The 922,746-nt window shown below is 31.3% G+C and carries 910 protein-coding genes, 12 tRNA genes, 3 rRNA genes, 1 other RNA gene, 5 pseudogenes and 1 CRISPR repeat array; of the genes and pseudogenes, 516 read left to right on the forward strand and 415 right to left on the reverse strand.

The window, feature by feature from the left end; translation table 11 throughout:
* Positions 1–152: 152 nt before the first annotated feature.
* The 6 genes from MEVAN_RS00005 to MEVAN_RS00030 all read left to right on the forward strand — a co-directional run bounded on the left by MEVAN_RS00005 (position 153) and on the right by MEVAN_RS00030 (position 7,189).
* Positions 153–1,619 (forward strand): 16S ribosomal RNA (locus tag MEVAN_RS00005).
* A 149-nt stretch (positions 1,620–1,768) separates the two neighbouring features.
* Positions 1,769–4,737, forward strand: a 23S ribosomal RNA gene (locus MEVAN_RS00010).
* 57 nt (positions 4,738–4,794) lie between these two features.
* Positions 4,795–4,909 (forward strand): 5S ribosomal RNA (rrf, locus tag MEVAN_RS00015).
* The 16S, 23S and 5S rRNA genes sit together here, the layout of an rRNA operon.
* Before the next feature lie 126 nt (positions 4,910–5,035).
* A complete protein-coding gene (locus MEVAN_RS00020) occupies positions 5,036–5,551 on the forward strand; it encodes a flavin reductase family protein (protein WP_011971820.1) in 516 nt (171 codons plus the stop codon).
* A 56-nt stretch (positions 5,552–5,607) separates the two neighbouring features.
* Positions 5,608–6,180 (forward strand): imidazoleglycerol-phosphate dehydratase HisB, encoded by a 573-nt coding sequence (gene hisB / locus MEVAN_RS00025; RefSeq protein ID WP_011971821.1) that lies wholly within the window; start codon positions 5,608–5,610, stop codon positions 6,178–6,180.
* A 142-nt stretch (positions 6,181–6,322) separates the two neighbouring features.
* Positions 6,323–7,189, forward strand: coding sequence for a DMT family transporter (locus tag MEVAN_RS00030; RefSeq protein WP_011971822.1), 867 nt, complete (start codon positions 6,323–6,325; stop codon positions 7,187–7,189).
* Between the two features lie 53 nt (positions 7,190–7,242).
* Here the strand turns inward: MEVAN_RS00030 and dapF are convergent, their stop codons facing one another.
* The 3 genes from dapF to cobY form a co-directional block, all read right to left on the reverse strand.
* Positions 7,243–8,121, reverse strand: a complete 879-nt coding sequence (gene dapF, locus MEVAN_RS00035; RefSeq protein ID WP_011971823.1) for a diaminopimelate epimerase — start codon at positions 8,119–8,121, stop codon at positions 7,243–7,245.
* Between the two features lie 224 nt (positions 8,122–8,345).
* On the reverse strand, positions 8,346–8,600 hold the full coding sequence (locus tag MEVAN_RS00040; protein ID WP_011971824.1) for a PRC-barrel domain-containing protein: 255 nt from the start codon (positions 8,598–8,600) through the stop codon (positions 8,346–8,348).
* On the reverse strand, positions 8,601–9,206 hold the full coding sequence (gene cobY / locus MEVAN_RS00045) for an adenosylcobinamide-phosphate guanylyltransferase (RefSeq protein ID WP_011971825.1): 606 nt from the start codon (positions 9,204–9,206) through the stop codon (positions 8,601–8,603).
* 135 nt (positions 9,207–9,341) lie between these two features.
* Here cobY and MEVAN_RS00050 point away from each other — a divergent pair, with 135 nt between their 5' ends.
* The 5 genes from MEVAN_RS00050 (at position 9,342) to MEVAN_RS00070 (ending at position 11,963) form a co-directional block, all read left to right on the forward strand.
* On the forward strand, positions 9,342–10,049 hold the full coding sequence (locus tag MEVAN_RS00050; RefSeq protein WP_048059101.1) for a proteasome assembly chaperone family protein: 708 nt from the start codon (positions 9,342–9,344) through the stop codon (positions 10,047–10,049).
* A gap of 21 nt (positions 10,050–10,070) precedes the next feature.
* Positions 10,071–10,448: a DUF473 family protein gene (locus MEVAN_RS00055; protein ID WP_011971827.1), complete on the forward strand. Its 378-nt coding sequence runs from the start codon at positions 10,071–10,073 to the stop codon at positions 10,446–10,448.
* A gap of 120 nt (positions 10,449–10,568) precedes the next feature.
* A complete protein-coding gene (gene dmpI / locus MEVAN_RS00060; RefSeq protein ID WP_011971828.1) occupies positions 10,569–10,760 on the forward strand; it encodes a 4-oxalocrotonate tautomerase DmpI in 192 nt (63 codons plus the stop codon).
* A 107-nt stretch (positions 10,761–10,867) separates the two neighbouring features.
* Positions 10,868–11,452 carry a flavodoxin family protein gene (locus MEVAN_RS00065; RefSeq protein ID WP_011971829.1) on the forward strand — a complete coding sequence of 195 codons (585 nt, stop codon included), beginning with the start codon at positions 10,868–10,870 and terminating at the stop codon, positions 11,450–11,452.
* Between the two features lie 82 nt (positions 11,453–11,534).
* A complete protein-coding gene (locus MEVAN_RS00070; RefSeq protein WP_011971830.1) occupies positions 11,535–11,963 on the forward strand; it encodes a hypothetical protein in 429 nt (142 codons plus the stop codon).
* Positions 11,964–11,996: 33 nt separating this feature from the next.
* On the opposite strand, the gene MEVAN_RS00075 is transcribed toward MEVAN_RS00070, so the two are convergent.
* Together MEVAN_RS00075 and MEVAN_RS00080 are read right to left on the reverse strand one after the other, a co-directional pair.
* Positions 11,997–12,476, reverse strand: a complete 480-nt coding sequence (locus MEVAN_RS00075; RefSeq protein WP_011971831.1) for a YqaA family protein — start codon at positions 12,474–12,476, stop codon at positions 11,997–11,999.
* Between the two features lie 6 nt (positions 12,477–12,482).
* Complete coding sequence (locus MEVAN_RS00080) at positions 12,483–12,866, reverse strand: CBS domain-containing protein (protein WP_011971832.1); 384 nt, start codon at positions 12,864–12,866, stop codon at positions 12,483–12,485.
* Positions 12,867–13,033: 167 nt separating this feature from the next.
* Between MEVAN_RS00080 and MEVAN_RS00085 the strand changes: the two genes are divergently transcribed.
* The 4 genes from MEVAN_RS00085 (at position 13,034) to selD (ending at position 16,179) form a co-directional block, all read left to right on the forward strand.
* On the forward strand, positions 13,034–13,426 hold the full coding sequence (locus tag MEVAN_RS00085) for a helix-turn-helix domain-containing protein (protein ID WP_011971833.1): 393 nt from the start codon (positions 13,034–13,036) through the stop codon (positions 13,424–13,426).
* A gap of 32 nt (positions 13,427–13,458) precedes the next feature.
* Complete coding sequence (gene rnz, locus MEVAN_RS00090; RefSeq protein WP_011971834.1) at positions 13,459–14,406, forward strand: ribonuclease Z; 948 nt, start codon at positions 13,459–13,461, stop codon at positions 14,404–14,406.
* A gap of 112 nt (positions 14,407–14,518) precedes the next feature.
* Positions 14,519–15,088 (forward strand): pyruvate kinase alpha/beta domain-containing protein, encoded by a 570-nt coding sequence (locus tag MEVAN_RS00095; protein ID WP_011971835.1) that lies wholly within the window; start codon positions 14,519–14,521, stop codon positions 15,086–15,088.
* Between the two features lie 83 nt (positions 15,089–15,171).
* Positions 15,172–16,179 (forward strand): selenide, water dikinase SelD, encoded by a 1,008-nt coding sequence (gene selD / locus MEVAN_RS00100; protein WP_011971836.1) that lies wholly within the window; start codon positions 15,172–15,174, stop codon positions 16,177–16,179.
* 51 nt (positions 16,180–16,230) lie between these two features.
* Here selD and MEVAN_RS08975 read toward each other — a convergent pair whose 3' ends face one another.
* Complete coding sequence (locus tag MEVAN_RS08975; protein ID WP_198002519.1) at positions 16,231–16,383, reverse strand: hypothetical protein; 153 nt, start codon at positions 16,381–16,383, stop codon at positions 16,231–16,233.
* Positions 16,384–16,479: 96 nt separating this feature from the next.
* On the opposite strand from MEVAN_RS08975, the gene MEVAN_RS00105 reads away from it, so the two are divergent.
* The 3 genes from MEVAN_RS00105 to MEVAN_RS00115 all read left to right on the forward strand — a co-directional run bounded on the left by MEVAN_RS00105 (position 16,480) and on the right by MEVAN_RS00115 (position 18,276).
* A complete protein-coding gene (locus MEVAN_RS00105) occupies positions 16,480–16,716 on the forward strand; it encodes a class III signal peptide-containing protein (RefSeq protein ID WP_011971837.1) in 237 nt (78 codons plus the stop codon).
* Positions 16,717–16,773: 57 nt separating this feature from the next.
* Positions 16,774–17,169: a DUF126 domain-containing protein gene (locus tag MEVAN_RS00110; RefSeq protein WP_011971838.1), complete on the forward strand. Its 396-nt coding sequence runs from the start codon at positions 16,774–16,776 to the stop codon at positions 17,167–17,169.
* Positions 17,170–17,232: 63 nt separating this feature from the next.
* Positions 17,233–18,276, forward strand: coding sequence for an NOG1 family protein (locus tag MEVAN_RS00115; RefSeq protein ID WP_011971839.1), 1,044 nt, complete (start codon positions 17,233–17,235; stop codon positions 18,274–18,276).
* Between the two features lie 64 nt (positions 18,277–18,340).
* Here MEVAN_RS00115 and MEVAN_RS00120 read toward each other — a convergent pair whose 3' ends face one another.
* From MEVAN_RS00120 to MEVAN_RS00165, 10 genes are all read right to left on the reverse strand, one after another.
* Positions 18,341–19,012: a selenouridine synthase SelU-like subunit gene (locus tag MEVAN_RS00120; protein WP_011971840.1), complete on the reverse strand. Its 672-nt coding sequence runs from the start codon at positions 19,010–19,012 to the stop codon at positions 18,341–18,343.
* 15 nt (positions 19,013–19,027) lie between these two features.
* Positions 19,028–19,687, reverse strand: coding sequence for a selenouridine synthase SelU-like subunit (locus MEVAN_RS00125; protein ID WP_011971841.1), 660 nt, complete (start codon positions 19,685–19,687; stop codon positions 19,028–19,030).
* 135 nt (positions 19,688–19,822) lie between these two features.
* A complete protein-coding gene (argJ, locus tag MEVAN_RS00130) occupies positions 19,823–21,049 on the reverse strand; it encodes a bifunctional ornithine acetyltransferase/N-acetylglutamate synthase (RefSeq protein WP_011971842.1) in 1,227 nt (408 codons plus the stop codon).
* A 103-nt stretch (positions 21,050–21,152) separates the two neighbouring features.
* On the reverse strand, positions 21,153–22,442 hold the full coding sequence (locus MEVAN_RS00135; protein WP_011971843.1) for a flippase: 1,290 nt from the start codon (positions 22,440–22,442) through the stop codon (positions 21,153–21,155).
* Positions 22,443–22,510: 68 nt separating this feature from the next.
* The gene (locus MEVAN_RS00140) at positions 22,511–23,104 is read right to left on the reverse strand and encodes a tetratricopeptide repeat protein (protein ID WP_011971844.1); all 594 of its coding nucleotides are present in this window, start codon (positions 23,102–23,104) and stop codon (positions 22,511–22,513) included.
* A 30-nt stretch (positions 23,105–23,134) separates the two neighbouring features.
* Positions 23,135–23,485, reverse strand: a complete 351-nt coding sequence (locus MEVAN_RS00145; protein ID WP_011971845.1) for a tetratricopeptide repeat protein — start codon at positions 23,483–23,485, stop codon at positions 23,135–23,137.
* 215 nt (positions 23,486–23,700) lie between these two features.
* Positions 23,701–24,633 (reverse strand): glutamine-hydrolyzing GMP synthase, encoded by a 933-nt coding sequence (gene guaA / locus MEVAN_RS00150; RefSeq protein WP_011971846.1) that lies wholly within the window; start codon positions 24,631–24,633, stop codon positions 23,701–23,703.
* A 41-nt stretch (positions 24,634–24,674) separates the two neighbouring features.
* Positions 24,675–26,279, reverse strand: a complete 1,605-nt coding sequence (gene pyrG / locus MEVAN_RS00155; RefSeq protein WP_011971847.1) for a glutamine hydrolyzing CTP synthase — start codon at positions 26,277–26,279, stop codon at positions 24,675–24,677.
* Between the two features lie 298 nt (positions 26,280–26,577).
* Positions 26,578–27,147 carry a 3'-5' exonuclease gene (locus MEVAN_RS00160; protein ID WP_011971848.1) on the reverse strand — a complete coding sequence of 190 codons (570 nt, stop codon included), beginning with the start codon at positions 27,145–27,147 and terminating at the stop codon, positions 26,578–26,580.
* A 219-nt stretch (positions 27,148–27,366) separates the two neighbouring features.
* Positions 27,367–29,622, reverse strand: a complete 2,256-nt coding sequence (locus MEVAN_RS00165) for a DEAD/DEAH box helicase (RefSeq protein WP_011971849.1) — start codon at positions 29,620–29,622, stop codon at positions 27,367–27,369.
* A gap of 337 nt (positions 29,623–29,959) precedes the next feature.
* Here MEVAN_RS00165 and cbiM point away from each other — a divergent pair, with 337 nt between their 5' ends.
* The 7 genes from cbiM (at position 29,960) to MEVAN_RS00200 (ending at position 35,260) form a co-directional block, all read left to right on the forward strand.
* Entirely contained in the window at positions 29,960–30,598 is a 639-nt protein-coding gene (gene cbiM, locus MEVAN_RS00170) for a cobalt transporter CbiM (RefSeq protein ID WP_011971850.1), read from the forward strand.
* Entirely contained in the window at positions 30,591–30,917 is a 327-nt protein-coding gene (locus tag MEVAN_RS00175) for a PDGLE domain-containing protein (RefSeq protein ID WP_011971851.1), read from the forward strand. The genes cbiM and MEVAN_RS00175 overlap by 8 nt, the downstream gene beginning before the upstream one ends.
* Positions 30,918–31,060: 143 nt before the next feature.
* Positions 31,061–31,363, forward strand: a complete 303-nt coding sequence (locus tag MEVAN_RS00180) for a Dabb family protein (RefSeq protein WP_011971852.1) — start codon at positions 31,061–31,063, stop codon at positions 31,361–31,363.
* Positions 31,364–31,493: 130 nt separating this feature from the next.
* Entirely contained in the window at positions 31,494–32,258 is a 765-nt protein-coding gene (gene cbiQ, locus MEVAN_RS00185; protein WP_011971853.1) for a cobalt ECF transporter T component CbiQ, read from the forward strand.
* A gap of 188 nt (positions 32,259–32,446) precedes the next feature.
* The gene (locus MEVAN_RS00190; RefSeq protein ID WP_011971854.1) at positions 32,447–33,655 is read left to right on the forward strand and encodes a tetratricopeptide repeat protein; all 1,209 of its coding nucleotides are present in this window, start codon (positions 32,447–32,449) and stop codon (positions 33,653–33,655) included.
* Positions 33,656–33,761: 106 nt separating this feature from the next.
* Positions 33,762–34,259 carry a hypothetical protein gene (locus MEVAN_RS00195; RefSeq protein ID WP_011971855.1) on the forward strand — a complete coding sequence of 166 codons (498 nt, stop codon included), beginning with the start codon at positions 33,762–33,764 and terminating at the stop codon, positions 34,257–34,259.
* Between the two features lie 35 nt (positions 34,260–34,294).
* Complete coding sequence (locus MEVAN_RS00200) at positions 34,295–35,260, forward strand: hypothetical protein (RefSeq protein WP_011971856.1); 966 nt, start codon at positions 34,295–34,297, stop codon at positions 35,258–35,260.
* Positions 35,261–35,282: 22 nt separating this feature from the next.
* Here MEVAN_RS00200 and MEVAN_RS00205 read toward each other — a convergent pair whose 3' ends face one another.
* Complete coding sequence (locus tag MEVAN_RS00205; protein WP_011971857.1) at positions 35,283–36,164, reverse strand: AIR synthase related protein; 882 nt, start codon at positions 36,162–36,164, stop codon at positions 35,283–35,285.
* Positions 36,165–36,413: 249 nt separating this feature from the next.
* Here MEVAN_RS00205 and MEVAN_RS00210 point away from each other — a divergent pair, with 249 nt between their 5' ends.
* The 4 genes from MEVAN_RS00210 to MEVAN_RS09050 all read left to right on the forward strand — a co-directional run bounded on the left by MEVAN_RS00210 (position 36,414) and on the right by MEVAN_RS09050 (position 39,878).
* Entirely contained in the window at positions 36,414–36,800 is a 387-nt protein-coding gene (locus MEVAN_RS00210) for a hypothetical protein (protein ID WP_011971858.1), read from the forward strand.
* Between the two features lie 92 nt (positions 36,801–36,892).
* Positions 36,893–37,906, forward strand: coding sequence for a homoisocitrate dehydrogenase (gene aksF, locus MEVAN_RS00215; RefSeq protein WP_011971859.1), 1,014 nt, complete (start codon positions 36,893–36,895; stop codon positions 37,904–37,906).
* A gap of 157 nt (positions 37,907–38,063) precedes the next feature.
* Complete coding sequence (serS, locus tag MEVAN_RS00220; protein ID WP_011971860.1) at positions 38,064–39,608, forward strand: serine--tRNA ligase; 1,545 nt, start codon at positions 38,064–38,066, stop codon at positions 39,606–39,608.
* Between the two features lie 144 nt (positions 39,609–39,752).
* Positions 39,753–39,878, forward strand: coding sequence for a hypothetical protein (locus MEVAN_RS09050; protein WP_269479008.1), 126 nt, complete (start codon positions 39,753–39,755; stop codon positions 39,876–39,878).
* A 5-nt stretch (positions 39,879–39,883) separates the two neighbouring features.
* On the opposite strand, the gene MEVAN_RS00225 is transcribed toward MEVAN_RS09050, so the two are convergent.
* Positions 39,884–40,276 carry an Rpp14/Pop5 family protein gene (locus tag MEVAN_RS00225; RefSeq protein ID WP_011971861.1) on the reverse strand — a complete coding sequence of 131 codons (393 nt, stop codon included), beginning with the start codon at positions 40,274–40,276 and terminating at the stop codon, positions 39,884–39,886.
* 91 nt (positions 40,277–40,367) lie between these two features.
* Between MEVAN_RS00225 and nadC the strand changes: the two genes are divergently transcribed.
* Positions 40,368–41,207 (forward strand): carboxylating nicotinate-nucleotide diphosphorylase, encoded by an 840-nt coding sequence (gene nadC, locus MEVAN_RS00230; protein WP_048059103.1) that lies wholly within the window; start codon positions 40,368–40,370, stop codon positions 41,205–41,207.
* A 42-nt stretch (positions 41,208–41,249) separates the two neighbouring features.
* The gene (gene cofG / locus MEVAN_RS00235) at positions 41,250–42,305 is read left to right on the forward strand and encodes a 7,8-didemethyl-8-hydroxy-5-deazariboflavin synthase subunit CofG (protein ID WP_011971863.1); all 1,056 of its coding nucleotides are present in this window, start codon (positions 41,250–41,252) and stop codon (positions 42,303–42,305) included.
* A gap of 16 nt (positions 42,306–42,321) precedes the next feature.
* On the opposite strand, the gene MEVAN_RS00240 is transcribed toward cofG, so the two are convergent.
* The gene (locus MEVAN_RS00240; RefSeq protein ID WP_011971864.1) at positions 42,322–43,920 is read right to left on the reverse strand and encodes an S-layer protein; all 1,599 of its coding nucleotides are present in this window, start codon (positions 43,918–43,920) and stop codon (positions 42,322–42,324) included.
* Between the two features lie 183 nt (positions 43,921–44,103).
* Between MEVAN_RS00240 and MEVAN_RS00245 the strand changes: the two genes are divergently transcribed.
* Positions 44,104–44,955 carry an rRNA adenine N-6-methyltransferase family protein gene (locus tag MEVAN_RS00245; protein WP_011971865.1) on the forward strand — a complete coding sequence of 284 codons (852 nt, stop codon included), beginning with the start codon at positions 44,104–44,106 and terminating at the stop codon, positions 44,953–44,955.
* 37 nt (positions 44,956–44,992) lie between these two features.
* Here the strand turns inward: MEVAN_RS00245 and MEVAN_RS00250 are convergent, their stop codons facing one another.
* The 5 genes from MEVAN_RS00250 to MEVAN_RS00270 form a co-directional block, all read right to left on the reverse strand.
* Positions 44,993–46,513: a tetratricopeptide repeat protein gene (locus tag MEVAN_RS00250; RefSeq protein ID WP_011971866.1), complete on the reverse strand. Its 1,521-nt coding sequence runs from the start codon at positions 46,511–46,513 to the stop codon at positions 44,993–44,995.
* Between the two features lie 77 nt (positions 46,514–46,590).
* Entirely contained in the window at positions 46,591–47,505 is a 915-nt protein-coding gene (gene hemC / locus MEVAN_RS00255) for a hydroxymethylbilane synthase (RefSeq protein ID WP_011971867.1), read from the reverse strand.
* Between the two features lie 206 nt (positions 47,506–47,711).
* Positions 47,712–48,905 (reverse strand): ABC transporter permease, encoded by a 1,194-nt coding sequence (locus MEVAN_RS00260; RefSeq protein ID WP_011971868.1) that lies wholly within the window; start codon positions 48,903–48,905, stop codon positions 47,712–47,714.
* A 348-nt stretch (positions 48,906–49,253) separates the two neighbouring features.
* A complete protein-coding gene (locus MEVAN_RS09015; protein WP_052290591.1) occupies positions 49,254–49,454 on the reverse strand; it encodes a Rossmann-fold NAD(P)-binding domain-containing protein in 201 nt (66 codons plus the stop codon).
* A 146-nt stretch (positions 49,455–49,600) separates the two neighbouring features.
* Complete coding sequence (locus tag MEVAN_RS00270) at positions 49,601–50,041, reverse strand: nucleoside deaminase (RefSeq protein ID WP_011971869.1); 441 nt, start codon at positions 50,039–50,041, stop codon at positions 49,601–49,603.
* 441 nt (positions 50,042–50,482) lie between these two features.
* On the opposite strand from MEVAN_RS00270, the gene MEVAN_RS00275 reads away from it, so the two are divergent.
* The 4 genes from MEVAN_RS00275 to bioA all read left to right on the forward strand — a co-directional run bounded on the left by MEVAN_RS00275 (position 50,483) and on the right by bioA (position 54,958).
* Positions 50,483–51,652 (forward strand): quaternary amine ABC transporter ATP-binding protein, encoded by a 1,170-nt coding sequence (locus tag MEVAN_RS00275; RefSeq protein ID WP_011971870.1) that lies wholly within the window; start codon positions 50,483–50,485, stop codon positions 51,650–51,652.
* 15 nt (positions 51,653–51,667) lie between these two features.
* Positions 51,668–52,501, forward strand: a complete 834-nt coding sequence (locus MEVAN_RS00280; protein WP_011971871.1) for an ABC transporter permease — start codon at positions 51,668–51,670, stop codon at positions 52,499–52,501.
* Between the two features lie 54 nt (positions 52,502–52,555).
* Positions 52,556–53,440 (forward strand): glycine betaine ABC transporter substrate-binding protein, encoded by an 885-nt coding sequence (locus MEVAN_RS00285; protein ID WP_011971872.1) that lies wholly within the window; start codon positions 52,556–52,558, stop codon positions 53,438–53,440.
* Between the two features lie 114 nt (positions 53,441–53,554).
* A complete protein-coding gene (bioA, locus tag MEVAN_RS00290) occupies positions 53,555–54,958 on the forward strand; it encodes an adenosylmethionine--8-amino-7-oxononanoate transaminase (RefSeq protein ID WP_011971873.1) in 1,404 nt (467 codons plus the stop codon).
* A 51-nt stretch (positions 54,959–55,009) separates the two neighbouring features.
* Here bioA and MEVAN_RS00295 read toward each other — a convergent pair whose 3' ends face one another.
* From MEVAN_RS00295 to nifH, 10 genes are all read right to left on the reverse strand, one after another.
* On the reverse strand, positions 55,010–56,176 hold the full coding sequence (locus tag MEVAN_RS00295) for a cation:proton antiporter (protein WP_011971874.1): 1,167 nt from the start codon (positions 56,174–56,176) through the stop codon (positions 55,010–55,012).
* A gap of 9 nt (positions 56,177–56,185) precedes the next feature.
* Complete coding sequence (locus MEVAN_RS00300; RefSeq protein WP_011971875.1) at positions 56,186–56,662, reverse strand: CBS domain-containing protein; 477 nt, start codon at positions 56,660–56,662, stop codon at positions 56,186–56,188.
* 195 nt (positions 56,663–56,857) lie between these two features.
* Positions 56,858–57,178 (reverse strand): NifB/NifX family molybdenum-iron cluster-binding protein, encoded by a 321-nt coding sequence (locus MEVAN_RS00305; RefSeq protein WP_011971876.1) that lies wholly within the window; start codon positions 57,176–57,178, stop codon positions 56,858–56,860.
* Positions 57,144–58,520 (reverse strand): nitrogenase component 1, encoded by a 1,377-nt coding sequence (locus MEVAN_RS00310; RefSeq protein ID WP_011971877.1) that lies wholly within the window; start codon positions 58,518–58,520, stop codon positions 57,144–57,146. Before MEVAN_RS00310 ends, MEVAN_RS00305 begins: the two co-directional genes overlap by 35 nt.
* Before the next feature lie 9 nt (positions 58,521–58,529).
* A complete protein-coding gene (nifE, locus tag MEVAN_RS00315) occupies positions 58,530–59,960 on the reverse strand; it encodes a nitrogenase iron-molybdenum cofactor biosynthesis protein NifE (RefSeq protein ID WP_011971878.1) in 1,431 nt (476 codons plus the stop codon).
* Positions 59,961–59,985: 25 nt separating this feature from the next.
* Entirely contained in the window at positions 59,986–61,374 is a 1,389-nt protein-coding gene (locus MEVAN_RS00320; RefSeq protein ID WP_011971879.1) for a nitrogenase component 1, read from the reverse strand.
* Positions 61,371–62,798, reverse strand: coding sequence for a nitrogenase subunit alpha (locus tag MEVAN_RS00325; protein WP_011971880.1), 1,428 nt, complete (start codon positions 62,796–62,798; stop codon positions 61,371–61,373). The genes MEVAN_RS00320 and MEVAN_RS00325 overlap by 4 nt, the downstream gene beginning before the upstream one ends.
* Positions 62,799–62,897: 99 nt before the next feature.
* On the reverse strand, positions 62,898–63,263 hold the full coding sequence (locus tag MEVAN_RS00330) for a P-II family nitrogen regulator (protein WP_011971881.1): 366 nt from the start codon (positions 63,261–63,263) through the stop codon (positions 62,898–62,900).
* Between the two features lie 8 nt (positions 63,264–63,271).
* Positions 63,272–63,589: a P-II family nitrogen regulator gene (locus tag MEVAN_RS00335; protein ID WP_011971882.1), complete on the reverse strand. Its 318-nt coding sequence runs from the start codon at positions 63,587–63,589 to the stop codon at positions 63,272–63,274.
* Positions 63,590–63,630: 41 nt separating this feature from the next.
* Complete coding sequence (nifH, locus tag MEVAN_RS00340) at positions 63,631–64,458, reverse strand: nitrogenase iron protein (RefSeq protein ID WP_011971883.1); 828 nt, start codon at positions 64,456–64,458, stop codon at positions 63,631–63,633.
* Positions 64,459–64,725: 267 nt separating this feature from the next.
* Between nifH and MEVAN_RS00345 the strand changes: the two genes are divergently transcribed.
* Complete coding sequence (locus MEVAN_RS00345) at positions 64,726–65,202, forward strand: pyridoxamine 5'-phosphate oxidase family protein (RefSeq protein ID WP_011971884.1); 477 nt, start codon at positions 64,726–64,728, stop codon at positions 65,200–65,202.
* 67 nt (positions 65,203–65,269) lie between these two features.
* Here MEVAN_RS00345 and MEVAN_RS00350 read toward each other — a convergent pair whose 3' ends face one another.
* The 6 genes from MEVAN_RS00350 to MEVAN_RS00375 form a co-directional block, all read right to left on the reverse strand.
* Positions 65,270–66,574, reverse strand: a complete 1,305-nt coding sequence (locus MEVAN_RS00350) for a formylmethanofuran dehydrogenase subunit B (protein WP_011971885.1) — start codon at positions 66,572–66,574, stop codon at positions 65,270–65,272.
* A gap of 55 nt (positions 66,575–66,629) precedes the next feature.
* Positions 66,630–68,594, reverse strand: a complete 1,965-nt coding sequence (locus MEVAN_RS00355; RefSeq protein ID WP_011971886.1) for a CoB--CoM heterodisulfide reductase iron-sulfur subunit A family protein — start codon at positions 68,592–68,594, stop codon at positions 66,630–66,632.
* A gap of 89 nt (positions 68,595–68,683) precedes the next feature.
* Complete coding sequence (locus tag MEVAN_RS00360; protein ID WP_011971887.1) at positions 68,684–69,877, reverse strand: 4Fe-4S binding protein; 1,194 nt, start codon at positions 69,875–69,877, stop codon at positions 68,684–68,686.
* Between the two features lie 8 nt (positions 69,878–69,885).
* Entirely contained in the window at positions 69,886–71,301 is a 1,416-nt protein-coding gene (locus MEVAN_RS00365; protein WP_011971888.1) for a Ni/Fe hydrogenase subunit alpha, read from the reverse strand.
* A 21-nt stretch (positions 71,302–71,322) separates the two neighbouring features.
* A complete protein-coding gene (locus tag MEVAN_RS00370; protein ID WP_011971889.1) occupies positions 71,323–72,225 on the reverse strand; it encodes an NADH-quinone oxidoreductase subunit B family protein in 903 nt (300 codons plus the stop codon).
* A gap of 17 nt (positions 72,226–72,242) precedes the next feature.
* Positions 72,243–72,665 (reverse strand): hydrogenase iron-sulfur subunit, encoded by a 423-nt coding sequence (locus tag MEVAN_RS00375; protein ID WP_011971890.1) that lies wholly within the window; start codon positions 72,663–72,665, stop codon positions 72,243–72,245.
* Between the two features lie 357 nt (positions 72,666–73,022).
* Between MEVAN_RS00375 and frhA (MEVAN_RS00380) the strand changes: the two genes are divergently transcribed.
* The 4 genes from frhA (MEVAN_RS00380) to frhB (MEVAN_RS00395) are packed head-to-tail and all read left to right on the forward strand — an operon-like array spanning position 73,023 to position 76,375.
* A complete protein-coding gene (gene frhA / locus MEVAN_RS00380) occupies positions 73,023–74,255 on the forward strand; it encodes a coenzyme F420 hydrogenase subunit alpha (protein ID WP_011971891.1) in 1,233 nt (410 codons plus the stop codon).
* Positions 74,256–74,265: 10 nt separating this feature from the next.
* On the forward strand, positions 74,266–74,766 hold the full coding sequence (gene frhD, locus MEVAN_RS00385; RefSeq protein ID WP_011971892.1) for a coenzyme F420-reducing hydrogenase, FrhD protein: 501 nt from the start codon (positions 74,266–74,268) through the stop codon (positions 74,764–74,766).
* 10 nt (positions 74,767–74,776) lie between these two features.
* A complete protein-coding gene (frhG, locus tag MEVAN_RS00390; RefSeq protein ID WP_011971893.1) occupies positions 74,777–75,505 on the forward strand; it encodes a coenzyme F420 hydrogenase subunit gamma in 729 nt (242 codons plus the stop codon).
* A gap of 21 nt (positions 75,506–75,526) precedes the next feature.
* Positions 75,527–76,375 carry a coenzyme F420 hydrogenase subunit beta gene (frhB, locus tag MEVAN_RS00395; protein WP_011971894.1) on the forward strand — a complete coding sequence of 283 codons (849 nt, stop codon included), beginning with the start codon at positions 75,527–75,529 and terminating at the stop codon, positions 76,373–76,375.
* A 92-nt stretch (positions 76,376–76,467) separates the two neighbouring features.
* On the opposite strand, the gene MEVAN_RS00400 is transcribed toward frhB (MEVAN_RS00395), so the two are convergent.
* Together MEVAN_RS00400 and MEVAN_RS00405 are read right to left on the reverse strand one after the other, a co-directional pair.
* Positions 76,468–76,950: a flavodoxin domain-containing protein gene (locus tag MEVAN_RS00400; protein ID WP_011971895.1), complete on the reverse strand. Its 483-nt coding sequence runs from the start codon at positions 76,948–76,950 to the stop codon at positions 76,468–76,470.
* Positions 76,951–77,007: 57 nt separating this feature from the next.
* Positions 77,008–77,439 (reverse strand): EVE domain-containing protein, encoded by a 432-nt coding sequence (locus tag MEVAN_RS00405; protein ID WP_011971896.1) that lies wholly within the window; start codon positions 77,437–77,439, stop codon positions 77,008–77,010.
* 164 nt (positions 77,440–77,603) lie between these two features.
* On the opposite strand from MEVAN_RS00405, the gene MEVAN_RS00410 reads away from it, so the two are divergent.
* The 5 genes from MEVAN_RS00410 (at position 77,604) to MEVAN_RS00430 (ending at position 85,266) form a co-directional block, all read left to right on the forward strand.
* Positions 77,604–79,166 (forward strand): type I restriction-modification system subunit M, encoded by a 1,563-nt coding sequence (locus MEVAN_RS00410; protein ID WP_011971897.1) that lies wholly within the window; start codon positions 77,604–77,606, stop codon positions 79,164–79,166.
* Between the two features lie 2 nt (positions 79,167–79,168).
* Positions 79,169–80,347: a restriction endonuclease subunit S gene (locus MEVAN_RS00415; protein ID WP_011971898.1), complete on the forward strand. Its 1,179-nt coding sequence runs from the start codon at positions 79,169–79,171 to the stop codon at positions 80,345–80,347.
* A 2-nt stretch (positions 80,348–80,349) separates the two neighbouring features.
* Positions 80,350–81,807: an RNA-binding domain-containing protein gene (locus MEVAN_RS00420; RefSeq protein WP_011971899.1), complete on the forward strand. Its 1,458-nt coding sequence runs from the start codon at positions 80,350–80,352 to the stop codon at positions 81,805–81,807.
* A 3-nt stretch (positions 81,808–81,810) separates the two neighbouring features.
* Entirely contained in the window at positions 81,811–84,855 is a 3,045-nt protein-coding gene (locus MEVAN_RS00425) for a type I restriction endonuclease subunit R (RefSeq protein ID WP_011971900.1), read from the forward strand.
* Between the two features lie 183 nt (positions 84,856–85,038).
* On the forward strand, positions 85,039–85,266 hold the full coding sequence (locus tag MEVAN_RS00430) for a YdbC family protein (protein WP_011971901.1): 228 nt from the start codon (positions 85,039–85,041) through the stop codon (positions 85,264–85,266).
* Here MEVAN_RS00430 and csa3 read toward each other — a convergent pair.
* Positions 85,261–85,860 carry a CRISPR-associated CARF protein Csa3 gene (csa3, locus tag MEVAN_RS00435; RefSeq protein ID WP_198002520.1) on the reverse strand — a complete coding sequence of 200 codons (600 nt, stop codon included), beginning with the start codon at positions 85,858–85,860 and terminating at the stop codon, positions 85,261–85,263. The two genes, MEVAN_RS00430 and csa3, sit on opposite strands and share 6 nt — an antisense overlap.
* A gap of 145 nt (positions 85,861–86,005) precedes the next feature.
* Between csa3 and MEVAN_RS00440 the strand changes: the two genes are divergently transcribed.
* The 3 genes from MEVAN_RS00440 to MEVAN_RS08755 are packed head-to-tail and all read left to right on the forward strand — an operon-like array spanning position 86,006 to position 94,231.
* A complete protein-coding gene (locus MEVAN_RS00440) occupies positions 86,006–89,056 on the forward strand; it encodes an ATP-dependent helicase (protein ID WP_011971903.1) in 3,051 nt (1,016 codons plus the stop codon).
* A 31-nt stretch (positions 89,057–89,087) separates the two neighbouring features.
* Entirely contained in the window at positions 89,088–89,309 is a 222-nt protein-coding gene (locus tag MEVAN_RS00445) for a hypothetical protein (RefSeq protein ID WP_011971904.1), read from the forward strand.
* Between the two features lie 53 nt (positions 89,310–89,362).
* Positions 89,363–94,231 carry a DUF4011 domain-containing protein gene (locus tag MEVAN_RS08755; protein WP_011971905.1) on the forward strand — a complete coding sequence of 1,623 codons (4,869 nt, stop codon included), beginning with the start codon at positions 89,363–89,365 and terminating at the stop codon, positions 94,229–94,231.
* Positions 94,232–94,331: 100 nt separating this feature from the next.
* Here the strand turns inward: MEVAN_RS08755 and MEVAN_RS00455 are convergent, their stop codons facing one another.
* The 4 genes from MEVAN_RS00455 to MEVAN_RS00470 all read right to left on the reverse strand — a co-directional run bounded on the left by MEVAN_RS00455 (position 94,332) and on the right by MEVAN_RS00470 (position 98,421).
* Positions 94,332–94,931, reverse strand: a complete 600-nt coding sequence (locus MEVAN_RS00455; protein WP_011971906.1) for a recombinase family protein — start codon at positions 94,929–94,931, stop codon at positions 94,332–94,334.
* Positions 94,932–95,280: 349 nt separating this feature from the next.
* Entirely contained in the window at positions 95,281–96,489 is a 1,209-nt protein-coding gene (locus tag MEVAN_RS00460; protein ID WP_048059104.1) for a tetratricopeptide repeat protein, read from the reverse strand.
* 497 nt (positions 96,490–96,986) lie between these two features.
* On the reverse strand, positions 96,987–97,361 hold the full coding sequence (locus MEVAN_RS00465) for a hypothetical protein (RefSeq protein WP_048059105.1): 375 nt from the start codon (positions 97,359–97,361) through the stop codon (positions 96,987–96,989).
* Positions 97,362–97,623: 262 nt separating this feature from the next.
* Positions 97,624–98,421: a transglutaminase-like domain-containing protein gene (locus MEVAN_RS00470; RefSeq protein ID WP_011971908.1), complete on the reverse strand. Its 798-nt coding sequence runs from the start codon at positions 98,419–98,421 to the stop codon at positions 97,624–97,626.
* Positions 98,422–98,438: 17 nt separating this feature from the next.
* Here MEVAN_RS00470 and MEVAN_RS00475 point away from each other — a divergent pair, with 17 nt between their 5' ends.
* The 4 genes from MEVAN_RS00475 (at position 98,439) to MEVAN_RS00490 (ending at position 104,780) form a co-directional block, all read left to right on the forward strand.
* Positions 98,439–101,624, forward strand: coding sequence for a DnaJ domain-containing protein (locus MEVAN_RS00475; RefSeq protein WP_011971909.1), 3,186 nt, complete (start codon positions 98,439–98,441; stop codon positions 101,622–101,624).
* Complete coding sequence (locus MEVAN_RS00480) at positions 101,618–102,514, forward strand: hypothetical protein (RefSeq protein ID WP_011971910.1); 897 nt, start codon at positions 101,618–101,620, stop codon at positions 102,512–102,514. Before MEVAN_RS00475 ends, MEVAN_RS00480 begins: the two co-directional genes overlap by 7 nt.
* Before the next feature lie 19 nt (positions 102,515–102,533).
* Positions 102,534–104,255 (forward strand): Hsp70 family protein, encoded by a 1,722-nt coding sequence (locus MEVAN_RS00485; protein WP_011971911.1) that lies wholly within the window; start codon positions 102,534–102,536, stop codon positions 104,253–104,255.
* Positions 104,256–104,351: 96 nt separating this feature from the next.
* Positions 104,352–104,780, forward strand: a complete 429-nt coding sequence (locus MEVAN_RS00490; protein ID WP_011971912.1) for a hypothetical protein — start codon at positions 104,352–104,354, stop codon at positions 104,778–104,780.
* A 706-nt stretch (positions 104,781–105,486) separates the two neighbouring features.
* On the opposite strand, the gene MEVAN_RS00500 is transcribed toward MEVAN_RS00490, so the two are convergent.
* Complete coding sequence (locus MEVAN_RS00500) at positions 105,487–106,776, reverse strand: Fic family protein (RefSeq protein WP_011971913.1); 1,290 nt, start codon at positions 106,774–106,776, stop codon at positions 105,487–105,489.
* 260 nt (positions 106,777–107,036) lie between these two features.
* On the opposite strand from MEVAN_RS00500, the gene MEVAN_RS00505 reads away from it, so the two are divergent.
* Complete coding sequence (locus tag MEVAN_RS00505) at positions 107,037–108,308, forward strand: ATP-binding protein (RefSeq protein WP_011971914.1); 1,272 nt, start codon at positions 107,037–107,039, stop codon at positions 108,306–108,308.
* Positions 108,309–108,759: 451 nt separating this feature from the next.
* Positions 108,760–108,915: a DUF2683 family protein gene (locus MEVAN_RS08860; RefSeq protein WP_011971915.1), complete on the forward strand. Its 156-nt coding sequence runs from the start codon at positions 108,760–108,762 to the stop codon at positions 108,913–108,915.
* Positions 108,916–109,262: 347 nt separating this feature from the next.
* Here the strand turns inward: MEVAN_RS08860 and MEVAN_RS00510 are convergent, their stop codons facing one another.
* The 7 genes from MEVAN_RS00510 to MEVAN_RS00535 all read right to left on the reverse strand — a co-directional run bounded on the left by MEVAN_RS00510 (position 109,263) and on the right by MEVAN_RS00535 (position 114,903).
* Positions 109,263–109,664, reverse strand: a complete 402-nt coding sequence (locus MEVAN_RS00510; RefSeq protein ID WP_011971916.1) for a DUF2283 domain-containing protein — start codon at positions 109,662–109,664, stop codon at positions 109,263–109,265.
* Positions 109,657–109,953, reverse strand: a complete 297-nt coding sequence (locus MEVAN_RS00515) for a hypothetical protein (RefSeq protein WP_011971917.1) — start codon at positions 109,951–109,953, stop codon at positions 109,657–109,659. Before MEVAN_RS00515 ends, MEVAN_RS00510 begins: the two co-directional genes overlap by 8 nt.
* Positions 109,954–110,227: 274 nt before the next feature.
* Positions 110,228–110,533, reverse strand: a complete 306-nt coding sequence (locus MEVAN_RS00520) for a hypothetical protein (protein WP_011971918.1) — start codon at positions 110,531–110,533, stop codon at positions 110,228–110,230.
* Positions 110,534–110,998: 465 nt separating this feature from the next.
* Positions 110,999–111,871, reverse strand: coding sequence for an ATP-binding protein (locus tag MEVAN_RS08760; protein ID WP_052290592.1), 873 nt, complete (start codon positions 111,869–111,871; stop codon positions 110,999–111,001).
* Complete coding sequence (locus MEVAN_RS08765) at positions 111,840–112,511, reverse strand: AlbA family DNA-binding domain-containing protein (protein ID WP_052290593.1); 672 nt, start codon at positions 112,509–112,511, stop codon at positions 111,840–111,842. The genes MEVAN_RS08760 and MEVAN_RS08765 overlap by 32 nt, the downstream gene beginning before the upstream one ends.
* A 284-nt stretch (positions 112,512–112,795) precedes the next feature.
* Positions 112,796–113,632: a DUF4435 domain-containing protein gene (locus MEVAN_RS00530; protein WP_011971919.1), complete on the reverse strand. Its 837-nt coding sequence runs from the start codon at positions 113,630–113,632 to the stop codon at positions 112,796–112,798.
* A complete protein-coding gene (locus tag MEVAN_RS00535; RefSeq protein ID WP_011971920.1) occupies positions 113,632–114,903 on the reverse strand; it encodes an AAA family ATPase in 1,272 nt (423 codons plus the stop codon). Before MEVAN_RS00535 ends, MEVAN_RS00530 begins: the two co-directional genes overlap by 1 nt.
* A gap of 786 nt (positions 114,904–115,689) precedes the next feature.
* Between MEVAN_RS00535 and MEVAN_RS00540 the strand changes: the two genes are divergently transcribed.
* The 7 genes from MEVAN_RS00540 (at position 115,690) to cmr6 (ending at position 122,250) form a co-directional block, all read left to right on the forward strand.
* Positions 115,690–116,049, forward strand: coding sequence for a hypothetical protein (locus MEVAN_RS00540; RefSeq protein ID WP_011971921.1), 360 nt, complete (start codon positions 115,690–115,692; stop codon positions 116,047–116,049).
* 288 nt (positions 116,050–116,337) lie between these two features.
* Positions 116,338–117,351 (forward strand): hypothetical protein, encoded by a 1,014-nt coding sequence (locus MEVAN_RS00545; protein WP_011971922.1) that lies wholly within the window; start codon positions 116,338–116,340, stop codon positions 117,349–117,351.
* Positions 117,348–118,934, forward strand: coding sequence for a type III-B CRISPR-associated protein Cas10/Cmr2 (cas10, locus tag MEVAN_RS00550; protein ID WP_011971923.1), 1,587 nt, complete (start codon positions 117,348–117,350; stop codon positions 118,932–118,934). Before MEVAN_RS00545 ends, cas10 begins: the two co-directional genes overlap by 4 nt.
* Entirely contained in the window at positions 118,934–120,022 is a 1,089-nt protein-coding gene (locus tag MEVAN_RS08770; RefSeq protein ID WP_011971924.1) for a type III-B CRISPR module-associated protein Cmr3, read from the forward strand. The genes cas10 and MEVAN_RS08770 overlap by 1 nt, the downstream gene beginning before the upstream one ends.
* Position 120,023: 1 nt before the next feature.
* Entirely contained in the window at positions 120,024–120,845 is an 822-nt protein-coding gene (gene cmr4, locus MEVAN_RS00560; protein WP_011971925.1) for a type III-B CRISPR module RAMP protein Cmr4, read from the forward strand.
* Between the two features lie 21 nt (positions 120,846–120,866).
* Positions 120,867–121,256, forward strand: coding sequence for a type III-B CRISPR module-associated protein Cmr5 (locus MEVAN_RS08775; RefSeq protein ID WP_011971926.1), 390 nt, complete (start codon positions 120,867–120,869; stop codon positions 121,254–121,256).
* Positions 121,246–122,250 (forward strand): type III-B CRISPR module RAMP protein Cmr6, encoded by a 1,005-nt coding sequence (cmr6, locus tag MEVAN_RS00570; RefSeq protein WP_011971927.1) that lies wholly within the window; start codon positions 121,246–121,248, stop codon positions 122,248–122,250. Before MEVAN_RS08775 ends, cmr6 begins: the two co-directional genes overlap by 11 nt.
* On the opposite strand, the gene MEVAN_RS00575 is transcribed toward cmr6, so the two are convergent.
* The 3 genes from MEVAN_RS00575 to MEVAN_RS00585 are packed head-to-tail and all read right to left on the reverse strand — an operon-like array spanning position 122,251 to position 125,615.
* On the reverse strand, positions 122,251–124,158 hold the full coding sequence (locus tag MEVAN_RS00575; RefSeq protein WP_011971928.1) for a CorA family divalent cation transporter: 1,908 nt from the start codon (positions 124,156–124,158) through the stop codon (positions 122,251–122,253).
* 24 nt (positions 124,159–124,182) lie between these two features.
* Positions 124,183–124,935: a hypothetical protein gene (locus MEVAN_RS00580; protein WP_011971929.1), complete on the reverse strand. Its 753-nt coding sequence runs from the start codon at positions 124,933–124,935 to the stop codon at positions 124,183–124,185.
* A gap of 29 nt (positions 124,936–124,964) precedes the next feature.
* Positions 124,965–125,615: a CRISPR-associated endonuclease Cas6 gene (locus tag MEVAN_RS00585; RefSeq protein WP_011971930.1), complete on the reverse strand. Its 651-nt coding sequence runs from the start codon at positions 125,613–125,615 to the stop codon at positions 124,965–124,967.
* A gap of 123 nt (positions 125,616–125,738) precedes the next feature.
* On the opposite strand from MEVAN_RS00585, the gene cas1 (MEVAN_RS00590) reads away from it, so the two are divergent.
* Together cas1 (MEVAN_RS00590) and cas2 (MEVAN_RS00595) are read left to right on the forward strand one after the other, a co-directional pair.
* Entirely contained in the window at positions 125,739–126,707 is a 969-nt protein-coding gene (gene cas1 / locus MEVAN_RS00590; protein ID WP_011971931.1) for a CRISPR-associated endonuclease Cas1, read from the forward strand.
* Between the two features lie 6 nt (positions 126,708–126,713).
* Positions 126,714–127,004: a CRISPR-associated endonuclease Cas2 gene (gene cas2, locus MEVAN_RS00595; protein ID WP_011971932.1), complete on the forward strand. Its 291-nt coding sequence runs from the start codon at positions 126,714–126,716 to the stop codon at positions 127,002–127,004.
* An 858-nt stretch (positions 127,005–127,862) separates the two neighbouring features.
* Here cas2 (MEVAN_RS00595) and MEVAN_RS00600 read toward each other — a convergent pair.
* Entirely contained in the window at positions 127,863–129,650 is a 1,788-nt protein-coding gene (locus MEVAN_RS00600) for an AAA family ATPase (protein ID WP_048059108.1), read from the reverse strand.
* A gap of 487 nt (positions 129,651–130,137) precedes the next feature.
* Between MEVAN_RS00600 and MEVAN_RS00605 the strand changes: the two genes are divergently transcribed.
* The 7 genes from MEVAN_RS00605 to MEVAN_RS00635 all read left to right on the forward strand — a co-directional run bounded on the left by MEVAN_RS00605 (position 130,138) and on the right by MEVAN_RS00635 (position 134,194).
* On the forward strand, positions 130,138–130,521 hold the full coding sequence (locus MEVAN_RS00605; protein WP_048059109.1) for a hypothetical protein: 384 nt from the start codon (positions 130,138–130,140) through the stop codon (positions 130,519–130,521).
* 39 nt (positions 130,522–130,560) lie between these two features.
* Positions 130,561–130,824 (forward strand): hypothetical protein, encoded by a 264-nt coding sequence (locus MEVAN_RS00610; protein WP_011971934.1) that lies wholly within the window; start codon positions 130,561–130,563, stop codon positions 130,822–130,824.
* A gap of 33 nt (positions 130,825–130,857) precedes the next feature.
* The gene (locus tag MEVAN_RS00615; RefSeq protein WP_011971935.1) at positions 130,858–131,397 is read left to right on the forward strand and encodes a phosphoribosyltransferase; all 540 of its coding nucleotides are present in this window, start codon (positions 130,858–130,860) and stop codon (positions 131,395–131,397) included.
* 72 nt (positions 131,398–131,469) lie between these two features.
* Positions 131,470–131,727 (forward strand): zinc-ribbon domain-containing protein, encoded by a 258-nt coding sequence (locus MEVAN_RS00620; protein WP_011971936.1) that lies wholly within the window; start codon positions 131,470–131,472, stop codon positions 131,725–131,727.
* 39 nt (positions 131,728–131,766) lie between these two features.
* Positions 131,767–132,243 (forward strand): hypothetical protein, encoded by a 477-nt coding sequence (locus tag MEVAN_RS00625; protein WP_011971937.1) that lies wholly within the window; start codon positions 131,767–131,769, stop codon positions 132,241–132,243.
* A gap of 288 nt (positions 132,244–132,531) precedes the next feature.
* The gene (locus MEVAN_RS00630) at positions 132,532–133,146 is read left to right on the forward strand and encodes a phosphoribosyltransferase (RefSeq protein WP_011971938.1); all 615 of its coding nucleotides are present in this window, start codon (positions 132,532–132,534) and stop codon (positions 133,144–133,146) included.
* Entirely contained in the window at positions 133,136–134,194 is a 1,059-nt protein-coding gene (locus tag MEVAN_RS00635; protein ID WP_011971939.1) for a DNA-processing protein DprA, read from the forward strand. The genes MEVAN_RS00630 and MEVAN_RS00635 overlap by 11 nt, the downstream gene beginning before the upstream one ends.
* Before the next feature lie 415 nt (positions 134,195–134,609).
* Here MEVAN_RS00635 and MEVAN_RS00640 read toward each other — a convergent pair whose 3' ends face one another.
* The 5 genes from MEVAN_RS00640 to MEVAN_RS09085 all read right to left on the reverse strand — a co-directional run bounded on the left by MEVAN_RS00640 (position 134,610) and on the right by MEVAN_RS09085 (position 141,673).
* Positions 134,610–135,428 carry a vWA domain-containing protein gene (locus MEVAN_RS00640; protein ID WP_011971940.1) on the reverse strand — a complete coding sequence of 273 codons (819 nt, stop codon included), beginning with the start codon at positions 135,426–135,428 and terminating at the stop codon, positions 134,610–134,612.
* 32 nt (positions 135,429–135,460) lie between these two features.
* Positions 135,461–136,531 (reverse strand): ATP-binding protein, encoded by a 1,071-nt coding sequence (locus tag MEVAN_RS00645; protein ID WP_011971941.1) that lies wholly within the window; start codon positions 136,529–136,531, stop codon positions 135,461–135,463.
* Positions 136,524–140,399 carry a cobaltochelatase subunit CobN gene (locus MEVAN_RS00650; protein WP_011971942.1) on the reverse strand — a complete coding sequence of 1,292 codons (3,876 nt, stop codon included), beginning with the start codon at positions 140,397–140,399 and terminating at the stop codon, positions 136,524–136,526. The genes MEVAN_RS00645 and MEVAN_RS00650 overlap by 8 nt, the downstream gene beginning before the upstream one ends.
* Before the next feature lie 253 nt (positions 140,400–140,652).
* Positions 140,653–141,156, reverse strand: coding sequence for a hypothetical protein (locus tag MEVAN_RS09080; protein WP_332247283.1), 504 nt, complete (start codon positions 141,154–141,156; stop codon positions 140,653–140,655).
* Between the two features lie 49 nt (positions 141,157–141,205).
* Positions 141,206–141,673, reverse strand: a complete 468-nt coding sequence (locus MEVAN_RS09085; RefSeq protein WP_332247284.1) for a nucleoside recognition domain-containing protein — start codon at positions 141,671–141,673, stop codon at positions 141,206–141,208.
* Positions 141,674–141,757: 84 nt separating this feature from the next.
* On the opposite strand from MEVAN_RS09085, the gene MEVAN_RS00660 reads away from it, so the two are divergent.
* Positions 141,758–142,888: an ABC transporter ATP-binding protein gene (locus MEVAN_RS00660; protein WP_011971943.1), complete on the forward strand. Its 1,131-nt coding sequence runs from the start codon at positions 141,758–141,760 to the stop codon at positions 142,886–142,888.
* A 27-nt stretch (positions 142,889–142,915) separates the two neighbouring features.
* Here MEVAN_RS00660 and MEVAN_RS00665 read toward each other — a convergent pair whose 3' ends face one another.
* The 6 genes from MEVAN_RS00665 to MEVAN_RS00690 all read right to left on the reverse strand — a co-directional run bounded on the left by MEVAN_RS00665 (position 142,916) and on the right by MEVAN_RS00690 (position 150,066).
* Positions 142,916–143,971, reverse strand: coding sequence for a FecCD family ABC transporter permease (locus tag MEVAN_RS00665; protein ID WP_011971944.1), 1,056 nt, complete (start codon positions 143,969–143,971; stop codon positions 142,916–142,918).
* Between the two features lie 27 nt (positions 143,972–143,998).
* Positions 143,999–145,045: a FecCD family ABC transporter permease gene (locus MEVAN_RS00670; protein ID WP_011971945.1), complete on the reverse strand. Its 1,047-nt coding sequence runs from the start codon at positions 145,043–145,045 to the stop codon at positions 143,999–144,001.
* Between the two features lie 103 nt (positions 145,046–145,148).
* Positions 145,149–146,417 (reverse strand): ABC transporter substrate-binding protein, encoded by a 1,269-nt coding sequence (locus MEVAN_RS00675; RefSeq protein ID WP_048059110.1) that lies wholly within the window; start codon positions 146,415–146,417, stop codon positions 145,149–145,151.
* Between the two features lie 140 nt (positions 146,418–146,557).
* On the reverse strand, positions 146,558–148,645 hold the full coding sequence (locus tag MEVAN_RS00680; RefSeq protein ID WP_011971947.1) for a cohesin domain-containing protein: 2,088 nt from the start codon (positions 148,643–148,645) through the stop codon (positions 146,558–146,560).
* Entirely contained in the window at positions 148,642–149,505 is an 864-nt protein-coding gene (locus tag MEVAN_RS00685; protein ID WP_011971948.1) for a hypothetical protein, read from the reverse strand. Before MEVAN_RS00685 ends, MEVAN_RS00680 begins: the two co-directional genes overlap by 4 nt.
* Positions 149,506–150,066, reverse strand: coding sequence for a hypothetical protein (locus MEVAN_RS00690; protein WP_011971949.1), 561 nt, complete (start codon positions 150,064–150,066; stop codon positions 149,506–149,508).
* Between the two features lie 238 nt (positions 150,067–150,304).
* Between MEVAN_RS00690 and MEVAN_RS08780 the strand changes: the two genes are divergently transcribed.
* Complete coding sequence (locus MEVAN_RS08780; RefSeq protein ID WP_052290594.1) at positions 150,305–152,587, forward strand: cohesin domain-containing protein; 2,283 nt, start codon at positions 150,305–150,307, stop codon at positions 152,585–152,587.
* Positions 152,588–152,906: 319 nt separating this feature from the next.
* Here MEVAN_RS08780 and MEVAN_RS00700 read toward each other — a convergent pair whose 3' ends face one another.
* Both MEVAN_RS00700 and MEVAN_RS00705 read right to left on the reverse strand, forming a co-directional pair.
* Entirely contained in the window at positions 152,907–153,140 is a 234-nt protein-coding gene (locus tag MEVAN_RS00700; protein ID WP_048059111.1) for a hypothetical protein, read from the reverse strand.
* A gap of 252 nt (positions 153,141–153,392) precedes the next feature.
* A complete protein-coding gene (locus MEVAN_RS00705) occupies positions 153,393–153,899 on the reverse strand; it encodes a MarR family winged helix-turn-helix transcriptional regulator (RefSeq protein WP_011971951.1) in 507 nt (168 codons plus the stop codon).
* Between the two features lie 453 nt (positions 153,900–154,352).
* Between MEVAN_RS00705 and MEVAN_RS00710 the strand changes: the two genes are divergently transcribed.
* Positions 154,353–156,548: a methyl-accepting chemotaxis protein gene (locus MEVAN_RS00710; RefSeq protein WP_011971952.1), complete on the forward strand. Its 2,196-nt coding sequence runs from the start codon at positions 154,353–154,355 to the stop codon at positions 156,546–156,548.
* 116 nt (positions 156,549–156,664) lie between these two features.
* Complete coding sequence (locus MEVAN_RS00715; RefSeq protein ID WP_011971953.1) at positions 156,665–157,108, forward strand: chemotaxis protein CheW; 444 nt, start codon at positions 156,665–156,667, stop codon at positions 157,106–157,108.
* Between the two features lie 95 nt (positions 157,109–157,203).
* Here MEVAN_RS00715 and MEVAN_RS00720 read toward each other — a convergent pair whose 3' ends face one another.
* Both MEVAN_RS00720 and MEVAN_RS00725 read right to left on the reverse strand, forming a co-directional pair.
* Positions 157,204–157,677: a hypothetical protein gene (locus MEVAN_RS00720; protein ID WP_011971954.1), complete on the reverse strand. Its 474-nt coding sequence runs from the start codon at positions 157,675–157,677 to the stop codon at positions 157,204–157,206.
* 74 nt (positions 157,678–157,751) lie between these two features.
* Positions 157,752–159,614: an ATP-binding protein gene (locus MEVAN_RS00725; RefSeq protein ID WP_011971955.1), complete on the reverse strand. Its 1,863-nt coding sequence runs from the start codon at positions 159,612–159,614 to the stop codon at positions 157,752–157,754.
* Positions 159,615–160,816: 1,202 nt separating this feature from the next.
* Between MEVAN_RS00725 and MEVAN_RS00735 the strand changes: the two genes are divergently transcribed.
* Positions 160,817–161,125, forward strand: a complete 309-nt coding sequence (locus MEVAN_RS00735; protein ID WP_011971956.1) for a hypothetical protein — start codon at positions 160,817–160,819, stop codon at positions 161,123–161,125.
* A 596-nt stretch (positions 161,126–161,721) separates the two neighbouring features.
* On the opposite strand, the gene MEVAN_RS08785 is transcribed toward MEVAN_RS00735, so the two are convergent.
* From MEVAN_RS08785 to MEVAN_RS00755, 4 genes are all read right to left on the reverse strand, one after another.
* Positions 161,722–162,987 (reverse strand): sensor histidine kinase, encoded by a 1,266-nt coding sequence (locus MEVAN_RS08785; protein WP_011971957.1) that lies wholly within the window; start codon positions 162,985–162,987, stop codon positions 161,722–161,724.
* Positions 162,977–164,140 carry an alcohol dehydrogenase-like regulatory protein ErcA gene (ercA, locus tag MEVAN_RS00745; protein ID WP_011971958.1) on the reverse strand — a complete coding sequence of 388 codons (1,164 nt, stop codon included), beginning with the start codon at positions 164,138–164,140 and terminating at the stop codon, positions 162,977–162,979. Before ercA ends, MEVAN_RS08785 begins: the two co-directional genes overlap by 11 nt.
* Positions 164,124–165,425 carry a PAS domain S-box protein gene (locus MEVAN_RS00750; protein ID WP_011971959.1) on the reverse strand — a complete coding sequence of 434 codons (1,302 nt, stop codon included), beginning with the start codon at positions 165,423–165,425 and terminating at the stop codon, positions 164,124–164,126. Before MEVAN_RS00750 ends, ercA begins: the two co-directional genes overlap by 17 nt.
* A 183-nt stretch (positions 165,426–165,608) precedes the next feature.
* On the reverse strand, positions 165,609–166,319 hold the full coding sequence (locus tag MEVAN_RS00755; RefSeq protein WP_011971960.1) for a CDGSH iron-sulfur domain-containing protein: 711 nt from the start codon (positions 166,317–166,319) through the stop codon (positions 165,609–165,611).
* Positions 166,320–166,627: 308 nt separating this feature from the next.
* On the opposite strand from MEVAN_RS00755, the gene MEVAN_RS00760 reads away from it, so the two are divergent.
* Positions 166,628–167,206, forward strand: a complete 579-nt coding sequence (locus tag MEVAN_RS00760; RefSeq protein WP_011971961.1) for an FmdE family protein — start codon at positions 166,628–166,630, stop codon at positions 167,204–167,206.
* A gap of 145 nt (positions 167,207–167,351) precedes the next feature.
* Here MEVAN_RS00760 and MEVAN_RS00765 read toward each other — a convergent pair whose 3' ends face one another.
* The 3 genes from MEVAN_RS00765 to MEVAN_RS00775 are packed head-to-tail and all read right to left on the reverse strand — an operon-like array spanning position 167,352 to position 169,831.
* Positions 167,352–168,071 carry an MIP/aquaporin family protein gene (locus MEVAN_RS00765; protein ID WP_011971962.1) on the reverse strand — a complete coding sequence of 240 codons (720 nt, stop codon included), beginning with the start codon at positions 168,069–168,071 and terminating at the stop codon, positions 167,352–167,354.
* Positions 168,068–168,283: a DUF2180 family protein gene (locus MEVAN_RS00770; protein WP_011971963.1), complete on the reverse strand. Its 216-nt coding sequence runs from the start codon at positions 168,281–168,283 to the stop codon at positions 168,068–168,070. Before MEVAN_RS00770 ends, MEVAN_RS00765 begins: the two co-directional genes overlap by 4 nt.
* Before the next feature lie 48 nt (positions 168,284–168,331).
* Positions 168,332–169,831, reverse strand: coding sequence for a DUF2193 domain-containing protein (locus MEVAN_RS00775; protein ID WP_011971964.1), 1,500 nt, complete (start codon positions 169,829–169,831; stop codon positions 168,332–168,334).
* 336 nt (positions 169,832–170,167) lie between these two features.
* On the opposite strand from MEVAN_RS00775, the gene MEVAN_RS00780 reads away from it, so the two are divergent.
* From MEVAN_RS00780 to MEVAN_RS00805, 6 genes are all read left to right on the forward strand, one after another.
* Positions 170,168–171,175 (forward strand): hypothetical protein, encoded by a 1,008-nt coding sequence (locus tag MEVAN_RS00780; RefSeq protein ID WP_011971965.1) that lies wholly within the window; start codon positions 170,168–170,170, stop codon positions 171,173–171,175.
* A gap of 128 nt (positions 171,176–171,303) precedes the next feature.
* On the forward strand, positions 171,304–172,212 hold the full coding sequence (gene trxR / locus MEVAN_RS00785) for a F420-dependent thioredoxin reductase (RefSeq protein ID WP_011971966.1): 909 nt from the start codon (positions 171,304–171,306) through the stop codon (positions 172,210–172,212).
* Between the two features lie 297 nt (positions 172,213–172,509).
* Positions 172,510–175,737, forward strand: coding sequence for a helicase-related protein (locus tag MEVAN_RS00790; protein ID WP_011971967.1), 3,228 nt, complete (start codon positions 172,510–172,512; stop codon positions 175,735–175,737).
* Positions 175,734–176,429 carry a DUF4391 domain-containing protein gene (locus tag MEVAN_RS00795; RefSeq protein WP_011971968.1) on the forward strand — a complete coding sequence of 232 codons (696 nt, stop codon included), beginning with the start codon at positions 175,734–175,736 and terminating at the stop codon, positions 176,427–176,429. The genes MEVAN_RS00790 and MEVAN_RS00795 overlap by 4 nt, the downstream gene beginning before the upstream one ends.
* A gap of 9 nt (positions 176,430–176,438) precedes the next feature.
* Complete coding sequence (locus MEVAN_RS00800) at positions 176,439–178,379, forward strand: site-specific DNA-methyltransferase (RefSeq protein WP_011971969.1); 1,941 nt, start codon at positions 176,439–176,441, stop codon at positions 178,377–178,379.
* Position 178,380: 1 nt separating this feature from the next.
* Complete coding sequence (locus MEVAN_RS00805) at positions 178,381–181,410, forward strand: restriction endonuclease (protein ID WP_011971970.1); 3,030 nt, start codon at positions 178,381–178,383, stop codon at positions 181,408–181,410.
* Between the two features lie 526 nt (positions 181,411–181,936).
* On the opposite strand, the gene MEVAN_RS00810 is transcribed toward MEVAN_RS00805, so the two are convergent.
* Entirely contained in the window at positions 181,937–182,413 is a 477-nt protein-coding gene (locus MEVAN_RS00810) for a hypothetical protein (RefSeq protein ID WP_011971971.1), read from the reverse strand.
* A gap of 721 nt (positions 182,414–183,134) precedes the next feature.
* Between MEVAN_RS00810 and sucD the strand changes: the two genes are divergently transcribed.
* From sucD to MEVAN_RS00825, 3 genes are all read left to right on the forward strand, one after another.
* A complete protein-coding gene (gene sucD, locus MEVAN_RS00815) occupies positions 183,135–183,998 on the forward strand; it encodes a succinate--CoA ligase subunit alpha (protein ID WP_011971972.1) in 864 nt (287 codons plus the stop codon).
* A gap of 57 nt (positions 183,999–184,055) precedes the next feature.
* Positions 184,056–186,509, forward strand: a complete 2,454-nt coding sequence (topA, locus tag MEVAN_RS00820) for a DNA topoisomerase I (protein ID WP_011971973.1) — start codon at positions 184,056–184,058, stop codon at positions 186,507–186,509.
* A 290-nt stretch (positions 186,510–186,799) separates the two neighbouring features.
* The gene (locus tag MEVAN_RS00825) at positions 186,800–187,018 is read left to right on the forward strand and encodes a hypothetical protein (protein ID WP_048059113.1); all 219 of its coding nucleotides are present in this window, start codon (positions 186,800–186,802) and stop codon (positions 187,016–187,018) included.
* A 21-nt stretch (positions 187,019–187,039) separates the two neighbouring features.
* Here MEVAN_RS00825 and MEVAN_RS00830 read toward each other — a convergent pair whose 3' ends face one another.
* The 3 genes from MEVAN_RS00830 to MEVAN_RS00840 form a co-directional block, all read right to left on the reverse strand.
* A complete protein-coding gene (locus MEVAN_RS00830; RefSeq protein WP_011971975.1) occupies positions 187,040–187,378 on the reverse strand; it encodes a DUF3784 domain-containing protein in 339 nt (112 codons plus the stop codon).
* Positions 187,379–187,647: 269 nt separating this feature from the next.
* Entirely contained in the window at positions 187,648–188,142 is a 495-nt protein-coding gene (locus tag MEVAN_RS00835; RefSeq protein WP_011971976.1) for a 6-pyruvoyl trahydropterin synthase family protein, read from the reverse strand.
* 308 nt (positions 188,143–188,450) lie between these two features.
* Entirely contained in the window at positions 188,451–190,061 is a 1,611-nt protein-coding gene (locus MEVAN_RS00840; protein WP_011971977.1) for an NADP-dependent glyceraldehyde-3-phosphate dehydrogenase, read from the reverse strand.
* Positions 190,062–190,489: 428 nt separating this feature from the next.
* Between MEVAN_RS00840 and MEVAN_RS00845 the strand changes: the two genes are divergently transcribed.
* Positions 190,490–190,717 (forward strand): hypothetical protein, encoded by a 228-nt coding sequence (locus MEVAN_RS00845; protein ID WP_011971978.1) that lies wholly within the window; start codon positions 190,490–190,492, stop codon positions 190,715–190,717.
* A 97-nt stretch (positions 190,718–190,814) separates the two neighbouring features.
* Positions 190,815–191,588: a S1 family peptidase gene (locus tag MEVAN_RS00850; protein WP_011971979.1), complete on the forward strand. Its 774-nt coding sequence runs from the start codon at positions 190,815–190,817 to the stop codon at positions 191,586–191,588.
* Between the two features lie 791 nt (positions 191,589–192,379).
* Here the strand turns inward: MEVAN_RS00850 and MEVAN_RS00860 are convergent.
* The 6 genes from MEVAN_RS00860 to cysS (MEVAN_RS00885) all read right to left on the reverse strand — a co-directional run bounded on the left by MEVAN_RS00860 (position 192,380) and on the right by cysS (MEVAN_RS00885) (position 201,902).
* The gene (locus tag MEVAN_RS00860; protein WP_011971980.1) at positions 192,380–193,318 is read right to left on the reverse strand and encodes an S-layer protein; all 939 of its coding nucleotides are present in this window, start codon (positions 193,316–193,318) and stop codon (positions 192,380–192,382) included.
* Between the two features lie 36 nt (positions 193,319–193,354).
* A complete protein-coding gene (locus tag MEVAN_RS00865; protein ID WP_011971981.1) occupies positions 193,355–197,872 on the reverse strand; it encodes a CARDB domain-containing protein in 4,518 nt (1,505 codons plus the stop codon).
* 349 nt (positions 197,873–198,221) lie between these two features.
* Entirely contained in the window at positions 198,222–198,644 is a 423-nt protein-coding gene (locus tag MEVAN_RS00870; protein WP_011971982.1) for a hypothetical protein, read from the reverse strand.
* 146 nt (positions 198,645–198,790) lie between these two features.
* Positions 198,791–199,489 (reverse strand): hypothetical protein, encoded by a 699-nt coding sequence (locus MEVAN_RS00875; RefSeq protein WP_052290595.1) that lies wholly within the window; start codon positions 199,487–199,489, stop codon positions 198,791–198,793.
* A 91-nt stretch (positions 199,490–199,580) separates the two neighbouring features.
* Entirely contained in the window at positions 199,581–200,507 is a 927-nt protein-coding gene (locus MEVAN_RS00880) for a TIGR00269 family protein (RefSeq protein ID WP_011971984.1), read from the reverse strand.
* A gap of 15 nt (positions 200,508–200,522) precedes the next feature.
* Entirely contained in the window at positions 200,523–201,902 is a 1,380-nt protein-coding gene (gene cysS / locus MEVAN_RS00885; RefSeq protein WP_011971985.1) for a cysteine--tRNA ligase, read from the reverse strand.
* 449 nt (positions 201,903–202,351) lie between these two features.
* Here cysS (MEVAN_RS00885) and MEVAN_RS00890 point away from each other — a divergent pair, with 449 nt between their 5' ends.
* The 5 genes from MEVAN_RS00890 (at position 202,352) to MEVAN_RS00910 (ending at position 207,855) form a co-directional block, all read left to right on the forward strand.
* Positions 202,352–203,653: an O-acetylhomoserine aminocarboxypropyltransferase/cysteine synthase family protein gene (locus tag MEVAN_RS00890; RefSeq protein ID WP_011971986.1), complete on the forward strand. Its 1,302-nt coding sequence runs from the start codon at positions 202,352–202,354 to the stop codon at positions 203,651–203,653.
* Positions 203,654–203,666: 13 nt separating this feature from the next.
* On the forward strand, positions 203,667–205,145 hold the full coding sequence (gene metX, locus MEVAN_RS00895) for a homoserine O-acetyltransferase MetX (RefSeq protein ID WP_011971987.1): 1,479 nt from the start codon (positions 203,667–203,669) through the stop codon (positions 205,143–205,145).
* Between the two features lie 40 nt (positions 205,146–205,185).
* Entirely contained in the window at positions 205,186–206,331 is a 1,146-nt protein-coding gene (gene nifS, locus MEVAN_RS00900) for a cysteine desulfurase NifS (RefSeq protein ID WP_048059209.1), read from the forward strand.
* Positions 206,332–206,362: 31 nt separating this feature from the next.
* Positions 206,363–206,740: a Fe-S cluster assembly scaffold protein NifU gene (gene nifU, locus MEVAN_RS00905; protein ID WP_011971989.1), complete on the forward strand. Its 378-nt coding sequence runs from the start codon at positions 206,363–206,365 to the stop codon at positions 206,738–206,740.
* A gap of 143 nt (positions 206,741–206,883) precedes the next feature.
* Entirely contained in the window at positions 206,884–207,855 is a 972-nt protein-coding gene (locus tag MEVAN_RS00910; protein WP_011971990.1) for a tRNA lysidine(34) synthetase, read from the forward strand.
* Between the two features lie 32 nt (positions 207,856–207,887).
* Here the strand turns inward: MEVAN_RS00910 and MEVAN_RS00915 are convergent, their stop codons facing one another.
* The 3 genes from MEVAN_RS00915 to cysK all read right to left on the reverse strand — a co-directional run bounded on the left by MEVAN_RS00915 (position 207,888) and on the right by cysK (position 210,037).
* Positions 207,888–208,247, reverse strand: a complete 360-nt coding sequence (locus MEVAN_RS00915) for a transcriptional regulator (RefSeq protein WP_011971991.1) — start codon at positions 208,245–208,247, stop codon at positions 207,888–207,890.
* A gap of 135 nt (positions 208,248–208,382) precedes the next feature.
* Positions 208,383–209,066, reverse strand: coding sequence for a serine O-acetyltransferase (gene cysE, locus MEVAN_RS00920; RefSeq protein ID WP_011971992.1), 684 nt, complete (start codon positions 209,064–209,066; stop codon positions 208,383–208,385).
* Between the two features lie 20 nt (positions 209,067–209,086).
* Positions 209,087–210,037: a cysteine synthase A gene (cysK, locus tag MEVAN_RS00925; RefSeq protein ID WP_011971993.1), complete on the reverse strand. Its 951-nt coding sequence runs from the start codon at positions 210,035–210,037 to the stop codon at positions 209,087–209,089.
* Between the two features lie 485 nt (positions 210,038–210,522).
* Here cysK and MEVAN_RS09055 point away from each other — a divergent pair, with 485 nt between their 5' ends.
* Complete coding sequence (locus MEVAN_RS09055; protein WP_269479009.1) at positions 210,523–210,648, forward strand: hypothetical protein; 126 nt, start codon at positions 210,523–210,525, stop codon at positions 210,646–210,648.
* Positions 210,649–210,747: 99 nt separating this feature from the next.
* On the opposite strand, the gene MEVAN_RS00930 is transcribed toward MEVAN_RS09055, so the two are convergent.
* The 4 genes from MEVAN_RS00930 to argF form a co-directional block, all read right to left on the reverse strand.
* A complete protein-coding gene (locus MEVAN_RS00930) occupies positions 210,748–211,083 on the reverse strand; it encodes a DUF2149 domain-containing protein (protein ID WP_011971994.1) in 336 nt (111 codons plus the stop codon).
* On the reverse strand, positions 211,076–211,717 hold the full coding sequence (locus MEVAN_RS00935; protein WP_011971995.1) for a MotA/TolQ/ExbB proton channel family protein: 642 nt from the start codon (positions 211,715–211,717) through the stop codon (positions 211,076–211,078). The genes MEVAN_RS00930 and MEVAN_RS00935 overlap by 8 nt, the downstream gene beginning before the upstream one ends.
* 10 nt (positions 211,718–211,727) lie before the next feature.
* Complete coding sequence (locus tag MEVAN_RS00940) at positions 211,728–212,429, reverse strand: DUF2162 domain-containing protein (RefSeq protein ID WP_011971996.1); 702 nt, start codon at positions 212,427–212,429, stop codon at positions 211,728–211,730.
* A gap of 207 nt (positions 212,430–212,636) precedes the next feature.
* Complete coding sequence (gene argF / locus MEVAN_RS00945; RefSeq protein WP_011971997.1) at positions 212,637–213,554, reverse strand: ornithine carbamoyltransferase; 918 nt, start codon at positions 213,552–213,554, stop codon at positions 212,637–212,639.
* Between the two features lie 189 nt (positions 213,555–213,743).
* On the opposite strand from argF, the gene MEVAN_RS00950 reads away from it, so the two are divergent.
* Positions 213,744–214,340: a class I SAM-dependent methyltransferase gene (locus tag MEVAN_RS00950; protein WP_011971998.1), complete on the forward strand. Its 597-nt coding sequence runs from the start codon at positions 213,744–213,746 to the stop codon at positions 214,338–214,340.
* Positions 214,341–214,446: 106 nt separating this feature from the next.
* On the forward strand, positions 214,447–215,139 hold the full coding sequence (flaK, locus tag MEVAN_RS00955) for a preflagellin peptidase FlaK (protein ID WP_048059115.1): 693 nt from the start codon (positions 214,447–214,449) through the stop codon (positions 215,137–215,139).
* A 1-nt stretch (position 215,140) separates the two neighbouring features.
* On the opposite strand, the gene MEVAN_RS00960 is transcribed toward flaK, so the two are convergent.
* From MEVAN_RS00960 to MEVAN_RS00980, 5 genes are all read right to left on the reverse strand, one after another.
* A complete protein-coding gene (locus tag MEVAN_RS00960) occupies positions 215,141–215,983 on the reverse strand; it encodes a TatD family hydrolase (protein ID WP_011972000.1) in 843 nt (280 codons plus the stop codon).
* A 171-nt stretch (positions 215,984–216,154) separates the two neighbouring features.
* A complete protein-coding gene (locus MEVAN_RS00965; RefSeq protein WP_011972001.1) occupies positions 216,155–217,507 on the reverse strand; it encodes a hypothetical protein in 1,353 nt (450 codons plus the stop codon).
* A gap of 48 nt (positions 217,508–217,555) precedes the next feature.
* On the reverse strand, positions 217,556–219,574 hold the full coding sequence (locus MEVAN_RS00970) for a cell wall-binding repeat-containing protein (RefSeq protein WP_011972002.1): 2,019 nt from the start codon (positions 219,572–219,574) through the stop codon (positions 217,556–217,558).
* Between the two features lie 312 nt (positions 219,575–219,886).
* Positions 219,887–220,126 (reverse strand): hypothetical protein, encoded by a 240-nt coding sequence (locus MEVAN_RS00975; RefSeq protein WP_011972003.1) that lies wholly within the window; start codon positions 220,124–220,126, stop codon positions 219,887–219,889.
* Positions 220,127–220,214: 88 nt separating this feature from the next.
* Positions 220,215–220,937, reverse strand: coding sequence for a hypothetical protein (locus MEVAN_RS00980; RefSeq protein WP_011972004.1), 723 nt, complete (start codon positions 220,935–220,937; stop codon positions 220,215–220,217).
* Positions 220,938–221,011: 74 nt separating this feature from the next.
* Here MEVAN_RS00980 and MEVAN_RS00985 point away from each other — a divergent pair, with 74 nt between their 5' ends.
* The 5 genes and pseudogenes from MEVAN_RS00985 to MEVAN_RS01005 all read left to right on the forward strand — a co-directional run bounded on the left by MEVAN_RS00985 (position 221,012) and on the right by MEVAN_RS01005 (position 226,885).
* Positions 221,012–222,997, forward strand: coding sequence for a hypothetical protein (locus tag MEVAN_RS00985; protein WP_011972005.1), 1,986 nt, complete (start codon positions 221,012–221,014; stop codon positions 222,995–222,997).
* A 2-nt stretch (positions 222,998–222,999) separates the two neighbouring features.
* A complete protein-coding gene (locus MEVAN_RS00990) occupies positions 223,000–224,109 on the forward strand; it encodes a DUF4350 domain-containing protein (protein ID WP_011972006.1) in 1,110 nt (369 codons plus the stop codon).
* Positions 224,084–225,012: pseudogene (locus MEVAN_RS09105) on the forward strand (AAA family ATPase). The gene MEVAN_RS00990 and the pseudogene MEVAN_RS09105 overlap by 26 nt, the downstream one beginning before the upstream one ends.
* 14 nt (positions 225,013–225,026) lie before the next feature.
* Positions 225,027–226,325 (forward strand): DUF58 domain-containing protein, encoded by a 1,299-nt coding sequence (locus MEVAN_RS01000; RefSeq protein WP_011972007.1) that lies wholly within the window; start codon positions 225,027–225,029, stop codon positions 226,323–226,325.
* The gene (locus tag MEVAN_RS01005; protein WP_011972008.1) at positions 226,322–226,885 is read left to right on the forward strand and encodes a hypothetical protein; all 564 of its coding nucleotides are present in this window, start codon (positions 226,322–226,324) and stop codon (positions 226,883–226,885) included. The genes MEVAN_RS01000 and MEVAN_RS01005 overlap by 4 nt, the downstream gene beginning before the upstream one ends.
* Positions 226,886–226,911: 26 nt before the next feature.
* Here MEVAN_RS01005 and MEVAN_RS01010 read toward each other — a convergent pair whose 3' ends face one another.
* Positions 226,912–227,901, reverse strand: coding sequence for a DUF1616 domain-containing protein (locus MEVAN_RS01010; protein WP_011972009.1), 990 nt, complete (start codon positions 227,899–227,901; stop codon positions 226,912–226,914).
* Positions 227,902–228,060: 159 nt separating this feature from the next.
* On the opposite strand from MEVAN_RS01010, the gene MEVAN_RS01015 reads away from it, so the two are divergent.
* The 7 genes from MEVAN_RS01015 to MEVAN_RS01045 all read left to right on the forward strand — a co-directional run bounded on the left by MEVAN_RS01015 (position 228,061) and on the right by MEVAN_RS01045 (position 236,633).
* Positions 228,061–228,957 (forward strand): glycosyltransferase family 2 protein, encoded by an 897-nt coding sequence (locus MEVAN_RS01015; protein ID WP_011972010.1) that lies wholly within the window; start codon positions 228,061–228,063, stop codon positions 228,955–228,957.
* A complete protein-coding gene (locus MEVAN_RS01020; protein WP_011972011.1) occupies positions 228,957–230,081 on the forward strand; it encodes a DUF354 domain-containing protein in 1,125 nt (374 codons plus the stop codon). The genes MEVAN_RS01015 and MEVAN_RS01020 overlap by 1 nt, the downstream gene beginning before the upstream one ends.
* A 1-nt stretch (position 230,082) precedes the next feature.
* Positions 230,083–231,156, forward strand: coding sequence for a non-hydrolyzing UDP-N-acetylglucosamine 2-epimerase (gene wecB, locus MEVAN_RS01025; RefSeq protein ID WP_011972012.1), 1,074 nt, complete (start codon positions 230,083–230,085; stop codon positions 231,154–231,156).
* A gap of 5 nt (positions 231,157–231,161) precedes the next feature.
* Positions 231,162–232,346 carry a glycosyltransferase family 4 protein gene (locus MEVAN_RS01030; RefSeq protein WP_011972013.1) on the forward strand — a complete coding sequence of 395 codons (1,185 nt, stop codon included), beginning with the start codon at positions 231,162–231,164 and terminating at the stop codon, positions 232,344–232,346.
* A gap of 5 nt (positions 232,347–232,351) precedes the next feature.
* A complete protein-coding gene (locus MEVAN_RS01035; RefSeq protein WP_011972014.1) occupies positions 232,352–234,118 on the forward strand; it encodes a hypothetical protein in 1,767 nt (588 codons plus the stop codon).
* Positions 234,100–235,299, forward strand: a complete 1,200-nt coding sequence (locus MEVAN_RS01040; RefSeq protein WP_011972015.1) for a glycosyltransferase family 4 protein — start codon at positions 234,100–234,102, stop codon at positions 235,297–235,299. The genes MEVAN_RS01035 and MEVAN_RS01040 overlap by 19 nt, the downstream gene beginning before the upstream one ends.
* 110 nt (positions 235,300–235,409) lie before the next feature.
* Positions 235,410–236,633, forward strand: a complete 1,224-nt coding sequence (locus MEVAN_RS01045) for a lipopolysaccharide biosynthesis protein (protein ID WP_232179334.1) — start codon at positions 235,410–235,412, stop codon at positions 236,631–236,633.
* 4 nt (positions 236,634–236,637) lie between these two features.
* On the opposite strand, the gene MEVAN_RS01050 is transcribed toward MEVAN_RS01045, so the two are convergent.
* From MEVAN_RS01050 to MEVAN_RS01070, 5 genes are all read right to left on the reverse strand, one after another.
* Entirely contained in the window at positions 236,638–237,981 is a 1,344-nt protein-coding gene (locus tag MEVAN_RS01050) for a nucleotide sugar dehydrogenase (protein WP_011972017.1), read from the reverse strand.
* Positions 237,982–237,983: 2 nt separating this feature from the next.
* Entirely contained in the window at positions 237,984–238,919 is a 936-nt protein-coding gene (locus tag MEVAN_RS01055) for a UDP-N-acetylglucosamine 3-dehydrogenase (RefSeq protein WP_011972018.1), read from the reverse strand.
* Between the two features lie 10 nt (positions 238,920–238,929).
* Complete coding sequence (locus tag MEVAN_RS01060) at positions 238,930–240,021, reverse strand: DegT/DnrJ/EryC1/StrS family aminotransferase (RefSeq protein WP_048059116.1); 1,092 nt, start codon at positions 240,019–240,021, stop codon at positions 238,930–238,932.
* Between the two features lie 29 nt (positions 240,022–240,050).
* A complete protein-coding gene (locus MEVAN_RS01065) occupies positions 240,051–240,626 on the reverse strand; it encodes an acyltransferase (RefSeq protein ID WP_011972020.1) in 576 nt (191 codons plus the stop codon).
* Positions 240,627–240,920: 294 nt separating this feature from the next.
* Positions 240,921–241,439, reverse strand: a complete 519-nt coding sequence (locus MEVAN_RS01070; protein ID WP_011972021.1) for a beta-class carbonic anhydrase — start codon at positions 241,437–241,439, stop codon at positions 240,921–240,923.
* A 298-nt stretch (positions 241,440–241,737) separates the two neighbouring features.
* On the opposite strand from MEVAN_RS01070, the gene MEVAN_RS01075 reads away from it, so the two are divergent.
* The 3 genes from MEVAN_RS01075 to MEVAN_RS01085 all read left to right on the forward strand — a co-directional run bounded on the left by MEVAN_RS01075 (position 241,738) and on the right by MEVAN_RS01085 (position 244,332).
* Complete coding sequence (locus MEVAN_RS01075) at positions 241,738–242,547, forward strand: ZIP family metal transporter (RefSeq protein WP_011972022.1); 810 nt, start codon at positions 241,738–241,740, stop codon at positions 242,545–242,547.
* A gap of 182 nt (positions 242,548–242,729) precedes the next feature.
* Entirely contained in the window at positions 242,730–243,281 is a 552-nt protein-coding gene (gene dps, locus MEVAN_RS01080) for a DNA protection during starvation protein (RefSeq protein WP_011972023.1), read from the forward strand.
* Positions 243,282–243,975: 694 nt separating this feature from the next.
* The gene (locus MEVAN_RS01085; RefSeq protein WP_011972024.1) at positions 243,976–244,332 is read left to right on the forward strand and encodes a hypothetical protein; all 357 of its coding nucleotides are present in this window, start codon (positions 243,976–243,978) and stop codon (positions 244,330–244,332) included.
* Between the two features lie 59 nt (positions 244,333–244,391).
* On the opposite strand, the gene asnB is transcribed toward MEVAN_RS01085, so the two are convergent.
* The 3 genes from asnB to MEVAN_RS01100 form a co-directional block, all read right to left on the reverse strand.
* Positions 244,392–245,936, reverse strand: a complete 1,545-nt coding sequence (gene asnB, locus MEVAN_RS01090; RefSeq protein ID WP_011972025.1) for an asparagine synthase (glutamine-hydrolyzing) — start codon at positions 245,934–245,936, stop codon at positions 244,392–244,394.
* Positions 245,937–246,030: 94 nt separating this feature from the next.
* Complete coding sequence (locus MEVAN_RS01095) at positions 246,031–246,801, reverse strand: dihydroorotate dehydrogenase electron transfer subunit (RefSeq protein WP_011972026.1); 771 nt, start codon at positions 246,799–246,801, stop codon at positions 246,031–246,033.
* 82 nt (positions 246,802–246,883) lie between these two features.
* A complete protein-coding gene (locus MEVAN_RS01100) occupies positions 246,884–248,131 on the reverse strand; it encodes an adenosylhomocysteinase (protein ID WP_011972027.1) in 1,248 nt (415 codons plus the stop codon).
* Between the two features lie 360 nt (positions 248,132–248,491).
* Here MEVAN_RS01100 and MEVAN_RS01105 point away from each other — a divergent pair, with 360 nt between their 5' ends.
* From MEVAN_RS01105 to MEVAN_RS01145, 9 genes are all read left to right on the forward strand, one after another.
* On the forward strand, positions 248,492–248,821 hold the full coding sequence (locus MEVAN_RS01105; RefSeq protein WP_011972028.1) for a ribonuclease P protein component 4: 330 nt from the start codon (positions 248,492–248,494) through the stop codon (positions 248,819–248,821).
* Between the two features lie 161 nt (positions 248,822–248,982).
* A complete protein-coding gene (locus MEVAN_RS01110) occupies positions 248,983–249,744 on the forward strand; it encodes a hypothetical protein (RefSeq protein ID WP_011972029.1) in 762 nt (253 codons plus the stop codon).
* Positions 249,745–249,754: 10 nt separating this feature from the next.
* Positions 249,755–250,567, forward strand: coding sequence for a 4-hydroxy-tetrahydrodipicolinate reductase (gene dapB / locus MEVAN_RS01115; protein WP_011972030.1), 813 nt, complete (start codon positions 249,755–249,757; stop codon positions 250,565–250,567).
* A gap of 8 nt (positions 250,568–250,575) precedes the next feature.
* Entirely contained in the window at positions 250,576–251,172 is a 597-nt protein-coding gene (gene trmY / locus MEVAN_RS01120) for a tRNA (pseudouridine(54)-N(1))-methyltransferase TrmY (RefSeq protein ID WP_011972031.1), read from the forward strand.
* 10 nt (positions 251,173–251,182) lie between these two features.
* The gene (locus MEVAN_RS01125; RefSeq protein WP_011971953.1) at positions 251,183–251,626 is read left to right on the forward strand and encodes a chemotaxis protein CheW; all 444 of its coding nucleotides are present in this window, start codon (positions 251,183–251,185) and stop codon (positions 251,624–251,626) included.
* 14 nt (positions 251,627–251,640) lie between these two features.
* The gene (locus MEVAN_RS01130) at positions 251,641–252,729 is read left to right on the forward strand and encodes a protein-glutamate methylesterase/protein-glutamine glutaminase (RefSeq protein WP_011972032.1); all 1,089 of its coding nucleotides are present in this window, start codon (positions 251,641–251,643) and stop codon (positions 252,727–252,729) included.
* Positions 252,730–252,735: 6 nt separating this feature from the next.
* The gene (locus MEVAN_RS01135; protein WP_011972033.1) at positions 252,736–255,609 is read left to right on the forward strand and encodes a chemotaxis protein CheA; all 2,874 of its coding nucleotides are present in this window, start codon (positions 252,736–252,738) and stop codon (positions 255,607–255,609) included.
* A 10-nt stretch (positions 255,610–255,619) separates the two neighbouring features.
* Positions 255,620–256,084 carry a chemotaxis protein CheD gene (locus tag MEVAN_RS01140; protein ID WP_011972034.1) on the forward strand — a complete coding sequence of 155 codons (465 nt, stop codon included), beginning with the start codon at positions 255,620–255,622 and terminating at the stop codon, positions 256,082–256,084.
* An 11-nt stretch (positions 256,085–256,095) separates the two neighbouring features.
* Positions 256,096–257,496: a methyl-accepting chemotaxis protein gene (locus tag MEVAN_RS01145; protein WP_011972035.1), complete on the forward strand. Its 1,401-nt coding sequence runs from the start codon at positions 256,096–256,098 to the stop codon at positions 257,494–257,496.
* Between the two features lie 92 nt (positions 257,497–257,588).
* Here the strand turns inward: MEVAN_RS01145 and MEVAN_RS01150 are convergent, their stop codons facing one another.
* From MEVAN_RS01150 to MEVAN_RS01160, 3 genes are all read right to left on the reverse strand, one after another.
* Positions 257,589–257,918, reverse strand: a complete 330-nt coding sequence (locus MEVAN_RS01150; protein WP_011972036.1) for a leucine-rich repeat protein — start codon at positions 257,916–257,918, stop codon at positions 257,589–257,591.
* A gap of 166 nt (positions 257,919–258,084) precedes the next feature.
* On the reverse strand, positions 258,085–259,695 hold the full coding sequence (gene groL, locus MEVAN_RS01155; RefSeq protein WP_011972037.1) for a chaperonin GroEL: 1,611 nt from the start codon (positions 259,693–259,695) through the stop codon (positions 258,085–258,087).
* An 18-nt stretch (positions 259,696–259,713) separates the two neighbouring features.
* Positions 259,714–259,980: a co-chaperone GroES gene (locus MEVAN_RS01160; RefSeq protein ID WP_011972038.1), complete on the reverse strand. Its 267-nt coding sequence runs from the start codon at positions 259,978–259,980 to the stop codon at positions 259,714–259,716.
* A gap of 375 nt (positions 259,981–260,355) precedes the next feature.
* On the opposite strand from MEVAN_RS01160, the gene MEVAN_RS08790 reads away from it, so the two are divergent.
* On the forward strand, positions 260,356–261,027 hold the full coding sequence (locus MEVAN_RS08790; protein ID WP_052290593.1) for an AlbA family DNA-binding domain-containing protein: 672 nt from the start codon (positions 260,356–260,358) through the stop codon (positions 261,025–261,027).
* Positions 260,996–261,868, forward strand: a complete 873-nt coding sequence (locus tag MEVAN_RS08795; protein ID WP_052290592.1) for an ATP-binding protein — start codon at positions 260,996–260,998, stop codon at positions 261,866–261,868. The genes MEVAN_RS08790 and MEVAN_RS08795 overlap by 32 nt, the downstream gene beginning before the upstream one ends.
* 879 nt (positions 261,869–262,747) lie before the next feature.
* Positions 262,748–270,115: direct repeats of the CRISPR family, unit length 37 nt; unit sequence GTTTCAATGCTTGTTCTAATGCATTATGCTCTTTTAC.
* 352 nt (positions 270,116–270,467) lie between these two features.
* On the opposite strand, the gene cas4 is transcribed toward MEVAN_RS08795, so the two are convergent.
* The 3 genes from cas4 to cas1 (MEVAN_RS01180) are packed head-to-tail and all read right to left on the reverse strand — an operon-like array spanning position 270,468 to position 272,401.
* The gene (gene cas4 / locus MEVAN_RS01170) at positions 270,468–271,097 is read right to left on the reverse strand and encodes a CRISPR-associated protein Cas4 (protein WP_011972039.1); all 630 of its coding nucleotides are present in this window, start codon (positions 271,095–271,097) and stop codon (positions 270,468–270,470) included.
* The gene (gene cas2, locus MEVAN_RS01175) at positions 271,072–271,362 is read right to left on the reverse strand and encodes a CRISPR-associated endonuclease Cas2 (RefSeq protein ID WP_011972040.1); all 291 of its coding nucleotides are present in this window, start codon (positions 271,360–271,362) and stop codon (positions 271,072–271,074) included. Before cas2 (MEVAN_RS01175) ends, cas4 begins: the two co-directional genes overlap by 26 nt.
* A gap of 4 nt (positions 271,363–271,366) precedes the next feature.
* Positions 271,367–272,401: a CRISPR-associated endonuclease Cas1 gene (gene cas1, locus MEVAN_RS01180; RefSeq protein ID WP_332247291.1), complete on the reverse strand. Its 1,035-nt coding sequence runs from the start codon at positions 272,399–272,401 to the stop codon at positions 271,367–271,369.
* Between the two features lie 24 nt (positions 272,402–272,425).
* Between cas1 (MEVAN_RS01180) and MEVAN_RS01185 the strand changes: the two genes are divergently transcribed.
* The 8 genes from MEVAN_RS01185 (at position 272,426) to MEVAN_RS01215 (ending at position 280,903) form a co-directional block, all read left to right on the forward strand.
* Complete coding sequence (locus MEVAN_RS01185; RefSeq protein WP_011972042.1) at positions 272,426–274,105, forward strand: TIGR02556 family CRISPR-associated protein; 1,680 nt, start codon at positions 272,426–272,428, stop codon at positions 274,103–274,105.
* Entirely contained in the window at positions 274,105–274,980 is an 876-nt protein-coding gene (cas7b, locus tag MEVAN_RS01190) for a type I-B CRISPR-associated protein Cas7/Csh2 (RefSeq protein WP_011972043.1), read from the forward strand. The genes MEVAN_RS01185 and cas7b overlap by 1 nt, the downstream gene beginning before the upstream one ends.
* 9 nt (positions 274,981–274,989) lie before the next feature.
* Positions 274,990–275,667, forward strand: coding sequence for a type I-B CRISPR-associated protein Cas5b (cas5b, locus tag MEVAN_RS01195; RefSeq protein WP_011972044.1), 678 nt, complete (start codon positions 274,990–274,992; stop codon positions 275,665–275,667).
* Entirely contained in the window at positions 275,651–277,948 is a 2,298-nt protein-coding gene (locus MEVAN_RS01200) for a CRISPR-associated helicase/endonuclease Cas3 (RefSeq protein WP_011972045.1), read from the forward strand. The genes cas5b and MEVAN_RS01200 overlap by 17 nt, the downstream gene beginning before the upstream one ends.
* Positions 277,949–277,956: 8 nt before the next feature.
* A complete protein-coding gene (locus MEVAN_RS01205) occupies positions 277,957–278,610 on the forward strand; it encodes a CRISPR-associated endonuclease Cas6 (protein WP_011972046.1) in 654 nt (217 codons plus the stop codon).
* Between the two features lie 386 nt (positions 278,611–278,996).
* Complete coding sequence (locus MEVAN_RS08870) at positions 278,997–279,146, forward strand: hypothetical protein (protein WP_156769200.1); 150 nt, start codon at positions 278,997–278,999, stop codon at positions 279,144–279,146.
* 381 nt (positions 279,147–279,527) lie between these two features.
* The gene (gene cobJ / locus MEVAN_RS01210; protein WP_011972048.1) at positions 279,528–280,277 is read left to right on the forward strand and encodes a precorrin-3B C(17)-methyltransferase; all 750 of its coding nucleotides are present in this window, start codon (positions 279,528–279,530) and stop codon (positions 280,275–280,277) included.
* A gap of 230 nt (positions 280,278–280,507) precedes the next feature.
* Complete coding sequence (locus tag MEVAN_RS01215) at positions 280,508–280,903, forward strand: translation initiation factor IF-5A (RefSeq protein WP_011972049.1); 396 nt, start codon at positions 280,508–280,510, stop codon at positions 280,901–280,903.
* Between the two features lie 159 nt (positions 280,904–281,062).
* Here MEVAN_RS01215 and cbiB read toward each other — a convergent pair whose 3' ends face one another.
* From cbiB to MEVAN_RS01235, 4 genes are all read right to left on the reverse strand, one after another.
* On the reverse strand, positions 281,063–281,995 hold the full coding sequence (gene cbiB / locus MEVAN_RS01220; protein WP_011972050.1) for an adenosylcobinamide-phosphate synthase CbiB: 933 nt from the start codon (positions 281,993–281,995) through the stop codon (positions 281,063–281,065).
* A gap of 14 nt (positions 281,996–282,009) precedes the next feature.
* Positions 282,010–283,494, reverse strand: coding sequence for a DUF530 family protein (locus MEVAN_RS01225; protein WP_011972051.1), 1,485 nt, complete (start codon positions 283,492–283,494; stop codon positions 282,010–282,012).
* 17 nt (positions 283,495–283,511) lie between these two features.
* Positions 283,512–284,828: a CCA tRNA nucleotidyltransferase gene (gene cca, locus MEVAN_RS01230; protein WP_156769219.1), complete on the reverse strand. Its 1,317-nt coding sequence runs from the start codon at positions 284,826–284,828 to the stop codon at positions 283,512–283,514.
* 83 nt (positions 284,829–284,911) lie between these two features.
* Complete coding sequence (locus MEVAN_RS01235; RefSeq protein ID WP_011972053.1) at positions 284,912–285,277, reverse strand: UPF0058 family protein; 366 nt, start codon at positions 285,275–285,277, stop codon at positions 284,912–284,914.
* 187 nt (positions 285,278–285,464) lie between these two features.
* On the opposite strand from MEVAN_RS01235, the gene hisG reads away from it, so the two are divergent.
* Entirely contained in the window at positions 285,465–286,331 is an 867-nt protein-coding gene (gene hisG, locus MEVAN_RS01240; RefSeq protein WP_048059117.1) for an ATP phosphoribosyltransferase, read from the forward strand.
* Between the two features lie 229 nt (positions 286,332–286,560).
* Positions 286,561–287,970, forward strand: a complete 1,410-nt coding sequence (gene gatB, locus MEVAN_RS01245; RefSeq protein WP_011972055.1) for an Asp-tRNA(Asn)/Glu-tRNA(Gln) amidotransferase subunit GatB — start codon at positions 286,561–286,563, stop codon at positions 287,968–287,970.
* Positions 287,971–288,048: 78 nt separating this feature from the next.
* On the opposite strand, the gene MEVAN_RS01250 is transcribed toward gatB, so the two are convergent.
* Positions 288,049–289,887, reverse strand: a complete 1,839-nt coding sequence (locus tag MEVAN_RS01250) for an aldehyde ferredoxin oxidoreductase N-terminal domain-containing protein (protein WP_011972056.1) — start codon at positions 289,885–289,887, stop codon at positions 288,049–288,051.
* 96 nt (positions 289,888–289,983) lie between these two features.
* Here MEVAN_RS01250 and MEVAN_RS01255 point away from each other — a divergent pair, with 96 nt between their 5' ends.
* The 7 genes from MEVAN_RS01255 to cobS all read left to right on the forward strand — a co-directional run bounded on the left by MEVAN_RS01255 (position 289,984) and on the right by cobS (position 295,729).
* Entirely contained in the window at positions 289,984–290,994 is a 1,011-nt protein-coding gene (locus MEVAN_RS01255; RefSeq protein ID WP_011972057.1) for an AI-2E family transporter, read from the forward strand.
* 22 nt (positions 290,995–291,016) lie between these two features.
* Entirely contained in the window at positions 291,017–291,472 is a 456-nt protein-coding gene (locus MEVAN_RS01260; RefSeq protein WP_011972058.1) for an adenylyltransferase/cytidyltransferase family protein, read from the forward strand.
* Between the two features lie 13 nt (positions 291,473–291,485).
* Entirely contained in the window at positions 291,486–292,319 is an 834-nt protein-coding gene (locus MEVAN_RS01265) for a sulfite exporter TauE/SafE family protein (protein WP_011972059.1), read from the forward strand.
* Positions 292,320–292,389: 70 nt separating this feature from the next.
* Positions 292,390–293,865 carry a phosphoadenosine phosphosulfate reductase domain-containing protein gene (locus MEVAN_RS01270; RefSeq protein ID WP_011972060.1) on the forward strand — a complete coding sequence of 492 codons (1,476 nt, stop codon included), beginning with the start codon at positions 292,390–292,392 and terminating at the stop codon, positions 293,863–293,865.
* 118 nt (positions 293,866–293,983) lie between these two features.
* Positions 293,984–294,271, forward strand: a complete 288-nt coding sequence (locus MEVAN_RS01275; RefSeq protein WP_011972061.1) for an energy-converting hydrogenase B subunit P — start codon at positions 293,984–293,986, stop codon at positions 294,269–294,271.
* 13 nt (positions 294,272–294,284) lie between these two features.
* Positions 294,285–294,962 carry a TIGR02253 family HAD-type hydrolase gene (locus MEVAN_RS01280; RefSeq protein ID WP_011972062.1) on the forward strand — a complete coding sequence of 226 codons (678 nt, stop codon included), beginning with the start codon at positions 294,285–294,287 and terminating at the stop codon, positions 294,960–294,962.
* Between the two features lie 2 nt (positions 294,963–294,964).
* Positions 294,965–295,729 carry an adenosylcobinamide-GDP ribazoletransferase gene (gene cobS / locus MEVAN_RS01285; protein ID WP_011972063.1) on the forward strand — a complete coding sequence of 255 codons (765 nt, stop codon included), beginning with the start codon at positions 294,965–294,967 and terminating at the stop codon, positions 295,727–295,729.
* A gap of 58 nt (positions 295,730–295,787) precedes the next feature.
* Here cobS and MEVAN_RS01290 read toward each other — a convergent pair whose 3' ends face one another.
* From MEVAN_RS01290 to MEVAN_RS01300, 3 genes are all read right to left on the reverse strand, one after another.
* Positions 295,788–296,540, reverse strand: a complete 753-nt coding sequence (locus tag MEVAN_RS01290; RefSeq protein WP_011972064.1) for a coenzyme F420-0:L-glutamate ligase — start codon at positions 296,538–296,540, stop codon at positions 295,788–295,790.
* Between the two features lie 76 nt (positions 296,541–296,616).
* Positions 296,617–297,471 carry a shikimate dehydrogenase gene (aroE, locus tag MEVAN_RS01295; protein WP_011972065.1) on the reverse strand — a complete coding sequence of 285 codons (855 nt, stop codon included), beginning with the start codon at positions 297,469–297,471 and terminating at the stop codon, positions 296,617–296,619.
* A gap of 4 nt (positions 297,472–297,475) precedes the next feature.
* A complete protein-coding gene (locus MEVAN_RS01300; protein ID WP_011972066.1) occupies positions 297,476–297,976 on the reverse strand; it encodes a UPF0254 family protein in 501 nt (166 codons plus the stop codon).
* 222 nt (positions 297,977–298,198) lie between these two features.
* Here MEVAN_RS01300 and MEVAN_RS01305 point away from each other — a divergent pair, with 222 nt between their 5' ends.
* The 5 genes from MEVAN_RS01305 (at position 298,199) to MEVAN_RS01325 (ending at position 301,922) form a co-directional block, all read left to right on the forward strand.
* On the forward strand, positions 298,199–299,245 hold the full coding sequence (locus MEVAN_RS01305; RefSeq protein WP_011972067.1) for a CheF family chemotaxis protein: 1,047 nt from the start codon (positions 298,199–298,201) through the stop codon (positions 299,243–299,245).
* A gap of 81 nt (positions 299,246–299,326) precedes the next feature.
* Complete coding sequence (locus MEVAN_RS01310) at positions 299,327–299,698, forward strand: response regulator (RefSeq protein WP_011972068.1); 372 nt, start codon at positions 299,327–299,329, stop codon at positions 299,696–299,698.
* A 12-nt stretch (positions 299,699–299,710) separates the two neighbouring features.
* Positions 299,711–300,400 carry a chemotaxis protein CheC gene (locus MEVAN_RS01315; protein WP_011972069.1) on the forward strand — a complete coding sequence of 230 codons (690 nt, stop codon included), beginning with the start codon at positions 299,711–299,713 and terminating at the stop codon, positions 300,398–300,400.
* Between the two features lie 21 nt (positions 300,401–300,421).
* Entirely contained in the window at positions 300,422–301,030 is a 609-nt protein-coding gene (locus MEVAN_RS01320) for a chemotaxis protein CheC (RefSeq protein ID WP_011972070.1), read from the forward strand.
* 52 nt (positions 301,031–301,082) lie between these two features.
* Entirely contained in the window at positions 301,083–301,922 is an 840-nt protein-coding gene (locus MEVAN_RS01325; RefSeq protein ID WP_011972071.1) for a CheR family methyltransferase, read from the forward strand.
* Positions 301,923–302,133: 211 nt separating this feature from the next.
* On the opposite strand, the gene MEVAN_RS01330 is transcribed toward MEVAN_RS01325, so the two are convergent.
* Positions 302,134–302,421: a DUF2283 domain-containing protein gene (locus tag MEVAN_RS01330; protein ID WP_011972072.1), complete on the reverse strand. Its 288-nt coding sequence runs from the start codon at positions 302,419–302,421 to the stop codon at positions 302,134–302,136.
* Between the two features lie 274 nt (positions 302,422–302,695).
* On the opposite strand from MEVAN_RS01330, the gene MEVAN_RS01335 reads away from it, so the two are divergent.
* The gene (locus MEVAN_RS01335) at positions 302,696–302,875 is read left to right on the forward strand and encodes a hypothetical protein (RefSeq protein ID WP_048059118.1); all 180 of its coding nucleotides are present in this window, start codon (positions 302,696–302,698) and stop codon (positions 302,873–302,875) included.
* A 19-nt stretch (positions 302,876–302,894) separates the two neighbouring features.
* On the forward strand, positions 302,895–303,035 hold the full coding sequence (locus MEVAN_RS08880) for a tyrosine-type recombinase/integrase (protein WP_011972073.1): 141 nt from the start codon (positions 302,895–302,897) through the stop codon (positions 303,033–303,035).
* 429 nt (positions 303,036–303,464) lie between these two features.
* Here the strand turns inward: MEVAN_RS08880 and MEVAN_RS01340 are convergent.
* Positions 303,465–303,551: transfer RNA gene (locus tag MEVAN_RS01340), tRNA-Ser, on the reverse strand.
* Between the two features lie 485 nt (positions 303,552–304,036).
* Positions 304,037–305,017 carry a tyrosine-type recombinase/integrase gene (locus tag MEVAN_RS01345; RefSeq protein WP_011972074.1) on the reverse strand — a complete coding sequence of 327 codons (981 nt, stop codon included), beginning with the start codon at positions 305,015–305,017 and terminating at the stop codon, positions 304,037–304,039.
* Positions 305,018–305,527: 510 nt separating this feature from the next.
* On the opposite strand from MEVAN_RS01345, the gene MEVAN_RS01350 reads away from it, so the two are divergent.
* From MEVAN_RS01350 to MEVAN_RS01365, 4 genes are all read left to right on the forward strand, one after another.
* A complete protein-coding gene (locus MEVAN_RS01350; protein WP_011972075.1) occupies positions 305,528–307,297 on the forward strand; it encodes a type I restriction-modification system subunit M in 1,770 nt (589 codons plus the stop codon).
* A gap of 1 nt (position 307,298) precedes the next feature.
* Complete coding sequence (locus MEVAN_RS01355; RefSeq protein ID WP_011972076.1) at positions 307,299–308,522, forward strand: restriction endonuclease subunit S; 1,224 nt, start codon at positions 307,299–307,301, stop codon at positions 308,520–308,522.
* 63 nt (positions 308,523–308,585) lie between these two features.
* Entirely contained in the window at positions 308,586–311,573 is a 2,988-nt protein-coding gene (locus tag MEVAN_RS01360) for a type I restriction endonuclease subunit R (RefSeq protein WP_048059213.1), read from the forward strand.
* A gap of 199 nt (positions 311,574–311,772) precedes the next feature.
* A complete protein-coding gene (locus MEVAN_RS01365) occupies positions 311,773–311,970 on the forward strand; it encodes a hypothetical protein (RefSeq protein ID WP_048059119.1) in 198 nt (65 codons plus the stop codon).
* A gap of 10 nt (positions 311,971–311,980) precedes the next feature.
* On the opposite strand, the gene MEVAN_RS01370 is transcribed toward MEVAN_RS01365, so the two are convergent.
* The 3 genes from MEVAN_RS01370 to MEVAN_RS01375 form a co-directional block, all read right to left on the reverse strand.
* Positions 311,981–312,403 (reverse strand): EVE domain-containing protein, encoded by a 423-nt coding sequence (locus MEVAN_RS01370; RefSeq protein WP_011972078.1) that lies wholly within the window; start codon positions 312,401–312,403, stop codon positions 311,981–311,983.
* A 453-nt stretch (positions 312,404–312,856) separates the two neighbouring features.
* Positions 312,857–313,054 (reverse strand): hypothetical protein, encoded by a 198-nt coding sequence (locus tag MEVAN_RS09020; RefSeq protein ID WP_232179326.1) that lies wholly within the window; start codon positions 313,052–313,054, stop codon positions 312,857–312,859.
* A gap of 53 nt (positions 313,055–313,107) precedes the next feature.
* Complete coding sequence (locus MEVAN_RS01375) at positions 313,108–314,931, reverse strand: ATP-binding protein (RefSeq protein ID WP_011972079.1); 1,824 nt, start codon at positions 314,929–314,931, stop codon at positions 313,108–313,110.
* A 1,233-nt stretch (positions 314,932–316,164) separates the two neighbouring features.
* Between MEVAN_RS01375 and MEVAN_RS01380 the strand changes: the two genes are divergently transcribed.
* On the forward strand, positions 316,165–316,566 hold the full coding sequence (locus MEVAN_RS01380) for a hypothetical protein (RefSeq protein WP_011972080.1): 402 nt from the start codon (positions 316,165–316,167) through the stop codon (positions 316,564–316,566).
* A gap of 4,942 nt (positions 316,567–321,508) precedes the next feature.
* Here the strand turns inward: MEVAN_RS01380 and MEVAN_RS01390 are convergent.
* Positions 321,509–321,805, reverse strand: coding sequence for a hypothetical protein (locus MEVAN_RS01390; protein WP_011972081.1), 297 nt, complete (start codon positions 321,803–321,805; stop codon positions 321,509–321,511).
* Between the two features lie 1,351 nt (positions 321,806–323,156).
* Between MEVAN_RS01390 and MEVAN_RS01400 the strand changes: the two genes are divergently transcribed.
* The 10 genes and pseudogenes from MEVAN_RS01400 (at position 323,157) to MEVAN_RS01440 (ending at position 332,468) form a co-directional block, all read left to right on the forward strand.
* Positions 323,157–323,735 carry a TetR/AcrR family transcriptional regulator gene (locus tag MEVAN_RS01400; protein WP_011972082.1) on the forward strand — a complete coding sequence of 193 codons (579 nt, stop codon included), beginning with the start codon at positions 323,157–323,159 and terminating at the stop codon, positions 323,733–323,735.
* A gap of 85 nt (positions 323,736–323,820) precedes the next feature.
* Positions 323,821–323,988, forward strand: a complete 168-nt coding sequence (locus MEVAN_RS08885; RefSeq protein WP_156769202.1) for a hypothetical protein — start codon at positions 323,821–323,823, stop codon at positions 323,986–323,988.
* 177 nt (positions 323,989–324,165) lie between these two features.
* Positions 324,166–325,128, forward strand: a complete 963-nt coding sequence (locus tag MEVAN_RS01405; protein ID WP_011972083.1) for an alpha/beta hydrolase — start codon at positions 324,166–324,168, stop codon at positions 325,126–325,128.
* A gap of 53 nt (positions 325,129–325,181) precedes the next feature.
* Entirely contained in the window at positions 325,182–326,294 is a 1,113-nt protein-coding gene (locus MEVAN_RS01410; RefSeq protein ID WP_011972084.1) for an aldo/keto reductase, read from the forward strand.
* 24 nt (positions 326,295–326,318) lie between these two features.
* Complete coding sequence (locus MEVAN_RS01415) at positions 326,319–326,744, forward strand: cupin domain-containing protein (RefSeq protein ID WP_011972085.1); 426 nt, start codon at positions 326,319–326,321, stop codon at positions 326,742–326,744.
* Positions 326,745–326,765: 21 nt separating this feature from the next.
* Positions 326,766–327,476: pseudogene (locus MEVAN_RS01420) on the forward strand (LarC family nickel insertion protein); the annotation flags it as partial.
* A gap of 76 nt (positions 327,477–327,552) precedes the next feature.
* Complete coding sequence (locus MEVAN_RS01425) at positions 327,553–328,089, forward strand: flavodoxin family protein (protein ID WP_011972087.1); 537 nt, start codon at positions 327,553–327,555, stop codon at positions 328,087–328,089.
* Between the two features lie 119 nt (positions 328,090–328,208).
* A complete protein-coding gene (locus MEVAN_RS01430; protein WP_011972088.1) occupies positions 328,209–329,402 on the forward strand; it encodes an aldo/keto reductase in 1,194 nt (397 codons plus the stop codon).
* A gap of 10 nt (positions 329,403–329,412) precedes the next feature.
* Entirely contained in the window at positions 329,413–330,198 is a 786-nt protein-coding gene (gene larB, locus MEVAN_RS01435; protein WP_011972089.1) for a nickel pincer cofactor biosynthesis protein LarB, read from the forward strand.
* A gap of 1,211 nt (positions 330,199–331,409) precedes the next feature.
* On the forward strand, positions 331,410–332,468 hold the full coding sequence (locus tag MEVAN_RS01440) for a leucine-rich repeat domain-containing protein (RefSeq protein ID WP_011972090.1): 1,059 nt from the start codon (positions 331,410–331,412) through the stop codon (positions 332,466–332,468).
* A gap of 13 nt (positions 332,469–332,481) precedes the next feature.
* Here the strand turns inward: MEVAN_RS01440 and MEVAN_RS01445 are convergent, their stop codons facing one another.
* A complete protein-coding gene (locus MEVAN_RS01445; protein WP_011972091.1) occupies positions 332,482–333,273 on the reverse strand; it encodes a hypothetical protein in 792 nt (263 codons plus the stop codon).
* 382 nt (positions 333,274–333,655) lie between these two features.
* Here MEVAN_RS01445 and MEVAN_RS01450 point away from each other — a divergent pair, with 382 nt between their 5' ends.
* Positions 333,656–334,252, forward strand: coding sequence for a LytS/YhcK type 5TM receptor domain-containing protein (locus MEVAN_RS01450; protein WP_011972092.1), 597 nt, complete (start codon positions 333,656–333,658; stop codon positions 334,250–334,252).
* A 37-nt stretch (positions 334,253–334,289) separates the two neighbouring features.
* Here MEVAN_RS01450 and MEVAN_RS01455 read toward each other — a convergent pair whose 3' ends face one another.
* The gene (locus tag MEVAN_RS01455; protein WP_048059122.1) at positions 334,290–334,493 is read right to left on the reverse strand and encodes a hypothetical protein; all 204 of its coding nucleotides are present in this window, start codon (positions 334,491–334,493) and stop codon (positions 334,290–334,292) included.
* 87 nt (positions 334,494–334,580) lie between these two features.
* Positions 334,581–335,495 (reverse strand): cation transporter, encoded by a 915-nt coding sequence (locus tag MEVAN_RS01460; RefSeq protein ID WP_011972093.1) that lies wholly within the window; start codon positions 335,493–335,495, stop codon positions 334,581–334,583.
* Positions 335,496–335,727: 232 nt separating this feature from the next.
* On the opposite strand from MEVAN_RS01460, the gene MEVAN_RS01465 reads away from it, so the two are divergent.
* From MEVAN_RS01465 to MEVAN_RS01485, 5 genes are read left to right on the forward strand one after another with little or no spacing between them, the layout of a single operon-like run.
* Positions 335,728–336,333, forward strand: coding sequence for a TetR/AcrR family transcriptional regulator (locus MEVAN_RS01465; RefSeq protein ID WP_011972094.1), 606 nt, complete (start codon positions 335,728–335,730; stop codon positions 336,331–336,333).
* Positions 336,334–336,365: 32 nt separating this feature from the next.
* The gene (locus MEVAN_RS01470) at positions 336,366–337,085 is read left to right on the forward strand and encodes an ABC transporter substrate-binding protein (protein WP_011972095.1); all 720 of its coding nucleotides are present in this window, start codon (positions 336,366–336,368) and stop codon (positions 337,083–337,085) included.
* An 18-nt stretch (positions 337,086–337,103) separates the two neighbouring features.
* Positions 337,104–337,706 (forward strand): hypothetical protein, encoded by a 603-nt coding sequence (locus MEVAN_RS01475; RefSeq protein WP_011972096.1) that lies wholly within the window; start codon positions 337,104–337,106, stop codon positions 337,704–337,706.
* Positions 337,703–338,053: a helix-turn-helix domain-containing protein gene (locus tag MEVAN_RS01480; protein ID WP_011972097.1), complete on the forward strand. Its 351-nt coding sequence runs from the start codon at positions 337,703–337,705 to the stop codon at positions 338,051–338,053. Before MEVAN_RS01475 ends, MEVAN_RS01480 begins: the two co-directional genes overlap by 4 nt.
* Entirely contained in the window at positions 338,046–338,555 is a 510-nt protein-coding gene (locus MEVAN_RS01485) for a hypothetical protein (RefSeq protein ID WP_011972098.1), read from the forward strand. The genes MEVAN_RS01480 and MEVAN_RS01485 overlap by 8 nt, the downstream gene beginning before the upstream one ends.
* On the opposite strand, the gene MEVAN_RS01490 is transcribed toward MEVAN_RS01485, so the two are convergent.
* Positions 338,545–339,198: a tetratricopeptide repeat protein gene (locus MEVAN_RS01490; protein ID WP_011972099.1), complete on the reverse strand. Its 654-nt coding sequence runs from the start codon at positions 339,196–339,198 to the stop codon at positions 338,545–338,547. The two genes, MEVAN_RS01485 and MEVAN_RS01490, sit on opposite strands and share 11 nt — an antisense overlap.
* A gap of 191 nt (positions 339,199–339,389) precedes the next feature.
* Here MEVAN_RS01490 and MEVAN_RS01495 point away from each other — a divergent pair, with 191 nt between their 5' ends.
* On the forward strand, positions 339,390–340,175 hold the full coding sequence (locus tag MEVAN_RS01495; RefSeq protein WP_011972100.1) for a hypothetical protein: 786 nt from the start codon (positions 339,390–339,392) through the stop codon (positions 340,173–340,175).
* A gap of 312 nt (positions 340,176–340,487) precedes the next feature.
* On the opposite strand, the gene cobA is transcribed toward MEVAN_RS01495, so the two are convergent.
* Entirely contained in the window at positions 340,488–341,207 is a 720-nt protein-coding gene (gene cobA / locus MEVAN_RS01500; RefSeq protein WP_011972101.1) for a uroporphyrinogen-III C-methyltransferase, read from the reverse strand.
* 447 nt (positions 341,208–341,654) lie between these two features.
* Here cobA and cgi121 point away from each other — a divergent pair, with 447 nt between their 5' ends.
* From cgi121 to purB, 5 genes are all read left to right on the forward strand, one after another.
* Complete coding sequence (cgi121, locus tag MEVAN_RS01505) at positions 341,655–342,086, forward strand: KEOPS complex subunit Cgi121 (RefSeq protein WP_011972102.1); 432 nt, start codon at positions 341,655–341,657, stop codon at positions 342,084–342,086.
* Positions 342,087–342,132: 46 nt separating this feature from the next.
* The gene (hisD, locus tag MEVAN_RS01510) at positions 342,133–343,410 is read left to right on the forward strand and encodes a histidinol dehydrogenase (protein ID WP_011972103.1); all 1,278 of its coding nucleotides are present in this window, start codon (positions 342,133–342,135) and stop codon (positions 343,408–343,410) included.
* A 57-nt stretch (positions 343,411–343,467) separates the two neighbouring features.
* The gene (locus MEVAN_RS01515) at positions 343,468–343,899 is read left to right on the forward strand and encodes a hypothetical protein (protein WP_011972104.1); all 432 of its coding nucleotides are present in this window, start codon (positions 343,468–343,470) and stop codon (positions 343,897–343,899) included.
* Between the two features lie 83 nt (positions 343,900–343,982).
* Positions 343,983–345,704, forward strand: coding sequence for an ATP-dependent DNA ligase (locus tag MEVAN_RS01520; protein WP_011972105.1), 1,722 nt, complete (start codon positions 343,983–343,985; stop codon positions 345,702–345,704).
* 21 nt (positions 345,705–345,725) lie between these two features.
* Complete coding sequence (gene purB, locus MEVAN_RS01525; protein ID WP_011972106.1) at positions 345,726–347,075, forward strand: adenylosuccinate lyase; 1,350 nt, start codon at positions 345,726–345,728, stop codon at positions 347,073–347,075.
* 8 nt (positions 347,076–347,083) lie between these two features.
* Here the strand turns inward: purB and MEVAN_RS01530 are convergent, their stop codons facing one another.
* From MEVAN_RS01530 to MEVAN_RS01560, 7 genes are all read right to left on the reverse strand, one after another.
* Positions 347,084–347,521: a MarR family winged helix-turn-helix transcriptional regulator gene (locus tag MEVAN_RS01530; protein ID WP_011972107.1), complete on the reverse strand. Its 438-nt coding sequence runs from the start codon at positions 347,519–347,521 to the stop codon at positions 347,084–347,086.
* Between the two features lie 127 nt (positions 347,522–347,648).
* A complete protein-coding gene (locus MEVAN_RS01535; RefSeq protein WP_011972108.1) occupies positions 347,649–349,211 on the reverse strand; it encodes a COG1361 S-layer family protein in 1,563 nt (520 codons plus the stop codon).
* Positions 349,204–350,367: an efflux RND transporter permease subunit gene (locus MEVAN_RS01540; RefSeq protein WP_011972109.1), complete on the reverse strand. Its 1,164-nt coding sequence runs from the start codon at positions 350,365–350,367 to the stop codon at positions 349,204–349,206. The genes MEVAN_RS01535 and MEVAN_RS01540 overlap by 8 nt, the downstream gene beginning before the upstream one ends.
* A 142-nt stretch (positions 350,368–350,509) precedes the next feature.
* Entirely contained in the window at positions 350,510–350,926 is a 417-nt protein-coding gene (locus tag MEVAN_RS01545; RefSeq protein ID WP_011972110.1) for a hypothetical protein, read from the reverse strand.
* A gap of 107 nt (positions 350,927–351,033) precedes the next feature.
* Positions 351,034–351,894 (reverse strand): permease, encoded by an 861-nt coding sequence (locus MEVAN_RS01550; RefSeq protein WP_011972111.1) that lies wholly within the window; start codon positions 351,892–351,894, stop codon positions 351,034–351,036.
* Complete coding sequence (locus MEVAN_RS01555; RefSeq protein WP_011972112.1) at positions 351,881–352,528, reverse strand: 4Fe-4S binding protein; 648 nt, start codon at positions 352,526–352,528, stop codon at positions 351,881–351,883. The genes MEVAN_RS01550 and MEVAN_RS01555 overlap by 14 nt, the downstream gene beginning before the upstream one ends.
* A gap of 47 nt (positions 352,529–352,575) precedes the next feature.
* Positions 352,576–353,418 carry an extracellular solute-binding protein gene (locus tag MEVAN_RS01560; protein ID WP_011972113.1) on the reverse strand — a complete coding sequence of 281 codons (843 nt, stop codon included), beginning with the start codon at positions 353,416–353,418 and terminating at the stop codon, positions 352,576–352,578.
* 241 nt (positions 353,419–353,659) lie between these two features.
* Here MEVAN_RS01560 and MEVAN_RS01565 point away from each other — a divergent pair, with 241 nt between their 5' ends.
* Positions 353,660–354,319, forward strand: a complete 660-nt coding sequence (locus MEVAN_RS01565) for a DUF166 domain-containing protein (protein WP_011972114.1) — start codon at positions 353,660–353,662, stop codon at positions 354,317–354,319.
* Positions 354,316–355,098 carry an ATP-binding protein gene (locus MEVAN_RS01570; protein WP_011972115.1) on the forward strand — a complete coding sequence of 261 codons (783 nt, stop codon included), beginning with the start codon at positions 354,316–354,318 and terminating at the stop codon, positions 355,096–355,098. The genes MEVAN_RS01565 and MEVAN_RS01570 overlap by 4 nt, the downstream gene beginning before the upstream one ends.
* A gap of 16 nt (positions 355,099–355,114) precedes the next feature.
* Here the strand turns inward: MEVAN_RS01570 and MEVAN_RS01575 are convergent, their stop codons facing one another.
* From MEVAN_RS01575 to MEVAN_RS01630, 12 genes are all read right to left on the reverse strand, one after another.
* Positions 355,115–355,294: a CooT family nickel-binding protein gene (locus MEVAN_RS01575; protein WP_011972116.1), complete on the reverse strand. Its 180-nt coding sequence runs from the start codon at positions 355,292–355,294 to the stop codon at positions 355,115–355,117.
* A 111-nt stretch (positions 355,295–355,405) separates the two neighbouring features.
* Entirely contained in the window at positions 355,406–355,903 is a 498-nt protein-coding gene (locus MEVAN_RS01580) for a 4Fe-4S dicluster domain-containing protein (RefSeq protein ID WP_011972117.1), read from the reverse strand.
* Positions 355,904–355,908: 5 nt separating this feature from the next.
* The gene (gene acsC / locus MEVAN_RS01585; protein WP_011972118.1) at positions 355,909–357,282 is read right to left on the reverse strand and encodes an acetyl-CoA decarbonylase/synthase complex subunit gamma; all 1,374 of its coding nucleotides are present in this window, start codon (positions 357,280–357,282) and stop codon (positions 355,909–355,911) included.
* 13 nt (positions 357,283–357,295) lie between these two features.
* Positions 357,296–358,450, reverse strand: a complete 1,155-nt coding sequence (gene cdhD, locus MEVAN_RS01590; protein WP_011972119.1) for a CO dehydrogenase/acetyl-CoA synthase subunit delta — start codon at positions 358,448–358,450, stop codon at positions 357,296–357,298.
* 14 nt (positions 358,451–358,464) lie between these two features.
* Positions 358,465–359,217, reverse strand: coding sequence for an ATP-binding protein (locus tag MEVAN_RS01595; RefSeq protein ID WP_011972120.1), 753 nt, complete (start codon positions 359,215–359,217; stop codon positions 358,465–358,467).
* A 10-nt stretch (positions 359,218–359,227) separates the two neighbouring features.
* On the reverse strand, positions 359,228–360,607 hold the full coding sequence (cdhC, locus tag MEVAN_RS01600) for a CO dehydrogenase/CO-methylating acetyl-CoA synthase complex subunit beta (RefSeq protein WP_011972121.1): 1,380 nt from the start codon (positions 360,605–360,607) through the stop codon (positions 359,228–359,230).
* 12 nt (positions 360,608–360,619) lie between these two features.
* Entirely contained in the window at positions 360,620–361,138 is a 519-nt protein-coding gene (gene cdhB / locus MEVAN_RS01605) for a CO dehydrogenase/acetyl-CoA synthase complex subunit epsilon (RefSeq protein WP_011972122.1), read from the reverse strand.
* Positions 361,139–361,147: 9 nt separating this feature from the next.
* Positions 361,148–363,487, reverse strand: coding sequence for a CO dehydrogenase/acetyl-CoA synthase complex subunit alpha (cdhA, locus tag MEVAN_RS01610; RefSeq protein ID WP_011972123.1), 2,340 nt, complete (start codon positions 363,485–363,487; stop codon positions 361,148–361,150).
* Positions 363,488–363,642: 155 nt separating this feature from the next.
* Entirely contained in the window at positions 363,643–364,515 is an 873-nt protein-coding gene (locus MEVAN_RS01615; protein WP_011972124.1) for a DUF166 domain-containing protein, read from the reverse strand.
* A gap of 27 nt (positions 364,516–364,542) precedes the next feature.
* Entirely contained in the window at positions 364,543–365,346 is an 804-nt protein-coding gene (rsmA, locus tag MEVAN_RS01620) for a 16S rRNA (adenine(1518)-N(6)/adenine(1519)-N(6))-dimethyltransferase RsmA (RefSeq protein ID WP_011972125.1), read from the reverse strand.
* Positions 365,347–365,357: 11 nt separating this feature from the next.
* Entirely contained in the window at positions 365,358–366,239 is an 882-nt protein-coding gene (locus MEVAN_RS01625) for an RsmD family RNA methyltransferase (protein ID WP_011972126.1), read from the reverse strand.
* 216 nt (positions 366,240–366,455) lie between these two features.
* Positions 366,456–368,456 (reverse strand): DNA topoisomerase VI subunit B, encoded by a 2,001-nt coding sequence (locus MEVAN_RS01630; protein ID WP_011972127.1) that lies wholly within the window; start codon positions 368,454–368,456, stop codon positions 366,456–366,458.
* A 272-nt stretch (positions 368,457–368,728) separates the two neighbouring features.
* Between MEVAN_RS01630 and MEVAN_RS01635 the strand changes: the two genes are divergently transcribed.
* From MEVAN_RS01635 to MEVAN_RS01650, 4 genes are all read left to right on the forward strand, one after another.
* Positions 368,729–369,493: a D-aminoacyl-tRNA deacylase gene (locus MEVAN_RS01635; RefSeq protein WP_011972128.1), complete on the forward strand. Its 765-nt coding sequence runs from the start codon at positions 368,729–368,731 to the stop codon at positions 369,491–369,493.
* A 157-nt stretch (positions 369,494–369,650) separates the two neighbouring features.
* Complete coding sequence (gene larB, locus MEVAN_RS01640; RefSeq protein ID WP_011972129.1) at positions 369,651–370,418, forward strand: nickel pincer cofactor biosynthesis protein LarB; 768 nt, start codon at positions 369,651–369,653, stop codon at positions 370,416–370,418.
* A 1-nt stretch (position 370,419) separates the two neighbouring features.
* Positions 370,420–371,922, forward strand: a complete 1,503-nt coding sequence (locus MEVAN_RS01645; protein WP_011972130.1) for a DUF2226 domain-containing protein — start codon at positions 370,420–370,422, stop codon at positions 371,920–371,922.
* 113 nt (positions 371,923–372,035) lie between these two features.
* Positions 372,036–372,557, forward strand: a complete 522-nt coding sequence (locus MEVAN_RS01650) for a hypothetical protein (RefSeq protein ID WP_011972131.1) — start codon at positions 372,036–372,038, stop codon at positions 372,555–372,557.
* A gap of 113 nt (positions 372,558–372,670) precedes the next feature.
* Here MEVAN_RS01650 and MEVAN_RS01655 read toward each other — a convergent pair whose 3' ends face one another.
* The 6 genes from MEVAN_RS01655 to MEVAN_RS01675 all read right to left on the reverse strand — a co-directional run bounded on the left by MEVAN_RS01655 (position 372,671) and on the right by MEVAN_RS01675 (position 374,906).
* Positions 372,671–372,871, reverse strand: coding sequence for a helix-turn-helix transcriptional regulator (locus tag MEVAN_RS01655; RefSeq protein WP_011972132.1), 201 nt, complete (start codon positions 372,869–372,871; stop codon positions 372,671–372,673).
* Positions 372,868–373,254 (reverse strand): hypothetical protein, encoded by a 387-nt coding sequence (locus tag MEVAN_RS01660; protein ID WP_011972133.1) that lies wholly within the window; start codon positions 373,252–373,254, stop codon positions 372,868–372,870. The genes MEVAN_RS01655 and MEVAN_RS01660 overlap by 4 nt, the downstream gene beginning before the upstream one ends.
* A gap of 233 nt (positions 373,255–373,487) precedes the next feature.
* The gene (locus MEVAN_RS08980; RefSeq protein ID WP_198002521.1) at positions 373,488–373,631 is read right to left on the reverse strand and encodes a hypothetical protein; all 144 of its coding nucleotides are present in this window, start codon (positions 373,629–373,631) and stop codon (positions 373,488–373,490) included.
* Positions 373,632–373,645: 14 nt separating this feature from the next.
* Positions 373,646–374,002 (reverse strand): plastocyanin/azurin family copper-binding protein, encoded by a 357-nt coding sequence (locus tag MEVAN_RS01665; RefSeq protein ID WP_156769204.1) that lies wholly within the window; start codon positions 374,000–374,002, stop codon positions 373,646–373,648.
* 71 nt (positions 374,003–374,073) lie between these two features.
* Entirely contained in the window at positions 374,074–374,661 is a 588-nt protein-coding gene (locus MEVAN_RS01670) for a lysine exporter LysO family protein (protein WP_011972136.1), read from the reverse strand.
* On the reverse strand, positions 374,658–374,906 hold the full coding sequence (locus MEVAN_RS01675) for a hypothetical protein (RefSeq protein WP_011972137.1): 249 nt from the start codon (positions 374,904–374,906) through the stop codon (positions 374,658–374,660). The genes MEVAN_RS01670 and MEVAN_RS01675 overlap by 4 nt, the downstream gene beginning before the upstream one ends.
* A gap of 217 nt (positions 374,907–375,123) precedes the next feature.
* Between MEVAN_RS01675 and MEVAN_RS01680 the strand changes: the two genes are divergently transcribed.
* Complete coding sequence (locus MEVAN_RS01680; protein WP_011972138.1) at positions 375,124–376,344, forward strand: Nre family DNA repair protein; 1,221 nt, start codon at positions 375,124–375,126, stop codon at positions 376,342–376,344.
* A 56-nt stretch (positions 376,345–376,400) separates the two neighbouring features.
* Here MEVAN_RS01680 and trpA read toward each other — a convergent pair whose 3' ends face one another.
* The 13 genes from trpA to MEVAN_RS01745 form a co-directional block, all read right to left on the reverse strand.
* Positions 376,401–377,180, reverse strand: coding sequence for a tryptophan synthase subunit alpha (trpA, locus tag MEVAN_RS01685; protein ID WP_011972139.1), 780 nt, complete (start codon positions 377,178–377,180; stop codon positions 376,401–376,403).
* A complete protein-coding gene (gene trpB / locus MEVAN_RS01690; protein WP_011972140.1) occupies positions 377,181–378,365 on the reverse strand; it encodes a tryptophan synthase subunit beta in 1,185 nt (394 codons plus the stop codon).
* Positions 378,362–378,988: a phosphoribosylanthranilate isomerase gene (locus tag MEVAN_RS01695; RefSeq protein WP_011972141.1), complete on the reverse strand. Its 627-nt coding sequence runs from the start codon at positions 378,986–378,988 to the stop codon at positions 378,362–378,364. The genes trpB and MEVAN_RS01695 overlap by 4 nt, the downstream gene beginning before the upstream one ends.
* Positions 378,989–379,009: 21 nt before the next feature.
* Complete coding sequence (locus tag MEVAN_RS01700) at positions 379,010–379,609, reverse strand: aminodeoxychorismate/anthranilate synthase component II (protein ID WP_011972142.1); 600 nt, start codon at positions 379,607–379,609, stop codon at positions 379,010–379,012.
* Positions 379,590–380,909 carry an anthranilate synthase component I gene (locus MEVAN_RS01705; RefSeq protein ID WP_011972143.1) on the reverse strand — a complete coding sequence of 440 codons (1,320 nt, stop codon included), beginning with the start codon at positions 380,907–380,909 and terminating at the stop codon, positions 379,590–379,592. Before MEVAN_RS01705 ends, MEVAN_RS01700 begins: the two co-directional genes overlap by 20 nt.
* Positions 380,902–381,867, reverse strand: a complete 966-nt coding sequence (gene trpD, locus MEVAN_RS01710) for an anthranilate phosphoribosyltransferase (RefSeq protein ID WP_011972144.1) — start codon at positions 381,865–381,867, stop codon at positions 380,902–380,904. The genes MEVAN_RS01705 and trpD overlap by 8 nt, the downstream gene beginning before the upstream one ends.
* Complete coding sequence (gene trpC, locus MEVAN_RS01715; protein WP_011972145.1) at positions 381,867–382,556, reverse strand: indole-3-glycerol phosphate synthase TrpC; 690 nt, start codon at positions 382,554–382,556, stop codon at positions 381,867–381,869. Before trpC ends, trpD begins: the two co-directional genes overlap by 1 nt.
* A 460-nt stretch (positions 382,557–383,016) precedes the next feature.
* Positions 383,017–383,415, reverse strand: a complete 399-nt coding sequence (locus tag MEVAN_RS01720) for a DUF2085 domain-containing protein (protein WP_232179327.1) — start codon at positions 383,413–383,415, stop codon at positions 383,017–383,019.
* Positions 383,416–383,532: 117 nt separating this feature from the next.
* A complete protein-coding gene (locus MEVAN_RS01725) occupies positions 383,533–383,958 on the reverse strand; it encodes a hypothetical protein (protein ID WP_011972147.1) in 426 nt (141 codons plus the stop codon).
* A gap of 42 nt (positions 383,959–384,000) precedes the next feature.
* Positions 384,001–385,263 carry a dihydroorotase gene (gene pyrC / locus MEVAN_RS01730; protein ID WP_011972148.1) on the reverse strand — a complete coding sequence of 421 codons (1,263 nt, stop codon included), beginning with the start codon at positions 385,261–385,263 and terminating at the stop codon, positions 384,001–384,003.
* A gap of 34 nt (positions 385,264–385,297) precedes the next feature.
* The gene (locus MEVAN_RS01735) at positions 385,298–386,191 is read right to left on the reverse strand and encodes an RluA family pseudouridine synthase (RefSeq protein WP_011972149.1); all 894 of its coding nucleotides are present in this window, start codon (positions 386,189–386,191) and stop codon (positions 385,298–385,300) included.
* 144 nt (positions 386,192–386,335) lie between these two features.
* Positions 386,336–388,003 (reverse strand): glutamate--tRNA ligase, encoded by a 1,668-nt coding sequence (locus tag MEVAN_RS01740; protein WP_011972150.1) that lies wholly within the window; start codon positions 388,001–388,003, stop codon positions 386,336–386,338.
* A 137-nt stretch (positions 388,004–388,140) separates the two neighbouring features.
* The gene (locus MEVAN_RS01745; protein WP_048059218.1) at positions 388,141–388,890 is read right to left on the reverse strand and encodes an exodeoxyribonuclease III; all 750 of its coding nucleotides are present in this window, start codon (positions 388,888–388,890) and stop codon (positions 388,141–388,143) included.
* Between the two features lie 190 nt (positions 388,891–389,080).
* Here MEVAN_RS01745 and MEVAN_RS01750 point away from each other — a divergent pair, with 190 nt between their 5' ends.
* From MEVAN_RS01750 to MEVAN_RS01765, 4 genes are all read left to right on the forward strand, one after another.
* Positions 389,081–389,827 carry an ABC transporter substrate-binding protein gene (locus MEVAN_RS01750; protein ID WP_011972152.1) on the forward strand — a complete coding sequence of 249 codons (747 nt, stop codon included), beginning with the start codon at positions 389,081–389,083 and terminating at the stop codon, positions 389,825–389,827.
* A gap of 285 nt (positions 389,828–390,112) precedes the next feature.
* A complete protein-coding gene (carB, locus tag MEVAN_RS01755) occupies positions 390,113–393,358 on the forward strand; it encodes a carbamoyl-phosphate synthase large subunit (protein ID WP_011972153.1) in 3,246 nt (1,081 codons plus the stop codon).
* Between the two features lie 76 nt (positions 393,359–393,434).
* Positions 393,435–394,502 carry an archaeosine biosynthesis radical SAM protein RaSEA gene (locus tag MEVAN_RS01760; RefSeq protein ID WP_011972154.1) on the forward strand — a complete coding sequence of 356 codons (1,068 nt, stop codon included), beginning with the start codon at positions 393,435–393,437 and terminating at the stop codon, positions 394,500–394,502.
* Positions 394,503–394,622: 120 nt separating this feature from the next.
* Entirely contained in the window at positions 394,623–394,922 is a 300-nt protein-coding gene (locus MEVAN_RS01765; protein WP_011972155.1) for a histone family protein, read from the forward strand.
* Positions 394,923–395,039: 117 nt separating this feature from the next.
* Here the strand turns inward: MEVAN_RS01765 and MEVAN_RS01770 are convergent, their stop codons facing one another.
* Positions 395,040–396,023, reverse strand: a complete 984-nt coding sequence (locus MEVAN_RS01770; RefSeq protein WP_011972156.1) for a diaminopimelate dehydrogenase — start codon at positions 396,021–396,023, stop codon at positions 395,040–395,042.
* 244 nt (positions 396,024–396,267) lie between these two features.
* Here MEVAN_RS01770 and MEVAN_RS01775 point away from each other — a divergent pair, with 244 nt between their 5' ends.
* Positions 396,268–397,503: a CBS domain-containing protein gene (locus tag MEVAN_RS01775; RefSeq protein ID WP_011972157.1), complete on the forward strand. Its 1,236-nt coding sequence runs from the start codon at positions 396,268–396,270 to the stop codon at positions 397,501–397,503.
* Between the two features lie 44 nt (positions 397,504–397,547).
* Here the strand turns inward: MEVAN_RS01775 and MEVAN_RS01780 are convergent, their stop codons facing one another.
* Positions 397,548–398,945 carry an aspartate kinase gene (locus MEVAN_RS01780; protein ID WP_011972158.1) on the reverse strand — a complete coding sequence of 466 codons (1,398 nt, stop codon included), beginning with the start codon at positions 398,943–398,945 and terminating at the stop codon, positions 397,548–397,550.
* Positions 398,946–399,098: 153 nt separating this feature from the next.
* On the opposite strand from MEVAN_RS01780, the gene MEVAN_RS01785 reads away from it, so the two are divergent.
* Complete coding sequence (locus MEVAN_RS01785; RefSeq protein ID WP_394295942.1) at positions 399,099–400,592, forward strand: (R)-citramalate synthase; 1,494 nt, start codon at positions 399,099–399,101, stop codon at positions 400,590–400,592.
* Positions 400,593–400,671: 79 nt separating this feature from the next.
* On the opposite strand, the gene MEVAN_RS01790 is transcribed toward MEVAN_RS01785, so the two are convergent.
* The 3 genes from MEVAN_RS01790 to argS form a co-directional block, all read right to left on the reverse strand.
* The gene (locus MEVAN_RS01790) at positions 400,672–402,804 is read right to left on the reverse strand and encodes an ATP-binding protein (RefSeq protein WP_011972160.1); all 2,133 of its coding nucleotides are present in this window, start codon (positions 402,802–402,804) and stop codon (positions 400,672–400,674) included.
* 17 nt (positions 402,805–402,821) lie between these two features.
* Positions 402,822–403,334: a hypothetical protein gene (locus tag MEVAN_RS01795; protein ID WP_011972161.1), complete on the reverse strand. Its 513-nt coding sequence runs from the start codon at positions 403,332–403,334 to the stop codon at positions 402,822–402,824.
* Between the two features lie 165 nt (positions 403,335–403,499).
* The gene (argS, locus tag MEVAN_RS01800; RefSeq protein ID WP_011972162.1) at positions 403,500–405,209 is read right to left on the reverse strand and encodes an arginine--tRNA ligase; all 1,710 of its coding nucleotides are present in this window, start codon (positions 405,207–405,209) and stop codon (positions 403,500–403,502) included.
* 285 nt (positions 405,210–405,494) lie between these two features.
* On the opposite strand from argS, the gene rqcH reads away from it, so the two are divergent.
* Positions 405,495–407,537 (forward strand): ribosome rescue protein RqcH, encoded by a 2,043-nt coding sequence (rqcH, locus tag MEVAN_RS01805; RefSeq protein ID WP_011972163.1) that lies wholly within the window; start codon positions 405,495–405,497, stop codon positions 407,535–407,537.
* Positions 407,538–407,613: 76 nt separating this feature from the next.
* A complete protein-coding gene (locus MEVAN_RS01810) occupies positions 407,614–407,973 on the forward strand; it encodes a hypothetical protein (RefSeq protein WP_011972164.1) in 360 nt (119 codons plus the stop codon).
* Between the two features lie 34 nt (positions 407,974–408,007).
* Here MEVAN_RS01810 and MEVAN_RS01815 read toward each other — a convergent pair whose 3' ends face one another.
* The 3 genes from MEVAN_RS01815 to MEVAN_RS01825 form a co-directional block, all read right to left on the reverse strand.
* Positions 408,008–408,604 carry an EMC3/TMCO1 family protein gene (locus MEVAN_RS01815; RefSeq protein ID WP_011972165.1) on the reverse strand — a complete coding sequence of 199 codons (597 nt, stop codon included), beginning with the start codon at positions 408,602–408,604 and terminating at the stop codon, positions 408,008–408,010.
* Positions 408,605–408,671: 67 nt separating this feature from the next.
* Positions 408,672–409,250, reverse strand: a complete 579-nt coding sequence (locus MEVAN_RS01820; protein ID WP_011972166.1) for an adenylate kinase — start codon at positions 409,248–409,250, stop codon at positions 408,672–408,674.
* Between the two features lie 169 nt (positions 409,251–409,419).
* The gene (locus MEVAN_RS01825) at positions 409,420–411,345 is read right to left on the reverse strand and encodes an OB-fold nucleic acid binding domain-containing protein (protein WP_011972167.1); all 1,926 of its coding nucleotides are present in this window, start codon (positions 411,343–411,345) and stop codon (positions 409,420–409,422) included.
* A gap of 253 nt (positions 411,346–411,598) precedes the next feature.
* Here MEVAN_RS01825 and MEVAN_RS01830 point away from each other — a divergent pair, with 253 nt between their 5' ends.
* The 17 genes from MEVAN_RS01830 (at position 411,599) to MEVAN_RS01910 (ending at position 428,232) form a co-directional block, all read left to right on the forward strand.
* A complete protein-coding gene (locus MEVAN_RS01830; RefSeq protein ID WP_011972168.1) occupies positions 411,599–414,529 on the forward strand; it encodes a HEAT repeat domain-containing protein in 2,931 nt (976 codons plus the stop codon).
* Positions 414,530–414,600: 71 nt separating this feature from the next.
* A complete protein-coding gene (gene tmk / locus MEVAN_RS01835) occupies positions 414,601–415,197 on the forward strand; it encodes a dTMP kinase (RefSeq protein ID WP_011972169.1) in 597 nt (198 codons plus the stop codon).
* Between the two features lie 88 nt (positions 415,198–415,285).
* The gene (locus MEVAN_RS01840; protein WP_011972170.1) at positions 415,286–415,642 is read left to right on the forward strand and encodes an NfeD family protein; all 357 of its coding nucleotides are present in this window, start codon (positions 415,286–415,288) and stop codon (positions 415,640–415,642) included.
* Between the two features lie 203 nt (positions 415,643–415,845).
* Positions 415,846–416,652: an SPFH domain-containing protein gene (locus MEVAN_RS01845; protein WP_011972171.1), complete on the forward strand. Its 807-nt coding sequence runs from the start codon at positions 415,846–415,848 to the stop codon at positions 416,650–416,652.
* Positions 416,653–416,727: 75 nt separating this feature from the next.
* Positions 416,728–417,207: a 23S rRNA (pseudouridine(1915)-N(3))-methyltransferase RlmH gene (gene rlmH, locus MEVAN_RS01850; protein ID WP_011972172.1), complete on the forward strand. Its 480-nt coding sequence runs from the start codon at positions 416,728–416,730 to the stop codon at positions 417,205–417,207.
* 472 nt (positions 417,208–417,679) lie between these two features.
* A complete protein-coding gene (locus tag MEVAN_RS01855; RefSeq protein ID WP_011972173.1) occupies positions 417,680–417,988 on the forward strand; it encodes an ATP synthase subunit B family protein in 309 nt (102 codons plus the stop codon).
* A gap of 37 nt (positions 417,989–418,025) precedes the next feature.
* Positions 418,026–420,086, forward strand: coding sequence for a V-type ATP synthase subunit I (locus MEVAN_RS01860; protein WP_198002522.1), 2,061 nt, complete (start codon positions 418,026–418,028; stop codon positions 420,084–420,086).
* Between the two features lie 57 nt (positions 420,087–420,143).
* The gene (locus MEVAN_RS01865; RefSeq protein WP_011972175.1) at positions 420,144–420,812 is read left to right on the forward strand and encodes an ATP synthase subunit K; all 669 of its coding nucleotides are present in this window, start codon (positions 420,144–420,146) and stop codon (positions 420,810–420,812) included.
* Positions 420,813–420,868: 56 nt separating this feature from the next.
* On the forward strand, positions 420,869–421,480 hold the full coding sequence (locus tag MEVAN_RS01870) for a V-type ATP synthase subunit E (protein WP_011972176.1): 612 nt from the start codon (positions 420,869–420,871) through the stop codon (positions 421,478–421,480).
* Positions 421,481–421,490: 10 nt separating this feature from the next.
* Positions 421,491–422,663 carry a V-type ATP synthase subunit C gene (locus MEVAN_RS01875; RefSeq protein ID WP_011972177.1) on the forward strand — a complete coding sequence of 391 codons (1,173 nt, stop codon included), beginning with the start codon at positions 421,491–421,493 and terminating at the stop codon, positions 422,661–422,663.
* A gap of 21 nt (positions 422,664–422,684) precedes the next feature.
* A complete protein-coding gene (locus tag MEVAN_RS01880) occupies positions 422,685–422,984 on the forward strand; it encodes a V-type ATP synthase subunit F (RefSeq protein WP_011972178.1) in 300 nt (99 codons plus the stop codon).
* Between the two features lie 15 nt (positions 422,985–422,999).
* A complete protein-coding gene (locus tag MEVAN_RS01885) occupies positions 423,000–424,760 on the forward strand; it encodes an ATP synthase subunit A (protein ID WP_011972179.1) in 1,761 nt (586 codons plus the stop codon).
* A 35-nt stretch (positions 424,761–424,795) separates the two neighbouring features.
* A complete protein-coding gene (locus tag MEVAN_RS01890) occupies positions 424,796–426,184 on the forward strand; it encodes a V-type ATP synthase subunit B (protein WP_011972180.1) in 1,389 nt (462 codons plus the stop codon).
* A gap of 48 nt (positions 426,185–426,232) precedes the next feature.
* A complete protein-coding gene (locus tag MEVAN_RS01895; RefSeq protein ID WP_011972181.1) occupies positions 426,233–426,877 on the forward strand; it encodes a V-type ATP synthase subunit D in 645 nt (214 codons plus the stop codon).
* Positions 426,878–426,899: 22 nt separating this feature from the next.
* Positions 426,900–427,265 (forward strand): DUF22 domain-containing protein, encoded by a 366-nt coding sequence (locus MEVAN_RS01900; RefSeq protein ID WP_011972182.1) that lies wholly within the window; start codon positions 426,900–426,902, stop codon positions 427,263–427,265.
* Between the two features lie 66 nt (positions 427,266–427,331).
* Positions 427,332–427,769, forward strand: coding sequence for a DUF61 family protein (locus tag MEVAN_RS01905; RefSeq protein WP_011972183.1), 438 nt, complete (start codon positions 427,332–427,334; stop codon positions 427,767–427,769).
* Positions 427,770–427,968: 199 nt separating this feature from the next.
* On the forward strand, positions 427,969–428,232 hold the full coding sequence (locus MEVAN_RS01910; RefSeq protein ID WP_011972184.1) for a monovalent cation/H+ antiporter complex subunit F: 264 nt from the start codon (positions 427,969–427,971) through the stop codon (positions 428,230–428,232).
* 68 nt (positions 428,233–428,300) lie between these two features.
* On the opposite strand, the gene MEVAN_RS01915 is transcribed toward MEVAN_RS01910, so the two are convergent.
* Both MEVAN_RS01915 and surE read right to left on the reverse strand, forming a co-directional pair.
* Positions 428,301–428,948 carry a TIGR00288 family NYN domain-containing protein gene (locus MEVAN_RS01915; protein WP_011972185.1) on the reverse strand — a complete coding sequence of 216 codons (648 nt, stop codon included), beginning with the start codon at positions 428,946–428,948 and terminating at the stop codon, positions 428,301–428,303.
* A gap of 76 nt (positions 428,949–429,024) precedes the next feature.
* A complete protein-coding gene (surE, locus tag MEVAN_RS01920; protein WP_011972186.1) occupies positions 429,025–429,819 on the reverse strand; it encodes a 5'/3'-nucleotidase SurE in 795 nt (264 codons plus the stop codon).
* Between the two features lie 255 nt (positions 429,820–430,074).
* Here surE and MEVAN_RS01925 point away from each other — a divergent pair, with 255 nt between their 5' ends.
* A complete protein-coding gene (locus tag MEVAN_RS01925) occupies positions 430,075–430,875 on the forward strand; it encodes a DUF7839 domain-containing protein (RefSeq protein WP_011972187.1) in 801 nt (266 codons plus the stop codon).
* Between the two features lie 61 nt (positions 430,876–430,936).
* Here MEVAN_RS01925 and hdrB (MEVAN_RS01930) read toward each other — a convergent pair whose 3' ends face one another.
* Together hdrB (MEVAN_RS01930) and hdrC (MEVAN_RS01935) are read right to left on the reverse strand one after the other, a co-directional pair.
* On the reverse strand, positions 430,937–431,818 hold the full coding sequence (gene hdrB, locus MEVAN_RS01930; protein ID WP_011972188.1) for a CoB--CoM heterodisulfide reductase subunit B: 882 nt from the start codon (positions 431,816–431,818) through the stop codon (positions 430,937–430,939).
* Positions 431,819–431,856: 38 nt separating this feature from the next.
* Entirely contained in the window at positions 431,857–432,411 is a 555-nt protein-coding gene (gene hdrC, locus MEVAN_RS01935; RefSeq protein ID WP_011972189.1) for a CoB--CoM heterodisulfide reductase subunit C, read from the reverse strand.
* 132 nt (positions 432,412–432,543) lie between these two features.
* Here hdrC (MEVAN_RS01935) and MEVAN_RS01940 point away from each other — a divergent pair, with 132 nt between their 5' ends.
* The 3 genes from MEVAN_RS01940 to MEVAN_RS01950 all read left to right on the forward strand — a co-directional run bounded on the left by MEVAN_RS01940 (position 432,544) and on the right by MEVAN_RS01950 (position 435,167).
* Positions 432,544–432,849, forward strand: a complete 306-nt coding sequence (locus tag MEVAN_RS01940) for a DUF167 domain-containing protein (RefSeq protein WP_011972190.1) — start codon at positions 432,544–432,546, stop codon at positions 432,847–432,849.
* Positions 432,850–432,875: 26 nt separating this feature from the next.
* The gene (locus MEVAN_RS01945) at positions 432,876–434,087 is read left to right on the forward strand and encodes a YcaO-related McrA-glycine thioamidation protein (RefSeq protein ID WP_011972191.1); all 1,212 of its coding nucleotides are present in this window, start codon (positions 432,876–432,878) and stop codon (positions 434,085–434,087) included.
* 111 nt (positions 434,088–434,198) lie between these two features.
* Entirely contained in the window at positions 434,199–435,167 is a 969-nt protein-coding gene (locus MEVAN_RS01950; RefSeq protein ID WP_011972192.1) for a YbgA family protein, read from the forward strand.
* 36 nt (positions 435,168–435,203) lie between these two features.
* On the opposite strand, the gene MEVAN_RS01955 is transcribed toward MEVAN_RS01950, so the two are convergent.
* Positions 435,204–435,277: transfer RNA gene (locus tag MEVAN_RS01955), tRNA-Ala, on the reverse strand.
* Between the two features lie 150 nt (positions 435,278–435,427).
* Here MEVAN_RS01955 and MEVAN_RS09025 point away from each other — a divergent pair.
* The 6 genes from MEVAN_RS09025 (at position 435,428) to MEVAN_RS01980 (ending at position 442,458) form a co-directional block, all read left to right on the forward strand.
* Positions 435,428–435,625, forward strand: a complete 198-nt coding sequence (locus tag MEVAN_RS09025; protein WP_232179328.1) for an NAD(P)-binding protein — start codon at positions 435,428–435,430, stop codon at positions 435,623–435,625.
* Between the two features lie 1,037 nt (positions 435,626–436,662).
* A complete protein-coding gene (locus tag MEVAN_RS09030) occupies positions 436,663–436,821 on the forward strand; it encodes a hypothetical protein (protein WP_232179329.1) in 159 nt (52 codons plus the stop codon).
* A 23-nt stretch (positions 436,822–436,844) separates the two neighbouring features.
* Complete coding sequence (gene cysS / locus MEVAN_RS01965; protein WP_011972193.1) at positions 436,845–438,272, forward strand: cysteine--tRNA ligase; 1,428 nt, start codon at positions 436,845–436,847, stop codon at positions 438,270–438,272.
* Between the two features lie 75 nt (positions 438,273–438,347).
* Complete coding sequence (locus tag MEVAN_RS01970) at positions 438,348–438,974, forward strand: IMPACT family protein (RefSeq protein ID WP_011972194.1); 627 nt, start codon at positions 438,348–438,350, stop codon at positions 438,972–438,974.
* A 41-nt stretch (positions 438,975–439,015) separates the two neighbouring features.
* Positions 439,016–440,836, forward strand: coding sequence for a S16 family serine protease (locus MEVAN_RS01975; protein ID WP_011972195.1), 1,821 nt, complete (start codon positions 439,016–439,018; stop codon positions 440,834–440,836).
* A 77-nt stretch (positions 440,837–440,913) separates the two neighbouring features.
* Entirely contained in the window at positions 440,914–442,458 is a 1,545-nt protein-coding gene (locus MEVAN_RS01980; RefSeq protein ID WP_011972196.1) for a 2-isopropylmalate synthase, read from the forward strand.
* A 222-nt stretch (positions 442,459–442,680) separates the two neighbouring features.
* Here MEVAN_RS01980 and cyaB read toward each other — a convergent pair whose 3' ends face one another.
* Genes cyaB through MEVAN_RS01995 form a run of 3 tightly spaced genes read right to left on the reverse strand, consistent with a single transcriptional unit; the run spans position 442,681 to position 443,925 of the window.
* A complete protein-coding gene (gene cyaB, locus MEVAN_RS01985; RefSeq protein WP_011972197.1) occupies positions 442,681–443,241 on the reverse strand; it encodes a class IV adenylate cyclase in 561 nt (186 codons plus the stop codon).
* Complete coding sequence (locus MEVAN_RS01990) at positions 443,238–443,672, reverse strand: Rrf2 family transcriptional regulator (protein ID WP_011972198.1); 435 nt, start codon at positions 443,670–443,672, stop codon at positions 443,238–443,240. The genes cyaB and MEVAN_RS01990 overlap by 4 nt, the downstream gene beginning before the upstream one ends.
* Entirely contained in the window at positions 443,662–443,925 is a 264-nt protein-coding gene (locus tag MEVAN_RS01995; protein ID WP_011972199.1) for an Rrf2 family transcriptional regulator, read from the reverse strand. The genes MEVAN_RS01990 and MEVAN_RS01995 overlap by 11 nt, the downstream gene beginning before the upstream one ends.
* 166 nt (positions 443,926–444,091) lie before the next feature.
* On the opposite strand from MEVAN_RS01995, the gene moaC reads away from it, so the two are divergent.
* Positions 444,092–444,553 (forward strand): cyclic pyranopterin monophosphate synthase MoaC, encoded by a 462-nt coding sequence (moaC, locus tag MEVAN_RS02000; protein ID WP_011972200.1) that lies wholly within the window; start codon positions 444,092–444,094, stop codon positions 444,551–444,553.
* Between the two features lie 85 nt (positions 444,554–444,638).
* On the opposite strand, the gene tfrB is transcribed toward moaC, so the two are convergent.
* The 6 genes from tfrB to MEVAN_RS02030 all read right to left on the reverse strand — a co-directional run bounded on the left by tfrB (position 444,639) and on the right by MEVAN_RS02030 (position 450,678).
* Positions 444,639–446,123, reverse strand: coding sequence for a fumarate reductase (CoM/CoB) subunit TfrB (gene tfrB, locus MEVAN_RS02005; RefSeq protein WP_011972201.1), 1,485 nt, complete (start codon positions 446,121–446,123; stop codon positions 444,639–444,641).
* 201 nt (positions 446,124–446,324) lie between these two features.
* On the reverse strand, positions 446,325–447,287 hold the full coding sequence (locus tag MEVAN_RS02010; RefSeq protein WP_048059123.1) for a calcium/sodium antiporter: 963 nt from the start codon (positions 447,285–447,287) through the stop codon (positions 446,325–446,327).
* A gap of 37 nt (positions 447,288–447,324) precedes the next feature.
* Positions 447,325–448,260: a signal peptide peptidase SppA gene (gene sppA / locus MEVAN_RS02015; RefSeq protein WP_011972203.1), complete on the reverse strand. Its 936-nt coding sequence runs from the start codon at positions 448,258–448,260 to the stop codon at positions 447,325–447,327.
* Positions 448,261–448,277: 17 nt separating this feature from the next.
* A complete protein-coding gene (locus MEVAN_RS02020) occupies positions 448,278–448,895 on the reverse strand; it encodes a hypothetical protein (protein WP_011972204.1) in 618 nt (205 codons plus the stop codon).
* Between the two features lie 146 nt (positions 448,896–449,041).
* On the reverse strand, positions 449,042–449,446 hold the full coding sequence (locus MEVAN_RS02025; RefSeq protein WP_011972205.1) for an RNA-binding domain-containing protein: 405 nt from the start codon (positions 449,444–449,446) through the stop codon (positions 449,042–449,044).
* Positions 449,447–449,550: 104 nt separating this feature from the next.
* A complete protein-coding gene (locus tag MEVAN_RS02030; protein ID WP_011972206.1) occupies positions 449,551–450,678 on the reverse strand; it encodes a pyridoxal phosphate-dependent aminotransferase in 1,128 nt (375 codons plus the stop codon).
* Positions 450,679–450,798: 120 nt separating this feature from the next.
* On the opposite strand from MEVAN_RS02030, the gene MEVAN_RS02035 reads away from it, so the two are divergent.
* Together MEVAN_RS02035 and MEVAN_RS02040 are read left to right on the forward strand one after the other, a co-directional pair.
* The gene (locus MEVAN_RS02035) at positions 450,799–451,059 is read left to right on the forward strand and encodes a cation:proton antiporter (protein WP_011972207.1); all 261 of its coding nucleotides are present in this window, start codon (positions 450,799–450,801) and stop codon (positions 451,057–451,059) included.
* Positions 451,060–451,062: 3 nt separating this feature from the next.
* Positions 451,063–451,302: a DUF4040 domain-containing protein gene (locus MEVAN_RS02040; protein WP_011972208.1), complete on the forward strand. Its 240-nt coding sequence runs from the start codon at positions 451,063–451,065 to the stop codon at positions 451,300–451,302.
* A gap of 40 nt (positions 451,303–451,342) precedes the next feature.
* Here the strand turns inward: MEVAN_RS02040 and MEVAN_RS02045 are convergent, their stop codons facing one another.
* Genes MEVAN_RS02045 through glmM form a run of 3 tightly spaced genes read right to left on the reverse strand, consistent with a single transcriptional unit; the run spans position 451,343 to position 454,410 of the window.
* A complete protein-coding gene (locus MEVAN_RS02045; protein WP_011972209.1) occupies positions 451,343–451,813 on the reverse strand; it encodes a deoxyuridine 5'-triphosphate nucleotidohydrolase in 471 nt (156 codons plus the stop codon).
* Position 451,814: 1 nt separating this feature from the next.
* On the reverse strand, positions 451,815–453,059 hold the full coding sequence (gene glmU, locus MEVAN_RS02050) for a bifunctional sugar-1-phosphate nucleotidylyltransferase/acetyltransferase (protein ID WP_011972210.1): 1,245 nt from the start codon (positions 453,057–453,059) through the stop codon (positions 451,815–451,817).
* Between the two features lie 10 nt (positions 453,060–453,069).
* Positions 453,070–454,410, reverse strand: a complete 1,341-nt coding sequence (glmM, locus tag MEVAN_RS02055) for a phosphoglucosamine mutase (RefSeq protein ID WP_011972211.1) — start codon at positions 454,408–454,410, stop codon at positions 453,070–453,072.
* Positions 454,411–454,573: 163 nt separating this feature from the next.
* Between glmM and MEVAN_RS02060 the strand changes: the two genes are divergently transcribed.
* From MEVAN_RS02060 to MEVAN_RS02075, 4 genes are all read left to right on the forward strand, one after another.
* Positions 454,574–455,521 (forward strand): hypothetical protein, encoded by a 948-nt coding sequence (locus MEVAN_RS02060; protein ID WP_011972212.1) that lies wholly within the window; start codon positions 454,574–454,576, stop codon positions 455,519–455,521.
* A complete protein-coding gene (locus tag MEVAN_RS02065; protein ID WP_011972213.1) occupies positions 455,518–456,327 on the forward strand; it encodes a glycosyltransferase family 2 protein in 810 nt (269 codons plus the stop codon). The genes MEVAN_RS02060 and MEVAN_RS02065 overlap by 4 nt, the downstream gene beginning before the upstream one ends.
* A gap of 589 nt (positions 456,328–456,916) precedes the next feature.
* Positions 456,917–457,189 (forward strand): hypothetical protein, encoded by a 273-nt coding sequence (locus MEVAN_RS02070; protein WP_011972214.1) that lies wholly within the window; start codon positions 456,917–456,919, stop codon positions 457,187–457,189.
* Positions 457,190–457,381: 192 nt separating this feature from the next.
* Positions 457,382–458,233: a glycosyltransferase gene (locus MEVAN_RS02075; RefSeq protein WP_011972215.1), complete on the forward strand. Its 852-nt coding sequence runs from the start codon at positions 457,382–457,384 to the stop codon at positions 458,231–458,233.
* Here the strand turns inward: MEVAN_RS02075 and MEVAN_RS02080 are convergent.
* The 15 genes from MEVAN_RS02080 to ppsA all read right to left on the reverse strand — a co-directional run bounded on the left by MEVAN_RS02080 (position 458,210) and on the right by ppsA (position 475,015).
* The gene (locus MEVAN_RS02080) at positions 458,210–458,923 is read right to left on the reverse strand and encodes an FkbM family methyltransferase (protein ID WP_011972216.1); all 714 of its coding nucleotides are present in this window, start codon (positions 458,921–458,923) and stop codon (positions 458,210–458,212) included. The genes MEVAN_RS02075 and MEVAN_RS02080 overlap by 24 nt on opposite strands.
* A gap of 9 nt (positions 458,924–458,932) precedes the next feature.
* Positions 458,933–459,667 carry a class I SAM-dependent methyltransferase gene (locus MEVAN_RS08800; protein ID WP_011972217.1) on the reverse strand — a complete coding sequence of 245 codons (735 nt, stop codon included), beginning with the start codon at positions 459,665–459,667 and terminating at the stop codon, positions 458,933–458,935.
* Complete coding sequence (locus MEVAN_RS02090; RefSeq protein WP_011972218.1) at positions 459,668–460,480, reverse strand: aldolase/citrate lyase family protein; 813 nt, start codon at positions 460,478–460,480, stop codon at positions 459,668–459,670.
* A 24-nt stretch (positions 460,481–460,504) separates the two neighbouring features.
* Positions 460,505–461,416 carry a branched-chain amino acid transaminase gene (locus MEVAN_RS02095; RefSeq protein ID WP_011972219.1) on the reverse strand — a complete coding sequence of 304 codons (912 nt, stop codon included), beginning with the start codon at positions 461,414–461,416 and terminating at the stop codon, positions 460,505–460,507.
* Positions 461,417–461,431: 15 nt separating this feature from the next.
* Positions 461,432–462,661, reverse strand: a complete 1,230-nt coding sequence (locus MEVAN_RS02100; RefSeq protein ID WP_011972220.1) for a type III PLP-dependent enzyme domain-containing protein — start codon at positions 462,659–462,661, stop codon at positions 461,432–461,434.
* A gap of 2 nt (positions 462,662–462,663) precedes the next feature.
* Entirely contained in the window at positions 462,664–464,100 is a 1,437-nt protein-coding gene (locus MEVAN_RS02105) for a polysaccharide biosynthesis protein (RefSeq protein WP_011972221.1), read from the reverse strand.
* The gene (locus MEVAN_RS02110; RefSeq protein WP_011972222.1) at positions 464,090–465,202 is read right to left on the reverse strand and encodes a glycosyltransferase family 4 protein; all 1,113 of its coding nucleotides are present in this window, start codon (positions 465,200–465,202) and stop codon (positions 464,090–464,092) included. Before MEVAN_RS02110 ends, MEVAN_RS02105 begins: the two co-directional genes overlap by 11 nt.
* Positions 465,203–465,220: 18 nt before the next feature.
* On the reverse strand, positions 465,221–466,180 hold the full coding sequence (locus MEVAN_RS02115; RefSeq protein WP_011972223.1) for an NAD-dependent epimerase/dehydratase family protein: 960 nt from the start codon (positions 466,178–466,180) through the stop codon (positions 465,221–465,223).
* Complete coding sequence (locus MEVAN_RS02120) at positions 466,177–467,499, reverse strand: UDP-glucose dehydrogenase family protein (protein WP_011972224.1); 1,323 nt, start codon at positions 467,497–467,499, stop codon at positions 466,177–466,179. The genes MEVAN_RS02115 and MEVAN_RS02120 overlap by 4 nt, the downstream gene beginning before the upstream one ends.
* A gap of 5 nt (positions 467,500–467,504) precedes the next feature.
* Positions 467,505–469,007, reverse strand: a complete 1,503-nt coding sequence (locus tag MEVAN_RS02125) for a flippase (protein WP_011972225.1) — start codon at positions 469,005–469,007, stop codon at positions 467,505–467,507.
* A 30-nt stretch (positions 469,008–469,037) separates the two neighbouring features.
* Positions 469,038–469,916 (reverse strand): NAD-dependent epimerase/dehydratase family protein, encoded by an 879-nt coding sequence (locus MEVAN_RS02130; protein ID WP_011972226.1) that lies wholly within the window; start codon positions 469,914–469,916, stop codon positions 469,038–469,040.
* A 184-nt stretch (positions 469,917–470,100) separates the two neighbouring features.
* Positions 470,101–470,949 carry a UTP--glucose-1-phosphate uridylyltransferase GalU gene (galU, locus tag MEVAN_RS02135; protein WP_011972227.1) on the reverse strand — a complete coding sequence of 283 codons (849 nt, stop codon included), beginning with the start codon at positions 470,947–470,949 and terminating at the stop codon, positions 470,101–470,103.
* Between the two features lie 227 nt (positions 470,950–471,176).
* Positions 471,177–472,082 carry an AEC family transporter gene (locus MEVAN_RS02140; RefSeq protein WP_011972228.1) on the reverse strand — a complete coding sequence of 302 codons (906 nt, stop codon included), beginning with the start codon at positions 472,080–472,082 and terminating at the stop codon, positions 471,177–471,179.
* A gap of 54 nt (positions 472,083–472,136) precedes the next feature.
* Entirely contained in the window at positions 472,137–472,595 is a 459-nt protein-coding gene (locus MEVAN_RS02145; protein WP_011972229.1) for a phosphopantetheine adenylyltransferase, read from the reverse strand.
* A gap of 146 nt (positions 472,596–472,741) precedes the next feature.
* Complete coding sequence (ppsA, locus tag MEVAN_RS02150) at positions 472,742–475,015, reverse strand: phosphoenolpyruvate synthase (protein ID WP_011972230.1); 2,274 nt, start codon at positions 475,013–475,015, stop codon at positions 472,742–472,744.
* Between the two features lie 437 nt (positions 475,016–475,452).
* On the opposite strand from ppsA, the gene MEVAN_RS02155 reads away from it, so the two are divergent.
* The 5 genes from MEVAN_RS02155 (at position 475,453) to phoU (ending at position 479,765) form a co-directional block, all read left to right on the forward strand.
* Positions 475,453–476,292: a phosphate ABC transporter substrate-binding protein gene (locus MEVAN_RS02155; RefSeq protein ID WP_011972231.1), complete on the forward strand. Its 840-nt coding sequence runs from the start codon at positions 475,453–475,455 to the stop codon at positions 476,290–476,292.
* Positions 476,293–476,512: 220 nt separating this feature from the next.
* A complete protein-coding gene (gene pstC, locus MEVAN_RS02160; protein WP_011972232.1) occupies positions 476,513–477,385 on the forward strand; it encodes a phosphate ABC transporter permease subunit PstC in 873 nt (290 codons plus the stop codon).
* 11 nt (positions 477,386–477,396) lie between these two features.
* Positions 477,397–478,263, forward strand: a complete 867-nt coding sequence (gene pstA / locus MEVAN_RS02165; protein ID WP_048059125.1) for a phosphate ABC transporter permease PstA — start codon at positions 477,397–477,399, stop codon at positions 478,261–478,263.
* A 21-nt stretch (positions 478,264–478,284) separates the two neighbouring features.
* Positions 478,285–479,040, forward strand: coding sequence for a phosphate ABC transporter ATP-binding protein PstB (gene pstB, locus MEVAN_RS02170; RefSeq protein ID WP_011972234.1), 756 nt, complete (start codon positions 478,285–478,287; stop codon positions 479,038–479,040).
* Between the two features lie 38 nt (positions 479,041–479,078).
* Positions 479,079–479,765 (forward strand): phosphate signaling complex protein PhoU, encoded by a 687-nt coding sequence (gene phoU, locus MEVAN_RS02175; RefSeq protein WP_011972235.1) that lies wholly within the window; start codon positions 479,079–479,081, stop codon positions 479,763–479,765.
* A gap of 64 nt (positions 479,766–479,829) precedes the next feature.
* Here the strand turns inward: phoU and MEVAN_RS02180 are convergent, their stop codons facing one another.
* Positions 479,830–480,237 (reverse strand): winged helix-turn-helix domain-containing protein, encoded by a 408-nt coding sequence (locus MEVAN_RS02180; RefSeq protein ID WP_011972236.1) that lies wholly within the window; start codon positions 480,235–480,237, stop codon positions 479,830–479,832.
* Between the two features lie 317 nt (positions 480,238–480,554).
* On the reverse strand, positions 480,555–481,745 hold the full coding sequence (locus MEVAN_RS02185; RefSeq protein WP_011972237.1) for an aspartate aminotransferase family protein: 1,191 nt from the start codon (positions 481,743–481,745) through the stop codon (positions 480,555–480,557).
* Positions 481,746–481,952: 207 nt separating this feature from the next.
* On the opposite strand from MEVAN_RS02185, the gene MEVAN_RS02190 reads away from it, so the two are divergent.
* The 5 genes from MEVAN_RS02190 to MEVAN_RS02210 all read left to right on the forward strand — a co-directional run bounded on the left by MEVAN_RS02190 (position 481,953) and on the right by MEVAN_RS02210 (position 485,213).
* Positions 481,953–482,525 carry a phospholipase D-like domain-containing protein gene (locus MEVAN_RS02190; protein ID WP_011972238.1) on the forward strand — a complete coding sequence of 191 codons (573 nt, stop codon included), beginning with the start codon at positions 481,953–481,955 and terminating at the stop codon, positions 482,523–482,525.
* A complete protein-coding gene (locus MEVAN_RS02195) occupies positions 482,522–483,178 on the forward strand; it encodes a TfuA-like protein (RefSeq protein WP_011972239.1) in 657 nt (218 codons plus the stop codon). The genes MEVAN_RS02190 and MEVAN_RS02195 overlap by 4 nt, the downstream gene beginning before the upstream one ends.
* A gap of 34 nt (positions 483,179–483,212) precedes the next feature.
* Positions 483,213–483,659 (forward strand): aspartate carbamoyltransferase regulatory subunit, encoded by a 447-nt coding sequence (gene pyrI, locus MEVAN_RS02200; RefSeq protein ID WP_011972240.1) that lies wholly within the window; start codon positions 483,213–483,215, stop codon positions 483,657–483,659.
* Between the two features lie 116 nt (positions 483,660–483,775).
* Positions 483,776–484,864, forward strand: coding sequence for an ADP-forming succinate--CoA ligase subunit beta (sucC, locus tag MEVAN_RS02205; RefSeq protein WP_011972241.1), 1,089 nt, complete (start codon positions 483,776–483,778; stop codon positions 484,862–484,864).
* Between the two features lie 13 nt (positions 484,865–484,877).
* On the forward strand, positions 484,878–485,213 hold the full coding sequence (locus tag MEVAN_RS02210) for a hypothetical protein (protein ID WP_011972242.1): 336 nt from the start codon (positions 484,878–484,880) through the stop codon (positions 485,211–485,213).
* 1 nt (position 485,214) lies between these two features.
* On the opposite strand, the gene MEVAN_RS02215 is transcribed toward MEVAN_RS02210, so the two are convergent.
* The 8 genes from MEVAN_RS02215 to MEVAN_RS02250 form a co-directional block, all read right to left on the reverse strand.
* Positions 485,215–485,484 carry a signal recognition particle subunit SRP19/SEC65 family protein gene (locus MEVAN_RS02215; protein ID WP_011972243.1) on the reverse strand — a complete coding sequence of 90 codons (270 nt, stop codon included), beginning with the start codon at positions 485,482–485,484 and terminating at the stop codon, positions 485,215–485,217.
* A 339-nt stretch (positions 485,485–485,823) separates the two neighbouring features.
* The gene (locus MEVAN_RS02220) at positions 485,824–486,936 is read right to left on the reverse strand and encodes a DUF373 family protein (protein WP_011972244.1); all 1,113 of its coding nucleotides are present in this window, start codon (positions 486,934–486,936) and stop codon (positions 485,824–485,826) included.
* 129 nt (positions 486,937–487,065) lie between these two features.
* Positions 487,066–488,232, reverse strand: coding sequence for a hypothetical protein (locus MEVAN_RS02225; protein ID WP_011972245.1), 1,167 nt, complete (start codon positions 488,230–488,232; stop codon positions 487,066–487,068).
* Positions 488,219–489,292, reverse strand: a complete 1,074-nt coding sequence (locus MEVAN_RS02230; RefSeq protein WP_048059222.1) for an oligosaccharide repeat unit polymerase family protein — start codon at positions 489,290–489,292, stop codon at positions 488,219–488,221. The genes MEVAN_RS02225 and MEVAN_RS02230 overlap by 14 nt, the downstream gene beginning before the upstream one ends.
* Positions 489,293–489,297: 5 nt before the next feature.
* Positions 489,298–490,050, reverse strand: coding sequence for a TrmB family transcriptional regulator sugar-binding domain-containing protein (locus MEVAN_RS02235; RefSeq protein ID WP_011972247.1), 753 nt, complete (start codon positions 490,048–490,050; stop codon positions 489,298–489,300).
* An 80-nt stretch (positions 490,051–490,130) separates the two neighbouring features.
* Entirely contained in the window at positions 490,131–491,069 is a 939-nt protein-coding gene (locus tag MEVAN_RS02240) for a transketolase family protein (protein WP_011972248.1), read from the reverse strand.
* Between the two features lie 91 nt (positions 491,070–491,160).
* Complete coding sequence (gene rpe / locus MEVAN_RS02245) at positions 491,161–491,817, reverse strand: ribulose-phosphate 3-epimerase (protein ID WP_011972249.1); 657 nt, start codon at positions 491,815–491,817, stop codon at positions 491,161–491,163.
* A gap of 42 nt (positions 491,818–491,859) precedes the next feature.
* Entirely contained in the window at positions 491,860–492,687 is an 828-nt protein-coding gene (locus tag MEVAN_RS02250; protein WP_011972250.1) for a transketolase, read from the reverse strand.
* 448 nt (positions 492,688–493,135) lie between these two features.
* Here MEVAN_RS02250 and MEVAN_RS02255 point away from each other — a divergent pair, with 448 nt between their 5' ends.
* Entirely contained in the window at positions 493,136–494,188 is a 1,053-nt protein-coding gene (locus tag MEVAN_RS02255; RefSeq protein ID WP_011972251.1) for a M42 family metallopeptidase, read from the forward strand.
* A gap of 116 nt (positions 494,189–494,304) precedes the next feature.
* Positions 494,305–494,796: a YkgJ family cysteine cluster protein gene (locus MEVAN_RS02260; protein ID WP_011972252.1), complete on the forward strand. Its 492-nt coding sequence runs from the start codon at positions 494,305–494,307 to the stop codon at positions 494,794–494,796.
* Between the two features lie 78 nt (positions 494,797–494,874).
* On the opposite strand, the gene MEVAN_RS02265 is transcribed toward MEVAN_RS02260, so the two are convergent.
* Positions 494,875–495,171: a hypothetical protein gene (locus MEVAN_RS02265; protein ID WP_011972253.1), complete on the reverse strand. Its 297-nt coding sequence runs from the start codon at positions 495,169–495,171 to the stop codon at positions 494,875–494,877.
* A gap of 273 nt (positions 495,172–495,444) precedes the next feature.
* On the opposite strand from MEVAN_RS02265, the gene MEVAN_RS02270 reads away from it, so the two are divergent.
* Complete coding sequence (locus tag MEVAN_RS02270; RefSeq protein WP_011972254.1) at positions 495,445–497,286, forward strand: ATP-binding protein; 1,842 nt, start codon at positions 495,445–495,447, stop codon at positions 497,284–497,286.
* A gap of 107 nt (positions 497,287–497,393) precedes the next feature.
* On the opposite strand, the gene MEVAN_RS02275 is transcribed toward MEVAN_RS02270, so the two are convergent.
* Positions 497,394–498,572, reverse strand: coding sequence for a redox-regulated ATPase YchF (locus tag MEVAN_RS02275; RefSeq protein WP_011972255.1), 1,179 nt, complete (start codon positions 498,570–498,572; stop codon positions 497,394–497,396).
* 116 nt (positions 498,573–498,688) lie between these two features.
* Positions 498,689–500,008 carry a B12-binding domain-containing radical SAM protein gene (locus tag MEVAN_RS02280; RefSeq protein WP_011972256.1) on the reverse strand — a complete coding sequence of 440 codons (1,320 nt, stop codon included), beginning with the start codon at positions 500,006–500,008 and terminating at the stop codon, positions 498,689–498,691.
* Between the two features lie 358 nt (positions 500,009–500,366).
* Here MEVAN_RS02280 and thiL point away from each other — a divergent pair, with 358 nt between their 5' ends.
* The 4 genes from thiL (at position 500,367) to MEVAN_RS02300 (ending at position 504,943) form a co-directional block, all read left to right on the forward strand.
* Positions 500,367–501,314 carry a thiamine-phosphate kinase gene (thiL, locus tag MEVAN_RS02285; protein WP_011972257.1) on the forward strand — a complete coding sequence of 316 codons (948 nt, stop codon included), beginning with the start codon at positions 500,367–500,369 and terminating at the stop codon, positions 501,312–501,314.
* Between the two features lie 21 nt (positions 501,315–501,335).
* Positions 501,336–501,830 (forward strand): archaeosortase family protein ArtE, encoded by a 495-nt coding sequence (artE, locus tag MEVAN_RS02290; RefSeq protein WP_011972258.1) that lies wholly within the window; start codon positions 501,336–501,338, stop codon positions 501,828–501,830.
* Between the two features lie 80 nt (positions 501,831–501,910).
* Positions 501,911–502,708 (forward strand): NOL1/NOP2/sun family putative RNA methylase, encoded by a 798-nt coding sequence (locus MEVAN_RS02295; protein ID WP_011972259.1) that lies wholly within the window; start codon positions 501,911–501,913, stop codon positions 502,706–502,708.
* 66 nt (positions 502,709–502,774) lie between these two features.
* Complete coding sequence (locus MEVAN_RS02300) at positions 502,775–504,943, forward strand: Tex family protein (RefSeq protein WP_011972260.1); 2,169 nt, start codon at positions 502,775–502,777, stop codon at positions 504,941–504,943.
* Between the two features lie 90 nt (positions 504,944–505,033).
* Here MEVAN_RS02300 and MEVAN_RS02305 read toward each other — a convergent pair whose 3' ends face one another.
* From MEVAN_RS02305 to prf1, 3 genes are all read right to left on the reverse strand, one after another.
* Positions 505,034–505,525, reverse strand: a complete 492-nt coding sequence (locus tag MEVAN_RS02305; RefSeq protein WP_011972261.1) for a peptidylprolyl isomerase — start codon at positions 505,523–505,525, stop codon at positions 505,034–505,036.
* A gap of 129 nt (positions 505,526–505,654) precedes the next feature.
* Positions 505,655–506,053 (reverse strand): secondary thiamine-phosphate synthase enzyme YjbQ, encoded by a 399-nt coding sequence (locus tag MEVAN_RS02310; protein WP_011972262.1) that lies wholly within the window; start codon positions 506,051–506,053, stop codon positions 505,655–505,657.
* 70 nt (positions 506,054–506,123) lie between these two features.
* On the reverse strand, positions 506,124–507,383 hold the full coding sequence (prf1, locus tag MEVAN_RS02315) for a peptide chain release factor aRF-1 (RefSeq protein WP_011972263.1): 1,260 nt from the start codon (positions 507,381–507,383) through the stop codon (positions 506,124–506,126).
* Between the two features lie 388 nt (positions 507,384–507,771).
* Here prf1 and endA point away from each other — a divergent pair, with 388 nt between their 5' ends.
* The 5 genes from endA to MEVAN_RS02340 all read left to right on the forward strand — a co-directional run bounded on the left by endA (position 507,772) and on the right by MEVAN_RS02340 (position 512,701).
* Positions 507,772–508,305, forward strand: a complete 534-nt coding sequence (endA, locus tag MEVAN_RS02320; protein WP_011972264.1) for a tRNA-intron lyase — start codon at positions 507,772–507,774, stop codon at positions 508,303–508,305.
* A gap of 8 nt (positions 508,306–508,313) precedes the next feature.
* Positions 508,314–509,351, forward strand: coding sequence for an L-sulfolactate dehydrogenase (comC, locus tag MEVAN_RS02325; RefSeq protein WP_011972265.1), 1,038 nt, complete (start codon positions 508,314–508,316; stop codon positions 509,349–509,351).
* A gap of 164 nt (positions 509,352–509,515) precedes the next feature.
* Complete coding sequence (locus MEVAN_RS02330) at positions 509,516–510,739, forward strand: FprA family A-type flavoprotein (protein WP_011972266.1); 1,224 nt, start codon at positions 509,516–509,518, stop codon at positions 510,737–510,739.
* 209 nt (positions 510,740–510,948) lie between these two features.
* Positions 510,949–512,169, forward strand: coding sequence for an FprA family A-type flavoprotein (locus MEVAN_RS02335; protein ID WP_011972267.1), 1,221 nt, complete (start codon positions 510,949–510,951; stop codon positions 512,167–512,169).
* Positions 512,170–512,281: 112 nt separating this feature from the next.
* Positions 512,282–512,701 (forward strand): ferritin-like domain-containing protein, encoded by a 420-nt coding sequence (locus tag MEVAN_RS02340; RefSeq protein WP_011972268.1) that lies wholly within the window; start codon positions 512,282–512,284, stop codon positions 512,699–512,701.
* Between the two features lie 56 nt (positions 512,702–512,757).
* On the opposite strand, the gene MEVAN_RS02345 is transcribed toward MEVAN_RS02340, so the two are convergent.
* Positions 512,758–513,180 (reverse strand): winged helix-turn-helix transcriptional regulator, encoded by a 423-nt coding sequence (locus MEVAN_RS02345; RefSeq protein ID WP_011972269.1) that lies wholly within the window; start codon positions 513,178–513,180, stop codon positions 512,758–512,760.
* 209 nt (positions 513,181–513,389) lie between these two features.
* On the opposite strand from MEVAN_RS02345, the gene thiM reads away from it, so the two are divergent.
* The 5 genes from thiM (at position 513,390) to MEVAN_RS02370 (ending at position 518,679) form a co-directional block, all read left to right on the forward strand.
* The gene (gene thiM, locus MEVAN_RS02350) at positions 513,390–514,190 is read left to right on the forward strand and encodes a hydroxyethylthiazole kinase (RefSeq protein ID WP_011972270.1); all 801 of its coding nucleotides are present in this window, start codon (positions 513,390–513,392) and stop codon (positions 514,188–514,190) included.
* Entirely contained in the window at positions 514,180–514,800 is a 621-nt protein-coding gene (thiE, locus tag MEVAN_RS02355; protein WP_011972271.1) for a thiamine phosphate synthase, read from the forward strand. The genes thiM and thiE overlap by 11 nt, the downstream gene beginning before the upstream one ends.
* A 168-nt stretch (positions 514,801–514,968) precedes the next feature.
* Entirely contained in the window at positions 514,969–515,202 is a 234-nt protein-coding gene (locus MEVAN_RS02360; RefSeq protein ID WP_011972272.1) for a 4Fe-4S binding protein, read from the forward strand.
* Positions 515,203–515,340: 138 nt separating this feature from the next.
* Positions 515,341–517,959: an ATP-dependent helicase gene (locus MEVAN_RS02365; RefSeq protein ID WP_011972273.1), complete on the forward strand. Its 2,619-nt coding sequence runs from the start codon at positions 515,341–515,343 to the stop codon at positions 517,957–517,959.
* A 6-nt stretch (positions 517,960–517,965) separates the two neighbouring features.
* Positions 517,966–518,679 carry a metallophosphoesterase gene (locus tag MEVAN_RS02370; protein WP_011972274.1) on the forward strand — a complete coding sequence of 238 codons (714 nt, stop codon included), beginning with the start codon at positions 517,966–517,968 and terminating at the stop codon, positions 518,677–518,679.
* A gap of 23 nt (positions 518,680–518,702) precedes the next feature.
* Here the strand turns inward: MEVAN_RS02370 and MEVAN_RS02375 are convergent, their stop codons facing one another.
* Together MEVAN_RS02375 and MEVAN_RS02380 are read right to left on the reverse strand one after the other, a co-directional pair.
* The gene (locus tag MEVAN_RS02375; protein ID WP_011972275.1) at positions 518,703–519,077 is read right to left on the reverse strand and encodes an outer membrane protein assembly factor BamD; all 375 of its coding nucleotides are present in this window, start codon (positions 519,075–519,077) and stop codon (positions 518,703–518,705) included.
* Positions 519,078–519,134: 57 nt separating this feature from the next.
* On the reverse strand, positions 519,135–519,884 hold the full coding sequence (locus MEVAN_RS02380) for an undecaprenyl-diphosphate phosphatase (RefSeq protein WP_011972276.1): 750 nt from the start codon (positions 519,882–519,884) through the stop codon (positions 519,135–519,137).
* 170 nt (positions 519,885–520,054) lie between these two features.
* Here MEVAN_RS02380 and minD point away from each other — a divergent pair, with 170 nt between their 5' ends.
* Entirely contained in the window at positions 520,055–520,843 is a 789-nt protein-coding gene (gene minD, locus MEVAN_RS02385) for a cell division ATPase MinD (protein WP_011972277.1), read from the forward strand.
* A gap of 26 nt (positions 520,844–520,869) precedes the next feature.
* On the opposite strand, the gene purF is transcribed toward minD, so the two are convergent.
* The 3 genes from purF to MEVAN_RS02400 form a co-directional block, all read right to left on the reverse strand.
* Positions 520,870–522,240 (reverse strand): amidophosphoribosyltransferase, encoded by a 1,371-nt coding sequence (gene purF / locus MEVAN_RS02390; RefSeq protein WP_011972278.1) that lies wholly within the window; start codon positions 522,238–522,240, stop codon positions 520,870–520,872.
* Between the two features lie 101 nt (positions 522,241–522,341).
* The gene (locus MEVAN_RS02395) at positions 522,342–522,536 is read right to left on the reverse strand and encodes a 50S ribosomal protein L37e (protein ID WP_011972279.1); all 195 of its coding nucleotides are present in this window, start codon (positions 522,534–522,536) and stop codon (positions 522,342–522,344) included.
* Between the two features lie 133 nt (positions 522,537–522,669).
* Entirely contained in the window at positions 522,670–522,888 is a 219-nt protein-coding gene (locus MEVAN_RS02400) for an LSm family protein (RefSeq protein WP_011972280.1), read from the reverse strand.
* 129 nt (positions 522,889–523,017) lie between these two features.
* On the opposite strand from MEVAN_RS02400, the gene MEVAN_RS02405 reads away from it, so the two are divergent.
* Positions 523,018–524,292 carry a 3-isopropylmalate dehydratase large subunit gene (locus MEVAN_RS02405; protein ID WP_011972281.1) on the forward strand — a complete coding sequence of 425 codons (1,275 nt, stop codon included), beginning with the start codon at positions 523,018–523,020 and terminating at the stop codon, positions 524,290–524,292.
* Positions 524,293–524,381: 89 nt separating this feature from the next.
* On the opposite strand, the gene MEVAN_RS02410 is transcribed toward MEVAN_RS02405, so the two are convergent.
* Both MEVAN_RS02410 and MEVAN_RS02415 read right to left on the reverse strand, forming a co-directional pair.
* Entirely contained in the window at positions 524,382–524,744 is a 363-nt protein-coding gene (locus MEVAN_RS02410; RefSeq protein ID WP_011972282.1) for a CBS domain-containing protein, read from the reverse strand.
* 25 nt (positions 524,745–524,769) lie between these two features.
* Positions 524,770–525,897, reverse strand: a complete 1,128-nt coding sequence (locus tag MEVAN_RS02415; protein WP_011972283.1) for a hydrogenase large subunit — start codon at positions 525,895–525,897, stop codon at positions 524,770–524,772.
* 251 nt (positions 525,898–526,148) lie between these two features.
* Between MEVAN_RS02415 and hdrC (MEVAN_RS02420) the strand changes: the two genes are divergently transcribed.
* The 26 genes from hdrC (MEVAN_RS02420) (at position 526,149) to MEVAN_RS02545 (ending at position 547,941) form a co-directional block, all read left to right on the forward strand.
* On the forward strand, positions 526,149–526,730 hold the full coding sequence (hdrC, locus tag MEVAN_RS02420) for a CoB--CoM heterodisulfide reductase subunit C (protein WP_011972284.1): 582 nt from the start codon (positions 526,149–526,151) through the stop codon (positions 526,728–526,730).
* A 15-nt stretch (positions 526,731–526,745) separates the two neighbouring features.
* Positions 526,746–527,648 (forward strand): CoB--CoM heterodisulfide reductase subunit B, encoded by a 903-nt coding sequence (gene hdrB / locus MEVAN_RS02425; protein ID WP_011972285.1) that lies wholly within the window; start codon positions 526,746–526,748, stop codon positions 527,646–527,648.
* A gap of 22 nt (positions 527,649–527,670) precedes the next feature.
* Positions 527,671–527,985: a carboxymuconolactone decarboxylase family protein gene (locus MEVAN_RS02430; protein WP_011972286.1), complete on the forward strand. Its 315-nt coding sequence runs from the start codon at positions 527,671–527,673 to the stop codon at positions 527,983–527,985.
* Between the two features lie 17 nt (positions 527,986–528,002).
* Positions 528,003–528,359 (forward strand): class II SORL domain-containing protein, encoded by a 357-nt coding sequence (locus tag MEVAN_RS02435; protein WP_011972287.1) that lies wholly within the window; start codon positions 528,003–528,005, stop codon positions 528,357–528,359.
* A 21-nt stretch (positions 528,360–528,380) separates the two neighbouring features.
* Positions 528,381–528,647 carry an MTH865 family protein gene (locus tag MEVAN_RS02440; RefSeq protein ID WP_048059128.1) on the forward strand — a complete coding sequence of 89 codons (267 nt, stop codon included), beginning with the start codon at positions 528,381–528,383 and terminating at the stop codon, positions 528,645–528,647.
* 23 nt (positions 528,648–528,670) lie between these two features.
* Positions 528,671–529,177 (forward strand): ferritin, encoded by a 507-nt coding sequence (locus tag MEVAN_RS02445; protein WP_011972289.1) that lies wholly within the window; start codon positions 528,671–528,673, stop codon positions 529,175–529,177.
* Between the two features lie 29 nt (positions 529,178–529,206).
* Positions 529,207–529,389 carry a rubredoxin-like domain-containing protein gene (locus MEVAN_RS02450; RefSeq protein WP_011972290.1) on the forward strand — a complete coding sequence of 61 codons (183 nt, stop codon included), beginning with the start codon at positions 529,207–529,209 and terminating at the stop codon, positions 529,387–529,389.
* Between the two features lie 45 nt (positions 529,390–529,434).
* On the forward strand, positions 529,435–529,785 hold the full coding sequence (locus MEVAN_RS02455; protein ID WP_011972291.1) for a DsrE family protein: 351 nt from the start codon (positions 529,435–529,437) through the stop codon (positions 529,783–529,785).
* Between the two features lie 55 nt (positions 529,786–529,840).
* Positions 529,841–531,004: an FprA family A-type flavoprotein gene (locus MEVAN_RS02460; RefSeq protein ID WP_011972292.1), complete on the forward strand. Its 1,164-nt coding sequence runs from the start codon at positions 529,841–529,843 to the stop codon at positions 531,002–531,004.
* A gap of 14 nt (positions 531,005–531,018) precedes the next feature.
* Positions 531,019–531,342: a divalent cation tolerance protein CutA gene (gene cutA, locus MEVAN_RS02465; protein WP_011972293.1), complete on the forward strand. Its 324-nt coding sequence runs from the start codon at positions 531,019–531,021 to the stop codon at positions 531,340–531,342.
* Positions 531,343–531,465: 123 nt separating this feature from the next.
* Positions 531,466–531,678, forward strand: a complete 213-nt coding sequence (locus MEVAN_RS02470; protein WP_048059129.1) for a heavy-metal-associated domain-containing protein — start codon at positions 531,466–531,468, stop codon at positions 531,676–531,678.
* Between the two features lie 23 nt (positions 531,679–531,701).
* Complete coding sequence (locus MEVAN_RS02475; protein ID WP_011972295.1) at positions 531,702–533,876, forward strand: heavy metal translocating P-type ATPase; 2,175 nt, start codon at positions 531,702–531,704, stop codon at positions 533,874–533,876.
* Positions 533,877–534,019: 143 nt separating this feature from the next.
* A complete protein-coding gene (locus MEVAN_RS02480) occupies positions 534,020–534,613 on the forward strand; it encodes a flavodoxin family protein (protein WP_011972296.1) in 594 nt (197 codons plus the stop codon).
* A gap of 2 nt (positions 534,614–534,615) precedes the next feature.
* Positions 534,616–535,170, forward strand: a complete 555-nt coding sequence (gene afpA / locus MEVAN_RS02485) for an archaeoflavoprotein AfpA (protein ID WP_011972297.1) — start codon at positions 534,616–534,618, stop codon at positions 535,168–535,170.
* Positions 535,171–535,917, forward strand: a complete 747-nt coding sequence (locus MEVAN_RS02490; protein ID WP_011972298.1) for an ABC transporter ATP-binding protein — start codon at positions 535,171–535,173, stop codon at positions 535,915–535,917. It begins immediately after the preceding gene.
* A complete protein-coding gene (locus MEVAN_RS02495; protein WP_011972299.1) occupies positions 535,887–537,113 on the forward strand; it encodes a SufB/SufD family protein in 1,227 nt (408 codons plus the stop codon). Before MEVAN_RS02490 ends, MEVAN_RS02495 begins: the two co-directional genes overlap by 31 nt.
* A 226-nt stretch (positions 537,114–537,339) precedes the next feature.
* Positions 537,340–538,032 (forward strand): glycosyltransferase family 2 protein, encoded by a 693-nt coding sequence (locus MEVAN_RS02500; RefSeq protein WP_011972300.1) that lies wholly within the window; start codon positions 537,340–537,342, stop codon positions 538,030–538,032.
* A gap of 10 nt (positions 538,033–538,042) precedes the next feature.
* Positions 538,043–538,657, forward strand: coding sequence for a CDP-diacylglycerol--serine O-phosphatidyltransferase (gene pssA / locus MEVAN_RS02505; RefSeq protein WP_011972301.1), 615 nt, complete (start codon positions 538,043–538,045; stop codon positions 538,655–538,657).
* A gap of 192 nt (positions 538,658–538,849) precedes the next feature.
* Positions 538,850–539,503, forward strand: a complete 654-nt coding sequence (locus tag MEVAN_RS02510; RefSeq protein ID WP_011972302.1) for a peroxiredoxin — start codon at positions 538,850–538,852, stop codon at positions 539,501–539,503.
* Positions 539,504–539,656: 153 nt separating this feature from the next.
* Positions 539,657–540,736, forward strand: coding sequence for a class I SAM-dependent methyltransferase (locus MEVAN_RS02515; protein WP_011972303.1), 1,080 nt, complete (start codon positions 539,657–539,659; stop codon positions 540,734–540,736).
* Positions 540,737–540,943: 207 nt separating this feature from the next.
* Entirely contained in the window at positions 540,944–542,116 is a 1,173-nt protein-coding gene (locus MEVAN_RS02520; RefSeq protein ID WP_011972304.1) for an iron ABC transporter substrate-binding protein, read from the forward strand.
* Positions 542,117–542,313: 197 nt separating this feature from the next.
* Positions 542,314–543,432: an iron ABC transporter substrate-binding protein gene (locus MEVAN_RS02525; RefSeq protein ID WP_011972305.1), complete on the forward strand. Its 1,119-nt coding sequence runs from the start codon at positions 542,314–542,316 to the stop codon at positions 543,430–543,432.
* Between the two features lie 139 nt (positions 543,433–543,571).
* A complete protein-coding gene (locus MEVAN_RS02530) occupies positions 543,572–544,690 on the forward strand; it encodes an iron ABC transporter substrate-binding protein (protein ID WP_011972306.1) in 1,119 nt (372 codons plus the stop codon).
* A 177-nt stretch (positions 544,691–544,867) separates the two neighbouring features.
* Positions 544,868–546,001, forward strand: coding sequence for an iron ABC transporter substrate-binding protein (locus tag MEVAN_RS02535; protein ID WP_011972307.1), 1,134 nt, complete (start codon positions 544,868–544,870; stop codon positions 545,999–546,001).
* A gap of 117 nt (positions 546,002–546,118) precedes the next feature.
* A complete protein-coding gene (locus tag MEVAN_RS02540; RefSeq protein WP_011972308.1) occupies positions 546,119–547,168 on the forward strand; it encodes a FecCD family ABC transporter permease in 1,050 nt (349 codons plus the stop codon).
* Positions 547,169–547,182: 14 nt separating this feature from the next.
* The gene (locus tag MEVAN_RS02545; RefSeq protein WP_011972309.1) at positions 547,183–547,941 is read left to right on the forward strand and encodes an ABC transporter ATP-binding protein; all 759 of its coding nucleotides are present in this window, start codon (positions 547,183–547,185) and stop codon (positions 547,939–547,941) included.
* A 53-nt stretch (positions 547,942–547,994) separates the two neighbouring features.
* Here the strand turns inward: MEVAN_RS02545 and MEVAN_RS02550 are convergent, their stop codons facing one another.
* Positions 547,995–548,531 carry a GNAT family N-acetyltransferase gene (locus tag MEVAN_RS02550; RefSeq protein ID WP_011972310.1) on the reverse strand — a complete coding sequence of 179 codons (537 nt, stop codon included), beginning with the start codon at positions 548,529–548,531 and terminating at the stop codon, positions 547,995–547,997.
* Between the two features lie 114 nt (positions 548,532–548,645).
* Between MEVAN_RS02550 and hycI the strand changes: the two genes are divergently transcribed.
* The 3 genes from hycI to fucA are packed head-to-tail and all read left to right on the forward strand — an operon-like array spanning position 548,646 to position 551,856.
* Positions 548,646–549,191, forward strand: coding sequence for a hydrogenase maturation peptidase HycI (hycI, locus tag MEVAN_RS02555; RefSeq protein ID WP_011972311.1), 546 nt, complete (start codon positions 548,646–548,648; stop codon positions 549,189–549,191).
* Between the two features lie 8 nt (positions 549,192–549,199).
* Complete coding sequence (gene lonB, locus MEVAN_RS02560) at positions 549,200–551,257, forward strand: ATP-dependent protease LonB (RefSeq protein ID WP_011972312.1); 2,058 nt, start codon at positions 549,200–549,202, stop codon at positions 551,255–551,257.
* A gap of 53 nt (positions 551,258–551,310) precedes the next feature.
* Complete coding sequence (gene fucA / locus MEVAN_RS02565; protein ID WP_011972313.1) at positions 551,311–551,856, forward strand: L-fuculose phosphate aldolase; 546 nt, start codon at positions 551,311–551,313, stop codon at positions 551,854–551,856.
* A 70-nt stretch (positions 551,857–551,926) separates the two neighbouring features.
* Here fucA and MEVAN_RS02570 read toward each other — a convergent pair whose 3' ends face one another.
* The 3 genes from MEVAN_RS02570 to MEVAN_RS02580 all read right to left on the reverse strand — a co-directional run bounded on the left by MEVAN_RS02570 (position 551,927) and on the right by MEVAN_RS02580 (position 553,659).
* Positions 551,927–552,202, reverse strand: coding sequence for a UPF0147 family protein (locus tag MEVAN_RS02570; protein ID WP_011972314.1), 276 nt, complete (start codon positions 552,200–552,202; stop codon positions 551,927–551,929).
* Positions 552,203–552,341: 139 nt separating this feature from the next.
* Positions 552,342–553,061: a ribose-5-phosphate isomerase RpiA gene (gene rpiA / locus MEVAN_RS02575; protein WP_011972315.1), complete on the reverse strand. Its 720-nt coding sequence runs from the start codon at positions 553,059–553,061 to the stop codon at positions 552,342–552,344.
* 145 nt (positions 553,062–553,206) lie between these two features.
* A complete protein-coding gene (locus MEVAN_RS02580; protein WP_011972316.1) occupies positions 553,207–553,659 on the reverse strand; it encodes an FKBP-type peptidyl-prolyl cis-trans isomerase in 453 nt (150 codons plus the stop codon).
* A 194-nt stretch (positions 553,660–553,853) separates the two neighbouring features.
* On the opposite strand from MEVAN_RS02580, the gene mch reads away from it, so the two are divergent.
* The 9 genes from mch to lysA all read left to right on the forward strand — a co-directional run bounded on the left by mch (position 553,854) and on the right by lysA (position 568,173).
* Positions 553,854–554,825 carry a methenyltetrahydromethanopterin cyclohydrolase gene (gene mch, locus MEVAN_RS02585; protein WP_011972317.1) on the forward strand — a complete coding sequence of 324 codons (972 nt, stop codon included), beginning with the start codon at positions 553,854–553,856 and terminating at the stop codon, positions 554,823–554,825.
* Positions 554,826–554,994: 169 nt separating this feature from the next.
* On the forward strand, positions 554,995–556,116 hold the full coding sequence (locus MEVAN_RS02590; protein WP_011972318.1) for a radical SAM protein: 1,122 nt from the start codon (positions 554,995–554,997) through the stop codon (positions 556,114–556,116).
* Positions 556,117–556,536: 420 nt separating this feature from the next.
* Positions 556,537–561,021, forward strand: coding sequence for a hypothetical protein (locus tag MEVAN_RS02595; RefSeq protein ID WP_011972319.1), 4,485 nt, complete (start codon positions 556,537–556,539; stop codon positions 561,019–561,021).
* 61 nt (positions 561,022–561,082) lie between these two features.
* Positions 561,083–563,050, forward strand: a complete 1,968-nt coding sequence (locus MEVAN_RS02600) for a hypothetical protein (protein ID WP_011972320.1) — start codon at positions 561,083–561,085, stop codon at positions 563,048–563,050.
* Between the two features lie 196 nt (positions 563,051–563,246).
* The gene (locus MEVAN_RS02605) at positions 563,247–563,855 is read left to right on the forward strand and encodes a hypothetical protein (protein WP_011972321.1); all 609 of its coding nucleotides are present in this window, start codon (positions 563,247–563,249) and stop codon (positions 563,853–563,855) included.
* 311 nt (positions 563,856–564,166) lie between these two features.
* Entirely contained in the window at positions 564,167–564,928 is a 762-nt protein-coding gene (locus MEVAN_RS02610) for an ABC transporter permease (protein WP_011972322.1), read from the forward strand.
* Between the two features lie 18 nt (positions 564,929–564,946).
* On the forward strand, positions 564,947–565,711 hold the full coding sequence (locus MEVAN_RS02615; protein ID WP_011972323.1) for an ABC transporter ATP-binding protein: 765 nt from the start codon (positions 564,947–564,949) through the stop codon (positions 565,709–565,711).
* Between the two features lie 186 nt (positions 565,712–565,897).
* A complete protein-coding gene (locus MEVAN_RS02620; protein ID WP_011972324.1) occupies positions 565,898–566,752 on the forward strand; it encodes a phosphate signaling complex PhoU family protein in 855 nt (284 codons plus the stop codon).
* Between the two features lie 110 nt (positions 566,753–566,862).
* Positions 566,863–568,173, forward strand: coding sequence for a diaminopimelate decarboxylase (lysA, locus tag MEVAN_RS02625; RefSeq protein WP_011972325.1), 1,311 nt, complete (start codon positions 566,863–566,865; stop codon positions 568,171–568,173).
* Between the two features lie 232 nt (positions 568,174–568,405).
* Here lysA and ecnA read toward each other — a convergent pair whose 3' ends face one another.
* The 5 genes from ecnA to aroA form a co-directional block, all read right to left on the reverse strand.
* Positions 568,406–568,975: a calcium-activated nuclease EcnA gene (ecnA, locus tag MEVAN_RS02630; protein WP_011972326.1), complete on the reverse strand. Its 570-nt coding sequence runs from the start codon at positions 568,973–568,975 to the stop codon at positions 568,406–568,408.
* A 7-nt stretch (positions 568,976–568,982) separates the two neighbouring features.
* Positions 568,983–569,366 (reverse strand): tRNA (N6-threonylcarbamoyladenosine(37)-N6)-methyltransferase TrmO, encoded by a 384-nt coding sequence (gene tsaA / locus MEVAN_RS02635; RefSeq protein WP_011972327.1) that lies wholly within the window; start codon positions 569,364–569,366, stop codon positions 568,983–568,985.
* Positions 569,359–570,468 (reverse strand): cobalt-precorrin-5B (C(1))-methyltransferase CbiD, encoded by a 1,110-nt coding sequence (cbiD, locus tag MEVAN_RS02640; RefSeq protein WP_011972328.1) that lies wholly within the window; start codon positions 570,466–570,468, stop codon positions 569,359–569,361. The genes tsaA and cbiD overlap by 8 nt, the downstream gene beginning before the upstream one ends.
* A 210-nt stretch (positions 570,469–570,678) precedes the next feature.
* A complete protein-coding gene (locus MEVAN_RS02645; RefSeq protein ID WP_011972329.1) occupies positions 570,679–571,698 on the reverse strand; it encodes a M24 family metallopeptidase in 1,020 nt (339 codons plus the stop codon).
* 69 nt (positions 571,699–571,767) lie between these two features.
* The gene (gene aroA, locus MEVAN_RS02650; RefSeq protein ID WP_011972330.1) at positions 571,768–573,057 is read right to left on the reverse strand and encodes a 3-phosphoshikimate 1-carboxyvinyltransferase; all 1,290 of its coding nucleotides are present in this window, start codon (positions 573,055–573,057) and stop codon (positions 571,768–571,770) included.
* A gap of 168 nt (positions 573,058–573,225) precedes the next feature.
* On the opposite strand from aroA, the gene glnA reads away from it, so the two are divergent.
* The 8 genes from glnA to MEVAN_RS02690 all read left to right on the forward strand — a co-directional run bounded on the left by glnA (position 573,226) and on the right by MEVAN_RS02690 (position 581,371).
* Positions 573,226–574,566, forward strand: a complete 1,341-nt coding sequence (gene glnA, locus MEVAN_RS02655; protein ID WP_011972331.1) for a type I glutamate--ammonia ligase — start codon at positions 573,226–573,228, stop codon at positions 574,564–574,566.
* Between the two features lie 330 nt (positions 574,567–574,896).
* Positions 574,897–575,253 (forward strand): 30S ribosomal protein S6e, encoded by a 357-nt coding sequence (locus MEVAN_RS02660; protein ID WP_011972332.1) that lies wholly within the window; start codon positions 574,897–574,899, stop codon positions 575,251–575,253.
* 199 nt (positions 575,254–575,452) lie between these two features.
* Positions 575,453–576,685 carry a translation initiation factor IF-2 subunit gamma gene (locus tag MEVAN_RS02665; protein WP_011972333.1) on the forward strand — a complete coding sequence of 411 codons (1,233 nt, stop codon included), beginning with the start codon at positions 575,453–575,455 and terminating at the stop codon, positions 576,683–576,685.
* Positions 576,686–576,719: 34 nt separating this feature from the next.
* Positions 576,720–577,784: a DNA double-strand break repair nuclease NurA gene (locus MEVAN_RS02670; protein WP_011972334.1), complete on the forward strand. Its 1,065-nt coding sequence runs from the start codon at positions 576,720–576,722 to the stop codon at positions 577,782–577,784.
* Positions 577,785–577,917: 133 nt separating this feature from the next.
* Entirely contained in the window at positions 577,918–578,607 is a 690-nt protein-coding gene (locus tag MEVAN_RS02675) for a helix-turn-helix domain-containing protein (RefSeq protein ID WP_011972335.1), read from the forward strand.
* Positions 578,608–578,675: 68 nt separating this feature from the next.
* Positions 578,676–579,725: a hydroxymethylglutaryl-CoA synthase gene (locus tag MEVAN_RS02680; protein WP_011972336.1), complete on the forward strand. Its 1,050-nt coding sequence runs from the start codon at positions 578,676–578,678 to the stop codon at positions 579,723–579,725.
* Between the two features lie 18 nt (positions 579,726–579,743).
* Positions 579,744–580,922: a thiolase domain-containing protein gene (locus MEVAN_RS02685; RefSeq protein ID WP_011972337.1), complete on the forward strand. Its 1,179-nt coding sequence runs from the start codon at positions 579,744–579,746 to the stop codon at positions 580,920–580,922.
* A 59-nt stretch (positions 580,923–580,981) separates the two neighbouring features.
* On the forward strand, positions 580,982–581,371 hold the full coding sequence (locus MEVAN_RS02690) for a Zn-ribbon domain-containing OB-fold protein (protein ID WP_011972338.1): 390 nt from the start codon (positions 580,982–580,984) through the stop codon (positions 581,369–581,371).
* A gap of 71 nt (positions 581,372–581,442) precedes the next feature.
* Here MEVAN_RS02690 and MEVAN_RS02695 read toward each other — a convergent pair whose 3' ends face one another.
* From MEVAN_RS02695 to cbiT, 8 genes are all read right to left on the reverse strand, one after another.
* On the reverse strand, positions 581,443–582,111 hold the full coding sequence (locus MEVAN_RS02695) for a hypothetical protein (protein WP_011972339.1): 669 nt from the start codon (positions 582,109–582,111) through the stop codon (positions 581,443–581,445).
* A 99-nt stretch (positions 582,112–582,210) separates the two neighbouring features.
* Positions 582,211–583,686, reverse strand: coding sequence for a cobyric acid synthase CobQ (gene cobQ / locus MEVAN_RS02700; protein WP_011972340.1), 1,476 nt, complete (start codon positions 583,684–583,686; stop codon positions 582,211–582,213).
* Positions 583,687–583,847: 161 nt separating this feature from the next.
* Positions 583,848–584,963, reverse strand: coding sequence for a histidinol-phosphate transaminase (gene hisC, locus MEVAN_RS02705; RefSeq protein WP_011972341.1), 1,116 nt, complete (start codon positions 584,961–584,963; stop codon positions 583,848–583,850).
* Positions 584,964–584,986: 23 nt separating this feature from the next.
* Positions 584,987–585,649: a DUF2100 domain-containing protein gene (locus tag MEVAN_RS02710; RefSeq protein ID WP_011972342.1), complete on the reverse strand. Its 663-nt coding sequence runs from the start codon at positions 585,647–585,649 to the stop codon at positions 584,987–584,989.
* 25 nt (positions 585,650–585,674) lie between these two features.
* The gene (locus MEVAN_RS02715; RefSeq protein ID WP_011972343.1) at positions 585,675–586,922 is read right to left on the reverse strand and encodes an ornithine cyclodeaminase; all 1,248 of its coding nucleotides are present in this window, start codon (positions 586,920–586,922) and stop codon (positions 585,675–585,677) included.
* 731 nt (positions 586,923–587,653) lie between these two features.
* Positions 587,654–589,663, reverse strand: coding sequence for an ATP-dependent DNA helicase (locus MEVAN_RS02720; RefSeq protein WP_011972344.1), 2,010 nt, complete (start codon positions 589,661–589,663; stop codon positions 587,654–587,656).
* A 135-nt stretch (positions 589,664–589,798) separates the two neighbouring features.
* Entirely contained in the window at positions 589,799–591,361 is a 1,563-nt protein-coding gene (gene glgP / locus MEVAN_RS02725) for an alpha-glucan family phosphorylase (RefSeq protein WP_011972345.1), read from the reverse strand.
* Between the two features lie 127 nt (positions 591,362–591,488).
* On the reverse strand, positions 591,489–592,031 hold the full coding sequence (gene cbiT / locus MEVAN_RS02730) for a precorrin-6Y C5,15-methyltransferase (decarboxylating) subunit CbiT (protein WP_011972346.1): 543 nt from the start codon (positions 592,029–592,031) through the stop codon (positions 591,489–591,491).
* A 148-nt stretch (positions 592,032–592,179) separates the two neighbouring features.
* On the opposite strand from cbiT, the gene radA reads away from it, so the two are divergent.
* On the forward strand, positions 592,180–593,148 hold the full coding sequence (gene radA, locus MEVAN_RS02735; protein WP_011972347.1) for a DNA repair and recombination protein RadA: 969 nt from the start codon (positions 592,180–592,182) through the stop codon (positions 593,146–593,148).
* Positions 593,149–593,221: 73 nt separating this feature from the next.
* Here radA and MEVAN_RS02740 read toward each other — a convergent pair whose 3' ends face one another.
* Both MEVAN_RS02740 and MEVAN_RS02745 read right to left on the reverse strand, forming a co-directional pair.
* The gene (locus MEVAN_RS02740; RefSeq protein ID WP_011972348.1) at positions 593,222–594,700 is read right to left on the reverse strand and encodes a methanogenesis marker 14 protein; all 1,479 of its coding nucleotides are present in this window, start codon (positions 594,698–594,700) and stop codon (positions 593,222–593,224) included.
* A gap of 204 nt (positions 594,701–594,904) precedes the next feature.
* Positions 594,905–596,080 carry a geranylgeranyl reductase family protein gene (locus tag MEVAN_RS02745; protein WP_011972349.1) on the reverse strand — a complete coding sequence of 392 codons (1,176 nt, stop codon included), beginning with the start codon at positions 596,078–596,080 and terminating at the stop codon, positions 594,905–594,907.
* 182 nt (positions 596,081–596,262) lie between these two features.
* Between MEVAN_RS02745 and MEVAN_RS02750 the strand changes: the two genes are divergently transcribed.
* The 4 genes from MEVAN_RS02750 (at position 596,263) to MEVAN_RS02765 (ending at position 599,156) form a co-directional block, all read left to right on the forward strand.
* Positions 596,263–596,949, forward strand: coding sequence for a cobalt-precorrin-7 (C(5))-methyltransferase (locus MEVAN_RS02750; RefSeq protein WP_011972350.1), 687 nt, complete (start codon positions 596,263–596,265; stop codon positions 596,947–596,949).
* Between the two features lie 49 nt (positions 596,950–596,998).
* On the forward strand, positions 596,999–597,628 hold the full coding sequence (locus MEVAN_RS02755) for a hypothetical protein (protein ID WP_011972351.1): 630 nt from the start codon (positions 596,999–597,001) through the stop codon (positions 597,626–597,628).
* Between the two features lie 112 nt (positions 597,629–597,740).
* Positions 597,741–598,043 carry an FUN14 domain-containing protein gene (locus MEVAN_RS02760; RefSeq protein WP_011972352.1) on the forward strand — a complete coding sequence of 101 codons (303 nt, stop codon included), beginning with the start codon at positions 597,741–597,743 and terminating at the stop codon, positions 598,041–598,043.
* 48 nt (positions 598,044–598,091) lie between these two features.
* On the forward strand, positions 598,092–599,156 hold the full coding sequence (locus MEVAN_RS02765; RefSeq protein WP_011972353.1) for a nucleotidyltransferase domain-containing protein: 1,065 nt from the start codon (positions 598,092–598,094) through the stop codon (positions 599,154–599,156).
* A gap of 15 nt (positions 599,157–599,171) precedes the next feature.
* Here the strand turns inward: MEVAN_RS02765 and modD are convergent, their stop codons facing one another.
* Positions 599,172–600,023: a ModD protein gene (gene modD / locus MEVAN_RS02770; protein ID WP_011972354.1), complete on the reverse strand. Its 852-nt coding sequence runs from the start codon at positions 600,021–600,023 to the stop codon at positions 599,172–599,174.
* Positions 600,024–600,166: 143 nt separating this feature from the next.
* Here modD and MEVAN_RS02775 point away from each other — a divergent pair, with 143 nt between their 5' ends.
* A complete protein-coding gene (locus tag MEVAN_RS02775; RefSeq protein ID WP_048059132.1) occupies positions 600,167–600,613 on the forward strand; it encodes an HAD family hydrolase in 447 nt (148 codons plus the stop codon).
* Between the two features lie 35 nt (positions 600,614–600,648).
* On the opposite strand, the gene MEVAN_RS02780 is transcribed toward MEVAN_RS02775, so the two are convergent.
* Positions 600,649–601,548 (reverse strand): phosphoadenosine phosphosulfate reductase domain-containing protein, encoded by a 900-nt coding sequence (locus tag MEVAN_RS02780; protein WP_011972356.1) that lies wholly within the window; start codon positions 601,546–601,548, stop codon positions 600,649–600,651.
* A 79-nt stretch (positions 601,549–601,627) separates the two neighbouring features.
* Positions 601,628–602,341, reverse strand: coding sequence for a formate dehydrogenase accessory sulfurtransferase FdhD (gene fdhD, locus MEVAN_RS02785; protein ID WP_011972357.1), 714 nt, complete (start codon positions 602,339–602,341; stop codon positions 601,628–601,630).
* Positions 602,342–602,524: 183 nt separating this feature from the next.
* Between fdhD and MEVAN_RS02790 the strand changes: the two genes are divergently transcribed.
* The 8 genes from MEVAN_RS02790 to MEVAN_RS02825 are packed head-to-tail and all read left to right on the forward strand — an operon-like array spanning position 602,525 to position 608,037.
* A complete protein-coding gene (locus tag MEVAN_RS02790; RefSeq protein WP_011972358.1) occupies positions 602,525–603,238 on the forward strand; it encodes a HesA/MoeB/ThiF family protein in 714 nt (237 codons plus the stop codon).
* Positions 603,231–603,656: a molybdenum cofactor biosynthesis protein MoaE gene (locus MEVAN_RS02795; RefSeq protein WP_011972359.1), complete on the forward strand. Its 426-nt coding sequence runs from the start codon at positions 603,231–603,233 to the stop codon at positions 603,654–603,656. The genes MEVAN_RS02790 and MEVAN_RS02795 overlap by 8 nt, the downstream gene beginning before the upstream one ends.
* 36 nt (positions 603,657–603,692) lie before the next feature.
* Positions 603,693–604,436, forward strand: a complete 744-nt coding sequence (locus MEVAN_RS02800) for a UPF0280 family protein (protein ID WP_011972360.1) — start codon at positions 603,693–603,695, stop codon at positions 604,434–604,436.
* 38 nt (positions 604,437–604,474) lie between these two features.
* Positions 604,475–604,675: a hypothetical protein gene (locus MEVAN_RS02805; RefSeq protein WP_048059133.1), complete on the forward strand. Its 201-nt coding sequence runs from the start codon at positions 604,475–604,477 to the stop codon at positions 604,673–604,675.
* A 57-nt stretch (positions 604,676–604,732) separates the two neighbouring features.
* Positions 604,733–605,719 carry a biotin synthase BioB gene (bioB, locus tag MEVAN_RS02810; protein WP_048059228.1) on the forward strand — a complete coding sequence of 329 codons (987 nt, stop codon included), beginning with the start codon at positions 604,733–604,735 and terminating at the stop codon, positions 605,717–605,719.
* A 1-nt stretch (position 605,720) separates the two neighbouring features.
* Positions 605,721–606,494 carry an ATP-dependent sacrificial sulfur transferase LarE gene (larE, locus tag MEVAN_RS02815; RefSeq protein ID WP_011972363.1) on the forward strand — a complete coding sequence of 258 codons (774 nt, stop codon included), beginning with the start codon at positions 605,721–605,723 and terminating at the stop codon, positions 606,492–606,494.
* Between the two features lie 27 nt (positions 606,495–606,521).
* Positions 606,522–607,667 carry an O-phospho-L-seryl-tRNA:Cys-tRNA synthase gene (gene pscS / locus MEVAN_RS02820; protein WP_011972364.1) on the forward strand — a complete coding sequence of 382 codons (1,146 nt, stop codon included), beginning with the start codon at positions 606,522–606,524 and terminating at the stop codon, positions 607,665–607,667.
* Positions 607,668–607,677: 10 nt separating this feature from the next.
* Entirely contained in the window at positions 607,678–608,037 is a 360-nt protein-coding gene (locus MEVAN_RS02825) for a hypothetical protein (protein WP_011972365.1), read from the forward strand.
* A gap of 11 nt (positions 608,038–608,048) precedes the next feature.
* Here MEVAN_RS02825 and nadA read toward each other — a convergent pair whose 3' ends face one another.
* Together nadA and MEVAN_RS02835 are read right to left on the reverse strand one after the other, a co-directional pair.
* A complete protein-coding gene (gene nadA / locus MEVAN_RS02830) occupies positions 608,049–608,966 on the reverse strand; it encodes a quinolinate synthase NadA (protein WP_011972366.1) in 918 nt (305 codons plus the stop codon).
* 28 nt (positions 608,967–608,994) lie between these two features.
* Positions 608,995–609,606 carry a ThiF family adenylyltransferase gene (locus tag MEVAN_RS02835; RefSeq protein ID WP_011972367.1) on the reverse strand — a complete coding sequence of 204 codons (612 nt, stop codon included), beginning with the start codon at positions 609,604–609,606 and terminating at the stop codon, positions 608,995–608,997.
* A gap of 217 nt (positions 609,607–609,823) precedes the next feature.
* Here MEVAN_RS02835 and MEVAN_RS02840 point away from each other — a divergent pair, with 217 nt between their 5' ends.
* From MEVAN_RS02840 to MEVAN_RS02900, 13 genes are all read left to right on the forward strand, one after another.
* Positions 609,824–610,279 (forward strand): 4Fe-4S binding protein, encoded by a 456-nt coding sequence (locus tag MEVAN_RS02840; RefSeq protein ID WP_011972368.1) that lies wholly within the window; start codon positions 609,824–609,826, stop codon positions 610,277–610,279.
* A gap of 17 nt (positions 610,280–610,296) precedes the next feature.
* Entirely contained in the window at positions 610,297–611,355 is a 1,059-nt protein-coding gene (gene fwdF, locus MEVAN_RS02845) for a tungsten-dependent formylmethanofuran dehydrogenase subunit FwdF (protein WP_011972369.1), read from the forward strand.
* Positions 611,356–611,380: 25 nt separating this feature from the next.
* Positions 611,381–611,623 (forward strand): 4Fe-4S binding protein, encoded by a 243-nt coding sequence (locus MEVAN_RS02850; protein ID WP_011972370.1) that lies wholly within the window; start codon positions 611,381–611,383, stop codon positions 611,621–611,623.
* Between the two features lie 40 nt (positions 611,624–611,663).
* A complete protein-coding gene (gene fwdD, locus MEVAN_RS02855) occupies positions 611,664–612,050 on the forward strand; it encodes a tungsten-dependent formylmethanofuran dehydrogenase subunit FwdD (RefSeq protein WP_011972371.1) in 387 nt (128 codons plus the stop codon).
* Positions 612,051–612,072: 22 nt separating this feature from the next.
* Entirely contained in the window at positions 612,073–613,776 is a 1,704-nt protein-coding gene (fwdA, locus tag MEVAN_RS02860; RefSeq protein WP_011972372.1) for a tungsten-dependent formylmethanofuran dehydrogenase subunit FwdA, read from the forward strand.
* Positions 613,777–613,807: 31 nt separating this feature from the next.
* A complete protein-coding gene (gene fwdC, locus MEVAN_RS02865) occupies positions 613,808–614,626 on the forward strand; it encodes a tungsten-dependent formylmethanofuran dehydrogenase subunit FwdC (RefSeq protein WP_048059134.1) in 819 nt (272 codons plus the stop codon).
* A 136-nt stretch (positions 614,627–614,762) separates the two neighbouring features.
* Positions 614,763–615,266 (forward strand): 6-carboxytetrahydropterin synthase QueD, encoded by a 504-nt coding sequence (locus MEVAN_RS02870; RefSeq protein WP_011972374.1) that lies wholly within the window; start codon positions 614,763–614,765, stop codon positions 615,264–615,266.
* Between the two features lie 96 nt (positions 615,267–615,362).
* A complete protein-coding gene (locus tag MEVAN_RS02875) occupies positions 615,363–615,929 on the forward strand; it encodes a CBS domain-containing protein (RefSeq protein WP_011972375.1) in 567 nt (188 codons plus the stop codon).
* Between the two features lie 18 nt (positions 615,930–615,947).
* Entirely contained in the window at positions 615,948–616,787 is an 840-nt protein-coding gene (locus MEVAN_RS02880) for a CBS domain-containing protein (RefSeq protein WP_011972376.1), read from the forward strand.
* Between the two features lie 104 nt (positions 616,788–616,891).
* Complete coding sequence (locus MEVAN_RS02885; RefSeq protein WP_011972377.1) at positions 616,892–617,815, forward strand: damage-control phosphatase ARMT1 family protein; 924 nt, start codon at positions 616,892–616,894, stop codon at positions 617,813–617,815.
* 65 nt (positions 617,816–617,880) lie between these two features.
* On the forward strand, positions 617,881–618,930 hold the full coding sequence (gene purM / locus MEVAN_RS02890; protein WP_011972378.1) for a phosphoribosylformylglycinamidine cyclo-ligase: 1,050 nt from the start codon (positions 617,881–617,883) through the stop codon (positions 618,928–618,930).
* Between the two features lie 31 nt (positions 618,931–618,961).
* Positions 618,962–620,626: a phenylalanine--tRNA ligase subunit beta gene (pheT, locus tag MEVAN_RS02895; protein WP_011972379.1), complete on the forward strand. Its 1,665-nt coding sequence runs from the start codon at positions 618,962–618,964 to the stop codon at positions 620,624–620,626.
* A 67-nt stretch (positions 620,627–620,693) separates the two neighbouring features.
* A complete protein-coding gene (locus tag MEVAN_RS02900) occupies positions 620,694–621,185 on the forward strand; it encodes a pyrimidine dimer DNA glycosylase/endonuclease V (protein WP_011972380.1) in 492 nt (163 codons plus the stop codon).
* Between the two features lie 13 nt (positions 621,186–621,198).
* Here the strand turns inward: MEVAN_RS02900 and hemB are convergent, their stop codons facing one another.
* The 10 genes from hemB to MEVAN_RS02950 all read right to left on the reverse strand — a co-directional run bounded on the left by hemB (position 621,199) and on the right by MEVAN_RS02950 (position 632,767).
* Positions 621,199–622,167 (reverse strand): porphobilinogen synthase, encoded by a 969-nt coding sequence (gene hemB / locus MEVAN_RS02905; RefSeq protein WP_011972381.1) that lies wholly within the window; start codon positions 622,165–622,167, stop codon positions 621,199–621,201.
* A 157-nt stretch (positions 622,168–622,324) separates the two neighbouring features.
* Entirely contained in the window at positions 622,325–623,653 is a 1,329-nt protein-coding gene (locus tag MEVAN_RS02910; protein ID WP_011972382.1) for an FAD-dependent oxidoreductase, read from the reverse strand.
* A 235-nt stretch (positions 623,654–623,888) separates the two neighbouring features.
* On the reverse strand, positions 623,889–625,037 hold the full coding sequence (locus MEVAN_RS02915) for an ABC transporter substrate-binding protein (RefSeq protein WP_048059135.1): 1,149 nt from the start codon (positions 625,035–625,037) through the stop codon (positions 623,889–623,891).
* A gap of 112 nt (positions 625,038–625,149) precedes the next feature.
* Complete coding sequence (locus MEVAN_RS02920) at positions 625,150–625,722, reverse strand: zinc ribbon domain-containing protein (RefSeq protein ID WP_011972384.1); 573 nt, start codon at positions 625,720–625,722, stop codon at positions 625,150–625,152.
* Entirely contained in the window at positions 625,697–626,224 is a 528-nt protein-coding gene (locus tag MEVAN_RS02925) for a hypothetical protein (protein WP_011972385.1), read from the reverse strand. The genes MEVAN_RS02920 and MEVAN_RS02925 overlap by 26 nt, the downstream gene beginning before the upstream one ends.
* A gap of 18 nt (positions 626,225–626,242) precedes the next feature.
* Positions 626,243–627,055 (reverse strand): YkgJ family cysteine cluster protein, encoded by an 813-nt coding sequence (locus MEVAN_RS02930; RefSeq protein ID WP_011972386.1) that lies wholly within the window; start codon positions 627,053–627,055, stop codon positions 626,243–626,245.
* A 14-nt stretch (positions 627,056–627,069) separates the two neighbouring features.
* Complete coding sequence (locus MEVAN_RS02935; RefSeq protein ID WP_048059136.1) at positions 627,070–628,563, reverse strand: helicase HerA domain-containing protein; 1,494 nt, start codon at positions 628,561–628,563, stop codon at positions 627,070–627,072.
* A gap of 96 nt (positions 628,564–628,659) precedes the next feature.
* Positions 628,660–630,561, reverse strand: a complete 1,902-nt coding sequence (gatE, locus tag MEVAN_RS02940) for a Glu-tRNA(Gln) amidotransferase subunit GatE (protein WP_011972388.1) — start codon at positions 630,559–630,561, stop codon at positions 628,660–628,662.
* 95 nt (positions 630,562–630,656) lie between these two features.
* Positions 630,657–631,937 (reverse strand): Glu-tRNA(Gln) amidotransferase subunit GatD, encoded by a 1,281-nt coding sequence (gene gatD / locus MEVAN_RS02945; RefSeq protein WP_011972389.1) that lies wholly within the window; start codon positions 631,935–631,937, stop codon positions 630,657–630,659.
* A 98-nt stretch (positions 631,938–632,035) separates the two neighbouring features.
* Positions 632,036–632,767: a peptide arginase family protein gene (locus MEVAN_RS02950; protein WP_011972390.1), complete on the reverse strand. Its 732-nt coding sequence runs from the start codon at positions 632,765–632,767 to the stop codon at positions 632,036–632,038.
* Positions 632,768–632,971: 204 nt separating this feature from the next.
* Between MEVAN_RS02950 and MEVAN_RS02955 the strand changes: the two genes are divergently transcribed.
* On the forward strand, positions 632,972–633,982 hold the full coding sequence (locus MEVAN_RS02955) for a DUF1786 domain-containing protein (protein ID WP_011972391.1): 1,011 nt from the start codon (positions 632,972–632,974) through the stop codon (positions 633,980–633,982).
* An 84-nt stretch (positions 633,983–634,066) separates the two neighbouring features.
* Here MEVAN_RS02955 and hxlA read toward each other — a convergent pair whose 3' ends face one another.
* The 9 genes and pseudogenes from hxlA to crcB all read right to left on the reverse strand — a co-directional run bounded on the left by hxlA (position 634,067) and on the right by crcB (position 643,309).
* The gene (gene hxlA, locus MEVAN_RS02960) at positions 634,067–635,380 is read right to left on the reverse strand and encodes a 3-hexulose-6-phosphate synthase (protein ID WP_011972392.1); all 1,314 of its coding nucleotides are present in this window, start codon (positions 635,378–635,380) and stop codon (positions 634,067–634,069) included.
* Positions 635,381–635,473: 93 nt separating this feature from the next.
* Entirely contained in the window at positions 635,474–636,913 is a 1,440-nt protein-coding gene (locus MEVAN_RS02965) for a 2-oxoacid:acceptor oxidoreductase family protein (RefSeq protein ID WP_011972393.1), read from the reverse strand.
* 1 nt (position 636,914) lies between these two features.
* Positions 636,915–637,970 (reverse strand): 3-methyl-2-oxobutanoate dehydrogenase subunit VorB, encoded by a 1,056-nt coding sequence (locus MEVAN_RS02970; RefSeq protein ID WP_011972394.1) that lies wholly within the window; start codon positions 637,968–637,970, stop codon positions 636,915–636,917.
* A 10-nt stretch (positions 637,971–637,980) separates the two neighbouring features.
* Positions 637,981–638,217, reverse strand: coding sequence for a 4Fe-4S dicluster domain-containing protein (locus tag MEVAN_RS02975; protein ID WP_011972395.1), 237 nt, complete (start codon positions 638,215–638,217; stop codon positions 637,981–637,983).
* Positions 638,218–638,301: 84 nt separating this feature from the next.
* Positions 638,302–639,977 (reverse strand): annotated as a pseudogene (locus MEVAN_RS02980) (AMP-binding protein).
* 41 nt (positions 639,978–640,018) lie between these two features.
* Entirely contained in the window at positions 640,019–640,573 is a 555-nt protein-coding gene (locus MEVAN_RS02985; RefSeq protein WP_011972396.1) for a helix-turn-helix domain-containing protein, read from the reverse strand.
* A gap of 363 nt (positions 640,574–640,936) precedes the next feature.
* A complete protein-coding gene (tfrA, locus tag MEVAN_RS02990) occupies positions 640,937–642,577 on the reverse strand; it encodes a fumarate reductase (CoM/CoB) subunit TfrA (RefSeq protein WP_011972397.1) in 1,641 nt (546 codons plus the stop codon).
* A gap of 32 nt (positions 642,578–642,609) precedes the next feature.
* Complete coding sequence (locus MEVAN_RS02995; RefSeq protein WP_011972398.1) at positions 642,610–642,936, reverse strand: DUF190 domain-containing protein; 327 nt, start codon at positions 642,934–642,936, stop codon at positions 642,610–642,612.
* 4 nt (positions 642,937–642,940) lie between these two features.
* Positions 642,941–643,309, reverse strand: a complete 369-nt coding sequence (crcB, locus tag MEVAN_RS03000) for a fluoride efflux transporter CrcB (protein WP_011972399.1) — start codon at positions 643,307–643,309, stop codon at positions 642,941–642,943.
* A gap of 112 nt (positions 643,310–643,421) precedes the next feature.
* Between crcB and MEVAN_RS03005 the strand changes: the two genes are divergently transcribed.
* Together MEVAN_RS03005 and MEVAN_RS03010 are read left to right on the forward strand one after the other, a co-directional pair.
* Positions 643,422–643,496, forward strand: a tRNA-Arg gene (locus MEVAN_RS03005).
* A gap of 86 nt (positions 643,497–643,582) precedes the next feature.
* Complete coding sequence (locus MEVAN_RS03010) at positions 643,583–644,098, forward strand: GNAT family N-acetyltransferase (protein WP_011972400.1); 516 nt, start codon at positions 643,583–643,585, stop codon at positions 644,096–644,098.
* Positions 644,099–644,130: 32 nt separating this feature from the next.
* On the opposite strand, the gene MEVAN_RS03015 is transcribed toward MEVAN_RS03010, so the two are convergent.
* Positions 644,131–644,688 (reverse strand): AAA family ATPase, encoded by a 558-nt coding sequence (locus tag MEVAN_RS03015; protein ID WP_011972401.1) that lies wholly within the window; start codon positions 644,686–644,688, stop codon positions 644,131–644,133.
* 100 nt (positions 644,689–644,788) lie between these two features.
* Positions 644,789–644,992: a class III signal peptide-containing protein gene (locus MEVAN_RS03020; RefSeq protein ID WP_011972402.1), complete on the reverse strand. Its 204-nt coding sequence runs from the start codon at positions 644,990–644,992 to the stop codon at positions 644,789–644,791.
* 144 nt (positions 644,993–645,136) lie between these two features.
* On the opposite strand from MEVAN_RS03020, the gene MEVAN_RS03025 reads away from it, so the two are divergent.
* Positions 645,137–647,569 (forward strand): DUF5814 domain-containing protein, encoded by a 2,433-nt coding sequence (locus MEVAN_RS03025; protein WP_011972403.1) that lies wholly within the window; start codon positions 645,137–645,139, stop codon positions 647,567–647,569.
* Between the two features lie 41 nt (positions 647,570–647,610).
* Here MEVAN_RS03025 and MEVAN_RS03030 read toward each other — a convergent pair whose 3' ends face one another.
* The 3 genes from MEVAN_RS03030 to MEVAN_RS03040 form a co-directional block, all read right to left on the reverse strand.
* Positions 647,611–648,423, reverse strand: coding sequence for a DUF2334 domain-containing protein (locus MEVAN_RS03030; RefSeq protein WP_011972404.1), 813 nt, complete (start codon positions 648,421–648,423; stop codon positions 647,611–647,613).
* A gap of 105 nt (positions 648,424–648,528) precedes the next feature.
* Positions 648,529–648,601, reverse strand: a tRNA-Gly gene (locus tag MEVAN_RS03035).
* A 35-nt stretch (positions 648,602–648,636) separates the two neighbouring features.
* Positions 648,637–648,709 (reverse strand) — tRNA-Gly (locus MEVAN_RS03040).
* Between the two features lie 225 nt (positions 648,710–648,934).
* Here MEVAN_RS03040 and dnaG point away from each other — a divergent pair.
* Genes dnaG through MEVAN_RS03055 form a run of 3 tightly spaced genes read left to right on the forward strand, consistent with a single transcriptional unit; the run spans position 648,935 to position 651,925 of the window.
* On the forward strand, positions 648,935–650,266 hold the full coding sequence (dnaG, locus tag MEVAN_RS03045; protein ID WP_011972405.1) for a DNA primase DnaG: 1,332 nt from the start codon (positions 648,935–648,937) through the stop codon (positions 650,264–650,266).
* Positions 650,267–650,306: 40 nt separating this feature from the next.
* Positions 650,307–650,600, forward strand: coding sequence for a UPF0058 family protein (locus MEVAN_RS03050; protein WP_011972406.1), 294 nt, complete (start codon positions 650,307–650,309; stop codon positions 650,598–650,600).
* A gap of 47 nt (positions 650,601–650,647) precedes the next feature.
* The gene (locus MEVAN_RS03055; RefSeq protein ID WP_011972407.1) at positions 650,648–651,925 is read left to right on the forward strand and encodes a UbiD family decarboxylase; all 1,278 of its coding nucleotides are present in this window, start codon (positions 650,648–650,650) and stop codon (positions 651,923–651,925) included.
* Between the two features lie 93 nt (positions 651,926–652,018).
* Here MEVAN_RS03055 and rplJ read toward each other — a convergent pair whose 3' ends face one another.
* From rplJ to MEVAN_RS03080, 5 genes are all read right to left on the reverse strand, one after another.
* Entirely contained in the window at positions 652,019–652,540 is a 522-nt protein-coding gene (rplJ, locus tag MEVAN_RS03060) for a 50S ribosomal protein L16 (RefSeq protein ID WP_048059137.1), read from the reverse strand.
* Between the two features lie 122 nt (positions 652,541–652,662).
* Entirely contained in the window at positions 652,663–653,355 is a 693-nt protein-coding gene (engB, locus tag MEVAN_RS03065) for a GTP-binding protein EngB (protein WP_011972409.1), read from the reverse strand.
* A gap of 40 nt (positions 653,356–653,395) precedes the next feature.
* The gene (locus MEVAN_RS03070) at positions 653,396–654,619 is read right to left on the reverse strand and encodes a glycoside hydrolase family 57 protein (protein ID WP_011972410.1); all 1,224 of its coding nucleotides are present in this window, start codon (positions 654,617–654,619) and stop codon (positions 653,396–653,398) included.
* A 62-nt stretch (positions 654,620–654,681) separates the two neighbouring features.
* Positions 654,682–656,547, reverse strand: a complete 1,866-nt coding sequence (locus tag MEVAN_RS03075) for a glycoside hydrolase family 15 protein (protein WP_011972411.1) — start codon at positions 656,545–656,547, stop codon at positions 654,682–654,684.
* Between the two features lie 152 nt (positions 656,548–656,699).
* Positions 656,700–657,875 (reverse strand): glycosyltransferase family 4 protein, encoded by a 1,176-nt coding sequence (locus MEVAN_RS03080; RefSeq protein ID WP_011972412.1) that lies wholly within the window; start codon positions 657,873–657,875, stop codon positions 656,700–656,702.
* A 169-nt stretch (positions 657,876–658,044) separates the two neighbouring features.
* On the opposite strand from MEVAN_RS03080, the gene MEVAN_RS03085 reads away from it, so the two are divergent.
* From MEVAN_RS03085 to pfkC, 3 genes are read left to right on the forward strand one after another with little or no spacing between them, the layout of a single operon-like run.
* Complete coding sequence (locus MEVAN_RS03085; protein WP_011972413.1) at positions 658,045–659,613, forward strand: glycogen synthase; 1,569 nt, start codon at positions 658,045–658,047, stop codon at positions 659,611–659,613.
* A 29-nt stretch (positions 659,614–659,642) separates the two neighbouring features.
* Positions 659,643–660,962, forward strand: coding sequence for a glucose-6-phosphate isomerase (gene pgi / locus MEVAN_RS03090; RefSeq protein ID WP_011972414.1), 1,320 nt, complete (start codon positions 659,643–659,645; stop codon positions 660,960–660,962).
* Positions 660,963–661,005: 43 nt separating this feature from the next.
* Positions 661,006–662,403: an ADP-specific phosphofructokinase gene (gene pfkC, locus MEVAN_RS03095; RefSeq protein WP_011972415.1), complete on the forward strand. Its 1,398-nt coding sequence runs from the start codon at positions 661,006–661,008 to the stop codon at positions 662,401–662,403.
* Positions 662,404–662,406: 3 nt separating this feature from the next.
* On the opposite strand, the gene MEVAN_RS03100 is transcribed toward pfkC, so the two are convergent.
* The 8 genes from MEVAN_RS03100 to MEVAN_RS03140 all read right to left on the reverse strand — a co-directional run bounded on the left by MEVAN_RS03100 (position 662,407) and on the right by MEVAN_RS03140 (position 670,904).
* Positions 662,407–663,570, reverse strand: coding sequence for a Coenzyme F420 hydrogenase/dehydrogenase, beta subunit C-terminal domain (locus MEVAN_RS03100; protein ID WP_011972416.1), 1,164 nt, complete (start codon positions 663,568–663,570; stop codon positions 662,407–662,409).
* A gap of 29 nt (positions 663,571–663,599) precedes the next feature.
* Entirely contained in the window at positions 663,600–665,624 is a 2,025-nt protein-coding gene (locus MEVAN_RS03105; RefSeq protein ID WP_011972417.1) for a formate dehydrogenase H subunit alpha, selenocysteine-containing, read from the reverse strand.
* Between the two features lie 373 nt (positions 665,625–665,997).
* Positions 665,998–666,450: a beta-class carbonic anhydrase gene (locus MEVAN_RS03115; RefSeq protein ID WP_011972418.1), complete on the reverse strand. Its 453-nt coding sequence runs from the start codon at positions 666,448–666,450 to the stop codon at positions 665,998–666,000.
* Positions 666,451–666,470: 20 nt separating this feature from the next.
* Positions 666,471–667,007 (reverse strand): hypothetical protein, encoded by a 537-nt coding sequence (locus MEVAN_RS03120; protein ID WP_011972419.1) that lies wholly within the window; start codon positions 667,005–667,007, stop codon positions 666,471–666,473.
* 29 nt (positions 667,008–667,036) lie between these two features.
* Positions 667,037–667,864, reverse strand: a complete 828-nt coding sequence (locus MEVAN_RS03125) for a formate/nitrite transporter family protein (RefSeq protein ID WP_011972420.1) — start codon at positions 667,862–667,864, stop codon at positions 667,037–667,039.
* 249 nt (positions 667,865–668,113) lie between these two features.
* On the reverse strand, positions 668,114–668,359 hold the full coding sequence (locus MEVAN_RS03130; RefSeq protein ID WP_011972421.1) for a selenium-binding protein: 246 nt from the start codon (positions 668,357–668,359) through the stop codon (positions 668,114–668,116).
* Positions 668,360–668,570: 211 nt separating this feature from the next.
* Entirely contained in the window at positions 668,571–670,496 is a 1,926-nt protein-coding gene (locus tag MEVAN_RS03135; protein ID WP_011972422.1) for an ATP-binding protein, read from the reverse strand.
* A gap of 42 nt (positions 670,497–670,538) precedes the next feature.
* Positions 670,539–670,904 (reverse strand): response regulator transcription factor, encoded by a 366-nt coding sequence (locus MEVAN_RS03140; RefSeq protein ID WP_011972423.1) that lies wholly within the window; start codon positions 670,902–670,904, stop codon positions 670,539–670,541.
* 240 nt (positions 670,905–671,144) lie between these two features.
* On the opposite strand from MEVAN_RS03140, the gene MEVAN_RS03145 reads away from it, so the two are divergent.
* Positions 671,145–672,551 carry an FIST signal transduction protein gene (locus MEVAN_RS03145; RefSeq protein WP_011972424.1) on the forward strand — a complete coding sequence of 469 codons (1,407 nt, stop codon included), beginning with the start codon at positions 671,145–671,147 and terminating at the stop codon, positions 672,549–672,551.
* 25 nt (positions 672,552–672,576) lie between these two features.
* Here the strand turns inward: MEVAN_RS03145 and MEVAN_RS03150 are convergent, their stop codons facing one another.
* The 15 genes from MEVAN_RS03150 to MEVAN_RS03220 all read right to left on the reverse strand — a co-directional run bounded on the left by MEVAN_RS03150 (position 672,577) and on the right by MEVAN_RS03220 (position 685,954).
* The gene (locus MEVAN_RS03150) at positions 672,577–673,332 is read right to left on the reverse strand and encodes a 4-phosphopantoate--beta-alanine ligase (RefSeq protein WP_011972425.1); all 756 of its coding nucleotides are present in this window, start codon (positions 673,330–673,332) and stop codon (positions 672,577–672,579) included.
* Between the two features lie 47 nt (positions 673,333–673,379).
* Positions 673,380–674,525, reverse strand: coding sequence for a class I SAM-dependent rRNA methyltransferase (locus tag MEVAN_RS03155; protein ID WP_011972426.1), 1,146 nt, complete (start codon positions 674,523–674,525; stop codon positions 673,380–673,382).
* A 70-nt stretch (positions 674,526–674,595) separates the two neighbouring features.
* Positions 674,596–675,243, reverse strand: a complete 648-nt coding sequence (fsa, locus tag MEVAN_RS03160; RefSeq protein ID WP_011972427.1) for a fructose-6-phosphate aldolase — start codon at positions 675,241–675,243, stop codon at positions 674,596–674,598.
* Positions 675,244–675,328: 85 nt separating this feature from the next.
* Positions 675,329–675,940, reverse strand: a complete 612-nt coding sequence (locus MEVAN_RS03165; RefSeq protein WP_011972428.1) for a DUF2119 domain-containing protein — start codon at positions 675,938–675,940, stop codon at positions 675,329–675,331.
* 76 nt (positions 675,941–676,016) lie between these two features.
* Positions 676,017–676,622, reverse strand: coding sequence for an IMP cyclohydrolase (locus MEVAN_RS03170; protein WP_011972429.1), 606 nt, complete (start codon positions 676,620–676,622; stop codon positions 676,017–676,019).
* Between the two features lie 53 nt (positions 676,623–676,675).
* Complete coding sequence (locus MEVAN_RS03175; RefSeq protein ID WP_048059140.1) at positions 676,676–676,834, reverse strand: 4Fe-4S binding protein; 159 nt, start codon at positions 676,832–676,834, stop codon at positions 676,676–676,678.
* Positions 676,835–676,859: 25 nt separating this feature from the next.
* Positions 676,860–677,498: a hypothetical protein gene (locus MEVAN_RS03180; RefSeq protein ID WP_011972431.1), complete on the reverse strand. Its 639-nt coding sequence runs from the start codon at positions 677,496–677,498 to the stop codon at positions 676,860–676,862.
* 12 nt (positions 677,499–677,510) lie between these two features.
* Entirely contained in the window at positions 677,511–678,485 is a 975-nt protein-coding gene (fen, locus tag MEVAN_RS03185) for a flap endonuclease-1 (protein ID WP_011972432.1), read from the reverse strand.
* Between the two features lie 33 nt (positions 678,486–678,518).
* Positions 678,519–680,804 (reverse strand): DHH family phosphoesterase, encoded by a 2,286-nt coding sequence (locus MEVAN_RS03190; protein ID WP_011972433.1) that lies wholly within the window; start codon positions 680,802–680,804, stop codon positions 678,519–678,521.
* Positions 680,805–681,087: 283 nt separating this feature from the next.
* Positions 681,088–681,618, reverse strand: coding sequence for a 2-oxoacid:ferredoxin oxidoreductase subunit gamma (locus tag MEVAN_RS03195; RefSeq protein WP_011972434.1), 531 nt, complete (start codon positions 681,616–681,618; stop codon positions 681,088–681,090).
* Positions 681,619–681,627: 9 nt separating this feature from the next.
* Positions 681,628–682,425 (reverse strand): 2-oxoacid:ferredoxin oxidoreductase subunit beta, encoded by a 798-nt coding sequence (locus MEVAN_RS03200; RefSeq protein WP_011972435.1) that lies wholly within the window; start codon positions 682,423–682,425, stop codon positions 681,628–681,630.
* Positions 682,426–682,518: 93 nt separating this feature from the next.
* Positions 682,519–683,295 carry a hypothetical protein gene (locus MEVAN_RS03205; protein ID WP_011972436.1) on the reverse strand — a complete coding sequence of 259 codons (777 nt, stop codon included), beginning with the start codon at positions 683,293–683,295 and terminating at the stop codon, positions 682,519–682,521.
* 158 nt (positions 683,296–683,453) lie between these two features.
* Positions 683,454–683,912, reverse strand: coding sequence for a hypothetical protein (locus tag MEVAN_RS03210; RefSeq protein WP_011972437.1), 459 nt, complete (start codon positions 683,910–683,912; stop codon positions 683,454–683,456).
* 184 nt (positions 683,913–684,096) lie between these two features.
* Positions 684,097–685,698 carry a lysine--tRNA ligase gene (gene lysS, locus MEVAN_RS03215; protein WP_011972438.1) on the reverse strand — a complete coding sequence of 534 codons (1,602 nt, stop codon included), beginning with the start codon at positions 685,696–685,698 and terminating at the stop codon, positions 684,097–684,099.
* Between the two features lie 182 nt (positions 685,699–685,880).
* Positions 685,881–685,954, reverse strand: a tRNA-Cys gene (locus MEVAN_RS03220).
* Between the two features lie 408 nt (positions 685,955–686,362).
* Between MEVAN_RS03220 and MEVAN_RS03225 the strand changes: the two genes are divergently transcribed.
* The 13 genes from MEVAN_RS03225 to MEVAN_RS03285 all read left to right on the forward strand — a co-directional run bounded on the left by MEVAN_RS03225 (position 686,363) and on the right by MEVAN_RS03285 (position 691,598).
* A tRNA-Ser gene (locus MEVAN_RS03225) sits at positions 686,363–686,450 on the forward strand.
* Positions 686,451–686,508: 58 nt separating this feature from the next.
* Positions 686,509–686,958, forward strand: a complete 450-nt coding sequence (locus tag MEVAN_RS03230; protein ID WP_011972439.1) for a 30S ribosomal protein S13 — start codon at positions 686,509–686,511, stop codon at positions 686,956–686,958.
* 21 nt (positions 686,959–686,979) lie between these two features.
* Complete coding sequence (locus MEVAN_RS03235; RefSeq protein WP_011972440.1) at positions 686,980–687,516, forward strand: 30S ribosomal protein S4; 537 nt, start codon at positions 686,980–686,982, stop codon at positions 687,514–687,516.
* A gap of 9 nt (positions 687,517–687,525) precedes the next feature.
* Positions 687,526–687,900: a 30S ribosomal protein S11 gene (locus tag MEVAN_RS03240; protein ID WP_011972441.1), complete on the forward strand. Its 375-nt coding sequence runs from the start codon at positions 687,526–687,528 to the stop codon at positions 687,898–687,900.
* Between the two features lie 12 nt (positions 687,901–687,912).
* A complete protein-coding gene (locus MEVAN_RS03245; RefSeq protein WP_011972442.1) occupies positions 687,913–688,500 on the forward strand; it encodes a DNA-directed RNA polymerase subunit D in 588 nt (195 codons plus the stop codon).
* A gap of 80 nt (positions 688,501–688,580) precedes the next feature.
* Positions 688,581–688,943 carry a 50S ribosomal protein L18e gene (locus MEVAN_RS03250; protein WP_011972443.1) on the forward strand — a complete coding sequence of 121 codons (363 nt, stop codon included), beginning with the start codon at positions 688,581–688,583 and terminating at the stop codon, positions 688,941–688,943.
* Positions 688,944–688,963: 20 nt separating this feature from the next.
* A complete protein-coding gene (locus MEVAN_RS03255) occupies positions 688,964–689,377 on the forward strand; it encodes a 50S ribosomal protein L13 (protein ID WP_011972444.1) in 414 nt (137 codons plus the stop codon).
* Positions 689,378–689,390: 13 nt separating this feature from the next.
* Positions 689,391–689,795 carry a 30S ribosomal protein S9 gene (locus tag MEVAN_RS03260; RefSeq protein ID WP_011972445.1) on the forward strand — a complete coding sequence of 135 codons (405 nt, stop codon included), beginning with the start codon at positions 689,391–689,393 and terminating at the stop codon, positions 689,793–689,795.
* A gap of 37 nt (positions 689,796–689,832) precedes the next feature.
* On the forward strand, positions 689,833–690,039 hold the full coding sequence (locus tag MEVAN_RS03265) for a DNA-directed RNA polymerase subunit N (RefSeq protein WP_011972446.1): 207 nt from the start codon (positions 689,833–689,835) through the stop codon (positions 690,037–690,039).
* A gap of 37 nt (positions 690,040–690,076) precedes the next feature.
* Positions 690,077–690,150, forward strand: a tRNA-Pro gene (locus MEVAN_RS03270).
* A gap of 40 nt (positions 690,151–690,190) precedes the next feature.
* A complete protein-coding gene (locus MEVAN_RS03275) occupies positions 690,191–690,361 on the forward strand; it encodes a DNA-directed RNA polymerase subunit K (protein WP_011972447.1) in 171 nt (56 codons plus the stop codon).
* A 32-nt stretch (positions 690,362–690,393) separates the two neighbouring features.
* Complete coding sequence (locus tag MEVAN_RS03280) at positions 690,394–691,329, forward strand: phosphopyruvate hydratase family protein (protein ID WP_011972448.1); 936 nt, start codon at positions 690,394–690,396, stop codon at positions 691,327–691,329.
* Positions 691,330–691,409: 80 nt separating this feature from the next.
* Positions 691,410–691,598: a 4Fe-4S dicluster domain-containing protein gene (locus MEVAN_RS03285; RefSeq protein ID WP_011972449.1), complete on the forward strand. Its 189-nt coding sequence runs from the start codon at positions 691,410–691,412 to the stop codon at positions 691,596–691,598.
* A 45-nt stretch (positions 691,599–691,643) separates the two neighbouring features.
* Here MEVAN_RS03285 and MEVAN_RS03290 read toward each other — a convergent pair whose 3' ends face one another.
* The 3 genes from MEVAN_RS03290 to MEVAN_RS03300 form a co-directional block, all read right to left on the reverse strand.
* Positions 691,644–691,901, reverse strand: coding sequence for a HypC/HybG/HupF family hydrogenase formation chaperone (locus MEVAN_RS03290; protein ID WP_011972450.1), 258 nt, complete (start codon positions 691,899–691,901; stop codon positions 691,644–691,646).
* Between the two features lie 93 nt (positions 691,902–691,994).
* The gene (locus tag MEVAN_RS03295; RefSeq protein ID WP_011972451.1) at positions 691,995–692,468 is read right to left on the reverse strand and encodes a YqaA family protein; all 474 of its coding nucleotides are present in this window, start codon (positions 692,466–692,468) and stop codon (positions 691,995–691,997) included.
* Between the two features lie 40 nt (positions 692,469–692,508).
* Complete coding sequence (locus MEVAN_RS03300; protein WP_011972452.1) at positions 692,509–693,663, reverse strand: FAD-dependent oxidoreductase; 1,155 nt, start codon at positions 693,661–693,663, stop codon at positions 692,509–692,511.
* An 84-nt stretch (positions 693,664–693,747) separates the two neighbouring features.
* Here MEVAN_RS03300 and aroC point away from each other — a divergent pair, with 84 nt between their 5' ends.
* Together aroC and MEVAN_RS03310 are read left to right on the forward strand one after the other, a co-directional pair.
* Positions 693,748–694,878, forward strand: coding sequence for a chorismate synthase (gene aroC / locus MEVAN_RS03305; RefSeq protein WP_048059141.1), 1,131 nt, complete (start codon positions 693,748–693,750; stop codon positions 694,876–694,878).
* Positions 694,879–694,975: 97 nt separating this feature from the next.
* The gene (locus MEVAN_RS03310) at positions 694,976–696,100 is read left to right on the forward strand and encodes a GTPase (protein ID WP_011972454.1); all 1,125 of its coding nucleotides are present in this window, start codon (positions 694,976–694,978) and stop codon (positions 696,098–696,100) included.
* A 4-nt stretch (positions 696,101–696,104) separates the two neighbouring features.
* Here the strand turns inward: MEVAN_RS03310 and mvk are convergent, their stop codons facing one another.
* Together mvk and selB are read right to left on the reverse strand one after the other, a co-directional pair.
* Entirely contained in the window at positions 696,105–697,064 is a 960-nt protein-coding gene (gene mvk, locus MEVAN_RS03315; RefSeq protein WP_011972455.1) for a mevalonate kinase, read from the reverse strand.
* A gap of 8 nt (positions 697,065–697,072) precedes the next feature.
* Complete coding sequence (selB, locus tag MEVAN_RS03320; protein ID WP_011972456.1) at positions 697,073–698,479, reverse strand: selenocysteine-specific translation elongation factor; 1,407 nt, start codon at positions 698,477–698,479, stop codon at positions 697,073–697,075.
* A 114-nt stretch (positions 698,480–698,593) separates the two neighbouring features.
* Here selB and frhD (MEVAN_RS03325) point away from each other — a divergent pair, with 114 nt between their 5' ends.
* Entirely contained in the window at positions 698,594–699,076 is a 483-nt protein-coding gene (gene frhD / locus MEVAN_RS03325; RefSeq protein ID WP_011972457.1) for a coenzyme F420-reducing hydrogenase, FrhD protein, read from the forward strand.
* 70 nt (positions 699,077–699,146) lie between these two features.
* Entirely contained in the window at positions 699,147–699,347 is a 201-nt protein-coding gene (locus MEVAN_RS03330) for a hypothetical protein (protein ID WP_011972458.1), read from the forward strand.
* Between the two features lie 57 nt (positions 699,348–699,404).
* On the opposite strand, the gene MEVAN_RS03335 is transcribed toward MEVAN_RS03330, so the two are convergent.
* Complete coding sequence (locus MEVAN_RS03335) at positions 699,405–700,211, reverse strand: RlmF-related methyltransferase (RefSeq protein WP_011972459.1); 807 nt, start codon at positions 700,209–700,211, stop codon at positions 699,405–699,407.
* A 128-nt stretch (positions 700,212–700,339) separates the two neighbouring features.
* On the opposite strand from MEVAN_RS03335, the gene MEVAN_RS03340 reads away from it, so the two are divergent.
* From MEVAN_RS03340 to MEVAN_RS03350, 3 genes are read left to right on the forward strand one after another with little or no spacing between them, the layout of a single operon-like run.
* Complete coding sequence (locus MEVAN_RS03340; protein ID WP_011972460.1) at positions 700,340–701,467, forward strand: DNA repair exonuclease; 1,128 nt, start codon at positions 700,340–700,342, stop codon at positions 701,465–701,467.
* A gap of 3 nt (positions 701,468–701,470) precedes the next feature.
* On the forward strand, positions 701,471–704,530 hold the full coding sequence (locus MEVAN_RS03345) for an AAA family ATPase (protein ID WP_011972461.1): 3,060 nt from the start codon (positions 701,471–701,473) through the stop codon (positions 704,528–704,530).
* 7 nt (positions 704,531–704,537) lie between these two features.
* Positions 704,538–704,933, forward strand: coding sequence for a PIN domain-containing protein (locus tag MEVAN_RS03350; RefSeq protein ID WP_011972462.1), 396 nt, complete (start codon positions 704,538–704,540; stop codon positions 704,931–704,933).
* Between the two features lie 58 nt (positions 704,934–704,991).
* Here MEVAN_RS03350 and MEVAN_RS03355 read toward each other — a convergent pair whose 3' ends face one another.
* The 10 genes from MEVAN_RS03355 to MEVAN_RS03400 all read right to left on the reverse strand — a co-directional run bounded on the left by MEVAN_RS03355 (position 704,992) and on the right by MEVAN_RS03400 (position 712,989).
* Positions 704,992–705,798, reverse strand: coding sequence for an MBL fold metallo-hydrolase (locus tag MEVAN_RS03355; RefSeq protein ID WP_011972463.1), 807 nt, complete (start codon positions 705,796–705,798; stop codon positions 704,992–704,994).
* 7 nt (positions 705,799–705,805) lie between these two features.
* Complete coding sequence (locus tag MEVAN_RS03360; RefSeq protein WP_011972464.1) at positions 705,806–706,273, reverse strand: hypothetical protein; 468 nt, start codon at positions 706,271–706,273, stop codon at positions 705,806–705,808.
* 5 nt (positions 706,274–706,278) lie between these two features.
* Positions 706,279–707,073, reverse strand: a complete 795-nt coding sequence (gene uppS, locus MEVAN_RS03365; protein ID WP_011972465.1) for a polyprenyl diphosphate synthase — start codon at positions 707,071–707,073, stop codon at positions 706,279–706,281.
* Positions 707,074–707,092: 19 nt separating this feature from the next.
* On the reverse strand, positions 707,093–707,815 hold the full coding sequence (mtxX, locus tag MEVAN_RS03370; RefSeq protein ID WP_011972466.1) for a methanogenesis marker protein Mmp4/MtxX: 723 nt from the start codon (positions 707,813–707,815) through the stop codon (positions 707,093–707,095).
* Positions 707,816–707,956: 141 nt separating this feature from the next.
* Complete coding sequence (locus tag MEVAN_RS03375) at positions 707,957–708,157, reverse strand: histone family protein (protein WP_011972467.1); 201 nt, start codon at positions 708,155–708,157, stop codon at positions 707,957–707,959.
* 218 nt (positions 708,158–708,375) lie between these two features.
* On the reverse strand, positions 708,376–709,449 hold the full coding sequence (locus tag MEVAN_RS08830; RefSeq protein ID WP_011972468.1) for a 2,5-diamino-6-(ribosylamino)-4(3H)-pyrimidinone 5'-phosphate reductase: 1,074 nt from the start codon (positions 709,447–709,449) through the stop codon (positions 708,376–708,378).
* Positions 709,450–709,553: 104 nt separating this feature from the next.
* Complete coding sequence (locus MEVAN_RS03385; protein ID WP_011972469.1) at positions 709,554–710,330, reverse strand: NAD+ synthase; 777 nt, start codon at positions 710,328–710,330, stop codon at positions 709,554–709,556.
* A 12-nt stretch (positions 710,331–710,342) separates the two neighbouring features.
* Positions 710,343–711,659, reverse strand: coding sequence for a methyl-coenzyme M reductase glutamine C-methyltransferase (locus MEVAN_RS03390; protein WP_011972470.1), 1,317 nt, complete (start codon positions 711,657–711,659; stop codon positions 710,343–710,345).
* 5 nt (positions 711,660–711,664) lie between these two features.
* Positions 711,665–712,150: a ribosomal protein S18-alanine N-acetyltransferase gene (gene rimI / locus MEVAN_RS03395; RefSeq protein WP_011972471.1), complete on the reverse strand. Its 486-nt coding sequence runs from the start codon at positions 712,148–712,150 to the stop codon at positions 711,665–711,667.
* 53 nt (positions 712,151–712,203) lie between these two features.
* On the reverse strand, positions 712,204–712,989 hold the full coding sequence (locus tag MEVAN_RS03400; protein ID WP_011972472.1) for a sulfide-dependent adenosine diphosphate thiazole synthase: 786 nt from the start codon (positions 712,987–712,989) through the stop codon (positions 712,204–712,206).
* A gap of 568 nt (positions 712,990–713,557) precedes the next feature.
* Here MEVAN_RS03400 and thiI point away from each other — a divergent pair.
* Positions 713,558–714,706 carry a tRNA uracil 4-sulfurtransferase ThiI gene (gene thiI / locus MEVAN_RS03405; protein WP_048059143.1) on the forward strand — a complete coding sequence of 383 codons (1,149 nt, stop codon included), beginning with the start codon at positions 713,558–713,560 and terminating at the stop codon, positions 714,704–714,706.
* A 41-nt stretch (positions 714,707–714,747) separates the two neighbouring features.
* Positions 714,748–715,395, forward strand: coding sequence for a CatB-related O-acetyltransferase (locus MEVAN_RS03410; protein WP_232179336.1), 648 nt, complete (start codon positions 714,748–714,750; stop codon positions 715,393–715,395).
* 298 nt (positions 715,396–715,693) lie between these two features.
* Here the strand turns inward: MEVAN_RS03410 and MEVAN_RS03415 are convergent, their stop codons facing one another.
* From MEVAN_RS03415 to MEVAN_RS03430, 4 genes are read right to left on the reverse strand one after another with little or no spacing between them, the layout of a single operon-like run.
* A complete protein-coding gene (locus MEVAN_RS03415) occupies positions 715,694–716,620 on the reverse strand; it encodes a TIGR00269 family protein (protein ID WP_011971984.1) in 927 nt (308 codons plus the stop codon).
* 15 nt (positions 716,621–716,635) lie between these two features.
* A complete protein-coding gene (locus MEVAN_RS03420; RefSeq protein WP_011972475.1) occupies positions 716,636–716,890 on the reverse strand; it encodes a MoaD/ThiS family protein in 255 nt (84 codons plus the stop codon).
* 42 nt (positions 716,891–716,932) lie between these two features.
* Positions 716,933–717,331, reverse strand: coding sequence for a 4Fe-4S binding protein (locus tag MEVAN_RS03425; RefSeq protein ID WP_011972476.1), 399 nt, complete (start codon positions 717,329–717,331; stop codon positions 716,933–716,935).
* Between the two features lie 15 nt (positions 717,332–717,346).
* Entirely contained in the window at positions 717,347–718,888 is a 1,542-nt protein-coding gene (locus tag MEVAN_RS03430; protein ID WP_011972477.1) for a homocysteine biosynthesis protein, read from the reverse strand.
* Positions 718,889–719,160: 272 nt separating this feature from the next.
* Between MEVAN_RS03430 and MEVAN_RS03435 the strand changes: the two genes are divergently transcribed.
* The 13 genes from MEVAN_RS03435 (at position 719,161) to MEVAN_RS03495 (ending at position 734,559) form a co-directional block, all read left to right on the forward strand.
* Positions 719,161–719,397: a DNA-directed RNA polymerase subunit H gene (locus tag MEVAN_RS03435; RefSeq protein WP_011972478.1), complete on the forward strand. Its 237-nt coding sequence runs from the start codon at positions 719,161–719,163 to the stop codon at positions 719,395–719,397.
* Positions 719,398–719,483: 86 nt separating this feature from the next.
* Positions 719,484–720,983, forward strand: a complete 1,500-nt coding sequence (locus MEVAN_RS03440) for a DNA-directed RNA polymerase subunit B'' (protein WP_011972479.1) — start codon at positions 719,484–719,486, stop codon at positions 720,981–720,983.
* 43 nt (positions 720,984–721,026) lie between these two features.
* Positions 721,027–722,862, forward strand: coding sequence for a DNA-directed RNA polymerase subunit B (rpoB, locus tag MEVAN_RS03445; protein ID WP_011972480.1), 1,836 nt, complete (start codon positions 721,027–721,029; stop codon positions 722,860–722,862).
* Between the two features lie 57 nt (positions 722,863–722,919).
* Positions 722,920–725,589 (forward strand): DNA-directed RNA polymerase subunit A', encoded by a 2,670-nt coding sequence (gene rpoA1, locus MEVAN_RS03450; protein ID WP_011972481.1) that lies wholly within the window; start codon positions 722,920–722,922, stop codon positions 725,587–725,589.
* Positions 725,590–725,632: 43 nt separating this feature from the next.
* Positions 725,633–726,793 carry a DNA-directed RNA polymerase subunit A'' gene (gene rpoA2, locus MEVAN_RS03455; RefSeq protein ID WP_011972482.1) on the forward strand — a complete coding sequence of 387 codons (1,161 nt, stop codon included), beginning with the start codon at positions 725,633–725,635 and terminating at the stop codon, positions 726,791–726,793.
* A 197-nt stretch (positions 726,794–726,990) separates the two neighbouring features.
* Positions 726,991–727,308 carry a 50S ribosomal protein L30e gene (locus MEVAN_RS03460; RefSeq protein WP_011972483.1) on the forward strand — a complete coding sequence of 106 codons (318 nt, stop codon included), beginning with the start codon at positions 726,991–726,993 and terminating at the stop codon, positions 727,306–727,308.
* A gap of 15 nt (positions 727,309–727,323) precedes the next feature.
* Positions 727,324–727,845, forward strand: coding sequence for a NusA-like transcription termination signal-binding factor (locus tag MEVAN_RS03465; RefSeq protein WP_011972484.1), 522 nt, complete (start codon positions 727,324–727,326; stop codon positions 727,843–727,845).
* Between the two features lie 9 nt (positions 727,846–727,854).
* Complete coding sequence (locus MEVAN_RS03470; protein ID WP_011972485.1) at positions 727,855–728,298, forward strand: 30S ribosomal protein S12; 444 nt, start codon at positions 727,855–727,857, stop codon at positions 728,296–728,298.
* A gap of 33 nt (positions 728,299–728,331) precedes the next feature.
* Entirely contained in the window at positions 728,332–728,898 is a 567-nt protein-coding gene (locus tag MEVAN_RS03475) for a 30S ribosomal protein S7 (RefSeq protein ID WP_011972486.1), read from the forward strand.
* 103 nt (positions 728,899–729,001) lie between these two features.
* Positions 729,002–731,185 (forward strand): elongation factor EF-2, encoded by a 2,184-nt coding sequence (locus MEVAN_RS03480; protein WP_011972487.1) that lies wholly within the window; start codon positions 729,002–729,004, stop codon positions 731,183–731,185.
* Positions 731,186–731,314: 129 nt separating this feature from the next.
* Positions 731,315–732,601, forward strand: coding sequence for a translation elongation factor EF-1 subunit alpha (tuf, locus tag MEVAN_RS03485; protein WP_011972488.1), 1,287 nt, complete (start codon positions 731,315–731,317; stop codon positions 732,599–732,601).
* A 53-nt stretch (positions 732,602–732,654) separates the two neighbouring features.
* Positions 732,655–732,963 carry a 30S ribosomal protein S10 gene (gene rpsJ, locus MEVAN_RS03490; protein ID WP_011972489.1) on the forward strand — a complete coding sequence of 103 codons (309 nt, stop codon included), beginning with the start codon at positions 732,655–732,657 and terminating at the stop codon, positions 732,961–732,963.
* Between the two features lie 282 nt (positions 732,964–733,245).
* Positions 733,246–734,559, forward strand: coding sequence for a phosphomannomutase/phosphoglucomutase (locus tag MEVAN_RS03495; protein ID WP_011972490.1), 1,314 nt, complete (start codon positions 733,246–733,248; stop codon positions 734,557–734,559).
* A 94-nt stretch (positions 734,560–734,653) separates the two neighbouring features.
* Here the strand turns inward: MEVAN_RS03495 and MEVAN_RS03500 are convergent, their stop codons facing one another.
* On the reverse strand, positions 734,654–735,739 hold the full coding sequence (locus MEVAN_RS03500) for a formate--phosphoribosylaminoimidazolecarboxamide ligase (protein ID WP_011972491.1): 1,086 nt from the start codon (positions 735,737–735,739) through the stop codon (positions 734,654–734,656).
* A gap of 117 nt (positions 735,740–735,856) precedes the next feature.
* On the opposite strand from MEVAN_RS03500, the gene rnhB reads away from it, so the two are divergent.
* The 5 genes from rnhB to MEVAN_RS08985 all read left to right on the forward strand — a co-directional run bounded on the left by rnhB (position 735,857) and on the right by MEVAN_RS08985 (position 739,394).
* On the forward strand, positions 735,857–736,591 hold the full coding sequence (rnhB, locus tag MEVAN_RS03505) for a ribonuclease HII (RefSeq protein ID WP_011972492.1): 735 nt from the start codon (positions 735,857–735,859) through the stop codon (positions 736,589–736,591).
* Positions 736,591–737,448 carry a tRNA (adenine-N1)-methyltransferase gene (locus MEVAN_RS03510; RefSeq protein WP_011972493.1) on the forward strand — a complete coding sequence of 286 codons (858 nt, stop codon included), beginning with the start codon at positions 736,591–736,593 and terminating at the stop codon, positions 737,446–737,448. Before rnhB ends, MEVAN_RS03510 begins: the two co-directional genes overlap by 1 nt.
* A gap of 103 nt (positions 737,449–737,551) precedes the next feature.
* Entirely contained in the window at positions 737,552–737,842 is a 291-nt protein-coding gene (locus tag MEVAN_RS03515; protein WP_011972494.1) for a PspC domain-containing protein, read from the forward strand.
* A 58-nt stretch (positions 737,843–737,900) separates the two neighbouring features.
* Entirely contained in the window at positions 737,901–738,977 is a 1,077-nt protein-coding gene (locus MEVAN_RS03520) for a transglutaminase-like domain-containing protein (RefSeq protein WP_011972495.1), read from the forward strand.
* 240 nt (positions 738,978–739,217) lie between these two features.
* The gene (locus tag MEVAN_RS08985; protein ID WP_198002523.1) at positions 739,218–739,394 is read left to right on the forward strand and encodes a hypothetical protein; all 177 of its coding nucleotides are present in this window, start codon (positions 739,218–739,220) and stop codon (positions 739,392–739,394) included.
* A gap of 25 nt (positions 739,395–739,419) precedes the next feature.
* Here MEVAN_RS08985 and MEVAN_RS03525 read toward each other — a convergent pair whose 3' ends face one another.
* Positions 739,420–740,058 (reverse strand): thymidylate synthase, encoded by a 639-nt coding sequence (locus MEVAN_RS03525; RefSeq protein WP_011972497.1) that lies wholly within the window; start codon positions 740,056–740,058, stop codon positions 739,420–739,422.
* Between the two features lie 115 nt (positions 740,059–740,173).
* On the opposite strand from MEVAN_RS03525, the gene MEVAN_RS03530 reads away from it, so the two are divergent.
* The 8 genes from MEVAN_RS03530 (at position 740,174) to MEVAN_RS03565 (ending at position 748,402) form a co-directional block, all read left to right on the forward strand.
* Positions 740,174–741,304, forward strand: coding sequence for an amidohydrolase family protein (locus tag MEVAN_RS03530; protein ID WP_011972498.1), 1,131 nt, complete (start codon positions 740,174–740,176; stop codon positions 741,302–741,304).
* A 160-nt stretch (positions 741,305–741,464) separates the two neighbouring features.
* The gene (locus MEVAN_RS03535; protein ID WP_011972499.1) at positions 741,465–742,730 is read left to right on the forward strand and encodes an MBL fold metallo-hydrolase RNA specificity domain-containing protein; all 1,266 of its coding nucleotides are present in this window, start codon (positions 741,465–741,467) and stop codon (positions 742,728–742,730) included.
* A gap of 209 nt (positions 742,731–742,939) precedes the next feature.
* A complete protein-coding gene (gene frhA / locus MEVAN_RS03540) occupies positions 742,940–744,184 on the forward strand; it encodes a coenzyme F420 hydrogenase subunit alpha (RefSeq protein ID WP_232179333.1) in 1,245 nt (414 codons plus the stop codon).
* Positions 744,185–744,276: 92 nt separating this feature from the next.
* Complete coding sequence (frhD, locus tag MEVAN_RS03545; protein WP_011972501.1) at positions 744,277–744,792, forward strand: coenzyme F420-reducing hydrogenase, FrhD protein; 516 nt, start codon at positions 744,277–744,279, stop codon at positions 744,790–744,792.
* A 22-nt stretch (positions 744,793–744,814) separates the two neighbouring features.
* Positions 744,815–745,501: a coenzyme F420 hydrogenase subunit gamma gene (gene frhG / locus MEVAN_RS03550; RefSeq protein ID WP_011972502.1), complete on the forward strand. Its 687-nt coding sequence runs from the start codon at positions 744,815–744,817 to the stop codon at positions 745,499–745,501.
* 33 nt (positions 745,502–745,534) lie between these two features.
* On the forward strand, positions 745,535–746,383 hold the full coding sequence (gene frhB, locus MEVAN_RS03555) for a coenzyme F420 hydrogenase subunit beta (protein ID WP_011972503.1): 849 nt from the start codon (positions 745,535–745,537) through the stop codon (positions 746,381–746,383).
* A 108-nt stretch (positions 746,384–746,491) separates the two neighbouring features.
* Positions 746,492–747,502 carry a TIGR00341 family protein gene (locus MEVAN_RS03560; protein ID WP_048059144.1) on the forward strand — a complete coding sequence of 337 codons (1,011 nt, stop codon included), beginning with the start codon at positions 746,492–746,494 and terminating at the stop codon, positions 747,500–747,502.
* A gap of 45 nt (positions 747,503–747,547) precedes the next feature.
* On the forward strand, positions 747,548–748,402 hold the full coding sequence (locus MEVAN_RS03565; RefSeq protein WP_011972505.1) for an MEMO1 family protein: 855 nt from the start codon (positions 747,548–747,550) through the stop codon (positions 748,400–748,402).
* Positions 748,403–748,470: 68 nt separating this feature from the next.
* Here the strand turns inward: MEVAN_RS03565 and MEVAN_RS03570 are convergent, their stop codons facing one another.
* The 6 genes from MEVAN_RS03570 to MEVAN_RS03590 all read right to left on the reverse strand — a co-directional run bounded on the left by MEVAN_RS03570 (position 748,471) and on the right by MEVAN_RS03590 (position 753,907).
* Positions 748,471–748,713: an MTH895/ArsE family thioredoxin-like protein gene (locus MEVAN_RS03570; RefSeq protein ID WP_011972506.1), complete on the reverse strand. Its 243-nt coding sequence runs from the start codon at positions 748,711–748,713 to the stop codon at positions 748,471–748,473.
* Positions 748,714–748,742: 29 nt separating this feature from the next.
* Positions 748,743–749,891, reverse strand: a complete 1,149-nt coding sequence (locus MEVAN_RS03575) for an MFS transporter (RefSeq protein WP_048059232.1) — start codon at positions 749,889–749,891, stop codon at positions 748,743–748,745.
* Between the two features lie 70 nt (positions 749,892–749,961).
* The gene (locus tag MEVAN_RS03580; RefSeq protein WP_011972508.1) at positions 749,962–751,041 is read right to left on the reverse strand and encodes a permease; all 1,080 of its coding nucleotides are present in this window, start codon (positions 751,039–751,041) and stop codon (positions 749,962–749,964) included.
* On the reverse strand, positions 751,038–751,205 hold the full coding sequence (locus MEVAN_RS08990; protein WP_011972509.1) for a hypothetical protein: 168 nt from the start codon (positions 751,203–751,205) through the stop codon (positions 751,038–751,040). The genes MEVAN_RS03580 and MEVAN_RS08990 overlap by 4 nt, the downstream gene beginning before the upstream one ends.
* A gap of 146 nt (positions 751,206–751,351) precedes the next feature.
* Positions 751,352–752,398 (reverse strand): aspartate-semialdehyde dehydrogenase, encoded by a 1,047-nt coding sequence (gene asd / locus MEVAN_RS03585; protein ID WP_011972510.1) that lies wholly within the window; start codon positions 752,396–752,398, stop codon positions 751,352–751,354.
* 66 nt (positions 752,399–752,464) lie between these two features.
* Entirely contained in the window at positions 752,465–753,907 is a 1,443-nt protein-coding gene (locus tag MEVAN_RS03590; protein ID WP_011972511.1) for an RtcB family protein, read from the reverse strand.
* A gap of 144 nt (positions 753,908–754,051) precedes the next feature.
* On the opposite strand from MEVAN_RS03590, the gene MEVAN_RS03595 reads away from it, so the two are divergent.
* Complete coding sequence (locus MEVAN_RS03595) at positions 754,052–754,468, forward strand: DUF371 domain-containing protein (RefSeq protein WP_011972512.1); 417 nt, start codon at positions 754,052–754,054, stop codon at positions 754,466–754,468.
* Between the two features lie 6 nt (positions 754,469–754,474).
* Here the strand turns inward: MEVAN_RS03595 and aroD are convergent, their stop codons facing one another.
* The 3 genes from aroD to MEVAN_RS03610 all read right to left on the reverse strand — a co-directional run bounded on the left by aroD (position 754,475) and on the right by MEVAN_RS03610 (position 758,931).
* Positions 754,475–755,131 carry a type I 3-dehydroquinate dehydratase gene (gene aroD, locus MEVAN_RS03600; protein ID WP_011972513.1) on the reverse strand — a complete coding sequence of 219 codons (657 nt, stop codon included), beginning with the start codon at positions 755,129–755,131 and terminating at the stop codon, positions 754,475–754,477.
* Positions 755,128–757,458, reverse strand: a complete 2,331-nt coding sequence (locus MEVAN_RS03605; RefSeq protein WP_011972514.1) for a DEAD/DEAH box helicase — start codon at positions 757,456–757,458, stop codon at positions 755,128–755,130. The genes aroD and MEVAN_RS03605 overlap by 4 nt, the downstream gene beginning before the upstream one ends.
* Before the next feature lie 171 nt (positions 757,459–757,629).
* Entirely contained in the window at positions 757,630–758,931 is a 1,302-nt protein-coding gene (locus tag MEVAN_RS03610; RefSeq protein WP_011972515.1) for a pyridoxal phosphate-dependent aminotransferase, read from the reverse strand.
* A gap of 440 nt (positions 758,932–759,371) precedes the next feature.
* On the opposite strand from MEVAN_RS03610, the gene smc reads away from it, so the two are divergent.
* The 26 genes from smc (at position 759,372) to secY (ending at position 776,200) form a co-directional block, all read left to right on the forward strand.
* The gene (smc, locus tag MEVAN_RS03615) at positions 759,372–762,941 is read left to right on the forward strand and encodes a chromosome segregation protein SMC (RefSeq protein WP_011972516.1); all 3,570 of its coding nucleotides are present in this window, start codon (positions 759,372–759,374) and stop codon (positions 762,939–762,941) included.
* A gap of 19 nt (positions 762,942–762,960) precedes the next feature.
* Positions 762,961–764,208, forward strand: coding sequence for a M20 family metallo-hydrolase (locus tag MEVAN_RS03620; RefSeq protein WP_011972517.1), 1,248 nt, complete (start codon positions 762,961–762,963; stop codon positions 764,206–764,208).
* Positions 764,209–764,216: 8 nt separating this feature from the next.
* Positions 764,217–764,846: a [5-(aminomethyl)furan-3-yl]methyl phosphate kinase gene (mfnE, locus tag MEVAN_RS03625; RefSeq protein ID WP_011972518.1), complete on the forward strand. Its 630-nt coding sequence runs from the start codon at positions 764,217–764,219 to the stop codon at positions 764,844–764,846.
* 17 nt (positions 764,847–764,863) lie between these two features.
* Positions 764,864–765,028 carry a zinc finger domain-containing protein gene (locus MEVAN_RS03630; RefSeq protein ID WP_011972519.1) on the forward strand — a complete coding sequence of 55 codons (165 nt, stop codon included), beginning with the start codon at positions 764,864–764,866 and terminating at the stop codon, positions 765,026–765,028.
* A 29-nt stretch (positions 765,029–765,057) separates the two neighbouring features.
* Positions 765,058–765,327, forward strand: a complete 270-nt coding sequence (locus tag MEVAN_RS03635) for an elongation factor 1-beta (RefSeq protein WP_048059145.1) — start codon at positions 765,058–765,060, stop codon at positions 765,325–765,327.
* A 92-nt stretch (positions 765,328–765,419) separates the two neighbouring features.
* Positions 765,420–765,629 (forward strand): hypothetical protein, encoded by a 210-nt coding sequence (locus tag MEVAN_RS03640; RefSeq protein WP_011972521.1) that lies wholly within the window; start codon positions 765,420–765,422, stop codon positions 765,627–765,629.
* Positions 765,630–765,649: 20 nt separating this feature from the next.
* Complete coding sequence (locus MEVAN_RS03645; protein ID WP_011972522.1) at positions 765,650–766,111, forward strand: 50S ribosomal protein L22; 462 nt, start codon at positions 765,650–765,652, stop codon at positions 766,109–766,111.
* 10 nt (positions 766,112–766,121) lie between these two features.
* Positions 766,122–766,757: a 30S ribosomal protein S3 gene (locus MEVAN_RS03650; RefSeq protein WP_011972523.1), complete on the forward strand. Its 636-nt coding sequence runs from the start codon at positions 766,122–766,124 to the stop codon at positions 766,755–766,757.
* 9 nt (positions 766,758–766,766) lie between these two features.
* Positions 766,767–766,982 (forward strand): 50S ribosomal protein L29, encoded by a 216-nt coding sequence (rpmC, locus tag MEVAN_RS03655; protein WP_011972524.1) that lies wholly within the window; start codon positions 766,767–766,769, stop codon positions 766,980–766,982.
* Between the two features lie 82 nt (positions 766,983–767,064).
* Positions 767,065–767,373, forward strand: a complete 309-nt coding sequence (yciH, locus tag MEVAN_RS03660; RefSeq protein WP_048059146.1) for a stress response translation initiation inhibitor YciH — start codon at positions 767,065–767,067, stop codon at positions 767,371–767,373.
* Between the two features lie 68 nt (positions 767,374–767,441).
* Positions 767,442–767,741: a ribonuclease P protein component 1 gene (gene rnp1, locus MEVAN_RS03665; protein WP_011972526.1), complete on the forward strand. Its 300-nt coding sequence runs from the start codon at positions 767,442–767,444 to the stop codon at positions 767,739–767,741.
* 162 nt (positions 767,742–767,903) lie between these two features.
* On the forward strand, positions 767,904–768,233 hold the full coding sequence (locus MEVAN_RS03670) for a 30S ribosomal protein S17 (RefSeq protein WP_011972527.1): 330 nt from the start codon (positions 767,904–767,906) through the stop codon (positions 768,231–768,233).
* A 20-nt stretch (positions 768,234–768,253) separates the two neighbouring features.
* Complete coding sequence (locus tag MEVAN_RS03675) at positions 768,254–768,652, forward strand: 50S ribosomal protein L14 (RefSeq protein WP_011972528.1); 399 nt, start codon at positions 768,254–768,256, stop codon at positions 768,650–768,652.
* Between the two features lie 20 nt (positions 768,653–768,672).
* On the forward strand, positions 768,673–769,032 hold the full coding sequence (gene rplX, locus MEVAN_RS03680; RefSeq protein WP_011972529.1) for a 50S ribosomal protein L24: 360 nt from the start codon (positions 768,673–768,675) through the stop codon (positions 769,030–769,032).
* Between the two features lie 11 nt (positions 769,033–769,043).
* Positions 769,044–769,778 (forward strand): 30S ribosomal protein S4e, encoded by a 735-nt coding sequence (locus MEVAN_RS03685; protein WP_011972530.1) that lies wholly within the window; start codon positions 769,044–769,046, stop codon positions 769,776–769,778.
* 28 nt (positions 769,779–769,806) lie between these two features.
* Positions 769,807–770,352: a 50S ribosomal protein L5 gene (locus tag MEVAN_RS03690; protein ID WP_011972531.1), complete on the forward strand. Its 546-nt coding sequence runs from the start codon at positions 769,807–769,809 to the stop codon at positions 770,350–770,352.
* A gap of 8 nt (positions 770,353–770,360) precedes the next feature.
* On the forward strand, positions 770,361–770,522 hold the full coding sequence (locus tag MEVAN_RS03695) for a 30S ribosomal protein S14 (RefSeq protein WP_011972532.1): 162 nt from the start codon (positions 770,361–770,363) through the stop codon (positions 770,520–770,522).
* 18 nt (positions 770,523–770,540) lie between these two features.
* Entirely contained in the window at positions 770,541–770,933 is a 393-nt protein-coding gene (locus tag MEVAN_RS03700; RefSeq protein WP_011972533.1) for a 30S ribosomal protein S8, read from the forward strand.
* Positions 770,934–770,954: 21 nt separating this feature from the next.
* The gene (locus MEVAN_RS03705; protein ID WP_011972534.1) at positions 770,955–771,503 is read left to right on the forward strand and encodes a 50S ribosomal protein L6; all 549 of its coding nucleotides are present in this window, start codon (positions 770,955–770,957) and stop codon (positions 771,501–771,503) included.
* A gap of 9 nt (positions 771,504–771,512) precedes the next feature.
* On the forward strand, positions 771,513–771,920 hold the full coding sequence (locus tag MEVAN_RS03710; RefSeq protein WP_011972535.1) for a 50S ribosomal protein L32e: 408 nt from the start codon (positions 771,513–771,515) through the stop codon (positions 771,918–771,920).
* Between the two features lie 26 nt (positions 771,921–771,946).
* Positions 771,947–772,396: a 50S ribosomal protein L19e gene (locus MEVAN_RS03715; RefSeq protein WP_011972536.1), complete on the forward strand. Its 450-nt coding sequence runs from the start codon at positions 771,947–771,949 to the stop codon at positions 772,394–772,396.
* Positions 772,397–772,418: 22 nt separating this feature from the next.
* On the forward strand, positions 772,419–773,000 hold the full coding sequence (locus MEVAN_RS03720) for a 50S ribosomal protein L18 (RefSeq protein WP_011972537.1): 582 nt from the start codon (positions 772,419–772,421) through the stop codon (positions 772,998–773,000).
* Between the two features lie 11 nt (positions 773,001–773,011).
* The gene (locus MEVAN_RS03725) at positions 773,012–773,689 is read left to right on the forward strand and encodes a 30S ribosomal protein S5 (RefSeq protein ID WP_011972538.1); all 678 of its coding nucleotides are present in this window, start codon (positions 773,012–773,014) and stop codon (positions 773,687–773,689) included.
* Between the two features lie 34 nt (positions 773,690–773,723).
* Positions 773,724–774,188 (forward strand): 50S ribosomal protein L30, encoded by a 465-nt coding sequence (locus MEVAN_RS03730; RefSeq protein WP_011972539.1) that lies wholly within the window; start codon positions 773,724–773,726, stop codon positions 774,186–774,188.
* 14 nt (positions 774,189–774,202) lie between these two features.
* Positions 774,203–774,634 (forward strand): uL15 family ribosomal protein, encoded by a 432-nt coding sequence (locus MEVAN_RS03735; RefSeq protein WP_011972540.1) that lies wholly within the window; start codon positions 774,203–774,205, stop codon positions 774,632–774,634.
* A gap of 249 nt (positions 774,635–774,883) precedes the next feature.
* Positions 774,884–776,200, forward strand: a complete 1,317-nt coding sequence (gene secY / locus MEVAN_RS03740; RefSeq protein WP_198002527.1) for a preprotein translocase subunit SecY — start codon at positions 774,884–774,886, stop codon at positions 776,198–776,200.
* A gap of 44 nt (positions 776,201–776,244) precedes the next feature.
* On the opposite strand, the gene MEVAN_RS03745 is transcribed toward secY, so the two are convergent.
* Positions 776,245–777,150: an MraY family glycosyltransferase gene (locus tag MEVAN_RS03745; protein ID WP_011972542.1), complete on the reverse strand. Its 906-nt coding sequence runs from the start codon at positions 777,148–777,150 to the stop codon at positions 776,245–776,247.
* A gap of 98 nt (positions 777,151–777,248) precedes the next feature.
* On the opposite strand from MEVAN_RS03745, the gene MEVAN_RS03750 reads away from it, so the two are divergent.
* The 5 genes from MEVAN_RS03750 (at position 777,249) to MEVAN_RS03770 (ending at position 782,674) form a co-directional block, all read left to right on the forward strand.
* On the forward strand, positions 777,249–779,810 hold the full coding sequence (locus tag MEVAN_RS03750; RefSeq protein WP_011972543.1) for an STT3 domain-containing protein: 2,562 nt from the start codon (positions 777,249–777,251) through the stop codon (positions 779,808–779,810).
* 79 nt (positions 779,811–779,889) lie between these two features.
* Positions 779,890–780,432: a tRNA (cytidine(56)-2'-O)-methyltransferase gene (locus MEVAN_RS03755; RefSeq protein WP_011972544.1), complete on the forward strand. Its 543-nt coding sequence runs from the start codon at positions 779,890–779,892 to the stop codon at positions 780,430–780,432.
* Between the two features lie 17 nt (positions 780,433–780,449).
* A complete protein-coding gene (dcd, locus tag MEVAN_RS03760) occupies positions 780,450–781,070 on the forward strand; it encodes a dCTP deaminase (protein WP_011972545.1) in 621 nt (206 codons plus the stop codon).
* 2 nt (positions 781,071–781,072) lie between these two features.
* The gene (locus MEVAN_RS03765) at positions 781,073–782,449 is read left to right on the forward strand and encodes a PFL family protein (RefSeq protein ID WP_011972546.1); all 1,377 of its coding nucleotides are present in this window, start codon (positions 781,073–781,075) and stop codon (positions 782,447–782,449) included.
* A 63-nt stretch (positions 782,450–782,512) separates the two neighbouring features.
* The gene (locus tag MEVAN_RS03770; protein ID WP_011972547.1) at positions 782,513–782,674 is read left to right on the forward strand and encodes a preprotein translocase subunit Sec61beta; all 162 of its coding nucleotides are present in this window, start codon (positions 782,513–782,515) and stop codon (positions 782,672–782,674) included.
* Positions 782,675–782,729: 55 nt separating this feature from the next.
* On the opposite strand, the gene MEVAN_RS03775 is transcribed toward MEVAN_RS03770, so the two are convergent.
* The 8 genes from MEVAN_RS03775 to ftsZ (MEVAN_RS03810) all read right to left on the reverse strand — a co-directional run bounded on the left by MEVAN_RS03775 (position 782,730) and on the right by ftsZ (MEVAN_RS03810) (position 789,260).
* Positions 782,730–783,047, reverse strand: a complete 318-nt coding sequence (locus tag MEVAN_RS03775; RefSeq protein ID WP_011972548.1) for a transcription factor S — start codon at positions 783,045–783,047, stop codon at positions 782,730–782,732.
* A gap of 64 nt (positions 783,048–783,111) precedes the next feature.
* On the reverse strand, positions 783,112–784,554 hold the full coding sequence (locus tag MEVAN_RS03780; RefSeq protein WP_011972549.1) for a TrkH family potassium uptake protein: 1,443 nt from the start codon (positions 784,552–784,554) through the stop codon (positions 783,112–783,114).
* A gap of 14 nt (positions 784,555–784,568) precedes the next feature.
* Complete coding sequence (locus tag MEVAN_RS03785; RefSeq protein ID WP_011972550.1) at positions 784,569–785,510, reverse strand: 2-phosphoglycerate kinase; 942 nt, start codon at positions 785,508–785,510, stop codon at positions 784,569–784,571.
* Positions 785,511–785,605: 95 nt separating this feature from the next.
* Positions 785,606–786,622, reverse strand: coding sequence for an adenylosuccinate synthetase (locus MEVAN_RS03790; protein WP_011972551.1), 1,017 nt, complete (start codon positions 786,620–786,622; stop codon positions 785,606–785,608).
* 99 nt (positions 786,623–786,721) lie between these two features.
* Positions 786,722–787,201, reverse strand: a complete 480-nt coding sequence (locus MEVAN_RS03795; RefSeq protein WP_011972552.1) for a 50S ribosomal protein L11 — start codon at positions 787,199–787,201, stop codon at positions 786,722–786,724.
* Between the two features lie 105 nt (positions 787,202–787,306).
* The gene (locus tag MEVAN_RS03800) at positions 787,307–787,747 is read right to left on the reverse strand and encodes a transcription elongation factor Spt5 (protein WP_011972553.1); all 441 of its coding nucleotides are present in this window, start codon (positions 787,745–787,747) and stop codon (positions 787,307–787,309) included.
* A 170-nt stretch (positions 787,748–787,917) separates the two neighbouring features.
* Positions 787,918–788,154 carry a protein translocase SEC61 complex subunit gamma gene (locus MEVAN_RS03805; protein WP_011972554.1) on the reverse strand — a complete coding sequence of 79 codons (237 nt, stop codon included), beginning with the start codon at positions 788,152–788,154 and terminating at the stop codon, positions 787,918–787,920.
* A gap of 23 nt (positions 788,155–788,177) precedes the next feature.
* Positions 788,178–789,260, reverse strand: coding sequence for a cell division protein FtsZ (gene ftsZ, locus MEVAN_RS03810; protein ID WP_011972555.1), 1,083 nt, complete (start codon positions 789,258–789,260; stop codon positions 788,178–788,180).
* Between the two features lie 239 nt (positions 789,261–789,499).
* Between ftsZ (MEVAN_RS03810) and MEVAN_RS03815 the strand changes: the two genes are divergently transcribed.
* The 3 genes from MEVAN_RS03815 (at position 789,500) to MEVAN_RS03825 (ending at position 793,216) form a co-directional block, all read left to right on the forward strand.
* Entirely contained in the window at positions 789,500–790,597 is a 1,098-nt protein-coding gene (locus MEVAN_RS03815) for a DNA topoisomerase IV subunit A (RefSeq protein ID WP_011972556.1), read from the forward strand.
* A gap of 177 nt (positions 790,598–790,774) precedes the next feature.
* Complete coding sequence (locus tag MEVAN_RS03820) at positions 790,775–791,842, forward strand: CAP domain-containing protein (protein ID WP_011972557.1); 1,068 nt, start codon at positions 790,775–790,777, stop codon at positions 791,840–791,842.
* A 153-nt stretch (positions 791,843–791,995) separates the two neighbouring features.
* Positions 791,996–793,216, forward strand: coding sequence for a 2,3-bisphosphoglycerate-independent phosphoglycerate mutase (locus tag MEVAN_RS03825; protein ID WP_011972558.1), 1,221 nt, complete (start codon positions 791,996–791,998; stop codon positions 793,214–793,216).
* 21 nt (positions 793,217–793,237) lie between these two features.
* Here the strand turns inward: MEVAN_RS03825 and twy1 are convergent, their stop codons facing one another.
* Positions 793,238–794,179, reverse strand: coding sequence for a 4-demethylwyosine synthase TYW1 (twy1, locus tag MEVAN_RS03830; protein WP_011972559.1), 942 nt, complete (start codon positions 794,177–794,179; stop codon positions 793,238–793,240).
* Between the two features lie 124 nt (positions 794,180–794,303).
* Between twy1 and MEVAN_RS03835 the strand changes: the two genes are divergently transcribed.
* The 5 genes from MEVAN_RS03835 (at position 794,304) to MEVAN_RS03855 (ending at position 798,188) form a co-directional block, all read left to right on the forward strand.
* Complete coding sequence (locus tag MEVAN_RS03835) at positions 794,304–794,999, forward strand: molybdopterin-guanine dinucleotide biosynthesis protein MobB (RefSeq protein WP_011972560.1); 696 nt, start codon at positions 794,304–794,306, stop codon at positions 794,997–794,999.
* Positions 795,000–795,123: 124 nt separating this feature from the next.
* Entirely contained in the window at positions 795,124–795,411 is a 288-nt protein-coding gene (locus MEVAN_RS03840; RefSeq protein WP_011972561.1) for an ArsR/SmtB family transcription factor, read from the forward strand.
* 175 nt (positions 795,412–795,586) lie between these two features.
* Entirely contained in the window at positions 795,587–796,696 is a 1,110-nt protein-coding gene (locus MEVAN_RS03845) for an OBG GTPase family GTP-binding protein (RefSeq protein ID WP_011972562.1), read from the forward strand.
* A 9-nt stretch (positions 796,697–796,705) separates the two neighbouring features.
* Positions 796,706–797,593 (forward strand): type II methionyl aminopeptidase, encoded by an 888-nt coding sequence (gene map, locus MEVAN_RS03850; RefSeq protein WP_011972563.1) that lies wholly within the window; start codon positions 796,706–796,708, stop codon positions 797,591–797,593.
* A gap of 25 nt (positions 797,594–797,618) precedes the next feature.
* Positions 797,619–798,188, forward strand: a complete 570-nt coding sequence (locus MEVAN_RS03855; protein WP_011972564.1) for a GMP synthase subunit A — start codon at positions 797,619–797,621, stop codon at positions 798,186–798,188.
* Positions 798,189–798,194: 6 nt separating this feature from the next.
* Here MEVAN_RS03855 and MEVAN_RS03860 read toward each other — a convergent pair whose 3' ends face one another.
* On the reverse strand, positions 798,195–798,782 hold the full coding sequence (locus MEVAN_RS03860) for a ZPR1 zinc finger domain-containing protein (protein ID WP_011972565.1): 588 nt from the start codon (positions 798,780–798,782) through the stop codon (positions 798,195–798,197).
* 194 nt (positions 798,783–798,976) lie between these two features.
* On the opposite strand from MEVAN_RS03860, the gene MEVAN_RS03865 reads away from it, so the two are divergent.
* The 21 genes from MEVAN_RS03865 to MEVAN_RS03965 are packed head-to-tail and all read left to right on the forward strand — an operon-like array spanning position 798,977 to position 810,297.
* Positions 798,977–799,615, forward strand: coding sequence for a helix-turn-helix domain-containing protein (locus MEVAN_RS03865; protein ID WP_011972566.1), 639 nt, complete (start codon positions 798,977–798,979; stop codon positions 799,613–799,615).
* Between the two features lie 5 nt (positions 799,616–799,620).
* Complete coding sequence (gene ehaA, locus MEVAN_RS03870; protein WP_011972567.1) at positions 799,621–799,884, forward strand: energy-converting NiFe hydrogenase A subunit EhaA; 264 nt, start codon at positions 799,621–799,623, stop codon at positions 799,882–799,884.
* On the forward strand, positions 799,871–800,362 hold the full coding sequence (locus MEVAN_RS03875) for a hypothetical protein (protein WP_011972568.1): 492 nt from the start codon (positions 799,871–799,873) through the stop codon (positions 800,360–800,362). Before ehaA ends, MEVAN_RS03875 begins: the two co-directional genes overlap by 14 nt.
* Entirely contained in the window at positions 800,362–800,631 is a 270-nt protein-coding gene (locus MEVAN_RS03880; RefSeq protein ID WP_011972569.1) for a DUF2109 domain-containing protein, read from the forward strand. The genes MEVAN_RS03875 and MEVAN_RS03880 overlap by 1 nt, the downstream gene beginning before the upstream one ends.
* A gap of 4 nt (positions 800,632–800,635) precedes the next feature.
* Positions 800,636–800,914, forward strand: coding sequence for a DUF2108 domain-containing protein (locus MEVAN_RS03885; protein WP_011972570.1), 279 nt, complete (start codon positions 800,636–800,638; stop codon positions 800,912–800,914).
* 8 nt (positions 800,915–800,922) lie between these two features.
* Positions 800,923–801,177: an EhaE family protein gene (locus MEVAN_RS03890; RefSeq protein WP_011972571.1), complete on the forward strand. Its 255-nt coding sequence runs from the start codon at positions 800,923–800,925 to the stop codon at positions 801,175–801,177.
* 1 nt (position 801,178) lies between these two features.
* Positions 801,179–801,652 (forward strand): EhaF family protein, encoded by a 474-nt coding sequence (locus tag MEVAN_RS03895; protein WP_011972572.1) that lies wholly within the window; start codon positions 801,179–801,181, stop codon positions 801,650–801,652.
* A complete protein-coding gene (locus MEVAN_RS03900) occupies positions 801,652–802,338 on the forward strand; it encodes an EhaG family protein (protein WP_011972573.1) in 687 nt (228 codons plus the stop codon). Before MEVAN_RS03895 ends, MEVAN_RS03900 begins: the two co-directional genes overlap by 1 nt.
* A gap of 21 nt (positions 802,339–802,359) precedes the next feature.
* Complete coding sequence (locus MEVAN_RS03905; protein ID WP_011972574.1) at positions 802,360–803,022, forward strand: proton-conducting transporter transmembrane domain-containing protein; 663 nt, start codon at positions 802,360–802,362, stop codon at positions 803,020–803,022.
* Between the two features lie 9 nt (positions 803,023–803,031).
* On the forward strand, positions 803,032–803,241 hold the full coding sequence (locus MEVAN_RS03910; protein ID WP_011972575.1) for a hypothetical protein: 210 nt from the start codon (positions 803,032–803,034) through the stop codon (positions 803,239–803,241).
* A gap of 1 nt (position 803,242) precedes the next feature.
* On the forward strand, positions 803,243–804,121 hold the full coding sequence (locus MEVAN_RS03915) for a respiratory chain complex I subunit 1 family protein (RefSeq protein ID WP_011972576.1): 879 nt from the start codon (positions 803,243–803,245) through the stop codon (positions 804,119–804,121).
* Positions 804,122–804,130: 9 nt separating this feature from the next.
* Positions 804,131–804,382 (forward strand): hypothetical protein, encoded by a 252-nt coding sequence (locus MEVAN_RS03920; protein WP_011972577.1) that lies wholly within the window; start codon positions 804,131–804,133, stop codon positions 804,380–804,382.
* 5 nt (positions 804,383–804,387) lie between these two features.
* On the forward strand, positions 804,388–804,684 hold the full coding sequence (locus tag MEVAN_RS03925; protein WP_011972578.1) for an energy-converting hydrogenase subunit EhaL family protein: 297 nt from the start codon (positions 804,388–804,390) through the stop codon (positions 804,682–804,684).
* Between the two features lie 17 nt (positions 804,685–804,701).
* Positions 804,702–805,112 (forward strand): DUF1959 domain-containing protein, encoded by a 411-nt coding sequence (locus MEVAN_RS03930; RefSeq protein ID WP_011972579.1) that lies wholly within the window; start codon positions 804,702–804,704, stop codon positions 805,110–805,112.
* 18 nt (positions 805,113–805,130) lie between these two features.
* The gene (locus MEVAN_RS03935; protein ID WP_048059148.1) at positions 805,131–805,601 is read left to right on the forward strand and encodes an NADH-quinone oxidoreductase subunit B family protein; all 471 of its coding nucleotides are present in this window, start codon (positions 805,131–805,133) and stop codon (positions 805,599–805,601) included.
* Positions 805,602–805,618: 17 nt separating this feature from the next.
* Positions 805,619–806,746 carry a hydrogenase large subunit gene (locus MEVAN_RS03940; protein ID WP_048059149.1) on the forward strand — a complete coding sequence of 376 codons (1,128 nt, stop codon included), beginning with the start codon at positions 805,619–805,621 and terminating at the stop codon, positions 806,744–806,746.
* Positions 806,747–806,773: 27 nt separating this feature from the next.
* The gene (locus tag MEVAN_RS03945; RefSeq protein ID WP_011972582.1) at positions 806,774–807,958 is read left to right on the forward strand and encodes a 4Fe-4S binding protein; all 1,185 of its coding nucleotides are present in this window, start codon (positions 806,774–806,776) and stop codon (positions 807,956–807,958) included.
* A gap of 1 nt (position 807,959) precedes the next feature.
* Positions 807,960–808,436, forward strand: a complete 477-nt coding sequence (locus tag MEVAN_RS03950; protein WP_011972583.1) for a 4Fe-4S binding protein — start codon at positions 807,960–807,962, stop codon at positions 808,434–808,436.
* Positions 808,437–808,458: 22 nt separating this feature from the next.
* Positions 808,459–809,220, forward strand: coding sequence for a 4Fe-4S binding protein (locus MEVAN_RS03955; RefSeq protein WP_011972584.1), 762 nt, complete (start codon positions 808,459–808,461; stop codon positions 809,218–809,220).
* A gap of 19 nt (positions 809,221–809,239) precedes the next feature.
* Entirely contained in the window at positions 809,240–809,881 is a 642-nt protein-coding gene (locus tag MEVAN_RS03960; protein WP_011972585.1) for a CBS domain-containing protein, read from the forward strand.
* Positions 809,882–809,898: 17 nt separating this feature from the next.
* Positions 809,899–810,297: an HTH domain-containing protein gene (locus MEVAN_RS03965; RefSeq protein WP_011972586.1), complete on the forward strand. Its 399-nt coding sequence runs from the start codon at positions 809,899–809,901 to the stop codon at positions 810,295–810,297.
* A 28-nt stretch (positions 810,298–810,325) separates the two neighbouring features.
* On the opposite strand, the gene MEVAN_RS03970 is transcribed toward MEVAN_RS03965, so the two are convergent.
* Complete coding sequence (locus tag MEVAN_RS03970) at positions 810,326–810,628, reverse strand: monovalent cation/H+ antiporter subunit E (RefSeq protein ID WP_011972587.1); 303 nt, start codon at positions 810,626–810,628, stop codon at positions 810,326–810,328.
* A gap of 170 nt (positions 810,629–810,798) precedes the next feature.
* Here MEVAN_RS03970 and pfdA point away from each other — a divergent pair, with 170 nt between their 5' ends.
* On the forward strand, positions 810,799–811,239 hold the full coding sequence (gene pfdA, locus MEVAN_RS03975) for a prefoldin subunit alpha (protein ID WP_011972588.1): 441 nt from the start codon (positions 810,799–810,801) through the stop codon (positions 811,237–811,239).
* A gap of 180 nt (positions 811,240–811,419) precedes the next feature.
* Here pfdA and MEVAN_RS03980 read toward each other — a convergent pair.
* Positions 811,420–811,493, reverse strand: a tRNA-Val gene (locus MEVAN_RS03980).
* A gap of 122 nt (positions 811,494–811,615) precedes the next feature.
* Between MEVAN_RS03980 and MEVAN_RS03985 the strand changes: the two genes are divergently transcribed.
* Genes MEVAN_RS03985 through ileS form a run of 4 tightly spaced genes read left to right on the forward strand, consistent with a single transcriptional unit; the run spans position 811,616 to position 816,947 of the window.
* Entirely contained in the window at positions 811,616–812,647 is a 1,032-nt protein-coding gene (locus MEVAN_RS03985; RefSeq protein ID WP_083755776.1) for a nucleotidyltransferase family protein, read from the forward strand.
* Between the two features lie 38 nt (positions 812,648–812,685).
* Positions 812,686–813,357 carry an RNA ligase partner protein gene (locus MEVAN_RS03990; RefSeq protein ID WP_011972590.1) on the forward strand — a complete coding sequence of 224 codons (672 nt, stop codon included), beginning with the start codon at positions 812,686–812,688 and terminating at the stop codon, positions 813,355–813,357.
* Positions 813,358–813,398: 41 nt separating this feature from the next.
* Positions 813,399–813,785, forward strand: a complete 387-nt coding sequence (locus MEVAN_RS03995; protein ID WP_011972591.1) for a DUF356 domain-containing protein — start codon at positions 813,399–813,401, stop codon at positions 813,783–813,785.
* A 60-nt stretch (positions 813,786–813,845) separates the two neighbouring features.
* Positions 813,846–816,947 carry an isoleucine--tRNA ligase gene (gene ileS, locus MEVAN_RS04000; protein WP_011972592.1) on the forward strand — a complete coding sequence of 1,034 codons (3,102 nt, stop codon included), beginning with the start codon at positions 813,846–813,848 and terminating at the stop codon, positions 816,945–816,947.
* Between the two features lie 41 nt (positions 816,948–816,988).
* Here ileS and MEVAN_RS04005 read toward each other — a convergent pair whose 3' ends face one another.
* Together MEVAN_RS04005 and MEVAN_RS04010 are read right to left on the reverse strand one after the other, a co-directional pair.
* Positions 816,989–817,828: a hypothetical protein gene (locus tag MEVAN_RS04005; RefSeq protein ID WP_011972593.1), complete on the reverse strand. Its 840-nt coding sequence runs from the start codon at positions 817,826–817,828 to the stop codon at positions 816,989–816,991.
* 107 nt (positions 817,829–817,935) lie between these two features.
* Positions 817,936–818,673 carry a hypothetical protein gene (locus MEVAN_RS04010; protein WP_011972594.1) on the reverse strand — a complete coding sequence of 246 codons (738 nt, stop codon included), beginning with the start codon at positions 818,671–818,673 and terminating at the stop codon, positions 817,936–817,938.
* Positions 818,674–818,825: 152 nt separating this feature from the next.
* Here MEVAN_RS04010 and cfbB point away from each other — a divergent pair, with 152 nt between their 5' ends.
* The 8 genes from cfbB (at position 818,826) to MEVAN_RS04050 (ending at position 825,824) form a co-directional block, all read left to right on the forward strand.
* A complete protein-coding gene (gene cfbB / locus MEVAN_RS04015) occupies positions 818,826–820,169 on the forward strand; it encodes a Ni-sirohydrochlorin a,c-diamide synthase (RefSeq protein WP_011972595.1) in 1,344 nt (447 codons plus the stop codon).
* Between the two features lie 11 nt (positions 820,170–820,180).
* The gene (locus MEVAN_RS04020) at positions 820,181–821,113 is read left to right on the forward strand and encodes a diadenylate cyclase (protein ID WP_011972596.1); all 933 of its coding nucleotides are present in this window, start codon (positions 820,181–820,183) and stop codon (positions 821,111–821,113) included.
* A gap of 102 nt (positions 821,114–821,215) precedes the next feature.
* Positions 821,216–822,472 carry a homoaconitase large subunit gene (gene hacA, locus MEVAN_RS04025; protein WP_011972597.1) on the forward strand — a complete coding sequence of 419 codons (1,257 nt, stop codon included), beginning with the start codon at positions 821,216–821,218 and terminating at the stop codon, positions 822,470–822,472.
* Between the two features lie 192 nt (positions 822,473–822,664).
* Positions 822,665–823,342, forward strand: coding sequence for an energy-coupling factor ABC transporter permease (locus tag MEVAN_RS04030; protein WP_011972598.1), 678 nt, complete (start codon positions 822,665–822,667; stop codon positions 823,340–823,342).
* A complete protein-coding gene (locus MEVAN_RS04035; RefSeq protein ID WP_011972599.1) occupies positions 823,342–823,641 on the forward strand; it encodes an energy-coupling factor ABC transporter substrate-binding protein in 300 nt (99 codons plus the stop codon). The genes MEVAN_RS04030 and MEVAN_RS04035 overlap by 1 nt, the downstream gene beginning before the upstream one ends.
* 11 nt (positions 823,642–823,652) lie before the next feature.
* The gene (gene cbiQ / locus MEVAN_RS04040; protein ID WP_011972600.1) at positions 823,653–824,417 is read left to right on the forward strand and encodes a cobalt ECF transporter T component CbiQ; all 765 of its coding nucleotides are present in this window, start codon (positions 823,653–823,655) and stop codon (positions 824,415–824,417) included.
* A gap of 83 nt (positions 824,418–824,500) precedes the next feature.
* Complete coding sequence (locus MEVAN_RS04045) at positions 824,501–825,337, forward strand: ATP-binding cassette domain-containing protein (protein ID WP_011972601.1); 837 nt, start codon at positions 824,501–824,503, stop codon at positions 825,335–825,337.
* 1 nt (position 825,338) lies between these two features.
* Entirely contained in the window at positions 825,339–825,824 is a 486-nt protein-coding gene (locus MEVAN_RS04050) for a MogA/MoaB family molybdenum cofactor biosynthesis protein (RefSeq protein ID WP_011972602.1), read from the forward strand.
* Between the two features lie 51 nt (positions 825,825–825,875).
* Here the strand turns inward: MEVAN_RS04050 and MEVAN_RS04055 are convergent, their stop codons facing one another.
* Positions 825,876–826,685 carry a mechanosensitive ion channel family protein gene (locus MEVAN_RS04055; protein ID WP_011972603.1) on the reverse strand — a complete coding sequence of 270 codons (810 nt, stop codon included), beginning with the start codon at positions 826,683–826,685 and terminating at the stop codon, positions 825,876–825,878.
* Positions 826,686–826,785: 100 nt separating this feature from the next.
* Between MEVAN_RS04055 and MEVAN_RS04060 the strand changes: the two genes are divergently transcribed.
* Genes MEVAN_RS04060 through MEVAN_RS08895 form a run of 3 tightly spaced genes read left to right on the forward strand, consistent with a single transcriptional unit; the run spans position 826,786 to position 829,768 of the window.
* Positions 826,786–828,183 carry a lactaldehyde dehydrogenase gene (locus MEVAN_RS04060; RefSeq protein WP_011972604.1) on the forward strand — a complete coding sequence of 466 codons (1,398 nt, stop codon included), beginning with the start codon at positions 826,786–826,788 and terminating at the stop codon, positions 828,181–828,183.
* Between the two features lie 36 nt (positions 828,184–828,219).
* Positions 828,220–829,596 (forward strand): TldD/PmbA family protein, encoded by a 1,377-nt coding sequence (locus MEVAN_RS04065; protein ID WP_011972605.1) that lies wholly within the window; start codon positions 828,220–828,222, stop codon positions 829,594–829,596.
* A 10-nt stretch (positions 829,597–829,606) separates the two neighbouring features.
* Entirely contained in the window at positions 829,607–829,768 is a 162-nt protein-coding gene (locus tag MEVAN_RS08895; RefSeq protein WP_156769206.1) for a hypothetical protein, read from the forward strand.
* Between the two features lie 8 nt (positions 829,769–829,776).
* Here MEVAN_RS08895 and MEVAN_RS04070 read toward each other — a convergent pair whose 3' ends face one another.
* Entirely contained in the window at positions 829,777–831,480 is a 1,704-nt protein-coding gene (locus tag MEVAN_RS04070) for a bifunctional NADP phosphatase/NAD kinase (RefSeq protein ID WP_011972606.1), read from the reverse strand.
* An 88-nt stretch (positions 831,481–831,568) separates the two neighbouring features.
* On the opposite strand from MEVAN_RS04070, the gene pstK reads away from it, so the two are divergent.
* Positions 831,569–832,351, forward strand: coding sequence for an L-seryl-tRNA(Sec) kinase (gene pstK, locus MEVAN_RS04075; protein WP_011972607.1), 783 nt, complete (start codon positions 831,569–831,571; stop codon positions 832,349–832,351).
* Here the strand turns inward: pstK and MEVAN_RS04080 are convergent.
* The gene (locus MEVAN_RS04080) at positions 832,344–833,612 is read right to left on the reverse strand and encodes an amidohydrolase (protein WP_011972608.1); all 1,269 of its coding nucleotides are present in this window, start codon (positions 833,610–833,612) and stop codon (positions 832,344–832,346) included. The two genes, pstK and MEVAN_RS04080, sit on opposite strands and share 8 nt — an antisense overlap.
* An 87-nt stretch (positions 833,613–833,699) precedes the next feature.
* Entirely contained in the window at positions 833,700–834,257 is a 558-nt protein-coding gene (pyrE, locus tag MEVAN_RS04085) for an orotate phosphoribosyltransferase (RefSeq protein ID WP_011972609.1), read from the reverse strand.
* Positions 834,258–834,363: 106 nt separating this feature from the next.
* On the opposite strand from pyrE, the gene MEVAN_RS04090 reads away from it, so the two are divergent.
* Positions 834,364–835,698 (forward strand): S-layer protein, encoded by a 1,335-nt coding sequence (locus MEVAN_RS04090; RefSeq protein ID WP_011972610.1) that lies wholly within the window; start codon positions 834,364–834,366, stop codon positions 835,696–835,698.
* Positions 835,699–835,805: 107 nt separating this feature from the next.
* The gene (locus MEVAN_RS04095; protein WP_048059234.1) at positions 835,806–836,408 is read left to right on the forward strand and encodes a DUF366 family protein; all 603 of its coding nucleotides are present in this window, start codon (positions 835,806–835,808) and stop codon (positions 836,406–836,408) included.
* A gap of 44 nt (positions 836,409–836,452) precedes the next feature.
* Here the strand turns inward: MEVAN_RS04095 and MEVAN_RS04100 are convergent, their stop codons facing one another.
* The gene (locus MEVAN_RS04100) at positions 836,453–837,457 is read right to left on the reverse strand and encodes a TIGR01212 family radical SAM protein (RefSeq protein WP_011972612.1); all 1,005 of its coding nucleotides are present in this window, start codon (positions 837,455–837,457) and stop codon (positions 836,453–836,455) included.
* An 82-nt stretch (positions 837,458–837,539) separates the two neighbouring features.
* On the opposite strand from MEVAN_RS04100, the gene pheS reads away from it, so the two are divergent.
* From pheS to MEVAN_RS04115, 3 genes are read left to right on the forward strand one after another with little or no spacing between them, the layout of a single operon-like run.
* Positions 837,540–839,045, forward strand: a complete 1,506-nt coding sequence (pheS, locus tag MEVAN_RS04105) for a phenylalanine--tRNA ligase subunit alpha (RefSeq protein ID WP_011972613.1) — start codon at positions 837,540–837,542, stop codon at positions 839,043–839,045.
* A 14-nt stretch (positions 839,046–839,059) separates the two neighbouring features.
* On the forward strand, positions 839,060–839,539 hold the full coding sequence (locus MEVAN_RS04110) for a FeGP cofactor biosynthesis guanylyltransferase HcgB family protein (RefSeq protein WP_011972614.1): 480 nt from the start codon (positions 839,060–839,062) through the stop codon (positions 839,537–839,539).
* Positions 839,536–840,318, forward strand: coding sequence for an SAM-dependent methyltransferase HcgC family protein (locus MEVAN_RS04115; protein ID WP_011972615.1), 783 nt, complete (start codon positions 839,536–839,538; stop codon positions 840,316–840,318). Before MEVAN_RS04110 ends, MEVAN_RS04115 begins: the two co-directional genes overlap by 4 nt.
* A gap of 12 nt (positions 840,319–840,330) precedes the next feature.
* Here the strand turns inward: MEVAN_RS04115 and MEVAN_RS04120 are convergent, their stop codons facing one another.
* Positions 840,331–840,843 (reverse strand): transcriptional regulator, encoded by a 513-nt coding sequence (locus MEVAN_RS04120; protein ID WP_011972616.1) that lies wholly within the window; start codon positions 840,841–840,843, stop codon positions 840,331–840,333.
* Between the two features lie 35 nt (positions 840,844–840,878).
* Positions 840,879–841,976, reverse strand: coding sequence for a cell division protein FtsZ (gene ftsZ, locus MEVAN_RS04125; RefSeq protein WP_011972617.1), 1,098 nt, complete (start codon positions 841,974–841,976; stop codon positions 840,879–840,881).
* A gap of 189 nt (positions 841,977–842,165) precedes the next feature.
* Here ftsZ (MEVAN_RS04125) and ffs point away from each other — a divergent pair.
* Together ffs and MEVAN_RS04130 are read left to right on the forward strand one after the other, a co-directional pair.
* Positions 842,166–842,480: signal recognition particle sRNA (gene ffs, locus MEVAN_RS08835), an RNA gene on the forward strand.
* A 51-nt stretch (positions 842,481–842,531) separates the two neighbouring features.
* Positions 842,532–843,026 (forward strand): YfcE family phosphodiesterase, encoded by a 495-nt coding sequence (locus MEVAN_RS04130; RefSeq protein ID WP_011972618.1) that lies wholly within the window; start codon positions 842,532–842,534, stop codon positions 843,024–843,026.
* Positions 843,027–843,069: 43 nt separating this feature from the next.
* On the opposite strand, the gene MEVAN_RS04135 is transcribed toward MEVAN_RS04130, so the two are convergent.
* From MEVAN_RS04135 to MEVAN_RS04160, 6 genes are read right to left on the reverse strand one after another with little or no spacing between them, the layout of a single operon-like run.
* The gene (locus tag MEVAN_RS04135) at positions 843,070–843,492 is read right to left on the reverse strand and encodes a 4Fe-4S dicluster domain-containing protein (RefSeq protein WP_011972619.1); all 423 of its coding nucleotides are present in this window, start codon (positions 843,490–843,492) and stop codon (positions 843,070–843,072) included.
* Positions 843,493–843,509: 17 nt separating this feature from the next.
* Positions 843,510–844,010, reverse strand: coding sequence for a 4Fe-4S dicluster domain-containing protein (locus MEVAN_RS04140; RefSeq protein WP_011972620.1), 501 nt, complete (start codon positions 844,008–844,010; stop codon positions 843,510–843,512).
* A gap of 20 nt (positions 844,011–844,030) precedes the next feature.
* The gene (gene porB, locus MEVAN_RS04145; protein WP_011972621.1) at positions 844,031–844,927 is read right to left on the reverse strand and encodes a pyruvate synthase subunit PorB; all 897 of its coding nucleotides are present in this window, start codon (positions 844,925–844,927) and stop codon (positions 844,031–844,033) included.
* Between the two features lie 21 nt (positions 844,928–844,948).
* On the reverse strand, positions 844,949–846,109 hold the full coding sequence (porA, locus tag MEVAN_RS04150) for a pyruvate synthase subunit PorA (protein WP_011972622.1): 1,161 nt from the start codon (positions 846,107–846,109) through the stop codon (positions 844,949–844,951).
* An 18-nt stretch (positions 846,110–846,127) separates the two neighbouring features.
* Positions 846,128–846,385, reverse strand: coding sequence for a pyruvate synthase subunit PorD (porD, locus tag MEVAN_RS04155; protein ID WP_011972623.1), 258 nt, complete (start codon positions 846,383–846,385; stop codon positions 846,128–846,130).
* A gap of 21 nt (positions 846,386–846,406) precedes the next feature.
* The gene (locus MEVAN_RS04160; RefSeq protein ID WP_011972624.1) at positions 846,407–846,937 is read right to left on the reverse strand and encodes a pyruvate ferredoxin oxidoreductase subunit gamma; all 531 of its coding nucleotides are present in this window, start codon (positions 846,935–846,937) and stop codon (positions 846,407–846,409) included.
* A gap of 211 nt (positions 846,938–847,148) precedes the next feature.
* Between MEVAN_RS04160 and MEVAN_RS04165 the strand changes: the two genes are divergently transcribed.
* The 5 genes from MEVAN_RS04165 (at position 847,149) to MEVAN_RS04185 (ending at position 850,293) form a co-directional block, all read left to right on the forward strand.
* Complete coding sequence (locus tag MEVAN_RS04165) at positions 847,149–848,012, forward strand: YitT family protein (RefSeq protein WP_011972625.1); 864 nt, start codon at positions 847,149–847,151, stop codon at positions 848,010–848,012.
* 86 nt (positions 848,013–848,098) lie between these two features.
* A complete protein-coding gene (locus MEVAN_RS04170) occupies positions 848,099–848,404 on the forward strand; it encodes a DUF357 domain-containing protein (RefSeq protein ID WP_011972626.1) in 306 nt (101 codons plus the stop codon).
* Positions 848,405–848,424: 20 nt separating this feature from the next.
* Entirely contained in the window at positions 848,425–848,766 is a 342-nt protein-coding gene (locus tag MEVAN_RS04175) for a DUF555 domain-containing protein (protein ID WP_011171453.1), read from the forward strand.
* A gap of 245 nt (positions 848,767–849,011) precedes the next feature.
* On the forward strand, positions 849,012–849,770 hold the full coding sequence (locus tag MEVAN_RS04180) for an ABC transporter substrate-binding protein (protein WP_011972627.1): 759 nt from the start codon (positions 849,012–849,014) through the stop codon (positions 849,768–849,770).
* A gap of 67 nt (positions 849,771–849,837) precedes the next feature.
* Positions 849,838–850,293, forward strand: a complete 456-nt coding sequence (locus MEVAN_RS04185) for a hypothetical protein (protein ID WP_011972628.1) — start codon at positions 849,838–849,840, stop codon at positions 850,291–850,293.
* A 49-nt stretch (positions 850,294–850,342) separates the two neighbouring features.
* Here the strand turns inward: MEVAN_RS04185 and gatA are convergent, their stop codons facing one another.
* The 4 genes and pseudogenes from gatA to ald form a co-directional block, all read right to left on the reverse strand.
* A complete protein-coding gene (gatA, locus tag MEVAN_RS04190; RefSeq protein WP_011972629.1) occupies positions 850,343–851,638 on the reverse strand; it encodes an Asp-tRNA(Asn)/Glu-tRNA(Gln) amidotransferase subunit GatA in 1,296 nt (431 codons plus the stop codon).
* Positions 851,639–851,836: 198 nt separating this feature from the next.
* Positions 851,837–853,194: pseudogene (gene agcS, locus MEVAN_RS04195) on the reverse strand (sodium/alanine symporter AgcS).
* A gap of 185 nt (positions 853,195–853,379) precedes the next feature.
* A complete protein-coding gene (gene alr, locus MEVAN_RS04200) occupies positions 853,380–854,522 on the reverse strand; it encodes an alanine racemase (protein WP_011972631.1) in 1,143 nt (380 codons plus the stop codon).
* Positions 854,523–854,574: 52 nt separating this feature from the next.
* Complete coding sequence (ald, locus tag MEVAN_RS04205) at positions 854,575–855,696, reverse strand: alanine dehydrogenase (protein WP_011972632.1); 1,122 nt, start codon at positions 855,694–855,696, stop codon at positions 854,575–854,577.
* Positions 855,697–856,196: 500 nt separating this feature from the next.
* Between ald and MEVAN_RS04210 the strand changes: the two genes are divergently transcribed.
* Both MEVAN_RS04210 and MEVAN_RS04215 read left to right on the forward strand, forming a co-directional pair.
* On the forward strand, positions 856,197–856,547 hold the full coding sequence (locus tag MEVAN_RS04210; RefSeq protein WP_011972633.1) for an SH3 domain-containing protein: 351 nt from the start codon (positions 856,197–856,199) through the stop codon (positions 856,545–856,547).
* A gap of 111 nt (positions 856,548–856,658) precedes the next feature.
* The gene (locus MEVAN_RS04215) at positions 856,659–857,978 is read left to right on the forward strand and encodes a prephenate dehydrogenase (protein ID WP_011972634.1); all 1,320 of its coding nucleotides are present in this window, start codon (positions 856,659–856,661) and stop codon (positions 857,976–857,978) included.
* A gap of 101 nt (positions 857,979–858,079) precedes the next feature.
* Here the strand turns inward: MEVAN_RS04215 and thsA are convergent, their stop codons facing one another.
* The 5 genes from thsA to wtpB all read right to left on the reverse strand — a co-directional run bounded on the left by thsA (position 858,080) and on the right by wtpB (position 863,004).
* Positions 858,080–859,711 (reverse strand): thermosome subunit alpha, encoded by a 1,632-nt coding sequence (gene thsA / locus MEVAN_RS04220; RefSeq protein ID WP_011972635.1) that lies wholly within the window; start codon positions 859,709–859,711, stop codon positions 858,080–858,082.
* A 149-nt stretch (positions 859,712–859,860) separates the two neighbouring features.
* Positions 859,861–860,529, reverse strand: coding sequence for a segregation and condensation protein A (locus MEVAN_RS04225; protein WP_011972636.1), 669 nt, complete (start codon positions 860,527–860,529; stop codon positions 859,861–859,863).
* An 18-nt stretch (positions 860,530–860,547) separates the two neighbouring features.
* Positions 860,548–861,147, reverse strand: a complete 600-nt coding sequence (locus MEVAN_RS04230; RefSeq protein ID WP_011972637.1) for a site-2 protease family protein — start codon at positions 861,145–861,147, stop codon at positions 860,548–860,550.
* Positions 861,148–861,279: 132 nt separating this feature from the next.
* Positions 861,280–862,224: an ATP-binding cassette domain-containing protein gene (locus tag MEVAN_RS04235; RefSeq protein ID WP_011972638.1), complete on the reverse strand. Its 945-nt coding sequence runs from the start codon at positions 862,222–862,224 to the stop codon at positions 861,280–861,282.
* Positions 862,225–862,236: 12 nt separating this feature from the next.
* Positions 862,237–863,004 carry a tungstate ABC transporter permease WtpB gene (gene wtpB / locus MEVAN_RS04240; RefSeq protein ID WP_011972639.1) on the reverse strand — a complete coding sequence of 256 codons (768 nt, stop codon included), beginning with the start codon at positions 863,002–863,004 and terminating at the stop codon, positions 862,237–862,239.
* Between the two features lie 182 nt (positions 863,005–863,186).
* Here wtpB and hypB point away from each other — a divergent pair, with 182 nt between their 5' ends.
* Entirely contained in the window at positions 863,187–863,870 is a 684-nt protein-coding gene (gene hypB, locus MEVAN_RS04245) for a hydrogenase nickel incorporation protein HypB (RefSeq protein ID WP_011972640.1), read from the forward strand.
* A 59-nt stretch (positions 863,871–863,929) separates the two neighbouring features.
* Here the strand turns inward: hypB and MEVAN_RS04250 are convergent, their stop codons facing one another.
* The 4 genes from MEVAN_RS04250 to MEVAN_RS04265 all read right to left on the reverse strand — a co-directional run bounded on the left by MEVAN_RS04250 (position 863,930) and on the right by MEVAN_RS04265 (position 867,510).
* Positions 863,930–864,349: a DUF2120 family protein gene (locus tag MEVAN_RS04250; protein ID WP_011972641.1), complete on the reverse strand. Its 420-nt coding sequence runs from the start codon at positions 864,347–864,349 to the stop codon at positions 863,930–863,932.
* 19 nt (positions 864,350–864,368) lie between these two features.
* A complete protein-coding gene (locus MEVAN_RS04255) occupies positions 864,369–865,391 on the reverse strand; it encodes a UPF0104 family protein (protein WP_011972642.1) in 1,023 nt (340 codons plus the stop codon).
* A gap of 93 nt (positions 865,392–865,484) precedes the next feature.
* Complete coding sequence (locus tag MEVAN_RS04260) at positions 865,485–866,651, reverse strand: preprotein translocase subunit SecD (protein ID WP_011972643.1); 1,167 nt, start codon at positions 866,649–866,651, stop codon at positions 865,485–865,487.
* 10 nt (positions 866,652–866,661) lie between these two features.
* Complete coding sequence (locus MEVAN_RS04265) at positions 866,662–867,510, reverse strand: protein translocase subunit SecF (RefSeq protein ID WP_048059151.1); 849 nt, start codon at positions 867,508–867,510, stop codon at positions 866,662–866,664.
* 113 nt (positions 867,511–867,623) lie between these two features.
* On the opposite strand from MEVAN_RS04265, the gene MEVAN_RS04270 reads away from it, so the two are divergent.
* Both MEVAN_RS04270 and rnc read left to right on the forward strand, forming a co-directional pair.
* Positions 867,624–868,886: a TldD/PmbA family protein gene (locus MEVAN_RS04270; RefSeq protein WP_011972645.1), complete on the forward strand. Its 1,263-nt coding sequence runs from the start codon at positions 867,624–867,626 to the stop codon at positions 868,884–868,886.
* A 57-nt stretch (positions 868,887–868,943) separates the two neighbouring features.
* Positions 868,944–869,627, forward strand: coding sequence for a ribonuclease III (rnc, locus tag MEVAN_RS04275; RefSeq protein ID WP_011972646.1), 684 nt, complete (start codon positions 868,944–868,946; stop codon positions 869,625–869,627).
* A gap of 13 nt (positions 869,628–869,640) precedes the next feature.
* Here rnc and MEVAN_RS04280 read toward each other — a convergent pair whose 3' ends face one another.
* The 6 genes from MEVAN_RS04280 to MEVAN_RS04305 form a co-directional block, all read right to left on the reverse strand.
* On the reverse strand, positions 869,641–870,891 hold the full coding sequence (locus tag MEVAN_RS04280) for an LL-diaminopimelate aminotransferase (RefSeq protein ID WP_011972647.1): 1,251 nt from the start codon (positions 870,889–870,891) through the stop codon (positions 869,641–869,643).
* A gap of 130 nt (positions 870,892–871,021) precedes the next feature.
* Positions 871,022–871,828 (reverse strand): prephenate dehydratase, encoded by an 807-nt coding sequence (gene pheA / locus MEVAN_RS04285; protein WP_011972648.1) that lies wholly within the window; start codon positions 871,826–871,828, stop codon positions 871,022–871,024.
* The gene (locus MEVAN_RS04290; RefSeq protein ID WP_011972649.1) at positions 871,825–872,538 is read right to left on the reverse strand and encodes a class I SAM-dependent methyltransferase; all 714 of its coding nucleotides are present in this window, start codon (positions 872,536–872,538) and stop codon (positions 871,825–871,827) included. The genes pheA and MEVAN_RS04290 overlap by 4 nt, the downstream gene beginning before the upstream one ends.
* Positions 872,535–872,825 carry a hypothetical protein gene (locus MEVAN_RS04295; protein ID WP_011972650.1) on the reverse strand — a complete coding sequence of 97 codons (291 nt, stop codon included), beginning with the start codon at positions 872,823–872,825 and terminating at the stop codon, positions 872,535–872,537. The genes MEVAN_RS04290 and MEVAN_RS04295 overlap by 4 nt, the downstream gene beginning before the upstream one ends.
* A gap of 38 nt (positions 872,826–872,863) precedes the next feature.
* Positions 872,864–873,835 (reverse strand): methanogenesis marker 2 protein, encoded by a 972-nt coding sequence (locus tag MEVAN_RS04300; protein WP_011972651.1) that lies wholly within the window; start codon positions 873,833–873,835, stop codon positions 872,864–872,866.
* 155 nt (positions 873,836–873,990) lie between these two features.
* Complete coding sequence (locus MEVAN_RS04305; RefSeq protein ID WP_011972652.1) at positions 873,991–875,235, reverse strand: phosphoglycerate kinase; 1,245 nt, start codon at positions 875,233–875,235, stop codon at positions 873,991–873,993.
* 383 nt (positions 875,236–875,618) lie between these two features.
* On the opposite strand from MEVAN_RS04305, the gene MEVAN_RS04310 reads away from it, so the two are divergent.
* Both MEVAN_RS04310 and MEVAN_RS04315 read left to right on the forward strand, forming a co-directional pair.
* Positions 875,619–876,071, forward strand: coding sequence for a hypothetical protein (locus MEVAN_RS04310; protein WP_011972653.1), 453 nt, complete (start codon positions 875,619–875,621; stop codon positions 876,069–876,071).
* An 11-nt stretch (positions 876,072–876,082) separates the two neighbouring features.
* Positions 876,083–876,634, forward strand: a complete 552-nt coding sequence (locus tag MEVAN_RS04315) for an adenylate kinase family protein (protein ID WP_011972654.1) — start codon at positions 876,083–876,085, stop codon at positions 876,632–876,634.
* A 14-nt stretch (positions 876,635–876,648) separates the two neighbouring features.
* Here the strand turns inward: MEVAN_RS04315 and MEVAN_RS04320 are convergent, their stop codons facing one another.
* Both MEVAN_RS04320 and MEVAN_RS04325 read right to left on the reverse strand, forming a co-directional pair.
* Positions 876,649–877,845, reverse strand: a complete 1,197-nt coding sequence (locus MEVAN_RS04320) for a tripartite tricarboxylate transporter permease (RefSeq protein WP_011972655.1) — start codon at positions 877,843–877,845, stop codon at positions 876,649–876,651.
* Entirely contained in the window at positions 877,846–878,448 is a 603-nt protein-coding gene (locus tag MEVAN_RS04325) for a hypothetical protein (RefSeq protein ID WP_048059152.1), read from the reverse strand.
* Between the two features lie 204 nt (positions 878,449–878,652).
* Here MEVAN_RS04325 and MEVAN_RS04330 point away from each other — a divergent pair, with 204 nt between their 5' ends.
* The 4 genes from MEVAN_RS04330 to MEVAN_RS04345 all read left to right on the forward strand — a co-directional run bounded on the left by MEVAN_RS04330 (position 878,653) and on the right by MEVAN_RS04345 (position 881,068).
* A complete protein-coding gene (locus MEVAN_RS04330; RefSeq protein WP_011972657.1) occupies positions 878,653–879,108 on the forward strand; it encodes a cytochrome c in 456 nt (151 codons plus the stop codon).
* Positions 879,109–879,126: 18 nt separating this feature from the next.
* On the forward strand, positions 879,127–879,606 hold the full coding sequence (locus tag MEVAN_RS04335) for a YeeE/YedE thiosulfate transporter family protein (RefSeq protein ID WP_011972658.1): 480 nt from the start codon (positions 879,127–879,129) through the stop codon (positions 879,604–879,606).
* 84 nt (positions 879,607–879,690) lie between these two features.
* Positions 879,691–880,245, forward strand: a complete 555-nt coding sequence (locus tag MEVAN_RS04340; protein ID WP_011972659.1) for a DUF3343 domain-containing protein — start codon at positions 879,691–879,693, stop codon at positions 880,243–880,245.
* Between the two features lies 1 nt (position 880,246).
* Positions 880,247–881,068: an NAD(P)H-hydrate dehydratase gene (locus MEVAN_RS04345; protein WP_048059153.1), complete on the forward strand. Its 822-nt coding sequence runs from the start codon at positions 880,247–880,249 to the stop codon at positions 881,066–881,068.
* 24 nt (positions 881,069–881,092) lie between these two features.
* Here MEVAN_RS04345 and MEVAN_RS04350 read toward each other — a convergent pair whose 3' ends face one another.
* Both MEVAN_RS04350 and MEVAN_RS09110 read right to left on the reverse strand, forming a co-directional pair.
* A complete protein-coding gene (locus MEVAN_RS04350; protein WP_011972661.1) occupies positions 881,093–881,410 on the reverse strand; it encodes a DUF4870 domain-containing protein in 318 nt (105 codons plus the stop codon).
* 158 nt (positions 881,411–881,568) lie between these two features.
* Positions 881,569–881,884: pseudogene (locus MEVAN_RS09110) on the reverse strand (DUF4870 domain-containing protein).
* Positions 881,885–882,074: 190 nt separating this feature from the next.
* On the opposite strand from MEVAN_RS09110, the gene MEVAN_RS04360 reads away from it, so the two are divergent.
* Positions 882,075–882,149 (forward strand) — tRNA-Ile (locus tag MEVAN_RS04360).
* 66 nt (positions 882,150–882,215) lie between these two features.
* On the opposite strand, the gene MEVAN_RS04365 is transcribed toward MEVAN_RS04360, so the two are convergent.
* Positions 882,216–882,806: a translin family protein gene (locus MEVAN_RS04365; RefSeq protein ID WP_011972662.1), complete on the reverse strand. Its 591-nt coding sequence runs from the start codon at positions 882,804–882,806 to the stop codon at positions 882,216–882,218.
* Between the two features lie 266 nt (positions 882,807–883,072).
* Here MEVAN_RS04365 and MEVAN_RS04370 point away from each other — a divergent pair, with 266 nt between their 5' ends.
* Genes MEVAN_RS04370 through MEVAN_RS04390 form a run of 5 tightly spaced genes read left to right on the forward strand, consistent with a single transcriptional unit; the run spans position 883,073 to position 886,432 of the window.
* Positions 883,073–884,077 carry a 50S ribosomal protein L3 gene (locus MEVAN_RS04370; RefSeq protein ID WP_011972663.1) on the forward strand — a complete coding sequence of 335 codons (1,005 nt, stop codon included), beginning with the start codon at positions 883,073–883,075 and terminating at the stop codon, positions 884,075–884,077.
* 29 nt (positions 884,078–884,106) lie between these two features.
* Positions 884,107–884,865 (forward strand): 50S ribosomal protein L4, encoded by a 759-nt coding sequence (rpl4p, locus tag MEVAN_RS04375; protein WP_011972664.1) that lies wholly within the window; start codon positions 884,107–884,109, stop codon positions 884,863–884,865.
* A gap of 21 nt (positions 884,866–884,886) precedes the next feature.
* Positions 884,887–885,147: a 50S ribosomal protein L23 gene (locus MEVAN_RS04380; RefSeq protein WP_011972665.1), complete on the forward strand. Its 261-nt coding sequence runs from the start codon at positions 884,887–884,889 to the stop codon at positions 885,145–885,147.
* Positions 885,148–885,186: 39 nt separating this feature from the next.
* The gene (locus tag MEVAN_RS04385) at positions 885,187–885,909 is read left to right on the forward strand and encodes a 50S ribosomal protein L2 (RefSeq protein WP_011972666.1); all 723 of its coding nucleotides are present in this window, start codon (positions 885,187–885,189) and stop codon (positions 885,907–885,909) included.
* A 40-nt stretch (positions 885,910–885,949) separates the two neighbouring features.
* The gene (locus MEVAN_RS04390; protein WP_011972667.1) at positions 885,950–886,432 is read left to right on the forward strand and encodes a 30S ribosomal protein S19; all 483 of its coding nucleotides are present in this window, start codon (positions 885,950–885,952) and stop codon (positions 886,430–886,432) included.
* Between the two features lie 122 nt (positions 886,433–886,554).
* On the opposite strand, the gene MEVAN_RS04395 is transcribed toward MEVAN_RS04390, so the two are convergent.
* On the reverse strand, positions 886,555–887,127 hold the full coding sequence (locus tag MEVAN_RS04395; protein ID WP_011972668.1) for a FumA C-terminus/TtdB family hydratase beta subunit: 573 nt from the start codon (positions 887,125–887,127) through the stop codon (positions 886,555–886,557).
* Between the two features lie 77 nt (positions 887,128–887,204).
* On the opposite strand from MEVAN_RS04395, the gene MEVAN_RS04400 reads away from it, so the two are divergent.
* Both MEVAN_RS04400 and npdG read left to right on the forward strand, forming a co-directional pair.
* Entirely contained in the window at positions 887,205–888,011 is an 807-nt protein-coding gene (locus MEVAN_RS04400) for a sugar phosphate isomerase/epimerase family protein (RefSeq protein ID WP_011972669.1), read from the forward strand.
* Positions 888,012–888,074: 63 nt separating this feature from the next.
* Positions 888,075–888,746 carry an NADPH-dependent F420 reductase gene (gene npdG / locus MEVAN_RS04405; protein WP_011972670.1) on the forward strand — a complete coding sequence of 224 codons (672 nt, stop codon included), beginning with the start codon at positions 888,075–888,077 and terminating at the stop codon, positions 888,744–888,746.
* 7 nt (positions 888,747–888,753) lie between these two features.
* On the opposite strand, the gene MEVAN_RS04410 is transcribed toward npdG, so the two are convergent.
* The 3 genes from MEVAN_RS04410 to MEVAN_RS04420 form a co-directional block, all read right to left on the reverse strand.
* Complete coding sequence (locus MEVAN_RS04410) at positions 888,754–890,106, reverse strand: signal recognition particle protein Srp54 (protein WP_011972671.1); 1,353 nt, start codon at positions 890,104–890,106, stop codon at positions 888,754–888,756.
* A gap of 26 nt (positions 890,107–890,132) precedes the next feature.
* Positions 890,133–890,690, reverse strand: coding sequence for a UbiX family flavin prenyltransferase (locus MEVAN_RS04415; protein ID WP_011972672.1), 558 nt, complete (start codon positions 890,688–890,690; stop codon positions 890,133–890,135).
* Between the two features lie 210 nt (positions 890,691–890,900).
* A tRNA-Leu gene (locus tag MEVAN_RS04420) sits at positions 890,901–890,985 on the reverse strand.
* Positions 890,986–891,113: 128 nt separating this feature from the next.
* Here MEVAN_RS04420 and MEVAN_RS04425 point away from each other — a divergent pair.
* A tRNA-Met gene (locus MEVAN_RS04425) sits at positions 891,114–891,228 on the forward strand.
* A gap of 71 nt (positions 891,229–891,299) precedes the next feature.
* Here MEVAN_RS04425 and mmp10 read toward each other — a convergent pair.
* Complete coding sequence (gene mmp10 / locus MEVAN_RS04430; protein ID WP_011972673.1) at positions 891,300–892,610, reverse strand: methyl coenzyme M reductase-arginine methyltransferase Mmp10; 1,311 nt, start codon at positions 892,608–892,610, stop codon at positions 891,300–891,302.
* 259 nt (positions 892,611–892,869) lie between these two features.
* Here mmp10 and mcrB point away from each other — a divergent pair, with 259 nt between their 5' ends.
* The 13 genes from mcrB (at position 892,870) to mtrH (ending at position 903,615) form a co-directional block, all read left to right on the forward strand.
* Positions 892,870–894,201 carry a coenzyme-B sulfoethylthiotransferase subunit beta gene (mcrB, locus tag MEVAN_RS04435; protein WP_011972674.1) on the forward strand — a complete coding sequence of 444 codons (1,332 nt, stop codon included), beginning with the start codon at positions 892,870–892,872 and terminating at the stop codon, positions 894,199–894,201.
* 11 nt (positions 894,202–894,212) lie between these two features.
* On the forward strand, positions 894,213–894,695 hold the full coding sequence (gene mcrD / locus MEVAN_RS04440; RefSeq protein WP_011972675.1) for a methyl-coenzyme M reductase operon protein D: 483 nt from the start codon (positions 894,213–894,215) through the stop codon (positions 894,693–894,695).
* Positions 894,696–894,704: 9 nt separating this feature from the next.
* Positions 894,705–895,301 carry a methyl-coenzyme M reductase I operon protein C gene (mcrC, locus tag MEVAN_RS04445; RefSeq protein WP_011972676.1) on the forward strand — a complete coding sequence of 199 codons (597 nt, stop codon included), beginning with the start codon at positions 894,705–894,707 and terminating at the stop codon, positions 895,299–895,301.
* A gap of 9 nt (positions 895,302–895,310) precedes the next feature.
* On the forward strand, positions 895,311–896,093 hold the full coding sequence (mcrG, locus tag MEVAN_RS04450) for a coenzyme-B sulfoethylthiotransferase subunit gamma (RefSeq protein ID WP_011972677.1): 783 nt from the start codon (positions 895,311–895,313) through the stop codon (positions 896,091–896,093).
* 47 nt (positions 896,094–896,140) lie between these two features.
* Entirely contained in the window at positions 896,141–897,802 is a 1,662-nt protein-coding gene (gene mcrA / locus MEVAN_RS04455; RefSeq protein WP_011972678.1) for a coenzyme-B sulfoethylthiotransferase subunit alpha, read from the forward strand.
* Between the two features lie 267 nt (positions 897,803–898,069).
* Positions 898,070–898,969 (forward strand): tetrahydromethanopterin S-methyltransferase subunit E, encoded by a 900-nt coding sequence (mtrE, locus tag MEVAN_RS04460; RefSeq protein ID WP_011972679.1) that lies wholly within the window; start codon positions 898,070–898,072, stop codon positions 898,967–898,969.
* A gap of 25 nt (positions 898,970–898,994) precedes the next feature.
* Complete coding sequence (mtrD, locus tag MEVAN_RS04465; protein ID WP_011972680.1) at positions 898,995–899,702, forward strand: tetrahydromethanopterin S-methyltransferase subunit D; 708 nt, start codon at positions 898,995–898,997, stop codon at positions 899,700–899,702.
* Positions 899,703–899,736: 34 nt separating this feature from the next.
* Complete coding sequence (mtrC, locus tag MEVAN_RS04470; protein ID WP_011972681.1) at positions 899,737–900,546, forward strand: tetrahydromethanopterin S-methyltransferase subunit MtrC; 810 nt, start codon at positions 899,737–899,739, stop codon at positions 900,544–900,546.
* Between the two features lie 9 nt (positions 900,547–900,555).
* Entirely contained in the window at positions 900,556–900,882 is a 327-nt protein-coding gene (locus MEVAN_RS04475) for a tetrahydromethanopterin S-methyltransferase subunit B (RefSeq protein WP_011972682.1), read from the forward strand.
* Between the two features lie 20 nt (positions 900,883–900,902).
* Positions 900,903–901,622: a tetrahydromethanopterin S-methyltransferase subunit A gene (gene mtrA, locus MEVAN_RS04480; RefSeq protein WP_011972683.1), complete on the forward strand. Its 720-nt coding sequence runs from the start codon at positions 900,903–900,905 to the stop codon at positions 901,620–901,622.
* A gap of 16 nt (positions 901,623–901,638) precedes the next feature.
* Complete coding sequence (mtrA, locus tag MEVAN_RS04485) at positions 901,639–902,400, forward strand: tetrahydromethanopterin S-methyltransferase subunit A (protein ID WP_011972684.1); 762 nt, start codon at positions 901,639–901,641, stop codon at positions 902,398–902,400.
* 4 nt (positions 902,401–902,404) lie between these two features.
* A complete protein-coding gene (mtrG, locus tag MEVAN_RS04490; RefSeq protein WP_011972685.1) occupies positions 902,405–902,629 on the forward strand; it encodes a tetrahydromethanopterin S-methyltransferase subunit MtrG in 225 nt (74 codons plus the stop codon).
* A gap of 26 nt (positions 902,630–902,655) precedes the next feature.
* Positions 902,656–903,615 (forward strand): tetrahydromethanopterin S-methyltransferase subunit H, encoded by a 960-nt coding sequence (mtrH, locus tag MEVAN_RS04495; protein ID WP_011972686.1) that lies wholly within the window; start codon positions 902,656–902,658, stop codon positions 903,613–903,615.
* Positions 903,616–903,698: 83 nt separating this feature from the next.
* Here mtrH and MEVAN_RS04500 read toward each other — a convergent pair whose 3' ends face one another.
* From MEVAN_RS04500 to MEVAN_RS04530, 7 genes are read right to left on the reverse strand one after another with little or no spacing between them, the layout of a single operon-like run.
* The gene (locus tag MEVAN_RS04500) at positions 903,699–904,229 is read right to left on the reverse strand and encodes a DUF2096 family protein (protein ID WP_011972687.1); all 531 of its coding nucleotides are present in this window, start codon (positions 904,227–904,229) and stop codon (positions 903,699–903,701) included.
* Positions 904,204–904,512: a DUF749 domain-containing protein gene (locus MEVAN_RS04505; RefSeq protein ID WP_011972688.1), complete on the reverse strand. Its 309-nt coding sequence runs from the start codon at positions 904,510–904,512 to the stop codon at positions 904,204–904,206. The genes MEVAN_RS04500 and MEVAN_RS04505 overlap by 26 nt, the downstream gene beginning before the upstream one ends.
* 4 nt (positions 904,513–904,516) lie before the next feature.
* Positions 904,517–905,278, reverse strand: a complete 762-nt coding sequence (locus MEVAN_RS04510) for a YchF/TatD family DNA exonuclease (protein WP_011972689.1) — start codon at positions 905,276–905,278, stop codon at positions 904,517–904,519.
* A gap of 18 nt (positions 905,279–905,296) precedes the next feature.
* Positions 905,297–906,241, reverse strand: a complete 945-nt coding sequence (locus MEVAN_RS04515) for a nucleoside recognition domain-containing protein (protein WP_048059237.1) — start codon at positions 906,239–906,241, stop codon at positions 905,297–905,299.
* Between the two features lie 24 nt (positions 906,242–906,265).
* Positions 906,266–906,901, reverse strand: coding sequence for a dethiobiotin synthase (gene bioD / locus MEVAN_RS04520; protein WP_011972691.1), 636 nt, complete (start codon positions 906,899–906,901; stop codon positions 906,266–906,268).
* 25 nt (positions 906,902–906,926) lie between these two features.
* Entirely contained in the window at positions 906,927–908,039 is a 1,113-nt protein-coding gene (gene bioF / locus MEVAN_RS04525; RefSeq protein WP_011972692.1) for an 8-amino-7-oxononanoate synthase, read from the reverse strand.
* An 8-nt stretch (positions 908,040–908,047) separates the two neighbouring features.
* On the reverse strand, positions 908,048–908,785 hold the full coding sequence (locus tag MEVAN_RS04530) for a 6-carboxyhexanoate--CoA ligase (protein WP_011972693.1): 738 nt from the start codon (positions 908,783–908,785) through the stop codon (positions 908,048–908,050).
* A gap of 183 nt (positions 908,786–908,968) precedes the next feature.
* Between MEVAN_RS04530 and MEVAN_RS08995 the strand changes: the two genes are divergently transcribed.
* Positions 908,969–909,121, forward strand: a complete 153-nt coding sequence (locus MEVAN_RS08995; protein ID WP_011972694.1) for a hypothetical protein — start codon at positions 908,969–908,971, stop codon at positions 909,119–909,121.
* Between the two features lie 23 nt (positions 909,122–909,144).
* Here MEVAN_RS08995 and MEVAN_RS04535 read toward each other — a convergent pair whose 3' ends face one another.
* Positions 909,145–910,770: a tRNA uridine(34) 5-carboxymethylaminomethyl modification radical SAM/GNAT enzyme Elp3 gene (locus MEVAN_RS04535; RefSeq protein ID WP_011972695.1), complete on the reverse strand. Its 1,626-nt coding sequence runs from the start codon at positions 910,768–910,770 to the stop codon at positions 909,145–909,147.
* A gap of 187 nt (positions 910,771–910,957) precedes the next feature.
* Here MEVAN_RS04535 and MEVAN_RS04540 point away from each other — a divergent pair, with 187 nt between their 5' ends.
* Together MEVAN_RS04540 and MEVAN_RS04545 are read left to right on the forward strand one after the other, a co-directional pair.
* Positions 910,958–911,476 (forward strand): nicotinamide-nucleotide adenylyltransferase, encoded by a 519-nt coding sequence (locus MEVAN_RS04540; RefSeq protein ID WP_011972696.1) that lies wholly within the window; start codon positions 910,958–910,960, stop codon positions 911,474–911,476.
* Between the two features lie 187 nt (positions 911,477–911,663).
* Positions 911,664–912,119, forward strand: coding sequence for a 30S ribosomal protein S15 (locus MEVAN_RS04545; RefSeq protein WP_011972697.1), 456 nt, complete (start codon positions 911,664–911,666; stop codon positions 912,117–912,119).
* Positions 912,120–912,178: 59 nt separating this feature from the next.
* Here the strand turns inward: MEVAN_RS04545 and MEVAN_RS04550 are convergent, their stop codons facing one another.
* On the reverse strand, positions 912,179–913,750 hold the full coding sequence (locus tag MEVAN_RS04550) for a dihydropteroate synthase-like protein (protein WP_011972698.1): 1,572 nt from the start codon (positions 913,748–913,750) through the stop codon (positions 912,179–912,181).
* A gap of 161 nt (positions 913,751–913,911) precedes the next feature.
* Here MEVAN_RS04550 and MEVAN_RS04555 point away from each other — a divergent pair, with 161 nt between their 5' ends.
* The 6 genes from MEVAN_RS04555 (at position 913,912) to MEVAN_RS04580 (ending at position 919,054) form a co-directional block, all read left to right on the forward strand.
* Positions 913,912–915,813 carry an IGHMBP2 family helicase gene (locus tag MEVAN_RS04555; RefSeq protein WP_011972699.1) on the forward strand — a complete coding sequence of 634 codons (1,902 nt, stop codon included), beginning with the start codon at positions 913,912–913,914 and terminating at the stop codon, positions 915,811–915,813.
* Between the two features lie 181 nt (positions 915,814–915,994).
* Positions 915,995–916,489 carry a pyruvoyl-dependent arginine decarboxylase gene (locus tag MEVAN_RS04560; RefSeq protein WP_011972700.1) on the forward strand — a complete coding sequence of 165 codons (495 nt, stop codon included), beginning with the start codon at positions 915,995–915,997 and terminating at the stop codon, positions 916,487–916,489.
* 132 nt (positions 916,490–916,621) lie between these two features.
* Entirely contained in the window at positions 916,622–916,990 is a 369-nt protein-coding gene (speD, locus tag MEVAN_RS04565; protein ID WP_011972701.1) for an adenosylmethionine decarboxylase, read from the forward strand.
* A complete protein-coding gene (gene speE, locus MEVAN_RS04570) occupies positions 916,987–917,826 on the forward strand; it encodes a polyamine aminopropyltransferase (RefSeq protein ID WP_011972702.1) in 840 nt (279 codons plus the stop codon). The genes speD and speE overlap by 4 nt, the downstream gene beginning before the upstream one ends.
* A gap of 34 nt (positions 917,827–917,860) precedes the next feature.
* Positions 917,861–918,712, forward strand: a complete 852-nt coding sequence (speB, locus tag MEVAN_RS04575; protein WP_011972703.1) for an agmatinase — start codon at positions 917,861–917,863, stop codon at positions 918,710–918,712.
* A gap of 99 nt (positions 918,713–918,811) precedes the next feature.
* On the forward strand, positions 918,812–919,054 hold the full coding sequence (locus MEVAN_RS04580) for a hypothetical protein (RefSeq protein WP_011972704.1): 243 nt from the start codon (positions 918,812–918,814) through the stop codon (positions 919,052–919,054).
* A gap of 39 nt (positions 919,055–919,093) precedes the next feature.
* Here the strand turns inward: MEVAN_RS04580 and MEVAN_RS04585 are convergent, their stop codons facing one another.
* A complete protein-coding gene (locus MEVAN_RS04585) occupies positions 919,094–919,507 on the reverse strand; it encodes an EamA family transporter (RefSeq protein ID WP_048059154.1) in 414 nt (137 codons plus the stop codon).
* Between the two features lie 45 nt (positions 919,508–919,552).
* Complete coding sequence (serA, locus tag MEVAN_RS04590) at positions 919,553–921,124, reverse strand: phosphoglycerate dehydrogenase (RefSeq protein WP_011972706.1); 1,572 nt, start codon at positions 921,122–921,124, stop codon at positions 919,553–919,555.
* Positions 921,125–921,579: 455 nt separating this feature from the next.
* Here serA and carA point away from each other — a divergent pair, with 455 nt between their 5' ends.
* A complete protein-coding gene (gene carA, locus MEVAN_RS04595; protein ID WP_011972707.1) occupies positions 921,580–922,689 on the forward strand; it encodes a glutamine-hydrolyzing carbamoyl-phosphate synthase small subunit in 1,110 nt (369 codons plus the stop codon).
* Positions 922,690–922,746: the final 57 nt, after the last annotated feature.

Here is a 922,746-nt window from a genome sequence, read left to right on the forward strand (position 1 = left end):
AAAGTGATCGCCTGAACTAAATCACTCAGGTGTGATGTAAGCCCACAATCTAGGTGAAACCTAGATAGCGACCAAATAAAATGTCATTTCCTTTAATGTAAAAATGACGTACTCCACGAGAGTGTGAGCGTAAAATTCTTTTACGCCACAAAATTCCGGTTGATCCCGCCGGAGGCTACTGCTATTGGGGTTCGACTAAGCCATGCGAGTCTATGGTTTCGGCCATGGCGGACGGCTCATTAACACGTGGTTAACTTAACCTCAGGTGGAGCATAACCTTGGGAAACTGAGGATAATTCTCCATAAGAAAAGCAGTCTGGAACGATTCTTTTCTGAAAGCATATGCGCCCGAGGATAGGACTGCGCTCGATTAGGTAGTTGGTGGGGTAATGGCCCACCAAGCCTACGATCGATACGGGCCTTGAGAGAGGGAGCCCGGAGATGGGGACTGAGACACGGCCCCAGGCCCTACGGGGCGCAGCAGGCGCGAAACCTCCGCAATGCACGAAAGTGCGACGGGGGGACCCCAAGTGCTCATGCACAGCATGGGCTTTTATCAAGTGTAAACAGCTTGAGGAATAAGGGCTGGGCAAGTTCGGTGCCAGCAGCCGCGGTAATACCGACGGCCCGAGTGGTAGCCACTCTTATTGGGCCTAAAGCGTCCGTAGCCGGTCCAGTAAGTCCCTGTTTAAATTCTCTGGCTTAACCAGAGGACTGGCAGGGATACTGCTGGACTTGGGACCGGGAGAGGACAAGGGTACTCCAGGGGTAGCGGTGAAATGTGTTGATCCTTGGAGGACCACCTATGGCGAAGGCACTTGTCTGGAACGGGTCCGACGGTGAGGGACGAAAGCCAGGGGCGCGAACCGGATTAGATACCCGGGTAGTCCTGGCCGTAAACTCTGCGAACTAGGTGTCACCTGGGCCTCGAGCCCAGGTGGTGCCGAAGGGAAGCCGTTAAGTTCGCCGCCTGGGGAGTACGGTCGCAAGACTGAAACTTAAAGGAATTGGCGGGGGAGCACCACAACGGGTGGAGCCTGCGGTTTAATTGGATTCAACGCCGGGCATCTCACCAGGAGCGACAGCATGATGACGGCCAGGTTGACGACCTTGCCTGAAGCGCTGAGAGGTGGTGCATGGCCATCGTCAGCTCGTACCGCGAGGCGTCCTGTTAAGTCAGGTAACGAGCGAGACCCGTGCCCTATGTTGCGACTACTTTCTCCGGAAGGTAAGCACTCATAGGGGACCGCTAGCGCTAAGCTAGAGGAAGGAGCGGGCAACGATAGGTCCGCATGCCCCGAATCTCCTGGGCTACACGCGGGCTACAATGGCTAGGACAATGGGCTGCTACCCTGAAAAGGGACGCGAATCTCCGAAACCTAGTCGTAGTTCGGATCGTGGGCTGTAACTCGCCCACGTGAAGCTGGAATCCGTAGTAATCGCAGTTCATAATACTGCGGTGAATGTGTCCCTGCTCCTTGCACACACCGCCCGTCACACCACCCGAGTTGGGTTCAGGTGAGGCCTTGGCCTTTGGCTAGGGTCGAACCTGGGCTCAGCGAGGGGGGTGAAGTCGTAACAAGGTAGCCGTAGGGGAACCTGCGGCTGGATCACCTCCTAAAAAAAGAACATTTTGGTCGCTACTAGGCACTAAATGATTGTGGGCTTAATTTTTTTGCCCAGCTCGTAATTTTTAGATTACGATCTAGGGGCCGGATATTAATGATGGTCGTGCACAAGCTTTCATATCTGGTGTTATCCAGATGTCTAATTTTATCTATTACCCTACCTGGGGAATGGCTTGGCTTGAAACGCCGATGAAGGACGTGGTAAGCTGCGATAAGCCTAGGCGAGGCGCATACAGCCTTTGAACCTAGGATTTCCGAATGGGACTTCCTACTTTTGTAATCCGTAAGGATTGGTAACGCGGGGGATTGAAGCATCTTAGTACCCGCAGGAAAAGAAATCAACTGAGATTCCGTTAGTAGAGGCGATTGAACACGGATCAGGGCAAACTGAATCCCTTCGGGGAGATGTGGTGTTATAGGGCCTTCTTTTCGCCTGTTGAGAAAAGCTGAAGTTGACTGGAACGTCACACTATAGAGGGTGAAAGTCCCGTAAGCGCAATCGATTCAGGTTTGAAGTGTCCCTGAGTACCGTGCGTTGGATATCGCGCGGGAATTTGGGAGGCATCAACTTCCAACTCTAAATACGTTTCAAGACCGATAGCGTACTAGTACCGCGAGGGAAAGCTGAAAAGCACCCTTAACAGGGTGTGAAAAGAGCCTGAAACCAGGTAGGTATGGAATGGCGTGGCCCCAAAGGCAACTGTTCTGAAGGAAACCGTCGCAAGGCGGCTGTACGAAGAACAGAGCCAGGGTTGCGTCCTCCGTTTCGAAAAACGGGCCGGGGAGTGTATTGTTGTGGCGAGCTTAAGATCTTCACGATCGAAGGCGTAGGGAAACCAACAAGTCCGCAGAATCTTTAGGGACGGGGTCTTAAGGGCCCGGAGTCACAGCAATACGACCCGAAACCGGGCGATCTAGGCCGGGGCAAGGTGAAGTCCCTCAACTGAGGGATGGAGGCCTGCAGAGTTGTTGCCGTTCGAAGCACTCTTCTGACCTCGGTCTAGGGGTGAAAGGCCAATCGAGCCCGGAGATAGCTGGTTCCCCTCGAAGTGACTCTCAGGTCAGCCAGAGTTCAGGTAGTCGGCAGGGTAGAGCACTGATAAGATGGTTAGGGGAAGAAATTCCTCGCTGTTTTGTCAAACTCCGAACCTGTCGTCGCCGTAGGCTCTGAGTGAGGGCATACGGGTAAGCTGTATGTCCGAGACGGGAATAGCCGAGACTTGGGTTAAGGCCCCTAAATGCCGATTAAGTGTGAACACGAAGGGCGTCCTTGGTCTAAGACAGCAGGGAGGTTGGCTTAGAAGCAGCCACCCTTTAAAGAGTGCGTAACAGCTCACCTGTCGAGATCAAGGGCCCCGAAAATGGACGGGGCTAAATCGGCTGCCGAGACCCAAGGGCACCGCAAGGTGATCCCGTAGGGGGGCGTTCTGCGAGGGCAGAAGTTCGGCTGTGAAGTCGAGTGGACCTCGTAGAAATGAAGATCCCGGTAGTAGTAACAGCATAAGTGGGGTGAGAATCCCCACCGCCGAAGGGGCAAGGGTTCCACAGCAATGTTTGTCAGCTGTGGGTAAGCCGGTCCTAACTCTCGAGGTAACTCCTTTGAGAGGAAAGGGAAACAGGTTAATATTCCTGTGCCATCTAGATACGCGTGGCAACACAAGGTTAGTTTCCAACGCTTCTGGGTAGGCTGAGTGTTCTTGTCTGGACTTTCAAGCTTATAAGTCCGGGGAGAGTTGTAATAACGAGAACCGGATGAAAGAGTGATGAGCTCTCCGTTAGGAGAGTTCGGCCGATCTCTGGAGCCCGTGAAAAGGGAACTAGCAAGGATTCTAGATGTCCGTACCCAGAACCGACACTGGTGCCCCTAGGTGAGTATCCTAAGGCGTAGCGGATGAATCTAGTCGAGGGAAGTCGGCAAATTGGCTCCGTAACTTCGGGAGAAGGAGTGCCAGTGATCTTGTTTAAATATGGGATCGCTGGTCGCAGTGACCAGGGAGGTCCGACTGTTTAATACAAACATAGGTCTTAGCGAGCCTGAAAAGGTGTGTACTAAGGCCGACGCCTGCCCAGTGCTGGTACGTGAACCCCGGTTCCAACCGGGCGAAGCGCCAGTAAACGGCGGGGGTAACTATAACCCTCTTAAGGTAGCGAAATTCCTTGTCGGGCAAGTTCCGACCTGCATGAATGGCGTAACGAGACCTCCACTGTCCCCGACTAGAATCCGGTGAACCTACCATTCCGGCGCAAAGGCCGGAGACTTCCAGTGGGAAGCGAAGACCCCGTGGAGCTTTACTGCAGCCTGTCGTTGGGGCATGGTTGTGAGTGTACAGTGTAGGTGGGAGCCATCGAAACCTTTTCGCCAGGAAAGGTGGAGGCGATCCTGGGACACCACCCTCTCATGACCATGTTCCTCACCCTTTTAGGGGACACCGGTAGGTGGGCAGTTTGGCTGGGGCGGTACCCTCCTAAAAATGCATCAGGAGGGCCCAAAGGTTGGCTCAAGCGGGTCAGGACTCCGCTGTTGAGTGTAAGGGCAAAAGCCAGCCTGACTTTGTTGCCAACAAAACGCAACGAAGAGGCGAAAGCCGGGCCTAACGAACCCCTGTGCCTCACTGATGGGGGCCAGGGATGACAAAAAAGCTACCCCGGGGATAACAGAGTTGTCGCGGGCAAGAGCCCATATCGACCCCGCGGCTTGCTACCTCGATGTCGGTTTTTCCCATCCTGGGTCTGCAGCAGGACCCAAGGGTGGGGCTGTTCGCCCATTAAAGGGGATCATGAGCTGGGTTTAGACCGTCGTGAGACAGGTTGGTTGCTATCTGCTGGATGTGTAGGCTGTCTGAGGGAAAGGTGGCTCTAGTACGAGAGGAACGGGCCGTCGGCGCCTCTAGTCGATCGGTTGTCTGACAAGGCACTGCCGAGCAGCCACGCGCCAAGAGATAAGAGCTGAAAGCATCTAAGCTCGAAATTCATCCTGAAAATAGACAGCCGTTTCCTTCGGGAACGAGAACTCCCGTAGAAGACGGGTTTGATAGGCTAGGGGTGTACGCATCAAGGTTCTTCCGAGATGTTCAGCCCGCTAGTACTAACAGTTCGAGAGATAATTTAGGCATCTGGACACTTAAAGATATGAAAGCTAAAATGCACTTTTAATTTAACACTTTGACATAACGGTCAAAGCGGAGGTGTAACATCCGATCCCATCCCGATCTCGGAAATTAAGCCCTCCAGCGATTCTTTAAGTACTGCTATCTAGTGGGAACAAAGTGACGCCGTTAGTCACTTTTTAATTTAACTATATATATTTGTATATATTGATTGATAGATTTTACTTTTTATTACTTTTTTATATTATGTAGAGTATAATTGGCTTGATCATTTTTAGTATTTTAAAGGGGGACTACACCATGGATAAAAAAGCTTTAAAAAAAATTTCTTATGGATTATATGTTGTAAGCTCTGTAAAAAATAATAAATATAATGGCCAGATTGCCAATTCGGTTTTTCAAGTTGCGTCTGACCCTGCGTTAATACTGGTAAGTATTAATAAAACGAATTTTACGCATGAATGTATTATTGAATCAAAAAAATTTACTGTTTCAGTACTATCTAAAAACACAGACTTTATGTTTATCGGTCTTTTTGGATTTAAATCTGGAAAAGATATTGATAAGTTTGAAAATGTTAAGTTTAAGCTTTCAAAAAGTAATATTCCAATCCTACTTGAAAATTCGATAGCTTGGCTGGATTGTGAAGTTATAGATACTTTTGATGCAAAAACACATTCCCTTTTTATTGGGAAGCTTACGGATAGTGATGTTTTAAATGACCAAGAACCTTTAACCTATGATTACTACCAAAACGTAATAAAGGGTAATACTCCTAAAACTGCAACGACATATATTAAAGACGATTTTAAGTAATTAATTAAAGATTAAATAGTAATTTTAAACATATTAAAAAATGTAAATGTGATAACATGAGAGCGTTTAAAGTAAAAAGGGATACCAACGAAACCAAAATCCACCTCGAATTAAATATAGATGGAACAGGGAAGTATTCTATTAATACGGGAATTCCTTTTTTTAATCACGTTTTATCATCTTTTGCAAAACACGGTGCATTTGATGTTATTTTAGATGTCTTGGGAGATTTAGAAATTGACGATCATCACACGGTTGAAGACACAGGCATAGTTTTAGGAAAGGCTTTTGAATCTATTGAAAAAAATAATATTAAGCGATTTGGATTTGCAATTATTCCAATGGATGAAGCAAAAGCAACTGTTACGATAGACATTGGTGGAAGGCCATATCTAGTTGGAAAATATAATCCAAATACTGAAAAGATAGGTAATTTTTCAACTGAAAATGTAGTTCATTTTTTTGAATCCTTTTCAAATAATGCAAAGGTTAATATGCACTTTGAAGTTACTGGTGAAAACGAACACCACAAAGTAGAAGCATTATTTAAGGCATTCGGGATTGCAATGGATATGGCAACTCAACCGGATGAACGAAAAGGAATTGTAAGTACAAAAGGAATAATTTAAGAGAATGCCTTAAAAAACAATTGGAATAAAAAACTTTTAAATAATTTTTATCTTTAAAAATTAAAATTTTTTAATATACTATATAAAATATTTAATAACTAAAACACGTATCATTTGTTTCAAAACGATACTCGTGTAGTTTATGAGCAAAGTAAAAGGAATAATGTACACATTAATTTCATCGATTTTATTTGGAATAATGCCCTTTTTAACAAAATATGCATATTTAGGCGGAGCAAATGCAGTTACTACTCTTTTACTTAGATTTTTAATTGCGGCAGTGGCCATATACTTCATATTAAATATAAAAAATATAAATTTAAGGATAGATCGCAATATTTTCCTCGAAATCTTGGTCTACGGGGCTTTTTTATATGCATTAAATACAATATGGCTTTATGAATCATATAACTACATTCCAACAGGAATTGCAACAACCCTCCACTTTACATATCCAGTATTTGTAATGCTTGCTATGATAACCGTATTTAAAGAAAAAATTGGTACAAATAAAGTAATTTCAATGGTTTTTTTGTTTTTTGGATTATATTCGCTTGTAGGGATGAATTGGACTAATTTAGATTTTTTGGGGATCATATTTTCAGCAGGGTCGGGCCTAATTTATGCAGGATACATCGTTTCGGCTGAAAAGTGTAGTTTTTCTAAATTAGATCCTTATGTAACCATATTCTACCTATCACTTCTTTCCGCAATTTTTTTATTTATTTACGGATTTTCTACAAATTCTTTGACATTTAAAATGGACACTTCAAGTTACCTTTTAATTATCATAATTTCATTATTTTGTACGGTCTTGGCATTAGTTACATTTTTAAAAGGTATAAAATTAATAGGTCCATCAAACACGGCAATGCTCAGTACTTTAGAGCCAATTGTGAGCATTTTAATTGGAATAATTGTACTCCACGAGGTTTTAAGTCTTGAGATGGCGTTTGGAAGCATAATGATAATAATTTCCGTATTTTTAGTTGCAACAGAAAACTGCTAATAATCATGCAATTAATCATACAATTTATTAAAAAAGTAAATACTAAAACGGATTTAAAGTTTAATTTTTCCTTCAAAAACTTTTGTTGCGGGACCCGTCATGTAAACGTGATTATTTGATTCACTCCATTCGACTATCAAGTCTCCACCAAGTAATTTTACAGTAGCTTTTCTTTTTGAAAGGCCATTTAAAACACTTGAAACCAAAACAGCACACGCCCCGGTTCCACATGCAAGCGTTTCACCAGCTCCTCGTTCCCAGACTCTCATTTTTAACGTTTCATCATTTATTACATTTACGAATTCAACATTGGTCTTTTTTGGGAACTTTTCGTGAGCTTCAAAAAGAGGCCCTATTTTTTGAAGCTCAAAATTATCAACGTCTTCAATATATGTTACAGCATGCGGGTTTCCCATCGATACACAGGTAAATTTAAAGTTGTAACCGTTTGAATCGATAGTTTCATTAATTACTGGGTATTTATCGCTAATTACGGGAATTTTTAAAGCTTCCAATGTTGGTTCACCCATATCGACTTTTACTAAAACCACTTCTTCACCTTCAACAGTCATTTCAAGAACTTTTACTCCCGCAAGCGTTTCAATTGTTATTATTTTTTTATCCGTTAATTTATTATCATAAACAAACTTACCAACACATCGAATTGCATTCCCACACATTTCTGCTTCTGAGCCGTCTGAATTAAACATTCGCATTTTAAAGTCTGCAATTTTAGAATCGAGAATTAAAACAAGACCATCTGAACCTATTCCAAAATGACGGTCGCTTACAAATTTTGAAAATTCATTTGGATTTTTTATATCTTCCAAAACTGCATTTATATAAATATAGTCATTACCAAGACCATGCATTTTAGTAAATTTAACGACTTTATCTGAATTTTTAGGTAATATTGACGATTTAGGTTCCATTAAACCACCGCAAAATAAATTGTTAATAATACTTTTCATCCTTGTATAATATAATGTTTAAATGTGCATTACATCTTACTTATACTCGGATAAATGTTGCAGGTGTATTTAAATATATCGCTAAAAACTCTGAGTTATAACATAAAACATTATCTTTAAAATAATATACTAATGGAATAAAAATAAAATTAAATATAAAAAGATCCAAAATGGATTAAAGATTATTAATTAGACTTAATGCTTCCTACTTTAGTTTCATCAATTACAACAACATCCCTAATTGCTGTAACGGTTCTATACGGAACAAAAGTATAATTTTCAGATGACGGAGAAACTGGGCTTTGTTCTGAAGGCTCAATATTTAATGAAATTATTCTTCCTGTTTTTTCATCAATTACGACATCGTCTACGGTTCCGATAATGCTTCCAAGACTTCCGACAATGGATCTTCCAGCTAATGATTTGAAGGACACTCTCATTTAATCACCTTTCTTGATTATATTCTCTACTAGGTTTTTATCTATTAACGTATTTACATTTACAATTTTTTCATCAATTAAATAAAGCATTTCAGTTTGTTCGCCATATTTTGGAGAGATTATATTGAGGCCTAGTGGAATGTACCCCTTAATATCTATAGTGGGGGTTCCAATATAATTTTCCTTTAAAGTGACTGCACATAGGGATTCTATAGGGTTATTACTATTATTTATAATTAGATACTCATTTATTATACTATTAATAGTTTTCGACTTAATCGTGGGGATATCGCTTGTTAAAATTAAAAATGGTTCTTTAAAATATTCTATACACTCATTTAGGTCGTTTATATAGCCTATTCCTGAAGTATGGATAATTTCCACTCTTTGATTATATTTTTTAGTATTGATATAATTATTTTCAATATATATTTTCGTATTTGGAGTATGTTTAGATACCGATATTCGTATTTTTTCAATATTTGAGTTTAATACTGCTTCCATAATATAATCTATCATTGGTTTACCAGATATTTTTAAAAGTGGCTTTTCAATATTTTTTTTTAGGCGAGTTCCCATTCCACCTGCCATTATAAGTACATCCATATTTTCACGCAAAAAATGTGTTAGTATGATTTATATAGCTCCAAAAACATATTTAAAACTGTTATTCTTACAAAATCTTTAATTTTGTAAACTTGCTAAACTTCATTTTGAAAGACGACAATTCGGGGGATAATGATGGAATTCGTTTCTAAAAAAGAAATAAACTTTAAAGAACCCCTGGTGGTTGTAGGTTTTCCAGGAATCGGGCTTGTTGGAAGTATTGCTTCTTACCACCTTCTAAAAAATCTAAAACTCGAATATTTGGGACATTTTGAAGACCCAAAAATTCCCGGAATAATGATTGTTGAAGAAGGCATTGCTTACCCTCCAGTTAGGGTTTATGGTCGTGATGATCTTTTAGTATTCTTTTCAGATGTAATGATACCTCCTGAATTAGTTCACGAGATGTCAAAAAATACAGTTGATTTTTTAGAAAATCTAAATCCAAAAATGGTTATAACATTAGAAGGCTTTGCATCAATGAACCCTGAAAATGTATACTGGGTTTCTTCGTCAAAAGATGTTTTAAAGCCGCTTTTAAGTGAAACAGTTGGTGCACTTGAACTAGGAATGCTTGGTGGAATTTCAGGAATACTAATGAAAAAATGTAATGATAAAAATATCAACTCCGCGTGCTTGATTACTGAAACTATTGGTTTAAGGCCTGACCCAAGGGGCGCATCAAAAATTATTGAAATTCTGAACAATTACTATTCTATTAATGCAGATATTGGAGAACTGATAAAAGAAGCGGAAAATATCGAAGAAAAAATGAAAAATCTCGCAAAAGAACATGCAAAGATGATGTCAAAGCCAAAAACTGAAAATCCGATGTATATGTAAAAGCAGGTTAAAAGTGATATCATGAAAGTACTAGCTTTGACAGGAGTAGCACCCTATGCAATTTCTGAAATCGTGAAAAATCATGTAAAAACATTAAATTTGAAAAATTTTTCAAATCTGGTTGTGGTAGAGTCCTCAACTGTCGGGGACATATTATTTGTTACAAATACGTTAAAAGATGATGTTATTTCAAGTACTGAGGGCTTGATTGTCCAAATAAAAAAAATAGAGATTACTAATCAGATTAAAAATTCCAAAGTAACCGAAGAATCAGAAATTATTGTATCAAAAGTTCAAGTGGAACTTTTAGGATATGCAAGTTGTTTAAAAGTTTTAAAAACTGAATTAATGGATCCTTTACTGGTAATTTTGAAAATAAAGTCATTATACGAATTATAACTTATGCCATATTACTCTACTACGTTAAGTGCCCATATAACTAACATACTTACTTATTTAAATATATACTAAATAATTAAATAATTATTAAAAATTTAAAACAAATTCTGGAGTGTAAAAATGCCCGTAATTACAATAGATGTAGGTTTAGTATCAAACGAACAGAAAGAAGAATTAATTAAGGAATTTACAAAAAAAGCAAGCGAAATAATCGGACTTTCTGAGGAAAAATTTGTGGTATTTATACGAGAACATGGTTATGAAAATATTGGTGTTGGAGGAGTTTCACTTTCTATAAGTTTGAAAAAATAAGTAACCGATAAACATATAATCCATTTTCAAGTAATATTCTTTTGATTTTTTAGATTTAATTTCATGAAGATACTAATTGTAAATATAATTGTAACGAGGCGATTTTTTTGAAAATAGTGGGTATTAGCGGTTCACCGAGAAAAAACGGCAATACGAGCTATCTGGTAAAAGAAGCACTAAAGGCAGCTGAAGAAAAAGGCTTTAAAACAGAATTTATATCACTTTCAGGTCTTGAACTAAATCCTTGCATTGCATGCGACATGTGTAAAAAGGAAGACAGTTGTATAATTGTTGACGATATAAACGAAATAATGGAAAAAATTGAAGCTGCAGATGGACTAATTTTGGGTTCTCCCGTATATTTTGGAGGAGTTTCTGCCCAAACAAAGACGATAATTGACCGTTCAAGGCCACTTAGGTCAGGATTTAAATTAAAATACAAGGTTGCAGCAGCAATTTCATCAGGAGCTTCACGTAATGGCGGGCAGGAAACTACAATAAGGCAAATTCACGACTTTTTCTTAATCCAATCAATGATTGTTGTTGGCGATTCAGAACCTAGTGCACATTATGGTGGAACTGGCCAGGGTAAATCGCCTGAAGATACAAAAACAGATGCATTTGGAATTGAAACATCCCGAAATACTGGAAAAAGAGTTGCAGAAGTTCTAAATATGCTAAAAAGACAATAAAAAAAGTAATAAAATAATTAAAATATAACTATACTATTTTTTTAGATAATTTATTTTTATATACTTTTAATGAGGGATTTTCATGGAATTAACGGAGACAAATGACATAAAAAAGTACATTATTGAAAATAAGCTTTTAATATATCCAACTCAAGACGTTCCAGAGGACTTTCCAAATATCTCATGGGGAAATGAAAACTGGAAGGACTTTATAAATGTTGCAGTTAAACAGGGTGCATCTATGATTTTTTTTAAAGAAGAAGTATTTAAAGAAACACACATTTCTTCAAATATAATTCCCACAAGTGATTCGGATGAAAGAATAATTGAATTTAACAATAAAATAAGAGCTTTTGATAATTACGTTGGAGAACTTGCAATATTTACAATGTACTGGATAAAAAATGATATAATTCACTCTTTTATAAAAACAGCATCTTGGGCTGATGATTTTTTAAGTATATCAGTAATGCTTGAAAATACTGAAGATAGGGAAGTTCTTGGAATGTAGATATATATTCTATACCAAACGCTTTTAAATAAGCTACCCTGTTATTCCAAATAATATTCCTACCCCATATCCAAAGTATGCAATGAGTAAAAATCTAGGGAGCCTCCCAATTAGTGTACCAATTGCAAAATGAATCGGATTCATATTAAATACTCCTGCAAGCCATGCAAAGACTTTGTATGGTAAGGGTGAAAATCCTGCAATTACGACTGCCCACACACCATATTTTTTAAAATAGTTAAAACCTCGATTATAATTTTTTTCTCCAAAGATTTTTATAAAGTACTCGTTTCCAAGCCTTTTACCAAGATAATAACCAGTAAGTCCTCCAAAAAGGGATCCAAAAGTTGCAATAAATGCACATATAACTGAACTTAATCCAAAGGCGGCCGCCCCAATAATAAATATATCCGGAGGCACTGGCTGAATAACTGATTCTAAATACGATACAATAAAAATTCCTGCGTATCCGTATGTATTTACAATATCTTCAAAATACCCGTAAATATCCATTTTATCCTATACTCCTTTAACAAGGGCTCTTAGTATATCAGTCTGTGAAACTACGCCTAAAGGATCGTTTTTAGAATCGAGTACTAAGAGTCCTGAAACATCGGCATGAAGCATGAGCTGTGCGGCATGTTCTACCTCTGCACTGTCGGAGATTGTTAAAATTTCTTTTGTAAATATGTCTTTTAACTGCATATCTATTAGTTCAAAAACTCCTTTATTAAATAAAACGTTTACAAGGTCCCTATAGCTTATAATTCCTTCGATACGTTCATTTACAGTTACAAAAACCCGCCTAATCCCCTTTTCATGCATTAATTTAAATGCTGCATATATACTTTTTTCCCCTTCAACTGTGAATATTACTGGATTCATTATCTCGCTTACTTTCATAAATAAACCCCTTTTTAGTTTTAACAAGATATTTATATTTTGAAAACAAAGTAATGTATTATTATGACACACTTTTTCAATAGTATTAGTTATCTACATAAAATATAAGTTTTATTTTGAGTTATTAGTATATAATAATCCTCATAGGATATATCTTTGGTGGTTAAATGAGTAAATTAGTACTTAATATGCCGTGCAGTACATTTACCCTTGAAAGTATTATGTGTTGCGTATTTGGATTAAAGGCGTTTGACGTTGCAGTATATTTTGAAATTTTAAAAAATAACCCGTCAAAAATAAATGAAGTAGCCGACTCTTTAAACCGTGATAGGAGTACTATTCAACGTTCTGCTCAAAATTTAATAAATGCCGGACTTTTAGTTCGAAAACAAATTAACATTAAGGAAGGTGGCTATTTTTATAAATACGAAGCTATTTCATTTTTAGAAGTTAAAGAGCTAGTTAAAAAGTCTATGGAACAGTGGTGTATTGAAGTTAGGAATTGGATAGATGAAATAGATGAAAACGATGCAAAAGAAGTATTTATGGATTTAATTTAATTACCTAAAATAAATAATCAATTTGTGAAAAAATGAAGCTTACATTTCTTGGAACTGGTGCTGCGGTACCAACAAAATACCGTTCACACCCTTCAGTAGCACTCAAGTTTGACGGCGAAATATTCTTATTTGACTGTGGGGAAAATACTCAACGGCAGATTATATTTACAGATGTTTCGCCAATGAAAATTAACAATATATTCATATCGCACCTTCACGGAGATCATATTCTTGGTATTCCGGGGTTATTACAGTCAATTGCATTTCAAGGTAGGAAAAAACCATTAAATATTTATGGCCCTCCTGAAACTAAAGAAATGATAAAAAATATGTTAAAAATTGGCTATCATTCAATAGATTATCCAATAAATATTCACGAAGCATCTATCGAATCGCCAGAAATGATAATAGCAAGTAGCAATAATAGCAATGGAAACAACTATGAAGTTTACACTTTTCCAGTAAAACATTCTGTTCCATCCATTTCATACCTATTTAAGCAAATAAAAAAACCACAAATGGATATTAAAAAGGCAGAAACTCTTGGAATTGAAATCGGCCCAGACCTTAAAAAATTAAAAGATGGGTTTTCAATTCAATTAAAAAATGGAAAAGTCATAACTCCAAAAGACGTTACAATTCCTCCGAAAAAAGGATATTGCATAGGTTACAGCGGGGATACGATTCCAATTGATGAATTTGGAAAGTTTTTAAAATATCACGGCTGCAATGTTTTAATTCACGAAGCTACTTTTGATAGCTCAATGCAGAAAAATGCTGTTGATACAATGCATTCAACGATTTTAGACGCACTAGATATTTTAGAAAAATCTGGTGCAAGAACACTGATAGCCACCCACATTTCCGCACGTTATGATGACATAATGTCCTTTGAGCGAGATATAGTTAAATTTAAAGAAAAAAACCCAGAAATTGAAATTTTAATTGCAGAAGATTTTTTAGAATATGTTTTAAAATGAAAATGATTAAGTTACAATTAAAAATAAACTAAACTAAACTAAGTCGTAAAATATGTACTAAATAATGATTAATTAAAAATTTACCGGTAATAGATAAAATTGTGGTGGTATTTTGACAGAATATTTTGAAAATTTTGGTATTGAAAATACTGAAAAAACCCTAAGGCTCGCAGTTTCTAAGGCTAAAGAAGGAATTACAGATATTGTTTTAGCATCTTCTTATGGAGATACTGCAAAAAAACTCGTTGAAATACTTGAAGAGGAAAATTTATCCGTTAATTTAGTAGTTATAACTTATCATCAGGGGTTTTCAGGGCCCGATGTAAAATCAATGCCTGAGGATATAAAAGAAATGCTTTTAAAAAAAGGTGTTAAAGTATACTCTGGAACTCATGCATTAAGTGGGGTTGAAAGAGGTATTTCAAAAAAATTTGGAGGATATGGCCCAGTAGAGGTAATTGCACAAACCCTAAAAACGCTTGGTCAAGGCATCAAAGTATGCTATGAGATAACTGTAATGGCGGCAGATTCTGGCAATATTTCAACTAAAAAAGATGTAATTGCAATTGGCGGAAGTGGAAAAGGTGCAGATTCCGCAGTAGTTATAAGGCCGGCTAATATGAACACTTTTTTTGATATAGAACTTAAAGAAATAATATGTATGCCAAAAAACAAAAAATAGAATGGTTAAAACTTAATAGGAGTATTGCAAAAATATAATACGTAATTAGGGTGATAATCATAGAAAAAATAAAACTTACTGAAATGGTTACGCTACACGGATGAGCGTGCAAACTTCCAAACACCGAATTAGAACAATTAGTAAATGGCATAATCTTAGAAGGCGACCTAAAGCATGCAAAAGTAGGTCTTGGCGATGATTCTGCAGTAATTATTAAAAATAATCTTGCAATTGTAAAAACCGTTGATGTATTTACTCCAATTGTCGATGACCCCTATATTCAGGGAAAAATTGCAGCATGTAATTCAACTAGCGATGTTTATGCAATGGGTGTTTCAGAAATTATTGGAGCACTTGTAATTTTAGGAATTCCCCCTGAACTTCCAATAAACACTGCAAAAGAAATACTGCGTGGATTTCAAGATTTTTGTAGGGAAAATGATACTACAATTATTGGCGGGCACACAATATTAAACCCTTGGCCATTAATTGGTGGTGCAATTACTGGAGTTGGAAATCCAGAAGATATACTTGCAAAAGCAGGCGCAGAAAAAGGTGACATTTTAATTTTAACAAAACCGCTTGGAAATCAGACTGCAATGGCATTATCTAGAGTTACCGAAGATTTTAACGACCTAATTGGGATGACATTTGAAGAAAAAAATAATGTCATTAAAAACGCAATAAAATTAATGACAACATCAAACAGAAATGCCCTTTTAGTATTAAGGGAGTTGGAAGAAGAAATTGGGGAAAAAATCGCAAATTCAATGACTGATATTACGGGATTTGGAATTTTGGGCCATGCAAATGAAATGGCTGAACAAAGTAACGTTGAAATTGAAATTTCGACTCTTCCAGTAATTAAGGGGACAAAAGATTTGGCTTCATTATTTGGTCATGCATTATGCAAGGGTTACGGTGCAGAAACTTCTGGTGGACTTTTAATTTCAGTTAAAGAAGAATATTCAAAAAAATTAATTGAAAAACTAACTAAAAACGGCATTTACGCATTTAATGTTGGAAAAGTACTAAAAAACGGTGTTGGAATAGCTAAGTTATCTGAAAATGTAGAAATATTGGAGATATAATTATTGATATTTCCGAACCTAAATAGGAGGACTTATCAAAATATTAAAAAGCTAAGGTTTGAATATAAATTTACATTTTGGACATATTATTTTTTTTCCAACGTATTTGAATATAAATTTACATTTTGGACATATAACTTCGTTAGTTTTTAATTTTTCCAAGTTTATTAAAGTATGTTCACTTATTTCGCTTTCAAAGTCCATTTTATTCCTCGAGCTAATAATATTTATATTTAAAATTATAATGTTTTATATATTGTTATCCTAATTTTTATACATTACAAAATATCGTGGGAAAAAATGGGCTTAAAATTTTTGAAATCATTAATTTTTAATTATCGAGGACAAATATCTCTTGAAACGGGGATTTTAATAGCCGCAGTTTTAGCAGTTACCATTTTTTCCGCATACATATATGTTAAAAGTATTGTTAATGCAACAGTTACGGTAAATGAATCCACAACTGGTACTGTTGGAGCATATAATGCGGAAATTGGTCGATTTACAGAATCAGTTTATAATCTTACTAATAAATAACTTTAAAATAAAAATAATTTAAAATATAACTTTAAAATAAATTTCGCCGGTGGAACCTTGAAGGAGCTAAAAGGAAGGATTATTTCAAAAGGAATTGTAGAAGGAGAAGCAATTATTTCAAAATCACCTGTTTCATTTCTTGGAGGGATAAATGAGGAAGGAATAGTTACTGATAAAGAGAATGAGCTTTTTGGAAAAAGTATTGTTGGAAAAATATTTGTGTTTCCAACGGGAAAAGGTAGCACTGTTGGCTCATATGTAATATATGCACTTTCAAAACAAGGTATTTTAAAAGGAATGATAAATTCTGAGTCAGAACCAATTGTGGCAACAGGTGCAATTTTGGGGAAAATTCCACTCGTGGATAAAGTTAATATAGATGAAATTAAAGATGGCGATATAGTAGTAGTTGATGGAAACACCGGAACTGTTAAAATAAAACAGTCAAACTAGAAATACATTTTTTCTACTATTTTTAAAATTTAATTTCAATTTAAACTTTTGTGAGATGATATTATGAGAAAATCGAGAGACGCAAACCCGTTTAAAAAAATGCCTAATATTTTATATCCTGACGAAATAATGGATAAAGCATATAATCGGGCAGAAAAAATTGCAGGAGACCTTAGGACTACTGAACGGGGATTAAGCCTTCCAAAATCAAGAATAATTGAAGATAATAAAATAAGAACAACTTCATCGGTTATTTCGGATAATCTATTACAGATTGTAGAGAAAACGCCGTCAATTGATCATTTAGACCCATTTTATCGTGAAATACTGGAAATTATGGTTGGAAGCGATGAATTTAAAAAGTCCCTTGCTGCGATTAACTGGGCAGCAGACCTTGTAAAAAAACTAGGGATGCAATATTCAAGAAAGGTTAAAAAAGCACCAACACCACAGGCAACCTCAATCGTTAGAAAAGAGTTCATTGGGAGAGTTGCATCTATTTTAAAACAGATTTACCCTAACATGGCATTTTTAGGAGTTGCAAGAAACAAGTTAAAAAATATGCCAACAGTAAAAGATTTACCTTCCGTAGTTATTGCAGGATACCCGAATGTTGGAAAATCAACACTTTTGAAAACCTTAACAAATGCTGAACCCGAAGTAAATTCTTACCCATTTACAACAAAAGGATTAAATATAGGCTATACTGAGGAAGGAATTCAAATTATTGATACACCTGGCGTTTTAGATAGGCCAATTTACGAAAGAAATGATATTGAACTTCACGCAGTAGTTGCAATAAACTATCTTTCAGACATGATTTTATTTGTAATTGACCCGACAGAATTTTGTGGATTTACCATTGAAGAACAAGTGAATCTTTTAAATGAAGTAAAACGAACATTTAAAGTTCCAATTTTGGTTGCCATGACTAAAATGGACGTTGATGAAATTGAAGGCCTTGAGACACTTGAAAATGAATTAAAAGGATTTGATAAGATAAAAATTTCTTCACTTAAAAAAGAAGGAATAACTGACTTAAAAGTTAGAATAACCGAAATACTAGATGAACAAGGACTTCTAAGTCTTTTAAATGACATCGAATAACATTAGGCGCATTTTAAAATATATTTAGATATATATTTAGATATATATTTAAACTATTTTTAAATTAATTATGATTTTGTTCATGTTTTTTTGATAGATTATAGCTTTTAAAACCACCAATAAGACGCTTTACTTTAAATCCTAGAAGTTTTAATATTGTTGAAACAGATTGGCTTCTCATTCCACCCCTTGCACAAAATACAATTATTTCTTTATTGCTATCTAATTTTAAAGATTCAAAAACTATTCTTTTTATCCCTTCCTGAATTATTTGGGCCGCCATATTCATTGCAATTTCTTTCCCTTCATTTTTATAGGTTTTACCTATTTTTTCATGTTCTTCAGTTAAAAAAAGTGGAATATTCACTGCACCAGGTACTGTCTTTTCAAAATACTCTTTTGGCGACCTTGCATCGACTACTTGAATTTCATCGATATTCATCGTTTCAAAATTTTTTAGCGTTATTAATTCATCAGAAAGCTCTTTACCTATCGAATCAAGGTATTTTTTGATATTTATTGGTTCAAAATATATCATTTCACCATTAAAATCAATAACTTCAGGTTTTTCAATCTTCTTAGAGTTTTCCAATATAAATGATGCAATTTTTCCGCTTAATTTTCCTGAAAGCACAATATTATTTCCAAGTATCATTTTTTGTCCAGTACTAAGCCTTATTGCCAAAACAACATCATTTTTAAATGTAAGCAACCGTGATAGTGTCTCTTCATCCATATTAATCACATTAAATTACGGGTTTATTTCATGTTTTTTCAGAATTTTATCAACATACTTTGATATAATTTCGGCAGATTCTAAAATATTATTATTTTCAACCAATAAATCATGTTTTACCTTACGAATATGCCTTAAATAATGTTCACTATATAATTCTTTTTCAATCATCCTTGAAGCTTCCAAATAGCGGTCATTTTGGACTAAAAAAATAATTTCATCTAAAATTTTAAGTTTATCTGGCTTTGAAAACGCTTTTTTTAAATCTAGAAATTTATTAATTGCAATTTCCTTTTCAAAGTCGTTTTTTGGAATGTATAATCTTAAAAGTCGTTCAATTTGAGAATCATACGAGCACTCTATTAATATATTATATGAATATTTCTCAAGGCTTGAATACGGTTCTGGAATATCGATTTTTTCTGCCCCACCAATCTTTCTACCTTCAAATTCAACGATGCAGTACCCCTTATTTTTTGCAAATTCGTGCTGTTTTTTTAAACAATTATCAAATTCACTTTGAGTTTTTTGTTTTAAGTCATAAAGATCGCCTAAAACACTCCCTCTTGTATTTGCACAACATTCAATATCAACTACGGAGTAATTTTTCTTTAGTTCTTCAAGAATTTCAGTTTTTCCCGAACCCGTTTTTCCAAATAGTCCTATGATTATCATATGTTCACCACGAACATGATAGTTGTTACATATTAAAAAACTTAATGGATAATGTATTTAAATATATAAATAAATTCTTAAAAAAATATATAATTAACAATAAATCTTAAAAAATTAAACATTTTAAAATTGAAATTATGTAGTATATTCTGAATTTATTCTAACGTATTCATAACCTAAATCGCATCCAAATGAAGTATTTTTAAATTCGCCCTTTTTTAAATCAACAGTTATTCTAATTTTACTATCTTTCATAATTTCTTGGGCCATTTTTAATTCAGCAGTTCCTTCGTCAGCAAGCTGTTCTCCACACTTTACAAGGTATGTTTCTTTTCCAGAAGTTATACTGCTTATTATAATATCAAAATTATTCATGTCCATTTCAGCACCACTATAGCCAACGGCAGCAGCAATCCGCCCCCAGTTTGGATCAGCACCATGTATTGCAGTTTTTAAAAGAAGCGATCTTACAATTGACATTGAAGCTTTTTTTGCATCTTCTTTTGTGGCAGCCCCTTTTAAAACCGCTTCAATAAGTTTTTTAGCACCTTCTCCATCCGAAACTATCATTTTTGCAAGTTCTGTTGAAATATATAAAAGTGCTTTATCAAATTCTTCAATGCATTCTCTATAATTTACATTACTTTTTCCATTTGCTAAAACAAAGACGGTATCATTTGTACTCATATCGCCGTCAACAACTGCATTATTAAAACTTTCATCAGCCGCATTTTGAAGGGAATTTTTAAGTTCTTCTTTTGATATTTCAATGTCTGTGGTAATAAATCCAAGCATAGTCGCATGTAACATGTTTGGTGCAATCATACCGGCTCCTTTTGCAATTCCTCCAATTTTAACAACTTTTTCTCCAACGTTAAATTCAACTGCAACTGTTTTTTTAAATGCATCAGTGGTCATTATTGCTTTTGCAGCATTTTCATTGTTACTTTCCAATTTAAGGCTTTCATATGCCTTTTCAACTTCCCTATTTAGTATGTCCATTGCCATTTTTCTACCAATTACGCCTGTTGACGCAGATAAAATCTGACTTTCTGGAATATTCAATAAACTTGAAGCTTTTTTTACAAAAGCCCTTGCATCGTCCATTCCGCCCTTAGTAAAGCAGTTTGCATTACCGCTATTTGCAATAATTGCACGAAAAGTATCGCTATTTTTTAACGTCTCTTTTGAAAGTGAAACTGGATGTGCAAACACTTTATTTGTTGTAAATACACCTGCACAAACCGCATCAACTTCTGAAGCTATTATTGTTACCCCGTATTTTCGGTCTTTATGACCGTTTGCAATAAAACCTTTTGGAGCAGTAACTCCACCGTCAATAATTCTAAAATTTTCGGCCATATTTTCTAATCTCCATAATTATTTGAATAATTAACTATTCACTTTAAGTATATATCTTTAAGTAAACTCTGTAATTTTGATTTGATTATTAAATAAACTTTTACTAAGAATATTTAACTTTTTTTAACTTTTTTAACTTTCTAAATGTAATTATGGAGATTATTAAAAATACAGAAAATGAAGACGTTAAAGTTGCAATAGCACCGCCCGTAATTCCAAGATTAGATATTAAAATATAATTTAATATTGCATTTAGGATTATTCCAAATGTTAATATATAGACTGGAATTTTAGCATATCCTAAACCTTGAAGTGAGGATGCACATATTGTATACATGCTCATTAAAAGTGCTGAAATTGAGAGTATTTTAAGGCTTAAGTTTGCACCATGATCAGATATTCCAAAAAAGAACATTAAAAGATTTTCTGAAAATAAAATCATAATTACTACTGCTGGAAGCACAATTATGCAATTTAAAAATATTGCTTTTTTAAATTCTCCAATATCTTTAGATTTTGAAATTCTGGGAATTAAAACAACAGCTATTGCTGATGAAAATAAGAATAAAAACCTTGAAAGTAGTGATGCATATCCATAAGTCCCATTTTCAAAAGCCCCTAAAATTGAAAGAATAAATATACCGTCAAGATCATTTAAAAGCCTGTAAGATGCAGTAGTTAGTGCAATTGGAATTGAATAATAGATTACGTCTTTTACTGAGATTTCACTATTTTCATTTAAATTATTTTTTGAGGTTTTATTTTTTAAAATTTTTAAAATTGAATAGTCTTTTAAATTCTTAGAGATTAAATATAATCCAAAAATTCCCCCAATTAAAAATGCAACAGAAATTGAAAGAATACTTCCAAAAATTCCAAAAAAATATGTTAAAATTATTAAAAAAACGATTTTTGAAGTATTTTCAATAATCCATGTTTTTGAAAGATTTTTTATTTCTAAAGACCCTTGTAAAATCCCTCTACTCCATGAGATAATAACTGAACATGGTAATGCAATTGAAATTGCATAAAAATAAGATATTGGAAGGTCAATATAATTTCCACGAAGAATATACTTTAAAAATACCGTAAAAATTCCTCCAATAATCGATAATATAAACATGGTTTTTAAAATATCAAAAACCCATGGATTAAATTTTTTGCCACTTTCTGAAATAAATTTTGCCATTGCAGGAGGAATTCCAGAACAAAAAACTATAACTAAAGTGTCTAAAATTGGCAGTAACCCTTTAACAATTCCAAAACCTTCTGTTCCAAGGATAAACGGGATGATAAAATAAAATAGATACGCTATAAATTTTGAATAAATATTTGAAAAAATCATATATGTACTATCCCTTAAAAGCCCGTCTTTTTTAAAAGTTTTAAGCATAAACTCACAATTACTTAAATAATTTACTATTAATATAATTTGAAAACTAAACTTTGAACAATTTTTAACTATTTATTAATTAAATTTTCAACCATTTTTTTATTTTTCAGCGCAGATTTTAAATTAGGTTCTAAAATAACTGCTTTTTTAAAACATTCAAGTGCTTTTTCGTACTGACCTTTACGATAGTACTCTACGCCTTTATTATTCCATTTTACTGGAATTAACTGTTTTAACTTTTCACGGGTTTTTTCTAAATTTTTTATCAATGCATTTGAATAAGGGTCGATAAAAAAAGCATTTTCAAAGTAATTCAATGCTTTTTCGTACTCCCCTAATGAATAACATTCAATTCCAAGTTTAAAAAATCTCTTAAAATTTTCTTTTTCAATTTCTTTCTTTTTCTCTTCAATTATTTTTTTATTTTTTATTGCGGGCGTGTACTCTGGATTCATATTCAAAACACTATTAAAACAACCCAGTGCTAAATCATATTCTTTAAGTTTTAAAAATACTACTCCTTTTCCAAAAACTGCTAAAAAGTCTTTTGGATAATTTGAAAGGATTTTATCATAGTACGTTAGTGCTTCGGTATATTTTTTAGAATTAATGAGGAGTACTGCATGACTGTGCCATTTTTGAATTCCTGAATTGTTATTCATTTTTTCACTGGATAAATTATGGTTTTTTAACTATTTAAAAGCATTTATTATTTTATTTAGTTTGTTTGAAGTATGATCTAGTTCAAGTGCTTTTTCAAAGCATTTTGAAGCTTCTTTTAGATTTTTATTTGCAAGAATGGTCCCTTTATCTATCCATATATTGTGGTTATTTGAATCAATTTCTAATGCTTTTTCTAAACATTGAAGGGCCATTTCATCATTTTTTAATCGATAATACGATTTTCCAAGCAGATTCCAAGTTTCAGAATTTTTAGAATTTTTTTTCAATGCTTTTTTAAAACAGTAAACGGCTTTTTCAAAATCAGGGTCTTCTGATTCAAATATTAATATCCCAGTTTCTATCCAGTCCTTTTCAGTCATTTTACCCACATTTCGACGTATTTTTATTCTGAATATATTTAATTTATTTTAATTCATATATTATATTTTCAAAATAAATAATTATTGTGTAGGTAAAAAATTTTGATAATTTATTGCTATATTTAAAATAATTCTAAAACGCAAAAAATAAATTAAAAAGCAAAATATTTGATTTTAAATAATTATTATTTAAAAATTATTTGAGTTATTCAAATTTATTCAAATTCAATTGTTGCGGGAGGTTTATCCGTTACATCTAAAACAACACGTGTAACGTTTGGAATTTCAGATGTTATTCTTTTACTGATTCTTTTTATAAGGTCAAAAGGGATTTCTGGTGTGTGGGCAGTCATTGCATCAAGTGATTTTACGAACCTCAATGCAACAACCCAGTTGTAGTCCCTAATATCTCCTTTAACGCCAGTGGCCTTTGTATCGAGTACCGCTGCAAAATACTGCCACAACTCTTTTTGAAGTCCTGTTTTTTCAATTTCTTCTGAAACAATAAAGTTTGCTTCCTTACATATTTCTAATTTTTCTTCAGTAATTTCCCCAAGTATTCTAACAGCAAGCCCTGGTCCTGGGAACGGCTGCCTATGTGCGATTTTTTCAGGTAATCCAAGTTCAGTTGCTAACTTCCTTACTTCATCTTTATATAGGTCTCTTAGTGGTTCAACAACTTCTAAAACCATTCCACTAGGAAGTGCAATATTATGGTGAGTTTTAATCTGGCCTTCACTCTCTATCCAGTCTGGTGCAATTGTGCCTTGTACAAGAATTTCCTCACCTTGCTCTTTAGCAACTTTTTCAAATACTTCAATAAATATTCTGCCAATTATTTTCCTTTTTTGTTCGGGGTCATCTATTCCTGCTAATTCGCTTAAAAATAAGTCTTTTGCTTCGACTATTTTTAGATTAAGTCCCATCTGTTCCTTAAAAATATTCCATATTTCATTGGATTCATTTTTTCGCATTAGCCCCGTATCGACGTAAACTGCAAGCAACTGGTCTCCAATAGCTTTTCCCGTAAGAACTGCTGCAACGGAACTATCTACTCCGCCACTTAATGCGATTATTGTTTTTCTACCATTGATCTGTTTTTTAATATCTTCAACTGACTCTTCAATAAATGATTTAGCATCAAACATGGAATTACCTCCAAAATTATATAGTATGCTTATTTGTACGTTTATTTTTTAAGTGAAGCTTTTATTAATCCATTAAACAATGGATGTGGATTATTTGGCCTTGATTTAAATTCTGGATGACCTTGTGTTGCTATAAAATACTTGTGGCTTTCAAGTTCAACAAATTCTGCAAGTTTTCCATCTGGCGAAATTCCAGAAATTTTCAAACCGTTTTTTCTTAAAATTTCATGGTATTCTGGGTTTACTTCATACCGATGTCTATGTCTTTCAGATACTTCAATTGAATTATAGAGTGTATTTACTAGTGAACCATTTTCTAAAAATGCAGTATATGCCCCAAGTCTCATAGTGCCACCTTTTTCGGTAACATCACGCTGTTCAGGAATATAGTCAATTACAGGGTGCTCGGTTTTTTCGTTAAATTCTGTTGAATCTGCACCATTTAATCCGCATACATTTCTTGAAAATTCAATTACTGCACACTGCATTCCAAGGCATATTCCTAAAAATGGAATGTTATTTTCTCGTGCATAGCATACTGCATTTATTTTTCCATCTATTCCCCTATCTCCAAAACCTCCGGGTACCAATATTCCATCGATTTTTTCATCTTCACGCATTTTATCGAGAATTTCTCTATAATTTTTGTTTTCAAGTTCTTCTGCATTAATCCATGTTACGTTTACCTTAGTGTCATTTTTAGCACCGGCATGTCCAAGAGCTTCTAAAATACTAGCATACGCATCTTTTAATTCAACGTACTTTCCAACAACGCCAATTGAAACAGAATTTAATGGGTTTATTATTCTATCAACGTTCGCCCTCCATTCAGAAAGATTTGGGGCGGAATCCCGTAAATTAAGTTTTTTGATAACGAGGGCCCCTAAACCTTCTTTTTCAAGATTTAATGGAACTTCATATATGGTTTTAGCATCTTTTCCTTCAATTACGGCTTCCTTTTCAACGTCACAGAAAAGTGCTAATTTTTCCCTTAATTTTTCATTTATTGGAATTTCAGTTCTACAAACTAGTATATCGGGCTGAATTCCGATACCTTTAAGTTCTTTTACTGAATGTTGTGTTGGTTTTGTTTTTAATTCGCCTGCACTTCTAATATATGGTAAAAGCGAAACATGAATATATAAAACATTTTCTTTTCCAACGTCTTTTTTAAACTGCCTTATTGCTTCTAAAAAAGGTAAACTTTCAATATCTCCAACAGTTCCTCCAATTTCCACAATTGTAATATCGCTTTCGCTTCCAAGTTCTTTTATCCATTCTTTTATTTCATTTGTGATGTGTGGAATTACTTGAACAGTTTTTCCCAAGTAATCGCCCTTTCTTTCTTTTGAAAGAACGTTCCAGTAGATTTTACCAGTTGTAATATTATTTTTCGCTTTTAAACTAATATCTATAAATCTTTCGTAGTTTCCAAGGTCAAGGTCAGTTTCTCCCCCATCATCAGTTACAAAGACTTCGCCGTGTTCATAAGGCGACATTGTTCCAGCATCGATTTGTAAATAAGGGTCTATTTTAACCATATTTACGTTAAAACCACGTGCTTTTAAAAGTCTTCCAAGAGATGAAGCAGTTATTCCTTTTCCTAATGAGGAAACGACACCACCTGTAACAAATATATACTTCATAGTAATCCCTCGATAAATAGTAAAAATTTAAATTTTGAAATGAATTAATTTTCAAAATGAAATAATAATTTTAAACATTTTCTTCAATTGAATATAAATGTTATCTTAAATTTATAGGTTTTAAACTTTAGATAAAAATTTTAATGGTTTGATAACTTAATTTAAATAATTTAATTTGAAAATATAGATTATACCTAAAATTTCTATACATTTACTATTTTTGCTAATTTTTATTACGTTTACTACTATTCATTACTACTATTCCTTTCCTACCTATTTCATTTACCATATTTAGTTATTATTTAATATGTCTTAGTTCAACTCCTTTTTTGTAGCAAAGATACATTACTCCAGTATCAAATCTTGCATCGTGAAAACCAACATCACTGCAACCATATGTATTTTTTGTAAATTTCAAGCCTTCTTTAGGGCATTGTTTTAAATAATCCATTAATTCAATTAGTTTTGGACGTTTATACTGCCTAACTCCCGGAATTTTGCAGATTTTTGTAAAGTGGCACATTGTACAAAATTTTTCTTTTGGAACATATTCTTCACCCAAACGCTCAATTTCAGCTTTTAAAAAGCGAATATCGAAAGAAATATTATGTCCAATTATCACGGAATATTTTAGGTCGCTTAATACTTCTTTAATAGTATCTTCAAATACCAATCCTGATGAAAGTTCTTCTAAAATATCCTGCGTAAGCCCGTGAATTCTTGCAGCGCTCCTTGACATATGTTCTACCGAGTAATACTGATTAAATGCCTTTTTTATGTTCAATTCTTCATCGGTAACAAGGTATGAAAGCTGAGCAATTTGGCCAGGGTGGAGTCCTGTTGTTTCAGTATCCAAAAATACATACATTTTTTACACATCTTAAACATCTTTAAATTCTATAACTTATTTTTAGAATAACTCAAGTTTATATATAAGGTTATTTAAGATTTAATAGAAATTATTATTCCGACTTTAAATATGCAATGATGAGTGCCGACTTCACTGAGAATTCGTTCGATGAAGACAACGGGGACAGCTGAGCATATCTTTTTTAATATTAAACAGCATTTTCTTCAATAATTGCTTCTAAAAGCCGGATAATTTTTGTTGACCGTATTTTAACCCAAATTCGTCTAGTATTTTTTTACCGACTTTATCTCCAAAAGTAGAAATAATTTTTTCAGGATTTTTTAAAATATCCATTTTTGATTTTATTCCAATGTTAAAAAGTCGTCTAGCTCTTACTCGACCAATATTTTTAATTTTTAAAAGTTCAATCAACTCTTCTTTTGCACCATATTCAATCCTAAATTCCATTTCTAAAAGTGCCTTGTAAATTTTATCATTATTTAACTTTACAAGTTTTGCAATTTCTTTTGAAGAATAAGTCATCCATCTAGCTTGGTCTACCTTGTATCTTAAAATTCCCGGCTCAATTCCATATTTTTCAAGAATTACTTCTTCAGGAGTTTCATTTATCCAGTCAAGAAACATTTTTGAATTTTTAAATGCTTCAATGTTTTCAATTGAATAGTCGGATATTTTTAACTTATCCATTTCTTGTATTAACTCAAGTTCTTCATCCATTTTAACCCTTAAAAGGGGCCTCATTTCAGTAGCCTTTGAAATTATGTAAAATATATACTGGTCTATGTTTGACCTATCCATATCGTTAATTTTTTCTTTTAGTTCATTTAACCCTTCAATTATTATTTCAGAACTTAATGGGTCAATATATAATTCGGAAACACGTTTTCCAAGATTTGTAGGTTTGAATGATAAATTTGTTAATGTATCCATCCTTCTTTTTGAATCTAAAACTAAATTATTTGAATTATCAAGCGTTAATTCTAAAACACGGTTTTTTTTTGGAGTAAAATCATCATCTAATGTTTCTATAAATTTGTTTTTTTCTAAAAATTCCACAACCTTTGAAACATTCGTTAAAACTCCATGCAAATTTCCATATTGGTGTGCATAAAATGTATTTTTTATAAAATTAATTAATTCAGAAGTACTTTTTATTTCCAACGTAGCGATAAGTCCCAATATATGAACACGGAGTACTTTTTGGTTTGATAATTTTGAATAAATATTTTCCAAAGGTCCAGTTAAAGCTAAAAATGCTTTTTCAACGTCTTTTTCATTTTTTGCAAGGATTATTCCTTCACCATACGGGTCAAGGCCCGGCCTTCCAGCTCGCCCGATACACTGATGAATTTCTAATTTTGGAATATCTATAAGACCGTTTTGACTGTAACGCCTGATATCTCGAATAATTGCCCTTCTACAAGGTAAATTTAATCCTGCTGAAAGTGTAGGAGTACAACAGATTACTTTTATAACTTTATTCCTAAATCCTTCTTCTACAGCTTTTCTATGCTGGTACGTAAGCCCTGCATGGTGAAATGCGACTCCTTTTTTTATACATTCTGAAAGTGATTTACATGTTTCAGTTGGGGTTTCTAAAATAGATAATATTTCTTCAGAAATGGAATTTAGATCGTTTAACTCTGCTTTTGAGAGATATTTTGTTAAATTATGTTTTTTAGATTCCCCAACTGCATTTCTTTTTGAATTACAAAATATTAAACAAGAACCCTTCTCATTTACTGAATCCACTATTAAATCAGTTAAGTTATTTCTAGAAATCGATTTAACGGCCTTAAATGATTTTTTTTGAGAATCTTGATTATTTATATAATTTATTTCATTTTCAAGGTAAATTCCTTTTTTTAATTCGACAGGTCGCCATTCATCCGTTACTAATTTTGCATTTAACCAATTTGCAATTTCTTCTGGGTTTCCAACAGTTGCTGAAAGGCCAACTATTTGTGCATTAATGTTTTTTAATTTTGTTAAAATTACTTCTAAAGTTCCGCCACGTTCATTATCGCCTATTAAATGAATTTCATCGATTACTGCAAGTGATAAGTCTTTTATCCATTCAATATTGTGCCTCATTAATGAATCCAATTTTTCAGACGTTGTAATAATTATATTATATTTTGAAAGGTCTTCCTTTGTATCATAGTCCCCAATAGACATTCCAACTTTTATCCCATACGTTTCATACTTTTTTTGAAATTCATCAAATTTTTCACTTGCTAATGCTTTTAGAGGCACTATAAAAAGTCCTTTTTTTCCAGTTAAATTATAATTTTCGTCCAAAACATGATTTAATAGTGCCATTTCGCCAATTAGTGTTTTACCACTTGCTGTTGGTATACATATTAAAAAATTTTTGGATTTATCAAGTAAGCCTTCTTCAATTACCTTTTTTTGAGGCGGCCTTAGTTCTTCAATTCCAATTTCATTAAGTAAGTTTAGTACATTTGTCATGTTTTCCAACGTTTTAATTACTCTTATAATTTACTAGTTATCTAGTTTAAAAAATACCCCTATAATTTTATATAACTCTTAATATTCAAAAGTGAACTTCCGCTATATTTTAAACCATGGAATATTATTTAAGTCTTAAAACAAAGTTATTTTATTTAAACATTAGGTTCTGTAGCATTTAACTTAATAAACTCTATAATTTAATAGATATAATAAGATATATATACATATTAATTAAAATATTATTTGTAATACTTAATTACAAAAAAATACTAATCATTATAATGACTATAATGATTAAAAAATACTTTATAATTTAAAAAATCAGGGTGTTATAATGCATATACCGGACGGATTTCTCCCATTATGGTTAAGCGCAGTATTTTGGGTAATTTCCATTATATTTGTAAGTTTTTCCTTAAAATGGGCTTCAAAAGAGATGAATGAAAAAACAGTCCCGATGTTTTCTGCACTTGCGGCAGGTATTTTTGCAATTCAGGCCATGAACATGCCAATTCCATGGGGTACAAGTGGCCACATGATTGGCGCTGCACTAACTGCAATTGTTTTTAACAGTCCATGGGCTGGAGTATTAATGCTTGCACTTGTTTTAATTGTTCAAGGACTGTTTTTTGCAGATGGGGGCTTAATAGTAATGGGTGCAAATATATTTAACATGGGTGTTATCGGCGGATTTTTAGGATACTATGTATTTAAAGCGTTAAAAAAAGTAAATTTTCATTTAAGCGTATTTCTTTCTGGATGGGCAGCAACATTTTTTGCAGCGGTTTTTTGTACAATTCAACTTGCAATTTCTGGAACATTTCCAATTGACTTAGGATTACAGTTTATGGGGATTTACCATGCCGTTATAGGTATTATTGAAGGCATTATTACATTAGTTGTTATAAGTTACGTCTCATCTGTAAGGCCTGACCTTTTAAAGGTTTCTAAAAAGGTGATTACTCATGAATAAAAACAATAAAGTAATTGTTTTTGGGCTAACAATTGCATTAGTAATCGGCCTTTTAGCACCTTTTTTAGCATCTGGAAATCCAGATGGACTAGAAAGTGCGGCTGAAAAAATTATGAACGAACACATTCTTTCAAAAAATTTAGAAGAAATCGGTCTTGAAGAAGAAGGAACAATCATACCTTCCCCAATGCCCGACTATTCAATTTCTGGGATGGAAAAGCTTGGCGAGGTCATTGCAATGATTATAGGGATTTTCGTAATGACAGCTTTTGCATTTTTGGTAGGATCCATCTTTAAAAATTCAAGTTCAAAAAATTAATTTTATTACTTAAATACAATAATGTTTAATATATAAATATTGAAATATTTATATATTAATATTTCAATAGTTAATATCTAATTTTTATCCTTTTATTTTAATATTTTTAATTAAATGTATTTTTAAAAGTTGTTGGTGATTTCATGATAAAACACGTTGTAATGTGGAAATTAAAAGACGAAAAATCTAAAAAAACAAAGTTTGAAAACGCTAAACTTATAAAATCACGTCTTGAAAACTTGCAAAATATAATTTCCGAAATAAAGTATATTGAAGTTGGAATAAACCTTGAAAATTTTGAAAATAACCATGATGTCGTTTTGATATCTGAATTTGAAAGTTTAACTGCTCTTGAAATTTATCAAAAACATGAGTCCCATTTGGAAGTTTCAAAATTTGTAAAATCAATTACAGAATTAAGAACAGCAGTGGATTTTGAATTTTAAACATTTTTTAGTATTTTATTATTTATTTTAGTTATTACCTATTTCAAATTATTAATACTATTTAAAATACTAGAAAAAGCAGATAACAATTTAAAAACTTTAGAATTTTTAAACTAAAAATGGTGATTTTTTGCATAATTATCTATATGAACTGGAAAAAAATACTCTTATAAAAAGTCCAATTCATGACCTAGATGCAAGAGTTAAGCTAATATTTGTTATATTGGTGGTTTTAATCGCCACGATTTTTAATCACATTTACATAATGGTTTTACTTGAAACTTATTTAATTATTTTACTGTTTTTTTCAAAAATACCTTTTTTAAACATTGTTAAAAGGATTTTAATGATTCTTCCATTTGGGATATTTATCGCCCTATTCCAGCCGTTTATCCGTGGAGAATTGGTAGTTTTTAATTTAGCAGGATTTAACGTATATGGTGAAGGACTTTATTTTGGAACTTACTTATTTTTGAAATTTTTAGTTTCAATTACGGCAATTGTTTTTTTATCCTCAACAACACCAATGTACGAAGTAATAAATGCAGGACGGAAACTTGGGGCTCCAAATATCATTTCGACACTTCTTGGAATGATGATAAGATATCTTTTTTTAATGTACTCTTTAATAGAATCTACAAAAATTGCACAGACTTCAAGGGCATTAAATCGGAAAATTTTAAGTTATTCAAATATTTTAAATGTTTTTGGTTCTTTAATAGGGCTTACTTTCTTAAAGTCCTACGAACAAGGTGAAAGAACATATATTGCAATGCTTTCAAGAGGATACTCAATGGATACAAAATTAACGACTTTCAATGAAAAAATACGTTTAAATGATGTTATTTTTTTAATACCTTGTCTTTTAATCGTAATTTTAAACTATGCTTTTTAAATTATTTTTAGTCGGTATTTTCATGAGTTTATTGTTTAAATTTGTTCAAGGTACGTTATTATATAAACAAAGTTAAATAATTAAGTAAGTACATAATGCGGAAATTTAAAATTTAAAAATTAAAATTTAAAATAACAATCCGTTTACAAAATTTAACATATTTTTTAAAAAAACGTAGTTGGTAACTTATGGGAATTTTATCAATTTTTGAGACTAAAAACCCGGAAAAAATACTTGAAATGGGAAATAAACTATATAAATTGGGTAAATATGAAAAAGCAATTGAAAAAGCAAATAAGGTTTTGAATATAGGTAGTGAAAACTCAAATGCATACTATCTAAAAGGAAGTTCATGTTGGAGGCTTGGAAAAACGAAACTTGCAAAGGAGTTTTTTGAAAAAGCTTTAACTTATGAACCTGAAAATATTAAATTTATTCAAAAATATTCGAGTCTTTTAAATTATCTTGGAAATTTTAGGGAAACTATTAATTTTTTAACAAATTTAAGTAATTTAACCGATAAAGAAGAAATTTTAGAAATTTTAGGGGATGCATACGAAAATTTAGGAAATTTTGAAAAAGCAGTTGATTGTTACGAAAAAATACTTGAAATATTTCCTAAAAATAATGAAATCCTTGTAAAAAAAGGAAGTGCACTTGTATGTTTAAAAAAATTTCAAGAAGCAATTGAAATTTACGAGGAAGTTTTAAAAACAGGTTTTTATGATGTTAGAATATGGAAAAATATGGGGCATGCACTTTATACTGCTGGAAAGTATGAAAAAGCAATAGAGTTTTTTGACATATTTCTTTTAGAAAATAAAAATGATTTTCAGGCCCTACTTTCAAAAGGAGATGCCCTTCGAAAATTAGGTAGGATGAATGAAGCACTTGATTTATACACAAAAGTCCTTGAATTGGATACTAATAACTTTGACCCATGGTGCAGAGTTGGTACTTTATATTATGATATTAACGACTTTGAAAAGTCATTATACTACTTTGAAATTGCACATGAAAAAAACCCATTTAATCCATTAGTACTTTTAAAAATGGGTAAAAATTACTTAAAGTTGAAAAGATATGAAAAAGCAATTGAATTTTTAGAAAAAGCAATTGAAAAAAGTGAAAATTACGAAAGTGCATGGTACTATAAAGGCTTAGCTCTTTTTCTTGAGGGCCGATATTATGATGCAATTACTTGTTATGAAAAAGCAATTTTGATAAATGACAAACATCCAAAATATCATTTAAGGATTGCAGATGCATATAATAAACTTGGAAAAACTGATTCAGCAATTTCTTATTACACTATTGCTTTATCGATTGATTCTTCATTACTTGAAGCTAAGGAAAAATTAAATGGCTTTAACCTGCCAAACCTTGATAATACATAAAATAATGTCTAATTACAATTCAAAAGCAATTCAAAACATGAATCATTACATATAAATAGAATACCTAATATAATAATAAAAAACTTGTTTTTATTCGGGTGAAATAATGGAAGAAGAAAAGTTCTACGTAACCCAAGGGTTATGCGAAGCAGAAGTTTTTGGAAAGTTAAGGATGTTAATTGCTGAAAATGTTTCGGGGATATATAACTTAAAAGTTACGAACTCTCTAAACCACAAGTTTTATTTTTTAAAGTTTGTAATAAAATCAAAAAGTGAAAATTTCGCAAAACTATGCGAGTTACTTCAAAAAAACGAAGTGATACTTTTAAGTTGCTACGAGATGCTTTTTCCATCGTATAAAATACGAATTTTAGGTGATGCTGAAAAATGTCTTATTTTACAAAAAGAACTCCTTGAAGTGTTGATGTCTTATGGTTCAGTGCCCATAAAATCTGCAATGTTATCGGAGGAATTTACCAATGCAACATTAGAATTAACTGTTACAAATAAAGACCCTTCAAACAGCATAAAATTCTTAGAATTAATGCGTAAAAACACGAATCTTGAATATAAGATTACACCCGTAGATGAAAGTGACATTTAATTAAAATTAAGATAATCGGGGAAATGGGTGAAATAATGGTCCTTGGATTTTTGCGGTCGAAATCTGCAAAGCTTAAAAACTTACTTGAAGAAGATAAATTATCAGATATTCAAAAAATTCTTGACGAAGATAGTTCGGTAGCTGACGAGCTAAAAAAATTTTTAAAGTCTGATAATATTACTTTAAAATCAAATTCTATTTATATACTTACAAAATACTATTTAAAGCATAACAAGGACATTTCAGAATTATTTCCCTCTTTAAAATCATATTTAACTAGTAAAAATGAAAACCTTGTTTTGAATTCCATAATGTCGGTTAAATTAATTACTGATATATTTCCAGATACATATTCAATTTTTGAATCTGAAATTACCCTAATAAATCGGAATTTTATCAACTTAGATATTCGGGAGTATTCTGGAACACTGATTAAAAAATACGGAACTTTTAAAACATACAATCTTCAAGAAAATCAAAGAGTTCTACAAAAACACGTGAAAAAATTAATGAATTCATCAAAACAAGAATCACTATTTGGAAAATTAATGGAAATTGGGTCTTCACTATTCTTTGTAATGCCAGAAAAACTTGAAATAACTGAAAAAATGTTGGAAGACTGCTTATCAAAGCAAGATTTGAAATTTAATTTGTTTGCATTAGATAATATTAAAAATGGCACTATAAAAGAAATGGATCCACTAAATATTGTTTACCAGCTCTCAAAAATTCCTACACTTGGTGAAAATGAAGTTGATGAAGTACTTGACCAAACTCTTGACCTTATGGTTTCATCAAAAAACATGGTTGTAAGAAACATGGTTTTAAATACCATTTATGAAATTTCAGAAACGTATCCTCAATTATTATTTAAACATATTTCCGGCCTTGAAAAGTATGCGGAACAGTATGGTGGAAATGACCCTATTTTCAAGGCAATAATTTTAGAAATTGGGCGTAAATATGATATTAAACATACTAAACTTTCAAGATTCATTTAAATAAAATAAAACAAAATTTTTACTAATATTTATACGGGAAGTTTTTTATAAGCTCATTCATTCTTTCTTTAGTAATATACTCTTTATTCCCTATTTTAAGTATTTTTTCAGATGTAACTACTCCAAAAGGCATTACTGGACATCTTTTTTTCATTGCAATTTCCAAGACATTTGGTAACTCATATTCAGGAATGCTTACTAAATACGTTCCAAGATATCGTGTAGCTCTCGGATAAGGCATTGAATTTATTAAAACTCCTTTTTCAGCTTTTAATAACATTTCTAAAATATTGCAAAGCCAGCCGCCTCTTGAAGCATCTTTACAGGCATGAACTTCAATACCTGACGATACAAGTTCTAAAAACGTTTCATACTTATTTTTCGCCTTTTGAACTCTTTCACCAATATCTCCTTCAACGGGGTGTCCAAGCATTATCATTATGTCATTATCTTTTGAACCGGAATCTTTTATTATTTTTTCAGTTATTAATTCTCCAAAAACAACAACGCTTAAGCAGGATTTTAAGGATTCAACAGTCTGGGTATTTCCGCCAATTATGGGGATATCTAATCCAATAGATTGTTTTTTTAGTCCGTCAATTGCAATTTTAATTTCTTCTTCGTTTGAAGCTTGGATTGCATCCATTGCGTAAAGAGGTCTTGCACCCATTGCAACAACGTCGCATGAAGTATGGATTAAAGCAGTTTTTGAACCTAATATTAATGGATAGGGCCCTTCCATATTGTATACAGATTTTCCTAAAACTACTGCATCATCCCCTGCCCTAATTCCACTTAAAAGCCCCGGAACCTTTGAATCCATATTCCATAATTCTTTTCTTGGGTAATTATTTTCCATCATATGTTCTATAGCATACTTTATTTCATATTCGATATTTTCCATGTTTTCACGTTTAAATTATAAATTTACCTATTTTTCATGTTTTTTATGATATTAATGTTTCCCTATAAATAATATGTTAAATAATTATTATAATACGTATAGTAATTATAAAAATAATTATAAAAAAGCTAACTTAAAACTACTTTAAATCCAATTTTTTACAATAATTTTTTATCCTTGGTTTTACTTAATACTACTAAATTTGTTATTCATGTTTAAATTTATATTAAACTATTATATGGGTGAACAATGTCAAATTTATCTAAAAAAGATATCGAGTATATAACTTCAATGCTAAAAAAAGCAGAGGAAATTTCAAGAAACGCTTCAGCGGAATCATTTTTATATTCTGACGATATGTATATTGGAAGAAATGATTCATGTAAAGTAGCACTTCATGCCCTTAAAAATAAAGATTATTATGATGATTTGGGTGAAGAACAGTTTCACGAAATAATTTTTGATGAACTTGAACTTTTAAAATATTATTTATCAAACGAAGAATTTGAAATAAAAAACAGGTTAAATGAAGATAAAAATTCAAAAGATAGTATAGGTATCTCTAGGCTCAATGAAATAAACAATGAAATTTTATATATTAAGCAACTTTTAAAGAAAATATGGGTTCAAGACTAATTATTATTAAATTTAGTAAGTCATATTTTTATACTTTTAAGCGCAATATCTTCTGCGTATTTTAAAACTAATTTAGAATTTTTGGTGGTTTTATGGGCTATATGCCAAAAATCTGTGTCATAACTGGTGATGGAATTGGAAAAGAAGTCGTGCCTGAAACATTAAGAGTTTTAAACGAAGTTCACGACTTTGAATATATTGAAGCCCATGCTGGGTACGAGTGTTTTAAGAGATGCGGAGAATCAATACCTGAAAGCACGATTCAAACAGCTAAAAATTCTGATTCAATTCTTTTTGGTTCAGTAACTACTCCAAAACCAACTGAATTAAAAAATAAGCCATATCGTAGTCCAATACTTACGTTAAGGCAGGAATTAGACCTTTATGCAAACATACGGCCCACTTATAATTTTAAAGACTTGGATTTTGTCATAATACGGGAAAATACTGAGTGTCTTTACGTAAAAAGGGAGTATTATGACGAAATAAACGAAGTAGCAATTGCCGAAAGAATAATTTCAAAAAAGGGAAGCGAAAGAATAATAAAATTTGCATTTGAATATGCAAGGTTAAATAATCGAAAAAAAGTGTCTTGCATACACAAAGCGAATGTATTAAGAGTAACTGACGGATTATTTTTGGAAATTTTCGAAAAAATAGCTAAACTTTATGAAAACTTTGGTATATCGAGCAATGATTACTTAATAGATGCAACAGCAATGTACCTTATTAAAAATCCATATATGTTTGATGTAATGGTTACAACAAACCTTTTTGGAGATATTTTATCTGATGAGGCCGCAGGACTTATTGGGGGTCTTGGAATGTCGCCTTCTGCAAATATTGGGGATAATTTAGGATTATTTGAGCCTGTTCATGGTTCAGCCCCAGATATTGCTGGAAAAGGAATATCTAATCCGATTGCGACAATTTTAAGTGCTTCAATGATGCTTGACCATTTAAAAATGAATAAAAAGGCGGAAATTATAAGAAATGCAGTTAAAAAAACGATAAATAATGGTTATTTGACACCCGATCTTGGTGGAAGCCTGAAAACTTCCGAAGTTGTAAATAAAGTTATAGAATTTATTCGGGATGAAATCTAAAATGGCCGTATGAATAACGTAATTTATTAATAACTTAATATTAATTATGAATAATTTAATATTAAAATACTAAAATTTAAAAACAAGTTATGGTAAATGAATAGTATTAATATATTATAACCATTATTTTCTTTTTAAATTAATTTTGGTGAATATCATGAGATTTGAACTTGATGGAAGAATTATTTTCAGTAAGGATGTTACAAAAGAAGCCCAGATTGAAATTTTAGAGGTTTTAGAAAATAGGGATATATTTTTAAAGGGGGTTCCCGAAGGAAAAGAAGGTGACGCATCAAAAATTGAAAGTTATAAGTTTGAAGGAAAGGATTTAGTTCTGAAAATGACTTCAGGAACTTATACGAGAGCACATGAAGGGATAGTGCGACTTAAAAAGCCAATAATGGAAAAAATTGGAAGGAATCACCAGATAGGAATTAGGGATGTTACAATTGATAAATACGTAATTACAATAGATTCAGAAATTTCAAAAGTTGAACAGTTAAAAGGATTAAAAGTTCCAGAATGTGAATTGAAACTTGAAGGGGAAAAAATAAATATTATATTTAAAAACGTTGGAGACGGGGAATTAAAGAGAAATATCATTGATAGGGCAATAAAGTTTGTTAAAAATGAACTTGATAAGCAGGATCAAGATTTAACCTATGAAGTATGTAAAATTGCACCGGGAACTATTGTAAGTGAGTATCAAGCTCAAAGAAAAACTGGATTTTTCAGTGATCCAACAGACCTTGCAGAAAGCCTAGGATGGGTTAAAAAATTCCCAGGAAGAGGTCAGTGGTTTTATACTCCTCCCATGGCAAAACTTTTCAGAGCATTTGAAAATTTAATAATTGAAGAATGTATTCAAAAAATTGAATTTGATGAATGTTTATTCCCTAAATTGATACCTTTAGATGTAATGTATAAAATGAGGTATTTAGAAGGGCTTCCAGAAGGAATGTATTATGTATGCCCTCCAAAAAGAGAGCCTGAAATGTTTCAGGATTTTGTAAATGAAATGATGATTAAAAAAGAAATACCTATTGATAAATTAAAAGAATTACTAAGGGATCCTGCATACGTTTTAGCCCCTGCACAATGTGAACCATTTTACACGCTTTTTGACCATGAACTTGTAGATATTGATAGCCCAGTTAAATTTTTTGATAAAAGTGGTTGGACATACCGGTGGGAAGGAGGCGGTGCAAAAGGTCTTGACCGTGTAAACGAATTTTTAAGAAGTGAATGTGTTTGGATGGGTAGCCCAAAGTTCGTTGAAGAAGTACGTGATGATACATTAAAATACGCCGAAGATTTGGCAAAGAAACTTGATTTAGAGTATTGGACTGAAGTTGGGGACGATCCATTTTATTTGGAAGGTAGGAAAAAAGACGATAGGAGCATTGAATTTCCAGACGTTCCAAAGTATGAAATGAGACTTTGGCTGCCACACATAAAAGAGGAAAGAAAAGGAGTTGCTGTAACTTCTGCAAATATTCACGGAACTCACTTTGTAGAAGGTTTTGGAATTAAGGATTATAAGGATAGAAAAGTATGGACAGGATGTACTGGTTTTGGCCTTACAAGATGGATAATCGGGTTTTTGGCACAGTATGGGTTTGAATATAGTGATTGGCCAGATATGATAAAAGATAAAGTTTTAGAAATGCCCAAAATACCAAAAATGATTACATGGCCTTAAAATAGTTAATTTTTAAACCTTTTTATTATTTTTGACACCATTTAATTGATTTTTTATTTAAATTCCAAAAAAATATCGTTTTGAGGATAAAAGTTATATAGTAATATTTAAAAAAATATTAATGTCACTGTGGGGGTGGAGTTCATGGATGGAATATATGTAATTCAAAATTTAGGTAATTGTTACGATAACCTATTTATCTCGTTAGCAGTTATTGGAATTACCGCATGGAGCACGTTTTGGTTTTATGTATCCGAATATGAGGTATAGTTATATTACTTAACAAGATTTCTCTTTTTTAGTTTTTGTATAACTTTATAGTATGGCTCGTGGGAAACGTGTAAAAATTTCTCACGAATATGTTTTACTGAATTTGAAACGCCTATAATTCTGATATTTATTGGGTTTCTTTTATATTCGTCAAATAGCATTAAAGAGCTTCTTAATAAGTCTAAATATTCTCTTGAAACACGTAATATTCCAGAAGGGTGCCTATAATCTATAAGCCACGGATTTACCTTTGAACACCCGTGTATACCGCAGTAAATAAGTACTGCACTTCGAATAATCCCTACAACTTCTTTTTGTGGAAATTCAGATTCAGAAATAATTTCAAAAGCGACATATCTCTTTTTTTCCCTTAATGTTGGAGGCAGTGTTTTTAACATGATGTATTTCCTCGGCTAATGCATTAAAATAAAAGTAATGAACTTAAATATTTATAATAATTTTACAAGTTATAAAAACTTGGTGATTAAATTGTTAAAAAATCAAGCTTTAAAGATACTCGAAGAATCACTTGACTACGATACTGGTTTTGGAGATATTACGACAGAACTCGTGATTTCAAAAGAACACGAATCAAATGCAGTTTTTATTGCAAAGGAAAAATTGTTAATATGCGGACTTGATTTTGCAGTAGAATTCATGGAAAGACACGGTATTTCATGTAAATGTACTGCAAAAGATGGAGATTTAGTATATGGGCCATTTTTAGAAATTAATGGACGTACAAAAACAATATTAACTCTTGAAAGAACTGTTTTAAACTTTTTAATGCATCTTTCAGGAATATCTACAAAAACATTCAATGTAATTGATATGGTTAAAAAAGTCAATGAAAGCGTGAAAATTGCAGGAACTAGAAAAACACTTCCCGGTCTTTCAATGGTTGAAAAATATGCCGTCTTTGTAGGTGGTGGAGATACACATAGGTTTAGGCTCGATGACATGGTAATGATTAAAGATAACCATATCAAGGCTTTAGGAATTTTTGAATGCTTTAAAAAAATAAAAAAACTGAGTTTTTCTAAAAAAGTAGAAATTGAAGTAGATACACTTGAACAACTAAAAGAAGTATTGAATTATAAACCAGACATTGTTCTTTTAGATAATTTTTCTACTGAAAAAATCGAATATGCACTTAAAATAATTCTCGATTTTGAAAAAAATAATAATTTTAGGCCAATTATTGAAGTAAGTGGCGGAATAACTGAAAAAAACGTTTTAGAATATGCAAAGTTTAATGTAGATGTAATTTCAATGGGTTCATTAATCCATTCTGCAAGGGCTGTTGATATATCACTAGATTTAGAGTAAAAAATGATAATAAACTCCAAACATGTTATTTTTGGTGAATCCATGTTAACACGGGAAAAAGCAATTGAATTTTTAAATTCAAACGATACTGGTCCAATTTTAGAAATGTTAAATCTGATTAATGGTACAAACAACGGAAAAAATATAACATATTCAAAAAACGCATTTATTCCAGTCTGTAACTGGTGTCGAAACATTTGCGGTTACTGTACATTTAGGGCCGAAAACTTTAAAATAATGACCAAAAATGAGGTAAAAGAAATCCTTTTAAAGGCGGATTCGCTTGGATGTAGGGAGGCACTTTTTACATTCGGTGAGAATGTAGATGAAAATGAGTTAGTTAGGGAAAAATTAATAAAAATGGGTTATAAAAATATTTTAGAATACCTTTATGATTTATGCGACTGGTGTTTGTCAAATACAAACATTCTACCCCACACTAATTGCGGGATACTTAATTATGATGAGTTAAAATATTTGCGCAAAGTAAATGTTTCAATGGGGCTCATGCTTGAAAATTCGAGTGAAAGACTTTGTAAAACAGTTGCACATGAAAAAAGCCCTGGAAAAAATCCTAAATTAAGAATTGAAATGATTGAAAATGCTGGAAAATTAAAAATACCTTTTACAACCGGTATTTTAATTGGAATTGGGGAAACTTTTGAAGAAAGAATTAATTCCATATTTGAAATTAAACGAATGCATGAAAAATACGGGCACATTCAAGAAGTTATAATTCAAAATTTTAGGGTAAAAAAAGGCATTCCAATGGAAAATTTCATTGAACCAAGCCCGATTGAAATGTTTAAAATGGTTATGATTTCAAAATTAATTTTAGAAGATATTTCAATCCAAGTTCCACCAAATTTAAACCGTGAAACGGGACAGTTATTTTTAATGGGGGGAATTGACGACTTTGGAGGCGTTTCTCCATTAACAAAAGATTATGTAAATCCTGAAGCTCCATGGCCCGACATTTTGGAATTAGAACGTTTTTCCAACGAATTAGGATTTAAATTAAAAGAAAGACTCCCAATATATGAAAAATACATAAATGAGAACTGGATTGATAGTGAAATTTTAAAAAAGTTAATTTAAATAAAAATTTAAATTATTACATCATTTCAATTAATGCATTTGCAGCTTCACTTGTTTTATCCCTATTTCCGCCTGCAACGATTAAAACATCTTTTCCATTTGCAGCGTCTTTTAACGATACAAGTGTTGCGGGTGACTTTTCATCGATAACAACTAAACCTTTTTTAACCAGTTCATCTGTTAGTGAATTTACAACTGGCCCCCCAACAAGTATTAGATTTTTATCCGTATTTTTAAGCGATGTTTCAGTATCTAAAAGTGCAACTGGGGCATTTAATTGAACATTTTGTTTAGCTGATGCTTTAAGTTCATTTAGTATTATTTCAGTATTAAGAACTCTTGCCTTTTGATTTTTTGAAATGCTAACATCTTTTTCAAGATCCATTTTAAAGAACATATTTAATTTAGTATTACTATTTTCATCGTCAAATGCTAGTTTAGCATAGTCTGCAATTTTAATTTCTTTTCCGTCCTTTAATCCTTTTAAATCATCTCCAACGTATTTTAATGCAAATCCTGCTCGTTTCTGCCCTTTTACAAAGTCGTCAGTATATTCTAATTTACCGCCGTTATGCAATACTGCATAAAGTTCATAATTTGGAATTACTTCCGAACCTAAATCCATTCCTTTTACATTGTTTACAATTACTACATCAGCATACCCGGAATTTTGAGATATGTCTTCATATACCTTTTGAAATCTTATTCCAACACCGCTAGACATTAAATTTACCGGAGTAGTATCTGAAACTTCCCTTACAACTTTTCCATCTTTTAATATTTTTGCAGTTACCCTATACTCATTTCCTCTTTTAATAACTGACTCAAGTTTTATTTCAAACCCGTTTAAAAAATAGGATTCCCCTTCTTTTAATGTTCCCCGGTAAACTTCTTTTCCAAGAGTTAATCTGTCTGCATCTGCACTCATTCCCATTACGACCCATTCTTCTCCTAAAAATGCAATATTTCTTCCCGGTGCAGTTCCTTTTAAACCTCCTGGAACCCCAGTATTTTCATCAAATAATAGTGTCATGTAGGCCATTTCATCAGAATTTACTCTCCAATTTGCACCATCTGGTTTAATTCTTGCAAACAAAAATTCAGCTGAAACATCATCATCAGAATTTGCAAACCAGTTTGATGGGTCAGTATCAGTTACTTCAAGTAATGTAGATACTTCTTCAAGGGAAGTATATTGAGTAGCATCTAGGTCTGTTGAACTATCAAAAAGTGCAGTAGTTATTAAACTTACATAATCATCGTTAACACTTGCCGCAAAAAGAGAATCCGTAACGCCTGAACCAAAAAGGTTAAAACTGTCAGATTCAGAATACGCTTTAACAGAAAATTTTGCATTCCCTAATTCTCCAGAACCTTCCTTAAACATTAGTGAACCAACCTTTGCAGCAATATTTGCAGCAGCTACAACGTCTTTTGAAGCGGCATTTGAACCAACAACAATATTAATATTAGGATTTCCATTGGAAACCACATTTGAAGTAAAAGAATCAACATCTCCAACTTTTTCAACTGCAAAAACCCCTGTTAATGCCATTGAACCAAAAAAAAGTCCTGAAGACAACAATGCACCAATTTTTCCCATACTATATGCCATATATTCACCCATTTTTTACTACATTTTTTAAAAAAGTTTTATATTGTATTAAAAAAATTCTATAATATAATATTTATGAATAATATTTAAATGTTATTATTTATTACTAAAATTTTTAAAATAAATCGTATAATATATATATCATTTGGAAATAACTTAAGATAATAAACAGAGGTGGTTTAAATGGAAATTGATTGGGCTGAACACTTTAGAAAAAATTATGCTAAAACCCAGTTTAAGTCGGAAACTGAATCTAAAAATTTTTGGGATTCATTTTCAAAAAATTATGCTAAAAACGTTCTGAAAAATGAAAGAATCGAAAAAAACATGAATTATTTTAAGAATAACTTTGAATTGGATGAAAACACTTCAATTCTTGAAATCGGGCCCGGACCAGGAACTTATACTATTCCGTTAGCAAAAGAAGTAAAGGAAGTTACCGTTATTGAACAATCGACAGGAATGATAGACATTTTAAAAAATAGAATGGAAGAAGAAGGCCTTACAAATATTAATATTATTAACAAGCGATGGGATGATGTACAGCTTGGAAATGACTTTTTAAACCACGATATCGTATTTTCATCGTATTCTTTAGGCGTTGATGACATGGAAGACTCTTTAAAAAAAATGAATGACGCCGCAAAAAAATATTGCTGTATATTAACTTTTGGAACCCGCCAAGCTTGGAAAGAAATATATAATAAAATTGGGGAAGTTTTGATTGAAAATGATGAAAATAGAAAAGAATTTGGCCTTACTTATATTTTAATTTATAATATACTTCACCAAATTGGAATTTATGCAGACGTTAAAATTACTGAAAAGCCCTTTTCACAAGTATTTTGCGACCTAGATGAAGCGGTATCTCATTATCTAGAACGATTTAAGGCAAGAGGGAAAATTTACCCAACAAAAGAGCAGATTTCAAAAGTAAAAGATATTTTGTCAACAGAATTAACAAAAACAGAAGATTCTTTTAAATTTGAAAAGTTTTCAAAAGAGGCAATGATTTACTGGAAAAAGGAAATTTAACTTAATTTTATTTAACTTAAATTCTATCACTTTAAAACTACTTATTATAGTTTTGAATTTTAAGTTTTTTAAGATGCTTTACAAGCTTTTTTAATTCTAAAACGAATTTAATATTTCCTTCTGACCTAAATATCTTTATAATTGACTTAACTTGAATAATTGCTTCATCATATCGTTTTATTGTGGCATACATTGCCCCTAAGTTATAAATTGCTTCCCAGTAACACGGGTTAATCTCAATTGCTTTTTTGTAGTGCTCTTCTGCTTTAGCATAATTATCAAGTCTTGCAAAAAGCGTTGCAATATTATTTTGTGCTTTTGAATTATTTTTATCGAGTAATATTGCCTTTTTAAATTCGTTTTCCGCTTCTTCAAATCTTTCAAACTGTTCTAAAAGACATCCGTAATTATTATGTAATTCTGAATTTTCAAAATCATTTTGAATTGCATTTATGTATTCTTCTTCTGCTTTTTCAAATTCCCCTGATTCATAATAACTATTTGCAGACTCAAAAAATTTTAAACCTTTATTATTGTTTTCTTCATAGTCTTTTAAGTTTTTTAAGGTTACATCGCTAATTAAGGATACATTTTCAATTATCTCTTTATTAATTGTTGGATTTTCTTCTTTTGTATTATTTTTAGGTAAATATTCAAAAGATTCTACATCGTTTTTTATTTCTTCAGTAACCTTTTTTTCTAAATCCAAATCTACTTGAAATTTTTCTAAATTGCTAACTTCTATTGATTCAATAGGGACGTAAGAATCATTCTCTATTTTTGATAAATTATTTTCAAGATTATTATATTTATTATCTGAACTTTCTACGTTATTAAATAGGTCGTCCGATATCAAAATGCTGTTTTCTTCAATTTTAATCCCATCAAAACTTTCAAAATTTTCATCTACACTTTCAAAAATATCCGGAATAAGTTCTTCAATTTTAGTTTCTCGATAATTAATAATTTTGAATTCTTCTTTAACGTTATTTTCCCCTATTTTAGAAAGTTTTATATTGGAAAGGATATTCACATTATTTATCGCATCTAAAAAGTCAGGCATGATTTTAACGGCCTTTTTGTAATTTTTAAGGGCTTCGTCATACTTTTTAAAATTAAAAAAGATGCTACCAATATGGAAATGACTGTTTGCTTCAATGTAGTCAGCACTTCTTTTTTCAAAATCATTTATTTTTTCAAGTTCTAACTCGATATTTTTTGAAAGAGTATAATTATCGTTAAATTCTAACTGGAATACGTTAAATTCGTTATCTATACTTTTATCGGCTAAATTCATCGAAATTACACATTTTTCCATTTCAAAAGATACTTTAGATTCTGAAATAATTTTTTCATTTGGAAACATTGAATTAAACAAAAATATAACGTATTTACTTGTTTTTAACGCATATGTAGGATTTAGATTTGAATTTGGATTATCAAAATTTATTAAAAAACAATCCCGCTGAAATCCCTTTTCAAGAGTTTTTTTAAGCTGAATGGCATATTCAATTCCATTATTATCATGATAAACCACTGCATTGTTATAATCGGCCATATATGACTCCCTCAGTATACCTAATGGATAAAAAATATAATTGTTAAAATCATTTATAGTTATTTAAAAATTTTATGTTATATCTCAAAAATATCTGATTCTTTAAATGATAGTCCAACTCTTTTTCCGAGGTCTTTTGAAAGTTCAACATCATTTACATTACAGTAAACAAATCCTTCTTTTGAAATTGAGATTTTTTTTCCATGAATCTCTTTTACAAGGTCGCATTTAAGTGTAAGTATCCCTTCATCAAAATCATAAAAGGCAAAAGCTCCAAATGGGGCTTGACATCCGCCACCATATTCTTTTAAAGACCACCGTTCTGCAACTGCTTCAAGGTAAGTTTTTTTATCATTTATCTTTTCTAGGATTTCGTTTATTTCATAATCTTTTTTTCTTGAAGCAACGCCTATTACGCCTTGAGCAGGTGCTGGAAGTATTTCAAGTTTTTCATAGTTAAAATCTGATAAATCAATACCTTGTCGAATAAGCCCTGCTTTTGCCATGATTATTCCATCATATTCATTGTTTCGAAGTTTATCAATTCTTGTTGCAACATTTCCACGTAATAGCTTTACTTTTAAATTGGGGTTTGAAAGCTCTAAAAATGCAGTTCTTCGAATGCTTGACGTTCCAACGATTAATTCATCATATTCGATATTAAAATTACTATTTTTATTCCATAAAATTAAGTCATCAGGACTTTCACGTTTTGGAGTTGCAGTAATTTGTAATTCATCACTCCATAGTGTTGGAACGTCTTTTAAACTATGAACTGCAATATCAATTTCATTTTCAAGCATTTTATTGTCGAGTTCTTTTGTAAAGACGCCTATTCCAAGATCAGCAAGTTTTTTATTCTGGTCTTTATCCCCCGTCGTTTTTATAATAATTATCTCCGTTTCTACGCCGAGTTCATTTAAAAGACTCGCAATATATTTAGTCTGAATCATTGCAAGCTTACTTCCCCTTGTTCCAATTCTTAATTTCAAAATTTCACCGCTAAAATAATTAAAAACATTATATTATATAAAAACACTGAAATTTAAACTAGGTTACTATGGCATCATTTTAAAGGTAAAATGTGCTACAAAATTATAAATTTACCTTTACTTTTAAATTTTTTACTTAATATTACTTTTGTTTAAATTTAAGAGTTTAAAATTTTATTTTAAAAATTCTATATTCAATGAAAAAATTATTCACCCCTTAAAGTATCAACTGGATTTAATTTAGCTCCACTTCTTGCAGGGAAGTATCCACTTAATATTCCTACAACAAATGAGAATATTAATACACCAAATATTAATTCTGGAGAAATCCATGCTCTAATAAGCCCATATCCTGCAATCTTTGCAAAATATTCTATTGCTTTTGCAATTAAAATTCCAAAAACCGTTCCTATAATTCCACCAAATAATCCTAAAAATCCAGCTTCTATAACAAATATTGAAAGAATTGTATTATTTTCAGCACCAAGAGCTTTTAAAATTCCAATATCTTTTCTTCGTTCTAAAATACTCATATGCATGGTATTTGATATTCCAACTGCACCAACTAATAATGAAATTCCAGCAACACCTACTAAAAATAGTGTTAAAACTGAGAATATACTGTTAATTGATTCTGCAAGCTGTTCTGAAGTTAACACTGAAAAGTTTTCATCTCCTCGTGACTTTTCAATTTCTTTTTTAATATCTTCTGAAATTTTTACTACATCTTCTCCGGGACGAACGGAAACGGTTATGATATTATATTCGTCTTTTATTTTGAAAAGATCGTTTGAAGATTCATAAGGTAGCGTAATTGCGTTGTCATTTCTTGGGTTTCCTGTTTCTTTTAAAATGCCTACAACTTTATACCTATTATCGCCTATTGTTACCCGATCTCCAACACGAACTTCCCTGTTAAACGTGTTTTTTGCAACATTATATCCTAAAATACATGAATTTTTGTCATTATCGTTTAACCACCTTCCACTATCTAATGAATATCCAAAGGAATTTATAAATATGTCTGAATAGATTGAAGGAGTTATAAGGTATGTATTTGCATAACTTTTCTGATCACGATATTCTATAATTTGACCTCCAAACCACCCGGGGAGTACATTTGAAATGCCTTTAACATTTTTAATTGCATTTACATCTTTATCCTTGAAATTTTTACCGGATACGGGCCCTCCAAACTCTTGTGAAGGGAGTATTGAAATAATATCCGCCCCAACAGTCGTAATTTCTCCACGTATATAGTTTTGAACGCCGTAGCCAAGAGAGATTAAACTTACAATTGCTAAAATCCCTATAACAATTCCAATTATTGTAAGACTGCTTTGGGTTTTTTTTCGAGTTATGTTTTTTCCAGCAAACGAAATAATATCTTTTGTTTTCATATTTAACCCCATAACTCTTTTTATATTATTAAATATCATTAAATAACTCTAATTTAACAGTTAATAATTTATTTACAACAGTTATTGGTTTATTTTGAAAATATGCTTTTAAATTTGATATAATAGTATTAATTAACCGGATTTTATCTTCTTTTGATATCCAAGCTATATTGGATTTATCAGAATATTTTTAGCATTTAAAAGCGGATTATCTTTTTTTCGAGGTTTTGTTGAAAGGAACTCTAACCTGTACCAGAAAATCCTTTGAATTAACCCATTCGACCAATTCTACACTTTTTGAATATTTGGAAAAATTTTGACATTATTCAAGAAAATTAAAAATACTAGCTATGAAACGGAATCTGTCGAATATGCTGGAACGTTTGTTACAATTACCCCAAATTCCACAGCTGAAGTAACATCTACTATATTATACCCTGTTGCAGTAACCCATATATATTTTAAATTCGGGCATTTTTCAAAAACGTTTCTATCAATCACTACTTTATTTGTAAGTACTATGTCTACATCAAAAATTCTTTCAACCATTTTTTAAGACGGCGTTCGTTCATAAACAATAATTTCCCTAAATTTTTCCAATTTATTCCAAGATAATTCCTAGAAGTTATGCATATCCCTCAAGAATTATTATTTTCATAAAAAACCACGATTCCTTATTTTTATTTTTTATTTTTTTATTCTTTACCAATATCTTCATTCCATAGTTCTTCATTACTTTTTATAAATTCTTCCATCATATCTATGCAGTTTTTATCATTTAAAACTTCCAGTTTAACACCATTTTTTTCTAAAAGTTCTTCTGCACCTTTAAACGTCTTATTTTCCCCAATAATCACTTTTTTTATATTATATAATAAAATTGCACCGCTACACATAATGCACGGTGAAAGAGTAGTATAAAGCTCGCAGTCTTTATAAATACTAGAATTAATGCGTCCTGCATTTTCAAGTGCATCCATTTCTGCATGAAATACTACACTATTTTTTTGAATTCTTTTGTTATGCCCTCTTCCGATAACTTTATTTTTATAGACTAAAACTGCCCCAATTGGAATTCCACCTTCAATAGCCCCTAATTTTGCTTCTTTTATAGCTTCTTCCATGAATTTTGTCATTATACCACCATTTTTTAAGCCTAAATTATTTCTTTTAAAAAACGTATTTATATGTTCTTAATTTTAAAGGGGTATTATACTGTCAACTTATAAATTCTAAAAAAACAGTCCTATTAAATAAAATAGTCCATTTTAGAGTAAAACAAAAAATCTAATATATAAACCTAATCCAATAATTATTTATGCAATGATTAAAAAGTTAGTATATGGAGCATTTTAGACGATTTAGGTATTTTTCAAATATTTTACTAAAAGATTTATTAAAATTTATTAAAATTTATTAAAATTTATTAAAATTTATTAAAATTTATTAAAATTTATTAAAATTTATTAAAATTTATTAAAATTTATTAAAATTTATTAAAATTTATTAAAAAAAATGCTTTTTTAAATCATTTTACTTGAAAAAATTTGAATTTAAAATTTTAAAATGGTGATAACATGGGAGAATCAATACTTCATGTTAGTGAGCTTTATAAAATATTTGGAAAAAAACCTGAAAAAACCTATCCTTTGATTAAAGAAGGATTATCTCGACAGGAAATAAAGGAAAAAACAAAACAAGTTGTTGGCCTAAGAAATATTAATTTTGATGTTAAAAAAGGAGAAATATTTGTAATAATGGGACTTTCAGGAAGTGGGAAATCCACCCTACTCCGTTGTATAAATCGGCTGATAAAACCTACTTCTGGAAAAATAATTCTAAATAACAATATTGAAATTTCGAATATGGATGAAAAAAAATTACTTGATATTAGGCGAGAATACTTTGGAATGGTATTCCAAAAATTTGGATTACTCCCTACCCGAACTGTTTTGGAAAATGTCTCTTTAGGGCTTGAAATTCAAGGAATGGGGCTTGAAGAGCGAATTAACATGTCTGAAAAAGCAATTTCTTTAGTTGGACTAAAAGGCTGGGAAAAAAGTAAAATTTCAGAATTAAGTGGGGGTATGCAGCAGCGTGTTGGACTTTCAAGAGCACTTGCAATAGATCCAAAAATACTACTGATGGACGAACCTTTTAGTGCATTAGATCCATTAATTCGGCTTGAAATGCAAGAACTACTTTTAAAAATCCAGAAAAAAATGAAAAAGACTATCATATTTATCACCCACGATTTAAATGAGGCCGTAAAGCTTGGGGATAGAATAATGATATTAAATGAACAGGGAAGTATAGTCCAGCTTTCAAGACCCGAAGATATTTTATTAAACCCGAAAAATGAATTTGTAGAATCTTTTGTAAAAGACATCGATAAAACAACAGTAATAAGGGCAGAATCCCTTGCTAAAAAACCTGAATTTACACTAAATTCTCAAATGGATGCAAAAAATGCAGTTAAAATTTTAAATGATTTAGAGTACGATTTTGCGTATGTGTTGGATGAAAGCGGAAAATATCTTGGAATTTCAACTAAAGATGGCCTTGAAAAATCGGATTTAGTATGTAACGCCATTCATAAAATTAAGCCGTTAAAAGATATTAAGACAATAAATCAAGGGTTACCCCAATTTATATCTTCAGAATATCCCCTTCCCGTTGTTGACGAGGAAAATATGTTTTTAGGATATATTAAATTTAAAGAAGTAATCGACCTTGTAAAAAATTAATAGGGGTGAATCAATATGATCGAGTCAATTAATCTTGAAATTGGAAAATCTTTAGTAAATTTGATTGAATTTTTAATTAAGAACTATTCGTGGTTTTTTGACATAATTTCACAGGTAATAAAGACTATTGCAAATTTTTTCAGTACTTTACTTTTTTCAATTAATCCATATTTACTGATTTTAATAATCGGGATTATAACTTGGAAAACGGTAAATTTAAAAACTGTTCCATTTGCAGTTATTTTTTTATCAATAATACTGATGATGGGATTATGGAATATGTCAATTGCAACAATATCTTTGATTTTAACTTCAACGATAATAGCGCTTTTAATTGGGATCCCTCTTGGAATATTAAAAGCACGTTCTAAAACTATCAATTTAATCATTAGCCCCATTCTCGACATTATGCAAACCCTTCCATCGTTAGCATACTTAATTCCTGCAGTACTTTTCTTTGGAATTGGTGAAGTTCCAGGGATTATTGCAACAGTTATATTTGCAATGCCTCCAGCAATAAAACTAACCGCACTTGGAATTGAGCAGGTATCGGATGAACTTGTGGAGGTGGGGCGTGCATTTGGGAGCACTTCTTGGCAGATACTAACGAAAATAGAACTGCCAACAGCGCTTCCTTCAATAATGATGGGGGTAAATCAGGCAATAATGTTATCATTTTCAATGGTCGTTATTGCAGGGTTTATTGGTTCGGGCGGGTTAGGTGAGGTTATAATATCGGGTATTCAAAGATACAGTTTAGCACCGGCTCTTGAAGCAGGAATTGCTGTTACATTCCTTGCAATGATCTTTGATAGAATTACTCGTAACCTTGTGGGTTCTAAAAATTAACTTTTAAAATATCATTTAAAAATGAATATATTGAAAATTAGTATGGTGAATATTATGAACTATAAAGCATTACTTATGATTCCAATCTTAAGTTTGGCTTTACTTTTTTCAGGCTGTCTTAATGCTTCTGAAAATAATGATTCCGAACAAAAATCACTGAATTTAGGACTTCCCCCATGGCCGGGAGTTACCGTTAAATCAAACGTTGTAAAAGTTATTCTTGAAGAAAAAGGCTATGCTGTAAAATTAAATTCACTTGATGCAGGACTTGTTTACGCAAAACTTGCAGAAGGGGAACTTGATGTACTTCTTGCAGGATGGCTACCTGCAACCCATGAAAATTACTGGAACCAGTACGGTGACCAGTTAGATAAAGTAAATGTAAACGTTGAAAAAACTGCACTCGGACTTGCGGTTCCAAGGCATACATATGAATCAGGTATTCAATCGATTACTGATTTGAAAGGTAATGGAAAAATATTTAATAGTAGAATCGTAGGGATTGAACCTGGTGCAGGTATCATGTCAAATACTGAAAATGCAATTGAAATTTATGGATTAGAAAATTATGAATTAAAGTCAAGTAGTACGCCCGCTATGATGGCAGAACTAGAACGGGCATTTAATAGAAATGAAAATATTATCGTAACAGTCTGGGAACCTCACTCCGTTTTCTTCAGGTTTGATATAGTAATGCTAGACGACCCTGAAAGAGTATATGGGGATGGGGATAAAGTATATACCATTGCAAGAAAAGGTCTTGAAAGTGACGATCCAGTTCTCTATGAATTTTTTAAAAAATTCAAAATTACGCCAGAAATTCAAAGTGGATGGATATACGAATATAGTGATGAAGGAAGAAATCCTGAAGATGTTGCAAGAGAATGGGTTAGGAATAATTCTGAAATAGTATCTGAGTGGACTTCCCATATGAATTAATTATTTAAAAATACTCTTTTAATTTTTTGTAGTTTTAAATATTATAATGTTTAGAATACCTCTAAGTTTAGAAAATTTACAAATATAAAAATTATGTAGTTTAAAGGTGTTAAAATGGAAAATAGAAACTATTCAAATGAAGAACTTAAAAAATTTGATAAAGAATATGTTTGGCACCCATTTACACAAATGAAAGAATATCAAGAAGGAAATCCACTTTTGATTGAAAAAGGAGAGGGAATTTATTTAATTGATGTTGACGGCAAAAAATACATGGATGCAGTTTCTTCAATTTGGTGCAATTTTTTTGGGCATTCTGAAAAGAGAATAATTGACGCAATTTATAATCAAGCTTTAAAAATTGGCCATTCAACACAATTAGGATGTGGAAATGTTCCTTCAGCAATTTTGGCAAAAAGGTATGTTGATTTTTCACCAAAACAGTTTACAAAAGTATTTTTTTCTGAAGATGGTGCAGAAGCTGTTGAAATTGCTGTAAAAATGGCCTTTGAATACTGTAAATTAAAAGGATTTTCAAATAAAACAAAGTTTGTATCTGTAAAAGAAGGTTATCATGGAGATACAATTGGAACAATGAGTGTTGGAGGTAGTGAACTGTTTCATGGGTGTTTTAAGCCGTTATTATTTGATGGATACCATGCAAGTACTCCTTATTGTTACAGGTGTAAATACTATGACTTTAAAGATACTGATGAAAGAAATAAACTAGGATGCGAGATGAAATGTCTTTTAGAAATGAAAGAATTAATAAAAACCCATAAAAATGAAATATTTTGCGTAATTTTAGAAGCGGGCGTCATGGGTTCTGCAGGAATGATTCCTTATCCAAAAGGATACATCGAAGGAGTTGCAGAACTCTGCAAAGAACTCGATATTATATTAATACTCGATGAAATCGCAACTTTTGGAAGACTTGGGCGAGTATTTTATTCTGATTTAGATGAACTAAAAGAGCTTGAAAAACCCGATATTCTATGCCTTGGAAAAGGAATTACTGGCGGATACTTACCACTTGCATTAACTCTTGCAACTGATAAAATATACAAAGAATTTTTAGGAACTTTTGATGAGTGTAAACAGCTTTTCCACGGCCACACGTATTCTGGAAACCAGATAACATGTGCATCAGCAATTGAAACTTTAAATATTTTAGAAGAAACTAATATCTGCAAAGAAATACGGCCGAACATTGAATTTTTACATGAACGTTTGGATAAATTAAAAGAACTAGCTCCAGTTGGAGATATTCGAAAATCAGGATATATGATTGGAATTGAACTTGTAAAATATAAAGAAACAAAAGAACCTTATGATTATGGTTACAAAGCAGGATATAAAGTTGCTGAACGGCTCCTTGAAAAAGGAATTTATATCCGGCCAATTGGAAATACATTAATTTTTGTGCTTCCACTGGTTATCAAATTAAGCGAAATCGAGTTTTTATGTAAAAAAATTTATGAGTCAATTTCAGAACTTTTAGCTGAAAAAATACTATAATATTTAGTAATTATAATTATTTTTTAAATATAAATTACTCGATTTTATTACTTATCTAAATACTTTTTTAAATAAAAATGGTGTTAAAATTATTGTAAACATTATAAATATCAATGTTGCAGCAATAAATGTTGATATATTTTTTTCCAAAATTATTCCGGCAGTAACTGCAATCATTAAGTTAATTAGCGCAATTTCTGCCCTTGGAACTGATGTTGAAGCAAGTTGTAATGCTTCTTTAAGATTCCATTTTCCAAATACTTTTGCTCCAATTCCCCAGCCTAAAAATTTACTGAATACTCCAACAATAATAAATATTGCTGAAAGAAAGAGGGCATCAAAATTTAAAAATGCGTATAAATTAAGTTTTGCTCCAGTATATATAAAAAATAAAGGGATTAAAAACGAATTTCCAATAGATTTCAATTCTTTTGAAAGCATTTTTCCTTCTGAAGTTTTCGATAATATTAAACCAGCCATAAACGCACCTTCAATTGCAACGTCAAACCAGTTTTGGGATAAAAAAGAAAATAAAAACATTAATCCGAGTGTAAATGATAAAACACTTTTTTCAATGTGCAATTTTTCAGCTAAATTTATATATTTTTTAATTAATTTAAAGCCTAAATACCCGGTTAATATAAAAAATAATATAATTTTTCCAGCAATTTCAAATAAATTTCCAGAACCAATCACTACAATTAAAAGAATAATCCCTAAAAAATCATCAATAATGCTTGCACTAATGGCTACAGCACCTACATCGGTTTTTAAAACATTTAAATCCATTAAAAGTCGTGTAGTTATGCCTATACTAGTTGCAGTAAGAATTACTCCGCCAATAACTGATTCTTTACTGGTATATCCAAAATTTGAAAGAATAATATATCCTAAAATTAATGGAAAAACCACGCCAAGAAGTGCGGTTATAATAGATATCCCTTCTGTTTTTTTAATTTTATGTATGTCTATTTCAAGCCCACTTAAAAACAAAAGAAACATTATTCCAAGAGTTGATAAAAAACTAAAAACTTCATTTTCATGAATAGTTATGTATTTTGGATCAATTATTCCAAAAAATAAAAGATTTCCAAAGATTATACCAACAAGTAATTCCCCAAAAACACTTGGAAGCCCGATTCGCCACATTATTTCGTTTCCAATTTTTCCAAGAATCAGAAATATTCCAATAGTAAAAAGCACCCAAGAAAGTTCCAAAAAAACACCTTAAAAACATAGTTCTAAAAACTTATTTATTAAAATCCTAAGACTTATTTCTCCTATAAGCCTATTTTCATCATTTACTACTGCAAGTAACTGTAAATTATAATTTTTCATTTTTTCTAAGGATTCCAAAACCGTTTTTTCATGATTTATCGTAACTGCACTTTTTTCCATCACATCACCTGCTGTTTCGGCCCCACTAAACGCAGACACAAATGCCTTTTTGGAATTTCCAATAAACATTGAATGTTTTTCTGGAGGCATTAAAAAATTAATAACATCAAGGTACCTAATAACTCCTATAAGTTTTCCATCTTCTTTACAATCAATTACCCAAACATGGTGCCGGGTTTTTAATATTTCTAAAACCTCCATGATTTTTGAATCAAAACATAATACAGGCATTGTTTTTGGAGGCGGAAGAATATGCTTTATTTTTATTGAATGGTATTTGGAAATTGCACTTTCAAGGTTTTTCATACTAACTCCTTTAAAATAGCTTTATTCTATATATTTATTTGATAATTAATTAAACCTTTCTTTTTCTTTTTAATATTGATTTATAAAATAAACTAAAATAAAAAAATATTTAACGATATCCTCAAACTTTTGGATTTTTAAAAAATGTCATTATATTACCATATTTTACCATCTATTTTAATAACTAGTAAATACTCATGAAAACATATATTCTTTTAACGCTTCTTTTAATGTATTCTTAGATATTACTACCTTAATACCATTTTTTTCCAGTATTGACTTTGGAATGTCCCCAATTTTACTACAAAATATTATTTGACAGTCTTTTAATAGTTCAAGTGCACCATTCCACCGGTCTTTATGTTCATTTATATGCTTTGTAGGGTTTTCCCTTAACTCTAGGAATTCTGCTATTTTATCGTTTATTTCAAAAATAAGAAAATGAGTAGACGATCCAAAATGCATGTTAATGTTTACGCCATCAGTTGAGGAAACAGCTATTTTTAAGGTTTTCATTTTGTACCTCCTTATCTTCATCTAATGCCCATCCAAACTCATCAAAGTACCTGTCGAGAATTGTATTTGTTATTGTATCCACAAGTTTAATTCCTGCTGAATAGCCTAAACAGGTTATTCTTTGAGCTCCAACCCTATCGTAAATTGGGAACCCCATTCTAATCAAGGGTATATTTTCAGCACCTGCAATTCTTGATCCATATGAATTTCCAATCAATAAATCCACTTTTGATTTTTTTATTTCCTGATGAAGGTCATATAAATCCCCTCCAGAAAGAATTACTGGCTTATCCTTACTGTTTTTTGTTATTTCATTTATATCATTTATAAACGCTTCACTTTCGTTACCAGTACAGACAATTGAAGGAATCATTCCAAGTTCCATTACAAATCTTGTAAATCCAACTACAATGTCAGGGTCGCCATAGATTGCAACTTTTCGTCCAAAATTATGCTGGTGGGCGTCAATCATTGCATCAATCAACTTTCCACGTTCTTTTTGAATCTTATTGGGGATTTCGACATTTGAAATTTTAGTAATTTCATTTAAAAATTCATCAGTATTTTGTAGCCCAATTGGAAGGTATGTCGAAATTGATTTTATTTTATAAGTTTCTTCAAGGAATTTTGCAGCAGAACTCGCATGTTTACACAGTGAAACTGTTGCATAAGAATTTGCAGTATCTTTAATTTCGTTTACCGTTGTTCCGGCATTTGGCATGAATGAAACGTCTCCATCAAATGGGGCGTCCAATGACTCCGATGTATCAGTTAAAATTATGTAATCAATACCAATTTCCTGTAATATCCGTTTAATTTCTGCAGTATCGCTTGGTGAGACCATTCCAGTAATTAAATTTAATTTGGAGTTTGATTTTGATGGAGTTGCTAAATTCGAAACAAGTGCCTTAACTGTTGAATCGTATCCTTCTACATGGGTATTTTTGTAACTTGGGGTTGATATTGGTACTAAATACGGCAAATCTTCATTTTTTGTTTTAAAAAGCCGGATTATTCCTTCAACGTCGTCCCCAATAGTTTCACTAAGACAGCTTGTAGTTATGCCTATTATTTCGGGTTTATAAATTTTGCAGACGTTTTTAATTGCATTCTTTAAGTTTTCTTCACCTCCGAGTACGGCGTTTGCTTCACTCATTGATGTTGACGACACGCTTACAGGTTCTTTGAAGTGACGGCCGAGTTGAAATCTCATGTACGTGCTGCATCCGTGAGAACCGTGTATCAACGGCATTGCATTTTTCACACCAAGTAATGCGAGTATTGCCCCCATTGGCTGGCATATTTTACAGGGATTTATTACAGCAAATTTTTTATCATTCATAATATTCCTCTACGTCATTTTCTTCGAAAGTCTCCAAACCGGCGTCATAACTGCCGTATGCACAACTCTTGCAAAATTTATAAATCCGTTATATCCTGAAAACGCAGTTATCCGATCGTGATTGAAATCACAGTGCGGAACCCCGCATTTTAGGGAAATATATTTTTCTTTAGCCCCAGAAATTAATATATCCGGCTTATATTCTTTTAAAAGCTTTGCAAGTTCCATTGAATTTGCATCGTCTACAATTAATGTGCCTTCGCAGACGTGTTCCCTGATTTTTTGGTAGTCTTCGGGCTTTCCGTTTTGAGTACCGCTCATGATAATTTCCATGTCGAGTTCTGAAAATGCGCTTACAAGTGCCCAGGACTTATGGGCTCCAGAATATATTGCAACAGTCTTTCCGGAAAGGTCTTTTTTGTATTTTGCAATTTCATCCCTAAGATTTTTAATTTCTGAGTTTATGAGTTCTTCTGTTCTTTTAATCATTTCTTCATCGCCGAAAAACTCTGAAACAGCCCTCAAAGACTTCGTAGTTTCTTCCACTCCAAAGAAATTTACCTTGATAGTTGGTATTTGGTATTTCTCTTCCATTTTACTTGCAAGATAATTGGAAGATTTCTGGCACTGCACTATGTTTAACTTAGCATGGTGGCATTTTGCAATTTTTTCTACAGTTGAATCCCCAGTAATTGCAGTCTGTACCTTTACACCCATTTTTTCATATAATGGTATAATTCCAAAGAGGTCTCCTGCAACGTTGAATTCCCCAATTATATTAATACTGTACGGGTGAACTTCTTCTGGTTCTTTTGTACCTATTAAATAATCAATCATTGCGTCACATGCAAGTTTGTGACCTGCTGACTTGTTAAAGCTTTTAAACCCTTCTGACTGTACCGGAATAACCCTACATCCTGTTATTTCTTGTGCTTTCTTGCATACTGCTTTTATATCATCCCCGATTAGGCCAACTACGCAAGTAGAATAAACAAATATTGCAGAAGGAGTGTACAGTCTATTTAATTCAAGTATTGATTCGTATAATTTATTTTCTCCCCCAAATACCACGTCTTTCTCCCGTAAATCAGTGGAAAATCCGGTTTTATAAAGTTTGTCCCCTGAAGACGTACTTCCCCGAATATCCCATGTACATGCTGCACAGCCTATTGGCCCGTGTACGAGGTGTATTGCATCAGTTATCGGCATTAAAACGACTCTAGCTCCACCGTATACGCAGGATCTTTGTGTAATCATGCCCGGAGCTGAATTTTTGTCGCAGTCTGGAATTGAGTCGCTTTTACCGGAAACACACATGTGTGATTCACGGGATTTTAAAGTATCAATAATGTAGTTTGGGATTTTGACCTCTATGTCAAAATCACCGTCTTTACTTGAAATTTCAGTTTTCCGGTTTTCTGTAGCCAGGTTTAAAACCATAGTATTCCTCGGTTCAATCGATTCCTTATTGTTGGAGTTTCCAGTCTTGAACTTCGTAGTATTTGTCAAGAATCGTGTTCGTGATTCCGTCAATCAAGTTAAGGCCACCGTTGTATCCAACAATAGGCCTTCTTGCAGTTCCCACTCTATCGTAAACTGGGTATCCAACCCTATAAAGCGGTATTTTATGGTCTTTTGCCATTAATCTACCGTCTGAGTTACCTATCATGATGTCTACCGGGTTTTCTTTTATGTAAACATCCAATGCTCTTAAATCCTGTCCTAAGAGAACATCTACATCGTCTTCTGATTCTTTAGCTACTTTTTCCATTTCTTTAACGAATTCCGGGTTTTTAACACCGACACAAACTACTGAAGGAATCATTCCAAGCTCCGTTACAAATCTTGCAAGTCCTGCGGTTAATGCAGGATCCCCGTAGATTGCCACTTTTCTCCCAAACAAGTATCTTGATGAAAGGTCGGCCATTGCGTCAATTAATAATCCTCTTTCGTCGAGAAGGTCGTCTGAAACTTCATTTCCAGTGAATTTTTTAACTGTTCTTACGAATTCATCAGTATTTTGAACGCCAATTGGAGTTCCACCCACTTTTGAAGGAATTTTGTATTTTCTTTCAAGCGACTGAGCACCAGTATTTGCATAACTACAGAGTGATATTGTACCAAGCGAATTTGCTGAATCTTTTATTTCTTCGAGTGGAGTTCCACCTTTTTGGTAGTAGGGATTTTTTTCAGCTTTTGAAGGCCTGAGTGGTGAGTCAAATGGGTCTGATGTATCGGTAAGCATGATTCCTTCTGTTTTCATGAGTGAAAGAAGGTGTTTAATTTCCCTAATGTCACCAGGGTTTACGATTCCAGGAACGATGTTTATTTTTTCGTTCTGTTCATCTTTTGGTTCAGCGAGCGTGTCTACAATTGCCTTTATTGCATTGTCGTATCCCTTGTAGTGCTGTTCAACAAAACTTGGGGTATTTATCTGGACAATTTTTATTTTTTCAGCGGCAGTTACGCCCATTTTCTTTACAATTTCGTCTTTGGCCATTTTAATGAAACCACCGACATCATCCCCAATAATTTCACTTGAACATGTTGTTACTACGCCCATGACGTCAGGTTTGAATCTTGCTGCCAAATTTCCGATACCCGAAATCAAATTTTTTCTTCCACCAAATACTGCGGCATCTTCGTGAAGTGAAGTTACTGCGATATCAGCTGGTTCCCTAAAATGTCTTGCAAATCCGTATCTTACAAATGTTGAACATCCTTGTGATCCGTGAACTAATGGAAGTCCCCGTTTAATTCCTGATACTGCAAACATTGCACCTAATGGTTGGCATGTTACGAGCGGGTTGATTACAGCGGTCCTGTTTTTGTTGATTACGTTTAGATTACTCATTTTGCATCACCTGGCTCTTCTTCTTGGAATTCCATCAATTTCCAGGCTGGGTTATATATTGCTGAATATATGTCTTTTGCCATATTCACAAATCCTTCAAATCCGATGTATGGGCCGTTTTCGTATGAGTGGATCATTACTGAAGGTACACCCAATTTGTGGAACAGATATTTCTCTTTAATGCCGCCAAGAACAATTTCAGGTTTGTATTTTTCCACAATTTCTTCCATTTCGAGGGTGTTTGGGTCATCAATGATAATTGTACCATCTTTTGCCCTGTCTTTCATTTTTTCATAGCCATCTTCATGTTCGAAAAGACCCGAAAGTGCTACAATTTCCATTCCTAAGAATTCATTAATTGGTTCTGCAAAGTGCCAGCTTTTTGGGCCCCCTGCTGAAATCCAGATTTTTTTGCCTTGTAATTTTGATTTATAAAAGTCGAGTTCAGGCTGGATTTTGTCCATTCTGTCTTTGATAACTGCGTTTGCTTCTTCCTCTTTTCCAAAGTATTTACCAACTGCAATTAAGTTTTCTGCACAGTATCTTGGGCCGAAAAAGTCTACTTTGATATATGGAACACCGTATTTTTCTTCGATTAATTTTGCAACGTAGGTAGCAGATCTTTGGCACCTTACAAGACTTAATTTTGCTTTGTGCATCCAACAGAGCTCGTCGTGGCATGCATCTCCAGTAAATTTACTGAGAACGTTAATACCCATTTCTTTAAAATATTTTTCAAGTACCCAGTAGTCACCATCAATGTTATATTCCCCAATCAGGTTGATGTCGTAGTCCGTTGTTTTTGGTGGCTCTTTTGTACCGACTAATTTTGAAAATATTGTGTAATTTCCAACGTGGTGTCCTTTTGATTGGGTAGGCCCTGCAAAACCGGGGGCATTGAATGCTACAACGTCTTTTCCAAGTTCTTCGGACATTTCTTTACATACTGCATCTAAATCATCCCCGATAAGGCCGGTTGTACATGTTGCGTAGGTATAAATTGCATTTGCTTCAGGATATTCTTTTGCAGCTTCCCTAATTACTTTTTTAAGCTTGTTCATTCCACCAAACACGACATCGGATTCGTTTAAGTCAGTTCCAATAATGTGCTTGAGGTTGAAGTTTTCAATTGGAAATACGGTTCCATCAGGCATTAATGGGTTTGTTGGGTATCTTTTTGTTGTACCATTTCCGTATGCAGTGCATCCAACAGGCGAGTGGACTACGTGTGCTACGTCTTTTAAAGCACCGGTTATTACGCCCTTAACTCCTGCAAATGCACAACCTCTCTCAGTCATACTTCCGGGGATTGTACTTTTGTTACAGTGTGGCTGGCAATGTCTTGGTTCGTTTGAGTTTTTGATGTAAACGTGCTTCTCTCTTTCGGGGATGTCTTTATCTACATCTAGTAAGCAGTGTGGCATTTTAGCACTCCTAAAAAATTTTTAAATGTAATATATTCTGTATATTTTATTTTAAGTTTATTTTGGACATGAATTTTCTTTTTTAGTCTTGATCATACTTTAAATTGCTAAATCTCCTTTTTCAAAAGTTCTTAACCTTACAACTTCCTCAATTGGGCATACGAAGATTTTTCCATCTCCGTATTGACCAGACTTATTTACTTTCATTATTGCTTCAACAACAAGGTTTACGTCTTCGTCTAAAACTACCAAACTTAACATTGTTTTTGGAACATATCTCATTCCACCCTGCTGGCTTAGAAGTTCTTTATTTTGAATTTCAAAGGAAATTTCTTGAATGATTGCCTTTTGTTTTCCCCGCCCAAAAACTCTAGATGCAGTCATTGAGGGAAATCCTAGGCCTTCAAGGATATTTTTAGTGGTTGCCATTTTATTTGGTCGGATTATTGCAATTATTTCCTTCATATACTCACCTATAATCCGTTTGATCTAGTTCTTACAGTATATACTTCATCTACGGGACTTACAAAGATTTTTCCGTCACCGAAATTTCCAGTATACGAATTTTTTGTAACAATTTCAATTACATTTTCCACATTGGAATCGTCTACAACAAGCATGAGCATTGTTTTTGGGAGTTCATCGTAGTATATTTGGTCGATTTTAATTCCTTTCTGTTTTCCCCTACCTATAACGTCCATTTTTGTTAAAGCGACGTATCCAGAGTCTGCAAGTTTGTCAACTACTTCTTCTGCTTTACTTGGCCTAACAATTGCTCTAATCATTTTCATTTTTTGCCCTCTTTAAATTTAAAGTAAGTAATTTATTTTAATTAATCTAAGAAACCGTATTTTGAAGTTAATTCTTCTAATTCGTCCATTGTCATTGGTGTTGGGATTACGAGGTTTTTGTTCTCGATGATTTTTCTTGCGAGTTCTTTGTATTCCATTGCTTGGTTGCATGTGTCGTTGAAGTCAACTACGGCTTTTTTCTGGAACTCTGCTTTTTGAACGATGTTGTCCCTTGGAACGAAGTGGATTAATTGTGTTCCGAGTTTATCACAGAATTCTTGTAATAATTCAAGTTCACCATCCACGTTTCTGCTGTTACAGATGATACCACCGAGTCTTACACCGCTTTGTTGTGCGTATTTAACCATTCCCTTACAGATGTTGTTTGCAGCGTAAAGAGCCATCATTTCTCCCGATGCTACAACGTAGATTTCGTCTGCTTTACCGTCCCTTACAGGCATTGCAAATCCACCGCATACAACGTCCCCTAAAACATCGAAGAATACGAAGTCAAGGTTGTCTTCGTAAACACCGTGTTGTTCCATGAGTGTAATTGCGGTTATAACGCCTCTACCTGCACACCCCACACCTGGTTCCGGCCCACCTGATTCTACACACCTGACTCCACAAAATCCGGTTTCAATAACTTTATCAGGAGTACATTCGTCTTCCCCTTTTTCCCTTAATGTGTCCATCATTGTTGTTTGTTGTTTTCCGTGCAAGATTAACCTTGTACTGTCTGCTTTCGGGTCACAGCCGTGGATAAATACCTTTTTATCGTGAAAATATGCCATTGCTGCTACCGTATTTTGGGTGGTTGTTGACTTCCCAATCCCACCTTTTCCATAAATTGCGATTTTTCTTACCATACTAAAGCCTCTATTGCATCATCATTTTAGGAATTTTAATTCCTTATATTTATTATTTAACGGAAGTAACTTTCCGGTGAAATATCATATACTATATTCCAATATATAAATCTTTCGGATTAGCTAATAAAATAACATTAATCATAAAATAAAGATTACATAAAAGTTAACTGTGGATTTTAACTTTTTATTTAATTCAATACGAAACTTCTTTAAATTACTAAGAAAATATATTAAGTATAAGTTTTTCTTTCAGGTGGTAAAAAGATGGTCTTTAAAATACCTAAAATGGAAAAAGAAGAATATGATAAACTTATAATGGATAATTACCTTTCAAGAATCGCATTTTCCGGTTTAAAATATCCTTACATCGCACCATTTTTATACATTTTTGATGGGAAAAATTTGTATTTCCTTTCAACAAAATATGGGCGTAAGATAGACTTTTTAAATAAAAATCCTTATGTATCTGTTGAAATTGAGAATTATTCAAAAAATATGTCTTGTTATAAATTTATAACAATTCAAGGGAAAATAATTCTTGAAGAAGATTTAAAAAACATGAACAAAATAAAGGAAAAATTTGTAGAAATGATAATTTCAAAAAAGTTATCCACTACAGTACTTGAAGCATTGGGGCACAATAAGGATGAGCCAGTAAATTCTTTAGTTGAATCAGATAACACTTATGTTTGGAAGTTAGTGGATGTAAATGATATTGTAGCATTAAAAAATTCAAATTAACTGTTTTTAATATTTTTAATCAGTTTAATTCAAGAAATAAGTGCTTTGATAAAAAATTAAATATTTATTAAATTAATTCTTCGACCTTTTTAAATATCTTTTTTAATATTTCTCTATCAGGAAGTGTTCCATTGGGTGGATTTATAACTTTTTTAAGTTCTAGTGGAACTCCATCCATTCGGTAAGCAGTCCCTGTATCTTCAATGCCTGCAATTGTTGGCGGAAGAATAATATTTGCAAGAACTGATGTTGGAGTTTCATGTGGGTCAATACATATAAGTGGAATTTCAGACATTCTTTTAACTGCTTTTTGAGGAAAATGCGCTCCAGGGTCTGATGCGATATTTAGCATTGCATCTGCTTCATTTCTCATCAATGAGTCTGTAACCCCTGTTTCTCCAGGGTTAAATTCTGGAAAACCTTTTGAATAGTCCACACAGAGTGGAAATCCACTAATCCAGGTACAAACTTGATTAAATCCATTTACATTATAGTGTCCCCTCATCGGGATTAATGTAAATTTAGTAAATGCATTTAAATCAACTATTAATTGTATTGCTGTATCAATATTCCTGTGTTTCCCTTTAGTCTGAGTTACCCCCATTGCAAAGAACAGTTCTCCAAATTGGGCATTTTTTAAAACTTCTACTGCTTTTTCAATAGTTTCTTTTGGAATTCCTGCAATTATATCGGATTTAAGTTCAAAGCCTTTCAATGAGGCCCTTAATGCAGAAACAAGTTCATAATCTTTATGAGGATCCACTTTTAAATGAATATCTGCTAATTTTGCAGTGTCGGTTTCTCTTGGATCTATAACTATTACGGTTCTATCTTTTCTCCCTCGTTCTCTGAAAAATCCTCTTGCGAATACTCCGTATCTACTCATGTGTCTTGGGTGTGCGTGCATTGGATTTGAACCCCAGTAAATTACTACATCTGCTCGATTTTTAACTTCTCCAAGCGTACATATTGGGTATCCAACATCTTGAAGTGCCCAAACACTTGGTCCGTGACATACTTCAGCAGTATTACTTACTAAGCCCCTTATTTTTTCTGCCAACTTCATTCCTTCGATATGTGCATGGCATTCAGTTGCAGAAAATCCATAAATTAATGGTTTTTTAGCATTTACCAATATTTCGGCAGTTTTTTCTATTGCAGTGTCCCAATCAATTACTTTGAATTCATCTTTTTTATTTTCCCGAAATAACGGTTCAGTATATCTTACAGCACCCTCTCGGTGTGTAAATTTACTATGTCCAATCCTACAAGCATTTCTAGTTTTTACAATATGCCCATGATCTACATGACACTCAATATCGTCACAAAGTGTTCCACAAAATGGGCAGACTATATTTTTAATAACTTCCATAAATACCACCAGTTAAAGATCATCCAATTTAAAAATAGTAAAAATGGAAATAGGATTAGTATGAGTCTTTAAACACTCCTTCAATCTGCCCATAAATTTGGTTTGTTTTAAAGTGTGATTGTTCAAGGGCCCCACTAGGGCATCCTCCAGCACAGGTTCCGCAACCCTTACACAATGCTGAAAGAACTTCTAAAGCCTGTTTTCCATCTTTTTCAACAAATCTTGGGGCGCCATATGGACACTGTTGAACACAAATACCGCATGCACCACAAACATCTTCATCAAGTGTTACAACTATTGGTTCAACCTGAACTTCCCCTTTTGCAAGAGGTATTGCTGCTCTTGAAGCTGCTGCTGAACCTTGTGCAACTGATGCAGGAATATCTTTTGGACCCTGACACGCACCTGCTAAATAGACACCATCCGTTGCAGTATCAACTGGTTTTAATTTAGGGTGGGCTTCCATGAAGAATCTATCAGTTGTTCTTGAAACACCGAGTAATTTTTGTACTTCGTCAGCACTTTTTGACGGAACCATACCTACTGAAAGAACCACTAAATCGTAGTCATTTTCGAAGATTTCTCCTAAAAGCGTGTCTTCTGATCTTATTGTTGGATTATCTGTTTTAGGATTGTCTAAAACTTGTGCAGGTCTTCCCCTAATAAACTTAATTCCGTATTGTTTTGAGCTTCTTTCGTAAAACTCTTCATAACCTTTACTAAATGCCCGGATGTCCATATAATAAATATCAATTTCAGTTTCAGGGGATTTTTCTTTAATTAACTGTGAATTCTTCATTGCATACATACAGCATACGTTTGAACAATACTTTTTACCGATTTTTGCATCTCTTGAACCAACACACTGGATAAATGCAATCCTTTTTGGTTTTTTACCATCACTTGGCCTGATTACCTTCCCCATTGTAGGGCCTGACGCATTAATCATTCTTTCAAGTTCCATTGACGTAATAACGTTTGGAATTTTTCCATAACCATACTCTTCTTTTTCTGTTGGGTCGTATGGGTCATAACCGATTGCAGAAATAATTGTACCAATTTCTGCTTCAATAATTTCTGGTTTTTGATTGTAATTAATAGCTTGTGGGCCACAAACTTTTGCGCATAATCCACAATCAATACAGCTTTCTTTATCGATTGTGTATTTTGCAGGAACTGCTTGTGGGAATGGTTTGTAAATGGCCTTTCTCATTCCAATTCCCATGTCAAATTCATTTGGAACGGTTATTGGGCAGACTTCTTCACATGAACCGCATCCGGTACATTTTTCTTCGGATAAGTATCTTGGTTTTTTCTCGATTTTTACTTTAAAGTTTCCAATGTATCCGCTTACATCTTTTACTTCTGAATAGGAGTAAAGTTTAATGTTTGGGTGTTTTGCAACATCAACCATTTTTGGAGCTAAAATACAGATTGAACAGTCATTTGTTGGAAATACTTTATCGAGTTGTGCCATTCTACCTCCAACTGAGGGAGTTTTTTCAACTAAAATGGTTTCATACCCAGAATCCCCTAAATCAAGTGCTGCCTGAATTCCTGCAACCCCTGCACCGATAACAAGTGCTCTTCTTGTAACCGGTACTGTTAAGTAGTCTAATGGGTCTAACTGTCTTGCTTTTGCAACCGCCATTCTAACGAGATCGTTTGCTTTTTCAGTTGCTTTTTCTTTCTCTTTCATATGTACCCATGAACAGTGCTCACGAATATTTGCAAATTCAAACAAAAATGGGTTTAAACCTGCTTCTTCAACACATCGTCTAAATGTTGGTTCGTGAAGTCGTGGGGAACATGCAGCAACAATTACTCTATTTAATCCAAGTTCTTTGATATCTTTCTTTATAAGTTCTTGTCCCGGATCTGCACACATGTATTTATATTCTCTTGAAATTACAACGTTTTTGAGTCCTTCTGCAGTTTTTGCAACATTTTCGCAATCAACTACGCCACCAATGTTTACACCGCAGTGGCAGACATAAACTCCTATTTTTGGTTCTTCCATAATATCACCAATATTTGGCCTGAACTGTTATTCATAATAAATATATTAATGTATATATTAATATTTCTAATAGGTGGCCCTATTAAAAATTAATTTAAAGATAGTGCATTCTTTTTAGCTTTTTCGCAAGCTTCAATACATTTTAAACACATTACGCAGAACCCTTCAAGTGGTTTTTCGCGTTTTCCAGTTAATTTGAGTATGTCATAAGGACATGTTTCGATACATTTTCCGCAATTATTACATAAACTAGGACTAAATTCGATTCTGTCGTAATCTTTCCCTTTATGATTAATTTTTCCAAGTCTTAATGCTCCCGTGGGGCAGATTTGAACGCAAGCACCGCACCTAATACACATCCTAAATTGGTTTTGTTTTTCAGTTTTCAATTTGCTTGGAATTTCGAGTCCTTTTGGATTTACTACTGCTATTGCTTTATTTGGACATTTTATGGCACAAGGCCCGCAGTATACACATTTTTCTTCATCCCATATGATTCCTTCAGAAGTTGCAGGTTTTGCTTGCCCATATTCAACTTTTAAATCGACTGCATCAACAGGACAGGTACTAACACATAATCCACATGCAGGACATCCTTTTGGAGGTATTGCAACCATATCTTTAACTACAATTAAATTTCTTGGACATTTATCAGTACAGTCACCACAACCAATACATAATTCATCATCAACATCAAATTTGATGATTTTTTTATCTCTTTTTGGTGATTTTTTGCCTGCAACAAAAATTGCGTTCCAAGGACACGTTTGTGCACAAATACTACAATATATGCAAGATTTTTTGTCAACAACTGCTTTTTCATTTTCTAGTGAGATTGAAGCAACAGGACATTCTGGAACACAAATTCCGCAACCAACACAAGTATCGGTTACTACAATTGGTTCCTTTGGAATTACGAAATTTCGTTTAGCAGGTTCAATAATTCCTTCCATTCCAACGTAGTCGTCAGGACATATATCAACACACTTTGTGCATCCAACACAAAATCCTTTAAGCTTACTATTTTCTATTTTTAGGTTATTTGGACAAACCTTAACACATTCACCACATAAATTACATTTTGTTGGTTTGTATTCGATTTGCTTAATTTTTTTGCCACTTAATTCAATTTCCCTTAAGTGGAGTGCATCGTTTGGACATACACTTGTACATTTTCCACAAAGCTGGCATACTTTAAGAGGATTTAATTTTAAAGCTTCCGTAGGGCAGTTATTTTCACAAGCTTTACACAAATAACAATCTTCAGTGTTTATCTTGATCATAATATCCCCTATAATGTTTTAATTAATTTTCCGCCTTTTAATACATCAATTGAAAGCATTCTTTCTTTTCCGTCAATTGTATGGGTTGCACATGAAAGACATGGGTCGTATGCCCTAATTACCATTTCCATGTAGTTTAAAACGTGTGGTTTTGCATCTTCTGGGGATTTTATGAATTTTTGAGCAACTTTTTGAACTCCGATGTCCATTGCAGGGTTATTTTGAACGGTTGCCACAACTAAATTTGCATCCGTAATTATACCTCTATTATCGGTTTTGAAGTGGTGTACCAATGTTCCTCTTGGAGCTTCTACGCATCCAACACCTTCTCCAACGATATCGGTCGGTTCAACCCTTATGTCGGTTCCAACAATTGTATCATCTTCTAAGAATTTTCTAACAAGTTCGGCACTTGAAACCAATTCTATTAATCTTGCGTAGTGGAAAAGCATTGGATGATGTGCAGGTTTTCCATATGTTTTTACAAATTCTTCGTAGTATTTTTGAGCAATAGGTGTTGGCATTTTGTCGCAAACATTTAATCTTGAAAGGGTATTTACCCTATAAACTCCATCAACAGGCCCTTTTTCAGTGAGGTACGGGAATTTGAGGTATGAATAAGGCCTTACACCTTCTGACATGTATTTTGCATATTCTGAAGGGTCGTATTCGTATTCAATTTTTCCTTCAGGGTTTACAACACGGATATTTCCTTCGTAAATGTCTTGTGCACCATTATTTACTAAACCCATGTGGTATGACTCAAAGTATCCGATGTCAAATAAGTCTTTTTCTTTTAATCCTTCAACTAACTGTTTTCCGAGAGTTAATGTCTTTTCAGCAGTTTCTACTAAATTTTCAGACATTTTTAAAAGTTCTTCTCTTTCTTTTTCAGTTAATGGTTTTGATTGTCCACCTGGGATTGCAGTTACTGGGTGAATTGCTCTTCCACCAACTTTTTGTATAATAGTTTGCCCGATTTTTCTCATTGCAATTGCATCTTTTACAACCTCAATGTTTTCTGAAGCGACACCTAAAACGTTTCTTTTTAATGCGTCATCAGTCATTGGAAACATTAAATCTGGAGATGCAAGCATTCCAAAGTGTAGCGCATGGCTGTGTACATTTGAAGCTTGTTGCATTAAATTTCTGAGCATATTTGCAGTTTTTGGAATTTTTACCCCAAATACATTATCTACTGCTTTTGCACTTGCTAAATTGTGTGAAACCTGGCAAATTCCACAAATTCTTGGCGTAAATACTGGGGCATCTTCAATGTATCTTCCTTCTAAAAATTTTTCAAATCCTCGTACTTCCACAACGTGAAAATTAACTTTTTCAAGCTTCCCACTGTCATCAAATGAAAGTGTAACCTTACCGTGTCCTTCAACCCGTGATACAGGTTCTACTGACAGTTTTGTCATCATATCACCGTATTTATGATATTATCTTTTGTTATTTATTGGAATTAAAGCACTTGGGAGTGTAAATTTATAAAAACTACCTATTTTATCTATTATTTGTTTTGGAAGATCTTTTGCATCCATTGTCCTATCTTCACTGACTTTATAGTCGGATGAAAGTGCAGAAACCATTTTTGCACCTTGATCTACTACTTTATCGGTAGGGCCATAGCATCCAGTACATGGCACTCCTGCTGTAGGGCATAAAGCACCGCATGCGGCTCTTGTAGCAATTCCCATGCATACATACCCCTGTTCAAGTAAACACTTTTTAGAATCGGCCGTCCCTTCGTAGCTTCGTTTAATCGACTCAATAGATACTCCTTCTTTACTTTTTTCTCTTTCACATACTTCACACATGTTTTTAGTCGATAATTCTGGAGTTTTACCCTCTAAAAGCGAAGTAAGAACGTTTGCAATTAATTCCGGTTTCGGAGGGCATCCTGGAAGTATGTAATCAACATCTATAACTTCTGAAAGTGGCATCACTCTTGAAGTTAATTTTGGAACTTCTTCGCTTGGAATTATTCCTTCTTCGTTTTTAGTCGTCACGGTAGTTTTATAAGCTTTTTCTAAAAGGGCATCATTTGAGTGTAAGTTACCCATTCCTGGAACTCCGCCGTAAACTGCGCATGTTCCAAATGCAATTACAATTTTTGCCTTTTTTCTCATTTCTTTTGCAGTATGAAGGTTTTCTTCGTTTCGTATCCCCCCTTCAATTAATGCAACGTCAATATTTTCTGGAATTTCTTTAACGTCCATTAAAACAGGGCTGTGAACTAATTCAACTTGTTCAAGGATTGACAGTAAATCTTCGTGTAAATCCAAAAGACTTATGTGGCATCCAGAACAGCATCCAAGCCAAGTTGTAGCTATTTTTACCATTATACCACCTTTAACGATTATTTAATATTTTCTTTCAAGGTGCACGGACCCATAGTTTTTATTCTACTATAAATTTCATTCATTTTTATCTGGAACTTTTCCCCTTCTGAAGCAGAAATCCATTCGTGCATTAATCTTTCTTTTCCGATTCCAAGCTCATCAAGCATGTCATAAAGCATCAAAACTCTTCTTTGCCATTTGTAGTTTCCGGCATCATAGTGGCAGTCGCCAAGGTGGCATCCACCTATAAATACACCATCAGCCCCTTCTTTGAATGCTTTTAGAATAAATGACGGTTCAATTCTTCCAGAACACATAACTCTTATAATTCTAATGCTTGGGGGGTACTGCATCCTACCAACTCCCGCTGTATCTGCACCACCGTATGTACACCAGTTGCAACAAAAGCCGACTATTTTTGGCTCCCATTCTTCAGACAATATTTCACCTCAGATGTTATTAGATATTTGGTAAATTAATACCTACAATAGTTAATCTAATTGATGTGAGTATAACGATTAGTTATATATAAATTAAACAATTTGATATCAAATAGAAAAATATATATGTTAATAAAAATTTTTAATAGGTACATCTGTAATAATATTTAATAATATTTAATATTATTTTATAATATATTTTATAAAAAAGTAGTAATAAATATTTAAAAAACCGATATTTGTTTTAACATATAACTCTTTTTATTTAATGTAATTAACAATTTTTTTAATATATATCATATAATATAATGTAGGTAATATATTTTTAAATATCTAATTGGTTGTTTAGGTGATTCTATGGGAAAGACGGTAGAAATTAATCCTACAACAAGACATGAAGGGCATACAAAGCTTGTCTTGAAAGTGGATGATGAAGGGATTGTTGAAAAAGGAAACTACTTAAGTGTAACTCCCGTTAGGGGTTTTGAAAAATTCTTAGTTGGAAAATTGGCAGAATTTGCACCGATTGCAGTTTCAAGATTCTGTGGAATTTGTCCAATAGCACACGCTACATCAGCAGTAGAAGCTATTGAAGATGCATGTAATATTACTCCTCCAAAAGATGGGTTATTATTAAGAGAATTAACTGGACTTGGAAATAAATTACATTCACACCCATTACACCAGTTTTTAATCGCTCCTGACTTTATACCTGAAGCAGATCGAGTAGAATACATAAAAAGAATCCAAGAGATGAGAAAGACGGGGCAATACATTGTTGACGTTGTTGGTGGAGAAGCAATTCACGCACCAAATATCAAGGTAGGGGGTATGTTAAAAAATATTACCGAAAATGCAGCCTCAAAAATGTATTATAAATGTAAAGAATACGAAAAATTAGCAAAAGAACAGATTGAATACCTAATTCCTATCTTTGAAAGTAGAATGCTTGTAAATGGAACAGAAATTCCAGAAAAATTAGGTTACCACGAATTTGGATATCTTGCAACTGATCCGACATACGGAAACAGAGAAAAAATTGAGCAAAATAAAGTTGTAGAATACACACCCTACGACGTTTACGAAAAAGACGTTGCAATGCAAGCTTGTACAACTATTCCAACATATAATGGAAGACTTATGGAAGTAGGCCCAAGAGCAAGATTTGCAAAATTTTTTGACTTTAAAGATAAGGGTGCTATGGCAATACACATTGCGAGAGCTTACGAAATGATTGTAAATGTAAAAAGGGCACTTGAAGTTCTTGACAAATTAGATGTTAACGGAAAAACAAGATCCTCTGAACCAATACTTGGTGATGGTGAAAAAGTAGGTCTCGGCGTTCACGAAGCTGCAAGAGGTCACAACACCCACCAGGCTGCAATTGATGGAAAAGGAAGAATTACATACTATAACGCAATCGTTGCAACAACTTGGAATATTCCATTAATTGGTAAAGCTACAGAAGGAACGCACTACAAATTTGCAGAACACGTTGTAAGAGCATATGACCCTTGTGTTTCATGTGCAACTCACGTAATTACAATGAATCATGAAAATAAAGTTATTGATAAAAAAATAATATTATAAGTGGTGAATCATGCCTGGATACCTTAATAAAGAAGTATTGGTTTTAGGATGTGGAAATGTCCTTTTTGGTGACGATGGATTTGGATATGCTATCGTAAATAAGCTAAATGAGTTAAAAGAAGAATATCCAATTCTAAAATCCGATAAAATACAGATAATTGATGCGGGAACTGGAGCTTCGCACTTCATATTGTCATTAATTGACGACCAAACTCCATTAAAAAAAATCATAATTGCTGACATTATTGATTATGGGTTAATTCCAGGCGAATTAAAGAAATTGTATGCTTTTGATCTTCCAAATATTGCAAAATACCATATAGATGCTCACGACATGCCCCTTGCAGGAATGTTAAAAGATATTCATGAAAATTACGGTGTAAAAATTGTTGTTGTTGGATGCCAGCAGAAAAACGTGCCTGCACCGGATATTCTTCTTGAACTATCCCCTGAAGTGAATTCTGCAATAGATGATGCTGTTAAAATGATAATAGATGAATTAAACGAATAATGGTGATATAGTGGTAAGAGTTGCCCATATACACATGAGTGGTTGTACAGGATGCTTAATTTCCCTTGCTGACACTTATGAAAAGCTTTTGGATATATTAGGTGCTGTTGAACTTGTTTATGCACTTACTCTTTCAGACGAAAAAACAGAAATTACGGAAACTAACGATAAAATTTTAATTGAAAGAAAAATTCCTGAAAATATAGATATTGCACTTGTTGAAGGTAGCGTCTGTTTAGATGATCACCATTCATTGGATGACATTTTAACAACGAGGAAAAACTCAAAAATTGTTGTTGCACTTGGTGCTTGTGCCGCATCAGGGGGCGTTACAAGATTTGCAAGAGGGGGACAAATGTCTCAACCTTCACATTCTGCATTCGTTCCAATCGGAGATGTAATAAAAGTAGATTTAGCACTTCCAGGATGCCCCCCATCAACTGAATCAATTGTAAACTTAATCATGGCTGCGTTAAATGGCGATATGGAATACCTTGAACCATTTGCAGAAATTGCAAAATATGGAAAAGATGCTTGTGGTTGCGATGTAATTAAGGGAGTTATTGACATGTCACTTTGTATGGGGTGTGGAACTTGTGCTTCCGCATGCCAAGTAAAAGCAATAGACATGATTGATGGAAAACCAAATATTATGACTGAATTTTGTATAAAATGCGGTGTTTGTGGGGCCCAATGCCCAAGAATTAGATTCCCAAAAGTAGTTCAAAAAATCGAGTAATTAGGTTTAAAGGTGGTAATTATGGATCCATTTGGAACATACAATAAAGCGATATCTGCAAGAGCCACAGATAAGGCAATACTTAAAAAATCACAGGATGGAGGAATAATTTCTGCTTCATACATTTATGGCTTAGAAAGTGGCCTATTGGACGGTGTAATCGTTGCAAATACTGAAAAAGGATTTAAAGCGGTTCCAAAAATTGTAACGACCCCTGAAGAAGTACTTAACGCTGCTGGAACAAAATATACAATATCTCCAAATGTTTCAGTTTTAAAAGACGCAGTAAGGGAATATGCACTTGAAAAAGTTGGAATTGTTGGCACACCTTGCCAAGTTCAGGCGATTAGAAAATTAATAAAATACCCAATGGGATTTAGACATACTGATTCAAAAATTGCACTTATATTGGGAATATTCTGTATGGAAAACTTCCCCTACGAAGGTATGAAAGCAATTGTAGAGCAATATGCAGGAATTAGGATGAATGACGTTTTAAAAACAGATATTGGAAAGGGTAAATTTTGGGTATATTCAAAGTCTGGTGAAGTAAAAACCGTAGCTTTAAAAGATACTCACATGTATGAACAAAAATCATGCCACGTTTGTATGGATTACACCGCAGAACTTGCAGACATCTCAACTGGTTCTGTCGGTAGCCCTGATGGTTGGAGCACAGTATTTATTAGGACGAAAAACGGAGAAGAATACATAAATAAGATGGTTGAAGCGGGAGTACTTGAGACAAAACAAATTGAAGAAGTAAAACCCGGACTTGAATTAGTTCAAAAACTTTCCCTTCAGAAAAAAGAGAAAAATGAAAAAGAACTTGGGCATAGAAAAGAACTTGGGCTTCCAATTCCCTATTAATCTTTTTTATTTATTTATTTATTTATTTATTTATTTATTTATTTATTTATTATTTTAAAATTTAAAAATTTTAGAAAAAATAATTATTGAATTTACTTTAAAATATCCATTACAAACTCTTCAATCGACTCATTTTTAATGTTTGTTTGATTTTTATTACTTTTTGTAATTATTCTAACAATGGATTTATCAAAAAAACCCATTTTATCAAATAAAAATTCTCCGCCTAAAAAACCTTTTGTCTTACAATTTACAGCTAATTCATTAGGAAATGCATTATTGAACTGCTCAATTTGTTTTTCTTCATTCATAAAGCAAATAAAAAGAGATATTTCTTTTTCTTTTAAAATTGATAGGTTTTTTTCTAAGAATTTTTTCATGTTTTTTTGAAAGTTACCAGCATATATTGGCCCACCAATAATTATTCTATCATACTTATCTAATTCTAAATTTTGATTTTCATTAATATTTGCTACTTTACAATTACAACCATATGTCGTTAATTTTTCAGCAATGATATTACTTACTTTATTAGTTGTTCCATATCTTGTATCAAATAAAATTATGGTTTCCATATTTTAACTCCTTTAAATTTAACTCCTTTAAATAAAGATTAGAAAAGAAAAACTAAATTATTCTTTAAAATTTACAATTTTTTCATAATCTTTTTCACTAATCTGTGCCATTGCCCGTCTTAATGAACCTGACCAGAATTTTTTATTTGTAATAAAATCCATTTCTGGAACTAATTCTTTAAACAAAATCGGTTTTTCAAATATTTTAACTTCTTTTAACTTAATCCTTAATGGATATGTTTCATTTGGACTGTATGATTCAAACAATTTTTTATTATCTTCTTTAATCTCTGAAACTACTTCATAAATTGCCCTAATATATTGAGGTTTTGGCTCTTTTCCTTGTTTTCCCATTTCGTAAATTATTAAATAATCTCCTAAATTTACCTTTGAAATTGTATTTTGATATTTTTTAGAAACCCCCCATATTTTTTTTTCTTTTATTATATTCCAATTTTCTTCTGTTGTAATACATAAAAAATAATTCACGTTATCCCCTTAAAATTTGTTAATTAGATTATGTTTAAAAAAGAATTTAAAATGATTGGTTTTGATATGGTTTAAAATAAGAAGATTATAACTATATATGTTATATCTATATTAAATATATGATTTTTAAAACGACAGTTTAAAATTTTTATAAGGGAAAAAGTATGATTTCAAAAGAACAAGAACGAGCAGAATTACATCGAACTATTTGGCAAATTGCAAATAATTTAAGAGGTAGTGTTGATGGTTGGGACTTTAAACAATATGTATTAGGAATGCTTTTTTATCGGTTTATAAGTGAAAATCTAACTAATTATATTAATGAGGAAGAAAGAAAAGCAGGAAATAAAGATTTTGACTATTCTAAACTAAGTGACAAAGAAGCAGAATTTGGGCGAAAAGATACGGTTATAGAAAAAGGATTTTACATTTTACCAAGTGAATTATTTTATAATGTTACAAAAAATGCGAGAAATGACCCAAATTTAAATGAAACTTTATCTAAAGTTTTTAAAAATATTGAAAGTTCTGCTAAAGGATTTGAAAGCGAAGACGACTTAAAAGGATTATTTGATGATTTAGATGTTAATTCAAATAAATTAGGGAGTACTGTTGAACAAAGAAATAAACAGCTTGTTAATCTTTTAGAAGCAATTAACGAACTTAAATTAGGAAATTATTCCGAAAATACTATTGATGCATTTGGTGACGCATATGAATATTTAATGACCATGTATGCTGCAAATGCTGGAAAATCTGGAGGAGAATTTTATACACCACAAGAAGTAAGCGAACTTTTAGCAAAAATTACTATTGTTGGAAAAAAAGATGTAAATAAAGTTTATGACCCAACATGTGGCTCAGGCTCACTACTTTTAAAATTTGCAAAAGTTTTAGGAAAAGAAAATGTTAGACAAGGATTTTACGGACAAGAAATTAATTTAACAACTTACAATTTATGCCGTATTAATATGTTCTTACATGACATTAATTATAATCATTTTGATATTGCTCATGGAAATACTTTAACAGATCCAAAACACTTTGATGATGAACCTTTTGATGCAATTGTTTCAAATCCTCCTTATTCAATTAAATGGGAGGGTGATTCAAATCCAATTTTAATAAATGACCCTCGTTTTTCTCCTGCTGGAGTATTAGCTCCAAAAAGTAAGGCTGACTTAGCATTTACTATGCATATGTTAGCATGGCTTTCAACAAGTGGGACTGCCGCAATAGTTGAATTTCCTGGAGTTTTATATCGAGGAGGAGCTGAACAAAAAATTAGAAAATATTTAATTGACAATAATTATGTTGATTGTGTTATTCAGTTACCTTCAGATTTATTTTTTGGAACTACAATTGCAACATGTATAATAGTTTTAAAGAAAAGTAAAATTGATAATAAAACTTTGTTTATTGACGCATCAAAAGAATTTGTTCGGGCCGGAAATAAAAATAAATTAAGTGACGAAAATATTAATAAAATTTTAGATGCATTTCTTAACAGAAACGATATAGAATATTTTTCAAAATTAGTTGATAACACAGATATTTCTAAAAATGATTATAACATTGCAGTTTCAAGCTATGTTACTGTAGAGGACACAAGAGAAATTATTGATATTAAAGAATTAAACAAAAAGATTTCTGAAATTGTTAAAAGACAAAATGAATTAAGAATTGAAATTGATAGTATTGTTGAAGAGATTGAAGGAGATAAGTAACAATGGCTGAAACAATTACTAAAATTGATAAGCTAATCAATGAACTTTGTCCTGAAGGCGTTGAGTTTAAAGAATTAGGAGAAATTTGGAAAAGAGCACCTAAATCAAAAATAGGTGTTGGAAAAATACCTTTATTAGGCGTTGGAAAAATAATTTGTTTTACTTCTGGTTCAAAAGATTATTTAGTCAATGATTTTTTAGTTGATGGTGAATATATTTTTGTTAATGACGGAGGAGTAGCTGATTTCAAATATTATAGTGGAAAAGCATATTATACTGACCATGTTTTTACATTTGGTATTGAATCAGAGCTAGTTAATGTAAAGTTTGTTTATTATTTTCTAAAAGATAATCAATTTATGATTAATGAAAAAATGTTTCAAGGCTCTGGTTTAAAAAATTTGCAAAAAAAATTATTTGAAACATTAAAAATTCCTCTTCCACCTCTCCCTATTCAAGAAGAAATAGTTAAAATTCTTGATAATTTTACGGAGCTGGAAGCGGAGCTGGAAGCGGAGCTGGAAGCAAGAAAGAAGCAATATGAATATTATAGAGATGAATTATTAACATTTGGAGATGATGTTGAATTTAAGGAGTTAGGAGAAATTTGTCTTAATACTAATAATATAAAATGGAAAGAAAATCAAAATACAAATTATGAATATATTGACCTTTCTTCCGTAAGTAGGGATAATAATCAAATTTCTGAAACAAAAACAATCAATTCCGATAATGCTCCAAGTAGGGCACAACAAATAGTAAATGAAGGAGATGTAATTTTTGGAACAACAAGACCCACATTAAAAAGGTACTCTTTAATTAATTCTGAACATCACAATCAAATCTGCAGTACTGGTTTTTGTGTTCTTAGAGCAAATCCTAAGAAATTATTGCCAAAATTTTTATTTTTTATATTAAAAACTACTAAGTTTTATGATTATGTTGAAAATAATCAGGAAGGAGCAGGATACCCTTCAATATCTAATGGCAAAGTAAAAAAATTCAAAATCCCATTCCCTTCCCTCCAAGAACAAAACCGAATAGTCGCAATCCTTGATAAATTTGATGCTTTAGTTAATGATATTTCAATTGGACTTCCTGCAGAATTAGAATTAAGAAAAAAACAATATGAATATTATAGAAATAAACTTTTAACATTTAAAGAAAAGTTAACGGTATAAAAATGAAAAACCAAAGAATTAAAGAAATACTTAAAAAAGGAGAAGGAATTTCAGTTGAATTTAAAGAATGTAAAGATGAAATTCCTCAAAGTGCTTATGAAACGGTTTGTGCATTTCTTAACAGAAACGGCGGAGATATTCTTTTAGGTGTAAAAGATAATAAAGAAATTCAAGGAATAAATAAAGATAAAATAGAACAAATAAAAAAAAATTTTGTAACTGCAATAAACAATCCTCAAAAAATGTCACCTCCTGTTTATCTTTCAATTCAAGAAGTAACTATAAATAATAAACAAATTCTGCACATTTACGTCCCTGTTGGTTCTCAAGTTCAAAAATGCAAAAATAGAATATTTGACCGAAACGAAGATGGGGATTTAGATATAACAAATAATCAAACACTCATAACTCAATTATACTTAAAAAAGCAAACAACTTACTCTGAAAATACAGTTTATCCGTATTGTGAACTAAAAGATTTAGATGAAAATTTAATAAATAAAGCAAGAAAATTAGCTGTAAATCAAAACAATACTCATCCTTGGAAGGAAATGACTAATTTAGAATTATTAAAAAGTGCTAAATTATATTCAAAAGATTATCAAATCAATAAAGAAGGAATAACTTTAGCAGGAATTTTATTATTTGGAAAAGAACAAACAATTTTATCAGTTTTGCCACACCATAAAACAGATTTAATCTTAAGAAAAGTGAATTTAGATAGATACGATGATAGGGATGATGTTCGAATAAACTTAATTGATAGTTATGAAAGAATAATTGCTTTTGGAGAAAAACATTTACTAGACCCCTTTTATCTTGAAGGTACTCAAAGAATAAGCGTTAGAAATAAAATTTTAAGAGAAATTGCATCAAATATTTTAATGCACAGGGAATTTACAAATCCTTTTCCTGCAAAATTCATAATTGAAAAAAACCAAATAAAAACCGAAAATGCAAATAAGCCTCACGGACATGGAAAAATAAATCCAAATAATTTTTCTCCGTATCCTAAAAATCCTGTAATCGCAAGAGTCTTTAAAGAAATTGGTTTTGCTGATGAATTAGGCTCAGGAATAAGAAATCTTACTAAATATGTTAAAATCTATTCAAATAAAGAACCTGAACTAATTGAAAATGATATTTTTACAATTATAATACCATTAAACGAGCAAGATACCCAGCAAGATACCCAGCAAGATACCCAGCAAGATACCCAGCAAGATACCCAGCAAGATACCCAGCAAGATGAAATCTTAAAATTCTGTCAAACTCCAAAAACAAGGGGGGAAATACAAAAACATATCTCTATAAAAGATAGAGAACATTTTAGAAAATCAATACTAATTCCATTATTAGAAAAAGAACTAATTGGATTAACAATTCCAGATAAACCAACAAGTAAAAATCAAAAATACGTAACAACTAAAAAAGGTTTAGAACATTTAAAAAAAAGGTAAAAAATGTCAAATAATAATTATAATCTTGTGGTGCAAAATACTGAAAGCACAGTTGTAGCAGAATATTCCCCCCATAATGGGAAAAGACCTGAAACTTACCAAAGCGAAGCAGATTTAGAAAATGCATTTATTAAACAATTAAAATCACAAGCTTATGAATATGTAAATATTAATTGTGAAGACGATTTAATAAAAAACTTAAGAAAACAATTAGAAAAATTAAATGATTTTAAATTTTCAGATAATGAATGGGACCAATTTTTTAAAACAGAATTAGCAAATAAAAATCAAAGTATTGCAGAAAAAACAAAGACAATACAAGAAGATTATATTAAAATCTTAAACTTAGATAGTGGAAACACTAAAAACATTTACTTACTAAAAAAAGATAATATTCACAGTAATTTTTTACAAGTTATTAATCAATATGCTACTGATGAAGGAAAATATAAAAATCGTTATGATGTAACTGTTTTAGTAAACGGCCTTCCATTAGTACACATTGAACTTAAAAAAAGAGGAGTTGCAATAAAAGAAGCATTTAACCAAATTAATCGTTATCAAAGAGATAGTTTTTGGGCAGGAAATGGTTTATACGAATATATCCAAATTTTTGTAATTTCTAACGGAACTCATACAAAATATTACAGCAATACAACAAGGTCAGAACACCTTAAAGAAGCAAAAAACGAAACAAAGAAAAACGGAAAAAGAACAAGCAATAGTTTTGAATTTACTAGTTGGTGGGCTGACTCTAAAAATAAACCAATTACTGATTTAGTTGATTTTACAAAGACTTTTTTTGCAAAACACACAATTTTAAACATTTTAACTAAATACTGCGTATTTACAACAGATAAACAGCTTTTAGTTATGAGGCCATATCAAATTGTTGCAACCGAAAAAATATTAAATAAAATTGAAGTAAGCACAAATTATAAACAACTAGGAACGGTAAAAGCAGGAGGGTATATTTGGCATACAACTGGTTCAGGAAAAACTTTAACCAGTTTTAAAACTGCACAATTAGTAAGTAAGCTTCCTTTTATTGATAAAGTCTTATTCGTTGTTGATAGAAAAGATTTAGACTACCAAACAATGAAAGAATACGATAAATTTGAAAAAGGTGCAGCTAATAGTAATACAAGCACAGCAATTTTAAAAAAGCAACTTGAAGACAAAAACTCAAAAATAATTATAACAACAATTCAAAAATTAGACCGATTTATTAAACGGAACAAAGGGCATACTATTTTTGATGGTCACGTTGTGTTAATTTTTGATGAATGTCACCGTTCCCAATTTGGAGATATGCATTTAGGAATTACAAAAGCATTTAATAAATATCATCTTTTCGGGTTTACTGGAACTCCTATTTTTGCAGTAAATTCATCTTCTGGCGGTAGAGTTGATTTAAAAACAACAGAACAAGCTTTTGGCGATAAATTACATACTTATACTATTGTTGATGCAATTGCTGATAAAAATGTTCTACCTTTCAAAGTAGATTATATTTCTACACTTAAAGAAGCAGAAAATATTGAAGATAAAAAAGTTAGTACTATTGATAGGGAAGCTGCACTTTCAGCTCCTGTTAGACTAAATAATATTGTTAAATATATTTTAGAACATTTTGACCAGAAAACAAAACGAAATGTTTCGTATAAATTAAAAGAAAGAAGATTAAGGGGCTTTAATTCTATTTTTGCAGTTTCTTCTATTGATATGGCAAAAAAATATTATACTGAATTTAAAGAACAACTAAATGATTTACCAAGCGATAAAAAGCTTAAAGTTGCAACAATTTATAGTTTTGGTGCAAATGAAGAAGAAATTGACGGAATTATTGATGAAAATTCGGAAGAAACAAGCGGACTTGATGCAAGTTCAAGAGATTTTTTAGAAAATGCAATTAAAGATTATAATAAAATGTTTGGAACATCTTATGATACAAGTTCAGATAAATTTCAAAATTACTATAAAGATGTAAGTGAAAGAGTAAAAAATAGGGAAATAGATATTTTAATAGTAGTAAATATGTTTTTAACTGGATTTGACGCAACTACCTTAAACACTCTTTTTGTTGATAAAAATTTAAGATTACATGGATTACTTCAAGCATATTCTCGAACTAACCGTATTTTAAACAGTATAAAAACTTTTGGAAATATTGTATGTTTTAGAAATTTAGAAAAAGCAACTAATGAATCAATTTCACTTTTTGGAGATAAAGAAGCTTGTGGAATCGTTTTGTTAAAAACATATCAAGAATATTATAATGGATATGAAAAAGACGGAAAAGAAATAAAAGGATATAAAAGTTTAGTTGAAGAATTACAAGATAAATTTTCTATTGGGGAAAGAATACTCGGAGAACAAAACCAGAAGGATTTTATCAAACTTTATGGCAGTATTTTAAGAGTTAAAAATATTCTTAATACTTTTGATGAATTTATTGGAAATGAAATTTTATCAGAAAGAGATGTTCAGGACTATCATAGTTTATATATTGATTTATATAACGAATTTAGAAAAAACGATACAGAAAAAGAAAATATTAATGACGATATTGTTTTTGAAATGGAACTCATTAAACAAATTGAAATTAATATTGATTATATTTTAAAGTTAATAAAAAAATATCATGAAAAAAATACTAAAGATAAAGAAATTTTATTGGATATAAATAAAGCAATAGATTCAAGCGTAGAATTAAGAAATAAAAAAGACCTTATTCATCAATTTATTGAATCCATCAATAAAAACTCTAATTTAGATGAAGATTGGCAGAAATTTGTAGAAAAAAAGAAAATTGAAGAATTAGAAAAAATAATTAATGAAGAAAATCTTAATCATGACGAAACATGCAAATTTATAAAGAACTCGTTTAGGGACGGAAATATTCAAACAACAGGAACTGCAATCACTAAGATTTTCCCGCCAGTTTCAAGATTTTCTAAAACTGGAGAAAGAACTAAAAAAAGAGAAATAATTATTGAAAAATTAACTAGATTCTTTGAAAGATTTTTTGATATATCGAAATTTTGATATATCGAAATAAGATTTTAAATACTTTTTATTATATAAGATGTTTATTTTAAATTAAAAGAAAATAACATAATTTTAAAATGCTTTAAATTCTTATAATGTAAAAGAAATAAAAAAATTATTGAAGAAAGTTTTAAAAATTAAACATTCAATATAAATTTTTAAATTTTAGAGGGTATAACAATGGCAGAAGTAACTTTTGAAATTGTAAAACATATTAAAATTCTTTCAGAATCCAAAAAAGGATGGAAAAAAGAATTAAATCTTGTTAGCTGGAACAATAATGAACCAAAATATGATATAAGAGAATGGAGTCAAGACCATACTAAAATGAGTAAAGGAATTACAATTACCCCTGAAGAATTGAAAATATTAAAAGACATTTTAAATGAAATTGAAATTAAACTATAATATAACAATCCTCCCGTAATCAGTCAATTTTAACCCATCAGGAGTTTCTTCTAAGATATCCATATCTTTTAACTCTTTTACGTGTTTGTAAAGCATTGCTTTACTTACACCTACGTTTTCAGAAAATTCTGCCATTGATGAAATTTTATTTTTATTAATATATTCGATAATTTTGTACTGGGCAGGAGTAATCTGATAAGATAATTTTGGAAGATAAACAAGCTGCTTATTTTCTTCTTTCACATACATTATTCGTTTAATTCTTGAAATTCTAGCGTATGCACCAAACAAAAGACCTAATGCTTTTGTTTTTCTCCCGGCCGTAATATCAACATATATTTCATCAGTGTCAGATAGTGAATCGATTATTTCCACAGTTTCTTTCGAAACTTCTACAATATCATATACATCAGTGTTAACTGTATCTATTTTTAAAACCGAACCTAATGAATCATTTATTAAATCAATGGACTTTTGCTGCGTTTTGTCAGGTTTATAATCGACTAAAAGAATTAATCGATCTGCACCTATTTTGGTTGATGCAGCAATAATTGGTTCAAATGAGTACAGGGTTGCGAGTAGTATTTTTGCCATAGTCAAAATAGTGTGCATAATTATTTATAAATTTTTCTAATTAAATAAAATTCTCATAATTATGAGAAAAATATATAAATTAGGTACACAATATAAAAATATGTTAAAAAAATTACTATAAATTGGGGTAACAAAGAGGGGAATCTTGAAAAAAAATCCAAACGAATCGCAAAAAAATGCTATTGAATACTTAAAAGGACCATTGTTAATTTTAGCAGGACCTGGATCTGGAAAAACATTTACAATTACTGAAAAAGTGGCCCATTTAACAAAAAATATGGAAAAGAAAAAAATTTTAGCACTTACATTCTCAGAAAAAGCTGCAAAAGAAATGCTCGATAGAATTGAAAGTGAACTTGGAAAAAACAATGAAATCACAGTTTCGACATTTCACTCGTTTTGTAATGAGTTAATAAAAGAATTTGCACTTGATATTGGAATTAGTAAAAATCCAAAATTAATTTCAAAGGAACATGCTTGTGTTTTTGGTGTTAAAAATATTGATTCGTTTGGATTTGAAACAATTAAAGTCTCTGGAAAACCATATGATTTAATATCAAGTTTAATTGAAGGAATTTCTCAATTTTATGACTTTTTAATTTCTCCTGAAGAATTAAAAAATTATGTCTTAGGAGAATTAGAAAAAACTGATGATCCGGAATTAATTTTAGAATTAGATAAACTTCATGATCTCTCTAAATTTTACATGGCGTATGAAGAATACAAAAGAAAAAACGACCTTATCGATTACGATGATATGGTTGCAATTGCATGTAAATTACTTAAAAGTAACCCGGTTATTCAAAAACAGCTTCAAAACAGATTCGATTATATTTTAGTCGATGAATTTCAAGATACGAACTATTCTCAGCTTTACTTAATAAATATGCTTACTAAAAATGGCATGTTAACGTGTGTAGCAGATGATGATCAGTGCATCTACCAATTCAGAGGTGCATATCTAACAAACATCAATCAACTTGAAGAATATTATCCAGATTTGAAAAAAATCCCACTTGAAATAAATTATAGATCTACTGAAAATATTGTGAATTTATCCCAAGAACTTATAAAAAATAACGAAAAACGAGAAAAAAAGACAGTTAAATCGAATAAAAGTTCAGAAGAAAAGGTAAATGTAGTTTCAATGCCTGATGATTACAGCGAAGCTGAATGGGTTTCTAATGAAGTTCAAAACTTAATTAAAAAGGGATTAACTCCAAAAGATATCTTCATATTAACCAGAAAAACTGCGGATGGAAAAAAATTTAGCGATTCGTTAAAAAACAGGTTAATTCCAAGCGAATATATTGGAAATTACCGATTACAAGATTTTCCAGTAATTAAAGATACTTTATCATACATCTCCGCTATATCCGATCCATTTAATTCAGGAATAGATTTTAAAAAGATATTTACCAGAGAAGGACTTTTTGAACACGACATTCAAAAAATAAATAAAAAAGCAAAGGAATTAACATATTCTAACCCGGAAATTTCCGGAGATGGGATATTTTACGTTTTGGAAAAAAATCTATCTGAATTAAATTTAGAGAATTTAGAAATTGCAAAATCAATTTTTGAAAACATTAATGAACTTTTAATTTACAAGAAAAACCATCTTCCATCAGACACATTAAAACATTTGTTAATTGAAAAAACGGACATATACAAGTTAGAAATTCATCAAAATACGCTAAATTCAAGAAAAAATATCGAATTATTAAATTCATTAATTTCACTTGTCGAAGAATTTGAAAGTGTTAGAAAAACAGAATTTGAAGAAATTTCTGAATACCTCAACATTTTATCCGACTTTGAAGTAGAACCGGAAGACTTTTTAGAAAACGATACTGTTAAAATTATGACGATCCACCAGTCAAAAGGAAAAGAAGCAAAAGCAGTGTTTGTTTGTGACGTTTCAGAAAGACATCTTCCTTTGCAATATCGAAAAAAAGAATTTACGGTTCCATTGGATTTACAAAAAGGCATTAAAAAAGATAATTTTGATGAAAAGAAACTCTATTTAGAAGAAGAATTAAGGTTACTTTATGTGGCAATGACTAGAGCAAAAGATAAACTTTATTTAACGTATCCTAAAATCTTTTCAGGAAACAAAAAGGAATCAAAACCAAGTTTGTTTTTAGATGGCATTTCGTATTTACAAAATGATAAGGTAAATTTCTTTGAAACTGAAAAATTTGAAAAACCTGTAATGTCTGTAGAATCCCCGATAAATAAAAAAATTTCAGAATATGAAAGGTTAGTCATCAAATATTCAGTTCAAAAACAGTATAAAAAAGCAATAGAATCAATCATCACCCTTGTAAAAATAAATGAACTCGAAAAATCCGGAAACTTATCAAATTTCGACTTAAATGACTTTTTAAAAATAGATATTCCGGATATTTCAGAATTATCGGAGTTATTAACTGTAAAATTACCACCGCTTGTAGATAAATCTATGAAATTTTCCGCATCAAAAATTAAGCAGTACATTGGATGTCCGCTAAATTTCAAGTATAATTACGTATTGAATATTCCAACTCCAAAGAAAGCACATTTAACTGTTGGAACAGACGTTCACAAAATATTTGAAGATTTGGGGATCTTAAAAAATAAGGGTGAAGCCATTGATTTAGAACTTGCAAAATCAATGCTTTCTGAAAATTTAAAGGAATTTTCATTTAATTCAAAAACGGAATTCGAAGAAGAGTACTCAAAATCATTGAAAATGATTGAATACTGGTTTGATTTTGAAAGTAAAAATAAAAACAAAATATTGGCTACTGAAGAAAAATTCAATCTTGACTTAGGGGGATTTACATTTACAGGAATAATTGATAGGATTGACGTAACGCCTGATGGGGAATATATTATACTCGACTATAAAACCGGAAAAAAATCAAGCGTACTTACTAAACCAAAAATGGCAGAAGATGTACAAATGGCACTCTATGCCATGGCAGTTTTTGAAAAATATGGGAAATATCCTGTAAAAATGGGACAACTCTATGTAAACCCCGATGTTTCAAAAGATGTAATCATTGACGTAAATCCTGCAAATATCGAAAATATCAAAGAAAATGTTATTTCAAATGTTAATAAAATAATGGATGAAGATTTTACAGTAATTAACACGCCTAAAATGTGTTATTTCTGTGATTATAAAGATATTTGTGAATATTTAGAATAAAAAAGATTTTTTAGTTTTTTTGAGGGATTTTATGAAAATAGGAATAAGAAAACCAAGTTTGAAAAAAAGAATTGCTGCAAAAACAAGTATTAAACGACAAATTGCCCATAGAGTCGGTGTTAAAATGCCAAAAGGTCTTGGAATTATTAGAAATCCTGAAAAATACGTATATAATAAGATTTACAATAAAATTTCTTTTGATATTTTTAAATTGATTAGTTCAATTTTTAAATCATTTAGAAAATCCAAATAATAGATATCAAACGATTTAGATGATAAATATGATTATTCGAGGAGGGTTTATTGATGGAAAATAGTTCAAGTATCGATGGTAGTTTAGAAGGGTTAAAAAATAGTTCAAATAGCAATATTGAAAATTTAATAACTACTTGGAAAAATAACCTTATTGATACTACAAAACGAAATAAACTTACAAATTTTAGATTTAAAGATACAAACGCCCTTGAAATACGTTTTGGAATATCCAAAGATTCAAAAAGATATTTTGAGGATATTTCCGAATTATACCTTCAAAGCATTTCCGGAAAATCTATTTCTACAGAATTATTGAATACAAACTTTGAAGATTTTGAAAAATGTCAGAAATTACTCTATAAATTAAATTTAAAATCAAAAACGGAACTAAAGGAAAAGGGCACAAATATTCTTTATTTAACATTTGGACTTTTAGAATGGTACGAAAGCGACGATTCGGACTTAAAACTATATTCTCCGCTTATAATGGTCCCAATATCACTATCCCGAAATTCAAAATATGATCCAATGACACTTAAACGGTTTGAAGATGATGTAGTAATTAATCCGTCATTATCCTATAAATTAAAAATGGATTTTGGAATAGATATTTCTGAAGACATAAATATCGAAGAAATAAACATTTTAGATTATTTTACCGCACTTAAAGAAAAAATTTCCAAATTTAACCGCTGGAAAATTTTTGATAAATCATACATAAGCCTATTTTCGTTCAATAAACTTGTAATGTTAAAAGATTTAAACGATCTCGATTTAAAAATTAAAGAAAGTCCCATAATAAGGGCAATATCTGGAGAATCCCCTGAACTAACGCCCTCTGGAACCTACATACCTGGGGCAGAAGAATTAGATAGTCTTATAGCACCTGCTGATTCTTACCAGGTACTTGATGCAGACTCAAGCCAGCAGGAAGCAATAGTTGCAGCAAAATTGGGTGCAAGTTTTGTTCTTCAAGGTCCCCCGGGAACTGGAAAAAGCCAGACTATTACAAATATAATTTCAGAATGCCTCGTTGATGGTAAAAAAATATTATTTGTAAGTGAAAAGATGGCTGCACTTGATGTGGTCAAAAAAAGGCTTGATGAAGCAGGTCTCGGCCAATTTTGTTTGGAACTTCACAGCTACAAGATGAATAAAAAAGAATTAATAAATAATCTCTATCAAACGTATGAAGAATACGAATCCGGAAAGATTTCAAAAGAATCTTTTGATTATACTAAATTAAAGTACGATAGAAATATTTTAAACGCCTATGTGAAAAGTTTGCACAAAATACATTATCCGTTGGGAAAAAGTGCATACCAATTACATGGGGAATTGGCAAAACTATCCGAAATTCCAGAAGTGTGTTTCGATTTAAAAAATACCATAAATTACACTGAAAAAGATTTGGATACACTCAAATATACGTTAGAACAGTTAGATGCACGTAAAGAAAAAATAATAGAATTTGATGAAAGTTTTTGGAAATACCTAAAAGTAATGGATTACCGACTTTCGTTAAAATCAGAAATAGAATCAAATTTTTTAGAAATGTCACAGACTTTAGAAGACATAAATTTAAAATTAAAAGAAATATCGGAAGAATGGGGTCTTGAAAAAGAACTTAAAATTTCAGATTTTGAATGGTTATATAAATTTTTAAATATCTCGCTATCTAATCCAGTCCCCATTCAATCGTGGCTTAATCCGGGTAACGTCCAACCCCTAATCGATATTTCAAAAAATTTTAAACAGAAATTTAGCGAGTACAATATCCAAAAAAGCCAGCTATCTTGCAAAATAAATAACAAAGCGTTTGAAATAAATGCTTCAGAACTTAAAACGCCACTCGATAAGAATTTTCATATTATCTCGGAAATCCTGTATTCAAATAACTGTAATTGGTTAAGTTACCAAATTATGAATAAAGAATGTAAAAAAATACTTGAAAACTTAGTGAAGACCTCCGAAAATTTGAAAAATAATTCAGAAAAATTAATTTCAAAACTTGGTTTTTCAAACGAGCTACTAAACATCTCAGATCTCGAAAAAATAAAAGAAATCACGTGCGTAATTTCAAAAAATGGGAAACTTCCAAAAAATACGATATTAAATGCAACAAATCTAAAAATAGACTATTTAAAAGATTTTGAAGTATTTGAAAAATATTTTGAAAATAGAGCGAATATCTTAAAAAATTACGAAGAAAGAATTTTCGATTTAAATGTCGAGGAACTTATAACTAAATTTAAAACCGAATATAATTCCATTTTTAAATATTTAAAGTCGAAATACCGCAAAGATAAAAAATTAGTGTTAGAACTTCGAAAAGATTTGAAATCACTAAATGATTCAGAAATACTCTCCGATTTATACAAAATTAACGATATAATCAAAGTGGAAACGTTAATTTCTAAAAAAGAAGAAGAATTTATTAAAAATTACGGGAATTTGTATTCGGGAGTTACTACGGACTGGAAATTTATCGGAACCATGCTTGAAGAACTTTCAAATATTGAATTAAACCTTGGAGTGAAAATTCCGTCAAAAGCGGTTGATTCGATAATAAATACTGAAGAATATGCAGAAATTGAAAAAATATTATCGGATATCGATTATTCAATTAAAAATCTCGAATCTGATGTATATTCGCTTAAAAAGTTAGCAAATATTGAATTAAACTTTGATTTAAAAAAATTTAACATATTTAACATGAACCAGCAGTTAAACGGGATAAATTCTGCAATTTCGTCAGTAAATGAAATTTTCAACCTGTTGAAAAAAGATGACTTTTTAGAAATGACATATAGGGATTTAAAAAATACGCTATCAAATATTGAACTCTTTCAAAATTTAGAAAATACATTAAATTCTGAAAGAACACGGCTTTCAGAGAATTTTGGGAGATATTATGCCCATGAAAGTACCAATTGGGATGTAATTTACGATGCACTAATTTGGGTAAACTCTTTAAACGATTTATTTAAGGATTCGGAAATACCGAATAAATACGTTGAATACATTGTTAAAGACCATAAAAATCTAAATTCAATTATGGGCTCAATATTGAATCTTATAAATCAGTACAATTCTAAAAAAGCATATCTTGAAGAGATATTCGATGTGAAAAATTTAGAACTCAATGGTAAGGAATTTAGTGAAAATTCTATATCAAACGTAAGTTCATGGATGAAAACTGTTTCTTATGAGTCTTTTAACCTCGAAGAAAACATATCTCTTAAAAAAACGATATCTGATGCCAAATACCTTGGATTTAGTGATATAATTCACGTTATAAAACATAAAAATTACGGTGATTATTCATTAAAAGATATGTATTTAAAAAGATTTTATACGCTAAGGCTTGAAAATATTTATTTATCGGATACCATACTCAACAGCTTTAAAAAAGAAGATTATGAAAAAATTTTAAAAGAATTTAGAAATCTTGATAAAGACCAGTTTAAAAGTAATATTACTCGAATTCAGAATAAATTATTGGCTAAAGGTCGGGAAAAAATTTATTCGCTGGATTTAGAATTAACTACCTTGAAAAAAGAATACAACAAACAAAAAAAGCATCTTTCAATAAGGGCCCTACTTTCAAAGATACCTAATTTAACATGGGCCATGAAACCATGCTTCTTAATGAGTCCAATGTCTGTCAGCACGTATTTAGAATCACAAAATTTTGATTTTGATCTTGTAATTTTTGATGAAGCGTCACAGATACTACCTGAAGACGCAATAGGGTCCATAGTACGAGGTAAGCAGGTTATTGTTGTTGGAGACAGTAAACAGATGCCGCCAACAAGATTTTTCACGAGCACTTTTGATGATCCTGAATCCGAAGAAGAGTTTGATGAAATTTATGAGAGCATATTAGATCAGTGTTCCGCAGTAATGCCTGAAAAAAGTTTAAAATGGCACTATAGGAGTAGACATGAATCGTTGATTGCATTTTCAAATAAAAACTTTTACAAAAATAAGCTATATACGTTCCCAAGTTCAAATAATTCGTGTAACAACGGATTAAAATTTGTATATGTTGAAGACGGGATTTACGATCGATCATTAAGTAGAACAAATAAAAAAGAAGCTAAAAAAGTAGCCGAACTTACAATAGGCCACTTTAAAAATCATCCCGAAAAATCGCTTGGAATTATTGCATTTAGCGAAGCACAGCAAATGCAGATTATTGATGAATTAGATTATTTAATGGAAGATTATCCAGAATTACGGTATTTAATGGACGAATCAAAAGAAGAATCGTTTTTTATTAAAAATTTAGAAAACGTTCAGGGCCATGAACGAGATGTAATATTTTTCAGTGTAGGCTATGCAAAAGACAATGCTGGAAACCTAAGGTATAATTTTGGGCCGCTAAGCAAACAGGGCGGTGAAAGAAGATTAAATGTTGCGATTACTCGTGCAAAACACCATATAAAGTTAGTATCCTCCATAATGCCTGAAGAAATAGACCTCATGCGTACAAACAGCAGAGGTGCAAAGTTATTGCGGGAATACTTAGAATTTGCTAAATATGGTAAACTTCCCGAAAGTTTAGAATACAATAGTGAGCTTGAATTTGATTCCCCATTTGAAGAAGATGTTTATGATGCAGTTTCTGCTTTAGGGTACGATGTACACACCCAAGTCGGATGTTCCGGTTATAAAATTGATTTAGCCGTAATTGACCCAAATAACCCTGGAAGATACATAATGGGAATAGAATGCGATGGTGCAAGTTACCATTCATCACATTCTGCAAGAGATCGTGACAGGTTAAGGCAGCAAGTTTTAGAAGGTCTCGGTTGGAAAATTTATAGAATATGGTCTCAGGACTGGTTTAAAAGAAAGAACTTTGAATTAGAAAAAATAAATCGGCAACTAAAAGACATACGTGGTATTCAATAAATTGCAGGATATTTCAAAAGGGCATAAGTTGGCTAAAATTCGCAAATAAACTGCTGATCCATTTATTTCTTATTAAATTTTTTAAATACGTAAACATTATTCAAATTATTTTTTCAATAATTTTTCTGCAGTCTTCATCTTGTTTTAAATATTTATACAAAGTTCTTCTAGAAATTCCACACGTTTTTAAGATTTCATTAATTGAATATTCTTTACTTTTCCACATTCGAACTGCAATGTCAACGTTTTTTGGATCAGCAGGTTTTCTTCCACCTTTTCTACCACGTGCTCTTGCAGCTTTTAGTCCCGACTTTACTCGTTCTGAAATAATATCTCTTTCAAATTGAGAAATTCCTGCAAAAAAAGTAAATAATAATTTACCATGTGCTGAAGAGGTATCCAACCATGATTCCTTCAATGATTTTATTGAAACACCTTTTTCTTCAAGCATTTCAACTACATTGAGTAAATCCTTAGTCGACCTTGAAAGTCTCGTTAATTCGGTGATTATTATTAAATCTCCTGATCGAACCTGATCAAGCATTCTCAAAAATTCTGGCCGTTCTATTTTTGTCCCGGATATTTTTTCGTAAAATATTTTTTGACAGCCTGCTGCTTTTAATTCATCTAGTTGACGATCCACATTTTGATCTTGAGTGCTAACCCTGGCATAACCAAATATCATTTCATTTCCCGGCATAAATATCCCCTAAATTGAGTATACTTTAGTTATAGCCGTAATCAGATATAAACATTAATAAGTAAACCAGAAAGTATACTAAAAATCCAAAGAATAATATGCAAAACTAAGTTCAAAAATAGATTTAAAAATAGTTTACAAAACGGGTGTTTTGTATACTTAAAAAAACATAATTTGAAAGTAATAAGGTTGAATTTTGAAAATAGGGCATTAAGTCCATTTAATTATAACCAAGAAACTCTTTTCTTTTAGTTTCGTCAGTTATGTTACTGTGTTTTATTGAACCATTTGCAGATTTAACTCTTGTAAAAAGATAAAATATAATTAACTACCAAATGAAGTATTATAATTAATTAAGAACTTCCTCTAGGGCTTTTTTATTATATCTAGCAATTTGGTTATTTGGATCGAGTTCTAATGCTTTTTCATGGCACCTTAATGCCTCTTTTGCCTTTAAAATGCCGATTTGGGCATCCATTATATTATTCCAAGGGTCAGCACAATAAGCACCAACAAGAGCAACGCCTTTACCATTCCATGCATTTGAATGGTAAGGGTTTAGTTTCAATGCATTATCGAAACAAACTAGTGCTTTTTTATATTCTTTACGTTCATTGTAGGAATTGCCTTTATTAACTAATGCAGCGTAACTATTTGGGTATAATTCCAATTCTTTGTCACAGCATTCTATTGCAGTTCGATATTTTCTACCATAAAAGCACGTCATCTGAATACCCCTCATTGCTCCCTGACTGGTTGGATCGAGTTCTAATGCTTTTTCAAAGTAATAAAGTGCTTTTTGGTAATCATTCAGGTCATAAAAAACCCATCCTGCATTTTTTAAATCTATATCCTCATTAGGATCGAGTTCTAATGCTTTTTCAAAACATTTGAGGGATTCATTGTATTCTTTTAAATCATCATGTAGAATTACCCCCTTTTTGGACCACATGATCGAATTATTGGGCTCTAAAGTTATTGCATTGTCAATATATTCAATTTTTTTGCTGGGGGATGATTCATTATTGGCTAAATCTTCCCATTGTAGTGCAGTTTTTCCATCTATTTTCGGATACTTGTCAGGGTTTTGAATCTCATCAAACCTTGTTTCAACTATCGAAATCATAAATTTTGCAGATTTGTAATTAGGGTCTATTTTTAACGCAGTATTATAACAGTCAAGGGAATCATTATATTGTTTTAAACGGTAGTAATAATTACCCTTGATAAACCAATATTCCACATTTTTTGGATCTGCTTTTAAAGCATTTTCATAACATATTATGGCTTCATTATATCGTCCGAGTTTTGCATATGCACTACCACGATCTGACCAAACTTTAGGTTTCATTACATTGTTTAATTTTACGTTTAACTCGAAAGCGTTATAATAACAACGTATTTTTGATTCAGGTCTTTCTGTGTTCAAACCTAAACCACACCAATCTTGTGCAGTTTTTCCATCTATCGTCTTAAAACCGCCAATGTTAAATGAATATGCTACTGAATAGGACATCAAAATTAGTAAAAGCAATGCAAAAATTTTTCCAATTTTCAATTGAAACACCTTTTTATTAAATATACTGTTTTTAATTTTTAAGTTAGTATACGTATTTATTTAAAATTAAAGGATTACTGATAAATTGATAATTACCTTAAATATCCCAACTTAAATATTAAATTTTCGAAAACGTTTTGAAACCGGGCTATCTTCATTATTAATTTTCAGAAATTAATTTAAAAAAGTATATATATCGCCAATTAACAGAAAAGAAAATACGACAGACATTGCGATTATAGGGGAGGTTCAAATATGGGTGAAGATCGATCAATGCTATATGTGGGATTATTGGTTATTTCAAGTATTATGCTTTTAATTAACTTTATAAAACTCAATCTTTTTTTTAGCATAATAAATATTGCTACGATTATACTTTGTTTATTTGCCCTATCATATACCTCATAAATTAAAGATATTCTGGTACAGATACCCTCAATTTGATATATTTTCCATCCTGCCAATACCAAATAATACTTTTTGAAAAGTAGAAATATTTAATATTTCTCAATACTGCACATTAGTTGCCAACGATCGCCCAATGGGGTATCGAGGCTTCTTGTATCTGTTCTGAATGATTCACCAGGATGTACTATGTTTTTGTGAGGCCAAGTTTTATCAATTATAATATTGTTGTTATCGTAGATTTTACACCAAATTTTCACAATTATTGGTATACTATCCATATTGTGGATAATACATTCAACAGAATTTCTTGAATTCTTTTTATAATCAAGTTTTACATTGTATTCATCAAATGGTCGCCATTCTGTATAGTCATTACAAATGTCATAACCTTTATCCTGTAGGCGCCCTATCCAATATTTTAAAACAAATATAAGAATAATCAAACAAACTATGAACATTAACATTTTTTTAACTCCTCACTGCCATATTACGCCTGCCATATATGTTTAAATTTAATAATCGATAAATATATACAATTTACGGTTTAATTGCAACATTTAAGTTTTTAATCTGATAACCCATATTGGGGTGTCATTGGAGATTTAAACAAAAATTCTAAATATGAATTCTGGACAATTATAATTATTTAAAAAGATATGAAAAGAATAGGGCCCTACTGATAAATCATTTTTATCATAGGATTATAACGTTTTTCGAAAATAAGAACTAATTAAATATAAAATAAACCTTAAGAAAGTTTCCAATCTTCACCAGTTTCAAAATATATTTTCCAGGATGTTTATTATGGCTTATTGAATCGCATATATAAGATATAATATTATTATGAATGGATACATCATAATATATCAAAAAATTCCGTTCATCAATGTTTTTAAGGTTTTCAGTACATGCTGGTTCCCATCCTTTTTTTCTTAAGTATATGTGCAAATGTCTCTCGATAATATTAATTGGAATCTTTGAGTCTGAAGATCTTATAGATGTTAACTCTTTTGTACACCCTATTTTTTTTATAGAATAGTCTTGATTAAAGTTTTGAATGAGGTAATATCCGATATCTTCAATAATATTGCCATTAATAGTCAAACCTGAAATATAATCTTCGAAACTAATTAATGGCAATTTATTATCAAGAACTAAGAAATTATTATCATATTTTAATACGATTACACTATGTTCCGTTTTTTTGAATCTGCTTTTTATCGTACATAAATAAAAGTTATCATAACCAAAATTTAATAAAATGGCCATAATAAGTATAGAATAATCTAAACAAATTCCTTTTTTTAGTATTATTGTTTCAAAAGGGGTTTGAAGGTTTTGTGAATTTTTAACAACTATTGAATTGGATTTTTCAATATCGTATGAAATATTATGTTCTAACCATTCTAAAACGTTCCAAAAAGTTTTAATATGTGAATTAGAATATAAATCCCCAATAAAACATTTTATTTTTGCAATTTCAGCATAATTAATTTTTGAACAAATATATTCATCTAATTTCATAATATCCCGGTGATTACTTGATCAATTTATCAAAGTTATTCTATAAATTACTTGGCAGGCCTAAAAAGTATGCCATAAGGGGAAATGAATTATTTAATAATTCTGAATATAACGAAGCACTAAATTTTTACAAAAAAGCGCTAGAAATAGAAAAAAATGAAGAATTATTGGAAAAAATAAATTCTATTAAAACAATAGGTCAAATATATGCCTTAATAAAAGAATTAGAAAAATCTAAAGATTATTCTATGATTATTTCAAACTGCAATGAAATTTTAAAAATTAATCCTCACGATCAGAAAATACAATCATTAAAGAAAAAATGTGAAAAAACAGAGTCGGAAATTTTAAAACTATTAAATGATGGAAAAGAACTTTTTAAACATGGAGAATATTCTGTCTCAAAAGAATGTTTCAAAAAAATATTTGAAATTATTCCAAAATATGATGAAGCCAACAAATTTTTAAGTGATTTAGAAACTATTGTTTCGATGCACGATCAAATTAAATTGGATTTTAAAAATTCAGAATATGGTTCCATTCAATTAAAATCCGAAAAAATTTTCTCATTAAATCCTGAGGATAACTTAACAAAAGACGTTATTAAAAAAACAGAACAAATATTGGAATTATTACAAAAAATCAAAAATTTAATCGAAATTAATTCCGAAGATTCGAGCTATGAATTGTATGAAGAACTAATTAACATTTGCAATGAAGTAATAACTTTAAATCCAAACGATAAGTTTGTTTCTGAAAATTTAATAACTTTTAAAAAAGAATGTCTTGAAATATTAAAAATGGATTATCACGAGTTAGTTCAGTCGTTTGAATATAATTTAGCATTTGAAAAATTAAAAAAAGCAAAATCACTAGGATACCATTCCCAAGAAGTAAATTTGGAATTTGAAAAAATTACAAAAATAATAAATTTGATTCGATCAGCTTCTGAATTTTTCGAAAAAAAAGAATTTAATGCTGCATTATTATCTTATGAAAAACTTAATAGGGTAGTTCCTAATGATTCGAAGTTTCTTGATAAAATAAATGAAATAAAAAATTATTTAGAACATATTTCAAAATTAAAACACGAAGCAGATTTATTATTATCTAAAAAAGAATATTCAAATGCTTTTGAAATTTATTTTGAATTAAAGAACTTAAATCCAAAAGATAATGAAATAAATCAGACTTACTCTCGATTAAATGAATATTTCTCACAACTTTCAAAAGGGGACCATGAATTAACTTATGAACATTATGAAAATGCGTTAGAAAATTATAAAAAAGCCCATTCTCTCTTCGAAAGTTCTGATCTGACAGTTAAAATTCAAAATGTTGAAAAAGAATTATTTAATAAATATTTATTGAATGGTGATCGAGCTTTTGAAAAAGGAAACTATGAATTGGCAATTGAGTGGTATTCTAAATCTAAAGAACTGATTAAAAATGAATATATTAATCAAAAAATTATTGAAGCTACTAATGAATTGTTTAATAAACACTGCACGTTTGCAGAAAGGGCATATGACTGTAAAGATTACCAAAATGCAATTACTTCGTATAAAAATGCATACAATTTAAAAAAATCCGAAAAAATTGCTAAAAAGATTGATGAAATAACCAAAATAATGAATGCGTCAAAATCTGCTGAAGAAAGTTATAAAAATGGAAACTATGAAAAAGCACTTCAAAATTACCATATTATTAAACAACTAAACTCCGAATTATGTACTGGCGAGATTGAAAAGATTGAAAAAATAAGATCTTATTTAATAAAAGGGGACTCCCAATATTCTCAAAAAAATTATTTTGAATCATTGCCATATTATAAAAAAGTTTTATCAATAAACCCATTAGATAAAAACGTCGAATCAAAAATCAAAACCATTGAAAAGATTTCAGAACTTTTAAAAAGAGGAAATTTGGAATTTGAATCTAAAAATTACGATTTAGCCTCTAAATTCTATAAAGAATATATTTCTTACGTTTCTGATCCAGAAGTATTGGATAGATTACATCTCATTTCGATTACGAATGAATCAAATTATTATAAAATATTGGGTTTAAACGAATCTTCCTCAAAAGGCGTAATAAAAAAGGCGTATGTTACCCTTTCAAGAAAATACGTCCCTGCAAAATATCCGGATATTCAGGTAAAAATAAGAAAAGCGTATGATACGCTTTCAAATGACGTTTCTCGAGAAGAATACGATATCATTTTAAAATATGGTACAGTAATTGAAGAAAATATTAAATCAGCTAAAAACAGCATAGAGTCTCAAAGATATTCTGATGCTAAAAAAGCATTAACAAAAATACTTGCGGTACATCCGAAGCATTTTGAAGCGTTGGATTTAATTATGGTCTGTGCCCTGAATCTCAGGGAATACGATGAATTACTTAAATATGCATCTAAATTTAAAGAGCGGGGGGACTATGAAAGTTTAATTCGAGCAGGACGTTGTTATAGGATATATTCGAAAGAAATTAATTCCAATTATGGAATTAATGCTGAAGACTGTTTAAAAGATGCAATTAATATTAAAGATAACCCCCATGAAGCATATTCTGAACTTTTAGACTATTATATTGGTGTATCTTCTTTCCAAAAAGCCAAAAATTGTATTGAAGATATTATTAAACTAAAAAAAGGAATTGAACATTTAACTCCAGATATCGTTACCCAAATGGTGGTTATTGGTGTACTTGGGCACGAATGGTACTCTGCAAAAGAATTTATCAACAGATGGTCAAAAACCCAAAATGAGAGTAACAAAAAAGTTCTTTCTGATAGTATTATTGAGCATGCTAAGGCACTGGCTGATGCACGGGCACACGGAATAGCTGCAGATTGTCTTGAACTTGCATATTCTTTAGATTCTGACAAACATGGCCTTAAAGAAATATGCTCTAATTTTAGAACAATTGATAATGCATATTCTGAACTTAATCTATTACAAAATGATAACGGAATACTCCAAGAATTAAGAATAATAATGGGCGTTCTTTTGGGGAACAGTACTGGCGAACAAATTAATAATGCAGATACGATAATCCGAAACTGTTTAAACAGTTTGGATCATATTAATCGGAATTATATTTCTGATTCAATATATCGAATAGAAAACAGATACCCAAACATTTCTAAAATAAACATTGATTTTTTAAATGAACTAAAAAAGGTGGTTAGAGGATGGTAATTGGAGATATGGAGTATATGGTAGAAATTAGTGCTTTAATATTTAAATATTTAATAATGTTTTTAATAAGTGTTTATATTTTAAACATTTCAAGCCATTTTATTAAATTAAGATTTTTTGGAAGTAAATTAAATGAACAAATCAAACTTTTAAATGAAGGTTCTGAAAAAATCGAGAACTTAAATGAACAGTACCTGGAAAATATAAAAATTATTGATAAAAAACTGGATTTTGTTAACGAATTTAAAGAGAATATAGATGGTGGTTTAAAAAGAATTAAAAACCTAATGGATAACTTTCAAAACGATGTAAAAGACGATTTTGAAGAGGGTATTTCTAATTTAAATAACTCTGTTGATGAATTAAACAAAATATCTGAAACAGAGGATGAATTGCGAAAAGAAATTCAGAAAAATAAAAATGAATTAAATAAACTGGAAAAATCAATCGTTGAATTTTTAAAATCAAAATATGCAGTATTGGATTTAGATTCGACCGATAAAGCTATAAATAATACAAATAGAGAAATTAACCAGTTTATTAAAATACTGCGTACCAATGGCGTTAAATTTGAAGTAATAATGCCTAACAAAGGGGATGAATTTGATAATATAAATCATACTGCAGTGGGGGAAAAAGAATGTAAGGATGTAGAGAATGGGAAAATAATAAGCTGTGAAACTATCGGGTATATTTATGGCGAATTTATTGAGAAATCCCGAGTAATCTTATGCAAAAATGAAATTCAAAAACAGAATAATTCAGAAGAAAGTCTTAATGATGATTCAAAAAATTCTGAACAAAAAGATGAGAAAATTCAAACATCTAATGAAAATAATGAATTAGGGGAAAATTTAGAAAAGATAATCAACGAAGAAACAAATCTCTAAAACTCAAGGGGTGTTATAAATGAGTAATCCAATTATTGGAATTGATTTAGGAACTTCTACTTCAGAAATTTTTGTATTTAAAGATGGAAAGCAAATGCCTATAAACGATCCGGAAAGTGATAGTTCGGTAGTTCCCTCAATTATTGCAATGCAAAACAGTGAGATAATTGTTGGAAGTCAGGCTAAAGGACTTTTAAATTCGCTTCACGAGTTAAAAAGAAAAAGGGGAACTGGCGAAAAAATACGGTTTGAAAATCAAGAATTTTTTGCAGAAGAACTCGAAGCGCATATTTTAAAAAAATTAGTTAAGAATGCTGAAGATTACCTTGGGGAAAAAATATCTGATGTAGTAGTAACTGTACCTGCAAATTTTGCAGAACCTGCGAGAAAAGCCACATATAATATTGGAAAACTTGCCGGTTTGAATGTATTGGGGCTGATTAACGAACCAACTGCTGCAGCACTTGCTTTTGGAATAAGAAATTTATCCTCAAATGAAAATATTGCGGTTTTTGATTTTGGGGGAGGAACATTGGATATTTCTGTTCTGGAAATGATGGGCGGATTTTTAGATGTTAAAATAAGTAGCGGAAATCCAAAACTAGGTGGAAAGGATATTGATGAATTAATAGTTGAATACTTAAAAAAGAAGTTTTTATCCGGAAATCCGAATTCAAACATCTTAAATAATCAACAGAATTTACTTAATTTAAAGCTGAAAGCGGAAGAATTAAAAAAGAAATTATCAATGGTAACAAGTTCTGACGTTTACATTCCAAATTTTGGTGGTGCAGGCAAAGATTTAGAATTGACTATTACTCGAAATGAATTTAACAATGCCATAAAACCAGTACTTGATGAAATAAGAGTTTGTATTCGAGATGCATTAAAAAAGGCAAATGATAAAGGCGTTACTCAAAAAGATATATCCCGGGTATTACTTGTAGGGGGATCTTCACGAATTCCAGTAATTCAGGAAGTGGTAATGCAAGAATTTGGAACCGCATTGGATAAAAGTATCTCTCCAGATCTTGCAGTTGGAATTGGGGCTTGTATTCAAAGTGCAATATTAAACGGAGCGATTAATCCCGATGAATTAATGATAATGGATGTTTCACCATTTTCATTAGGGGTTGAATGTTTGGGGATAAGAAACGGAGTTATCATACCTACCGAGTATTCCAGCTTAATGCCAATCAATTCGCCAATGCCTTATTCTGTTACAAATACATATAGTTTACTTCACGAAGAGCAGAACGCTGTAGTTATTAAACTATTTCAGGATCCTACAGGAATTGCAACCGTAACTGATGATGAAGGGGTAATTTATACTGGGATTGAAGGAATTATTGAAAATATTCCTAAATCAGATAATGGAATTCCGCACCCTGTTAAAATAGATTTTTCTTACGATAACAATGGATTAATTACCCTTAAAGCAACAATTCCAACGCTAAACAATAAAGAAATATATATCGAACAAAAAATTACGGAAGGGCTTAATTTACAAGAAAATAATCCGAAAAGTGTTAAAATTCCTATTTCAAATGGTTCCCATGGGGAATACACAATATACGTTGAAAGAGCTGAAAAAATACTGAACTCGAACGAAGGCGATGAATACCAAAGAGATGATTTAGCTAACACACTTGAAAGATTTAAAAAAGCGTGGAATGATTCCGATAATTCAAAAATAATTCGTTATTCAGATCGGTTGATTGAATTACTTGCAGATTTTTAAATTTTAACTTTTTTTAGATTTTTTTAAATTAATACAACCACGATATATGGGGATGATAACATATTACCTCCCGATGTTAGAGATCAAGAAAAAATAATGCGTTATGCCCAGTGGAGACGTCAATCTCAATCTAAACCTACTTCAACAGCAGGTGACGATTCTATCGACTGGGATCTAACCCAAATCTTATTTGCATTATTTTTTATTGCGCTATTGTATCATAACTATGGAGACATACATTTTGGAATATACTGGATTTTGGTAATAATGGCAGGAATTACGATATTGACCAATAAATTTGAGCGATTTTTTAAAGCCATTATAAATTCAGTTTTTGGAATTAATATGGTGGCATTAGCTCTTGCTCTTATCCTATACGGGGGATTGTTTATATTGGGATTGTTTTTGACTTTACTGGGTGCGGAATTCTATCCATTTATAAGTATAATGTCTGCAAAAACTTATGTTTCGATAGTTTTAATCCTTGGAATGACTTCCGCATCTTTAACTACACTTGTAAAATAATACTTTAGTAAATTTATTTGGGGTACTTATTTTACTTTTTATGGCATATTCTTACTAAAAACATATTTAACTTACTTATTTTGTTTATTTTTCGGAACGAAACAACATTTTAAATAATATTTAAAACATCAGGATTGGTGTTCATAAATATTAATCATGAGGTTTAAAATGGGTTATCACAAGTATAAAAATAAAAGCGGGTCATATTATCGGGGTAGATCCAAAAGTGGTAAGTATTACACAGTAAGTAATCAAAATGATGATGGGGGAATGGCAATACTATTTTTGGTTGCGTCAGGATTGAGTATTGGGCTAATCATGACAATATATGAAAATTTTAGTGTATATATGGTTGCGATCCCCATATGTTTTTCTATTATATCAAAATCTGTTGTTAAATATTATTTATCATTTTTTGCGACCATGATTATTGCAAACATACTTTTAATGATTAATATGGGTAATATTTTATGCTATATTCTATGTATTTGGTTGGAATTTAATAGAGAATCCAATAATGTCTAAAACAACGTATATTTATATGCTTCTAAGTCTAAGTTCAATCATCGCATTGTTATTTGGCACTCAAAATTAATTTAATTTTAGACATTGATTCATAACATTTTCTTTTAATTTTTAATCGCAATATACTAAGTTCAAAACACACGGCACCACTATCAAATCCAGATGAAAATTCAATATATCTTTAATTTTTCTTCAAAATATACACAAATTCTTTTCCCGCTTTTTTCTTTTCCAAATATCCTAAATCGACTAAATGGTTTAAATCCGCTCTTCCGGTTGCATATGCGACATTATACGTTTTAACAATTTCTTTAATTGTAATTATGTTTTCAGGAGTTTTTAAAATTTCTTTTAAGATTTCAGCCTGTCTTAAATTAAGATCTTCGGATTTACTTATTAACTTTAAAACTTCTTTCTGTTCAGCCTGTTTTATGCTTAAATAATTCAAGATTTCATCAAGCGATTTACAGATGCATTCCAGGTTGTATTTTATAAAATACGTTAAATCCCCTTTATCGTCTTTATAAAAAGTATCTGATTCTGTTTTTAAATAAGCGTCCCGATACTGCCCCTTTGATCCATTAATTACTCTTGAAATTGCCATGTATTCAAATAACCAGTAATCATTCTTTAAAAGGTACCAGTAAAATAGGGATCGTGCAGTTCTCCCGTTTCCATCATTAAATGGGTGGATATATCCAATTAAAAAGTGGATTATAATTCCTTTTATTATTGGATGGATGAATTTGTCTTTTGAATTTGAAAATTCGCAGAATTCTTCCATCAATTTTTCAACTAACCCATATTCGGGCGGTTGATGAAGAAGTGTTCCATCAGTCGAATAAACTGCAATTTCATTATCTTTTCTAAATTTTCCAACAAATTCGGGATCTTCAAGCGTTCCATCGGTTATAAGTTTATGAATTTTTAATATTTCTTCGACTGAAAATTCTTTGTTTTTTATTGTAAGGATGTATTTCATTGTATTGTAATTATTAAGGATCATTTTTTGATCTTTATTTTTCGGCTTTCGGCCTTTTTTTAGCATTTCCTTAGCTACATTTCTCGTAGTTACTGCCCCTTCAATCTGGCTTGACGCAATTGCTTCTTCCATCAATGAATCTATAATATATCGTTCTTTTTCGCTTGGAATGGATTCGAGTGCAGTTGAAAGGTTTCCAGAGGCTGATTTATCGAGGGTATGTAACTTTTCAATGAATTCATCGATTAAAGAATAATTAAATATCCAGTTTCCAAAATGTATCGATTTTAAATTATTCATTCTAAACATTTTCATGATTGTCCAGATTATAACTGGATCTACTGGAAGTGTTTTATGTTTTAATTCATTAAAATGAAGATACTTTTCATTGTATTTTTGGACAATATCAATTATTTCCCGATTTGGTACGTATTTAAGTGCAATTTCAATGTTTTCGTTTGAATATTTCGGAATTTCTGGAAGTTTCATAAACTATCAACTATCATTTTCTATCAATTCATTACATTTTGATAGATATTGATATTATCACATATATCATTTTCTATCAATTCATTACATTTTGATAGATTATATAAATCAAAGATTTATTAACACAAAAAACTCTGTTTTTTAGTGTATTGATAGTTCAATATCAGCAGTTTCTAAAACATTTAAATACCTTTACCTATAGATAGGTAAATAATTGTATTTTATTTACCTACGTACAGGTAAATATTTGGGTGAGAAATATGGAACTTCGGGATACTATAAAATCAATAATTAAAGAATACGAACAAAAGGACATATCATTAAATGAAAGGAATATATCTCTACCAAAAACAAATAAAGCCCTTTCCGTAGTCGGAATAAGAAGATCTGGAAAAACATCCATACTAATGAAATTATTTAAGAAAACTGAAAATTCAGTATTTTTCCCACTTGATGACGATCGAGTATTTCCCGTAACTATCGATACATTAAGAGAAATAGTGAAAGTTTCAAAAGAAATTTATCCCAATGAAAAAATAACGTTCTTTTTTGACGAAATTCAGGAAATTGAAAACTTTGAACTTGTTATAAAAAGGTTGGTTGAAAAAGAGGATTATAAAGTTTATTTAACGGGGTCTTCATCAAAATTACTTTCAAAAGAAATTGCAACACAGCTTCGAGGGAGAAGCCTAAGTGTTGAAGTATTTCCTTTATCTTTCAAGGAATGCCTCGATTTTAGGAATATAACGTTAACGGATATTTTAACTGAACAAGAACATGCCAATATACTGAATAACTTGGAAAATTACCTAAATTACGGGGGATTTCCGGAAGTCGTTCTTGAAGAAGAAAATCGTGAAGATATTTTGAAAAATTATCTTGATATGGTAATCTATAAGGACATTGTTGAAAGGCATAATGTGAAGAATACCGATTCATTGCGTTTATTTTTAAAATTTTTAATCAATTCAAACACGAAAAAAGTTTCGATTAATAAACTTGCAAATCATTTCGGATCTATGGGGGTTAGTGTAAGTAAAAACACCCTTTATGAATATTTAAGCCATTTAAATGATTCTTACGTTATATTTCCATTAAAAAAATACGCATACAGTTTAAGAGAAAGCAGTTTAAGTTTAATGAAGTCATACGTGATAGATAATGGGTTTATAAATATATATGACTTTAAAAATTCGAGTGATATTGGAAAATACCTTGAAAATGCGGTTTTTATTGAATTGAGAAGAAAAGGTTTAGTTGAAAATCAAGATCTCTTTTACTATGAAGACGATATTGGTGAAGTCGACTTTCTAGTTAAACAGGATGAAAAAGTTTCAAACCTAATAAACGTCTGTTATAACTTAAATTTTGAAAATTACGATAGGGAAATTAAAAAACTTGTTAAAATCGGGAAAAACATTGGATGTAATAAATTGTATCTGATAACTTTTGACCAAGAGCGGGAAATAATTGAAGAAGGCGTTTTAGTTAAAGCCATTCCATTTTGGAAGTTTACTGATTTAGAAATTTAATTCTTTCGTGAAAATTTATTTAATTTTATAAACCAAGAAACTCTTTTCTTTTGGTTTCATCAGTTATGTCAATATGTTCTGAAACATTTGATTTTCTGTTTTTTAATACTGAATTTACAAATTCTTCACTGAATTCTTCATCAGAATTTAAAATTTTATATAATTCTTCAACATTGCTTACCCTAACGCTTTTACCCTCTTTGAGCCTTTTTTCAGCTTCAATACATTCTTCAATGAATGCGGGGCTAAACTGTTCATTTGTTTCATTTCTAAATTATCCATCTTTATTCCCCTTTCGGTTCAAACTTATCAAATGCTTCGTCTGATTAAGTAATATTTTAACTATCCCCTTAAGAAGTAATTTTTCAATATTATTTATTTAATTTAACGATTATAAATTCTATACAATTACTAAAAAGATAAAAATTTAAAACATTTTATAGGACAATTTATGAACAGGCGACTTTCAATGGATAAAAATGCTGAAAATTCAGACGAATATGAAGAAACAGAACCTGAATTAAGACCGGAATTCATTGAAAAAATAGAAAAGATTAAAAAAGGAAAATTTATAAAAATCGAAGATTTTGCTAAACATATGGATTAAAATAAAAAATATACATTTAAATTTTATTAAATAATTAATATCTTGATCCCCCCAATAGTATATCAGGTGAATATCATGGCATCATCATCATTTTTTAGAGAATTTAAGTTAAAAGAAGAAGCTACTGAAATATTTTTAACTGAAATGAATAAAAAAACCAGTTAAGCGAAAACCGACAATGGACATTCAAGGGGAACTCAAAAAAGGTGAAGAAGCATTAGAAAGAATATTATCCCATGTATAACCCTTCTTGATAAATTAAGAATAATCCGGATATCTGTCGTGAAAAATTATTAAATTTATTTTCCCTTAATTTAAAAATATAAAACTCTAAAAATAAAAAAGATTTAAGCAACTGCACTTGTCGCTTGAATGTTAAATGATTCATTTGAGAGTCCGTATTCATTAAGTGTTTTTGCGTTTATTGATTTTTCAAAGTGTTTGTTTCTTTTTAAAACGTCTAAAATTATGTTTATCTGAACAGTTTCCTTATAAACTTCTATAAGTCCGCTAGTTCCAACAATATTACTTAAATCAAATTTATTTAATCCAAAAGTTTCCGAAGCATCAATTATTTCAACGCCAGTAATTAATTTTTCCCCTGTTTTAGTTATTCCCATGTCTAAATAGATGTTATCTACTTCAATTGTGTGGTCGTATTCTGCTTCAATATTTTTTCTTTTAATATACATTGCATCAGCTAGAGGATCATAGTCTAAAGTTACATCCTTACCTTCGAATTTACTCATGTTTTGTCCTCCGTTTAGTTTCTTGGGGAATTGGCGAAATAAAGTAGAATTTGTTAAATCTGTATGAAATAACAAGTATAATGTCTTTTTTTAAATCGTACTCGTAATATAACTTAAATGTATCAGAATTTTGATTAATTATTCCTTTACACTTTTTAGTTTTAAGTATATTATAAAGTTCATCGAATTTAAAATTTCTTTCTTTTAACCTTTGAACAAAGTGATCAGTTAGTTCATAGTTGTTTTCAGAAAGTGTTTTTAAAATTTCTAAAAATTCTTCAATTTCCATTTTTTCACGAATAATTAGTAGTTACATATTAGTTATTAGTTTAACGACTATAAATTCTATACCTACTAAAAAGATAAAAATTTAAAACATTTTATGGGATAATTCTGAACAGGTGACTTTCAATGGATAAAAATGATGAAAATTTAGACATTTATGAATAAATAGAACCTGAATTAAGACCGGAATTCATTGAAAAAATAGAAAGATTAAAAAGGAAAATTTATAAAAATCGAAGATTTTGCTAAACATTATGGGTTAAAATAGATTTTTAGTTTTAAATTCGTAAACTTTCCAATAATGCTTGTTCAAGACCAAATAAATCAACATCATTTCTCGTCAAAGTTCCCCTTTTTAATAAATTAATCATTTTATTGCATTTTTTATCTATTAGTTTGATATGATTCTCGGATACGAGTCTTTGTGGAACAGTATTAAAATAATAGTTTTCTTTCAAATATTTTTTTGTTATGGGAAACATTTTTAAAATTAAAAAAACGCCCTCTTGACCACCTATTTTATATATTGAACCATCTTTATTTCGTATAATGTGATATCCGTCACAAAACCCTCTTTTTTCCACTTAACGTTCTATCTTAGGTTCATATGTTTTGATTTTAGTAGATAACGGAATTAACCAAGGTAATCCTGTTTTTTTATCTTCAACGGATAGTAAAAAGGCCTACATTCTAATTTATTGTCCATAAACTGACAATTTAGAAAATTTTTATAATCTGTGAAAAACTCGTCTTTAACGGTATAAAAATAGTTTTCTGATACTATCATGATTTATCCTGATTAGTAAATATGTTGTGATATCCAGCTCCGACCCGCATTTTATTAGTCGGATTACGGGTTACCGACAGAAAGATCCGGCCCGCATTTTATTAGTCGGATTACGGGTTACCGACAGAATGCTGGATATCACTAGTTATGTACAAGTATAGACTTGTTTTGAAACTATAAATATATTTTAGTTAAATTTTAAGTTTAGACTGAATGAGCCCTTAATTCAAACGATTATTCCTTGTGAAAATTTATAAATTAATTATCCATTTGATAGATCATTCAATAATTTTAAACCTTTTTTAGTAATTCGATATTTTTGTTTTGAACTTGTTATTTTATCAGGAATTGTTAATTCAATTAAGTTATTTTCCAATAAATTTGAAATTGCCTGTTTGAATCGTTTAGTTCTAGACTTCAACCCTATTTCAGACAATATTTCCGAACTCGACATTTCAATATCTTTTACTACGAGTAGTATTTCATCTTCAGCCCGGGTCTTGACTTGGGTCTTGACTTGGGTCTTAGCTTGGGTCTTTTTTATATCCTCAATAAATTCTGGATGAATTCTTAGCCGGGCGATAAATTGTGTTCTTTCATCATCAGTTATAAATTCAGGTTCCGGGGATCCATTGTTTTTTAAAGCATGTCTTATCTTCCTAAAACCTGTATTTTTACCTTCTGTAAGTTTAAATTCTTTTAAAAAGTCACCAATTCGCCTATTTCTATACCTTTTAGAAATAACAATATCATCATTAAGATTATATTTATTTAGTGGTGGAAGTGGTCCCGGATAACTTATTATATCAATTCGATCCGTTTCAATTCTAATTTCAATTGGTGCATCGATTTCGTAACTTTTATGATATACTGCGTTTACGAGTGCTTCTTCAATTGCTTCAAAGGGATAAGAATAAATTCGTTTTGATTCTGCGATTCCCGGGATTTTTTGAACTCTTTCACGAATTGCTATGCTTTTTATATAATTTAGTGAAAGCCGTATCTGTGAAACCAAATCTCCATCAAACACATCTTCATCAAATTTATCGCCAATTTCATCGTAAAATACAGTAACTTCAATCCACGGTGTTTTGATGAATTTTTTAGGATTTGTTGAAAAAAAGCAGTAAACCAATGTTTTTTGGTTTCAAATATTCTTTTGGCCCATCTACGATATTTAGGCTTTTACATAACTCTTCAAATTTCAAAATTTCTGGATCAAGATTAGAATTTATTTCTTTTAAATATTGTTTAATTAAATGTAAATTTAAATCATTAATTGACGCTTTATGGTTTATCTGATCATCATATGGAATTTGATTAGACATTCCAATTAATTCTTTTTCATCTTCATGTTTTGCGATAACAGTTGATGAGTTTCGCCTGATGTAATATTTATATTCTGAATTTTTACCGAGACTTGTTGGTGCCTTATATGGTCTTGCAGGACCTCCAGGGCAGGCTATAACCAATACTGTCTTATTTTTGTAAATTATGGGTTCTACTACTGGAAAATATGGATAATGGATTTTATTGGATAAACCAATCATTTTTTTCAAAATAGTATCAATTTCAGAAGGATTTACTCCGATAACTTCTTTTGTTTTGTCGTGAATCCCGATTATAATATATCCGCCGCCCCAATTGTTAAAATCATTTGCAAATGCACACATTGTATGCATAACATCCTCTGGATTAAATCCCCGTTTTAATTCTAACCGTTCTTCTTCGATTAAATTAGTTTCAAGTAATTGAGATATTGGGATAGGCAGCATTTTTTAAGTCCCCAAAAGTATTCCCCTTATTAAATCTTAAAATCTATTATTTTAATGAATATATAAAAAGTCTTCTTTTAATGTCGATTTAATAGTAAAAAAGCGAATTTATTTAAAGAATTTGGCAGTATTTACTCTCTTTTCGGATATTCGATTAATTAATCCTTTTTAATTTCTAATTGCTTAAAAAATCAAAAAAGTTAATTATTATAATATTGCTAACTGTTAATGAAACATTTTTGGCTAATTATATTGAAAACTGTCTGAAAATTGATTTATACGAATTATTCCTTTAGAATTTTCATGCCCCAAATAACCTCTAAAACTTTAAGTTTTTTGTACATTTTTGTACTTTTAAATTCTTCGTAAGAATATGAAAGTCTCAGGGTTCCATCAAGGATAAGTTCATTAATATGTTCTCCCCTTTTGTTTCCATACTTTTCTTTGAATAAAATACTCAAAGCTTCTACGAGATCGTGTCCAAATGAAATTTGAAACGGATCATAGCTTTTGGACTGGAATAACGAAAGTATATTGGGGAGAATATTGTCTACAGTTAGCCCATAAGCATAGTTACTATTTTTAAGAACTAAATCAAGGTAAGATTTTAAATCAAAGCCCAAGTTTTGGTCCATGAATTGTTTAAGTTTTATTTCCCTGTATCTTAAATATTTTCGATTTTTCAAAGACCAGAGTTTTGCACAGCCCACTTTTTTTGTAATGTCGAATGCTTTGTTTAATATGTCGTTTTTAGAGTATCTTTTTAGCCCGAATTCTTCATAAATTCGGTCAAAACATTCTGAATTTATTATTAATGTTTCAAGGTCGTGAGTGTCTGTTATAATAATTCCGTCTTCAGTTGGCGCATTATTTAAAATATGGGATAAATCTGCATCCACTATCACAAAAATTCCTTTAAATTCTTTTTTAGCTTTTTTAAATACATTTAATACATTAGTTTTCCCATAACAGTCGATTGTATCTATTTCGTCCAAATTTAAAAATTTTTCATAAACTCTAATGTCAGTACTCCCTTCAAAAAGAGCAGGTATTTTTTTGTGTGCTCTTCTAGCCATCTTGATGCCGTTTAATACATCATCATCAGTCAGATGCTTTCGCACTAGAAATCACCTTCAAAATATTCTTCATCCTCTTCATCGTCACCAAGTCCCACGGTTAAATCCCATCGGTTGTGGATAATTTGTGGGGAATGTGTTGCAATTATTATTTCAAAATTTTTAATGGCATTTATTTCAATTAAATCCCTTAAAAACTGCTGCTGCCATGAAACGTGAAGTGAAAGTTCCGGTTCATCGATTAAAACGACTGAATTAGCATTTATATTAAACAATAATTCGTAGAGTAAAATTATTTCATGCTGCTCCCCTGAAGAAAGGTTTGAAGGAGTTAATATTTTGCCATTTGAACTTTTAAAGACGAATCCTTCTTTTTGGTCAATTACCAATTCTTTATCTATGAATTTCGAATTTACCATCCGTTTTAATAATTCAAGTTTTACAGACAGGTCTTCAAATACGTCAAGTTTTTTATTTGCATCCCTTAAATAAACTGAAAACAGGTCCCTATCGCTTTCATCAATTTTTAAATTATTTAAATCAAATTCTTCATCAGGATCAATTATCGCATCATCATTTGGATCCAAAATACCCAAATTTACAAATTTTTCACGTCTTTTATCGAGATTTACGAGTTCCTCAGTAATTTTTTCTGAAGACAGCCGGTTTTCGATGCTGCAACGAATCACATTTATCGGGAAATTTTTATTCAACTGTTCCGAGAGGTTACCGTATTTTTTAAGTCTTTCTTCGATTTTTTTAACAAGGTCTTTTGAATACTCTAAAACCGTTAAATCAAGAGATTTTGTTTTTTCGTACTCTGAAATTTTATTCAGCCTGTTTGTGTGGATAAAATAAATCTTACAGGAGTTTAAAAGTTCTTTGAGCCATTCTGGAAATTCTTCTTTTTTTTCACTTAAATTGATATTTTTTAAAACATCAGCCAGATTTGTATCTTTGCTATTTTCAAAATATCCTATAAGTTTTTTCAGATCATCAATATTCGTTTTTGCAGTTAAAAATTTGAAAGAATGGTTTAACTTTTTTGTTTTTGAATAAAAATTGTATTCAATAGAATCATCATTTTTTAAAACGTTTAAAACAGAATTATCTTCAAAATGTACGTTAAATTCTTTGAAAATAAAATTTTTCAGTTTTTCGGGATTATCGTTAAAGCAAGAGTATATCATTTTTAAAAAAGTGGTTTTCCCAATCCCATTTACCCCGTGAATGATTGAAATTCCTTCATCGTTTAGTACAATATCGTGATCGATTGTATCGAAAAGGTTTTTTACAGATATTTGGTTTATTTTCATAATTATCCCGATTCCAATTGTTTTTTATTAAATTAAATAAGGGGAGTTATAATTATTTATATAATTCGTTTTATTTTTTCTAAGAATTTTTGATATCCTGCATATTCTCTATTCTTTTTTTAAATTTCTTTAAAAAATCATTAAACCCCGAATCAAGTCCCCGCGGGCAATTACCAATTATTTTAATGTGAAAACACCATTTACTTTTTCAAATGTCGGGTAAATTGGGGCATAACGTTGTTTTCATTTTGAAATCTTAAAACCAATTATTTTTAAATAAAAACCTGTAAAAATGTTGAAAAATTGATAATTTTTATCCAGTGGTTTTTAAAACTGTAAAAACATGAGGAGATATTCAAAAACATATATATAGAATCGAGTTCATACATGGATGTGCAAACAGTTATACGTGGCTTGAGAAATTTACATTAAAAGGCACGAAATCGGCCCTTGATAGTCGAGTTCTTGTTTTTCAATTTCAGGTTAGTATGTCACGTTTTACGAAAAATAAAAGCTAGATTCAACAGTTAGATTTTTGCCACGGGTAAGAATAATTGATCCACTAAAATAAGGATCAGACGGAAGGGGTACTCCCTCCAATCGAACCATTGGTTCGAGGGACACAAAAATCTATGATTTTTACTGTTTCCAAACCCAATCGAATCTTCAATTCAATTAAAGGGAGTTTTGCAAATGCATTGCATTTGTAAAATTATGGAAAGCCATGCTTTCCACCTATTCTAAGAACCGTAGGTTCTGAATCTAAAAATTAGGAAGTGATTATTTTTGAAATATGTAATTTCTTTTGGAACCGTACCTGGATACGGTTCAAATGACGGATCAGTAGTGGCTGAAAAAGTTGCTGAAGATTTAAAAAACATATTATTTAAAATACAAGAAAAAACCGAAGTTTATCCTTCAGGTGTTTTATCACTTGGAAAAGCGATATATTCAACAGAATGGGGCTGCCCGATAGGCGGTGAGGATATATTTGTATATTCTGGTTCACATAACCCTGAATTTTCAGACATTGAAAAATGGCAGGATGCAGTTTTGTTACTCGCAAAAGAAATTAAATCCCATTTTAAACAGTCAACAGTTACAATAGACTGGATAGAATCAAAAATAACTTATTTAAAAGACTGATTTTTTTCAAATTTTTATTTGACATCGTTAATGAAATTTAAATTTATGAAATACTCTTTTTTTAAATTATGTTTTAGAAACCAATAAATTGTCAAATAAAATCAAAATTATTATATACCTTAAAACTCACATTAATATTGCTAAATACGAAAAATTACCAGAGGGGGTGGTTTGACGTACAGTTAATATTTTCGAGAAAATTTTAGGGTATTAAGATTTCTATCTGAATTTAAATAAAATATTGGTTTATCCAAATTTTTAAAATTATAAAATTTAAGAGGGGTATTTTTGCCTAAATTAGAAATTACATTAAAACAGCACACTCCGATGATCCATTTTCAGCATGATCAAGCGGGTGCAACTTTAAGGGCTACTGAATTGAAGCCAAAACTCGATAAATTTTTGATAAAATACGTTTTTAATGATTCTAAAGAAAAATATAAAGAATATTTAATAAATGGGACTGAAAAAGCATTAAATTATAAGGTAAAAATTTCTTCAGAAGGCTGGAGGCAGGGGGAAATCCAAAAATACGAAAAAGAGTACGACGCATACTTTGGAGATTTACCCGGGCTAACTCTTTGTGATTCTGTAACGTTATGTTTTTTTTCTTATGATAAAGAACTACTTAAAAATATAGAAAAGATATTAAATCCTTTTTTCGCCGTGACAAATTTTGGGACAAGACAAAACAAAGGTTTCGGTTCTTTTTACCCCGAAGGTGCAGAATACGAGTTTGAAAAGGATTTTAAAGAGTTTTTTAAAGACCGATTATTATTCGAGAAACATGAACGAACAGAGGAACAGTGCCTGATAAAAATAAATAAAAATTATAATTCAATGAAATCGGGATTAAATGGCGAAAACTCATTCTTAGTTGAATATTCAAAGACAAAAAACTTTTCTGGGGAAAAAAAACTAACCAATATGTTATCAAAGGGCTATGTTCAAAACGTACCTGGCAATGAGAAATACCTCCGTGCAATGCTTGGTTTAGCTGAAAATTATTCATATGATAATGGGAACACTACTGTAACTATCAAATCCACTCGTGAAAATGATGAAAAAATAGACCGTTTTAAATCCCCGATAACATTTAAGGTCATCAATAAAACGATATATGTGATTCCTGAAGAAATTCCTGAAGAAATGTATGACGCAGAATTTGAATTTAAAAATGGAAATAAATATATGCGATTAAAAACACCGTCCAAAAATGAATTTAACTTAGCTGAATTCTTAAAATCAGAAGAGTACGGTTTGGTAAGTTTAGGATATACAAAAATAGGTGGGGACAAATGACTAAATATATCGGGCTTACGATCGGGCCAATTTACGAAACATTGAATAATGCCAAAAAAACGGGTGCACTATGGGGTTCAAGTTATATTTTTTCATATATCATGAAAAATATAATCAAAGAGTTTAAAGAGCGGGAAATAATCGTTCCATATTGTGTAAATGAAGGAAAAGAATATGAAAAATATTATGAAAAAGAACTCGGTGCAGGGGTATTTCCAGACCGATTTATTTTCAAATCCGAAAATAGGGACTACGAAAAACTTGAAAATATAATTGATAAATTATTAAACAAAATTTCAGAAAGTATTTGGGAGGATATCCAAAAATCGGGATACAAAAATCTGGATAATACTAAAATATCCGAGTTTTTAAAACAATATTTTAAAATTTATTATCTTGAAAAAGACGTGCCTAATGGAAAAAATCCGATATTTGAGTTAAACAAATATTTGGATGTTTTAGAGTTACAGCCAAAATATGTTACCCAATCTAATATTTATACAAAAGAAGAAAAAGTCTTTGAAAACCCATTGGAACTATTTTTTCACAATAGAATAATAAAAGAGAGTTTTTTAGCCGAAGATTGTTTTAAATCTGAAACCGACGATTCTAAAGATTTTAGTAGATGGATCAAATCTATTCCTGAACTTGCATCAGCAGAACTAAAAATAACTAACCCTGATGAATATATAAAACTAGAAGAACTTTCAAATCCGAAAAATTTCACTGATGATAACGATTTGGAAAAAAAGATTTACAGTAACTTAAAAAAATACCCCAAATACTTAAAGTATTATGCTGTAGTTCAGGCTGACGGCGACAATATGGGAAAAATTATTTCTAAACTTAATTCCGCCGATGATTTTAATAATTTTTCGAAAAAGCTATTTGAATATGCTGTAGATTCATCTAAACTAATAAAAGAATACGGGGGACTGCCAATTTTTGCAGGTGGTGATGATCTTTTATTTATTGCACCTGTAAAAAACGGAGAAAAAACCATTTTTGATTTAGTTGGTGACATAGATAACCGTTTTGAAGAAATTTTTGATGTTGAGATAAAAGATCCTGAAATATCACCGTCTCCTTCGCTTTCATACGGCATTTCAATTAATTACTACAAACACCCGCTTTACGAAGCCCTTTCTAATGCAAGAACTCAACTTTTCGGAGTTGCAAAAGAATATTCAGGTAAAAATGCAGTTGCGGTAAACGTTAGAAAACACAGTGGTCAGACATTTGATTTGTGTTTCGGAAAAAATAAAGAATCGTATAAAAAATTTAATGAATTATTGAATGTAACTTTGAAAAATTCTGAAGAAAGTGAAAAAATACTAAATTCAATAAAATTCAAACTTTCAAACGAAAAGGCCATTGTAGACGAAATAGGGAAGGATGAAATCAAATTAAAAAATTACTTTGAAAATTCATTTAAAAAAGATATTCATAAAAATTCTGATTTGAATAAAATTATTTCTTACGTGAATGGTGTTTACGGGGACGAACTTAAAGACCCGATTAAAAAGATAGACGCTTCCTTGCGGTTTTTAAGTTTCTTAAATGAAAAAATGGGGGCGGAATAATGTCGAATTATTTGGTAAAATTGACTCCGATAGATAGGTATTTTTTTGGCGGGAATGAAACATTTGGGGATGGAAAAAATACGAATTATTTCGTTAGGTCTAAAGAATTTCCCCAACAGACAAGTCTTCTTGGAATGATAAAAAAGGAAATTTTAATCATTACTGGAGTTTATAAAGAAGATTTTAAAGAATATAGGGAAAAAGAATTGGAAAACACCATTGGAAAAACCTTTAAATTGTCCGATTCAAATCAAAATCACGGAATAATAAATTCTATTTCTCCGTTATTTTTGCTTGATAATGAAAATAACATATATTATAAAGCACCCCTCGACTATGGGCTGACTTTTGTAAAATCTGACGGTAAATGTAATTTTGGAAATACTGAAAAAGAGTATTTACCTTTTTTTGAAAATTACGATGCTAAAAAAGGCCTTCCAAACAAAATACTTTCTACTAAAATCTTGTCAAATAGAACAGATTATGAACTGTCGGAAATTTTTAAAGAGGATGTTAGAATTGGAATAAATAGAAAGAATGGGGAAGAAGATGGATTTTATAAACAAATATTCTACAGGCTAAAAGAAGGACTTTCTTTTGCATTCGTTCTGAATATTGATGAAAATAATGAACATGCAAAAAAATTTAAAATTGAAAATGACAGTCACAAAAACGTTTGTTATATTGGTGCGGATTCTTCAGGCTTTAAACTCGAAATAAAAGAAATTAATGACCCATCCAGTTATATTATGAAAAATTTTACTGAGAATGATATTCAAAAAGGCGAAACTTCCTCAAAAAAATTTAAAAGACTTTTGCTTGTTTCTGATACATTCTTAAAAGAAGAAGATTATTGTGAAATTTTAAATCTTTCTGAATTTATTATTGGAGAAACGGAAAAATTTAGAAACATGGATACGAAATCCAATAAAAAATCTGAAAAATATGTTTTCTTAAAACGAAGTTCAGTAATCTATTCAAAAACTGAAAATTCAGAAAAAATCAAGGAAAAAATAGAAAACGGATCAAAATGCTACGAAAATCTAAATAAAATAGGGTATAACGTTTTAAAAATTTTGGGTGAGTAAAATGGATGTTAAAAAAGAACTATACATAATAGAAGCAATTACAAACATGCACGTAGGCAGCGGGGATGCCAATTTTGGAATAATCGATAAAACAGTGCAAAGAGATGTTTTAACGGGTTTTCCAGCAATATATTCTTCAAGTTTAAAAGGTTCGTTAAGAGATTACTTTGTTGGTTTAAAATCTGAAAAAACTGGCATAAATGACCTTATAATCGATCATATTTTTGGAAAAGAAGGGAACAATGAAAACGGAAGTATTCAAGGAAAATATAAATTTTTCGAAGCAAAACTTCTTGGACTTCCTGTTAGAAGCAATAAAAGACCATATTTAATTGCAACGTGTCCACAAATTTTAAATGATTTTTTAGAATCTGCAAAAATTTTCGCATCTGAATTATCTAATGAAATAAGTGATTTAGGAACTATTGATTTATTGAACGGGGAAATTTTTGTTAATGGCAAAATTGATGACGAAATTATCGAAGGACATAAAGTTGAATCGAGTGCAAATTTATGGGAGAATTTAGAGAAACTTCTTGGGAATGATTTTGTAATATTTAGCAATGAAAAATTTATGGAAATATGTGCTGAACTTCCGGTAATTGCAAGAAACAAACTTGACAATGGCGAAAGTAAAAACCTATGGTACGAAGAGATAATTCCAAGAAAAACAAAATTTTATTTTGGCGTTGATCTCGGTAGTGGTGAGTACAACAATAAATTTACAAAAAATATCGATGATAAAATTGTTCAAATTGGCGGAAATGCAACAATTGGTTATGGATTTGCTAAATTAGAGAACTTAAGTAAAGTATTGAAATAAAAAACTTAAATTGGGGATAAAATGGGTAAAAAAGAAATTGAAAAATATATTCCACAAGCACTTCAACTTATAGGTGAACACATCGCTTCAAACGGAAAGGTAGATAATGAATATTCTGGTTATATTTCATCATTTGGAGCTTCAATAATCCAGTCAGGATTAATTCCCGCAGTTGCTTTTTACAGCCAGCCTGGAAAAGAAGGTAATGTCAAAGATAATAGAAATAAATTAATGAATGTTATTTACTGTCTAATCCATGAAAAAGATAATTGTGACAATAAACTTTTGAATGACGTTATTTCGGGTACAGTATCTAAAGAAGAAGTACTTGATGCTGCAATAGCAACAAAACTTGCACTCAGGACATTTGAACGTGTTGAACCTAAAAAAGGCGAAAACAATGACAAATGATTCAAACTACGTCGGAAACATTGGTTATTACTACCAAAAACTCCAATTTTTAGGAAACGAAGGGGAAAAGAAAGAATGGGGAGAGATTTCAAAAGGAAAAGATAATCGGGATAAAATCGAAACGTTGAAAAAAGAAATCGAAACAAACGAGGAAAAACTTAAAAAAATTTCATTTCATTTTGAAAATGAAAAGATATTGAACTATAAACCAGAACACAATAACTACGACTTAAAGGAAATAAAAATTGAACGATTAATATTTAAAACAACTTATCCTGGACTTTTGGTTGGTTCAGGTTTAAACCATGAAGTGGGTGCAGATGAATTTAAACTCGGATTTTCATTTGATTACACGTCAGGACTTCCAGTAATCCCAGGATCATCAGTAAAGGGGGTTTTGAGAAGTGCATTTCCAAATGACGAAAAAGATCCTAAATTTCAATACATAAAAGATAAGTTAGCCACCTTTGGAGTAAATTCTGAAGATATTAACGTTTTAGAATTAAAAAAAGAAATATTTGATGGAATAAAAGAAGAAAATGGCGATAAGAATATTCGATTTAATGAAAGAGATATATTTTTTGATGCCGTTTTAACCGATAATAACAATGATAAACATATATTTGGGGAAGACTATATCACACCGCATTCTGATCCACTAAAAAACCCAATTCCCGTGAAATTTTTGAAAATTTTACCTGAAATTGAATTTGAATTCAGATTTTTATTAAATGACAGTAAAGTAAATGATAAAATAACTGCAAACGTTAAAAAAGAATTATTTAAGCAGATTTTATGTGATCTGGGAGTTGGTGCAAAAACTAACGTTGGATACGGAAATCTGATTTCCACAAATTTGTCTTCGAAAAATTTGGACAAAAAAACAGAAAAAAGTGCCGATAAAAAAACAGCCCCTGAAAAAGCAGGTGCCGATGAAACCTCATGGCAAGATGAATATACGAAAAAGACCGGAAAAAAAGTTAAAAATAAATAATTAATCAATTCTTCGTTTAATCTCTTCTATTATTTTAAGTACAGACATGATTGAAATTAAGCTGGTTAATATAAATGCAAAATGACCCGTCAAGAATGAATATGCATAAATCCCCGGAAATATGTGTGTTATTAAACTAAAGGCTGTTGAAATAAGCATTGCAAAAATACAATATGCAATAATAATCAATATGGTGCCGGTTAATTTGGGAGACGTGGTATATTTTTCAGATAATTTTATAAAAAACTCCTTTTTTATATTTTCGCATTCTTTCTTATTTTTAGTATACATTATGTAAACATATCCTATGGCACATAATGGGGCCAGGGTATACATAAAAATCCATGCCCAAACCGACAAATAGCTGGTCGATAAGAAGATAGTATTTACCGTAAAATCCAAGACATTGCTAAATAATGCCCCCGAAGTATTGGACACTACATTTTCTGAAGTGCCTTGGGTAAAATCCACAAAATTCATTCCAAAAAATCCTGTTGCAAGTGCAGGAACTGCTAAAAATGCCCCTAATATGGTTAATAAATTTAATTTTTCATTGGTTTTTTTATCATCCATCAATGTTGCGTACTGATGCAATGAATCGAGTTCCTGATCTAAATCTTTTACATTTTTTTCAATACCCATGCAGTTGCTAAGTAAATTGTATAATTCGATTCCCTGATCTTGTGCAGTAACTTCCCGGTGGTAAATCCTATTGATGAACTGGATGTAATTCTTTTTTAGGTTCCTAATTTTTTCCACAACTGTTGAGGTATTGTCTAGTGCGGAAATGTCAGAAACTTCGTCAGAAAAATTTAAGATTCCGACACGTTGTGCAAGAAGTAATGATATCATTTCATAATATATTGTTTGCATATGTTTTTTAATAATATTTTCAGGAAACCATCCAGAATTGGTTAAACATACAAATGAATATCTCGAAAATCCATACAATGTGGAGTCGTCTATCCATCTGTTGTAAGTATGATTTTCCACTAATGTTGGTAGCATTTCATGACTTTTACAAGATACATCATTTCCATCTACAAATATATATTTGCACCAGTCTTTTGATATTGAATACCCGTAGGTTTCAAGTTTTTTAGATCTACGTTTTAAATTCCGAATCCTGTCATCGTTTTTACACCAGCAAATAGTAAACATCCTGTCATCGATTAATTTTTTAAAGGTGATTTTTCCATCTGAATTTTTATCTTCGGGATTTTCAGCTTTAAAATTATCCCCTAAAATTTTCGTTATTGTTTGTGAAATGTAGTATGGGTCGGCAAAACCGTTTTTTATCGATCCATTAAAATTTTCTTCAATTGTATTATCAGAACATTCGAGTTTTATAGAATTTGCAAGAAAACTTGATTTTGTAGGTAATATGTCACATTTTTTTCCAATGTTTCCAACATATTGGGGATAAATTCTCCGGCCATATTCATTTATTTTTAAGATATCTTCAAATTCAGAGTACTCAGTATTGGATAACTGAAAAGATAAAATTCCAATCCCTGCTTCGTATAGTTTTAATTTTATGGAATCAATGTCTAACTTATACTCTAAGTCCTCTTTAGATTTCTGTTTAACTCGAATGGTATACTTTGGGTTATTCCACTGGTTATACTCATAATTAAAGACACACTGTTTTTTGGAATCATTAGAGTGTTCAGGCATTTCGCTAAACATTGCATTTCTAACATTATCATAAAAGTAAACGTATTCATTATATTCTTCAGAGTTTAGTGTTTTGTAATTCGTATACTTGTAGGACCAATCACTCTTTTTCATTAATTCAATTACTTTTTTAATATCCGTTTTTTCGTCAAAAGTAATTTCTTTATTGCTACTAACAGACCATTTGAATGGAAACATAAATATGTGGTAACTTTTTATATCGTCTGACATGTTAAACCCCTCAATAATTATATCTTAATTCTTTTCGTTGATTTTTGAAATAATATCATTTAATAACTGTTCCGTTATTTTTTCGCCAGATATTCCAAAATAGCCCTCCCCTTGTCCACCAAAGTAAACTTTATCATTCAAAATTTCAGAATATTTTTTTCCTAACAATTTAGCATGTTTTCCATAGTATGTGAGGTTATTTTCCGTATAAATTAAAAGTTTTTCAAATGGGTAGAGTCGATCGACAACCGGTGAGAATTTGGATGTTTTTGATTCAACCAAAATTATTCCATCAATTGTTTTTTTATCTTTTATCGATTCAACTGCCAATTTTTCGTCTTCATCCGTCACCCCTTGCATCATTCTATCAAGTTTTCTGATTTCTGCTATTTCTTCTTTTGTAGCACCAAATTCAATCATCTTTGGAATGTAACCTTTGTCGTTTTCCGCAATCAACAGCTGTTCTCTCGTTAATTTTATATTCAATAATTTTGCAACCTGCTCAATAGCAGCTGGAAAATCAGCTTTTTCATTATGATGATCTATTTCAATTAAATTTTCAATTTCCATATTTGAATCGTTTGTAAGTTCAACCGAGACCAAAGTAGTATTTTTATCATTCAACTTTATTTCAATGTCGTAACTGGCGATATAATCGCTTAACTTTGCGCCCCATGATAAATTTTTATCAATATATTCGATATTATTTTCGTCTAAAATATTTCTAATTTCGACCATTTCAAGGTCGTGTCCGCCCAATAAGAATAGGTATTTCAAATTATTCTCCTCGTTTATCCGTTTTAATTTTAATTAACTTTTTTAACCGTTCCAAATCCCCTAGAAACGCTTTTTCCAAGCCCCAAATAATTAGGAATACTAAAATTACACTCAAAAGTCCCCTTAAATCCAACCATGTTTTTATTTTTAAATTTAACAGTTATTTCGTCCAAATTCAAGTCTGACAATATTCTTTCAGAAACAGTGTGTTCAAATCCTTTTGCCATTGAAAGAATATTTCCTGCCAAAATTCTTTTTAAAAGCTCTTCTTTTTCAAAGTTATCAGAATCGGCATATTTTTTAAAATTTTCCTGATTTATCGGCATCCAAGGTACTTTAAATTCGTAAGTATTCATTTTTGATATTCCAAACTCTGCTTTTTCATTTATCACTTCGATTTTAGAAATATAGGTTTTTCCATCCACGTCAATGGAATCTTCGTTAACTGCGGTTTCTTTTAATAAAATGGCCCCTTCAGAAATTCCGACTAAATGGGGAATTTTATCGATTACCTTATACTGGATTTTTGGATAGCCGTACAAAAATGATTTATTTTCGTGATTGTGAAACATCAATTCGCTTGAATACTTGTTTGCAAAGTAACCCCTAACTTTTTGGCTATCGCTCATTTTAAGTCTTAAATCCGGATATTTTATAATTAAATAATCTAAAACTGCCATAAAATTCCTCTTATGATTGTTAAATTCGATTTAAATCTATAAATTTTTTAAATGTCGTTAAATATATAATTATTGGAATTTTTTTACAGAACTGCTTTTTTTTAACTAAGGGAGGATGAAAATTTGAAGTGTGTAGTAAATAAGTACGGATCTAAAATATCGAAATCTGGAAACAGGATCGTGATTGAAAGTAAAGACGGGGTTTTTGAAAGTTCAATAGAAAATATAGAACAGGTTTTGATATGCGCACCTTCATCGATTACAACGGAGTTTTTGGAGCTTTCGGTGAAAAACAACGTTGATGTTGTGTTATTAAATAAATATGGAAAACCGGTTGGTAGATTTTTTGGAAATGGTATTGAAAAAACTGCTTTAAAACGAAAGCAGCTTAAATTAACAGAAAATTGGGCAGGAATTTCTATTATAAAGGAATTTTTATCCGAAAAAATTGAAAACCAAATTGAACACTTGAACAATATTTCAAAAGAAAACATTTCAGAGGGTAGTCTTTCTAAATCCATTTCTAAAATCAACAAGTCGAAAAATATGCTTTTGGAAATTAAGGGGGAAAATATCGCTGAAATTAGGGATCAAATACAGGGACTCGAAGGTTCAGTAAGCAAAATTTATTTCAGGGTGCTTTCAAAATCGCTTCCGAAAAAATACCAATTTAACGGGCGAAGCAGAAAACCTGCAAAAGACTACTTCAATTGCATGTTAAATTACGGATACGGAATGCTTTATTCGGAAATTGAAAAGATATGCATAATTTCTGGAATTGATCCCACAATTGGAATTTTACATACTGATGGGCAGAACCGGAAATCTTTTGTTTTTGACTACATTGAAAAATATAGAAATATTATAGATAAAATCGTTTATGAATCGTTTTTAAATGAAACTATCAAAGAAAATTTCTTTAAAGAAGTTGAAAGAGGATATTTGCTCGATGAAGAGGGTAGAAAACATATTATTTCAAAGTTTAACGGTTATTTAAACATGAAGGTTAAAAAATACGGTAAAACATATACTATGGCGGATGTTATGCAGAAAGATGCATATAAACTCTCAGAACGAATTTTAAGGAGTTAAGAGAGAATGATTTATTTTTTGATATATGATATATCGGGAAACAAGGCACGAAATAGGGTCATAAATTACTCAAAAAATATCGGGTTATATCGAATTCAGAAAAGTGTTTTTTCTGGAAACACGTCGATAGAAAATATTAACGTTTTAAAAGAAAAAATACGTAAAACTATCGATTTAGAGACTGATTCAGTCTTTATTTTTGGAGTTAGTAAAGATCAGATGGATAAATTTGAAGTAATTGGGCAGGATTTTGACCGGGAATTGATAAACGGAGAAATTACTACAAAATTCCTGTAAATTTATCGGATTTAGCAATAGTAACAAATATCAACCCGTTATTTCAAAAACAGGGCGTTTATATTAGTAATAATATATACTTAAAAAATAATAACGTGTAGTTGGGAGAATTATTACATAATTTAATTCAGGGGTTTTTAAAAGGTATTCTTACATAAAAACAGTTTTTAACCAAAAAATCTGCTAACAAAGTGTTTATATCCATATTTATCTTTAAAAAATATGTAAAGCAAATCAAAAACTATATATAATTTTTCCGCTCATAAATTAAGTTAAATAAAAAGCAAATACATACCCGAAACAAGAATAAAGTCTTTAAAATGTGATTTTCTAAAAAGACGTTGTTTTAAAATCTAACCGATTTTAAAGGGCTTTTGAAGAAATGAAGCATTTTTAGAAAAATAAAATTTTTGCTAAGGATACGAAACGTTGATCCATCAAAACAAGGATTGAGACCATTTGTAGCATAACAGACGTATTGATTACCTCTATCATACGAAACGTTGATCCATCAAAACAAGGATTGAGACTCTTTGAATATACCATCTGATGAGTCAGCTAAGATTATACGAAACGTTGATCCATCAAAACAAGGATTGAGACAACGGATATCGATTATATAAGACGATTATATATTGAATACGAAACGTTGATCCATCAAAACAAGGATTGAGGCCTTTCAACCTACGTGTAAAGTACCCATATTCAAATAATTAATAATTCACTAAAAAATGCATTTTAAGATCTAACTATCGTTTAGGAATTAACAAAAAAAACTTTAACTTTTTTCAATATAAACAATTCTCAAAAAACTTATTTGAAAATTAAAAAATAGGGTATAAAATTATTAGGTAATCATTAAGGTTGGTTGAAATATTCAGACGGCAGCAGTATTTTGGATACGTCTTCTTTACAGAAATCTACTTTTTTTACATCCGAAACCCATTCTTTATCCTTATTTACATAATATACTGAAATATCTTCTTCTGTGATTGGATTATTCGGATCCAAAACCAGTTCCTGTAATCGTTTCAAAAGGTATTCGCTATGGGTTTCAATTATCATTTTTGAGCTTTTGTTGTCATTCAATGTTTTGTCAACAAAAAGATCTGCAAGATTGCCGTGGACTGCAGGGTGCAGATGTAGTTCGGGCTGTTCGATTAAATACATATTTTCCCCAGAATCTTTATTTTTAGGGAAATTTACCAGAATCATGGTTAAAATTGGAAGAATTTGCGAAATTCCATATCCCATGTCCACTAAATCATCAGCCTGTCGTGTAGTATTCGCAGATTTGATACTGAAGTTTCCGCTATCATTGTAATCTTCAATAATCAAGTTGCATCCAAGATTTGTCCTTAACCATACATCGATTTTGTGAAAATCATCCGAACCATTCAATTTATCCAGGATGTATGCAGCATTTTCTCCAAGCGGGCCAACTGAATCGGGCACATAATCTATTTCAGGATATATCCGTTCGGGAACTTTTCTAAATGGCCCGATATAATTAACATTGATATTATCAAATTCATTTTTTAATTTATCTATTATTATATGATAAATCCCTAAATTAATGCCTTGATTCAAAAACTGTGCCAGAATGTCAGGGTTTTCATTGAATATCTGTATAAAATCTCCATATTTATCTTTAAATGACTCGAGATTCCTGCATGCAAAGATTGAAAGAACACTTAAGTCTACGCCAAAAATATGTTTTATGAGCTCTTCATAAAATGAATGGATTTTTTCCATTTTATTTGGAATTTCGAAATTTTTTAATAATTCATACGAACTTGATTTTTCAACTGCAGGCAAAAATCCATAAAACGTTAAATCATTTAAATTACATGAATTACCAAGTAATTCTCCACTTTTCGTCTTTTCAGAGTATCTAATAATTAAATTATTATTAGATCGTAATTCAAATTTCGAAACATTCATTTCATCATTTAATGAAAAAATTAAGTCAATGTTTTCCAGAGCTTTTTTTATATTTTTAATTGGGCTGTCCAAACATCTTCTTGATAACCTATCAATATTGTATATCGCGGAATCCAGAAGTTCAGAATATCGTCCCATGACTTCGTCGAGATTTTCAACATCTTCAGAAAAAATTTCCAATAATTTGGCCAGTCCGCGGTTACCTAACTCTTCAAATCGATATATGGTATCAATGTGATGAATTTGGTCGTATAATTCAAAAGGATTATTCAATATCATTTTTTTTGTGGTGTGGCCCATCGGATTTTTTTTAAGTAATTCATATTTATCACAGTCCGGCAGTAGGCCCCAAGATTCTAAATTATTAACAGTATCCCGAATAAATGATTCAATAGCGTTTAAAATATCCATACTTAACAAATTAAGTTTTAAATTAAATTCAATTTCGTTTCCATTTTGAAAATGAGGTATACTTTGAAATCTACCGTAATCAATTAAAGATCCGTTAAATCTTAATGGAATATCACATTCATCGTCGTCTGTAAATGTCTGCCCCATTACTGCAAGAAAGCGTAGTAAACTACTTTTACCAGAATTATTTGGTCCGATAAATATAGTTATTGGTTTTAAATCAATGTTTCCAGTATATTTAAATGATTTAACATTTTTTAATCCAAAAGATAAAATTTCTGCTTCAGACATACACTTTTCATCCCGGTTATACTTATTTAGTATCCAAATCCTATGATTGTCCTCCTTTAAAAACATTGTGTTGTTTTCTTACGTTTTAAAATTTTTTTAAAATTTTTTTCGACAATTTATATATTATTTTTTTAAAAATCATTTTAATCCAAACATTTATATATTACGTCAACATATGTAAAGTTCCTGCATTGCGAGGGGCTTTGCAGGCAATTCGCCCGGTTGGGGCGAATTGAAACCTGGATTTTTAATTATTTTTTAAAGTAATAGCGAATGCTATGTAAATTTTAAAAGGGGGTAAATTATGGAAAATTTTTCAAAAGTTGAATACCTAAATAATGTAAAATGTTCTTTTATTTACGACTATTATTCTGAGAATAGATTTTCGTCAATTAGCGGAGACTATCAAAAAATATGAACACTTGTTGATGAATTTAAAAATGGTAAAAATACAGAAGTAGTTTCAAATTTGGTTTCAGATGTGCTTTTGAAGAATTTTGGTAAAAATTACCTTAAAAAATCAGTGTTTATTCCAATTCCGGCGTCTACGAAATTTAAAACTAAAAATAGGTATGAATTATTTTCTAAACTTGTTTCTAAAAGAACTGGGGTTTATAATGGATTTAACCTAATTGAAAGGACGAGAAATTCGTTTCCAAAACACGGGGGTGGATTTGGGTGCAGCGAATATTTTGCACTGGATTTTAAGGTTTCGAGTTTAAAAAATAGACCTGTAATTTTATTTGATGATCTGTATGTTTACGGTGAAACTATTGATTTTATTTCGAGAAAATTAAAAATGAAGGAGGTAAACCATGTAGAATGTTTGTTTTTAGGTAAAACTATCTTCAATGATTTTTCAAATTCTTAATATCAATTTTAAATTATAGAATTAATTTGGTGGGAATTTATGGTAGATTCAGTAAAATATACGGTCCATATTGATTATAATAAAAATTTGGTTTCAATTCATTCTACAAATTGTTTAGATTACGTAAATTCAAAGAAAAACGGGTTTAATGAAAGTTTATGGCTCGGGCCCTTTGAAACGTTCGAAGAGGCTTGTATAATTTCAGAAAATCATACAGAACATTTAGGATGTTGTAAAAAGTGTATTTCTATCGCAGTTCAAGACATTATTTGTTTTAAAGGGCTTAAGCTGAAAAATAACTAATTTTTTAAAATATTTAATTAAAAGGGGGTATTTATGAACAATTCATTAATTAATCGGATAATAAATGGGAATAATTATTTATTAGTTTCTGATTATTACAATTTAGATGAATATTACGACATTGAATTTTCAGATTTAAGACTAAAGACAATTATTTCTGAATTTAAACATTGTAAATATCAAAAAGAAGCTGCTAACCTTGTTTCACGAGTATTAATTGAACGCTACGAAGATAATATTAATAAATACTGTTTTGTAACAGTTCCTTGTTCAAACCGGTTAAAAACTGAAAAAAAATATAATGGATTTTCTAAAATAGTTTCTTCAATTACTGGAATGGAAAACGGGCACGATTTTATAATTCGATATAAAGATTCAAAACCAAAATATGGGTTTGGTTTTGAATCTTTAACTTACTATTCAATTGAATTAGATATTAAAAAAATTAACAACAAAAAAATAGTTTTATTTGATGACTTTATTTGTTCTGGAAATACAGTCAACTACATTAAAAAAAGATTAAGTTGGTTTTGTAAAGATTTAAACTTTGTATTTTTAGAAAAAAAAGTTTAATCAAAAAAATTTCTTCTTAACTTCATGTGTTTAGTTCATTAAAAAAATGTATAAGTATAATCTGGTGAAAATATGGACGATAAAAAATGCCCGAAATGTGGTGAATGGACTAGAGAAGACGTTTATTCTTGTGAACACTGTGATCACGATTTTACGACCCAAAACCGAGTAAGGTGTCCAAGGTGTAAATCATATACTGAAGATTTCGGTGTTTGTGAAAACTGCGACTATGAATATGAAGATAGCCAGATTTCAGAATATTGTCCAAAATGTAAACGAAAACTTACAAATTCGCACATGTTTTGTGAACATTGTGGATATCCGTTATAATACCGTAAATTTTTAAAAACATTTTAAAGAGGTAAAAATATGAAAGAATTTTTCAAATGCAATGTATCGGAACTTGAAGAGTCATACAATAACCGTTTATCCGCATTATTTCGTGGAATTACAGAAATACGTTTTAAATCATATTTAAAAGAAGACGTAATTAAATCGGAAAAAACTTATGCTAATGATGAATTTTCGGATGGTCGACTCAAAGGGTGCAATATTGAATTTAATGTAGATATAAGTAATTTACCAGTATTTCATGCACATGGCATTAATAAAAATGGATTAAATGTAGAAATATTCATAGCGTTAATGGATATGCCTGATGAAGAATACTTTACAATTGCATTTTCAGAAAAAGAGAGAAGTTTCCTATTTTATACGGATGGATTTAGGATAGTAATGGACCATATTAAAGTTCTAAACTCTGAAAAAAGAACATATGTTGATGAAATTAGCGGAAAAGTTTACGAAAATGCAGCCGATATTTTTATTGAAAATGGATATTATTAATACATCAAACCTAGACAAGGTACCGCTTTTTTCCATACGTATTAAATTTTTTATTTTAATGTTGAACTTTAGAATATTGCCGGTAATTTATATGGTAAATTTGCATATGTAATTAGATCGGCAAATTAATCAGATGCTTATCGATCCCATTTTTTATAATTTATCAATAACACGTCAAATTTCATTTTTTTGCTTTAGATTATTTTTCGACTTTAAAATTATACCTAGATCGGGATTTTGGGAATATATTAACAAAAAATTTTTAAAAACGTAATTGAGGGGTAATTTATGGTAAATTTTGCAACACATGGGTGGGTAAACGGACATTTTTGTTCTACAATTTTTTACTACTACCCAATAAGATCATTTTCAAATACTAATGAATTAAATTCAAAAATAAGAAATAAAATATATGATTTTAAAGAGGGTCGTAATCCAAACGAAATTGGTGAACTTGTGTCAAGCGCATTAATTAGTACGTTTGGAAAAGATAAGTTAAGAAATTGTACTTTTGTTACGGTTCCTGCATCATCCGTATTGAGGACAGAAAAAAGATGTAAATCATTTTCTAAGATAGTTTCTTCAATTACTGGAATGGAAAATGGATATAATTTTGTAAAACGGTGTAAGGACTCAAAACCAAAACATATTACAGGATGCGAATCAGAAAATTATTATTCATTGTTCATTGAAAAGAACTTAGTTATGAATAAACGAATAATTCTTTTCGATGATATAATTACATCAGGGAAAACTATTGATTTTATTTCTAAACGTTTAAAATGGTACTGTAAAAGCGTTGATGTAGTTGGTTTGGGAAAAACCGTTTCAAGAGGTAGTAATGAATACCTAAATCAGAACTGCTTGGGCAACGCATTAGTGAGGGCAAAATATGGTTTATGATTTAATCGAATATATCGTTTTTTCAATAATATATTCTGAAATTGAAAAGCGTGGAAAATACAGTATTCAAACGTATTCGGCTTCAGCCCTTCAAAACATGTTTAAAACGTCTCTTGAATCAAATACAAACATTTTTAAGTGTACTAATGAAGAATTGGCCATTTTAATGGATAAAATAATGAATAATTTAAAAGAATCACAAAAATCGAAAGTTTTGGAAATTTATAGACTACTTGAAAATTCAAAAATTAAAAATAAACTCTTTAAACGAGCGTTAGAAGAATATTCTATGTGTATTGAAAACAAAATCTCATTAATGCCATATGAATCTTTAAATTATCCTGAAAAATTAAGAAATATTAAAGATTCACCGTTTTTATTATACTACATCGGAAATTTCCCTGTTGAAAAAGATTTAGAAAAGTCCATTGCAATTGTTGGTTCAAGAGATTCTGTAAAATTATCAGAAGATATTTCGTACAATACTGCTTTTGAACTATCTAAATCAAAAATATGGAACATTAGTGGACTTGCACTTGGCATTGACTCTTTTGGACACTTGGGTTCAATCGATTCAGAGGGATATACTGGTGCAGTTTTAGGTCAGGGGCTTTTAGATCCGATTTTTCCAAAAGAAAATATGGAACTATCCGAAAAAATTTTGAAAATGGGCGGATTTTTGGTTTCAGAACTTCCACCATCAACTAAAATCGATGGAATTTTTTTAATATTAAGGGATAGACTTCAAAGTGCATTGACTGACTCAGTATTTGTGGTTCAGACTGGAAAAAAAGGAGGAACGTTAAATACCGTTAATTATGCAGTTAATCAAAGTAAAACAGTATATGTTTTTGAACCTACGGAAATTTTAGATGGATTTGAAGGTAATTTAATACTTTTAAATAAATTAGAAATCCCTGAAAAATTTAAGGTTTCGAAAAAAAACATTGAAAAAATAAAATCGGTAAAAAATGTTTTAGAACTTAAAAAAGAAGTGGGTTTGGTATGTTTTAAGGTACAGATTACAATGGATGAATATTTTTGTTAAAATTTAAAAAATACCGTTAATTATGAGCACATTTTATTTATCAGTTTGGATTATTTAAATTTAATGATCTTTAAAAAGTCAGTTTTTTGTAGCGTTTTCATATATATTTTAGAGGTGATAATTTGAAGTTATACCCGATTTAATTAATTTATTTAATATAAGGTATTTAATTTACAAGTCTTTTGCATCAAACTTATTGGAATTAGAAAAAAAGGTTAAAATACAGGATAGTTGGATTATTAAGTCCAACCAATGTTTAAAGTAAGTAATAAAAAGGAGCTTGATTATATGTGATTTGTTGACATGCTTGGACTATTCAACTAGTATAATTGCAAAAAATATCTAATGAAGTATATATTATGCTTTCAGGAATTCCATTTAGAATAAAGTAAATAATAAAATCAATAAAAAATAATTAAATAGTTTCTACTTCTGCATTTGTAATTTCAGATATTTTATCTAAGTATGATATTGAAGGGTCAATTATACTTTTATTTCGGATATCATATATTTTAAAAGAAATTTTCCGCTTTTGTATGGCTTTTGAAAGTTCTTCTATTTCATATTTTATATTTTCCTTAAGAGGCACGTTTGCTTTTCCATCGCTTATTAGTATAAATTCAACAGTGCACTTTTTATTTTTATCTTTAAACTGTTTAAATACTTTCAATGCAGTTTTCAGTGCTGCAGAAAGGGGTGTTTTACCACCTGTTTTTAAAGAATTTAACTGGGCCTTAATTAAACTATATTTTTTTGTGAATGGCGATAAAACTAGAGCTTCACGTCCCCTAAATGTTACTACTGATAAATATTCCCGTTTAACGTATGAATCATCAGTATATTTATCTACTATCCCTTTTGCAATACCTACTCTTTTTGAAATGCCCATGCTTCCACTTAAATCAAGTAAAATTACTGAAAGCTTTGGAATCCTATTTTTTCTAATTTTTACCTTATAATCACTTTCTAAAAGGGCATATCGGTTTTGATTTAAAATTGCACTATTTATTGTAGAAATTAGGTCTATATCTTCTAAGTGTTCTGGTTTTGATAGTTCTGCATATGCGACATGGTAACCTTTTTTAGAACCTACTTCGGATATCCTTACTTTTTTAGAGCCATTATAGTTTTGAAAAGTGTTTTTTTCAACTTCTGATTTTTTTGAAACTATTTTTTTATCAAAATCTTCTATTTCGAAGTTTAATTCTTTAGATGAAGTTTCTTTTTCGCTCAAGCCATTATTTTTTTCACTATTGTTTTTACCATCTAGTGGTGATGTCGTTTGTGGATTTGATTCCGTTTTTTTTTAGATTCTTCATCAATTTCTTCACTTTCTTCATTTTTCATAGATTCAGAAGGAGGATTCCCACCTCGATTAGATACCCTATGGGCCAGTGCAAGATCCATGGCCGTTTTTAAATCTTCTAAAACGACTTCAAGTCTCCCATCAAGTGCTGCAATAGCTTTTGCAGTTTTTATTGTGGTTATTTCTGCACGATGTGTCTTTATACCTAAATGTATTATCGAATCAATTAATAATTTTAAAAGCTCTTCTGGAACTTTTACATCCTTTAATATCCTTTTTGCAGTCGTTATTGAATATGTTAGATTTTTTTCTATTTTTGAATATTTTTCATAAAATAAAACAGGGTCGTTTTGAAATTCTTCAACTCTTTTCAAAACTTCAAGTCTATCTTCTGCTTTGAAAAGTGATTCAATTTCCACATAAAGACCAAATCTATCTAAAAGTTGGGGCCTTAATTCCCCTTCTTCAGGGTTCATGCTTCCAACAAGTACGAACCTTGAAGGATGTTTAAACGACATTCCTTCCCGTTCTATGGTATTCCAGCCCATTGCTGCAGAATCAAGTAATATATCAATAACATAATCGTCAAGCAAATTAACTTCATCAATATATAAAATGTTTCTATTTGCATCTGCTAGGATTCCGGGTTGCAGTACTCTTTTTCCTTCATTTAGTGCTTTTTTAATATCTATTGTTCCAATAAGCCTATCTACAGTTATACTTAAGGGTAGGTCGACTACTTTCATAGCTTTATCAATTACTTCAAATTTAGTTTCAGCTAATCCTTTGTAACAGTTATCACACATTTCAAGGGAATTTCTAGGATTACAATTAAATGGACATTCTAAAACTATTTCATAATTTGGCAATATATAAGAGAGTGACCTTACAAGCGTTGACTTTCCAGCACCTTTATCCCCAGTTAAAAGTACTCCACCAATAGATGGATCAACTGCGCAACAAGTTAATGCTTTCTTTGCTTTTTCTTGTCCCACAATAGCTCCAAATGGGTATATAAATTTCCTAGTCATTTTTTATCACCTTACTGCTATTCCAAAGTTTTTCTAGCTGGGATAATGATTCATTCTGTGCATCTTCATTAAATGAGCTAGTTATTATCTGTCCACCCTGTAATTCTGATTCTCCATCCATTAATTCCTCCAAATCCGCTTCCAAACTAGAATATGCTTCTTTAAGTTTTTCAACTGTTTCTTCATTTGCATTCCATAATCCACGTGTTGAAGCTTCAATTAACCTTCTTGCAATTTCTTCACATGCATAAATATTGTTTTCTTTGAACCATTCTCTCATTTCTTCATCTAAAACATATTTTTCAGTTATTTCATCAAAAACCCAGTCATTAACCATCTTTGTAGTTGCAGACCACCCGTAAAGATGCTGAATTTTCTTTGAAAATTCGTTTGCGCCCCCATACCCATGGACTTTCATTTCAGTAACCCATTTAGGATTTAAAATTTTGGATCTTACAATACGCTCAAATTCCTTTTCAACAGTTCTAACTTCGGAGTTTGAAAGGTCTTTGGTATCAACAATTACTAGATCAACATCAGAATCGCCTTTTAGTGTTGAAACAGTTGCGTACATTCCTCCTTGGTAACCGTAGTAACAACAACAGTTCGTAAGGTCGTGTTCATCACTTAAATGGTTAGTAGTTATAATGTCAACAGTTTTTAAATTAGAAATAAGTGCTTTTGGACTGTATTCGCCGTATGATTTTGACGTATACCGATATGAACTCCACTGCAGCCATACTTTACTTAAATCGTCATCCGAATTCCATGCAGATGAATCAACCGCCAAATTTACGCCTGAACCATATGCGCCAGGTGCATTTGCCCATATTCTAGATTTTGCCTCATCTAACAAGTCTTCAGTTATATTTTCCCCAAAGTTATTTATGTATTCTAAGTAATGTTTTTTTACGTAATTCATTTCAAGTGGCTCTTCAAGGCTTATTACTTTATTGACGGCATCATCAATCATTTTAATGTAGTTTGGAAGAGTATCCCTAGTAATACCACTTATTCTGACGGTTGTATCTATTCTAGGTCGACCTAATTCATTTAATGGAATAACTTCAACATCTTTTACTGAACCATCCTTATTCCACACAGGTTTTACCCCCATTAAATAAAGGATTTGTGCAATCTGTTCTCCATCGGCCTTGTATGCATCCATACTCATTAAAATCTGCCCAACATTTTCAGGGTATCTATCGTGATGTTTTAAGTGGTGTGAAATAAGTTTTTCTGCCGTTTTTACTCCAACTTTCCATGATGAAGGGGTTGGAAGTGCACTTGGGTCTATCGTATAAAAGTTACGGCCAGTTGGAAGTATTTCTATTTTTCCACGAGTTATGGATCCAGATGGCCCGGGAAGGATATAATTTGAATTAAATACATCTAATATCCCAGTATATTCTAAAACACACGACTTTATTTTTTTAGAAATTAATATCCCTGTTTCTATTGATTTTAAGGGTTCTCCATTACTTTTACTACAGTCCTTAAAAATTTGATTTTTAGCGACTTTTTCACTAATTATTTTTAAAATTTTGTTATCTTCAATATCTTCTTCCATTAAACTTTCTTTTAAAGTATCTTTAGCTAATTTTGAAATTTCATTAAGTATTTCTTTTGCAGTTAGTCCATTTAAATAGATTTTTGAAGGATTATTTTTTAATTCGTCATAGTCAAATCCCACGTGTTCTGCAAAAACTCGATTTATTGATTTAAAATTATAATTATCATATTCCATCATTGTTAATACATATTCGGAAATTTTTTCAGAGTTTGTTGTTGGATTTCCAAATATATGGAGCCCATTTTCCACTTGGGTTCCAGATATCATGTTTAGGTATCCGTGGAGTTCTTCGATAACTTCATCAGATATTTTAGAAACTATTTTAATATTATTTTTTGTTGCCATATTCGTTATTTCTTCGAAGATTATTTCCATTTTTGTGCTGTCTTCTAATGACTTTGCTTTCGAATATTCTGCAAGTAATTGTTCTAAATCACCTAAAATTTCAGGCATTGTCATTGGAGGATACATGTGGTCGATAATTGTTGCATAAGATCTTCTTTTTGCCATTACTCCTTCCATGGGATTTGCTGAATTATAGATGTAAGCATGCGGAACGTTATCAATTGTAATTTCCGGCCAACATGAAGGAGAAAGTCCAACTCCTTTTCCAGGCCTAAATTCAAGGTAACCATGAGTTCCAAAGTGTAGTAAAATGTCAGAATCAAAAATTCTTGTCATCCACCGGTATGCTGCAAGCCACTGGTGCGGGGGCGTTATTAACTGATCATGTAATATTTTGCATGCTTTTCCATCACAAAAGGATCCTGCACATCCGGATTTTGGTTGCGGAGTTAACAGTATATTCCCAAACATAATTCCTGGAATTATGAATTTATTTTCATGAACCATTCCAATATACTCTCTTGAAACATTTTTAGAAAGTACGTCTTTTGGATCCATCCAATCATTAAACACTTTAGACCTAACTTTTTCAGGTAGCTCGTCAAGCCAGCTTTTATATGTATCATAATCTACAAATCCAACAGCCCCGCCTTTTTGAACAATTTCAGAACTTGAAGTCCACCTAAATTCATTAACTGCTTTTTTAGATAGCATTAAATCCATCAAATCCTGTCCCGTTTCAGGTATATAATTTCCAACATTATATCCTTCTTCTTTTAATTTTTTAAGTAGTCTTACAATACTTTCAGGAACATCTAATCCAAAACCAACCGCAAGTGATGCTTCTGAACCATGACACGGAGGATTAATTAATACTATTGAAATTTTCTTTTCGTAATTTGATTTTTTTGATAAGTTTACCCATTTTTTAATCCTGCTTGAAATATATTCTGAATGCTCTTTAAAGGGTTCATAATGTTTAACGCCATTTTCATCAAGGTTACTTCCAACTAAAAAAATAGGTTCGATAGTTCCATCTACTTCAGGCATTACTACTTGATAAATTTGAGACATTGGATCTATCCCTTGAGGATTTTCTGCCCATTCTTCAATACTGGATCTAAATGAATGAATAATTTGTATTACTGGCACATTTAGCTTTTTTAATAGTTCTACCCCTGAAACATCTTTAAATCTAATTTTTACATCTTCAATACCTGAAGAATGATCCAACATAAAAAAGAATGTTGAATTAACTAATGCACTTATTATTGGATAACCTTCCCTAAAAAAATATTTTTGAATTGTTTCTTCAGCAGTTAATGAATCATATTCTTTAATTTTTAACCTATTTGTAAAAACAGGAATTACGCCTAAACCCTGTTTTTCAATTGATTCAATTAATGAATGAATATGATCCATACTTTGACTTATCCAAAATGATCTGTGGAAAAGTATGCCTACAAAATCTTTTTCTGCCCCATATTCTTTCAAATAATCCCCTAAGTTTTCAAAAGTTCCGTGTTCATGATGCCATATTCCTTGCCAAAGGGTATTTTCGGGTTCATCTATATCTAAATTAAACCCTGTAAAATTTAATAGTAGTTTAACAAGTTGTTCAATGTTTTTTTGGCCGCCCATGCTGTAATACATCATCACTTTTGAAAATTGTGAATTTGCACCCCTTGAAAGCTGAACATTTGCTTCTGAACCTGAAATTACTATTTTTGCTTTTGATTTTTCAATAGCATTTTTTAAGCTTTCGTCAATGGTTGAGGAATAAATAAATAAAACGTCAGAATCTTTAATAAAATCAATATTTAAATCTTGATTTTCACTATTTGCTAGTAAACATTCAAAGGAATTATTAAATTGTAGTTTTTCAACCGCGTTTGAAAATTGAGGTAATGTTAGTGCGCCATAACCTAACAAAATAGATATTTTAGCCATTTTTTATTCCTCTTTTTTAGTTGAAGTTTTATAGTAACATATCTAAAAATTATATGAATTATTTTTTTTTAATATTAATAATACCATATTTTATTAAAATATTTAAGATAATATAATAACATTAATAAATACTTACGTTTTAATATTATAATTTTTTTAAAAGTATTATGATATGCATATCTATAATACGTATATAATATTTTCGATTAATATGGGCAAAAAATATATTAAAAAATTTAAATTTTTAAGTCAATTATATCAAAAATATAATGGCACCGATTATTAAAATATCTAATAGTAAGGTAATTACTGCATTTATCATGACAATTTTAGTACCTAATTTTGGGCCAAATAGTGAAACATGTAACGGTAATGAATGTTTTGCATACCGTGTTGAAAGAGAAAGTACGTTTGCAAAAATCAGCCCAACAATTACTTCTTTAGAATTTAAAACCCCTTCTTTTAAAAGATTACTACTCATAATCATTGCAGCTTGTACGTTAAAAAGACAAGTCATTATTAAGATACCTACATTGGGGTCAAGATTAAAAAATCGTGTGAAAGGCGAAATTAATACTGATACATGATCAAAAACTCCGTTTTTTGAAAGAAAAATTACAATAAAGGTAGTAATTGCCATTAGTATAATAATCCTTTTTGAAACTTTTAATGTACTTTTTAACGATTTTTTTAAGTTATCGGATATTTTTGATACATTATCACTTTTTGGTTCAAAGTCTACTTTTTTAGACACCATTGATAGGTAAATAATGCCTATGATAGTTTTAATTAGTGCTACGCCTGATCTAATTAAAATATATACTACGCCAGTTAACCCGAGGAGTGGTATCGTTATAGGTATAAAAAACGTAAATGTATGTGAAAATATGGGATGGAAATGAATTTGCAAGAGAACTGCCTATTAATTCCTTTTCAGTTATCTTTTTTTCAGTATATCCTTCTGCAAGAATGGAATAACCCACCGTGGGGCTAAAAAAACAAGAAAGTATAGAATATAATGAAAGTTGGTTCATTTTTAATTTTTTTGTAACAGGATATAAAAAATTACTTAATTTTTTCATTACTCCTGAATTTATAAAATAATTCATTATAAACATAGTAGTTATAATCAAAAAAGACATGTTTACTGTGAATTTAATTGATTCCAAAACTGAATCGATAATAAGTATATAATCTATAGTAATCATTTGTTCACCCAATATACTATAAAATAATAAAAAAAATAATATCCTATTACTATTTAAAACAAACATGATAATTTATGATACATATATAACAAATCTTAGTTTAAAATAATACTATCAAAAAGTTTTGAATGATTAAAGGATTGTGATAAAATGTTAAAAACAGAAAATTTAACTGTAGGCTATAATAATTATACTGTAGTTGAAAATGCAAACTTAGAGATACGGGAAAGGGAGATACTATGTATTATCGGTCCAAATGGAGTTGGTAAGTCAACACTTTTAAAAACGATTGCAACATATCTAAATCCAAAAAAAGGGGCAGTGTACCTAAATTCTAAAAAAATACATGACTTAAAACCAAAAGACCTCGCAAAAGAAATGGCGGTAGTATTAACTGAACGCGTAAATCCTGGAAACATGACTGGATTTGATATAATTGGAATTGGTAGGCATCCTTATACTGATCTTTTTGGAAGCCTAACTGAAAATGATAAAAAAATTATTGTAAATTCTGCAAAATCGGTAAATGCAGAATATCTACTTAAAAAAAACTTTTTTGAAATGAGTGACGGGGAAAAACAGAAAATAATGATTGCACGGGCTATTGCACAAGAACCAAATGTTTTGATACTTGACGAACCAACAAGTTTTTTAGATGCACGGCATAAAATTGAACTAACGCTTCTTTTAAGAAAACTCGCTACTGATAAAAATATTGCTATAATAGTAACGCTTCACGATATTGAACTAGGTTTAAGAATTGCTGATAAAATGGCACTCATAAAGGACCATAAAATAATTGCATACGGTTATCCTGAAAATATAATGGATAAAAATACGGTAAATACATTATATGGGTTAACTAGTGCCAATTATAGTAATTTGCTTGGTTACTTTGAATTAAAAAACGAATTTAAAAAAGAATATAAAAAAAAAGTGTTTGTGGTTTGCGGAGGCGGTACTGGAACAGGTTTATTAAGATATCTTGTGAAAAACGGTTATGAAATTATAGTTGGAGTATTACATAAAAATGACATTGACTATGCTGTTGCAGAGTCCATGGAATTAAATGTTATTTTTGAATTGCCCTATACTAAAATATCCTTTGAAAAACTAAACAGTGCAGTAAATGAACTAAAAAATATTGATATATTAATCCATACTGACTTTGCAGTTGGCGAAATAAATCTTTTAAATTTAGAAATAATTACGGAGGCTAAAAAATTAGGTAAGCAGATTATTTCGTTTAATGGAAATATTGAATGCTTAAACAATCTATAATTAAACTTTTGATAAACTTTTTCTTCTTTAGTTTGTAAGCTTTACCTTTTCCCTTGAAACTACTAAATATACAACAAGAACCCCTCCAACAATACTTAAAATACTTCCAATCGGAAGCATTATTGGAGGCCTATTTAAACCCAATAAATAGTTAAACGGTAAAGTGTATTTTATAGAGATTATATGGCATGAAAGCATTAAAAAAACACCCGCAAGAAGTGTCGTTGGCATAAGCCACTTATGGTCTGATGTTTTTATAAGTGGTCGTGCCATAAATGGAGCTATGACTCCTACAAATGTTATCATCCCTACAAAGGGTATTATTGACCCTACAATAAACCCAGTTGATACTAAAATTAGCAATCTTATTTGTTTTATATTTAGCCCAAAACTTTTTGCATATTGTTCTCCAAAAAGTAACGCATTTAATGGTTTTATAAGTAGTATTGCAGCAGTTAAGAATACCATTGTGCAAGAAGCAATTAATAAAATGTTTTCAGGCCGAACCCCCATTAAACTGCCAAGCGTAAAAAAATAGTAGTTCATTATACTATGTCCTTCCGCATTTGCAATTAAGTATGATCTAACTCCCCCAAGTAAATAGCTCATTAACAAGGATACTATTATAATATCATTTACATCTTTAACAATTGATGCAATTATAATTAGTAAAATTATGGAAACTAATCCGCCAATCCAACCTGCAACCAATAATTCATTGTTGAAACTAGAAAATATATTTGAAAACCCTTCTAAAAAAATTGTAAATGCGGCAAATAGTAAAACCCCGCTTGTCATTCCTGTTGTATATGGGGATGCAAGGAAATTCCTAAATAGTGTTTGAAGCATCAGTCCACATAATGATAGTCCAATCCCTACAAAAATTGCAGTTAAGATGGGAGGTAGTCTAACATTGCCAATTATACTATCTTTAGTATCATCCCCTGTAGTTCCATTGATTAGATATTCAGTTACGTCATTAATGCTAATCGACTTTGCATTTCCGCCAAAGTATATTCCGGTAATAATAAGCCCGATATTTATTATAACTAATGCCAATATTATAACGAATCTCTTTTTCATATTTTCGCCTAAGTTACATAGTGTGTGTTAAATTTTATGATTTCTACTCTTAAAGAATAGTAAAAGGGAAATTGGTGCACCAATTAAAGACAATGGAGCATGTAATGGAAGAGGCACTGTTGAAGTAAATAGTACGCCAGGTCTTGCTAATATATCTGCAAAAATTAGAAAAGTAATCCCTAACAATGCAGTAATTGGAAATACATAGATGTGTTTTGAAGTATTGAGTATTCCTCTTGCAATTATTGGACAAATTATTCCAATAAATGATATGGGGCCAGTAAACGCAACAACCGTTGATGTTAATATACAAGAAAGTAAAATTAAAAGCCTTTTAAATTTCTTTAAATCAACGCCCACACTAGCAGCATAGCTTTCCCCTATTAAATTTGCATCCAAACTTTTTGAAAGTAGGATGTATGTTAGAAAGATAAACGGCAAAATAACTACAGCCATAACTTTTAGCTGATCCCATGTTAAACTCTGTACGCTGCCCATCCCCCAAGTAAGATATCCTGAAATTCCTGAACCTTCTGTATCGATGTAATTTCCTGTTGTTACAATTACGTCTGAAAGCCCTGAAACAGCACCGCTTATCATCATACCGCATATTAAAAGGGTCGATATCTGTTTAACTTTTTTTGAAATGCCTATAACTAAAAGCATAGTAATTATGGAACCAATATATGCCATAACTATTCTGATAAGTATTGAATTTGATATTCCAATATGTAATAATACTGAAGTAAACATGTAAATTGCAATACCTAGTCCTGCACCACTTGATACCCCCATAAAATAAGGATCAGCTAATGGATTTCTAAAATAACCTTGCATTAAAAGTCCAGAGATTGAAACTGCCGCCCCGACTAAAAAACATCCAATTACTCGGGTTAGTCTTAAATCCTTAATTATCTTATCAACCCCCGAATTTCCCGTAGTTCCGTTTAGTACATAGTCTTTTAATTCATTACTACTAACGGGTACACTTCCTTCTAAAATACTAAAATACGATAAAATACCAATTAAAACAAAGCATACGACTAAAACTACTGAAAAGTTTTTAAAACTCACTAAACTCACCTTAATGTAAATATTAAAATTTTAAAAAAAGTAGGAAATAATAGTATATATACATGATATATTTTAATATCAATCGTATTTACACGATATTAAATTATGGTTGGATTTTATTGTGGTGTGCTAAATTTGAATCCCCGCCAGAAAACAAGGTCGGCTGAACCATTCTAGCAAAATCTTCCATATATCGTTTAGGGTCTTTCATTTCTTGGATAAAGTAGTCCCTATTTGAAGTATAAAATCTACCATTTTGATATGCCTTAAAGTTTGCAAAATCAGGATTGAATGCAAGTAATTCTTCTTTTGTTTTTATTTCATTGCCGGTAAATACCCTCATTATGACTACATCTGCAGTCATTGCTCGTTCATAAAATGTTTCTTTATCTATGGTATTTGAACTTGAGCCGGGAATGTCATTAAATACGTATTCTCCACCAAATTCGTTAACCATTCTACTATTGTAATTTTGAGCACCTTGAACTGTTGCAGTATTTCTTGCAGTAGACCATGAGAAACTTACAACTGTTGGATAATCGTTAGCTTTTGAAGTAGTTCTTAATAATTCATTTCTTTTTCTCCAAGTATCTTGGAAATAGTCTTCTATCTCGTCTGAGTTTTCTTCACCAAAGAATGCTGCTGCAAATTTTGTCCATTCAGTTCTACCCATGAATGTTGGTTCTTGATAGGTAAATACCCTACTTGGTAAAATGTTTAATTCTTTTAGTTTATTTTCCATGTCATCATGTTGAACCCATTCTCCTAAAAATACGATATCTGGATTAGATGCAACAACTTTATCATAGTCCATTGCCGATGCAGAACCTATTCCTAGTATTTCTCCTTGATTATATCTAGTTTCTATTTTAGAAGAATATTTTGCGTAAGAATTTGTAATCCCTTTAAATGAATCATATATTTCGTCTTTATCGAGTATATCCGCAGTTGACATTAATGGTGCATAGAATATCGTTGATATTCTAGTTAATGGAACACTTAAAACCGTTGTACCGGAAATCTTCGGATCGCTTGCACCTTCTTTTAATAGTACAAACTTATTTCCAGTAGAATCTACTACATAACTGTAACCTTCATCCCATTTTGGTTCCATTTCAAAGTTTTCTGCAAAAACAACTGGACTTCTAAACTTATCATAATTTCTAAATAAATAAACTACGTCTGCAACGTTTACATTTCCGTCACAATTTAAGTCTCCAACATCAATTGGAACGTTTCTATTTTTAAATAAATAAACTACGTCTGCAATATTTATGTTTCCATCACCATTCACGTCCCCAATTTTTTGGGCGGATGTGGATGGTAAAAGAGCTAACATTGCGAGTACTAATAGTACTACTATCTTTTTCAAAATACCACCTTTGTAATAATAATTTTTAAAATATATTATAAAATAGTATAACTATCAAGATAGTATATAAAATTTATTATAAAACAAAAAAAAGTAATACTAATAAAAAATAATACCCGTAGTTATGACTGAATTTTATTTTATTTTATTTTAGAGTTCACAAAAGTAAGTCCTGTAAATACTCCTAAAATTGATGCAAAGCAGTAGTAAATTATTGAAAATCCTGAATCAGAAAAACTTTGCTCAATTACCTGATTTTCAACCTTTTTCACTTTATTTACCTTTAAAAGTATATTACTCCCTTCAATGTCAACAATTTCTGTTGAATTTATAATTTTTGGCGGATCTATAAATTCAATTTTTTCTGTAAAGTCCCATTGGTAATATCCAATTGCAATATCTTTATTACCTAAGGATACTGGAGGATAGTACCGCACATTCCATTTTATTTCAGTAGTTTTTGAAACATCTAACTTTAAGTTAACCGTTTTATTTTCTTGGCTATTTAATTCGATATTATATCTTGGACTATTGGGGCTTCCAGTTCCAGTAAATTCAATATATACGCTTACTGGATATGTAAATGGGTTTGTTAAACTCATGTTTAAAACTATTGTTTCATTTTCACCCGATTTAAGAGTTTTAAATGATCTGTTAGATACCTCATAGGTGATTGGATTAATGTTTAAAATTTCGATTATTCCTTTTGCAGTATAACTTGCATTTAATGGGTCAGTGACTTTACACGAAACAAGGTACATGGAGTAGTCAGGATATTTTTGAGAAGACTTTTCCCTAGTTGAATTTTTTCCATTTCCAAATTCCCAATAGTATTTCAAACTATCTAAATCATCATCTTCATCATGACTTATTGCTTGGAAATTTACTTCATTATTATTGTGTATTGTGTAATATATTCTAGTTACTGGCGGAATATTTTTACGCCTTTCAATAACACTTATAGTTAATTCTTTAAATTTAGGTAAAATTTCAGTTTCATTTGAGTATACGGTAATATTTCCAACATGAACTTTTGAAGAAGTATTTTCATTTGTCTTTGGAGTCACCCTAAACTCCAGTAAACTAAATGTATTTGTTGTCGTTTGTTCTTTTAGAGAAATGTTAAAATAAAGATAACTCTCATTTACGTAAATATTAGGATTATTTGATTTTGACCTATTCAACTTTGAATAAACTTCTGAAACTTCGGGTATTTTATAGTCTAAGATTTCGAAAATTGAATCATTAATAAAAATATATCCTGAAATATCGGTAAGGTTTTCTTTGAAGTTATTTGCTCTTAATCTAATTGTTTTGGAATTACCTATCGTCGTATCCATTTTTTCAGTATATTTCCCATCAACATAAAACATAAATCCATCAAAAGTATCTTGATTCTCATCTTGCTTTTTTTCATTTACTGAAAAATTATCTAAAAGAATATCATTTACATAAACTTTTGGAGTTATTCTATAATCATCGTTCTTTACAGTTATTGGAAGAGTTAATAAATTAATAAATGTTTCATTTTCATAAATTGAATTTGGAATCATGAAAAATGAAAGATTATTATCCCTAACTTCGTAATTAAATTTTGAACATAATATATTTGGAACAGGATTATCCATAATAGATATGTTTTCAAAGTAAATATTTCCAGATATATTTTTTAAAGGGGTTTTAACACCTTTTATTGATATTTTAGAATTTATTTTTTTATTTGTTTCGTAATTAATTAAGTCAATTTCAGTAACTGTGTACCCTAAGGGAGATAATTTAACTTTTAAATTACTCAAAGTCATATTATTGTACGTAAAACCGTTAGAATCAGAAACAGTAGTCCCCAGTAATTCAATAGTGGAATTACCTTCTTTTAATACGTTAAATTTTATTTTTGCAATATTTATATCGCCAGTTGGAGGAGTTGAAAACCATACAATACTAATCCTACCATTTGACAAAGATACGTCCCCAATATCGGAATTTAAATCTTTTGATAGGGTAATACTTGATAGTTGTAATTGAGTTTTATCGTAAGATATCCGTGTTTCAAAGCCACCACATTTTTTATCTGAGGGAATATTTAAAAGATTTAATTCTAAATCAAAAGATTCACCAATAAAAAAAGAATCAGAACTAGAGTTTAATACTACTGAAATTTCCTCTGAAAACGTCTGGGGCACAATGCAAAAGATCAATGCTATAAAAACTAAGGTTTTTATTTTCATAATGTCTTCCCCTTAAATATTGAACCAAATACTGCCCCAGAAATAATGCTACCAAAAAATATAGATAATAATAAAAAAGGATTTATTGAACCATTATTTTTAACTATTATGGTTATATTTGGGGATATTTCCTCAATATATACTTCTTTTATAATTATTTCCGGTTCTTTTTGATTTGGTATAACTTGAATATTGTAAACTACATTTGAACCGGAACTAGATGCTATTTTTGAATCATCAAACGTATCTTCTAACTTTGTACTTCCCCCATACTCTTTTACCCCATTTATGATTATTTCTGAACCTTTAAATTCCGTATCAGGATATATTAAACGTGTAGTTCCTGTTTTAGTATTTGCTATTCGGGATATCTTACTATATCCATATCCTAAGTCTGAACTGGTAGTTCCGGATAAACTAAGTTCGGTATTTGATTCTTTTTTAGGGCTAAATACAATAGTTCCAATAAAAACTGAATCTTCATACCGTGTTTCATCAAAAGTAATTGAAAGGTAAAAATTACCATTTTCAAATTTGAATTCTTTCCACTTTTCATTTTTACAATTTTCGCTCCAATTAAACTCGATAGGTTGCAAATTTTCTGTGGAAAAGTCGATATGAACATCTAATGCTCCAAGGCCTCCATCTAACTCTTCATCAATTACGGTTGAACCATCCATTCCACTATATATTCCCCCCTTTTGAGGGATATTTTCAACACTGATATTAAAATATAATAATTCCCCGTTAGTTTCGATTGTATTTGGGTCAATCTTTAAAATAAGATTATCTAATGCAAAATTTTGACTAAATATTGCAAAAATAAAAAAAAATAATGTTAAAATAGTAATTAGTTTCATTTAACCACCGAAAAAGAAACTTAAAATGTAGTTTATGAACCTTGATATTGCATTTTCAGATTTTGAGTCTTCAGAATTTAAATTTCCAGAAACAGTTATTTCTTTTGAGACCTGAGTTATTGGTACCTCATTACCTTCAGTATCTGCACCTGTTGACTTAAAATTTAACTGAAATGTCCCAGGATGAAGAGTCTTTACTTTTACAGTTAAAATATGGTGGTTTCCAGTTATGGGTTCCTCAGTTAAAATAAACCAGTTTTTTACACTCGATTTAGTATATTTTGTTTCATAAAACTGGCCTGCAAGCGTACGTAATTCAGCATTGTCTGTCACAGAAATTATTTCATATTTATCTCGACTATTGGATGGAATACTAAACTCGAATTCAAATCCAGATAACTCTTTTTTACTATTCAAACTGATTAAAATGTCAAATTCATCGCCTAAACTAACTTCTTTTGGCATTTGTACATCTAAAACTGTAATATCCGCAGGAGAAGCTGCAAAAGATATTTGAATAAGTATCAAAGACATTATTACTGTTAAAAGTATTTTTTTCATTGTCTTCCTCGATTTTTTATTTTTGGATAATTTATTGGATGGTATTTAAATTACTACTTATTTAAAATTTAACTTATGCTTTATGCCATAAAATATAAATAGTAATCCTTTGTAATATCAAAAATGGTTTTATTAATAATAAGTATATAAAATAAACGGTAGGGTAAGACTATGTCAAAATTAAAAAATTAGCCCTATTGATCTAACCTATAAATAATTTTTAAAAAAGGTGATTTATTTGAAATGGAAGATTTTAATGCTTTCAATAATGGCCTTACTAGTTATAAATTCCTGTTTTGCGGCCAGTATTGAACTAAGTCCTAATGTAATCAATATTCAAAAGGGTAATAATTTTACCGTAGACGTGCTATTAAGAGATATACCCGAAATAGCAGGATATGACAGTAAACTAAATTATGATAAAACTATCTTAAAATTAAATAGTATTTCATTAAGTACTGATGTAAATAGTGCAAGTTTAAAAGATACGAATCTTAATAATGACGGTTCTGTATCACTATTATGGATGGGTAACTCAGTTACTGGAAATTTAACTGTTGCTACATTTACATTTGAAGCAATTAATGAAGGAGATACTAAAATATCATTAAAAAATGCAGCACTATCTGATATTGAGGGTCAGGGAATTAATAATTTTGATACTTTAGATTCGGAAGTGTTGGTATTTGAACCAAAACCTGATTTATCGATTCAAAATGTAACTGTAGTAAAATCTAATGCTTATGAAAAAAATAATATTTCCATTATTATTAAAAATATCGGCCAGTTAGATGCAGTGGGATTTAATGTTTCATTAGAAATTTCCGGAATTTTTGAATCAAAATATATTAAGACAGTAGAGTTATTACCAAATAATTCAGATGCTGAATTAATTTTTGAAGACGTACTTCTTGGACCAAATAACCAGATTAGTGTTCATATAGATCCTGAAAACAATATTATTGAACATAAAAAAGAAAATAACCAGATTACATTTAATGAAAAACCTTTGGAAAGGCATATTTCTATGATACTGAATTCAAATATACATCCAGTAAATACTGGAGAAACATTTGAAGTTACAGTTTCACTAAATAATTTAACTAAAAACAGACCTGCAAAAGCAGTTGATGGAATTTTAAAATTTGATTCAAATGTTTTAGAGTGTTTAAACTTTACTTTCGAACTAGTTCCTTCTGAAGCTGAAGGTTCATACTTAGAAAATATAACCATATCAAAGAAAGATGTTAAATTCAGTATAGTTGATGGGGAAATAAAAGGGGATACCGTAATTGCAAAAGCAACGTTTAAAGCACTAACTGTTGGAAATTCAAACATCAGTTTAGAAAGCATTGTAGTATCTGACGTAGAAGGATACGAATTTAATAAAATGGATGTTAAATATAACTACATTATGTACAAATTTTTAAATGATTCCAAAAACATTGTAATTGAAGAAAGTTTATTTAATAAAATTAATAAAACCAAAGAAATTTCAAATAATGGATCAGATATTAACATGACCGAAATATTTTTTGGAAATGATAGTTTAGTCATTCCTATAGTAAACAGTCATGTACATAAAATAAACCAGGAACTTTTTGAAAAAATTGAAGATATACTAAATAATGCAAACGATCTTAAAAAGACTAAAATAAATAATGAAAGTGAAATGAGCAGTAGGTTAAATAAAACATTGGAAGGTTCACAAGAGATCTTAAATAGTGGATTTAATGTCTCTAACATGGGTTACGATATTAAAAAAGATGGAAATATACTAAAATCAAGATTAACATTTAATGCAGTAAATACGACTAATAAGTCCGTATTAATAATGAGGTTCCCAATTGGAAACCTAAATTTAGATGAAATTATTGTAGATACTGGAACTGAAAATGTTACTTTATTAGAAAATGAGTTTTCAAGTACAGTAGGTTGGTATAGAATTCCTAGTGAAGGAGTTTTAGAAATAACTTTAGTAAAAGACCCATTGGTTACAATAAAACTTTCATCAGTTCTTCCGTCGACAGATTCTCCATCAAGTACTAATCGTAGAAGAAGTAGTAGTCAAAGTGTAACTACTATTGATCAGACAGAAATCTCTAAAAACGTAATAAGTTCAATAAAGTCAGAAAAAATTAAACAAATTCTTTCAAACGCTAAAGTAGTAGCTGGAAATACAGTTGACCATAATTATGCAGCAAATTTACGAACTGATTCAATTATTACAACAGTATCTGAATTAAATCAAGATACAGTAATTGTTGGAGGACCATTGGCAAATCCATACGCTAAAATGTATGATAATAAATTTGACTTAAAAATAACTAATGATTATCCTGGAGAAAATAAAGGAGTAATTCAAGTTAAAGAAATTAATGGATACATGGTAATTTATATTGCAGGTTCAGATAGATTTGGAACACTTGCAGCATTAGAATATTTTAAAACATTAGATGAATTACCTGAAAAACCATTAATTATAGAATGGACTAGTACTGGATCAAAATTAATAAAGTAACTTTTTATTTTTTTATATTTTTTAAAAATAAATTAAAAAAAATATATTATTTATCTTTTAAAATTATTCCAATGATAAATAGTACGGACAAAAGAACCGCAAATGGAGATATTGGTAATTTTAAAATTTTTGAAGATTGCCGATATTTAAAAATTTCAGAAGGCATATATTCACTTCCATTTACTGAATACTTGCTATTTTTAATATCAAAGTATAAGCTATCTTTAAATGCGAGGTCCCCATTTCTTTGCCCCCCGGTAAATATGGAAGATATATCGATTCACGTAGCCCCTCTTCATCAATAGTTGTTAAAGAAACATTATGATAAAGGCCACGAGAGGGGGCGTACAGTACGGTCCATTTCTATTGCTGAACCATCACTTGGAAACTTTATAATGTATTCTCCATCATTATAATTATTATCATTAGCATTATCATTTAAATTAAGTATTATTGTAGATCCTAGTAAATTTTCAGGAAAGTACGGAATTTCTTTTACTGGATTTAAATTATTTCCGGATATGGCCATAATCTCTTGATCATCTATTTTCATTAGCCCTGTAGCTACAGGGTCGGTTATTCCACGATTATCTTTTAATGATAAAAACTGGGTTTTTACCTTGATTTAGGCACTGCTCCTGTAACGTATTATTATATGCATCTAAAAACGTATTACTAGTTTTATCAGTATGTTCCCTAACTATTAATTCTTGCATCTACAATTTTTTGTTCTGCTGCAAAGGTATTTCCAATAAGTAAAAATAACGTAATAATCATTATTATATTTTTCATAATACTCAAACCCCTAAATTTTTTTTAAAGGATAATAAAGTGTTCGTATAGTTTCTTTTTTATCAACTTTATTATAATAGTTTGGAAGTACTTCATCAATTTGTTTTCCAATTTTTTCCATTAATACCTCATAAATTAAAAGTTCTTCACTAGTTAATGCATTTTTCATTTCTTCAAGTGTTCTTTGATACATTTCAATATCCCACTTAAATAATGCTTCGCCTTTTTCAGTTAATTCTATAATTATTTCTCGTTTATCAGTTTTAGACTTTATTCTTTTTAAATATCCTTTATTTTCAAGTTTTGTTACCATGTTTGTAACGGATGTTTTTGTATACCCCATACTTTTTGCAATTTCTGAAAGCTTTGGACGTTTAAGTTTTTTTATAACTCCAATATACTCTCTATCGCTCATGGTTAATTCTGAAAGGTCTTCACTTGAAATTATATCTTGAAGGTAGGCGTAAGACGATAAATACATAAATTCCCATATTTTATCAATATTTTCAATTATTTTCATATAACTTACCTTAAATTAATTTTATAATTACTAAATACTGTAAAAAATTTTAAAACTTTTAAGTAGAATAGATGTTTAAATTTGTTTTAAATTTGCTTTTTTAAATTATCCTAAATCAATAAAAAGTATTTAGTGCCCAATATTTAATTTTTGGGAAATTAAGTGACACTATATTTATTTTAAAATAAATATCTAGTAATTTTGGGCATAACAATTCTTTAACTTTTTAATATTTATAAATATACTTTTGATTTTTATAATAATTTAGTATTAAAAAATTATAAAAAATAATTATTTATTCTTAAATATTTTACAATTTTTTTTAATATCTACTACATTTTAAGAAACTTTTAAAAAATATTTTTTACATACATAAAAAATATATAAATTATTAAATTAAAGGTTAGTAAAGAATATACTAACAATTATTAATATACTTTTTTGGGTGCTAGTATGAAAATAATAAACAAAAAACTAAGTAACAAATTACTGTTTTTTTCAGTAATTAGTGTTTTAATACCAATATTGATACTGAGTTTTGTTGCAACCGATACTATTGAAGGTATCTTAGATAAAAATGCTCAATCAAATGTAGATACAAGTATGAATGCATTAGAAGAATCAATAACTTTACGAAAGGCAGAGATTGAAAGTGTGGGTGAATATTTAACAACTACCCCTGGAATAATTAACGGAATACTAAATCGAGATGAAAAAGAACTACTTTCTAGAATTCAAAGTTTTAAAGATAGTGTTAATGCAGATTTTATTGGGATAGTTGATTCTAATGGACATATAATTACTTCAACAGCAGGAAAAGATATTCAAAGTGCAGCCATAATAAACGGTATGAAAAAAGCAGGTGTTGAAACTTCTTTTGAAATAATTTCAGATAATGCTGCATCTAAAATGAATAAAAATTATAAAGTTGAAGGGGTAACGGGTGCACTTTCACTAGTTATCGTAAAACCAGTTTATAATGATGGGGAATATATTGGTTCAATTGTTGCAGTTGAAATCCTTAACAATAACTACAAAATAGTAGATGAGGCAAAAAGAATTACTGGTGATGAAGCAACAATTTCACTTGGAACAAAAAGAATCACTACAAGCCTAGTTACAGATGGAAAAAGATCTGTTGGAACATCAATTTCTGATAATGTTTGGAATCATGTTCGTTCAACTGGTGAAGTATATCGGGGAACTGCTGAAGTTGTTGGAGTTCCTTTTGTTACTTCATATAAACCGATTTATGATTCAAATAAAAATCCAATTGGAATGATTTTTGTAGGTTCCCCTCAGACAAATGCAATTTTAGCAAAAAATGAAGCTAGAAACAAAATGATTTTAGTTGCATTAATTGGCACTATATTAGCTGTTTTAATATCTTTAATCACAAGTAAAAAAATAACAAAGCCAGTTGAAGAGTTAAAACATGCAACTGAAGAATTTGGTAAAGGAAATTATGAATATAAGTCAAATATTAAAACTGGCGATGAATTAGAAGTATTATCAAATTCTTTTAATTCAATGGCTGAAAATGTTAAAAATTTAATGAAAACAATGGATATGGATAAAGCAGAACTTGCAAAACTATTATCTGAAGTAACTACTGTAATGAACAACGTTTCAAAAGGAGACTTTACAGCAAGGGCAAATGAAAATTCTAAAAATAACGAACTACAAAAAGCAATAAATAAAGCAGTTTCAAACGTTGCTGTTTTAATTAAGGATTTAAGAGAAGAAGTTATTTTATTAAATAAACAGGTTCAAAGAGTTGAAGGTCAACTTAAAGGGGCAGAAGAAACTGCAACACAAGTTACAGAAGCAGCAACACAGGTTGCCGAAGCATCAAGTGATCAATCTTCAAAACTACAGGATGCATCAGATAGATTAGAAAATACTTATGAAGTTGCAAAATCCGTATATGCTGCTGCAGAAGAAACCGTTAAATCTGCAAAGGAAATTTCAGAAAACTCTGAAAACGGGGTTAAAAAGGTTGAAAATGCAATAAAAAGAATGCAGACAATTACAAACGTAATTGATGACCTTGGACGGTCAATTCAAATGCTTGGCGAAGATGGTAAAAAAATTAATGAAGTTACTGGACTAATTAAAGATATCGCTGAACAAACTGGCCTTTTAGCACTGAATGCTTCAATTGAAGCAGCAAGGGCAGGTGAAGCTGGAAAGGGTTTTGCAGTTGTTGCAAGTGAAATTAAGGCTTTAGCAGAAGAAATTAAAAAGTCAGTTGAAAATATTAATCAGACAATTAATGGAGTTCATAAACGAATCGATGAAACCGTTAAACTTGGAAATAAGGGTAAAGATGAAGTTGATAAAGGAGTAGTTGCAATTGATGATGTAAACAATGCACTTTTAAAAATTAATGAAAGTGTGAATGGTGCAGTAATAAAGATAAATGGAATTAAAGATGGTGCACAAAGTGCAGCAGATAACACTGAAGGAGCTTTAAAGAATGCACAAGATATTGCAGCACTTTCAGAAGAATTTACTGCAACTGCAGAAGAAGTAACTGCATCAACTGAAGAGTTAAATTCAATAATTGAGGAAATCAGAAATGTTGCAGAAGAAGTTACAAAAATTGCTGAAAGAGTAACTGAAAAATCAAGTCGATTTAACATTTAATATTCTTTTTAATTTTTTAATTAAATGTTTTTGAATATAAGTTTTTTAAAAACATATCATTATTTTTTGGAATTTGAAATATTTAATTAAAAAAGACATTAAATGAGGTGTTTATTATGGATGACGTTCCAAAAGTAGTAGTTTTTAAGTTATCAAGTAATGAATACGGTTTAAGAGTAAATGAAGTTAGAGAAGTTTTAAAATTACAAGACATTACTTCACTTCCAAATACTCCAAGTTATATTGTTGGCGTTACGAACATTCGTGGAGAAATAATGCCAATTATTGACTTAAGAAAAAAATTAAACCTTTTTGAAGATAATTTGGATGAAGCAGCGTCTGAAAAACTTGTAATGGTAATTGAAATTGATAAAATTCCAGTAGGAATTTTAGTTGATTCAGTAAGTGACGTTATGCAGATTTCATCAAAACAGATTGAAACTATTGAAGGAATTAAGAAAAATGCAAGTGGAGAATATATCGAAGGAATTGCAAAAATTGGAAACCGTTTAATAATTATTTTAAATATTAAGAATTTAATTGACCCACAAGAATTTTAAACTATTAATATTTTTTAAAATTTATTGTATAATTTGAATTTTTACCATATAGTTTATAAAAGCTAAAATAAAGCTAAAAGTATACTTTTTAACAATTATCCAAAAATTCCTAAATTTTTTGATGCTTTTAAAAATATATTTCCAATGGCTTCTAAATGAACAATATTTGGAATTGGAATTGCGTAGATTTTTACCCAACCGGAATTTTCTACTTCTAAGTAAGATTTATATTCATCAATCGAATACCTTACTACTTCGTCTTTTTTCCATATTAAATATTTTAAGTAATTTTCAATGTATTCTCCAGTAAGTTCTCGATTAATATACTGCTTAAATACTTCAATAGTATTTTTTTCGTCATCGTTTAAGTTTAACGTATTAATTTCTTCTTTTAATAATTCGAAAATAATCAATGTAAATAATATTAACTCTAAGTATTTTTTAGGTTCCAAACTATTAAATCCTTTATTTTTAGCTTTAAAATAGTCTACAAAATACCTTAAAACTTCAGAGGATATAGGGGTTGTCCTTGAAGAAATTACATTTATTCCTAATTTTTTAAATTCCAAATGTAACCACCTGCTTTAAAATATTTAAGTTAAAAAATACCAAATTAAGAATTAAAAAAGTATTATAAAAAGTATTAATTATCGATATTTTTTGGTAAAACGATATAGAAAGTACATCCTTTTCCAATTTCACTTTTGACCCATATTGAGCCACCGTGAGCTTGAATAATACTTTTACATACTGCAAGTCCTAATCCTGTTCCCTTACCTTTTCTTTTTGGGGAAAGGTCTGCTTGGTAAAACCTATCAAACACTTTTTCTAATTTATCTTTAGGAATTCCTTCACCGTTATCTTTAACAGTTATTGAAACATCTCCATGGTATTCTTCTTTTCCCTTAATTTCGATAATTTCATTTTCAGGACTAAATTTAATTGCATTTTCAATCAAATTTATAAAAACCTGCTTCATTCTATCTTTATCTGCATTTATAATAATATCATCTATTTCGAGAGTTATATTAATGTTTTTTTCTGCCGAAATGGGTTTTAAATCATCAATAACTTCATCAATTGTTTTTTTAATATTAATTTCTTCACGATGCATTTCAAGTTCCCCCTTAGCTAACTTTGAAAGGTCAAGCATACTTGAAATAAGCCTGTTTAGTCGCACTACATTTTCACGTGCCGTAGTAAGACATTTTCTCTGCGAATTATTAATTTTTCCAACAGCTTCATCAAGCACTAATTCAACGTAACCTTTAATTGAAGTTAGCGGAGTTCTAATTTCATGTGAAACTATTGCAATAAGGTCTGATTTTAAGTCATCAAGTTTTTTTAATTCAGTATTTTTTTCTTCTAACTCTAATGCTCGTTTTTCAAGTTCTTTATTTGAAATGGCTATTTTTTCAGCCATTTTATCAAACGAATTTGATAAAAGTTCTAATTCATCTCCTGATTTGATATTTGTTTTATACTCATAATTTCCTTTACCAAATTCTTCAGTTCCACGTTTTAAATCCATTATCGGCTTTTTAATCCGATAATTTGAGTATGTTGAAGTAATAACTGAAAGTAATATGCATAAAATTGCAATAATTATAATTTTTTCTTTAATTTCGTTTTTAGCGACTGCTGCATAAGTTTGAGGGGAACCTACAAACATCATTCCAATTAATTCATTTTTTGAATTATAAATTGGCCTATATATGGTAATATATGAAACTCCTAAAACTTCAGTAGTTCCCTTGTAGTCGTTTCCGGTTTGAATATAATCCCAAACTAGGCTTGAAACTTCAGTTCCAACTTGCTTTTTTCCATCATGAGTGATACTTGTTGTAATTCTTTTGTTACCAAGAAATAGTGTTGCATCACTTCCGGTAATTTTTTTAACGTCATTTATCATGTGAAAATTATTATTTAATATATCAATTGCAATTATTGAACCGATATATTGATTGTTATCATCAAAAATGGGTTTTAAAACTACTATTGAAAGGGCTTTATCTACCCCTTCAATTTTTGAAGTATTATCTATTAAATATGCAGTATCGCTAGAAATTACTTCAAACGATGATTCAATATTATTTTTAAATAATTCTTTAGAAATCTCTTCAATTTCAAAATTTACATCATTAGCAGTTGAAGTAATTAATTTTCCATCTTTATCAATAATTCCAACAAAGTCTGCATCAGAAACACTTTTAAAGTGATTAATTCTTAATAAAAGTTCTTCTTTATCTCTTTCGTTTATTCCTTTAATAATTCCAGGCGTAGTTGTAATATAATTTGAAGTAATACTTATCTCAGTAATTTTTAAATTTATTGCTTGCTCTAAAGAACTAATTCCAGTTGTAACCTCTGATTGTGCTTTGTCATCTAAAATGTTGTTTAGTGTATCGGTTACTACAAATCCAAACAACATTATCGGAATTAATACGTTTATTAGTGAATAGAACAGTAATTTAGTACCTAGTTTCTTTTTGTTAGGTATGGCCATAGTTTCCCAAAAAAATTCCTAATTTTTTTAATAATTTTAATAACTTTAATAATTTTTAAATAACTTAATAATAATCTACATTTATTGTATATATTTTTATTATGTAGATTAATTCTTAATTTTTATTGATGGAAAAAATAATAAAAAATCAAGGAAATAGATTAAGAAAATAACGTTTGGATTTTATTAAACAAAATATTTAAGGAAAATTAAGCTTACAATTACTGAAGATACTACTAAAAATGTGCTTACTAAATTACTAAAAAATCTAAGTTTATAAAGTAAATTTATTGAAATAGCAATTACTGTAAGATATAAAATATAAAATATGGCCATTAACTTTGAATGATAATGTGAATAAATAAAGTATTCAATACAAAGGAAATTATAACTTAAAATAGCAAAAATAATAAAAAATAATGCTAGTTTTTCTATTTTTTTAAGCATTTTAAACCTCTTATTAATAATAATTTAACTTTTTACCATTAGTTTGATTTTAAGATGCATTCTTTATATTAATATTCATTTGCGTAATACGTTAAAATAGAAAGATTTATATATCTTAACTACGCTTAGTATATTTAAGCATACTTAAAAACATTAAGAATGCTTAAAGTAAATCCACCTAGAAAATACGCATCCAGTATAATTCTAAGGTATTAGACGAGTATTTACCTATTAAATAAAAATCGAACTGACACAATACTTTTAAATATGATATAAATATGATATAAGGCACTTGTACACCAATATGGATTAAATCTCTTTCAAATGACACGATATACCTCTTGAACACCACACTAAAAAATCTGGCATCATCTAGGAAATACATGGAAAAATCATAATATACGGATTTAAATATATTTCATACTCTTTTTGAACTATTTTTTAAATAGTCATCACCGTAACTTTTTTTAAAGGAATTTTTAAAGATTAAATATATTAAATTAACCTTTATTTTAAATCCAGAAAACTTAAATATTATAATATATATAATTCAAAGCATCTTGAAAAAACATTTTTCAAGAATTATTAAAAATTTAATAAATTTATTAAAAACTATACTGCCGTATGAATAATGAATTTAATTTAACTATCAAGATACAACACCTTTTAAAACCTTATTAATTTTTTAATATCGAAAAATATTTTAAATATTTTTAATTTCTATAATAAAAAATAAATGTTTTATAGGGGACAAAATGGAAAAATATTTGGAATTAACTTTAGAAGACATTCGAAATATTATGATAGAAGTATATTCTAAAAATTGGAAAATTGATGATATAACAGAATATTCTGGCCCATTAACCCGTATAGACTATGAAGACTCTAAAAGAAAATACATTTACTTAGGAATAGGTGGAACGCCAGATAAAGTATGTTCAATATATAACCCAAATACAAATAAAATAAACGTGTTTTTAAAATCCGGCAAGCCTGTTGATACCATATATGATAATATGGATGTTAAAATTATCGATTTAGAAAAATATAATGAAATTATTTAGTAACTTTTATTTTTAAATTAGTATTTTTAATAATACGTTTTAATTAAAAAGTTTTTACATATATAAAATTTATAACCTAAGTCATTAATAAGTTTTTACATTTAAATCGTAGATTTTAAGTATATATACATGAAAATATATATTATAATTTGTGCCCATATCCCTTTCAAAGTAGCCAAGAAAAAGCCCCCCGAAATATATTCTGGCTAAAAAATAAGTTAATACCTCCTCGATAATAATTTTTTATAAGATCCTTTTAAAATATGCTTACAAATAAAATAGATTATTTGGGCACAAATATTACTTTTAAAATTATTTAACATATTTATAACTTAATTAAATCCTGCATTTTTCATTAAATTGGTTATTTTATATATTTTATTTTATTTTATTTTAAAACAAATTAAGGTATCTAAAAATGGTTTTAAAATACTTAAGTTCAAAAGAAATACTTATAAAATTTGTTTTAATATCATTACTAATCTGGATTTTGATAAGAGTAATTAGATACGTTACTAATTAAATATTATTGAAACATTTAGATTTAATAATGGAAGCTCTAAAAAATTAACTCGAAAAAAAGAATGCTTTTTAAACTATTTTTTTGGTAAACTTATATAAAATGTACTTCCTTGATTAAGTTCACTTTCAACCCATATTTTTCCATTATGTGCTTTAATAATCCCCTTAGAAATTGGAAGCCCTAATCCAGCTCCTCCTTTTTTCCGCCTATTTGACGAATCAATTTGATAAAATCTATCAAATATCTTTTCAAACTCGTTTTTTGAAATTCCTATCCCATTATCCTTAATACTTATTAGGATATCACTATTTAATCCTTCTTTTCCAGTAATTTCTACTTTTTCATTTTCAGGACTAAATTTTATTGCATTTTCGGTAATGTTTGTAAAGACTTGATTTAACCTATCCTTATCTGCATCGATAGTGATATTAGGTATTTCAAGTGACAATTTGATATGTTTTTTTAAAGCTATCGGTGCTAATTCACTTAAAACATGCTCTAATACGTCTTTAACATCTACTTTTTGAATATTCAATGTAAATGTATTTCTTTCTATTCTTGAAATGTCTAAAACGTCTGAAACTAGTCTTCCAAGCCTTATAACGTTTTCTAAAATCGTATTTAAACACATTTTTTGATTATTATTAAGTTTCCCCATGCTTTCATCATTTAATAATTCAGTGTAGCCTTTAATTGATGTTATCGGCGTTCTAATTTCGTGGGAAATTATTGCAGTAAATTCAGACTTTAATCTATCTAACTCCTTTAATTCATCATAAGATTTTTTTAGTTTTTGTTCAGCAAGTTTTTGTTCAGTAATGTCTTGAAATGCCCCATATACGTTGACAATATTTCTCTTACTGTTTTTTACTGCTTCGCCAGTTGTTCTAACCCATATTTTTTTCCCATTTTTAGTTATAAGTTCAACTTCAATGTCATATGGGGTACCATTTATTCCACAGTTAAAAAAAAGTTCTTTTGCTATATTTTGGTATTTTGTATCATAGCAATCTATTAACTCATCTATTAATGGTGAATAATTTTCCGGCATTTCAAAAATTAAAGCCGCCTGTTTAGATAGCGTAATTTTTTGTTCACCAATGTCTGCACTAAATCCTCCAAATTTTGCAGTTCTTCCAGCAATTTGTAATAGTGCTTCACTTTCCCTTAATTCTTTTTCAGAATCCTCTAAATCTTCTAAAATATTTAAAAGTGCAATGGATTTTTCTTCAAGGTACTTTAATTTTTCCTGTAACTGAGGATAGTAGCTTTTTTTAGCTGAACGTTCTCCTAATCCAATAATTTTATCTCGAAGTGATATTTCGTTATCAGAGTGCATTTTTATACACCATTTCAATATCATTTAAAGTAGCAGTTCTAGGATTAGTTACAATACACGGGTCATTAAAGGCATTTATTGAAAGTGATGGAATTTCCTTTTTAGTAACCCCTAAAGTTCCAATTGTGCCGGTAATTCCAATAGATTTTCTTAAATCTGATAAAAAGGATACTATTTTATATTTACACTCTTCATCCGAGTAATTTTCAAGATTTAATCCAAAAATATTTCCAATATCCTTGTATTTTTCGGTTGCATAGTAATAATTAAAGTCAACTACATGTTCAAGAAGAAGAGAATTACAAATTCCATGGGGTAAATCCAGTAAACCGCCAAGGCTATGGGCCATTGCATGTGTAAGCCCTAAACTTGCATTTGAAAAGGCAATTCCTGCATATAAACTTCCAAGCATCATGTTACTACGATATTCCAAATTTTCAGGGTCTTTTATTGCAGGCATTATATTATTTACAATTAAAGGCATTGCAGCTAATGCATGTAAATCAGTAATACTTGAACTTGCATTAGATACATAAGCTTCAACAGCGTGTGAAAGTGCATCCATTCCAGTTGCGGCAGTTAATCTTTCAGTCATTGTAATTGTTGTTTTAGGGTCAATTATAGAAACATCTGAAACTACAGATTTACTTATAATTGCAAGTTTTACATTTTTAGAATTGTCATTCAATATTGCAAACTGAGAAACGTCTGCTGATGATCCTGATGTAGTAGGGATACAGATTAAAGGGGGCCCAGGAATATCTACTTCATCTACCCCGATAAATTCAAGCGGGTTTTTTTTATTAGTATATGTTATTCCTATGGTTTTTGCACAATCAATCGGACTTCCGCCCCCTACGGCAATTATTATATCGCAATTGTTTTTTTCGTAAACACTGGCACCCTTTTCAACTTCATAAATCCTTGGGTTTTCTGAAACATCGCTAAAGATTATATAACTAATTTTTTCCGACTCTAAAGATAACGTTACATTTTTTAAAATTCCTGCCTTTAAAACGCCTAAATCCGTTACAATAAGGGCTTTTTTTGCACCAAAATTTTTAGCGTAGTGCCCAACTAAAGATATTGCACCAATTCCATACACAAATTCAGGTATAACTATTTTTCGTAAGAAATTATAGGATTTTTTCATTAAAACCAGCCTCTTTTAATTTCTTTTCAAGTTTACTGATTTTTTCTTTTAATTCAATCATTTTTAATTCCCTTTCTATAACTACCCTTTCAAATCTTTCTAATTCTTCATTTCTTTTTTTAAGGGATTCTTCAGCAAGTTTTTTTTCAGTTACATCTACAAAACTAACTGCAATACTGTTTTCAAGTGTTTGAAATGCTCTGACATCAAAATATCTTAATATATCATTAACATAGTATGATATTTGAAAAGTCTGATTCCCAAGTTCTTTTTTTGCTATTTTTTTATAAAGTTCTGGAACAAACGTATCTTTAAGTCCCGGAAATGCTTCTTCAATGGTTTTTTCAACTAATTCGTCATGATCAAGTGCTAAAATTTTATCGGCTGCTGGATTTGCACACGTAAAAATGAGTTCATCCCCAATAAGGCGGTATAAATAAAACCCATTTGGAGAAGACTGAATAATACTTTTAAATTTTGTTTCATTTTCTTTAACTGCTTTTTCCATTTCTTTTCTGCTAGTGATATCCCTAATAAGTGCAAATACATTATTGTGACCCATAGAAATTATCCTAGCTTCATAAAAATGAGTTTTAGAATTTAGTTCAAGACTGTATTCGACAGTTTGGATTGAATTTTCATTAATGCACTTTTCAATTGAATCAATTACATTTTTAGCATCATTAACAGGTAATACATCCCTAATATTTTTTCCAATTACTCTACTTTTTGGCATTGGAAGTTCGTGGTTTTCTGACGATATTATATCTAAATAGTCGCCATTTTTATTTGACATAATAATTAAATCAGGTATTAGTTCAACAATTTTACGTGAATACTTTTCACTTTTTTTAAGAGATTTTTCTGTGCCTTTAATACCTGTAATATCAGTAATAAATCCTTCTATTCCAATAAATTTTTTATTTTCTGAAAATATGCCTTGACTATTTTCTAAAACCCATTTCATAGTACCATCTTTACAGATAACCCTATATTCTAATGTTAATTTTTTATTTGGCTCTAAATTTTTATTAATGGTATCTCGAACAAAATTTCTGTCCTCAGGATGGATTAAAGACCCAAATGAAATTTTTTTGGTTAATTCTTCAGGTTCATAACCTAAAAGTTCAAAACATCCCCTACTTACAAAATCCATGGTCCACTCAGGGTCATTTTTACACCAAAAGACCATTCCGGGTAAATTTTCAATAATTAATTCTAATTTACAGGAGTAATTCTTTAATTTTGAGATACACTCGCTTGAAATAGGTTCTACTTTTTTCATAAAAATGCCTTTTTCTGGAGGGGGTAAAAATTAGTTTTAACAGTCAGCTGTTTTAATACAATATACTAATAATAATGCACTACTAAAATTAATAATTTTCCAGAATTTTTACAATTATCCAATTAAAAGTATTCTGATAACTAATACTCCTTATTAAAAAATTAAAAATAGAATACTGTATTTTTAATCTAAACCCCACTTTTTTCTAAAATTTAATTTTTGTTCTTTAGTCATCCAGTGGCTTCCATCACAATACGGTTTATTTTCAGATTTTCCACAGCGACAAAGTGTTATTCGGTTTCTGATTTCGTAAATTTGCCCATCATAAGATTCAATAGGAATTTTACCTCTAACCCATATTGGCCCTTGACACTTTTTTTGACTATCCTGTATTAAAACTATGGAGGGTTCAAATTCTTTTTCAAAGGGATTTCCTGTTTTTTTATCCCATAAAACAAGCCTTCCAGAAGGGCAAATAGTAGCTTCTTCAATTGCAATTTGTTTAGCTTTTTGGTCGTTAGAACATTCGATAAGTTTTCTAATTCCTCCAGCCCGATTACAAAACCTTGAATGGTCACAAAATTCATGTGCATCGGTTAATTTTAATTCTGGGCCTTCAAAAATTTCAGCCTGTTTTAGATATGGTTCTTTACTTGCAGTTTCAGTACCATCAAAACCTATTTTGACATGCGTACCATCACAATAAGGCATATTTTTTGATTTTCCACAGCGACAAAGTGAATATGTTTCTTTAATTGGATATTCCTTTTCATAATCTAAATTTTTTGCATGATTATCTTCATCAGTTACAATTACCTGCTGATATAAAGGTATACTCCCTGTTACAATATACGGCCCATTTTTAATTATTTTAATTTTTTTTTCTAAAGACATTTTTAACACTTCCCATTTTAAATTTTAAGTTTAAATCCATTTTATCGTTATTACCTTATTTTCTAATTATCTCTATTATATTTATTATCTCTATTATATTTATTATCGCTATTATTTTTATTATCTTTATTATCTTATTTTTTAAAATAGTAAAATCAATAAAAATTCCCATATTGATTATTTTATTTTTGTAATTTTATTGATGAAAAATAACTAATGGTTAATAACAAATTATAAAAAGTAATATCTCATATAACAGTATTACTTATTAAATAGAATGTCAAAAAGAGATTATCTTTGGTGAAACTATGGACGCATATAATAAAGTAGTTGAATTTCATGGTCATGAATGCCCAGGCGTTACAATAGGATACAGGGTTTCAAAATATGTAGAAGAACATTTTGAACGGTCTGAAGACGAACAATTAGTTGCAATAGTTGAAAATAATTCATGTAGTGTTGATGCAGTTCAATTCATGCTTGGATGCACTTTTGGAAAAGGAAATTTAAAATTTAAGGACAATGGAAAACATGTTTACACGTTTTATTCAAGAGAAAATCCTGAAAAAGCACTTAGAATTTACTTAAAGTATGAATCATTTAAACCAATTCAAGAATTAAATAAAAAATACAACGAAGGAACGCTAACAAAGGAAGAAGAAGTGGAAATGTTTGAAAGAAGAAAAGAAGCAACTAAAAACATGCTTTCACTTCCTGATGAAGAATTGTTTGATGTAAAATGGGTTGAAATAAAAGAACCTAAAAAAGCAAGACTTTATCCTTCAATAAAATGTCAAAACTGTGGCGAATCATTCATGGAAATTAAAGGAAGAACAATTGACGATAAAATTGTATGTAAGGACTGTTTTGAAAAATTAGTCCATTAAATTAATTTATTTTAAGATTTTTTAAATATTATTTTTAAATAATACTATTTTTATTTTAATACTATTTAATTTTCAAAATTTTTAAATAAATGTATTTAATATTATTTTTAAGTAATACCTAACTAAAAAAAGGAAAAAATAAGGATTATTCTGAATTTAAGTATTCATAAGTAAATGCAGCAAAAATTGCTCCAAGAATGGGGCCTATTATATATATTGGGAAAAATTCCCAGAGATTTAATCCATAAATGCTGTTAATTAAATAAGGCCCAAAAGTCCTTGCAGGGTTTAGCGATGATCCAGCAATATTTCCAGTTGTAACAATTATTGCACCAACCGTTAAACCTATTACTATGCCTGCAAATCCATTAGGTGCACGTTTATCTACGGCAACGCCCATTATTGTAAACATTAAAAGGAACGTCCCGATAAATTCTGCAAGTATTGCTTGGGTATAGCTAATCCCTACAAAAGGTGCAGTAGCCCCAAGTCCTCCAATTGTTACTGCATCAAGTCCGATACAAGAGAAGAATAGTACGGAACCAATTGAAGCACCTATTAACTGCGCTAAAATATATGGAATAACTTCTTTTGTAGGAAATTTTTTAATAGACCAAAGTGCAATTGTTACGGCAGGATTTATATGTGCACCAGAAATTCTTCCAATAGAATAAATTACTGCAGCAATAGACATTGCAAATGCAAACCCAATTGAAAACCAATCTCCCAATCCACCTAAAAGACCAATTCCAGGACTTCCTGCACTATTTGCAATTAATAGAGTAATTACTGCGGCACCGGGCCCAAAAAATACTAAAATTAGCGTTCCAAGTGCTTCAGCAATCGCTCTTTTTAGCAAGCTCATTTTTTACCCTCTTTATAAGCTTCATGGCACGGAATACATAGCATTCTTGGAATTTTATTTTTTAATTTTTTAGATGGAAAAGGGTATCCTCCTTCCCATAAATCTACTTCTTCACGTACTACGTGGTCAATACATACTCCCATTCCACAAACAATACATGATGCAACAGCATCAGTATCTTTTCCCTGTAGTTTACAAAGATAACATTTCATTTTATAACCCCTTGAAAAAATTTTAAAAAAATTTTAAAAACGGCTTAATTAAACCGCTTCTTTGTACTGGCAGTACTGGTGTCTAAAATCAGCTAAACATGCAGTTGCACAGTCTTTACATACTCTTGCAGGGGCCCCAGGAGTTTCTTTATGTAGTGCAATAATGTTTGTCATTAAAGTTGCAGTTACTGGTTCACTTGTTAAAAGGCATGGATAATCAGAAAGCCTCATGAGTGCTGAAAATCGTACTGTTATTGCACATCCAGGATATGCATACCTTTGAGGATTCATTAAAACCTCATTATTAAATATCGGGTCAAGGTTTACACTAAATTCCCCAACTTTTGGTTTTAATTTATCCCCGCTTCCATTTTTAACCCTTCTAGCTTTATCAATTAATTTCCATCCCCTATATATCATATCCATAAAGTCGTGGTTGTGTAACTCTGCAGCAGCACTTCTCGTAGGATTAAGCTGTACAAAATTATGGAATCGTTTTGTAAGTAAATCTACTACTGTTGGTGCATTAAATCCGTCTAATTCAAGAATACACTCTGTTGCAGCCGCAGTTGACCCTGTTGCAACAGAAAGTACCTGATATTCATTTTTAAAGTTTTTTACATTTTCCCGTAATGTAGTATCCATTACTTCAGATACTGCCTCAATTACGGACATTATAACGTCATCTTTACACATGTTAAAGGTAGATTGTGCAACGTGGTGCGAAATGTCACCTACACAGTAAGCCGGAACCGTTACAATGTTTCCATAATGTACTTCCTGTTCAAGTGCTTCTTTTACGGACTTTTCCATTCTTCTTTTATATTCTGACATGTATTTTCTTACATCAAAACTTTTATGGCCAAAATCATCCATTAATTTTGCCTGTGCATCTATTGGCCTATCATAAACTAATTTAATCATTTCAAGTTCTTCTTTAATTGCCTCATTTACAGATTTTCCTAATTCAATTGCATTTGCAAATTTTTCTCCAAATCCATAAGATGTATTCATCCCCCAAGATTTAGCGGCTAAAATAGCTTGTTTATGGTTTTTAGGAATATCTACGTCTTTTAAAATCTGGTTTACAATATTACTCGTACTTCCAGGTATTAATGCAAAATCTACTACACACGTTGGCCCGTAAAAACCAGCGTATCTGCGTATAACTTCCCGCCCGATTAAAGATTCTGATTTATCTACTGCATCGATAAATTTTTCAACGCTTTTTCTAAATTCCGGGTCTTCTTTATATAATATTTCTAAAATTGCAGGGGTTTGGTAATGTTCAACAAACGGGTCATCTTCTGGCCTTACAGTTTTTGTAAGGTCACAAAGTATATCAAAATGTGCGTTTATTGAATCTTTATGAAGACTAAATACTGCTGGACACTGCCCTGAAACAGGTTCCATTTTATTTGCAACATCAACATAGCTTTTAGCATGTTTTATTTTAAAGTCCTTACCCCGTTTTTCTTTAATAATATTTACATCAGCCCACTGGGCAGCCATGGCTTCATCAACCATTTTTGAAAAAAGTTCTTCCATATTAAATCCCCTCTCTTGATTTAATATTTGGCACTAAAAGTTAAATATGGTATAAAATAATTATTCTAAGTTAAGTCCACACCTAACTATTTTTGCCATATAAAAATATGAATTTTAGGCTATATATCTTTTTTGAAGTATTTTTAAGGGAATAATTAATTAAAAACGAAAACTATATATTTTAGAAAAGTAGTGTAATATTAAGACACAACATTAAACAATATCCAAAACATGATTACTTGAATCAACGTAATTAATTTCTTTTGATATGTAATTTAAAGTATAATTTAAAAAGCCAATATTTAAAAAATTTTTTAAAATTTAAACGGTGGTAATTTGGTATTGTGCCAAAATGACTTTAAAGAAGGTTATTTTAAGCATACGTATCCCCAGTACTGGAGCAGAATAATTGAAAAATATAACCTAAAGTCAGTTAATACTTATGAATTTACGTATTCAAAATCTCATAGATTTATCGGTATGATTGGGGATTTTTTATCTAAAAATATAACTACTGGCCCTTGTTTATTGACCCATAATGAAATAAAGAGTTTAAATACAAAAACGACACCTGAAGAAGTCTCAATAATGTTAAATAGGCACCCTACACTTGAGGACTACGTATCTGTTGCAGTTGAAACTCTCCCAGATTTTAAAAATAACTTAATAATTGAGACGTACGAATATGCAAAATTAATTGAATATAAAACAAATATCGAATTTAAAGAAGCACTCTCGTTAACCAAAAATGCATCAAAAAATCTAATTAGTTATTATGATAAAAAACTAAAAAATTGCAATGTAAAATACCATTTAACGCATAAAAAATTGCAAGATAGTAGATTAAGGGAGTTATCAACTGAATTTAGCGAATATTTTTTAAATAACGGGGAATTATCTAAACGAGGCAAAGAATTAATAAAGGAAAATCCTGAAGAAAGCACTTGGCTTCGAATTAAAGTATCTTTTCTTCCCGAATTTATTGGAAAAGATGAATCAACAATAATTGAGCCTGCGTCAAGTCTTGATGGGATGATTCATTCTTCAATACTTTCAAAAAGTTCCGCAATTGTTACAAGAAGTCCTCAAACTTTAAATAATAAGCCAGTAATGAATGAAGGGAGTGAATTTGAAATTATTTATTTAAACAATGATATTTCAGAAGAATTGAAAAAATTAAATCTTCCAAAAACGAAAAAAACGCAATACGGGTGTCCTGCATATAATATTTTTGCATTTATTGATACTGACGAATTAAAAAGAATTGAGAGAAATTGTGCTGATGAAAACATATTTGACTGTATATCTTATCTAAAAGAGAAACTTGAATCATTTAAGCCATGAATAACTGTAAATTGTTAAGCTATTTAAGATATTTAATATATTGATAATTGGGATATTGGCAAATTTATATATTTTTAAATAAAGAATATTAATTATCATTAATAATGTTAATTATAAAAGGTGGTTTTATGGCTTACGACTTGATAATTATTGGGGGAGGGCCTGCAGGCTTAACGGCAGGAATTTATGCAATGCGGGCTAGGTTAAATGTTTTATGTATTGAAAAAGAAAATGAAGGCGGAAAAATTGCGGAAGCAGGTATAGTTGAGAATTATCCGGGATTTAAATCTATAAAAGGATTTGAACTTGCAGAACAGTTTTCAAAACATGCAGAATACTTTGAATTGCCAATAATGCATGAAGAGGTCATTGGAATAGATACAAAGTCAAAGCCGTATAAACTTACTACGAAAAATGGAATTTATGAAGCTAATTCAATAATTATTGCATCAGGGAGCCACTATAAAAATGTAGGAATCAATGAAGATGATTATTTAGGAAAAGGAGTTTGTTACTGTGTAATGTGCGATGCTTTCTTTTTTATAAATAAAGAAGTAATTGTTCTTGGCCGTGGAACGTCTGCGATAATGGCCGCTTATAATTTAAAAGATATTGTAAAGAAAATTACAATAGTTACAGATAGGCCAAATTTAAAAGCTGTTGAAAAAATAATGGAAGAAAGGTTAGTTGAAATTCCTAACTTAGAAATTATATACAATGCAAAGCCAGTAAAAGTAGTTGGCGAAAATAAAGCTGAAGGAGTAATTGTTTTAATCGATGGAAAAGAACATTTAATTCCTACTGAAGGAATATTTGTAAGTTATGGATACGTTCCAAATACCGAATTTTTAGGAGATACAAATATAGAACTTAAAAAAGGTAATTTTATTAACGTAGATAAAGATTGTAAAACAAATGTTGAAGGAATTTATGCATGTGGTGACGTTACAGGCGGGATTTTACAGGTTTCAAAAGCCGTTGGTGAAGGCGTTACTGCATTTAACAGTGCTTTAACGTATCTTCAAAAAATGCATTAAATATCAAAAATTATTGTTTTTCCATCATTTATTTTTTATTTTGATATTTTTTTGAAACTCCCCAAATTTTTTTATCCATTACAATTTTTGCATTTTCTTCTGTTGTGATACATAAAAAATAGTTCATTTTATCCCCTTAAAATTTGTTAATTAGATTATGTCTAAAAAAGAATTTAAAATAATTGGTTTTATTTTTTAATATTAATAATGTTGAATACGAAAATACTTATTTTATATACCTTCAAAAATATATCTAAATTGGTTTAATTATGACTTTTAGTTTATTTGGTGGGTATTATGACAATCATTGATAATGTGGCCAATTTACTTGGTGATGATTTAAAAAAATCATTAGATAATAAATCAAAAATGAAAATTTGTGCTGCATATTTTTCAATTTATGCATATGCAGAACTCAAAAAAGAACTTGGGTCAATTAAAGAATTTTCCTTTTTATTTAATTCACCTACTTTTTTAAAAGAGGAAAATAAATCGCAAAAAGAATTTTATATAAATCCTGCTGCTAGGGAACGTGCAATTGCAGGGGGCGAATTTGAAATTAAGTTAAGAAATGAATTAAGTCAAAAGGCTATTGCAAAAGAATGTAAAGAATGGATTCAAAAGAAAGGAAAATTTAAATCGTTAAAAAAACATATTCGGTTAAACGACGGCGTATTTATAGAAAACAGCGCCGAATCTATCGCATACCCTGGAGTCATCAGTTTTACTACAGATGGGTTAGGTTATGAAAAAAATGATAACCCTGTAATTACAATGATTCCACAATTGATCGGGGAAAATGCAAAGAAATATATCGATAGTTTTGACCAAGTATGGAATAATAGGGAATTGGTTAAGGATGTAACAGATAAAGTAATTAATTATATTTCGGCAGTGCATAAGGAAAATCCCCCAGAATATCTCTACTTTATTACCCTTTATAATATTTTTAATGAATTTTTAGAAGATATTTCTGAGGATAATATTGCAAACGAAAAAACTGGATTTAAGGATACGGAAATATGGAAAACAATGTATAATTTCCAAAGGGATGCAGTATTGGGTGCAATTAATAAATTAGAAAAATATAATGGATGTATTTTGGCAGATAGTGTAGGTCTTGGAAAAACATATACTGCCCTTGGAATTATCAAGTATTATGAACTTAGAAATAAAAAAGTACTTGTTTTATGTCCTAAAAGGCTTCATGAAAACTGGAATACTTTTGTATCCCCTTACAAAACCAATATTTTAATTAATGATCGTTTTAATTACGATATATTTTACCATACGGATCTTTCAAGAGAAACTGGAACTAGTAATAGTAAAAATTTAAGTCTTGTAAATTGGGGTAATTACGATTTAGTTGTTATTGATGAATCGCATAATTTTAGAAACAACACCGCAAGACGTGAAAAAGAAACTAGATATCAAAAATTAATGAGAAAAATAATAAAAGAAGGCGTTCAAACAAAAGTATTAATGCTCTCTGCGACTCCCGTTAATAATAGATTTTTGGATTTAAAAAATCAGCTTGCGTTAGCATATGAAGGTCAGAGCGAACGTTTCAGTAAAAAAATGGGCCTTGGTAAAAGTATTGATCGAATATTTACTGAAGCACAAACTGCATTTAATGAATGGTCAAAAATAGATGCGGATAAAAGAACTTCTGCTAGACTACTCGAAATGCTTAGTTTTGATTTTTTTGAGGTTTTGGATTCAGTTACAATTGCAAGATCGAGGAAACATATTCTAAAATATTACGATACAAAAGATATCGGATCTTTTCCTCAAAAATTAAAGCCAATAAATAAAGATTTCCAGATAACTGAAATTGAAGATTTCATGACTTTTGAAGAACTTTCTGAAATTTTAAGTTCATTAAATCTTAAAATATATAATCCTTCAGACTATATCCTTCCTGGAAAAAAAGCACATTATGAATCGCTTTATGATACAAAATTATCAGAAAAGTCTTCATTAAAACAAAGTACAAGAGAAACCGGACTTTTAAAATTAATGAAAGTAAACTTATTAAAAAGACTTGAAAGCTCTGTTGAATCATTTAGAATAACTCTTAATCGATTAAATTATAATTTAAAAAATACGCTTGAAACTATTGAAAAATATGAAAATGGGGGAAATAGTAATATACAGTACGATAATTCTGAACTTATTAAAAATGATTCTGATGATGAACTTGAGAACTGTTCGACAATTGGAGATAAAATTAAAATTAATTTATCTGACATGGACTATTTATCGTGGGAAAGAGATTTAAGGGACGACTATGAAAAAATTAATGTTTTGATAACGGAAATTAATAAAATAACACCAAATGAAGATAGTAAGTTAAAAGAACTCATTGAATTAATTGAAAACAAAATAAACAATCCAATAAATAAAGAAAATCAAAAAGTAATTATATTTTCAGCATTTGAAGATACGGTTTATTACATTTACAACAATATTTCAAAATATTTTAATGAAAAATATGGGATAAATTCTGCATGTGTTAGTGGAAGTAATAATAACAGATGTACGTTAAAAATCTCAAAAGAAATGAATAATATTTTAACCCATTTTTCACCAAAATCCAAAAAAATGAGTCAGACGTGTCCAGACGACATTGCAAAAATCGATATTCTAATTGCAACAGACTGTATTTCAGAAGGTCAGAACTTACAGGATTGTGACTATCTGATTAATTATGATATTCATTGGAATCCAGTTAGGATAATTCAAAGATTTGGTAGGATTGATAGAATTGGATCTGAAAATGAAAAAATACAACTGGTTAATTTTTGGCCACCTGTCGATTTAGATGAATATATTAACTTAAAATCAAGAGTCGAAAGCAGAATGCATGCACTGAATCTTGCTGCAACAGGTGAAGAGAATTTACTTGTTGATGAAGATGGAGATCTTGAATATCGGAAAAAACAGTTACTTAAACTTAGAAATGAGGTTATTGAACTTGAAGATATGGATACCGGTGTATCAATCACAGACCTTGGTTTAAACGACTTTAGAATTGACTTAATAAATTATTTCAAAGAACACGGTGAAATTGAAAACGTTCCTTTTGGACTTCATGCAATCGTAAAACAGTCAGAACACTTTAAACCTGGAGTAATATTCATTTTAAAAAATGTAAATGAAAATGTTAATATAAATAATACAAATCGACTGCATCCATTTTACCTTGTTTATGTTTCAGAAGACGGAGATGTTATAACTAATCATTTACAGGTGAAAGAAACACTTGATGCGTTTAGGGCACTCGCAAAAAATAGAAGCGATCCAGATTACGAACTTTGTGATCTTTTTAATAATGAAACAAAAGAAGGGTCCAAAATGGATAAATATTCTGAACTTTTACAAAAATCGATTAAATCAATTATTGAAGTAAAAGAAGAAAGCGATATAAACAGTCTTTTTAGGTCAGGGGGTACCTCAATAGGTAGTGATTCAATAAAAGGACTAAATGATTTTGAACTGATATGCTTTTTGGTGATAAAATGATACATTTCCCAAAAAGCACCGAAGTTTTAAAAAAAATTCCAAAAAATAAATTTTATAATATTGAAAATTGTGAATTGGATAGAAAAACAGTGCAAAAATTTACTGATTACATCGATTCAATTTACATAACAAACAAAATTTCAAAACATACGATAAATATAAATCCAACTAAAAATTTTGAAGAATTACTTGTTTTTCAAGTGAATTTAAAGGATAAAAAATATTTTGAAAAAATTGAAGAATTACTCGAAATTATAGATAAATTTATCCCTTATCCGATACTTTTTCAAATAATACATAATGATTACAAAATTTATAAAATTGCGCACAAAACAAAGAATAAAATCGATTCAAATAAATGTATTGTTGATATTTATTTAACAAAAGAAAATTTTGACACAGAAAACTCAAATATGCTCTTTAATTCAAATAACCTAGATATATTTTATGAAAGGCTTTTAAAATTATTTTTAGATGATTTTAAAATTCCCAATACTTTTGAGGATAATGACGATCATCCTGAAGAACGTAGTTTTGAAATTGAAAAGTCAATTGAAAACTATAAAAAATTTAGAGAAAGATATAAAGAACTTGAAATTTTAGAAAAAAAAGTTTTAAAAGAAAAGCAACCTGATAAACAGTTTAAAATTTATAACGAAATAAAACGAATTAAAAAAGAATTGGAAAAATAAGGGGAAAAAATGGATATTGAAAAATTACCGCTGAAAACTGAAAATTTAGTAACTGAAAATGTATTAAAATTAGGTGAAATTTTTCCAGAAATTTTAACTGAAATTGAAAAAGATGGGAAATCAATTAAAACAATTAATTTGGAAAAACTAAAAGAATTGGTTGGCGACTATGCAGATAAAAATTCTGAAATTTATGAACTGACGTGGGCAGGAAAACAAAATGCGAGAAGAGTTGCAACTGAAAGTACAACAAATACCCTTAGACCAGTAATTGAAGACTCTGTTGACTTTGAAAATACTGAAAATTTATACATTGAAGGAGATAATTTAGAAGTTTTAAAAATCCTAAGAAAATCATATTCAAATTCAATTAAATGTATCTACATCGATCCACCATATAATACTGGAAAAGACTTCGTTTACAAAGATAATTTTTCAATGAGTAAAGAAGATTATGAAGCAGAAGCAGGAGCAATAGACGAAGAAGGAAACAGACTAATTAAAAATACGGGAACTGATGGAAGATTCCACAGTAACTGGTTAAACATGATGTATCCAAGATTGCAACTTGCATATAAACTTCTAAAAAAAGATGGAGTTATCTTCATATCTATTGATGACAACGAAGTTGATAATCTAAAAAAAGTGTGTAATGAAATATTTGGGGAAAATAACTTTATTGCTCAATTAGTTTGGGAGAATAAAGAAGGAGGAGGAAGTTCAGATAGTAAATTTTTCAGAATAAAACACGAGTATATTTTAGTATATACAAAATCGATTGAATTAGCTGAACTTAAAGGAGAGTTCAAAAAAGAAGATTCCTCATACGCCTATTCAGATGAGTTTGTTGAAGAAAGAGGAAGATATAAGTTAATTAAACTTAATAGTTTTAGCATACAGTATTCAAAATCATTAGATTATGAAATTGAAATGCCGAATGGTGAGAAGGTAACCCCTTCAGAAAATGGCAAAAGAGGTTGTTGGAGATGGTCAAAAACTAAATTTGAATGGGGCATCAAGAATAATTTCATAGAATTTAAAGAGAATACTGATGGAAAACTATGGGTATATACTAAACAATATTTTAAATTAGATCATAATGGTAATCCAATAACAAGATCAGTCCCTCATAGAGGAGTTATAGCTAAATATTCCAGTACTCAAGCGACAAAGCAAATGGAAAAAATATTCGGTAAAAAAATGTTTGATTATTCTAAGCCTTATGATTTGATACAATTTCTTGGTTTATTGGCTACCGATAAAGACGACACAATCCTTGACTTCTTCTCAGGATCAGCAACTACTGCTCATGCAGTTATGCAACTAAATGCTGAAGATAATGGAAGTCGTAAGTTCATTATGGTTCAATTACCTGAAGAAGTAGAGGAAGGAACTGAGGCTTTTAAAGCAGGATATAAAAACATCTGTGAAATAGGTAAAGAAAGAATAAGAAGAGCTGCTAAAAAAATCCAAGAAGAAAATAGTGATAAGGATTTATCCAATGTTGATTTTGGATTTAGAGTATTTAAATTGGATGAATCAAACATGAAAGATACATATTACAGCCCTGAAAAAATTACGCAGACCACATTGATTAATTTCAAAGATACGATTAAAGAAGACAGAACTGAAGAAGATTTGATTTACCAAGTTCTTTTGAACATGGGAATTCCAATTTCTGCAAAAATCGAAATTAATACAATACAAAATAAAAAAGTATTTGTTATAAATTCTGGCTGGTTAGTTGGGTGTTTTGATCAGAACATTGATTTAAATTTAATTAGAGAATTAGCCGAAATAAAATCAGAAATTTCTGGATTAAAACCAAAATTCGTATTTAGGGAATCTTCATTTAAAAACGATTCAGAAATGATTAATACAATGGAATATTTAAAAACAAAATTATTCAAGACCGATGCTGAACTTAAATCAAACGTTAAGGTGATTTAAGTTGAAACATTTGCATTATAAAAAGCAGGACTTTCAAGAACATGCAGTAAATGCAGTCTGCGATATTTTTGAAGGGGAAATGGGTGCAGTTTCAAAATATATTTTGGATAAAGAAAAATCAAATTTAAAAGACTGGACTGGAACCGACAAAAATATCTACGCATTTAGAAATGAAAAAATTAATCTTTCAAATGAACTCCTTTTGAAAAACATAAATGAAATTCAAAAAAGAAATGGTATTTTTGGAAGTGAAGTTGCTGAATCAATGGATAAAGCTAATTTAAATATAACTATTGAAATGGAAACTGGAACTGGAAAAACCTATACATACATTAATACAATTTTTGAATTGAATAAAAGATACAACTGGACTAAATTTATTATCGTAGTTCCAAGTATCGCAATTCGAGAAGGTGTTTATAAATCATTTGAAGATATGGAAGAACATTTTTTAGCGATATATGGTAAAAAAATAAATTATTTTGTATTCAATTCATCAAAAATAAACGATGTAATGAGTTTTGCACGAGATGACGGAATTAATGTAATGATTATCAATAATCAGGCTTTTAATAAAACTGAAAGTAATACAATACATAATTCTAATAATGAATATGGTGTTGCACCTATTGAATACATCAATACCACAAACCCGATAATGATAATTGACGAACCCCAATCTGTTGAGGGTAAGGGAAAAACCAAAACAAAAGATGTTTTAAGCGAATTTAAACCATTATTTACTTTAAGGTACTCTGCAACACATAGGGAATTATATACGCTTGTTTACAGGTTAGATGCAGTAGATGCATTTAACAAAAAACTGGTTAAACGAATTGAAGTTAAGGGAATTGAAGTTAAAGGTGGAAATGCAACACATGGCTACTTTTTAGTCGATGAAATATTAACCAGCAAGGGTAACCCAAAAGCAAGAATTGAAATTGATATTTCAACATCCAAAAGACAGTTAAAAAAAGTAGAGGATGGCGACAATATTTATGAAAAATATGCACAATTAGAACAATATAAAGATTGGGTTATCGATAAAGTTGACGGAAGAAATAATTGTGTTGTTGTAAGAACACCTGAAGGAGATAAAACATTTGATCAAGGCGTAATTTATGGAAAACCTGATAAAATGTATCAAAGAAGAATTCAAATTAGGGAATTGATAAAATCCCACCTAAATAAAGAATCTATGAATTACAAAAACGGGATAAAAACAATATCTCTTTTCTTTATTGACGAAGTTGCAAAATATAGACAATATGCTGATGACGGAAATCAAGTAAATGGTGAATATGCTGAAATTTTTGTTCAGGAATATACTTCAATAATTTCAGAATTTTTAGAAGAAAATCCCGAATTAAATGATTATTTGGGAAAAATTTCAGTAGATGATACACATAAAGGATACTTTTCAATTGATAAAAAATCTAAACAACTTAAAAATCCAGATTTAAAAGGTAAGGGGAAAGAAAAAACTTGTAGTGACCCCGATACTTTTGAATTAATTATGAAAGATAAAAAAAGACTGCTTGATCTTAAAAACCCAGTCCGGTTTTTGTTTTCCCACTCAGCACTTAAAGAAGGTTGGGATAACCCAAACGTTTTCCAAATTTGTATATTAAGAGATAATGAATCTACCGAAATAAAACGAAGACAAGAAGTCGGCCGTGGGTTAAGACTTTGTGTAAACCAAAATGGGGAAAGAATAGACAGTAGTTTTGAAGGAATTGATGTAGATAAAACAAATGTACTTACAATTATTGCAAATGAATCTTATGAATCCTTTGCAAACGCATTGCAGTCAGAATTTAATGAAAGTTTAAAAATTAGGCCTACTAAATTTAGTGTCGAATTCCTTAAAACCCAGAATATTAATGGAACACAAATATCTCCGGATTTAGCAAATAAAATTCACTATTCATTTGTAATAAATCAGTATTTAACTGAAGATAATGAATTTACGGAAAAATTCAGAACTGATTTGGAAACTAACGATATAAAAATCTCTGAATCATTAAAAGAGTATTCTAAAGAAATTATTGAACTATCTAAAAAAGTAGTAAACAATAAAATAGATATAAGTAAGGCATCTGGAAAATCGGACGTACGATCACACATAAAACTTGAAAAATTAAATGATCCCGAATTTGACAAATTGTGGAATTATATAAGTACTAAAAGTTATTACACAGTGGATTTTGATACAAAAGAATTGATTAAAAATTCAGTAGCTAAAATCAATGAAAAATTGACTGTAAGTTCAGTATATGTAGAATTACGTACCGGAATAACAAAAAAAGAACATGAAAATACTGTTGAATTTGAAGAAAAAAAGTTAGATACTATTTCAGTAGAAAATGCCATCTCAAAAAACATTAAATTTGATTTAATTTCACAGATTGTTGACAAAACAAGGCTTACAAAAAATACAATTATTGAAATATTAACCAATATAACGCAGGAAAAATTTGAATGTTTTAAGAAAAATCCGGAAGAATTTATAAAAAATATTTCAAATTTGATAAATCACGAAAAAGCAGTAATCATTGAAAATAATATCGTATACCATAAAGCTGATGAAAAAATTCCAAAAGATATTTTTGAAAATATTTTAAAATTAAACCCTGAAAAGTATATTGAAACGCCAAATAATTATCTTTATGATAAGTTAGAGTACGATTCAGTGGATCCAGAAAAGAAAATAGGGGAAGAAATGGATATTTATAATAATCTAATAGTATTTACAAAACTTCCTAAAAATAAATACAATATTGAAACACCAGTTGGTAAATTTAGTCCGGATTGGTTAATGGTATTTAAAAAAGATACTGTTTCGCACGCTTACTGTGTTTTTGAATCTAAAGGAAGTTTAGTTGAAGCTGACCGGCGAGAAATTGAAAATATAAAAATAGACTGTGCAAAAAAACATTTTTCAGCAATATCGAATGAAAAAATTATATTTGATGCAGTTACCAGCGTAGATAATGTAATTGACTCTATAAAACCAAAAGCTACAGTATAGTCACAAAATCTTAAGTAAAAAATATTTTTTAAATTTTTTATGGAATCAATATCGTAAAAATAAAATTGAAAAATAGTTATTTTATCAAAACCTTTCAGACAGTAAACTAACCAATTCATCACCTAAACTGACTTTTTGAAACGTCTGTTTTATAATCAATTAATTCTAAACCCGTAATTATTTTTTCCAAGTTTTAGTTATTCCCTATCCAAATAGATGTTATCTAATTCAATTTTGTAGCCGTATTTTGTTTTAATATTGAGCTTTTTAAGACTCGACAGAAAAGTTTAATTCACTGCTTATTCTGAAGATTTTATTTATAATAAAATATTGCTAAAATTATCATTTTGATTAAAAGTTAATTCAAAAAAACAAAATAAAACTGTTTTATATCTTTGTTATATAAATAATCCTTAACCTCAATTAATCAAGGTATTATATATCGACCAGTGTTTAAATTTAAAAATATAAATGGCTTTTAAAAATGAATTAATTAATTAAAAGTAATAATTTAATTAAAAAAGCATTATAATTCTATTATTCCTTTTGAAAGTGCAACTTTTAAAAAAACCTCTTTTATCACATGCATGATTTCAGGGTGGGGTATTAAATAAGCATAAAGCTTTTCAAATCCATCTTCACTTTTCAAATCTTGCTGGTAATCGCTTATCTTATACTTTAAGGTACCCTCTGAATTTTTCCATAGTGAAAACTTAACATAATTTTTAGGAGACGGGTCGGATACTTCCATTTGTTTATATCTTCTCATGACCATTACAGCGTTTCTTTCATCTTTTGTTAGATTTTGAAGTCCTATTTCTTTTTCAAGTAGTCGATATATAAACATTGCTTGACATGCAAGTTTTGCGTAAATATAAGGATCCATATTTTCAAGGCCTTTTTTTTCAAATTCTGAATATTTTATAAAATATTTTAATATAACAGAAGACGTGTTTCTTGCACTTGAATAGCATTCATCAAAAATTTCATAGCATTCATCCATATTATCTCACGCAAATAAAAAATTGTTATGATTTTAAATTTAATAAACTAATTAACCAAAAAATAAAACACGGCATTTATATAACCTATTTTTTTATAGTATTTAAAATTATATATCTAATATGCTATAAGTTATATGCTATAAGTTATTAAAAAATTAAAAATAATTAAAAAAGTTTACTATACGAAAATTATTTTAGCCATACATATTTTTTATTAAATATGTTTTATCGAATAATAAAATATATTTTCTTTTAATACAATTTAATCAAAAAGTTCTTATACCATATTAAGTAATTATTTTTGTTGGAATTATTCGTAAAATATTTTTTACGGATTTTACTAGCAACATTATAGTGTGTATGAAAGTTTTGATTAAATTTACCTTTGAAAACATTTGAAATTTATACTACTTTAATAGAATAAATAATTAAATATGGTAAACTTTGATTTTTAGGTAGATTTTATAAAAATAGTGACCTTTTGAGGTTTTTAAAAATCTCAATTACTATTTTAGTATTGTACTTTAGTATTGTACTCCATATTATCGTATTTTACAAAATAGTTTAAAATAAATTCTTTTTTCCAATTTGATTTTTTAGAGTTTCTAGTGTTTAAACAACGAATATTTATATATTATATACCAATATGTGAATATTAATAGATATTTTAATATTAAGGTGCCTTTGAAATTTATTTTATTTCAGCTACGAGGTGAAATATTGATACTTTTAGACGAAAACACTAGAGCAGTTGTTCAGGGAATTACGGGAAATCAAGGGCGATTTCACACACAAAATATGCTTGAATGTAAAACAAATATTGTTGCTGGAGTCACACCTGGAAAAGCAGGTCAAGATGTTTACGGAATTCCAGTTTACGATACGGTACTTGAAACTGTTGAAAAATACGACGTAAATGCATCAGTTATATTTATTCCCGCACCATTTGTAAAAGATGCGGCATATGAAGCAATTGATGCAGGAATAGAACTTGTAACAATTATTACCGAACACGTGCCAATCCAAGATTCAATGGATATAGTTTCATACGGAAAAAAACACGGCGTAAATATAATTGGGCCAAATACTCCTGGCTTAGCATCTCCAAAAGTGGGAAAACTTGGAATTATCCCAATGAATATCCTAAAAGAAGGAAATATTGGAATGATTTCAAGAAGTGGTACTTTAACATATGAAATTGCAAGTCAGCTTACAATTTCAGGGCATGGCCAATCAACTTGCGTTGGAATTGGTGGAGACCCGGTAACTGGTTTAAGGTACATTGAAGTTTTAGAAATGTTCGAAAAAGACCGTGAAACTGATGCAATTATTATGGTTGGAGAAATTGGTGGAAATGCAGAAGAAAATGCTGCAGAGAAAATGGTTTCAAAGATGAAAAAACCAGTAATTTCATATATTGCAGGACAATCTGCTCCTGAAGGAAAAAGAATGGGCCATGCAGGTGCAATTATTGAAAAAGGCGTTGGAACTGCAAAGAGTAAAATGGAAGCACTTGAAAATTCTGGTGCATATGTTGCAAAAAGAATTTCTGATATTCCACTTATTTTAAAAGAAATTATTTAAATAGCTTTTTTATAATTTTTATTATCTATTATTTTATTAATTTAAAAAGTGAAAATTATGACCGGACTAATTATTTGTGAAAAGCCAAATGTTGCTAAAAAAATTGCTGAAGCCCTTGGAAAGCCAAAGAAAAAGTCCCACAATTCTGTTCCATATTATGAACTTGAAAGGAATGGGGAAGATATAATTGTAGCTTCCGCCGTAGGTCATCTATATACGCTACAGGAAAAAGAAAAGACAAAATTTGGCGATTATCCAGTATATGATATAGAATGGGTTCCAGCATCAACTCTTGACGATAAAAAGTACATTCAAAAATATATTGACACACTTAAAAAGGTTTCAAAAGAGGCCAGCAAGTTTTACGTTGCAACGGACTTTGATATAGAAGGGGAATTGATTGGATACCATGCATTATCTCATGCATGCGGTCAAAAAAATGCACATAGATTAAGATTTTCAAGTTTAACGAAAAAAGAAATCATAAAATCCTTTGAAAATCCAAACCAGATCGATTTTGGACTTGTTGATGCAGGGGATAGTCGGCATAAAATAGACTGGTATTTTGGTATAAATGTATCAAGGGCATTAATGCAGGCGGTAAGCTCCGCTAAAAGATGGAAAACATTAAGTACAGGGCGTGTTCAAGGGCCGGCACTTGCATTTTTAGTTGACAAGGAAATTGAGATTAAAAATTTTATTCCAACGCCATATTGGGTACTTGAAGCAGTTTTAGATAATAATTTAAAAGCACTACACGAGTTAGAAAAATTTACTGACGAAAAACGTGCAAAAGAAGCTTATGAAAAAGTAAAAAATGAAAAAGAAGCACTTGTTACAGAAATTAAGAAAACTCTAAAAAGTATCCCTCCAAACGTTCCTTTTGATTTAGGAGCATTACAACGGGAAGCGCATAATGTATTTCGATTTTCACCTAAAAAAACACAAGAAGTTGCTCAGAAACTTTATGAAAAAGGATATTGTTCTTATCCAAGGACTAGTTCTCAAAAGCTTCCAGATGATAAGGCTTATATGGACGAAGTTTTGAAAAATCTCTCTAAAAACAAAGAATACAGTAAATACATTGAATTAATTTTAAGTGAAGGTAGAAAACCAGTAGATGGTAAAAAAGACGATCCTGCACACCCTGCAATTCACGCAGTAGATGTTCCAAAAGAAAATTTACCGGATGATGAATTAAAACTTTATGAACTTATTGCAAGGCGTACTATTGCACTTTATTTGGATGATGCAAAACGGGAATACTCAAAAATAAGTCTTGAAATTAACGGGGAACCATTTAAATTAAACGGTTCAAGAACTATCGAGGAAGGATGGCATGAACTATACTACTTTACAAAATTCGATGAAATAGAACTTCCAACATTAAAGAAAAAAGATTTGCTAAGAATAAATGAAATAGCTTTTGAAGAAAAGGAAACTAAGCCACCTAAACGGTACACGATGGCTTCAATTATTAAGGAACTTGAAAAAAGAACACTTGGAACAAAGGCTACTAGGGCTGACATTTTAGAAAAATTAACAAAAAGAGGATACGTAATTGATGATGGTTCTTTAACTGTAACTGAACTTGGAATAGGAGTTACTGAAACTTTAAGGAAATTCTGTCCAGAAATTGTTGAAGAAACTCTTACAAGGGATTTAGAAAATAAATTAGAATTGATACAAGATAAAAAAATTAAAAAAGAAACAGTAATTAAAGAAACTAAAGACAAATTAACAAAAATATTGGGCGAATTTAAGTTAAAAGAAAAAGAAGTAGGAAATGAATTAGTTGAAAAGCTCGATTCTACAAACCGGTCAATGCAAGTTATTGGAAAATGTAAATGTGGCGGAGACATGATAATTATTCGCACAAAAGGTAAAAAAAGGTTTGTTGGATGCAGTAATTATCCAGAATGTGAAATAACATTCCCTATTCCACAAAAAGGAAGAATTAAGGTAATAAATGAAGTTTGTAAAACTTGTGAAAACCCTATTATCGGTCTTGATTCAATAAAAATATGTGTAAATCCAGACTGTAAAACAAGAATTTCCGAAGAAGATAGAAAAGAAATGGAAAAAGCAGCCCTTGAAGAAAAAAGTTGTCCAAAATGTGGCGGAAAATTATCAATAAAAAAAGGGCCTTATGGTGTATTTAGGGGATGTGAAAACTATCCAAAATGTAAATATACTGAAAAATTAAACGGAGAATCGAATGAAAAAGAAGTTATTGGAAAATGCCCAAAATGTGGAAATGACCTTTTGAAACGGAAAGGTAGGTTTGGGGATTTTATCGGATGTAGTAACTATCCAAAATGTAGATACACTGAAAAAATAGAAAAGAAAAAAGAAGGGGATTTAGAGGATAAAATAGAAGTAACGAAGGAAAAAGTAAAGGCTAAAGAAACTTTAAAATCTGAAAAAAACCTAGATAAAACCTTAGATAATCCAAAACCTAAACGTACAAAAACTGCATCAAAAAAGAAAAAAGAAGAGCTTAAAAATTAATAATATTTATTTCATTACCGTTTTTTGTGTTTTTAGCAGGTTTTAAAAAATTTTTAATAGAGTTTATTGAACATCTCTTTAAATTTTATTTCTTAAAAACAAACCCGATGCTAAATTTGGCATTTTTTTTAGAAATATTTAAATCAAATCAATTAAGTAAATTAATTAGGTAAATTAATTGTATGCTAAGTTATGTTAAATAACCTAAATCATAAAAAAATTATTTTTTAATGTTTTTAATGTTTCTAATTTGGATTTTAGATTTAGTTAAAAACTTAAGAGGCAATTTTATGAAAAATTCAGATAATGAAGATTTAGTTTTTGATAATCGAATAGTTCCAAATTCTAAGAGGGACTTTACAACCGTTGGAATAAACTGTCCAAATTGTAATTTTTTTATAAAAGTTTCAATTTCAGAACTGTTAACTTCTGAAATTACCTGTCCGGCATGCAATAATACTATGAAGTTAGAAAAGCCTAAATATATAGATTTTGAAAACTTTAAATGATAAATAACTAAATTTAAAAGTTTATTTCAATTTTTTAAACCGTTTTCCAGTATTCAGGTATATAAGTGAGGCCATTATAACTATAACAAATAATATCATCCCAAAATCTAAAATATGCCTAAAATAAGCTATATTTATTAATTTAAATATTCCAATAGAAAATAAAATTCCTGAAAGTACAAATAACAAATTTCCAACAAAATTACATAGTTTAACTTCATCGTACTTTGCCTTTTCTTCTTTTGATGAGGTATTATATCCTGAAATTAAGAAACTGGCTTTTTTAATTCGTATTGCAAAGCCTAAAGCTGCTAAAATTAACGCATTTATAAAAAATATTATTTCAAATATAAATTCCATAATTCTCACTTTTTCAAATTTTTTTAGCAACACTTCATTCAATACTAAATGTTAATAAAGTATTCCATTTCTTTTTGAGAGTACTAACAAGATTTAAAAATTATCGAATACTGAGAATTTTAGAATTGAACGTGAAAATAAAACAATAAAAAATAATTTAAAAATAATTTAAAAAATAAAACAACTAACAAAACTTAGGTAAAATAGATAAAATAGATAAAATAAATTCAAAAGAATAAAAGAATATAAAGGTTAATTAGGGTGCCTTTTTACTTAAATTCTTTTGATGCGGCGTTCATTGAAGATGAGCGGAAAGTAATTTTTTTAATAGGCATTTTGTCTTTAAGAAGTTCATAAAAAAGTTCACAAAGATTTTCACAAGTTGACACTTTTTTTGTAACAACTATTCTGTATTCTGGGTATGAATAAGCAAGTGGGTGGTCAATCTTTTTAAGAGGAACGCAGTTTTCCGGGTCATTATTAATGCCGTGATTTTTATATACTTCAATAACTGCATCAAGAAGTGGGTCGCCTTCTTGAAATATTGTTGCATGGTGGAAATGATCACAAACTTCCCATGCTTTTTTAACTCCTTCTTTACAAGGATGTGCAAACCCAGTTACTGGATCTACTACATCTTCAAGTTCAATTTCTAAAAGACCAGAATGTCCATGTAGATGTTTTGCTTCCCTAGGCCAGTTCATAAACCTATGTGCGTACTGAAAATCCAGTCTTACTATTGACGTATATTTGTTGTCTGTCATTTTTACCACCTACATTTTCTTAATGATTATTTATGTGGCGAAGATATAAAACAGTTTTTATTTTATTTTCGTGTATTAACTTTTAATCAAAATGATAATTCAATATATTCAAGCAAATTACCTGTTTTAAAACAGCTGTAAAGTATGGTTAGGGGATTCTCTTATTTTTTGCTATACGTCCTTAAGTATCTGCCTGTAAATCATATGATTGTTATTAATGATAACTAAAGGATTAGTTTCTGTCGAATTAATTTCAAACTTATTTACAAATTTTAAAAATTAAATAATAATATATTTTTTAGTTATTTTTAAAAAATATAATCCGTTCTTAAAAAATTTGAAGACTTTGAATCAAATATTCTCTTTATTATTTTTTTATTACTCTCCGTTTCTTTAACTGCAACCATGGTACGAATTGAAAAAACTCTTAATGCATCAGAAACCGACAAAGTTCCTTCGGCAGAGTCCTTTCTACCCGTAAATGGGAAAATATCTGGCCCCCTTTGACATTGGGAGTTTATATTTACCCTACATACCTGATTTACAAGGGCATCTATTAATTTAGAAATCTGAATAGCATCGTTTCCAAAAATACTTGCTTGTTGGCCAAAATTTGAATTGATGACGTATTTTAATGGTTCTTGGATATCATTAAATTTGACAATTGGGATAATCGGGCCAAACTGTTCTTCATGATATATTCGCATAGTTTCATTTACATTAGATAGCACAACGGGGAAAAATGAAGTTTCATTAACTATTCCGCCGTTTTTATTGCAAATAATCGCTCCTTTTTTAATAGCATCTTCTAAAATCTCTTGAAGTAGCATTGGCTTATCCTTTTCAGGTAATGGGGTTAAATCAACATTTTTATCCCAAGGTAGGCCTAAATTTAAATTATCGACAGCACTTGTAAATTTTTCAAGAAAGATATCATATATCTTTTCATGAATAAATAGAATTTTTAAAGCAGTACATCTTTGGCCGTTAAAAGAAAGTGTTCCGGTTATACACTCTTTAATAGTATGTTCTATTTCAGCGTCACTTAATATTATTGCAGGATTCTTTGCTTCTAACCCCAATACTGATTTTAATAGATGGGGATACGGGTGCTGTTTTTTTAAGGTATTTGCAACATTACATGAACCAATAAACGCTAAAACATTTATTTTGCCCGATGTCATTATTGGCTCGATCACATTTCGCCCCCTACCATAAACAATGTTTACAACGCCTTTTGGAAAAGCACTTTTAAATGCATTTAAAAGTGGGGAAAGCAATAAAACTCCTAATTTAGCCGGCTTAAACACGACGGTATTACCCATTATTAGTGCTGGAATCAACGTTGTAAAAGTTTCATTTAGCGGATAGTTAAAAGGCCCCATACATAAAACAACACCTAGTGGCGCTCTTTTGATTTGTGCAATAATCCCTTGCTTAATTGTAATTCTTGATGCATCCCTATCTAAGTCTTTTAAAGCTTCAATTGTGTCATTTATATATTCTATTGTCCTATCAAATTCTTTTTCAGACTCTTTTAATGTTTTCCCGATTTCCCACATTAAAAGATTAACTACAAGATTTTTCTGTTCTTTCATTAATGAAACAAAGTTTTTTAAACAATCTATTCTCTGCTCAATAGGCATTCGTGGCCATTCGCCTTGACCGTTATTATATGCGTTTACAGCACTTTCAAGGGCATATAATGCAGTTTCCTTATCCATTAAAGGGTAGGATCCAATTAAGTTTGATGAATTGTTTTCTGTACGCACATAAATTGGAGAATATACATTTTGAAAATCGCCCTGCCATTTACAAAGTTCCCCATTTATAAGATATTTGTTTTGGTTAATTGGAAATGAAACTAAGTAATCTTTTGGAATATCGCCCTTCATTGGAGATAGTTCTCTTGTTTTCATGGTCTACATCCTTTATTTTTTTACATTTTGTATATATTAAATAATATGCATTAAAATATAATATATACGAATTAATATATCATTTTGATATGAATATTTTTCATAAATGAAGACTATTGCTATTATTATACATTCTATATTATAGCATATATCCTACAAATTTTAAGACTGTAATTCAATATTTATCAATTTTATGGCGTATAATACTATAAGATTAAAAATAATATGCGGTTTTTAAAAATACCTGATTTTGTTTTAAGTATTTAACAAAATGTTCTTTAAATTTGGTATATAATGATTATAATTGGATTAGTATATAATGTTTATAGTTTAGAATATTAAATACTAACATTTTTATATTTCAGAATATAGTATATTACTTAAATGAAACACAAAACTTTAATAAAAAGACTAAATGGGGTAAAACAATGGCAAAAAAGTTATTATCAAGAATTGGAAGTTCTCACGGAATAATAATGGATAATTCCGATAAAGACCACGTTCACATCGACAATCCTAAAGCTGAAGAAATCGAAAAAAGACACATGACAATTGAGGGCATGAACTGTATTGTTATTTTTAATGCTGATGAATGGCATCTTAGGCAGCTTCAAAAGAAAAAACAGTTTGATGAATTAAAAAAAGAATTTGAATAATTATTTTTTTAAATTTAATTTTAAAATAATTCATAGTTAAAAAAGCTTTTAAATCTATATTAAAATAATTAATATTATGGATTATGGGGGCGTAACTATGATAAAAAATACAATTCTAAAAGTTATGGAGTCTACGTTTTGTATTGAATTACCTAACAAAAAAGCAGGCGGAATGCCAACTCCAGTAGGAACCGGTTTTTTCATATCTCCTGACGGATGGTTTGTAACTGCTGCACATATAGTTATGGATAAAAATGGATCCATAAGAAAAGACCTAAATAAGGCAGTTTTGATAAAAGAACAAAGTTCAAACGGCCCTAAAAAAATTTGCCAGTATGTATCAAAAGGAAATATTTTTTCAAAGTTAGATATTGCTTTATTAAAGGTAGATTTTGAAAAAAACTCAAATAAAGAATGGCTTGATAAAAAAACAGAATTTCCATTTATAAACGTTTCAACAGAGCGTCTTGAAATTGGTGACGAAGTTTATTCTTTTGGATATCCACTTTCAAGTTATGGGATAATCAAACCGGGCGAATTAGGATATACAAAATTGAGTCCAAGGGCCACATCTGCAATAATTTCATCGAATTTTGATACTAATGCTAATTTAGGGGCTCCAAAAAACTATGTACTTGATAAAGCATTGAATTACGGAAATAGCGGTGGGCCAATTATTGCAACAGAAACGGGTAATGTACATGCAATTTGTTCTAGATTCCAGCCTTTGATTGTTCCACAACAGCATATTAAAGATAGTAAGGGTAATCCTCTACCAATAATGATTCCAAGCCTTTATGGGGTCGTATCTAGCTTTAACGATAAAGAAATTATTGGTTTTTTAATGTCTCGAGACATTCCTGTTAAATAATAATTTAAATTAACTTTAATTTTTATTTTTTTGTAACCCTAAATTAAAAATGTGTAAAAATAATTACAAAAAATATAATATTTTCTAAATGAATGGAAGAAAAAGATAGTAATTTACCAAAAAATTTTATAAAAATAACTAAAATTGATATAAAAAGGAATAACTACTTAAAATCGAAGAAAAACTTAAAAAGCGTAAAAAATCGATTAGGGAGGGGATTTTATTCAATAATTTTTTCCCATAAAATTGTAAGTAATTACCCAAATTTAAACATTTTTTGGCAGAACGTGTAAACTATACTGGGAAAAACCTTAAATTTCAATACATTCTTTTAAAAGATGGAAAATTTTGAAAGTTACGACCAAACAAACAGTAAAAAAAGAATTAATTTATATTTACAACATTGTAAAAGATGAAAAATGCAAAATTAAAAATTGTAAGTCGCCTTGAATTTTTAAAAATCAATTGGAACATTAGCTAAAACATTAAAAACGATAAAAATGTTTAAAATTTCGAGAACCGACATTATATATTTGAAATACGGGGGTGTATATTCAGGATAATTATCTAGGATAAATCCTGAATTTGATATACTATTTCGGGTAAATTAATGCACGGTGTGGGCCGTATACCTATTCCCACGACAATAGTTTAAATTTGGAGGATATATGGGTTTCAAAATCGTTCGGAAAATGTAAAATAAACATTACATGGGGTAAAAATCATAGCTTTTACCTTATACTGAAACTACCCTTTAAAAAATAAAAAAAAGTTATTTTTTTAATAAAAAGTTACTTTATTAATTTTGATCCAGTACTAGTCCATTCTATAATTAATGGTTTTTCAGGTAATTCATCTAATGTTTTAAAATATTCTAATGCTGCAAGTGTTCCAAATCTATCTGAACCTGCAATATAAATTACCATGTATCCATTAATTTCTTTAACTTGAATTACTCCTTTATTTTCTCCAGGATAATCATTAGTTATTTTTAAGTCAAATTTATTATCATACATTTTAGCGTATGGATTTGCCAATGGTCCTCCAACAATTACTGTATCTTGATTTAATTCAGATACTGTTGTAATCATTGAATCAGTTCTTAAATTTGCTGCATAATTATAGTCAACTGTATTTCCAGCTACTACTTTAGCGTTTGAAAGAATTTGTTTAATTTTTTCTGACTTTATTGAACTTATTACGTTTTTAGAGATTTCTGTCTGATCAGTAGTTACACTTCCACTACCTCCTCTACGGTTATTGTTTGACGGAGGATCTGTGCTAGAGTTGTCACCATCTGATGTAGTTTGATTAGTAAGAACTATTTTAGCCGTAGTCATTTCATATATATCGGTTACTAAAAAGAATGCATGGTTAATTGTATAGTTCCAACCTACGAATTTACAGTTTTCAGCAGTTTTTACTTTGTTATATCCTGTAGCATTTATAGAAACTATTGCTACTGTTCCATTTACAAGAGTAATATTGTAGTTTTCGTTTTCTACACTATAAATCATATTTGGTAAATTATCAAAGTAACCAACTATTGAACATTTCTTTGATTCATTTAATTCTATAAATGTAAAATTTTTATTTTCTGTTAAATGGTAGTCAAAAGATACGTTATACTTTGGAATATTAACTGTAATGTTTCCTTGAGGCATTTCTTGACCTTGTAATGGTGAAAATACAAGCAAACACAACAGCCCTATTAGTATTTTTTTATACATTTTAAGTTCACCTTGAAAAAGATTTAATTAAATGGATTATCCATCCACTGCATCTATTGTTATTACAGTTTTACCACTAATTTCTTTAATATTTGCCCCCCATCCTAATGGGGTGTTAATTTCAAGAATTTTTAATGGAACTATTGATATTGTTGCTTTTTGAGGTGCAATTAATTCTTCATTATACATTGGGTAGAATAATGCCTCTACGGTTTTTGATACTTCAGTAGTTGATATTACTGGAATTATTATTGAAAGAATACTGTTACGTTCAATTAATTCTGGATATACGTATAATTTAGTTTTATTTGTAGTCGAATTAAAATTAGCCATGTAAGCATGTTCAATATTTTTTATGTTTTCAGTGTAGTTTAGTCCTTCTGGAAGGTCAATGTCAAGAATGCCTACCAAAATAGGTTCGCTACCTTCATTTCTAATATTAAAGGTCATATTAAATTCCCTATTTTGAACTGCTCTTTCACTAATTATATCTAAGAAAAAGTCTTCAGCTAATGGATCTATATAATCTTTACCATTACTGTTTATTGCAATTGAATACGGTGTTGTTTGTGAAATTAAACCCCCACAAACTATTTTTGCATTTTTACTAAAGTTAAATGATATTGTATGACTTCCAGGGGTAAGGTGTGAATCATTTATGTATTTTCCAACATACTTTGGATTACTATTATTCAATATTATGGAATCTATTAGTGTTGAATTAACGTATACATCAATTGTCATGTTATCAACAGCTTCAGGACGTTCTAAAGTTATTGCCCTTAATGCATACCCTGTTGATTTAGTGGAACCCCATCCAGAGCCACCATATATACTGTATATACTAACTAAATGTGAATTTAATTTACTGTATGCATCATTATTAATTATATCTTTTGAGTTATGTAGTCCGATCGAGGATATAGCTACACTTTCTGAAGCTACTCCATAAATACTGTAGCTTGTAGTTCCCGTAAATCCGTAAGTTACTGATTTTTCTTGATTTTCATCTGCCCAAGCGCTTAATTTAACTACGGTATCATTTAAAGCATTAAATACGTCAGAATCATTTATTCCCATATTGTAAGCATTTGAAAGAACCCATGCTTTGTATCCTAATTTATAAATGTCATCGTCATTATTAATATTTTGACTTATTAAGTATCTAACGGACTTATTTGTTGCATTAAATATTTCTGGTTTAATTTCGTTATTATCCGTTACGTTATAAACTTGTTGTAGTGAAATAGTAATCAGTGCATTACTTGAAAAGTCATCTCTCATATAGTATGCATAGTCTGATTCCCAGCTTCCATCTGTTTTTTGTTTAGTTATCAACCATTTGGCCCCATTATCTAAATAAGTATTATTAACAACGTGTCCATTCATTTTTGCAGTTGTAAGCCCATATAGTACATAACCGGTATGGATTGGCTTTTCACTATATGATCCATAAAGCCCCCATGCATATCCATCAATAAATATCCTAGGTTTTCGCTCTTCAGTTGTAAGTTTAATTATGCCGCTTGAAACCATATTGTCAAAGTTTACGTTAGTGAATATATTATTATCATTGCAGTATTCTTTAACGTAAATTGATGCAACCATTGGCGAAGTAATTTGCTCAATACATCCGTGTGGATATCTTGCAAGGTAATCTATACCATTTAAGGTCCTTCCAGATTCTCCAATCATTGCAATATAATCTAATCTTCTTTCGATGTCATATTCAGTTGTTTCAAATATTTGGAAATCCAAAGTAACTGACTCATTTGTTGTTGTAATATTTGAATATTTTATTACTACAGGATTATCCATAATTTTTAAAGGAATAGTCTCTTTTTTAAGTAGTTTTTCATTTTGATATATTTCTATTGAAATGTTTTCATTTTTTGAAACGTTTTTAGCCCTTATTGTAAATATTTCGCTACGTAATGAGTATACATATGATTTAGTTTCGTTATTACTTATGACTTCAATCCCATTAGAGGTTACAATCTTTGAGGTATACGTTTCAGGAATAGATACGTTATAAAATGCGGTTATTTGATATTCCCCACCAGATGCTAAAACATTGTTTTTTGGAATACCTGAAACTCTACTAATATCTGCAGCTATTCCTTTTACATTAAATTGAACTGTTTTTTCATTGTTTGAGATATTTTTATCTATTGTATTTATTGAAAGCACTTTTACAGTTAGATTGTTACTTCCAGGATTACTTACATTTACTGGAAGTGATAGCCATTCGTATCGATTCAATCCTGAAAGGTTAGACAGTTTAGAATAAATTAATTCTCCATTTAATTCTACGCTAATATTCATTTGAACTTCGTCATAACTATCTTTTTCAATTGACGCATAAAGCAGTCTTTCAGTACCCTGCACTACTGAACTAGGGAAAGACAGCCAATTTACCTTCAAATCAGGGAAATGTATTCTTTTTATAACTTCATTATTTTCTTCATTGTACTCAGTAATTTGATCTTTAGAGTCAATTAATGCTCTTAAAAATACGTTATCAAAACTTTTAATGCTTTGATTAAACATGATTGTTTTTTTTGAATTTCTTGAAACTGAAATTGTTTCATTCTTTACTAAGTCACTATTTAAATAAACATGAACTTCAAAGTTTTCTGCATCAATTGTTCCTAAATTTTGAATTTCAAGAACTACTTCAATATTTGCTTCATTTTCTGTTGCGTTTAAAGCCCTATAGGTTATAGTCCCTGTTAGGTCAATATAGTCTTCAGTATTTTTAGCTATTTTAAAGTCCTTTGATTCCACAAGGAACAAGTGATTTCCATCTGAAACATATATATCAATATATCCAATAGAGTTACCCTGTGTTTTAATAGTCACATTTGTATTTCCTGAGTCATCTGTTTTTGAAATGGTATGATAAACATTACCATTATAATAATTTTCATCCTCATAATTTCCAGTATATAATCTAAAGACACTGATTACAGTGGCATTATTTACGGGTGTTCCATTGATATAAGATACAGTTATCGGTAATTCGTAATTTACATAAGTTTTAATTCCTGAAAAATCCCCTGTTTGAACAGTAAATGGATGGTAGTATACGCTTTTTATGTAGTCGCCATGGTCAGTCATGCCTTCATGCATATTAAGTTCAGTTTTTTTCGAATATATCCATGGTTCTAGAGTATAAGTTCCGTAATCCCCGCTTTCAAGGATTAATTGTTTATTGACTACATTTTTAGATGCATCATAAAGAACTTGCCGGATTCCTTCTTTATATAAGGAATATTCAATGTTTGAGCTAATTAATAGTATATTTCCAGTTATAGAAAGGTCGTACTCAGCATTGGAAATGATAATAGGTTCACTATGTTCTGAAATATATGTTGTATCATTATAAACTGCAAATGCCGTTAAAAAATACGTTCCTTCCCGTACATACGTTATATTATACCGCGCACGTCCAAATTCATCAGTTTTAACCGTTCCAATGTACCCATCCGTACCATAAATCATTACATTATGATTTTTTATAGGTTTAGATCCGCTAAATAAAAAAGTATATTCTAAATTCTCATTTGGTCGTGAAATTCCACCTGACCCGCTTAAATACGCCCATTCTGAATTTTCTTCATTTTCCTCCCCTTCATAGGGTTCACTAATATATATCCACCGGTAAACGGTTTCATCATAATATATTTTAACAGGCGTAAGTTTAGAATTATGCAGTACACCAAAGGTTGCTATTCCAAATTCATCAGTTGTTACATTAAATACAGTTTTGTCATTTGGTAACCCGTATTCAACATTTAATACTTGATTTTTAAATATTTTTCCAGTAGACTCATTTATAAGGGCTACCGAAATAGATACATTTTTTCCTGATTTTTCATATATGTGATTAGGCATTAAAATCAGGTCTTTTTCGCCAAAAGTTCTTTTATTGGGGTGTGCTGTTAAAGACAGTTCAAAGATTGGATAATTGTTTTCGTCAGCACCATATGCACCCCAAATTTCGATAGTTTCAGTAATATTTTCAATATATATATTTAAAAACCCGTCTTTAACTTCAAAAGTTCTAGGTTCCCTTCCAATATATACGGTTACATTTTTATGTTCATTAATTCCTACACTTTTTAACGGTAATGTGTAATTTAAAATTCCATTTTCAGCATATACCTCATATCCATTTAAATTTGCTGAGTAATGGGGCACCATTAAGAAATAATTATATTTAAATTCATTAGGATATTCAAAATTAATAACTACATAATCAAAAGTATCTATTTTGGGCATTTCTAATTTTAAAACACCATATTCATCTGTAGTTTCACTGAAATTTATTACTTCAGTGATATAATCATCAATAGATTCATTAAATATATTAACAGTATACGTGCCATTTACAGGCATATTTTTTGCAATTGAACTTTCATTATATATCAAAAAACTTATTTTGTTATCTTCAATTCCTAGTTCTTTAATAGTATATTCTTCCGCAGAACACGAGCTACATAGTAAAAGTAGTACAAATGTTCCAAGAAGCATAGGTTTTATACGCTTCATAACCATTTCACCAAAAAATTAGTTAAAAATAGCATCTAAAAAGATGTAATACATTATATTATATTTAGAATATATATCTATTTCGACACGAGTTTAAGGTTTATTAAGGCATTGAAAGATAACCTTTTAAAAACATAATAGAATTGAACTTTTATTGTTAAAAGAACCCAAAATAGTATTGATTAACACTTTTATTTAACAATATATAAAATTAAAATAAGTTTTTTAAATAAATTTTTTAAACCGATTATATATGAAAACCCGAATAGAAGTTGTAATTATCAAAATTGTATTTTTGAAAGTATTGGTAAAAAAATAGGAAGCTTATATATTATTACTATTTAAAAATTTAATTTAGTTTAAGGCTGAAATGCTGCATTAGCTGTTTTTGAAATATTTTTATATATCTGCCGTATATTTTTTTCCGATACCTATTTTTAGCTTGTTTTACGGCTTTTTTTAACCTACAGTGAATAGTTTCTAATTCCAAATGACATTTGGTTCGTTCATTAGTTGAAATAGAAGGATTTAACTCAATATCTGTTCTTATTTTAGATTTAATTAGTTCAAAAAAAGACATATCATAATTTTGAATTCCTTCAACACTATTATTAATACTATTAATTATTTTTATCCATCTTTTTTTAAACTCCATAACTATTTCAACATCTTTAAAATCTTCTTCAGTTACCAACGTTAATATTTCATTAAAATTATCATTATTAATAAATTCAATATTTTCAAGTCTTAAATAATTTAATCGAATATTCAAAACATCCCCTCGAATTTAATTGATAATATAATTGTATTTCTAACAATTAATATTTTTTTGCATTGGAAAATTAAAAAATAAAATAAAATAAAATAAAATAAAATAAAATTTAATTAAACAAAGATTTCCTAACACTTAAACTTTTATTACTTTTGATTCATTATTTTACTATTAATTAACTTTAGTGAACGTTTTGCTTCTTTTATTATTATTTCGTCGTTATTATTTGTTAGAATATATTCTAAAACATTTATGCTTTTATTTAATGGAAAAGCAGATAAACAAATTGTGCATTTCCACATTATTAATTTATTTTTAGAATATCTATTCATTATATCAAGTATTGGTTTTAGGTTTTCCATTTTTGAGAGCTCTATATTATAAAATACTAAAAAACCAATTGCATCAATTAATTCTGAAATCTTCTTTTCATCGTTAAAATTTATATTATTTAGTAAAACACCTAGTATTTTAGTATTCATTTTACACAGTACTCGTGCAATAATGTCTCTTGGGAGTGGATAACTTACTTTTTTTGAAACGTCTTTTGGAAGATTTTTATGTTGATTATTTCCCATAGTTCCAAGATAATTAATAAGGATTTTAGCTGTTTCTTCGTTTCCGTTTTTTAAGGCCCTACAAATTTCTAATTTCGTATAGAGACTTTTTTCAAGATTAAGTCTTTTTAAAAGCAACTTTACAAAATTTTCATCTTTAATATATCCTTTTTCAGATAGTATACGTACTGAAGTTGAACGTTCAACTGCTATTTTTGAATTTATCAGGTTTAAAAGCACATCGTCTTCCAAATGTTTCATAAAATCGATATCAGACTGTTCAATCATCCCACGTTTTTTCAAGTCGTAAATACTGCTTTTCATAAGATTTATTCCTAAATTTTTTCAGTATAAAAAATTTAAAAAATATTAAAAATTTTTAAAACTTAGACTTTTCTAAAATTTCAAGTTCTTTTAAATAAGTACAAACTTTACAAATATCTCTTGAAGAAGCATCGCCACATATTTTACATACTCCAACTTCTTCTGGAACATTTAAATATTCTAAAAGTCTTTCAAAGCCTTTAACTATTGAATATTTTGCTCCAGGATGATTTTCTTCAAGTTGATCTGTAATTTCAGAAATTTCCGATCTATACGATAAACTTGAATATGGGCAAGGTGCTTTATGATATTTTAGTTTTAAAAAATCTGCAAAAAGTAATACTTCATCTTCAGGTATTTTTTCTAAAGGTTTTATACGTTTTACAAATTTAGAATTTTTAGAATCTTTTCCTAAAACTGCTAGTTTTTTAATGTTTCCTTCAATGTAGTTCATCATGACTGCTTGTGAAATATCGTCTAAGTTATGGCCAATTGCAAGGTAATCGCATTTTTCAATTATTGCTATTTTATTTAATATTTTTCTTCGAATTACTCCACAAAATGAACACGGGTTCATTGTTAAATTTTTTTCTTTCGCCAATTTAACAATTGTATCTAAATCCGTTTCAATATAATCTTTAAAATGAACTACTTTATATTCAATATCATATTCGTTACAAAAATCTATTGCGTTATTAATTCCATCAGTTCTAAATCCGTCAATTCCTTCATCAACCATTAATCCAATTAATTTTGCATTTGGAATAGGTTTAAAAAATTCACTTAATAGGTGTGCCATTACTAAGCTATCTTTTCCACCACTTAATCCAATTCCAATTTTTACGTTGTTTTTAATAATATTTCTTCCAAGGGTTTTTCGAACCTTTTTAGTTATATCGTTTATAAAACATTCCTTACAGAAGTGTTTTCCAGAATGTTTTTGATGATATATAGACGGACTTTTACATTTTTTGCATTCCATATTAATCACTTGGTCTTATTTGATGTCATCTATTTTTATGTTTATTTCATTTAGCCTATTTCTGATATAATCTGAAATTTCCCATTCTTTTTTTTCTCTAAGTTTTGATCTAACGTTTAAAATTAAATCTAACAATTCTTCAGCATTTTTATCATTTTTTAAGTTAGTTTTTATCTCAAACCCAAGAACTTGCATAAGTTCAAAAATTAGCTCGCTTGATTTTAAAAGCGATTTTTTAGATATATTTTTGTCGTTTAAGTGCTTATTAATAAATCGTACATATCCAAAAATTGCCGAAATTGCTAAAGGAGTATTAAAATCATTATTCATTGCATCAAAAAACTTTTCCTTCGTAAATTTAATATTTTGTTCAACTAAATCGTCATTTTCATGTTCAATTTCAAGAATTGGGATAAAAAATTCTGTAGATTTGATAAAATTTGTTATTCTTTCAAAACTTTTCTTTGATGCCTCAAGGTTCTCTGAACTAAAATCTATTGGACTCCGATAATGTGTCGATAAAACAAAGAACCTAAATTCCAAGGCATTGTACTTTTCTAAAATTTCTTTAATAGTAATAAAGTTACTAAGAGATTTCGACATTTTAGTCCCATTTACATTTAAAAATCCAGTATGCATCCAGTATTTCACCATTGGTTTTTCGCCAGAAATTGACTCCATTTGGGCGATTTCTGCTTCATGGTGGGGGAATATTAAATCAAGCCCTCCACCATGAATATCATATTTTGGCCCGAAATATTTTTCAGTAATTGCAGTATCTTCAATATGCCACCCAGGTCGCCCAAAACCCCAAGGGGAATCCCAGCATGGTTTTTCACTGACTTTTTTCCAAAGTACAAAGTCTTTTACATCTTTTTTTAGCCCATCTGGATTTACACGGTGAACATTTAATTCTTCAATATTTTGATTCGATAATTTTCCAAACTCTTGAAATTTAGATACTTCAAAATAAACACCGTTTTCAGTTTCGTATGCAAAACCTTTTTCAATCAAAATTTTAACTTGATTTATTATTTCAAATGTGTGTTCAGTTGCCCGTGCATAGAAATTTACGTTATTGACGCCCAAATTCTCCATATCTTCAAGATATTTTTTTTCATAATGTTTTGATAATAAATCCGGATTTTTTGATTGTATTTTTGCTTTATCTATTATTTTATCGTCAATATCTGTAATATTTTGAAGATAAAATACGGTATATCCAAGATATTTTAAATAACGAACGATAGCATCAAATGCAATATATGTTCGTGCATGTCCAATATGGGATTCTGCATAGGTAGTTGGCCCGCAAACAAATAATTTAACAATATTTTGATGATTAGGAAGGAATAATTCTTCTTTTTTTGATAAGGTATTATAAATTTGTAACATAATTATCACATCAGTACTTTTTTATAGTTTTAGGGAATTTAAAACCAAAAATTGGAATTTAGAATAAAATATCCCGATTTTAAGCGATGTGCCCAATTTGCCCGTTATTTTAGCATTAATACTCCCATAATAATTAAAGTATATTATCAAGAACATGAGCAGAATATAACAATTGTTATATTATATGATTAACAATTGTTATATCGATATATAAATTTTTCGTTAATTTTAAAAATTCTTAAAAACAAAAACTTTTAAGAGTAAAAATTGGAAAATCTCCATTTATCAGGTCTCAATACTTCTTAAGTCAATATTTAGCGATAAAAACATTGGATTTACTTCTAATTTTAGTTATAAATAAATTAAATTTTTCCGAAAAATACTTATATAACAATTGTTAATCATATAATATAACAATTGTTATATAACATAAATTATGGAGGAAAAACATGGAAAACAAAAAACATGGAATTGGAACACTTGGACTCCATGCAGGTCAGGAAAACCCTGACCCTACAACTGGTGCTAGGGCTGTTCCAATATATCAAACTACATCATATGTTTTTGAAAATTCCGAACATGCTGCAAATTTATTTAGCCTAAAACAATTTGGAAACATCTACACAAGATTAATGAACCCTACAACAGACGTATTTGAAAAAAGAGTTGCTGCAATTGAAGGCGGAAATTCAGCACTTGCTTTAAGTTCAGGAATGGCTGCAATTACATTTTCACTTCTTAATTTAAGTTCCCCGGGAGATGAAATAGTTTCTGCAAACAATCTTTATGGTGGAACATTTCAGCTTTTTAACCATACTTTTCCAGAGTTGGGTCGAAAGGTGAATTTTGTGGAATCTACAGATTTAAATGAATTTGAAAATGCAATTACCAATAAAACAAAAGCAATATATGTAGAATCAATTGGAAATCCAAAATTAGATGTACCTGACTACAAAAGTATTTCAAAAATAGCCCATGATGCAGGAATACCGTTTGTTGTAGATAATACGACGGGTATAGGACTTGTAAGGCCGATAGAACATGGAGCAGATATTACGGTACTTTCTGCAACTAAATTTATTGGAGGGCATGGAACATCAATTGGCGGAGTAATTGTTGATTCTGGAAACTTTGATTGGAATAATAAAAAATTTCCAATGTTTATAGAACCAGATAAAAGTTATCACGGTATAAAATATGCTGAAACTTTTGGAAATGTACCTAGTTTAGGAAACATTGCATATATATTGAGAGCCCGTGTTAGACTTTTAAGAGATATTGGGGCAGTTTTAAGTCCATTTAACTCGTTTTTATTCCTTCAGGGATTAGAAACTCTTGATTTACGAGTAAAACGACACTCAGAGAATGCATTGAAAGTTGCAGAATTTTTAAAATCTCATGAAATGGTAGAATGGGTTAATTACCCGGGACTTTTAGGAAATCAAACGCACGAAAATGCAAAAAAATATTTAGACGGAGGATTTGGTGCATTAGTTACTTTTGGAATTAAAGGCGGTGTTGAAAATGCAAAGGCATTCATAAATAATCTTAAGTTATTTTCTCATGTTGCAAATATTGGGGATTCAAAAAGCCTTGCAATTCACCCTGCTTCAACAACGCACCAGCAATTAACAAAAGAAGAACAGATTTCAACTGGAGTCAGCCCAAATCTTATAAGGCTTTCTATTGGAACTGAAGACATTAAAGACATTATTTTGGATATTAAAAACGCAATTTCAAAAATAAGGTGATGGGTGAAAATTAATGAAAAAGGGGTCTGTTGGAAATGTAGAGACAAAAACTTATGCTCTTCCAAATGAATTAGTGTTAAAAAGCGGTAAAACATTAAAAGAAGTAAATATTGCTTATGAAACATACGGGAAATTAAATAAAGATAAAAATAACGCAATTCTTGTATTTCATGCCCTTTCAGGAAATGCCCATGCTGCGGGAATCCATAAAACGGATGGCAAACTTGGATGGTGGGATGCATTAATTGGGCCTTTAAAATGTATCGATACAAACAAGTATTTTGTAATATGTTCAAACGTGTTAGGGGGCTGTAATGGGACTACTGGCCCTTCTTCAATTAATCCTGATACCAATAAGCCATATGGAATTGATTTTCCAGTTATAACTATTTCAGACATGGTTACACTTCAAAAAAATCTTATTGACCATTTAGGCATTAAAAAGCTGTTTTCAATTATTGGCGGATCGATGGGAGGCATGCAAGCTCTTGAATGGTGTGCTACGTACCCCGAAGTGATTAATTCAGCAGTAATAATTGCAACAACATCCTCCTCATCCCCCCAACAAATTGCATTTAATGAAATAGGTCGAAGGGCAATAATGTCTGACCCTAAATGGGATGGTGGAAAATATTATTATAAAAATCAGCCATCTGAAGGGTTAGCACTTGCAAGAATGATAGGGCATGTAACGTATTTGAGTAAAGATTCGATGCATGAAAAGTTTGGTCGGTGTCTTCAAGATAAAAATGAGTATGGATTTAACTTTGAAACAGACTTTCAAGTTGAAAGTTACTTAAAATACCAAGGAGATTCATTTACAAAAAGGTTTGATGCAAATTCATATCTTTACCTTACAAAAGCACTGGATTATTTTGATTTAACTAAAAACGGGTCATTATCTGATGCATTTGAAAAGTTATCTGCTAAAATAATGATCGTTTCTATAAATTCTGACTGGCTATATACTCCAGAGGAAGCTAAAGAAATAGTAAGTGCTATGAGTACATCGGGTATAAATGTAAAATATCACGAAATTAAGTCAATTTATGGGCACGATGCATTTTTAATTGAAAATGGGCAGATGAGTTACATAATTAGTGAATTTTTATCTGAAAAAATTGTGGAAAATATAATGACTAAAAATTTTTCAACGATATATGAAAACGAGACAATTAAAAAAGCAGCATCTTTAATGGTAAGTAAGAATATAACACATATTCCAGTAGTTTCTAATGAAAATAAACTTCTTGGAATTATAACTGCATGGGATGTTTCAAAATCAATTGCTGAAGAAAATTCAATTGAAAACATAAAAATCAGCCAAATGATGACTAAAAATGTAATAACTGCATTTATCGATGACAAAATTGAAAAAATAGCCATTAAAATGCAAGAATATAATATTTCATGCTTACCAGTTGTTGACCAAAATGGACTTGTTATTGGAATGATTTCTGCAGAAAACATTACAAATACTATTACCATATAAATACAATAATAATATATTTTTTGGAGATGGGGTAAAAATGATATACCTGGACAATTCAGCTACGTCAAAAATTGATTCTGAAGTTTTAAATGAAATGATGCCTTACCTAACAGAAAATTTTGGAAATTCATCAACGCCGTATTCACTTGGAAAAATTTCTAAAAAAGCAGTTGATGAAGCAAGAATAAAAGTAGCTTCATTAATTGGTGCAAATCCTAAGGAGATATATTTTACAAGTGGGGGAACAGAATCGGACAATATTGCAATAAAAGGAGTTGCATATTCCCTGAAAAACAAAGGAAACCATATTATAACTAGTATTATTGAACATCCTGCAGTTCTTGAAACATGTAAATATTTGGAAAAAAACGGTTTTTCAATAACTTACGTACCTGTTCAAAACGATGGAATAATCAATATTTCAGAAGTTAAACGGGCAATAACTCCTTCAACAATACTTATAACAATAATGCATGCAAATAGTGAAATTGGAACTATTCAGCCAATAGAGGAAATAGGAAAAATTGCTAAAGAAAATGGTATTTATTTCCATACTGATGCCGTTCAAAGCGTCGGAAAAATTCCCGTTGATGTGGATTCATTAAATGTGGATTTACTTTCTATGTCGTCACATAAAATACATGGCCCAAAAGGGATTGGTGCTTTATATATTCGAAAAGGTTTAAAAATATCACCAATAATTCATGGCGGAGGACAAGAACAAAATATTCGGCCCGGAACTGAAAACGTGCCCGGAATTGTTGGTTTTGGAAAAGCATGTGAGATAGCTAAAAGAGATTTGGAAAAAAATATGGTACAGATGACTTTTCTCCGAGATGAATTAATCAAAGGAGTACTTCAAAATATAAAAGAATCTTATTTAAATGGACACCCTGAAAAAAGACTTCCAAACAATGCCCATTTTAGATTTACAGGAATTGAAGGGGAATCTTTACTTTTACGCCTAAATTTGAAAGGAATAGCCGTATCAACTGGATCTGCATGTTCTTCAAAGAGTTTAGAGCCTTCAAAAGTCTTAAAATCAATCGGGCTTGAAAACGTGGATTCCCATGGCTCACTTAGGTTAAGTTTAAGTAAAGATACTACATTAAAAGAAGTTCAACAAGTAATTTTAGAATTAGTTGAAGTTGTTGAAAAATTAAGAAATATATCTGCACTCTGGTGAAAATTAAGCATATAAACTTTAGGTGGATAAAATGTATAGTGAAAAAGTAATGGAACACTTTTCAAACCCTAAAAATGCTGGCGAAATTAAAAATCCAAGCGGTGTTGGAACTGTTGGAAACCCTAGTTGCGGGGACTTGATGACAATTTACATTTATGTAGAGGACGAAATTATTAAAGATATAAAATTTAAAACTTTTGGATGCGGTGCTGCGATTGCAACTAGCAGTATGATAACCGAACTTTCAAAAGGTAAACCGATAAATGAAGCCTTGAAAATAACTAAAAGTGATGTTGCAGATGCACTTGATGGATTACCGCCTGTAAAAATGCACTGTTCAAATTTAGCAGCAGATGCGTTGCATGCAGCAATAGCTGATTACTTAGAAAAGCAAAAAATTAATCCTTAAATATCCATTTTAAGTAATATTTTTACGAGTTTAAACGTGTAATCTAAAATTTTTTCATTAAAACTCTAAAAATTCTAAAAATTCTAAAAAAAGCGGTTTTTTATTTTTTAGTTATAACATATTATAACTTTACCGGTGATTTCATGATAGATTTGCGAGAACTAAAAAAATACTGTAATCCGTCATACTTAATTATAAGAAATGATAAAATTATCGTTTCAAATAAGGGATTAGCAAGACTTTCAAAGGATAAAATGAAAGAAATCGAAGCTGAATTTGGGATTCCTGTTATTTATTCAAGAGTTTTTGAAGAAATTTCGGAAAGAATGGGCCGATTTGTTTCAAAAAATAATATAATTTCCCCAAAAGATAAAGTAGTTGTCGGGCTTAGTGGTGGAAAGGATAGTTTAGCCCTTTTACATTTATTAGAGCCATATAAAAGAAAATACGGGGTAGAAATTCATGCAATAACCGTTGATTTAAATATTGATGGAATCCGGCCGTGGAATGAAACGAACAAAAATGTAAAAATGATTTCAAAAACTTGTGAAAATTTAAATATTCCTCATAAAATAATTCCTTATGATGAAAATGTCGTTGAAATGTCGAAAATTCTTTCAAAAAATTCAAAAGGAATCGATTATTCGCCATGTTTTTCATGCTCAATTTCAAGAAGACATATTTTAACAAACTACGCTAAAGAAACATTTAATTGCGAAAATGTAAAAATTGCACTTGGGCATACGTTAGAGGATAATTCAGACACAATTATTGCAAACATACTAAAAGGAAATATAATAAAGGCACTTGAACCGATAAAAAACTTTGATGAAACCAAAATCGACTTTGACGGTTTAAAAGTAAGCCTTAAAAACTGCTGTATGATTAGACCACTTTTAAATATTTCCGAAGAAAAAATTAAGAAAGCATTGAATGAATGTAATATTGAATATTATAAAGATAAAGACGAATGCCCATATAGTAGGGTTAACGGGGATGGAATAAGAAAAAAGTCTCACGAAGTTTTAAAAAACTTAGAAAAAGACGTTCCAAATATTCGGGAAATGGTTATTTCCTCAATAGTAAACAGCATTGAACATTATAAACGTAATTAACTTACATTAATAATAAAATAAATTTTTTAGGATTATTTGCATGAATGACAGTTGGATAAACTACTTTCTTTATCTTTATGTAAATTACATACAACATTTTCTAATTTTACAGTTGCGCATATTTCACAGGTTTTTGAAATAAGGTCTTTTTTTTCGTATTTTCCAGAAAAAAGACCGTCTGCTAAATCATTTATCAATTCATAAGTTTTATCACTAAATGTAAGTCCATGTCCCCGTTTATCCCTTAAATACTGGGATACGGCAGGCTGAGTAATTTCAAGAAGTTCTGAAATTTTTTTCTGAGTCATACCTCGATTTAACAATTCTTTTGTTACTTCAGACCGTATTGCAGGAATTATATACCATACTATAATTTCACAAGGTGGTTTCATTATAAATCACGTGTTAAAAGTTAATTTTTATAAATATAAATTTCAAGGTAGTTTTTAGCTTTTATCATTTAAGATATGTTCTTTAAATTTAAAATACTTTTTATTAGTGGATAAAAGGAGTAATATGTGAAATAATTATATCCCAAGACCATCATTAAATAATAAACTGGTTTTTGGAACATCTTGTTTTAAATTTAATATTTTTAGCTGGTTTTCCATTGAATCTTGTTGTTTTTTCATATTTTCAAGAAGTTCTGAAATGGGGTCGGGTAAATTTCCATGATCTAAATCAATTGCACATTTTCTATTTTCATGAACTACTTTTCCAGGAACCCCAACACAAGTAGCATGTGCGGTTACGGATTTTAAAACAACAGAACCCGCACCAATTTTTGCACAATTTCCAATTTCAATATTGCCCATAATTTTTGCACCAGATCCTATAACAACTCCATTTCCAATCGTAGGATGCCTTTTTTTCCTTTCCAAGCTTGTTCCGCCAAGTACTACTCCTTGGTAAATTAAAACATCATCACCAATTTCACTGGTTTCCCCAATAACTACGCCCATTCCATGATCTATAAAACACCTTCTTCCAATTTTTGCACCAGGATGTATTTCAATTCCGGTTAAAAATCGAGATATTGTTGAAATAACTCTTGCAATAGTAATTAATTCATTATTAAATAGCCAATGGGATAACCTATGTATCCATATTGACCAAAGTCCAGGATAACATAAAACTACTTCAAATTTTGTTTTTGCAGCAGGATCCCTCATTAATACAGTTTTAATATCCTCTTTTATCAACTTAAACATGGTTTAACCTTTTACATTAGTTAATCGGTATCAGCAAATAACCAGTCCATACTAAGATATCGTTCCCCTGTGTCAGGAAGTATTACTAAAATTATTTTTCCTTCGTTTTCATATCTTTTTGAAACTTTTAATGCGGCATATAGTGCTGCACCGGAAGAAATCCCTGTTAAAATTCCTTCTTTTTTAGCAAGTTCAAACATTGTTTTCACGGCATTTTCGTCACTTACTGGGATTATTTCATCAATTAAATTAGTATCTAAAACTTTTGGGATAAATCCTGCACCAATGCCTTGAATTTTATGGGCCCCCTTTTCTTTTCCCGACAAAACTTGTGAAGATAAGGGTTCTACAGCAATTACTTTTAATTCAGGTTTTATTTTTTTAATTGCTCTTGAAATACCTGTAAGTGTTCCGCCAGTTCCAACTCCCGCAACAAGAATATCTATTTTTCCACCGGTGTCTACCAATATTTCTTTTGCAGTCGTTTCTTCGTGAATTTTTGGATTTGCTTCATTTTCAAATTGATGCAACATTACCGAATTAGGTATTTCTTTTAAAAGGTCATTAGCTTTTAAAATTGCGCCCTGCATTCCATCAACTCCGGGTGTTAAAACTACCTTTGCACCAAGAATTTTAAGCAATTTTTGTCTTTCAATTGACATTGTTTCAGGCATTGTAATTATTAATTTATGGCCTTTAGCGGCTGCTACAAACGCCAATGCTACTCCAGTGTTTCCACTGGTTGGTTCAATTAATATTGAATTTTTAGTAATTATTCCTTTTTTCTCACCATCTTTTATCATTGCATCTCCAATCCTATCTTTAACACTACCTAATGGGTTAAATGACTCTATTTTTACTAAAATGTCTGCTTTAGAGTCACCAATGATTTTATTTAGTCTAACAATCGGCGTATTTCCAATAGTTTCAATAATATTTCCATATATTTTATTTCTAAATTGATTATTCATTATTATCACCTTTAATAATATAACGATTGTTATTTATGATATATAACGATTGTTATATTTTATAGAAATTACATGATTAAATCTATTTTGTATATAAATAATAAATTAAAAAGACTGAAAATTTAAAATTTAAGGAAATGTTGATTTGAACGAAAATTTCAATAAAATAGGTTAGTTATATAAAAAAGAATTATTTAACTTTATTTAAAAATATTTTTTCAAATTGGCCATATTATTATTATTATTATTATTATTATTATTATTATTATTATTATTATTATTATTATTATTATTATTATTATTATTATTATTATTATTATTATTATTATTATTATTCAACAGACATTATAAAACTAAATTAAAAACAGTAGAATGGATTATAATTTATAATTAAACGTTTAATAATAAAAACCACCCCATTAATTCGATAAAATTTAAATATAACAATAAATATAAAATATATTATAAAAAAAAGGGTGGTATATATGCCAGATATAAAAAAACAGCAGGGGCAACAACAAAAGCAAGCTCAACAACAAAAAGAGCAACAACAAAAGCAAGCTCAACAACAAAAAGAGCAACAACAAAAGCAAGCTCAACAAAGAAAATAACAAATTTTTAAATTGCTATTTCGCCCTAATTTTAAATTTTTGTACAAAATACCCCCATTAGTTGTAAAAAGGGAAATTAAGATATTATTTATTTAAGTGCTATTTTTCAATCATTATATACCTTCCAGTAGCCGGATCTTTATAAACGGTTCCCATCTGTTCATATCCGACCCCACTTCCGTCTTGAATTTCAGGAATGTCACTAATTTCTTTTGCCATGCTTACTTCAGCAACTTGCCTCATTGCGCGCATTATTTCCATTTTTTCTTCAGGCGTAGTATCACTAAATATCACATTTTGCATATTCCAAGACATTACTAGAAATATTAAAAATCCAACAGATAAAACCAGCATTGCATCTACAAGGTTTGAAGTTCCAGCCATTGGGTCTTCTTCACCCTTATTGAATCTTTTTCTATTCTTTTTTCTAATCATTTTTTAAAGCCTCCAGAAAAGATTCAAGAATTGATTCAAGGTTATACATTTGTTCTTCATACCATCTTCGCCTGATTTTTGAAATAACATAGCAAATACCCCCTGCTGCAAGCCCTACAACGGTTGTATCAAATGCGATAATTATTGCATTTGCAAGGGAAGTTACATCCCCAGCACCTAATGCTGCAAGTCCTGGCCCCATTGGAATTAAAGTTCCCATTAATCCAAATGTTGGCCCAAGTCGGGTTATAAAGTCCGTTTTTTCAAGAGTTTTTTCGAGCCTTAGTTCTTCTTTTTCAAGAATAGTTCTTGCATTTGCTTCCCTTAATTTATGGTCAGCTGATTCATTTAAATCGGATTCTTCAATTATTTTAATATATGATTTTGGGATATTTAGTTTATTAATAGATTCTAAAACTTCGTTTGAACGTTTATTGGAAATTTCAGTTATTATTTTTTGAAGTTCTTTAGAATTTATTTTGGTTCTACCCGAATACTCTGCCATGAACTCCCCAAAAAGCATTACGGAATAAATCATAAAAATCAAAAGTACAACAATTACTGGAATCAGTAAACTTTGAGATATTGCATGTAATGTTGTACTTAAAACTTCACTTCCTGGAATTAACGTCATTAAATCAGCCTCATTTTATTTTTGACACTTTTTTGTTTTTTATGTAACCCAATAAAAATAGTGAAATACTAATCAAACTTACGAAAAACAGTTCTTTTGATTCAGGGATTTCAATCGGATTCATTGTAAGCTGCATACTTGAAACAATATTTGGAATTATTAGGGCAGATATTAAAAAGTATAAGCCTGCAAAAATCATGAAATTCCCCATCAATAATGGTCTTGGCATTTTTAGGATTTTTGCAATGCTATTTGAAAGCATATATACTGTAAATATGGTAATCATTAGTATCAAACTTGCATATTTTCCAAGTTCAAACGTAGAAACGTTAAGCATTGGGGAAATTAACACAATTGAAGCAATAACTGCCCCAAAACAGCATGGACATGGCGCAATCATTGCAACACTTGAAATTTTAAGCGAATTTTTACCATGTTGCTTCCAGCTATTTATTGTATGAAATCCTGCGTAAAGTATCATTGCAGACATTAAAACAAATATAACAAAGTTATAGTCATAAATTGCGGTTTGAATAATTTCCGCATATCCTGAAGCGATTTTAGATAATACAAGTGTTCCAAGGCCATATAGTAAAATTATAGCTCCAGATATTTTTTTAGAAATTCCTGAAAACCCTAAAGAAAGTCCTATTTTAATTCCAAAGATTATAATTGCAGACATCAATCCAAGCTGCCATAAGTCTTCTATCATTTTAATTACCTCTAGAATTAAGAATTAAAATTAATAAAAAATAGTTTTAATGTTATATATTATTTTCTAGTTATATTTATGAAATTACAATTAAAATTTAATATTTTTGAATTTAAAAAAGAGTAATTTTAAAATGAATTGTATAGTAATAAACTTTTAAAATTAGAAAATTAGAAAATTTTTTAAAGTAGGGAATAAAAAATAGTATTATTTATCTTTTAAAACGTACTTTAAAACTGCTTTTTGAACGTGAAGTCTATTTTCAGCCTGATCAAATACTTTTGACTGTTTAGAATCAATTACTTCGTCAGTTATTTCCATTCCTCTATTTGCAGGGAGGCAGTGAAGAACCATTGCATCTTTTTTTGCATTCGATAAAAGTTTTGAATTTATCTGGAATTTAGGAAATATCCTTTTTACATCTTCTAAATCTTTGTTTTTATCACTCATACTAATCCATACATCAGTATACAATACATCTGCATTTTTTGAAGCTTCTATTGGGTCATCAGTTAACGTAAGGCTCCCTTCACCATATTTTGCAATAATTTCCAGTGCTTTTTTAACGAAAATACCGTTTGGTTCATAGCTTCTAGGTGTTGCAATAAATATATTCATTCCAAGTATCGCTCCTGCAATCATTAAAGAATTTGAAACGTTATTTCCATCCCCAAAATATGCTAATTTTAAATTTTTAAAGTCTTTTCCATTTTCTTTTATTGTGAGTAAGTCTGCAAGTACTTGGCAGGGGTGTGAAAGGTCAGATAACGCATTAATTACCGGAACAGTTCCATAAAAAGCAAGGTCTTCTAGAGTCTTATGGCTTTTTACCCTTGCAACTATTACATCTACAAATCTGCTCATTACTTTTGCAGTATCTTTAATACTTTCCTTTTTACCAAGATGAATTTCATTTTCATTCATCACCATGGAATGCCCACCAAGTTCATTTACGGCTAAATCAAAGCTCATCCTAGTTCTAGTAGAGGGGCTTTCAAAAATTAGCGCAATATTTTTATTTTTTAAAATATCATGGCCATACCTATTTTTTTTAAAGTAAATTGAATCTTCTAAAATTTTTTCCATGTCTTCTCTTTCTAAATTCCAAAGTGTAAGCATATCCATAAATTACCACCACTAACGAAAACTAGTTAAATATTCCAGATGAATACTATTAAACTAATACAGTAATAAGTATTACAATAATAATTATAAATAAAGAAATATAAATGAAGATAAAATTAGTATAAAACTAATATTTAAAATATTGCTTGAAATACAATTGAAGTTAATATATTTAACGAGTTGAAATAAATGCACTATTTTTCAGAAACCCCTAGTTCAAAACACGACGAAGCAGTAATATCTGGGATTTTACGTGGAAAAAGATTTTCTTTTAAAACAGATAGTGGTGTATTCTCACCTAAAAAAATTGACAAAGGAACCGAAATACTTGTTAATGAGCTTGAACTTTTAAGTTCAGATGATGTGCTAGATATTGGATGTGGATACGGCGTTGTTGGAATTTCAATTGTGGCCGAAGTGAATTCCATTACAATGACTGACATAAACAAGCGTTCAGTAAATTTGGCAAAGCATAACCTAAAATTAAATAATATATCGGATAAAAATATTGATGTTGTTCAAGGGGACGTTTATGAAAACGTTAAATGTAAAAATTACGATATTATAATCTCAAATCCTCCAATAAAAGCTGGAAAAGATTTGATACACAGGATTATTACTGAAGGTCATTTAATTTTAAAAGAAAATGGCTCAATTTGGATGGTAATTCAAACAAAACATGGTGCAAAATCCCTTGCAAAGTTTTTAGAAGGAGTTTTTGGAAATGTTGAAACGATTACAATTTCTGGAGGGTACAGGGTTTTAAAATCCGTGAAAAAAGTTTAAAGTCCTTAAATGGAATAAAAAACAGTGAAGATATAAACTGTTAAATATAATAATCTAAAATATAATCTATAAACTATAATAATACCTTTTTTGGATGGAGATAACCTTGATAAACTATATTATTGGAGCAGTTGGTTTATTGTTAGCATCATTTCAGGATTTGAAAAAACGGGAAATTGAAGACTATATATGGATTTCAATGTCGGTTATTGGTTTTATCTATGCGATATATCTTTCATACACGCTTTCAGATTATAATTTTTTACTAAATTCCGTTTCGGGATTTGTAATATGCTTTGTTTTAGGGTACTTGATGTTTTTACTTGGAATTGGCGGGGGAGATGGAAAAATTCTAATTGGCCTAGGAACACTTATTCCAAAATATGAAATGCCGATAACTTCCGCATTAGGGGCACTTTTAAGCATGAATTATATTCCAAATTTTCCAATAACCGTATTTATAAACGGGGTATTTTTCATGGCATTTTTACCTCTGTTAGTATTTTTTAAAAATATATTAAAAGGAGTCAGGCCCAAAACTAAAAAAGAATATATTGCAATATTTTTTGGAGAAAAAATAACCGTAAAAGAAGCAAAAACTGGGAAAAGATTGATAATGGGGAAAGGAAATAAAATTAACTTTACTCCACAGTCCGATGCAGAAAATTATTCAAAATACCGTGATAAAGAAAAAATATGGGTTACTCCACAAATTCCAATGTTAATTCCAATAACTGTTTCTTATATATTAACCCCTATTATAGGGGATAAAATACTTGGAATTATAATTCCACTATAAATTAATATTCAATTTCTATTCCATAGACTTTTTCAACGTTTTCTTTATGGATTTTGTAGCATTTTTCTTCGTCAATTAATTCTTTTTCAAGTAAGGTTCTTGTTTTTCTTGGAACTGATTTGATGCCCAAAACAACGCCCGGACGCCTTACATCATCGATATAGTCTGTCTCCATTAAAAATCGTGTTGATTTTTCAACTGCTGTATCAACAGGTTTTGAAGAAGTGATTGATGGAAAAATTCCATATTTTTCACCCTCTAAAACCATATCACTTGAATGATGTTTTATAACTTTTTCTGGGCTTAAAGATACTGATTTTGCCATTTTTGAAAATTCTAAAAATTGTGATTCCGATGAACTTTCAGCATGTATTTGAACTGCACAATCAATATCTTTTGCAGTATGCATTGAATATAAAAGTATTTCATTTGATGCTTCAAGTATTTTTTCAGTAACAAAATAGTGTGGGCGCCCAACTTCGCCAATCCCTACAAAAAAATCATGTTCTAAAATAAGTTTTTTTGCATAATCAATTGCATCTAACATATGGTTTTTTGCAGTATCTAATTCAATTCCATTTTCTAACATTACAGTTAATTCTGCAGGGTGAACTCCCAAAATACCGTAAGCAGTTACCCCGTTTCCCCTTACTTGATTAATTATTGAAATCATTTCATCCATTGGTTTTGTTAAATTTTTACTAAACGCAGGCTTATTTGGAATAATCATTACTTTCCCACCTGCATTTTTAAATTCTTTGGAAACCTTTATGGGCCCGAGTCCATTTATCGAGTCGATATGAATATGGTTATCAGTTATTGGAAGATTTTTTAAAATATCCATTTTTTAACCTTTAAAATTTAATTAATATACTAATATAATTAATAATGGCATATCTATATAATTTGTAAGTTTTTATAACTGAATAAAAAAATATATTTTGAATTTAAAAGTTCTTAATAACACGTGAGATTTAAAAATTAAAATTCTAAAAATTATTTGCTAATTTTTAGGTTATTTAAATATTTTACTAAATAATACAGTTATTCCTATCTTTACTGCATTTAAAATTCCTTTTATCTTATCAAATAATGAATCCTTTTTTTCTTCAACAATTTCTAGTTCTTTTATTGCATAATGGCCTGATTTGGTAACTTCTAGACTTATAATGTTTCCATTCTTATTATATGGAACATTAACCCAGCCTTTATTTGAGTCATAATATATAACTCTTAAATTACTCGATAGTAATGATACATCAACTTCTAAATTCAAGGGGCTTGAGAATTCCGCATTTTCAGGATAAATTATGTATGCAAGAGCGGTTTCTGGAATTTTTACTTCTTGAATCTTTATTTCGCCATTTGTACTAATTACTGTACCATCATTTACAGTTAAAAGTGCATTTCCAACATTTAATAGTATAGTACCAATCACTTTATTTTTTAAATCATCATCTTTTATTGGGTCATTATTAATGGATTCTTTTGAATAGGTTATATATTTTGTAATTATATTTTTATTCCCGTGTATATCTTCTGCAACTATTTTTAGCTCATTTTTACCATCAATTAAGTTTAAAGTTCCTTTAAAATTGTTTCCTTCTTTATTATATGTTAATTCCCTACTGTTTAAATATATTTTAAATGTAAAGCTAGAGTCATCAGTAGCAATTATATCGTATTCAATAGAATTTTCACTGTAATTTGACTTTGAAGGTTCAATTATACTTATTTTTGGGGCAGTTTTATCCACAATTACTGGGGAAATTGGAGTAACTATTGGAGATGGAGTATTTCCTGAAACCAAAACGTTTTTTGATACTCCCCCAATATTTAAATGGATAACGGTTCCTTCCTCAATTGGTTTAGTATTATATCGGTATTCAAAATATCCATTTGAATCTGCTTTAATTTTTGTTGATGCCGACATTTTTATTTTAACGGGCTTACTTGAATCTTTTATTTTTCCCGCTATTTTAATATCATAAGTTCCCTTTGGAACATTTGATTGTGAAACAGATGCTTTTCCAGAAGAATCAACGTTTCCATTTATTGTAACCCATAAACCCATTTTAACACTTAAACTTAGACTTTCTACGTTTTCAGCAGTTACTTTAAAGCTATTTGGGGTTTCCGGAATTTCAACGTTATAAAGCATTGCACCATAATAAGGGTCACTTAATGCAGGTGCCAATTCAAACCATGCACTGCATGTTATTTCCTCATTTGGATTTGTTTTTCCAGATAATATAACAGTATCCCCCACTTTTGGATTTTCTGGAGTTATAGTGATATCTGAAATTGCAAAAATTGAAGAAATTGCTATTAAAATAGATAACATTCCAATAATCGTTTTTTTAAGCATTAAATCACCAAAAATTTAAAAAAAATATTTATTTAGTAGTTAACTCTTTTAATGGTCAATAACTATTGATAATGTAGTGCTATTTGTTTTTGATACACCACTATATGCTGCGCCTGCTGTTTTTGAAGTAAATGCGGCTTCCAATATTTCTTTTACCTTAATTGCATTTAATGAAACTATTTTTGAATTTCCAACGATATTTGAAGACCCTTTGTTTCCAACAATTGAAACATCAAAGTTTTTATTGTTGGTATCTTTACCTTCAATATCTATTGTAAACCCGTATCCTGATTTAGTAATTCCGATAAGTCCGTATCTTACATTGTTTGCGGGTGTTTGATTTAAGTTCATTCCTATATTAAAATCATACGTAGTTGAAACGGATGTTGAAGTGTATGCTTTAGTCATGTCCAATCTATATTTAAGGAATTCAAATCCGCTAAATCCTAAAACTGTTACATTGTTATTAAGTGGAATAAGCCCGTTGTCACCATGGGTTATTATAACGATATTTTCACCATGGTTTTTTGGAGTTACCATAAATTTAGCAGTTTTTGATGTTGAATTAAATTGTGTAGTGTAATTATCTGCATTATTTAACATATTAATAAATGCAGTAGTATCTCCATTTAGCGACTTAGTCATTGCATCCCTAAAGTCCTGCCTATTTGAAATTACGTGTGCGGTAACTTTATCACCGTTATTTACAAAGTTTTCATTTCCATAATAAGTAACGTTTAAAGGATTCCCATAAGTAATAGCACCATTTGCAATTGGGTATACTAGGTTTAAAGCGTTTGCATTACCTAAAAATGTAATATTTACTCCACCGTAACTCTTATTTGAAACGTCTGAATTTATGGTGAGTTTTGGAAGAGTAACTTTTTCTTCTGAAACAATTTCTAAATGGTTTCCAGTATCTTTTGAACTACCCATATCTGCAAATTTAATGTGTTGCGACCCTTTAGAAACTATTGTATAGTTTAATGGTGTTATAACATTTCCTGAATAACTATCTGGAGCTGAAGAAGGACTTAACTGCTTCATTGCAACGATTTTATCAGTATTTGCATCATATACTATTCCAATAAAGTAAACTTCTGGCTCAGGTTTAACTGAACTACCACTTCCACCTTTATTTCCTCCGCTACTACTCGGGGTAGTTGTGGATGGGGTTGCACCACTTTCAGATACAGTTTTAGAAATACTTTCTGAAACTTCCTTGTTATCACTTGAAATTGAAATTTGTGAGGTAAATTTCGTTGTTGAGGAAATTACATCATTAATTGAATCTCTACTAATTCCAGTTACGGGAACAACTGACCCAAAGTTACCTTCAGCATATCCTGTAATTGCAGCCATCAATGGGTCTGTTGTCTGACTTGAATACACTACTGATGATACTGTATTTACTATACTTGGGTTTATTCTTGGGGCTGCTGATAAAACTGTTTTAACAATATTTTCAACAGTTCCTGAAGCTACAGTGGTTGACTTTGAAACTTCACTTGCAACTTGCCTAATCCCATTTGGTATATTACTACCCATTAAAACCGCATTTTCAACATTTAATGATCTTAATGTCTCTTGAATGCTTTCAAAGTTTTCAGGTGAGTAATATAGCACCGGTGCACCAAAACTCAATGCTGCAGGGGTAACATCTTCATTAAAACCTTCTGCAATTACAACATTTTTTAAAGCTTCTGGTTTTTCAGTAATTAATTTTTTAAATAAAGCATTTGATGTTTCAACACGAGTTTCACCAAATACCCTTTCAACATTAGGTATTTTTGCGGATAATTGGTTTTTAACATTTTCGCTGACCGCATTTGGGCCACCAATAATTATTGCATTTTTAGCATTTTGGATTGTTTTTTCTGCTTCTTCAGACAAACTGTCTGAAGGAGTATATACAAATTTATATCCCATTTCTCTTGCATATTGCGCAGCTAAAATTGCATCTGCTTGAGTTGATGCAATTACAACTACCTCATCATTAATCGCAAAGCCGGTTGGAATTGCAGAAATGAGGAGAAGAAGCGGGATAAAGAAACTGATAGATTTCATAAACTCCCTCCTTTTTTACATGGATAACTTTTATAAATGATATAATCTTATTGTGACACCATATTATATAAATTTATACAATTAATCCCAACTTAAAATCTTCACATTTAATTTTAGGCTTAATATAGTATTATTTTTAGCATATTCTAACTTTTCAAAAAATTCAAAATCCAATAATCTGCAATCAATATCTTTTTTAAATAAAAAAACCACATTTCATATTTTCCAGAATTATTTATTGAAAAATTATACTCTTTTTCATACTGCGGTTCAAAAGACCCTTCAACAATTAAAGAACTGTTTCTAAGTTTATTATTTAATTATTGTATAAATCTTATTCAATACAACAAGTGCAAAAAAACTTGCAAGAATATATATTACAATTTTTAAGTACTCTTTGTTTTTTTTAGATAGGAAAAAATCCGAAATTTCTAAAAAAATAAGGCTTCCAATAAGTAAAAGCGTAATAAATAGGTCTATATTACTTATAAGTAATGAAATAGTAATTGCCCATAAAGAAATTCCTAAAACCATAATGTTTAATTTTTTCATGATTTTTTCCTATGTTTTTATATTTTGGTATTTTGATGCCCTAATTTCCCCTAAATTTTTCTAAAGATGATAATTATTTTAACTATTTTTAAACTATTTTTGATACTAAAAATTCAAAGTAGTCATTAGTTTCACTAAAATTTTCAATATATACGGCTTTACCGCTTGCCTTTGAAATAGCTAGAAAAATTGAAGAAATTATGGGGGATAGGTAGAAAAACTCATTAAAGTTTTCAATATTTTTTGTTTTGTAAATTTTTAAACAAATTTTATTTTCAGATTCTATTTCTTCATATTCAAAATCGGCTAATAAATCCATAGAACTTAAAGAAGAACTCACTAATGACATTAATGTATTTAAATCAATGCCTGATAAGCTACTTGACAAATTTTCTTCGAATTTTTTTAAAATACTTAATCCTGTTGGAGGCGTAATTAATACCCCCATTTCTGAAAATGCAACCTGATTAGATATAAATAAACTATTTTCATCAAAGGCAGACATATTAAGGGTAAAATTATCACTTGAAGGGATAAATATCCCTCCGTATTCTAAATTATCATATGGGGGAATATATACTGCTTTTTTGCTTAATTTAAGATTTAAAAAAATTTTTTTTAAAAGTCCTTCGTTTTCAAAGGTTAAAGACTGATGTATAGAATAATCTATTGAATTAGAGGGAATTAAAGCATTTATAATAATTCCAATAAATATCCCCGAAATACCCAAATTTATAAAAGACATGACTGAATTAGATATTCCGTAATAAATAGTTGCCATACCAATTATTGAAACAAGTGTTCCTGCCAATGTATTTTTTGCTACAGTATTTTTAAATAATTTAATAATTCCACCAGTTAAATTTGTATGATAAAGATGAAATCATGAATGTGCCCTTAACAAAATTTCACAAAAATCAATTTAACCTAAAAATACTTTTCATCATATTTATATTATCTTTTTTTTTAACGCAGTCAACTACTGCAAATAGCGACTTTGAATATTTACAGTCTGACGATTCATACGTTTTTTGGTATTTTAACGGTTTTTTAAAAAATTATGAAAATACTTTAGAAAAAATTACTAAAAATGATATTTCATATATAAATGATTCTAACTCAATACTTAATGACTCCATTTTTGTAAGTGAAACTATTAATATCTACGAAGATAAAGGAATAAATAGCCCTTCAAAACCCGTTATTTTAGAATTTTTACGTTTTTCAAAAGATTTAAAATTACTCTCTGATTTAAATGATGAATTAATAGAATACAGTTTAAAAAATACTACAGAAAACCTTTATTTTTCAAAAATAACTTCGGAAAGTATGCTATATAAAATAAAAGACATGAGAATAATATTAAAAGATATTGAAGATATAAATTCCCTTAAAAAAGGAGATGAAATTTTAAAGTTTGACATTTCAAATTTGGAACGAAATTTATACTATTTAGAACTTAAATTGCTAAATAACATTGAAAAAATTGGCGAAATAACTCCAAATTCAAATTTAACAATATATCTTTCTCCAAAAAATCCAATTATTTATGAAAATACAAGAATTTATGGAACCGGTTTAAGTGGAAATGGAAAAATTATTATCCATGACGTTAAAAATTCACCATTAAATAGTAATTTAACGTTAAATACCTTAAACGACAATTTAACGCTAAATGTAAGTTTAAAAAACAATTATTATTCAAAAAATTATGTTTTTGAAAAACCTGGAACTTATAAATTAGTATTTACACAACAAGATACTGAATCTTATCCAATTTTTGTAAATATTTCAAAAATTCCAACAAAAATTGTTTCAAAAGATAAAGTTCAAATTCCATTATTTAAAGAAGCTGAAATTTCCGGAAAAGTTATTGATATCAACGGAAATTTAGTTTCTGGGGAAATTTTATTTGAAAATAATAGTTATAACCTGAATAATGGGGAATTTATATTTAGAATTCCTTTTCAAAATAAAACTGATAATATTACATTAAAATTTATTGAAACAGAAAAATATAAAGCTTCAGAGAAAAATATTGAATTAAATTACGTTAAACCAGATTTAAATCTATATATTTATGTTGAAAATAAAGATATCAAAATAAATACTCCTGTAAACATTACTGGAAATTTTGAAGGGTTTGACGGTGAATTAAACTTTAATCTATATACAAATGGAAATTTATCCAAAAATTTTAATTCATTTAATAGTTTTAAGCAGGAAATAGCATTTGAAAAACCTGGAAACTATGAATTGTACGTAACATTTGATGAAAACGAACAGTACAGTTTTTCAAAGTCTAATGTTTTGAATTTAAATGTAGTTGATAAAACTACATTATTTAGTAAAAGTTTGGTTGGGCCAACTACAATTTCTAGTAGAAAAGATGATTTTAAAATGATTTCATCTATCAATCCATTAACTATTACGTTAATAATTTTATTAAGCTTAATAATTTTATTAAGTACTTACAAAGTTATAACAAACTCTGAAAAAATTAAAATAAAAGGTATTTTGGAAAAAAAGACTTTTGAACGGGAAACATTAGTTGAAAATTTTTCAAATACTGTTGATAAAAATGTTATTGACAATTTAAACCAGATTGAAAATATTAAAGATATTGAAAAAACAATAATTTCAGAATATAAATTTTTATACGATACATTGGTTAAAAAATACAATGTAAATTCAAAAGTTACGCCAAATGAACTTTTAAAAATTATACGAAGAACTAATTTTGATATTTATTTTGATTTAAAAAAAATTACCGGATTTTATGAAAATTCAGTTTATGGAAAAACGAATTTAGATGAAAAAAAGACGTTGGAATTTTATAAATTAATAAAAAGTATTTTGGAGAGATTGTAAATATGGAAAAATACTTTAAATATTTATTAATTTTAGTTTTAGGAATTACCTTATTATCCCTTCCAGCAGGAATTCCGGTTTTAAAGTCATACAATGAATACAGCAGTTTTAATAGTAATTTAGAAGGATGTTCTAAATTTACAAAATTAATTTACAATTCAAACTTTGAAGTTACTCCGATATTGTCCCCATATGATGACTATAATTTTGATAAAAATGGAGTAATATTTATAATTAAACCTGAATTGGATTTTTCTTTAGATGAAACGTTAAAAATTAAACAATTTATTGAATCTGGAAATATACTTGTAATTTCAGATGATTTTGGATCGGGAAATAACTTACTTGAAAAATTAAATGTTTCAGAAAGGTTTACTAAAGGACATATAAACGACATTTTTTACATAAAAAATGAAAACATAATTGAGATTAAGTTAGATAGTACCTTAAAAAACGATAAATTAAATGATTTTAATAATTTAAACCAGAGTAACAGTATATTAACATATTATCCAACTTCAATAAGGCCTTCAAAATATTCTAACGTAATTTTAACCACAAGTAATGTTTCAAGCTTAAATAAGCGGTCTGGAGTTTATCCGGTAATGTTAGAACGAAAATATGGAAATGGAAAAATAATAATGATATCTGACCCAGATATATTTACAAATAGGCTTTATAACCATAATGAAGAATTTTTAAAAGAGTTCCTTAATAAAGTAACCTTGAACGGAGTTTATAAAACAATATATCTTGATGAAATACACCGTAAGGATTTTAACTTTGAAATAAGTGTATATTATATTCAAAAATCAGTACCTAAAAAACTTGTTTTAGCACTAATTATAATAACTATCTTTTTATTCCAGATAAATGGTAATAACTTAGTTGTTAAATCATTTAATAAATTATTTAGTAGGCTATTTAATAAATTTAGTAAATTTGGATTTTTAAACTATATATTTTCAAAAGTCTTTGAGAATAATAAATTAAATGAAGATGAAATCTTAGAAAAAGTTTCAAAAGAACATGAAATAGATGTGGACGAATTAAAACGGGTAATAAACAATATAAAAGATGGTAAAAATGGACGGAAGAGAGTTTTTAAATAAAGTAGAAAAAGAAATGGAAAAAGCAGTTGTTGGAAAAGAAGACGTTGTAAAACTACTTTTAACTGCAATGCTTTCAAAAGGGCACGTTTTACTTGAAGGGGTCCCAGGATTAGCAAAAACCACAATTGTTAAAAATTTTTCAAAAGTGTTCGGGCTTTCATTTTCAAGAGTACAATTAACTCCTGACACAATGCCAAGTGATATTATTGGTGTTTACTACTACAGTGAAAAAACAAAAGACTTTGCAGTGAAAAAAGGGCCAATCTTTACAAACATGCTTTAGCAGATGAGATAAATAGAACTCCTCCAAAAACTCAGTCTGCAATGCTTGAATCGATGCAGGAAAATCAGGCAACTGTTGAAGGAACTTCTTTTGCTCTTCCAAAACCTTTCATGCTAATGGCTACAATGAATCCTTTGGAGTATGAAGGAGTTTACCCGCTTCCAGAAGCCCAGATGGATAGATTCATGATAAAAATTAACCTTACATACCCAAAAAAAGATGAAGAAATAAAGATGCTTAAGAAAAAGTGTGAAGGGTCTTTTGAAAGTGTTACTCCCGTTATCTCAAAAGAAGAGCTTGATAATGCATTTTTAGATGTTTTAAACGTGAAAGTTAGCGATGAAATATACGAATACATTTATGAAATTGTTAAAATGACCCGTATTGATGAAAGACTTCTTTATGGAGTTTCCCCAAGAGCTTCAGAACAGCTTTTAAATGCAGCTAGGGCTTATTCCTATTTAAATGGGAGAAATTACGTAATTCCAGATGATATTAAAAAAATTGCAGCTTATACATTATCGCATAAAGTAAAATTAAAAATAGACTATGAACTTGATAATATAACGTCTAAAGATGTAATTTTAGATATACTTGATAAAACAGCGGTTATTAATTAATTTAGGGATTTTTAATGCAAAAAAATAGTTTTTTATCATATTTTAGTTTACTTTTGTTTTTTGAAGGGTATTTACTTTCAAATGTAGTCCCAATACTATTTGGAATTTTCATACTACTTTTTTTAATAGCTTTAAAGCTATCATTTAATCCAAAATTTGAAACAGAAGTTTTTTTTGATAATTTAGAAGTAACTGAAAACGAAACTATTAAAATTAAAGTAAATATCGATTTAAAAAATTATTCAAATTTAAACTATATTTTTAAAATTATTCCTGAAAACGAAAATTTTAATTTTGAAATAGTTAATAATGGCTTAAATGGGGATTTATATAGTATTGATATTTTTTTAAAACCAAAATTAAGGGGTAGCTTTTTAATTAAAAATTTGAAATTAAAAGTACTTGATAACTTTCAAATTTTTGAAAAAGAGTTTGAAATTTTAATTAATAAAGAAATTACCGTTTATCCATCAAATGAATCAATATTTAAAGGGATTAAAGCGGATAAAAATATAAAATTAAGTAAAGATGCATTATCTTCAAAATTCGGTATAAAAACATCAGAATTTGACCATTTAAGGGATTATACTTTGGGAGACCAATTTAAGCAGATTAATTGGAAAGCATCGTTAAAAATGGGGCGATTAATTTCAAAAGAATTTTTAAATGAAATTGATGGGGAAATTACAATTTTGCTTGATGTAAGTAAAAATTTCTTAAAGGATTTTAAAGGGGGAACTTTAAAAACCGATTATATAAGTATTTTAACATTTCAAATCGCTTACTTCATTATAAAAAATAATAAACCTATAAATATAATATTTTTTGATGATTCTGGGCCATTAATGGTTAAAAATAATGTAAAAACGAAAGATGAACTTAAAAAATGTTTAAGTGGAATACTAATTCCTTCAAAGGGTAGCCCATACATTCAGTTAGCAGCTGATAAAAATAATATTAAAAACTCATTTTTAAATATTTTAAAACCATTTTTAAAAGAATCCCCTGAAAAATTCCTTTCAGTTTTAAAATTAGTATGTCAAAACAGTAGCGTAATACTTATTACTGATACAAAAAGAACTTATGAAATTATAAATTTACAAAAAGAACTTATGAAAAAAAAGTCAAATTTATTCTTAGTTTCCCCAAATCCTTATTTATTTGGGTATAATTTAGATTTTGAAAAAATTTATGAAACATATAAAAATTACACCTTACGTGAAAAAAACATTCTTAAATTAAATAAAATATGTCCTGCAATTGATGTTGGGCCAAAAGATTTAACAGATGAAATTTTGGAGGAATTTAAATGAAAATTACAAATATGAATTCATTAATTTCTGCAATAATTGGAGGAATTTATTTTGGAACGTATTTACCATTTATTTTAGTATTGTTTTTCATATTTAACAAAATTGATTTTTTTAAACGATTTAAAAGTAACACATTGTTTTTTTATTCGATTTATATTGTGGTTTTTTCTTATTTACATGATTTTAAAGGAATTTTTATATCTTCAATAATATTAATGATAATAATTCCGCATACGTTAGTACTTTTAGACTTAATTGATTCTAAAAATTTTTTTTATGATACTAAAAATTATTTAATTCTTATTTTAATAATTTTTGGAATTTTTAATATTAATTTATTTTCAATTGGAATTTTAATTTTACTATTTTTTAAACTTAAAAATTTTTTAAATAAATTTATTTTAGTTTTACTTATTCCAATTTTAACTTTTTTAATCATGTTTTTTAAATACGAGTATTTTTTAAATCAAAACTACATTCAAAAAGTATTTATGTTAACAGGATTTGGAATTATATTATATTCAATTTATGCATTTTTAAATCAAAAAAATGAGAAATAGTTAAATAATAGTCAATACTAGTTAAATTATTTAATAGCTTTAATATTTAGTTTTAAACTTTGAATATTTCCATTTATTGCATCAAATACCTTTTCTTCTGGTTTTTTATTTTTTAATTTTTCAAATTCATCTTCATCCGTATTTTTAAAAAGTAAATACCATTGCTGCCAGTTTCCAGGTTTATCTATTGTAAAATTATATTCCGTTTCCCACTGTTTTGTCCAGTTTTTATCAATATTTACTGGTTTATGATCTAATTCTAATACATTTATTTCATCCATGAAATACATTTTATGAATTTTTGTTTTATTTAATTTTGTATCATAAGTTAAATTAACAAGCCAAATTTCAATACTGTAATTAACCTTTTTTCCTTCATGATTTGAAAGGCCTATCCTTAAAGTATTTTTTTCGTTTAAAAATACTTCGTTTGGGTAATTATAAGCTTTTCCTTCTTTTCCAAGAATATAAAATTCTGTGAATTTTTCGCCCTGTTTCGGGTTTGAAATAACATATCCTAATGTCATTACTGAAAAAATTACAGAAATTATCAATATTACGGTTAAAGCTTTATCCAATTTTGAAGAATTATTCCATTCAAAATTATTTTTAATTTCTTCAAAGCTTATTTTTGGAAACCATACGTTATTACCCGTTAATCGGAAATATATTCCAATAATTGATAGTGTAATAATAAATAAAGTTAAACTAATTAGTATTGGAGTTAATCTAATACCATAGGGCGTATAATTTAACATTAATCCAATTAATGGAACTATTGCAATACTTAACCCAAAACTAAGTGCAATACGTTCAATATTTTCAAGACTTTTTTCTTTATAAAATAAAACATTTATAAATACGTATCCTGGGAAAAATAATATAAATAAAAGCCCTAAAACAGTTCTTAAATGACTTTCAGGACTAAAAAAGATTAAAACATTTAGTAAAATTGATAGAAGAATTATTAAAATTAATTCCCAACTTTTTTTTAAATTTTTAATAGATAAATTCATTAATTTCACCGGCAATCTTAACGTACTTTTATTGATTACTAATACTTAAATATTAGTAAACCATTAATAAATATAAAATGTTAAAATTGATAATAAATTTAGATTTTAAATATTTTTAATTAAATATTTTTAAAATACTGTTATTTTTCGGGTGTATATATGTATAAGGGTAAAAAAATTGGGGTTTCAATCCCAGCATATAATGAAGAAAAATTAATTGGTAGAACGTTAGAAGAAATTCCTAATTATGTTGATAAAATATATGTTTGTGATGACTGTTCAAAAGATAAAACCTCTGAAATTGTAATGGAATTTATTAAAAAAGACCCTCGAATTGAATTAATAAAGCATTCAGTAAATACTGGAGTTGGTGGAGCAATTATTGACTGCTGGAAAAAAGGAATAATTGATAAAATGGATATTTTGGCAGTTATGGCTGGGGACAATCAGATGGATCCAAAATATTTGCCAGATTTACTTGATCCAATAGTTGATGGTATTGCAGATTACACTAAGGGAAACCGTTTATTAAAAGGTTACCTTGGAAAAATGAGCAAATGGAGGCAATTTGGGAATTTTTTACTTAATTTATTAAACAAAATTGCTTCAGGATACTGGGATATTGATGACCCCCAAAACGGATACGTTGCAATATCTTCAAATGCATTATCAAAAATAAATTTAGACACCCTATACAAAAGATACGCTTTTGAAAATGATCTTATGATAAAGGCAAACGTTGTTGACGGAATAACAATGAAAAATATCCCGTTAGAAATTAGATATAATATTGGAGAACAGTCCAAAATAAAATATGGTAATTTTATTTATGATACTAGTTTATTTTTACTAAAATCATTTTTATGGAGAATAAATCAAAAATATATTAAGAAGGGAAATTTATTAGGATTTAGCTACTTAATTGGTACAATATCGTTTTTTTTAATTCCTTTTATTTTTATCTGGAATAATATTACTCCTTACATCATATCTGGAATTTTAATATTTATTCTATCGTGTATTATCGAATCCTATAAAACTAGAGGTGATAATTAATGAATATTGCAATGTTTATAAACACCCCTGCACAATTTCATTTCTACAAAAATATCGCCAAAGAATTGAAAAATAGGGGACATTCTGTCGAATTACTATTCCGGGACTACGGGGAAAATTTAGAAATTGCTAAAGAACTTGGTTTAAATCCTACGGTTTATTCTAAACCCTCTGATTCAAAATATGGAAAAATATTGGTGTTGCCATCAGATGTATTAAGAGCTACAAAATGCTTAAAAAAGTTTAAACCTGATATTATAACTGGATTTGGAGTTTATGATGCATTTACTTCATGTTTAGTTCATGTTCCCTGTATTGTATTTAATGATTCAGAACCCCATGTAAATTCTTTTTCATACGCAATACAATTCAAGTTATTCATGCCATTTACAAATGTTTTAATTACTCCTGAAGCATTTCAACCTAATTTTGGAAATAAACACTTGAACATTCCAAGTTATAAAGAATTTTCATATTTACATCCTAAGTACTACACTCCAAATGAAGATATTTTTAACATGTTAGGTATTGAAAAAAATGAAGAATATATTCTTTTAAGATTCAATGCCTTTGATGCAGTTCATGATGCGGGAATTACAGGATTTACAAAAGAAAACAAAATAAAACTTGTAAAAGAACTTGAAAAACATTGTAAAGTATTTATATCTTCAGAAACCCCCGTTCCTAAAGAAATTGAAAAAAATCTATTAAAAGCACCAAAAAGCAGAATTCACGACGTTATATATTATGCAAAACTTCTAATCACGGATACCCAAACTATGACTACCGAAGCTGCTCTTTTAGGAACCCCTGCATTAAGATACAATAAGTTTGTTGGGGAAAAAGATATGAGTAATTTCGTAGAACTTGAGAAAAATTATGGATTAATATTTAATTATCAAAACCCTGAAAAAATATTTGAAAAAGCTTTTGAATTACTAAATACTGAAAATTTAAAAGAAATATGGAAAGAAAAGCGAGAATTATTATTAAAGAATAAAATTGACATTACCTCATTTATGGTATGGTTCTTTGAAAACTATCCGGAAAGTTTTGAAAAAATGAAAACCGACTTTACAATTTATGAAAATTTCAATGACAATTTAGCTGAAATAAAGGGATAAAATGAAAATCGTAACTATCGTTGGTGCAAGACCCCAATTTATAAAGTTAGCCCCGGTTTCAAAAGAAATTAGAAAGCATTTTGAAGAAGTAATTATCCATACTGGCCAACACTATGACTTTGACATGGATAAAATATTTTTTGAAGAACTTGAAATTCCCACTCCAGACCATAATTTAAATATCGGCTCTGGAACCCATGGCTTTCAGACTGGAGAAATGCTAAAAAAAATTGAAGAAATATTGTTAAAAGAAAAACCTGACCTAGTTTTAGTTTATGGTGACACAAATTCAACGATTGCTGGAGCTCTTTCAGCTTCAAAATTAAATATAAAAATTGCCCACGTTGAAGCAGGGCTTAGAAGCTTTGATAGAAAAATGCCGGAAGAAATAAACCGTGTTTTAACTGACCATATCAGTAACATTTTATTTACTCCAACAGATACTGCAGATACTAATTTAAAAAATGAAGGAATTAATACGGGCGTTTTTAACATTGGCGATGTAATGTATGATTCCCTATTAAACGCTTTAAAATTAATTGAAAAAAAGAATTTTAAAATGCTGAATGAATTAAATATTTTCAAAAAAGAATATATCTTAGCAACTGTGCATAGGGCAGAAAATACAGATGTTAAAGAAAATTTGGAAAATATAATAAATGCATTTATTGAAAGTGACGAAAAAATAATATTCCCTGTTCATCCAAGAACTAGAAAATATTTAGAAAAATATGGATTTCTCGAAAAAATTAAAAATTGTGAAAATTTAAAATTAATTTCTCCTGTTGGATATTTAGAAATGATCTATTTGGAAAATAATGCTAAAAAAATACTGACTGATTCGGGCGGAGTTCAAAAAGAAGCATATTTTTTGAAAGTTCCATGTGTAACTTTAAGAAATAATACAGAATGGGTTGAAACAGTTTTAGATGGTTGGAATATACTGGTTGGATCAAATAAAGAAAAAATTTTAGAAAATATTTCTAAATTTAATCCTAAAACTGAAACTTATAATTACAGATTTGGTGAAGGGGATTCTAGTAAAAGAATTGTTGATGTTTTGAGGAATGTGTGAGAAAGATGTTAAAAAAAAGAATTCTTGTTATAGCGCCACAATATAATTTTTTTGTTAAAGATCAGGTCGATGAACTTTCTAAATCCGTTGAAAATATAAATATTTTAATAAAATATAACCCATTAACAGAGATTTCAAAATATATCCCCCATAAACATGCGAATTATTTTAAAAAATATACTAAAAAAAAATTAATAAACAATATTAATAAACCATCAAATTTAAAAGTGCATTTAATTCCAACAGTATACTTTAAAACTGACGGCAATAATGAAAAATTAGGCGATATGCTATTTAAAAAATTTGATAAATATATTCAAAAAAATAACTTAAAATTTGATTTAATTCATGCCCATTTTACTTATCCTTACGGGCATGCTGCTTCAAAATTGGGTATTAAATATAATGTTCCAATTGTAGTTACTGCCCATGGCTATGATATTTATGACTTACCATTTAGAGATCCATACTGGAAATCAACCATATCACAAACATTAAATTCTGCTTCGCAAATTATAACTGTAGGAAAAAAAAATACTGAATCAATTGACAAATTGGGAATAAAAACCCCCGTATCGGTTATTCCAAATGGTTATAATCCAAAAAAATTTTATCCCAGGAATTCCGAAGAATGCAGAAAATTGTTAGACTTACCAAAAAAAAGTAAGATTTTACTTAGTGTTGGAAATTTAGAACCTGTGAAAGGACATGCCCATTTGATAAAATCAATTTCTAAAGTATTGGAAAAAAGAAAAGATATATTATGCGTAATAGTGGGGGATGGAAAATTAAAAAATGAATTACAAAAACAGATTGATACTTTAAATTTAAATAATAATGTAAAATTAGTTGGTGCTAAACCTCATGAAGAAATTCCAATCTGGATGAATGCAGCCGATTTATTCGTTCTTCCAAGTTTAAATGAGGGAAACCCGACAGTTTTAGTTGAAGCCTTGAGTACAGGATTGCCATTTATTGGAACTAATGTTGGCGGAATTCCTGAAATCATTAATTCTGATGAATATGGGCTACTTTGTGAACCAAAAAATCCTGAAAACTTAGCTGAAAATATATTAATCGCGTTAGAAAAAGATTGGGATAATGAAAAAATAATAAATTATTCAAAAGAATTTACCTGGGAAAATATTTCAAAAGAAATTTTAAATGCATATAAAAAAGTTTTAAAGTAGATAGCATGAAAAATAAATTTATTAAATCCTTTCTAATAATTAGTTTTATTTCATTAATTTTTGCATGCATTTTTGCATATGAAAATCCTGCTAGTGGATATGAATCTTCGATATATTCATCAACCCCAATTTTAGTCTGGCTTTTCTTATGTTTAGCTGCGAGTATAGGGTATTTAGTATCTCTCTATTCATTGAAAAATAAGAAACATATAGGTATCTTTTTTGGCATTTTTAGCTTAATATTATGCCGAGTTATTTTTTTAACTGTTCCGCCGATTAGAGGATATGTTTCATGGGTTGGCGACCATATGGCCCATATTGGAAATATAAAAGATATAATCAGTTTTGGAACTTTTGGAACTTTAGACTACCCGATAGTCCATATAATATTATCAGCAGTTTCTTTAATATGTAATCTAGACGTTACGCCATTATCAATGTATTCTACCCCTTTTTTTACACTATTATTCGTATTATCAATATATATGTTAACCAAAATAACTTTAGGAAATAAGTATGCATATATTTCACTTATTGCAGTTGTATTATTTCTTCCTAGTCGATATAATATTTATTTAATGCCCAATGGATGGGCATTGTTTACGTTACCAATATTTTTTTACGCTATTTTTAAATATCTAGATTCAAAAAACCATTCTTGGACACTTATTTCAATTCTTTTCTTAATAATTTATCCGTTTTTTCACCCTCAAGTTGCATTATATGTAATACTTACACTATGGTTAATATTATCTTTAAAAATATTTGAAAAAATTATTCAAATAAGAGAAGTAAATAATAAGATTTTCTTAAATAGTAAAGGTATTTTAATTAACATATCAATTATTTCCTTAATATTTTCGGCATGGTTATTAAAATCTAAACGTTTTTACCCAAATTTTAGGATATTATTCAAATCGTTTAGCGGTAAAGCTACTTCTTCAGCAAGCATTGATAGTAAATTGGAAAAATTTTCAAAAGTGGGCATGGAAGGATTTTCAATAATTACATACATAATAAAAGCAATGGGTTCAGAACTTATTTTTGTCCTGATGTCATTTTGTTCTTTACTTTCATTTATTAAATACTATAAAAACTATTCAAATAAATGTGGCATATTAACTATATTTACTATCACATTTTTAGCATTTTTTTTATATGTGGCGGTTAATTTAAACATTATTCCCGGATTAAAGTCAATAGGTGCAGATAGATTTATTGCATACGTTTCAATATTTACCCCGATATTAAGTTCCATTTTTATTTTTTCAATTTTAAAAATAAATAAACCAATTAAAAACTTGGGTATATTAATTATATCGATAATACTTATAAGTTCATCCATACTTGGGGGCCTAAATATGTATCCATCTAATTATACGGTGTTACCTAGTCCACAGGCCACTTTAATGAATTTTTACGGGTATTCTTGGCTTTTTAATAATAATCATGACGAAATTGAAATATTATCTATAATGTCGGTCCCATCTAGAGTTAAAGATGCGATATTAGGTATTTCAAAAGTAAAGAATACACCAAGCAGGATATCCCTACCCGATCATTTTAATTATTATGAAGGGGTTTCACTTAGGGATTCAGTTAGAAAAGATTCATATGTTTTTATTTCTGAAATCGATAGAGTAACATATACTGGAATTTGGGAAAATGTTGGACGATTTAATAATATGGATTTTGAAAAAACATATTCTGATAAAACAATAAATTTGATATATTCTAGTAAGGAGGATAATATATGGTTAGTTCAAAATTAAACATAATAAGAATCGTATTTGAATTTTATCCAATGAAAGGTGGGTCAATAACCCACATTATAAACCTGTCTGAAAAAATAAATCCATTTATTAAGAAACAGATCGTTGTCGCACCAGATTTTAAAAACAATAAATTTGATAAAAATTGGGACATTGAAATACTTAGAATTCCATTTTTAAGATTGGAATTACTTAAAAAATTAAAAATGCCTACAGTTCCTATTGTATTGATTAGTTACGCAATAAACGTTATTAAAATAATAAAAAATCTACTTAAAAATAATAATGAAAAATATATAATTCATGTTCATGGGAATCTTTTGGGGTCGTACATTATTACATTGTTAAAAATTTTTAAAATTAATGTTCCAGTAATAATTATGCAACATTCCGGAAATACTTTTAAAATTTCCAAAAAATCGAATCTATCTACAAAAATAGCTTTTTTTCTATTTAAATTCAATAAACCTGACATTTTACTAATATTGGACGATGGGGCAGATATTAATGGTTTTAAAAAAATATGCAGAAATAAAGATATTAATTATGATGTGGTCTACCATGGGATAGATACTAAAAAATACGTTCCAGAAAAATGTTCAAAACCTCCAGAATTTGTAGTGTTATCAACAAACAGGCTCGACAAATTTAAAAGTGTTCATCTAAGCATTCTTGGATTTAAAAAATTTATTGAATTAATAGATGATAAAAATAATGTAAAAATGAAAATAATAGGTTCAGGTTCTGAATATCCACATTTAAAAAAATTAGTTGAAGATGAAAACATTTCTGAATTTGTTGAATTTCACGGAGAAAAAAATATTCATGAAATCCCCACATATTTAAACGAATCGGACGTAGTTGTTGGAACCTCATTAATAAGCAATTTAAATCTTTCAATTCAAGAAGCAATGGCTGTTGAAAAACCAGTTTTGGTATTCGATTCTGGAAACATTAAAAAATTAATAAATAATATGGAAAATGGCGTTCTTATCAAATCTGGAGATATTGACGATTTTGCAGAAAATCTTAAAATATTATATGAAAATCATGAATTAAGATTAAAAATTGGTAAAAATGCTCGAAAAACAATTATAAATGAACGATCTTGGGATTCAAGAATTAAAAAAGAACTAAATATTTATAAAAAGATACTGGATAAAAGATCTCTCAAAGTATAACCCCATAAAAATTCAGTTATTTAAATTAAATTTTTAAAAAATGTGAAACTTTGAAAATAAATAATTTAAAAAACCTATTTAAAAATAATTTTGTAAAAAATATTTTTTTTGTGTCTAGTGGAACCGCCATTGCCCAGATAATTGGCACCATAACTTACCCCATAATTACAAGATATTATACGCCTGATGAATTTGGAGTATTTGTAACATATTCTTCAATTATTGCAATTTTATCAATTATTTCATCCTTAAAGTACGAATTTGCAATACCTATTGCAGAAAGCGAAGAAAAAGCAGTCAATATAGTTTTTCTATGTGTCGGGATATTAATAATATACTCTTCAATAATTTTTTTAGCGTTGTTACTATATAGTAATGAAATATTTTCATTACTGGGTAATGAACATTTAAACCAATACTGGTATTTGATTCCCATTGGAGTATCATTTATTGGAATATACTCATTATTTATGTATTGGTCTTTTAGAAAAAAAGAATACCTTGCAATATCCAAAACTACAATATCGCAATCTTTTTTTGGAAACATTTCTAAAATAGGATTTGGATTTTTAAATATGGGTGCATTTGGGTTAATATTTGGTGATATTCTGGGTAAAAGTGCAGGAATTACTGTGTTATCGAAATCTTTTATAAATAATAAGTGTTTTTCTAAAGCAAACTTATCTGAAATAATTGAACAGTCAAAAAGATACATTAAATTTCCAATATATTCTGCACCAAGTAAATTATTAAACACCCTGGGCGTACAACTACCAGTTATATTTATTACATTACTTTATGGAAGTTCGGTAGCAGGTTTTTTTGGGCTTTCCCATACTATTGTTAGTATACCGATGTCGTTAATTGGCACATCTGTTGGAAATGTATTTTATGGTGAAGCTGCAAGTATTGGTCGAAAAAATCCAAAAAAGATTAAAGAATTATCCAATAACCTGCTCAAAAAATTAATTGCCATAGGGATAATACCATTAATAACTTTGATATTATTTGGTCCAATTTTATTTAAATTCGTCTTTGGTAGTAACTGGTATCAAGCTGGAATATATGCCCAGATAATTGCCTTTTTAGTATTTTTTAGATTTATGTTTACACCGATTACCAACATATTTTCAGTATTTGAACGGCAAAAAGAAGAATTATACCTTGACTCTTTTAGGTTAGTTTTAGTATTGATTGCCTTTGGAATTTCAAAATACGTAAATTTGGATTCATTCTGGGCCATTGGACTTTACAGTTTAGCTATGTGTATTGTGTATTTTGTAACTTACATATATGCTCAAAAAATACTAAATGACGAAATTAAAAAAATATAAAAATTTATTTCAAATTTCCAACTTTAATAATCCTAAATCCATTTTCAGATGCATTTGAAACATTTATAACATTTCTTCCATCAATAATTAATTTTGTAGAAACCTCTTTTGAAATTTTTTCAAAATCTATATGTTTAAATTCTTCATGGTCAGATGTGACGATAATTGCGTCGATTCCAGTAAAATCTGTTTTTAATTTTGAATTATACTTTTTTGCATCTAATTCGTCACATAGTGGATCGTACGAATAAACATTTGCACCGAATAACTTCAATTCATTTATTATTGGAATTGCCGCACTTTTCATGAACTCTTTAACTCCGCCCCTAAATGTCAAACCCAAAACAAGGATGTTACTTCCATTTAAGCATTTTTTAAACTCGTTTAATCCTTTTATTGTTAGTTCAACCATGTGATGCGCCATATAATCATTTAATTCCCTTGCAGTTTTGGTAATTTTAGGATTTACTTCGTTTGACGTGTTTATTATAAACCAGGGGTAAACCGGAATACAGTGCCCACCAACCCCGGCCCCGGGAGTATGGAAATGACAAAATGGCTGTGTATTTGCAGCATCAAATACTTCTAATGCATCTATTGAATGTTCTTCACACCATAAAGCCATTTCATTTGAAAGCCCAATATTTACATCCCGATAAACCCCTTCAAATACTTTTACAGTTTCTGCAGCTTTAATTGAACTCATTTTTATAGTTCCTTTTTTATTAATTAGGTTGTAAAGTTTTGAAACAATATTATATGTTTTTTCGTCACTACAACCAATTATTTTTGGATACTGTCCTTTAATATCCCTTAATGCAGTTCCAGTCATTGTTCGTTCAGGTGCATGTGAAAGTCCAAATTCACCTAATTTTAATCCAGATTTTTCTAAAATTGGAATTAATTTTTCAGTTGTTCCAGGAGGCATTGTAGCTTCAGTTATTACAATATTTCCTTTTTTTAGTCCTTTTGAAATTATTTCTGAAACACTGTAAACTGGATCTAACTTAATATTTCCCCGTTCATCAATTAATGTTGGAACAAGTATAATCATTATGTCAGAATCATTTGCAGCCTGTACGCCATCAGTTGTTGCAGTGTACTTTTTGTTTTCAATATTTCTTAAAAGAAGTTCACTTAAACCAGGTTCTTCAGTAATATGATTTATCCCGTTATTTAGATTATTAACAACCGATTTATCAATATCTACGCCAATTACGTTAAGTCCGTGTTCTGCAAAAACTAAAGCTAGAGGTAAACCCATTTTACCCTGCCCAAACACTGAAACTTTGATTTCTCCATTTTTTAATATTGAATCAATATTCAAATTACAATTTAATAAATCCATAACTATTCCTCTTTTGAATTTTTAAGCGCATCTAATGCAACTTTTAATGCATGTATTCCATCTAGACCCGAAACTAGGGGTTTTTTATTATTTTCAACGCAATCAATAAAATGGATTATTTCATTTTTCAAAGGTTCCCCCTTTTCAATTTTCGCATTTTTTACCCATTGTTCATCATAAATTGTTAAACATTGATTTATGTAGTCAAGATATGCAATTCCTTTAGTTCCAATAACGCTTAAACTCCTTGTTTTATGGGGCGTTAGCCTATTTGTTTCTATAATTCCATCAATATTGTTTTCAAATGAAGCAATTATTAAAGCATAGTCTTCTGACTTTTTATTTGGGTGATTTACATTTTTTGCTTTTGCGTAAACTTCTTTTACTCTTGAACCTGCTAAATAAGCCATTACATCAATGTCATGTACTGCAAGGTCTAAAATAACTCCTGTATCCAAAATTCTTGGAGTCATTGGGCCAACTCTTTTTGCAGTCATTGTAACGATTTTTCCTAAAATTCCTTCATCAATAAATTCTTTTAACTTTAAAACAGCAGGATTAAACCTTTCAACATGGCCAACAGATAAAATAACATTGTTTTTTTCAGCTTCTTTTATTAATTCTTCTGCATTTTCAATTGTATCAGAAATTGGTTTTTCAATTAAAACGTGAATTCCTTTTCTAATAAATTCTAAAGCAATTTCTTTATGTAAAAACGTTGGAACAACAATACTTACAACATCTAAATCCTGATTTAAAAGTTCTTTATAATCTAAAAAACCTAACGTATCAAATTCATTCGAAACTTTTTCTAAAAGTTCTTTATTTTTATCAGATATTCCAATAAGTTTTAATTTTCCTAATTTCTGTAATTCATGATATATCCGTGCATGGTTATATCCCATTGCACCAATTCCAATAATTCCAACTTTTAACAAAAATATCACCTTAAATTTCAGTAATTTTTTCTATTATATAATTTAATTCAGTTTCAGATAAACTAGGGTGAACTGGAATACTTAATACTTTTTTAGCCGCATCTGACGCATTTTTAAAAATTTCACTGCCGTATCCTAATTTTTTATAAATTGGCTGTTCATTTACAGGTATTGGATAATGAATTCCAGTTCCTATTCCTAAATTATTTAAATACTTTGAAAATTCATCACGTGACATTTTAAAGTCGTCTTCAATCTTTAAAACGTACTGGTGAAATACGTGCCTTACCCGTTTATCAACATATGGCACTTTTAACCCATTTACTTTTTTTAACCCGTTTGATAGCATTTTTGCATTTTCTATTCTTTTTTCAGTCCAACTTTCAACTTTTTTTAACTGAACTCTACCAATTGCAGCTTGAATATTTGTCATTCTAAAATTATGGCCCAATTCTGTATGAAGATATTTTTCTGATTGGCCGTGGTTTCGAATTAAATCTGAAATTCTTGCTATTTCAGGATTATTTGTTAAAATTAATCCCCCTTCACTTGTAGTCATGTTTTTTGTAGGATAAAAACTAAAGGTTGAAACATCTGAAAAATTTCCAACTTTTTTCTGTTCAAATTCTGCGCCATGAGCTTGGGCTGCATCTTCAATTAAAAATAGGTCATGGTCATTAGAAATTTCACGAAGTGCTTTTACATCCGCAGGTTGCCCATAGAGATGAACCGCAACTATTGCCTTTGTTTTTGAATTAATTTTTTCTAAAACTTCGTTTGGGTCAATGTTAAATGTTTTTTCATCAATATCTGCGAAAACAGGTTTTGCATTTTGATATAGTATACAATTTGATGACGCAATGAATGTAAAAGGAGTCGTTATTACTTCATCACCAGATTTAATTTTCAATGCTTTTAATGCAACGTCAAGTGCAACAGTTCCATTAGAAACTGCAATACCGTGTTTTACACACTGATAGTCACAAAATTCTTTTTCGAATAATTCAACTTCTTTTCCGTGAGCAATCATTCCTGATTTTAAAACTTCAGTAACGGCAGATATTTCTTCGTTCCCGATTAGTGGTTTTGCAATTGGTATCATCATATTCCCCCAAAATATCGTAATTTTCTTTAAATATCGTAATTATTTATAATTATCTCTATTTTTTTTTCGCAATCATTACATTTATAGATTATAGATTTTTCATTTTTTTCAATTAACTCAGTTAGTTTTTTACCGCAACTACAAACAAAACCTTTTAATTTTGCAGGATTTCCATAAACTAAGCCATAATCTGGAACAGATTTTGTAACAACTGACCCAGACCCAACCATTGAATAACTTCCAATGGTTATTCCGCATATAATTGTTGAATTTGCACCAATTGATGCACCCTTTTTTACAAGTGTATTTGTAATTTTCCAATTATTATTAAATGCTCTTGGGTAAAAATCATTGGTAAATACCATATGTGGCCCTAAAAAAACATCGTCTTCAACTAAAACGCCATTATATATGGAAACATTATTTTGAATTTTTACGTTATTTCCAATTTTTACGTTTGAATCAACATATACTCCTTTTCCAATATTGCAATTTTTACCGATTATTGAATTATTTCTAACATGTACAAAATGCCAGATTTTTGTATTTTCCCCAATATCATCTGTTTCAACTATTGCAGTTTCGTGAATCTGAATAGACATAACATGCCTCTTTTAAAAGTCTTAAAATGCATTAGAAATATAATAATATCAACATAACTAATAATAACTAATAATTTCTTTTATTTTAATTTTTACATATATTGCTGAAAAAATTTAAAAATCACGGTTTTAAATCTTTAACTTTTTTAAATTTTTAATACCTCACAAAAAAGAATTTTTTAAAAAACATATTCTTTAAACATATATATTATTGACGATTTTATTTTAAAACAAATTAAGGCCAATTTAAAAGAATACTAAAATGAAAAGAATACTAAAAAATACTAAAAATATTTAGATTATACGTTCAAGGACTTCTGACTCAAGGTCAATAATATACCCTTCAACTACGATATCCTTTGGAATTGCAGGATGCGTTTTTAAAAGTTCAACGCCTTCTATGACGTTTCTTTTTTCACACGTCATCCTTCCAAGCCATGCTTCAAAATCAGGCGTGAAATTTGGATTTGCTCCTCTTTCAACCATTTTATTTCTAACGTCTTCAAAATTTGCAGCAGCCATCCCGCAGTCAGTATGTCCAACAACAGTTATTTTTTCAACACCTAAAAGGTAGATTGAAACTACTAAAGATCTAATTACATCTTCAGTTATGATGTTTCCTGCATTTTGAATCAGTTTTGCATCGCCTTGTTCTATTCCAAGCTTTTTTGGAAGGAAATTTACAAGTCTAGTATCCATACAGGTTACAATTGCAAGTTTTTTCTTTGGTTTTGCGCTCTTCAATGTATAACCTCCAGATAATACATTGAAATATCTAGTATAAAAAAATATTTTTAAAGTAGATTTAATCATAAATTAAATTTTATATATTTTTAATTACATAATTTTAATTACATAATTTTAATAAAAAAATGTTTAAAAAATTTTAAAAGTAATAATTTTGGAGGGGTAATTATGACATTTAGAGCCATGAAAAGGGCAGTATTTTTAATACTTGGAATAATTGCTATTTTAAATATCATAAAAAAAGTTAAAAAACATTTTTAAAAAGAAAAAGACTTTCAAAAAATATAATTATTAATAACTACCGAACTTTTAAATTTTTAGCTAAAATAATTAAAATAATTAAAATAGTTAAAATAATGTAAAAATGAGCTCTTTAGAAAACTATTCTCCGGTACTTTTAGCACTCTTTGCAACGTTATTTACATGGTTTATGACTGCATTAGGGGCTTTTATGGTATTTTTTACTAAAGAAATTAACAGGGAATTTTTAGATACGTCTTTAGGGTTTACTGCAGGAATAATGCTTGCTGCAAGTTTTTGGTCATTGCTTTCTCCGGCAATTGAAATGTCAGAACATTTAGGTATTTTTGGATTAATTTTGGTAGGTATCGGGTTTTTATCAGGGGGACTTTTTTTAAGCGGACTTGATAAAATAATTCCACATTTACACAGAGGTCTTTCATATAACGAAGCTGAAGGAATAAAAACAACATGGCATAAAAACCGCTTGATGCTTTTGGCAGTAACTCTTCATAATATTCCAGAAGGACTTGCAGTTGGAGTATTATTTGGAGCACTTTCTTTTGAATTTTCAAATTCAGCACTAATAAGTGCAATTGCGCTTACAATTGGAATGGGTATACAAAATTTCCCGGAAGGACTTGCGGTTAGTTTTCCATTACGGGGGGAAGGACTTAGTAGAAAAAAAAGTTTTTATTATGGTCAACTTTCGGCAGTTGTTGAACCTATTTTTGGTGTAATAGGGGCATTAATGGTAACATTTTTTACACAACTCCTCCCCTTTTCTTTAAGTTTTGCTGCTGGGGCAATGGTATTTGTTGTTATCGAAGAAATAATTCCAGAATGCTATATTCATGGAAATATCGATAAAGCAACAATTGCAGCTATTTTTGGTTTTACATTAATGATGATTTTAGACGTTGCACTTGGATAATTTAAGTTATAGTTAATTATGCTATATTTAAATTATACAATATTTAATAATACATATTTTTAAAAAAGATGTAAAAATCCATTAAATTATATTTTAAAGATTAATTTTAGCTTAAATTACATTTAAAATGGTAAAATATATCTATTTTAAAAATCAAAAATTGTATGGGGGTGAATAAAAAAATGGCAAAAGTAACTCGTGAAATGGTTGAAAATGCAGGAATCAACGTAGACGAACTTTTAAGGCTTTTAGTAAACAATGCAGCAGCAGAATTAACAACATTTTATTACTATACGATACTTAGAGTTAATTTGATAGGCCTCTTTGGAGAAGGAATAAAGGAAATTGCTGAAACTGCTAGAATAGAAGATAGAAATCATTTTGAAGCACTTGTTCCAAGAATATATGAACTTGGAGGAAGCTTACCTAAAAATATGAAGGATTTTCACGATATATCGGGATGTCCTCCAGCGTATTTACCAGAAGACATTACTGACGTTAATAAATTATTAAACGTCCTTGTTGAAGCTGAAAGATGTGCTGTAAGACAATATACTAATATATGTAATATTACATATGGAAAAGACCATAGAACATACGACTTAGCATTGGCCATATTAAATGAGGAAATTCAGCATGAATCGTGGTTTTCAGAATTTTTAGGAGAAGGCCCGTCAGGACATTTTTTAAGAAGGGGAAATACTTCGCCATTTGTTTCTAAGTTTTTAGAATAACTAACTATTTTATTTTTTAAGTATTAACTTATTTTAATATTTCGACGTTTGTGGAAAAGTATTATATCTTTTGTGGAAAAATTTAGTCTTTAATTTTAAAAATAAACCTTATGAATATTTGGTTGTGTTTTTTAAGACCATATACTGGAACAATAACCATATGTTTATATATAAACTCTTCGTAGTTACCTGTATCCTGCATACGTGCTTATATATTATACCATAAAAGCATGGAAAAAGGTTTAAATTTAATTTAAACTTAAATTTAAAATACCACTCCTTTTTGATAATGCAGGATTTTTAAACTAATTTTTCTGTAGTGTATTATATACTTTGTATTTTTCATGAAAAAACTTGAATTCGTCTCCCAAATTACATGAAAAATCCTAAAACCCGAATTTAACATAAAATAGTTAAACTGTCTAAAATAACTAAAATATAGCAGCTACTCCTTAAATTGAATTAATAGGTAATTTTTAGTATAAACGGTTAAATCACCATTTTAATAAATATTTAAACTGATTTAAATATTTCCTCGATTTTTTATTTTTTTAGATTTAGTTAGTGTTAGTTTTATTTTTATTTTAATCTTATTTTTAATTTAGGATATTTAAAGTCGAAAATCTTATATAATGTCAAAATAAATTTTTAAGTAGGGTACTATTTAGTTTTTAGACATTATGGGGTGAAATTCATGTCAATACTTTCAATAATTTTTACAATTATTTTTGCAGTGCTTTTTGTTGGTGGAGTTTATCTACTTACTGGAGAACCATTAAGTGCACTTGGGGCATTTATTGCATTAATAATTGGAGTAATTATTTATATTTTCCAAGTAAACCAGTCATTTATCGGGCAAATTGTTGATATTAAAGAAAAAACCACGCACCATAGCGATGATGATGGAAGCGATTATACTACTAGAACAACTTTTGCCTACTTAAAATTAAGAAATGGAAAGACTAAAAAGATACACTACCAAAACGGATGGCAAATTGGGGACGTTATTGAAAAAAGAAAAGGAGATGCGATGCCTAGAAGGATAAGTTAGAAAGGTAATTTAAATTATGTAATTAAAAATAAATAAATAAATAAATAAATAAATAAATATTAAAATCTTATTTTCTCAATCAATACGTTTTCAAAAAATTTAGATATTTCTTTTTTTGAATAGCCATAATCTTTTGAAACACTGTAAACCATTTTTTCACTGCCACTTCCATACTGTGCGGCTTTTTTCGGTCTTTCTGCAATATACTCTGGAATGTATTTTAAAGCGATTTCTCTAAGTATCTTCTTTCCTTGGCCTTCAATTTTATACTTAACAGGAATTGAAAGCGAAACTTCAACTACCTTTTTATCTAAAAATGGAACCCTCAATTCAACGCCGTTTGCCATTGTTACGTGGTCATCCCGTTCAAGATTTGCCCTATAAATATTATAAACATCTTTTTTTATCGATTCTTTTAAATATTCTTCGCCATTTTCATCATATATTCTTTTGTATCGATGATATCCTGCAAATAATTCATCTGCACCTTGACCCGACAGTACAACAGTTATTCCATCTTCTTTTGCCATTTGTGATGCAACATATATTGGAATTCCAACACTCAATTTCATTACGTCTAGTTCATCAATTGCCTGTGCAACGCTTAAAAGGTATTTTTCGTAATCTTCTTTTAAAATAATTTTTTTCCTGAATTTTAGGCCCATTTCAATTGCAGCACGCTCGGCATAAATTAAATCTTCAGAGTCTTTTGTTCCAACGGAGTAAAGTGTTACATTTGAAAATTCTGATGCTATTTTTGATATAAGGGTGCTATCAACACCACCTGAATAGATAATTCCTACTTTTTCAATCCCGTTTACACGCTTTAATACAGATTCTAAAAGTGCATTTTCAAGTTCATCCTTACATTTTTCATAATTTACACCTTCAAAATAGTTTGAATTTATCTTTTCAAGATTATCTTCAATATAATAGCTATTTTCGTTTAATTCGTAAATTATACGTGAATTAGGGTTTACCCGATGTATTTCATTAAAATTAAATGCACTGTAAAAATCCATTCCTTCAATTTCCATAAGACAGTAAAATAGTGCTTTTTTTTCAGAAGAAAATGCAAAATAATCTTTTCTATTGAGATAAAAAAGCGGTTTTACACCCATTAAATCCCGCCTAAGTTCTAATAAATTTTTTTCTTTATTGTATAGGGCATATGCATAATCCCCATCAAGAATATCCACTAATTCATCCTCATATGAATGAATAATAACTTCTGAATCACTGTCCGTTTTAAATTCGTGTTCAGTAGCTAAATTTTCCCTTAATTTAACGTGGTTATATATTTCACCGTTACAAACAATCCATATTGATTTATCATGATTTGAAATTGGCTGAATTGTAGTTCCAACTATGGCAAGTCTGTTATGTGAAATTCCAAGTCTAAATGTTCCATCAAAGTCTAAATCCGTATTTTCAAAACTATTAAAATAGTAAACGTTACCATCAAGGATTATTCCAGAACTATCTGGCCCACGGTGTTTTAGCATTTTCATCATATTTATGCAATGTTTAGAAAGATTATTTATAAGAACACGGCCATTTGTACTTTCGCCGTCTTTTGCAATAATTCCGCTTATAGAACACATTTTAAATCACGTTAAACACTTAAAAAAGTATTTTTATTTTTATTTCTTTTCATGCATTATTAAATATTAACTAATTAATTATTAAATTATTAAATTATCTAAAAACTGCACCACTTGCATCCCTTTTATATTCTCCAAATTCGGAAATAAATTTAAGTTTGTTATCCCAAAATACCGGGCCATCTTTACATATGCATAGTCCTTCATTATCAACCGCACATTGACCACATATTCCAATTCCGCACTTCATGTATCGTTCCAAGGATAATTGAACAGGTACATCATATTTTTCAGCAATTTTAATGACCTTTTTCATCATAATTTCAGGGCCGCAAGTAATTATCATGTCATATTTTTCTTTTGAAAGTAGTTCTTCCATTTTTTCAGTCGTAAACCCGTGAAACCCAAAACTACAGTCATCAGTACAGGGGTAAACTGTTCCGCAGTTTTGGAAACGTTCCAAAAATAAAAGTTCTTCTTTAGTTCTACCGCCAATTATAGATGTTATTGAAATTCCAAGTTTTGAAAATGCTTCAATTGTGGAAATAATCGGTGCACTTCCAATTCCGCCTGAAACTGCAAGTATTTTGTCACCAATACTTTCAAAATTATTTCCATATGGGCCTCTAATCCCCAATAAATCCCCTATTTTTAAGGAATGCATCTTTTTTGTAAATTCTCCAACCATGGCAACGCTTATTGAGTTTTTACTCGAAAATCCAAATGGCTTTTCATCTACGCCTGGAATCCACACCATTCCAAATTGTCCCGGTTTAAAATCAAAATCCCTATCTAAAAAATAGGTTTTTACAGACGGGCTTTCCTCTTTAATATCTATGATTCTACACATCACGGGTTTTTCCATCCTTATCACTTGAATTTTAAATTTTTTTAAAAAAGTAAGCTTTTAAATATTAAAAATATTTTAAAATTAAAAGGTATTAAAATTATGTTCCTTCCTTCCAATCACATAAATACTTCCTTTGCTCTGGCGAAAGTTCATCTATTTGGGTATCCATTGATGTTAGTTTTATTGAAGCTATTTTTACATCCTGTTCATAAGGAATTTCATAAACTTGATTTTTAAGTTTTCCAGAGTTTTCCTTGATAAACTTTGCACTTAAAGCCTGATTTGCAAAACTCATGTCCATAACTTCACAAGGATGACCATCTGCACATGCTAAATTTACAAGTCTTCCTTCGCCAAGTAAGTAGATTTTTTTGTTCTTTAAATCGTATTCTTCAATATTATATCTAACTTCTTTAACAGATTTTGAAAGCTCTTTTAGGTCGCATTTGTTTATTTCATTATCAAAATGTCCAGCATTTGATAAAACCGCACCCTCTTTCATTAAAAGGAAGTGTTCCATCCGGATAATATCTTTACATCCGGTTGTAGTTACAAAAATATCCCCAACTTTTGCAGCTTCTTCCATTTTTAACACGGTAAATCCATCCATTTTAGCTTCAAGGGCCCTTATAGGATTTATTTCTGTAATAATAACGTTTGCCCCATGTCCTGATGCTCTTGATGCAACGCCTCTTCCACACCAGCCATATCCTGCAACAACAATATTTTTACCTGCAATTAGCATATTTGTAGTCCGAATTATCCCATCAATTGCACTTTGACCGGTTCCGTAACGATTATCAAACATGTGTTTTGTATATGCATCATTTACATTAACTACGGGAAACTTTAAAGCCCCTTCTTCAGCCATTGCTTTTAATCTAATGACCCCAGTTGTTGTTTCTTCGCATCCCCCAATAATTTTTCCAATAAGTTCGGGCCTTTTTGTATGTATCAAAAAAATAAGGTCTGCACCATCATCAATTATTATGTCAGGGTTTGAATCAAGAACTAAATTTAAGTTTTCGTAGTATTCTTCATTAGTTTCGCCTCTCCAAGCGTAAACTTCCATTCCTTTTTCTACGCATGCAGCAGCAACATCATCTTGTGTTGATAAGGGGTTACAGCCAGTAATTACAATTTTTGCTCCCCCTTCCATCAAGGTTTCTGCCAAAATCGCAGTTTTAGCTTCTAAATGAAGTGCCATTCCAATAGTAAGTCCTTCAAATGGTTTTTCTTTCTTAAATTCTTCTTGAATAAGTCCTAAAACAGGCATGTGTTGTTTTGCCCAGTTCATTTTTAAATGACCTGCCTTAGCAAGATTCATATCTTTAACTCTACTCAATATTTCACCATAAAAAAATTATTATTCTAAAGTTATTGCTAAATGAATACTTAATCTTAATCTTAATCTTAGTCCTAATCCATTATTTATCATAACATATTTGTAACGTTTTATTTATCAATATTTTTAGTTACTGTAATACTTCTATTTGTCTTTTGCTTGTCTTTAAATTTATCCTAATTATTTAAACATTATATGTATTTTAAGATGTAGTTCTATTAACTTTTGACATCTATTTTAAGATTAACTATTTTATTTTAGAATTCTTTTTATATAATTTTATTAGATTTTGTTTAAGTTAATTATGGTTATTATATTTAATATATAAAATCAATATATCTAAAAAAACTAGGGAAACTCATGAAACTAAAAAAGAAATTTTTAGAAAAATCAAAAAACATAGCAAATGAAAGAATAGATATTTTGATGAATTTCGCTCAAAAAGAACTTAGATGTGAAAAAAAAGAACGTTCAAAAAATTATGTATTATTGAGTAAAAAAATTGCAATGAGAATGAGAATGCCCTTCCCAAAAGAATGGCGTCGAAGAATATGCAAAAATTGTGGCTCTTTTTTAATATATGGTAAAAATTCAAGTGTTAGAATTAAGTCAAAAAATTATTCTCACGTTGTTATAACCTGTCTTGAATGTAAACACATTTTTAGAATTCCAATTAAAAAATCCAAGTAAATTTAATAAAATTCAAGTAAAAATAAATTAAAGGTTAAAAATAAAGATTAAAAAATAAGTTTTGGGTAATGCAGTATAAAATAAACATAACTACCTACACAAAAACAATATAGTATATAATCAGCAGAGAAATATACAAGTAATATTGGAGCCGATTTAACATGGTTAGTTTTGAAAGTAGTGTTGAAAGATTTGAAAAGTTAAAAAAAGAAACGAGTCTAAATGAAAAGACTGTTGAATGTAATGTTAAAAATGAATATTTAGATGAAAAAACCAACAAATCAAAAGTGGAAACAGTAGATAATAATAAAACAGTAGATAATAAAACTAATAATGAAACTGACTTTTTTGACTTCGATAATGAAGAAAATGGTACGTTTAGTAATGATTTAGGTATTGATGAAAATAAAGATACTGATGAAAACTTTGATAATTTTGAAAATACTGCTAAAAATCTAAAAGATTCCATGGATAACATTTTTAAACGAATAAAATCTGCAATGGACGGTACAAAAGTTCAAAACAACATTTCAAAAGATATTATAGATACAAATATCTTAAAAACTGGCTCTGAAGGAAATAACGACCTACTTGAAGTAATAAACAATAAATTGGATATATTACTTGCAATAAATAATGAACAATCATCTAAATTGGATGAAATAACTTTGGAAATAGATAAAGTTCTAACAACAATTGATGAGAATTCGGAAAAAATAATCGATTTAATTGATGCTCAAAATATAAAAATTTCAGGACTTTTAACAATTCTCCAAGAAATCTATGAGGGAGTTCAGGAGATAAAATATATTTTAAAGAATTTCACGCCTGAAAATATTGATAAAGCATCTAATGTAGTCGATAAATTGAAAAATAAAATTGATAACTATATGGGTAATGTAAATAGCGAAATTGAAGCTTAAAGGTGATAGTATGGTTAAAGTAGCAGTTACAGGGGCTCTTGGTAGAATGGGAAGTGGCATTATACAAAAAATTTTAGAAACAGAAGGACTTAATGTTGTTGCTGCAATTGATATTCCAAATCACCCTAAAAAAGGTCACGATATTGGGGAATTAATCGGTATTGGAAAATTAGGAGTAAATTTAAGCACTTCAGACGAACTTGAAAGTGTTTTAAAAAGTTCCGGTGCAGAAGTACTTGTTGATTTTACAGCGCCTGCACCTTGTGTTAATACTGCAAAAATTGCATCAAAATGCGGTGTTAATTTAGTTATTGGAACGACAGGATTTACAAAAGAGCAAAAAGATGAAATGGAAAAAGCAATTTTTGAAAATAAGGTTGCTGCAACAATTTCCCAAAACTATGCTGTTGGAGTTAATATTTTCTTTAAAACACTCGAACTTTTAGCACAAAAACTTGGTGAGTATGATATCGAAATCGTAGAAATGCACCACAAGTTCAAAAAAGATGCACCAAGTGGAACTGCATTAAGGGCTGCTGAAATAATTCAGGAAAATTTAAACAGAAACTCAAATTTAATCTACGGGCGAGAAGGGATTACTGGCGAAAGAACTAAAGAAGAAATATGCATTCATGCTTTAAGGGGCGGTGACGTTGTCGGGGATCACACCGTAATTTTTGCAAATGATGGGGAAAGGCTTGAATTGTCCCATAAAGCAAGTAGTAGGCAATCATTTATAGCCGGCGTTATTCTTGCAATAAAATTCGTTGGAACTAAAAAAGAAGGTATTTTCAATACTTTTGATGTTTTAGGCCTCAATTAGGTGGAATTTTGAAAGAATTTATAATTAAAGCTAACAAAGCAGTAACTAACGGAGAAATCAATTTAAAAGATCTTCCAGGAAGTTCAGGGAGGCTTGATTTAATATGTCGCTGTGTAAACAGTGCATTCTTCCTTTCTCACGATCTTAGGAGAGATACTATTTTTTATAGTGTTAATTATGGAAACCCAAATCCACCTGTTGCATTAAAGTTTATTGGTGACGAATTAAAAAGATTAAGTCCTGATGAGAGAAGTATTGCAATGTTTATACAAAAAGCACTTTCTAAAGATGCTTCAGAAATATGGAAAGAAAGTACCTCTGGAATTTACTATTCAAATCATGAATTTAAAGAAATTATTCTTGAAAAAAAAAATAGTGGGAAAAAAATATTTTACCTGCATTTAAATGGTAAACCGCTTGAAAATTTTGATTTTAAAAACGAGAGTGATGTTGTTTTTATTCTTGGTGACCATATTGGACTTTCTAAGGAGGATGAAGAGTTTCTTGAAGAAATAGGTGCAGAACAGATTTCACTGTCCCCCTTAGAACTGCATGCTGATCACTGTATAATACTTGTTCATAATGTCTTAGATAGGTTAAAATGAGGTGTTTATTATGGATGACGTTCCAAAAGTAGTAGTTTTTAAGTTATCAAGTAATGAATACGGTTTAAGAGTAAATGAAGTTAGAGAAGTTTTAAAATTACAAGACATTACTTCACTTCCAAATACTCCAAGTTATATTGTTGGCGTTACAAACATTCGTGGGGAAATAATGCCAATTATTGACTTAAGAAAAAAATTAAACCTTTTTGAAGATAATTTAGATGAAGCAGCGTCTGAAAAACTTGTAATGGTAATTGAAATTGATAAAATTCCAGTAGGAATTTTAGTTGATTCAGTAAGTGACGTTATGCAGATTTCATCAAAACAGATTGAAACTATTGAAGGAATTAAGAAAAATGCAAGTGGGGAATATATCGAAGGAATTGCAAAAATTGGAAACCGTTTAATAATTATTTTAAATATTAAGAATTTAATTGACCCACAAGAATTTTAAAAAACTGTGAAATCATGAAAAAAATAAAGGTTCTAATTGTTGACGACTCTGCATTCATGAGAAAGGTTTTAGAAGACATCTTAAGTTCTGACAACGAAATAGAAGTAGTTGCAACTGCAAAAGATGGTAAAGAAGCAATTGAACTTACAAAAAAGTTAGAGCCTCATGTAATTACGATGGACGTTGAAATGCCCATTTTAAATGGATTAGAAGCTACAAAATCGATCATGGAATCTAAACCAACACCAATAGTAATGCTTTCTGCTATAACTAAAGAAGGTTCAGAAGCAACATTAAAAGCAATGGATTATGGTGCAGTCGATGTTATTGAAAAACCATCTGGCTCAGTATCGTTAGATATTCGAAAAATTGGCGAAGATATCATAACTAATGTTAAATCTGCATCTAAATCAACAGTTAAGTCCAATTCAATTCGATTTTTAAAAAATGAAGATAAAAATCAGAACATAGTAGCTGAAAAATCTCTTGAAAAAATTTCAGGAATTGCTCTTGAAAAATTAAACAGTATGGCAATATTAATCGGTTCGTCTACTGGAGGGCCCCCCGTTGTTTCTGATATTATATCTAGTCTTCCAAAAGGAATGCCCCCTATATTTGTAGTTCAACATATGCCAAGAGGATTTACAAAAGTCTTTGCAGAAAGAATGAATACTGTTTCTAAATTAACTGTTAAAGAAGCTGAACACGGGGAACTTGTAAAATCTGACCACGTTTACGTAGCGCCCGGTGACACACAAATGCTCCTTCAAAAACGTGGTGGAAACGCCTATATTTCAATTGATGAAAATATGCCAAAAGTACATGGTACAAGGCCAACAGTTGATATTACTGCAGAATACGTTGTAAAAGTATATGGGCGAAATACTGTAGGAGTAATTTTAACAGGAATTGGAAAAGATGGTGCAAATGGATTAAAACAGATCAAATCTATTGGGGGGTATACTATTGCACAGGATAAAGATTCTTGCGTAATTTATGGAATGCCTAAAACCGCAATTGAAATGAATGTAATTGATGTAGTTTTAAATCCTTCAAAAATTCCTGAAGAAATTATTAAATTTTCCAAAAAAATAGTGGGCTGATACCTAATGGAAGATATGGAGCAGTATAAGGAACTATTCATGACTGAAGCCGAAGAGCACCTACAGTCATTGAATCAGAACATGGTTGAACTTGAAAATTCGCCAGAAAATGCGGAAGAAATTATCAATTTAATATTTAGGTCTGCACATACGCTAAAAGGTTCTGCAAGAACGCTTGGTTTTGAACATATTTCTTCATTAACACACCATATGGAAGATATTTTAGACTATATACGGGACGGCAGAATAAAGGTAAATCGTGAAATAGTGGATTTATTATTTAAATGCCTTGATGCTCTTGAAAAAATGGTTTCCGAAGTTAGTGAAGGGGAAAATACAACAGACGTTGATGTAGAAAGCCTTGTAACTTTAATAAAGTCCATTAAAAGTAAATATCTTTCAGGGGAATGTAATAGTAAAGATACAGTTAAATCCAAAACAGAAGTAACTCCTGATTTAAAATTAAATTTAGTTGAAAAAAAGGCTAAAGAACCAGTAACCCAAAATTTAACTACTAATGCATTAAAAAAATTACTTTTAAAAAACGAAGTAGATAAAGTAATAGTAAAACAAAAAACCGTTGAAAATATAGATAAACCTGAAAATTTAGACGAAATATTGTCCCAGATGCAAGAATCAGCTTCAACACTTCAAACAATACTTGATGCATTAGGATATGGAAAATTAAAAGATACTATAAAAAATATAGGTGAATTTTCAAAATCGATATTAAATGAAACGGTTAAATTAAACAGTCATTCGATGTCAATACTTAAATTAGCCCTTTTAACAATGGAAAAAACTGCAAAAGCAGTTGAAAAAGGAGAAGATGTTACTTTTGACTATGGAACATTAAACAATGATATTTTATGTATTTTAAATGGCGAATATAATGTTGAAATAGATACTGACGAAGAAATTACTCTTGACAGTACCATTTTTGATTTTGAAAGTATTTCAGATGAGATATTATCTGAACTTGATGAAAATAAAAAAATATACCACTTAAAGGCCAAAGTTTCAGATGACTGTATGTTAAAGGCAGTTCGATTAACAATGGTAGTTTCAAAAATAAGGCAGATTGGTTCAATACTTTTAGTACTCCCTCCTGAAAATGAAATTTTAAGTGGGGGGCATAATGAAATTGATGTTTTATATTCTACAGATTTTGAAAATCCAAATATTTCAAATGAAGTATGTGAAATGGATTATGTTGTATCTAAAGAGCTTCTTTTTGAAATAAATGAAAATAATGAATCCATTATTGATAATAATCCAGATATACGTGATAAATTCGAAAATGAGTTTAAAGAAAATATTGATGATAAAGAAAATATTGATGATAAAGAAAATATTGATGATAAAGAAAATATTGATGAAGAAATTAATTCAAAGTATAAAATAGAAATTAAAGTAGACCCTGAATGCATGTTAAAGGCAGTTCGAACATATATGGTAATTAAAGATTTAAAAACAAAAGGAACCGTTTTAAAAACAACCCCTTCTGAAGAACAGATTCAGACCGGAAATCTTGAAGGCGAAAGTGCTATAATATATTATAATAGCGATAGTTCTGAAGATGAAATACGGGAAATTATATTAAAGACTCCCGAAATAATTGATACATCAGTAGAAACTCTCGATTTTGACCATGAAGATAGCGTAGTAGAAATTAAAAGTTTAAAAATCGATTCAGAAAAGGAAAACCTTAAAAAACAGCAGCAAGCAGAAGCTGCTAAAAAATCCCAAACTGTACGGGTAAATATTGAAAAATTAGATAAATTAATGAATTTAGTTGGGGAAGTTGTAATAAATAGGGCAAACTTTACCCAAATTGCAACAAAATACGATTTAAAAGAGCTTCACAATGCTGTTGGCCGGCTAAATATGCTTGCAACCGAATTACAAGAAGAAGTAATGAGTATGAGAATGATTCCTGTTGGATTTGTATTTAACAGGTTTCCAAGAACCGTAAGAGATACTGCAAAAGCACTTGGAAAAGAAATTGATTTTGAAATTGAAGGCTCAGAAATTGAACTTGATAGAACCGTTTTAGATGAATTAGCAGAGCCATTAACGCACCTCATAAGAAATTCACTTGACCATGGAATAGAAACTTCTGAAGATAGAATAAAGTCTGGAAAATCTGAAAAAGGAATTTTAAAACTAATCGCAACAAGAGAACGAGATCGTGTAAATATCATAATAAAGGATGACGGAAAAGGCATAAATCCAGATTTCATGAGAAAGATTGTAGTTAAAAAAGGTCTTTATTCAAAAGAGGAAGCAGAAAAGTTAACCGATAATGAAGCCGTTAATGTAATATTCCTTCCAGGATTTAGCACTGCTGAAAAAGTTTCAGATGTTTCTGGAAGGGGCGTTGGAATGGACGTAGTACGGTCAAAAGTTGAATCATTGGGCGGTAGCGTATCAGTTAAATCTAAAGTTGGAGTAGGTACTGAAATAACGCTTCATTTGCCGTTAACAATGGCAATTATTCAGACATTACTTGTTAAATTAAATAGCCAGATATATGCCCTACCACTAACAAGTGTTCTTGATGTCGTATCTATTCAAAAAGACCAGATTAAAAATTTAGAGGGTCAAGAAGCTATAATTTATCGAGAACACCTCCTTCCAGTAATATGGTTAAAAGATGCACTAAATCAGTATGGAACATCGAGTTCAGAAGGTCTTTATGTTGTCGTAGTCGAGAAAAATAAGGATAAAATTGGAGTAATTCTTGATGAAGTAATTGGTAGGGACGAAATTGTTGTAAAGCCCTTAACAGGAATTTTAAAGAATGTTAACGGCCTTGCAGGGGCAACTATTCTTGGTGACGGAAAAGTAGCATTAATATTGGATTTAAACAACATTTAGGACGATAATTATGGTGTTAAAGGTAAAAATGGGGGATATTGGTGTTGGAAAAAGCCCTGACTCTATAGAAACCTTACTTGGATCCTGTGTTGCAATAATCCTTTATGATAGGGGTAAAAAAATTGGAGGCCTTGCACACATAATGCTTCCAAAATCAAGGGAGTCTGATAGTAAAAGCCCTGGAAAATATGCAGATACTGCAGTTCCAGAACTTTTAGAGAGACTAGTAAAATTAGGTGCAAGAAGAGATAAACTAGTTGCAAAAATTGCAGGTGGTGCTGCAATGTTTAAAGCTAATACAAATTCTATAGATGTAGGTAAAAAAAATATCGATGCATCAAAAGACGAATTAAAAAAAGTTGGTCTTAGAGTATCTTCTGAAGATACTGGTGGCGAATCTGGTAGAACGGTAGTACTATCATTAAAAGACGGAAATGTTACCATTAGGAAAGGTAATGAAGTTAAAAATATTTGAAGGTGATTAAAATGAGTGCAAAATATGTAATTCCACCGATGTTAATTTCCGCTATTTCAGCAATTATGGTGTTTATCGGTGCATATTTGACATATAATACGAGTAGTTTTAACACATTATATCTTTTAGGAGTTTTAGTTGTTTCAATAGTTATTTCAACAGTAATTGGGTATATTATCATTAAAAGTAATAGCTCTAAAGGATTATTGAGTTTATCGGAAGGTTCTTCAAAAGTTCTTGGTAAAAATTTAGGCAATTCAGAAGTTGAAGTATATTCTAATGTTTTAAAAGAACTTGAAAAGGCTAAAAAAGACAGTGACTTTTTAATACTATATAAAAAAGAAATTAAAAAAACTTTTTCAGAACTGCATGAAATTTTCAAAAGTTTAGAAAAAGGGGATTTTTCAGTTAGGGCTGACACAAATAGAAAACATAACGAATTACAACTTACTACAAATAAGGCTATTTTAAACGTTTCAAACATGATTGAAAGTTTAAATAGTAGAGTTATAACTCTAAACCATGAATTAAATAAAACAAAAGAAGAATTAACTAGGGCTGAAGAAACAGCTGAACAAGTTGCCGATGCTGCAGGTCAGGTTGCTACAGCAGCAGCTGATCAATCTGCAAAATTACAAGATATTTCTGATGAACTTGAGGATACTGCAAAAGTTGCAAATAATGTTTACGAAGCAGCAGGCGAAACCGTTACCGCTGCAAAAGAAATCAGTCAAAATTCTAACATGGGTGTAAAAAAAGTAGAAAATGCAATTTCAACAATGCAAGAAATCACAAAAGTAATTGAAAATTTAGGAAAAGCAATACAAGAACTTGGGGATGAATCTAAAAAAATCAACGAAGTTACAACATTAATTAAAGACGTTGCAGAACAAACTGGACTTTTAGCACTAAATGCTTCAATTGAAGCAGCAAGGGCGGGAGAAGCTGGAAAAGGTTTCGCAGTTGTTGCAAGTGAAATTAAGTCGTTAGCAGAAGAAATTAAAAAGTCTGTAAATGATATTAATATAACAATTAAAGGAATTAATAAAAAAATTGATACCACAATTGATTTAGGACTTTCTGGAAAAGATGAAGTTGATAAAGGAGTTATTGCAATAGATGAAGTAAATAGTGCATTTTCAAAAATTCGGGAAAGTGTTGAAAATGCAGCTTTAAAGATAAATGCAATAAAAGTAAATTCTGAAAAAGCTTCATCAAATGTTGAAAAGGCATTAAAAAACGCCCAAGACATTGCATCAATTTCAGAAGAATTCGCAGCAACCGCAGAAGAATTAACTGCTTCTGCTGAAGAACAAAGTAGGGTAATGACAGAGATAGATAACTCAGTTGATAAAATAACTTCTATTTCCAAAGAAATAGCTTTAGATGCCGTTAAATTTAAAATAAAATAATAATAATAATAATAATAATAATAATAATAATAATAATAATAAATATTTAATAGGTTTTTAAAATACTTGATTTTATTATTTCATATTATATACTAATCCCGCACTTTTTCCATTATTATTGAATATTTAATATTATTTTTAATTGCATAGTTTTTAGCATAGGAATTTTCATTACATTGAATTATTAAATTTGGATTACCTGAAAAAGCATATCTTCCAATGCTAGTTACTGAATTAGGAATAACTACACTCGTTAATTTGTTATTTTTAAAAGCATCATCCCCTATATTAATTACTGGTTTTCCATTGTATTCATTTGGAATAGATATATCTTTTAAAGTACCGTTATATTTTTTTAAAATATATCCTCTTTCAATTTCAGAAAATTCAAAATCATTTAAATTATTTACAACAGGTTTCAAATATCACATAAAACGTCTAAACTGTTAAAAATTCATATTAAATGAAGTAAAATATGCTGAGGGACTCTAAATTATATTTAAATGATATTTTGTCAGCAAATGCAAAAATAGAACTTTTTGTTTGAATTTATAATTAAAGAATAAAAAAATTAAATAAAATTTGAAATTACATCATCATTGGCATATTTGGAGTGTCTGATTCTTCTTTTTTTGGTTTATCCACAATTATTGCTTCCGTAGTCAATACTAATGCTGCAACTGATGCAGAATTTTGTAGTGCACTTCTTGTAACTTTTGCTGGATCTATTATTCCTGATTTAATCATATCCACATATTCTTCTTTTGCAGCATCAAATCCAATTCCTGATTCTGCATTTTTAACTTTTTCAACTACAATGCTTCCTTCTAATCCTGCGTTTTCAGCAATCTGTTTTAATGGCGCAGTTAGTGCTTTTTTAACAATATTTACACCAATCCTCTCTTCACCAGAAAGTTCGAATGATTCCATCTCTTTTAAAATTTCAATTAATACAGTTCCACCACCAGAAACGATTCCTTCTTCAATTGCTGCTTTTGTTGCATTTAATGCATCTTCTATTCGCAATTTCTTCTCTTTTAATTCAGTTTCAGTTGCTGAACCTACTTTTATAACTGCAACTCCGCCTGAAAGTTTTGCAAGCCTTTCTTTTAAAGAATCTTTTTCATATTCTGAGGTTGTTGATGATATTTGGGTTTTTATCTGGCTAATTCTTGAAGTAATGTCTTTTTCTTTTCCAATTCCTCCAATAATTAATGTATTGTCCTTTGTAACTTTGACTTTTTTTGCTGAACCTAAACTTGAAATATCAACTTTTTCAAGTTCCATTCCTTTATCTTTAGAAATTACCTGTGAACTAGTTAAAATTGCAATGTCTTCAAGGGCACCTATTCGCTTATCTCCAAAGTAAGGTGCTTTTACGCCCACAACATTTAATGTTCCTCTTAACTTATTAACCACAAGTGTTGTTAATACATCCCCTTCAATATCCTCCGCAATAATCAATAAGGGTCTTGAAGACCTTGCTGTTGCTTCTAAAACTGGTAAAATTTCTTTCATGTTTGAAATTTTTTTATCGGTTATCAAGATATATGGGTCATCCAATTCAGCAGTCATTCTCTCTGGATCAGTTACAAGGTATGAAGAAATGTATCCCTTATCAAACTGCATTCCTTCAACTACCTCAAGAGTAGTTTCAAGAGATTTTGCTTCTTCAACAGTTATAACCCCATTTTCCCCTACTTTTTCCATTGCTTTTGCAATTAAATTTCCGATTTCTTCATCCCCAGCAGAAATTGATGCAACTTGTGCAATTTCACTGTTTCCAGCTATTTTTTTAGATTTAGTTTCTAGAATGGACACTGCTTTTTTTGTTGCTTTTTCAATTCCTCTTTTAACAAATACCGGATTTGAACCAGCAGTTATCATTTTTAATCCTTCTTTTACCATTGCCTGTGCAAGAACTGTTGCAGTTGTTGTACCGTCACCTGCAACGTCATTTGCTTTGGTTGCAACTTCTTTTATGAGTTGAGCACCCATGTTTTCAAAAGGATCCTCTAATTCAATCTCTTTTGCTATTGTAACCCCATCGTTTGTAATAAGTGGGGAACCGTATGATTTTTCAATAACTACGTTTCTGCCCTTTGGTCCAAGGGTAACTTTTACAGTATTTGATAATACGTCCACACCGTTTTCCAATTTTTTTCTTGCTTCTTCATTAAATTTTATAATTTTAGCCATATTATCACCTTGACCAGATTATTCAATAAACGCTAAAACGTCTTCAATTTTTATTATAATGTATTTTTGGTTATCTTCATTGAATTCTGTTCCAGAATATTTTGAAAATACTATTTTTTGACCAATTTTAAAATCTTTTACTTTTTCACTATCTGAAACAGCAACTATTGTACCAATATTTGATTTTTCCTTCGAAGAGTTTGGAATAATAATTCCGCCTGCTGTCTTTTCTTCAATTTCTATGGGTTTTACCAATATTCTTTCACCGTATGGTTTCAATGCCATTTTTAAAAACCTCCTAGATATTGTCAAGTTTTCATATGTATTGATAATGAATATACTATATAAATTTTTCGGTTAATTAAATATGATTTATAATTTTAAATTTTGAGGATTTTAAAAATAAATAAATAAATAAATAAATAAATAAATACGGGATTTATTCAAAATTCAACTAAACAACCCCTCTTGAAAGATTAGATTAGAAATTAAAAAGGATTAATTAATCGAATATCCGAAAAGAGAGTAAATACTGCCAAATTCTTTAAATAAATTCGCTTTTTTACTATTAAATCGACATTAAAAGAAGACTTTTTATATATTCATTAAAATAATAGATTTTAAGATTTAATAAGGGGAATACTTTTGGGGACTTAAAAAATGCTGCCTATCCCAATATCTCAATTACTTGAAACTAATTTAATCGAAGAAGAACGGTTAGAATTAAAACGGGGATTTAATCCAGAGGATGTTATGCATACAATGTGTGCATTTGCAAATGATTTTAACAATTGGGGCGGCGGATATATTATAATCGGGATTCACGACAAAACAAAAGAAGTTATCGGAGTAAATCCTTCTGAAATTGATACTATTTTGAAAAAAATGATTGGTTTATCCAATAAAATCCATTATCCATATTTTCCAGTAGTAGAACCCATAATTTACAAAAATAAGACAGTATTGGTTATAGCCTGCCCTGGAGGTCCTGCAAGACCATATAAGGCACCAACAAGTCTCGGTAAAAATTCAGAATATAAATATTACATCAGGCGAAACTCATCAACTGTTATCGCAAAACATGAAGATGAAAAAGAATTAATTGGAATGTCTAATCAAATTCCATATGATGATCAGATAAACCATAAAGCGTCAATTAATGATTTAAATTTACATTTAATTAAACAATATTTAAAAGAAATAAATTCTAATCTTGATCCAGAAATTTTGAAATTTGAAGAGTTATGTAAAAGCCTAAATATCGTAGATGGGCCAAAAGAATATTTGAAACCAAAAAACATTGGTTTACTGCTTTTTTTCAACAAATCCTAAAAAATTCATCAAAACACCGTGGATTGAAGTTACTGTATTTTACGATGAAATTGGCGATAAATTTGATGAAGATGTGTTTGATGGAGATTTGGTTTCACAGATACGGCTTTCACTAAATTATATAAAAAGCATAGCAATTCGTGAAAGAGTTCAAAAAATCCCGGGAATCGCAGAATCAAAACGAATTTATTCTTATCCCTTTGAAGCAATTGAAGAAGCACTCGTAAACGCAGTATATCATAAAAGTTACGAAATCGATGCACCAATTGAAATTAGAATTGAAACGGATCGAATTGATATAATAAGTTATCCGGGACCACTTCCACCACTAAATAAATATAATCTTAATGATGATATTGTTATTTCTAAAAGGTATAGAAATAGGCGAATTGGTGACTTTTTAAAAGAATTTAAACTTACAGAAGGTAAAAATACAGGTTTTAGGAAGATAAGACATGCTTTAAAAAACAATGGATCCCCGGAACCTGAATTTATAACTGATGATGAAAGAACACAATTTATCGCCCGGCTAAGAATTCATCCAGAATTTATTGAGGATATAAAAAAGACCCAAGCTAAGACCCAAGTCAAGACCCAAGTCAAGACCCGGGCTGAAGATGAAATACTACTCGTAGTAAAAGATATTGAAATGTCGAGTTCGGAAATATTGTCTGAAATAGGGTTGAAGTCTAGAACTAAACGATTCAAACAGGCAATTTCAAATTTATTGGAAAATAACTTAATTGAATTAACAATTCCTGATAAAATAACAAGTTCAAAACAAAAATATCGAATTACTAAAAAAGGTTTAAAATTATTGAATGATCTATCAAATGGATAATTAATTTATAAATTTTCACAAGGAATAATCGTTTGAATTAAGGGCTCATTCAGTCTAAACTTAAAATTTAACTAAAATATATTTATAGTTTCAAAACAAGTCTATACTTGTACATAACTAGTGATATCCAGCATTCTGTCGGTAACCCGTAATCCGACTAATAAAATGCGGGCCGGATCTTTCTGTCGGTAACCCGTAATCCGACTAATAAAATGCGGGTCGGAGCTGGATATCACAACATATTTACTAATCAGGATAAATCATGATAGTATCAGAAAACTATTTTTATACCGTTAAAGACGAGTTTTTCACAGATTATAAAAATTTTCTAAATTGTCAGTTTATGGACAATAAATTAGAATGTAGGCCTTTTTACTATCCGTTGAAGATAAAAAAACAGGATTACCTTGGTTAATTCCGTTATCTACTAAAATCAAAACATATGAACCTAAGATAGAACGTTAAGTGGAAAAAAGAGGGTTTTGTGACGGATATCACATTATACGAAATAAAGATGGTTCAATATATAAAATAGGTGGTCAAGAGGGCGTTTTTTTAATTTTAAAAATGTTTCCCATAACAAAAAAATATTTGAAAGAAAACTATTATTTTAATACTGTTCCACAAAGACTCGTATCCGAGAATCATATCAAACTAATAGATAAAAAATGCAACATCGTAATGATTTTCCACCAACCAACTGTTTGCAAAATCTATAACAGCCAGTGATAAATCCTTAATATTCCATATTTTGTATTAATTGATAAGGAGTATGCCCTCTCTGTCCCAAATCGGTTCTTGAAGGATATTCCTTGTCTGAGGGCGAATCTTATCAATCTCTTTCACCATTTTTCTATTATACAGTACTTATCGGCTTACGAGTTTATGTCTGTTCTAATGCATTATGCTCTTTTACCCATTAAGGAAGTTGCACAGGCTGTCGACTCAATAGGTTTCAATGCTTGTTCTAATGCATTATGCTCTTTTACCCAATGAAGCAAGTACTAATGAGTCGTATTATACAAGTTTCAATGCTTGTTCTAATGCATTATGCTCTTTTACCTATCTAATATCCTATTATGTAATGGCTCGCACTCGTGTTTCAATGCTTGTTCTAATGCATTATGCTCTTTTACCAGAATCGTAAGTACCTAAATTTATAGTTCCATCAGTTTCAATGCTTGTTCTAATGCATTATGCTCTTTTACTGTTACGCCGTTTGCGGTTCCAAAATCAGATATTTGTTTCAATGCTTGTTCTAATGCATTATGCTCTTTTACTTCTATAGGTGTTCGTTGAAAGTTCCGTAATGTCTGGTTTCAATGCTTGTTCTAATGCATTATGCTCTTTTACTGTCTTTTTTTCCTTGTTTCAACTGAAAGAGATACGTTTCAATGCTTGTTCTAATGCATTATGCTCTTTTACTACAATTCAGAGAACTGGTGCTTCGGGTAAGATACCGTTTCAATGCTTGTTCTAATGCATTATGCTCTTTTACCTGGCCAGGCTTATGCTATGCATATGGAGAATATCCGAATGTTTCAATGCTTGTTCTAATGCATTATGCTCTTTTACTCCGACGATACCGGAAAAATCCAATGTATCGGCTTGTTTCAATGCTTGTTCTAATGCATTATGCTCTTTTACCTGGAAAACACCTACTGTTAATCCTGCAAGTATGAATGTTTCAATGCTTGTTCTAATGCATTATGCTCTTTTACTTCATTGTCAACTACTTCTGCGATTCCCAAATCAGGTTTCAATGCTTGTTCTAATGCATTATGCTCTTTTACTTTATTCTACCCCAACTATTACTATAACTAGCAGAGGTTTCAATGCTTGTTCTAATGCATTATGCTCTTTTACTACGTGATGTAGTACGTGTCTGCTGCAGCGATGAATAAGTTTCAATGCTTGTTCTAATGCATTATGCTCTTTTACTTGTTGATGCAATTCCTGCCATTGACGTTCCGTGTTTCAATGCTTGTTCTAATGCATTATGCTCTTTTACCTGCTCCAAGCATGATTACTGCTACTGCGATGATTGGGTTTCAATGCTTGTTCTAATGCATTATGCTCTTTTACGTTTCTATGTGTTGGGTTGTGCCATTGTTGTAATGGTTTCAATGCTTGTTCTAATGCATTATGCTCTTTTACACCGATAATGTTTTGTACTCCTTCAACATTTTCTCTATAGTTTCAATGCTTGTTCTAATGCATTATGCTCTTTTACTCCAGAATTGATAAACGGTATACATTAAAAACCATTAGTTTCAATGCTTGTTCTAATGCATTATGCTCTTTTACTCAATTCTTTGTCAAGATGAAATTAAAAGATTATTATACGTTTCAATGCTTGTTCTAATGCATTATGCTCTTTTACTATAGTTCTATTTTTAACACACTTTAAAAAGTGTGAGTTTCAATGCTTGTTCTAATGCATTATGCTCTTTTACTTGGAACCGGATTTTATAAATTATATGATATTAGTTTCAATGCTTGTTCTAATGCATTATGCTCTTTTACAGTTTCATCCATCTCTTTTTGGTATATTTTCATAATTATGTTTCAATGCTTGTTCTAATGCATTATGCTCTTTTACGTTCGATATGAGGGGAACCAATCTCAAGTGTGGGATGTGTTTCAATGCTTGTTCTAATGCATTATGCTCTTTTACTCTTAAAAGATAAAGGATATGATAAAAGGGATGATAGTTTCAATGCTTGTTCTAATGCATTATGCTCTTTTACAATCAGTAAATCAGTATCGAATATTAAGGGTTTTGGTTTCAATGCTTGTTCTAATGCATTATGCTCTTTTACTTTGTAGTTGCTATACTATCCCTCTGTTTTATTTCGTTTCAATGCTTGTTCTAATGCATTATGCTCTTTTACTCTGTCAATGTTTCTACTTCCGCTTTAAAATCAATAGTTTCAATGCTTGTTCTAATGCATTATGCTCTTTTACCATAAATTAATTTCTTCATTGGTTAGAATGCCCTCGTGTTTCAATGCTTGTTCTAATGCATTATGCTCTTTTACCAGTGAAAATCCATATGAATTGGCACAGTACTTCATGTTTCAATGCTTGTTCTAATGCATTATGCTCTTTTACTACTCCTTCAACATTCTCTCGATATAAGTCATCTTTGTTTCAATGCTTGTTCTAATGCATTATGCTCTTTTACGATACAGTCTTCACACATTGCACCACTTTCAAGTGTTGTGTTTCAATGCTTGTTCTAATGCATTATGCTCTTTTACACCACTCCAAAAAAGATAATGATTATTTGATAATTATGTTTCAATGCTTGTTCTAATGCATTATGCTCTTTTACAAATATCACATAGGAATAATTTTACCTCCGTAGCGATGTTTCAATGCTTGTTCTAATGCATTATGCTCTTTTACAGACGAAAGATCAGTTATTCAACTGATTTTCCACGCAGGTTTCAATGCTTGTTCTAATGCATTATGCTCTTTTACCCTTCATGTTTTTCCATTTCTTTTATTGTGAAGTGTTTCAATGCTTGTTCTAATGCATTATGCTCTTTTACTGAATCAACGTATCCTGTATCAATTTTGAGTTTAAGTTTCAATGCTTGTTCTAATGCATTATGCTCTTTTACAGTTAATTGCTGTAATTTAAACGAGTTTTTCCTTGTGTTTCAATGCTTGTTCTAATGCATTATGCTCTTTTACAAGAATAATGCAATGGCAAACATCACAGATGAGAAATGTTTCAATGCTTGTTCTAATGCATTATGCTCTTTTACATCGAATAGTAGTTTTTTTCCGAAGTACTCACTTGGGTTTCAATGCTTGTTCTAATGCATTATGCTCTTTTACAGTTCAAAAAGCAATGGCAAGAAAGAATTACAAAGCGTGTTTCAATGCTTGTTCTAATGCATTATGCTCTTTTACTCAGACAAACTATGCCTTAACTGTCTTTTTCAGACATGTTTCAATGCTTGTTCTAATGCATTATGCTCTTTTACCTGAACTTCTAGTTCTTGAAAATCTACATATTCGGAGTTTCAATGCTTGTTCTAATGCATTATGCTCTTTTACTTATCGGTTCAAAGTGTAACTGTTGAAGCAGGATAGTTTCAATGCTTGTTCTAATGCATTATGCTCTTTTACATGCCCCTTCAGTAATCTCGAATGCAAATCTTTCGACACGTTTCAATGCTTGTTCTAATGCATTATGCTCTTTTACATTTGGCCGTACTCAGTATATATAATATCTGAGTCGTGTTTCAATGCTTGTTCTAATGCATTATGCTCTTTTACCTATTTATGCAAAATAAAGATAAAAAGTTTAAAGCCATGTTTCAATGCTTGTTCTAATGCATTATGCTCTTTTACTTTTCATGTTGATCCCTCAATTAAAGTTTTCTTTATGTTTCAATGCTTGTTCTAATGCATTATGCTCTTTTACCTTAAAAGATAAAGGATATGATAAAAGGGACTACAGTTTCAATGCTTGTTCTAATGCATTATGCTCTTTTACTACTATTTAGTATCCCTTAAAAAACTAGTATCATATGACTGTTTCAATGCTTGTTCTAATGCATTATGCTCTTTTACAAATATTACAGAAGCTCAGCACATAGAATCCATATGTTTCAATGCTTGTTCTAATGCATTATGCTCTTTTACTACCAAGATATTATTTGCACAGTAGGTAACCGGAAAAGTTTCAATGCTTGTTCTAATGCATTATGCTCTTTTACTCTATATCTTTTGCTAAAATATTAATTTGATATGCTCGTTTCAATGCTTGTTCTAATGCATTATGCTCTTTTACAACAAACCTAGAGGGTGCAGACCTTAGGGGGGCTGACTGTTTCAATGCTTGTTCTAATGCATTATGCTCTTTTACTATTTTACAATTTATAATATGTGAATATTACTATAGTTTCAATGCTTGTTCTAATGCATTATGCTCTTTTACTTTTTCACAATTTAGCAATATTTATTAAAGTTTTCTTGTTTCAATGCTTGTTCTAATGCATTATGCTCTTTTACAGAAGAGGAGCTAGAGATGGTGACTCAACCGTTATTCTGTTTCAATGCTTGTTCTAATGCATTATGCTCTTTTACTTTACTTATTATTGATTGAAAGGGGGCGATAATGACGTTTCAATGCTTGTTCTAATGCATTATGCTCTTTTACCCTATTTTAATTGTAGTTAAAAAATCAATTAAAATGTTTCAATGCTTGTTCTAATGCATTATGCTCTTTTACAGATGTGGAAATGGTAGAAATTATTGAAGAAGAAGCGTTTCAATGCTTGTTCTAATGCATTATGCTCTTTTACCCAACTCGGCTGTTGCTTACTATGGGAAAAAAGTTAGTTTCAATGCTTGTTCTAATGCATTATGCTCTTTTACACGATAACGAGACTGTTGAAGTAGACCCAACTCTTGGTTTCAATGCTTGTTCTAATGCATTATGCTCTTTTACCTTTGTTCGATTGTTACAGGTCCATAGTTTTTTTTAGTTTCAATGCTTGTTCTAATGCATTATGCTCTTTTACAATTATTCACACGACATAATAGACCAATAATTTGTGTTTCAATGCTTGTTCTAATGCATTATGCTCTTTTACCTCAGATTTTTCAAATTTTTTCGAGGTATGGTATTATAGTTTCAATGCTTGTTCTAATGCATTATGCTCTTTTACAATCGATTATTCAGAACTAATACGTTCTCTATATAGTTTCAATGCTTGTTCTAATGCATTATGCTCTTTTACTCGTTGTTTGTGAGTTCTTGCATAATATAACACCTTGTTTCAATGCTTGTTCTAATGCATTATGCTCTTTTACTTTTGAATATGGTAAAAACATGTCTTAATTATGATGATAGTTTCAATGCTTGTTCTAATGCATTATGCTCTTTTACAAGATCACCGGGTCGGGACCCAGATTTATCTTAAGTTTCAATGCTTGTTCTAATGCATTATGCTCTTTTACATTTAACAAAAATAGTGAGAACATGAACGATATTGAGTTTCAATGCTTGTTCTAATGCATTATGCTCTTTTACTGATTCTAATTCACCATTATGTAAGCTACCGGATTCGTTTCAATGCTTGTTCTAATGCATTATGCTCTTTTACTCCAATTCCTGAAGGTCATGATCTGGATCAGGACTTGAGTTTCAATGCTTGTTCTAATGCATTATGCTCTTTTACTAGATCACTATGCTGGAAAAAAAGCAACTGAAATAATGTTTCAATGCTTGTTCTAATGCATTATGCTCTTTTACTTGAAAAAATACTTACTGAATTGTCGATTAATGGTGAAATGTTTCAATGCTTGTTCTAATGCATTATGCTCTTTTACACTGTAAGGAATTCTGATAAATTTATTCATTCCAGCAGTTTCAATGCTTGTTCTAATGCATTATGCTCTTTTACATCACTAATCTCGTCGACAACCACACATTTTAAGTTGTTTCAATGCTTGTTCTAATGCATTATGCTCTTTTACATTGACTCTTTTAATTTGATTTCAGGTGCTAAGTCAATACGGTTTCAATGCTTGTTCTAATGCATTATGCTCTTTTACTTCTATTATTGTTTTTTCGTCGTTAGGATTTCGTCTGTTTCAATGCTTGTTCTAATGCATTATGCTCTTTTACCCAAAATGTTTTTTTACGATATCTCTAATTGAGTTTCAATGCTTGTTCTAATGCATTATGCTCTTTTACCGCTTTTAATTTATATGGTGAAAACAATTTTAAATTGTTTCAATGCTTGTTCTAATGCATTATGCTCTTTTACATTATTTTATAATAATATATTATCTATTATACTAGTTTCAATGCTTGTTCTAATGCATTATGCTCTTTTACAAAAACAATTCGATAAAATACATTATGAAATAATAAGGTTTCAATGCTTGTTCTAATGCATTATGCTCTTTTACTACTAAAAGATAAAGGATATGATAAAAGGGATTACAGTTTCAATGCTTGTTCTAATGCATTATGCTCTTTTACATCACTTTTTTATTATTTCTATTTTCGATAGAATATTGTTTCAATGCTTGTTCTAATGCATTATGCTCTTTTACTACTACAAAGGATAGAAGACTATTATATAATTGAAGTTTCAATGCTTGTTCTAATGCATTATGCTCTTTTACAGTGAGAATACATAAAAACAATCAAAAAGAAGGGAGTTTCAATGCTTGTTCTAATGCATTATGCTCTTTTACTTCATTGTCAACTACTTCTGCGATTCCCAAATCAGGTTTCAATGCTTGTTCTAATGCATTATGCTCTTTTACTTTATTCTACCCCAACTATTACTATAACTAGCAGAGGTTTCAATGCTTGTTCTAATGCATTATGCTCTTTTACAGTGAGAATACATAAAAACAATCAAAAAGAAGGGAGTTTCAATGCTTGTTCTAATGCATTATGCTCTTTTACTTGTTGATGCAATTCCTGCCATTGACGTTCCGTGTTTCAATGCTTGTTCTAATGCATTATGCTCTTTTACCTGCTCCAAGCATGATTACTGCTACTGCGATGATTGGGTTTCAATGCTTGTTCTAATGCATTATGCTCTTTTACGTTGTATGTGATGCCTTCCCCTCCCGACTGAACGTGTTTCAATGCTTGTTCTAATGCATTATGCTCTTTTACCGATATATAATATTATATTATAATATCGGGTCAAAAGTTTCAATGCTTGTTCTAATGCATTATGCTCTTTTACTATCCTGTCTTTGTATTTCATTTGTTGAATTAATACGTTTCAATGCTTGTTCTAATGCATTATGCTCTTTTACTTTCAATTTTTGCATTTTCTTCAAGATAGTTAATGGTTTCAATGCTTGTTCTAATGCATTATGCTCTTTTACATTACTTACTATATATAGTTATCTACACTAAGTAGTTTCAATGCTTGTTCTAATGCATTATGCTCTTTTACGGCCGAAAAATTTAACTTTTAATAACTGCATATCTGTTTCAATGCTTGTTCTAATGCATTATGCTCTTTTACGAAACGATTGGAGTTAATATGTAAGATTTTGAGTATGTTTCAATGCTTGTTCTAATGCATTATGCTCTTTTACACAGGTAATCAAAAGTAATTTGGGGGCAACTGCGTTATACGTTTCAATGCTTGTTCTAATGCATTATGCTCTTTTACGACTATTTTTTTATAAAAGCATAACTATATATATGAGTTTCAATGCTTGTTCTAATGCATTATGCTCTTTTACAGATGATGTAAAATTCAAAGCATAATTTGCAATGTAACTTATTAAATTCCCACGTATAAATATGTTTCGAACCATTTTATCAACAAAAATTATTGATAAGTAATATACATTTATTTTGTAATTTAGGCACATAATAAAAGGTTATAATTAAATATGCACTTGGGTAACTAAATATTTTTAAATTAAATAATTATTATTTTGTTAATTTACTAACTTGTACTTTTTATAAATTTAAAATGTTAAAATACCTTTTTAAAGATTTATTTTTAAGTATTACGTATTTTTAAGAATTTTTTAGATACCAATGTTAAAAAATAAGCTCAAATTAAAGTTTATAATTTTTAAGGAACAATTATTTTACACAAATATTTTTATAACAACAATCAATACATTTTAATTTATTTGACGCTGATTTTGGGTAATGTCCAGACATTACTTTTTTAAACTCCTCTAAATATTTATTCAGCTTATTTATTTCTTTTATATTCACTTCTATTTCTTTTAAGACATTTTTTCCACGACAATATAATATATATCCTTGTGTAACTTCTGCATTAAAAGTTTCAGCTATCATTAAAGAGTACATTATAGTTTGCATTTTATATGTTTTATATATTATGTCATTGTACTCAGCAAATTTGTAATCGAGTGAAGCCATGGTTCCGTTTGAAAGTGTTAAAACTTCATCGGCAATCCCTTTAATACCATAGTTTTTCGAAACCATTGAAACGTTTATTTTTTTGTCAACCACGTTTATTTTTTTACGTAAGTAGTTCGCATTTTCTAACTCCTTTTTTTCATGAATTGTTCTACCCTTTAAAACTTTGTACCGTTTTTCTTCATGCTGGCTTATTCCCAAATAATTCATAAAGTAGGTATATCGTTTACAATACAAAAATTCAAGCATTTCTGAAGGAGTTATGTAATATTCATTTTCATTGAATCCTTCAAAATTATTAAAAGAATTTTGAGACGATTTCATCAGATACCAACTCTTTATCAAACGCTTGGCCAATTAATCCTGCTTTATTTAATTCATCTTTACTCATTGGAAATACATAGATTGAATCAATATCTAAATTAATAGTATCCTCTAAGATAATTTTTAATTCATCAAGAGCATTGCTATTTACGTCCCCTAAAAATACGCTTTTTTGAACGCGGTATAATCCATAGTTTAAACATGTCTTTGAAACTTTGCTTCTTATTTTATCATCTGAAATATCGTAAATTACCCATAAAAGCATATGATCACCCATTTAAAATCCTGTTTGCAATATTATGGCATTCTAATTGGATTATATTTTGAATTTCCATATTTTTTCCGCGATATTTTTCCTTACTCTCAATTAATAGGTTGTATTCTGAAATTAACGCTTGTTTTCCATCTTTTGCTAAATAAAATCCCCCTTCAATTTCTTCAAAAAAGTTATCTTTTATCTTTTTTGTTGAAAACATTTTAAAAATGATTTTGTCAATATATATTCGATATTTTTCAATTAAATCAAAAGTAAACGCTTTTCTATTGTAATTATCAACATGCAAAATGCCGATATATGGGTCAAGTCCGGAAATTATACATGAACGTTCAATTTGGGAATAAAGTATTCCATAGCCGTAGTTTAACATGCAGTTAAAGTAATCCTCTGCAGGATTTCTACTTCTTTTGTTAAATTGATATTTTTCAGGTAAACTTTTTGAAATCATTTCAAAATATAGTCTACTTGAATAACCCTCATAACCTTGAATCGTATTTCTTATTTCATCAATATTTTGTTCGAATGTTAATGAATTTAACTTATTTTTCCTTTCATCCATTTTTAGGATACTTTCATTAATCAAATCTCTTCTTTCATCTCTTCGGTTCATAGCAATTATTTTTAAAAAATCAGTCTGATTTTCTATTTTTTTAGAAATCCATTCTTTTACAAGTGTTAATCCAAGTTCATTTTCAGAAAGCAAAAGTTGTTTTTTTCTAATTGTGGAAATACTCCCGTGCTTTGAATGCCAAAATCTACCTACGGGTTTTCCATTCATTTTTAAGAGTACTAAATCAATATTTTCTTCAACTGCCAAGGATATTGCCTCAGTAGATATGGAAGAAGGGCAAGTAATTAAAATTTGTTCTACCTTTTTTGCAGGGATTTCCTGAACATTTTCGCCATTTTTTAATTTAAAGCGAGTTCCTGATTTTGATATATATGTTCCAGGGGTGTTGATAATTAGTTTTATAGTATCCCCTCCAATTAAAACCGATAATATTATATTGTTAAAACTAAATAATATATCTTGTTTATACGGGGGTTCAGTATGATAGATATTATTTCAAACATTGGAAAATTTTCAAGAAATAATCATGGTGAAAAAGAACTAATAGATATTTGGCAAAAACCGGAAAAAGATTTTGATTCAATTTTAGAAGTTGATATTGACACAAAAAATAACAGCATCAATGTCATATCTAAAGAATTTGATAAACGTGTTTTTCGGGATTCGTTATTTTATCAAGTTGGAAACGGGCACGTTGGTTCACTCGTTAAAATAGAGAAATTTAAAGATGATCAAAAAGTCATTGAAAAAATTAACAAAAAAATAGAGAGTTCATTGAAGTTTTTAAGCATAAAAACTGAATTTGTGAAAAACATATCCGAAAAAGTTTTTGAAAAAGTAAGAATAGCACCTTCAAAGGCATATATTGTTAGTTTTTTAAAAGATGGAAAAAAACCCATAGATCTTTTTTTAGATAAATTTAACAATGAAATAGAAAAGACGTACTTAAATAAAACTAAATTTACTAAAGAGTGCCACATATGTGGTAAATCTGAAATTATATATGATACAGCCATTTATAATTGTTATACTAACGATAAAGAGATTTATTCAAATACTAAAGGTTTCTCATTTGGTATTTGTAAAGAGTGTCTTTTAAATATACTTCACGGGCGTGATTATACGAGAGATTATCTATCTACATATTGGGCAGATAGTGAAGTAATGATTTTGCCACATAACTACGATAACGATATCGACGAAATTTTTAAGGGCGAAAATATCGGTTCAACACATTCAGAATCAAAACTTATAAACAAACTCAAATCAGCCGAAGAAGAAATATTTGAAGAATTCGGAAGACTTAATGAACCTGTAGATATAGTTTTTTTTGAAGATCCAAAAGCAAGTTCTGAATGGAAAATAATTTACCATATACGAGGAATTTTACCTTCTCGATTTAAATTAATATCTGATTTAGAGAAAAAATATTCTTCAGAAAATCATAATTTTAGACTTAGGGATATTTTGAACATTTTAGCAGGGGGAACTTCTTCAAACGAATCGAAAAGACTTTTAAATATGATATTTCATGGTAAAAAATACAGTAGAAGTCTTTTTTTTAATAAAGTACTTAAAAGCTACCAAAAAAATCATTTTAGTCAGAAAAAAATACCTGACTGGAGGTTTATGGCCAATATTCATTCCGTTTATAATTTTTTGGTAGATTGCAACTGTTTGAATAAAGGTTGGAATTTTAAATCAAAAAATAATGGGGGAGGTTATGAAATGACAGTATATGCTACAATAGACGAATTTTTTGAAAAAAATAATGAATTTTTTGATACAAACCAAAAGAAAGCATGGTTTTTAATTGGAAATGTTTATTCAAGCTTGATTTATTATTCAAAAAAATATCATGATTCGAATGTATCTTACCTTGAAAAAAACTTCTTTTTTGGTAAAAAATATGATTATAAAACATTTATTTACTTTACAAATAAGTGTTCTGACCTAATTATTAAATATAAAAGTGGAGGGGCATTAAATTCAGGATATTCTTTAAATTCACTACTTATAATGGCTAAAGAATATATTGGTACGGGAAAAAATTTACCTACTGCTGATGAAGCCAAATATATATTTTTTTGGGGTATGCAACAACGTATTGGTAAAAAAGAAAAAAATGAAGATACATTAACCAATGAGGGTGAACAATAATGGTAAATTCAAGAGAATTTTTATTAATATGGGATAGTACAATGGCAAATCCAAATGGTGATATGTTAAATGATAATAAACCAAGACAGGATGAAGCCACAGGGCAACTTGAGGTTTCTGATGTTAGGATAAAAAGATTTATTCGTGACCACTGGATTTCGAATGGAAAAAATGTGCTTGTACAGACAAAAACTGACAAAAATGGAAAAGTAATGACTTGTCAAGGAATTGTTAAAGAAATGGCATCAGAAAATAACTTAAAAGACGAAGAAATTCCAAATTATCTTTTGGAAAAGTATATCGATGTAAAACTGTTTGGTGCAGTAATTACAAAGCCAAAATATGATATCACAGGCCCCCTTCAAATTGCATGGAGCAAATCCGTTCACGAAGCAGATGTAAAATTCATGCAAGGAAATGCAGCATATGCAAGTGGCGAAGGAAAAGATCAGGCATCCATATGGTCTAAATTTATTTCACCTTACGCACTTTTTAAAACATATGCAGTCTACAATGACAAAGTTGCAGAAAAACAAGGAATAAATGTTTCAGATGATGATTTAAACGATTTTAAAGATGCATTACTTAATGGACTGAAAAATTACCGGAGTACCTCAAAAAATCAGATGCCTAGACTGTTAATTGAAGTAATTTATAATAATAACAAGTTAGATGGGGAATTAAATTACGTTGATATTACTTATGAAAATCAGGACCTTGAATTAAGGGATATTTCGCAAGTTGTTATTAATTTGGGTAAACTTTCAGAATATGCTCTTGAAAAGTCAGCAAGTATTGAAAAAATTATAATTTATAAACATAAGAATGTTAACTTAATAAATGTGCCAGAAAATGCTGAAGAAAACTTAATTTAAAGGGATATTATGAAATCAGTAGTTTTTAGTGCTAAAAGTGAATATGGGCGATTTAGAAAGCCATACACAACTACATCAGCACTTACATTTCTATGTATCCATCCTGTTGCAGCAAAAGGACTTATCGGGGCTTTGGTGGGAATTGATAAACTAGATCTTTACGAAGAGACTAAAGATTTGAAAATAGGGATAGAAGTACTTGGTGAAATAAACAAAGATTTACAATCTGTAAAACTATTAAATTTGAAAGAAGGAGTATCTGGTGGAATGTTCCATTTTCCATCAAACATTGAATTTTTAAGGTGCCCTCATTATCGATTTTATGTTATGTGGAATGAAAATAAATTAAACGAATTAAACGATAAGTTAAATGTTGGGGAATGGGAATTTACCCCGTATTTGGGCGTTAGTGAATCCATTGCTAAGATGAACTATGAAGGAATGTTCGAAGTTTCAAAAGTGGAAAAAGCAGATTTTGTAAATACAATAATTCCAACAAAAAATATACTTCCAAAAATTAATCTCAATACAAAAATGTATTCTGATAAAATACCTGTAAAGAATAATTCAAATCGGGAATATATTGAATATGAAAAAATAGTTTTTGCTGAAAAAAACCCATTATTTGGGAAAATCAGCAACACGGATATTTACCAAGTCGGTGAAAGAAATGTCTATTTCTTTTAATCTTTTTTCACACCCCGATCAAACTTTAAATGACCATTTAACGGGCGTAAGAGATATTGCTTTAAATTTACATAAAAATCACAATGTTAACAAAGATTTAACGGATGTACTTGAAATAATTTGTATGGCACATGATTTTGGAAAGGCCACTTCTTTTTTTCAAGACCGGTTAAAAACTGGAAATAAAAGTAAACTTACAGATCATGGGGAAATTTCTGCGTGTTTTGCGTACTGGTTATTGCCCGAACTTTGGAAAATACCTGGATTTTTGATAGTAAAAAGACATCACGGTAGCATGAAAAATGCAAATGATGAAATATTGCTTAATATTGATATTTTAAAAAAACAAGCAAAAAATATCTTAGAAAATAATTTTGAAGAAGTTAATTTAATTTATTCAGAAATGCTTGAAAAAAATTCTAAATACTTAAACGATTTTTTTGACTTTTTAAATTCATTAAATGAACGTTCTATAAAAAAACACTTTAGAAAAGAGATTTCTAATATTAAATACGATTTAGAACTTTTTATAAAAATCCAGTATATCTATTCTATTTTATTAAGTGCAGATAAATCACAGTTAATTTTAAACAAAGCATATCTTCCAAAAGTTACAATACCTTCAGAATATGTTGAAAAATATAAAGAAGATTTAAAAAAGAAATTTGTGGAAAAAATTGGAAATTTTGAAAATAATATGGTATTTAATATTAGAAACGATGCGTTTAATGAATTAAAATATGAACTTGAGGAAGTTGATTTAAACAATAATAAAATTTTTTCAATAAATATGCCAACTGGAACTGGTAAAACAATGCTCGGATACTATTCGGCATTTAAAATACTTGAAAGGTTAAAAAACGAGCAAAATTTAAATTCTCAAATCATATACTGTCTTCCATATATGAGTATAATTGATCAAAATTATGCGGAATTATACAAACTCCTTGAATATAATTTAAATCGGCATCCAAACGATGAGGAACTTTTAAAGTTTCATTCTATGACTGAAATAAAATATAGTGATTTTAAAGAATATGATGCAAGATTTTGCTTTGAAAACTGGCAGAGTAAGGTTGTAACAACTACGTTTGTACAGTTTTTCAATACAATATTTAAATCTGGAAAAAATTCCGTTATGCATCGGTTTCATACGCTTTCTAATTCAGTTATTATTCTTGATGAAGTTCAGGCAATTGAAACAAAGTATTTTCCCCTTATAAAGCAGTTTTTAGAGATATTGTCTAAAAATTATAATGTTTATATAATTTTAATGACTGCAACAATGCCCATACTTCTTGATACTTATGAATTAATACCAAATAATGAAAAATACTTTAAAAGTCTAAACCGGATAAAAATAATAAATAATACGTCAAAAAATATTTCTTTAAATGAATATAAAGATATTTTACTTGAAAAAACAATTAAAAATTCAGATAAAAGTTTTTTAATAGTAATGAATACTGTAAAGTCTGCAAAAGATGTTTATCAGTATTTAATGAAAGAAACTAATCGAAAATGTATTTATTTATCAACAGAGATATATCCAAAATTACGACTCGAAAAAATAAATGAAATAAGAAAAATGAATAAACGTGGTGAAAAACCTGTTGTTGTATCAACACAGCTTATAGAAGCAGGAATCGATATTGATATGGATACCGTATATAGGGATTTTTCCACACTTGATTCTATAAATCAAACTGCTGGAAGGGCAAATAGAAATGGTTTAGGGGAAAAAGGTGAAGTTTATATTTATAATATAATCGATGATAAAAAAAGGCCTTACTGTGGATATATCTATCCACATCATTTATTAGACTGCACAAAATCCGTTCTTTTAGAAACTGAAATTAATGAAAAAGAACTTTATGAAGTTAATAATAAATATTTTAAGGAAGTTCAAAACCGTTCTTTAAATGAAATAGGTGAAAATGTCCAAAAATCAATAAAATCATTAGATTTTAAAACATTTAGGGATAATTTTGAACTTATTAAAAAAGAAGAGTGGAAAAAAGATATTTTTATAAATGCAGACAATAATTCTGATGAAATATTAAAAAAACTTGAAAATTCAAAAGATTTTTCTAATTTGGAAATTAAAAATTTGTTTAGAGCGTTAAATAATTATAGAATTTCGATAAATACTCAAAAATACGATAAAATAAAAAATAATCTAATATCAGTAGATAAATTCGAGTTAGAATATTTAAATATTGATAATTACTCTGTGGAAGAGGGCATACTTGATAATCTACAAAACGAAATATTTTTTTAGGCGATATCATGAAATTAAGCTATTTATCAATTAATTATTATGATTTGAATCTCCCAATGAGGTATGGTTCAAAAATTAGAGGTTATTTTGCAAATAAATATCCTGAAAGTATTTTGGTTCATAACCACGATAATGAAAAGAGCGTATACAAGTACCCTTTGATACAGTATAAAATAATCGATAACATTCCAATTATAATTGGCTTAAATGAAGGTTCAAAAGAATTAATACAGAAAGGAATTCTGTTTGAAAATTCAATAACTATTGAAGAAACAAAATACAACTTAGATAGAACCGAAATAATTTCAAAAGAAGCTTATTTCGGCACAATTGACAAAATTTTAAAATACCAATTTAAAACACCTTGGATGGCATTAAATAAGAAAAATGCAGAAATTTATAAAAAGTTAGATGAAATAGATCGAGAAGAACTTCTTAAAAGAATTTTAATCGGAAACATTATTTCGATGTCAAAATCACTAGGATATGATATAAAAGAAACATTGAAAATTAAGATAAATTTAAAAGAAATCCCCGTAAAGTTCAAAAATCAAGAAATGGCGGGGTTTAAGGGGGAATTTTACATTAATTTTGATATTCCCAATTATTTAGGCATTGGAAGAAACGTTTCAAGGGGATTTGGAACGGTTTTTAAACTTTAAAATACTAAAATAAAAAAATTTTCTTTTAATTTACGTTGTATCAGTTAAAACGCAGAATTTAGTATATGCAACACTTTTTTAAAAAGTTAAGTCTACTAAAAAGTACTGACTTAAAGTGGGTGATTAAAAGTCCTGAAACTTTAAAAATTTCTTACTAGTTCTGTTGTTTTGTATAAAATAGAAAGGCATATAAATGTTAAATACAATTAAAATATTTAAGCATTCTTAAAAAAATTAAGGATGTTTAATAGTGTTTCATTCAAAAAATGTAACGCATGCTAAAATAACCACATTGACCTTAGGAGGCGATTTTTATAGGATTATTTAAAGACGATATAGAACACTTGAAAAAAGATTTAGAACACATACATTGCGATGTAGAACACATGTCTAAAGACTTTGAAAGCTGTGATTGCGGCAGTAGTGCGTTACAAGATCTTAAAGACCACTTAAATGATTTAGATTCACATTTGCATGATGTATTAGCACATGTTGGGCATGTTAAAGCTCATTCTGATGAAGATAATATAAAATAATCATTCTTAATAAATTATTGGTTGAAGTTTTAAAACCAGTACTTAAACTAATATTTAAGTATTGCTTTTAAAACATTAGTACTTCTAATTTAGATGTTATTATTTTCAAATTGACAAAAATATATAAAGGGTTAAACCATATTTCATTTTATATTGGGTAACAATGGTGGCCTATATTGATAATTTTATAACTTCAGTATAGCTGTATGATGACAGTTACCCCCGCTGACTGGATTAACTGCTTTAAAGGCTATTTTTTCGGGATGACGATATCAGCACTATCTGACAAAGCTACCATTTATTAAATTTACTATTTATTTAACTTTGTCTTGTTTTATGAAATGTTTTATGAAATTTATTTTTTTGAGAACAAGTGATAATATGTTGTATGTTATTGGAATTGGGCCTGGAAACGAAGAGTTTTTTACAAAAGAAGCTGAAAATATTCTTAATTCTGTGGATATGATCGTATGCTATAAAGGGTATAAAGAATACATCGAAAGATTTCAAAAAGAAATTTACGTAAATGGAATGACGAAAGAAGTTGAAAGAGTAGAATATGCATTAAATCAGGCTAAAAATAAAACTGTTGCTCTTGTTTCAAACGGTGATGCAACAATTTACGGGTTGGCATCGTTAGCATTTGAATTAAACGAAAAAAATTTTGAAAAAGTTGAAATAAACGTTGTAAGTGGCATTACCTCTGCAAGTATTTGTTCTGCAATTTTAGGGGCCCCCTTAAACCATGATTTTTCGGTTGTTAGTTTAAGCGATTTATTAACTCCTTTAGAAAAAATTTTAAAGAGAATAATTTGTGCATTTGAAAGCGATATGATTTTGGCAATTTATAACCCGTTAGGTAAAAAAAGAAAAGAACCTTTTTTAAGTGCTCTTGAAATTATTTTAGACTATTCAAAAGATAGGAATATTGATTATGTTATTGGAATTGTAAAAAATGCAGGAAGAGACAAACAAGAGTATAAAATAACTACAATTAATGGCATTTTGGAAAATCTTGACTATTATATGGATTATATTGATATGAGCACTACATTAATAGTTGGAAATTCAAATACAAAAATTATCAACGGCAAAATGATTACTCCAAGAGGTTATCTTTCAAAATACTGATTTTACAAATCATTTATACGCCCTTTTTTAAAATAGTAATAAACCGTTCTTGATATATTTTTAAAAAGCTAAATTGATTTTAAATACTTAATCTAATGAAATACCATATAATTTTATATATTAGTAAGCAATATTATTGAAAAGCCTTTTTTCAGGACTACATTGTTATATGGCACTAATATATTTGCCATATGCTCAAAAAAACACTACAAGTTTAAAATGGTGATATAATGGCAGGAACAAAACCGGGAGATTTAGGTCAGGTTAAAGTTGGTCAGTACGTAGTTATTGATGGTATTGCATGTAGAGTCATGGATACTGCACACTCAAAACCTGGAAAACACGGCGGTGCAAAAGTAAGAATGGTTGCAGTCGGTATTTTCGAACCCGTTAAAAAAGAATACGTAGGTCCAGCAGGTTCAAGAATTGATATACCCCTTATTGATAAAAGAAAAGGGCAAGTTTTAGCACTTATGGGTGACCAAGTTCAAATAATGGACATGGAATCATTTGAAACATTGGAAATCCCAATGCCTGAAGATGTAGAAGGTATTGAAAGTGGTGCAGAAGTAGAATACTTCGAAGCAATGGATAGATATAAAATTACAAGAGTTATTGGAAAATAATTCTTGTAAATATTTTAATGAACATTTTAAATATTTTAAAATGTTTAAGCCCCATGATTTTAAAAAGTATTTTTTTAATGATAATTTAAACTTTTTTAAATGCGTATTAAACTTTTTTAAATTTCTAAAACAATTTAGATTATTCGATTGAGTATTATATTAATATATTAGATTAAAGTATAAGACCATGTAAATTACTAAAAATAGTAATACCGAATAATCAACTGCTTTTAGTGAATTTACTGCCTTTAAAACAGTAATTTCTCCTTTTCCAAGTTTATAACAACCTATTTTTTCAAGTTCCATTGAAAGCGAGTTTGCAATTACTGCCATTGTGTATCCCGAATTTGGAGATGGTGTTTTAAAACCTTCTTTTAGATATCCATAGATGGCGGGAACAATTTTTCCACCGTAAAAGGGTGCAGAAATTATTAATAAAATTCCGGCAATTCTTGAAGGGATAAAATTTAAAATATCATCTAAATAGGCGGCAGTTTTTCCGTAATATCGATATTTTTCGTTTTTATAACCTAGCATTGCATCCATTGTGTTTACTGCACGGTATATAAATGCACCCGAAAGCCCAAAAATTGCAGCATAAATTAATGGTGCAATTATACTGTCCGTAATATTTTCTGAAGAGCTTTCAACTGCTGCTGAAATTACGTGCTTTTCATCTAAAGTTGATGTATCCCTACTTACGATATGCTGAACTGACTTTCTAGCGCTTTTAATATCCCCAGACATTATGTACTTTATTGGGGCTTTTGAAAATTCTAAAAGTGATTTATGGCCAATAGAAAATGAGAGAATTAAAGAATAGGAAAATAATTTAATATAATAATTTGAAATTAAATTTAAAATTAATTCCAGCGTAAAAAATATTAAAAATACGGTAAAAACCGTTAAAAATACCGTAATAAATCCAAAAACTAAATCTTTAAGCTTTTCAACTGAATGCGTTGATGGAAACACTTTTTCTAAAAACTTAACGAAATTCCCGATAAAAACAACAGGATGGAGTTTTTCAGGAGGCTCTCCAATGTATCTATCTAAAAGGTCTGCAATAATTAAATAAATTGGATTTATCATTTTTTCAAAGTCTCTTAAAGTTTTCCAAGGGCATTTAAAAAGCTTTTCGTTTTTTCTTTTTTAATTTTACAATACTTTTCAAGAACTTTTAAGTCTATTTTTCCTTTTAAATTTTCTTTAATGTCTTCAATTACAGCAATTAATTTTAAAATATCTTCAATTCCTGTTTTTTCAAAACCGTACTCTAAAGCTTTTTCCATACCATATAATAAGTATATAGAAACTCCACCTATATTTTTTAACGATATTTCATACTTTGGAAGCTCTTTTTCAAACATAAACTTTAAATCAAGTATTTTTTTTGGCTCAATTTCTTCAATATCAAGCCATTTCAATTGGGAAGTTGAAGGAGTTACAAGTATTGATGAAAACATATGGGAACGACTTCTTTCGTCAGGCGACTTTAAAAGATAGTACATAAAAAGATCTTTTGAAATCTTTTTTATCGGAATTTCAACGGAAATCGATTCAAAAATCCTATTTTGTATTTCAAGTGATTTTTTTAAATTTTCTAATAATTTTCCATTTTTATACAGTCCTTTTTCCTCTAAATCTGTTTTTATATTCATTTTTTTTAGTTTCGTTTCTTCAAGTGCCCTAACATCAATAATTCCGCCTTCATAAACATCATTTTCAAAATTTTCGCAAATGTTACTGTATTTTTTAATTAAGCACCGTTCTTCTTTTGAAAGCGACTCTTTTACTTCTAAATTGATTTTTTCCTTTATTTCCGGCAAATACGTTGTAAAATAAGCTAAAGTAAGTGTTTTTTTAACATATTGGTCATTTAGTAGCTTATTTTTTGAATAGTTCTTTTTTACTGAAGTAATTATGGCGTCCCCATACGTCCTTTTTATATATCCTTCATAATCTTCTTCTTCAATTTTTACACGCTTAAATTTTCTTTTCCCATTTTCAATAATAACTAAAGACAGAGTTATCGAACTTACTACGCCTTTTTCAGGATAAGCATGTTCTAAACCCTTAATTTTTGAAGAACGAAGCTTTGAAAATCCTTCTGATTCAAATGCACTTAAAATGTTTTTATATGATTTAAAAAACAGTGGGGGTATTTTTGATAAGTGTTCTTTATACGAACCGTTGTAAGGTAAATTTTGAAGTATATCTTTATTTCCAAATTCATCTAAAAGATTTCCAATTGCAATTTTGTGTGAAACTATTGCGTATTTTGCCCTTTCAAGAGAACCTTTTTTTTCATCTACCATTCTTCTTAAATACGAAGAATAGTTAATTATTTCATAAATATCATCGTCTTCTCCACCTTTAATCTGCCCAACACCAATATACGGCGTTTCAAAGCCCTGTAACTCCATTTTTTCCCTTAAATTTTCTAAAATGCATAAATTACATTCAAGACTCTTTTGAAGTTCGTTTACACTATTTTCTTTTTCAAGAAATGGTTTTTTAAAATTATCTCCAAAATTAGATAGCCCATCTAAAAATTCGTTGCATTGCTGTATCAAGACACTACTGTCCATGATTTCCCAAATTAAATTTAAATTCTTTCTACAAAAGTTCCAATATTAATTAATGCATTTTCAGGACAGATATATTTTGGATAGGTTATCTGACCTTTTAATTTCCCATTTACGATATTATTGAATAGTATCTGTACATTTTTATATTTTCTGTTTTTGTATGCACAAACATTGCACCCTGAAACAAAATATTTTTCGTTATTTTTTATAAAATTTAAAACTCCAAAAGAACTGCTAACTGGGGGGCCCACCCTTAATTTTACATCAGGTAATTCGTGTACTAAAAACTCCCATGAAAGATAGCAGACTTTTTCATCTGCAAAATTGGTATATCTTAAATAATCAAAATCATGTTCTTTAATAAGCTTATTAATACTTTTTTGTAATTTTTCCATTTGAGGATAAACTATATCTTCAACAACGTTTTCTGGACGTTTTATTTCAATAGTTAAAAAATACCCGTGACTTCTTTCATTTAATTTATTAATGGTTTTTTTTTCAAAATTATAAAAAAATTCTTTATTTGGGTTCATTAAAAACATTTTAGAATAAAATATGAATTTACAATAGTTTTCAAGGCTTAATGCAGCGGCAACGTTTCTATTTAAATCTACAGGGTCATAAACAATAAGTGAATCATTAAATTCTAAAAATTTATGGTCATTTTTTAAACCATACATTTCGTAAATTTCATCTAAAACTATTACTTTTTTAAGTTTCCAAGTTTTTACATCGTTTAGTAAATTTAAAAAACTCCCATATTTTAATATTAAAAGTTCGCATAAATATCCTGAAAAACCGGCAGTTTTTAGGTCTGAACCATATATTGAAAGTCCTTTTAAAAATTTTTTTAAAAGACGGACTTCATTTGAAATGTCTGTTTTTAAACTAGCCAACACTAAAAATTCATTATGTAGTGGCGTTCTATCTACGGCAGATATTATTTTTTCACAGTTTTCGATTTTATAGCATGGAACAATATCTAATGAAAATTTTCCAATTTTTCCAGATATATATGGATGTTCAGCATATTCTAACCAAGATATTCCGCCAAAATAATCAATTACTTCTTTTCCAACCCGTAAACCTACTTCTTTTAGGGTTTCTCGCTCAGTATTTCTTTCAAATCTTAAAAAAATATCAATATCATGGTCATTTTTTAAATTAGCATTTCTTGCTGTAGAACCAACTTGTATTATATCTAAGATGGGATATTCAGAAATACTTTTTAATTTATGTAGTACTGCATTAGAAAATAACGTTAATTCTTCTTTTTCTGAATCTGTTGGAGAGATATCAGTTAAAACTTCGTTTAGTACTTTTTGTATACCCATAGAATTTTCAAGTATTTCTTTCAAAATATCCACCTTATGTTAAAAATAAAAAAATACTAAAAAAATAAACACTACTTAATCAATTAAACCGTATGTTTGATTTGGCCTTTATACTGGACAGTAAGGGAATTTTTAACCTTCTTTAGATTTTGGTTATCGTCTAAATCCGAATCGCTTTCTAAGTGTAAATATTTTAATGCATTATCTGATAATCTTTTTGAAAGGTTTTCAGGAATAGAATCATCTCTTTCAGAGAGTCCCTCTGCAATACACGCAGCAAGTAAAAAAATAGCAGCTCTTTGTTCAGTTTTTAACTTGTGTATATGGTGGGGTTTTACGTCTAATTCTTCGTAGGTTTTTAAGTATTCACAGCCCATTATGTCGGGGACCGTTTCTCTAAAGACGTGTACAAAGAATTGGTGGAGTTCCATTAGCTGTTCCTTATGCATTGTTCCCCCTTTTAAATCTGTTTTGAAATAAATTAAACCATCATATTATATATATGTTTTCAGAAAATCTAGATTTTTAAAAATTATGGGTTTTTAAATATCATACCTTAACTAATATATTCAAAACATATTTATGGTTAATGATTATATTTATTCTAAATATGCTCATAAGTTACAGGTGGTTATTTTGATTTTACTTGCATTACCAAATAAGGGGAGAATTTCAAAACCCGTAAATGAGATTTTAGAAAAAGCTGGATTAAAAATAAGCGTTCACGGTAGAAGTCTCTTTGCAAAAACAGTTGATGAAGAAATTAAAGTAATGTTTGCAAGGGCTAAAGATATCCCTGAATTTGTTAGGGATGGGGTTGCAGATGTTGGCGTTACGGGCTATGATTTAATGTTAGAACGTGGAACAGAAGATGAATTAGAAATGCTTTTAGATTTTAAGTTTGGAAATGCAAGACTTGTAATTGCAGCTCCTGAAAATTCGCCAGTAAATTCGATAGATGATATTACCAATAAAATGAAAATTGCAACAGAGTTTCCAGGCCTTACTAAACGGTATTTAGAAAGTAAAGGGCTTGATTTAGAAATAATTGAACTTAGCGGGGCTACTGAAATAGCGCCTTTTATTGGTGTATCCGACCTTATATGCGATTTAACTTCAACTGGAACAACACTTAAACTTAACCGTCTAAAAGAAGTAGATAACGTGGTTTCATCAACAACGAGGCTTGTTGCAAATAAAAAAAGCATGGACGACCATTTAAAACGTGTAAAAATAGACCAAATAGTAAGCGGGATAAAAAGCGTACTTTATGCCCAAACAAAGCGTTTGGTTATGATGAATGCACCAAAAAGCAAGGTTTCAGAAATAACGGCAATTATTCCTGGAATGGGGGGCCCGACAGTTTCAGAAATCTTATCAAACAATGACATGTTTGCAATAAATGCAGTAATTGATGAAAATAAAGTTTTTGAAACCGTTTCAAACCTTGAAAAACTTGGAGCAAGGGATATTTTAGTTTTACCTATTGAACGAATACTTTAGAATATAAAAGTTTAAAATAATTTTTAAATAACTTTTTAAAATAACTTTTAAATTTAATAAAACAACTGATTTAAATTTGTTTAAATTTGTTTAATTTTAAAAATTTTAAAAAACCTTTTATAGTTAAATTTAAAAAGAAAGTAGGATGTAGTTATTTAATCATTATTGATGCTTAATTTTTGCTATATATGATTTTAATTTATTTTAAGGTTAAATTTAGGTGAATAATATGAGCGACGACTTATCCATGAAATGCGGTCTTGAAATTCACGTTCAAGTTGACACGAATTCAAAGTTGTTTTGTAAATGTCCAACAAACTATAAAGATGTTTTCCCAAACACGAATATCTGTCCGGTATGTATTGGACACCCTGGCGCAAAGCCAATGCCTCCAAATAAAAAAGCGTTTGATATTGCAATAATGGTTGCAAAAATGCTAAACTGTGAAATGATAACTGATAAAGATATATATTTCCAAAGAAAGCACTATAATTATCCAGATTTACCTAGTGGGTATCAAAGGACTTCAGTTCCAATAGGGGAAAAAGGAAATTTTTTAGGCGTTGGAATTACCGAAGTTCACCTTGAAGAAGACCCTGGGCAATATAAGCCGGATTTAGGAACAGTGGATTATAACCGAAGCGGAACTCCACTAATTGAAATTGTAACTGACCCAGATATGAAAAGCCCTGAAGAAGCAAGGGAGTTTTTAAGGCAATTAATGAGGCTTTTTAGATATATCGGCAATTTAAGGGGCGAAGGTACCATGAGGGCCGATACAAACATTTCAATTAATTATAACGGAATTCAAGGAAAACGTGTTGAAGTTAAAAACGTAAATTCTATAAAGGGAGTTTACAAGGTTTTGAAATACGAAATCATCCGGCAAAAAAATATTTTAAGGCGTGGTGGCGAAATTAAAATGGAAACAAGGGCATTTATGGAAAGCCAAATGATTACAAAATCCATGAGAAGTAAGGAGACTGCGGATGATTATAGATATATTCCTGATCCTGATTTACAGCCAATAGTTTTAGATAATTCTTGGATTGAAAGGGTAGAATCAGAAATGCCTGAAACACCTATTTCAAAAGAAAAAAGATTTGTTGAACAGTATGGGATAAAAGAAGATGATTCAAAAGTATTGGTATCTGACCTTGATTTGGCAGATGTTTTTGAAAGAGTAATTAAAGACGTTGGAAGTGATGAAACAGGTATTTCACTTGCAGTAACGTGGGTTAGAAATGAATTAAAGAGAGTTTTAGTTTACAATAAAATTGACTTCTTTGAAAGTAATTTAAAACCAGAACATATAATTGAACTTATTAATTCAATAAAAGACAGGACAATCAGTCAAAAAATTGGAAAAACAGTTATTGAGCACATGGTGGATCAAAAAGGCGAAAAAACTCCAAAAGAATTAATAACGGAGCTTGGTTTAACTGTTATTGAAGATGTAAGCGAACTTGACCAAGCATGTGAAGAAGCAATAAAAAATAGTGAAAAAGCTATTGAAGACTATAAATCTGGAAATATACGGGCTTTAAACTCCGTTGTTGGACAAGTAATGAAGCTTACAAAAGGTAGGGCAGAACCTGGAACTGTTGTGGAAATGCTTAAGAAAAAAATTGATGGATAAAACAACTTTTCATTTTTTAGTATTTTCTTAAAAATAAATAAAAAAATAATATTAATATTATTTTCAGGAGTTTTAAAACTATTTAATTTTCCAATCTATTTCAAGTAACTCTTCATATTTTTTTACGACTCGTTTAATATACTCATTGAAGTTTCCTTTTTCAAATTCTTTTGACCATTTTTCATTTTCAAATTCATTAGCACCCGAAATTATTAGCTCTTCTACACGTTTACTTTCCATTGTAGGATAACCAATATTTGAATCGTATTTTGATATATCTTTTAATAATTTTTTACTTTCAAAAAATATGTCAATATCACTTACTTCCTTTAAAAGTTTGTCAATTATTGGAGTAATCCATTTTCTATGGAATCTACATATTCCAAGATTTTCAAGCATTATTTCTTCAAGAGTATTTTTAACACTTAATTTGGCCAATTCTTCAGGTTCTAAAAATACTCCGCATTGGTAGTGTGTTAAGTACTTTCCCTGTATTAAATACGGCATAAAGTTCCCAATTGCCCAATACATTGTTGGCGAAATCTGCCCTTCTTTTCCAAAAGAATCATATACTCCAAAGTCTTCAAACTTTCTATCTTTTATCCTTTCAGGATATTTTTCATTTAGTACTTTTGATGCTCGCCTAACTCCACGGGAACAAAGGTTTCCAAATTCATTTTCATTGAATGCAACAATTTTTGCAAAAGCTACGGCCTGTTTCGCATTATGCTCTGAATTTTTTAAGATATCTTCGTCATTTTCAAAGCTTTCAATATCAAAAACTGGCTTTTCAATTCCAACTTCTTCGGGTTTTAACATTCCATTATCTAAAAGTTCAAATACCCATGAACAAAGGTTTCCAAATTCAATTGCATCAATTCCAATGGTATCCACCATATTTACAACTTTATCAGCGGCGTAAATATCGAAAATTCCAAGCAATGGCCCGTTTGCTTCATAAGGTTCGTAATCCACGTGTAATCCATTTCTATGTTTTTTACAGACTGTTGGGCAGGGTTCTCCACAATTTGTCCAGTTTTTAGTTTCAATTGCTTCAATATCGAAATTTTTCACAAAATGCTTTAATATTTTTCTGTGCAATTTAAATCGTTTATTTTTATCAATAAATGGCATTCTCCAGTTAAAAATTGGAGTTAGCTCCATTGTAATATGATAATTATTTCCAAAAGTTCCGCCTGTTTTTTTTTCTTCACTATATCTATATTTTTCAGTATTTTCTAAAACTACTTTAGTATATGGTTTTTTAAAGTGTTCTTCTACAATATGTCTTAAATCTTTTTCAGGCCTTTTTTTACCGAAAAAAACAACGCCTACTATATTATGGGCTTGAAATAGTACGGAACCACCTCCGCCTCTTGCAGCCCAGTCTTCTGAACCTTCAACTGCTTTTCCATTTTTAATAGTGTGTGAGTATATTGCACCCATATTTGTTGTTTTTGAAGCAGGGCCAACTAAAAATGCACGGTAATTTTTTTCTTTGAATTTATCAATAATTTTTTCATTAAATTCGTAAATACTTTCAATTTTATCGTTAAATGGGATAAAATCTACTTTTAAATTTTCTTCTTCCCCGTTTATAACGATTAAACTTGGGATACTACATTTTCCAGTAATTGCAACGTTTGAAACTCCTGTATCTTTAAATGTATATCCTGCTCCACCCATTGCCGAAAAATGGAATCCATCCCAAAGTGGTGATCTAAATGAAAATATTAGCCTATGGCCGCCAATTACGGGTAAAATTCCTCTGCCAAAACAGAAAAGATTTTTTTCGTCAAAAGGATTATATTTCCACGTTTCATGTGTTTCATGCATCATCATACCAAATGAAAGTGGGAAGTACTCTCCTTCAATTATAGAATAATTTTGTTCCTTTGCATCAATCAAAATGTTCATATACTATTCCCTCAATACGATTATTTACTGATTATTTATATGGCGGTAGTACTATATTATTTAAAATGTCTATTTAAAATGTCTTATAGGGATGTTATGAAAGATAACGAGTATCGATTTATAATGCGAATTTTTGTTTTTATTACTTTTTTAGCAGTTATTTTTACAGCATGGCCTTTTTTAGATACTCTTGCTTTTGCATGCGCTTTTTCATACATGTCAAAGCCGTTTTATGATGCCATACGAAAATTTACAGGTAGAACACTTGGGGCACTAATATGTATACTCATTATAACAATTCCTGCGATATTTTTACTATTATTTATTATTTCAGACGTAATCAATTTTTTAAATACTTTAAATTTTTTAGAAATAATTGAAAACGTTACTAACTTTTTAACATATCTTGGATTACAAAATATTGCAAAAAAGGACTTAACTCCAGTAATTTCAGAATTATGGATTTTTTTAAGGCCGACAATAAATATGATGGCATCACAGCTATATAGGCTTCCTTTATTGTTTATAAAAATATTAATCACTGTATTTTTAACTTACTATTTCTTAAAAGATGGCCATAATTTTAAAGGTGCGATAATGCCACACGTTCCGGATGTTTATGCGCCTCAGACAGAATTATTTATGGAAAACTTACATGAGGCATACAAAAATTTATTTGTTGGAAATGCTTTAACATCATTTACCGTTGGGATTATTTCAATTATTGGCTTTTGGGCAATGGGGCTTCCAAACCCAGTTACGCTTGGTGCACTTAGTGGAATTTTGACACTTTTACCCGTTGTTGGAGGCTGGACAATTTACATGCCCCTTTGTTTATTCTATATCGCAACAGGAATGTACTTAAAAGCACTTTTACTTTTTGGTTTTGGAGTATTATTTTTATCACTAGCCCCTGATTTTGTAATTCGTCCAAGTATCGTAAGTAATGAAAGTGATATACACCCTGCACTTTTATTAATTGCATTTTTAATGGGGCCGTTAGCTCTTGGAATAACAGGTTTTGCACTAGGCCCAATAATTGTTGGGACATTTGATGCAATTTTTAGGGTTAGAACTGGAGAAGATAGTATTATAAACTTAAAATAGCCAATAACTATAAAGTGATATAATGGATAGGAAAAAAATAGCTGTAACAGCAGGTACATTTGACCTTTTGCATCCGGGGCATTTTAACACGTTAAACTTTGCAAAAAAGCATGCAGATGAACTGATAGTAATAATTGCAAGAGATGAAACGGTTAAAAAAATAAAAGGTAGACGACCAGTAATTCCCGAAGAACAGAGGAAAATCATGATTGAAGCATTAAAGCCTGTTGATAGGGCCGTATTAGGAAGTTTAAATGATAAATTAGAACCTATTATAAATATTAACCCCGATATAATTATTATAGGGCCTGATCAAACCACTTACCAGATTAATGAATTGAAAAGGCAGTTATTAAATCATGGGCTTAAGCCGGAAATTATAAAAGTTGAAGAATATGTAAACTGTCAATTTCACAGTTCTTACGATATTTTAAAAGAAATTGTAAGGCGATGGTGCAATAAAGAATTAAAAGTATGAGTTTAGTGTTAGTATGGAAGTTATCTTAATTTATATCTTTTTGACCATTCTTGGTGCAATTATAGGGCTTATTACTGGCGGATTGGGCCTCGGTGGCGGTTTTTTAATGGTTCCAATACTCACCTATATTTTTCAAAGTCTTGGAATTTCTGAAGATAATTCAATAGCATTTGCAGTTGGAACAAGCCTTTCTGTAATTTTTGTAACTTCTTTAAAAAGTGCATATGAACACCATAAACTCAAAAATATTATATTTAATTACTCGCTTCTTCTTGGAATTTCGGGATTATTTGGAACTATTGTTGGGGTACATATAGTTACAAATTATCTTGATGGCGGACTTCATAAAATGCTTTTTGGAATTATTTTAATTATTTTATCTTTAAATATGGCATTAAATACAGTAACGCCTGAAAATGAACTGGATATAACACAAGAATTAAAGTGTGATACAACTAAGTATCCTTTAATTTTGGCTTTTGGAATTATAATGGGGGTCTTATCAAGTGTATTTGGAATTGGCGGTGGAACTATTGCAGTTCCAGTATTAACGCTATGTTTAAAGCTTCCAATTAAAAAGAGTGTGGGCACTTCTCTTGGAATGATGTCAATAGTTTCATTAGGTGGTTTTTTAGGTTACCTTTCAAGCCCAGTTGAAATTTTAGATAGCTATAAATATTTAAACTTTGTAGGGTATGTTTCAATCTCTTCTTTAATTTCAATTTCAATTTCTAGCATAATATTTTCAAAATACGGTGCAGAACTTTCAAATAGGCTTGATGCTAAATCTTTAAAAAGGTTTTTTGCAGGTATACTATTTATAGTCGGGCTAAAAATGGTAATTTAACTTGAAAAATATATTATAAAGGTTATAGGATTTTGATATATGCAATTTTCATATTTTTACGGTGGTAATTTTGAAAACAGTTTTAGGAAAAATACATTTAAAATGGTGCAAAAACTGCAATGTTCCAGTACTTGATAAAACGTGTGGAATTTGTAATTTAGAAACTTTTGAAGTTAAAGTAACTCCCCCTGGAGATGCTAGGCCGGCTTTTAAAAAAGATATAGAACTTATAACTAAAACCCTAAAAATGCAGTTTGGACTTGAAGAAAATATTTTTAAAGATAAGCTAGTTCTTTTAAATAAGGCTCCTGGAGTAGAATACTTCCAAGAAATTATATTGGATGGCCAAATAATTGGATTATTGAATTTTAATGAAAAAAAGCATGATTGGAAAATAATTCCAACAATTGAAGGTGCAAGAAGACTAATTAATGCAGGGTGCACTAAAAAAATACTAACTGTAAAAAAAGACGTTCCAAAGTACATTTTAGAAAGTGGAGCATCAGTTTTAAGGCCTGGAGTATCCTACGTAAGTGAGGATATAAAAATAGATGATGACATATTGATATTAATTGAAAATGATGAACAATTAAATTTTAATTTTTCTGAAAACGATGTACTAGGTGTCGGTAGGGCTAGAATGGATTATTCAGAAATTATAAGTTCTGAAAAGGGAATGGTTGCTAAAGTTAGGAAAGCAGAATTACCAAAAACTTCTGAAATACTTTTAAAGACAGGAACTTTTGAAGAATCTATTGGTTTGATGATTCAAGCAAATGAGGATGCAATTACTAGATTTGAAAGTAATTCCGTTGGATTTATGAAAAATACTGCTAAAAGAATAGAACGTCCAATTTCAGTTGCCTATTCTGGTGGAAAAGATAGTCTTACAGTTTTACTTCTTGCGATAACTGCATTTAGAAATCCAGAAGAACCAGTTGAATTTGACGTTTTATTTAATGATACCGGACTTGAATTTGATGAAACACTTGAAAACGTTGATTTAGTCGATAAATTGTATGGTTTAAATATTTTAAAAACTGAATCAGGGCAATTTTGGGAAAAAGTTGAAGAATACGGCCCGCCGGGTAGGGATAACCGCTGGTGCAGTGAAATTTGTAAAGTTGGCCCCCTTGGAAAACTTATCGATAAAAAATATGAAAAAGGATGTTTAACTTTCGTAGGAATTAGGAAATACGAATCATTTAGCCGTTCAAAAAAACCGAGAATATGGAATAGTCCAACAATAGAAAAACAAATGCTATCTTCTCCAATTTTAAATTGGTCAGCGATGCATGTTTGGATATATTTATTTAAAAATAAAGCACCATACAATGTATTATATACTGAATGTTTTGATAGGGTTGGGTGTTTCATGTGTCCTGCAATGGAAATTGGGGAAATTGAACTTGTAAAGCAGGGTTATCCTAAAACATGGGATCGCTGGGAGGATTTTTTAAAAAATTACGCCAAAATTCATGGTAAAAATGAAGAATGGGTATCTGGAGATTGGCGGTGGACCAATAAAAAAAGTAATAAAAATTAAAATGTAAATTAAACTTAAATATATTAAAACTACAATAATTTTCTTAAATTTTCTTTGAAATAACATAACTCATATATTAATTAGTTCTTATAATATCTTATGAAAAAAAGGTGATACATTGCCAAAAATGGTACTACTTCCAAAATTAACAATGTCGCTTGGTGGATACATCAGGGAAACTGTAGAAATATATTTAGATGATGGCGTTAAGAAGTTCCCGCACAGAAACGTTGTAGTTGGAAATCCAACAAACGAACCAATAAAAATAGATGTACCGGCATATGACGATGAATGGATAGAAAGGCATAAAAATTTGGGCTTAATTGTAATTCCAGTTGGGGAAGACGAAGACTTTGTAGGAATATTTAAAATGGTTGAAGATAAAGTTAAACGTGCTATTACTTAATTTTGGTGAAACCATGATTAGAGGGGTTTTATTTGATCTCGATGATACACTTTATAATTCATCTAGCTTTGCAAACCGTGCAAGAAAAGAAGCTTTAAGGGCCATGATCGATGCAGGTCTTGATTCAACGGAAGAAAATGCTCAAAAAGTTTTAAATAAAATCATTGACCAGAAAGGTTCTAACTATGGAATGCATTTTAATGATTTAGTGAAGGATATAATGGGCGTACACGACCCAAAAATAATTACAATGGGCATAATAACATATCACAACGTTAAATTTGCACTTTTAAGGCCTTATTCGGATACAATCAAGACACTTGTAGATTTAAGAACTATGGGTTTAAAATTAGGTATTCTAACAGATGGGGTAACTATAAAACAGTGGGAAAAACTAATAAGACTAGGAATACACCCGCTTTTTGATGAAGTTGTAACTTCTGAAGAATTTGGTCTTGGAAAACCAAACACTGAATTTTTTAACTATGGTCTAAAAAAGCTTAAACTAAATCCTGAAGAAGTAGTTTATGTTGGCGATAGGGTGGATAGGGATATAATTCCTGCAAAATCTGTTGGAATAAGGACAGTACGTATATTACAGGGGAAATATTCAAGTGTTTGTGATGAAACTAGCGACTATACAATAAAAAATATTTCTGAACTTTCAAACGTTATAAAAAAGATGATTTAAGCATGATTGATGAAATAAAAGGTCTTATATTATTCATGACTCGAATACCTGCTGGGAATTCTAAAAGCGATTTTGAAGGTATTGCGAAATATTTCATGTTAATGCCATTAGTTGGGACATTAATCTCTCTTTTTGGGGCACTTGTCGCAATTTTAATGAGTACTCTTGGAATTACATCCGGAAACATTTTAGGAACTATTGTCTTATTTACTTTACTTTATGTACAGGGATTTCACCATATTGACGGCCTTGCAGATTATGGGGATTCTTGGATGGTTCAGGGAAATGCTCGAAAAAAATTAGAAGTTATGAAAGACGTATATATTGGAATTGGCGGATTTATATTTGTTTTTTTTGTTGAATTAGTATCTTTATTTTCAATTTCCTATTTATTTGAAACTAATGGAATAATTATTTTTGTAAAGTACATTATTATTATTGAAACATGTTCACGGCTTGGATTACTTTCTTGTGCATGCTGTGGAATTCCTTCAACTGAGGGTACAGGCAGGTTTTTTGTTAAACGGACAAATGAATCCCACTTGTTAACTGGACTTTTACTTTCACTTTCTGTTTCATTATTACTAAATATTCCAAAGCTAGGCGCTTTATGTTCAATTTTAGCAGTATTTGTCGGAATGTTTTTTGCATGGAAATGTAACAATCAATTAAATTGTGTTACAGGAGATATTCTTGGAGCTACTGCGGAAATATCAAGAATGATACTTTTAATTTCAGTTATTATAGCGGCCCCTTTAATTAGTTAATTAAGTAGTTAGTTACTTAACTACTTAATTAGATTTATTTTAAAAAAATAGATTTAAATTATAAATTTCTAAAAACGTCTTCTTCTTTTTTTCGAACTAAGTCTTTACCTGTCCCGCCATTAAAAGGTACTGGTGCATTTCTTATAATTACAAGGGGGATTCCTTCATTTGATTGTCCCATTACAACAGATGCTGCAGCTGCAAGTTCGTCTGAAATCCCAACTTCGGTTGTTTTTAATGTTCTTTCAAATAAATCTTTTTCCCCCCGTCTATCCCATAGGGCAGTAACTCCGCTAACTCCTATTGCAACACCGCAAGAACCTTTCCTAAATGGTCTCCCCATGCTGTCATTAATAATTACTCCAACCTTTTTACCAGTTATTTTTTCAATTTCAACCCTTATTTCATCAGAACTTTTATCCGGATTTTTTGGTAGGGGTTTTATCCCTTTTGAAGTGTTACTTTCGTCAACGCCGCTGTTTGCACATACGAAACCGTGTTTAGTTTCGGTAACTATAAAATTAGGGCCTAACTTTACAATTTCATTTGATTCATCTAAAATCACCTGAACTACTTCAGGGTCTTTTCCTAATTTTTTAGAGAGCTGAATTGCATTTTCGGATATTATAATATCGCTTTTATCTATCACATTTTTTTCTTTTTTTGATACAACAGTTTCTGCAATAACAATAATATCGTTATCAAACAAAGGATATTTTGAAATCAATTCTGCAAGACTATATTCTTCATCCCCGGTAATTATTGGAATTTCTAAACCAATTACTTCCATTTTAACTCTTTCTTTTATCATGTTCTTTTCCCAAAACTATTTTTTTAAATTTAAAATCTAAAATTTTATTTATTTATAAATTTATATTATTTATGAATTAACTTTTAAGTAAATTAACAATGCTGTTTTTCATTACGTTAGTATCTGGTTTAAATCCTGTCCATATCTCAAAAGAAACTGCACCTTGGTAAATAAGCATTCCAAGGCCATTTAACGTCTTTAAACCATATTTTTTAGCTTCTTTTAAAAAAACTGGTTCAAAAGGATTATAAATTATATCCATGATAATAGCATCATTTTTTGCATTTTTTAATGGAATTACAGGCTTTGAATTAACATCAGGGTACATTCCAACTGGAGTTGTGTTTATAATAATATCGAATTTTGAAATATCTGTTGATAAATCGCCGTATTTTAGGTATTTTTCACCATACTCCTTAGTAGCTAAATTCTTAGAAATTTCAAATGACAATTCTTTTGCATTTTTTATATTTCTATTTATTATCGTTATTTCATTCTCTTTTGCAAGTTCAAAAGAAATTGATCTTGAAGAACCGCCTGAGCCAATCATTAATATATTTTTATTATTAAATTTGCCAATTTCTTCTTCAAGGGATTTTTTTGCACCAATTCCATCCGTATTATACCCAACAGCCTCCCCATTTTCAATTTTTACAGTATTTACAGCACCAATAAACTTTGCAGTATCATCGATTTTGTCAAGGTACTTCATTATTTCTACCTTATACGGAATTGTAACATTAAAACCCAAAATACTGAGTGTTTTTGCAGAATTTACAACATTTTTTAAATTTTCATTTGAAATATCAAATCCTAAATACACATAATTTATTTTTAAGTCATTTATTGCAGCATTGTGCATAATTGGTGAAAAAGAATGCTCAACAGGATGGCCAATAAGTCCAAGAAGTACTGTTTTAGAATCTATCAATTTATCACTCCTTTATATTATATTCTTCATTTAATATTTTTATAAATGCCTCAAAAGCCTTATTTACTGCATTTTCTTGTCGTTTCAATATATTTTCGCCTTTTATAAGGTTTCCATAAATGTCCGAAGTAAATAAATAGCTATTTTTATCAGTTAATATTGAAATTGCGCCTTTTCCAACTCCTGCTGTAGTTGAAATTGCAATATTACATTTTAATTTTTCCTTTAACGCTTTTGAAATATATTCAGCTACTTTTAAATCGTTTTCTTCATTGTAAGCTTTTGAATATTTAAATTCGTGGTCAGATTTTGGTAATTTCATGTTTAAAAGCGATTCAATACTTTCTTTTGATGGTAAAAACATTGATGCAGTTACCAACACGTTTCCCCGTATAATGTCGTATCCAAAGTCATTTTGAAGTTCTTTATATCCGCAAGCCATCTTATGGATTTTAATTCCAATTTTTCCGTGGGTAAAACATTCTAATGTTGCAACTGATATCATAATATACCTTTAGTTTTAATTTATTTTTAATTTAGCCTTAAAATCATTTTTTTAATTTATTTTTAAATTATATATGAATGATATTAATTTAAACTTTGATATTTTTGTAGCATTATAGTTTTTTACTATTTTGTACTTTTAATCTAAAAATTAAAAAATAAAAACAAAAGATTTAAACTACTGTAGCAATAATATATACTAATTTAATTAAAAGGTGTTAATGTGGCAAAATCTAAGCAGATAGCAACATTTAATGGTAAAGGAATTATTGTAACCCCATATACGTTGAGAGATCCATTTACTAAATGGAGAAAACTTCAGATAATATTATACGAAGATTCAATCGATTTTAATTTTGATAATAAATCCTTTGAAATAGATTTTAAAGATATTGAAGATATTGGCTTTGAATTACCTAGAAAGGCCCTTGAAATTGCAAAAAATACGCTTGAAGATGTTTCAGTATATAGTGCCATTCGGGCAAAACCAAAAGATGAAGACAAATTTGCAATTGGATTTGCACCTGAAGCTTCAATTTACGGAGAACCTACTATAAACGCATTTTTAAAAAAGTTCTTCCAGCAAATCTTGAATAAAAAAGATATTAAACTACAATATGCTAGAATTGTTGGAGGTTCTGTTGATGTTAATTCAAACTGGCAGGACGGAAATCTTGTTTTTGCTAAAAAACCAGTAAGAAAAGGGGTATCAGTTATTGAAGACCTTGTTCTTGCAGCTGCAGTAACTTCAGGCGATAAGCCAAAAGTTTACGATTTATTCACAAATATCGAATCTGTAAGTATTGAGAAGAAAAAAGTTGGCGAAGAAGAACAGGAAGTTTTAGAAATAAAGCAGTTAAGAGGTTCTGAAACAGTAAATTCTTACATCTACCTCCAATCAATAAAAATGCTATATCTTTTAAGATATATTTCCAAACTAACGAAGTATCATAATACAGTTAAAAACCTTCTCCCAAAATCTGAAGATGAATTTGATTCCGAAATTGCAGTTGAAAGTTGGAGTGGTGACAAACTTAAAACTGAAGTCGAAAAATTGGCTCCTGAAGAACAGGAAGTTTTGGCTGCAATATATACAGGAATTACTTCCCTTGAACTTCCAAGCATGATGGGAATGGGTATTGATGATGTTGAAAAAATCCTTGAAAAATTAATTGACCAAGGTTATTTAGATCTTATCAGGATAAGGAAAGAAACTGACCTAACAGAAAAAGGTCGTGCCGTTACAAACTTTATTATTACAAACTTTTAAATGGATTACCTACATAAAATCTTAAAATACTAGTATATCATACATAAATTTAGTTTATTTTTATTTATCGAGGTGTACATAATGGCTAATATTGTAAAAGTGTTAGTGGTTGATGATTCTGCATTCATGAGAAACATATTAAAGAGAATTCTCTCCCCAACTAATAAATACATCGTTGTAGCTGAGGCTGGAAATGGAAAAGAAGCAATTCAAAAGGTAGAAGAATTACAGCCTGATTTAATAAGTATGGATATTGTAATGCCTGAAATTGATGGAATAAGTGCTACAAAAACAATCAAAGAAAAATTTCCAAATATAAAGGTAGTAATGTGTACTTCGGTTGACCAAGAGCAAAAAATGATTGATGCAGTAAATGCAGGGGCAGATGGATATATTGTAAAACCATTCCAAGCACCAAAAGTTCTTGAACAGTTCAATAAATTATTTCCTTAATCGAGGAATAGTATGAACCTTTCTAAAGAAGAATGGGACGTGATTTTAAAAGGTATTTTGGAAGAAGAATTTGGCGGGGAAAAAATGCTTCTTAAAACGGCGACGTATAGTACTAAAAATCTTGAATCTATTGAAAATTTAGGAAAAACCGCAGCAGAAAAAGCTGCAAACTTTGTTCAAGAAATGAGTGGAGAATCTGTTGATGTAAAGGTATTTAAGGTAAACCTTACGTCCACTCCTGAATTACTTGATAAAATTAGTGATGAAGAAAATAAGGTTTTTACCCAAATTGACTTTAACGGTGAAATTTCTGGCGTTGGAGTTTTAATATTTTCAGAAGAATCTGCTCTTAAAATGGCTGATGCAATGCTTTTAGGAATGGGTATGGAAGAAGAATCAAATGAGAAATTTGGGGAAATGAGAGTTTCTGCAATAAATGAAACATGTAATTTATTAATTTCTGCATTTGTTGACACTATTGCAAATTTTATGGAAACCGGACTTAACATGACTCCCCCAAACTTTTGGATTGGAAAAATGCGGGATTTGATTATGAATGAAGTAAAAAACCACAAAATTGAAGCAAAAGATTCAATATTTACATTCAAGTCAGAACTTTTTTCAAATAATATCGGTTCAGGTTTTGAAGTTTTTATAGTTATGGACCCCGAATCCACAAATAATTTATTTGAAAAAATATAATAAATTGGGTTGGTGTTATTTTTGGGCGTAGTTGAAACGATAAATAAATTAATAAGTATTGGAAAAGATGCAGCAGATAATACTGCAAAGTCCTTTTCAGGCCTTACTGGTGAAAATGCAGATATTCATTTTACGGGACTTAGGTTTGTTCCAGTAGAATTTATTCCAGAACAATTTACTGATGAAACATGTAAAGTTGTTAGAATTAATTTCGATGGGATATTATCTGGAACCTCCGTTTTAATGATAAACGAAGAGGATTCAGTAAAATTAGAAAAACTTTTACTGCTCGACATGATATGGGATGGACTCATAAATAGAACAGAACTTCCAGAATATTCTGAAATTGAAGAATCTGTAATTAACGAAGTTGCAAATGTTGTTTTAGCTTCATTTTTAAACGTATTTGCAAATGCACTAAAAGATGAAATAAATATTACAACGCCCGAATTTACTAAAAATACTGGATTTAATATTGTAGAATCCCTTGTTTTAGAAATGGCGGATAAAGGAATCAATAATGCATTAGTTTTTGATAATACTATTGATATTGTTGGAAGATTCCCAGTTAGAAGTAATATTTTTATATTAATAGACCCCGAAAAACTTGAAAACCTTGAAAGACTTTAATTATTTTTCTATTTTTTAAATACTCTATTTTATGTAATTTACAGGTGATTTTATGGACGATATGTATTTTAAAAGGATTAAAAGAGATATCGGCACTAAATTAAAGATACAAGTGGACCAGTATAAAGATTCATATATTTTAAGGAGGATTTCTGTAAGAATGCGGCTTTGTAAGTGTAAAGACTTTAAAGAATATTATGAATTTCTTTTAACAAATCCTGCTGAATTTCAAAAACTTGAAAACACCTTAACAGTAAATGTAACTGAATTTTGGAGAGATAGAACCGTTTATAACGAATTAAAAAAATTATTTGAAAGTATCGTAATGGATAAAAAAAACCGTTCTTTAAAAATATGGAGTGCAGGCTGCTCTTCTGGTGAAGAACCGTATGGTCTTGCAATAATTATTAAGGATTTAATGGAAAAACACAATCAAAAGTACATGAGAGTTACGATAACTGCAACTGACTTAGACAAAGAAATACTTGAAAAAGCAAAAAACGGCCAATACATTTCAAAGCAGTTAAAAAACATGGACGATATAACTATAAATAAATATTTTACCAAACTAACAAGTGAAGAATATGAAGTTAAAACAGATGTAAAAAGAATTGTGCAGTTTAAAAAACACGATCTTATAAATGAGGGCCCAATTTCTGGAATGAATATAGTTCTTTGTAGGAACGTAATAATATACTTTGATAAACAAATTCAAGAAGAACTTTTCATGAAATTTCACAATGCATTAATTCCAGATGGTTATTTGGTGTTAGGTAAAACAGAAATGCTTCATGGAAATGCAAGAAATGCGTTTAAACCGGTAAATCATAGGGAGCGTATCTATCAAAAATTAGATTTAGGAAAATTAAATGCAGATGGATTAAAAAATTAAAAAAATAACTGCTTTAAAAAAATAGTAATTTATTAAAAAATTATTATTATTATTATTATTATTATTATTATTATTATTATTATTATTATTATTATTATTATTATTATTATTTGAATAACTCTAAAAAAAATAAAAATTTAAGTACTAACACTTGTTGCCTAAATATTAAATGATTCATTTGAAAGGCCGTAATTATTAAGTATTTTTGCATTTATTGACTTTTCAAAGTGTTTGTTTCTTTATAAACTTCTATAATTCCACTAGTTCCAATAATATTACTTAAATCAAATTTAGTTAATCCAAAAGTTTCCGAAGCATTAATTATTTCAATTCCTGTAATTAATTTTTCCCCAGTTTTAGTTATTCCCATATCTAAATAGATATTATCTAATTCAATTGTGTGGTCGTATTGTGATTCAATGTTTTTTCTTTTAATATACATTGCATCAGCTAACGGATCATAGTCTAAAGTTACATCCTTACCATCAAATTTACTCATGTTTTGTCCCCCGTTTAGAATCTTGAGGAATTGGAGAAATAAAGTAGAATTTATTAAATCTGTACGAAATAACAAGTATAATGTCTTTTTTTGAATCGTATTCATAACTATAGAATTTTAAAGATTTTAATCGATTAGATCTAAAATGCAAACTAAACTAAAAAATATATATACTTACAGAGAGATTATCTCTTGTAAACAAATTTGAACATTAGATAATATCTAATTTTTAACGTAATATGCCCTGATTAAATTAAACTTAAGGGTGATAATAATGGCAACATCGTCATTTCATAATGATTTTGTAGTAAAGGATAAAGAAACATGGTGCGAACTAAGGGATGAATTAAAGAATTGCAATTCATTAAACATTGATTCGCCAAAAGACATTGATGAAGAACTTAAAAGAGGGAAAAAATTACTAAAAACTTTCTCCTCCCACTTAAAGATGTAATTGAAGAAATAAGGCCTGATTGGATGAGGGTACTTCCGTTGAAATTGTAAAGGAAATTTTAGGCCATAGTGACGTAAAAACTACGATGATTTATGCACATGCAAAAGAGAGAACAAAAAAGATGTTACCAGACATTCGAAAAAAATTAGATCAAAGATAACTATAATTTCATAACTGTTTTTTACTTTTTTTATATTGAATTAATGACCTGTTTTTATAATTTTTAATTTGAAAAGGTTTCAAAAAAGAGATGTTTTTTAATAATTTTAAAGGATTGACCAAAATCCATATTTTATAAATCTTAAAATTTTTATAATTTATGAAATTAGAATAATTACTGTTTATTTTGGAAAAAATTAGTGTAACAGTCTTTAAATTTTAACTTAGTCCGGTAAAAGTTAAATCCAGTACCCTAAAACCCTAAATACGACCAATTGGGGCTCCTACAAAGGTATCAAATCTCCTGTCCGGTACCCCGTGTAGGGACAAAAGGTAGTCCTTCGCTCGTAATATCTTCAGAATAAGCAATGAGTTAAACTTTTCTGTCCGGTCTTAAAAAAGCTCAGTAATCCGAACGTAAAATTAAAAACGCAGAGGGAGGGATTTGAACCCCCGCTCCCCAGTGGAGAACCGGATTTCAAGTCCGGCGCCTTTGGCCAAGCTCAACCACCTCTGCTCGCACATCTACTTAAGCGATTCGGGTATATATACTTTTCTATTTTTCATAGCGTTGCGGTAACGTATGACCTGCCATATCGGCGCAGTTAACCATGATGGCTACAACGTCACAAAAACGGCAATTGACATGCTTAACTGTGATTATCGTTAATTAACTGTTGATATGACTTAAAACCCGATTCTCCACTGAAAACCGGCGGTTCAAATCCCTCCCTCTGCGCTTTTACGGCGGCGTTATTGTTTACATTATGGCAAATTTCGATAGTATCACCTCACGATATACTGCGAATTATCAATCGACGTAAATCATCGTAAAAACCGATCAAACCAATTATACGTTATATCTCGGCTATCGTCCAATCTTGCTAAAACTTATTTTGGCCGGTGCGAATGAAAACCCAATCGCATCTTTCTTGGTAAAGGATGCGGTTACGGAGCGCCGGACCACTTTCGGCCGGTGCGGTACGATACCACGGGACTTCGCTACAAAATCTTTGAAATCTGGTCGAGCATTTTGTTTTTTCGGTCTGTTGAGTGTGAATAAATAAGAGTAGTTTCGATGGAAGTATGACCAAGATATTCCTTCACAACATCGATCGGAACACCTTTTCCGAGTAGATCAACTGCTCGACCGTGACGTAGTGAATGTATAACTAGCCACCGATTCTTTGGAATTGTTCCATTTTTCTTTAATTCAACCACGATATCCCTAAACCGTGCAGATAACGTGTATTTATTCATCTTAGCACCACGTCCAGATTTGAACAGGTAGTCTTCAGGTGCGTTCTTCGAATCATGCTGCAGGAAGTAGTTCAAAAGCTTCAACGTTTCTTTTGAACACACAACTGTCCGATCCTGCTTAGTTTTCGTGTTGGTAAGCTTAAACACCCCTTTGTTTAGGTCTGACGCGGAATACGTTAGGTTACAGACTTCAGATACCCGACAACCGGTGTCCCACAAGAGCCGCATAAATGTAGCATCCCGTATTTTTGTGTCACCGTTTGCTTCGAGAAGCTTTTTCAAAATCGTGTTTAGCGTATCTTCGTCAATTGCATCGTAGTGCTTGATATCAAACCGCGAAAACCGTTTACGTTCCTTACTTTCGGTTACAAAATCGTTGAAGTTGCTGTACTTCATCAGCCGGTAGAACACCTTTAGCAGTTTGAAGTATTTGTTGACTGTGTTATCGCTACAGTTTCGCTCCCGTTTTAGATATGTGAAAAAAGCAAAGTAATCCTTGTCCGTTAGGGTATCTGGAGTTTTATTCAGCGTGTAGTAACTGTATCGTAAAAATACTTTGATTCGATCGTTATCGTTATCAATTGTTGCATCTTTTATTCCGTCAAACCTACGCTGTGCGCTGAATTCTTCAACGAGATTGTCAATTTCAAGTTTTTTGACATCGGCTTGTTGATGTTTTCCGGAATCTTTCTTAATTAGTATCATGTTAGCTATATCGTCCATAGTTTCACCTAACTGGTGTTTTATTCGGAAAACTTGACCTTCATATGCGGTAAGTTTCCTTTGGGTTGTTGATTGTCATGTTGTCACCTGAAAAAATCGTTTTTAGTGTTGTTGGAATTATTCAAAAAAGTCATATTGGGTTTAATCGTGCCATTAGTCAAATTGGACTATGTATGTACATATAACTGTAAATGTGTACACAATTACGCACATATCTACACATAAATGTGTATACGCTCGTAAAATTACAAATGGAAACCTTACAGTTGGATTTAGTATATGGAATTAAGCTCAATTAACAGCCAATGTTGATTTTAGACTAGTTATTATCCCGTTTAAACCGGAACGTTTTTAACCGTGCGCTAATATAACGTAATAGGTATTTTTTATAACACATTACACGGAATAACCACGCTGGAACCACGAAACGTTCAATTGTGGAATATTTGATAACTTAACCTTGATAAGACAAATTTACAACTAATATGCTTGTATCGACCGAGGGAAACGATGAGTGCACTCTATCACAAAACCAACGTCAATGTTTCAGAAAAAGCAAACATGATCTGGAACATTGCTGATATTATTCGAGGAACATTCAAACCACACGAATACGGTAAGGTAATTTTACCAATGACTGTGTTAAAGAGACTCAATGACACACTATTGCCGACGAAAGAGAAAGTACTCGAAGCTTACAAGGAATACGGTAGCTTAGAAGTTAACGACGGCTTTTTTAGGGATGCTTCCGGTTATCCATTTTATAACACGAGTCCGTTCACGTTTGAGACTTTGTTAAACGACCCGGATCACATCGAAGAAAACTTCAGAACGTTCATGGCCGGTTTTTCCGAAAACATTCAAGACATTTTGAAGAACTTCAAATTCGAACACATTATTTCAGACCTCGTTGGAAGTACAGCTGAAGACGACAAGTTATTTTACGTTATACAAGAATTTAACAAGCCAAATTCATACATGGGCCCTGATGCGATATCAACCGCTGACATGGGTTACATTTTCGAAGAACTCATACGAAAGTTTTCAGAGTCCTACAACGAAGAAGCTGGAGCTCACTTTACGGCGCGAGATATAATTTACCTTATGACCGATTTACTCGTTACTGAAGAAGATGCAGCATTAACAAGGGGAAAAATAGACTGTTACGACATGGCAATGGGTACATCACAGATGTTAACCTGTCTAACTGAACGGATTTTACAGCTCGATAGTGAAGTTGAAGTTAACGTGTTTGGTCAAGAGTTTAACCCCGAAACATTTGCGATTGCAAAAGCAGACATGATAATTCGCGGTGGAATTGCTGATAACATGCGTTTTGGCGATACGCTTACAAACGACCAGTTTAAAGGCTACAAGTTTGACTACTGTATTTCAAATCCGCCATTTGGTGTTGAGTGGAAACCACAAAAGAACGCTGTCGAAAAGGAACATAAAAGCGGCGATAATGGAAGATTTGGTGTAGGTTTACCAAAAATATCTGACGGACAGATGTTATTTACGCTAAATGGTATCAGTAAGCTTAAAGACACTGGTAGAATGGCAATTATTCATAATGGTTCACCACTATTTACGGGTGATGCAGGTTCAGGCCCATCCGAAATTAGAAAGTACATTATCGAAAACGACTGGTTAGATGCAATTGTTCAGTTACCTAACGATTTGTTTTACAACACAGGAATTACAACGTACGTGTGGCTTATTTCGAAAAATAAATCCGATGAAAGAAAAGGAAAAGTACAGTTAATTGATGCATCAAATATGTATGAAAAGAGACGTAAATCTATCGGTAACAAGCGAGTAGACTTATCTGAAGACTGTCGTGCGGCTATTGTTCAGGCTTATGGCGAATTTACCGACAAATTCTACGATTACGGTGACAAATCAGTCGAATCGAAGGTATTCAATAACGAGGATTTCGGATTCTACAAAATCACTATTGAGTCACCATTACTTGATGAAAAAGGTAAAATTGTAATGAAGAAAGGTAAACCCGCACCAGATACGTCAAAGCGGGATACTGAAAACGTACCGTTAACCGATAATATCAAGAATTACTTTGAACGTGAAGTTTTACCCTATAACCCCGACGCATGGGTCGATGAAAGTAAAACTGTAATCGGCTACGAAATACCGTTTACAAGACACTTTTACAAGTACGTTGCACCGGAAAAGTCTGACGCGATAGCTGAAAGGATTTGTGTAATCGAAGCTGAATTAACAGGTAGTTTGAAGTCGCTATTTGGTAAAGACGGTGAATAACATGGCTCGCGCGATGAAAGATAGCGGCATTGAGTGGATCGGCGATATCCCTGCGGATTGGAATGTGATAAAGACAAAACATTTGTGTGATATTTCAACAGGGAATCAAGATACGATTAATCGAGTGGATGGTGGAGATTATCCATTTTTTATCCGTTCAAAAAATGTTGAACGAATTAACACGTATTCTTTTGATGGGGAGGCAGTTTTAACGGCCGGAGATGGGGATGTAGGAAAAATTTTCCATTATATTGACGGAAAATTTGATTATCATCAGCGAGTTTATAAATTCAGTGATTTCAGAAGCGTTATTGGAAGATATTTCTATTATTACATATCTTCCAACCTTATTCGCGAACTGGGTAAATATAACGCAAAAACAACAGTTGAATCATTGCGTTTACCGTGGCTTAAAGAATTCCCCGTTATCGTCTCTAAAATTGAAGAACAACAACAAATTGCACAGTACCTCGACGATAAAGTCGGACAAATCGACAGTATTATCGAAAAAACCAAATCGTCAATCGAGGAGTATAAAAAGTACAAACAGTCAATTATGACGGAAACCGTGACTAAAGGGCTAGATCCAACCGTAATGATGAAAGATAGCGGCGTTGAGTGGATCGGCGATATTCCTGAACACTGGGATATGGTTAAAATTAAATCATTATTATACGAAATCAATGAACGAAACGTGGATGAAAATGCAGTATTATTATCATTATTTACTGCTTTAGGGGTAGCACCTCGTTCCGAAATGGAAGAAAAAGGCAATAAAGCAGTTACGGTTATAAATTATAAAATAGTTAAACGTGGCGACCTTATTGTCAATAAACTCCTTGCATGGATGGGGGCCATTGCTTTTTCAGATTATGAAGGAGTAACCAGTCCAGATTATGACGTTTATCGATTTCATGAAAATGCTGAAGCACTAACTGAATTTTATGAGTGGTACTTTAGATTTACTAAATTTAAAGATGATTGCTACAAATTTGGCAGGGGCATTATGATGATGAGATGGAGAACCTACCCTGCACAATTTAAAAATATTTACGTAGTAAATCCACCGTTAGAAGAACAAAAACAAATCATCGATTATTTAAAACAGAAAATTGCAGATATCGATCAACTTATCGACAAAAAACAACGACTAATAACGGAACTTGAATCATACAAGAAATCACTAATTTACGAAGTAGTTACGGGTAAAAAAGAAATCAACTAAACGAGTGGGGCGTTAGGTGTGGATTATAAAGAAAAGCGGTTTGAACAGGATATCGAAAGCTACATGTTAAATTATGGTGGATACGCCAAAGGTGACATGTCAACGTATGATGCAGAAAATGCAATTGACTTACCAAAACTTGTATCGTTTATCAAATCAACACAGGAAAAAGAGTGGGCTAAATACGAGCGAAACTACGGAATCGATTCAGAACAAAAACTACTCAAACGATTCAACGAGGAAGTTAACACGCACGGACTTTTACATGTTCTAAGAAATGGAATCAGTGACCGTGGTGCTAAGCTCAAAGTTTGTGCATTCAAACCGGAATCCAACTTAAACGCTGAACTTGTAAGTAGGTATGAAAATAACATCCTAACCGTTACACGACAGTTTGCATACTCAACGGAAAACCGAAACACGATCGACATGGTATTGTCACTTAATGGTATTCCTATCGTTGCAATTGAACTCAAAAACCAGATCACCGGTCAATCAATCGAAAATGGTAAGAAACAATATATTTACGACCGAAATCCAAAAGAACTGTGCTTTCACTTTAACAAGCGATTTTTAGTGTACTTTACAGCGGACCTCTTCGAAGTTTCAATGGCAACGAAGCTTTCTGGAAAGGATACGACATTTTTACCATTTAACCAAGGTTCAGGCGGTGCTGGAAATGTCGGTGGTGCCGGTAACCCTGAAAACACTAACGGATACACTACATCGTATCTATGGGAATCCGTACTCACTAAAGATTCGTTAATGAACATCATCCAGCGATTCTTAAACGTAAGAGTTGAAGAAACAAAGATAACGAAAAACGGTAAGGAAGTAAAGAAAACGAGTACCAAGTTAATTTTCCCAAGATATCACCAGCTTGACGTTGTAACAAAGCTTGTTGATGACGTTAAAAAGAATGGATCAGGTAACAGCTACTTAATTCAACATTCGGCAGGTTCCGGTAAAAGTAACAGTATTGGCTGGATTGCATACCGACTTGCAAGCCTTCACGATGAAGCTGACAAAAACATTTTCACATCCGTTATCGTAGTAACTGATAGGAAGGTACTCGACAACCAGTTACAGGATACCATATCAAGTTTTGATCACAAATTTGGGTTAATCGAAACTATCGATGACAAAAAGACATCAAAGGACTTAAAAGATGCGATAAACAGCGGTAAAAAGATTATCGTAACAACACTTCAAAAGTTCCCTGTGATATACGAAGAAGTTGAAAGTAACCACGGCAAGCGATTTGCAGTGATTATCGACGAAGCTCACTCGAGCCAGACTGGAAGAAGTGCACAGAAACTTAAAATTGCACTTGCAGACAACAAAGACGCGCTTGAAGAATATGCAAAAATCGAAGGCGATGTGGAAAACTCAACTGATGACTTTGAGGATAAGCTTGTAAAAGAGTTAACGTCACACGGTAGGCATAAAAACCTTTCATTCTTCGCATTTACTGCAACACCAAAACAAAAAACGTTAGAAATGTTTGGTAAGCGTTACACTGACGGGACATTCCATCCGTTCCACATTTATTCGATGAAACAGGCAATTGAAGAAGGATTTATACTTGATGTGCTCAAAAACTACATGACTTATAAAACATGTTACAAGATTGCTAAATCCACACCCGATAACCCGGAATTACCCGAAAGTGAAGCGAGAAAAGCAATCGCTAGATATGAATCACTACATCCGTATAACTTGCAGCAAAAAACTGCAGTGATGGTTGAGCAGTTTCGTGAAGTTACTTCAAAGAAAATTAACGGTCAGGCCAAAGCAATGATTGTAACACCTTCAAGGCTTCACGCTGTTAGGTACTACAACGAATTTAAGAGATATATTAAGCATAAGGGCTACAACGATCTCGATGTCCTTATCGCGTTTTCTGGAACTGTAACTGATACTGATGGTACAGAATATACGGAAAGTGGAATGAATAAGACTAAAGCAGGTAACAAAATTAGCGAAAAGCAGCTCCCCGAAGTATTTCATGGTGACGAATTTAACATGTTAATCGTTGCCGAAAAGTACCAAACTGGCTTTGATGAACCTTTACTCCACACAATGTTTGTTGATAAGAAACTTAGTGGTGTAAAAGCTGTTCAGACACTTTCAAGACTTAACCGAACCGCGAAAGGTAAAAATGACACGTTTATCCTTGACTTCGCAAACGAAACTATCGATATTCAAGCTGCATTTGCACCATACTACAAGGAAACAGCGCTAGATGAAGAAATCAACGTCAATTTAATTTACGATACCAAAGTGTTACTTCGAAAATTTAACGTATACGGCGATAGCGATGTTGAGAAATTTATAAAAATACACTATAAATCCGGCAAACAAACGGACACCGATCTTGGTAAACTCACAAGTCTTTTCAGACCGATACAGGATTATTATCTCGAACTAAGTGACGAAGACCAGTTCAAATTCAAGAGATCCGTTAGAAACTTTGTTAAGTGGTATTCGTACATCACGCAAATCACGAGGATGTTTGATCGGGATTTACAGATGGAATACGATTTTCTATACTTCCTAAATAAATCGTTACCAAGTAACAGTTCAGAACGAGTTGATCTTGATGATAAGATCAAGCTTGAATATTACAAGCTAGATAAAACGTTTGAGGGTAACATTGCACTCGAAACACCGGACACGGTGATACTTGAAAACCCGAAATCAATCGATGTTGAGAAACCAAAAGAAGGTAAGGATGAACTGCTTGAAGTGATAATTCAAAGTATTAACGACCGATTCAACGGCATATTCACGGATGGCGACAAAGTCATTATCGAAACGATATATGGTCGAATTGTGAATAACGACGGCGAAAGAATTGCGAAATATGCTGAAGATTCGTTTGAGATATTTAACGACAGTTTCTTCCCAAAGGTGTTTGATGAAGTTGCGAGAAGTTGCTTTTTAGAGCAAACGAAAGCGTTCAAAAAAATATTCGAAAATAAGGAGTTTTATAACACGATACAACAGGAGATGGCTCGACAGGTGTACCGTAAGTTTAAGAATCGATAAGTTAAGCAATGATACAGATTCTGACAAATCAACGGAATACTTTTAACAACATTACTACTTTTTTTGCCAATTTACGGTATATTCTACACTGTTTTCATCAGTCAGGCTCACTGCTGATAATCCATATATTCTAACACACCGATGAAGTATATATACTAGCTGCAATTTGGTTCAATTACGGACGAACGGAGGTGAGATTATGTTAAGTTATTGCTATGATGACAGCCAAACTTTGGAGAATACGCTCAGATTACGAATAGAACGTAAATTGAACAAAGCATTCGAGGAAAAAGAATATGATTTTATATTGTATATATTATCTCAGCTTGAACTACATGAACATGAAATGTTATGCGCAAAACAGCCTGAAGAACTTATGTTTAATCAGGAAGAATAAGTAAAATGTGTTATTTACCGTTTCGAATAGTGTTGAAGTCTTTTTCGCTTAACGGAACCATCGCACGTCTGAGTGAACCTGACCACTGTTTTTTGTTTTTTATGAATTCGAGATCACCAACTAGTGGCTTAAATAGAATTGGTGACTTGAACACTTCAATCTCTTTTAATTTAACTCTGAGCGGGTACGTTTCGTTTGGCCTATTCGGGTGTGTTCCAAATATCTTTTTTCCATCACGATTAACGTCTGAAGTGACTTCATAAAGTCCACGAATGTATTGTGGCTTTGGTTCTTTTCCAGTTATACCCATTTCGTAAATCAGTAACATATCGCCCTTTTCAACCTTCGCGATCGTGTTTTTGTACATTTCAGAAACGCCCCAGACTTTTTTGTCCTTCACGACGTTCCAGTTTTCTTCGTTTGTGATACACATGAAGTAATTTGTCAGAATAACCACCGCCCTCGATATTATCTACCAAAACATTTTGTTGTTACCCCAACTTAACATTTTCGAAATGATGGTGTAAACGGTAGACGAAAATGTTCACGAACTATGCTAAATTCAAAAGTTAACATTAGCGTTTCGGAGCTACGAGTATAATGTGCAAGGGAGCTCCAGTACGGGGTGATTTAGTAGTTACCAAGTATCCTATTTACCCATACGATTTGATTAGCACCTTGCGAACTAATTACTCAATATCCAATGTATTGTTTACTAAATTTACAACATGTTCCCCCGGTGGCGTATCTAGCGGGACTAAACGATACATGAATACCTGAAGATTCAAAATCGAGCAAATGCGCATCAGGTAGACACATTTGGGATTTACAGGCGTCTCGCTACGGGTTGCGTTAGCATCTCGACTAAGTGATAACTTAGGGTGAGTTAAAACCCAAACAATGAGTTGGAGGCATATAAATTTTTCAATGGTTCAGCATCACTTTTGATATTTAATACATACATGGCATGTGCATCTCTAAAATCTTGTTCCGTAACTTCTTTATCCAACCTAGCTTTCGCAAATGCGGTTGAAAGCCTGATCAACGTTTCAACCAACCGGGCCGACGTCTTATTTTCAACCAACCTTGGGTTTAGTCTTTTACGGTATTCAGTACTTCGAACATAATAGTCAACTATTAATTTTCAACTGATTCGGGAATTTTAACGTTCAAAGCCCTAGTATATTCGATAAAATCCATCAAAAATGAGTAGTCGAGAATATATTCGCCTACACGGGTAGTTACGGCAGTATCGCCATTGACCATTGGTGAAACGTAGTTATAATTTTTAATGATTTTTTGAGCTATTTCTTCATCTGATTCGCGGTTATTCTCAGGATTCATGTCGAATATCAGGTCGAATCGATCAATAACCGGTTCACTTAACTCAATCTGTTCAATTAACCATTTGGATTTATCCTGTCGACCGCTTTTGGGGTTACACGCAGCAAGAATTGCAACTTCAGCAGGAAAACATAAAGTTGCACCTGCCTTTGCAATGTGTATGGTCTGCGATTCCATTGCCTCTAAAAGGTGAATTGACATGTCGTTTACGGTTACTTCATCTAAGGATACGGTTCCACCATTTTTAGCGACCAGTAAACCTGGTTTAGATACCCGGCCACTATCACCAATCAAACTTTTTACATAGTCTATAGAAGCCGTTAATCCGACACCCGAAGTTCCAGCAAGTGAGCCATACGTGTTTTTCGGAAATTTTGAAACTCTACGAAGGATTTCCGATTTACCTAATCCGGGATCTGAAACCAGCAGTATGTGGATATTATTACGGTTTAAACCAACAGATCCTTTGATTTGTTGAAGTAATATCGCTTTTCGTATGATTTCGTAACCGTGGATTGTTGGAATAAGTAATTCAGAGAGCTTATCGAGTAAATCGATGTTATTATTGTTACAGTACTCCACGATATGCTTCATATGGGCTATTTTGGTTTCATCTAAAGGGCGTTTTGAAGCATTTTCTTCTGAAACGACGTGTTTAGCGTAAATGTAAATATCGTATACTGGAGCGTTTTTCTGTTTCTTTTTGAACGGAATTCCAATAACGTTTACCTTACCGTTCCATATTTTGGAAGTGGTCTCAAAAAATACCGTAATATCGTTTGGTGGTTCTTGTGGGTTATCCGTCGATTCTACTGGTTGCTGTAACGTTAGTTCCTGTATATCTACATATTTAGAGTTATTTTCATCAAAAACCATGTATTTTCCGCAGTTACATTTTACTTTGTCAGAAACATCCTTTTCAAATACATTATCTAGTGCATATTCTTCTTTTTTACCACAAGCGCATGAATATACTGCTTTTTTCACCATGACTTTATTTACTGACGCTGACAATACGATACCCTCAAATTCGACAATTTTACCGATCGAAGTTGAATTTAAGTTCCCAATTTTACATCGGTACTTATTTGGTAGGTTTTTGATTGCAACATTGTAATATGCCACGTTATCTTTAGCTAATGGCGTGTAAGCTTCAGCATATGCTTCCGAAAACATTCTAAAAACGTCATTGGGGTTGCTATCAAGTTTATCTAACAGAAATGTGTCCGCACCATATTCCTTTTGAAAATCAACGATCACGGGTTTACCGTTTGTCATCTGTTTAATGTGGTTATCTAACAGTTTTTTCGAAATGTCAGATATACTGGTTCCGGACTTACGTAAATAGCCAAATGGATCTTCGTAAATTATGTTTGTATCCATTAGTTTTCCAATGTACTTACTAACGGTACTGCGGTTCATTTTCGCACCGATTAGAAGTTGTTTTAGCCCATCAACGGTAAAATTTACATCTTGATAATTATCGAGAACGTAAATGATTGTATCACTTGCAGTTGATTTCCCACAATTATCGTTCTTTAACTTCCGAAATGTTTGAACTGACCTGATAATTTCTTCTTTCGTTGTTTCCATAAGCGCCGTAGTTTTGTCGACCATTAAATGCCCCGTTCATCAGTTTTTAGTATATTTGTCGTGTTTATTTCCGAAAATATCACTGAATCGCGTACTATATAAATATCACACAAGCTTTCCATCGTGAAAACTTTTCTGAATAATTATAATGTGTACCCCCACGGTGTGCAATATTGGTCAGATATCGGAGTAGTTATTACCTGTTTTTTTGCAAAAAATCCACAATATACTGTTACCCAATAGTAGTAACATGATGGTAACGCCTGAAAAGGGGGAGTAACGAAAATATTATGATATACGGAGTTTACCTGTAATTCTAAAAAACACCTGTTTAATGAGGTTATCGTGATGTACACTAAGATTCCATGTCATGTGATACTAACGGTATCTCCATTAACCTGTGTGGAATGTGTGTGTAATTGAAAATATGATAATGTGGAGAGCTAAGATAATATGGAATCCGTAAAAGCCATATGCCCTGTAACGCAGGTAGCTAAACTACATAATAGCCAATTTATGATATCTTGTGGTTTAACTCGTTTTTCCAATACTTACCAATAGTGATCTAAACTGTAGACGAAAATGTTTGTGAAACCGGTTAGATTCAAAAGTGAATGCTAGCGTTCACGTGGTGAAGTATAATGTGTGAAAGAGCCTCGGTAGTGAACGATATCCACAATCAAATCCGTGTGAAATTAGATTCATACCTTGGTCGATGTATCACCAGCGGATTAATCAATATGGGTTGCAACGATGAGTTTACAATACTCCAAAATAGTGATCTAAACTGTAGACGAAAATGTTCACGAAACCCCCTGGATTCAAAAGTGAACAAATCCGTTTCGTAGCTACGAGTATAGCATACAATGGAGCTCAAGCGTGACCGATCAGGTGGTTATATGATGTTGAATTTATGTTCACTATTTAGTCGATGTAACTACGACATATATCCTAACAATGTCATTTTTACGGATTTCATATGATGAATAACGATAGCAGTGGGTGATAATGTGATTATTGAATACTAATCAGGATATTTCTAAATTAGTGACGATATCGCTTGTGATATTTAAAAAATAACGTGAATAGTGTAAAAGCTGTTGAACAGACGCCATACTAGTGAGTGACTGGTGTGATGATACCAAAAAGTATCAAATAAGTAACTACGGGGGTCTAACGGTGACTATATACCAATGAGTCATCCGAAGTGACCAAATAACAAAACAATGCTTAAACAACCCCATAAATGGTGAAACCATGAAAATAACAACTAAATTAACTATGCCATCAATCGTAGCAACTTCGCTGTCCCATAAAGGATTATGTGGAATGAAATACTCAGAAATTCGAAAACAGGTAAATTCTAACTACCGTTCGGTTGGTGCCAAATATTTCGAAGAATTGAATGCACACAATTTAACGACTATGTATTGGTTAGCGGGTGCGCTATACGATGCTGAAGATTACAACTTTAAAGGTGACCGATATCACATAAATGTTATCGGGAATAATTTTGTAAGGCGAACATGTATGGACATCGCATCGGTAGAATTAAATCTAAAGCGAAATATTGAGCCGAAATACGAAAAGATGTTGAAAAACATTGTAGAATCATCAGACAAGTTTGATTTTATAACGCAGCAATTGTATCTACCATAATAACTCAGTATCGATGCTTACTTTTTTCATGTTTAGTTTTAGCGGGTTTGTCTGAACAGACTGACGGTACTATAACGTTCCTGTCCAGGGTTACAACATTTGGTATTGATGATCTAAACTGTAGGCAAAAATGTTCACGAACCACGTTAGATCAAAAATCATTCGAATCCGTTTCGTAGCTGCATGTATATTTTGTAATACTCTTCAGGATGAGTCGTATTCTTGCATGGCCACTGAAAAATAATATGGGTATTTTAGTATGGGTTATACTGGTGTGACGAAATGTATATGGTTCTTCAAACTTACGGAATAGTGGGCTAAACCGTAGTTAAAAACATTAACGAACCCGTATGAATTAAGATATTATGAATGGAATACACGTAGGGCAGTTTTAGAAATAAATGCACCACTGTACGATGACTTAACGCATTTAGACAATAGATATCAAAACAATGTTTCACTATTCTTCGAGTAGGATTTAGCGAATCAACTAAAATGTTAACTGAAACGATAGTTACGATTTTTCCATAGTCCCGGTGTTTTTCCACATACGGCTCACTTCTATCGGTATATCTGTAAAAAAACAATCTGTAACTCATGAATGTTTAATTAGCTGTATGGTAATGCCGATCTAACAACATAACTATCACATGAGGTATTAATGCATGTTTAACGTGCCAACTCAAATTTATCAAAAAAGTAATTCGTCCATAGTGTTCAGCCAACTGTGTCGGCTGTGTGCTAAACACGGTAGGGGCTTATCCCCTTCGAATAAAATGATATTTAAAGGACGAGTATTTACATTTCGTCGTCAACTTCGTTTCCGACTCATTCACTCGTCATTGGGCGCTGCGCGCTATAATTATTATATATATTGAAAAAAATATAGTCTAATCTTATGTGCTTTTCACATAAAACTAGTAGCTTACGTCTGGTTAGCGTAACGGTACAGTGATAACCAGTGTTTTACTCATGTGTACGATATCACTTGATTCCCGGCTTAATCACACAACATTTCACTACTAGTGGTGTGACTTACAAATCGACAGTTCGAAATGACCGTAACCTCAAGCACGTCTACCGCGTTACACGTATGCGTTTATAATTCCTGATTGAACCGTTTAAACTCGTGGGTCCGCTTTTCTTCACGATAACTATCTGGTTATCTCTAAGATTACACTGATGTTTCGTGAGGGTAACTGAGGTATGTTCAGGCAACTATAACTCGCACCATTGTACAACAAGGCACAATGTGAGTGGTTTCCGTTTGATAAGGCGTTATAATGTACCACATTCTCGTGTCTCGCACGTCCATCTGTGTTTTTGTGTACATTATTGTATAGTATATAAAGGTATGCCCCTAGTATATATACCTTATCAATCACCGTCGATGATGCTGGTCAAAGTCCCAAGCGTATATCATTCTAATACACGTGAACAAGATTAACACCCAATAGAGCATGTATAACATGTGTGTACATACTAACATACATGTGTATTCAAGCATAGACATAAATGTGCACCTACGTTACCATTTCGTTGATTGATGCAAATACATGAACGCAGCGATGTATGTTCCTATACCAAGCCCCATAACGCTTAAATTTGGCACGCAGAGTAGTAAACCAGCTACCATCGTCCAAATTACATACCATGTGTATTGTTTAGGGACCGTTCTGTCTTTTGAGTAATTTACACATGTTTTACATTTACAACAACCGTCATCGGCCATATCTCTTCCCTCGTAATTTTAAATTAGTAGCAATGACAATACTCTAAACGACTATTTAATCCCCTCACATATAACTTTTATTCAGCATGTCGGGTAATTTACTACGCTATTATTACAGTATGGTTGTTAAACTGGCGAAAAATTCGTTAAAACGGAAATTGAGTAAGTTTAAACTTCACGATGGGGTAAATCATTAGATGTAACCGATTTGCTTTTAAATGGGTTCAACACAACTGTAACATTACGCTATTCAGTCGGCATACACCATAAAATGTTAAATTAACACTCAATGATCCATAATCACCAATCAATGTTAGTTTTTCAGTTATTGTGGCAGCTGAGGTGTTACTTTCAGTTATTCAACAAAATTTATCAGTTAATATTCTTAGTTAACGATTATTGTTCGCTATAGCTCATAAATCGCTTTTATCAATGTTTTGTAATCAACTTATCCAACTCGTATCGCTACAATCGAGTACAATGATAGGTTACTACTGCAGTAACAATTAAGCCTTCGGCTATTCGCTGTTAATTACAGTAAAATGTTATTAATTAGTCACCGTTTACTTAAAACCGTAAATTTCATCGATATATTCATTACCGGTGTGGCAATTACGGATATTGTGATCATTTCAACAATGTTAATGTAACAAGTGGTTTGTTTAACAATTTACATTGGCATTTCGCTATTAACGTTTATAGATTAACGCTCACAAATCGCTCTTATGGTATTTTAAGTTACAGGTCAGTTAAGTCAAACCGATTAAACCCACATAATCCGTTAAACGTACAACTTAACTTATCGTCATTTTTACATGATAGTTTACCTACTACGGTTTATTAACGCTTATTGTTCGCTGTTACTCACAATTCGCGTTTAACCGGCGATATATCTTCGATAAAACACATAACTTTCGTAATTCCTAACTTAGTATTAACTTGTAGATACAATGTTCATTACACCACTTACCGTTTAACTAACAGTACAATACGGAATGTTTATTGGTAAATATATTCGATAATTGACAGTTAAGCTAAACAATGACGTGATAACCGAAGTAATCGTTACTTAAATGGTATTTACTAAGTAATGTCAACATCGTAGTTTATCGATTAATCTGATAACTAAATACCTGTTCTTACATATCATCCACTAGCGATACTTCAGTAGACCCCGTAGTTATCACAACTTGTCATTCAACAGTTAAGCCTTCGGCTATTTGTTGTTAATCACAGCAAAAACGTTTTTGTAACCATATCACCATGAGTTAGTCTTACTACGCATTCGCTTTCGCTTTATGCTTCATAATCTAACTCATGTACTCGTTGCTTCGCCGCTCGCTGTTCGTGGGACTCACAAGCTCGCTACACTCGTATTGGGGCGCTCCGCGCCTATAATAATATATATAATACTATAAAATAATAATTAAACATTTATAGTCTAATCTTATACGTTAAATCGTATAAAATGACTTGCTTACTTCCAGTTAGTGTTTCGGTAAAGCGATAACTGGTATTTTGCCCATATGTACGATATCACCCAATTCCCGGCGTTACTAACACAACATTTCACTTACTAGTGTGTTAGTTTACAGAATGAATCTGACCAAACTGACCGTAACCTTGAGTTCGTCTACCGTTTTCACTTATGATTGCATATCTATGGTTTTAACCGTTAGTCTCGCCGGGTCCGCTTCTAGTCATACTACTTGATATTACTAGTACTTGAGGGGTGTTAAGGTAACCTAACACTTTCCTCAAAATGTTAGTAATGGTGTAGTCATGAGGGTGTCAGAGGGAAGGTTCCAGTAGACTATACAATCACCACCGTACTTGGTACGGTGTGAGCGACTCTTTTTTCCGTTTAATTATGTGCGTAAACCACCACATTCTCATGTCTCGCATGTCCTTCTGTTTTACGGTGATTTACTGTTGCAGGTGATACGAAATCTTAGATAGTATATATACTTTATCCTCAACTGTCACAGGTTAAGCGACGTGGTGTTCCTAAAGTCATATTTTGTAAATTTAAACAGTTTAAGTAACGAAAAAAGCAGTCTGTAGGGGTTACTGTAACGATAAACCGCATAGTCAAAACCAACAGATTTGAACATCAGGGGTTACTGTGTTTCATAGTACAATCGGGTTTAACATTTCTATAGTTTGACATGACATATAATGTCTTCACGTTGAACCGCATTCTAGTTGGTAGCAACTCAGAATGAACTGATAAATCGTTAATCGTATTAACTACCAGTTTGTGTAATTGATACACTGACGGTTACAATATTACTGGTTAATGTAATCCAGGTTAGATTTACACCTTGATTACATAACGCCGTTTTAGATAAAACTTACGGATATACCTGGGTGTATCAATTTCAGTTATTCACGTCAAATTACACCCCTATTTTCCAAACTATGAATGTAAAAATGTCCATACATAAAAATGTACGTACATAATTGAGTATTTATGTACGGCAATGAATACATACTTAATTAGGCACATAAAACTGTACTTACATAATTGTGTGTATACCTATATTGAATGTTTAAATTTGACAATAGGTAATTGTTAAGCCATATATCGGCAAGATATCCGGTATGATTAGAATTTCGAAAATAACACTTCAAACTACGATAGTTCAAGGCATTGCTTTACGATTGTATAAAACTTATTTCAATAACTGTTATAGCATCCCGTATGAACTATTAACTGGTTGTAGTTACATCACATAATTAAAATTCGATTAATAAACACGATAGATTCTTTTCACCCGCAACGGGTAATTTTACGTAATAGTAATGTTGGATTTAGCATTTAACACATTTAATAATTATTTTGTAAGTGTAATGGCTACACTAACTTCAACGCATAATTTCACAGATGTACTAAAATTAGTCATACCAATGCCAATTCTCCAATTATCGGATATATCGGTAAAACAGATACACTACATCGTTTGTTTAATTTTGTAAAATAAAATTAGTCGCAATGATTTCGATATCATGCCAATGTAAAAAAGAGTCATACTCTTTTTGCACCAAAACTTCACAAGTCACAAATAAAAAATTACATTTGTGAGTGTCGCACACATCCATCTAATATGACCCATATGGTTCATTTGAATATCAAACACACCTACCAGTTGATTATTACGCTACATTACTTAGTCATAGGTGATATGCCATTAAACGCTACGCCGTCGATTACTCCTTTGTTTTAAACTTCACAGGTTTACCAGTTCTTTCAAAGTATCGTAACATCATAGTTTCTGAAACAATGTCCCAGTCGATGAATTCAATAAGGTAATTCAGTAAAGCCGGTTTAAATGATGTAATTTCAGACATTGGATTAGATCGAAGTTCCGACTTTAACAGAACAATTAGTTCGGTGTATGATGTACAGCATTCGATTTTTTCGGTCCAATTACCGGTATAATAAGCGTAATTATTTAATGCCGATACAACTACGTCGGTTAGCTCTTTGGGGGTTATTATGTTCATTTTATCACTCTATATTGTGTTTAATTTACCTGTGGCTACCGCTGGTAGGCACAATAATGATCATGGGCCTCGGAGTCGATAGTCTCGTCATCGGCAATTTTATGTCTGTAAAAACGTACATGGGAACTCATGACATAGGCGGTAACAGTGAAAGAGCGTTCACCACCGAGAAGTATATGGTTGATTCGTATTCCCTCGTCACATATGTATTTGATACATGGGCTGAACGACTCGAGTTATGTGAAAAATGAAAAAGAGTTTACTCAGGGTTAGTGAAACAAGTGTGGACTTGTACACTTTTGCAAGTTTTTACTTGTGCAGGGGCACAAATGATCCACCGATATTTCTGTGTAGATATGGTTTACGATAGTCCGACATAAATCCGACCGGACATAGGATATAGTACATCGAATGAACCCATTGATTACATAATCAGCTCACTACGGGGACTTCCACAGTTATATGCGATCCACACCGAATCGGATATCGTTGATTCATATTTTTAGTATGATTATATGTTCGATAGATTGGCGGTAATGTCAACATTTGCTAATTCCTTTATAGTTCGTTCCGATGCGACTACTTAGCTATTCATACTGTGTGTATTTGTGTTTAAAAGTACGTACGTAGTTACATAAAAATATATAAACATACGAACAACAGTCCGATATGTATTTACAGTCCACAGGTGTTTTATTTACGTCTCAACCGTATTGATACAGCTTATATTCACTATATATCATAGTAAACTACACTGATCGAGCTACATCACTTATGCTAGTGATCAGTAGCTTCAAAACCTCATCAAAGTTGTATCCACACTTACTCACTTATAGTACTGCAGTACTAGTTTACCGTGTCTTCATTATATGTGGCCGCGTAATACGCCGTAGACTCTCGGTATCATCATATATGCTACTGTTTTTTAGTATCTATCACTAGATCTAACCGTTTAATGTTAAATCGTTGAAAAAAGCGCAGAACATTATATAATCGTGATCTGAGAGTGTAGGGTCGTGTAACTGTGGTGTAAATTAGTGTAGGGGGGTGTACCCCTGCAAAAAATGTCGCGGTTTTTCCGCACTTAATTACCCTATAGTGTAATATGGTACGTTTTCAGGAAAATTTCAAGTTTTTCGAAAACTTTGGCTTTTTTGAATGTAAATTAATGCATGTCAAAATATGAACAAAACAAAATTACTAAATAATGATAGCGCCATTATTCAATTATTCAAAATAAACTGATTTTTCGGAGTTATATGATCACGGGGGTATGCATGTCGGCCCTAATGTTTATATATCAAAACAACTGTATAATTAATTGACTAATCAGTCAGTGGATGAGATACATATGAAAGCAAATATTGAAGACAAAAGAAAAGCCGTTATGGATGCCGCATTGAAACTATTCACCGAACGTGGATTTCACGGTACATCTACAGCCCAGATTTCAAAAGAAGCAGGAGTAGCTACGGGTACGCTCTTTCATTACTTTCCAACGAAAGAAGACCTAATAAACAACCTGTATTTTGAAGTAAAAGGAGATTTAAGTCGAACAATGGTAAAAGACCTCGAATTACAAAATACTTTCAAAGATAAGTTGAAGAAAATATGGGATAATTTAGTTAGATGGGGCTTAGATAACCATAACGAATTCCTATTTGTCGGCCAATTTTGCAATTCCCCATACATATCGAATTTTACACGTGAAGAAGTGATGAAAGAGTACGTATTCTTACACAAACTCGTTGATGACGGAATAAAAAATGGGGACGTTAAAGAATTACCCTCAGAACTGATAATCGCAATGTTTTACCAAAACAGCAGGACCTTGGTAGATGTAATTTCTGGTTGTGGCCCATCCTGCAACGAAAATAAATTTATTGATGATGGATTTGAGATAGTCTGGAACGGACTAACCAAAAACTAATTTTTTTAGTTAAACTATGATTGATTAGTCAATTAAAAATATAGTAATTATTTATCACAAAAAAATCCTTAGTAAAGGTGAGAGTATGTATTGTCCATATACGTGTAACCCATATCTTAGTGGCCTTGTAATGGTCATATTATTCATTTTATTCAGCTTTATATTTTCAGCAATATTCTGGAAAACCAAGAAATGGATGGAGTGTATTGAAGCTAAATGTATGAAAAAAAAGTGTAAAACTGAAGAAAAGTAATCAGTTCTTTTCTTTTTTAGTTATTTTGAAAATATGCCTGAACAGCAAATTTTTCCCCTTTTTTCAAGATGCCTAAATTATATATGCCATAAAAACAGAGTATTATTTGACTGAGTAGTCAATCTTAAACCAATCTTGTAATTTACTCAATAATTCAGAAAAATCGAGTGTGAAAATATGGAATCAAACAAAACTTTCAAATTAAGCGAAAAAGTGACGGTAGAAAAAGTTTCATATAAAAACAAATACGGAATCACCGTTGCAGCAGATATGTACCTGTCAAAAGACATAGACAAATCCCAAAAATATCCTGCAATCGTTATCGGAACACCTTATGGTGGTGTAAAAGAGCAGGGTGCAGGTATTTACGCACAAAATTTGGCAGAAAGAGGGTTTGTAACAATTGCATTTGATGAATCATATAATGGAGAAAGCAGTGGGGAGCCTAGGCATATATCTTCACCCGATTTATTTGTGGAAGATTTTAGCGCAGGAGTGGACTTTTTAGGAACAAGGCCGTTTGTAGATAGAAACAAAATCGGTGCTATTGGCATTTGCGGAAGTGGGGCATTTTCAATTACTGCAGCCCAGGTAGACCCCAGAATTAAGGCCGTAGCTACTGCAAGTATGTACGACATGAGTAGAATGATCCGAAACGGATGGGAAGATTCAATGACTGATGAACAGCGTGCTCAAACCTTAGTTCAGCTTGGTGAGCAACGATGGAAAGATTTTGAGAACAGTACTCCTGAATTACCTGCTGGTTTTCCTAACGAACCTGCTGACGTTATTCCCGAAGGATTGGATCCAATTACAAGTGAATTCTTTGAATACTATGGAATGAAACGTGGACATCATCCTAATGCAGGAGCCGCATTTACTATAACTAGCAGCATGTCTTTCATGAATTTCCCTTTGATGAAGTATATAAAAACGATTTCACCAAGACCAATTTTATTTATTATCGGTGAAAATGCTCATTCCAGATATTTCAGTGAAGATGCTTACAAAATGGCTACAGAACCAAAAGAACTATATATTGTACCGGGTGCAAGACATATCGACTTGTACGATGGTGGGGACAATGACTGTATTCCATTTGACAAATTGGAAGGATTTTTCAAAGAACATTTGGAATAAACCCAAACTGGTCGAATAATAAATCAAAGCTAACATTGAAATGAGGAGAACTTATGGAATACCGAAAATTACCTCACGGTGGTGAAAAGGTCAGCACTATCGGCATTGGATCAGGGAGCTTGAAAGATGCCACACCACAAGAGATCAAAGATATCGTCAGTTATGGTATGGACCAGGGCGTAAACCTGATCGATACCGTTATGTATGACACAAATGCGGTAGATCCAATTGCTGAAACATTGAATGGGTATCGTGACGAGATGATGATGCAACTACACCTTGGCGTGTGGTATCCAAAAGGAACATATTCAAGGACAAGAGTTCTCCGCAATGTTAAAAAGGGTTTTGAGCAGGAATTGAAGAACTACAATACAGACTATGCCGATATTGGCCTCATCAGCTATGTTGATCAGGTTAAAGACTTTGAAAACATCATGTCAAATGGCATTTTTGATTATGCTAAAAAGCTAAAACAAGATGGAACCATTCGACATCTTGGTATTTCATCCCATTCTGAAGAGATATGTAAACTCTTTATCGAAACTGGTGAAATCGATGTCATAATGTTCAGCATTAATGCAGCTTATGATTTTAGTCCGTCCAGAGGCATGCTCTCTTTATCTAACGAACGTATGGAACTCTATCGAGAATGTGAAAAACAAGGGATCGGAATCACAGTTATGAAAGCGTATGGTGGTGGACAGCTATTAAATGAAAAAACATCACCTTTCAAACGTGTTATGACAATTCCTCAATGCATACAGTATACATTGGATCGTCCAGGCGTTATTTCATGTCTTCCGGGGGTACGGTCAAGAGCAGATTTGGATTATGCACTTAAATTTTACTCGGCTTCTGAAAAAGAACGAGATTATTCATTTATTGGCAATCTACCACATAAGGAAATGACCGGTACTTGTATATACTGTAACCACTGTCAACCGTGTCCATCCAAAATCGATATTGGTTCAGTAAATAAGTATTTAGACCTTTCAAGAGTGGGTGATGACCTTGCAAAAGACCACTACATGAAGTTAAGTAAAAATGCAAATGACTGCACCAATTGTGGCACCTGCGAAAAGAACTGTCCGTTTAATGTGGATATACGTGGCAGAATGATTGAAGCAAAAAAGTATTTTGGTTCAATAAATAATGCAAAAAAATGAAATCCGAATATTCTAGGTGACAAAATGAACGATTCAACAGATTTAAGCAATAGCGTAATTTTCCCAAAAGGAGAAGAACTTCCAGAATTTTTGAGCAAGTATTTTTCGGGTAAAGTATGGGTCAGTATGTTAGTTGGAAGAGATAACGAATTCAATTGCCCGATTGGAAATGTGACATTTGAACCAGGCTGTATAAATAACTGGCATAAACATCCCGGAGGACAGATTTTACTGGTTACCGGTGGTCGTGGTTACTATCAAGAAGAAGGAAAACCTGCTCAGGAACTTAAAGCTGGAGATGTAGTTGAAATTCCTTCAAACGTAAAACACTGGCACGGGGCAGCTCATGACAGCTGGTTTGTACATCTTTCCGTTGAGACAAATTCAAAAGCAGGTCCTGCAGAATGGTTAGAACCCGTATCTGACGAAGAATACTGCGATCTGAAATAGGATATTTAAAACGTGATACTTATGAACTCGCTTATATTTAACCCGTTTTCAGGAGCTGCTGGTGACATGATTTTGGGATGCACCATGGACCTTGGGGCCGATAGAAATTACGTAAAAGAGATTATCGAGTCAGCAGTACCTGTATCTGTAAGCATTCGTGATGTCGTGAAACGAGGTATTCGGGCTTTGGATGTCAAGATCAATGTTCCCGAACACGAACACTCACGAACATATTTTGAACTTATCGATATTATAAAAGATGCTAAGCTACCTAAAGACATAGAACTGAGTGCACTTGATATTTTTTCAAAAATGGCTGAAGCTGAAGCACATGTTCATGGTAAAGACGATCTTGAAAAAGTACATTTTCACGAAGTTGGGCAAAATGATGCACTTGCAGATGTTATCGGTTCATCAGCAGCTATTTATGCACTCAAATGCGATTCGGTTTATTGTATGCCGATAAACGTCGGAAGCGGAACTGTAAGATGTGCACATGGTAATTTACCAGTACCTGCACCGGCTACGTTTGAAATACTGAAAACTGGAAAACTCTACTTTAAAGGCGGAACTGATGAAAAAGAACTTCTAACACCAACTGGTGCTGCCATACTTTCTCATTTCACAAAACCAATAGAAATGTTTCCATCCTGTGTTGTATGTTCTATTGGTTATGGTGCAGGAGATATCGAGCTCGATGGTCCAAACGTGCTTCAAGGCATAATAATTGAACAAAATATACCACTTCATAATCATGTACATGAGTAAACGGGATAATTTTACAATATGACTAATGAGGATGATTCAAATGAGTAAATACGTGCTAGTGATATCAGCAAGTCCAAGAAAAGGTGGAAATTCCGACTTACTATGCGACCAGTTTATAACTGGGGCAAAAGAAGCCGGCAACCTTGTAGAAAAGATATTCATATGCGATAAAAAAATTAATTACTGTACTGGCTGTGGTACGTGCTTTGGAACGAAAACTTGTCCACAAAATGATGATATGGGCGAAATACTTGATAAAATGGTTGACGTGGACGCAATTGTAATGGCGACGCCGGTTTACTTCTACACGATGAATGGTCAAATGAAAACATTGATCGACAGAACATGTGCTAGATACACAGAAATTAACAATAAGGAATTTTACTTCATTGTAGCGGCTGCTGACAACAGTAAACATGCAATGGAACGAACATTTGAAGGATTTCAGGCATTCTTATCATGTCTTGACGGTGCAGTAGAAAAAGGGCGTATCTATGGAACAGGTGCTTGGAATATCGGAGACATTGTCGAAACTGATGCAATGACTCAGGCATACGAAATGGGCAGATCAATATAATTCAATAAGTGTTTATCTACATATAAAACGTTATTTTTACAAAAATTATCCGAAAAACAAGAATAAACAGAAATTAGCATTGATTGAACGGTCAATCAGATAAACTCAGGTGGGTAAACATGTTATACAGAACAAATCCTAAAAATGGCGATAAACTTTCGATACTTGGTTTTGGTGCTATGAGGCTACCATCAAAAGAGGATGGTGGCATTGACGAAGATAAAGCGATACACATGGTTCGCTATGCAATCGATAATGGGGTAAATTTCGTAGATACCGCATGGCCATACCATATGGGTGAAAGTGAGCCGTTTTTAGCCCGTGCACTTGTTAATGGGTATAGGGAAAAAGTTAAATTGTCAACAAAACTGCCAACGTGGGCGGTAAATGGTAGGGAAGATATGGATAACTTCCTAAACGCACAGCTTGAAAAACTGAATACTGACCGCATTGATTACTACATGGTACACACACTTACCAAAGCAAGCTGGGAACGAATAAAAGAACTCGGTGTCATCGAGTTTTTGGACAGTGCAAAAGCAGACGGTAGAATAATTAATGCAGGTTTCTCATACCATGGAACACAGGAAGATTTTGCGCCAATTGTTGATGATTATGATTGGGATTTTTGCCTAATACAGTATAATTTCCTAGACGAAAAAGTTCAGGCTGGAACGGATGGACTTAAATACGCTGCATCAAAAGGTCTCGGCGTCTTTATAATGGAACCGCTACGTGGCGGTAATTTGGCGGGTAAGGCACCTGAAGAAGTTATGGCAATATGGGATGAGGCTGAAACAAAACGAACGACTGTAGAATGGGCACTTCGATGGGTATGGAATCAACCTGAAGTTACCTGCGTATTATCGGGAATGACTGAACCTGAACACGTCGAAGAAAACATACGAATTGCAGAAAACGGTTATCCAAACGCACTGACAGAAAAAGAGTTAGGCCTTGTAAAACGAGTCGCTTCAAAATATTCGGGAATGTTAAAAATCAACTGTACTGGTTGCGGTTACTGTATGCCATGTCCTGCAAAAGTCAATATACCGGCATGCTTTGACACATACAATAAACTACACATGTTCCACGAAGAATTCTTACGATTGCAGTATTTTGCAATACTTGGCGATATATTCTGGACCAATGAACCACATTTTGCATCACAATGTACAAATTGCGGTATTTGTATAGATTCGTGTCCTCAAAATATCCCTATACCCGAAATGCTCGAAAAAGTTACTGCTGAATTTGAAGGGCCCGATAACGAAGCAAAAATGGCAATGGTAAAGAGTATTTTCAAGATGTAGGTGATCCCAAATGGATCTCAAAAGTGTATTGGATAATGTAAAAAATAATAAAACAGATATAGAAACTGCGGAAGCGACAATTCGTTCAATGGGGTACGTTTCAGTAACCGATATTGCTAAAATTGATACTTTTCGAAAACACCGAACCGGAGTCATGGAAGCAATACTTGCTGAAGGAAAAACCCCTGAAGACGTGGTGAAAATTGCAAAAGCCCAAATGAATGCAAGCGGACGTGTTCTTATCACCCGTATTGGTGATAAACATAAAGAAGCTTTACAGTCAAATTTCAATTCGGGAGAGATTGAGTGGGGCATTCATTCCACTACCGCAGTAGTTCATAACGGTACGCCAATTAAAAAAACAGGTGGCGTAGTTGCAGTGATTACCGCAGGTACTGCAGATATTGATGTAGCAGAAGAAGCAAAAATGACCGCATCAGAAATGGGCTGTGATACAATCGCAATTTATGATGTCGGCGTTGCAGGACTTCACAGGCTCGTTAATGAAATGGCGATACTGAAAGATAAAAAACCAGATTCAATCATAGTTGCTGCAGGAAGGGAAGGAACACTTCCAACAGTTGTTTCTGCACTCGTTGATGTTCCAGTTGTCGGTCTTCCAGTTTCTACGGGTTATGGTGCAGGTGCAAAAGGTGAAGCAGCACTTTTAGCAATGCTTCAATCATGTTCAGTTGTATCTGTCGTAAATATCGATGCAGGGTTTGTTGCAGGGGCATTTGCCGCAAGAATTGCGAATCAAGTTGCCGAAGCACGTAATAAAATAATGGGGCAATAAGATAACCCTGGTAGCTACAACGTCACAAAAACGGCAATGTCCAAGGCAGCAGGTCTACCGACAGAACTTATAATGGTATATGTTTACACGGTGTAGAATTCTATAATTATCCCTAATTTTGTCATACTGGTGCGTTATTGAAATCGATAGATCAGGGGCCGTAACAGTAAATTCGATAAGATATATCCTGCGCGTTTTTGCAAAATAAGGAATGTAAATGTCCCGCGTTATAAGTTACGAAAAAAGAAATAATGTATACATAATAGTCGGTTAAATAACAAACATATAATCCATGAGCGTCCGAATGAACAATCAATGAATGATAATTTGTAACCGAAATGTAAAACCGCTAAAATCGCTTAGTTTGTGTTAAATCAATGTCAAAAAAGTCCGTCGAGATTTCAAGTCCGGCGCCTTTGGCCAAGCTCAACCACCTCTGCTCGCACATCTACTTAAGCGATTCGGGTATATATACTTTTCTATTTTTCATAGCGTTGCGGTAACGTATGACCTGCCATATCGGCGCAGTTAACCATGATGGCTACAACGTCACAAAAACGGCAATTGACATGCTTAACTGTGATTATCGTTAATTAACTGTTGATATGACTTAAAACCCGATTCTCCACTGAAAACCGGCGGTTCAAATCCCTCCCTCTGCGCTTTTACGGCGGCGTTATTGTTTACATTATGGCAAATTTCGATAGTATCACCTCACGATATACTGCGAATTATCAATCGACGTAAATCATCGTAAAAACCGATCAAACCAATTATACGTTATATCTCGGCTATCGTCTGATCTTGCTAAAACTTATTTTGGTATTATGTATTTTGGAAAATTTATGTCCGGTTGTCGCAGTAATAAAAGACTATCTACAAAATTTTAAAGAATTTAAATTTAGTTTTATCCTCAGAATTTTACATCTCAATTTTAAAAGAAAAACCATATCAAAAGCGACATATGTTATGAAAAATACCATTTTCTGGTAGTTTGAATTATTTAATTAATTTAAATATAATATTATAATAAAATAAATTTTTCATATTATTATATTAAAAAAATTCTTATAATATATATTGATGTACTTTATTTAATATATGGTTCAACATATAATGAATTATTTCTTTTAGTTTAAAATGTAAAGCTATCAACTACTATACAATACATATTTAATGTTATTGCATATTTATTTAAATCACGTGAAAACATGACACAAGATCCAAATCAAGTAAATACTACTAAAATAAACAATTTAGTGATTCCTAATTCAGTTAACACTGTAGAAAAAGGTGCTTTTAGAAATATTGAGCTAACCAATGTAGTAATCCCAAATTCAGTAAAAAGTATTAGAGAGGGTGCTTTTAGAAATAATAATTTAACTAATTTAATTATTCCAAATTCAGTAACAAATATCGAAGAAGGTGCATTTGAAAATAATAAGTTAACCAATGTAATTATTCCAGATTCTGTTACATATATTGGGGCAGGTGCTTTTAGAAATAATAATTTAACTAACGTAATACTTCCGGATTCAGTTAATTATATCGAAGAAAGTGCTTTTCAAAATAACGAACTAACTAATGTAGTAATCCCAAATTCCGTAACAAATATTGGATGGGGTGCTTTTCAAAATAACGAACTAACTAATGTAGTAATTCCTAATTCAGTAACGGCTATTGGAAAAAGTGCATTTGAAAATAATAAGTTAATCAATTTAATTATTCCAGATTCAGTAGTAATCATTGGCGAAAGTGCATTTAAAGATAATAAATTAACTAATGTAGTAATTCCAAATTCCGTAACAAATATTGGATGGGGTGCTTTTCAAAATAACGAACTAACTAATGTAGTAATTCCTAATTCCGTAACAAATATTGGCTGGAGCACATTTGAAAATAATAAGTTAATCAATTTAATTATTCCAGATTCAGTAAAAAGTATTGGAGAACATGCTTTTCAAAATAACGAACTAACTAATGTAGTAATTCCTAATTCAGTAACGGCTATTGGATGGGGTGCTTTTCAAAATAACAAATTAATTAGTGTAAAAATTCCAAATTCGGTAAAAAGTATTAGGGAAAATGCATTTAAAGATAATAAATTAACTAATGTGGTAATTCCAGATTCAGTAAAAAGTATTGGAGAACATGCATTTTATAACAACTCAAATTTAACAATTTATTGTAATGAAAACTCGTATACTAAAGAATATGCAACTAAAAATAATCTTAATTATATTATAATAGATATCGATGAAACTTTTTAAAATAATAAAAAAATTATTCATATTTATAGTAATAAAGTATTGAAATAATTGATAATATTAAAATAATAATTGGCATTTTTAGAACCGGTAGTTTTAAAAGGGGTTTATTCCGTTTTGGAATTACTCTTTTTAAATCATAAGTTTTGTTGGTGCCTAAATTAGCACTATTTATTGTTGCAATGCCTTCTTTAAAATCTAATTTAATAGTATCATTATATATCCCATAGCCACCGCCCTTAGTAGTTAAAGGAATGTTTAGAGAATTATTATTGGTAGTATCCGTTAATTTTATTGTAAAATTTTGCATTTGTGTAACATTTTTATTTGTTTTAGTTCCATTAACTCCCCATGAATTAATACCTAAGTTAATTTGGGATGCACCATATGTTGTAGCTGAAGGGTTAGTTCTATCTGAAACTGCAAGCGATAATGTTGAACCTATAGGTATATTTTGAATATATGGCATATCTTTTGGAATACTATTTTGAAAGTCATTGTTACTTCCAACTTTGAAAATTTCTTTATCCCCAATTGACAGTGCTACACTTGGTGTGGGATCATAATTCCTACCTGAGCCATATGTATCGGAAAAGGTCATATCCTGTCGAATAATTGTACCATCACTTAGCCTATAGTTAATTACGGTATAATAATCCCCATTAACTAGTCCTTTTCCACTAAAAGTATTTCCTAATGCATCGTAATAAGTTCCATTAAACTTATGGATTCCAACCCATGCATCAGTAATTTCTTGAGACGAAACTGAAGTTAAGAGTAGTAATAATAAAATAAAAATTTTTTTCATAAATTCATCTTAAAAAATCTATATATTATATATGATATATTATCTCGTTAATAAATATCTTACATTTTAATCAAGGTTTTTAGTTATATATAGTATACAGTACAATATTTAATTGTACCCCATTAAAATCATAGAATTTATCCTCCAAATTAGTAGATTAGATTAAACATGCTATCACTACATTCTGACTTTCGTGCCTAAGAGTTCAGATACCATATATACTAATTAATTTCGGGTACAAACTACATTATTATTTTTTAAAAAGGAAAAATAATGTTTAAAATGAACAGTAAAGATAAAATTGTTTTTTTAAAGTCAGTTTTTATACTACTAGCAATATGTAATATTTAAAATTATTAAAAATATGTATTAAACGATAATTATGCTTAGATCAAGACGTCCCGAAGAAATAAAGAAAGAAAAAATGAATGTATATGCTATAACATTCCTATTAAGTATTTTAGTAAATGTTATTGGCGGATATTCAATATATTTATTTAGTCTTCCAGCATATCTTGATACAGTTGGAACAATACTTTCAGGGGTATTAATGGGCCCAGTTATAGGTGGAGTTGTTGGACTTATTTCTGGACTTTTACTTTCAGTACTAGTAAACCCTGCAAACCTATATTTTACTCCAATTAATATACTAATTGGAATAGTTACTGGAGTTATATTTAGAAAATACTATTTTACATTGAAAAATATAATTTTAACAGCAGTTTTAGTTATAGTATTTTCAGTAATTTTGGGAACACTTATTGAATACTTTGTATTTGGTGGATTTGCAGGAAAACCTCTTGTAATGATAACTGAAGGATTAGTTTCTGCGGGAATTGACTTAATTATTGCAGTAAAAATTTCAAACCTATTTACGAATATTTTAGATAAATTTTTATCATTTGCGTTTGTATTTTTAATAATTTCAATAATGGATAATTATGAGATTATTGAATTATTTAATTTAAAAATTAAATAATAATATATTTTTTATTATTTTAAAACTATAAAAAAAGTTATTTTAGCTTTTTTACATTTTTTAACTTTATTTTTGAAAAAATCGAACCCATAATAATGCCAAATAGTGCTCCAAAACCACTAAATACAGGGGCATAAACTGGAGTAGATATAATTAATCCAAATGCATAACCTACTGAAACTCCAATAATTAAAAAAAATCCGACGTATCTTGAATATTGTTCTTTTTCATTTTGATGCATTTTATCGCCCTAAATAAATTAAATATTAAAGTATCTATTTTTAAATTAAATTAAATTAAATTATTAAATATCTAAATAATTAATAAGTTAAACATTTATATGGCCATCAGGAATAATATTTATTGAAAGATAAGGATGATTTTTTGAAAGTATATTAGTAATATTAGTCCTTGCTGTTATGATATCCTTTTTATTGTAAACTAATTCATCAGTTGAAATGTAAATAAAAATTATGTACTTACTGCCATTTTTGCTGATAAATATGTTTTCAATTTTCAATGTTTCAGGCATATTTAACGTAATAATTGTTTCAAATTCTTTTCGCTTTGCATCATCTTGTAATGCTCCCCCTGCAAGTTCAATTATTGATTCCCTAATAATTGTCAAAGGCTCTTTGATTAACATTGAAGCTAGAACTAAAACAAAAAATGAATCTGCTAAATACGGGATAAATCCAATTTCGCCCCCCCTAGAAAATAAAAATACCCCAAAACCAATACCTAAAGAAAGAGTACCATCAACAAATGCTGATTTTTGTTCAGTCCTTAATAAGATGCTCTTGTTAGTGAATTTACGGTTTTGTTGAAAATAATAGAAAGAAACAATGTAACATATAACCGCACAAATTAATGCATAATGAAGTATTGGTTCTGGAATTAGCATCGGTATATTATCTAAATATCCTGTAAAATAAAAGGTAATTCGAATAACGGCTGTAGTAACCGACATTATTAAAACACCAAGGATCATAAGTCCTTTAATAAATCCATAAAGTGACTCATAATAGAATTTTCCAAATGGAAAAGTTTTTGTTCGGTTCGCCCTAACTGCAACAATTTTAAGGGCCACCAATACGCCTAAGAACATTATAAAGCTATAATTGCCGTCTAAAAGTATTGCCTCAGAATTTGAATAATAAACCGTAAACCATGCAAGTACCGCCATAAAAATATTGGCGGCTGCCCCTATTAATAAAGCATTACTTTCTTTTTTTTCTTGCATGATGATTTTCCCCAAAAAATAATATATGTGTAAACTGAAAAAATCTAAAACTATAACCCTATTTTAAATTGGGAAAGGGCATTAAAAAAGGTAATTTTTAAATTTGAGTGCTGAATTCCACTGAATTTATATTTACCATTATTCATATTTACTATATAAATTTATCCAATAATAATTATTTATCATAATAATACAACTAAAATTTATATATGATACATACCTACATGCATGCATGTGCCAAAATAGAACTAAAATCCCAAATACAAAAGAAACAATAATTAATAACGCAAAACAGATATTTTTAGAAAAAGGGTATAATAATACCTTACTTTTAGATATAGCAAAAAAGTGCGGCCTAACTAGGGGTGGAATATATCACTACTTTAAAAATAAAGAGGATTTATTTTTAGAGGTGATGAATAAAATATTAGATGAAAATGAAACTCTTTTTTTATTATTATTGGATAAAGATGTATCTTTTAAAGAGTTACTCTATGATTTATGTTTATTATGCATTGAATTTGGGAAAAATTGTACAGTTGAAACTAAGGACTCCAAAATATTTTTCAAACATTTTTCAGAACTACTTGAAACTAAAAAAGAATTAAGTGATAGAACTAAAAAAATGTATGAAAATATATTAAAAAAGCTAAATATGAAAATAAAAGAAGCTCAATTAAGTGGCGAAATTAAAAATCATTTAGATTCAAAAGAACTTGCAGTCCAAATCTCGATAATTTTTGAAGGAGCCACGTATTCTTCATACTACTTAAATTTAGATTATGAAAAAACAGTAATTACTTCATTTAATTTATTTTGGGAGTTTATTAAGGCATAATTGGGGTGTTTTTTATCAAAAAAATAATTTTAATGTTAACAATATTATTGTTTATTTCAGGATGCTTATCTAATAGTAGTAAGCAGCTGACTAATAATGAAGGAACTTTAACCGTAGGGGTAGTTCCTTACGTAGTACCATTATCATATTATGAAAATGGGAAACTAACCGGTTTTGAAATAGATTATGCTAATTATCTAGGGAATAAACTAAATTTAAAAGTTGAATTTGTCCCATATGAATTTAAAGATATATTAAATGCGGTTGAAAATAAAGAAGTAGATATTGCAATTTCATGTATTACGATTACTCCTGAAAGAAAAAAAAGGGTTCATTTTTCAAGACCTTACTTAAAAACAGGTTCCGTAGTTGCAGTATTTAGTACTGAAGAAGTATCCGATATTTCTGACTTTGATGGTAAAAAAATAGGCGTTTTAAAAGGTTCAGTTCATGAAAATTATGCGCTTGAGTTTAAAAAAGTAAGAAATATTGAAGTAATCACATATAACACTCAAAGTAGCTTGATTAATGGATTAAAATCTAATGAAGTTTACGCTGTAATTATTGATAAAATTTACTTGGATTCCCTAAAAAATGATATTCCGATAAAAGAAGCAATTGTGCTTGATGTACAGTACATTGGAATTGCATCTAAGTTAAATACTCCAATTTTAGAAAATATAAATCAGGTTATTTTAGAACTTGAAGAAGATGGAACTTACAAATTACTCCATGAAAAGTGGTTTCAATAGAATTTAGGTGAATATTTTATGAATGAATCAAAATACATATTAATATTTGGAATAATCTGCATTTTACTATTAGGTTCAATGTTTATTGGAGGAATGTTAGTTTTTGCAGGAACTACGTTTTATAAAACATATAAAATGTCAGAACTATCGGATATTTCAAACATGAATAATTTTAATGGTAAAATAGTTTCAGAAGTTGTTACTGTAAAATCTAGACATGTTACTTTTGAATATAATTACTTAAATCTTTTTGAAACTGAGAATAGTATAAAAAATAGACTAAACACTAATCCAGAATTTTTAAATATCCTGTTAAGTCATGAAGGACATACTGATGAAGTTAAAGTTCACATATTTGTTAGAGATAATACTAAAAATACTGTTTTAAAAGAATTTGGAAAGATTTCAATTGTTACTTTGATGAATGAATATCAAAATGAAGATATTTTAATAAGCGACTTTAAAACAACAAAAAATGATTACTTAATAGTTATTTCAGATTCCAAAAACGTAATTTTAACGGGATTTAAGGCAAAAGAGAGTTATGATAATATGGGAATAAAAAAAACAATTTTAAACTCATTAATAAATAAAAATACATTTTTTAGGTGTCTTTTTTGAATTCAAAAGCCATATTTACTAATCCTACAGTACTTAGATCATTAAAAAAGAGTAAACTTAGAAAAAAAGTATTATATTTCCTATATGATTCTTACCCTAATGGAACATATCTTTCAGAACTTTCCAGAAAAGTTAGATCTGATCCTGCAAATGTATTGGGGTGCTTAAAAGGAATGAATACTAGATATAATGGTAGTTCTTCGTTAATTGAACTTGGACTTATAGTTTACATTGAAGAAGACGGAATTAAAATTTACAAAATGACCGAATACGGAAAAAACATTGTAAAATATTTAAAAGAGTCCGATTCTAAGAAAGTAAATTTGGATGGTGATATTTATGGATAAAAAAGTAACAACTATAATTTTTATCTTTTTAGTAATAATAAATATATACCAATCATTTCAAATCCAAGGTCTTTCAAATGAAATAAACGTAAATAACAATCAAATAAAGTTATTAAAATACGAAATAATGAATTTAGGGTATAATATTGATTTAAAACTAGATAAAATTGAAAAAGGGCCGTCTTTACTTGAAAAAAGTTTTGTAGATGTTACAAACGTATATTTTGAAGATAAAAAAATGGATGTAACTATATCTTGGACCTTAAAAGAACTTAAAAACGATGAAAAAGTTTATTTAAATATTGTAACAAAAAAATCTAATGAAACAATTTCTAAAAAAATATTAGTAGATGAATTAGTTAGTTTAACGTATGAAGAAAAATTAAACCTTCCAATAAATGAACATCATGTATTTTACGTAGTAGTTAAAGGCAGTAATTATTTAAAAACGAGCTATATCGATGAATTAAATATTTACGAAAAAGAAAATGTTATTTATTAAGTTCTTTTTCTGCATTTATTTTACCTGACCGTGCAAATTCAAAGTTAGGGTCAACATTTAGTGCTTTATCAAAATAAGTAATCGCTGTTTGATATTCTCCACTTTCATAATATATATTACCTTTAAAATACCACGCATATGCATAATTAGGATCAGACTCAATTGCTTTATCAAAATAAGTAACTGCTTCCTCTTTATTTCTGCCATAGTATAATGCATATCCTTTACCACTTAGATAGTAAGAGTTATTTGGTTCAGAGTCTAATGCTTTACTGTAGCAGAAAATTGCTTCATCATACCTCTGCAAACTATTTAATGAATACCCCTTAGAACTTAAATAGTAGTGATTATTTGGATCTAATTCAAGTGCCTTATCAAAACAGAAAATTGCTTCATCATACCTTTGAAGTGCATTTAGTGAATTTCCCTTATTATACCATGATTCTTTAAATTTAGAGTCAACTTCAATTGCTTTATCAAAATAAGTAATCGCTGTTTGATAGTCAAAACTGTTGTAATACTCAAGCCCTACTTTGTTTAACGAGTCTGGACTGTCTTTATTAATAATTTCATCTAGACATCCTGAAGTTAAAATCAAGGACGTAGTTAATATTAATAATAAAATATATTGTTTGATTTTCAAAAATATCCCTCAAATTTGTAGTTTATTTTTTCTATAATAATAAAAAATAGTGTTTAGTGTATTTTTATTTTTAGGTTTAAATTTTAAAAAAGGAGTTAAATATTATTAAAAACATACTATTTTTTAAATAAATTTACGTTAGCTTTAGGAGTGATACTATAAAAAAAATTTTCATTTTTTTAACGTTATTTTTGTTAGTTTCAGTTGCAAATGGGCAAGTTATTCAAGAAGCATGGCTTGGAATATACAAATACAATGGAACTTATTACGACCCACTTGGTGGAAGTTTTGAGGGTAATTCCAATTATGAAGGTCAGCACTACTATTACTCAGTTATAAGTTATGTAATGGATGATGGAACTACTAAAAGGCAGGTCTTTAAGTTAGAGGATAACCGTGGCGAAACAAGTCCTGCACCGACTGCTGTTTTAGATGTAAAGTACCCTAATGGAACTACCGATACTTATTTCAAACAAGTTCCTGCACAAGGAAGTCCTCAAACAGTTCCTCAAGACGAACTACCGATAGTTACAAAAATACCACTTGGTTCAACAATAAGTATGGTTTTAAATGATAACTACCGAGATAACAACTATGGAGATGGATTATTTTTAATATCTATTTCAGAAGACGGTAGTAAAATAGATATTGAAAGAAAAATGCATATAGGCACTCCAGGATTTTTTCATAATAATTCATTAATCCTTACAGATCGGGATACTGGGGAGCATATAGAAATTAAAATGACTTATAAACCAAGTGGTGGACAAATTGATGATATTATTTCAATAGATGTTAAAAATGCGATTTCAAAACTTAAAAATAACTTAAATGGGGAAGAGTTTATTTCAAGTCTTTATCCTGTCTTAAATCCATTAAGTGGCAATAAACCGATTTTAAAACTACCTATTCAATGGTATTTTAATTTAGCACCATTTTTGATGATTTTATACTTTTTAAAGTATAAATTAGAATAAAAAAATAAAATATTAAAATTAATATATTAATTTTTAACCATTTATTAAATACGATAAAGTTTCATTTCGTTTCATTTTCTAGCAAATGATTTAAAAGTATTTTTCCATTTAATTGATTTAATTTAATTAATTTAGTAATTTACGTTTAAATTAACCATAACAGTTAAATAGTGCTTTTTTTATAAATTATATTACCCGAAAATTAATTTTCGGGGGTATAATAGGGGAGTCTATTAGTTTTTACTATTTTTTTTGAATACACCTGACAAAATCTAATTCCTTTGGGGGGAGGAATTAGATTTCTTTTTTATTTTAAAGAATATTAACAACATCTCCAATGATTATAATTCCTGGGGGAGATACATTTTCAAGTTTTGACGTATCAACAATATTTGAAAGAGTTCCACGAACAATTCTTTGATTTTCACGTGAACCATTCATCAATATTGCAACAGGCGTATCCAAAGTCCGTTTAGGGTTTTTCAAAAGTTCAGATACATGTTTTTCAAGTGTTGTAATCCCCATTAATATAACAATCGTATCTGCATTTAGTTCACTTAATTTAACTTGCATTTCACCTTCGGACTTATCTTCTGCTTCGTGTCCTGTGACAACAGTAAATGACGTTGAAACTTTTCTATGGGTTACAGGAATTCCAAAAATTTCCGGAACTGCAATTGATGAAGTAATTCCTGGAACCATTTCATATTCTATTCCTTCTCCTTTTAGTGCTAAAACTTCCTCGCCCCCTCGGCCAAAAACAAAAGAATCTCCACCCTTAAGCCTTACAACCAATTTATTTTCCTTTGCTTTATCTATCAAAATTTTGTTTATTTCCTCTTGCTTATGTGAATGTTTTCCTTTCCGTTTACCCACATAGATAAGTTCTGCATCTTTTTTAGAATATTTTAGCAATTTTTCCCCTATTAAATCATCATAAACGATTACATCTGCATTTTTTATTGCTTCAATTCCTTTTAGTGTAATTAATTCTTCGTCACCAGGCCCTGCACCAACTAAAATTACTTTCATAGTTTCCCTTTTTTCAATTTTTATGTACGATATTATATTTAATCGTAGTTTCGTAACCTTACTTTAAATTCAATAATACATACTAATTAAAATAGAATTTATATATTGCTTTCGATTAGTTTTTAATTTATTTTATTTTTTATCTTATTTTTAAGTCCATATTTTAATGTGAAACTAAAAAATTGTTTTAAATTAATAATTAATAATAATTAATAATTAATAATAAAATATGTATGGTATAGGTATGCTAAAAAATATAATGCATGCCCGATATAGATTATGTATGACATGATTAAACAAAAGATTATAGAAAAATATTTTAAAATTCTTTAAAATATTTTAATTATGGTATATTATTAAATATATTATAATTATACTATATGTATATTATAATTATAGTATAATTATACGTTAGTAAATAAATATTACCGACTACAAAGGGATAATATGATAATAAAGGGCGTTAAAAATTCAAAAGTGCCTGAAGAAATATTTAAAATGAACCTTGAATTTCAGCTATTAAATGCAGATTTGATTGCAACGAAAACACATATTTTACAAGGGATATATCAGGCAGAAACAAAAAAAAATATTTCAAGCAGTATTTGGGTTGAAATCCTTTTAAGAATTTCGGGAACAAAACAGATATCAAATGCAATAAAAACCTTTGGTGCAAAATCAGGAAACGTGTGCATTATATGTAAAGATTTAGAAACTTTTCAAAAAATATTAGATTTAATAGGCGGAACTTTGGATGATGAAGTATTGGAACTAAATGAATATAAAGAAGATAAAATAAAAACCTTATTTGACATTAAAAATTGTAAAAATCTTGTTGAAAGAGTTTGTGAAAAAGTTGCCCTTATTGAGGTCATCTAATTAAATACGTTACTAAAGTAAAAAAACTTCCCCTTAGGGTGTATTTATGATTGTTAAAAAAATATCAGAATTAAATGAAAGAGACCTTGAAACCATACTTAATAGAAATAAAAATAATATATCGCATATTTTACCAAAAGTCAGCGAAATACTTGAAAATGTGAAAAATAACGGAGATTTCGCATTAAAGGAATATACTAAAAAGTTTGACGGAGTAGAAATTGATGATTTTAGGGTAACTCCTGAAGAAATTGAAAAAGCATATGAAAAAATTGATTCAAAAGTTGTAGAATCACTTGAAAAAGCATATGAAAATATATGGGAATTTCATGAAATACAGCTGAAAAATATTAATGAATGGGAAGTTGAAAAGAATGGAGTAAGGGCAGGGCAGGTTATAAGATCTGTTGAAAAAGCAGGATGTTACGTTCCGGGAGGTCGTGCATTTTACCCTTCAACAGTTTTAATGACCGTAACTCCTGCAAAAGTTTCAGGCGTAAAAAAAGTAGTTGTGACCTCCCCTCCAAATGGGACAGAAGGAAATCCTGCAACACTTGTCGCATCAGACATTTCAAAGGCAGATGAAATTTATAAAGTTGGGGGGGCACAAGCTATTGGAGCCCTTGCATATGGGACTAAAACGGTTCCAAAAGTGGATATAATCGTTGGACCGGGAAATGTCTTTGTTACTGCTGCTAAAAAACTAGTATATGGTGATGTTTCAATTGATTTTCCCGCAGGGCCTTCTGAAGTGCTTATAATGTGTGATGAAACTACTAACGAAGAATACGTTGCAGTTGACTTTTTGGCTCAAGCTGAACACGATCCAGATGCCTCATGCATAATTACAGTAAATAGTGAAGAAAAAGCTAAAAAAATAAAAGAAAAGATATTTGAAGAATTAAAAACTGCAAAAAGAACCGAAATAATTGAAAAATCAATTAAAAACTCCGCAATTATTATTGGTTCGATTGATGAGTGTATAAAATTAACAAACGAATATGCTCCAGAACATCTTGAAATAATGACTGAAAATCCAAGGGAAATTTTAAATTTCATTGAGAATGCAGGAAGCATTTTTTTAGGTAACTATGCTCCAGTTTCAGTTGGGGACTATGCAACTGGAACAAATCACGTTCTTCCAACTTCTGCTTGTGCAAAAATGTATTCTGGATTAAGCGTTGAAACATTTATTAAAAAACCAACCGTACAGGAATTATCTAAAAACGGACTTTTAGGTATCAGTAACGTTGTAACGACTATTGCAGAAGCAGAAGGACTTTTTAATCACTCCGAAGCAGTAAAACGGCGATTAAAAGATTGAAATTTAAACGATAAAATTACTAAATAGTAAATTAAAAATTTATCGGAAGGGAAAATCATGTTAAACAGTTTAAAGCTATTAATATCCCTATTCGTTGTTGTTATTGTATTATCCTATGGAATAAAAGTATTTGTAAGTTCAGACCTTACATTAAATAATCCAATAGTTTCTGAATTTCACGAACTTGAAATGACTTCTAGTGTTTCAAAAAAAATTTTGAATAATTTTGAAGAATTTAGCGATAATGATTCTACTAAAAAAGCAGTTAAAACTGTTTCAGATACAGTTGGCCGTTTTAATGAAACCATGGATTACGTATTTAACATGGAAAACCATTTAAATAACCCCCAAATGGATGAAAAAAAGAATAAAGCGGAAAATACTGTTAACTCCGAAAAAACGAATGAAATATCGTCTTTTGAAGTTGAAAACGATAACATACATTTAGAAAATTCTAAAGGAATATTTATTGAAGTAAATTTAAAATAACCATTACTTAAAATAACCATTAAATGTAAATTTTGTTTTTTTCTGGCATTTTTTTATTAAATGCTCAAGACATGGTGAAAAATATGCTTTTTAATGAATTTTGTAAAATAATTGAAAAAATTGAAAATACTCCAAAAAGACTTGAAAAAATAGATTATTTTGTTGAAATAATTGATTTTGTTAAAAATCATGGAAAACCTGAAAATTTAAAAGAGATTTGTCAGGTATCCATTGGAAGAGTATTTGCAGAATATGAAAATAGGGAGATAGGAATAGGCCCAAACTTACTTATTGAAGCCATTAAAACAACGGGAATTTCTGAAAATGATTTAAATTTAAAGATAAAAGAAACTGGTGACATTGGAATTTCAGTTGAACATTTAAGTTCAAAAATAAAGCAAATTTCATTGTTTAATGAACCTTTGACCTTTGAAGAAGTTTATTCTACAATAAAAAAGTTATCAACTATTGAAGGAACTTCTTCACAAAAGAAAAAGATTAGAATAATTTCAAATCTCCTGATTATAGCAAATCCTATCGAATCAAGATACATTTCAAGATTAATTTTGGAAGATATGCGAATTGGGATGAATATTCCAACGATTTTAGCAGCGTTTTCAAATTATTTTGGGATTGAAAAGGAAAAAATAGAAAAAGTATATGCTGTTACAAATGATATAGGGCTCATTGGTAAAAAGTTACTTGAAAATTCAAATTTTGAAGAAGATCCTGAACTAAATCTTACTGTTTTTAGGCCAATAAAGCCCATGCTTGCACAATTAACGCCTTCAATTGAAGAAGCAGTTATTGAAATGAAAAATCCTCAATTTGAAACTAAATACGATGGAGCAAGAGTTCAAGTACATAAATCAAATGGTGAAGTAAAAATATACAGTCGAAGGCTTGAAGACATTACAAATTCCGTTCCAGAACTAGTTTTAGAGATTAAAAACTTAGAAGTAGATAATGTAATTTTAGAGGGGGAATGTGTTGCCATGAACCTTGAAAACGGTAAGCCAAGGCCTTTTCAAGATATTTTAAGACGTTTTAGGAGGAAATATGACATTGATAAAATGACTGAAGAAGTAAGTTTGAGAATATATTTTTTCGACATTTTATACCACAATAAAGGATTAATTGATTTACCTTTGTTTGAAAGAAGAAATATTTTGGAAAACATTTTTGGAACTAATAATTGGGATTTGGAACTTAAAAAAATAGAAAATGAAATAAAATCTAACAAAATGCTTTTTACATCGTTTAAAGTAAGCAGCACTGACCTAAAAATTGCAAAGGAATTTTTTAAATGGAGCTTAAGTATTGGACATGAAGGAATCATGGTGAAAAATTTAAATGCAATTTATACTCCTGGAAGTCGTGTAAAAACAATGTGTAAGATTAAACAGACTTTAGAAAACCTTGATGTTGTTGTAACTCGTGCAAAAATAGGAATGGGTAAAAGAAAGGACTGGTATGGGTCGTATGAAATTTCAGTTAAGGGTGACGACGAAAGCTTACACGTTATTGGGAATGTTGGAAGCGGACTTACCGAAGAAGATTTAGAAAAACTTACAAAAATCGCTAATGAAATAAAAATAGAGGATTTAGGTGGAGAAGTTATACTTGAACCAAAAATAGTTCTAGAGGTAACTTATGAAGAAATTCAAACTTCAGAAAAATATGAAATGGGCTATGCACTTAGATTTCCAAGGGTTGTTGGAATAAGAGAAGACAAATCTATAAATGACATTAACTCATTAGATGATGTGAAGAAAATATACGAAATAGAACGAAAAAGAAAATAGTTTTGTTTAAAGGTGGTTTTAATGGCTATTCATCCGATAGATTTTAGGTACGGAACTTTAGAAATGAAAAGAGTATGGGAAGAAGAAACCAAACTTCAAAAAATGCTTGAAGTGGAAGCAGCTCTTGCTATGGCTGAAGCTGAGCTTGAAATGATTCCAATGGAAGCAGCAGTTGAAATAAATAAGAAAAAATCAACAGAATTTGTAAAACTTGAAAGAGTAAAAGAAATTGAAAGTGTAACAAAACACGACGTTGTTTCCGTAGTAAAAGCATTTGCAGAACAGTGTGAAGGTAATGCTGGCGAATACATTCATTTTGGCTCGACTTCAAACGATATTATAGATACTGCACAGTCACTTCAATTTAAAGATGCTTGTGATATTATTCTTGAAAAATTAAAAACCTTAAGAAGCGAACTCTTAAAAAAAGCAGAAGGACATAAAAATACTGTCTGTATTGGAAGAACACACGGCCAACATGCAGTTCCAACAACTTATGGAATGAAATTTGCATTATGGGCTACAGAAATTCAACGGCATGTTGAAAGGCTTGAAACTTGTAAAAAAAGGCTTTGTGTTTCAATGATTACAGGGGCAGTTGGAACAATGGCTGCAATTGGCGAAAATGGAATTTTGGTTCATAATAGAGTTGGTGAAATTTTAGAGCTTACTCCAGTATTAATATCAAACCAAGTTGTTCAAAGGGATAGACACGGGGAATTTATGTCCATTCTTGCACTAATCGCACAAACATTAAATAAAATTGGGATTACGGTAAGAAGTATGCAGAGAAGTGAAATAAAAGAATTAGAAGAAGAATTTGACGCTTCAAAACAGACCGGTTCATCAACAATGCCTCATAAAAGAAACCCGATTACTTTTGAACAGATTTGCGGCCTTTCAAGAATTGTAAAAGCAAACGCACTTGCAGAATTTGATAATATTCCGTTATGGGAAGAAAGAGATTTAACAAATTCATCGTCTGAAAGATGTTTATTCCCGGAATCTTGTGTAATTATAGACCATATACTAAACCTTTCAATAAAAGGAATGAGAAAATTAACTGTAAATATTGAAAATGTTAATAAAAACCTTGAATTGACAAAAGGGCTCATTATGGCTGAAAGAGTCATGATGTTTTTAGCAAACAGTGGAATGGGTAGACAGACTGGCCACGAAACAGTTAGAAGATGTGCAATGAAAGCTCATGATGAAGGAAGGCACTTAAAAGAAGTATTATTAGAAGAACCGGAAATTATGAAATACGTTTCAGTTGCTGAAATTGAAAAAATGTTTGATTATACTACCTACATTGGTTTAGCGCCTGAAATTGTAGAAAATGTAATTATTGAATCTAAAAATTGGAAATAGTTTTAAAACTATTTCAATTCCTGTAATTTTTTTGCTAATTTCTCAGAATGTTTTTGAAATATTTCAAATTCATTGTTATCTAAAATTTCTTTAATTTTATTTATAAAAGCATTGTGTGCATCAATATTTACATTTACTAGCATATGTCCTTTTTTCGTTAAAATTAAATGATATTCTCGTTTATCTTCAATAGATTGTTTTTTTTCAACATATCCGGTATGTATAAGTTTTTGAATGGCTGCTGTAACGGATGGTTTACTGACATTTAATTTTTCTGCAATTTGGCGAAAAGTTGGATTTTTGAATTCATATATAACTTCCAAATATAAAATTTGACTCATTGTAAGCTTATTTATATCTTTTTCATCTAAAATCTTTTTTATATGCTCTTCATGACATTTACATACATATTTTGAAATTATATCAATTGATTCTTCTATTTTCATAACTTTAACCTGAAGTATCGATATAATGTAGTTAGAGTTACTAAAATAAGTAATTATTTATTATAACTAAAAAAATAAAATAAAATAAAATAAAATAAAATAAAATAAAAAAATAAATTATTCGTTTTTAATCACTTCTTCCTTTTTTACGTTTGTTATATACGTAATATCCGCCAAATCCTATTATTAATACAATTAAAGCTGCAGGTATTGTAATAGACTTATTTCTTCCTTCAACTTTAACTTTCACAGTTTTTTGTGAAAGGTATACATTATTATCTCCTTGTTCTGAATCTCCAACACTTCTTATCTCAATGTTAATAAAGTAGTCTTTATTAACTGCTTTTTTATCAACATCGATTACCAATATTCCTTGGCCGGTTTCATTTATTCCAAGTGTTCCAATTGAATCTGTTTTTTGAGGGTAATCAAATGGTTGAGCAGTATTTTTAATTGCAGTTATTTTTACGCTTTCTGCTTTTTGTGTTCCATTATTTTGAACTTTTAGAAGAATTTTATTCTCACGACCTGCTTTTAAAACGTAAACTTCAGGTACAATTTCAAGTACTGCTTTTGGTTTTAAAAAGATATTTACGTGGTGAATTTCAACGTGTTCATTGTTGAATATATCTAAATACGTTATTTTTAAAGGAATTTTATAAGTTCCAGATTTTGCATCTTTATCGACATCAATATAAAATGTTCCAGTTTTTACATCGCCAGACGTTAATGTTCCTATGTTTTTAAAGTTTGCATTACTCCATGAGTCCCTGAATGGATATTCATTTAGCATATCAATTTGTATATTTCTAGCTTCCCCATGTCCATTGTTTGTAAAATCTACATCAATTCTAACATAGGTGTCTTGTGCTTTTATTTCCCTTGGTTCAGTTATAACGTTTGAAATTCCTAAATTTATGTCTCCCCTAACTACAAACCCTATGTTTATATTTTCAGATTTTTCAGTTCCATCTTCATCAATCCAGTTTAATGTTGCGGGAATTAAATAAGAACCTTCCTTTGTATTTTGACTTGCGTGAAGCTTTACATTAAATGAAGTCGTACTTCCTGAATCAATACTTCCAAGATAATACTTTGTTGTATCAATAGGGTTTATCATGTTATTTGAACCAATTGTAAGTGTTGTTTGCTTTGCAGTTCCAGTTCCCCTGTTTGATACGCTAAGTTTTACTTCTTCTGTTCTTGAAGGAGTTATTGTAACTCCATTTGAATTTATTTCAAAGTTTGCTAAACCATAGACTGGAACATAGTATATTTTTGTATATTCTCTTGAAATTACTTCTTTTTTTCCGCCCCTATATTCTACAATGTCATACGAAACAGTTACATCAAGCCTGTAGTCTCTTGTTGATGCATCATTACTTATGTGTAGTTTAAAGTATGCAGTGTCACTTTCTCCTTCATTTAAGTGGGATATTTCATAAACTCCTTTTTTAGGATTTACTTGTTTTAATTCAAATGGATATTTTGAATTAACAGTTACTCTTAAATTTTCTATCGATTCACCGGACCTTTCATTATTTGTTAATTTAATCCATACATCAACATCATCTCCAGGATGTATAATATTTGGATTAAACTGCGGTTCGTTTATTTCAAGTGCGTTTACATTTAAAAACAGCAGCAGTAAGCAGCTGATTGATAAGATTATTTTAGATATGTTATTCATTAGAATCACCTTTTAATTGCATTTTAAGCTTTTTTATTGTAGGCCTTAAATGGCGTTCTTCAATGATAATAAGTGATGGAAGAATACTAATTACTGCAGCCATACAAAAAAATATACCCAGTGCACAGACTTTACCCATATTTGACATCATAGGTAACGGTGCAATTGTAAGTGCTGCAAATCCTGCAACTGTTGTTGCGGTTGTCGTTACAACTGCACTTCCCGTAGTAATTACGGTGGTTTCTATTGCTTCATTTAATGAACTTCCCTTTTTAAGTTCTTCTTCGTATCTATGGTATACGTGCACACCATAATCAATCCCGAGCCCCAAAAGTAATGAGCCCATTATTGATGTTGCCATATCCATTGGTATCCCAAATATTGCCATTGAACCTGCTGCCCATATAATTGCACAACCTACGGGAATTAGTGGGAGAACTGATTTTACAAAGCTTTTAAAATACAAATAAAGTATCGTAAAAATTGCTAAAAGGGCAGCTATTCCAGTTATTGCTTGACTTTCAGCCATTAATCGACCCATAAGTTCGCCAATTGCAGGAGAACCTGTTGTAATTACCTGAATTCCGGGGGGAATTGGTGCTTCTTTAAGTCTTAAATTGATTTCTTTTACAAGTTCTTCTTGTTTATCTGAGGATACATCAGTAGTTACATGAACTAAGGCCATTGAATAATCGCTACTGTATATTCCATTCTTTGAGCTTTCAGGCAAGTTTTGGTATATTGTTCTTACTTTTTGAATGTCTTTTGGAATAATATCATTATTTTCAACTACTATCTTATCAGTTGGGGAATATACTGAATTTACATCACCAATACTTACTAAGTCCTTTTTTAAAAAATCGATAAGTTCCAAAACACGAGGATCACGAATATCGGTCACTTTTTCAGGACTATTCGATGGAACTACTTCAATTCCCACCATTATTATTTCAGAACCTCCAAAATTATCCCTAACTTTATTAAAAGATATTATTACAGGGTCATCTTGTGGAACCATTTTTTCATAATCGGTCTGCGACTTTACATTTGGCAAAAGTCCTGCCATTAGCAAAGTAAATATAAATACAATCGATAAAACTAAAAATGGTCGATTTATAGAGGATTTTGCTATTTTAGACAGTATTTCATTAATCATTAAATCACCTGTATGGTAACGAAAAAACTATTATTATATTAATTAGTTAATATTAACTAAGTATATATTTAATTAAAATATAACATCTATTATAAAAAAGTATCTAAAAACTTTTTAAATTTAAAATAAAATAATAAATAAATTAATCAAATTTATAGTACACAGTTGGCCCTTTTTCCGAAGAATAGATTGAAACAATTTTTCCACTTAAATCATAGTATTTAATAGTTATCGCAATATTACTTCCCAAAATTCCAGAAGATTTTATAGATTCTTCAATAAATTCTCCGTAAAAGTTTGTATTCCAGTTTGTATTCAGCATTACTGAACCGATAAATTCTTCAGTAACAATTACATCAACCTCAGAATACCTTTCGTTTACAGGAGTTATTTGGACAATTTTTCCATTAGAATTTCCAGTTATTAAATTAAATGATTCATTAAGGTTTACTTTTTGTTGTTCGTCGTTTGAACTGTAATTTGAAGTAATGCATGCGCTAAATGACAACATTAATATTAAAACAAGTATGGCTTTTAAAAATATTTTAAGTGTACGCATATTTACCCTCCTATTAAACAATATATTTAAAAATAAGTATATAGTTTTTTCGATTGAAATTTAGTGTAAAATAAATACTGAAAATTACTAAAAGTAAATAAAAATTACTAAAATAAACTATCATAAATTATTCCAAGAAATGCACTGGAAATTATAACTGATAATATGTATTTTATAGTTATATATTTACCGTAAGATTTATTTAATGCAAAAATCATTGGAAGGCCAAGCGTAGGTGCTGAAATTAAAAATGAGATTATTAATCCATTGGAAACACCGTTAACGCTTACAGAATTTATTAAAGGAATTAGTGCATGAGGGCATAAAAATATAAAAATTCTTGCAAAAGAAACATAAAAGTACATCATAAGACTATTTGAAAGGGCATAAAGGATTATATCTTTTGGAATAAACTCCATTAAAAATCCAGATAGTAAAAATCCAAAAATTATTGGGGGCATTAAATTTTTGGATTGATTATATAGGATTGACAAATAGTTTTCTTCTTTTTTTATATCAAATTCTTCAAAAGTATATAACGGCATTTTTTCATTGTAAAATATGATACCAACAATGCATGACAAAATTATTGACATAATAATTTGTAAAACTGCTAATTTTGACCCCAAAATTGAAAATATAAGCATTAGGCCTAATGGGGTAATTGATGATGCCGAAACAATAAAAGACATTGTAATTCCAAAATTTGCACCTTTTTTATTCATTACATTTGCAATTGGAACGCCACTTGCAGAGCAAAGCGGTAAAACCGCACCAATTATTGATGCTATTATTATTGATTTTTTTGAACTATCAAGTACATGCATAAACTTTTGCCTTAACTTTCCCTTTAATTTTATTTTGATGTATGCAGAAATTAAAAACCCTAAAATAATATACGGAAATGAAGAAATAAAAAAATTAAAAGAGCGTTCTAATGAAATAACTATCGAATTAATTGGTATCATGTTTTCCACAATTGCTACACTTGTGCTGTTTTATTTTGGTTATTCCTTTTTTTGTAAGCTGTATCGTTGTTCCGTATGGGCATGCATACCTACACCAGAACCTAGGGAGGATAATCCCAATTGAAATTGCTCCTAAAACAAGTAAAAGTCTTCCAAGGTATGCATCTCCTCCTGCAACAATTGAAATCCATATGGAATTTAAAAGGTTTCCTGCCTGAATTGGCGTGTAAAACCTAGGATTTCCATTTAGTAGTGCAACTATTACAAATGCAAATATGGTATACTTTAAAAGTTCAAATATTAATTTAAGTTCCGGAGATATTTTAAATGATTTTTTAGATATTGTTAACCGAATTTTAGTAAATATATCATGAAGAGTACCTAAAGGACATACTCTTCCGCAAAAATCCGATTTTGTTACCGCAACATAACCTAAAAGTCCAACTAATATTGGCTTTCGGTAGTGTCTTGAAGGACAGTCTAAAACAGCACATAAATCACATGCTAAAAAAGGAACTGTATATGGGCACCTAAATATAACTAGCACTACAGAAGGAATCGCTGCTAAAAAAAATCCATATTTAGCATATTTTAATAATTTTATTCTAAGTTTAAACTTTGAAATTTTTTCCATGATATGAACACCTGTGTAAATTATAAAAAAACGCAAAAGAAATAAAATTAATTATTTAAAGATAGGTATTGAGGGTAGTAATTTTCAAAAATATACTGTCCTTCTTTAGAATTTAAGGTTATAAATCCATGTTTTTGAAGGATATTCTGTGCTTTTTCAGATAATAAAAACTCTTGGTATTTGTATGCTAATTCTTTCTGTTTTGAATAGCTCATAACCCCAACTGAAAAAATACCTATTTGTGGAGCCATTGTCTCCCTTGGAAGGTCAATAACTTCAACGTTTCCAGCTACTCCGTTTAATGTAGTAAGCCTTCTTTCAACAAGTGCAGCATCAGTATTACTATTTACTACGTCCATCATCATTTTTCTATAGCAATCGTGATCTTTTGAAGTTTTTTCATATATTTTATCAATTAATTCCGCTTTTGGCGCCATTGCATTTTTAGCAGGAATTGTCGATTTAGTGTTTGTATATACTTTAACATCATTTCTCAATAAATCTTCCATTGTTGAAATTTCCTTAGGGTTTCCCTTAGGAGTTACAATCACCCAGTCAGTAAACATATAGACCTTATAATCTGGATTCATTAAACCTGCTTTTTCTAAAACTTCAGAATGCATAACTGACCTTGGTAAAAATACATCAGCATATGCACCTGCCTCCAAGGATTTTCTTAAAGTTCCGGCTGCAGCCCCTGTAAATCTTATTTCAACCCCATATTCCTTTTCAAACTCACTGTTAACTTCTGAAACGGCTTCAGTTGGGCCCCCACAACTGTAAACTACCAATATGTCTTTATTATTGGAAGGATTATTTGTTGTACATCCACTGAAAAGAACAGTAACTGCAACAAGGCCTATTACTAATGCCCAAAATTTTGATTTCATATTTGTACACCATTAGATTTTTTAATATGTTATTATATGTAATACCAGATATTCATTTATTTAATTAGTATATATAAATTGTTTTTTTGCACATATACGTTAAAATAGTAATTAAATTATCAAATAAGGTTGTTAGTATTAATTTTTTAAAATATGCATTTTTTAGAAATCGATATATATTTAAAAACCAATATAACGTTAAAATCTTAAAATTTAACCCATAAATAAAAATTGTGAAAAAATGAATGTGAAAATAGTTTCTGATGGTCCATTTGGTGAAAGAGCGTACGAAACGATTAAAAAAAAATTTGAATGTGAATACATTATTTTAGATACGGTAAAACCTGCATCTATTGATGAATTAGCGGAAATTCCAAAGGAGCAGCTTGAAAAAATAAATAATTCAGATATTGTAATTACTTACATTTTGAATCCTGATTTAACACTTGACCTTGTTGAACAGATTTTTGGTAAAGTAAAATACATAATAATTGGAGCCTGGAAAGGAAAGGGACTTAAAAATCAATTGGAATCTTTTGAAAATGTAGTTTGTCCCGAAATAATGTGTGAACTTGAAGAAAATGGAAATCCAATACATGATGAGTTTGTGTCAAAATTTGGAAAGCCAAAATTAGATATTATTGTTGAAAATGACATTGTAAAGAAAATCAATGTTTTAAGGGAATCTCCGTGTGGTGGAACTGATTTTATTTCAAAAGATTTACTTGGGAAGAATGTTAAAGAAATAGCCACATTAGCAGGACTTAGGATACAACATTATCCTTGTAGGGCAGGGCGAATTAGACTATTTAACGAAGAAGAAAGTGGAAGGTACAAAGCTGCAACTTACCATCATGATGCTTTTGAAAATGCAATAAAAAGACTTTTGGTGAAAAAATGAAAATTGCAATAACGGGAAAAGGAGGCGTTGGAAAAACCACATTTTCCGGAACTTTGGCATGTATTTTGGCTGAAAAATACAAAGTTTACGCAATAGATGCGGATCCAGACATGAATTTGGCATCAAGTCTTGGCATTACCAAAGAAATTACCCCAATTTCCAAAATGAAAGATTTAATAAAAGAAAGAACGGGTGCAGAGCCTGGTTCATCATTTGGGGAAGTATTTAAAGCTAATCCAAAAACCAGTGATTTACCAGATTTACTTTCTATAAAATATAGTGAGAATGAAAACTTAAAATTAATGGTAATGGGAACTGTTGAAAAAGGAGGGGATGGCTGTGTTTGTCCTGCATCTGTTCTTTTAAAGGCCCTTATGAGACATCTTGTACTAAAAAAAGATGAAATTGTAATATTAGATATGGAAGCCGGAATTGAACATTTTGGAAGAAAAACTGCTGAAGCAGTTGATTTGATGATAGTTGTTACAGAACCAAGTTCAAAGTCTTTTGAAACTGTTGAAAGAATAAAAATCCTTTCAAAAGATATAGGTATTAAAAGTATTGCTTGCGTTTTAAACAAAGTTTCAAATAAGGAAGAACTCGAATTTGCAGAAAATAACCTAAAAAAAATGAATTTAAGTATTATTGGATGTATTCCTTATGATAAGGAAGTATCTAAAGCGGATATGAATAGGGAACCATTAATAAATTATAAAAATTCAAAAGCACTTTTTTCAATTAGAAAAATTTCAGAAAAGGTATTGGAACTTAAAAATTAAATTAAATTAAATTAAATTAAATTTCTTTTACAATTAATTTATGCCCTTCTAAGTCTAAAAGAGTAAATTTACCCCTAATTTCTTTTTTATTATTTAAAATATCATAAAATTCTAAATTATCACCATTTACAACTATTTTCATTACATCTGCCATTATAACTGTTCCATCATCCAAATAAACAGTTGATTCACACATTTTATCACCCCGATACTACCATTATCTTTTTATTTTTTTATTATTAGTTTAAGGTTTAAATCATTTTTGTATTTTTCAATTTTACCATGATTAAAAGAAGTTAAAAAAGAATTATTTATCATTATTATCATTAATTTTACGAATATCTTTATCTTTATACCTTTTTAAAGATTCAAGGATTATACTCATGTTTGAGTTTTCCCGCCTAAGTTCTTCTAAGTCTTCTGCTGAAAAGAGCTTTAAGACATTATATTTACATGCCTCAACACATGCAGGGAGCATTTTATCAGTTTCCATACATAAAGTACATTTTTCAACCGATTTACTTTCGTTGTTTATTACTAGTGCCCCAATCGGACATGCAATCATGCACAATCTGCACAAAATACAGGCATCTTCATTTACAATAAGTACGCCTTCCATTTCTTCGATAGCATCTACAGGACATACTTGCCTACATGGTGCTTTATCAGGGTGGCAGTGCATGCAAAACATTGGGACAGAGTGTGTTTTAATCGCCCTAGATTCCCCGTGTTCTTTTTTACATGCGGATATACAATCATTACATTCTGTACACTTTCTTGCATCGATTACCATTAAAGATTTCATGAAAATCACCATATTTTTGCTAGGAAAGCAGGAATTTCTGATGAATCTCTAGTACCTACAATGACTTCCCATCCTGATTCATCTTCAATCTCACCTGAAAGGGATGCAGCAAGCCCCGGAATTATTAATTTTCGGTGTTTAACAATATTTTCAATCCTTGACTCTTTTATAAGTTTTGCGGCTGCTTTTCCATTAAATTGACCGCCTGCAACTGCCACGTCAACTGCTTTTCCATTAGTATCTAATACTAACAAATAACAGTTCACTTTTCCGGATTTCAAGTCACCTGCAACCGTGTAGTACGTTAAAGCAAAGTTTGTCGACATGATGACTGGTGAATTTTCATCAACAGTTCCAAATTCATAGAGTTTTGACTCTACTGATTGCGGTTTTCTTGGGTCAGTGTATAAGCTCTGCCTTAATGTTAATATCGGCATTAGTTCCCATATATCTATACCGTGTACTATCATTACATCTGCATATCTATTTATCAGTGCTGCGGCAGTTGTTGCTTCTTTCATTTTGGTTAATACTTCATTTTCTTCAGGATTCATCCAGCAAACTGCAGGAACCGCCATTATAGGGTACCTAAAGTCCTCATCGTTTACTTCGACTGCAAGTCTTCTTATCATGATGAAGTTGTCCATTGTATCTCCAATTGATTCCCCAATGTACGTTCCAGGGTCGAGTACAATATCTTTAACGCCTGCATTTCTCAATTTTCTTGAAAGTTCCTTCATTTTTTCAAGATTATTTGGAACGAATAAGGCAAGTGGACAGTTGTGTTTTAATGCAATTTTTGACATTTCGTCAATGTTTTTTTCTGTTGCAGCATAAATTAAAGGCCTTTTTGAACCTAAAATTTCAAGTGATTCATCAATTGCTTTTGTATCAAACGAACAAAGAATTATTGGAAGTTTAGAATTTTTTAATTTTTCAGAAGCTTTTTTAAATTTTTCAGCATCCTTTGACTTGTTTCTTAGTGCAATCGCATTTAATGTGAGAGTTTCACCAGTTCTTTCAAATTCTAACGTTTCAATGGCATTTAATTTTTCTTCAAATGCGCAATCGTCCATGTCATCGCTTAAATCAACAGCTATTGCCGTAGGGTTATAGTAGGTGAGTTCATATCGATATAGTACTTCGTCACCACCAATTTTTACCGCTTTTTCCCCAACACCAATTGTAATTTCCCTTACCGCGGGCGCCAAAACTTTTGAAAGTTTTTCAAATTCCAAACCCGTGAGTTGTGTACAAAGAGATAACTCTGCTTCTTTTTGGGAGAGTTTAGTTGCAAATGCCATGCAAGATGCGTCACCACATTTTCCACAGTTCGTTTTTGGAAGTAATTTATAGATATCCATTGCTGTAGCTTTCACTTTTAAAACCCCCTTAGAACTTGCTTATCCATTCGGAAATATCCTGGGATTCTTTTGATTTATATTCTTTTGTAAGTGTTGAACCGATTTCTTTTAACGTTTTAACTGAAAGCGGGTGTAGCATCATGAATATGTCAACCCCGCATAGCATCATCGTAAGTCCAGTTACTACTTCCCAAATAGGCCCTCGATATTTAGTAGGCCCCCATTCATCTTTTTTCATCCATGCTTCTCTTGAACCCCAAGCGTTTGTTGTTCCTGAAGACATTGGCATTTGTAGAATTTCCTCTCCTTTTAAAGCGGCGAGTCTTGTTCTTGTCATAACATCAATTGAAAATTCAATCCCGTATCCAAGTGCACATGTTGTTGGGTCCATTACGATATCATTTGGAGTCAGTCCTTCTTTTATAAGTGCTTTATTCAGTACTTTTTGCATATTTATATCAGAAATCGCCCAAGAAAGTACTGCATGGTTATGTTTTACTGCAGCCCGTGCAATTTTTTGGTAGTCCAAATCAAGGTTTGCAGATGCAAGTAAACATCTCTCACCATCTGCAACTTCTGCAGCCATTTCTAAAACTAATGGATCTTTTTGAGGATTTCCTGACCCGCCAATTACTAATGGAACCTTTACTGCCTGTAATACTTCTTCTAAATCTTTTGATGCATCTTTTAAGGATTTATCTTTAACTTTTGGATCTGTCCCAATTAAATGAAGTGTAATCATATCTGCCCCAAACTCTTTAACGGCTTTTCTTGCCCATTCTCCAGGACTATCCATTACTTCTTCAAAATTCTCTTTAATCGGCCTAGGTAGTCCTTTCATAGGAATATCAAAAACGTCAAAAGTAACTACAGGAGCATTTGGTTGTGGTTCTTCAAAACGATATAAACTATTTTGCCCACCAAGTTTTACTGTATTTCTATTTTTTCCACCTAAGAGTACTTCATTTACTTTTCCAGGGTATTCATTTACAGGATATTTAAATGCTAAATTATTTTCTAACTCTTTTTTAGCATCTAATTGTTTTTCAGCAACTTTTTGAACGACTTTTTGTAGGGTTGGCATTAAAGTAAGTTCAAGTTCCTCTACATCCATTCTAAACTCATTTATTTCGATGTAATCGTTTTTTTCGAGTAGTTTCAGTATCTGTGACATCGTATCCATGATTTCACATCCAGTTAACCTAAAATTTTTTCAATAATTTTTGAAACGGAAATTACAGTATTTGAATCATCAGGAAGCTCAAATAATGGTTTTCCTTCCATATCATACTTGGAAGTAACTTCATCGTCATATACTACGCCTATAACATCGAGTCCAAAATCTTCAACTCTTTTAAGGATTTCTTCTTCATTTTCAGGCTTTATTCTATTTAAAACGAGATACAAGTTTTTAAAAGAAATATCAAGTTCTTTTGTAAGCTCCTGTATTCTTTTAGCAGTCAATATTCCTCGTTTAGAAGAGTCAGTAACTACAAGAAGTGTATCAACATTCTGAGTCGTTCTCCTGCTTAAATGTTCAAGTCCTGCTTCTGTGTCTATTACCACAATATCATAATTTGAAGAAACAGTTTCGATAATCTTTCTAAGCATGTTATTTACCGCACAATAGCAACCACTGCCTTCAGGCCTACCCATTACCAACATGTCAAATTTTGGGGTTTCAATAATAGATTCCATTACCCCATAATCAAGCATACCCCATTTATCCATTTCTGGCGAAGAATTTCCGGATTTAACTTCTTTTTTTAAGTTTTCCCTAACATCCCCAACCGTTTTTGTGACATCTACCCCAAGAGCTTCAGGAAGATTTGAATCTGGGTCTGCATCTATTGCGAGTATGTTTTTGCCTGTTTTTGCGAAGTTTCTAATTATTAAAGATGAAAGAAGGGTTTTTCCAACGCCTCCTTTCCCAGTAACTGCGATTATCATTTTAAACATCCTATTTCTTTGTTATGATAACTTTTTCAGCATATATCTTTGCATTTTTCAATATGATTTTTATTCCTCCTGACGTAGGAATTGCCATTTCAGGAACCTGTGCAAACTGAACCATTTCTGAATTTGATTCTTTTTCTTCTTCAAAAACTGTTTCAGGTTCTTTTTCAGTAGATTCTAATTCAGATATTCTCTTAATTACAGGATGATTCTTTTCGCTTAAGAATTTTTTCAAGTGATGGATACTTGAAACATCCTCCTCAGTTGCAATTTTTTCATGTAGTTCTTTGGGAATGTTCTCTAATATTTTTTCTTTTATTTCTTTTGGAAGCCATACTATTCGCTCATAGCCCCCATCTGCCTTTAAAAATTTAGGGGATCTCATGTATTCAACGCATAGCCCGGAAAATCCTTCAACCTGCTTCCCCCCAGAGCACTGGCCTGCCATTGCTGAAAAAGGTATCCCTAAAGGAGTATCCCCTTTAAAATCCCTGTGAACTACCCCAATACCATCAAGTTCAGGCATGTAAAATGCAACAGCTTCAAAGCACCCGCATGATGTGTGGGGATGCCCAAATATGCTGTGTAAATATACTTTATTAAAAGTGTGTTGAGAATTTTCTGCAACAGTATTGTTTAATGAGGTATATTCGCCAGTTACTGAATCTAATAACTCACCCTTTGGAATTTCAAATATTGGGCCCTCAGGATCAATTTTTGCAGCAGCCCTACAGTCAAACCAGTTAATGCCTCCACAAAGTGCAGGCCTATCGGGTGTAATTACGCATACGTGGGTAGGGGCAAAAGATTGGCACATAACACAGCCATAAAAGGAATCAACATCCTCCTCACTTAGATCTCTTGCCTTACTGTCTCTTTTTTCATATTCCAATTTTGCTTTTTCAACAAATTCTTTTACTTTTTCTTCTTCAGTCATTATCGTGACTGCTATTTCTTCAATAATTGGAAATTCATCTTTGAACATTATTGAAATAGCTTTTCCAAGGTGATTTAGTCCAAAACCCTTTTTATGGGAGTCCTTACTAACTCTGCACCAGATTTTGTCTCGCTGGTTTAAATGCATAAATCCCTGTACATAGTTACATATTTCGTGAATTCTTCGCTCAATTACTCCTTCAAGGTCTTTTTCAAGTTGTTTTCCAGAAACTTCCAATAAAATACCTAATGGATATATTTTACCTTCTTCCATGTCCTTAATTTCCGGGCCTACTACCGTAATTTTTCCATCTTCTACACTTTCGGAAACTAAAACAAGTTCTGCGCCAATTGACTTTGGGCCACCAAGTTCTACGAACATGTTTGCTGCCCTAATCCTTTCTCCTTCGTACATCGGACTTATTTCTACTGGTATATCTCCAAACATGAGGCATCCTCCTTAAATTTTTGACGTTTTTTCTAGGTATTTTATCCATTCAGAATCTGACATGTTAGGAAACGATGCATCAGCATTTGAATGAAAGAATTTACATAGTGTTAAAGTCTTTAAATGTGGTGCAAAGTGTTTTAATGAGGATAATCCTTGTGAAGCTAAATAATATGTAACTCCAATAAATAATACTAAGTCGTGAGAGCCTTCCCCATCAACGCCTTTCCATTCTGGGTCCTTCAATAAATTTACAATTTCAATAGCACCGTATCTTTTTGACTTAACGCCGTTTTCAGTAAGTGTTTTATACATATTACCGGTTGCAGCAACAGGTAAGTTCCAATTTTCAACAATGTCCTTACAGAATGAAACTATTTCTTTGTCTCCTTCAATAAGTGAGCCTATTACAAATAATGGCCGTTTAGCTTTTTTAAGCATCATTTTAGCAATTGCAGGGGTTAAAAGCATTGCATGCTTTGGACCCGCAATTACGGTTGGCTGCCAAGGTGTTGTTCTATCTCCATCCATTTTTTCACCTTATTTTTTCAAAAGCAAGGATGGTTCTTTTGGAGCTTCCCTTTGAACCCATTTTTTTTCCTTTAAGTTTTCCATTACGTCGTGTTTGTAAGTGATTGGAACGTCCCTTTCATTTCTTACAAATAATTCTAAATCTGGCGGTAATTCACCGAAATACCTCTTATATAAGTCAATATAGTGTGAAAGTTTTAGTTGCCTTCCTTTTGGGGTGTCATTTGGCCGTATACACATTTTTACAATACTTACTATTGCTTCTTCCATTGTTTCTGCAGCATACAGTAGATGTTCTGGAGCAGGTTCCCCTTGAACTACTTCCCCAGTTCTTAAATCATTTAAATCCCATAATTCCTTTTTATCTATTCTTCCAAGATGTAGTCGCCTATATTTTGAACTATGTGGCCCTAAAACTGCAGGAATACCCCACCGGTTAACTCCTGCGGCAATTGCTGCTGCTTTTTGAGAAAATGCTCCCCATGCAACTCCACATGCCCCAACCCTATTCAAAATATAGTCTGCAATTTCTTCAAAATTTCCTGAAAGTGGCTTTTTAGCAAAAATATTTGCAATTTTTATGCATGCTCCAGAAATGTGTGCATTTGAAACACAAGAACCCGCATTTGCAAGTCCCCCTGCATCAAAAATACCTTCATATCGTTCATAAAGAGTAAGTCCGTCTTCATCAACGTATTCTCCAATTGACATTGCAGCACAACCTGTCGCTACAACGATATATCTCCTTTTTAATAGCTCTTCAGCCATTTTAGCCATTTCAATGCCGCCATTTGGATAATTTGAACATCCAACAAATGCTACTACTCCCGGAATATCTCCTAAAACGATAGGGCCACCAACTTTTCTAATTTCAACGTCTTGAACTGGACCTCTTCCTGCTCGCATTTTGAATTTTTGATTTTTAACGTGGTGGTCTCCTGCTTTAGTTATAAATGAAACTAAAGGAAGCTTTCTTTCACATTCCTCTTCACATCGTCCGCATGCATAACACATATCATTTTCATAGAGTTTTGCAAGCTTTGTAAGGTCTCCTTTTGCTGCAGAAGTTACTGCATCCATTACAGGCCTATTATTTGGACATACTCTTACGCACCATCCACATTCAGTACATTCCTTTGCAAGCTTTGAAATTTCTGAAACGTCCGGAAGTGCTTTTATACTTTCTCTTCTTTTTGCAATTTTTTTAGCAACTTCTACTGCAACTTTTCCTACATTTTTTGGTTCAAGAATAAGTGCCCCGTCAATTTTTCCATTTACTAATTCACTTATAACTAAATCTGAGTCTTCCTTAGTCTTATCTGGAAGTCCAAGGCACATTTTATCCGTTGTTGCAATAACTACTGCGCCATTCTTTTTAGCTTCTTCTAATATATCAGTTCTAACGCACTGTTCATCTACGACAATAACGTCTGAAACACCACTTCGAATAAATTTAAGCTGTTTTGATAGTGGCCCGATAACCTTTGCAGCCGAATTATATCTTGTAATATCTATTGCAGTACAACATATACCACAAACTTCAACGTCTTCGTAAAGATCGTTGTCTTCGATATAGTCAAGTATTTCTGCACCCGGTGCTACGTTATGCCCAATACATAATATTACAGGTTTATCTTTATTTACGGTTCCAAGTCCAAGTTCAACTAATGGCTCATCACCGTCTCCTTTTGACATCCTGTATGCAATAATTTGTGCAATATCTGCAACTTCTCTTGCAAGGTCATCCATAATACCTGCATGGAATGTTTTTGATTCAAAATCAAGAGAACTTCCTTCCTGACCCGTATGGCATGCAGAAAGAAGGTGAGTTAACTGTTCTTCAACGTAAGCTAATGATTCTTCAAGGTCACCTAAAGTCTCAGGTTTTTTACCAATTAAAGTTCTTATAATTGGAGCTTCTATGTCAATATTTTTGCCAAGGTCTATTGGCTTATCTCTACCGTGCATGTGTATTACATGATGCAGTAAGTGCCTTGCATGCCCCGCATGAGCTGCAGTTCCGATGCATGATGCCAAAAGAACTGTTCTTGCCTGTTGTGCTTCTGCATTGATTCCACATGCTCCTTTTTTCCCTAAAAGGTCACACTTTCCATAAGTACATAAACAACACATATCACAAAAAGGTGCGTAAAAAGGAGGATACCTCTTTAATAATTTAAAATCCCAAGATCTAAGATCCGTTACACTTGGTTTTGGCGTAGGCCCCATTGGTTCATCAAGCTTAGATTTAGCAGATTTACCATCAGAAACTTCTCCAATAGATATTTTAAGATTTTTGGTATTCCAAAAATTGTCATCAAGTTTTTTAGCCGTCTTTTCAAATGCCATGACCATCACCAGAATTGTCATGATTTATAATGACTTTTTTTTGTATATATAGTTTAACATTAAACTTGATACTAAAATGTGAAAAAATAGCATATTTTAAATCTTAATTTAGTTAAAATCTATTTATTTTTAAAATAAATATTATTATTTAAAAATTAACTATACTTTAAAGAGATTATTGCATTAAAGGGGCATTCTCGAATACATTTCATACATAGGCCACAGTATAAATAATTAATTTTTGCAGTCTTATCGATTATTTCTACTGCCTTTTCACCCATTTTAACTACGGGGCATATATTATAGCATTTAAACCCGCATTCTACCCCCTTGCAATTAGAATTTACGTTTAAAACCATGTTTGAAAATCCTAAAGATTTTTTAACTGCTTCTTTTATTTTATAACCTGCAAGATGCAGTATTGTATCAGAAAACTCGTTATCAAACTCCATCGATGCTAAGCAGGGGTAATTATGTAATTTATTTCCTGACTCAATTTCTGCTTCATTTAATGGATAACCAGTTAAATTTTCTGCAATGTATTTTGTAGAACCGCAAGGAGCATTTCTATGTACAATTACTGATTTAATAAATTTTTCCCCGATTATTTCAATTTTTGGAGCTCCAAAATATTTTACAAATTCATCAATATAAATATCACCAACAGGTTTCAAAGAACAGAATGGCTTTGGAAATACACATTTTACATTTAAAAGGCTTTCAGTAATTTCAGATCGTATGCCAAACGGTAACTGCTTTTGAGAATGTGATTCAATTATTACAGATTTTGCACCGGTTTTGTTAGCAATTTTACAGGTAACTAAATTAATATCGCCGTGTAACCCAGTTACTACCAGTAAATCACATTCTGGTAAATTATCTGGGACGTAATTTTCAATATCTTCGATATATTCGGGTAAATTTTCTTCAAATTCATAAACTGATATAATATTTGGTGCAAATTTGGTTAAAATATTATTTAAAACCCGTTCACCGTAATTTCCAGAGTATAACACGATAATTCGCATTTAAACCACCTGTTAACCATTATTTCATTATTTTTTTGAAATTATATTCAGGTACAATATATTGCTTAATTCCCCAATTTTTTCAGGCGCTAATTTAAAAACCCGCTCTGAAAAGTCAAAATCAAGTTTAATGTTTTCTAAAATTTCTTTTAAACGTTCTCGTTCAATATTCATTTCATGACTTGAATCAATTAAAGCACGTTTTACAGTTCTATTTCTATGCTGGAATATTGCATTTAAAACGTTTCTAAAAAATTCTTCATTTTCAATATGGAATAAAGGTTCCCGCTTAGTTAGTTTTACAATTGCAGAATTTACGTCCGGTTTTGGTGAAAAAGCAGTGGGTGGAACCTTACAAATAAATTCAACATCGGAGTTATACTGTATAGAAACACTTAATCTACTATATTCATCTGTATCGGGTTTTCCAATCATTCTTTTCGCAAATTCGTACTGATACATTAAAACTGCAACGTCAAAGTCATTTTCTAAAAACTTAAAAGTTATTGGCGAAGAAATTTGATATGGTAGATTTGCAACGATTTTATTAAATCCAAGTTCTTTTAAATCAACTTTTAGAGCATCATTCCAAATTACTTTAACATTTTTAAATTCAGACATTATCTGGTTTGCAAAAGGTTCAAGTCGCATATCCAATTCAATTACGTATACAAATTTTGCTAGTTTAGCAAGTTCTTTTGTAAGAGCCCCTTCTCCAAGACCTACTTCTAAAACAATATCGTTTTCAGTTATATCCGCACTTTTAATCGCTTTTTTAACAAAATTTTTATCTTTTAAAAAACACTGCCCTAATTTTTTAGATTGCTTCATTATTTCACTTATTATATAATTACTACTTGTTTAGAGATTTTTTTTGCCTTTTCAATGAAATTTATGGCGTTCATGTGTGGAAAAAGGTCGATAAAACACACGTCACAAGTAACATCCAGTTCTAAAAAATCTGAATGTATAATTTCAACTTTATCAAACACATCATCACCAAAGTTTAATTTCAAATTATATATAACATCGTCTAACGCATTTTTGTTAATATCTGAAAAAATTACCTTTTCTGCACCTTTTTTTAATGCTGCCATTCCAAGAGTTCCAGAACCACAAAAACCATCGAGTACAACCTTTTCCTTCAAATTTAAACTGTCAACTTTTGCAATTTTCGGGTTAAATAGCCTTGGAAATTCAATATGGACTTTTGACTGGTTTTTACATACCATTACACAGTTTGAAATGGATTTCAAGATAAATACATCACATCTAAAGTCATTTCCAGCTAATAGTTCGTTTACCTCGTTAGAATTGTCTGAAATTTCGAAATTATCTCTTGATTGTTTTGAAATAACGCCTTTAACTTCAGGTATTTTTATAATTTCTTCTGCACATTTTCTTGAGACATTATTCATGATAATTAGTTCATTTTCTAAAAGCGATGGAAGGTATTTTAAAGGATAACCAATTTCAATAAGCGGAGTTCCTGCATCTTTTAAACAAATACTATCAGTATTTTTTTCAATTTCCCCAAAATCCATCATTACGTTTAAAATATCAATCATTACATCATCAATTTGGACTTTTCCACATACACATTTTCTTTTTCGGTTGACTAATTCCAATTCGTTTAGTGGCTTATTTTTAAAAATTGGAGTATTGCAGTCATTACATGGCCTATAGTGGTTTAATTTTTCAATAACTTCTCTTCTTGATATCACTAAAACCCCCCCTATAAATCTCCTGAAAATAAATTTACGTAAAAATTTTACGTAGTAAAAAATTTAGAATATAATAAATATAAAAATTAATGTATAAATAATAGCCATAATCGTTTTTAAAGTATCGAGTAGCTAAATTAAACTTAAATGGCAATATAGAAAAAATAGTAAAATAATTAAAATGTAAAAATAGTAAAAATAGTAAAAGTAGTTAATTTATCTTAAAAGATTAATTATATTTGACTCTATCTCCTCTTTCGACCGTCCAGTAATGCTTGAAAGTCCCTCTGCAAATATATATGCATATTTTATTACATATTTTTTCTTTTGTTCTTCTTCTTTTTCACGCCTTACCCTTGAAATATGTGTATCAAGCTCCCTTGCACATATCATTAATGATTGCCTTACTTCATTAAAAATTTCTTCGTTTTCTTCTGAGCCTGTTGCGATTGCTTGTTTTCCAGCAGATGTATAAGGGATATGTGTTGAAATGAGATTCACAAATATCGTTACAGGGGCATCTTCATCACTTCTAAGTCCATATCTTTTCCAATTTACACTTTTAACAGCGTTTGTAAGCCCGCAGCCTGATGTATCAAATAATAATGGTACGTGATTTGAAAATCTCATTATTTCCATTTTTTTGGAGTCTTCGCCACTTCTCCCGGCATTACCCCCATATGCAAGCCCAACTTCGACTGCAAATGGAATTCCACCTTTATATGTTTTTGGTTTTCGCGTAAGGGTTTTCAAAAATTCTGGAGTTAGTGTTTCAAGTGATTTTTCAATATTTTCTTCACCAATTGGCCTTAGTCCAATTGTGGATGGAGCCATAAAGTCCATATCCTGTAAAACATTTACAATAATTTCTGAATCCGACCACGTCATTTCTCGGGGGGTTTTTTTCAATAGGTCTTTTATTGATTTTCGGTATTTTTCAAGCTCTTCTTCAGAAACCATTCCAAGGTCGGTAAGCGCTTTTACAAAATCTTCAGGCGATTTTGTAATTGTTTTTAGCTTTCGCCTAAATTCTTCAAGAAGCGATGCATTTAAATAATTTTTCTCTGCAAACTCCATGAAATTTTCAGGTTTTTTCTTAAAATGGTTCTTATTTTCTTTTAGCTGTTCGTCATCCAATTTTTGAATCAGGTATTCGACAACCAGATACTTTAAACAGTACGTTTTAAGTTCAGATAATCCCTCAGGAAGGCCATTAATTAACATTTTTACGTCTTCTATTTCTTTTTTATCCAAATAGTGGCCATATATCTCAAAATATTTAGTAAAATTAAAATTCAGGTAACATCCAACAATGGTATCCCAAAAAACACTCTTTCGATAATTTTCTAAAAGTTTATCCCTTAAAACATAGTCTTCAAGATCCCTTATTCGTTTCATTGTAACTCTTGAAAGTTCACTATTTAGCATGCTTGAAATTCTTGAAGAATCCGTTTTTCTTGAAATATGGAGTAATTCATCAGTTGTTAATCCATAAGGGTGTGGTTTCATTACTTCCGGCCTTTCAGGAATTACAGTTACTGTTCTTTCAAATATTGTTGTTTCTTCAGGATCTATAAGGGTAATTTTGGCATGAGGTGTCGATAAACTTATCCTTCTAAGGTATTCGTACGGCCCTTGCTCTCTTCTATTATAGGTTACTTCCTTAAATTCACCTTCTACGCGTGTTCCCCTAAAATAGCCCTCCCTTATTTTATGGGCTACAATATCCCCTTCGTTTTTTTCAATGCTCATTTTAATTTCCATTTCATGGATTTTTCCAGTTCCAGTGGAAGTTGTAATTTTTAAAGGCCTTCCAGTAGTCATTTGGGAAAATAATAAAACTCCCGCTGCACCAATACCTTGCTGACCTCTTGACTGAACCAGCCTATGAAGCTTTGAACCTGCAAGCATCTTACCAAATACCTTTGAAACATATTCTGGAGGAATTCCTGGCCCATTATCCTCAATTATAACTGTAAATGTTTCAGAACCTACTTTTTTAACTTCAACTAGAATTTCTGGCAATATTTCTGATTCTTCACATGCGTCCATGCTGTTTGTTACAAGTTCATGAACAATCGTGGTCATGCTTCTCAATCTTCCACTATAACCTAGCATGTGCTTATTTTTTCTGAAAAATTCAGAAATTGAGTGTTCTTTAAATTCATCAAATAAACTTTTTTCAGCTACTAAATTTTCAATATTTTCTTCAACCATTAAAATCACCACAGCCAAAATATAAACTGGATAAAATAAAACTATATGAGTAATAATGAATGGTAAAACACAAAAATCAAAGTTTTTTACCAAGTAGATAAGAATATCCTTCTTAATTATTAGAGGCCAGGTATATATTGTTATTGATGTTATTATTGAGGTAATTACTGACAGTTAATAACTTATTTAAATAATATTAAAGTACTAAAAAATTAATTGAATTCTCATGCTTTTTAAAAACATCAAGATAATAGTAAACTAAGGCGGTTAAAATGAATTACCTATTAATTTCTTCAAAAAAAGACCCTGCAAGTCAAAACATTAAACGGCATTTGGAAAATTATGGATATTTCGTTCATGAACTTGAAAAAAAGTCGAACACATCCAAAAAATCCGATTTTCACGATTCTAGCCTTTATGTATTTTTATCAAAACATAGAAGTGAAAGTAAAAAACCGACTTTAACAGTCCATACTCCGGGAAATTTAACAAAAGATAATTCACATGGCGGAAATCCTGAAGAAATATGCCATTGTAATCCAGTATTTAATACATTACTCTTACAAAACATTGATAAATATAATTCAATGGAAGAATACCAAGAATTAGGCTTTGAGGTCAGTTTTGAGGTACTACACCATGGGCCAACAGATTTAAATGCACCATCCGCATTTGTTGAGATCGGAAGCAGTGAAATGCAGTGGCAGATAAATGACGCAGCAGAAATAATTACAAACGCACTGATTGATACTATAAATGCAATTAGTTACGGAGATTTTGAAGAAAAAGAAAAGATAATTGGCCTTGGTGGAGGCCATTACTCCCCAAAATTTACAAAACTTGCATTAAAAAATGAATATCATGTTGGTTATTTAACGCCAAAACATGCAAAACTTTCTGAAAATATTTTAAATCAACTAATAACCAAACAATCTTTTGATTTTGTTACAATAGATTGGAAGGGACTTTACGGAGAAGATAAAAAAATATATATAGAATTCTTTGAAAAATTTGAAATTCCTTGGAAAAGAGTTTAAAAATACAATTAATACATTAATCTCTTAAAAAATCATTATTGAATATGTTTAATCTTAAAAACTTAGAGTTTTAAAATTAAAGTTTTAAAAAACTCAAACAATTAAAAATTAATAGTATTAAAAATTATATATTTAATAGTTTAATTTAGGTATGATCATGAGAGAAATACTTGAAAAGTTTAAAAATGGATTAATAAGTTTTGAAGAAGCTGAAACAAAACTAAAATTGAATTATTTTGATGAAGTTGAAGATTTCTGTAAAATTGATACAAACAGAAAACTTAGAACTGGAATTCCAGAAGTAGTTTATGCGGAAGGAAAACGTTTAGAAGATGTTGTAAAAATACTAAAAAAATTAGCTGTTAAAAATGGAACGGCACTTGCAACACGAATAAAAGATATTGAAGAACTTAAAAAATATTTTGAAGACGATACAGAACTGATTTTGGAAATAAATGAACTTGGAAGAACTGCTACGTTAAGACTTCCAAATTATACTATTAACAAAACAGAGAAAATTGGCATACTTGCAGCAGGAACTTCTGATATACCGGTTGCAGAAGAAGCATTTGAATCTGCAAAATTAATAGGGTGTGAAGTAATAAAAAATTATGATGTAGGAATTGCCGGAATTCACAGGCTTTTTAACCCCATTAAAAAAATGATTGAAGAAGACGTATGTTGTATTATTGTTGTTGCAGGTATGGAAGGGGCACTTCCCTCAGTTGTATCGTCACTTGTAGATATACCCGTAATTGGAGTTCCAACTTCGGTTGGATACGGATTTAAAATGACACCATTATTTACGATGCTTCATTCTTGTAGTCCAGGTCTTGTTGTAGTAAATATGGATAACGGGTTTGGAGCAGGCGTTTTTGCAGGACTTATTGCATCAAATATATCCAAAAGAATAAAAAAGGGGTAAAATGGATATCATTGAAGGAAAATTCGTGAAAATGGGATCTGATTATAATGAAATTTTTGATGGACTCCCAAATAATTTTTTAGGTTATATCCGGGTTTCTATGAAAATTAACGGGGGCTTCAAAGAAGGATACTTATTTTTAAAAGATAAAAAGATTATCGGAGGGTATTCTAACTTTGAAGAAGAGCTTTTTGGAAATTCTGCAATTATAAAAACCCAAGAAATAGCTAAAAAGAGTTCCATTATTGATATTTTTTTATATACTGAACAGATGTTAAATATGATGGAAAATACTAATAATAAGGTGTTTTCCACGGTAAAAAATTCTGAAAAAGTAGAACCAAGTAAAAATGTCAATTTAAAAACTCCAAATTCTGTAAAAATTTCAATTCCTGAAGGAAATCCCATAAAACTTGGAATTTACGAAAACTACGAAGACTATTTTAAAAAATACTCCATTCTTGAAATTTTTAAAAAGGTTGAAGGAGGATATTTAAGAGGATATATTGCATATAATGGAAAAATTCCTGTTTGTGCCATATATGTATCTCAAAATAGTATCAAATTTGGAAATTCTGCAATGTTTGAATTTAAAAAAATGATTGATGAAAATGAAGACCTTGTTTTTGATGTTTACGAATACAGTAAATCAAAAATAGATTATTTTATTGAATCATATCCTGAATCAGAAGTCTTTTTTGATAACGTAAAAAATTTTGAAACGGTAAAATCTACATTAAAAGTAGAAAATCAAAATGAAAGTACTGAAAAGAATTTAGATAATTTAAACTCTTTTGAAAAACCTAAAATTGAAGAAGAAAGTATTTCGAGAGACGAATTAATGAAAAAACTTGGAATAAAGACTGTAAATGATGAAATGATTGAAAATTTACTTGAAGATATATTTGAACCAACTAAAATTGAATTAGAATCTATTAAAGCGGAATTATTAGAAAAAATAACCGAATATCTTAAAAATAATAATGAAATTTCAGAATTTAACGTTAAATTGGCCATAACGTATGATAAGGAGTTTAATGCAGATTGTAATGTTTATGCTACTTTAAAATATGATTCTAAAAATTTAGAATCAAAATTAAATCCTGATATCCTAAAATTAGAAATTAAAAATATATTTAATAATTACGTAATTGATATTAATCCCGATCTAACCATAAATACTAAGTTAGAAAATAATGCGTCCATTGAAAAAAGTGTTGAAGACCTTGAAAATATTATTAATGGCGAAATATCCGGATATCTTAAAAATTCTAGCGAAGTATCTGAATTTGAAGTTTATTTAAAAATAAAGAATGAAGATGGATATGTTGCCAATTGTTCAATAACAATAGTTCCTGCAAAAATGTTTGGAATTATTAAAAGCAATCCGGATATTGAAAAAATTAAAAAATATGTTTTTGAAATAATAAATACATATAATATTAAAATCGATTTTTTAAATGTTAAAGTAGATAAGATTACAACCTCAATTAAGAACAAATAAAAATAGTTAAATATGTCTTGGATGTAAAAAACTATTAGATTCAGTATTTCTTTATTGTTTATTACATTTGTTGCATTTAAAATTTATTAAATACCATTTTAGGGGGGAAATTTATGGAAAACCTTACATTGTTTACCGTATCTCTTGGTGCAGGGTTTTTAAGTTCATATTATACTCTTTTAAAATTAAAAAAGGATAAAAAAAATCTAGAAGTTAAAGAGCATGCAGAACTTGAACTTGAAGTAATAGCCGGACTTCAAAAGTTAAAAACACGTGCAATCTCAGAAAATCCTAAAAAAGCATCTGATAGGTATGACCTTTTAGAAATTGCTCTTTATCATGATATTTTAGATATCACAGTTGTTAACGAAGAAGGTTTACCTATTGTATCAACATTAATGGATCCTGACGATGTGTCTGGCCAATACAGTGGAATTTTTCAAACAATAAATAAAGTCATCGGAAACGTTTCAAAAGCAAGTGTAAAATCTGGCGATGAATACATATATATATCAACAATTGAGAAGAATGAAATGCCTTTCTATATTATTGCAAACTCAAATATTGAAATGAGTCCAATGGAAGAAAAAGAACTTCAGTCAAAAGTTTTAGGAATTCTTGACCAGTATCTTTAAAATTTAGGCAAATGATGATGTTATCCCCGGCTGAGATTTGTGATGAGCCATTATTATGATCTGCTGATGCCTATTTTTTATTAAAAATTTTTATTTTTATGTTTTCTATTTTTTTATTCGTCTTCATCAAAAATAAAAAGCTCATCTATTGTCGAATTTAGAGTTTTTGCAATTAAATACGCAAGTTTAAGTGAAGGGTTATATTTTCCTTTTTCAAGAAAATTTATCGTTTCTCGTCTTACACCAACCTTTTTTCCCAATTCCTCCTGTGTAATATTGTATTTTGCCCTAAATTCTTTTATTCTTGTTTTCATTCAATATCGCCCATTTTTTTAAAGTAAGTTTGAAAAAGTAGCGCACTAATAATCATTACAAAATAAATCAGTCCAATTACTTGTTGAATAGTTATTTCAAGCCATTTGAAGTAATCTATCCAAAATATCAGGGTTATTATTAAAAATGTTGTAACCCATGAATAGGCAAGTCCCGCATTTGCAGTTTTTCGTATTCTTTCATCTTTTGAAGGAATTTCGCGATATTTTATGTGGTAATACAAATTATATACTACCAAAATAGCTCCCAAATTTATAAGAACTATTGTTATCAGTTTATCAATTTCAAACATGTATTCGAGAAATATTCCAAAAAGCATTGTTAAAAATCCCAAAATCAACCTAGTTTTATATTTACTTTCCATAAATATCACCTAAAGTTCAGATTTTTTAAAACGATTATTTTGAAGCCTTTTTTAAATGTTTAAATATTTATTTTATCAGAGTATCTGTTAATTAGTTTAAACATTATATTAATTATTTCTAACATAATGTTAGATATTAATAACATAAAACTATATAAAACTTACTAAAAATTTAATATAAATAAAAAAATTTAAAAGTAAAAAATAAAGAATAAAAAATTTAAAAAAAAGGATTATTTTTCTAATTTTTTAAATGCATCTTCTACCTTAATTTCAATGTACGAATTTTTGGTCAGGCATGTAGGACATGGATTTGGCCAATTTTTTCCATAATGGATGTCTTTACATACCTTACATTCAAAAAACTTTTTATCCATATTTTCCCCCATAATCAGTCCACTATAAAAATTGTTCCCTTAACATACTGGTGAGGCTTTGAATGATAATTATATACTCCTACATCATAGAAGGTATATTCAAAAGATACGCCCTTTGAAAGAAGTCCTGAATCAAAAATGCCTTCATCAGAGGTTACAGAGTGTCTTACACTGTCTTTTTGTAGCCACCTTACATTAGTGCCTTTTTTTAAAGTAATATTGTCAGGATTATATGAGAAATTTTCAATTAAAATAAAAGCACTGGTATTTATTATGCTATCACAGGGACTTTCATTTGTTTCATTCAATTCAAGCACCCCTAAAAATACAAGTGCCAAAACTACTGAAAATAAAAGTATATATTTTTCCACAGTTCCCCCCCCCAAAATAACCCTTAGAGTAATTTCTGTAAAAGATACTATAATAATATAGTATAATATAGTTATATTGGAAGCATCAAGATAAATGGAATTATAAATGGAATTAATAGTGTCAAGATAAATCCATGTACAAATGAAAGTATCATTATGTCTTTTCCGCCAAATTTAACGATTATTGGAAGAGTTGAGTCCATAGTAGTTCCCCCGCCAATTGCAATTGCCATATCTTTTGGGAATTTTTTAATTATAAAAGAATAGCCGATAATTGTAAAAATTTCCCTTGCTAAATTCACTAAAAATCCCATTACTCCATAAACTGCAGAATATTTCGCCAAAATTGGCCCGCAAAGGCTGTACCACCCCATACCTGAAGAAATTGCGAGCGCATATTTTAAAGGAATATCCAATACCAAAAATGCAACTACGCCCCCAATCAATGACCCGATAATTGTAAATAATGGAAGTAAAAATCCAAATTTTCCAACCTTTCTAACCCCTCTAAGCCCACTGCTTTTTCCAAGGTCAATTCCGATTAAAAGAATCTGGATATATAACATAATTTCGTACATATTTCCAAAGTCGATATTTACTAGTCTACCGACAATAAATCCAAGAATTAGTGCGATTAAAACTAAAATCGTGAAATTCATTTAAATCTACCTCCTAAAAATACTGCGGTGAGTAGACTTGTAATTATTACGATAATTGCAAATTCTATCGAAACTAAAAACGTTGAAAATGCATTTAATTCAACTTTTCCTGCTTCAATGCCCATGAAAAATATCAAAAGAAGGAGTGCCAAGTTAGTTGGTTTTGATAAATCTATTTTTTCGATTTTTTTCTTTAAAATATACCCGATAACAAGCCCGATTATTAAAATATATATTATATTCATAACTGTTGCCCCTAAGATTTAAGTTAAGACGTAATATCTGGTACGAATTATCATATATATCTTTGTAAAGCTCGTTAAATATATCTAAATCTTTAAAATTTTTGGAAATAATCTAAAAAAGGTTTAAATTTAGATACTTCGTAAATGTATTATAAAAAAAGTTTTTAAAAATAGATAATTTAAAAAATTAAACTTAAAAAAACTTAAAAGGGATTTTATGGAACTTTTCAGGTCAAAAACCTGCGCTCTTTGTAAGGGAAGAAAATTGATGTGCGGAAGGCCAAGATGCCCGATACTTGAAAAATTCAGGGTCGCAAAATCCGTTGAATCAAAAATCAATAAAAAAGAAATTTTTGGAGCGTCCCCGCCATCCGTATTTGTCGGGGAATTTGGGTACCCGAATGTTCGAATTGGCCCGATGGTTCCCCCAGTTGAAGGAGACACTTCATTTATGGATGATCCGAGCCGTTGGGAAAATGTAACAATCCTTGAAATAATGGAATACCGTTCAATGCTTGTAATGGGTGAAACCAACGCCCATGTTCAAGTTAAAAAAAATTTAAACTTTTTAACACATATTCAAGAACTTGCAATGGCAAATAAGCCCGTTGATAGTGAAATACTGCTTAAAAAAACACCAAAATTAGACTTGATTACTGGAGGATTTACGCCACCAGTTGGGCCTAGAGAAACCATGCTCAAGTTTAAACTCGCGGAAAACCCGAAAATTCCTAAAAAAACAGATTATATTGTAAACGACGAATTAAAGGCTAATGAGGGAATGATTTCATTATATGATTCTGGTTTTGACGAATATTATATTATTAAACTCCTTTCAACGGGGCTTTTAGGAGTAAATAAAAAGCTCGTTCCAACAAAATGGAGTATAACTGCAGCACAGGATTTACTTGGAAAATACGTGAAAAAAAGTATATTGGAGTACAGTCAAATCAACGAGTATGAAGTATACTTCAAAAATTTCCTTGGAAATAGGTACGCAGTATTATTAATTCCCGACATTTACGCATACGAAATGCTTGAAGTATGGCTTAAAGGGTCACTTTTTAGCGGAGAAAGTTATAATGTCTTATCTGACTTTGAAGATACTACTGGAATGAAGGGTTATGCTGACGAAATTACCGGCGCATTTTACGCATGTCGACTCAGTATCTTAGAGTACCTTAAAAAAAGGAAAAAACAGGCTAAAATTTTAGTATTTAGAGAAATTACGCCAGAATATTATGCGCCAGTTGGCGTATGGCAGATTCGAACCGGCGTAAAACTTGCAATGGAAAATAGGGTTGGTAGATTTAACAACTTAAAATCTGCGTTAGAATCAATAAAAAAACACCTTGAAGTTCCAATAGATGACTACAAAACAAAAAGTAAAATTTTAAAAAGCAACGATAGGCAGATTACCCTTGATAAATTCTTTTAATCACCCAATATTTTAAAATTATAAAATATTAAAATTTTTAATTTATTGTTTATTTTTTATTTATTTCTTTTTTCAAATCCTTTTTCGATTCCATTATGCAACTCTTTTGCGAGCTCTTCTAATTTAGTAATCGCTTCATTAGAGTCCCCGTATGTTTTAATAATATCAACAAAAGCACTTCCAACGATTACTCCATCAGCACCCTGTTCAATCAAGCTTTCAGCGTGAGTTCCTTTTGAAATTCCAAATCCAACACAGATTTTTCCCTTACAAGTTTTTCTCGCCCTTTTGATAAAGTCAAATGTCATCTGTTCAAACGATTCCCTTGCACCAGTTATCCCGAATGTTGAAATAAGGTATAAAAATTCAGTACTTGCTTCGTCTGACATTTTTAAACGTTCTTCTGGCGTGTTCGGTGCTGAAAGAAATACCGTTCCCATTTCGTGTTTTTTACAGATTTTTCGATATTCTGTTGCTTCCTGTAGCGGTAAATCAACAATAATAAGGCCGTTTGCTCCTGCTTCTTTTGCCTGAGTTACAAAGTTTTCAATTCCCCGGTTGTATACTGGATTATAGTAAGTCATCAAAATTACGGGAGTATTTGACTCTTTTCTAAATTCCTTTAATATTTCAAAGGATTTAGCAATTTTAAAGCCGTTTGATAATGCCCTGACATCTGCTGCCTGAATTGTAGCTCCATCTGCAACGGGGTCGCTAAATGGAATTCCGAGTTCAATTACGCCAGAATATTTATCAAGTGCTTTCATGAATTTTAACGTTGCGTCTGCATTTGGGTCCCCGGAAACTAAAAAACTAACTAATACAGGTTTATTCATTTACATCCCTCTTTTTTGCATTATGTCAATTACCGTGTTTAAATCCTTGTCGCCACGCCCTGAAAGGTTTATGACCATTATATCATCCTTATCCATGGTTCCCGCATTTTCAATTGCATAAGCTACTGCATGTGATGATTCCAGAGCTGGAATTATTCCCTCACTTCTTGTAAGTTCCATAAGTGCATTTAATGCCTGTTCATCAGTTGCTGATGCGTATTCTGCTCGCCCAGAATTGTGTAAATATGCATGTTCAGGGCCAATTCCGGGGTAATCTAGTCCTGCCGAAATACTGTATGCTTCTTCGATTTGACCATCTTCATCCTGTAAAAAGTACGAAAGCATTCCGTGAAGAACTCCTTTTTTTCCTTTTGAAATAGATGCACCGTGTAAGCTTGTATCAAGGCCTTTTCCAGCTGCTTCAATTCCGATCATCTTAACTTCCTTATCTGGAATAAATGCGTGGAATAAACCAAGTGCATTACTTCCGCCACCAATGCATGCAACTAAATAGTCGGGAAACCTTCCTTCCTGTTCCGTCATTTGTTTTTTAACCTCTTTTCCTATTACGGACTGGAAATCCCTTACAATAGTCGGGAAAGGATGTGGCCCCATAACAGTTCCGATTAAATAGTGCGTGTTTTCAAAAGTTGCAGTCCAGTTTCTCATTGCTTCGTTTACAGCGTCTTTTAATACTTTTGACCCAGTATCTACAGGAGTTACCTTTGCACCGAGAAGTTTCATTCTAAATACGTTTGGTTGCTGTCTTTCAGTATCAAGGCGCCCCATAAAAATTTCTGTTTCAAGTCCAAATAGTGCTCCTGCCATCGAAGTTCCAACACCGTGCTGCCCGGCACCAGTTTCTGCAATTATTCTTTTTTTGCCCATTCTTTTAGCAAGTAATGCCTGACCAATAGTGTTATTCGTTTTGTGAGCCCCGCCGTGAAGCAAATCTTCCCGTTTTAAGTAGATTTTTGCACCTCCAAGCTTTTTAGTCAGGTTTTCAGCGTAGTAAAGCGGAGTTTCACGCCCGGCATAATGTTTCAAATAGTAAGAAAGCTCATTTTGAAAATCTTCATCGTCTTTTAATTCAAAATACGCTTCTTTTAGTTCATCAATTGCAGGCATCAAAACTTCAGGGATAAACTGCCCACCAAATTCTCCAAAGTATCCTTCACACTTCATAATTTCACCGATTTTACATTTTCATAAAATTTTTTTATTAATCCTTCGTCCTTTGAATTTTTATTTTCAACTCCGCTTGAAACGTCAACTCCAAACGGCTTTACCTTTTTTATGATTTCAGACACGTTATCTGTATTGAGTCCTCCTGCAAGAACAATATCAAATTTTTTTGCAATTATCTGGCTAATCCTGTGATCGTGAACCATTCCACATCCTTTTCCAGTATCTAAAAGAATTCTATCAACTTCATACCGTTCAATATCCAAAATAATGTTTTCTGCATCAATTTCTGGGAATTCGCTCTTTTCAGGAATTTTAAACGATTTCATTATAAAACATCCGTATTCCTTTTTTATCGCTTCTACGGATTTTGAATCAATATTTGAATGCATCTGTAAATAATTTGTACCCGTTAATTCAATTATATTTTTCCATGCCAAAACTTCGGTAGTAGTTGAAACCGCAAATACAGGGATATTTGATATTTCTATAAGATTTTTTGCTGATTCAACCCCAATTTTTCTTTTTGAAACGCATTCTAAAATTACTCCTGTAAAATCCCCGTACTTTTCAATAATTTTCAGTTCGTTTGGAGTTTTTATTCCACAAATTTTTATGAACATCTTTTCACGTAAATTCCTTTTTTAGAATATTTCTTTTTTAGAATATTTGTAATCTTTACAAAATTTTACAAAATTTTCAATAATTTTTAAGCCTTCTTTTTCTTCAAATTCCGTCAATACGCTTTCAGGATGAAATTGAACCCCTTCAATTGGTTTTTCATTGTGTCTTATTCCCATTACCGCTCCATCTTCAGACATGGCAGTAACTGTAAAATTTTCAGGAACCTTTAAAACTGCCAATGAATGGTATCTTCCAGCAGTGAATGGGTTTTTAATATCTTTAAATATCCCTTTTGAGTCGTGCGTTACCAAACTCGATTTTCCATGAACTGGAGAAATTCTTCCAACTTTTCCACCAAATATGTGCGCAATTGTCTGGTGTCCAAGGCATACTCCAAGAACGGGTACATTCATTTCCAGTATAATTTCAGGGCAGTTTTCTACATCTTTTTTATTTTCCGGAGCCCCCGGCCCTGGTGAAATAATTATTCCATCAGGATTTAATTTTTTTAATTCAAAAATCGTGATATTATTTGGAACCACGCGTACATTATCATAAATCGATGCATAATCGGCCAAATTCCATACAAACGAATCTTTGTTATCGATTATTACTATCATTTTTAACACCCAATGCTTTCATCATTGCGGCCATTTTCCGCTCTGTTTCGTAGTATTCATTTTCAGGTACTGAGTCAGAAACTACTCCACCACCTGCCCTAACCCTACAAACACTGTCAATTTCGGCCATTCTAATTCCGATCGCCAAATCCGCATTTCCACTGTTTGAAAAGTAACCTACAGCTCCACCGTAGATTTTTCTTCTCGATTTTTCAATTTCATCGATAATTTCCATTGCCCTAAATTTTGGAGCCCCCGTTAATGTTCCTGCCGGAAATGCTGCTTCTATTGCATCAAATATTGTTGAACCGTTTTTCAATGTTCCAAGAACCTCGCTTTCTATGTGTTGAACATGGCTGTACCTTACAACGTCAAAAAATCTTTCAAGAATTATGCTTCCGGATTTTGAAACTTTTCTAACATCGTTTCTTGCAAGATCAACCAGCATCATATGTTCTGCTCGCTCTTTCTCGTCTTTTAAAAGTATTTCCGCCAATTTTTTAGTTTCATTTTCATTTTTTCCAATCGGCGCAGTTCCTGCAATCGGATTTACCTTTAAAACGTTGTTTTGAACTGATGCCATTGTTTCAGGGGATGCTCCAACTACATCTTTATCAAATTCAAGTAAAAACATGTAAGGGCTTGGATTGATATTTCTGAGATTTTGGTAGAGTTGAAATGCAGAAAATTCATTTTTTAATTGATATTCTCTTGAAGGAACGACTTGAAATGCATCCCCTGCGTAAATATATTCTTTTGCCCGTTCAACCATTTCCACGTATTCTTCAAAATTAGCGTCACATCCTAATACTTCAATTCCCCCGTCTTCTTGTTCGATTTTGAAGTTTTTTGCTTTTTCAACAGTTTTTTTAGCATTCGTTAATTCTTCAGCTGAATTATTTTCAGAGTGAAAGTAAAACTGCCTTGTAACGTGGTCATAAACATACATGTGGTCGTAATAACCAAATACCGAAGGTTCCTCGATTTTTCCGCCAATGTAGTTATGTATGCAGTCATAAGCAATGTATCCAACATATCCTCCTGTAAATCTATCGCCTTTTTGAGTAATTTTAAAGTTTTCTTTTAATGCTTTGAAGGGATTGCTTTCTTTTGAAATTGTTTCGTTATCCATTTTGGTTTTATTTCCAATTCTAAGCATGTATTCAGGATTTGAAGAAATGTAAGTGTACCTTGCATTAATTTGCCCCTTAGCTCTTGATTCAAGCATTACTGGATACTTTCCTTCATCCCTTAAAACCCCATAAAGTTTTAACGGGTTTACGTAATCCAATTTATACATTTTTTATCATCTCAAGCTTTTTAAGAACTTTTCCCGAATCTATTGCATTTTTTGCAATTTCAACACCTTCTAAAAAGTCAGAAACAATTTCTGATGCATAAAGTGCAGCTCCTGCATTCATCAATATAAAATTCCTATCTTCATTAATTTTTCCAGAAAATACATCAATTAACCGTCTTGCACTTTCATTTGGGCTTTCACAAGGAATTATTTTTGTATTTTCCAATCCAAAGTCTTCTGGCGTTATTTCGTAGGTTTCAAATTTTCCGTTGTATTCAGTTATCTTTGAAGCCCCGTTTGGATTTAACTCGTCAAGCCCATTTCCATTTATAACTAGTGCTTTTTTAACGCCGCCAACTTTTGATAGGGCATTTGCTACTTTTTCAGAAAGTTCTGGAGAATTTACCCCAAGTATTTGATATTTAGGATTTGCAGGGTTTGCTAAAGGGCCCAATATGTTAAATACAGTTTTTATTTTCAATTCACTTCTTACAGGCATTATTTTTTTAAGTGCTGGGTGGTATTTTGGAGCAAATAAAAATGCAAAATTTGTTTTTTCAATTGAAACTTTCGCTTCATCTGGATTTTCCAAAATTTTACATCCCAATGCCTCATAAACGTTTGCTGAACCGCTTTTTGAAGTAACTGAAACGTTTCCGTGTTTTGCAACTTTCGTAAAGCATGCTAATATTATCGAAACTGCTGTGCTAACGTTTATTGTTTTTGAACCATCTCCACCGGTTCCGCAAGTATCCGTAACTTCCCCTAAATCAATTTTAACCGCATTATCCCTCATTGCTTTTGCAAATCCTGCAATTTCATCAGCAGTAACGCCTTTTGTCTGTAAAGCCGTTAAATATGCTGCAATTCGTATTTCACTTTCCTCTAAAAGCATGTTAAATAATTCGTATGATTCTTCAAAAGTGAGGTTTTCACATTCTACAAGCTTATTAAGCATTATTTTCCCTCAACAAAGCTTTTTACGAATTCTTCTTGATATTTTGCTGTCATAAATGATGTTCCAATAAGTGCAGCATTAGCATGCTTTAGTGCCTGTTTTAAATCTGCTAGATTTGAAATTCCGCTTTCACTAACGAGTATCCTGTTCTTTGGAATTAAATCTGCAAGTTTTTCGGTTAAAGAAACGGTTCCGTCATCGAGTTCCAGTTTTGAAATGTCCCGATTATTTATCCCGATCATTGTTGTATTCGTATGTTTTGCAATTTCGATTTCTTCAGTGTTGTGCACTTCAACAAGGGTATCAAGCCCGCATTCAAGTGCAAAATCGACAAACTCTGCCGTTTTTTCTTTCAAAAGCCTTGCAATTATCAGTACAGTACTTGCACCTGCATTCGCAGTTTTTTCGATTTCATCTTTTGTAGTGATAAAATCTTTTCTTAAAACTGGAAGGTCGGTATTTTCGCATATCTTTTTGAAAACGTCAAAATTTCCATTGAAATGCTGTTTATCTGTAATATATGAAATTCCGACTACGTTTGCATCTTCGTATATTTTTAAAATATCAAGTTCAGATCTCCCGTTCAATAAATCACCGTATTTTGGAGAGTGAACTTTAATTTCCGCAATTATTGGGTTTTTACCAAAATTTTGTATGGCTCTCGCCTGTTTTTTAAACTCTATGGTCATATTATCCCCTAAAATTAAATCGTGATTAATCCATCAACTTAATCATTTGAATGTTTGAAAGTCCAATATACATTAATTATCTTAAATATATCGATTAAATGTATATTAAAATCTTTAAAGTTCAAATTATCAGTTAGAAAATACTATTCAAATTAGACTAAAGCGTCCACTAACAAATTACACAGTGATTACTGCCACCACTGGAATAAAACAACAAATTCAACTAAATTTAATTTAAATCCCGAATTATTAATAGTATTAAACTTTTGCGACAGATAATACGTCATTTTTTACCACCAATATGGATTTTATTGTTAATTATGGTACTAAAACTTTATTATTAATACATTTTAGAATTAATTTAGTATAAATAATTATCTAAAATTAGTAACTCCATTTTCAAATTTACATTGTTTTTAATTACTTTCAATTGATTTTAAAAGACTATTTTTTGTTAGAATTATCTTTTTTTTACCCTAAATGATTTAAAAATAGTTTTTATATCCTCTTTGGTAGTATTATTCATAACTTCCAAAAAAACAGGTAGTACATAAAATACAACGGTAAATCCAAATAATAATCCCGTCAAAAGCCTCATTAAATTGAAACTTTCCCTTAAACCAAAAAGTTGGCTTGTTCCATCAATTGCCATTGGTAAAAGTGATATTATCAGATACCATTTTGAAAGGGTTTTATAATTAATTATTCTACTAAATAAGGAGTAAATTACTAAACCTACCAAAAAACCAGTATATATTCCAAAACATCTTGCACAAACTGCCATTTTATGGTCAAAGATAAAATAAGACCTTTCAGAAAGCTGGTGGCACGTCATTGAATACATTTGATAAATAATCATGGAAATTACGCTAAAAAATGGCGAATCAAAAGATAAATTCATAAAATAAGGTGCAAAAAAAATCCCCAAATAAAATATTAAAAAAATGAATAAAATAAAAAAGTAGTTTTTATCCATTTAAATTCCTTTTATTTTAGAGTATACTACTGACCCGATTGCTCCAGATATTGCGCCAAATATTACTGCAAAGATTATTCCGATAATTCCACCGGCTGCACTTGCACCTATTCCGAGTATACCTTCTGAAACGTGCATTCCTGAATCCGTTGATAAGTTAAATACTGTTGAAAGAACATTCATTATAAGAGAAAATATAAAACTTAGAATGCCGCCAATAATACCTGCAACTGTTCCACTGAGGCCCCCCGCAACCGCAAAATTTCCAAGTCCTTTTTCCCCATTATTAATCATCATGTGTGCAGTAATAACTCCTGCAAGGATATATAGTAAACAGCAAGCGTTTAAACAGTTAACAATTGGAATTCCTGCAAGAATACCACAAACAATACCGCCAATAAGTACTGGCTTTAACATTGAACTCATTTTATCCCTCCATAAATAACTTATATTTACGTTTAATTATATTTAAATATTTGTTTGGATAATATTTCCATTGACTATTGTGTAAACGGGAACTCCCATAACTTCCCAATTTTCAAAAGGAGTTATTTTTGACTTTGATTTAAAATTTTTTCCAGATATGGTCATTTTTTTATCTAAATCAATAATAGACATATTTGCAAAATTTCCAATCTCGATTTTATTGTTTATTTTAAATATTTCCGATGGATTTTTTGATAAAACTCGGTAAACATCAAAAATTGAAATTTTTTTATCGTGAACCAAGTTCATAATTAACGGCACAAGTGTTTCAATTCCTGAAATCCCTGAAGGGCAGTTTTCCACAGGATTTAATTTTTCGCAGTCTTTGTGTGGTGCATGATCAGTAGAAACAATATCGACAGTTCCCTCAATTATTCCATTTAAAAGCGCCAAATTATCTTCTTTTGTCCTTAGTGGGGGATTGAATTTTCCAGAACCTTTTAAATTTCCTGCCATTTCAGAGTTTAAAAATAAATGGTGGGGGGACACTTCAACACTTATTTTAACGTTTTTAAACATTTTTTTGGCATTTTTTATCAATTCAAGCGCTTCTTTAACAGATATGTGGCAAAAATGAACGTGGGGAGTATTTCTACTATTTTTATCAACTTCTTTAAGTGCGTCCAAAATCTCCCTGACTGCTTCAATTTCACTTTCCCTACTTCTAATTTTACAGTGGTTTTCAAAGCTATCTAAGTTATAAGTCTCGGAATTTTTTAAAATTACATCCTTATGTTCTGCATGAACTGCAAAAATTTTATTTTGGTCTAATATTTCTCTTAATTTAGAGTAATCCGATATAAATAAGTCGCCAACAGACTTTACCGTGAAAATTTTGTAAAATTTTGCATCAGAAATTGTTTCTAAGTAATTATTTTCAGTAACTCCGTAGGAAAAATACAAGTTTACCTTACTTTTTTCATTTCCTTCATTCATTTTTTTATAAAAAATTTCTTTTGTTGTAACAGGCGGATTATTGTTTGGCATATCTATTGCAAAAACTACTCCTCCAAAAATTGCAGCCTCACTTCCTGAAACAAAATCCTCCTTTTCAGAATTTCCCCATCGAAAGTGAACGTGTGAATCAATTATTCCAGGAAATACATATTTTCCAGTTAAATCTATCTTTTCTCCAGAATATTCAATGTTTTTTCCAATTTTCTGGATTATCCTGTCTTCAATTAAAATATCTGCTTCGTTTATTGAATTTTCAGATACTATTTTACAGTTTTTCAAAAGCACCATTTTTTACACCAAAATTATTTTTCTAGCTTACTTTTCATTTCCTAAGCCTTTCAACTAAATTTTTAATATCTTTTGGAATTTCTGATTTAAAATGCATATTTTCCTTTGTTATCGGGTGAATAAATTTTAAACTGCTTGAGTGAAGTGCCTGCCTATCAATTAAATCTGATTTTTCACCATAAAGTTCATCCCCAATTATGAAATTTCCAATACTCGATAAATGAACCCTTATTTGATGAGTTTTTCCCGTAAAAAGTTCAATTTCAAGTAGGGATGCATTTTTTAATTCTTCAATAACAGTATATTTTGTTTTTGATTCTTTTCCAGTATTTTTTAATTCTCGTTTAATGCCATCTTCACCCAAATCCAATGGGTTACTAATTATTCCGGATTTAAGTCTTAAATGTCCATTTACTACACAGATGTACTTTTTTTCAAAAATTCCTTCATCCATCTGCTTTGAAATTAGATAATGAGAATAAGGATTTTTTGCAACTATCAAAATTCCAGTTGTATCCATATCTAGTCGGTTTACGAACCTTATTTTGTAATTCTGATTATTTACTTTCTGCCTATTTGAAATTGCATTTGAAAGAGTCCCTGAAACGACATTTTTCGTTTCATGAACAACCATATTTTTTGGTTTATCAATAATCATTACGTATTCATCTTCATAAATTACAGAAATTGGAATTTCTTCAGCAATTATGGTATTATTTCCAGCATCAATATTAACATAAACCACTTCATTTTCCACTAATTTGGATTTTAAAGAAATATTTTTAGAATTTACAAAAATTTTCTTTTCTTTATCGTATTTTTTTATCATTTTGTTTGAAAGTTCAAAGTCTTCAGATAAAAAATCGCTTAATTTTTTTCCTGCATTTTTCTTTTCGACTTTTCGACTTAAAATTTTGTAGTTATTCATAAATATTCCTCAAAATCACCAAATTTTAAAATAGTATTTCATTGATTTAATTATAAATACTCATAAGTAATTTTAAATTTTAAATATCCTTTAATTTCAAAAATAAACGTAAGTATATTAGATAGTAAAAAATAACTAAAAAAATTATTTGTGAGTATAGTAGCAGATATATCCATCATCTAATTTTTCGTCAATCCTAACAAATCCAAATCTCTCAAATTGAACAAAATCATCCTCTTCCGTAATTAAAAAGTCTTTTTCTGCAAATCCTTCAATTTTTTCTGCATTTTCATCAATTACGGTTACTTTTACACTGTCTTTTATCGGTATCCAGTGAATAATATTTGCTTTGTTTGTTCTTGCAACGCTTATGTCATCACTATCATAATGGGCATAAATTACACCGTTTTCAATCTTTTCTACAACGATATTAAATAATTCCATTAACCTATACATTTTTCCTGCTTCAAGGTCGTCTGAAACGTAAATTTCGCCATCAAACAAAAGTTCCCGGTTTCCAAAGTCGCTTCTATCAGGGTGCATTCTTAAATTAATTTTTTTGTTTTTAAAACCTGTAATTATAACTTTTTTAGGGCTATCGACAAAGAAAAATCTTTTCGCATCTTTATCGATTATTTCCTTATTTGCTGCATTTAAGTTTTCCCATGCAAATTTAACGTCTGCTTGCTTTATTCCAATTTCAACCATTAACTTATATAGTGCTTCTGGCTTTATTCCTCTTTTTTTAAGGGCCCTTAGTGTACCAAGCCGTGCATCGTCCCATCCGGAATATTCTCCGCTTAAAATTCCTGTATGCATTTTTGACGTACTTAAAACAGGCCCCTCAATTTTTAAAATTCCGTAGTGAATGTATTCGGGAGATTCCCATCCAAAATACTTGTAAATATATTCCTGCTTTTCAGTATTTATAATATGGTCTTTTCCCCGTAATACGTGGGTCATTCCCATCAGGTGGTCGTCAATCGTTACTGAAAGATTCATTAAAGGATATACGTGGTATTTTGTTCCATTTTTAGGGTGGGGCGTTTTTTCAATTCTAAATATCGGGAAATCCCTAATTGACGGATTTTTGTGCCCAATATCCGTTTTAAGTCTTACTGCAACGTTATCCAGTTCTCCGGCAAGCATTTTTTCCCATAGTTTAAGATTTGTTTCTGGCGTTGTTTCCCTACATTTACAAGGGATTCCTTTTTCCCGTAATTCCTTAAATTCTTCAGGATTACAGTCACAAACATAAGCGTAACTCATTTCGATTAATTTTCTGCCGTATCCATAGTAAATTTCAAGTCTTTCTGATTGGATAATTACTTCGTCAACCTTAATTCCAAGCCATTTTAGGTCTTCTTCAATCATTTCATAAGCTTCTGGGAGAACTCGTTTTGCATCAGTGTCTTCAAGCCTTAAAATTAACTTTCCATTGTATTTTTTAGCAAAAAAATCGTTTAATACAGACGCTCTTGCATGCCCGATATGTAATGGTCCAGAGGGGTTTGGTGCAAATCTCATTACAACTTTATCTTTTGCATTTTTTAATTCAATTTCTTTTCTTTTTCGTTCAGTTTTTTGCACTAAACCTTCCGGAGCAATTTCATTTAATTTAATTTGCTGTTCTTCAAGAGACATTACTTCAATTTCTTTCAAAACCTTTGAAATAACTTCATTTAGTTCATTAACCCTGTTTCTTAAATCGGGATTCCCACCAAGAATTTTACCCATTACTGCCTTTGGATTTGGTTTTCCGTTAAATTTAATTGAGTTTTCTAGTAAATAAACCATTACTGTATCTTTCATAATTATCACTATTTTTGGTGTCCTTTATTAAATCCTTTTGAAAAGTAATCTCTTAAATGTAATGTGGTTTAGTTTATAAATCTTACCGATTTAGCCATTATCTAAAAATAAAAAGTTTTAGGTTTATTCGTACGATATTATTCAATGATAATTCCAACAGGGCAGTGGTCTGAACCAAGTACTTCTGACATTATAAATGCATCTTTTAATCGTTCTCGTAATTTTTTTGAAATGCAAAAATAATCTATTCTCCAACCTATGTTTTTTTCCCTTGCATTAAAACGGTAGCTCCACCAAGTGTAGTTTTCAGGTTCGTTATTTAATTCCCTAAATGTATCTAAAAAACCTGAATTTATTAAATTGTCAAAGCCATTTCGTTCTTCCTTTGTAAAACCTGCGTTTTTTATATTTTGCTTTGGGTTTTTCAAATCTATTTCTTTATGGGCAACATTTAAATCCCCACAAAATATCACAGGCTTTTTTTGTTCAAGAGTTTTTAAATGATTTAAAAAATCTTTGTCCCATTTTTGCCGACATTCTAATCTTTTAAGACCCCTTTGTGAATTTGGAGTGTATACATTTACCAAAAAATATTCTTCAAATTCAAGAGTAATTACACGGCCTTCTTTATCACTTTTGTAATTAGTTATACCGTATTTCACACTTTTTGGCTCTATTTTAGTAAAAATAGCGGTTCCAGAATAGCCTTTCTTTTCAGCGTAATTCCAGTATTCAAAGTAACCGTTTAATCCAAGCTGTACCTGACCTTTTTGGACTTTGGTTTCTTGAATACATATTATTTCAGGATTTTTCGAATTTAAAAAATCCATGAAGCCGTTTTTTAAACAGGCCCTAATTCCATTTACATTCCATGATATCATTTTCATAATATACGTTATTTCAAAAATCATATAAATACATTTTAATATCGTAAAAAAGAGATTATATAAAATGTAATTTTATTGCTAAAGTTAACTTCACTATTAAATTTGGTTTAATTTAAGTAAATTTAAGTAAATTTAATTAAAGCTAAGTAAATTAAATTTCAGTTTCTAAATGTTTAAGGATGTGGAAAAAATGCAACATAAATCTGCATTGTTATTAATTCTTCTTTTGATTGCAAGTTCAGGTTGTATTTTAAAAAATAATGAACTCACTCTAAAAGAAGGGACTTTAACTGTTGGAGTATATCCCTATATGGCTCCAATGACATATATGAAAGATGATGAGTTAACTGGCTACGAAATCGAAATGATTTCTGAAATGGCCAAAAGAATGGATTACAACGTAAACTTTAAAGTTTATGAATTTGAAAGGTTATTTTCCGCCCTTGAATATAATGAAATAGACTGTGCAATTGCAGGAATTGGGATAACTATTGATAGAAAAACTAAATTTGAATTTTCAAGGCCCTATAGATATACATTTACAGTTATTACAGTTTTAAAAGACAGTAGTATTTCCAAAATAAATGATATTGAGGGTCAAAAAGTTGGAGTATTAAAAGGAACGTTAATGGAAAATAAAGCAAATGAGTTAAGAAGAACACGTTCTTTTGAAATAATAAAATATAGTAGCCCGGAAATAATGTATTCTGACTTGAATTCTAAAAAAATATCTGCTGCAATAACAGATCTTGATTCTATAAATTATAATAGTCAAAATCAAAATATTAGGGTACTTGATGAACACCTTGATATTATATACATGGGAATTGCTCTTAAAAAAGGAAACGTTGAATTATTAAATAATATAAATACAGTAATGCTTGAAATGGAAAAAGACGGGTATTTTGAATATTTAAGAGATACATGGATCGAATAATATTTATTAGCTAAAAATGGATTAAATAATAACCTATTTTTATTATTTTATTTATTATTTTGCCGTTTTATTACTTTTTGTATTTTTAAAATTAGATGTTATAAAGGCCTAAATTTTTTGAGCGGATAATTTAAATATTGGTCTATCATACAAAGTTTATGATTTTATTAGTTTTACATCTTTATTAAATTTGTAAAATTGATATAATTTAGCATTTTAATTTTACATAATAGTTTAAAAACAATTACGAATATAGTATGAAAAAACGTATCCTAAGGTGGAATTTTGAAAAGAGAGGATATAAATAAAGTAATGATTTTGGGTTCTGGACCAATTGTAATAGGTCAAGCAGCTGAATTTGACTTTTCAGGTTCTCAGGCTTGTAAATCCTTAAAGGAAGAGGGAATTTACACGATATTGGTAAATTCAAACCCTGCAACGATTCAGACTGATTCAAATATTGCTGACAGAGTTTATTTAGAGCCTTTGACTCCAAAAATTTTAGAAAAAATTATTGAAAAGGAAAAACCCGATGCAATACTCCCAACAATGGGTGGCCAAACCGGTTTAAACCTTGCAATGGAGCTTTCAAAAAGGGGAATTTTAGAAAAACACGGTGTTGAGCTTTTGGGTTCAACTGAAAAAGTAATTGAAACTTCAGAAGATAGGGACTTATTTAATAAGGCAATGGAGGAAATAAAACAGCCAATTGCGAAATCTGCCGCAGTTAACTCAATTGAAGGGGCACTTAATGCAGTGGATGTTTTAGGGTATCCCGTAATTGTAAGGCCTGCATTTACACTAGGGGGAACCGGTGGTGGCGTTGCAAATACTGAAGAAGAATTAATTGAAATTACAAAAAAAGGTTTGAAATATTCTATGATAAAACAGGTTTTAATCGACCAAAGCCTCCTAGGTTGGAAAGAATACGAGTACGAAGTAATGAGGGATAGAAACGATACATGTATTGTAGTTTGTAACATGGAAAATATCGACCCTATGGGAATACATACTGGTGAAAGCATCGTTACAGCACCTTCGCAAACATTAAGCGATGAATTCCACCAAAAATTAAGAGATGCTGCAATAAATATTATAAGACATTTGAAAATAGAGGGGGGATGTAACGTCCAATTTGCAGTTAATCCTGAAATGACCGAATACGTGGTAATTGAGGTAAATCCAAGAGTTTCAAGAAGTTCTGCACTTGCAAGTAAAGCAACGGGTTATCCAATTGCAAAGATTGCTGCAAAGATTGCAATTGGACTTACACTTGACGAAATCCAAAATGACGTTACAAAAGAAACCCCTGCAAGTTTTGAACCTACTATCGACTACGTTGTTGTAAAAATTCCAAGATGGCCATTTGATAAATTTAAAACAGTTGATAAACGACTTGGAACTGCAATGAAATCAACTGGGGAAATAATGGCAATTGGAAGGACTTTAGAAGAGGCACTTCAAAAAGCAGTTCGAAGTTTAGATATTGGAAGATATGGGATTATTTCGGATAAAAAAGATAGAGATTACTCGAATTCTGAGATTATAGGACTTTTGGAAAAACCTACGGATGAAAGGCTCTTTGTAATTGCATACGCCCTTGATAAGGGTTGGAGCGTCGATGGAATTTGTGAAAGAACAAGCATTAATCCATTCTTTATTAAAAAAATTAAAAATATTGTAGATTGTAAAAAAGAACTTGAAGTAGTTTCAAGACTCCCAGTAGACAATGACAAGCTAAAAGAAATAATTTTAAAAGCCAAAAAATTAGGATTTTCAGATTTTCAGATTGGAAAAATATTTTCAAAAACAGAAACAGAAATACGGGAATTAAGAAAAAAACTTTCCGTAATCCCAGTTTACAAAATGGTAGATACTTGTGCAGCAGAATTTGAAGCAAAAACTCCATACTACTATTCTGCATACGAACGATACTTTGACGAAGAACAAAACGAAAGTATTGCAACAAGTCGTAAAAAGGTAATCATACTAGGTTCAGGGCCAATTAGAATTGGTCAGGGTGTTGAATTTGATTATTCAACAGTTCATGCAATTTATGCATTAAAAGAAATAGGAATTGAAGCAATTATAATAAATAATAACCCTGAAACAGTAAGTACCGACTACGATACGTCAGACAGGCTTTACTTTGAACCATTAGTGTTTGAAGAAATAATGAATATTATTGAAAATGAAAGTAAAAATGGAGAACTTTTAGGCGTAATTGTCCAATTTGGAGGCCAAACCGCAATTAACCTTGCAATGAATTTATATGGTGCAGGTGTTAATATTTTAGGAACTTCACCGCATTCGATTGACCTTGCAGAGGATAGGGATCAATTTATCCATGTTCTTGAAAAGTTAGAAATACCGCAAGCAGAAGGCGGAACTGCATTTAGTGAAGAAGAAGCCCTTAAGGTCATTGAAAAAATCGGGTTTCCAGCACTTGTAAGGCCATCTTATGTTTTAGGCGGGCGTGCAATGCAGATTGTTTATAATTTTGAGGATTTAAAAGATTACATGAATGAAGCAGTTAAAGTTTCATCAGAACATCCAATATTAATCGACAAGTTCTTAGAAGAGGCTATTGAAGTCGATGTTGATGCAGTTTGTGATGGGGAAAGTGTATTTATCGGCGCTATTATGGAACATATTGAGGAAGCTGGAATTCATAGCGGAGATAGTGCATGCGTAATTCCGCCACAAACGCTATCAAAAGAGGTAATTTCAAAAATTGAAACATATACCACTAAACTTGCACTTGAACTTGGCGTAATAGGCCTTTTAAATATCCAATATGCGATAAAAGATGGAATAGTTTATATAATTGAAGCAAACCCTAGAGCGTCACGAACTATTCCTTACGTCAGTAAATCAGTTGGTGTGCCATTAGCAAAAATTGCTACAAATGCACTTATGGGTAAAAAATTAAAAGAAATGGGTTATTTTGGAACTGCAAAGGCGAAATACGTTAGTGTAAAAGAAGCAGTGTTTCCATTCTTAAAACTTCCAGGGGTTGACCCAGTTTTAAGTCCTGAAATGAAATCAACTGGTGAAGCAATTGGAATTGACCTCGATTTTGGAAAAGCATACTATAAATCCCAGCTTTCTGCAAACATGGAACTTCCAACATCTGGAACCGTATTTATAAGTGTTAGAAATAGGGATAAAAATAATATTACAAAAATTGCAAAAAAATTCCATGAATTAGGTTTTGAAATCGTTGCAACAACTGGGACTGCAAGAGAATTGCGACAATTTGAAATTCCTGCAAGGGAAGTTAGTAAAATTTCTGAAAGTATGCAAAACAGTGTTCTTGATTTGATGCAGAAAGGAGACATTAGTTTAATAATAAATACATCATCAGGAGACCGAGCAAGAAGTGATGGGTATTATATAAGGCGAGCTGCAGTAGAATTAAACGTTCCATACATGACTACACTTCAAGGAGCATATGCTGCAATAAAGGCGATTGAAGCTATTAAAACTGGCGACCTTGGAGTTTATTCATTAAAAGAGCTTGAAAATTAATCTTAAAATAAATCCAAAATACTAAAATTATTTTATTTTTAAATTTTTAATTTAGTTTTTATTTTTGAGGGATATTATGTCAATGACCCATTATTTAAAAAATTTACGTGTAAAAAATCTTAAAAAGAGAAAAGAAAAAAATCCTGATTATCCAATTGCATCATGGATTCAAGACGACATATTTCAAGATAAAACCATTGGAAAAAGTCTTACAATAATTTTAAGAACCAAAGGATGTAAATGGGCGTATGATTCCGGTGGTTGTACGATGTGTAGCTACCTAATGGATGCATCTCCAGTAGAAATCACTTCAGAAAACTTGAAAAATCAGTTTGATAGGACAATTGAAAAAAATTTGGAAGTAATTAATAACAATATGTCAATAAAACTTTTTACATCGGGAAGCTTTTTAGACCCTTTTGAAATTCCAATTGATGTAAGGGAATACATATTTCAAAAAATTGAAAGTTTAGGGGTAAAAGAAGTTGCAATAGAATCCAGAGCAGAGTTTGTAACTTCAGAAAACATGGAATCAATCCGAAAAAATTTGTCATGTAATGTTGAAATTGGAGTTGGAATCGAAAGTTTTAACGATACAATTAGAAACGTATCAATAAATAAAGGAGTAAGTAGAGAAGTGATTAAACAGGCTTTTAAGATTTCTAAAGAATACAATGTCGGTATAAAATCATATATCTTGATAAAACCGCTTTTCATAACTGAAAAAGAAGCCATTTTGGATTCAATAAATACTGCAAATGAGTGCATTGAAATTGGTTGTAGCAGAATATCCTTCTGTCCTGCAACAGTGCATACAGGAACGTTAATAGAATTGATATGGAAAAAAAATCAGTATAGGCCACCATTTTTATGGAGTATTTTGGAAATATTAAAGGAAGTAAAATCACAAAATCCTGATGCGTTAATAATGTGTGATACATCTGGAGTAAATTCGAAAAGAGGTGCGCATAATAATATCACTTGTGAATGTGGGGAAAAAATAAAAGAGATATTTAATGAATTTACACTTACACAAAAAATTGAAAAACTAGACGTTGACTGCGAGTGTAAAAAACAGTGGTTAAGTTATTTAGACTATGAACAAAAAAATATTGTTCCACTGGGCGATGAAAGTTTACTGTAAATTCATTATTTTGAATTTTTAATTTATCTGCATTTCTATTTTTAATTCAATTTGGTTAAAGAAGCTTTAAATAATTAAAAACCTTATATATTTATAAATATATTATTAAGAGGTTATAATATGATACCTAAAGGAACAGTTAAAAGAATTATGAAGCAACATACTGAAATGAACGTGTCTGCTGAATCAGTTGAAAAATTAGTGGAATTACTTCAAGAAATTATTGTAACAACAACCCAAATTGCAGAACAAAATGCTGGAAAAGACAAAAGAAAAACATTAAAAGCAAGGGATATTGAACAGTGTGATGCGGAAAGACTTAGAAGAAAAATAGTTGAAGTTTCCGAAAGAACGGAAAAAGTAAATATTCTTACAAACGAAATTTTAAATGTAGTTGCAAACGAACTTGAAAGGTATTAATTGGGGCAGAATACTGTTTTTGTTACTTTAAAGTTAAGAAAAGTTTTAAATAATTCTTTTTAATTTTTTAACGCCTATTTTAAATATTTTAAATATTAAATGTTTAAAGATAGAAATTTAAAGTAAATTTTTTCTGAGTTCTTCCGAACTTTTTGGTGATAAATGGCCAAGTGATATGTCAAATACAGTTTTTGCACCAAAATGTCCTTCTTTATTCATTTTAAATACTGCTCTTGCATAAGCTACAAGAATGCTTGCAGTAAATTCGGGGTTACTGTCTAGTTTTAATGAAAATTCTACAATGTGCTTATTTTCTTTATTAAATCCAGTTTTACCACTTCGAATTACAAATCCCCCATGGGGCATTCCCGAATGATTCAATTTCAATTCATCCTCAGTTATAAAATTAACTTCGGTAGTATAATCTAAAAAGTAGTTTGGCATTTCCTTAATCTCTTTTTCCACTTTATTTTTATCTACGCCTTCTTCTAAAACAACATAGCATACTCTTAAGTGTTTTTCCTTAGTTTCAAGATTTGGGTCGTCTCCACTCCTCACTCGGTTTATTGCGCCATCTAAAGGAATCGTATACTGTATACCATTTTTAACCCCTGAAATTCTCCTTATTGCATCTGAATGTCCCTGACTTACCCCACTACCCCAAAATGTATATTCTTTACCATCGGGAAGTATTGCTTCTGAAACCATTCTATTTATTGAAAATAACCCCGGATCCCATCCAATACTAATAGCACTCGTGTGTCCGTTAGATTTAGCTACCAAATCAACTTCTTCAAAGTATTCTGGAATTTTTGCATGAGTATCAAAGCTATCTACTGTATTAAAAAGTTTTGCAAATTCTGGCCCCTGTACTGGAAGATCTGTTGCAGAACCGCCACAAAGTATCATAACGTCGATTTTATCAACATACTCTTTTGCATCATCTACTGAAACTATTTTTGCATCTTCTTGAATTTTTATGCTGTTTTTTGGCCTTCTTGTAAATACTGCCACAAGTTCCATATCTGGATTTTGTTTAATTGCAGAATATACTCCTTTACCCAAATTTCCATATCCCATAATTCCGATTTTTATAGTCATATTATCCTCCATTTAGTCCTGTATTTTATACCAAAGATTTAAATTATTACTTAATATACGTTACGGACAAATCTAAATTTCTAAAGACAGCGTTTTTGACCATTTTTTCATTTTAGCCATAATATTTTATTTTCCATTATATCCTAAAAATTTGTAAGATACTAACCTATTTAATTCAAATCAAAAGCCATATAAAAAGCCAAAATCATAGATATACTATGGACTTTAAAAAGGGGTGAAGGTCTTGAAAGAGCAAGTAATTGACATAGCCACGAAAGATGTTGTCACAGTAGCTCCAGAAACGCCAATATTAAAAGCTATTGGAATTATGGAAAATAAAAGATTCCACAACTTAATTGTTGAACGGGAAAATGAAATATATCTTGTGACAATGTATGATTTACTACTTGCAAATTCAGTAAACCAGCAAGTTGAAGATTTGATGTTTAGACCCTATTGCGTAAATCAGACCACTTCAGTAATGGATGCAACGTTTGAAATGATCAATAGCGGTCAAAGAGTTGCACCGATTATTGATGAAAAAAACAACATGGTTGGAATCATTACAGACTACGACATCATGAGGTGTGCAGCAAAGTCAAAGCTTTTGAGAGACGTTTTGGTAAATAAAATAATGTCTAAAAGCCCCATTACTATAGATAGTGATGAAAGTATCGGAAAAGCCAGAAGTTTAATGATGAAATACAACATTGGAAGGCTTGTTGTACTCAATAAAAATGGAAATCCAACAGGAATGGTAACGGAAGATGACATAGTTAAAAAAGTCTTTAAGCCAAAAACCAAAATGACTGTTGGTGAACTTAAAGGAGATAAAATGCCAAGAATGGCACAGCCTGTATCAATGATAATGAATTCCCCGATAATATCTGCAGAATTAGATAATTCAATTGCAGATGTTGCAAAACTAATGGAAAATCAAGATGTTAGGGGAGTTCCAGTATTTAAAGATGGTTCATTGAGGGGAATAGTTACTAGGCTTGATATTTTAAAATATATTGCAGAATTAAGGGCAGAATCTGTTGTGGAAGTTGAAATCCACGGGGACTTTGATGAAGAACAAAAAGACCTTGCAGAAAGAATATTATTTACGGAAGTAAGAAAAATTGCCTCTTACGCAAGAAAAATACACTGGATAAGAATAAGCGTTAAAAAAGAAAGAGATAAAGGAGGAATTCCTTACTACACCGTACATACGTACGTAAAAACTCCAAAAAAATTATATGTTGCGGAAGGAAAACCAAAACTTTCTGGAACAAAGAGAATAGATTGGGATGGAGAAGAGATTGAGTTAGTATCTGAAAAGCAGAGGTGGGACTTTATAGAGGTACTAAAAGATGCATTAGAGTCTGTAAAAAAACAGATGAGTATAGATAGGGAAAAAGGACGTTCAAAAAACATTAACAGTGGCAAAAAAGATGTTTTAGTCGAAGAATTTTCCGAAGAAATTAACTTAGAATAAATGTTTTTCTTTTTTGATCTTAAAAATTTAAATTAAAATTTAAATTAGTTATTTTCAATAAATGTTTTGTGTAACGTTTTTAAGCAGTTTTCAAGGTTTTCTTCATCAATTACAAACGATATGTTTGTTTCAGATGAACCTTGTGCAATCATTTTTATGTTTGCCCCACTTTCTGCAACTGCATCAAATAATTTTCCTGCAATTCCTTTTGAACCTTTCATTCCTGAACCGACTACGGAAACCACACATACCTCTTTATCAAAGGTTATATCCTTAATTAAATGGCATTCGCCAAATTCTTCTTTTAATTCTCTTACACATTTTTTAGCTTCAAGTTCGCCATCGTATATTACAATTGATATGTTTGTTTCAGATGAACCTTGTGTAATTAGTATTACATTTGCATTTGAATTTCCAAGTACGTTAAATATTCTTGCAGCAGTCCCGCTAACTCCAACCATTCCGCCACCAAAAATATTAATTAATATAACGTCTTTAATTGTCGTAATTGCTTTTATTACCGAATTACATGTTTCTGCACTGTCTGTTACTAAGGTACCTTCATTTTCAGGGTCAAATGTATTTTTAATCCTTAAAGGAATCTTTTTTTCCATTACTGGCTCCATTGTTCTTGGGTGAAGAACTTTAGCGCCAAAATATGCAAGTTCCATTGCTTCGATATATGACATTCTTGGAATCTGCTTTACATTTTCGACCATTCTTGGGTCTGCCGACAAAACTCCGCTAACATCAGTCCATATTTCGACCATGTCCGCATTCAATCCCGAACCAACTAGTGCTGCGGAATAGTCACTACCGCCCCTTCCAAATGTAGTTATTTGATTATCATCAGTTCCCCCGATAAATCCGGTTATAACGGGAATAAATCCATCTTTTAATATAGGGGAGACCTTATCTAAAACTTCAAGTCGGACTACTTTTGCACAGCTAAATGAGTCATCGGTAACAATTCCTGCATCTCTTCCTGTTAAAAAAAGAGAATGTTTTCCAAGATCCCTTATTGCACCGCTTAAAATTGGTGCAGAGAGTCTTTCACCAAAGGACAATATAAAGTCTTTTGATTTAGGAGTTAATTCTCCAAGGTAAGAAACACCAACAAGAACTTTTTCAAGTTCATTTATCGAACTTTCAATTGTTTTTGAAACTTCGGTCTTTATTTCATGGTTAAAGATTGCCTGATCGATTGCAATTTCGTGTTTTATCCTTAAATCTTCGATAAAATTGTTTATTTTTGCAATATCTCGAACATCAAGTGCCTGTGTAGAAATTTCGATAAGTGAATTTGTAACTTGTGTCATTGCCGAGGTTACAACACATACGTCCTTATCTTCTTTTGTCTTGTTTACAACGATTTTTGCAACGTTTCTTATCCTTTCGCCATTACCAACAGAGGTTCCACCAAATTTCATTACTGTAACCAAACAACACCACCTTTTAAATAATAAATTAGATTATATTGATTTACAACCTGCAATTATACACTACTTGTGTTTTATCAATTAATCAATGAAATTATATTTAAACCTATCATTGCTAAAAAATTACTAAAAAATTACTAAATCAGAAATATTAATATCGAGAGGATAACCATGGTTAAAATATTTGACACTACCCTAAGAGATGGGGAACAGACCCCTGGCGTATCTTTAACGCCAAGTCAGAAGCTTGAAATAGCAATAAAACTTGATGAGCTTGGTGTCAATATTATTGAAGCAGGTAGTGCAATAACGTCAAAAGGGGAACGAGAATCGATAAAATTAATCACTTCTGAAAATCTAAATGCAGAAATTGCTTCATTTGTAAGGGCACTTCCAGTAGACATTGATTCTGCAATTTCATGTAATGTAGATAGCGTTCACTTGGTAGTTCCAACTTCAGACCTACACATGACATACAAATTAAGAAAAACAAGAGAAGAAAATTTAAATGATGCTTTAAAGGCCGTTGAATATGCAAAAAATCATGGCTTAATTGTAGAACTTTCTGCAGAAGATGCAACAAGAAGTGATCTTGAATTTTTAAAAGAACTCTTTAAAATGGGGGAAGAATTAAATGCTGATAGAATGTGTTTATGCGATACTGTTGGAATATTAACTCCAAATAAAGCTGAAACACTCGTAAAAAATATAAAAGAATACACAAAACTTCCAATATCCATCCACTGCCATAATGACTTTGGAATGGCAACTGCAAATACTGTCTCTGCAATTCATGCGGGGGCGACACAATGCCACGTAACTGTAAACGGTATTGGTGAACGGGCAGGTAATGCTTCACTAGAAGAAGTAGTAATGGGTTTAAAATCGCTATACAATATAAATACAGACATTGAATCTGAAAAACTCTATAAAATTTCTAGAATTGTATCAAAAATGATGAAAATACCTGTTCCTGCAAATAAAGCACTTGTTGGAGATAATGCATTTTCCCACGAAGCTGGAATTCACGTAGATGGCCTTATGAAAAATACTGAAACATATGAACCAATAAGTCCTGAAATGGTTGGAAATAGGCGAAAAATAATTTTAGGAAAACACAGTGGAAAGGCTGCTTTAAAATACAAGCTTGAATTAATGAACATTGGACTAAGTCATGAACAGTTTGAAGAAGCATATTCAAAAATCAAAACATTTGGGGACCTTGGAAAATACATTAGTGATGTTGATTTAAAAACAGTCATTAATGAAGTAAGGGGCGTAACTTTAGAGAAAAAGGTAATTTTAGATGAATTAACAGTTTTATCAGGAAATAAAATATCCCCTCTTGCATCAATTAATTTAAAATTTGCAAATGACTGCAATATTAAAGATAATATCAGGGAAGCTTCCTACGGAGTAGGGCCTGTTGACGCTGCAATAAATGCTGTTAGAAAAGCTTTAAGTGGAGTTGCAGATATCGAACTTGAAGACTATAACGTGCGTGCGGTTTCAGGCGGTACTGATGCATTAATCGAGGTTATAGTCCACCTTAGACGAGGAAATGAAGTTGTAGAAGTTAAAAAAGCACATGGAGATATTATAATGGCCTCTGTTGAAGCTTTGATGGATGGAATTAACCTTTTAATTTAAAGTTCTCTTTTTCAATATGTTTAATTTTTATGGTTATATTTAAAAAAGAAAATAAATTTTACTTATATTATGTAAGATATTAAGTAAGCCGATAGTATCCATATTTTGGGCTAAATACGTCTGCACTCTTTTTTAATTTTTCTAATAAGTCATGCACATCTTTTTCTGAAATTTGAAATTCTAAAGCCCTCTCTAAAATATCATCTTCATCTGCTAGTCCGGTATCGGAGATTACTGAAAGTTCACGAATAATTGCTAAAATTCTATCCATTTTATCAAGCTTCGACTTTGGGATTTCACCCATTCCCTTGTCTATGTCAAATTTTCCAGTTTCCGGGTCGTATGCAATCTGTTTTAAACATTCTTCTATTATATCTATCGCAATTTTTGCATCTTTTTCTTCAACTTTTTTAGAAAGTCTAGCTTTTGCGTGCATTTCTGAAATTCTAATTGCAGCTTCAAGCTGTCTTGCAGTAACTGGAACCGGATTATCCCCTTCCCCAAGTTTTCTCATATTTACATAGTATTCTTTAATTAATTTTTTAGCATTTTCCGATAAAGAAGGACTTTTTAGCTTTTTTTCATCAACCTCTCCCGAATAAAGGTGGTGATTATCATCAAAGTAAGCACAAGTTCTTGCATAGATTATATAATTTTTAATAATGTTTTCGTCAACCTTTATTCCGTCAATGTCAATTGAACCTAAAACTTTTGTATACTTTTTTGTTGCAGTTTCAACATGCATTTCTAAAATATGTTCTGCAATATCTAAATCCCTTCTACGGTCAGGTAAATCCTTTAATGGAAAAATCAAATCAAAGCGACTTAATAATGGGGCGGGAATTCCAATTTGTTCAACTACCCCCATATTTCTATCAAATCGTCCACGTTTTGGGTTACATGCTGCAAGAACCGCACATTTTGCAGGTAATTTTACATTTATTCCCCCTTTATTTACGTGAATTGTCTGAGACTCCATTGCTTCCAAAATATACTTCATAACATTTTTATCAACAGTTAATTCATCAATACATGCCGTTCCCTCATTTGCACGGACAAATACGCCGGGTTTTACAACCCATCCATCTCCAATTTCAGTTGCTTCCCTTACAACGTTTGCGGTAAGTCCTCCGCCTGTTGCAGTAGTAACTGAAGCGTAGGAATTTTGGGGAAAAAGTCTTGAAATTTTTCTAAGCATTGTAGATTTTCCAATTCCCGGATCAGTTATTAAAAGTATATGGCTATCTTTCCTTAATTCTGAGCCATCGGGAAGGTATTTTATACATCCTTTTACCTGCTGTAAAAATATGGCTTTTTTTACAACGTCATATCCTTTAATTTGCGGGATTAAGTAGTTTGAAAGGATATCAATTATGTTTTCCTTTTTTCCAAGTTCATTTAATGTATCAATTAGTTCGTAATTATTTATAATATCCCTAACTTCAATTTTTTGAAAGTTTTCGCCAAGTTTCACGTGGTTACTTTTAGTGTAAATCTCAAAAACCGGCATGTTTGGCCTTGTCATCTTTTTCATGACCGTTCCAACTACATCCACTCTTCCAGAATAAATTCCATCAGAATTTTCTAAAAAAACACGGATGCTTCTTGGAGGGTCGTCAGGATTTTTCATTAAATCAATTGGTTGTTGAATTTCAAGTTCCTGTATGTTTACGTAAGAAGAGCTATCATAATCAATCGTCATTTCACTTCTACAGTTTTGATTTTTACAGTAACTCCTTGGAGTTTCAAAATAGTCGTGTATTGTTTTATAATGCAAACTTCCGCATGCCCTACAAACAAAACATGCTTTTTTTAACAGCGCACAAACCTTAGCGGCCTTTATAATGTTCCCCTCAAATTTAACCAGCTTATTCATTTCTGAAGAGGTTATTTCATCAATTTTTTTATCGCATGAAAGTGGATTTTTAAATGCTATCTGCATTTTTTCTAAATCCTTTTTTATATGTTCATCTTCCCCAAAAAGTTCAGTATATGCTTCTTTAAAAATATGAAGTAATGGGTCTTCAACCAATTTTGGATTTTCTATTATATGCTCATTAATATCGCATAGTTCTGAATAATTTTTTAAAAAATCCGCAATATCTAATTCAAAAACGTTATTTTTCACAAGTTTTAAAGATATCTGGTTTTTCATGTATTTTTTTAATTTATCGCCGTAAAAATTTAAAAAGACTTCTTCGTTAAAATCCATTTTCCCACAAATTATTTTTAGTTACGTTTAAATTGTAATTTAAAATCATAGTTCTTAAGTTTTGATACAATATATTCAAAATCATGTTTATTTTTTGCCTTTACGTCTTTTTTTTGAGGAAATTTTAAAATTACTTCATCAAATAAAGATTTATTTACGGGAACTGTCATCGGGTAGTGGTAGCGATAGATACAGTTTATTCTTGCAGTAATAAATTCTGATAAATAGCTTAAACATGCATCAATTCCAATTGATTCATTTGCAAGCAATGATCCCGACTTTTTAGATGGTAAATAAGAAATTCCAACTAATATTTCTTCTAAATTACATTTTAAAAGGTCTTTTGACTTTTGCTGTTCCCTTTTTAATTCATAAAGGTATATTGCAAGATCTTGTAAATTATTCCACGGGAGGTCAAAATTTACGTTTAAAGCATTTTCTTTTTTAATCATCCACAAAGGGATTTGTTTTTCATTTAAAAGGACTTCATATTCACTGCATTTTAAAAATAAAATATCGTATACATCCATAGTTTCACGACAGGCATTTGTAAAATTTTAAAACAAGTCTGTTACTATCTTTTTTATAAGATATAAAATAATCTATTTTAATAGTCTTTTAATAAATTTAAAACTAAAGTTGTATTATTATATCTAAACTTTACGTATAATTTTAAAATAAAAATAAAAATAAATTTACATTTTTCCAGGCATTTCGATACCTAAAAGGTCAAGAGAATTTTCTAAAACTAATTTTGTAGAGTTTACAATCATAATTCTTGAATTTCTAACGGTTTCATTTTCTTCTTTTAATATTCTACAGTTTCCATAAAATTTATTAAATCCTTGTGCTAGTTCAAGTGCATAGTTTGCTAAAATCTGCGGTTTTCTAACTTCTGCTGACTTTTCAACAATTTCAGGAAGTTTTGAAATCAGTTTTACAATTATTTTTTCATTTTCAGCCATTTCATATTCAAACAAATTTTTTGAATTTACTAAACCTGAAGGTTCGCAATTTTCTAAAATTCTCGAACATCTTGCATGGGCATACTGAATTACTGGGCACCCTACCTTTTCAAAGTCAAGAGCTTCATCCCATCGGAATACCATGGGTTTTTCAGGCGAAATTCTAACAATATTATATCTTACTGCCCCAACTGCAATTTTTTTTGCAATTTCTTCGATTTCCTCTTCTGTTTTTGCTACTTCTCTTTTTTTAACTTCTTCTCTTGCCCTTAATTTTGCTTCTTCAAATAATTCATCCATACTGATAAATCGTCCTTGCCTTGTACTCATTGAACCTTCAGGAAGCGAAATAAATTCATAAAATACAATTTCCGCCTCATTGTATCCTAAAAGTGCAAGCGTTTTGTTTACCATTATTCCAGTTAGTTTGTGGTCTGCACCAAGTAAATTTACTGCAAAATCACAGTTTTCCATTTTAGTCATGTGATAAGCAACGTCCCTTGTTGAATATAAGCTCGTACCGTTAAGTCTTGCAAGAACCAACTTTTTTTCTATTCCAAATTCAGAAAGATCCAACCTATAAACATCTTCTTCGGTAACTTTTCCAGTTTCCATTAATCTATTTATTACATTTCTAACCAGTCCACTTCTTACAAATTCACTTTCCCAGACAAATTTATCGTGATGTATGTTTAATGTTGAAAGCGTTTCCTTAAATCCAGTGAGGGCATATTCTACGGCATTCTTAAATTTTTCAGTAATTTCATTTTCAATGCCATTTTCCATTGCTTCTTCATAATTTTTCATTAAGTTTAGAATTTCTTGCTCTAACTCTTCATTCTCATTTAGTAACTTATTTGCTTCAACATACGTTTGTCCAATTGCATGGTCAGATTTTTTCGATTTATCGAGTTTAAATCTATCATTTCCAAAAACAACAATTGCTTCTTGCCTACCCATATCATTTACATAATACTGGGTTTCTACAGTATATCCTGCTGCATTCAGTATTCTTTTTAAGCTGTCCCCAATAACCATGTTTCTACCATGTCCAATATGAAATGGGCCATTAGGATTTGCCGAAGTATGCTCTAAAATAACTTTTTTATTTTTTAAATCGCTTTTTCCAAAATTTTCCTGTTTTGAGTTAATTTCTAAAGTAGTTTCTTTTGAAAAAACAGAATAATCCATGAAAAAATTAATGTAGCCATTCAAACTTTCTATTTTTTCAATTCCCGGAATACTTAAAGATGAGGTAATTTCCTCCGCAATTATTTTTGGGGCCTTTTTAAGCTCTTTTGAAAGTCGGAATGCAATGTTTGTTGAATAATCCCCCATATTTATGGAAGGAGGTTCATCAAGTCTGATTTCGATTTGTTTTCCCGTTAAATCCAGTACTTTTTTCTCAATTGCAACCACTATCAATTTTTTAACGTCCATATTATGCCTCGCCGTGTTTTCAAAATTTAAGAGTATTTGGGTATATTTAAGTATATTTAAGAATGTTTAAATATTTTAAGACTTTAAAAGTAATATATATTCATGATGTTTAAATATATATAATTAAACAGGAAAAGAGTCTCTTTTATTGCAGTATTAGTATTTAACATGGGTATTACATAACTTTGTATTACAATAACTAGTAAATTACAGGATATGCCAATAATCAATTAAGTATTAAGTAGTGATATTCTAAAGAATTAAGATTTTTAACGGCGAGATAGTATGAAGACTGAAATGACGAATGTTGATATAAGTGTTGCAGTTAATGAACTCCAAAGCTTAATTGGGGCGAAATTTGATAAAGCATTTTTATTAAGTGGCTCTGACGGGAAAGAATTAGTTTTAAAAGTGCATCTTCCTGAAGTAGGGTCAAAAGAAATAGCGATAGGCCTTGGAAAATATAAATATATTACAATTACAGAATATGAAAGAGAAAAACCAAAAAATCCCCCTTCCTTTGCAATGCTACTTAGAAAAAACTTGAATAATATTAAAATAACGAGTATAGAACAGCACAATTTTGATAGAATTGTACTATTCAATTTTGAATGGAATGAATTAAAGTATAAATTGATTATCGAGTTATTTGGGGAAGGGAATGCAATATTACTTGATAAAAATGATGTGATAATTCTTCCATTAAAAATTGAACGGTGGAGTACAAGAAATGTTGTTCCAAAAGAAATTTATAAATTCCCTCCTCAAAAAGATCTTGAACCAAAGAATTTAGGGTATTCTATTGCAAAAGACCTGTTCTTTGAAGAATTTAAAAAAGAAGAAAACGTAAATACAGAGGTCGTTAGAATTGTTTCTAGAATTTTTGGACTTTCTGGAGTTTATGCAGAAGAAATATGCACCATTTCTAACGTTAACAAAAGTATTAAAAATCCAAACGAACAGGAACTTGAAGACCTGTTTTTTGGAACAAAACAATTTTTTAATAGAGTATTCAATGAAATTTGTTCTAAAATCACTATTAAAAATAATGAATATGTTAATATTGACCCTATTTCCCTTAAAATTCATGAAAAAATACCTGAAAATGAAATTAAAAATTATGAGAGTTTTCTTGTAGCACTTGATGAATATTTTTCAAGATTTATTATAAAAAAAGAGATTAAACAAGCTGAAACTAAGATTAATAAGCTTGTAAAAAAACAGGAACGAATATTAAACAGTCAGCTTGAAACAAAGGAAAAATACGAAAAACAGTCCGTTTTAAATCAAGAAAAGGGCGACTTGATTTATGCCAATTATATGGATGTTGATGAGATACTTTCAACAATAAGATCTGCAAGAGAAAAAATGGACTGGAATGCGATAAAAGAAGTTATCAATAAGAATAAAGATCATCAAATTTTAGGGAAAATTATAAGTGTAAACGAGAAAAATGCAGAAATAAGTTTAAAGTTATCTTTAGACTACGGTAATGGAATTATTGAAAAAAATGTAGTATTGGACTTAAGAAAAAATGCTTTTGAGAGTGCTGACGACTTTTATCAAAAATCAAAGAAGTTTAAAAATAAAGTTAGTGGAGTAATTGAAGCCTTAAAAATTTCTGAAAAGAAGTTGAATGAATTAAAAGAAAAAGAAAAAACAGATTCGGAAGTTCTCCGTGAAAAGGAGGAAAATATAAAGAAAAAAGAGAAAAAATTACTAAAATGGTATGAAAAATTAAAATGGACCCTAATTGATGGATATTTAATTGTTGCAGGAAAGGATGCAACTACCAATGAAATGATTATAAAAAGATACGTTGAAAAAAACGATATAGTATTTCACACGTTAATGGACGGAGCACCATTTACAGTAATTAAAATGAAAGATTCTGAAAAGGCACCTGAAGAAAAAACACTATTTGAGGTTTCTAAGTTTGCAGCATCACACTCAAGAGCATGGAAACTTGGAGTAGGGAGTGCCGACGTTTATTGGGTTATGCCTGACCAGATTTCAAAGACTGCGGAAAGTGGAGAGTACTTAAAAAAGGGTGCATTTGTTATTCGTGGAAAGAGAAATTTCATTAGAAGTGCTGCACTTGATTTAGGTGTCGGGATTTTTGAATATGATGGAGAACTTAAGCTAACTACTGGAACTGAAAATTCTTTAAAAGATTCATCTAAAAAATGGGTAATTTTAAAGTCCAGTAAAAAGAAAAAGAGTGATCTTGTAAAAGAAATTTTAAAAGAATTTAGTGAATTTGGAATTGATGATGAAGATGTACTTAGAATACTTCCACCTGGAGAAAGCGAGCTAAAAATAAAGTAATTTCAATTTTAACCTCAGAATAGTGATATGAAAAAGATAATAAATATATCTTAAAATACTTTAGAGAGGGTTTTTTATGAAAAATACAATTGAAAGAAGTTTTGAAATTAAGGATTATAGGATTGATGAAACGGATTTTGGAGATTTCTGGATGAATTTTGAAAATAAGGAAAAATTATCAGTAAAAATAACTTATATTCCAAAAGAAAAATCTAAATTTACCAAAAATGATGTAAATCGTATTATTAGTTGCATAATTGAAAAAAGTAAATATTTTAAAGAAAATCTTCCCAAAAATATAGGTGTAAATGTTTTATTTAAAAACCTTGGCGAAAAATGCTTTAAACCTGAAGAAAATGAAATTAAAGACCTTGAAATTAAAGAAATGGATGAAATAAGCGTCATGTTCTATTTTACAGTTTTATACCATATTTAAAAATATTTAAAAAAAATGGAATATTATGCCATTTTTATTTTATGCCCATTAACTTTCTAAGAACCATTGATGTACCCATTGAACACATTATGTACCATCCAAGCCAGCCGAGTGCTTGATCTGAAACAACTCCAAATCCGCCGTGGTAAAATATTCCGCCAATCCAGTGCCATATTCCAACAAATAGTACTTTTGAGATAATTATGGGTAGTTCAACAATAACTCCGTTCCATGCGGGAGTCATTGTATGATAAATTCCTCCAAAGTCATAAACGTGCCTAAGATATGCAAATATTATAATTATCGGAACCCATGTGTATATCATAGGTTTAAAACTCATTTTCATCATTTCCATTTGCATTTCCATCATTCTTTGCTGTTCTTTTTGTAGTCCAGCCATTAATTCTGGGTCTTTTGATGCTTTTCTAGCTTTAACCTGAAATTCTTGAAGTTCTTTTTTTAATTCTGCCATTCTTCCTTGATTAACTAGTAATTTAGTCGCTAAATTTATAATAAACGACACTAAAAGAGCGGTAAGAAATATAAAGATTGCAGGTTCCATTGTTTGTACCATCGGTAAAAAAATCGCATCCATTGAAGAATAAAATGCGGAATAAATAGATTCAAACATGTCTTTTCCCCTTTTACAAAATCGAATAAAGTTATAAATCAATTAAAAAAGTTAAAATATAAATAGATTATCTTAAAACCGAAATTAATTCTTCCACTGCATTGTCAACTAAACCGTTTTTATTTTTTACTATTTTTACGGTAGCACCAGTTAATACCCCGTAAGCCATTGCTGCACATCGGTTCATAAACTGGTGTTCTTCAATACTTTTCGTGGTCTCTAAGTCCCTATTTCGTGATTCATCACCCATTCTTCTCATTAATATCTCATCACCATCTGTTTCAACGACAATTACCATATCAGGATTTAATTCATTTAATACCCATGCTGGAAGGCCCGGTAAGTAACCTTTTGGCGTTTTTACAGTGCTATGTGTGTCAACTGCAACCGGAGAGTGCTTTGAAAGTTCTGCAATCTTTCGTCCTGCCATTTTTTGAATTCTTTTTTGTGTTTCAGGGTTTAATTTTCGCATTTGGTCTCTTTCTTCGGCTAAACCTTCTTCTTTTGCAACTTCAAACATCATACTTCCAAAATTTACCATCTTATAGCTTATTTTTTCTTCAATTAACTTATCCATTGCTTTTTGCATTACGGTTGTACTCCCAACTCCAGGAACTCCGGTTACAACAACTACATTGTTTTTCATGAAATCACCAACAAATTTTTTAAAACAAAAAAAATTTAAATCCTATTAGTAATAAACCCTATTTACTATCTAAATTACAATATATATAGGTTATTACTGGGTTATATGCCTTAAAAAATTATTAATTCTTAAAAAATAAAAAGAGACGTGAAGTAAAAATTAAATGTAATTAAATCTGTTCCAATGCATCTATTTCACGATTAATATCAATATTAGACACACTTTTAACAGAAAATTCTAGTTCATCGTTTCTAATATTTGGACTTCCGTAAAAAATAAAGTCTCTTCCAAGAATTTTTGAAAGTGCATCCAAGTTAGAAGATTTAAGTTCATTTTTAGACATTCCTGTAATTTTTTCCACATTCTGACCATAAATTCTGCAATTTATAACTGAAGTTCCGTCATCTATTGCAACTGTTGAAACTAAAAGTTCATTTGGAGTTACAGTTCCACAAGTCTCACATACGTACTCTTTTCCGGAAGCATTAAGTTTTTTCCTACAGTTTGGACATAAATTAAGTATTAAATCCTGTTTTCTAAAGTCAACAACAGTTCCACGAATTTCTGTTGATTTGCCTTCTTCAATATCTACAATAAATGACCGGTTAGATTTTACCGATATTCCTTTTGGATTTACCAAAATCTGCCCAAATCTGCCTACTGAAAGATCCATATATTCTCCACTTTCTTTAACGTAACCGTGAACTATTTTTAAAATATCGCCTTCTAAAATGGCCATTTCTGCGTAATTATCCCATAGCGACATTCGAATGCTTCCTGAATTATCATCTATAGTAATATTTTTAACCTTTCCAGTTGAACCATTACTTCTTTTAAATTCATTTATAGGATAAGCTGAAACAACCATTCCAACGACTGTAACATCATTTTTATTGGCTTTTCCAGATAATATTTCGGAAATTGGAGTTACTATCTCTTCTATCTCCTTACTTAATTTTTTATCTTTTTTAAGCTCTGAAAGGTAGCTGTAAGTTAAATCAGCTCGTTTTTCACCAGAATTATCATTATAATTTCGTAACTTACAGTTTGAAATTTTTACATAATCCCCGTTATTTAGCTCTTTTAAGACGTCCTTATTAAGGCCCCAAAATGCAATTTTTACACGGCCTGTATCATCTGAAATGTACAAATCCTGAACTTCAGAGGTTCTATCATTAAATGAGACTTCCCTTGACGGTGAAATTGTAAGTATATTTCCAGAAACATTTACAAATTCACCTTTAAAGTCAGTAAGTTCTGAAATCTTTAAATTTTCACTTAAAGATTCTTCTAACTGTCCTTCTCTTATAATGGTGATATTGTCGGCAGATAATTCAAGTCCCGAATAACCCTGTTTTGCATACCCCTTTACTTCCACGTAATCGCCTTTTTTAACTTCAAAATCTGCTAATTCATTCCAGAGTGTAACGCGAATACTTCCAGTACTGTCCTTTAAAGTTAAAGATTTTAACTGCCCTGTTGTACCGTCTTTTTTGCTGAATTCCTTTTTAGGGTATGCCAAGATTACTTCCGCATTAATTTTTGCCAAAAGATTTGGTAAAAGTTCAGAAATACTGTAATTTTCTTTCAAAATTGGATACCTTGATTCATCGTATTTTTTTAATTTTTCAATTGATAATTCAGAACCGCTATTTAATTCAACTTTATCATTCCATTTTCTACTAAATGCATTTTCAATTTTTATAACGTCCCCTTTTTTTAAACCTTCAATAAGCTCAGTCTTATCATTCCATAAGGTAAGTCGAGTAGTTCCAGTATTGTCTCCAATTGTTATCGATGCAAGTTTTCCAGTACTTCCATCTTTTTTGCTGAATTCTTTTGTATTGGAAACTTCAATTATTTTTCCAGATACTTCAACATTTTTTTGGCCGTCTTGAATGTCTTTTATTGAAAAATCATATTCTTCGTCGTCATCGTAAGTAATTTCAATACCAAATTCCTGTGCAACAAGCATTACTGCACTTTCTTCACCAAGCAAGCCTGAATTTTCTTCAATTTTTTCGTTTACTCTTTTTTCAAGTTCTTTTTTGGATAATTTCGTTAATATCTTTTGTTTTAGCTTTTCGATATTCATAAATTTACACCGGTGAATGTTTAACTAATTTTGATTAATATTTTGCTAATTCTTAATATCATTTTTCAATTGATTCAAAGGTTAGTGTAATGAATTTTACTAATGATATTTATATTGTTAAATATCCATTTTTATATTTGTTTGCATATAGTAATGACAATAAAATAATAAATAAATATTTACTTAAACTTGACTTATAATATTTACTTTAAATTAAACCATTTAATTAAATCCACTTTTTTTTGGGAAAACCATGAACATTAAGCGAATTGTATCGGAAATTAAAAAGGAAAGTTGGTATGCAAAGTTAGATGCTGTAAACCGACTTGGAAATATTACTTACGAGGAGCTAGACGATGCAGAATACGTACTTAGAAACCTACTTATAGAATTAGAATTTCCAAAAACCATAATGCAGGTTAGGATTTTATGGGCAGTCAATAATATTATAACACAATATCCAGAAATATCGTATAAAGTGATTCCCCACCTTTTAAGGATTTCTAATTCAGAAAATAAAGCAGTTAGTGAAATAGTAACTGAGTTATTGAATAGACCAGTTATGAAGTATGCAATTAAAAGATATGGGATATTGCTTTCAAAAGACTTACATTCAAAAAATTCCTTTTTAAAATTAGAAGCAATGATGAATGTGTGGAAAATGGCTCCCGTAACTCCCGAATTAATCGATTCCATACTTCCTGAAATAATTGAATCAACTTTAGAGAAAAATAACTTAAAAATAGGTATTTATTCGTGGCTAATTTTAGAATCTGAAGATAATAAAACAATTGATGAAATAGCAGACTTGGTAAATCAGGTGTATTTACATCTTGACTTAAGTGCATCTTATTCCCCATCCCACATTAAAAAACTTATATCAAGCCCAGACCTTATTTCTAAGTTTTCAGGATTAGTACTCCTTGAAAAAAACCCGGAAATAGTGAATAATGAAATTATTGAAGATATTTTAAAGATATTTACCGCTAAAAATATAAGCCGATATTTAAAAGTGAGGTTATTTTTAACATTAGGGGTTCTTTCAAAAGATAAGCCATATTTAAAAAATATTATCATTAATGAAGCAAATAATATACTACAATATGAAAAAGACTGGCTTATCATATTCGGTGCACTTGTCGGGTACTATATAATCGGAGAAAAAGTAACAAATAATGAACTTTTAACACATGATGTCTCATTAATAAGAGCAATATCCGTACAGTTGATGGATTCTAAAAATATTGAAAAAGCGCTTAACATGTTAAGTGATTCACATATTATATCCTATGTTTCAACAATAGACAGATTTACAAAGCCAGACATTAATGAAGATTTAAAATTAAAATTTTTAAATGAACTTTCAAATCCGTGGAACTACCCATATATCAACAAAAACGTCGATGATGAAGCGTTATTACGTATTAAAGAAGGTGTTTCAAGTATCGCAAACTCATGGAGTAATGAACACTGGGTTTCTAAAATAAATTTAATGAATGATATTGCTCAAATTGCAGTAAATAATCCTGAATATATAGAACAGTCATTAGAATTAATAATAAAATCTATTGAAGACAAATTTGGACTTGTAAGGGCTCAAGGGCTATGGATTGTCAGGGCAATTCTTAGTACTGAGTCTTATGACCGTTTTAAAATTTTAGAAAAACTGGATAGCTATCTTGACCCTAAATTAAAAATTAACGATCCAAATGTATTTGTAAGGCTAAATTACGTTCTCCTCCTTAGAAGTTTTTCAAACGTGTTAAAAGATATTGAAGGAAGTAATGAAAGAATTTCTGAAATTATTGGACATTTGGTACATGTTTCATTAAATGATGAAATAAAAATCGTTTCAGAGGTATCGAATCTTATATTAAAATATGACTTTAATTTCGAAATAGATAAGTCATACATTACTATTGAACATATGGATGAAATTTTAAAAGCTTATCCTTATGCTTCAACAGGAATTTTTAAGTATCTTGTAAAAAAATACCAAAATGATAGCGTTGCACTAAAACGGATATTAAAAAGTTCTGAAAAGTATTTAGAATATGGTTGTGACTTTTTATGCATTGTTAATGGAATGAATTTTGAAAATAATGAGATTTTTGAAATTACAAAAAATATTTTACAGGAAACTTCTCCAGAATGTACGGAATCAGTTAAATCGATTATAAATACGTATCTTGAAGAGAATAACTGGAAAACTAGATTAAACGGGCTTTATGCAATAAAAAATATTTCAAAAATGGATATTAAAATAATAGAAATATTCATTTTAAAAATAACAGAAATTGCATTATTTGATAGGATTTTTGAACTAAGAAATGAAGCTGGAAACCTACTTAAAAAATTACAGTACGAATACCCCGAAATCAGTAGGAAAACTTCCGTAAAATGTGTATTTAAACCTGAACCAGAATTATTAAAAATTATTAAAGAAAATGGATTTGGTGTTGATGAAGCACTTTGTGCACTGAACTTTAGAAAAGATGAAGTTTCAGATATTGAATCCCTTATAATGGTTATTTCAAAAGTTAGAAATAGTGAAAAGTGGTTTAGAAGAGTTTACGCATATAAACTCCTTGAAAACGTACTTAAACTTGAACAGATTGAAAATTACCATTATGAAATAATAAACTGGTGCCTTGAAGGTCAGATGGAGCAAAACCCTCTTATTTCAAAAATTTCAAAATCAATTCTTGAAAAACTTGGACGTACAACTGAAACGATATCATCCAAAAAAACCGTTTCAGATAGAATAAGAAAAATTGGAAGTCTTCTTGAAAGTGGTGACTGGTCAGTTAAGGTGGAGGCATTACAATCTTTACAAGACTTTATCAATGAAGGACATTATGGGTATTTAGACCTTGTAATGGATAAATTAGATGACCCTCACTGGAAAGTTAAAAATACGGCACTCGGAATACTTGCAGATATTGACCCGGATCTTATAAAACCTGCAATTCCAAAAGTAATAAGTCTTTTAAAAGACGGAGATGAATCTGTAATTTTAAAAACATTACTTACAATTAAAAAATTCGGGCAAAGAGACTCCAAAATTATCGAAAAAGTAATGCCTATGCTTGATGAACTTGAAAATTATGGGACATGGAGCATTAAAGAAGAAATAATGAGACTAAAATTAGCTCACTACCATAAAGCAAGGCAGAAACATTAATTTAAGGATTTATTAATAAATTTATTTTAAACACTAAAATTACTTTTACAATTGTTTAGGGCGAAAAAATCATGAACAAATTTATAGTTTTTGAAGGAATTGATGGGAGTGGTAAAACTACACAAGCTAAGATGCTTGCTGAAAAACTAAATGCAGAATATACTTGCGAACCTACAACTGGAAAAATAGGAAGAACTATACGAGAGGTTCTTTCTGGTTCAGAATGTAAAAAAGAAACACTAGCCCTTCTTTTTGCAGCCGATAGAGTAGAACATGTTTCTGAAATTGAAAAAATGTTACAAAAATCCCATGTGGTAACTGATAGGTACGTTTATTCATCCATAATTTACCAAACAATGCAAGGGATTTCAAAGGAATTTATTTATTCGATAAACTTTTTTGCAAAAATTCCTGATATTGTAGTAATTTTAGACGTGGATACAGAAGAAGCCTTAAAAAGAATGGAATTTAGGGAAAAAGAAATTTTTGAAAAAATAGAATTTCAAAAAAAAATTAAGCAAGAATACCATAAAATAGCAGAATTAAAATGTTCAAAATTTGAACCAACTTATGGGTTCGTAATGGTAAATACAACTGGAAAAACGCCTGAAGAGGTTTTTAACGAACTATTTAATAAAATTTTAGATAAAATTCCTGATATTATTTAAAAAAGTATATATATTGTCTCTTTTAAAACTTTATGCAGTATTATGAAACTATTTCGTATATACGCATATTCTTATAAGGTGGCTCGTTATGGAATTAGGACATGTATTCATCTTATTAGGGATGGGAATAATTGTTCTTGAAGTATTTTTACCAGGATTAAATTTTCCTGTTGCAGGGGTCGCAGTTCTTATTTATGGCATATTTTTATTATTTGCTCCTGAATGGGCGCTTCCATCTGCTTTAATTGCAGGATTACTTACAGCATACCTAATGAAAAGATTTGTATATAAAACTGGATTAGATGTTAAAATAGGAGCAGAAAAACTTATTGGAGAACATGGGGAAATAGTAGATGATATTTTAGAAAATAATTTCGGACACGTAACAATTAATGGGGAAAGATGGCAGGCAAAATCCTCAAAATCAATAAAAAAAAGGGTCTGATGTGATTATTGTAGGTATTGAAGGAGTTTCTTTAGTGGTAGAAGACTTAACTGATGAGTAAACGTAAATGATAACCGTGGTTATTATTTTATTATAATTATATTCATTACATTAATTCATTACAATTATCTAGTAGTAGTATCTACAAATAGTAATTAATAGGATTATACATAATTTCGTAATTAAATGCTTGGAGGGATAATATGCCTTTTTGGCTAAACCTGATACTAGGGATATTTCTATTATTTATCATTATAAAGTCAGTAATTATCGTAAACCAGTTTGAACTTGGAATTATATTTAGACTTGGAAAAGTTAGAGGAAAATTAACTCCGGGAATAAACTTTATAATTCCATTTATTGACGTACCTGTAAAAGTTGACGTTAGAACTAAGGTAATTGATGTTCCGCCTCAGGAAATGATTACAAGGGATAACGCAGGTGTTAAAATAGATGCAGTTATTTATTATCGAGTTATGGATGTAAGTAGGGCAATTTTAGAAGTTCAGAACTTCCAGTATGCAATTATAAACCTTGCACAGACTTCATTAAGGGCAATAATTGGTAGTCTTGAACTTGACGATGCTTTAAACAAAAGAGAATACATTAATTCAAAACTTTTAGAAACCCTTGATAGAGATACGGATGCATGGGGCGTAAAAGTAGAAAAAGTAGAGTTAAGAGAAATTGAACCACCTACTGACATTAAAAATGCAATGACCCAACAGATGAAAGCTGAAAGGTTAAAAAGAGCTGCAATTTTGGAAGCTGAGGGTGAAAAGCAGAGTAAAATCTTAAAAGCTCAAGGTATTGCAGAAAGTTTAAAAATCGAAGCAGAAGGCCAAGCAAAAGCAATACAAATTGTTTCTGAGTCTGCTCAAACCTATTTTAAAAATGAAGCACAGCTTTATAGGGCACTTGATGTAACTACAGACACGTTAAAAGACAACACTAAGTTTGTAATCTCTGAAAACGTAATGGATATTGCAAAAAAATTCATAAAGCAGTAATTTCTACTTTTTTAATATTTTTTTATATTTTAAAATTCAGCCTGTTTTAAAAATTAAGCTTTTTGTGTGAAAAATATGAATATAACAATTATTTCTGTTGGAAAAATAAAAGAAAAGTATCTTGAAGATGCAGTATTAGAATACAAAAAAAGGCTTTCTAGATACACTAAATTAAATATTATTGAAATTTCTGACGAAAAAACGCCTGAAAATCCAAGCGATGTTGAAAAGTCAAAAATACTTGATAAAGAAGCTGAAGGAATTTTTAAAAATTTAAAGGGGGATTTTTACGTAGTTACTCTTGAAATTCTTGGAAAAGAGTTAGATTCAAAAGAATTAGCAAAAAATATAAATGATCTTTCGATTTCTGGGAAAAAAAATATAGTATTTGTTATTGGGGGGTCATTAGGGCTTTCACAAAAAGTTTCTGAAAAGTCCAATTTTAAATTATCTTTTTCAAAAATGACTTTTCCACACCAACTAATGAGAGTTATCTTATTAGAACAGATTTACCGTAGTTTCAGAATAATTAACGGGGAACCATACCATAAATAAATTGTTAAGGGATTTTAATGAAATATATATGTCTTTTACTTTAATTTATAAGCCTTGAAATTTCAAAAAAATTTTATGAAAAAGTCATAATTCAAAAAATTATTCTTGATTTTGAAATAGATGATTTTGTTTATAAGTTGAAGAAACTGCAAAAATGATTCAACACCCTTTTGAATTCATAAACTCCATGATTTAAGTAGTATATAGTTATTAAAATCATATTTATTTAGTTTATTTTAAAAATTATATCTATTAGTTTATATATTCAAATAATATAGTACATATATGAAAAAGTCTAAAAAACCAAAGTGGCATAAATAACCTTGTTATAATAATCATGACTGCTTTACTATATATGGCAAGTAGTGATTTTTCCCGTAAAATATCTTCCTGTTTAAAATATGCCTGAGTAATAAAATATATATAGGTATTCTACGGGATATAGTAATTATTCTTCAAAGGAGGTTGTTCTGTGAGTGCTATAGATACCATTAGGGAAATAAAGCATGCAGAAAATGAAGCTGTAAATGCGATAGAAGAAGCTAAGAAAAAAGCAGCAGAAATAAAGCTTAATTCAGTAGAAGAAGGTAAAAAAATCATTTCTGATACTGAAACTAGTGCGGAATTATCTGCCAGTGAATTGGTTTCTAAATTTGAAAAAGAAGCTAAAGAAAAAGCATCAGAAATTATCGCTAAAGAAGAAAAAGCTATTTCTGAAATGGTGAACATTGCTAAAGTTAAAATTTTAAATATTACATTAAAAGATGTAATTGAATTCTAACGATTTTTCTGTTGTGAAAACTTGAAAGGTGGTTTTATTGAGACCCGCAAGAATGAAAAAAATTAGGGCGGTCATCTTAGATGAAAAAGTAGATCCTGTTATTAGGAAACTCCATGAAAGCGGGCTAGTGGAGTTATACGATTTATCTACTAAACTCGAAGACCCTGAATGGAGTGCATTTTTGGCACCTTCACCTTCAGCCGAGTACGGTAGAAACGTCGCTTCGTTAACAATTAAAGTTAGCAGAATGCTAGATTTATTCTCTAACGTTAGCAAAGGGGAAAAAACAGGACTTTCAGGAATATTAAATCCAAAAGTACCTGAAAAGAAAAAACTATCATTTTCATCATCCGCAGAGATTATCTCCCATGTTGAAAACGTACTTTCATGCGTTGAAGGAGAAGTCTCGGAACCCGCTAAAAAGTTGGCCGAACTCGAAAATAGAAAAGCTATTCTTGAAGCATTAAAAGATAGTGTTAAATATCTCGCTGATTTTGAATTGGATCTTAAATTCCTTGGAGAAGGCCCATATACGTATACTGTTTCAGGTCTTTCATTTCCTGAAAACTTAAAGGGACTTGAATCATCATTAACTGATGTTACAGATGGATACGTTGAAATTGTTAAAGGGGCGCCAGTAAATACTGGTGAAAAGGAACAAAAGATTCCAATAATTGTCAATACATTAAAACAATACATGGATGTAGTAGGTGCTGAGCTTAGAAAATCCGGATTTGAAAGACTCGATATTTCAGAAGTTATCGGGACTCCAAAAGATGTTTTTATAGGGTCTGAAAAGGAACTCCAAAGTATTGAAAAGGATACGAAATCTATTTTAGAAAAATTGAATGCACTTTCTAAAAAATGGACTGAAGAAGTATTAGTACTACATGAAATCCTTGAAATTGAAAAAGAGAGAGCTGAAGCCTATTCAATGACCGGTAAAACTGTAAGGACACACCTTGTTGAAGCTTGGGCACCATCTAAATACGTTAAAAAAGTCCAAGAGATAATTGAAACTGCTTCTGAAGGATACTCCGTTGTTGAAATTTCGGAGCCAGATGAACCAGTTGAAAAAATACCTGTACTTTTAGACAATAAAAAAGCGATTAAACCATTTGAAATGCTTACTGAGATGTACGCACCTCCAAAATATAATGAAATCGACCCTACAATGATGATAATGCCTGGATTTTTATTATTCTATGGCATTATGCTTACAGATGCAGTGTATGGTTTATTACTTGCTTTGGCAGGTGTTGTACTTTGGAAGAGAATGGGTAAAGTAAGCCAAGGCGCATACAATCTTGGGTATATATTAACGCTTTCTGGTCTTTCAACAGTGTTCTTTGGAATATTAACTGGCGGGTATTTGGGAGACTTTATGCTCCAATTTATGGGTATGGATATTTACTCAACAGGACTTGCTTTGGTAAATCCACTTGGTGAAAGTACATACATTAGTGCCGCTAAACCATTACTGAGTCTTGGCGGAATTGACGTAAATAATGGGCCTATGACAATATTGTTATTCTCAATTGTTGCAGGTATTTTGCACCTATTTATTGGTTTAACAGTTGGCATTTCTGAAAGTTTAAAAAAGAAATCATTATTAGATGCATTCTTAGGTCAAGGAATGTGGATGCTATTAATACTTGCAATTGTAACTACAGTATTTACTGGAAACATGATGATTGCAGGTGTTGCAGTAATTTTAGTAATTGCACTCTGTATGATTAAGGGATTCATGAATGGTGGAGTTTTAGATGCATTACTTGGTGCAATGGATATTACGGGATTTTTAGGAAACGTTCTCTCTTACGCAAGACTTTTAGCTTTATGTTTAGCTACGGGAGGTCTTGCAATGGCCGTAAATATCATGGCAAAGTTACTTGGAGACGCAATTCCGGTTATTGGAATATTAATTGCCATAGTAATGCTTGTATTTGGACATGCATTTAACTTTGTAATGAATGGTCTTGGTTCGTTCATTCACTCATTAAGATTACACTATGTAGAATTCTTTGGCCAGTATTATGAAGGCGGTGGAAAGAAATTCTCACCATTTAAGGCTAAAAGAGAGTACACTTCAAACTAATCAATAAATAACAAAAATAATGTAAAATAAGAATGTTTTAAGAACGAGGTGTTTATGATGGTATTTGAAAACCCATTATTACTCGGAGCTATAGGTGCTGGTTTAGCAGTAGGTATTGCAGGTCTTGGTTCAGGTATCGGTGCAGGTATCACCGGTGCTAGTGGTGCAGGCGTTGTTGCAGAAGACCCTAACAAATTTGGTACTGCAATTGTATTCCAGGCATTACCTCAAACGCAAGGTCTCTATGGTTTCCTTGTTGCAATCTTAATCTTATTTGTATTCAAAAGTGCTCCTGAATGGGCAATGCTCGCAGCAGGTATTGGTACGGGATTAGCAGGTTTATCTGCAATCGGACAAGGAATTGCTGCTGCTGCTGGTTTAGGTGCTGTTGCAGAAAACGATGGAATATTTGGTAAAGCAATGGTTTTCTCCGTTCTTCCTGAAACACAGGCAATCTACGGTTTGTTAGTTGCTATCCTTTTATTAGTTGGAGTATTTGCAAGTCCGGGGGTTACAACAATCGCAGCACTTGGTGCTGGTTTAGCTGTGGGTTTTGCAGGTCTTTCAGGTATTGGTCAAGGTATAACTGCAGCAGGTGCAATTGGTGCTACTGCTAGGGACCCTGATGCAATGGGTAAAGGTTTAGTTTTAGCAGTTATGCCCGAAACCTTCGCTATCTTCGGTTTATTGATAGCTATCCTAATCATGCTAGGTATCATGTTCTAACTTAAATAAACGAAACCTTGCGTTTCCAATATAAATCCAATTCCGAAGGTGTTACGATGGGAGCGGAAAAGATAACATCCAAAATTATGGAAGATGCTAAAATTCAGGCAAATGTAATTTTAGCAGAAGCTCAAAAAGAAAAAGAAGCATTAATAAAAAAAGCTCATGAAGAAGCTGAAAAGAAAAAGCAAGCGATACTTAAAAAAGGAGAAAAAGATGCTGAAATGACTAGAAATAGAATTTTAGCTGAAGCTAGACTCTCTGCTAAGAAAAATTCGCTTGAAGAAAGAGAAAGGACAATAGCAAAAGCTATTCAAAAATTAGAGGAAGATTTAGTAAAATTACCTCAAAAAGACGAATATAAAGATATTTTACTAAAAATGATTATCACCGGTGTTTATTCAGTTGGTGGTGGTGAATTAGACTTACAACTCAACAAAAACGACTGGAAATTAATTGACGATTCCACGTTGTGGGCCCTTGAAAAGGAAATGGAAGACCGGCTTAAAAAAGTTACTGTCTTGAAAAAAGGCGAATCCCTACCAATAATTGGCGGTTGCGTTGTAAAAACTGCAGATAAAACAAAAGTGTCCGACAATAGCCTTGAAGCAACATTTGAAAGAAATTTGGACATTATAAGGGCTAAAATTGCTGAAATGTTGTTCTAAGGTGGTTTAAATGGATGCTTTAACACAGTTAATGGAACTAGCAGGGATGCCCACCAATATATTCATGACTTTATTGGTACTTGCAGGTATTGCCATATTCCTAGTTATTATGATCTTTTTGATAAGATATTTGGCAGAAACTGCTCCATTTGCTTACGTTAATGCAAGAGTAAGAAGTATGGAGTCAAGACTGCTTAAAGATCATAAAATGAATGAATTAATCGAAGCTGCAGGGGCTAACGAATTAATCGGGTTTTTGGAAGATACTGACTATGGGCCATATTTGTCTGAAGTATTAGGTCAAAGTGAAGATCCAACAGTTGCTGAAAAAGCACTTGATACTCACTTAGCACACGTATACAAAACACTTGCAAATATATCACCTGACTCTGCAAGAAAAATATTAAAATTGCTTGAAAAAAAGTTTGATGTTAAAAACATTAAAACACTTTTAAGAGCAAAATACGTTGGGCTCAATGCTGAAGAAACTTTCAAATTATTAATTCCCCTTGGAACAATTCCTGAAAGCAGATTAAGGGAATTAAGTGAAACTAAATCTGTAGAAGAAATAGTAAACGCTTTAGAAGGAACAGGTTATACGACCATTCTTTCAGATGCATTAACGGACTATGAACAGACTGGAAAGTTAACTGCTCTTGAAATGAGTTTGGATAAATCAATTCTTGAAAGCCTATGGAAAAACGTGAGTGTTGACGGTACTGAAAAAGACTTGTTTAAAGAATTTATTGGTGCAATGATTGACATTGAAAACTTAAAAATAATATTGAAAGGAAAAGCTGACGGGTTATCCTCCGAAGTTATTTCAAACTATACTACAAGCAAAGGATACGAGCTTGCTGCATGGAAGTTAAAGGAGCTTGCTGATGTCGAATCAATTGAAGGAGTTATCAGCTCACTTGAAGGTACAAAATACACTTCAATAATGAATGAAAGTCTTGAAGAATTCGAAAAAGTAAAATCCGTGTACATATTTGAAAAAGCTCTCGATAAATACTTAGTTAATATGGGTAAAAAATTATCACTGAGACAGCCATTTGGAATAGGCCCGATAATTGGACTTATTACTTCAAAAGAACTTGAAATAAGAAATTTAAAGATTATTATTAAAGGAAAAATTGAAGGATTGTCTGCTAGTGAAATCAGAGAGATTCTTGTATCCTAAAAACGATTGTAAAGTGATATTATGAGAATCGGCGTAGTTGGGGATTCCGATGTAGCAGTCGGATTTAGACTTGCAGGACTTACGGATGTCTACGAAGTTAAATCCCCTGAACAGGCTTCAAAAGCGATTGAAGAATTGGACAATAATGCTGAAATAGGATTAATAATTACTACTGAACGAATCGGCGAAGGAATCAGGGAAACTATTGCTAACGCAAAAAAAGTTATCGTAGAAGTTCCAGATAAAAATGGCCCTATCGTTAGAGAAAAAGATCCTGTAAAAATATTAGTAAGAAACGCAGTCGGTATAGATATTAAGTAATTCTGAGGTGAAAATATGGTCGTCGGTAAAATTATTAAAATATCCGGCCCGGTTGTTGTTGCCGAAGGCATGAAAGGTTCCCAGATGTATGAAGTGGTTAAAGTAGGTAACGAAGGATTAACCGGAGAAATTATCCAGTTAACTGAAAACGAAGCGATTATTCAGGTTTACGAGGAAACTGCAGGTATTAAACCTGGAGAGGGCGTTACTGGAACCGGAGCACCTTTATCTGTAGAACTTGGCCCTGGCATGTTAAAAGCAATGTACGATGGTATCCAAAGACCTTTAAACGCAATTGAAGATGCTACAAACTCAATTTACATCCCAAGAGGGGTAAACGTACCTTCACTTCCAAGAGATGTAAAGTGGGACTTTGTGCCGTCCGTAAATGTTGGCGATGAAGTGTTAGCTGGTGACATCATCGGTACAGTTCAAGAAACTGCTTCAATCGTTCACAAAATCTTAATTCCAGTTGGAATTAACGGTAAAATCAAAGAAATTAAATCTGGAAGTTTCACTGTTGAAGAAACAGTTGCTGTTGTTGAAACAGAAAAAGGCGACAAATTAGTAACAATGATGCAAAAATGGCCTGTAAGAAAGCCAAGACCATCAAAAGTAAAATTACCTCCGGTAATCCCATTACTTACCGGGCAAAGAGTTGAAGATACATTCTTCGGTCTTGCAAAAGGTGGTGCTTCAGCAATTCCAGGCCCATTTGGAAGTGGTAAAACTGTTACACAACACCAGCTCGCTAAATGGTCTGATGTGGATGTCGTAGTTTACATCGGTTGTGGAGAAAGGGGTAACGAGATGACTGAGGTTATCGAAGAATTCCCACACTTAGATGACATCAAAACCGGAAACAAATTAATGGATAGAACCGTATTGATTGCAAATACCTCAAACATGCCCGTAGCTGCAAGAGAAGCTTCAGTTTACACTGGAATTACAATTGCAGAATATTTCAGGGATCAAGGTTTAGGTGTACTCTTAACTGCTGACTCAACATCAAGATGGGCAGAAGCAATGAGAGAGATTTCAGGTAGACTTGAAGAGATGCCTGGAGAAGAAGGTTACCCTGCATACCTTTCATCAAAACTCGCTCAGTTCTACGAGAGGGCAGGAAGAGTTGACTGTTTAGGTTCAGAAGACAGACAAGGATTCGTATGTATCGTAGGTGCAGTTTCCCCCCCAGGTGGTGACTTCTCAGAACCAGTTACATCAAACACTTTAAGAATTGTTAAGGTATTCTGGGCGTTAGATGCAAACCTTGCAAGAAGAAGACACTTCCCTGCAATCAACTGGTTAACCAGTTACTCACTCTACATCAACGATATTGCAGGCTGGTGGAAAAAGAACACTGGTGAAGACTGGAGAGTTTTAAGGGACGAAGCAATGGGTTTGCTTCAGAAAGAAGCTGAATTACAGGAAATCGTGCAATTAGTTGGTCCAGATGCACTTCCAGATAGGGAAAGAGTTATCTTAGAAATTGCTAGAATTTTAAGAGAAGACTTCTTACAGCAAGATGCATATCACGAAGTAGACAGCTACTGTTCACCTAAAAAACAGTACAACATGTTAAAAGTGATTATGACATTCTACAAAAAAGCATTGGATGCAGTAGCAAAAGGTGCAGACCCTGCAAAACTTTCAGCAGTTAGTGTAAAAGGAGACATTGCTAGAATGAAGTACATGCCTGAAGAAGAATTCATAAAAACGAAAGTACCTGAAATGATAAAGAAAATGGAATCAGAATTAGGTGCTTTAATTAAATAACCTAATTAATTTTTAAACTGTAAGGAGGTTATCATATGGACGCTATGCAAAAAACCATAGAATACACATCAGTCTCCAGAATTGCTGGTCCTTTAATGGTTATTGAAGGAATTGAAGGAATTGCTTACGGTGAAATTGTAGACATTACAACTCCTAACGGAGAAAAAAGAACCGGGCAAGTTTTAGAAGCTAGAGAAGACATTGCTGTTGTTCAGGTGTTTGAAGGAACTTCAGAATTAAACACAAGTGAAACAAGAGTAAGATTTACCGGAGAAACTGCAAAAATCGGTGTATCAAAAGATATGCTTGGTAGAATTTTTAACGGTGCAGGAAAACCACTCGACGGTGGGCCTGAAATCATTGCTGAAAAAAAGGTGGATATTAACGGCTACCCGCTAAATCCTGTTTCAAGAAACCCGCCAAACGCTTTTGTTCAGACAGGTATTTCAACAATTGATGGTACAAACACCCTTGTTAGGGGGCAAAAAATCCCAATCTTTTCCGGATCAGGTTTACCACATAACATGCTTGCTGCACAAATTGCAAGACAGGCTAAGGTAAGAGGAGAAGGTGAGCAGTTTGCAGTAGTATTCGCTGCAATGGGTATCACAAGTGAAGAATCAAACTATTTCATGGATGAATTTAAGAAAACAGGTGCTTTAGAAAAAGCTGTTGTATTCATCAACTTAGCAGATGACCCTGCAATTGAAAGAATCATTACACCAAGAATTGCATTAACGACTGCAGAGTACCTTGCATATGAAAAAGGAATGCACGTACTTGTTATATTAACTGACCTTACAAACTACTGTGAAGCATTAAGAGAAATTGCAGCTGCAAGAAACGAAGTGCCCGGAAGAAGAGGATACCCAGGTTACATGTACACTGACCTAGCATCTCTTTATGAAAGAGCAGGAAGAGTTAAAGGTAAAGAAGGAACTGTAACACAGATTCCAATTCTTACAATGCCTCACGATGATATTACACACCCAATCCCTGACCTTACAGGATACATTACTGAAGGACAGATTGTGCTTTCAAGAGAATTAAACAGAAAAGGTATCTATCCGCCAGTTGACATCTTGCCATCACTTTCAAGACTTGCAGGTAATGGACAGGGTCCTGGAAAAACAAGAGATGACCATGCAAAAGTTATCAGCCAAGCATACGCTGCATACGCAGAAGGTAGAGGTTTAAGAGACCTTGTAGCTGTTGTTGGTGAAGAGGCTTTAACTGAAAGAGATAGGGCATTCTTAAAATTTGCTGATGCATTTGAAGGGAGAGTTGTAACTCAAGGCGTAGATGAAGATAGAAGCATTGAAGAAACACTCGACATTATTTGGGAATTATTAACAATCTTACCAAAATCAGAATTGAAGAGAGTTTCAGACGAATTAATTGAAAAATATTTACCTAAAAAATAAAATTCAGAAGCTGAAATTTTCCCATCTTATTAATCTAGGGGGATAGCAATGGCAGACGTAAACCCTACAAGAATGGAACTATTAAAATTAAAGAGTAAAATTAAACTCGCTGAAAAGGGGCATAAACTCTTGAAACAAAAAAGAGATGCCCTAATGATGGAGTTTTTTGAAATCTTAAATCAAGCTTCTGGAATAAGAGACAAAGTAAATGTTGCTCTTTCAAAAGCGTACAAAGACCTAATAATGGCTCAGGCTTTAATGGGTACACTTTCAGTAAAAGAAGCATCTTTTGCAGCCAAGAATGATACTATCGAACTAGATGTCGATATGAGAAATATCATGGGCATTGGAGTTCCAGTATTTGAACTACAAAATGTGAAAAGAGATATTTCAAATAGGGGTTATAGCCCGTATGGAGTTTCATCAAAATTAGATGAAGCTGCAAAAAACTTTGAAGAAGCTTTAGAACTTATTTCAGAACTTGCAGAAATCGAAACATCGATAAAATTGCTCGCTCAAGAAATTATAACGACAAAAAGAAGAGTTAACGCTCTTGAATACGTTGTAATTCCTAGAATGAATGAAACCAAGAAGTACATCGGCATGAGGCTCGATGAAATGGAGAGGGAAAACTTCTTCAGGTTGAAATTAATTAAAGCAAGAATTGATGCTAGAGAGGCAGAAGAAGCATAATTTTAACAATATTGGTGGTTTTATGTTTAGAATTACTGGAAAAATTAAGGAAATTGAAGATAAAATTGAAGGTAAAAAGCATGGTGAGGCTAAACTTGAATTAGTTGGCCAGAAAGTTCCAATTTTTGCATCTGAAACTGTCGAAATTAAATCAGGACAGATAAAAGCAGTAAATATTCAAAAAATTTGCCTGCCCAAAAAAACAGTTTTAATGCCTTCTGCATACATTCAGCATAAGTTAGGAAACATGGTATCTTTAGGGGAAGAAATTCCTGTTCCTTTTGAACATGAACGATGTCTTGAGTACGCAATATTTATTGCAGTAAAAGACGGAAAAATTAATGAAGGAGAACTCATTGGAACCATTATAGTACTCCATGCTGAATAATTGACTACTCTAAAAAATAATTAACTACCATCAATATACTTTTTTAAATCTTGCTTCGTGAAAAAAATGGCTAAAGAAAATTTACAGGCTAATTTGGGAAATCCAAAAATTCAGAGTGTTGATACAATATATCCTTTTTTAAATAATTTAAAGTCCAATATTACAAGAAAAACTCTTTATGAACTTCTAAAAGAAGATAAGCCTTTTTTAATAATAAATGGACAGCGTTACAGGGTTAAAAGAAAAGAATTAGAATTTATAAATGAAAATGTATCAAAAGACATTCGAATACCAATTATTTTAGAATTTGATTCAAATTATGAAGCAGGAACTGTAAAAATAGAAGGCATTGAAGAAATTAAAGTAATTTCAAAGATATTAAATAAAGAACTAAATCCATTTAGTAAAGACAATATTCTTTATATGTATAAGCCAGAACTAAGGGAAGTTAGAAGAGTTCTTCCTACGGCAACACAATACTTATTTAAAATAGGGATTGATTAAGGAAATAGTATGTTAAAAAAGAAAAAATATTACGGAAACGACCCTTTTAAAAAAATTATGAACGACCCTAAAAAAAGCGAAAAAGTTTATAAGATATTATTCTTAGTAAATATATGGGTTTGGTTTTCAATGTTCATTGGAGCAGTAATTTTTGTAATATGGGCCTACAAATACTTGTCAGCATAAAATGGTGATTTAAATGAACGAGTATGTTTTATATTTTACAATGTTTGCATTAATAACCAGTGCATTTTCTGCACTTAGATTATCGTTTAAAAAAGAAACTTCAAACGTTCTTATTGGGGAAGGCTTAATGGCAGTAGTAATTGCCACATTTTTGGTTATTTTATCTAAATTTTACGGAATAATATATTTAGAAACGGTTGCTTTATTAATTTTAGTATGTGGGCCAGTTGGAACTATTGCATTTTCAAAATTCATGAGAAAAATAGACATTAAATAAAATACTGAAAAATTACTATTTAAAATTAAAAAAGATAAATTATTGAATTAAATAATTTTCAAAATTAATTATTTTTTTAACCAGTTTATACTATTACTAAGTCCTTCTTTAAACGATTCAGTACTGCTTTTTTTATTTTCTTTTGATTCTTCTTTTAGAGGTTCAGTTTTTGGTGATTCAACCGCTGAATGGGAATGTTGTTCCCTATCCCTTTTTTTTTGCTCTAATTTTTCTTTATCAAGTTCAAAATCTTCTTCAACACGTATTACGTGGTCTGCAATATTTTGAATTGCAGTACTAAATCCAGGTTCTGCCCCAACAACAATAATCTGCTTTCCACGTTCTTTCGCCTTTCTTATTGCAGGTAAAAAGTCCGCATCTCTTGTCATGTAAACAATAGTATCAATATTTTTATTAAATATCAATTCAGTTCCATCAACGGCCATCTCAACATCAACATCGCCTGCTGAAATCCTAGGCTCAAAGCCCTGATTTGCAATTGCTTCAATTAATTTATCAGATGCATACTGATTTAAATAAACTCTACCAACAACAATATCCCCAAATTCGTCTAAAGCATCTCTTACTTTATCAAGATCAACGTTAAATTCCTTTCTTAACATGTTTGGCCCATCAATAAGTAATGCCATCTTGTTAGTCCCTTTTTTACTAGTTTTCACGTAAAACTTCTTTAAATTGTCCAGTTTTTTCCACATGGTTCTCACCAAAGACCAAAATCAAGGTATAAAATAAAATTATCAATTAATTTATTAATCTACAAAGTATTTAAATCTAAAACTTTTTTTTGTAAATTTCCTGGAATAATTCAATATTTTTTATCGTAGTATCGAGAGTTAAAGGGGTTAAAGATACATGTTTTTTTCTCCTTATTGCGTAAACATCAGTTCCATCTTCTTCTTCCATTATTGGGTACCCGTCAATCCAGTAATAGCTTCTACTCCTTGGGTCAATCCTTTCTTCAACGTGTGTTGTATACATCTTTTTTGCAAGTTTTGTAATCTCAACGGGAGTATTTAATGTGGCATCTTCTGGAATATTTACATTTAGCACATCACAAGGAAATTCAGAATCCAAAAACTTTTCAAAAACTTTTTTAAATACGTTTGCCGCATTTAAAAATTCTATTGGACTTTCACCTTCTTTAAATTTTAAATGATCGGCAGTAACTTGTAATGAGCATGCAAAAGCTTTTGCACCGTGATGTGAACCTTCAAAAGCGGCGCCAAGGGTTCCTGAAGTTGTAATTTCAGTTCCTAAATTTTCACCAATATTTATTCCTGAAATTACAAAATCAGGCACTTTTTTTAAAACTTGATATATTCCAAGAACTACGCAATCTGATGGAGTTCCTGAAACGGCATAACCTTCAGAACAGTCTGAAAGTTTTGTTTTTGTTATTCTTAAAGGTTCAAAAAAACTTATTGCCCTTCCAATCCCACTTTGTTGGTTTGTTGGTGCTACAACGGTAACATTTGCATCAAATTCACTACTTAGTACATTTTTAAGTGCTAAAAGGCCATTTGAGTATATTCCATCATCATTTACAAGCAATATTTCAAGAGTCATGAAATCACCTTAATTTTATTAGTATATGTATAATCGGATATTTATATATAGGGACTTTAAAAAATGCATTTAACGCTATTTCAAGTTTTTTTTAAACTTTAAAGAATTTAAAAAAATTTAAAGAATTTAAAAAAACGTCAATTGTTTTAAAATTTGCTTTTTAATTGAAGGTATATCAAAACTATAAAAACTATATATAGTAACCAGTTATATATTTATTAAAGTTATATTGATAATAATAACCTGGTGAACTTGATGAAAAAAAGAAATATTACTGAATTTCAAATACTATCAGAAGTTGTTAGAAAACAGCCACACATTAAACAAAAAGAAATAGCTGACACACTCGGAATAACCGTTCAGGGAGTGTCTGAACACATGCGTAACCTCATGAAAGAAGAGTTTATTAAAAATAAAGGTCGTGGTGAATACGTTATAACTGAAAAAGGAATGGCCGTATTAAAATCATGGATTTCAGATTTTAAAAGTTACTTAAATGATGTAAATCAAAACTTGTATCGATATAAAGATGTTTGGCCGGCAATAGCTGCTGAAGATGTAGTTTCAGGAGATAATATTGGAATATTTATGAAAAAAGGCCTCATATATGCTTCAAAAGAACTAAATTCCAATGCAACTGCTAAAGTATTTTTTGGAGGACTTAAAGGGGAAGATATTGCAATACATGATATTAAAGGGCATATTGAAGTAAATAAAGGAAAAGTTATAGTTTTAAAAATTCCTGCAGAGGTTATGGGGGGTTCAAGAAATGTAAATTACGATATAATAACTGACACTATTACGGAATATCCTGAGTCAGTTATTGCAACTGCAGGAACAGTTGGAAATGTAGTAACTTCAAGGCTTGAAATTCACCCTGATATAAGATTTGCAGTTTCAGAAGGAATAGTTTCTGCTTGTAACCGGGGTTCAGATGTAATTGCAATAATTACTGGAAAAATGGCTGAAAAGATTATTAAAGTAATAGATAAAAACAAAATAAGTTATATTCTTTTAGATGCTTCAAAAAACATTGATTTAAGCGAATTTGAATAAATTACAGTATAATAACTATTTATTATTTTTATTTAAAAAAATAGAATTAAAATTAAATGGATTAGTATCCTAATTTATTAAGTAACGGTTCTGGCGAAATAAAGTTTACATCTAAAGCAACTTCTGATGGCTTCATTCCCATTGCAAGACCTAAAAGTTGGGATAAATGTACAACTGGGAATCCATATTCGTTACCGAGTTTTTCTTTAATTTCAATTTGCCCCCTGTCAAATTGCAACTGACAGAATGGACATACGTTAACAGTAGCATCAGCACCCACTGCCAACATGTTTTCAATTTTTTCCTGAGTCATACTTAATGCAAGATCTAATTCTTTAGCCCTTACACCACCACCTGCACCACAACACATCATTTTATCTTTATATGCTACTGACTTAGCACCGGTTGCTTCAACAAGTTCATCAAGCATTGTTGGATTTTCAGCACTGCCGAGTCCTTTTGCAGATGTTGGTTTTAAGAAGTGGCACCCGTAGTGAACGCCTATATTTACACTTAATGGTTTTACAACGTTTTCTCTAATTTTATCTACACCTATGTCATTGTAGATTAATTCAGCAAAGTGCCTTACATGAACGGTTCCTTTATATTCTTTTCCAACTTCGTTAAGCTGTTCGTTTACCATTTTTAAAGCATCTTTGTTTTCATGTAACATGTGTGCAGCTTCAAATAATGAACCATAACATCCGTTACATACGGTAACTATATCTACGCCCATTTCTTCTGCAATACACAAGTTTCTTGCAGCTAAAGTTAACCATGTTTTTTGGTCGAATGAACCAAATACTCCCGGAGCCGGACAGCAGGAAGCTCCAGGCATATCTACTAATTCAACACCTAATTTCTCCATTACTGTTCTTGTAGCAGATTCCACACCAGCGTACCTGTTTGGCATAATACATCCAAGGAAAAACGCGTATTTCATCAATATCACCATTTTTTAAATTTAGACTATATCTTAAATTATTGTTTTAAACCCATTGTTTTCCAGTCAAATCCTATTAAATCATCAAATTTCAAACACTTAGCAATTGTTCTAATTTCATCCATATCTTTTTGACTGAATTGTGCAATTGGTGCTTTTTCAGCGAGTCCTAATGATTTTCTTAATTTTGCAGTATCTTCATTTGCAGGTACCGCATGACCAGCTTTTAAAACGTATACTGCGGTCATTTTATGCGGAGTTGCCATGTTTCCTTTTTGAGCTGCCAAATTTCTTATTGTTTTAATAATTTCAGTTACTTTAACATCTCTTGGGCATCTCTCATAGCAAGTGTAGCAAGTTGTACACTTCCAAATATCGTCACTATCTAAAACACTATCCATACCAAGTAATGCTTGCCTAATTACCTTTCTTGTTCTGTATGCAGTCCTTCTACCACTTGGGCAGCTTCCAGTACATGTACCGCATTGGTAGCATGCTTTTAATGAAGCTACTTCCTTTTCACCTGGAACTGGAGTTCCAGCATCAATGATTTTGTTAACAAAATCTTTGTTTAAATTTTCAGCTTTCATCATCAGTAACACCTCGAGGATACTTTTGTGCGGATATAATATATTTATTATTAGTTGCTGCCCTATATTATACTGTTGTATAATATAATAATTTATTTTTACCTTGTTTCAAAATAGTAATAAGAAGGTGGTATTTTGATTGAAGAAATAATCAAAAAAACTGAAAAAGGAGTTTTAATCGATATAGAGGTTACTACTAATGCTAAAAAGAACGAAATTGGAAAAATTAATAAATGGCGTAAAAGACTTGAAGTAAAAATTAAAGAACAACCAATTGAAGGAAGGGCAAATAAAGCCATTTTAAAATTTTTAAAAGAAATTTTTAAAACAGATGTTGAACTAAATCCAGTAACAACTTCGCCCCAAAAAACAGTACTTATATCATGTGATACAAAAGAATATGTTGTAAACATTTTAAAAAGGGAAATTAAATCAGTCTAATCCAAAATTAACTAATCGTGGTAAAAATGGAAGATGGTATAAACGATATAAACTATGCTCTTGCAGCGTACAGAATCTGTACTCCGGAAGAAACTTTCGAAAAAATAGGACCAATTATTAAAAAAATAGGAGTTACAAGAACTGCTAGGATTGATGGGCTTGATAGAATTGGAATTCCTGTTTTTTCATCAATTAGGCCTTCTGCAAAAGATGGTGCAATAAGTGTATATGCTGGAAAGGGTGCAACTGAAATTCAAGCAAAAGTTTCTTCGACAATGGAAGCAATTGAAAGATATTCTGCGGAATTTGATGAAAATTCGAAGCTTGAATTGGTAAAAAAACCTAAAAATCCGGTAAATCTTGATGAACTAATACTTCCGGGCGGAAAAAATGCCGAATTTACAGATACTAATGAAGTAGACTGGGTTAGTGGAACAGATATTATATCTGGAAAAACTTTTGAAGTTCCAATAAACAGCATTGTTCACCCTTATGATGGGAAACAACTGTTTAGAAGCAATACTAACGGTCTTGCATCTGGAAACTCGATGGAAGAAGCAATTTTTCACGGAATGTTAGAGGTAATAGAAAGGGATTCATGGAGTATTTCAGAACTTTCAAAAAATACGTATAAACGGGTAAACGTAGATAATGCCAAAAATCCACTAATTCACGAACTCATTGAAAAATTTAAAAGTGCTAAAATAAACGTCATATTAAAAGATTTAACTAGCGAAGTTGGAATTCCAACAATTGCTGCAGTTTCAGATGACGATATTTTAAAAGACCCCTCACTATTATGTATGGGTGTAGGTTGCCATATCCATCCAGAAATTGCAGTTTTAAGGGCATTAACTGAAGTTGCACAAAGTAGGGCAACCCAAATTCATGGGGCTCGTGAAGATACGAATAGAGGTGATATCATACGAAGAATAGATTATGAAAGAATGAAAAGGGCACATAAAAAATGGTACACCTTCAAAGAAGAAGTAAATATCGAAAATATTGAAAACAAGGCAAAATTAAATATTAAAAAAGACATTGAAACTTTAAAAAATACGTTAAAAGAAAACGGATTTGATAAGATTATTACGGTTAACCTGAAAAAAACAGAAATTGACGTTGTTAGGGTAATTATTCCAAAGATGGAGCTTTATAGTGTTGATAGGGATAGAATTTCTCTTTGGATTAAAGAAAGGATTAGGAGAAATCTTGAAAAAAATCTTGACTTGATTTAAAGTTCCATTTTTTTATATATTTTAAATTTACATATTTTAAATTTATTATCTTAATTTTAGCTATTTTTTAACTAACCTTACCTTAAATTAGTTTAAGAGGAGGGGAATTTTTTGAAAAATTTTAAAAAACCAAATATTATAATAAGTAGATGTATCGAACATGATAACTGTAGGTATGACGGCCATAAAATTTCAAGCGATTTTGTAAAAAATACTAAAAAATACTTTAACTATATAACTGTGTGTCCCGAAGTTGAAATCGGGCTTCCAATTCCAAGAAATTCTTTAAAAATTGCTTTTAAAAATAATAACTATGAATTTGTTCAAAATAATACATATAATAATTATACCGAAAAAATTAGAATTTTTTCATCGAATTTTTTAGAATCAATAACCAATGTTGATGGATTTATACTAAAAAATAAGTCCCCTTCTTGTGGAGTAAAGGGGGTTAAAATATATCTTGAAAATGGAAACCCGATAAATCAGAAAACAGAAGGTTTTTTTGCCAAAGAAGTTTTAAAGAGATTTCCAAATATTCCAATAGAAGACGAAGCAAGGCTTAGAAATAAGCGGATAAAAGACCATTTTTTAACAAAAGTATATACGCTTTTAGATTTTAAAGATACTAAATATTCTAAATCCATAAAAGAATTAATAGAATTTCATACAAAAAATAAATTACTATTCATGGCATACAATCAAAAACAAAAGGACATTTTAGGAAATATAGTTGGAAATTATTCCAAAAATTTTGATAATTTAATAAAATATTACGAATTAAATCTAAATTTGCTTTTAAGTCGACCTCCTTTAACTGAATCTAACATAAACGTCCTTATGCATATTTTTGGGTACGTTTCTAGAAAACTTTCAAAGGAAGAAAAAGAGCTATTTATCGAGTCATTAGAACGGTACCGTAATGAACTTGAATGTATTAATATTCCAATAATTCTTTTGAAATCATGGATTATTCGTTTTGACGTTGATTACCTAAAAAAACAGACTTATTTTGAACCTTTTCCAATGGAACTTTCAGATAATAGCGATTTATTTAAAAGAGACTATTGGAAAGAATAGATATATCTTTAAATTCCAATAATTGTTATTTAGGAATGGACTGAGCGGGATTTGAACCCGCGGCTTCCGCATAGCCAATGCGGCACTCTCCCAGTCTGAGCTATCAGCCCCAAATTCAGTCTAAATTTGCTGTTTTTAATATATAAAATTTTCTATTTTAAGTATTTTAAAATCCGGATTTTAAAAAATTATAAATTGTGAAAAGAATAAAGGACTATAAAGTAAAAAATAGCCTCATTTAATTACTTTTAGTGTTTTTCATGAAAAATATAGACTTTGATTACGACGTAATTATAATAGGTGCGGAGCCTTCTGGACTTTTTTGCGCATTTGAACTTTCAGAAAATAGTAATTTAAGAATACTCGTAATTGATAAAGGTAAAGATATTTTAGACCGGATTTGTCCGATTAAAAATACTAAAAAGTGCATGCATTGTAGTACTTGCCAAATAATGTAGGAGGTTGGGGGTACAGGAGATTTAAGTGATGGAACACTTAATTTAAGGCCCAATATTGGAGAAAACCTGTCCGATATACCCAATGATAAAAACTATTCATGGCCGCTTATTTTTGAAGTCGATGATATTTTCTTAAAAAATAATGGCCCAAAGAACTTTCAAAAGGAAACCTGGTAAAATTAAGAGAATTACAAAAAAAGCCGTATAAAATGGGGTTAAATTTATACCAATAATTCAAAGACATATGTTTCAGACAATACTAAAAAAGTAATTTTCAGTATTAAAAATAAATTTCAAAAAAAATGGTGTTACGTTTTTATTAAACACAAACGTAATTGACTTTACAAAAAATAGTGTAAAAGTAAATCAGTTAGAAAAACTAAAAAATATAACTACAAAATACATTGTAGTTACCCCAGTTCGGGAAATGCAGACTGGTTTTTAAAAATAGCTAAAAAAATCGGTTTAACTGCATATCACGGGCCTATTGATGTTGGAGTACGTGTAGAAGTTCCAGCAATGATATTTGATGGAATAACAAAAATAAACCATGACCCCAAATTTCACATATTCACAAAAACATATGATGACTTTGTACGAACTTTTTGTACGAATCCACGAGGATTTGTTGTTTGAGGGAAATATGGTGATATGTTTGTGTAAGTGGCCACTCAATAGTAAATACAAAAAGTGAAAATACCAATTTTTCACTTTTAACCCCGATATAACTTACAAAGCCTATAGAAAATACTACAGGTTACAGAAAAATATTGCAAAGCTTACAACTACCTTTGTCGGTGGAAAGCCAATTTTAAAGAGATTTGGTGATTTAAAAAGAGGGCAGAAAAATACTTTAGAAATGCTCAAAAAAGCAGTTTTGAACCAACTTTAAAACTGGTAACCTCTAGATACACTACAATGGCAATTCTGCATAGAATAGTTACAAGTATCGTTGAAAATATTGAAAAGTTAGATAAATTCCGGGAGTTTTCAATGACCCTACACTATTATATGCTCCATAAATAAAGTATTATGCAATGAAAGCAGTAGTAAATACGAATTTAAAAACTAACATTGAAAATGTTTATGTTGCATGCGATGGTGCAGGACTTTTATCTGCACGTGGAATTTTAAAAAAGGAAGCAATTGTTGATTTAAATATCAAAAAAATGAAATTAACTGGAAAGAAAAAATAATAAATCTTTAAACGGCGATTTTTATGTTAAGGATATATAACACAATTACAAAATCTGAAGAAGTATTTAAAACTTTAAATAACGAAGAAGTTAAAATTTATGTTTGTGGCCCAACAGTCTACGATGAAACTCATATTGGACATGGTAGAACGTATGTTTCTTTTGACATTATTAGGCGGTATTTAGAACATATTGGATATAGTGTAAAACTTGTCATAAATTTTACAGATATTGATGACAAAATAATAAATCGGGCACTAAATTTAAATGTAACTCCAAAAAAAATCTCGGAAAAATACATTGAAATATTTTTAAACGATATGAAAACATTAAATGTTAAACCTGCCGATATTTATCCTAAAGTTACAGAAAATATTCCCGAAATTATTTCTTTTATTGATAAGCTAATTGAAAAGGGCTTTGCATATAAGACGGATAGTGGTGTTTACTTTGAAATTGAAAAATTCAAAGATTATGGAAAATTAAGTAATATTAATTTAGAAAACTTAATTTCTGAAGATAAATTAGAAAGTAAAAGTGAAAAGAAAAATCGTTTTGATTTTGCATTGTGGAAAAATAAAAAATCAGGAGAACCTTACTGGAAAAGCCCTTTTGGAGATGGAAGGCCCGGCTGGCATATAGAATGTTCAGTAATGAGCATGAAGTATTTAGGGGAACAGTTTGACATTCACGGCGGAGGAAGGGATTTATCATTTCCACACCATGAAAACGAAATTGCACAAAGCAGTGCATATTCTGGAAAAAATTGGGTAAATTACTGGGTACATACGGGTTTTGTAATGGTTAATGGCGAAAAAATGAGTAAGAGTTTAGGTAATTTCGTTACTATTTCAGAAATCTCAAAAAAATACTCCCCCGAAGTTTTAAGGCTATTTTTTATTCAGAGACATTATAAAAGCCCGATTGATTATACTGAAGAATCAATGGAACATGCTAAGGCTTCACTTCAAAAACTATATAATGTAATTGAAAGTGTTAGAATTGCACTTGAAAATCCCGTAAATAGCGTTTGGGATGAAAATGAAGCTTTCTTTTACAATGTTTTAAAAAATTCGAAAATAAATTTTTATAGGGCAATGGATTCAGATTTTAATTCAGTTAATGCATTAAAAACAGTTTTTGAAGTTTCAAATAGCGTAACTAAATATTTAAGTGTCTCAAAATCTCCAAATGTAGCTTTACTTATAAAAACCCTTGATTTTTTTAAAAATGTCGGTGAAATATTCGGTTTATTTGAAGGTTATTTTTATAAATCTTCTAACGTTAAAGAGGAAAGTTTAATTAAATTTTTAGTAGATTTAAGGGATGATTTAAGGTCAAAAAAGAATTATGAAACGTCTGACAAAATAAGGGACGGGTTAAAAGAATTAGGATACCAAATTGAAGACAGTTCAAAAGAAAATACGGTATTTAAAAAAATAAATATTTAACGACCAATTGGCCCTAAATTCTTTAAAAAAAGATATATTTTAGAAATAAACTATAATTTTATTAGTTGGGATATTTTGGATAAAAAATATTATAAAACATTTAAAAAATATTCAAAAGTTGAACGAATTGTCAAAGATTCACTATTTATAGGCTACGGTAAACCCGTATCCAGTGAAAAAGAGGCTAAAGAATTTATTTTAAAAATTAAAGAAATTCACAAAGATGCAACACATAACGTTTCAGCATATCGGATAAATAGTTTAAACAATTTTTCAATAAAGTATGACGACGATGGAGAGCCACAGGGAAGTTCTGGAAAACCCATTTACAGAGTCATAGAGTTAAAAGACATTCAAAATGTAGTAATTGTAGTAACAAGATATTTTGGCGGCACTAAGCTTGGTTACGGTGGAATTTTAAAAGCTTATTTAGATACTGCAAGTGAAGTTATAACTTCTTCAGAAATTTTAGAAGTATTTCAAAAATCACAAATTTTTTTAGAATTTGAATATTCTCATATCGAAACTATTAAAAAAGCCATAGAAAATTTAGGGAAAATCATTGAAGAAACGTATTTTGAAAAAGTAAGATATAAAGTAGAAGTTAATTTTGGTTTTGAAGAAGAACTTATTAAAAAGCTTGTAAGCGCAACTAAAAATAATATTAAGATTGAAAATATCAATAGTAATATACGCAATTAATAAATACATAAATTTGAGTTCGAGAGATTATAATGAAAGTAATGAAAAAAATTTTGGCAATTTTAATAATCTTAATTTCAATTACATCAGGATTTGCATTAAATTTAGAAAATTCGGGATTTAAGCGTTCAATTAATATTACAGCCCCTGCAGTTTCTTTAACGGATGAAGGTTATGTTGGAGCACCGGTTAAAATAGAGGTTATAGTTTCGTTTGGAAATGGCCATACATTTATGGATACCATGCCACTTACGGAACTTGATATGCAAGGTTCTGCAAGAATAGCTTCAAAAGTTGCGTTTGATTTTTGCGGAAAAGAAAAAAATGAATATGACGTTTATTATATCATTCGTTCTGAAGTTCCAACAGTTGGAGGCCCTTCTGCGGGAGCTGTTTTAACCGTTGCAACAATTGCTGCAATTAATGGTTGGGAAGTAAATGAAAACGTCATGATGACTGGAATGATAGGCCCAGACGGAACTATTGGCCCCGTTGGCGGAATACTTGAAAAAATAAAAGTTGGAAGTGAAATGGGGATTGATTATTTTTTAATACCTTACGGCCAAAGAAATCAGGTTGATTCCAATAATAACTCAATAGATGCTGTAAAATATGGTAAAAGCCTCGGAATTACCGTAATTGAAGTTAGTAACATTTATGATGCTATTTACTACTTTACGGGATATAAAATATCAAAAAGTCATGAAGTTAATCCTATTTTAGAATATAGATATATAAAAACCATGGAAGGGCTTTCAGAGGTAACTCTTGAACGTTCAAAAAAAGAACTTGAGGAGCTAAAAACTCTTGATACCAGTAATTTAAATTCTAGTGAAATTACGGAATTTGAAGATGCACTAAAAAGTGCGTCAAACCTCATAATTATTTCAAATGAATTTCATTTTAAAAAAGAATACTATGCAAGTACGTCAAGGAGTTTTAACGCACTTATAACACTTGAATCAATCAAAGCAAAGCATTATTATAAAGATAACGAATCTATAAAAAATTACATTGATGAGGTAGAAAAAAGCGTTTCTTTAAAGAAAGAAAAAATAAAAGACGTGAAACTTACAAAAAATAATTTAGAGTATGTTTTCGCTGCAAAAAGTAGAGTTTATGAAGCTTTTGAATTAGTTGAAGAATCTAAAAATAGTTACGAAAATGGAGATTTAGATTCTGCAATTTATTATGCATCATATGCAAAATTAAGGGCGGAAACTGGAATATGGTGGCTTAATTTATCACAGCAGCCTGATTATTCCGAAGAAATTGACGAAAAATATTTAAAATACCTTGCAAGGGAATATTTAGATAATTCAGAAATTGTTATTATATATTCTTCGATGTTATTTTCTGAAAAATTATTAAGCTATCCTGTAAGGCAGATTGAAGAATCTAAAAAGTACTATAATCAAAAAGAATACCTTCTTTCAATCTCAAAAAGTATTGATGCTTATGTTTATGCCACAACAATTTTAGACTATTCGTCAGATGTTGAATATTTAAAAAAATTGGCCGTAAAAAAAATAAATAATGTGGCAGATTGTGGAAATAATTTAGATAATACTACTTACGTGCCTGTTTCTGCACTTGGTTATTTAGAATACTCCAATAGTTTAGAAGACAAATATTCAAAGGTCCTTTATTTAAAATATGCAACTGCATTTGCACAGATGAATATTGATATATTAAAAGAACTTGAAAACTTCGAAAAAAAGGATTTTAATGACTTAAAATTAGTTCCTAAAAATTTTGACCCCTATAAAGCCCATAAAAATATTTTTACAAACATAGTATACCTATTAGTTGGAATGTTATCTGGATTAATAATTAGGTCAATTTACAGTGGACATGATTAAAAATATAAATAGTCGTAAAGCATAGAATATTTTCATAATCTGATATTTAAATATTCTATTTATTAAATGGTGATATTATGGAATCATACGTATACTCTAACGAAATTATTAAAAATTCTTTAAAAGCGATGAATCTACCAAAAAATGTGAGAATATTTGATACCACTTTAAGAGATGGAGAACAAACCCCAGGTGTTTCTCTAACGCCCGATGAAAAGATAGCTATTGCAGAAAAGCTTTCTGAAATTGGGGTTTCGGCAATTGAAGCTGGTTTTCCAGTATCTTCAGAAGGTGAACGGGAATCAATAAAAAAAATAGCTTCCCTTGGACTTGATTGTGAGATATGCGGGCTTTCAAGGGCTGTTAAAAAGGACATAGATGTTGCAATAGATTGCGATGTTCAAAGTATTCATACATTTATTGCAACATCGCCACTGCATAGGGAATACAAGCTAAAAATGAGTAAAGAACAAATTATCGAAACTCTCGTAAAATCGATTGAATACATTAAAGAACATGGAATAACTGTTGAATTTTCAGCAGAAGATGCAACTAGAACGGAACTTGAATACTTAAAAGAGGCTTATAAAAATGCGGTCGATGCAGGAGCTGACAGGATAAACGTTCCAGATACAGTTGGAGTAATGGTTCCAAATTCGATGAAATATTTAATATCTGAATTAAAAAAGGATATAAAAGTTCCAATATCAGTTCATTGTCATAATGACTTTGGACTAGGGGTTTCAAATTCTATTGCAGCAGTGGAAGCAGGAGCACTACAGGTACACTGTACAGTAAATGGACTTGGTGAAAGGGCAGGTAATGCATCTTTAGAAGAAACAGTAATGTCATTAGATATGATTTACGGAATAGACACAGGAATTAAAACAGAAATGCTAACAAAACTTTCAAAGCTTGTTTCACATTATACGGGGATTAAAACTCAGCCTAATAAAGCTATTGTTGGTGAAAATTCGTTTGCCCATGAAAGTGGAATCCATGCACACGGTGTTTTAGCACATGCATTAACTTATGAGCCAATTGACCCTGAAATTGTTGGAAACAGGCGGAGAATTGTGCTTGGAAAACATAGCGGGGCCCATGCAATAAAATCCAAACTTTCCGAAATTGGCGTTGAAGTTGGAACAAGCGTTTCAAATGAGCAGTTTTCTGAAATCGTTGAAAGGATAAAATCTATTGGCGACAAAGGAAAAATAGTAACTGATGCAGATGTAATGGCAATAGCAGAGGACATTACCAAAAGAACCTTAAAATCACAAAGAATTGTTGACTTAGAGCAGTTTGCAGTAATTACTGGAAACAACGTAATACCTACGGCAAGTGTTGCATTGAAAATAAAAGACCAAGTTTATAAAAAGTCAGAAATTGGTGTTGGGCCAGTTGATGCTGCATTAAAAGCAATTCAAGCAGTAGTTGGTGAACATATACGGCTAAACGAATACAGTATTAACGCAATATCCGGCGGAACCGATGCAATTGCGGAGGTTACGGTAAGACTTGAAAATCATGAAAAAGAAGTTATTGCAAAAGCTACAAGCGATGACGTTGTTAGGGCCTCAGTAGAAGCAGTGATTGATGGAATAAATAAACTAATGGAATAAGTACCCAATTAAACTAATGGAATAAGTACCCAATAAAACAATTTAAATCATTTAAAACATTTTTATAATTTTTCAGTTAAAAGTATGTTAAAAAGTAGTATTTATAATTTTAAAGCCTAACTATTTTGCCATGTAAATATCTGGGTGACTTAATATAAGAAAAATAAAGGAATTGTAGAACAAATCATCGCCACCCCGATGAATAATGCTACCAATTTTCTATTATTCACGGTTCCCTCTCCGTAACTCTAAATAAGATCTCTTTTCTAATTTGTCAGTACTAATATTTAAACTTTTCAGTAAGTCCAAAAGTTCAAATAATGCACTTTCTCGTTCAAAATTATTAGATACTACTTTTTCAATTTCCAAATACTTTCCAACATCTAAAACATCATCAAAAGAAACTTCTATGTCTTCTTTTTGATATATTTCCCTAACTTTTTTAATTGGCCTTACGGGTTTAAAACCTAATTTTTCAAATATTTTATGCATTGAATTCACTTCAAAAACTTCCACCTCAATTTCTTCCCTTGTTTTTGAGATGCCATCTAATTTTTTACCCTTATATGTAACATATATCTTTTCATCGTTTTTTCCAACAGTTTTTGAACATCTTATCCGTAACGCTTCGTCAGTAATTTGAAAATCCCTATCAATGCCATTAAAGTAGGTATCAGTTTGTTCTTTTATTTCTTTTTTTAGAAAACCCATTTTTAATAGACTTTCAAGTATTTTTTCAGGATTTTCATTGCTTAAATTTACCTTTATTTCTACTTCAATCATACTAACACCACTTTTTCTGCAATACCTTCTAAATTCTCTTTCAAATCATTAAATTCAAGGTTTTCAATAACTAACCATATTACAACCTTATTTCCCTCTTTTTCAAGGGTTGTTGAAAGAATATTCCCATTTATTTCAGAAATTTTTGAAGAAATACTTGCTAAAAGCCCTATTTTATCATTTGCAACTACCTGAACCTTAATTGTAATTAAATTTATATTTTTCTTCTTTAAAACATATTTTCCTTCATTAGTTAAAAAAACTCCGCCTGTTTTTCCTTTTTTGGTATCTACAAATCCCAAATCCCTTAAAACTCGGATATATCGGTCAATATTTTTAGGATGGGTTTTTAATTCCATTGCTATTTCTTTTGTAGTAGTATATTTTTCAAGAATAGTCAAGATTTGTTCTGTTATTCCATCAATCTTCATAATTTTCCACGACTTTTTCCAAAATTGTAATTAAATTTATATTTTTCTTCTTTAAAACATATTTTCCTTCATTAGTTAAAAAAACTCCGCCTGTTTTTCCTTTTTTGGTATCTACAAATCCCAAATCCCTTAAAACTCGGATATATCGGTCAATATTTTTAGGATGGGTTTTTAATTCCATTGCTATTTCTTTTGTAGTAGTATATTTTTCAAGAATAGTCAAGATTTGTTCTGTTATTCCATCAATCTTCATAATTTTCCACGACTTTTTCCAAATGACTTAAATAAAATTATCCGTAATATGCTATAAAATATAATATAAAATATATTATCTAACACATATATGTAATATATTAAACATCTTTTTCTTAATGTTATCGATAAAAATTATGTAAAAATTACACGAAGGGGGAAAATTCATGCTTACCCATGTTGATGAAAACGGCGTAAAAATGGTTGATGTATCCATAAAAAAAGACGTTGAACGAAGTTGCACTGCAATTGGATTTATAAAATTAAAGCCTGAAACAATTGAAAAAATTAACAATAAGGAAATTATAAAAGGAGACGTTTTAACAACGGCCCAAGTTGCCGGAATTATGGCAGTTAAAAATACATCCAATATTATTCCAATGTGCCATCCTTTACCTATTGCGTCGGTAAAAATCAGTTTTGAAATATTTAAAGATAATATAAAAGCAGAAGCTACTGTAAAAGCAATATATAAAACAGGAATTGAAATGGAAAGTTTAACTGGTGTTTCAGTTGCACTTTTAACAATCTTGGATATGGTAAAGGCAATTGAAAAAGATGAATTTGGCCAGTACCCAAATACCGAAATTTACGGCATAAAGGTTACAGAAAAAACTAAAGGAAATTAAATAATAATAATAATAATAATAATAATAATAATAATAATAATAATAATAATAATAATAATAATAATAATAATAAAGTAGATAATTCTTAAATCACTTTATCAAGTAGTGAAACTATATTCATTACAGGAATTTCTTTTTTAAAACTGTTTTCTTCCATGTATTTTTTCAAGCTGTCCCTAACGTGATATTCGCAAAATGGGCATACCGTAATTACATAATCTGCATCTGTTTTATATACCATATTTGCTTTTCTTTTCCCGATTAAAGCTGCAACTTCTGGCTTTCCAGAACGAACTCCCCCTCCTGCACCGCAGCACTGGTCGGGAATTTCCATTTCAACAAATTTTAATTTTGGAATGCTTTCTAAAATTTTCCTAGGTTCAAGATATACTTTTTGACCTCGTCTCAAGTGGCATGGGTCGTGGTAAGTTACTGTAATATCTAAAGGCTTATACTCAATTAATCCAACTTCTGTTAAAATTTCAGTAATATCCTTTATCTTAAACTCTTTTTCTTTGTAATCATTCTTTAAAGTGCTTCCGCACCCTGCACAAAGAGTAACAACATAGTCAACATTTAACTTATTAAAAATTTCGAGGTTTTGTTTTTTTAACATTTCTGAGATATCCGTCTGACCAGTTCTAATGTATGGGGAACCGCAACATACCTGTAACTTTGGAATTACTACTGAAACACCATGTGCATTTAAAACCCTTACTGCACTTTTTCCAAGTTCTAAAAGTCTAAAATCGACCAAACATCCTGTAAAAAATGCAACACGCAATTTTTCATTTTCTACAAAATATTCATCTTTTACTTCCTCTAAAAATGAAGATTTATCTTTTGGAATTGACCTTTTTTGGAGTAATGCGTTTTTTCTAACTTCTAAATGGCTTTCAAGATTGTATCCTTTTTTAAATGTCTTTTCCCTTAATTTTTCAACTACATTATGTACAATATCGATTTCTTTTGGACAGACTTCAACACATCTACCGCAAGTTGTACAGTTATAAATATTTTCGTTAAATGCATCGCTTTCCCGTTTTGAATCATCTCTTTTGTCAAAAGCAAACCTTGCAAGCTGTCTCATAAATGTAGGCCCAGGATAATTAGAATATTTTCTCGCAGGACACATTGAAATACAGCTTAAACATTCAATGCATCCTCTAATCGATTTAACATCTTTAATATCGTTAGGATATATCTTTAAATTTGATAGTTCTTCAAGGTTAGGTTTACCGTTTTTTTGCTGAATGTAATTTTTCAATGTTCCTAGTTTTTTATAGTACGGACTTCTATCAACTACGAGGTCAATAATAACGTCAAATCCATCTAAGGGCTCAATATACATTTTATCTTCAACTTTTGTCTTACATGCAAGCCTTGATTTTTTATTTATTGTCATTGCACAGCTCCCACATTGGCCTGCCCTACAGGATACCCTAAACTGTATATTTTCGCCGTAATTTTTATTAATATATTCTAAAGCGTCAGTTACAGTTATTTTTTCAGGTACAATAAATTCTTTAAATCCTTCGGTTTTTTTCACGTTTATTTTAACTGTGTTCACACGTATCAACCCTGAAATTCAGATAAAAAAAATAATAAATTAATAAATTTGAATCTAGATTAAATTATATTAAGGTAGTATATAAAAATGGCATATTAAGACTTGTTGTTTTAACGTTTAGAGTAAGAAATAAAATAATATCAATTTCTTTAAAAAAATTTTTAATGTTATTCTTTAAAAAAATTTTTAATGGTATATATTTTAGAATATAATTCCAATATTAAGGCCAAAAATAAATAAAAGGTAAATAATAACAAGTATCAAACCATCAAATCTCGTAATTTTCGATAGGCGGTTGTCAATCTTTTTTAAATGTAATATTCCTTTTATTTTTTCTTTATTCATCAATATAACTAATAAAAATACCATTAAAAAATTTGTAACTAGTTCAAATTTAAATACTGGAATTTCTGAAATTAGTGCAGCAATTGCTAGTGCACCGCATGTATTTATGATGTTACTTCCAATGATATTTCCAATTACAATCCCACCAAGTTTTTGCCTTGCAGCAGCAACCGAAACAGAAAGTTCAGGTAGCGACGTTCCAAATGCAACAATTGTAAAACCAATAATTTTTTCGGAAATTCCAAATGCACTTGCAAGACCTTTTGCACCATCTACAAAGAATTGACTTCCAAATACAACAATTGCTAGCCCGATTAAAAGATAAAAAATCGATTTTTTGAAAGTAGTATCTTTTTCGTGTTCTTCATTGTCTGCTTCACCAGTTTTTATTGTATATACTAAATAGAACAAAAGTAACAGGATTAAAATTAGTCCATCAAAGCTTGAAAATCCATTGTATCCAAGTGTAGTTAAAATTAGCGTGTAAACTAAGTATAAGTAACCATTTTTTACAACTGACTTATTTTTTATGAATACTGAAGAAATAATTAAACTTAATCCTAAAACGAGGCCAATATTTGCAATACAGCTTCCAAGGGCATTTCCTAAAGCTAAATCAACTGAACCTGTAGATGCTGCATATGCACTTGTAAATATTTCAGGTAACGACGTTCCAAATGCAACAATTGTAGCCCCAATTACAAAGCTTGGAATTTTAAATTCCTTTGCAAATCGTGATGCACCTAAAACAAACCAGTCACTACCATATGACAGCATCAATAAACCCAATGCTAAAAAAAGCACTGATTCAAAAAGCATATTTTCACCATAAAAAAGAATAAGGTATTATAAATCTTTAATAGTACATTTCATACGACTTATAAGATTTAAAACTTTCTTTTATATCCATGTTTTCAGAAATTCCTTTTCCAAACCCGTATCCAAAACTTGTTGCGATATTATTAAGCGTCATGCCAAAAAACCCGATAGAACTACTTTTTTTGTATTCATAGATTCTTGGTTCGGATATTTTTGCAAATTTACATGCCATATCAATTGCATCTTTTTCAGTTCCAACTTGGTCTATGAGGCCTGCATTTTTAGCCTGTAACCCGTTATAAATTTTTCCGTCAGCCGCAATCAATGTTTCATTTATTGTCATGTTCCTATTTTCTGCAACCATTGAAATAAAATCAAAGTACATTTCATCAACAATTGATTCAAGCATTTTATATTCTTCTTCAGTCATTGGCCTATTTGGCGTTCCAATGTTTTTATACTTTCCACCGGTTATACTTGTTGTATTTACGCCCAGTTTTTCCATGAGGCCATAATAGTGCAATAATTCCATTCTAACCCCTATACTTCCAACAAGGGATTGTTTTTCTGCAACGATATAATTTGATGATGATGCCGCCATGTATGCGCCTGAAGCCCCAATTGTTTCGATGTATGCCACAACTGGCTTTTTTTCGGAAACTTCTTTAATTTTTCTTGAAAGTTTTTCACTTGCAACAACTTCCCCTCCAGGAGAATTAATTTTAATGATAACTGCTTTTATATTATCATTATTTTCAACTTCATCAAGCCATTTTATATAATCTTCAACACCCGTCGTTCCAGTGCTTAATAATCCTGAATCACTACCTTTTAAAAAGATAGCACCATCTAAATTTATCATTGCAATATTATTTGAAAAGGACGTATCAAAAGATACAACTGCCAAAATCCCAATCAATAATAGCCCCATAATAACAAATGCAGCTGCTGAATAGGTATAAACTTTTTTCATTTCTAAGCCCCCTTAAATTAGAGTATTCTATAACTTCCAGAATTTGGTTCGTAAATTTCCCCATCTTCTTTTAGTTCTGAAAGTATGTTGTCAAGTTCAGAATCACTAATTCCAACGGTTTCAACTAATTCATCGTATAAAATACCGTCATTTTCACGGATTATATCTAAAACCTTATCTTTAATATCTAATTCACCATATAGGTCTTCTAAAGCTTCATTTTCTGCTGAAAAGTCTGAACCAAACTCATCTTTGTTATATACTATCGTTTCTTCATCTTTTACATATTTTCTCGTTTTTTCAATTTCTAAATTCCGTAATTTTTCCCATTTTTCCTTATTTTCATTCTTTTTTGAATATATTTCAAGGGAAATACTTCTTTCACCATTATATTCTGAGATTCTGCCAATAATATCTAAAAAGTCTTTTTCTTCAATATCTAGCGCCTTATTTTCAAAGTCTTTTACTATAACTCCACCTAAGTTAAAGGTGATAATATTTGATTTATTGACGTTTTTAACTTCTCCAAGGATTCTTACCCTATGGATTCTTTTTCCATCTAAAATTAATGATTTTTCAAATATTTCATTTTCTAAAAATTCACTTGGATGGATTTTATAAGCTACGTACCTCATCACGATTCTCACCAAAATAAAAGTCATTTTTTTATTTAAAATTTAAAAAATATAAGGTTATTTATTTTGTTTTAATTTTCTTTTAATTTTTTTATAAAATTTACGTTTAATATTTTTAAGAATTTATTTATTAATAAGCCTATATTTTAATTATCTTCTTCATCTTCATCAATAATTACGCCGTGCCTTGTTCTTGGCGCAATGTCCTTTAATAGTTTTAAAATATCTTCGCCCTCTTCTGCGATAAATTCAAGTTTTATTCCACCATGAATATCCTTATCAAAATTCAATAACCCCGAATATGCAGCTTGTTTATTTATGTAAAATTTAGTCCTATTTCCGATAATATTCCGTTCTAAAACGTTTCTAGCTGCATCAAGTATTGCCTGACTTCGAAGTAATTCTTTAAATCTTGATACATTTTTTGACTCACAAAAAATAATATTTTCGTCAAATTCTGTTTTTATATCCATAAAAATATTTTTAATTGCGTTTAAAACCTTTTCACTATCTTCAGTTGGTTTTACCTTAGCATTTATCTTGATTATCATAAATTATCACTAACAGATCTTAAAGAAATTTTTGAATATATACTAATTAATAAAATTTTAATTAATGAAAGTCCAGTTAATAAAATTTTAAGAATTTTTAAAATTTAAAGAAGAACATTTTTCATTATTTCTATTGCCTTTTCAATGTCTTCATATTTAGTAGCATATGAAAATCTAACCCTGTTTTCACCCTGTTTTCCAAATGCTGACCCTGGAACGCATAATATATTATTTTTAATCAATTTTGTTGCAACTTCCATTCCATTACCATATTCACTGACGTCAGGGAATATATAAAATGCCCCTTCTGGTTTTTGAACATTGAATATATCTTTTAATCCAGTATATATCAAGTTTCTTCTTTTTTCAAACTCTAAAACCATTTCAAAAACGCTTTTTTGGTCACCAGTAAGTGCTTCAAATGCCCCATATTGAGCAAAAGAAGTTGCGCAAGCAAATCCGTACTGGTGAATTTTCATCATATTTTCAATAAGATTATATTTTTTATCGAAGTTTTCATTTACTGCTAGATACCCAATCCTCCATCCAGTCATTGAATAAGCTTTTGAAAATCCGTTAATCACTATTGAATTATCGGTAAATTCCATTGCAGAATAATGTTTTTTCCCATAAATTATTTTTTCATAAATTTCATCAGAAATTACTGTAATATTGTTATCCCCTGCAATTTCACAGACTCCTTTGATTTCTTCTTTTGTTATTACGCTTCCAGTAGGGTTTGAAGGCGAATTTAAAATTATACATTTCGTTTTTTTAGAAATGTTGTTTTTTAGGGATTCTAAATCAATTTTAAATTTATCATCAAGATTTACCGGAATAACTTTCCCTTCTGAAAGTTCAGTTAGTCCTTTATACGACACAAATCCGGGGTCAGGAATTAAAACCTCTTCATTTTTATTAACTAGAGTAAATAATGAAAGCATCAGTGCTTCGGATGCACCACACGTTGTAATAATATTATTTCTTGGAACATCTAAATTATTATCTTTTTTTAATTTTTCAGAAATTGCGTTTGTAAGTTCTAAAATTCCTGCATTGGGAGAATAATGGGTTTTCCCATTTAAAAGTGCTGTTTTTGCAGCCTCAACTATGTTTTTTGGAGTGTCAAAGTCCGGTTCTCCAATTCCCAAATTTATCGAGTTTTCTGTTGCCATGTTAAATATTTTCCTAATTTCGGACTGTTCTGTTCCTAAACACCTGTTTGAAATCATACTACCACCTTAGATAATTATATATAATCAAGAACTATAATGATTAATCATTATTATTCTGTTAGATATGTACTCGTAAAGTTATTATTCGCTTCAACGTTTAAATCATTGGTGAATTACATGTTAGAGGATATTGTATTAATAATTGCTTCCCTTGGTATAATTTTCGCATCTTTTAGACTATGGGTTGAAAAAGACCGGAAAAGAATGGTTTATGCAAGACTCCATATTGTTGGAGTAATAGATATTGCATGTATTGTGATAATGCTTGTATTTAAACAGTATTTGCTTGCTCTTACGTACTTTATTTTAGTACCTTTTGCAGCCCATGCGATAGCTAACGCAGATTACCACGATGAATTGAAAACTAAAGGAGTGTAATTTATGATTTACATTGATTACTTAGTTATGGTACTCGTTTTAATGTCTTACATAGGTGCTTTAATTCAAAAAGACCTTATTAAATCCGTGGTATTAACTGGATTAGGGGGGCTTGGACTTGCATATTTATTCAGTTCATTACTTGCGCCTGACGTTGCACTAACAGAAGCAATTTTAGGCGGTGCAGTATTACCCGCATTTTTCGCATTTACAGTTAGAAGAACACAAAGGCTTGATGAATAATATTTAAAATTTAATAAAAAATTAAATATTTATAAAATACCTATTTTTTATTATAAATTCCATCATAAGTTCCGTTTGGATTTTTAACTTCAAAAAATACTATTTGTGCAATTTTAGCGTATTTATACATGGTTACCGGATTCATAACATGCATTAAATAACTTGCATAACCCTCGTATCCCGGATCATGTACTGCCGTATAAAACGTTACGCCCATTCTAAGAAAAGTACTTCTTGGAAGTACAAAACCTGCCAAATTTTCTGGAATTTTCATTTTTTCATTAATTTTTACAACATAAATCCCACATTCAAGGTCAATTTTTTCGTCTTTTTCCGAATCAAAAATTAAAACGTGCTCAGGAAGAACCCGTTTTTCATTTGAGAAATCAATTGAACCGTTTCCGGAGATTTTATAGATTTTATCAAGTTTTAAGTCAATCCCACACTGTTGAAGCTGGCCTTCTTTTAAATCGGATAAAAATTCTTTTGAAATATTTGGACCAATAATCATTTTAATTCCTCTTTTTAATTATTAATTCGTCTTTTTTATAAACAAAGCTTTCTTTTTCAATATCTTTATCAACTAGGCAATTTGCACCAATAATTGAATTACTCCCAACTTTAACGCCAGGCATTAATGAAACTTGAATTCCTGTTTTTACATTGTCGCCGATAACTGCACCAAATTTCCTGACACTTTTTACCTTCGTACCCTTAATATTTAGAGTAACTGGTTCGTCATCAAACCTTAAATTTGCGGTTATCGTGTTACATCCAAAATTACAGTCTGAACCGATAATACTATCCCCAACATACGAAAGATGCGGTATTTTAGTATTTTTCATTATAATACTCCCTTTAATCTCAGAAGAATTTCCAACAAAAGTATCTTCCATTAAAACAGTATTTGGCCTTATATATGCTAAAGGCCCAATAAATGCACCTGATTTTATAATTACTGGCCCTTCAATTACTGAATTTGATTTTACAGTTACTCCTTCTTCAATAATAACATTTCCTGTGATTGTTACATTATTTTCAATATTTCCAGAAATTTTTGGCATTATATTTTTTAAAAAATAATTATTTGCACTTAAAACGTCCCAAGGCCTCCCAATATCGTTCCAGTACCCGTTTAATTCAATTCCATAAAGTTTACTGCTTTCAATTAGTTTTTTTAAGGCATCGGTTAATTCAATTTCCCCCCGTTCTGAAGGAAGCAGATTTTCCAAAATTTCAAAAACAAAATTTTCCAGTTTATAAATTCCAGCATTTATCAAATTTGATGTAAATTTTGATTTTATTTCATCTTCATTTGGTTTTTCAAGTAAATTTATAACTTTATTATCGTATCCAAGCTCAATTACTCCAAAATTTTCAGGATTATCTACTTTTGATAAGCCAACAGCATTTTCATAATTTAAAAATTCCAAAATATCGCTTTCAAAAATTACATCCCCATTTAAGACTAAAAAATCTCCTTTTATGTAGTTTTTAGCCATTAATACAGCATGCCCCGTTCCAAGCTGTTTTTCTTGAACTATAAATTCTATTTTTTCATTCCCGTAAAAATAATCTATTATTTTTTCTTTTTCAAAACCAACTACCAAGTATATTTTTTCAACGTGATTTTCAATTTTTTCAATAATATGTTCAAGTATTGGTTTTCCCGCAATTGGGATCATTGGTTTTGGACGATTTTCGGTTATAGGATAAAGTCTTGTTCCACTTCCGGCACATAATATTACTGCATCCATATTTTCCCCCTTATTTCAAAATTCCGTTATTTACAAGCGAAATTCCGTTATTTAACAGTTCATTTGCAAACGTTTCATCTTTTGCTTCAACTCTAACTCTAATGTAACTTTCAGTTCCTGAAGGCCTAATTAATATCCATCCATTTTCAAATGAAAATCTAACCCCATCAAGAGTTTCAGGTTCTTTTTTAAATAATAATTTACCTTCTTTTGAAACATATTTCATAACTTTATTCTTTAATTCATCAGGACATGGCAGTTTTTCACGTAAATTAATGTATGAAGGAACTTCATCCATAATTTCGCATAGTCTTTTATCATAAAACTCCATCATTTCTAAGACCCTAAGTCCTGAAAGAATTCCATCAGGCGTTAAATGAATGCTTTTATGAATCCAAGTTCCTGAAGGCTCCCCTCCAAAAATAGCACCTGTTTTTTCAATTTCATATGCAACAGAAACATCGCCAATTTTTGTTCTTATAACTTCTGCTCCAAACTCCTTCAAATATTCTTCAATTGCCATTGATGCGTCAACCGTTGTTACGATTTTTTTAGCATTTGTTTTTTGAACGACATATTTACAAAATGCAGCTAAAAGTTTATCAAAATCAGTTACTCTTCCCATTTCATCAATTGCAATCATCCTATCTGCATCGCCATCATGTGCAATACCGATAAAATCCCTTCCAGATAAATTAAGTCCTTTTACAATATCTACTGTTTCAACAAGGTTTTTTTCATTTGGTTCAGGCATTCGTCCAACAAACCTTCCATCACAGTGCGAATTTACGGAAATTACCTTACATCCTGCATTAGTAAATAAATTTGGTGAAATTCCGCATGCTGCAGCATTTGCACAGTCAACAACAACATTAAATTTCTTTTTTATATTTATATTACTTAAAATATAGTCCAAATACTTTTTAACGGCAGTTTTATCTTCTGAAACATTTCCTACAATGTCCCATGAAGGGTCTAAAAAATCGCTTTTTTCAATTATTTCTTCCAAAGATTCTTCTTGATTTGGCGTAAAAGAGGTTCCGTTATTATTAAATAGCTTTATCCCGTTGTATTCTGGCGGATTGTGGGATGCCGTAATCATAATTCCAATATCATGGCTTTTTGCAGAAAACCCCAAGACGGGAGTTGGAACAATTCCTAAAATCGTTACATCACAACCCCCATTTAAAAGTCCTGCTGTAATTGCACTTTCAATTAAATTTCCAGTAGTTCTCGTGTCTCTTCCAATTACTGCCTTTTTAAAATTTTTAGATATTGCAAAACCTACCTTGTATGCAATTAAAGGGTCTAAATTTTTCATCCTAATTCCAGAAGTTCCAAAAAGTTTCAATTTTTCACCCGATACTTAATAACTAATTAATTGATTAAACTAAATAACTAGTCAAAAAGTTAAAATAATAAACTCAATCTTTATATTCTTTTATCGGTATATTCTTTTAATCAAACATACATATAAAGTATATCATTTTAATTTACTTTAATCGGGGGAACTTATGCTATCTGATATTTTTGAAGGAATTGAAAGTGAAAATTACGGAAAAATTTCGAATTTTTCAAAAGTATTAAATGAAATTTATAAGAATAATGAAACTAAGTTTGATAGTAATTATTTGAACGATTTAGGTATTTTAAAAGTAGAAAATGAATTATTATTTTACGGTAAAAATTATCCTCTTTTTAAAATGCTTTACTATTTTAACGAAATTCCCCTTTTTAATTCTGAAAAAGATTCGATTATTTTTTTAAAAAATAATGGGTTTAATCCATCAAAAACTTACCTTGACCTTAAAAATTTTGAAAAAGATAAATTAAAAAATTTAATTATGGGTTTTACTGAAAATCAAATTCCAATTGAATATAAACCATTTATAAAAAATTTAATTATTGGAAACGAATATTATCTTTCAAAATATAATATTGAATTAAAAGAATACATTTCAAATTTAAATTCAGCTTATAAATTAAAAGAATATGAAATAGTCAAAAATTGCGTGATAAACAAAGAATTGCCCGAAAAAAACTTAATTTTAAAATATAAAAAGGATTTTTCAAAATCGATTAATCTATTTAATAAAAAATTAAATGAAGAAAAAATTCACGAATTTTCAATTGAATTTAATAAAAATTCATTTGGCTGCCAATACATCTATTTAAAACAGTCTTTATGGGATAAAATTAAGGGTTGGTTTTTTGGAGAGATTAATGGAAAATATTTTCCTGCACTCGTAAATATTTCCTATAATCATAAAAAAATCGATTATTTAAAACCGTTTTTTATTTTGAATGATAATGACGATAAAATAAATGTTACTGCAAAAGTTCCAAAACTTTTATATTTAAAGTATGGCCTAACATTAAACCACATTAAATTAAATGGAAAGCATACCTACTTTGGAAAATGGAACATAAAAAATTTTAAAAAATTTTGTGGTAATTTATGAATGAAAAACCATTAATTTCAGTTTTGATGCCAAATTATAATAATGAAAAATATTTAGCTGAAGCAATTGAATCAATTTTAAACCAAACTTATGGAAATTTTGAATTCATCATAATTGATGACTGTTCAACGGATGATTCTTGGAGTATAATTCAAGATTATGCTAAAAAAGATAAAAGAATAATGGCATTTAGAAATGAAAGGAATTTGGGAAGGCCAAAAACATACAATCGATTATTAGAATTAATATCTAATGAATCGTTTTTCTTTTTTTTCATGGGTTCAGATGATGTTTTAAAAGAAAATATGATCGATGTAAAAATTAGATATTTTAATAATTTTAAAGAAGTTGATGGAGTGGGTAATTCAATAGAATATGTTGATGAAAATTTAAATTTTATTAAAAAACGAGAATACCCTGAAAAGAAGGAGGATATTAAAAAAAACTTTTTAATATTCAATCCAATTTCTCAAGGAGGTATGTGTTTAAAAAGCTACTTAAAAGCTGAAAAATTCAATGAAGATTATAAAGTATGCCTTGATTATGAAATTTGGACTAGGCTTATTGACAAAGGGTATGTTTTTGAAAACTTAAAAGAAAGTTATTATTTATATAGGCAGCAAAAAGAACAGGCAAAACAAAAAAATTTAAAATTGACTTTAATAAATACTGTTAAAATTAAGTCAAAGTATATATTTAAACCAAAATATTTTTCAATTAAATCTTTTTTAAGGTTTAATTTAGAAATTTTACTAATATTTCCCCCTAAAAGATTAATATTATGGGTATTTTATAAAACCCTGTGATTTATAATACGATTCCAACTAATTTTAAAGAATTTTAAAATAAGGTGAATTAATGATATGGCCAGATAATAAAAAATTTGCATTTACAATTATTGATGATACAGATAATGGAACAGTTAATAATTTAAAAAAATTATGAATTACTCTATGAAAATAAAATCAAAACTACTAAAACCGTTTGGGTTTATGAACCAAGAGATAATTTTAAAGGCGATTGTTTACTAGATAAAAAATATTTTAATTTTATTAAAGATTTACAAAAAAAAGGTTTTGAAATTGCTTCTCATAGTGTTGGCTCAGGAAACTTTTTAAGAGATGAAATATTAGAAGGTTTTGAAATTTATGAAAATAAATTAGGTAAGCTTCCTAATATTCATATCAATCATTCTCAAAATAAGGATAGTATTTATTGGGGTTATAAAAGACATATATTTCCTTTAAACATTATTTATAGGTTTATTTATAAATATAATTTTTATGGTTGTAATAAAAAAAGTAATCATTTTTGGGGTGACTTTTGTAAAAAAAGATTAAATATGTAAGAAATTTAACTTTTGATGAAATTAACACTTTAAAGATTGACTCAAAAATGCCTTACATAATAAAGAATAAAAAATTTTCAAACTATTGGTTTTCATCTTCAAATGGTGCAAACGTTAGCGAATTTATTAATTTGCTGAGTTATAAAAATATTGATAAGTTAGAAGAAGAAGGGGGACTATGTATTATTTACACGCATTTTGCACAAGGTTTTATTAAAAATGGTGAAATAAATCAAGAATTTAAAGATAGGATTAAATATCTGTCTAAAAAGGACGGCTGGTTTGCCCCTGCAAGTGAAATTTTAGATTATCTGTTTTAGAACAACGGGATGAGGAATTAAAAGTTAACTATGCTTATTTGTTAAAGTTGGATTTGATTTGGTTTTTTGAACAAATGAAAAAGAGGTTAGTTAAATTTAAAAACAATAGTTCAAGTTTCAAAAAAAAGAATAAAGTTATAAATGAAATTCAGTAGTAAATGAAATTCAGTAGTCCTTTGTGGTGGTCGGAATATGGAATTTAAAAAAGTTTCAGTAATTATGTCAGTATATAATGAAAAAGAAGAGTATTTAAAAAAGGCTATTGAAAGTATCTTAACTCAAACTTACCAAAATTTTGAATTTATTATTATATTAGATAACCCATTAAATAATAATGCAAAAAATATTATCTTAAACTATAAAAAAAATGATAAACGAATTATTTTTTTAGAAAATACTGAAAATTTGGGGCTTGCAAAATCTTTAAATAGGGGTATTGAAATTGCAAATGGAGAATACATCGCAAGAATGGATTCTGATGATATCTCAGTAAAAAACCGATTCGAAAAACAGGTTGAATATTTATTAAATATGGCTGAAGTGGACTTATTGTTCACTTGGACTTGTTTAATTGATGAAAACGATAAATATTCAGGTAAATTCAAACCTGAAAACAAATTTTGCAATAATCTAAAAAAATATTTTTTTGAAAAACACTTGTTTGCCCATCCAACGTTGATGACTAGATCAGAAGTACTAAAAAAGTTGAAATATAGTTCAGATTTTAGGTATTCACAAGACTTAGACCTATGGTTTAGAAGTATAAATGAAAATTTAAATTTTAATATACTTGAAGAACCTCTTTTAAAATATCGAACAGTTACAGAAAGTTTGGCTTACCATATTTTTAAACAAAAAAGGGGATCAAAATATACATTCAAAGTATTTAATAAAAATATATCTAAATATTATAATAATTATTATTTTGTTAAAAGATATATTTACTATTTATTAAAAGTAATTATTTTTAACTGCGTTCCTGAAAAAATTTTAGAATTATTATTAATATTAAAAAGAAGGTTAAATAAAATTTTTTCTAATTAATATTACTTTTTCCCCAGTTTTATATTCAACCCATTCAGATAAATTAATTGCACTATATAATGCTTTAGTACATCCTTCATTAATTCTATCGTGAAGCTCTATCACTATCACGTTTACTTTATTAATCCACTTTTTAGAATTTTTTGTAAATAGTTCTTTTTCTGAGCCTTCAATGTCTATTTTTAGTATATCGATTTTATCCCAATTCTGGGTATCCAATATATTATCTATAGTTGTCGATTTTATATCATATTCATCGGTGCTTAAAACTTCACTGACTTTAAAACCCCATTTTCCTGTTTTTCTATCTTCAACTTTTAAAAAAGCTTCTTTATACCATAATCCTAAGTTTAAACTTATGATTTGCTTTATTTTATTGGTATTTTTTACCAAAGTATTAAAATTACTCTTTTCAGGTTCAATTGCAATAATTTCTGCTTCAGGGTATTTTTCATGGAAATATATTGATGAATATCCTGCGTACGCCCCTGCATCTATAATATATTTTGGTTTAAGTTTTACTGGCAAATTCAATTCTTTCTGAATAAAAATATTCAAAAAAACATTTAAATCAGTTGTATTTTTCCGGATAACTAGGTTAGGGTACTTAAGTTTATACCATATAATATACGGAACTGCAATTAATTTTAATTTAATATTTTTTGTAAATAAATTAATAATCTTACCCATTAATTTCACCTACTTCTTTATGCAATAACATTCATAACCCAATGTCCATTCTTTTTCATTATCCAGTGAATCTAAAAAATATAGAATGAAGGGGATTAAAAATTTACAAAATAATAAACTAACGACATAAAATGGAAATAATGCAATTTTTTCAATTAACATTTTTCTTTGAGAATATATATAAGATAGCATTATGGATATTTCTTTAGACAATTGCCAAAAAAGGCCACCTCTTGGTTTTATATAAATTATATTAAAACCTGCCTTTTCAAACATGGTTTTTAAGCCGTAATTTGTAAAATTAAAATAGTTGTAAGGTTTACCATGGACCCCATATAATAATGGAGCCGTTAAATACAGTTCCCCATTCTCTTTAAGGATTCTGTAAAATTCACAAATTACTTTTTGAGGATTTTCAACATGTTCCAATACCTGAGTGTTAATAATTACATCATAACTATTATCATTTTTTGGTATCTTTTCTAAATTACATATGAAACTGTGCATGCTTTTTGAAGATTTATCAAATATATCTTCAAAATCAGTAGATTCATACATGGTGTGTCCGAAATATTTTTTATATGGGCAGCTCCCTGCGCCTGCATCCAAAACTACTTTATTTGAACCGATATTTTTGGAAATATCGGATATAAATTTGTTAATAGAACCTTTTTCCGGATCAATTATTTTTCGAATATAAAAGGGTATTTTTGAATCTATTTTTTTAAAAATCGTTGATATCATTTATTTTCCCCTAATTTCATTTACATTATTTTTTAATGTTGTTTGATTATTTAATAAATCTTCTTTGGTTAACGTACTCAAATAATCCATATATTTATTTAATTTTTCAACTTCCAATTTTAAATCGATTTTATCCCTAATATCATCAAAAGTCTTCGCATTCCCATGAAAATCTCTAGATAATATAACTCTTGTTGAGTTTAATCGGTAATGTTCAGATAGAATTAGTTTTGGGTCTAAAGGTAAATCTTCTTTTAACCTTCCAACCCCTCCGAACCCAAATGTAATACCTTTTGTAACTATTTTTTTGGATAAATATTCAACAATTCCACCACTTAAAAGTTCAAACATGAAATTTAAACCCATACCTAAGTGTAAATCATTAAGCCCCACATGTATTTCGTCAATCCCTTCAATGTCCAAAATTTCGTCAATTCTAACGAGGGCTTGGGGGGTTTCTAATAGTAGATTAACTAAAGCCCTATTATTTACGTACGAAACAAATTCTTCAACTTCTTTAGCGGTTTTAAACATGGGTAACATTACGATATCTGCACCTACATTAATTACATTATCAATTTCAGTCTTAGAATTATCATTTAATGGATTAATTCTAACTAATAATTTTGATTTTTTGAGTATTTTTTTTACTTCCGTAACATCTTCAATTGAGTGTTCTGAAATCAATGTATTCAAATGTCCCTGTCTTTCTTTTTTTCCCAAAATCTCTAAATCTACCATAATTATATCTATACCGGATTCTTCGGCATATTTTGCAAATTTTGGATCCTTTGTTATCAGTATCGTTTCCATATTAAACCCTAATGTATCGGACAATTAATATATTGGTGTTAAAAATTGATCGTAATTTTTTAACTTTCCTCTAACCATTTTAAAATAAAATTCACGGAGTTGTTCTGTAAGTTTACCTTTTGATTTATTTCCCACAGCATATCTATCAATAGTTAATACGGAGGTAATTTCCATTGCTGTCCCGCATAAAAATGCTTCATCACATATATAAAGTTCAGTTCTATCAATATCTCTTTCAACCACATCAATGTTCAAATCGCTTTTTGCGATATCAATAATATTCTGTCTAGTAATACTTTCAAGTATTGAAGCCGTTACCGGAGGAGTAATTAATTTTTCGTCACGTATAATAAAAATACACGAACCAGGTCCTTCAGAAACTTTTTTCTGATTATTTAAAAAAATTGCTGTGTCATAACCATTTTTTACTGCTTCTAAATGTCCCAATCTACTATTCATATAATTGGCCCCAACTTTTACCCGAGGGGATAATGAATTATCATTAATCCGTTCAAAAGAACTTACGCAACAATCTATTCCAATTTTATCATAGGGCCTTCCTTTAGGAATTGGGGCTATAAACATTTCTAAAGGCCCTTTTGAACTCCAACTTCCAAAACCATCTAAAAAAAGAGTCTGTCTAACAGTGATATCTTCTTTAAAGTTATTAGCCCTAACAATATCTAAAAAACTATTTTTTAAAAAATTAAAATCATATTTTAAATCGAAGTCCATGATTTTAGCGGAATTAATAAGTCTATTTATATGTTCGGTTAATTTGAATGCATATAACTGTTCTTTTTCTTCATTCCAGTAACATCGAATTCCTTCAAAAACATTTACGCCAAATTGGCTTGTAGGGGCTAAAACATTTATTTTGGCCTGACTTACAGGAATTATTTCTTCTTTAAACCAGATTAATCTTTCTGTTTCCATGCCAATGCCCCTATTTTACTCGAACATATATGTTTTAAAAATATCTTCAAAAGTCTCTTTATGTTTAACAATTTTAAACTTATCCCCATTATAATCAATTATTGGAACGTTTGGACAGATGAATGGTGGTTTAAAAACGAATGAATAAGAACCTACATTGTCAAAAGCAATATAATCTCCGATATTCAAAATTCCGCAGTAGTTTTTAAATAAATAATCTGCTTCAATACAAGTATATCCCGAAATGTCAACATTATTAATAAATTTTCCATTTTTAAATTCAGAATATACATTAATTGGTAAATTTATGCTTAAACCGAATAATCCCATATTAAATTTACTACCCGTAGTCATTGCAATTTTTTTACCCCTAATATTTTTAATTTCAACAATTTTAGCAATAAACTTCATAGTATCTGCTACAAGTGCCGTGCCCGGTTCCAAAATTAATTTCGGCTTTCTATTTTCAGGTATATTTTTAAAATATTCTTTAAATCTTGATGCGATGATACTTGCATAATCGGAATACGATGGAACATTGCAATTGAATTGCTTTGCCAAAAAGTCGTTTACTTTTCCAAAATAACCTCCACCAATATCTACAAATTCAGGGATATTCTCTTTAAACAACAAATCTAAAATATTTATTAAATTATCAACTCTTTTTGAGTATGAATCTAAATTTCTATCTGGAAAATGACAATGAATTCCTTTGATGTATAAATTATCGATTTTTTTAAGTTCTTTGAATTTTTCAATAAATTCTGCATCCCTTACATCAAAACCAAAACGGGATACTGTAGAACCCATCTCAAAATTACACCTTATGCCAACGGATAAAATTTTACCTGGATTGGAATTTGCAATTTCTCTAATTAAGTCTAATTCTCGGTATGAATCAACATTTACAATGCTTCCTTTGAGTAAAAAATACTCCAAATGTTCTTTTGTTTTGAGGGGCCCGTTTACAATAATGTTGGAGGGGATTACCCCAATCTTTATTGCTAAATCATACTCCATTTTAGAAACTACTTCTGCAAAGCCACCTTTTTTGTTAACAATTGAACATAAATGTGGCAGGTAATTCGTTTTATATGAATATGCAATTACCGTATTAGGGTATATTTTCTGAAATTCTCCTAGAAATTCATCATAATTTTTAACGAATTTATTTGAATCAAGTAAATAAAATGAATCACCAAAATCTTCATTTAACTTATTTAAAACGTTCCAATTAAGTTCCATTTTTACACCATATCGAATTCTTTATAAGTAGGCACTAATTTTTTCAATATCGGTTTTACTTCATCAAATGTTTTTTCCCCACTAACGTTAACTAATTGGGTTACTGTATCGATAAATTCTTTATGGTCAAATTCTTCATCTCTTTTTAAAATATAAATTTTGTCGTTTTTTGTTGCCAACGTTTCTTCAATTTTTGTTAACGGTTCTTCATATAGTTTTTCCCCAGGTCTTAATCCGATAAATTCTAATTTAACATCTTTATCTAATTCCAAACCTGCAATTTTTATCATTAGTGTTGCAAGGTCAATAATCTTAATTGGTTCCCCCATATCTAAAACAAATATTTCATCATTAGTTCCTTGAACCCAACACTGTAATATCAAATAAACAGCTTCATCTATACTCATGAAATACCGAATAATATCTTTATGAGTTATTGTTATACGGCCTTCCCTAATTTGTTTTTGAAATGTAGGTATAACACTTCCATTACTATTTATTACATTTCCAAATCTAACGGCTAAAAAGGAAGTTTTTGAATTGTCTAGTGATGCATAGTAATGCATCATTTTTTCAGTTATTCTTTTTGTAACGCCCATAATATTTGTCGGATTTACAGCCTTATCTGAAGATATTAATATAAAATTTTTTACTTGGTGTTTGATTGCAATTTCATATAAATTTTTTGAACCCATTACATTATTTTTGATAGCTTCATAGTAATTTAATTCCATTAGTGGAACGTGTTTATATGCTGCAGCATTAATAATTACGTCTGGTTTTTCACTACCAATTATTTGATTCATGCGGACTTCATCTTGAATATTTCCAATATAGTATGAAAAATTATTTAATGAAACCTTATCATTTGTCTTAATAATTTTATTTATCTTGTCTTCTAGATAAAACATTCCATTTTCTGACCAGTCGACCATGATTAATTTTTTAGGGCATAAACTTGCAATTTGTTGACATAATTTTGAGCCAATAGATCCAGCAGCACCAAAGACAATAAATGTTTTACCCTCAACCTTTTTTGAGATATTTTCAAACATTTTTTTTGTAACCTTTTTTCCAATAATGTCTTCAACAGAAATTTCCCTTAATTGGGTTAGATTAACCCTATTTAATAATATTTCAGAATATCTTGGTATTAATTTAATTTTAACTGGAAACTTAATACATTCAAGATAAATTTTTTTAAGTAATTCACCTTCAGTAGCAGGCATTGCAATAAAAACTATTTTTATACCATATTTTGGTATAATTTGTTTTAAATTTTCAATTTTACCGAGGATTGGGAAACTTTTTATTGATTCAGTTACGTTATCATCTATAAATCCCAAAATATTTATTGGATATGAACCAGCTATAAATTCATTCAAAAGTTCTTTTCCAGCGCCCCCTGCACCAATGATTATGGCTTTTTCATTGTCCATTTTTACACCCGAGTACTTCTTTGTAAATTTTTTCAACTTTTTCCATTTCTAGATAATAATTATAATTTTTGTTTATATGTTTAATATTATTTTGACCCATTTCAATTCTTTTTCCGGTATCATCTATTAACTTTAATAATGAATTTGCTAACTCTTCGGGATTTTTTGATTCAAATAAATATCCATTTACATCTGGTTTAACCCATTCTGAATTATCGCCAAAATCAGTAATAACTACAGGTAGCCCGCATGCCATCGCTTCTGCAGTACTACATGAAAGTCCAGAATCAGACAATGCGGTTGATACATAAATATCCGAAGAAGATAGATACATCGGCATTTGTTCATGCGGAATATTGCCTAAAAAACTAATATTATCGGAAATTCCCAGATTTTTTGTTAAATTAATTAACTCATTTTTTTTAGAACCTTCTCCAATTATTAAAAATTGAACTTTTTTATTTCTATCTATTATGATTTTTGCAGCATTTATCAATGTTTCGATATCATAAATAGGCCTTAAATTCCTTGTTGAGATAATTAAAACCCTATCTTCGTTTTGAACTTTTAAAAAGTTACTTTTTTTGTTTTTTGAAAACACTTTTATGTCTATTCCAAATCTTATCATTTTGATTTTATGCGTATCTTTACAATATTTCTTTATTTCATCAACCATATTTTCCCCGTCACAAATAATATATTTTGATTTAGAGAAAATTTGTGGCAATATTGCACGATATATCGGATTTTTTTTAGGTTGGATTAAAACATCCGTACCCCAAGGTGTTAATATATAATGTTTACCACTAAACATACCAAATAATCCAAATTGGTATACGTCATGGACATGTATTATGTCACAATTTATCTTTTTTAATGTAGGGGCATATCTTAAATGGGCAAATATATAATAGAACAGCCAAAGTAAAAAAGCATTTGGAACATTTTTATTTTGAATTATTTCTATATTGAGATTCTCTATTTCTTTTAAAACAGGCCTCATTGAAAATAGAGTTATGTCGTAACAATCTTTTTCTAAAAAGTATTTAATGTATTTATATGTATGAGTACTTGATCCATCGGCTAAATAAAGTAATTTCATTTTTTCCCAGTTTATAGTTTAATACCTATTTTGAATATACCATTTAACAAACCTTTTTATTCCTTCTTCTATGCATATATTAGGATAATATTTTAAATTTTCTTTTGATTTTGTTAAGTCTGCCATTGTAATTAAAACATCCCCTTCTTGCACGGGTAAGTAATTTTTAATGGCTTTTTTCCCAGTTTCTTTTTCTATTAAGGAAATCATGTATTCTAATTCAATAGGGTTATCCCCGCCAAGATTAAATATTTCATAATCTATTTTTTTACTTAAAAAAACTGCTGATTTTATCCCTTCAACTATATCTGAAATATATGTAAAATCCCTTTTCATTTTTCCGTAATTATAAACATCAATTGGTTTTTCTTCCAATATATTTTTAGTGAATTTCCAGTAAGCCATATCGGGCCTTCCAAATTCACCATAAACCGTGAAAAATCTTAAACCAATCATTTCTATCCCATATAAATGATTATAAACATGTGCAATTAATTCATTATATTTTTTAGTTGCAGCATATAAACTAACCGGTTTATCGACATTATCTGATTCCAAAAAAGGTGTTTTTTCGTTTCCGCCATATACTGATGAAGATGATGCAAAAATAACTCTTTTAATACCGTATTTTTTAGCAAGTTCAAAAATATTTAATGTTCCTAAATTATTACTGTATTCATAAACATGCGGATTTTCTAAAGAGTACCTAACTCCAGCCTGTGCTGCAAGATGGACTATTAAATCAGGTTTTTCTAAATTGAAAATTTCATCTAATTCTTCGTAATTTATAATATCTTCATCAAAAAACTTAAAATTTTTAAATCCTTTTAAAATGTCAAGCCTTTTTTCTTTTAATTTTACATCATAGTATGGATTTAAATTATCAATCCCAATTATTTGAATTTCAGTATTTTTTAAAATATTTTCAGAAAAACTAAACCCTATAAACCCAGCTGCACCAGTAACTAAAATTTTCATCTTAATCCAACTCCAATATACTCAAACTCGATTTTTTTAATTTTTTCATTATCAATTATATTTCTGCCATCAAATATGACTTTTTCATTAACCATATTAAAAATATTTTCAAAGTCAATAGTATTAAATTTAGTATCTTCAACAGCAAAAATTATTCCATCAACCCCGGTAACTGCTTCTACCAAACTATCTAAAATATATAAATTATATCCATAAAATGCTTTTGATTTATCTAATGTATACATATTATATGCATTTTCTCTTGCTCTTTTAACATTATCAAAACCTTTTATAATTGCATCTTCTTTTAGTAGCAAATCAATTAGTTTTATACTAGCACTTTCCCTTAAATCATCAGTATCGGGTTTGAAAGCTAAACCTAAAACTGCAAAAGTTTTACCTGAAATATCCCCATAATAATTTTTAATTTTTTCAAAAAACCATTTTACTTGGTTTTCATTTACGCTATCTGTTGCAGTCATAAGTTTTGGATCGATACCTTTAGATTCAAACTGTTTTGTTAAAGACTTTACATCTTTTGGAAAACATGACCCTCCATATCCAATTCCCGCATTTAAAAATTTTTTCCCAATTCTATCATCAAGTCCCATTGCATAAGATACGGTTTTTATGTCCGCATTTGTTTTGTCTGCTAATTTAGAAAGCTCATTTATAAATGAAATTTTTGTTGCTAAAAATGCATTTGAAGCATATTTTATCATTTCTGCAGTTTCGTAATTTGTTAATATCAAGGGTATATTTTTTTCAATAAAATATTGATAAATGTATTTCAAAATTTCCTTTGAAGATAAATCATTTTCATCAAAACCTAAAATTATTCTTTCAGGATTTAAAAAATCTTTTAAAGCCATTCCTTCCCTTAAAAATTCTGGATTTGATATGATTTCAATATTATATCCATTTAAACGTTCTTTTAAAAGCTGGTTTGTCCCAATTGGAACAGTTGATTTTACAACTAAATATTTTTTACCCGAAATATGTTTTTTTAAGTTATCAACTGCTGAAAAAATATATTTTAAATCAGTATTTCCATTATTGTCTTGTGGCGTTCCAACACACAAAAAAATAACTTCAGAATCTTTTATTTTTTCATAGGATGTTGTAAATTCTAAATTTTTTCCTGTGTGTTTTTTTAAAAGTTCTTCCAAACCTTCTTCATATAATGGACAAATTCCATTATTTAACATTTTAACTTTTGAATCATCAATATCTATCCCTATAACTTTAAAACCAAAATTTGCTAAGCCCACTGCTTGAATTAATCCAACATAACCTGTCCCAATTACTGAAATTTTCATTTAAGTCACCAGAATTTAAAAGTTTTTAATTCAGATATCTTAATAATATTTAGTAAAATTATGCTCAAAAAATACACAATTAAATAGACTATGCCGAATAATAAAATTAATATATATTCATTAAAACTCATTCCTTTTATAAATATTAAAGGAATAAATGCCAATATTGAGGAAAAAATACATAATATAAATTTTTTAATTGGAAATTTATAATCTAAAAATTTATTTAAGTAATTAACTTGTAAAATTTGAATTAAAATATAACTTAATGTGGTAGTAAATGCTGCACCACTCGTTCCAAATTTTGGAATTAAAATTAAATTAAAAATTAAATTAAAAATTGCCCCAATATATAATATTTTAGTTGAAAGGTATGGTTTTCCAATTCCATTAAAGACATTAAATACAATATTATTCATTGATAAAAAGACTATTCCAAAACTTAAAATTGACATTGGAAGAGCTGCAGTTAAATAATTTTCATTGAAAAATAGATTTATTAAAACAGTTGGAAAATATGATAAAAGTACTGAAAAAGGAATTGAAATTATAAATGAATATGTTAATACCTTTTTTAAACCCTCTGAAAGATTCTTTTTTTCACCTTTTTCCCACATTTCGGTACTCATTGGAAGTATTACAGAACATATTGAAGATGCAAAATAACTTAATACTAAAACTGTCGGCATTGCAACGTTCCTATAATCTGCAACCGAATCAAGTCCTGTAAAGTATGTCAAACATATTGAATCAAGGTATCCCATTATGATAAACCCGGCACTTCCAAACATTATCGGCATACTGTATGTAAAAATATCTTTTAAAAGTTTTTTTGAAAAAGAAAACTTTTCAATAAAAAATTCTGGAAATATCTTTTTTAAAAAAATTGTCCCATAGATTAGAATCATTAAAATTGGAGCAATTGTATATGCTAAGGGCGGAGAATAAACGCCAAATCCAAAGTAAATAAAAATAAAAGATAAAACTAAAACACTTGATATATTTAAAAAAGTATATGTACTATATATTTTTTGACTTTGAAATCCAAGTAATGAGTTAACAGTTAAGTTTTTTATCCCATCAAATATATAAAATCCAAAAACCATTATTATAAATACCGTAGAAATAGCTTCAAGATTTCCAAACTGGCCTTGACTATTTATATAGTATTTTATAATTAAAGGGGACATTGAATACATTAAAAATGCAATTAAAACTGCCATTCCTGTTTGAATTATTAAAACGTATAATAGTGTTGATTTTATTAAATCATACCTATTTTGAACTAAAAATTTTGGAATAAAGTATATTACTGCATTACCTAATCCTAAACCTCTAAAAATTGCAATCATGCTGATTAAATCTAAAATTGCATAGAAAAGGCCTACTTCAACTTTTGAAAGTGAATTTGCATATAATATTCTTACAAAATAACCAATAGGGGCTGCTAACATTAAGAATAAAAAATTCCATGCAGCACCCTTAATCATTCTATCTTTATAACTCAAAAATTATCCCCTTAAAAATAAAAAATTTAATTAAATATCTTTAATTCCATTATCCATTTCAACTTCTGGAATCCATCCTAAACTTTTAGCATAATTATAATCAATATAAATTCTATAAACTTCGCCATCTCGCTCTTTTTCATAAATTGGATTTTTATCAAAGCCGACTTCAGAAGATATAATCTTAAAAAGTTCATTTACAGATGTTTCTTTTCCAGAACCAATATTTACAATCTCATTTTTCCAATTTAATGCCATTAAATTTGCTTTTGAAACATCTTTAACATTTACAAAATCCCGTGTCTGGTTTCCATTTCCATAAATTATTGGACTTTCTCCTTTTTTCATTTTATCAATAAAGATTGAAATAACGCCTGCTTCACCAAGGGGGTCTTGACGTTTCCCATAAACATTAGAATACCTTAAAATACAGTATTCGATATTGTAAAGTCTATTATATAATTTGATATATTCTTCTGCACAAAATTTACTTAATCCATATGGTGAAAGTGGATTTACATCGTGTTTTTCATCAACCGGTAAATATTTTGGTTCCCCATACACTGCACCGCCGGAAGATGAAAAAATAATCTTTTTTACACCATATTCTTTCATTTTTTCTAAAATATTGATTGTTCCAAGGATATTTATATTTGCATCTAAAATAGGGTCTTCAACAGATGTTCTAACATTAATCTGTGCTGCTTCATGAATTACGCATTCAAATCCTGTTAAATCTAAATTTTTATCCAATATGTCTCCGTTTATAAATTTTGCGGAGTTATTTATGTTTTTTTCATTTCCAGTACTTAAATTATCTAAAATTGTTACATCATGCCCATTTTCAATTAATAAATCAACAATATGGCTTCCAATAAACCCTGCACCGCCAGTTACTAAAATTTTCAAAGTTTCACCTTGATTTTACCAATTAATTTAATTTACCAATTAATTTAAAAAAGTAAATTTAAATTATTCATTAAATTTTACATAATTAACTATACAACTATTTACACAATTTCGTAAGGTATTTTTTAAACCCGCCAATGTTATCAACAACCTTTGAAAAAGGTTGATCAAAGTGATATGTATTTTATTTATTACACAAATCTTGAATGTACTCTTTAAACCCGTCAATGTTATCAATTCCAAGTTCAACGTTTGCCTCAAGCCATCCTTTAATGTCTCCAATATCATACCGTTTAAAATCAACTTCAACGCCTATTATTTTTTCCTCTTTTAAAAGCATTTTCATTGCATCAGTAAGTTGGATTTCCCCTCCCCTTCCAGGTTCAGTATTTTCAAGGTGCTTAAATATTTTTGAAGATAAAAGATATGCTCCAGTAATTATAAGGTTAGATGGGGCTTCTTCTACTTTTGGTTTTTCTACAAGGTCATCTATTTCAAAAATTCCTTTTTCAATTTCTTTTCCAGAAATTACGCCGTATTTATGTACATTTTCTTTTGGAACTCGTTCTAAAGCGATTACTGAACAGCCGTATTTTTCATGGATTTCAATTAATTTTTTTGGAACGTTTCCTGAATATATCGTATCTCCAACCATTATAACTGTATAGTCTTCGCAGATAAACTCCCTTCCACAGTAAACTGCGTCCCCTAATCCTTTTTGTTTTCCCTGCCTGATATAATAAATATGTGCAAAATCATTTATTTCCTGAATTGTTTTTAAAGCTTCACACTTTTCATCTTTTTTTAACCGCTCTTCAAGTTCAAAATTTTTATCAAAGTGGTTTTCAATTGCAGATTTTCCCCTACCCGTAATTACAAGTATACTTTCTATTCCTGCACTTGCCAAATCTTCAATTACGTATTGAATTATTGGTTTTCCTAAAACTGGAAGCATTTCTTTTGGTTGCGCCTTTGTAATTGGAAGAAGCCTTGTTCCAAATCCTGCGGCAGGTATGATAGCTTTTTTTAGCATTAATTATTACCCCGTTCTAATTTTGGCAGTTACATAAAACATTATTACAACATATCTTGAAAAATACGATATGCCATATATGATACAAAGTATATTACACCATATGATACAAAATATAATACAATATATAATACCTATATGGCGTATTACAAATAATCAAAATATAATATAAATGCATATTAAGTTGGATTTATATTAAGCTTGTTATAATCATGATGACTACTCTCTTAAATTAACATGTATATTATAGGTAAAACCCCTAATGAAATGACAGTTGATATAAAACATGCTGATGCAACGAGTTTTACATCCAAATCATAAATAACCGCAAATACCAAAGGCATCATTGCAGAAGGCATTGCAGACTGCATAACCGCTACTTGTTTATCTAGCTGATTCGATAAAAGGCTTTCGGAAATTGGAAATGCAATTAATGGTGAAATTACCATCCTAAATATTGAAGCTAAAATTCCGTAAGTTAATCCAAATTTTGCAGCTTTTGGGGATAAGGAAAGTCCTAAAGAAAGCATTATTAAAGGAATTGTCGCATTTGACATATATTCTAAAGACATTACCATAAATTTTGGAAGATTTGAAAGCTCAAAATTAATTAAAACCAGTAACACACTTAAAATTGCCGTTAAAAGTGGGGGAAACGTTATAACTTCAAGCATTACATTTTTCTTTATCCCGCTTACCCTAACTCCAATATATGTTCCTAAAAACATACTTACAAATATTGCTGCCATATCACAAAAAATTGCCCTTAATAGGCCTTCAGTTCCATAAAATCCTAAAATTACTGGATAACCTAAAAAACCAGTGTTTCCAACTGATGAAACTAAAATAAACCCGCCAAGTGATTTATTATCTAACTTTAATCGCTTTCCAACAAAATATGCTAAGATTGCACATATTAAAGTTGAAATAAGGATTATAAATGGAAGTTTCATGAATTCCGGCAAGTCGGCAGGAGTTACGTTTTTAATTAGTGATAAAAATATTGTTGAAGGCATTGCAATATATATTACAATTTTATTTAACACCATTCTATCTTTTTCATCGAGTATCTTAAAATGTCTTGAAAAATATCCAATTAAAATCAAAAATACAATAACGTACATGATTTCCATAAAATATCATCTGTTTAATTATCTCTTTTTAAATTTATAGACAATTCATTTTAATTACATATTACATTTTTTAGGTAAATTACCTTTAATATCAATAAATCCATTCCTTATTCTTGTTACCGATATTGGAATTGAATCTTTCGCAAGCAAAAAGTCACAAATTTCTATTTTTAAGGGTTTTAATCCCTTTTCAATCCTTATTTTATTTATTTTTTCCGCATTTTCCTTAGTTTCAATACTTACAACAATTACGTCGTAATCTTCAAAAATTGAGTCTCCAAATAGGTCATTTATTTCCATTATTTTGTATTCAATTTTAAATTTATCTAAAAAATTCATTAATTTATTTTTTCGAAAATTAAATGAATTTACTTCATGTTTTTTATATGATTTTACAAATTCATCACTTGTAAGGCCGATAAATAACTTTCCAAAACTTGAAGCATGTAAAAGAAGCTTTTCATGACCTTTATGTAATATATCAAAGGTTCCGCCAACAATAACTTTTTTCATTAAAACACCTTAAAAACCATATTTAATTGTAAATTGAAGTTAACAGTAATTAATAACTGTAAATTAAATATATTTTAAAAATAATTTTATGATGTTAAAAATAATTTTAAAAATAATTTTAAAAAAATAACTAAATTATTTAAAAACTATTTCTGCTTCCTTATTGCTTCAAGAATAATTTTTTGTTCAGTTCTTGCAACAACGTTTCTAATTGTTTCTACTGCGTCAATATTTGCAGAAATACTTGTAATTCCCCATTCAACTAATTTTTCAACGATTTGTGGTCGGCTTCCAGCTTGCCCACAGATTGAAGTTTTAACACCTGCACTTTTGCATGAGGTTATTACAAGTTCAATTAGTTTCATAACTGCAGGGTGGTTTTCAAGATAATATTTTGAAACGTTTTCATTGTTTCTATCAATTGCAATTGTGTACTGAGTTAAATCGTTTGTTCCAAGGCTTGCAAAGTCAATTCCTTCTTTTATAATCTCATCAATTATTAAAGCTGCAGCAGGGGTTTCAATCATTACGCCAAATTCCACGTCTTGCATTAATTTTAAACCCACTTCATTTGAAATTTCCTTTACCTTTCTAATTTCATCAACATTTGTAACTAATGGAATCATTACATTGATATTTCGGTAACCTTCTTCCCTTAGTTTTTTGATTGCTTTTAATTCACATTTTAAAATTTCAGGTTGATCAAGTCCCCTTCTAATTCCTCTCCACCCCATCATCGGGTTGTGTTCGTGAGGTTCATCTTCTCCCCCTTTTAAACCCACAAATTCATCAGTTGGAGCGTCAAGTGTTCTATATGTAACAGGCCTTGGGTAAAACGCATCTGCAACTTTTCTAATTCCTTCAGAAAATACTTCAATTAATGCATCTTCCCCCTTATCTTTCAAGATTTTTCCAGGGTGTACTCCAGTTCCTAAAATCATGTGTTCTGCCCTTAAAAGGCCTACACCGTCAGCTCCTGTTGCGGCAGCCCGTTCTGCAACTTCAGGCATACTTACATTTGCTTTTATTTCTGTTGCAGTAATTACTTGTGAACCGGCGTAAATTACCTGAGTTTGAATATTCTCTTCCTTTTTACCGATTTTACCGTCGTATACCATTCCTTTTTCGCCATCAACAGTTACACAAGAATTATCTTTTAAAACTTTTGTAGCTTCTTTTGTTCCAACTACACAAGGAGTTCCAAGCTCTCTTGAAATAATTGCAGCATGGCAAGTTAATCCTCCATCATCAGTTACAATTGCACTTGCCCTTTTCATTGCAGGAACCATGTCAGGGGTCGTCATTTTTGTAACTAAAACATCTCCTTCCAAAATTTTTCCAATCTGTTCAATTTCTGAAATTATTTTTACTTTTCCAAAGTCAATTCCAGGAGATGCACCAATTCCTTTTAATAATATTTTTCCATCTTGATCTAGGGATTGTTTTACCTCTTTTTTCCCACCAAGTGTTGTAATTGGCCTTGCCTGAAGCATGTAAATTTCCCCATTTTTAATTGCCCACTCGATATCCATTGGCATTTTATAATGGTTTTCAATTGTTTTACCTACTTTTTGAAGATTTAAAATTAATTCTTCTGTTAAAACCTGTTTTTCTTTTAAATCCTCTGGAGTTTCAACTTCTTTTGTAACGCCATCTTCTTTTATAAACATCGTATTTTTTCTTGCAACGTTTATATCCACAATTTTTTCAGTATTTTTTTCAATAATATACGTGTCAGGGCTTACCGTTCCACTAACTACGCCTTCACCAAGTCCCCATGCACCTTCAATTACCATTTGATTGTAATCGTGGTTTATTGGGTTTACCGTAAACATTACGCCTGCTTGATCTGCATTAATCATTTTTTGAACTACTGCAGCAAGTGCAACTTGAAAATGGTCAAAACCTTTCTCTTCCCTGTAAAAAATAGCTCTTGGAGTAAACAATGATGAAAAACATTCCTGAACTGCTTTTAAAACCTGTTCATTTCCTTTCATGTTTAAAAAAGTTTCCTGTTGTCCTGCAAAACTTGCATCAGGTAAATCTTCCGCAGTTGCTGAACTTCTAACTGCAACAAAAGATTCCTCCTCACCACCCATTTCACAAAGTGTATTGTATGCCTCGATAACACTGATTTTTAAATCATCTGGCAATTTTACCTTTTCAATTGCGCCCCTAACTTCTTTTGAAGCAGAAATCAATTCTTCAGTATTATTAACGTCAATATTTGATAAAACTCGTTTAATTTCATCTTTTAACTTCGTTTCTTCAATAAAGTATTTGTAAGCGTCAGAAGTAACAACAAATGCGGGGGGAACCGGTAATTTTGCATTCCACATTTCACCAAGCGATGCTCCTTTTCCACCAGCAATATCTACATCTTCATTTCTAAGGTCTTTAAGCCATGTTATCAGTTTCATTTTAAATCCTCCATGGGCGCTTTTCACGTTTCTTTAATAAAAATAACTAAAATCACATTTTCTATTTACACTACTCAGATATATAATATTTTGTAGAGTCAATTTACCTTTTCGATAATATTTTCCATTTTAAATTATGGTTAGATATGGGTAGTTAAAAAACAGCTAAAAACAATTTAAGGAGAAATTAAAAGAAATTAAAAGAAATGAAATATAGTTTAAGAAAATTTAAGAGATAATTATCTATAAAATAGCAGTTAAAACTAAAATTCTAAAAATTTTATTTTTATTTTATTTTATTTTATTTTTACTTTTTGTATTATATAATTAATAAAAAAATATTTTATTCATATAATATGAACTAAAGTACCATTTTAGAAACATTTATATACATTTAACGTATAGGGTATAACATGGAAAATATTTGAGGTGTTACTTTGAGAAAGGTTATAGGTTTAGTGGCCGGTACAGTTTTACTATCTATCGTTTTAGCGATTAGTGGCTGTATTAGCGATAATAATTCAAATCAAGATAATTTACAGCCTGCCATATTAAAAATTTCAGGTTCAACAACTGTTCTTCCAATTATAGAAGAATCCGCAAAAAAATTCATGACTGAAAACAGAAATTACATGATTGAAGTAAGTGGTGGAGGTTCAGGACTTGGAATCAAAGAATCCGGTGAAAATTTAAATAATATTGGAATGAGTTCAAGAGACGTCAAAAAATCAGAATTTGAAAGTTACCCTAGTTTGAAAGTTCACGTAATCGCAAAAGATGGTGTTGCAATAATTATAAACCCTGAAAACCCAATTTCAGGATTAACAAAAGAACAGACTATTAAAATATATGCTGGCGAAATTACAAACTGGAAAGACGTTGGTGGGCCTGATGCACCAATTAACGTCTATACGCGGGATGAACAAAGTGGTACAAGAGAAGTATTCTTTGAAAAAGCAATTTCAAAAGCAGACATTACTAAAAGAGCTGTTGTAGTTGCTTCAAATGGTGCAATGAAAGCTTCAGTAAGGGCCGATAAAAATGGTATAGGATACCTTTCAATTGGATATCTTGATGAAGCTGTAAAAGGCGTTAAGTTTGAAGGTGTTGAACCTACTGAAGAAAACGCACTTAGCGGAAAATATATCGTTTCAAGAGATTTACTCGTTGTAACAAATGGCGACCCTAACCCTAGTGAAAAAGCATTTATTGACTTTTTATTAAGTAATAGAGGTCAAGAAATCGTTAAAGAAAAAGGATACATGCAGATAAAGTAAGTATAGAAGTATAAAAACTTTTGAAATAATTATATGTAATTAGTACAATTAAATTATAAGAACTAAATTAATATTTTTTATTAAACTTTATTAAACGTTACTAAAAATTTTACTAGATGTTTAATTATTTGAAAAATGAATTTTTAGATATTAATTAGATTATTAGCATTATATCGTTAGATTCCTGTTATTATTATAATTTACAACTCCGGTGAAATAAATGCGTAAAAATACTGCTGAAGCACTAATCGAATCTGTAATAAAATTAAGCGCACTTTTATCAAGTGCAGTTATTTTTTCAATGGTGCTTTTTTTAATAGTAAGCAGTTTACCTGTTTTTAATACAGTTAGTCCAATAGATTTTATATTTGGACTTGATTGGAACCCATTTAGAGGATTTTATGGAATATTTCCAATGATTGTCGGTTCATTTTTAGTTACAATCCTTGCATTAGCATTTGCAATACCGTTAGGAGTAGGTTGTGCAATATTTTTAGCGGAACTTGCACCTAAAAAAATTCAAAAGATATTAAGGCCGTCAATTGAAATTTTAACCGCAATTCCATCAGTAGTTTACGGTTTTGTTGGAATGGTTCTTTTTGTTCCATTGATAAGGGACATATTCAATACAAATCCGGGCTACAGCTGGTTTTCTGCATCGATAATTCTTGGAATTATGATTTTACCAACAATTACAGTTATTTCAGAAGATGCAATAAATTCAGTACCTTACCACTTAAAAGAAGGAAGTCTTGCATTAGGGGCCACGAGATGGCAAACGGTTAAAAAAGTAATTCTTCCAGCTTCATTAAGTGGCATTATTTCTGGAATAATTTTAGGGATGGGTAGAGCTATTGGCGAAACTATGGCTGTACTAATGGTTGCTGGAAACTGGGCATTAATTCCTACATCAATTTTTGATCCAGTAAGGCCTTTAACGTCCCATATTGTTTTAAATATTAAAGAAACGGCATCTGGAAGCCCAATATATTATGCAATGTTTGCAACAGGGCTCGTATTATTTTTAATGGTACTTATTTTGAATATAATTTCCCAGTACGTAAATAAAAAATACCGAATAAAATGGGATTAACAGGTGGAACTTTGAATGACGCTAAAAAAGCAAAAATTGAGGAAAAAATCGTATTTAGTATATTCTACCTGTTTGGATTCTTAGTTATAGGAATTCTTTTTACTATTGTGGGTTACGTGTTTTTAAACGGCATTGGGGTCATAAATATGGAGTTTTTCTTTGGGGACTCAAACCCGCTAAAAGTAATCCTTGGAATTGAAAGAACTTTTGACGGAATTTGGAATTCAATTATTGGAACGCTTGCATTAGTTATTTTAGCAGTCCTACTATCAATTCCATTTGGCATATTTGGAGCAATTTACCTTCAAGAATATGCAAAAGATAATCTCCTTACAAAAATTATAAGGTTTTCATCAGACAGCCTTGCAGGACTCCCTTCAATAGTTTTTGGCCTTTTTGGATATGCAATTGCAATAAAAACAGTTGGCCCATCGCTCCTTATTGGGGGACTTACTCTTTCGTTTATGATACTGCCAATAATTATACGGGCAACTGAAGAGGGATTAAAATCAGTTTCGCCAGGACTTAGGGAAGCAAGTCTTGCATTAGGGGCTACAAAATGGCAGACTATATTAAAAGTCGTAATTCCATCAGCACTCCCCCAAATTATTACCGGAATTATTCTTGCAATGGGTAGATGTGCCGAAGAAACTGCTGCAATAATATTTACTGCTGCAACTGCATTTTCGTTTGGATTGGGGCTATTTAACAGGGTTGAAACTCTTTCATTTAGTCTCTATATTATTGCAACAGAATATTCAAATGCTGAAGAGCTCAAACTAGCGTATGGAATTGCACTAGTTTTAATCACGATTATGTTTATACTATTTGGAATTGCAAATATTATTAAAAATAAATTTAAGCTTTCACATGGCTAAAAATTCTTTAAGGTGCAGTTTATGAATATAAAAATGGATTCAAAAAATGTAAATTTGTGGTATTCAGAAAAACAGGCTTTAAATAATATAAATCTTCCAGTTTATGAGAACAAAATTACTGCATTAATTGGGCCAAGTGGCTGTGGGAAGTCCACGTTTTTAAGGTGCCTAAATAGAATGAATGACTTAATTACGAACGTAAAAATTACTGGGCAAATCACTCTTGACGGGAAAAATATTTATGAAAAGGATGTAGACGTTGTAGAACTTAGAAAACGTGTTGGAATGGTTTTTCAAAAGCCAAACCCGTTTCCAATGACAATTTACGAAAATATTGCATATGGCCCAAAAATTCACGGAATAAGTGATAAAAAGACTCTTGATGAAATTGTTGAATGGGCATTGAAAAAATCAGCACTTTGGGACGATGTAAAAGATGATCTTAAAAAATCTGCCCTAAAACTTTCAGGCGGGCAACAACAAAGACTTTGTATTGCACGAACGATTGCAGTAAAACCTGATGTAATTTTAATGGATGAACCTTGTTCTGCACTAGATCCAATTTCAACGCTAAAAATAGAAGATTTAATGGTTGAACTAAAAAAAGAGTATTCTATCGTAATAGTAACTCATAATTTACAGCAGGCAAGCAGGGTCTCTGACTATACTGGATTCTTCATGCTTGGAGACTTGATTGAATTTAACAGTACTGATAAACTCTTTGTAGAACCAAAAGAAAAGAAAACTGAGGATTACATTAGTGGAAGATTTGGATAATTTAGTATTACGTTATAATTTTAAATTCCGGTGATACCATGGTAAGAAACGAATTCTCTAAGCAGATGGAATTAGTTGAAAATTTAGTTCTTGAAATGTCAAAAATGTGCAAAAAATCGCTTGAAGATGCAATTTTGGCATTTACAACTTCAGATAAGAATCTTGCAGAAATTGTAAAAAATGGCGATGATGAAATAGATTTAAAAGAAATGGAAATTGAAGAAAAGTGTATTTCGCTAATGGCTCGCCAACAGCCCGTTGCAGGCGATTTAAGAGAAATTTTAACAGTTATTAAAATTATTTCAAAACTTGAAAAAATAGGAGATATGGCATCTAGAATTGCAAAAACGACAATAAACTCTGAAAATAATTATTTAAGGTCTAAAAATAGTTCTACCATAATATTAATGGGCGAAATGCTTCAAAAAATGCTTGAAGATTCCACCTGTTCGTTTAAGTCTAGAGATTTAAAACTTGCAAAAGAGGTATATTTTTCAGATAAGAAAATAGATGAATTATATAAAACGCTTTATCGGGAAATGACGTGCCATATGATTGAAAATCCGAAGACTATCGGGGAATCTAGTGACTTTTTGATAGTTGGAACATATCTTGAAAGAGTTGGAAACATCTGTGCAAGTATTGGTGATAGGACTGCTTATATGGTAACTGGAGAAAGAATAAAAGAAGAAGAATTTGAAGGAAAAATTGATAAAAAATCTTAAAAAAATAATATTTTCAAAAGTTTAAATAAATTAAATTTTTGAGCATTGAAATTAAAAAATTAAGTTATTCAGTATATTTTTCATCAACAACAATTTTTACAGGATTTGATGAAACACCTTCTTTTCCGGATTCTAATTTTCTATCAACCATTATCAGGTCATTTAACTTTTCCTGAATACTTTTTGAAATTTTTCTAACTATTTCAGAAGGAGCTGCTGCAGTATACAAATACGGCTTTTTACCGAGTCCTTCCTTATCCATCTTTTCTCTTGAAACGTAGCCAGTATTATACATTTCTAAAATAGATTCCCTTACTGTTGAAGGATATATTCCTGTTCCGTCTGCAATATCATCAACAGTGCTTTTATCATATTTTCTTAGGTAAATATATATTTTTGCCCTAACTTCGCTAGACATCAAGTTAGCTAGATTTTCTATTAATTTACGATCTACATTTTCTATTGTATTCACTATTTATCGCCCCCGATAAAACATTCGAAAAGTTAACAAATGTTAGTCCTTTCAAAGTACCCCCACTTTAAAAGTCCTAAATATATATCTAAATAAAATAAGATATAAAGCTTTTGTATTGTCAACTATCATTTAAAAAAAGATTAAGCGTAATTTATAAAGTAATTTACTTTTTAAAGCAAATTAAAAGATAATCTATTAAAAAACCTTAAAAATGATGGTATAAGTGATATCTTAATGTTAATACAATGTTATTAAAATAAATTGTATTTTAATTTAAAATAAATTTATATTTATATTTATATTTATATTTATATTTATATTTTTGAAAATACATCATCAAGACTTGATACCATTCCATCAATATGCTCTTTTTGAATAATTAATGGAGGTAAAAATCTTAAAACCGTATCTGAAGTACAGTTTATAAGGTAACCTTGTTTAAACATTTCCTGAACGATGTTTGAACCATTGAAACTCAATTCAAGTCCCGTCATAAGTCCAATTGATCTAACTTCCCTTACAAAGTCATATTTTTCTTCAATTTTCTTCAATTTATCAGTAAAATAAACGCCCATTTCGTTCGTATTATTTAAAAGTTCTGAAATTAAATTAATTGAAGTAATTGCAGTAGCGCATGCAAGAGGATTTCCTCCAAAAGTAGTACCATGGCTTCCAGGAGTAAACGCATTTGAAACTTCGTCTTTTGCAATCATTGCACCAATTGGGATTCCGCTACCAAGTGCCTTTGCTAATGTTATTATATCGGGTTTTACACCGTAATGTTCAAATGCAAACATTTTACCAGTTCTTCCAAGCCCGCACTGTACCTCATCAAATATCAAAACAATATTTTTATCATCACATAACTCACGAACAGCTTTTAAATATTCTTGGTCTGCAATATGAATTCCACCTTCGCCCTGAACTGGCTCTATCATTATTGCTGCGGTTTTATTTGAAATGGACTCTTTTAATTTTTCTATATCATTAAAAGGAACATGCTTAAATCCTGTCGGTAATGGATCGTAACCTTCCTGATACTTTGGTTTAGGGGTTGCAGTAATCGTTGTTAGGGTTCTACCGTGGAATGCATGCTCCATTGTAATAATTTCCCCTTCTTTTCCAAAAGCTTTTGAATACTTTCTTGAAAGTTTTATTGCAGCTTCGTTTGCCTCCGCACCGCTGTTACAAAAGAATGCTTTATCAAGCCCACTTATATTCACGAGTTTTTTTGCAAGATTTACTTGGGGAATATTATAGTATATATTTGAAACGTGAATAAGTGTTTCAGCCTGCTTTTTAATTGTTTCAACAATTTTAGGGTGACAGTGTCCAACATTGTTTACAGATATTCCTGAAAGAAAATCAACATAACTATTTCCATTAATATCATATACATTCATTCCATCCCCTTTTACGAGAACTGCTGGAACTCTTCCATACGTATTTATGACATATTTACTTTCTTCAAGGATTACATTATCCATTTCTTGATTACTAAGCATAATATCACCATAAAAATTAAATTAGTACATTTTAAAATAATTAGACATTTTTACTTCACTTACTAATAAAAACATATTTTTAGAAATTAATTAATACAATCATGTTTAAAAATATATTGTTTTTTAAAAAAATTAAATTTTAATAAAATTCGTTATAATTTGTTAAATATTTAAAATATGTAAAAAATGAAAGAGTTAGGGATTTTAATGGAATTTTTAAGTAATATATATCCATATATTGCCATTTTAAATTTTTTGATGTTATCCATGCTTTTTATCCTGTTTATAAAATATTCAAGCCTTTTAAGGAATTCTTTTAAATATTCGTATAGTAAAGTCTGTCCTGATGATAGAATTGAAGTTTTAAATGATGAAAAGTACTATTACTATATACTAAATAAAATAAAATCTGCAAAACGTGAAATTAATATAATAATGTTTTCGATATATAAAAGTGAAAAAACAGCAGAATTAATAAATGAGCTAATAGAAGCACGTAATCGAGGAGTTATGGTTCGTGTAATCTTGGAAGAAGACGTTGGCTCAAATATCCTTGCACAAAGTCGCCTTTCAAGCAAAAAAGTCCTTGTAAAATTTCACGATTCAAAAAAGACCCACAACAAATTTATTATAATTGACGATACAGTAATAGTTGGGAGCCACAACTGGACTGACAAGGCACTTTTTCAAAACAAAGAGTCCAGTATAGCTTTAATTAATAAAGTCGTTTTAGAGGAAGAGAAACGCTATTTTGAGTTATTATGGGGTGCTTCTGAATGAAAGTAGCAATTTTTTCAAAATTAACAGTTAAAGAAAACGAAATAAGGAGTATTATGAAATATTTTGATGTTGACATATATCCTCCAATAAAAAGAGGAGATTTAACTTTTGAAAAGATGAAAGAATACGGCGTTATAGGAATAATTGACGGGTGCTTTTTACAAAATACTGCTGTATCCCATAGGGAGATATTAAAAATCATGGAAAATGGAGTAAAAGTATTCGGTTCTGGATCAATGGGTGCTTTAAGGGCTTCAGAACTCGATACGTATGGAATGATTGGAATTGGGAAAGTTTATTATAAGTACAAATCAGGAATTGTTTTTGATGACGATGAAGTTGCTGTAACTTTTGATGAAAACTTAAATCAGATAACTTTTTCAATGGTAAGTTTTAGGGAAATGGTAAATAGTGCATTAGTTGAAGGAATAATAACTAAAATAGACGCACAAAATATTATAGATGCTGGAAAAAATTTATATTACCCATTAAGGACGTATGAAAATGCAATTAAAAAGGCAGGAATTTTAGAGGATAAAAAAGAAACGCTACTAAATTACCTTGAAAAACAAGAAGATATTAAAAGAAAAGATGCTTTTGAAATGATTTCAAAGATAATTGAATATGTAAACTGCAATATAAATATAGTTTAAGAACTTTAAATTTTTATCAAAAATAGGTGGAGCCATGAAAGTGGAACTAAAGGTAAAACCAATAGAAAATGGTACGGTAATAGACCATATCGAAAGTTCTAAAGCCCTAAAGGTTTATGACTTACTAAAAATTAATGAAAGTATGCCCGTAACTTTAGCACTTAATGTATCTTCAAAAAAAGGCAGTTTAAAAGATATTTTAAAAATTGAAGGTCTTGCACTTTCAAAAGCAGATGTAAATAAAATTGCCCTAGTATCTCCAAACGCAACCATAAATATCATAAAAGACGGTAAAGTAGTATCTAAATTCAAAGTAGGCATTCCAAATAAAATTGATGGAATAGTAAAATGCACAAATCCAAACTGCATTACAAATAAAGAAGGCATAAAAAGCAAATTTACAGTTGAACAAAAAGACACATTAAAAATAAGATGCGACTACTGTGAAAAATTTATCAATTCTATAATCATATCAAGATAATTAATATAAAGATAATTAATACCACAGTTAATTTAAAAGTAATTTTATACATTAATCAAATTTTTATATTTTAGCCGATATATTATTACTGAAACGAGATTATGTTGGTGATTTTCATGAAATTACACGAATACGAAGCAAAAAGAATTTTCAATGAAAATGGAATACCCATACCAAAAGGAATTGTTACAAAAACTAAATTAGAGGATATTGAAGGCCCAGTTGTAATTAAAGCACAAGTTTTAGTTGGGGGAAGGGGTAAAGCAGGCGGAATTTTATTTGCAGATACATTAAATGAAGCAAATTCAAAAATAGAATCTTTAATTGGAAAAGAAGTGAAGGGTGAACATGTAGAGTCGCTTTTAATTGAAGAAAAGATTAAAATCTTAAAGGAATACTATGTTGGAGTTGTAGTTGATAGAAATGAGAAAAATAACGTAGTTATCTTTTCAACTGAAGGCGGGGTAGATATCGAGGAAATTGCAAGGACGTCCCCTGAAAAAATTATAAAATACCCTGTTGAAGCAGGTAGTGAATTTTTACCCTACAATGCAAGAAATATGCTTAAAAAAGCAGGTTTAAGTTCTGAAGAAATACCAAAAGTTGCAGATATAATATGTAAGGTATATTCTGCATTTAAAAAAATGGATGGAGTACTTGCAGAAGTAAATCCGCTTGTAATTACAAGTGAAGGGAAAATTCTAGCTGCAGATGCTGTTTTAAATGTTGATGATGATGCATACTTTAAACATTCTTACATGGAATTTGAAGAATTTAAAAAACAAGAAAAGTCAGAATTTGCATACGTTGAGCTCGATGGAGATATTGCAGTTATAGGGAACGGTGCTGGGCTTACACTTGCTAGTATGGACGTTGTAAAGGAATTTGGTGGAAATCCTGCATGCTTCTTAGATATTGGCGGGGGGGCCACAAGAGAAATTGTAAAAAGTGCACTTTTAAAGGCTACTGCTAGAAATAGTGTTAAGGGCGCATTTATAAACATCCTTGGAGGAATTACAAGGTGTGATGAAGTTTCAAAGGGAATAGTAGATGTTTTAAAAGAAAAGCCGGAACTTAAATTTGCAGTAAGAATGATGGGAACCAATGAAAAAGAAGGAAGGGAAATACTAACGAAAAACAATGTAAGTTATGAAAATTCAATGGAAGATGCCGCAAAAGCACTTACAAAGATAATAAACAATTAAAAAATTTAAAGGCGTGGTCTTTTTGTTTAGCCTGTATCGAAAAAAGAAGGAAACTGTTGTATCACGGGAAAAATACGAAAATATCAAAAAAATATACTTAGATACTAAAAAATCGTATTTAGACTTAGAATCCAAATATAAACATGAAGTCCACACGAATAACCAATTAAAAGATATTTTATCTAAAAAAGACATGGAACTTGAATATTTACATCATAAGCTAAACGAACTTTATGAAAAATATAAAGACTTATCAAAAGATTATGATAAATTAGAAAAAAGAACAAATTTTTTATTATCTGAACTTGAAATTAAGGAATCAGAAAACTCTAAAAAGCCTACAAAATAATTTACTTCATTCTTTTACAAAGTTCTTTTAAAAAGTCAAGTTTTGACGTCTTTTCATCAATGGTTACTTTTAAGTAACCGCATATTTCCCACGGCTCTTTTGGATAACTTTTTTTATTATCTATTGAATATTCATGACCCATTTTTTCAATTATGCTTACAATATCTTTTAGTTTAGGGTTTAATACTCCAAAACTTTTTGGAACCTTCCTACCTTCGTTTTTAGTCCTTTTTAAGTCGAAGTATGCTGGCCAGATTACAATTTCTTTCATAAGATTTCACCATTTCTTCCAATTTATCCATTTTTCCCGTAAATATCCTGAAAACTAAATTAATACAAGTGAAATAGCAGTAACAATAAAAAATCATTATGCGTGATTTAAAAGAAGAATATATTCAAAATTCATGCCATATATTCTCCTAATCCATACCGAAACTGCAAATAAGTTATAGCAATTGTTAAAATTCATTGAATAGTTCTGCTTTACATTTTCAGTTGAAGTGATAAATCAACCAATTAGAGAAAGCAGTTTTTCGATATGTAGTTTCCATATCACTTAACTGTAAAATACCGTAATAAAGGTTTTCAAATTTTCATCATCTTCTCAACGTTACTCTTCTGTTTTTTGTGATATTTTAGATTTTTTGGGCCCGTGAAATAATACAACGGAAAGTATAATCAATATCGAAATATATGCAATAATATACATTGCAAGGGTCGTAAATTCAAAAGCTACTCCAGTTAAATATTCTGAGGAAATTAAAAACATCTGTCTTAACATAAATGCCAAAATTACATTAAAAAATAGCTTTTTTAAAAGGGAAAGTATACTTTTTTCAGTATGTATTAAGTCATCTATAAAATTAACCGTTACTAAAACCAAAAATCCAAGCGTTAAAGGGTTTGCAAGGTTAAAAAGGAATTTTCCAAAAAATATTGCAAGTTCAGGGTCTTCCGATACCTTGTATGAATAGAGTATACCCACTATAACTATTAAATATCCTAAAATATTCCCAAATGGAGATAATTTTCCAAGTTCAAGTCCTTTCCTACTTTCTTTAAGCATTTTTTTAATTGATTCGACTAATCCGACTCCTTCTGAGAGAATATATATCCCGATTAACCCTGAAATTATTCTCCAGCCTAAATCTGAAAATAATGCATAAAGTATCATTGCAAAACCAATCGATGTGAATATCAAGGGGATATATTGAGACATTGTCTTTTTTATAAATTCCTGCATAAGATAGTAAGTTGATTCTAATGACTCGTTTTGCTTAATCACTATTCTTTTTTTCCATACAAACACGTCTTTTAATTCAAGGTACTTTAAAACAAGTTCATCTTCTTTTCCATCTGAAACAAGGTAAATAAAGTCCGGCTCATATAAATATATTAAAAAATCGAGTTGTTCTTTTATTCTAATTGCACATACTTCAGACTCTACATCAATATCTCCTGAAACTGTTGCAATTTCTACGTCCTTTCCTTCCTTTTTCAGGTAATCGTAGTGCTGAACTCCGCCAAGTATGGAGTTTAAATCACTATCTCCTGGATCAGTCAAACCTAAACGCACAGCTGCATTAATATTATCCTCCCTACCAAGTATCGGGGTTCTTATATTTGCTTTTCTTCCTATATCGTCGTCCATATCAACAACAATAATAATATACTTTTTGTCTTCAGGAACATTATCTTTGCCGATATCTTTTATTGATACCATTATTATCACTTTAACATTGAAATAACAAATAAATAAATCTTTTATTTTAGTTATTTTAGTTATTTTAATTTATAAGTAGCTTAGATGTTAATTTAGGGGAAATTAGAAGATGGTTCATAGCGTAATTACTTATGCAGATATTTCAGATTTTTTAGAAAGGGATTCAGAAACATATAAAAACATTAACATAACGACCAAAAAACCGTAATTAATGCCTATTTCGCACATTGATAAAAGTACTGCACCATATATTGCGTATATCTTAGTATCACTTTTTTTATATATTAACTTACTTATAATTCCAAATATTAGGGTAAATATTAAGCCGAAATACCCCATTTCAAGGTAAAGTGGGCCAAACATTGTTGAAGTAATGTTGTGGGTATACCCATAGATAATATTTCCAATTTGTGATTCCCCTCCCGGCATAAATACGATTTTTCCAAAAAATACCTGTGGGACTGAAAGTATTTTATTTAACGTCATTAGATCAAAATAAGCCCTATAAGAAAGTATTTCAATAAAATTTAGCGTCCAAATTTGGCCAGATGATGCAAGGATTATTTTTGACATCAAACCTAAAAATAATAGGGAAACTAAACCTATAAAAAATATTTTTACCGCACCTATTTTTTTAAGCCTATATTTGTAGAGTAAATATGCACTAACTAACCCGATTACATTTGCCTTATAGCCCGTAAGAGTTATAAGTACAAAAGATATTAAAAAATACCAAAAATTAAAAAAACTTGCAAATATAAGTGCTCCTGACGAAATAAGTCTTAAAGGGTCATTTGAAATTGACATTCTAACTCCATAATCAAGTATTGGAATTTTACCTGTTGTTAAAACCAGTATAATAAATGAAAACACGCCAATTGATAGGGTTATTTTCCCAATATCTTTAGAATTATAGTATTTTATAAAAATTTCAAGAATAATAACTACAATTCCCAAAATTATTATTGTAAATATTATGCTGTTTGAAAGTAAAAATATGCCGTAAAATGTCGTTAAAATAACTAAAATCCAAGAAATTAACTTTAAATCCAGTTTTTCTAATTTACCAATTTTTAAATTATTAAACAAAAACGGTATTGAAAATACAAAAATATTCCCAAATACAAATAAAAACATTTTAAAAAGCGAATTTAGTCCAAATTCTCCATAGTATGGAATTGCAAGAACAAATAAAAACAAATGTCCGAGTGATATAATTACCACAGGATTATCAAGTTCAAAATGAAATTTAGAATCAATTTTTAAAGCTAAATTATTAAATTTATTTTTTAACATTTAAAATCCCCTTAAAAATGCCGTTTAATGATAAAATTGCCCCCAATAAATAAACCATAATTACATCAAAGTCCAATATTCCTGTTTCTATCCCAATAAGAAAATATGCCGCCATTATTGAATAAACTCCAAGATATGCCCCTTTTAAACATTCGCCTATTTTTTGAGAAATTCCAAGAAGTAACCCGAAAATTCCAAAGTAAGGAATAATTCCAAGTATTCCAAAATCCATTAAAACTGCTCCAAATATTGTAGGTGTTATTGTAACTCCAGTAATTCCAATACTGTTTGCAATTAACGTTCTTGGGCCAAATCTAGAACCGGGAATTATACCGTATGATGAAAATATAGATGTATGAATAATTCCTTCATAAGTTCCGGTAAAATTATTAACAATTACATCAAGTACGCTCATTGTAAGGCTTATTCTTGAAGTTATCGGGTTTCCACCAATTCCAAGTACGGAATGTCTCAAAAATGAAAGCCCAAAAGTAACTATAAAAAGTACTAAAAATGAATAAACTAGTGCATTATTTTTTATTCTTTTTGAATAATAAAGTGAAAATACGGTTGAAAGTAATAACAAAATTACTTGCGTCCGATATCCTAAAAGCATGATTAGAGCAGAAAATGCTACCGAATATAAAACTATTCTTTTAAGGCTTAATTTTGAACTTGAAATGGCTATTGCAAATCCTAATGGTAACATATGAGATAATGCAGTATAAAGAACATTTAAAAACTTTCTTGATACTGGATCAAATAATGGAACTCCCCTAACCCATAATAAGTCTAAAATCGTAAATAATACGCCGATAAATATAAGGAAAATGCCGAATAAATAATGCTTTTTAAAATCTATTTTATATGGCTTAAATTCAAGGTTTTTAAGTAGTTTTTTTCCAGAAATAAATGAAATATAAAAGAAAAAGCTTGAAAAAAGTACAATTAGTGATGTAGATCCTGAAACACTTGAAAATAATACGAATAAAGAAGATAATATAACGAAAATGTGGTGGGGGCCAACTTTTAAATCCTTAAAATCTATAAAATTTTTCATAGTTATTACATCCATGTTGCTACTTTTGCATTTTCGTAATTACTCATATTTATTTCACTTTTTGTCTCATTTAAAATAATACTAACTGTAAGATTAGAAGTTACAATTTTTTCGACATCAATTATGTCATCAAGGTTTTTAAGGTCATTTAAGTTCAATCTTCCTTTTAAAATTAATCCCCCGTCAACAAAATTAATTTTTGGGGAATTTGTTTCAGATTTAAAGTAATTCATTATTTTTAACTGTTCTGTTGGAGTAAATGACTTTGAATCTACTGCAAAAGTACCATCAAGAATAATTGCCAAAACAGTTACTTCATTTTGGTCTAAACTAATTTTTTTAGAAATATCTGAAAAAGAAGTTCCAGTTATCGATTCGATATTGTACCTTAAAAGTGTATTTCCAAGGGGCCTTAAATAAATTTTATTTGCTGCAATATTTTCACTTGAAGCAAGCTTTCCGCCAATGGTTATTTCTCGATCATTATATAATGCGGTGATAGTCCCACCTTTTGCAGACAAAATCTGTACTGTATCTGAAAATTCTAAACCATCTAACGTGTACCTTCCTTCGATATTTGCATAGAGGGGAAATCCTTTGGTAAGGATGGTCTCTGAAACCCATGCACATTTGTACATTTCTTCACCGTCAAAAACGTATCTTTGTGAAGTAGGTGTTAAAAAATTATAGCCTATTGCAACGGTAGTAGCTACAATTGATACTACCACTAAAAGTTCCAAAATTCCAATTTTTTTCATAACGCTACCTTTAAAATAATTAATTAAAATATAATTAAGATTATGGCAATATCATTATATGAAAAATGCAAATAAAAATATTATGGATTAATTTTAGAAAGAATTGATTTTGCAATTGATTCTGAATCAAGTTTATAGTATTTTAAAAGTTCTTCTGCTTTTCCAGATTTTCCAAATTCATCGTTTATCCCAATTCTAAATAACTTTTTGTTTAATCCTTCTTCAGATATTACTTCCGAAATTGCACTACCAAGGCCCCCTATTATACTGTGGTCCTCTACTGAAACAATAAAATTTTTTGAATTTCTAATTGCTTCTCTATCGATTGGCTTGATTGTTGAAATTGCAATTACTTCTGCTGAAACGTTGTTTTCGCTTAATATTTTGCTTGCATTGAGTGCTTCTGAAACAAGCTCCCCTGTTGCAATAATTGTTAAGTTAGTTCCTTCTTTTAATGTTTTTGCTTTTTTAAATTCAAACTTAGCTTCTTCTTCGTTTTCAAAAATAACTTCCGTGTTTCCTCTCGGCATTCTAACATAGACTGGCCCGTTATAACTAACTGCCCATTTTATTGCACTTTTTGTTTCAAAATAGTCTGATGGAGAAATTACAACCATGTTTGGAATTGCACGAATTATTGCAATGTCTTCCGTCATTTCGTGAGATGCCCCATCTTCACCAACCGTAATTCCAGCATGGGTTGCACATATTTTAACATTTAAATTAGGGTAAGCAATTGAATTTCTAATCTGTTCCCATGCCCTTCCGGTTGCAAACATTGCAAAAGTTGATGCGAAAACAATTTTTCCAGTCCTTGATAAACCTGCTGCCATTCCAATCATGTTTTGTTCTGCAATTCCTGCATTAAAAAACCTTTTTGGAAATTTTTTTGCAAAAATACTCGTTTTTGTTGAGCCTGATAAATCCGCATCTAAAACTACAATATTTTCATTAGATGCACCAAGTTCGGCCAAAATTTCACCGTATGCATCCCTCATTCCTTTTTTTGTACCTATCATTAAGCGTCACCGTTAAAAGTTTAAATTTATTAAGTAATAGTGTAAGAAATGTAAATAAAGTAAATAAAGTAAATAAATATTGTGAAATTAGTTATAATCTGTTTACAGAGTTTCTTAATTCGTTTACTGCAGAGTTGATGTCTTCTTTTCCATAAATTGCAGAAGCAGCAATTAAAGCATCGGCACCTACTGCTACTACTTTTGGAGCAGTATTTACATTTATTCCGCCATCAACAAATATTTTAGTATCATAATTTTCAGAAGTTATCTTTTTTTTCAATACGTCTATTTTTTTAACCATTGGGTTTATAAACGATTGACCGGAAAATCCTGGTTCAACACTCATTACCAAAACCCCGTAAAGTTCGTCTAATACGTATTCTAAACAGTCTATAGTTGTAGAAGGATTTAGTGCAATTATCGGTTTTGCACCGTATTCTTTTATCAAATCTATAGTTTTAAATAAATATTTAGTAGATTCTGCATGAAAAGCAACCATTTCGGCGTAACCTGCAACTTTTGGAATAAATTTCTCAGGGTTTTCTACCATCAAATGAACGTCCAGTGGAAAGTCCGTTATCTTTTTCAAATCCATTGGGACACTTAATCCCAGACTTAAATTTGGAACAAAATGCCCATCCATGATGTCTACATGGAAAAAATCAATTTTTGCGTTTTCTGCTTTTTTTACTTCCTCACTCATGTTTCCATAATCCGCAGAAAGAATTGATGCACCAATCATTACCATTTATTTCACCGTTTTTAAGTATTACATAATTATTAGAAAAATTTATTCGAGTTCTGTAAGTGCTTTTTTTAGTTCTTCTTTATTTGGTGCTTTTCCGTGGAATCCCACATTATTTTCCATGAAAGATACGCCTTTTCCTTTTATAGTATTTGCAATAATCATTTTTGGCTTTCCATTTTTCATCAATTTTGCATTTTCTACAGTTTTAATAATTTCTTCGTAATTGTGGCCATCAATTTCAAATACATCAAAACCAAATGCGTTAAATTTAGCTTTTAAATCGCCTAAACACATTACATCTTCAGTACATCCGTCAATTTGGAGTTTATTTCTATCAACAAAGCCTATGAGGTTATCAAGTTTGTAATGTGATGCAGCCATTGAAGCTTCCCATATTTGGCCTTCCTGACACTCCCCATCTCCAAGTAATACAAAAACGTAATTTTCATAATTATTTAATTTACAGCCGATTGCAACTCCAACTGAAGACGAAAATCCCTGTCCAAGAGAGCCAGTATTTACTTCAACACCCGGGATTTCAATTGTCGGGTGCCCCTGTAAAAGTGCCCCAAGTTGCCTTAATTTCCAAAGCTCTTCCCTTTTAAAATAATCCAAATCTGCAAGTGTAACATATAATGCGGGACATGCGTGCCCCTTACTTAAAATAAACCTATCCCTATATTGCATTTCTGGATTATTACAATCGAATTTCATTATATTATAAAATAATGATACAATAATATCGATTGCTGAAAGTGAGCCACCAGGATGTCCAGACTCTGCAATCCCTATCATTTTAACGATATCGTGTCGCAATGCCTTTGATTTTTCACTTAGCTGCTTATAATCCATAGGTTTGTTACATTTCATTTTTTCACCAAAATAAATATCCTTTCTAAGTTACTTTAATATTAACAGAAAAACAAGTGCTAAAAATAAAATAATTGCCTAATATTTATAATACTTGCACTTTTTTTGTCCGTATAGTTTTTACATTTTAAGATATTACATAATTTAGTACTTGATTATTAGTAAATCTATTTATAAATTTTTTGTAAGGTTGTTAAGAATATAAAAATTTAAAAAGTAGCTATCATTTTTTATTTAATAATCATGTTCGAATTAATTTTAATTAATCTAATTTACTCTAATTTACTCTAATTTAATTTAAAATATATTAAACTTTTATTTTATGCGTATATTTAATAAATAATAGTAAATCACTTCTTTAACGCATTAATATTTAAATTAGAGCATATATATCACATAAAGTTATCAGACATTTATAAATATGTTAATCAAACGCATGGGTGATTTAATGAATACAATTGACTATTTGAAAGTTCTTGCAACTGAGCCCGGAATTTCCGGAAGAGAAGATAAAATAAGAGAATATATGAAAAAAGAGCTCGAAAAATACTGCAATAGTGTTGAAACAGATAAACTTGGAAATTTAATTGCTAAAAAAGGAACTATTGGCCCAAAAATAATGATTGCAGCGCATATGGATGAAATCGGGCTCATGGTAAAATACATTGATGACAAGGGATTTTTAAAATTTGCAAAAATCGGTGGAATTAACGATCAAATGCTTTTAAACCAGAAAGTAATCGTCCATAGTGATAATGGGGATATTGTTGGAGTACTTGGTTCAAAACCTCCCCATAAAATGAAAGAAAGTGAAAAAAATAAATTAATAAGTTCAGAACATATGTTTATTGATATTGGCGCTAAAAATAAAGAAGATGCTGAAAAAATGGGGGTTCAAATAGGAACTCCAATTTCTTTTAAATCCGAATTTGAAAAATTAGGTGGAAATGCTGTTTCATGTAAGGCATTTGATAACAGAGCAGGTTGTGCAGTTCTTTTAAAGGTTATAGAAGAATTAAGTAAAACTGATTTAAAGTGTCAGGTGTATGCTGTTGGTACTGTACAGGAAGAAGTTGGTTTAAAAGGTGCAAAAACATCTTCCTATGGAATAAATCCTGATGTTGCATTTGCTCTTGATGTTACAATTTGTGGAGACCATCCTGGAATTAAATTAGAGGATGCACCAGTTGAACTTGGAAAAGGCCCTGTTGCAACAATTATTGATGCATCTGGAAGAGGAATTATAACCCATTCACAAGTTTTAAAAATGGTAAGGGACGTTTCAAAATCAAAAGAAATTCCAGTACAGTACGAAGTAGGGGAAGGTGGAACCACTGATGCCACGTCAATCCACCTTACAAAAACAGGTATTCCAACAGGAGTTCTTTCAGTTCCTGCAAGATATATTCATACTCCAGTAGAAGTTATAGATTTAAACGACCTTGAAAAAACTGCTGAATTAGTATTAGAATGTATTAAACAGGTTCATGAGTACTTTTAAATTTTAAATAACTTTTTTAAATATTTTAGATATTTAAAATATCTTAGATGTTTTAGATATTCATTTTAATATAAATTTAAAATTAACTATCTTAAAAGAATTTAAAACGTGAGAATGTGGAAGTAAAGATTAAAATAGATACTAAAAACATTGCATGGAAATGTAAGTTTTGCGGCAGTTGTTGTGACTGCCCAAGTGTTTCTAAAAAAGATATTGCAAATATATCTGGGCATTTAAACCTCAAATTTGAAGAGTTTACTAAAAAATATCTTTCAAATTTTGACAAATTTACTGGGAAAATTAAAAAATCTAAGGAAAAATGCGTATTTTTAGATGAAAATAAACGGTGCAAAATCTATAAAGTAAGGCCCATAATTTGTAGGTTAAGGCCTTACTCCATACAAATTAAAAATAGTGAATTGTGTTTAACGTATGATCCTTGGTTTTTGGAACACTGTAATGGGCTTTACATCGGAAATGCGCCTCCAGAAGAAGAATATATAAAACATGCAGAAACGGTTTATAAATACCTTGGAGAAGAAAAAAATACTCCAGAAGAGTCTTATGAAAAGGCTAAAAAAAGATTAAAAAAGACTAAAAAAGATTAAAAAATGTTAAAACTAAAAAATGTTAAAAAGACTAAATAAATAAATAAATAAATCTTAATTTACATTTTATCACTTAAATTAACAAAATGTCCTGTTTGATACGGGAATACATAAGGTTTGATTACACTTTGGGCATTCAATAGTCACTTTATCAAGTTCGTAATTTTCTGCAAAAGGGGAATCACAGTAAGGACAATACCAGATTTTTTTGCCTGTTTTTTCACATGCGCCTATTTCTCCCACAGTAGGGTGTTTTTTAAAAGTAACAGAACTTTCTTTATCTTGATATTTGAAAAATAAGGCTATTAACTCTTTATATAATTCAACAGCTGATTTTTTTATGCATGTTTCTTCATTACATACAGGACATTGCATTTTACCACCAAAAAATATAAATTAATATTTACTATAAAAAATTTAACTTTTTATTATTTAATAGTTGTTTCAAATATAAAATAAGTTTGTAAAGGTAAAAAAATTAAAATAACATTTTTTAATTTACCGTGTAAATGGTAACATTTTTATTTTTGTGGTTTAGATAAGTATTAATGTAATAGAATAAAATAGAATAGAATAAAATTAGGTTTAAGTTAGTTTTGATAATTAAAAATTTAATTTATAATATAACAGTATGAATGGGGGCACCTAATGAAAAAAAATGCATCTGGCAAAATAAAAAATAAGTTGCTTTTATATTCCATAATACTTGTAATTATTCCAGTATTGATGTTAAGCTATATTTCAATAAATACGGCATCCAACCTGATAGATTCAAATAAAGAAGCTATTATGGATAAAAACATGGGTATTTTAAACGAAAGATTTGAATCAACATTCGTTGAATTTGATGTCATGACTTCGTATACTGCAAATTTAAATGTTGTAAAAGATGCTGTAAAAAGAAAAGATAAAGAGTTTCTTTCGGATTTTGCGTATAATTTAAAATTAGAATCCGAAGTTGACCTTGTAGCATTTACTGATACTGAAGGAAACATTATACAGTCAAGTAGTGAAAATAATGTAGAAATAAACGATTACGTTAAAAAACTACTTAAGGATAGCTTTACCCATTCTTTTGAAATTTTACCTGAAAGTGAAGCTTTAAAATATAACGACCATGATTTAGATGGAGATGCATTAGTAATATTTGCGTTAGCACCAGTATATTATGAAAATGAGGTTATTGGTTCTGTTGTATATGTTGATATTATAAATAATGAAAATTACGGGGTAGAAAAAATTAAAGAATCTACTAATGATGAAGCATCGATTTATTTAGGGGATACAGTAATTTCAACTACGATTACTGAAAATGGAGAATATATCGTAGGTAAAAAAACTCCTGAAATAATATATGGCCCAGATATTCCTAAAAGTAGGTATTTTGGCGTTTTTGAATATTTGGGTGAAAGATACATTTCAAAATATGCACCAATATCAAATTCAGATGGTGAAGTTATAGGGATGCTAGTAGTAAATTCATTAGAGTCCCCATTTATTGCATTTAAAAATAAAGTAATAAAAGAGCTATTGTTTGCAGGAATATATGCAATGTTATCTGCAGTATTTATAGCATTTATTATTTCATCATCAATTACAAAACCAATATTAAAACTTAAAGAATCCGTAGAGATATTCAAAGACGGTAACTATAAGCATCGTGCAGATATTAAAACAGGAGATGAAATAGAAGAATTAGCCGATTCATTTAACCATATGGCAATCGAAGTAAATTTAGCACATGAGAAATTAAAAGAGCGTGCTGAAAGAATTGAAGAGTCTTACGATGAATTAAAAGATCGTGATAAATTAAAAACAGAATTATTATCAGCAGTGTCTCATGAATTAAGAACGCCCCTTACATCAATTAAAGGATATTTAGAATTATTAAGGGAAGGAGCCGCAGGAAAACTAACAGAAACTCAGAAAGAATTTATTGAGGTAGTTTATGAAAATGTAAACCGGCTTAGAAGGCATGTTGAAAACATTAAAGACCTTGTAAAAGTAGATTCTCTTGAAAATAAAGTTAAGCTTGATGGAGTAAATATTAAAAATGCAGTTTCTGAGATAATTGACAATGTGAAAAATTTTGCAAATGAAAAAAATGTCGTGCTGCTTCAAGATATTGACAATGTGGTTATAAAAGGAGATAGAATTAAAATAAACCAAGTTCTTGAAAATTTGGTCGAAAATGCAATTTCATTTACAAAACCATATTCAAAAGTTACAGTTGGAGGGTACACTGAAGGTGAAAATTTCCACTTGGAAGTAACTGATCAAGGAGTTGGAATTCCAAAAGAAGAGTTAAATAATATATTTAAAGACTTTTATAGTGAAAGTTTCTCTTCAAAAGTCGAAAACGTTGGTGACCCAAATTTTGGACTTATTGCATGTAAAAAAATTATTGAAGCCCATGAAGGTTCAATCTGGGTTGAAAGTAGGGTTGGAAAGGGAACTACAATACACGTACTTCTTCCAATTTATAAATAACCTAAAAAAAGTTTTAAAATAAAAAACTTTTAAAATTTTTAAAAGTATGATGCTGTTAAAAATTTTTAATTTTAAGTAACTTACCAAATTCAAAAATTAAAAGAAATTTATGCTGCAGAAACTATTTTTATAATATCTCCGTCATTCAATTCCTGATCGGCACCAATTCTAAGTTTTTTTCTTGCATCAACTGCATATATAAATTTTTGCCCTATTTCAGTATGGATTTTAAACGCAAGTTCTCTTGCTGTTGAACCTTTTTTAAGCAAATACGCATCCGGTAAAACATTTCCTTTTTTATCTGAGAATTTACCCTCGTCTTCAACGGGATATACTACAATCATGTTTAATAGGTCAAAATAAGCATTGTTAATTAAATTTTGAATTCCTGTTCCGCCAAATTTTTCAAGATAATTTTTCATATAGTTTAATGCGTTCTTTTGAGCATCGTTTAAGCGGGTTTCATCAATTATTTCCATTTTTTTACCATTGTAATTGATTAAACCTGCTTTTTCTGCTTTTTTTAGTGCAAGTTCTATTTCCGAAGACGTAGGAATTACTGAAAACTCCTTAAATTCTTCCTTTAATTTTTCAATATTTTTTTCTGCATTTTCATGATCAGCCTTGTTTGCAGCTATAATCATTGGTTTTGATGCCTTCCTTAAATTTGTTGAAAGAGTTAAAATATCACTTTCAGTCCATTTCATTGGGCTTTCATCTAAGTTCCTTAAAGCTGCTGCAACCTGATTTTCAGAAATATTTAAACCACTTAATTGTTCGTGTATACTTTTTAAAACGTTTTTTTCCTGTTGCGCTCTCCTTGAAAGCCTTTCCCAGTTTTTAGTTAAAATCCCGTATATCCACATATCAAGCTCATTTAAAAGGAATTTAACGTCCATGATAGGGTCGTGGTCTTCAGTAATATTTCCTTCTAAATCAGTTTTGCCACTTGCATCAACTACAAGTATAAAAGCATCTGCCTGCCTTAAATCATCTAAAAATTTATTACCCATCCCTTTACCCTTGTGGGCATCTGGAACAAGTCCTGCAACGTCAATAATTTCAACAGGGATATTACGGACACCGGAAAAACATTTTGAATTGTTTGGGCTGCATTTTAAATTTAAAGTACTGCAAGGACATGGTTTTGTAACAAAAGAAGTTCCGATATTTGGATTTATTGTTGTAAACGGGTAATTTCCAACATCTGCAACTTTTTCCGTCATTGCATTAAATGTTGTAGATTTTCCAACATTTGGTTTTCCAACAAGTCCGAGTATTGCCATTATATCACCTTTAAATTATTATTTCCTAATTATTCGTTAAATAAAAATTATCTGTCAAATAAAAAGTGAACTATATGTTAGTCCATAATTCTCTTAAATTACTCTTTATCCTTTATTTAAAGTTCTATAAAACCCCATGGTTTTTTTGTTAGTTTAGATAAGTAAATATTTTTATCAACGTAACTAGCAAGTTTGCTTGGAGTTTTTGTAATTTTTAGAGCTTTTGAAATTTCAAGTCCCCCTCTTGCAAGAATTGTTTGAGTAACCATTGAATTAAAATTTTCATAATCTACAGATACTTTTGACTTTTTAAGTTCTTTTTCAATGTATTTTATCGTGGATTTTGAATTAAGGTTAAATTCCGACATTTCAAATTTTGTGTGTGGTTTTGGAACCATTGGGTTTATACTTACATCGACCTTTCTAACTCGCTCTTTTATCTTTTTTGTAAGCGTTATAATTTCACTTATATCTTCGGGAGTTTCATTTGGAAATCCTACCATGTAGTAAAGTTTTACCGTGTTAATCCCATGTTTTTTTGCAATTTCTATTGCATTAAATATACTTTCTTCATTTAGTTCTTTATCAATTAAATTTCTAAGACTTTCGCTTCCAGCTTCAGGTGCAATTGTAAGTGTTTTTAGATTTAAAAGCTTTAAAAGTTCGTCTGTAACTGTATCGGCCCTTAATGACGACGGAGAAATTAAAACATTTTTTTCCGAAATGTATTCGCAAAGTTCAAGAATGTTTTTATAATCACTTACGGATGGCGCAATTAATGCAACTTTATTCGCATCAGTATATTTTAAACCCTCGTCAACTAAGTATTTTAAATCGTCAATTTTTCGATATCTTGGGGGGCTATAAATGCACTTTGCCATGCAAAATCCGCATTTTCTAATACATCCCCTTCCAATTTCAAGCAAATATGCTTTCCCATATGCTCCAGATTCATGCGTTTGCTGTTTTACAGGATAATTATTAACATCAAGTTTTTTTGGGTAAATTCTTTTTATTTTCTTATCTTCATCTAATTTAGACGGTAAAAAAACCCCCTGAACGTTAAAATTTCCATTTATAAGTTCGTAAAGAATATCAGTATTTTCAATTTCGCCAATAACGAATGCATCAAAAAATTCTGCCATTGGAAGCGGATTTGAAATTGCACAAGGGCCTCCTGCAATAAAAATGGCATTTTTATTTTTTAATCTTAGTTCTTCAACAATCTTTAAAGCATTAAAATAATCATTTTCATATTGGAGGGTTATTAAAATGGCATCGTTATTCTTTATTTCTGAATAGTTTTCAATAAAGTATACATTTGAAAAAATATCCCTATAGCTATTTAAGTGGCTATTTAGTACGTGAACTGCAAGGCATGCAATTCCCCCCGTAAACTTATTGGGATAAACTATAGAAACGTTTTTAATTGCCATTTTTTTCAGCCCTGACCATTTAACCATTTAAAACAATTTTTGAAATATTAAAAAAATATAAAATAGTGGTTAAAAACAGTATTTATTTTTTAGTTTAAAAATACCTATCAAAATAAAAATTGGTGTCAGCTCGCCCATCTTTCCTCATAAATCAGAAGCTACTCCGTTCATCATCCACCAATACTTCGGAAGTAAATTTCATGAAAATTTAAAGATTTTTTTAATCTTTACTGTTTCAGAACTATTATCTCGGATTTTCTATATAAAGGTGATTGTACCGTATTATAAAATAGAGCTAATTTGAAAATAATATTGAAAATAATTAAACTTACAAAAAGTTAATGAAAAAAGGGTAAAAATGAACGAGTTTGACATTATTAATATAATTTCAAAAAATATTTCATACAAAAATGGTGTTGAAAGGGGAATAGGGGATGATTGTGCAGTTTTCAAACTTGAAAATCAGCACCTTGTAATAACTACCGACATGATGTTTAGGTCAACGCACTTTCCAGAAATTCTAACGCCATTTCAAATTGGAATGAGAATTGTTACAGCAAACGTATCCGATATTGCCGCAATGTGTGCAAAACCGTTAGGAATGGTAATTTCAATGGGATTTGATAAACCCGATTTAAAATTTATTGACGAAATGTCTAAAGGAATGAATTTTATTTCAAAAGAGTATGGCTGTCCAATTGTAGGTGGGGACACAAATAAATCAAAAGAATTAACGCTTTCAGGTACTGCCTTTGGAATTACAAATAACCCCATATATCGGGGTGGAAATTTAGGCAATGAAATATGCATTACTGGAACCATTGGAAGAGTTTTTTGTGCATTAAAAATTCTTGAAATGAGTAAAAATGGAATTATTGATAAATTAAAATTTGAAAAATTAATTGAGGAATTTCCAGAAATAATTAAAAAGTTATCTGAACCTAAAGCACGTGTTTTAGAAGGAATTTCATTAAATAATGTGGTTACATCTTGTTCAGACATTTCTGATGGACTTTCAAAGGATTTAAACCATGTAGGTTTCTTTGAAATTTATTCCAAAGAATTATTAAAGGCAGTTCCAAAAGATGTAGTTGAATTCTCAGAAAAATTTGATATAAATTTAATAGATATTGCGTTAAATAGTGGCGAAGAATTTGAGCTTTTATTTACAGTTAAAGATTTTAAAAATGCTAAAAAAGTGTTAAAAGGAATAAATACAGTAACTAAATTTGGAAAAGTTGTTGAATCGGGAAAAACCGTTGATGGAAACAATATTACTTTTGAAGGGTATGTTCATAAGTGGTAAAAATAAAAAAAAGGAATCATTATGGAAAAAATTAATAAATCAATATTACTTTTAAAATTTATGGTTTCGTCAATTTCCATATATTTTATTATAATGCCTCTTGAATCGTTTTTAATTTACCCCATTGCATATCAAAGCCACTTTATCTTAAATTTGATTGGTTATTCTAGTTTAGATGGAAATTTAATAAACCTTTCAAATATTTCAATAATGATTGTAAAAGCATGTACTAGCGTTACGACTATTTCAATACTACTTGGCTTTGTTTTTTCAGTAAGTAAATCCATAAAGGAGTTCATTTTTGGAGGGATTTTTTGTACCGGGATAATTTATACTGGAAACATTATTAGAATTGTTATTACAAGTATTTTAGCAAATCATTTTGGAATGCTTTCATTTTTTCATGATTTTGTAGGATATATTTCAACTTTAATATTGGCAGTTATAACAGTTTTTGCGTGGCTTAAGTTTCAAAAACAGTTGCATTTAAAAAGCGGTAAAGATAATGTAATTTAAAAAAGTATAGATTTTATCAAAATACTGTTAAAATTTTATTGAATAGTTATTAAAATATTTTTATCACGTGGTGGTATTTTTTGGAAAATTTACAATTTATAAGGGTAAACACGTTAAAAATCAGTCCAGAGGAACTTAAAAAACGACTTGAGGAAAAAAATGTTGTTTTGGAAGATACATTTCTAAATTACGTATTTAGAGTTAAAATATCCCCTTTTTCAATGGGGGCTACTCCAGAATACCTTTCTGGACTTTATTTTTTACAAAGTATCTCTTCAATAATTCCTTCAATTGTTTTAAACCCAACTAAAGATGATAAAGTACTAGATATGTGTTCTGCACCTGGCGGAAAAACAACTCATCTTTCACAACTCATGGAAAATGAAGGATGTATTGTTGCTGTTGAAATAAACAAAAATCGTTTAAAAAGCCTTAGGTCAAACATCAACAGGATGGGGATAAAAAACATAATAATGCTGAATACAAATGCAATAAACCTGAATAAAAATTTAAAATTTGATAAAATACTGTTAGATGCCCCATGTACTGGAAATGAAATCAAAGATAGTGATAGGGTTAAAACAAAACGAGATATACTGTTTTGTGCAAAAAGACAGGTTGAACTATTTAGAACGGCAATTGAAGTTTTAAGTGAGGGTGGACAACTGGTTTACAGTACTTGCTCTCCTGAAATCGAGGAAGACGAAGAAATTATTAGCTACATTCTAAAAACTTACAAAAATATGGAACTTATAGAGTTAAATAAAGAAGATTTTCCCGGCATTAATGTAATAGATGGTGAAATAAAAGGTACATTAAAAGTAATTCCTCCAAACGAGCCATTTTTTATTGCAAAATTGAAAAAAATTACTAAATAAAGATTAATTATATAAAGATTAATTAAAGTTATTAACTATCGATTTTTTATTTTTTAGAGGATTAAAATGGATATTTTTCAAAAATTACAAAAAGAATTTAATTTAAAACCATTTCAGGTTGAAAATACCGTTAATTTAATTGACGAAGGAAATACAATTCCATTTATTGCAAGATATCGAAAAGAAGTAACGGGCTCACTTGATGACGTTACTTTGAGGAATTTTTTTGAGAAATTAAATTATTTAAGAAATTTAGAAGATAAAAAAGCTCAGACTATTAAATTAATAGATGTTTTAGGCAAATTAACTTTAGAAGTTAAACAAAAAATTGAAAATTCAGAAACTTTAACTGAAATTGAGGATATTTATAGACCATTTAGACCAAAAAGGAAAACAAGGGCAATAATTGCTGAAAGTAAGGGTTTAAAACCACTTTCAGAAGTTATTTTAAAACAAAAACTGGAAAAACCAGTTGAAGAACTTGCTAAAGAATTTTTAAACCCAAAACTTGAAGTAAATTCGATAGAAGATGCAATTTTTGGAGCACAGGATATTATTGCAGAAGAAATTTCAGATAATCCAGATTATCGGAAATTTATTCGTGAAAAAACATATTCTAAAGGAATAATCACTGTAAAAGCAAAGGACAAAGATTTAAAGTCAGTTTACGAAATGTATTATGAATATAATGAACAGTTAAGTAAAATTCCACGACACAGGATTCTTGCAATAAATCGGGGGGAAAAGGAAAAGATACTTAGCGTAAAAATTGAACCTCCTGTTGAATTAATTTTAAATTGGCTAAATGGCCAGATAATAATTGAAAATTCAGAAACGGCCAGTATTTTAAAAGATACCATAATAGATGGATATAAACGATTAATTTCGCCCTCAATTGAACGAGAAATTAGAAATAGCTTAACAGAAAAGGCAGAAGAAGGGGCAATTTCAGTATTTTCAAAAAATTTAAAGCAGCTGCTACTTCAACCGCCAATAAAAGGAAAAGTTGTTTTGGGCTGGGATCCAGCATTTAGAACTGGCTGTAAATTGGCAGTTGTTGATGAAACCGGAAAATTATTGGATAAAGACGTAGTTTACCCGACAGAGCCACATAATAAAACTTTAGAAACAAAAAAGACTGTTAAGGAACTGGTAAATAATTACAATATAGATATAATTGCAATTGGGAATGGAACTGCTTCAAGGGAATCCGAAATTATTGTATCCGAACTTTTAAAAGAACTTGATCGTAATTTAAAATATGTTATTGTAAATGAAGCGGGAGCATCTGTATATTCTGCGTCAGAACTCGGTTTTGAAGAATTTCCAGAATATGACGTTGGAGTTAGAAGTGCAGCATCTATTGCAAGACGACTTCAAGACCCTTTAGCAGAATTGGTAAAAATTGACCCTAAATCAATCGGCGTTGGACAGTACCAACATGATATGAACCAGAAAAAATTATCAGAAAGTTTGGGCGCAGTTGTTGAATCGTGTGTAAACTCGGTTGGTGTTGATTTAAATACTGCATCAGTTTCACTTTTAAATTATGTTTCTGGAATTAACAAAGAAATTGCAAAAAATATTGTAAATTATAGAATTAAAAACGGAAAATTTAATTCAAGAAAAGAACTTTTAAATGTTAAAAAACTAGGTAAAAAAGCGTTTGAGCAGTGTGCCGGATTTTTAAGGATCCAAAATGGTAAAAACCTGCTTGATAATACAAGCGTACATCCTGAGTCGTATAAAATTGCTGAAAATTTACTTAATGAGTTAAATCTTTCCTTAAACGAAATTAACTATAATAAAATGAATAAAATTTCCGAAAAAATTGAAAGTATTAAAGATATTAAAAATATTGAAAAATTGGCAGATAAATTAAATACTGGCATTCCAACACTATTGGATATTATTCGTGAACTTGAAAAACCAGGAAGAGACCCAAGAGACGATGTAGAAAAACCAGTTTTAAGGAGCGATGTCTTAAAATTTGAAGATTTAAAGGAAGGAATGATTTTAAAAGGAACGATTAGGAATATTGTTGATTTTGGCGCTTTTGTAGACATAGGGGTACATCATGACGGGCTTATCCACATTTCTGAAGTTTCGGACAGATTTATAAAGCATCCTCTTGAAGTAATTTCAGTTGGCGATGTTGTTAACGTTTTCGTATTGGGTATTGACTTTGAAAAAAATCGGGTATCTCTTTCAATTAAAAAGGCAATTAATTTTTAAATAATATTTAAATAAGTTCTAAAAATAATACTAAAAAAAATAAAAGGGTATTAAAATTTTTAATATTCTATTTTTTTATAAATTTAAATATTATTCTTCAATTATAACTTTTTCAATTATTACATCTGTAACAGGCCAGTCTTGAAAGTATCCCCTATTTCCAGTTTTTACCAACTCTATTTTATCAAGTACGTCAAAACCTTCAATCATTTCACCAAATACTGCATATCCATAGTTTTGGTCGTTTTGGTAGTTTAAAAATGCATTATCAACCGTATTTATGAAAAATTGGCTTGTTGCAGAGTTAATAGCATTAGTTCTAGCCATTGCGATAGTTCCCCGTTTATTTGAAAGGCCATTCTTAGCTTCATTCTTGATAGGTTCAAATGTGTCTTTTTGAAGTCCGTCTTTTGTAAATCCGCCACCTTGTGCCATAAATCCTTTGATTACCCTATGAAATATTATTTCATCATAAAAACCAGTTTCAGCATATTTTTTAAAGTTTTTAACAGTAATTGGGGCTTTATCGTCAAATAACTTTAATTTCATTGATCCCATATTTGTTTTAATTTCTGCAATCATAGTTTCACCTTCAAATATTGTTTATCTTAGCGTTGGTTTAAAAATGTTTATTAATCTTTCGTATTTACATTATAAATCATTTACTTTTTAAGTATTTCAAAAAATTGCTCGGTAACTGGAATTGAATCTTTATCCACGGATTACTTTTACGTAAAAATTTCTGCTTTTTGGGCCGTCAAACTCGCAAAAATAAACCCCTTGCCACGTTCCAAGAATTAATTTTCCATTTTTTACGATTAAAGTTAGTGATGGGCCAAAAAACGAACTTTTTAAATGCGCATCAGAATTGCCTTCATAATGTGAAAAGTCATAGTTAGAAGGTATTTTTTCGTTTAAAAATTTTATAATGTCTTTTTTAACGGAAGGGTCTGCATTTTCATTTATGGTAATTGCTGAGGTAGTATGTGGCGTAAAAACTACAATAATTCCTTCCAATACCTTTGATTTTTCCAGAGATTCCCTAATTTGACTTGAAATATCAATTAATTCTTCCCTAAACTTAGTTTTTAGCGAATACTCAAAAAACATGAAAACCACCAATAAAATCCAAAATATATGCAATTTATCCAAAATAGTTAAAAAGTGTTAGATTGGTAATTTATATTTTATATCTTAAAATTGCAGCCATGCCTTTAAATGCCTTTGAAATTTGGCTTCCTTCTTCAGTATCTGTTGAAACTACGACTATATCAGAATTATGAATGTTACAAAGTTCCGATAGATACTCAATAATGTCTTTTTCTTCTTCAATATACATTGAACCGGAACATTGTTTACAGATTTTTGTCTTTACCTCATCTTCAAATTTATAAAGGTCCCTTGTTTTTACATTTATTTCCTGTTTAAAGTTACAGTTATTACATTTTATTGTAACCCTTGTTAATTCAATATCTTCTGTAACTATCAAGGTATCTATTGCGCCCATTTCAAGATATCTCATTACCTGCGATTCACCGTATGCTGAAAGGCCACCGTCATCTTTTATTAACTCTTTAAAGAATTTTTGAATTAAATTTTTCTCCTTCATCAAATCTAAATCCCTTAAAAGATCTGAAGCTTTTTCTAAAAGCTCCCTTATACCAAATTCCTCAGTATAACAGAGGTCAAATGTATCGATAATTTTTTTCTTTAATTCATGGTGCAAAAAGTCTTTTTCTGCAAATTCATTTTTAGTATTTCCTGGGCCACCTATCAACAGACCCCTTAGTTTTTTCTCTTCTAAAATTGGCATGAACGATTCTGTTGAATATTCCCCAATTCTTACCATGAATTGGTGGGCCGCATCATCGATAAGTCGCTCAAGTCTCCTTGCAGATTGCCCTCCCGCCTTGAATTTTCCTGGAACACCGCTGGTTAATTTCTTTAGAACGGTTATCGTTTTTCCCTTAACAGTTCCAATTGTAGCCTCATTTCTATCTACCAAAATTACCCCATAAACTTCAGTATCCTGAATAAAGTCTTCTAAAGATTCAGTATAAAATTCAGAGTCACATCGATAAATAAACGTTTTTACAGGTTCTGGCGGTTCAAGAACATATACTTCCATTTTTTCTGTTCCAGGGCCTCCTCTTGGAATCATTCCTGCAAATATAATAACTCCTTTTTCTAAAGGTTCTTTTAACAGTTTTAATCTCTGTAAAATTACCTCTATTGCTGACTGTACGTTTTTCATTGTTGTTTTACTTTTTATATTTGAAGACTGTGAAAGTTCTTGCCTTAAATGCTGAGAAATGTCCGAAAGACGTCTTCCTGCTGGAACGTATACACTTATAAGCTCTGTCCCCTTTCCACGCTTTCCTTTTAGTTCTTTTAATGATTTTTTAAATAAATACATGTCCGTTGATGAATTTTCGCTCATATACACACCTTAAAAAATAGTCATCGCTTTAAATATATTAATTTACAATTATTTTTATAATTATTACAATAATTAGTGTAAAAAAGCTATTGCTACTGAAATTTTTGGCTTTTTTTGATATCTGCTTTTAAGGTTATCAAATTTTGAATTTTATCTTGATTTTCCATAAAATCGAGATTTTTAACATTTTTAATCAAATGCAAAGCATACACCCCAAAGCCAAAGACTTCGCTTTATAAGAGAAATAAATTTAAAATTACGTATATCCTGAATCATAATAAATATTTTTAAAAACTATATATAGTTTTCTCTAGTATATAATAAGGTAAACATTTTGAATCGAATGGACATTCATTCTATTCTTTACTTTGAATTAACTAGGAGATAAATGATGGCAAAACCTAAAAAAACTATTCCTGCAAAGCTTTCAGATGAAAGAATTGTAATCTATGATAAAGATGGAATATCTCGACTAAATGAAAAAAGGTATGGGGAACTTCATGAAAACTTTTTATCACTTTCTTATGTTGAAGCCCTTTATTTAGTAGCTAAAGACTGGGTATTAATTAGGGATAAAAAAAATAAAATTCTTTCTTTTGAAGAACTGCATGAAATTGCACATGTAATTGATAAAAAATTATGTATTAGGTATTTGGTGTATAAAGACCTTAGAAATAGGGGATATACGGTAAGAACTGGCTTAAAATATGGTTCTGACTTCAGACTTTATGAAAGAAGCAACATTGATGAAGTACATTCCAAATATCTTGTAAAAGTATTTTCAGAAGAAATACCCTGCGAAATTTCTGAAATTACAGGATTCGTTAGGGTTGCACATTCTGTTAGAAAAGAACTAGTAATTGCTATTGTTGACGCGGATGGAAGCGTTGTTTACTATAATATGGGTTATTTAAAGCTTTAGGTGACAGAATGATAATAACTCCAGAAGGGGAAATAAAGTTGATTACCGATATTTTAGTTAAATATGGCGTTAAAGAAGAACATGCAAAAATTACTGCAGAAATTTACACCGAAGCTGACTTAAAAGGATTCACGTCACACGGAATCGGTAGATTTCCACAAACAATTATTGGAATTGAAACTGGAAATATTAAAATTAATCCCGAAATAAAAATCGAACGTGAAAGTCCTGCAACTGCAACCATAAACGGGGATTTAGCATTAGGATACGTTACCGGACAGTTGGCGATGGAATTGGCGGTAGAAAAGGCAAAAAATGTAGGAATTGGTGCAGTTTCCACGTATAATTCAAATCATTTTGGAATTACGGGCCATTACTCCGAAATAGCCTATAAAAATGGGATGATTGGAATTGCAATAACGAACACTGAACCTGCAATGGCGCCATATGGTGGAAAAGACAAAATTTTGGGGACTAACCCAATAGCAATTGCAATTGCTGGAAAAAAACATAAATACTCGCTTGATATGGCAACAGCTTTGGTTGCAAGGGGTAAAATCTTTGAAGCTAAGAGGTTAGGGAAAAAACTACCTGAAAATTCCGCAGTTGATGTTGATGGAAACATTACTACTGACCCTGAAAAAGCACTTATGGGAAGTATTTTACCATTTGGCGGGATTAAAGGATATGGAATTGCAATGGCGGTAGAAATACTTTCTGCGTTGGGTGGCGGGGAAATTGGAACTAATGTGAAGGGAACTGCAGATGCTAGTGAACGATGTACGAAAGGAGATTTCTTTATTGCAATAAATCCCGAATTTTTTGGAAATAAAGACGAATTTTTGGAAAAAACGGATTTTTTAGTTGACGAAATAAAAAATTCAAGTCGTTCAAAGGGTTTTTCCGAAATATTAATTCCTGGAGACATTGAAAAACGAAATTCTGATGAAAAGATAAATGGTTTTGAACTTGATGAGATATTATACGGTAAATTAAAAAAGATATGTGAAAAAAAAGGCTTAATTATTGAAAAATATTTTAAATAATTAATCTCTAAAATTAGTATCCATTTTAGTATAATTTCTCTTCTTTTTTTAAATAACCCTATTGCAATAAAAAATTAATAATAAAATTATTTAAATGAATTATTTCATATATTAATTATTTAATATAACCTATTACGATTTTTTGATTTTTTTAGAGGGATAATATGAAGGCAGATGCAGTAAAAATAAGCGATGGCGTATACTGGGTTGGAACATATGACTGGGATATAAGGTCATACCACGGTTACACATTAAAGGGAACTACTTATAATGCATATTTAGTATTTGGAACTGAAAAAGTAGCTTTAATTGATAACGTTTACCCCGGAACCTCTGCCCAGATGTGGGGAAGAATTAAAGATGCTTTTGAAAAAGAAGGGCGAAAATATAATATTGATGTAATCGTTCAAAATCACGTTGAAAAAGACCATAGTGGGGCACTCGTTGAAATTACAAAAAAATTTCCAGAATCCAATATTTACTGTACGGAAGTTGCTGTTGAAGGGCTTAAAAAACACTATACTGGCTTAAAAGATGCTCCATTTAAAGTTGTAAAATCCCTTGAAAGTGTGGATTTAGGTGGAAAAACCTTAACATTTTTAGAAGCTCCACTTTTACACTGGCCTGATAGTATGTTTACACTTTATGGTGAAGAAGGAATATTATTTTCAAATGATGCATTTGGTCAGCACCTATGCTACACTAAAAGATTTGATAATGAAATTCCAGAAAATGTTCTTATGGATGCAAACCAGAAATTTTATGCAAATTTGATTACCCCATTGTCAAAACTTGTTTTAAAGAAGTTTGAGCAGGTTATTTCTTTAGGGCTACTTGAAAATATAAAAATGATTGCTCCATCTCATGGGCAGATTTGGACTGACCCTATGAAAGTAATTTCTGCATATCAAGATTTTGCAACTGGAAAATGTAAAAATAAAGCCACAATTGTTTATGATACAATGCACTATTCGACTCAAAAAATGGCTCACGCATTTGCTGAAGGACTTTTATCTGAGGGAATTGATGTTGTAATTTATAATTTACATAACGATGAAAGAAGTGAAATTGTAAAAGATATTCTTGACAGTAAGGCAGTTTTATTTGGAATCCCTACAATTAATGACCAGCCATATCCAAGTATTGGAGATTTAATGTATTACTTAAGAGGTTTAAGGTTTGATAGAACGGGACTTAAGAAGTTGGCAATTACATTTGGATCAATGGGTGGAAGGGGAGGGGCAGTTGAAAAAATTGCATCTGAACTTAATTCTTACGGATTTAATGTATTAGATAATTACGAATTATATTATATTCCTGATGAAAAAGAACTTGAAAACTGTTATAATCTTGGAAAAGACCTTGGAAATAAAATTAAAGATATTTAAATTATTATTTTTTAGAATATCTCCGTATATATCCTTTATTATCTTTTTTTTCTTTTAATATAGAACTTTTAAATAAATCATTTAAAATTCGTTTAAAAATTTCTTCGAACATCGTCACTTTTTAAGATTTTAAAGCGGATTTCGTAAGGTTAAACTAATATTTAAGCCCGATTATATGAATATCTATGAATAAATCGAAGGTGAAGGATATGAAGGCAGATGCAGTAAAAATAAGCGATGGCGTATACTGGGTTGGAACATATGACTGGGATATAAGGTCATACCACGGTTACACATTAAAGGGAACTACTTATAATGCATATTTAGTATTTGGAACTGAAAAAGTAGCTTTAATTGATAACGTTTACCCCGGAACCTCTGCCCAGATGTGGGGAAGAATTAAAGATGCTTTTGAAAAAGAAGGGCGAAAATATAATATTGATGTAATCGTTCAAAATCACGTTGAAAAAGACCATAGTGGGGCACTCGTTGAAATTACAAAAAAATTTCCAGAATCCAATATTTACTGTACGGAAGTTGCTGTTGAAGGGCTTAAAAAACACTATACTGGCTTAAAAGATGCTCCATTTAAAGTTGTAAAATCCCTTGAAAGTGTGGATTTAGGTGGAAAAACCTTAACATTTTTAGAAGCTCCACTTTTACACTGGCCTGATAGTATGTTTACACTTTATGGTGAAGAAGGAATATTATTTTCAAATGATGCATTTGGTCAGCACCTATGCTACACTAAAAGATTTGATAATGAAATTCCAGAAAATGTTCTTATGGATGCAAACCAGAAATTTTATGCAAATTTGATTACCCCATTGTCAAAACTTGTTTTAAAGAAGTTTGAGCAGGTTATTTCTTTAGGGCTACTTGAAAATATAAAAATGATTGCTCCATCTCATGGGCAGATTTGGACTGACCCTATGAAAGTAATTTCTGCATATCAAGATTTTGCAACTGGAAAATGTAAAAATAAAGCCACAATTGTTTATGATACAATGCACTATTCGACTCAAAAAATGGCTCACGCATTTGCTGAAGGACTTTTATCTGAGGGAATTGATGTTGTAATTTATAATTTACATAACGATGAAAGAAGTGAAATTGTAAAAGATATTCTTGACAGTAAGGCAGTTTTATTTGGAATCCCTACAATTAATGACCAGCCATATCCAAGTATTGGAGATTTAATGTATTACTTAAGAGGTTTAAGGTTTGATAGAACGGGACTTAAGAAGTTGGCAATTACATTTGGATCAATGGGTGGTAAAGGGGGCGCTGCAAAACTTATTGGAAAAGACTTAAAAGAATGTGGTTTTGAAGTCCTTGATGATTCCTATGAAGTAATTTATGTTCCAAAAGAAGAAGAGCTTGAAAAATGCTACAATGCTGGAAAAAGGCTAGGTATAAAATTAAATTAAAATATATATTAATTTAATTGAAAATTTAACGCCCATTTTTTAAATTGGCTAAAAATAGAATATATTTTAAAAACTTTTTCTTTTTTAAAGTAATAAAATTTAGGTGAGTATCATGGATTTATTAAACGAGCATAAAATAGGCATTTCAAAAGATACGGTTCTTGAAAAGGAAGTTTCTGCAAATGTTAACGGTGAATGTTTAGAAGTTGGAATTTACCTTGCAATGGCAAGACAAGCACAAAGAGAAGGATTTCCCGAAATTGCAGAAGTTTTAAAGACAATTGCATTTGAAGAAGCCGAACATGCATCAAAATTCGTTGAGATGAATGGTGTAATAAACCATACTTTAAAAGAAAACCTTGAAATGATGCTTAAAGGCGAAATGATGGCAAATAAAGAAAAAAAATCTGCAGCAGATTTAGCTGAAAAAGAGGGAATTGAACATGCCCATGATTTCTTTGAAGAAAGTTCAAGAGATGAAGCACGACATGCTAAAATGTTAAAAGGGATTTTAGAAAGGTATTTTAAATAGTATTTAAATAAAATAATACTTTTCAACCTTTGATAAAAGTTGATGGAAGTAATTTGTTATTTTAATTGTTCAAGTATTATTGCGGGGCATACTTTTTTAATTCCCTTAATTTTTCCTAATTTATTAAATATAATTTCAGAGAGCTCTTTTCCATTTTTTGCCCATATTTCAGTCATTATCATGTGATCCCCTGTTGATGTGAAAACTTTTTTTACCTCTTCAAATGTGCATAGCTCCTGTGCAACCGATAAAAAGTCTTCAGGATTTGTATCAAACCCAGTCTGTGCAACAACCGTATATCCCATTTTTGGAGTATCAACCATTACAGAATATCCTTTTATTACGCCATCCTCTTCCATCTTTTTTACCCTCTTTCTAACTGAACTTTCACTAGTGTTTAATTCTTTTGCAATCTCAGTAAATGGTTTTCTACCATCTTGAATTAAAAAATCTAGTATTTTCATATCTTTTTCATCCATTAAAATCACCGCACGTTTTAAATATTCCTTAATTCGTATTTTATCATTAAAAAACATTTAATATATATACGTTATTCATCAGTTTTGTACCTAATATGAATATATATCATACACTTTTCGGAAAGAACTTTGCAGAAATTACCGAAATGTTTTTAAATAACTTTAAGGATTGTATTATTTAGAAGGGGGAATATTAAACGGTGAAAAGAATGAAATTTATTGCAGAAAACCTGACTAAACTTAGAACAATAAGTCCTCTTGTCCAAAACATTACAAATTACGTTGTAATGAATTCTACCGCAAATACACTTTTAGCACTGGGGGCATCGCCCGTAATGGCGCATGCAAAGGAAGAATTAGAAGAAATGATTGCAATTTCAAGTGCCTTAGTGGTCAATATCGGTACACTTGACGAATACTGGATTCCATCAATGGAAAAAGCAGTGAAAATTGCAAGCGATTTAAAAAAACCAATAATTTTAGACCCTGTTGGAGCAGGAGCTACAAAGTTAAGAACAAATACTGCTTTAAAATTATTAGACATTGGAAACGTTTCTGTTTTAAGGGGAAATTTTGGAGAAATTTCTGCACTTTTAGGGGAGCATGGAAAAACCAAAGGTGTTGACAGTGCAGTTTACGATAATAATGAAGCTTTAAATATTTCAAAAAATGCTTCAAAGGAGTTTAACACTGTTTCAACAGTAACTGGGCCCATAGATTATGTAAGCAATGGAAAAGAAATTTATTCTATTTCAAATGGTCACGAAATGCTTTCAAAGGTAACTGGAACAGGTTGCGCAAGTACTTCAATAATAGGTGCATTTTTAGCAGTTGAAGAACCATTGAAAGCATCTGTTAGTGGACTTGTAACTTACGGAATTTCTGCCGAAATGGCGTTTGAAGAATCATTTTATCCTGGAACTTTTCAAGCAAAATTGTACGACTGGCTTTATAGAATTGATGAAAAGTTGATTTTAGAAAAAGCTAAGGTGAATAGAATTGACATTTAAAAATAAATTAAAATTTTACGTAATAACTGACAGAAAATACTCCTGTGAAGTTTATTCAGTTGAACAGGCTTTAAAAGGAGGAGCTACTGCAGTACAACTTAGAATGAAGTCGTCAAACACTCGTGAAATGGTAGAGGTAGGGCAAAAAATCAGAAAACTAACATTGGAATACGATGCATTGTTTTTTGTAAATGACAGGCTAGATATAGCACAAGCCGTAAAATCAGACGGTATTCATGTTGGAATTGATGACATTTCGATTTCAAAAATTAAAGAAATTGCACCCGAATTAATAATTGGTGCATCTGCATACAATATAAATGAAATGAAGATTGCAGAAAGTGAAGGGGCCGACTATTTAGGTGTTGGCTCAGTTTACCCCACAAATACGAAGTTGGATGCACGATACCTCGGACTAAATGGATTAAAAGAATTATCAAACTGTTCAAATCTTCCTGTTGTTGCGATAGGAGGTATAAACCATGAAAACGTGAAAGAAGTATTGATGTGCGGTGTTTCAGGGGTTGCGGTAGTTTCTGCCATTGTAGGGGCTAATGACATTATTTTTTCAGCTAAAAAAATGAATGAGATAATTAAAAAATATATTTAACTTTTTTTAGAATATATTTAATATTTAATATTTAAAAAATAAATCCTGACGTTTTAGGTGTTATTTTTACATATTTTGACGAATATAGTATGGTTAAAATTAAATATATTTCAATACTACTAGTATTTAGAACTAAAAGTGCCAAAGTATAAAATCAGACGTGGTAAAATGACGGTAGAAATCATCGTTAATAGGGAAAAATGTATTGGATGCCAGAAATGTTATGATAAGTGCCCAAAAGGCCCAAGAATATGGAAAGCTGATGCAGAAGGCAAGTATTACGTATTTGACCTTTCAGATTGCCATAATTGCAAAATATGTGTTGGAGTATGTCCAAAAAATGCAATAAAAGTAAATTTAATAAAAAATCCTAAAAAACCGTCCGAGTTAATAGACGGTTAGTAAACTATTTTTTTAATGATTTTTATATAATATATAATTACGTTTTTTACAAGATAAATAACATAATTTGGTGATACCATCAATCTAACTGCCTTAGGGCCTTTAAACTCTTCAGAAGATCAAAAATATCCATTTGGAATTAATTCCGACAGCGAAATTCTCGATTTATTTGAACCCGCAGTTAAAAAATGGTGGTTAAATAAGTTTGAAAAGTATAAATATATTAATGAAGGTTATTTTACGCCCCCTCAAAGACAGGCAATCCCAAGAGTCCATTTTGGAAGAAATACGCTGATTTGTAGTCCGACAGGTAGTGGAAAAACATTAAGCAGTTTTATTGGAATTATTAACGAACTTTTTAGAATTGAAAAGACACAAGGGCTAAAAAATAGCATATATTGTTTATATATAAGCCCATTAAAGAGCCTTGCAAATGATATTCACTTAAATTTAGAAGAACCGTTAACAGAAATTCAAAAAATTTTAAAAGACGAAGGAAAAGAAATAGGGCGAATAAGGCATTCAATAAGGCATGGCGACACTTCAAATTATGAAAAATCAAGAATGCTTGATAAAACCCCCCATATACTAAATACAACACCTGAAACCCTTGCAATTATTCTAAATTCGCCGAAATTTCGTGAGAAACTAAAAACTATTCAATGGGTAATTATTGATGAAATACACGCACTTTCCGATAGTAAGAGGGGTTCACATTTAAGTTTAAGCCTTGAACGATTGAGGGAGATTACAGAAACTGAATTCTTAAGAATAGGTTGTAGTGCAACCGTAGAACCACTTGAAGAAGTTGCAGATTATCTTGGAGGATATTACGATGATGGAAACAAGCGCCCCGTTGAAATAGTAGACACCAGATTTGTAAGGGGTTACGATTTAAAATTAATGTGTCCTGTTGATGATTTAATAGATAAAAATCCCAATGAAATTTCAGAAAAGCTTTATGGAGCACTTGACAACCTAATTCAAACGCATGAAAGTACATTGATATTTACAAATACTAGAGGAGGGGCTGAAAAAGTATTATATAACCTTAGAAAGCGATACCCTTCAAAATATAATGATGAAAATAGCGGATGTCATCATGGAAGTCTTTCAAAAGAAAAAAGGGTTGAATTGGAAGATAAGTTAAAAACTGGAAGGGTAAAATTTGCAACTACAAGTAGCAGTCTCGAATTAGGAATTGATATGCCCTATATCGACATTGTAATCCAGATTGGGAGTCCAAAAAGTGTCAGAACCATGCTCCAAAGAATCGGGCGTTCAGGACATGGAATAGGTAGGATTGCAAAGGGTAGAATTATTGCACTTGATCGTGATGAGCTTTTAGAGTGTGCCGTAATGTTAAAAAAGGCTACAGAAGGGTTTATTGATAAAATACATATCCCTAAATGCCCAATTGACGTTTTAACCCAGCATGTTTACGGAATTGCGATAAACCAGTATATTGAATTAGAGCAAGTCAAAAAAATTATTAGACGAAGTTACACGTATCACGAAATTAAAGATGGTGATTTTGACGTTCTTTTAAATTATATGACTGCTTCTCACGTTGGAATGGACGAAAGAAAAATATATTCAAAAATATGGTACGACCCAGTAACAAAAATCATAGGAAAGTCGGGACGAACTGCAAGAATAATTTATTACATGAATATAGGAACAATACCTGATGATTTTAGTTGTGACGTTTATTTAAGGGGCACTACCATTTGGATTGGAAAATTAGATGAACAATATCTTGATAGGCTCGAAAAAGGCGATGTTTTTACCCTTGGGGGCGAACATTTAAAGTTCCAATACCGCCGTGGAAGTAAAGTCTATGTTGATAAAACTAGTGAAAAGCCAAATATTCCAAGTTGGTACTCCGAAAGGCTCCCCTTAAGTTATGAACTTGGAAGAAATATCTTATTATTTAAAAAACAGGCCGTATCAAAATATAATGCCGGATTGCTTATGGAGTATTTATCGACTTATCCGCTAGATACCAGTGCATTAAAAAGTCTTTATGGATTATTTGAACAGCAAATTCAGTATAAAGGAAATGAAAGCGTCAGTACATTAAACAAAATGGTTATTGAAGGCCATATATACGATAAAAAAATGCACTACTATTTCCACAGTAACTATGGTAGAAAATTTAATGATGGACTAAGTAGGGCCATTGCATATACTCTAAGTAAAAAATATCGAATAGGTGTCTTAGTAAGTATTTCTGATACTGGATTTTCTTTAGAATTTTCAAAAAATCAGAAAATCGATATTTTAGATGTTGTTAACTCTTTGAATCCTGAAAATATTAGTTATGTCTTAAAACAGGCCCTTAATGGAACAAATCTTTTAAAAAGAATGTTTAGAATAAATGCAACTAGGAGTCTCATGATTTTAAGAAATTACATTGGAAAGAAAAAGTCTGCAAAAAAACAGCAAGTAAATGCCGACCTTTTAATTAATTACGCTAAAAATCTGGATAAGTTTGCACCCCTTGAAGAAACATACCGTGAAATAATTGAAGATAGCCTTGAAATTGACAACTTAAAAGAAGTTTTAAACGAAATTCAAACCGGAAAACTAAAGCTTTCAATAATAAATGTACCAATCCCAACACCAATGAGTTTTGGGATTGCAACTCTTAATGCAAGCGATTCTATTCTAGCGGAAAATAAAAATCAGCTTTTAAAAGATTTTCACCAGATGGTTTTAAAAATGATTGAATATGAAAAAACGGTAAAAAAGTGAGCGATTATGGAAATAAATAACCATTCAATTCAGTTTATGGATAATGCAGTATTTTTAGATGAAACAAAATCTATTGTAATTTCAGATATACATATTGGTATTGAAGAACATTTCAGAAAAAATGGCATATTATTTCCGCTAAATGAAAAAGAAGAGCTATTAAATCGGTTAAAAATTTTAATAAAAACATTTAATCCAAAAAAACTTATAATTTTGGGAGATTTCTTGCACCACTTTCAAAAAGTTCCAACTAAAGTTTATGAAATAGTCAATGAAATGGATAACCTTTTAAAAGGTATTGAAGTTATTTTGATATTGGGAAATCATGATATAATGGCAAAATACGTGTTAAAGGAAAATACAAGATTTAAAATTGTAGAATATTTTTTTGAAAATGGAATTTTATTTGTTCACGGTGACAAAAAATTTCAAAATTCTTTTGAAAACGTTAACCTTTTACTTATGGGTCATGAACATCCGGTTTTAGAAATAAATAAACAACGATTTTCTGCATACCTTGAAATTTCAAAAAAAGACTTTAAAATATTATTAATTCCCGCATTTTCAAATATCGTATCAGGAGTTAAAATTAATGAAATTGAGGGCAATTTCATGTCCCCTTACTTAAAAGATGTTAAAAAAGAAGAAATTTTCCCAATAATTATTGGTGAAGATGTTTTAAAGTTCCCAAATCTCTTTGAAATTGAAAAATACATTTAAAAGTAATATTTTATTATTTAAAATTATTTTGCCCTTGCTCTAGCATTTTCTGCGGCAGATTCTTTTCCTTCGATATTATCAAGTGATTTTGCAAGTTCTGCCCAGACATCTTTATTATATTCGTCCTTGATTACGGTTAGTATATAGCCATAACAGTCAGCAGATTCTTCGTATCGTTGAAGACCATAAAGGGATTTTCCTTTCATAAGCCAGTATTTTGTTTCTTCAGGATTTAATTGAATTGCGCTGTCAAATGCAAAAATTGCTCCATTATAATCTCCAGAATTGTATTTTTCAACTCCGTTAATATAATATGATTCAGGGTCTTTATTTCCCAAACATCCTGCAAAAACGATAAATAGCGAAATTAAAGTGATTATTATCCTCTTTTTTTCCATAATAATGTCCCCACTAAATAATTTAATAGTAAATTAATATTTAAAAATTTAAGTGTATTATATATAAAAAATAACAAATAACGAGGCTAAAAAGCAGTAATATCCAAAAAATTTTAGCTTTCCAGCAATTACCATTTTTTTAAGAAGATGAAGCCCTAAAATACCCGTTAAAAATGCAACTATAAATCCGTAAACATATTCTTTTGTAATTACTGTTTTTTGCATTTCTAAAACTCCTGCCCCAAAAATTACCGGTAAACTCATTAAAAATGAATATTTAACGGCATCTTCCTTTTTAACACCCAAAAGTAGTGCTGCAAATAGTGTTGATCCACTTCTAGAAATTCCCGGAAGTACTGAAAAAGCCTGAAAAATTCCAATTATAAATGCATCTAAATACGGAATTTTTGTTATTGTTTTTAAATTTTTATCCATTTTATCCGATAAAAGCATAAAAACACCAGTTATTGCAAGAAAGACGCCTATAAAAAATGTTTCAGAAAAAATAGACTTTATAAAGTCTTCAAAAAATATGCCTACAATTGCAGCTGGAATCATTGATACAAAGAGCTTTAATGAAAGTGTAATATATTTTTCATCTTTTTTAAAAACCCCATTAATTATTTCAAATATTTCCTTTTTAACAAATATAACAACGGCTAAAAATGTTGCAAGGTGCAAAAATGCAAAGTAGCCAACATCCGGCGTTTTATTAAATATCGCAGTAAAAATTGCAAGGTGTCCAGAACTTGAAACTGGTAAAAATTCTGTAAGACCTTGAACAATTCCTAAAAGTATATTTTCCATAGTTATACCTTTTAATAAATTGTTTAATTTAATTTAATTAAAATATAAGAATACTATTTGTTAGTAAATTATATAGTTTTTTAAATTTCAAATGATGGCTAAATACAAATACTTAAAAATTAAATAATCATAGTTGTTTTAAGAATTATTTTGTTATCTGCGGTGATTTAATGATTATTACAGTAGCTTCTGGAAAAGGGGGCGTTGGAAAAACTACTTCTTCTGCAAATTTAGCTGTTGCATTATCTAAACTTGGTAAAAAGACTTTAGTAATTGATGGGGATGTTTCAATGGCTAATTTGGGCCTAATATTCGATTTTGAAAAAAATAACCCCTCACTTCATGAAGTTCTTGCAGAAGAATGCGATGTAAAGGATGCAATTTATAAACATAAAACTGGAGCTTACATTCTTCCAGCAAGTCTTTCAATCTCAGGCTATAAAAAATCAGACCTTGATTTATTCCCTGAAGTTGTTAACGAAATTTCTGATGATTACGATTATGTAATTATCGATGCCCCCGCAGGATTAAATAAGGATATGGCAATTCACCTTGCAATTGCTGATAAAATCCTTTTAGTAGTAACCCCTGAACTCTTTTCAATTGCAGATGCGATGAAAATAAAAGAAAGTGGGGAAATGGCAGGAACTAATATTTTAGGAATTGTATTAAATAGGACCGGAAAAGATTTTGGTGAAATGGGGCCTGACGAAATAGAGATGATTTTAGAAGAAAAAATAATAGGCGTAATTCCAGAAGACCCAAATATTCGTAGTGCAACTTTGAAAAAAATGGACGTAATTCAGTACAGTCCAAAAAGTCCTGCTTCAAAAGCATATACTGAACTTGCATTAAAAGTAACTGGTTCTTACGTGGATTTAGAAAAAATTGAAGAGATATATAATGAAAGTTTTTTTGAAAAATTAAAAAGAAGCATTTTTTCAAAATTTAAAAAATAATTATTTTTTAAATTTTAAAATATATATTATTTTTCGCAGTTAAACTTACATGAAACGTCTGTCGGGTATTTCCCAGTTAAACAAGCTAAACAAAGGTCATTTCGTCCAATCGCTTCTACTAATCCATTAATACTTAAATACGCAACAGAATCTGCACCAATACATTCTGAAATTTCTTCATCTGTTTTTGAACTTGCAATTAATTCCTTTGTCGTTGCCATGTCTATTCCGTAAAAACATGGTGAAACTATTCTTGGAGAGCCTATTCTTAAATGTACTTCTTTTGCACCTGCTTTTCTTGCCATTTTTATAATTTTTCCAGAGGTAGTACCTCGTACTATACTGTCATCAATTAATGTTACTTTTTTATCCCTTAAAAGGTGTTTCACAGGATTTAATTTAAGTCTTACCGCTAAATCTCGTTCTTCTTGGGTTGGAAGAATAAATGTTCTTCCAATATATCTATTTTTAATTAAAGCTTCGTAGTATGGAACACTTGCTTCTTCAGTATATCCTTGTGAAAATATAATTCCCGAGTCAGGTACTGGGGAAACCACGTCAGAATTATTTGGATTTTCCCTTGCAAGAATCCGCCCAATATTTCTCCTAACGGCATAAACACTTATTCCATCAATTACTGAATCAGGTCTTGCAAAATAAACATATTCAAACATGCATGTTGATGCATTGCCATTTGAATTTGGAAGTTTGTAAGTTTTCATTTCATTATTTTTAATAACAACCATTTCCCCGGGGGAAACATCTTTTTCAAAATCAACGTTTACTATATCAAGCGCGCAACTTTCTGAGCTAAAATAGTATGCACCCTCATCTTTTCCAATACAAAGTGGTTTAAAACCTTTCGGATCCCTTAGTGCAATTAGGGTATCATCGTAAATTATTAAAAGAGAATATGCACCATTTAGTTTTTCTGTAACTTTCATAATTGCGGATATTATATCGTCATCTTTTAAAAGTTCCCTTACTAAAAGTTGCGCAATTACTTCCGAATCGGTTGATGAAACAAATATATGCCCATTTTTTTCGAGTTCTCGCTTTAATTCTGAGGAATTTACAATATCGCCATTATGGGCAATTGCAATTTTTCCAAAAGAGCTATTTACAACAAAAGGCTGACAATTTTCAATTATGTTTCCGCCAGTTGTAGAGTATCTAACGTGGCCAATTCCAATATGTCCATACAAATTTTGAAGATTTTTATTTGAAAAAACTTCTGGAACAAGCCCTAGTCCTTTATAATACCCTATTTCTTTACCATTACCTACTGCAATACCTGCACCTTCTTGACCTCGGTGTTGGAGTGCATAAAGCCCGTAATAAACTTTTTTGACGATATTACTTTTCTCATGAGAATAAATACCAAAGATTCCACACATGATATCACGAATAAAATTGATAGAATAACTAACTTAAACTAATATTTAAGCGTTTCAAAAAAGGTAGTCAGGATTTAATTTTAAGTAAAAAAGAAATGGTATTATTTTAATCTATTTCCTTTTCCTGTTACTTTTTTCCATTTCCATGCAAATCTTTTGATTTTGGTGCTTTTACCAAATCCACATGCTGCACATGCTTTTTTTCTAACATGGTATGCTCTTCTACCGCATCTTCTGCATACTATGTGGTTTGAACCTTTATTATGTCTTCCTTGGGAGGGTGTTCCTTTTGTCATTTATTTCACCGTGTTTATCTTCTTCCTCTTTTGATATGTCGAAATCACATAAAAAACTAACTATTGATTTCACGATATATTCATAGGGTACTAAAAATAATGCTTTTAATACATTATTTATTAAAATAATGTATTATAGTGATACGTAAAGTACGTTGTCGCCCCTTACGACCAACATTGGGAATTCTTTTTCTTCATCACTTTCAATTTTTGCATTTTCTAATGCAACATTCATGTGTAAGTCATAAGCTTTTAGTCTTCCCTTAACAAGTTTACCGTCTTTTAAGTACACAGTAACATTTGTGTTAATTGACTTACCTAAAGCATCTAATGGTCTTTGTGTGTCCATCATATTCGCACCTCGCATAATAAAAAACAACTGCTAAATCTGGTTTGTAGAAATAAATAAATAGTTCTGATATATAATACTTTCCAAATATTTACTTTTTATTTATTTTATGGTTCTATATGGAGGTATATCATGGTAATGACACTAGCTGAGAAAATTTTGGCAAAAGCTTCAGGAAATAGTCAGGTTTCACCTGGAGATATCGTAATGGCAAAAGTAGAAACTGCAATGGTTCATGACATCACTGGCCCGCTTTCAGTAAATACGCTGAAAAAAGAAGGTATTGAAAAAGTATGGGATAATGAAAAAATAGTTATTCCATTTGACCACCAAATCCCCGCAGACAGTATCAATGCTGCAGAAAACCATATATTAATGAGAAACTTTGTAAAAGAGCAGGGCATTAAGCATTTTTATGACATAAGGGAAGGAGTATGCCATCAAGTACTACCTGAAAAAGGTCATGTTGTTCCAGGAACCGTAATTGTTGGTGCAGACAGCCATACGTGTACTTATGGTGCATTTGGTTCATTTGCAACAGGCATTGGAAGTACAGACATGGCAGCAGTATTTGCAACAGGAGAATTATGGTTCAAAGTTCCAGAAACAATGTATTTTAATATTTCTGGACATTTAAAGCCGGAAGTAATGTCTAAGGACATAATTTTAAGTATAATTGGAATGGTTGGTGCAGACGGTGCTACATATAAAGCTGCACAGTTTGCTGGTGAAACCGTAAAAGAAATGACAATTGCATCAAGAATGACGATGTCAAACATGGCAATTGAAATGGGCGGAAAAGCAGGCTTAATTGAACCGGATAGAAAAACAGTAGAGTATGTTAAAACTGCAATGGAAAAAAATAACACAGCAAGGCCTTTTGATATAATCATTGGGGACAAAAATGCAGAGTATGAAGAAAAGTTTGAAATTGAAGTAAATGACTTAGAACCCGTAATGGCGTGCCCACATAATGTTGATAATGTAAAAACCGTTAGAGAAGTTTCAGGAACCCCTATTGACCAAGTATTTATTGGTTCATGTACAAACGGAAGAATAGAAGATTTAAGGGCAGCTTTAAACGTAATTGAAAAACACGGGGGAATTTCAAAAGATATCCGGGTTATAGTAACGCCTGCTTCAAGAAGTGTAATGCTAAAAGCACTTGATGAAGGATTAATTCAGAAATTCTATAAGTACGGCTGTGTTGTAACAAACCCTTCATGTTCTGCATGTATGGGTGCATTGTACGGTCTTTTAGGGCCTAAAGAAGTTGGTATTGCAACATCAAACAGGAACTTTAGGGGGAGAGAAGGTTCGCTTGAATCAGACGTTTATCTTGCATCGCCAATTACTGCGGCTGCATGTGCAGTTAAGGGGGAAATTATCGACCCAAGAGACCTTTAAGATAATTAAAATAAATAACTTATAAAATAACTTATAAAAATAGTATTAAATTCTTCTTTTTTAAAATTTTAAAAAGTATGAAAAATATTTTAATATTTTAATATTTTTAAAATGTCAAAAACACTCAATGTGCCAATAATCTTATCATTTTCGCCTACAACAGGATAAGCAAAAACTTCGTTTTCAATCATTTTAAGAATTAATTCGTCAGTTAATTCATCGTTTGGACTTAAAATCTTAATTTCATCTAAAAATAACATTGCTTCCTCAATTTTTACATGCTTACAACCAGTAAGTAAGTCTAATGATGTAATCCAACCTACAATCTTTCCATCCTCGACCACTGCTGCATAGCTTTTTTTACTTTTGTAAAGCTTTTGAATTACTTCTCCAGCTATATCATTAAGTAAAAACGTTAAAAAGTCTTCGTTCATGACGTCTTTTATAAGCAAAAAACCACCTTAAAACGTAAAAAAATTATTTTTTAAATGGCTCTTTTAAAACCATTAATCTATCAGTACAAGTAAAACATGGGTCGCAACTTGCGATAATTAATTCTGCATCGCTTACATGGTAACCTTTTACAATTTCTTCCATTGCTCCAAGGTTTGTTGCAGTTGGAGTCCTTACTTTTGCCTGTCTTACTTGCCCCTCATCATCAAGCCCATAGGAGTAGTATTGTTCCCCCCTCTGTGCTTCAGTATAACAATCAATTGGCTTAAATTTGTGGAGTTCATAGTTTGGATTGTAAATTCTATTGTCTTTACAGTCTTTTAGCATATTTATTGCCTGCTTGATGATTTTTATACTTTCAAAACACTCGTAAAATCTAACAGCAACTCTTGAAAGTACATCTCCGCCATCAAGCAATATTTCATCAAATTCATAAGGGTCGTATTCAGGAACATAGCCCATTTTTCTTACGTCTGATTTTATGTTACTCCCCCTTGCGGTCGGGCCCACTGCATGAAATTTTGCAGCGGTTTTTCTATCCAAAATACCAATATTTTTAACCCTTGAAACAATCATCGGGTCATTTAATGTCCGGTTTATCAATTTAGTAAGTCCTTCTTCATATTTTTCAATTCGATCAAGTATAACTGGAATTTGGCTATCCGAAATATTGCATCTTGGCCGTACACCCCCAATAATGGGGCATGAATAATGAACTCGGTTTCCGGATATTTCAAAAAATAACTGCATTATGGGCTCCCTTAACATGAAACTTCTCATTGACATTGTTTCATGACCCAAAATTTCAAAAGCATGTCCAAAAAGTAGTGTGTGGGAATGTAGCCTCTCTAATTCTTCTACAATAAGCCGTATATGGTTTGCACGTTCTGGCACTTCAATTTTGCACCCGATTTCAACAACCCTTGCAGCACTCCAAAGGTGAATGTGTGAACAAATTCCGCATATTTTTTCGCACAATATACATGCTTTTTCAACGGGAAGTCCCTCCATTAACCTCTCTACACCCCTATGGTTTACACCAATTGTAAGTTCAGCATCTTTTACTATTTCATCTTCAATAAAAAGTCTTAAACGATGCGGTTCAAGCATTGTTGCGTGAACAGGCCCAATTGCGATTTCTCCTTCGTACATGATTCTCACTTTTAAAGTAATTTATAATAATCTAACTCGATTGAAATTATACGTAAGTATATAGAAAACTAATATTTATCGTTATTAATTAATCATCATTATTGATTATGATAATTATAGATTAGTAATCCCCTTTTATATTATTAATTATTATCCAATACCCTATTATATACCTATATAATAGGTGAATAAATTAGTCAAATATATATCCAGTTTCAAAGAAAAATTAAACTATAAGGGAGGTGAAGCGAATGGTTTTTAAATCTAGTGAATTTAATCCTAATTTTCCAAAAAAAATAGTTGACGCTGGAAAAGAAGTATTTGGCGCCAATAATGCATCTTCTTTTCAAAAATGCTACCAGTGCGGAACCTGTACTGGAGCGTGCCCAAGTGGTAGAATTACTGCCCTTAGAACAAGGAAATTGATAAGGAGTGCACTTTCTGGAATGGATAACCTGCTTAAAAGTGATGACCTTTGGATGTGTACAACTTGCTATGAATGTTATGAAAAATGTCCAAGGGAGGTAAAAATAACCGATATTATCAAAACAATCAGAAATATTGCTGCAGAAGAAGGATATATTGCTGAACCACATAGAAAAACCAGTTTATTAGTATTTAAAACTGGCCACGCAGTTCCAGTAAATGATGAAATAAAAAAAGCAAGACTTGCAATTGGTTTAACTGAAATTCCGCCTACTACTCATAAATATCCTGAAGCACTCGAAATGGTAAGAGATATAATGGATGACCTGAAATTTTGTAAAAAAGTAGGAATTTGTAGGGAAACTATGGATTTAGAACCTTTGAAAGTTAAAAAATCAAAATATTAGGAAGGGGGTGAACTTATGGCTAAAGCAGATTTTGAATACATGTTTTTTTTAGGATGTATTGCACCAAATAGGTATCCCGGAATAGAAAGTGCAACGTACAAAGCCCTTGATAAGCTTGGAATAAAACTTCATCCATTTGAAAAAGCATCTTGCTGCCCTGCTCCGGGAGTATTTGGTTCATTTGACCTTATGACATGGCTTACAATTGCTGCAAGAAATATTGTAATGGCAGAAGAAGCAGATTTGGATATTTTAACAGTTTGTAACGGGTGCTACGGCTCATTATTTGAAGCAAACCATATATTACACGAAAATGAAAGTGCACGTGAAAAAGTAAATGAAGTTCTTTCAAAATATGGATTGGAGTTTAAAGGAAAATCTAATGTAAAACACCTTACAGAAGTCCTTTATTTTGATTACGGGCCTGAAAAAATTGCTGAAAAAGTTGAAAAACCGCTTGATATAAACGTTGCAGTCCACTACGGGTGCCACTATTTAAAGCCGACTGATGTAAAACATATTGAAAGTTCAGAAAATCCAAAGTCTCTTGATGAACTTGTCAAAGCAATTGGGGCAAAGTCAATATACTATAAAGACAAAAATATGTGTTGTGGAGCAGGTGGTGGAGTGAGGGCGAGAAACCCTGAAGTTGCACTTGAAATGGCTGAAACCAAAATTAAAAGTATGATTGAAGCTGGGGCAGATTGTGTAACGGAAGTATGCCCATTTTGTCACCTACAGTTTGATAGGGGTCAGATTGAAATAAAAGAAACTTTTGGAAGAGAATATAACCTTCCAGTTGTGCATTATGCGCAGTTACTAGGTATGGCAATGGGCATGAGTCCAAAAGAAGTTGCACTTGACTTACACTTTATTCCTGCAAATCCACTAATAGAAAAGCTTGGATTACAAATTTAGAGTTTCAAAGGAGGGGACTTACATGAAAGAAGGAATTTTTTTTGGAGAAGGAATGAAATTCGTAAAAGAAAGTTATCCCGATATTTACGGAGCAGTTGTTGAATTAAACAAAGTTGCGTATACGGGAAAAGTTTTAGACTATAAAACTCAAAAATTAATTGCCATAGGAATTATTGCTGCAACTGGGGACGATTTAGCAACTGAAAAACAGATGCGAAGCGGAATGAATGAACTTAACATTACAAAAGAAGAAATTGTAGATTCATTAAGGGTTGTATTACTAACATCTGGAATGCCTGCATTTACAAAAGCAATGAAAGTTCTTAACAAGTTATAATATATTTGAGGGATATTGTGAGCCACGTAACTGCTAAAACACTTAAAGAAGGAACTGATTTTGAAAAAAAACATGTTCCAATGATTGAATGTAAAGATACAGTTAAACCAAACGAAATTTATGAAGTAAAAATCCATACTGCCGGAGTAGAACATCCAATGGAAGACGGGCACTTCATACAATTTATAGAGCTAAATGTTGAAGAATACCCTCTTTTAAGGGTTCAATTAACACAGTATGCTAAACCAGATGTGGTAGTAAACGTAAAAGCTCCAAACGAAGAACATGTTGGAAGAACCCTAAAACTAGTTGCATACATGTTCTGTAACTTACATGGGCCATGGAAGTATGAAAAAGAAGTAAAAATTCAATAGATGTTAAAAATTGGTGATTTAATGATAACTACAAACCATCCACTCAGCAGTGCTTTAAAGGACATAGAACAGTTTAAATTAATTTTAGCAGATTATTTCAAGGATAAAAAAGTCTTTCCGATAAGTAATAGGATTGAACTTGGAAATGCACTTCCTTGTGGTATTTCAATGCCTTGTGGAGACGTAGAAGCAAGTGAACTCGTTAAGTTTTTAAATGAAAGTGATTTTCCAATAAAAAACGCTGAAGACCTTGCAATGAAACTTTCAAAAAGCTGTAGTATTAAATAAACTCATATTTTGAGGGGAAATATATGGATTCAAAATTAAGGTATGAAATAGAAGAGCAGATCAATAAAGAACTTTATTCTGCGTACCTTTACCTTGCAATGTCTAATTACATGAATTCAAAAGGTTTTAAAGGTATTTCTAACTGGCTGACAATTCAAGCACAAGAAGAAGTAGATCATGCAATGAAATTCTACAATTTTTTGCATGATAGGGGGGAAACTTTAGAATTAAAAGCAATTGATAAACCAGAAATTAAATGGAAAACGGTAAAAGATGTCTTTGAAAAGGGATTAAACCATGAAAAATACGTAACTGGAAGAATCCATAAATTAATGGATATCGCACTTGAAGTAAAAGACCATAGTGCTTCAGTAATGTTACAGTGGTTTGTAACGGAACAAGTTGAAGAAGAAGCATCTTTTAGAGACATTCTTGATAAATTATCCATTTTTGAAGAGGATAAAAAATACTTGATGATTCTTGATTCAGAACTTGGAAAAAGAACCAGAAGCGCCCCGTTAGAACAGTAATTAAGTTAAATGTAAAAATGGTGATTGAAATGGTATGGTGGAAATGCTCAAACTGTGGATACCTATTTGAAGCGGATACAGTTCCAGAAAAATGTCCAAATTGTGGGGAAGCATGTACATTTTACGATGTAAGTTGCTATACTCCAGAATGTGGTTTTAAAGGATTCGATCCAAAAATTGCTGGAAAAAGACCTGAAGAAAGTAAATTTTAAATTTAATAATTTGTCTATTTATTATTTTGAGGGAGGGTAAAAATTATGAAAGAGTGTTTTTTAGTATTTACTTATGAAAAAGATGGAAAACCATATATTCCAGTAATGTTTCACGTATTACTTTTTGCAAGCGAAATGAAGAAAAAAGGGGATTTAGTAAAAATTGTTTTTGAAGGTGAAGGTGTTAAATGGCTTAATGAACTATTTAACCCTGAACATCCTTTAAAATCACACGTTGAAGGGCTAAAAGATACATTTGTAGCTTGTGAAGCTTGTTCAAGCATGTTTTCAGTACTTGAAAAAATAAAGGGAAAAGTAGAGCTTGAAAACAGGCTTCATGGGCATGTGAGCCTTAAAAACTATTTAGATAGCGGATATACAGTAATTGAATTTTAAATTTTTTTCAAACAGTATAATTTTTAAAATATTTCATTTTTTTAGAGGTGATTTAATGCCTGAAAAATTAAAAGAAAATATTTACTGGGTAGGGGCCATTGACTGGAACATTCGGGATTTTCATGGTTATGAAACAAAAAACGGTTCAACGTATAATTCATACCTAATAACTGATGAAAAAGTCGTTTTAATCGATACTGTGAAACATTATTTATTTGATGAATTTTTGGATAGAATAAAAAAAATAATAGATCCTAAAAAAATTGATTATATTGTTGTAAACCATGTTGAGATGGATCACAGTAGTTCTTTGGAAAAAATAATTAAAATTTCAAATGCAAAAATTATAACAAACGAAAAGGCAAAAGAACATTTGAATTTACATTATGATACAACAAATTGGGAATTTATAATTGTTGATTCTAATGATTCATTAAATATAGGCAAAAAGAATCTTAAATTTATAAAAACTCCAATGCTGCACTGGCCTGATAATATGGTCACATACGCTATTGAAGATAAAATATTATTTTCAAATGATGCATTTGGTCAGCACATTGCTTCTTTTGAAAGGTATGATTTTGAAGTTGACGGCTGTATTGAATCTGCAAAAGAGTATTTTGCAAATATTTTATTACCCTATAAGTCATTAATTCCAAATGCCATAAAAACAGTAGATTCACTAAATATTGACCTCGTATGTCCTTCACATGGAGTTATTTGGAAAAAGGATGTTCAAAAAATTAAGGAATGTTACTTAAAATGGGCTTCAAACGAAGTTTTAGAAAAAGCAGTTATTGTATATGATTCAATGTATGGTTCGACTGAAAAAATAGGCTGTTCAATTGCAGAAGGACTTGTTGAAGGCGGAATTTCCGTTAAAATATTCAAATTATCCCGTTCAGATATAAGTGCGATTATGAACGAAATTATTGATGCAAAATATGTACTTATTGGTTCACCTACTTTAAATATCAATATTTACCCTGAAGTTGCCAAATTTTTAAAATACATGGAAGGATTAAAGCCTAGTAAAAAAATAGCTGTTGCATTTGGTTCATACGGTTGGGCAGAAAGTGCAACACTGCATATTAAAAATATATTTAATAATATTTCGTTTGAAAACGTTGATGATGAATGTTTAACAGTAAGATTTGTTCCAAAAGAAGAAGACTTAAAAAAATGTTATGAATTTGGTAAAAAACTTTCAAAAATGTAATTTGGGGGATTTTAATGGGGAAACCACTAATGGTATACACAACATTTCCTACAATTGAAAATGCACGTTCTATCGTCAAATATCTTTTAGAGAAGAAAATGATTGTTTGTGCAAATTTAAATAAACACGAGTCACACTACCTTGAAAACGGTACTATTGAAGTTAAAATGGAAGTTGGAGCATTTTTAAAAACTGTGCAAAGTAAATGGGATTCGTTAAAAGAATTAATTGATGAAATACACCCATATGAAACTCCGGTAATTTTAAAAATAGCTGTTGATGATTCAAATGAGGAATTTCAAACATGGGTTCGTGAAAACCTTTTAAATTCAAAATAACCTTTTTCAGTAGTATCAATTGTTAAGTTTCACGATATTGTGGGGCTTTATATATTAAAAATTTTTTCAGAAGTAATATATACACACAATATCAAACTATCTAAAAATAACTTTGGTGAAACTTTGAAAGAATTAAACCTTAAACTATCAAACATGAGCTGCCAAATGTGCATAAAAACAATTAAGAATTTGTTAAGCGACCTTAATGGAATAATTAATGTAGATATTAATCTTAAAGATAATACTGGAATAATAACTTATGATGAAAATATATTAAATGAAAAAGATATCTTAAAAAATGAAGCTTTTGAATTATATCCTGCTAAAAAAGTGTAAATTATTAAAATCGGGAGAAATTTATGGAAACTAAACTAAAAGTTTCGGGAATGACATGTGCCGTTTGTGCAAACACAATTGAAAGGTCAGTATCTAAAATGGAAGGAATATCTAAAATTAGTGTAAACCTTCTTGAAGAGAGCGTTAGCATTATTTTTGACGATAAAGTTTTAAGTATTGCCGACATTACTTTAAAAATTGAAAAATTAGGATATAATGTACTTGGAAACTTTGAAGAAGTAGTTGATGATGAAAAAAAACGTGAAATGGACTTAAAAGAAAAATTTAATCGGACAATTTTTGGTTCCTTGTTTTCAATTGTACTATTCTCTTTGATGTATATCTCAATTCCGTATAAAATATACGTTGCATTTTTAATTTCGCTACCTCCTTTATTTTACGTTGCAATGCCAATTTTTAAATCAGGCTACAATTCTTTTTTAAACAAAACATTGAACATGGATGTAATGTATTCTCTTGGAATGGGGGTTTCTTACCTCTCTGCAATTTTAGTAACCCTAAAACTACTTCCAATGAACTTCATGTTTTACGATACTACAATAATGCTTGCAACCCTTTTAACCCTTGGAAGATATTTAGAAGAGCGTGCAAAAGGAAAAACCTCAAAAGCCATTAAAAAATTAATAAAGCTTCAAGTAAAAACTGCAAAAGTTATTAGGGATGAAATTGAAGTAGAAATACCAATAGAAGAAGTTATAGTTGGAGACCTTGTAGTTATACGTCCAGGAGAGAAAATTCCTGTTGATGGACGTGTTTTTGAAGGTTTTTCATATGTTGATGAATCCATGATTACTGGTGAACCGGTACCAAATTCAAAAAGTATTGGAAATACGGTGATATCTGGGACAATCAACAAAAACGGAGTTTTAAAAGTAACTACTGAAAAAATTGGAAAAGATACATTGTTATCCCAAATAATCCAACTTGTTAAAAATGCCCAAAGTTCAAAGCCAAAAATTCAAAATCTAGCAGATAAAGTCGTTTCATACTTTATTCCAGTTGTATTTATAATTGCAATTGCATCTGCAAGTTACTGGTATTTTGTAGATAGTATACTTCTTTCAGTAACTACTTTTATATCCGTAATGGTAATTGCATGCCCTTGTGCCCTTGGACTTGCAACTCCAACTGCAATTACTGTTGGTATTGGAAGGGGGGCAGAATTAGGAATTTTAATTAAAGATAGTAAGGTTTTTGATGTATCTGAAAACTTAAAATGCATGATTTTTGACAAAACTGGAACGATTACAAAAGGAAAACCTGAAGTAGATGAAATAGTTTCTAAAATGCCGGTAAATGACCTATTAATGATTGCAGGGTCGATGGAAAAGGATTCTGAACATCCAATTGGTCGAGCAATTGTTAAACGAGCTCAGGAATTAAATATTTCATTTAAAAATCCAAAGGAATTTGAAGTAATTTCTGGAATGGGCTTAAAGGGAACAGTTGATGAAAAAACTGTCGTAATTGGGAATCCAAGCTTAATTGAATTAAATGATATTAAAATTGATGAATATTATTTAAAAAACATTTCTAGATTACAAGAAAACGCAAAAACTGTCGTAGTTTTAGCAATTGATAACCGCGTAGAAGGATTAATTGCAATATCAGATCAAATAAAAGAAAACGCAAGAAACACAATTGATGAACTTAGAGAATTAGGTATTGAATCTTACATGATAACAGGCGATAATGAAAAAACTGCAAAAGTAATTGGTAAAAGCGTTGGAATTTCGGAAAAAAATATATATTCTGATGTTCTTCCCGAAAAGAAAGCTGAAATCGTTAAAAAAATAAAAGAAAGCGTTGAAGGATACGTTGAATTTATTGGTGATGGTATAAATGATGCACCGGCACTTTCAACAGCTGATGTTGGAATAGCAGTTGGCAGTGGAACAGATATCGCAATTGAAAGCGGTGACGTTGTTTTAATGAAAGATGACTTAAAATACGTTACAGGATTTGTAAAACTAAGTAAGAGAGTGTTAAAACAGATTAAATTAAACTTGTTTTGGGCTTTTGCATATAACTCTATATTAATACCTGTTGCAGCAGGTGCACTTTATTCTTACAACATAAAATTTCAACCCGAACTTGCAGCTATTGCAATGACTTTAAGTTCCCTTACAATTATTGGATTATCCCTTCTCCTAAGAAGATATAACCCGATAAAATAAACTTAATTTAAAAATTTGAAAAATTATTTTAAAGAATAATCAAAAATGATAAATGTGAGTATAAAAATAAAATAATTATGTATAATTATCTGTTTATTAGGTAACTAACTTTAAATATAATTTTTTGGGAAGGTGCGTATGTTATGAAGGTTCTTGGAGTATCGGGAAGCCCTAGGAAAGAAGGAACAGATTTTGCAGTAAACTATGCTCTTGACTACTTAAAAGAAAGAGGTTTTGAAACTAGATACGTTTCAGTTTCCCAGAAAAAAATATCTTTTTGTATTCATTGTGATTACTGCATTCGTAAAAAAGAAGGTTGCGTATATAACGACGATATGAAAGAATTCTATGATGGGCTTGAATGGGCTGACGGGATTATTTTTGCAAGTCCTTGTTACAATGGAAATATCTCAGGGCAGTTAAAAACAGTATTTGATAGGTGCAGGGCAATTTTTGCTAAAAATCCAGATATTTTGAAAAAAAAGTATGGAATGGGCATTTCTATTGGAGGAGATAGAAATGGCGGGCAGGAAGTATCCTTAAAAACGATTCATGATTTTTATATTCTAAATGGAATTATTCCAATAAGTGGCGGTTCTTTTGGTTCAAACTTAGGGGCCACATTTTGGTCACAAGATCGGGGAAAAAACGGTGTTTTAGAGGATTTAGAAGGGATAAGAACGCTTAAAAGAACACTCAAGAAATTTTACACGATTTTAAGTGAAAAGGGTGATTAAAAATGGTTAAAATTGCATGGGGTATTACGGGCTGTGGTGACAAAATCGGGGAAATTGTAGAATTACTTGTAACACTAAAAAATGAGTATCCTGAAGTTGATGTCGATATTTATTACTCCCAAAGTGCTGAAATGGTGTTAAACTGGTATAAATTAATGGGAAAACTAAAAGATACGTTTTACAGTATTAGAAAAGAAGTAAACCCAAATGCACCGTTTTTACCGGGAATGCTACAGACAGGAAAATACGATTTATTTTTAGTAGCTCCCTTAACTGCAAATAGTGTTGCAAAAATAGCTCACGGGATTGCAGATACGTTAATTACAAATTCAGTTGCCCAAGGAACAAAAGCAATGGTTCCAACATACATTTATCCTCCCGACAATAAAAAAGAAGAAATTGAAACTATTCTTCCAGGAGGTAAAACGCTAAAACTATATATCAGAGACACCGATGTAAAAAACGTTGAAATTCTTAAAAAAATGCAGAGTATCACGGTATTAGAAAACGTATCTGAAATAAAGCAAGCCCTGTTAAAACATGTTAAAGGTGAATAAATGCTAAGAATCGAAGACCTGTCAGTTAAAGTTGGGGATAGGGAAATTTTAAAAGATATACATCTTTATATCGCTAAAGGGGAAACTCACGTACTATTTGGTCCAAATGGAGCAGGAAAATCTACACTTTTAAATACTATTCTTGGAAACCCAAGGTACGAAGTTGTAAGGGGAAATATCTACTTTAAAGGAAAAGATATAACTGACATGCCAATGCACGAAAGAGCAAAATTAGGAATAGGAATTTCCTACCAGTCACCACCTGCAATTTCAGGAGTAAGACTTGAAACACTTGTTGAAACTATTTCAAAGCGAAGCGATGAAGAACTTGAGGAAATGGCTAAAAAATTAAATATACGGCACTTCTACCCAAGAGATGTAAATGTAGGATTTTCAGGAGGCGAAGTGAAACGTTCTGAATTACTACAAATTTTTGCACAAAATCCTGACCTTGTAATGTTTGATGAACCTGATAGCGGGGTAGACGTGGAAAACGTGGAACTTTTAGGGGGAATTATAAATCACTTGCTTGACAAAGATAAAAAACCAAGTGAAAGAAATAAATCAGGGCTTATAATCACGCACCTTGGATATATTTTAAATTTCATGGACGTTGATAAAGCACACGTGTTGTTAAATGGGGTAATCGCTTGTTCAGGTACTCCTGATGAAATTTTAAACGAAATCATTAAAAACGGATACGAGAGGTGCGTTTCATGCTGTCAGAGAAAAAGTTGCAACAAGTAAAAGAATTGGCTGAAAAATATAAGGACGTTCCTGCACCATTTGGAGAGGATATCGACCTTTCAAAATACCCAATACCAAGAGAAAATCTTAAAACACTTGATTCCCTTTCTGAATTAAGCGATGACCATAAAACTGCACTTTCAAAAGTTGGTGTAGACGTATCTGAAAAAGATACTTTAGGTTCATATATCCAAATAAATAATGATCCAGTTTACACTAAAATGTATTCGGATATAGAAATAATGCCGATTACGGAAACCCTAAAAAAGTACGACATTGAAGAATATTACTGGAATGTTGTAGAAATAAAGGATAAGTACAGTGCAAGGGTTGCAGATGAAATTACCGAAGGATATTTCATTAGGGCGCCAAAAGGAGTTAAAAAAACTATACCTCTTCAAACCTGTCTATTAATTGGAACTGAAGAAGTTTCACAAAACGTTCATAACATTATAGTGGTTGAAGAAGGTGCCGAATTAAACGTAATTACTGGATGTACTACATCACCCCATGTAAAATCAGGTTTACACTTAGGTGTTTCAGAATTTTACCTTAAAAAAGATTCTAAATTAACATTTACAATGATACATAACTGGGGGGAAAACGTACACGTAAGGCCCAGGACAGGAATAAAAATGGATGATAATTCAATATTTATAAATAACTACGTTACAATGATGCCTGTAAAATCAATCCAAAGCTACCCAACAGCATATTGTGAAGGAGATAACTGTAAAGCAACATTCCAAACAATTGCTTATGGCAAAGGAAAGTCAAAAATGGATATGGGTTCAAGAGTAATTCTTTCAGGGAAAAATGCAGCTTCAGACATAATTTCAAGAGTTATTGTTGTAGATGATGCAGAAATTATTTCAAGAGGCCACTTAATAGGTGCCGAAGAAAATGTTAAGGGACACCTTGAGTGTAGGGGTTTAATTTTATCAAATAATGCACATATTCACGCAATTCCAGAACTTGAAGCTAAAAAAACTGATTTAGAATTATCACACGAAGCTGCGGTCGGAAAAATTGCAGAAAACCAGATAATGTACCTTATGTCACGAGGGCTTAGTGAAGACGAAGCATCTTCCTTGATAATTAAAGGGTTTTTAAGTGTAGATATTTCTGGACTTCCACCCGAGCTTGCAAAATCGGTTAAAGAAATGATGGATATGACTCTTGAAAATGCACTGTAAAATTTTATTCTTTTTTTTGTGATTTTCATTCAAGAATAAAAACTACTATTTTTAAAGATTTTTCTTAATTTATTTAAAAAATAAATTTAATAAAATTTAAAAAATAAATTTAAATCCAAAACACAAAAAATCCAAAAAATTTATAAGGGTTATGATTAATGGTTATTTATGAATAATAGTTATATTACCATACTTGAAGGAAATTTTTAAACATTTACGGGATAATATGGAAAATGATGATGTATTTATTGTAATTCCGGCATACAATGAAGAAAAAATGATTAAAAACACGATTCAAAATTTAAAAAGCAAGGGCTATTGGAATATTATCGTGGTTGATGATGGAAGTCAGGATAAAACTTCAGAGTTTGCAATTTCTGAAAATGTAATTGTTTGTAGACACATTATTAATAGGGGGCTGGGAGGGGCCTTAAAAACAGGATTAAATTGTGCATTAAAGTACAACCCAAGAGTAATTGTAACTTTTGATGCAGATGGACAGCATGCGCCAGAAGATATTTTAAAGGTATCTAAACCGATATTATCAGGTAATTTTGATGTAGTTATTGGAAGTAGGCTTATCGATGAAAATGAACTAAAAAATATGCCCTTGATAAAAAAAGTAGGTAATTTTGGATTGAACTTTATAACATTTCTAATGGGCGGAAAAATGGTAACGGATAGCCAAGGAGGAATGCGTGCATTTTCATTTAAAGCTGCAGAAATCGTTTCAAGACAGATTAAAAGTAATAGATATGAAATATCTTCAGAATTTATTGTTTTATTCAGTAGAAACAAGCTAAAATTTAAAGAGGTTCCAATAAAAACAATTTACACCGAATATTCGATGGCAAGGGGAACTAATGTAATTACCGGATTTAAAATTCTATTTAAGTTAATCATTCAAAAACTAATTTAACGGCGATAATATGTTCAAAATTAGAAACATAATCACCATTTCAGATTATGTAACAATTATAAACATTATATTTGGAATGCTTGCAATACTACTACACGATTTTCGATTTATTTATATTTCAATAGTGTTTGACGCACTTGATGGAGTAGTTGCAAGAAAAACAAATACTGTATCTGATTTTGGAGCGGAACTCGATAGTATTTGTGATGTAGTAAGTTTTGGAGTTGCGCCTGCATATTTAATTTACCATTACTTTGATTCAACGGTTGTACTTATTGCTTCAATGGTTTTTTTAATAGCTGGAGCATTAAGACTTGCAAGATTTGGAATACTCGATGTTAAAAATTTTATCGGGCTTCCAATCCCTGCTGCAGCGCTATTTTTATGTGTAGTGACTGAAACATTTTTAAAATATGGTATTGCTTCAAACTACTCTGTTTCATTTTTTGCAATTTTTTCAGGCATACTAATGATAAGCGATATTGACTACATAAAATACCCTAAAAAGCCATTTTTAGCAATATTTGGACTTTCAATAGTTTTATCTTTAATTAATATTACAGAACCGCTCTTTTTATGTGCCATTTTATATGTACTTTACGGGATATTTAATTTCAAAAAATAAATTAATTAAAAAAACTAATTAATTATCCTGAATATTTATTTTAAAATTTTAATTAGATTTTTCGTCATTTAAATTTATTTGGAACATTATCGTTAAAAATATGGTATATTCTACCGAATTTAGTATCCAAAAATATATATCAAATGTCTTTTATATTGTTATTTCGAATAAACCAAAATTAGGGGGGTAAAAATGGCAGTAATTGGAGAAAAATTTCCAGACGTTGAATTACTAACTACACACGGCAAGTTAAAACTACCTGAACATTTTATTGAAGCGGGAAAGTGGTTTGTATTATTTAGTCATCCGGGGGACTTTACACCAGTTTGTACCACAGAATTTGTCGCATTTCAAAAACGATACGACCAATTTAGGGAATTAAATACTGAATTAATAGGTTTAAGTATTGACCAAGTATTCAGCCATATAAAATGGGTTGAATGGATAAAAGAAAAACTCGATGTAGATATAGAATTCCCAATAATCGCTGATGAAAGAGGGGATTTAGCAGTAAAACTTGGAATGATAAGTCCATTTAAAGGAAGTAATACTGTTAGAGCAGTATTTGTAGTGGATGCAACAGGAACAATTCGAGCAATAATTTACTACCCTCAAGAAGTTGGAAGGAATATGGATGAAGTCGTTAGACTTGTAAAGGCCCTTCAAACTGCAGATAAAGGATATGCAACGCCTGCTGATTGGCCAAACAATGAACTACTAAAAGAAAAAGTAATAATCCCTCCTGCAAAAGATATGAAAACTAGGGCAGAAAGACTTGAAGCCTGTAAACGGGGAGATATTTCTGGATACGACTGGTGGTTCTGTTACACTAACTTAAAAGAATAATTTTATTTTATTTTATTTTACTTTATTTTATTTTATTTTAAAAACATTCATATATTAATATATATCGGTTAGTATTATTTTTATGTGTTTCGTATGAATAATTATAAATATAGGGGGCATCTATTTTTAAATACTCTTAAAACGGTGGTTTAAATGAACAGTAAATTGTTTGTAGATACTTTCCCATTACCTTTAGAAAGTCCGGAAAATATCGATAAAATTGTATTGGATGCCTATTTTGGTGCCCAGAAATTCTATTTTTTAAAGGCTGCAATTGAGTTAAAAATATTTGATGAATTGTTAGAAAAGAAAACAGTTGAAGAAATTTCTTCAAAACTAAAAATAGATTATGTATTAACCGAATTAATATTAAAAGCCCTTTATAAAATGAATTTGTTAATTTTTGATGAAGGTACCAATTCATACAAAAATACAATAGCTAGTGAAAATTATTTAAAAACCGATACTGATTACTCAAAAGTCTATTCAATTATTGCTTCACTTAAAAATATAGAACGGTGGACTAATTTATCGGAAACTCTAAAAAATGAATGTAAAAATGAATTAGTGGAAGGTTCATTCTTTCCAGAAATTATTAAAAGAATGGCAAATGATTGCAAGTGTTGGGAACTTCAAAAAACGGTCGAATATATATCAAAATTACCAGAATTTAAATCTGCTAAAAAATTACTTGATGTTGCAGGAGGCCATGGCCTATATGCAATCGGATTAAGTTTAATAAACGAAAATTTAAACGCCCATGTTTTTGATTTACCTGATGTAACGGTTGAAACTAATAAATTCATTGAAAAATACGGTGCAAAAAACGTTGAAACCATTTCTGGAAATTTCTTTAAAGATGAGTTTAATAAAGATTACGATGTAATATTTAGTTCATATAATCCCGGTGGAAAAAATCCTGAAATTGCTAAAAAAATATACGATTCATTAAAAACGGGCGGAATATTTGTAACAAAACAAGCATTTCCAAACGAATCAACTAAGTTAAGTGATATTTTAAACAATATCGAGTGGAATTTCAATAATTTTAGCAATGTCAAAAAAGGAGTGTCACGATATACGTTTAAAGGAGACCTTAGTTTTGAAAACTATATCTTGTATTTAAAAGAACTAGGATTTGAAATAATTGACGTAAAAAATTTATCGGAAGTAACGGAATTTTCAGAAGATATTTACCCAAATAATATAATAATTGCTAAAAAAATTAATTAAATGCTCATTATTATTTTATTTTATTTTATTTTCTTAATTTTTAAATTCAGGTTTTGACCATGAAATTGTGATAGTTAACATAATACTACTTTTTTTAAATAAATAATGATATGATAATATTAATAAAAACTTTTATGTACTAAGTGTTATTTATTTAGATAATGTATTACTAACTTGTATTACTAACTTAAATGATATGGTGAAAAAGTGTATAAAAAGGGAATTTTTGCAGTTATTCTTTCAATAATGATTGCAATTGGTTTTTCAGGATGCATTGATGCCTTTGGAAATTCTGAAAACAGAGGAATTAATAAAAATATAGGTGTTGAAAACAATCCCGTAACGTTTATAGATTTAGCGGGGCGTGAGGTTACAATAAATGGCAAGGTTAACAAAATAGTAACTTATGGCGCAGCACTACGTCTTGTGACGTATTTAGATGCTTCAGATAGGGTAGTTGCAATATCAGAATCTGAAAAAACACAAAGTGCCAAATCTGCACCATATGTACTTTCAAACATTGAAAAATTTGAAAAATTGCCTGCTGTTGGAACGCATGGAAACCTAAACCACGAAGCAATAATAAATCTCAATCCAGATGTAATTATTATTACTGGAAGCAGTACTACTGCAAGCGATGCAGATAACCTTCAAGAAAAAACAGGCATTCCAGTAGTTGTTTTAAATTATTACGGTTCTGGAAATATTGATCCAATATTAAACGATGGAGATCTTATAACGTCCCTTCAAATTTTAGGATTAATTCTTGAAAAGGAAAAAAGAGCAGATGAATTAATAAAATATATGGGCGATATGAAAAAAGATCTTAATGAAAGAACAAAGGATGTTCCAGATAGTGATAAAAAAACAGTTTACATGGGCGGCCTTGCATGGAATGGTGCACGAGGTATTGAAAGTACCTATGCAAATGGCGGCGTAATGAAGATGATACATGCTAAAAACGTTGCTGATTCTATGGGAACTGTTGGACATATAACATCACTAGATAAAGAAAGAATTCTTGATTGGGATCCTGATATATTATTTATAGACGGTTGGGGCCTTAGTGCAGTTGTTTTAGATGACTATAAAAAGACTCCTGAATATTATAACACCCTTTCAGCAGTCCAAAATAATGAAGTATATGTAACTTTACCATACATCTGGTGGGGCAATAATATTGAAACAATATATGCAGATGCTTATTTTATAGGGAAAGTGTTATACCCGGAACAGTTTAAGGACATAAACCCTGAAGAGAAAGCCGATGAAATATTTGAGTTTTTCGTTAAAAAGCCAGTATATAATGAATTTCCAAGACCGGGAGGCTTTGGAAAAATTGATTTAAAAACAGGAACAATATCACCATTAGATAACTAACATAATTCTAATATTATCCTTTTTTTAAAACCGTTATTATTCTTTTAAATTTATATTTAACGGTTTTAAACATTTATTTACTCCATTAATACTTTTTTTTCTAGTATGTGTATCATTTAATACATATCGAAACTTTTATGTACTCGATATTCCATTTATTTTGATTATATTAATTATATCTTTAAAAGGGTGAAAAAGTGTATAAAAAGGGAATTTTTGCAGTTATTATTTCAATAATGATTGCAGTTAGCTTTTCAGGTTGTGTTGATAATAATGCTGGAAATTCAAACGATGTTTCTAAAACAATAACTATTCAAGATATGGCTGGAAGAACAGTTGAAATTCCGGAAAATGTTGAAAAAATTGTTTGTAGCGGTTCTGGAACTTTGAGACTTGTTACATACATTCAAGCATTAGATATGTTAGCAGGTGTTGAATCTTGTGAACATGCGGAAATAAAGGGTTCGGGAAAACCGTACCATATTGCAAATATTGAATACTTTAAAACGTTACCTGTAATTGGTACTCAGCACGTTGAAAATTTAAATCATGAAAACGTAATCAAGGTAAACCCTGATGTTATAATAATTTCATATTCAGAAGCAAGTGTTGCTGATGGAATTCAGGAAAAAACAGGAATTCCAGTTATAATTATTAACTACGGTGAATTTGAATCATTCTGTGATAAAGACCTTGTTGGTTCACTTACGCTACTTGGTAAAGTATTAAATAGAGAAAAAAGAGCAGCAGAAGTTATAAAATTCTTTAGTGATTCTGAAAAAGACATTCAAAATAGAGTTAAAGGTGTTTCTGATAGCGAAAAACCTACCGTATATATTGGAGGACTAAGTGCAAGAGGAGCACATGGAATACACAGTACTTCAAGTCAGTATGCGCCATTTGAAGCTTTAAAAGCTAAAAACGTTGCTTCAAGTCTTGAACTAAAAAAGCAGATTTTTGTTGACAAAGAAAAAATTATAGAATGGAATCCTGAAATTATTTTTATTGATGCAGGCGGATACAATTTAATAAGTGAAGATTACAATAAAAATCCCGATTATTACAACACATTAAGTGCATTTACAAACGGTAAGATTTACACAACGTACCCTTACAACTATTATACAACAAATTTCGGTACTGCATTAGCAAGTACGTACTATATTGGAACAGTATTATACCCTGAACAGTTTAAAGATATTAATCCAGACGAAAAAGCTGATGAAATATACGAATTTTTAGTTGGAAAACCAGTATATACTGTACTTTCAGAAAATTACCCTGGTTTTCAAAATGTTAACTTTTCAAAACAGTAAATAATTTTTATTTTTATTTTTATTTTTTTCGAATTTTAAACCAGTTCAATTTTTCTTTAATTGAATTAATCGATAAACTTATACGCTTGGCTACCGCAAATAATACTGTATTTTTTTTAATCGTAATTAAGGTGAGATATTGGTTAATAAAATAATATCCATTTTAACCCTTTGCATCATAACTTTTGTACTGGGGTTTTCAGGATGTATTGAAGGTATTGAAGAAGATATAGAAAATAATGTTGAAAAAATTCAAATTATAGATATGGTTGGAAGAACTGTTGAAGTTCCAAAAAATGTTGAAAAAATTGTATGTAGTGGTCCAGGATGCCTAAGACTCATTTGCTATATGGATTCAGTGGATAAAGTTATAGGAATTGAATCTTTTGAAAGTAATGACTATATGGGAAGACCATATAGAATTGCAAACCCCCAATTTTCAAGTCTCCCCATAATTGGAAATGGCGGTCCAAGAGATATTAATGTTGGGCCCGACCCTGAAAAAGTAATGACCATAATGCCTGATGTTATATTCATAACATATATGGAAGCAGGTAAAGCTGATGAATTACAGAGAAAAACGGGAATTCCGGTTGTAGTTTTAACATATGGAACGTTTGGAACATTTGAAAATGAAAAAGTATTTGAATCATTTAATATACTTGGAAAAATCCTTGAAAAAGATAAAAGGGCAGTTGAAGTATCTTCTTTTATAGAAGAAGTTCAAAAAGACCTCGATGAAAGAACTAAAGATATTCCAGAAAGTGAACGGCCTAGTGTTTATGTTGGGGCTATTGGATACCAAGGAACGCAAGGAATTGATAGTACTGAAGGGTCATACCCTCCACTTGAAGCCGTAAATACTAAAAACATTGCAAAAAATGCATCAACAGCTCATATTTTCATAAGCAAAGAAAAATTAATAGAATGGAACCCCGAATACATATTTATTGATGGCGGAGGAAGTTTTAAAGTAAAGGAAGATTATAATATCAATCCAGATTACTATAATTCGCTTGATGCATTTAAAAACGGTAATGTATACCTTCTTTTGCCATTTAATCATTATATGACAAATATTGGAACTGCACTTGCTGATTCATACTATATTGGAAAAGTACTTTATCCAGAAGAATTTTCAGATATCGATCCTGAAGAGAAAGCTGATGAAATATACAAATTTTTAGTTGGAAAAGAAGTGTATAATGTTATGAAAGAAGAATACGGCGGCTTTAAAAGAGTCGATTTTTTAAACTGAAATAAAATATAAATTTCTTTTTTTATGACGTTTTTTAATTTAATTTAAATATTCACTTTTTTGATATTTAGTATTACTAAATTTTTATTTTTATCTAAATTATACTAATTAAATCGAAAGTTATATCTATTATTATTACTTATTTTTTAAAAGTATTATTAAAAAATAGGTGGTGCAGTGTATAAAAAAATAGCCAGTGTAGTTTTAATGTCGCTTTTAATAGCAACACTCGGAATTTCAGGCTGTATTGATAGTTCAGAGCCTCATTCTGATTTAAAAATAGATTCTAATAAAATTATCGTAATAGATGATGCTAAGCGAACTGTTGAAGTTCCAAAAAATATTGAAAAAATAGCAACGTTAAATGGAGCACTTCGTGAGGTAGTTTATTTTGGTGAACAAGAAAAGGTAATAGGCCTTGAATTTAGGGAGTCTTCTCAAAAAACTACTGGAGCATTTCCTTCAAGTTTTGACCTTCCATATATTATTGCATACCCAGAACTTAGAAATTTACCTCCGATAAGAACTGGTTCAGATATAAACTTTGAAGGAATTTTAAAAGCTCAGCCCGATGTAATAATAATTGGAAGCTTTTCAAAAGCTGATGCAGATTCCCTTCAAGAAAAAGTAGGAATTCCAGTTGTAGTCATATATGTTGATTCAATTGGAACCGATGCTCAAAACCAAAGGTACTTTGAATCAGTGGAAACCCTTGGAAAAGTACTTAGAAAGGAAAATAGGGCTAAAGAACTAATTTCACTTTTTAAAGGTTACGAAGATGACCTTAAAAATAGGGTAAAAAATATTCCAGAAAGTGAAAGGCCAACCGTTTATGTTGGTGGAAGAGCATATAATGGGGCCCATGGAATTTTAGGTACTGACCCAAAGTGGCCACCATTTACATTAATTAATGCAAATAATATCGCATCAGGTCTTTCAGACGAAAGTATGGGAATTTACATAAGTAAAGAAGAATTGCTAAATAAAAATCCCGATTACATTTTCTTAAGTGCTGCTTCAAAACATAAAATTTCAGAGGATTTAAAAGAACCCACATATAAAGAACTCTCCGCATTTTCAAATGAAAACGTTTACATGGTTCCACCATATTGCTGGTATTTCTTTAACAAAGAACATGCACTTATAAACGCTTACTTTATAGGTTCAATAGTATATCCTGAAGAGTTTAAAGATATTGTAATTGAAGAAAAAGCTGACGAAATATATAAAAATTTCCTTGGAAAACCAATATATGATGAAATAATGACCCACGCCTTTTTTGTAGGTCATAAAAAAATGGAAATTGATTAATAATCAATCTTACTTTTTAATACTTTTTTAATGGTTTATATATATGTAATATTAACTAATTATTTATATGCAAGAATAATAACTATTTATTAATTTTACTATCGATTATGTGATAATATGGAAAATGTTACTAATAACTACAAAAAATTCACTGCTAAAAAAATTTTATTTGGAATTATACTTTCTATTGTATTGATTTTACTAATCATATACGCACTTTGTAGCGGAGATTACCCGTTAACAATATCCCAAATTATAAGTGCCCTTTTAGGAAATGAAAGTGGCCCTGTAAACCTTGTTATATGGAATATAAGGATTCCAAGAATACTAGCTGCAATAATTTGTGGAATTGCACTTTCAACTGCTGGTGCAGTTATGCAGTGTACTTTAAAAAACCCGCTTGCGTCACCATTTACACTTGGAGTTTCACAAGGCGCAATGTTTGGTGCTTGTCTTGCAATAGTGTTTTTTGGAGTTGGAAGTTCAACAAGTGCCGGTAAAATATCCGTAATAAGCCACTATCCGATAACAGTATTTGCATTTTTAGGTTCATTACTTGGAGTAGCTGCAATATTACTCATTTCAAGGTTAAAAAATCTTGCTCCTGAAGCCCTTGTACTTGCAGGGGTTGCAGTAAGTTCACTATTTACGGCTGGAACAACACTTCTACAATACTTTGCAGACTCCATACAACTTGCAGCAATGGTTTACTGGTCTTTTGGAGACCTTGGAAGGCCCCTTTGGCCAGAAGTAAAGATTATGGCGGTTGTAACTACGATTTCATTAATCTACTTTATATATAAAAGGTGGGATTACAATGCCCTTGAAAGTGGGGAAGAAACTGCTAAGTCATTAGGCGTACATACTGACAGAGTAAGAATCATGGGGATGTTATTTTCCTCCCTTGTAACATCAGTTTGTGTTGCATTCTTAGGTATAATAGGATTTGTAGGCCTCATATGTCCACATATTGTAAGAATAACTGTTGGCGGGGATTATAGACATTTAATTCCACTTTGTGCACTATTTGGTGCAATACTCGTACTTGCCGCAGATACTTTTGCTAGAACCATTATTTCGCCGATAGTACTTCCAGTAGGTATTTTAACCTCGTTTTTAGGGGCCCCAATGTTTTTGTACTTACTTATGAAGATGTATAAAAAATAATTAAGGTGGTAAAAATGATAGTTTCAGTAGATGACGTTGAATTTAAATATAAAAGTATCCAAATACTAAAAGACGTCAAATTTGAAGTAAAAAGTGGTGAAATTGTATCCATTTTAGGAATAAACGGGGCAGGAAAGACTACATTAATGAAGTGTATAAATAAAATACTTGCTCCAAAAAAAGGAACAATCCTAATTGAAAATAGCGATTTAAGCAAAATAAATAGACATGATCTGGCAAAAAAAGTAGGATATGTCCCTCAAAGGTCAAATGGAAACTTTATGACCGTATTTGATTCTCTTCTTTTAGGTAGACGACCGCATATAAAATGGGAAGTTTCAAAAAAAGACATTGAAATTACTGAAAACGTACTTAAACTTCTTGACCTTGAAAAATACGCACTTAGAAATACCAATGAATTAAGCGGTGGAGAACTTCAAAAAGTAATAATCGGGCGAGCCCTTGTACAGGAGCCACAAATAATATTACTTGATGAACCTACAAACAATCTCGACTTGAAAAACCAGCTTGAAGTCATGAAAATATTAAAAGAAGTTTCTAAAAAGAATAACATTACATCAATAATAGTAATGCATGACATTAATTTATCTTTACGATATTGCGATAAATTTTTAATGCTAAAAGATGGAAGCGTATTTGCAGAAGGCGGAAAAGAAATAATAACTTCGAAAAATATCATGGAAGTATATGGCGTAAATACGCAAGTTCATGAGTTTAATGGCCATCTTACGATAATTCCTGAAGAAAGTTAATAAAAATGTATTTACTTAAAATTACGCATAAATAACTAAAAATACCTAGCTACTCATAAATATTTCCTCATTACAATGCCATCAGAATTATTTTCATCTTCAAAAAATTCTTTTATTCTAAATACTTCTTTAAATCCGTTTTTTTCATAAAGATTTATTGCAGCAGCCCAGTTTACTGAAACTGTAAGTATCATTGATTTTAATAGATATTTTTTCGTAATCTGTTCAATTAATTCTAAGAATAATAATTTTCCATAGCCTTTTCCACGATATTTTTTTAAAACGCCGATTGATGAAATATATAATTCATTTCCTGAGTTTTTATGTAATGAGGTAATATCATGATCTAAATCAAACATTTTTTCATCTATTTTTTTAGAGTATTCCCATAATTCAGAAGAAATATATCCAAAAATTTCATTACCATATTCTAAAACTAAAAAACCGTCTGGAAAAACTAAAAGTCTATTTAATATCACGCTTTCACTTTCAAAAACATTTTTGCTAAATGAGTCGTGTTCGATATCCATGATTTTTTTAATATCTTCTTTTTTTGCCGTTCTTATGACTATTTTTTCCAGAAAAAACACCCCGATTATATTTTAAAAAATAACACAGTTTATATATAGTATTGTAATCAAGTATCTAATATATATAAAAGAGGCTACTTTTGCATAATTTAGCTACTTTAATTGGTGAGATTTTTGGAAGATATAATATCAAAAATTAGCTCGTTTATAAAACAATCTAACAAACTTGTTATCCTTGGAATTGGAAATTATTTAAAAAGTGATGATGGATTTGGAATATATGTTATTGAATCGCTTGTAAAAAACTATGAAAAATCGTTTAAAGATGTAAACTTAGAAAAAGAAGTGAATATAATAACGGATAGATTAACTTTGATAAATTCTGGAGTAGTTCCAGAAAATTTTACCGATGTTTTAAAACGTGAAAATCCAGATAAAATAATAATGATTGATGCCGCATTAATGAAACAAAAGCCCGGAACTTTAAGGATTGTTGAAAGTGAAGAAATTTCTGAAACCGGATTTTCAACACATGCACTTCCACTTACAATAATCATTAAATATATAAAGTCATACATAAATACCGAAATATTAATAATAGGTATAGAACCTACTGACCTCACATTTGGGGAGCCTTTATCGGGAATTATAAAGGAAGAAGCTGATAAATTTTCAGAAATATTTATTAAAGAACTTGATTCTTTTTTATTAAACTCTTAAGGTGAATTATGTTTTCCATAAAATTTAACACGACAGAAGATTTACCTGAACCTTCACCGGACTTAATAACCCAAGTAATTGGGCAGGACGAAGCCGTTAAGGTAGTATTAAGTGCTGTAAAAAACAAAAGACATGCATTACTACTTGGAGACCCCGGAGTAGGTAAATCAATGATGGTAAAAGCATTTGGACAGCTTTTAGAACATTCTGGCGAGTTTAGGCCATATTCAATAATTGCAAGGCCGAATATGAAAAACTCGGAAAAACCGCTAGTTGACATGATTGAAGGACATTTGATTGAAGAAACTTCTGAAATAGAGCGCCCTAAAATGATGAAACAACCGCCAAGCATATTTACATTGCTTTTTGGAATAATAGCTTCATCACTTATATTAAGTTACATTCTAAATAATCTTTCAGACCCGTCATCTAAATTTGCAGTAATTGCAGCAATTTCAGTAATAGGTTCCCTTTTAGTATTCTTAATATTATTCCTAAATATTTTTGGAGCAACAAAAGCTTCAATGCCAAATTCAATAAGCCCTGCTGACATTAAACCCGTAATACTTTATGAATGTAAAAAAAGACCGCTTGTTAGAGCAAGTGCATACAACACTACAAAATTACTTGGAGATATTAAACACTGCCCTTTAGGCGGAAAACCACCTATTGGAACTCCCCCGCATAAGAGGGTAATTTTAGGTGCAATTCATGAAGCGCATAAGGGTATTTTGTACGTTGATGAAATTAAAACAATGCCTGTTGATGTTCAGGACTACATTTTAACCGCACTTCAAGATAAACAGCTTGCAGTTAGTGGACGAAATCCTAATTCAAGTGGAGCTTCAGTTGAAACTAATCCAATACCATGTGACTTTACTTTAATAATGTCTGGAAACATGGACGATGTCAGTAATTTAAGGGCGCCACTACTTGATAGAATCGACTATAAGGTCGTTTTAAGAAACAAAATGGAAAACAATCAAGAAAATAGGGATAAATTACTCCAATTTATAGTTCAAGAAATTAAAAATAATAATTTAAGACCAATGACATATGACGCATGTTGTGAAATAGTAAAACTGGCACAATTACTTTCTGGTTCAAAAAATAAGCTTACATTAAGGTTAAGGCAAGTTTCAAACATTATAAAAATGGCAAATGATATTGCAGTTGGAAAGGAACTTTCCGAAAGTATTGCAGAACTTTCTGAACAGGCAGTAATTATTGAAACGTCAGTTGCTCAAACTACTGAAAAGAAAAGCAATAAAAGGATAATGAATGTTGTTGAAAAATTCAAACCTTCTAAAAAAGCAGAACCAAAGGACGAAACACATGAAATGAAAGTTGTAAAAAAAGCTGTTCCAAAGAAAGAAACTGCAATAATTGAATTAAAGCATATAAACGAAATTATAGATTCTGGAATATACAGTATGTCAAAGCAAGTTGGAATAGACTATTTAAAAAATTTCAAAAGATATAAAAACATCGTTTCAAATGACGTTCCAAAAGTTGGAGTAATACATGGGCTTGCAGTTTTAGGTTCTGATGGGCTTGGAGACGTTACAAAAATAATTACAAAAATTGTAAAATCAAAAAATCCAAGGACAAATCTATTAAATATCAGCGGTGACCTTGCAAAGCATAGTATTACTTTAGCCTCCGCACTATCTAAAAAATTAGTATCCGATAAAACATTAAACATTACAAAAACTAAGGAAGACCTAGATTTAGCCGAACATGAAATATACATACAATTTAGCCAATCCTATTCAAAAATTGACGGGGATTCTGCAACCGCAGCTGCATGCTTAAGTATTATATCCTCACTCCTAAATATTCCGTTAAAACAGGATTTCTGTATTACTGGAAGCCTTGACTTAAACGGCGACATTCTTGCAATTGGAGGAGTAAATGAAAAAATAAATGCTGCAAAAGAATACGGATTTAAAAGGGTAATAATTCCAAAATCAAACCTTGAAGACGTGATTGACACTGAAAGTATTAGGGTAATTGCAGTTGAAAAACTCGAAGAAATTATTCCACTGGTTTTTGAATTAAACTAGTTAAATCTATTGAAAACTAATTAATATATTACAACTTTTTTTGGTGATTTTTCTTGGATTTAAAAGAATTTATAAAAATATGCCATTTATTATATGATAGAAAATATGTAGTTGGCTCAGGCGGAAACGTTAGTTTAAAAAAAGATAATTTAGTATACATAACGCCAACAGGGTCTATTTTAGGTTTTTTAAATGAGGAAGATATTTGTGTTGTTGATATTGCTGGAAAAATTATAAAAGGAAAGCCTACTTCAGAATTAAACATGCATTTAGAGATTTATAGAAATAAACCGCACGTAAATGCAGTCGTTCATACGCATTCAATGTACTGTACTGCATTTTCAGTTTTAGATAAGAAATTAGAACTTTATACGCCTGAAGCTGAAATTTTCCTTAAAAAAATAGGTTACGTTGACTACTGCCCTTGCGGAACGTTAGAACTTGCAGAGTGCGTCTCTTCGTGTAATGAAGACGTTTTAATATTGAAAAAACACGGCATAGTTACGCTTGGAAGTACTTTAACTGAAGCATATATTAAAACAGAAGTTTTGGAAGAAATTGCCAAGTTAAATCATATAGTAATGTCTTTTGATAAATAATCGTTCTAAAAATTTAAATCTTTTTTTAAGAATTTAAATCTAAATTTAAAATAAACTAAAAATTGAAAATTTAATTTTTAATTGTTTCAAGTTCACTTACAATACTCCATATCTGAGTTCTCGTGTGAATTGGCATATTAGGGTCATCGCTAATGTCGTCTAAATATTGGATTGCAGTAGCACTTCTTACAATTAATTCCTGTTCTTCATTATTTAGTGCGGCTTTTGCATTGTCTGCTGCAGCCCTGATGTTTCTAGGAACCGTTGTATCTTCAATAATTTCTTCAAGCATTCCTGAAATATTTTTAAACTTGTCTGCTGAGGATAATTTTTTTGGGCTAAACATGGTTTCACCTCTTTTGGCCCGTGTTTAATTAAAAAAACTGTAAATTCAACTAATTGCATAATATGATTAATGCATGTCATATTTAAAGATTGAGGTTAAATGAAAAATAAAGAGTTTTTTAATGAAAAAAAGTCTTAAATTATTTCTTTAAAACTTCAACTTTTTTGGAAGTTCCAATAAGTACTTTATCGCACTTTGTAAATATCCCGTTTTCCAAAACTCCCGGAATACTGTTTAGCATTGTTTCGGTTTCTTCTGCATCTTCAATGTTTATAAATACATCTATTATCATGTTTCCATTGTCAGTAATTACGGGGCCCATCTTTCCAGAACCTGACCTTATTGCAGGTGCCGCATTAATTTTTAAAAGTTTACTTAAAACAGTTGAATACGAAAAAGGGATTACTTCTAAAGGAACAGGGGTGTTTTCACCAAGTGAATCAACCATTTTACTTTCATCCGCCAAAACTACAAACTCTTTTGCATAATAATCAACAATTTTTTCCATTGTATGGCATCCACCCCCGCCCTTTATTAATGAAAAAGTCTTTTTATCAATTTCGTCTGCCCCATCTATTGCTATATCAATTTCACCACATTGATCCAGTGAAATTAATGGAATTCCAGACTGATTTGCCATCATTCTTGAGTCAAATGACGTTGGAACGCCATAAATATAAAGTTCTTCTTCAATAACTCGTTTTCCAAGTTCTTGAATGAATAAATTTGCAGTTGAACCAGAACCAAGTCCTACAACCATCTCATCTTTTATAAGTTTTGCAGCTTCTTTTGCAACTTTTATCTTTAGTGAATCGGAATCTATTGATACCTCTTCGTCAGATTTTTTAGGTTTTGCCATAAAATCACCAGAAATTTCTAAAAAACAGTTTTAATGAAAAAATAGTTTATTAAATAGTATATGATTATAATTTCTATTATGACTTTTATTAAATCTTATAGGTTTTATTCAGTTCAAGTTTTAGAAATATTAGACTTAAACTAAATTAAAATTTTTTTACAATTTTAATTGTAAATTTTAATGTTTCCCCAGCTAATTCGTGGTTAAAGTCAAGTGCTACATCTTCATCAGTTACTTCTAAAATTACTGCTGGTTCATCACCTGCAACAATTACCATTCCTTCTTCAGGTTCAAAATCTGCTTCGTCAAATGCATCAATTGGAACTCTTTCAATTAACGATTCATCCCTAAATCCGTATCCTTTTTCAGGAGAGATTGTAACTGTTACTTCTTCCCCTACATTAAGACCTAAAACTGCTTCTTCAAATCCTTGGATTAATTGCCCCTCACCAACAACAAATTCTAACGGCTGGTATGGTCTTTCTTCCTCATAAATCCCTTCTTCTTTTGCTACTGCTTCAATTGACGTATCAAAAACTTCTCCTTCATCAAATCTGCCCGTATAATCGACCAATATTCTATCTCCTTTTGTAATCAAAAAAATCAACTCCTAGCTCAATATGTGACTATCTATCAAATAAACAATATAATATATATAGCTTATTATGGCGCTATTTTCTACACTAACTCTGTAAATTACTCTTTTTAATACCACTTTTTTAAATCAAATCAAAAGTTATAAAAATTAAAAACGGTGTTTAAAAATTAGAATTAAAAAAAGGTGGAACAAATATGGTCAGCGTAAATCTATCATCTTTACCAATTGTACTTGACATGATTAATAGAAATGATGATTTAAATATTCAAGTTATTAAATTAGAAAACGGTGCAACTGTTTTAGATTGTGGCGTAAATGTTACGGGAAGCTTTGAAGCTGGAAAATTGTTCACTAAAATATGTCTTGGTGGACTTGCCCATGTTGGAATAAGCATTTCAGGAACACTCGATAATAAAATGGTTTTACCATGCGTAAAAGTAAAAACATCACACCCTGCTGTTGCAACACTCGGTGCACAAAAAGCAGGATGGAGCGTGAGTGTTGGAAAATACTTTGCAATGGGTTCTGGCCCTGCAAGAGCATTGGCAATGATGCCTAAAGTCACATATGAGGAAATTGAATATCGGGATGACGCTGATGTTGCAATCCTATGTTTAGAAGCTTCAAAACTTCCTGACGAAAAAGTTGCAGATTACGTTGCTCAAAAATGTGGTGTAGATGTTTCAAAAGTATACTTACTCGTTGCACCTACTGCTTCAATTGTTGGGGCAGTTCAAATTAGTGGTAGAGTTGTTGAAAATGGAACTTACAAAATGTTAGAAGCACTTCACTTTGATGTAAGAAAAGTTAAACTTGCAGCCGGTATTGCACCAATTGCACCAATAATTGGCGATGATTTAAAAATGATGGGTGCTACAAACGACATGGTTCTCTATGGTGGAAGAACATTCTATTACATTAAAAGTGATGAAGGAGATGATATTGAAGCATTATGTAAATCATTGCCATCATGTTCCGCCCAAACGTACGGAAAACCATTCTTGGAAGTATTTAAAGAAGCAAACTACGATTTCTACAAAATTGACAAAGGAATGTTTGCTCCAGCAGTAGTTACAATTAATGACCTTAGAACTGGTAAATTAGTTACACACGGTAATACGAACATTGACGTACTTAAAAAATCATTAAAGTATACGGAAATCTAATTGCTCTAATGTAGATTATGAATTAATGTAAATTATAAATATAACTTTTAATATCTTTTTTAAAATATTTCAATTTAGTAAAATTTCAGTTTATTAAAAATTCCAATTGTTAAACAATTATTAAAATTTACGAAAAATATCTATTTTTGATCATTTGGGTGTTACTTTTATGATATTAAATTTAAACGAAAAAAACATGGCTCTTGGATGTAAGTACTGTATTAAGGGGGAAAAACTCGTATTATATATCACTGGTTTATGCGAAGAATCTTGTTATTATTGTCCCCTTTCAGAAAATAGGAAAGGAAAAGATGTAATTTATGCAAATGAAAGAAAAATAAACTCCGTTGAAGAAGCTATTTTAGAATCAAAATTATGTGGGAGTAAAGGCGTAGGAATTACAGGTGGAAATCCGCTTTTAAGAATTGAAAGAACTGCAAAATATTTAAAAGCACTGAAAAACGAATTCGGTAGTAATTTTCATGCACATTTATACACCACTCCAACATTTATAAATGAAAATAACCTAAAAATTTTAAAAGATGCAAATTTAGATGAAATAAGGCTTCACCCATCAAAATTATTTGAAAATTGTAAAGAATTTAAAGAGTTTAATACGAAAGAATTCTTAGAAAAGTTAATATTGTGTAAAAAATACATTAACGATGTTGGAATAGAAATTCCTGGAATTCCAAAATTTGAAGAAGAAATCCTTAAATTAGCGAGTGATGTTGAAAAAATAGGTGTCAATTTTTTAAATATAAATGAATTAGAGTATTCCGAAACAAATTATTTACTATTAAAAGAAAGAAAGTTTAAAGAAAAAGATGATGTATCTTCCGGAATACTTGGAAGTGAAAAAACTGCTTTAAATGTTTTAAAAAAGTTTAAAGGAAATTTAAAAATTCACTACTGCCCTTCTTCATTAAAAGATGGAGTTCAGATGAAAAACCGACTTATAAACCGGGCTAAAAATGTTGCAAAGCCTTATGAAATAATTACAGAAGAAGGACTTTTAATAAAAGGAATAATCTTATTTAAAAAAATTGAGGATATTTCAAATATCATAGAAACACTGGAAAAAAATAATGAAAATTTTGAAATTCTAGATGAAAAGATATATTTAAACTCAAAAGCCCTTGAAAATTTAATTGAGAACCTTAAAAAAGAAAATTTCAAATTCAATTTCAGTGCATATATTTCAGAGTACTACCCGACATCCGACAAACTAGAAGTTGAAAGAATCCCTCTTGTTACAAAAAAACCAAACATAAAACTAAAAAAGAAATAATACGGCTACTTTTTTAAATTTTGATTAAAGTAAATTAATATTAAACGTACTAAAATACATTTAATTTTTAAAATTAAGTTTTATAACATTTTAAATAGATAATAATCCACAATTTTAAGATATATCTTTTAATTATCATTTTTTATGCCTTTATTTTAAATTCGGGAATTTCGAAAGGTTTAAAAAGTCTATTTACCATAGATTTGATTGGGGAAATTAGAAGGGGAGAGTTTAATGCCGTAAATACTTCATCTTAATGGTCTTAATTAATGGGGAATATTATGAGGCATTTCAAAACCATTGGTGCAAAATAAAAGTTAAATTGCCAAATTAACATGTAATATCCAATTATTCTTTAAAATGCACCAAAATAACGATTAAATGAATTAGGATACTTGCTATAAAACCAGGGGTGGTTTTGTGAATAAAAAATCAGCGAGAGCGCTGTTTTTAGTATTAGTTATGGTGCTCTCGAATATGGGGGGAGTCATGGCTCTCAACCCTACAACCAGTGGCTGTGTTGATTGCGGCACTTCAAACGGGAATAGCGGTTCGGGAACCATTATAATTGATTGTGATCAGTGCAATACTGACGGAAGATGTTTTAATGTAGCTATTACCTCACCAGCAGATATGTCTGAATGGTGCGACCTTGTTCCAATTAGTGGAACAATAGTACCTTGTGCTCATGACACTATTGGCTGTGCTGACTATATAGTAGTTTATTCAAAATACTTGGGAGACTATGAATGCCTTCCGGGAAATGCAAGTTCAATTGCAAATACGGGTTCAGGATGGGACTACGTAGGTAGCGACACAACTTTAGAAGGAGAATGTCCTACACTATGGGGATTAGACTGGCCAATTTGCTGCGAAATTGATGGATGGTATGTATTAAGAGCAATACTCTATAATGGATGCGATGTTCAAGTCGGATGTCCATCAGATCCAGTATATGTATACTTCGATAAAGGGGTTATGGTAAGCCTTGCATTACCTGATACATTATACTGTGGAGGAGTTATTGAAGGATGTTTAAATCAAACCTGTGACTGCGTTGATTACATATTAATCACTGCAGAATACATGGGAGATATGCCAAAATGCGAACCATGTATGCCTACAAGAACATATGTTATAGACAGAGCAGAGTTTAAAAGCGCAATGTGCTGTGACTACACGTTTGACGTATTTTTCAATGATTTATACTGCGAAGGAGAATATAAAATAACTGCTACGCCATATGCGGACTGTACTGATAACTGCATTTACGATGGCGTTCAAATTGGGGAAAGTTACGTAGGATACCTCGAAATTATAAGAGGAGATGTATGCTTTGAAATACTTTGTCCTGCACCAGTTTCACCTGAATGTGGAATGACGCTTTGTGGGCCGATTAATTTTAAAGGTATATTAAACGACCCTTGTAGCGGGGCAAAATATATCGAGTTTTACGCTGAAAAAACAGGCGAATATAATTGGTGCTCTGGAGCATGTTATGAATCATGTAATGCATGTGATGGAGAAGAAATTATAAGCTTTGACATTAAACCTACAAACTTACCTGAAAATATCTGTCCAAAGTGTGGAACTACAATGAATCCTATAATTTGTGGCCCATGTGGTGGAACAATTCAAGGATACAAATGTCCAAACTGCCCTTCAAACCCGGGTAATCCTAACGGTGGAACGGGAGTTTCAGAGTGTATTTGTCAAAATCCTGCTGACCATGGCAAGTATATTTCTAAATCAGCATTAGAAAATATGATTTACCTTGGAAGCACGTATGCTACAATGCCAAACTGGTCATTTGTTACAAATGAAATGTGTAATCTTGATTCAGGATGCTATAAAGTATATGCTGTAGTAATTGACAGTTGTGAATGCGATGAAGAATATAGATATGATGACATTTCATTTGCATACTGTAATGAGAGAGAGTTAACAATAGAACTTGATGACTGCATAGTAACTGAATGCATAGATGGAGAAGAATGTACTAAAATATACAAAGTAAAAAGTGGAACGGTAACTGCGAGAGGAAATATTACAGTTCCAACATGCTGGATAAACTATCCTGAATACGTAGGTCTTGAATACAGCCTTGGACAAATGCAAATATGTGGCCCAATTATTTGGGGCGATTGGATACCTGCAAGCTGTATTGACGGGTCAATTACGTGGAATAACGATGGAGAATGCCTTAAATCAGGTGTTTGGGAAACTACATGGTGTACTCCAGAAGATATTGAAAGCAAATATTTTGTAAAAGTAAGAGGAGTTGCAAAAGAAGGATGTGGGGAATTCTATTCTGGAGACATTAAAACAAGTATTTACAACAAGTTTGACGTTAACATATTTGACCCATGCGAAGGAAATACAATATACAACGGTAAAGTTATAAGAGGATTTGTATGGGCGGAATACGATGGATATGGTGGAATGTTAAGTAAAAACGTATGTTTACCTGACCACGTAGATTTATACTGGAGACCATACGGAGCCCAACACTGGGCCCCAATGGATAGCGCATTTTTACACTGGAAAAATTCTGAACAGTATATCGACTTTATGGATTACGGAATAGACCCTGGAATGCCAAAATTACCTAAACTTAACTACAAGTGGGGTAACTGGGCATACTGGGACGTTACATGGACATCATGCATGGTAAACTGCGTAGATAATGGGCACTACGAGATAAAAGCAGTTGTAGAACCCTGTATAGATGATGAATGTGGAACATTTGAACGTGCAGAATACATTATTGATGTATGGGTAGACGATACATCCGGTGTCATGATATCCAAACCATTTGACGGACAAACTGTATGCGATAACTTATGGGTATACGGTACTGCAGTTGGTGCAGGAGTTACAAATGTAGACTTCTACGTGTCAACCGACAACGTTACGTGGACACTCTATAAAGAAGACATCGATGTAAACGTAAATGATGGAAGATGGAAAGCACCACTTAACACTTGCTGCTTTGAAGATGGGCCACTCTACTTAAAGGCTGTTGTAGTTGGGCCGTGTGACATTAGCGAAAGTACAATTATGGTAAACGTGCTAAACGCTATAGAAATGGATCTTACATGCCCTAACGATTGCGTATGCTACGTAAACGGCGACAAAATGCCAATAAGGGGGACATTAACTGGTTGTGATGTAGATAATAGGGTAGAAAATGTAAAAGTATACATGGGTGCAGGTAACGGCCAACTTATTGGAATAATTCCTGCTAAAGACTTTAGATACGTTGGAGATGGAGTATGGGAATGGGGAATGTGTTTTAACCCATGTGTTTTAAACGGCGGTTCAACACAGCTTATCGCTAGAGCAACATACAGGTGTGGAAATAACTACTTTAACATCGATACTGGCCCACAAAGACCAGTTATACAGCATGATCCAAACCTTAAAATAATTGATATTACTGGGCCTGGAAGCAGTCCATCAGTTGGCGGAACTGTTTCAATAGAGGGTACTTTAGAAGGAACATGTATTGACTACCTAACATTTGAATACAGGAAAATATGTGAACCAAATGGGCAACCACTAAGCGATTGGATGCCATTCCCTGGAGTTAGCGTATTAACTGTTCCGGAAATGTGCATGTGTGAAATTTGCATGTGGACTTTTGACATAGATACGTGTGGAATGGATGGACTATACGAAATAAGGGTCAAAGCATTTGGCTGGCCATGTGGTGAAATAGCCTCAGATACTGACTTTATACGGATAAATAATAAAATTGGAATTACGCTAGATGTTCCTGCAATAAATTCAGGAATAAAAAGTGGAACTATTGAAGTTTCAGGTACAGTTGAAAACTGCCCTGTAATTGACAGAATAGAACTTTATTACGTATTAAATGGAGATTTCTTCTTAATTAGTGATGAAATTACATGTAGTAATGAAACTTGGAGTTACATGTGGGACACCACAACTGTAGCAAACGGAGGATACTGCCTTATTGCTTACGCATACGATGATGATTGCGACAGTATGGCGTCATCAAAAACGAGAGCCATTTGTATTGAAAATAATGGAGTACCTCCAGTAATAAACGAAACAAACGACACGATATTTAGAGAATGTGTAAAAATAGAAACAGTGTGTTATGTACCATGCACAATGCTTAGAGTAACATTCAACGATACAGTATCAATTAATGATTCATATAACCCTGCAAGTCCATTAGATGGATTTGAAATTAATTACGGAAACTTCGGGCCAAATCCAACAATGGAAGAGGATGCAACAGATGACCATGTAATAATAATTAACTTGGGAACTGGTTACGTTATCACGCCAGGAGTTACCGAAATAAAACTCAAGCCAAATCAAACTGCAATACTCGGTCCAAATGGAATTCCTATTGTAGACTGTAGTGCTGAATTAAAAACAATTCCTCAAGCTCAGAACAGTGGTAATTCTGAAAATTCCGGTGTAATAACACTTGGAAACATGAAAATGTTTTCAGTACCTTGTAAAGTAAATACTGGGCAGATGGTTGGAGATGCAGGCGTTAATAACGGTGCATTTGTAAAATTCACCAATGGAAAATGGGAAGCTGTTAGTGAATTCAAACCATTAGAAGGCTACGTATACATTGGTACCTTTGAAGGAGATATGCCAATATATATAGAACCATTATTACCAACTGACACACCACCTGAAATACAATTAGCTTCAGGATGGAACCTTGTCGGGGTAAATACTTACGGAGGATCTTTCGATCCAGTACCATGTAATGAATTCCTTGGAACTGCACCCATTAGTAAATTATTAGAATTCAGTTCCAGCGGATGGTTAAAACTCAATGGTGGAAGTAACCTTGTACCAACTAATGCATATTGGGCATATGCTGATTCAGGATGCAGTTTTGCCGGACAATAATTAACAACAATGGCTGAAAATTAAATTCAGCCATTCCTCTTTATTAGGGGGTGTGATTTACATGAAAAAGCTATTTACTTTATTATTGGTAGTTGCACTTGTTTCCAGCATGAGTATGGCATCCGCCACAGGAGGAATTCCACAATTGCCTCAAAATTTTTACGGTGGAGTATATTTAAATGATCTTCCTGCATCTGGAACGTTAAAACTACTCATAAATGGTGTAGAAGAAGACCATGTTGTAGTTACTAATGGTGTATTTGGTAAAGGAATATTAGATAAAAAATTAACTGCTAGTGGAAAATCAGGAGATAAAATCACTTTTTCATTTCAATCTAGCGGATATACAATAAATTCAGCTTACACGATATATCTTGTAAGTTCTAGTAAATATGTTTCGGATATTGACTTTCAGTCCGGAGTAAACACCGAAATCGTATTAAAATTTAATGGTACGGGAAGTAGTGATCCAGGAAGTAGTGATCCAGGAAGTAGTGATCCAGGAAGTAGTGAACAATCAATGCCATTAAATCCTGAATTATTCTACGGTACTGCTAAATTAGGAGACTCAAATGCTTTTGGAACACTAAAAGTTTATGTTGATGGGGTGCTTCAAGACTCAATCGTAGTCCAAAATGGGGCATTTGGAGGCCCTGGGCCACTCAATACTAAATTAATTGCAACGGGATACGTTGGAAAAACTAATGAAGTTAAATTCTCGCTTGAATCAGATGGTAAAACATATAATGGCTTTACTGCAAAAGTAGGGGATAATACATATACAAATAAACTTCCATACGTTGAAGCAACAGTATGCCTTATCGAATTAAAATTCTCAAATTCGGAAAATACTGGAAATGGCGATAATTCAGGAACTAATCCAATAAATGGGACTAATAATTCTGGAATGCCACTTAATCCAAATATATTCTACGGTACTGCTAAATTAGGAGACTCAAATGCTTTTGGAACACTAAAAGTTTATGTTGATGGGGTGCTTCAAGACTCAATCGTAGTCCAAAATGGGGCATTTGGAAATTCTTGCGTACTCGCAGATAAATTAATTGCAACGGGATACGTTGGAAAAACTAATGAAGTTAAATTCTCGCTTGAATCAGATGGTAAAACATATAATGGCTTTACTGCAAAAGTAGGGGATAATACATATACAAATAAACTTCCATACGTTGAAGCAACAGTATGCCTTATCGAATTAAAATTCTCAAATTCGGAAAATACTGGAAATGGCGATAATTCAGGAACTAATCCAATAAATGGGACTAATAATTCTGGAATGCCACTTAATCCAAATATATTCTACGGTATAGCATATTTAGGCACATCGTTACCGTCAAGTACATTAAACGTTTACGTTGATGGGGTGCTTCAAGACTCAATTGAACTTAAAACTGGAGCATTTGGAGGCCCTGGCCCACTTGATGATAAATTAATTGCAACGGGATACGTTGGAAAAACTAATGAAGTTAAATTCTCGCTTGAATCAGATGGTAAAACATATAATGGCTTTACTGCAAAAGTAGGGGATAATACATATACAAATAAACTTCCATACGTTGAAGGGCAACATTACATAATTATTACATTCACGACATCAACAGAATCGTCAGATACTGGAAATGGCGGTTCTAGCGGAGGAAATACCGGCGGTGGCTCTAGCGGAGGAAATACTGGTGGAGGAAATACTGGCAGTTCTACTGTATCTGGAACTACATCAACAGTTAGTACATCTAGCACTAAAACCGGCTCAAATATGGAAACTTCAACAAAAACCAGCACATCAGGTAGTGCAGTTGAACCTTCAGACTCAGAAACCACGCCTAAAACAAGTGTTTCGGAAATCTCAACAGCTGATGATGGATCAGGCGAACAGTCTGCATTACTTCAACAGGAAAGTTCATTGACTGGGCTTAATTTGTCACTTACGGTTGCTGCAATACTCTTGATATCCATTGCATTAATTGCTGGATGGTACCATTCAAAAGCCAAACCTGAAGTTGTACATAATTAACATATATTCTTTTTTTAACATTTTAAAAATATATTGGGGTTATTTTTTATATTAAAAGCATTTTTAAAGAGTTATAAAAATTTTAATTTCAGCTTTTTTTAAATATTAAAAACATGTTGCACTTTTTTTCCGAACAAATTCGATATATATAATAATAAAAACTTATTTAAAATAGTATTATTTATTTGGTGAAAACATGAAAAAAATAAGTTTAATTCTTTCAATTATTCTATTGAGTAGTTTTTGCCTTTGTACTGAAAAAAATAGTAACGATTTATTTGAGTACAGCGACAGTACTGTATTTATGGTAACTGTTGGCGAAAACAAGGTTCCAATAGAATTAAGAGCAAAAATTAACGATTCATTTACTACATTATTTAAAAATACGGATAAAAATGAAATAAAAAGTACGTATTATAGTGAAAATCATGAAATAATATATATTGAATACGATAGGTCGCTCCCTGCGGCAGAAGGAGGCGTTAGCGTTGCAGATTTAAAATTGAAATTAATATGGGCAAACAGTTACTTTAACCCTCATGTTATAATTGTTCCTGGAGATTTAACTGAAAATGGAACTTATGCGGATATATTTTATAAAGATGGAAGTATTGAATCTACCTTTTTGAATAACGAACATGTGGATAAAGTTAAAAATAGCAATAAAACAATTGTAATTGATTTTCAAAGAACTGAAAATCCTGCAACAATTGAAAAATATAATAATACATATATTATCGAAGGAAATTCGCTAATAGAACTTGATAAAGCAGAATCAATGTTTATAATTGCACTTCTTTCATAATTCATAGTTACCATACTTCATAACTATTTCTTTTTCTTTTTATACAATTAAAATTAAATTATAATTTTTAAGTTTTTTTCGTAATCGAAAATGAAGTACTAATTTTATTCGAATAAGTAAACATTTTTTGCGTTAAATGTTTTAGTTTTAAATACTTAAAAGATAGGTATATTTTTAAAAGAGTTTATTGGGCTAAATCGTATTAAAATGTTTAAATGCTGCAAGCTTTTCAAGCATTTTTATTTATTCCCCATAATATATGCACTACATAAATTTGCGGTTGAAATACCGGATTTCATTTGGTGAATTTAATGAAAATATTAAAAAACCTTGCAATACCACTTTTAGGAATTTTGGCATGGGAATTTCTTGCAATTTACTTAAATAATCAAGTAATACTGCCCAAAGTTGAAAGTGTTGTAAATATATTATTAAACCCTGGCGTTGGGCTACTTGGAACTGGAAATTTAGTTGAAAATACGATTATAAGTATTAAAAGAGTTTTAATCGGGTTTTTTATTGCAGCAATGGTTGCAATTCCTCTTGGAATTTTAATGGGGTATTATTCAATTGTAAATGAATTAATTGACACCCCAATAGAACTTTTAAGGCCAATTCCCCCACTAGCATGGGTTCCATTGGCACTAGCATGGTTTGGAATAGGCGAATCTTCAATGCACTTTATAATTTTTATAGGCGCATTTTTTCCAATTCTATTAAATACCATTTCTGGCGTTAGAAGCGTTCCATTAATAATGATTGAAGCTGCAAAAACGCTTGGAGGAACCACTAAACATATTTTAAAAAGTGTGGTAATTCCAGCGTCTTCTCCGGATATTTTAACTGGTTTACGAGTTGGAGTAGGTATTGCATGGATGTGTGTCGTTGCAGCAGAAATGCTTCCTGGAAGTGATGCTGGACTTGGATATTTAATAATGTATGCATATTTACTAAGTAGAATGGATGTTGTAGTAGCATCAATGATTGTAATTGGAATAATTGGAATATTATTTGATAAAGGATTAAGATTTATCGAAAAAAGATACTTTAGCTGGAAAAAAATGATAAAATGATTATTGGACGGATAAATCATGTCAGTTTTAGAATTAAAAAATGTAGTTAAAAAGTTTGGAAATGATAAAAAAGAGATTCTTGCAGTTGATAACGTAAATTTAACGGTAAAAAAGAACGAATTTATATCACTAGTTGGCCCAAGTGGTTGCGGCAAATCAACAGTTTTAAGAATGATTGCAGGGCTTGAAGCCCCCAGTTCTGGCGGGATTTACCTTGATGGGGAAAAAGTTTTGGGTCCCGATGCAGATAGGGGTATGGTATTTCAGCAATACACCCTCCTCCCTTGGAAAACCGTTCTTCAAAATGTAACGTTCGGGCTTGAAATTAAACAAATCTCTAAAAAAGAAAGAACTGAAATTGCGAAAAAATTTCTAAAAATGGTAGGATTAGATGAATTTTCCGAGTCTTACCCTTATGAATTAAGTGGCGGAATGCAGCAACGTGTTGCAATTGCAAGAACCATTGCAAACGATCCTAAGGTTGTATTGATGGATGAACCTTTTGGAGCATTAGATACGCAGACAAGAACTATGCTTCAAGATCATCTTTTGAAAATATGGGAAAACGAAAAAAAGACGATTATTTTTGTAACTCATAGTGTCGATGAAGCGGTTTATTTATCGGATAAGGTTATTATAATGACTGCAAGACCTGGGAAAATAAAAAAAATTATTGACATAGAGTTAGATAGGCCAAGAAAAAGGACTAGCGGAGAATTTATAAAATACCGGAAAATGATAATTGAAGAACTAAAGGCAGAAGTTTTAAAAACTTACGTATAAAATATAGTTTAAGTAAAGTATAGTTTAAGTAATTTTTAAATCTAATTAAGTTTTAAAATATGCTAAATTCAAGTTTTAAATTAATAAATCGTGTTTTAAAATTGTTTATATACTTGGAGAAATATATTCTTTTTTAACGAACTATTATTCTAATAATATGATATTTAATATACAAAATGTGATATGATGCTAAGGGGAAAAGAAGCAACTCTCGCTGCAATAATTACAATAATTATGGAAGAAGAACCCGAAACTCAGGACGATATTGCAGAAAAGCTAAACGTTAGTAGAAGATACGTTGCAAAGCTTTTAAAACCTCTTGTAGATGAAGGGGCAATAAGACATCCTTATGTAGTAAATCTTGAAAAGCTTAAAAATTTTGAAGAATATTTAGAGACCGATAAATTTTTTAAAGAAATTTCAGATACTTTCGATAAAATGGGTACAAACGTTATATATAATGCCGAAAAAGTATTTGAAGCTTTAAAAAAGCAGGATATCGATTCTGCAAAGAACGTAATTCTTGAAGATTATGCACTAAATCGAATGGAAGATGAGGTAAATATCGTTTTAAGAATGAATGCTTCAAAACATCTTGATATGGATAGCTTAATGCAAGTGTCAAATATTGCTGCAAATATTGAACGTTGTGGGGATTATCTTTCAAATATCGCAGAAGAAGTAGTAAACGGGCTTTTAGTGGAGCCTTTAATATATTTAGAAATTTTTGAACTTCATGAAATTATAGTTAAAATGTTTAATTATGCAATGGATATGGTAAAACATCAAAAAATAAATACTGAAATTTATGAATTGGAATTAAAATTACATGAAAAGCTCGACATAATTCTTGAAAAGCTTAAATCAGAACGTGTTAAAAAATCAGAAAATATTAACCAATTTATCCAATTTGGAATGTTTTTAAAGGATGTTGAAAGATTTGGTGATAGATGCCTTAAAATATTTGAATTAGGGCGTGAATTCCATCATAAAATCCCGCAAAATAAGAAAATTCCGGAATCTTTTAGAAATATAAAATAAGTTTAACGTATCCATAACTTAATAATTAAATTTATCCAAGTAATATTCATTCATCAATAAATTTAAATAATATTAGTGCTTATGGTGAAAAAACTACTTATGGTGAAACTATGGAATTTTTGGGGAACGAAATGTTAACCGTTAAGGACGGAAAATTAAAAATTGATGGGCATGATGCAGGCGAACTTGCCAAAATGTATGAAACTCCGCTTTATGTGATGAGTGAAACCCAGACTGTTAAAAACTTCGAAAGATACGTTGAATCATTTAAGGAATACTCTGAAAAAACCGGAAAAGAAACCATATTTTCATTCGCATACAAAGCAAACACAAACCTTGCTTTAACAAAACTTCTTTCAAAACTTGGATGCGGTGCAGACATTGTAAGTGCTGGGGAATTATATATTGCAAAAATTTCAAATGTTCCTTCTGAAAAAATTGTATTTAACGGAAACTGTAAATTAAAAGAAGAAATTAAAATGGGAATTGAGACAAAAATAAGGGCATTTAATGTTGATAGTATAAGCGACCTTATTTTAATCAACGAAACTGCAAAAGAAATGGGAAAAATTGCAAACGTTGCTTTTAGAGTAAATCCAAATGTTGACCCAAAAACACATCCTAAAATTTCAACTGGAATGAAAAAGAACAAGTTTGGACTGGATATTGAAAGCGGGATTGCACTTCAAACAATTAAAATGGCAGAAAAAATGGAAAACGTTAAAATTGTAGGTATTCACTGCCATATAGGCTCCCAATTAACTGAAATTAGCCCATTTGTTGAAGAAACAAGGAAAATAATGGATTTTGTAGTTTTGCTTAAAAATGAAGGAATTAACATTAACGATGTAAATCTTGGTGGAGGACTTGGAATTCCATACGACAAACAAAAAGTAATTCCTGTCCAAAAAGACCTTGCAAAAGCAATTCTTAGTGTAATTTACGAGTACGAAAGTAAAATTGAACTTCCAAACCTTATTTTAGAACCTGGAAGAAGCATAGTTGCAACTTCAGGAGTTTTACTTGGAACGGTAAAACATATAAAAGATACCCCTGTTGCAAAATGGATAATGATTGATGCAGGAATGAATGACATGATGAGGCCTGCAATTTATGAGGCATACCACGAAATTACTTCCTGTACATTAAGAAGTGAAAAGGAAGTTGTAAGTATTGCAGGAGGATTATGTGAAAGTTCAGATGTATTTGGAAAAGATAGGGAACTTTCAAAAATTGAAGTAAATGACACCATTGCAATTTTAGACGTTGGAGCTTACGGAATTAGTATGGCGAATAATTATAACTCAAGAGGAAAACCCGCAATGGTTTTAACAAGTGAAAAGGAAGTTTCAATAATTAGGGAAAGGGAAACTCTTGCTGACTTAATATCAAAAGATATAGTGCCAAATCATTTACTTTAATTTTTTATTTTAAATTTTTTGAATTCTTTAAATTATCTCAGAAGATAGGGGGAAATTAAATTAAGTTACCGAATAATAAATAAAATACTACAAAAAGCAGTTGAAAGAATAATTAGTGGCAGTATTTTTCTTTTTGAATTAATGTCATATTTTAGCATTTTTTTCACCAGAATTTTTTTCTTTTTATTTTATTTTTAAATCGATACAGTTTAAAAATTAACTTTAAAGGGATTTAGTTGTTTTTATATGCCCATAATCCTATCCGCTTATTTTTTGCATTTTTTTCGTCTTCTAAAAATTTTTCTTTTAATTCAAAATCACTAACATAAACCCTTGCAAATCCATGTTTTATAAGATTTTGATTAAAGTTTTCATTGTCAACATATATGTATGCAAGGTGCCGCCCGTACCTATCTATTTTGGGGCTGTTTCTATCAAATACCACTATTACATTCTTATTTTCAATATTATCCCTAGTATAATTTGTTACTTTATATCCCCACAGTTTTAAATAATCCAAATCAGATATTGGCGAATTATAATCAATATAATATTCTTTAGGATTATTTTTCTGGTACGTTTCAGGAGTATCTACTCCTAAAAGCCTTATATTGTAATCTACATTATCTGACCGCACATAAACGGTATCCCCATCAACAACCCTTATAACGACCCCTGAAAAGTGTTCTCTTGAATTTATAAATTCTTTTGAACTTACTTCATTGTTAAAAGAAATACAGCTCGCAAAAATTAAAGTTAAAATTATTAAGATATTAATCGCAATTTTTCCAATCGATTTCATAATATCCCTATAAATCAAGTTCTTTTGAATAGATTTTTATATCAATTAACGGCGTTTCTGAAAATGCGTCAATTTCTTCAATATAGATCCTATTTTCCACGATTTTATTGATATTTACAGTATATAGTGCAATAGGGTTAGGCCTAACTGGTGATCTTGTTGAAAAAACCCCTCTAACAGGATTTTTTAGGTTTCCTTTTGGGTGTACGCGTAATGTACGCCTTTTATCTTCATTATCTGACCCATTAAACCACAAAAAAATTAAAATTTTTGAATTATTAGTTAGTCCTTCAGTTCCGTCAAAAAACTCTGGAAAAATCTCCAAGTAAGATTCAGTTTCTTCTTTTTTAAAAATACCTATCTCAAAAATAGTATACTCTTTCCTAATCAAATCGATCACCTAAAAAGCATTTTCCAAGGATTTTTCCGTTTATATCCACAATAATACAAGAAAATTTAATATTTGGAAATCTTAAACAAAGTCTTTCAACAACTCTTTTTGAAATAAGGTTAAAGACTTCATTTAAAATATCCTTCTCAGCCAAAATCTCTATTATTTCTTCAGTAGTATTTGATTGAAGTATTTTTTTCATTAATTCTTGATTATTGCATAGAGTTGACGTATACGCACATAAAATTTCATTTCTTGCATCGGATACCTTTGAGTGAGTATCAAAAATACCTCCTGCAAGTTTTACTATTTTCCCAGCGTGTCCAAAAACAGTTATATCTTTAACGCCTTTTTCTCCTGCTTTTTCAAGCATAAAACCCCAAAAATTTGAAACTTCTATAATTTGGTCTTCTTCAATATTTAAAACCGATTTAGCGTATTTTGTACCTATGTTTCCCGGAACAAACACTAAATTTTCAAAGCCATTTTGTATTGCTATATCAATTTGAGGTAAAAGGGATTCTTTATATGCATCATTAGACATTGGCCTTACAATTCCTGTTGTACCAAGAATTGAAATTCCCCCAATTATTCCTAATTTCGGGTTTAACGTTTTTTTAGAAATTTCATCCCCATTTGGAATAGATATTCTTACAACGGCCTTTTCACCATCATTTAAAAGTGAAATTAAGTTTTTCTCAATCATTTCTCTTGGTTTTGGATTTATTGCATAATCGCCCACATCAATTTGCAGACCTCGTTTTGTAACGATGCCAACGCCATTTCCGCCAAATATTTCGATTAACTTTAAATTAGAATTATTATCCAATTTTTGAAGCGTAACTTCAACATTAATTGTCATGTTGTTTGTAATATCGATGTCTTTTCCGGAAAATTTTTTAACTGTTGCAAAAGCAGTATTTTCGCTTCTTTCGATATTTTGTATTGGAATTATTAAAGTTTCATTTTTCAAATTTAAAATTTCTACAAAATCCAACTTTTTATTATTTTTTAAAAAATAGAGTGCAGAATATGCACCCGAAACCGCACATGCACCAGTTGTATATCCAAAAGTCGTTTCTGTTCGAAAATCGATAGTCATGGTTTTCACAAGTTTTAAATTAAATATTATTATATAATTGAGAACAAGATATAAATAATTACTTTTTAAGAGGTCATAACTTGTATACTGAATCAGAAGTGTTTAAGAAGCTTATTTCAAAAGCTAAAAATGAACCACTTGATTTAGAAAAGATAAAATAATTTACAACTTCGAAGAAAAAGAAGTAGTATTAAAAAAATTAAAAACGGATTAATATTTTAAAATTTTTGCATTGCTCAATTTTTCAAAGCCGTTCTTTTTTACGAGATATAAATCCTCAATTCTAACTCCAAAATCATCCGTATAAATTCCAGGTTCTATCGTAATAACCATTCCCTCTTTTAAAATAATATCCTCCTTTATTTTTGAAGAGATTGTCGGACTCTCGTGAACTTCAACCCCTACGCCGTGGCCGAGAGAATGTATAAAATACTCCTTAAATTCGCCCATATGGTCCCTTGCAACTAAATCAAGCTCTTTTACAGAAATTCCTGCTTTTAAATTTTTTTCGGCCTCTAACTTTGCACTCTTTACAACATCATATACTTCAGAATATTTTTGAATATTTTCATTTAAAATTACGGTTCTAGTGATATCTGAACAGTAGCCTTCGTAAAGTGCTCCGATATCCATTAGGAGAATGTTTTTTACAATATCTTTTGACGGCATTCCGTGTGGAAGCCTCGTTTTTTTATTAGATATAGCAATTGTATCAAATGATGGTCGAATGCTTCCCTTTTCTTTCATAAAATACTCTATTTCTGCAGCAACTTGATTTTCTGTTACGCAGTCATTTTCAAACGCATAATTGGTCCCAAATTCAATTGCTTCGTCGCTTATTTTCGCTGCAGTTTTTATATTTTGAATTTCTGCTTTTGATTTTATTTCACGCATTTCATCAATTTTTTTAGAAATTATCGTATATTTTTCAACAAATTTTAAAAACTTAATCGGTAAAGTATCTTCTAAACCGATACAGCCTTTAAATGTATTTTCAAAGTTTTCGTAAAGTTCAATATCGAGATTTTTATTTTTATAGTCTTTTGACATTTCAAAATCGAGTTTTGACACCTGTAAAGTCACTTTATCATGGTTGCTATCAAAAATAAGTATAGAGAAATTAGGTGGATATCTTTCTAAAAAATAAGTTATATTCTCTTTTCTTGTAATTACTGCTTTTTTAATATCATTTTCTTTTAAATATTCTAAAAATTCCCCAAATTTATCCATAAAACCACCTTTAGAAGTTAATTAATATTTTAAATAGTTAAAAATCTAAAAATTTAATTAATTCATACCCTAAATTACTTCGATATTGCATCCAATTGATTTCATTTTATCTACAAAATCGGGAAACGATATTTTAACCGATTCTTCACCTTCAATTACAGTTTCTCCATCTGCAAGCATTCCTGCAATAGTAAATGCCATTACAAGCCTGTGATCATCATGAGTTTTAAGTTTTGAACCGGTTAGTTTATGTGTGCCAGTAATTATAAGCCCATCGGGTTTTTCTTCGATGTCTGCACCCATTTTTGAAAGTTCAACTGCACATGCGTTTAATCTATCGCATTCTTTAAGTCTTACGTGTTCACCGTTGTAAACTACCGTTTTTCCTTCGGCAAAACACCCTAAAACTGCAATTGTGGGGACTAAATCGGGAATATTGGTTACATCTATTTCAATCCCTTTCAAATTATAAGGGCCTTTTATTTTAACGTTATTTTCGTTTATTTCTACGTCTGCACCCATTTTCTTAACTATTTCTATTATTTCTCGGTCGCCTTGCTTTGAATTCTTAAATACATTCTTTACTTCAATATCGGAATTTAATAAAACCCCTGTTGCAATTAAATATGACGCAGAAGAATAATCACCTTCAATAGTATATTCACAAGGACGGTAACTTTGTTTTCCTTTAATTTTATATCCGGTTTTATTTTCTTCCACTATTTTTTCAATTTTTACCCCAAATTTATCTAAAACGTCTATTGTAATGTTTAAATACGGTTCAGATTTTAAAGGGGTCGTCAAAATAATTTCCGAATCCGTTTCACTAAATGGTAATGTCATCATGAGCGAGGTTATAAATTGAGAACTCATGTCACCCCGTATTTTAACAGAATTGCTTGTAATTTTTCCTGCTTTCACAATAATTGGTGCAATTCCGTTGTTTCTTGTTGAAAAACTTTCTATTCCAAGCTGTTTTAATGCATCAAGTAGCGGTTGCATTGGCCTTTTCCTAATTGAATCATCCCCTGTAATTACGGCATATCCATCAGGAATTTGGGAAGAAATTCCAGTTATAATCCGTAAAGTAGTTCCACTGTTCCCGATATCAATAATATTATCTGGAACTTTTAATTTAGACCCGATTATTGTCCATTTTTCGACCTCATTTGTAATTTCTGCACCAAGCATTCTACATGCATGTGCTGAAGATAAACAGTCTGCACCGTTTAATGGATTTTTTAAAATAGATAGCCCATTTGCAAGGGATGCAGAAATTACTGCTCTATGTGTGTACGACTTTGATGGAGGGGCATTTATAATACCTTTTACTTCCGATGTCCTTTTAACGATAAGCACTAAATCACCGTGAATTTGCGAATAATTTCATAATTATCTGAAAAGTATATCAAACTATCCAAATATTAAAAATTACCGCCATTTAAAATATATTGAATGTACCGTAAACTATATATATTGAAAAAGCGGAAAGCTATTTCCTATAAAGATGATTTTGGAGGAATATATATGTGCAACGTTGAGCAGGCAGTGGAGTATATCAAAAAGAAAAACGTTAAATTTATCAGATTCCAATTTGTAGACATTCACGGAACCCCAAAAAACATTGCATTTCCAGTAAAAGAGGGAAATTCAGGCGATGAAGAATTATACGATGTATTGAGTAAAGGATTATACTTTGACGGTTCTTCAATTGACGGTTTTGTATCAATTGAAGGATCAGACATGATGTTAAAACCTGATCTTTCAACATTGTTTGTTTTGCCGTGGAGATCTGCTGAAAAACCCGCTGCAAGAATTATCTGCGACGTATGTTATCCAAATGGAAAGCCCTTTGAAGGAGACCCTAGAGGATGCCTAAAAAAAATGCTTGATAAATTCGATGAACAGTTAAACGGCCAATATTTCGTAGGCCCCGAACCAGAATTTTTTGTTTTAAAGCAAGACGCATGTGGTTCGTGGGTTCCAGCAGATAATGCGGGATATTTCGATTTAGAGCCGGTCGATACCGGATGTGATATTAGAAAAAAAATAGTTTGTGCTCTTGAAGATTTGGGTCTACACGTAGAAGCAAGCCACCACGAAGTAGCAGCTGGACAGCACGAAGTTGATTTTAGATTTGCAGATGCAGTTAAAACAGCAGATAATGTTATAACATTTAAAACTGCGATTAAAACTATTGCATCACAAAACGGATTGATGGCTACATTCATGCCAAAACCATTCTTTGGGGTTAACGGAAGCGGTATGCACTGCCACCAAAGTATCTGGTTAAATAATGAACCTTCATTCTATGATGAAAATGCAAAGTACCAGTTAAGTGGTATCTGTATGGATTACATTGGAGGTATATTGGAACATGCAAAGTCAATAGTTGCCGTAACAAATCCGACAGTAAACTCATATAAAAGAATGGTTCCAGGATACGAAGCTCCTGCAAACATTGCATGGGCAAATTCAAACAGGAGTGCAATTATAAGGGTTCCTGCACCAAGAGGAAAGGGAACACGAATTGAATTTAGAGCACCAGACCCATCATGTAACCCGTATCTTGCATTTACCGTCATGCTTGCAGCAGGTTTAGATGGAGTTAAGAAAAAAGGCGGCGCACCAGAACCCGTTGAAAAGAACATCTTTAAAATGACTGAGGCTCAGAAAAAAGCAGAAGGAATTGAATCAGTACCTGCAAGTTTGAAAGCTGCACTTGAAGAGTTAGAAACCAATACAATATTGAAAGATGCTCTAGGAAAACACATCTATGAAAGTTTCCTTGAAATTAAAACCGCAGAATGGGATTCATTTAGAACTGCAGTTACAGACTGGGAAACTGCAAACTATCTAAGATTATAACTTAAAATAAAATAATTTTTAAATACGTTTTTTACTAGTTTTACTATTTTTATTATGTTTAACATCAACTAAATTTAAAGATAATTGTACAAATAAATTATATAGATTTTAAAACCTAATTTTTACAATTATTGCCGAATCTAAACCCATGCAAAAACTATAAAAATAATAAGTAAGTAATAAGAAAGAGACGGGAATCTAGGAAACTTTTGAAAAACACATTTTTAGAGATTTTTTGCGGCTATGTAAGTTGAAAAACTTTGTATAACGTAGCTTTTGTATTCAATACTAACTAAAACACAAAAACGAATCAGAAAAAGAGGTAAAATCATGGCATTTAAAGTTGTTGTTGCTGACCCTAAAGCGGGAAAATCATACCAATATGAAATAGACGGAAACGAACTATTAGGTAAAAAAATTGGCGATGAAATAAACGGTTCAATCGTTGGTTTAGAAGGATATAAATTAAAAATTACCGGTGGAGCAGACAAATGTGGTTTTGCAATGAGACATGATATTCACGGCGCTATGAAAATGAGAGTCTTATTAAGAGAGGGGCCAGGATACAACCCAAAAGAAAGCGGTATTAGAAGAAGAAAAAGTTTAAGAGGAAATACGATTTCAAAAGACATCGTATTGATAAATACGAAAGTTTTAGAATATGGGCAAACTCCAATTGGCGAATAATTTCTTTTTTTCTTTTTAATCAATATTCTTTTTTGTAGATTATATATATCTATATAAAGTATTAGTTATAGAGTGACTATATCTTTTTTGTAAAATCTGAGTTTTACAAAATCTACAAAAACGCTGTTTTTGTTTGGTGATATTATTTTCAATTTACCGTTAAATTGATTTAAGTTATAAAACTGTGCGAGGGATAATTATGGTGGCATCTAATCAATCTGAAGTAAATATAGGTATGGTTGGTCACGTAGACCATGGAAAAACGAGTTTAACTAGAAAATTAACCGGTGTTTGGACAGATACCCATAGTGAAGAGTTAAAAAGAGGAATTTCAATAAGACTTGGGTATGCTGACTGCGAAATAAAAAAGTGTGAAAGCTGTAACGAACCTGAATGTTATACTGTAGATAAAAAATGCGACTGCTGTAGTGGGAAAGTTGAAACTTTAAGAAAAATATCCTTTGTAGATGCTCCCGGACACGAAACACTGATGGCTACAATGCTTTCAGGAGCATCTTTAATGGATGGTGCAATTTTAGTTATTGCTGCTAGTGAAGAGTGCCCACAACCTCAAACAAAGGAGCATTTAATGGCACTTGATGCACTCGGTGTTAAAAATATACTCATTGTGCAGAATAAAATTGACCTCGTAACTGAGGAACAGGCTGTTGAAAACTATGAACAGATCCAAAAGTTTACAAAAGGAACCGTTGCAGAAAAAGCACCAATTATTCCAGTTTCAGCCCACCATGGGGCAAACCTTGACGTGCTTTTAAAAGCAATTCAAGAGTTTATTCCAACTCCAAAAAGAGATGAAACAGTATCTCCAAGACTCTATGTTGCAAGGAGTTTTGATGTAAATAAGCCAGGTTCAGAAATTAAAGACTTAAAAGGCGGAGTTATCGGCGGAAGTATTATTCAAGGAATTTTAAAAGTTGGCGATGAAATCGAGATAAGGCCGGGTAGTAAGGTAGTTGAAGGAAATAAAACCAAATGGGTTCCAATCATTACAAAAATCATATCACTTGGTGCAGGTAGTAAAAAATTAAAAACTGCACTTCCAGGGGGATTAATTGGAGTTGGAACCGAATTAGACCCTAATTTAACGAAATCAGATGCATTGAGTGGAAGTTTAGCAGGAATTCCCGGAACACTTCCTGAAACGTTAGAAAAAATAACTATTAGGCCACAACTACTCGAAAGAGTTGTAGGTTCTCAAGATGAACTTTTAATAGAGCCTTTAAAAACCAATGAAGTCTTAATGTTAAACGTTGGAACATCAACAACAGTTGGAGTAACCGTTTCAGCAAAAGCAGAAAAGGTAGAAATAAAACTAAAACTTCCAGTATGTGCTGATTCAGGCGATAGGGTTGCAATTAGCAGAAAAATAGGGTCAAGATGGAGATTAATCGGATATGGAATAATATTATAATTTTTTATTAAAATTATACTATTTTGGTGTTTTAATGGACTTTTCAACCTTAATTCAGAAAAAGGAGAAAGTAGTTTCAAAAATTCAAAATATAAATTTTAACCATGATCATTCCAAATACTGGATTGAATCGCTATTTATCCATAAATCCGACATGAAATTTTCTGGAGGAGATGGCAGTTTTAATAAAATAGACTATATTAACTACTGCTTATACCTAACTGGAGCTGTTTCATACTGTCAAAGCGTTGGCGGAACTATTGAAAAGTCTGTTTCAGCATTTGATGGAGATATTATCCTTCCATATAAGTACGTTCAAAATCGTTTAAGCCGTTACATGTTAAATACGGAATTAAAGGTTGCATTATCTAATTTAATAAAAAGTGAAATAGATTACTACCTTTATGACGGTTCACTATATTCTTTTTTAGTCCAAACTAATAATCACATGACAGTCAATGGAAAAAAGCTTGAAGAAACTATTTTTGATTATTATAAGGAATATTCTCGTATTATACGATCCAAAATCTTTGAAGAGATTACCTCTGGATGCATAAGTTCAGCAGTAGACATTTCATTTGAAAATTCCCTGAATGAAGAGCAGAAGATTGCACTTGAACAGCTTGAATATTTAATACTATTATCTGAAATTACAAAATATCAAAAAAAAATGGTTGGAATTGCGAAAACTTCTAAAATGAATATTTATTTTGAAAATGCACTTATTCCTGATTTAGCATTATTTTCAAGGTGTAAAAAATCAGGATATTCCATTCCTGTAGACTTGATATCTGAAAAAGTAAATAAAAACTTTTATAAGAATGTCGATTACTTCAAAAAATTTGGAATTGACCTTAAAAATTTATATTACCAGTTTGTAAAACTTGAAGACAACAGCGGAATTTTATGTGCAACTTCCTTTGAAAAGCTAGATGAAACATTTTATTCGAATTTAAAAGAAATATCCGTTTCAGGTTATCCATACATATTAAAAAAATCACACGAAAACGTGAAAATTGAAAATTCAGATGTTTTAAAATTTGCTAGACTTCTTGGGATATATGAAGAGTCCGATAGAGATTCAAATTTAAAATTTTAAAAGTTTAAAATTTTAAATAAAACTAATTTTTAAAGATATTTTATTTATTAGATTTTATTTATTCGGCATATATCGAATAAGATTATATTTTAAATCGAAATATTTATATAATGATTAAGCATTATATTGGGCCATGGAAAGAATAGCGATACACATAATGGGAGAAATCGTTTTATCCGATGACATTGGAAAAGCGATGAAAAAATGGAGAGAAATGTTTGGGATACCACAGATAGAAACTGCAAGATACCTAGATGTTTCCCCTTCAGTTATAAGCGACTATGAAGTCGGTAGAAGAAAAAATCCCGGGGTAAATATCGTAAAAAAATATGTTTATGCACTCCTTGAAATTGATAAAGAAAGGGGCGGGCATACAATAAAAGCATTAAATAAAGTTTTAAACCCTACCTCAATGAAAGCAATTCTCCAGATAAAAGAGTATCAAAATCCAACAGGAATTAAAGATTTAATTTCAATTATCGATGGAAAAATTGTTTGTGGTGAAAATAACACTAATTACCAAATATTTGGGCATACCGTCGTAGATAGTGTCAAAGCAATTTTAGAAATGAACGGCCAAGACTTTTTAAACCTTTATGGCTGGACTACTGAACGAGCACTAGTTTTTACAGAAGTTTCTGCAGGAAGGAGCCCGATGGTTGCCATTAGGGTAAGTAATATCAAACCAAGGGTTGTTATTTTTAATGGAGTTTCCGAACTTGATAAACTTGCAGTAAAGCTTGCTGAAATCGAAGGAATCATGCTTGTAGTTACGGAACTGACTACGGACGAACTTTTAAAGCGATTAAAGGAAATTAGATAGATTTATTTTGTTATTTTGTTTTATTGTTACTGGCATTTGATGTTCATTAACAAAAAAATGGTGAGCTAATGAAAGAAGTTGGTATTGTAGGATATGGGAGTGACCTTCCAAAATACAGGATAAAAGCCGAAGAAATTGCAAAAGCATGGGGCAAAGATGCTGAAGCAATTAAAAAAGGACTTGTAGTAAATGAAAAAAGTGTACCTGGCCCAGATGAAGATTCTGCAACAATTGCAGTTCAGGCTGCAAGAAGAGCATTATCTCGTTCAGGAATTAATCCAAAAAACATTGGTGCAGTATATGTTGGAAGTGAAAGCCACCCTTATGCGGTAAAACCAACATCGGGAATTGTTGCCGAAGCGGTATGCACTTCACCAGAAGTTACTGCTGCAGATTTGGAATTTGCATGTAAAGCAGGAACTGCCGGAATTCAAATGTGTATGGGGCTAGTAAGTAGTGGAATGATGGACTACGCAATGGCAGTCGGTGTAGATACTGCCCAAGGAGCTCCTGGAGATGCACTTGAATATACTGCAGCAGCAGGCGGTGCTGCATATATTATTGGCGGAAAAAAAGAAGAATTAATAGCTAAATTTAATGGTACGTACTCTTACACTACAGATACTCCTGATTTTTGGAGAAGAGAACACGAACACTACCCGAAACATGGCGGAAGATTTACTGGAGAACCTGCATACTTTAGGCACGTTTTAAGTGCTGCAAAAGGAATGATGGAAAAAATGGATACAACTACAAAAGATTATGATTACTGCGTATTTCACCAGCCAAATGGAAAATTTTATTTAAGTGCTGCAAAACAACTTGGTTTTAACGAAAATCAGTATAGATACGGATTATTAACACCATACTTGGGAAACACATATTCAGGTGCGGTGCCACTTGGACTTTCAAATATTTTGGATCATTCAAAAACAGGTGACCGCATATTTGTTGTTTCATACGGTAGTGGTGCAGGAAGCGATGCTTTTGATATCACTGTAACAGATAGGATTTCTGAAGTAATAAACAAAGCAGTAACTACTGAAGAATTGTTAAGCAGGAAAAAATACATCGATTATGCAGTTTATTTAAAATACAGGGGAAAAATTAGAATGTAACTTCACCAGGTGAATAATATGAAGGATGTAGCAATTATAGGATATGGACAAACCAAATTTGGCGAACTCTGGGAAGAATCATTTAGAAGCTTGATTGTAGAAGCAGGAACTAAAGCCATTAGTGATGCAAATGTTGACGGAAACGATATAGATGCAATGTATGTGGGTACAATGAGTGGGGGTCTTTTTGTAGGCCAAGAGCATACTGCATCACTAATTGCAGATTATGCAGGATTAAACCCTGTACCGTGTACAAGAGTAGAAGCTGCATGTGCTTCTGGAAGTTTAGCATTGAGAAGTGCATTTTTATCAATTGCAAGCGGTGCACACGATATCGTTTTAGTAGGCGGTGTTGAAAAAATGACGGATGTGCCGGATGCAACATCTGCAATTGCAACCGCATCGGATCAAGAATGGGAAGCTTTCGTTGGTGCAACTTTTCCATCCCTTTATGCCATGATGGCTAGAAGGTACATGTTTCAGTATGGGTTAACATTAGAACAGCTTTCAACTTGGAGTTCAATTGCACACGAAAATGCAGTTCATAATAAATATGCACAGTTTAGGTCAAAAGTAACTGTTGACCAAGTAATACATGCATCACCAGTTTCAGACCCGCTAACACTACTACACTGTTCACCAGTTTCAGACGGTGCTTCAGCTTTAATTATATGTAATGCAGAAAAAGCTACAGAATACGCTCCAAAAGATGAAATAATTTATGTAAAAGCTTCAACCCAGGCTTCCGACACTATTGCATTACACGATAGGCCAGACATGACCACATTAAATGCTGCAAAAGTTGCTTCAAAAAAAGCGTATGAAATTGCAAGAATTGATGCTTCTAAAATCGATGTTGCTGAAGTTCATGACTGTTTTGCAATAAATGGTTTGGTTTTAACTGAAGATTTAGGATTTTGTAAGAAAGGGGAAGCTGGAAAAATTGTTGAGTCTGGAAAAACTAGGATAGATAATGAAAGCTTTGTTACGGTAAACCCTAGTGGAGGTTTAAAAGCTGCAGGACATGCATTGGGTGCAACAGGAATTAGGCAGGTCGGTGAATTATACTGGCAATTAAAACAGGATAAAGAATGTAAAGATAGACAGTCTTCAATTAAAAACGGATATGCAATCGCTACAAACGTTGGTGGAACTGGTGGAACCGTTTGTACACATATATTATCGAATAAAAGATAATTAATTAAAATAATTTAAAATAGTTAAAGTAATTTAAGAAAATGAGTTCCGGTGAAATTATGGTAGTAAGAACCTGGAGAAGCATGCAGGAAAGATACAATCTTGTAGGTTCAAAATGTAAAACTTGTGGAAAAGTCTATTTTCCTGCAAGAAGTGTTTGTCCCGAATGTAGGCGAAAAGGAGAATTAATTGATTGTAAATTAAATGGAAAAGGAAAGATTTATTCTTATTCTGTAGTTTATGCAGCCCCCAAAGAATTTGATAAACAGTCACCCTACATAATTGGAATAGTTGAACTTGACGAAGGAACAAAAATAACCTCACAAATTGACTGCGATATTGATAAAATAAAAATAGGGATGCCTGTTGAATCAGTCTTTAGAAAAATAAAAGAAGACGGACTTGATGGCGTAATTAGCTATGGATACAAGTTCGTTCCAGTAGTTTAGTAATGAATTTAATTTTTAAATTAAACTTTTTTAGTATTTTAGTTTTAGATTTTTTATTAAAAATTTATTTATCAATTCTTGAAAAGAACATGTTTTAATGAATCTAGGTCAACGTATATTTCATTGTGGACTTTCGAATATTTGTAAGGAACTTCAAGTTCATCAAGCATTTTACATTTTTCCCCTGCTTCATTTAAATTTACAAAAAATGCATAGTAAGGACTCATTTTTTCAATATCAAATACTTTTGAAATTCTTTTAAACATTTCTTTTACCGTATCAGATATGTCCACCAATAAAATACCATTTTCAAGTGATATCCTAAATCCTAACTCTTTTAGTTCATTTAATGCGTATTCTTCGCCCCCATCAATCATTTTAAATTTAATTATCCCTTTTTCACGCCCGCTTGTAAGTATTGGTTGAAAGTTTCGGGATAAAAATTCAATAACTGAGGAATGATATTCTAAAGATTCTTTTAAGTCATTTTTACGCTGTAATTTTAAAAGGTCAAGTAGCCTAGTAATATTTTGATTTCTCGGAATTAAAAGTAAGTTTTGTTCTTTTAAAAGTTTTATAAAAATTCGCTCTTTTTCAAGCAGTTTTTTAAAATATTCCCGATAAAGTGAACTTTCAAACTCTATCTCGTAAAATTCGTCCGTAAGTCTGCTTTTATATCCTCCATTTAAACCGTAACGAATATAGTATTCAAGTTCTGAAAAAATTGTATCACTTATCATTTTTTTACCCCTCCAAAATAACCCTTAAAAAAATATGTACTTAATTATTAAAAAAATTTGTTTATTAAAAAAAGTTATTAAAAAAAGCTAGTTTAAATTTTATAATATTTTTGAAAAGTCAATACTTTCCTCAATTATTTTTGAAAGTTTATCCATGTTTTCCTGAAGTACTTTTTCATAATTATCTTTACTTATGTTTTTTAAATTCTTTTTGGAAAGCACCAAATTTACAAGATAGTTCCTAAACTCAAAATTTTCTAAAATTCCATGAAGGTACGTTCCAAAAATATATGAATTTTCAATTTGTTTAAAGGAGCCGTCATACATGTCCCCAAGATTTCCAAAACCATTTGAAAGTGTTATTAACGGAGTTTCTTTTGAAACACTATATCCTTCATGTAATTCATAACCTGAAACTTCATATTCCATATCATTTATTTTTAAAATTCCATTAGAGTTATTTATCGCCTTTTTATTTCCAAAAGTTGTTTCCATATTAAATACATCTAGTCCAGAAATTGTTCCAACATTTCCTTCAGAAAAATTTTCATCAATTAAAATTTTTCCTAAAGTTTGATATCCTCCACAAATTCCAAAAATTATGCCTCCTTTATTTATAAATTCGTGGATTTTTTTATCCAACCCATATTTTTTCATTAAATTCATTTCAACAGTTGAACATCGAGTTCCAGGAAGAATTAAGATATCTCCAGTAATATCATCATTAAAGTCAATATATTTCATTAAACAGTCATTTGAAAGAGGGTCTAAGTCAGTAAAATTTGCAATTTTTGAAAATTTAACTATATTTACTTCCACTGGGCTTTTTAAGTTTCCAAAAACTTTTTTTCCCTGTATTGCCTGGCTATCTTCTTCAGGTAAAACTAATGTTTCATCATAAGGAATCGTACCAATTACCGGAATATTTGTAAGTTCTTCAATTTTTTCAAACCCGTCTTTTAGTACATCAATATTTCCTCTGAATTTATTAATTACAAAACCTTTCAGTAATTTTTTCCAATTTTCTGGAAGTAAATTAACAGTCCCGTAAATTGAAGCAAAAACTCCTCCTCTATCGATATCTGAAACTAAAATTGCATCTGCATTTGAAAGTTCTGCAACTTTTAAATTTGCAATATCATCATTTAAAAGATTTATTTCACAACAACTTCCAGCACCCTCAATTACAACGTAATCGTAATTTTTATCAAGATATTCAATACTTTCTTTTATTTTTTCAAGAAAATAGTTCTTTTCTTTTCGATATTCGTTGTAATCCATGTCTTTGTACGGCTTTCCGTGAACTATAACTTGCGAAATAAAATTTCCCTTTGGCTTTAAAAGAACGGGATTAAAGTGAATTGAAGGATTAACCTTTGCAGCAATAGCTTGAGTGTACTGTGCAACTGCAATTTCCCCATCTTCGACACTTACCCTTGAATTTAAACTCATGTTTTGGGATTTAAAAGGAGCTACCTTGTATCCTTGATTTACAAGCATCCTACAAATTCCCGAAACTAAAACTGTTTTTCCACTGTTTGAAGCCGTTCCAACAACCATTATAAACTTAGCCATTTATTCACCAGAAAATTTTATTATAATGATATCACTTAAACTTTTCTTTAAAACGAATATAGAAAAATCGAACATATATAGTTACTGAAAAATATTAAAAATAATTTTAAAATAAAAGTTTAAATTAAAATAATTTAGAATGTTTTTAAGGTTTTAGAATATTATTCAATGATTTCAGACATTATCTCTAAAAATCTTTCGTTTTCCTCAAAAGTGCCAATAGAAACCCTGAAATAGTAAGGTTCAAGCCCTTCAAAAGAGTAACAGTCCCGTACAATAACGCCTTTTTTAAGTAGTATTTCACAGAATTCTTTTGAATTCATTCCATTTTTTATTTCAACAAGCAAATAATTTGTTTCCGTTGGGTAAACCTTTAATTGCTTGAATTTTTTTAATCCATCATGTAGTTGAGTTATACTTCTAATCCCGTTTATCTTACATCCATTAAAAAATTCCTTATCTTTTAAAGCAGTGATTGCAGATACTTGGGAAGCCCTAGTTAAACTAAATATCGGCTTTATTCTCATCATGTAATCTACAATTTTTTTATTTGTAACGCCATATCCGATTCTTTGCCCTGCAAGGCCAAATACTTTTGAAAAAGTCCTAAGAACAAGTACATTATCGTATTTAAGTGCCCATTGTGTTAAATCGTACTCTTTTTTCGAATATTCAATGTAAGCATGATCAATCATTATAAGTGCATCTGTACTTTCGATAATTTTTTTAATGTCTTCATTAGAAATTACGTTTCCCGTTGGATTATTTGGGGTGCATAAAAATATTGCTTTTGTTTTTTCAGTTATATTATTCAATACACTTTCAACATCAAGTTTAAAGTCTTTTTCCTTGTCAAATTTTGCCCACTTTATTTTTGCACCGTGGATTTTTGCAGAAATTGCGTATTGTGTAAATGTTGGAATTGGAATAATTACTTCATCCCCTTCATCAATTAAAATCCGCATTATATTGTCAATTACTTCGTCTGCACCATCCCCGCCAATTATTATATTTTCACAAGGAACGCCTATAAAACTACTTATTTCCCCCAGTAATTCGGAATTCAAAGGTTCCGGGTACTGGTGCAGTTTTGAAAGTTCCAAAAGAAGTGCTTCTTTGATTTTTGGTGAACAACCCCAGGGATTTTCATTTGAACCAAGCTTTATAATTTTTTCAATCGAAATGCCATAATTTCTTGCAATTTCCTCTTTTGATTTTCCTGGAACGTAAGCTTTAAATTCCTTTACTATTGGCCTTATTATATCATCTATTGTCATAAAAACACCAGAAAACAATTTTGTTATAGTAATTCTTCTGAATTTAATTTTTCAGCACCGTAAAGTTCTTTTGCACGCTTGAATATTAATTCATCAGCAGTATCTCCCGATTTAACTACTACATATATTTTTGAAGGATTAATATTTAAAATAACTTTTGAAATCTGCTCTTTTATAATTTTACATTTTTTTTCTATCCCTAAAAGTGCTTTTTCAGGAATTTCCGGGCTTACTATTTTCATATCTTCAATTTCCAAAACTCCTTCGGTAGATAATATGTTTAAATCGGAATCTATTTCTTTTAACGACTTTAAGAGTTTTTTATTGCTTACAATATAAAGTGCTTTTCTATCGATTGATATTTTATCCTCTAAGTTAAATCCAAATTCACTTAAGATTTTATTAATATGTTTTTGAACATCAAAAAGAAGTTTTGAAAATTCTTTTGCCTGTTCAGAATTTAATTCATGGTTTGGTGCAGTTTTATACAGGTATTCATCAGCTTCGAAAAGAGACTGAACTGCCCGCTTAAATTCGTTTCCATTAATTTTTCCAGAAATTGCATCAGAATATATCTTTTTTTCAGCTTTTATAGGGTCACTTACAATTTCAAATTCTTTTTTAGTTTTTGAGATGGTTTCAATCGCTTTTACAATCAATTCTTTTGATACTTTTGTTTCAGACATAATCATGTTCCTCAAGAATAGTTACTTATTTTCGTGATTCGAGTTTTTCAAGTTCGTTTAAAAGCAGTACTAAAAATACCCCTACATCAGTAACTACCCCTATTGCCTGTGAAGTTCCCCTGTCCATTAATTTAGTGACTGTTGACGGTTGGATATCTACACAAACTGTTTTAATGTATGAAGGCATTAAATTACCCGTTGCAACCGAATGTAATAATGTAGAAAGCATTATTACCATTTTTTTATCCATTACAGAACGCCTCATTTCATCCTGTGCAACCATAACATCGGTTATAACATCAGGAATTGGGCCATCATCACGAATACTTCCTGCAAGGACGTATGGAACGTTATTTTGTATACATTGATACATTATCCCTTCTTTTAACCGTCCCTGTTCAACTGCATCTTTTATACTTCCTGCATCGATTATCGTGTTTATCGCATATATGTGGTGCTTATGCCCTCCAGTTACGGGTTTTGCCGTTTTTATGTCTACACCAAGGGAAGTTCCATAAAGAGCAGATTCAATATCATGAGTTGCGAGTGCATTTCCTGCCAAAATTGCCTGAATATATCCAAGTTCGACCATCTTCGCTAATGCTCCGCCCCCACCTGTATGAATTATTGCAGGCCCCCCAACAATTGCAATTCCACCTTTTCCGGTTTTTTTATATTCCTCACGAATTTCATGCATTTCTTCTGCAATTCTTCGAATAATAGCTTCTTTAGGCTTTTCTGAGGATACTTCTGAATTCATAAATTCAAAAAGCTGCCCTGCTTCCCTTGATTTTTCTGGAGGAATAACTCGTATTCCGTTGTGTCCAACTACTACGTAATCTCCGGCCTTAACTTTTCGCATTACTTTTGTTTCTGCAAGTTTTTCCTCAGGATAAACAACAATTACTGCATCCATTTTTGGATTTGCTACCTCAATCCACTCATCATTTATTTTAACGTGTGTGGGATGGTTTGTAGTTGAATAAAATCCATCAGGCAATACACTATCCTTTAAAGCCTTTTTTAAATTGGCATTTTCTATTTCAGGAATGTTTGCACCGACATTTTGAAGTGATTCAAGTATCTGATCAAGGTGTTCTTGAGTGTCCCCTGAAATCAAAAGTTTTGCATAAGAAGTATCGGTTTTTTTCTTCCCTATATCAAACTCCAAAACCTTGTAATCTCCGCCAAGTTCTAAAGTCTTATCAAATACTTTTGCAAGAATAAAACTATCAATTATATGTCCTTTTAATTCAATTTCTCTCATATACATAAAACCACCTAAAGTAAAAAAATAAAGTCCATTATTTTAATATTAAGATTTTAATGTCTTGCTTAAATATATAATTTTTCGAATTAGATTAAGAATATAATTTTAATAAATGCAATAATTTTTGATACAAATCATAACATTTATAATAAAATAAAGAAGTAATTTATTGTAAATAATTAACTATGTTAGTCCTCCGTGGGTAACGGGGACATTAAAACGTAGAATATTACCCAACTGTATGTTTTTGATGTAGTAATATGCAAATTAACAAAATATAGGTACTTTTTTTATTAATTATTATACTCAATTTTCAGGATATGATGAACTCCTCGATAATAATGGGAACAATTTATCCATTTGCACTCGTTTTTAAATTAAAATAGGATTCTCAAAAATATTCATTTTTAATACCGTTTTGTTCAAATATATCTCCAAAAGCAAACCGTTCCGAATATTTCACTGCCTCCCAACTAAAAAACCAATTCTGGCGAATAAATGGACTACATTATACAAAAATGTTTCCGATAACGCCAATGTATTTACAAACATTTGCAATCGGTTCCGACCCGTATTGGAATTTAATCCAAAATAAATAACACAAAATAAATCAGACATAATTAATAATGCACAAAAATACATAACCAACTATGAAAATAATATACGACATAATTATTCTGTAGATATAGATAAAGTTATTTCTACATTAAAATAAAAAATGATTATATTTAAATTTACTTAAAAAACGAGCTATTTTTCAAATTATCTTCTTTCATATTTTTCATAAATTGCGGAATGTAGTTCGATGCAGATTCAACTGTCATTTGCATGAATTCATCTTTTAAATACTTTCTTTTTATCATTTCTAAACCCACCCACTCATTAAACCGCTTATCTTGGATAATTACTACCCCGTAATCTGTTTCAGTCCGTATGAGTCTTCCAATCATTTGTATTACAGTTCTTGCCATTATGTGAAATGAAGTCATTAAAAATGCACTCCAATGTGCATCTTTTACCGTCCTTGCCTTTAATCGCTCTTCTAATAGCCCTTGTTCCCGTTTTAAAAGTGGTGTTGGAACGGGAAATGGTAAACTATCGATAATAACACATGTTAAGGCATCTCCAGGAATATCCACCCCTTCTGCAAATCTTCCAGTTGCCAAAAGAAGCCCACCATATTTTTGAAAGTCTTCTTTTAGCTTTTTTGCAGCCTTTCCATCCATTCCTGATTCATAGCAGTAGATATTTCTAGAATATCCATTATCTAAAAAATATTCGTATGAAGTTTTTAAATCTCCAAAACTCTTAAAAAGTATTAAAGTATTTCCGTCTGCTGAATTTACAAGTTTAAACAATTTTTCATTTGCTTTTTTACGTTTTTTATCCTGTGAAGTTATATCCATAGAATTAAACTTCATATCTTCCCCATCACTCAATGCAATAATTTTTCTCCTATCCTTTGAAAATGGGCTATCTAAAATTAAATTTTCACTTTTTCCCATTCCTGTCTTTATTGCATGTATATTTAAGTTCCCAAGTGTTGCTGAACAATGTACTACCGAAGCACTGCCGTATAACTTATTAAGATACGTTGAAACAAGTACTGGTTCACAGAGTATCGAAAAATTATTTTTATATATTACAAAATTTCCAGTAATAGTTTTTAAACCATTTAAATTTTCCAAAAATTCAGTTAATGGAACATCTGAAATTTTCCTATCTGAAATAAACTGGAGTTCTAATGGGGTTAAAGATTTATTTTCTATTTTAAATTTTAAATCTTTTTTTTCTATCTCTTCATTTTCTTTTAAGTCCCCAATTAATTTTTTAATTTTCTTTATTTCCCGATAACCTTCAAGAAGTGACCCAAGTATTGCAACGTCTTCTTTAAGTCCTGATGCAGTTATACGAAACCCGTTAAACAGAAGTGAATTTATACAGTCTTTTCCAGATGCATTTTTTGTAACGTAATCTTCAACAATTGTCCAAAATATTTCGTCATCGTCATCAGGGGCCCTTTCAAAATGCGTTCTAAGACGTGTTGTTGAATAATGGTAAGCCATGAATCTAAGCCGTTTTAGTGCATAATCAGGACTTATAACAATTGTTGCAGCATTTCTTATGCTCCCTTCAAGTTTATGTGCTTCGTCACAAATTACAATATCAGTCTGCTTTTTTTTATCAATTTCGTCTTTAAGATAATAGTAAATCGTGTTATTCATAACGATTATATTTGCATCAAAGCATTCTATTTTTGCTTTTTGGTAACCGCAAATACATAGTGGGCAGTAAAATGAAACATTTCCTTCATATTCAATTTTGTCTTTTTTTGTTCCGCAAACACACACGGGTTTTTTATTTGGCCGATATGTACAGCCCTTGTTTAACTGACAATATAGAGTATTTGCTTTTTCTCCTTTTGACTTACAGAAAAAATTACCCTTTCCCATCATAAAGGATATTTTTAAATTGTGCTTTAATGAATTTAAGTCTTCAAAAATCCTTTCCTGTTGGTCGATAGTTTCCGTAAGTATTATTATACGTTTTCCACGTTCTGCAAAGTAAAGTGCTGGAACTAAGTATGATAAAGTCTTTCCAACCCCAGTTGGTGCCTCTACAACAAGATTTTTTTTATTTTGTACGCATTCGTAAATTTTAGCCATTAATTGTTCTTGTTGGGGCCTTTTACTGTAATATGGAAATTTTTCATTGGAATATTCTTTAAATTCGCCAAAATTCATTTTATCACTTAAATTAAAAAATAGATGATACTTTTAGGTTAAAATAATATTAAAATATGCATTTTATGAGGATATATAATTATCCTAAATTTCTTTCTAAAAAAATTTGTAAAAAATTTATGGCCATAAAATAAGTTAATCAATATACAACTTTTCAGAATACTCTTTTATCATTCTTTCTGTATCAAAATATTCAACAACGTGGTTTACAGAATTTGCAGCTTTTTTCCACCATTCTTCAGTATCATATAAAGATATAGCTTCTTTGAGTCTTTCATACATTTCCTCTGATTCGTAATCTTCATTAAGGTTTATTCCGTCCCCAATTGTAAAAGAATCTTCAGGATATTCTTTTGCCCATTCAACATGCCATCCATCTACAGTACTCATGTGTATTGATGCATTCATTGCTGCAGTCATTCCAGAAGTTCCTGAAGCCTCATTTGGCCTTTTTGGAGTATTTAACCAGACATCCGAACCTTGTTTTAAAAGTTTACTTAGATTTAACTCATATCCTGTAAGAACTGCAACACCTTTCATTTCACGAGTTTTTGACATTATCCAGTTAAACGTTATCTGGGCATTTGAATCCGCAGGATGTGGTTTTCCAGCCCATATTATCTGCAACTTTCCACTTTCTATCAAATTTCTGAATTTTTTCTCATCCCTTAATAAAAATGAAGGTCTTTTATATTCTGCAAATCTTCTTGCCCATACAACAGTTAAAATATCTGGGTCAAGCATTTTACCAGCCTGATCTGCCACCACTTTAAAAAGTTCCCTTTTAAGTTCTTTTTTCCTTTTTTGAAGTCCATTGTAGTCTTTTTTTTCAGAAGCTTCTTTTAATCCGGCATCTTGCCAGTAGTACCTATCTTGAGCATTTGTGATATTAATTATAGGGACTCGATTGGTAACCCATGACCACATTTTTTCAGAGGTATCTGTATGTAATTTCGAAACTGCGTTTGCCCGTTTACACATCCTTAATGCTGCCACAGTTAGATTAAATGGATTTCCACCGTATTTTTCAGCCGTTATTGTATCGATACTACCAAAAAATCCCATATTTTTAAGCAATGTAATATCTTGAACTTCATTTCCTGCTGCAACTGGCGTGTGTGTTGTAAATAATAAATGTTCTTTTACGTAATCTATGCCATAATCTTCAAGCATTTTAAAAGCAATTGGGAGTGCATGGGCCTCGTTTATATGAAAGTATTTAACATTTTCTGCTTCACGAATTACTTTATACCCTCCAACACCAAGAACAATTTCTTGGGCTATGTGGGTTAAATTATTCCCATCGTAAAGTTCATAAGATATTGTTCTTGACAGGTGATCGTTTTCAGGGATATCCGTAGTTAAAAAATAAATTGGGCAAGTGTTAAAAACGTTTTCTTCTAATTTGTAAGCTTTTACCCAGATATTAGTTCCATTAATAGTAACTGGAACTTTTAAATTAATATCTGTTAAAAAGTCGTAGTATTTACGAACGTGCTCTACCTTCATACGACCTTCCCGATCCTTAGCTTGGTCGTAATATCCATAACTCCAAAGCATTGAAACGCCCACTAAGGGTAAATTCAGCCTTTTTGCAGCCCTAAAATGGGACCCTGCTAAAAAGCCTAGTCCTCCAGCATAAGTTTTTAAAGACTGGTCTACTGCAAACTCCATGCTAAAATAAGCCGTCTTCTTCATTAAATCCCTCAAAATATATTAAAGCATAATTTAACAACAATATAAATCTATTTTTTATATTTATTAAATATATCTAAATTAAATGTAAATGCCTAAAAAACTTTGGTATTTTATTTTGGCTAGAAACTCATTTTTTAGCGGTAATTATAGTTATCGGGTTTTTAGAAAGCATCATATGGCCAGAACTTATCCGTTTACCATATGAAATTAGAACACTGATAACTTCGATTGAAAAATTAAGTCTTTCTAAAATTTGAATAACTTTTACTGAATTTTCAAGCACGATTGTATTTATTACTATATTTCTAACATTCTTTTCATTTAATTTTTCAATAACTGATTCTATATTTTGGGTACCCCCAATAAAAGCTTTATTTACTTTAAAATTTGATATCAAATCTTTTGCATCCCCAAAATAAACTTCACAGTTTTTTACGTTAAATTTATCCATGTTTTTTAGGGTCGTATCGATAGCATCTTTTGAGCCATCTACTGCATAAACAAATTTACATCTTTTAGAAATTTCAACAGTCATTCCCCCGCTTCCACATCCTATGTCTAAAATAATATCTTCAGGACAGATGTTTAATTTTTCAACACTTATTGCCCTTATTTCCTCTTTTGTTATGGGAACTCCATCAAGCCTATAAAATTCGCTGTCTTTTATCATTTTACCATCTTATAGCATCTTTTATATTATTAACAAGTTATAAATAGTCATATTACTTAATTATATAAAGGGCTTAATTATTAAATAATGTAACAGTTTTAGTATTTTTTTAAATTTATTAACATCATATTCAATAAAAGGTGAAGCTATGGCTGACGTTTTAACAGAATTACCGGGAGTAGGCCCATCTACTGCAGAAAAGCTAATTGAAGCAGGTTATTTAGATTTTATGAAAATTGCAACATCTACAATTGGCGAATTAACTGATATTGAAGGAATTAGTGAGAAAGCTGCTGCTAAAATGATTATGGCAGCGAGAGAAATGTGTGACCTTGGATTTAAAAGTGGAGTAGAGTTATTAAACCAGAGAAAGAGTGTATGGAGGCTTTCAACTGGAAGTAAGGAATTAGACGAAGTTTTAGCAGGCGGTCTTGAAAGTCAGTCAGTCACTGAATTTGCAGGAATGTATGGTAGTGGTAAAACACAAATAATGCATCAATCTTGTGTAAATTTACAGATTGCTTCAAAAATATTTGCTGAAACAGAAAATGTTTTAGAAAAAGAACTCCCAAATCCAAAATCAGTTTATATAGATACTGAAGGTACATTTAGACCTGAAAGAATTTTACAGATGGCTGAAGGTGCGGGAGTTGATGGACAGTATGTTTTAGATAATACTTTTGTTGCAAGAGCATATAATTCCGACATGCAGATGCTATTTGCAGAAAAAATAGAAGATTTGATAAAAGGCGGAAACAATATTAAATTAGTAATTATTGATTCTTTAACCAGTGCATTTAGAAACGAGTTTACTGGAAGGGGGAAACTCGCTGAAAGACAACAAAAATTAGGTAGACATATGGCAACCCTAAATAAACTTGCAGACCTTCACAACTGTGTTGTTTTGGTAACAAACCAAGTTGCTGCAAAACCCGATGCATTCTTTGGCGTTGCAGAGCAAGCTATTGGGGGGCACGTTGTTGGGCATGCTGCAACATTTAGATTTTTCTTGAGAAAATCAAAAGGAGATAAAAGAGTTGCGAAACTTTACGATTCCCCACATTTGCCCGATTCAGAAGCAGTATTTAGAATTACTGAAAAAGGCATTCAGGACTAATTAGGATAAATATTATAAATTAGTTCCATACATAACTTTTTAAAAATAAAGAATAAAAAATAAAATTTTTAGATTATCTTAACATTCCCATTTCTTTTTGACGCTTTATTCTCTGTCCCAATATACAGGGTCCGTTTCTATTACCTCCAATTGGGATTTTTGGCGTTCCAAGGCAGTTCATGCACCTTGCCATGACACTTGAACCTAATGCAAGGCCATCTTCAACAAAAACAATATTTTTAGAAACGTCATCCCATATATCAAGTTCTGAGAGCATTTCAATTATCAATTTTGGTTTTTCACCAGTAATTCCCGCTCTTCCAGTAATTCCAATTGCAGTTTCTTTAGATACTATTTTTTCATCATGTGCTAACTTTATGAGCCTTTGCGTAATTTTTGCAGAAACTATGTCAAGCGTATAAAGAAGTGTTGGAACATTTGATTCCTGTAGAATTTTTGCTCCGATTTTTTCAAGTTCAAAAATATCACTACCATTTTCACCAACGTCACAACCTATCAAAAATGTACCTGCTTTTTGTGCACTTTCAGGATTTACTGGGACTGTTCCAAATCTGGAAACGCCTTTTGGAACTTCTCTTATTATAACAAATTTATGAATTTCTTCAGCATATTTTTTTGCAAGTTCTTTATCAAGTTTTCCTTTAGTATTTATGATATCTAAAACTGCACCGCCCCTTTTATTTACTAAATCAGTTCCTCGAACTACTGAATCACATACTGCCCCTGCTAAACCACATAAATTTCCTACAACTTTTGCATAAGGTTCTGAATCATTAGTAATCCTACCTGCCAAGGTTGTACCAAAGTCTATACTTATACAGGGATTTCGGTAATCAATTTCTGTCCATTTGCTTCCAATTTTTATTCCTGCAGTTACAAGTTCCCCTTCCATTTCATTTGCAACTACTTCTTTTCCAGTTGGGGGAACTACTCCTGTTACTGCCCCATCAAAAATTAATTTATCTATTAAAGTATAATCTTGTAATATTTCTGGAAGCTGCTTTTTTGTCATTATCGGCGTCATTTTTCCATTTGGAATTCCTGCCATCCTACAACCTTCAGCAAGGGATACTATCATCATTCCAACTTCTTCAGGAGATGCAAATCCAGCAGTAACACCTGTACTCCTAACAACAAAATGAATATCATTTACACTTAAATGTGCTTTATCCATTGCTCCTTTTAAAACATCCCTAACCATTTCAGAAACTGCTTCTTTTGTAAGTTCAATATCCCATATTGTACGTCCAAAAACCTTCTCTCCTTTTTTAGGTGGCCGTACATCCCTTGTAAGCCTGACTTCCTTTGATACCACGTAAGTTTTTCCAGATTCCATATCTGTTGCAGAAATAATTGATTTAGTGGTTGTATTTCCAAGTTCAACCGAAGCTACCGTGTAATACGGTAAAATTCTCTGGTTTGGGCCAACTTTTTTTGGATTTAAATCCATTACATCGATAGATTGTGATTTAGCATATTGAATCTTTGGTGATTTTGAGAACATACCCTTAATTAACTTAATAAAGCCCATTTATACCATCTCCATACTCTAAACTTGCAAAATTATTATAATTATTTAAAAAAACATTAATAAATTATGAAAATTTGATTATATAAATGTGGTATTTTTGAATTTTAAAACCGCAAATATCTCATTATCTAAAATCAGCTACATTATTTTAAAATGGTTGTAACTTTAAGGGCTAAATTTTTAGAAATGTAGTTTAGTAACATATTATTTTCCAAATACGGCCTTCTCCAAAATTGGCCAAACTACACTTGAAGGGCTATCCATATCTCCTTTTTCATTTATAATGTCTAAAAGATTATTTTTAGTTACGTATTCCAAAATCCTGTCGATTTTGCCATCGTCAATCATGTTAAAAATCCTTCTTATTTTAAGATTTTTATCGATTTCTTTTGAAAATTCCTTTTTCCAGTCTTTTTCATAGCTTTTTAGGAATTCAAGCGAATAATTTCCTTTAAAATAGTTATTTATAGTATTTGCACAGATTTTTCCACATTTAGCACCGTAGTAGAGTCCGCCACCACTTAAAGGTTTTACTTGCCCTGCAGAGTCCCCAACAAGCATTACATTATCCGTTACAGTTTTTGAATAGCCTATAGGAATTGCACCAGACGTAAATTCAATTGGAGTTGCATTTTTTAAAATTTCATTTGCAATACGGTTATTTTTTAAAAATTCCGTTAATTTTTTGTAAGAATTATTTGAATCACACGTTCCAACTCTTACTCTATCATTTCCAAGTGGAATTATCCAAGTAAAAAACCTTTCAGAATATCTTTTATCATAAAATACATTTACAAAATCATCATCAATTTTTGCATTTGCATATTCTATCTGTATTCCGGATATTATTTCTCTTTTCTTATTCATTTGAAGTGATTTTCCAATATTTGAGCGGATTCCATCAGCACCGATAATTATTTTAGGGCATACTTCGTAACTTTCACCAAGATGCATTATTTCAAGCTTTTGAAATTTTTCTTTAAGGCTAGATTTAGTAATGTAATTACGTCTTTTTTGGTTTGAATTTTTGATTTTCCCATACGATTTCATTAAAACATCTACTCTTTTTGAGGCCCTTTTTGCAATATCTTTATCCATTACCTTTCTTTCAAAAACTTCTGCCCTAACTTTCTCATTTCCAACTGTAAATACATTGTTTTTTGAAAATATATTTGCTCCTCGAACCTTATTTACTGAACCCTTAGGATTGCCAAGTTCTTTTACCCCATTTACACTTATAAGTCCTGCACATTGTAGTGGTACCCCAATTTCTTGATGCTCCTCTAAAACAAGCACTTTTTTATCCGTAATATTTTCCCCAGTTATAAATCCGGCTGGGCCCCCTCCAACAATTATTATATCGTACTTTTCAAAATCCATCTTATTCCCGAAAATTTTTTTAAAGTTACCGTAGTTTTTAAAAATAGCCCTAATTAAAAACTATTAATTAAGAATTAATAACTAAGAATTACTAATAAAAATTTAAAAAATTTAAATATTTTTAAATTCAATATTAAATACCTGCATAAATATATTTTCATTATTATTCAAGTTAATCTCAAATGTGGGTTACTTATGGATTAATTGTAATATATTGTAAAATAAATACGGAAGATGGTAATATGATATATATCGTTGGAATTGGGCCGGGAAACCGAAATTACATTACTATTGAAGCATTAAATACTGTTAAAAACTCAGAAGTTGTTATTGGAAGTAAAAGGGCACTTAAAAACTTCGAAATTAACGGAGAAGTTATTGAACTTACAAAAAATCTTAAATTAGAACTTTATAACTTTTTAAAAGAGCATCTTAAAACCGGGAATAAAAAAAATGTCTCGATATTGTCTACTGGAGACCCTTGTTTTAGCGGGCTTTTAAAAACTGTTCTGGATTTTGATTTTATTAAAAAAGAGGATATTGAAGTGATTTCAGGAATTTCTTCGATTCAATATGCTGCTTCGAAGTTGAAAATTTCTTCGGAAGATTATCGAATTTTAACCCTTCATGGAAAAGAAGAAAATTTAAAAAAGTTACTTGAATGCGTAAAAAATAAAGAAAAAGTGATTTTTTTACCAAATAATATAAAAAGAGAACTTGGATATTTGATCAATAATGGAGTTTCAAAGGATATAACTGCAACAATTCTTGAAAATTTATCGTATGATAATGAAAAAATAGTTACTGGCCCGATATGCAATTTAATTAATGAAAACTATTCATATCTTTTAGTATGTGTAATTAACTAACTTAATTTAAGTAAATTGATTAAGTAAAAATAGTAAAATAGGGGAAATTTTGAAAAAAATAATTTTGATTGCAATTTTACTGAATGTAATATTTTTAACCGGGTTTTCAGGGTGCATTGAAAAAAATTATAGTTCTGCAGAAATTATTAAAAATAGCCCGTATCCTGAATTTTTATACGTTAACAATAATGCGTTAAAGCTTTTTTTAAACGAAACTTCTAAAAAGGAGCTATCAGACTATTTTTTCATGATTTTTGAAGGGGCATACATAAATACTGAAAAACCAGATGAAATTGCGTTAAAAACGCCACTTTGGGTTTTTGGAAGCCTGTTTCAGGGCGAAAACATAAAATCAGAACAGGGTTTTATATTCCTAAATTCAAATTACGTTTCAAAGCCCGTAACTAATTTCAGCTATCCAACACAGTATAACGACATAGTTTACCACGGCAAAAATAAAACTATTCTATTTGAAATAAATAGTGATTACAGTAATTTTGCAGTTTTTATGGAAGATAATATAGAAAACAGACGTTTACTCAAAAATATTAGCGAAATTGGTGGAAAAAAGATTAAAAATAAAGATATTATTGAATATAATAAAGTAATTCAGGGAACGTATTTTATAGATACTAAAGAATTTTCCTTTGAATTTATTTTTGAATTAATAGAAAATTAGAATTAATTATTAAAAATTTATAACTGTTTTTTTAAAAATCAAATAACAAGTTATATAAAAAATGATTCAACGAATTAATATACTCCTTATAAAAAATAAAAGGGATTTAAAAATGGATGTTATGCAGTTTGTTCCAGATATTGGAACTGGATTTATAACCGGATTTATTGTTGGATGGGGAATTAAAGTCGCAATGAAGGTTGTTATTGCTTTGATTGGCCTTTATGTGTTCAGTTTAATTTATTTAAGTAATTTAGGCGTAATTTCGATAAATACTGATGCACTTTTCGGACTTGTTGGAAACGTTGAAAGTGCCGTTGTTTCATATGGGAGTCAGGCCGCAGGATTAATTCACTCCGTATCTCTTGGAGGCGGTTTTGCAGCAGGTGCAGCAGTTGGATTAAAAAAAGGATAATATAAAATTTAAATTTTTAAAATTATTCTACTTTAAAACGTGAAAAATATGGATATACGACTTAGGGATTTTGTAAAGACTAGAGAAGGATACTTTGCAGTAAATACGTACCAACACCCCAAAGACAAGATAATATCTTTTTTAAGGTACATAAATATTGATGAAATTGGGATGCATATTTTAAAAGACTATAATCTTGATGAAAACGATATTAGGTCGCTTGAAGGGCATAACTATATAAAAATTGCAGAAAGTAAAACTGCTTATGATATTTTAAAAGAATATTACCCCGAATACCTGTTTTATGATGATGTAAACGATGTACTGCTTCATGCAATTCCTAAAAATAGGATTGAATCAATATTAAGTCCAAATGCTCGGTTAAAAAATGTGCTTGAAACACAGAATACTAACGCCGAAAAAAAATGTGCAAAACTAGCAGAAATATTAAACAATTACGGGCTAAAATATGAAAATATGGGCGTTTCTGGTTCAACAGTATTAAAATTAAATAATAAATTATCAGACATTGATTTTGTAGTCTATGGAATGAAAAACCATAAATTCGCACGAGAAATATTAAATATGGCTTTCCAAGATAATGTTTTAAAACCTCTTTCAGATGAATTTTGGAAGAAAGCGTTTTTAAAAAGGATAAAAGATAAAACAATCGGTTACGATGAATTTGTATGGCATGAAAAGAGGAAATTAAATAGGGGAGTTATTGACGGCGTAATGTTTGATTTACTTGCTACAAGAGATTGGAATGAAATAAACGAATCTTACGGGGAAAAGAGATATAAAAACCTTGGTTTTATCCAAATTAAAGCAAAAGTAGCCGATGATTCATTTATTTTTGATAATCCTGCACTTTATACATTAGAAGATGTTGAAATTCTAAATAATGAAAATAATATAAATGTAACTGCTGATGAAATAAAAGAAGTCGTCTCTTTCACACACACCTATGCTGGTTCAGCATATTTTGGTGAAGAAATAGTCGTTAGGGGAAAATTAGAAGAAGTTTACGGGAAAAAATGCTATAAACGAGTTGTTGTTGGAACTACCAGAGAAGCGTTTAATGAATATGTAAGATTAAAAAGTAATTTTTAAATTATTTGAAAAATATTAATCTATTTTTTCAATTAATGCTTTTATATCCGCAGGCTTTGTAAAATAAAGCGATGAAGTAACTATAACGTCAACACCTGTTTTTGCATATTCTTCAATATTTTCAATATTAATTCCACCTGCACAAGCCACAGTTATTTTCTGGTTTACTGATTTAGCATCTTTAATAAAGTTTTCTACCTCTTTTGGACTTAATTTATCAAGTTGAATAAAATCAAAACCCATTTTAACATATTTCAACCCAATTTCATGATTATCTGTTTCTATTCCTATTTTCTTTTCAAGAACTTTTGATTTCATTATTTCCAAAGTGTTTTGGAGTTCTGAATCATCTTTTAAAAATATAAGGTGTTCATTAAAAATCAGAACTGTCTCTGATAGCCCCATCCTATGAGGATAAGCACCTCCTGAAATTACTGCCTTTATTGAGAGTTTTTTAGTTCCAGCAGCGCTTTTTCTAGTTGTTACTATATTTACATGATTGTTGTACTTTTTTGAAATATCTACAAATTCCTTTGTTTTTGTAGCAATTCCAGAATATCCCTCAAGTAATCTTAAAACACTTTTCCATGCGAGGTGGATTTTATCCGCTCTTCCAAATGCTTCAAAAAATACCTGGCCTTTTTTTACAAAGGTTCCCGAACTTAAATAATTTTTTACAGTTAGTCCTATAGTAGTACAGATTCTTGCGGATTCCTCAGTACAACATATTACCATGTCATGTCTTGCAATGTATGAAATTTTTGCATTAAATCTACTTAAGTCCATTAATTGTGAAGTTAAATCTAATGGATTTACGTCTTCTTCAATTATTTTTTCTAATTCAGAATCAGCTATATAAAATGACATTTTAACCCTCAAATTATTATAATTTATTAATCTAAATATTTATTTTAACATATATTATTTGCCATTTAAATTTCAAATAATGGCATTTTTTATAGGTTACATAAATTAGTGTTACTATCAAAAGATTTAATGGTGGTAATATTATAAAAATTCCTAATTATGGGGCAATAACTGCTAAAAACGTTGTTTTTGATTTAAATGGAACTCTTGCCGTTGATGGAAAAGTAAGTAGTGATGTAAAAATATTGTTAAAAGAACTTGGAAATACATATAATATCATAGTAGTAACTGCAGACACTTATGGCACACTTAAATTAGAATTTGATGGCTTAAATATAACAATAGAAAAAATTAAAGACGAAATTGAAAAAGTAAATGCTGCAAAAAAATATTATCCATATATTGGGATTGGAAACGGAAATAATGACTGTTCAATGCTTTTAGAAAGTGAACTTGGAATTTTAATTATTGGAAAAGAAGGTGCCGCAATAAAAGCCCTTTTAAATTCAGACCTCGTTGTAACAGACATTAAAGATGCCATTAATTTATTATTAAATGAAAAAAGGCTTATTGCAACGCTAAGAAAGTAAATTCAATTATTAAAACGTCAATTATAGGATAATTCTTAACTGAAATTCATTCGAAAAAGTACTTCATTAATTTTAGCAATATTTTCTTTAGTATTTGGAATTACAGTGATTTCTTTTTCTGGAAGAACTATTGATGCCCTAAATCCATTTTTTCGTGCAATTTCCGTTGCTAACTTATTTACTACATAAAGATTATCAAATAATTCTTTTGAAATCATTGCTTCAGGACTACAATATTGAAGAGAACATCCCTCTCTCCAGTATCCTATTTTATTTCCCGCCTCATTTACCCGATTTATTTCAAGATTATAGTATTTTTGAAGGTTAAATATATCAAAATGACCTACACGGATTAAAGGCCTAAAAAAGTGAATTTTATATCTTTTTGGAACCTTTGTAAGTTCCATTTGGGAATATAATTCTTGTTCACTTTTTCTTTTTATATTCTTATTATTTTCACGAATGTGTTCAAAAATCGGCCCTGCAATCTTTTCTAGGGCAGTTTCACCAGTCATTATTATTTTTGCATTTTCTTCTTTTGCAATCTCAACCATTCGAGCCTTCATTATCGTTTTACATATTCGGCATATGCTCTTTCCTTTTGCACCTTGTGTCTTTTTCAATAATTCTTCCGTAATATCAGGAAATATTATTTTTACATTAAAACGGTCTGCCAATTTTTTTGCTTCATCTGTTGAAATATTCCACGACCAATCGTGTAAAAAGTGAACGCATAAGTGTACATTAAGTCCAAGACTTTTTGCAATTGCAAGTGATACTGCACTATCTTTTCCGCCACTTAACATTACAACTATTTTTTCATTATTTAATCCAGAATTTTGAAAATTTTCCATTATTTCTTCTTTTAATTGATTTAAATTTTTTAAATTCCTGTTATTTTGAGTCCAAGGCCTAAATTCAAGATTATCTTCCATAAAAATCACTAAAACAATTATTTATAGTAAATTAGGTATTTTAGGTAAATTAAGTTAAATATGTTAGTAAAATAAACAGTTAAGATTTAAAATCTATGTTTTCTACCCCACTATACGCCGTAAACCGATCAATCCTTGCAAATCCAAGTAATACAACATTATTTTCCTTTGCCAAAATAACACCTTTATCTGTTGAAGGGGATTTTGTAATAACTACCGGGATTTTTGAATTTACTGCCTTTTTTACCATTGCGGTAGGCTGTCTTCCACTTGAAGCTAGAATTACATTTTGTAAATCAATATTGTTTAAAATTGCATGACCTACAACCCTATCAACTGCGTTATGTCGACCAATATCTTCAAAATAAACTATTTTATTTCCCGAAAAATCAAAAAGTGCTGCCCAGTGGACTCCCCCCGTTACTTTCCAAGTATCAGACATGTTTGGCATTTTTTCCATTATCCTTTCAATCGTGCTTAAATTAACCGTAACATGTTTAGGTTTTCTATCACCCGAATTAGAATTTATATTTGGTAAATCTTTTGATTCTATAAAAATATCTTTACCAATTATGGAAGCCTTTAAAAACTGTTCTGGCGTTAAATGCCCCTCAGTTATTAAATAGCCAATTCCAAGTTCAATAATATTTTCTGGAGATACTGTCATACTATCTATTTTTTTATTATTTAGATATAAGTCATAAAAGTCTTCAATGACAATTTCATCGATTTTTTCAAGTATTCCTTTATCTTTACTCCATGTATGTACATTAATTTTTGTGGTCATGTTCATAAAAATCACCTGAAATAAATTAAAATTAAATAATTAGATAATTAAATATGTAAAATATAATATGTAAAATAATATATGTGTACTTTTAGTCCAATATCACCAAATATACAAATTATATATACAAATATATAGTTAACGATTGTTATATTTTTAAATGCATTATTCGTGAGGCACTGAGAAAATATGAATTTTGAACGATACAAAAGACAGATTATAATGGATAATTTTGGAATAAATTCCCAAGAAAAACTTTATAACTCAAAAGTAACTGTTATTGGAGTAGGCGGGCTTGGAACAGTGGTTTCCCAGTATTTGGTAGCCGCAGGAATTGGAAATTTGGGCTTAATTGATTATCAAGAGGTCGAAATTTCAAATTTAAATAGGCAAATACTCCATTTTGAAAAAAATATTGGAAATTTAAAAGTAGTTTCTGCAAAAGAAAAGTTAGAAAGCCTAAATTCTGAAGTAAATATTAAAATATACCCTGAAAAATTAAAAGAAAGCCATATCAAGGATTCTGATATAGTTATAGACTGTCTTGACAACTTTAAAGCAAGATATTTTTTAAATGAACTTTCGATTAAATACGACATTCCACTTGTTCATGGTGCAATTGAAGGGCTTCGTGGGCAGGTTACAACATTAGTTCCCAAAGAAACCCCTTGTATTGAATGTATTTTCAAATTGGACGATGAAAATAAAACTTTTCCGGTTTTAGGAGTTACTCCTGGAATAATAGGTTCTATTCAAGCCAGTGAAGCGATAAAACTAATAACTGGTATTGGAAAACCTTTAAAAAATAAACTACTTTCAATTGATATCGAAAATAATGACTATTTTACATTCAACTTGAAAAAAAACGAAAACTGTAAAGCTTGTGGTGATTTAAATGATTAGGGTATCTAATGAAGATTTTAATATTGATATTGAAACTAAGGCACTTTTAGAAAAATACCCGAATATAGGCGGAATTGTAAATTTTGTAGGGGTTGTAAGAAATGTCGGGTACGATAAAGGCATTGAAAAAAATGCTGAGTATTTAGAATTTGAATGCTATGATAAAATGGCAGAAAAAAAACTTGAAGAATTAAAAAATAAAGCTATTGAGCAGTTTGGAATAATTGATGCAACACTAATACACAGGATTGGAAAACTAAGTGTTGGGGAAAATATAGTATTGATTATTGTTTGTGCAAAACATAGAAAAGAAGCATTTTTAGCTTGTGAATACTTAATAAATAATCTAAAAAAGGAAGTACCAATATGGAAAAAGGAATTTTCAAAAGACGGCTCTTACTGGGTTGAACAACACTAAAATGCTTTAATCCATTTTTGTTTAAAAAGGGGTAATATGGAACTATTTTCAGAAAAAATCTCGATTAAGGAAACAAACGTACTTTTAAAAGTAGATAATCCAAAATTATTCAAAATTGCTAAAAAAAAGATTATAGATGAGCGGTTAAACCTTGAAAAGTACATATCTAAAAATCCGGTATTTTTAACAACATATTCTCCTTTTAAAATTTCTAATGACGCACCAGAAATTGTGAAATTAATGGCAAATTCCAGCGAAAATGCAAACGTTGGACCAATGGCGGCTGTTGCAGGGACATTTAGTGAGTTAGTTATTCATAGTTTACTTGAAAATAATTCAAAATCAGCAATTTGCGAAAATGGAGGAGATATTGCACTTTCATCAGATTTTGACATTATAGTTGGACTTTATGCTGGAAATTCACCAATTTCAGGAAATTTGGGCTTCAAATTAAAAAAAGAAAAAATTAAAAATGGATATGGTGTTTGCACTTCATCAGGAACCGTTGGTCATTCCGTTAGCTTTGGAAATGCAGATTCTGTTACGGTTTTTGCAAAGTCTGCAAGTATTGCAGATGCTGCTGCAACATCTATTGGAAATTTTGCGGTTGGAAGCCCTGATGAAGCAATAAATAAATGTCTTGAACAGGCTGAAAATATTTTAAAAATAGATGGTGTGTTTGTTACATTCCAAGAGTACGCTGGAAAGGTTGGAAAAATTCCGACACTTATTAGAACTGAAAAAAAAGAGGCTTTTGGAAATGTTTTTGAGATGGTTTGATAATATATTATGATAATTATTGCGTTTAGGTGAAAGCTATGAAAAAGTTTCTAAAAGGTTTATTCATAGTGTTCGTATTTTTAACGTGTGTCATAATGTCAGGTTGTGCTGAATTTACCGACCCCGCAAACGAAAAAGTACAGGTAGCAGTATTAAGTGAGGAATACGATAAAAGCAGTGGAAAGTATGAAACAAACCCGCAACAAGTAATTACTCCGTCTGGTGAAAGTAGTAGGTGAGTTTTATAATTTAAATTTGTCTAATTTATGAACCATATAATAGTAAAAGGCGATTTTTTGAATGAACGTAAACTAAATAAAGATTTTTTGGAAATTTATGAAATGTCTATTTCTGGAAAAATAAAAAAAGAGGATGCCCTTGAAATTTTAAAGTTAGATGTTTATGATTTACTGCATATTTCATATCACTTAAAAAAAGCGTTTAATAAAGAAAAAATAGAAACCTGCTCGATTATAAATGCAAAATCGGGATTTTGTAGTGAAAACTGTAATTTCTGCTCCCAATCAATCCATAATAATTCTAAAATCAATATTTACGGCTTAAAATCTAAAGAAGAAATATTAAAAAGTGCTAAATCCATTGAAAACTATTCAAACCGTTTTTCGATAGTTTCGAGTGGGAAAAAAATTTCTGAAAAAGAATTTGAAGATATATTGGAGATAATTGACGAAATAAAAAATAAAACTAAACTAAAAGTTTGCGTATCGCTTGGACTATTGAATAAATCCCAATTAAAAGCACTAATGAAAAAAAATATTAGAATCCACAATAATCTTGAAACTTCGAAAAACTATTTTAAAAATATCTGTACAACTCATGAATACGAGGACAAAGTAGACGTTATAAAAAATGGAAAAAAATTAGGGCTTCAAATATGTAGTGGAGGAATTTTTGGACTTGGTGAAGATATTATAGACCGCATAGATTTACTTTACGAGTTAAAAGAATTAAACGTCGATAGTATTTCGTTAAATCTCTTGAATCCAATAGAGGGAACTAAAATGCGTGAAAAAATTAATAGTAAAGAAATAAAAAGTATTGAACCAATAGATGCCCTGAAATCTATTTGTATTTCACGGATAATAATGCCAGAACGAGTAATTAGACTTTGCGGTGGAAGAGAATACGTTTTAAAAGATTTACAAAGTCTATCTCTTCTTGCAGTCGATGGATTAATGATTGGAAATTACCTGACAACATCTGGAAGAAATATTCAATCAGACTTGAGAATGATTGAGGACATGGGTTTTAAAAAGGGATAATATGGACGATACATTAAATTTAACTAAAAAGTATGAAGATTTAAAAAATTTTTTTAAAGGTAAAAATGTAGTTGTCGCATATTCTGGAGGTGTTGATAGTACTTTAATTTCAAAAATATCTTCAGAAATTACAGATACTATTGCTGTAACTATTGATAACAGCTTTTTTTCGAAAGAAACAATTAAAAAAGCAGAAACTCGTGCAAAATTATTTAAAATTCCCCAAAAAACGGTGAAAATTAATTATTTAACTGAAAACGTTTCAAAAGATATAAAAAACAGGTGTTACAATTGTAAGGCGAAAATTGCAGAAGAATTGCTTAAAATAAAAAATGAACTAAACTATGACATTATTGTTGATGGAACGATTTATGACGACATTTTTGAAGATAGGCCTGGAATTAAGGCATTTAAAGAAAAAGGCATAATTTCCCCACTTTTGGAATTAAAATTTACAAAAAAAGAGGTATTATTCCTTTCAGAATATTTAAATTTAGAAATACCCTTAAAAGACACGTGTATGGCAACTAGAATACTATCTCAGCCCATATCGCTTGAAAAAATGAATAGATCTTATGTTGCAGAAGAGTTTATAAAATCAAAGTTCCATATTAAAAATTATTTAAGAGTCAGACACTTTGAAAATATTGCAATTATCGAAATAAATAAGAATGAATCTAAAATATTGCTTGAAATTGAAAACATTGATATGATAAATAAAGAATTAAAAAAAATTGGGTTTAAAAAAGTAACTTTTGATTTTGAGTTTAAATAATAATTTTTGCGAGAAATGGTGATTTAAATGGATATAAACATTGACAAATATAAAAACATAACTAGAAACCTTGAAAGGGATATTGTAAATTTAAATCCCATACAAAGAGGAGGAATTCTTCCAACGGAGGCTAAAAAAGTAATTTACGAATACTGGGATGGATACAGCGTTTGTGACTACTGTTCTGGACGACTTGATAAAATTGAAACTCCTCCGATAAATGAATTTTTAGATGATATGTCAAAATTCTTAGGAATGGATATAACAAGACCGACACACGGTGCAAGGGAAAGTAAATATGCGGTAATGAATGCAATATGTAAAAAGGGGGATTACGTTGTTTTAGATGGAAATTCACACTATACTTCATACGTGGCACTTGAGAGGGCTAACCTAAATTACGTAAAAACAGATGTTGAGGAATACCCCAATTTTAGAGTTATTCCTAAAAGTTATGCTGAAAAAATAGATGAGTTGGAAGATTCAGGAAAAAATATCGGATTAATTTTATTAACTCATGTTGATGGAAGTTATGGAAATGTTTCAGATGTTTCAAAAGTTGGAAAAATTGCAAAATCAAAAGGATACCCATTATTATTAAATTGTGCTTATTCGGTTGGAAGAATGCCTGTTGATGGTAAAAAATTAAATGTTGATTTTATTGCGGCATCAGGACATAAAAGTATGGCTGCATCAGGCCCTTGTGGCCTTTTATCAATAAATGCGGAGTATGAAGACGAAATATTAAAAACTTCAAAAGTAAACGTTGTAAAAGAGCTCCAGATGCTTGGATGTACAAGTAGGGGAATTCCAATATTAAGTTTAATGGCAAGTTTTCCCCATATCATTGAAAGAGTTAAAAATTGGAACTTAGAACTTGAAAAAACAAGGAAAGTAGTATTTGAATTTGAAAAGCTTGGGTTCATCGCACTTGGTGAAAAACCGAGAAATCATGACATAATACGATTTGAAACGCCTGTTCTTGATAAAATTGCGGAAAAAGATAAAAGAAGAGGTTTTTTCTTCTATGAAGAGTTGAAAAAAAGAGGAATAGGCGGAATAAGGCGAGGCGTTACAAAAGAGTTTAAAATGAGTGTTTATGGCCTTACAGGCATGCAGGTTGACTATATAATAGACTGTATCAAGTCAATAGTTTTGGAAAACGCCAATTGAGGTGAATTATATGAATTCAAAGTATATAATTCCGGGAATTATGGTTTTACTCCTTATTGGTGCAATCTATATTGCTCTTGGCCCCAATATTCCTGAAAAGTACATTTTTGTTGATGTTACATTTAAAATGGGTGGGGCCGAATATCAAGGATACACAATTCAAGGTAGTAAAATAACTTTTGAATTTAAAAGAGAAGGTGACTTTTTTACACAAGCAATAACATCAGGATTTGCTAGCACTTCTGAAAGATTTAGAAATATTACTGACGTATATATAAAAATAGATACTAATGGCGATATCAATTATTATAAAGCCGAAAAATTCTATGAAACTGACGATGTAGTCAAATATCAAGTAATAGAAAAATAAAATATATAGTATTAAATCAAAAGCATTCTATTAATTGCCTTTTTTGCATTTTCAATTATTTCTTCTGAAAGATTTATCTCGTAATTTTCTTCTAAAAGACATTTTTCTAACTTTTCTAAAGAAATCGGTTTCATTGACGTACAGATTGCATTTTTTCTTAGTGGAATTAATTTTTTAGTTTTTCCAAGCTTTTCTAAATCGATTTTTATTCTTGTAATCATATCAACTTCTGTACCTATTACAAACTCCTCTTTTTCCGAGTTAAGTACGTGTTTTACCATTCCACCGGTACTCATTACATGATCTGCTAAATCTTGAATTTCGGGGTCACTTTCAGGATGAATTAGGATTTCTGCGTTTGGGTATTCTTTTTTAACCCGATTAATGTCTTCAATTGTAAAAGTTTTGTGAACATAACAGTGTCCACCTTCAGGCACTAAAATTATCTTTTTATCCGTTCTTTTTGATACAAAGTACCCTAAATTATTGTCTGGGCCAAATAAAATTTCTTTTTCGTCAAATGAATTTACTACTTTATCGGCATTTGCAGACGTACACGTTGCATCGGCAAGAGCCTTTGAAGATGCTAACGTATTTACATAAATTACTACTTTCGCATTTGGGTGTTTTTTCTTTTCTTTAAGTATAACTTCCGGTGGAAGATCACGTGCCATTGGACAGTAAGTTTCAATAATTTCCGGAATTAACACTTTTTTTTCAGGATTTAAAACTTTTGCAGTTTCTGCCATAAAATCCACACCGCAAAATACAATTATATCTTTATTTGTATCCTTTGCAGCAATACAAAGTTCTAAGGAATCGCCAATTATATCTGCAATTTTTTGAATTTCTTCTGGCTGATAGTTGTGTGCTAAAATTATTGCATTTTTCTCTTTTTTAAGTTTATTTATCCTATCCAGTATGTTCATAAATATACACCTTTAATCTCACTTAAAATTATTTAATAATCTCTTTTTTAATTTTTAAGGCTTCGATAACCATTTTTTCGGCAATTTTATCCAAGCTATAGGGGGTTATAGGTTCCATATCTTTTATAAATTTACCAGTTCCAACAACCAAATGGCCTTCTTCTTCCATTTTTAAAAATTCAACAGGGCCATTTTCATATTTAGCATCACCAACCTTAACATTACAGTTAAGCCCGAATACCCCATTTGTTCCAATGCAGATTTTTTTAGTGGTTTTACAGTATTCAATAATTTTTTTTCGTAAATTTAAAGTATCTCCGCCTGCAAAAACGACTAATACAATGTTTCCCGAAATTTTTTCAAGATTTTCTTTGGAAATATCTTCAAATACTGCATCTATTTTTTCAGGAAAAAAATCTTTAATAAATGATACTTTATACTCCCCAACTTTTCCGCCGTATTTTCTATGGATTACATCATTCATATCAATTTTTGCAGCGTCAAACACTTCAATCTTCTTAAAACCTCCCCGATGTACCTCTAAAATATCCATAATAACCCTAACACCAAGTCTACCGCACCCGATAACTGAAACAGTCCCTTTAGAATTTAATTTGTCTTCAAGCAGTTTTATATCCATATAATCACTTAAAATTATTTTTTTATTGTAATATTTGTTTTCCAGATATATTAGTTAGAATTTTTTAAATAAATATTTACGCAATTAATTTAAAAGTTACTCTTTGATGTGGTGAATAATACTCACAGATATTTATAAAACTTACTATTTGAATTTAGAAGAATTATATATATAGAAACATTCACTACGTTGTATATGACTCACATGAGATGAAATTATGCCAGAGCATTTACTGTCAGGTATCAAAGCAATTGTCGCAATAAATATGCGAAAAGAGGGAATGCTGCAAAGAGAAATAGCGGATTTTCTCAAAATGGATCGTTCAATCATTTCACACTATTTACATGGCAGATATCCATCTGATAAAGTCATGCGAGTCTCTGAAGAGATTATAAGGTTACCCCTTGAATATGGAATTCCATTGATCACGTCTCTTGGTGATGACAAAGAGATTACAAAAAAATTAGTAGAACGAATTTATAAAATAACTATAGAAATTGACATGGAAAAATGTATTGCGTGTGGTAATTGTTTAGAATGTGAATACGATGCAATATCGGTTTATTCGGAAGATATAGGCATATCTATTGATAAAGAAAAGTGCGTTCTTTGTCTACAGTGTGTTTCCGAGTGCCCTGTCAATGCCTTGAAAATAACTAACTACAAGGTATAATTTTCGGGAGGAATACTATGAAAAATATTAAAAGAGACGAAAAAGACGGCGTCATCGAAATTTCGAGAGAGGGCGTTGAGAAAAGAGTCTTAAAATGGGAAGATTGTGTTTGCGTAGGATGCGGAATCTGTAACGAAATTTGTCCTACAAATGCTATTGAAATGGGGCCCCTTGGTGCCATTTTTAGAGGGGACATTGATGCTCCAAAACTAGATATTTCTGAAAAATGTGTTCTTTGTGGTATGTGTGCTTGTGCATGTCCATTTGATGCAGTTACTTTAAAAATTAACGATAAATTAAATACAGAAATGCCCCAATATCCAAAAATTAAAAGGGGTATCGAATTAAACCAGAAAAAATGTGTTTTATGTGAACAGTGTGAATTAGTTTGCCCACAGAGTGCAATTGATGTAGAAAGAACTATTCCTGAAAGAAAAACGTTGGTTTTAGGCGAAATTAACATTAAAAAAGATGCATGTGTTCTTTGTGGAATTTGTGCAGACTACTGCCCTGCTGATGCAATTGAATTAGTTCCAAACAAGATGAATGCACTAAATTTAAAGCCGATTGCGGACATAAAAGTGGATTTGGATGCATGCGTTTATTGTAAAGTTTGTGAAAAAGCTTGCCCGCATAACGCAATTGAAGCAATTTGTTACAAGTGCCCACTTGCAAGCAGAATTAAAAAGCCAGAACTTTACAGCGAAATTAAAGGTCAGACAAACATAGATAAAGATTTGTGTGTTTCATGCGGATGGTGTGCAAATATCTGTCCAGTTGAAGCAATAACTGTCGAAAAACCATTTGAAGGAGAATTATTAATCGATAATGATACTTGTGGAGCTTGTGGGGCCTGTATTTCAGTTTGCCCTTGTAAAGCACTTGTATTCCCAAAACCAGAAAAAGCTGCAGACAAGGTACCTAAAGTTTCAGTTAATCCGGCTGTCTGTATTTTATGTGGTGCATGTGCACAATCCTGTCCAGTAGATGCTTTAAAAGTTAAAAGGACAAAAATAAATATGACAGAAGCGAATGCACCGGCATGGAAGAAAGCTTTCGAAAAATTGATGAAATAATTGAGATTAAGTTCAAGGTGATTTAATGTACAAACTCGAAGTATATCCTGAGAAGTGTCATGGATGCGGAAACTGTGTTGTTGCATGCCCTGTAAATGCACAAGACCCTGATGTGTCAGGGGGTAAAGGTCCAAGTAGTGATGAAAAATTAATTATGAGAGTTGAAAACGGTGTTGTATCCATCGTAAATAACAGTTTGTGTGGTGGATGCGGCGCATGTATCGAAGCATGTCCTGTGGACGCTATTAAGTTAGTTATTGTAAAGTAACGACAGTTAAAGCATTTTCTATTTGTTGTTGGGTGATATTATGAAATTTATGCTAAATACTGGACGAACAATTTGGCAGGGCGAAGCTATTGAAGCTGGAAAAAACCTTGAAATGTACCGAAAAGCTGCTGCCGTCTGCTATATGAATGCTGAAGACATGGTGCTTTTAGGCGTTAAAGACGGGGATACCATAAAAATAACTTCAGAATATGGCGATGTTGCGGTACATGCATTGACAACTAAAGAACCAGCTCCAATTGGAATGATTTTTGTTCCAATGGGGCCATGGGCAAATCTTGTTGTTATACCTGATACTGAAAGTACATCAATGCCGTCATACAAGGGCCCACTTGCCGTTGAAGTTGAAAAATGCGATGAAGAAGTATTATTAATGGCTGACCTTATGAGAAAAGCATACATTAAATAATATTGATTTTTGGGTGATCTTTATGGAATACATAATCAAAAATGGTACCGTTTATGACCCGTTAAATAAAATTGACGGCGAAAAGATGGATATCTGTATAAAAGACGGAAAAATTGTAAGCTCTGTATCAAAGAATGCAATAGAGATAGATGCAAATAAAAAAATCGTCATGGCTGGAGGTGTTGACTCCCACAGCCACATTGCAGGAGCTAAAGTAAATACTGGTAGGGCATTAAGGCCTGAAGACAGTAAAAAGGATATCTACTCGAAAGAAGGTTTAAGAAAAGGTTCAGGATTTTCAATTCCTTCAACATTTAAGACGGGGTATCAATACTCTGGAATGGGTTATACGACAGTTATAGAAGCTGCAATGCCCCCGTTAGTTGCAAGACACACACATGAAGAATTTATGGATACCCCTCAAATCGATAAAGCTGCAATGCCTTTATTTGGTAACAGCTGGATGGTAATGGAGTATTTAAAAAATGGCGACCTTAGCATGTGTGCTGCATACATAGCTTGGGCACTTAAAGCTACAAAAGGCTTTGCAATAAAAATAGTAAACCCCGGTGGAACAGAAGCTTGGGGATGGGGTAAAAACGTTCATGGTTTAGATGATGAAGTGCCTTACTTTGGAATTACTCCAAGAGAAATCGTAACAGGACTTACAAAAGTAAACGAAATGCTTGGGCTCCCCCATTCTGTCCACGTACACCCAAATAACCTTGGACATCCTGGAAACTGGGAAACTACTCTTGAAACGATGGATTGTGTAAAGGGGATTAAAGCTAAACCAAAATACGGTGAAAGAGACACGGTTTATTATAACACTCACCTACAATTCCACTCTTACGGAGGAACTTCCTGGAAAGATTGCGTGAGTAAAGGAGTTGAAATGGCTGAGTACGTTAATAAAAACAGTCATGCAATGATTGACGTTGGACAGATAACTCTTGATGAAACAACGACAATGACTGCAGATGGCCCAATGGAATACGATCTTCACATGACAAATGGTCTTAAATGGGCAAACTGTGACGTTGAACTTGAAACCGGTTCGGGAGTAGTTCCATTTATCTATTCTCCAAAAGGACCGGTTTATTCCCTCCAGTGGGCAATTGGTTTAGATATTTTCTTATACACAAACCCTGAAAAAGTAATTCTAACAACTGACCACCCTAACGCAGGGCCATTTATCAGGTACCCTAGAGTTATTGCATGGCTACTTAGTAAAGAGTACCGAGACGACTGGATTAAAAACCGGGTTCATGCATGGGCCGCACAAAAGAGCCATATAACTGAAACTGATAAAGAATATTCAATGTATGAAATTGCGCAAGTTACAAGGGCAAATACTTCAAAAGTACTCGGTTTAAGTGATGACCGTGGACATTTGGGTGTAGGTGCAAAAGCAGACATTTCAATCTATGACATTAGCCCTGAAGAAAAATCCGGTAAAAAGATTGAAAAAGCGTTCCTTGAAGCAGCTTATGTTTTAAAAGATGGCGAAGTAGTTGTAAAGAATGGAAACGTAGTAAAAGAGATATATGGTGACACAATCTTTGTTAATGCAAAAATAAGCGAAGATTTAGAAGCAGAACTTTTAAGAGACCTGACTCCAAAATTCAAAAAATACTATTCCATTAATATCGAAAACTACCCTGTTCAGGATGCATATGCGAACAGCTGGATGCCAATAAACATTGATGCTACAGACATTAAATAAGGAATCTTATTCAATCTTTTTAGGTGAAATAATGAAAGAAGTAGTTCTTACATTAAAGGACGATGTTTTCGTACCTGTTGAAATGGACAAAGTAATTCCTGAAAAAATTCAGGAAATGAGTTTAGAAGAAATTGAAAAAATAGAGTTGCAACACGGAAATAAAACTGCAACAGTAAAGGAACTATTTAATGTTGAATTAAAAGAAAGCAGTGATCTAAAACTAACTATCAACAAATGTACCGGTAAATTTAAAAGAATTGGCGAAAAAATGACTGTTGGCGAAATCGTAGTTAACGGTGATGCTGGAATGTATGTTGGAGCCGAAATGAAGAAAGGAAAAATTACTGTAAACGGAAACGTTGGCGGATGGGTAGGTCAAAACTTAAAAGGTGGCGAAATCGTAGTTAACGGCAATGCAGAAGATTACGTTGGTTCATCTTACAGGGGCGACTGGAGAGGAATGAATGGCGGAACCATTACAATTAACGGAAACGCCGGTACCGAAATTGGAGAATACTTAAAAGGCGGAACAATTATTATTAAAGGAAATACTAAAATAATGCCCGGAGTTCACCAAAATGGTGGAATTATCATTATTGAAGGCGATGTCGAAGGTAGGGCTGGCGGCGAAATGATGGCCGGTGCAATTATAATTTATGGTAAATTAAACGGGATATTGCCATCCTTTAAATTCGAAGGTATCGTTGAAAATCCAGTAATTAAACTATCCAAAAAAGACGAAGGAAAAGAATTTAAAGGAACTTTTATCAAATTCAGCGGAGACCACGTAACTAACAAGCCTAAAGGGGAAGTTTACGTAGCTTTAGAAAATAACGCAGAATTATTATAATCTAAATTTCTTTTATTCCTTTATTCTTTTCTTCTGTTATTTTTTATTTTCTATATTAATTTTAATAAATTTTTAATCATTTTTTTATAGTGTTACCAATATAGTAATAATATAATTTAAAAACAAGAGGACAACTATGATTTTAGAATTAAATGGAATTTACGCAGGTCTCCGGTTTTCTTCGGCACATATAGTATTTGGGCATGATAGCTGTGGAGTGATTCATGGACATTCTTATTATGTCGATGTAAAACTCTCAGGAAGTCCTTCTGGGGATTTTGGTTTTGTATGCGACTTTAAAATCGTAAAGCAGATTGTAAAGGAACTTTGTAATGAATTAGACCATAAGTTACTTGTACCAAGAGACCATGATAATATGGAATACTCAATTGATGAAGATTCTATTTTTTTAGAGTACGTGGAAAAATCGGGTAAAGTAAAAAAATACATGTTTCCGCTTGAAGATATAAATTTACTCCCTTTAAAGTCAACCACTGCTGAAGAGCTGTCCATATATTTTACAGAATTTATTAAAAACAGACTTCAAAAGCTCAAAATGGATTCATCAATATTGGAAATCGAAACTACCGTAAACGAAGGAATAGGGCAAGGTGCAAGATACAAAATGCTGCTAAGATGACTTTAAATTGCTGTCTAAAATTAAATAAAAATATATATAAATTATAATTAGTACAATTAAGCATAATACTCATAATTTCTAAACCGGGTGATTAAAATGAACCTAGAGCTTTCAGTAACTGAAGCAATGAGCACCCCCGTTGCAACAGTAACTTTAGATACAACTGCTTACGATGTAGCAAATATTCTAAAAGATAAGGGAATTGGGTGTTTAATAGTAGTAAATGATGCTAAAAAGCCGGTTGGAATTGTAACGGAAAGAGATTTGGCACTTGGAGTAGTTTCAAGAAATTTAAAGTCAAAAGAAGTATTAGTTAAAGAACTTGTTTCTCCAAAATTAATATCTATACCTCCAAAATCCACTTTAATGGATGCAGCAAGAAAAATGGATGCAGAAAATGTTAAAAGGCTTCCAATAATCGATGGGGAAGAATTACTTGGAATTGTTACAGTTAGTGATATCACTAAGGTGTCTCCAGAATTATTCAATATTATGGTTGAAACAACCGAAATCCACAGTTCTGACTATGATTATGCAAAAAAAGAAATAATTGAAGGAATTTGTGAACTTTGTGGAAGTCAGGATAGTATAAATTACATTAACGGTAAATACATCTGTAAAAATTGTCGTGAAGATTCTGAAGAAGATGAAGACGAATACTAACCAAAAAGAGGGGATATTTTGAAAATTAAAGCACTTATCAGCGAAAAAAAGGTTGAAAAAGTATACCCTACTACAAAAATTATTGAAGCCCTTGAAATGATGAATAAAAACCATGTTAGACGGATACCCGTTGTAGCTCCGGGAACTGGACGAGTTGAAGGAATATTAACAAACATGGATATTGTAAATTTAATGGGAGGGGGTTCAAAATACAACCTTGTAAAGTTCAAGCACGAATATAACATGATTTCCGCAATAAATGAATCAGTTAAGGAAATCATGACTGATAACGTGGTATTCGTAAGAGAAAATGCAGAGTTAGAAGAAGTAATAGACCTTTTTGTTAGTAAAAAAATTGGCGGAGTTCCTGTTGTTGATAAGTCTGGAATACTCATATCCACGATAAATGAAAGGGATGTTATAAAATATTTGGAAGACAGCATCTATAAAAATATTCTCGTAAGAGACTGTATGACTGAAAAAGTTGTATGTGCAACGCCTGGGGAACGGCTAAAAGATGTTGCACGAACCATGCTTAGAAATGGATTTAGAAGACTTCCAGTAGTATTTGAGGAAAAATTAGTTGGAATAATTACCTCTACTGATTTTATATCATTACTTGGAAGCGATTGGGCATTTAATAATATGAAAACAGGAAATATTCGAGAAATAACTAATTTAAGAATTCAAGAGATAATGAAAAAAGACGTTTTATCAATTAGTCCAGATATGAAACTTTTTGATGCTGTTAAGGTCATGTCTGAAAAAGACATTGGTGTACTTCCAGTTGTTGAAGGAGAAATGTTAATTGGAATATTAACTGAAAAAGACGTTGTAAGCTGTATTTTTAAAAAGTAATTCTTTTTAAATTTTTATTTTTAGTATCATGATTATTTTTTTATAGTGAAATTTACTAATTGTTTTTCACGTTAGATAATATTCATTTTAATTCTGGTGATATTTTGAAAATTAAACCTGAATGCGCAGTATGTATCACAAGGCAGGTTGTTGATGCAGTGAAAGAGATAACAAGCGATGAAAAAGAGCGCTTTAAGTTAATACATGAAGGAATGAAAAAAATAAATGAAGTTTACGGGGAATTTATAGTTCCTGCATTTATGGGCACTAGTGTTCATAGACATTTAAAAGCAGTTTCTTATAATAATGACCCATATAAAAACTTGAAAGAATCTGCAAACGAATTTGCAATTAAATATTTAAAAGAAGAAGAGGCATTGCTTGAAGATATTGACCCTCTTAAACGATTAAAAAATAAAATAAAACTTTCAATTGCAGGAAATGTAATCGATTTTGGGCCATATGGTACAGATATTGACGTAACTGAAAAAGTAAAAAATACCGTAAGTGGAACACTAAAAATCGATTTTAGCAGTGAATTATTTGATGACTTAAAAAAATCAAAACAAATTTTCTATATCTGCGATAACGCAGGAGAAATTATATTTGACAGAGTTTTGATTGAAGAATTAAAAAAATACGTCAATGTAGTTGTTTCAGTTAAGGGCATGCCCATATTAAATGATGCTACCTATAATGACGCAGTTATTGCGGGAATTGATAAAATAACCCGTGTTATCACTAGCGGAACTGACGTAATTGGAACTAAGTTTGAGGAGTCTTCAAGCGAATTTATTGAAGAATTTAATAAGTCAGATATAATCATTGCAAAAGGAATGGGTAATTACGAAAGTTTAACAGAATACGAAGAAAATCCAGTATTTTTAAATGATAAAGAAAATAAAACCCCAAAATTAAAAGTTCCAATATATTATATATTTAAAGCTAAATGTCCGCCCATTGCAAAAAATGTTGGCGTAAATGAAGGTGACAATATACTTTTAAAAAAAAGCATAAGTAAAGTTTAAAATTAAGAAAAACTAATAAAAATAAAAATAGTTTTATCGTTATTTTGTTAATAAAAGGTGGTACTTTGGTAACTTATAAAGATGCTGGTGTTGATATATATGAAGAAGACAGGATTATTCGTGCACTTATTTCAAAAATAAATTTTGAACGGGAAGATGCGATAAAACCCGCAGATTTAAAAGGACATTATGCAGGAGCGATAGAATTTGGCGATTATTATTTGGTACTCTGTACTGACGGTGTTGGGAGTAAAATGGTAGTAGCAGAAATGGCAAACAATTTTGAAACCGTTCCAATCGATATGATTGCAATGAATGTAAACGATGCTATCTGTATAGGCGCTGAACCTGTTGCATTAGTTGACTACATGGCAGTTGAAGAAATTACAGAAAATATTGCAGAACAGATTGGAAAAGGTCTTAACGAAGGAATTAAAGAGTCAAACATTAATTTAATAGGTGGCGAAACTGCATCCTTACCAAATATGATAAAAGGAATTGACCTTGCAGGAACCGTTCTTGCAGTTGTAAAAAAAAGTGAGATTATTTCTGGTCAGACTGTAAAAAAAGGTGACGTAATAGTTGGTTTAAGAAGTAGCGGAATACATAGTAACGGTTTATCTCTTGCAAGAAAAGTATTTTTTGAAATTTCGAATTTAAATGTTAATAGTAAATTGTCATACGGAAAAACAGTTGCAGATGAACTTCTAACGCCTACAAGAATATACGTAAAGCCCGTTTTAGATATGATTAAAAAAGCAGACGTAAAAGGCCTTGCACACATTACTGGTGGTGGATTTAGGAAATTAAAAAGATTAAATAAGGAAGTATGCTATAAAATCGATAATTTACCAGAGATACCTCCCATATTTAAAGAAATCCAAACTTTAGGTAACGTTGCAGACGAAGAAATGTTTAAAACATTTAACATGGGCATTGGCTTTTGTGTAATTGTTTCGAAGGAAAATGCGGAAAAAATTATTGAAATTTCAAACCAATACAAAATTCCTGCATTTGTAATTGGTGAAATAGAAGATAATATTGAAATAGATGGAGAATTTAAAAAAGAAACCGTTTTAGTAGAATATAACGGTAAAAAAATGATTATGGAATAAATTAAGAATTGAAAGCTTTCAGGTGAATGTGGTGCCTACAATTAACGTAAATAAGGTTGATTTAGAAAGACTATGTAATTTGGTACTTTCTGATAAATTAATAGAAGACAAATTCCCGATGATGGGTGTTGAAGTTGAAGAAATCTTTGAAGAAATCGATAAATCTGGAAAAAAACAAAAAATTATCCAATTTTCAATAAATCCGGATAGGCCAGATTATTTAAGCGTTGAAGGTCTTGCGAGAGGATTCAGGGGATTCATGGGAATAAACACAGGATTTCAACAGTTTGACGTTTACGAGTCAGATACTAACGTTACGGTTTTAGATAATGAATCAAGGCCATATATTGCATTTGCACTTGTAAAAAATGTACAGATGGATGAAATGGTTCTTGAAAGCATTATTAACTTACAAGAAAAGCTCCACTGGGCACTTGGGAGAGATAGAAAAAAACTTGCAATTGGAGTTCATGACTTTGACATGGTTAAAGGCCCTTTTACATATAAAGAAATAAAAGGTGATGAAATTAAGTTCGCACCTTTAGGTTACGATAGTGAAGAAATGACTCCAAAAGAAATTCTTGAAAAACATGAAAAGGGACAAAAATACGGGAAATTAATAAAAGATGGTAAATTCCCAATTATCGTTGATTCTAAAAATAATGTTCTTTCAATGCCGCCAATAATAAATGGGACTCTTACAAAGGTAACAAAAAATTCGAAAAATTTATTAATCGACATTACGGGAACCGAAAAAGAAGCTGTTGAAGAAGCACTAAATATTTTTGTATGTTCTCTTTTTGAAAGAAGTGGAACAATATATTCCGTTAATGTAAATGGGAAAAGATATCCTGATTTAACTCCAAGATACCGGGAAATTTCGATTGATTTGATAAATAAAAAATTAGGGCTTGAATTAAATGCTGGAGAAATAATTTCTGCACTAAAAAAAGCAAGAATGGATGTAAAATTTGAAAACGAAAAGCTAATGGTTAAAATCCCCGCATACCGAAACGACATACTACATAATGTTGACTTAAAAGAGGAAGTTGCAAAAAATCACGGTTATGAAAAATTTGAGGGTAAATTGCCATCAATTGCTACAACAGGTTCAAGAAACCCTATTGAAAAAAAATGTAAACACTACCAAAATACAATGTTGGGATTTGGGTTTTTTGAAGTAATGAACCTTACTCTTTCAAATCAGGAAACATTATTTGAAAAAATGAATTTAAAATATTCTGAAAAAGATTATGTTGAAGTTTTAAAACCGGCTTCAATTGAACATCGGGTTTTAAGAACATCTATTCTTCCAATGCTCCTTGAAACACTCTTTATAAATAAACATAATGTACTCCCCCAAAAAATATTTGAAATTGGGGACTGCGTTTTAATCGATGAAAACGATACTAAAACAGATACTAAATGTAAAAATATCAAAAAAATTTCATGTGCAGTAGTACATCCTTTAACGAACTTTAATGAAATAAAAACTGTAACTGAAGGGCTCCTTAGGGAGACTTTTGGTGAATTTGAAATTGAAAATTATGAACATCCATCATTTATTTCTGGAAGGTGTGCAAAAATACTAAATAATGGGAAAGAAATCGGATTCTTTGGAGAAATTCATCCGGAAGTGATTTTAAATTTTGAACTTGAACACCCGATTGTTGCATTTGAAATTTTAATTGAATAATCATTTTTACTTTTTTAAAAACATGTTAATTTTAAAATCAATTTTTTAAGTCAGGAGGGGGGTTATTTTGCAGTTATTCATATTAGATAATGACCCAAAAAGAGCAGCAAAAATGCACTGTGATAAACACGTTGTAAAAATGACTCTTGAGACGGCCCAAATTTTATCAACCGTTCACCACCTCCATAATTCAATTTATGCGGAAAAATGTTATAAGAAAACCCATGAAAAACATCCTTGTGTATTGTGGGCTTCAAAAACTCGCAAAAACTATGAATGGGCACTTGAATTATTTAAAGAACTTTTAAAAGAGTACACATATAGGTATAAAAAAATTCATAAATCTTCAGAAATACTGCCTTATTTAAAACATAACCCCGTATATTCCGAAAAAAACGAATTAACTCCTTTTGCAAAAGCCATTCCTGAACTATACTGGGAAGATGATGCAGTTTTAGCCTATAGAAAATATTATATTCTTGAAAAATCGAAATTCTGTAAATGGTCCAAAAGAAAAGTGCCTGAATGGTATTTAAAAGGTCTGAGTTTAAAATTTTAGTATTCTAAAAAACTTAAAGCTTTTTTGATATTTCTTTTGCCCAATAAGTTATTATAAAATCTGCACCTGCCCGTTTTATGCTCAAAAGTGCTTCAAAAATTGCTTTTTCCCTGTCAATCCAGCCTTTTTCTGCTGCAGATTCGATCATTGCATATTCGCCACTTACGCTGTATCCTCCAACGGGAATAAGGGTATTTTCTTTTGCAGTTTTTATTATGTCCAAGTAAGAGAGTGCAGGTTTTACAAGTATCATATCTGCACCTTCTAATACATCCATTTGTATTTCTTTTAAAGCTTCTCTTGAATTTCCACTATCCATCTGGTAAGTTTTCCTATCTCCAAATTGAGGCGTACTTTCAGCAGCTTCCCTAAACGGCCCATAGAATGCGGATGCGTATTTTGCCGCATAACTCATTATTGAAACATTTTCGAATTCATTTTCATCTAAAGTTTTTCGAATTTTTAAAACTCTTCCATCCATCATATCAGACGGTGCTACAATATCCACACCTGCTTTTGCATAGGAAAGAGCAATATCTGCTAAAACTTCCAAAGTTTCGTCATTTAATACTTCATTGTTGCTAACAATACCGCAGTGACCGTGAGAAGTGTATTCGCACATACAAACATCTGCAATTACTAAAAGACTATCTCCAAGTTTCTTTTTCACTGCCCGAATAACTTTTTGAACCCCTCCATTTTCATCAAATGCCGAAAGTGCAAAAGGATCTTTTTCTTTTGGAATCCCAAATAAAATAACTGCTAAGACACCCAAATTTGAAATTTCAATGCACTCCAAAATTGCAGCACTAATTCCAAATCTAAATTGGCCAGGCATTGAAGATATTGGAGTTTTCTCGTTTTCATTTAAATTTTCATCAATAAAAATAGGCATTATTAAATCATTTTTTGTAAGGGTGGTTTCCCTAACTAAATTCCTTATTTTTTCACTCTTTCTAAGTCTTCTTGGTCGCATTATCATTTAATCCCCTGTAAAATAATAATTATACCCTATTTTAATATGGTTAATAAGTTTAATAATACAAATTTAAAAGCTTGTATTACTATAGTATAATAAATTTTGTTTTTAGTTTTAAAAGATTTAAAAATAGTTACTTTTTTAATTTAGTAGTTTAAGATTAAAACTTTTCAAATGCATCCTCTGCTGCAAAAGTTAACGGGTCAATTACCATTGAAACAGGAGGCGCATAACTAAATTCTTGATTTAAAAGTTCGTCAACCGTCATTTTCTTTGAAATTGCAATAGACATTGCGTCAACTCGTTCTGCAACTCGTTCTTTTGAAATAATCTGGCATCCGATAATCCTTCTTGAATTTTTTTCACATACCAGTTTTATAAATATTGGTTCACCACCCGGATAATACCTTGCCCTTGTAAGTGCTTTTGCGTTACCGATAACCACATCTATTCCATTCATTTTTGCAGCAGTTTCTGTCATACCTGTTCCACCAATTTCAAGGGCGCCAATTTTTGAAACCATGCTGTTTAGTACCGGACTACTTTCTGCATCAATTCCTGCAATGCTTTTTGCTGCAACTTTCCCCTGCCTTACAGCAGTTGTTCCAAATGGTGAAAGAGTATTTTGGCCAGTTATTGCATCAATTACTTCAACACAGTCACCAACTGCATATATGTTCTCAATTGAAGTCTGCATCAAGTTATTTGTAAGTATTGCCCATCGCCCAATCTCACAGCCTGCTAGTTTAGCAAGTTCAATGTTTGAACGAACGCCTGTTGACATTATTACAAGCTCTGTATCAATTTGTTCTTCCCCGATAATTACTGCCTTAACTTTTTCATTTCCAATAATTTTTCCGAGTGGTTTTTCTAAAATAATTCTTATTCCATTTTCTTCAAGATACTCCTGAACTATTTTTGCCATTTCTGGGTCAAGAGCCCTTGGAAACACCTGTGGAACCATTTCAACAACAGTTACATCTATTCCAATTTCTTTCAATCCAAATGCCATTTCTAAGCCGATTGCCCCTGCTCCTGCAACTACTGCTTGTTTTGTAGTTTTTGTCCATTCTTTTATGCTTTGGCCGTCTTCAATTGTTCTTACCTTAAATACCCCTTTTAAATTTACGCCATCTATTGGTGGAATAAATGGAGTTCCACCTGTTGCGATTACTAATTTTTCATAGGAAATTTCTTTTTTAATTCCTTTTTCTTCATAAATTACTATATTTTGGTTAGCTACTACATCAACTACTTTGGATTCAGTAATAACTTCAATTCCCTTTCTTTCGTAGTCTTTTGGAGTGTGCATTACTATATTTTCAAATTTTTCAATTTCTCCACCAATAACATAAGGTATTGCACATGGGGAATATGCAATATGTTTATCCTCCGTTAATATAGTAATTTTAGCATTAGCACTATATTTTTTTATATTTGATGCAGTAGTAAGTCCTCCAGCACCGCTTCCAATGATTACGACATTCATTTTTTCACCAGTAGTAAAATAAAAATATTCAGTTAAATTAAAATATAGTTTTTAAATATAGGAACTTTTTTCAGATATATAAATTTAATTGATAATACGAAAAATTAACCCAAATGGAGTCCTAAAAAAGCATTTTTTTAGATATAATTTGAAAATACGTAATTTAAAAAAATAAATGGTACAAAAATAGAGTCCTATTTATCTAATAAGTATAAAAAGAAAAAATAGAGGGTATTTATTCAATTTCTTTCATGACTTCATGATATATTGTAAAATCATAAAGTATACTGTTTATCTTTTCTGAATCGGTCATTCCTTTGAATTGACCAGTCATTGCACCTTGTTCATCCATTACTTTTACAAATGACGGCCCTAGTTCAGTTAATTTATTAATTTCATTTGTAAATCCAATGTTTGGAATTGAATGCTTTTCAACCTCTAAATCAGTTCCAAGCCATTCAACGCTTGCAGTTATTGCAAGTTCAGGATTTTTTGCAATTTCATTATTTGATAACGCCATTAATTTTAAGAATGATTTTACTGCTGATTTTTTATCTTTAATGGCATTTTCTGACGCTACAAGTACGCAGCACGGATGATTTTCCCACATGCCTTCAGGAGGAAGATTTCCAGAGTAGATTATAGGTTTTCCAATTCCTGAAAGTTTTAACTGTTCAGGAGTAGGTTCCCATGCAATTACAGCGTCTAATTCCTTACTGCTTAAAAGTTGGGGCATTGCACCTTGCCCATTACAGTTTACCAACTGAACCATTTTAGTTTTGTCGTTTGGATTTTCTGTGTAGGTTATTCCTTCAAAATCCAGTGCTGATTTTATCATAACGTACTGGATAGAGGTTGGAAGAGGATGTCCAATTTTTACGGTTTTTCCAGAATTTTGACTTTCTTTTATGTATAAAACAAATTCTTCCCAATTGTTTGCTGAAATATCGCTTCTAACAACTACTGCTGAGCCTTCGGATTGGATTGGACTTATAATTTTTGCAGCATTTCCCTGATCTATTGAAAATACTGCCGGAGGAACCCCATTTAAACCCACATCAACCTGACCTTGTGCCATTAAAGTCATAATTTTTGCGCCCCCTTCAAGTACCCTTACGAATTCAACATTTGCTATTAATTTATCGTTTTCATATAATCCGTATACTTTTTTATTCTCAATTTCTTTTAAGTAAATCCCGTAATTTTCCATGAAAATGTCGGAATGCTCTGCTGCAACAAAAAGCGGTGCATCATGGTCAGATGGTAAGTAAGCCACCTTAAGATTATATACATCTTCAGAACCACTATTTGTATCGATGCAACCTGCAAAGAGTAGCATTATTAAAAATCCCGCTAAAATTGCGTATTTTTTTATAAATAACACCTCACGTAAATATTCATAAAAAATATGTATTAAACTATATATAATTTATTAAGAAGCGTTTAACTATAATTAATGTATTAAAAAAGAAATCTAAAAATTTAATAGAGAATTCTTATTTTTTTAAACTTTTAAGTCTTGTACCGCAGTATGGGCACATCATCCATGATGAATCAACTTCACGCTTGCAATTTGAACATTTGATTATCCTATCTCGTTCTTCAATTAATTTAAATCCGCAATGTGCACAATTATTCCAATTTTCGGTAGTATGTTTTTTACAGTTTGGGCAGTCTTTTGATTCTTCAAAATTCATTTCTATTAAATTTGAGCCACAGTTTGCACAATTTTCCCAACCAAGGTCAATTACCGCGTTACAATTTTTACAGTAGTTTAAAGTTTCTACAAACTTTGAACCTAATGTTATCTTTAATTTTTCAAGAGTTATTGTAGCTTCTCTTTTTAAAACTTCGTCAACGTCATATTCCATTATTCGCTCTAATCCCGAGATAATTCTTTGAATTGACTGTTTATCGGTCATTTCCATGTATTGTAATGATTCAGGCCTTAAAATTGTTAAATCAACAATCTTTTTTAACGTTATTAATTTAGTTGCAGGCACTGAACTTTTGAGGCCGTTTATAATACTTGCTCTCTCTTCCTCATTTATTGGAATCACTGTAACCATTTTCTTCCTCCATCCAGTAGGGGATATTTTCATCCATTACATTTAATTTTCCAATTTTAACTAATTTACGATAGTAATATTCCATATATGTTAAAACTTCTGATTCAGAAGCGTCCCCTAATTTAGATATCTCTATTTCCCATCGTCCAGTACGGTAAGTATAATATGGAAGCATTTTACCGCTATAATTATAATAAGATATTATTTCAACCTCTTCAACATTTTCAAAGTGGTTATAAGAATACCATAATATATAGCAAAGTTGTAACTTAGTCTGTTTATCAAGGTCACCCTTATGCCTTCTCCCAAGTTCATTTTTAACCTGGTAAGCACGAATAAGTTTCCCATTTTGAATGTTAACGTTTTGAACTTCGTAAACTCCATATTTTTCAAATCTTTCCATTTCAGATTTGTTCTGTTCCCTATCCTGAATAATTATAATTGGAGCCATTGCAAGAATTATAATTATAACGGATAATACAATATATTCCTTTAAAATCATGGTTTTCACAAAGAATCTTTACGAAAGAAGGAGTTTTGAATCAATCATGCTTTCCCCCTTAAGCAAGTCATGATGATTATTTATTTCTTCCCCGATATTTATAAGATTGTGCATTTCCCTTTTAAGAGGCATTTTTCTAAAATGTTCACGTTTATTTAATTCATACATATACCTTAAAGTCTCTCTTTCACGGAAATTTTTATTTTTAGACTCTTTGTCAAGATTTAATAACTTTAATTTATCAATTTTCTCAGAAACATCCTCTGAAAATATTTCTAAATACCTTTCAGAAAATTTATCAAATTTTTTAGTCTTTAAAAGGTAATTTCCAAGTTTTTCCCGCTCTTCCCAATATATCCTCGTATTTTCATCCAAATTAGTTTTTTCACTTTTTTCAGCACCATTTATCGAAAGTTCAATTAGTTGGTCATGATAAAGCTCTTCACAACAATCTACTGCATGATTTATCATTTTTTTACCGGTTTTTCCAATTTGAACTCCATTACAATAGTGTTTTAATATCAAAAGCATTTCTCCGTTCCATTTTACCATAAAACTAAATGGAAAGAGTTTGCACATAGCAGGTTTTGATTCATAGTTTTTTTCAATCTGTATTCGGCATAAATTATCATTTATAAGGCTGCATTTTCCATTCTTAAGTGCTAAAACGTGCTTGTATTCTGAATTTGATTTCTCAATATGGTTTTCATATCCTTGAAGTCTTAGTTTATCAAAGTATGTTAAGTATACCCTCCAGTTTTTACAGCTACAACAATAAGTACAGTTTATACATGAATATTTAAGTCCTTCAAACGTAATTTCAAAGCGCATGCTGCCTCTTTTGACTACAAATCGTCATTAAAAAGTTCTTTATTTTTGATAAATTCGGGAGTATTTTTTTCACTTTCAATAGCCCATAATTCATCGAATTTAACATCCTCTCCGCCATAGTCTCCCAAAAATCTATTAATTTTTACAAGTGCAGGAATTTTTAAACAAGGCCCTATTAAAACAGCTTCACCCACATTTAAACCAGGAAGTTGCTTTAAAAGGTCTTCACTTAAGTTTTCAGATGCGTGCTGCACGTGTTTTTGGTCGCTTGGCTCTATCAGTTTTGATATTATAAAATTATTACATTGAGATAAGGACTCTTGGTCAAGCGTTTTTGGCCTTTGAGAAACTAAGCAAATGCCCACTCCAAATTTACGACCTTCTCTTGCAATTTTTGAAATAGGTGATTTTGATTTTGTGGGCCGATTTTGGGGCACTATCAAGTGTGCCTCTTCGTATATTAAAAATATTGGTTTTGCAACTTTTGTATCCCATAAAACCTTTTTTCTATCTTTTAAAATCTCTTTTGTAAAATAGGATATTATCAAATCAGTGCTGTTTTCATCAAGTTCACTTACATCGACAATATTTATGAAGTTTTCTTTTATGTCGTGTAATGGATTATAATTTATTGCAGTTATTTTTTCTTTAAACGTTATTAAATCTTCAAATCTCATTATAAGCGTTAAAATACTGTCCGCCTTATTTTTAAATTCATCCATTCCCATGTAATAATTTAATTCGTTTATTATGGCGTTTATATATTCATCCACAGCATTAAAATCGACTTCTTTAAAAGATTCTTTAATTTTTTTCATTGCACGTCTTCCAAGTGCTCTTTGAACGGTAGCCTGTGAGTCAACGCCTGAAAGATCCATTAAAGCATCATAAGACATGTTATAAACGTTTATTTTTGGTTTTATAATATTTTTTCTAATCTCACTATTTTTAGATTCTAATTCGACATATTCTCGATGCATATCAAATACTAAAACCGTTGCTTTGATATTATTTAACTGCTCTAAGATTACTGAAACCGTATTTGACTTACCCATTCCAGTAATTGCTAAAATTGCAAGATGTCTTGAACACAGCTTGTTTACATCCAATTTAACCTTAGAATCTGCAGAAATCAACTTTCCTATCTCTATTGAACCATTTGAAAATATTTCTTCAAGTATTTCGTCAGGTGCTTTAAAAACTTCAGTACCTGGTTTTGGAGGTATTCTTGGGATTTGCATATTTTTTACATCCCCAAGTATCTTTATTTTTCCAATCACATAATATGAATCATTATTCTCGAAATTTTTTAATTTTTCAAGGTCTTTTACATTAAAAACGTCTTCAAAAACCTTACATCCTTGATTTACTGATTCAACCATTCCCAAAATTTCTAAATCGCCGTACTTTAATAGAGCATAACTTCCAATTTCAGGTAGCTGTTTTGCAAGAAAATCAAGTTCGGTATTTGTCGTTTCACCAATAATGTAGCCCATTAAAGATTCCAAATTACCTACCTCCGTTAAATTGAAGATGATTAAAAAAATTAATATAAGTTAATATAATGTAGTATAAATTAATATAAATTAAGTTTAGATAGATTACTACTGCCCTTGAACTTTTTCTTTTAATTTATTTTGTAATGTAACATTAATGAGTTTACCGTCAGCTTTTCCACGTAATTGTGCCATACAACGTCCCATTAAAAGTCCTGTTGCCCCCATTCCTTTTTCATTAACTATCAAAATATTTTGGTTTATTATATCTAAAATTACCGCTTCAACTTCTTCTTTTGACATTTTAGACAGGCCTGCAACATCTAAAACTTCATCAAGTTTCATATTTGGATTATTGATATATCCTTTTATTACCTCAGGAATTGCTTCTTTTGACATTTTATCTTCAGAAAGGCCCAAAAATAATTCATTTAAGTGTTCATCAGTTAAAACTTCCGTATCAAGCCCTTCACGTTTTATTTCTTTTAATGTGGCTTCAAGAGTCGTTGCAATTAATGTAGGTTTTATATTTGGGTATTTCTTTGATAAATTTTCAAATAATTCAACGTTATATGACATTACCATCTGTTTTGCAAGGTCTTCATTCAACTCATATTCTTTTATAAATCGGATAGTTTTTTCTTCTGGCATTTCTGGGAGATTATTTTTGATTCTTTCGCAAATTTCGCTGGTTATTAAAATTTTTGGAACATCTGTTTCAGGATACATCCTAGCAGCACCTGGAAGGGGCCGTAAATATGAAGTATTTCCGTCATCAAGCGCTTTTCGGGTTTCTTCAGGAATTCCAATTAAAGATTCCTTTGCCCTTTCAATTACCGCCAAAAGAGCCCTTTCAGCTTTGTTTTTAGCATCCGCAACTAAAATTACGGCATCATTTTCGCCACAATTCATGAATTTTTTTAATTTATTGACTTCTTCGTCAGTTATTCCATATTTTGGAAGTTCATCAGTGTGGAACAATCCCCCCACCCCTCCGAGTACCTTTCCACGATCTGAAAATTCGGTTCCAAGTCGCCTCCCAGGTTGAACTTCTTTTCCAATCAATCCTGAAAACCCTTTTAAAAGAATTGCTTTAATTACCCCTTTATTTTTAAGTGCGCCCCGTAAAACTTTTGATTCTGTATCATTTAAAAGTTCCGTAACATCGATAATTTCGTCCAAAACTTCTGCATTTCTACCAATAAGTTCTTCTTTAAGGTTATTTAATGAAACTTGTCTTGTAACCTCATTTTCAATTATTTTTTCGATTAAATCAAGATTTTGAACTCCTTTAACTTCGATTCTTGCACCGTTTTTGATAGATATATTCACGTCCTGACGGATAGTGCCAAGTCCCCGTTTAACTTTTCCAGTTGCCCTTAAAATCGTTCCAATCCTTCTTGCAGCCTCTTTACCCATTTTTGGGGAAGTAATATCCGGTTCTGTCGTAATTTCTAAAAGTGGAATTCCAAGTCTATCTACACAGTATTTTGTGTAATCCCTTCCATCTTCGACTTTTTTACAGGAATCTTCTTCTAAACAAAGGCTCGTAATCCTTATTTTTCCATATTCTGTTTCTATAAATCCATCTTGGGATACAAACATTGTTCTTTGAAAACCGGAAGTATTTGACCCATCAATTACCATCTTTCTCATTACATGAATTTCATCAGCAAAATTCATGTTCATCAACGTTGAAACTTCTAAAGCTGTATTTAATCCTTCTTCTGAGACATTATGGGGGGGTTCATCATCAAGTTCAACAAGACACGTTGTATCATTATAATACTGGTAAATAAACTTCTTTTCTTTTCTAGACTCTAAAATTGCCGCTTTATCAACTTGCCCCATTTCACTTTGAGATGGCCTTAAAAATCTTTCAATTTCCCCATGTGGTTCATCATCTCTTATTTTTGTCGGGCAATTGCAAAAAAGCTTTCTTTTAGTATTTAACTGCTGGTGTATCTCAAGCCCTACTTTTAATCCTAGTTTTTCATAGTCGTAATCCATTTTTCCACCAAAAATCTAAAGTATAGTGATAAAAATTATTAAAATCCAAGTTAAATTAATAAATCCAATTTAAACCAATATTATAAATTTACATGTTAATATTTTAAATTAATCGATTCATTAATTTCTCCTACCCTATTTTTACAAATTAATTTTTTAGCATCTTTTAAATCATAATTTCCAAGTAAGTGCATTATTTTAACAAATAAAACTTCCGAAAGAATATCTTCACATGGTAGTACCCCTAAAGACTGTAATTCCCGCCCATTAGAATAAATATTCATATTTACCCGTCCATTAATAGTTTGTGTCGACATTAAAACTAAAACATTATTTTTATTTGCATAATCTATACCACTAAAAAAAGTTTCTGGAGTATGCCCTAAGCCAGTTCCTTCGAGAACAATTGCTTTGTAACCTTTATCGACGTAAAATTTCAAAATTTCTGAATCAATTCCGGGATAAACTTTTATCAAAGCAATTTTTTCTTCCAATTTTTTATTTATTGATACTTTTTTAATTTTTGACGAGTTTTGAGGTTTTATCTCTCTTAAATAGGTTATTTCTTTAGTAAATGGATTAATTTTTGCAACAGGCGTGTTATTTACTGATTTAAATGCATCTCTTCTTGAAGAATGAAGTTTTCTAACCTTTACCCCTTCGTGTAAGTTACATATAGTATCATCAATTTCCCCGTGCATTACAACATAAACCCCTTTTATAGGTTCTGTTGCAGCCATTACTGCTGAAATGATATTTAGTGCTGCGTCAGATGACGGCCTATCACTGCTTCTTTGAGCGCCAACTAAAATTATTGGAACTTCTGATTCTACCATAAATGATAATGCGGCAGCAGTATAGTGCATAGTGTCAGTTCCATGGGTAATTACTATCCCTTCAGCTCCATTTTCGATTTCTTCCTTTATTGCTTCTGCAGTCATTACCCAGTACTTGGGGAGCATGTTCTCACTTAAAATGTTTAAAATAGCTCTTCCCTTGATATTTGCAATGTCTAAAAGTTCAGGGACTGCCCTTATTAAGTCGTTTGCCGTAAATGCAGGATGAACTGCCCCAGTTTTATAATCCACTCTTGAAGCAACTGTCCCCCCAGTTGATAAAATTGAAATATTTTTTAAGTTAGGATTTTTTTCCAAATTTAGTGGCTTAAATTCGTTATTTGAGGACGTTAAAGGTTGAAAATTTGAAGAATTTTCTGGTTTTAATATTTCAATTGATTTTATTTTGGTTTTTTTAAGTCCTACATTATAGCCACTCTTCATTTTTACTACAATTGTATCTTCATTGATTGAGGGCATTAATGTACCACAATACATGGTATTCTCCATTTTAATTTTTACAAAGTCGCCGACATCCATTTTTCCACCTTTTAAAAACACTAGTCTAGGATATAATTGTCATTTATGGTATAAAAAAATTAAACTTAGAGATTTTAATGTTTAATCCCTAAAGTTTATTAAATTTCTTCAATATATTCTTTTACAATTGGAATCAGCCTATCTATCGTTTTTGGAGTATATTTTGGGGAGATACTAAATACTGCAAAGTCAAAAGTTCCTTTTTCAAAATAGTCCTTCCCCAAAACCATTTTAAAAGGAACTTCAGGTTCTAAATCCAAAATAATTTTATTTTTGATGTCATGATTAATATTTTTATCCGTTTTCACGTTTTTTTCAATTTTTTTAAGCTGTATTATTCCACTTTTTAAATCGTAATCCTTAAAATGAAAATCTAAAAGGTCATTTCCTCCTTTTGGGTGATTAACATACGTTAGTTCATTGATCCAACGATTTGCAATCGCAAAGGAAAGATAATTTCCTTCATAAATCATTTCAGGACTATTTCTTTTTTCAAGAGGATTATGAAGAAGTTCTTCCATTATATACCTATAGGAAAAATCTCCAAAACCTAAATCAGCATGGGCATCGATATGAATAACCTCAAAAGGAACATCAAGTTGATTTTTTTCAATCAGTTCGTTCCAAAAATAAAACGCTTCGTGGTGTTTTTTTACAATTCTTCCTTTTATCTTATTATTTCTAGATAAATTACAGTTTTTTTCTAAAAATTCGGAAAATTTATCTTTTTTCCATGCAATATATTCCTTTTCATCAAGTCTTTTATTTCCTTTTTTCCAAAATGCTATTTTATTTAAAAAAAAATCCAAATCAATATCTAATACTCGCATGATTTCACTATATTATCCCACTACAATAGTTCACTACATATTTCACTACGGTATACATTACTATACAAATTTAACCAGTACTCCAAAATATATTGGTTTTATAATATAAATAAAAAGTCATAAAATATACTACTACAATACTATTACTGGATGTTACTATATATTATTAATAAATTCTAACAAATGTAATGTAAGGTGATTACTTTGAATATTTTGTGTATTGATATTGGCAAGGGCACTCAAGACATATTATATTTTGATACTGAAAAAAACGTTGAAAATTCAATTAAACTAATACTTCCATCCCCAACAACAATCATTTCAAGGAAAATTAAGAAATTAAAGGAAAATTTAAGAATTGACGGGGACATAATGGGTGGGGGCCCAGTTGCATTTGCAATAATGCAAAAGCTAAAGCAAGGGTACAGTGTAGAAATTTCCGAAAATTGTGCAAAAACGATAAGGGATGATTTAGACGAAGTTAGGGCAAAAGGAATTACCATAAAAGAAAATATTGGGGATCCAAATGTATATTTAAAAGACCTTGACTTTGAAATGTTGAATGCGGTTTTTTCGTCAATAGGAATAGATTTTTCCCCGAATAGTGTCTGTGTAGCGTGCCAAGATCATGGATTTATGAAAGGGCAAAGTGACAGGATTACAAGATTTAAATACTTTGAAAAAAAGTTAAATGAAACAAATAATCCTTATGAGTTTTATTTTGATAATAAAAAATACAAAACTGAAAATTTTTCCAGATTTGAATCAGTATTAAAAATACTTGATGAGAATAAATACAAAGGATTTGTAATGGATAGTAAAATGGCATCTGTTTGTGGCATACTAAATTATGCAGTTGAAAATAACATTAACGAATTTATAGGTCTTGATATTGGAAATGGACATACTTTAGGAGTTTCAATAGCCAATAAACAAATTAATGGACTGTTTGAGCATCATACGGGATTGATAGATGCGGAAAAATTAAAAGGTATTGTAGAAAAAATGAGTATGGGGCTTTTAAAAAATGAAGAAATATATGCGGATAACGGGCATGGTGCTTGTGTCAATAATAAAACTTCACCTGAAAACATATATATTTCAGGGCCAAATCGGGAATTATTTAAACAATACGGAAATTACGCATACCCTGGTGGTGACGTGATGATTACCGGGTGTATTGGGCTTTTAGATGTTTACAGGTATAAAAAATAATATAATTAAGCTTAATATTATTAAAAGTAATATATGTTCAAAATAACAATTTTATTTTTTAAAAGATTTTAAAAAAGGGATATATTATTTTTTTAATTCCCAATCTTTAAGTCGTATAACTTTTCCAAGTGTGTTTCCACGATTTATTTCTTCTTTAACCCTATCTTCACGTTCTTTTACATCTATTGCACGATTTGCAATTTCCATTGCATCTTTTTTTGGAACTACTATAATTCCATTTTCGTCACCAATAATCCAATCACCAGGTTCAACAGTTCTTCCAGCACACAAAATTGCTGAATTTATTTCACCAAAGCCTTTTGGTTCACCTGCTGTTGGAGTTATACTTTTTGAAAAAACAGGAATTCCAATTTTTAAAATTTCTTCTACGTCCCTTACAGCCCCATCTACTATAACTGCAACTATACCTTTTGTTTTGCACGAAAGTGTTGCAAGTCCGCCCCAGCAAGAAATTTCAGAACCGCAATTATCAATTACTAAAACGTCACCGGCACTGCATACGTCTATTGCACTTACAGGTTTACTCCAATCGCCTGCATACGTTCTAACAGTAACCGCGGGCCCTGCAAACTTCAAAGGTTTTTTAAAATCCACTACGGGTTTTAATCCCCTCATTTCACCAGTTCTGTGCATTGCATCGCTTATATTGGAAGTGCTGACAATTTTAAAAGCATCTAACAATTCTTTTTCATTAAATTTCTTAAATTTGCTGGTTGATATTGGTTTTCCAGTCTTTAAACTTGTAATAATGTCCCTTGCAGTTTTTTCAGGACTTTCTGATTTATAAAGTGGCCCGCCCACAATTATTATATCTGCTCCAGCTTCATAAGCTTTTACAGCAGTTTCACTATTTAATCCACCTGCTGCTGCAATTTTTGCGTGTTTACATCTTTCTGAAACTTTTTTAACGAGTTCTACAGGGTCAATGTTTAAAACTTGTTGGTCAAGTCCAACGTGTATGTTTATAATATCAACACCCAGTTTTTCAAGTTCATAAGCACGTTCTACAGGGTCATATGTAGCTATTAAGTCAGTTCCAACCAATACTCCGTATTTTTTTCCTGCAAGCACTGCTTCTTTTATCATTGAATCAGGGCCTACCCCAAGTATCAATATAACGTCTGCTCCAGCTTTTGCAGCCATTTCAACTTCAGTACTTCCTGCATCCATTGTTTTCATATCTGCTACAATCGTTAAATTTGGAAAATTTTCCCTTAATTTACGGATTGCATTCATTCCTTCGGATTTTATGAGGGGAGTTCCCGCTTCAATCCATGTTACCCCGCCTAAAACCGCCTCTTTTGCAATTTCTATTGCTCTTGGAAGGTCTAAAAGGTCAAGGGCAACTTGAACTGGAGGTATGTCATAGTTTTCCATAATATCACCTTTTTAAAATAAAAAGTAATTAAATTGGCAGTTAAAATAAAATATAAAAACTAAAAAAATTATTTAAAAATACATTGTAGTCAATTAAATGTCAAGATTTTCTTTTGCCCATTTTATTCCTGCCTTCAATATATCAACATTTACAGGAATAAGTTTTGGCTTTTTAGCAAACGTCTGCTCTATTGCACCAATAAATACTGATTCAGGTAGTTCAGTATATCCAATTGCTGCAAGTACGCCCAGCATTACTGTATTTGCAGCTTTTGAAACCCCTAAATCTTTTGCTATTTTTGTTGCAGGCACTTTAATAACATTTACACCCTTAATTACCTCAAAATCCCCGATATAATCATCGTAAATTATAGTCCCCCCATTTTTAACATCTTTTGAAAAGTTTTCTAGAGAAGGTTTATTTAAAGCAATTAAAACTTCAGGATTATAAACTACTGGGGAACCAATTTCCTGGCCCGAAATAATAACGGAGCAGTTTGAAGTTCCACCCCTTTGTTCTGGACCGTATGAAGGATACCATGAAACAAATCTCTGGGCCCTACATGCAGCTTCAGCCAATGTTAAACCCATACTTAAGACCCCTTGACCTCCAAATCCTGCAATTTTTACAAGTTTTTCCTTAAAAACAAAGTCATTTAATGGGTCATTTACACTTTTTTCATTTACTTCAAAAATGCTGTCAAGATTTTCTTTTGAAAAGTCGCTTTCCCCCCTTAAAAGAGGTTTGACATCTTTTGAGTTATCCCTAAAGTTATTAAGTGGAAATTCTTTTTCAACTTCTTCATTTATAAACTTCTCAGCGGCCTTTGCATCTTGCTTCAAGTTTGTCGGACATGGTGCGAGTATTTCAACAAATGCGTAGCCTTTTCCATCTTTTTGGATTTCTAGTGCTTTTTTAATTGCACGTTTTGCCTTCTTTATATGTGAAATATCTGAAACTGAAACTCTTTCAATAAATACTGGAGCTTTAAGGCTATTTAATAATTCACACATGTGAATTGGGTATCCTGAAAACCGTGGGTCACGGCCATCTTGACATGTTACCGTTTTCTCACCAATAAGTGTTGTTGGGGCCATTTGTCCTCCTGTCATTCCATAAACAGTATTATTTACAAAAAATACTGCCATTTTTTCTCCACGGTTTGCAGCCTGAATTGTTTCGTTTAATCCAATTGAAGCTAAATCTCCATCTCCTTGATAGGACATTACAATTGAATTATCCATGGCTCTTGAAACTCCGGTTCCAACTGCGGGAGCCCTTCCATGAGCAACTTGAATATTTCCACAATCAAAGTAGTAATAGGCAAATACTGCACATCCAACAGGGCTTATCAAAACACACCTGTCCAAAATTTGAAGTTCGTCTATCGCTTCAGCCATTAATTTATGTATTATTCCATGTCCACAACCAGCACAATAGTGCGTTGCAGTTTTAGCAGAACCTCCTTTTCTTTCAAAGCATTCGGGTATTGAATTTGGCTTTTTTAAAACTTTTTCCGTAAATTCAGCCATTTTAATTACCTCTTGCAATATTTCTAATTTTATTTAAAATCTGTTCAACTTCAATTAAATTTCCGCCAAGTCGATTTATAACTTCAACCGGTCGCCTACAGCAAGTTGCAAGTCTTATATCATCAGCCATCTGCCCATTACTCATTTCAACCGAGATAAATGTACAGTCTTTTTTTGCAAGTTGATTCAGTTTTTTTTCAGGGAAAGGAAATAATGTTTTAGGCCTAAATAGCCCTACTTTTAATCCTTCTTTTCTTGCAGATTCAACGGCAGTTCTTGAAATTCTACTACTTATCCCATATGAAACAAGTATAATTTCCGCATCTTCAAGCATGTAGCCTTCAAAATCTTGCTCATTTTCTTTTATTATTTTGTACTTTTCCTGTAAATCATAATTAAATCTTTCAAGTTCCTTAAAATCCAAAAAAATCGAAGTTACAAGATTTTTCCTTGTTTCAACGGTTCCACAGACGGCCCAACTTTCATCGATTTCTGGTTCAAGTGCATTTTCAGGAAATTTTAAAGGCTCCACCATCTGCCCTAAAACCCCATCTGAAAGAACTATTACTGGATTTCGGTATTTTGTTGCAAGTTCAAACGCTTTTATGGTAAAATCGCACATTTCCTGAACTGAATTTGGAGCAAGTACTATGTTTTTATAGTTTCCATGGCCCCCGCCCCTTACTGCCTGATTATAATCTGACTGCTCTGGGCCGATATTTCCAAGTCCGGGGCCTGCTCTTTGGACATCCACGATAACTGCCGGAAGTTCTGCACCTGCTAAAAATGAAATTCCTTCCTGTTTTAAGCTCATTCCTGGCCCAGATGAAGCCGTTAATACCCTTTTACCAGTAGATGCGGCACCATAAACCATGTTTATTGCAGCTTCTTCTGATTCCGCTTGAACGTATTTTCTTCCAACCATTGGAAAGTATTTTGATGCTTCATGTAATATCTCACTTGCAGGAGTTATTGGGTATCCAAAATAGCAGTCGCATCCTGCATACATTGCCCCAATAATAACCGCAGTATTTCCTTTTACAAGTTGTGTTGCCATTAGTTCACCTCTAATCGCATTTTTTAATTGGTATATGCACTTCTATTGCGAGAGGCTCTGGGCACGTGTAGTAACAGTTTCCACAGCCAGTACAGCCTTCTCCAGTATATTCTACGTAAAAATATCCCCGTTCATTTAATTTGTTGCCTATTTTTAAAACGCCTTTTTGGCACGCAATTATACATCTTTCACAAGCTTTGCATTCCAGTTCGTTTATCACTACATACGGTTTTTTTGTCAGTTCCATAATATCAACTTAGTCCAAGTTTAAATTTTAGTATTCTTTAAAATTATTTAAAAAGAATAATTTAACTATATTTATTCAATATACTTATTGTATTTTTTCAGTATCTTTTTCACGGATTTCTACACGCCTAATTTTACCACTAATCGTTTTTGGTAGTTCTTTTACAAATTCAACTGCTCTTGGGTACTTGTAAGGAGCCGTTGTTTTTTTAACATGTTCTTGAAGTTCTAATTTTAATTCATCGGTTGGTTCATACCCATTAGTTAAAACAATTGTTGCTTTAACAATTTGACCCCTAACTGGATCAGGAATTCCTGTATTGCACATTCAAGTACTGCAGGATGTGAAATTAAAGCACTTTCAACTTCAAATGGGCCAATTCTATAGCCGGAACTTTTTATCAGGTCGTCGTTTCTCCCAACAAACCATAGGTATCCATCTTCATCCCTCCATGCAGTATCTCCAGTATGGTAGTATCCGTCATACCATGCCCGTTTAGTTCTTTCAGAATCCTTAAAGTAACCAGTAAACAGCCCTAGGGGCTTTATATCTTTAGTCTTGATTACGAGTTCCCCTTCTTCCCCTACATCACATTCATTTCCTTCATTGTTCATAACAATTACTTCATATAAAGGAATTGGCTTTCCCATTGAACCCGGTTTTGCATCCATCCAAGGGAAATTTGCAATTGATACAACCGTTTCAGTTTGCCCAAAACCCTCCATAAGTCTTAAACCAGTAAATTCCAAAAATTTATTGTAAACTTCAGGATTTAATGGTTCCCCAGCAGTTACTGCATATTTAAGACTTGAAAAGTCTGCTTTTGACATATCTTGCTTAATCATGAACCGGTAAATTGTTGGCGGGGCACAAAATGTTGTAACTTTATATTTTGCAAGTTTTTCGAGCATTTTTTCCGCATCAAACCGTTCATAGTCGTATACAAATACTGCGGTTCCCGAAATCCACTGGCCATAAAGCTTTCCCCAAATACATTTTGCCCAACCGCTATCTGAAACAGTATAGTGAAGCCCGTCATCTTCAACATTTTGCCAGTATTTTGCAGTGGTGATGTGCCCTAAAGGATATTCATGATCGTGTTGAATCATTTTTGGGTAACCTGTGGTACCAGATGAAAAATATGCAACTAAAACGTCACTATTTTTAGTATTTAATTCACCAATTGGCCTTTCAAATTCTTCAGATGCTTCTTCCAATTCTTTTGAAAAATTTATCCAATTTTCATTATTTAATTCAGAAATACATACTTTTAAAACTTTTTTACTACTTTTTAAAACCGCCTCATCTACAAAATTGGGAACATTATTTTCAGGGATACAAACTATCATTTTTAGTTCTGCTTTTTCAATCCTATATTCTATGTCATTTGTTGTCAGCATGTGGGTTGCAGGAACTGCAATAGCTCCAATTTTATGAAGCCCTAGCATACAAAACCAGAACTCATACCTGCTCTTTAAAGTAAGCATTACAGTATCGCCTTTTTTAATTCCGTATTTTAAAAAGAAATTGGCAGCCTTATCACTATATTTTTTCATGTCACTAAATGTAAATATTTTTTCAACATCGTTATCATCGCACCATAAAAGTGCTATTTTTTCAGGAGAAATTTTAGCATATTCATCAACAATGTCATAGGCAAAATTAAAATTTTCAGGAATTTTTACAACATAGTTTTCTAAAAAATCCTCGTATGACTTGAATTCTACTTTTTTAACAAATTTTTCCAGTAAGGACACCATAATCTTACCCGTTTTTTGTTTTCGAAATAAATTTTACATAATTACATTATAATTGCGAGAAATTTCGCAGCTTTTCCATTTAAAGCTTCCATTGCATGCTCATAGTTCGAATCAAAGAATATTGAATCGCCTTCTTCCAAAATAACTTCATTATTATGGATATAAAGCTTTATAGAGCCTTCAAGAATATAGTTAAATTCTTGGCCAGGGTGCGAATTTTTTGAAGGTTTTTTTCCGTCAGTTTTTGGCTCAACCGTCACAATAAAAGGTTCTGCCTTTTTATGGATGAATTTTTCAGCTAAATTTTCGTATTTGTACTGCTTTCTTCTTTCAACAGATATTCCCTTTCCTTTTCTTGTTACAGTAAATACATGCATTCTTGTTTCTTCACCAGTTAATAATAACCCCATGTCAACGTCAAAACGGTGTGCAATTTCAAGTAAAACGCTTGCAGAAATATCACAAGTTCCCCTCTCATACTGCTCATAAATTTCAGGGGAAGTCTTTAAGTAATCTGACATTTCTTGAATTGATACTTTTGAAAGAGTTCTTAATTCACGAATTCTTGCCGCAATTTCTTTCATTTTTTCTTGCATGATCTCAACCTTTAAATTAAGTTAAATATCATAATCAGGGTTAATAAACCATAATTTTGGTTTGATAATTATTACTGAAACCTTAAAGTTAAGCATTTATAATAAATATTTAATTCAGATATATATAATGATCGATAATTACAATTGATAAATCTTTCGATAAATCTTTTTTAAAAGACATTACATTTAAATTTTGATATATAATGCGATATATACGTAAAGATATAAAAATAATTCATCATAACGTTGCAAAATAATTAAATAACACGTATGGACGAAAACAATAAATTAATAATCTTTTTTAATTATGAGTCATTAAGTTTAGATACAGTAATCATTCCTGCAAATTAAAAAAAATTTAAATTATTTTATTTTTACAAATTTAATTCCATTCAAATCTGCTACAAAATTTCCAACACATTCCTCGTTTGTTTCCGGATAATCAGTCCTTGTATGTGCCCCCCTTGTTTCTTTTCTTAAAAGTGCACATTTCGTTACAACTTCAGAAACTAATAACATGTTTTCAAGTTCCAATTTTTTTGAAAAATCAACTATTCCATTTATTGAAACTTTTTTCATTTTTTCTTTTATTTCATTTATATTTTTTAATGCAATTTTAAGCCCAGTTTCGTCTCTTGAAATTGAAACATGATCCCACATTAAATTTCTCAGTTCATCGATGAGAACGTAAACGTTAGTTCCGGAGTTTGAATCCTCTTTTTCAGATTTTAAACATGATTCTAAACTATTGATAAATTCGCATGTTTTTTGGTAGACGTTCGAAATATCAAATTCATTTTTTTCTGAATTTTTTAAAGCGTTTTTCCCAGAAATTGCGCCAAAAACTTGGGTATCTGCAAGTGCATTTCCGCCAAGCCTGTTTGCACCGTGAATTCCACCACATACTTCACCGCAAGCATATAACCCAGAAATATTCGTTTCACACTGTTCATTTATTTTAATTCCGCCCATGAAGTGGTGTGCAGTTGGTGATACTTTCATCGGTTCTTTTGTTATATCTATTCCAATGGCCCTAAACTGAGAATACATTGTTTCAAGCTTTTCTTTAATTATTTCTGGATTTAGGTGCGTTACATCAAGATATACTCCGCCGTCAACTCCTCTTCCATCCATAATTTCATTAAATATTGCTTTAGAAACTACATCTCTTGTAGAAAGCTCTAATTTTTGGGGGTCGTAATTTTTCATAAATCTTTCTTTATTTTTATTGTATAGTATCCCACCTTCCCCACGTACTGCTTCAGTTACTAAAATTCCTGTTCCAAGCATTCCTGTCGGGTGAAATTGAACCATTTCCATGTCAATTAATTCAACGCCTTCCCTATACGCAATTGCAAATCCATCTCCAACTTTTTGTTTTGGGTTTGAAGTAATCGGGTAAATTTGTCCTGCACCCCCTGTTGCAAGAATTGTAGATTTTGCATAAATTGGAAAGATATGGCCAGTTAATAGATTTAAAAAAACAGCGCCAAAACACTTTTTAATTTTTTTTCCGTTTGTTTTGATTTCATCAGTAATTAGCTTTACCGCCATTACATCTTCCATTATTTTTATCCTATCAAATTTGCTTAAGTATTCCATAAGTCCTAATATCATTTCATGGCCAGTCCTATCCCCGCTATAACATGTCCGATTAAAGCTTTGACCTCCAAATGGCCTTTGTGAAAATTCTGCTTCACTGGTTCTATCAAATAAGCATCCAAAATTTTCCAAGTTTTTAAATTCAGATGGGGCATCATTTACCAAAATTTCTACAAGCTTTGGATTATTTATAAATCCGCCACCCTTCATCGTGTCTTTAAAGTGTGATTCAAACCCATCTTTTGGATTAAATACTGCGTTATAGCCCCCTTCTGCCATGACTGTACAGCCGCTTTTTCCAAAAAGACCTTTTGATACGATAATTACATTTTTCTGTCCGCACTCTATTGCTGCCCTTGCTGCAGCACCTCCTCCACCAATAATAAGTATATCTGTTATCATAGAACCACCAAAATTAAATTATCGTTTCAAAATCATTTTAGATTTTTAAATATGTGTATTTCCTGTAAGGATATAATTCCATTTTCAGAGACCAATTCCACAATTTTTGGCATGACCTTTTCAAGTTTTTCTTCATAATCAATACACTCTATTACTACGGGTAAGTTCATAGAAAGCCTTAAAATATCAGCTCTTGAAAATCCCCTTGTTCCAAAACCGCAGTATCCTTTAAAAACAGTTGCTCCAGAAATTTCGTTAGTTTTTAAGGTTTTTATTATTAAATTTATAAGGGGTTCTTTTCCATATTTATCTTCTTCTTTTATATATATTCTAAGCAGTTTAGCATTTAATTCCTTCATAAAATCACCAGAAACTACTTGAAACCATTCTTCCAAAATATATCATACTTATACAGCCTGTCACATTTGTTAAAATATTTATTCCTGATTTAATAAAGTAATGCTGTTCCAATAATGAAAAAGATTCGTAACTAAATGTAGAAAATGTAGTCAGTGCTCCACAAAATCCAGTTATAATAAAAAGACGGTATTCATAAGATATTCCAGTAAATAATGACGAATACATTAAAAATCCAACAATAAAACTTCCAATTAAATTTACCATTAATGTACCTGTTGGAATTCCAAATTTAACTGGAATTATGCCGCTTATAACATACCTAAGTACTGCACCAGTAAATCCACCGATACCAATTAAAAAATATTCTTTCAAAAAATCACCATCTAAAATATTAGCCAATAACTAAAAGGTTTATATAGTATATAATTAATTATATACAAAAGTAACTCTTAAAAACTATATGCTTAATATTAAAAAATATGTTGGGCCCGTGGTTTAGCTTGGACAGAATACAGGGCTTCGGACCCTGTGGTCGGGGGTTCAAATCCCTCCGGGCTCGTCAACTTTTTTAAAAATGTTATTTTGAACGTGTGTTGGTATCTAATTTTTACGGCGTATTTTAGCAATATTATCATGGGGAAAAGAATGGATGATAACTTTAAAATTAATATTCGAAAAACAGAATATTTAGATATACCTTTAATTCTCAGATTCATTGAAGAACTTGCAGAGTGCGAAAATTTAAAACATAAAGTTAATATTACTGAAGAAGTACTTAAAAAAAGCCTTTTTGGAAAAAAACCTTATGCTAAAGCACTTATTGTCGAGGTAAATTTTGAGCCTGTTGGATTTGTTTTATTTTTCTACACCTTTTCAACGTTTCTTGGAAAGCCTGGAATATATATTGAAGACTTATTCATTAAAGAAGAATTTAGGGGCCTTGGAATAGGGAGAAAAATATTTGAATATATTTCAAATATTGCGTTTGAAAAAAACTGTAACAAGATAGAATGGCAAGTTTTAAAGTGGAACCCCGCAAGAGAATTTTATGAAAAAATAGGTGCAAATCCAGTTGATGAATGGGTTAATTACCAATTGAATACTGATAAAATAGTCGAACTATCTAAAAACCATATTAAAAGGCTTGAAAAATTAAAATAATGCCTAATTAGTTAATGCCTAATTATTATAATTTATTCATCAACATTCATAATTATTTTTTTTAATAATGAGTTTAAGTTTTCTAAAAATTTATCGTATTCTTCTTCGTTTACAACCACATAATCTGCAAGGGATATAACACTCCCAATTGAAAAATCCAATTCTCGATTATCTCGCTCTATAAATGTATCTAAACTATTTGAATCATCTTCCCTATTCCTAGCACTAAGTCGTTCAAACCGGGTTTTAGGGGAAGAATGGATTGCAATAATTTCTAAAAAAACGTGTTTTTTAAGGTAGTTTACTTCGTAAATACTCCTTATTCCTTCAATCACTACAAATTTTTCATTTTTGTATTTTTCAAAGATATATTTAAGGCATGGTACTACAATAGCTTCTTTTCCATGGAGTTTCCTTAAAAATATCGCAGTTTTTCCAACATTTTCTGGATTAAGTATGAGCCCCTGTTTTAAAGTTTCATGCCGTACAATATCCCCCATTGAAACTACAGGTATGTTATTTTCCTTTGCTAAATTAATAATTGCACTTTTTCCCGAACCAGGCATTCCAGTAATTCCTATCAATTTCATTTTATCCCAAAATAACTGCTATAAATTTAATGTTTAGGTTAGTTTTAATATAATATTAAAGACTTATCTTAACTATAAATTTTATTTAATTTTAGTTTAATTAGCTAACTTCGCTAAGTATATTAATTGCAGTATTATGGGTGTTATTTATCGTATTTATGTTTGATTCTTGAATAGATTTAGATGTTAAAATGATATTATATCCAAGAATAACTGCAGCTGCAATTACTGCTAGTACCAGTACTGAAAATTCAAGACTAATTTGCCCCTTGTTTGAAAAAAACTTATATAAAACCTGCAACATTTTACCACCATTTTATTATATTACTTTAAATTATATAGATTTATATCTTTTCTAAAAGTATTTTATAAATTTAAATATATTATAATAATATTTAATTAATCTTAGTTTTGTTTTATGATTATTTACACGTTATCTGGTGAATTCATGATTATTGTGAGAAAATTAAAGAAAAAAAAAGACGAGATTCAATTTGCAGACTTAACTGATGAAAAAATTTATTACGGAATAATACGGCCCGCAAATAATAAAATAACGCTTTATAAGTGTAGGGAAGAAAAAGGAGGCAATATAAATCCGATACAACCTTCAAAACTTATGGGCTTTATCAAATCAAATAAGGTACTTTTAAGTAGCGATGAAGAATCTTTAAAACTCGAAGATTTTTTAAAACAGAGCGGAATTAAATATGGATACATAGATTTATGCCCCTTTTGCCTAATAAAAGGAAGATTTACTGAAATAACTGATAAATACAAAATATATAATAGTGAAATATGCTTAACTTGTGCTGTTGACGAAGTAAAACACGAGATTAACATAAGCGAGGAATTCATTGAAAAACTTTTAAGGAGATTTAAGGATGCAAATAAAGTAATTGAATTATTTAAATCAAGTAATCCCTTGAAAAATCCTGAAATTACAAAATATGATGTGTTAACCGGAAGTACTGATGACGATATAAAAAACTATTCCATTGATGAATTAGATATTCCCGATATTTTAAAAGAAGTAATTAAAAATAGGAATATTAAAGAATTGCTCCCTGTACAAACATTATCTGTAAAAGGAGGGCTTTTAAAAGGAGATAATTTACTAATTACATCTGCAACGTCATCTGGAAAAACCCTTATTGGTGAACTTGCAGGAATTAAAAATTTATCAGAAAATAAGGGTAAATTTTTATTTTTAGTGCCCCTAGTTGCACTTGCAAACCAAAAATACATTGAATTTAAGGAAAAATACGAAAAATATGGAATATCTGTATCATTAAGGGTTGGAACGGGTAGACTTTCGGAAAATAAAGGAATAGATATTAATTCAGGTATTGATTCTGACATAATAATTGGAACGTATGAAGGAATTGATTACTTAATTCGGGCTGGAAAGTTAAAGGATATTGGGACTGTCATAATTGATGAAGTGCACTCTTTAAATATGGAAGAAAGAGGTGCAAGGCTTGATGGCCTTATTGGAAGATTAAGATTCTTATTTTGTGCCCAGATGATATATTTATCTGCAACCGTTGGAAATTCTGAAGAATTATCAAAAAAATTAGGCTCAAAACTCGTTTTGTATAATGGAAGGCCAGTTCCTCTTGAAAGACATCTAATATTTACTAGAAATGACTCAGGAAAACTTGATTTAATAAAAGATATTGTTAAAAATGAATTTAGCGCTAAATCAAAGTTCGGTTTTAGAGGCCAAAGTCTAATATTTACTTTTTCAAGAAAGAGGGCGGAATATATTTCTAATTTTTTAAGTACGAAAGGAATAAAGTCAGAATACTATCATGGGGGTATGGAATACTCAAAACGTCGAAGTGTTGAAGATAATTTTTTAAAACAGAAAACAATGTGTGTCGTAACTACCGCAGCACTTGCAGCAGGTGTTGATTTTGCCGCATCTACTGTAGTTTTAGAAAGCCTTGCAATGGGCGGAGACTGGTTAAATCCATCAGAGTTCCAACAAATGTGTGGGAGAGCCGGAAGAAAGGGAATGCATGAGATTGGAAAAGTTTACAGCCTCGTTGAAATTGGTAAAAGATACCATGCAAAAATGGAAAATTCAGAGGATGAAATATCGTTTAAACTGCTAAATTCGGAGCCTGAAGATGTATCCTTAGAATATAATGAAGATGAGGAATTTGAACAAGTTTTAGCAAATATCTGTTCGATTAAAAACTACAAAAATAATGTTAAAATTTCAGACATTTCAAAAATCCCCTCTCTTGGAAAAAATTTGAATTTAAACTACGTACTTGAAAATTTAGCGTGTTTTGACATGCTTAAAATACATAAAGATGTTGAAACTACAAGATATGGATATGCAACTTCTGTTTCATTTTTATACCCTAACGATGCGGAAAAAATAAGAAAAAATCTTGATAAAAATCTAGTGGATCTCATAGTATCGATTTCATCTTTTGAAAATTTTTATATTCCTTCAAATTTGAAGAATAAGATATCAAAGACGACAAATACAAACATTCCAACAAGGTTTTGTGATGCGTTTGAAGTTATTAAAGAAAATTTTGAAAAAATAAAAGATAAAACGCTTAGAGATGAAATACTTCCGTGGTTAATCGAGTTTGACCAGATGATAGAAGAAGACATTATATATTATCTCTCAAAAAAGATTTTAAATCTTAGAATTGCTAAAAAAACCCCGTTACAAACTTCAAAAGTCCTTCACGATACCCTAAACTTACAGACGTATGGTGGAGACATATATTCATACCTTGAAACTTCAATAAATACACTAGATGCAGTTGAGCGGATTGGAAGTATATATAATAAAAAAATAGCAAAAGAAGCGAACAATATAAAGAAAAAACTTGAAAATCCGTATAAAAATTAATTTTTAGTCATATATGGATATATCCAATAGAGTAAGTATAATCAATAATCGTTTATTTCATGATTATGTTTAATATGCTTATAAAGTATAGTATTTTCCGGTAATTCATTAAGAATTGCCTTTTTTTTCGTAAAACTTAGAAATTTATCCAAAAATTCAATACCTCCCCCATAATTTACTGCTTTTGGGTGTATTGAAAGAAAATACGGATTTTTAGAATTAATATACTCATTTTTGGCATTCAAAAGCTGATTTTCAACATTTTCTTTTTCCAAATACCACGTATACTCTTTATTTTCAATTTTAATAACTTTAATTTCGTGAAAATCTTTTTCAAGATAGTAAGAACCGATAACTATTGAAAGATTTTTTTCAAAAATTTTGGATTTTGCTTCGTCAGATAACCCGTATCTTGGAGGCATTATATAAGATATCTTTCTGCCAGTATGATTTTCAAGAATCGAAAGTGATTTATCAAGTTTTTCTGCTGCAATAGATGCATTGCAGTTAAATTCCTGCCCGATATGGTCATAACCGTGTAGTTCAATAATATATCCTTTTGTTTTTAAATATAATAAATACGCTATAAAGTCTGCATTTTTAGATATATCGTTAGTATTTCCATGATTTACAATCACAAAAAGATATGTCCTACTAGAATATCCATTTTTAGATAGTATTTCGTCTATTTCTTTTAATTCTTCAAAATATATCGGGCTTACATCATGAATTAATATTACGGGATCGTTTATTCCATTACTTGTAACATTTTCAGCAGTTTTTTCATAATTAATTGACGAAAAAATCCCAATAGCTAAAAATAAGCTTAAAAACAGTAATCTTACAATTTTCAAATTATCCCCTAACTACAGAATAATTGTATAATTGCTTTTTTAAAGTATATAATAATATATTATCTATTAATTTAAATTAATGGATTAAATGATCTAAAATAAAAATGCGCCAGTCGGGATTTGAACCCGAGTAACTGGCTTGGAAGGCCAGAGTGATACCAGGCTACACCACTGGCGCACATTTCACATTTGACGACATTTATATTTTAAAGATGCGGCCTCCGGGATTTGAACCCGGGTGTCGGCCGTGGCAGGGCCGTATGATACCAGTCTACATCAAAGCCGCTATTTTTTTCCTATCTCTCTTGTCTCAGAGCATAGTACACATTGTAGTACTTAATATATAAACTTTTCGGTTTATACCTTCCTGAAATTTCTGGCTATTAAAAAGAACCCTATTATCATATTATATTTTATATATAAAAAATGCAATAAGTAGTTAAGGACATTTTTATGTTTTGAGAAAACTCGGTTTTTGAGACGTGTGGGTCAAACTTTAGGAGGATTATTTATGGATCTAGGTACTACAAAATATATTATATATACGGAACTTATTGCAGATGGTTATGTTGAAAAACACGATGTGATAGGTGCAATTTTTGGTCAGACTGAAGGACTATTGAGTACAGAACTTGACCTTCGAGACTTACAAAAAAGTGGAAGAATTGGAAGAATCGATGTTGAACTTGAAAACGTAAATGGTAAGTCTTTTGCCAAAATTACTCTTCCATCTAGCCTCGATAAAGTTGAAACGTCTATTCTTGCGGCTACTCTTGAAACAATTGATAGAGTAGGCCCCTGTTTTGCCACTGTAAAAATTGCAAATGTTGAAGATATAAGGGTTTCAAAGAGACAATATATAACAAACAGGGCACGGCATATTTTACGGCAATTGATGGATGAAATGGTTGATACTTACGAAATAACTGAAGAAATTAAGGAATCCTTAAGAACTGAAGAAATTATGGAATACGGGCCAGAAAATTTACCCTGTGGCCCAAATATCCTCCATTCTGATTCTATAATCATTGTAGAGGGGCGGGCGGATGTATTAACTCTTTTAAGGTGCGGTATAAAAAATGCAATCGCAGTTGAAGGGACATCTGTTCCAAAGACCATAATGGAGATTTCAAAAAAGAAGACTACAACAGCATTTACTGATGGAGACAGAGGCGGAGAATTAATTTTAAAAGAGTTGCTCCAAACTTGTGATATTGATTATGTTTCAAGAGCCCCATATGGTAAAGAAGTTGAAGGTACATCTAAAAAAGAAATAATGAAGTGCTTGCGGGCAAAAGTTCCGGTTGAACAGATTATCGGGGAAAAGTATAAAAATATTGTTGAAAGTAATCCTGTTTTAAATGAAGAGTTGGTTGAGAAAATAACTCCAAAATATATTGAAGAAGTAACCCACTCTTCCAAAGAGAAAAATGAACTTGAAAAAACATTTAAACCCGAAATTGAAAAAGAAACCGTTGTTATCGAAAAAATAAAATCTTTTGAAAAAAAAACTATTGACGCTGATGAAAAAACTATTCTTCAAGAAAATTCAAATTTAGAGAAAAAGTATAATGGAGTTAAAGAGATTTTGGAAGGCATTAAAAATACCGGCCTTGTAAAGTTTGTTGTAGACGGGAAGGAAAAAACGAACTCTTTTAAAGAATTTTTAACAAATATTCAAGAAATTAAAAACATGGACTTTTTTGCAGCAGATATGCCAATCACCCAAAAAATTGTTGACTTATTACACGATAAGACTCCAATAATTGTGGGTACTGAAATAAAAGTTACTAAAAAGCCAGTGAATTTAAGGTTATTTTCTTTTGATGAAATCATGGAATAAAACATGAAATAATACTTCTTTTAGATTTGAAGGTGATTTAATGCATAAGGATGAACTCATCCAGTTACACCAACTTTTAGTGTACATGAGAAAGGATTTAGCGAGAAAATTTGGCGTTGAAGTTGAAGGTACATTTAAAGACTATGACGAATTAAATATAAGACCTCACCATATACACAGGACTAAATCTGAACACACTTATGCTATTTTTTTGTTATCGAGCACTATTGGAAAAATATTATCTGAAAAAGGAAACGTTCCAAGAAGTGTTGCAAGTAGGCTCAGTGATACAGGGGAAAAACTTGGTAAAGAAATTGCAAGGAAAAAAAGGTAAAGTTTACATTAAATTTTACATTAACTAATTTATCAGGAGGTATTTTTATGGTAAAAGAACTTATAAACTCGATTGAAAAAGTAGTTTTAGAAAACGCTACAAAAAAATACGGGATATCTAGAATTTTAAAAGAAAATGACGGTAAACCAGTATTTATAAAAAATGTAAACGGCTATCGGGTAATTGGAAATTTATGTACTAGAGATGTTATTGCAAAAAGTCTCGGCATTGAAAAGGAAGAACTAATGAAACATATGGTTGAAACGCTTGATAATGAAAAAAATGGCGAATTAATTGTAGATAATAATTTAAACTCCACTTATGTTGATGATTCCCTTGAAAAAATTCATGAATACCCAATTCCAACATACTACGGAAAAGATGCTGGGCCATACCTTACATCGGGAGTTGTAATTGTAAAGGATAAAGATGAAGGAGTAAATGCATCGATTCACAGGATTTTAGTTCGGCCTGATGGGACACTTACAATTAGAATGGTTGAACAAAGGCATTTACACTACATTTACAATAAAAATATTGAAAAAGGAGATGTTGATTGTGCAATTGTAATCGGGGTTCATCCTGCAGTTTTACTTGCAGCTTCAACGTCGGGGGACTTAACATTTAATGAATTAAAATACGCATCTGCGTTAATGAAAAAACCTTTAAAACTTGTGAAATGTAAAACTGTCGATTTAGAAGTTCCTGAAGCCGAATTTATTATTGAAGGAAAACTTACAAAAGAATTTGTTGATGAAGGGCCTTTTGTAGACATTACTGGAACTTACGACATGATTAGAAAACAGCCACTAATTAAAATAACCGCATTGAGAAGAAAAGAAGAAGCAGTATTTCATGCACTCCTTCCCGGAGGGAATGAGCATAAAATACTTATGGGCTTACCGCAAGAACCCCGTATGTATAAAGGAATTAGAAATACAGTTCCATCCCTTAAAAACGTTGCTTTAACTGAAGGGGGATGTTGTTGGCTAAGTGCGGTTGTTTCAATTGATAAAAAAACTGAAGGGGATGGCAAAAATGCAATACTTGCAGCACTTGCAGCACATCCTAGCTTAAAGCACGTCACGGTTGTTGACCATGATATTAACATATATGACCAGAATGATGTAGAATATGCAGTTTCAACAAGAGTTCAAAGCGATAGCGATATTGTAATAATAAGTGGTGCTAAAGGTTCATCGTTAGACCCTTCATCAGATTTAAAAAACAAATTAACTGCAAAAATGGGAATAGATGCTACAATGAGTTTATTAAAAGGAAAAGAGGAATTTATTAGGGCTGAAGTTCCAAAAGATGATGAATAAATAAAATACTATTTTTTTATTTAAAAATTTTATTTTCTAAAAGATTATTTAAATAATTTTAAAATTTGCATAAATATATAAAAAAAGAGATAATTAATCTTTAATTAAGTCCTGTCCCTTTACCACAACAACTTTGCATGCTGCAGGCAACTTCATTGAACATCTTCTTAATGCTTCTTTTGCTTCTTTGTATTTGTCAGGGTTTACACTGATTGAAATTATTGTTTGGCCTTTAGCAACTTTTGCAGCGGTTCCAACTGCTTTACCGAATGATAATCTCATTCCGTCGGAAATCCTGTCCGCCCCTGCTCCTGCAGCCATTTTATTTTCTCTCAGTATTTGGTGCGGATAAACTCTAATGTGGAATTTGTATCCTAATCTACCGCATTCCCTTAAAATATATTTGTTTCCTGCAATCCTTGAAGCTTCTAAAGCATTGTGTCTTACCAATATGTCAACTTTTGAAACCAAGTGGAATTCAACAGGAAAATCAGCACTCGTGTTTCCCATTACGTAGTGTACAACTTTTGGTTGAGGTACTGCTCTTACGTATTCTTTTCTAGTATATGCCCTTTTTGTAGTGTCCCTGTAACATCTTGCTGGTCTTAGTGCCATAATCGTTCCTCCGTGATTTTCGTGTTTATAAAAAGCCATTCATAAGCGTGCTACAATATACATCTATCTAATGGTATATAAACATTTCTTAAAATGTACTATAAATTTAAAAAAGACATATATTATTGGCTTTTTAATTTTTTAAAGGCTTGTATATGCCTATTTATCCGGTGTTTTATTCCATCGATTCCATAATTATCCCTTAATATTGCAGGGACTAAAATATCAAGCCATTGCCTCCAAGGTGGTAAAAATCCAAGTTTTTCTGAGACCCTATCAAGATGTGCATCCCATTCAGAATTTTTTATTTTATCCATTTTGTTTATTACAAATATTGGATTTAATGAAAGTTCCTCTAAAAAATCTGCCATTTCCAAATCTATTGGAATTTCACCTTTTTGATCCCATCTATCTATAATCTCAATTAGTGCCTTTGCATCCAAAATCAAAATCGATGTTGCAATCGTGCTTTTATTATCTTCAACATACTTAATTATCTGGTCTTTAATTTTTTCCTGTGCTTTTTTCTCAATTCCTTCCATGTACCCAAATCCAGGTAAATCCACGAGTAAGTATGTTCCCATATCATATTCGGTAATTTTTAAGGTAACGCCAGGTTTTTTTCCAACTCGCACGTTTTCTCCCGTTACCGCCTTTACAAATGTCGATTTTCCAACATTTGAACGCCCCATAACGACTACTTTTGGACGTTCATCCCCTTTTTTCTCGGTTCGGATATATTTTTTAAATTTTTGAATATCTTGAGCTACGTCACTTAAATTAGACTGTTCTTTGTTCGTGTTTTCGTATTGCATAATATCACACTGCCATTTACAATTATTTAAAATATTTAAATTATTTAAAATATTTTGAAAGCATCTTTAAAACCAATTGGTTCTTAAAGTCATAATGCGCATCCAGATATGATGCATAAGCATCAAATGGAGAAGAAAAATGGCTAAAATAAGAATGGACATCCATGTCACTAAAGCCTTTTGTACACATATAATAAAAATTATCACTGGTCTGCATATTCTTATAGATTTTATATTCTATTAATTCTTTTTGCTCAGATTTTGGAAAAAGTTTGATGTACCTTCCAAGATATTCCCTTATTTCACTTAATTTTTGAAATGAAGACTGCTGCATTTTATTTCCAAGCCATGCACTTACATCTCGCTCAGAATCGGCCCATGAAACTGTAGAAAAGTCAAAAACATCTAAAGTTCCTTTTGGTTCGTTAATTTCTAAAATTTCCGAAGGAGTTGCATATTCAATATTTTCATACTTTTCAAGTTCTATTGGAAGGTACCTTAAAAATTCAAAAATTCCCGTATCTTTCCACTGGTGTTCTCCAAATGTTTCATAATCCATGTAAAGATTTATACAGTCCCCGTGCGTATTTGAAAGCCATCTTGAATATTTATCTGCGGTTAATGGGTGTTCTACCCAATCCCTTGATGAAAACCTAAAACCAATATCATCACTTAAATTATAATTCCTTAAAAGAACTTTTAATCCCGAAGTTGAGTGATAAACGTAATTTGGAGACCTCCAACCTAAAATTCGGTCTGCACCTTCAGTAAATATACCCCTAAATCCAAGTTCTTTTACAGTTTCTGCAATTTTATTGTTAAATATAAGTTCAGTATTTCTAAAGGTAGTTGTCTTATACCCAAAAATATCTTTTATTATCTTTTTATGTTCAATTGCATCTTCTTTAAATTCTTCATGGTCTTCAAAAAGGCTTGAAAGGGAATGGTGATATGTTTCCCCTAAAAATTCAACGTTCCCAGTTTTTGAAAGATCCTTAAAAAGTTCCAAAACTTCTTCATTAAATTCAAGTGCCTGTTCTAAAAAAACCCCTGTTATGCTGTATGACACTTCAATATCATAATCATCAATTAGTTCAAGAATTACCCTGTTTGAAGGGATATAACATTTATCAGCAACTTTGTTAAAAATTTCCCTATTTAGAGTAACGTCAATGTAGCGGTTCCACAAATCACCTGAATTATAGTTTACCGATTTTTTAAGCCGGTTTGGCTGGTGAACTTCAAAATTAAGAGACAAATACACAAATACCCACCTTTTGATAGATAAAAAGTTCTAATTTAAATTTAAAATATTAAAATTAAAAGTTATGGAATTAAAATATCAAGATCTCCATGAACTGCAATTATAAACATTGCATGTGACCAACCTAAAGGCATTGCAGAAATTGGAACTTTCAAATCCTTATGAATTTGTTCGGGAAATAAACCACTGAAATTATTTTTTAACGTCCATTCAAATAAAGATATACTTTTTTGAATGTAAGACTCAACTATTTCACGTTTTATGGCATTATTTTTCAAAAAGGCCCTTATTAATTGTTCATAGTACATGTGCAGCCATAGTGTATTTATGATCCAAGGGTTTCCGCCAAAATAGACATCTTCAGGGTATCGCCCAATTCCGCCAATTTTATAATTAAATGCACCTTCAATTTGACTTGCAGTATTTACCATTTTAGGATCATCAGGATCTACAAGGTTAAATGGGAAACATATTCCAAGAATACTTGAATCGACTGTATTATCTTTAGGACTTACAGACTTTAAAAATCGGTTATCTTCTTCAGAGTAAATTTTTTTTATCATTTCTTTTTTCAAAAATTCAGCTGAATAAATCCAATTTTTAACGTCGGAAGAATTATCTTCGATAATTTTTGAAATTTCAACTGCTGACTTTAGCCCTCCGTAAATTGAACCAATTGTGTAAGTAAAGAGGCCATATTTTTCCTCCCATAAATCGTAACTTAATGATTGATTGTTTAATACGTTTACTAGATAGTTTGCAGCTTTTTTTACCATCCCCCAGTTTTTTTTAAGGGAGTTAATATTTTCTGTTTTTCGGTAGTGAACCAGTAGGGCCCATAATGTAGTTCCAATTTGGTCGTTTTGAATTGCAGTAAGCCGCGGGGATCCATCAACATGATAACTTTGTATCCATGAGCCATCTTGATTTTGGGTTTTCCTACACCATTCAAAATATTTTTCCGTAACTAAATGCTGGCCGCATAAGTCAAGTGCAACTGCCATGTAACCCCCATCCCTACACCATACGTGCCGGTAATCCGGATACAGGGAAGGTGACGCCATTATACCGCCATTTCTACTACATAATAATAATATTGTTAAAAGAGAGCGCTTACATAATTCTTCATAGTGTGAAACCCGATTTAATTCATTCTCACTTAGTCTACTTACGGCAGTATCTAAAATATTCTTCCAATATGCATGAGTAAGTTCGTAAAAGTCCTCGTGATTATCGATAATGACTCTTGTTAAATCCAATGTGTCTATAATTTTAGGATAGCTTCCATCGTATTTTTCAACCATTAAAAAAACAGAAATTGTCTGCTTTTGACCGGGATTTAATACTAAATCCCAAGATAATGCACTATCTGTTATTAATCCTTTTGATTTTGGGTATTCTTTTAATATGCCATTTGCCATGTCTGTTAATGCACTTTTATCAGTTGAACGAACCCCACATTGGTACGATGAAATTTTTTTATTACTTCCAACGCTAAATACGTACTTTCCATCGTATTTCACTAATAACTGCCTATCTTTTATAAACCGGACAGTGTTTTCATTTGGAATCTCACCCATCCGGATATTTTCATAAAAAAATAGTTTTATATTTTGGATTTCTTCGGTTTTATTAGTGACTGAGAGTTGTTTTATAATCATGTTGTGAGATATTGGAACGTAATCTCTTGACTCTAAAAGGTATTCTTTGGATTCATACGAAGTTCTTAAGATATTTGTTTCTTTTACGTAATTTTGCTTTATAATCCAATCGTTATTCCAAGCCCATTTTAATCCACCATTATATATTGCAAACGTTGCATCTAACACGTGTTTTTCATATCCAATATTTGGATAAAACATGTACTCAATAGAACCTGAATCATCTACTTTTGCAAGTACGTTTCCGTTTCCAATAATTCCGACCATAAAACCACGCCCTAAAAATAAAAACTTAAATCATGTATTAAATTTATAACTGTAATATAATGGTTATATAATGTAGTTATAAAATGTAAAAGATAACTATTTTTTTAATGGTAATTGATGATAATAAATATGTTGCCATAATTTATAATAAATTATCGATTCATCATATCTATTGCTTTTTTATAAACTTGGACTGTTTCTTTTGCAATAGTATCCCAACTATATTTAGTGTATGAGTCATTTTTTGCATTTTTAACAATCCATTCTTTAAACCCATAATCTGAAAGCACCTTATCAATACCCCATGCAATTGAATCAGGATTTTTTGGATAAACCTTAACGCCATTATATTCATGGCTTATAATTTCACTAAGTCCCCCTATATCGCTTGAAACTACCGGTGTTCCGGAAGCCATTGCTTCGAGTGCAACAATTCCAAAAGGTTCGTATATGGAAGGAATTACGCATACATCAGCATATTTATAAAGTTTTTTTAATAAATCTCCATTTTTAAATCCTAAAAAAATAACCCTATCCCTACATCCCAGTTTCCACGAAATATGTTCTAAATAATTTTGCATATTTCCATCACCTGCAATAACAAGCTTGGAATCAGGATGCCCATAAAGAAGTTTTTGAAAGCCATGTATTAAGTATTCAACTCCTTTTTGATATGCGAGCCTACCCACATAAAGAATCATTTTTTCATGGTCTAAAATCCCAAGATGTCTTCTAAAGTCATATTTTTCATAATCATTTGCATTAATATTAAATTCATAAGGATTTATGCCGTTATAAATTACATTAACCTTTTCAAATGGTACGTTAAATGCTGAACATATTTCATTTTTTATAGCATGACTTACTGTAATTATCTGATTTGATTCGTAGTTTGAAAACCACTCTGAATCATTTATTGCCCGAGAATCCTCTGAATTAATACCTCCACACCGGCCAACCTCAGTACTGTGTACTGATTGAACATAAGGAACTTTCGAAAGACTTTTTACATTTGCACCAACAAAAGAAGTCATCCAGTCATGACAATGAACAACGTCGTAATTTTGAATTCCAAGATTTCCAAGTTTTTTTTCAAGAGCCGTTGCCATAAACATTGCCCACGTTAAAAAATTACCATGTGAAATCGGTTTTACACGATATATATTTACTCCATTAATATTTTCATGCTCTAAAAGGTCGTAACCAACTGTTATGATATCCACATTATGCCCTGCCCTAACAAGTGCTTCAGCTAACCCCTTACAATGAACAGACAATCCTCCTACCATTATTGGAGGATATTCCCAAGTAATCATTGATATCCTCATTCTTTCACTTACCCCCTTGGATGTTAAAAATAAATTAGATATAAATTAAATATAAATTAGATATAACTTAAATACATACTAAATATAAATTAAAAAGTAATATATCTCTTCTATAACATATATTTCCAGTAATATAAAAATATAAGGAATATTTTTAAGAGGGGTATTTATGAAAATAGCAATATTAACACCAACAATTGCGCCCATAACTTCGATAGGAGGTTTAGGCGACATTTTAGAGGACTTGCCTAAAGTTTTAAAGTCGGCAGGTAATGAAGTTTTTGTTTTAACATTCGACCATCAGGGTAAAATTTCAAAACTACCTAATGAAAAAATAATGGAACTTTACTCAAAATATCAAGGTACCGAGTTTATTTTTGATGTAATAAAAGCTAAACATCCTCTTTCAAAAACAGAAATTATTGCATTTAGTAATCCGGAAATAAATTTCCTTGATACATGGGATCCTGTAAAATATGAAATTTTTGCAGACCTTGTTGTATCATATCTATCTGAAATTCCCAACATAGAATGCGTTTCAGGCCATGACTGGCCATGCGGACTTGCAATTGCAAAATGTCATGAAAAATTAAATCTTCCAACAACAATAACTATACATAACGAAGCATTCAAAGGGCCTGTAAAAGAGTATAAGGGAAGTATTTTATCTTTTTTAGAACTTGGAATTTATTATAGTGATGCATTCAATACGGTTAGCCCAAATCATGCTGAAGAAATAAGAAATTTGGACTTTTTAAGGAATCAGTGCAAAGTAAAACCTTTTCACGGCATAATAAACGGCATAGATTCTGAAAATTATAATCCTGAAACCATAATTAAAAGAACTACTTATTTAAGCAGTAATAATTTAAATCCAGTAAATTACGGTTATTTAGAAAATTACAAAATTTCTGATGCTTCAAAGATAAAACCAAAAATTAAAGAGTCCTGGTTTTGCAAATTAAATAATTTAAAAAGATATATTAACGATTGGAACGATATGGATAAAAGTAAGCTATCCGGTACGGATGTTGAAGTTTATGGGGGCTTAAAAGGAAATATTAAAACGCCTCTTTTAGGATTTGTAGGCAGGGCCACACACCAGAAAGGATTTGACCTAATATTTGAAACCGTTCCAGAAATAGTTGAAGAAAATGACATCATGTTTGTCATGCTTTCAAAGGGAGAACGAATTATTGAAGAAAAAATGAAAGAATTTGCTGAAAGCTATCCAAAAAAAGTAATGGCTTTAACTGGGCACTGCCCCCCACTAGTTCCAATATTATATGCCGGTTGTGATTGGACAACTGTCCCTTCCCTTTGGGAACCGTGTGGATTGACACAGATGGAGTCTATGGCATATGGAACACCCGTAATTGCAAGAAATACAGGTGGATTATCGGATTCCGTAATTTCTTTACATCCTAATCCCCATGAAAACCCAAATTTTGATATGGCAACGGGCGTTTTATTTAACGACTACGATAAAACCGGATTTAAATGGGGAATTGAACATGGGATATACTGGACATTCTATAATTTAGATGAAGCGTGTATATTTATAAATTATAAACATGTTTCATGCCCTGAAAGTCCATATGAAGAAAATAGTCCGCTTTCAATAATGATGAAAAACTGTTACAACCACGTACAAAAAAATTTAAGTTGGCAAAATAACGATAGTGCTGAAAGGTATCGTGCACTTTTTGGAGGGGCAATCTACAAACATTATTTTTAAACTAATAATTAATGATAAAAGGGGATACTATGAACGGGGAATTTTTATTTAATTACAGTAATTCAATGAATACCGAAATAGGCGATTTTGGAATATCAATTTCAGATATTGATAATGAACTTGAAAAAGCTACATCGTGTATTCAAAACCTACGTGATAAGGAAGAAAATGGGGAACTTGGTTTTTTAGATGTTTTAAAGGATAATTTGGATAATTATGAAGAGTTAAAAGAGTATTCAAAAAATTTTGAAAATCTTTTAATAATTGGAATAGGGGGTTCAAATCTTGGTTTAAGAGCTTCAGAATCTGCAATACTTGGAAGTCTTACTTCAAGGTACGATAAACCGAAAATTCACTACATGGATAACTCGGATCCTGAAAAAACAAATTATATATTGAAAAAACTAGATTTGGAAAATACTCTTGTCTTTGTAATAAGTAAATCTGGAAATACAATTGAAACGCTTGCTAATTTCTTTGTAGTTAGAAATCTAATGAAAAAGAAAAATTTTAACTGGACTAAAAATATTGTGTCAATTACCCATGACGGGGAACTTAAAAAATTAACTGAAAAAGAAAAATATATTCATTTTGACGTTCCAAAAAATGTTGGAGGTAGATTTTCAGTTTTATCATCAGTTGGGCTTGCCCCAATGGCTTGTGCCCAAATTAACATTAAAAAATTAACTGACGGCGCAAAATTAATGGAAAAATCCTGTAAACTAGAAAATATTTTTAAAAATCCTGCACTTATGAATTCATTTATACATTACATGATGTATAACCGTGGAAAGAAGGTTTCCGTGATGATGCCATATATTGAAAGGCTTAGAAGCTTTGGAATGTGGTACGGACAACTTTGGGCAGAAAGTCTTGGGAAAAACGGTTTTGGACAGACGCCTGTAACTGCAGTTGGTGCAACTAGCCAGCACTCTCAACTCCAACTCTACGTTGATGGTCCAAAGGATAAAATAGTAACTTTTTTAAGCGTTAAAAAGTTTAAATGCGACCTTGAAATTGAATACGAATACGAAAGTGCATTTAAGGGGTATAAAATGTCAGAAATAATTAATTCCGAACTTGTAGGCACTGAAAATTCACTTAAATTTCACAATGTTCCAACTGTAAAAATAGTACTTGATGAATTAAACGAAATAACACTTGGAAAGCTTTTTTTAATGTATGAAATGCAGACTGCAATTTCAGGAGAAATATACGGAATAAATGCATTTGATCAGCCCGCAGTAGAACACGGTAAAAAAATAGCACATGAATTTTTAACTAAAAACCGTTCTAGGGGAATGTCAAATGAATTACATTCTAAAAACCACGTAATACTTTCAAAATAAATATAAACTTAATCAATCATAATTTTTGAGGAGTTCTGAAAGCATGGATGAAATATACCGCCATTTTGAAGATTTTTCAAACGTTTCTATTTTTTTAGCATATAATGTAAATGTAGATGCATTAAAATATCTAAAATATCCAAAAGACGTTTACGGCCTAATCGGGGACTTTAATGAAGAAGAACTAATTTCAAAAATAGAAGAATATCCAAGAGTAATTGAAAATCCATTAGATTTTGTTTCTAGGCTAATTCATGCAATGAGATCTGGAAAACCAGTGGAAGTTCCAATAAAAAATACTCCAGAACTGGATTCATATTTTAATAGTATGGTTTACGATGAAGAAAGGATTGGCGGACAAGTTGGAATAATTTCAAATCTATTATCAATTTTAAATTTAAAAAAAATAATTGCTTATTCACCAATTTTATCTAAAAAACAAAGTCAAATGTTTAATAATTCTGAAAACTTAGTATTTCCAACTGAATTCAATGGAAAGCTTGTTTTAAAAAAGCCGATAGATTCTTTTGGAAACGACGAGTTGAAAATTAATCGAATTTTTGAATACCCTGAAAACCTTTCAATTAGTTTAAAAAATATTACCGTTACTTCCAAAAGAGCCAACCGGTTTATTGCAGCATCTCGTCCTGAAAATTTACGAATTGAGGTTCATGAAAATTTAAAAAGTCATCTTTCTAAAATTGGAAAGATGGTTGACTGTGCAATTCTTTCAGGATTTCAAGCAATAAAACAGAGTTATTTGGATGGAAAAACCTCGGATTATTATTTAGATAACGCTATTGAGGATATAAAGCTTTTAAAATCGCAAAATCCTGATTTAAAAGTGCATTTGGAGTTCGCTTCAATTCAAGACATCATAATTCGGAAAAAAATAGCGGACTATATTCTACCCCATGTAGATTGTATAGGAATGGATGAAGCCGAAATTGCAAATATAATTAACTCTTTAGGTTACAGTGAATTAAGCGAAGGTATTTTAAAAAATAGCCGACTTGAAGACGTTATTAAGGCATCAAAAATACTCCTTGAACAGTATAATCTTGATGGAGTTCAAATTCATACGTTATATTATATAATGTACATTTGTAAAAAAGGTGGAATATTAAGCGAAGAATCTTTAGAAAAAACACTTGAATTTGCAACAATTTTAGCATCTACAAAAGCTTCGCTTGGAGAAATAAACACTACTAAAGATTTAGAGGTAGGTTTGAATACTCCGTACAATAAACACGGTAATTTGTTAAAAGAGATTGCAAAAAATATTTCCATTCAAAAAGAATATGAAAAATATAATATAGTACTCGTTCCTTCAAGAATTGTTAAAAATCCAAAAAGTACGGTTGGACTTGGAGATACCATATCCTCAGGTGCTTTTGTTGGATATATATCTGAACTTAAAAAAGCAAAAAGTAAGAATTAATATTTATTGTGTTGAACAGGGCTTTCCTAAAAGTGGGGGCTCTTTATCATCCACTCCTGGGCGGTACCCAAATTCATCTTTTGCACTTTCCTGGACTTTATGGAATATCCTTGCAACTGGAATTTCCATTGGGCATACGTCTTCACATTGTCCGCAGTTTACACAGCTAAATGCCATGTGTGACATTCTAACTCCTTGAAACATTATTGGATTTGGAGGAATTTCTCCACGGTCAATATATTCTGCTTCAAGTGCACATTCTTTACAGAAACATACTGGACATGCATCTCTACATCCATAGCACTTTATACACCTGCTCCAGTATTCATTCCACTTTTCAAATGATGGGTAATCGTCTTCAAGCCATTTTTTCTTATATTCATCGCCCATCTTTAACATTGAAGCCTCTACCTTAGCCCTTAACTCCAGTCCTTTTGAATTAGGGGTTTTTTTCTTAATATAGCCTTCTTTTTCTGCATCTTCAATTAATTTTTTACCTTTTTCACTGCATACTTCAATAAACGTGTACTTTCCAGACTCTTCTCCAATTACTCCCCAGTTTCCTGCTGCAAGGTCTGCTTTCCTAGGGATTTTTTCATCACATCTCTGGCAGTTTATCCGTCTTCCATAGCCATTATCTTCAAGGTCGTGCATTTTAACTTCTTTATGGGTTCCGTCTTTTAATACAATTATAAACTTACCCTTGTCTATTTCTTCCTTTATAACATCCTTAGGGTCAACTTCATAGAATAATTTTATCATTTCAATGGCCACTTTTGGAGGAACGGTTCCCCCGCAATTTAAACCAATCATGTAAATATTATCCAAATTGATTTGAGCTCTTTTTGAAAGCTCAACTATAGCCCTCATGTCGCAAGGTTTTACCGGAACCGCAAGTTTTACGTCTTTTAAATAGTCTTTAATTATTCCGCCCCACATTGTCGGAGCACAGTGCAGTGATCCTGCAGTATTTATCAAATCATCCGAAGATGTTACAAATGCAGGTATTGCATCATAAACGTCTGCCCCTTTTTTTAAGGCAAGTACTCCATCTACGATATTTTTATCCAAAAGGTATTTAAAAAGTGCAGTAACTGCACCGCCACACTCTCCTTTTTCAAGTATTGCAGGATCTGCTGCCTGTACATAGTACATTTCATTGCTCATTGTATCCCTCGTTTAAAATCCCTAATAGCCTATAATTTCTCCACTTTCGCAGCACATACTTTATATTCCGGGATTTTACAGTTAGGATCAAGTGCAGGGTTCGTTAAAATGTTAGCTGCGGTTTCTGCAAAGTGGAATGGCATAAATATAACACCTTGCTTAATATTTGGGGTAATTTTTGCGTTTACAACCACTTCGCCCCTTTTTGTAGATACTTTAATTTTTTCTTTATTTTTAATCTTTAGAACCTTTGCATCGTCAGGGTGAATCTCAACAAATCCTTCATCTATTTCATCAGACATGTGCTTACTTCTTCTTGTCATTGTACCCGTGTGGTAGTGGAAAATAATTCTACCAGTCGTTAGTGTAAGCGGGTATTCTTGATTTGCCATCTCATCTGGATCTTTATATTCGACTGCAAATATATTCCCAAGACCATCAGGTGTTAAATATTTCTCACAGTGAAGTATAGGCGTTCCAGGATCATCTAATGTTTTACATGGCCAGTGTAGTCCATCAACACCAAGTCTTTCGTAAGTAACGCCACCATATTGTGGAGTAACCTTTGAAATTTCATTAAATACTTCTTCAGGAGTATTGAAGTTAAATAAATCCCCTTGACCCATCTTTTCAGCAATCATCTTTACAATCTTCCAGTCTTCGATTGCTTCACCGGGTGCGTCAACAGCTTTTCTTATCCTTTGAATTCTCCTTTCAGTATTTGAGAAAGTTCCATCTTTTTCTGCCCAGGAAGCTCCAGGTAACACAACATCTGCAAGTTTTGCGGTTTCAGTTAAGAATATATCTTGAACTATTAAAAAATCAAGGCTATTTAATGCATGTTCCACGTGGTGAAGGTCTGGATCTGAAACCATTGGATTTTCACCAAGAATATATATACATTTTACTTGTTCACCCGCCTTAGAGAGCATATCTGGAATTGAAAGTCCAATTTGGCAATCAACTGGCGTATTCCAAGTTTCTGCAAGTTTTTCATGATTTAGTGGAATAGGTTGGTATCCCGGAAATACATTTGGAAGTGCACCCATGTCACATGCACCTTGAACATTATTTTGCCCCCTTAACGGGTTTACACCTGTTCCGGGTTTTCCCATGTTTCCAGTGATCATTGCCAAGTTACAACAACATTTTACGTTATCTACCCCATGAATAAACTGAGTTATACCCATACAGTAGAGTATTGTTGATTTTTCTGCGCTTCCATACATTTTTGCAGCTTCAATTATTAATTCAGGAGCTACACCGGTAATTTTAGATACGTATTCTGGAGTATATTTTTCAAGGGTTTTCTTCAATTCATCGTACCCTTTTGTCCTGTTTTTTATAAATTCATCATTTGTAAGCTTTTCATTTATAATTACATGCATTACTCCGTTTAAAACTGCTGCGTTTGTACCTGGAAGTAATTGCAAGTATAAATCGGCCTGTTTTGCAGTTGGAGTATACCTTGGATCAACTACAACGACCTTTGTACCTTTTTCTTTTGCACGAATAACCCTTCTTGCAACAAGCGGGTGTTGTTCAAACGTATTTGAACCTATTATAAATATACAATCTGCTTGTTCTATATCAGAAATTGAATTTGTCATAGCACCTGAACCAAAAGCTTGCCCTAAACCGACCACAGTTGCTGAGTGTCAAAGTCTTGCACAGTGGTCAATATTATTGGTCTTCATTACTGTTCTTGCAAATTTTTGAAATACGTAATTATCTTCATTGCTACATCTTGCAGATGAAAAAAATCCGATTTCTTCTGGAGAATAATCCTTTAATTTACTTGAAATCAAATTTAGAGCTTCTTCCCATGATGATTCAACCAATTCTCCATTTTTTCTAATTAATGGAGTTTTTAGTCTATCTTCACAGTGTACAAACTCGTGACTGTAGCTTCCCTTAATACAGGTTTTTCCCTCATTTACCGGATGTCGTTTGAATGGATTTGTCCCAACTAGTTTTCCATCCTTTACAACGAGATCCAAACCGCAGCCTGTACCGCAGTAAGGGCATATCGTATGAATGAATTCCACGTTCATTAATCATCACCGTTAAATTATGTGTGACACCTTTTGGTTTTCAGTTAAAGATTAGTATTCCAAATTAGTTCATACTAATCCATTTGTGCTATAATTATTGTGTGCTATTTTCAATTTTTCGTGCTATATTACTTTATCAGTACTTAATATAAAAAATAATATCGTGCTATATTACTTTATCAGTACTTAATATAAAAAATAATAAAAAGAATAAATTAAAATATGAAAAATGATAAATGTATTTTGAGTATTTAGTGTAGGCAGATAAAGTTAGGCTAGTTTATCTGAACTATTTGGCTAATACTTGAGTTGGCTTGACTCTATGGGGTTAGATACGGAGGTGTCCGCCCCTTTGGGCATCATCCACAGTTATTTAGGCTATATTAATTAACTTTCCCGATTCAATATTCATAAGATACCCATCAATTGCGACATCTTTGGGTATTGCAGGATGTTCCTTTAGAAGTCCTACACCATCTATAACGTTTCTTTCTTCACAGTTCATTCTGCCAAGCCATGCTTCAAAATCGGGTGTGAAATTTGGGTTTGCCCCTCTTTCAACCATCTTTTTTCTTACATCTTCAAAACTTGCAGCGGCCATTCCACAGTCAGTATGTCCAATCACCATGATATTTTCAACACCTAAAAGGTATATTGCAACTACGAGAGAGCGAATTACATCTTCAGTTATGATGTTTCCTGCATTTTTTATTACTTTTGCGTCACCTTGTTCAATTCCAAGCTTTTTTGAAAGGAAATTTACAAGTCTGGTGTCCATACAGGTTACAATTGCAAGTTTTTTCTTAGGCTTTGCATTTTCTCCCAAAATATAACCTCCATGCAATATTAATTAGATTTTCGAACACCTATGCCATAAATTTTGGGCGCCCATAGATTTGGAATTCCAATTATTCCGAAGAATTTATAGTTTTTAGCTACTATTCCATATAGTTCAATCATGTCTCCTTTTTTAATCCCGTCTGGAACCGGCGATATAAGGTTAGAAAATATTTTGCCAGTTTCATCACTTACTCTGATGGTTGGTTTTGTAGATATACCATATATTACCTTGTCCAATTTTCCAACAATTTTCACCCGATTATTCAGACTTTCTTTTGTTATTTCAGATATTTTATACTCTTTTGAAACGTCTACATATTCAGGAAGTAATTCATCAGATATTTTTTTGTTCATATTTGAAATTTTAATTGGGATTAATGTAAGACCTAGTATGAACGGGATTGACATTAGAAGTATCCACAAATTTTTAGATACGTATACTGACCATGCTGTAAAAATTAAACATATTATGAGAGAAATAAATGCCGAAGGAGTAGTTTTTGCATGTCTTGTCAGTTCACTTATTAGTACATTTGAATACATTATAACACCAAAAAGATGAATTTCCCATCTTAGATTTTCTTACCGTATGCAAATTGGTATATCATTGATACAAAGAGTACAGCACCAATTATGTTTCCGATTGTTACTGGAATGATATTCCAAATCCACCAGTCGAGTACTGTTATATTTGCACCTAACATCATTCCTGCAGGAATAAAGTACATGTTTGCTACTGAGTGCTCAAACCCTGTCGCAACGAAACTCATTATTGGGAACCATATCATGAATACTTTTCCAAGAACGCTTGTTGAAGCCATTGAACCAATAACTGCAAGGTTAACTAGCCAGTTACATCCAATACCCTTAACGAGAGCTGAAAACCATCCAATAGCACCTCCTGCCATATAAGGTAAAACTTTAGCATTAGCAGTGCCAATTGCGGCCTGACCAAATGAATTTACTGTAAGCTGCCCTGTTGCAGCATCAATAGATTGTAATGGCCCAAATACCATCATCGCAGCGTATATTAACGAACCTATAAGGTTACCTATGTAAACACAAGTCCATACTTTTATCAGTTGTGCATAGGATGCTTTTTTCTGAAAAACAGCAACAGGTAACAACATCATGTCCCCCGTAACAAGCTCCATACCTGTAAGAATAATCATTATAAGGCCAACGGGGAACACTGCTGCTGCCATGAATTTACCAAATCCAAGACCCATTGCTTCACCGATACCAGTTCCAACAATAGTGGCAAGTCCACCTCCCATTGCAATGTACGCTCCACCCATTATTCCTCTTACAAGGAGCTGACTTGGGGATAAGCTTCCTTTTACCTGACCTACATTTCCTGCAATTTCCACCATTTTGTCTGGCGGGTTTATATCTACCATACGTATTACCTCCATGGAATGTTGTGGTCTTGTGGGGTACTAACCACACATATGTATATCTACTATATTATATTTATCGATTGAATTCATATAGTAAAGAATAAATACAGCATTATTGCTTGAAAAAACAGTAATAGTAAAGAATTAAGTCTTTTAAAAAATTAATCAAAAAACATTAACGGCATAATTTAAAAATAGCAAGATAATAACGAAAGAAATATTAAAAAAATTAAAAATAGGAAAATGAATTTAAGCCATTGTAAACTGGGCTTCGTCTGCTTTAACTATTGTTCCATATCCTAAAAATTTACCATCAGCACAAGTAATCCTAAATGCAATTAATCCCATGCCGCCTTTAGCTTTTACCTGTTTTCTTAAATTTTCAACGATTTCGTCAACATTATCAGATATTGTTGAAGCTATTCCTAATGAATATAGCTGAAGTCCGGGTATTTCATCTGCAGTGGTAATTATAAACTTATCTTCAAAAATCATCGACAACACCTCTTCGGTACTGCACCCCACAAAACCAATAAAATTTTGACTTTGAATATATATATAGTTTATTGTTTAGTTTGCAATATATAAAATACCTAAAAAAAATACTTATTTTTTAAATTAAATCGATAAAAACAATTAAATTAAAATATGAATCTTAATTAACATTTTTTTTGAAATTAAAAAAGTAAATATGTAGATATTATTTTTATTCTACTATGCTCTCTTCATAGATTAATGCAGGAAGTACTATATGAAACGTGCTACCACGTCCAAGTTCACTTTCAACCCATATGGTTCCGCCATGGGCTTGAATAATACTCTTACAAACTGCAAGACCGAGTCCAGAACCTCCTTTTTTACGCTTTGTTGAGGAATCAACCTGGTAAAACTGGTCAAATATTTTTTCCAAGTCTTTTTTTGGAATTCCTGCACCATTATCCTTAACTGTTATGTGTACATCCCCATTTTCAGTTTCTTTTCCGATTATCATTATGGATTCATTTGCAGGGCTGAATTTTATCGCATTTTCAATTAAATTTGTAAAAACTTGTGTTATTCTATCTTTATCAGCATTTATTAGTAAATCTTTAATGTCTTGTTTTAATTTAATGTTTTTTTCCGTTGCAAGCGGTGTTAAATACTCAATAACGTCACTTACAGTATCTTTAACATTCATAGCCTCCCGGTACATCTCAAGTTCTCCACGCTCTATTTTTGATAAATCAAGCATACTTTCAATAAGTCGCCTAAGTCTTATTATATTGTCATCTGCAACCTGAAGGCATTTTCTTTGAGATTCGTTGATTGTACCCATTGTTCCGTCAAGTACGAGTTCAACATATCCTTTAATTGAAGTTAACGGAGTTCTAAGTTCATGAGAAACTATTGCAATAAGGTCTGATTTTAAATTATCAAGCTCTTTTAGTTCCTCATATGACTCTTTTAATTCTTCTGCGTGTTTTTTAAGTTTTTCATTTGAACTGTTTATTTGGTCTGCCATTTCATTAAAAACTCTTGCAAGCATTCCAAATTCATCGTCAGTCGTTACATTAACTTTTTTAGTATAATCTCCACCACTTATCCACTGTACCCCGTGCTTTAGTTCATCAAGAGGTTTTATTATGATTCTATTAAGTAGTAAGGAAACAGTAAGTGCAATTAATAGACCAATTAATCCAACTACAAATGTTTGATCCCTTATATTTGAAAGAAGAGTAAAGTACTTATTTTCAGGAGTTCCGACAAATAATATGCCAATAATTTTTTCATCTGAGTCATATATTGGCTCATATGCTGTAAAATACCATTCATTTACAACATAAGCTCTACCGTAGTACGTTCCACCTTCTTCCACAACTTTAGTATATACATCGTTTGAAACTGGAGTTCCAATCGCTCTTTCATCGCCATCCAAAACGTTTGTAGATATACGAATACTGTCTAAAAATATTGTAGTTGCATCTCCAGACGAGTTTCTTACGATATCCACTATTTCATAATCATTATTTAATATATCAACAGCCATCGAAGCACCCAATAACTCCCCAAGTGTTCCATAAACTGGTTTTATTGAAACTAAGGCCATTGCCCTATTTTTAATTAATGTTTCATTAGAAATGTCACTTTTAATCTCAATCTGTACAATATCCTCAACGTCTTCATATTTTAGAGTTTCAAGATCTAAAATTTCAATAAAAGAAAAGTCGTCATAAGATACTGCTTTAAAAAATAATTCAGAATAGCTATCATCCCCAGTAACGTTGGAGTTAGACCTTGCAATAACATTTCCATTCTTATCTAAAAGTACTACAAAGTCAGCTTCTGAAGATATTTTTGTTGCAGTTGCTAGATTTTTAAGGCTCCCGTAATCAGTATTTACAATTGAGTCCATAATACAATTGCTTGTTGCAACATAGGTATTTAGTGATGATAATTTTTCTAATTTAAGTCCCAATATACTTTCTGCAATTTTTAAATCGTTATTTATCTTATCCTGAGCTTGGTTATTCATTTCATTTGTTATGGTGTTTATTGAAACTGCACCAAGCATTACTATGGGGATTAATGCGACAATTATGGAATACATCATCAATTTAGTCCCTAATCTTTTAATTGGAGGTATAGTTTTCATATTTTCTCCTTTATTAGTAACACCCAAAGTCTAAAAAATAATTTAATTCTGATTTGAAAGTATTGCTTTGACCTTTAAAAGTAAATCATCCCTGTCAAACGGTTTTACAATACAGTCATCAACCTTTTTATTAATTGCAGTCTCAATTGTACTTATTTGAGCATTTGCAGTTAAAACAATTACCGGGATATTGGAATAACCCTCACTTCGAATTTTATCAAGGTATTCCCAACCAGTCATACCTGGCATCATAAGGTCTAAAATTATTAAATCTGGCTTTTTTTTGATTAATTCAAGTCCCTGATAGCCATCCTGTGCAGTTATAACCTCATATCCACTTATTTCAAGAATTATCCGTACGAGGTTTAAGATATCCTCTTCATCTTCAACAATTAAAACTTTTTTCATTATATGCACCACATATACCATTATAGAGGCATTGGATAACAGAAAACACTTAAAATTAAGAAAAATCATGACTGTGGTACTCAAACCACACAATAACTATATAAACTTAGCTTAGACATACTAATTACAAATTTATGACTGTATAGTATTTATACGTTACTAAACAAAACTATTAGTGATGGCAGTTACAATTTAAAGGCATTTTTAAATTTACTTTAATTATTAACAATTGGTGTTAATGTGGAATTTATAGAATTCGGCTACGGAAATTCGAGTGATAAAAATTCATTGAAAGCCGGAGCGCATGCCACTTCCGATGCATTGAAAATGATGAATAAGTACTCCGAAAAACCAAATATTGCATTTTTATCATCTTCTTCAGAATATGATCCAGAAGAAGTCTTAAATGGAGTAAAACTAATACTTGGGAACAAAACCCCTATTGTTGGCACTAGTTCTAAATATCAAATATCTGGAAAAACCGTGGATATAAATAGCGTTTCGGTTGGGATTTTAGGTTCAAAATATTTTAACGTTGGAATGGGAGTTTGTTTAGGAGCATCCATACATCCGAAAGAGTGCGGTAGAAAAGCCGTTAAAGATGCAGTTAAAAACTTAGGAATGATGCCAAAATTAATTTACGTAATATCTGACTTTTGCGAACATGAAGAGCATGTTTTAAAAGGCATTATTGAGGAAGTAGGTGTTACAATACCTGTTTTTGGGGCAGTTTCATCGGATAGTTTAGAATTTGAAAAAACTTATCAGTACGGAAACGATGTATATATTGATAGTATTGTCTGTGTTGCTTTTGGGGGAGACATTGTTCCAAAAATTTCTTACGGGCGTTACTTAGAATCTGGAAAAAATGCAAAGACTGTAAAAAATATTATTACAAAATCTGATAAAAGAACGATAAAAGAAATAAATAAGATGCCTGCTTTAAAAAAATATTTAGAAATATCGGGATTTGAAGGGATAGAAGAAGACATAGCTAAAAATCCAGAATTTTACCTTTCAAATCCTCTTGGAATAATGGATACCAATGGCGATATACATTTAAAAGGCCCCATATATATTAAAAATGACGAAATAGTTACTGGATCAAATATTAGAAGTTCAAACGAATTAAAAGTTGTAAATGTTAATGAAAAGACTGTTGAAAAGATATTTACGGAAAATATTGAAGTTTTAAAAAACACGTTACCGAATTATTCTCCAGTAGTTACATTTTCTGCAATTTCATCGTATTTATTAGAAGTTCATCCAAAACTACTTGAAAACCTCGTTAAATCTCATGATATTGGGCCAGTTCACGGGTTTTCAAGTTTTGGGGAAATGGTTTTTGGAAGATATGAAAACTACTCAATTACGATGTGTTCACTAACTCCAGATTTAGTGTCCATAAGTGCGAAAGAAGGAATACATATGTTTACAAAACATCCTGCAACAAAAGAAACACTTTTAAAAATTAATGAACTTGGAGGGTCCGTAAAAGTTGAAGAACTTGGAAATGCACTTGGGATTCATAGGCGATCTGCATACGACCGTGTAGAGCCCCTATTAAAATACGGATTTTCGGAAAAAGAAGGTGCATTAATTACCATTACTGAACTTGGAAGATTGCTTTTAAAGTTTGATTTTTAATTAAAACAAAAATTTAAAACTAAAATTATATTTCCATTGAATTAAGTCTTTTTGAAATATGTATTAACGTATTTTTCAAATTTTCATCATTTTTATAATTTTCAACAATTTTTAAAAGTTGCAATTTATCCATTTTTTTGTATTCGACTACATAATCCGTAATTAATGGAACACATCTTGTAAGTTCGTCCACAATTGAAATCGTTGACTTTCTGGCGGTTCTTGAAAGGGGGTTTAAATCAATTGCAATAACGGTTTTACCCATTTTTACGAGTGCTTCAGCCCTATCGCCATCTTCTAATGGAACTAAAACTACATCTGCCGTATAAATACCAGATTCTGAAACTTTTCCCCTTAAATGGTCAATTCCCGGAATCTTTTTATCTGCTTCGTCAATTCCAAGTAAAGTGATTCCAGATTTAACATCTTCTTCAAACAATTTTTTTATTTTCTGTTCTCGTTCAGTAGTCCTGTAAAATAAATTTACCTCGATTTTACCATTCAATTCCCTTGCAAGTTTCACAAATTCATCTTTTGCCAAAGCTACACTGTTTCCATTTATTGAAATTACCGGGTTTTTCGAAAGAACCATTAGGGCAGCAGTAACTTTTATTGCATTTAGGGCCTCTGGAGTTGTAGTTTCCCCTAAAAGGTAGTCAAAAGTTTCACCTCTCCCATGTGCAATCATTCCACCCTTTGCCAAAACCCCCGATTCAAAAGCTTCGACAATTCTATCTCTATTTAATAATGACCTGTATCTTGGGTGCGTTTTTGGAACCATTAAACCTCACCGGTTGCTATTTTTAATTTTATGCGTTTTAGTATCGATTATTGAGTTACTAAATTAAAAAATAAGCATTTTAAATATTCTAAATCTTTATTTGCCATTGTAATTACGTGATCAGGTGCTTGTGTTCGGTACGGGCCAATTTGCCGTATCTCTTTTTTTGCACGGATTGATGATGATACAACAGTATTCTTAAAGCTTTCCCTGTCAACATGGTGTGAACATGAACAAGTTACAAGCATTCTTTTTGCAAGCTTTAAACCAAGATAATTCATTGCATTGTATGCATTAAGTGCATTTTTAAGGTCTTTTGATGAATCAGTAAATGCAGGAGGGTCTAAAATCACTACATCATATACATCATTGTTTTTTATCATTTCTTTCATTAAATCAAAAGCGTTTCCAGTTAAAAAATTGTAATTTTTAATGTCGTTTAATTCCATATTTTCTTTTGCTTGAATGCTCGCTTTTTCAGATATATCAATTGCAGTTACTTCTGCACCCCTTATCCCTGCATGAACCGAAAATCCACCCGTATAACTACAAATATCTAAAACTTTATCGCCCTTTTTCACGTAGTTTTCAAGATCAATTCTGTTTTCCCTCTGGTCTAAAAAAAAACCAGTTTTATGTCCTTTCATGTTTACCATAAATTTAGCGTTTCCTTCAAAAATTACAGTTTCAATCTGGGATTTATCGCCAAAAATCTTCGTTTTAACTTCGCTTCCCTTTTTACCACTCTGTACATAAAGCGTTTCTATATCTGTATTTTCAAATAGGCATTCAAAAATTAAATCTGAATATTCGTCCATGATTTTTGAGGAAACTTGCATCGATGCAATGTTATTGTATTTATCAATAATTAATGATGGAAGACTATCTGCTTCTGCGTAAACCATTCTGTAAGTATTTTTATAATTTAAAATATTTTCTCGGTAATTTTTTGCAGCTAAAAGCCTAGACTTAAAAAAATCATAATCAACTTCTTCTTCTTTTTTCGTAAGAAGTTTAATCAAGGGATATTTCGGGTCATAAAGTGCCTTTCCAACAAATTTACCATTATAAGAAATATCGATAATTTCTTCTTGTTTTGGAAATTCTTCTTTATTTAATACTGCATTTTTGTAAATTATGCTTGAAAAATTTGAAAGAGATGTAAAAGCACGTTTATCTATTTGAAATGACATGAAACCACCATTTTATGGAAAAATAATTTAAAAATAATAGATTTAATAGCATAAGTAATAATTTTTATATTTATCTTTTCAAGTGTGCATCCCAGTCAGCAAGGAATTTTTCAATTCCAATGTCCGTTAAAGAATGGTTGAATAATTTATCAAGTACGTCAAATGGAATTGTAGCTACATCTGCGCCCATTTTTGCGGATTCGGTTACGTGAATCGGGTGCCTTACGGATGCAACGATAACTTCTGTTTCAATCCCGTATGCTGAAAATATCTGCATAATTTCTGAAATTAATAAAAGTCCATCTTGACCAATATCGTCAAGCCGTCCAACGAATGGGGAAACATAAGTTGCTCCTGCTTTTGCTGCGAGTAAAGCTTGATTTGCTGAAAATATTAATGTAACATTTGTTTTAATTCCTTCTTTTGAAAGAATATTTACTGCCTTCATTCCTTCTTTTGTCATTGGGATTTTTATAACAACGTTTTCTGCAATTTTTACAAGTTCTTTTGCTTCTTTAATCATTCCTTCTGCATCAAGTGCAATAACTTCTGCACTTACTGGGCCTTTTACTATTGAGCATATTTCTTTAATAACCTCGTAAAAGTCTCTTCCTTCTTTTTTAATCAGACTTGGATTTGTCGTAACTCCGTCAACTAACCCTAATGCATTAAATTCCTTAATTTTTTCAACGTTTGCAGTGTCTAAAAAAAACTTCATCCTTTTTCACCATTTTGTGTTTCGCTTTTACTAAAATTATAGATAAAGATATTTATAGCTAATGCAGATTTTCTAAATTTGTACATTATAAAAAAGTCAGATTAAATTCCTCTGCAAGCCATTTGGCTTTTTTTGCACCTTTTGGATATTTTTTAAATATTTTTTCAATCATTTCGTCCCTATTTATTGAATTAACTCCAAATTCTAAAATTTCCAATACTATATCGTAAACTTCATGACTTTTCCAATTTGGAACCTCTAAAGTCATGCAAAAGTCCGTTTCTTTAAATTTTTTTCTTAAAGCCGGAGGAATTGAGGCCATTAAAACTCCATTATTTAAATCCACAAATGGAGGAATTCCGCTAATGTTAACTCGATTCAATTCAGTTAATTTAAAATATGAATTTTTGGAATAAGAATGAATCTCAAAATAAAATTCTGGTCGATATTCCTCGATTAAACCTAAAAGAATTTTTCCAGCATTCGTTTTATAATATTTTTCGTCAAGTGTTGAAACGTACTTTGAGTTTTTAGTAATTTCTGGAATTATTACTATGTTTCCAAAAATATCGGGTAAATTTAACCGATTTTTCAGTAATTCTAAAATTTTTGACGTGTATTTTGATTCATTCCCATGAATTCCTGCTAAAAATAGTTTTTTTGGAAAACTTTCTCGAGAATTGCTATAAATTTTCAAAAATTACACCGCATATATTTAAAATAAGATTAAAATAGTTATAATTTAATTATAAAGTAGATAAAGTACTTATAACTTAAAGAGTTGCAATTTTAAATCCAGAATCCATTAAAACAGTTGTGGAAGTTACTGGCTTTTCAAATTCGTTATGTTCCATTATAAATTTACAGAGGTCTTCAGGCGTATTTTTAGAAACTTCAATTTTTTGATGTTCTGTAATTTTACACGCTTCATAAGTACTTAAGTAATATGCATAACCTTCTTCAAGCTCTACTTTTTTAATCCGGATATCATTATCTGAAACATAACCCATGTAGGCTTCATTGTCAGTTAAAACCGCTGCAATTCTTGGAGTATTAAAATCATCCTTTTCATAGTCCATTGTTAATAATGAATACGATAAAGCATCTCGTATAGGAAGACCAATTCTAATTTTATCTGCGATTATGTCAGTATGCGAACCATTGGTAACTACTGCAATATTTCCTACAATTTTTACACAATTATATGTAATATATGGGTTTTTAAACATTTCTTCTAAGTTTTTAGGTAAAATTGCAACTGTTTCGTCGTTCATTATTTTTGCAATCCGGTTTGGAAAACTCCTACTTGAAACCCGGTATGTTACAAACGGCTTCCCATTTAAGGTTTTTCCCAAAACTAAAAATCTACCAATGTACATAAAACCACCTGAATTAATATTTTTATAACTTTATCCATTTTTAAAGGGAGATTCTAATTTTTAATTGCATTTAATGGACAGTAACTTACACAAAGTCCGCATTTGGTACATTTTTCACATTCAATCTCTGCGTTTCCAATTGAAGTAATAGCCCCATTTGGGCAGAAAGGAACACAAGTTCCACATCCAACACAACATTCTAAAATTTTCATGGTTACCACGATATTATACAATATGTTAATTAAAACTATTTATTTCTTGGTTTTTTAGATTTATTTCGTATTTTTTAAGTTCATCAATTGTCATTCTTTGTTTGCATTCGGTAGAGGGAATAACGTAGAGGAGTTTTGGATCACTAGGCTCCCCTTTTAATCCGAGTACAACTAAATCTGCAAATATCGTTTCCTCATAAATTTTTATAACTTCATTTACGGGATAAGACTTTTTATAGAGTGGAAAAACGGATTTATCAAAATAATAAATCTTTTCGTCAGTTTCAGTTAGCCCGTAACTCTTCAAATAATTAATAAACTGTTTAATTTCCCATTTTTCACTTTTAGCATCGGATGTTTCTAAAATGGATATTTCATTAATTATTCTAGCTTCTTTAAGTTCTTCAATAGGTATATTTTGACTAAAATTTATTTTAACATCCCCATTTTCAGAAGTTCCTGTAATCTTAATTTTTCTCTTTCTTAAATTTTTAATCGTTTGGGATACTAATTTTTTAGCTTTTTTATATGAGTAATAAATTATTGCTAAAAATATTCCCAAAAATATCATCGGTATAATTAAAAATAACCCAATTAATACGATGGGAATTAGAAAAATCCAAAATATTGGAGTTATTTTATTTAAACTGTATACTTTAATCATTTTTAAAATCACCTAAAACCACGATTCAAGGCTTTTTTGGGATTTTTTGTTACCCAACAGTAAATCTAGTTTTTCGATATTGGGTAATACCCGTTCTTTTGAAAAGTCATTTTCTTCCACTAAAAATTCAATTAGTTCGTCTTTTCTTGGAAGTTTTAACCCGATTTCGTAGTCAGTTATTACGTTTGGTTCATCAAATATTTTTCTAATTTCAGAATAGTTTTGAATTTCAAAAGCATATTTTTCCATTTGCCCTTTTTTGACAACTTCAAATGCTTTTTTTGGGCCAATTCCCTTAATTCCCCCTGGATTATAATCTGTACCAATTAATATCGCTACATCAATTAGTTCTAAAAGATTAACATTTAGTTCAGTTAAAACTTTTGAAAGTTCAATCAATTCTAGACTCTTGTTTGACGAAGTTATGTTTTTTACAACGCTTTCTGCACCATAAAGAATAGAATCATAATCTTGACTTACTACAAATGACGCATTTTTTGATTTTACAAGTTCTGCACATTGGGCTTCTCCTTCGGAAGGTGCATTAATATATGGGACACCCATGAGTTCTAAAAGCCGTTTAGAATTTTCAATTGTTTTTTTATCTAGAAAATTAGCTCTTTTTGCATATTTTTGCATATTTTCTAAATTATCCTGTTCTTTTGCTTCGAGGTAATTTTCAAGTGCGTTTTGGCGCAATTTTCGCCTATCTTCTTTGGTTTTTTCTTTTAAATCATGCGATTTTCCATCAAAAACCCATATTGGAGTTATTTCGTTTTCCAACATATATATTGTTTTATAAAATATACCATTATAAGTTGATGTAATCTCCCCACTCCTATTTTTTAAAGGACTCCCGTCTTTTAGGCGAATGCTTGATAAAAACTGGTAAATTACATTCATTGCATCTATTGCTGCTGATTTAGTTCTTAAAAGTTTTAAAGAGATTTCTTTTTTAGGAATTATATCTCCAAACTGAACTCCCATAAAAACACCAATTAAGAGGTAATATAAAATAAGTTAGACATTTTGATTCATTCCATTAACTATTTCGAAAAATCTATTAAGTACTTTTTCTCTTAAGCCCTCAACAAACTTCAAACTTCCAGCACATTCGTGTCCGCCACCGTCAAGGGATGCTTCAGGAATTTCATCAATTAACCTATTTACGATTAGATTTAGATTAAAGCTAAATTTATCACTTACTGCATCAGTTGCCCTAACAACTCCAAAGTCGGGCCCATATGAAAGCGTAATTATTGGAGTATTTGCAGGATGTTTTAAAACTATCGAGTCATGTGCAAAACCGCAAGTTTTTCCAGGCGCTGGAAATGTAAATTTATGGGCGTATTTTTCAACATCAAGTATGTTATAAATAATTCCATTTTGTAAAACTTCGGTTTTAATTGCAGGTTTTACTGCTTTCATTTGCCTATCTACCATTGACATTGCCCTTTCATATAGAATATTAATGAGTTTTTCATGTCTTTTAAAGTCTTTTTTATTCATTCCATATATGTCTTCTACAATGCCCATTCCATTCATAAATTTCAAATAAAATGCTTCAAAATCCATACAAAGTCCGATTTTTTCTAAATCTTCCCTAGCATATATTTTTCCACTTCCAAATTCTGCACTGCATGAGTTAAATCTGTCAAGTGCAATTTTTATGTAACTATCAATAGCTTCGCCTTTAGCGTGATCCCCTACAACAGCAATTCCGGGCAAATGGCTAATTAAATCAGTAACGTCTGGATTTATCATTCTTGCAACTTCAGTTCCTAAAACTCCGGCTGTTAAATTACTGTTTCCACCAACTAAATAGGGATTTACGTGTGCTTCAACGTACTCATCAACTTCAACTTTCCCATCGATTATATCTCCAGGGAAGTGGTGATCTACAACAACAACTTCTACATCGTAAGCTTTAACCTTTGAAACTGCAGGTATATCCTCGTCAGTACTCCCGTTGTCCACAAGAACTATTAAAGGCATTTTTTGCCCAAATCTTAAATTATCTTCAATCGAAAATACTAAATCCTTAGTTACATCCTCTAATTCATAAAATGGAGCTTTTGAAGGACTTCTTCTAAAGAAATGCCACTGCGCACCTGCATCCATTGAAAATTTTTCAAGAATGGGGATAATTGCTTTTTCAAGTGCAATTCCACCACAGTAGCCATCTGTATCTGCATGATGCCTTACAATTACTGGCCTTCCATCTAAAACTGCTCTTCTAATTCTTTTTGCAACATCTGCCATTTTTGGCCGTAATTTCTCCAAAATTTCATTATCTACTAAAAACTCTATATCACTTGAAGGTTCTGCTTTTTTATCTAACTGTGAATCTATATTTAGTTTAACTTCTTCGGCAGTGTCCCCTTCGAGTTTCTCAAGCCTTATCCGTTCTATCTGTAATTTTCCATCCCTTACAGATACTGACCCGACTACATCAATAATTGAACCCATTACTACATCAGGGTGAGTTCTAACTCCCGCAGACTCAAAAGCTGCAATCCATGCAACCTCTGAGCCATCTGTAATTGTAAAAACAGTTGGACCTGGAGTTTGAACTGCTTGAATTACTTCTCCTTGAATTCTAATAATTTTATCCTTCATATTCATTAATCCAGTTTCAAATATTTCTCTAATCGTTATTAAATCGTGTTTTTTCTCCATTTTTTCCAATTTATATCCTACGATTGGAGTATATCTTAAATCGACTTCCCGCTTATCGAGTTTCAATTCAAAAATTTGTACAACTAGTTCATCGCCGACTTCAAAATCGCTTGGTTTTTTCCCAATAACTTCCCTAAACCTTAAAAGTCCCCTTGTTTTATCATTCAATTGTACGAATACGCCGTATTTTTCAATCCTATTAACTTTACCTTTATAAAATCTACCTTCTTTTAAGTCATTCATTGTGCATAATTCATCGAGGACATAGACTATTTTTTTATTTTCTTGCCTTTCAGATTCTTTGTTCTTACAGTTATCGCAAATCCTAATTTCTTTATTTTCAGGATATTTTCCAATTTCCCTTCCACAAGAATCGCATTTTATAACTTTTCCAGTGCCCATACAGTAGTCACATTCACCATATTGTGGAATCGTTCCTTTTCCATCGCAGGAAGGGCATGGAACTTCGGCATCATCAAAATCATATTTTGAATTTTTTGAAACACTTTTAAAGTGCTTTTTTGTTTCAAATTCTTCCAAATATCCTGTTCCATTACATTCTGGACATTCAATATACTTAATTACCTTTTTACCGGTTCCTTCACAAATTTTACAGTTATCAATCATAGTTATCCTCGTAAATTGAATTAATAATTATTAGTAATAAATGTATAAAATAAATAGATTAAACTGTTTCTTTAAAAACAATGTAAATTTAATTATATATAATTAATTAAAATAATGCGTATCTAAAAACAGATTTAACAGCAGTTTTTTATAAAAAAATATAAAATTTCACTAGTTATACGTATTTTGGCGAAAATTAGTAAAAAATAATGCTTTTAAGGTACATGTGTAAGCATATCAATTAAATTACCATTGTACAGTTTAAAATGTTAAATTTAAAATGTTAATAACTATATCCTTTTTCAAATGCTAAAATATTCTTTTTTTCAGTTCCTTTTGGAATACTATCTAAAAGGGACTTTTCAAGAGCCTCTTTTGAAACTACTTCGGTTATTTTTACAAGAGCACCAAGCATTACTATATTTGCAACAATTGAAAGACCTACATCTTTATTTGCAATTTCAGTAAATGGAACTTTATAAACGTCATATTTTTCTTCGTAGCCTTCCGGTAGAGTTACGAGGTCTTTGTCAATAATTACAACTGCATTTTCCTTTAAATCGAATCCATATTTATCAAATGCAGGTTGGGACATTGATATGAGTATATCTGGTTGAATTACCTTTGGAAAATCTATTTCTTCATTGGAAATTACTACTTCAGACTTACTTGCCCCACCTCTCGCTTCTGGCCCGTAACTTTGCGTTTGAACGGATTCTTTCTCACCGTAAATCGAAGCAGCTTTTCCAAGAATTACTCCTGCTAGTATTATACCTTGACCGCCAAAACCTGAAAATCTTATCTCTTTTCTCATTGTATCACACTATTCTTGTAATTTTTTAAGCTGTTCAACGTATTCTGGCTTTTGAATATTTACAAATTCGCCAACAATAATTTTTTCAATTAAATCTTCATTAGATAGTGTTTCTGCCTTTTTTATTGGCACAGTGCTTTCTTTTAATATTTTCATCATGTCAGAAGGCTTTTTTGAAGTGTTAAATCTTCCATAATACGTTGGACATTGCGATACTACTTCAATAAATGAAAATCCTTTGTTTTCCATTCCTTTTTTAATAGAATTTACAAGTTGAATCGGGTTTGCAGTAGTCCATCTTGCAACATATGTTGCACCTGCTGCTTTTGCAAGTTCGCATAAATCAAGTGGGTTTTCAGGATTTCCATAAGGGGCAGTTGTTGCCTTTTTTTCATGCGGAGTTGTTGGAGAACACTGGCCTCCGGTCATTCCATAAATATTATTATTTATGCAAATTACTGTTATATCGATATTTCGCCTACAGCCGTGAATAAAGTGATTTCCACCTATTGCGGAAAGATCGCCGTCTCCAGTAAACACAACGACCTTTTTATCATTTTGAATTACTTTTGTCCCAAGTGCAAACGCAATCGGTCGGCCGTGTGTTGTATGTAGTGAATCACAGTATAGGTATCCGGGAACTCTTGAAGAACAGCCTATTCCTGAAAGTGCAATATAATCTTCACTTTCAATTGAAAGTTTTTCAAGAACGCTAGTAAAGCAATTTAAAACAATACCGTTACCACATCCTGAACAGAATATATGTGGCAATCTATCTTTTCTCATGTACTTTAACGATGGATGCATGCTTTTTCACCTTGATACCCGTAAAAGTATATTTCTCATTAGTAACTTTAGGTTAGTAATTTTAAATTAAATAATAGTTCTATATTTTTATTTTTAATTCTTTCCCTTCATTGTAGCAGCAGCATGTGTTAGTTCAAATATTGCACCGCCAAGGTCATTTCCAATATCCTGAATTTCTGAAATATCAAGTTCAATATCTGAATTTTCAAAAGAAACTGCAAGCGGTAAAAACTTGTATGCAACTTCTACGATATCGAATGGATTACAAAACATTTCAACTGCAATTAATCCAGAAAAAGTTTCTTTTTCAATTTCCGTTGGTTTTGTTATAACTTTATTCACAATTATATCGGGGTTTAGAGATACGAGTATGTTTTTAATGACTACTTCTTCAGATTTTCCTTCTCCAGAAAATACTGCTTTTACCCTTAAAAGACCGTCTTCTTCTTCAAAACAGAAGATATCGTCATCATCATACATGCCTTTTTTTAATGCATCTAAATCTAATTCAACATCTTTTTTGACATATACATTGAAAGCAATTCCATATTCTTCTGAAAATCTTTTAAAAAAGTCTATGATATAAGATATTGTTTCCCCCATTTCATTTCCAGAGATTTTTAATTTTGAAGGAGAAAGTACATCTAAATCTGCACCGTACTTTATACAAAACGTAATATAGTCAATAAGCGTTTCAAATTTTATTTTTAGTTCATCTATTCGAGTGTATAATTCACTATCATCTATTTCACTAGATAGTGTCTCTGCACCGTATTTTTCCTTCAATTCTCCAACTAATTTTTCAAATCCTCTGTCAACAATGGCTTTATCGTTTCCCTTAAATTCTTGGTAAGAAATAATTTCAATCATTTTTATCCCTGCTAAAATAGGTTACCGATAATATAGTAATTTTTCATTTTTATACCATTTGCATATTTGGTCAAAAATGAAAAATAAATTTGAATTTTAAAATCTTATGTTATGTAAAAAAATAAAACTTTGAAGTAAAAATAAATAATCGAATAATATTAGTTTTGAAGGCATATATTATTAGATACCTTCATAAATACCTTATATATTGATTTTATAATTCGTTTGTTAGGCAGTATTGTTGAATATATCTCATCGTCATACTTACATTTAATTTTTTTAGGAATTGTAAGTTTATATACTATTTCAAATTTTTCAGTGCGAGATGTTGAAAATTTAATATAATATATATCAGGCGGTTTTAAATATTCCCAATTTGCATATTTTTTTAAGATTTCAACGTCAAATACTTCATTTTCAGATAGTCTAATTTTGTCAATTTCACTTTCAAGTATCCTAAATATGTGCATTGTATACATTACCACCTGAAGGTATTCCGTTGGTGAAATAGTTTCAAGATTTGAGTTTATAGTTCTTGAAAAGTTTTTTACATACTCTAAAAATTCTAATGGTAGTTTTTTATAAATTACCTCATTTCTTAAAAGTTCAGAATACATTTTTTACCCCATTTTTACCCGGGTGTTACTTTTGGGCCAAATATGGCCATATTAATATAAGTATTAAGTATTACGTAAAAAATAATATCTGGTAAGTATTATATATTTTTTGATTTAAATTTAGTTTAAATAATATCTTTAATAAAAATTTAAAAAAGTCGAAATAATTACTTATTATAATAATTTATTCTCTTAATAAAAATCTGTTTACTACAAAATCCTTTTTAAGAGCGGCTAAAAAACTCCCGAGCTTTGGGCCATAATTTTTACCAAGAAGGAGGTTGTATGAAGCAGTAAATGCATCTTTTGGTTCTAAACCCAATTTTATCGCACTTTCATACATTAATTCATGAATAACACTTGCGTCAGGTTCAATCTCATTCAAATTATTTGCAAATTCAGTTAGCCATTCTTTTTGATTTTCTGAAAGTATTTCAAACTGTTCTTTTGCTTTTTCAAGACCCAAAATTTCTAAATTTTCACCGTAATCCGATGCCCACTTTTTAGACATTTTAAGCCTTGTTTCAAGTCGTTTAATATCATATTCTGAAAATTTAGATGGCATATACCCATTTCTTCCCAAAATATCAAGAACTCTTTCAATATCAATTGTCTGCTTTTCGTCATTCCATGCAATCTGTGCAATAATTGAAGCAAACCTGTAAGGCACCTGTAAAGGCAACTTTTCTGGAATATTTGGTGTAGTGTATTCGTAAATTCTTAACTTTTCTTCTTCATTTTCATTCAAACTTTCGGTTTCTTTCTTTTCAACTAACTCAAAATACTTTCTCTCAAGTTCGTCATAGTCATCAACAAGGTTTGAAACTGCTTTTAAGTCAAAATCAATATGCTTTGTTGGTTTCCCCCTTAAAATTAAAAATCTTAAAACTTCAGGGTGGCATATCTCATTCCAATCTTTTACTGCAAATACAACCCCTGCAGAAGACGACATTGGCATTGCCCTATCTCCTACCTTTAACTGAATCCACTCGTAAACTATCTTTTCTGGTGCAATATATTCATAAATCTGCCTTGCAATTTTAATTCCTGTATCATAAGAGCCGCCTGATGCAGCATGGTCTTTACCCATTGGCTCTACCGTAACTCCAAAAATACCCCACCTTGCAGGCCAGTCTACTCGCCATGGAAGTTTTCCAATCCCGTTAAATGGATTAACTGTGTTTTCAAATCCGCATTTGCATACGTAAGTTACGGTTTTATCTTCGCTTTTATATGCAACTACTTTTGACTGATTCATTTTACCGCATTTTTCACAAACTATGTTTAATGGATACCAATCATCAGCAAGCGGTTCTTTTCGGTATGAATCAAGAATTTCTTTGATTTTTAACCTATTTTCAAGTGCTTTTATAATTACTTCATTATACATTCCTGCTTTGTAGCACTCGTTTGCTCGGTAAGTCGTAAGTTCGACTCCAAGTCCATTTAAGCTATTTAAAAATGGCTTTAAAAAGTGGTCAGCATAACTTTCACAGCATCCTTCAGGACAAGGGATCTCACTTAAAGGCATTCCTATATATTTTTCAAAATCTTGCGTTAAAAATGGATATAGTTTCCTTAATGGGTCATAATCATCTGCAACAAAAATTAATTTACTTTCTAACCCGTTATTAAGAAGTCCCTTATGTACTGCATCTGCAGTCAGTGTTTCTCTCGCATTTCCGATGTGTATGTGGCCCGATGGAGTAATACCACTTGAAACCACGTATTTTTCCACATTTCTTTTTTTCATGATTTTTTCCGCTGTTGCATCAGCCCAGTGCATTGTGTTTCCTCCAATTATATTAAAACGTGAAAAACCAAAAAATAGTAGTTTAAATCAAAAATAATGGTTTTTTAGGATATAGTAAAAAATATTTTATATAACTTATGTATTGTCATTGGAAAAATCTAAAAAATAACATTTATTAATCCAAATTAATAAATTAATGTATTCAAAATAAAAAAAGCCAAGGAAGGGATTTGAACCCCTCTGAAGCGGATCTGCAGTCCGCTGCCTCGCCGGACTAGACTACCTTGGCACGTCTCTTACTATTAGAGTCAAGAATAAGAATTACGATTCAGATATATAAACTTATTGGTTATTGAGTACGCAATTATATAATGACCTAAAAATGACAAATAAATTGTCATATAATACGTTAATACTATGAACGATAATATGAATATCCTGAATTCCAAACTTAAATCATTATGCAAACAAATATATATTATAACATCTTATGTAATTAAGATTTCATTCAGAATAAAACACGGTACCTGCATATAGTAATTTATATAGCTGTCTCGATTAAATCGAAATCTATATAAATGAAAGGTCATAAGTAATACAATGATAGAAAACACGGTAACCCAGATTCAAACACGGTTAGAATGGCACATTTTTCAATATTGTTGCCAGGTATATGTTATTCCTAATAACCTAATGTGCAGAGATAGTCTAGCTTGGGAAGGCGTACGGCTGGAAACCGTATGAGGCTTTGCCTCGCGGGGGTTCAAATCCCCCTCTCTGCGCCATTTATTTTTTTATTACTAATTAACAGTCATAAACACGAAGATCTCTGGAGGTGCAAGAGTGACTCAGACAGAATTCAGACACAGAATCAGAATATCAAAAACAGACCTTGAAGGTAAAAACCCTCTCGAATACGCACTACAAGAAGTGAAAGGTATCGGTAGGGCTATGGCTAAGGCATTAATCAGAGTTACCGAATTAGACCCTAAACAACAGGCAGGTTACTTAGCAGATGAGGATGTTTTAAAAATTGAATCAGTTTTAGAAGACCCTGCAAAACACGGTATTCCATCATGGATGTTCAACAGGAAAAAAGATGTCTACACGGGACTCGACAAACACCTTATCGAAACCGACCTCGTACTCGCAGTACAAGAAGACATTGGAAACATGAAAAAGATCAGATGCTATAGAGGTATCAGACACGAGTTAAGATTACCATGTAGAGGACAGAGAACCAGAGGTTCTTTCAGAAAAGGAAGTACAATGGGAGTTAAGAGGAAGAAGTAAAAAAAGTAAAAAGGTGAAAAAATGGGAGATCCAAGAAGATTAGGTAAAAAATACGACACACCTAACCATCCATGGATTGGGGAAAGAATCCAGAAGGAAAGAGAAATTAGCCATAAATATGGCTTGGTTAACAAAAAAGAACTCTGGAAGATGGAAACCCAATTAAGAAATTACAGAAGACAAGCAAGAAAATTGATCAGCGACACAACCACGCAAGGTGGAAAAGAAGCTGTTCAGTTATTCAATGTTTTAAAAAGATACGCTATCTTGGTTGAACAAGAGCCTACTCTTGACCATATTCTTTCATTAAACATTGAAAGTATTCTTGAAAGAAGATTACAAACACTGGTATACAGAAAAGGCCTTGCTAAAACAGCTAAACAGGCAAGACAGCTCATTGTTCACGGGCACATTGCAGTAAATGGAAGACGAGTTACTTCCCCTTCATACTTAGTTTCAGTTTCTGAAAATAATGCAATAGGATACGTGCCTAACTCACCAATGGCTTTAGAGAACCACCCTGAAAGAACTACCGCAGTAAGCGAGGAAAATCAATAAGGTGATTAAATGAGTCAAAAATGGGGATTAGTACACATATATGCATCCTACAACAACACAATACTCCACGTTACGGATGTAACAGGAGCAGAAACCATCGCTAAAGTTTCAGGCGGTATGATCGTGAGAAACCAAAGGGACGAATCATCACCATATGCTGCAATGCAAGCTGCATTCAAGATTGCAGAATTGATGAGAGATAAAGGAATTGACCAAGTTCACGTAAAAGTCAGAGCAGCAGGCGGTCAAAAGTCCAAAAATCCTGGACCTGGTGCACAAGCTGCTATCAGGGCATTATCAAGGGCAGGCATTAAAATCGGTAGAATCGAAGACGCTACACCAATTCCTCACGACGGTACTACGCCAAAAAGAAAGAACAGATAATTGGTGATTTTTTTGATAAAAAATATCCAAAAAGAGAAAAAGAAAACTGGGGAAATTGTTAAAGTGGAATTAAAAGCCCCATTATCTTTTTCCAGTGCATTGAGAAGATTAATGATTTCGGAAGTTCCTACATATGCTATTGAAAATGTATACTTCTATGAAAACACGTCTTCGATGTACGATGAAGTTCTCGCACACAGACTTGGTTTGATACCTGTAAAGGGAGTTCCCGTCAGTGGAGATGAAGTTGTCGTATTTACCCTGTCTAAGGAAGGACCATGTACCGTATATTCATCAGATTTAAAATCTGAAGCTGGTGAAATTGCTTTTGAAAATATTCCGATAGTAAAATTAGCTGAAGGCCAAAAACTAGAATTTGAAGCCGAAGCTCTTGTTGGTACTGGTAAATTTCATGCAAAGTGGCAACCTTGTAATGTGGTTTACAAACAGATATCAAATGACGAAGTGGAATTTACGATTGAGTCATTCGGAAACATGGACGCGGAAGATATAATAAGATCTTCGCTTGAAATTTTAAAAAACAAAGCGGAAATTTTTTTATCCGAACTAGAAGGTCACGAATTAAATGCTGACAACTAAATTTTCACTAATTATCTTAAACTATCAAAATGTTAGTTTTGAAACGAGTGAGAAATGTATTATATCATTCGGGTGAAATTATGAGAAAAACAATGGCTACAAACCCAAAAACTACTGAATTGATTCAAACATTAAAACAAGAATCGTTCAAAAATAGTGCACCAATCTGGAAAGATGTTGCTAAAAAATTATCCAAACCAGCTAGAAAGAAAATTGAAGTAAATGTGAGTAAAATCAACAGATATGCTTCAGAAGGTAATGTAATCTTAGTTCCTGGCAAAGTATTAGGGGCAGGTTCATTAAAGACAAAAGTAACTGTTGCAGCATTTTCATTTTCAGAGACTGCAAAGTCTGCAATTGAATCAGTTGGTGGAAAATGCTTATCAATTGAACAAATTATCGCTGAAAACCCAAAAGGGTCCAAAGTAATTATTATGGCCTAATTAAACATTAAGGTGGAAGTATGGTTGTTGTAAACGCTGAAAATGCGGTTGTTGGAAGACTGGCATCATACGTTGCAAAAGTTGCATTAAGTGGAGAAGAAGTTACAATTGTAAACGCTGAAAAAGCGATTATAACTGGAAACAGAGATTTTATCTTCCAAAAGTATACGCAGTTAAGAGAACGAAAAAGTATCTCAAATCCTAATAGAATGGGTCCAAAATTCCCTAGAAGACCTGATGCAATTATCAGAAGAATCATTAGAGGAATGCTCCCATATAAAAAGGATAGAGGAGTAAACGCATTTAAAAGTATAAAAGTTGAAGTTGGAGTTCCAGAAGGAATTTCTATCGACATTAGCTTAGGTAGTGCGCCAAATACTATCAAATACGTAACAGTTGGAGAATTAAGCCAATACTTAGGTGCTAAATTCTAATTGAGGTGAAAGTGTGAAGGTAGTCCACACCGTAGGTAAAAGGAGAACCGCAATTGCAAGAGCTACTGCAACAGAAGGAAGCGGTAAAATAAGAATTAATAAAAAACCATTAGAATTAATGGAACCTAAATACATCAAAATGAAGTTAATGGAACCTGTAATATTAGCGGGTGAAATATTAGGCAGTATTGATGTAGATGTAGATGTTAAAGGCGGTGGAACTGTAAGCCAAATGGATGCTGCAAGAACCGCTTTAGGTAAAGCAATTATTGAATTTACCGGAAAAATGGAATTAAAAGAAATGTTCTTAAGCTACGACAGAACTTTGCTTGTAAGTGATGCAAGAAGAACTGAGCCTCACAAACCAAGTAAATCATCAAAAGGTCCAAGAGCTAGAAGACAAAAGTCATACAGATAATTATTTTTCTTCCCTTTACGTTTTTTAGGTGGTAATAGTGATATTTCCAATCAGATGTTTTTCTTGCGGGAATGTAATTTCTGAAGTTTATGATGAATACAAAACCCGACTTTCAAATGTAGAAAGTCCAGAAGAAATTTTAAACGACTTAGGCGTTACAAAATACTGCTGTAGAAGGATGTTTGCATCCCACAGGCTTGAAAATGGAAAAGAATTATTCGATGATATTGTCGAATACAGATAAAATAGGTAATTACATTTTAATAATTACCCTGTATTTAGGGGCTGTGGGGTAGCCTGGCCATCCTGTGCGTCTGGGGGGCGTGCAACCCGAGTTCGAATCTCGGCAGCCCCATATTTTATTAAAATATAGATTACTCCGTTAGGGTGATTTCATGAAATTAACCAAATTCGAAACTGCAAGATTAGTAGGTGCAAGGTCCCTTCAAATTTCAGATGGGGCCCCCCTAACTGTGGAATCAGATAAATCTTCGTCGTTAAATCTCGCTGAAGAAGAAGTAAAGCAGGGAAAAATTCCTTTGTGCGTTAAAAAACCATTAAAGTAATATTTTAACCATTTTTTATTAGGGGGATTTTAGTGGAAAACAGCACCTCCATAAAACGGGTAACTGCAAAAAAAGTGTTTAAAAACTCAAAAATTCAGGTTCGTATTGCTACATTAACTAATAATGGTATTGGATACGACGTAATTGATGTTGAAAATCCGGATTTTGCAATATCCGATGTTGAAAATATACTTGCTCCAGAGCTAGTTGGTTATCCGGCATATGACCAAGACATTATCGATTCAATAATCTGCGATACGTCCGTAGACAATACTAAAGTCACGATGGGGACCTCCATAAGTATCGCAAGAGCCGCTGCAAACAGCGTAGATATTCCATTATTTAAACATATCGGGGGAGTTTTATCATCTAATCTACCTGTAGTTGGATGTTCACTCGTTTCTGATGGTTCTAACCAACTTTTAGCAATTCCAATGGCAGAATCCATTGGAGAAATGATTCATATATATAATACGATACTTTCAGAACTTTCAAAAGAGTACTCTTTTAAAAACAACTACGGGGAATATATTTCAAAAAACGTATTTAACGATATTGAAAAATTCAAAGAAATAATATCTAATGTTTCAGATGAAGAGGACGTTGAAATTTTAGCAGGTGCTAAAATTTTAGAATATGGGGCAAATATTGAAGAAATCGATTATTTGGAAAGTCATGAAATAATAGACTTCGATGGAATACTATGTACTGAAAATATCGATGAAGAAGCAGATTTTTCAAAATTTAACCCGTACCAGATGGGCACACTTACTGAAATGAGTTACTACGTGAATTATATTTCTGAAAAAGGGCTTAACACCGTAATTGAGGGGGACAATACCTCTTTTCCCCATATTGCAATAGGATTCAAAATTCCTTTTTTACGGGCAAGTATTAATTCAAAAGTATTAAATGAACTTTGGAATATTGAACGAATATTAAACAATCCAAACATTACACGATTTTAACAACTTTTTTACGCCATATTTTATCCATAATTTTTAATACATTTATCTATAAATTATATTATCAGAAAAGGGGGGATAAAATGAGTGTTATAATTGACTACAATAAGTGTAAAGGTCCAGAATGTGCGGAGTGCGTAAATACGTGTCCAACCGAGGTATTTGAAATTAAAGAGAATAAAGTAATAGTTATGAGGGAATCAGACTGTACATTTTGCCTTGTTTGTATTGACGTATGTCCAACTGATGCAATAATAGTAAAAGAAGACTAAATAATAGATTAAAATAAATTAAATATGAATTATTTAATATATTTTTTATTGCTTTTTTACGCCATTCATTTCATCTAATACCTCAAAAAGTTCTTCCCAAGCATCCAAACTTAATTTTGCATCTTCTTCATTCATTTTTTCGAGTGCATAGCCCGTATGTATCAATACATAATCTCCTACATTCACCCCCTCTAAAAGGGCGAGTTTTGCTTTTTGTCTAACGCCTTTGTATTCTGCTATGGCATATTTTTGGCCGTCTTCTTCAAATATATCAACCACTTTTGAGGGAATTGCAAGACACATATTTTCACCGAGATTAAAATTAGAAGTATAAATACTAGTGATAATTTTATAATCAATCTATTTATAAATATCGATAAAATTTGAAAAAAATCCTTAAAATTGCCAGAATTTAGCAATTGCTGCAAATGGGAGTACAATCAAAGTATATTTTATAATCCTACTAAAAAAAACAGCGAAAATATATACTTTAAAGGGCATTTTAAAAATTCCAGATGTCCAACAGATTAATTCAAACGGCACCGGAGCAAAACTTGCAATAATTATCCCAAAAAAGCCCCATTTTTTTAGGAATTCTTGGGATTTTAAGTACTTTTCCCGCCCAAATAGTTTTAAAACAAGTTTTTCACCATATTTTGAAGATAAATAGTATGTTACACTGCTTCCTAACGTAATTCCAATTGTTGCAGATATTAAAACCAATTTCCAGTCCATTCCAAGGGTTATTCCTGCAATCATAAAAATTTCATTTGGGACTGGTTGGAAAATGGGTTCGAAAAAGCCTATTAAAAATAGGGCATAATAACCATACTCTTCAACAAGGCCTATTCCTAATTTGGTTAAATCCATTTTTTACCCTTTTTTCATAATACTTATCGCATATTCCTATTTATACCTGCCAGTAGAACGGGTCGTTTGAAGGATAAACCTCTAAAAATTCATTGTAAACATCAATTCCCTTAATATATTGTAAAAAATAAGGGGAAACATCCGTTGCGGGAGTCATTGCAATTGCACCAACAACTTTTCCATTTTCATAATAAATCCTATTCATTCCTCTTTTTTCGGACTTTTTAAAATAGTAACCACTACCTGGGCGATTATATGTTGTTTTAAAGTTTAATGTCTGTTTTCCAAGTACTGAAATATTCATAGGCATCCTAATTGTAGAAATATTTATACCATAGGTCATTTTTTTTAAAGGAATACCTTTTATGGCGTTATAGATATTTTCTGCAACAAGTTTTCCTTCTCGATTTGCAATCGGAGTGTAGCCCCCTTTCACAGCATCACCACAGGCATAAACATTATTTTTTCCATCTACTTGAAGAAATTCGTTTGTTTTATATTTAGGTGTACCTCCAACAGCCAATACATTAAAATACTCATTATCATTTAACATTTTTCTCATTACGTTGATATCACTCGTTATTTTAAAATTAGAAATGTTGTTTATGATATACTCTCGAACTTCATCATCTTCAATCATTTTTAAAAATTTTGATCGAACATATACTGTTACATCACTTCCAAAAGTTGAAAATATGGATGCATATTCTGCAGCAACGGTGCCCCCCCCAATTACAAGGACTTTTTTAGGTAATTTTCTTATATATGGAATTTCATTGTATTTTGCACATTCTACGCCTTCAAAACTGGTAGGATAGTCATAACCTGTTGCATAAACCACGTAATCATAATCTTTTTCATATTCTTCTTTAAATTCTTTAAATTTAACTACTATTCCTTTTTTAGTAAGGGATTCAAGAGAATTTTCCCTCATTACCTCATGAATATTATCTATCTTGTTATGTAAATCGCTTAAAGAGAGTATATCATTTAAAGTGTGTTTTTTACCTTTTATTGAATTTAAACTTTCAATAGTGTCTGAAACATCTTTTAATGCATTAATATACCTACAACCATAATTTAGACAAGTGCCTCCTAACTTATCTCGTTCAAAGAGTTCAACTGAAAGTCCAAATTTGGAAAGCATGCTTGCACATGATAATCCCGCAGGCCCTGCGCCGACAACTGCAATCATAAAAATCCCCTCATTTTTTAAAGTAGTATTGTATAATATTTCAAGTAACATGTTTAAATCTTACGAAAATATTCTGGTGATATGTTGAACACTTTTGGAGATACTTTTAGAGTTACCACGTGGGGCGAAAGCCATGGAAAAGCACTTGGTGCAGTAATAGATGGCTGTCCTTCAAATCTCCCCTTAACTGAAAATGATATTCAGTACGAATTGAACAGAAGAAGACCAGGATATAGTTTATTTTCAACCCCGCGGAAAGAAGAAGATGAGGTGGAAATTTTATCTGGAATTTTTGAAGGAAAAACCACTGGAACGCCTATTTCATGTATCGTATATAATAAAAGTCAACAGTCAAAAGATTACACGGCTATCAAAGATACCCCTAGACCAGGACATGCTGACTTAAGCTACCAATTAAAATATGGAAACTATGATTACAGGGGCGGGGGGAGAAGTAGCGGTAGAACTACAATTGGAAATGTTATCGGCGGAGCCATTGCTAAAAAACTTATTGAATATACGCATAAAATCAAAGTAATTGGATATACAACGGAAATTGGAACTATTAAAGGTGATTTTAACTATTATAATAATCCAGAATTTTTTGAAAGTGATTTAAACATTCAAAAACTTTCTAATCAAATTGAAGATAGCGTTTTAAGATGTCCTTCCACAAATTCTAATGAAATGAACGAATATGTATTCAAAGCGATAGATGGAAAAGATAGTGTTGGAGGAGTTGTTGAAGTTGTTATATATGGGCTTCCAAAAGGGATTGGGAACCCAATTTTTAATAAGCTAGAAGGACGGCTTTCAAGTGCAGTCATGAGTATAAATTCTATTAAGGGTTTTGAAGTTGGAAAAGGATTTGAATCGTCAAGACTTTTTGGAAGCGAAATGAACGATGAATTTTATTTTAAAAATGGAATAATATGTCCAAAAACAAATAATGCGGGAGGAATTTTGGGCGGAATTAGTACTGGAGCACCAGTAGTTATAAGGGCGTCAATTAAACCCACTCCTTCAATTTCAAAAACCCAAGAAACAGTAAATATAAAAACACTTGAAACTGTGCCAATAAAAATCGGGGGAAGGCACGACCCAATAATTGTTCCAAGAGTAATACCTGTAATAGAATCAATGGTTTCAATAACTATTGCTGATTTAATGATTTCAAGCGGATTTATAAATCCTTCAAAATTAAGTAACATCTAAAATTAAGTAATTTTTATTTTAAAATTTTGGTTGAAACTGACTGTATTATATATTACCTGAATCCAAGTTTGATAACTATTTAAAAATTTTAAGATTGATGATTATGGAAAACAAAGTCCCCATGAAAAGAATGGTTAATAGAATTATTTTCGAGTGCGACATCGTGCTTTTAGCAATCGATGCAAGAGACCCTGAAACCACAAGAAACAGGTTTCTTGAAAAGTACACGATTGAAAAAAATAAAAAACTAATTTATGTACTTAATAAGTCAGACCTCGTTCCAAAAGAAATCCTTGAAAAATGGAAAGCAAAATTTAAAAAAGAAAACCCTGATTCATCAGTAGTTTTCATGAGTGCTAAAGAAAAACTTGGAACAAGTATTTTAAGAGATGAAATTAAAATTTATTTGAGTATAAAAAACATAAAACACGGAAAAGTTGGAATTGTAGGGTATCCAAACGTTGGAAAGTCCTCAATTATTAATGCACTTACTGGAAGAAGAAGTGCAAAAAGTGGCCTTACGGCAGGATTAACTGTAGGGGAACAGTGGGTAAAACTAACAAAAGACATTAAATTGCTTGATTCTCCAGGAATAATCGAACCAAAAGACGAAGATGAACTGGTAATATCTGGTGCTTTAAGGTATGAAAAGGCAAAAAATATACTATTTCCTGCAATAAAAATACTTCAAAGAATCCAATCATTTGATAAAACCATTTTAAAAGAGTATTATAATTTAGAATTTGAAGAAGAAATAACTGAAAATGATATATCAAAAATCGGGAGTAAGTTAAATTTCTTATCAAAAGATAACGAAATAGATTTAGATAGGACTTCAAAATCGATAATTAGGGACTTTCAAAATGGAAAATTAAATTATTACCGGATAAACATTCGAAAATACGAACAAAAACGAACAAAAAATATAGACTTTATTACAAAACACCTTGAAAAATTCCCATATATTGACGATGCAAATCTCGTAATTTCACACTTAGAAGGAATCAATTCGCTTGGGGAAATTAACACAAAACCCGTTATTGGGATGAAAAAATTAGATGATGCAGTAGTTTTAATTTCTTTTTCTGAAAAGTCACAGGATTCTGGGCGGAAAAAAGTTGAAACACTTGCAAGAGAAAATAAAATTGAAATTTATTCACTTGGCGGTGGAAAAATTGGAAAACATAGAATTTACATTGGAGTAGGTCAGAAAGCAGATTAATTTATTAAAAATTTGTCATTTTGCACTCAAAAGTTCCTGTTACTCCGATTTTTTTAAGTTCTTTTAATAATTCTTCCTTTTCATTTTTTAGAAGAATTATTACAGAACCGCCCCCTCCTGCACCGGTTAATTTTCCACCATGTGCATACTTTTTTGAAGCTTCAATAACCAAATCTAGCTTTTCAGTTGAAATTCCAAATTTTTTTAAAATTTCATGGTTTTCAACCATTAATTTTCCAAGTTCTTCTTTTGAACGGTTATGTTTTACTTTTTCAATTATCGTCCCGATTTTTTTAAATAATTCCTCTTTTTGAGGATGTTCTGAAACTTCCCACACTAAATCTGCTGTTTTTCTCGTTCTTTCTTCAACGTTAACAATTAAAAAATTACACGTTTTTATAAATTCACTGAGTTCTTTTGGCATTATTTTATAATTTCCAGCATAAATTTCAATCATTCCAGATAAGGTAATTGTTGCAGTGTCAGTTATACTTGCACGCCCTTGAATATCCTTTTCAACCGAATAAGCCATGTTAATTACTTCTTCATTTTTAAGGGAAATTCCATAAAAATTTGAAATTGAATTAATTGTTGTTACAACAACTGATGCCGAAGAACCAAGACCGCAGCTTACGGGAATTTCTGAAAATATTTTAAGTTTAAACGGAGTTATTGACGTTAAACCCTTAAATTCAATTAGGTAGTTTATTGCATACTTTGTAGCGCATAATACATACTTTAAAGAGGGACTGAAATTTGAAATATCTAATTCTTTAATTAATTTAGGAGCTATTTCAAAAATTTCATTTAAATCTGAAAGTTCAATTGTTATTGTTTCAAAATTACCTTTAATTTCCCCTGTTGTTTTAAGATCTATTGCCATTGCAATTGCAGAATATCCATCTACAACCGCATGTTCCCCAAATAATATGACTTTTGAAGGTGTTTTAACAGTTAATGTCATGTTTTTACCTAACCCCACCTTCTAAGTCGTTTTAAATTTATTTTATCACGATTTTCAACATTTCCATTAAAGTCCGCCATTAAAAGTCCTTTTGTTCCAAAAGTGCTTTTTATTTTCCCAACAATATCTTTTCCAACAATTGAAATCTCTTCACCAATTAATTTTTCAGCAGCGACTTTTGATTCGGAAAGTCCTTCAATTACGGTTCTTCCCTTGTCTACTTTAATATTTCCTTCTTTTAAAACTTCCTTTTTAATATTTAAGTCTTTTATAGGTTTAAATTCTTCAATTACGCCATGACCGCAGATTCTTAGTGTTGTTGGTGGAAGGTCAAGCCTCGTAATTAAAACCCTATCGCCAAATTCTGCTAAAACTTTTTCTTCAAGTTCAAACGCACAATAGCATTCATTTCCAGAAACTACTTCATCTAAAATAACATTTTCAGTATAATTTCTAAAATCTACCTTTTTAAAAGGCACAATTACTGCTGGAACAATTAACATTCCCACATTTAAGTGAACCTTCATTTTAGGCGTTAAATTGTATTTAAATATATCTGAAACCCTTATTTTAGCAACAATTTTATTAACTGCCTGTAATTTAGTATCTTTTGAAGTTAATATACATCCTCGATAGATTTGTTTTGAGTCCACCCCTTGAATTGCCATCCCAACTCGATCACCTGCTTTTGCAAAAGTTACACTTTCTTTAAAACATTGTATACTCCTTACTTTTGCACCGATATTTATTGGAATTATCCTCAATTCATCCCCTATTTTAACAGTTCCCTTAATTATAGTCCCCGTTACAACGGTTCCTGCACCTTTTATAGGAAATGCATGGTCTATTGGCATTTTAAAATAGCTATCTGTTTTTCTAACTATTTCCATATCATTTAACGTTTTAAAAATCGTGTTTTTAAGTTCAGAAATTCCAAAATCAGTCTTTGCAGAAATTGGGATTATTAAACTTTCTTTAAGATTTTTAGTTGACTTAAGTATGGTTTGCATAAACAGCTTTGTCCTATTAATTTCATCAGGATTTGCATTATCAACCTTTGTCATTACCACTATTGTTGGAATGTTGAAGTGGTCTAAAATAAGCATGTGTTCCCCAGTTTGCGTTTTTGGGCCCTCTTTTGCATCTACAACAATTAATGCTAGGTCAATTATATCTGCAGCACTAACTACTGCCCTAATCAAATCTGCATGTCCTGGAGAATCTACAAGAGTTACACGATAATTTTCAAGCTTAAAAGAAGAAAATCCAATATCTATAGTAATTCCACGTTTTTGAGATTCCGGAAGCTTATCAAGTGCTGATGTTGATGCAATTTCAGTTAAAACTTTTGAAAGTGTTGTCTTTCCATGATCAATATGTCCAAAAATACCCAAATTAATATTTATAAAATCCATGTCATTCTACCCTTTTTTATTCTAAAGTTTATGTATTCTTAGCTCCCTAGACTATATATTATATTAAGTATAAAAAGGATTAAACAAAGTAAAAGTCATTATTGGTGGTTAAATATGATGCCTGATTCCCTAAAATACGAAATTTTAGTATTTGGTTGCGGTAATGTAATATTTGCAGACGACGGGTTTGGATATGAAGTTATTTCAAGGCTTGAAAAAATGGAGCTGCCTAAAAACGTTGGTTTAATTGATGCAGGAACTGGGGCTCCATTTTATTTAATGTCATTAATGGATGAAAGCTGTATTACTAAAAAAATCATTATAGTCGATATTATAGATTTTAAATTGCCCCCCGGTACCTTAAAAATTTTATCGATTAACGATCTTTCAAAAATAAAAAAATACACTTTTGATGCACACGATATGCCCCTTTCTAATTACCTAATTAAAGCTAAAAATGCTGGAATGGATGTTGTAATTGTTGGATGCCAAGCAAAAAGAGTAACTACCCCAGATATTGAAGTAGGGCTAACTAAAGAAGTTAAAGACTCTCTTGATGATGCAGTTAAACTTGTTCTTCAAGAACTTTCTAGGTAATTTTTTCAATACTTATTTTAACTATTTATAAAATAGTTTACTTGTAAGTTTTTTGAATGGGGGAAACTTAATGAAATGTTACATCATACGCCTATTTTTTACAGGAGATAAAGAAGTAGTTAAAACTGAAATCATAAATGCAGAAAATCCTTTTGAAGCAAAAGATATTGTTATAAAAAAATATGGTGGCAAAATTATTCCAAAAATTAAAGGGAAGACTTTTGAAATTCTTTCAAAAATTGAAATAGTATCGTATAACACTATTAATTGACTTTTTCATAAAAGTACAAATAATTTAAATTTATCGAATAATTTAATTTAATTTAATTTAATTTAATTTATCTACCTTCACGGCCATTAGTATGTGACGTATTCTTTTTCCAGTTTTTATAGTGGATTTTTCAAGAGCCATTCCAAGCTCTAAAATTTTATCCTCAACAAGTTTTCGCCGTTCATAGGGTTTTTCTGGAAACATTATTGCAATAGCTCCGTTTTCATTTAAAAAATTCATTCCTTCTTCGATAATTTTTTCCGAAAACGTCTCACCATACTTTCCACCACCAATGAGCTCGATTTCATTTGCATAGGCCCCTCCAAAGCTTTTTTTTGATGCAACCGAGTTTTCTGCATAGTAAGGAGGGTAAGATATTATTAAATCAAACTTTTTGCCAGTTAATTCAGCTATACCTTCAATTATTTTTCCTTTTGAATTTAATAGGTCTATTTCATTAGATAACTTATTTTTACATATATTTTCCATTGCAATATCTAAATATTCGTTTAAAGTATCTGTTGCAGTGCATCTTGAATTAAAATACTTTGCAATCATTATTGAAAGAATTCCAGAGCCCGTTCCGATTTCTAAAACGCTTTTTATACCTTGTTTTTTTATAAAAACCTCGTTTATAAAAAGATATCGATTTATTGGAGTGGGAATAAGCGCATCTTCATGAAAATCCATATCTAATCCAAAAACCCCTTTTAATATAGCAATATTATATTCTTTCATTGCCTCTTTATTTTTAAAATCTATTTTGGGTTTTTCAAACTTATAATGTACATAATCAAGCAATTTTTTATTTACATTAATTGCATCTTCAATTTTTAATCCCAAATCGTTTAAATCCAGCTTCATATTTTCACATTTATTTTAAAAGTGATTATCAAACAAGTATAAAAAAATATTTAATGAACGATTACAAAAGATAATTAAAAATACACTAAAACATGTTTTGTTTTGATTAGTATTTCTGGAGCGATATTATGCAGTTCATTCATTTATCAGATAGTCATCTTGGATACCGCCAATATAATCTTGATGAACGGGAAAATGATATTTATGAATCATTTATGGAATGTATTGACAAAATTATCGAAATAAAACCAGACTTTGTAATCCACAGTGGCGACCTTTTTGAAAGTCCACAGCCTTCAGTAAATGCTCTTAGAACTGCAATTGAAGGCTTTTTGAAATTAAAAGAAAAAAATATACCGATATATTTAATACATGGAAACCACGACATTCCAAAAAGCCAACAAAAGGGTAGGCCTTTTGGAATCTTAAAAAAAATTGTAGGAAGTAGCTTGAAAACTTTTTTAAGGGAAAAAAGCCATGTTTTTAAAGACAGCGTATTTATTGGAGGAATAGAATACGCCCCTCAAAATAAAATTCAAAAAAGCCACGAAGACATTCAAAAAATTATTTTAGATTCAAAAAATTATCATAAAAAAATATTGCTTTTTCACCAGAGTGTAACCCCATTCATGCCTCAAAGTTTTGAACTGCAGATTACTGACTTTCCAACAGATTTTAATTACTTTGCAGGTGGCCATATCCATCAACGGGCATTAAAACCAGTAAATGACGGAAATTCAGTATTTTCTTATGCTGGTTCAACTGAAATAATGTCAGTTAGCGAAGTTTCTAATTATAAAAAACATAAAAAAGGTTTTTATCTTGGAGATTTAAGCAGGGACTTTGATATAAATTCCGTTGAAAAAATAGATACAGAATGTAGGAACTTTTTAACTGATAAAAAAATAGAAAATGAAAAAGACCTTAAAGAACTAATTTTAGAGCTTAAAAGTTTTGAAAATAATTTAAAAAAACCAATATTATACTGTAATGTTTCTGAAAATATATTTAATACATCTTTAGAAGAATTAAAAAGTCTGGTTCTTTACAGTAGATTTAATAAGATTGACGAAGAAGGTTTTGAATCCATTTCATTTAATGAAAATAATATTGAAGAGGTATTTCAAGAATACGTTAAGCAAAAAGAAATGCCTGTTGATTTCGTATATCAACTCTACAAAAAATTGCTTGAAAGCGAAAAAGAGTGCATCGAGTATACTGATAATTATTTTAACAATCATTACAGGGGGCAGTAATTAATGATAATTAAAAGTATCAAGATTGAAAACTTTAAAAGCCATAGAAATACTAAACTACAGCTCAATAAAGGGATAACGACAATAATTGGACATAATGGCAGCGGAAAATCCTCTATTTTTCAGGCCATGAACTTTGCACTATTTTCTCCCCGAGGTGCAAACTTTAAAATAGATAATATGATGCAAAAAGGCTCTAAATCGTTTTCAATAGAGTTAGAATTTGAAATACGAGGTAATTCATATTTGGTAAAAAGAAAAAGGTACCAAAATAAAACTGAAGATAAATTATACATCAATGGTATTTTAAACGTAGAATCATCATCTGAGGTTAATAAAAAGATTGAAGAAATATTGGAACTTGATAACAGCATATTTTCAAATGCAGTGTATATAAAACAGGGCGAAATTGCAAATTTAATACAGATGACGTCTGGAGATAGAAAAGAAGTCATTGGAAAACTCCTTGGAATTGAAAGATATGAAAAAGTCTATGAAAAGATAAATATTATTAAAAAAGCTTACGAAGAAAGACTTTTTGAAATTAATGGGGAACTTAAACAAGAAATCGAAGTAACTAATTTACTGGAAAAGCTAAATTTAGAGATATTAAGACTTGAAACGCTAAAAAAAGAAATTAATAACGAAATTATAAATTTAGAAAATATTAAAGTTGAAAAAAATAACGAATTAACTGAATTTAACCAAAAATTTATAAAAATTACTAAATTAAGGGAAGATTTACAAGAAAATATTTCAGAAATTAAAAATATTTCATTGGAACTTCAAAATCTTGAAAATTCATTAAAATCTGTTGACTATGAATCCTTAAAACTTGAAAACAACCAAGAAAACTATTTTAAGTATTTAAAAGTTGAATCAAGAATAAAAGAACTTTCAGAAAAAATAAAAAGTCATAAATTAGAATACGATGCATTTCAGAAATTAAAATTAAAAGAAGAATCATTAAGCATGGAAATTTTGGAAATAGGTAAAAAAATAAATGAATACAGTTTTCAGGAATCATTTAAGGATCTAAATTTAAACGAAGTTCAAATTTTGAAAAATATTAACAACAAAGATTTAAAAAGTCATTCTATAGAAGACCTTAAAAAATATTTAGTGATATTAAACGAAGAAATTTTAAAACTTGATTTTATTAAAGAAAAGATTTCGGAACTTGAATTTGTTGAAAAACAAATTTTGGAAATAAACAATCAAAAAAAGCTGAAAAAAGAGTTTGAAATTGATTCGAAAAATTACGATATTGCAGTTGAAAAAATTTCAGAACTAAATTTGAAAAAAAATCAGTATGCAAATAGCTTAAAAGAAAAAATAGAACTTGAAAAACGTTTAAATATAGAAAATAATGAAAAAATGCAATTAAACAAATCATTGAAAGAATTTATGGATATTGAATTAAAGATAAACCTTGAAAAAAATACTAAAGATAAGTACGACCAGATCTGTGAAAAAATATCAAAATTGACTGAAGTTATAGCTGGAAATGAAATTGTTTTAAAAAACAGTTTAGTATCTAAAGCCGAACTTGAAAAAACAGTGGATGAATGTAACATCTGTAAATCCAAAATAACCAACGACAAAAAGCAGGAACTACTTTTAGCTTATGAATTAGAACAGGAAAATCTTGAAAAGGTAATTGAAAGTCTTAAAAATCAGGTTGAAATATTAAATCGGAAAAAAGAAATTTTAAATAGCGAATTAAAAATAATTAATGGATTAAAACCCAAATATGGAGAACTCTTAGAAAAGAAAAATTCTATTTTAAAGGTTGAAAATTCAATTAACGAGCTTGAGTTAAAATTAACGGACATGAAAAAAAATTTATGTGAATACGAAGTGATTAAAAGTGAACTTAGCAATTACGAATTACAAAAATCGAGATTAAAAGAAATTAACAATAAATACCAGTACTGCATTCAATTTTTAAATAATATTGATGAAAACAACGTTTTAACTACCCAATCAGAACTTTTAAAGGTCATTGGGGATTATGATGTTTTAAAAATTCAGTTAATGAAAAAAGACCTTGAAACGTTAAAAGATAACTTAAAAGAGATACTTCAAAATTTAGAACGGGAAAAAGTGTTAAATTTTGAACTAACAAACGTAAAAAATAATATTTATTCAAAATTAGGGCTTGTTGAACAATATTTAGAATGGGAAACTGAAAAATCGAATTTAGAAGTGGAATTATCGATGCATAAAAAATATTATGAGGAATTTATGGAAAGCATGGCTGTTTTAAAAAGCCATTCTAAGGCATATTCTATCGAAATTACCAAATTAAATGACTACTTAAGAGAAAAAACTTTTGAAAAATATTCAGTTTTAACTAAAAAAAATACGTTAAGAAATAAACTTATAAATGATATTCAAGAAATAAACTATAATGAAGAACGCCATAAAGAATTAAACATTTATTTTGAAAATATTCTAAAAGAATTACACGAATTTTCAAAAAAGTTCGAAAGAATTAGTTCTGAATTAACAGTCAAAAAAGAAAATTCCGAGAGTCTTAATAAAAAAATAAAAGAACTTGCACTAAAAAAGGAAGAAAAACAAAAAATTGAATCGTTTAAAGAATATCTTGAAAAGATTAGGAGAGAAGTATTTTCAAAAGATGGTTTTCAAAAATATTTAAGAGAAAAATACATTCCACTAATTCAAAGACATGCTAATCAAATTTTTCAGGAATTCGAACTTCCCTATTCACATATACAGTTAAAAGAGGATTACAGCTTAATTGTTGACGGCCTTCCAGTAGAAACGTTAAGTGGGGGCGAACAGATTGCAGTTTCACTTGCACTTAGACTTGGAATTTCAAAAGCCGTTTGTAATAATATTGAATGCATTATTTTAGATGAACCTACTGCATATCTTGACGAAGAACGGCGTAAAAATTTGTTAAATATATTTAGAAATATAAAAACAATAAGTCAAATGGCAATAATTACACATCACCAAGAGTTAGAACAGATTGCAGACAATATACTTACAGTTCGAAAAATTGGCGAAATATCAAAAGTAACTTTAGAGTAGATAGTTAATGTATAAAGTAATCCCCGACACAAATTTTTTAATATACAGTTTTAAACACTGCATAAACTTTGAACATGAGCTAAGAAGTGTTTTAGATGTAAATTACAAATTATGTATGCTAAAATGTGTAGTAGACGAACTTGAAAAATTAAAGATGGAATTTAAAGGAAAAGAAAAATTATCCGTTAATTTAGCAATTAAATTTGCCAAAAATCATGAGATAATAGAATATAATACTGGAAAATATGCAGACGATATTATTTTAAACTATTCTAAAGAAAATAAAAGCGTTATAATATGTACGAATGATAAAAAGCTAAAAAGAGACGTTATGGATCATGGAATTCCAATAGTTTTAATAAAGCAAAAAACGCATTTTGAGTTTCAAGGATATCTAATATAACTTTAAAAATTTAAAAATGTAATAAATTTTTAAATAGTTTATATGGCAATTTATAAGATTATAGCAAGTATTCTAAAGTAATGTACCGATTATCTAAATTTACTTTTAAACCGATTTTTGCAGGTTCTACGGAAATTCCCGTATTTTTTGAAATATATTTTGCTTCTAAATCAGGTTCAGTTATTTTCATCCCCATATGATACATTACAAGCAATTTTGGTTTTTTTGTCATTGAGTTTAAAACTTCAATTATATCGTTTGAACACATGTGTCCTGGAACTTTTTGATTTTTAACCCGAATAACGTTTGCAATTAAAATATCTACTGATTCAAAGTCACTGCTTAATGAATTAATGTATTCTGAGTCACTCGTATAACCTATAGTTCCAAAATCCGTTTCAAGTTTAAACCCAATTGTTTCAGGGTCGTTGTGTTTTGTAGAAGTTGCAGTTATTTTCCAATTTTGAACTTTTGAAAAATCTCCGGATTTTAAAACTATTTTTTCAAATACTCTTGATTGGTGATACGCCGAAATTCCTTTTTCAAATCTTTTGTTCCCATTTAATACGGAATTATTCCCAATAAGCAAACCTTGTTTTTTTGTCATTCCTTTGGTCATTGCTTCAATAATACTTTCAGCATCAGTGTAATGATCAGGGTGGCAGTGTGAAACAAATAATATATCTGTTTTCCAAGGATTAATATTAAGTTGGTTCATCCTAACAAGGGTTCCAGGACCGGGGTCAACATGTGCAATTAATTTACCATCAGAAATTCTAAATCCGCCTGTTCCCTTATTTTGGGTAATGCTTTCCCATCTTCCGCCTCCGCCACCAAGAAACGTTATTTCAAATCCCAAATTCATCACGACCTTAATTTTTACCGGTTTTTATATATTCAATATTTCGATAAATGCCTTCTACAATAACTATTTCGTAAGGGTAAACTATCCTTTTATCGGCATAATTTTCCGACGTTGTTTCTAAAATTATTACATATAATACTGCATCTTGTTCGTAAATCGAATCTATTCTTATTTCGTTATCAAGCCCAAATTTTTTTCCGGCATGAATTTTAATTACGGTATTATTTTCAATAATTTCACTTTTATAATTTCGATAAGGATTTCCATAAATTCCTAACTCAAGCACGTTAAATGGAATTTTAACTTTTTTGTTAATATTTAAGTCATTTTCTTTTGAATTTTTTGAAAAATTATTTGTATCGTTTGATATATCTATCTTTAAATTAATATTATCATTTGTAGGTTCAAGATTTTCATTAGAGATACAGCCTGAAAACACGATTAACATTAAAATAACAATTAAAGAATTCTCCATGATATTCACTTTCCATAGCGTCTTTCACGTTTTTGGTATTCCCGAATAGATCTTAAAAAGTCTACTCTTCTAAATGTGGGCCAGTAAGTTTCGCAAAAATATAGTTCAGAATAGCATGACTGCCAAGTTAAAAAATTACTTATTCTTTCTTCACCAGATGTTCTTATAATTAAATCAGGATTTGGACATGGTAAATGGCTAGTATATAGATTTTCTGAAATTAGTTCAAGATTTATTTCTTCAATTGATAAACTACCATCTTTTACCTTTTTTGCAATTTTCTTAACGCTATCCACAATTTCCTGTTGACCGCCATAGGCTATTGCAAAATTAACGTAGTAATCCGAATAAAACTTTGTTTGTTCTTCTGCATAATTTATTGCATCTTGAACATGTTTTGGAAGTAGTTTTTTTCGACCTATTACATTTACCTGGATTTTATTCTTATGGATATCGGGATGTTTTGCAATTTCCAGAAATTCACGTTCAAAAAGGTTCATTAATACATTAACTTCATCTTTTGGCCTTTCAAAATTTTCAAGGGAGAATGCGTAAAGTGTAACAGTATGTATCCCAAGAGAAACGCACCAGTTTATAACTTCCCTAACTTTTGAAGCCCCTAAATGGTGCCCGATTTCCGGATTTTCACCTATTTTTTTTGCAAGCCTCCTGTTTCCATCCATTATAATTCCAACATGTTTTGGAAGAGGATGCTTTATAACTCGAGCTTCGATTTCTTTTTCGTAGATTTTTAACAGTCCAAATTTACATAAATATTCGTAAAACATAAAAAGAGGCAAAAAAATCACCAGTAACTACTTAAAATCCATTTTTTAAAAATTTAACTGCGTTATAATACCTTTTAGAATCTCCGCTACGGCTTGTATCTATAAACTTAACTTTTTCACTATTTAAAATAATGGCACCAAAACCTTCAATTTCAAATACAAGTGCAAATACCCTAAATAACAAATTTCCAGAAATTCCATCATCTGCAACTATTATGTTAAATCCATCTTTTAAATACTCCTCTATTAAAATTCCCCGGTGTTCGATTTGAACATTCATTAGTTCATTCGAATTTTTTACTTTTTTTAAAATTTCTTCACAATTTTCTATCGATTCATCGATTTTTAAACTTCTCCCTACATCTGAAAGCCTTCCTGCTGATAAAAGCCCTATTTTTGGGATTAATCCAATAGCTTGTATAAATTCAGAGGAATATTTAATGATATCCAGTTTATCAGAAAAATCATCTTTGATTTCATCGATACCCACTGGAGTAAGTAGAAAAACTTGCCCAGTAAATGGATTTTTTAAAATTGATGCTCGGTAAAACCTTCCAATTTTTTCCTTTAACTTTGGTATAACTTCGGATGAAGAAAGAGTCCCGCGGATAACTCCCTCGTATTTTCGGCTTAAAAGCCCTTGAATTAACTCTTCTGAATCTTCCACAGTTTCTACTAAAATGCCCTCTTTTTTTAAATTTTCAACTGCAATTAAAACTTCTTTTTTGTTTTTACCAACGCCAATAGCATACACAATTATGCACCATTTGTAATAATATTAAAAAAGAAAGTGTTCACAAGATATAATAACTAACTATATATTATGCAAATTGTATAAAATATTTTTAGCAGTAGTAGTGAAAAAAATAAAATTAGCTAAAAATTGTTAAAGTAATTATTTCATTGCATATTTTAAATCTTCTGCTTTAACAGTTTTTCTGCCAGCGTGCTTTGCTAATATTACTGCTTCTCTCGCTAAATCTGTTGCGATTTCTTCTAATGCCTCTGCGAGCATTACTGCTGCGTCCCTGCTTACTCTATCAGCACCTGCTGATTTTAAAATTCTTTCCATTGGTGCAACTGGAAGTTCTGCCATAAAATCACCTTAATTTCTTTCTATACTTAAAATTGGCTTTCTTCCAGTATTTATAATTTTCGTTTAAAAATATATTCTTTTTTTAAATTTAAAGGATTGAAATGTTTTTAATTAAAAATATCTGGATAATTTATTTAAATTTATGTATTTAGATACATAATATATAACTTTAAAAAATAATATAAGAATAATATAAAAATAGTATTTAGCAAGATTTTTTATTTAATCACGATATATTCAAGGATTATTCCATCATCAAGAATGTAATGGTTCTTTAATTCAAGTTTTGGACTATCTTCAACTGTTTTAAATCCTTCACCATCAACATAGGTCGGCGCATTTGACCCACCAAATATTTTTGGAGCTACATATACCCTTATTTCACTTATCAAGTTTTCTTTAAACATTCCAAAGTTTAAAGTTCCCCCTCCTTCAAGCAGTATCTTTTTTATGCCTTGTTTATATAATTCATTCATTAAATCTTTTAAATTAACTTTTTTGGCACCTGTTTGAATAACTGTAACTCCCATACTGATTAATTTTCGAATTTTTTCATCTTTTTCATTTGAAGAAGGTTTTGTAGTTGCAATGATGGTTTTTGCATCACTATTTAATACCCTTGCAGTCATTGGAATTCTTAAACTGCTATCAACCACAATTCTTATCGGGTTTTCCTTAGGCACTGCAGGTACCTTATGTACCGTTAACCTTGGATCGTCTTTCAATATAGTTCCAATACCGACCAGTATTCCATCAACTTCTTTTCTTAGTTCATGTACTCTTTTTAAATCATTTTCAGATGAAATTCTTGAGTCGTTTGAAACTGTTGCAAGTTTTCCATCAAGAGTCATTCCTACATTAGATATAACATGCGGTAACAACATATCGTCAAAATTTGGCATAATATCGACCCTTCTTGAAATATATGCATAAATACTCTCTATATCTTTTAAATCTCCTCTGGAGTATTTAAGTAGTTCGTTTCTTAAAATATTATTTACTTTAATGCCCCTATTTTGAAATTCCGAAAGTATTTCCCTTGCATACTTTTTACCTGCTTTATCAAAGTCAGTTAGTAAAATTACTTCTAAAATACCTTCTTTTTTTAAAGTGTCTGCAATTTGAAATATTGGAGTTCTTGAAACAAAGATAAATCTTCCAGAAATTCCCAAATTTTTCAATGATTCAGCATCCTTTTTTCCTTCAATCAGTACTGGAATGCCATATTCTGCCAATTCTTTTATATTATCAATAGTTTCAACAATTTTCCTTAAAGATTCCTTTTTATCCATGTTACCACGTTATTAACTAAAATAAATTTTAAATAAATTTAAAGTAATTACTAAAGATTATTCTTAAAGAAATAGTAAAAGTAAATACTAAAGTGGCATTAAAATTAAGGCATTGGAATTGGAATGGATTTATGCTTGTTTGATGAAATTCGAGTCATTATTTCGAGCATTTTTTCGATTGAAACGTTTAAAAATTCAGAAATATCTTCTATTTCCTTTCCTTTTTCCATTAAATTAAGTATTTGGTCTAGTTTTTCATAAGTAATTCCAAGTTCCCCTTCATCAGTTTGCCCTTCCCACAATCCTGCCGAAGGTGCTTTTTCAATTATTTCCCTTGGAATTTCCAGATAATTTGAAAGTTGCCTTACTTCAGTTTTAAAGAGGTTACCTAATGTCAAAAAATCACAGCCTAAATCTCCGTGTTTTGTGCCATAGCCCATATATATTTCAGATTTATTTGACGTTCCTGAAACAAGGTAGTTCTTTTTATTTGCTTCATAATAAAGTTTAGTCATTCTTATTCTGGGTTTTAAGTTTCCATCTGAACGCTTATCAAATTCTTTTCCTAAAACATAACCTCCCGCATCAAATGCGACTAAAACTGGAGTTATATCAAAAATAGAGTAATTAATACCCAGCTTTTCTGCAACTAATTTTCCATGTTTTTCATCTTTTGGATTTGAATTTTTTTCAGGCATTATTAAGCCAAAAACATTTTCTTTTCCAAGTGCACGAACTAATAGGTAGGCTACAAGGGAGCTATCTATTCCCCCGCTTAAACCAACTACTGCGCCTTTTGCATTTGCATTTTCAACTTGTTCACGGATAAATTCGCATATTTCATTCGTAAGTTCTTTAAGTTCCATATCAGTTCTAATCATAATCTCCCTCGTTTAAATTATAAAATTCCGGTATTTAAATAGTAATTCGGTAACTTTTCGAATATCCGCCCCTTGCATTTTTGCTTCTTCAAGGTATACTTTTGCAAGATTTTTAGTGATTACTTTTTGGTTTGATTTCCACATTTCTGAGTGCATCATTAAGTCATAAGCTCTTGCTTCATTTTCTTTTAAACCATATTTTCGATATTGTCCACTGTGTACCATAAATGTTGGATTTTCTTCATATTTAGTATTCAAAACAGTTTTACATAATTCAGTTCCAGGAATTGGTTCTGCAGCACTTATAAATATATCATCAAGCTCCGCATCTACGATAAAATCCTTAGTAAGTAGGTAATCATACTCTGATTCATCAGGATGGCCAACAATAAAGCTTCCTGCAACTTTTACTCCACATTCTTTTGCAGTTTTTATTGCTCTTAAGTTTTTGGCAGTATTTGTTCCTTTTTTCATTTTTTTAAGGAGTTCGTTACTCCCACTCTCAATCCCATAAAAAACCCATCCTATTGAATAATCCCTGATTGCACAAAGTATTTCTTCATCGATATAATCTACCCTCATATCTGGAATGGATAAATTTTCTTTTCCAATAATTTCTGAAACCGATTTTACCATTTCTATAAAATTATCCCGATTTAAAGAATTTTTAAAATTATAAAGGCTTCCAGTGCCCCCACTTATTGCAATTCTATTTACCCCTCGTCTTTTAAGTGCTTTTACTTCATTTAATATTAATTCTAAAGGTTTACTTCTTATATCTCGCCCAAAAAATTCAGGAACCTGACAAAACGTGCAGTGTCCAAGACATCCCCTATGCGTTTCCATATAGATATTTGCCCCTCTTACTGTCTGTTTTTCAATATCTTTTGGAATATATATTTTTGAAAAATCGAGTTCTGGCTTTTTTTCTACATTATTTTTGATAATTTCATCGTTTTTAAAATACGCAAGGCCATTTTTACCTCCTAAAATAATTTCAGGGGTTGTAAGTTCACCTTCCCCTAAAATTACGCCATCTAAGTTTAATTCATTTAATATAATCTCAGGATAAGCAGAAACTGGCCCTGCAACATAAACCCTAGTTTTTCCAGACTTTTTTATTAATTCTATCGTATTTTTTATGTTTTCGTCCAAAATATTCAATGTTGAATAAAGGCTAAATATAACAACATCAGAATTTAAAAAAAGATTGTTTTCAGATAAATTTCGAACAAGTTTTACATCGTAGTTGTGTTTTTCCTTTAAAATTCCTGAAATAAGCATTGCACCGTAAGAATATATGTCCTTTGAATATATTATAACTTTCATAGTATCTACCACATGTTTACAAAAATAGGGTAATTACCAACTAAATCTGACCTTCGTTTTATCATTAATATCGCATCTGCACCATCATCATAATAATTGTAAAGAACCTTTCTATCCGAGTAATTTTTTGAATAGTAAAATTCCCTTGCAAATTTGTTGTCAAATCTTACTTCTAAAACGGTATGTTTTACATGACATTCATTAAAAAGAAAATTTTCTATGGAACTTAAAAGGATAGTTCCAACACCAATTTGCCTATGGGATTCATCAACGGCAATAGCCACAATATGGCCGTTACCCCATTCAACAAGAGCAATAACGTATCCTATTATCATGCTATTTTCATCTTCAGCAACTAAAAAACCGTCTGGAAATGTTGTATATATATGCATTATTAAAAATTCAGGGTAATTTTTATCAAAAGCCTGTTTTTCTATATCGGTTACACGTTTTAAATCTGTTTCCCTGAATTTTCTTATGTTTACTATCATTAACATCACGAAATAAAAAAACCAGATAAAATTTATAAAAAAAATATGTTTAGTTATTTATTTAACTTTTCTAATATTAATTCTGCACATTTCTTTCCTGAAAGATACATTCCACCAAATATTGCGCCCATTCTGTATCCTGCATGGTATGCATTTGCCGTCATTCCGCAAACGAAAAGGCCTGGAAAAATTTCACGAGTGTTCCTTGTAAGTGAGTTTTCTCCTTTCTCTGCCCACATTGATTTTTCGCCTGGAACTTCTATTCCAAGGTCTTTATTTTTCCTTGCAAGAGTAGATACTACGGAAGCGTCGTGTCCTGTTGAATCTATCACGTATTTTGCAGAAATTGTAATTGGGTCAACGTGAAGCCCTGCTTTTTCAATGGAATAAGACTGGATTACTACTCCAGAAATTTTGTCTTCTTTTAAAATTAAATCTTCGACAACAATTCCAGTTAATATCTTAGCACCTGCATCAATTGCTGCAACACCGAGTTTTGCAGGAACTTCTACAGAATCTGCAGTAAATAGTTCAGGTTCTCCGTCAACCGATTTTAATTTAATTCCTGCGGATCGTAAAATTTCATCAGCAGGTTTTTCAACAACAATATTTGGAAAACCCATTCCTCCGCCCCAAGTTCCTCCTCCAAAAGAAAGGTGTCTCTCGAGTACGAGCGTTTTTACTCCTTTTTCTGCAAGGTATTTTGCAGCAGTAAGGCCACTTGGGCCACCTCCGACTATTACAACATCTACTTCAATTAAATCCATCCACATCTCAAAACTTGACTTGATTATAGATTTTGTAACAGCTACTTCATCTGCCCTTAATTTTCCATCCATTTTATTCCTCGTTTACGGTTTTTACGATTGTAATTTATGTTATTTATACTTTAATTTAATTTAATTTTAAATTCTAAAAATGCTTTTTAATTTTTTATGAGGGGATTTTTAAAAGGAGGCTAGTTTTACAGTAGTTTCAAAGGTGTATGCCTAAACCATTGAAGTTAATTTAGTTCTTTCAAAGTTTTTATCGGCGTTAATGCCTTTATTGTATTTCATTTAAATATATTTGCAATAATATTTTAAGTTTATTGGAGTATCATTTAACCGCCACTTAAGTGAATATTTATTAAGTATACCTTAGTTATACTTATTTTATAATTATTATAAGCTTTACTAAATTTTATTTTTTTAGATAATATTTGTAATGTACCATTTTTTTATTAAGACTTAAATTCTCTTAAATTCATACATTGATAAAAACTACTGATAAATTATTTATGCACCTTCAAGTTAGTTATTAAATACAAATGAATATTTATACCATTTTTTATTAAATTCGTTTTTAAGTAAATATTAAAGGTAATTTAAAAAAAAGTAGTCAAAACAGGTTTAAGAGTTGAGATTTTTGAAAAAATTTATAGTGAGATATGGCGAAATAGGGACTAAATCAAGAACTACAATGCACAGGTTTGAGAAATTACTTGCAAGTGGTATTTTCAAACTTGCAAAAAAACATGGCATAAGGGCAGATGTTGAAATAATTCATACAAGATTAATTGTGGATGTAGCTGACGAAAATTTTGAAAAGATGAAAGAACTTTTAAAAAAGGTTCCAGGAATAGTTTCATTTAGCCCGTGTACTCTTGTAGAGCCAAAAATTGAAAAAATTAAGGAAGTTTCACTTGAACTTTTTGAAGGAGAACTCTCAAAGTACGAAAATAAAGACAAGGTTTCTTTTAGAGTAAAAACTCAGCGGCCTCAAAAAAAGTTTCCACTCACCTCTCTTGAGGTAAACATGGCCGTTGGAGGGCCAATTGTTGAAAAACATGGCATAAAAGTAGATTTAACAAATCCAACGATTTCAATAGATGTTGAAATTTTAAACGAATATTCTTTCGTATTTGTTGAAAGAATAGATGGAATTGGGGGAATTCCCGTTGGAACCCAAGGTAAAGTTTTAGTTTTACTATCTGATGGAATAGATAGCCCCGTTGCTGCGTACATGATGGCAAAAAGAGGTTGTAAACTCGTACTTTTACACCTGAAAACTTCAGAAGAAGGCCTTGAAAAAACTAAAAAACTATATGATGTTTTAAGCGATTTTGACCCTGAAGCAAAATTTATACATATCGACTTTACTGAAGAACTTTTAAGAATTAAAAATGACCTAACAAAAATAGAACGGGAAAAATACACGTGCCTATTCTGTAAAAAAACCATGTTAAGAACTGCTGAACGACATGCCTCTTATCAAAAATGTGATGCAATTATAAATGGAGATAATATGGGCCAAGTTGCGTCACAAACTCTTAAAAATCTCAGAGTAGTTAGTGAAGGAACCAAGTATCCAATATTAAGGCCACTGATTGGACTTGATAAAGTAGAAATTATGAATATTGCAAGAAAAATCGGGACTTTTGATATTTCGATTAGTAAAGAGATAAGTTGTTTTGCAGTTCCAAAGTTTCCAATAACAAACACTACTATTGAAGAAATGGAAAAGATTGAAGAAAGGTTAAAAACTCTTCACGAGTGCAACTGCTGTAAAAATTAGGTGAAATTTTGAATTTAAATCCATTTGAAAGCTATAGGGACATTAAACTCCTTAAAGAAGATAAAGAGTTTCCAGTAAAAGGCCATAACATCATAAGGGAAAAAATAGATAATGACCTCATTGAAATCGGGGAATACACCTACTATGCAGGATACTACGAAGGAAAAGACTTTAAAGAATGCATAATGTACCTTGATGAAGTTGACAGCGGAAAAGATGTTGATAAACTGATTATTGGAAAATTTTGCAGTATTGCGTCGGGTGTTAAATTCATAATGGGTGGAAATCAGGGACATAGGTACGACTGGATTTCTACATACCCATTAACCTTAATTTCAGACTCTCCAGAAAACTTGGAAACTGAAATCCCGTTAGGATTTAAAAATAAAGGAAATACAGTAATTGGAAACGACGTCTGGATTGGGGCAAATGTAACTATTATGCCGGGCGTAAAAATTGGAGATGGTGCAGTAATTGCAACTGAAAGCGTTGTTACAAAAGATGTGCATGCTTATGGAATTTTTGGTGGAAATCCTGCCAAATTCATCAAAAATAGATTTAGTAATGAAAAAGTCGAACTTCTATTAAAGACAAAGTGGTGGAACTGGCCAATTTCAAAAATTAAAGAAAATATTTCGATTTTAATGAGCGATGAATTTGAAAAATTAAAAGAAATTTCTGAAATTTAATTTTTAATTATTCAAAATAATTTTTTGAATCTAACTCTTTTTGAATAATATTAAAATTGAAATCATGACAATTATAATTAAATAATGGATAAATTCGACTTTTGAAATGTAAAATACGTAAAATATCTTTTATTACATAATAAAAAACCAATATTTATAATATTTTAATTAAAAATATTCATGTTCTTTTTAAATCCCCAATAATAAAATAAACAATAAAAATAATTAAACTATCTAAGGAAAAATTTAAAATGACGATGTATACTCCAATAAATTTACTAAAAAATATTAAAAATTTTTAAAACTTAGACTTTTCTAAAATTTCAAGTTCTTTTAAATAAGTACAAACTTTACAAATATCTCTTGAAGAAGCATCGCCACATATTTTACATACTCCAACTTCTTCTGGAACATTTAAATATTCTAAAAGTCTTTCAAAGCCTTTAACTATTGAATATTTTGCTCCAGGATGATTTTCTTCAAGTTGATCTGTAATTTCAGAAATTTCCGATCTATACGATAAACTTGAATATGGGCAAGGTGCTTTATGATATTTTAGTTTTAAAAAATCTGCAAAAAGTAATACTTCATCTTCAGGTATTTTTTCTAAAGGTTTTATACGTTTTACAAATTTAGAATTTTTAGAATCTTTTCCTAAAACTGCTAGTTTTTTAATGTTTCCTTCAATGTAGTTCATCATGACTGCTTGTGAAATATCGTCTAAGTTATGGCCAATTGCAAGGTAATCGCATTTTTCAATTATTGCTATTTTATTTAATATTTTTCTTCGAATTACTCCACAAAATGAACACGGGTTCATTGTTAAATTTTTTTCTTTCGCCAATTTAACAATTGTATCTAAATCCGTTTCAATATAATCTTTAAAATGAACTACTTTATATTCAATATCATATTCGTTACAAAAATCTATTGCGTTATTAATTCCATCAGTTCTAAATCCGTCAATTCCTTCATCAACCATTAATCCAATTAATTTTGCATTTGGAATAGGTTTAAAAAATTCACTTAATAGGTGTGCCATTACTAAGCTATCTTTTCCACCACTTAATCCAATTCCAATTTTTACGTTGTTTTTAATAATATTTCTTCCAAGGGTTTTTCGAACCTTTTTAGTTATATCGTTTATAAAACATTCCTTACAGAAGTGTTTTCCAGAATGTTTTTGATGATATATAGACGGACTTTTACATTTTTTGCATTCCATATTAATCACTTGGTCTTATCCGCCTGAAACTGGAGGATATATCCCAATTTCGGAATCTTTAGTAAGAATATCATTTGCAGAAACTATTTCAAAGTCCTTTGAAACAATTATTTTTCCATTTTTAAATTCTTCTTTTAAATTAATGTTGTAGTTATCCGATAAAATTTCAATTAAATCGGAAATTTTTAATTTTTCCAAATCCGTAGATATAATAAGCCCATTTCCATGAATTTCCCTACATTTTGCAAAAAATTTTACTGTAAGTAACATTAAATCACCTGAAAAATTTTAAAAGAATTAAAAAAGTAATTATTAAATTTCAAAGACTTTAATGGCATTTACAGGGCATACTTTTGCACAGTTTTTACACCCTATACACTCATCTTCATCTAGCAATATTTTATAATCAGAATCAACTGAAAGTGCACCAACAGGACAGTGTACTACGCATGAGCCACAATCAATACATAAATTATCGTCTTTTTGAATAATTTTTGGAATGTCTTCTGCTTCCCCGTATTTTTTCAAAATGGTTATTGCAGAATCAACTTGCAACTCTGAACCGGTTACTTCAAGGATTAAAAATCCCTCCCTTGGTTCCATTTTTGCCTTTAGTATGTTAACCATTGCACCAGTTTCCAATACAACTAGTGAAACTACAGGTTCACGAACATTATTTCCAGATATCCAGTAAAATACCCTTTTTTTCAATTAAATCACCAGATTTTAAATTTTATTTAATCCTGTTCTTCCAATAAGTTTTGATATATCTTCTGCAGATACAACTCCTACCACCATATTATTTGAATCAACAATCGGGAGTCCTGAAATGTTATTTCTACTCATTTTTCTTGCAGCCATGTCTATTGTTTCATCTGGTGTTGCACAAAGTACGCTTTTAGTCATTATTTCAGAAATTGAACCAATATCTTGAGCCATTGCCTTTGCTATGTCCCATGAAGTAATTATACCTGAAAGCATTTCTTTTTCATCCACAATCGGTAAGTGATTAATGTTATTTTCAATTAATATCCTTGAAGCTTCGGTAATTGACATTTTTATTGTTCCCACAACTGCGGGCCTACTTAATATATCTTTTACAAGCTTCATTTTTGCTTTCATAGGTTTTGGAGCGTATTTTTCTAACGGTTCAAGCCTTTCAGTTAACATGAATTCCCCATTTAAAATCCAATCCTGAAGTTCTTTTGAAATTTCTCTTGAAACCTTGTAACTTGAAACTGAAGCAGTTTTAATTGTTTTTTCAACTTTTTTACCCGAAACTTCTACTTCAAGTTTTACTTTTCCAGTTCTTGCTTCGTTATAGTTTATAGTTCCAACAGTAGGCCTACTTCTTCTAGGTACTCCATAATCAAGTACTGGAATTTGAATATCTTCATCTTTTATTGCACATGCTTTCGCAATCTCTGCATTTAATACTGGAATTGGAACACCTATGCCCATGAAAAGGGTGCATCCATATTTTGGAATTGTTGCCCCCCTTAAATATTTAATATTCATTTCCTTTAAATTTCCTTTAACCATCATTGTTCCAAATGCATTGTTTGGGCTATGCTGGGTTCCTGCCCCAATAATGTAACCTTCTGCACCACCCAAAAATATTCTTGTACCCATACCCAATGTATTGTACGTTTTTGTTTCCCTATTGTAGTCATTTTGCATAGGATTTAGTTGGCCTGCGCCAGAATAATTTAAATTCCCGTATTCTGGAAGTAGTGCTCCCATGTAGGTATATAATTTTTCTTCTGTGCTATTTGTAGCGCCATTATATGACTGATAGCAGTTTCTTGGATTTATTAAGATTGCTTGATTTAAGTCATCAATCGTTATAGTTGTTGCTACTTTTTTTCGAGGATAGCAGTCAGTAGTATATCCTTCCGCAACCAATTCAACTTCTTTTCCTGCAACAAGGTCTTCAAGAACGTGTGCTCCACCATAGGCTATGTCTATATCATCGTCAGAATTTACTTGGGTTGCCCCCATATATGCATCAACTGCAGCAACCCCAGAATACGCTTCAACCCCATTTATAAGTGTTCGATACATTTTTATCGGAGGATCTGAATGTCCAAAGTTTAAAAATGCCCCGCTAGAACACATTGCACCAAATGTCCCAGTAGTTACCACATCAACTTCCAATGCTGCTTTTTCCGCACCTAGTTCATCTACGATGCTTATCATCTCTTCTGCAGTTACAACTACTGCATTATTATTTCTTATTTTCTCGTTAATTTCAAAAACAGTCTTCAAAATATCAACCTTAACTTAGTATATACTGAAAGCAGGATTATTTATTGAATATATCATGAATGATTATTTATATGATTTAAAACTCATAATTAGTTCGGTAATTTATATATATCATATTATTTAACTATATCATATATTGTTAATACATACTCATTCGAAAAGTATATATAGACAGTAAACAATAAATAGTAGTTACCACTATTTTTCATGATACTAATATTATCGGTATAAAATTATTTTTATAACTATTTTAAACAAAAGGAGGCCAAATTGTGAAAGTATCCTCACATGAAATGGTTCCGGAACATGAAATTATCCCAGGAGACGAGATTCCCTTTTTACTCGAAAAGTACGGTATAAAAATACAACAATTTCCAAAGTTATTGATTAGTGACCCGCTGGTTATTGAAGTCGGTGCAAAAGTTGGAGACATTGTAAAAATAACTCGAAAGAGTCAGACTGCAGGCGAAACAGTTTACTTTAGATTAGTTGTATCCAATTCAGTTTAGTATTACCATAATTTATATTAAAAATATTTTTTCAAAATCAATCTTTATCATATAGTACCTTATCTAAAAACGTAAGGGGTAAAACCATGGAGTCCCGTGTTATTGTAGATGCATTTTTTAGAGAAAACAGTCTGGTTAAACACCATATTGATTCTTATGACGATTTTGTTGAAAACAAGATTCAAGGAATCATTGATGAGGTAACTGGCGTTGAAACGGAAATCAAAGGAGGTTATAAGGTATCCTTTGGAAAAGTAAGGGTAACTAAACCCATAAATAAAGAAGCAGATGGTTCAGTAAAAGAAATAACGCCAATGGAAGCAAGAATTAGAAATCTTGCATACTCTGCGCCCCTCTACCTTGAAATGATACCTTTAATTGGTGAAGGTGATGAAGAAAAAACACTTTCACCAATTGAAGTTTATATTGGAGAACTTCCAGTAATGCTCGGTGCAAAAATCTGTCATCTCTCTGGAAAAAGCGAAGAGGACATGATTAACTATGGTGAAGATCCAAAAGACCCATTAGGTTATTTTATTGTTAATGGTTCAGAAAAAGCTGTTGTTGCCCAGGAAGATTTGATTCCAAACAGAATCCTCTGTGAAAAGGTTGAAAAAAACAACAAAATTGTTGATATTGCAAAAGTATTTTCAACTAGACATGGGTTTAGGGCGTTATGTACTGTTGAAAGAAGTCCAGATGGACTTTTAAACGTATCTTTCCCAGGTATGCCAAGCACTATTCCGTTAGTTATACTAATGAGGGCACTTGGTGCGGAATCTGACCGGGAAATTATGGAATTAATTTCAGACGAGCCTACTGTAGTCATGCAGTTAGTTGCAAACTTACAGGAAGCTAGAGAAGAACATGGGATAAACACAACTGAAGATGCACTTGAACATATCGGAAAAAGAGTTGCTCCAGGACAGCCAAAAGAATACAAATTAAAAAGAGCTGAAACAATTCTATGTAATTATTTGTTGCCACATATGGGAATTGAATCTGAAAAATTAGGTGCTAAATGTAAATACCTTGGAAGAATGGCTAAAAATTCAATAGAACTTTATTTAGGTTCAAGAGTTGAAGACGATAAAGATCATTATGCAAACAAGAGATTGAAATTAGCAGGAGACTTGATGGAAGACTTATTTAGACATTCATTCAACCAGTTAATTAAAGATATTAAATACCAGCTTGAAAGACAGGCAATAAGAAATAAAGAACCTTCTATTCAAGCGGCAGTTAGAAGCGATGTGTTAACTGAAAGAATGAGACATGCAATGGCTACAGGAAACTGGGTAGGTGGAAGAACAGGGGTATCCCAGCTTCTTGATAGGACTAGTTATCTTGCAACAGTATCCCAATTGAGAAGAGTTGTATCACCACTATCCCGATCACAACCTCACTTCGAAGCAAGAGACTTGCACGCAACTCAATGGGGTAAAATTTGCCCATCAGAAACACCGGAAGGTCCAAACTGTGGTCTGGTTAAAAATCTTGCGGTAATGTGTAAAGTAACTACTGATGAAGAAGATGAAGGTATTATTCAATTAATAAAAGAAATTGGACTTTCAAAAGACATTTAAATCCCTATTAAAGATTCAGTCACTTAAGAAGAAGGTGGATACCTTGGAAAAACAGGCAAACGTTTACGTCAATGGGAAATTGATAGATACTTCAAAAGACCCTGAAAACCTCGTTAAATCATTAAGGATACAGAGAAGAAGCGGAAAATTATCTCCAAACACATCTATTTCATTTAATGAAGAAAGTAACGATATTCATATATCAACCGATGGCGGTAGGGCTGTAAGGCCGCTAGTGGTAGTTGAAAACGGGTTTTCAAAATTAACAAACGAACTTTTAGAAAAAGTTAATAATAATGAACTTACTTTTGAATACCTTGTAAAAACGGGCGTTATTGAGTTTTTAGATGCTGAAGAAGAAGAAAACGCAAGAATTGCAATGTACAATGACGAAATTACTTTTGAAAATACGCATGTTGAAATTGACCCACTTGTAATTTTAGGTATCGGTGCAGGTGTTGCACCTTATCCTGAACATAACTCAGCCCCAAGGATTACGATGGCTGCTGCAATGGGTAAACAATCATTAGGAATTCCAATGGCGAATATAAAGTGGAGAATGGATACAAGGGGACATCTACTTCACTACCCTCAAGTTCCATTGGTTAGAACAAAACACCAGGAAATATTAGGATTTGATAAAAGGCCTGCGGGACAAAATTTCGTTGTAGCAGTTATGAGTTACGAAGGATACAACATGGAAGATGCATTCGTAATTAATAAAGCATCTCTTGAAAGGGGCCTTGGAAGGAGTACATTTTTTAGAAGTTATGAAAGCTTTGAAAAAAGATACCCTGGTGGACAACTTGATAAATTCGAAGTTCCTGAAAAGGGCGTTAGGGGATATAGGGCTGAAGAAGCATACCGAAATTTGGGAGATGATGGTTTAATAGACTTAGAATCTGAAGTAAGGTCTGGAGATGTAATATTGGGAAAAACTTCACCTCCAAGGTTTTTAGAAGAACAAGAAATAACCCTTCAAACAAAATCACAGAGAAGAGACACATCCGTTACAATTAGACACGGTGAAGAAGGAGTAGTTGACCTCGTAATTTTAAGTGAAACTAAGGAAGGAAATAGACTTGGAAAAGTTAGAGTTAGAGATTTAAGAGTTCCCGAATTTGGAGATAAATTTGCTTCAAGACACGGACAAAAAGGAGTTATAGGGCTCGTTGTACCCCAGGAAGATTTACCATTTACCGAAGATGGAGTAATTCCTGATTTAATTATTAACCCACACGCAATTCCCTCAAGAATGACTATTGGACAGGTTCTTGAAATGATTGGCGGTAAAGTTGGTTCATTAGAATGTAGACGAGTTGACGGAACTATATTCAGTGGTGAAGGAGAATGGGCTCTAAGACATGCTCTTGAAAACTACGGGTTTACACATAGTGGTAAAGAAACTATGTATGATGGAAAAACAGGCCGAAAATTAGAATGTGAAATATTTGTTGGAGTTGCATATTACCAAAAACTACACCACCTTGTTGCAGGGAAAATCCACGCAAGAAGTAGGGGCCCAATTCAAGTCCTTACACGGCAACCTACTGAAGGTAGAGCTAGGGAAGGAGGTCTCAGGTTTGGAGAAATGGAGAGAGACGTTCTTGTTGCCCACGGTGCTGCACTACTACTTAAAGAAAGATTACTCGATGAATCAGACCCGCATGAAGATTATGTATGTGCAAAGTGTGGTGAAATCGCAATCTTTGATTACAAAAGAGGCATGAAATTCTGTCCAGTATGTGGCGAATCAGAAGACATTCAGGATAATAGAAAAATTCCGCCTGTAAAAATTGCTTATGCATTCAAATTACTATTGGATGAACTTAAGAGTATGGGAATCGATCCAAAATTAAAATTAAAAGATAGAGCATAACTTAAATTAATTTTTTTTATTATTAACAGAATTTAAAGACCACAAACGGTGAAATACATGGATAGATTTGATGTTCCAAAGGAAATCGGAGATATTACATTTGGATTGCTCTCTCCAGAACAGATAAGGACAATGTCTGTTGCAAAAATCGTTACAGCAGATACTTATGATGACGATGGATATCCAATTGATGGCGGACTAATGGATACAAGATTAGGTGTTATTGACCCAGGTTTAGTTTGTAAAAGTTGTAGTGGGAGAGTTGGAACGTGTCCAGGGCATTTTGGACATATTGAGCTTTCAAAATCAGTTATTCATATTGGTTTTGCAAAAGATATTTATAAACTTTTAAAAGCAGTTTGTCCACACTGCGGTAAAGTTACGGTTACCGAAATAAAACGGGATGAATATTTAGAAAAAATGCTAAAACTTGAAGAAGACGGTGGAGACCCATGGACTCTTTCCGATGACCTGCTAAAAGAAGCTGCAAAAAGTAGTGTTTGCCCTTCCTGCGGTGAAGTAAAATATGATATAAAATATGACAAACCAACTACCTACCACCAGTTAGACGGTAAATCACAAAAACAGCTTACATCATCAGAAGTAAGGGAAATTTTAGAAAAAATTCCAAATGAAGACTGTAAACTTCTTGGAATAAATTCAAGAGTTGCAAGACCTGAATACATGGTTTTAACTGTACTTCCAGTCCCCCCGGTAACGGTTAGGCCCTCTATAACGCTAGAAAGTGGTGAAAGAAGTGAAGATGATTTAACCCACAAGTTAGTTGATATCATTAGAATTAACCAGCGTTTAGAAGAAAACATCAACGGTGGTGCTCCAAACTTAATTATTGAAGACTTATGGGATCTTTTACAGTACCACATAAATACGTACTTTGATAACGAAGCACCAGGTATCCCTCCAGCAAGGCACAGAAGTGGAAGGCCACTTAGAACTCTTGCTCAAAGATTAAAAGGAAAAGAAGGAAGATTTAGACACAATTTAGCTGGTAAAAGGGTAAACTTTTCAGCTAGAACTGTTATTTCACCAGACCCAAGACTTAGTATTAATGAAGTTGGAATTCCAGAATTAATTGCAAAAGAACTAACGGTTCCAGAAAAGGTTACGCCATATAACATTGAAAGAATCAGAAAATTAATTGAAAATGGTTCTGATAAACATCCTGGTGTAAACTACGTAATTAAGAAAGTTAAAACTAAAGATGGTAAAGAAGAAGAATATAAGATTAAAATTACTGACACCAACAAAAAAATGTGGGTAGAAAATATTGTTGATGGAATGGTCGTTGAAAGACATTTGGGGGATGGTGACGTCGTTTTATATAACCGACAGCCATCTTTACACAGGATGTCTATCATGGCACACAAAGTAAAAGTTCTCCCATATAGGACTTTTAGGCACAACCTTTGTGTATGTCCGCCATATAACGCAGACTTTGACGGTGACGAAATGAACGTTCACGTTCCACAGTCTGAGGAAGCAAGAGCGGAAGCTGAAACACTAATGCTTGTTGAAAAACATATTATTTCCCCAAGATACGGTGGACCAATTATCGGTGCAATTCACGACTTCGTTTCGGGAGCATATGTTCTTACAAGTTCGAATTTTATAAAAGATGAAGCATTAACTCTTCTTAAAAGTTCAGGATTTGGTTCAGAACTTGGAGAGCCGGACTTTGTTGAAAATGGAATAGAATACTACAGCGGAAAATCATTATTTAGTAAAACTCTTCCAAAAGGACTAAATTTACAGTACAAAGCTAAAGTCTGTAAAAAGTGTGTTCAATGTAAAAGGGAAGAATGTGAAAACGATGCGTTTGTTATTATTAGAAATGGCAGACTAGTTCAAGGAGTAATCGATAAAAACGGTTTTGGTGCGGAAACAGGTGTCGTTTTAAACACAATCGTTAAAGACTTTGGTTCAGAAGATGCAAGAACATTCCTTGATTCAGCAACGAAAATGTCAGTAAAATCGATGATGTTAAGGGGATTTACAACCGGGATTGACGATGAAGATATTCCTTCTGAAGCTATTCAAGAAATTCAAGATTTATTGGACAAAGCAGAAAGTGACGTTCAGGAAATCGTTGAAAGATATGAAGGTGGAACGCTAGATCCACTTCCAGGAAGAGGCATTGAAGAATCAAGGGAAGCCTACATCATGCAAATTCTTGGTAAGGCAAGAGACGATACAGGTAAAGTTGCAGAAAAATACTTAAGTAAAGAAAATCATGCTGCCTTGATGGCAAGAACCGGTGCAAGAGGGTCTCTTCTTAACATTACTATGATGGCCGCAAGTGTCGGTCAGCAGTCTGTTAGAGGGGGCAGGGTATTTAGAGGATACCGTGGAAGGACGCTCCCCCACTTTGGAGAGGGAAGTTTAGATGCAAAATCACACGGGTTTGTTAGAAGTTGCTATAAAAAAGGATTAGCGCCTACAGAATACTTTTTCCACGCAATGGGTGGTAGAGAAGGTTTAGTTGACCAAGCAGTAAGAACTGCACAGTCAGGTTACATGCAGAGAAGGCTTGTAAATGCATTACAGGATATAAAAGCAGAATATGATGGTACTGTAAGGGATTCACGAGGAATTATTGTTCAATTTAATTACGGGGAAGATTTAGTAGATCCTTCAAAAGCAGACCACGGAAAAGGCGTAGATTTAGATAAAGTATTTACAAAAGTCATTTCAAAATATGAAAATTAACAATTTTCAATTTCTTAAATAAACTATTTTCAAGGTGAAACACATGCAAATGGCTGATTTAGAAAAGAAATTGGAAAATTCCGTCCTGCCACCGTTATTAAGGAGAGAATTATCTGAAAAAATTTTAAAAGAGAATATAAATGAAGAATATATTGTTGATGAAATCATTCAAGAGACTATTCGAGCATACAGTAGAACGGTTATAGAACCTGGAGAAGCAGTAGGAGTTATTGCTGCACAGTCAATTGGGGAACCCGGTACGCAGATGACCATGAGAACGTTTCACTATGCAGGGGTAGCAGAGTTAAACGTAACACTTGGTCTTCCACGAATGATAGAAATTGTTGATGCACGAAAAGAACCCTCAACACCTACAATGAGTATCTACCTTAGAGGAGACTACAAATACGATAGGGAATCTGCTGCGATTGTTTCAAAAAATATCGAAAGTACAACTGTTGAATCAGTTTCCGAAGACATTAGCGTAGACCTCGTAAATGAATGTATTACAATTGTACTCGATGTTCAACAGCTTGAAAGTAGGCAGTTAACAGTTAATAACGTTGTTGAGGCAATAAAGTCTAAAATGAAATTAAAAATTGAAGAAAATGAAAACATTTTAAGTTTAAAAATAAAAACACCTTCATTGAAAGCTTTAAGAAAAAGGCTACCGAAGGTAAGAGAAATTCACTTAAAGGGCGTTCCAAATATTAAAAGAGTAATTATAAGGAAAGAAATTGACGAATATGTATTATATAGTGAAGGTTCAAACTTAAAAGAAGTTTTTGAAATAGATGGCGTTGATACAACTAAAACCACAACAAATAATATTGTTGAAATTCAAGATGTTTTAGGTGTTGAAGCTGCAAGAAATGCAATAATTAGAGAAATGGATGCAACGCTTGGAAATCAAGGTCTTACGGTTGACAAAAGGCACCTAATGATGGTAGCAGACCTTATGACTACAGACGGAGTTGTAAAACCAATAGGTAGACATGGTATTGGTGGTGAAAAAGCATCTGTTTTAGCAAGAGCTGCATTTGAAGAAACCGTAAAACACCTCTATTCGGCTTCAATGAGAGGATACGTTGACGATTTAAGTGGTGTTGTTGAAAATATTATTGTTGGAAAACCTATATCTATGGGTACCGGGTGCATTAACGTGTGCATTAAAAAAGAATACGAAGAAGGAAAAGAATTATAATTTATAACTTATAAGTTATAAAATTTGCTTTTTTTTATTTATTTTTGAAAAATCCCTAATTTTAGTCAAATACTCTTTTTTTTGAATAATAACTATGCAAAAGTATAAAAATAACATCTAACTATTAACTTACTCGTATATTCATGAGGACATAAATTTTCCAAAATACATAAGGGAAAAACCCTCTGGAGAATATAATGAGAAGGAGGTATAGCATGGACATAAACAGAGCTATAAGAGTAGCAGTAGATACTGGAAACGTAGTCTTAGGTACAAAGCAGGCTATAAAAAACATAAAACACGGCGAAGGTAAACTCGTTATCATTGCTGGTAACTGTGCAAAAGATGTAAAAGAAGACATTTTTTACTACACAAAGCTTTCAGAAACTCCGGTTTACACCCATCAGGTAACATCAATTGAACTTGGTGCAATTTGTGGAAAACCATTTCCAGTTTCGGCATTGTTGGTTTTAGAACCAGGAAACTCGGCTATTTTGAACATTAACAACGAATAACCGAGGTGATGGTTAATGAGAATTAAATTAAACACAGAAGACATCATGAGGATCAGTCTTTTCGAAAAGATGACTGGTGCCAACGTAATTGACAGCACTTCAGACGATGAAAAGATAGTATTCGTCGTAAAAGAAGGTGACATTGGAGCTGCAATTGGAAAAGGCGGCGAAAATGTAAAAAACGCAACCGATAAATTCGGAAAAAAAATAGATTTAATTGAATACTCTGAAGATTTAAAACAGTTTATTAAGAACATTTTTGCTCCAATCGAATTAGAAGACGTTTGGGTTAAAAAATTCGGTAACGACCTCGTAGTTTACGTTAGAGTTCACCCTAGATTAAGGAGGGCTATTATCGGAGACAAAGGGAAAAACATTGATAGAGCAGTTGACATTGCAGGAAGACTTGCAGGCGTTAAAAATATCAAAGTCGTTGCAGGGTTAAGAAAAGACGCTGATAACAGGCCTAAAAAAGATGAAATACCTGAAAAAGCAGCAGAATCATCTGAAAATGTTCAAGCTGAAGAAAACCAATAAGGTGATTTTATGTCAGGAAGTAAATCTCCAAAAGGAGAATTCGCAGGAAGAAAATTATTATTAAAAAGAAAAGCGACAAGATGGCAACACTACAAATACGTTAACAGAGAATTAGGCTTAAAAGTAAAAGCTGACCCGTTAGGAGGAGCTCCAATGGGTAGGGGTATTGTTGTAGAAAAAGTTGGTCTTGAAGCAAAACAGCCAAATTCTGCGATTAGAAAATGTGTTAAAGTTCAGTTAATCAAAAATGGTAGGGTTGTAACCGCATTTGCCCCAGGAAATCATGCTATAAACTTCATTGACGAACACGATGAAGTTGTAATCGAAGGTATCGGTGGTCCATCAGGTCAAGCTAAAGGGGACATTCCTGGAGTAAGATACAAAGTATTAATGGTTGGTAAAAACTCAATCAGGGAACTCGTTAGAGGAAGGCAGGAAAAAGTTAAAAGATAATTTAAGAATAGATAGATTAAAAAGGGTGAAAAATTGGAAATCAAATTATTTGGTAAGTGGGACAGTACTTCTGTCACAGTTAAAGATCCAAGCTTAAAATCACACATTAGCTTAAATCCAGTTTTAATTCCTCACACTGCAGGAAGAAACTCAAAGAAAATGTTTGATAAAAACAAAATGCACGTTGTAGAAAGATTAGCAAATAAATTAATGGCTACGCAAGTAAACACTGGGAAAAAAAACGAAGTTTTGTCAATAATTGAAGAAGCTTTAACTATTGTTGAAAATAGAACTAAAGAAAACCCAATTCAAGTTGTAGTTGATGCTTTAGAAAATTCAGGGCCTAGGGAAGAAACTACAAGAATTTCATACGGTGGTATCGCATTCCTACAGTCAGTAGACGTTTCGCCTTCAAGAAGACTCGATACTGCATTTAGAAACATTTCACTCGGTGCTTCACAGGGTGCCCACAAAAGCAAAAAATCTATTGCTCAGTGCTTAGCAGATGAATTAGTTGCAGCTTCAAAAGCAGATATGCAAAAAAGCTTTGCAGTTAAGAAAAAAGAAGAAAAAGAAAGAGTTGCACAATCTGCAAGATAAAACCATACATTTTTTATATTTCTTTATACATAACTCTATATCATAAAATGATAACTAGAGTATACATATTGTGAACTGCTCAAAAAAATAAAAGAGTGAAAATATGGGAAGACGAGCAAAAATGGTTGAAAAGGTTAAATCCTTAATGGAAACCCACGACCAAATTAGGAACATGGGTATTTGTGCCCACATTGACCACGGTAAGACTACATTATCTGATAACTTACTTGCAGGAGCAGGTATGATTTCAAAAGATTTAGCAGGAGACCAACTTGCACTTGACTTCGATGAAGAAGAAGCTGCAAGAGGTATTACAATCTATGCTGCAAACGTTTCAATGGTACACGAATATAATGGAAAAGAGTATTTAATTAACTTAATTGATACACCAGGTCACGTTGACTTTGGTGGTGACGTAACAAGGGCAATGAGGGCAATCGACGGTGCAGTAGTTGTTTGTTGTGCAGTAGAAGGCGTTATGCCTCAGACTGAAACTGTTTTAAGACAGGCGTTAAAAGAAAAAGTTAAACCTGTTTTGTTTATTAACAAAGTTGACAGGTTAATTAACGAATTAAAGTTAACTCCTGAAGAATTACAAGGACGATTCATGAAAATTATCGCTGAAGTCAATAAATTAATCGAAAAAATGGCTCCAGAAGAATTTAAGAAAGAATGGCTCTGTGATGTAGTCACTGGAAAAGTTGCTTTTGGTTCAGCATACAATAACTGGGCAATTTCAGTTCCATACATGCAGAAATCAGGAATTTCATTTAAAGACATTATTGACTACTGTGAACAGGAAAAACAGTCAGAATTAGCTGATAAAGCTCCACTTCACGAAGTTATTCTTGACATGGCAATCAAACACTTGCCAAACCCACTCCAAGCTCAAAAATACAGAATTCCAAACATTTGGAAGGGAGATGCAGAATCTGAAGTTGGTAAATCCATGGCAATGTGTGACCCTAATGGACCACTTGCAGGTGTTGTTACAAAAATTATTGTTGACAAACACGCAGGTTCAATTTCAGCATGCAGATTGTTTTCTGGAAGAATCAAACAAGGTGACGAATTATACCTTGTAGGCTCTAAACAAAAGGCAAGAGCACAACAAGTTGCTATCTTCATGGGTGCTGAAAGAGTTCAAGTGCCAAGCATTTCCGCAGGAAACATTTGTGCATTAACGGGTTTAAGAGAAGCTACTGCTGGAGAAACCGTATGTAGCCCATCAAAAATTTTAGAACCCGGATTTGAATCTTTGACCCACACATCTGAACCAGTAATTACTGTTGCAATCGAAGCTAAAAACACGAAAGATTTACCGAAATTAATCGAGATTTTAAGGCAGATTGGAAGAGAAGATAACACTGTAAGAATCGAAATCAATGAAGAAACCGGTGAACACTTAATCAGCGGTATGGGTGAACTCCACATTGAAGTTATCACAAATACCAAGATTGGAAGGGACGGTGGAATTGAAGTAGATGTTGGTGAACCAATTATCGTTTATAGGGAAACCATTACAGGAACTTCCCCTGAAATTGAAGGAAAATCACCAAACAAGCACAACAAGCTCTACATGATTGCAGAACCAATGGAAGAGTCAGTTTATGCAGCATACGTTGAAGGTAAAATCCACGATGAAGACTTCAAAAAGAAGACTAACGTAGATGCAGAGACTAGGTTAATCGAAGCTGGACTTGAAAGAGAACAGGCTAAAAAAGTTATGTCAATTTACAATGGAAACATGATTGTAAACATGACAAAAGGTATTGTTCAACTCGATGAAGCAAGAGAATTAATCATTGAGGGTTTCAAAGAAGGTGTAAAAGGAGGGCCACTTGCATCTGAAAGAGCTCAAGGAGTAAAAATCAAACTAATTGATGCAACTTTCCACGAAGATGCAATCCACAGAGGGCCTTCACAAATCATCCCTGCAATTAGATTTGGAGTAAGAGATGCAGTTTCAAGTGCAAAACCAATTCTCTTGGAACCTATGCAAAAAATTTACATTAACACGCCACAGGATTACATGGGTGATGCGATCAGAGAAATCAACAACAGGAGAGGGCAGATTGTTGACATGGAACAGGAAGGTGACATGGCAATTATCAAAGGAAGTGTTCCTGTTGCTGAAATGTTTGGATTCGCTGGTGCAATTCGTGGTGCAACCCAAGGTAGATGTTTATGGAGTGTTGAATTCTCAGGATTCGAAAGAGTACCAAATGAAATTCAAACTAAGGTTGTTGCTCAAATTAGAGACAGAAAAGGTTTAAAATCAGAATAAACGACCACCATAAAATATATATACCTTTTTCTACTACACTTATTACACTTTACGGTTGAGTCTAAAACTTGAATCAATCTAAATAAATGAAAAAACATCAATCTAAAACTCTATTATGGAGGAATGATCATGGCAAAAACAAAACCAATTCTTAACGTTGCTTTTATCGGTCACGTAGACGCAGGTAAATCAACAACCGTAGGAAGATTATTATTAGACGGTGGAGCTATTGACCCACAATTAATCGTTAGATTAAGAAAAGAAGCTGAAGAAAAAGGAAAAGCAGGATTCGAATTTGCTTACGTTATGGACGGTTTAAAGGAAGAAAGAGAAAGGGGAGTTACAATTGACGTAGCTCACAAAAAATTCCCAACCGCAAAATACGAAGTTACAATCGTAGACTGCCCGGGCCACAGGGACTTCATTAAAAACATGATTACCGGTGCTTCACAAGCTGATGCAGCTGTTTTAGTTGTAAACGTTGACGATGCTAAATCTGGTATCCAACCCCAAACAAGAGAACACGTGTTCTTAATCCGAACTTTAGGTGTAAGACAGTTAGCTGTTGCAGTTAACAAAATGGACACCGTAAACTTCTCAGAAGCTGATTACAACGAATTAAAGAAAATGATTGGCGATCAGTTATTAAAAATGATTGGATTTAACCCTGAACAGATCAATTTTGTTCCAGTTGCTTCACTCCACGGTGACAACGTATTCAAAAAATCAGAAAGAACCCCATGGTACAAGGGCCCTACAATTGCAGAAGTTATTGACGGCTTCCAACCGCCTGAAAAACCAACTAACTTACCATTAAGATTGCCTATCCAAGATGTTTACTCAATTACAGGTGTAGGTACAGTTCCAGTAGGAAGAGTTGAAACCGGTATCATTAAACCAGGTGACAAAGTTGTCTTTGAACCTGCTGGAGCAATTGGAGAAATTAAAACTGTAGAAATGCACCACGAACAATTACCAAGTGCTGAACCTGGAGACAACATCGGTTTCAACGTAAGAGGCGTTGGTAAAAAAGACATCAAGAGAGGAGACGTTTTAGGACACACTACCAATCCTCCAACAGTTGCTACTGACTTTACTGCACAGATTGTTGTTTTACAACACCCTTCAGTATTAACCGTAGGATACACTCCAGTATTCCACACACACACAGCACAAATTGCATGTACTTTTGCAGAAATCCAGAAAAAATTAAATCCTGCAACTGGTGAAGTTTTAGAAGAAAACCCAGACTTCTTAAAAGCTGGTGATGCTGCAATCGTTAAATTAATTCCTACAAAGCCAATGGTTATAGAAAGCGTTAAAGAAATTCCACAACTTGGTAGATTCGCAATCAGAGATATGGGTATGACCGTTGCTGCAGGTATGGCTATCCAAGTTACAGCTAAAAACAAATAATTTAGCTTAACTCCCATTCCTTTTATTTAAAACACGGAAAAGAGAGGAATATTATGCAAAAAGCAAGAATTAAACTATCAAGTACTAAACACGAAGAATTAGACAGCGTATGCAACCAGATAAAAGCAATTGCTGAAAAAACTGGTGTAGATATGGCGGGACCAATTCCATTACCAACAAAATCATTGAAAATCACGACAAGAAAATCAACTGACGGCGAAGGTTCATCATCATTTGATAGGTGGACTATGAGAGTTCATAAAAGAGTCATTGACATTGAAGCCGATGAAAGAACTATGAAACACATCATGAAAGTAAGAATTCCTGACGCAGTCCAGATAGAAATTGAATTAAGAAGCTAATTTTTGTTCATTTAATCCTGCAAAAGCCAGACATATTGTAATCTGAGATATGAGGATTGCAATAAAAATTCTTTTTTTCAAATTTTAGAAATTTAAATCATAACTTATTTATAAATACGAGAGTATAATAATTATACCTTATTCCAAAGTGGATAGGGAGTAAGATTTTTTTCGACCATTGTTCAAAGTAATTATGGTATATTTTTTATTTTTTAATAAAGTATTAATAACAATTTAAACACAATATGCCCATGTATAACTTTTTTAATAAGCGGTGGTAAATTGGTATTTAAAGCGTATGACATTAGGGGCATTTATAAAAATGAATTAGATGACGATTTTGCATATTCTCTTGGAAAATTACTTGGGGAAAAATACAAAAAAATACTTGTAGGGCAAGACATTAGAATCGGCTCTGAAAAACTATTAAAACCCCTTATCTATGGTTTACTTGAAAACTCAGATGTTTATTACGCTGGAGAAATTTCTACCCCACTGATGTATTTTGGAACTAAGGATAACTTTGACCTAGGAATTGTTTTAACTGCATCGCATAATCCAAAAGAATATACGGGATTTAAAATGTGTGATATATTTGGAATTCCTCTTTCCCCTATAGATGAAATAAAGCCTTTTTTTAAAAAATACACTTTATCCGAAAAACAGAAGCTCGAAATAATAAATATTGATTTAGAAAAAATTAAAACAGACGTTGTGACAAAATACGAAGACTTTTTTAAAAAAAAGATTGAAAAAACGTCTAAAAAAATCGCTGTTGATTTTGCAAATGGTGTAACAACGCATGCTGAAAAAAAAATACTAAATGACGTTATTATAAATAAAGTATTTATTAACGAGTTTCCAGATGGGAATTTTCCAGCCCATGAACCAGATACCCTAAAAAAAGAGTGTTTAGAAGATATTATCTCTTTAGTAAAGGAAGAATACTGCGATATAGGTTTAATTTTTGATGGAGATGGAGATAGGCTTGGAATAATTGATGAAAGGGGAGCCGTACTTTCAGGAGACATAATTACTGCAATTATCTCAAACGAAATACTTAAAGAAGTAACTGGAAAAATTGTATACGACCTAAGATGTAGCAAAATTGTTCCTGAAGTAATTGAAAAAAATGGTGGAATCCCAATAAAGACTAGAGTTGGCCACTACTTCATAAAAAAATTGATGCATGAAATTGATGCAGAATTTGCTGGTGAATTTAGCAACCATTTTTACTTTAAATCAATTGGATATTTTGAAAGTCCGTTATTAGCACTTTATTATATCTTAAAAGCCGTTGAAAATGAAAAAAAGCCACTTTCAGAAGTTGCAAAGGGATATAAAAAATATTTTCATAGTGGGGAAATAAACTTTAAAGTAATTGACCAAAAAAATGCAATTTTAACGATTGAAAAAAATTATGAAAATGAATGCCGTATTGAAAAATTAGATGGAATATCCGTATACTGTAAAAATTTCTGGTTTAACGTTCGTTCATCAAATACTGAGCCACTTTTAAGACTTAATATTGAAGCAGATTCTGAAAATATTATGAAAGAGAAATTAGAAGAAATAAAAGGGATAATAACTTCTTAAACTTTTTTTATCTGTAAATTCAATTTAAATAAACCTAAATATACTTAAATAAATTTAAATACCCTATTTTAATGCTGAATAAAAAATAAATAAGTTAGGATATAACTTTTTCTATCATTTTGAGCTCAAGAGCCAATTTGATTTCTTTTGCAATTCTTTGACCCATGCTTAGTGGTTCAGCATTATATAAATATGAATATGGGCTTCCATTCATAAAGGTGTTGTTTCCACCGTCTGATCTTGCACTCATCTCAAATACAACGAGTTCTAAGTTTTCAGTACATAGTGACTGTAAGCAAAACGGCCCAAGCATTCCAGGTTTTACAAGTTCTTCTGCCTTTTTACATAACTTGTCCCCCATATCAAACACTTGTGGAAGCAGACTTTCCCTTATGACTACTGGGAAATTTCCAGTGATAACGTATGAAGGGTCAATATCCAATTCTAACTGGTCTTTTGAAGGAACCCTAACAAGTCCATCAATACTGCTTTCGTATCTTCTATCAATACCCATTAGTTCTACCCTATCCTTTAATGGCGAATAGAAATAATGAATACAGTAGTTTGCACCAACTACGTATTCTTCAATATGTGCCTTTTTAACATCTTCTTCAGAAAGAACGCCTTTAGCCTTGAAATCGTTAATTTTTCTCCAGAATTCTTCAGTTGAAGAACATGGGAAGTATCCTCTACCCCCCCTTGCACCTGGGAATTTAACCATTACTGGCCCATCAATTTCATCTGGACTGTTATATTTTTTTGGAAGTCTAAGACCACTGCCGCCTAAAAGTTGCCCTTCGAGGTCTCTTTCCGCTTCCCACCTTAAAATGGCCCTATTGCCAAACATTGGAACTTTAAATGTACTTTCCACATTGTCTAACCCGCAATAAGCAATAAATGAACCGTGTGGAACAACAATTGCGTTCATTTCCCGTAGTTGTTCTTGAATTTCTTCGCTTGAAATATCGGAAAATTTATCAACATATATGAATTTGTCTGCTACTCCAAATCTTTTGTAAGGAACATCTCTATCTTTAGTAGTAATTACGGCAGTTGAAAAACCTTCCAACTTTGCTCCCTTTAGGATGTGTAAGGAGGTATGGCTCCCAACAGTTGCGATAGTTATCTCATCCTTGTTGTATTTCTCAAAAATCCCCATTATTTCTTCTTTTGGAATCATTTTACCACCATGGTCTATAGGGTATTTAAAATAGAGTAGTATGTACAATATTCAAGCATAGGTATATTCGTGTTACTATTTTTTATACGTTTCCAGTCAACTAGTCTACGTGATAAAATGAATAAAAATTACAAAAATAATTTAAATGAATCGATTAATAATCCATCCAAAATACTAAATGAAAAGATAATTTTAGGACTTGATGAAGCCGGAAGAGGGCCAGTACTTGGTCCAATGGTTATTTCAGTGGTAAAAGTCACCGAAAAAGATTTGGATAAGATAAACAGTCTTGATTTAAAGGACAGTAAACAGTTAACGAAAAAAAGGCGGGAAGAATATTACAATATTATTAATGAATGCTTTGAAGTTCAAAAAATTGTACTGGCTCCTGAAAAAATAGACGAATACATGAAAACATCTAATTTAAATAAAATAGAACTCAGTGCATTTTCCAAGCTTTCAAATCACTTTTTAAAGGAATATGAAAATGTAAAAATATTTATCGATGCATGTAGTAGCAGTGAGCAGTCTTTTTTAAATCAATTTAAAGCAAAACTTATTAATAAAAAAGTAGAAATCATTGCTGAACATAAGGCTGATGAAAAATACAAAATTGTTTCAGCTGCCTCAATCATTGCCAAAGTAACACGGGATAATATTATTGAATCATACAAAGAAGAATTCGGAGACATTGGAAGCGGATATCCGGGTGATCCAAAAACTAAAGAATTTTTAAAACGATTTGTAAAAGAACATAAAAAACTACCTAAAATTGCTAGAGGAAGTTGGGCAACCTCAAAAAAATTGTTAAAAGAATTTGAAGAATCAAAACTCCATAAATGGGTGAAATAATGAATAATAAAAGATTAATTATAGACAGTCGTGAAAAAAAATACTTGTTAAATAGGGACGTTGAAAATTTTGGAAATGATATGGGCGTTGTTGATTTAAAAGAAATTGATGATGGTTCATACTTAACAACCCATAAAGGCGGAGAATTTTATGTTTTAACACCTACAATACATGATATTGTTAAAAAAATGAAAAGAACTGTTACAACCCTCCTTCCAAAAGATATAGGATTAATTATTGCAGAATGTGGAGTTGAAAATGGGGAACTTATTGTTGAAGCAGGAACTGGTTCTGCCGCCCTTACAATATACCTTTCAAACGCCGTTGGAAAAGAAGGTAAGGTAGTAACTTACGAAAAAAGACCTGAATTTGCAGTTGTTGCAAGGAAAAATTTGGAGATCGTTAATTCAGTTAGAAAAAACCAAAAAATTACTGGTTTTGAAGAAGAAATTGAAGAAGGAACTTTTGAAGAAAAAGGGCTTTACAATGTAATTCAAAAAATAGGGGATGTTACAGACGGAATTGATGAAGAAAATGTAGACGTAGTTGTTTTAGATATGCCTGACCCTTGGAATGTTGTGCCCCATGCAAAAAAGGCATTGAATAAGGCAAAGGGAAGAATTGCAATATATGTCCCATATGTAGAACAAGCTAAAAAAGGAGTTGAGGCTCTGAAAGAACATGGGTTTTTGGACATAAAAACTGTTGAATGTATTGTTAGAGACATTGAAATTTCAGAAAAAGGAGTAAGGCCTTCAACAAGGATGATAGGACATACTGGATACATTACAACTGCAAGAGTATGCCCTGAAAGAAAAGAAGAAAATAAATTTGTAAAAAAGGAAACTTTAGAATAAAATGCATATCCCTCGTTGTTGCATGAAATTTTTAAATACCAATTTAATTAAATATATTATTTAATTAAATAATATTATCGTAATAAAATAAAAAAGGGGTATTATGAAAAGACTTTATAGATCTAAAAACGAAAAAATGCTTGCGGGTGTGTGCGGAGGGCTTTCAATATATATCAATATAGATCCAACATTAATGAGGCTCTTATGGGTGTTATTATTCATTATAAACCCAGGAGTATTAATTGCATACATTATAGCAGCAGTAATTATCCCCATACAACCTGAAGGGGTATTTTATAATTTTAAGGATGAAAAAAATTCTGAAGAATGTTTGGATAATTTAAAAGTAGAAAATGTTGAAGAAAAAAACGATAAATATAAAGAAAGTAACTAACCTAAAAACATAATCAATTTATTCTTTTAACAGCTTTTTTTAAAGTTAGGGTGCTTTAATGAAATCAAATACCAAAAAATTAACATACTTTCTTGTAATTTCCTTTTTAGCATATTCAACATTCTCATTTATGCATACAAGTTTTGATACAGCTGATTTTTTAAATATTTTAGATAAATCTGGGCTTTATCCGGTAAAATATACTTCCGAAAAACTCCCAAAATACTTCTTTGAAGATTCAATTGAGGTTTACTTATCAAAAGAAGAACTTTTAAAAACAAAAAATATTTCAAATGCATTGAAAGGAAATTCAATAGAAGAATCTATATGGAATATAATAATTTTTGAAAGCGAAAACATTGAATACGATTACGAAAAAGCACTTTTAAAGACTCCTACAATTACGTATTGGGTTAACGGAAAAATAGAAGTAAACGACCCATATAATAATACCATACAAACCCCATATGAAACTTTATTGAAGAAAAAAGGAATTTGTATGGATTACTCTCTCCTTACTGCATCAATTCTTTTAAATCAAAATTATTCTCCGATATATATCCTTAATTTTGAATCTAAAGGAAACCCCGGTCATGCAGCCACTGCAGTAAATTTATATGGAAATTACTATGTTATAGACCAGCATCCCCCAATACTGGAGCTTTTCAGCTATATTGATTACAAAAAAAACAGCGAAAACTACCAAATAGATAATATAACATTTTACAGGATTGAATTAAGGGATGAAAAAGTGCATTATGATGTAGGGTTTGAAAGTGTAGCTGATTACAATATTTCGGCTGAAAAATATGAAAGTATTCCAAGCCTTTCAAGGAATATAATGACGTTGTTTGAAAAAAATTACGATATTTCTAGTGATTCAAATATTATATATCTTGATTCAACCACTTATCTTCCAAAAGGTTACGAAAAAGGCATAACTTTGAAATATTTCTTTGAAGTTACTAGCTACGATGCAATTTTTCATAAACAATATTCCGATTGGGTATTTTGGCATATCAAAAAAGATTCAGCCTTAAATGGTTACCGAATTTCAGATTATAATAAAATTTGGGTAAAAAGTTCTCACGACGGAAAAAAACTTACAATAACATTAAATTTAGCTAAAAAATAGTTAATTTAGCTAAAATATTATTTAATACATAAACAAATTAAAACCTCAAAAAAGGTTTTTAAAATAATTAATGCTTTTTTAACCGTTGAAAAAATTTAATAAATAAAAACGTTTCTATTTTTATTATATCAAAATACTAATATAATACCTAAAAAGTAGATTATATGTACAGATATTACATTGTTTTTAATTTTTAGCAAGATTTTGCAACCGATTACAAAAAATATGGAGGAATTAAATATGAGTATTTTAAAATCCGTAAAAAATATATGGCGTAAATTTAGAGGTAAGCCGGATATCGACCTTCAAGAATTTATTGATTTTTGTAAGAAAAGAGGTTCTTTTAAAAGTATCGAAGACTGTAAAGAATACCTATTATTAAAAAAGAAGTTAAAGGAAGTATCTAATAAAGAATAAAAATTTATTAATTTTTAAAAAACCATTAAAAATTAAATTTTTTCAAATTATCTGCATCCCTTTCGAAATAAACATGCATTGAAACTGAATGATGAGTATATCTTACTAATTCAATTCCTAATTTTTCTGCAATTAATTCTCCAAGACTAATTAACCCTATTGCATTTGCGTGGAATGCTAAAAACGCATCATTTGACCTGAAAAGAACCGTCTGATAAAGTTTATTATCCCGTATAAGAAACTGTACAAATTGTAAACATGGAACGTCCTTTACTTCAGTATCAATATATGGGTTCCACGTAATTGAAACTGCTCGCCTTGAATTTTTCTCACTTTTTAATTTGTTTACAATATATTCAATTTGATCGAATTTTCTATTCTTTAAATCGTTTGGATATTTGAAAATTCTTTCATGGTAATCATAAACAAAAGTTGCGGTACATCCATTTATCAACTGTTCAGTATATGATTTAACTGCCCGTTCCCCAAGCGGATACAATTTAGATATGGATTTGTCTTTTGGATTTGTAATTTCAATTACCATATTCATTATTTCTTTACATTTTTGATTATCTTCGGTAACCATATCAGTACCATATTTCATTATTCTTGGAATCATTTCTTCAAATGCAGATTTAACTGTCTGTTTTTTTAAGAGTAACATTGCTTTTTCACCAACTGATTAATAATATGATAATTAAAATGATATTTTAATATTATGATTTACAATTATGATTTACAATTTTTTTAGTAATTGTTGTAAAAAGGTGCATTAAAAAATGGTTTATTTAAATTCCAATTTTTTATATGGCAATGAATTTAAGTTCGTAAAAGGAACCCTTGTTATTGAAGATGGCATGATAAAAGGATTTACTAATGAACACAATCTTAAAACTATAAACTACCGTGGGTTAGTAATACCCCCATTAATTAACGCCCATACACATATCGGGGACTCCGCAATTAAAGATATTGGAATTGGAAAAACTCTTGATGAACTTGTAAAACCACCAAATGGTTTAAAACATAAGTTTTTAAATAGTTGTAGTGATAAAGAATTGGTTCAAGGGATGTCAGAAGGGCTTTATGAGCTAGAAAATAATGGCGTTAAAGCTTTTTGTGACTTCCGTGAAAATGGCATTAAAGGGATAAATTTATTTAAACAGGCTTTTAAAAGTTCAAATTCATCTATAACTCCAATAATTCTTGGAAGACCTACCAAAAATGATGAAAAACATTTAAAAGAAGAAATATCCCTTATTTTGGATAGTTGCGAAGGCCTTGGATTGAGCGGTTCAAATGAGTACTCCAACTTAGAACTTAAGTTAATTTGTAAAGTTTTTAAAAGGAAAAATAATAAAATATTTTCTATTCACGCAAATGAACATAAGGGCTCTGTAGATTACTCAAAGGAAAAATATGGACTTTCAGAAATTGAAAGATTAATCAAGTTGAAAGTTAAGCCCGATTTTATAATACATGCAACTCACTCAAGTTCTGAAGACATCTCCTTAATTAAAGAAAATAATATTCCAATCGTAGTGTGTCCAAGGGCAAATTCATCATTTAATATCGGGCTTCCAGATGTTTTGAAATTACATGAAAGTGGAATACTTCTAGGAATTGGAACAGACAACTTTATGGCAAATTCGCCCTCATTATTTAAAGAAATGGATTTTATTTATAAAATTTACCATTTAAACCCGAAAGAAATTTTAAAAATGGCTACAAAAAATTCTGCTTTGATATTGGGGCTTGAAAACGTTGGATTAATTGACGAAGGATATAAAGGAATATTTACGTTTATAAAAAATGACAATATCTTAAAAACATCTAAGAATATGGTTGCATCAGTTGTAACTCGGCTTGAAAATGGAGATGTGGATAAATCATTTTTAAATTTTAAATAAATTGTATAAAAAAATTAATTTTAAATAAATTTATAATTTATAAAAATTTCAAAGATTTTATAAATTTTAAAAAGTTTCTAAAAAAATAAAATAATAAAAATTTAATAAAAAATTTAAAAATTATGGAATTTAATGAACATTTATTTGATTAAGTGATATAATGGCAATTGTAAAATTTCATGGTGGATGCCACCAAATTGGAAAATCGTGTGTAGAGGTAAACACTAAAAAATCAAAAATACTCCTTGATTGTGGGATGGATCCATCAGACAATAGTTTACCTGATATTAAAGACTCAGAATATGATGCAGTTTTAGTTTCACATGCACACCTTGACCACTGCGGTGCAATACCTTATTTTAACTTCAAAAAAGTCTATTGTAATCCTCCAACAGCGGATTTAATGTATAACGTATGGAAGGATACCGTAAATCTTTCGAAAATATACAAAGAAGAAGATATTAAAAAAACTATGGATGTAATCAAAACAGTGAAGTACAGAGAAGAAAAACAGGTTACTTCCGACATAAAAATGAAAATGCACGATGCAGGACATATTTTAGGAAGTTCTTCAATTTATTTAGACGTGGATGGAAAAAAACTATTATATACTGGAGATATTAATGAAATAGAAACTAGAACGCTCTGTTCGGCAGATACGGATATTGATGAAATTGATACAATAATTATAGAATCTACTTACGGGTCACCACTTGACATTAAACCTGCAAGAAAAGTTTTAGAAAAGCAGCTTATTGATGAAATTTCTGAAACTATTGAAAACGGTGGAAAGGTAATAATTCCAGTATTTGCTGTTGGGAGATCTCAGGAAATTATTGTTGTTATAAATAACTACATGAAAAGTGGAGCACTAAAAGAAGTTCCAATATATGTTAATGGTTCTTTAACACACACCATTGGAATGTACATGGGATATTCCGAATGGCTAAACCCAAAAATAAAAAATACAATTGAAAACAGGATAAATCCCTTTGGAAACCTAATAAAAAATTCTGATGAAGTATTTAATAAAGAGCCGTGTATTATAATATCCACTTCAGGAATGGTTCAGGGAGGGCCAATTTTACAGTACTTATCTCTTTTAAAAAATCCTAAAAATAAGCTGATATTAACAGGTTATCAAGCTGAAGGCACCATTGGTAGAAGTCTTGAAGAGGGAGTAAAAGAAATAACCCCGTTTAAAAGAGCAATTCCAGTAAATGGGACGGTTATAAAGGTTGAGTTTTCTGCACATGCCGATTATAATTCCCTTATAAGATATTTAAAAAAGATACCTGAGCCAAAAAAGGCAATAGTAATGCACGGAGAAAGATATCAAGCTCTTTCATTAGCAATGACCATCTGGAAGACATTTAAAATTCCTGCAATCGCACCTACAAACGGGAGTATTTTACCGTTATTTTAAATAATATTTTAAGTTCCTATTAAGTAATTTAATAATTATTATATTATCCATATTATTAATCTATTTTTAGAAAAATTAATTATTTAATTGTCCATTAGATATTTAACATGTTATTTTCCCATATTTAGATTTTTAAAGAAGCATCCCTTTATATTATCCCGTAGAGAAAAAATCTAATGTATTTATATTTACCCTTGGAGGTGACTAGTGTGGCAGAATCTGTAACTATTAGCCCCACAACAAGGCATGAGGGGCATGCTAAACTTGTGTTAAATGTTGATGACGAAGGAATAGTAACTAAAGCATTTTACCCAAATACCACGCCAGTAAGAGGTTTCGAGACGATGTTGCAAGGAAAACCTGCAGCATTTGGACCTATTGCAGTTATGAGAATTTGCGGTATCTGCCAAGCAACCCATGGTATTGCTTCATGTGAAGCTGTCGAAAATGCAATTGATGCAGAAATTCCTGAAGATGGTAAAATCTTAAGAGAATTACTCGGTTTAGGAAACAGGATGCATTCACACCCATTACATCACTTGTTAATTGCTGATGATTTATTAAAACCTGAAGAATCAGGAACATTAAGAGTTGATGCAATTAAACTAATCCAAAAAATGAGAAAAGCTGGACAATTAGTTGTTGATGTAACTGGTGGAGAAGGTATTCACCCGCCAAACTTAGTAGTAGGTGGTATGAGAACAAATATTTCTGAAAGAGCTAAGGCAAAACTCTACTATGCATGCAGGGAATATGAAAAAGACTGTAACACCATGTTAGAGGTATTAGAAACTTTAATTGAAAGATACTTAGGGGAAATTGGCATTCCGGATTTGGGTAAACACGACTACCCATATATTGCAACCGATACCACATTCGGCAATAGGGATGCAATTAACTGGAAAGATGTAACAGAAGTTCCGGCACAAAGGTTCTATGCTGCATATCCTGAAATTGCAGAAACTGCTACAAACCAGATTCCATTCTATAGAGGAAACCCCGCAGAAGGGGGCCCAAGAGCAAGAATGGTTAAATACGGAAACTTTAAATCAGGCGGCGGAGCAATGGATCTCAACCTTGCAAGAGCATTAGAAAACTTCGAAGCTGTTAAACGATCATTAGAACTCATTGATGAATTAAATATCAACGGTGCTACAAAAATAACTCCCGACTACTCAAAAGCTAAAGAAAGCTTTGGTATCGGAGTACATGAAGCTCCAAGGGCCACAAACACCCACATGGCTAAAATGGGTAAAGACGGTAGAATTGAAAATTACAACATTATTGCTGCATCAACGTGGAACTTCCCGGCTGTCGAAAAAGCTATTGAAGGATACCACCACAAATATGCAGAAGTAATTATGAGAGCTTATGATATATGAGCATCATGTGCTACGCACGTCATTGTAAAAGATGAACAGACTAAAAAAGTTATAGAAGTAAGAGAATTTTAATTCTTGAAAAAAATGGCTTTAAAAGGGAACCAAATGGACCTTTAAAAGCTAAAATGTCTTTCAAATAATTCAAAAATTTCAATGGTATTGACATGGATTATAGTTTAACCCCTTCTTACTTGCTAAAAGAAAATATGGTTCTTGCCTGCGGAAATATACTGTTTGCAGACGATGGATTTAGTGTACACGTAATCGAAAAACTACACGAAGTACTTACTGAAGAAGAAAAAGAAAATATTGCACTGGTAGATGCTGGAGCAGGGGCTCCACAACAAGTACTAACCTTAATTGATAGTGAATCAAGGACTAAAAAAATTATTGTCGTGGATATAATCGATTACGGACTAGAACCTGGGGAAATTAAAATACTTGAAAAAGAAGATCTACCAAAACCCGAACATACTAAACTTGACAGCCACGACTGGCCACTTTCAACTACGCTCTATAGAGTTTGTAGAGATGCACCTCATGAAATTGAGTTTAAAGTAATTGGCTGTCAGAAAAAGTATGTTTCAGAACCTGACGTAGTAATTGGGCTATCTGAAGAAGTTCAAAATTCTGTAGATCTTGCCGTAGACTTGATACTTTCTGAATTTAGGGGACAATAATCAAAAAGGGAGGAGAAAAGCCATGGTAAAAGTTGCCCACGTGCAATTAAGTAGCTGCTGTGGGTGTCTAGTTTCCCTCGCAGACACCTATGAAAAGCTTTTAGACGTTTTGGGAGCTATTGAATTAGTTTACTCCCAAACACTTGCGGATGTAAAAGAAGTTCCAGATAATGTTGATATTATATTACTCGAAGGTAGCGTTTGTTTAAGCGACCACCACGCACTTGAAGTCGCACTTGAATCCAGAAAAAAAGCAAAAATATTGGTTGCTTTAGGGGCATGTGCAGCTAGTGGAAATATTACAAGATTCTGTAAAGGAAACCAGATGTCAAAACCAATTCACGATTCATTTGCCCCATTAACTGAAGTTGTGAAATGTGACCTTGCAATTCCAGGATGTCCTCCATCACCTGAAGCTATTGTTGCAGTTATTGAGGCAGCACTAAAAGGCGATATGGAATACTTAGAACCGTTTGCTGAACTTGCTAAATACGGGTCTGAAGCCTGTGGATGCGACCTACTTGTAAAAGTAATTAATAAGTCACTTTGTATGGGTTGCGGTTCATGTGCTGCAGCATGTCCAACAAGGGCAGTTTCAATGGATGCAGGAAGGCCGTTAGTTGACAAAGAAATTTGTATAAAGTGTGGTGCATGCTCAGTACAGTGTCCAAGAATTAGATTCCCTGAATTGATTGGAAATATTGAATAATTGCAAATATGGAAAATAAAAAAAGGTGATTAGATGGATCCCTTTGGAAAATATATAAAAGCAGTTTCTGCAAGAGCTGCAGACAAAGAGATACTTAAGAAATCGCAAGACGGAGGTATCATTTCTGCCGCATATATTTACGGTTTAGAAAATGGACTTCTTGACGGCGTAATAGTTGCCGATAAAGAAGACAAATTTACGGCAGTTCCAAAAGTTGCTACAACAAAAGACGAAGTTTTAAGTGCTGCTGGAACAAAATATACCACCTGTCCAAACCTTTCAGTAATAAAAAGTGCTGTGAGAGAGTATGGGTGTGACAAGATAGGTTTTGTTGGAACTCCTTGCCAAATTCAGTCAATAAGAAAGGCAATAAAATACCCAATTGGATATAGGCACGTTCCAGACAAAATTGCTTTAATTATGGGTATATTTTGTATGGAAAACTTCCCATATAATGGTATGAAAACTATCGTTGAAGAGCTTTGTGGAGTTAGAATGGAAGATGTTGTTAAGACGGATATTGGAAAAGGTAAGTTCTGGGTTTACACTAAGTGGGGCGACGTAAAAACCGTTGCTTTAAAAGATACTCACCCTTATGAACAAGTTTCATGCCACATATGTATGGACTACACTGCAGAACTTGCTGATCTTTCAACCGGTTCAGTTGGTAGCCCTGACGGATGGAGTACAATCTTTGTTAGAACTGGAAAAGGAGACGACTATTTAAACAAGATGATTAAGGCAGGAGCTCTTGAAACCAGGCTTATTGAAGAAGTAAAACCCGGACTTGACTTAGTTCAAAAACTTGCCCTCCAAAAAAAGGAGAAAAATGCAAAGGAAAGAGAACATAGAAAAGAAATTGGGTTACCACTTCCATATTAATTCTTTTAAAATTTTTTATTTATTTTTTTAATTATTTAAGAATTTTTTTCGACAGATATATTACCTCCTAAAATGATAATATTATTATACTTAAGGAGGGGATTTATCTTGAACTTGAGACTTATCGAGTGTTATGTCCCTAAAAAAATTTACTGTGGGTATGAAGAGTCATTGAAAGGAGATGTATCCAATATAATATGGTACAGCATATCTGAAGAATTAAAATATACAGTAATTAGATTACTTGTATTTTCAGAAAATACTGAAAAAACAGTCGATACATTATCTGTAACGTACGGGGGTTCAAATTTTAGAATTATTGTAACAGAACCTAATTCAACAATTCCAGAACTTAAAAAAGAAGAACTAAAAGAAGAGCTACAAAATAAATCACCTAAAAGAATTTCAAGACAAGAAATTATCGGTAAAATAGGGGATGTTTCAAAAATTTCAAAAGAATACTATTCTTTATTATTTTTAGCAGCTTTAGTCGCATCCATTGGAATATGGAAAGATGATGTTGCATTAATTATTGGTTCAATGATAATTGCCCCTTTTTTAACGCCTATGATTTCACTTACATTTTCTATGGCAGTTATGGATTTAGGTCTCACGAAAAAATCAATTAAAAATTTACTTGCAGGAATTTTAACAGTTGTATTATTATCAATACTACTTGGTTCTTTAATGCACGTTAGTCCAGATAACCCGCAAATAGCATCTAGAATGAATATTGGAATTCAAAATGTAGTTATTGCAATTTGTGCGGGACTTGTTGGGACCCTTTCAATACTGATTCCAGAAATTTCATCAACAGTTGTTGGAGTTATGATTGCGGTTGCTTTAATGCCTCCACTTGTTGCATTTGGACTCATGGTCGGTTCAGGATATTATATTGAATCAGTACCAATAATTTTATTGTTTCTCGTAAACTTAATAGCAGTTAATTTCTCTTCTGCAATATTATTCCATTTTTATGGAATAACCCCGTATAAATGGTGGGAAATTGAAAAAGCAAGAAAATTATCAATTATTGGAATAATATTTTGGTTTTTAAACCTTTTATTACTTACAATAGTAATTTTGTATTTTAGTAACGGTGGTTTGAAAATAATATAAGTCTAAAAATAGATAACTTAATCTATGAACTTAGGGGGTCTTAAAATGATTAGAGATACTGTTGTTTCAGGTATTTTTTACCCTTTAGAATACCATGATTTAATAGAAATGATTGAATACTGCTATTTAAATCCTAGGGGGCCAAAAAAACTGCCTTCAAAACTGGGAAGATATGAAAAGCCAATTGGGGTTATTTCACCCCATGCAGGCTATGTTTATTCAGGGCCAATTGCTGCACATTCATATAAAGAAATATCAAAAAAAGTAAGTGGGAACATTACTGCTGTAATTATTGGGCCAAATCACTCGGGAATGGGCTCGGTAGTTTCCACAATGGAAGGAATTTGGAAAACTCCTTTGGGCAATCTTGAAATAGATAACGAATTTTCAGAAAGGCTTTGGAAGGAATGCGATATAATTGATCTTGATGAAACTGCGCATTTAAAAGAACATTCAATTGAAGTACAGCTTCCTTTTTTAAAACATCTTGAATTACTAAATATCGCTAAATTTAAATTTGTTCCTATTTCAATGAGTTTGCAAGACTACGATACTGCAGTAGGTGTAGGGTACATGGTTGCAAAAGTTGCAAAAGAATTAAATAGAAAAATTATAATCATTGCTTCAAGCGATTTTTCACACTATGAACCAGAAGAAATTGCCTCAAAAAAAGATGCCATAATAATAAAAGATATTTTAAAAATGGAAGAAGAAGAAATTTTCACGGATGTTGTAACAAATAACGTTACAATGTGTGGATACGGGCCCATTATTGCAATGATAAAAGCAATGAAAGTGCTTGGTGCAAAGGAATCTAAACTGCTATCATATTCAACCTCAGGAGATGTTACAAAAGATTATTCTGAAGTTGTAGGGTACGGAGCACTAATTATTGAATAAGTTTAAAATTAAAAAAGTTTAGTAAAATGTAATGTATTTTTAAAAGATTTAAATAATAACATATAAGTTTATCTCTTTAAATACATTTCAAGTTCTTTTTTTACTTCCAAAATACTTGGCACTTTTCCTTCAAAAATTATGTCATCATCAAAAGAAACTGCCGGAGTCATTAATACCCATTCTGAAATTTCGTTTAAATCCATTATTTTTTTTATTTCTGCATTTATTTCAAGTTCTTCCAAAGCCTTTTTTACATTTTCGTACGTTTCAGTACATTTTTTACAGCCCATACCAAATACTCTAATTATCATGAAAATCACCCGAAATTTACATCAGACATTTAATTTTGGATTATTTTAATATCTTTTGGAATGTATTTAACAAAAAATAGTGAAATTGCACTAAAAATAGCGCCCATTATAAATGGTGTTTTCCAATTCGTCATCCATAATATTCCACCAATTATCGGAACTATAACTGCCGAAATATGATTTATTGCAAAACCTACGCCCATTGATGGTGCAATGTCTTCTGAATCAGCGGTTTTTTGAAAGTATGTGTTTATCCCAATTGCAAAGCCAAATATGACGTGGTCTATAATATATAATATTAATGCAACGTTCCGGCTTTCTATAAATGCATACCCTAAAAATATGAAAATAAGAGCCAAATATTCAAAAGTCAGCACTTTTCGTTCGCCAAATCTATTTATTCCCTCTGCAATTTTTGGTGCGGTTAAGAATACAAATATATTATTTAAAACAAATAATATGGCAACCTCCAAAACCGTAAAGTTGTAGTGCTTTACGAGTAAAAATACTGCAAAAGCAATAAAAATTTGCCGTCTAGCTCCTGCTAAAAAATTTAATGCATAGTATAGCCAGTATTTTTTCTTTAAAACCATTCCTTTTTTCTGTTTTGGAACTTCTAGAAATATTGGATTTTTAAATAAAAAGTAAAGTCCGATAGTTGAAATTATTATCCCGTAAACTAAGTAGTTTAACCATATTGGGAAGAATTTTACACTTATAAGGAGCATTAATCCAAAAAATATGCTTACAATTGCCGAATAACTTCCAAATCTACCTAAAACTAACGGAGCTTCTTTTTTTCCAAAATGTTGCAGTGTGAGTGATTTATTGGTTGTTTCAAAGTAGTGAAATCCAAGTGACATTAAAAATGTTGTGAACAATAAACCTTTAAACGAGGGAAATAGTCCAGTAATTGCAACACCTATTCCCATTAAAACCGTTGAGAGTGCGGAAAGCCGGTGTTCTTTAATTACTATTAAAATATAAACTACAAGAAATGTCAAAAATCCTGGAATTTCTCTAACGGATTGAATTATACCCATTTGAAAGCCATTTATTCCAACAATATCTACAGCATAGTTATTAAAAAGTGTGTTCCACGCTTGATTTGATATTGCCGCTGCAACTACTAGGTAAAATAAGTAACCATACATTGGATTTTTCTTAATTTCTTTTATCATTATGCACCGGAAGAATAGTTTTCATTAACGTAATAAGCCGGTAAGAGTATATCTGCCTTTTGATTTTTTAAAGGAATTTTCCAGCAAAAATCCCTGCAATTGTTGAAAATATCACTACAAGTAAACTATACACTAAAGTTTTTTTGTTGCCAATCACTCTTGAAATAACGAGTATACTTGGAATACTAAGGCTCGGGCCAGATAAAAGAAGTGCTGTTGCAGGGCCAAAACCCATTCCAAGTTCCATTAATGATTTTACAATTGGGACTTCGGTTAATGTTGAAAAATACATTAAAGTTCCAATTATCGATGCAGTAAGGTTTGAAGATATATAATTTCCCCCAACATAATTTTTAATTATTTCTTGAGGGATTACTGATTTTAAAATTCCTGCAATTATTACCCCTAAAAGTAAAAGGGGTACTACAAGTTTCATTAAAGAGTACGTTTCTTTAAACCATAATTTGAGTTCGTCATTACTAAACCAATTTTTAGTTATTATAACCAGTGTTGCAGTTAAAATTACTGTTAAAAGGTGTTTTAATAAAAATCCTCCATATATGGACAAACTAAGAAATGGAATCAAAGTTTGTGATGCAGTAATTATAATTAACATTATAAGCTGTACTAAAAAGAAAATTGATGTTTGATACCCCCGTCTTGTTGAAATACTCTCTTCAACACCGATTCTAAAGTTTTTATTGTTTTTTTCATCTTTAAAAAGTAATGCCATTGATAATCCAATAACTATTGATAAAAATACTGCTGAAATCGTCCTAAATATCCCTAAACTCCACCCTAAAAGAGCTGCTGAATAGAATATTGCAAGAACATTTATTGCAGGCCCTGAAAACAAAAATGTTGTTGCAGGCCCAATTCCTGCTCCTCGCTTATATATTCCTGCAAAAAGAGGAATTATTGTGCAAGAACAAACTGCTAAAAGGCAGCCACTAACTGAAGCTACTATGTATGAAATATGTTTTGGGGTTTTGGGTCCAAAGTACTTTAGTATAAAATTTTTATTTATCATTGAGGCTATTCCCCCGGCCATAAAAAATGCAATAAAGAGTGCAATAATTCGATTTACATTTAAATAATCGATTAAAGTTTCTATTGCAATATTTATTATTGTTGAAACATTTATCAATTTATTCGCCTCCTACCTTTAAGTCCTGAAGTATCTACTTCCATTTTTTCCCTGCAATTTTCACAAAACGGGAGTTTTACTTCTGATGCATTACACATACAAACTTCAACTTTAAATTTTACTCTTTTTCCACATTTTGGACATTTTAAATTCCAGAAAAGCACTAAACCACCACACAGATATACTCCTGTTAATATTTTTTAACAAAGTTATATTTATACCTTTCAATATATCGATTAATTCTAATATATTTAAAAAATATTAAAATATTTAAAAGTATAAATTAATGCATTAAAAAAGAAAGAATAATTTAGAGATATTTTTGAACAAATAACTCCGCATTTAGAACGCTTGCTCCTGCAGCTCCCCTTATAGTGTTATGTTCAAGTGCAGTGTATTTTACAGTAAATATTGGGTCTTTTCTAACCCTCCCAACAACAATAGACATTCCATTTCCAGTATTTCTATCAAGTCTTGGCTGGGGCCTATCAATTTCGCTTCTAATAACAATAGGTTTTGCATAACTTGGAAGGTTAAACCTTTTTAATGGGTCAAAATCATTCATTGCGTTTATGATTTCTTCAGGAGTTGTTTCTTCAGTTGTTTTTACGAAAATACTTTCAGTATGGCCATCAATTACCGGTACTCGGTTACAAGATACGCCCATTTTAAAATTGGCATTTTTAAATCCGTTTTCTTCAAAATTCCCAAGAATTTTTAAAGATTCTGTCTGCATTTTTTCTTCCTCTCCACCAATATGGGGAACAAGATTGTCTAAAATTGCCATTGAGGGAACTCCGTCATATCCTGCACCACTTACGGCTTGCATTGTTGTTATATTTACTAAATCTATACCAAATTTATCCATAATTGGTTTTAAAGAAAGTACTGCTGCAATTGTTGAACAGTTTGGGTTAGTTATCACTGCACCGTCAGTATTATTATTGCTCTTTTGAACTTCAATCATTCCAAAATGCTCATAATTTACCTCTGGAACGATTAATGGTACATCTTTTTCCATCCTCATTGCGGACGCATTTGAAAATACATATTTTCCGGCTTTCGCAAATGCGGGTTCAAGTTTTTTTGCTAAGTCAGAGGGTAATGCTGAAAACACTATGTCAACATCTTCATATGCTTTATCATCCGGGTTTGTTGAAACAACTACTGCTTTTGAAACATCTTCAGGAATTGGTTCAGTCTGGTACCAGTAACATGCTTCTTTATAAGTTTTTCCCAAACTTCGTTCTGAAGCACCTAATGCTTCAAGTTCAAATATGGGGTGGTTTTCGAGCATTTGTATAAATCTCTGCCCAACATTTCCAGTTGCCCCCAATATTCCTACTTTAATTTTCATTGTTTCACCTTCAATACGATTTTAGCTTAAATTTACGTAAAATATTCCTTTTATATATTAATAAAATTATCCTTTTACTACACCCATTGGCCTCATTTTAGCAACTTTTAAAGATATTCCTGAATCATTGCATACGTTTGCAACAGTTTCAATGTCTTTGTATGCCTCAGGACATTCTTCTGCAATAACCCCTTTAGAATCTGCTAAGACCAATATTCCTTTTTTCTGAAGCTTTTCTTGAACTTCATTTCCTTTGTATAATTTAAGAGCCTGTACTCGACTTAAAGCTCTTCCCGCACCATGTGCAGTTGATCCAAAGGTTTCATTCATTGCTTTTTCAGTCCCATGCATTAAATAAGACGCAGTGCCCATATCACCTGGAATTATAACTGGTTGTCCTATTTTAACATATTCTGATGGAATTTCATCATGTCCTGGCCCAAATGCCCTTGTTGCACCTTTCCTATGAACTATAACGTTTTTCATTTTTCCATCAATTATATGCTGCTCTTTTTTAGCAATATTATGTGCAACGTCATAGATTATATCCATTTCTAAATCTTCTGCAGACATTTTAAATACTTGTTCAAAACTTTCCCTTATCCAGTTTGTGACAAGCTGTCTATTTACCCATGCATAATTTGCACCCGCAGACATTGCGTTAAAATAACGCATTCCTTCTTCAGAACTTATCGGTGCACATGCAAGCTGTCTATCCGGTAACTTGATATTATATTTTTTTGATGCGCTTTCCATGTATCTTAAATAATCCGCACATATCTGGTGGCCCAAGCCTCTTGAACCAGTATGTATCATTAAAACGACTTGATCTTTTTCAACACCGTATGCTTTTGCTGCATTTTCATCAAATATTTCATCAACATACTGAACCTCTAAAAAATGGTTTCCACTACCTAAAGACCCTAACTGGGGAAGTCCCCTTTTTTTTGCATTATCTGAAACTAATGAAGCGTCTGCATTTTTCATTTTTCCGTGTTCTTCAATATGCCTGTAATCATTTTTCCAAGCGTAACCCTCACTTGATGCCCAGTCAACGCCTTCTTCAAGTACGTTATCAATTTCATTTTTAGTAATTTTTATTTTTCCCTTACTTCCAAGTCCAGAAGGAACATTTTTAAATATTTCCTGTAAAAGCCCTTTCAAGTTTGAATCTACATCTTTTTTTGTTAAATTGGTTTTTAAAAGTCTTACTCCACAATTAATATCGAAACCAACGCCCCCTGGACTTATTACTCCTGTTTTTTCATCAAATGCTGCAACCCCTCCGATACAAAACCCGTAACCGTAGTGACAGTCTGGCATTGCAAGGGAATACTTTTGAATGCCGGGTAAACATGCAACATTTGCAATCTGTTCAAATACGTCTTCTTCAAGGTTTTTAAAAAGTATGTCATCAAGATAAATATTTCCTGGAACTTTCATATCAGATTTATAATCAGTTGAAAGTTGGTACGTTTTTTCAGCTATTTTTTTCACATTTGCTTTCAATTTCTCACCCGTAGAATTCACCCGTAAAATAATACCTGTTAAAATAAATTATTTTATATTCAAATAAAAGAATAATCCTAGCTAATTAAAAACTTATGCTACAATGTATTAATGATTACTGTTTTTAATTTTAAGGTGAAAATTATGACTTTTGAATTTACAATATTTGCAAAAGGCCATGAAAATATAATTGGAAGCCATAAAAGTACTTTAGAGATTACAAAAGAAGAGCATTTAACATGTGCTGGTGACTGCATTTTAGGCATTTGTGCAGATCAATCAATGGTAGATTTTCCCAAAATTTTTAAGGAAAATTTAAAGACTTCTAAAAAAATAGTTGTCGAAATTGAAGTTGAAGGTTTAAAAGAAATAATAACTGGGAAAGGAAACCCAAATTTAACGTATACTCATGAAAAAGATATTGTAATTAGAAAAAGCGATTTTTTATGTAGTAGAACTTTAATGATTAATTCAGATAAAGCTTCAAAAGATATAAATCGAGAAATTATTGAAAAATTAAAAAAAGGAGCAGATTTAAAATTTAAAATTATTTTAGAATAATTTTATTTATTCAATCAAATTTAAAATTTCTTTTAATTTCGTAACATCAATCTGGCCTGGTGCAGATGATTTTCCTTTCATTGATGCAAAGGTTAAAATTGAGCCAAATCTAAGCCCTAAAATCCTAGTAAGTTTTCCTGATTCGCCCATGCCTATTGCAATTATATCTCCTGGATACTTGTTCATTACCTCTAAAATTTTTAAGACATCTTTTTTTGAATTTGAAAACGTTGCAAATTTTGCAATATCTCCAATTTTTAGTTCTTTTTCAACTACATCAATTAATTCATTTATTTCTGGTGTTTTTTCAAAATCATGGTATGAAACTATAATTTTTGTTTTTGAACCAATTTCATTCCGATATGTAACGAGTTCTAAATTTTTTTCTTCTTTTAATTCAACATCAATAAACTTTGCACCATGTTTTATTGCATGTTTTAAAAATTCAATTCTCTTATTATTTGACTCTTTCCAAGCGCCGCCTTCCCAATTTGCCCTTATTGTAATAATCGAAGGAATTTTTGCAAATTTTTCAATGTCAAATTTAGTTAAGTTATCAAGTAAATCAAGCCGAAATTCAACAATATCACCATATTTTAAAGCTTCTTTTGCTGAAATTAACGCTTTTTCTACCGTATTATCAATTATTGGTATGCATATCATAATAAATCCTCATTTTTCATTGTATTTTTTTCGTTATAAGTTTTAGTAACTACTTCACGTATTTTTTTAGCCGTAATTTTTCCAATCCCTTCAACTGCGGTTAATTCTTTTTCACTTGCACCAAATATTTTTTCAACCGTTTGAAGGCTATTTAAAAGATTTTCCGCCATTACTGGCCCAATATCGGGAAGTCCTTCAACCAAAAACTTCTGCCTTTCTTTTATCGACATTAGTCTTTTACCATATCGTATAGATATTCCTCTCTTTTCCTTTAATTGCTCTTTTTCTGCAATTTTCACTAAAATATTTGCAGTATCTTCCATATTTTTTGAAAAGATTATCGGAATTTGGTAGTCTATCATTATAGAAAATATCGTTCCTTGTATTGCATTTTCACGAAGTCTGTAAAAATTATCTCCTTCAATTATTAAAAGCGGTTTTTCATATTTTTTTAAATCGATAAGTTGATTAAACAATCTTTTATCGATTATTGAGCTTTCAAAATCTTCTGCAGTTTTTCTTTCAACTGCAACCCTGTCACTCACGATATAATCTCCGATTTCGAGGGTTTTAAATTCCAGATTTGCTTTTTTTGAGATGTATCTACCGATATGCCGTTCTCTTGAATCAATTATTATTTTTGCCAAACTTTTATTTTCAAAGCCTCTTTCAATATTATCTGTAAGTAGGTAATCCAGAGTTTCGGATTTAGATTCATTTTCAAGTTTAACGGCGCTATTTTCTTTTTTAAGTACTGTTTCATCAGCTTTTAATCTTGCAATATTATTTAAATTCAAATTATTATTTTTTTCATTTTTGATTTCAGAATTTTCAAATTTTGACTCTGAAAGTTTTTTATTTAGTGTTTCTTGCATATTTTTTAATATATTTTTCATATTTTTTTCTTTAGAAATTCCTGCTCGGTAATAACCCTCATCTCGTGTTTTTTCGGCAATTAATACTATTACTTCGCCACCTTCGCCTCTTGCAGCACGTCCTCTTCGCTGAATCATTCTAATTTCTGAAGGAACTGGTTCGTAAAATAAAACATAATTAACGCTTGAAATGTCTATTCCTTCCTCAGAAACGCTTGTTGAAACAAGCACATTTGCATCAGATTTAAACCGTTCAATAGCTTTTATCTGTTCTTTTTGGCTCATTCCTTTTCCATCTTTATTAGACTGCCCAACAAACGTTATTGCTTCGATGTTATGTTTAGAGAGTAATTCTACAATTTTTTGAACTGTATCGCGATACTGTGCAAAAATAATCATTTTTTCATTCTGCTCTAAAATTTCTTTCGTGATTTCAAGAAGTTTATCGTATTTTGGATGTTCTATATTAATTTCATTTAAATTTTCAACGACTTGTAAAAATCTATGGTCTAATGTAATACTTTTTGCAGATTTCGTGTTTTGTGAGAGCATTTTTTGATAGTAATTTAAAAAAGTGCTTTTTCCTTGGGTTTCAAGCATTTCTATTGCGTGTTCAATTTTAACTGCTTCTGATGACACTTTTAACATCTCGTATTTAATTGAATCGTCCATTGTCATTATTTTTTTATTTAACCCAATTAAGTCGGATTTATTTACGTTTATAGTATAAATTACTTTATTATCTTTTAATATAGTTAGACGTTCTTTTAATGCGTTTTTCAAAAGTTTTAAATTGTCTAAAAACTCTTTTGGAAGTTCTACCTTTCTAGGCCTCATTTTAACTTTTGCAACATATGGTAAAACATCTGGATCTTCTTCAGTTTTAATTTCGACGTGTTCAACCCCTAAATTCTCACATATTTCCATTATTTTTTCAATATTTGAACCCGGAGATGCCGTTAAACCCAAAATATGGGAATTTTGTTTAAAAGTATTTGCAACAAAAGTGTAAGAATGATTTCCCGTTGTGTGATGTGCTTCATCTGCAATTAAAAGTGAAAAATCTTTTGTCTTTAAAATTCCAGAAATTATATCATTTTCTGCAACTTGAGGAGTTGCAATAAAAATTTTCCCGGTTTTCCACATTTCTTCTCGTTTTAAAGGGGAAATTTTTCCATTTAAAACAATTATTTTTTCTGGGTCAATATTTAAAAATGAATTCATACTTTTTTGGTGCTGATCTACAAGGGGTCTTGATGGTGCAATAATTAAAACTTTTCCATTTCTTTTTGATAAAATTCCTGCAATAGTAAGTGCTGCAATTGCAGTTTTACCTAAACCTGTTCCAAGAACACACAAAGTATTTTGCTTTAACGCATTTGCAACTACGAGTTGTTGGTAAATTCTCGCTTCAATTATATTATTTTTTATTAATGGATGATTTATGTGCAAAATTCAACACCTTAAAGTCGACAGTAATAAATTTTCATTCTTCTTTAAAAAATAGGTATTTATAAAATATATAGCTAGTGGAAAGGGATTAGGTGGAGTTAAAAAAAATAGCATTTACAAAATAACGTTTAAAAATAACATTAAAAGAATATTAAAATTAAGATAGTAAAATTAATTACTTAAAATATATTCTTCAATTTTTTCAGCCATTATCTCAAATGTGTTATTCATAATTTCCATATTTCTTTCAAGAAGTGTAAATCTAAGGCCATTGTGTTCAGAACAAAAGGATGTTAAAGGAACAGTGCAAATTCCTGTTGAACCAAGAAGGTAGTATACGAACCTCTTGTCATTTGGGATTCCCTTTGAAATAGTTTCAATATAATTTTTAAGTCCATTATCTTCAATTTTCAATGATTGATCTTCATTTAAATATTCTTTCTCTAAAACTAATGTGTTGTAAAATGCACCGTTAGTTTTATTTACCGTAACTCCTTCGATTTTTTTCATTCTATCGTAAACATAGTTTGAAGCATATTCATAGTGTTTTTTTCGCTCTTCTAGATATTTACCATACCTGTTATCGGACATTACTCTTGGAATTACTTTTTGAGGGAGCGTTGTTGAACATACTTCAATCATTTTAAACTTACATATGTTTTCAACGTATTTATGGAAAATCGGGTCTTTTTCAACATTATAAAACTCTGCCCAACCGCATCGTGAACCTGGCCACGGAAGATCTTTTGAAATGCCTTTTAAAGAAATTCCTGAAACGTCATCAATTACTTCAGATAAATAATTATGTTTTTTACCGTTATAAACAATATTTGAATATATTTCGTCAGTTAAAATAAATAAATCATATTCATTTGCAATATCAACGATATTACTCAGTACTTTTTTCGAATAAACTGCACCAGTTGGATTTCCTGGATTTATAAGTAAAATTCCTGCAATTGAAGGATTATATTTTATTTTATTAGTAAGGTCTTCAATATCCGGATTCCAGTTGTCATCTTTATTTAACTCATACATTACCGGATGACAGTTTGCATGAAGGCCTTCTGCAGAAGAATGTGTTGAATAAGCAGGTTTTGGCCCGATTACACGACATTCTTTCCTTAAAAGTCCATATATATTTGTTATGGCATCTCCAAGGCCGTTAAAAAATAAAATATCTTCAGAAGATATATTCGCTCCATTTCTACTATTGTTTAAATCTGCTAAAAATTCACGTGTTTCAAGAAGGCCTTTTGTAGGGCAGTACCCGTATGAACTATCTTCCATTGCAGTTTCTGCGACAATTTCCTTTATCCAGTGTGGAAGCTTTTCCCCCTTGGCAATTGGATCCCCAATATTTTCCCAGACAATTTCCAATCCCGAATTTTCGGCCCTTTTCGCCACCTTCACAATTTCCCTGATTTCATATGACAATTCTCCAACTCCCGAACTTACGATATCTGTTCTCATTGCTTCCACCTCCAACTGGGTTAAAACTTGAATTTTAAGTGTTTTTAACTGTTTTTAAGTGTTTTACATTTTTTTAAATTTTGATTCTAATACTTCGTATCAAATACTGGATTGAAATATTAAATTGGGCTCTATTATATTATAGATACCATGCAAATAATGCGTAATTAGACTAGTTATAATTAATAATATATAAATATAACGATTTTTAATTTTATAATAGAGCCATATTTATTAATATAATATATGAAGATATTGAAAGTTTCTTCAAGATTATGATTAAAAATTATGCCCTATAGCATATTACTTCAAAAACTAAAAGTTAATTTAATAAAAGTAACCCAACAATCAACAACCTAATATACCAGTACTCAAAAAATGTTAGCAATAATTAATTTTAATCTTGTTAAATTCTTCTTTCATGTTTATCGGTGAATAAAATGGCTTCATTATCTGAAATCCATATGAAAAATTTTAAATCTTTTAAAAATGCAAAACTGAAAATTCAAAATGGTTTTACCGCAATACTTGGGCCTAATGGTTCAGGTAAATCAAATACTATTGACGGCATCTGTTTTGTTCTTGGAAAAACGTCTGCAAAATCCCTTCGTGCTGGCAAGTTTAATCAGCTTATAACGTACCATGGTGGAAAAAGGGAAACTTTTGCAGAAGTGACTCTTTATTTTAACAATAAAGACCGTAGAATGCCTGTAGACTCTGATAAGGTCGGAATTTCTAGAAAAGTAAAGATAAATGGGGATAATAACTACTATTTATTATGGGATGAAGAAAAAGAAGTGAAAGAAGGTGTAGTAATTAAGCGAATTAAGGAAGAACAGCGTAAAAAAGTAAAAAAATCTGATATACTTGGTATTATTGGGAAAATATCTTTAAATGCAGATGGATTTAACATTATACTCCAAGGAGATCTTATAAAAATAATAGACACGACTCCAAATGAAAGGAGAAAAATTATTGATGAAATCAGCGGTGTTGCAGAATTCGATGAAAAAGGGGAAAAAGCAACAAAAGAGCTTGAAAAAGCGAGAGAATTTATCGAAAAAATAGATATAAGAATTAATGAAGTTAAAAACAACCTTGAAAAGCTTAAACGGGAAAAAGAAGAAGCAGAAACATATGTAAAGTTAAATGCGGAGTTGAAAGCTACAAAATACATATTCACATCTAAAAGAATAGAATTTTTAAAAGGCATTTTAGATAAAACTGGAGAAGAAATAGAGGCATTAGTAGAAATGAAATCCTGTTTTATGAAAGAAATATCAGAATATGATGTAAAATCAAATGATATTAAAATTAAACTTCAAAATTTAATCAGTGAATTAACTGAAAAAGGAAATGAAGAAATAATGGAAATTCATAAATCCATTAAAGAAATGGAAGTAACTGTTGAAAATGATAAAAAATCACTTAATAGGGGCCTTGATGATTTAAAAAATGTGAATTTAACGAGCGAATTAAAAAGTAAAGACCTAATTGAAACTAGAAATAAAATTGAAAATATAAGAATACAAACTCTTGAAAAAGAATCGGAAATCAACAATTTAAAGACTGAAATTGGAAACTTTGAGTTAGAAAAAGGAAAATTAAAGTCAAAAGTTGAAGAAAGTGAAACTCAGACTGAAATTTTAAAACAGCAGGAACGAAAACTATCTGAAAAGATAAACGAATTTCAGAATGAATTTTATTCTTTAAAAAGCGAAATGAATACTCTTGAAAATGAAATAAATAAAAAGTCTTTTGGATTAAATAAGAATGAAGAAATTATTCAAAGCTTAAAAAATGAACTTGAAGAAATGAAATCTAAAACTGAAGATACTAAACTACTTTATAAAGAACTCGAAGATGTTGCAGTTGAACTTGAATTTTCTAAAAAGCAGCATTTAAAACTGGAAAATGATAAAAAAGAATACCAGTTGACGTTGGATAAAAATCATGCTGAATACATTAAAGAAAATGCAAGAATTAAAACAGTAAAAGACATGGAAGATTTCAGTCTTGATAGAGCAGTTAAAAACGTAATTGATGCAAAGCTTCCTGGGATAATTGATATTGCAGGAAATTTAGGAAAAACTGATGCAGAATATCGGGTTGCAGTTGAAAATGCAGGCGGAAACAGGTTAAACTATATAGTTGTAAAGAGAATGGATGACGGTGCAAGGGCAATACAGTATTTAAAAAGAAACAATCTTGGAAGAACCACTTTTTTACCACTTGATAGAATCAACGGGCCTGATGCAATGTATTTAAATGAGGAAGGCGTAATTGGGCGGGCAATTGACCTTGTAGAATTTAATCCAGAATACGAATGCGTTTTCAAATATGTTTTTGGAAACACATTAATTGTAAAAGACCTCAACATTGCTAAAAAGCTTTCAAAAGAGCATAAGGCAAGGTTTGTAACTCTTGAAGGTGAAGTTATCGAGCCATCTGGTGCTATGATTGGTGGACATTCTAGAAAGAAATCCATTATAAAGGTAGATATTGATACAACAAAGCTTCAAAAACTTGCAGGAGAAATAACGGAACTTGAAAGTACGCTTTCAAATACCAAAGATGAAATTGAACGGCTTAACAGAAGTAATGCAACTTATTCGTCAAGAAAAATGGAACTTGAAAGTAGGTTAAAAGTTATTTTAGAAATGGAAAATAGAAAACAGATAGTCTTAAATAGTAACGGTACAAGAATAAAAGAGCTTGAACTTGAAAATAAAAAGTTTTCAGAAGATTTATACTATTTAAACGACTCTAAAGAAGAAATTAACCGAAAAATTGACGAAATATCTAAAAAAATAAGCAGCAGCACATCCCAAAGAGACAGGGTTTCTGAAGAGATACGTTCCTTTGAAAATTCAGAGTATTCTAAAAGAATTAGACGACTTGAAGAAAATATTATCGTTTTTGAAAAGAAAAAGAATGAACTTGAAAACGAAATAAAGAGGGATGTTATACTGATTAAAGAAGTGTTAATTCCTAAAATAAGTGAATTAAATACTACAATAAAGGAATTAGGCGAAAAAAAGTCTATTTTAGAAAATAATATCCAATTTTATAAAGTAAATGTTGAAAAAAACTTTGAAATCCTTAAAAATAAAAGGGAAAGATATGAAGAATTGACTAAAGATTTAAGAGAGCTTACTGAAAAGAAAGAATGTTATGAAAATGAAATAGAAAAAATAAATATTGAAAAAAGAAAATTATATAGCAAGATTAATCAAAACGAAACTCAAATTAATAGTTTATCTATTGATAGGGCAAAATATGAAACTAAATTTGAAGAAGAAGAGCGGAAACTCTATATATGTGAAAATATAGAACATATCTCAGAAGAAATAACTGAAAAAATTAACGGTTTTGATGTTGACACTCTTGAAAGGCATCAGATGAACCTAGAAAATAGTCTTAAAAAGTTAGAACCTGTAAATATGCGTGCAATTGAAGATTATCAATACATAGTAGATAGATACGAAGAATTATTCCAAAAAAGAGCAGATTACGAAAATGAAGAGAAAAAATATCTCCAATTAATTGAAGAAGTTGGAAAACGGAAAAAAGAAGTATTCATGGACACTTATTTAAGGATTGCAGAAAATTATGAAAAAATATACGGGGAAATTGGAGGAAGTGGTAAATTAAGCCTTGAAAACTATGAAGAACCTTTTTCAGGCGGCCTTTTAATTGATGCGTCCCCCATGAATAAAAAATTACAGAGTCTTGACGTGATGAGCGGAGGTGAAAAATCATTAACTGCGTTAGCATTTTTATTTGCAATTCAAAGGCTTACGCCTGCTCCATTTTATGTACTCGATGAAGTTGATGCTGCACTTGACATGAAAAATGCAGCCCTTATCGGAGAAATGATTAAAAATGCATCTAAAAATTCACAGTTTATTGTAATTTCACACCGAGAACAGATGATAAGTAAATCTGACGTTATATATGGGGTTTGCATGGAACAAGGGTTAAGTAAAATCGTTGGATTAAAAATATAATTTAAAATTGGTGAATTTTATGAAAAGTATTTTTGACGAAACAGTTGATATTTCTTCAAACCTTATAAAAATAAATTCGGTAAATCCTAGTTTTGAAGGGCCTGGAGAAGAAGAAAAGACAAAATACATAAAAAACAAACTTGAAGAATACGTAAAAAAATATGGTATCGATAATTTCCAGATTTTAAATTATAATATAAAAGATGAAAATAACATTTTAAGACCAAATATCGTTTCAAAATTTAATTTTTCAAAAGATAAGACACTAACAATAATATCACATACTGATGTTGTTCCAATCGGGGATATTGGCCTTTGGGATACAGATCCATTTGAACCAATTATTTCAGATAACGTCATCTATGGTCGAGGCTGTGAAGATAACCATAAGGGAATTGTTTCGTCTTTTTTACTTTTAAAAATGATTTTTGAGGAACAAATTGACCCTAAATATAATTTAAATTTGATTTTTGTGTCTGATGAAGAAAATGGCAGTAAATACGGGCTTTCATACTTAGTCGATAACTTTGAAAAGGAACTTTTTAATAAAGACGATTTAATAATTGTTCCAGATTTTGGAGTTTTTGATGGAAATTTGATTGAAATTGCTGAAAAGAAAATTATGTGGATTAAATTTAAAATAAAAGGAAAGCAGTGTCATGGAAGTACTCCAGAAAACGGCCTAAATGCTGATGTTTTAGCATTTAAATTTGGAGAGGGACTATACTGCAAACTATACAAAAAATACAATAATATCAATTCGATATTTACGCCTCCATTTTCAACATTTGAGCCAACTATGTTAAAAAATAATGTTGAAAATACAAATACGATACCAGGATATGTAGAACTAAATTTTGACTGTAGAATTCTTCCAGAATATGATATAAATGATGTTCTTGCCGATATAGATGAATATATCAAATTATTTAAAAATGAATTTGAAAAATACCTCTTCCACTATGATTTAAAGGAAAAAGATAATTTAGAAATTACCTATGATATCTTAAAAATAGAAACTTCAACCCCTACAAAACCCGAATCAAAAATAGTAACAAAATTAGAATCTGCAATTAAAACGGTGCTTAAAAAAGAGCCAAAAGTATGTGGAATGGGAGGGGGAACTGTTGCTGCATTTTTAAGGGAAAAAGGTTATCCTGTTGCAGTATGGGGGATAGGGTATGAAACCGCACACCAACCAAATGAACATATTAAAGTAGAACAGTTAATAGATATGGCAAAAGTCTATCTTGATATAATGAAATAGTTGAGATAATGCACGTTATAAAAATTGGCGGAAGTTTAACCTTTAACTCAAAAAATCTCCTTTCAAAGCTAATTGAATTAAATAAAAAAATAGTTTTAGTTCCAGGCGGGGGAAATTTTGCAGATTCTGTCCGAGAACTTTATGACAGAACAGATTTAGGGGAGTTAGGGGCCCATAAGATTGCCACGATATGTACTGACATTACTGGAATTTATTTTTCAGAAATTTCCGGAATAAAGACTGCAAATAATCTTTTTGATGCAAAAAAAATCCTTGAAAACGAAAACATTGTTATAATACTTCCTTCAAAGATAATACTTAGTACTGATGAACTTCCGTGTTCTTGGAGTGTTACTTCTGATTCGTTTGCAGCATACATTGCAAAATTATTAAAATCCAAAGTGTTAATTATCGCAACAGATGTCGACGGAATTTATGATAAATATCCGGAAGGAAAACTATTAAATACAATAAATACAAAAACGATTAAAGGTTTTACATCTGTGGATAAACACCTACCAAAACTTATATCCGAATACGGCATCGAGTGCTTCGTTGTTAACGGAAATCATCCTGAGAGAATAAAAAACATTTTGAACGACGTTTCAGATACATATACGAAAATAACACTAGAATAAACACTACGGTGAGAAACATGAAACAAAAATGTACTACATGCAATACCGAAATTGCTCCAAGAGAAAATGCTGCAAAATTCTTATGCCCTAACTGTGGAAAAGCAGAACTTGTAAGGTGCGAAAAGTGCAGAAAATTAAGTAACGTCTACAACTGCCCAGTATGTGGATACGAAGGCCCTTAAATTAATAAATGATATTTGGATGTGAAAAAATGGCAACAGTTATCGCTAAAATAAAGGCAATGCCTACAAGCCCTGAAATAAATAAAGAAACTTTAAAAGAATCTTTAAAAGAACTTGTTGAAAAATTTGGTGCAAAGTGTAGGGGAGTTATTGACGAACCGCTCGCATTTGGACTATACTCAGTATTTATAATGGTTGAAATGGAAGAACAAGAAGGCGGAATGGATCCTATTGAGGAAGCTATGAATGCTTTAGATGACGTAGAAAGTGCTGAAGTTGTAGAACTTTCACTCGTATAATTTTAACTGTTAAATTTTTTTAAGTAGTGAAGAAGCGCCTGATAGAATATAAAACCTCGTTTTGAGTTTTGATTTATAATTATGGGAGTATTATGACAAACTATATAAATAAGTTGAAGCAAATTAAAACGGCTATTGAATACATGGAAGATAGAGGATACTCTATCAACGTAACACATAATACTGACCCCATTTTACAGATTGGAAATCAAAAGGCCAATTTTATAATAAAAAACACGATCGGAAACGTGAAGGTTCACTACATTAACACAGCAAAACTACTGTTAAAGATGAGAGACTAACTCAAATTTGAGGTGAAGACATGGCAAAATTAGGATATAAAGTTGAAGCAGACCCTTCAAAAACTGCAAAAGCTATGGGCAGAACTTTAAGAATTTCAAAAAAACACGCACTTGAAATTTGTAGAGAAATTAACGGAATGAAATTAGAGACAGCTGTTTCATTCTTAAATAGAGTTCTTGCATTAGAAACTCCAGTCCCATTTAAAGTACACAATAAGGATGTTCCACACAGAAAAGGAAAAATTGGAACTCATGCAGGTAGATTTCCACAGAAAGCTACTGAAGAAATATTAAAAGTGTTAGATAACGCTAAGAAAAACGCTGAATACAAAGGATTAAACACAGAAAAGTTAAGGATTAAACACATTTCTTCAAATAAAGGATTTATAATAAAAAGATTCATGCCTAGAGCGTTTGGTAGAGCAAGTCCTAAATACCAAGAAACAATCCACATTCAAGTAATTCTTGAAGAATTCTACTAACGGTGAAACAATGATTGAAAGAACATTTATCGCAGAGAATGTTTCCGAAACATTAATTGACGAGTATTTTAAAGGTAAACTCGTAAGAGCTGGTTACAGTCACTTAGAACTTAAAAAAACGCCAATCGGAACAAGAATAACAGTTTTTGCTGAAAAACCTGGTTTTGTTATTGGTAGAAAAGGTAAAATGGTTAAAGAATTAACCGATACACTTACTGAAGTTTACAAAGTGGAAAATCCACAAATTGAAGTAAAACCTCTTGAAACTCCAGATTTAGACCCTGCAATTGTGGGACACAAAATTGCAGCTTCATTAGAAAAAGGAATGCATTTTAGAAAAACAGCTCACTCTGCCGTAAGGAGAGTTATGGCTGCAGGCGCTAAAGGAGTTGCAATTATTATATCCGGAAAACTATCTGGAGAAAGGTCAAGAACCGAAAAATTCATGGATGGATACATGAAACACTGTGGTGAACCTGCAGAAGAGCTCGTTATCAAGTCACACCAGTTAGCTAAATTAAAACTCGGTATCGTTGGAGTTACCGTAAAAATAATGAGGCCAGATGTATCATTACCTGATGAAATAATAATATTATCTGGCGAAATTAAAGAAGTTACTGAATTTAGTGAAGTATCCCAAGAATAAGGTGAAAGTATGGCAATCTTAAAAGCTAGCGAGATCAGGGAATTTTCAATTGATGAAATGAATGAAAAAATCGCTGAATTAAAAAGGGAATTGATGAAAGAAGGGGTAAACAAGTCAACAGGCGGCGCACCTTCAAATCCTGGTAAGATAAAAGAAATTAAAAAGACCATTGCAAGAATTTTAACTATTATTAATGAAAAAGAAGCTAAAGCATTAAATGCTTAAGCATAATTTTAAATACCATTAACCAGTATGTCTATCGTATAGATTTTAACAAAAAAGTTTTATCAAAATGAGAGGTGCATTAATGCCAGAGATTTGTCCTATATGTGGTTTACCGAAAGATTTGTGTGTTTGTGAAGAAATCGCAAAAGAAGAACAAAAAATTAAAGTTTACGTGACTAAAAGAAGGTTTGGTAAGCTAATGACAGTTGTCGATGGCTTTGATGCTGACTTGATTGATGTAAAAGATTTAGCTAAAAAGTTAAAAGATATATGTGCTTGTGGCGGAACCGTAAAGAAAGATTCAATCGAATTACAAGGGGACCACAGGAAAAAAGCTGAAGAAATCCTGATAAAAATGGGTTTCTCAAAAGACATGATTGATGTCAGATAATTACCAATTCATAGAGAGTATGTGGATACATAAATGTACACCCTGTGCTCTAAAGGGTAGGGACACCCATGAAATTCTCACAAAATATATTGAGACATGAACTAGTTGGATTAAATCTTGAAATTGTAAATTCTACAGATAAAAGATTAATTTCAACAAAAGGGAGAGTAATAAACGAAACCAGAAATATGCTGGTTATCGAAAAAAATAATGGTAAGGAAATTACCGTTCCAAAAGAAATTTCGATATTTCGATTTGAATTTTCAGATTTGGATACCCCTAAAAAGGTAGATATTGATGGAAGACTTCTTATTGGAAGGCCTGAAGACAGGCTAAAAAGGAAAATAAAACAACTCTACCCATACTAGGCTTCTCAGCTATTTTAAAGTCCCAACTTCAAAAACAAAATTCAAAATTTAGTTCTAAAGAGTCCTACAGATGTCTATATTAAACTTATATACCTGTAGTTCGTATTAAATCTGGAACTTTAAAATCGACATTAAACACTCTACCTATTAGGAGGTATACACATGTCAAACATTGGAATCGATGTAAAAGCTCCTGAAAATGTTTGTGAAGATGTAAACTGTCCATTCCACGGAACTTTATCCGTAAGGGGACAAATCTTTGAAGGTGTCGTTTCAGGCGACAAAGGTCACAACACTATTGTGATAAAAAGAGAAGTAACTGGATACATCTCAAAATATGAAAGATATGAAAAAAGAACAACTTCGTTGGTTGCGCACAACCCGCCATGTATCAATGCAAAAACTGGCGATGTTGTGAAAGTTATGGAATGCAGGCCAGTCAGTAAAACAAAATCATTTGTTGTTATTGAAAAAACTGAAAACCTGGAATAATCCTTTAAAAGGTGAATATTATGAAAGGACTAGGTTCAACAATCGTAAGATCATTACCAAACGGAGCAAGACTCGTCTGTGCAGACAACACAGGTGCAAAAGAGCTTGAAGTAATTGCAGTTAAAAACTACTCAGGTACGGTAAGGAGATTGCCTTCTGCAGGAGTAGGCCAAATTGTTTTCGTTTCAGTTAAAAAAGGTACTCCTGAAATGAGAAAACAGGTATTGCCTGCAATTATTATCCGACAGAAAAAGGAATACAAAAGAGCTGACGGTACAAGAGTTAAATTCGAAGATAACGCAGCTGTTATTGTAACTCCAGAAGGAACGCCAAAAGGTTCAGACATCAAAGGCCCTGTTTCAAAAGAAGCTGCTGAAAGATGGCCAGGTGTTTCAAGATTAGCTAAAATTATTCACTAATTAGGCATGTGGGTGAAATTATGGTTTTGACAAACTCAAAACAGCCAAGAAAACAAAGAAAAGCACTCTACAACGCACCATTACATTTAAGAAATAGCGTTATGTCTGCAATGTTATCAAAAGCATTAAAAGAAAAATACGGTAAAAACGCCCTACCTGTGAAAAAAGGAGATACTGTAAAAGTTCTTCGTGGAAGTTTCAAAGGAATTGAAGGCGAAGTTTCAAAAGTCAACTATTCAGGATACAAAATTATTGTTGAAGGAGTAGTTAACAAAAAGCAGGATGGAAAAGAAACGCCGTACCCAATTCATCCATCAAACGTTATGATTACAAAAATGGAAGATTCAGACGAAAAGAGATTTAAAACATCAAATAAATAAGAGGTGCGAGCATGGCAATTAAAGGACCTAGAAAACATCTTAAAAGATTGGCTGCTCCAGCAAATTGGCAACTTCCTAGAAAAGAAAGAACATTTACTGTGAGACCATCACCTGGACCACATTCAATGGACAAATCCTTGCCGTTATTATTAATTGTAAGAGATACTTTAAAATGTGCTGATAATGCAAGAGAAGCTAAAAAAATTATCCAAATGGGCAAAATTTTAATTGACGGCGTCAAGAGAAAAGAATACAAACACCCTGTAGGATTAATGGATGTTTTATCAATTCCTGAACTTAACGAAAATTACCTTGTATTATTTGACGAAAATGGAAGAATCAGTTTGAAAAAGACTGAAAAAACCGGCGTAAAATTGTGCAAAATCGTGAATAAAACTGTTATTAAAGGTGGCCATATCCAGTTGAACCTTCACGATGGTAGAAACCAAATTGTAAAAGTTGCAAATGCTTTAAAAGCAGAAGAAGACATTTACAAAACTGGAGATAGCGTTTTAGTTTCATTACCTGAACAAGCAGTTGTAGGACATGTTGAATTTAACGAAGGGAAGTTAGCATACATCACTGGCGGTAAACACGTAGGAGAATTTGCTAAAGTCGTTGAAGTTGAAAAAAGAACATTGTACTCTGACATCGTAACCTTAGAAAATAAGGACGGAGAAAAATTCAAAACAATTAAACCTTATGTGTTCATTGTAGGTCAGGATGAACCCGTAATCTCAATGTAATACCCATAAAATTAGAGGAGGACGAAACATGTCATTCCAAGAAGTTTGGGAAAAAGAGCCTATGAAAAAACCAAGAATTCAGAAAGTTACAGTTAACTTCGGTGTTGGAGAGGCTGGCGATAGGTTAACAATAGGTGCGAAAGTTATTGAAACATTAACCGGCCAAGCACCAGTAAGAACTTTGGCAAAACAAACAAACCCTGCATTTGGCATCAGAAAAAAGTTACCTATTGGATTGAAAGTTACCTTAAGAGGTAAAAATGCGGAAGAATTCCTTGAAAATGCATTTGTTGCATTCAAAGTGTCAGGAAAAGTTCTTTATGCATCCTCATTTGACAAAGTAGGAAACTTCTCATTCGGTGTTCCAGAACACATCGACTTTCCAGGTCAAAAATATGACCCTACAGTTGGAATCTATGGTATGGACATTTGTGTAACCTTTGAAAAACCAGGGTACAGAGTAAAGTCTAGAAAGTTAAAAAGAAGCCACATTCCAGCGAAACACTTGGTTAAAAAAGAAGAAGCTATCGAGTACATCGAGAAGAAATTCGGTGCTGAAGTAGTTATGGAATAGGTGAAAAAATGACAAAAGAACCATTTAAGACGAAATATGGCCAAGGTTCAAAAGTTTGCAAAAGATGCGGAAGAAAAGGGCCAGGAATCATCAGAAAATACGGATTAGACTTATGCAGACAATGCTTCAGAGAATTAGCACCAAAATTAGGATTTAAAAAGTACGACTAAGGACAAGGAGGTAACAATATGAGTTTAATGGACCCTCTTGCAAACGCATTAAACCACGTATCCAACTGCGAAGGTGTGGGTAAAAACGTAGCTTACTTAAAACCTGCTTCAAAATTAATTGGGAGAGTTTTAAAAGTTATGCAGGATCAAGGATACATTGGAAACTTCGAATACATTGAAGATGGTAAAGCAGGCGTCTACAAAGTTGATTTAATCGGACAAATCAACAAATGTGGTGCTGTAAAGCCAAGATACGCAGTTAAGTACCAAGAATTCGAAAAATTCGAAAAGAGATACTTGCCAGCTAAAGGTTTCGGATTATTAATCGTAAGTACTCCAAAAGGATTAATGACACATGACGAAGCTAGAACTGCTGGAGTAGGCGGAAGATTAATTTCCTACGTATACTAAGGACTAATTGGAGGTATTCTTATGCCAGTTGCAGCTTTAATAAGGGAAGAAATCGAAATTCCTGGAAACGTCAGTGTTGAAGTTAATGGCAGCGAAGTTGTTGTTAAATCAGGTGCGAAAGTACTTAAAAGAGAATTGGCTTTCCCTGGAATCGAAATAAAAATGGAAAATGAAAAAGTTGTAGTTGAAAGTACGTTCCCTAAAAAAAATCAAACCGCAATGGTTGGAACATACAGGTCACACATTCAAAACATGATAAAAGGAGTAAGTGAAGGGTTTGAATACAAATTAGTAATCAGATACGCTCACTTCCCAATGAAAGTTACATTTAAAGGAAACACGGTAATTATCGACAACTTCTTAGGGGAAAAATATCCTAGAACCGCAAAAGTCATGGAAGGCGTTACTGTAAAAGTAAACGGTGAAGAAGTTATTGTAAGTGGCACTAACAAAGAGTTTGTTGGTCAAACTGCTGCAAATATCGAGCAAGCTACCAAAGTTAAAGGAAGAGACACAAGAATTTTCCAAGATGGTATCTACATTGTAGAAAAAGCAGGAAAAGTATTGTAAGGTGATCTCATGAGTGAATTCAAAAGATTAATGAGATTAAAACTCAAAATGAAACAAAAAAGACCTGAATTCAAAAGACAGGACTCACATAGATTCCAAAGAATTGGAACCATGTGGAGAAGACCTACTGGACATCACAGTGGACAGAGAATTCAAGTTACATACAGGCTTTCCCCTGTAAAAATAGGTTTTAGAGGGCCTGCTTTAGTTAGGGGGTTACACCCATCAGGATTAGAAGACATTATTGTTAACAACGTAAAACAGTTAGCTGCTTTAAACCCTAAAACTCAAGGTGCAAGAATTGCATCTGCAGTTGGTACAAGAAAAAGAATAGAAATTGTTAAAAAAGCTAACGAACTCGGAATCAGAGTATTCAACGTATCCAAACAAAAACAGGGAGAATTCTTAAGTTTATAATTTCGCTTAAGATTTAAGGTGATATTATGGATGTATCTACCCAAAGAAGAATCGCTGCAGCTGTTTTGGACTGCGGTATTGATAGAGTATGGGTTGATCCTGAAAACTTGGAAAAAGTCAAAATGGCAATCACAAAAGATGACATAAGACTTTTAATTAACGATGGAATCATTGTTAAAAAACAAGAAAAAGGTATCAGCAGCGCTAGAAAAAAGGAAGTCCAAGAGCAGAAGCGAAAGGGGAAGAGAAAAGGACCTGGCTCTAGAAGAGGAGCTAAAGGTGCAAGAACACCTAAAAAAGAAAAGTGGATGAACACAATTCGGCCATTAAGAACCCTTCTCAAAGAATTAAGAGAAAATGAGAAAATTGAAAGGTCTTCATACAGAAAATTATACAGAATGGCCAAAGGTGGCGCATTCAGAAGCAGAAACCACATGAAATTATACATGAAAGAACATGGAATTTTAGCTGAATAATTCAATTTAAGGAGGAATGATTATGGCACAGAACGCCAAACATAGAGTTCCTTTTAGAAGAAGAAGAGAAGGAAAAACCGACTTCAGACAAAGATTGGGATTACTCTTATCTGGAAAACCAAGATTAGTTGCTAGAAAATCCTTAAATAACATCATTGCTCAGCTCATGGCATACGATGAAAAAGGAGACATCGTATTAGTTTCAGCACATTCAAGAGAACTCGTTAAAATGGGTTACAAAGGACACTGCGGAAACTTGCCTGCAGCATACTTAACTGGTTTATTGTTAGGTAAAAAAGCAGTTGAAGAAGGACTTGAAGAAGCAATTTTGGACAAAGGTCTTCATAGGGCTACGAAAGGAGCAGCAATTTTTGCTGTTTTAAAAGGTGCACTCGACGCAGGTATGGATATTCCATGCGGTGAAGAGATCATTGCTGATGAAGAAAGGTTAAACGGAACACATATCAAACAATACGCAGAACTCTTAAAAGAAGATGAAGAAGCGTACAAAAAACAGTTCTCAAAATATTTAGAAAAAGGATTAAATCCAGAAGACTTGCCAGAACACTTTGAAGAACTGAAAGGAAAAATCCTTAACTTATAAGGTGATATTACATGGCTGAAAAAAGAGCTGAAAAAAGAAAATTCAATACCGATTCTTGGGAGCCAAAAACCCAAGTTGGTAGAATGGTTAAGGAAGGAACAATTTCAGACATTAGCTACATTATGGACAAAGGTCTTCCATTATTAGAACCTGAAATTGTAGATGTACTTTTACCCGACTTAGAAGAGCAAGTTTTGGACGTTAAATTAGTTCAAAGAATGCACAAGTCAGGAAGAAGGGCAAGATACAGAGCAACCGTTGTTGTAGGTAACAAAAACGGTTATGTTGGAGTAGGCATGGGCAAATCAAAAGAAGTAGGTCCTGCAATTAGAAAAGCAATTGCTCAAGCAAAATTATCATTAATTAAAGTAAGAGTAGGTTGCGGTTCATGGGAATGTGGTTGCGGATCCCCTCACTCAATTCCATTCACAGCTAAAGGAACATGCGGTAGTGTTAAGGTTGAATTACTCCCTGCACCAAGGGGTGTAGGTTTAGTTGCAGGTAACGTTGCAAAAGCAGTTCTAGGCCTTGCAGGTGTAAAGGATGCATGGACAACAACTTACGGAGACACAAGAACAACCTACAACTTTGCAGAAGCAACATTTGATGCATTAAACAACTTAAACTTCGTAAGATGCCTACCTGAACAAAAAGCAAAATTAGGCCTTACAGAAGGTAGGGTACTCTAATTTATTACTTTTTAAGAAAAAAGGTGATTAAAACATGGCTTACGCAGTTGTAAGAGTCAGAGGAAGCGTAGGTGTAAGAGGAGACATCGCTGATACCATGAAGATGTTAAGATTACACCGAGTAAACCACTGTGTTGTTATCCCTGAAAACGATCACTACACAGGAATGATTAAAAAAGTTAAAGACTATGTAACCTACGGGGAAATCGATAAAGAAACCCTCGTAAGTTTAATTTTAAAAAGAGGTAGGCTCGCTGGAAATAAAAGATTAAGCGAAGAACTCTTAAAAGAATTAGTAGAACTCCCAGTTGACGCATTAGCTGAAAAAGTACTTGCTGGAGAAATTAAATTAAAAGACACACCAATCAAACCAGTATTCAGGTTGCATCCTCCAAGAAGGGGATACGACAGAGGGGGAATTAAAAAAGGATTCTCCATTGGTGGTGCCTTAGGTTACAGAGCTGGTAAAATCAACGATTTATTGAATAAAATGATGTAATTTAAGGTGATTTGATGATTAGAAAAAGCAAAAAAATCACGAAACAAAGAGGCTCAAGAACCTGCGGGTACGGAGAAGCTAAAAAGCACAGAGGTGCTGGCCACAGGGGTGGTAGAGGTAACGCAGGTCACCAAAAACACAAATGGCTATCAGTCTGTAAATTTAATCCTGAATACTTCGGTAAATACGGATTTAATAGAAACCCTTGCCTCATTAAAAAATTAGAAACTATCAATGTAGGGGAATTAGAAGAATACGTTTTAAAATACAAAGACGCATTCAAATTAAAAGACGGTAAAGTTGTAGTTAATGCTACAGAAATCGGATTTGAAAAGATTCTCGGAAAAGGAAGAATATCAACCGCAATGGTTGTAAAAGCAGTCGAATTCTCTGAAGGTGCTAAAGAAAAAATTGAGGCTGCCGGTGGAGAATTTGTTGAATTATAATTCCATAAAAAGTCATTTAATTCATGTAATTCTGCTTTTTCTTATTTTTGATAGTGGATACCCTATTCCACTTTTAACTACCAATCACGAGATAATTCTTTTTTTAAATAGTCCGTTAAATAGTATACCGTTTACAAGTTTTTCCAAAAATTATTGCCATTATTGTTATGTTTGATACACCGGTATATATATGGCTTAATTTAAAATTATATTGTTATTCCATAAGGTGATAATTTGGAAAGTTTCTTAATGAAAATAAAACCAATCCTTGAGCTAATTCCAGAAGTAAAAAGACCATTAAAAGGGGTTAGCTTTAAAGAAAAAATCCAGTGGACGGGTTTAGTATTAATTTTGTACTTTATATTGGGTACTATTGATATATATATGGGCGGTGCAGAAATGCCTGCAATGTTCGCATTTTGGCAGACCGTTACTGCATCAAAAATGGGTACATTAATCACGCTTGGTATCGGGCCAATTGTTACTGCCGGTATTATAATGCAGCTTTTAGTCGGATCTGAACTTATAAGTCTTGACCTTTCAAAACCAATGAATAGGGCACTTTTTCAAGGACTTCAAAAGCTTTTCGGAATATTTTTGTGTTTCCTCGAAGCCGTGATGTTTGTTGGAGCAGGGGCATTTGGAGTGGTTAATTCAACTTTAGCACTTATTTTAGTGTTACAGCTTGCACTTGGTGCGATTCTTGTTATATATCTTGATGAAATTGTTTCAAGATATGGTATAGGTTCAGGTATAGGGTTATTCATTGCAGCAGGGGTTGCCCAAACAATTTTTGTTGGTGCATTTGGTGCAGAAGGGTACCTATGGAAATTCTTTAGTGCAATGAGTGTTGGAAGTTTAGGCATTGCCTTTGAATATATATTACCCATACTGAGTACACTCTTCGTGTTCTTAGTTGTAGTTTACGTTGAAAGTATCCGGGTTGAAATTCCTCTAGCGCACGGGAGGGTTAAAGGTGCAGTTGGAAAATATCCAATAAAATTTATTTATGTTTCAAACTTACCAGTAATTTTAGCAGCGGCACTTTTTGCAAATATCCAACTTTGGGGGATGTTCTTAGATAGAATGGGCTACCCAATATTAGGTCAGTATTCAAACGGTACAGCAGTCAGTGGAATTGCGTATTACTTCTCAACACCGTACGGAATTTCAAACATAATTTCAGACCCGCTTCATGCGATATTTTACACATTGATGATGGTAATCTTTTGTATATTATTTGGTCTGTTCTGGGTTGAAACCTCAGGTCTTGATGCAAAATCAATGGCTAAAAAACTTGGAAATTTAGACATGGCAATTAAAGGATTTAGAAAGAGCCAAAAATCAATTGAACAGAGATTAAAAAGATATATCAAACCAATCACAGTAATGGGTTCTGCATTTGTAGGATTTTTAGCTGCTGCAGCAGACTTTACAGGTGCACTTGGAGGGGGTACCGGGGTTTTACTTACAGTATCAATCGTATACAGACTTTATGAACAATTGGTTCAAGAACAACTATCTGAACTTCACCCTGCAGTTGCGAAGTTTGTAGGTAAAAGGTAATTTTGTGTAATAAATAAAAATTCTTTTTTTATTATTTTTTAAAACTATGCAAAAATTTTAAAATCAATGTATATGGTATAAGCCATACTCAAAATTCCAAAAAATACCCCGATTAACCATAATACAACTACTATTTTGCATTCATTCATGGGCTTTCTTTTCAGTATCAGCCTCGGAAGTGAAAGATAACCACTTTTCACATGAAGTTTCCCCTCTTTTCCAATAGTTGTTGGAGTATATACTTCATCCTTTTTAGTAACCCCTGCAGTTACTTGTTTTAAAAACGCATCAATAACATAAGGAAACATTAAAATTCCAAATTCAATTATAAAACCCCTAGATACTGCAATAGTTGCTAAAAATGCCCCTATTGGAAGGGTTCCCGTATCTCCAGGAAAAACCCTTGCTGGAAACTTGTTGTAGTACAATAGACCTAAGTAAGATACTAAAAACAGTGACACTATTTTAAAACCAGTAATATCGCCGTTTATAAATAAAATAGCAGCCATGAAAAAACATAATATTATTCCAAGTCCTATTTCGAGTCCATTAAATCCTGCAAGCATATTTGTAAAGTTTGAAGATAAAAAAATCCCAAATAAAAGTAAAATTGAAGGAATAATTGATAGTTGTAGTAGTAAAACAGTAGGTAGCCCCATTAAAAAGGTAAGGGTAATTTTTTCTCTTGCATTTAATCTTGAAATATCGTCAATTACGCCTACAAAACCTGAAAGCATTATCAAAATTGAAATAGCAGGATTAAATAACGAAATAATTGAAGAACTTATTATAACTGGGGAAATTCCTCCCATTTCCGAAACTTTATCCTTATTTTTTTTGTGTAAGTCATAACCGTATTTTATATTTGCCATTTTTTTAATTATAAACTTTGTAAGAAAAACAGACCCTAAAAATGAAATCATTAAAAGTCCAAGAAAATACAAATCCATGTTAACACCTTCTAAAAATACAAAATTATAAATCATTAATAAAATATTTATATATACATTATGGATTTATTTTTAATAAAAACTTTTAGAGGAGGAATATGGGAGAATTAACAGACAAAATATCAAATTTTTTCAAAAAAAATGAAAAAATAAAACTCTTTCTAATAATACTATTTATTGGACTCATGAGTTTTCAGATTCGTGCCCAAACTGCCGATATGGAATTTACTGAAAGTAGCTACTTAAAAGAAATGTTTTCCGATGAAAACGGTAGAATGTATTTAACCGGACTTGACCCTTATTACTACCTAAGGCAGTCTGAAAATTATTTAAATAGTGGATACTCCCACGTTGGAGAAACAATGTTGGAAGTTGATGGAAAAAAGGTTCCCTATGATACAATTCAATATGCTCCACCAGGGCGTTCTGTAGGGCCTGCTTCAATACTTTCTGTTGTAACTGTTATCGTTTATTCAATATGGAATTCAATAGACCCAACAGTTACCATGTTAAATGCGGCATTTTGGGTTTCACCACTAACGAGCATTTTAATTGGAATTCCTGTATTTTTCATTATAAGAAGAAATACATTAAGTAATATTGGGGGACTTACTGGGGCATTCCTTATTATAACTAGCCCAAGTCTTTTATATAAAACATCGGGGGGATTTGCAGACACAAACGTATTTGAGATACTCCCGTTGCTCTTTATAGTATGGATGATAATGGAAGCAATACATGCACAGAATAATTTAAAAAAATCTATTGTATTTGGAAGTCTTGCAGCATTGTTTGTAGGGATTTATCCTTTAATGTGGAGTGGATGGTGGTATGCATTCGATATTACTGCAAGCTTTTTAGTGCTTTACACGATATACGAATACATTATAAAGTCAAAAAATTTAAAAAATGTATCATTGACTTCAGGAATATTTCTTATTTTGGGAACGGCCCTTGTTTCAGTAACTACCGGAATAAGCGGATTTTTTAATGGGATTTTATCGCCAATAGGATTTACCAAAATAACCGAGTCAGCACATGCCGTCGGATGGCCAAACGTATTTACTACAGTTTCAGAACTTGCAGTTCCAACTGTAAATGAAATTATAGTTAATTCCGTTGGAGATATATGGCTATTTCTTGCAGGAATTTTTGGATTAATACTATCATTTGTATCATTTAGACGCCATAAAAAAGAGTACGATATTAAGTATGCTCTTTATTTGACACTTTGGGTATTAGCAACATTTTATGCGTCAACTAAAGGGATAAGATTCGTTGCATTATTAACTCCGCCACTTGCAATAGGAATAGGCATTTTTGTTGGCCAAATTGAAAATATTTTAAGAAGATACGAGAAGAAAATTGAATATATATTTTATCCAATAATTGGGATTTTATCCGTACTGACGCTAATTAAGTTTGGTTCGGAAATTCCAGATATAATACTTCCTACAACCTATGTCCCGATTGCAGTTTACCTGTCAATTATTTCAGGATTATTGCTTTTAGTATACAAACTATCTGACATAATATCTGAAAAAGACCATAGAGTTAAAAAAATATTTGCAGTACTTCTTTCAGTTGTAATTGTAATGCCCTCACTAGCTGCTTCAGTTCCATTTTATGTGGCACCTACAATGAATAACGGCTGGAAGGAAAGTTTAGACTGGATAGGCTCTGAAACTCCTGAAAATGCAGTCGTAACTTGTTGGTGGGATAACGGACACATTTACACATGGGCTACAAGAAAAATGGTAACCTTTGATGGAGGTTCACAAAATACTCCAAGAGCCTACTTTGTAGGAAGAGCATTTTCAACTTCAGATGAAAAATTAGCAACTGGAATATTTAGAATGCTTTCTACTAGCGGGGATAGTGCATTTGATAGAAATAGTACACTATTCAAAAAAACAGGTACTGTAAAAGATACTGTTTTAATTTTAGATGAAATACTTCCACTAAATAAGTCAGATGCTAATAAGGTATTAATTAATACTTACGGATTAACAGAATCTGAGTCAGAAGAAGTTTTGAGTTTAACTCACCCTAAAACAACCAACAGTAACTATTTAATTACATATAACAGAATGACCGACATTGCCCCTGTATGGAGCATGTTTGGAAACTGGGACTTTAACCTTCCAAATTCAACAGAAAATAGCATGCGTGAAATGGGTGCTTATCAAAAATTAAGCGGTAGTGCAGAAGTTGTAAATGGGACTACTGTAATATATGTTCCGTTACAGACAACTTCTGAATACAGCGTTATAAACGTTGTAGAGCTGACAAATAATGAAATTAGGACTGCAAACGTTGTATTAGATAGTAAAGGGCAGATGTTACAGATGCAAAATTCAACTTTCCACAAACTTATTTTAAAAGTGGATGATAAAATTTATGAAAATGAAATAGATAGTAAGGGAGATTACAGTTTAATATTAAGGCTTGAAAAGTTCTCCGAATATAATTACCAAGTATATGCAGTGGTTTCAAGTAAAAATCTTGAAAATAGCGTGTATACAAAACTACACTTCCTTGATGGTTACGGCTTAGATAATATTAAGCTTGAAAAAGCATCAATTGATCCAACAAATAGTGGGGTTCAGCCTGGATTTAAAGTATACAGTGTAGACTTTGGAGAATCTTACCTCAATTAATTTTAAATATAAACTTTTTTAATATTTTTTGAAAACTTATAAAATCGTTTTTTAAAATTTTTAAATTTATGGTGATTTTATGCATATTGAAATCCTCAGGCTCGGCCACAGGGGAGAAAGGGATAAAAGAATATCTACTCATGTAGCCCTTACATCAAGAGCCATCGGGGCTAAAAAAATACTATTTACTGAAGAAGATAAGCATGTAAGAGAAAGTGTTGAAAGAATAGTTAAGTCATGGGGCGGAGAATTTAAATTTGAAGTTTTGAATTCATGGAAAAGCTACGTAAAAAAATTTAAAGATGAAGGAATAGTAATTCATCTAACAATGTATGGGGAAAATATTAATAACGTAATGACAGATGTTAAAAAAGAACTTGCAAAAAATAGTAAGCCCGTTTTAGTAATAATAGGTGCTGAAAAAGTACCAAGAGAAGCTTACGATCTTGCAGATTACAATTTATCTGTTGGAAACCAACCTCATTCTGAAGTTGCAGCACTTGCAATATTTTTAGACCGATTAACAGGGGGAACCGCACTATATTCGGAATATAATGATGCAAAAATAGCAGTTACTCCATCAAAATTTGAAAAGTGTGTTTCAGTTGAAAAGGGCAAATGATTTAACGTGGTGAAATAATGATATTAAGTGATAAGGATATATTAAATTATGTTAATTCAGGACGAGTATGTATAAATCCATTTAATAGAAATTTTGTAGGCCCTTGTTCTTATGACGTAACACTTGGAGAAGAATTTATAACATATAACGAAGATGTTTATGACGTTAAGAAACAGTTAAGCCATAGGTCTTTTAAAATAGATAATTCAATCATGGTATGCCCGTTACACCACCACCTTGATGAAAAAATCATTGAAAGGTACAAGGAAAAATACAGTATTGATTGTGTTGTAAGCGGCGGACTTTTAGGAACGACTAATGAATACGTTGAGCTTCCAAATGATGTCTGTGCACAATACCAAGGAAGAAGCAGTTTTGGAAGGGTATTTTTACAGTCCCATCAAACTGCAGGGTGGATTGATTCAGGTTTTAAAGGAAAAATTACTCTTGAAATTGTAGCATACGATAAACCAGTAATTCTTTATAAAAATCAAAGGATAGGGCAGTTAATATTTAGTAAAACACTCTCTCCAGCAGATATTGGATATTCAGATAGAAAATGTTCAAAATATGCACGACAGACTTCAGTAATGCCATCACTTATTAAAAAAGACTTTGAAAACGACTTGGAGGAATAAAAATGTATGTTCCAGAAGAAATTATTGAAACAGTTAGAATGATAGAATACCAACATCTTGATATAAGAACTACCACACTTGGGGTAAACTTAAAGGATTGTGCAGATAAGGACTTAGACCTACTAAAAGAAAATATTTATGATAAAATTACATCACTTGGTGGTAATTTAGTTGAAACTGCAGAAAAAGTATCTCAAAAATATGGTATACCTATTGTAAACAAGAGGATTTCTGTAACTCCCATTGGACTAATTATTGGGAGTACTTTAAAAGGATTAAATGAAGAAGAATCAGTAGATGCATGTGTTGAAGTTGGAATAACATTGGATAAAATTGCAAAAGATGTGGGCGTGGATTTCATTGGCGGATACTCCGCATTGGTCCATAAAAGAGCAACCCCTGAAGAAAAAATGTTAATACGGTCAATTCCAAAATTAATGACGAAAACGGATAAAGTTTGTGCTTCAGTCAATGTTGCAACGACAAAATCTGGAATAAACATGTACGCAGTTAAAAAAATGGGAGAAATAATTAAAGAAACCTCAGAATGTACAAAAGATGCAATAGGTTGTGCAAAAATCGTTGTATTCTGTAACGCTCCTGAAGACAATCCATTTATGGCAGGGGCGTTTCATGGCCCCGGTGAAGGAGATGCAGTAATTAATGCCGGAGTTTCCGGGCCAGGAGTTGTTAGGGCAGTTGTTGAAAAATTAAAGGGAAAGGATATTGGAACAATTAGTGAAGAAATTAAAAAAACTGCATTTAAAATCACCAGAATGGGTGAACTTGTCGGAAGAGAAGTTGCAAATGAATTAAATGTAGATTTTGGAATTGTTGACCTCTCTCTTGCACCCACTCCTGCCCCCGGAGACAGCATTGCAAATATTTTAGAAGCAATGGGTCTTGAAAGATGCGGAACTCATGGAACTACTGCTGCACTTGCACTTTTAAATGATGCCGTTAAAAAAGGAGGAGCAATGGCTTCAAGTTATGTAGGGGGACTTAGTGGTGCGTTTATTCCAGTTAGTGAAGATGCAGGGATGATTGAAGCGGTAGAAGTTGGTGCCTTAAATTTATCAAAATTAGAAGCCATGACTTGTGTTTGTTCAGTAGGTCTCGATATGATTGCAATCCCTGGAAAAACCCCTGCTTCAACAGTATCTGCAATTATAGCTGATGAAATGGCAATTGGAATGATAAATAAAAAAACCACCGCTGTAAGACTTATTCCCGTACCTGGAAAAGATGTTGGAGAATACGTCGAATACGGCGGACTTTTAGGAACTGCACCAATAATGGAAGTATTTGAATTTTCTTCTGAAGAGTTTATTAATCGGGGTGGAAGAATACCTGCTCCAATTCAGTCACTTACAAACTAAGTTAAATAAATTAGAAAGTTTTATAAACTTTCAAAACAGATAATTTTTGATTCAGGTGATAGTATGGCTAAAAATTCAGATGCAGGACTAAGTACAAGTGCCGGCCTTGTAAGATACATGGATGAGGATGTCTCAAAAATAAAAGTAGCTCCAGAAAAAGTTATCGGAATAACTGTATCAATAATAATAATTGAAGCTGTTTTGAACTATGGAATTTTATTATAAAAAAGAATTTTATTTTTTAAAATTTAATTTAAGCTTAAAAAATTATTAAATATAGTTAATCATATTCTCTCCAGGTGTGACTACATTTTTTACACTTGTAAAATCGAGTTTCTGGTTCATCTGCACATCTTGTCTGCTGTAACCACCAGAAAGCTTCCATGTTTCCACAGGAAGGACATTCTATTCTTGTTATAGGCATTGTATCGATATTTTCAATAACCGTTACTTCCTGCTTTTTTGTTTCTATTTTTTCTTTTAGTTCGTAGGATTTGTTTGCATCACCAATATCTTCTTCGTGTTTGCATACAACACATTTTAACTTTCCATTTTTTGGAAGCATGATATTGTTACACTTTGGACAAAATTCGACCATAAACCCACCTTTTTTGTCTATCGGGATTAAAATAAATACAATTCAACTTAAAGAGGTTAAATTATTATTTATAACTTTCGATTTCTTTAAAGTTCTTATCTTTTTTCACGCTTTTTAACCTCATATAAAGCGGTAAGATTATTAAGACATATATTGGAATAATTTCAAGCCTTCCAACCCACATTGAGAAAATACCAAGGATTTTTGCAATTGGATGCATTGAATGACTTACTATGCCAACAGAAAGCCCTATGTTTGCTACAAGAGACACCGCCTCAAATATTGACAAATACGGATCATAACCAAGTGCAATTAAACTTAATGCTGAAAAAATGTAGTGTAACATATAGCCAAAACTTATCAAAAATGCATCTAAAATTAAAGAATCTTCAAGAATATTATTTCCAATTTTTTTGGAAATTATGGAATTACTTGGTGAAACTGCTTCTTTTAATCGGTAATAAAATCCTTTTATCATTATATATAGACGTACTAACTTAATGCCTCCCGTAGTAGTACCTGTTGCCCCCCCTACGGCCATTATAAATATTAAAAGTGCAATTGAAATGTTTGTAAGATTTGAAGTGCTCGTAGTTAAAAATCCAGTACTCGTCATTGCAGAAACTACGGTAAATAGGGAATCTAATGGATCAACTCCAGAAGTTATTGAAATTACAAATGCTGAAAAAAATAGTATTGGAATTGAAATTTTTGTTTGGATGTCATTAACTTTTCTCCCAGTAAGAACGTTATGGTGTACCGAAAAAGAAACAACGCCTCCAAGATACATTATTGCTATTATTATTATTTTTGCAAAGTTATTATATGGAAAACCTGCATTACTTATGCTCATTCCACCAGTTGAAATGCCACAAAGAATAACATTTAAAGTAGTCCATAAATCTAAGCCACTTAAATATAATAAGCATATTCCAAGTATTGTATATAATAAATAAATATGCCATATTTTTTTAATGGTACCAAGTGTGCTCGGCATTATCTTTTCTTCCCTTGCCTCCGCACGGTAGTATGCAGAAGCTCCCGCTTTTGAAAGAATTGATATAACCATTGCAAGTACTCCAACTCCCCCTATCCACTGTTCAAGGCTCCGCCATATTTGAATTGATTTTGGAAGAACTTCTACGTCATTAATAATGGTAAATCCAGTTGTGGTCCATGCAGACATACTTTCAAAAACGCCGTCAATATAACCAAAATAAGGTATTCCAAAGTAGAACGGAATTGCACCAATAAATGATGCTGTAAGCCATGCCAATGCTGAAATAACCATTGCATGCTTTAATTTAATTGAAATCGGTTTTGTAACCCGATTCAATAAAAAACCGAAAATTATAAAGAAGATTGAAGGATACAAAAAATAATAAAATGGTTCATTAAAGTATATTGCTATAAATGAAGGCATTATCATTATAAGGCCAATTGTTGAAATTAATATCCCTAGCTCATGTAAAATCCCAAGGATGTCATTTTTTTTAAAAATTTTCATGCTCCCCCAAAAAATTAGTATATCTCAGAATCGGCTTCAGATTCTTCGTTTAAGTCAACAAACCTATCTGTAACTATTTCCAAACACTTTTGAACTGTTTCACTAATTGAAACGTTTTCTATAACTGGAACTTTATTTTCTCGTGATTTTTTAACGATATATTCATTTATCTCTTTTATTATTTCAAAATTACTTAAATACCGTTCAAGAGGCCTATCACTAACCTTTGCACGTGCTACAAACCGTTGTTTATGTATTTCTTCGGAACTTAGTGTAAGATTTAAAATAATAACGTTTTGCATTGAATGATACTTCTCACCAAGAAGCCCCGGAACTATGTGGGTACCTTCTAAGATTACGCTCATACCCTCGGTTAAACTTCTATCAATAATACTTTCGATTCCAATTAAAACTGGTTCAACATGCCGTTCAAATCCCAATAAGTGCATTTCTTTTGTATCATATTCTTCAGCTGAAGAGTGCCTTAATGCTTTCCACGCAGTATAGGATGATTCATAAAGCATTGGAACTAAATCTTTTGAAATGCTTCGCCTCATTACTTCCCGTATTGAGTCAGTACCAATAACACTTGGAATACCTAGTCTTGATGCAAGTTCAAATGCAATCGTCGATGTTCCAACACCACTTGCACCGCCGACAAGAATTATTATTGAGTGTTTTTTTAAAACCCTTCTCCAAAGAAGATACTTTTCTGCAATATCTTCGTAATCCCGATTTATTAACGCATAATATACTCTTCGTCTTAATTCATCTTTTGAAATCTTTCTTAAACCCTGATCTGTTAAATCTCGCTCAATTTCTCTCGCTAAAATATACGACTCGCTAGGTTTCATTCCTGCAGCAGTCAGGGACCTCGTTAAAAGACCTTTTGAAAACGGCATTTCATAGTCTTTATCTTTTACAAGTATTTTATTAGTTATTTCTTCAAATGTCATCGTATCCCTACCAATCTAAAAACGTAGAATAACGTGATAATAATTATAATCATAAAAAAGTAATCATTTAAAATTATTATAGTTATGTATTTTTATTATTTATTTCTAATATCAATCGTCTGGCTAAGTTCGGGCCCTGTTGATATAATGGTTACCCTAACCCCAACTTTCTCTTCTACTTCTTTAATGAATGCCTTTCCTTTTTCGGAAAGTTCATTATAGTCAATTATACCATAGCATAGTGGGTCGTATTTGTCAAGGCACGTTATTGCAATTTGAGTTGCACCATTTAGCTTACAAACTTTTTTAGCAAGTTCAAAGTCAAAGTATCCAACCCGTCTTCTCCTGCCTGTAACTGTACCATATTCAACTACACCTAATTTTTCGGCTTCTTCTAATGACATTTCTGTTGGAAATGGCCCTTCACCAACCCTTGTTGGGTATGATTTGAAAACAGCTACTACTTCATCAATTTTTGTAGGGCCTAAACCAACATCTGCTGCAAATGATGCTGCATTCGTGTCTTTAGATGTAACGTAAGGATAACTTCCGTAGTAAAGTGAAAGAAGTGAACCTTGTGTCCCTTCAATAATTACATTATCTCCGGATTCAATTGCATTATTTACTGCTTCTGAAACGTCCCCCAAATATTTAGAAAGCTCTGAAACATCTTTTGCTAATTTTAACGTCCTCATTGCCCTATCAACATTTGCGGGGCCGCATCCGGTTCCAGTTGACCCAATTTCTTTTGAAAGGTGTTCATTTGATTTATCAAGATCCCTGTGCTTTGATTCAATTACTCCACACCGGTAGTCTATAATTATTCTTTCTCCAACGTTAAACTTTTGAAGTTTTTCAATTTCCCTAACAAGTACTTCAGGGTCAGTCAAAACTCCTGCACCAACTGCAAGTTTTGCGTTAACATTTGGAAAACCGGTTGGAACCATTCTAATTCCATATTTTTCTCCGTCTACTTCAACAGTATGTCCTGCATTAGGGCCAACGCCCCCCCTTGCAATAATTGAAGGGTTGTCTTTTTTACAAAGGTAGCTTATAACTTTTCCTTTACCTTCGTCGCCCCATTGGCCACCAACAATTATGGTACATGTCATTTACAGAACCTCCATTTAAATCCTCAAAACTATTCGGAGGAGTTTAACCCTACTAATATCTGAATAAATAGATGTGAATTCCTAAAAAAAGAAAATTAATTAGTTAAAGTAGCTGTCAAATTCTCCAGCGTCAACTGCTTTTTGTGCTTCTTTTGGAGTTTTTCCTTCAACATTTACTCCAACTGAAACACATGTTCCAATAACTTCTTTAGCGGCACTTTTTAATGTGTACGCTAACATTGCATCTTGTTTCATTTTTGCTATTTTTACAATTTTTTCCATTGTAATGTTTCCTGCAACTTTGTGCTTTGGTTCTTGTGAACCGCTTTCAAGCCCTAATTCCTTTTTAATTAAAGCTGATGCTGGAGGAATACCCACTTCTACTTCGAATGTCCGTTTGGTTGTTTCAACAATAACCTTAACTGGAACACTCATTCCTTCGTAGTCTTTTGTTTTTGTGTTAATCATTTGGACTACTTGCATAATATTTACACCTAGTGGTCCAATTGCAGGCCCTAATGGAGGCCCTGCGGTAGCCTTACCACCAGTTACTAGAATCTCTACAACTTGTTCTGCCATATAATTCACCTCAGATGAAATCGTGTTTAGTATCGCAATAATACTATCATAAACTCCTTATTGATATTTATGTGTATCCTATTTAAAATTTACCATGTATTTAAACTATTTTTGTTTTGCTACTATTTTTACCTGCTCAACCCCAACTGTTATTGGAATTGGAACTGCTGCATCTATCAATTCAAGAGTAATTTCTTCTTTGTTTTTGTCAACCCTAGTAACTCTTGCTCTTTCGCCCTTAAATGGCCCTCCAACAAGCTCTACAACATCTCCTTTGTCGATGTTTTCAATTATCTTTGTAGGGGTCAAAAGGTGATCTAATTCATTTACGGTAGTTTCTCCGGGAACTATCCCCTTTACCTTAAAGCTTTTCCTAACAAGTTCGTCTAAAGCCCCTTTGTTTGCAGCTTCAACTAATATATAACCTTTTAAATCTTCTGTTGCAAGTATTGAAAATACTTCCAAATTTTCTTTTTCTGCTTTTGTAGCCAAGGCCTCTGCAACGTTTTTTTCCTGGCCGTTAGTAGTTCGTACTGCAAAAATCATAATCTCACCAAAAATGGATAAAATTTTTAAAAATTGTTTAAATCTAAAAATAGTCTTAAAATAACTGAAAATATTATAGATTTATAGTATATATTTATTGTGATAAGTACTACTAAATAAATAATGTAAGTTTTTAAAACAAAATAAATATAAATTTGACTATTTCCGTTTTAGGGCAGTATAAGGGTTTTGAGGTAAGTAACTGGAACGTGGATGAAGAATCCAATTATTCCAAGAAGACATATTCCAATCCCGGTAACTTTAGAAATTGTTAAGTATTCTTCCCTATTTGGTTTTCTTGAAATCATTAGTACTCTTTTGCACTGTTGTAAAAAATCTTTTAGATTATTTACCATTGATTTTGAATCAATTTTCGGCATATCTATTGAAGGCTTTTCAATTGCCAAAATATCACATCCATTTTAAACTGTTAAATCTTTGGAATATCTATTAAATATCTCTTTTTAGTAGTATCTATTGCGTAATTTCCTGTTGATTTTGTTCCGGTAACGATAAGTAAAACCCTTAATGAATTTTCTAGTGTTTCATCTATTGTTGTACCCCAGATAATTGTTGCCTTATCATCGAGCCTATCTGAAACAGTTGAAACTATCTCTTTTGCTTCATCTAAGCTCATATCTTCAGGTCCAGTTATGTGGATTAATGCACCAGTTGCACCATCTACATCAACACATAGAAGAGGACTATTTAATGCAATTTGTATTGCTTCTCTTGCTCTTTTTTCAGAATCACTTTCACCAATACCCATCATTGCAATTCCACCATTATTCATTACGGCCCTAACATCTGCAAAGTCCACGTGGATATCGCCTGCATTGTTTACAAGTTCAACCATTCCCCTAACTGAATTCATCAAAACTTCATCAGCCACTTTAAAAGCAGTTCTTAAGGGAACGTTATGAACAATCTCTAACAGCTTATCGTTAGGAATAATAACAATAGTATCCGCAATTTCTTTTAACTTGTTAAGTCCGGCTAGTGCATTTGACATTCTAACTTTTCCTTCCATTGAAAACGGTAGTGTTACAACTGCAACAGTTAGTGCTCCTATCTTTTTAGAAATTTCTGCTACAACCGGAGCTGAACCTGTACCGGTTCCACCACCAAGCCCGCAGGTGATAAACACGAGGTCTGAATCTTGAATTGATTTTTTAATTTCTTCTGCATTTTCTTTTGCTGATTCTTCGCCTTTAACAGGGTTTCCACCTGCACCCAGTCCTTTTGTAAGATTTTTTCCAATTAAAACTTTATGATCAGCATGTGTTTTTACAAGTTGTTGTGCATCGGTGTTTATCGCAATAACTCTTGCCCCACTAATACTCTCTGCGAGAAGCCTATTAATAGCGTTATTTCCTGCCCCCCCACAGCCTATAACAGTAATCCGAGCTTTTGATTGCTCTATTAATTCTAATAACTCCCTGTCAATATCAGAAATTTGTTCTGGAGCTGCGTCTAAAAAGTCAGTTTGTGCAATGTTTTTTAAAAATTTCAAAATTATTACCTCCTCATAAGTAGTGGTGCCCTGAGCCCTGATTGTGCGGGTTTTAAATAATTATTGGAAATATATAACTTACAAGATTTATATCTTTTCATTGAATTTATATAGATAATATAATATCGCCTTTTTAGGCTAATGTTATCAACTTAGTATATAATGGAGCCATCACTCTGTAATGATTTCATTTAATGAATTCATATTTATATTATTTTCGATTAGAATCCGGTGAAACTGTGATAACGTCTAAAGAAAGAGATTTAGCAGCTCAAAAAATATTAAAACTTGCAAATGAAATGTATAATGATATATTACATGGCAAAAGGCCAAAAATTACATTTCCAATAAGGAGCCTTGCAAATGCAAAGTTTGACGTTGACAAAGGAACTTTTGCAATACTTGGAAAAGAAAAAGATAGGACATTAACGGTAAATCAAGCCAAAATATTTGCTCAAACCATTAAAATGATGGAATTTTCAAAAAGTTTGTTAGATACTAATGACTTTTCAACCCTAAGGGAAGCGTATTATGTTTCTAAAAATTGGGGTGAAGCAAGATTTGACGACCAACAACCTTCAAATGGCGTTATTGAAGATATTGAAGCAGCATCAGAACATTTAAGGGAGGATTTAGGATTTATTCCCGAAGAAGACGGTGCAGCAGTTGTAGGCCCGTTAAAAATACGGGATAGAACCGCAGATGGCGAAGAAATTAGGATAGATTGTGCAAAATTAGGTAGTGGTGCATACAGTATACCAAACGATGTTACAAAACTAGAATTTGATACAAAAGCAGAATTTATTTTAGCAATAGAGACCGCAGGTATGTTTGCAAGGCTTAATGCAGAAGGATTTTGGAATAAACATAATTGCATATTAATATCATTAAAAGGAGTCCCTGCAAGGGCAACGAGAAGATTTATAAAAAGATTAAATGAAGAACATAAACTTCCAATTCTGGTATTTACGGATGGTGACCCTTATGGGTACCTAAACATTTATAGGACCCTAAAAGTAGGAAGTGGTAAAGCCGTTCACCTCGCAGATAAATTAGCAATTCCTGATGCAAGATTAATCGGCGTAACTCCTCAGGATATTTTAGATTACGACCTTCCAACGCATCCTTTAAAAGACCATGATATTAAAAGATTAAAAGATGGCCTTAAAAATGATGATTTTGTCCGTTCATTTCCTGAGTGGCAGAAAGCACTAAACCAGATGGCTGACGGTAAAGTAAGGGCAGAACAGCAGTCTTTAGCAAAATACGGTTTAAAATACGTTGTTGAAGAATACCTTCCTACAAAAGTTGAAGACCAAAGTACTTGGCTCCCGTAACCTTGATACAATTGTTAAAAACACTTTTTAAGTACAATATAAAATCTTAAAATATCTTTTTTTAAGCTAAAATCGGCCGATATTAAGTCAAAATTTTTCGAAAACGATATAAATGAGCCCATTCAATATTTCATGGGTAATCCCCCAATACTATACAAATTTAACGGAGACTAAACTATGAATTGGCTCTCAAAGGTTTTTACATTAACGGTAATTACCATATCTCTTTTAACGTCCCTCAGTGCTGAATTAAGCCCGATTGGATGTGAAAACATATTTAACAACTTAGCATGCCAAAATTTTAACGAAAATCATAATAATTTACTAAATAACCGCCAAGTTACCAATTTTCAACTAACAAGTATATTGAATAAAAACATAGCATATCAAACATATGAAGTCAGGTCTTTTGCACCGTTAAAAAGAGAGTCTTCAAAAACAGTGCTTATAAAGTCAAGACAAATTTCAATAAATCAGGAAACTAGTCCTGAAGTAAATACTGGAACTAACACCGGAAATACTGGAACTAACACCGGAAATACTGGAACTAACACCGGAAATTCGGAAGTTAAAGATAATTCCGAAAATGTTCAAGCACATGGGTCGACAATAGTTGTTGTCAGAAGGACTACTTCAAATACTCCTAAAGTAGAAGAACCTAAAGTAGAAGAACCTAAAGTAGAAGAACCTAAAGTAGAAGAACCTAAAGTAGAAGAACCTAAAGTAGAAGAACCTAAAGTAGAAGAACCTAAAGTAGAAGAACCTAAAGTAGAAGAACCGATAACTGACATGAATGCCCAGATTGGACATTATATATTAATATATACCAATAGAGAACGTGCTTCTCACGGGCTTAATGCGTTTATATTAGATGAAAGGCTAAACAAAATCGCACAAGATCATAGTAATGACATGGTCAAAAATAATTACTTTTCACATACTAGTTTAGATGGAAAATCCCCGACCGATAGGGCCGTATCCGCAGGTTACGACGTTAAAAAATCCCTTGGAAACGGCTATTTTGCAATAGGTATTGGTGAAAACATAGCTAAAATGCCAACAGGAAACGTGCTTGGTATAGGCCATGTTTCAAACGATGCACAAAGTGTTGCAAAAGCCACCGTTGATGCATGGATGAATAGTCCGGGACATCGTGCAAATATATTAAGTTCAAGATATACTAGAATAGGAATAGGCGTAGCATTTGATGGCAGGTTCTACGTTGAAACTCAGAACTTCTTTTAAAAATTTCTATTTTTTTCTTTTTTCATATTTTCAATCGAAATTTAAAGTTTTTATAAATTTATAAAGTTTTCTTGAACCCCGTACCAAAAAATATTAATAAACTTAAAGAATATAGCAAATACTACCACTAATACGTGATTTTATGGTGAATTTATGAAAGCAGTTATTTTTGTTATAGATGGACTTGGGGATAGGCCCGATGAATTTGGCAATACACCTTTAAAAGAAGCAAATACTCATACAATGGATAAAATAGCAAAAGAAGGGATTTGTGGGATAATGAATGCAATTGATATTGGAGTAAGGCCGGGAAGTGATACTGCACATCTTGCACTATTAGGATATGACCCTTATGAAACATACACTGGAAGGGGACCATTTGAAGCTTGTGGTGTCGGAATTACAGTAAAACCTGGAGACATTGCATTTAGGTGCAACTTTTCATCAGTTGACAAAGAATTCATCGTCACAGATAGAAGAGCAGGAAGAATTGAAGATACAAGTTTGCTAGAAAAAGAACTTGATGGATTAAAAATTGATGATGTAGAAGTAATTTTTAAAGAATCTGGCGGATACAGAGCAGCACTTTTATTGAGGGGCCCTAATTTAAGTGATAAAATAAGTGATGCAGACCCTAAAAAAGAAGGGAAAAAGGTAAAGGAAATAATTCCATTAGATGATTCAAAAGAAGCAGAAAAAACTGCAAACATATTGAATAGACTTTTAAAAGTTGCTTACGAAAAGTTAGATGGTCATCCAGTAAATCAGAAGAGAAGAACTAACAATTTGCCTGTTGCAAACATGATAATTCCAAGAGGAGTTGGGAAAGTTCCTGAAATTATACCATTTGATAAAAAATACGGTTTAAAAGGTGCTTGTATTGCTGGAACGGGCCTTATAAAAGGAATTGCTAAAATGGTAAATCTTGACGTTATTGAAGTTAAGGGTGCTACCGGAACTCCAGATTCTAACTTTATGGCAAAAGCTAAAGCTCTCGTTGAAACATTGAAAACTCACGATTTCGTACTCATAAATGTAAAAGGTGCTGATGAAGCAGGACATGACGGAAATTACGAAGTTAAAAAACAGGTTATCGAAAAAATCGATGAAATGTTAACCTACATTATGGAAAATATTGATAGAAAAGATGTCTATTTTGTATTAACTGGAGACCATTCTACACCCATTGAAGAAATGGATCACTCTGCAGACCCACTTCCAATTGTAATATGGGGAAAAAGTGTAAGGGTTGACGATGTCGAAAAATTTGACGAATTTTCAACATGTAAAGGTGGCCTTAATTGGATAAAAGGAAAAAATATCATGCCAATTTTAATCGATTTAATGGGGCTTTCAAAAAAGTATGGGGCATAATTTAAAAATTTAATAAATTATTTAGAATCCAAAGTCAATTTTTGGATTTAATTTCTTGTCTTTATTTGAAAGCAATACTACTCTACTTTCAAATGAATCATTAGTAATTTCAAAACTACTATTTTTTTCTAAATTTTCGCACATTCTTAAAAGCTCTTCATGCTTTAACATGTCTGAAAGTTCGAGTCTTTTTCTTGAATATCCTACGTTCATGTATGACTTTATCTCTATAAAATTTGCGTTTGACCTACTATAAAGCTCTTTAAATTTTAAAAGGTCGTCATTTATATTTCTAATAACTGTAGTGCGTATGCATGACCTTTTTTTATTCTTTAAAATATCTAATGTGTTTAGTATATTTTCCCAATCTTTTTCGGTTCCGTTGCAGATTTTTTTATAGCTTTCAAGGTCGTAAGCATCAAGGGAGATATATAGTTGAGTTGGATTTACTTTTTCAATTATTTCAGTTAATATTCCATTTGAAACCAAAAAAGTTGACATTCCTAAATTATGGAATATTTCTATTAATTCTGCAAGGTATGGATACATTGTAGGCTCCCCAGAAAGCGATAGGGCAATGTGTTTTGGAGTCATTGCTTCATTAAATTTTTCTTCACCAATTCGATTTAAAATTCCTTTATACCCCATTAAAATTGTCCTGTGCATTTTTAAAATGTCTTCTGCAACATTTTCAGGATTTTTCCATTCGGGAAGAGAATATGGCTTAGTATTTAAATCACTAGGGAGTATTCTCCAGCAAAACATACATTCTTGCTGACACCAAGCTACAGAAGGCGTACTTTGAATACATCTATGTGTATTTATCCCATAAAATTTCGATTTGTAACATTCGTTTCCATCTAAAAAGGATTTTCGAACCCATCCACAAAGTTTGACAGAACTGTGGCCTTTAATTTGGTAGTGCTGTTTTCTTAAGACATTGTATATTTCATCAGGTATCAAAATATCACCAAAAATTAAAGTTATTCTTGTAATTTACAACTGTTAATTTTTAAACTATACTATTTTTATAACATTTGAGTATATAATAAAATTTAAATATATGATAAAACACTATATTTAGGGTATGACAAGAGTAATTGGAGTAATTGGAAGAAAGGATACTGGAAAAACTAACCTAATTGCCGATATCCTCAAGAATCTGAAAAGCGAAAATTTGAGCTTTGCAACTGTTAAAAACTCCCATATGGACATTGAAGTAGATGTTTTGGGAACCGACTCACACAATTTAAAAAAGTTGTCTGAAGTTTCAGTTTTTGTTACTAAAAAAGGTTCTGCTTTTTATTATGATAATATGAACCTTAAAAATATCCTTGCAAAAATCGACTGCGATATTCTAATAGTTGAAGGTTTTAAAGAGGAATTAATAGAACTAAATATCCCAAAAATTCTTGTTACAAGGGACGGCAAGGGTACAGAATTAGAAGACCTTCAAACAGTAATGAGAGTAGACGATTTTAAATACGATATTGATGAAGTTAAAAATAAAGTCCTTGAAAAGGCAGTTGTTCCAACATACAACCTAAACTGCGGGTATTGTGGACATAACTGTAAGATATTTACTGAAAAAGTTGTAGCAGGAGTAATTAAATGGGATAGTTGTGTTATGGCAACAGGACTTAAGTTGGTAGTAGATGGTAAAACTATTCCATTAAACCCTTTTGTTTCGGAAATTATTCAAAACACTTTAAAAGGGATGATAGGTACCTTAAAATGTGCTAAAAATCCAAAAAATATTTCAATTAAAATTGAAAAGAAATAACCTTTTTTTTTATTAAAAAGCCATTGTTGAATAGTATGGACTTTTTAATATCTTAAAATATTCAAATATAAGAATATAAATATTAGAACAGGTAAAAGATATATTGCGATTATTTGGTGATATTATGGTAATGGATGAATACAAGTACGAGTATATGGCAGAAGTGTTTAAGGCGTTTGCTGACCCAACAAGATTAATGATTTTGGAACTTTTAAGTGAAAACGAAAGTATGTGTGTTTGTAAGATTATTGAAGAATTAAAAAAACCACAACCTACAATTTCTCACCATTTGAACATCTTAAAAAAATCAGGAATCATTAAGGCAAGAAAAGAAGGAACTTGGAATCACTATTATATTGTAAACCCCAAGGTAAGAGAAATGATATCGATAATTAGGGGAATCGTTGATTAAGCAGTTTAAACTTAATTAACTATTATAGATAATTTTATATATTATACATCACTATTCATGAGTAATTTAGGTGATGTATGAGATTAAGGAATAAATAAAACACAAATCTCTTTTTTATTTAAAATTAAACTTATTTTGTCCAATTTAACAAATTTACAATCGGTGCTGTGAGATTATGGGCGTTCAGGAAGAAATAAAGAAGCTTGAAGACGAATTATTACATACTCAATATAATAAAGCTACTCAAAAGCATATTGGAAGACTTAAAGCAAAGCTTGCCAAATTAAGAGATGAGCAGCAAAACCCTAAAGGTTCCGGTGGTGCATCCGGCCCATCTTATGCAGTTAGAAAAACAGGAGATGCAACTGTTGCATTTGTTGGTTTTCCATCTGTTGGTAAGTCTACTTTATTAAACAAAATTACCAATGCAAATTCGGAAGTTGGAGCATATGCATTTACAACTTTAACAATTATTCCCGGACTAATGGAACATAAGGGTGCAAAAATCCAGGTTCTTGATGCACCGGGGATTATTTCAGGTGCTTCATTTGGTAGAGGTAGGGGTAGCGAAGTACTTGCTGCAGTTAGAAACGTTGACCTTGTAATGCTTGTTGTAGACGTATTCTCACCAGAACATATACCGATACTTGAAAAGGAACTTAGTAATGTAGGAATCAGACTTGACCAAGAGAAACCTGATGTAAAAATTGAAAAACACGATAGAGGCGGACTTTCAATTAATACTACAGTCCCCTTAACAAAAATAGATGATGAAACAATTGCCGCAATTTTAGGGGAACATAGGATTCATAACGCAGGCGTTTTAATTCGTGACGATATAGATGCAGACCAATTAATAGACGTTGTGCTTGACAGCAGATCATATATCCCAACGCTTGTAATTGTTAATAAAATTGACCTTGCGGATGAACCAAATTTAAAAAAGACAGAAGTTGCAATTGGAAATAGGCCTCATGTGTTTGTATCTGGCCATAAAGAAATTAATCTTGAAGAATTAAAAGATAAGATTTTTGAAACTTTGGGTTTTATTAAATTATACTTAAAACCGCAAGGTAAAAAGGCAGATGTTGAAGAACCGTTGATTATTTTAAAAAATTCAACTGTGGAAGATGTTTGTAATAGGCTACATAGAGATTTTGTTAAAAATTTTAGATACGCGCTTGTTTGGGGAAATTCTGCAAAGCACCCCGGACAGAGAGTCGGCCTTGACCATGTTTTAAAAGATGAAGATATTTTAACAATCGTTGTTAAAAGGTCACTTTAAGGCGATAATATGAATGAAGAGGAATATAAAAAAATTATAAAAGCAGGGGAAATAATTTCAAAAGTTCGAAGTGAAGCTTTGAAAATGATAAAACCCGGCAATAAATTATACGATGTTGCAGAATTTGTTGAAAATAGAGTTAGAGAACTTGGTGGAAACATTGGATTTCCATGCAATATTTCTTTAAATGATATTGCTGCACATTATACTCCCTATTTTGGAGATGAAAGTACTTTTTCAGAAAATGATGTTGTAAAACTGGACTTGGGAGCACATGTTGACGGATTTATTGCAGATACTGCCGTTACTGTTGATTTGTCTGGAAAATATTCAGACTTAAAAAAAGCATCGGAAGATGCATTAAATACAGTTATAAAAGAGATTGTCCCCCCAATGAACGTAGGGGAAATGGGAAAAATAATTCAGGAAGTAATTGAAAGTTATGGATATAAACCAATTTCAAACCTTTCTGGACACGTAATGCACCAATATTCATTGCATTCGGGAGTAAGTATTCCAAACGTCTTTGAAAAAACTAGTAGTACTATTGATGTTGGGGATGTTGTTGCAATTGAACCTTTCGCAACAACTGGTTTTGGACAAGTCGTGGATGGAAAAGACCGATTTATCTTCAAATATTTAAAGTCAAGACCGGTAAGGCTTCAGGCAGCTCGAAATATTTTAAAAGAAATCGAACAAAACCATGCATACCTTCCATTTTCAGAGCGAGATATGGCAAAAATTGACCCAATGTATAAAACTGCGATTAAAAACCTTTTGATATCTGGAATTTTATACGGGTACCCGACATTAGTTGAAAGAAATCAGGGAATTGTAGCTCAGAGCGAGCATACAATTGTTATTACAGAAAATGGTGTTGAAATTACCACAAAATAGTTAAAAATGGCAGAACGGTGAAAAAATGATAGTCATTTTAAACAACGGCGGACAGTACGTGCATAGAATTCAGAGGAGCTTAAAATATATTGGAGTACCTGCAAAAATTGTTTTAAATTCCACTAACCTTGAAGAGATAGAAAAAAATCCGGAAATAAAAGGAATAATTCTAAGCGGCGGCCCAGATATTACAAAAGCTACAAACTGTGAAAACATTGCATTGAATTCAAAACTTCCTGTTTTAGGAATATGTCTTGGACATCAATTAATTTCAAAGGCATATGGTGGAAAGGTTAAAAGAGCAGAATCTGAAGAATATGCAAGTATTAAAATCCATGTAAAATATGAAAATGATATATTCAAAAATGTTCCAAACGAATTTACCGCATGGGCTTCACATATGGATGAGGTTAAAGAAATTCCAGATTGTCTTGAAGTTTTAGCGTTTTCTGAAATTTGTGGAGTAGAAGCATTTAAACATAAGGAAAAATTAGTTTATGGGGTGCAATTTCACCCTGAAGTTTCGCATACTGAACATGGCGAACTAATCCTTAAAAATTTTTGTAAAGTATGCGGTTTTAAATTTAATGAATAGTTTTTTTTAAATTAAAGAATTTGAAGAATCAATTATAACAACGTTTCCTGAAAGGACTTCTATTTCTTCAGTTGTTAATAATTCTTCTTTTACATTGTCTCCAATTATTGCACTATGTCCAAGTGGATCTTCAATTATTAAAGTTATTTTTTCTTTTCCAAGTTTTACATTTTCAAGTTTTTCTATTAACGTTTTTGCCCGTTTTTTTTCTTCTTCAGTTTCAAGCCAGCTAATAAGTGTAATAAGTGCCTCTTCCATTCTTATTATGACCCCTTCAACGTTTGAAACGTAAGCTTCAGATGCAGGCCCAGGTGACATTTCAAAGCCCAATTCAGGTATTTTTACATGTCCTGAAGAGCCCCTTATAACCCGTTTATTTAAATCATATTCTTCTAAAACTGGCAATATATACCGTTTAGGTTCTTTAACTTCTGATGGGAATATATCACTTTTTTTATATTTACAAGCTTCACAAAAAATTGTTGTTTCAATCACTTTTCCAAAATACGGTATTTCAAGTTCCTGTGTTACTATTTTTAATGACTCTTCCTTCCCACATATTGGGCAATCAATTAAATTCACCATATTTTCCATAAAAAATCACCTTAATCAAATTTTGAAAATGCTACTTACCTAAGTAAAAGACTATGTTCTCATAACATAAAAAAATTTATACATATCTTAATTTTCGACTTGAACCAAGTAATAAAATATATATACAAAATCCCTCAAGAATAATGTTATTCTTATGAAATAATTTAAAGTCTTGTAGACTAAATCGTGGTAAAATGTACGACAAATTAAAGATTATTGAAAGGGCAATTCTTTTAAACCCGGAACATATCAAGGTTTTTCGTGAAAAGCTCAAAATTACCCAGTCAAAACTTGCTGAAGAAAGTGGTGTAAGTCAATCACACCTAAGTATGCTTGAAAAGGGTAAACGGGATACTGGAGAAGCTCATGCTGCCGCAATAACACTTGGAATGCTTAAATGTAGTAATGCATGGGATAAAGAAGACCCAATACTATATCTTTTAGACGTTTTATCGCTTACAAAGTTAGAAAGCGCCATTGTATCGTTTATAAGAGATTTGACTACAACAAACAGTATTCTTTACAGGAGATTTATTGAAGGGCATCCTGTATATATTGTAGATATAAACCAATTTTCTGAAGAAATTAAAAAGAGACTAAAAGTAATGAATATCGAAGAAGTATCCTTTTTTAGGGGCCGGATGGAAATTAAAGGAATACATTTGGATAATAAAACAGTAGTAATAAGTTTGGATTGCTCAGATATTCGTAGACTTGAAAAAAAGGTCTCTGATGTACTTTCAAATAATACGATAATACAGATATTTCCAAAAGACGAAATTCCCCCAATATATTCTATTAAAAAAGAATGTATGATTGTACACTGCTGGTGATATTAATGGTGCTACTTTATTACTGCATAGCCGTAATCTCCGCAACATTATTTGGAGCATTGATCGGCCTTAAATTATCGTTTGATATGGATTCATTTGAAAGTTCGCTTTTATTCCCGACCCCAATTGTAGCTTTAGGACTTACTGCAATTTTTGGATATCTTTTTAGTTTGGATATTATTTCAAGCGTAGCTATCGGGATTTTTGCAAGTATTTTCTCAAAATGTGCAAATAAAATATTTCCGGGTGTTTTAGATGGTAATAATTGAAATTTTAAAGGTTATAATCGCATTTTTAATATGCTTTCTTAACTTTATTATTGTCGATACGTACTTTGGGCTTCCAAAAAAACCCGGAGTTCTTGGTGCAAAAGTAATTGGGCAAAAAATAGAGAATATCGGCGGTAATTTAAATGGAGGATACTTTATGGGAAACATTGTCTGTTCCCCTGATGCATCAGCAGGTACGCTTATGGCATCGATATTTTACTACCTTTTAGGTGTTGAAGGTGGATTAATTGCTTCTTTATTTATCTACATTGGAAACAGACTCTGTAACGATACAGGATATGCTGGAACAATTGGAACAATTACTGCAACGGTATTGATTTATTTATTAAATGGATTTATTTTACCAGAATACTTTATTGCAGGAATGGTAGTTGCAATATTTGTAATTCAGGGATTGAATCATGAATTTGCCTCTAAAATTCTTGGAACCGTTGCTAGGAAAATGGGGATGATATAATGGAGTCTTCAGTAATTACAATTACAATTGGAATAGTTGGACTGATTTCGGTTGTTAAATTATTTTTAACGAAAAGTAGGGCCCTAAAGCTCCCTCTGCTATGCTGCATAAACTTTTGTATTGCAGCACTAATTGCGTTACATATAAAAAGTCCAGCTGCTGCAGTTGCAGCTGCAATTTACTTTATATCATCTACAGTTTCAAGTAACGCCATAGCCCATACGATAGGGGAACTTGATAAAATAGAAAAGTTTGAGAGGAAAAGGTGATTTAATGGAATTTTTACCAATAGTTGCCGCAGGATGCTGTATTCTTGGAGGAATAGGTACTATTACCCATACTCACAATATCAATAAAATAATAATGTTCGCACTCCTTGAAAGTGGATTAATAGGACTTATTGCATCATTTTACTACCTTGATGTTGCAATAGTATCTTCGATACTTGAACCTATTGCAACGTTAATTTTGCTTTTGGGGGTTTTAAAATACGAATACGCCTTAAAAACAAAGAAAAAATACAGTACGGAAGTTCCTGTGCTTACTAAATAGGTGATAAAATGGATTTAATTACCCTAACAATGTATACAGGATACTTTTTATTAATATTGGGAACGGTTGGCGCAGTTATCGGCCCAATGACAAAAGACCCATTTAAAAGGCTTTTAAATATAGAAGTTCCATCAATTGGGGTTTGTCTTGTATTTTTAGCGTACAATCAAACCCTTGCATTGATGACATTTCTTGGAGTAAATGCGATATTAACGTTAATTTTAGTTAGGGCCATTCTAAAAAACGTAGAGCTGGAGGAATAATATGAAAAGAATAAATGAAGCCTGGAATTATATTTCTAAGCCCAGTGCAGTCTCCAGATTATTCTCGGTATTTATCTGCATTTTTTTATTTATAGGAATATTCTTACCAACTACGTTTAATGAAAATCAGCTTTATCCAAAAGACAGTATTCAAGGACAGGTATTAATAACACCTTTGGCACCTTACGACAGGGGCGGAATTTCCTTTGAAGAAGCAGCAGATGTAAAATCTCAGTATCCTGAGTACCAACCATTAAGGGGGCATATTACTGCATACCTGTCACCAATTGCAGTATTTATCAGTCAAAATACTATGTACTTTGGAACTACAATCGTATCGACCCCTGGCGGAATTTTAGATGAGATACTTTACTATACTAGAGGTTTTGATACAGTACTTGAATCATTAACGTTATTACTCTCATTTACAATATTTGGCTGGCTGTTTCTTAATCGAAACAATAAGGTGGAATAATGGACTACGTAAGTTTAATGTTTAGTAAAACTGTTGGAGTCGGGTTAATCGTAGGTATATTATCCCTTTATACAATATCTCGCCAAAAATCAGATTTAAACATGATTTTACTAACTGATCTTGTAGAATTTGCAATGCTCGTAATAATTGCCGCAGTTGGAACAGACCTTGCAGAAGCCTTAATTCTTCCAGGGCTTGTTGTTGGAATGGCTGAACTATTGGCAGTTTCAGAAATATTCGTATCTAGAAATGAACTGAAAAAAACTGGTAAAAAGAAAAAGTCGAAATTATTAGAAGAATTTACAATTAAGGAAACTCCAAATCTTAATATACGGTTTAACAAAATGGAAGTACTTTATACTACTCCAAAATTCTTTGCATTCATTTTAGTGGTTTATGGTGCAATTTTAAGTGGATTTACTGGCGGTGCAATTATTGCTAGCGGTCTTTTATTCTACATACTAGCTAAAAGAGCTACTGGTAAAAAAATACTTTCAAAAGAGTTAAAAGTATCATTTGAAGGAATTTCCGGACTTTCCGGAATATTCTGGACTCTTTGGATATTGGGCTATATTGGACTATTCCTGTTCCCAGATAGGTGGTTATACTTCTTAATTATGGCTGGATTTGGACTTTCTTTAAAAGTGGGTTCAAAACTTGGACTAATCGGGGAGTTGTTAGAATAATTTTGACCAAAGGTGATTAAAATGCTTTTTGAATCGATTGCAGGAAACTTTTATGGCATAATTCCTTTGGGCGACATTATATTTTATTTAACAGATTTTTCGCTTATAGGATTTGTTGTAGCGATGTTTTTCACATGTGTAGTTTATCTTACAAAACCTGAAAAACAGCTTGAAGCACAGATGTACGAGTTTGGTGATAAATTTAACCACGTAACGGCTGAGGAATTAAGGGTAAGAAAATTCATGTCCATAGTATGCGGAGTTGCAACTGCATTCTCAATGCTTACTGGGGACCTTTTTAATTTTGCACTATTTCTTGCGGTAATCGGTATTTCAAATATAGGAATTGTCTCAGCAGTTAAAAAAGAATGGGTTTTAAATGCTGCATTCCATTATGGAATTATCGCAATGATATCTTCACTTCCGTTATTTGGTGCAGCCGCCTTAATTTTGGGTAAAACGGGAACTCTTTCGATATTTGAACTTTCAAAAATGTCTCATGATTTATTATATCTAAAAATACTTTATGCAATTGGAATGATTGGTGAAACGGGCGTTGCTCCATTTTACGCTGCAAAAGCAGAAATGTTTCGAGCCCCAGGTGCCCCGTACATTTTAATGATACACCTCTCATCGCTACTTGTAATTGTAAGAACTGTAGAAATTCTGCTTACAATATCCTAAGGTGGAAAAATGAGTCCTGAAAAAAAAAGCGGGTACTTTGCAATGTTGATTGGAATTTTAGGGTATATTGGAATATTATATTTAAATCCTAAAAATGATATGGTCACTTACCTTTCAACAGCAGTATTTACCCCATTTATTATTTATGCCGTTTCAATATTTCTAGGCCCTAAATCAAGGCGGGAAAAAATAGGCCAAATTCCGTTTAGAGGGTGGTAATTTGAGTGCAGTACCAAGCATTGTTAACGGACTTTTATATGCACTTTACGCATTTTTAGTCGGGGGAATCTTATTGGGATTCCATAGGAAACTTATGGCAAGAATTCAAGGAAGACCTGGGCCTCCAATTATACAATATTTAATACATACCTTTAAATTTTACTTTAAAGAAATAACCTTCCCAATTTCTGCGGGAAATCCGCTTTACGTGTTCGTATCACTCATGGATATTATGGTGTGGATGAGTGCACTGTTTATTGGAATCGTATTTGAATCATCTTTATTAATTCTTATTGGACTATACATCCTTCAAAAAATCGTCGAGCACGGCTGTGGATTAAGTAGTGGTTCTCCATATGGTAAAATTGGTGGTGTTAGAAGTGTCTTTTCAGCAGCAGCAGAGGTTCCATTGTTTGCTGCAGCAGGAATTATTTACGTTGTAACCGATTCTTTAATAATTAAAGACATATTGTCCTACCAAATAGCAAATGGGCCATTAATATTTCAATTACCAATGAGTGCATTTGCAATCTTCGTGCTTTTAGTTTCAAAAGCCCCTTTTAGCCCTTTTGGAATCGTTAAAGCAAAAGACATTGTAAGTGGATATATAACCGAGCACTACGGCCCCCTTGAATCAATTATAATGATTGGAGACGCAATAGCGTGGTTTGTACTCTTATGGTTATTCATGGCATTATTCTTAGGGCCAATATTTGCACTAAATCCAGTACTTACGCTTATAGGGATGCTTGTGCTTACGGTAGTCATAACATTTATATGTGCCCTAACACCACTTCTTGCACCAAATCATTCAGTAATGCTCCAGATAACGATTGCATCACTTACGTTAATCGATCTGGCATACAGAATTACCCATTAGGTGGTAAAAATGAAACAGTACATCCAATTACTTTCAATTGCGGGAATTGTAACACTTGGAATGATTGCTTTAATCAGCATATTGCAAAAGCCCGTAAATCCAATTTTAGGCATTTTTATAATACTAATAGCCGGAATTTTAGTTTTAACTATGAAAAGTAAAAAAATAGTCCATTTAATAGAAACTACCGAACACCTAATGATGCTTCTAGTACTAGTGGCATTTATATACTTAGGATATTTCGCATTTATTTCAGGGTGATTTTCATGAACGAAGTTCCGTTTACACTACTAATAAGTGCACTTACCTTCATTTTGGGTTCTTCGCTTGGCTTATCATATAGCTACAAAAAATACAAAAAGCCATATATTGAAAGAAGTCTTGATATAGCCGCTCTTGCTTCAGCAGTTATTGGAGGTCTTGCATTTACAGTTAATTTACCTATCTCAATACTATTTCTTGCATTTCCATTAGGAATGAGGCCCGGATACGGCCATGCAGAATTCAGTCTTGGAGTAATACTTGCAGTTATTGGATTTATATTAACATTAGGGCTGTTCTAGCAATAAAGGTGAAAAATATGCTAGAAGATATTGATAAAAACTACAAAGATTCGAGTTTAAAACAAAAATATAATATTATAAAAGGAAACCGCTACATCATGGAAGAAGCGATTGTTCCAATTTCAAAAGCATTGAAACTTCCAATGGATGACGTTGTAGATATATTTGTCAAAATTTACGATAGTGCATCGCTTTACGAATCACATGCCTACGTTGAACAGGCAAAAATGGGGTGCCTTGGAAGAAGAGTCGATATTGACCTTGGACTTTGCTGGATAGCGGATTTTTTCGGGCTTATTTCTAAAAATGATGCCGATTTGATACGAAAAAAAGTTGTTGAAGATACGATTATTCGAAAAAAGCCCTATAATGAATCTCTTGAAGAAGGGCGGGCCCTTGCAGTCAAAATTTTAAAAGGAGAAGAATAATTCGTAGAGATGATTATCATGATTAAAGATTTTGTAAGAAAAAGATCCATTAATGTCTGTATCGTTAACACCGGCGGTTGTAACGGTTGCGATATTGAAATTGTATCTACACTTGCTCCAAGGTACGATATAGAACAATACGGGATTTACGTGCATAATAATCCTAGAGAAGCTGATGTTTTAGTTGTTACTGGCCCAGTAACTGGAGCTTGGGAAAAAAGACTTCTTGAACTTTATGAAAAAACTCCAGAACCTAAAATAGTAGTTTCAATCGGGGCATGTGCATTAAGTGGCGGAATATTTAAAGAAGGCCATATTTTTGGGCCCGTTGATAAAATAATACCTGTTGATGCAAAGCTTCCAGGATGCCCTCCAAGGCCTTCAGAAATAATTTCAGCAATTGTTTCAATTGCACCGGAGGCACTTGCTGCAAAAGAAAAGATTATGAATCAAAAACTAAAAGAAGAAAAAAATAAAACCAAAGCTTGAATTTAGAGATGATATTTATGAATGTAGTGCCAATTGGGCCTATTCACCCAGTACTAAAAGAGCCCATCCGTATAAAACTCCTTGTCGAAGGAGAAAACGTAAAAGGTGCAGAGTTAGATATGGGTTACGTACATAGGGGTATTGAGCGAATAATGGAAGGAAAACATTATTTAAAAGGAATTCACCTAGCTGAACGTGTTTGTGGAATTTGCTCATATATTCATACACAAACATTTGCGGAATGTATTGAAAATATGTGTAATATAAAAGCACCTGAGAAGGCAGAATACTTAAGGGTGGTTACATGTGAACTTGAAAGATTACACAGTCACTTAATTGCAGCAGCAGTCTATAATCTTGCAATTGAACATGAAACTATTGGAATATGGATGCTAAATGCAAGGGAAACCATCATGGATTTACTCGAATCTATTACGGGAAATAGGGTAAACATGGGTTTTAACGTCGTTGGTGGAGTCAGATTAGATTTAAATAAAGAGCTTTTAGATTCAATTTATAAAAAACTAGATGAGTTTGAAGATGACATTGTAAACATTGTAGAAGCATTCCAAAACGGGCCCCTTATTGGAATGAGGAGTAAACATATAGGAACTATAGGGTATAAAGAAATAATGAAAACCCGTGCGGCAGGGCCTGTTGCAAGAGCATCTGGAATTCCTGAAAGCGATTGGAGACTTAGACATGAAACTTATCAGGCTTTAAACTTTAAGCCAGATTGGAGAAATGAAGGAGACAATTACGCTAGAATGATGGTAAGGCATGACGAAATGATTACAAGTATTAAGCTTATTAGAAGAGCACTTGAGCTTTATTCAGAATGCTCCGGCCACGTGAGAACTAAAGCAGAAATTAAAGGTTCTGAAGGTGAATGGAAAAATGAAGCGCATAGGGGTGAAGTATACTACAAAATAGCAATTACTGATGGAGGACTCATAAAAAGAATAATAATAAGGACCCCAACAGTAATGAACTTAGAAGCTTATAAGTACATGCTAAAAACGTGTCCAACTATTTCAGATGCTGTTGCAACATATACTTCAATCGACCCTTGCGTATCCTGTACTGAGCGAACAATTGAATTAAAAGATACAATTACGGGAAAAAGTAGTAATTACAAGTTTTAATAATTAAACTGATTACAGGAGGGTATTATGTCATCATCTATTTGGTACCTTTACGAGTTCGTAAGAAAGAAGTGGTTTAAAAAGTTTACGAACGCTAAATCTGAAAAAGAAAGCTATATTGAACCCGAAAGATTTAGAAAAATTCCTGTAACTGTAGATTTTCCAGAAAAATGTATAAGTTGCAGTGCATGTGCCGAATCATGTCCTTCGGATGCAATTTTAATGAAACATAATGAAGAATACAATAGAATAATGCCTGATTTTGACGACGGTTCATGCATAAATTGCGGAAATTGTGTTGAATCGTGCCCCACAGAAGTTTTAGAAATGGGGACATTAAGAAAAGAAGCTTCAGGACTTAGTTGGAATGTTCCAAAAAAAATAAACCTTGTAATAGATAGCGAAGTTTGTGTAAGTTGCAGTTCTTGTGAAAAAGTCTGTCCTGTAGATGCAATATCCCATAATAGATTTTCAATTTATAAAATTGACGTTAATAGCTGTGTAAGTTGTAAAAAATGTATAGATAGTTGTCCAGTTGAAAATGCAATTCTAACTTATGATGAATTATCACTATCTAATAAAATAGATGTTTCGCAATACAAGAAGTTTGACCGTGAAAGACTCGGGATGAATTTTAAAGTTGAAATGGACATAATACCTGAAATTCCAAGAATTGTTCCAGAACTTTGTATAAATTGCAAAAACTGTGTTGACGTATGCCCCGGTTTAATTGATATCGAAAAATTAACCGTAGTAACCTGTGTAAAATGTGGACATTGTCTTTCAGTGTGCCCTACAAGCGCAATTAGAACTGGAACACTTGCAAAAATTACAAAAAATACTAAAAAATGCCATACTATAAACGATAAAAAATGTATCGGTTGTAGAATTTGTTATAAGTCTTGTAACGTGCCTAATGCATTGAATATTTCAAAAGAAACTAATTTGCCATATATTGACCCAATTTACTGTGTAAGATGTGGAATTTGCGAAAACGTATGTCCCGTAGATGCAGTTGATATTTTAAAAACAGATGTTTCACTTGATATAAGTCTGAAACAAAAAGTAAGAGATGAATTTGGGAATATTCTTCAAAAAGACCTTGAAGAATTCACCAAAAGCTACGTGCTTTTAAAAGAAGAAATAAAAGAAAAAGGTAAAAAAATTATATCTGATACCAAAATACCTGAAAAAAACAAGAAGGGTGATTAACATGGTATCAGAATTAGTTAAAAAATATTTTGATGATTTAAATGTTACCTTAGAACTTGAAAGTCAGTTGATAAGTAATAAGATTGAAATAAATCCCGAAACTTGCATATTATGCAATAAATGCGTTGATATATGCCCCGTTTCTGCAATGAATTCTAAATATCCAGATATTCCAAACATAAATAAATCTTGCGTTTACTGTGGAAATTGCGTTGATATATGCCCCGTTTCTGCAATAAAAATTACAAAAGCACGAGTAAAAGTTGTTGATGGGGATATTGTAGTTGAAAAAAATCATTGTAAAAATAAAAAAATAATGTACGATAGAAAAAAATGTGTAATGTGTATCGTATGTATTAAAAACTGTCCTTTTGGTGCAATAGATGAATTAAAATCAGGAATTAAATTTAATGAAAAATGTGTGCTTTGTGGACATTGCGAAAGAATATGCCCTGCAGATGCCATTGAATTAGAATAATTAGGATTTTCAAGGTGTTTGGATGATAACTATAAAAAAACCAGTTGGAAAAATTATTTCAAGTATTTCGGAAAAATTAGGCGTAAGCTACGAAGAAGTTGAAAAAAAACTTACTGGTTCGTTTTTACCTGTTGAAAAGAACCTTTACGTTGAATCCAGTAAATGTATTCGTTGTAACTTGTGTTTTGAAGAGTGCCCCGTTTCTGCAATAAAAAAACCTTCAGTTAAAAATCCTGCTGAAATAATTCCTGAAAATTGTGTAAAGTGTGAAATATGTGCAAAAACATGCCCAGTTAGTGCAATAAATGTTTTAGAAGGAAAAGCAGAATTAAAGGGCGATACAGTAATATACGAATTAAATGAAGTTCCAGTAGCCCATAGAAAAATACGCTTAAAAGAACATTGCATTGATATGGATTCGTGCATAAAATGTGGAATCTGTGAAAAATTCTGCCCAACAGATGCAATAACTGTTGAAAGAAAAAATAGTATAGATATCAATCTTAACTTATGTATGGGATGTACTGCATGTGAAAAAGTCTGTCCAAAAAAATCAATAAAAGTTGAAAATGAAATGGGTAAAATAGATTTTAAAAAGTCCATTTTCTTAGATAATGAAAAATGCGTAGATTGTATGGTTTGTAGCGAAATTTGTCCCGTTTCTGCAATAACTTATGAAAATGGGAAAATGGTAGTTTCAAAGCCAGTTTGCATATTTTGTGGAAAATGCGAAAAAAATTGCCCTGTAACTGCAATATCTATTGAAAATGTGATGGAAAAATAAAAAAGGGTTGGGAAAAATTATGAAAGTAAAAAGCCTGATGGATACGAAATTTCTAAAAATATATCCTGAATATTCAATAGAATACACTGCCGAACTTATGAATAAAACTAAAAGATTTAGTACTCCAGTTATTAATAAAGATGAAAAATTAATCGGCTGGATAAATTCAATAGACATTATGGTAATTTCAGATAAGTCTAAACCAGTAAGTTCAATAATGAGTCCGGTAGAAGACGTAATTTTATTAAATGAAGAAGATCCTGCAAGTGACGCTGTTAAAAAAATTGTAGAATATAAAGTTGTGAGTATGCCTGTTTTGGATAGCGAAAAAAGAATTGTTGGACTAGTTAGAAACTGTGACATTACAAAAACTTTATCTAAAATGTATGATATTCCAGTATATAACATTTTTAAATCACTAATGGGTGAATTAAAAGGAATATCCTGGGATGAATTAATGGAATCGGCTGCAATTGTAACTAAACAAACTACCGGCGAAGAAATAACGGGGAAAGAATATGAAGTAAGGATTAAAAATTCAACATTTGGTCAGGCAATATGGTCTTGTGGGGGACTTGAAAAATTCTTTACTGGGCTCATAAAAATTGGTGAAGTTGCAATTGCAAGGAAAGTAAGCTGTAAAAATGTAATTAAAAAATAATTAATTAAGGTGTCTAAATGTCAGATAAGCTAAATATTCACAAATTATCTAGAAAAATTGATTTCTGGACATTTCTTGAAAGGGCTTTTGAAAAAAATGTCAAAATAGACATTGGACACTTCAAAATTATAAGCATATTTCTTGATGTCATGGAATTTTATGAAAGTTTAAGTAAAGATATTTCAAAAAAAGAGGCAAGAAAAACCCTTGAAAAAGAAGGAATTTTTTCTAAAAATTCAGAGTATATTTCAGGCGAATATTTAAAAAATCATATTGATAGGGACAGTCGAGTTGCTGTTCACAATAGAATTAACGACTTAAGAAAACTTGAATTTGTAATTGAGACAAAACCTGGGCCACTTGGAGGTTACAAACTATTAAAAACTCCAAAATGGTTTTTAAGTGAAAATAGTTAAAATCTAAAAACATAATAATAAAACCATATTAATTAAACATCTTTTTTATATATGGTTCAAATGGGATAATTTCATCTTTTGTTCTAGGGCTTATAGATGCCACCTTTAATGTCTTTTTTTCGGAATCAAGGTCGATAGTAAGTGTTCCGGGCGTTAAAGTAATACTTGATGCAAGAAGTACTTGACCTTTGAAGCTTTCAATATCCGTACTTATTTCAATAATTTCAGGGTCAATTTTTCCATCGATACTTCTCTTTACAACATCCACCCATGCTTCGCCTAATGCTTTTAAAAAAACAATAATATACCCAAAAAGTCCAAAAAGGTTCATAGTTACACCGTATATAATCTGAGCTATTAGTAATTATTAATAATGATAAATAGATATATATAATTATCGTAACTATAAAAATATAAAAAGACACAGTTTACTTGTAAAATCTAAACACGGCATAACTAAATAAGTTTATCGTGTTATAAAAACTAGGCAATGGTGACAGAATGAATGAAGAACTTCAAAACCAATTTATGGCACTTGACGTGTACAATCAGCAAGTTCAAAAACTTCAAGAAGAGCTTTCAAATATTGATTTAATGATAATGGAACTTGTAAGGGCTATCGAGTCCATGGAAAGTTTAAAAACGTCTGGCGAAATAATGTTACCCCTTGGAGCGGGTTCTTTTGTTAAAGCGGATGTTAAAAACCCTGAAAAAATAATACTTTCAGTAGGTGTTGACGTATTGCTTGAAAAAGATGTAGAAGAGGTAATTTTAGATTTCAAAAATAGTTTAGATGAGCTTGAAAAAACAAAAGAATTAATAACAACTCAAATCCAAAAAACATCAAAAGAAGTAACAAGAATACGTGGCGAACTTGAAAAAAGGGCGGCTGCAATTGAAAAACAGTCCCAAACTAAAAGAGGACATTCTGGTTCAAATTAAACTATAATAAATTCTAAAAAATAAACTTTTAATTTTTTAAAGAATTAATCAAATTTTTAATACTAGAAAAAGTCTAAATTTTAATTTTAAGTTTAATTTAAAAACTAATTTTAAAATTTAAAATTTCTAAAATTTAAAAACATTTAAATATATCGATACATATGCTCAAAATTAAAATAGTGGACCCAGCCGGATTCGAACCGGCGACCCTCGCCTTGTAAGGGCGATGTCATAGCCAACTAGACCATGAGTCCTATTTGCTTACATTAACTCCCTACTGAGAGCAAACTAAACATAGTATTCATGATATATAAACTTTTCGGTGCATACCGTATATGAAAAATGCATAAATAAAACATGCTATAATATAGGAGACATGATGATTGAAAAGTTCCTTATAGACCGAAAAAATATTATAGAAGATTCTAAGCGTTCAAAAAATATTTTAGACGTTCAAAAAATTATTAATAATATAAAAGAAGAAAAAAATACTGAAAAAATAGTGATAGACTTTACAGAATATAATCCGTTACATAATGGGCATAAGTACTGCTTGGATTTTGGTAAAAACCATGGAATATTTATAAGCGTAATACCTGGCCCCCTTGAAAGAAGTGGAAGAGGCGTACCATACTTAGTTGACAGGCATGTCAGGGCCGAAATGGCCGTTCGGGCTGGTGCAGATATTGTAGTTGAAGGGCCCCCAATGGGAATTATGGGTTCTGGACAATACATGCAGTGCTTAATAAAAATGTTTTATTCATTAAATGGGGACATAATTCCAAGGGGATATATAAAAGAAGGAATCATGGAAAAAGTAATAAACTCAATAAATTCCAAAAATCATATCAAAATAAAACCGTACAATATTTCATGTATTGAATCGGGCGAAAAACTTGGAGAAAAGCTCGAAATTGATAATTACGTTATTGCATCGATGTCCTATACAATGTATAAATTAAAAGAAAAACTAAAAAATTGGGGCCCTGAATTTAAATTTATCGAAAGAATTGAAGGAATAAGTGGGACAAAAATTAGGCAAGGCGTTATGAGCGGAAATTTTGACTCAATTAAACACATGCTTCCAGAAACTACGTTAGAAATTTTTAAATCTTTTGGAACTGATATATTGGATTTTGTTCTTGAAAGAAACGAACATAGAGTACTTGAAACAGTTAATAGCCACAATTTAGAAGACTATGTTTCAAAAAATATTGCGGAAAGGTTAAACGAAAAAGAACACTATAATTCCATTTCAGAAGTAAAATTACAAATACCAATAGGTTTTTCAAAAAACCATATCGAGAGAACCATATCAAAACTTGAAGCGAGAATTGATAGGGATACCGTATCAAGATATATCGAAAACTACCCTTCAAAAATACGAATTTTAAAAATTAAAGAATAATTAGTACAAATATGTATTAATTTCAGGGGGAGATTATATTGCAAAAACAACGGTTTTGCTTAGATACAACTGCAATTACAGATAGCGGGGTTAGAAAATCCCTCGGTGCCACAAATATTTCCGAATCTGCAGAAAAAATCATGGACATAATATCTAAAGCAAGGGTTAAACTCGATATTTCTTGCCATATCCCGTATAACACCGTTTATAATGAATTAATAGGTTTTTTAAATCGGGAAGGTTGTAAAAACGAAATTATAATCAAAGTAGATACATGGCTCGTTAAAAAAACGCCTAATAGGTATGAAATAAAAATTCCATCAGAAATCCTATATGAGTATATAAAAGATTTAAGGGAAAGAATAAATAAAGGAATGAGGATAAGTGAAAACGCTATGTATGAAACAGCCCTTGAAGCATACATACTTAAAAAACCTGAAGAAAAGAATAAAGATGACGTTTTAAACGAAGTACTTTCTAAAACAGTCAATAATTTTAGGGATAAATATAGAAATGCCCTTAGAGGGGGTACATTAGATAGTGCTCCTGATTTAGATGTATTATTACTTGCAAAAGAATTAGATGCAGCAGTAGTTGCAAATGATGAAGGCATAGAAAAATGGGCCCAAAGGCTTGGACTCAGGTTTGTTAATGCAAAAGATTTCCCATTTATTCTTCAAGAATACCTTGATATGTGGGGTAAAAAGTAATTTATTACTTTAAAATTTTAAAATTAAAACACGGTGAAAACATGGTACTCTTGATAATTCGGGGCGATAGCTATGAAAAAATTAAAAATGCAATAGCTGACGTCCACCGACATGCAAAATTAACAATTCTCGGAAAACCAAGGATAATGGTTCCAGAAGCTGCGGACGAAATTTTAGAACATATCGTTGGAGATATTAAAAAACCATGTAAGAAAGCCTGCCTAGTCAGAATTGAAGAAAATGCTCCAAGGGCAATAGACAGAATCAGGAAAATTCACCCGCCTGCACACATCGTAATTGTCAGTGAACGGCATGAACCGTACTTTTATTTATTAGAAGACCTTCCAAAAATGCCACTTTTAAAGGGATACTATAAAAGTAAAAACCTTGACAATTCAGAAGAAGATGCAGAAGACATTAAGAGTTAAAAATTAAAAATTTATAAAATAAACACAAACCTTAGAAAATCATCATATCGGGGTGAATATATGAAACAAGTCAAAGGAGTTAATTTTAGAGAACTCGATAAAAATATAAAGAATTATTGGAAAGAAAATAACACCTATGAAAAAGTAAAATCGTTAAATGAATATGGGCCAGATTATTATTTTGTTGATGGCCCACCTTATTGTTCAGGTGCAATCCACCTTGGAACTGCATGGAATAAAATCATTAAAGATACTGTTTTAAGATTTAAACGAATTCAAGGATATAATGTTCTCGATAAAGCTGGTTGGGATATGCACGGCCTTCCTATCGAAGTTAAAGTTGAAAATGAATTTAACATAGGTTCTAAAAAAGATATTGAAACTAAAATAGGTACACAAGTTTTTATTGATAAATGTAAAGAATTTGCACTAAATCACCTTTCAAACATGGAAAAACAGTTCAAAAATTTAGGGATATGGTTAGATTTTGAAAACGCATACATGCCAATTAAAAACGATTACATAGAAATGGGTTGGTGGACGCTTAAAAAAGCACATGAAAAGGATTTACTTACAAAAGATTTAAGGTCAGGATACTGGTGTCCACGATGTGAAACCTCACTTGCTGAACATGAAGTTAGGGGGGAATATAAAGAAGTACTTGACCCTTCAGTTTACGTCAAATTTAAATTAAAAGACAGCAACGAATTTATAACAATCTGGACAACGACGCCTTGGACGCTTCCTTCAAACATGCTCGTTTGTATTAATCCGGAATTTGATTACGCTTATGTTAATGTTGAATTTAACGGTAAAAATGAAACTTGGATTATTGCAGAAAAATTGGTTCCAGAAGTAATGAAAAAGGGCGAAAAGCAAAATCCGGATTTAAAGTTCCATATTTCTAAAACCGTTAAAGGTGAATCACTAATAGGTTTAAAGTACATTCACCCATTTTTAGAAGAAAATGAAAAACAGGGCGAATTTAGTTTATTAAAAAATGCTCATTCAATCGTTCCCGGAAACCACGTAACTCTTGAAGGCGGAACTGGACTCGTCCATACTGCACCAGGATTTGGTGAAGACGATTTTAATGTTGGGAAAGAATATGGTATCCTTGCATATGCCCCTATTGACGATAACGGGAGATATATTGAAAGTATTTGGAAAGGTTTATTTGTAAAGGAAATGGATAAACCAGTTATTGAAAGATTAATTGAGAAAAATCTTTTAATAAATTCTGGAAAAGTAAAACACACGTATCCGCACTGCTGGAGATGTAAAACTCCCCTTTTATTTAGGGCAACTGAACAATGGTTCCTTTCAATTTCAAAAATAAAAGAAGGAATAATTGAACAAGGAAAAACAGTTGATTGGGTTCCCGACTGGGTTAAAACAAGATATGTAAATGGAGTAAGTTTTGTTGGAGACTGGAACATTTCAAGACAGAGATACTGGGGAATTCCAATTCCAATCTGGACTTGTGACTGTTGCAAAAAGTATGAAGTAATTGGAGCTATTTCCGAATTAATAGATAAAGCCAATGAAAAGGACGTTGATTTAAGTGACCTTCATAAACCGACAGTTGATAAAATTACGCTAAAATGTTCATGTGGAGGCATAATGACTAGAACTCCTGACGTTTTGGACGTTTGGTATGATAGTGGTCTAGCACCTTATGCCTCAATTGGCTCAAAAGAACTTAAAAAGGCAGAATTTATTACTGAAGGGAACGATCAAGTAACAAAATGGTTCTATTCGCAGCATGCACTAAGTGCTGTTGTATTTAATGATACACCATACAAAAAGTGTATGATGCACGGTTTTACGCTTGATGAAACTGGAGAGAAAATGAGTAAATCATTAGGAAACATTGTAAGTCCTGATGAAGTTACAGAAAAATATGGTGCAGATGTTTTAAGGTTCTACCTATTAAGTGCAAATAAAGCTTGGGAAGACCTTAGGTTTTCATATTCTGAAATGGATGAAGTAAGAAGCGCTTTAAACACGCTTTGGAATTCCTATGCATTTTCAACAAACTACATGGTACTAGATGAATTTATTCCAAATAACGAATATTTCAAGCATTTAAAAGATGAAGACGCTTGGATTTTAAGTAGGGTAAATACGGTTTCAAAAGATGCAATTGAAGCTTTAGAAAAACCCCATTTACACACATACACATGGATGATAAGGGATTTTATATTAAATGACCTTTCAAGATGGTATATTAAATTAATAAGGGATCGAACATGGATGGAAAAAAACGATGTTCAAAAGCTTTCTGCATACCAGACGCTTTACTACGTGATTATGAAGTTAATTATGATTATGTCTCCAGTAACACCCCATATTTCAGAAGAGATATACCAAAATTTAAAAACTGAAAATATGCCTGAAAGCGTTTTCATGAATAAATTAACCGTTGAAACAGAATTTATAAATTCTAAGCTTGAAGAAGATATTGAAATAGTAAGAGAAGTAGTTGATTCCATTTTAAAAGGAAGAGATAAGGTAAAATACACTTTAAGGTATCCTATTACAAAAATAACTCTTCCAGAAAATATCAAAGAAACTGTTGAAAAATACGAATATTTGATAAAAGAACAGGGTAACGTAAAAAATATTGAATTAAAAGAATTTGAAGGAAATGTTACAGTAAAACCAAATTTTAAGGAACTTGGAAAAATATTTAGAAGCAACGTTCCAAAAGTGGTTAGTGCAATAAATTCAGTAAATCCAAAAGAATTAAAAGAAAATTTAAAATCTGGAGAAATTGATATTTTAGGATTTACTATAAAGCCCGAATATGTTGAATTTAAAGTAGATATTCCTGAAAATATTGTTGGAATCGAATTTTCAAAAGGAAACGTTTACATGAATATAGATATGAACTGTGAAGTAATCATGGATGGGCTTAAAAGAGAAGTTATTCGAAGAATCCAGTCAATGAGAAAGGACATGGATTTAGATATTAACGATAGAATTAACATAAGATTAGAAGGAATAGAATTTAGTGAAGAATCAATTTTCCACATTGCAAATGAGGTTAGAGGAAACTTTGTTAAAAATTTAAAATCAGAATACTCCCAAAATTGGAATATAAAAACTCCTAATGAAGAAAATTACGATATTTCGATTGAAATTGAAAAAATAAAATAAAATAAAATAAAATAAAAAAATACATAACTTATTCTATTTTTTTACTGATAATTTAAGTAATAACTTTGAACATCTATGGCGTTTTTTGCATCGATTGGAAGTTCGATATTTTGAACTTTATTTATATCCTTAAAACTTAAAAAATACGTGTAATCAAAAGGAATACTTGATTCATCAGTCCCCTTAATTCTTACTGCAGTTTTGAGAATATATCCATTCGATTTATCAACATAATATGCGACATCAGCTACATCATATTTAACTACGTCCTCATTTCCAGCAATATTAGTTGCGGCCACGTTAGTATTTAGATAGTTTTTTACATTCATTTTTAGTTTATAGCACCTTATACCATTTACAGTTTCTTCACCAACTAACTCAAATTCACCGTTTTTAAGGCCATATAATCCTTCATCGTATTTTGACATCATGTCATAATCTTCTTCAAAACTAGATTCCTCTGAAGGTATTTTCATCCAATTAGTTTCTCCACCACTTTTCGCTCCAAGGTAAACTGAATCTTCAAAATAATACGTTTCTAAAGACCCTGCTTCTGAAAACATTGTAATATAGGCTTTTTTATTTCTTGTATCGACTTTTCCAGAAATTTTAATTTCTGAAAGTTCATTATCGTATATCGATTCAACATTGTAGTCAAAGGCATAGCTCCATATTTCATTTTGAGATTTTATTAATTCCCTTATTTCAGAATTTTCATTAGAATACGTGTTAAAAGACTCTTGAAAGTCCATACTATTCCCTAAATCCTGAATTGAATCGTAATCCAATTCAAAATCGTCAATATTTATACATCCGCATAAAAAAGCTACAACAGATAGTAAAAATACTATCTTTATCATAAAAAACTTTTTACAAATCATTTTTCCCCCATATTATCCTTTTATTTGAATACATATAAAATCAAGAGTATATTAACATTTTTAAAATAGATTGTCTAAAATATGTTAAAATTAAAGATAAAAAGTATCTATAAAATTATTGATTTTAAAATACTATAATATACGTTAAAAAATGTTTCAAGAATGGGTAGATTATTTTCTTTTGCATAATTTAATATTAACCAGTCAAGTGTTTCGGTAAACCCTGAAATCAATATAAGTAAAGGTACGAGAATAAGTTTAATTAGGAATAAAATCTTTTTTTTGTTATCCCATGATTCAAACGGTTTTGAAATAGGAAGTTTATAAAGAGTATATTCAATTCCCAAAACTATTGAAAGTGAAAAGCCAGCATATTCAAAAATTCCATGGGGAATTACGGCTAAAAGATCTGAAAATGGTATATTTACCCCTAAAACTCCAGTAAGTGGATTTATAACTACAATTACGTAAAAAAGCAGTATTGAATTAAAATAATCATTGAGTGTAGACTTTCCCTTTGAAATATCTTTCTTATAAAGGTATGAAAGAATTGAAAATGCTAAAAATATAGTTATGCATGCAAGGTAGTTACTTAAAAAATAAGAAATCCCTATTGAATAGTAGTTAATCCCCATTTGTGAAGAAACTGCACTTGAAATTGCTTCATATTTTACAACCGTAATTTTTCCAGCTGTTTCAACATTAAAAAGAGGTTTTAGCAATTTTGATACCGTTAAAGTTCCAAATAATCCCATCCAAGATAAAAAATAAGTTATAATAAATTTATTTGTAAAATTTAATGTTAAAAAACGTCCAAAATGTTTTTTTAAAAATTCAAAGCTCAAAATTCCATCCCCTAAATAAAATATCAAAAATTTTTATGTTTTTAAAATATATTTAGTTTATGATTATTATATTATTTAATTAAATTAAATTAAATTAAATTAAATTATTAAACAATATCTAAAGACATTCTAAAAAAAAGTTAAGTGAAAACATGAAACGAGTCGTCATTGCAGGAACTTCATCAATGGTGGGAAAAACAACAATTTCAACAGGAATAATGAATGCACTATCTAAAAAAAATAACGTGCAGCCCTATAAAGTAGGGCCGGACTATATAGACCCCACATATCACACGAAAGCTACTGAAAACACATCAAGAAACCTAGATTCTTTTTTTATGGATGAAACCCAGATAAGGTCGTTATTTAAAAGACATTCCCAAAATAAAGATATAAGCATTATAGAAGGTGTTAGGGGATTATTTGAAGGCATATCCCCATATAATGACGTTGGAAGCACTGCATCGGTTGCAAAAACGATTGATTCGCCAATAATCTTATTAATGGATGCAAGAAGTCTGACTAGAAGTGCAGCTGCAATAATAAAAGGATTCAAATCGTTTGATTCTGAATTAAACATTAAGGGAGTAATTTTTAATAAAATTAGAGGGGATGGACATCTTAATAAACTAAAAGAAGCGGTAAAGTATTATGATGGCGAAATAGAAATAGTCGGTGCAATAAAAAGGGATGAAAATTTAGCAGTTGCAGAAAGGCATCTTGGATTAGTTCCAACGCCTGAAAAAACTGAAGAATTAGGTAAACAGATTGAATTTTGGGGCGATACCGTTTTAGAATGCCTTGATATCGATAAAATAATTGAAATTAGTGACGTAGATTTTGAAATTCCAGTAGACAATAAAAATAAAGATGAAACCCTGTGGAAAGTAGATAAAAATAGTTCAAAAATTGCAATTGCTTTTGATGAGTCATTTAACTTTTATTATCACGATAATTTTGATGCATTAAAAGAAAATGGGGCCAAATTGGAGTTTTTTAGCCCGATACACGACTTTGAAATTCCTAACTGTGACATCCTATACCTTGGGGGAGGCTATCCTGAAATATTTTCAAAAGAACTTTCTAAAAATACCTCAATGATTGAATCAATTAGGAATTTTGATGGAAAGATATATGGGGAATGTGGGGGACTTATGTACCTTACAAATTCAATTAATGGGGTAGATATGTTAAAATTAATCAATGCCGACTCAATAATGACTAAAAACGTTCAAGGTTTAAGCTATGTAATTGGTTCATTTAAAAAAGACTGTATCATTGGAAAAGAAAAAGAAACTTTTAAGGCACATGAATTCCACTATTCCAAACTTATAAATATTAATGAAAATGATTTTTCATATGAAATAAATAGGGGTACCGGAATTATTGACAAACTAGATGGAATATCTATAAAAGATGGCAGAATCGTTGGAGGATATGCTCACCAACATGCCGTTGGAAATCCTTATTTTGCCTCATGCCTTTCAAAACTATAAATGGTGCACTGATGGAAAAAGCTAAATTCCTAATAAAACACGGCTTTAATCTGGCTTTGGAAATAAATGCGGATGTACTCTTAATATTTACTGAAACAGGTAAAACTTACGACTATTATCGTGAACAAGAAGCTGTTCATAGGCGAGCTAGGAAACGAAAAGCATTAAATGATTTTAAAAATATTAAGGTAGTTGTAACTACGCCAAATGAGGAAACATTTCTAAGATTAAAAAACGAGCCAAAAATAATACCTATTTTGATGGCATATCGGAATAATGACCGATCCTCCATGATAAAACAAGCGGTAACAACGCTATTTACAAATAATATCGTTAAAAAAGGAGATGTTGTAGTATCAATCCTTGGAATTCCAAAATTAACAGGCGGAACGGATACTATCTCCATTTTTGAAGTAAATGATTATCCTCAAATTTTAAAATTCTATGAATTCATATCGGGAATCGAAAAAACTAAAGGAAAAGTCATAAATGAAGTTTTAAACATTTGTATGGAACTTGCAGTTGAAGGGCGAGAAGGAACTCCTGTTGGTACTATTTTTATAATAGGGGATAGTGAAAAAGTGCTTAAAATGTCCTCACAACTGATTTTGAATCCGTTTGAAGGCCACAATTCAATTATATTTGATAAGCATGTTAAAGGAACGATAAAAGAACTTTCAACTATTGACGGGGCGTTTGTAATTAGCGAAAAGGGGGAAGTTTTATGTGCGGGGCGTTATATTAGTTGTAGTGGTGGAAATATTGAATTACCATTGGGGCTTGGAGCTAGGCATCATGCTGCTGCAACAATTTCACGGTATACTGGAGCAATTGCAATAACCGTTTCTGAAAGCGGAGGAATTATTAGAATATTTAAAAATGGGGAAATATTATCTGAAATAAAGCCTAAAAAGATAACTAATGATTCCGAATACTCTTATTAGTATTTAAAGATTATGACATTATGAATAAATAAAATGTAAGAATAGAATAAAATAACATTCAATACTATTTTAAAGATGTTATTTATCTTATGGTGAGAATTTATGACACTTGCTGAAGCAATTCTTTCAAAAAAACTTGGAAAAAATGTATATGCTAAAGATAGCGTTGAAATAGACGTCGACCTTGCAATGACCCATGATGGAACTACGCCATTGACTGTAAAAGCTTTCGAAGAAATTTCAGACAGGGTTTTTGATAATAAAAAAATAGTAATAGTTTTTGACCATAATATTCCAGCAAATACGTCAAAAGCAGCAAATATGCAGATTATAACAAGAGACTTCATTAAAAAACACGACATTAAAAACTACTATCTTGATGGAGAAGGAATATGTCATCAAATACTTCCTGAAAAAGGCCATGTAAAGCCAAACATGGTAATCGTTGGTGCAGATAGCCATACCTGTACCCATGGGGCATTTGGGGCTTTTGCAACGGGTTTTGGTGCAAGCGACATGGGTTACGTTTATGCTACTGGAAAAACATGGTTTAGAGTTCCTGAAACAATACGGGTGAATGTTACTGGTAAAAACGAAAATATTTCCGGAAAGGACATTGTTTTAAAAACCTGTAAAGAAGTTGGAAGAAGTGGTGCAACATATATGGCATTGGAATACGGAGGAAGTGCTGTAAAAGCCCTAAACATGGATGAAAGAATGGTTTTATGCAATATGGCAATTGAAATGGGCGGAAAAGTTGGATTAATTGAAGCAGACCATACAACTTACGATTACCTTAAAAATGCAGGCGTTTCCAATCAAGAAATAGCCGAATTACAAAGAAACAAAATTTCAATTACTGAAAATGAAGAAACATACTTTAAAACTGTTGAATTTGATATAACTGACATGGAAGAACAAGTTGCATGCCCACATCATCCCGATAATGTAAAAGGTATTTCTGAGGTTTTAGGTACTCCTATTGACCAAATATTTATCGGTTCTTGTACAAATGGGCATATAGGCGACCTTAGAATTGCTGCAAAAATTTTAAAAGGAAAATCCATAAATAAAAATACAAGGCTTATAGTAATTCCTGCATCTAAATCGATACTTAAACAGGCCCTAAATGAAGGATTAATTGATATTTTTGTGGATTTTGGTGCATTAATCTGTGCTCCAGGATGCGGCCCTTGCCTTGGCGCACATGAAGGGGTACTTGGCGATGGTGAAGTATGTCTTGCAACTACAAACCGCAACTTTAAAGGAAGAATGGGAAACATTAATTCAGAGGTATATTTATCTTCTCCAGCAATTGCTGCAAAAAGTGCAATTAAAGGGCATATTACAAACGAATAAAGTAGTAAATAACTTATTAATAAAGCTATTTTTTTAAATTTTTAAATTTAAACTTATATATCAGTTTACTGTATTATTCAAGATATATTTCATTTTATAAAATAATCTAGAGTTGAATAGAAAATCATATATATTGAATACCAGTTAAAGATAACTGTAAGTATTAATAACATATCTTTAACTGGTGATAAAGTGCACATTATGGAAGGTTTTTTACCGCCGATGTGGGCTGCAATTTGGTTTTTAATTTCTGGAATTGTTGTAATTTATGGAATAATTCAGCTAAATAAATTAATTAGCGAAAAACCAGAAATTAAACCCACACTTGCACTTGCAGGAGCATTTATGTTTGTGTTAAGTTCATTAAAACTTCCATCGGTTACTGGAAGTTGTTCGCACCCAACAGGTAGCGGGCTTGGTGCAGTTATGTTTGGACCGGCAATTACTGCGGTTTTGGCAACTATTGTACTTTTATTTCAGGCAGTACTTCTTGCACACGGAGGTTTGACCACTCTTGGTGCAAACATATTTTCAATGGGTATAATGGGCCCCCTTATTGGATATATCGTGTTTAAATTGTTAAAAGGAAAAATAAACATTACATGGGCAGTTGTGCTTGCTGCAATATTTGCAAACTGGGGGACGTATGTTGTAACATCAATACAGCTAGCTTTGGCATACCCGATACCTGACTTTGGAACTGCGCTTTCAAATTTTGGAACAGTATTTGCAATTACACAAATTCCACTTGCAATAATGGAAGGTTTATTAACTGGACTTATATGGGATTATATCATGAAACTAAGGCCTGACCTCCTTTCCAAACTTGGAATTATTGATGGTAAGTTAAATAATGGAGGTGCCCAATAATGGAATTAAAACATGTTTTAATGATTATAGGCATAATTATTCTTACAATAGCACCGTTAGTAATGTATTCTGGACTTACAGAAGAGGACGGTTACTTCGGAGGTGCAGATGGTGCTGCAAGTGACTTAATCATGGAATTAAGCCCAGAATACGAACCGTGGTTTGAACCATTTTGGGAGCCTCCAAGTGGGGAAATAGAAAGCCTTTTATTTGCACTCCAAGCTGCAATAGGTGCAATAATTATAGGTTATTTCTTTGGATACAATAAGGCAAAATATGATTTTGAATCTAAAAACTAACTCGTGATATGATGGCAGATAGCTTCTTAATTGATAATATTGCAAACTACAATTCATTAAGGGATAAAAATCCAATTTTAAAAGTAGTATTTGCAGTATCTTCGTTAATTGTTTCTGTCATCTCTTCATCTTTTTTAGTGCCGTTATTAATCGCATTAATTATGAGTATGATTTTAATATTTTTTGCAAAAGTTCCAAAAAAAATCTACATTAATCTTCTTTTAGTCCCTATTTTTTTCGGCATTTTTAGTTTTTTTTTGATGATTTTTTTATTTGGAGATGTAGTATGGGCTTCTTTTGAGGTATTTGGATTTAAAATTAATATTTTAAAAGATGGATTTGAGTTAGGCCTTCTAACGTTTTCAAAGATGGTCGGGGGAGTCTGTTGTACCTTATTTTTAGCACTTACAACGCCATTTACAGAAATATTTTACATATTAAAAAAGTTAAAAGTTCCAGAATCATTTTTAGAAATATCTATGCTGACGTATAGATACATCTTCGTCCTTTTAGGGGATACGATTATAATGAGTCACTCTCAAAAGACACGTTTGGGATATATGGGTTTAAAAAATTGCTACCGTTCGTTAGGGCTTTTAATGGGAAGTTTACTTATAAAATCTCTTGATAAGGGCGATTTTATATATACTACATTGAGTTCAAGAGGATATTCTGGAAACTTGATGTTTTTTGGAGAAATACCTTATCCAAAAACTTCATACTTTGTATATCTCTTCGGATTTGAAATCTTTCTTGTTTCTTTAAACTATATCTAATTTTAATGCATTAATTTAGCTTAAAACTTAAAAAATCCAACTTTTTTTATACTCAAAAGAGTATATTTAAAAAAGGTGATTTTATGGTTATTTTGGAAACAAAAGATTTAAGTTACTCATATCCTGATGGAACAGTTGCGCTTAAAGGCCTAAATTTTAAAGCCGAAGAGGGCGAAATGATTGCAATTTTGGGGCCCAATGGAGCTGGAAAATCAACAACATTTCTTCATTTTAATGGCATATTAAAACCTTCAAGCGGAAAAGTTTTTTTAAAGGGAAAACCGATAAGTTATGATAATAAATCACTTTTAAATGTTAGAAAAACAGTTGGAATAGTGTTTCAAAATCCGGATGACCAGCTTTTTGCACCGACAGTTGAACAGGATGTTGCTTTTGGACCCATGAATCTTGGTTTTTCAAAAGAGGACGTTGAAAAAAAAGTAAAAGAAGCTTTAAAAGCCGTTTCAATGGAAGGATTTGAAAAAAAACCTCCACACCACCTGAGTGGAGGGCAAAAAAAACGTATTGCAATTGCGGGAATTTTAGCGATGAATCCAGAAATTATTGTTTTAGATGAACCAACCACGGGACTTGACCCGCTTGGCGCATCGCAAATAATGAAACTACTTTACGAACTAAACAAAAAAGGAATTACGATAATTATATCTACTCACGATGTCGATTTAGTTCCAGTATATGCAAGTAAGGTATATTTATTAAGTAATGGAAAAATTATAATGGGCGGAACCCCTAAAGAAATATTTAGTAATCCAAAAATAGTTAGAAACGCAAATTTAAGGCTCCCAAGAGTTGCACACCTAATAGAACTCCTTGAAAAAGAAGATAATTTGGGAATAAAAATTGGTTACACAATAGGGGAAGCTAGACAAAATATCAAAGAATTTATACAGGGTGGATAAAATGCATGAAGAAATTTCAAATATAAAATATGCAGTAATTACTGTTAGTGACAGTAGATTTAACGATTTTTTATCTGGAAATAAATTTGAAGATAAATCTGGCGAATTTTTAAAAAATGAACTTCGTGCAGAGATTTATTTTCTAATTCCAGATAATAAATTAATGCTAAAAGGGTTAATTAACCATATTTCTGAATACTGCGGTGTTGACTGTATTGTAATTACTGGTGGAACCGGCCTTACTAAAAGAGACAATACCCCGGAAGTTTTAAAGGAAATATATGAAAAAGAACTCGAAGGGTTTAAAATAATATTTCATAAGTTGAGTTATGATGAAGTAGGATTTTCAACAATCCTTTCAAGAGCTTCCGCAGGCACTTATCAAGAAAAAATTATATTTTCATTACCTGGTTCATTAAACGCTTGTAAAACTGCTGTTCAAATAATTAAAAAAGAAACTGGCCATATCTTGGGCCATTTAAAATAAATAATATTTTTTTAAAATATGTTTATTAAAATAATTCAATTAAAAAAATAGTTAGTATTTATGAATATGCACATCCATCTGCGGAAATGGTATTTCTATTCCTTCTTTTTTATACTTTTCATATATTCCTCTTGTCAATTCACTTTTAAGTTTCCAATAATCCTCTGTTTTAGTCCAAGCCCTAAGCTGTAAATTAACTGAAGAATTTCCAAGTTCAGTAACAATTACTGCCGGAGTAGGGTCTTTCAAAACCAAATTATGGCTTAAAATAAGTTCCATTGCAGAGGAAATTGCATCTTGGACACTTCCACTGTAGCTAACTCCAACTGCCACATCTACTCTTCTTAAATCCATTCTAGTATAGTTTGTTATTGGACTTCCCCAAACAAGCTTATTTGGTATTGTAATTACTACATTATCTGGCGTTAAAAGTTTTGTTGCCATTATACCTAATTCAACAACTTTTCCAGTTATTCCGCCAACCTGAACTACTTCATCCTTATCAAGGGGCCTCATTACGGCAATCCATATTCCAGAGGTAAGATTTGTAAGAGTATCCTGAAATCCAAAACCCAAAATAAGTCCGATTGAAGCAGATAACCCAAGTATTATGGGCCCCGTTTCTATTCCAAAAACCCCTACTGCAAGTAAAAGTACCAGAACGTACAATAAAGAGCTAATAAGATGAATTACAAATTCAGAAACCAATTCTGGAATTTTACTCTTTTTTACGCCTCTTTTTAAAACTGTTTTTATTGTCCTAACTGAAATGTACCCAAAAATAAGTATTAAAAAAAATTTAACTAAAGTCATTATTTCAAAACTTAGTGAGTACCCCATTAAAGATAATGTCTGAATCATAATAATTTACCCCATAATAAATAATTGTTTAATGTAAATTTACATTAAAATTTATAGCAGGATTTAGATATACTATTTATTATAATTAAAGGTGTATATAATGTTTATAGATGGGAAATGGATATTAAGAGAAGACCTAGACATTTTAAACCCCTACACGCTTGAAATAATCGAAAGAATAACTGCACTTGATAGGGAAGAAACTAAATATGCAATAGAAGTTGCAACGGAAAATAAAGATGTTATGAAGGAGTTAAATCCTTCAAAAAGATATTCACTTTTAATGAAAATTGCTGAACATATTAGTTCAAAAAAAGACCTTTTTGCAAATACTATCTCTGTGGATGTTGGAAAACCAATAAAACAGTCACGAATTGAAGTAGATAGAACCATTACAGCATTTAGGCTTTCTGCACTTTATGCAAAGGAACTTCGTGGGGAAACAATTCCTTCCGAAAATGAAATTATATTCACAAAAAAAGAGCCAGTTGGAGTAGTTGGGGCAATTACTCCATTTAATTTTCCTTTAAATCTAATTACTCATAAAATTGGGCCTGCAATTGCTACAGGTAATGCTGTAGTATTACATCCTTCTTCAAAAGCACCAATTACTGCAATTTACCTTACAAAAGTAATAGAACATGTTTTAAAAAAAATGAATATTGAAAGGGGAGTATTTAATCTTACGACCGGAAACGGTGAAATTGTAGGGGATGAAATAGCTAAAAACGAGAAAATAAACTTTTTATCATTTACGGGAAGTGTTGAAGTTGGGGAATTAATTTCTAAAAGCTCATATATGAAAAAAGTTGCACTTGAACTTGGCGGAAATAATCCCCTAATTGTCCTAAAAGATTCAGACATAGAATTAGCCGCAAAATCTGCTGTAAAAAGTAAATTTTTAAATTCTGGTCAAGTTTGCATTTCTGTTGGAAAGGTAATTGTTGAAGAAGAAGTTTTAGAAACTTTTACAAAAAAGGTAATTGAAGAGACAAAAAAATTGGTATTAGGAAACCCGCTTGATGAAAAAACTGATTTAGGCCCACTAATAACCCCAGAAAGTGCTTTAAGAGTTGAAATTTTAATAAAAGAATCCATTAGCGAAGGTGGGGAATTGCTAATTGGTGGAAACCGTTCAAACAGCTTGATTTCACCCGCTGTCTTAAATATTGATGAAGATAATATTTTATCAAAAGTCGAAGCTTTTGGGCCCATTTTGCCAATATTGAAAGCAAAAGACGATGAACATGCCCTAAATATTGCTAATAACTCCAAATACGGCCTTCAAGCAGGCATATTCACAAACGACATAAATAAAGCGATGAAATTTGCAAACAAACTTGAATACGGCGGAGTTATAGTTAATGGAAGCCCCACATTTAGAAAAGACAATATGCCTTTTGGAGGCATTAAAAAAAGTGGACTTGGAAAGGAAGGTATAAAATATGCGGTTGAAGAGATGTGTGAAACAAAAACAGTTGTAATACATAACATGTAACTAATTAAGAGATTAAGTTAATACTTTGGTGAAATTGTGAGTTTTTTAAATGAACTTAACTTAGATATTGAAAAACTTGAAAAATTACTTGAAATTGGAACTTACGCTGATTTAAGAGTAATTACTGGAGAATCAAATAATATAGTTCAAAAAGATGGCATAATTGAAGAGATTTCTTCAGGAATGGCATCTGGAGTAATTATAAGAGTTTTAGAGAAAAACGGATGGGGTTTTGCAACATCAAATAATATTTCAATAAATAATATTGGCGAATTAATAAATAAAGCCTATAAAATGGCTAAAATATCAAATCAACATACTGATAAAGAAGTAACTTTGAAAGAAGTCCCAATAATTCAGGATAAAGTTAAATCAGGTATAAAAATACATCCTGAAGATATTTCTATCGGGGAAAAAAAAGAATATCTAAAATCTGCACATGAAAATATGTCTGGTGAAAAAATTGTCAGTACTTCTGTTTCATATGGAGATGGAGAAGGACATTCATTACTTTTAACGAGTGAAGGGACTAGAATTGAAAATGAAAGTATAAAAACACTTATTAGAATGACTGCAATCGCAAAAGATGGCAATTTACAGTTTGCATTTGATAGAGTAGGCGGAAATGGGTTTGAAGCAGTGTGTGATGCAAATATAGAAGGAATGGCCCGTAGAACTAAAGAAAGAGCCTTAAGATTACTTCGTGCAGAAGCTTGCCCTAAAGGAAACTTTAATGTAATTTTAGACCCTGAACTTGCAGGCGTTTTCATACATGAAGCAGTGGGACATGCAGCTGAAGCTGATTTAATACTCCAAAACGACAGTGTATTTATAAACCAGCTTGAAAATTCCGTTGGGAGTGAATTTGTAACAGTTATTGATGATGCAACTATTCCAAATTCTTTTGGGCAGTATAAATATGACCATGAAGGGGTTAGTGGAAAAAAAACAGTTTTAATTGAAAATGGCATTTTAAAAAGTTATGTCCATTCAAGGGAAACTGCAGGACGATTAAATATGGAAACTACGGGAAATTCAAGATCAGAAGGACTTAGTAAGCCCATTGTAAGGATGAGTAATACCTACGTTAAACCAGGTTCTTGGACGTTTGAAGAACTTTTAGAAGATACAAATTCGGGTATTTTTCTAAAAGGTTCAAGGGGAGGGCAAGTTGATACTGGAAAAGGACTATTCCAGTTTAATGCTGTTGAAGCATTTTTAATTGAAAATGGACAGTTGACAAGACCATTAAGAGACGCAGGACTTAGTGGTGAAATTTTAGATATATTACACCACGTAGATGCAGTTTCAGACGAATTTGAATTAAGTGTTGGATATTGTGGAAAAGGAGGACAAAGTGTCCCAGTAGGCGATGGCGGGGGAAGCATTAGGACGAAAACAACGCTTTCTTAAGGGGGTAACAATGGAAAATTTAATTTCGAAAATGGTTGATTCACTTATTAAAGACATTTTGGGAATTTTATCAGATATGGCTTTTTTATTAGCTGCCCTACTGATTTTAATCATTTTAGCATACGCTTTTATATATCTTGTAAAAAATATGGTATTTAAAAAGAAAGAATAAACAATAATCTATTCCATTAAACTCAATTTTTTTAACTTGTTATAAAAATTATCCCCCTTTACGAAATATGCGTATGATTCGGATTTTCTAAGAACTAATTCATCGCCTGCTTTTGCCTCAAATTCAATATTTCCATCAACTACAATAAATGTTGACTTTTTTAGTATCTTAATTTTTATTTCTGAATTTGCATTTACAACTAACGGCCTTGAAGAAAGTTTAAATGGACATATTGGAACTATTACGAAACCATCCACTGTTGGTTCAATTATTGGGCCCCCTGCACTTAAAGAATATGCAGTTGATCCATTTGGTGTTGAAATTATAATCCCATCTGCCCGTACATCCTCTACCATACCCCCATTTATATGGACTTCAAAATGTAGCATTTTTGCAGGGTTTTTTGTTGTTATAACAACTTCATTTAGGGAATCCGGTAAAATTTGCTGTTTTCCGTCAGAAAATCTCAAAAAACTTAGAAGTTTTGTTCGTTTTTCAATCTTATAGCTTCCAGAAGCTACTGAATCTATTGCAAAAAACACATCTTCCTTACTAAATTCAGTTAAAAATCCAACTGTGCCCATGTTTATGCAAATTATAGGAATTTCATTTCCGTTAATCATTTTTGAGGTTCGAAGTACAGTACCATCTCCTCCGATAGATATTACATGGGATATATCTTCAATTTTAGTAATGATATTACATTTTTCAGGTAACCTGCTTTTTAAAGCATCGTAAGTACCAATATCAAGTGCATATTTTATTCCTTTTGACTCCAAATAATTTATAACATTTAATGCAAGTTCAGTAGATTCTTCCCTATCAATCCTTGAAACTATGCCGATATTTGTTGGTTTAAGGCTCCATTTGTTTCCAAAAATTCCTACAAGCTTTTTATGGAGTATTTCATTTGAACATATTATTGAAGTTTTTGAATTTACATCTAAGCTAAGGTTTATTTCCTGTCCATTTTTATCCGTTACATATCCTCCTGCTTCCTTAATTATAACGTAACCTGCTGCAATATCGCATAATCTAGTTGTTTCATTTACATTTATAAAAGCATCAAGAGAACCCCTTGCAACATAACACATTTCAAGTGCAATCGAACCAAAAAGTCTTATACGCCTGAATTTCCTATCTTTTATAAAATCAAGAGTTTCTCCAGAAATATCATGTGCAAAAAGTCCTATTGAGGAGTCTTTAAGATTTGAAGTATTTGAAATAGATATTGCTTTTTTTTCATCTTTTTTTAAAAAATATGCCCCCTGTCCCCTTTTAGCGTAGTAAGTGTCACCTGTTGCAATATTTCTTACAACACCAACTTCAAGGTCTTTCATTTTAAGATTTTTAATTAATTCATCGGGTTTTTCAGTGTTACCGTTTAATCTACCAATTGCAATTGATGCTGAATAAAAAGGAATGTCCTTTAAAGAATTATATGTTCCATCAACAGGGTCGAGCACTATTACGTACTCCGGATTATTTTTTCCAATTTTTTTAAATCCAATTTCTTCACTAACAAGTATTGCTGAACCGAACTTTTCTATCGAACTTATTGCAGTATTTTCTGCAACTAAGTCTATTCTTTTTGTTGGCGTCCCATCTGCACCAATTTTAACTACTTCATTTGATTTTTCCCAACCAATTAATGGCTTTATACTTTTTTCGATATTCTTAGTAATGGTTAACGCCATTTCAAGCATGTCCATTTTTTCACCAGTATTAAATAACCATTACGTATTATAAATAAATAACAAAAACATGAAATGATTTAAAACTTTGTTCAAAGGTGTATGAATGATTATTATCTTAACTGGACTTCCATCTGTTGGAAAATCCACCTTTTCAAAAACCATTTCAAAAAAAATGTCTGAAAAAAATATGGATAATATAATTCTTGGAACCGACTTATTAAGAGAAAGTTTTCCAATTTGGAAAGAGTCTTATGAAAAATATATACGTGATTCAAATACGTATTTAATAAAAAAAGCACTTGAAAATAAATTCAGCGTTATTGTAGATGATACAAACTACTACAATTCAAAAAGAAGAGATTTGATAAATATCGCTAAATCTTACGATACAGTATATATCACAATATACCTAAAAGCCCCTTTAAATATTCTATTAACTAGAAATGTTCAAAGAGGGCAGAAAATACCAAATGAAGTAATAAAAGATATGTACGAAAAGTTTGATACTCCTGGAAGCAAGTATTCATGGGATTTACCCGATATTGAAATAGATACAATGAAAAAAATAAATTATGATGAAATTTTAAATGAAATTTTAAAGATAAGTAAATTTAAAAATTTAAAAGCAATAAAAAAGTTAGAAAATCCAAAAATGGACTTTTTAGAAAACGACTTGCAAAAAATCGATAGTATGTCAAGACAAATTGTTGGAAACTTAATAAAAACCGGAAAAATCGATAATAAGGAGATTAAGAAAGTTTCTAATATTAGAAAATCTTTTTTAAAAGAATTTAAAAGTATTGAGCATGAAAAAATTAATTTTAAAAAAATAGAAGAAGAATTTTTAATATATTTAAATGAAAATTTAAAAAAAGATTTTATTTAGTTAATTCTAAATATGCCTCTTCTGCAAGTTCGTAAACTTTTTCTTCATCAATAGTTACCATTTTTCCATCCTTTAAAGTAAGTTTACCATCAATTACAACACTATCAACTGCACCATTAAATGAATAAACTAAGTGTGATTCAATATTTTCTCTCGGTGTTAAGTAAGGTTTTTTAACATTTATAAGTGCAAAATCTGCAAGTTTTCCTTCTTTTATTTCTCCAGAATTAATATTTAATGCTTTTGCACCGTTTAGGGTTCCAAATTCAAATGCTTCTTTTGCAGTTACTAAAACAGGATTTAAATTTACCCCTTTATGTATTAAAGCTGCTGTTTTCATTTCTTCAAATAAATTTAAACTATTATTACTACCGCATCCATCAGTTCCAAGAGTTATATTAACTTCGTTTTCTAATAATTTTGCTACAGGGGACACTCCTGATGCCAATTTTAAGTTACTTATAGGATTATGTGCTACAAAGATATTTTTTTCTTTTATTATCTTGATTTCAGAGTCATTTAAATGAACACAGTGTGCACAAACGGTAGTTACATTGTCAAAAAACCCAAATGAGTTTAAGTATTCAAAAGGCCTCATTTTTGTTTTTTCCAAAACTTGATTTATTTCATCAACGGTTTCGTTCATGTGAATATGAATTGGAACATTATACTCCCTTGCAAGAGCATTTGTACTTTCCAACAGTTCTTTTGAACAAGTATACGGTGCATGTGGGCCTAAAGCCCCCGTAATTCTTGAATTATTTAATTTTTTAATCATTTCAATAGATTTTTTCGCAGATTTTAATTCTTTTTCCCTTTTTTCTTCATTAAATAAATCAATCATTCCATATGCAATTGTTGACCTAATTCCTGTTTCATCTACTGCCTTAATTATCGAATCAAGGAAAAAATACATGTCATTAAATGCAGTTGTTCCGCTTTTAATCATTTCAACTGCCCCAAGTAGGGTTCCAGCATATACTATTTTTTCATTTAATTTTGATTCCATTGGCCAAATATGGCCACTTAACCACTCCATTAAAGGAATATCATCTGCAACCCCCCTAAAAAGTGACATTGGAATATGGGTATGCGTATTTACCAATCCCGGAATTAAAATACAATTTTTTCCGTCAATTATTTCTGTTTCGTCTTTTGAAACTTCAGAAATTGGAACATTTCCAATTTTTTTAATAATATTCCCTTCAACAAGTAAATCCTGTTTTTTTCCGTTAATAATTGCATCTTTTACCAAAATCATTAAAATCAACCCTAAATTTAAAAATTATTAAGCGACTAATTTACAACTTTTAAATCCAATTTATAGATTTAAAAGTAAATTTATAAATTATTTATTAAGTCCAAGTTCTTCGATTGTAACTAAAGGGACTAGTTCAACGTTGTTTTGTGCTAAATTTTCTTTTGCACCCTCCAGCCTATCAACAATTACGTAAATTTTCTTCACGATACCTCCAGATGCCCTAATTTCATCAACAGCCTTTGAAACACTACTTCCCGTTGTGGTAACGTCTTCCATCACGATTACATTGTCTTTTTGATTTAATTCTCCTTCAATTTTATTTTTTGTCCCATATTCTTTTGCTTTTTTCCTAATTATTAAAAGGTCTTTTTCTATTTCTAACGATACCGCTGTTGCAATAGAAACTGAACCAAGCTCTACTCCCGCAATTTTTAAGTTTTCGTAATTTTCTTTTGAAGCGTAGTGTTTTACCAATTTTGCAGCTGCTTTTAATACCTTAGGATTTGTAGTGGCTTTTTTAATATCTACATAGTATTTGCTCTCTTTTCCTGATGCGAGTATAAAGTCGCCAAACTTGACGCAGTTTACCTCTTTTAAAAGATTTACCAATTCATTTTTTAAACTCATTTCTTCCGTATTTATCAAAAATATCACCTTATAATCCGAACAAAAAAGTAAACTATAAATGCTATTTGAATTATTATATTAAGGTAGTAGATATATCTTTTCTCAAAAAATTAATGGTGATTTAATGAGTGCTTCATGTAAGTTAGTCGCACTATTTGTTTTAGCTGCGCTATGTACTATGCCGATAACTTACGGTATAGCCGTAGATAACCCCCTAATTGTAGTAAACAGCGGAAAAGTTGACAAAGAGTACGCAGAACTATTAATGAATGAATATTATACAAAAAGAACCGTTGAAGTAAATTCTAATAAGGACTTGGTTTTTACGGAAAATATAATATATAATGTTCCTGCAATTGAGGAATTTGAAATTCAAGATGGAAAAGGTAAACTATTGGTTGAATTTACAAGGTCAGGCGATAGCATTACTTACAAAACTTTTGAATATGAAGAAGAACTTGAATCTAGAAATAAAGATGATGAAGTAACATTCATGGGTAAAACCTATAAACTTATAGATTATAATTCAGGAAGTAGAATAGTACTTGGAAATAAAGTTAAAGATATCGAAACCACTGGAGAATTCACCTATGAAGACTACAAGTTTACGATTATCGGTAGAAATAGTAATAGTGAGCTATTAATGAGTGTTCATAAGGGAAATACTCGTGTAGAAAACGTAAAAATATTTTTAAAAGATAGATATACTGTAAAAGATTCGGAAATTTCAATATATTACGATGAATACCTTGAAAGTGGAAAAACACCTTATTTTTTCTTTGAAATCTATGATTCAATAGAGTTAAAAAATAGAGAAAACTATGATTCAAATGGTGAATTTAGGGTAACTTTGGACGGAAAAAGAATAAATCTCGACTATAGATCACCTAGAACCCTATCAAAAGACTTTAAATTATTAAATTACGATATTAAAGTTTCAGAAATTAGCAATAGTGATTCAACAGTATTTTTTACAGTTAAAAGAAATGCTAACTACATTTTAGATATGAAAGAAGGAACCAAATACCTTGGAAATAACATTTTTGCAGTAAAAATAGAAAAAAGTAATTCAGATGATGAATTATACCTTTACAAAAACGGTAAAAGGTATGAAAAAATTGTTGACTATCAGGGTTCTGTTCAGGTAATAGATCAGGACGAACTATTAAGTGCTTCATCTGACTTAATTTTAATTGGCGGCCCAGTTTCAAACAAAGTTACAGAAAGTATTCAAAATAGCTTAAAAATTAAAGTTACAAATGATAATCCTGGCCCAAAAAGGGGGGTAATTCAAAAAATTGTAAATCCTAAAAATAAAGATAGCACAATTTTAGTTCTTGCAGGTTCAGATAGGGAAGGAACCAAAGCATGTGTTTTAGCACTAAATCAGGGACTTTATAATGGCCAAGACAATATTATAGTAGAGTTAACTGGAGACAATAGTGTAAGAATTATTTAAACAAAATAATAGTGATTTTGACTCCCATTTTAATTAAATATTATTTTATTTTTCCTTTCTTTTTGGATAACTTTTATAAAGAAAATTTTGGTGATTTTATGAAAATTATGAAAAAAATCGACTTTGATACGATTTCTGTAGTCGTTTTAGAAGAAGTTAAAACATATACTGGAGAAGAAATTGAACCATTTTGGGCATTTAAAATGTTTGACATCCAAAAAGATAGTATTATCGGATTTAATGGCCCAATGAACGTAAAAATAGAAAATATGAAAGATTTAAAAGATATAAAGGAAGAACAAGATATAAAAACCCCGATAATGTCGTCAGATGCCCTAAACTTTATAGTTGAACACTTTGATAATCCTGATTTAAAAATGATTTATTTAAGGCAGAGGATACTCGTATCAATTGCTAAAGACGTTATTGAAAATTATTCTGGATTAAAATTGAAAAAATCTGGAGATGACCTTTATTTTAACGAAAAAAAGTTGTCAGTATGTATTGCATGTAGGGGGGTAAGTTCTGGAAAAATACATCTTGGAATAAATGTAAAAAGTGATTTTGTCCCAACTCACGTTTCTGCAATCGGTTTAAATGATATTGGCTTAAGTAATGTATTAGAAATTATGGAAGATATTGCAGTTGAATACGCAAATGAAATGTCAAAAATTGAAAGGGACATTAGAAAAACGCTTCCTTTATTTTAAAATTTTATTCTGTTAATTTTTACTTTTACTTACTTTTATTTTTATTAAAATTTTTCAATATATTTAAAACCCTGTTTTGAATTTCTCCTACTTAGTTCCTTTGAAACTTCGTTTAAAATTCTAAGACGCTTTAACGACCATTCCGGTGAAATTTTTATTTCATTTGGAACTTTATCCTTTGAAACTCTTTGAATAATTACGTACTTTGAAAGATGTTCTAAAAAGTCAGTTACTAAATAGATGTACTGTTTTTCATCTAAAGACTTATATTCTCCTTTCCAGTATAATAACTCTAATTCGGTGTTTTCTATGACTACAAGGGGGTAAATTTTAAGTGCGTCTATTTTTAAGTCGGATAACACCTTCGCAGTTTTCATCATCATTTTCCAATTTTCATTTGGAAGGCCCAAAATTATATGCCCACATACAAGTATTCCTCTTTTTTTGCATTCCGTTAAAACTCGTTCTACATCTTTTGACGTATGTTTTCGGTTTAAAAAATCAAGCGTTTCATCGTGCATCGTTTGAATTCCTAAATCTATCCATATTTCATATCCTTGCTTCACATAATGTTCCAAAATATCGAGTTTTTCATTTTCAAGACAGTCTGGCCTTGTACCAATTGAAAGTCCTATTACATCTTCAAAAGAAAGTGCATAATCCCATAACTTCTTTAGGTGGTTTAAAGGCCCGTGAGTGTTTGTTCCAGGATAAAAATAAACGTAAAATTTACTTATCCCTTTTTCCCTATTTTGTTGAATCTGGCATTCTATTTGTTCTTTTAAAGAATATTTAATATTGCAGTATTCTACACTTATTGATCGGCCCATTTTAGGGCAAAATATGCATCCCCTTGTATCTGTCGTTCCATCCTTATTAGGGCATGAAAATCCCGCATCAACTGCCACTTTAAACGTTTTATAGTCTCGCTCTCTTTTCATGTAAAGGCCGTACTGGGCGATATTAAATCCATCCGTGTAAATTTTATCTACAATATTTTTATCTATTGAACCATTATTAGTTCTGTAAATCTGACCGACCAAATTCATGAAACCACCGGAATCTAAAATTTATAGGATATAATAAATATCCGGTCTTTATATTGATATATGTTCATTAAAGGTGAAAATTATGGAACTTCATAACGATGAAAAAAGATTATTAAAAGCATTTAAGGATTCAGCCAAGAATATAATTGACTCAGAAGGCCTTTTAGAATATATTGAGAAAGAAAAAATTATGAGGGCAGCCTTTTGGCTTACTGGACGAGATTTTTTAAATATTATCGAAAAAAAATCAAAATTTTTGGAATTAACTGAACTTGGAAAAAATGCGATAGAATCAGGATTTCCCGAAAGAAAGGTTTCAAATTACCTTAAAACCAATAAGTTGGATTCATTCCCAATAAAAGACCTTTCAAAAGTTTTAGAAAAAGATGAAGCCGGTGCAGCTTTAGGAAATCTAAAGAAAAAAGAATTGGTTACTATTGAAAAAGGGAATATTTTCTTTAAAAGTTTAGAATATAAGGATTTAGAAGAAGAACTATTAAAAAAAGTTTCTTTGTATCCTAATTTAGAAGAATACTCAAAAGAAGAAATTCTAACGATTGAAACGCTTAAAAAAAGAGGTTTTTTAAAATTAAATGAAGTTACCGAACGTGAATTTGAAATTACCGTAAAAGGACTTGAATACATTAAAAATCCAATAGAAATAAAGGAAGAGGTAACTCAAATTACAAGGGACCTTATAGTCAGTGGAAAATGGAAAGAAGTATCAATTAGGCCGTATGATGCAAAAATACCCACTGAAGAGATTTATCCTGCAAAAGCACATCCTATGTCAAAAATAATCGAAGAAGTAACCGAAGTACTTACTTCAATGGGATTTAGTGAAGTAAAAAGTCAGATTGTGCAGACTGAATTTTGGAATTTTGATACTCTTTTTGAGCCCCAAGACCATCCTGCAAGGGATATGCAAGATACATTTTTCGTAAAATATCCTGATACAGGCATCGTTCCACATGAACTCCTCAAAAAAGTAAAAAGCATTCATGAGTGTGGAAAAATCGAAAACGAAAAAATTTCAAAGGGCTGGTGCTATAAATTTGATGAAGAAGTTTCAAAAAGAACTGTTTTAAGGACACATACTACAGTATCCTCGATAAAATACTTATCATCACTTTCTAATGAAGAAAAAGAAAATTTTCATAAGGTATTTTGTATCGATAGGGTTTTTAGGAATGAAACAATTGATTATAAACATCTTCCTGAGTTTTACCAGTGTGAAGGAATCATAATGGCTGAGGACGTATCTTTTAATAACCTCGTAGGTATTTTAAAAGAGTTCTTAAGTAAATTAGGCTTTGAAAAAGTAAGAATTAGGCCTGCATATTTCCCATTTACCGAACCATCACTTGAAGCTGAAGTTTACATGGAAGGAAAAGGTTGGCTTGAACTTTTAGGGGCCGGAATATTTAGGCCTGAAGTATTAGAGCCATTTGGAATTAAAAAACCAGTTCTTGCGTGGGGAATTGGTTTAAGCAGGCTTGCAATGTTGAGACTTGGGCTCACGGACATTAGGGAGCTACATAAAAATGACATAGAATGGCTTAAAAAAACAGTTGTAATTGAAAAATAATATCTGGTGTTTAAGTGGTTCTTGAAAAATTAATAAGTAACGCATATGCCGAATCTTTAAAAAATATGCGCTTTGGAGATAAATCTGAAGAATTGTCGGAAATTCAAAGTATTATCTTAAATTCTAAAAGAATTGTCGTTGCAACAAACAATGAAAAGAAATTTAAAGTAGTATTTGATATTATCTCGAAAGTTTGTAATGCAGAAGTATTAATGCTTGGTATTTCAACAAATTCTGCCGATTTAACCCGAATGCCTGCTTTAAGCAAAGGATTAATTGCAGTCGATTCAACGGATGCAGATGTTGTAATTTCTAGAGGAAGACTTGGAATTCCAGGTTCTGGATCCTTGCTTCTTATAATGGATAAAAAGGGAAGAATTCTAACTGGTGCTATGTCTTCGTCTTCATTAATCCATAAAAATAGAATTGAAGATAGTATTAACTTAGAATTAACCATTGCCCTTGAAAGAATAGGTATTTTGGTGAAAAAATGAAATATGGAATTACTGAAAGTGTGAAAACAATAAATTCGAAAATAAAAATAAAGGATATTGTTTTAGACATTGTTGAAAAAAAAGCAAACGCCATAAAATACTTTTTAGAAGGAGAAGAGTTTAAACAAGCTATTATATTTGGAGCATACCTTTCTGGAAGTTATATTGCACACACACTAATTAAAGACTGTGAAGAAGTTATTATTGTAGATATTCATCCACATTTAAAAGACATTATTTTTGATGAAAGAATAAAATTTATGGATTTAAACAAATTACAGCTGGAATTAAGGAATAAAACTACAATAAATCCAGATTTAGTTGTTGATTTGACGGGACTTGGAGGTATTTCTACTGACATATTATCAAAACTTGACCCAAAGGTTCTGATTGTTGAAGATCCAAAGGGAAATTATGATAAAAAAATAACAGGTATCGATAACACGAGTGAAAGGATATCTTTTGGAAATAAAAAAGGAGTATTAAAGACATATAGGTCTTCAAAAGTATCAAAAACATCTGGAACAATGACACTTGTAATCGATATTATAACGGATGCTTGTAAAACGATAAATGAAATAGATGGGGTTTTATATGTAATCCCAAATTTAAAGTATTTTGAAGGAACAATTTTTCATGAAAAGGATGTAAAAAAGTTTTTAATGGAATTGAATACTCCTGCAATTACTGTTAGTTCTATTGATTACGTGGAATATGAACTAGATGAAGCACTTTGTAAAAACATTTCAAGAGTTAACTCATATGTTGAAACAATTTAATTTTATATTAATTTAAATTTTTGAAACAACAATTTCAAGGGCCTCTAAAAACGAATTTTTTTCTGCAATGATTACTGCAACTGGAACTCTCACTACCTTTTCAATACTTGTACTTACGATTGGTGCACAAACTATAGCTTTTACGCCTTCTCGTTCAGCATGAATTGCAGAAACAATACATTCTTCAAGCGTATTTGCAGGATATTCTTTTAAAAGATAATTTTTACCATTTATATCTATTTTTTTAGTACTTATTTTGTTTAAAGACGGTCTTGCTGCAATTACTGCTATTTTATCTTCTAAATCATCACCCTTTTCAAGGGTTTTAATTGTATTTACTATTTTTTTAAGAGTTGATATTCTAAAATCTTTTTCATTTATAACCTTATATAATGTACTATAAGGAATATCAGAAATTTCGGAAAATTCTTTTAATGGAATATCTAATTCAAGCAATATCTTTTTAAACTCGTCTGTAAATTTGTCAGAACCAACACTAAGTAAAAGTCGTTCATGAGCCCGCATATATCCCACCTAGATTAAAAAAGAGAATAAGGTATTTATACAATATAATCTATTCCCAATGATCCTTTTGTCCGATTAGCTGACTTTGGAATTATTTTTTGAGGGGATTTTCCACCACCAATTATGTTTGGAGATTTAACTCCCGTAATTATTGCCATTACTCGAATTGCCCCTTCCATTTCAGGGTCGAGTCTTGCACCCCATATCACGTTTGCATTTGCATCCATGCTATTTGTAATCCCTTCACCAATCCTATTTGCTTCACCAAGGGTTAAATCGGGGCCACCCGTAATGTGAATTAATGCACCTGTTGCCCCCTTGTAATCAATATCTAAAAGAGGACACTGCAACGTATCTTTTACAACTTTGTCTACCCTGTCACCTTTTGAATCAAAATCAACTTCACCGACACCAATCATTGCAACACCGCCATTAGTCATCACGGCTTTAACGTCTGCATAGTCAATATTAATTAAACTTTTTAAAGAAATTGTTTCAGTAATTCCTTTTACAGCTTGTGCGATAATTTCATCAGCAATTCTAAATGCTTCATTCATTGGGAGATTTGGAACAAAATCAACTAGTCTATTATTATCAATTACAATAACAGTATCACAACTTTCCGTAAGTCTCTTTAATCCTTCATCAGCTTTTTTAAGTCTTGCACGTTCAATTTTGAATGGATAAGTTACAACGCCAATAACAACTGCACTATTCTCCTTTGCAATTTCTGCTACTACCGGTGCAGAACCCGTTCCTGTTCCGCCACCCATACCTGCAGAAACGAAAACTAAGTCAGCACTTTTTATTACATCTTCAAGAACGTTTTTGGCAAGTTCTGCCGATTTTTTACCGATTTCAGGATATCCTCCTGCACCTAATCCTCTTGTCAGTGTTGAGCCGATAAGTATCTTTTTATCTGCACTAATATTCTCAAGGTGCTGTTTATCAGTATTAATTGCTATTGTTTCCGCACCTTCAATTCCAATTTCAGTTAAACGGTGGATTGTATTGTTTCCCGCACCACCGCAACCCACAACAAGAATTTTAGCGTTTCCAAAATCATCTTTTGCCATTTGCGTGTTGTACATCTCGTCATTATTTTTAGCCAGTGCTTCTTTAACAAGTCTCATGTTAATCCTCCAAAGCAGGTTAGGGGTGGTTGTGTAAATTAGCTTTAGTACATAATATGTCATAAAATAGTGTTTACTAAATATATACTCCCTTTTATCTTATATAATAGTTTTTATATGGATTTTGTACAGTTTATTGTGTATTTGACTCGATACCATAAGGTATATAAACCAAGACTGTTAAACCTAATTATGGCTAGGCTGGGAAGTTAGGCGTCTCCTGTAACTCGAAATCGCCTTTGCGAGAGCTGAAAACTTGGGGGCGGCTTAAAATCGTACCTTCCATTCCCAAGTCCTGTATTGACATCTCGTCCTTTGGGGTACGATGGAGAAGGAGTCTTTTCTGGAAGGAAAAGCTAAACCTTCCTAATCTTTCGAACCCCGTCAGGCCCGGAAGGGAGCAGCGGTAGGAAGAACTTCAACGCTCAGAGGGTTGCGGGATAGAGCAGGATTTGGGGTTAAGTGGTTGTTACGATTTTTTGCCCACCCCAACGATGCCTTTTTTTATTTACTCGGTGTTAATGCTATTTTATTATAAATTTTAAAAGGCCAATCATGATTATCGGTATTTTATCAGATACACATATTCCTAAAAGGGCAGATTCACTTCCAAAAGAAATTTTCGAATATTTTTTTGATGTTGACTTAATTATCCACTGCGGAGATTTAACTTCCAAAAAAGTTCTAGAAGACTTAAAAAAAATCAGTAAAATTATTGCTGTTTCTGGAAACATGGATAATACCGATTTTCCAACTGAATACGAACTTTTAATCGATAATTTTAGAATTGGAATAATCCATGGAAATCAAATTCATCCTAGGGGAGATTCACTAAAAATGAAATATTTATGCCTTGAAAATAATTGGGACATTTTAATATCTGGACATACCCATATTCCAATGATAGAAGAGATTGATATTTCAGAAAATAAAAAAATATTGCTTTTAAACCCAGGTAGCCCCACAGTTCCAAGATACCCATTAAAGACGGTTATGAAGCTTAAGATTGAAAACAAAAAAGTTGATGTTACATTAATTCCAATTAAATAAAAAAATTAAATATTGGTGTGGTTTTTGGTAAAGTAAAAATTTATTACTTCTTTTTTCTTGGACTTATTTTCTTAAGTTTTGAAATTAATTCTGATCTCTTTGCTTCAAGAGTATTTTCATAATAATCAAGTGCTTTTGTAGGACAAGTGTCCACACAAAGTTCAGAACCTAAATTTATGCAACCGTCACACTTTACTACAGTATTTGAACATCGATTCATATCAATTGCACCGACAGGGCACGCTTCAATACATAATGCACAGCCTATACATTTTTCAGGGTTTAACACCACTTTATCATCGATTTTTGTTATCGCATCTTTTGGGCATGCAAAAATACATGGGGCATCTTCACAGTGCATACACCTTAAAGGGATTCCATCAAAAACATGGATTGCATTTAAAGGGCATATTCTTTCGCATTTTCCACAGCTTACACAAAGCCCGATATTTGGTATTACTTTCATAACTTCACCAGATTAAATTAAGGGTTGCATCGTGAAGATGCAGTAATTAAAGAGAGAAGTCCTTTCTTTTTAGGTTTTGATTTCGACCCAACTACGGCTAAATTTTCAATATTTTTAAGTTTTTTGTCCATTACAATTTCATCAACATTTAAGACGTCAAGGCATCTTTTACTGCATGCTTTAACACATGCATGATTTTCTCGATTGTAACATAAGTCGCACTTGTGGGCAGTTTTTCCAGTAACGTAAATTGCACCAAACGGACATGCCATTGCACAGAGCCCGCATCCAATGCATGTCTCTTTATCTAGATAAATTACGCCATCTTTTGATTCAATTGCAGAAACAGGGCATACTTCGCTACAGGGGGAAGAGGTACAGTGCTGGCAAACTACCTGTAGGTACCTACCATTATGCTCCCAAATACTAATGCCACTTATTTCGTGAATTTCAGAGCATGCCTTAACGCAATCCCCACAGTTATCGCAAGTATCGTTAACCATCATAACTTTTTTCATGATTGCACCTTAAAAATTAATTAAAGACCGTATTCCTGACATTTCAAATCAATTGCTTCTTGTATTTTGGAAATGTCTGCAGGAGTCAGGTGCCGGTATCTTTTCTGCATTTTCAGGTATTCATCAATAGATTTTCTTTTTAATGGCCTATAATTTAACTTAAATTCGCCGTTTTCAATTTCAAAAAGTGGCCAAAGACCAGTTTCTACTGCAAGTCTCCCAATTTCAATTGTATTTTCAGCAGGATATCCCCAACCAGTTGTACAAGGTTGCATTATTTGAATAAATGCTGGGCCATCAATTTCACAAGCTTTTTTAACCTTGTTCATGAAATCCTCAGGATAGCTTATAGATGCTGTTGCAATGTAGGGAATTCCGTGTGCAGCCATTATCATTGGCATGTCTTTTTTAGGCCGGTTTTCTCCACGAATATGGCTTCCTGCAGGAGAAGTAGTTGTTGAAGCCATGAATGGTGTTGACCCACTCCTTTGAGCTCCTGTATTCATGTAAGCCTCGTTATCGTACATTATATATACCATATCGTGGCCCCGTTCCATTGCACCACTTAAAGCCTGAAATCCAATGTCTGCAGTACCTCCATCACCACCAAATGCAATGACGTTTACTTTTTCAGAGCCATATTTCTGCCTTTTTCTTTTTAATGCAGCTACTGCACCTTCAATGCCACTTGCAACCGCTGCGGCATTTTCAAAACCTACGTGAATCCAAGGAACTCTCCATGCGGTTTCAGGGTACGGAGTTGTCATAACCTCAAGACAGCCTGTAGCGTTAGCCGCAATAGTATTTTTTCCGGCAGCTTTTAATGCGAGTCTAGCAACGATTGCTGCACCGCATCCTGCACAGCCCCTGTGTCCTGGAGCAAATAATTCATCTCTAGGAAATTGCATTCCAGCCATAATATCACCAAAATATCTAAATTATTCCTTCAATCCTAACCAAATTGTTTTTCCATCTTCAGATGTTTCAACGTCCGTATAAATTTCCAAAATATCTTCAAAAGTAATATCTCGTCCACCAAGGCCGACAATATAGTTTACAGTTTTCTTATTTTTCAAGCTAGATACGACATCAACGTACACTATACCTTTATTCATTCCAAGGCTTATGCTCTTGTCAAGAACTGCAATGTTTTTTGCATTTTTAAGTGCATCTTTAATCATTTCAATAGGTAGCGGCCTAAAACATCTTATTTTTAGAAGCCCAATTTCTTTTCCTTCTTTCTTTTTTGCATCGATTACATCTTTTATTGTTCCACAAATTGAGCCCATTGCAACGATTACAGTTTCAGCTTTTTCCAAATTGTAACATTCAATAAGCCCGTTTCCATAACCTCTTTTAAATTTCTCCTTAAATTCATCATGAACATCAACTATAACTTTTTCTGCGTTTTTCATTGCCATTTCAATCGCATACTTTGTTTCCATATAATAATTAGGATCCCCTAAAGCTCCTTGAGTTATCGGTTTTTTTGGGTCTAAATATGCATGTTTTGGCTCATATGTTCCGATAAATTCAAGCACATTTTCCTGCTTTGGCAAAGTTACTGGCTCTACCGTATGAGTTAGAATAAACCCATCAAGATTTACCATTACCGGTAAAAGAACGTTTTCATTTTCTGCAATTTTAAACGCCTGAATAACGGAATCTAAAACTTCCTGATTATCTTCTGCATAAATTTGAATCCATCCAGAATCTCTTTCCGCTAAACTATCCTGCTGATCGTTCCAGATGTTAATCGGTGATGACAATGCTCTGTTTGCATTCATCATTACTATTGGAACCCTCATTCCTGCTGCTGAAAATAAAACTTCGTGCATTAGTGCTAAACCTTGTGACGAAGTTGCAGTAAATGTTCTCGCACCTGCCGCACTTGAACCAATACACGCACTCATTGCAGAGTGTTCACTTTCTACTTTAATATATTCTGCATCCAATTCACCGTTTGAAACAAATTCAGCGAGTTTTTCAACACATGTGGTCTGAGGCGTAATTGGATATGCTGCAATAACATCTACGTCTGCAAGCTTTGCAGCTTCTGCAGCTGCCGAAGTTCCCGTAATAACCTTAATTTCACACATGATATCCTCCTTAAATAGTTATTTTTCTTCCCTTTCAGCTTTTATTGCTTTTACAGGACATTCTCTTTCACAGATAAGACATCCCTTACAGTAGTCATAATCGATTTCAAATTTTCCATTTTTCTCCTGGATACAGCCTTCTGGACAGAAAATATAGCAATTTTCACACATTACACATTTTTCTTTGTCCAAAATGGGTTTAAATACTCTCCAGCTCCCGGTTTTATTGTTTGCCGAACTTCCCGGTTCATAAATAATAGTTCCAGTGTTTACCATAAAATCACCTTAAAAGACACATTACAAACCTTTTACAATATTGTATGCTTTTTCAGCAGCTTCTGCATTTTTAGGGCCCAATTTTCCAGGAAATGTTTCAATAATTGCTTTTTTAAGCGATTCTAATGTAACTTCCCCAGTAACTCCTGCAAATGCACCACAAAGAGTCGTGTTTACTATTGGAACACCCAGTACTTCCAATGAAATTCCTGTTGCGTCTATTGTTACAACTTCAAATCCCTCAAATTTTACGTTTTTTAGCGTATTTACTAAAATTTTTCCGCCTTTTTTAAGTCCACTTGTAACGTCGACAGAATCCATCAACGTTGGATCTTGAACAACTACATAGTTTGGTTCATAAATCTGGCTTCTTAATCGGATTTTTTCATCGTCAATTCTCGTAAATGCCATTACAGGCGCCCCTCTTCGCTCTACACCGAAGAATGGAAAAGCCTGACAGAATTTACCATCATAAAAAGCAGCTTTTGCTAAAATTTGAGCAGCAGTTACTGCCCCCTGCCCTCCCCTTCCGTGGAACCTAATCTCTATCATTAATTCACCTCAAAAGACATCTAGGATGAAAGTAAATTTGTAATCATCATGATTAATCGTTACAATTATTATTATATAAATGTTTTCACGATACCCTTATTGTCGTAAAGTAATCCTCCAATTTTAAAGATAATTACGCTAATCAACGTTATCTAAATATTTATATATGTATAAACCATATGAAAAAATAGTAAATTTGAACAGGATAATCATGGAAAAAAAACTTAAAACTGCATTTGACATATTTTTAAAATATATTTTAATAATAGTAGGTTCAGCTGCTGCTGCATGTGCATTTGGACTTTTTTTAGTCCCCAATAATTTAATTGATGGGGGAGTTACGGGAATTTCAATAATGGTTAGCCATATTACAGGATTACCTGTTCCAGTATCAATACTCCTTTTAAATATCCCTTTTTATATTTTAGGATATAAACACGTTGGAAAAAACTTGATTTGGTTTTCAGTATTTTCAATAATTTGTTTATATATATTTAGCCCGATATTTGAAGCAATGCCTCAAGTTACAAGCGATTTATTTTTAACATCGGTTTTTGGAGGATTACTCCTTGGCTTTGGTGTTGGAATAATAATTAAATACGGTGGATCACTAGACGGTACCGAGATTACTGCAATAATTTTAAATAAAAAAACTTCATTTTCAGTAGGCCAGATAGTGATGTTTATTAACGTGTTCATTTTAGGAAGTTCAGGGTTTCTTTTTGGATGGGATCGGGCAATGTATTCAATTGTAACATGTTTAATTGAAACAAAGGCAATAGATCTTACAATAAAAGGTTTTGATGAATCAAAATCCGTCATTATCGTATCAAATAACCCAGATGAACTAGCATGTAGAATAATGGAAAAAATGGAAAGGGGAGTAACCTATCTTGAAGGAAGCGGAGGATACTCAAAAGACGAAAAAAAGGTACTTTATATAGTAATTAACAGACTTGAGGTTTCTAAGTTAAAATCAATCATTGAAGAGGTTGATGAAAACGCATTTGTAACAATAAGTGGGGTACATGAAGTAATTGGCGGAAAAGTTAAACGAAAAAGGTTTCAATGCTAGTTCAGTACATAATTAAAAATTTTCCGATGGTTCTATCAATAGTAAATAAATTAAAAAAAATTAATTAAAATTACTGCCGTGATTAAATGAAAAAAATTGAAAATATAATAACTGATGAGAAAATAGAAAATTATTTATCAAGAACTGAAGAAGCAATATCTATTATAAAAAAAGGTTTACCTTCAAAAAAAAGCCTTTTATTCGATGTTTCTTCTGATTTTCTTTTGATGATTGACTGCTACTTTAACGATGCAAAAACATTTATAGATAAAGGGGATTATATAAATGCATTCGCTTCGTTGAATTATGCTTACGGCTGGATAGATGCTGGAGCACGGCTCGGAATTTTTAATGTAGGAGACGACGATGTGAGATTTACACTAGCAAAATAGCGAGATTTCGGTGAGATAACATGGGAAATTACCACGTAACATTACAGGCTTCATATATTGCAAAAAATGTTGAAGATGTAGAGGATGCAATTGGAGTTGCAATATCCCAAATTGGAAAACTTTTAAACAAAGGAAGTTTAGACTACGTAGATATTGACGTTGGTTTAACAATCTGCCCAAAATGTGGCGAACCAATTGATTGTGTACTTGTCGTTGCAAAAACTGCAATTGTAGGTATATTATTATCTATGAAGGTATTCAATGCAGAAAGCCCTGAGCATGCAGTTAGAATTGCAAAATCCTCAATTGGAAGGGCTTTAAAGGATATCCCGTTGGAAGATGTGGATGTTGTAGAAATTTAATTTTTAATTTTTTTTAATACATTATGTAAATTTATTATTTATTAATAAAATTTGCTATTTTTTGATAATTTTTAAAAATATTTTTCCCACTATTTATAATACCCTAAATAATTTTTTAGTTATTTTTCCGACAAATAAACAATTATAGGGATACATATATAAATTAGAATTCTACTTAGTATAATATAGTACATTAAATCAGATTTAATATTCATAAAATATGAATAAAATAAAAGTGGTGAATTATGAAATCACTCTATATAATACTGATAACACTATTAAGCCCATTTTCAAGTATAATCGATATTGGAACTGATGATTATGAAATTACGGGAGTTTTAACCGTTGGAGTTTATCCAAATTTACCGCCCTATACTTATGAAGAAAACGGGGAGCTTAAGGGGTTTGAAATAGATTTATTAACTGAAATATCGAAGAGAATGAAAGTATCTCCTGAATTTATTCCGTATAATTATAATAATGAACCATATAATGCAGTGAAAAATCGAGACATTGACTGTGCAATATCTTCAAACTTTTTATCTGCGCATAAAAATGAGATTAAGTACAGTAGGGCGTATTTAAGTACATATGAAGTTATATTATGCAGTAAAAACAGTAAATATTATAGACTTGAAGACATGAAGGGTAAAAAAATAGGGGTGCTTAAATTTTCATCTTCAGAAGAAAAAGGAAAATATCTTTTAAGGAGTATGAATTTTATTCCCGTAAGTTATGATAATAATGAAATAATGATAGAAGATCTAATTTCCGGAAATATTGACGCTGTTATAACAGATAAAAGATATTTTAACCATTTACAGGAGGAAACGGATTCGATAAGGTTTGTACAAGAACTTGATATAAAATATATAAGTATTGCAGTAAATCCTAAAAATCAGGAACTGGTTGGAAAAATTGATAAAATTTTGCTTGAAATGGAAAAAGATGGAACATATGCCAAAATATATGAAAAATGGTTTTCAAATGCGAAATCACTGTAACCATTTTTTTTTAAATATTAGCCATTTTAACTATTTTAAATACGTTATTTATTTAAAGGGGGTAAATATGACTACAAAAACAGTAAAAACCGAAATAAAAACAACTAAACTATCTTCTGAATTTTTAAAGTATACTAAAAACTTTTCAAAAAGCATAAATTCGAATTTTAACACCATTTCTCCATTAGATTATCTTTATATTGTTATGGATACTATGCATATGTTTAGACTACTTGAATTAGAAATTGATGGAAAAATACTTTCCGAAAGTGAAAGAAAAACTGTTGAGCTTCTAAAAAAATATAAAAAATGGGAGTATGTGAAACCTTTTTCTGAAAATTATGTCGTTTTTTCAACATTACGGTGTGAGAAATTCGGAATAGAATACAAACTTTTAATTCCCGATGAAAAAAATACAGATTTTGATAACCAGATATATTCTGCCATTTTACCAAATAAAAAAATTATAACTGCAATATATAAATTATTTATAAAAATTGCATGTAATTTTTGTAAACCCTAAAAAATATTAAAGATAAATTTTTATAATTTATGTAATTTCAAATAAAAATTTAATAATTATTTTCAAATTCAATCATTGCACTTAATACTTTTTCATCGTCAAGGGACGCCCCTTGAATTTGTAGGCCAACAGGAATTCCATTAATATTTCCGCAGCCAACAACTCCTGAACATATCCCACAAATATTTGTAAGAACCGTTAGAACGTCGTATGCATACATTTCCATGGGGGAAAGTTCCTCACCAATTTTATGGGGTAATTTAGGGACTGTTGGCCCCACAATTAAATCTACACTATTAAATAATCCAATCATTTCTTTTTTCATTTCTTTCCTTGCTTGGAGCGCTTTTTTGTAATATTTGCCACTAAACTCTTGTTCACTAATGTGTTTTCCAATTAAAATCCTTCTTAAAACTTCCTCACCACATGCTTCTTCAATAACCTCCCCAAACCTTCTTCCATCATATTTTCTAGTTGCGGAATAAAATTCAACATAGTTTATTAGGTAGTATGTTGGAAGTGCAAGGTCAATGTATTTATAACTTAAGTCCACAATTTCGCAACCTAAATCCCTAAACACTTCAATTCCCTTTTCAATTTCATTTCTAATTTTTTCGTCGGTGACATCCATAAATTCCCTAACTACTCCTATTTTATAGTCTTTAATTTCCTTTTTTTCAAATTTGGGAGTTTTTAATGAAGTAGTATTTGATAAATCAAGTCCTTTTATAACATTTGTTAAATTCAAGGAATCTTCTGCAGTTTTTGTAAGCGGCCCAATCTGGTCAAAACTCATTGCAAGGTCGCATAAACCCTGTCTTGAAACAACCCCATACGTGGGCTTAAATCCAACTACACCGCAGTGACTTGCAGGGTTTCTAATACTTCCCCCAGTATCGCTTCCAAGTGCCATATCACATAAATCTGCTGAAACTGCAGCTGCACTACCTGAACTACTACCGCCAGGAATCCTATCCAGTGCTTTAGGGTTTTTAGTAGGGCCATAATAAGAAGTTTCGCCACTACTCCCGCTTGCAAATTCATCCATGTTTGTCATACCAATAATTAAAGCCCCTTCCGACCGTAATTTTTTAATTACTGTTGCATCGTAAGTTCCCGTGTAGTTATCAAGAGTTTTTGATGCACATGAAATTTTATATCCTTCAACATTGATATTTGACTTTACAGCAATTATTTTTCCATACAAAGATTTATTTTTAAGTTTTTCATTTTTTTCCAAGTCTTTTGCTTCTTTAAGTACTCTCTCGCCATTTAAATCGATAAAAGCATTAATATCAGACTTTTCGATTTTTTCCAAGTAATCGGAAACCCTGTCCGTAATCATTCAATCACCTAAATTACAAGTCCTATAACGTTATTCATTTTACGTATAAAAAAGTATTGAGAAAATAACAATAATTAAATAAAATTATAAATCCGACTGATTTAAATAATGTTAAAAAGCGCATTTTGACATAATCTTAAATTTAAAATTAAACAAAAAGATATTTAGTAATTAAAACATTTTTTACTTATTTTATTTTTACTTATTCATTTCATTTTTTCTTAGTTCGTTGAAAGCTTTTGTTTCGCTAACAACTACTCCTGAAAGTAATAATAATCCAATCAAGTTGGAATTGCCATTGCACCGTTTAAAGTGTCTGCAATATCCCATACTAAAGGTAAACTTGCAGTTGCACCCCAGAATGCAACAAGTACGAATGCAATTCTATATAATTTAATTCCTTTTGTTCCAACCAAATATTCAAAACATTTCTCACCGTAGTATGACCATCCAAGAACGGTCGAATATGCGAAAAAAATCAAACCAATTGTAACTATCATTCCACCCATTGGCATTAATGCATCGAATGAAGCCGCAGTTAAAGATGCGCCCGTTAAATCTGAAAGTCCGGGGAAAGCTTTTAATCCTGCAATGGTTAAAACTAAACCAGTTATAGTACAAACGATTATTGTATCTAAAAATGTTCCGGTCATAGATACAAGTGCTTGCCTTCCAGGGTGGTCAGTTTTAGCTGCTGCAGCAGCAATTGGTGCTGAACCAAGACCCGCTTCGTTTGAAAATACTCCTCGTTTAACCCCCCACATGATTGCAGTACCGATTAATGCACCAAATCCTGCCTCAAAGTTAAATGCGGATGAAAATATTGTTGAAAAAGCAGGAACGATATAATTTATATTCATTGCAAGAATTGCTAAACCGCCCAAAATATAAAATACGGCCATAAATGGAACAATAATTCCTGTAGCCCTACCAATACTCTTAATGCCTCCCAAAATTACTGCTGCAGTAAGTAATGCAAGTAAGAATCCAGTAATTAAAGGACTTACGCCAAAATTCGATAAAACTGCATCTGCAACTGAATTCGTTTGAACCATGTTTCCAATACCAAATGCTGCAAATGCGCCAAAAAATGCAAATGCTATACCTAAAATTTTTCCAATCCCATAATTTGGAATCCCTTTTTCAAGGAAATACATTGGGCCGCCAGCCATTTCCCCATTATCATCTACGGTTCTATATTTAATTGCAAGAATTGCTTCTGCATATTTCGTAGCCATTCCAAAAAAAGCTGTAAACCACATCCAAAATATTGCACCGGGGCCTCCTAAAACGTATGCTGTTGCAACTCCTGCAATATTTCCCGTACCTATTGTTGCTGCAAGTGCAGTCATTAGTGATTGAAAGTGTGAAATGTCACCAGGAGAAGTTTTATCCTGATTTTTTGAAAAAGCGAGTTTTAATGCATATGGAAGTGTGTGTATTTGCATAAAACCAAGTCTTAATGTTAAAAAAATCCCTGTACCGAGTAAGAGTACAAGCATATAGGGACCCCAAACAAAATTGTTAACAATTGAAACAATAGAAACAAAGTCCATATTTTTCACTCCTATTTTTAACGGTTAATCATTATAGATACATATTTTTTCTTTTGAATCATTTATATGAATTGTTATTTGAATTTTTTATGTATGGCATTATTGAATTATATATACTACCGGAATATATATTCCGTTATAAAAGTATAAAAATATTATTATATTTAAATATATGTGTTAAAAAATTAATATCTATATACTCTTGGAACGCGGTTAGAAATCATGCAGACCAGTTCATAATTTATAGTTTTTAGTTCGTTTGAAATTTCTTCTACTGGAACAGTATACTTTTCATGTTTTCCAAAAACAAGTACTGTATCGCCAATTTTTACGTCATCTATATTGGAAACATCCGCCATACACTGATCCATACATATCCGTCCAACAATTGGCGCCCTTTTTCCACCAACTAGGACTTTTCCATTCTTTAACATCCTTGTAAATCCATCCGCATAACCTAAGGGAATAGATGCAATTTTTGATTTTTTTTTGGTAATATATGTACAGCCATAGCTTATTTTTGTTCCCCTTGGAACGTCTTTTACGTGTGTAATCAAGCACTTTAAGCTCATAACGGGCTCTAAATTAATCTTATCTTTTTGGACTAATTCCGATGGATAAAGCCCATAAAGAATAATTCCCGGCCTTACCATGTTTAAATGAGTTTCCGGATGATCAATTATTGCTGCACTGTTTGATACATGCTTTATTGGAATATTAATTCCCGAATCTTCTAAATCAGTCAAAAATTCCATAAATTTTGAAAATTGCTTTTTTGTATACGTTTTATCAGAATTATCCGCATCTGCAAAATGTGTATATATTCCCTCAATTTCGATATTTAAAAATTCACTAATTTTCAATATTTCATTAATAGTCTTTTTATCGGGAATAAATCCAAGTCTATTCATTCCGGTATCTATCTTTAAATGTACTTTTGCAATCTTTTGAATGTCTTTTGCAATCTTTTGAATGTCTTTTGCAATCTTTTGAATGTCTTTTGCAATTTCAATAGAATAAACTGTTAATATAACATCGTTTTTAATCAGTTCCAAAATTTCTTCTATTGTATTATATCCAAAGACTAAAATAGGGCATTTAAATCCTGCATTTCTTAATTCAATAGCTTCTTTTGATCTTGCAACAGCAAGCCTATCGGCACCGTTTTTTAAAACTACTTTTGAAATTTCAACTGCCCCGTGTCCATAAGCATTTGCTTTTACTACTGCCATTATCTGGGAATCCGAGTTTGTAATTCTCCTTATTTCTTTAATATTATTTTTAACTGCATTTAAATCAATTTCAGCCCATATTGGATGTGAAATCATTAAATTCACCTGAAAAAAGTTACCTAGGTAAGTTATATCAAAAATAAGAGAATTATTCATTTAAAGCTTTTTCTACTGGTGTGTATGGAAGGTTATGTGCGTTTGCAATAGCTTCATAAGTAATTTTGCCATTAATTACATTTAAACCATTTAATAATGCTGGATTTTCACTCATTGCTTTTTTGTAACCTTTATTTGCAATTTGTAATGCATAAGGGAGGGTAACGTTTGTTAATGCGAAAGTTGAGGTTCTAGAAACTGCGCCCGGAATGTTTGCAACTGCGTAGTGGATAACACCATATTTTTCATACGTTGGGTTGTCGTGTGTTGTAATTCTATCGATTGTTTCAATTGAACCGCCCTGATCAATTGCAACATCAACAATTACTGAACCTTGTTGCATTGATTTTACCATTTCTTCTGAAACTAATTTTGGAGCTTTTGCACCCGGAATTAAAACACAACCTACGAGTAAATCCGCCTTTTTAACCGCTTTTGCAATATTAAAACTGTTTGACATTAGTGTTGTTACCTTATTTCCAAAAATTTCATCTAAATATGCAAGTCTTCTCGTATTAACGTCTAAAATCGTTACTTTTGCACCCATCCCAACTGCGATTTTTGCGGCATTTGTACCAACTATCCCTCCACCAACGATTACAACTTCAGCAGGCTCAACTCCCGGAACTCCCCCTAACAGCACACCTTTTCCACCTTCCTGTTTTTCTAAAAACTGTGCACCAAGCTGTATTGCCATTCTTCCTGCAACTTCACTCATGGGAGTTAGTAATGGTAAACTTCTATCATCAAGCTGTACGGTTTCATAAGCAATTCCAATAATTTTTTTATCCAAAAGAACTTTTGTAAGTTCAGGTTCGGGTGCAAGGTGTAGATACGTGAATAAAATTTGCCCTTCTTTAAAAAGTTCAAATTCTGATTTTAAAGGTTCTTTAACTTTTATAATCATTTCTGCAGTATCAAATACTTCTTTTGCAGTATTTAATATTTCAGCACCTGCACTTTCGTATTCTTCATCCGTAATTCCACTACCTGTTCCTGCGTTTTTTTCAATGTATACTTTGTGACCCGATAAAACAAATGCCTCTACACCTGCAGGAGTAATTGCTACCCTGTTTTCATTGTTTTTGATTTCTTTTGGTACTCCAATTAACATCTTGATCCCTCATCTATCAAATTTTGCAGTTTTTTTAATAAGTTTATGCGACCTAATACAGCGTTTTTGTATTTATTTCTTTCATAAGGATTTTCTAGTGATTTATATACTATTGCAAAAAATTTAAAAAATAAAAAATGGTTGTGATAAATGGCTGCACAAATTCAGGTTATAATCCAGCCCTATTATCTAATCAATATATTTTTCATATGTGTTTTAATATACTTTTTTGCCATTAAAGAACTTAAAGAAAATGTAGCAACAAACGACTTATGAAAATGTTCCTTAAAAGATGTCTGTATGTAAGTGCATGTGACATCAGGTAGCGGTTGTTCAAGATTAAAAGCTCCATTATTAAAGGCTCATGAAGATAATAAAAGTTCAATAAAAAAAATTATGAGGATAGAATTGTTAAATAATCAGATTACTCTTAAGAGTATATGGAAATAGAAGAAAAGAAACTTAATTTACCATAATCTTAATAAAAAAAGAGAGTAAATATGGGCAATTACATAGTAATTAAAGAAAGAAAATCTGAAGCAGAAAAGCCAATTCAACTGGTGAAAGGTGAGACTGTTGAGTGTATTGAAGAATCAGATGATAATAGTGATTGGGCCGGCTGGATTTTATGCAAAGGGATTAATAAAGAAGGATGGGTTCCGAAGCAGATAGTTGAAAGGACAAACAATCAAGGATTGATTTTAGATGACTATGATGCAATTGAGTTTGATTTAGAAGTAGGGGAGGTTATAATTGCTGAAAAAGTTTTAAATGGCTGGGCCTATGGGGCAAAAAAAGATGATCCGTTGGGAAAAGCATGGGCCCCATTAAATCATTTACAGATAATGTAGGTTATTTATAGGATGTAATGTTTTTGATTTTTTTAGCACTTTATTCATAAATAGTTATAATGCATGAAATATAATATAAAAATCAAAAAACTACGTTAAAAAGGAAAAATTATGATAATTTCGATAATTGGTGGAACTGACGGCCTTGGAAAATGGTTTGCAAGTTTTTTAAAGAATAAAGGTTTTACAGTAATTGTATCAGGTAGGGATAACATAAAGGGAAAAGAAGCTGAAAAAGAACTTGGTGTTTTATATACAAGTAGTAACGTTGAAGCTTCGAAAAAGGGAGATATTGTAATTATTTCAGTTCCAATAAACGTTACAGATTCAGTCATTAAAGAAGTTGCACCCCATGTAAAGCCTGGATCTTTACTAATGGATATAACTTCAATAAAAGAAGGGCCTTCAAAATTAATGAAAGAATATTCAAATGAAGGCGTTTTTATTTTGCCATCTCACCCGATGTTTGGGCCGGAAACTCCTTCATTAAAAAGACAAGTTGTAATATTGACTCCAATTGAAGGCGAAATTAATCCTTTTTTTAAAAAAATACGTAAATTTTTAGAAAATGAAGGGGCAAAGGTAATTGTTGTATCTCCAAAAGAACATGATAAGATCATGGGTGTTGTTCAGGGATTAACCCATTTCGTGTACATTTCGCTTGGTTCTACGTTAAAAGACCTTGAAATTGATATAAAAGAGTCGAGAAACTTTGCATCTCCAATTTATGAACTAATGATAAATATTATTGCAAGAATTATTGGGCAAAATCCTTATCTTTATGCAGATATACAGATGCATAACTCCCAAATTATCAATATTCATGAAGCATTTATAAAAAACTGCGAAAAAATTAGTAAAATCGTGCAGGAACAGGATCGAGACAGTTTTGTAGAAAACATGAAAAATTCTGCTGAACACTTTGGAAACGAAACTAAAAGAGGCCTTAACTGTTCAAATAAAGCGGTTTATGCAATTTCAAGAGAGAATGAAAAACTTTTAAAGTCCATTGGAAAAGAAGTCGGTTTGAAGCATATTTATTCTGAAAATGTGCATTGTGGGATTTTAAAGGAAGTTTATTCAGATTATCTAGTTATTAAACAGAATGAAAAAGAAATAATTTTAAATATTTCAAATGTTTCACTCATGGATGATAAAGACCTTAAACTTTGGAAAGACGAAAATTTGGAAAAATATTTCACAGATATTTCCGTTTTATTTAAAAAAAACATTGATTTGAGTATTATTATTGAATTATTAGCCCATAAATTTGAAATTCAAGTAATTGACACATATTCGGGGGAAAAAATTGATAAAAATGAATTGAGTGTAACTTTCAGAGTATATTCATTTAATAAACCTGAATTAAAGGTGCTTAGGGAAACTTTCAGTTTTATTATCGATAATATCGGGGGAAAAATAAGATACTAGTTTAAAATTATATTTACACTTTATCTGAAAAACCGAAAACTTAAATATAATATATCTAAATTTATAAATATTTTTTTGAAAATAAAAAAGGGGAAGGGAAATTACATCATTCCTCCCATTCCGCCCATACCTCCCATTCCGCCCATGTCGCCCATGTCAGGTGCGCCACCTCTTAATTTTTCTGCAGCAATTACGTCATCGATTCTGAGTAACATTTCTGTTGATTCTGCTGCTGATTGAACTGCTTGAGTTTTAACTCTTAATGGTTCAACAACGCCGTTTGCACACATATCTTCAACGTTTCCTGTGAATACGTTTAAACCTGCGCACTTGTTACCGTTGCTTGCGTGTGCTGCCCTAACTTTAACGAGGATTTCGATTGCATCAAGTCCTGCGTTTTCAGCTAAAGTTCTAGGAATTACCTCTAAAGCATCTGCAAATGCCCTAACTGCGAGTTGTTCTCTTCCGCTGATTCCTTCTGCGTATTCTCTTAATCTTAAGGATAATTCAACTTCTGTTGAACCCCCACCTGATACGATTTTTCCATCTTCAATTGTACATGCAACTACACCAACAGCGTCGTCAACTGCTCTTGCAACTTCTTCGATTACATGTTCAGTTGTACCCCTGATAAGCATTGTAACTGCTTTTGGAAGTTTGCATTCTTCAACGAAAATCATTGCGTCTCCTGAGATTTTCTTCTCTTCAACGATTCCAGCGTCCCCTAAATCAGCAGCGCTTAAGTCTTTAATGTTATTAATTACGGTTGCACCGGTTGCTTTTGCGAGTTTTTCCATGTCGGATTTTTTAACTCTTCTTGCAGCAACGATTCCTTCTTTAGCTAAGAAGTGTTGTGCTAAGTCGTCAATTCCTTTTTGACAGAATACTACGTTTGCACCGCTTGCTTTGATTTCATTGACCATGTCTTTTAACATTTTTTCTTCTTGTTCAATGAATTCCATTAATTTTGCAGGGTCAGTAATTCTAATTTCTGCATCGGTTTCGGTTTCTTTGATTTCAATTGCACAGTTTAAGAGTGCAATTTTTGCGTTAACAACTTTTTTAGGCATTTGAGCGCTTACTCTTTCTTTGTCAACCAAAACACCTTTGATTAATTCAGTGTCGTCAATTGATGCGCCTTGCTTTTTCTCGATTTTGATTAAGTCTTTGTCAACTTTTCCATCTTCGTCAACAACTGCTGAAACTGCGTCAACGATAATTTCAGCTAATTGTTCTTTAGCTTTTTCAGCACCCTTTCCGGTGATTGATGTCATTGCAATTTTTATTAAAAGTTCTTTATCTTGTGCACTAACGTCACATGCAACTTCTTTTAAAATTTCTTGTGCCTTTTGTGCAGCCATTTGGTAACCCTTAACAACGATTGTTGGGTGTACGTTTTGGTCCAATAATTCTTCAGCTTTTCTTAACAATTCCCCAGCAAGTACAACTGCGGTTGTTGTACCATCTCCTACTTCTTTTTCTTGGGTTTTTGCAACTTCAATTAACATTTTAGCTGCAGGGTGTTCTACACTCATTTCTCTTAAGATTGTAACTCCGTCGTTTGTAACAACAACGTCACCTAAATCGTCAACTAACATTTTGTCCATTCCTTTTGGGCCGAGTGTTGATCTTACGGTTTCTGCGATAATCCTTCCTGCTAAAATGTTCATTCTCTGAGCATCTCTTCCCATATACCTTTTCATGTTTTCAGGTAAAACTCCTGGTTGTGCCATAACTACACCTCATTTTTAATATGTTTGGTTTTAAAATGTACTGCTTCGGTATGTATATGACTATGAAGGTATATATAACTATTTCGATTTGATTTTTTTGATATGGTTTGCAATAATCTTAATAAGTTTAAAAAAGTATAATAAAAATATTATTTTTTTAATTCGATGCTTAATTCTTCAAATAAAGTTTCCTGCTCTAAATCAATTTTTCCATCATTTGCAAGATATAATACAGGTAGAAAATTTTTTATTAATTCATCCCTTGTTTTAAATTTATTTTGAAATATAAATTTTCCGCCTGATTTTTTTAATTCCAAAATCATAAATTCCATTAGATCGGAAATATCGTCTTCTTCAATCATTTCTTCAACTAACCTATATAATTCGGTTGGCCGTACAATTTCTCTTTTTTTGCGGGGTTTTATTTCCTTAATTTTTTTAAGTTCAGTTTTAAGGGTACTGATAAGGCCATCTAAGGTCATATTTTCCAGTTTTGGCTCTTTTTGTTTTTTTTCAATAGGTTCAACTATTTGGTCATCTAAATATTCTTCATCTAAATATTCTTCATCGTCATAATTATCTTCAACTTCCTCTTTAAACGCATTTTCACACTCCCCATAAAGTACTTGCGATTTTAAACGAAGTAAAATCCCTGCAACCAGTACGACATCTGCAGAAAGCCGTATATCAAATTTTCTAAGTTCTCTTATGGTTCCAAGGTATTGATCCGTTATCTCAGAGATGTTGACGTTCCAAGGGTCAACATTCTTTTGTTCGATACTTTCTTTAATAATTCTAACCCATAGGTCAAATTCCATTTTATCATTCCATGTTTTTTAGAAGAACGTCAGTACAAATAGGGGAATAAATATTAAAAGCCATACTAAAAAATTCCAAGAGATTACTTTTGAACCGTCAAACGGATATATTGGAAGCATATTGAAAAATGCCAAAAACATGTTTACATAGTACCCATATCCTGAAATATCGATATAATGTCCTGAAAAAATTATTGGAGGTATTGGTAGTATCAAAAATAAAATTGCAAGTGTTACATTTGTTAAAGGTCCAGCTAAGGAAATAAGGGCGTTTTCTTTTGTTGTTAAATAATCTTTATGAATATATACTGCCCCAGGTGCAATAAATGTAAATCCCAAAATTATTTTTAAAACTATTGCAATTGCAAGTCCTTCATACCATGCCCTAAATTCACTCCAAGCTCCAAATTTTCTTGCAACTGTTCTATGGGCGAGTTCGTGTAATATAAATGCAAGTCCAACTGTAAAAAATGTAGCTATGAACTGAGCTAAAAAGCCAGTATTTAACGTTGGAAATCCCCTTGGCCAGATAAATACAAGTGCGATTAAAAATGAAGAAATAATCAAGTCTTTTATTTCAATGTGGTTAAAACTAAATATGTTTTCACGGTATCCCATAATTATTCACCAATTATACTTTAATAACATGTATTATACATTTTTTGCTTTGAAATTATATTGAGTAAGTATTAAATAATATTTAAAGATGTAAATTTAAAAAATAGTATAAAAAATATTAATAAAATAAAGTTAATTAAGAGATATTTTTCGCTTGTAAAAAACTTTTACGTCTTCCCCAATTTTCAAGTTATTTGTACCTTTTGTAATACATTTTACACTATATTCATCAATTTTTACATTTAATTTTCGATAATATCCAAAATCTACAATAGATTCAACTTTTCCAAAATAATGTTGTTCAATAGGATTTTGAACTTCATTTGGCCTTTTAACAACAGTTTCTTCAGGAGCTACAGCATAATTTTTATTTTCAATTTTTACGAGGTTGTAGCCTAAAAATTTCGCTATTTTTTCATTTTTTGGGGTTTTAAATATTTCTGAATCTCCAAAATCATTTAATTCTCCATTTATTAGTATCGCAATCTGGTTTCCAAGCGTCCTTGCTTCAACAAAATCGTGTGTAATATGAACTACTGGAACTATTTCCCCAATTTTTTTTAGTTCAGATATAACGTTTTCCTTAATACTTGTATCCAATGCAGCGGTCGGTTCATCGAGCAGTAAAATTTTAGGGTCAAGTACAAGAGCTCTTGCAATTGCGGTTCTTTGTTGTTCGCCACCACTTAATGTTAAAGGTTTCCTATTCAAAATACGAGTTATACCTAAAAATTCCGAAATGTCTAAGACTTTTTTATCGATTTCTAATTTAGATCTACCCCTTATTTTCATTCCATAAGCAATATTTTTATAAACACTCATGTTTGGAAAAAGGGCATAATTTTGGGGAACATAACCGAAATTTCTTCTTTCAGGAGGTAAGTTTGTTATGTCTTCACCATTAAAATATATTTTTCCTGAATCAGGTTTAATAATTCCAGTAATACATTGTATTATAACAGATTTTCCAGCACCGCTTGGCCCAAGTAAAATACAGTAATTTTTATCCATTTCAAGGCTTATATTACTTAATTTAAATTCTTTCCATGATTTAGATACGTTTTCCAGTTTTAGCATGATTTTCACCAATTACTTTTGTTTATATCGTACAAGCCTAAATACTGAGAACAAAAGTATGCTTAAAATTATCATTATAACTGAAATAGGCTTTGATGCAGTTAATCCATACTGATTAAACCGGTCAAGAATTAGTACAGGCGCTGTTTTTGGAAAGTAAGCTATAACTAGTATTGCCCCTACTTCACTAATCCCTCTTGCAAATGTAAGAATGCTTCCTGAAACAATATTATTTTTAATTAAGGGAAGGGATATTTTAAAAAATGTTTTTGCCCTAGATGCCCCAAGTGTCCTTGAAACGTTTTCTAGTTCCTCATCAACCATTAAAAAGCCATCCCTTGCACTATTTACCATGTAAGGAAGGCCAACATAAAGCATTACTGTAACAATTCCCCAAAAATTATCAACAATTTTAAAGCCAATGCTTTCAAATCCTCTGCCAATTGAAGTACCATAGTAAAATGCCAAAATCATTATCCCGATTACTGCGTGAGGTATTGCCATTGGAATATCAATAATTGCCTCTACAACATTTTTTCCAAAAAAATGGTACCTTGAAAGAAGGTATGAAATTGGAACCCCAATATATAATGCAATTACGGTTGCAGTTCCAGCAGCTTTTAGACTTATCAAAAGAGAATTGATTACTTCAGAATCAAAAATTGCATTCTGGATATTTCCGGGATTTAAAATCATGTTTAAAAGAGGTAAAACTAAGAACAACAACAAAAGCGCTGATAAAACGATAAATACAGTAAAAAAACTTTTGTCTTGATTCAAGGTATCACTCAGACGATATTTAATAGTAAATAGTTAAAATTAATATATTAATCTAATGGTAACATAATATAATTAACACAGTACTGAACTAACTTTTAAATGGTACTATTTTTTATAAAAGAAGATAGAATCAGGTATATATTTTAAAGTGATGAAAGTTTAGTATATTTAGGTGACAAAATATGCATTTCGTTGATGTACTTAATATCGGAAAAGATATCCTTAAAGCCAATAAAAAGCATGCGGATAAAAATCGAGAATTATTAAATTCCCATGGAATTGCAGCATTTGACTTCATGGGTGCAATCGGCAGTGGTAAAACCCTTTTAATCGAATTTTTAATTAATGAATTAAAAGATGAATATAAAATTGCATGTATTGCAGGAGATGTCATTGCAAAGTACGATGCTGGAAGAATGGAAAGGCACGGTGTAAAAGTAATTCCATTAAATACGGGAAAAGAGTGTCATCTTGATTCACATCAAGTTGGACATTCCTATTTAGACCTTGACCTCGATAATTTAGACATTATATTCATTGAAAACGTTGGAAACTTAATATGCCCAACAGATTTTGACCTTGGAACGCATAAACGAACGGTAGTAGTAAGCGTGAGTGAAGGAGACGATACTGTTGAAAAACATCCTGAAATATTTAAAACTGCGGATTTAACAATAATCAATAAAATAGATATTGCAAAAGCCGTTGGTTCCGACCCAGTTAAGATGTTCAACGATGCAAAAACCATTAATAAGGATATGGAAGTTTTACTTACCTCCATAAAAAATACAGAAGGACTTGAAAAGGTAGTCGAATTTATTAAAAATACGGTTAAAGAAGTTAAATCAAATAAAAATAAAAAATAAATTTTTGGATTATTGCCTTATTACATTTATTATTTTATTTATTTTTATTTATTTCAAAGTTATACACAAATTACTTCCACAAATTTTGGTTCCTTTAGCTCCTTTTCAAACCACATACTTATTCCAACATAAGTACTTCCTTTTTTTCCAACGGCATAGTCACAAACACAACCCATAGCTTCAAAAGTACTTTTTACGCCATCAAATGCAAATTCATCAGTATATGTATCACTTGTCCCAAGTGCCTCGTTTATCCGTATAACCATTTCTAAAATTTCCTCATCATTTACAATTTCAAAATCGTTTTCAACTAATTTATCCATTAGATATTCTTTTATTGAAGGATATTCATCAATTTTTTTATCCTTACATATACTCCTTACTGCAAGAACTTCATCCTTATTTATTACTGGCTTAGAGCCTTTAAATGCTTCAATTGACCGCACAATTCTACCAATGATCATGTTAAAGTTGTTCATTTTTTTCACCTTAATCTAACTAGCATTCTATTTCATAATTTTGATTTTTAGATTTCTTTTTTATTATTTTAAATGCAACTGAACCTACAATTGTAACAAAAATATACGATATAGATCTATCAAGTAACGTTCCAGCAGCAGCTTTTGAATAGGGGATATTAAAAAATGAATACATTGCAATCATTGCAGTGTCACTTGTTCCAAGTCCCCCAGGTAATGTTGGTAAAACTCCAACAAGCAGTGCTACAAGATATGTTGATGAAACAGTAATAAAATTTAAATTTGTATTTATGGCTATAAAAAGTGTATATATTCTTAAAATATCTAAAAACCACCAAATAATAGATAACATTAACGAATTTATCATTCCTTTTTTTCGTTCTTTAAAAAAAAGCATACTCTCTTGAAATTTTTTGATTGTATCATTTATTTTTTTTTCATCTATCTTTTTTGAAGAAAACTTTGTAACGATTTTTGCAATGCGTAATGTAATTTTAAATGCCAACTTCTTATGCATTGCAATATATAGTATTCCAAAAGTAACAAAAACGACTAATATCCATGCAATTATAAAAAAACCTGTGTAAATCATTCCTTTTATTGTAAAATAAATTATAACAAAAAACGTGAGCATTAGAAATACTACACTATCCAAAAGCCGTTCTATAACTACTGTCGAAAATGAAACGTGATAGGGTATGTTCTCAAGCTTTGAAAGATAATATGCACGAAATGGTTCACTGCCACCTTTCATTGATGGAGTTACGTTATTTATAAATTGTCCCATGGTAATTAAAAGAACCAGATTTTTAAATCCTGCATGATATCCATTTAGCCCCAAAAGATAATTCCAACGAACTGAAATTGCGAAAAGGGTTAAAAGATATATTAAAACTGCAAACAGGTAAATTTTTATATCTGCAGACTTTAAGACGTTGTAAACTTCAAAGATTCCTATTTTGTAAATTATAAATGAAATTATGGAGATTCCAATACCGTAAAAAAAGGCATTTTTTATAAATTTAGACTTAATTTTGCTCATTCAATCCCCGAAAAAATAAAATAATTGGTTATTTTTTTAATCTTTTATAGTTATTCTTTTGATGCCGTTAATTAGTTCGATTTTGACTATATCTTAGTGTTTTAGTACATATTGCATTATTCTAGCAAATGCAGGTCTTGATATTAATATACCCATTAAAACACCTGCAATTGTTGTTATCGCAAATCCTTTGAGCATTCCGATACCCATTACAAATAAAGGAAGCATTGCTGCAATGGTTGTAGCGGCTGCACCAAATATAATAAAGAAAGCTCTTTTAATATTTTTTGTAACTTTTTTTGATTCTCCAGCAATTGTTTCGTCAGTAATTACAATTTGGTGATCTACACCAGTACCTACTGCTGCAACAATCCCTGCAATTGATGCCAAATCAAGTTTCCAATCAATAAGTGATGCAAAACCCAGTATGAGAAGGACTTCTGAAAATCCTGTTATTAATATCGGTAGCACGATTTTCGGGTTTTTGTATCTAAATGAAATAACTGTTGCAACTGCAAGGAATGCGAATAATCCTGCAATTAATGCCCCTTTTATAAATTCTGCACCCAATGTTGGTGAAACAGAACTTATATATGCTATTTCAACTTTTACTGGAAGCGAACCAGATTTCAAAGCAGTATATATTACCCATGCCTTTTCAATATCCTCTCTTGTTGGGCTAGCCCCTGCTACGGTAATTACCTGACTTTGATGGGGCCTACCATCTGCAAGGTCGGGAGAAAGTATCGGAGCACTTACAAGATTTCCATCCATGTATAGTTCTACAGGATACCCCCCTTTTCCGTATGCAACTTCTGCAAAGTTATTTGCGCCATCTGAGGATAATCTAAATCCTACACCATATCCTGATGCAGTCATTCTTGGTTCTTCAACGTAGGATATATCCTGTCCAACATATGCAGTTTTATTATCAATTGTTGCTATAAATACCCCTTGCTGAGTTAAAATTCGTTCAATTCGCTCTAAATCAGCACTTTTTGGTATTTCAATTACTATTTCATCACTACCCCGGGGGTAAATTCTAACATCACTTAATCCATTGGTATTTAGCCTGCTTGTCAAAATTTCAGTTACTGAAACCATTTCAGCGTCACTTAATGGTTTTTCAGTGTTTAATACTATTGTTGAGCCACCACTTAAATCTACACCAAAGGAAAGTCCTTTGAATGTAAGAAGAAGTACGGAGGCTAGAACAAACACTAAAAGAATTGCAACTTTAGGATCTTTTAGTAATTTCATGGTATCCCTCCTAATTCCTCTCCTTTTTATATTCTGTTACGTAGTATCTCAATATTCCTACGTTTGTAAGCCATGTAAGCATTAAATCTCCAATTAATCCAATTAATAAAACTGCTGCAATGTTTCCTAAAACTTCTGCGGCAGGTACTACGTAAGTAACTACAATTAAAAGAACCGCCATTGCAAGAATTGTTGTAAGCGACATTGTAATTCCAGTTTTCATTGATTCTTTTATTCTCTCGTCAAGAGTTCCAGTTCTCCGTTTTAAAACCCTTGTTGTTAGCATGATGTCAGTATCGACACTGTAACCTACAAGCATTAAAAGGGCAGCAATTGTTGCTGTCGAAATTGGGATCTGAAAAAGACTCATTCCTCCAAGGGCTATTGCAATATCTGCTGCAGCTGCTAAAATTACGGCAGCACTTGGAACTGCGGTTCTAAATATTGCATATACTACGATGGCCATGAATATAAATGCAAAACCTACTGCTTTAAGGCCATCTTCCCAAAATCTACTGCTTAAAACTGAACCAATTTGTTTTTCAGTATATGCGAGTTCGGATAAATCTTCAGTATTGAATATTTCCCGTAGTGCGGCCCGTATAGGGTCCATATCCACATCTAATCCCGATTTAATAATTACAAACGTACCGCTAGCTGATTGTGCGGTTCTTACTTCGGAATTCGGCATTTTTTCTTTTAGCATGGATAAATCCACATTTTCTGGGGCTAGAATACTTATTTCAACTCCCCCACTAACGTCAATGCTTTCTTTAAGCCCGTTTACTGAAACAAGAACTAAAGAAAGAAGTGCTAAAATTACCGGAATAATTGCTAACACTTTGTAATTAATATTCATTCCTTTCCCTCCTAGACTAGAGTTCATAGCATCAGTTATTAAAAAACAATATTATTTAAATATTTAAGAACTATAAAAAACGATTGTATATTCATTTTAAGATTGGTGCTATAATGGAAACGGATTTATCTCATTTAGTTGATAGAATAATGGAAATTTCGGAAAAAAGAGGTTTTGAAACAGAAGTGTTTGTATCAGAAGGAAAGCACTTTAGTTCCGAACTTGAAGGCGAAAATTTAGATAGTGTTGAAGAATCAGAAGATTTTGGAATAGGAGTTAGGGTATTAAAAGATAAAAAGATGGGATTTGCATATTCCTCTAAAAAGGACTATGAAGTAATATATAAAGCAATGGAAAATCTGATAAATGATGAATACACGAGTTTTTCAGGAAATGATACATACAAAACGCCAAAAGGAATGTTTTACAAGGATGTAGTGAATCTAACTGAAAAAGAATTAATGAATGCTCTTTTTGAAATGAGTGAAATTTTAAAAGAAAACAAGATAACAACTGTTAACGGAGGAGTTTCAAATTCTTACGATTATAATCGGATTGTAAACTCAAATGGCGTGGATATTGAAGAAGAAAATACTTTTTATTCTGCTTCAATTGCAGGAATTAATAACGGGGAGACTGCATACGATTATTTAACCAGACACGATAGTTTCAATGTTAAAGAACTTGCGGAAAATGTTGTCGAATTTTTAAAAAATCCAAATGCAGTAAGAACAGAGTTTACCGGAAATATCGTGCTTGATCAAAGGGCATTAAATTCTCTTTTAAGTTATACATTGCTTCCTGCATTTAATGCAGAAAATATACAGCGAAACAGATCGGTTTTAAAGGATAAAATGGGTGAAGAGATATTTGGTGAGAAAATCACGATTGAAGATGATGGTACACTTGATTATGCACTTTATTCTTCTGCAGTAGATGGCGAAGGCATTAAAACTCAAAAAACGGTACTTGTTGAAAATGGAATTTTGAAAAATTACCTCTACGATATAAAACGAGCAAACATTGACGGATGTAATTCTACTGGAAACGGGAGTAGGGGGTATTCAAGTCTTCCAACAGTTTCTCCTTCCAACATAGTAGTTAAACCTGTTGAAAAACAGGGAAGTTTTAATGAGTATCTATATATAAATACGCTTATTGGAACACATACTGCAAATCCCGTTACAGGAGACTTTTCAGTTGAAATCAGTAACAGCTACATAGTAAAAAACGATGAAAAAACACCCGTTAAAAAAGGACTACTTTCAGGAAATATTTTCGAAATTTTAAAAACTGCAACTCCCCTTGATAAAGTATGCCAACGTGGAAAATTAATTTCTCCACCACTCCTTTTTGAAGGAAAGATTTTAATTTAAAATAACTTAAAAATCTAATAATTTAATTTTAAATTCCATTTTAGAATTGGGGATTTGATGGACAATTTTGAAAAACTGTTATTAGAACTCGATATTAAATTTAATAATTTAAATATATTTAAACAGGCATTTATTCACTCTTCATACGTTAACGAACATGATAACGAAAATTTAGAAGATAATGAACGTTTAGAATATTTGGGAGATGCAGTTTTAGAATTAGTAGTTAGCGAATATTTATTTGAAAATAAATTATTAAATGAAGGTGAAATGTCAAAACTGCGTTCAAAGTACGTTTGTGAATATTCACTTTTTTTATATGCTAAAAAATTAAATTTCGGTGACTACATACTTTTAGGAAAAGGAGAAATTAATTCAAACGGATTTAACCGGCCAACAATACTTTCAGACGTTTTTGAAGCATTTATTGCTGCAATATATCTTGATTTAGGATTATGCTCGGTAAAAAAGTTTTTTAATAAATTTATAGTCCCAATCATTGAGGAAAATTCAAAAAAATTATTTATAGATTATAAAACAAAGTTACAAGAGATGATTCAATCCGAAAATAAAACTGTACGATATATATTACTTGAAGAACTTGGTGAACCCCATGATAAGGAATTTATCGTTGCAGTAAAAATTGGAAGAAAAATTATTTCAAAGGGTGTAGGTAAAAGTAAAAAAGATGCTGAAAGACAAGCTGCTAAAATAGCACTTTTAAAACTTGAAAAAAAATAAAAAAATTTAAAATTTATTCGAAAACAAACTCTACTTCTGTTAATCTTTTTTTAACTTCATTTAAAATTCGGTCTTCTTCTTCAACTGAAATTTCACCATTTTTAAATGCCTCAAAACATGCTGCCATTCTAAAGTAGTGTCCTGCATCGTCCCAAGGAACTGTTGAAATTAATTTTTCTTTTATTAAATACTGAGAAAACTCTTCTGCATTTTCAAATTTAGCACCGCCTTTTGTACCAATTGGAGCTTTCACGTAGAGATAAAAAGTTCCCCCTGGCATTTTTGCATTAAATCCTGCTTCTTTTAATATTTTAACCATTTTTAAAAGTCTTCTTTCGTATTTAACCCTTGTTTTTTCGGTAATTTCAGGATGTCTTAAGCAATGGATACCTGCTTTTTGAATTGGAATGAACTGACCGCTGTCGTAATTATCTTTAACCGTTGCAAAACCCCTTACAATAAGTTCGTTTCCTGCAACAAATGCAAGCCTCCATCCTGTCATATTGTAAGCTTTTGAAAAGCTGTGGATTTCCACCCCAACTTCTTTTGCGTCATTTACTGAAAGGAATGAAAGTGGTTTTTCCCCATAAGTTAATGCTGCATATGCTGCATCTTGAACGATTACTACATCGTTTTCAAATGCAAAATCAACTGCTTTTTTGTAAAATTTTTTTGTTGCCTGTGCGCCCGTAGGATTATTTGGGTAATTTAAATAAAGGATTTTTGCTTTTTCCTTCACTTCTTTTGAAATTGCGTCGAGTTCGGGTAAAAATTTATTTTTTTCAAGTAATGGGAGTGGTTCAACACTTCCACCGTACCATTTTGTGTGGGTTGCAGTAACGGGATATCCTGGAACGGTCATTAGTGTTACATCGCCAGGATTAATAAATACTGAGGTAATATATGCTAAAGCAGGTTTTGAACCGATTGCATGAATTACTTCGTTTACTGGATCTAATTCTCCAACTCCAAAAACTTCTTTCATGTAAATTGGAATTTCATCCTTTAATTCCTGAACTCCGTTATCTGAGTAACCCCTATTTTCAGGTTTTTTCGATTCATTACATAACACATCAACTACTGAAGAATCGGCCATTTCATCAGGTTCTCCAACACCCATGTCAATTAACTCAACATTTGGAAACTTTAACTTAGCAGCTTTTTTTGCTCGCTTTATTTTTTCAAATTTATAAATTACATCTTCTTTACCAAAATTTTTTCCACCAAGCCTTTCAGAAAAGAGATTTTGAATGTAACTTTCCATTTTAACACCAATAAGTGATTTTTAGTAGATAAGTAGTCTTTCTATAAATACTTTACTATATATTCAAATATATAGTTTAATATATAGTTTAATATGTATTTATAGAAATACCTGCCCGTTAAATCATAAATTACCGGATTACAAAGTAACTGCCAATTTCAATTACATTTGATGCCCTCTTTCGTAAATCAGTGAGTAATCCTAAATTATCATCATCTTGTTCATAATCGATATAAAATACATAATTTCCAATTTCCTTTTTTGATGGCCTAGATTCTATTCTGGTTAAATTAACATTTCGATATTTAAACACTTCTAAAAGCTCATAAAATGCACCGGGCCTGTTTTTCTTTAATTCTACGATTATTGTAGATTTTGATGGCATTAAATTCGTTTTAAAATTCATATTTTTATTGCATATCAAAAAAAATCTTGTTTTATTATTTTGATAATCTTGAACGTTTTCTTCCAAAACTTTTATGCCATAAATCCTTGCATTTTCAATTGAACCAATTGCAGCTAATTCTTCATTTTTTTCTTCGAAAACGATTTTTGCAGCTTTTGCAGTGCTTTCAACGGGCCTTACCTTCCAGCCGTGTTTATATATATAACGGCCGCACTGAGCGAGTGCTTGGGGGTGTGAGAGTATTTCCCTTATCTTTTCGATATTATACCCAATTAAACTGTGATTTATTTCTATATCCACTTCACCAATAATTTTTACCGGAAACTCTAAAAAAAGGTCTTGGGTAATCGTTACTGACCCTTCGATTGAATTTTCAGATGGAACAACCCCTAAAAGCTCAAAATCAGTTTCAAGAGACTTAAAAACGTCATATATTGATTTTTTAAATATAATTTCCTGATTTAGTAATCCTGAAAATTTTTGGGCTGCTTTTTCACTATAACTCCCTTTTGGCCCAAGACAGCATATCATTTTTTCACCATCTTACAAATTAAAAACTGTCCTTTAAACTTTAAATATTTCGAAATTTTTTCGTCATTTTTAAAAAATAAATCAATTATCTTTTTTAAAATAGATTTTGGGAATATTTTAAAAAGGGGAGGTAAAAAATAAAAGGATCGTATAGATTCTAATTGAAAGTCAAATGATTCAAGAGCTTTAAAATCATTAACAGATATTAATTCATGTGGGATTTTCCAATCAATAAATATTTCATCATTTATTATAGAATTTTTATTCACGACTACAAAATATGCCCTCCCATTCGGTTTTAAAACCCTTTTTACCTCTAAAATTGCGTTTAAAAAGTTTACGTGTTCTAAAACGTTTATACATAAAACTAAATTAAAAACGGAATCGTTAAAAGGCATTTTTTCAATATCTGCACAGATTTTATTTTTTTTAGATTTAAATTTTTTTAATAAATTTTTTGAAAAATCCATGTAAATTGTATCAAAATCCTTTGTAAGGTTATAAAATGAACCAAAGCCACATCCTGCATCAAGAACTTTTGAAAAATCAGTTTCAAGTTTTAAAGATTTAAAAAATTCGTCTTTTGATATTATATCATAAATAAGGTTTTCTTCAAAGTCCATAAGTAGTGTTAAATAGTCTGGATATTTTGAAAAATCCCAGTTTTCATAAAATTCCAAAACATCTGCGGATTTTTTAGAATTGGTCATAAAATTTCACAGTTAAGACTATATACGATAGTATCTCTTGGAAATTCTTTTATAATCTTTTCCCTAATTTCTTTTAGCTCCATTTCAGTTAACTCTACTTCAATTTCCTTATCTAAACAAAATCCTGACCGGTAATAACATTCTGGTTCATAAATTGCTGCAAGTTCGGGAAATTCTAATGAAAGTACTTTTAAATCTTCGCCCAAAATCTCTACAAGCCGTTGAAGGATTTTTTGAAAATCTATTGGCTCAGGATTATAAAATACGCCGTCAATCATTATTTTCATGCTACCACGTAAAAATTATGTTAAAATAGATATGGTATTTAGCAACCACATATATATTCCCTTCCAAAATCAAATAATACTTCTTTATCTTTCCCGTCAGTTATAATAAATTTTTTATCCTCTTTAACTTCACCACAGACTGATGCAGTGATTCCAACAAATTCAAGAGTAGATAACAGTTCTTTTACATTGTTTTCAGGAGTGGTAAATACAAAACCGCTACCCGGATACATTTTAAGCCATGCGTCAATTTTAATATCTTCTGCAATTGGAATTTTTGATACGTCTACAATTGCACCTTTTTTGGAAACCTCAAGAAGCATTCCAAGCGTTCCAAGGCCTCCCGGATTACTTATATCCTTACATGAATTTGCAAGGTGGTTTTCACCTATAATTTCAAGTGATTTTAGCTGATCCCTTACATATTTTTTGGATTTCATTGAAGTTGTATCCCAATTTAGCTTAAATGTTTCATGAATAGCCCCATCTAAATCATATGCAAAAACTACTTTATCACCTATTTTTGCAGAGTCACTTCTTAGAACGTTTTCTTTTTTAACGATTCCCGTAATGGATACATCTAAAACATTGCAGTGTGCATCAGGATGCGTGTGGCCCCCAACAACTGGAACTCCAAATTTTTTAATTCCTTCTTTAAGGCCCTTTAAAAGTTCTTTACCTTTATCACAGTCTTTTATGCCGATAATATTTGTCATTGCAATTGCTCGTCCACCCATTGCTGCAATATCATTTGTATTTACCAATACAGAACAGTAACCTGCCCACCAAGGGTCTTTTTCCAATAATTTACCCCAAATACCGTCTGCAGCAAGCAAAAGTGCATTTTCCCCATCAAGCCCGATTATTGCAGCATCGTCCCCAAAATCTGCAATTATGTCAAAATCATATTCCTCTTCAAAATTAAAGTTATTTACAACATTTTTAATTTCTTTTTTTCTTGTTACGCCTTCAAAATTCCTAATTTCTTCGGCAAGCTTACTTAATTCCATAAAATCGCCCACACGTTCTATAATTTCCAAAAAAACTATTTTAATAATAAAATAATAAGTTGATTCTTATATATAATTTTCCATTTAAAATATATTTTCAGTACTTTTTTAAAATAAGAGTAAAAAATAAGTCTAAATGAAATATTTTGATGGAATTAGGCTTTATGTTTTTCATAAGACTCTAAAAGCATTTCAATTACGGGAAGTCTTTTTCCTGCCAAAAATTCAATACACGCACCCCCTCCAGTGCTTATGTGGCCCACATTTCCAGAAATTCCGACTACTTCAGCAGCAGCAGACAGATGTCCGCCTCCAATTACTGAAAATCCTTTTGAACTTGCAGTTGCTTTTAAAATTTCTTCTGTTCCTTTTAAGAAATTTTTGTTTTCAAATACTCCTGCAGGGCCGTTTGCAACTATTGTCTTGGCATTCTTTAAAATTTCCCAATAACTTTCAATTGTTTTTTGACCCAGATCATGGATTGGATGACTTACTTCATTATTTAAATTTAATTCAGTTTCTTTTCTTTCCCCTTCAATATTTAAAGCTGCATCAATAGGTATTACGATTTTCTCACCGTATTTTTCAATTAACTCTTTTGCAATAGTTACTTGCCCAGTGTAACCCATATCGTCAATTAATTTTTCGTTAGGGCCCAATTTAAATCCTTTTGCAATTAAAAATATATTTGCAACAATCCCACTTGTAATTACTTGATCAGCAGTCTGTTTTTCAAGCACGTTTTTAATTACTTCGATACTGTCATCCGCTTTTGCACCCCCTAGTGCAAATACACATGGCCTATCTGGATTTTTAATAACTTTTGTAAGCGTAAAAAGTTCTTTTTCCATGACCCGTCCACAAAGCATTGGCATATAATATGAAAAGCCTACAAGTGAAGGTTGGGCCCTGTGGGCTGCTGCAAACGCATCATTTACGAAATAATCAAAAAAAGGATGTAATTTTTTTACCATTATTGTTTTTGCCTGTTTTTCAGGGGTAATTTTATCCCAAGATTTCCATTCTGAAAGGACTTCTTCAGATAAAAGCCTTACATTTTCAAGAAGTATTACTTCGCCGTTGTCCATCCCTAAAATAGATTCTCGTACAGTAGACCCCAATAACCCATCAACATATCCTACTTCGATACCTAAGACCTCGGATAATTTTTTTGCGTGAGATTCGAGGGTTGTAAAATCCTTTTTTCCAGGCCTACTCTGGTGGGCCAAAATTACTACTTTTGCACCTTTGTTAGAAAGGTCTTTTATCGTATTGTAACATGCTTTAATTCTCGTGTCATCCAAAATAGCCCCATTATTCACATCAATCGGACTATTAATATCTACACGTAATGCAACCGTTTTTCCTTCCAAATTAAAGTCATCAAGGGTCAAAAACATAACGCATCCTCCAGTTGATATTTTACTTTTATTTTCGCACTATTATGACATTAAATCGTTAAAAGCTAGATAACTTAGTTATATATATCTTTCCAATCCTGTAAAATGTATTATTTTGGTTGTATAAAATAATTTTGATGGTAATGTAAGCTCCAAAATTGTTCATTTGAAAAATATAAACTTGAATTTTATAAAATTAAAGTTTAAAATCAATAAAAAGTCGCCTAAGTCAATTTAATTCGTTTGAACATTGCAAAATATAGGTTGAAGTTTAAAAATTTAATAAAACACAAAAATTCAATCAAAAAGGATAAATAACTTCATTAAATAAATGTATATTAATCAATTGTATTTAGGCACAAAGAAAAGGCGGTGGAGTAGTTATGTTCAAAAAAATAAAAAGAATATTTGTAGGAAATAAAGAGTTACCTGCTCAAGTACCTGTTCATGATGAGGAATATGTCGTTATAGGCCAATCATATCCTGCATATGAAATTAAAGAGTCTAAAGAAATTCCATTACCAAAAGAAACCGTTCCTGAAGAAAAAGTAAAAATTGTAAAACATAAAATCTATCCGCGAGTCCTTACTACAAGAATTAAATCTCCTGAGGACTTTGAACATATAAAAAACATAGTAGAACATGATGTTTTAATAATCAATCTTGAAGAAGTGCCTATCGAAGCAATTATTAAGGAATTCAATGATTTTAAAAAATATCTTGAAACACTCGATTACAGCCTAGGTAGGGTTGGAGAAAACACGATTCTTGCAATTAAGTCTGATGTTGAAGTTGATAAATACGTTTCTGAAGAACCCGTAAAAGAATCTGAATAATAGGTGAAATTATACGAATAGCAATTACTGGAACTCCGGGCGTTGGAAAAACAACTGTTTCTAAAAATCTTTTTGAAAAACTGATAAATCTTGAAAATAACGTAAAAAACATAAATATTACAGAGATTGTTTCTAAAAATCAATTATATATTGAAAAAGACGATGAAATGAACTCATATGTTATTGATTTTCCTAAATTGAATAATTTTTTAGAATTAAACACGACCTGTGAAGATTTAATAATTCTTGATGGCCATGTAAGTCATCTTTTAAATCCTGACTGCATTATTGTACTTCGACTTAACCCTGAGAGGATATTTGATAGACTAAGCCTTAGAAATTATTCTGAAAAAAAGATAAAGGAAAACGTTGAAGCAGAAATTTTAGACGTGTGCCTCGTTGAATCTATTGAAAATAATGTTGAGTCAAAGATATTTGAAATAGATTGTACCGAAAAATCTGTTTTGGATATTTGTAACATTATAATATCATTTTTAGAACACAATACGCCAAAATATGGCAATGTAAGTTGGCTTGAAGATTATTTTTACATGTTAGAATAACTTTTTTTATATTCTTAGTATATTCCTAAAAAATAAAAAATTGTCGGAAAAATTAAAACTGACATCATATTTGACATATTTACTTGTTTTTTAATACATATAATTCCAATGGATATTGATACTATATAGATTACAGCATGATATGTAAAATAATTGTTAAATGTCAATAAAAATATCAAAAAAGTGCAGAATATAATCAAATATTTTGAGATATCACCATAGTTATATCGATTTATATTTTTCAGTACATATTTTGAAGCAGTTGATAAAAAAAGTAGCGATAAGCCAGATGCAAGAAAAATACTCCCAAATATATCAAAAGCAGTATACTCAAGATTTAAATTTTTTATTGTTTCTGCAATTCCACTTCTTCCAGTTCCGATTAAAACAAGTGCAAGTATCGAAAATAATTCATTTGAAAGTGTTATTGCACCTTGTGAAACAATGAAATTTTCAATGTTTTCTTCTTTTATTAGCTTGCTTAAAAAGTAGTTTATTTGGGCTCCGCCAGTTGCAGGTATAAATATTCTTAAAAATCCGCCAATTGTTCCAAAAACTACTGATTTTAAATAAGAACCATTTAACTTTGGAAAACTCATGTACTGATATCCTAATTTTTTTCTTCCAAGATTTGTAATTAAAAATGGAATTCCAAACATTCCTGTAAATAGTACTGCCATTGTGTTATTATAAGAAGGATTTATATAAAATACGGATATTCCAAGGGTTCCTGAAAATAAAATTACTAAAAATGTCCAGAATTTATTTTTTGAGAAGATTATTGATGTAAAAATTAAAATTATAAGGATATATGGTAAAAATGGCTTTAAAATACCATATATTGAATTTAAATCCAAATTTAACGTAAAAATTATTAAAAATAAAATTGATGAAAAAATAATTCCTAAAAATCCCCCCATTCCTGCTAAAATTACGGCTTCATAACCTTTTCCATCTTTTGTTAATTTATGCATTGGAATTGATGAAACTGCCGATTCTGAGTCGGGAACTCCGATAAATGCAGAAGGAATATAGTTCAAAAAGTAATGAGATATAACAAGCCCCATTAAAAATCCAAAATAGTTTGTTTGTCCGAAATAAGGTAGTAAAATCGTTGAAAAGGGAATTAATAAATTTGGATGAATTCCAGGAATTAATCCAGTAAATGAGCCAGTAATCGCACCAAAAGCTACAAAAAACAAATTTACCATTTAATCCCTTTTTTCACAGTAGCTGCATTTTTTGTACCCTAAATTTAAAGCATCTTCTTCATTAATAAAATACACTTTTTCATTTATTTTTAAGCCATAAGAACAGCTAGCATGCGTATGATACGACTTACTGCTTTTAGATGCATAGTATTTTGTAGGCACTTTTGAAAAGAGTATATCTTTTTCAAAATTTAATTTTTCAACGATTTCAAAATTAGATATGTCTTTTAATGTTATACCATACAATCCATTGTAGACGTTAATTTTTCCGGTAACTCTTACAATATCTCCTTCTTTTATTCGCGGGTCAGTTTTTAAAGTATATTCTAAAAATTCTTTTGAAATTTCTGTTGAAATATATAATCTAAGATCAGAAGCTGTTTCATCCATTAACCTAACTGATTTTATGCCGATTACTTCACGATATTCATTATAGTTTACATCCATTCTTTGAATTTTAGAGGTTATTTTAACAAAATCCCCATCTTTTAAGTGAGATATTGGCTTTTCAGAGGGAGTAAGCTCGTATGTAGTTAAAAATAAACTTCCTAAAACCACAAAAACTACACTAAAAAATATTATCTTTTTTTCGGTCAAAATCATAATTATCAGTTTGAATATAAACATACAATTTTATATAGTTATGTTATAGTGTAAAAAACATTAGATTATCTAATAAAAAAATAGTTATAAATCTATCTAATAAATAGATATATATACATTCTTATTCAAAATAACCTTGTATTTGCTACATACCTATTAATATACTTAATATATAAAACCATTATTAAAAATATAGGTGATAGCGTGAAAATTTCACCGTTAAAAACTGGCCTCATAGGAGGGTTTTCAGCAATATTGTTAGAAGTCATGTTTAAGGTAAGTCCTCCTCCAGCATATGGGTTATGTGTTGCATGCCACACTAGAGACCTTATGAACTGGATTGTAAATAATTTACTAGGAACCAATCTTGGTATGGCGCCTGTATCAAAATTCTTACCTGTGTTAACTGTTATCGGGTTATTAATCGGTGCATTAGCCGGTGCAATTATTCATAAAGATTTCAAAATTAGAAGAACCCACAATTTAGTTGTTGGATTTATACTTGGAGTACTTGTGTTAAACTTCGCACTTTTGATGGGCGGATGCCCTATCAGAATGGCTTTAAGGGCAGGTTATGGGGATTTATTCGGACTAATTGGGTTAGTAGGGATAGCTATTGGAGCTGTTGTAGGTTCTGAAGTATATTTGAAAAAAGCATAATTTATAAAGGGTGATAATATGGATATTTATCAATACTTGCCTGCAATTGGCACTTTAGTATTTGGTACCCTTTTGGGATATCTTGGACAAAGATCCGCTCTTTGTTTCTGTGGAGGACTTAGGGACTTTTCTTTAATGAAAGACACGTGGCTACTCAAAGGTTTATTTGGATTTATTGGTGGAGCATTAATAGGTTCAATCTTATTCCACATTGTAGGGCTTTTACCCCTATTTCCTTGGATACTTACAAAAGGAGTTACTGCAATTCCAGGGGGGGCCGCAGGTGGATTAGGTTTTATGCCAAACCTCGTTGCAGCACTTATCGGGGGTTTTGGAGTAGGTTTCCTGTCAATAATTCAGGGCGGTTGTCCATTTAGAAACTTTATAATGGCAGGAGAAGGGAACCAAACTGCAATCATGTATATAATTGGTTTAGCAGTTGGTGCAGTAATCTACCACCAGTGGGCACTTTCATTCATACAGTCAATACTTGCATAATTACTAAATACTAAGTATTATATTATTTATTATACCATTTGATATACTATTTTTTTATCAGCACTTTTTTACTTTGGTGAAAATATGTCCTCATTTTTTAATAAGTTAAAGTCGGTTTTGGAACCTAAAAAAGAATTTAAAGTAGGAAAAGGATTAATAATATTTAAAAGCGTAAGGGATGCAATGAAGGCTGAAAAAATTTTAAAAAACTATTCTGCAAAAGTAGTTGCTCCTCCGCATGAAATACGGGAAGGTTGTGACCTTGCAGTGGAATACGAAGTTTTAGAAGAAACAGGAATAAAAAGGGAACTTAAAAAAAATAAATTAGTTCCATTAAAATTTATTTCACTTGATGGGCAGTTAATGGAACCTTTAGATATCGTTAAAGTAAAAGAAATCCAAGGATTTACAATGGTAAGATCTGGAAATATGAAAATAACAATAGATGGTACCGGAAAGATAGTAAACATTTCTGGAGGGGGCTGTCCTGATGTTCCTTATCTTAATTTACAGTTGATTGGTAGAAACATTTTAGAAATTAATGAAAATGAAACTCCAAAAGCTTTAGGGTACACTTTATGTGCCTATACATTAAATAAAGCATTTGAAGAGGCTAAAAAAATATTTAGCGGTGAATAATATGATGGTTGCAGGAGCAATGCCCATAAAAGGTATGGAACTTGTTAAAGGCCAAGTACATATTGAAAAAAATAAGATATTTGTTAAAAATAAAGAATTTCCAATTACAATGGGCAGTGGAGCCCTCGTTGGGGCAGCATTTAAAACATTGGAATATTTTGGAATGGAAAAAGAGCTAATTTTTTTAACTGCGGGAGATGTGGGGGAAGGTGAGGGTAGTTTAAAAATTTATCGGGATTTAAATGAAATTACGGAAGAAATAACAATTATTCATTATATAAAACCAAAAATTTCAGAAATTTTAAACGTAGATTTTTCCAAAACCGTTATCGGCGATGCAGGAGGGATGTATGCTGGAAAGGCTGCAGGTATTGGGGATAAATTTCGAATGTTTTTTCCAGATGTAGGCGAACTTGCATTTTTAGCAGATGATAAGTCATCACATCCTGCGTACGTTAGAGGATTTATATCTAAAATAGATGATTTAGACGTTCCAAAACTAATTGAAATGGCGTATTTTCAAAAAATGCCCGACAATATGGTTGTAAAAGGGGAAAAAGACTATATTGTACAGTGCGGAAAAATCATTGACCATGTGGCAAATCCAAAGTTTGAAGCAATGGAATGCATCGGGGGAACTGGAGATACGCTAACAGGAATTACTACGTCATTAATTGCATGTGGATTTAAAATAGAGGAAGCATCGATATTGGGGTGTAAATTAAATCGTAAATTGGGCGAAATTGTAAATCCAAAACCCGATACAAAGATATACGAAATTATAAAAAAAATTCCTGAAGCCCTAAAAGAATTTAAACTCTAAAAAAAGTAAAAAAATGAAAAATAATTACATATATTTTTCTGCCATATCGCCAATTACGGGTAATTTATACATTTCCCCTTTGTAAGCCTTAAACATACAGAAAAACCAGATTATTAAGCTTGCAGGCATTAATAGTAAACCGAGTAACCATCCTATAATTGGAATAAATGCAAGAACAATACTTAAAACAAATATTGCTGCTGAAACTATTATCGACTGCATTGCATGAAATTTAACAAAAGAACTCTCTTTTTCGATAACTAACAAGATACCGCCTGAAACAAATCCTAAAAGGTATGCTAAAACTGCTTCGTGATTTTCTTCAAGACCTAACGATGTCATCTTTTCCCCTTTTTAATATTTTTACTAACAAAATATGTATTATAATATTGTATCACTAATATATAAATCCAAGGTATGCACCTATACTCCAAAACATAGCAAAAAAAATTCTAATATGGATTAAAATTTAAAAACATATAAAAATATGTGGACATTTATTACAGGTATTTTTCAGCAATGTCGCCAATAATTGGGAATTTATATTTTTCACCTTGGTATGATTTTATTATTCCAACTATCCATAATGCCAATGAAATTAGACTTAATAACATTCCCAAAATTCCCCCAATATAAGGAATATATCCAAAAACTAGACTTAACGCAAAAATTAAACCAAAGCATATAATGGATTGCATTGCATGAAATTTAACAAATTTACTCTGTTTCCAGTAGTAAAACTATAATTCCAGATAGGAATCCTAAAAGGTATGCTAAAATTGCTGCGTGATTTTCTTTTAAACCGAATAATGCCATTATATTCCCCCTTAGCGGTTTATAATTAAAATATGTATTTAAGGGGCATATATAATCAATTAGTTTGTATTGCATTTAAACATTTTACCAAAAAGTTTAAATATTAAAACACCTTATTTCATTTTGCTTTGAAAGGCATTGGAAATTCAGATAAAATCATTCTAAGGTTTCCTCGAATAAGTTGCAGTATAGGGCAGTGGCTCAGCCTGGTTAGAGTGCTCGGCTGATAACCGAGTGGCCCGGGGTTCGAATCCCCGCTGCCCTACTTTTTATTTTAAAAATATTAATTTGTATATCTAAATGTTATACTTAAAAATTATTAAAAAATAAATTAAGGTTTAAATTTAGATAGTTCTGTTCTAAGCTTTAAATTTTCTGTAAAGCTTATTAAATCCCCGTGAGTTTTTTCCAGTATACTTCTTGAAACGTCTTGTTTTCTTCTTAGTCCGTCTATTAAATTATAATAGTCAAATTTCATTGTAAAATCATAAATATTTTCCATGTGGAAAAAATAACACTCTGCATTTTTAAAGTCGTCTTCTTTAATTGATTCGAGTATTTTTCTCCTAAGTTCCCCAATAACATCACAAAGTCCCAATATATAATTCTCTATTGAAACATTTTTAAAGTTAGAGTAATTTAAAAACCGATTTTCAAAAACTAAGTGATAATAAACCTTGGCTTCAACGTATTCCTGTTCTGGAGCTTGTAGATATTTGATAAATTCGGGATGATCCAAACATAAATTTGAAATACCTAAAAGTTTATCTTCAAGTTCAAAAAAACTGACTTGTTCACGTTTCTGAATTTTTCGAATAATTATTGAAGAATCCTTAACAATATCTCTTGAAATTTTTAAAATTTTTTCCCTTTTTTCGTTCTTTTTTTCAAAATATTCTATCATAAAGCTCATGTTTTCCATTCAATCACCATTTTATCGTTAAAATTATATTTTATACCAATAAATATCTCTTTTTTAAGATATATAGTGATTGAATTTAATTAGGGTTAACTATATATATTGTAATGATTAATGTATGTAGGCAACTATATGGAAGACCTGAAAAGGCGGAACGCCATTAATAGGTTGCTTGTTTTTAAAAGATTAACAACTACTCTAAAAACGACTAGTTCTACACAAAAATAAAACACAAGGGGTACTAGTTAACTATCAAAGGAGGTTATACTATGGGTATGAAAAAAAATAGACCTCGTAGAGGTTCTCTAGCATTTAGCCCAAGGAAAAGAGCTAAGAAATTAGTTCCTAAAATCAGATCATGGCCTGCTGATAAAAAAGTAGGACTTCAGGCATTTCCAGTATACAAAGCAGGTACTACCCATGCTTTATTAGTAGAAAACAACCCTAAAAGCCCAAACAATGGGCAGGAAGTATTTTCCCCAGTAACCGTATTGGAAACACCTGAAATTACTGTTGCAGGTATTAGGGCATACGGAAAAACGACAAAAGGCTTAAAAGCTTTAACTGAAGTTTGGGCAAAGCAACAGGACAAAGAATTAGGAAGAAAGTTAACCGTTACAAAAAAGGAAGAAATAAAAACAGTAGAATCATTAGATGCTGTTTTAGAAAAAACGGTTGATTTAAGAGTAATCGTACACACTAATCCTAAAACTACAGGAATCCCTAAGAAAAAACCTGAAGTTGTTGAAATTAGAGTTGGCGGTTCCTCAGTCGCTGAAAAATTAGCTTACGCTAAAGATATTTTAGGCAAAACGCTCTCAATCAATGATGTATTTGAAACTGGAGAATTTATCGACACTTTGGCAGTTACCAAAGGTAAAGGATTCCAAGGCCCAGTTAAAAGATGGGGCGTAAAAATACAGTTTGGAAAGCACCAAAGAAAAGGTGTAGGTAGACAGACCGGTTCAATCGGGCCATGGAGACCAAAAAGAGTTATGTGGACTGTTCCATTAGCGGGTCAAATGGGTTTCCACCAGAGAACCGAATACAATAAGAGAATCTTAAAATTAGGCAGCGAAGGTGCTGAAATTACACCTAAAGGAGGATTCTTAAACTACGGTGCTGTTAAAAACGGTTACGTTGTAGTTAAGGGAACTGTTCAAGGCCCTGCAAAAAGATTAGTAGTTTTAAGAGGAGCTGTAAGACCTGCTGAAGATAAATTCGGATTACCGGAAGTTACTTACATCAGCAAAGAGTCCAAACAAGGAAACTAATTACTCAAAAACACGAGCAGGTGTAACTTATGAATGTTAAGGTTTACAATTTAGATGGTTCTGAAAAAGGGGCAATTGAATTACCTAGCGTATTTGAAACAGAATACCGGCCAGATGTAATTAAAAGAGCAGTAATTTCATCATTAACTGCACGATTGCAACCAAAAGGTTCCGACCCATTAGCTGGTTACAGAACTTCAGCAAAATCAATCGGAAAGGGACACGGTAAGGCAAGAGTAAGAAGAACCGCACAAGGTGCAGGTGCATTTGTACCTCAAGCTGTTGGCGGTAGACGAGCTCACCCTCCAAAAGTTGAAAAAATATTATTCGAAAGAATAAACAGAAAAGAAAGATTAAAAGCTTTAGCAAGTGCTATTGCAGCTTCGGCAAATTCAGAAATTGTTGCAGCAAGAGGACACAAAATCGAAGGAGTTCCTTCATTACCTTTAGTTGTAAATGCTGAATTTGAGAGCCTTGTAAAAACAAAAGAAGTTTTAAGTGTATTTAAAGCTTTAAAATTAGAAGCTGACTTAGAAAGAGCTAAAGACGGCATTAAAATTAAAGCTGGAAGAGCAAAATTAAGAGGAAGAAAATACAAAAAACCAAGAAGTGTCTTGGTTGTTGTAGGCGATGCATGTGACGCAGTTGCTGCATCAAGAAACCTTGCAGGTGTTGATGTAATTACGGCTAATGATTTAAGCGCAATACACATTGCACCCGGAACAATGGCTGGAAGACTAACACTCTGGACTGAAAATGCCATTGAAAAATTAAAGGAAAGATTTTAAGATTAATCTGAGGTGAATGGCATGGATGCCTTTGATGTTATAAAAACACCAATCGTTAGTGAAAAAACAATGAAACTCATTGAAGAAGAAAATCGATTGGTATTTTACGTTGAAAGAAAAGCTACAAAAGAAGATATTAAAGAAGCAATTAAACAGTTATTCAATGCTGAAGTTGCTGAAGTAAACACGAACATTACTCCAAAAGGACAGAAAAAAGCATACATAAAATTAAAAGACGAATACAACGCTGGAGAAGTAGCTGCAAGCTTAGGAATCTATTAATTAATTTAAGAAAACACTATTGAGTAATATGGTGATATAATGGGTAAAAGACTAATTTCCCAGAATAGAGGGAGAGGTACTCCAAAATACAGATCCCCGTCCCACAAAAGGAAAGGTGAAGTTAAGTACAGAAGTTACGACGAAATGGAAAAAGTCGGAAAAGTTCTTGGAACCGTTATTGATGTACTTCATGATCCTGGACGATCTGCACCAGTAGCAAAAGTAAGATTTGCTAATGGAGAAGAAAGATTAGTATTAATTCCAGAAGGAATTTCAGTTGGCGAGCAGATTGAATGCGGTATAAGCGCTGAAATAAAACCTGGAAACGTTTTACCACTTGGAGAAATTCCAGAAGGTATCCCAGTATACAATATTGAAACAATCCCTGGAGACGGCGGTAAGTTAGTAAGAGCTGGTGGGTGCTACGCACACGTTGTAGCGCATGATATCGGAAAAACTATCGTTAAATTGCCTTCAGGCTACGCAAAAGTACTAAATCCTGCATGTAGAGCAACAATTGGTGTTGTTGCAGGCGGTGGAAGAAAAGAAAAACCATTCGTTAAAGCAGGTAAAAAACACCATTCATTAAGTGCTAAAGCTGTTGCATGGCCAAAGGTAAGGGGTGTTGCAATGAACGCAGTAGATCACCCTTACGGTGGAGGTAGACACCAGCACCTAGGAAAACCATCAAGCGTTTCAAGAAATACTTCCCCAGGTAGAAAAGTAGGGCATATTGCCTCAAGAAGAACCGGTAGGAAATAATTAATTTAAGCCCCTTCCTAAAATTTAATAAGGTGAAAACATGGCCAGACAAAAATTTAGTGGCAAAGGCGGAAAAGGAAAGTCTAAAAAAGGACAACAAAGTACAGCCCCAAGAAGAAGAGTAGAATTTAAATACAAAGGCTTTACTTTACCCGAACTCCAAGAAATGCCCATTAAAAAATTCATTGAAATCGTTCCTGCAAGACAGAGAAGAACGATGTCAAGAGGAATTACCCCTAACCAAAGAAAATTGGTTATGAAAATTAAAAAAGCAAGAAGATTGGTAAACAGAGGCAAAGAGCCTAGAGTTATAAGGACACATTGTAGGGACTTTGTAATAACTCCTGAAATGATAGGCCTAACAATCAGTATTTACACAGGTAAGCAGTTTAAAGAAATAAAATTAGTTGAAGAAACCCTTGGAAGATTCTTAGGTGAAATGGCACCAACTAGAGGAATTGTACAGCACGGTTCCCCAGGTATGGGTGCTACAAGAGGTTCAATGTTCGTTCCAATTAAATAATTGGAATTTGAAATCTCTTTTTTTATTTTTATAAAAATTTATTTATTAATTTAGATTTATAAATTATTTAAAGTTATAAATCTAAATTAATATTTAAAAAATAAGTTTAAAAAACTAAAAGGTTAGAGCTTCCGCTTTAATGAATCTAAATTTTCCTGAACCTTTTTTTCGACTTCAAAATAAAGGCTATTTTCGTGTGAATCCATTGCAACAATTAGTGGACCAAAATTTTCAACTTTTAGTTCCCAAAATGCTTCAGGCATTCCTAAGTCTAGATGGTAAACATTTTTTACTTCTTTTATACAATTTGCCAAAAGTGCTGCACAGCCACCTGGAGCTGCAAGATAAACTACCCCTAACTCCTTAAAAGTTCTCAATAACTCTTTATTCATTCCTCCTTTTCCAACTATTGCAGAAATATTTGTAATTTTTATAAAGTCTTCTTCGATATTGTTCATTCTTGCAGAGGTTGTAGGCCCAATTGCAACGCATTTCCAAATACCATTTTCTTGCTTCATTATCGGGCCGGCATGGTAAATTACGCCATTTTCAAGGTTTATTGGTGCTTTTTTTTCTTCAATAGTTATCAAGTGAGCTTCATCTCTTCCAGTACAGAGGTTACCGGTTAAATAAACGATATCCCCTACTTTTAACTTTTTAACGTCTTCTTTTGAAATCGGGACATTTAAATTCAAACTACCACCAGAATAAAAATATTATTAAATACATTAAATGTTTTTATTATATTAATAGCTAAAGCGGGGAGATTCTCATGAAGTTTGGAATATCATCTCTAGTATTTTTACCAGAAACTCTTCAATCATCAATGGAGAAAGTTGCAGAAAACTCTTTTGAATGTTGGGAAATCGTTTCTGAAGGAAGTCATCAGTTAAACCCAAAAAATATCAAATATTTAAGGGCTTTAAAAGAACAGTATGACGTAGATTTAGTCATTCATTCGTCTTTTTCAGATTTAAATCCTGCTTCAATGAATAGGGAAGTAAGAAATTTAACTGTAAACAGCGTTATCGAATCTATTGAAGGTGCATTTGAGCTCGATGCTAATGTTGTCACGATTCACCCTGGGTATCTACCCCCACTTTGGTCGGATTACAAAAAAGATATTTTAGATAACAATTTTTCATCACTAAATGAAATCGTTGAAATGGCAGAAAACTACGAAATAATGATAGGTTTAGAAAATATGCCTAATTATCACGGTGTTTTAGGGGTTACTATTGAATCATTGAGTGACATTATAAAAGACATTGATTCAAAGTACCTTGGAATTACATTCGATATAGGCCATGCAAATACTGCTGGAAATCCGGCTGAATTTGTAGGCGAGTTAAATAAAATGGGAAGAGGAATTGTACATGCCCATATCCATGATAATTTAGGAATAGAAGATGAACATGCATTGATTGGGGCAGGAAATATCGACTTTTCAAGCGTTATCTTAAAACTCCAAGAAATAAAATACGATAAGGTACTATCATTTGAATCTAAAAGTATACGTGATGCAGTAAAGGGAAGGGAAATCATAAAAGAACATTTTTTAAGAATCAATAATTTATAAATTATTATATAAATGAATATCTCTAATGAATTAATCGATTATTAATATAAAAAAGGTGAATTTATGAAAATTGCGATACTTGGTGGAACTGGCGACCAAGGCTTTGGTCTTGCACTTAGGTTTTCAAAAAACCATGAAATATTAATAGGGTCAAGAAAGGCTGAAAAAGCAGTTGAAGCTTCGGAAAATGCTTTAAAAATACTTTCAGAAAAAAAAATATCTACAACTATTAAGGGACTGACAAACAGCGAGGCTTCAAAGTTAGCTGATGTCGTTATTGTATCACTCCCATTTGAATACACCATATCTACATTAAAAGAATTAAAAGAAGAATTAAAGGGAAAAATAGTTGTTTCTATAGGTGTCCCGCTTGCAACTGCGATTGGAGATAAACCAACAAGAGTTATTACCTGCCCTCAAGGCTCAGTTGCGGAATTAATTCAAGAAATACTTCCAGAATCAAAAGTAGTAAGTGGATTCCAAAACATTTGTTCAAAATGTCTTGAAGATTTAGACTGTGAGGTAAACTGTGATGTATTAATTGCTGGAAATGATGTTGAGGCTAAAAAAACAGTTATTTCCCTTGCAAACGAAATTCCTGGTATAAGGGGGATAGATGCTGGAAAATTAGAAATTTCAAAATTTATTGAGCAGATTACGCCATTATTAATCCAATTAAATATAAAATACAAATTAAAAGGAGCAGGTATCCAAATTACTGGATTAAACCTTTAATATATTTTTACTCCTTATACATTAATTGCCTCATTATTTGGCCCATTTTACCGCCCATTTTCGGCATTTTTCCTCTTTTTAAATTACCAAATGCGTTTTTAGTTGTTGCGTAATACTTTAAGAGGTCTTTTATCTCATCTTGTTTTACACCTGCGCCCTTTGCAATTCTTTGAAGCCTAGATGTCTTGATTAACTCAGGATTTTCTTTTTCTTCCATCGTCATCGAGTCCATCATAATTTTATATCGTTTCAATTTCTGTTCCGTAAGTTGTGCAGCTTCTTTTGGCATATTTCCGCCAAACCCCGGAATCATTCCCATTATCTGCTTCATAGGACCCATTTTTGAAATTGTTTCAAGTTGTGCATAAAGTTCCACTAGGGTAAATTTTCCTTTCAATATTGAATCGATACTTTCTTCCGTTGATTCGTCCATTACATCTTCAGTTTTCTCTAAAAGGGAATCTAAATCCCCCATTCCAAGAAGCCTTGAAATAAATTTTTTTGGGTCAAATGTTTCTAAGTTATCAACACCTTCACCAGTTCCAATAAATTTAATAGGTGCATTGATTTCTGCAACAGCACTTAATGCACCGCCGCCTTTTGCAGAACCATCAAGTTTTGTAACCAATATACTACCAATTTCTGAAACTGCGTCTTTGAATGCTTTTGCCTGATTTTTAGCCTGTTGGCCTAAGGTACCATCAATTACAAGGATTATTTCATTTGGATTTGTAATTTCTTTCATCTGCTTCATTTCTTCTAAAAGACTTTCTTCTTCTTTGTGTCTTCCAGCTGTATCTATAATCAAAACATCGGATTTTTTTAATTTTTCAATGCCTTCCTTTACAATTTCTACTGGAGTTTTTGTTTTTGTTTCATCACCAAAAAGAGGAACATTTATTTTCTCGGATAACTGTTTTAACTGTTGGTATGCTGCCGGCCTGTAAATATCCGCTGCAATTAAAGCAGGTTTCATTCCTTTTTTCTGAATGTACCTTGCAAGTTTTGCTGAACTTGTTGTTTTACCACTTCCTTGAATTCCAACAAGTAATATTACTGACTTTTTTGAAGGGTCAAGTTCAAGCTTTTGAGGATTTTCCCCAAGTAATTTTACAAGTTCATCATAAACAATTTTTATAATATGTTCTTTTTTAGAAAATCCTTTTGGAGGAGCTTCTTCTATTGCCTTTCTCTCAATTTCTTTACTCATGTTGAATACTAACTTTACATTAACGTCAGACTGGATTAAAGCTTTTTGAATATCCTTAATTACTTCTTTTACGAGTTTTTTATCGACAAACGTAGCATTTTTTATCTTATTCAGTGCTTCAGACAGGTTTTGCCCTAACTTATCAAGCATGTTTTCACCAAATTATTAGCAGATAATTATTCTCCCCATCTCTTAAATATGTTATTTTCAACACCCAAATTATCAAGTATCCGGCCAACAACAAAATTTACCATATCTTCAACTGTTTTTGGATCATTATAAAATCCAGGAGCTGGCGGAATTACAGAGACCCCTAATTTTGATAGTTTTACCATGTTTTCAAGATGGATTGTACTAAAGGGCATTTCCCTTGGAACAATTAATAGTTTTCTCCTTTCTTTTAGTGCGATATCAGAGACTCTACCAATTAAGTTATCCCCATACCCATTAGCAATTGAAGAAAGTGTTTTCATTGAACATGGAACTACAATTACAGAGCTAAATTTATGTGAACCTGATGCAACGGGAGAAAAAAAATTATCATTTTCATAGTAATTATCTGAAAGTTTCTTAAATTCGTCAAGTTCTATTCTAAGCTCGTGTTTAATTATTTTTTTTGCTGAATTTGATATAATCAATGTTGTTTTAATCGATTTTCCGTTTAATTCTTCTAAAAGCCTTTTTGCATATATAACGCCACTTGCACCTGTGATACAGACTACTATCTCTTCCATTTTATCCCTTTAGTAATTATTAATAAAAATATCTATCGACTTTTTATATATATTAACACCAAAAAATAATTAAAAATTTAGATGTACGGATATAACTTTTTAAAAAAGTTAGTTTTGAAAAATATGCGAAGGAAGGGATTCAAACGCAGCCCTTTAAAAAGTGTTGCATCCCAAATTAAAATTCGTAAAAGTTTTAGATTTGAAAAAATATGCGAGGGAAGGGATTTGAACCCTCGAACTCCTACGAGACTAGACCCTCAATCTAGCGCCTTTAACCAGGCTTGGCAACCCTCGCTCCATGATTTAAAATAACCTTAATATCATAAAGCATAGTTTAGTTCTGCATTTCAGTATATAAATGTTTCTACGAAAGGTATATATATTTGATTTACTTAGTTAAAGATGCTTAATAAAACAAGCATTGCCGAGGTGGCTTAGGCTGGTTATAGCGCTCGGCTCATACGGAAATTCCTAAGGGGTAATTCCCCTTGGGTCCTGGGAAACCGAGAGGTCGGGGGTTCAAGTCCCCCCCTCGGCATTTTCTTTTTTGAGTAAATTAATTTATTAATTTAAATTTATAAATTGATATTTTATAAAAAAAAATTAAAATTAGATGGGATTTCCAAAAAAATTTATTTTTTCAATTAATTCTGTAAATGCATTAATTTCAAAATTAACTGCTTCTTCTTTTGTAAATACTCCTGAAACTTCCCCATCCATTGTTAATTTATCAATTCCCCTTAAAACAAACCGTTTAACACCATCTTTTGTTAAAATTTCTTCCGCATCTCGTTCGTGAACGAGTGCATTTTCAGGGTAAAATACGGTATCTGTCAATTTAGATAAATCGATAGTTTCTAAATCTTTTTTAGTAATTAAGTCAGATATATCCTTATTTACTGAAATTACTGTTACGGGAGTCCCGTTAAATATTTTTGATAGATACCAATATGAAACCTTTCCCGTGATAATTGTTGCTTTTGCCCTTATTTTCTTCCTTAAATCGTTCAAGATACTTTTTTCATAGTAAATTGCAAATGGAGTATTTGTTAAAGGATCATAAACGGGCGTTCCTGAAATTCTTATTTTTTCACCAAAGAGCTCATGCATTTCTTTTACGAGTTTCCCAAACCTTTCAACGCTTGAAACATTTATTTCCTCAATTAATGGTTCATTTTCAAGTATAAGGCCATTTTCAACTTTATTTGCAAATCTCATTAGTATTACAGCATTTGCCCCCCATGAAGTGAGGTCTTTTATTGTATTTTTTAGGTTTTCGCCATCATTTATACCTGGAACAACAATTATTGCACAGTGTGTTTCACAAGTATTACAAAAATACTTTAAACATTCAAGAGAAATTTCGGGATTCTTGTCACTCATCCATTCTTTTCTAATATTTGGATCTGTTGAAAAAACAGAAAATGTGACTTCATTAACTCCAAAATTAACAAGATTTTTAACTTGATTTAAGTTTTTAAATCCCTTGCCTGAGGTATATCCTAAATGAATTTTTAAACCCATTTGATTTATTATTTTGCAAAGGTCTTCAAGATAAGGGTAATAACTTGTATCTCCGCCACTTGTTATGTTTACTTTTTCATATTTTTGAAACATTAGCGAACTTTGAACCTGTTCAAGTGCAAATGGCAAAGGAATAAATGAGCCATTTATTTCACGAATGGAATTTATACAGTAGTCGCACCCTATTTGAAATGTACATTGTTTACACCCTAGGGGTTCAGGATTATTAAAATTAACTTTTCTAAAATAACAAAATTTACAAAATCCCCCACAATTTTTTCCAGGTTCTCCTTTTAAGTCGATTAACAGCTGTGATTTACCACCATTATTGTCAAACGAGTTATTTTCAAAATTAAATTCCTCATCAATATTAATAAATCCAAGCTTTTGGTTCATATTACCATCTTATTTACTTTTATAAAAATAGTAGTAAGTAGTAATTCATTAAAAATAGAATTCCAATATTAGTTTTTGTCATGCTAATTACAAATTTATCTAGTATTACGTAGCATGATAAGATATAATTAACCTAATCCAAAACTTAATCCCCGATAGAGACTATATATATTTTTCTATTTGATTTTAATGAAAACTTGAATATATCTTCCTTTAATAATGTTATGATGTATATATCAAAAAAATAGGAGTGGTTCCTATGGTAAAGTATGAAGACAAAATAAGTTTGTACGATGCGAAAGGAAACCTAGTAGCAGAAAATGTACCATTGGAAGCTATTAGCCCATTATACAACCCTACCATCAAAAGCATGTTAAAGAACATTAAAAGAACCGTTGCTGTCAACTTAGCAGGTATTGAAAATACTCTGGCTACCGGTAGCATCGGTGGAAAAGGCTGTAAAGTTCCAGGTAGAACCCTAGATTTATCCGTTGTTAGCAATGCTCAAGCAATTGCTGATGAAGTAGAAAAAATCTTGAAAGTATCCAAAGATGACGATACCGCAATCAAATTGATTAACGGCGGAAAACAAATGGCCGTGCAGGTTCCATCCGAAAGGTTAGAAGTAGCGGCAGAATACTCAGTATCAATGCTTGCAACCGCAATGGCATTGAAAGAAGCAATCATCAAAACATTCAACGTAGACATGTTTGAAGGTTCAACAGTTCACGCTTCAATCATGGGTAACTACCCGCAAGTTATGGACTACGCTGGAGGTAACATCGCTTCACTCTTAGGTGCACCTTCAAACTTAGAAGGTTTAGGTTACGCTTTAAGAAACATTCCAGTTAACCATGCAGTTGCTACTACCAAGAAAAACATGATGAACGCTATTGCATTCTCATCAGTTATGGAACAAACTGCAACTTTTGAAATGGGTGACGCAATCGGGTCATTCGAAAGACAGCACTTACTTGGTTTAGCTTACCAAGGATTAAACGCTGACAACTTAGTAATTGAATTCATTAAAGCAAATGGAAAAGGAACTGTTGGTACAGTTGTACAGTCAGTTGTTGAAAGAGCACTTGCTGACGGCGTAATCGTTGTTGATAAAACAATGGGCTCAGGATTTAACATGTACAAGCCAGCTGATGTAAACAAGTGGAACGCTTACGCAGCAGCAGGTTTAGTTGCAGCAGCAGCAGTAAGCTGTGGTGCGGCAAGAGCTGCACAAAACATCGCTTCAGTTATTCTGTACTATAACGACATTTTAGAGTACGAAACTGGTTTGCCGGGTGTTGACTACGGTAGATCAATGGGTACTGCAGTAGGATTCTCATTCTTCTCACACTCAATCTACGGTGGCGGTGGACCTGGTATCTTTAACGGAAACCACGTTGTAACCAGACACTCCAAAGGATTTGCAATTCCTCCAGTATGTGCAGCAATGTGTGCAGATGCAGGTACGCAGATGTTCTCACCTGAACACACTTCAGCATTAGTTGGTGCCGTATACTCAGCATTTGACGAGTTTAGGGAACCGATGAAATACGTAATTGAAAGAGCATTAAACATTAAAGATAAATTATAAGGTAGTAATCTATGATCGAACTTGAAGTCTTCCCACATAGGTATTTAAAAGCAGAAACAACTGAAAACTTCCTAAATAGTGCTTATTCATTTAGCACTGTTGAAAGAGTAGTAATACATGGAGAATCACTCCCTAAAAAAGTAGGATACGGTCCTGCTAAAGGGTCTCCGGTAAATCATTCTGAAAAAAAGGAAATTACTGTTAAAGGAGTTCCGGTAGAACTCAATCTTCAGGTTGGAAGATTATGGGTTTTACTAAAGGATGAAAGCGAAATTGAAAAAATCGATGAACTTTGTAAAGAACTTTTCCCATTTGGATACCGGTTAACAAAGGGTAAATTCTTAAGGGATACTCCTACAGTATCAGACTTTATAAAATACGGGGAATCTGCGGTTGAAAATATCGACCCCAAATTATTAAGTGCAACTGATCCAAGAAGTAAGTTTCAAAATTCCGTAAAAATGATTCCAAAAAGTGAAAATTCGACAGAATAATGTGATTTTATGCCCGTAGGTAGAAAAGAACAGATTGTTGACTGTAGAGCTGTTATGGGTCTTGGTGAAGGAGGTGGACTTGCTCAAAGGGGGACTTTTGCAGAAGGACTTCGTAACGACGTGGTCGTTGTTGCAATGTCGCCTGGGAGAAGGCATATTACAAAACCCGTATGCGAAATTACCTATGGAATAAGGGAAGCAGGAATTCAAACCAGCGTTCTAGTATTGGATGCAGGAGGGGGAATTCCTTCAGATGCTCCACAGGGAAGTTTAGGCTCAACTTTTGGGCTTAAACCTGATGAAGCACGACAAGTTAATCGACATAAATTATGTGTAATTCACTTTGGAAACGTAAAAAGTCATATAATCTATAAAGCTAGGTTATTCTTAAAGTACGTGACCATTCCTACAATTATAGTTTGTCAGTCTCCAGTGGACATGGAAGACTTTGCAAAAATTGGAATTAAGACCCTAGACGTAATGCCTTTAGAACCTAAAACTGAGGGCACTATTGTCGAAATTATTACAGGCGTAGTAAGGGGGGAATCTTCCCCACAAAAAAAGATTGATGAAATCATAGAAAGCATAAAAAAACATTTAGGTTAAGGTGATCTTATGGCATATAAGCCTCAGTTCTACCCTGGAGCAACAAAAGTTGCTGAAAACAGACGAAATCACTTAAATCCAAACTACGAATTGGAAAAATTAAGAGAAATCCCAGATGAAGACGTTGTAAAAATCATGGGACACAGGCAGCCTGGTGAAGACTACAAAACAGTTCACCCACCATTAGAAGAAATGGACATGCCAGCTGACTACGTAAGAGACTTAGTAGAGCCATTAAACGGTGCTAAGGAAGGACACAGGGTTAGATACATCCAGTTTGCTGACTCAATGTATTTTGCTCCTGCTCAACCATACGACAGGTCAAGATTGTACATGATCAGATTAAGGGGAGTAGATGCAGGTACGCTCTCAGGAAGACAAGTTGTTGAATGTAGAGAAAGTGACCTTGAAGAATTCTCCAAAAACTTGCTTATGGATACCGAACTCTTTGACCCTGCAACATCAGGAGTAAGAGGTGCAACTGTACACGGCCACTCCTTAAGATTAGATGAAAACGGAATGATGTTTGACGCATTACAAAGATGTGTGTTCGACGAAAAAACCGGACACGTAATGTATGTAAAAGACCAGGTTGGAAAGCCACTCGACCAGCCAGTTGACGTTGGAGAACCAATGCCTGAAGCAAAATTAAGAGAAATCACAACCATCTACAGAAAAGATGGTATCGCAATGAGAACAGACCCTGAAGTTATTGAAGTTGTAAAGAGAATCCACAGAGCAAGAACTCTTGGTGGATACATCCCTACAAACGAAATATTCAAAGGATTATAATTAATTCTTAAATTAAAAAAAACCTCTTAAGCCATTGAGGTGAACTTATGGAAGCTGAAAAAAGATTATTCTTGAAAGCATTAAAGGAAAAATTCGAAGAAGATCCAAAGGAAAAATACACAAAATTCTATACCTACGGCGGTTGGGAACAATCTGCTAGGAAAAGAGAATTTGTTGCAGCTAACGAAAAAGTTTTAGCTGAAAAAAGACAGGGAGTTCCACTTTACAACCCTGATATTGGTGTTCCTTTAGGACAGAGAAAGTTAATGCCTTACAAATTGTCAGGAACTGACTCATACTGTGAAGGTGACGACTTACACTTCATGAACAACGCTGCTATCCAACAGTTATGGGACGATATCAGAAGAACAGTTGTTGTAGGTATGGACACTGCTCACTCAGTTTTAGAAAAAAGATTGGGTGTAGAAGTAACTCCTGAAACAATCAACGAATACATGCACACAATTAACCACGCACTTTCAGGTGGTGCAGTTGTTCAAGAACACATGGTTGAAGTTCACCCTTCCCTTGCATGGGATTCATACGCTAGAATCTTCACTGGTGACGATGAATTAGCTGCGGAATTAGACAGTAGATTCTTAATTGACATTAACAAATTGTTCCCAGCAGAACAAGCTGAAGCTTTGAAAAAAGCTATCGGTAAAAAAACATACCAAGTATCAAGGGTACCATCACTCGTAGGTAGAGTATGTGACGGCGGTACAATCTCAAGATGGTCTGCAATGCAGATTGGAATGTCATTCATTACCGCATACAAACTTTGTGCAGGAGAAGCTGCAACAGCTGACTTCTCATATGCTTCAAAACACGCTGACGTAATTCAGATGGGTAACGCTTTACCTGGAAGAAGAGCAAGAGGTCCAAACGAGCCAGGGGGAATCCAGTTCGGTATCCTTTCAGACGTTGTACAAACTACAAGAGTTTCAGACGACCCAGTTGAGCAGTCATTAGAAGTAGTAGCAGCTGGTGCTGCATTATATGACCAAATATGGCTTGGTGCATACATGTCTGGTGGCGTAGGTTTCACACAATACGCTACAGCAGCATACACCGACGATATCTTGGACGATTTCTCATACTATGCACTTGACTACGTAGAGAAAAAATACGGTAGAATGGGAACTAAAGCTACAATGGACGTAGTAGAAGACATTGCAAGTGAAGTTACACTCTACTCATTAGAACAGTACGATGAATACCCCGCATTATTAGAAGACCACTTTGGTGGATCACAGAGAGCTGCAGTTGCTGCTGCTGCATCCGGTATCGGTGTATGTATGGCAACAGGTAACTCAAACGCTGGTGTAAACGGCTGGTACTTATCACAAATATTACACAAAGAATACCACAGTAGACTTGGATTCTATGGTTACGACTTGCAGGACCAATGTGGTGCTTCAAACTCACTCGCAATCAGAAACGACGAATCTGCACCTCTTGAATTAAGGGGGCCTAACTACCCTAACTACGCAATGAACGTAGGTCACCAGGGAGAATACGCAGGTATTGCACAAGCTGCTCACTCAGCAAGAGGAGATGCATTTGCAATGAGTGCATTAATTAAAGTTGCATTCGCTGACCCAATGCTTGTATTTGACTTTTCAAAACCAAGAAAAGAATTTGCAAGAGGAGCATTAAGAGAATTCGACGCTGCAGGAGAAAGAGACGTTATCTTACCTGCAAAATAATCCTATGAATATTTAAGGAGGCCTTTTGGCTTCCTTTTTTTATACCTATTATATATTGTTTCGGAATCATTAACAATATTGCTAATTAAAATATACTTTAATTAAATTAAAGGAAAATTAGGCTTTGTTTTTTAAAAAAACGAATGCAAAGTAATATATATAGTATAACAAGATATTAACTGATTAGCTAACGGCATAGATAACGTTCTAGGCTTTAAAGCCACTAGAAGTCATAGCTAACATTCCCGTATATTGTGAGGTGAAATAATGGATCCAACATTGATTTCTCTGGGGGCATTAGCCCTTGCTGGGGCAGCAGCAACTGTTTCAGGTTGTGCTGAAGACTTGGAATCTGATGTAGGTTCACAGTCAAACCCTAACTCTCAGGTTCAATTAGGTCCCCAAATGGGCAATATTCACAGATACTTCAACAAAGCAATTTCTGGAGAGCCTGTATCGTACGGTTTGTATGTTGCAGTTGCAGGTTCAGTTGCTTGGGCACTTATTAACGCCGGATTAAACGCTGTTTTAGCATTAATCATTGGTTCAGGTGTCGCTGCAATCGTTCACGGAGCTTATTCAGTTAGTGCATTTTTAGGAAGAACTGTAGGTCAGTCCCAAAAATTCGGGCAGCCTGTTTACATGGATGTTCTTACATCACATATTGGCCCAATTGTAGGTCATGGATTTATCGCTGTTTTCACGATGGTTCTTGCAGCTTACTTAGCAGTAACTGCTTTAGGAAACCCATTCCCATTGCCATTAGTAGCGTTAATTTTCGGTATTACCGTAGGTGCGATTGGTTCATCAACAGGTGACGTTCATTATGGTGCTGAAAGAGAATACCAAAAATACGCATTTGGTGGGGGCATTCCTGTTGCTAATCAGGGTGACATCGATATTTATGCAGAATACGGAATTAGAAACGGTTTAGACTCATCATACTTCTGTTCAAGACTTGGTGGTCCACTTACCGGATTATGCTTTGGTTTAATCATCTTCCTCGATGGATGGAGAAGCATCGTAGGTAACATTATTGGTGGAGACTTAGTAACAAAAACATCAATCGCACTTGTAGTAGGTCTCTTAGTGGTGGTCGCTGCAATGATCCTCAACAGAAAAATAGAGGTATTTGCTAGAAACAAGTACGGACCATACAGAAATTAATAAAATAAGGAAGATTGGTGATATTATGGATGCTACAAGCTTTATATTACCTCTTGCGGAAATAACCATTGCAGGTGCCATTATTAATGCAAGCGTTCACTTCGTTCCAGTAGGTGGTGCTCCAGCTGCAATGGCTACATCAACAGGGGTAGGTACAGGTACAACACAGTTAGCAGCAGGTGCTGGATTTACAGGACTTTTAGCTGCGGCTACAATGGCTTCACAAGCGGGAGTTTCATTAGCTGACCCAGTTCACTTGGCATTAATCATGCTCTCTGGAGCAGTTGGTGCGATGATAATGTTAGGTCTTACGATGTTAATCGGGCAAATTATCTACGTATACGGTATTGGTATCGTCCCTGCAGCAGATAAGTGTGAAAAAGACCCAATTACAGGAGATATTCAAAAACCGTATATTACGCCAGGTACTACCGGACACGGAATTCCAACAGTATGTTTTGTTAGCGGTACAGTTGGTGCAGCACTCGGTGGTATCGGTGGTGCTCTTGCATACATTGCACTCCAACAGTTAGGATTTACTGCGCCCGTTGCTGGTGTTTTAGCAGTTGGATTCTTCTTTATGAACGCTGTTTTAGCGTCCTACAATATTGGTGGTACAATCGAAGGATTCCACGACCCTAAATTTAAGAAAATGCCAAACGGAGTTATTGCTTCATTTGTTTCATCCTTGATTACAGGAGCTGTATTAATCGGAATGGCTATGGGACTTTAAGTCTGTAACTTTCAAAAAATATCGAGGTGTAATTATGTCACATGGTGGCGGAGGACACGCAGCAGAACTTTTCCCTGAAAACCAAGTTTTAGTGATTGGTGCTGTATTATCACTCATTGGAATGTACATTGCACACTTTGTTCCATCACTCGCTATGCTCTTAGGAGGATTATTAGCAGCAGGAGCATGTGTTGCAGGCGCAAATACTACAAGAAGAGTAGCCGCATACGGATTAGGTACTGGTGTTCCATCAATAGGAATGGTAAGTTTAGGAATGGGTACAATTTCAGCTTTAGCAGGAGTTTTAATACCATCAGTATTAGCTGGTTCAGTTGCATTGCCTTTTGATTTAGTTTTAGCTACGCCAATTATTGCTGCAGTCGTTGCAATTATAGTTGGATTTATTGTAGGTAAATTAACTCAAAACCCCGTAGGAATGAAAGTTCCAATTATTGTTTCAAGTATGACGAAACTTTCATTAATGGGAGCTTTAGCAATTTTGGGGTTCTGTACTGCATTTGCAGGCGGATTTTCAGCAGATTTAATTATCAATGGTGCAATTAACAATGGAATTATTGCATTAGCATTTATTGCAGCAGGTATGTCAATTTTACACCCATTTAACGCATGTATCGGTCCAAATGAAAGTCACAAGAGAACAATAACTCTTGCTACAGCTTGCGGATTAATGGCATGGTTAGTATTCTCAATTGCAAAATTAGACATTGTTTCAATATTAGTAGCTGCAGTATTCTGGATATACACTTATGGTTCATTTGTAAGCATGTCTCTTGCTGATGCTTGCGAAGTTAAGTACGTACCAGAATTACCTAAGAAGGAGTAAGGTGGTAAAATGGAGATAGTCAAAGTATGTCCTGAAATCCACGTTGTAATGGACATTGATTCAGGTTTAATAGCTGAAATGAGAAAAGACATTCTCGTTGTAGATTTACACCCTGTTGAAGAACAAATTAACAAATTAGCATACTTTGCAAAAGCATTGGAAAATTCACTTGACCCTAGAAATGCGCCAATGAAATCATACAAAGGAAGAGATGGGACCTATAAAACTGGAGGTCTATTTCAAGGAATGTTCTTTGGTTTCTGGGTAACTATGTCAATTCTTGTTCTCGTAACAATATTGACTATTAAAATGAATTTAAGCTTAATAGGGTTGTAATCTAATAGGAGGTGCAAACAATGGCAAATAAAAAAGCCCCTGCAGCAGGATGGCCTGTTGCGAACGGTGAATATGTAGTGGGGAACCCTGAAAGTTGTGTTGCAGTTGTTACACTAGGTTCCCACGGTTTAGACCAAGCTGCTATTGACGCAGGTGCAGCTATTTCAGGGCCATGCCACACAGAAAACTTAGGAATCGAAAAAGTTGTTGCAAACTACATTTCAAACCCAAACATTAGATTTATGATAATTGCAGGATCTGAAGTTCAAGGGCATATTACAGGTCAGTGCTTAAAAGCATTATATGAAAACGGAATCGGTGACGATGGTGGTATCATCGGCGCTAAAGGTGCAATTCCATTCATGGAAAACGTAGGAAAAGAGCCTGTTGGAAGATTCCAAAAACAGATTGTTGAATGCGTCAATTTGATTGATGTTGAAGACAAGGGAAAAATTACTGAAGCAATTAAAAACTGCATTTCAAAAGATCCTGGGGCACTTGAAGAAGATGCAATGGTTGTCGAATTAGAAGGCGGTAAAAAGGTTGCTGGCGAAGATTCAACTACAATAAAACCTACATCACCAGAAATGGCTTTATTGGAAGCTAGAATGAGAATTATCTCAGAAAAAATGAATGAAGCTGCAATGGTTGCTAAATTCAATTCCGGATATTATAATGGAAAAATCCAAGGTATTGCAATAGGTTTATTCCTTTCAATATTGGTATTCTCATTACTCTAAGGAGGAGGTGCAAACAATGGCAAATAAAAAAGCCCCTGCAGCAGGATGGCCTGTTGCGAACGGTGAATATGTAGTGGGGAACCCTGAAAGTTGTGTTGCAGTTGTTACACTAGGTTCCCACGGTTTAGACCAAGCTGCTATTGACGCAGGTGCAGCTATTTCAGGGCCATGCCACACAGAAAACTTAGGAATCGAAAAAGTTGTTGCAAACTACATTTCAAACCCAAACATTAGATTTATGATAATTGCAGGATCTGAAGTTCAAGGGCATATTACAGGTCAGTGCTTAAAAGCATTATATGAAAACGGAATCGGTGACGATGGTGGTATCATCGGCGCTAAAGGTGCAATTCCATTCATGGAAAACGTAGGAAAAGAGCCTGTTGGAAGATTCCAAAAACAGATTGTTGAATGCGTCAATTTGATTGATGTTGAAGACAAGGGAAAAATTACTGAAGCAATTAAAAACTGCATTTCAAAAGATCCTGGGGCACTTGAAGAAGATGCAATGGTTGTCGAATTAGAAGGCGGTAAAAAGGTTGCTGGCGAAGAAGAAGGTGGCCTCATGATTGAAGGTATCCCTACTATCGCAGAACCAGATATTGAATCAATTACAAACTTGAATGAAAAACTTGAATACAAAGTGGGCTTAATGACCAGAGATATTGGTTTAGCTTCCGGTGTTCAATCTGAAACTGTTACTGGTTTAATGTACGGTGCACTATTTGCCGTAGCATTAATCGGAATCCCAATAGCATTGAAATTCCTGATGGGGTGATTAGATGGCTGAAATTCCAACTGTAGTCACACCTACAAAAGACTACAAAAAATTACAGGAAAAACTTGATGAAATTGAAAGCACCGTTGAAAATACCAACGCAGAGATAATCCAGAGAACTGGTAAAAAAGCTGGAAGGGACGTAGGTATTGCATACGGACTCGTAATCGGATTTATATTCGTATACGTTCTCGGAAATGTGTTACCATTATTTGAGTTAATAAAATAAAGGTATACTAAACAGAGGTGGTAATAATGTTTAGATTTGATAAAGAACAAATGGTTATTGACTTCGCAGGCGCAAAATTCGGTGGACAACCAGGGGAATACCCAACCGCACTCTCAGGAACAATTTTCTACGCAAGACACAAAATTGTAGAAGATGCAAAAAAAGGTATTTTTGACAAAAAAGCTGCCGAAGCTTTGATTAATAAACAGGCAGAAATGCAAGATATTACCGGAAACTCCGCATTAGTGCAAGTATTCGGTGGTACAGAAGAAGCATTAGTTAACTACATTGATTTCGTTTCCGAAGTATGGGAAGGTCCAATGTTACTTGACTCGACATCCGGTAAAGCTAGAATGGCAGCTGCTAAAAGAGCTACTGAAGCTGGATATGCAAAACAGTGCATTTACAACTCAATCAACGTTTCAATTGACGAAGAAGAGTTCCAGAGCTTAGCAGAAAGTGACGTTGAAGCTTCAATCGTTTTATGTTTCGACCCAATGGATCCTTCAGTAGAAGGTAAATTAAATGTTTTAAACAACGGCGGTAAAACAAAAGATGTTGGTATGTTAGACCTTGCTGAAAAAGCAGGTATTAAATACCCACTTATCGACGTAGCAGTAACTCCAATGGGTGCTGGGGCAGGTAACGCTGTTAGAGCATCGTTTGCAGTTAAAGCAAAACTCGGTTTAGCTGTAGGTAGCGGTATTCACAACGTACCTTCAGCATGGGACTGGCTTAGAGAGTTTAGAAAAGGATTAAGGGAAGAAGGAAAAGAACAAATTGCAAAAGACGTTCACCACGTATGTGACATTGGTGCAAACATCGTTCAGACAATGGCTTCAGGAGACTTCGTTTTATACGGCCCTATTGACAATGCTGAACTTGCATTCCCTGCAGTTGCAATGACTGACATGATCATTGCAGAAACCGCAAAAGAATTAGGTACAACACCTGCTGCAGTACACCCATTAAACAAATTAATTTAATTTTTATTTTTCTTTTTATTTTTTCCATATATATCTATTAATTTAAATATATAGATATTATTTTTTAAAAAATAAAAATTATTTTAAAAAGACTTCCATAAACTCGAAAAATCTTTTAATGCATTAACTACTCTATCTTTGGGGCCCTCAATAAGAACTTTTCCGTCTTCTTCCTGACTCCACTCAAAAATTACTCCAGTATATTCACTAAATTCACCCAAAATTTCTACATGAATATTAATAGGCATATTAACCCGTATAGTTTCTGAGTCTTTTTTTCTCTTTACTTCAACGTTAAATGAAGATGTTTTTAAGGGAAATTCAACATTTAATTCGCCCCTTAATGCTTTACCCATTTTATCTATGTATTCTTTTGCCATTTTTGAATCGCAAATTCCAAATAATATTGCCTGTAACCTTGAAATTTCCTTTTCCGCATCCCTTAATACTTCAAAATTTGCATGTTCATCTAAAAGATAGTATGTAAGAATATTGTTTGAAATCCGGAGTTTAGAGTATACTTCCTCAGGAAGTGGCCTTCCAATAGATAATTTTGATGCCAATTCATTCAGGACTACCCATTGTTTATCAATCCCCTTGGCATCCTTCATCATTCATCCTCGCAATATATTTTTTAATAATTTCTTCTGAGTCGTGATTTAAAACGGCCCCAAATTTTTCAAGATCTTCTTTAATTTGCGTTATATCTGTATTTAAATCTAAAAAATAAGCCTGATAGCTTGTAGTTCCATGAATATTCAGTATTGCAACAGTTTGGTTAGGTTTTAAGTCCTTGTTTTCATATGACGCCCTAACACGAACAGTTCCTGCCACTTGAGATTTTAATGCTTCTTCAACGTTTATAATCGTTATTAGTTTTGCGGTAAATTTAGTCACTGCATCACCCCTGTATACGATATAATCTTTTTGTGTTATCGTATATAATTTTAGTGATTTCATCTAAGGAATATTCATCCTTTTTTAATTCAAATATCTTTTCAATAACTTTTACAACATTGTTTGGCTCATTTTTTTCACCCTTTATCGGTGAAAGGTAAGGGCTGTCAGTTTCAACCACGATATTTTCAAGATTCAAATTTTTAACAAGTTTTTGATGATAGTTTGAAAAACAGATGATTGTTGAAATAGAAATATAATTTCCGTTGTCAATTAGCTTTTTTGCAAGTTCAAGCGACCCGCCATAGCAGTGGTACATTAAAATAGAATCGTTTTTTGAAATATTAAAACATTTCTCTTCTAACCCCCTTGCATGAATTACAGAAGGTTTATTTAATTCTTTTGAAAGTTCCAAAAACTTTTTAAATATTATTTCCTGTTTTTCAATATTTCCCGAATTAAAATCTAGCCCAATTTCCCCAACTGCTAAAATTTCTTTTTCGTTTGACCTTATAAACTCATAAACTTCATTAATCGCTTTTTCTTCGGCATTAACCCTTCCAGGATGGTAACCAAGTGTGGCATATATTGAATACTGGTTTTTAAGTTCTAATGCTCTTTTGCATCCGCCTAAACTTGCACCACTTGTAACAATTCCAACCTTACCATCAAAAGCCCGTTTTATGACTTCATCCCTATTTTTATTAAATGACTTATCTTCAATGTGGCAGTGGGAATCGATATACAAAAATTTATTAAAATTCATTAAAAACACCTTTTTAAATTACATATAAATTATCAAAAATGAAATTATAAAAATATCCAATATAATTGTAAGACTTGCATTTAATAAAATTACCTTTGAGCCCCTTTTTGGGCCAAAAAGTGAAAAATGGAGGGGTATTGAGTGTTTTACCGATCGAGTTGAAAATGCAACGATATTTCCTAGGAGTAAACCAATAATTACTTCGTTTGGAGTTAAAGAACTACTTTTAAGAAACGTTCCCGCCATAACCATTGCTGCAGATACATTTATTACCCCAGTTATTGCTAAAATCCCGGTATTTGGATTTAAATTAAAAAAAGAAGTTATGGGTAAAATTAAAATTGAAAAATGTTCAAAAAATCCCATTTTAGATAAATAAATTACTCCAAACATCGATAAGAACATTAATGGAATAAACCGTTTTGAAAAATCAAATGTTTTATTAAAAGGACTTTTTTCAAATTTTTTATTGATATTTTTTGGTTTTTCAATTTTTAAATTTTCTTTTAAATATTTTTCACCACCAGATGTCGCCTTAATTAATAATATGCCAATTATACTTTTTACAAATGCGATAAATAGCCTTAAAATTACATATATTATTCCAGTATATCCTAAAATAGGAATAACTACTGGGACATAGTATGTTAAAGCGTGTGAAAAAACCGCAGGAAACGAATTTGCAAGGCTTCCAAAAAGAACCTCTTTTTCAGTTAGTTTATTATCTTTTATACCGTCTGAAAGTAGCGTATAACCAACTGTAGGGCTAAGAAAGGATACCATTATTGAAGATATTAAAAAGCTATTTAATTTAAGTTTTTCTGTAATTGGGGCAAGAAAATTTGAAATTTTTTCTAGGAGGCCCTTATTTAAAAAATAATTTACGATATATATCGTTGAAAGCACAACTAAAGATATTTTTAAAGTACTAATTAGCGATGTATAAAATATCTCTAAAATCATACCTTTCAAAAAATCACCGTATTATTAAGGTAAATTTAGTTTTTTTAAGTCTATATAAAAATCTTTTTTATCATTGACAATACCAATAATTTCAACATTTCCAAATTCTTCAATCGATTTGAAGGTTTCTTCATAATATGGCACTTTTGAAACATCTGTAATACAGTTTATTATTACTCCTAAAACAGTTATTCCCTTTTTCCGCAAAAAATCAACAGTTAAAATTGTGTGATTTATCGTTCCAAGATTTGGTCTTGAAACAACTATGCACGTCAAATCTAGGTATTTTATCAAATCTGCGATTAAAAAGTCTTTTTTTATAGGGACTGCAACTCCACCTGCACCTTCGACAATTAAAAATTCGTATTCTTCTTTTAATTTTTCAAAAGCAGCTTTTATTTTCAAAATATCTATTTCTTTTTCTTCAATTTTTGCAGAAATATTTGGTGAAAGTGGTTTTTTTAGGTTTACTGGATTTAATTCCTCGAAAGAATTATTAAGTCCAAGTTCAGACCTAACATAAGCAGTATCTTCAATACCTCCAGATTCAACTGGCTTCATGTAACCTACATTTATTCCTTTTTCTTTTAAAATTTTCCCTAAAATGGCTGAAACGTATGTTTTTCCAATTCCCGTATCAGTTCCAGTAACAAATATCATTTTAACCCTCGAAAATTTGCCATATTTAAATTGTTAATTTGTCTATTTTTTCGCAAAGGTATTTAAAATCGTTTTTTTCGTGTTTTGAAGTTATACTAATTCGTATTCTCTCCATGCCTTTTTTTACCGTGGGATACCTTATTGGGACCCCAAATATTCCATGATTTATAAGACCTTTTGATATATCTATTGACTTTTCACCGAATACAAATGGATATATTGGAGTAATACTTTCACATTTAATAAATCCATGGTTTTTAAAAAGTTTATTTGCACAAATTATATTTTTTTCAAGGTTTTTAGAAAGTCTTTCTTTTTCAACTAATTCAAATGATTTTATGCTTGCAGAAATTACGGCCGGTGGAAGTGATGTTGAATATATAAAACTTCGAGAATTATTTATTAAGTAATCAATTAATTCTTCAATTCCAGATACAAATCCACCTGAAGTTCCAATAGCTTTTGAAAGGGTTCCAATTTGTATAATATTGTCACTTGCCTTTACCTTAAAATGTTTTAGGGTACCTTTTCCCTGCCCTAAAACTCCGGTACCGTGTGCATCATCAATAATTAAAACTGCGTTATATTCATCAATAATCTTTGCAATTTTATCAATTGGAGATACATCACCATCCATACTAAAAACCGAGTCCGTAACTACAATTATATTTTCATAGTACTTATTTTTTTCAAGAATTTCAATCAAGTTTTGTACATCAGAATGTCGATAAATTAATTTATCCGCTCTTGAAAGTCGTATCCCATCAATAATTGATGCATGATTTAATTCATCGCTTAAAACAAGGTCTCCTTTTTTAGCAAGTGCACTTATTACGCCAACGTTTGCAGCATAACCTGAGGAATAAACTAGTGATTTTTCAGTTTCTTTAAATTCTGAAATAACTCCTTCTAATTTTTCATGAAGTTTAAAGTTTCCAGAAGTAAGTCTTGAACCGGTTGAACCAGCGCCATCTTTTAAACCTTCATTATATGCTAAAATTACTTCTTCATTTTTTGAAAGGCCTAAGTAGTCATTTGTAGAAAAATTTAAAATAAAATCATCTTGATTTCTTAATTTCCTATATAAATTTTCATCTTTTATTCCCTGAAGTTCTCTTTTTAACTTTTCCCTAAACATGAAAACACCTAATAAACAATTACTGGAGTTTTTTCGATTTTTTCAAAAATTTCTTCAATATTTGCTGAATTTTCTATAAAAAACACCCTTCCACCAAATTCGCCCTCATTTTTGAGATTTGGTATCCTGAAATACCCCGATTTCGTTGCCACGTATCCTATATTGTAAGAATAGTTATCTGACGTGCAAATTTCTGCAATAAACCCGAAATTCAAAACCTTTGTTGCAATTGCTATCGCATCAATTGTTCTATCAGTTAATTTTGAATCAGCTAATATTTTACTTTTTAATTCCTCAGATGTATCAATATTTTTTACACGAACTCCTTTTTCAGTATCTTCTTCGAGCCTATTTCCATCTAAATCCAAAACTGCAGCCCCCCTCATATTTCCTTTATCAATAATTTCAAAAGCAGTATCAATCAAAATATCAATTTTTCCAAAATCTTTACCATTTTTTAAAAAGTACACTTCAAGTTCTTTTCTTAAAATATTCCTTGAAATATTCCTTGAAGTTTCTTTGTTATTTGAAATAAGCGTTTTTATGGGAATATGTTTTAAATAAGTTATTTCACTAGTAATTTTTTCCAGTTTTAAGTTTATAGTATCCGGAGTTCCGTTTTCATGAAATAATGCTCTTTTTATTAGGCTATTTGCTATTTCTTCAATTTTATTTTCGGTAGATATTCGTTCTGCACCCGAAACATGGACTCCATCTTTTGAAGCTCGCATTTTCAAACTAAACATTTTAATCACATATTTCTCGTTTTTTAAATGTTGTATTTTTTATTATTTATCATTATTGATAATTACAATAAATACGGAGAATCTATCATTATTTTTCATTAAAAACTTCTATCACGATTTATAATGAACAAATAGCTATATATATTCGATATTTTACACTAATATCTAACAAAAGGTGAAATTATGAAAAATACCAAATATAATATAGAAAGTTATGAATTAAAAGAACTTGAAGATATTTCAAACGACCTAAAAAGACCCTATAGGGGAAATAATTTTATTAAATATTTGGCATACGCATTTGATGCAGTTATCTTGGCATCTTTGGTATTATAATGTTCGCCGATTAAAAATAAAAATTATTTAAGAATTTTTCCCATGTATGGGCCAACTTTTTTATATCCTAGTTTTTTGTAGTACTCAATAACCCCTATTCCGCTGTTAATCAATATTTGATTTTTACCAAATTCTTCTTTTGAAATTTTTTCAGCTTCCTCAATTAAAAGCCGGCCATATCCTTTGTGTTGCCATGAAGATTCAATTGAACTTGCATCAAGTTCTTTTTGTTGACCGCATACATGAACCTGTCGTATAATTGAAGTATTATCTGTTATTTCCGGCCTAAACGGTTTTGAGGGAATTCTAAGCCTTAAGTATCCTATTAAAAGATCATTTTTCAAATCTTCAAATGATAAAAATACTTCTTTTCCAAAATTTGCATCATAGTCAGTCCGATATAACTTAATATTTTCAATTTCAGGAAATATTCCCTTTTTATAGCCAACATGCCCAACTTCCCTACAACGTATACATTTGCACTTTATGCCTAGCTCTTCAAGCCTATTGTATACGAGTTCTCCTAAATTACTTTTCCTTACCCCTTCGTTTATAACTGTTGCAGGAATGTCTCTTTGAATTCTTGAAGTTCTTATCCATTTTGGCATTATTGATTTTCCATAAACTATCAATTCTATTGCTTTTTCATCATTCATGGGACTAAATTTTCCCTGTTTCCACAAATCATAAATTTCTGTTCCAGGAATTACTAAACACGGGTAAAATTTAATTAAATCTGGCTTATATCTATTATCTTCAAAGATAGTTTCAATCATTTTTTTATCCATTTCAAAAGTCGTATTTGGTAGCCCTGGAATAATATGGTATGAAACTTTAAGGCCGCTATCTTTTAAAAGCCTTGTAGCATTGATTGAAGCATCTATATCATGCCCACGTTTTACAAAGTCCAAAACTTCGCCATAAGTACTTTGAATTCCAAGTTCAACACGTGTGGCTCCTAAATTAAGCATTTGGTTTATTTCTTTTTCCCCACAGTAATCTGGCCTTGTTTCAATTGTTAATGCAACACATCTGTGTTTTGCACTTTCATTTTTTAATTTTGCTTCGTTTAGGCTGTTTGAAATTTCCCCATTCATTGCATCGAGACATCCTTTTATAAAGCTTTCTTGATATCCTACATCCCTTGCAGGAAACGTTCCCCCCATTATAATCAATTCTACCTTGTCTGTAGGGTGTCCAACTTTTTCAAGCTGTTTTAATCGTTCAACGGTCTGTATATACGGATTAAAGTCATACATAATTCCCCGCATTGTTGCAGGCTCTTTTCCAGTATAACTTTGGGGGACATTTCCAAAATTACTTTCTTTTCCACCGGGGCAGAATGAACATTTTCCATGGGGACACGGTTCAGGGGAGGTCATGACTGCAACTACTGAAACACCAGAAAGAGTTCGTATAGGCTTTTTTCTAAGTATTGGAACTATTTCTGTTTTTTCTTCTTCGGTTGCGTGGGCTATCACGTCAGAATTTGGGGGAAAACCAGTATTTAGACCATGTTTTCTTAAACATTTTGCTTTGATGTCCTCAACTTTCTGTTTTTTCCGTTTTGGATCAAGTCCACGTATTTTTTCCTTTTCAGCGAGTAAATTTATGATAATGCATCGTATAAATTTAGAATATTCACTCAAAAATAATCACCTGTCTTCTTAAAGACAATAATTGATATATAAAAACAGAATAATATTTATTTAATAGTTCTTTTAAAGTATTTCCTAATATTTTTCAATTATATTTATGTTTAATGATTTTTTTAGTTGGTAGCCTAGTTTCTATGTTGGCAACTAAAGTACCGATTTTAGTAGTTAGGTGAATTAAATGAGAGCGTTTATTGTAGGGAGATGGCAACCATTTCACAAAGGACATTTAGAAATTATAAAAAAAATTTCAGAAGAAGTAGATGAAATTATAATAGGTATTGGAAGCTGTCAAAGGAGCCATACATTAACTGACCCCTTTACAGCAGGGGAACGAATAATGATGATTACAAAAGCCCTTGGAAGGTACAATATAAACTATTACATTATTCCAATTAATGATATTGACTTTAATGCCGTATGGGTATCTTGTGTTGAATCGCTAACTCCTCCATTTGATACGGTTTATACGGGAAATTCTCTTGTAAGGGAATTATTTAGCGAAAAAAATTATGTTGTAAAAAAGCCCGAACTATACAACCGAAAAGAATATTCCGGAACTGAAATTAGGAAAAAAATGCTTAAAGGAGAAAAATGGGAACATTTTGTTCCAGAAGAGGTCGTGGACGTAATTTTAGAAATTGATGGAATAGGACGAATTAAAAGACTTGATGAAAAAGATTATGATGACTACTTTTAAATACCTATCTCAAAAAAATACATATTTTTCTCAAAATTTTTTTGAAATTTTTTATTTTTAATTTTACTATCTATTTTTACCTTTTATGAATAATTAAATATATATAACAGATATGACTTAAAAACTTTGAGTCAATGAATAAGTATACCCTTACTCATTGAACTGGGAATCATCTAGAGGAGATAAAATGGCAAGATTACACTCAGGAAAAAGAGGTTCCTCCGGTTCAACAAAACCTTTAAGAACAGAAGTTCCAGAATGGGTTTCAATGAGCGCTGAGGAAGTTCAGGCGAAAATAGTTGAAATGGCTAAAGACGGCAATCAGTCTGCAATTATTGGAAATATCTTAAGAGACATGTACGGTATTCCTAATGTAAAATTAGTAACTGGAAAAAGTGTTTCTTCAATTATGAAAGATGCAGGATTCTATTCAGAAGTTCCTGAAGACTTGTTCAACTTGATGAAAAAGGCAATTAACTTGAGAAACCACTTAGAAAACAATCCAAGAGATATCCACTCAAAAGTTGGTTTAAACTTAATCGAGTCAAAAATAAGAAGACTTGTAAAATACTATAAGGGTACAAAAGTTTTACCTGCTACATGGAGATACTCACCACAAACTGCAAGATTGTTGGTTGAATAATCCAATATTTTTTATTTTTAAAACAAATCAAAAATTTTTGAATTTTTTTATTTAAGTTATTATTCATTCCAAAATTCGTTATAAAATAATTCAAAATCTTGGTTGTACATTTTACCAATTTTAATAGCATTGTACGCATTTTGAAGCTCTTTTCCAAAGTATGCTGCATGATCCATTTTTGTAATTAAATTTTCACGTATTGCGGTTTCATATATTTCTTTTGGAGTGTTTCCCGAAATAATTAGTTTTGGTTCATTATATCGATAGTATGTTGCAATTATTTTATTGTTTTTCCTATCTACTTTAATTCTAAAGCTCCCCTTATCTAAAACCTGATTTTGATTTTCTTTTGCAGAAAGTATATTTAAATCCTCAACTTCAAAATCTTCATCAAATTTCTTATCTTTATAATTTATCAAATCAAATCCAACGTCTTTTGGAAGAGAATTTCTCTTTTTAGATAGGTAAATCATTTTTGATGCTATTTTTAATTCTTTTATCGAAAATTTACATTTTGAAGAAGCTTCAGGAGTAAATAAAATATTTCCGCCAATTTCTTGGCTGATTGCAGAAAGTACTGCATTTACGCCGTTACTATCGACATCAAAAAGTTCTGTCACATTCCCAATTCCAAAAAACATTGGAATATTATTTCTTTTTTTAAGTTCATAGCATGCAATAACACTTTGGGTAAAGTTGCATCCACTATTATTTATCGGTTCTAAAATTGGATCCATAACAACTTTTAAATCATTTTCTTTGAATTTTTCAATTATTTTTTCCAGATTAATTATTTTTTCATTGATTGTTTCTGGAACTTCATTTTTTTTGTAGTTTGTTGGGAGGACTACAGATGTAGTTTCACTTTCAATTAAATGAGGGCATATTTCTTGAAAATTTCCTGAATCTACACTTAAAACCATGTCTACATCGAGTTTTATGGCCTCAACTAACTCTTTAGTGTTTAATGTATCTACACTTATTGGTTTATCCGTTAAATCTTTTACATTTTTTAATATATCTTTTAAATTTTTTGAATGATTTTCATTACTAACCATTCCTAAATCTATCATATCTACTCCAGAATCGATATAGTAGTTTATCTTTTCTTCCAGTTCTTTTTCTTTTAGCCACGGTACATGAACAATTTCCCCAAGAACCCTCATAGGATAGTTATCCCCTACTTTTAACTTTCCAATTTTTATATTTCCCTCATTTAATGGAAGTTTTTCTGCATAATCCAATTCTCTTTCAGCATTTTCTTTTACGAACTTCATAATTTTAGAGTCTGCGTACTCAGTTGTTGAAAGTTCAATATTTTTTAGGTGTTTTAGTAATATAGAAATATCTGAAGCTTCCCTTGTGGATTTAAAACACTTAATTCCTGTTTCTTGAAATACTTCTTCTAAGTCGTGCCTTATAAGCCCAGTTACAAGTACAAAATCATAAATTTCAGATAATTTTTTGTTTTTCGATTTTTCGATATTTTTTATTTCTTTTATTATCATTTTAGGCGTTAAAAATGCAGCAATTGATACATTAGCTTTGTAAACATCAACAAAATCGTACTTTTTTACCGAAAGATTTATTTTGTTTAAAGCCTGTTTTCCAGTTATAATCAGTATTTTCATTAACTCACCAAAAATCAGGATTTTTTTGAGAGATTTTTAAATATAGGTCTTAAATATTTTTCAAATTACAAATAATCTTAAAAATCAGTACTTGGTATATCTTTTGTAGATAATAATGTTTTGGATTTAAGTTTAAGTTGATACCGTGATTTTGTGATAGAATGACTTTAAAACAGATTTATGTAAATAAGTATAAGGAACTTGTTAAAAGAGAACGGGACTATGAAATAAGCTTTCATAGAGAAGAAATTAAAAAAATGGGTGAAAAACGTGAGGACATTGGGCGGGCCATTTTAAATCTTAAAGGGAAAATTTTAAGAGAATTTTATGGGGAATTAATTGTAAGATACAGTAGAAAAGAAAAATTTAAAAAAACAGATATTTCCGTTGGAGATATCGTTTTGATAAGTAGAGAGGAGCCCCTTCAAAGCGACCTCCTTGGAACAGTAGTAGAAATTGGTTCAAACTATATAGATATTTCTTTAGAATCCATTCCAAAATGGGCATTTGTGGATATTAGAATAGACCTTTACGTAAATGACGTAACATTTAAAAGAATGATTAAAGCACTTGAAAACCTTGTTAATTTAGATAACCGCCTTATAGATATTATTCTTGAAATAGATTCGCCAACTAAATCAAAGCCTCTAAACATTGAATTAATTGATAAAACTCTAAATGATTACCAAAAAAATGCGGTTATTTCCGCACTTTCTGCAAGGGATTTGTATTTAATTCATGGACCGCCAGGAACTGGAAAAACTAAAACCATTTCTGAAATAATATTGCAAGAAGCGTTTAGAAAAAATAAGATTATTGCAACGGCTGATTCAAATATTGCTGTCGATAACATTTTATCAAATCTTTCAAAATACCCTGACTTTAAAATAGTTAGAATAGGCCATCCTTCAAGAATTTCCAAAAAATTACTTGAGTATTCACTTTATGAACAAATTTTAAAGCATGAAAAATATGAAAAATTAAGCATTCTTAGAAAAGAACTTCATAAAAATTACGAATTTAAAAAAAATTTAAACCGCCCTGACTTAAAATGGATGCGTAAACTGTCAAATGACGATATTATTATTTTTTCAAAGTTGGACAAAGACATTAGGGGAATTCCAAAACTAGAAATTAAAAAAATGGCGGATTGGATACTTGCTACCGAAAAAATCGAAAAATTAAAGGAAAATATTGAAAAAATCGAAAAAAGCATTATTGATAGCATTATTTCGAGTAGTAGTATTATTTTAAGTACAAATTCAATGGCTGGAAGCGAAATTTTAGAAAATTACCGATTTGACGTCTGTATAATCGATGAAGGGAGCCAGTCAATGGAGCCCTCTGCTTTAATACCTATATCTTTATCTAGAAAACTGATAATTTCAGGAGACCATAAGCAACTTCCCCCAACAGTAATCAGTAATGAAATTGAACTTAAAAAAACACTTTTTGAGCGTTTAATTTCTAAATATCCTGAATTTTCAAAAGTGTTACAAATCCAATACCGTATGAATGAGAAAATTATGGAATTTTCAAACAAAATGTTTTATGGTGAAATGATAGTATCACATAGTTCTATAAAACACCAAAATTTAATGGAAATAGTAAAAAATATAGAAAGTTTTGATTCCGAAATTTTAAACGATATGCCTCTTCAATTTATAGATATTGATGGAAAAGAATTAAAAAACAAGTTTAAATCATATTACAACATTTTAGAAGCGGAAAAAGTTTTAGAAGTAGTTAAAAAATTCCAGAAATATAATGTACCGGTAAGTGTTATAACCCCATATGATGCCCAAGTAAAGTATATTTCAGGACTAATTAATTCTGACGAAATAGAGGTTAAATCTATTGACGGATTTCAAGGACGGGAGAACGAAGTTATCATTCTATCATTAGTGCGTACAAATAAATTAGGATTTTTAAAAGACCTTAGAAGGCTAAATGTAGCGATTACACGTGCTAAAAGAAAGCTAGTTGTTATAGGTTCTAAAAATTTATTGATAAAGGACGATACTTACGCAGAATTTTTAAAATGTTTCAATAATAACGAATAAAGAGAAGAAAAGATTAGATATTTCCCGAAATAATTAAATAAAAACGGATTATTCCTTTTATTTTTGTGACCGAATGGTTTATATATGATAATAAGTTATTTAATTTGATAATTATTACTTTCTATTTTTTATGTCATTTTAACAACTTAAAAACTCAAAAATACGAGAGGTGTTTTGATATATGATGAAAACAAGCGCAATACATTTCCCATTTCAGGCTCCAAACACGATATCCCTTGTTGCAGGAACAGGCGATGCTAAAAACCCCTTAAACGCTTTTGACATGGCTTTGTTAAGTTCAGGGATCGGGAACTTGAATTTAATCAGAATCAGTAGTATCATGCCGCCTAAAGCGGAAATTATCCCCCTACCAAAAATTCCACAAGGATCTCTTGTTCCTACAGCATATGGTTACGAAATTAGCAAAATAAAAGGAGAGACTGTTGCTGCAGGTATTAGCGTTGCTATTCCAAAAGATAAAGAATTATGTGGACTTATCATGGAATATGAATGTGTAGGCTCAAAAAAAGAGTGCGAAGATACAGTAAGAGAAATGGCTAAAGATGGATTTGAAATGAGAGGATGGGAAATCGACGAAATCATTTCAATAGCTTCAGAACAGACTGTTGAAAATATTGGATGTGCATTCGCAGCTGCGGCTCTATGGTACAAATAATTAAATTAATATATTTGTAAAATAGACTAAGTATCGTAAAAATTTCACATATGTGGGATATTGAAACCATGGTTTTTAAAAAAAATGCCTTGAAAAACAGGAATTTTATAAAAATAAGACGAGGCGAGACCGTTGAAACAGTTAGGAAAACACATCATCCTCGAACTTTGGGGATGCGAGAAACAGGCCCTTGACGACCAGCCGGGCGTAGAAAAAATGCTTGTAAATGCAGTTAAAGCATGCGGTGCAACACTAATATGTGTAAAAACGCATAAATTTTCACCACAAGGAGTTACAGGAGTTGCAGTACTTGCAGAAAGCCATATCAGCATACACACTTGGCCTGAACTAGGTTATGCTGCAATGGACGTATTTACCTGTGGCGAACACGTAATTCCTGAAGATACAATTCCAGAAATAAGAAACTTCTTAAAGCCTGATAAAGTAGAAGTAATTGACATTAAAAGGGGAATTGTAGATATAGAAGAGGTGTTAGCATGAAATTCGATGCATGGTATACTGAACCTCAAACTGAAAATTTAAGCCTTTCAACTAAGTTAAAAAATATTTTATACGTTGGACAGTCAAAATATCAAGAAATCCAAATTCTTGATACTTACGAGTTTGGTAAAGTATTGATTTTAGAAAACACGTACCAAACTACCGAAAGGGACGAATTTATATATCACGAACTTATTTCACACCCTGCACTATTCACGCATGAAAACCCTAAAAAAGTTCTCGTAATTGGCGGAGGGGATGGCGGAACAGTAAGGGAAGTAGTAAAACATGAAAGCGTTGAAAAAATTGATTTCGTTGAACTTGATGGAATGGTTGTAGAAGTTTCTAAACAATTCTTACCTTCATTAAGCTGTGAAATCGATAACCCGAAAGTAAACACGATTATTACGGATGGAATAGAATATGTTGCTAAAACCAAGGAAAAATACGATGTAATTTTGGTAGACTGCCCAGATCCAGTTGGTCCAGCTGCAGGATTATTTGAAAAAGAGTTTTACAACAACCTATTTAAATGTCTAAATGACGACGGAATTATGGTTCAGCAGACTGAAAGCCCACTCTTGCATGAAACTTTAATAAATAAAATTAAAGGGCACTTAAAAGACGCCGGTTTTCCAGTTATAAGGCCTCTTGTATGCAGTATTCCCACATACCCAAGTGGATTTTGGAGTTTTACACTTGCTTCAAAGAAAAACGACCCATTAACATCAGATGTTAATGAAATTCAAGACAAATTGAAGAATATGCCTACAAAGTACTACGATCAAGATGTGCATAAAGGCGTATTTTTAGCGACTCCTAGATACTTAAAATAATCCTACTTTTTTATTGTTATATCTGGTGAAAATCATGTATTTTGAAGATTATTCTAAGTTTATATCTGCTTATGAAGATTTTGAAAATTCTAAATACGTTATTTTTGGAATCCCTTTTGATGCGACAACATCCTATAAGCCAGGTGCAAGATTTGGGCCGGATGAAGTTAGGGGTGCCTCATGGGGGCTTGAAACGTTTAGCCCAATATTAAAAAAAGACTTGATTGATTTAAAGATTTGTGATAAATATAACATTTCAATTGAAGGAAATCAAGAAACAATAATTAATAGAGCGTACCTTGCTGCAAAAAATATAATGGAAAATGGAAAAGTACCTGTAATGATAGGTGGCGAACACTCAGTTACCTATCCGATGATAAAAGCAGTGAAAGACGTGTATAGTGACTTTATAATTATTCATTTTGATGCACATTGTGACCTTAGAAATTCTTACAATGGAAACGAACAATCCCATGCGAGTGTAATAAGGAGATCTTATGACTTTACAAAAGATATTTTCCAGTTCGGAATTCGAAGTGGTGATAGGGAAGAATGGGAATTTGGCTGGGAAAACACGAATATTTCAATGAATATGCCAACAAAAACAGATATTGAAAAAATTAAAGAATTAAATAAACCAATATATATCACTATCGATATTGACGTACTTGACCCTGCATTTGTACCTGGAACCGGAACTCCTGAACCGTGCGGATTTTCACCAAAAGAATTAATTGAATCATTATACCTTTTAAAAGAACTTAAAGATAGGATAGTTGGTTTTGATGTTGTTGAAGTATCTCCGCATTATGACCTTGGTAAAATTACTTCCGTAACTGCGGCAAAAATTATCCGTGAACTTATGCTAATAATAGACAGGCAATAGGAAATATTTTGTAAAAAAAGGCCACAATATAAAATCAAATGTTAAAATTTAAATATAAAAATAAACATATCTGTAGAAAGTAAGAATTGTGGTGATATTTTGGTATCTGAAAGCGTAATGAAAACTATTGAGGAAATAGAAACCCAAATTTCCCAAGACAGTAGGTACATCGAACTTGTAACGACTGTCGAATATTTAATCGGGCTTGTAGACGACAGGAAAAAAGAAACATTCAAAAAAGCGTTAAACGATGCTGAAAACGTAGAAGACGTAAAAAAAGTTTTAAGTGCAATAAAGTTACAAATCGGATCCCAAGGGGCTAAAAAATACCTCGGAATTTAATTTATTTAACTTTTTTTACTTAATTCTATTTTTTATATATTAGCTGCTTATTGAAAGTAGTATAATTCCACCTAATATCATTGCTATTCCAAAAATCTGCTGTGATGAAAGATGCTCTTTTAAAAAAATTACTGCCAGAATTGTTGTTATTGCAGGCCCAATTGACGATATTGGTACTACAACACTTGCTTTTCCCCGATTTAACCCATAATATAGTACAAAAGTGCCTAAAATAACTAAAATCGCTGCAAGTATTCCGTAAACTAAAACTTTAGTAGGATACTCGATTAAAGTGTTAAATTTTCCCCCAAATATTAAAAAACAGAGTATAATTCCAACAATATTTACAAGTATCCACTGTAAGTAAGGATCCTCATTTGATACTATTTTTGCAAAAAAAGTTCCAACGCCATACAAAAGTGCAGCAAGTAACCCTATTAGAATGCTTTCGATAAAATCACCCTAAAATATTAAAAAATTAAGTAAAATAAAGTAAAATTAAATGTTTATTGCCCTTACAGCCCTAACATTTTCAATTTTTTTAATTTCGTCCATTACTTCTTCGGGAATCATGTGATCAATATCTAAAAACATGATACTGTGTCCACCAGGCTCTTTTCTCCCAACTTGCATTCCTGCAATGTTTATACCGTGTTCGCCAAGAATTAAGCCAACTTTTCCAACCATTCCTGGCCTATCAATATGTTTTATTATGCAAATAGTACCTTCGGGTTTTATGTCCATCCTATATCCATTAATTTCCCTAAAAACCACTTCTTTATGTTCGATACTTCCAATTAATGATATTTCATCGTTTTTACCTCTTGCAACAATTTTGATGGAATTTCCATAGTCACTTTCAGCCATTATTCCTTCTACAAGTCTAATATTCCTGTTTTTAGCAATAACGGGTGCATTTACAAGGTTTACTCCCGCAAGTAAAATGGGAGACAATATCCCTTTTAAAAATGCTCTTTTAAGCATTTCAGTCTTTTCTTTTGCAAGGTCGCCCATGTAAGTAATTTCTACGATATCTATCGAATTATCCAAGTATTGGATTGACATTGAACCCATTTTTTCAGCTAAAACCAGATAAGGCATTAGTTTTTTCATTTTTTCGGTCGGCACCATTGGAAGATTTACAACGTTTTCTGCAGATTCACCTTTCAATATTTTAACAGTTTGTTCTGCAACGATTGTTCCTGCACTTAATTGGGCTTCTTCTGTTGATGCACCTTGATGAGGCGTACCAATAAGCCCATTTAGCGAAATTAATGGATTTTTTGTAGGCGGCTCTTCTTCAAAGACATCTAGTCCTGCAGCTTTAACTTTTCCACAGTTTATTGCATCGTAAAGAGCGTTTTCATCGATTAAACCCCCTCTTGCACAGTTTATAATTATGGTGTTGTTTTTCATAAGGTCAAACTGGGTTTTTCCAATCATGTGTTTTGTTTTTGTAGTTAATGGGACGTGAAGAGTTATAAATTCACTTTCTGCACATAATTCATCAACTGAAAGTAATTTAATCCCTAATTCTGATGCTACATTTTCTGGAATGTATGGATCATATGCTACAATATTCATTTCAAATGCTTGGGCCCTTTTTGCAACTTGCTGACCTATTCGTCCAAGGCCTACAATTCCAAGTGTCTTTGCGTAAACTTCCATTCCCTTAAATGACTTTCTATCCCATTCCCCCTTTTTAAGTGAAGCAGTTGCTTGAGGAATGTTTCTTGCAGCTGAAAGCATTAAACCAAACATTAATTCTGCAACTGAAATCGATGATGCATCTGGCGCATTTACAACAACTACTCCTTTTTCCGTTGCCGCATCTAGATCAACATTATCAACGCCAACACCTGCTCTCGCAATTACTTTTAAGTTCTCTGATGCATCAATTATCTCTTTTGTAACTGTTGTACCACTCCTAACAACGAGTGCATCAGCATCTTTTATTTTTTGTTTTATCTCTTCAATACTGATTCCGGTAGCAATTTCGACTTCCCCTGCTTCTTTTAAAATCTCAATAGCACTTTCGTGTAACGGGTCGGTTATAAGTATCTTTAACATTTCTATAATCACCTTAAAAGACATTCGTCTAAAATACGCTTTTAATTATTTTTATGATAGTCTTTCGTATCCATTTTATATTTACGGCCATAAATTAATAAATCAAAACAATATGTAAATCACTTGAAGTTATTATAATGACCCATATTTATGCATATTGTAATTTTTAAAGATTTTTTCCAAGCATAACATAGAGAAACATTTTTTATACATTTATAAATTTATACATAAATTATACTGTATGATAATTAGTTGTTTAAATTTATTTAAATTATTTTCTTAAAAGTATTTAAGTTGTGTTTAGATAGGTAATTTATAAACTTAGAAATTTAAAGCTTTTTTAACGTTAAAGTTAATATTTTTTTATAATTAAAAAATAATTTAAATAATAATTGAAACTATCCTAAGTGATAAATATCATGATAACAAACTTATAGAAAAATTACGGTGGAAATGTGTATGGAATTTTAGTTTTAGAAGATGGCACCATAATAAGAGGAAAAGGATTTGGTGCTGAGGCAGAAGTCCTTGGAGAACTTGTGTTCAACACATCCATGACAGGATACGTTGAAATATTAACTGACCCATCATATAATGGACAGATTGTTACAATGACTTATCCTTTAGAAGGAAACTATGGCGTTGATAAAAGATGGTTTGAAAGCGAAGGAATTAAAGCCGAAGGATTTATTGTAAAAGATATGACAGGAATTGAACTTGATAGTTTTTTAAAAGAGTATGGCGTTCCAGGAATTTCGGATGTAGACACTAGATTCATTACAAAAAAAATAAGGTCTAAAGGAGTAGTTAAATCACTCTTAAAAACATCTGCCACTGAAATAAGTGAGGAAGAAGAAAAAGAACTTGTAAATAAGGTAAGAAATTACGAAGATATTTCAGATATAGATCTTGTTCCAGAAGTATCAACAAAAAAAGTAGTTAAATATCCGGCTAAAGATGAGAAAATCTCCTGTGTAGTTATAGATTGTGGAGTAAAACAGAGTATTTTAAACTGCCTTTTAGAAAGAGGATGTAGTGTAGTAAAAGTTCCATATGATACAAAAGAAGAAGAAATACTCTCATACAACCCAGACTTTGTGCTTGTTTCAAATGGGCCCGGAGACCCTGAAAAAATGCTTGAAACAGCAAATACCGTTAAAAATTTGTTTGGAAAACTTCCAGTTACGGGAATTTGTCTAGGGCACCAGATAATCACTATTGCACTTGGTGGAAAAACCTATAAGTTAAAATTCGGACATAGGGGCGGGAACCAGCCTGTAAAAGACAGTTCTACAGGAAAAGTCTACATAACTTCACAAAACCATGGATTTGCCACAGATATGTCTAACGTTCCGGAAGGGTCGATATTATCCCATGTAAATTTAAATGATGATACAGTAGAAGGAATTTCAAAAATTATGGATTCAGATAATGTTAAAGGAGTAGTTTGGAGTGTTCAACACCATCCCGAAGCAGGCCCTGGACCACATGATGCAATGTTCCTTTTTGATGATATGGTGGCTCTTGGAATGAAATTTAAACAAGAAAAAACGAGTAAACGATAAATTATAAATTAAATTATACTTTTTTACTACATTTATGGCTTTAAAAAATTTAAAAAA

The sequence above is a fragment of the Methanococcus vannielii SB genome (genome assembly GCF_000017165.1).
Classification (GTDB): Archaea; AGJL01; Methanococci; order Methanococcales; family Methanococcaceae; genus Methanococcus; species Methanococcus vannielii.

Excerpts from the sequence above, each read along its gene's own strand:
- MEVAN_RS01070 (WP_011972021.1), bottom strand. The coding sequence starts at position 241,439 with ATGATTAAATCTACTTTAAAAATATTTTTTTATACTAGATATTTCAAT.
- MEVAN_RS04225 (WP_011972636.1), bottom strand. The coding sequence starts at position 860,529 with ATGGAATTTGACCTATGGGTTAGAATTATTAAAGAAAGTATCGAACAA.
- MEVAN_RS02620 (WP_011972324.1), top strand. The coding sequence starts at position 565,898 with ATGCTAAGGGGAAAAGAAGCAACTCTCGCTGCAATAATTACAATAATT.
- MEVAN_RS01125 (WP_011971953.1), top strand. The coding sequence starts at position 251,183 with ATGGATGACGTTCCAAAAGTAGTAGTTTTTAAGTTATCAAGTAATGAA.
- ald (WP_011972632.1), bottom strand. The coding sequence starts at position 855,696 with ATGTTAATTGGAGTACCAAAAGAAATCAAAAACAATGAAAACAGGGTA.
- MEVAN_RS02300 (WP_011972260.1), top strand. The coding sequence starts at position 502,775 with ATGGATATTTTTCAAAAATTACAAAAAGAATTTAATTTAAAACCATTT.
- MEVAN_RS02025 (WP_011972205.1), bottom strand. The coding sequence starts at position 449,446 with ATGATAATCAAGATAAATGCTAAGGTAAAACCAACTGAAGATAGTGAA.
- MEVAN_RS02825 (WP_011972365.1), top strand. The coding sequence starts at position 607,678 with ATGAATTCAAAGTATATAATTCCGGGAATTATGGTTTTACTCCTTATT.
- MEVAN_RS03525 (WP_011972497.1), bottom strand. The coding sequence starts at position 740,058 with ATGTTACTCTTAAAAAAACAGACAGTTAAATCTGCATTTGAAGAAATG.
- MEVAN_RS01185 (WP_011972042.1), top strand. The coding sequence starts at position 272,426 with ATGATAGATATTATTTCAAACATTGGAAAATTTTCAAGAAATAATCAT.
- MEVAN_RS08770 (WP_011971924.1), top strand. The coding sequence starts at position 118,934 with ATGTCGAATTATTTGGTAAAATTGACTCCGATAGATAGGTATTTTTTT.
- MEVAN_RS00830 (WP_011971975.1), bottom strand. The coding sequence starts at position 187,378 with ATGGAATTTATATTTGAAATAATATTTTTTATAAATGCGTTAATTTTA.
- MEVAN_RS00705 (WP_011971951.1), bottom strand. The coding sequence starts at position 153,899 with ATGAAAATAATTGAAAATATTGATAAAATATGGGAATTTATGTATTTA.
- MEVAN_RS02645 (WP_011972329.1), bottom strand. The coding sequence starts at position 571,698 with ATGGATAAATTTGGGGAATTTTTAGAATATTTAAAAGAAAATGATATT.
- MEVAN_RS03770 (WP_011972547.1), top strand. The coding sequence starts at position 782,513 with ATGGCTAAAAATTCAGATGCAGGACTAAGTACAAGTGCCGGCCTTGTA.
- MEVAN_RS01595 (WP_011972120.1), bottom strand. The coding sequence starts at position 359,217 with ATGATAATCGCAGTTACTGGGAAAGGAGGCGTTGGAAAAACCCTTCTT.
- asd (WP_011972510.1), bottom strand. The coding sequence starts at position 752,398 with ATGAAAATTAAAGTAGGAATATTGGGGGCAACTGGAAATGTTGGGCAG.
- cas2 (WP_011972040.1), bottom strand. The coding sequence starts at position 271,362 with ATGCTTTTATGGGTAATTTACGATATTTCAGATGATAAAATAAGAAGC.
- MEVAN_RS04060 (WP_011972604.1), top strand. The coding sequence starts at position 826,786 with ATGTTTATAGATGGGAAATGGATATTAAGAGAAGACCTAGACATTTTA.
- MEVAN_RS03885 (WP_011972570.1), top strand. The coding sequence starts at position 800,636 with ATGGAATTTTTACCAATAGTTGCCGCAGGATGCTGTATTCTTGGAGGA.
- rpiA (WP_011972315.1), bottom strand. The coding sequence starts at position 553,061 with ATGGCAAAACCTAAAAAATCTGACGAAGAGGTATCAATAGATTCCGAT.
- MEVAN_RS04120 (WP_011972616.1), bottom strand. The coding sequence starts at position 840,843 with ATGCGGGCTCATGAACGACTTTTACTTAGTGTTGGTTCTGACAAATTT.
- MEVAN_RS03310 (WP_011972454.1), top strand. The coding sequence starts at position 694,976 with ATGATTATGGAAAACAAAGTCCCCATGAAAAGAATGGTTAATAGAATT.
- MEVAN_RS00825 (WP_048059113.1), top strand. The coding sequence starts at position 186,800 with ATGAAAAATTCAGATAATGAAGATTTAGTTTTTGATAATCGAATAGTT.
- MEVAN_RS04175 (WP_011171453.1), top strand. The coding sequence starts at position 848,425 with ATGGGAAATTACCACGTAACATTACAGGCTTCATATATTGCAAAAAAT.
- MEVAN_RS02120 (WP_011972224.1), bottom strand. The coding sequence starts at position 467,499 with ATGAAAATTTCAGTAATTGGGACAGGTTATGTTGGATTAATTCAAGCA.
- hisB (WP_011971821.1), top strand. The coding sequence starts at position 5,608 with ATGAGAGCGTTTAAAGTAAAAAGGGATACCAACGAAACCAAAATCCAC.
- MEVAN_RS00645 (WP_011971941.1), bottom strand. The coding sequence starts at position 136,531 with ATGACTAGGAAATTTATATACCCATTTGGAGCTATTGTGGGACAAGAA.
- MEVAN_RS03720 (WP_011972537.1), top strand. The coding sequence starts at position 772,419 with ATGGCACAGAACGCCAAACATAGAGTTCCTTTTAGAAGAAGAAGAGAA.
- MEVAN_RS08775 (WP_011971926.1), top strand. The coding sequence starts at position 120,867 with ATGGGTAAAAAAGAAATTGAAAAATATATTCCACAAGCACTTCAACTT.
- rpoA2 (WP_011972482.1), top strand. The coding sequence starts at position 725,633 with ATGCAAATGGCTGATTTAGAAAAGAAATTGGAAAATTCCGTCCTGCCA.
- MEVAN_RS02540 (WP_011972308.1), top strand. The coding sequence starts at position 546,119 with ATGGAAAATGTTACTAATAACTACAAAAAATTCACTGCTAAAAAAATT.
- MEVAN_RS01990 (WP_011972198.1), bottom strand. The coding sequence starts at position 443,672 with ATGAAGATTGATGGAATAACAGAACAAATCTTGACTATTCTTGAAAAA.
- MEVAN_RS03135 (WP_011972422.1), bottom strand. The coding sequence starts at position 670,496 with ATGAAAACTATACCTCCAATTAAAAGATTAGGGACTAAATTGATGATG.
- MEVAN_RS01670 (WP_011972136.1), bottom strand. The coding sequence starts at position 374,661 with ATGAATTTCACGATTTTAGTTTTAATCGCACTAATTCTTGGATTTATT.
- MEVAN_RS03460 (WP_011972483.1), top strand. The coding sequence starts at position 726,991 with ATGAGAAGGAGGTATAGCATGGACATAAACAGAGCTATAAGAGTAGCA.
- purF (WP_011972278.1), bottom strand. The coding sequence starts at position 522,240 with ATGTGTGGAATCTTTGGTATTTATTCTCATGAGAAAAGTAATATCGTC.
- MEVAN_RS03620 (WP_011972517.1), top strand. The coding sequence starts at position 762,961 with ATGAAAAGTATTTTTGACGAAACAGTTGATATTTCTTCAAACCTTATA.
- MEVAN_RS00680 (WP_011971947.1), bottom strand. The coding sequence starts at position 148,645 with ATGAAAATAAAAACCTTAGTTTTTATAGCATTGATCTTTTGCATTGTG.
- MEVAN_RS01630 (WP_011972127.1), bottom strand. The coding sequence starts at position 368,456 with ATGGTTGAAGAAAATATTGAAAATTTAGTAGCTGAAAAAAGTTTATTT.
- pyrI (WP_011972240.1), top strand. The coding sequence starts at position 483,213 with ATGAAAGTGGAACTAAAGGTAAAACCAATAGAAAATGGTACGGTAATA.
- frhD (WP_011972457.1), top strand. The coding sequence starts at position 698,594 with ATGATGCCTGATTCCCTAAAATACGAAATTTTAGTATTTGGTTGCGGT.
- MEVAN_RS01900 (WP_011972182.1), top strand. The coding sequence starts at position 426,900 with ATGTTTAGAATTACTGGAAAAATTAAGGAAATTGAAGATAAAATTGAA.
- MEVAN_RS02140 (WP_011972228.1), bottom strand. The coding sequence starts at position 472,082 with ATGGAAATCATGTACGTTATTGTATTTTTGATTTTAATTGGATATTTT.
- MEVAN_RS02930 (WP_011972386.1), bottom strand. The coding sequence starts at position 627,055 with ATGCGCTTTGAAATTACGTTTGAAGGACTTAAATATTCATGTATAAAC.
- MEVAN_RS01140 (WP_011972034.1), top strand. The coding sequence starts at position 255,620 with ATGGTGTTAAAGGTAAAAATGGGGGATATTGGTGTTGGAAAAAGCCCT.
- MEVAN_RS00750 (WP_011971959.1), bottom strand. The coding sequence starts at position 165,425 with ATGAAAAAAGTAGAACCTATTTCAAGCGAGTGTATCTCAAAATTAAAG.
- MEVAN_RS01345 (WP_011972074.1), bottom strand. The coding sequence starts at position 305,017 with ATGGACGATATAGCTAACATGATACTAATTAAGAAAGATTCCGGAAAA.
- MEVAN_RS03825 (WP_011972558.1), top strand. The coding sequence starts at position 791,996 with ATGAAAGCAGTTATTTTTGTTATAGATGGACTTGGGGATAGGCCCGAT.
- cca (WP_156769219.1), bottom strand. The coding sequence starts at position 284,828 with ATGGGTATACAAAAAGTACTAAACGAAGTTTTAACTGATATCTCTCCA.
- MEVAN_RS01635 (WP_011972128.1), top strand. The coding sequence starts at position 368,729 with ATGAATTACCTATTAATTTCTTCAAAAAAAGACCCTGCAAGTCAAAAC.
- MEVAN_RS02685 (WP_011972337.1), top strand. The coding sequence starts at position 579,744 with ATGAAGGATGTAGCAATTATAGGATATGGACAAACCAAATTTGGCGAA.
- MEVAN_RS03085 (WP_011972413.1), top strand. The coding sequence starts at position 658,045 with ATGAAAATAGCAATATTAACACCAACAATTGCGCCCATAACTTCGATA.
- MEVAN_RS02375 (WP_011972275.1), bottom strand. The coding sequence starts at position 519,077 with ATGGAAAAAAAGAGGATAATAATCACTTTAATTTCGCTATTTATCGTT.
- cas5b (WP_011972044.1), top strand. The coding sequence starts at position 274,990 with ATGAAATCAGTAGTTTTTAGTGCTAAAAGTGAATATGGGCGATTTAGA.
- MEVAN_RS03790 (WP_011972551.1), bottom strand. The coding sequence starts at position 786,622 with ATGACATGTACCATAATTGTTGGTGGCCAATGGGGCGACGAAGGTAAA.
- MEVAN_RS01215 (WP_011972049.1), top strand. The coding sequence starts at position 280,508 with ATGGCAGGAACAAAACCGGGAGATTTAGGTCAGGTTAAAGTTGGTCAG.
- ppsA (WP_011972230.1), bottom strand. The coding sequence starts at position 475,015 with ATGAAACTGATAACATGGCTTAAAGACCTTAGAAATGAAGATGTAGAT.
- MEVAN_RS00910 (WP_011971990.1), top strand. The coding sequence starts at position 206,884 with ATGATAGATTTGCGAGAACTAAAAAAATACTGTAATCCGTCATACTTA.
- cdhB (WP_011972122.1), bottom strand. The coding sequence starts at position 361,138 with ATGGATGGAGATAGAACAACACCTTGGCAGCCAACCGTAATTGCGGGT.
- MEVAN_RS03205 (WP_011972436.1), bottom strand. The coding sequence starts at position 683,295 with ATGATTGAAATTATTTCTTACCAAGAATTTAAGGGAAACGATAAAGCC.
- MEVAN_RS01485 (WP_011972098.1), top strand. The coding sequence starts at position 338,046 with ATGGATAAAAAAGTAACAACTATAATTTTTATCTTTTTAGTAATAATA.
- MEVAN_RS02600 (WP_011972320.1), top strand. The coding sequence starts at position 561,083 with ATGAAAAAGCTATTTACTTTATTATTGGTAGTTGCACTTGTTTCCAGC.
- MEVAN_RS04320 (WP_011972655.1), bottom strand. The coding sequence starts at position 877,845 with ATGGTAAATTTGTTTTTTGTAGCTTTTGGTGCGATTACTGGCTCATTT.
- MEVAN_RS02240 (WP_011972248.1), bottom strand. The coding sequence starts at position 491,069 with ATGATAGGTACAAAAAAAGGAATGAGGGATGCATACGGTGAAATTTTG.
- cysS (WP_011971985.1), bottom strand. The coding sequence starts at position 201,902 with ATGTTACAAATTTATAATACCTTATCAAAAAAAGAAGAATTATTCCTT.
- MEVAN_RS02510 (WP_011972302.1), top strand. The coding sequence starts at position 538,850 with ATGGCAGTAATTGGAGAAAAATTTCCAGACGTTGAATTACTAACTACA.
- MEVAN_RS02195 (WP_011972239.1), top strand. The coding sequence starts at position 482,522 with ATGAAAGTAGCAATTTTTTCAAAATTAACAGTTAAAGAAAACGAAATA.
- MEVAN_RS00960 (WP_011972000.1), bottom strand. The coding sequence starts at position 215,983 with ATGGATATTTTAAAAAATCTTCCAATAACTGATAACCATATTCATATC.
- hisC (WP_011972341.1), bottom strand. The coding sequence starts at position 584,963 with ATGACAATAGATGATATAATAAGGCCAATAGTAAAGGAATTTAAAGCT.
- MEVAN_RS04325 (WP_048059152.1), bottom strand. The coding sequence starts at position 878,448 with ATGATTTTGACCGAAAAAAAGATAATATTTTTTAGTGTAGTTTTTGTG.
- MEVAN_RS02405 (WP_011972281.1), top strand. The coding sequence starts at position 523,018 with ATGGTAATGACACTAGCTGAGAAAATTTTGGCAAAAGCTTCAGGAAAT.
- MEVAN_RS03905 (WP_011972574.1), top strand. The coding sequence starts at position 802,360 with ATGCTTTTTGAATCGATTGCAGGAAACTTTTATGGCATAATTCCTTTG.
- MEVAN_RS02670 (WP_011972334.1), top strand. The coding sequence starts at position 576,720 with ATGGACTTTTCAACCTTAATTCAGAAAAAGGAGAAAGTAGTTTCAAAA.
- MEVAN_RS01035 (WP_011972014.1), top strand. The coding sequence starts at position 232,352 with ATGAAAAATAAATTTATTAAATCCTTTCTAATAATTAGTTTTATTTCA.
- MEVAN_RS02950 (WP_011972390.1), bottom strand. The coding sequence starts at position 632,767 with ATGCGAGTATTAGATATTGATTTGGATTTTTTTTTAAATAAAATAGCA.
- MEVAN_RS00420 (WP_011971899.1), top strand. The coding sequence starts at position 80,350 with ATGAAAAACCAAAGAATTAAAGAAATACTTAAAAAAGGAGAAGGAATT.
- MEVAN_RS01680 (WP_011972138.1), top strand. The coding sequence starts at position 375,124 with ATGGAACTTTTCAGGTCAAAAACCTGCGCTCTTTGTAAGGGAAGAAAA.
- MEVAN_RS04530 (WP_011972693.1), bottom strand. The coding sequence starts at position 908,785 with ATGTTTAGTTTGAAAATGCGAGCTTCAAAAGATGGAGTCCATGTTTCG.
- MEVAN_RS02910 (WP_011972382.1), bottom strand. The coding sequence starts at position 623,653 with ATGAATGTCGTAATCATTGGAAGCGGTGCTGGAGGACTTACTACTGCA.
- MEVAN_RS04140 (WP_011972620.1), bottom strand. The coding sequence starts at position 844,010 with ATGAAAAAAGTTATGATGGTTAACGATACTTGCGATAACTGTGGGGAT.
- MEVAN_RS03945 (WP_011972582.1), top strand. The coding sequence starts at position 806,774 with ATGTCATCATCTATTTGGTACCTTTACGAGTTCGTAAGAAAGAAGTGG.
- MEVAN_RS00975 (WP_011972003.1), bottom strand. The coding sequence starts at position 220,126 with ATGAAAAAATTAAACATTATGGTTTTAGGAATTTCTTTATGGGCAATT.
- minD (WP_011972277.1), top strand. The coding sequence starts at position 520,055 with ATGATTATTACAGTAGCTTCTGGAAAAGGGGGCGTTGGAAAAACTACT.
- MEVAN_RS02095 (WP_011972219.1), bottom strand. The coding sequence starts at position 461,416 with ATGGAAACAGAAAGATTAATCTGGTTTAAAGAAGAAATAATTCCTGTA.
- MEVAN_RS00365 (WP_011971888.1), bottom strand. The coding sequence starts at position 71,301 with ATGACAAAACTGTCAGTAGAACCTGTATCACGGGTTGAAGGACACGGT.
- MEVAN_RS01945 (WP_011972191.1), top strand. The coding sequence starts at position 432,876 with ATGGAAGATGGTATAAACGATATAAACTATGCTCTTGCAGCGTACAGA.
- MEVAN_RS04260 (WP_011972643.1), bottom strand. The coding sequence starts at position 866,651 with ATGAAATTACTAAAAGATCCTAAAGTTGCAATTCTTTTAGTGTTTGTT.
- MEVAN_RS00660 (WP_011971943.1), top strand. The coding sequence starts at position 141,758 with ATGTTAAAAACAGAAAATTTAACTGTAGGCTATAATAATTATACTGTA.
- pssA (WP_011972301.1), top strand. The coding sequence starts at position 538,043 with ATGTTCAAAATTAGAAACATAATCACCATTTCAGATTATGTAACAATT.
- MEVAN_RS00330 (WP_011971881.1), bottom strand. The coding sequence starts at position 63,263 with ATGAAGGAAATAATTGCAATAATCCGACCAAATAAAATGGCAACCACT.
- MEVAN_RS04165 (WP_011972625.1), top strand. The coding sequence starts at position 847,149 with ATGGAAAAAAAACTTAAAACTGCATTTGACATATTTTTAAAATATATT.
- MEVAN_RS00180 (WP_011971852.1), top strand. The coding sequence starts at position 31,061 with ATGATAAAACACGTTGTAATGTGGAAATTAAAAGACGAAAAATCTAAA.
- MEVAN_RS01440 (WP_011972090.1), top strand. The coding sequence starts at position 331,410 with ATGACACAAGATCCAAATCAAGTAAATACTACTAAAATAAACAATTTA.
- MEVAN_RS00455 (WP_011971906.1), bottom strand. The coding sequence starts at position 94,931 with ATGCCGGGAAATGAAATGATATTTGGTTATGCCAGGGTTAGCACTCAA.
- MEVAN_RS01455 (WP_048059122.1), bottom strand. The coding sequence starts at position 334,493 with ATGCATCAAAATGAAAAAGAACAATATTCAAGATACGTCGGATTTTTT.
- MEVAN_RS03125 (WP_011972420.1), bottom strand. The coding sequence starts at position 667,864 with ATGGTAGATATAAACCCGCCAGACAAAATGGTGGAAATTGCAGGAAAT.
- endA (WP_011972264.1), top strand. The coding sequence starts at position 507,772 with ATGATGGCAAAACCTAAAAAAACTATTCCTGCAAAGCTTTCAGATGAA.
- MEVAN_RS02330 (WP_011972266.1), top strand. The coding sequence starts at position 509,516 with ATGAAGGCAGATGCAGTAAAAATAAGCGATGGCGTATACTGGGTTGGA.
- MEVAN_RS01915 (WP_011972185.1), bottom strand. The coding sequence starts at position 428,948 with ATGTGGAAAAAACTGGACAATTTAAAGAAGTTTTACGTGAAAACTAGT.
- ercA (WP_011971958.1), bottom strand. The coding sequence starts at position 164,140 with ATGAAAAAATCCTATAATTTCTTACGAAAAATAGTTATACCTGAATTT.
- MEVAN_RS08885 (WP_156769202.1), top strand. The coding sequence starts at position 323,821 with ATGTATTGTCCATATACGTGTAACCCATATCTTAGTGGCCTTGTAATG.
- pscS (WP_011972364.1), top strand. The coding sequence starts at position 606,522 with ATGGATATAAACATTGACAAATATAAAAACATAACTAGAAACCTTGAA.
- glnA (WP_011972331.1), top strand. The coding sequence starts at position 573,226 with ATGTGCAACGTTGAGCAGGCAGTGGAGTATATCAAAAAGAAAAACGTT.
- MEVAN_RS03785 (WP_011972550.1), bottom strand. The coding sequence starts at position 785,510 with ATGACATTTGAAGAAATAACTAATAAAATACTTGTAAAAGATAAAGAC.
- MEVAN_RS03480 (WP_011972487.1), top strand. The coding sequence starts at position 729,002 with ATGGGAAGACGAGCAAAAATGGTTGAAAAGGTTAAATCCTTAATGGAA.
- MEVAN_RS03820 (WP_011972557.1), top strand. The coding sequence starts at position 790,775 with ATGAATTGGCTCTCAAAGGTTTTTACATTAACGGTAATTACCATATCT.
- ehaA (WP_011972567.1), top strand. The coding sequence starts at position 799,621 with ATGGTGCTACTTTATTACTGCATAGCCGTAATCTCCGCAACATTATTT.
- MEVAN_RS01060 (WP_048059116.1), bottom strand. The coding sequence starts at position 240,021 with ATGATACCAATTGCAAAACCACTAATCGGGAACGAAGAAATATCTGCC.
- MEVAN_RS00835 (WP_011971976.1), bottom strand. The coding sequence starts at position 188,142 with ATGACAGACAACAAATATACGTCAATAGTAAGACTGGATTTTCAGTAC.
- MEVAN_RS02745 (WP_011972349.1), bottom strand. The coding sequence starts at position 596,080 with ATGGATTTTGAAAAGTACGATATAATAATTGTTGGAGGGGGCCCAGCC.
- moaC (WP_011972200.1), top strand. The coding sequence starts at position 444,092 with ATGCTTACCCATGTTGATGAAAACGGCGTAAAAATGGTTGATGTATCC.
- MEVAN_RS00350 (WP_011971885.1), bottom strand. The coding sequence starts at position 66,574 with ATGGAAGTTATTAAAAATATAGTCTGCCCATTTTGTGGAACACTTTGT.
- fwdC (WP_048059134.1), top strand. The coding sequence starts at position 613,808 with ATGAAAGAAGTAGTTCTTACATTAAAGGACGATGTTTTCGTACCTGTT.
- MEVAN_RS00120 (WP_011971840.1), bottom strand. The coding sequence starts at position 19,012 with ATGGATGAAGAGACACTATCACGGTTGCTTACATTTAAAAATGATGTT.
- MEVAN_RS02875 (WP_011972375.1), top strand. The coding sequence starts at position 615,363 with ATGAACCTAGAGCTTTCAGTAACTGAAGCAATGAGCACCCCCGTTGCA.
- cas7b (WP_011972043.1), top strand. The coding sequence starts at position 274,105 with ATGGTAAATTCAAGAGAATTTTTATTAATATGGGATAGTACAATGGCA.
- MEVAN_RS02010 (WP_048059123.1), bottom strand. The coding sequence starts at position 447,287 with ATGCTTTTTGAATCAGTGCTTTTTTTAGCATTGGGTTTATTGATGCTG.
- MEVAN_RS03675 (WP_011972528.1), top strand. The coding sequence starts at position 768,254 with ATGAAAGGACTAGGTTCAACAATCGTAAGATCATTACCAAACGGAGCA.
- MEVAN_RS00725 (WP_011971955.1), bottom strand. The coding sequence starts at position 159,614 with ATGGCCATACCTAACAAAAAGAAACTAGGTACTAAATTACTGTTCTAT.
- MEVAN_RS03965 (WP_011972586.1), top strand. The coding sequence starts at position 809,899 with ATGTCAGATAAGCTAAATATTCACAAATTATCTAGAAAAATTGATTTC.
- MEVAN_RS01005 (WP_011972008.1), top strand. The coding sequence starts at position 226,322 with ATGAAAATTACAAATATGAATTCATTAATTTCTGCAATAATTGGAGGA.
- MEVAN_RS03535 (WP_011972499.1), top strand. The coding sequence starts at position 741,465 with ATGGCAATTGTAAAATTTCATGGTGGATGCCACCAAATTGGAAAATCG.
- MEVAN_RS01085 (WP_011972024.1), top strand. The coding sequence starts at position 243,976 with ATGTCAATACTTTCAATAATTTTTACAATTATTTTTGCAGTGCTTTTT.
- MEVAN_RS02835 (WP_011972367.1), bottom strand. The coding sequence starts at position 609,606 with ATGGATATAAAACTGCTTGAAGACAAATTAAATTCTAAAGGGACTGTT.
- MEVAN_RS02545 (WP_011972309.1), top strand. The coding sequence starts at position 547,183 with ATGATAGTTTCAGTAGATGACGTTGAATTTAAATATAAAAGTATCCAA.
- MEVAN_RS01895 (WP_011972181.1), top strand. The coding sequence starts at position 426,233 with ATGGCAGACGTAAACCCTACAAGAATGGAACTATTAAAATTAAAGAGT.
- MEVAN_RS02100 (WP_011972220.1), bottom strand. The coding sequence starts at position 462,661 with ATGGAACTTAATTGGAACGTTTTAAATAAGTTAAATGAAGATTTTGGT.
- MEVAN_RS04255 (WP_011972642.1), bottom strand. The coding sequence starts at position 865,391 with ATGAGCAAAATTAAGTCTAAATTTATAAAAAATGCCTTTTTTTACGGT.
- trpD (WP_011972144.1), bottom strand. The coding sequence starts at position 381,867 with ATGCTTAATAAGCTTGTAGAATGTGAAAACCTCACTTTTGAAGAATCA.
- MEVAN_RS01355 (WP_011972076.1), top strand. The coding sequence starts at position 307,299 with ATGGCTCGCGCGATGAAAGATAGCGGCATTGAGTGGATCGGCGATATC.
- metX (WP_011971987.1), top strand. The coding sequence starts at position 203,667 with ATGAAAAAGGGGTCTGTTGGAAATGTAGAGACAAAAACTTATGCTCTT.
- MEVAN_RS00425 (WP_011971900.1), top strand. The coding sequence starts at position 81,811 with ATGTCAAATAATAATTATAATCTTGTGGTGCAAAATACTGAAAGCACA.
- MEVAN_RS01160 (WP_011972038.1), bottom strand. The coding sequence starts at position 259,980 with ATGGCATTGAAACCATACGGTGAAAGAATATTGGTAAAACCCATAGAA.
- cbiD (WP_011972328.1), bottom strand. The coding sequence starts at position 570,468 with ATGACTATCGATTTTCGAACAGAAACGACTTTTGGATATACAACTGGT.
- MEVAN_RS01380 (WP_011972080.1), top strand. The coding sequence starts at position 316,165 with ATGAAAATAACAACTAAATTAACTATGCCATCAATCGTAGCAACTTCG.
- MEVAN_RS03995 (WP_011972591.1), top strand. The coding sequence starts at position 813,399 with ATGGTACTCTTGATAATTCGGGGCGATAGCTATGAAAAAATTAAAAAT.
- MEVAN_RS02220 (WP_011972244.1), bottom strand. The coding sequence starts at position 486,936 with ATGGTATCAATAAAAGATATCGGCAAAGATAATGTTCCTGAAGACAAA.
- argJ (WP_011971842.1), bottom strand. The coding sequence starts at position 21,049 with ATGGCCGAAAATTTTAGAATTATTGACGGTGGAGTTACTGCTCCAAAA.
- MEVAN_RS01535 (WP_011972108.1), bottom strand. The coding sequence starts at position 349,211 with ATGAATAACATATCTAAAATAATCTTATCAATCAGCTGCTTACTGCTG.
- MEVAN_RS03860 (WP_011972565.1), bottom strand. The coding sequence starts at position 798,782 with ATGGAAAATATGGTGAATTTAATTGATTGCCCAATATGTGGGAAGGAA.
- MEVAN_RS00275 (WP_011971870.1), top strand. The coding sequence starts at position 50,483 with ATGGGAGAATCAATACTTCATGTTAGTGAGCTTTATAAAATATTTGGA.
- cmr6 (WP_011971927.1), top strand. The coding sequence starts at position 121,246 with ATGACAAATGATTCAAACTACGTCGGAAACATTGGTTATTACTACCAA.
- MEVAN_RS02070 (WP_011972214.1), top strand. The coding sequence starts at position 456,917 with ATGCCTTACATAATAAAGAATAAAAAATTTTCAAACTATTGGTTTTCA.
- MEVAN_RS01720 (WP_232179327.1), bottom strand. The coding sequence starts at position 383,415 with ATGATTATTTATCAAATGTATTCAATGACGTGCCACCAGCTTTCTGAA.
- larB (WP_011972129.1), top strand. The coding sequence starts at position 369,651 with ATGAGAGAAATACTTGAAAAGTTTAAAAATGGATTAATAAGTTTTGAA.
- argS (WP_011972162.1), bottom strand. The coding sequence starts at position 405,209 with ATGGACGTTAAAAAATTGATAGTGGTTGCAATTGAGAAAAAAGTACTG.
- alr (WP_011972631.1), bottom strand. The coding sequence starts at position 854,522 with ATGATTTCACATCCAATATGGGCTGAAATTGATTTAAATGCAGTTAAA.
- MEVAN_RS09055 (WP_269479009.1), top strand. The coding sequence starts at position 210,523 with ATGCCAGATATAAAAAAACAGCAGGGGCAACAACAAAAGCAAGCTCAA.
- MEVAN_RS02695 (WP_011972339.1), bottom strand. The coding sequence starts at position 582,111 with ATGATAAGTGATACAATTTTTTCAGAACTTGAATACTATATTCGTTAC.
- MEVAN_RS03025 (WP_011972403.1), top strand. The coding sequence starts at position 645,137 with ATGATTATTGTGAGAAAATTAAAGAAAAAAAAAGACGAGATTCAATTT.
- MEVAN_RS00850 (WP_011971979.1), top strand. The coding sequence starts at position 190,815 with ATGATAAAAAATACAATTCTAAAAGTTATGGAGTCTACGTTTTGTATT.
- MEVAN_RS02110 (WP_011972222.1), bottom strand. The coding sequence starts at position 465,202 with ATGAAATTACTTTATTTAGCCGATGGATCAAGTACTCATACATATAAA.
- MEVAN_RS04415 (WP_011972672.1), bottom strand. The coding sequence starts at position 890,690 with ATGGAAGAGATAGTAGTCTGTATCACAGGTGCAAGTGGCGTTATATAT.
- MEVAN_RS00795 (WP_011971968.1), top strand. The coding sequence starts at position 175,734 with ATGATACATTTCCCAAAAAGCACCGAAGTTTTAAAAAAAATTCCAAAA.
- MEVAN_RS00030 (WP_011971822.1), top strand. The coding sequence starts at position 6,323 with ATGAGCAAAGTAAAAGGAATAATGTACACATTAATTTCATCGATTTTA.
- MEVAN_RS00635 (WP_011971939.1), top strand. The coding sequence starts at position 133,136 with ATGGTTTATGATTTAATCGAATATATCGTTTTTTCAATAATATATTCT.
- bioF (WP_011972692.1), bottom strand. The coding sequence starts at position 908,039 with ATGTTTAGGGAAAAGTTAAAAAGAGAACTTCAGGGAATAAAAGATGAA.
- MEVAN_RS01460 (WP_011972093.1), bottom strand. The coding sequence starts at position 335,495 with ATGCAAGAAAAAAAAGAAAGTAATGCTTTATTAATAGGGGCAGCCGCC.
- MEVAN_RS09085 (WP_332247284.1), bottom strand. The coding sequence starts at position 141,673 with ATGTTTGTTTTAAATAGTAATAGGATATTATTTTTTTTATTATTTTAT.
- MEVAN_RS01200 (WP_011972045.1), top strand. The coding sequence starts at position 275,651 with ATGTCTATTTCTTTTAATCTTTTTTCACACCCCGATCAAACTTTAAAT.
- mcrG (WP_011972677.1), top strand. The coding sequence starts at position 895,311 with ATGGCATATAAGCCTCAGTTCTACCCTGGAGCAACAAAAGTTGCTGAA.
- MEVAN_RS00370 (WP_011971889.1), bottom strand. The coding sequence starts at position 72,225 with ATGGTAAAAATAGCTACAACTTGGCTTGGATGCTGTTCTGGATGCCAC.
- glgP (WP_011972345.1), bottom strand. The coding sequence starts at position 591,361 with ATGAAGAAGACGGCTTATTTTAGCATGGAGTTTGCAGTAGACCAGTCT.
- MEVAN_RS04185 (WP_011972628.1), top strand. The coding sequence starts at position 849,838 with ATGACTACAAAAACAGTAAAAACCGAAATAAAAACAACTAAACTATCT.
- MEVAN_RS02605 (WP_011972321.1), top strand. The coding sequence starts at position 563,247 with ATGAAAAAAATAAGTTTAATTCTTTCAATTATTCTATTGAGTAGTTTT.
- selB (WP_011972456.1), bottom strand. The coding sequence starts at position 698,479 with ATGGATTTTATAAATATTAATTTGGGTATTTTTGGACATATTGATCAT.
- MEVAN_RS03360 (WP_011972464.1), bottom strand. The coding sequence starts at position 706,273 with ATGGAGAATTCTTTAATTGTTATTTTAATGTTAATCGTGTTTTCAGGC.
- MEVAN_RS02080 (WP_011972216.1), bottom strand. The coding sequence starts at position 458,923 with ATGGGTAAGATTATTAATTTATTTACAAAAAATATTAAATTAAAATTA.
- mtrE (WP_011972679.1), top strand. The coding sequence starts at position 898,070 with ATGGATCCAACATTGATTTCTCTGGGGGCATTAGCCCTTGCTGGGGCA.
- nifH (WP_011971883.1), bottom strand. The coding sequence starts at position 64,458 with ATGGTAAGAAAAATCGCAATTTATGGAAAAGGTGGGATTGGGAAGTCA.
- MEVAN_RS03595 (WP_011972512.1), top strand. The coding sequence starts at position 754,052 with ATGACTTTTGAATTTACAATATTTGCAAAAGGCCATGAAAATATAATT.
- MEVAN_RS03150 (WP_011972425.1), bottom strand. The coding sequence starts at position 673,332 with ATGGTTCCAAAAACGCACCCAAGATACAGGTCATTATTAAATAGAGAT.
- hemB (WP_011972381.1), bottom strand. The coding sequence starts at position 622,167 with ATGATAATGCGACCAAGAAGACTTAGAAAGAGTGAAAAAATAAGGAAT.
- MEVAN_RS00615 (WP_011971935.1), top strand. The coding sequence starts at position 130,858 with ATGAACAATTCATTAATTAATCGGATAATAAATGGGAATAATTATTTA.
- mvk (WP_011972455.1), bottom strand. The coding sequence starts at position 697,064 with ATGACATTAACTGTTAAAACACCTTCAAAAGTCATATTATTTGGGGAA.
- MEVAN_RS04410 (WP_011972671.1), bottom strand. The coding sequence starts at position 890,106 with ATGCTTGATAAGTTAGGGCAAAACCTGTCTGAAGCACTGAATAAGATA.
- MEVAN_RS02615 (WP_011972323.1), top strand. The coding sequence starts at position 564,947 with ATGTCAGTTTTAGAATTAAAAAATGTAGTTAAAAAGTTTGGAAATGAT.
- thiL (WP_011972257.1), top strand. The coding sequence starts at position 500,367 with ATGAACGAGTTTGACATTATTAATATAATTTCAAAAAATATTTCATAC.
- cobS (WP_011972063.1), top strand. The coding sequence starts at position 294,965 with ATGATTGATGAAATAAAAGGTCTTATATTATTCATGACTCGAATACCT.
- MEVAN_RS03685 (WP_011972530.1), top strand. The coding sequence starts at position 769,044 with ATGGCAATTAAAGGACCTAGAAAACATCTTAAAAGATTGGCTGCTCCA.
- MEVAN_RS00535 (WP_011971920.1), bottom strand. The coding sequence starts at position 114,903 with ATGAAAATAAACCAAATATCTGTAAAAAACCTTTTCGATACAATCGAT.
- MEVAN_RS00790 (WP_011971967.1), top strand. The coding sequence starts at position 172,510 with ATGACAATCATTGATAATGTGGCCAATTTACTTGGTGATGATTTAAAA.
- MEVAN_RS04340 (WP_011972659.1), top strand. The coding sequence starts at position 879,691 with ATGTCCTCATTTTTTAATAAGTTAAAGTCGGTTTTGGAACCTAAAAAA.
- MEVAN_RS00875 (WP_052290595.1), bottom strand. The coding sequence starts at position 199,489 with ATGATTGAACAGTCTGATATCGATTTTATGAAACATTTGGAAGACGAT.
- MEVAN_RS02790 (WP_011972358.1), top strand. The coding sequence starts at position 602,525 with ATGAATTTTGAACGATACAAAAGACAGATTATAATGGATAATTTTGGA.
- MEVAN_RS01405 (WP_011972083.1), top strand. The coding sequence starts at position 324,166 with ATGGAATCAAACAAAACTTTCAAATTAAGCGAAAAAGTGACGGTAGAA.
- MEVAN_RS04235 (WP_011972638.1), bottom strand. The coding sequence starts at position 862,224 with ATGCTAAAACTGGAAAACGTATCTAAATCATGGAAAGAATTTAAATTA.
- MEVAN_RS08995 (WP_011972694.1), top strand. The coding sequence starts at position 908,969 with ATGAAAAATACCAAATATAATATAGAAAGTTATGAATTAAAAGAACTT.
- mcrC (WP_011972676.1), top strand. The coding sequence starts at position 894,705 with ATGCCCGTAGGTAGAAAAGAACAGATTGTTGACTGTAGAGCTGTTATG.
- MEVAN_RS02265 (WP_011972253.1), bottom strand. The coding sequence starts at position 495,171 with ATGCAATGTCCTGTATGTAATGAAGAAACATGCATAAAAAAATCAGCT.
- MEVAN_RS02440 (WP_048059128.1), top strand. The coding sequence starts at position 528,381 with ATGATAACTACAAACCATCCACTCAGCAGTGCTTTAAAGGACATAGAA.
- tmk (WP_011972169.1), top strand. The coding sequence starts at position 414,601 with ATGAACAAATTTATAGTTTTTGAAGGAATTGATGGGAGTGGTAAAACT.
- MEVAN_RS00205 (WP_011971857.1), bottom strand. The coding sequence starts at position 36,164 with ATGGAAAATATCGAATATGAAATAAAGTATGCTATAGAACATATGATG.
- cas2 (WP_011971932.1), top strand. The coding sequence starts at position 126,714 with ATGATTTATTTTTTGATATATGATATATCGGGAAACAAGGCACGAAAT.
- MEVAN_RS00810 (WP_011971971.1), bottom strand. The coding sequence starts at position 182,413 with ATGGATGAATGCTATGAAATTTTTGATGAATGCTATTCAAGTGCAAGA.
- MEVAN_RS01225 (WP_011972051.1), bottom strand. The coding sequence starts at position 283,494 with ATGGACAGTAGTGTCTTGATACAGCAATGCAACGAATTTTTAGATGGG.
- pyrC (WP_011972148.1), bottom strand. The coding sequence starts at position 385,263 with ATGGTGCTTTTGAAAAACTGTAAAATAGTATCTGAAAATTCAATAAAC.
- asnB (WP_011972025.1), bottom strand. The coding sequence starts at position 245,936 with ATGTGTTCTATAAGCGGAATTATTGCAAAAGACGGCGAAAGTACAAAT.
- MEVAN_RS08755 (WP_011971905.1), top strand. The coding sequence starts at position 89,363 with ATGGAAAATAGTTCAAGTATCGATGGTAGTTTAGAAGGGTTAAAAAAT.
- MEVAN_RS09030 (WP_232179329.1), top strand. The coding sequence starts at position 436,663 with ATGAAAGCAGTAGTAAATACGAATTTAAAAACTAACATTGAAAATGTT.
- MEVAN_RS00515 (WP_011971917.1), bottom strand. The coding sequence starts at position 109,953 with ATGGAAATTGAAGAATTTTTAGAAATTTTAAAAACACTTTCTGAAAAC.
- cdhA (WP_011972123.1), bottom strand. The coding sequence starts at position 363,487 with ATGGCATTTGAAAAGACGGCTAAAAAACTTGATGACAATTTTTGGAAT.
- MEVAN_RS00020 (WP_011971820.1), top strand. The coding sequence starts at position 5,036 with ATGGATAAAAAAGCTTTAAAAAAAATTTCTTATGGATTATATGTTGTA.
- MEVAN_RS02090 (WP_011972218.1), bottom strand. The coding sequence starts at position 460,480 with ATGGAAACGATACTGATAACAAAGGATCCAAAATTTGCAAAATATGCC.
- MEVAN_RS00775 (WP_011971964.1), bottom strand. The coding sequence starts at position 169,831 with ATGGAAGAACTTTTTTCAAAAATGGTTGATGAAGCCATGGCTGCCCAG.
- MEVAN_RS03170 (WP_011972429.1), bottom strand. The coding sequence starts at position 676,622 with ATGTACATTGGTAGATTTTTAGTTTTGGGAAAAACCTTAAATGGGAAG.
- MEVAN_RS04170 (WP_011972626.1), top strand. The coding sequence starts at position 848,099 with ATGAAAAAAATTGAAAATATAATAACTGATGAGAAAATAGAAAATTAT.
- MEVAN_RS04080 (WP_011972608.1), bottom strand. The coding sequence starts at position 833,612 with ATGATTTTGGTAAAAGATGCAATTATTAACGGAAAAAAACAGGATTTA.
- MEVAN_RS03235 (WP_011972440.1), top strand. The coding sequence starts at position 686,980 with ATGGGAGATCCAAGAAGATTAGGTAAAAAATACGACACACCTAACCAT.
- MEVAN_RS02040 (WP_011972208.1), top strand. The coding sequence starts at position 451,063 with ATGATTTACATTGATTACTTAGTTATGGTACTCGTTTTAATGTCTTAC.
- MEVAN_RS03985 (WP_083755776.1), top strand. The coding sequence starts at position 811,616 with ATGATGATTGAAAAGTTCCTTATAGACCGAAAAAATATTATAGAAGAT.
- MEVAN_RS01360 (WP_048059213.1), top strand. The coding sequence starts at position 308,586 with ATGTTAAATTATGGTGGATACGCCAAAGGTGACATGTCAACGTATGAT.
- MEVAN_RS03700 (WP_011972533.1), top strand. The coding sequence starts at position 770,541 with ATGAGTTTAATGGACCCTCTTGCAAACGCATTAAACCACGTATCCAAC.
- MEVAN_RS03175 (WP_048059140.1), bottom strand. The coding sequence starts at position 676,834 with ATGAAAATTTTAGAATGTTGTGTTGGATGTGGAACTTGTGTTCCTTTC.
- MEVAN_RS02400 (WP_011972280.1), bottom strand. The coding sequence starts at position 522,888 with ATGATGGACACACAAAGACCATTAGATGCTTTAGGTAAGTCAATTAAC.
- MEVAN_RS01335 (WP_048059118.1), top strand. The coding sequence starts at position 302,696 with ATGGCAACATCGTCATTTCATAATGATTTTGTAGTAAAGGATAAAGAA.
- MEVAN_RS09050 (WP_269479008.1), top strand. The coding sequence starts at position 39,753 with ATGGATGGAATATATGTAATTCAAAATTTAGGTAATTGTTACGATAAC.
- map (WP_011972563.1), top strand. The coding sequence starts at position 796,706 with ATGAATGAAGAGGAATATAAAAAAATTATAAAAGCAGGGGAAATAATT.
- MEVAN_RS00305 (WP_011971876.1), bottom strand. The coding sequence starts at position 57,178 with ATGAAAACCTTAAAAATAGCTGTTTCCTCAACTGATGGCGTAAACATT.
- cbiQ (WP_011972600.1), top strand. The coding sequence starts at position 823,653 with ATGGCAGATAGCTTCTTAATTGATAATATTGCAAACTACAATTCATTA.
- MEVAN_RS01095 (WP_011972026.1), bottom strand. The coding sequence starts at position 246,801 with ATGGAAAAACCCGTGATGTGTAGAATCATAGATATTAAAGAGGAAAGC.
- MEVAN_RS03210 (WP_011972437.1), bottom strand. The coding sequence starts at position 683,912 with ATGTATTCTGAACTTTTAAGAAATGAGGTAATTTATAAAAAACTACCA.
- pstK (WP_011972607.1), top strand. The coding sequence starts at position 831,569 with ATGATTATTATCTTAACTGGACTTCCATCTGTTGGAAAATCCACCTTT.
- MEVAN_RS02105 (WP_011972221.1), bottom strand. The coding sequence starts at position 464,100 with ATGGACAATGAAAAAGCCATAATCATTGGTGCAGGGGGCGCTGGAAAA.
- MEVAN_RS01370 (WP_011972078.1), bottom strand. The coding sequence starts at position 312,403 with ATGTGTATCACAAACGAAGAAAACTGGAACGTCGTGAAGGACAAAAAA.
- pfkC (WP_011972415.1), top strand. The coding sequence starts at position 661,006 with ATGGATGAAATATACCGCCATTTTGAAGATTTTTCAAACGTTTCTATT.
- MEVAN_RS03670 (WP_011972527.1), top strand. The coding sequence starts at position 767,904 with ATGTCAAACATTGGAATCGATGTAAAAGCTCCTGAAAATGTTTGTGAA.
- MEVAN_RS03650 (WP_011972523.1), top strand. The coding sequence starts at position 766,122 with ATGATTGAAAGAACATTTATCGCAGAGAATGTTTCCGAAACATTAATT.
- MEVAN_RS01885 (WP_011972179.1), top strand. The coding sequence starts at position 423,000 with ATGGTCGTCGGTAAAATTATTAAAATATCCGGCCCGGTTGTTGTTGCC.
- larB (WP_011972089.1), top strand. The coding sequence starts at position 329,413 with ATGGATCTCAAAAGTGTATTGGATAATGTAAAAAATAATAAAACAGAT.
- cysK (WP_011971993.1), bottom strand. The coding sequence starts at position 210,037 with ATGAATAATCAATTTAGAAATAAAATATATGGAAATATTATTGAAACT.
- MEVAN_RS00320 (WP_011971879.1), bottom strand. The coding sequence starts at position 61,374 with ATGAGTAATCTAAACGTAATCAACAAAAACAGGACCGCTGTAATCAAC.
- MEVAN_RS02970 (WP_011972394.1), bottom strand. The coding sequence starts at position 637,970 with ATGGCAACACAACTTGTAAAAGGAAATACTGCGGTTATTATTGGGGCA.
- pstB (WP_011972234.1), top strand. The coding sequence starts at position 478,285 with ATGAATATAAAAATGGATTCAAAAAATGTAAATTTGTGGTATTCAGAA.
- MEVAN_RS02045 (WP_011972209.1), bottom strand. The coding sequence starts at position 451,813 with ATGATTATTGGTCCAAATATTTCAAAAGAATTTTTATCCGATTTAAAA.
- MEVAN_RS01105 (WP_011972028.1), top strand. The coding sequence starts at position 248,492 with ATGAAACTAAAAAAGAAATTTTTAGAAAAATCAAAAAACATAGCAAAT.
- bioD (WP_011972691.1), bottom strand. The coding sequence starts at position 906,901 with ATGATATTTGTTACTGGAACTGATACGGGAATTGGAAAAACATACGTT.
- MEVAN_RS03465 (WP_011972484.1), top strand. The coding sequence starts at position 727,324 with ATGAGAATTAAATTAAACACAGAAGACATCATGAGGATCAGTCTTTTC.
- MEVAN_RS01695 (WP_011972141.1), bottom strand. The coding sequence starts at position 378,988 with ATGTTCATAAAAATTTGTGGAATAAAAACTCCAAACGAACTGAAAATT.
- phoU (WP_011972235.1), top strand. The coding sequence starts at position 479,079 with ATGGTAAGAAACGAATTCTCTAAGCAGATGGAATTAGTTGAAAATTTA.
- MEVAN_RS01265 (WP_011972059.1), top strand. The coding sequence starts at position 291,486 with ATGGAAGTTATCTTAATTTATATCTTTTTGACCATTCTTGGTGCAATT.
- MEVAN_RS04265 (WP_048059151.1), bottom strand. The coding sequence starts at position 867,510 with ATGAATATTAATTACAAAGTGTTAGCAATTATTCCGGTAATTTTAGCA.
- thiM (WP_011972270.1), top strand. The coding sequence starts at position 513,390 with ATGAAATTTATTGCAGAAAACCTGACTAAACTTAGAACAATAAGTCCT.
- MEVAN_RS00490 (WP_011971912.1), top strand. The coding sequence starts at position 104,352 with ATGCGTTATGCCCAGTGGAGACGTCAATCTCAATCTAAACCTACTTCA.
- MEVAN_RS00840 (WP_011971977.1), bottom strand. The coding sequence starts at position 190,061 with ATGAAAACAAGAGAACTATCTCCAATGAAGGGCGATATTCCAAAAGAT.
- MEVAN_RS01580 (WP_011972117.1), bottom strand. The coding sequence starts at position 355,903 with ATGAAATCTTTAATGGTAATCGATGCAAGAAAGTGTACAGAATGTAAT.
- MEVAN_RS04180 (WP_011972627.1), top strand. The coding sequence starts at position 849,012 with ATGAAATCACTCTATATAATACTGATAACACTATTAAGCCCATTTTCA.
- MEVAN_RS00445 (WP_011971904.1), top strand. The coding sequence starts at position 89,088 with ATGAAAATAGGAATAAGAAAACCAAGTTTGAAAAAAAGAATTGCTGCA.
- MEVAN_RS01135 (WP_011972033.1), top strand. The coding sequence starts at position 252,736 with ATGGAAGATATGGAGCAGTATAAGGAACTATTCATGACTGAAGCCGAA.
- MEVAN_RS01290 (WP_011972064.1), bottom strand. The coding sequence starts at position 296,540 with ATGATAAAAGAAAGAGTTAAAATGGAAGTAATTGGTTTAGAAATTCCA.
- MEVAN_RS03120 (WP_011972419.1), bottom strand. The coding sequence starts at position 667,007 with ATGTATTCAAATGTACTAATAAGTGAACTGACAAGACATGCAAAAACT.
- MEVAN_RS04005 (WP_011972593.1), bottom strand. The coding sequence starts at position 817,828 with ATGATTTGTAAAAAGTTTTTTATGATAAAGATAGTATTTTTACTATCT.
- MEVAN_RS01655 (WP_011972132.1), bottom strand. The coding sequence starts at position 372,871 with ATGAAAACAAGAATAAAAGAATTTAGGGCAAAATACAATATTACACAG.
- MEVAN_RS03935 (WP_048059148.1), top strand. The coding sequence starts at position 805,131 with ATGATTAAAGATTTTGTAAGAAAAAGATCCATTAATGTCTGTATCGTT.
- MEVAN_RS00970 (WP_011972002.1), bottom strand. The coding sequence starts at position 219,574 with ATGAAATCTATCAGTTTCTTTATCCCGCTTCTTCTCCTCATTTCTGCA.
- MEVAN_RS03920 (WP_011972577.1), top strand. The coding sequence starts at position 804,131 with ATGAAACAGTACATCCAATTACTTTCAATTGCGGGAATTGTAACACTT.
- MEVAN_RS03940 (WP_048059149.1), top strand. The coding sequence starts at position 805,619 with ATGAATGTAGTGCCAATTGGGCCTATTCACCCAGTACTAAAAGAGCCC.
- fdhD (WP_011972357.1), bottom strand. The coding sequence starts at position 602,341 with ATGAACATGACCACAAAAATTAATGTACATACATGGAGTAAAGATAAA.
- MEVAN_RS02255 (WP_011972251.1), top strand. The coding sequence starts at position 493,136 with ATGAATACAATTGACTATTTGAAAGTTCTTGCAACTGAGCCCGGAATT.
- MEVAN_RS02500 (WP_011972300.1), top strand. The coding sequence starts at position 537,340 with ATGGAAAATGATGATGTATTTATTGTAATTCCGGCATACAATGAAGAA.
- MEVAN_RS02975 (WP_011972395.1), bottom strand. The coding sequence starts at position 638,217 with ATGGAACTGACAAAAAAACCGTATGTAGTGATAAACGAACTGGAATGC.
- MEVAN_RS02310 (WP_011972262.1), bottom strand. The coding sequence starts at position 506,053 with ATGTTTTTTGAGTATTCGCTAAAAACTAAGTTTAGGGAAGAATTAATT.
- MEVAN_RS04475 (WP_011972682.1), top strand. The coding sequence starts at position 900,556 with ATGGAGATAGTCAAAGTATGTCCTGAAATCCACGTTGTAATGGACATT.
- MEVAN_RS01250 (WP_011972056.1), bottom strand. The coding sequence starts at position 289,887 with ATGAACATTTTGATTGATGCAAAGGAACAAAATTATTCTATAATTGAA.
- MEVAN_RS02060 (WP_011972212.1), top strand. The coding sequence starts at position 454,574 with ATGCTATCTGATATTTTTGAAGGAATTGAAAGTGAAAATTACGGAAAA.
- MEVAN_RS02020 (WP_011972204.1), bottom strand. The coding sequence starts at position 448,895 with ATGAGGTACGTAGCTTATAAAATCCATCCAAGTGAATTTTTAGAAAAT.
- MEVAN_RS03075 (WP_011972411.1), bottom strand. The coding sequence starts at position 656,547 with ATGGTCGGAATTATTGGAAACGGAAACGTACTTGCAAAAGTAGATGAT.
- MEVAN_RS02480 (WP_011972296.1), top strand. The coding sequence starts at position 534,020 with ATGAAGGTTCTTGGAGTATCGGGAAGCCCTAGGAAAGAAGGAACAGAT.
- MEVAN_RS00610 (WP_011971934.1), top strand. The coding sequence starts at position 130,561 with ATGGTAGATTCAGTAAAATATACGGTCCATATTGATTATAATAAAAAT.
- MEVAN_RS02765 (WP_011972353.1), top strand. The coding sequence starts at position 598,092 with ATGGATATACGACTTAGGGATTTTGTAAAGACTAGAGAAGGATACTTT.
- cobJ (WP_011972048.1), top strand. The coding sequence starts at position 279,528 with ATGTTGTATGTTATTGGAATTGGGCCTGGAAACGAAGAGTTTTTTACA.
- MEVAN_RS02490 (WP_011972298.1), top strand. The coding sequence starts at position 535,171 with ATGCTAAGAATCGAAGACCTGTCAGTTAAAGTTGGGGATAGGGAAATT.
- MEVAN_RS01145 (WP_011972035.1), top strand. The coding sequence starts at position 256,096 with ATGAGTGCAAAATATGTAATTCCACCGATGTTAATTTCCGCTATTTCA.
- rlmH (WP_011972172.1), top strand. The coding sequence starts at position 416,728 with ATGAATATAACAATTATTTCTGTTGGAAAAATAAAAGAAAAGTATCTT.
- fwdD (WP_011972371.1), top strand. The coding sequence starts at position 611,664 with ATGAAATTTATGCTAAATACTGGACGAACAATTTGGCAGGGCGAAGCT.
- MEVAN_RS00085 (WP_011971833.1), top strand. The coding sequence starts at position 13,034 with ATGAGTAAATTAGTACTTAATATGCCGTGCAGTACATTTACCCTTGAA.
- MEVAN_RS02805 (WP_048059133.1), top strand. The coding sequence starts at position 604,475 with ATGAAAAAGTTTCTAAAAGGTTTATTCATAGTGTTCGTATTTTTAACG.
- MEVAN_RS03400 (WP_011972472.1), bottom strand. The coding sequence starts at position 712,989 with ATGGATGGAAAATTAAGGGCAGATGAAGTAGCTGTTACAAAATCTATA.
- MEVAN_RS03610 (WP_011972515.1), bottom strand. The coding sequence starts at position 758,931 with ATGAGAACAGATATCGTAAGTTCGGGAGTTGGAGAATTGTCATATGAA.
- MEVAN_RS03855 (WP_011972564.1), top strand. The coding sequence starts at position 797,619 with ATGATAGTCATTTTAAACAACGGCGGACAGTACGTGCATAGAATTCAG.
- MEVAN_RS03020 (WP_011972402.1), bottom strand. The coding sequence starts at position 644,992 with ATGTTGCAGGTTTTATATAAGTTTTTTTCAAACAAGGGGCAAATTAGT.
- MEVAN_RS04130 (WP_011972618.1), top strand. The coding sequence starts at position 842,532 with ATGATTATCGGTATTTTATCAGATACACATATTCCTAAAAGGGCAGAT.
- MEVAN_RS04055 (WP_011972603.1), bottom strand. The coding sequence starts at position 826,685 with ATGATTCAGACATTATCTTTAATGGGGTACTCACTAAGTTTTGAAATA.
- aksF (WP_011971859.1), top strand. The coding sequence starts at position 36,893 with ATGGGCTATATGCCAAAAATCTGTGTCATAACTGGTGATGGAATTGGA.
- glmU (WP_011972210.1), bottom strand. The coding sequence starts at position 453,059 with ATGGATGCAGTAATATTATGTGCCGGAAGTGGAACAAGACTTTATCCT.
- MEVAN_RS03780 (WP_011972549.1), bottom strand. The coding sequence starts at position 784,554 with ATGAAAATTTTTAAAAAAAATGACATCCTTGGGATTTTACATGAGCTA.
- hdrB (WP_011972285.1), top strand. The coding sequence starts at position 526,746 with ATGGCTAAAGCAGATTTTGAATACATGTTTTTTTTAGGATGTATTGCA.
- aroD (WP_011972513.1), bottom strand. The coding sequence starts at position 755,131 with ATGATATGCATACCAATAATTGATAATACGGTAGAAAAAGCGTTAATT.
- hdrC (WP_011972189.1), bottom strand. The coding sequence starts at position 432,411 with ATGATGAAAGCTGAAAATTTAAACAAAGATTTTGTTAACAAAATCATT.
- MEVAN_RS02280 (WP_011972256.1), bottom strand. The coding sequence starts at position 500,008 with ATGGCAATTAAAAACGTTTCTATAGTTTATCCCAATAAGTTTACGGGG.
- MEVAN_RS01235 (WP_011972053.1), bottom strand. The coding sequence starts at position 285,277 with ATGCATAAGGAACAGCTAATGGAACTCCACCAATTCTTTGTACACGTC.
- MEVAN_RS03190 (WP_011972433.1), bottom strand. The coding sequence starts at position 680,804 with ATGATTGATAACTGTAAAATTTGTGAAGGAACCGGTAAAAAGGTAATT.
- MEVAN_RS02665 (WP_011972333.1), top strand. The coding sequence starts at position 575,453 with ATGGTGGCATCTAATCAATCTGAAGTAAATATAGGTATGGTTGGTCAC.
- MEVAN_RS00200 (WP_011971856.1), top strand. The coding sequence starts at position 34,295 with ATGGTCCTTGGATTTTTGCGGTCGAAATCTGCAAAGCTTAAAAACTTA.
- cbiB (WP_011972050.1), bottom strand. The coding sequence starts at position 281,995 with ATGATAAATCCAATTTATTTAATTATTGCAGACCTTTTAGATAGATAC.
- MEVAN_RS01995 (WP_011972199.1), bottom strand. The coding sequence starts at position 443,925 with ATGAAGATTGATGGAATAACAGAACAAATCTTGACTATTCTTGAAAAA.
- MEVAN_RS00480 (WP_011971910.1), top strand. The coding sequence starts at position 101,618 with ATGGTAATTGGAGATATGGAGTATATGGTAGAAATTAGTGCTTTAATA.
- mmp10 (WP_011972673.1), bottom strand. The coding sequence starts at position 892,610 with ATGAACCAAAAGCTTGGATTTATTAATATTGATGAGGAATTTAATTTT.
- MEVAN_RS01130 (WP_011972032.1), top strand. The coding sequence starts at position 251,641 with ATGAAAAAAATAAAGGTTCTAATTGTTGACGACTCTGCATTCATGAGA.
- MEVAN_RS00050 (WP_048059101.1), top strand. The coding sequence starts at position 9,342 with ATGGAATTCGTTTCTAAAAAAGAAATAAACTTTAAAGAACCCCTGGTG.
- MEVAN_RS01845 (WP_011972171.1), top strand. The coding sequence starts at position 415,846 with ATGCCTTTTTGGCTAAACCTGATACTAGGGATATTTCTATTATTTATC.
- MEVAN_RS02345 (WP_011972269.1), bottom strand. The coding sequence starts at position 513,180 with ATGGATGAAAAAGATATGAAAATACTAGATTTTTTAATTCAAGATGGT.
- MEVAN_RS01430 (WP_011972088.1), top strand. The coding sequence starts at position 328,209 with ATGTTATACAGAACAAATCCTAAAAATGGCGATAAACTTTCGATACTT.
- bioA (WP_011971873.1), top strand. The coding sequence starts at position 53,555 with ATGGAAAATAGAAACTATTCAAATGAAGAACTTAAAAAATTTGATAAA.
- MEVAN_RS03800 (WP_011972553.1), bottom strand. The coding sequence starts at position 787,747 with ATGATTTTTGCAGTACGAACTACTAACGGCCAGGAAAAAAACGTTGCA.
- MEVAN_RS03515 (WP_011972494.1), top strand. The coding sequence starts at position 737,552 with ATGAAAAGACTTTATAGATCTAAAAACGAAAAAATGCTTGCGGGTGTG.
- MEVAN_RS03290 (WP_011972450.1), bottom strand. The coding sequence starts at position 691,901 with ATGTGTCTTGCAATTCCCTCAAAAGTGGTTGATATATTTGAAGAAGAC.
- MEVAN_RS00665 (WP_011971944.1), bottom strand. The coding sequence starts at position 143,971 with ATGAAAAAGAGATTCGTTATAATATTGGCATTAGTTATAATAAATATC.
- artE (WP_011972258.1), top strand. The coding sequence starts at position 501,336 with ATGGAAAAAATTAATAAATCAATATTACTTTTAAAATTTATGGTTTCG.
- MEVAN_RS03880 (WP_011972569.1), top strand. The coding sequence starts at position 800,362 with ATGGAGTCTTCAGTAATTACAATTACAATTGGAATAGTTGGACTGATT.
- MEVAN_RS02710 (WP_011972342.1), bottom strand. The coding sequence starts at position 585,649 with ATGTCTGAAACAAAAGTATCAAAAGAATTGATTGTAAAAGCGATTGAA.
- MEVAN_RS03080 (WP_011972412.1), bottom strand. The coding sequence starts at position 657,875 with ATGAGGATATCAATGATTACTTGGGAATATCCTCCAATAATGGTAGGA.
- MEVAN_RS02270 (WP_011972254.1), top strand. The coding sequence starts at position 495,445 with ATGAAAAAAAATGCATCTGGCAAAATAAAAAATAAGTTGCTTTTATAT.
- MEVAN_RS02750 (WP_011972350.1), top strand. The coding sequence starts at position 596,263 with ATGTGGGTTACTTATGGATTAATTGTAATATATTGTAAAATAAATACG.
- MEVAN_RS03570 (WP_011972506.1), bottom strand. The coding sequence starts at position 748,713 with ATGATAATTAGAGTATTTGGTATGGGCTGTAAAAAATGTACTGAAACG.
- speE (WP_011972702.1), top strand. The coding sequence starts at position 916,987 with ATGAAATTCGATGCATGGTATACTGAACCTCAAACTGAAAATTTAAGC.
- MEVAN_RS02185 (WP_011972237.1), bottom strand. The coding sequence starts at position 481,745 with ATGCTTAGTAATCAAGAAATGGATAATGTAATCCTTGAAGAAAGTAAA.
- prf1 (WP_011972263.1), bottom strand. The coding sequence starts at position 507,383 with ATGAGCGAAAATTCATCAACGGACATGTATTTATTTAAAAAATCATTA.
- MEVAN_RS01870 (WP_011972176.1), top strand. The coding sequence starts at position 420,869 with ATGGGAGCGGAAAAGATAACATCCAAAATTATGGAAGATGCTAAAATT.
- MEVAN_RS02590 (WP_011972318.1), top strand. The coding sequence starts at position 554,995 with ATGATATTAAATTTAAACGAAAAAAACATGGCTCTTGGATGTAAGTAC.
- MEVAN_RS04300 (WP_011972651.1), bottom strand. The coding sequence starts at position 873,835 with ATGGAATTAAGTAAGCTTGCCGAAGAAATTAGGAATTTTGAAGGCGTA.
- MEVAN_RS02370 (WP_011972274.1), top strand. The coding sequence starts at position 517,966 with ATGGAAATAAATAACCATTCAATTCAGTTTATGGATAATGCAGTATTT.
- MEVAN_RS00735 (WP_011971956.1), top strand. The coding sequence starts at position 160,817 with ATGGAAAAATATTTGGAATTAACTTTAGAAGACATTCGAAATATTATG.
- MEVAN_RS01735 (WP_011972149.1), bottom strand. The coding sequence starts at position 386,191 with ATGAATAACTACAAAATTTTAAGTCGAAAAGTCGAAAAGAAAAATGCA.
- MEVAN_RS04365 (WP_011972662.1), bottom strand. The coding sequence starts at position 882,806 with ATGGAAAACATGAGCTTTATGATAGAATATTTTGAAAAAAAGAACGAA.
- MEVAN_RS00575 (WP_011971928.1), bottom strand. The coding sequence starts at position 124,158 with ATGTCAGACGATATAAAAAGTTACCACATATTTATGTTTCCATTCAAA.
- cdhC (WP_011972121.1), bottom strand. The coding sequence starts at position 360,607 with ATGTTTGGAGATATACCAGTAGAAATAAGTCCGATGTACGAAGGAGAA.
- MEVAN_RS01530 (WP_011972107.1), bottom strand. The coding sequence starts at position 347,521 with ATGAAAATAGAAGAATCAATTGATATAATTTCAAAATATGTATGTAAA.
- MEVAN_RS03775 (WP_011972548.1), bottom strand. The coding sequence starts at position 783,047 with ATGGTCGAATTTTGTCCAAAGTGTAACAATATCATGCTTCCAAAAAAT.
- MEVAN_RS02235 (WP_011972247.1), bottom strand. The coding sequence starts at position 490,050 with ATGAAAAAAATTGGAATTTTGGAACTTTTAGTGGTAGTATCAATTGTA.
- lysA (WP_011972325.1), top strand. The coding sequence starts at position 566,863 with ATGGAATTTTTGGGGAACGAAATGTTAACCGTTAAGGACGGAAAATTA.
- MEVAN_RS01310 (WP_011972068.1), top strand. The coding sequence starts at position 299,327 with ATGGCTAATATTGTAAAAGTGTTAGTGGTTGATGATTCTGCATTCATG.
- MEVAN_RS04345 (WP_048059153.1), top strand. The coding sequence starts at position 880,247 with ATGATGGTTGCAGGAGCAATGCCCATAAAAGGTATGGAACTTGTTAAA.
- larE (WP_011972363.1), top strand. The coding sequence starts at position 605,721 with ATGGACGATACATTAAATTTAACTAAAAAGTATGAAGATTTAAAAAAT.
- MEVAN_RS04160 (WP_011972624.1), bottom strand. The coding sequence starts at position 846,937 with ATGATAGAGATTAGGTTCCACGGAAGGGGAGGGCAGGGGGCAGTAACT.
- MEVAN_RS04540 (WP_011972696.1), top strand. The coding sequence starts at position 910,958 with ATGAGAGCGTTTATTGTAGGGAGATGGCAACCATTTCACAAAGGACAT.
- sppA (WP_011972203.1), bottom strand. The coding sequence starts at position 448,260 with ATGAAAAAAGTTTATACCTATTCAGCAGCTGCATTTGTTATTATGGGG.
- topA (WP_011971973.1), top strand. The coding sequence starts at position 184,056 with ATGACCGGACTAATTATTTGTGAAAAGCCAAATGTTGCTAAAAAAATT.
- mtrH (WP_011972686.1), top strand. The coding sequence starts at position 902,656 with ATGTTTAGATTTGATAAAGAACAAATGGTTATTGACTTCGCAGGCGCA.
- MEVAN_RS04560 (WP_011972700.1), top strand. The coding sequence starts at position 915,995 with ATGATGAAAACAAGCGCAATACATTTCCCATTTCAGGCTCCAAACACG.
- MEVAN_RS03765 (WP_011972546.1), top strand. The coding sequence starts at position 781,073 with ATGTATGTTCCAGAAGAAATTATTGAAACAGTTAGAATGATAGAATAC.
- MEVAN_RS08860 (WP_011971915.1), top strand. The coding sequence starts at position 108,760 with ATGAACAGGCGACTTTCAATGGATAAAAATGCTGAAAATTCAGACGAA.
- MEVAN_RS00935 (WP_011971995.1), bottom strand. The coding sequence starts at position 211,717 with ATGACGTTAATTCCAGGAAGTGAAGTTTTAAGTACAACATTACATGCA.
- MEVAN_RS00250 (WP_011971866.1), bottom strand. The coding sequence starts at position 46,513 with ATGGCCGATTATAACAATGCAGTGGTTTATCATGATAATAATGGAATT.
- MEVAN_RS00175 (WP_011971851.1), top strand. The coding sequence starts at position 30,591 with ATGAATAAAAACAATAAAGTAATTGTTTTTGGGCTAACAATTGCATTA.
- MEVAN_RS02460 (WP_011972292.1), top strand. The coding sequence starts at position 529,841 with ATGCCTGAAAAATTAAAAGAAAATATTTACTGGGTAGGGGCCATTGAC.
- dapF (WP_011971823.1), bottom strand. The coding sequence starts at position 8,121 with ATGGAACCTAAATCGTCAATATTACCTAAAAATTCAGATAAAGTCGTT.
- MEVAN_RS00950 (WP_011971998.1), top strand. The coding sequence starts at position 213,744 with ATGCACTATTTTTCAGAAACCCCTAGTTCAAAACACGACGAAGCAGTA.
- MEVAN_RS00355 (WP_011971886.1), bottom strand. The coding sequence starts at position 68,594 with ATGGAAGAACCAAAAATAGGAGTTTATGTCTGCCACTGCGGTGTAAAC.
- MEVAN_RS03250 (WP_011972443.1), top strand. The coding sequence starts at position 688,581 with ATGAGAAAAACAATGGCTACAAACCCAAAAACTACTGAATTGATTCAA.
- MEVAN_RS03200 (WP_011972435.1), bottom strand. The coding sequence starts at position 682,425 with ATGCATCCATCGTTAAAGTACATGAGAAAAGATAGATTGCCACATATA.
- MEVAN_RS01030 (WP_011972013.1), top strand. The coding sequence starts at position 231,162 with ATGTTAAAAAAAAGAATTCTTGTTATAGCGCCACAATATAATTTTTTT.
- MEVAN_RS02335 (WP_011972267.1), top strand. The coding sequence starts at position 510,949 with ATGAAGGCAGATGCAGTAAAAATAAGCGATGGCGTATACTGGGTTGGA.
- MEVAN_RS01375 (WP_011972079.1), bottom strand. The coding sequence starts at position 314,931 with ATGGTCGACAAAACTACGGCGCTTATGGAAACAACGAAAGAAGAAATT.
- MEVAN_RS00625 (WP_011971937.1), top strand. The coding sequence starts at position 131,767 with ATGAAAGAATTTTTCAAATGCAATGTATCGGAACTTGAAGAGTCATAC.
- MEVAN_RS03140 (WP_011972423.1), bottom strand. The coding sequence starts at position 670,904 with ATGAAAAAAGTTTTAATTGTTGAAGATGAAGAGGATATCTTAAACCTC.
- MEVAN_RS04370 (WP_011972663.1), top strand. The coding sequence starts at position 883,073 with ATGGGTATGAAAAAAAATAGACCTCGTAGAGGTTCTCTAGCATTTAGC.
- MEVAN_RS03795 (WP_011972552.1), bottom strand. The coding sequence starts at position 787,201 with ATGGCAGAACAAGTTGTAGAGATTCTAGTAACTGGTGGTAAGGCTACC.
- MEVAN_RS03690 (WP_011972531.1), top strand. The coding sequence starts at position 769,807 with ATGTCATTCCAAGAAGTTTGGGAAAAAGAGCCTATGAAAAAACCAAGA.
- cyaB (WP_011972197.1), bottom strand. The coding sequence starts at position 443,241 with ATGATTGAAGTAGAAATAAAGGTAAATTTAAGCAATGAAAATCCTGAA.
- MEVAN_RS02870 (WP_011972374.1), top strand. The coding sequence starts at position 614,763 with ATGATTTTAGAATTAAATGGAATTTACGCAGGTCTCCGGTTTTCTTCG.
- MEVAN_RS03100 (WP_011972416.1), bottom strand. The coding sequence starts at position 663,570 with ATGAGCAATGAAATGTACTATGTACAGGCAGCAGATCCTGCAATACTT.
- pheS (WP_011972613.1), top strand. The coding sequence starts at position 837,540 with ATGGAACTTCATAACGATGAAAAAAGATTATTAAAAGCATTTAAGGAT.
- MEVAN_RS00915 (WP_011971991.1), bottom strand. The coding sequence starts at position 208,247 with ATGAAACCACCTTGTGAAATTATAGTATGGTATATAATTCCTGCAATA.
- MEVAN_RS03925 (WP_011972578.1), top strand. The coding sequence starts at position 804,388 with ATGAACGAAGTTCCGTTTACACTACTAATAAGTGCACTTACCTTCATT.
- MEVAN_RS00300 (WP_011971875.1), bottom strand. The coding sequence starts at position 56,662 with ATGAAAAACCTTGAAAGTGCAATTTCCAAATACCATTCAATAAAAATA.
- MEVAN_RS02780 (WP_011972356.1), bottom strand. The coding sequence starts at position 601,548 with ATGGAAGATAATCTTGAATTTAGGCCTTGGACTCAAAATAACAGGAAT.
- MEVAN_RS00710 (WP_011971952.1), top strand. The coding sequence starts at position 154,353 with ATGAAAATAATAAACAAAAAACTAAGTAACAAATTACTGTTTTTTTCA.
- MEVAN_RS00225 (WP_011971861.1), bottom strand. The coding sequence starts at position 40,276 with ATGTTAAAAACACTGCCTCCAACATTAAGGGAAAAAAAGAGATATGTC.
- MEVAN_RS01000 (WP_011972007.1), top strand. The coding sequence starts at position 225,027 with ATGCAAAAAAATAGTTTTTTATCATATTTTAGTTTACTTTTGTTTTTT.
- MEVAN_RS00715 (WP_011971953.1), top strand. The coding sequence starts at position 156,665 with ATGGATGACGTTCCAAAAGTAGTAGTTTTTAAGTTATCAAGTAATGAA.
- MEVAN_RS00135 (WP_011971843.1), bottom strand. The coding sequence starts at position 22,442 with ATGCTTAAAACTTTTAAAAAAGACGGGCTTTTAAGGGATAGTACATAT.
- MEVAN_RS01650 (WP_011972131.1), top strand. The coding sequence starts at position 372,036 with ATGGAAAACCTTACATTGTTTACCGTATCTCTTGGTGCAGGGTTTTTA.
- MEVAN_RS02715 (WP_011972343.1), bottom strand. The coding sequence starts at position 586,922 with ATGTATATGAGAGAAATTGAATTAAAAGGACATATAATTGATAGTTTT.
- MEVAN_RS02305 (WP_011972261.1), bottom strand. The coding sequence starts at position 505,525 with ATGATTGCAGAAATTAAAACAAATATGGGATCAATGAAATTAAAGTTA.
- MEVAN_RS01365 (WP_048059119.1), top strand. The coding sequence starts at position 311,773 with ATGTTAAGTTATTGCTATGATGACAGCCAAACTTTGGAGAATACGCTC.
- MEVAN_RS00345 (WP_011971884.1), top strand. The coding sequence starts at position 64,726 with ATGGTCTTTAAAATACCTAAAATGGAAAAAGAAGAATATGATAAACTT.
- MEVAN_RS01465 (WP_011972094.1), top strand. The coding sequence starts at position 335,728 with ATGTGCCAAAATAGAACTAAAATCCCAAATACAAAAGAAACAATAATT.
- cysS (WP_011972193.1), top strand. The coding sequence starts at position 436,845 with ATGTTAAGGATATATAACACAATTACAAAATCTGAAGAAGTATTTAAA.
- dcd (WP_011972545.1), top strand. The coding sequence starts at position 780,450 with ATGATATTAAGTGATAAGGATATATTAAATTATGTTAATTCAGGACGA.
- MEVAN_RS01550 (WP_011972111.1), bottom strand. The coding sequence starts at position 351,894 with ATGATACCAATTAATTCGATAGTTATTTCATTAGAACGCTCTTTTAAT.
- MEVAN_RS02800 (WP_011972360.1), top strand. The coding sequence starts at position 603,693 with ATGGAACTATTTTCAGAAAAAATCTCGATTAAGGAAACAAACGTACTT.
- MEVAN_RS00890 (WP_011971986.1), top strand. The coding sequence starts at position 202,352 with ATGGAAAACAAAAAACATGGAATTGGAACACTTGGACTCCATGCAGGT.
- groL (WP_011972037.1), bottom strand. The coding sequence starts at position 259,695 with ATGGCTAAAATTATAAAATTTAATGAAGAAGCAAGAAAAAAATTGGAA.
- MEVAN_RS01020 (WP_011972011.1), top strand. The coding sequence starts at position 228,957 with ATGAATATTGCAATGTTTATAAACACCCCTGCACAATTTCATTTCTAC.
- lonB (WP_011972312.1), top strand. The coding sequence starts at position 549,200 with ATGTTTTCCATAAAATTTAACACGACAGAAGATTTACCTGAACCTTCA.
- MEVAN_RS03955 (WP_011972584.1), top strand. The coding sequence starts at position 808,459 with ATGATAACTATAAAAAAACCAGTTGGAAAAATTATTTCAAGTATTTCG.
- MEVAN_RS01425 (WP_011972087.1), top strand. The coding sequence starts at position 327,553 with ATGAGTAAATACGTGCTAGTGATATCAGCAAGTCCAAGAAAAGGTGGA.
- MEVAN_RS00260 (WP_011971868.1), bottom strand. The coding sequence starts at position 48,905 with ATGAAAACAAAAGATATTATTTCGTTTGCTGGAAAAAACATAACTCGA.
- MEVAN_RS00930 (WP_011971994.1), bottom strand. The coding sequence starts at position 211,083 with ATGATTAGAAAAAAGAATAGAAAAAGATTCAATAAGGGTGAAGAAGAC.
- rnz (WP_011971834.1), top strand. The coding sequence starts at position 13,459 with ATGAAGCTTACATTTCTTGGAACTGGTGCTGCGGTACCAACAAAATAC.
- secY (WP_198002527.1), top strand. The coding sequence starts at position 774,884 with ATGAAAATAAAACCAATCCTTGAGCTAATTCCAGAAGTAAAAAGACCA.
- galU (WP_011972227.1), bottom strand. The coding sequence starts at position 470,949 with ATGCTAAAAAAAGCTATCATACCTGCCGCAGGATTTGGAACAAGGCTT.
- MEVAN_RS03240 (WP_011972441.1), top strand. The coding sequence starts at position 687,526 with ATGAGTCAAAAATGGGGATTAGTACACATATATGCATCCTACAACAAC.
- MEVAN_RS04555 (WP_011972699.1), top strand. The coding sequence starts at position 913,912 with ATGACTTTAAAACAGATTTATGTAAATAAGTATAAGGAACTTGTTAAA.
- MEVAN_RS09025 (WP_232179328.1), top strand. The coding sequence starts at position 435,428 with ATGAAAAATATAGACTTTGATTACGACGTAATTATAATAGGTGCGGAG.
- MEVAN_RS00755 (WP_011971960.1), bottom strand. The coding sequence starts at position 166,319 with ATGTCTTTAGAAAAAAAAATTAAAATAATTAAAAATGGGCCGTATATT.
- MEVAN_RS01560 (WP_011972113.1), bottom strand. The coding sequence starts at position 353,418 with ATGAAATCAAAATTTTGGGCATTAGTAATAGGCCTTGTTGCAGTTACT.
- MEVAN_RS00285 (WP_011971872.1), top strand. The coding sequence starts at position 52,556 with ATGAACTATAAAGCATTACTTATGATTCCAATCTTAAGTTTGGCTTTA.
- MEVAN_RS00630 (WP_011971938.1), top strand. The coding sequence starts at position 132,532 with ATGGTAAATTTTGCAACACATGGGTGGGTAAACGGACATTTTTGTTCT.
- MEVAN_RS01565 (WP_011972114.1), top strand. The coding sequence starts at position 353,660 with ATGAATGTGAAAATAGTTTCTGATGGTCCATTTGGTGAAAGAGCGTAC.
- pyrG (WP_011971847.1), bottom strand. The coding sequence starts at position 26,279 with ATGAAGTATATATTTGTTACAGGTGGTGTCGTTTCCTCATTAGGAAAA.
- MEVAN_RS01260 (WP_011972058.1), top strand. The coding sequence starts at position 291,017 with ATGGATAGGAAAAAAATAGCTGTAACAGCAGGTACATTTGACCTTTTG.
- MEVAN_RS04400 (WP_011972669.1), top strand. The coding sequence starts at position 887,205 with ATGAAGTTTGGAATATCATCTCTAGTATTTTTACCAGAAACTCTTCAA.
- MEVAN_RS01555 (WP_011972112.1), bottom strand. The coding sequence starts at position 352,528 with ATGGAAAAAATTTCAAAGTTTAAACTTAGAATAAAATTATTAAAATAT.
- MEVAN_RS03910 (WP_011972575.1), top strand. The coding sequence starts at position 803,032 with ATGAGTCCTGAAAAAAAAAGCGGGTACTTTGCAATGTTGATTGGAATT.
- hdrB (WP_011972188.1), bottom strand. The coding sequence starts at position 431,818 with ATGAAATACGCGTTTTTCCTTGGATGTATTATGCCAAACAGGTACGCT.
- MEVAN_RS01875 (WP_011972177.1), top strand. The coding sequence starts at position 421,491 with ATGGATGCTTTAACACAGTTAATGGAACTAGCAGGGATGCCCACCAAT.
- MEVAN_RS00845 (WP_011971978.1), top strand. The coding sequence starts at position 190,490 with ATGGCAAAAAAGTTATTATCAAGAATTGGAAGTTCTCACGGAATAATA.
- MEVAN_RS01075 (WP_011972022.1), top strand. The coding sequence starts at position 241,738 with ATGAGCTCTTTAGAAAACTATTCTCCGGTACTTTTAGCACTCTTTGCA.
- MEVAN_RS00990 (WP_011972006.1), top strand. The coding sequence starts at position 223,000 with ATGGAAAAATACTTTAAATATTTATTAATTTTAGTTTTAGGAATTACC.
- MEVAN_RS02360 (WP_011972272.1), top strand. The coding sequence starts at position 514,969 with ATGACGGTAGAAATCATCGTTAATAGGGAAAAATGTATTGGATGCCAG.
- mfnE (WP_011972518.1), top strand. The coding sequence starts at position 764,217 with ATGCACGTTATAAAAATTGGCGGAAGTTTAACCTTTAACTCAAAAAAT.
- mtrD (WP_011972680.1), top strand. The coding sequence starts at position 898,995 with ATGGATGCTACAAGCTTTATATTACCTCTTGCGGAAATAACCATTGCA.
- MEVAN_RS00140 (WP_011971844.1), bottom strand. The coding sequence starts at position 23,104 with ATGAATAACAATTCAGGAATTCAAAAATGGCACAGTCATGCAGTACTC.
- cgi121 (WP_011972102.1), top strand. The coding sequence starts at position 341,655 with ATGATAATAAAGGGCGTTAAAAATTCAAAAGTGCCTGAAGAAATATTT.
- cysE (WP_011971992.1), bottom strand. The coding sequence starts at position 209,066 with ATGTTTAAGTTGATAAAAGAGGATATTAAAACTGTATTAATGAGGGAT.
- MEVAN_RS00145 (WP_011971845.1), bottom strand. The coding sequence starts at position 23,485 with ATGACTGAAAAGGACTGGATAGAAACTGGGATATTAATATTTGAATCA.
- MEVAN_RS01410 (WP_011972084.1), top strand. The coding sequence starts at position 325,182 with ATGGAATACCGAAAATTACCTCACGGTGGTGAAAAGGTCAGCACTATC.
- MEVAN_RS03895 (WP_011972572.1), top strand. The coding sequence starts at position 801,179 with ATGAAAAGAATAAATGAAGCCTGGAATTATATTTCTAAGCCCAGTGCA.
- MEVAN_RS04135 (WP_011972619.1), bottom strand. The coding sequence starts at position 843,492 with ATGAAAGTAATACCAAATATCGGGCTTTGTGTAAGCTGTGGAAAATGC.
- MEVAN_RS01830 (WP_011972168.1), top strand. The coding sequence starts at position 411,599 with ATGAACATTAAGCGAATTGTATCGGAAATTAAAAAGGAAAGTTGGTAT.
- MEVAN_RS00860 (WP_011971980.1), bottom strand. The coding sequence starts at position 193,318 with ATGTATAAAAAAATACTAATAGGGCTGTTGTGTTTGCTTGTATTTTCA.
- MEVAN_RS03520 (WP_011972495.1), top strand. The coding sequence starts at position 737,901 with ATGAAATCAAATACCAAAAAATTAACATACTTTCTTGTAATTTCCTTT.
- MEVAN_RS04270 (WP_011972645.1), top strand. The coding sequence starts at position 867,624 with ATGGAAACGGATTTATCTCATTTAGTTGATAGAATAATGGAAATTTCG.
- MEVAN_RS03155 (WP_011972426.1), bottom strand. The coding sequence starts at position 674,525 with ATGTCATTTCAAATAGATAAACGTGCTTTTACATCTCTTTCAAATTTT.
- MEVAN_RS01010 (WP_011972009.1), bottom strand. The coding sequence starts at position 227,901 with ATGAATTTATCTATTAAAAATTTAAAAAAAAGTTGGGAATTAATTTTA.
- MEVAN_RS03255 (WP_011972444.1), top strand. The coding sequence starts at position 688,964 with ATGGTTGTTGTAAACGCTGAAAATGCGGTTGTTGGAAGACTGGCATCA.
- MEVAN_RS02190 (WP_011972238.1), top strand. The coding sequence starts at position 481,953 with ATGGAATTTTTAAGTAATATATATCCATATATTGCCATTTTAAATTTT.
- MEVAN_RS00360 (WP_011971887.1), bottom strand. The coding sequence starts at position 69,877 with ATGATCAAGATAAACACTGAAGATTGTTATTTGTGTAAAGCTTGTGAA.
- MEVAN_RS01040 (WP_011972015.1), top strand. The coding sequence starts at position 234,100 with ATGGTTAGTTCAAAATTAAACATAATAAGAATCGTATTTGAATTTTAT.
- cbiT (WP_011972346.1), bottom strand. The coding sequence starts at position 592,031 with ATGATAAAAGACAGCGAATTTTATAGGCTTGATGGAGTTCCCATAACA.
- MEVAN_RS00055 (WP_011971827.1), top strand. The coding sequence starts at position 10,071 with ATGAAAGTACTAGCTTTGACAGGAGTAGCACCCTATGCAATTTCTGAA.
- MEVAN_RS03055 (WP_011972407.1), top strand. The coding sequence starts at position 650,648 with ATGGTAAAAGAACTTATAAACTCGATTGAAAAAGTAGTTTTAGAAAAC.
- MEVAN_RS03015 (WP_011972401.1), bottom strand. The coding sequence starts at position 644,688 with ATGAAATTGATAGGAATTACTGGAATGCCTGGTTCGGGAAAAAGTGCA.
- porA (WP_011972622.1), bottom strand. The coding sequence starts at position 846,109 with ATGTGTGAAATTAAGGTTATTACGGGAACTTCGGCAGCTGCAGAAGCT.
- MEVAN_RS01470 (WP_011972095.1), top strand. The coding sequence starts at position 336,366 with ATGTTAACAATATTATTGTTTATTTCAGGATGCTTATCTAATAGTAGT.
- MEVAN_RS01750 (WP_011972152.1), top strand. The coding sequence starts at position 389,081 with ATGCAACATAAATCTGCATTGTTATTAATTCTTCTTTTGATTGCAAGT.
- MEVAN_RS03835 (WP_011972560.1), top strand. The coding sequence starts at position 794,304 with ATGACAAGAGTAATTGGAGTAATTGGAAGAAAGGATACTGGAAAAACT.
- mcrB (WP_011972674.1), top strand. The coding sequence starts at position 892,870 with ATGGTAAAGTATGAAGACAAAATAAGTTTGTACGATGCGAAAGGAAAC.
- MEVAN_RS02690 (WP_011972338.1), top strand. The coding sequence starts at position 580,982 with ATGGTAGTAAGAACCTGGAGAAGCATGCAGGAAAGATACAATCTTGTA.
- MEVAN_RS02850 (WP_011972370.1), top strand. The coding sequence starts at position 611,381 with ATGTACAAACTCGAAGTATATCCTGAGAAGTGTCATGGATGCGGAAAC.
- MEVAN_RS03930 (WP_011972579.1), top strand. The coding sequence starts at position 804,702 with ATGCTAGAAGATATTGATAAAAACTACAAAGATTCGAGTTTAAAACAA.
- MEVAN_RS02030 (WP_011972206.1), bottom strand. The coding sequence starts at position 450,678 with ATGATTTCAAACAGGTGTTTAGGAACAGAACAGTCCGAAATTAGGAAA.
- MEVAN_RS02380 (WP_011972276.1), bottom strand. The coding sequence starts at position 519,884 with ATGGAAAATATACTTTTAGGAATTGTTCAAGGTCTTACAGAATTTTTA.
- speB (WP_011972703.1), top strand. The coding sequence starts at position 917,861 with ATGTATTTTGAAGATTATTCTAAGTTTATATCTGCTTATGAAGATTTT.
- MEVAN_RS02450 (WP_011972290.1), top strand. The coding sequence starts at position 529,207 with ATGGTATGGTGGAAATGCTCAAACTGTGGATACCTATTTGAAGCGGAT.
- MEVAN_RS04335 (WP_011972658.1), top strand. The coding sequence starts at position 879,127 with ATGGATATTTATCAATACTTGCCTGCAATTGGCACTTTAGTATTTGGT.
- MEVAN_RS02920 (WP_011972384.1), bottom strand. The coding sequence starts at position 625,722 with ATGGTTACAGTGATTCCAATAAATGAGGAAGAGAGAGCAAGTATTATA.
- MEVAN_RS01390 (WP_011972081.1), bottom strand. The coding sequence starts at position 321,805 with ATGAACATAATAACCCCCAAAGAGCTAACCGACGTAGTTGTATCGGCA.
- rnp1 (WP_011972526.1), top strand. The coding sequence starts at position 767,442 with ATGAAATTCTCACAAAATATATTGAGACATGAACTAGTTGGATTAAAT.
- MEVAN_RS00765 (WP_011971962.1), bottom strand. The coding sequence starts at position 168,071 with ATGAGCTTGCTAAAAAGAGCGATTGCTGAAGCACTTGGAACGCTAATT.
- MEVAN_RS01330 (WP_011972072.1), bottom strand. The coding sequence starts at position 302,421 with ATGAGTAAATTTGATGGTAAGGATGTAACTTTAGACTATGATCCGTTA.
- trpC (WP_011972145.1), bottom strand. The coding sequence starts at position 382,556 with ATGACCATAGAGTTTAAAAAACAGGCGAGAGCCATACAAAATTTTGGT.
- MEVAN_RS00070 (WP_011971830.1), top strand. The coding sequence starts at position 11,535 with ATGGAATTAACGGAGACAAATGACATAAAAAAGTACATTATTGAAAAT.
- MEVAN_RS00190 (WP_011971854.1), top strand. The coding sequence starts at position 32,447 with ATGGGAATTTTATCAATTTTTGAGACTAAAAACCCGGAAAAAATACTT.
- MEVAN_RS00335 (WP_011971882.1), bottom strand. The coding sequence starts at position 63,589 with ATGAAAATGATTAGAGCAATTGTTAGGCCAAGTAAAGCAGAAGAAGTA.
- MEVAN_RS00760 (WP_011971961.1), top strand. The coding sequence starts at position 166,628 with ATGGACGCATATAATAAAGTAGTTGAATTTCATGGTCATGAATGCCCA.
- MEVAN_RS03350 (WP_011972462.1), top strand. The coding sequence starts at position 704,538 with ATGTATAAAGTAATCCCCGACACAAATTTTTTAATATACAGTTTTAAA.
- trpA (WP_011972139.1), bottom strand. The coding sequence starts at position 377,180 with ATGAATAAACCTGTATTAGTTAGTTTTTTAGTTTCCGGGGACCCAAAT.
- frhG (WP_011972502.1), top strand. The coding sequence starts at position 744,815 with ATGGTAAAAGTTGCCCACGTGCAATTAAGTAGCTGCTGTGGGTGTCTA.
- cas4 (WP_011972039.1), bottom strand. The coding sequence starts at position 271,097 with ATGAAATCGTCTCAAAATTCTTTTAATAATTTTGAAGGATTCAATGAA.
- MEVAN_RS04350 (WP_011972661.1), bottom strand. The coding sequence starts at position 881,410 with ATGACATCGTTAGGTCTTGAAGAAAATCACGAAGCAGTTTTAGCATAC.
- MEVAN_RS00800 (WP_011971969.1), top strand. The coding sequence starts at position 176,439 with ATGGATATTGAAAAATTACCGCTGAAAACTGAAAATTTAGTAACTGAA.
- MEVAN_RS00505 (WP_011971914.1), top strand. The coding sequence starts at position 107,037 with ATGGAACTTCGGGATACTATAAAATCAATAATTAAAGAATACGAACAA.
- cfbB (WP_011972595.1), top strand. The coding sequence starts at position 818,826 with ATGAAACGAGTCGTCATTGCAGGAACTTCATCAATGGTGGGAAAAACA.
- MEVAN_RS03275 (WP_011972447.1), top strand. The coding sequence starts at position 690,191 with ATGAAATTAACCAAATTCGAAACTGCAAGATTAGTAGGTGCAAGGTCC.
- MEVAN_RS04050 (WP_011972602.1), top strand. The coding sequence starts at position 825,339 with ATGCATGAAGAAATTTCAAATATAAAATATGCAGTAATTACTGTTAGT.
- MEVAN_RS00195 (WP_011971855.1), top strand. The coding sequence starts at position 33,762 with ATGGAAGAAGAAAAGTTCTACGTAACCCAAGGGTTATGCGAAGCAGAA.
- rpl4p (WP_011972664.1), top strand. The coding sequence starts at position 884,107 with ATGAATGTTAAGGTTTACAATTTAGATGGTTCTGAAAAAGGGGCAATT.
- nifU (WP_011971989.1), top strand. The coding sequence starts at position 206,363 with ATGTATAGTGAAAAAGTAATGGAACACTTTTCAAACCCTAAAAATGCT.
- MEVAN_RS03180 (WP_011972431.1), bottom strand. The coding sequence starts at position 677,498 with ATGATTAAAGTATACAGTTTAAATAAAATAACTCCAATATTTTGGATT.
- MEVAN_RS03340 (WP_011972460.1), top strand. The coding sequence starts at position 700,340 with ATGCAGTTCATTCATTTATCAGATAGTCATCTTGGATACCGCCAATAT.
- MEVAN_RS04380 (WP_011972665.1), top strand. The coding sequence starts at position 884,887 with ATGGATGCCTTTGATGTTATAAAAACACCAATCGTTAGTGAAAAAACA.
- MEVAN_RS04095 (WP_048059234.1), top strand. The coding sequence starts at position 835,806 with ATGAAAAAAATCGACTTTGATACGATTTCTGTAGTCGTTTTAGAAGAA.
- wecB (WP_011972012.1), top strand. The coding sequence starts at position 230,083 with ATGAAAATCGTAACTATCGTTGGTGCAAGACCCCAATTTATAAAGTTA.
- MEVAN_RS03285 (WP_011972449.1), top strand. The coding sequence starts at position 691,410 with ATGAGTGTTATAATTGACTACAATAAGTGTAAAGGTCCAGAATGTGCG.
- pstC (WP_011972232.1), top strand. The coding sequence starts at position 476,513 with ATGCGTAAAAATACTGCTGAAGCACTAATCGAATCTGTAATAAAATTA.
- MEVAN_RS02475 (WP_011972295.1), top strand. The coding sequence starts at position 531,702 with ATGGAAACTAAACTAAAAGTTTCGGGAATGACATGTGCCGTTTGTGCA.
- cobQ (WP_011972340.1), bottom strand. The coding sequence starts at position 583,686 with ATGGCTAAGTTTATAATGGTTGTTGGAACGGCTTCAAACAGTGGAAAA.
- MEVAN_RS03500 (WP_011972491.1), bottom strand. The coding sequence starts at position 735,739 with ATGATTCCAAAAGAAGAAATAATGGGGATTTTTGAGAAATACAACAAG.
- MEVAN_RS01255 (WP_011972057.1), top strand. The coding sequence starts at position 289,984 with ATGAAAGATAACGAGTATCGATTTATAATGCGAATTTTTGTTTTTATT.
- MEVAN_RS02075 (WP_011972215.1), top strand. The coding sequence starts at position 457,382 with ATGGAATTTAAAAAAGTTTCAGTAATTATGTCAGTATATAATGAAAAA.
- serS (WP_011971860.1), top strand. The coding sequence starts at position 38,064 with ATGAGATTTGAACTTGATGGAAGAATTATTTTCAGTAAGGATGTTACA.
- MEVAN_RS03420 (WP_011972475.1), bottom strand. The coding sequence starts at position 716,890 with ATGTTACTTACAGTAAAATTTTTTGCAAAATGTAGGGAAATTCATGGA.
- MEVAN_RS00310 (WP_011971877.1), bottom strand. The coding sequence starts at position 58,520 with ATGAATGATAAAAAATTTGCTGTAATAAATCCCTGTAAAATATGCCAG.
- ileS (WP_011972592.1), top strand. The coding sequence starts at position 813,846 with ATGAAACAAGTCAAAGGAGTTAATTTTAGAGAACTCGATAAAAATATA.
- guaA (WP_011971846.1), bottom strand. The coding sequence starts at position 24,633 with ATGTTTGATGCTAAATCATTTATTGAAGAGTCAGTTGAAGATATTAAA.
- MEVAN_RS09080 (WP_332247283.1), bottom strand. The coding sequence starts at position 141,156 with ATGGTGTCTAAAAAAGTAGACTTTGAACCAAAAAGTGATAATGTATCA.
- MEVAN_RS01765 (WP_011972155.1), top strand. The coding sequence starts at position 394,623 with ATGATACCTAAAGGAACAGTTAAAAGAATTATGAAGCAACATACTGAA.
- MEVAN_RS04390 (WP_011972667.1), top strand. The coding sequence starts at position 885,950 with ATGGCCAGACAAAAATTTAGTGGCAAAGGCGGAAAAGGAAAGTCTAAA.
- rpe (WP_011972249.1), bottom strand. The coding sequence starts at position 491,817 with ATGGTAATGATTGGTGCATCAATTCTTTCTGCGGATTATGGAAACATG.
- mtrA (WP_011972684.1), top strand. The coding sequence starts at position 901,639 with ATGGCAAATAAAAAAGCCCCTGCAGCAGGATGGCCTGTTGCGAACGGT.
- MEVAN_RS03300 (WP_011972452.1), bottom strand. The coding sequence starts at position 693,663 with ATGATTGCAGTTGTCGGCGCAGGGCCTGCGGGATTATCATGTGCAAGC.
- MEVAN_RS01315 (WP_011972069.1), top strand. The coding sequence starts at position 299,711 with ATGAACCTTTCTAAAGAAGAATGGGACGTGATTTTAAAAGGTATTTTG.
- rpoA1 (WP_011972481.1), top strand. The coding sequence starts at position 722,920 with ATGGATAGATTTGATGTTCCAAAGGAAATCGGAGATATTACATTTGGA.
- MEVAN_RS02495 (WP_011972299.1), top strand. The coding sequence starts at position 535,887 with ATGCTGTCAGAGAAAAAGTTGCAACAAGTAAAAGAATTGGCTGAAAAA.
- MEVAN_RS04550 (WP_011972698.1), bottom strand. The coding sequence starts at position 913,750 with ATGAAAATACTGATTATAACTGGAAAACAGGCTTTAAACAAAATAAAT.
- MEVAN_RS04310 (WP_011972653.1), top strand. The coding sequence starts at position 875,619 with ATGTTCAAAAAAATAAAAAGAATATTTGTAGGAAATAAAGAGTTACCT.
- MEVAN_RS04510 (WP_011972689.1), bottom strand. The coding sequence starts at position 905,278 with ATGAATTTTAATAAATTTTTGTATATCGATTCCCACTGCCACATTGAA.
- MEVAN_RS00510 (WP_011971916.1), bottom strand. The coding sequence starts at position 109,664 with ATGAGTAAATTCGAAGGTAAGGATGTAACTTTAGACTATGATCCTCTA.
- MEVAN_RS08800 (WP_011972217.1), bottom strand. The coding sequence starts at position 459,667 with ATGATATCAACGATTTTTAAAAAAATAGATTCAAAAATACCCTTTTAT.
- MEVAN_RS02340 (WP_011972268.1), top strand. The coding sequence starts at position 512,282 with ATGGATTTATTAAACGAGCATAAAATAGGCATTTCAAAAGATACGGTT.
- serA (WP_011972706.1), bottom strand. The coding sequence starts at position 921,124 with ATGTTAAAGATACTTATAACCGACCCGTTACACGAAAGTGCTATTGAG.
- csa3 (WP_198002520.1), bottom strand. The coding sequence starts at position 85,860 with ATGGCAAAAATACTACTCGCAACCCTGTACTCATTTGAACCAATTATT.
- gatD (WP_011972389.1), bottom strand. The coding sequence starts at position 631,937 with ATGGATGTCGGCGACTTTGTAAAAATTAAAATGGAGAATACCATGTAT.
- MEVAN_RS00690 (WP_011971949.1), bottom strand. The coding sequence starts at position 150,066 with ATGAAAAAAATACTTTTAACAGTAATAATGTCTTTGATACTTATTCAA.
- rqcH (WP_011972163.1), top strand. The coding sequence starts at position 405,495 with ATGAAGACTGAAATGACGAATGTTGATATAAGTGTTGCAGTTAATGAA.
- MEVAN_RS04230 (WP_011972637.1), bottom strand. The coding sequence starts at position 861,147 with ATGGGATACCGTGAAAACATATTTAGTTTTAACCACATTGAAATAAAA.
- MEVAN_RS01450 (WP_011972092.1), top strand. The coding sequence starts at position 333,656 with ATGCTTAGATCAAGACGTCCCGAAGAAATAAAGAAAGAAAAAATGAAT.
- MEVAN_RS01740 (WP_011972150.1), bottom strand. The coding sequence starts at position 388,003 with ATGAAAGATACAGTAATGGTTTATTTACTAGAAAACTCAATTAAATTT.
- MEVAN_RS00240 (WP_011971864.1), bottom strand. The coding sequence starts at position 43,920 with ATGGCATATAGTATGGGAAAAATTGGTGCATTGTTGTCTTCAGGACTT.
- MEVAN_RS03705 (WP_011972534.1), top strand. The coding sequence starts at position 770,955 with ATGCCAGTTGCAGCTTTAATAAGGGAAGAAATCGAAATTCCTGGAAAC.
- MEVAN_RS03530 (WP_011972498.1), top strand. The coding sequence starts at position 740,174 with ATGGTTTATTTAAATTCCAATTTTTTATATGGCAATGAATTTAAGTTC.
- MEVAN_RS00400 (WP_011971895.1), bottom strand. The coding sequence starts at position 76,950 with ATGGAAACCATAATTTTATTTGATACAAGATATGGAACAACTAATAAA.
- MEVAN_RS00485 (WP_011971911.1), top strand. The coding sequence starts at position 102,534 with ATGAGTAATCCAATTATTGGAATTGATTTAGGAACTTCTACTTCAGAA.
- mcrD (WP_011972675.1), top strand. The coding sequence starts at position 894,213 with ATGATCGAACTTGAAGTCTTCCCACATAGGTATTTAAAAGCAGAAACA.
- MEVAN_RS01815 (WP_011972165.1), bottom strand. The coding sequence starts at position 408,604 with ATGTTTGAATCTATTTATTCCGCATTTTATTCTTCAATGGATGCGATT.
- MEVAN_RS01925 (WP_011972187.1), top strand. The coding sequence starts at position 430,075 with ATGAAAAAAAGAAATATTACTGAATTTCAAATACTATCAGAAGTTGTT.
- MEVAN_RS01825 (WP_011972167.1), bottom strand. The coding sequence starts at position 411,345 with ATGAATATCGAAAAGCTAAAACAAAAGATATTAACGAAATTATCCAAA.
- purB (WP_011972106.1), top strand. The coding sequence starts at position 345,726 with ATGGCTATTCATCCGATAGATTTTAGGTACGGAACTTTAGAAATGAAA.
- MEVAN_RS03865 (WP_011972566.1), top strand. The coding sequence starts at position 798,977 with ATGTACGACAAATTAAAGATTATTGAAAGGGCAATTCTTTTAAACCCG.
- MEVAN_RS04250 (WP_011972641.1), bottom strand. The coding sequence starts at position 864,349 with ATGAACAACTTTAACATGATCATTGGTAGAATTGTGCGGTCAATTGAA.
- MEVAN_RS00600 (WP_048059108.1), bottom strand. The coding sequence starts at position 129,650 with ATGTCTGAAGCAGAAATTTTATCTTTTGGATTAAAAAATGTTAAATCA.
- MEVAN_RS03640 (WP_011972521.1), top strand. The coding sequence starts at position 765,420 with ATGACAAACTATATAAATAAGTTGAAGCAAATTAAAACGGCTATTGAA.
- MEVAN_RS00075 (WP_011971831.1), bottom strand. The coding sequence starts at position 12,476 with ATGGATATTTACGGGTATTTTGAAGATATTGTAAATACATACGGATAC.
- MEVAN_RS01890 (WP_011972180.1), top strand. The coding sequence starts at position 424,796 with ATGGACGCTATGCAAAAAACCATAGAATACACATCAGTCTCCAGAATT.
- MEVAN_RS04500 (WP_011972687.1), bottom strand. The coding sequence starts at position 904,229 with ATGATGAAGGATGCCAAGGGGATTGATAAACAATGGGTAGTCCTGAAT.
- MEVAN_RS00160 (WP_011971848.1), bottom strand. The coding sequence starts at position 27,147 with ATGTATGTATTTTTGGATACTGAAACAACAGGACTCCACCCTGGCCAA.
- MEVAN_RS00470 (WP_011971908.1), bottom strand. The coding sequence starts at position 98,421 with ATGAAATTAGATGAATATATTTGTTCAAAAATTAATTATGCTGAAATT.
- frhA (WP_011971891.1), top strand. The coding sequence starts at position 73,023 with ATGGGAAAGACGGTAGAAATTAATCCTACAACAAGACATGAAGGGCAT.
- nifE (WP_011971878.1), bottom strand. The coding sequence starts at position 59,960 with ATGGTTTTAAACCTGGCTACAGAAAACCGGAAAACTGAAATTTCAAGT.
- MEVAN_RS01520 (WP_011972105.1), top strand. The coding sequence starts at position 343,983 with ATGCTTTTTAATGAATTTTGTAAAATAATTGAAAAAATTGAAAATACT.
- MEVAN_RS01760 (WP_011972154.1), top strand. The coding sequence starts at position 393,435 with ATGTCAATGACCCATTATTTAAAAAATTTACGTGTAAAAAATCTTAAA.
- MEVAN_RS00040 (WP_011971824.1), bottom strand. The coding sequence starts at position 8,600 with ATGAGAGTGTCCTTCAAATCATTAGCTGGAAGATCCATTGTCGGAAGT.
- nadA (WP_011972366.1), bottom strand. The coding sequence starts at position 608,966 with ATGAACATACTGGATAGGATAAATAAACTTAAAAAAGAGAAAAATGCA.
- MEVAN_RS03195 (WP_011972434.1), bottom strand. The coding sequence starts at position 681,618 with ATGAGAAAAGAGATAAGATTTTCAGGTTTTGGCGGTCAAGGTATAATA.
- MEVAN_RS00940 (WP_011971996.1), bottom strand. The coding sequence starts at position 212,429 with ATGATAGAAGACTTATGGCAGCTTGGATTGATGTCTGCAATTATAATC.
- MEVAN_RS02035 (WP_011972207.1), top strand. The coding sequence starts at position 450,799 with ATGTTAGAGGATATTGTATTAATAATTGCTTCCCTTGGTATAATTTTC.
- MEVAN_RS02675 (WP_011972335.1), top strand. The coding sequence starts at position 577,918 with ATGGAAAGAATAGCGATACACATAATGGGAGAAATCGTTTTATCCGAT.
- MEVAN_RS01725 (WP_011972147.1), bottom strand. The coding sequence starts at position 383,958 with ATGAGTTCAATGTTAAAGCCAGTACTTATTGGCGGTATTGTTTGTGGT.
- MEVAN_RS02570 (WP_011972314.1), bottom strand. The coding sequence starts at position 552,202 with ATGTTTAGCCCAAAAAAATTATCCTCAGCAGACAAGTTTAAAAATATT.
- MEVAN_RS01540 (WP_011972109.1), bottom strand. The coding sequence starts at position 350,367 with ATGATTAATGAAATACTGTCTAAAATAGCAAAATCCTCTATAAATCGA.
- MEVAN_RS03710 (WP_011972535.1), top strand. The coding sequence starts at position 771,513 with ATGAGTGAATTCAAAAGATTAATGAGATTAAAACTCAAAATGAAACAA.
- MEVAN_RS01545 (WP_011972110.1), bottom strand. The coding sequence starts at position 350,926 with ATGCGTACACTTAAAATATTTTTAAAAGCCATACTTGTTTTAATATTA.
- MEVAN_RS01205 (WP_011972046.1), top strand. The coding sequence starts at position 277,957 with ATGAAATTAAGCTATTTATCAATTAATTATTATGATTTGAATCTCCCA.
- MEVAN_RS01475 (WP_011972096.1), top strand. The coding sequence starts at position 337,104 with ATGAATGAATCAAAATACATATTAATATTTGGAATAATCTGCATTTTA.
- MEVAN_RS01050 (WP_011972017.1), bottom strand. The coding sequence starts at position 237,981 with ATGGATTTATTAAATTGTAATTTGAATATTGATTCAATATTAAAAAAT.
- MEVAN_RS01660 (WP_011972133.1), bottom strand. The coding sequence starts at position 373,254 with ATGGAAAGTAAATATAAAACTAGGTTGATTTTGGGATTTTTAACAATG.
- MEVAN_RS03750 (WP_011972543.1), top strand. The coding sequence starts at position 777,249 with ATGGGAGAATTAACAGACAAAATATCAAATTTTTTCAAAAAAAATGAA.
- MEVAN_RS04100 (WP_011972612.1), bottom strand. The coding sequence starts at position 837,457 with ATGAATTTGGTCGGTCAGATTTACAGAACTAATAATGGTTCAATAGAT.
- MEVAN_RS09015 (WP_052290591.1), bottom strand. The coding sequence starts at position 49,454 with ATGGTTGAAAGAATTTTTGATGTAGACATAGTACTTACAAATAAAGTA.
- MEVAN_RS04020 (WP_011972596.1), top strand. The coding sequence starts at position 820,181 with ATGGAAAAAGCTAAATTCCTAATAAAACACGGCTTTAATCTGGCTTTG.
- fwdF (WP_011972369.1), top strand. The coding sequence starts at position 610,297 with ATGAAAAATATTAAAAGAGACGAAAAAGACGGCGTCATCGAAATTTCG.
- MEVAN_RS03415 (WP_011971984.1), bottom strand. The coding sequence starts at position 716,620 with ATGGAATGCAAAAAATGTAAAAGTCCGTCTATATATCATCAAAAACAT.
- cutA (WP_011972293.1), top strand. The coding sequence starts at position 531,019 with ATGGGGAAACCACTAATGGTATACACAACATTTCCTACAATTGAAAAT.
- frhD (WP_011971892.1), top strand. The coding sequence starts at position 74,266 with ATGCCTGGATACCTTAATAAAGAAGTATTGGTTTTAGGATGTGGAAAT.
- MEVAN_RS03050 (WP_011972406.1), top strand. The coding sequence starts at position 650,307 with ATGCATAAGGATGAACTCATCCAGTTACACCAACTTTTAGTGTACATG.
- MEVAN_RS03355 (WP_011972463.1), bottom strand. The coding sequence starts at position 705,798 with ATGAATTTGGGATTTGAAATAACGTTTCTTGGTGGCGGAGGCGGAAGA.
- cmr4 (WP_011971925.1), top strand. The coding sequence starts at position 120,024 with ATGGATGTTAAAAAAGAACTATACATAATAGAAGCAATTACAAACATG.
- MEVAN_RS01675 (WP_011972137.1), bottom strand. The coding sequence starts at position 374,906 with ATGAATATAATATATATTTTAATAATCGGGCTTGTTATCGGGTATATT.
- MEVAN_RS04280 (WP_011972647.1), bottom strand. The coding sequence starts at position 870,891 with ATGGAAAGTTACATTCAAAATCTCTTTTCTGAAAGGCTTGGTGGAAAA.
- MEVAN_RS00500 (WP_011971913.1), bottom strand. The coding sequence starts at position 106,776 with ATGAAACTTCCAGAAATTCCGAAATATTCAAACGAAAACATTGAAATT.
- MEVAN_RS04115 (WP_011972615.1), top strand. The coding sequence starts at position 839,536 with ATGAAATATGGAATTACTGAAAGTGTGAAAACAATAAATTCGAAAATA.
- MEVAN_RS08985 (WP_198002523.1), top strand. The coding sequence starts at position 739,218 with ATGAGTATTTTAAAATCCGTAAAAAATATATGGCGTAAATTTAGAGGT.
- MEVAN_RS03390 (WP_011972470.1), bottom strand. The coding sequence starts at position 711,659 with ATGAAAGTTATAATATATTCAAAGGACATATATTCTTACGGTGCAATG.
- MEVAN_RS02430 (WP_011972286.1), top strand. The coding sequence starts at position 527,671 with ATGAAAGAAGGAATTTTTTTTGGAGAAGGAATGAAATTCGTAAAAGAA.
- MEVAN_RS04090 (WP_011972610.1), top strand. The coding sequence starts at position 834,364 with ATGAGTGCTTCATGTAAGTTAGTCGCACTATTTGTTTTAGCTGCGCTA.
- MEVAN_RS01820 (WP_011972166.1), bottom strand. The coding sequence starts at position 409,250 with ATGAAAAACAATGTAGTTGTTGTAACCGGAGTTCCTGGAGTTGGGAGT.
- pheA (WP_011972648.1), bottom strand. The coding sequence starts at position 871,828 with ATGATATGCTGTCTTGGGCCAAAAGGGAGTTATAGTGAAAAAGCAGCC.
- gatE (WP_011972388.1), bottom strand. The coding sequence starts at position 630,561 with ATGGATTACGACTATGAAAAACTAGGATTAAAAGTAGGGCTTGAGATA.
- MEVAN_RS02515 (WP_011972303.1), top strand. The coding sequence starts at position 539,657 with ATGAACAGTAAATTGTTTGTAGATACTTTCCCATTACCTTTAGAAAGT.
- MEVAN_RS04515 (WP_048059237.1), bottom strand. The coding sequence starts at position 906,241 with ATGATTTTAGAGATATTTTATACATCGCTAATTAGTACTTTAAAAATA.
- engB (WP_011972409.1), bottom strand. The coding sequence starts at position 653,355 with ATGCAATACGAAAACACGAACAAAGAACAGTCTAATTTAAGTGACGTA.
- MEVAN_RS02115 (WP_011972223.1), bottom strand. The coding sequence starts at position 466,180 with ATGAAAATTTTAGTTACTGGTGCAGCTGGGTTTATAGGGTTTAGTTTT.
- MEVAN_RS03470 (WP_011972485.1), top strand. The coding sequence starts at position 727,855 with ATGTCAGGAAGTAAATCTCCAAAAGGAGAATTCGCAGGAAGAAAATTA.
- MEVAN_RS03715 (WP_011972536.1), top strand. The coding sequence starts at position 771,947 with ATGGATGTATCTACCCAAAGAAGAATCGCTGCAGCTGTTTTGGACTGC.
- MEVAN_RS08975 (WP_198002519.1), bottom strand. The coding sequence starts at position 16,383 with ATGGACTTTGAAAGCGAAATAAGTGAACATACTTTAATAAACTTGGAA.
- fen (WP_011972432.1), bottom strand. The coding sequence starts at position 678,485 with ATGGGAGTTCAGTTTGGAGATATAATTCCTAAAAAAGAAATCTCTTTA.
- MEVAN_RS03890 (WP_011972571.1), top strand. The coding sequence starts at position 800,923 with ATGGATTTAATTACCCTAACAATGTATACAGGATACTTTTTATTAATA.
- mtrC (WP_011972681.1), top strand. The coding sequence starts at position 899,737 with ATGTCACATGGTGGCGGAGGACACGCAGCAGAACTTTTCCCTGAAAAC.
- MEVAN_RS00620 (WP_011971936.1), top strand. The coding sequence starts at position 131,470 with ATGGACGATAAAAAATGCCCGAAATGTGGTGAATGGACTAGAGAAGAC.
- cobY (WP_011971825.1), bottom strand. The coding sequence starts at position 9,206 with ATGGATGTACTTATAATGGCAGGTGGAATGGGAACTCGCCTAAAAAAA.
- MEVAN_RS01350 (WP_011972075.1), top strand. The coding sequence starts at position 305,528 with ATGAGTGCACTCTATCACAAAACCAACGTCAATGTTTCAGAAAAAGCA.
- MEVAN_RS03645 (WP_011972522.1), top strand. The coding sequence starts at position 765,650 with ATGGCAAAATTAGGATATAAAGTTGAAGCAGACCCTTCAAAAACTGCA.
- MEVAN_RS00700 (WP_048059111.1), bottom strand. The coding sequence starts at position 153,140 with ATGAAAATAGATGATCAAGAGATTATGGCCATATCCGGAAATAATTTA.
- ecnA (WP_011972326.1), bottom strand. The coding sequence starts at position 568,975 with ATGAAATCGATTGGAAAAATTGCGATTAATATCTTAATAATTTTAACT.
- MEVAN_RS03755 (WP_011972544.1), top strand. The coding sequence starts at position 779,890 with ATGCATATTGAAATCCTCAGGCTCGGCCACAGGGGAGAAAGGGATAAA.
- MEVAN_RS01645 (WP_011972130.1), top strand. The coding sequence starts at position 370,420 with ATGGATATCATTGAAGGAAAATTCGTGAAAATGGGATCTGATTATAAT.
- MEVAN_RS03635 (WP_048059145.1), top strand. The coding sequence starts at position 765,058 with ATGGCAACAGTTATCGCTAAAATAAAGGCAATGCCTACAAGCCCTGAA.
- MEVAN_RS02395 (WP_011972279.1), bottom strand. The coding sequence starts at position 522,536 with ATGACAAAAGGAACACCCTCCCAAGGAAGACATAATAAAGGTTCAAAC.
- rplX (WP_011972529.1), top strand. The coding sequence starts at position 768,673 with ATGGTTTTGACAAACTCAAAACAGCCAAGAAAACAAAGAAAAGCACTC.
- MEVAN_RS01865 (WP_011972175.1), top strand. The coding sequence starts at position 420,144 with ATGGTATTTGAAAACCCATTATTACTCGGAGCTATAGGTGCTGGTTTA.
- rnhB (WP_011972492.1), top strand. The coding sequence starts at position 735,857 with ATGAATAAAAATTACAAAAATAATTTAAATGAATCGATTAATAATCCA.
- MEVAN_RS04305 (WP_011972652.1), bottom strand. The coding sequence starts at position 875,235 with ATGTTTTTGACCCTTGATGACTTTAATTTGGAAGGAAAAACGGTTGCA.
- mcrA (WP_011972678.1), top strand. The coding sequence starts at position 896,141 with ATGGAAGCTGAAAAAAGATTATTCTTGAAAGCATTAAAGGAAAAATTC.
- MEVAN_RS03295 (WP_011972451.1), bottom strand. The coding sequence starts at position 692,468 with ATGGATTTAACCAAATTAGGAATAGGCCTTGTTGAAGAGTATGGTTAT.
- MEVAN_RS04290 (WP_011972649.1), bottom strand. The coding sequence starts at position 872,538 with ATGACCAATTCTAAAAAATCCGCAGATGTTTTGGAATTTTATGAAAAC.
- rpmC (WP_011972524.1), top strand. The coding sequence starts at position 766,767 with ATGGCAATCTTAAAAGCTAGCGAGATCAGGGAATTTTCAATTGATGAA.
- MEVAN_RS04035 (WP_011972599.1), top strand. The coding sequence starts at position 823,342 with ATGGAATTAAAACATGTTTTAATGATTATAGGCATAATTATTCTTACA.
- trxR (WP_011971966.1), top strand. The coding sequence starts at position 171,304 with ATGGCTTACGACTTGATAATTATTGGGGGAGGGCCTGCAGGCTTAACG.
- lysS (WP_011972438.1), bottom strand. The coding sequence starts at position 685,698 with ATGCACTGGGCTGATGCAACAGCGGAAAAAATCATGAAAAAAAGAAAT.
- MEVAN_RS00245 (WP_011971865.1), top strand. The coding sequence starts at position 44,104 with ATGGAAATTGATTGGGCTGAACACTTTAGAAAAAATTATGCTAAAACC.
- MEVAN_RS04385 (WP_011972666.1), top strand. The coding sequence starts at position 885,187 with ATGGGTAAAAGACTAATTTCCCAGAATAGAGGGAGAGGTACTCCAAAA.
- afpA (WP_011972297.1), top strand. The coding sequence starts at position 534,616 with ATGGTTAAAATTGCATGGGGTATTACGGGCTGTGGTGACAAAATCGGG.
- MEVAN_RS00685 (WP_011971948.1), bottom strand. The coding sequence starts at position 149,505 with ATGAAACTAATTACTATTTTAACATTATTTTTTTTTATTTTTGCAATA.
- MEVAN_RS01615 (WP_011972124.1), bottom strand. The coding sequence starts at position 364,515 with ATGCGAATTATCGTGTTATACTCTGGAAATTACGGTGAACGGGTTTTA.
- rplJ (WP_048059137.1), bottom strand. The coding sequence starts at position 652,540 with ATGGCACTAAGACCAGCAAGATGTTACAGGGACACTACAAAAAGGGCA.
- MEVAN_RS01700 (WP_011972142.1), bottom strand. The coding sequence starts at position 379,609 with ATGATAGTAATAATCGATAACAAAGATTCGTTTGTATGGAATTTGGCC.
- hxlA (WP_011972392.1), bottom strand. The coding sequence starts at position 635,380 with ATGGAAAACTATGACATACCTCCAGTTCAAGTTGCCCTTGACCTTTTA.
- MEVAN_RS00585 (WP_011971930.1), bottom strand. The coding sequence starts at position 125,615 with ATGGCAGTTTTAGATTATTTAATTATAAAATATCCGGATTTAAGACTT.
- cbiM (WP_011971850.1), top strand. The coding sequence starts at position 29,960 with ATGCATATACCGGACGGATTTCTCCCATTATGGTTAAGCGCAGTATTT.
- MEVAN_RS03970 (WP_011972587.1), bottom strand. The coding sequence starts at position 810,628 with ATGAACCTTTTTGGACTTTTTGGGTATATTATTGTTTTTTTAAAAGCA.
- MEVAN_RS01575 (WP_011972116.1), bottom strand. The coding sequence starts at position 355,294 with ATGTGTGAATCAACTGTTTATTTGGATGATGGAACAGTTATAATGGCA.
- MEVAN_RS02275 (WP_011972255.1), bottom strand. The coding sequence starts at position 498,572 with ATGGCAATACTCGGACTTGTTGGAAAACCAAATGTTGGAAAATCTACA.
- npdG (WP_011972670.1), top strand. The coding sequence starts at position 888,075 with ATGAAAATTGCGATACTTGGTGGAACTGGCGACCAAGGCTTTGGTCTT.
- MEVAN_RS00415 (WP_011971898.1), top strand. The coding sequence starts at position 79,169 with ATGGCTGAAACAATTACTAAAATTGATAAGCTAATCAATGAACTTTGT.
- MEVAN_RS00985 (WP_011972005.1), top strand. The coding sequence starts at position 221,012 with ATGAATGTGCCCTTAACAAAATTTCACAAAAATCAATTTAACCTAAAA.
- argF (WP_011971997.1), bottom strand. The coding sequence starts at position 213,554 with ATGGATATGCTTACACTTTGGAATTTAGAAAGAGAAGACATGGAAAAA.
- MEVAN_RS02925 (WP_011972385.1), bottom strand. The coding sequence starts at position 626,224 with ATGATTTTAAAGGAATATATTGTATTATCCGTTATAATTATAATTCTT.
- MEVAN_RS03565 (WP_011972505.1), top strand. The coding sequence starts at position 747,548 with ATGATTAGAGATACTGTTGTTTCAGGTATTTTTTACCCTTTAGAATAC.
- hacA (WP_011972597.1), top strand. The coding sequence starts at position 821,216 with ATGACACTTGCTGAAGCAATTCTTTCAAAAAAACTTGGAAAAAATGTA.
- MEVAN_RS04295 (WP_011972650.1), bottom strand. The coding sequence starts at position 872,825 with ATGAAAATAATGATTGACGGCGTATTTTATAATCCTGAGCCAATAGAT.
- MEVAN_RS08895 (WP_156769206.1), top strand. The coding sequence starts at position 829,607 with ATGGAAAATTTAATTTCGAAAATGGTTGATTCACTTATTAAAGACATT.
- dnaG (WP_011972405.1), top strand. The coding sequence starts at position 648,935 with ATGGATCTAGGTACTACAAAATATATTATATATACGGAACTTATTGCA.
- MEVAN_RS01840 (WP_011972170.1), top strand. The coding sequence starts at position 415,286 with ATGGAATTAGGACATGTATTCATCTTATTAGGGATGGGAATAATTGTT.
- MEVAN_RS00115 (WP_011971839.1), top strand. The coding sequence starts at position 17,233 with ATGAGAAAATCGAGAGACGCAAACCCGTTTAAAAAAATGCCTAATATT.
- MEVAN_RS02840 (WP_011972368.1), top strand. The coding sequence starts at position 609,824 with ATGCCAGAGCATTTACTGTCAGGTATCAAAGCAATTGTCGCAATAAAT.
- gatB (WP_011972055.1), top strand. The coding sequence starts at position 286,561 with ATGAGCGACGACTTATCCATGAAATGCGGTCTTGAAATTCACGTTCAA.
- dmpI (WP_011971828.1), top strand. The coding sequence starts at position 10,569 with ATGCCCGTAATTACAATAGATGTAGGTTTAGTATCAAACGAACAGAAA.
- MEVAN_RS01300 (WP_011972066.1), bottom strand. The coding sequence starts at position 297,976 with ATGATATCAGTTGCAACATTAGAATGTTTTACCCACGGAAAAATTGGA.
- MEVAN_RS01515 (WP_011972104.1), top strand. The coding sequence starts at position 343,468 with ATGTTAAACAGTTTAAAGCTATTAATATCCCTATTCGTTGTTGTTATT.
- MEVAN_RS03950 (WP_011972583.1), top strand. The coding sequence starts at position 807,960 with ATGGTATCAGAATTAGTTAAAAAATATTTTGATGATTTAAATGTTACC.
- MEVAN_RS00965 (WP_011972001.1), bottom strand. The coding sequence starts at position 217,507 with ATGCTTAAAAAAACGATTATTGGAATGTTATCTATTTTAATAGCAATT.
- sucC (WP_011972241.1), top strand. The coding sequence starts at position 483,776 with ATGAAATTACACGAATACGAAGCAAAAAGAATTTTCAATGAAAATGGA.
- pfdA (WP_011972588.1), top strand. The coding sequence starts at position 810,799 with ATGAATGAAGAACTTCAAAACCAATTTATGGCACTTGACGTGTACAAT.
- MEVAN_RS01790 (WP_011972160.1), bottom strand. The coding sequence starts at position 402,804 with ATGGATTTTAACGAAGAAGTCTTTTTAAATTTTTACGGCGATAAATTA.
- MEVAN_RS08765 (WP_052290593.1), bottom strand. The coding sequence starts at position 112,511 with ATGCTGCCTATCCCAATATCTCAATTACTTGAAACTAATTTAATCGAA.
- MEVAN_RS04215 (WP_011972634.1), top strand. The coding sequence starts at position 856,659 with ATGATAATTTCGATAATTGGTGGAACTGACGGCCTTGGAAAATGGTTT.
- MEVAN_RS02445 (WP_011972289.1), top strand. The coding sequence starts at position 528,671 with ATGGATTCAAAATTAAGGTATGAAATAGAAGAGCAGATCAATAAAGAA.
- MEVAN_RS03510 (WP_011972493.1), top strand. The coding sequence starts at position 736,591 with ATGAATAATAAAAGATTAATTATAGACAGTCGTGAAAAAAAATACTTG.
- MEVAN_RS00430 (WP_011971901.1), top strand. The coding sequence starts at position 85,039 with ATGGCAGAAGTAACTTTTGAAATTGTAAAACATATTAAAATTCTTTCA.
- MEVAN_RS03345 (WP_011972461.1), top strand. The coding sequence starts at position 701,471 with ATGATAATTAAAAGTATCAAGATTGAAAACTTTAAAAGCCATAGAAAT.
- MEVAN_RS02230 (WP_048059222.1), bottom strand. The coding sequence starts at position 489,292 with ATGAAAAATTTTATAGATTTTAAGGATTTAAAAGTTGGCCCCCACCAC.
- MEVAN_RS01065 (WP_011972020.1), bottom strand. The coding sequence starts at position 240,626 with ATGTCTATTCAGATTCACGAAACTGCAATAGTTGAAACAGATGATATT.
- MEVAN_RS08870 (WP_156769200.1), top strand. The coding sequence starts at position 278,997 with ATGTCTAAAGACTTTGAAAGCTGTGATTGCGGCAGTAGTGCGTTACAA.
- tfrA (WP_011972397.1), bottom strand. The coding sequence starts at position 642,577 with ATGATAACAGATATACTTATTATTGGTGGAGGAGGTGCTGCAGCAAGG.
- MEVAN_RS01980 (WP_011972196.1), top strand. The coding sequence starts at position 440,914 with ATGGAATCATACGTATACTCTAACGAAATTATTAAAAATTCTTTAAAA.
- MEVAN_RS00410 (WP_011971897.1), top strand. The coding sequence starts at position 77,604 with ATGATTTCAAAAGAACAAGAACGAGCAGAATTACATCGAACTATTTGG.
- cobA (WP_011972101.1), bottom strand. The coding sequence starts at position 341,207 with ATGAAAGTAATTTTAGTTGGTGCAGGGCCTGGTGACGAAGAATTAATT.
- yciH (WP_048059146.1), top strand. The coding sequence starts at position 767,065 with ATGCCAGAGATTTGTCCTATATGTGGTTTACCGAAAGATTTGTGTGTT.
- rpsJ (WP_011972489.1), top strand. The coding sequence starts at position 732,655 with ATGCAAAAAGCAAGAATTAAACTATCAAGTACTAAACACGAAGAATTA.
- modD (WP_011972354.1), bottom strand. The coding sequence starts at position 600,023 with ATGTCATTTTATATAGCTGATTCTGAATTAGAAAAAATAATTGAAGAA.
- MEVAN_RS03440 (WP_011972479.1), top strand. The coding sequence starts at position 719,484 with ATGGAGTCCCGTGTTATTGTAGATGCATTTTTTAGAGAAAACAGTCTG.
- MEVAN_RS02225 (WP_011972245.1), bottom strand. The coding sequence starts at position 488,232 with ATGTTAAAAAATAAATTTAATAATTTAGCTTTAAAAATTGATTCTAAA.
- cofG (WP_011971863.1), top strand. The coding sequence starts at position 41,250 with ATGTTAACACGGGAAAAAGCAATTGAATTTTTAAATTCAAACGATACT.
- MEVAN_RS02415 (WP_011972283.1), bottom strand. The coding sequence starts at position 525,897 with ATGTACGAAGGAGAAATCGCAATTGGGCCTGTTCACGCAACAATGCTT.
- MEVAN_RS00880 (WP_011971984.1), bottom strand. The coding sequence starts at position 200,507 with ATGGAATGCAAAAAATGTAAAAGTCCGTCTATATATCATCAAAAACAT.
- MEVAN_RS04045 (WP_011972601.1), top strand. The coding sequence starts at position 824,501 with ATGGTTATTTTGGAAACAAAAGATTTAAGTTACTCATATCCTGATGGA.
- MEVAN_RS03875 (WP_011972568.1), top strand. The coding sequence starts at position 799,871 with ATGGTAATAATTGAAATTTTAAAGGTTATAATCGCATTTTTAATATGC.
- MEVAN_RS08790 (WP_052290593.1), top strand. The coding sequence starts at position 260,356 with ATGCTGCCTATCCCAATATCTCAATTACTTGAAACTAATTTAATCGAA.
- MEVAN_RS00165 (WP_011971849.1), bottom strand. The coding sequence starts at position 29,622 with ATGACAAATGTACTAAACTTACTTAATGAAATTGGAATTGAAGAACTA.
- MEVAN_RS08785 (WP_011971957.1), bottom strand. The coding sequence starts at position 162,987 with ATGCACTCTGATAACGAAATATCACTTCGAGATAAAATTATTGGATTA.
- MEVAN_RS01705 (WP_011972143.1), bottom strand. The coding sequence starts at position 380,909 with ATGTATAAATTGGATTACGTAAACCCGTTAAAACTTTATGGGGTTTTA.
- porD (WP_011972623.1), bottom strand. The coding sequence starts at position 846,385 with ATGGTAAACACTGGAACTATTATTTATGAACCGGGAAGTTCGGCAAAC.
- MEVAN_RS02995 (WP_011972398.1), bottom strand. The coding sequence starts at position 642,936 with ATGAAGGAATTAAATGCTAAACTGCTTAGAATATATATAAAAGAAGAA.
- MEVAN_RS00210 (WP_011971858.1), top strand. The coding sequence starts at position 36,414 with ATGTCAAATTTATCTAAAAAAGATATCGAGTATATAACTTCAATGCTA.
- MEVAN_RS02985 (WP_011972396.1), bottom strand. The coding sequence starts at position 640,573 with ATGCAAGAAAAAATGAAAGAAATTGCGGCAAGAATTCGTGAATTAAGA.
- ftsZ (WP_011972617.1), bottom strand. The coding sequence starts at position 841,976 with ATGAGACTTGTTAAAGAAGCACTGGCTAAAAATAATGACGAGATGTAC.
- MEVAN_RS01880 (WP_011972178.1), top strand. The coding sequence starts at position 422,685 with ATGAGAATCGGCGTAGTTGGGGATTCCGATGTAGCAGTCGGATTTAGA.
- MEVAN_RS03330 (WP_011972458.1), top strand. The coding sequence starts at position 699,147 with ATGAAATGTTACATCATACGCCTATTTTTTACAGGAGATAAAGAAGTA.
- MEVAN_RS00465 (WP_048059105.1), bottom strand. The coding sequence starts at position 97,361 with ATGTTAATGTTCATAGTTTGTTTGATTATTCTTATATTTGTTTTAAAA.
- mch (WP_011972317.1), top strand. The coding sequence starts at position 553,854 with ATGGTCAGCGTAAATCTATCATCTTTACCAATTGTACTTGACATGATT.
- gatA (WP_011972629.1), bottom strand. The coding sequence starts at position 851,638 with ATGATTACGGACAGGGTTTCCGATTACTTGGAAAAAATCGAAAAGTCT.
- cdhD (WP_011972119.1), bottom strand. The coding sequence starts at position 358,450 with ATGGATACGATGTCACAGATACTGAAACTACTCGAAAAAAACGATTAC.
- frhD (WP_011972501.1), top strand. The coding sequence starts at position 744,277 with ATGGATTATAGTTTAACCCCTTCTTACTTGCTAAAAGAAAATATGGTT.
- thsA (WP_011972635.1), bottom strand. The coding sequence starts at position 859,711 with ATGGCACAACCAGGAGTTTTACCTGAAAACATGAAAAGGTATATGGGA.
- MEVAN_RS00125 (WP_011971841.1), bottom strand. The coding sequence starts at position 19,687 with ATGATAATCATAGGACTATTTGGAAAAACGGGTTCGGGAAAAACTGAA.
- MEVAN_RS03840 (WP_011972561.1), top strand. The coding sequence starts at position 795,124 with ATGGTAATGGATGAATACAAGTACGAGTATATGGCAGAAGTGTTTAAG.
- MEVAN_RS03960 (WP_011972585.1), top strand. The coding sequence starts at position 809,240 with ATGAAAGTAAAAAGCCTGATGGATACGAAATTTCTAAAAATATATCCT.
- MEVAN_RS00650 (WP_011971942.1), bottom strand. The coding sequence starts at position 140,399 with ATGGCTAAAATATCTATTTTGTTAGGTTATGGCGCACTAACATTACCT.
- MEVAN_RS01810 (WP_011972164.1), top strand. The coding sequence starts at position 407,614 with ATGAAAAATACAATTGAAAGAAGTTTTGAAATTAAGGATTATAGGATT.
- MEVAN_RS04070 (WP_011972606.1), bottom strand. The coding sequence starts at position 831,480 with ATGGACATGCTTGAAATGGCGTTAACCATTACTAAGAATATCGAAAAA.
- MEVAN_RS02795 (WP_011972359.1), top strand. The coding sequence starts at position 603,231 with ATGATTAGGGTATCTAATGAAGATTTTAATATTGATATTGAAACTAAG.
- MEVAN_RS02065 (WP_011972213.1), top strand. The coding sequence starts at position 455,518 with ATGAATGAAAAACCATTAATTTCAGTTTTGATGCCAAATTATAATAAT.
- dps (WP_011972023.1), top strand. The coding sequence starts at position 242,730 with ATGGCAAAAGTAACTCGTGAAATGGTTGAAAATGCAGGAATCAACGTA.
- MEVAN_RS01415 (WP_011972085.1), top strand. The coding sequence starts at position 326,319 with ATGAACGATTCAACAGATTTAAGCAATAGCGTAATTTTCCCAAAAGGA.
- MEVAN_RS02760 (WP_011972352.1), top strand. The coding sequence starts at position 597,741 with ATGGATGTTATGCAGTTTGTTCCAGATATTGGAACTGGATTTATAACC.
- MEVAN_RS01400 (WP_011972082.1), top strand. The coding sequence starts at position 323,157 with ATGAAAGCAAATATTGAAGACAAAAGAAAAGCCGTTATGGATGCCGCA.
- MEVAN_RS03375 (WP_011972467.1), bottom strand. The coding sequence starts at position 708,157 with ATGGCAGAACTTCCAGTTGCACCAATGGAAAGAATTTTAAAATCAGCA.
- porB (WP_011972621.1), bottom strand. The coding sequence starts at position 844,927 with ATGGCTGGAATGCAATTTCCTAGAGATGAATTATTTGCTCCAGGACAC.
- frhB (WP_011972503.1), top strand. The coding sequence starts at position 745,535 with ATGGATCCCTTTGGAAAATATATAAAAGCAGTTTCTGCAAGAGCTGCA.
- MEVAN_RS03630 (WP_011972519.1), top strand. The coding sequence starts at position 764,864 with ATGAAACAAAAATGTACTACATGCAATACCGAAATTGCTCCAAGAGAA.
- MEVAN_RS03745 (WP_011972542.1), bottom strand. The coding sequence starts at position 777,150 with ATGGATTTGTATTTTCTTGGACTTTTAATGATTTCATTTTTAGGGTCT.
- mtrG (WP_011972685.1), top strand. The coding sequence starts at position 902,405 with ATGGCTGAAATTCCAACTGTAGTCACACCTACAAAAGACTACAAAAAA.
- MEVAN_RS01745 (WP_048059218.1), bottom strand. The coding sequence starts at position 388,890 with ATGAAAATGATATCATGGAATGTAAATGGAATTAGGGCCTGTTTAAAA.
- pgi (WP_011972414.1), top strand. The coding sequence starts at position 659,643 with ATGAACGGGGAATTTTTATTTAATTACAGTAATTCAATGAATACCGAA.
- frhB (WP_011971894.1), top strand. The coding sequence starts at position 75,527 with ATGGATCCATTTGGAACATACAATAAAGCGATATCTGCAAGAGCCACA.
- comC (WP_011972265.1), top strand. The coding sequence starts at position 508,314 with ATGATAATAACTCCAGAAGGGGAAATAAAGTTGATTACCGATATTTTA.
- MEVAN_RS02740 (WP_011972348.1), bottom strand. The coding sequence starts at position 594,700 with ATGGGCTTTATTAAGTTAATTAAGGGTATGTTCTCAAAATCACCAAAG.
- hisD (WP_011972103.1), top strand. The coding sequence starts at position 342,133 with ATGATTGTTAAAAAAATATCAGAATTAAATGAAAGAGACCTTGAAACC.
- dapB (WP_011972030.1), top strand. The coding sequence starts at position 249,755 with ATGGTTAAAGTAGCAGTTACAGGGGCTCTTGGTAGAATGGGAAGTGGC.
- MEVAN_RS02250 (WP_011972250.1), bottom strand. The coding sequence starts at position 492,687 with ATGAAATGTAACAAACCTATGGATTATAAGCAGCTAAGTGAAAAATCA.
- hdrC (WP_011972284.1), top strand. The coding sequence starts at position 526,149 with ATGGTTTTTAAATCTAGTGAATTTAATCCTAATTTTCCAAAAAAAATA.
- MEVAN_RS01110 (WP_011972029.1), top strand. The coding sequence starts at position 248,983 with ATGGTTAGTTTTGAAAGTAGTGTTGAAAGATTTGAAAAGTTAAAAAAA.
- MEVAN_RS02145 (WP_011972229.1), bottom strand. The coding sequence starts at position 472,595 with ATGAAAAAAGTTATTGTTGGCGGAACCTTTGATATATTACATAAAGGT.
- MEVAN_RS08980 (WP_198002521.1), bottom strand. The coding sequence starts at position 373,631 with ATGGATAAAAAGTTTTTTGAATGTAAGGTATGTAAAGACATCCATTAT.
- MEVAN_RS01795 (WP_011972161.1), bottom strand. The coding sequence starts at position 403,334 with ATGGATGTATACGATATTTTATTTTTAAAATGCAGTGAATATGAAGTC.
- MEVAN_RS02660 (WP_011972332.1), top strand. The coding sequence starts at position 574,897 with ATGGCATTTAAAGTTGTTGTTGCTGACCCTAAAGCGGGAAAATCATAC.
- MEVAN_RS01015 (WP_011972010.1), top strand. The coding sequence starts at position 228,061 with ATGTATAAGGGTAAAAAAATTGGGGTTTCAATCCCAGCATATAATGAA.
- fsa (WP_011972427.1), bottom strand. The coding sequence starts at position 675,243 with ATGAAGTTTTTTTTAGACACTGCAAACGTTGAAAAAATTAAGGAATTT.
- MEVAN_RS01445 (WP_011972091.1), bottom strand. The coding sequence starts at position 333,273 with ATGAAAAAAATTTTTATTTTATTATTACTACTCTTAACTTCAGTTTCG.
- rsmA (WP_011972125.1), bottom strand. The coding sequence starts at position 365,346 with ATGAAGCAATCTAAAAAATTAGGGCAGTGTTTTTTAAAAGATAAAAAT.
- radA (WP_011972347.1), top strand. The coding sequence starts at position 592,180 with ATGGCTGACGTTTTAACAGAATTACCGGGAGTAGGCCCATCTACTGCA.
- MEVAN_RS01280 (WP_011972062.1), top strand. The coding sequence starts at position 294,285 with ATGATTAGAGGGGTTTTATTTGATCTCGATGATACACTTTATAATTCA.
- rnc (WP_011972646.1), top strand. The coding sequence starts at position 868,944 with ATGGACAATTTTGAAAAACTGTTATTAGAACTCGATATTAAATTTAAT.
- smc (WP_011972516.1), top strand. The coding sequence starts at position 759,372 with ATGGCTTCATTATCTGAAATCCATATGAAAAATTTTAAATCTTTTAAA.
- MEVAN_RS02965 (WP_011972393.1), bottom strand. The coding sequence starts at position 636,913 with ATGGCTGAATTTACGGAAAAAGTTTTAAAAAAGCCAAATTCAATACCC.
- MEVAN_RS00325 (WP_011971880.1), bottom strand. The coding sequence starts at position 62,798 with ATGCCACACTGCTTACTAGATGTAGATAAAGACATCCCCGAAAGAGAG.
- MEVAN_RS00770 (WP_011971963.1), bottom strand. The coding sequence starts at position 168,283 with ATGAAATGTTATCTTTGTAAACTACAGGGAAAAGATACTGATGCTGTT.
- MEVAN_RS01770 (WP_011972156.1), bottom strand. The coding sequence starts at position 396,023 with ATGACTATAAAAATCGGAATTATGGGATATGGAAATTTGGGTAAAGGA.
- MEVAN_RS03385 (WP_011972469.1), bottom strand. The coding sequence starts at position 710,330 with ATGATTAGAACTGATATGGAACTTAAAGAACTTACGAATGAAATATGC.
- MEVAN_RS03695 (WP_011972532.1), top strand. The coding sequence starts at position 770,361 with ATGACAAAAGAACCATTTAAGACGAAATATGGCCAAGGTTCAAAAGTT.
- MEVAN_RS02455 (WP_011972291.1), top strand. The coding sequence starts at position 529,435 with ATGAAAGAGTGTTTTTTAGTATTTACTTATGAAAAAGATGGAAAACCA.
- MEVAN_RS02720 (WP_011972344.1), bottom strand. The coding sequence starts at position 589,663 with ATGAATTTTGGCGAATTTAAAGAATATTCCAATGAAAAATTTCCATAT.
- MEVAN_RS00080 (WP_011971832.1), bottom strand. The coding sequence starts at position 12,866 with ATGAAAGTAAGCGAGATAATGAATCCAGTAATATTCACAGTTGAAGGG.
- MEVAN_RS08830 (WP_011972468.1), bottom strand. The coding sequence starts at position 709,449 with ATGGATAAAAAGGAATCTTTAAGGAAAATTGTTGAAACTATTGATAAT.
- MEVAN_RS01975 (WP_011972195.1), top strand. The coding sequence starts at position 439,016 with ATGAAAAAAATTTTGGCAATTTTAATAATCTTAATTTCAATTACATCA.
- MEVAN_RS02215 (WP_011972243.1), bottom strand. The coding sequence starts at position 485,484 with ATGAAAGAAATTGTAATCTGGCCAGCATACTTCGACTTAAAAAGGACT.
- surE (WP_011972186.1), bottom strand. The coding sequence starts at position 429,819 with ATGACTCTTGAAATATTGCTTGTAAATGATGATGGAATATACTCAAAT.
- cas10 (WP_011971923.1), top strand. The coding sequence starts at position 117,348 with ATGACTAAATATATCGGGCTTACGATCGGGCCAATTTACGAAACATTG.
- MEVAN_RS03130 (WP_011972421.1), bottom strand. The coding sequence starts at position 668,359 with ATGATTTTTGAAGATAAGTTTATAATTACCACTGCAGATGAAATACCC.
- mtrA (WP_011972683.1), top strand. The coding sequence starts at position 900,903 with ATGGCAAATAAAAAAGCCCCTGCAGCAGGATGGCCTGTTGCGAACGGT.
- MEVAN_RS00865 (WP_011971981.1), bottom strand. The coding sequence starts at position 197,872 with ATGAAGCGTATAAAACCTATGCTTCTTGGAACATTTGTACTACTTTTA.
- MEVAN_RS01570 (WP_011972115.1), top strand. The coding sequence starts at position 354,316 with ATGAAAATTGCAATAACGGGAAAAGGAGGCGTTGGAAAAACCACATTT.
- MEVAN_RS03725 (WP_011972538.1), top strand. The coding sequence starts at position 773,012 with ATGGCTGAAAAAAGAGCTGAAAAAAGAAAATTCAATACCGATTCTTGG.
- MEVAN_RS01325 (WP_011972071.1), top strand. The coding sequence starts at position 301,083 with ATGGACGATATGTATTTTAAAAGGATTAAAAGAGATATCGGCACTAAA.
- MEVAN_RS04210 (WP_011972633.1), top strand. The coding sequence starts at position 856,197 with ATGGGCAATTACATAGTAATTAAAGAAAGAAAATCTGAAGCAGAAAAG.
- MEVAN_RS03845 (WP_011972562.1), top strand. The coding sequence starts at position 795,587 with ATGGGCGTTCAGGAAGAAATAAAGAAGCTTGAAGACGAATTATTACAT.
- fwdA (WP_011972372.1), top strand. The coding sequence starts at position 612,073 with ATGGAATACATAATCAAAAATGGTACCGTTTATGACCCGTTAAATAAA.
- MEVAN_RS03900 (WP_011972573.1), top strand. The coding sequence starts at position 801,652 with ATGGACTACGTAAGTTTAATGTTTAGTAAAACTGTTGGAGTCGGGTTA.
- MEVAN_RS03010 (WP_011972400.1), top strand. The coding sequence starts at position 643,583 with ATGGATGATAACTTTAAAATTAATATTCGAAAAACAGAATATTTAGAT.
- tuf (WP_011972488.1), top strand. The coding sequence starts at position 731,315 with ATGGCAAAAACAAAACCAATTCTTAACGTTGCTTTTATCGGTCACGTA.
- MEVAN_RS01905 (WP_011972183.1), top strand. The coding sequence starts at position 427,332 with ATGGCTAAAGAAAATTTACAGGCTAATTTGGGAAATCCAAAAATTCAG.
- rimI (WP_011972471.1), bottom strand. The coding sequence starts at position 712,150 with ATGATAGTAAACATAAGAAAATTCAGGGAAACAGATTTAAAACGTGTA.
- MEVAN_RS03335 (WP_011972459.1), bottom strand. The coding sequence starts at position 700,211 with ATGAAGCTGGATTTAAACGATTTGGGATTAAAAATTGAAGATGCAATT.
- MEVAN_RS02610 (WP_011972322.1), top strand. The coding sequence starts at position 564,167 with ATGAAAATATTAAAAAACCTTGCAATACCACTTTTAGGAATTTTGGCA.
- MEVAN_RS03735 (WP_011972540.1), top strand. The coding sequence starts at position 774,203 with ATGATTAGAAAAAGCAAAAAAATCACGAAACAAAGAGGCTCAAGAACC.
- MEVAN_RS04545 (WP_011972697.1), top strand. The coding sequence starts at position 911,664 with ATGGCAAGATTACACTCAGGAAAAAGAGGTTCCTCCGGTTCAACAAAA.
- hypB (WP_011972640.1), top strand. The coding sequence starts at position 863,187 with ATGCATTTCGTTGATGTACTTAATATCGGAAAAGATATCCTTAAAGCC.
- MEVAN_RS01910 (WP_011972184.1), top strand. The coding sequence starts at position 427,969 with ATGAACGAGTATGTTTTATATTTTACAATGTTTGCATTAATAACCAGT.
- MEVAN_RS03730 (WP_011972539.1), top strand. The coding sequence starts at position 773,724 with ATGGCTTACGCAGTTGTAAGAGTCAGAGGAAGCGTAGGTGTAAGAGGA.
- MEVAN_RS00105 (WP_011971837.1), top strand. The coding sequence starts at position 16,480 with ATGGGCTTAAAATTTTTGAAATCATTAATTTTTAATTATCGAGGACAA.
- trpB (WP_011972140.1), bottom strand. The coding sequence starts at position 378,365 with ATGAAGTGTGAAGGATACTTTGGAGAATTTGGTGGGCAGTTTATCCCT.
- MEVAN_RS00270 (WP_011971869.1), bottom strand. The coding sequence starts at position 50,041 with ATGACAAAATTCATGGAAGAAGCTATAAAAGAAGCAAAATTAGGGGCT.
- MEVAN_RS00280 (WP_011971871.1), top strand. The coding sequence starts at position 51,668 with ATGATCGAGTCAATTAATCTTGAAATTGGAAAATCTTTAGTAAATTTG.
- MEVAN_RS02680 (WP_011972336.1), top strand. The coding sequence starts at position 578,676 with ATGAAAGAAGTTGGTATTGTAGGATATGGGAGTGACCTTCCAAAATAC.